The sequence below is a fragment of the Streptomyces spinoverrucosus genome, from assembly GCF_015712165.1.
Taxonomy (GTDB): domain Bacteria; phylum Actinomycetota; class Actinomycetes; order Streptomycetales; family Streptomycetaceae; genus Streptomyces; species Streptomyces spinoverrucosus_A.
The window spans coordinates 2,287,606-3,202,334 of record NZ_JADPZX010000001.1 but is presented as its reverse complement, the minus strand read 5'-3'; the positions used below and the strand labels follow the sequence as shown (position 1 = coordinate 3,202,334).

Sequence of the window (914,729 nt, the reverse complement as noted above, 5' to 3'; positions counted from 1 at the left end):
ACCATCCACGGTGCGCCGTGCGGTTCGCGCGACCTCGACGGCGTACGTGTACACCATCGGCTTCGTCATCCGCGATTACGGCCGGCATTTCGAAGAGGGTCTGCAAATTGTGATCGCTGGAATCGCCATGCGCTACGCGCCGGGTCGGTAAGGTCGTTCACCGCCACTTCATGACTCAGCTTCCTCGCGTTAAGTCCGTGTGACGGCAAGGGAGTTGAGGGGCGCATGGGAGTCTCGTTCGGGCCTATTTGTGCAGTGGACAACGGCTTGGACGATGAGTTTCACTCCGTTACATCCTGCGGTATTGGATTTTTCGCACAGGGTGTCAAGGGGAAATGTGATGAAGATACGGAAGAGACTCGTGCGGCACGCTTTGGGCGTCGCCGCGACGGCCGCGCTGGCCTGGCTCGTGGTGACAGGAGGCACGCCGGGCACGCCCGAGCAGTCGAGCGCCTCCGCCCAGGCGGCCGCACCCGTCGCCGACGAGGCACCCGGTTACGTCGTCGAGGACTTCAACTACCCGGGGGCGGACAGGATCCTGGCCGAACAGGGCATCACCCTCAAGCGGGGTGACGGCCACATCGTCCTCACCGAGTGCGGTGCCGCGGGGCTGCTCGAGGTCTGGGCCCGCAGCTCGGACAAGATCTGCTTCCGCACCACCGGCGACTCCGGCTATCTGACCCTGGAAATCCCCTCCGTCTACAGCATCAAGGGCAACGACTACGCGGCCCAGGTCGACATGACGGTCGACGGCACCGAGCAGTCGTACGACATCGCCAAGAACGCCTGGACCCCGGTGGGCGAGAGCGCGGACGAGCAGGGACGCGACTTCATGCTCGTAGAGATCAGGACCTCCAAGTAGCGCCGCGGGCCTCCGCTCAGCGCATCGCCGACGTCTCTCACCAGCCGTCCGCCGTCCGGTGCCGCCGGACATGCGGACCTCGTTCCGGGGAAGAAATGATCACGCCACAGGCAAGACCCGTCCGGCTCGTCACACTGGCCGCGGCCGCCCTGCTCGCGACTCCGCTCGTCCTGACCGCCGCGCCGGCGCACGCCGTCTCCGGCACCGCCGCCTCCGGCACCACCTACCGCTCCACGGCCCGCCTCGACATCGGCGACGGCACGCGCGCCTGCTCGGGCACCCTCGTCCACGCCGAATGGCTGCTCACGGCGGCCAGTTGCTTCGCCGACAACCCGGCCGCCGACCTCACCGTGCCCGCCGGCGCCCCGAAGCTGCCGACGACCGCGACGATCGGACGCAGCGACCTCACCACCACCGCCGGTCAGGTCGTCAACGTCGTGGAGCTGGTGCCGCGCACCGACCGCGACCTGGTTCTGGCCCGCCTCTCCCGGCCGGTCACCACGGCCACCCCCGTTGCCCTCGCCACCACCGCGCCCACCGCCGGTGAGCAGCTGACGGCCGCCGGATACGGTCGTACGAAGACCGAGTGGGCCCCGCTGAAGCTGCACTCCGGTGCCTTCTCGGTGGACTCCGCCGACGCCACCACCGCCACCGTCACCGGCCAGGACGGCGCCGCGATCTGCGCGGGCGACGCGGGCGGCCCGGTGCTCCGGGTGACGAGCGGTCAGGCCACCCTCGCCGCCGTCAACAGCCGGTCCTGGCAGGGCGGTTGTTTCGGCACCGACGCGTCCGAGACCCGTACGGGCGGCGTCGCCACCCGCGTCGACGACCTGCGCGACTGGGTGGCCGCCAAGGTCGGCGCGACCCGGGTGACCGACTTCAACTGCGACGGTGCCGAGGACGTGGTGGGCAGCGACCCCAAGGCGTCCGTGGCCGGCCTGTCGGAAGCCGGCCTGCTCAAGGTCGTCTACGGCGCCGGCAAGGGCAATGAGACGCTCCACCAGAACCTCGACTACGTGCCCGGCGGAGCCGAGGCCGACGACGAGTTCGGCAGCGAGCTCGCCGTGGTCGACTACGACGAGGACGGCTGCAGCGACCTCGTGGTCGGCGTCCCCTTCGAGGACGTCGGCACCGAGGTGGACGCCGGCCTGGTGACCGTCCTGTACGGCGCCCCGCAGGGCCTGGGCCAGGGCAAGGCCGGCTTCAACCTCCAGCAGGGCACGGGCACGGGCGCCATCGACGCGCGTGCGTCCGAGGCGGGCGACCGCATGGGTGCCGCGCTGGCCGCGGGCCGGACGGCCACCGGTGAGCCGTATCTGCTGATCGGCGCGCCCGGCAAGGACCTCAAGGGATACGTGGACGCCGGCATCGCCTACTACGTGCGCGGGTCCGTCAACGTGGACATCCACCAGGACTCCCCGGGCGTGGTGGGCGTCATGAGCGCCGGTGACGAGTTCGGCGCCACCGCCGCGGGCTCGCCGAGCCACATCGCGATCGGCTCACCCGGTGAGACGGTCGGCACCAGCGCCGACGCCGGCATGGTGGCGATCCTCAAGCACGAGCTGAGCGCCGACGGCATCCCCACCCCGGTGGCGAGCGTCAACCAGGACACCGACGGCATCAGCGACGGCTCCGAGGGCGGCGACCTGTTCGGCTCCTCCCTCTCCATGGTCGCGTACCGGCCCTCCGGCGCCACCGCCGCGACCGACTCGATCCTCGCCGTCGGCACGCCCGGCGAGACGCTGTGGGTCGGCACCAACTCCTTCCCGCAGGCCGGTCAGGTGACCACGCTGCGGATCACCGCGGCCGGTGCGGTCAGTCAACTCGCCACCATCCACCAGGGCGTCGAAGGCGTGAACGGGGCCTCCACGGCCGGTGACGGGTTCGGCACGCAGGTGGTCGCCGCGAACACCGCCCCGAACGCGACCGGTACCGCGGAGACGATGCTGCTGGCGGTCGGCGTACCCGGCAAGGACGTCGGCACGGCGACGGACGCCGGCATCGTCCAGACCTTCTCTCTGCTGGGCGCACCGGGCGACTCCGACCACTGGATCGAGGCGGGCAACGAGCGTGGCCTGCCCGGCACTCCGGGCGCCTCCCAGCTCGTCGGCAAGTATCTGAACGCCACCGGCACGCACCTGTGGATCGGAATGCCGCACGGTCCTGCCGAGCGGGGCGCCATCCACGGCCTGCCGTGGTCCGACGCCATGGGCGCCACCGGCGGCACGGTCATCACCCACCAGCCCGGCCTGAACGGCATGGCCCCCACGGGCAAGGCCTTCGGCATGGCGATCCGCTGAACCACCGCCGTAAGGCACCGGCCGTGATCCAACGGCCGTAGCCCGCAGCACATGAGCACGGGCCCCGGACGGGACTCCCCTTCCGGGGCCACACCACCACCCTCACTTTGTTCCGGGCCGCCGGACCGACACCCGACGACGACGTCGGCGCTCGTCCGGCGGCCGTTTCGGCACCGCAGCACGTCAAGGGGCGCGCCCGCGTGAGACGCGCGCGTGGCCCTCACATCCAGCTGCCCGGCGGCACGCGGTCGTACGGGCGCCGCCGGGCGCCGAACCCGAAGGACCACTGTGAACACCACCTACTGGAGCAGACGGCGCGTCCTCGGCGCCTTCGCGGCCACCGCGGTCGTCGCCACCACTTCCAGCCTCGTGCTCAGCCCCGCACCCGCCGCAGCGGCGACCGGCGATCCGGTGGGCGGGGACGACGGCGACCCGTTCGCCCTGCCGGACACCGACCGGGCGAAGGTCGTCCAGGCGTGGCTGCTGGGCGGCAGGGCCGTGCGCGCCGCCGCGGAACTCGCGCTCATCGGCTCCGACACCGACGTCCAGACCTTCCTGACGGCCGAACTGCCCAAGCTCACGGCGGAGGACAACCGCGTCGCCGTCCTCACCTCCCTCGCCCGTGGCGGTAAGGGCACCCGGCGCGAGGCGGTCGCCGCCCTCGAAGGCGGCGACGCCGCCATCGCCGACTACCTCAGCACCGGGTTCCAGAGCGCCCTCCTGGAGGACCTGCGCGTCGTCACCACGACCGTCATGGCCACCGGCGGCCGGGCCGTGGTCCGCGAGGGCAACACCGCACTGAACACGGGCACCCAGGAAGCGCTGGAGAACTACCTCCTCGAGGGCCAGCACACCGCGCGCCTGGAGGACATGCGCGCCGAGGCGGCCAAGATGCTGGTGCAGGCCGGGCCGGAGGTGCAGAAGTACGCCTCCCGGGCCCTGGACGGCTCCTCGTCCGACGTCGCCTGGTTCCTCGACACCGGCCAGCACATCGCCCGCGCCCGCGACCAGGAGGCCGCGACGATCGGGGAGCTCGTCGCCGTCGTCGAGCGCGAGGGCAAGAAGGCCGACGCGATGACGAAGAAGGCGGAGGAGGCCTCCGCCCGTGCCGTGGCGGCCGCCGCGAAGGCGAGGGAGGCGGCGGAGAAGGCCGCGGCCGAGGCCCAGGCGGCCCAGAACGATGTCGTCAAGTCCGGCAACGCGGCGCGCAAGGCGGCCGAGGCCGCCACCGGTGCGGCCGACTCGGCCCGGGTGGCCATCCGCGCCTCGCACGCCGCCGTCCAGGCGTCCCGCCGCGCCGCCTACGCCGCGACCGCCGCGAGCCAGGCCGCGGCCACCGCCGGCTCCGCCGCCGCCCGGGCGTACCACGCCGCCATCGCCGCGTCCAAGGACGCCTCCCAGGCATCGGCCGCGAAGAACGCCGCCGTCGCGGCCCGCAACGCCGCGGCGAAGGCGCGCAGCGCGGCGACGGCTGCCGACCACGCCGCGACGGCCTCCGTCCAGGCCGCGAGCGCCGGTTCCGCCGCCGCGTCGGCCGCCCGCAACGCCTCCGCCGCGGCGAGCGCCTCCGCCACGGCTGCCGTGGCCGCCGGCGCCGCGCAGGCCCAGGCCGCCGAGGCCAAGCGGCAGGCGCAGATCGCGAGCACCAACGCGACGATCGCCACCAACGCCGCCGGGACGGCACAGGCCCTCGCGAACACGGCGGCGACGGCGGCCGCCACCGCGCGGGACGCCGCCAACAGCGCGGCCAACCACGCGGAGAAGGCCGCCGCGGCGGCCGAATGGGCCGCCCAGTACGCGGGCCAGGCCGTGGAGTACGCCAAGAAGTCCACCGAGTTCGCCAACGAGGCCACCAAGGCCGCCAACACCGCCACCGAGGCCGTCAACAAGGCGGTCGAGGTGGAGAAGCAGGCGCGGGAGGCGGAGTGGCAGCGCCTGGACGAGGACATGCGGCAGGCGATCGAGGAGTGCCGCCTGCTCGCGGAGATCGAGGCGCGGGAGAAGGCCGAACTCCTCGCGAAGCGCACGCAGGAGGCACAGGCCGACCAGGCCACGAAGGACCTCATCGCCCGGGCCGAGGAAGCGCTCGCAGCGGGCGACACCAGCCTGGCCGCCGCGGTCGGTCGCAAGGCGGCCATCGCCGTGATGAACTCCCACGGCAACTGGTCGCGGGAGGCCGCGCGGTTCGCCCTGTGCGGTACGAACGCCGACGTGCACGCCTGGATCGACGCCGACCGGCAACTCGCCCAGCGGCAGGACGACCGGGAGACCGCCCTCTACCTGGCCCAGGTCTCCACCAGCCCCGACGTCGCCGACGCGGTGGTCACGGCGGTGCAGAGCGACGCCCCCGACGCCGCCCGGAACTTCCTCACCACCGGCCTGTTCGAGGCCGCCGCGACCGAGAACCGGGTCGCCGTCTCCCGCATCCTGGCCACCAACCCCGGCACCGCGGTGACGCGGGCGGCGAACGACGCGCTGGACGCCGGCACGCCCGAGGCACTGCGCGAGTTCTTCAACGGCACCTACGACGCGGCGCAGCAGGAGGACGACGCGGTCGCCGTCGCCGCTCTCCTCGCCGGCTCCGGACCGTACACCAAGGCCCACGCCCAGGCCGCGATGGAGGGACCGGCGTGGATGCGCCGTAACTTCATCGCCTCGGCGCAGTACAAGACCGCGCAGCTCGACCACGACTCCGCCACCCACATCGCCGCCATGCAAGGGGCGATCGCCGCCGCCGCGAAGATCGCGCACAAGGCGCAGGAGGACGCCGCCCGTGCGCAGGAGGCGGCGGCGAAGGCACGCAACGCCGCCTCGGAGGCGACGCAGTGGGCGCAGAAGGCGCAGCAGTCGGCCGACCGGGCCGCCGATTACGCGCAGCAGGCCGACGCGCACGCGGACGCCGCCGACCAGTCGGCCAGGGACGCGCAGGCCTCCGCCGACCGGGCGAAGGCGGCGGCGGCCACCGCCCGCACGGCCGCCCGCTCGGCCAACTACTCCGCCAACCGCGCCGTGGACGCCGCCAGTCGTGCCGTGGCTTCCGCCAACTGGGCCCAGGCGTCGGCCACGTCAGCCCGCGCGTCCGCGATCCAGGCGGGCCAGGACGCACAGGCGGCGGCCGTCGCCGCGACCCAGGCGCACCAGATCGCCGCCGTCAAGCGGCAGGCGGAGATCGCCGCGGCGGCCAGGCAGGCGGCCGAGGACGCGCGCGTGCTCCAGGCGTCCGGCACCAACCCGGCCGACACGGCCGACAACGACACCGTCAAGGGCGGCCTTCCCTGGTGGAAGGAGAGCGCGCGGTGGGCGGCGGACGCCACCAACCTGGCGAGCACGGTCACCGGGTTCGCGGCGGCCGGTGCCGGGCTTCTGTCCTTCATCCCCTTCCTCGCGCCGGTCACGGCACCACTCGCCCTCGGACTCGGGACCGCCTCCCTGGTCCTGTCCGGGCTGAGCGTCCTGTTCACCGGAATCGGGTACGGCTTCGGGAGCAGCAAGTTCAAGACCGCCCTCGGGCTCGCGGCGGTGGGTCTGATCACGTTCGGTCATGCCAAGTGGCTCGATCAGGCGGCCAGGGTCGGGGAGAACATCGTGGCTCCGGTGGCCACGAAGATCACGCAGATCGGCGCCGATGTCGTCTCGGGCGTCACCGGTGTGCTTTCGGACATGTTCGGCGACGACTGACACCTGTGCCCGGGGCCGGTGGAGAATCTCTGCCGGCCCCTGGGCCTCACGGAAAGGACCGGCATGCTCGCGCGGCTTCCCCTGGGTTACCTGCTGCTCATGGCGGCGCTCGCCGTCGTCGTCGGCGGCGTCGCCGTCCAGCGGTGCATGAGGATGAGCAAGGTGACTACGGCGTTCCTCGCCGTCTCCGTCGGTTGCTGTCTCGTCATGACGGCGGTGGGTGCCCTGTCGTTGGGGCGCTGGAACGAACGGCAGATGCTGGTGGTGTACGCCTTCACGTGGACGGGGCTCATGCTGGGCCTGTTCCCGTCCAGGAAGCTGCTCGCCGCGTACGCCGAGGACGTCCGGCGGGGCGTGACGGGAAACAGGTTCGTCTACCCGGTGCGCAACCAGGTGGCCTTCTACGCCTCGGTGCTGGTCATGGCCTTGCTGGGCGCCGCGCTGGCGATCTGACGCCGGCTTGCGGAACCGGACCCTCAGCCCTTCACCACGCGCCGTGTCACCGAAGTGCCGGTCAGCGAGCGGCGCAGCAGCGGCGTGGCCCAGTTCTCCACGTACCGGTTGAGCAGCCAGGCCAGCAGCAGCATCAGGGCGACGGTCGAGGTGACGGTGACCGAGGACGACAGGCCGAAGTCCTGGTGCAGCACCTTGATGACGACCCAGCCCAGGTGCTCGTGGATCAGATAGAACGGGTAGGTCAGCGCGCCCGCCACCGTCAGCCACCGCCAGTCGGCCCAGCGCAGCCAGCCCAGGGCGACGGCGAGGACCGCGGCGAAGCCGAGGGTGACGATGAGGATGATGACGAAGGACGAGCGGTAGGAGAACTGGTCCGGAGTCTGCGGGTGCCACAGGTTGTCCACGGCGTAGTGCTGTCCGGTCAGCCAGCTCACCGCCACGATGCCCCACGCGGTGACGTCCCGCCGGTCGCGGTGCAGCAGGTAGATGCCGATGCCGCCGATGAAGAACGGCGCGTACTCGGGCATCAGGATCAGCGACAGCAGCGGTTCGTCGGCGGCCTGCGCGATGGCCGCGGCCAGCGTCCACACCGCGCAGAACAGCACGATCCGCCGCCGGTTGGCCCCGGGCAGCACGATGAACAGGGCGAACAGCGCGTAGAAGCGGACCTCCACCCACAGCGTCCAGTCCACGCCGAGCACCCGGTCCGCGCCCAACGGCTCCTGGAGCAGGGTGAGATTCAGCAGCGCGTCGCTCGGCGACACGGCCGCGTAGGTCACCGCGGGCAGCGCGAACACCGCCGTCACCAGGAGGACCGCCACCCAGTAGGCGGGCATCAGCCGCGCGACACGCGAGGCGAAGTACGACCGCATCGAACGGCCCCAGCCGCTCATACAGATGACGAAACCACTGATCACGAAGAAGATCTGGACGCCGAGGCAGCCGTAGGACAGCAGCGTGTGCAGGGTGGGGAACTGGAACTTCGGCGACGATCCCCAGGCCTCGGTGACGTATCCGCCCCGGCCGCCGTAGTGGTACCCCGCCACCATCAGCGCGGCCAGCAGACGCAACCCGTCCAGGGCCCGGAGCCGGCCGCCCGCGGCCTTGGCCCGCCCCTTCTTCTTCGCATCCAGATGCTCCGGCGGCGACGGGGTCTGCCCGGCCGGTGCGTTCGTGAGCGCTGCCGTGCCGGACTGCGCTTTCGTCGTGCTCACGACCGTTTCGGTCAACGCTGACACCTCTCGTACCGCATCTGCGGGCCGCCCTCCGGCGCAGCCGATGATCGAAATGCGCCGGGCCGAAAAGAACGAATGTGCGTGTCAACACTAGGGGCCGAAGAGGCGTGACCTCGTTCGTGGGGGCCCGATTAGCCCATCGGACCCCCGGAGTTCATCTTTTCGTTAGATGAGGGGCTGCTATGAGTTCGATATCACAGCACTTAAGAAGCACGCAGAAATGCCGAGCGGGCAGCCTTGCCGAGGTAGGTGAAACGCGTCTCGCCGGCCAGGTGCTTGTCCATGGCGTCCTTGATGCCCGGCCAGTTCGGGTCGCCGAAGTCGTCGAGCACCACGATCGCGCCCGGCGCCGCAATCTCCTCGGCCCACTGCAGATCCGCGAGGACACCCTCGGCCGAGTGGTCGCCGTCCACGATGATCACGCCGTAGCTGCGGTCGGACACGGCCGCACGGGTCTCCGCGTCCTCCGAGAAGCCCTGCCGGATGCGGGCGGCGCTGCCCGCCTCACCGGCCAGCGCGAGGTTGGTGCGCACGGCGTGCTCGTCGACCGGCGTGCCCGTGGGGTCGTTGCGCTGCTGGGTCCCGGGCTGGAGCTGCACACCCGCGAACGGGTCGACGATGGTCAGGCTCGGGCTGCGGCCGGAGCGCTCCATCATCCGGATCAGCCCGGCGGAGAACATGCCGTACAGCGTGCCGATCTCCAGGATCTCGTCGTTCGGCGGGTCGAGCAGGGGTATCGTGCCCAGCTTGCCGCAGATGTTCATGGTGCCGCCGGCGATCCGGCCGACGCCCAGCGACTCCAGCGCGACCAGCAGCCGGTAGGCGGTGACCACGTTGCGCTCGGCGGCCTCCCGGTCGCCGCACAGCTTGGCCACCTCGGATGTCAGCCGGTCCATGGGGGCTTTCGCCAGCCCGCGGCTGGAGCCCCGCGCCCGCGGGCCGAGCAGCATGTCGAGCGTGAACTTCTGGTTGCGCAACTCGTCGAGTTCGCGCCTGAGTTGCGCGATCTCCGTCCGGTCGTTGTCGACGGCGGTCGCGGCGACGGCGGAGCGGACCTGCCGCTCGATGCGCTGGTCGACCAACTCGGCGAGGGGGGCCAAGAGGCGCCGGGAGGCCGAACTGCGGAGCAGGGAGCGGCTTTTCATGAACCGATGACCTCGAACAATCGCTGAAGGAAGGGAATCCGATCACGGCACTGAGGTGCGAGTGGGGCAAAGGCTAGGCCTGCGTTCCTCGAACGTAAGCCCTACGGAATTGACCACTCGGGAAACATCTGCCGAACTTCGAATGACGAAAGTGTGAGGAGCAAGGGCGTCAAAGCCCCGGTGTGCGGCGGAGTCCTGCCCGCCGCACACCGGGGTCGTCGGACCGTGCGGGGGCGCCTCAGTCGGACTTGAGCAGCCGTGCGGAACGGTTGCCGAGCTCTATACGGATCGACTCCTTGCGGGCCAGCTGCCGTATGGCCCGTCCCCGCGTCCCGAGCAGCGCCGCCACCCGGGCGACCTCCGACCACACCCGGGCCCGGTCGCCGCCCGCGATCGCGGCCGCCGACAGCAGCCGGCACGCCTCCTTGACGTCACCGCGCTGGGCTCGTATCTCGGCCATGCCCATGAGCACGTCCACCGGCTGCCGGCGGCGCAGGATCTCCGTGCCCACGCGCAGCGCCTCGTCGTGCTTGCCGGCCTTGAAGTGCCGGGTGAAGTCCTCGGCGAGATAACGGCCGTGCCGGGAGAGCACCGCCGCGAACCGCCGGGCCGACTCGCTGTCGTCGCCCTCGGCGCCGCTGTCGGCAAAGAGTCCTTCCTCGCCCCGGTCGTCCTCGTCCTCGCTCAGGGCGCTGTCGAGCGCGAGCCGGACGTCCTCACCCGGGCCCGGCAGCCCGAGCGCCGCCGTCATCCGGGCGGTGAAGGCGGGGATGTCGAACAGTTCCTCGACATCCTGGTACTCCTCCTCCGAGACCTCCTCCGCGAGCACGCCGCGCAGCGCCTCGAAGGCCGCCTCCGGCGTGTACTCGCCGAAGGAGCGGTATCCGGGCACCCCCTCCAGCACCTCCCGGGAACCCACCCGGTGGTACGTGACCGTCCGCAGGCGCTGCTGCACGGCCTCGACCACCGACAGCGGCATCGGGTCGTCGACGCTGGAGAGGAAGAAGACGTCGGACGCGGCCAGTTCCTCGCGCACCCGGTCGCGGGAGAGCGCTCCCATCCACTCGACCCGGTCCGAGACCAGCGTCGAGGGACTGATGCGCCAGGTCTTGTGACCGATCCAGGCGAACCGCCACGGCAGGCCCTGCGCGTGGGCCAGTTCCGCGACCCGCGAGAACAGGTCCAGGCCCTTGCGGTCCTGCATCGAGCCGACCATGACGATGCGCGGCTCGGCGCCCGGGGTGCGGCGGGCGCGGGCGCGGTGGGTGTCCTGCGGAACGGTGTTGTAGATGACCACGGGGTCGTTCACGCCGAGCTGGCGGAACATGTCGGCCTGTGCGGTGGAGACGCACAGGACCTTCATCTTCGGCAGCACCTTCAGCATCTCCGCATGGCGCAGCGCGTGCTGCTCGCCCTCGAAGTTCATGACGTACTCCGTCTCGTGCGCGTAGAGCACCACGGAGCGTCCGACGGCGTGCAGCGCCTCCACCAGGTCGTTGGCCAGCGGTGAACGCCAGAACGGTGCCAGGCTGTTGATCAGCACGACCTCCGCGCCCTCCAGGTCGGACAGCACGTCCTCGGCCCGGGTGTAGACCCCGAGGTCGAAGTAGCGGACGTCGACCGGGCTCTGGGCGAGCAGCGACTGGGTGTAGGTGAGGACGGGGATCGCCACGCCGGTGACGTACGAGAAGCCCAGGCCCAGCACGGCCAGGGAGCGCGGTCGGCGCTGCCGTTGCTGGACGGCGCGCAGGGCTCGTTCGGCCCGCGACAGGGGCACGGCGGCGATGCCGTCGGCCGCGGTCCCCGGCAGCTCGCCCACCGCCCGCTCACCCGGCACCGCGGCTTCCTCGATGTGACGCATGACGCGCTCGGCGACATCGTCGTTGAAGGTGAGGAAGTGCTCGACGGGCTCGCCGTGCGCGTTGGCGATGAACTTGCCCGAACGCTGCAGGTCGGCGATCACGTCGACGAGCTCCCCGACGGTGCCGACATTGCGGAGCAGGGGGTGGTTGATCGTGGGGAAGACGATGTTCAGCGGGGGCGGGCTGAACAGGACCAGCGGGGTGCCGGCCCGCAGCGTCTGCAGGTAGGTGGTGGAGAAGAACGTGATGGCGAGGTCGTAGCCGTCGAGCGCCTCGGCGTCGAGCAGCGCAGTCTCCTCCAGGACCGTCACGTTGGGAAGGGTGCGCAGCCAGGTGAGGTGGCCCTCCAGCGTGGAGGGGTGCGGCTTGATCTCGACCTCGCCGAACTCGGCGAGCGCCGCGCACAGTTCGGTGAGCTGCTTGCGGTGGTCGCCCTTGGACAGCTTGCGCTGGTCGCTCAGCGGCTGGTCCAGGACCACGATGCGCAGTGCCTCACCGGGGCGCTTGGCGTGCCGGTGCGTGGTGGAGCGGGTGGCGCGCAGCAGGGCGGGGTCGTCGCTGTGGGAGAGCGCGCCGGTGATGTGGACCGGCGGGTTGGCGTCGGCCGTACGGAACATCAGGTGGTGCGCCGTGGCCGGACCCCACACGCAGACGGCGGCCGGGGAGGAGGAGCCGTAGTACCAGTTCTGGTCGCGCAGGCCCGCGTCGGTTCTCTTGAAGTGGAAGTCGAGGTGCCCGTCCTGCACGAGGATCAGCGGCACACTGCGGCGCAGCGCCTGGGCGACCCGGCGGCCGCGCTGCGACTGGTCGTTGAAGAACACCAGCCGGTCGATGCCCTCGTCCTCGGCGAACGCCCGGATGCGCCGGCCCAGCTCCTCGAGGAACTCCTCGTTGCTGAGCGCCTCGTCGACGGCGAAGAGGTTGCGCACCGCCAGATCGTCGAAGCGGGCTGCGGCCTCCTGCTCGATCCACTCGGCGACATGTCCGTCCCGGTCCGCCGTGACCAGATGGAAGGAGTGCGTCTCGGCCTTGCGGGCCCGCATGATCTCGGAGGCGAGGTTGACGCCGTTGCGGTTCTCGACGAACACAGCGATACGCATAGAAGTACCAGTCCACTCAGACTACTTGAGGAGGAAGGCGCCTGATGCGGGGGGCCTCGTGAGTTCCGGAGGACCGGGCATACCTTCGAAAGGTCATCAGATAGTGCCCAGTACCCCCGGAATTCGAACCCAAGTAGAATTCTGGGTGAACGATTTGCAACTTCCGCGTGCTCGACCGACTTCAACAGGCCCTAGCGGCGTACCGCCTTCTTGAGTGCCCGCGCCCGCCGCACCACGCGCCGTGCGGTGGAGTTGCGCGGCAGGAACGCCAGCCGCGCCGGGATGCCGCCCGGCAGGCCCAGTGAGGTGAGCCGGCGCTTCTTGAAGTAGCGCTGGGTGCGCGGGCCGAAGTGCTGGGCGAGAAACCGTTCCGCTGCCGGGCGCAGGCTCGGGTAGATCTGCGGCTGCATGGTGAAACCGAGTGCGTTGATCAGACCGGTCAGCAGCTCGTCCGGCAGCGTGTCGTCGCCCTGCGTCTGCTCCAGGCCCGGCAGCAGCGCGTCGGCCAGCGCGACCGGCACCCGGTTGCTGTTCTGGTACGGCGTCAGCCGGTCCAGCAGCTGTTCGGTGCCGATGCGGGCGACCGGCAGGTCGTAGAGCGCGGACGCCGTGAACAGCGCGGTCGAGAAACAGCCGACGACCAGTGCCGGCCGCGCCTTGGCGAACAGCACCTCGGCGAGGACGGGGGTGTCCAGCACGGTGAGGTCGACGCCGAGCTTCTCGGCCTCGGCCTCCAGGGCGCGGCTGTAGCGGGCCGGCGCGGTGGGGTGCGGCTTGAAGACGATCGCGCGGTGCCCGCGCCCCACCGCCCCGCGCAGCATCCGCACATGCAGGTCCTCCTCCTCGGCGGGGGAGAGGATGTTCAGCGCGGACAGGTACTGGCCGAGCAGCAGGGCGGCGTTGTCCGGGAGGTCGGGCAGCTCCCCGGCGGCGCCGGTCAGACCGCTCATCACCTTCAGGAACGCGTCCGTCGGCACCACCTGCGGCGGCACGTCGAACTCGGTCAGCAGCAGCGGGGTGAGACCGGGCACGAGGTCCAGGTGCAGCACGCGCCGGATGCGGGTGCCGACCAGCGGGTCGAGCTTGTTGCGGGTGGGGCCGTAGCTCATCAGGCCGTCGGCGTAGACGTGGACCGGGGCGCCGGTGAAGATCTGCGCCAGGGCGAGCGCCGGGTTGACCTGGATGGACTCCACGACCAGCTCGATCCGGTCGTCGCCCAGCCCCCACAGCAGCCGCAGATAGCGCTCCAGCAGCGGCAGGTCGTCGGGGCGCGGCTGCCAGGCGCCGGGGTGGAAGGGACGGATCGCCTCGTTGAACGACAGCACGTCGTCGAAGTGGTCGCGCAGCGTGCCGAAGCCCGGCATATCGTCCACGGCCGGAGTGGTCTCCGGCGTCGCCGAGTTGTTGAACACCAGCAGCACCCGCCGGTCCGGCTCCTCGAAGCAGTCGGAGTCGATCGCGGCGGCGAGCGTCGCCGCGCCGTAGAGCGTGGAGACGCAGAAGATCTGGGTGGTACGGGACATCAGGCAGCCGCCTTCGCTGTGGTGATCCGGCGCCGCAGCCGCCGCAGCTTGGAGGCGCGCCGCAGGTCCATGGTGTCGAGTACGTCGCCGAGGGCGTCCTGCGGCATGCGCTTTATGGCCGCCGCGCTCATGATCCGCAGCTGCTTGGCCACGGACGGTTCGAACTTGTCGATCTCCGACAGGTGGTGGGCGATGATCGCGCAGTAGGTGCGCACCGCCTTGGGCAGCAGCCGGTCGGCGTCGCGGTCCGCGGCCGTCTCCTCGACCACCTGGTCGAAGGCGCGGATGAAGTCGAGCTGACGGACGTCACCGATCTGCGTGAGGGAGTTGGTGACGCCGCGCCGGTAGAACACGCCGAGCAGGCTGACCACGGCGAAGGACTCCGCCTCGCGGTGCAGCTTCCAGATCCACGGCCGGTCCTCGGCCGTGCGCAGTCCGTCGGTGAAGTGCAGCAGGCCCTTGTCCAGCAGTCGGCGGTGGAAGGCGCCGGCCCAGGCGTAGGCGTAGTCCACGGAGGTCGAGCGGTCGGCGGGCAGGATGGCGTCGCGCGGGTTCATCACCTCGTCCCGGAGCCCGACGGGGGCGCGGTGCACGGTGCGGGCGCGGTGGGTGGCCTGGACGTGGTCGGTGCGGATGAAGTCGCAGCCCAGCTCCTCGATGGCCGCGACCAGCTCGCTGTAGTAGCCGGGGGCGAGCCAGTCGTCACCGTCCAGGAAGGTGATGTACTCGCCGGTCGCGGCGTCGAGGCCGGTGTTCCGAGCGGTGGCCAGCCCCCCGTTTTCCTCTCTGCGGATATAGCGCACCTGAGCGACCGAGGAGAGCTCTTCGGCCGCGCGTTCGAGAATGGCCGGCGTTTCGTCCTTCGATTTGTCGTCGACCAGGATGAACTCGAAGTCCTGCCGAGCGTTCGCGCGAAGGCTTCTCAGGTTGTCCGGGGCGTATTGCTGCACGTTGTAGAACGGCACGATCACGGAGAGCTTTGGCACAGGCAAAAGCCTAGGAGGCGGCCCGGCTGGGGAACTTTCCGGCGAGGGTACGGGGGGTGAACTCGATGTGTCGGAACGGTGCATACCGTGTACTTCCTGGGCCTCGGCGAGCCAGTTCGGCTCTCGGTGGGGTGCTGTTAACTTTTCGTTGACACGAGGTTAGCCAGCAACTAGAAATTGCTTCCTAGCGTCTGGGGTGTGCCACCAAGTACAACGAAGCCCACGCGGATCGCAGTACTCGCCGACTCGGACACCCGCTGGAAATGGGGTGCGCTGACGGCGAGCCGTATCGCTCCGGGCCCGTCCATGGAAGCCGGACCGCAAGGCGAGGCGCAAGTCGCCCCGGCCCTGGACGGATTTCTGCTGCGCGGCCGGGCGACTCCCACGCCCCGCCAGCTCGCGGAAGTGGGCGTCCGCGCCGACTCGCTCAAGGAAGTGACGGCCGTCGAGTTTCTGCGCACCATGGCGCGGGAGTCGTACGACGTGCTGATCCTCTCCTTGGTCGGTGGCGGTGTGCAGGCGATGCTGCACGGCCTGAAGCGCGTGTGGGAGGACCGCGAACAGCGGCCCGTCGTCGTCACCGGCTATGTCGGCGTCGTCTACGAGAAGCTCGCCGACGGCCTGCTGCTGCGGCACGGCGCGGACCTCGTCCTCGCCAACTCCCGCCAGGACGCCGAGCGTTTCCGCGCGGTGTACGACGGAGTCGGCGCCGACTCCACCGCGGTCACCGAGGTGGCACTGCCGTTCCTGGGCGGCGCCAAGTACACCGGCGAACACGACCCCTACACCGTCGTGTTCGCCGCCCAGCCGTCGGTCCCCGAGAGCCGCAAGGACCGTGCGTACCTGCTGAACCGCCTGGTCCAGCACGCGCGGCTGCACCCCGAACGCGAGGTGCTGCTCAAGCTGCGCTCCAAGCCCGGTGAGCACACCACCCACATCGAGGAACTGCCGTACCAGAAGCTGGCGCAGAAGCTCGGCGAGCTGCCCCCCAACTTCCAGCTCGTCTACGGCAACATGGGCGAGGTCCTGGACCGCACCGACCTGCTCGTCACGGTCAGCTCGACGGCCGCGCTGGAGTCGCTCCACCGCCGGATCCCCACCGTCGTCCTCACCGACCTCGGCGTGCGTGAGGTACTCGGCAACCACCACTTCGTCGGCTCCGGCTGCCTCGCCTCCTGGGACCAGCTCGACGCCGGGCACCGGCCCACGCCGGACGCCGACTGGGTGGCCCGGCAGGGCGTCGCCGCCGACGGCTCCTACGAGACCGCCTTCGACGCGGCCCGTGAGCGGATCGCCAAGCTGCTCGCGCAGCCCGGCGGCCTGCCGCGCCTGACGCCGTACTACACACCGGCGACCGCCCCCGGCTATCTGCCCGGCATCCTCGCCCGGCACCACCTCGGCCCCGACGGCACCCCGCTGCCCGGCGCCCCCGCGCACGACAAGGAGCCCGGCCCGGTGCGGCAGATAGTGCGCCGCGCCGCACGCGGCGCCTACCGGCACGGCGTCCAGCGGGTCGCGCCCGTCATCCGGCGGATGGGGGAGCTGTGAGCCGCACCAACCCTGCTCAAGGAGTAGTTCCCATGTCCAACCCGGAAGCGGGCCGAGGCGCGACGGAGCGCCGGGTGCTCGCGGTGATCCCCGCGCGCGGCGGCTCCAAGGGCGTGCCCGCGAAGAACCTCGCCCCGGTCGGCGGCGTACCGCTGGTGGCCCGCGCGGTACGCGAATGCCTGGCCTCCCGGCTGGTGACCGACGTCGTCGTCTCCACCGACGACCAGGCCATCGCCGCCGCCGCCCGCTCGGCCGGCGCCGAGGTCGTGCTGCGCCCCGCCGCCATCGCCGGTGACACCGCCACCTCCGAGGCCGCCGTCCTGCACGCCATGGACGCCCACGAGGCGCTGCACGGCTCGCCGGTCGACGTGGTGCTGTTCGTGCAGTGCACCAGCCCGTTCCTGATCCGCGAGGACATCGACGGGGTCGCGGCGGCCATCGTGGAGAACGGCGCGGACACCGCGGTCACCGTCGCCCCGTTCCACGGCTTCATCTGGCGCAACGCCGACGACGAGGCCACGGAGGACGCCGGCGCCCCGGCCACCGGCGGCTACGGCGTCAACCACGACAAGTCCTTCCGCCCCCGCCGCCAGGACCGCCCCCAGGACTTCCTGGAGACCGGCGCCGCCTACGCGATGGACGCGGCCGGCTTCCGCGAGCACCAGCACCGCTTCTTCGGCCGGACCGAGCTGGTGCGCACCGACCCCGCGCGCGTGCTGGAGATCGACGACCCGCACGACCTCGCCCGCGCCCGCGCCCTGGCCCCGCTGTTCGACGCGGACCGCCCCGGCGCCCTTCCGACCGCCGCCGACATCGACGCGGTCGTACTCGACTTCGACGGCACCCAGACCGATGACCGGGTGCTGATCGATGCCGATGGACGGGAGTTCGTCTCCGTACACCGCGGAGACGGCCTCGGCATCGCGGCCCTGCGCCGCAGCGGCCTGAAGATGCTGATCCTGTCCACGGAGCAGAACCCGGTCGTCGCCGCCCGGGCCCGGAAGCTGAAGATTCCGGTGCTGCACGGCGTCGACCGGAAAGACCTCGCGCTGAAGCAGTGGTGCGAGGAGCAGGGCATCGCGCCGGAGCGCGTGCTCTACGTCGGCAACGACGTCAACGACCTGCCGTGCTTCGCCCTCGTCGGCTGGCCCGTGGCGGTCGCGAGCGCCCACGACGTGGTACGCGGCGCCGCACGCGCGGTCACCACCGTCCCCGGTGGTGTCGGCGCGATCCGAGAGATCGCCGGCTGGATCCTCGGACCCTCTCTCGACTCTCTCGACCCCTCCACCAAGTAAGGAAAGTTCCTGCCATGAGCACCAACACCCGCCTCCGTACCTTCGGTTCCCGAGAGGTCGGCCCCGGCAAGCCCGTCTACATCTGCGGCGAGATCGGTATCAACCACAACGGCGAGCTGGAGAACGCCTTCAAGCTCATCGACGTGGCCGCCGAGGCGGGCTGCGACGCGGTCAAGTTCCAGAAGCGCACCCCGGAGATCTGCACCCCGCGCGACCAGTGGGACATCGAGCGCGACACCCCCTGGGGCCGGATGACCTACATCGACTACCGCCACCGCGTGGAGTTCGGTGAGGACGAGTACGCCCAGATCGACGCGTACTGCAAGGAGAAGGGGATCGACTGGTTCGCCTCCCCGTGGGACACCGAGGCCGTCGCCTTCCTGGAGAAGTTCGACGTCCCCGCCCACAAGGTCGCCTCCGCCTCCCTGACCGACGACGAGCTGCTGAAGGCGCTGCGCGCCACCGGCCGTTCGATCATCCTCTCCACCGGCATGTCGACGCCGAAGCAGATCCGCCACGCGGTCGAGGTGCTCGGCTCGGACAACATCCTGATGTGCCACGCCACGTCGACGTACCCGGCGAAGGCCGAGGAGCTCAACCTCCGCGTGATCAACACGCTGGAGAAGGAGTTCCCGAACGTCCCGATCGGCTACTCCGGCCACGAGACCGGCCTGCAGACCACCCTCGCCGCGGTCGCGCTCGGGGCGACCTTCGTCGAGCGTCACATCACCCTGGACCGCGCGATGTGGGGCTCCGACCAGGCCGCCTCCGTCGAGCCGCAGGGCCTGCAGCGTCTCGTCCGCGACATCCGCACCATCGAGGCCTCCCTCGGTGACGGCGTCAAGAAGGTCTACGAGTCGGAGCTCGGCCCGATGAAGAAGCTGCGCCGCGTCCAGGGCGTCGTCGCCGAGGCGGAGATCGCCGCCGCGGCCGGCGAGCCGGTCCAGGTCTGACACCCAGGTCAACGCCCAGGTCAGCCCCTACAACCCCCACAACGCCCTACGACGGGACGGTCGTACGCCGATGAGCCCCCGCGCCGGGAATGCCGGCCCCCACACTCTCGCCTTCGTCGAGAGTCCGGTACAGCTCCTGAACGTGCTGGAGTGGGCGCATGTCCACGCGCCCGGCGCGGGGCTCACCCTCGTGGTCCTCTCGCCCGTCGATCCGATGACCCGCGGCCAGCTGCGGCGGATGGCGGAACTGGCGCGTGAGGAGGGCTACGAGGTCCGCTGGGAGGAGGCGCGCGGCGGCGCGTCGGCACCCTTCCAGACGATCGGCGGGCTCATGGGGGTACTGCGCCGCGCGGAACGGATCGTGATGGGCGATCCGTTCTCGCGGTACGTACAGCTGCTGCTGACGATCACGCGGGCACGTGACCTGGTGGTCGTGGACGACGGGACGGCGACGATGGAGTTCGTCACCCAGCTCGCCCGCGGCGAACGCCTGGTCCGCTGGCACCGGCGGGGCGCCCGCCCCGGCCCGCGCGATCTGCTCTTCGCCCCGGTGTCGTCCTCCGCCCGGCGCCGCCTGACGCCGGGCGGCAGCCGCCGGGTCGAGGTGTTCTCCTCCATGCCGATCGAGGAGACGCCGGGCGGGGTCACGGTCACCGCGAACGACTTCGCCTGGACCCGGGCCCGCTTCGGCCCGCCGCGCATCACCAAGGGCGCGGACATGGTCGGTACGTCGCTGGTGGAGACCGGCGTGGTGGACGGCGACCGCTATGTGGAGGCGGTGCGCTCCCTCGCCAAGACGCACGGCGCCCGCCGCTACTTCGCCCACCGCCGCGAGAGCGCCGAGAAGCTCCACCGGCTGGCGGTCGAGACGGGCCTGGAGGTGGTCCGCCCCGACCTCCCCCTGGAGCTCATCGCCCGCCGCGGCCCGGTGGGCCGCACCATCCTCAGCTTCCCCTCCACGGTGGTCCACACCCTGCCGCTCGCCCTGGCCGGCACCGACGTCCGCGTGGCGGTCTGCGACATCGACCCCGACTGGCTCACCCAGACGGCCTCACCCCGTGCCCAGGGCTTTCTGGACGGCGTGACCGGGACGGCCCGGGACGTGCATCGACTGTCGGCGGTGCAGGCGGTCTAGGACGCGGGCTTGCGGGCCAGCAGGAAGGCCTTGGGGAGCTTCTCGTCCTCACCCGGTTCGCGCACGACGCGGGCGTACGGGTCCAGACCGGCCTTGACCAGCAGGTCCGCCACCTTTTCGGGCGTACGCCAGTAGTAGTCCAGGGCGATCTCGTGCCCGAAGCGCTCCGTCAGACGGAGGCGGTCCTCTGCCTCGACGGTCTGGAACGACACCAGGACGGGGGCGCCGGGGCGCAGCACGCGGTGGAACTCGGCGAACGTGGTCGGCAGATGGTCGTCGGGCACGTGGATGATCGAGTAGAGCGCCAGGAGCCCGCCCAGCGTCGCGTCCGGCAGGTCCAGGCGGGTCATCGTGCCCACGTGGAAGCGGACCTCCGGGTGCGCGCGGCGGGCCAGAGCCACCATCCGGGGTGACAGGTCCACACCGAACACCGGGACGTCCAGCTCGTGCAGCAGCGCGGTGACGTGCCCGGGCCCGGAGCCGAGGTCGGCGACCGGGGCGGGGGAGTGGGCGCGGGCCAGCTCCGCGAAGGCGCTGACCAGGGCCCGGTCGAGGGGGACGCCGCCCATCGCCTCCGGGAACCGGGCGGCGTAGTCGGCGGCGATGGCGTCGTACGAGGTACGGGTGGCCGTTAAGAAGGCCGTGTCCAGATCGGTCACGGTCGGGCACGCTACCCGGCCGGCGCGTGCTGTGGGGGTCCGCCAGGTGAACGGATGCGCGCGGGTGGGGCAGGGCGTGGTATGCGTGGAGGACAGGGTGGTACCCGTGATCTGCCCGACCGGAGGAAATCGGGCGAGTTTACCCACCCCAACCGACACCTATGCGTCCGGCGGCCAGGTTTTCTTCCCCTAACGGGCTGAACTTTTGTTGATCTCGGGGCAGTTGACCGTCCGGGCGTCCTACCCTTCAGAGGGTGAAGCAACTGATGTCACTGGAGTCCGACGCCGACCTCCTCAAAGCGGCCGGAGCGGCGGGAGCCGCCCTTCCCGGCACGCTCCCCGAGCCGCTGCGTGCCGAACTCGTCGCGTTCCGCCGCGACTTGCACATGCACCCGGAACTCGGCAACCAGGAGTTCCGTACGACCGCCGCGATCAAGGCCCGGCTGGAGAAGGCCGGCCTGCGGCCGCGCGTACTCGCCGCGGGCACCGGGCTCGTCTGTGACATCGGCGTCGACGGTGATCAGTGGCGCGACGGGCCCGAGATGCTGGCCATGCGGGCCGACATCGACGCCCTGCCCATCCCGGACGCCAAGACCGAGTGCCCGTACCGCTCGACCGTCCCCGACCGGGCGCACGCCTGCGGTCACGACGTCCACACGGCCGTGGTGCTGGGCGCCGGGCTGATCCTCGCCGACCTGCACCGGCAGGGTCTGCTGCCGCAGCCCGTACGGCTGGTCTTCCAGCCCGCCGAGGAGGTGCTGCCCGGCGGCGCCGCCGACGCCATCGACTGCGGGGTGCTCGACGGGGTGAAGCGGATCATCGCCGTGCACTGCGACCCCCGGGTGGACGCCGGGATGATCGGCCTGCGCGAGGGCCCGATCACCTCCGCCTGCGACCGCCTGGAGATCGCCCTCGACGGCCCCGGCGGCCACACCGCCCGCCCCCACCTGACCACCGACCTGGTGACCGCCGTCGCCCGCGTGGTCACCGACGTGCCCGCGCTGGTCGCCCGGCGTGTCGACGCCCGCAGTGGGCTGGCGGTGACCTGGGGCCGCATCGAGTCCGGCCACGCGCCGAACGTCATCCCGCAGCACGCCGAGCTCGCCGGGACCGTGCGGTGCCTGGACATGGAGGCGTGGCGGGAGGCCCCCGACATCGTCCACGCGGCGATCGACGAGGTGGCGAACCTGCACCGCGCCAAGTCGGAGATCAACTACATCCGCGGTGTTCCCCCCGTCGTCAACGAGCCCGGCGTCACCGAGCTCCTCGCCGACGCCATGAGCGCCCGCCGTGGCGCGGAGTCGGTCGAGGCCACCGACCAGAGCCTGGGCGGCGAGGACTTCTCCTGGTACCTGGAGCACGTTCCCGGCGCCATGGCCCGTCTCGGCGTCCGCACTCCGGGTGAGCGCACCGTCCGCGACCTCCACCAGGGCGACTTCGACGTGGACGAGTCCGCGATCGCGGTGGGCGTGGAGCTGTTCACGGCGGCGGCACTCCTCGACGCGGGCCGGTAGCCAGTAAGGAATCCTTCCGGTTGCGCCCCCCGTTCAGCAGGGGCAGCCTGGTGCGCGTAGCGGTGGGGCGTGCCCGAAAGCACGCCGGGATCGCCCCAGGAGCACACCATTCGAGTCGGTGGTTCACGAGTATGTAACCGGCCACCGGCACGAATGGATAACGGCCAGGCAGAACCCCGTTCCCAGGAGTGTCTACGCGCGTTAATGTGCGCCGAATCGAGCACCCACTGCGGGGCTTTGGAGAATGGGGAACTTCAGATGCGTCGGATATCCAACCTGACCCGCGTCGCGGTGGGGGTCGCGTCGCTCGCGCTCGCCGCCACGGCCTGCGGTGGCACCAGTGGTGAAAGCGGTGGCGGTTCCGGTTCCAAGGAGGACCTGGGCCTGGCCATCGCGTACGACATCGGCGGCAAGGGCGACCAGTCCTTCAACGACGCCGCGTACGCCGGTCTGCAGAAGGCCGCCGCCGAGTTCGGCTACAAGACCGACGACGTGGAGCCGACCGAGGGCGAGACCGACGCCGACAAGGAGCAGCGCCTCTCCTCGCTCGCCCGGCAGGGCTACAACCCGGTCATCGGTGTCGGCTTCGCCTACGGCCCCGCCATGGAGGCCGTGGCCAAGAAGTACCCGGACACCACGTTTGGCATCGTCGACTCCGAGGTCAAGGGCGAGAACGTCGCCTCCCTCCTCTTCGCCGAGGAGCAGGCCTCGTACCTGGCCGGTGTGGCCGCCGCCAAGGCCACCAAGTCGAATGTCGTCGGCTTCGTGGGTGGTGTCGACATCCCGCTGATCCACAAGTTCGAGGCCGGCTACAAGCAGGGCGTCGAGGACACCAGCGGCGGCAAGGTCAAGGTCGTCTCGCAGTATCTGACGCAGACGGCCGAGGAGGGTGGCTTCTCCAGCCCCGACAAGGGCAAGGCCGCCGCCGAGGGGCAGATCGAGAAGAAGGCCGACGTCATCTACCAGGCGGCCGGACTGTCCGGGCAGGGTGTCATCGAGGCCGCCGCGAAGGCCGAGGTCTGGGCGATCGGCGTCGACTCCGACCAGTACCAGCAGGAGGCGCTGGCGGCGTACAAGAAGTACATCCTCACCTCCGCGCTCAAGGATGTCGGCGGTGCGGTGTACGAGCTGGCGAAGTCCGTCGAGGGCGGCAAGCCGCTGACCGGCGTGCAGACCTTCGACCTGAAGGTGGACGGTGTGGGGCTGTCCGACACCAACCCGGAGTACGCGAAGATCGAGGGTCTTCAGGCCGCCGTGGAGACGGCCAAGGAAGGCATCATCGACGGGTCGATCAAGGTCAGGACCGAGTAGCGAAGTAGTGCGGTGGAAGGGGAGCGGGCGGAGGCGGTTGTCTCCGCCCGCTTTCGTCGTGGTCGCGGTGGGTGCCTGCGGCGGCCTGTGGCTGTGGGTGCCGGGTTGCTGTAGCGCCTGACGCCGGGTGGTGGGTCGGGGCCGTGTCGGGGGGTGTCCGTCCTCGGAACGGCGCGGAATCGGTCACTTACCAACCTGCCCGGGTTGACGCGCCAACCGCTGCGGGCGGACACCCCCCGACACGGCCCCTTCCGTGCGTACGCGGCTGCGGGTAGTCGTGGGCTGTCATTACCCAGGGCCACCCCTTGTTTGCATACGGCATGGCTCTGAGCTGGGTGTGCGTGGTGTTGGCCACGGGCGGATAACAAGGTGGACAGAAGGGGTTTTCAGGTTGGTCTACGCGCGTTAATCTGCGGCGAAGCCAGCGCCGAAGCTGAACCGTACGGCGCTTGTACGACTAGGAGCACCACACATGCGCCGGGTTTCCCGCATCGCGGTCGCAGGCGCAGCGACCGCCTCCCTCGCCCTTGCCCTGTCCGCCTGCGGCGGCACCTCTACCCAGAGCTCCTCCGCGGAGTCGAAGGGCGACAAGGGCCTTGCCATCGCCTACGACGTCGGCGGCAAGGGCGACCAGTCCTTCAACGACGCCGCGTACGCGGGTCTGGAGCAGGCGAAGAAGGAGTTCAAGTACGAGACGGCCGACATCGAGCCCACCGAGGGCGAGACGGACGCCGACAAGGCGCAGCGCCTGGCCTCGCTGGCGAAGCAGGGCTACAACCCGGTGATCGGTGTCGGCTACGCGTACGCGCCGGCCGTCGAGGAGGTCGCGGCCAAGTACCCCGACACCACCTTCGGCATCGTCGACGACTCCCAGGTCCAGGCGGACAACGTCGCCGACCTGGTCTTCAACGAGGAGCAGGCCTCGTACCTGGCCGGTGTGGCCGCCGCCAAGAGCACCAAGACAAATGTCGTCGGCTTCGTCGGTGGTGTGGACATCCCGCTCATCCACAAGTTCCAGGCGGGCTTCGCGCAGGGCGTCACGGACACCAATCCCAAGGTGAAGGTGCTGTCGCAGTACCTGACGCAGACCGCTGAGGAGGGCGGCTTCTCCAGCCCCGACAAGGGCAAGACGGCCGCCGAGGGGCAGATCGAGAAGAAGGCCGACGTGGTGTACGCGGCTGCTGGTCTGTCCGGTCAGGGTGTGATCGAGGCCGCCGCCGCCAACAAGGTGTGGGCGATCGGGGTCGACTCCGACCAGTACAAGCAGGAAGCCCTCGCGAAGTACAAGGACTCCATCCTCACGTCGGCCACGAAGGACGTCGCCAAGGCGGTCTACAACCTGGCGAAGTCCGTGGAGGACGGCAAGCCCGAGACCGGTATCGTCAAGGGCGATCTGAAGACCGGCGAGGTGGGCCTCGCGGACTCCAACCCGAAGTTCGCGAACAACGCCGAGCTCCAGGAAGCCATCGAAGCGGCCAAGGAGAAGATCATCAGCGGCGAGATCAAGGTCAAGAGCAGCTGACAAAGCGGGTGCCGAGCAGTCGGTAACCGCGGGGTTACGTCCGCTCAACGGGGTACGGGGAGGCTGTCTCCCTGTACCCCGTTGTCTCGGCGCGTCGCCCCCTTTGTATGCCGTAGGGGCGCTACGCGCGTAGACGACCCCCGTCCCCAGGAGAGTGCGCCATCAACGCGTCCAGCAGCCCTCCGGCCGGAGCGGCGGTCCACGGTCAGGCGACCGCCGTCGAACTCGCCGGGATCACCAAGCGTTTCCCGGGCGTCGTGGCCAACCACGACATCCACCTCAGCGTCCGCAAGGGCACCGTGCACGCCCTGGTCGGCGAGAACGGCGCCGGCAAGTCGACGCTGATGAAGATCCTCTACGGCATGCAGAAGCCGGACGAGGGCACCATCACCATCGACGGTGAGCAGGTCACCCTGCACAGCCCGGCCGACGCCATCACGCGCGGCATCGGCATGGTCCACCAGCACTTCATGCTGGCCGACAACCTCACCGTGCTGGAGAACGTGGCGCTGGGCAGCGAGAAGCTGTACGGCATCGGCGCCAAGGCCCGCCGGAAGATCAAGGAGATCTCCGAGCGGTACGGCCTCGGCGTGGAGCCCGACCGTCTGGTCGAGGAGCTCGGTGTGGCCGCCCGTCAGCGTGTGGAGATCCTCAAGGTCCTCTACCGCGGCGCCACCACGCTGATCCTCGACGAGCCGACCGCCGTCCTCGTGCCGCAGGAGGTCGACGCGCTCTTCGACAACCTGCGGGAGCTGAAGGCCGAGGGGCTGTCGGTCATCTTCATCTCGCACAAGCTCGGCGAGGTGCTCTCCGTCGCCGACGAGATCACCGTCATCCGGCGCGGCACGACGGTGGGTACGGCCGTCCCCTCCGAGACCACCCCGCGGCAGCTCGCCGAGATGATGGTCGGCAGCGAGCTGCCGACTCCGGAGACCGCCGAGTCCACGGTCACCGACCGTCCCGTGATCACGGTCGACAAGCTGCGCCTTCAGGCTCCCGGTGGCAAGGCTCTCCTGGACGACATCACCTTCACCATCCACGCCGGTGAGGTCCTGGGCATCGCCGGTGTCGAGGGCAACGGCCAGACCGAGCTGGTCGACGCGCTGATCGGCCTCAAGCACGCCGACTCCGGCACGATCACGCTGGCCGGCGAGGAGATCACCGCCTGGGCCACCCGCAGGCGCCGCGAGCAGGGCATCGGCTACATCCCCGAGGACCGCCACCGCCACGGCCTGCTCCTGGAGGCCCCCCTCTGGGAGAACCGCATCCTCGGCCACGTCACCGAGAAGCCCAACGCCAAGGGCGTATGGCTGGACCCGAAGGCCGCGCAGGAGGACACGCGCCGGATCGTCGAGCAGTACGACGTCCGCACCCCCGGCATCGACGTCACCGCCGCCTCGCTGTCCGGCGGCAACCAGCAGAAGCTGATCGTCGGCCGCGAGATGAGCCACAAGCCGCGCTTCCTCATCGCCGCGCACCCCACCCGTGGTGTGGACGTCGGCGCGCAGGCCGCGATCTGGGACCACATCCGTGAGGCCCGCCGCGAGGGCCTGGCCGTGCTGCTGATCTCCGCCGACCTGGACGAGCTGATCGGCCTGTCCGACACCCTCCGGGTGATCTACAACGGCCGGCTGGTCGCCGACGCCGACCCGGCCACGATCACTCCCGAGGAGCTCGGTTCGGCCATGACCGGTGCCGCGACCGGACACCTCGAACACGAAGAGACCCCCGAGTCCGGCGAAGACGAGGCCCGCTGATGAAGAAGTTCGACAAGGAGCGTGTGCTCCTCGCGGTGGCCGGACCGGTCATCGCGCTCGCCGTGGCCTTCGTGCTGAGCGCGATCGTGCTGATCGCCTCGGGCAAGAACCCGGTCGAGCCGTTCGCCGTGATGTTCGAGCAGGCCGGCTTCTCCGACATCCAGGTGCTGATCGTCAACCAGGCCTCGATGTACTACATCGCGGCGCTCGCGGTGGCCATCGGCTTCCGGATGAACCTGTTCAACATCGGTGTCGACGGCCAGTACCAGCTCGCCGCCATGATGGCCGCGATCGTCGGCGCCCACATGAACCTGCCGGCCGTGATCCAGATCCCGCTGCTGCTCCTCACCGCGGTGTTCACCGGCGCCTTCTGGGCCGGTATCGCCGGTGTCCTGAAGGTCACCCGGGGCGTCAGCGAGGTCGTCGCGACGATCATGCTCAACGCGATCGCCACCTCCGTCATCGGCTACCTGTGGCTGCCCAGCGTCTTCGGCGTCAAGGTCGGCAACAACAACACCACCGGCGAGATGCACGAGTCGGGCTGGGTGCCCGGCATCGACATGGGCGCGGCCGGCGAGATCTACGGCCTGGTCGTCCTCGCCGTACTCCTCGGCATCGGCTACTGGGTCGTCCTCAACCGCACCCGCTTCGGCTTCGACCTGCGCGCCTCCGGCGCCTCCGAGAGCGCCGCCGCGGCCAGCGGTGTGGACCCCAAGCGCATGGTGCTCACCGCCATGCTGATCTCCGGCGCCATCGCCGGACTCGCGGGCCTGCCCATCCTGATGGGCGACACCCACACCTACAGCCTCAACTTCCCCACCGGCATCGGCTTCCTGGGCATCGGCATCGCCCTGCTCGGCCGCAACAGCCCGGTCGGCATCGCGTTCGCCGCCCTGCTGTGGGCCTGGCTCGACAAGGCGTCGCCCGAGCTGGACTTCCACGGCTACGACAAGGAAATCGCGGTCATCATGCAGGGCCTGATCGTGCTGTCGGTCGTCGTCTCGTACGAGGCCGTCCGCGAATGGGGCCTGCGCCGCCAGCAGCGCCGGGTCGGCGCCGAACTCGCCGCCGGTCACGTCCTCGGCGCCCACAACACGAAGGAGGTGGCTGGCCGATGACCACCGCGACCGACGTCAACCAGCCCACGCTGCAGCCCGCGGCGCCGACCGGCCGCCGCCTGTCGTGGCCCGTCCTGCTGCTGGTCATCGCCGGAGCCCTGGCGCTGACCTCGCTCGTCCGCATCATCACCGGCGCCGACGGCATCACCAACGTCAGCCAGATGTCCACCGCCCTCCAGCTCGCCGTCCCCATCGGCCTCGCCGGTCTCGGCGGCCTGTGGGCCGAGCGCGCGGGCGTGGTCAACATCGGCCTCGAAGGCATGATGATCCTCGGCACCTGGTTCGGCGCCTGGGCCGGCTTCCAGTGGGGCCCGTGGACGGGTGTCCTGGTCGGCATCATCGGCGGCTGCCTCGGCGGCCTGCTGCACGCCTTCGTGACCGTCACCTTCAACGTCAACCACATCGTCTCCGGTGTGGCCATCAACATCCTCGCCCTCGGCGCCACCCGCTACCTGGCCCCCCTCGCCTTCGAGGGCCACGCGGGCGGCTCCGCCAAGCAGTCCCCGGCGGTCGAGTCCCTCGGCAACTTCACGGTGCCGGGCATCTCCGACGGCCTCAGGGAACTCAACAGCCAGGGCTGGTTCCTGATCTCCGACATCGCCGGCCTGCTCGGCGGTCTGGTCACCAACGTCTCCTGGCTGACCCTGATCGCCATCGCCCTGGTCCCCGCCACCTGGTGGATCCTGTGGCGCACCGCGTTCGGCCTGCGGCTGCGCTCCTGCGGCGAGAACCCGGTCGCGGCCGAGTCCCTCGGCGTCAACGTCTACAAGTACAAGTACCTGGCGGTCATCATCTCCGGCGGCCTCGCCGGCCTCGGCGGCGTCTTCCTCTCCATCGTCGCCAACCCCTTCTACCTGGAGGGCCAGGTCAGCGGCCGCGGCTACATCGGCCTCGCCGCGATGATCTTCGGCAACTGGATGCCGGGCGGACTCGCCATCGGCGCGGGCCTGTTCGGCTACACCGACAGCCTCAACCTGCGCGGCGGCTCGGAGAACGTCCACGCCCTGCTGCTGCTCGGCGCGCTGCTGCTGATCATCGGCGCGATCTGGATGGCCGTACGCAAGAAGTACGTCAACGCCGTGATCACCCTGGTCGTCGGCGCCCTCGTCTTCACCTGGTACGCCACCACCAACGAGGTCCCCAACCAGGTGGTCTCCGCCACGCCGTACGTCATCACCCTCGTCGTCCTGGCGCTGTCCGCCCAGCGGCTGCGGATGCCGAAGGCGGACGGTCTGCCGTACCGGAAGGGACAGGGCAAATGACCTCCGCGGTCGACTGGGACGCCCTGCGGGAGGTGGCGCGCGAGGCCATGAGCCACGCGTACGCCCCCTACTCCGGTTACCCGGTCGGGGTCGCGGCCTTGGTCGACGACGGTCGTACGGTCTCCGGCTGCAACGTCGAGAACGCCTCGTACGGCCTCGGCCTGTGCGCCGAGTGCGGGCTGGTCTCCGACCTGCAGCGCACCGGCGGCGGCCGGCTGACGCACTTCACCTGCGTGAACGGCCAGGGCGAACTCCTCGTCCCGTGCGGTCGCTGCCGGCAGCTGCTGTACGAGTTCGGCGGCCCCGACCTGCTGCTGGACACCCCGGCGGGCATCCTGCCGCTGTCGGAGATGCTGCCGCAGGCCTTCGGGCCGGGGCACCTCCGCTCGTAACTCCCGTACGGCCCCTGGGACTTGACTCGCAGGGGCCGTACTCTTCGCAATCCCCGGAAGGAAAGCCAGTCATGGCCATGGACGCCATCTCCGTCATCCGCACCAAGCGGGACCGCGGTGAACTCAGCGACGAGCAGATCGACTGGGTCATCGACGCGTACACGCGCGGCGAGGTCGCCGACGAGCAGATGTCGTCGCTCGCGATGGCCATCCTGCTCAACGGCATGAACCGGCGCGAGATCGCCCGCTGGACGGCGGCGATGATCGCCTCCGGCGAGCGCATGGACTTCTCGTCGCTGTCCCGCCCCACGGCGGACAAGCACTCGACGGGCGGCGTCGGCGACAAGATCACCCTCCCGCTGGCCCCCCTGGTCGCCGCGTGCGGCGCGGCCGTCCCCCAGCTCTCGGGCCGGGGCCTCGGCCACACGGGCGGCACGCTGGACAAGCTGGAGTCGATCCCCGGCTGGCGCGCCCTGCTCTCGAACGAGGAGATGCTGAACGTCCTGGACACGACCGGCGCGGTGATCTGCGCGGCGGGCGACGGGCTGGCCCCCGCGGACAAGAAGCTGTACGCGCTGCGGGACGTCACGGGCACGGTCGAGGCGATCCCCCTGATCGCCTCCTCCATCATGTCCAAGAAGATCGCCGAGGGCACCGGCTCGCTGGTCCTGGACGTGAAGGTGGGCACCGGCGCCTTCATGAAGACCCTGGACGACGCCCGCGAACTGGCCTCGACCATGGTCGGCCTCGGCACGGACCACGGCGTGAAGACGGTCGCGCTCCTCACCGACATGTCGACGCCGCTGGGCCTGACGGCGGGCAACGCGCTGGAGGTCCGCGAGTCGGTGGAGGTCCTGGCGGGCGGCGGCCCGGCGGACGTGGTCGAGCTGACCCTCGCCCTGGCCCGCGAAATGCTTCAGGCGGCGGGCATCCGCGACGCCGACCCGGCGAAGGCTCTGGCCGACGGCTCGGCGATGGACGTCTGGCGCCGGATGATCGCGGCCCAGGGCGGCGACCCGGACGCTGAGCTGCCGGTGGCGCGCGAGCAGCACGTGATCAAGGCCCCGTCGTCCGGCGTCCTGACCCGCCTGGACGCCTACGACATCGGCGTCGCCGCCTGGCGCCTGGGCGCCGGGCGTGCGCGCAAGGAGGACCCGGTGCAGGCGGGCGCGGGCGTGGAGATGCACGCCAAGCCCGGCGACACGGTGACGGAGGGCCAGCCCCTGCTGACCCTCCACACGGACACCCCGGAGCGCTTCGACTACGCCCTCCAGGCGGTGGCGGGCTCGTACGACATCGCGGCCCCCGGCACGGACTTCACGGCGTCGCCGGTGGTGCTGGAACGTATCGCCTGACCTGGGGTTTCTCCTTTCGGGTGAACGGGATCGGTGGACCCGCGCCGGTCCCGTTCGGCATGCTGGGATCGGTGACGACCGATTGGAGACCAGCCATGAGCGCACTCGCCGCCGAGTCCGGCTCCCCTGGGAACACGGACTGGGACGAGCTCGTCCGTGTCTGGGAGGAGACGGACGCTCCCGAGGGCAGCAAGGTGGAGATCATCGAAGGGATCGTCACCGTGTCGCCTCCGCCGTCCGAAGAACACAACGACACTGCTGAGCTGGTTCAGCGTCGCCTGTACACAGCGATTCCGGACGATTGGGGCATCTATCAGACGCTCGGCCTCGCGTGTCCGGAGACGGGCGGCCTCTTCATGCCCGACCTGTGCGTGGTACCGAGAGCTGCCTTGCGCCGCGGAACGCGTGTGCACGCCGGCGAGGCGGAATTGGTCGTCGAGGTCACGTCCAAGAGCAACGCGAACCACGACCGCATCAAGAAGGCCCATGGCTACGCTGTCGCGGGCGTACCGCTCTACCTCCTGCTGGATGCCTGGCAGTCGGGGCGTCCCACGGCGATGCTCTACGGGGAACCGCAAAGCGGTACATACCGGGTCCTTGCTTCGGTGGAATACGGTGAGGAGCTGACGCTCCCCGCACCGTTCAAGCTGGTCCTCGACACCGGTATCTTCCCGCTCAGCTGAGACCTGATCACCCCAACACCGCCGCAACCACCACGAGCACCGGCACCGACAACACCGTCGACAACAAAATCGCCTCCCGTGCGAGCACCTCGCCCACCCGGTAGCTGCTCGCGTACGTGAACAGGTTCTGCGCGGCAGGCAGCGCAGACGTCACCACCACGTCCAGCAGACCGGCCCCCCGAAGGCCGAAGACGCCCGCCGCGAGCACCCAGGCGAGCAGCGGCTGGGCGACAGCCTTGAGGGCCACGGCGAGCAGGACGGGCCCGCGTTCCCCGTTGCGCAGGGGAAGGGTGCTGCCGCGCAGGGAGATCCCGAAAGCGAGGAGCACGGCCGGGACGGACATGTTCCCGATCAGCGTCAGCGGATTCATGACGGGCTCCGGGACAGGCACACCCGCCGCGGACACCGCCACCCCCGCCAGCGACCCCAGCGCTATCGGGTTACGCAGCGGCGTGAGCAGCCGCTGCCACAGCGGGCGTTTCTCGCCACCACCCGCGAGATCCAGGATCGTCAGCGCGATCGGCGTGACCCCGACCAGCTGGAACAACAGCACCGGCGCCACCAGCGACGCGTCGCCCAGCACGTACACGGCGATGGGGATGCCGAGGTTGCCCGAGTTGACGTAACTGGAGCACAGGGCGCCGATCGTCGTACGCCCCACACCCCACCGACGTACGACACCGACCGTCACGAACACACCCGCCGCCGCTGCCGTGCTCAAAGCCGTGACCAGCAGCCGACTGGAGAAGATCACCGAAAGGTCGGCCCTTGCCAGGGTGGTGAACAGCAGAGCCGGCGAGGCCACATGAAAGGCGAGCTTGGTCAGTACCTCGCGCCCCTGATCGCCGAGGTGGCCACGCACACCGATCGCGTACCCGACCCCGATGACGATCGCGATCACCGCGAAGCCGCTCAACACCCCCTGCACGACGCCCCCTCGTCGAGGAGACACACACCGGACATCGCAGGCGGAGCTGATCCATGGGGCATACACCCAACCCTCTGGGGCACCCCTCACCCAGGTCAATGTGATCCTCGCGGCCGCCCCACCCGCGATGACTTATGAGACCCGCACCGGTCTACCGGACGTGGATACGATGCCCCCCGCCGAAATCGTGCTGGCCGGCCCCGTCACCCGGGATGAGGTGACAGGGCTCTGTGATGAGGTGCGGGCGTTGCTGGAGGCCACAGGGGCCCCAGTGGTCGTATGCGACGTCGGAGGCCTCGGACCACCGGGTCTCGCGGCTGTCGACCTACTGGCCCGACTGGCACTGACGGCCAAACGGGCCGGGGGCGGCATCCGTCTCCGCGATCCCGACCCGGCCCTACACGCCCTCCTCGACCTGGTCGGCCTCCGCTTCGAGGTGGAGAGGCAGCCCGAACAGCGGGAACCAGCGCTTGGTGTCGAGGAAGCAGTGGAACCCGGTGATCCGGTTGTCTGAGATCTCCAGCACCTGCACGGCCCACGCGGTGAAGCCGCCCGACTCCGGGTCCGGCTTGTAGTGCGCGAACCCCGGCAGTCCATTGACCTCCACCGGCCGCAGCCGGGAGCCGGCGCAGGCGGAGCCAAGGGTGGTCATGAAGCCGGTGATGTCGGCCGGCCCGTGCAGCCACAGGTCGAACGGCGGCATCGTCATCACGGCGTCCTCGTGCAGCAGCGCGGTCAGCGCCGTCATGTCATAGCCCTCGAAGGCCGCGACGTACCGCTCCAGAAGCTTTTGCTGCTCCTCGTCCAGCGGGTCGGAGACGGCGGCCTCGGCGCCCGGCTGCTGCTGCTCGGCGAGAGTCGCCCGCGCCCGCTGCAGCGCGCTGTTCACCGACGCGACCGTCGTGCCCAGCAGCTCGGCGACCTCGCTCGCCTTCCAGGCCAGCACCTCGCGCAGGATCAGCACCGCCCGCTGCTTGGGCGGCAGTTGCTGAAGGGTGGCCATAAAGGCGAGCCGCACCGACTCCTTGGCGACCGCGGCCTCCGCCGGATCGTCGGTCGTGGGCAGCACGCGGCTGTCCGGCATCGGCTCCAGCCAGGTGTTGTCCGGGCGGGGCGAGAGCGCCGCCTGGGCCAGCGGAGTCGACTCCGTCAGGTCCATGGGCCTGGCCCGCTTGTTGCCCGCCGTCAGCATGTCCAGGCACACGTTCGTCGCGATCCGGTACAGCCACGACCTGAGACTGGAACGCCCCTCGAACTTGTCGTAGCTCCGCCAGGCCCGCACCATCGTGTCCTGCACCGCGTCCTCGGCCTCGAAGGACGAGCCGAGCATGCGGTAGCAGTACCCGGTCAGTTCGACGCGGTGTTTCTCCAGCCTGATGTCGAGGTCCGTTGTCGTAGTCGCCGTGCCGTCGCTCATCGTCCACCCACCCCTGTGGCCGTATCCCGTTGGTGCGCCTCGTCACGCCCAACACTTCGGAAGCTACCGCAGCCCACTGACAATGGCCCCCGGAGCGAATGAAAGCGCAGGTAGAGGGCTTCTCAGACCAGCTGTCGCACGGACATGAGCAGATGCCGGTGTCGCACCGGCCCGCCGCCCTCGCCGCCCTCGCCGTCGAGCGCGCTCAGCAGCGCCCGCTGCCCCGTGCCCAGCAGCTCCAGTCGCAGCCGGGGCGCCTCGAAGGAGTTCAGCGCGTCCAGCAGATACGCCGGGTTGAAGGCCACGGTGACCTCCGCCGCGCCGCTCAGCGAGGCCGGCAGCCGCTGCGCCGCCACGTCGTCCCCGTACCCGGCACGCAGCAGCACCGACCCGTCGGCCGAGAAGTCCATTCGCACCGGACTGCTCGCCTCCGCCACCACGGCCACCCGCCGCACCGCCTCCGCCAGCGCCCCGCACTCCACCTCGGCGACCGCCGCCCCCGCCACGTCGAACAGCGCCCCGTACGCCGGCAGCCGCCCGTCCAGCAACCGCACGACGCTGCGCATGCCCCCGCCCTCGAAGCCGACCAGCCCGCCCCCGGCGTCCAGCCCGATCCGCACCACCCCGCACCGCCCCAGCGAGCGCGCGGCATCGAGCAGCCGCCGCGCGGGCACCAGCGCCTCCACACCGCCCGCTTCTCCCTCCGGCTTCCACCCCACCTGCCGTACGGCATACCGGTACCGGTCCGAGGCCGCCAGCGTCATCGAGTCGCCGTCCAGGCGCAGTTGTACGCCGGTCAGCACCGGCAGCGTCTCGTCCCGCCCGGCCGCCACGGCCACCTGGCCGACGGCGGCCGCGAAGACGTCGGCGTCCACCGTGCCGTACGCCGCAGGCTGGGGCGGCAGCGCTGGGTACTCCTCGCGCGGCAGCGTCGACAACCCGAACTCGGTGCCGCCCGCCTCCACCGTGAACCGCGTCCCCTCCAGGGCACAGCTCACCGGCCCGTCCGGCAGCACCCGGCAGATGTCCAGCAGCCGTCGTCCCGGTACCAGCACCTCTCCGGCCGCCCCCGTCTCGGCGTCCACCTCCATGCGCGCCGCCGCCTCGAAGTCGAACCCGCAGACCGTGAGGCGCCCCGCGCCCGCCGCCAGCAGCAGGCCGCCCAGCACCGGTACGGGCGTACGGGAGGGCAGTGCGCGCCCCGCCCAGCCGACCGCCTCGGCGAAGGCACCGCGTTCGATGCGGAAGTCAATCCGGTGGGCCATCAAAAATCCCCCTGCCAGGCGCAGTCGTCAGTGATCGCGGAGGCTATCCGCGGCCACTGACAACCGGCCCCGACCAGGGGGAATGCAAGGCCGACGCGAGCTCAGGCCGCCGTCGTCAGACGCTCGCGCTGCAGGCGGGCCGCCCGGGTGCCGAACACCGTGATCGTCACGACGCCGAGGACCGCCAGCAGGCCGACGCCGACCGTGCCGGTCCAGCCGCCCGCGTGGAAGGCGATCGCGCCGACCGTGCTGCCCGCGCTGGAGCCGACGTAGTAGGCGGACTGGTACAGCGCGGCGGCCTGGGCGCGGCCGTGGACGGCCGTCTTGCTGACCGCCGAGGACGCCACCGCGTGGCCCGCGAAGAAGCCGCCGGTGATCAGGACCAGGCCGAGCAGGACGAACGGGAGCGAGCCCGCCAGCGACAGCAGCAGACCGGCCGCCGTCGTCGCGCCCGCCGCGTACAGGGCGCCTCGGCGGCCCAGGCGGCCCACCAGGCGTCCGGCCGTCGACGCCGACACCGTGCCGACCAGGTAGATCAGGAAGATCGAGCCGATGATGCCCTGGGGGAGCGAGAACGGCGCCTCCGTCAGGCGGTAGCCGATCACCGTGTACACGCCGCCGAAGACCGTCATGAACAGCGCGCCGATCGCGTACAGGCGGCACAGCAGCGGGTTGGCGAGGTGGTCGCGGACCGTGCGGGCCAGTACGCGCGGGCGCAGGGAGCCCGGCTTGAAGTGCCGCGGCGCCGGGAGCAGCAGGCGGAAGGCCACCGCGCACCCCACCGCGATCACGCCGATCACACCGAGGGCGGCCCGCCAGCCCCACTCCTGCGCGACCCACCCGGTGATGACACGGCCGCTCATGCCGCCGACGCTGTTGCCCGCGACGAACAGGCCGATCGCCGTGATCAGCGCCTTCGGGCGGACCTCCTCGGCCAGATACGCCGTCGCCGACGCCGGAAGCCCGGCCAGCGCCGCGCCCTGGACGGCGCGCAGCACGACCAGGGCGGTCAGGTTCGGCGTGAAGGGGACCAGCAGCCCGACCGCCACCGCGACCGCCAGCGACGCCGTCATGACCGTACGGCGTCCGAACCGCTCCGACAGCGCGCTCATCGGCAGGACGAAGAGAGCCAGGCCGCCGGTCGAGGCCGCCACCGTCCAGCTCGCTTCGCTCGCCGTCACTCCGAACTCGCCCGAGATCAGGGGCAGTAGGGCCTGGGTGGAGTACAGAAGCGCGAAGGTCGCGACACCGGCGAGGAAGAGGGCGAAGCTCATCCGGCGGTAGCCGGGGCCGCCCGGGGCCATTCGGGAGTCGACGACAGGGACTGCGGAGGTGGCGCCCACGACGGTGGACGCCCCGGTACTGGCGGGAGTCATGCCTCGAAGCTACGTACGCTCCCGCTCATCCGTCCAATGCATGGAATCGCCATAATCGTTCCCATGGCGCATCAGCAAAGCTCACAGCCTCGACTGTCACCAAGCAGTGACACAGAAGACACTCAAGACATCGTCACCCTCCTCGCCCCCCGCCTCACGTACTTCGCCGGCGTCGCCCGCACCGAGCACGTCACCAGGGCCGCGCAGGAGATGAACGTCCCCCAGTCCACCCTCTCCCGCGCCATGGTCCGCCTCGAAGAGGACCTCGGCGTCGACCTGTTCGCCCGCCGCGGCCGCACCGTCTCCCTCACCACCGCCGGCCGCACCTTCCTCGCCTCCGTGGAACGTGCCCTCGCCGAGATCGAGCGGGCCGCGGACGAGGTACGCGCCGATGCCGACCCGACCACCGGCAAGGTCGCGTTCGGCTTCCTGCACACCATGGGCGCCGAGACCGTCCCCGGCCTCCTCCACGCCTTCCGCGCCGACCACCCCAGGGTCCGCTTCAGCCTGGTCCAGAACTACGGCGAGGCGATGATCGAACGCCTCCGCGCCGGCGAACTCGACCTCTGCCTCACCTCCCCCGTCCCCGACGCCCCCGACCTGGTGGCCCGCCGCCTCGACGAGCAGAAGCTCCGCCTCGTGGTCCCGGCCGACCACCGCCTGGCAGGCCGCAAACGCATCCGCCTCGCCGAGGCCGCCGAGGAAACCTTCGTCACCCTGGAACCCGGCTACGGCCTCCGCCGCATCACCGACGCCCTCTGCCGGGAGGCCGGCTTCAAGCCGCGCATCGCCTTCGAGGGCGAGGAGGCGGAAACCCTGCGAGGGCTGGTAGCCGCGGGCCTGGGCGTTGCCCTCCTCCCACCCCCGGCGGTGGCCCGCCCCGGCGTGGTGGAACTGACGGTCACGGCCCCACGCGCGGTACGAGAAATCGGCGTGGCCTGGCTGGAGGGCCACCCGGACACCCCACCGGTGGCAGCCTTCAAGAAGTTCCTGCTCTCCAGAAGGGGCAACCTGCTCCCGGCCTGACCGGCGCTACCGCCGCAGCGACCGCCCAAACCCCGCAGCCAAGGGCATCCGCAACCCCAACGGCGGCGGAGCGGCCAACGCATCCTCGACAGGCCGCGAGAACCCCCGCCCGAACAACACCCCCATCGCGAAGTCCTCGGCCAGCGCCAGCACTTCGTCCCGATGCTGATGCAACCCATGCCGATCCGAGTGCACTTCGAACCGGCACACATCCCGGTTGACCTTCTTCACCCGCGCCGCATACCGAAACGACAGCTCAGGATCCGTCCGCTCGTCATTCGTGCCGTGCACGAGCAACACCCGCCGCCCCACCAACTGTTTCACCGGTTCGGGTGAGGCCGCCATGTCGTCCTCCGGCAGCCAGGGCGCAATCGCCAGCACGGAGTTGACGGCCTCGTGCCCACCCGCGTGCAGCGCCGCCCGCCCGCCCATGTCGATCCCGGCCAGACAGACGGGGACGTCGCCGTACCGTCGCACCGCCTCGTCCGCCGCCCAGGCGGCGTCCCGCGCCAGATGCGCCTCGCTGCCGTTCCACCCGCGGTAGCGGTAGTGCACGACATGCGCGGCCAGCCCCTCCGCGCGCCCCGCGCGTACCAGACGGCGCCCCAGTCCCCGCACCGACGCGGCCGCGAGCAGGGGAGAGGGTCTGCGCGCGGAGGCCTCCTCGCCGCCGGGGAGCAGCAGCACCACTGCGCTCACCGCCGTCGGTTCCGGACCGAGCGCCCGTCCCAGCCGGGCCGTGCGAACCGGCGTCGCTTGCTGTGCCATGACAGAACAGTGTCAGAAGCACCGGTGTACGCCACCCGTCCGCACGGTCACCGTTACGTATCGACGGAAACGTACACCCGGCGATCTACGCGCGTAGGAGTTAGAGTGCGAAAATGACGAGCCAGAATGACCGGAAGACCGACCGGATGGGGCACACCCCGAGCTCGGACCAGATCCGCCGGGCGCCCAAGGTTCTGCTGCACGACCACCTCGACGGCGGCCTGCGCCCCGGCACCGTCGTCGACCTCGCCCGGGAGACCGGCTACTCCCAGCTTCCCGACACGGACCCCGACAAGCTCGGCCTCTGGTTCCGCGAGGCCGCCGACTCCGGTTCGCTGGAGCGGTATCTGGAGACCTTCTCGCACACCGTCGGCGTCATGCAGACCCGCGACGCGCTCGTCCGGGTCGCCGCCGAGTGCGCCGAGGACCTCGCCGAGGACGGTGTCGTCTACGCCGAGGTGCGCTACGCCCCCGAGCAGCACCTGGAGGGCGGGCTCACCCTCGAAGAGGTCGTCGAGGCCGTCAACGAGGGCTTCCGGGAAGGCGAGCGGATCGCCCGGGCGAACGGCCACCGCATCCGCGTCGGCGCCCTGCTCACCGCGATGCGGCACGCGGCCCGCGCCCTGGAGATCGCCGAACTGGCCAACCGGTACCGGGACTTGGGCGTCGTCGGCTTCGACATCGCCGGTGCCGAGGCCGGCTACCCCCCCACCCGGCACCTCGACGCCTTCGAGTACCTCAAGCGCGAGAACAACCACTTCACCATCCACGCCGGAGAGGCCTTCGGGCTGCCGTCCATCTGGCAGGCCCTGCAGTGGTGCGGCGCCGACCGGCTCGGGCACGGGGTGCGGATCATCGACGACATCGAGGTCGCCGAGGACGGCACCGTCAAGCTCGGCAGGCTCGCCAGTTACGTCCGGGACAAGCGCATCCCGTTGGAGCTGTGCCCCAGCTCCAACCTCCAGACCGGCGCCGCCTCCTCCTACGCCGAGCACCCGATCGGCCTGCTGCGGCGGCTGCACTTCCGGGCGACCGTGAACACCGACAACCGGCTGATGTCCCACACCAGCATGAGCCGGGAATTCGAGCACCTTGTCGAGGCATTCGGTTACACGCTCGACGACATGCAGTGGTTCTCAGTCAATGCTATGAAGTCAGCATTCATTCCTTTCGATGAACGGCTGGGCATGATCAATGACGTGATCAAGCCCGGATACGCCGAGCTGAAGTCCGAATGGCTGTTCCAGCAGACCGCGTCCACCAGGGGTTCTGCCACTTCGGAGGGCTGACCGGGGGTCGGGGAATGCGGGCGGGCGTTCACAATCCGTCCGCATTTCGATGTTTGCGGAGGGTGCCCTCGCGTGTTTACGTTCTTGAACCGCTCCCTCCCCTGAACGTCATCCCCGTTATCCCATTTCAAGTCAGTCAAGGACGCAATTCACCATGAAGCAGTCTGCTGCCAAGACCCTCGGTGTCGCCGCCCTCGGTGCCGCCTTCGCCGCCGCCGGTGCGGGTGTCGCGAGCGCCGCTCCGGCCGCTCTCCCCGACACCAGCCAGGCTCTGGAGACGGTCGCCCGGACGCTGCCGGCGGAGAACCTCAACCAGGCGGTGCCGGGTTCGGCCGAGGCGCTGCACCAGGGCCAGACCGCGCTCGGCGCGGGCCTGCGGGCCGCCCAGCCGGCCGCCGAGTCGGTGCTCGCCGAGGGCCCCACCGGCCCGGCCGCCACACTGCTCGGCGGGATGCCGGTGCAGGGCGTGCCCGCGCACGGCACCGGCGTGAACGGCCTCCCGCTGGCCTGAGCCACACCCTTGCACGTGCCGATGGGGCGCACCCTTTTCAGGGGGTGCGCCCCATCGGCGTGTGCCCCTGAGGGAGGGCAGATCCGGGGGTGGTGTCACCAGGCTGTGCGGGCCGCCTTGTCCTCCGACGGGAGCAGGATCCACAGCGCGATGTAGAGCAGGAACTGCGGGCCGGGCAGCAAGCAGGAGAGCAGGAAGATCACACGCATCGTCGTCGCGGAGGTGCCGAAGCGCCGTGCCAGCGCTGCGCACACTCCGCCAATCATCCGACCACTGGTGGGGCGGGCAAGGCGGCTCATCGCGGCTCCTTCGTGAGCGTCTGTCCGAGGCCTCCTCTTCTGGCTGCCTCGTTCTGACATCCACGCTACGGAGACGAAGGGGGCAAAGCATCACTCCATGGGGCGATCCCGACCCTGGGAATCGTCGGGGTACGACCCTGAGGGGCGTCCTCCGTCGGCAGCGGCGGCAGCGCTGCCCGGCTGCGGGCCAGAGCCCTGCGGCGCAGCCAGTATCGGCCCGCCGGGACGACCGCGACATGGGTGAGGGTGACGCCCGTGGTGTTCAGCAGCAGCGAGTCGACGTCCACGACCTGGCCGGGCACGCCGGTCTGCAACAGCTCTATGCCGAGCGAGATCAGCGCCCCGGCGGCGACCGTGCGGACCAGGGAGCCGAGCGGGGAGACCCGCGGTCTGCCGCCCACCATCGGCAGCAGCACGCCCAGCGGCGCGAGCAGCCCGAGCCCGGCGCCGATGCTGCGCGCCGCCTCGGGCCAGCCCAGCGCGAGGTCGGCGCGGATACCGGCGAGCGGATGCAGATTGGCGGGCATCACCCAGGGCACGTCCAGCGGACGCAGCGTGTACCAGGCGACGAACGCGAGGTGCGCGGCGAGGAGGACACCCCCCGTCACCCGCACGCGGATCGCGGCGCTGCCGCCCCTGGAGCCTTGACGCTGCACGCCCCCCTAGACGCGGCCATCGGCAGGATCGGTTCCGGGTCGGGACCCCCTACCCGGGTGAGGCATGCGCCACACCTGCCGTCAGCCGCCCGTGACCTCCGTCGACGGTGGTTCCACCTCGCCCGGGCGGGCGCGGACGTCGTCGGTGCACTCGTAGCTGCGGGGCGGCGCGGCACCGGGGCCGCCGAGGATCACCGAGCCGTCGCCCTCGGCCGCCGCCGAGTCGGAGAACGTACAGACGATCTGGGCGAGCGCGTACGAGGTGAGGTCCTCGGGGGCCGTCGTCAGCCGCAGCGTGTCCTCCGGATCCCGCGGGCCCGGCCCGCTCACCGTCATACCGCCGCGTACGTCCGTGGAGTACCCGGCCTGCTTCTCGGCCGCCGACGGCGTCTTGGCGAGCTCGTCCAGCAGGCCCTGCGCGACCAGCACGCGCCGCTCGGAGTCCTCCGTGCCCTGGGGCACCCGCACCGCCCGGTCGACGGTGACCAGCGACGAACCACACAGCAGGAACACCTGTACGGGCATCCCGGGCGTGGACTGCGTGGTGATGCCCTGCCCGGCGAGCGAGCAGTGCGCCCGCGAGGGCGCCGGCCCGAAGTCCGTCGGCACCTCGGTGGCCCGGATGCCGCATCCGGCGAGCAGCGCGGCGAACACCGGCACCACCAGCAGACGAGCCTTCCTCACGCGTCCCCCTTCTTGGAGCGCTTCTCCTCCGCCGCCCGCACCGCGTCCGACGCGTCCCTCGGCAGCCGCAGCGTGAAGACCGCACCGCCCTCGGGGGAGTTGGCCGCGGTGATGTCGCCGCCGTGGATGTGGGCGTTCTCCAGGGCGATGGACAGGCCGAGGCCGCTGCCCTCGGAGCGTGGGCGGGAGGCGCTGGCCTTGTAGAAGCGGTCGAACACGTGCGGCAGGACGTCCTCGGGGATGCCCGGCCCGTGGTCGCGCACCTGGATGACGACCTCGCTGTCCTCCTCGCGCACGGACACCCGCACCGGCGAACCGCCGTGCTTGAGCGCGTTGCCGATGAGGTTGGCCAGTATGACGTCCAGGCGGCGCGGGTCGAGGCGGGCGTGGATGCCGCGCTCGGCGTCCAGCTCCACCGCGTCGAGCCAGGCCCGCGCGTCGATGCAGGCGGTGATCTGGTCGGCGACGTCGACGTCGTCCGCGACCAGCCGGGCGGTGCCCGCGTCGAAGCGGGTGACCTCCATCAGGTTCTCGACCAGGTCGTTCAGCCGCCGCGTCTCGCTCACCACCAGCCGTACCGCGGGCTCGATCATCGGGTCGATGCCGCCGCCCTCGGATTCCAGCTCCTCCTCCAGCACCTCCGTCACGGCGGTGATGGCGGTGAGCGGTGTCCGCAGCTCATGGCTCATGTCAGCCACGAATCGCCGCGACGCCTCGTCCCGTGCCGCCATGTCCGCGACCCGCTTCTCCAGCGCCTCGGCGGCCTTGTTGAACGTTCGGGACAGATCGGCCAGTTCGTCGGTCCCGGACACCCTGAGCCGGGTGTCCAGCTCGCCCTCCCCGAGCCGCCGCGCGGCGACACCGAGCCGGTGCACGGGCTTCAGCACGGTCGTGGCGGCGGCCTGCGCGAGCAGCGCCGAACCGATCAGCGCCAGACCGGTGGCGATACCGAGCGACCAGGCCAGCGAGTTGAGGTCCTTGGCCTCCGGCTCCAGCGACTTCACCATGTAACCGGTCGGCCCGCCGCCGATCACCCGGGTGCCGGCGACCAGGTACGGGGTGCCGTCTTCGACGATCCGCTGCCAGTACAGGTGGTACGGCGACTTGTTGTTCGAGGTGAGCGGCTGCTGCTTGTTCACGGCTGTGCGCAGCGACTTCGGTACGTCCGCCAGCGCGAAGCCGTCGTTCAGGCCGCCGGAACTTCCGTACACCGCCTTGCCGCTCGCGTCCTCGGCGACGAGGAGCACGCTGAAGCGCTGGCTGCTGCTGGCCATCTGGCCTGCGGTGCGCTGGAGTTCGTCCTGGGTGGGGTGGACGGGCAGGGCGCCGGCGCGGTTCTTCATCTCCTGCTCGAAGTCGCGCAGCACCGCGTCCTGGGTGCGGGTGAGCACGGCCTCGCGGTTGAGCCAGTACGCGATCCCGGACGCGGACACCGCGGCCGTCAACGCCACCAGCGCGAACACCACGACCAGCCGCAGCCGCAGACTGGTGAAGCGCAGCGTCGACAGAGCTCCCTTGCGTGCCGCGGCCCAGCCGCGGAAACCACCGTGCTGGTCTGTCACTGAGGGGCGTCCAGCCGATAGCCGACACCCCGCACGGTACGGATCAGTGTCGGGGACGACGGCACGTCCTCGACCTTGGCGCGCAGCCGCTGGACGCAGGCGTCCACGAGCCGGGAGTCACCGAGGTAGTCGTGCTCCCACACCAGCCGCAGCAGCTGCTGCCGGGACAGCGCCTGACCGGGCCGTCGGCTCAGCTCCAGCAGCAGCCGCAGCTCGGTCGGCGTGAGCTGGAGGTCCTCGCCGTTCTTCGTCACGGTCATCGCCGCGCGGTCGATGACGAGGCTGCCGAAGGTCGCCGCGTCGTTCGCCTCCCGCTCGCCGCGCCGCAGCACGGCCCGGATCCGCGCGTCCAGCACCCGCCCCTGCACCGGTTTGACGACATAGTCGTCGGCGCCGGACTCCAGCCCGACCACGACGTCGATGTCGTCGCTGCGGGCGGTCAGCAGGATGATCGGCAGCTGGTCGGTGCGCCGGATGCGTCGGCACACCTCGAACCCGTCGATGCCGGGCAGCATCACATCCAGCACGATCAGATCCGGTCGCTGCTCACGCAGGAGCTTCAGACCGTCCTCACCGCTGGCAGCGGTCGCCACGCGGTGTCCCTGGCGCGTCAGTGAGAGCTCCAGGGCCGTGCGGATGGCGTCGTCGTCCTCGATCAGCAACAGGGAAGGCACGGGCTCATTCTGGCCCATGGTGGCCCGGCGTTTCGACACTCGGGCGGCTGCGTAGCCGTACCGCTCTTCTCTGTGACCGTGCTGTGGGGGTTCTGCGAACGGCCTACGGCCCATCCCCTGTGACAGGTCTGTGACAGTCGGCGGACACGGCCATGAAGTGGGCTCGGCAAGCTTTTCGGCACAGGCAAGGAAGCAAGGACGAGCAAGGCCGAACACCGGTAAGTCCACGACGGGGGGCGCGAGATGAACACGCTGCACGGCACCAGCACCAGCGCAGTGATCACGCGTCTGCACGACGTGCACGGGGGCCGGGGTTCCGAGAAGTCCGGTGCCGTGAGCGGGCGGGGGTGCGCTCGCGGCGCCGGGCGTCAGCACACCGCGTACATGACGGTGGTTGACGGTTTCACGGGGGAAACGCACGGGGGAGCCGCGTACAGGGAGGACTCGGGGGAGAGGCGCTCGCTGAGCGAGGCGGAGTTCACCGCCTACGTCCAGGAACGCCGCGCCTCCCTGTACGCAACCGCCTACCACTTGACCGGCGACCGCTTCGAGGCCGAGGACCTGCTGCAGAGCGCGCTGTTCTCGACGTACAAGGCGTGGGACCGGATCAGTGACAAGGCGGCGGTCGGCGGATACCTCCGCCGCACCATGACCAACCTGCACATCAGCGCCTGGCGGCGCCGCAAGCTCAACGAGTACCCGACCGAGGAACTGCCGGAGACGCCCGGCGACACGGACGCGATGCGCGGCACCGAGCTGCGCGCGGTCCTGTGGCAGGCGCTGGCCCGGCTGCCCGAACTCCAGCGCACCATGCTGGTCCTGCGCTACTACGAGGGCCGCACGGACCCGGAGATCGCGGAGATCCTCGACATCAGTGTCGGCACGGTGAAGTCCAGCATCTGGCGGTCGCTCCGCCGGCTGCGCGAGGACGAGGTCCTCAGCTTCGGCCGTGACGAGCAGCACGCCTTCGGGGAGCTTGTCGCCTGAAGGCCGGGCCCCACGGGGGAGTACGGGGGAGTACGGGGCCGGGGGGAGCACGGGGGAAGCACGGCGGGGGACACGGGGGAACACGGGGGAGCGGGGCTGGAGGGCCGGGGGGTCCGTCCAGTCCCGCCTTCGTGTCTTCGGGGGGCTACGCCGCCGTACGTGCCGTAGTGCAGCGGCCCGCCGCCGCCGCGGCCAGGCGGCCCATCGCCTCGTCCCGGTCGCAGGCATGCGCGCCGAGCGCGGTCTGGCGGGCGATGATGGAGCGCTCGGTGCGCATCAGACGCCAGCCGCGGCGCAGCAGGAACGGCACCGACTTGCGGCCCTCCTTCAGGTCGCGCACGAAGCGGCGACGGAAGGTGCGCACCGGGCCGCGGCTCAGACACAGCGCGTCGGCCAGCACCCCCAGCTCGCGGCAGCGGGTGACGATCTCGGCGGCGAAGATGCCCTCCGCGATGAACAGCGGGGTCCGCCCGATGTCCAGGGTCTCGGCGCCGGTACGGGCGCTGAGCGAGATGTCGTAGACGGGGAGGTCGGTACGGCCCGTGCGGCACAGTTCCTCGACCGCGGCGACGGCCGCGTCCGCGTCCCAGGAGGCCGGGTGGTCCCAGTCGATGTCGGAGCTGCCGTTGACGAGCGGCAGCGTCGGGTCGGTGCCCTCCTTGTAGAAGTCGTCGAGCCGCAGGACCGGCAGGCCGGAGCGGGCGGAGAGGAGGGACTTGCCGGAGCCGGACGGGCCGCACAGCAGCACGACCCGGGTGGGTATGGGCGGATGTGAACCCAATGTGTCGTCCTTCTCACCTGCGGTCTCGGGGGCGGTTCGGGCGAGGCTCTCGCCCGCGCGCATCCCGCCATTATCCCTGCCGCCGCGCGGTCCCGGGAGCGTGCGGCCCGCGGTGACGGGATCGGTGGATGGGCGGGCGTACCGTGCCACCGTGGATACCGATCGTCTCGCTCAGCAACTGTCCGCCGTGGTGGGCCCGGAGCATGTGCTGGGCGACCCCGCGCTGTGCGCTTCGTACGAGACCGACTTCACGGGGCGTTACCGCGGTCGCGCCCGGCTGGTGGTGCGGCCCGCCGACACCGCACAGGTGGCCCAGGTGCTGCGGTGCTGCCATGCGGCCGGTGTGCCGGTCGTGGCGCAGGGCGGCAACACGGGGCTGGTCGGCGGATCGGTGCCCACGTCGGACGGCGGTGAGGTCGTGCTGTCGCTGCGGCGGCTGGACGGCATCGGGGCGGTCGACACGGCCGTGGGGCAGGTGACCGTGGGGGCGGGTGTGGTGCTGTCCGACCTGCATCGCCATGTCGCCGCACAGGGGCTGGAGTTCGGGGTCGACCTGGCCGCCCGGGACTCCGCGACACTGGGCGGGATGATCGCGACCAACGCGGGCGGTGAGCGGGTCGTGCGGTACGGCACCACCCGGGCCAACGTGGTCGGGCTTCAGGCCGTGCTGGCCGACGGGACCGTGCTGGACCGGCTGGCCGGGCTGCCCAAGGACAACACCGGGTACGACCTGACCAACCTGCTGGTGGGCAGCGAGGGGACGCTGGCCGTGGTGACGCGGGCCCGGCTGCGTCTGGTGCCGCGGCTGCCGGAGCGGGTGACCGCGCTGGTGGGGCTCGACTCGCTGCGGGCGGCGCTCGAACTGGTGGCGCGGCTGCGGGTGCTGGACTCGCTGGAGCTGGCCGAGTTCTTCATGGCGGAGGGGCTGGCGCTGGTGTTGGAGACGAGCGGGCTGCCCGCTCCCTTCCGTACCGCGTATCCGGTGTATCTGCTGGTGGAGTGCGCGGGGCGGCGTGATCCGGCCGAGGAATTGGCCGGCGTGCTCGACACGGTGGGGCCGGTGGAGACGGCGGTGGCGCTGGCGGACGCCGACCGGCGGCGGCTGGCCGCCTATCGGGAGCGGCACACCGAGTCGATCAACGCGGCGGGGGTTCCGCTGAAGCTGGACGTGACCGTGCCGTTGGCGGAGCTGCCCGGCTTCGTCGCGGAGCTGCCCGGCGTACTGGCGGGGCGGGGGCGGCCGTACCTCTTCGGGCATCTCGCGGAGGGCAATCTGCACGTCAACCTGCTTCAGGTGGCGGCCGAGGACGAGGAGGCGGTCACCGCCGCCGTCCTGGAGCGGGTGGCGGCCGTGGGCGGGAGCATCAGCGCCGAGCACGGGGTGGGACGGGCCAAGGCTCGCTATCTGCGCTTGAGTCGGTCGGACGCGGAGATCGCGGTGATGCGGTCGGTGAAGGCGGCGCTGGATCCGGAAGGGCTGCTCAATCCGGGGGTGGTGCTGGCGGGGGCTGGGGTGGGTGAGGCGTAGGGAAGGGGGCCGCCGTTCGAAGCCGTGGTGCACCTGGTTGCGGTGAACAGCTCGCGAGCGGGTCGCTGATTGAAGCACCCGTCCAGCTTCAACTACCCTACGTGTTGACCTGATTACTCAGCGCACACAAGCAAGCAAGGTGGCACCAACGATGGCCCGACACGACTCCCCCCTCAAGCCCACCACCCGGCGCGCCCTGGCCGTGCTCGCCACGGCGGGTGCGGCCCTGAGCGCGACCGCGACACCGGCCGTCGCGGACACCGAGTCGATCCTGGGCAAGGTGCACACCCGCCCGACCTCCCTCGGAAAAATCAACCCCGAGGCGGGCATGGCGGCCCTCACCGGCTCCGTCCCGTATGTCGTGGGCCCGGTCGCCGGTCTCAAGCCCAACCCCCTCGCCGGTACCGGTGTCGATCCCCTCGACAACGGCGTCGGCACCCAGTTGGCCGACTTCAAGCCGATGACCTCCCAGGCGCTCACCGGCCCGGTCGCGCAGGCGCAGTCGGTCGGGACCATCCCGGTGGCGGGGCAGGCGACGGGATTGCTGACCTGAGCAAAGCGGTTGGGGGGAGGGCGGAGAGGGTCTGACTCGCGAGGGTTCTCAATAGCCGCGAGGGTCCTTACTTGCCGCGAGCGCCCTTATTCGCCGCGCGGGACCTCACTCGCCGCGAGTGCCCTCTCCCGCCTCCCACCGCAACAGGTCCCCCGGCTGGCACTCCAGCACCTCGCACAGCGCGGCGAGCGTCGAGAAACGGACGGCCTTCGCGCGACCGTTCTTGAGCACGGCCAGGTTGGCGGGCGTGATCCCGACGCGCTCCGCGAGCTCACCCACGGACATCTTCCGCTTGGCCAGCATCACGTCGATGTCGACGGCGATCGGCATCAGATCACCCCCTTCAACTCGGCCTCCATCCGCGTCGCCTCGACGTCCCGCGCGACGGCCTGCGCCAGCAGCATCCGCAACACGAGCACGATGAGCGCCACGCCCAGCACGGCCACGACGACCCCGCCGATCAGCAGAACGACGCCCGGCGCGACGGTCTCGCCCGGCGTGAGCATGTACCCGAACATGCTCAGCAGGGCGGCGGCAGCGGCGATGGCCCAGATGACGATGTCCACGTACCTGAAGGCGGCGTGCGAGAAGACGGTGCCCCGCTGGACCATGGTCACCAACCGCCACACGCAGACGAGCACGACCTGCACGGTGACGACACCCAGGATCAGTACGACGAGAAACGCGGCCCGCGGATACGCCAGTTCCGTGCCGCCCTCCTCCAGGTCGGCCCTCATCAGCGGCACCATCACGGCCTGCACAAACACGGAACCCGCCAGCAGCACCACCATCACGATCCGCAATGCAAGCGTCGTCAGTTGCCCCATCGCCCCTCCTTCAATCGACGTGCGATAGAAATCTATCGATTTTCGATAGGTGAAGGCAAGTGTCGCTCAGTTTCGTCCCCGCATGCGTCGACCGGCGGCGCGTGTTTGGATGCGGACGTGGAGAGCATCACCCGGCGGCTCCTGACCAACTGCTTCGGCCGACCCAGCGGCCCGCTCGGCCGGCTCGGGGGCGTGCTCATGGCTCTCGGCAACGCCGCCACCGAACGCCATGCCGTCGCCCTCGCCGCACCCGCCGAACAGGACGTCGTCCTCGTCATCGGCCCGGGCCCCGGCGTGGGCCTCGCGGCCGCCGCCGAGCGTTCGGCCCACGTCGTCGGCATCGAGCCCTCCGAGGCCATGCGCGCCATGGCCCGCCGCCGCTGCGCCCCGCTGATCGCACGCGGCCGCCTCCGCCTCAGCCCCGGCACCGCCGCCCGCACCGGTCAGCCGGACGCCTCGGTCGACGTGGTGATCTCCGTCAACAATCTCCAGCTCTGGCCGGACGTCCCCGCCGCCCTCGCCGAACTCCACCGCGTCCTGCGTCCCGGCGGCCGCCTCCTCATCACCGCCCACGAGAAGTTGCTGCCCACCCACCTGCCCGCCCTCGCGGCCATGGTCCACGCGGCCGGTTTCGGCTCCGTCCGCACCTGGACCTGGCAGCCCCCGACCCGCATGGCGCCGACGGCGGCGCTGGTGAGCGCGGTACGTGTCTAGGGCCGGCCGTCCGACGCGGAAGGCGCGACACAGCGCGAAAGGCCGCGCCCTGCCCCGAGGCAGAAGCGCGGCCCTTCAGGCACGTCCCGTCAGTACGAGGACCCCGAGGCCCCCAGCGACCCCGTCGGATGCCACACCGTCTTCGTCTCCAGGAACGCCGTCAGGCGGTCGATCCCCGGCGTCTCGGTGTAATCCACAGGCTGTGGACGCAGCACCCGCTTGAGATTGTCCGCTGCGGCGACCTCCAGCTCCTTGGCCAGTACGTCGTCCGCGCCCGCCAGGTCGATCGCGTTGACGTCCTGGTGCGCGGCCAGCGGCGCCGCGATTTCCGCCGTACGGCCGGAGAGGACGTTCACGACGCCGCCGGGGAGGTCCGAGGTGGCCAGGACCTCGCCGAGGGAGAGCGCGGGCAGGGGGGACTTCTCGGAGGCGATCACCACCGCAGTGTTGCCGGTCGCGATCACCGGGGCGACCACCGAGACCAGGCCCAGGAAGGACGAGTCCTGGGGGGCGACCACGGCCACCACACCCGTCGGCTCGGGCGACGAGAGGTTGAAGTACGGGCCCGCCACCGGGTTGCCGCCGCCCACCACCTGGGCGATCTTGTCGGTCCAGCCCGCGTACCACACCCAGCGGTCGATCGTCGCGTCGACCACCGCCGCCGCCTTGGACTTCGACAGCCCCTCGGCGTCCGCGACCTCGCGCGCGAACTGGTCCCGGCGCCCCTCCAGCATCTCCGCGACGCGGTAGAGGATCTGCCCGCGGTTGTACGCCGTCGCGCCCGACCACGCGCCGAACGCCTTGCGCGCGGCGACGACCGCGTCGCGGGCGTCCTTGCGGGAGGACTGCGGCGCGTTCGCCAGCCAGTTGCCCTTCGAGTCCGTCACCTCGTACACCCGGCCGCTCTCGGAACGCGGGAACTTCCCGCCGACGTACAGCTTGTAGGTCTTGAACACACTGAGACGGTCAGACATCGAGGTACGCCTCCAGGCCGTGGCGGCCGCCCTCGCGGCCGAAGCCCGACTCCTTGTAGCCGCCGAACGGCGAGGTCGGGTCGAACTTGTTGAACGTGTTGGACCAGACGACGCCCGCGCGCAGCTTGTTCGCGACCGCCAGGATCCGGGAGCCCTTCTCCGTCCAGATGCCCGCCGAGAGGCCGTACGGAGTGTTGTTGGCCTTGGCGACGGCCTCGTCCGGCGTACGGAACGTCAGCACCGACAGGACCGGGCCGAAGATCTCGTCGCGGGCGACGGTGTGCGCCTGCGTGACGTTCGTGAAGAGCGTCGGGGCGAACCAGTAACCGGACGACGGCAGTTCACACGCCGGCGACCAGCGCTCGGCGCCCTCCGCCTCGCCCTGGTCGGCGAGAGCGGTGATCCGGGCCAGCTGCTCGGCGGAGTTGATCGCGCCGATGTCGGTGTTCTTGTCGAGCGGGTCGCCCAGACGCAGGGTGGAGAGCCGGCGCTTGAGGGAGTCCAGCAGCTCGTCCTGGATCGACTCCTGCACCAGCAGTCGGCTGCCCGCGCAGCAGACCTGGCCCTGGTTGAAGAAGATGCCGCCCACGATGCCCTCGACGGCCTGGTCGATCGGGGCGTCGTCGAAGACGATGTTGGCGCCCTTGCCGCCCAGTTCGAGGGTGAGCTTCTTGCTCGTCCCCGCGACGGTGCGCGCAATCTCCTTGCCGACGGCGGTCGAGCCGGTGAAGGCGACCTTGTTCACGTCCGGGTGCGCGACGACCGCGGCGCCCGCGTCCCCGTATCCCGGAAGGATGTTGACGACACCCTTGGGCAGCCCGGCCTGGCGGCAGATGTCCGCGAAGAACAGGGCGGACAGCGGGGTGGTCTCCGCGGGCTTCAGCACGACCGTGTTGCCGGTCGCCAGCGCCGGGGCGATCTTCCACGCCAGCATCAGCAGGGGGAAGTTCCACGGGATGACCTGGCCTGCCACACCCAGCGGCCGCGGCGACGGGCCGAATCCGGCGTGGTCGAGCTTGTCGGCCCAGCCCGCGTAGTAGAAGAAGTGCGCCGCCACGAGGGGCAGGTCGGCGTCCCTCGTCTCCCGGATCGGCTTGCCGTTGTCGAGGGTCTCCAGTACGGCGAGCTCGCGGGCGCGCTCCTGGATGATGCGGGCGATGCGGAACAGGTACTTGGCGCGCTCGGCGCCGGGCAGCGCCGACCACTTCTCGAACGCCTTGCGCGCGGCCCGCACGGCCCGGTCGACGTCCGCCTCGCCCGCCTGGGCGACCTCGGAGAGGACCTCCTCGGTGGCGGGGGAGATCGTCTTGAAGACCTTGCCGTCGGCCGCCTCGACGAACTCGCCGTCGATGAACAGGCCGTAGGAGGGCGCGATGTCGACGATCGCGCGGGACTCGGGCGCCGGTGCGTACTCAAAAGTCATGATGGATCAGTCCACCGTCACGTAGTCGGGGCCGGAGTAGCGGCCGGTGGCCAGCTTCTGGCGCTGCATCAGCAGATCGTTCAGCAGCGAGGAGGCGCCGAAGCGGAACCAGTGGTTGTCCAGCCAGTCCTCGCCGGCGGTCTCGTTGACCAGGACGAGGAACTTGATCGCGTCCTTGCTGGTGCGGATGCCGCCGGCGGGCTTCACACCGACCTGGATCCCGGTCTGGGCCCGGAAGTCGCGCACGGCCTCCAGCATGAGCAGGGTGTTCGCGGGCGTCGCGTTCACCGCCACCTTGCCGGTCGACGTCTTGATGAAGTCGGCGCCCGCCAGCATGCCGAGCCAGCTGGCGCGCCGGATGTTGTCGTACGTCGACAGCTCGCCGGTCTCGAAGATGACCTTCAGGCGGGCCGACGTGCCGCAGGCCTCCTTCACGGCGACGATCTCGTCGTACACCTTCATGTACTGGCCCGCGAGGAAGGCCCCGCGGTCGATGACCATGTCGATCTCGTCGGCGCCGGCGGCCACGGCCTCGCGCACGTCCGCCAGCTTCACGGAGAGCGGGGCGCGGCCGGCCGGGAAGGCCGTGGCCACCGAGGCGACCTTGACGGTGGAGCCGGCGACGGCCTGCTTGGCCGTGGCCACCATGTCGGGGTAGACGCAGACGGCCGCGGTCGCCGGGGTCGTACGATCCGTCGGGTCCGGATGGACCGCCTTGGCGCCGAGCGCCCGGACCTTGCCCGGGGTGTCCGCGCCTTCCAGCGTCGTCAGGTCGACCATCGAGATGGCGAGGTCGATGGCGTACGCCTTCGCGGTGGTCTTGATGGAACGGGTGCCGAGGGAAGCGGCGCGCGCCTCCAGGCCGACCGCGTCGACGCCGGGCAGCCCGTGCAGGAAGCGGCGCAGCGTGCTGTCGGAGGCCGCCACGTCCGTGAGGGTGTGTGCAGTGGTGGGCATGGTCACCAGACGAGCATATCTACGCGCGTAGCGGCTGTACACCCCCTCTTGCTCATGCTGTCGGATCGGTGCGCGCATGAGCGTGGGGGCGGCCTCGGTGCGACCGCCCATGGGCGCTGTCGGTGGCGTCGGGCAGAATCGAGGGCATGACGACCCCGGACCAGCAGTCACCAGCGCCGCAGCCTCCGCGCCCCACGACCCGGGACCGGATCTACCGGTCGCACATGGGTCTGGTCGGCGGCGCCCTGCTGCTCGGCCTCGCCGCCTGGATCGGCGGGGACGCGATTCTGATGGGCGGGGGCCGCGCACCATGGCTGGCGCTCGCCACGCTGCTGCTCGTGGTGCCGCTGGTCGTCGCCTTCACCCTGCGACCCGCCGTGTACGCCGGTGAGGACGGGCTGCGGATCCGCAACCCGTTCCGCCTGATCGTGCTGCCCTGGGGGGAGGTCGCCGCCCTGCGCTCCGGTTACACCAACGAGGTCGTCACCAAGGCCGGCGCCAAGTACCAGCTGTGGGCGATACCCGTCTCCCTCCGCGCCCGCAGCCGGGCCGCCCGCAAGGAGGCGCGGCGCGTGGCAGCCGGGGAGGAGAAGGGCCGTGCCTTCGGCGGGTCGGCGCGCGCCGACGTCCCCGACGGCCCTGTCCGTGCCGACAGCGACCGGATCATGGACGACCTGCGCGAGATACAGGAGGCCCGGGAGCAGGTGAGGACGGCGCAGGGCGAGGTGACCGTGCGCTGGGCGTACGAGATCGCGGGGCCTGCGGTGGCCGGGGCGGTGCTGTTGGCGGTGTTGCTGGCGGTGGGGTAGGGGGCGGTGAGGTAGCGGGTGGTGGGGTAGCGGGTGGTGGGGTAGCGGGCGGTCCGCTGGGCGGGGGACGGTCCTGGCCGGGTGTCGCCTTCCTTATGCTTCGGCTGCTCAGTCGGCGATTTCCTTATGCTCCGCCTGCTCCGCCTGCTCAGCCTGCGATGTCGCACCGGCCGTGAGGCCGCCCTGACCACTGGGAAGCCATGCGTACGAACCCTGCTCCCGGGCGGCCGCTCCCGTTGCCGCTGCCCGCCACCTCGATACCGGACGGCTGCCGTCCCTGGAACATGGACGAGGCCCGCCGTTGGACACAGGCCCTGCCGCCGAGGTGGGTGCCGGTCCGGTGGCGGGCACTGTACGTCTGCGCGGCGGTGGTCGTCGCCGTACTGGCCGCCGGCGCGCTGACGCTGTACGCCGGTCTGCGGCCGTGGGGCGCGGCGCTGGTGGCGGGGCAGGTGGTGTGGATCGTGGCCCGGCCGGAGGCCGTACTGCTCTCCGCTCCCGGCGCCGTCGCCCTGACCCTCGTCACGCCCGGAGTGCCGTGGGCGGTGCACCTGCCGGTCGTCGCGTGCCTGGCGTTCGTCTGGGTGGCCGCGTGCCTGCGGTTGGCCGCGCGGCGGCGACAGCGGGAGGTGGCCGGCGCGGCGGCGGGAGGCGTGACCGCCGCGCTGCCCGACAGCGGAACGCCGCTGGAGCGCGGGGCGTTTCTCGCGGGGCTCGGACTGGTGCTGGGGGCGGGCGGGGCCGTACTCCTCGCCACTGCTGATCACTGGACGCTGGGCGAGGACCGGGGCGCCGCACTCGCGATCGGTTGGCTGGTGGTGCTGCTCGCGGTGTCCGTCCTCGCCTCGGCGGCACTGAGTCGACGGCGCGCCGCGGGGCTGCGCCGGGCGGGGGCGGTGCCGGTGCTACGGGTGCTGGTGCGGGAGAACGCCGACGGTGACACGGAGATCTTCGCGGCCGACGACGTGACGGCGTTGCGGCCGCTGTTCACGGTGGCGCTGATGCAGGTGGGGAGGCCGGACGACGAGACCGACGAGGCCCGGGACGGCGAGGAGGAGCGGGAGGCGTTCTTCGACCGCTTGGCCGCCGACGAACCCGGCCCGGTGCGCGAGGCCGTCCTCTACGGCACCCCGTACGACGGCGGTGAGACGGTGCTGGTCAGCGCGGCCGAGGGGACGGACGAACCGCCGGTCGTGGAACGCTCGGCGGGCCCGGTGCGGCCGCTGTCCGAGGTTGCCGTACGCCGTCTGGCCGTGGCCGGGGAACGAGCGCGGGCTCATGGGCGTCGGCAAAAGGACCTGCGGAAGGCGGTCACTGAGACGATGACCGTGGTGCCGGTACGGCGGTGGCGCGCGGGCGGGGTGGACTGGCTGGCCAGCGTGTTCATGGCGCAGTGGGGGCTGTGGGTGTGCTGGGACTGGTTCGCCGATCCGGACGCCGGCTTCTGGGAGCCGGCGCTCATCGAGGTGATCGGCCTGTTGGGCGCGTACCGCCTGGCCGTGAAGTCGGGCTGGCGCGTCACCGCCGACCGCGACGGGCTGTGGCTGAACGGCCTGCGCGGGCCGCGCCACATTCCGTGGGAGGACTTCCGCACCGCCGGCCGCGAGTCGTTCCAGCTGAAACTGCGCTGGCGGGACGGCAGCTGGTCGGTGTCGGCCCCGTACTGGGGCCGCCTGCACAGCAGGTGGGGCCGACCGCATCCGTACGACACCCTGGCCGCCGAACTCACCGCGATGCACGCCGATCCGCTGCTGCGGCCGACCGGGGAGAGCGAGGCGCGGGAGCGGGGGCGGCCGTTGTGGCCGCTGTCGGCGGCGCTCGCGGTGGTGTGGACGTCGGTGGTGGTGTGGTTGTGGGTCGGGGCCGCGGGGTGGCGGTAGGTATCGGCGTCGGTGAGCCCGCCGGACTGGTACGTGGCCGGTCCGGGCTCGCCGTCACCGTGTGGCGGCTGCTCGACGACTGAGTGGTGCCGAACGATGACGGCCCTTGACCTCAAGCGTGCTTGAGGTAACAGGCTTCTGCGCATGGACAGCGAAGCGATACGACGCCAGTTGCGGGATCTGACCGACCGGGCCGACATCAGCGACCTGATGAGCCGCTACCTGCACTCCCTGGACGAGGGGGTCTTCGACGAGGAATGGGCGCGCGCCTTCCACACCGAGGACGTCACCGCCGAGTGGCCCATCGGTGTCGTCCACGGCCGCGATGCGCTGCTGGAGCACATCCAGCGAGGGATGGCGCCGTTCGACCGGACGGTGCACATGGGGACCGACGCCGTCATCGAGATCGACGGCGATCGGGCCACCGTGCGCGGCAACCAGCTGAGCACCCACGTCCTGGCGGACGGCTCGGACGGGATCTTCATCTCCGCCGGTCGGGCCGACAGCGAGCTGGTCAGAACGGCCGACGGCTGGCGAATCTCCGCCACGTCGCTCCGGGTGGTGTGGACGCGGGGGACGCCGCCGCGGTTGTCGGTCTAGGCCAAGTCCTGGAACCCATCCCGCCGGAGGGTTGTGGTCTCCGACGGGACGGGCGTTCCTGGTTGCGACCCTGACCCGGCGGTCGCCGCCGGGTGGGGGACCCGACACCAGGGCGAGGACGGGAGCGGTCATGGCTGCCGCGTACAGCAGCAGGACGACGATCGCGGTCACGAGGAGGCCCCTGCCCAGGGGTGACAGGCGCAGCCGCATCGGCGCTGGAGCAGGACTCTTGTGGCGTGCGGCAGCGGGATGTCGCGGGTCTGGCGGCACTCGCCGTGCAGGTCCTGGTAGCCGGGCCGCTTGGCGAGGGTGCACTCGGCGGACAGCGCCGCGGTGTCGGGGAGGGGGCGCGTGGTCGTCATCATCCGGTCCCGTCTCGCAGCTTTTCGTGGTGGTCGCACAGGGCACTGACCGAGCGGGCGAGCTTTTGTACGACTGCGTAGCGGACGTAGAGGGTGCTCCCCGGTCCCAGTCGGAGTCGCATGCGTGCCTCCCCGGCGACGGTCAGAGCAACCTCGCGTCGGATGTCTCCCCTGGGAAGGCGGCTAGCCGCCCGCTCGACCTCGGGGCCGAGCAACTGGATGTGCCCGCGCAGCTGGAGCCGCAGCGCCTCCAGTGCCTCGTCGGACAGCGGCGCGGCTCCCCGCGCGAGCACCCGTTGGACCGCGGCGCGCATGGCCGCGGGGTCGGGCGGAAGGGCGGCGGTCAGTGTCACGGCAGCTCCCCTCTGGAGCGGGCGTTGGCGGCGGCGACACCCTCACTCAGAGCCTCGCCGACCGGGACCGGCCTCAGGTTCTCGGGGCGGGCGTCCCACTCCCGGCCGCCGCCGGGCGGGCGCAGCTGCACGTACGGGCCCTGGATGCCCATCACCTTGCCGATCTTCCTGGCGCCCGTGTCCTCGACGGTGTCGCCGATCAGTGGCTCGTACGTCGTCATCACCACCGCGCCTCCCCAGCGCGCGCGGCCAGGACCTGAGTGCGCTCCTGCGGCGGCAGTACGTAGGCGCGCACCAGGGGCCCGGGATCGGATGTGACAGCGGGCGCGGCGTTCTGCCATACGTGCGGGGCCCTGCGGCGCCGCGCACCGGCGAGGATGGCGCCCCACATCTCCGTGGACGGGCATCCCGTCGTGTCCGGCGGGATCGCGGGAACGGGGGTGGTGCGGTCGTTCCTGCCGGGCGCGCGCCGCCCGAACACGCGACTTCTCAGGCCTGCGAGGGCCCGTGGTACACATGGCATTGTCGACGCTCCTTTGCAGCGTTGGCCGTCCCCGGGGCCGTCGCGAGCGGTCGCCGGGGTTTGTCGTAACCGTTGCCCGGTGGGCTCTCCGGTTGGTCTCCTACAGTTCCAAGTGAGGCACGTAGCGTCACGGGCGGCGGTGACCAACTCTTCTGGACACTGCACCCCCGACTGACCTGGTACGACGGCCGTGTTTGGACAAGGCGTTGGGCACTGTGGCGCCTCAACCTGCGGCAGACAGCGCCCAGTTCAGCGACGCCACGGCTACGGTGAGTTCACGACACCGCGCAGGGAGCCCGCCCATGAACGACCGTCCCAAGCCCGGTTCCAAGGCAGACCGGGACGCTCTCCGCCATGACATGGCAGCCGCAGGATGCGCCGTCGCCGACATCGCAATCGAGATGCGCGCCCGCTACCGGATGCGTCCCAGGGAGGCATGGCGGCACGCCCATGGCTGGACCCTGCAAGAAGCGGCAGACCGGTTCACCCAGGCCAGCAGCGAGCGAGCCGGCCAGATCGTCGCGGCCGACGCATCCCTCGTAGGGAAATGGGAGAAGTGGCCAGGACCGTCCTCACGACGTCCCACCCTGCCCGTTCTGCTCGCAATGTCAGACGCCTTCGCGTGCCGCGTGGAAGACCTTCTCGACCTGGACGACCGGCGGGCGCTTCCTGATGCCGATCTGCGCATACTGCGCCGGCCAGAGCCCGCCCGGAACTCATCGGCCGTCGTCCTCCCCCCACCGTCGGAACGAGCGGAGCCGACTGGCAGCGAACTGGTGCGCCTGGCCGCAGACGAGTCCGCCACCTGGGCTCAATGGGTCGAGGCCTCCAACGTTGGTGACATCGCGCTCGAACAGCTCATGGCCGACATCAGAGCGCTCGCCTCCGACTACCTCACCTCCGACCCGATCCCGCTCTTCGTCAGGACGCGCGCCCTGCGCGACCGGGTCTTCGCCCTCCTCGAAGGCCACCAGTACCCGCGCCAGTCCGCAGACTTGTACATGGCGGCCGGATACCTGTGCGGGCTGCTCGCTTGGATGTCCTCGGATCTCGGGCACCTCCGGGATGCCGACACCCAGGGCCGAACCGCGTCGCTGTGCGCCGAACTGTCCGGGCACAAAGACGTGCGGGCCTGGGTCCTGTCTACCCGATCCAAGGTCGCGTTCTGGGGCGGGCGTCTGCGGGACGCCATCACCTACGCCCGGCGCGGCGCCGACTGCCGATCCACCGGCACTGTCCCGGTGATGCTGGCCTGTCAGGAGGCAGACGCCTGGTCGCAACTCGGCGCCGAGGACGAGGCTCTGGCGGCGCTTGCCCGCGCCGTCGAAGCCCGCGACACCTTGAGCGGTGAGGACGACATCGGCGGGATCTTCTCCTGCGCGCCCGCTCGCCAGCAGAACTACGCCGCTGCCGTCCAACTCCGCGTCGGCCGGGCGAACGACGCCCTGTGCGCCGCCGAGCAAGCGCTGGCTCTGCTGGCGTCCCAGCCCGTACGGGCCTACGGCACTGAGGCTCAGATCCACATCAGCAAAGCGGCAGCCCACCTCGGTGTCGGCGAGGCCGAAGGCGCCTTCGAAGCGCTGGCGCCCGTACTCGCTCTTCCGCCCGGCCACCGCCTTGCTCCTGTAACGCGGCGGCTGGGCGAACTGCCGCTCGACGCCGCCCGACCCCACAGCTCCGGGAGGGCAGCTATCGGCCTGCGCGCGGCCATCGAGGACTTCTGCCTGGACTCGGCTCCGCGCCACCTCGCGCTCTCGCCAGGAGAAGGCTCCGCCTGATTTGATCGCGGGCTATGACGACTCAACCCGAGACGATGCGGAACCACTGGTGGTGGCGGCCCGGCTGGAGCGTGGGCCGCCGCTTCTACACCTGGCACCTCACCTTCGAGGGTCAGGGTGACGTGCACCGGCTCGCCGCAGAGTACCGATCCGCGCTCGCGCCCCTCGGGGACATCCTCACTCCCATTCCCGATCAGTGGCTCCACCTGACCATGCAGGGCATCGGCTTCGTGGGCGAGGTCAAGGAAGCCGACGTCCACGCCGTCGCCGATGCTGCGCGCATCCGCCTGGCCGGCGTGCCCGCCTTCGACCTGAAGATCGGACCAGCGGTCGTCGATCCGGAAGCCGTACTGCTGCACGTCCACCCGGACGGGCCGGTGCGCGCGGTCAGGGACTCGATCCGCGCGGCCATCGGCGACGTCCTCGGAGACGTACCCGAGAAGGCCGAAGGGTTCACCCCGCATGTCTCCGTCGCCTACAGCGCAAGCGACGGACCCGCGTCTCCGATCTACCAAACCCTGTCGGAGTCGGAAGCCGCACCCGCTCGGGCCCGCATCTCGACAGCGGAACTCATCGTGATCCACCGCGACGACTACATGTACGAGTGGAAGTCCTTCGCCAGGGTTCCGCTCGGGTAGCACAGCAGAGGCCCGCCTGGCTGCTCATGCCTGCGGCCCGGCCGGGCCGGTGCCTGCCGAGGCCAGGACCATCCGGGTCACCCTGCCGCCCGGTGACCCCGGCGCGCCGCCGCACCGGCACGGGTTACGGAGCCTTTTCCGTGAGGTACGTCCGCTGACGGCGTCGTGTCGGCCGGTCGCGGCGAGAGAAGCCGTCACGCAGGTGGGACCGGAGGCTCCGGTGGGGTGGGGAGTGTCCGGCCCAGGCGGGCGAGGGGGGACAGGGCCATCAGTGCCGGAGACAGCAGCATGCCTGCGGCTGTTACCAGGAGGCTGGTGCGCGTCCCCCACGCTTCCGCGAGGAAGCCGCCGAGCAGCGAGCCGAGCGGGGTCAGCCCCATGCCGACGAAGTTGATCGTGGCGGCCGCGCGGCCTTGCATCCCGTCCGGAGTGACGGTCTGACGGACGGCCATGACCGTGACGTTCACCAGCTGGCTGAAGGTCCCGAAGACCAAGTTGACCGCGAGGAGCGCGGGAACCGTCACCGCAGAGGTGCCGTGCAGTGCGGGCACCAGCAGGAACACGCCGTCGCCGAGGGCTGCGGCGGACACGAGCACAGTGCCATGTCCGAAGCGGGCCGGTAGGCGGGCGGCCAGCAGCGCGCCCAGGAGTGCGCCCGGCCCCGTCGCCGCGAGCGCCAGCCCGACGGCGGTGCCCGACAGGTGCAGGTCCCGTGGCAGGAACAGCAGGTAGACGGTCATCACGGCCGCGAAGAAGAACTGGAAGGCGGCTGAGGCGAGGCACACGGTCCGCAATGAGGTGTCGCCGGCGACGAAGCGGAGGCCCTCATGGATCTGCCGCCGGATTCGAGGAGGTCGTTCCGAGCGCTCCGGGACGTATTCGCGGCGACCGATCCGGCGGATCGACAGGAACGACAGTGCGAAGAACACCGCGCTGGAGGCGGCGGCGATCGGCGCCGACAGCACGGACACCAACGCGCCGCCGAGCGCGGGACCGGCGATCTGCGCGGCGGACCGGCTGCCCTCGAGCGCGCTGTTGCCCCGCACCAACTGATCGCGCTTCACCAGCCGTACGAGAGAGGCCTGGTATGCCACGTCGAAGAACACGGACAGAGCGCCGACGGCGAAGGCAACCACGAGCAGCGCGGACAGGCCGAGCCCCCCGACGAGACCGGCCACGGCGGCGGCGCCCAGTGCCAGGGCCCGACCCGCGTCCGTCAGCACCATCACCGTGCGGGTCCGCCATCTGTCCACCCACGCGCCGACGAAGAGCGACAGCAGCAGGATCGGCGCCTGCCCCACCGCGCGCAGGGCGCCCAACTGGTCGGCACCGGCGTTGAGCGTCAGGACGGCGAAGAGCGGCAGAACCACCAGGCTGGCGTGTTCGCCCAGTTGAGAGGCCGTCTGGCCGAGCCAGAGCCTGCGGAAGTCGGCGTCCCGCCACAGGCTTGACGGAACAGGTCGAGCGGAATCGGATACAGCGGCGGAAGAGGAAGGAGAGGCGGAAGAGGAAGAAGAGGAGGACGGCACAGGGATTCCTCGGGTGACCGGAGACGAGACCCGCCAACCGGCGCACCACAGGTGCACCGACCATTTCAGGCAGCGGGAAAGGAAGGCTCGCTGTGCCGCGCATCAAGGGCAGCACGCGATGACAGGCCGCTCACGGCCTCAGACATCAACGCGTGCTCGGACGACCGACCATGTCTTCGCTCCTCGTAAGTCACTCGCTGCGCGAACACTAGCGTGCAGCGTGGGGATGTTGTGTGTGGGGAAGAGTCTTGCGCGCGGGGTGGCAAGGGGGCGGTGGCGTCCGTTATGACAGCGTTGTCCTGCGTTGGTGGTGAGCGGTTTCTCGTTGGCTGTCCTAGGGGTGTCCAAGGGGATACTTCGACGTGAAGCGTGGCACCGCCAGTCAGTTTTGTCCGGGCGGTATCACGCGCCTCTCAGTAGATTGCTCGTGCCGCCCATACCCCCGTACCTGCGGGTTTTCCTTTTCCTTTGGGCGGCGGGGGTGGGGACATGGAGCAGTCCGACGGGACGGCAAGACCTGTCGTCGCGGTGGCCGGTGTGAGATGCCAGATCGATATCGACAGCCAGGGAAGATTCGGCTGGCGGCTGGTCGCGCCGAACGGCAGACCGGTCGCGGTGTCGCTGACCGCGCACGACACGCATGCACGGTGCCGCGCCGACTTCGTGCGGCTGTGTACGCGCCATGCCGAGATGGAGGGTGGCGTGCAGCACAGTTCGGAGGGTGGCGGTTGGGTTTGGGCGGTTTGGGAGCGGACGGGACGGCATCTGGCCGGGTCGGCGCGGACGTATGAACGGCACGCCACCTGTCGTGCCTCGTACGAGCGCTTCCGCGCGATGCTGCCCGAACTGGGGGCGGTGAGCCTTGAGTTATGGGATGACTAGACGGCTCGGCAGTCGTGCGTGCGGTGTGGACGAGGTATGCGCGTGTATCTGTAACGGAAGTTGCCCCTAGGGCACCCGTCGTTTACGCATCGGGATGGGCATGTCAATCAGGCCCCAGGAGCGTCGAACGTGTGTTGTTCAAGAAGAGACAGCCGCAACTAGCCGCCGCGGAGCCCGTACCCGGGTCGCGGGCCGCTCTTTCGGTCGACGCGGCCGCCGACTTCCCCCGGCGCCTGTACGCCGATCCGGGCCTGCCCGACCGTGTGTTCCGCGCGGTCCTGCGCTCCGGCGGCGGCCTGGTGCTCGCCGTCATGCTGCTCGTGGGCGGCTTCCTGCTGTACCGGGCGTGGCTCGCGCTCGACCGCGCCGGGTGGTCGTTTCTCAGCACGGCCGAATGGGCGCCGGACGCGGGCCGGTTCGGTATCGCCGCGGTGCTGGTCGGGACCATCCTGATCGCGATCGTCGCGGTCTGCGTGGCCGTACCGCTCGCCACCGGCGCGGCCCTGTACATCTCCGAGTACGCTCCGCCCCGGTTGCGCCAGAGCCTGATCAGTGTGGTCGACCTGATGGCGGCCGTACCGTCGGTGGTCTACGGCCTGTGGGGCGTGTTCTTCCTCCAGGACAAGGTGCTGCCGACCGCCCGCTGGATCTCCACCTACTTCGGCTGGATCCCCGTCTTCGACGTGGAGGGCGCCGACCCCAACGACCCGCTGGCGTCCGCCAGCATCTACACGTCCTCGACGTTCATCGCCGGCCTGGTCGTCGGCATGATGATCGCGCCGATCATCTGCTCGATCATGCGCGAGGTCTTCTCCCAGGCCCCCGCCGGTGAGCGGGAGGGCGCCTACGCGCTCGGCGCGACCCGCTGGGGCATGATCCGCAGCGTCGTACTGCCCTTCGGCAAGGGCGGCATGATCGGCGGCACCATGCTGGGCCTCGGCCGCGCCCTCGGCGAGACCATCGCCGTGTTCATGATCATCTCGCTGACCTTCGACATCCAGTGGCATGTGCTGCAGTCCGGCACCAGCTCGGTCTCCTCGCTGATCGCCCTGCGCTACGGCGAGGCGAGCGAGTTCGGCATGTCCGCGCTCATGGCCGCCGGCTTCGCGCTGTTCGTGATGACGCTGATCGTCAACTTCGCCGCCTCGTCCATCGTCGCCAGATCGCGCTCCGGCGCGGCGAGCGACGCCTGACGCCGGTCGGCCTCCCTCTCGCGGCCCGTCCCGCACCCACCCCCACCCCGCACCGCCCGGTTCCACCCCCGCACGGCCGCCCGCACCCACACAGGAAAGAGCGACCATGACCGTTGCCCCTGAAGCGCCCGGCGCGCGTCAGGCGCCGAGACGTCCGCGTACGACGCTGCCCGGCCCTCCGCTCTCCGCCGACCCCGGCGGGGAGCGCCGCCGCGCCCTGTCCTCGCTGCGCGACACCGACGTGTACGCCATGGTCGGCGCCGCGGCCGCCGCGCTGTCGCTGACCTGGCTGCTGTTCGGCTGGCTGCTCCCGTTCAACGGCATGGTCGGCTTCGTCGTCATGGCGTACGGCTTCTTCCTGCTGCTGTACGCGCTGCTGGTCTCCTTCGACGAGGACGGACCGGCCGTCGTCGACCGGATCGCGGCGGCCGTGGTGCGGTCGATGGGCATCCTGCTGGTGGCCATCCTCGCGATCGTGGTGGTGTACGCCCTGGTGGAGGGGCGCAAGGCGCTCGTCCATCTGAACTTCTTCACCCAGGACATGGAGCTGGCCGGCCCCCTGGAGCCGCTCAGCGTCGGCGGTGCCCTGCACGCCGCGGCCGGCACGCTCATCATGATCGTCATCGCGCTGGTGATCACCGTGCCGCTCGGGCTGATCTGCGCGGTGTTCCTCAACGAGGTGCCCGGCCCATTCGCCCGGTTCGTGCGCACCATCGTCGAGGCGATGACAGCGTTGCCGTCCATCGTCGCGGGCCTGTTCATCTACGCCACCGCGATCCTGGGCCTCGGCCTGGACCAGTCCGGCTTCGCCGCCTCGCTCGCGCTGTCGGTGATGATGCTGCCGATCATCATCCGCGCCGCCGACGTCGTCATCCGGCTGGTGCCGGGCACGCTGCGGGAAGCGTCGTACGCCATGGGTACGTCGCGCTGGCGTACCGCCTGGCACGTCGTGCTGCCGACCTGCCGCTCGGGCCTGACCACCTCGGTGATCCTCGGCACCGCGCGCGGCATCGGCGAGACCTCCCCGGTGCTGCTGACGGCCGGCTTCACCTCGGAGCTGAACCTCGACCCGCTGCACGGCCCGATGGTCTCCCTGCCGCTCGCGACCTTCGAGTTCGTGAAGTCCCCCGAGCCGACCATGGTCTCGCGCGGTTTCGGTACGGCGTCCCTGCTGATGGCGCTGGTGCTGCTGTTGTTCGTCGCCGCGCGGATCGTCGGCGGCCGTGGGCCGGGGCAGTTGACGCGCCGCCAGGAGCATCGCCGGGTCCTCGCGTCGAAGCGTGACGCGCGTCGCTTCGCCGCGCGGGCGGGGCGGGCGGCACCTCCCACGGCCGCGCGGGCCGCCGCGTCCAGGGACGCCGACCCCATCGACGTGAAGGGCTCCGCCGATGTCAGGACCTCGACCGACGTCAGGGCCTCCGCCGACGTCAGGACCTCCGCCGCCGCGAAGTCCTCCGCCGACGTCAGGGCCTCCGCCGACGTCAGGACCTCCGCCGCCGCGAAGTCCTCCGCCGACGTAAAGCCCTCCGCCGCCGCGAAGTCCTCCGCCGACGTAAAGCCCTCCGCCGCCGCGAAGTCCTCCGCCGACGTAAAGCCCTCCGCCGCCGCGAAGCCCTCCGTTCCGCCCGCCCCGTTCCGTCCACAACCCGGGAGTTCGTCGTGAGACCCGCCACTCGTTTCCGTCTGGCGGCCACCGTGCTGTCATTGCTGTGCGCGTTGCTCGCCGTCCACACACCGCCGGCCGCAGCGGCCTCCTACGCCAAGATCACGGGCTCCGGGTCGACCTGGAGCGCCAACGCCGTCCAACAGTGGGTGCGCAACGTCAAGGCCAACTACGGCATGACGGTCAACTTCACGGCCAACGGCTCCTCCCAGGGCCGTGAGCAGTTCAAGAACAACACCGTCGACTTCGCGGTCTCCGAGATCCCCTACGGCCTCAAGGAACAGGGCATCACGGACCAGCCGCCGAGGCGCGGCTACGCCTACATGCCGATCGTGGCCGGTGGTACGGCGTTCATGTACAACCTCAAGATCAACGGCAAGATGGTCACGAACCTGCGGCTGTCCGGCGCCACCGTCGCGAAGATCTTCACCGGGGCGATCACCCGCTGGAACGACCCCGCGATCCGCTCCGACAACCCCGGCCTGAACATGCCGGCCCGCGCCATCGTCCCGGTCGTCCGCTCCGACGGCTCCGGTACGAGCGCCCAGTTCACCACCTGGATGGCCAAGGAACACGGGTCCATCTGGAGCAGCTACTGCGGCCGCACCGGGCGCGGCAGCGGCAACTGCGGCATGACCTCCAACTACCCGCTGCTCAGCGGCTCCGCGATGGTCTCCAAGTCCGGCTCGCTCGGCGTCTCCGGCCATGTGCGCCAGCCGTCCGGTGAGGGCGCCATCACCTACGTCGAGTACTCGTACGCCAAGAACACCGGTTTCCCGGTGGCCAAGGTGCTCAACAAGGACAACTACTACGTCGAGCCGACCGCGGCCAGCGTTGCGGTGGCCCTGACCAAGGCCGAGATCAACAAGAACGAACGGTCCGTCAACTACCTGACGCAGATCCTGGACGGCGTCTACCGCAACGCCGACCCCCGCACCTACCCGCTGTCCAGCTACAGCTACATGATCCTGCCCACTAAGGAGGAGGCCGGCTTCACCAAGGCCAAGGGCAACTCGCTGGGTACGTTCGGCCGTTACTTCCTCTGCGACGGCCAGCAGCAGGCGGACCAGCTCGGCTACTCGCCGCTGCCGAAGAACCTCGTCGAGGCGGGCTTCGACCAGCTCCGCAAGGTGCCCGGCGCCCCCACGGGCTCCATCAACATCAACGAGTGCCGCAACCCGACCTTCTCGGGCGGCACCAACACCCTCATCAAGAACGCGCCGATGCCCAAGGCCTGCGACAAGAAGGGCCCGACGCAGTGCAGTGACGGCACCGCGGGCGCCGTGGGCACCGACACCCCGGTCAAGCCCGGCGCGCAGGGCGGCGGCAACTCCGGCGGCTCCGGCTCCACCGGCGGCGGCAACGGCGGTTCCGGCGGCACCGGGGGTTCCGGTGGCAGTGCCGGTTCCGGTGGCGGCACCGGCGGTGCGGACACGGACGGCGACGGGCAGCCCGACGCCACCGAGGGTGCCGCGTCCGGCGGGGCCTCGTCGGGCGGCGTCATCGACCCCGACACCGGCCAGCTGGTCAGCGGCGACGGCACGGGCACCGGCGACACCTCCGTCGCCGCCAACCCGGTCAGCCTCGCCTCCGGCGACGCCTTCGGGCTGCGCGGCGCCCTGATGGCGCTGTCGGCGGTCCTGCTCGTCGCGGTGGTCGTCGGACCGCCGCTCACCGCGCGGGCCCTCGCGGCGCGCACCCGCCGTAAGGGGGAGTTCTGATGAGATGGCCGACGGTACGGACACGGGGGGCGTCGTCCCCCGGGCGACGGCGGGTGACCGCCGGGGTCGGGTGCCTGCTCTCCGCCCTAGTGATCGCCGTGGTTCCGCTGCCGGAGGGGGCGGGCCAGGCACGGGCGGCCACGAGTGAGAGCTCGGCGGTGACCAAGAAGGGGACGAAGGGGAAGTACGACTTCTCCGAGCTCGAGGTCACCGTGCACCAGACGAAGGGCCTGAACGGGCAGGGCGTCAGGGTGACGTGGAAGGGCGGTGAGCCGTCCAACGGCGTGGGGACGAACTTCCTGTCGCTCATGCAGTGCTGGGGGGACGAGGCGTCCGGGCCGGACCGTACGCAGTGTGAGTTCGGCCGGTCCGCCGGCGCGCAACCCGGCGACGGCCGCGGCGTGTTCCTGTCCGACAACGCCGATGGTTACGACCCGCTGGAGACCGAGACCGGGACGTCGGTGGATCAGAACGGCACCCGCTTCGTGCCGTTCCGGCCGGTGCCCGGACAGGGCGATCCCACGACGGCCGCCACGGATTCCACGTACTTCACCCAGGGCGACACGAACGCCGTCCCGTTCCTGCCCAACGACGGCAACGGCGGCGGCGACATGGCGTTCGAGGTGAAGTCGGCCGTGGAGCAGCCCGCCCTGGGCTGTGGCGCCCGCCGGACGTCGGCGGGTGCGATACAGCCGTGCTGGCTGGTGGTGGTGCCGCGCGGTACCCACGATGCCAATGGAGACCCGGCAAAGGACAGGATTCTCAGGTCGCCCTCGCTGAGCCGGTCGAACTGGGACCAGCGCATCGCCTTCCGCCTCGACTTCGAGCCGGTCACGGACAACTGTGACCCCGACAAGCCGGAGCGCCAGATCATGGGCTCCGAGCTCGCCACCGACGCGATCACGTCGTGGCAGGGGAACCTGTGCGCCACCGGCACTCACCGGTTCACCTACACCCAGTCCAGTGAGCAGCACGCCAGGGACTCCGTGGCGTCGGCGGACTCCTTGGCCGGGCTCGCCATGACGGTGGATCCCGTCCAGCCGGCCGATGGGGTGGTGCACGCGCCGGTCGCGATCAACGGCCTGACCATCGGCTTCGTGTGGATGTACGACCAGCGGACCGGGGAGGGAAGCAACACCGTCGACCGGCCGCTGCCGCTGAAGAACGTCAAGCTCAACCAGCGGCTGCTGGCCAAGGTGCTCACCCAGTCCTACCCCAGCAGCCTGGTCCCGACGAATGAGCAGACTCCCACCTACGTCTCCGGAAATCCGAGGTCCATCGGAATGGACCCCGAATTCCAGCAGCTCAATCCTGGCCTTGAGGATCTGGCCACGAACGAACGGCTGGCCCCGTTGGGTCTGGCTGTTTCCTCGGAGAATTCCGACTCGGCTCGCCTGGTGTGGGACTACATTCTGGCGGACCGCGATGCAAAGGAGTTCATCGAAGGAGAACAGGATCCCTGGGGTATGAAGGTCAACCCCAAGTACGAAGACGGAGTGATCTCGGATTCCCTGGATTACTTCCCCAAGGCGGATCTCACGTCCACGACCCTCAACTGCCCCGGTGGGTCCACCCCGATCCAGCTGACGCGCACCGGGCAGGACGTGGTGCCCTACGTGACCGACATGCACGAGGGGGCGCTGAAGGTCCGCCGTGGCGACATCGGCACCGCATACGAATGCAGCGCCACCGGCACCCTGGCGAAAATGACGCCGCTGGGCCGCCCGGTCCCGACAAAGCAGCGCCAGTTCGGCATCGTGGACAACGCGTCCGCGGTGCGTTACCAGCTGAACGCCGCCGCCCTGCCCAACGCCGACGGCGAGTACGTCAAGCCGACCGACACCTCCCTGCTCGAGGCCGTCGCCCAGATGCCCGACTCGGAGGTGCCCGGCGTCAAGGCACCCGACCCCGCCAAGATGAAGGACGGCGCATACCCGCTGGCCACCGTGGTGTACGCGGCGGCCTCGCTCGGCCAGGCCGAGGACGCGCGGCAGGACTACGCCGACGTGCTCCGCTACGCGGCCGACCAGGGGCAGACGCAGGGCACGGCGAAGGGCCGGCTGCCCCACGGCTACGCCCCGCTGCCCACCGCGCTGCGTCAGCAGGCGCGGCAGGCCGCCGACCAGCTGGAGAAGGGCGCGGCGGCCGCGCCGCAGCCGTCGAACCCCGAGGACCCGGCCTCGAACGACGGCCCGGACACCGGCGGCGGTGGCACGGCCGGCGGACTCGACGGCGGTACGGGCGCCGGGGGCCTGGGCGGCGGCGACCCGGCCGGAGCGGCCGGCGGCGCGACCGGCCCGGCGGGCGCGGGCGGGCCCGGATCCGGTACCTCCCGGCCCGACCCGTCCGAGACGGACCCGGCCAAGCAGAACGTGGCCCAGTCCGGCGGACTCACCCCCTCGGAGGTGCTCGGGCTGATCCGCTGGGTGCTGCTCGGCGTGCTCGTCGCCGGCGGCGTCGCCGGACTCGCCGGTCCGACGATGGTGTGGCTCTCCACCCGCCGGGCGGCCGGTAGCGGCTGACCATTTCCGGCGGTCTCCGGATTCCCCGGGACGCTTATTGTCCCGGGGAATCCGCACACGATTCCGTGAATTCCCTTGGAGTCATCTTGGAAACGGACTCGTAACCTGATGAGCGACTGGAATTAGTGGCCGCCCGGGGTGGGTTTGCGGAATTGTTCTGCACGGCCGGCCGACGGGTCGGTGGCGAAAGAAATCCGGATTTGCTTGCACGTCCATTCCTCGATCCGTTCCCACGGAGGAGAACCGTAGTGAACGTCAAGTCCCGCCTGCGCATCGGTGCCGGTGTCGGCGCTGTCGCCCTCGGCCTCGGTGTCCTGGCCGCTCCCGCCTACGCGGACCCCAACCCGATCACCGACTACCGTCAGCTGGCCGGTGTCGGCTCCGACACCACCCAGGACGTCATGAACGGCCTCGGCGACGTGGTCACCAACGGCAACGGCAAGATCATCGCCTCCTGGAACGCCACCGGCTCCGCCACGATCAAGACCAAGGCGAACGGCTGTGTGATCAACCGGCCCAACGGTTCCTCGGCCGGCATCGACGCCCTGCGCACCGCCGTGGACACCAGCACCGGCTGCGTGGACTTCGCCCGCTCCTCCCGTGGTGTGGCCGACAGCTCCACCCAGGACCTGACCTGGATCCCGTTCGGCAAGGACGCCGTGAGCTGGGCGAAGCGCTCGGACAGCGCCCTGCCCACCAACCTGACGGATATTCAGCTCAGGGACATCTACGAGTGCCGCCTGACCTCGCTGAACGGCGTGTCGATCACCCCGATCCTGCCGCAGTCGCAGTCCGGTACCCGCGCCTTCTTCCTCAGCTCCATCCAGGCGACGCCCGGCACCTGCGTCCAGACCAGCGAGTCGATCCAGGAGAACGACGGCCGGGTCCTGGACAGCGCCGGTGACATCGTCCCGTTCTCCGTGGCCCAGTACACCGCCCAGGAGACCGAGGCCGTGACCGACCGTCGCGGCGCTGCCGTGCTCGGCTCCGTCAACGGCCAGGCGCCGCGCGACGAGAACCTCGAGCTGAACCCGGCCTTCCCCTACCTGCGTGACGTCTTCAACGTCGTCCCGACCAGCAAGCTGTCGGACACGGTGATCGCGGAGACCTTCGTGGGCTCCGGCTCGAAGGTCTGCCAGGCCGCCGACACGATCACCAAGTACGGCTTCGGCACCGTCAGCAACTGCGGCAGCACGTCCCTCAAGGGCGAGCGCTGATCACCATCCCGTAACCGCCGAACGGCCGGGCACCGTCCAGGTGCCCGGCCCTCTCGGCGTATCCATCCACAACCACAGCCCCGTGGGGGGAGCACCACATGAACCAACGACTCGCGCACCTCAGATCACCGGTGGCACTGCTGACCTGCTGCGCGCTGTTGTGCGCCGCCCTGGCCGGGATCGTCGCCTTCTCGGGGCGGGCCAACGCGGCCACGGACCTCGGCAAGTTCACGCTCAGCCCGTCCTCGGGGAACATCCTGACCAACCCGCTGGCCGAATCCGTCACGACGAGCGGCGGATGCCCGGATCCGGCCGACCCGGCGGCCCCGCACTCGCTCAACCTCAAAGTCGTCAATCCTCAGAACACCGCTGTCCAGACGTCCTTCGCCAGGGGTGTGGAGAAGGCCCCGATCGGCACGGCTCCCTTCACGGTGAACCTCCAGCCGCACATCGGTGCGTTCAGGAAGCCCCTGGGCGAGGTGCTGCGGGGGTGGACACCCGAGGGCTCCCTCGACGGCGTGTACACGCTGCTCCTGGCGTGCGGCGGCGGCACCGAGGCCCCCGTCTTCCAGGCCAGGATCAGGGTCACGGGCGACACCTGGACCCTGCTCCAGCAGCAGGCCACGAACGTCAGCCTCACGGCGGCCACCGGCGTCCCCGTCAAGGGCGACCTCAAACTCACCGCCACGGTGCAGCCCCAGGCGGCGGCCGGGTCCGTGGAGTTCAAGACCGGCGGCACCTCGCTCGGCAAGGCGGACGTCACCGACGGCAAGGCGGAACTCACCGTCAAGGCGCCCGCGGTCGGCGGCCCGCACCAGTACGAGGCCGTCTTCACCCCTGACGACCCCGACGCCTACGGCGAGTCCCGGGGCACCGCGCCCGCGAACATCGGCTACCTGCTCACCGCCAAGGACGCCGAGGGCAACGCCCTCGGTGACAATCCGACCCTGTCCATCGGGAAGACCGTGAAGATCACCGTCCAGGGCTTCACGCCGGGCTCCACGGTCAAGGTGTCGCAGTCCCCCGCGTCCGGAGCGACGTTCCAGGACGCCACCCCGAACGCCGAGGGCACGATCGTCGACTACGCGTTCACCGTCCCCGACCGCACGATCAGCGGTGAGACGAGCCTGTACTTCGACGAGGGCGGCTCGGCCAACAAACGAGCGAGCTTCGACTTCACCAGCACCGACGAGGAGGACCCCGACCCGACGGACCCCGCTGACCTCGAAGTGACCGACGAGGACGGCAACACCCTCGACGAGAACCCCAGCCTCGAACCGGGCCAGACCGTGAAGATCACCGCCCGCGGTTACACCGAGGACGCCACGGTCACCGTCACCCTCGCCGAGAGCGAGGAGACCTTCCAGGACGCCACGGCGAACGCCGAAGGCACCGTCGAGGAATACGAGTTCACCGTCCCCGAGGACATCGCGGACGGCGACCACGTGCTGACGCTGGCCGAGGACAAGACCGACGGGCACTCCGTCGACTTCGCGTTCACCACCGGGGAGGAGCCCACCGAGAGCCCCTCGCCGTCCGAGTCGGAGACGTCCGGTGACGACGCCGGTACGGGCAACGGCGGCACCGACAGCGGCGGTACGGACTCGGGCGGCGCCGCCGGCGGGGACACCGGTGGCACGGGCACCGGCGGCGGCTCGATGGCGTCCACCGGCGCCCAGGTCGGCGCCATCGGCCTGACCGCGCTCGCGCTGCTGTGCGCGGGTGCGGCGCTCGTGATCCACATGCGCCGCAAGGGCCTGCTGGCCTTCGACGGCGACACCCCGCAGCACCACTGACGGCCGGGCGGTCCGGGGGCGCACGCGACGCGCCCCGGGCCCGCCCCGCCGCCCCTCGTCTTCACCGTCCCGCTTCCAGGGAGCGCACCCGTGACCACCGTCGCCCCACCCACGGCCGGCCCGCCGACCGAGGCCGCCCCGCCCGCCGTACCACCGCCGCCCGCGCCCCATCCGGCCCGCAAGGCGCCGCCGCGGCCCCCCGCCCACCCCGGGCTCGCGCTCGCCGGGGCGGCCCTGTGCGTCCTGGCGGCCGTACTGTTCGGGTTCGCCGCGAACCTCACGATCGTCGGCCACCTCCAGCACGCCCGCGACCAGCAGACCGCGTACGACGAACTGCGCCGCCAACTCGCCCTCGGTGTCGCCCCCGTGGGCCAGCGCGACTTCGAGGGCAACCTGCTGAAGATGGGCGCGCCCGTCGCGCTGCTGACCATCCCCGCGCTCGACGTCGAGGAGGTCGTCGCCGAGGGCACCACGTCCGAGGTGCTGATGTCCGGCCCCGGCCACCGCCGGGACACCCCGCTGCCCGGCCAGGCCGGCACCGTCGTCGTCATGGGCCGCCAGTGGGCCTACGGCAGCCCCTTCAACGACCTGCACAACCTGCCCGTCGGCGCCCGCATGGAACTGACCACCGGCCAGGGCAAGTCGGTGTACGAGGTCACGGGACTGCGCCGGGCCGGCGACGAGCTGCCCCCGCCGCCCACCGAGGGACAGGGACGGCTCACCCTCATCACCGCGACCGGTGGGCCGTACACCCCGAACGGCGTGCTGCGCGTCGACGCCAAGCTGCTCACGGACGTCCGGCCCAACCCGCCCCGCGACCTCGCCACCGGCTGGATCGCGAGCTCCGAGCAGGCGCTGGGCACCGACGGCAACGCCTGGCTGGAGGTCTTCCTGTGGACCCAGGCCCTGCTGCTCGCCTCGCTGCTCACGGTGGCCGCGTACCGCTTCTGGGGCCGCTGGCAGACCTGGATCTGTGCCGCTCCCCTGCTCGCCGCCCTCGGCCTCGCCGACTCCGGCGCCATCGCCGCGCTGCTGCCCAACCTGCTCTGAACCACCCGAACACGCCCGGGAGTTGACGCACACCATGTCCACCGACATCAACGGCACCGCCACCGCGGACGCCGACCTCACGGACACCGTCGTCCAGCCGCGGGTCGGCGCCGGCCGCGGCCCCGCCACCCTGCGCGCCGAGGCGGTCTCCGCCTGGTTCGGTGACCACAAGGTCCTCGACCGGGTGTCGCTGACCATGCCCGCCCGCCAGGTCGCCGCGCTCATCGGCCCGTCCGGCTGCGGCAAGTCGACCTTCCTGCGCATCCTCAACCGGATGCACGAGCTGATCGGTTCGGCCTCGCTCGCGGGGCGTGTGCTGCTCGACGAGCAGGACATCTACGACCGGGGGCGGCGCATCACACACGCCCGCCGCGAGATCGGGATGGTCTTCCAGAAGCCGAACCCCTTTCCCGCGATGTCCATCTACGACAACGTCCTCGCCGGGCTGAAGCTCAACGCCATCAAGGCCACCCGCGACGGCAAGGACGAGCTGGTCGAGGAGTGCCTGACGAAGGCGGGGCTGTGGCGCGAGGTCAAGGACCGGCTCCGGCAGCCCGGCGGCGCCCTCTCCGGCGGCCAGCAGCAGCGGCTGTGCATCGCCCGCTCGCTGGCGGTACGACCCCGGGTGTTGCTGATGGACGAGCCGTGCTCGGCGCTCGACCCGACCTCGACCCGGCGCATCGAGGAGACCATCGCCGAGCTCAAGTCCGAGGTGACCATCGTGATCGTCACCCACAACATGCAGCAGGCCGCCCGGGTCTCCGACACCTGCGCCTTCTTCCTCGCCTCGCACGGCACACCCGGCGTGATCGTCGAACACGGCGACACGGACGCGATGTTCAACTCGCCGCAGGACGAGCGCACGTCCGACTACGTGAACGGGCGGTTCGGGTGACGGGGTCGCCACGGCGGCCCGTGCCACACGGTGGGCGGGGCCGGGCCGGCCGGGTCGGGGGTGGGGTGGCGGCTGTCCTGGCGGCCGTCCTGTTCACCGCCGGCTGTGGTGCTTCCGGCGGGGGTACGGCGCTGCCTCGGGGGACGGTCGCGCATGTGGAGGGTGGGGCAGGTTCGGGGGCCGGGGGTTCGGAGACCCCGGGGGCGTCGGGACCTGCGTCGGCGCCTGGTTCGGCGTACGCCGGTGTTGCTCCCTCCGGTACGCCGTCGTTTCCGCCGCCGCGTCCCACCGCCACGTCGTCCGGCACGCGGGCGCCCCGCCCCACGGCCGCCGGCAGTCCCTCACGCCGTACGGGCCCCGATCTCTCCCGCACCCCCTCCCAGGCGTCCCGCGACCGCGTCGCCGCGACCGGGCCCTCGCCGTCCGCCGGGCGCGCCGTCATCCGGATCGGGAACTGGTCGTCGTACGTCGCGCGCGGCGGTCAGGACGAGGTGGACGCCTGCGAGGAGGCGGTGCAGTGGGCCGGGCCGGACATCGGGAAGGAGGACGGCTACGAGATGCGGACCGTGGTGATCGTCGGCCACGACTACTGCAACGGCTTCGACCGGTTCGCCGAGCTGCCCGTCGGCACCCGCGTCACGGTCACGACCGTGCGCGGCACCTGGACCTACGAGGTGTACGCGAACTACATCACCCCGGGGCGCGGAGTCCCCGCCGCCGGCCTGTACTGGGGCGACCTCACGCTCCAGTCGTGTGTGGGGCCGGACACGGGCTTCAGTTACCTCACGCGGGTGTGACGCGCTCATCATCTGGGGGGATCGGCGCGCACCTCGCGCGACAGTGAGGCCCGCGTCCGGCCCCTATGCGCGCCGATCAGGGGGGGGTGACCGGGGCGCCTGGTGACTGGCGCCCCTGGGGGGTCAGGTGTGGCGCCGGACACCAGTTCCATACTGGGGGGTCGGCGGACGGGTGGGGCATCCGGGGAGCATGCGGCAGCCCAACTCCCGGTGAATCAGGGTGCGGGGGTGCATCGGGGTGCATCGAGGGGATGCATCGGGGGTGCCCCGGTTCGTCAGATGCCGGCCGCCTCCGACAGGTCCCGCTTGATCGCCGTCAGCAGGTCCTTCGCCTTGGCGCGGGCCGCCGGGAGGCCGGTGTGCGTCGCCACGGGGACCACCACCTCCAGATAGCACTTCAGCTTCGGTTCCGTGCCGCTGGGGCGGACGATGACGCGGGCGCCTTCGAGGGTGTAGCGCAGGCCGTCCGTGGGCGGGAGCGTGTCCGTGCCCTGGGTGAGGTCCTCGGCCCTCGTGATCGGCAGGCCCGCGAGGTGGGTGGGGGGCTGCTCGCGGAGCCTTCGCATGGCGTTGGCGATCACCGAGAGGTCCTGGACGCGGACCGAGAGCTGGTCGGTCTCGTGCAGGCCGTGTTCGACGGCGAGGTCGTCGAGGAGGTCGAGGAGGGTGCGGTTCTCCGCCTTGAGGGTGGAGGCGAGTTCCGTGATGAGGAGGGCCGCTGTGATGCCGTCCTTGTCGCGTACGCCGTCCGGGTCCACGCAGTAGCCGAGGGCCTCCTCGTAGCCGTAGCGGAGGCCCTCGACGCGGGCGATCCACTTGAAGCCGGTGAGGGTCTCCTCGTGGGCCAGGCCCGCCTTGGCGGCGATACGGCCGAGGAGGGAGGAGGAGACGATCGACTCGGCGAACGTTCCCTGGGCGCCGCGGTTGACCAGGTGCGCGGCGAGGAGGGCGCCTACCTCGTCGCCGCGGAGCATGCGCCAGGCGTCGTTCTCTTGTGCGTCCACCGCTTTTACGGCTACCGCGCAGCGGTCGGCGTCCGGGTCGTTGGCGATGATCAGGTCGGGGTTCGTCTCGCGGGCCTTGGCGAAGGCGAGGTCCATCGCGCCGGGCTCTTCCGGGTTGGGGAAGGCGACGGTGGGGAAGTCCGGGTCGGGGTCGGCCTGCTCGGTGACGAGGGTGGGGGTGGGGAAACCGGCGCGTTCGAAGGCGGCGAGGAGGGTGTCCTTGCCTACTCCGTGCATCGCCGTGTAGACCGTGCGGGCCGTGCGGGGGGAGTCCTTTGCGAGGACGGCGTCCGTGCGGGCCAGGTAGGCGTCGAGGACGGTGTCGTCGAGGGTTTCCCAGCCCTCGGTGGGGCGGGAGACCGTGGTGAGGGAGGGGATGGCTGCGATTTCCGCGGCGATGTCCGTGTCGGCGGGCGGGACGATCTGGGAGCCGTCGCCGAGGTAGACCTTGTAGCCGTTGTCGCGGGGCGGGTTGTGGCTGGCGGTGACCTCCACGCCGGCGATCGCGCCGAGGTGCCTTATGGCGAAGGCGAGGACGGGGGTGGGGAGGGGGCGGGGGAGGAGAGCCGCGCGGAGGCCGGCGCCGGTCATGACGGAGGCGGTGTCGCGGGCGAAGTCCGCCGACTTGTGGCGGGCGTCGTAGCCGATGACGACCAGGCCGGTGGTGTGGCCCTGCTTCTTGAGGTACGCGGCGAGGCCGGCGGCGGCGCGGATGACGACCGAGCGGTTCATGCGCATGGGGCCGGCGCCGAGTTCGCCGCGGAGGCCGGCGGTGCCGAACTGGAGGGTGCCGCTGAAGCGGGCGGTGAGTTCGGTGACGTCCTTGGTGTCGATCAGGCGGGCGAGTTCGGCGCGGGTTTCCGGGTCGGGGTCCTCGGTGAGCCATGCCTGGGCCTGTGCGAGGAGGTCGTCTTGCACGGTCGGTCAGCCTCTCGTTGGGGGGGTGGTGGGGTGCGGGTGGGTGCCTGCGGCGGCCTGCTCGGGTTCGGTGGGGGTTGCTGCAGCGCCTGCGGTTCGGTGGGTGGTGCGGGGCCGTGCCGGGGGGTGTCCGTCCTCGGAACGGCGCGGAATCGGTCATCTACAAAGGTGCCCGGGTTGACGCGCCAACCGCTGCGGGCGGACACCCCCCGGCACGTCCCCTTCCCGCCGTGGGCGGCTTTCCCGCCGTCGTGCCTCGCGTCATCGTCCCAAAAGGGGCGCGGGGAACTGCGCGACCAGCCCCCACGTACCCGCAGCTACGACAGCTACGACATGACGCGACACCCCTACGGCGGTCAGAGGCGGGCCAAGACCTGGCCCAGCAGCGCACCCATCCGCGTCGCGCTGTCGCGGCCTGCCTGGAGGACCTCCTCGTGGTTGAGGGGCTCTCCGGTCATGCCGGCGGCGAGGTTGGTGACCAGGGAGATGCCGAGGACCTCCGCGCCTGCCTCGCGTGCCGCGATCGCCTCCAGGACCGTCGACATGCCCACCAGGTCCGCGCCGATCACGCGGGCCATGCGGATCTCGGCCGGCGTCTCGTAGTGCGGGCCGGGGAACTGGGCGTAGACGCCCTCCTCCAGGGTGGGGTCGATCTCCTTGCACAGGGCGCGGAGGCGGGGGGAGTAGAGGTCGGTGAGGTCGACGAAGTTGGCGCCGACGATGGGGGAGGTGGCGGTGAGGTTGATGTGGTCGCTGATCAGTACCGGCTGGCCGGGGCGCATGCCCTCGCGCAGGCCGCCGCAGCCGTTGGTGAGGACGATCGTCTTGCAGCCGGCGGCGACGGCGGTGCGGACGCCGTGCGCGACGGCGGCGACGCCGCGGCCCTCGTAATAGTGGGTGCGGCCGAGGAAGACCAGGGCGCGCTTGTCGCCGGTGCGGTACGAGCGGATCTTGCCCCCGTGTCCGGCGACCGCGGGCGGCGGGAAGCCGGGCAGCTCGGTGACCTGGAACTCGGCCTCAGGGGCGCCCAGCGCGTCCACGGCCGGTGCCCAGCCGGAGCCCATCACGAGGGCGACGTCGTGGGACTCGGCCCCGGTGAGTTCGCGCAGGCGCGCGGCGGCGGCGTCGGCGGCGGCGTAGGGGTCGCCCTGGATGTCGTCCGGAAGAAGAGAAGCGTTCACGCGACGAGGGTAGCCGGTTTGGTCCTACGCGCGTAGATGATGGAGGTCACGGGATTGCGATCGTTGTCTTGTCGTTTCCGACGAGCCTTCTGTTTCAGCAGGGTCGCTTTCGTAGCTCCATCACGTAATCGTGCGGCGCGCCTGCCGATTCGGCCGCGTCCGCGATTTCGCCCAGGTAGCGGGCCGAGGGGAGGCCGCCCTCGTAGGCGTTGAGGACGTACGCCCAGGCCGGTTCCTCGCCGTCGAGGGTGTGGACGCGGACGCGGAGGCGGCGGTAGACGCCGAGGCCGACGCCGACCCATCGGTCGAGTGACTCCTCGTCCATGGGTGCGATGTCGTAGAGCGCGACGAAGACCTGGGCCATCGGGTCCTCGACGATCGTCGCGAGCGCGCCCTCCCAGCCCATGTGCTCGCCGCCGAACGTCAATCGCCAGCCGTTCAGCCACCCCGTGGCTCGCATCGGCGAGTGCGGGGCGCGGCGGGACATCAGCCGCGCGTCGAGATTGCCGGCGTAGGCGGCGTAGAGCGACATGGATCGAGAGTACGGCAGTCGGCTCGCGTGTCACTTTCGTGTCAGGGGTACCTGTGGTAGCTCCGGTGGGCCCCCGGGGCAGTCGCACGTTGAAGGGTGCGGGACAATGGAGTACGTGACTCGGATCGTGATCATCGGTGGCGGACCCGGCGGATATGAAGCGGCGCTGGTCGCCGCACAACTCGGTGCGGAGGTGACCGTCGTCGACTGCGACGGTCTGGGCGGAGCGTCGGTGCTGACCGACTGCGTGCCGTCGAAGACCCTGATCGCCACGGCCGAGGTGATGACCAACTTCGACTCCTCGTACGAGGAGCTGGGCATCATCGTGGCGGACGACACGCCGCCGGAGGAGGTTTCCGCCCGGATCATCGGGGTGGACCTGGGGAAGGTCAACCGACGGGTGAAGCGGCTCGCGCTCGCCCAGTCGCATGACATCACCGCCGCCGTGACGCGGGCCGGCGCCCGGGTGATGCGCGGGCGGGGGCGGCTGGAGGGCATGCAGGCCCTCGACGGGTCACGGAAGGTCGTGGTGCGGGCCGCGGACGGCAGTGAGGAGACGCTCACGGCCGACGCGGTGCTCATCGCCACCGGTGGGCATCCGCGGGAGCTGCCCGACGCCAAGCCCGACGGTGAGCGGATTCTGAACTGGACCCAGGTGTACGACCTCGACGAGCTTCCCGAGGAGCTGATCGTGGTCGGGTCGGGTGTGACCGGTGCCGAGTTCGCGGGGGCCTATCAGGCGCTGGGGTCGAAGGTGACGCTGGTGTCGTCCCGGGACCGGGTGCTGCCGGGTGAGGACCCGGACGCGGCGGCCGTCCTGGAGGACGTCTTCCGGCGGCGCGGCATGAACGTCATGGCGCGGTCGCGGGCCGCCTCCGCCAAGCGGGTGGGCGACCGGGTCGAGGTCACCCTCTCCGACGGGCGGGTCATCACCGGGTCGCACTGTCTGATGGCCGTCGGCGCCATTGCCAACACCGAGGGCATGGGGCTGGAGGAGGCCGGGGTCCGGCTGAAGGACTCCGGGCACATCTGGACCGACAAGGTGTCGAGGACGACGGCTCCGGGTGTGTACGCCGCCGGTGACGTCACGGGTGTCTTCGCTCTGGCGTCCGTCGCGGCCATGCAGGGGCGGATCGCCATGTACCACTTCCTGGGTGACGCGGTGACGCCGCTGAACCTGAAGACCGTCTCGTCCAACGTCTTCACCGACCCCGAGATCGCCACCGTCGGCTACACGCAGGCCGACGTCGACGGCGGTGTCATCGACGCCCGGGTGGTGAAGCTGCCGCTGCTGCGCAACCCGCGCGCGAAGATGCAGGGCATCCGGGACGGCTTCGTCAAGATCTTCTGTCGGCCGGGCACCGGGATCGTGGTCGGCGGTGTGGTTGTCGCACCGCGCGCGTCCGAGCTCATCCATCCGATCTCGATCGCCGTCGACAACAATCTGACGGTCGAACAGATCGCGAACGCGTTCACCGTTTATCCCTCCCTTTCGGGGTCGATCGCGGAGGTGGCACGACAGCTCCACACCCGGAAGGTGACCGCCGAGGCCTGACCGTTTCGGCGGCCGAAAGCGACTCCTCGCTGGTCACGGGGAGTTGCCGACCATGCGTTCGGCATAGGCGGCGGGACTAGGCTCCTATACCACTTCCCGCTGTTGTGTGCGAACAACTTCTGTTATTCGGCGCAAACTGCTGAAAGCAGACGGTCGTTGGGGTTACTGTCAGTTTCGTGTTCGCTGCAGAACGTCGCCAGTTGATCCTCGAAATGGTGCGAGCGAACGGGGCCGTGTCGCTCCGTGAGCTCGCCCGCGTCGTCCAGACCTCCGAAGTGACCGTACGGCGGGACGTGCGCGCACTGGAGGCAGAAGGACTCCTCGACCGCCGGCACGGCGGTGCGGTATTGCCGGGCGGATTCACGCGGGAGTCCGGCTTTCCGCAGAAGTCACATCTCGCGACCGCCGAAAAGACCGCCATCGCCGACCTCGCCGCGAACTTCGTGGAGGAGGGCGAGGCCATCGTGGTCGGGGCCGGGACGACCACCCAGGAGCTGGCCCGTCGGCTGGCCCGGGTGCCCGGGCTGACCGTCGTCACCAACTCCCTGCTGGTGGCGCAGGCGCTGGCCCACGCCAACCGGGTGGAGGTCGTGATGACCGGCGGCACGCTCCGCGGTTCCAACTACGCCCTCGTGGGGTCGGGGGCGGAACAGTCCCTCCAGGGGCTGCGGGTGTCCCGGGCCTTCCTCTCCGGTAGCGGCCTGACCGCCGAACGCGGTCTGTCCACGTCCAACATGCTCTCGGCATCCGTCGACCGGGCCCTCGTCCAGGCCGCCGCGGAGGTCGTGGTCCTCGCGGACCACACCAAGCTCGGTACGGACACGATGTTCCAGACCGTCCCGACCGATGTGATCACCCGCCTCGTCACGGACGAACCGCCGGTTCACGACGACCGCGCCGCCACCGAACTGCAGGCGCTGGCCGACCAAGGCGTCCAGATCGCCGTGGCCGGGACGGGAGCTGCGGGAAACGCCGGTAACGCGGGCGGTGAGGGCACCCCGGCGCGCCAGCAGCGCCGGGACGTGCCCCTCCCGGGTCCGCGCCGGGGCCAGGTCCCGGGCGCCGGCTCGGCCCTGCGCACGGCGGCCGTCCTCGGCGAACAGACGCCGGGCGGCGAGCGGGCCAGGGTGGCCGATCTGCGGCGCCGTTAGTCTGCGAGGCCCGGTGGGCCCGGGCGCCTGCTCGCCGTAGGGGCTGTGGTGTGTGCGAGTGCGGGCTGTCTGCGGGTGCTCGCGCAGTTCCCCGCGCCCCTTTGGGTGGGCACGGGGAACGTACGTCGCAAGAGCTGCCGTCAGTCCTTGATCTCGCAGATCACGGCGCCCGACGTGATCGACGCGCCGACCTCGGCGCCCAGGCCCTTGATGGTGCCGGACTTGTGGGCGTTGAGGGGCTGTTCCATCTTCATCGCCTCCAGGACGACGACCAGGTCGCCTTCCTTGACCTCCTGGCCCTCCTCGACGGCGATCTTGACGATGGTGCCCTGCATCGGCGAGGCGAGGGTGTCGCCGGACGCGACCGGGCCGGACTTCTTCGCGGCGCGGCGCTTGGGCTTGGCGCCGGCGGCGAGGCCAGTGCGGGCCAGGGACATGCCGAGGGAGGACGGCAGGGAGACCTCCAGACGCTTGCCGCCGACCTCGACGACGACCGTCTCGCGGCCCGGCTCCTCCTCCCCCTCGACGTCGGCGGGGGCGGTGAAGGGCTTGATCTCGTTGACGAACTCGGTCTCGATCCAGCGGGTGTGGACCGTGAAGGGGTCCGTGGAGCCGGTCAGCTCGGGGGCGAACGCCGGGTCCCTCACGACCGCGCGGTGGAACGGGATGGCCGTGGCCATGCCCTCGACCTGGAACTCCTCCAGCGCGCGGGCGGCGCGCTGCAGGGCCTCCTTGCGGGTGCGGCCGGTGACGATCAGCTTGGCGAGCAGCGAGTCCCAGGCGGGGCCGATCACCGAGCCGGACTCCACGCCCGCGTCCAGGCGGACGCCGGGACCGGACGGAGCCTGGAACGTGGTGACCGTGCCCGGGGCGGGGAGGAAGTTGCGGCCCGGGTCCTCGCCGTTGATACGGAACTCGAACGAGTGACCGCGCAGCGGCGGGTCGTCGTAGCCGAGCTCCTCGCCGTCGGCGATGCGGAACATCTCGCGGACCAGGTCGATGCCGGCGACCTCCTCGGTGACCGGGTGCTCCACCTGGAGCCGGGTGTTGACCTCCAGGAAGGAGATCGTGCCGTCGAGGCCGACGAGGAATTCGACCGTGCCGGCGCCGACGTAGCCGGCCTCCTTCAGGATGGCCTTGGACGCCGAGTACAGCTCGGCCATCTGCGCCTCGGAGAGGAACGGCGCGGGAGCCTCCTCGACCAGCTTCTGGTGGCGGCGCTGGAGCGAGCAGTCACGGGTGGAGACGACCACCACGTTGCCGTGCTGGTCGGCCAGGCACTGGGTCTCCACGTGCCGGGGCTTGTCCAGGTAGCGCTCGACGAAGCACTCGCCCCGGCCGAACGCGGCGACGGCCTCGCGGACCGCCGAGTCGTACAGCTCGGGCACCTCTTCGAGGGTCCGGGCGACCTTCAGGCCACGGCCACCGCCGCCGAAGGCGGCCTTGATGGCGATCGGCAGCCCGTGCTCCTCCGCGAAGGCGACGACCTCCTCGGCGCCGCTCACCGGATCGGGTGTACCGGCGACGAGCGGGGCGCCGGCGCGCTGGGCGATGTGGCGGGCCGCCACCTTGTCGCCGAGGTCGCGGATGGCGTGCGGCGGCGGGCCGATCCAGATCAGCCCGGCGTCCAGGACCGCCTGCGCGAACTCCGCGTTCTCCGACAGGAAGCCGTAACCCGGATGGACGGCGTCCGCGCCGGCCTCGCGGGCGGCGTTCAGGACCTTCTCGATGTCGAGGTAGCTGGTGGCGGGGGTGTCACCACCCAGGGCGAACGCCTCATCCGCGGCGCGGACATGCAGAGCGTCCCGATCCGGGTCGGCGTATACGGCCACGCTCGCGATACCGGCGTCCCGGCAGGCCCGGGCTACGCGGACAGCGATTTCGCCACGGTTGGCGATGAGCACCTTGCGCACGATTGAGGCTCCCTCCTTGAAACAAGCCGAGTTTAGGGACTGCCGACACGGCACTTCGACCCGTCCCCAGTGGTGAGCTTGCCCACACGGAGCGTGATGCGAGGCTCGCTCGACCCGCGAAATCCCTTGTCGTGGCGCGGTACGCAGGATTCCTCCGGAAAACCCTAGCCTTCCCATGTGGCCAAGGTCTCTGTGAGAGCGTGCTGCGGCCCACTCCGATTCTTTGTCGAGTCCCTACGAATGGCCCAATGATTCTTTGCCCACGGCCGAACCCTTGTCCCGCGGTTTACCCGTTAGTAGCGTTCGCGATGTACTTGAACGTACTCGGGGTAACGGCACCCGGTGGCGGTGCGGCGGTCGAAAGTGGGTGGGGGCCGGTGGTGCGCAGGCCGGTGGCGTGGATCGTGGCGTTGGTGCTCTTCGTCGAGGCGTTCGGCATCGCGGGGCTGCAGTGGATCCTGGGGACCGTGGTCGACAACCAGGACATGTCCCTGGCGGGCCTCGACCCGGACGTGATGTCCCTGTCCTCGAAGATCGGCGGCGTGGCCTTCGGGCTCTACTTCGCCCTGTGCGGCCTGGTCGCCCTTCTGGTGGCCGTGCGGGACCGCACCCCGGCCGGTCTCGGGCGTGTCCTGCTGGTCAGCGCGGCCGTGGTGCACGGCGTGCTGGGCGCGGTCACCTGGGGGCTGGTGGGCCCGCACGCGTTCCTGTTCATGATGGTGGTGATGGGCCTGATCGTGCTGCTCCTGATGACGTACGACGGTCAGCGGCGGCCCACGTCCGACCAGCCCCAGGACGGCACCGGCGGCACGGGCGACTCGCCGGTCAGTCCTCCGCCGGCGCCCACAACTCCGTGATCTCCACACCCAGTTCGGCCAGCAGCCGCCGGACGAGGGGCAGGCTGATGCCGATCACGTTGCCGTGGTCGCCGTCGATGCCGTCGATGAACGGCGCCGAGCGGCCGTCCAGGGTGAAGGCCCCGGCGACGTAGAGGGGCTCGCCGGAGGCGACGTACGCGGCGATCTCCTCGTCGGTGGGTTCACCGAAGCGGACGACCGTGGAGGCGGTCGCGGACGCGTACCGCCCGCTCAGCGTGTCGTAGACGCAGTGGCCCGTCTGGAGTGTCCCGGCGCGGCCGCGCATGGCCTTCCAGCGCGCGGTGGCCTCCTCGGCGTCGGCCGGCTTGCCCAGTGCCTCGCCGTCCAGGTCGAGCACCGAGTCGCAGCCGATCACCAGGGCGCCCTTGACGTCGGGCCGGGCGGCCACGACGGAGGCCTTCGCCTCGGCGAGGGCGAGTGCCAGCTCGGCGGGCGTGGGCGCGGTCACGGCGTCCTCGTCGACGCCGCTCACGATCACCTCGGGGTCGAGTCCGGCCTGCCGCAGCAGCCCGAGCCGGGCGGGGGACTGGGAGGCGAGCACGAGTCGGCGGCGCGGCTGATCAGTCATGCGGCCAGCGTATCGGCGTCACCCGAGTGGTGGCTCATCCCAGGATCACGATCATCGCGAGCACCATGGCCAGCGCCATGAGAACGCCCAGCCGCCGCAACATCTCCTGCATGTCGCGCATTTCTTTGGGCGGCTCGTTCTCCGGGTCGGACCACAGCATGCCCCCAGCGTGGGGCTTTCGCCGAGGGGGGCGCCTGAGTACGGGTACTCAAAAGGCGCCCCGGTTGCCCCGAGGTGCGCGGTTCCCCGCGCCCCCGAGGACGTTGCCGCTAGCTCGGCCAGTAGGTGCGCGCCCACGCCGCCGGGCCCGGCTGGGGCACGTGCCGGCCGGCGATGCGGGCCGGGTCGGACCAGGAGTCCCGCGGGCCGGGCGCGCCGGGCGGCAGGTCCGATGCCGCCGCGGCGCGGGCCCGGACCACCGCCAGTGCGGCGGCCAGCTCCTCAGGGGTCGGATTGCCCCGTACGACCTTGATCGTCATCTCGGCTCCCAACAGGGCTAGAGGGGGATGTTGCCGTGCTTCTTCGGAGGCAGGGATTCCCGCTTGGTGCGCAGTTGACGCAGGCCGCGCACGATCTGGGCGCGGGTGTCGGACGGCATGATCACCGCGTCGACGTAGCCGCGCTCGGCGGCGATGTAGGGGTTGAGGAGGGTGTCCTCGTACTCCTGGATGAGCCGCGCCCGGGTCGCCTCACCGTTCCCGTCGGCCTCCGCCTCGGCGATGGTGCGGCGGTGCAGGATGTTGACGGCGCCCTGGGCGCCCATCACCGCGATCTGGGCGGTCGGCCAGGCCAGGTTGAGGTCGGCGCCCAGGTGCTTGGAGCCCATGACGTCGTACGCGCCGCCGAAGGCCTTGCGGGTGATGACCGTGATGAGCGGGACGGTGGCCTCGGCGTAGGCGTAGATCAGCTTGGCGCCGCGCCGGATGATGCCGTCGTGCTCCTGGTCGACGCCGGGCAGGAAGCCGGGGACGTCGACGAAGGTGATCACCGGGACGTTGAACGCGTCGCAGGTCCGGACGAACCGCGCCGCCTTCTCGCTGGCGGTGATGTCGAGGCAGCCCGCGAACTGCATCGGCTGGTTGGCGACTATGCCGACGGGGCGGCCCTCCACGCGCCCGAAGCCGGTGAGGATGTTCGGCGCGAAGAGCGGCTGCGTCTCGAAGAACTCGGCGTCGTCCAGGACGTGTTCGATCACCGTGTGCATGTCGTACGGCTGGTTCGCGCTGTCCGGCACCAGCGTGTCCAGCTCGCGGTCCTCGTCGGTGAGGGCGAGGTCCGCGTCCTCCGGGAACGCCGGGGGCTCGCTGAGGTTGTTCGACGGCAGGTACGACAGCAGCTGCTTGACGTACTCGATGGCGTCCTTCTCGTCCCCGGCCATGTGGTGGGCCACGCCGGAGGCGGTGTTGTGGGTGCGGGCGCCGCCCAGCTCCTCGAAGCCGACGTCCTCGCCGGTGACGGTCTTGATGACGTCCGGGCCGGTGATGAACATGTGCGAGGTCTGGTCGACCATGATCGTGAAGTCGGTGATGGCCGGCGAGTAGACCGCGCCGCCCGCACAGGGCCCGACGACCAGGCTGATCTGCGGGATCACGCCCGAGGCGTGGGTGTTGCGGCGGAAGATCTCGCCGTACGCCCCGAGGGAGGCCACCCCCTCCTGGATGCGGGCGCCGCCGGAGTCGTTGATGCCGATGACCGGGCAGCCGGTCTTCAGCGCGAAGTCCATCACCTTGACGATCTTCTGCCCGTAGACCTCGCCGAGCGCACCGCCGAAGACGGTGAAGTCCTGCGAGAAGACGGCGACGGGACGGCCGTCGACGGTGCCGTACCCGGTCACCACGCCGTCTCCGTAGGGGCGGTTCTGCTCCAGGCCGAAGTTGGTGGAGCGGTGCCGGGCGAACTCGTCCAGCTCCACGAAGGAGCCCTCGTCGAGCAGCAGCGTGATCCGCTCACGGGCCGTCAACTTGCCCTTGGCGTGCTGCTTCTCGACGGCGCGAGCGGAGCCGGCGTGCGTCGCTTCCTCGATGCGGCGCTGGAGATCCGCGAGCTTGCCCGCGGTCGTGTGGATGTCGATCTCGTGACGCTCTTGACGCTCTTCCGGCTCGGACATCGGGATACGGCTCCCTGCCTGCTCAAAAGGGGGGACGGTTACTCATCCGTAGCGTAGTGGGGTGCCTTCCGATCAGCAGTGCGGCGTTTACCACACCTAGGGTGGCTTGCATGACGCCCCGAGATGCATCAGAGCCGAACAACCGCTGGACCGATCTGGAGCGGCCGCCCCTGAACGCCGTCGCGCTGCGCAGGGCGCTGGTGCGGGAGGGCGGGTTGTGGTCCGAGGTGCAGGTGGTGCAGCGCACCGGGTCCACCAACTCCGACCTGGTGGCCCGGGCCGCCAAGGGCCTGGCCGTCGAGGGGGAGGTGCTGGTCGCGGAGGAGCAGACCGCCGGGCGCGGCCGCCTGGACCGTCAGTGGACCGCTCCGCCGCGCTCGGGCCTGTTCTTCTCCGTCCTGCTGCGCCCCACGGACGTGCCGGTGTCCCACTGGGGCTGGCTGCCGCTGCTCACCGGCGTCGCCGTGGCGACCGGCCTGTCCCGGGCGGCGGGCGTCGACACGGCACTCAAGTGGCCCAACGACCTGCTGGTGACCGTCGGCGGCGAGGAACGCAAGGCCGGCGGCATCCTGGCGGAGCGGGCGGCGGACGACGGCGTGGTGCTCGGCGTCGGCCTCAACGTCACGCTCCACGAGAACGAACTGCCGGTGCCCACGGCGGGCTCGCTGGCGCTGGCCGGGGCGGTGAACACGGACCGGGACCCGCTGCTGAGGGCCGTACTGCGGTCGCTGGAGGAGTGGTACCGGCGCTGGCGGACCGCCGGGGGTGATCCGGTGTCCAGTGGCTTGCACGAGACGTATGCCGCCGGGTGCGCCACGCTGGGGAGGGTGGTGCGGGCCGAACTGCCCGGCGGCCGGTCGATCATCGGAGAGGCGGTCGCGGTGGACGGGGACGGGCGGCTGGTGCTGGCGACGAAGGAGGGCGTGCAGGAGCCGGTCGGCGCCGGCGACATCGTGCACTTGAGGGGGGTTTAGCCGTGGTGCCGGGAGGAGTGACCTGGGGCACAGCTGACGTAAAGTTGGGGCCGGTCGATACCTGACCGCGGCAGATCGGAAGGGCAGCAGGCGTGACCGTCGACGACACGGGCTCCGGAATGGACCCGCAGGGCGCCGACTCCGGCGAGGACCCGCTCGCCCTGCGGCTCGAACAGCTCATCCTGGGCGCCGAGCGGCGCTACACGCCGTTCCAGGCGGCCCGCAGTGCGGGTGTGTCCGTGGAGCTGGCCACCCGGTTCTGGCGGGCCATGGGCTTCGCCGACATAGGCCAGGCCAGGGCGCTGACGGAGGCGGACGTGCTGGCGCTGCGGCGCCTGGCCGGTCTGGTCGAGGCGGGCCTGCTGAGTGAGGCGATGGCGATCCAGGTGGCCCGGTCCACCGGGCAGACCACCGCCCGACTGGCCGAGTGGCAGATCGACTCCTTCCTGGAGGGCCTGACCGAGCCGCCCGAGCCCGGCATGACCCGCACCGAGGTGACCTATCCGCTGGTCGAGCTGCTCCTGCCGGAACTGGAGGAGTTCCTCGTCTACGTCTGGCGGCGCCAGCTCGCCGCCGCGACCGGGCGGGTCGTGCAGGCCGGCGACGACGAGGAGATGGTCGACCGGCGTCTGGCCGTCGGCTTCGCCGACCTGGTCGGCTTCACCCGGCTGACCCGGCGGCTGGAGGAGGAGGAACTCGGCGAACTCGTCGAGGCCTTCGAGACCACGGCGGCCGACCTGGTGGCCGCGCGCGGTGGGCGGCTGATCAAGACGCTGGGCGACGAGGTGCTGTACGCCGCGGACGACGCGGGGGTCGCGGCCGAGATCGCGCTGCGGCTCATCGAGACCATGGCGAACGACGAGACGATGCCCGAGCTGCGGGTGGGCATCGCGTTCGGCACGGTGACCACCCGCATGGGTGATGTCTTCGGAACGACGGTGAACCTGGCGTCCCGGTTGACGTCGATAGCTCCACGGGACGCGGTGCTGGTCGACAGCGCGTTCGCCGAGGAGCTGATCCGCTCCGGCGAGGCCCCCGCGTCCGAGGCGGAGGCGGCGGAGGCCGCGGCCACCGCGGAGAAGGAGGGCGAGGAGCCGCCGGCGTACCGCTTCGCGCTCCAGCCGATGTGGCAGCGGCCGGTGCGCGGGCTGGGCGTGGTCGAGCCGTGGCTGCTCACGCGGCGGGACGGGGCGTCGTAGCGGGGGCGTGCCTCGCATGCCTCACCGCTCGCCCAGGGGATCCAGACACAGGTCGATGATCGGTACGCAGAGGCCGGGGTCGTCGGGCTGTGGGGTGGGCGTGCTCGGGGTGGGTGACGGGGTGGGGCTGGTCGTGGGCGGGCGCTGGGGTGTGGTGGGGCGGTTGGTGCTGCCGGGGTTGGACGGGCCGTTCGGGGCGGCTGTGGCTTCGCCTCGGGCCGGGGTCGTGGGGTGGGCGTAGCTCGGTGAGCCCGCGTTCGGGGCTGACGGGGTGGTGTGCGTCGCCGTCGTTCCGTGCGCGGGGATCGCGCTCGGCCTGCCCAAGGGGGCGGGTGCGGAGGGGCCCGCGGTGGCGGGGTCGGCGGGGAGGGTGGCGGCCGTGTTGGCGGCCTGCTCACTGCCGACCCCCGCATCGGGACTGGGTCCCGTCGCCGCGGCTCCGACCCCGCCGCTTCCGGAGTCGGGCGACGCCAGGCGTACGAGGCTCAGCACACCGGCGGCGAGAGCGAGGCCGCCCGCGGCGAGGAGGACCTTGCGGGGGCGGGGGCGACGGTGGCGGCCGCGGGCGGTGGGGGTCCAGGGTTGGGGGGTTGGCGGCGTGTTCCTGCGTTGGGCTGGTCGGGGTTGGGGCGCGGGTCCGGCTGCCCTCGGGCCCTGGGGTTGGGAGGCAGGCTGGGGCGCGCGTCCCATCGATGTCGTGCCCTGAGGTCGGGGTTCGCGTCCTGGTGGGGTCGTGCCATGGGGTTGGGGTGCGCGTCCTGGTGGTGGTGTCGTGCCATGGGGCTGGGGTGCGTGTCCCCGTCCTGGTGGTGGTGTCGTGCCTTGGGGTTGGGGTGCGCGTCCTGGTGGTGGTGTCGTGCCATGGGGCTGGGGTGCGCGGCCTGGTGGTGTCGTGCCTTGAGGCTGGGGTGCGCGGCCCGCTGTCCGTGCGGCGGCGTTGACGGGGCCGTTCGTGCCGGTAGGCGCTTCCCTGCGTTCGCTCATGCCGTCGCGTCTCGTGTCGTTCCTCTGGCCGTTCCTTGCCGGGATGTCCGTCGACGTGTTGGTCCTCATGGCGGTCCCTCCCCGATGCGCTCGCGCGCCCCCCGGTGCGCCGTGGCGGTGCGCACGCTATGCGCTCCCCTGGGGGCAGGGGAGGGAGTCGGGCCGGATGTCACTCGAACGGGGTGTCGGGGGGTGAGTCGGGAACCGGGGGCGCGCGGTGGGCTCGGCCTTCCCCCGGAGGGGTGGGGCTGGAATGATCGGGGCGAGTGCTGTTAACCCGCGTTAACCGGGAGGGTGTCATGAGCGAGGAGCGGTTCGGGGAGTTCGTGCTGGTTCGGCGGCACGCGGACGGGCATGTCGCGGAGCTGGCACTCGACCGGCCCAAGGCCATGAACGCCGTGTCGACCGAGATGGCCAGGTCGGTCGCCGGGGCGTGTGCGGCGCTGGGGGCGGACCGGGACGTGCGGGTGGTCGTGCTGACCTCGACGCATGAGCGGGCGTTCTGTGTGGGGGCCGACCTGAAGGAGCGCAACTCGCTGAGTGACGCCGAGTTGGTGCGACAGCGGCCGGTGGCGCGAGGGGCGTACACCGGCGTGCTGGAGCTGCCGGTGCCGACGGTGGCGGCGGTGCACGGGTTCGCGCTGGGGGGTGGGTTCGAGCTGGCGCTGTCGTGTGACGTGATCGTGGCGGACGGTACGGCGGTGGTGGGGCTGCCGGAGGTGTCGGTGGGGGTGATTCCGGGGGGTGGCGGTACGCAGTTGCTGCCCCGGCGGGTGGGGGCGGCCCGGGCGGCCGAGCTGATCTTCAGCGCGCGGCGGGTGGAGGCGGCCGAGGCGCGGGAGCTGGGGCTGGTGGACGTACTGGTGGAGGACGGCCGGGACCGGGCGGAGGCACTGGCGCTGGCGTCCCGTATCGCCGCGAACTCGCCTGTCGGCCTGCGGGCGGCGAAGCGTGCGCTGCGGCTGGGGCACGGGCTGGACCTGCGGGCCGGCCTGGAGGTCGAGGACGCGGCGTGGCGCTCGGTGGCGTTCTCGGGGGACCGCGCGGAGGGCGTCGCGGCCTTCAACGAGAAGCGGAAGCCGGAGTGGCCCGGGGAGTGATCGGGGCCAGGCGGTCCAGGGCCTGTCCGGCGGATCAGGTCGCAGCAAATCGGGGGTGACTCGTCGTCGCGGGTGAGCGGGGGCGAGGGGGTCCCCCGCGCGAGCTCGTTCGAGCGTGGGGGAGTCGGCGACCGAGGACAACGCCGCAGATCGGCGTGCCAGACCCCGCGTCTGCGGCATGATCCGCCGGACAGGCCCTTGGCGGTCCCGACGTTCCTCGGCGGTCCAGATGGTTCCGTCGCGTCGCACGTCCCTCACCCCACCGCCCCCCAAACATCCCCATTCCCCCCAAACCTCCCTAGCCTGGAGTGATGGGTGAGGACAACCGGCTCGCGGCCGTGGTGGCGTTGGCGCAGGGGATGGCTGCGGCGCAGTCGGAGCGTGAGGCGTGGCGGGCCGCGGCGTTCGGGGCGTGCCGGGCGTTGGACGGGAGCTTTGCCGCGCTGTCGGTGTGGGAGCGGGACCTCGGGCGGTTGCGGGTGCTCGTCAATGTGGGGGAGCGGGCCGCGGGCGAGGAGGAGTTTCCCGAGGACGAGGCCTATCCGGTGCACCAGTTCGCCGAGATCACGGAGTTCCTGCACGAGCAGTGGGCCGGCGGCGGCGAGCCCGACGCCTGGGTGGAGACCGCCGAGGGTCCCACCGCCGGGCGTGCCGGATTCTGTCACCAGAGGGTCGCCGCGCTGCGGCGCAGGGGACGCGGCTGCTGCGTCGTCGCCCCCGTCGTCCTGCACGGCCGCGCCTGGGGCGAGCTGTATGTCGCCCGGCCCCTCGGCGCCCCCGTCTTCGACCGCGCCGACGCCGACTTCGCCACCGTCCTGGCCGCCGTCGTCGCCGCCGGGATCGCGCAGACCGAGCGGCTGGAGGAGGCCCGCCGACTGGCCTTCAGCGACTCCCTCACCGGCCTCGCCAACCGCCGCGCCGTGGACATGCGCCTGGACGAGGCCATCGAGCGGCACCGCCGGGACGGAGTCGTCGTCAGCCTGGTCGTCTGCGATCTCAACGGGCTCAAGCGCGTCAACGACACCCGCGGTCACGCCTTCGGCGACCGGCTCCTCGAGCGGTTCGGCTCCGTGCTCTCCCTGTGCGGCGCCATGCTGCCCGGCGCCCTCGCCGCCCGCCTCGGCGGCGACGAGTTCTGCCTGCTCGCCGTCGGTCCGCCCGCCGACGACGTCGTCAAGGTCGCCGACGAGCTGTGCCGGCGCGCGGCCGAGCTGGAACTCGGGGACGGTGTCGCCTGCGGTGTCGCCTCCACCGAGGACCCCATCGGGCCCGTCCGCTCCGCCCGCCGCCTCTTCCGGCTCGCCGACGCCGCCCAGTACCAGGCCAAGGGCGTCCGCGCCGCGAAGGCGGTCGTGGCCGGCCGCGAGGGACCCGACGACCCCGTCGTACGCCTCGCCGACGCACCCCCCGAGGGCCCCACCCCCGAGCGCCGCCGCTTCCGCGGCCGCCGCTGAGCGGTCCCCGCATCACGGTAAGGGTCACATCCCGCCCCCACTCGTGACATCTTCGAATTCACTGCGTACGCTCCTGAATATGGATATGCACACTGTGGTGGTGGGGACGTCTGGTGTCACCGCGTCCGACGTCCTCGCCGTGGCGCGCGCCGGCGCCCGCGTCGAGCTCTCCGGCGAGGCGGTGGCCGCCCTCACCGCGGCCCGCGGGATCGTGGACGCCCTGGCGGCCAAGCCCGACCCGGTCTACGGCGTCTCCACCGGCTTCGGCGCCCTCGCGACCCGGCACATCGGCCAGGAACTGCGCACCCAGCTCCAGCGCAACATCGTCCGCTCGCACGCCGCCGGCATGGGACCGAAGGTCGAGCGGGAGGTCGTACGGGCGCTGATGTTCCTGCGGCTGAAGACCGTCTGCTCCGGGCACACCGGCGTACGCCCCGACGTCGCGCAGACCATGGCCGACGTGCTGAACGCCGGCATCACCCCCGTCGTGCACGAGTACGGCTCCCTCGGCTGCTCCGGCGACCTCGCGCCCCTGTCCCACTGCGCCCTCACCCTGATGGGCGAAGGGGACGCCGAGGGCCCCGACGGGGTCGTCCGCCCCGCCGCCGAGCTGCTCGCCGCGCACGGCATCGAACCCGTCGAGCTGCGCGAGAAGGAGGGCCTCGCCCTCCTCAACGGCACCGACGGCATGCTCGGCATGCTGCTGATGGCCCTCGCCGACCTCGACACCCTCTACAAGTCCGCCGACGTCACCGCGGCCCTGTCCCTGGAAGCCCTCCTCGGCACCGACAAGGTCCTCGCCCCCGAGCTGCACGCCATCCGCCCGCACCCCGGCCAGGCCGCCAGCGCCGCCAACATGCTGGCCGTACTGAAGGGCTCCGGCCTGACGGGCCATCACCAGGGCGATGCCCCGCGCGTCCAGGACGCCTACTCCGTGCGCTGCGCCCCCCAGGTCGCCGGCGCCGGACGCGACACCCTCGCCCACGCCCGCCTCGTCGCCGACCGCGAACTCGCCTCCGCCGTCGACAACCCCGTCGTACTGCCCGACGGCCGGGTGGAGTCCAACGGCAACTTCCACGGCGCCCCGGTCGCCTATGTGCTCGACTTCCTCGCCATCGCAGCCGCCGACCTCGCGTCCATCGCCGAGCGGCGCACCGACCGGCTGCTGGACAAGAACCGCAGCCACGGCCTGCCGCCGTTCCTCGCCGACGACGCCGGGGTGGACAGCGGACTGATGATCGCCCAGTACACGCAGGCCGCGCTGGTGAGCGAGATGAAGCGGCTCGCCGTACCGGCGTCCGCGGACTCCATCCCGTCCTCCGCGATGCAGGAGGACCATGTGTCGATGGGCTGGTCGGCGGCGCGCAAGCTGCGCACGGCCGTCGACAACCTCACCCGGGTCGTCGCGGTCGAGCTGTACGCCGCCACACGCGCGATCGAACTGCGCGAGGGTCTGACCCCGGCCCCCGCCACGCAGGCCGTCATCGACGCCGTGCGGGCCGCCGGGGTGGCCGGTCCCGGGCCGGATCGTTTCCTCGCCCCCGACCTGGCCACGGCCGACGCGTTCGTGCGGGACGGGCGGCTGGTGGCGGCGGTGGAGACGGTCACCGGGCCGCTGCAGTAGAACGGTTGAGGGCCCTGCCGTACGACCGGCAGGGCCCCGGAGATTACTTGAGCTTGGCGACCTGCGCCTCGACCACGGCCGCCGGGATCTCGGCCGCCTCGCCGGTACCGAGTGCGGCGAAGTTCACGGTGTAGAACGTGGCGATGGTGTTGCCCTTGCGCACCACCTCGGTGTGGAAGGTGGCCGTGCCTTCGCCGTCCATGTCGACGTCCTCGGCGAACGCCACCGACTCGTCACCCAGCCCGGAGCCCTTCACCGTGGCGACCTTGGTGACCTTCGAGTTCTCGCCCCCGGCGGTGAGTCCGTACCCGCCGGAGCAGGCCGAGACGCCGTCGGACACGGCCTTCATGGCCTTCTCGGCGCCATCGCCTTCGTACGACGAGAGGCCGACGAACGTCATGTTGACGTTGAAGGCGTCGGCGACGTCCTCCGGCTGCGCGGTGGCGGTCGACGCCTTGTCCTCCGCGACGTTGTTGCTGGCGTTCGCTTCCGTGTCGCCCGGGGCGAGACCGGCGGTGGCCCAGGCGAGCGGGTCGCACTCCGCCTTGTCGGTCTTCACCTCGGACTTGGACTTCGGGAGGGTGTCGTCCCCCGAGTCGACCTTGTAACCCTTGACCTCGCCCTGCGCGAGCAGCAGCTTCTCCAGCTCGGCGGCGCTGAGCGCCTTGGCGGCCTGAGCCGGAGAGGAGGAGGACTCCGTGCCCTTGGAGTCGGTGGAACTGTCCGACTCCCCGCCACAACCGGTGATGAGGGCGAGCGACAACGCGCTCACGGCGACCGTGGCGCCTATGCGCGCCCTCGATGATCTCTTCATGAGCGGACTATGAGGCTCAGGTCAAGGACACGTCAAGCCGAGTTTTTCAGAACATTCTCAGAACCCGAGGCGTTCCCGACGCACCGAATACACCACGAATCCGGCACCCAGTGCCAGACAGAACGTGCCGCCGACGACGTACGGGGTGCTGTCGAAGCTGCCGGTGTCGGCCAGCCGGGTGCCGTCGGTCTGAGTGCCGGTCGTGTCGGTGGTCGTGGTCGCCACCCTGGCCTGCGTCATCTGCGTCACCGTGGACCGCTCTCTTGTCGGGCCGTCCGCCGTCGCGTTCGCGGAGGGGACGAACCACAGGGCCCCCAGCAGGGTGCCCGCGGCGGTGGCGGTCAGCAACGGACGACGAGCGGATGACACGGAATATCGATCCCCTTGTGACGCTGGCGAATTGGCCGTGTGGGGCGATGCTAGTGAAAGTCGCGGGTCGCGGGAAAGTCGCGGGCCCCCCGGGCCGTACTCTCCGAGCATGAGCACTCCAGAGACATCAGGTTTTGTGCGGCTTCGGGTGGAACTCGTCCTCCAGGTCGACGACGCCGAGGCCGTGATCCGGGCGGCGCGACGGCGGATCTCCGAGGACGCCGATATGCAGGCCGAGGAACGGGTACACGCCGAGAGCGCTGTGACGGAGGACACCGCGGAGGCGCTGGCGTATCTCGTTGACCCGTTCGATCTGGTCAGCGAGGTGCCCGGGGTCGAACTCCAGCAGGCCTCCTGGAGCAGCGAGCAGGTGGACTACGACCCCGATTCGCCGGACTGGGACCTCGACGACGATGATGTGGACGACGAGGAAGAGGAAGAGCGGGTCGGCTGACGCGGCTTGGGAAAATCGTGACCCCGGGCGGCAACCGCCGCCCGGGGTTCATTCGTCTCAAGGGGCGCACGGACCGACACCCGCACCATGTGTCACCCGCCACGGCGGACGTGGTGAGCCCCACACATCGAGGGAAAGTGGAACGGGACGAACCGGTCGTAGCGTTGAATCTCTTGACGGGGACTCCTGGGGTTCTGGGGAATCGGCAACGATGGAGAAGCGTGTGATGACGAACAGTAAGCGGCTCAGGGGCCTGAGGGCCGCGACCGCACTGCTCGGCGGCGTACTGGTGCTCTCGGCGTGCTCCGGCAGCGGGGAGGCCGCCGACAACGACGGCGGCAACGACACCTCGCAGGCCAAGGTCGACGAGGCGGCGGCGCAGAAGACCTCCGAGGCCCAGATCGAGATCACCCCCAAGGACGGCTCGACGAACGCCTCCATCAACAACTCGGCGGCCGTCACCGTGAGCAAGGGCACGCTCACCGAGGTGTCGATGACGACCGTCGACGGGACCGCCGTCGAGGGCGAGATCTCGGCCGACAAGACCAGCTGGAAGCCCAGCGTCCAGCTGGAGCGCTCCACCCGCTACAAGGTCGCGGTGACCGCGAAGGACGCCAAGGGCCTGGAGGCCCACGAGAACGCCTCCTTCACCACGGTCTCCCCGGACAACAGCTTCATAGGCACCTTCACGCCGGACGACGGCTCCACCGTCGGCGTCGGCATGCCGGTGTCGATCAACTTCGACAAGGCGATCACCAACAAGGCGGACGTCCAGAAGGGCATCACCGTCTCCACCAGCAGCGGCCAGGAGGTCGCCTGCCACTGGTTCAACGCCAACCGCATGGACTGCCGTCCCGAGGACTACTGGCAGGAAGGCTCCACCGTCACGCTGAAGCTGGCGCTCGACGGCGTCGAGGGCGCCGAGGGTGTCTACGGCGTCCAGCAGAAGTCGGTCTCCTTCACCATCGGCCGCAACCAGGTCTCCTACGTCGACGCGCAGACCAAGCAGATGAAGGTCACGCAGGACGGCAAGGTCGTCAAGACCATCCCGATCTCCGCCGGCTCGCCCGAGAACAAGACGTACGAGGGCCAGATGGTGATCTCCGAGAAGTTCAAGGAGACCCGGATGAACGGCGCGACGGTCGGCTTCACCGACGACGACGGCAAGGGCGAGTACGACATCAAGGACGTCCCGCACGCCATGCGGCTGTCCAGCTCCGGCACCTTCATCCACGGCAACTACTGGGGCGCCGACTCCATCTTCGGCAGCGTCAACACCAGCCACGGCTGTGTCGGGCTGAACGACACCAAGGGTGCCAACGACCCGAACACCGAGGGCGCTTGGTTCTACAACAACTCGATCGTCGGTGACGTCGTGGTCGTCCAGAACACCGGCGACAAGACCATCGCGCCGGACAACGGGCTCAACGGCTGGAACATGAGCTGGGAGCAGTGGAAGGCCGGTTCCGCCGTCTGACCCGCGCTTTCTGACGCACGCTCAACGACAGAGGCCGCCCCGCGCCGGGCGGCCTCTGTCGTTTCCTGCCGCTTGTCATCCCTGTCTTCTCATCCTTCTCTTATCCCGGCCTTATTCGGCCATCACGGTGCGTCCCTAGCTTTCGGCGCATGTTCTTCACCTACCTGAGGCGCGAACTGCGCCGCCGCAGAAAGGCGGCCCTCGTCGTCGCCTCCGGCCTTGCGCTGGGCATCGCGCTGGTCATCGTCGTCAACTCCGTGTCCTCCGGCATGGGTCAGGCACAGGACAAGGTCCTGCAGTCGCTGTACGGCCTCGGCACCGACATGACCGTCACCAAGGCCGCCGATCCGCAGGAGGAGGGGCAGGCCCAAGGGCCGCGGTTCCGGTTCGACGCGCAGGACAGCGGCTCCGACGAGGAGCAGAGCAGCGACCGGGTGATGGTCCAGGGCTTCGAGACCCTGGCGAGTTCGACCGTGTCGAAGGTCGGCACGCAGGACGGCGTCTCGAACGCCGTCGGTGGGCTGAGCCTGCAAGTCATCAAGGTCAGTGGCCAGTTCACCCGCGGTCAGTTCCAGCAGGGTGGCGGTGGTGCCGGCGGCGGGCAGCCGTCCGGCCAGCCGGGCGAGGGCCGGGTCCAGGGCGGCGGCGCGGACTTCGACGTCAACAACTACTCCGTCTTCGGCACCGACGTCACCGAGCCCGAGCTCGGCCCGCTGACCTCCTCGAAGATCACCAGCGGCCGTACCTTCACGTCCTCCGAGACCAACGCCAAGGTGGTCGTCGCCGACTCCTCCTACGCCAAGGAGAAGGAGCTGGCCGTCGGTGACACGGTCACCATCAAGGGCGTCAAGTACGAGGTCATCGGCATCGCCACCGCGGAGAGCGGGGACGCGGCGGCCAACCTCTACATCCCGCTCAAGCAGGCGCAGACACTCAGCGACTCGGCGGACAAGGTCACCACGATCTACGTCAAGGCGGCCGACTCCCAGCAGATCGACGCCGTCAAGTCCACGATCCAGAAGAACATCTCCGGTACGACCGTGACGACCTCCGCCGACCTCGCGGACACCGTCTCCGGCTCCCTGTCCACCGCCTCCGACCTCGCCACCAGCGTCGGCAAGTGGCTGTCGATCGTGGTGCTGGCGGCCGCGTTCCTCGTCGCCGGACTGCTCACGTCCTCCGCGGTGTCCCGGCGGGTGCGGGAGTTCGGCACGCTGAAGGCGCTCGGCTGGCGGTCCGGGCGGGTGACCCGGCAGGTGGTCGGGGAGGCCGTCGTCAACGGGCTGGTCGGCGGTGCGCTCGGGATCGCGCTCGGGCTGGCGGGGGCGTACGTCGTCACCGCGATCAGCCCGACCCTGCAGGCCGAACTGGGCGGCGGCGGTGGCGGGACGACCGGTCCCGGCGGCGGTGGATTCGGCGGCGGTCCCGGGCGGCAGGCCGCGGCCCGCACGCTCGACGTCGCCCTCACGGCCCCCGTGAGCGTGACGACCATCGCCCTCGCGGTCGGGCTGGCCGTGACCGGTGGGCTCGTCGCGGGCGCGTTCGGCGGGTGGCGGGCGTCGCGCCTGCGGCCGGCGGACGCGTTGCGGCGCGTGGAGTAACGGGCCGTCCCGGCCGGCGGGGCCGGCCCTGCCCGGGGGCGCGGGGAACTGCGCGACCAGCCCCCGCGAACCCGCAGTCGAACCCGATGCGCACCACCCCCGAACCCCACCCAGGAGCCATTGACCATGTACGAACTCAGAGGCGTCACCAAGCACTACAGCCGGGGCAAGGACACCGTGCGCGCGCTGGACGGCGTCGACCTCACCATCGCCGACGGCGACCGGCTGGTCATCCAGGGCCCCACCGGCGGCGGCAAGTCGACGCTGCTGCAGATGCTCGGCGGCCTGGACCGGCCCACCTCCGGCGAGGTCGTCCTCGACGGGACCGACCTGGCCCGGCTGCCCGAGGCCCGGCTCACCCGGGTGCGCAGCGAGAACATCGGCTTCGTCTTCCAGAGCTTCAACCTCATCCCGACGCTCACCGCCCAGGAGAACGTCGAGACCGCCCTCGTACCCCTCGGAATCAAGGCCGGGGAACGGCGTGAACGGGCCGCCGAGGCGCTGGAGTCGGTCGGGCTCGGTGAGCGGCTGGGGCATCTGCCCGGGGAGATGTCCGGCGGTCAGCAGCAGCGGGTCGCCATCGCGCGGGCGCTGGTGAAGCAGCCGAAGGTGCTGCTGGCCGACGAACCCACCGGAAACCTCGACGAGTCGATGCGCGACGAGATCATGGACGTACTCGAACGCACCTGGAAGGAGCTCGGGCTCACCTTCATCATGGTCACCCACGACTCCGCCATCGCGAAGAAGGCCCCGCGGCTGGCGACGATCCGCAAGGGACGGATCACGGTGAAGGAGAACGCCAACTCGTAGCGGCCCGCGCCGCCGTGGCCATCGCGAGTTCACGGTTCATTCGTCTTTATGGCCAACTCGTGACAGACATCTCTATTGAGGAAGCTGATCACCCCCCGGCATACTGCGTGATTCCGGGGGGTTGCACGAGCATGTGTGCGGAACCACCCCCGGCCGGGTGAATGGGGATTCGTCCGGTTACTCAACTCCAGGGGGAGTTTTGCGCAGACAAGTGAAGAGAGCCGGCGCCGCCGCAGTCGCCACCGCGGCCGCCGTCGCCCTCGCAGCGGGACTGACCAGCCCGGCGAGTGCGAAGCCGGAGCAGAGCCCGAACGGCCCTGCGAAGCTCACGTCGCATCACCGCATCACCCTGATCACCGGTGACCGGGTCTCCGTGGACGCCAAGGGGCGGGTCGTCGGCGTGGACCGGGCCGAGGGCCGCGAGCACATACCGGTGCAGATTCGTAAGGCCAACGGCCACACGCTCGTGATACCCGCCGACGCGGCCCGCCTGGTCGCCACCGGCACGCTGGACCAGCGGCTGTTCGACATCACCGAGTTGAACAAGTCCGCGACCCGCAAGGCCCAGAAGAACGGCCTGAAGGTCATCGTCGGCTACAAGGGCGCCGCCACCGCCGCCAAGGCCGACGTCCGCGACGCGGGCACCCTGCGCCGGAACCTGAAGTCGCTGAACGCGGACGCCGTGCAGACCGCGCCCAAGGACACGCCCGAGCTGTGGGACGCGGTCACCAACGGCGACAAGACCGTCTCCGGCATCGCGCACGTCTGGCTCGACGGGGTCCGCAAGGCCACCCTCGACAAGTCCGTCCCGCAGATCGGCGCCCCCAAGGCCTGGACCGCCGGCTACGACGGCAAGGGCGTGAAGATCGCCGTCCTCGACACCGGCGTGGACACCACCCATGCCGACCTCAAGTCGAAGGTGGTCGCGTCGAAGAACTTCACCGCCGCCGCCGACGCCACCGACAAGCAGGGCCACGGCACGCACGTCGCCTCCATCGCGGCCGGCACCGGCGCGAAGTCCGGCGGCAAGTTCAAGGGTGTGGCGCCGGGCGCCGAGATCCTCAACGGCAAGGTCCTCGACGACAGCGGCTTCGGCGACGACTCCGGCATCCTGGCCGGCATGGAGTGGGCGGCCGAGCAGGGCGCCGACGTCGTCAACCTCAGCCTCGGCGGCATGGACACCCCGGAGGTCGACCCGCTGGAGGCGGCCGTCAACCGGCTCTCCGCCGACAAGGGCATCCTCTTCGCCATCGCGGCCGGCAACTCCGGTCCGGAGTCCGTCGGTTCGCCGGGCAGCGCGGAGGCCGCGCTCACCGTCGGCGCCGTGGACGACAAGGACCTGCTGGCCGGCTTCTCCAGCACCGGCCCGCGCGTCGGCGACGGCGCCATCAAGCCGGACGTCACCGCGCCCGGTGTGGACATCACCGCGGCCGCCGCCAAGGGCAGCGCCATCGCCCAGGAGGTCGGCGAGAACCCGGCCGGCTACCTGACCATCTCGGGTACGTCGATGGCGACCCCGCATGTGGCGGGCGCGGCGGCGATCCTCAAGCAGCAGCACCCGGACTGGACGTACGCCGAGATCAAGGGCGCGCTGACCGCGTCCACCAAGGGCGGCGCCTACACGCCGTTCGAGCAGGGCTCGGGCCGCATCCAGGTCGACAAGGCCATCAAGCAGACCGTGGTCGCCGACCCGGTGTCGGTGAGCTTCGGCGTCCAGCAGTGGCCGCACACCGACGACACCCCGGTCACCAAGCCGCTGACGTACCACAACCTCGGCACCACCGACGTCACGCTGGACCTGAAGGTCACCGCCACCAACCCCAAGGGCCAGGCGGCCCCGGCGGGCTTCTTCAAGCTCGGTGCGACGAAGGTGACCGTCCCGGCGGGCGGCAAGGCCTCCGTCGACATGACCGTCAACACCAAGCTGGGCGGCACCCTTGACGGCGCGTACTCCGCGTACGTGACCGCGACGGGTGGCGGGCAGAGCGTCCGCACGGCCGCCGCGGTGCAGCGCGAGATGGAGTCGTACGACGTCACGGTCAAGCACATCGGCCGCGACGGGCAGGGCACGGACGACTACAACACCGCGCTGCTCGGCTACTCGGGCCTGGGCAACGGCCGCGCCTACCAGGTGCCGGTCGTCGCGTCCGGCACCACCAAAATGCGCGTGCCCAAGGGCACCTACCTGATGGACGCCTGGATCGCCAAGGACTTCGTCAACCTGGAGGGCGGCCTCGACTGGCTGGTCCAGCCGCGGCTGACCGTCACCAAGAACACCTCGGTGACGATCGACGCCCGTAAGACCAAGTCCGCGACCATCACGGTCCCGGACGCCGCGGCCAAGCCCCGGTCCGCGACGGTCTCGTACTTCCTGGAGAGCGCGGGCATCGGCTTCGGCTTCGGCGCCGGCTCCTTCGCCGATCTGCGGATGGCCCACCTGGGCGGCGAGATCACGAGCGGCCTCAGCCAGACCTGGGGCGGCCAGTGGACGAAGGGCACGGCCGCCGAGTACGACGTGGCGACCACCGCCAACGTCAAGAAGATCCAGGGTGACAAGGTCCGGCGGTTCAGCAAGTCCGAACTCGCCACGGTGAAGGGCTACCTCGGGGCCGCCGCCTCCGGCAAGACGGGCGCGCTCGTCCCCATCGGTGTCTTCCCCGCCGACTTCTACGCCGGTGAGTCCGTCGAGCAGAAGCTGCCCGGCAGCCGCACGCTGTACCTGTCGACGTCCCAGGGCATCCAGTGGACGTTCGACTTCGAGCAGTACGGCGGCAAGGACGCCCAGGGGAACCTGCTCTCCGAGGCGTACTACTCGCTCGGCGACCCGCGGGTGTTCAAGGCGGGCAAGTCGTACACGCAGACCTTCAACAAGGCGGTCTTCGGGCCGACCCTGAACTCCGAGTTCGGTCTGTACCGCGAGGGCAACGACATCTACGGCTACGTGCCGCTGTTCGCCGACAGCTCCAAGCACCCCGGTTCGTCGCTGTTCGGCTCGGTGGCCACGACCCTGTACCGCAACGGCGTCAAGGTCGGCACCAACAGCGACCCGCTCTTCGGCGACAAGGCGTTCAGGGTTCCGACGGGTGACGCCGAGTACCGGCTGACCACCTCGGTGAAGCGGGACGCCAAGGTCGCGGGGACGTCCACCCGGATCGACGCGAGCTGGACGTTCCGCTCCAAGAAGCCGTCCGCCGACATGGCCAAGCTGCCGGCGTCCACGGTCCGCTTCAACGCGCCGCCCGGCCTGGACGGCCGCGCCCCGGCCGGCCGTACGGTCACCTTCCCGGTCTCCGTCGAGGGCTCGGCGGCGGGCAGCAACCTCAAGTCGCTGGGTGTGTGGGTGTCGTACGACTACGGCCAGACCTGGAAGAAGGTCACCGTCAAGAACGGCAAGATCACCGTCAAGAACCCGGCCAAGGGCAAGGCGATCTCGTTCCACGCGAAGATCACCGACAAGAAGAACAACAAGTCGACGATCTCGATCTACAACGCGTACTACGGCAAGTGATCGCCCGCCGTTCCTTGGGTGGACTTCGCTGAAACCCTGAGCGAGAGCCCGCCGGAAGCCCAGCTTCCGGCGGGCTCTCGTGCTTCAGCACTCCGTCTGGCGTCAACTGCGGCAAACGCAAGGGTGATTTGCCAGGGGCAAGCGGGTGGGCGGACGAGCGGTTGCGGGATAAAGTCGTTCAATTACCGCCGGTTGTGGGGGTCGGCGGATTTGGCACGTCGTGCCCGTGTTCTGGGGGAGGGCCTGTAGGGGATGAGTCGTCGCTCCGATGGGTTGATCGGTGTCTGGGCGGAGATGCAGCGCCAGCAGCAGCGTCAGGTGGAGGCGCAGGCCAGGCAGCAGCGGGAGTACGAGCGGCAGCAGCGCGCGTACCAGCGGGAGCTCGCCCGTAGTCAACGCGAGCAGCAGGCGGCGTACCGTCAGCAGCGGGAGGCGGATGCCCGGCGGCGGACCGCCGAACTGGACGCCCGGGTCGAGGTATTGCGGGCCCTGCTGGTCACCGGTTGCCGGGCTCCGGCGTTCAGGGCGGCAACGCTCATGCGCGCCGAACAACTGGAGCCGTTCTCGCCCGGCGCGCTCGCGACCCCGGTGCGTATGCCCGACCCCAACCAGTATCAGGCGCAGGGCGGCGGCTGGACCGCCGGCAGGCGTGCTCAAGCGCAGGCGGAGGCGCGAGCCCGGTTCGAACGCGACTGGCATGCGGCGCAGGCCGCGGAGGCCCAGCGGCAGCGGCAACTGTCGGAGTACCGGCGTCAGTACGACCGGTGGGCCGCCGCCCAGTTGGCGGAGATCCGCCGGCACAACGCGGGCGTCGCCGGGATGACGGATGCCCTGCGCGACAAGGACCCCGAGGCCGTGGTGCAGTACTTCTCCGCCGCCCTCTACTCCTGCGCCGTCTGGCCGGAGGGGTTTCCTCGTCAGGTCGCGGCGGCTTACGACGCGGCGGCACGGCAGCTGGTGCTGGACTGGGAGCTGCCGAGGTACGACGTGGTCCCCGAGGCGAAGTCGGTGCGGTACCAGCCCAGCACCGACCAGGACAAGGAGACGTCCCGCCCCGTCACCCAGCGCCGTGCCCTGTACCGGAACGTCCTCGCGCAGTGCGTCCTGCTGGTGCTGCACGATCTCTTCGCCGCGGACGAGTTCGGTGTCCTGGAGTCGGTGGCGCTGAACGGTTTCGTGGACGACCACGATCCGGTGACCGGCCGCCGGACGCACATCTTCCTGGCCACGGTCATGGCTCCTCGCTCGGTTCTCATGGAGCTGCACCTCGAACAGGTCAACCCCACCGACTGCCTCGTGGACGGCCTTCGGGGGCAGCTGTCCGCCCGCCCGGACGACCATGCCGCCGTACGGCCGAGCCGGAGCCCCTCGGATGTCGGGAACGGCGTGGTCACACACGGAAGCGACGAGGAGCCGGATCTGTACGAGATGGACCCGATCGCCTTCGAGTCGTTGGTCGCGGACCTGTTCCGCGCGATGGGGATGCGGGCGGTGACCACCCGGCGGTCCAACGACGGCGGAGTCGATGTCGACGCCCTGGACCCCACGCCGATCCGGGGCGGCAAGATCGTCGTCCAGGTGAAGCGCTACCGCAACACCGTTCCCCCGACGGCCGTCCGGGACTTGTACGGCACGGTGCAGGACGTCGGCGCGAACAAGGGAGTCCTGGTCACGACGTCCGGATTCGGGCCGGGCGCACACACCTTCGCCAACGGCAAGCCCCTGGAACTCGTATCGGGCCGTGAACTCGTCGACCTGCTGCACCGTCACGGACTCCGCGGACGCCTCGGGGACGGTGCGCAGCCGGCGTCACCCACCGGGCGGGCGACGCCGGACGCCGGGGACCGGACGGACGACGGCGGTGACCACAACGTCCTGGGCCTGTCGTGGGCGGGGAATGTCGCCCTGGACGTGTGCGCACTCGTCTGCGGCGGCGGGCGGGTCCTCAGCGACGACCACTTCGTCTTCTTCAACAACCCTCGGACACCCGACGGCACCGTCCGCGCCCTTACCGCCACCGCACCCGACAAGACCGCGATCCGGGTGGCCTTCGACGCGCTCCCTGCCCAAGCCGACCGGCTCGTCCTCGTCGCCGCGGTCGATCCGGTCGTGAATCCCGAGGCCGATCTCTCCGGCTTCACGGACGCCGCGATCCGACTGCTGGACCCCGCCATGACCGAACTCGACCGACTCGACGTCGCCGACGGCCGGTCGGGCGAAACCGCCCTGGTGCTCGGTTCCTTCCGCCGTCGCGCCGGCGGTGACTGGGACTTCGTCGGCGGCGGCAAGGGTTACACCGGCGGGCTTGAGGCGCTGGTCCGGGACTTCGGCATCGACGTGGCGTAGTGCCGATCGCTGTGCGAGCGCGGGCCGAGTTCCTCAGCCCCCACTTCCGTAAGGCCGGGTGAGGATCTCCAGGTTGTGCCCGTTGGGGTCGTCGAAGTACGTGCCGCGGCCGCCGTCGCGGTGGTTGATCTCGCCGGGACGGGTGTGGTGCGGGTCCGCCCAGTAGGTCAGGCCGGCCTGCTGGATGCGCGTGAAGATCGTGTCGAACTCGGATTCCGAGACCAGGAAGGCGTAGTGCTGGGGTGTGATGTCGCCCGGCTCGTTCATGTAGTCCAGGGTCACGCCGTTCGAGATCTCGACGGGGGTGAAGGGGCCGTACGGCGGGCGCACCTCCAGGCCGAGCACGTCGGCGATGAAGCGGGCCGAGGTCTCCTTGTCGTGGGCGGCGACGATGGTGTGGTTCAGCTGGACCGTCATGGCTGGCCTCCTCCGGTCTGCTCCGGTCCGCACCGGCCTCCACCGGGCTACTCCGGTCTCCACCGGTGTCGTCCTCACTTCCACGCTAGACCCGCCCCTCCTGGACGGCGCACCCGCCCTTGGAGATCCCGCTCGGCGTCCTCACCTCGCTCGTCGGCGGCCCGTAGCTCCGCCGGCTACCGGGCCGCCGAAAAGCCACACGAACGATCAGATCGTGGCGGTGTCGATCACGAACCGGTACCGGACGTCGCTCGCCAGCACCCGCTCGTACGCCTCGTTGATCTGGTCCGCGCGGATCAGCTCGATCTCGGCGCCGAAGCCGTGCTCGGCGCAGAAGTCCAGCATCTCCTGGGTCTCGGCGATGCCGCCGATGGCGGAACCGGCGAGCGTCTTGCGGCCCATGAGCAGCGGGAAGAGGTTCAGCGAGATCGGCTCCTCGGGCGCGCCCACGTTCACCAGCGCGCCGTCGGTCTTCAGCAGCCCGAGGTAGGCGCCGAAGTCCAGCGGGGCCGAGACCGTCGACAGGATGACGTCGAAGGTGCCCGCCAGCTCCTCGAAGGTCTTGGGGTCGCTGGTGGCGTAGTAGTGGTCGGCGCCCAGCTTCAGCCCGTCCTCCTGCTTGCGCAGGGACTGGGACAGGACGGTGACCTCGGCGCCCAGGTGGTGGGCGATCTTCACGGCCATGTGGCCGAGACCGCCCATGCCGAGGACGGCGACCTTCTTGCCGGGGCCGACGTTCCAGTGCTTCAGCGGGGAGTACGTGGTGATGCCGGCGCACAGCAGCGGCGCGGCCTCGTCCAGGGACAGGCCCTCGGGGATGCGCACGACGTAGTTCTCGTCGACGACGATCTTCTGCGAGTAGCCGCCGTAGGTCGGCTCACCGTTCTTGTCGAGGGCGTTGTACGTGCCGACCATGCCGGTGCCGGTGCAGTACTGCTCCTGACCGGCCTTGCAGTTCTCGCACTCACGGCAGGAGTCGACCATGCAGCCGACGCCCACCCGGTCGCCGACGGCGAACCCGGTGACACCGGGCCCGACCTCGGCGACGACGCCGGCGATCTCGTGGCCGGGCACCATCGGGAAGATGGCCTCACCCCAGCCCTCACGGGCCTGGTGAATGTCGGAGTGACAGATTCCGGCGTACTTGATGTCGATCAGGACATCGAACTCACCGACCTCCCGCCGCTCGATCGTGGTCCGCTCCAGCGGAGCCTTGGCGGCGGGGGCGGCGTATGCGGTGACAGTGGTCATGCCGGGGGTCTCCTAGCGATGTGATCGCGCCCGGCTGCCTTCCGACCGGGCACGCCATCCAGGCTGCCGCCGGATCGCGCATCCACCCAGGTCACGGCTTTGCGTACGTCCGCTGTGCCTACCACTGGCGGGGACAGGCTCGTGTGCGTACGACCGTGAATACTGGACGTATGGACGAACAGCCCCTGCCCGTGCCGGAGCCCGGCGGTGGACCTGGCGCGCCCGTGCAGGAGCCCGCCGGCAGCCTGGACCGGCGCGCCGAGCTCAGCGAGTTTCTGCGCAGCCGACGGGCCCGGCTGAAGCCGGAGGACGTGGGGCTGCCGGACTACGGACGGCACCGCAGGGTCCCGGGACTGCGCCGCGAGGAGCTGGCCCAGCTGGCCGGGGTGTCGGTGGCGTACTACACGCGGCTGGAGCAGGGCAACGGGCGGAACGTCTCGGCGGAGGTGCTGGACGCGATCGCGCGGGCGCTACGGCTGACCGACGCCGAGCATGCCCACCTCACACACCTGGCCAAGCCCAAGCAGCACAAGAAGAAGCCGGCCGCACGCAACCAGCAGGTCAGGGTCGCGCTGCAGCAGCTGCTGGACTCGATCGAGAGCGTCCCGGCCTACATCGTGGGCCGTCGCTCGGACCTCCTGGCCTGGAACCGGATGGCCGAGGCACTCTTCGGGGACTGGACGGCACTGCCGGCGCAGGAGCGGAACTGGGCGCGGCTGGTGTTCCTGAAGCCGGAGTACCGCGAGCTGTTCGTGGACTGGGACCAGAAGGCGTCCGACATGGTCGCCTTTCTGCGCATGGACGCCGGCTGCCATCCGGACGACCCGCGTCTGTCGGCCCTGGTGGGCGAACTCTCCGTCAAGAGCCAGGAGTTCCGGCGGCTGTGGGCCACCCATGACGTCAAGGAGAAGAGCTACGGCGTCAAGCGGCTCCACCACCCGCTCGTCGGTGAACTGTCCCTGTCCTTCGAGACGTTCCGCATGATCGACGACGCCGAGCAGTCCCTGATCACCTACCACGCCGAGCCCGGCTCCCCGTCCGCGGAGGCCCTCCGCCTGCTGGCCAGCTGGGGGAGGGACGCGACGCGAGCGGGGACGGGGTCTTCGGCGTCGTCGACCTGAGGGCTCCGTCAGGCCGGGCACACCGTCGGGGGGAACCCGGGGAACCGTCAGGGTGACCCCGGCGAACCGTCGGGGTCACCCCGGGGATCAGCCCTCCGCCGGCGCCACACCGATCGGGCACGACACTCCCGTGCCGCCGATCCCGCAGTAGCCGGCCGGGTTCTTGTCCAGGTACTGCTGGTGGTACCCCTCCGCCGGATAGAACGGCCGGTCCTCCGCCGGGAGGATCTCCGTCGTGATCCGGCCGTAGCCCGAGCCGGTCAGGACCTGCTGGTACGCCTCGCGGGAGGTCTCAGCCGTCGCGGCCTGCTCCGGGGTGTGGGGATAGATCGCCGAGCGGTACTGCGTACCGACGTCGTTGCCCTGGCGGAAGCCCTGCGTCGGGTCGTGCGCCTCCCAGAAGGTCTTCAGGAGGCGGTCGTACGAGATCACCTTCGGGTCGTAGACCACGCGGACGACCTCCGTGTGGCCGGTCAGGCCCGAGCAGACCTCCTCGTACGTGGGGTGCTCGGTGTGGCCGCCCTGGTAGCCGACGAGGGTGGTCCACACGCCCGCCGGGAGCTGCCAGAACTTGCGCTCGGCGCCCCAGAAGCAGCCGAGGCCGAAGTCGGCGATCTCCAGGCCCTCCGGGTAGGGGCCGAGCAGCGGGTTGCCGAGGACGGTGTGGCGGTCGGGAACCGTGAAGGCGGGCTCCGGGCGGCCCTTCAGTGCCTGCTCGGGGGTGGGCAGGGTGGGTGTACGGCCGAACAGCATGTCGGGGCTCCTTCTTCCCGGGCTTACAACGGGGCCTTCCCGGTCTCTACGGGACGACACTGGATGAACGTCCCAGCGCCGCCCCGCATTCCGGACGTCCGTCAGCCCTCGGCGGCGACCACCTGCGCGGACCCGTTGCGTATGCGGCAGTAGTGCGCGGCCATGTCGGCACCGCCACCCCGGTAACGCCAGGGCAGGGCATTCACATACCCGTCCACGAGCCTGAACTGCTCGATCGCCATCTCGTCCCGGTCCTGCAGCGACAGGTAGAAGGCCAGCATGTGACGCAGCTCCGGCAGCCGCGGATGGGCCGGGTCGGCCGCGGCGGCGTCCGCGAGGCCGGCGTCCACCCGGGCCACCATCTCGGGCGTGCGGTCCACCTCGGTGTCGTTCGAGTCGTCGTGCTCGAAGTGCACGATCAGCGGCAGCACGGTCAGCAGACTGCCCAGCGGTGCCTTCGCCGCCGCCCGCTCGGCGAACTCGGTGGCCAGCTCCTTGGAGCCGCGCCACTTCTCGCACCAGTACTGGAGCGCCGAGAAGTGGGCCTCGTAGTGGTACGGGGCACGGCTCGTGATCTCCGCCCACAGCTTGTCCATCTCGGAGTGCGGATATCCGAGGCCGAGCGCGACCCAGATCTCCGCGATGAACGGCGTGGGGTCGTCCGGGTTGAGCGCCGCCGCCCGGGCGATGTCCTCACGGGCCCGCTCCAGCGTCCGATGGAAGCCCGCGAACTGCTCGCTCGTCGTGTAGTCGGCCCGCTTGCCACCCCGGATCTTCCACGCCAGGATGACCGAGCTGCGCGCCCGGACCACGGCCGCGTCCGGGTCCTCCGGGCGGTCGGACTCCCAGGCGAGCAGCCACTCGTCGTCCTCGGCCGCGATGTCGGCCAGGAGGTACGCGGCCGCCGACCGGCGCTCCCAGTCCCGCCCGATGCCGCTCATCAGCTCGGCTCCCGCCTTCCAGTCCCCGCCCCGCACGGCACCGAGCGCGGCCTCCCAGCCGGCGGGCAGCGGGCCGGCGTACTCGGTGTTCTGCCGGTCGGCGGGCAGCAGGCCGAGCTTCTCGGCCGCCTCGGCACCGTTGTCGTCGTCGCCGTCGGACGAGCCGGCGGAGAAGAACTCCTTCAGGAACACTCCGGCCAGCCACACGACGAAGATCAGTGTGGGCACGGCCAGAATGCCCAGGATCCACAGCACTACGGTCATCGGGAGCTGTCCGTTTCTCGGTTCGCCGGATTGTTGGGCATGGGGGGCAGCAGGGCGCGCAGCGGGCCGGTGTCCGGGTGGTCGGCGAGGGCGGTCTCCACCGCGGCGATGATCGCGGCATCCAGTGCTCCGTTGGGGTCCGGCGCCGGTTCGCCCGGCGCCGGCAGCAGACGCGCGGTCGCCGGCTGCTCCCAGGAGAACTCCCAGCGCACCCGCGCGCGTGCGCTGAACTCGGCCAGCACCATGCTGTGCAGCGACTCGCACAGGGTGGGCCGTACGAACTCGCGGAAGGCGCGCCCCTTCGCGGCCGCCGCCTCGCCGGACAGCGGCAGGCGCCGCGCCAGCTGCCAGAGCTGACCGTCGTCGATCAGGTCGAGCAGCGCGGGCAGAGTCGGGCGGGCCTTGGTGTAGAGGGCCAGGGCCCGGTGCAGCGGGGTGTTGAGGGTGGCGAGCTGTCCGGACATGGAGCCGTCGAGCAGTTCCTGCCAGTCGCTGGTACGCCGGAACCGCCGCACCTCCTCCGTCAGGACCGCGTCCTCCAGGGCCGCCACGGTCCGCTCCGGGGCGGACAGCAGGCCGAGGGCGGCGCCCTTGCCCTCGTCCGTGCGGCTGTCGGCGGGCAGTGCCTCGACGCGGTGCACCCGGTCGGCGATCGGCGGGTGGGAGTCGTACGGCGACGTCGGCTCGGTCGGCAGTTCGGTGCGCAGGCCGGCCAGTTCGAGCTGGCGGGCGGTCAGCATCCGGCCGAAACCGCCGAACACCTCGCCGCGCGGCGGCAGCAGTTCCGCCTCCGTGCCGAGGGTGGCGTAGCAGCGCGTGTAGAAGCCGAACGCGGCGTCCAGGACGGGGATCTCGCGCAGCGCCGAGGCGGTGGCGTCACGGCCGGCGATGCGGGCGGCCGCGGCGTCGGCGGCGTACTCCTGGCGGCGGGCGCCGGCCAGGGTGGCGCGGAAGTACAGCTTGGCGTACGCGATGTAGATGCGGGCCATGGTGCGGTACGTGATCCCCGCGTGCCCGGTGTCGACCTCGCGCGGCTTCTTGCCCTTGGCGGCCGCCTTGGCGTTCTTCTTCTCCTGGCGGGCCTGTTCGCGTGCCGTGGTCTTTCCGGCACGCTCCTCGAAGTGCCCGATGGTGCGCAGGATCTGGGCGCGGCCGCGCACGGTGAGGGCGGCGAGTCGGGTGTCGGAGTTGGAGTAGTGGCCCAGTTCGTGGGCGAGGACCGCCCTGAGCTGTGCCTCGGTCAGGCCCTGGAGGAGGGGTACGCCGAGGTAGAGGCGGCGCGGGCCGGGCAGCAGGCCGAGCAGGCGGCCGTTCTCGGCGACGGCCGCGTTGACGTCGGCGGTCAGCACGATGCGGGACGGGGCGCGGGTGCCGACCTGGTCGGCCAGCTCCCTTACGGTCCGCCAGAGTTCGGGCTCGTCGGCCTCCGTGACGGGCAGACCGGCGGCCTCCTCCTCCTTCGGTGTCCGCAACATGATCAGGCCGCGGATCAGCGGGATCGCCAGGAGTACGGAGACGAGGTACAGCTTCGCCGCGACGCCCGACGGCGCGTGCAGGTACAGCAGGTAGTCGACGCCGGCGAGGGCCGCCAGCAGCAGGACGCCGAGCAGATAGAAGCCGGCGAGCAGCACAAGAGCGCGCAGCGCGCGCAGTGTCGCGCCCATCGGTCAGGGTCCCCCCACGGGATGCGGTGAATGCAACGGAATGCGGTGAAACGGGTGGCGCGGGTGATGCGGGTGATGCGGGTGATGCGGGTGATCGCGGCGGGCGTGAGGTGGGCTCACAGCCCGGCGTGGTCCGCCGTGATCATGATTGTGGGGGGAAGCGGAGTATCGCCTACCGGCGGGTTGACGTGCAAGACGTGTTCATGGCAGGCCGGTGGCGGTGTGGCGGCGGACCGGCCTTTGGCGTGGCGGTGTGGCGGCGGACCGGCCTTTGGCGTGGCGGTGTGGCGGCGGACCGGCCTTTGGCGTGGCGGTGTGGCGGCGGACCGGCCTTTGGCGTGGCGGTGTGGCGGTGGACCGGCCCTTGGCGTGGCGTCCCTCGGACCGGCCTGCCTCCGGCAGCCACGCCCTCAGCGCAGCAGCGTGGCCGGGCTGCCGCCGTTCGCCTCGTAGCCCGCCACCGCCAGCGCCCGGTAGACCGCGAACTCGGCGGCCGGGTCCGGGGACAGCGTCCAGGGCAGGGCCCCCACATGGCCGTCGATGTGTATCAGCTGGCTCATCGCCTCTGCCCAGCGCTCGGAGCGGACCAGGAAGAACACCAGCAGATGACGCACATGCGCCAGCATCGGGTCGTCGGCGCGAGCCGAGTGCACCGCGTGCAGGGCGCCGTGGATCGCCTTGGTCACGACCTCGCTCTGGTAGAAGCCGGCGACCAGGTTGACCTCGGGGAGGTGCTCGAACACCGCGAACAGCGGCATCGCCGCCAGTAGCGAGCCCTGCGGCGCGCGGGCCGCCGCGGCCTCCGCGAACTGGGACGCCAGCTCTCGCGAGCCGTGCCACTTCTCGCACCAGTAGTGCAGCGCGGCCAAGTGCGCGCCCATGTGGTTCGGCGCGCGGTCCAGGATCTTCAGCCAGAGCTGCTCGAACTCCTCGCGCGGGTAGGCCAGGCCGCGGGCCACCGACAGCTCGATGATGTACGGGATCGGGTCACCTGGTGCGAGCAGCGCCGCCTCGCCGCACGCCGCCTTCGCCTCCTCCATGATGATCCGGAACTCGTCCGTGCCGGGCGTCGCCGTCCGCCACGCCTGCTGCACCAGGAACTCGGCGTGCACCGCCGCGCCGCCCGCGTCCTTGGGCGCCTCGGCCCGCCACACCCGCAGCCACTGGCCGCCCGGCGTCTCGCTGACGCCGCCCGGCCGCTGCTGGAGCTCCAGCGCCGCGGCACCGGCGAAGGCCTGCACACGCTGCCAGCGCCGCTCGCCCTCCGCCTCCGTCCCCGCGAGGAGCTGCGCGGCGGCCCGGTGGTCCTGCGTGCGCTGCACCAGGTCCAGGACGTCCAGCAGGTCCTGGTCGGGGCCGGGCATGCGCACGTCCAGCTCCTCCTGCCGTGCGAAGCCGTAGTTCGCGGGGTCCGCGGCATCCGGGTGGCCCGGCCTGACCAGCTCTATCCCCCTGCGCCTGCGCATCACGAGCGGACCCAGCACAAAGCCGATCATGAGCAAGCCCATCAGGACCCAGAGAATTTCCATGCCTCAAGCGAACCAGACGCCGCCGACAATTGGCCAACCTCGTCCGCCGGGCCTGTGGAAAACTTCCCGAACGACGGTGCCGGGGCCGTGACCTGGACCCGCCGTCTCCGGAAATACCCCGCCGAGCCCTGCGGCACCCCCAGCCGAGCGCTTACGCTCGGTTCCCATGAGCGACAGGCACATCAGTCAGCACTTCGAGACGCTCGCCATCCACGCGGGCAACACGGCCGACCCTCTCACCGGAGCGGTCGTCCCGCCGATCTACCAGGTGTCCACCTACAAGCAGGACGGGGTAGGCGGTCTGCGCGGCGGCTACGAGTACAGCCGCAGCGCCAACCCGACCAGGACCGCGCTGGAGGAGAACCTCGCCGCCCTGGAGGGCGGCCGCCGCGGCCTCGCGTTCGCGTCCGGACTGGCGGCCGAGGACTGCCTGCTGCGTACGCTGCTCACCCCCGGCGACCACGTGGTCATCCCCAACGACGCGTACGGCGGCACGTTCCGGCTGTTCGCGAAGGTCGTCGCCCGGTGGGGGGTGGAATGGTCGGTCGCCGACACCAGCGACCCCGCGGCCGTACGGGCCGCCATCACCCCGAAGACGAAGGTCGTGTGGGTGGAGACCCCCTCCAACCCGCTGCTCGGCATCACCGACATCGCCGCCGTCGCCCAGGTCGCCCGGGACGCCGGCGCCCGGCTCGTCGTCGACAACACCTTCGCCACGCCGTACCTCCAGCAGCCGCTGTCGCTCGGCGCGGACGTCGTGGTGCACTCCCTGACCAAGTACATGGGCGGCCACTCGGACGTCGTGGGGGGCGCGCTGATCGTCGGCGACGCGGGGCTCGGCGAGGAGCTGGCGTTCCACCAGAACGCGATGGGCGCGGTCGCCGGGCCCTTCGACTCCTGGCTGGTGCTGCGCGGCACCAAGACCCTCTCCGTGCGCATGGACCGGCACAGCGAGAACGCGGGCAAGATCGCCGACATGCTCACCCGGCACGCGCGCGTGACGCGCGTGCTGTACCCGGGGCTGCCGGACCACCCCGGTCACGAGGTCGCCGCCAAGCAGATGCGGGCGTTCGGCGGCATGATCTCCTTCCGGGTCGAGGGCGGCGAGGAGGCGGCCGTAGAGGTCTGCAACCGGGCCAAGATCTTCACCCTCGGCGAGTCCCTCGGCGGCGTCGAGTCGCTGATCGAGCACCCGGGCCGGATGACGCACGCATCGGCGGCCGGCTCGGCCCTGGAGGTCCCGGCCGACCTGGTCCGCCTCTCCGTGGGCATCGAGAACGCCGACGACCTGCTGGAGGACCTGCAGCAGGCGCTCGGCTAGCCGACGGCTACCAGCCGGTGAGCGGTGGAGTCGTCTCCGACGGCGGCTCCACCCAGGGACGCGCGGTCAGTGCCCAGACGGTGAACGCCACGGTCGCCGCGCACAGCAGCAGCCAGGCCACACGCCGGGCTAGGGTCCGGCGCCGCAGCAGACGGTCGCCGAGCCGCACGGCGTCGGCGGACAGGTCCGGCGGTACCCGGGGCGGCGTCCGCTCCATGATCCGCCGTGCGGTGGCCTCCCGATCGACCCGGCTCACCGGGACGTCCCGATCATGAGGCCGTCACCTGCGCGCCCGTCGTCGAGGGTGCGGGCGGCCGGGGCGGGTGCAACAGCGTCGTCATGGCCCGGTGGCAGACGGCGCGGACGCGTTCGGTGGGCAGTCCGAGCAGTGCTGCCGTCTGTTCCTCGGCAACTCCTTCGTACAGCCTGAGGACCAGTACCAGGCGCTCCTGCGGGCTGAGGACCGCGAGCGTACTGGCCGGGTGCGGGCGGGCCCGGCCGAGGGCGCCGTACTGGTGCCAGGCGCGGTGGGCGAAGCGGACGGCGAGGTACGCGCGCGTGCGGTCGTACGGATCCTCGCCGCGCAGCCGGTCCCAAGAGGCGTACGTGTGGGCCAGGGCCAGCGTCAGCAGGCGCCGCGCGCGCGGGTTGGCGTTCGGGACCTCGGCGGTGAGCAGCGTGGCGGTGTGCAGCAGCCGTCCCGCCGCCCCCGCGACGAACGCCTCGAACTCCCGGACCCGGCGGGCACCTTGGGACGCTTGCCGTTCGCGCACCGCCCCTCCTGCCTGAGACCGACCTGAGGACTCTCATATGAGGGCAGGCGCGCGCTTTCGGTCAAGAGTCGCGCAGGGTGGGGCTACGCGGCACCCCGGCTCAGCAGGCCGACGGCTCACAGCAGGCAGACGGCTCAGCAGGCCGACTGCTCAGGAAGCCGACGGCGCTTCCGCCCCCGGCACCCCCTGGACCGCCATCCGGGCCGAGAGGGCGTGATTGAAGCGGGTGAGGAGCGTGCAGAACGCCTCGCGCTCCTCCGGCGCCCAGTCGTGTGTCAGCTCGGCCATCAACTGACGCCTCGACGAGCGCACTTCCTCCAGTCGCGCCGACCCGCGCGGGGACAGCTGCAGCACCACCGCCCGCCCGTCCTCGGGGTGCGAGGTCCGCTTGACCAGGCCCGTGTCGACAAGCGGAGCCACCTGCCGGGTGACCGTCGACGAGTCGATGCCCATGCTCGCGGCGAGCGCCTTGACGCCCATCGGCCCCTCCTTGTCGAGCCGGTTGAGCAGCAGGTACGCGGCGCGGTCCATGGAGTTGCGCACCTGCCCGACCCCGCCGAGCCGGGTCTGTTCGGCACGCCGGGCGAACACCGCCACCTCGTGCTGCAGCGCGTCGAGAAGACCGGTGTCACCGACGGTCGTCATGTCCATCGACATTTCAGGTGTTGTGGGCATGGCCGGGGGCTCACTTCATGCTGGGTGCTGGGTTGGGGGACAGGGTACGCGGCCGGGAGGCAGGCCGTACCGGCGCTGCGCAAACCAGTCTCGGACGTTGGTCACAGCGGCTGTCGTGGCGTGTGAACTGCGAGACTTGAGTCATGAACTACCGCGAGGCCGCCCCCTTGCCCCCGGTCACCCTCGACGACGTACGCGGCGCGCAGAAGATGCTCACCGGCGTTGCACGTGTCACTGCCATGGAGGGCAGCAGGTATCTGACCCAGCTGGTGGGGGCCCCGGTCCACCTCAAGTGCGAGAACCTCCAGCGGACCGGCTCCTTCAAGCTGCGCGGCGCCTACATCCGGATCGCCGGCCTGCTGCCCGAGGAGCGCGCGGCCGGCGTGGTCGCCGCGAGCGCCGGCAACCACGCGCAGGGCGTCGCCCTGGCGTCCTCGCTGCTCGGCGTCCACTCCACCGTGTTCATGCCGAAGGGCGCCCCGCTGCCGAAGATCAGTGCGACGCGTGAGTACGGCGCCGAGGTGCGCCTGCACGGACAGGTCGTCGACGAGACCCTGGCCGCCGCGCAGGAGTACGCCGCCGAGACCGGCGCCGTGTTCATCCACCCCTTCGACCACCCGGACATCATCGCCGGTCAGGGCACTGTCGGCCTGGAGATCCTGGAGCAGTGCCCGGAGGTGCGCACGATCGTCGTCGGCATCGGGGGTGGTGGTCTCGCGGCCGGTATCGCGATCGCGGTGAAGGCGCTGCGGCCCGATGTACGGATCGTCGGCGTACAGGCGGCGGGCTCGGCGGCGTACCCGCCCTCGCTGGCGGCGGGACGACCGGTGTCGATCGAGAACCCGGCGACGATGGCCGACGGGATCAAGGTCGGGCGGCCCGGCGACGTGCCGTTCGCGATCATCGGAAATCTGGTGGACGAGGTCCGGACCGTCAGTGAGGATGAGCTGTCCACCGCGCTGCTGCTCTGCCTGGAGCGGGCGAAGCTGGTCGTGGAGCCGGCCGGGGCGAGTCCGGTGGCGGCGCTGCTGAGCGATCCGGGTGCCTTCGAGGGCCCGGTCGTGGCGGTGCTGTCCGGCGGCAACGTGGATCCGTTGCTGATGCAGCGCGTCCTGCGGCACGGCATGGCGGCGCAGGGCCGCTACCTGGCCGTACGGCTGCGACTGACGGACCGGCCGGGTGCTCTCGCGACGCTGCTCGGGGTGTTGTCAGTGGTGGACGCTAACGTCCTCGACGTGAGCCATGTGCGGACCGACCCACGGCTCGGGCTCACGGAGGCGGAGGTCGAACTGCACCTGGAGACGAAGGGCCCGGCGCACTGCGTCGAGGTCGGCGAGGCCCTGCGCAAGGCGGGGTACACCGTCATCGACTGAGCCGCCGGGGCGGCGCACGACTGACAAAGGCCGAGGTCAGGCCGAGGTCGGGTCAAGATCGCGAACTCTTCGTCGCTCGTTCGGGTAGTGTCCGTTGAGAGACGCGATACATCGCGTTATGGTGTGTCTCGTGGCACCACCCATTTGGCCGAACCCATCCCGCAAACCCCCTTTCTTCGAACCATCCCCGACGACGTGGAGACTCATATGCCAGGCGCCATCTATGCCGAAGGCCTGGTCAAGACCTTCGGTGACGTAAGGGCACTGGACGGCGTCGACCTCGATGTCCCCGAGGGCACTGTCCTCGGCCTGCTCGGGCCCAACGGCGCGGGCAAGACGACGACGGTCCGCTGTCTGACGACCCTGTTGCGCCCCGACAGCGGCCGTGCCGTCGTCGCGGGCATCGACGTAGTCGAGCATCCCGACCAGGTGCGGCGCTCCATCGGCCTGTCCGGCCAGTTCGCCGCCGTCGACGAATACCTCACCGGCCGGGAGAACCTGCAGATGGTCGGCCAGCTCTACCAGATGAGCGCGAAGGCCGCGAAGGCCCGCGCGGGCGAGCTGCTCGACCAGTTCAACCTCGCGGACGCCGCCGACCGGCCCGCCAAGACCTACTCCGGAGGCATGCGCCGCCGGCTCGACCTGGCCGCGGCGCTGGTGGTCTCACCGCCCGTGATGTTCATGGACGAGCCGACGACCGGCCTCGACCCGCGCAACCGCCAGCAGCTGTGGGAGGTCATCAAGCAGCTCGTCTCCGGCGGTACGACACTGCTGCTGACCACGCAGTATCTGGAAGAGGCCGACCATCTCGCGCACGACATCGCGGTGGTCGACCACGGCCGGGTGATCGCCCGCGGCACCTCCGACCAGCTCAAGGCCCGCACCGGCGGCGAGCGCGTCGAGGTCGTGGTGCACGAGCGCGAGCACATGACGGCCGCCGCCGAGGTGCTGGCCGGATTCGGCAAGGGCGACACAAGCGTCGAGGAACACACCCGCAAGCTCACCGTCCCCGTCACCGGCGGTGCCAAGCTCCTCGCCGAGGTGATCCGCGAGCTGGACACCCGAGGCATCGAGATAGACGACATCGGCCTGCGCCGCCCGACCCTCGACGACGTGTTCCTTTCCCTTACGGGACACGTCGCCGAGACCAAGGACGAGGAGCAGGGCGACGAGAGCGGTACGTCCGCCGACGCCAGGGGCCGCAAGCGCAAGAAGGAGTCCGTCAAGTGAGTGCCGTCACCGACGCCGCACCCCGGGCCGCGCGCCCGCACCCGCTCGGCCAGTCCGTCCGGGACTCCCTGGTCGTCGCCAAGCGCAACCTGATCCGGATGTCCCGGATCCCTGAGATGATCATTTTCGGGCTGTTCCAGCCAATCATGTTCGTGGTGCTGTTCAGCTATGTGTTCGGCGGCTCCATGAACATCGGCGGCACCACGGACTCCGCCGTCTACCGCGAGTTCCTGATGGCGGGCATCTTCGCCCAGACCGTCACCTTCGCCACGGCCGGCGCGGGCGCGGGCATCGCCGAGGACATGCACAAGGGGCTGGTCGACCGCTTCCGCTCGCTGCCCATGGCCCGCGGGGCTGTGCTGACCGGACGCACCCTCGCCGACCTGGTGCAGACGGCGCTCACCCTGCTGGTGCTCGCGATAGTCGCCCTGCTGGTCGGCTGGCGCACCCACACCAACGTCGGCGAGGTGCTCGCCGCGTTCGGGCTGCTGCTGCTCATGGGATATGCGTTCACCTGGATCGGCGCGCTGATCGGCCTGTCCGTGCGGACGCCCGAGGCGGCCACGTCCGGCGGGCTGGTCTGGCTCTTCCCGGTCACCTTCGTCTCGAACGCGTTCGTGGACTCCAGCCGGATGACGCCCTGGCTGCGGCACATCGCCGAGTGGAACCCGTTCAGCGCCACGGTCCAGGCGTGCCGAGAGCTCTTCGGCAACCCCGGGGTCTCCAACTCGGGCGCCTGGCCCATGGAGCACCCGGTCTGGGCCTCACTGATCTACTCGGCCCTGATCATCGTCATATTCCGGACCCTGGCGGTGCGCAAGTACCGCTCGGCGACGGCGTGAGGGAACCGTTCCGGTGCCCGGCAAGGTGACCTGAGCGTGGGGTGACCTGGGCATGATGAAGCCCCCGGCGTCGCGTGGACGCCGGGGGCTGTCAGGAACGGGCGGGCCGAGTTCGGCGCCGGGGCGGCTCATCGCCGCGCCCGCGGGGTCAGGCGCTGTACGGCTCGGCCTTCAGGATCTTCACCGAGGCCTTCTTGCCGTTCGGCAGCTCGTACTCCGCGTCCTCGCCGACCTTGTGCCCGATCACGCCGGCCCCCAGGGGGGACTGCGGCGAGTAGGTCTCGATGTCGGCGCTCGCGTACTCGCGCGAGGCGAGCAGGAACGTCAGCGTGTCGTCCTCGTCACCGTCGAAGGCGATCGTCACGACCATGCCGGGCGCCACGGCACCGTCCGTCGAGGTCGGCGCCTCGCCGACCTTGGCGTTCTCCAGGAGCTGGGTCAGCTGGCGGACGCGAAGCTCCTGCTTGCCCTGCTCCTCCTTGGCAGCGTGGTACCCGCCGTTCTCGCGCAGGTCGCCCTCCTCGCGCGCGGCCGCAATCTTGGCGGCGATCTCCGTGCGCGCAGGACCAGTAAGGTACTCAAGCTCATCCTTGAGCTTGTTGTACGCCTCCTGGGTCAGCCAGGTGACGTTCTCGCTGGTCTGGGTCACAGGTGCTCCTCGTCGGTACTGGGAATACAAAGCATCGCCCTACCCAGAAGAATGTTCCTTCACGAGTGGGCGAAACCACGAGCCTAACAATTCAGTGGCGGAAAGGGGAGGACATTAGTGCCCAAAATCACGTCAACGCAGGTCAGCGGCCGTGTGGAGGAGTGACGTCAGTCGGCGTGGCAGCCCAGCAGCTCCGCCGTGGTGCCCGGCGCCGTGGTGCGCAGCGTGACCATCTCGGTGATCCGGGTGGCGTCCCCGTCGAAGCGGAAGTCGGCCCGGCCGACCTCGGCACCGTCGGCCGCCTGGGAGCGGACCGTGCAGTAGCCGGAGGCGCCCGCGTCCTTCTCGACCGCCAGCTTCACCTTCACCGCCTCGTCAGACAGATCGAAGCTGATCACTTCTGCGCTGATCTTGTTCTGGGCGATGTAGTGGTAGGCGAAATATCCGATCACGGCGATGAGCAGCGCGCCAAGGGTCACGCCGACGACCTTGAGGGTGCGGTCGGCGCGCTCGTCCGAGGAGCGGCCGTAACGGCCCTCAGGCAGTCGCGTGCTCGCCGTGCTCATGATCGTCCTCTCGGCCGGGGCGGGATCGAGGATCCCGAAGGGGGCTTCCGGGGCGTACCCCGGAATTAATCGCCCCCTGATTCGGTCACTATAGAAGCCGCCGTTCGCACCCGGTCACACCGGGCGCCGACCAAACGAGGATTGAGTCTTGACTGACCAGCTGCGACTGATGGCCGTCCACGCGCACCCCGACGACGAGTCGAGCAAGGGCGCGGCCACCATGGCGAAGTACGTGTCCGAGGGGGTGGACGTGCTGGTGGTGACCTGCACGGGCGGGGAGCGCGGCTCCATCCTCAATCCCAAGCTGCAGGGCGACAAGTACGTCGAGGAGCACATCCACGAGGTACGCAAGAGAGAGATGGACGAGGCGCGCGAGATCCTCGGCGTCCAGCAGGAGTGGCTCGGCTTCGTCGACTCCGGCCTGCCCGAGGGCGACCCGCTGCCGCCGCTGCCGGAGGGCTGCTTCGCCCTGGAGGACGTCGACAAGGCGGCCGGTGAGCTGGTGAAGAAGATCCGCTCCTTCCGGCCCCAGGTGATCACCACCTACGACGAGAACGGTGGTTACCCGCACCCCGACCACATCATGACCCACAAGATCTCGATGGTGGCGTTCGAGGGCGCGGCGGACACCGAGAAGTACCCGGAGTCCGAGTACGGACCGGCGTACCAGCCGCTGAAGGTGTACTACAACCAGGGCTTCAACCGCCCGCGCACCGAGGCGCTGCACCAGGCCATGCTCGACCGAGGCCTGGAGTCGCCCTACGGGGAGTGGCTCAAGCGCTGGGACGAATTCGGCACCAAGGACCGCACGCTCACCACACACGTCCCGTGCGCGGACTTCTTCGAGATCCGCGACAAGGCGCTGATCGCGCACGCCACGCAGATCGACCCCGACGGGGGCTGGTTCCGGGTGCCGCTGGAGCTCCAGAGGGAGGTCTGGCCGACCGAGGAGTACGAGCTCGCGAAGTCCCTCGTGGATACCTCCCTCCCCGAGGACGACCTCTTTGCGGGCATCCGCGACAATGCCTGACATGAGCGCAAGCGCGAGCCTGGCAATGACCCACCTCGTCACCCTCGCCAAGGAGGTCGACGAGGACAAGGTGACCCCCGGCGTCCTCGGCTTCATCGTCTTCGCGGTGATGGCCCTGGCCGTCTGGGGCCTGATGAAGTCCATGAACCGGCACATGGGCCGAGTCGACTTCAAGGAGGCCCCGGACCCGACGGGGGCCTCCGGCAAGGACACGGCGGCGACGGGTACGTCGGGCAAGACGTCACCCACCCAGGGCTGAGCGACGCCCCGGAGGCGGCCCCTCACCTCGACGGCCACCCACCGGGGCGATTGCCTTCACCGGGGTGACCCCCACCCCGGTGGGGGCCACCGCTGACCGTGAGCCGTCGCCAGGGCTGGCCTGTCCGTCGGCCGACCCGCTGTGTGACGCGGGTCTCACGACACCGTGGCCACCGGCACCCCCATCACCTCCCGGGCATGTCGGCTGGGCACCATCCCCAGGCGCCACGCCTGCCATCCCGCCTCCAGCTCCACGCCCCGTTCCAGCAACAGCTGATACGCCTCCACGAAGTCGTCCAGCTTCCGGTCCCGAGCCGGATGCCCGGCTCGGGCCAGTTGCGCCAGTTCCTCCTGCGCCACCGCCGTACCGACCTCGGCACCCCCCGGAGAGGCGTACGGCAACAGCGTGCAGCGCAGGAAGTGAGCCCAGTCCTCGCCCCGGCGGTCGCCGTACGAGGCGAAGAGGCCGACCGCCTCGTCGCACAGGGCGAGCGCCTGGGCCGTGCGGGCGTTGCCCGCGTCCACCACCGCCAGCTCCAGGCACGTCCACGCCTCCCCGTGCGCCACCCCGATGCGCTGGAAGTCGGCGCGGGCGTCGACCAGCAGCTGCCGGGCGAAACCGGAGTTCCGCAGGGAGCCGGTCTGGGCCGCCCGCTGATCTCTCGTCGCCCGCGCCGAGTGGTGCCGCGCGCAGGCCAGGCCGTACACGTCCCGCATCCGGGAGAACATCGTCCGTGAGCGCTCCAGTTCCCTGACCGCCTGGTCCAGGCTGCCGGACTCCTCCAGCGCCTGCCCCAGGTAGTACAGCGTCCAGGCCTCGCCGCGCGCGTCCTCGTTGTCGCGGTGCCGGACCGCCGCCCGGCGCAGCTCCTCCACCGCCAGCGACGCGTCGCCCGCGACCAGCCGGGCCCGGGCCAGCTGGGTCAGGGCCCACGCCTGGCCACGGGCGTCGCGCGTACGGCCGTACAGCTCAAGGGCCGCCCGTAGTTCGCTCTCCGCGCGGGGGACGTCGCCGAGGCGCAGGTACAGCTGGCCGAGCTGGAAGTGGGCCCAGGCCTCGCCGTGCAGGGACTCGCCGGCGCGGTGCAGTTCCAGGGAGCGGTTCAGCAGGTCCAGGGCCTCGGCGAGGTGGGCGCGGTCGCGTTCCACCGCCGCCAGTGCGTGCATCGTCCAGGCCCGGTCCGTGGCCAGCGCCGGCGCGGCCTGCATGTCGAGGGCCTCGCGCAGCCGCGCCGCCGCCTCCGTCAGATTGCCCTGGTGGTGCAACGTGATGCCGAGCGAGCACAGGGCTCTCGCCGCGCCCGCGTCGTGATGCGCCTCCCGATACAGATCCACCACGGACGTCAGGGTCGTGCGTGCCTTGTCCAGCTCGCCCAGCTGGCGGGCCGCGATGCCCGTGCGCCACTGGACCGAGCGGATCAGCAGGCCCTGGTCGACGGCCTGGGCGAGTTCGCTGATCTCGCCTAGGCGGTAGAGGTCGCCGCGCAGCAGGCAGTAGTCGCACAGCGCGCCCAGCAGGTTCAGCACCGCCGCCTGGTTGACGCCCTCGGCGTGCCGCAGCGCCGCCGTGATGAAGCTGGACTCGTCGTCCAGCCAGCGCAGCGCCTCGTCGAGCGACGTGAAGCCGTGCGGGCCGAAGCGGTCGGAGCGGGTCGACATGTTGCCGTCGACCAGGCGCAGCACCGAGTCGGCGAGGTCGGCGTAGTTCACGATCAGCCGCTCCTGCGCCGCCGCGCGCTCCCCCGGGTCCTCCTCGTCCACCAGCCGGGCGTGCGCGAAGGCGCGGACGAGGTCGTGCAGCCGGTAGCGGTTGCCGCGGACGTGGTCGATCAGGCCCGCGCGGGACAGCGCGACGAGATGCCGGGTCGCCTCGGCCTCGTCGGTGGCGAGCAGGGACGCGGCCGCCGCGACACCGAGCGAGGCCCGACCGGCCAGGGCGAGGCGCCGCAGCAGCCGCCGGGCCGGTTCGCCCTGGTCGGTGTAGCGCAGCCACAGGGCACGTTCGACCGGCTCCACCGGCCCGTACGCGCCCAGGTCCGACGCCAGCCGGCGGGGCGAGCGCGGGCCCAGCGCGGAGCTCGCGATACGCAGCGCCAGCGGCAGGCCACCGCACAACTGCCGGATCCGGTCGGCGGATTCGGCGTCGTACGGCCCCGTCTCGCCCTGCGCGGCCGCGCCCATCAGCTCCTCAGCGCCGGCCGCGTCGAGCGGCTCGACGGGCAGCTGGTGCACCCACGCCGGCAGGTCGCCGGGCAGGTCGAGCGGCGCCCGGGCGGTGACCAGAACCAGGCTGTCGGACCGCTCGGGGATCAGTGCGCGCACCTGTTCGGGGTCGGAGGCGTCGTCCAGGACGACGGTGACGGGCACGTTGGTCAGATGCTGGTGGTACAGCTCGCTCAGCCGTTTGACCTGCTGATCCGTCGACGAACGCTCCCGGAACAGCAGTTGTTCACGCGGCGCGCCCAGCCGGTTCAGCAGATGCAGCAGGGCCTCGCGGGTGGACAGCGGCGGCTCGTCCCGGCTGGCGCCGCGCAGATCGACCACGCACGCGCCGCGGAACTGATCCTTCAGATCGTGGGTGGCGCGCACCGCGAGGGTCGTACGACCGCTGCCGGGCGCCCCGTGCAGGACGACCACCGTCGGCCGGGTCTGCGTGCTCGCGCGGGCAGCCTGCACCCACTGCCGGATGCGGGCCATCTCCTGCCGCCGCCCCGCGAACGGACCGACCGGCTCCGGGAGTTGACCGAACGACTGCCCCAGCACGCTCCGCCCGCGTGCCGCCCCGCTCTTGTCGGCGCCCAGCAGCTTGGGCCCCGGCTTCTTCGGCCCGGTCGACGCGGCCAGCACCCGCTGCTGGTCGAGGAACGGGCGGATCCCCCGTACCTCCAGCGCCGTCAGCCACTGCAACCGCAACTGCTCCGGGCCGCCCGGCTGGCCCACCGCTCCGGCCCGGTGGTGCGCGGCGGGCAGATGGGACCCGGCCACCTTCACCACGGTCGTCGCCGCGCCGACCACGCCGACGGTCACGCCCGCGCCGAGCGCGGTCGTCGTGCCCGTACCGAGCGCCAGATCGGCGATCACCGCAGCCACAGCGGCCACACCGGCCACAACGAGCGGCGTGCCGGCGCCCTCGCGCGCATACCGCTGCGCGAACGTGAGCCGGCCGGCCTCCGTCTCGTCCAGGGCCCGCGTGTAGGCCTCGTACTCCTCGGCGGCGGACCGCGCCATCGTGTCCAGCGCACCACGCGCCCGCGCCAGCAGCACCTTCCCGTCGGTACGGCCACCCGACCGCCGTACCTCCTCCTCCACCGCCCGCACCAACAGCCCCTCGGCCTCCACCCGATGACTGTCCCGCATGTCCCGTCCCCCTCCGTGACAACCGCTTCGCCCTACGAGTGTCCTTGCGCGGGCGCGTGATGGCGAGAGGGCGGCGATCATCGGTCGGGGGAGATGCCCGGCCGGTCGTTTCGGCAGCACCCCCTGCCCGTCGGGCAGGATGGAGGTATGCCGAACCGACTGGCGCACGAGACGTCCCCGTACCTGTTGCAGCATGCCGACAACCCTGTCGACTGGTGGCCCTGGTCGGACGAGGCGTTCGAGGAGGCGCGCAGGAGTGACAAACCGGTCCTGCTCAGCGTCGGCTACAGCAGCTGCCACTGGTGTCACGTGATGGCGCACGAGTCCTTCGAGGACCGGGCGACCGCCGAGTTCCTGAACGAGCACTTCGTCAACATCAAGGTCGACCGCGAAGAGCGCCCCGACGTCGACGCCGTCTACATGGAGGCCGTGCAGGCGGCCACCGGGCAGGGCGGCTGGCCCATGACGGTGTTCCTCACCCCGCAGGCGGAGCCGTTCTACTTCGGCACGTACTTCCCGCCGGCCCCCCGGCACGGCATGCCCTCCTTCCGGCAGGTTCTGGAGGGCGTCAGTCACGCCTGGAGTGATCGCCGCGAGGAGGTCACCGACGTGGCCGGGAAGATCGTGCGGGATCTGGCGGGACGGGAGATCGCGTTCGGCGGGATCGAGGCGCCCGGCGAGCAGGAGCTGGCGCAGGCGCTGCTCGGGCTGACCCGGGAGTACGACCCGCAGCGCGGCGGCTTCGGCGGGGCGCCGAAGTTCCCGCCGTCCATGGTCGTCGAGTTCCTGTTGCGCCACCACGCCCGCACGGGCGCCGAGGGCGCCCTGCAGATGGCGCAGGACACCTGTGAGCGGATGGCCCGGGGCGGGATCTACGACCAGCTCGGCGGCGGGTTCGCGCGGTACTCGGTCGACCGCGACTGGGTGGTGCCGCACTTCGAGAAGATGCTGTACGACAACGCCCTGCTGTGCCGGGTGTACGCGCACCTCTGGCGGGCCACTGGCTCCGAGCCGGCCCGGCGGGTCGCGCTGGAGACCGCCGACTTCATGGTCGCCGAACTCCGCACCGAGCAGGGCGGTTTCGCGTCCGCGCTGGACGCCGACAGTGACGACGGGAAGGGCAGGCACGTCGAGGGGGCGTACTACGTCTGGACCCCCGCGCAACTGCGCGACGTCCTCGGCGACGACGCCGAACTCGCCGCCCAGTACTTCGGGGTGACCGAGGAAGGCACCTTCGAGGAGGGCGCCTCCGTCCTCCAACTCCCGCAGTCCGACGCGGTGTTCGACGCCGAGAAGGTCGATTCCATCAGGCGGCGGCTGCGGGCGGCGCGTGCCGAGCGGCCCGCTCCCGGGCGGGACGACAAGGTCGTCGCCGCCTGGAACGGCCTCGCCATCGCCGCGCTGGCCGAGACCGGCGCCTACTTCGACCGCCCCGACCTGGTGGACGCCGCCCTCGCCGCCGCCGACCTGCTCGTCCGCGTCCACCTCGACGACCACGCCCGCCTGGCCAGGACCAGCAAAGACGGCCGGGTCGGCGCGAACGCGGGCGTTCTGGAGGACTACGGCGACGTCGCGGAGGGCTTCCTCGCGCTGGCGTCCGTGACCGGCGAGGGCGTCTGGCTGGAGTTCGCCGGACTGCTGCTCGACCACGTCCTCGTCCGGTTCACGGACGAGGAGTCGGGTGCCCTGTTCGACACCGCCGCCGACGCCGAGCAGTTGATCCGCCGTCCGCAGGACCCGACCGACAACGCCACCCCGTCCGGCTGGACCGCCGCCGCGGGTGCCCTGCTGAGTTATGCCGCCCAGACCGGCGCCGAGCCCCATCGCACTGCCGCCGAGCGGGCGTTGGGCGTGGTGAAGGCGCTCGGGCCGCGTGTGCCGCGGTTCATCGGCTGGGGCCTGGCGGTCGCCGAGGCCCGGTTGGACGGGCCGCGCGAGGTCGCCGTGGTGGGGCGCGCGCTGGATGACGCGGCGACAAAGTCCTTGCACCGCACGGCGCTTCTGGGCACCGCGCCGGGTGCGGTGGTCGCGTACGGGGTGCCGGGCAGTGACGAGTTCCCGCTCCTCGCCGACCGTCCGCTGGCCGGCGGTGAACCGACGGCGTACGTGTGTCGTAATTTCACCTGTGACGCCCCGACGACGGACCCGGAGCGGCTGCGGGCGGCACTCAACGCCTGATCAGAGGCCGGAAAACGCTGCCCAATTGGGCACGTGTTCGGACACGTCCCCCTAGGCGCCGTACCGTTCCGAAACAAGCTATTTATCGGAACAGCTACCGCGCTTCACAGTTCCCCCCTACTCTCTCCACAGTGCTGGGACGGGCGGTCAACCCCGTCGCGGCTGGGGGGATTTGAAGATCTGGGGGATCTTTTGCTGACGTCTGTCTTCATTGCCGTTGTCTCGCTGGCCTTGTTCGGGATGGCGGCTTTCACCCTGTGGTGGCAGATGCACGCGTGGCGTACGCCCGAGGTGCTGGCCTCCACCCGTTTCAGCAGACCGGACGGGGACGAGCATGTGTCGTTCTCGCTGCTGCTCCCGGCGCGGCACGAACAGGCCGTGCTGGACCACACCATCCAGCGGCTGCTGCAGTCCACACACACCGACTTCGAGATCATCGTCATCGTCGGGCACGACGACCCGGAGACCACCGAGGTGGCCCGGCGGGCGGAGTCCCGTGACCCGCGCGTGCGGGTCGTCGTCGACACCCACGAGAAGAAGAACAAGCCGAAGGCCATGAACACGGCGCTGCCGCACTGCCGCGGCGACATCGTCGGGGTCTTCGACGCCGAGGACCAGGTGCACCCCGAGTTGCTCGCCCATGTCGACCACGCGTTCCGGTCCACCGGCGCGGACGTCGTCCAGGGCGGCGTACAGCTGATCAACTTCCACTCCAGCTGGTACAGCCTGCGCAACTGCCTGGAGTACTTCTTCTGGTTCCGCTCCAGACTTCATCTGCACGCCCAGAAGGGCTTCATCCCGCTCGGCGGCAACACCGTCTTCGTACGGACGGACGTTCTCAAACAAGCGAACGGCTGGGACCCCAACTGCCTCGCCGAGGACTGCGACCTGGGTGTGCGCCTGTCCAGCGTCGGCAAGAAGGTCGTCGTCGCCTACGACTCCGACATGGTCACCCGCGAGGAGACCCCGGGCAGCCTGATGTCCCTGCTCAAGCAGCGCACCCGCTGGAACCAGGGCTTCCTGCAGGTCTACCGGAAGCGGGACTGGAAGCAGCTGCCGAGCTTCCGGCAGCGGCTGCTCGCCCGCTACACCCTCATGACGCCTTACCTTCAGGCGATCTCCGGCGTGATCATCCCGCTCAACGTGGCCATCGCGCTCTTCCTCGACGTGCCCGTGGGTGTCGCCTTCATCACCTTCCTGCCGGCCGTCACCGCGCTCGTCACCTTCGTCTTCGAGCTCGTCGGACTGCACGACTTCGGCAAGCAGTACGGACTCCGGGTCCGCCTCGTGCACTACCTGAAGCTGATCATCGGTGGCCCGTTCTACCAGGTGCTCCTCGCCGGTGCAGCCGTCCGCGCAGTGTGGCGCGAGCAACGCGGCCGCAACGACTGGGAGTTGACCAGCCACGTCGGCGCACATCTCGCGCACGTGAACCGAGAGGACGTTCCTGCGTGACCTCCACCCTTCCCGCGGCGACCGGAGTCAAGGTCCCCGCGCAGCGGACAGCTGCGCCGAAAACCGGTTCGACCCGTCGAACAACGCCGCCCAAGAGACTTCGTTCCTCCCGTCCCGACCTCATCCTGTGCGGCCTGCTGCTGGTGGCGATCCTCGTCGTGCAGGGCTGGAACATCGCCGCCTACCCGACCCTCAGCGACGACGAGGGCACCTACCTCGCCCAGGCCTGGGCCGTGCAGGAGGGCCGGGGCCTGGCCCACTACACGTACTGGTACGACCACCCGCCGCTCGGCTGGATCCAGATCGCCCTGCTGACCTGGATCCCCGCGCACTTCGCGCCCGAGTCGATGACCGTCGGCTCGATGCGCGCCGTGATGCTGCTGATCAGCGCCATCAGCGCGGTCCTCGTGTACGTCCTCGCGCGCCGGCTGTCGCTGCCCCGCTGGGCGGCCGGGCTCGCCATGGCGCTGTTCGGGCTCTCCCCGCTGTCGGTGGTCCTTCAGCGCGAGATCTTCCTGGACAACATCGCGGTGATGTGGACGCTCCTCGCGTTCACCCTCGCCGCCTCCCCGAGCCGCCACCTGTGGCACCACTTCGGGGCGGGCATGGCGGCCGCGGCCGCGGTGCTCACCAAGGAGACGATGCTGCTGGTGCTGCCGGCGGTGCTGGTGACGATGTGGCGGCACAGCCACCGGGACACCCGCAAGTTCGCCATCACCGGCGCCGTCACGGCCTGCGTGCTCATCGGCATCTCGTACCCGCTCTTCGCGCTGCTCAAGGGCGAGTTGCTGCCGGGCGACGGCCATGTCTCGCTGTGGGACGGCATCGTCTACCAGATGAGCCGCCCCGGCTCCGGTTTCATCCTCGAAGAGGGCACCGGCTCGTACGGCGTGCTCCAGTCGTGGCTGTACTACGACCGGGTGCTGCCGCTCGGCGGACTCGCCGGTGCGCTGCTGCTCGTCGTCACCTGGCGCTGGTCGGTGACCGCGCGGGCGCTCGCCGGGCCCGCGCTCGCCGTGGCGATCCTCGCCGGGATGGCCCTCAGGCCGGGCTACCTGCCCGCGATGTACATCATCCAGGCGCTGCCGTTCCTCGCCCTGGTGCTCGCCGGGGGCACGGCCTCCGTCGCCCACGCCGTGCTGCGGCGGCGGCGCCGGGCGGGCGAGAGGAAGTACGTGACCGGCGGGCGGTACGCGCTCGCCGCCGTCCTCGCGCTCGCCGCGGGCGCGTACGTCGTACCGCGCTGGTACGACGGCGACCGCACCGCCATGACCGCCGACGCCAACGCCCCCTACCGGGCCGCCTCGCGGTGGATGGCCACGGAGGTCGACAAGCCCGAGGACACCCGGGTGCTCGTCGACGACGCGATGTGGCTGGACCTCGTCCACGAGGGCTACGAGCCGGGACTCGGCGTCATCTGGTTCTACAAGGCCGACCTCGACCCGGCCGTGACGAAGACCATGCCCAACGGCTGGCGGGACCTCGACTACGTGGTCGCCTCGCCGACGGTACGACGGGACGCGGTCGACCTGCCGAACGTCAAGGCCGCGATGGAGCACTCGACGCCGGTCGCCGTGTTCGGCGCCGGCGAGGACCGGATCGAGATCCGGCAGATTCTCAGCGCCGGGACGGGAGGCGACCGATGAGCCAGGAGTCCGTGGTCCCCGGTGAGCTGGGCGATCCGGCGGCGTACGCCGCCGACGTGCCCGAGCCGGGCGCCGTCACCATCGTCGTACCGACCTTCAACGAGTCCGCCAACATCCGTGAACTGCTGCACCAGATCACCGAGTCGGTGCCGTCCCGGCTGCCCTGCGAGGTCGTCTTCGTCGACGACTCCACCGACGACACCCCGGAGGTGATCGACAAGGCGGCCCAGGACTGTCCCTTTCCGGTGACCGTCCTGCACCGCGAGGAGCCCGTCGGCGGGCTCGGCGGCGCGGTCGTCGAGGGCATCAAGGCGGCCGGGTCGGACTGGATCGTCGTCATGGACGGCGACTGCCAGCATCCGCCCTCCCTGGTGCCGGAGCTGGTCGCGACGGGGGAGCGGGCGAACGCCGGACTGGTCGTCGCCTCCCGCTACATCAAGGGCGGCAGCCGCGCCGGACTGGCGGGCAGCTACCGCGTGGCCGTCTCACGCGCCGCGACCTGGCTGACCAAGTCGCTGTTCCCGCGCAAGCTGCACGGCATCAGCGACCCGATGAGCGGCTTCTTCGCCATCCGCCGCAGCGCGGTCACCGCCGAGATCCTCCAGCCACTCGGCTACAAGATCCTCCTCGAACTCGCCGTACGCAGCCGCCCCCGCGAGGTCACCGAGGTCCCGTTCGTCTTCCAGGACCGGTTCGCCGGGGAGTCCAAGTCGACCGCGCAGGAGGGCTTGCGCTTCCTGCGCCATCTGGTCGGGCTGCGCACCGCCTCGCCGGTGGCCCGCATGATCGTCTTCGGTCTGATCGGGCTGACCGGCTTCGTGCCGAACCTTCTCGCGCTGTGGGCGCTGACCGAGGCCGGGATGCACTACCTGCCGGCCGAGATCGTCGCCAACCAGTTCGGCGTGGTCTGGAACTTCCTGCTCATCGAGAAGCTGCTGTTCCGTGAACGCAGGCGGTTCCGGCACTGGGCCGACCGCACCGCACGGTTCGCGCTGCTCGCCAACGCCGACCTGCTCGTGCGCATTCCGCTCATCGCGCTGCTGGTCGGCACCTTCCAGATGGCCGCGCTGCCCGCCACCGCGCTGGCACTCGTCATCACCTTCGTCCTGCGCTTCGTGGGGACCGAAGCGCTGGTGTACCTCCCGCGCAGGAGCCGCACAGCAAGGAGCACCGCATGAGATCAAGACCCGGTACGAGATCAAGGCGCAGAACCGCACTGCTGGCCGTCGCGGGCCTCACCGGCGGCCTGCTCCTGACCGCACCCCAGCCCGCCTCCGCCGCCAACCTCATCAAGAACCCCGGCTTCGAGACGGCCGGTACCGGCGACATGCCGTACTGCTGGTCGAAGTCCGGCTGGGGCGACAACGACTTCAGCTTCGAGACGGTCGCCGACGCCCACTCCGGCAGCAAGGCCATGAAGGTCACGCTCACCCGCCGCCTGGAGGGCGACCGCAAGGCGCTGATCACCGAGTCCGCCGACTGCGCGCCGGTGGTCACGCCCGGCAAGCAGTACGACCTGGGCCTCTGGTACAAGTCGACCACGCCGGACGCCAACATCACCCTGTTCCGGCACGACTCCACGGCCGGCTGGCAGTACTGGACCGATCTCAAGACGCTGGAGATGGCGGGTACCTGGACCGAGGCCACGGTCCGCACCCCGGAGGTCCCGGCCGGCACCGACCGCATCTCCTGGGGCGTCTCCGTCTACGGCACCGGCTCCGTGACCACCGACGACTACACGATGGAACAGGTCGCCGACCCGGTCCCGGAGCCGGAGTGCACGGGCACGGCCGAGGAGTGCGCCAACGGCAGGTGGGAGGTGCTGCCCGCGCAGAACCCGGTGCGCTCGATGCACTCCGTGGTCCTGCACAACGGCAAGGTGCTGCTGATCGCGGGCTCCGGCAACGACCCCGAGATGTTCGAGGCGGGCACGTTCACCTCGGCCGTCTACGACCCTCAGAACGGCACGTACAAGGTCATCCCCACGCCGGACGACATGTTCTGCGCCGGTCATGTGCAGCTGTCCGACGGCCGGGTGCTGATCATGAGCGGCAACAAGGGCTACCCGTCGGCGGACGGCACGATCGGCTACCAGGGGTACAAGGACTCGTACGTCTTCGACCCGGCGACCGAGACGTACATCAAGACGAACGACATGAACGACGGGCACTGGTACCCGTCGGCGACCATCCTCGGCAACGGTGACGTGATCTCCTTCGGCGGGCTGAAGGAGGACTCCACCGGGTCGGTGACGGCCGAGCTGTGGTCCGAGGACGAGCAGCAGTGGCAGCCGCTGTGGAAGGTCAACCAGACCTGGTCGTACTGGGGTCTGTACCCGTCGATGATCCTGATGCAGGACGGCCGCCTTTTCTACTCCGGCAGCCATGTCTTCGGCAACAACATCCCCGGCACCGGCTCGGCGATCTACGACTACGACGCCAACACCGTCACCCAGGTGCCCGGTCTGCAGAACAAGGACGAGCGGGACCAGTCGGCGAGCGTGCTGCTGCCCCCGGCGCAGGACCAGAAGGTCCTCACCATCGGCGGCGGCAACATCGACTCCAACCCGCAGGCGAACCGCCTGACCGACGTCATCGACCTCAAGCAGCCCAACCCGTCCTACGTCGCCGGGCCGCCGATCCCGCAGGGCACGGTCGACCTCGGCAACGGGAAGGTCCCGCAGACCGGCAACCAGGGCAAGATGTACGTCTCCGCGGTACTGCTCCCGGACGGCAAGGTCCTGGAGACCGGCGGCGCCCTGCACAACCGCGCCAACCCGGTCTTCGAGTCGTCGATCTACGATCCGGCGACCAACACCTTCGACCCGGTGGCCGCCGACCCCGAGGCCCGCGGCTACCACTCCTCGGCGTTCCTGCTGCCCGACGGCCGCGTGATGACGACGGGTGACAACCCGGGCAACGGCTCCTGGAACCACAACGTGTCCATCTACACCCCGCCGTATCTGCTCAAGGGCCCACGCCCGACGATCACTTCGGTGATCGACACCGAGTGGAACTACGGCGACACCCAGCGCATCACGGTCGACCGGCCCATCGCGAAGGCCGAGCTGATCCGCCCGGCGGCGGTGACGCACTCCTCCGACCCGAACCAGCGGTTCGTGGACCTGCCGCTGAGCGTGGACGGCAACAACATCGACCTCAACGTCACGAGCAACCCCAACCTGGCCCCGCCCGGCTGGTACATGCTCTTCGCGGTCGATGCCAACGGCGTGCCGTCCGTGGCCAAGTGGGTGCACCTGTCGGGCCCGCAGGCCCTGAAGGCCACCGACGCCTCCGCGCACGTCCACTCCTTCGCCGACGACCTGTCCGGCAAGGTCACGGGGCCCGGCAAGAAGCGGGCGTCGCAGAAGGTCCCCACGACCATCTCCGGCTGCGACCGCCACTACGGCTCCGCCAACGTCTGCGTACCGACCACCTTCCCGGCGGACGTGAAGAAGACGACGGCGGCCCGCTGCACCTGGCTCAAGCAGCACGACTACGGCCGCCTGAAGGTCAACGGCAAGGACGACCCGCTACGCCTGGACCCGAACAGGGACGGCGTGGCCTGCGGAAAGGGTGACGTCAGGCGCCGCTGAGGATCAGCGATCCCAGTGTGAGCTGAGCACCCCACTGCACCAGCACGGCCCCGAGCCTGGCGTACTGCCACCTGGCTCGGGGCCATGCCAGCGCCAGGGCGCCCAGCGCGAGAGCGGCCCAGAAGAAGGCGTGCAGCACCCCGCTCGGAATCGTCGAGCACTGCTCCCCGTAGGTGAGGCAGCGGCTGCCGCGCTCGGTGGCGAGCACCGCGACCCAGGCGACAGCGACGGTCGGCAGGAGCAGCAGGAGTCCGGCGACGGACCAACCGGTGAGCAGGCGCGCGTTGTTCATGTCGCCATCTCATCGCCCCCGCCGTCATCGGTGATCGGGCGACGTACTCAGTGCCCCTGCGTACGCATACTCAGGGCTTGTTCCACGATGGCCACCAGCTGTTCGTGGTGTGCGCCCTTCCAGTACGCCCGCCCGCACTGTCGGCACTGTGCGAAGACGTCGTACGACCGCTGGGTGCCGCCCTTCAGCTGCTCCGCCACCTCCTCCTTGGTGGCGTCCCGCAGCATGCCGTTGCAGGCGGTGCAGCGGGTCCAGGGGCGCAGGTCCGGGGAGAACCGGTCGAGGACGTCGCGGAGTTGGTCGTCGGGGCGGGTGCTGTAGACGTAGGCGCCGGCCCACAGTTCGCGGCGGCGCAGCAGGCCCCGGTCGCGGCTGAGCATGACGCGCCGCTCGGCGGCCGAGCGGGCGGCGAGCGCCGGGTCGCCGATGTCCATGGACTCGTAGGCCGTGTCCACGCCGAGCAGGCGCAGCCGGCGGGCGAGGGTGCCGAGGTGGACGTCGAGGAGGAACCGCAGCGGGGCGCCGGGCACCCGCTGCGGGCGCTGCACCGCGCGGACGCTGACCGTCTCGCCGTCCTTCGGGATGTGGGCCGGCGGCACCTCACGGCCGTCCACGACGAGCGCGCCGACCTCGGTGAGCGGGACGCCGAGGGACTCGACGACATGGCCGAGCGTCGAGGCCCCGTCCGTGCTGAGCGCGGTGGCGCCGCGCCGCCAGCCGTGCGGGACGAACAGGTGCAGTTCGGTGGCGAACTGGACGTGGATCTCGGGTCGGTTCACCGGATCAGGATGTCAGGCCGCGCTCGTAGACGGTCAGGGCCCGGTCGACGAGGTCCGCGAGGTCCTCCCGGAAGCCGGTGCGTGCCCAGTACTGGGACACCTCCATCAGCCCGCCGATCAGGGACATCGTGAAGACCCGCACCTCCAGGCTCTGCGGGTCCCGGCCGGTGCGCTCGCCGATGGCCTCGGCGACCAGCTGCCCGGTCTGCGACATGCTCTCCATCATCCGGGAGCGCACCGCCGGGACCTCCGCCATCAGCCGGCACCGGAGCTCGGTGATCTCGCGGGCCTCGTCGATGCCGAGGCCGATGGCCTTGCGCATGACCTGCCGCATGGACTCCAGCCAGGGCTCGTCCGCCGGACGGGCCCGGAGCTCCTCCAGCAGCAGGGGGTCGTACTCGTCGGTGAGGACGATGTCCTCCTTGGTGGGGAAGTAGCGGAAGACGGTCGACGGCGACACCTCGGCACGGTCGGCGATCTGCTCGATCGTCGTGGCCTCGTACCCCTGCTCATCGATCAGCCGGTACGTCGCGGAGCGGATCGCCTCACGCGTTCTGATCTTCTTCCGCTCCCGAAGTCCCAGCTGGGGGCGGTCGGCGGGGGTGCTGGAGTGTGCTGCCGTCATGGTGGTCATTGTCGTGCATCGGCCATGGACCCGGCCATGTCCGGGGCCCGCTGCTCCTTCCCGTCGCCCAGGAACACGGCGGCCGCCAGGGCCGCCACGAGCGCAGAGACGGCGCACACCAGCAGCACCAGGCCCATGCCGTGCACATACGCGCCGTTGGCGGAGGACGCCAGCCCGGCCGCGCCCGAGTGCTCGGCGACGACGTGCGCGGCGACCACCGACTCCCGGGCCGTGTCCGCGGCCTGCGCGGGCAGCCCGGCGACGTCCAGCCGGTCCCGGAAGGCGCCCGCGAGCAGACTGCCGAGCAGCGCGATACCGATCGCGCCACCGACCTGGCGCAGCGTCATCAGCAGCCCCGACCCGCTCCCGGCGCGGTCGGCGGGCAGCGCCCCCAGCGCCCCGTCCATCGCCGGCACGACACAGAAACCGAAGCCGACGCCCGCGACGGACAGCCACAGCGCGGTGAAGCCGTACCCCGACTCCACCGTCGTACGACTGCCGAGCAGCGCGGCGAAGGCCAGCACCGCCAGCCCCGCGCTGACCACCCCGCGCGCCCCGAACCGGGCGACGACCGGCTGCGCGGCCCGCGCGGCGACCAGCAGCCCGCCCATCATCGGCAGCAGCCGCAGCCCGGTGCCGAAGGCGTCGTGACCGAGGACCGCCTGGAGGTAGGGCGGCAGCACGAACAGCAGCCCGGACAGCACGAACATCACCAGGGTCGCCGCGAGCGTGTTGAACAGGAACCGGCGCTCGGCCAGCAGCGCCATGTCGAGCATCGGACGCGCGGCCCGTCGCTCGCGCAGCACCAGGAGAGCGATCAGTACGACGGACGCCCCGAGCATGCCGAGCACCAGCGGGTCGCCCCACCCCCGGACGGGCGCCTCGATGATCGCGTAGATCAGCGTGCCGAGGCCGGTCGCGGTGAGCGCCGTCGCGACGGTGTCGACCTTGGGGGAGGACGGGTCCCGGGTCTCCGGGAGGAGGAAGCAGCAGGCGGCGATGCCGATCGCGGCCATGGGCACGTTGACCAGGAAGACCGAGCCCCACCAGAAGTGGTCCAGCAGCCAGCCGCCGACGATCGGGCCCAGCGGCAGCCCCAGCGCCGAGGCGGCGGAGATGACCCCGACGGCCTTGGTGCGCTCGTCGGGGCCGAAGAGCGAGGGCAGCACCGACAGCGCGAGCGGCGTGACCAGCGCCGCGCCGACGCCCATCACCGCCCGCGCCGCGATCACCGCGCTCACGTCACCGGCCAGCGCGCCGACCACCGACCCGGCGAGGAAGATCCCGAGCCCGCCGATCAGCATCAGCCGCCTGCCGAACCGGTCGCCGAGCAGACCGGCGGGAAGCATCAGCGCCGCGAAGACGACGACGTACGCGTCCGCCATCCACTGCTGCTCGCCCGTGCCGGCGTCGAGCTGCCCGGCCATCGTCGGCAGCGCCACGTTGAGGATCGTCATGTCGAAGCCGAGCGTGAGCATGCTCGCGACCAGGGCGGCGAGGGCCCACCAGCGGCGGGGGTCGGGACGCACCCCTTCAGTGACAGTAGCCATGAAATGAAAGTAACTCTCAAAAGAGTCGGACTGTCAATAGGGCTGGACTGCCAATAGGGCCCGGCGGTCCCGGGCATGCGAAAGGGCCACGGCTCGCAAGCCGTGGCCCTTCCCGGACGTCGTGGTTACGCGTGCTGGTACGCCACCATCGAGATCCCCACGTAGTGCACGACGAACGCCGCCAGCGTGAACGAGTGGAACACCTCGTGGAAGCCGAACCAGCGTGGTGACGGGTTCGGTCGCTTGATGCCGTAGACGACCCCGCCCGCGCTGTAGAGCACTCCGCCGACGATCACCAGGACCAGCACGGCGATCCCGCCGGTGCGCATGAAGTCGGGCAGGAAGAAGACCGCCGCCCAGCCCATCGCGATGTAGCAGGGCGTGTACAGCCAGCGCGGGGCGCCCACCCAGAAGACCCGGAAGAGGATGCCCGCCAGCGCCGCGGCCCAGATGCCCCACAGCAGCCAGCGGCCCTTGCTGCCCGGCAGGAGCAGCAGCGTCAGCGGGGTGTAGGTGCCGGCGATGATCAGGAAGATGTTGGAGTGGTCCAGGCGGCGCAGTATCCCGTCCATCCTCGGACTCCAGGTGCCCCGGTGGTAGAGCGCGCTCACGCCGAACAGCAGGCAGGCCGTGAGGGCGTAGATCCCGCAGGCTATGCGGCCGCGGGGGGAGTCCGCGAGGGCGGTCAGCGTCAGGCCCGCGACCAGCACCGCCGGGAACATGCCGAGGTGCAGCCAGCCGCGGAGCTTGGGCTTGATCGGGTGCGGCAGGGAGAGCGCGCCTGCGATCCGGTCGGCGACCGGCGGGTCCGTGGGCGCGTCGGAGGCGGACGCATTCATGGGCCGCATCGTACCTACGGAACCGTAAGTTACGGATCAGGTCACCCGTAGGAGTGGCCATCATCTCACGGGAGTTGGAACCCGCGCTCCTCAAGGGTCGGTCATCCGAACCCAACGTGTACGCAAAGAAACACAGAGAAACACAGAGGTGGGTGGCCTTCCTCACGCCGCTCAGGTGGGCGGCCCTCTGGACAAATGCGCAGTCACCTCGGATGATCAAATGAGTGCGGTCGGCACCGGATGAGCGCCAAAGGGAGTAAGCGAAGCATCCGGGCCGCGGCCCCCACGGGGCAGACAGACAAAAATCCCTCATTTAGGAGCGATCGTGGCGCGCGACATCGCGGCTCCCCCCAGTACCGTCCCGACCAACCACCAGGAGCTCATCTCCTGGGTCGACGAGATCGCCGAACTGACCCAGCCGGACAGCGTGGTCTGGTGTGACGGATCCGAGGCCGAGTACGAGCGTCTGTGCGGAGAGCTCGTCGAGAAGGGCACCTTCCGGAAACTCGACCCGATCCAGCGCCCCAACTCCTACTACGCGGCGTCCGACCCGACGGACGTCGCCCGTGTCGAGGACCGGACGTTCATCTGCTCCGAGAAGGAGGAGGACGCCGGCCCGACCAACCACTGGAAGGACCCCGCCGAGATGCGGGAGATCTTCAGCGGCGACAAGGGCCTGTTCCGCGGCTCGATGCGCGGCCGCACCATGTACGTGGTGCCCTTCTGCATGGGCCCGCTCGGCTCGCCGCTGTCCGCGATCGGCGTCGAGATCACCGACTCGGCGTACGTCGCCGTGTCCATGCGCACCATGACGCGCATGGGTCAGCAGGTCCTCGACGAGCTCGGCTCCGAGGGCTTCTTCGTGCGAGCCGTGCACTCGCTCGGAGCCCCGCTGGAGCCCGGCCAGGAGGACGTCCCCTGGCCCTGCAACAGCACCAAGTACATCTCCCACTTCCCCGAGTCCCGCGAGATCTGGTCCTACGGCTCCGGCTACGGCGGCAACGCGCTGCTCGGCAAGAAGTGCTACGCCCTGCGCATCGCCTCCGTCATGGCCCGCGACGAGGGCTGGCTGGCCGAGCACATGCTGGTCCTGAAGCTCACCCCGCCGCAGGGCGAGCCCAAGTACGTCGCCGCCGCCTTCCCGTCCGCCTGCGGCAAGACCAACCTCGCCATGCTGGAGCCCACGATCTCCGGCTGGACGGTCGAGACGATCGGCGACGACATCGCCTGGATGCGCTTCGGCGAGGACGGCCGCCTGTACGCCATCAACCCCGAGGCCGGTTTCTTCGGCGTCGCGCCCGGCACCGGCGAGCACACCAACGCCAACGCGATGAAGACGCTGTGGGGCAACTCCGTCTTCACCAACGTCGCGCTCACCGACGACAACGACGTCTGGTGGGAGGGCATGACGGAGGAGACCCCGGCCCACCTCACCGACTGGAAGGGCAACGACTGGACGCCGGAGTCCGAGACCCCGGCCGCCCACCCCAACGCCCGCTTCACCGTGCCCGCCTCGCAGTGCCCGATCATCGCGCCCGAGTGGGAGGACCCCAAGGGCGTGCCGATCTCGGCGATCCTCTTCGGCGGCCGGCGCGCCACCGCCGTACCGCTGGTGACGGAGTCCTTCGACTGGAACCACGGCGTGTTCCTGGGCGCCAACGTGGCGTCCGAGAAGACCGCAGCCGCCGAGGGCAAGGTCGGTGAGCTGCGCCGCGACCCGTTCGCGATGCTGCCGTTCTGCGGCTACAACATGGGCGACTACATGGGCCACTGGGTCGACGTCGCCAAGGGCAAGGACCCGCAGAAGCTCCCGAAGATCTACTACGTCAACTGGTTCCGCAAGAACGACGAGGGCAAGTTCGTCTGGCCCGGCTTCGGTGAGAACAGCCGTGTCCTGAAGTGGATCGTGGAGCGCCTGGAGGGCAGGGCCGAGGGCGTGGAGACGCCGATCGGCGTCCTGCCGACCAGGCAGGCCCTCGACACCGACGGCCTGGAACTGGGCGAGGAGGACCTGGACTTCCTGCTCACCGTGGACAAGGAAGTGTGGCGCGAGGAGGCCGCGCTGGTCCCCGAGCACCTCAACACCTTCGGCGATCACACGCCGAAGGAGCTGTGGGACCAGTACCACGCCCTGGTCCAGCGGCTGGGCTGACGCCCCCAAGGACGCCGCGGTCGGCTCCGATCGTGCCCTGACCAGCAATATCGTCACGGCCGGCCGCGGTGAGGTTGTGAAGGCCGCGCACAATGGGGTGCGCGGCCTTCGCCGTGTGCGCCCAGCATGGGCGATTGCTTGGGGGTGAAAGTCCCCTGGGGGCGTTACTGCTGGCGGTCCTCCAAGTAGCGGGTGTGGGATTCCTGGCGCCTGGCCTCTGTCTCCCTCAGCTCCGCTGCCAGCTTCTGCGCCTCCTCGTGGAGCAGGGTGAGCTGGCGTTCCAGGTGGCGCTCCGGAGGCTCCTGCCCCGGGGTCATCCGGTGCCACCATCGGGTGCGGACGAACGCGTCGACGGCCTCGGGAACGTCCTGCCGCACGGCCCGGGACAGGGCGCGCACGCCCTCCGGGTCCTGGGCCAGCACCTCGGCGACCCAGCCCGGCTCCAGCAGCGCGGCCAGCAGGTCGGTGAGCTCGGTGAGCCGACCGGACGCGGCGGGCGGCAGCTCCACGTCCGCGAGGTAGGCGCCCAGCCGCTCGAAGTCGCCCCGCAGTTCGTCCAGCTGTGCGGACGGATCCGGGAAGTCGGGCAGCGTCGGCCGCTCCGGCGGTGCGATCAGCGCGCCCGCCCCGTACAGACCGGCGACGACGACCGGCCAGTACGGGCCCGCCACCCCCGTGAACGTCAGCACCAGCCCGAGCAGCCCGCAGGCGCAGCCGGTGAGGTTCTTGCGGGACTCCAGGTACGTCAGTGCCTTACTGGTAGCCACGGATCTCCTCGAAGGCGCCGTCCAGGGAGCCCTGCTGGGCGTCGAAGAGACGGCCGCCGGTCAGCTCGGCGATGTGTTCCAGCTCGGAGCGGTCGGAGTCGCCGAAGAGGATCGGGAAGACGGGGATGTCGCGCTGCTCGCCGGTGAGCGATCCGTGGAACGCCTCGAAGTCCTGGGAGGTCGCGCCGACGGTGTTCTCGCCGTCCGTCATCAGCACGATCGACGTGAACATGTCCTCGTCGGCGCCCAGATGCTCGTACGCCTTCTCCAGCGAGGTGTAGATCGCCGTGTCGCCCTGGGCCTGAAGCGCCCGGGTGTCGTGGCGGATCCCGTCGAGGCCGGTCTTCGGGTTCGCGGGGTCCACGACATGGGTGCGCACGCTCTTCACGTCCGATCCGAACGGCATCAGCGTGACCTCCTCTCGGTCCCGGAAGTCCCCGGTCAGACCGGTGAGCGCCGACTTCAGCCGGGCCAGCCGGTCGCCCTTCATGGAGCCGGAGGTGTCCAGCACGTACACCGTGCGCGAAGGACGGCGCAGTTCGTTCTCGTACGAGTCGAGCAGCCCGTCGGCGACGGAACGGCTGCCCGGGAAGGGCAGTTCGCGCCGCCGTGTGGGGTCCAGGCCGGGTGCGGGGCTGACGGACGCGACGACCGGGCGGCGGTGGGTGCGATCGGTGATCGCGCGCTGGATCTCCGGGGCGCGCAGCGCCTCGGCGAGGCGGCGTACGTCCTCGCGGGCGCCGGTACCGGCGGAGGCGAGGGAGGAGAGCGGGTAGTCGGCGGTGATCACGCCGTCCTTGGGGCGGATCACGGTCAGGTCCGGGATGCTCTTGAGGACCGACTCGTAGTTGAGCAGCGCGTCGACGTTGCCGCGCCGGGTGTACGCGCTCGCCAGCCAGCCCGACGACCCCGAGGTCAGCTTCTGCCCCTGGAAGAACTCCCGCAGCCGCGGAGTCGCCTTGCGCACATCCGCGTCGGTGAGCGCGGACTGGGCGCCGGAGAGGGCGGAGGCGACCGAGACCAGGGTGGAGAAACCGGAGTTGGAGCGGGCCGGGTCGGTCATGCCGTACGTCAGCTCGCCGTCCCGGACGGCCTGCTCCACCTGGGACCAGGTGACGTCCTCGGGGGTCCAGCCGAGGGCCTGGACGGTGGCCGGCTTGACGCCGATCGCGACCGGGCTCGACATGATCGGCGTCTCCGACACGACCTTCTTCCGCGCCTCGGGGCGCAGCCGCAAATAGTCGTTGGAGGCCAGCCACACCGCGTCGTACGCCTGGTCCGCCTTGCCGCCCGCCAGCAGGTCGACGGCGTCGAGGGTGCCCATGTAGGTGGGCCGGACGGTGATGCCGGTCTGCTCGCGGACCTGGTCCAGGACCGGGGACATGTCGCTGAGCTCGCTGGAGGCGAGGACGCGCAGGGTGCCGGGGGTGTAGGTGGTGGGGTCGGCGTCGGGGGTGTCCTGCCCGGTGCAGGCGGTGAGGAGGGCGAGCCCGGCGAGGGTCAGGGCGGCGATCCGGCGTCTCATATCTGGCCTCCTTCCAGGGCGCCCTGGGAGCGGCTGCGCTCCAGGTAGGCGCTCGCGCTCTGGAGCTCGTTCGTCAGCGACTCGACGGTGGCGGCCATCGCCTCGGTGGCCTGCACCTTGTAGGTGTCGATGGCGTCGAGGGTGCGGTAGATCTGCTGGAAGGCGGTCCGCAGGGTCTCCGCGCCGACGGCCGGGTCGGCGGCGATCCGCTGGATCTCGCCGGACTGCGTGGCGAGCATCTCCGCGTTGCCCCGGATCAGGTCCTCGGTGGTGCCGCGCAGGGCGTTGACCTGGTCGACGACCTTCTTCTGGTTGTCCAGCGCGGAGGCCAGCATCACGGAGATGCGCAGCGCCGAGACGGTGGTCGTGGCGGCCCGGTCGACGCCCTTGATCAGCTCCTCGTTGTTGCGGCGTACGACGTCCATGGCGAGGTAGCCCTGGGCGCACACCGCGAGCTGGGTGAGCAGGTCCTGGTGCTTCTGCCGGACGGGGAAGAGGACGTCGGCGCGCACGGTGTCGGCCTGCTGGGGGTCGCCGACCCGGCCGATGTGCTCCTCGACGGCGGTGTCCAGGGCCTCGGTCAGCACGACGTACTCCTGGAGCTTGCCCATGGTCTCCCACAGCCGGACCCGCTCCGTCTGCAATGCGGCGTTGTCGCGGCGCAGTTCGTCCTGCCCGCCGCGCAGCGACCCCACGATCTTGTTCAACGTGCCCTGCGCGGAGGCGTACTTGGCGACGTGGTCGCGCAGCTTGTTGCCGCCGGGCAGCCGGGAGAGGAACTTGCGTCCCTTGCCGGCGGGCAGGTCACGCGGGTCGAGGTCCTCGACGACCCGGCGCAGCTCCACCAGCGACCCGGCGACCTGCGCCTGGGCGTCGCCGCCCTTGCTGGGCAGGCTGCGCACGGTCCGCTCCAGCATGCGGTTGGACTGCGCGGCCGCGGTGCGCATCTCGCCGGCGCCGAGCGCGGTGATCTCGCCGACCTTGCCGGCGAACTCGGGGGAGCGGGCGTCGAGGGCGGCCAGTCCGGCGACGTAGTCGGCGGCCTTGCGGGCCATGTCCGTACGGACGCCGTCGTCGACGGGGACGAGCCCGCCGGCCTTCTCGCGCGGAACCGCGGAGACGGGCTCGGGTGGGGTGAGGGTGAAGGAGTCGTCGCGGCTGGCGCTGGTGTTCTGGCTGGCGCTGTGGCCGAGGTCGTAGTCGCTCATCTGGCTGATCCCCCTATCCGCGCGCCCGGCGCGCCATCTCGTGCAGCACCCCGGAGGTGGGCACGGGCGCCTGCCGTACGCCGGTCAGCTTCTGGTTGAGGTAGTCGGTGTGGTCGGCGGTGGCCGCGGTGAACTCGGCGGTGGCACCCTGCGGGCGGAACCCGTGCCGGACGGCCAGCTCGCGCAACCGCGGGTCGGTGGAGAGCAGTTGGCCGAGCTCGCGGCCCTCGTCGGTCAGCGGCACGACGGTGTGGTCGCTGGTGGCGGTGGTGTCCGGGTAGAGGACGGCGAGGTCGTCGACGCCCTGGCCCTGGGCGAGCAGGGCGGCGACCTGTGACTCGTAGACCAGCACGAGCGGATTGCCGGCCCCGCTGATGAAGTCCCGGAAGGCACCGTCCGAGCTGGACTGCTGGGCGCCCTGCACGGTGACCAGCTTGCGCAGCAGCGGCGCGGTGCGGCGGACGTCGGCGTCGCTCGCGACGACCTTGCCGTCGTTGTCGACGTAGGAGGCGGCGGCGAGGTAGAGGGCGCCGGAGTTGGAGGTGACGGGATCGGTACTGGCGATGTAGAGCGTCCCGCTCAACTCGCCGTACTTGTCGGCCCCCTTGAGCTCCTGCCAGGTGCGGTCGTCACGGGCCGCGTCGAGATAGGCGCCCATCTTCAGCGTCCCGCGACGGGGTTCGTCGAGGGTGGCGAGCCCGTTCGCCTGAAGCACCTCCGCCGCGTTGCCGTGGGCGACGACGACGAGGGGCGAGTAGAAGGGGCGCGGCAGCGGCTGCTGCGCCTTGTACTTCTCGGCCAGCGTGTCGGCGGGCGCCTTGCTGGACGGAAAGGCGAAGTCGTAGCCCTTGAGGTCCAGGTCCTCCATGGCCCACGACCCGGACGGCTCCGTCTTCACGGTGTAGCCCTTGGCGGCAAGGGCGTCCACGACCTGCGGATCGGCGAAGAACTCGGCCTTCTCCGACCCGACCACGCCACGCACGGTCTTCGTTGCCGCGCTCTGTTCCCCGTTGTCCCGGCCCACCACGACAGCCGCCACCACGCCGCCGATCAGCAACACCGCGAGGAAAATCCCTGTCATTCGTCTCACGCCGGGAGCGTGCTCCCGGAACCCAACGTTCCCCGGCGCGGAGGGTGAACAGGGGGTGACGTACCAGTCCCGGCACGGCAACGCCGCAAGGGGCGCGGGGCTGTACCGATATGCGGCTCCGCCGCGCGGGCGCGAGGAACCACAAACAACAGACAGCCGCACGACGACAACAAGCCCTACGGCGAACAGGCGCGACGGCTCAAGCCAACGCCGTGCTGTGACACCCGGTCCGCGCGTCGCTGCGGGTGCACGCGGACCGGGGTCGTTCGGCGGAGCCCAGCGGGCTCAGTGCGCGGCAAACTCACGCGGCTCAAGGGATGACGCGTGGGCATCCATCCGCTGCGCCGCCAGAATCGCCGCAGCGGTATCCGCCCGCGACGCCGCGACGACCAGCGCCCGCCCGGCAAGGGCATGCGCACGCCGGTGCAGCGCCGCAAGCCTCGGCTCACCGCCGGAGGCCACGGCACGGGCCGGCGTACGGCCTCCCCGCAGCCGTGCCACCTGCTCCGCGAGCCGTGCGGCGGCGGTGTCCAGGTCGTCGGACGGGGCGAGCGCGCGCAGCTCGTCGGTGACGGCGAGCAGTGCCGCGAGGTGCCCCGCGAGCTGGATGTCCAGCTCTTCCTCACGTGACCGGTGCGGGAAGTCGGAGGGGGTGCCGGCCATCGTGTGGACCGACTTGGCGCGGATCGGTTCGTACATGGGATGGCCTCCTGTGCTTGGCAGAAGCCATCCTAGCTTAGATTTCGTCTAAAGTTGAGCCGTTCACAAATAAGGGGTGGGTGTCCACGCAGTGTGAGCGTCAGGTCTGGCTGTAGCCGTCCAGGAACGTGCCGATCCGGCCGATCGCGTCCCGCAGATCGCCGACCGTCGGCAGGGTGACGACCCGGAAGTGGTCCGGTTCCGTCCAGTTGAAGCCGGTGCCGTGCACGACCATGATCTTCTCGCGCCGCAGCAGGTCCAGGACCATCCGGCGGTCGTCCTTGACCTTGAAGACCTTGGGGTCGAGGCGGGGGAAGAGATACAGGGCGCCCTTCGGGCGGACGCACGTCACGCCCGGGATCTGCGTCAGCATCTCGTAGGCGACGTCCATCTGCTCCCGCAGTCGGCCGCCCGGCAGCACCAGGTCGTTGATCGACTGACGTCCGCTCAGCGCGGCGACGACGCCGTGCTGACCCGGCATGTTCGCGCACAGGCGCATGTTCGCCAGGATCGTCAGGCCCTCGATGTAGGAGTCGGCGTGCGCGCGCGGGCCGGAGATCGACATCCAGCCGACCCGGTAGCCGGCCACCCGGTACGCCTTCGACATGCCGTTGAAGGTGAGGGTGAGCAGATCGGGGGCGACGGCCGCGGTGGGCGTGTGCGTGGCGCCGCCGTACAGGATCCTGTCGTAGATCTCGTCCGAGCAGACCAGCAGGTTGTGGCGGCGGGCGATGTCGGTGAGGCCCTTGAGCACCGCCTCGTCGTAGACCGCGCCGGTCGGGTTGTTCGGGTTGATGATCACGATCGCCTTGGTGCGGTCGGTGACCTTGCGCTCGACGTCGGCGAGGTCCGGCATCCAGTCGGACTGCTCGTCGCAGCGGTAGTGCACGGCCGTACCGCCGGACAGGGACACGGCGGCCGTCCACAGCGGGTAGTCCGGCGCCGGTACGAGGACCTCGTCGCCGTCGTCCAGCAGGCCCTGCATCGCCATGGTGATCAGCTCGGAGACGCCGTTGCCGATGAAGACGTGCTCGACGTCCGTCTCGATGCCGAGGGTCTGGTTGTGCATCACGACCGCCCGGCGCGCGGCCAGCAGACCCTTCGCGTCGCCGTAGCCGTGGGCCGTCGAGACGTTCCGGAGGATGTCCTCCAGGATCTCCGGCGGGCACTCGAAGCCGAAGGCGGCCGGGTTGCCGGTGTTCAGCTTCAGGATGCGGTGACCGGCCGCTTCCAGGCGCATCGCCTCTTCGAGTACCGGGCCCCGGATCTCGTAACAGACGTTGGCGAGCTTGGTCGACTGGATCACCTGCATGTCTGGGAGCTTACGGCCGCGTAACGCGTCACGGCTCGTGCTTTCCGCCACATGAGACGAAAGGGGTGAACGCCTTCTTGTCCCTTCACTCCACTGCATTGAGAATGCACATGACAAGGCGCGGGCGGCCGGAGGATCTCCGGTCGTCCGCGTCTACCCATGAGGATCTGAGGGGACCCCCACATGAACAAGCCTCTCCTGGCCGCACTCGCCGCCCTGGTGATATCCGGGGCGGGTGCGGCCCCCGCGGTCGCCGCCACGCCGGACACGGAGGCCGCGCCCGCGATCCAGGCCGTCGACTTCGCCGGTACCGTCGCGCTCAGCAACTGCTCCGGCTCCGTGGTCCGGATGCCGGACTCCGCCGACGACGACCCCGCGCTCGTGCTCAGCAACGGGCACTGCCTGGAGAGCGGCTTCCCGGCGGCCGGCGAGGTCGTCGTCGACCAGGCCTCCACCCGCTCCTTCGGGCTGCTGAACTCCGCCGGGACCCGCGTCGCCACCCTGCGCGCGAACAAGATCGCGTACGCCACGATGACCGACACGGACGTCGCGGTCTACCAGCTCACCCGCACCTACGCGCAGATCCGCGGCTCCTACGGCATCGAGGCGCTCACCCTCAACGACACCCGCCCGGCCGCGGGCAGCGCCATCAGTGTCGTCTCCGGGTACTGGAAGCGGATCTACAACTGCTCGATCGACGGCTTCGCCCACCGGCTGAAGGAGGGCGACTGGACCTGGAAGGACTCCGTCCGCTACACCTCCGCCTGCGACACCATCGGCGGCACGTCCGGCTCCCCGGTCGTCGACCAGTCCACCGGCCGCGTCGTCGCCGTCAACAACACCGGCAACGAGGACGGCGGGCGCTGCACGGTGAACAACCCCTGCGAGGTCGACGCGGCCGGGAACGTCACCGTCCGGCAGGGCATCAACTACGCCCAGCAGACGTATCAGCTCGCCGCCTGTTTCGGCATCGACAACAAGCTCGACCTGTACGCGAGCGGGTGCGCCCTGCCCAAGCCATGAGTCAGCCGGGGGCGGGCGTCCGGCGGACCGCCCGCCCCGCCAGTACGTCCGTCCGCCGGCCGTCCTCGATCACGAACCGGCCGTCGATCAGCACGTGGGGGATGCCCGTCGGGAGCGTGCGGGGCTGGTCGAAGGTGGAGCCCGCCGCGACCGTGGCCGGGTCGAAGAGCACCAGGTCGGCCCGGTACCCCTCGCGGATCACACCCCGGTCCGGCAGTCGCAGCCGGGCCGCCGGGCGCCCGGTCAGACGGGCCACGCACTCCTCCAGTGACAGCACCCCCAGCTCCCGGACGTACCGCCCGAGATAGTGCGGGAACGTGCCGTACGCGCGCGGGTGCGGCTTGGCGCCCTGCAGGATGCCGTCCGAGCCGCCGGTGTGCACGCGGTGCCGCATGATCGCCTGGACGTTCTCCTCGTGGCCGACGTGCTGCAGGATCGTCGGCCCGAGCCGGTCCTCGACCAGCAGCCGGCGGGCGGTGACCCAGGGGGCCTCGCCGCGCAGGGCCGCCGAGTCCTCGACGGTGCGGCCGACATACGACTGCAGAGCGGGGTCGGTCACGCCGGAGATCTCGATCGTGTCCCACTCGACCGGTACGCCGTGACAGCCGTCCGCGCCGACCACCTCCAGGTCGTGCCGGATCCGCTCGGCGGTCCCGTCGTCCGTCAGCCGCCGCAGGACGGCCTCCGGCCCGCCCTCGCTCGCCCAGCTCGGCAGCAGCGCCACCAGGGTCGTACAGCCGGGCGTGTAGGGGTACGTGTCGAGGCTGATGTCCGCTCCGGCCGCGAGCGCGTCGTCCAGCAGGGACAGCAGTTCGGGCGCGCGGCCCTTGTTGACGCCGAAGTTCATGGTGGCGTGGGCGAGGTGCAGGGGGCAGCCGGCCTCCCGGGTCAGGGCGACCATCTCCTCGTACGCCTGAAGGGCGCCGGCCCCGTACGAGCGGTGGTGGGGGCAGTAGTAGCCGCCGTACCGGGCCACCACCCGGCACAGCTCCGTCAGCTCGGCGTCCTTGGCGTACATGCCGGGCGTGTAGGTGAGCCCGGACGACATCCCGACCGCGCCCTGCTCCAGGCCCTCCGCCACCAACTGCCGCATCCGGTCCAGCTCCCGCGGCGTGGCCTCCCGGTCCCCCCAGCCGACCGCGAGCGCGCGGACCGTCCCCTGCGGGATGAGGTAGGCCGCGTTGACCGCGATGCCCCGGTCCAGCCGGTCCAGGTACTCGCCCACCGAACGCCAGTCGAAGTCGATGTCGTCGCCGCGCCCGTTCCAGCCGGTGATGGCGCGGCGGACCTCGGCGAGGGTGCGGTCGTCGACGGGGGCGTACGACAGGCCGTCCTGGCCGATGACTTCGAGGGTCACGCCCTGCGCGGCCTTCGCGCTGTGGTCGGGGTCGCGCAGCAGGGCGAGGTCGCTGTGGGCGTGCATGTCGATGAAGCCGGGGGAGAGGGCGAGGCCCTCCGCGTCCAGCTCCCTGGTGGCGGTGGGACGCTGGCAGCCCGCCGCCGCGGCCTCCTTGACGATCGACACGATCCGGCCGTCGTCCACCACCACGTCGGCGCGGTACGCGGCGGCGCCGGTGCCGTCGACGACGTCGGCGTCACGGATGACGAGGTCTGCCATGCCGGGCCTCCTAGAAGAACGTGCGGATGTAGTCGACGACCGTGCCGTCCGCCTCGGCCACCGGGATCAGCTGCCACTTGTCGAACGACGTGCACGGGTGGGACAGCCCCATGCCGAGCCAGTCCCCGACCTGAAGGTCCGCCTCCGGGCCGGTACGCAGCCAGGCGTGCTGGTCGGACAGCGCGGTGACCTCGATGCCGGTCGCCGGGCGCTCGGTGCCGTCCCGGCGGACCACCTGCGCGAACGGCAGATCGAGGTCGTACGCCGCGTCCCGCTTGCCCGCGTTGACGAAGGCCTGCTCGGCGGAGGGCCGGGAGACGACCTGCGCCCACAGGCGGAACGCGGGCTCCAGGGCGCCCTCCTCCGCGACCCGGTTGAAGGGGGTCAGCTTGCGGTAGTGGCCGTCGTCGTGCGAGACGTACGCGCCGGAGCGCAGCAGCTTCAGTACGGGCGCGGACAGTTCGGGGATCTCCGCGAACACGTCCGCGACCGCGTCGAACCATGCGCTGCCGCCCGCGCTGACCACGATCTGGTCCAGCCCCTGGAAGCGCCCCGCCTTGTCGAAGTCCACCGCCAGCGCCACCAGCCGCCGCAGCCATGCGTGCACCCGCTCGGGGTTCGCCTGCGGCACCTCGCCCTCGTAGCCCGCGACGCCGACCAGGCGCAGGGTCGGTGCGGCGGCCACCGCGTCGGCGATCGCCGCGCACTCCGCCTCGGTCCGGACGCCGGTCCGGGCGCCCTCGCCGGCGGCCAGCTCGACGACGACGTCCAGGGGGCGGTCCGTGCCGCGCAGTGCCGCGTCCATCAGCTCGACGCCGCGCACGGAGTCGACGTAACAGACGAACTCGAAGGCGGGGTCGGTGGCCAGCTCGCCGGCGAGCCGGCGCAGGGCCGCCGCGTCCACCAGTTCGTTCGCCAGGAAGATCCGGCGGATCCCGAACGCCCGCGCCACCCGCACCTGGTGCGGCACCGCGAGGGTGATGCCCCAGGCGCCCCGCTCGATCTGCCGCTGGAAGAGCTGCGGGGCCATGGTCGTCTTGCCGTGCGGGGCGAAGGCGAGGCCGTGGCGGGCGGTGTACGTCGCCATGAGGCGGAGGTTGTGCTCCAGGTGCTCGGCGGAGAGGGCGAGGACCGGGGTGGTGAAGCCGTCGGTGAAGAGGTTGCGGCGCTGGGCGGCGAGTTCGGCGACGGTGAGGCCGTCGGCGTCGGGCGGGAGGCCCTTGAAGCGGTGGTCGACGTGTTCCGTGGCCAGTCGGGCGAGCGCCTGGGTGCTCATGGAGCCTCCCTGATCAGGTATATTGCGTTATCTGCAACGTCCATTGCGTATGTCGCTTACTGCTGTCTAACATCTCGGCCAACGCGGGGTCAACGGAGCCCGCACCAGTGCCGAGGAGCTACGACGATCGTGACCGCCACCGGAGCCAGCAACGCCCCCGACATCGTGGACGTCGTCGCGCTCGGCGAGTCCATGGTCACGTTCCTGCCCTCCCGCCCGGGCCGCCTCGCCGACGTTCCGTCCTTCGACCGGGGGATCGGGGGCGCGGAGTCCAATGTGGCGTGCGTGATGGCGGCCGCCGGCCATACGACGCGGTGGGTCAGCAGGGTGGGCGCGGACGGCTTCGGCGACCACCTGGTCGAGGCGATCGGAGCGTACGGCGTCGACGTGTCGTCCGTCCGCCGCGACCCTGCCCGTCCGACAGGCGTGTACTTCCGCACCGCGGGGGACCGGGCCGGTGACGGTCACGAGGTGGCGTACTACCGGGCGGGGTCGGCGGCGTCGGCGATGTCCGTGACCAACGTGGACGTGGCGGCGGCGCGGGCGGGGCGGGTGCTGCACCTGTCGGGGATCACGGCAGCGCTGTCCGGGGACTGTCTCGAGCTGATGCGTGAGCTGACGGCTCCCGCAGCCGGGCGCCCGCTGGTGTCCTTCGACGTCAACCACCGGCCGGGGCTGTGGCGGAAGACCGACGGGTCGCGGGTGCTGCTGGAGCTGGCGCGGGGCGCGGACATCGTGTTCGTCGGGGAGGACGAGGCCGAGGCGGCCTGGGGAGTGCAGGGGGGACCCGAGGCGATTCGGGAGCTGCTTCCCGAGCCGGAGATGCTGGTGGTGAAACAGGGTGCTGAAGGGGCGACCGCGTTCGAGCGGGAGCCGGAGCCGGAGCACCGTGATCGTCCGGCTGCGGGTCGTGGTGGGCCGGTCGCGCAGTTCCCCACGCCCCTGAGGTCGGCCCAGCCGGGCCCCGTCCTCGAACCCGCCCCCCGCGTCAGCGTCGTCGCCCCCGTCGGTGCCGGGGACGCCTTCGCCGCCGGATTTCTCTCCGGCACGCTGCGTGGGCTGTCCCTCCGGGCGCGGCTGCGGCACGGACACCTCTGGGCCGCGGCCGCCCTCACCGTACCCGGAGACCTGGCCCCGCCCCCCTCCCGCGCCCACGCCGACCGCCTTGCCGCACTCGACGACGAGGCGTGGGGGACACTTCGACTCGGCCCCGGCTGGACGCACGCCGTTGATCGGGCCCCGGAGGAGGTACGTACGCCATGAGTCAGACCGTCGACCGCGCGCTGAGCATCCTGCCGCTGCTCGCCGAGGGCCCCGCCGACCTCGGACAGGTCGCCGACCGGCTCGGCGTGCACAAGTCCACCGCGCTCCGCCTCCTGCGCACCCTGCACGAGCACGGTTTCGTCTACCGCCAGTCCGACCAGCGCTACCGCCTCGGCGCCCGCCTCTTCGCGCTGGCCCAGGAGGCGATGGAGAACCTGGACATCCGCGAGATCGCCCACCCCCACCTCGCACGGCTGAACGAGCAGTGCGGACACACCGTGCACCTCGCCGTCTACGAGGAGAACGAGGTCCTCTACATCGACAAGGTGGAGAGCCGGTACCCCGTGCGGATGTACTCGCGCATCGGAAAGCCCGTCGCCATCACGGTCGCCGCCGTCGCCAAGCTGCTGCTCGCCGACCTCCCCGAGCACGAGCGCCGCGCCCTCGCGGAGAAGCTCGACTACCCCATGTACACGTCCCGTTCGACACCCAACCCCGAGGCCTTCCTGCGGGAGCTGGCCAAGGTGCGCGAACAGGGCTGGGCCACCGACCTCGGTGGCCACGAGGAGTCCATCAACTGCGTCGCCGCCCCCATCCGCGGCGCCGACGGCCGGGTCGTCGCCGCGATGTCGGTGTCCGCGCCCAACGTGGTCGTCACCGGCGACGAACTCCTCACGCTGCTCCCGCTGGTCCGCCGCACCGCGGACGCGATCAGCGGTGAGTACTCCGGCAGGACCTCGACGAAAGAGCTGGCATGACCGAGAAGATCGCCCTCACCCCCAAGACGCACACCACCCCGCCCGCGAAGTTCTCCCACGGCGTGAAGAAGGGCAACATCCTCCAGGTCGCCGGCCAGGTCGGCTTCCTGCCCGCGGTCGAGGGGCAGCCCCCGACGCCGGCCGGCCCGACCCTGCGCGAGCAGACCCTGCAGACCCTCGCCAACGTCAAGGCGATCCTCGAGGAGGGCGGCGCCTCCTGGGACGACGTGATGATGATCCGCGTCTACCTCACGGACGTGGACCACTTCGCCGAGATGAACGCGATCTACAACGCCTACTTCGAGGAGCAGGGCCTCACCCAGCCGCCGGCCGCGCGCACCACCGTCTACGTCGGGCTGCCCGCCGGGCTCCTCATCGAGATCGACGCCCTCGCAGTACTGGGCTGACACCCGCGCAGAACCCCTCAACTCCCGCACTCCGTATGCCGTCACGGCACGGCGCCCTCTCCCCTTGGGCGCCGTGCCGTGATCCCCCCATGCCCGAAAGCACCATGTGTTTACGAAGAGGACCCCCGAATGTCCTACATATCCGCCGCTCTGTCCGCCGCGCCGGCACCTGAGACCCCACCCCACACCGGTGGCCTGCTCCTTCTGATCGACGGCACCGCCGGACTCCTGACGGTCGCCGCGCTCGGCATCGCACTCCTGCTCTTCCTGATCATCAAGACCCGGCTCCAGCCGTTCGTCGCCCTGCTCGCGGTCTCCATCGCCGTCGGCCTGATGGCGGGCCTGTCGGTCACCGAACTCTTCGGCACGGTCCAGCGCTCGGACGCCGTCTCGACCATCGAGTCCGGGATGGGCGGCATCCTCGGCCATGTCGCGATCATCATCGGCCTGGGCACCATGCTCGGCGCGATCCTCGAAGTCAGCGGCGGCGCCGAGGTCCTGGCGTCCCGCCTGCTCAACCTCTTCGGCGAGAAGCGCGCCCCCCTCGCCATGGGCCTCACCGGCCTGATCTTCGGCATCCCCGTCTTCTTCGACGTCGGCATCTTCGTCCTCGCGCCGATCGTGTACGCCGCCGCCAAGCGCTCCGGCAAGTCGATCCTGCTCTACTGCCTGCCCCTGCTCGCGGGCCTGTCCATGACCCACGCCTTCCTGCCCCCGCACCCGGGCCCGGTCGCGGCGGCCGGTCTGCTGCACGTGGACCTCGGCTGGGTCATCCTCATGGGCATCGTCTGCGGTATCCCGGCCGTGCTGGCCGCCTGGGCGTTCTCGGCGTGGATCGGCCGTCGCATCTTCGTGCCAGTGCCGCAGGACATGGTGGAGGCCGCGGAGGAGGCCAAACGTGTCGTGCTGGACGAGCAGCGCGTGCGGCGCGAGCAACCGGTCGCCCTCGGCACCGTCCTCGCCATCATCGGTACGCCGCTGATCCTGATCCTCGCGGCCACCTTCTCCTCCATCGCGCTGGACCCCTCCACCCCGCGCTCGGTGATCGAGTTCTTCGGCCACCCGTTCGTGGCCCTCACCATCGCGCTGCTGCTGGCGTACTACGTCCTCGGCGTCCGGCGCGGCTGGTCCCGCAAGTCCCTGGAGACGGTGTCGACGTCGTCCCTGAAGCCCGTCGGCAACATCCTGCTGGTGGTCGGCGCGGGCGGGGTCTTCGGCGCGGTCCTGAAGGCGAGCGGCGTGGCCCAGGCCCTGTCCGACACCTTCAACGACGTCGGCCTCCCGGTGATCGTCCTCTCCTACCTCATCTCCCTCGTGCTGCGGGTCGCCCAGGGCTCGGCGACGGTGGCGATCGTGACGACGGCGGGCATCGTGGCCCCGCTGCTCGCGGAGGGCGACCACTCCCAGGCGTTCGTCGCCCTGGTCATCATGGCCATCTCCGCGGGCTCGATCTTCGCCTCGCACGTCAACGACGGCGGCTTCTGGATCGTCGCCAAGTACTTCGGCATCAGCGAGCGGGACACGCTGAAGACGTGGACGGTGCTGGAGTCGGTGCTGTCGGTGGCCGGGTTCGTGGCGGCGGCGGTGCTCAGTCTGTTCGTGTAGGGGTGCCGACAACAGGGCGCGTCCGGGGCCGGGTCGGGTCCTGGACGCGCCCTGATTCCGACCCGTTCGCGACCGGCCCGTGCGCTGCAATGGAAGGGCGGAACGGGCTTGTGAGGGGCACGGGCCGGTGCGATGCTGATCGTCATGCCGTCGCCGTCGCCTCACCCGCTCGATCACGGAGTGGTCCTCGCGGAGGTGCGCAAGGTGCGACGAGCCGGAGTCGTCAGGCTGCGGGAGCTCGCCCTGCCGGTGCTCGCCGAGGTCGCCCGTGACGTTCCGTCGGGAGACGGCGAGTTGCCTGGGGGGCCGGTGGAGAAGGTGTTACGGCTCGCCGTCTCCCGGATGGGCGGCGGCACCCTCCAGACCGCCGCCGAGTACAGCCTCGGCCTCGCCCAGGGCACCCGCGACTGGCCGGCCGCCGACCGGCGCCGACGGGCCGCCCAGGTGTACGGGGTGAGCGTCGAACGGTTCCGCAAGCACCACGAGTTCATGGTCCTCGGCCAGGTCGCGGAACAGATCGTGCAGGTCGCCGGGCGCACCCCGGTGACCGACGCCCCCGCCCCGGCGCCGCAGGACCGCATCCCCGCCGCCCACCGCGCGCTGCGCGTCCGCGTGGAGCGCCGCACCGTGCCCGTCACCGTGCACGTCCACTCCGTGGACCTGCTGCGGGACATGGACGTCGTGGTGTCGCCCACGAACACCTACTTCGCGCTGCCCGCGCCCTACAAGTCGTCCATCTCCGCGACCCTGCGCCGAGCGGGGGCGCGCAGGGACCCCACCGGGGGACTCGTCGAGGACCGCATCCACGACGAGTTGGGGTCATGGGCCGCCCGGCACGGTGCACCCGGCCGGGCGGCCCTGCCGGGCACGGTCGCCGTCACCTCCGCGGGCGCGCTGACCGATCAGGGCATCCGCCGCGTCTACCACGTGGCCGTCGCCGTACCCCGGCCCGAGAGCAACGACTACGACGTACAGCCCGCCGACATCACCAGGGGCGTGGCCCGCGTCTTCGCCCTGCTCGCCGAGGAGGCCCGCCTCCACGACCCCCCGCTGCGGTCGGTCTGCCTGCCGCTGCTCGGCGCGGGACGCGGCGGGCTGACCCCGCTGGAGAGCTTCGGCGCGCTGTGGACGGCCGTCGAGGCGGAACTCGCCCGGGGCGCCGACTGGGACATCCATTTCGTGGTACGCCGTCACGCGCGCGCCGACCTGCTGGAGCGGCTGCTGACCGCCATGGGGGAGGAGTGATGGGGCGCCCCCCGATCGAACCGGCCGACCCGTACCTCACCCTCGCCGCCGCCGCGGCCCGCTGGGACCGGATCGCCGGGCGGCTCGGGCCGGACACCAGGGCCCGGCTGGTCGAGCTGCTCACCGTCGTCCGCCACGCCGACGCCCCCGGCCGCCAGGTCTGCGCGGCGCAGGCCGCCGGGCTGTTGCGGGAGCGGTTGCCCGACGAGTTCGGGGCGGACGCGCACGCGCGGTTCGTCGGCGTGCAGCAGGCGCAGGGCGGGGCACCGACCGTGCAGGGGTTCGCGACCGAGGACCTGGCCGTGCTGCTGATCGACGGTCACCGCATGGTGGGGCCGGTGCTCGGACCGGTGCGGGAACGGCTGCTCGCGGAGCCCGCGCTGGACGCCGAGACCGTGGAACGGGGCGGCGGCCGGCCGTACGCGCCGGATCTGATCCGGCTGCGCGGCGCCGGGGGCCGGCTGCGGCTGCCGCTGTTCCAGTTCTCCGAGGAGACCCTGCCCTGGCTGGTCGTCCTGGAGGTCAACGCGCTGCTGGACGCCGACCGCGACCCCTGGGGCGCCGCCGACTGGTGGCTGTCCGCCAACGCCTGGCTCGGCACCAGCCCCGTCCGCCTGCTCGGCACCGGACGGGACCGGCAGCTCGTGGAGACCGCACGGTTTCTGATGGACAGTGAGGGTTGACCGTCGTGCCCAACTACCGGCCGCCCGAGGCGCTCACCGGCACCCCCGGCAAGGTCACGCTGGCCCGCGGCACCCTGCTGTACCGCATCCACGGCTCCCACCGCGGCGCCGCCGACTTCAACCCCAGACCCTCGCACTGCCTGTACGGAGGCGGCCGCTTCGACGCCACCTCCTGCGACCGGTACGGCTATCTGTACGCCGGCCTGAGCGCGGCCGCCGCCGTGTGCGAGACCCTGCTGCGCTCCCTGCCCTTCGACCCGGCCGGCGGCCCCCGGCTGCTGCAGCGCCGGGCCGTCGAGGGGCGCCGCCTCAGCACCCTGAGGCTCACCGCCGACCTCTGCGTGCTGCCCCTGATGACCGCGCAGGACCTGGCCGCCGTACACCAGGACACCTGGCTGGTGCACACCGAGGCGCACGAGTACCCGTACACCCGGGACTGGGCGCACTGGATACGCCGGCACACCCAGCCGTGGGCGCAGGGCCTGGTGTGGTCGTCCAAGCGGGAACCGGCGGACCGGACCGTGGTGCTGTTCGGCGACCGCTGCCCGGACGGGGCGCTGCGCTGCGAGGAGGACGAGGCCGTGGATTTCGGCACGGCGGAGGGCCGGGAGTGGCTCAACTCCGTGCTGCTGCCCTACTACGTCCAACTCGCTCCGTAGTACGGCATGTTGCCGACGATCCTGGAAAGCTCGAACCGTGACCGCTGACGACGCCCAGACCATCGTCGACGAACTCCGCGCCCGGCGCGAGGAGATCCTCGACGCCCTCGCCGAGACCGCCTCCGACGACCCGGACGCCCCCGCCCTGTGCGCGCTGGCCGGTGAGCTCAGCTACCGGCTGCACATCCTGGCGGACGACCCCGACGACCTGGGACTGGCCGCCCAGGCGTTCGAGCTCGCCTTCGAGGCACCCGGCGACGACGAGGACTGGGCGGCCTGGCGCGTCGCCTTCGGGCACGTCCGGGCCTTCCAGTACGACATCGACCCGCGCCCCGAACTCGTCGACGAGGTCTGGGCGCTGCTCACCGAGGGCACCGGCGCGCTGCCCCCGGACGACGCCGACTATGCCTCCGTACGAGAGCTCGGCGCGCAGCTGCTCGCGGCCTGTGCCAAACAGCGCTACCTGCACTGCGACGGACCCGCCCGGCAGCGCCTCGAACTGCTCGACGAGGCGCTGCGCCGGTACGAGGCGGCCGCCGCGACGGTGGAGCCCGGAGGTCAGGACGCCGTGGACCTGGCGGAGGCACGGGGCTTTCTGTATCTGGAGCGCTGCGAGCTGGACCGGGTGCCGGGCGACGCCGAGGCCGCCGCCGCCCACTACCGGTCCGTGCTCGACGCCGCGCTGCCCAGCAGCGACCTCCCCCTGGTCCGCTACAGCCTGGGCCTCGCCCTCATGGTGCACGGCAGGGCCACCTCCGACCGGGACGAACTGGAGCAGGCCCGCGAGGAGTTCGGCACCGCGCTGCTCGAAGCGCGGCAGCGGACCGGCAGCGAGCCGTCCTGGGCGTGGGAGGCGGGGATCCGCAGCGCCCTCGTCCGGTTCCTGCTCTGGGCCAACTGGAAGGACCAGGCGCAGGCCGCCGCGGCCGAGGTCGAGCTGAACGGGCTGCTCGCCGACCCCGCCGACGTCGAGCGGCTCGTGCCCGTGTTCCTCGACAGCTTCGGGCGGCTGCTGTACGAACGGGCGAGCGCGCGGGGCGACGGGCCGGGACGGGACCGGGCGATCGGCCTGATCCGGCGGGCGATCGACATCTGGGTGCCCGAGCGGGACGGGCTGGTCACCGTCACCGCGCTCTTCCTCGGAATGTTCCAGCAGAGCCGCTATCGGGACGACCCCGACCCCGCACGGTTGCACGACGTCACCGAGGCCTGCGCACTGGTCCTGCGGGACGACGACTTCTCCACGGAGTTGCGCCACAGCGCCCAGATGATGGGCCTGTGGGCGTGGACCACACTCAGGGACGAGCACGGCATCACCCCCGCCTCCCCGGACGACATCCCCGAGGCGATGCGCGTCGAGGGAGCCCGCGACGCCTACCTCGGCTTACTGCACGACCTCGACGACGGTGGCATCGCCTCGCTGAACTTCGGCGACACCGACGACGACTTCCCCGGCATCTTCAAGGGCCTGGGCGGTGGGGTCGCGTTCAAGGAGGCCTTCGACAAGGCGTACGCGTTCTTCGCCGCCCAGGAGAAGGAGTCCGACCGCGCGCTCTTCGCCCTCAACCTGCTGTCCCAGGGCATGCTCCTCGACCCGCACGGCACGATCATCACCGAGGCACAGAAGTCGGAACTCGTCGACACCGTCCTGTCGCACCGGCAGGACGACCCCGAGTGGCAGCGCAAGGCGCACGCCGTCGTCGCCCAGGTCCGGCTGCGCGAGGAGCTCAGGGGCTCCGGCCGCGGCATGGACACCGTCCTCGACCACCTCGCGCGGGCCGACGCGGCGGGCGCGGGCCTCGCAACGGGCGTCGACGACGGGGTCGAGGCGGCGGGCGCGGGCCCGGCGGGCGGCACCGACGACCGGCTCGGGCACGGCATCGACATCGCCCGGTTCGCCGCCATGAGCCACCGGGGGCAGACCGCCGGGGCCCGCGACGACCTGGAGGCCGCCGGCGAGCTGTGGCGGCGGCTGCGCGACAGCACCGCCCTGTCCCCTTACCAGCGCCGTGCGATGGGCGGCCAGCAGGCCGGGTTCGAGGCGCAGGCCGCCGCCCAGCGCGGCGACCTCGCGGCCACCGACGCGCACATCGCCGAACTGCTGGCCGCGCACGCGGAGCTGGACCCCGACGACGGCACCCGCATCGAGCTGTGGACGATGCTGGAGAACGCCCGCTCCGCCCGCGACCGCCTCGCCCACGAGCTGGGCGCCCCGCCCGCGCCGCCGCTCGCCGGCCGCCCGGCGGTGGCCGAACTGCGCCGGGCGGCCCGCGGGCTGCCCCGCGACCACCGGGCCTGGGTGCTCGGCGACAACGGCATCAACCGCTTCATGCGGGCCGGCCAGACCGGGGACCCGGTCGCCGTCACCGAGGCGATGGAGCTGATCCAGGAGGCGTACGACCTGGCCGACGAGGGCAGCGACAGCAAGCTGCGCTACGGCTTCTGCCTGGGCGCCGGTCACTGCGGGCTCGCCGAGTCACAGCGCTTCCCCACGGCCCGCGCCCGCCATCTCGCCCAGGGCATCGCCCTGCTGGAGGACGCCTTCCGCACCGCCGGCGGCCCCGAGCACCGCCTCTACGCGGGCGCCGGGCTCGCCCTCGGCCGCGCCTACCGCACCCGCGGCGAACTCCGCCGGGACGACAAGGGCATGGGGCGCCGCACCGGGCTCGACGCGCTGCGCGGGCACGCCTGGGCGGCACTGCTCCAGTCCGGTACCGAGCACGCCGCGCAGGCCGTGGCCATGGCGACCACGACCGCGCTGGAGGTCGCCGGCTGGTGTCTGCGCGACAACGCCCTCGACGAGGCCGTCCAGGCCCTCGACGCCTGCCGCGGCCTGCTGCTGCACGCCGCGACCACCTCACGCACGGTGCCCGAACGCCTCGTCGCGGCGGGCCACGACACGCTGGCCGAGGAGTGGCGTGCCGCGGGCCTCGCCTCCGCACCCGCCGACCCGTTCACCGCGCTCCAGGCGCCGATGTCCGTCCCGAGCGCCCTGCGCCGCCGCGTCCTGGCCGCCCTCACCGGCACGGACGCCACCCAGGACCGCCTCCTCGACCCGCCGGCCCCCGACGAGATCGCCACCGCCCTGCGCACCCTGCGCAAGGACGCCCTCGTCTACCTGGTCCCCGCCGGGGAGGACACCCCCGGCACCGCCGTCGTCGTCACCGCCACCGGCGCCGTCCACTCCGTGCCCCTGCCGACGCTCACGGAGGACGCGGCCGCGCTGCGCGAGTACGCCCGCGCCCCGCACGCCGACGCCGTCCGGCTCGCGCAGGACGCACGCGACGCGACGCCGTTCGCGGCGGCCCGGCAGGACCAGCGTGTGATGGGCCCCGTGCCCGGCTGGTCCGGCACCCGGCCGGACCTGCCGTCCCTGCGCGAACGGCTCGACCGGCTGTGCGGCTGGGCCTGGTACGCCGGGATGCGTCCGCTGCTCGACGTCTTCGCCACCCGCACCGGGCGGGCACCGCGGCTGGTGTTCGTGCCGATGGGCACCCTCGGCCTGGTCCCCTGGCACGCCGCCTGGACGCAGGGCCCGGAAGGGCGGCGCCGCTACGCCCTGCACGAGGCGGAGATCTCGTACGCCGCCTCCGCCCGCCTGCTGTGCGACGTGGCCGCCCGCCCCGAGGCCGCCCACTCGGGCGCCGCGCTCGTCGTCGGCAACCCCACCGGGGACCTGCGCTGGGCCGGTGCGGAGGCCGACGCGGTGCAGCGGGCCTTCTACCCGCGCGGCCGGTTCCTCGGGCGGCGCGAGGGCGGCGACGCCGACGGGCCCGGCACCCCGCAGGAGGTGCTGTCCTGGCTCACCGGCACGGACAGCCCCGACGAGGAGGGTGCCGTGCTGCACCTGGCCTGCCACGCCTCCATCGCCCGCACCGCCCGCCGCACCGCCCATCTCTCCCTGCACGACGGTGAGCTGGCCGCCGAGGAACTCACCGAGGCGGTCGCCGGGGCGGGCCGGGGCAGGCTCGGCCTGGTGGTGCTGGCCGCGTGCCGCAGCCATGTGTCGGGACGCGGGCACAACGAGGCGTACAGCCTGGCGACCGCGTTCCTGGTGGCCGGTGCCCGTTCGGTGGTCGGTTCACTGTGGCCGGTGCCGGACGACGCCACGTCGGTGCTGATGTTCCTCACCCACCACTTCCTGCGCACCGAGGGCGAGCCGCCCGCCAGGGCGCTGCGCCGGGCCCAGCTGTGGATGCTGGACCCCGCCCGCGACCTGCCCGCCGGCCTGCCCGCCCGGCTCGCCGAACGGGCCGCGCACATCGACCCGGACGACCTGAGCGCCTGGGCCGGGTTCACGCACCTCGGCCAGTAGGCGGGACGACGGTGCGCAGGGCGATCGTCCGGGTCGCCCAGCGCCCGGGCGCGCCCCCCGTGACCGGGCCCGCCTCGCGGGTGCCGCCGGGGGCGTCGAACCGGACGACCCCCGCAGGATCGACCGTCGCCTCGCGGCTGCCGTCGCCGTCCGGGTCCCAGGCCCGCAGCCGGAACGGAGCCGTGCTCAACTCGCCCTCCGCGACGATCAGTTTCAGCCAGTCCCGGCACTCCGCGCCGGGTACGGCGGCCCGGCCCTCGGGCAGCGACAGCTGGACGGGGTCGCCGTCCAGGGCGTGTCCGGTGCGGCCCGGGCCGATGAAGTGGCCGGGGTAGAGCGCCGGGTCGGCGGCGTAGCGGTCGGTGAGGTCGAGCAGCACGCACCACAGCGTGCGGTGCGGGGAGCGGTTGTGCAGCCGGATCGACACCCACGGCTCACGCGGCCCGGGCGTGCCCTGCGGGGCGTAGGAGCAGACGAGGTCGCCGCTGCCGTCCGGCACCAGGGGACGGCCGTCGGCCGCGTCCCACGGGACGACCTCCACCTGGACGAGGTTGTCCAGCACGGAGGGCCGCGAGGTGAGGTCGCGCAGCTGATGCCAGCGGGCGAGGTGCGCCAGGCAGTCCCCCACGCGCCGGGCGTCGCCGTCCGCGGTGAACGGCAGCGGCTCCACGAAGTCGGTCCCGTCCCGGCCCAGCACGCGTGCGCTGTCTCCGCGTACCTCCACCCGGAAGTGCAGGTCCCCGTACTCCTCGGGCCGGTCGACGACCCGGAGGAGGGGTGACGAGAGCGCCGCCCGCAGCAGGCCGGAGGCGTGGCCGTCGTCCACGCTCACCGTCGCGGGCGGGGTGGCCAGCGCGGTCAGGCTCACCGGGTACACCCGCTCGGGGTCGGGCGCCCAGCCGACCGGTTCCACCAGCGTCCGGTCGGCCCGCACCGAACGGGCCCGCACGACCGCCCCCGGCACCGCCCCCTGAGACCCGACCACGCCGAACTCCGTGCCCTCGGCACCCTCCCCGTCCCGCAGCCCGTGACCGGTGCCGCAGTCCACCTCCCAGCCGTGCGCCGCACACCGCAGCAGATGCTCACCGGCCGCCTCCGCGACCGCACCCCCGAGGAACGGCAGATCGGCGGCGCCGCCCGGCGTCTGTGGATACAGCACCGGCCGCTGCCGCCCACCGGAGCGCTGCACGCGCGCGTCGGCCGCGGACAGCAGCTGCCGGTAGGTGGCGTCCGGGCCCGCCGCGCGCACCGCGCTCAGCAGGGCATACGTGAACGCCCCGTGCCGCCTGCCGCCGTAATACCCCTCGTACGACAACTCGTCGAGCCGGCTCGCGGCCAGCAGCACATGCCGGGCGGGCCCCGCCGGCGGCGCTACCTCCCGGCCGCCCGGCACCACCCACTCCGGGCGCGGTGGCGCGAGCCGCGCGGTCAGACCCTCGGGCAGGTCGTCCCGGCTGGCGCCCCCCGAGTAGCAGCAGTCCAGCACCGCCACCACATGCGCCCCGCGTGCCGCGACCGCGTCCAGCAGGGCGCCGAGCCGCTTGTCGGGCAGCGGGCCGTCCGCGCACAGCAGCGCCTGGTTGAAGCCCGTGGCCTCGATCAGCAGGTCCGCGCCCGTCGCGACCTGCTGCGTGCCGTGCCCGGAGAACCAGAACAACGCCGTGTCCCCGGGCCCGGCCGCCCCCAGGAACGTACGGATGCCGTCCTCGACCGCCGCCACCGTCGCCGCGCCGTCCAGCACGGTCCGCACCTGCGCGCCACCGGCCGTGCGGGCGCTCACCAGCCGGTGCGCCTCGGTGACGTCGTTCACGCAGCCCTTGAGGGGCGGTGCGATCTCGGACGGATAGTCGTTGACGCCCGCCATGAACGTGTGGATCGACCCCATGCCGGGCAGTCTGTCAGCCCACCCCGGGCCGTGACGTGAGTGAACTGGGCGGTATCGGGGCGAGTTCGGGGCAGGAACCGGATTTCCGGGTGCCAAGTGACTGATCGGGTCGCACTATTGACTGGACGTCACTAATCTTCATCTCTCGCCATCGCTCATGCACTTCAGCTCGGGGGACACATGGGCCACTTGGAGCGGCCACGGCGCATCGTGCAGCCAGGCGGTGCGGGAACACCGCCGACCACCTCGTCGGACGCCCTGCGCCGCACGGACCAGGGCCCAACCAGCGGCGGCCGCCGCACCGTCGGCGCGCCCGGCCCCGCCGCACCACTGCGCCGCGAGCGCCTCGCCCCCCGCTCACAGGGACTGCGCGACGCCGTCGCCCGCCTCGACGCGGGCCTCGACGAACACGCCCGACGGCAGCTCGCCCAGTGGATCGGCGAGGAGTACCGGGCCGGCTACGGCGAGGTCCCGCTCGGCTTCTTCGCCCGCTGCTACCTCGGCCCGCCGTACGTGGACCACCAGCTCAACCTCTTCCAGGTGATCATCCGCCACTTCGCACCGTCCGATCCGGTGCCCGAGCCGTTCGCGGGCGCCCGGATGCTGGTGCGCTCCGGCGGCTACGCCTTCGTCGAGGTCTACTCCGGCGGACTGCTCCTGCCGGTCCTCGACGACGGGACCGTCGTACGTCCCTGAACCGCGGCGCGTCACGCGCCCTCCCACCAGATCCACGTGCCAGAACCATGTGATCGGAGAACCGAATGTCCGAGGTGGACTACGCCCTGCACCAGAAGGTGCAGCAGGTCAACAACCTCGTGGTCCGGCTCAGCGAGCAGGTCGGCTCCGTGTCCGGCCAGGTCTCCGCCGTCGAGGCGAACCAGCAGCAGACCCGCACCGAACTGCAGCAACTGCGCGACGAGTTCCTCGCCTACGTCAAGACCGCCCAGCTCACCGCCAACGTGCAGCGCGCCGAGACCCGGGTCGGCGTGATCCAGGACCAGGTCGACCACGAGTTCGGCCACCACAAGACGGTACGGCGCACGGCGGTCGGCATGCTCCAGGCCTTCGACCTCGGCCTCGTCTCCGAGGAGAACGTCCGCGCGGTCGGCGACCAGCTGATGATCCAGACGCCCCGCTACTGGCTGGCGCCCGCCCTGGTGGCGCTCGCCTCCTGGTCCGCCGACGACCGGGCGCTGTGCGAACGGGCCGTCGAGGAGGCCTTCCGGCGCTCACCGGACCGCACCTCGCTGTTCTTCGCGCTGGTGCTGCGCCGCCAGGACCGCCGGGAGGCGGCCGTGCGCTGGCTGCGGCACTACCTGCTGGCGCAGGACCCGACGGCGCTCGGCCGGGAGTTCGCCGTCATCCTGGAGTCCATCGCCCAGGGCGCCTTCGGGCTCGCCGGACGCGAGCTGCTGCACACCACCCTCGCCGGCTGGCGCGAACAGCTCATGGACAGCGCCGAGGGCCAGCAGAAGCAGATCGACCGCTGGCGCCAGGAGATCGACTCCCTCGCCCAGCCCTCCGCGGCCCCCGAGTTCCCGCGCATCGCCCAGGTCAGCCCGCAGTGGCCGCAGCTGGACGCCGTACTGGGCAGGGCCCGCGCCCACCAGGTCGTGCTCGACCGGTACCGGGCCGTCATGGACCGCGAGTTCCAGCCCTCCGACCGGCTGGAGGACGCCGTCGACGACATCCTCGACCGGCTCGTCTCCGAGTACGACACCGAGGAGCTGCCGCTCCGCCGCGACCTGGCGTTCAACCACGCGGTGATCGACCACGGGGGCGACCTCGACGCCGCCCGCCAGGCCGCCGACGCGGACTCCGCCTCGTACGACGAGACCCTCGACTATCTGACGGTGCAGACCACCGCCGCCCTCAACCCGACGGCCATCGGCGCCTCGCCCGCCACCCAGCGGCTGTCCGTCGCCGCCTGCCAGGAGTGGTTCCTCCAGGCGCACGCCGGTTTCACCCGCGACTACCGGGCCGGCGTCCCGCAGGACGTCCAGGCCCAGTTCGGCACCGCCTACACGGTCGCCTCGCAGACCTTCCAGCTCCCGCCCTGGCAGGGCTCGTTCACCCGCCCGCTGCCCGAGCTGGAAGCCTCCCTTTCCGCCCACTGGGACCAGCACATGGAGCCGTTCATCGCGGCCTACGCCTACCCGTGGGGCAAGAAGGTGATGCCGCTCGCCCTCGTCCTGTTCGGCATCCTGGTGATCGTCGGCTCCATCTCCTTCCCCACCGCCCTGGTGGCCGCGCTGATCGTCGGCGGCGCCTGGGGACTCGTCCTGCGGGGCGGCGCCCAGGCCGCGGTCCGCCTGCAGAACAACGCCCGGCAGATCCTCCAGCAGGCCAAGCAGGAATCCGTGCACCACCTGCGTGCCGCCTCCGCCGAACTCACCGACTGGAACGCCAAGTTCCGCGCCGCCGACGCCGTCGAGCCGCAGTGCCGGGAGTTCATCAACTCCCTCGCCACCGCGACCCGCGGCGCCTCACCCTTCGAGGGCCGCACCGTAGCCAAGGAGGAAACCGCGTCATGAGCACCCCGCCCGGCGCCACCCCGGCGGCCCCGCCCCCACCCCGCCGCCCCGCGGGCGACCCCCAGTACGCCACGCCCGGCACCTCACCCTGGGGCGCCACCCGCAGGCCCGCCGGGGAACGCGCCACCAGCAGGGTCCGCAAGATCGCCGAGGGCCTGCCCGACTGGGAGCCCCTGCCACCCGGCGAGACCGTCGTCCGCAGGCCGGGCGGCACGGTGTGAACACGCACTCCTACTGGGGACACGGAGGCCCCTACGAGACCTGGGTGGACTTCCTGCACCGCTGGGCCGCCGCCGAGCCCGCAGACCCGGCCGGCCTGCCGCCCCTGTCCCAGGACGACTTCCCCGGCGAGACCTGGGAGCGTTTCACCCTCCACGTGGGCGAGGCCCTCGACAAACGCCTCAAGCACTGGGACCGCCACCTCACCCAGGCACTCCTCGCGGCCCCCGACGAGTTCTCGGCGGGCCGCGCCCTGGCCCAGGCGAGGGCGGGCCTCCAGGAGGTCCGCGCGGTGGCCGGCCACCCCGGCCTGCCCGAAACCCTCCGCACCAAGTTCACCGAACTGGTCGAGTCCCAGATCACGGACTTCCAGTCCCAGATCGAACGCCACCTGGACAACCTGGCCGCAACAAACGGCGCGGACCTCCGCTGGCTCGACCAACGCAGACGCACGGTCCGGGACAACGCCCTGACGGCCAGGCCGACGACACCGACGGCGGATCCCTGGGCGCAGGCGCACACGGTGGATCGCCCCCGCCGAAGAGTCGTGACGGATTAGGTGACCGTGACTGTCCTTACTTAGGGGCGCGGGGCTGCATCAATGTGCGGCTCCGCCGCGTGGGCGCGATCAACCCCCACGCACCCGCACCCAAAATCGAACCGAAGGCCCCCATGTCGAACTACACCGAAAGCCTCCACCACCTAGACAGCTACATCTCCGCCCGCGTCCCGGTGATCGGCATGCGCACCATAGAACAACAACGCGCCCTCCGCCTCCTGCGCGATGCCGCCCTCCAACCCCGCCGCAGCAGCATGCCGTTCTGGATCTACACCAGAGCCACCGGCCTCCGCGACCTCCGCACCAACGCCACCGTCCAGGACGACCGCTCCCTCACCGGCGCCATGGACTTCGCCGCCGCCCAGTTCAGCAGCCGCGCCAACGCCACGATCGTCCTCGTCGACCCCGACCACCTGGACTCCGACACCCCCGTCACCCGGCACATCGCCGAACTCGCCCGGCTCGCCGACAACAACATGGGCAGCATCGTCGTCATCACGGACGCCCCCATCTGGAGCGGCCTGCAACGCCTCGGCATGAGCCTGCACCTGGACCTGCCGAACGCCGACGAGATGTACGAAACCCTGGCCGGCTTCCTCGGCGACCACCGGGGCCACATCCCCATCGAGTGGGACGAGGACGACACCCGGCGCGCCGCCGAGTTCCTCAGCGGTGTCACCGAGGCCGAGTGCATCAACCTCATGGCGACCATCGCCGCCAAGGGCTCGATCCTGAAGGCCGACGTCCTCGGCCTCGCCCAGGCCAAGGACCGCATCTTCAGCAATCTAACCGGCCTGGAACGCGTCCAGCTCAAGGAGAGCAACTACACCGTCGGCGGACTGACCAGCCTGCGCGAGTGGCTGCGGCGCAAGCACGGCATGCTCCACGCCGACCTGCGCGACACCGAACTCCGCCCGCCCCGGGGCGTACTGCTCGTCGGCGTACCCGGCTGCGGCAAGTCGCTGTCGGCCAAGGCCATCGCCCACGAGTGGCAGCTGCCGCTCTACCGGCTCGACATGGCCAGCATCCACGGCAAGTACCTGGGCGAGTCCGAGGGCCGGTTCCGGGAGGCGCTGGCGATGGCGGACCGGGTGGCGCCCTGCATCCTGTGGATCGACGAGATCGAGAAGGGCCTCGCGGGCAAGGACGACATGTCCGGCGTGCCGCAGCGGATCATCGGGCAGTTCCTGTTCTGGCTCCAGGAGTCCCGGTCACGGGCCTTCGTCGTGGCCACCGCCAACGACATCCGCAGCCTGCCGCCGGAGCTGCTGCGCAAGGGCCGGTTCGACGAGCTGTTCTTCGTCGACCTGCCCGACAGCCAGGACCGCCGGGAGATCATCGAGCTGTACCACCGCCGCTATCTGAGGACCGACCCCGAGCCCGAGCAGGTCGACCGGCTGGTCGACCTCTCCGAGGGCTTCGCGGGCTCCGACATCGAGTCCACCCTGCACGACGTGGGGGAGGAGGCGTACCGCCTGGGCGGCGCCGACCGCCTGAAGCCGTCGTTCGTGCTGGACACCTTCGCCAACACGGTGCCGCTGAGCCGGGTCAACCCCGAGCAGATCGAGGAGATCCGCGCCTGGGGCCGGGAGCGCGCGGTCCCGGCCGGCCGTCCGGTGGCGAGCGCGGCGGCGGGCGCGGCCACCCCGTCCCGGAGGATCGTCTTCATGGACGAGTGAACCTCTGACGCCCCCGGCGCCCCACGGCACAGCAATGTCCGCCATACTGCCCGCTGTGGAGCAGCGCATAGGTACGAGCAGTCAGCCCATGGACGCCGGGATGAACCCGGCCCACATCCCCGGGCTCACCGGCCCGGAGCAGGCCGCCGAGCCCGAGCCCGAGGATGCGGCGCCGGTCGAGGAGGAGGCCACCGAGGAGGCCTCCGACGCGGTGGAGCCCGAGGCCGAGGAGGCCGAGGAACCGGAGCAGGAGGCGGCCGACGGCCCCGAGTTCGAGGCCGCCGACCGCCGGGCCCGTATCGTCGCCGACGCCCGGGGCGTACGCCTCAGCCTCGACGACGAGAGCTGCGAGTTCCGCTGGGACGAGATCGGCGCGATCGAGACGGAGTCACCGCGCTTCGGCAAGCGGTTCACGGTGACCGTCCACACGCCGGACCGCCGCTGGTACCCGATCGAGATCGAGGCGAAGTCGCGGTCGCAGCACAGGGACTGGGACGAGCAGTTGGACGCGGTACTGGACGCGTACTTCGAAGCGGACGCCGAGGACGACGACTAGCAGTACTGGGTTTCCTTACCAATCGACCGGTACATACAGTCCGCGTTCTCCAGCAACTGAAGCACCGCATCCCGGTTACGGGACGTCTCCCGCTCGATCACCTCGTCGGGCGGGTAGAACCCGCCCCCGGAGGCCGACCTCGGATACATCTCGAACGTGTACCCGAAGATCTTCTGCGAGCCCCACAGATAGTCGTCGATCGACCCGTCCGTGATGTACAGGTCGCTCGACTGCTCCGGCGTGTAGCCATTGCTCGCGGCCATCTTCTGCCCCACCGTGGCGAAGGCGTTCCGGTCGTCCGCCGTCATCCCGGTGGTCGTGTCGGAGTACGTGTACCCGAACGGCCAGAGCACCAGCTCGCTGTACGTGTGGAAGTCGATCCCCGCCTTGATCTGCTGCGTCCCGCCCACCACACGGCTGCGCACGAAGTTGGCGACGACCTTCACCTCGGGCGCCGACTCGGGCGCCGAGCCACGGTAGGTGTCGGAGGACGGCGAGCCGGACGACCCACCGCAGCAACCCCACCGGTAGTTCCAGTTCCGGTTCAGGTCCGTACCGACGTACGACGAACCGGAGTTGGGCTGCCGGTTCTTCCGCCACGACCGGTAGGAGCCGGTGGCGATGTCGTACTCGCCGCCGTCCGGGTTGAGGTCGGGGATGATCCAGATCTCCCGGTTGTTCACCATGTTCGTCACACGGGAGTCCGAGCCGTAGTCGGACGTCAGTTCCCGCAGCAGATACAGCGCCATCTCGACGGTGAGGTGCTCACGCGCGTGCTGGTGGTGGGTGAACAGCACCTCGGGCTCGGCCTCGTCCGTGCCGACGTTGTCGCTGATCTTGATGGCGACGATGTTCCGGCCCTGGTACGACGTACCGATCACGCGCTGGCTCGCGATGCTCGGGTTCGCCGCGACGACGGAGTTGATCTCGTTCGTCATCTCCGCGTAGTTGTGGTAGCGGGAGTCGGCGGACGGGAAGTCGAAGAGCCGGACGTCGTCCTCGCCGGCCGACCGGTCGGGGACGGCGCCGAGCGGGGTGATCTCGTAGCCCTGTGAGCGCAGCTTCCTGATCTGGTCCGCCCGGCCGGAGACGACGACGGTGTGGTCGTCGGCCTCGTCCACGGTCACGCCCGCCCGCTGGATCGCCGTACGGTCCTTGGCGCTTGAGTGGGTGTGGATCTCGTACTGGCGGATGTCGTCCGCCGAGGCCGCCGCCCTGCCCGCGCCGTCGGCGGTGGCGTCGGTGGCCGTGGCCGAGATCGGGGCCGCGAGGGCGAGGGCCAGCAGGGTGGCGAGGGCGGCGGTGCGTCTGCCGCTTCGGACGCCTGAGCCGCGGATGCGAAGTCGCATGAAATCTCCTTGGTTCTCCAGGAATTCCGGGGTCTCCGGAAGTGGGGAGTGGAGCTGTGGGGGTGGTTCTTCCGTGCGACGTACGACGTGCTGGTGCGGGTGTGGCGCTCATCGTGGGCTTCTGGCATGGCCAGGTCAAGTCTCAACTTCGAAGTGGCGCCCTGAACCGGCGCAAAACGGCCGCGCGAGGGCCGCGCAGTGTACGCGGGCCACCCCCGCCGGAACGGGTCCCCGGCAAAGAGCACCCGCGGGTGTGACCGTCGCGTGCATATATGTACGCGTCCGGGAAGAGTGAAGTTCGCGCACAGGACCCCACCCACCCCCCAAGGACTGGCTGATCATGGGCGGATCAGCGCCACGACGGGACGTCCGGCTGCCGGTCGAGACGACCAGTTTCGTCGACCGGCGGGCCGAACTGGCCGAAGGCCGCGAACTGCTGGCCCGAGCCCGTCTGGTCACGCTCACCGGACCCGGCGGCGTCGGCAAGACCCGGCTCGCCGGACGTATCGCGGCCCGCGTCGCGCGCGCCTTCCCCGACGGCGTGCGCGTCGTCCACCTCTCCGGCCTCAACGACCCCGCGCTCGTACCGGTCGCCGCCGCGGACGCCCTCGGACTGCACGACCACTCCGCGCAGCCGCCACTGGACGCGCTGATCGCGCAGGTACGGGACCGGAGGCTGCTGCTCGTCGTCGACAACTGCGAGCATCTGCTGGGCGCCTGCACCGAGTTGGCGGCGGCGCTGCTGCACGGCACCACCGGCGTCCGGGTGCTCGCCACCAGCCGCCACCGGCTCGGCCTCACCGAGGAACACCTCCTGGAGGTACGGCCCCTGCCCGTGCCCGATCCGGACGGCGACCTGTCCGCCGCCGAACCGGGCCCGGCGCTCGCCCTGTTCGCCGACCGGGCCGCCGCCGTCGTCCCCGGCTTCCGCCTCACCCCCGCCAACCGGCCCGCCGTCGCCCGCCTCTGCCGACGCCTCGACGGCCTCCCACTCGCCATCGAACTCGCCGCCGTGCGCATGCGCGTGCTGTCGGTGGAGCAGCTCCTGGAACGCCTCGACGACCGCTACCGCCTCCTGTCGGCCGGGAGTCCCGCGGTCCTGCCCCGCCATCAGACGCTGCGCGCGGCCGTCGACTGGAGCCACGACCTGTGCACCGAGCGGGAGCAGTCGGTGTGGGCGCGGCTGTCGGTGCTGGCCGGGAGTTTCGACCTGGAGACGGCGGAGGCGGTGTGCGCGGACGGTGAGCGGGTCCGGTCGAACGACGTGCTGGAGGCCGTGGCCGGCCTGCTCGACAAGTCCGTACTGTGCCGCGAGCCCGGCCCCGACGGCGTGCGCTACCGCCTCCTCGACACCCTGCGCCACTACGGCCTGGAGCGGCTCCGGGAACACCCCGGCGAGGAACTCGCCGCCCGCCGCCGCCAACGGGACTGGATGCAGCAGCGGGCCGCCGCCTGCGAAGGGGCCTGGTTCGGCCCGGGCCAACGCGAGATCGTGGCCCGCCTACGAGCCGACCAGGACAACCTCCGCACGGCCCTGGCCTTCGGCCTGAGGGGGGCCCGCCCGACTCCTGGCGACGACCCCTGCACCGTGGACGACGGCACAGCTGCCACCGACACCCACCCCACCCCCGAAGACGCCCTCGCCGCCCTCCGGCTGGCCGGGACCCTCTGGTTCTACTGGCATGCCTGTGGTGCGCCCCGTGAGGGGCGGTACTGGCTGGAGCGGGCTCTCGACGCCAGCCCCGAGCCCACGCCCGAGCGCGCCCGTGCGCTGTGGGTCGCCGGGCTGCTCGCCGGCTGTCCCGAGGACCTCACCCGGGGACGTCGACGGGCCGAGGAGGCGCGGGCGCTGGCCCGGCGGCTCGGACTCGACGCCGAGGCCGCGCACGCCGAGTACGTGCTCGGCGTCATCCAGCTGTTCAGCGACGACCTGCACGCCGCCCTCGCCCACTTCCGCGCCGGCGTCGAGCGCGGCCGGGTCCCCGGCCAGCACCTCAGCCTCGTCGGACTCGACCGCGTCGAACTCGCCTGCGCGCTCGGCTTCCTGGGCAAGGCCGACCAGGCCATCGCGGTCTGCGAGGAGGCCCGTCGGCTGTGCGAGCGGCACGGCGAGGAGTGGGTGCTGTCGTACGTCCACCGCATGCTCGCCCTCGCCCACACCGTGAAGAAGGACCGCCGCCGCGCGGAACGGCACGCCCGCGAGGCCCTGCGCCTCAAACTCGCCGTCCACGACGTCACCGGCATCGGCCTCACCCTCGACCTGCTCGCCCAGATCGCGGCCCACAGCGGCGCCCACGACCGCGCGGCCGTCCTGCTCGGCGGCGCCGACCGGATCTGGGCCGACGTCGACCGCGACCGCTGGGGCTCCGCCGCCCTCGACGCCACCCGCCGCGGCACCGAGACCCGCGCCCGCGAGGCGCTCGGCGCGGCCGCCTACGAGCGGTCGTACGAGTACGGCGCGGGCCTCGGCCTCACCGGCATCGTCGGCCACGCGCTGGACGAGCACCCCGAACAGCCCGGCCCCGAACAGCCCCCGACGAGCGCCCCCAGCCCGGCGCCCGCCTCACCCGCCGCGAGACACAGGTCGCCGAACTGGTCGCCGAAGGCCTCGCCAACCAGCAGATCGCCGACCGCCTGGTGATCGCCCGCCGCACCGCCGAAGGCCACGTCGAACGCATCCTCAGCAAGCTCGGCTTCAGCAATCGCAGCCAGATCGCCGCCTGGATCACCGCACAACGCTGACCGCACCCCCACACCGACACCCACACCCACACCCACACCCACACGACCGACAGGAACCCCCATGCCCACCCCACCCGCAAGTGCCCAAGGCACCTTCGACCACCGCATGGCCGTCTTCGCCACCGACGAGGAGTTCGTCGCCGCCGCCCTGCCGTTCCTCGCCGAGGGCCTCGCCGCCCCCGACGAGCCCCCGCCCGTCGCCATCGTCGCCCCCGGCAGGCTCGACCTCCTCCGCGACGCCCTCGGCGCCGACGCCCGCCGCGTCGGCTTCGTCCCGCACACCGAGTGGTACACCGGGTCCGCCGCCAACGCCGTGGCGCAGGGCGCCGGTTACCTCGCCGCGCACGCCGGCCCCCAGGGCCGTATCCACCTGCTGATGGAACCCGACTGGGGCGGCCGCGCGGGACGCTCCGCCCGCGAGAGCAGCGAGTGGATCCGCTACGAGGCCTTCGCCAACCTTCTCTTCGCCCCCCTCGCGACCACCGCCCTGTGCGCCTACGACACCCGCACCGCCGGCCCGGCCGTGGTCGCCGCCGCCCGCCGTACCCACCCCGGCACCGACGTCTACGAGGACCCGCTGCTCATCGCCGCCGAACTGGACGCCGTACCCCTGCCGCCGCCCCCGCGCGAGGCGCTCCCGCTGACCGCGCCCGAACCGCACGCCGTCCGCACCTGGGCCACCGGTCAGGGGCTGCCCGCCGCCGACGCCGAACTGTTCGCCGCGGCCGTGTCCGAGGCCGCCGCCCCGCTCGACCCCGTCAGCCACGTCCTGCTGTGGGGCGAGGCGCCGGCCTGCGTCTGCGAGCTGCGCTCACCGCGCCGCGTGGACGACCCGCTGGCCGGCTTCGTGCCGCCACCCGCCACCGAGCCGGCCCCCGGTCAGGGGCTGTGGTTCGCCCGGCAGGTGTGCGCGTACGTCGACGTACGCGACGACGACGCGGGCGCGGTCGTACGCCTGCAGTACGCGTAGCCGCATCCGTATGCGCACCCCCGCGCAGGTATGGAAACAGGTAGTCCTCCCCGTGTGCACCGGACCCGATACGCACCACTCTGAAGACATGCTGCAACTCTCCGGGGGAGGCCGCCCGGACCCCGACCCCCGGTACGGCGCCTATCCTCAACCACCCATAAGAGCAGGCCACTCGAGCGTCGAGTACGACCCGCGTCCGTCCGCCGTCCGCGAGGCCCGCGCGGAGGTCCGGCGGCAGCTGGAGGGCTGGGGCCTGGCCGACCGGGACGGCATCGGCGAGGACCTGGTGGCCACGGCCGAGCTGCTGGTCAGCGAGCTGGCCACCAACGCCCTGGTGCACGCCGCGAGCCGTTTCCGGCTCACGCTGTCCGCCGCCCACGGCGTGCTGCGCTGTGAGATCTCCGACGGCGGCCGGCGGGTCCCGCAGGTGCTCGACGCGGGCACCTCGGAGAGCGGCCGGGGGATGTTCCTGGTGGAGGCGCTCGCCCGGCGCTGGGGCTGCCACCAGGACGGGCCGGGCAAGACCGTCTGGTTCGAGCTCGGCACATGCGCGTGCGACGGCTGCGGTCGGCGACAGTCGTAGCACGCCGCTGGGGTTGGCCGAGGGCGGTTCGTTGTGCCGCCCGAGGCCGTCCCCTCCACCTCTGCGCACGCCCTCTTGCCGGTTCCGCTTCTTTGAGCTTTGGTGATCGGCATGGCGGACACCACAGGAACCCCAGCGGCACCACAGGACGGACAGCCCCAACCCGTTCCCCGCAAGGCGAGTTGGAAGTACATCGGCCCCGGAATCGTCGTCGCGGCAACCGGAGTCGGGGCCGGCGACCTGGTGGCGACGCTGATCGCGGGCAGCAACTTCGGCTACACCCTGCTGTGGGCCGCCATCATCGGCTGCCTGGTGAAGATCTCGCTGGCGGAGGCGGCGGGCCGCTGGCACCTGTCCACGGGGCGCACGCTGTTCGACGGCTGGGCGAGCCTGGGCCGCTGGACCACGTACTTCTTCGTGGTCTACGTCGTGATCTGGGGCTTCGTGTACGGGGCGGCGGCGATGTCGTCGAGCGCGCTGCCGCTGCAGGCGCTGTTCCCGGACGTGATGGACCTGAAGTGGTGGGGCATCGCCTGCGGTCTCGTGGGCCTGGTCTTCGTCTGGTTCAACAAGTACGCCGTCTTCGAGAAGGTCATGACGGTCCTGGTCGGCGTCATGTTCGTGGTGACGGTGTACCTGGCGATCCGGGTCGCCCCGAATCTGGGGGACGCCTTCGCGGGCCTCCTGCCGGTCCTCCCCGACGAGAAGGACTCCATCCTCAACACCCTCGGCCTGATCGGCGGCGTCGGCGGCACCATCACGCTGGCCGCGTACGGCTACTGGGTCAACGCCAAGGGCTGGACCAACACCGGCTGGATGAAGGTCATGCGGCTGGACAACCGGGTCGCCTACGCCACCACCGGCGTCTTCGTCGTCGCGATGCTCTTCGTCGGCGCCGAGCTGCTGCACGCGGCGAACATCGCCATCGAGAGCGGCGACAAGGGCCTGATCCAGCTGGGCGACATCCTGGAGGACGAGTACGGCACGGCGACCGCGAAGTTCTTCCTGATCGGCTTCTTCGCCACCTCCTTCACCTCCCTGATCGGCGTCTGGCACGGCGTGAGCCTGATGTTCGCGGACTTCGTGGCGCGCTACCGGAAACGAACGCAGACCAAGGGCGAGGAGATCGCCTCGGGCGAGCGGGAACGCTCCTGGCCCTTCCGCGCGTACCTGCTGTGGCTGACCTTCCCGCCCATGGTCCTGCTCTTCCAAGGCCAGCCGTTCCGGCTGGTCATCATCTACGGCGTCCTCGGCGCGGCGTTCCTGCCGTTCCTCGCCGGCACGCTGATCTGGCTGCTGAACACCGACCGGACGCCCAGGGAGTGGCGCAACGGCTGGGTGAGCAACGGGATGCTGGTGATCGCGGGGCTGCTGTTCCTGGTGCTGTGCGTGAAGCAGATCTGGGACCAGCCGTGGGCGGACTTCTTCTAGCGGTCACTTGAGCAGGGCGGGCCACTTCGGGTCGAGGGCGATCTCGCGGAGCTGCTCGATGGTGAGGGCGGGGGCTTCGCGGGTCGCCGGGGTGTTCTGGGCGCCGCTGTTGAAGGCACTGATCACCACACGGAAGCCGTCGGCGCGCATGGTGTCGGCGGTCCACATGAGGATCCCTGCGACCCTGTCGTCGCCGTTGCCCTGCCGCGTGGTGACCAGCGTGCCGTCGGGAAGGGTCTCCGCGCCGCCGTAGAGGTCGCCGGCCACGTCCGACATGTTGGGCTGCACGTTGACCTGGACCAGGCTCCGGCCCTTGCCGTCATCGACGACGAGATAGCCGAACTCGCTCTCCTGGCCGCCCTGGGAGACCACCTCGACCCCCTTCGGCATCAGTTCGATCAGCGTCTTCCGGATCGCGGCGCCGTCGACCCCCTGCGGCATCTCCGGCTCCGTCTCGGGGGTGCCCTCGGGGCTCTCAGGGACGGCGGCGACGGCGGCACGCCACTCCTCGGCCGTGGCGATGCTCTTCAACTGTTCGAGGGACAGCGGTGGTTCGGGCCGGGTGATCGGCGCGTCCTTCTCGGCCTCGGCGTTCCACTCACTCACGCTGACCTGCTCGCCCTCGGGGGTGACGAGTTCCGCCCGCCACAGCTTGGTGTCCACGCGGCGGTCCGGATACTCGTACCCCTGGAAGAGCATGAGCATCGAGCCGTCGGACAGCCGGCTGGTGGTGCAGCCGTCGTGCGGGACATAGACCTTGTCCGGGCAGGTGACGGCCTCCCGGGCCATCTGGCTGCCCGGCTCGACCCGGTTCAGCCCGACGCTGATCGCGCCGCCGCCCTTGCCGTCGTCGAAGACGAGCCGCACGGACGGCATCGGGAGCTCACCCCCGCCGCCCCAGCCCTCGGCCCCGCTGACCTTCCCCTCGGGGAGCAACCGCGTCAGCGTGGCGATCATGTCCTCGGCGGACAAGGCCTGCGGGGCGATCGAGGAGGCGGGCGCGGAAGGCGTACGTCCGGAGCCGGCGGACCGCTGCCCGGCGGCGTCCGTGACCTTCCCGCTGTCGTTCCCCGGCAGGACCAGCGCCCCGGCGACGCCCACGAGGGCGATGCTCGCCGCGCCGCCGACGACCGCGGCCCGGCGGCGCAGCCGCAGCTTGCGCCCGCGGGCCTGGCCTACGGCGATCAGGGCGGGGCGGTCGGTGTCGAAGGTGTCCCCGGTCTGCCGCAGGGCGGCGCCGAGCCGGTCCTCGAAGGGGTCGTCCTGGTGTCCTGTGGGCATGGCGAATCACCGTTTCGTGAGGGTGGGGTGAAGTGAGACGGGGAAGGGGGCGAAGGTCAGGTGGCCGCGTACTCGGCGAGGTCCTCACCGAGCAACTCCCGCAGCCGGGCGAGGGCGCGGGAGCAGCGGGTCCGGACGGCGGCCGGGCTGGCGTTCATCGCGTCGGCCGTCTCCTGGATGCTGCGGTCCTCCCAGTAGCGCAGTACGACGACCGCCCGGTCCTTGGCGGGCAGCCGCGCGAGCGCCTGCAACAGGGTGAGCCGCAGGGTGGTGTCCGCGCTGGCGGCGGCCGTCTCCGGGAGAACGTCGGTGGCCCGCTCGGTGCTGCTGCGCCGCCGCTTCTGGGCGAGGAAGGTGCGGGTGAGGACGGTCTGCGCGTACGCCGCCGGATTCTCGGCGCGACGGACGCGCCCCCATCTCAGGTACAGCCGCCCGAGGGTCTCCTGCACCAGGTCCTCGGCGAGATACGTGTCACCGGCGGTGAGCAGGCAGGCGGAGCGGTAGAGGTGCCCCGCGCGCGCCGCGGCGAACTCCGCGTACTCGTCCCGCCGGACCTGCATGATCTGTTCCCCCCCGTAGTCGGCGCCCGTCACCTCATTGATGCGGTGGGCCCGGGGAAATGTTTCACAGCTTTCCGGGGCCCGTTCTCGGGGGTGCCGAAACCGTTGACACAGCGGGGCAGAGGGGAACACTCACCGCCACAAGTGAAGCAGTTTTCACTGGACGAACAAGCGGCAGTAGAAAGTGAGCGACCCGTGGCATCGACCTCGTCCCCTCCCGACCGCTCCTTCAGGACCGTCGGTGTCGTCATCGCCCTGTGCTGGCTGGCCGTCTTCTTCGACGGCATGGACGTCAACATCTACGGCGCGACCATGCCGCACCTGCTCGCCGACGAGAGCCTCGGCTTCAGCACCGCGCTCGCCGGGACGATCGGCAGCTGGACCACGTTCGGCATGCTGATCGGCGCGCTGGCGGCGGGCACGCTCACCGACTGGCTGGGCCGCAAGCCGCTGGTGACGGCCAGCGTGGTGCTCTTCTCGCTGGGTTCGGCCCTGTGCGCGATGGCGCCGGGCGCGGCGGTCTTCGGCGCGGGCCGATTCGTCTCGGGCCTCGGGCTGGGCGGCCTCATGCCGATCGGCCTGGCGATCGTGGCGGAGTTCGCGCCGCCCCGCCGGGCGGCCCTGGCGACCGGCCTGATGATGACCTCGTACCACGCCGGCGGCATGGCGGCGACGGGCATCGGCCTGGCCGTGGCGCCCGAGCACGGCTGGCGTTGGGTGTTCTGGGCGGGGGTGCTGCCGGCGGTGATCGCGGTGCCGCTGGTGCTGAAGTGGCTGCCGGAGTCGCCGGGTGTGCTCTTCGCGAAGGGGCGCACGAAGGAGGCGTACGCCGTGGCCGACCGCTTCGGCCTGACGCGCCCCGGCGTGACCCAGGCGCCGCAGGCAGGAGCCAAGGGCCGCCTGTCGGCGATCAGCGCGTTGTTCGCCCCCGGCACGCGCTGGGCGACGCCGCTGCTGTGGATCGCCTCCTTCGCCGGCCTGCTCCTGGTCTACGGCGTCTCGACCTGGCTTCCCGAACTGATGCGGGCCTCGGGCTACTCGCTCTCCTCCTCGGTCACCTTCCTGATGATCATCAACGCCGGCGGCATCGTCGGCATGCTGATCGCGGGCCGTACGGCGGACAGGTTCGGGCCGGTGAAGGTGTCGGCGCTGTGGTTCGTCCTCACGGCCTGCGGCACCTTCGTCCTGCGCACCGAGCTGCCGCTCGGCGCCGCGTACGCCGTCGTCTTCCTCACCGGCATCTGGCTGTTCAGCGCGCAGGTCATGGTCTACGCGGCCACGTCCCGCGTGTACGCCCCGAGCGAGCGCGCCACCGGCCTCGGCTGGGTGACCGGCATCGGCCGCACCGGCGCGGTGGTCGGCCCGACGGTCGGTGGCGTCGTCCTCGCCGGCGGCAACGCGGGTCTGGGCTTCACGACGTTCGCGGTGACGGCGGTCCTCGGCGCGGCAGCGATCTCACTGGTCCCCCTGGTGAAGGGCGGCCGCCGCGACACGACCCCGGCCCTCCTCACAGCGGAAGGTCGGCCATCCCTGCCTTGATGTCGGTCAACCTTGCGAAATCGCTTCAACGTTCGAGGTGTCACACGTGTCGATGAAAAGCCTGCGACACAGCGATCACCGCGCGCGCACGGCCACCTCTTGATCAAGCTGGTGTCTTCTGCGAAGGAGACGCCACCGTGCGAATTTCTGACATTCAGCGCTGTGAGGTCCGGCCCGGACAGCTCGTCGAGTGGACGTTCAGCAAGGCGACCATCGCGGCCGCGGCAGCACTGCCGCCGGATCCGCGGCCACCGGCATACATCCAGGAGTCGCACATCAGGACGGCGCGCTCGGTGCGCGAGGACGGACTGTTCGTACCGACATGGCTCGGCACCGCGTTCGACCTGCCGGGCCGCGCCGACCTCGACGCACTGGAGAGGGCGTTGCGCGGCTGGACGCTGCGTCACGAGACCCTGCGCAGCGGCTTCAGGTGGACCGGCGACGACATGCACCGGTTCACACTGCGCGAGAACGACGTGTCACTGCGGCGCGAGGTGATCGGCGACTTCGTCGACACGGAGGCGCTTGTCCGGTACCTGCAGAACCGATTCGACGTCGCGGCGGACGCGCTCGGCTGGCCGAACCTCATCTATGCCGCGGTCGTCCGCGACGAATCCACCAGCGTGTACATGGCCTTCGACCACACCAATGTCGACGCCTACTCCCTGCAACGCATCCCGGACGAAATCCACGAGCTGTACACCGCGGGCGTCATGGGGCGGCCCGTCATCGGTCCACCTGCCGGAAGCTACGTCGACTTCTGCCAGCAGGAGCGGGCGAACGCGGACGGAATCGACGACACACACAGGATCGTCGCGCGCTGGCGGGAGTTCATCGGCCGGTGCGACGGAAGGCTGCCGGAGTTTCCCGTCGACCTAGGTCTGCGACCCGGTGACGTCCTGCCCGCCCAGAAACTGGTGTGTGAGCCGCTCGTCGACGCGGACGCCGCCGCCGCGTTCGAGGCGCGCTGCCGGCCCTACGGCGGCAGCCTGGTGGGCATCCTGGCCGCCACCAGTCTGATCGTCCACGAACTCGGCGGGCAGCCGGTCTACCGCACGGTCGTGCCGTTCCACACCCGGCTGAAGTCCGCGTGGTCGGACTCCGTGGGCTGGTACGTCGGCGGCGCACCCATCGAGGTCCCCGCGGCTCGGGACTTCGACGGGGCGCTGAACACGGTCCGCGCCGAGTTGCGGGCCAACCGGTCACTGGCGCGCATTCCACTGGCCCGCGTACTGAGTCTGCTCGGCACGGACTTCCGCCCGACCTCCCCGGACATGTACTCGATCGTCTCGTATGTTGATGCCCGCTCCCTTCCCGGCTCGGCCCGCTGGACCGAGAAAAAGGCGTACGGGCTGATCCGCGTTTCGTACGGCGACCAGGTGTGTGCATGGGTCAACCGGCTGCACGAGGGGTTGTGGTTCGCCTGCCGCTACCCGGACACCGACATCGCTTACAAGAACGTGCGGCGATATGTCGAGCGGCTGCGGGACCTGATCCTCTCCGCACCCGCGCGCGACGCTTTCGAGTCACGGAATTGGCATTCTCGGCAGGTGACTTCTCTCCCTCCCAGCCGTGCTGGCGCGGACGCCGAGTCACACCCGACGCCTGTTCATATGACGTGACGTCATATGCCGAGCAACCCAGCCTTTTATACGGCCAATTGCTTCCACTCGGTGATGCTCCGAGTCGATGTCTGTCGGGAGATGCGTAGTGTGGAAAGCCCCACTTGGTTACTGATAGCGTTCGTTCAGTCACGGTAGGCAATCAGCCTTGATATACGAGCGAAAAACCGAGGGTTCCATGCGCAAGCTTCAGCAGGTCGTGATCGCAGCAGTGGCGGCGGCGGGCGGCCTGTCCGCCGTCGGCGCCGGCACCGCTACCGCCGACACCACCGACAGCGGATCGAAGGTGTACGACCTCTACCGCCCCTACCAGGAGTGCAGTCCGCAGACGGTGTCCGAGAACGACGTCCCGATCGGTGTGCTCGGTCTCGCCAGCACCATGGACACGACCTGCGGCCAGTACAACTCCGCCTTCACTGGCTGAGCTCAGCGGCGTCATCGCCGAAGACGCAGCCCGGCGCGCCCGGTGTCCGAGCGCGCCGGGCACCCCCTAGAAGGAAGGCGCATCACATGTTCAGCAGGAAGAAGATCGCGGCTGTGTCGGTGCTCGCCGGTGGCCTCGCCGTGATCTGCACCGGCATCACTCATGCGTACGTCGGGGGAAATCCAAAGCCCTGCACCCGTGACCTCCTGGGCAACTACACCTGCAGCCAACTGATCGAGGGCCGGATCCCCGAAGACGGTGTCGTGCCCCACCAGGAGACCTGCATGCCGGTGCAGCCCTTCACCCTGCCCGCGGCCCTGGGCTCCGGGACGGTGCGGGTCGGGCCCGAGGTGACCTGTTCCCCCACGACATCGGGAGCGCCCGAGAAGGCTGACGGTGCACAGGAGCCGTTCGGCCTGCTGAGCTGAGTACGAGAGGCAGACGCGACACCCGGAGTGTAGATCCCGAGATGTGACGAAATGTGTGTATATGATCACACTGAGTAGTCGAGCCGGGCCTCATGCCCGGACACGAAAGGGACAAACATGCTTAAGTTGCAGCGTACTGCAGTCGTAGCCGTGGCGATCGCAGGGCTCTCCGCCTTCGGTGCCGGGATCAGCTTCGCCGGCGAGGGCGACGCGAACCCGCCGATCACCGCGGTTGCCAACTCGTCGGCCAACGCCGTGGCCGTCGGCGGCGGCTACTACGTCCAGCCGGAGGCTGCCAAGCCGGAGGCCAAGCCGGAGGAGCAGCCGGAGGAGCAGAAGCACGCCGAGCCCGAAGAGGACTACGGCCAGCACGGCGAGGGCGAGTAAAGACGTACCGAGGGTTCATCCCCTCGGCGCCATCACGGGTGCATCGGCCTTCTTCGGAAGCCTGAAACGCATCGCACGGTGCTGTGACACCCGTGGTGAGGGCAGCCCGGACGCGCGACGGTTCGTCAGATGCGTCCGGGCTGCGGCAAGTTTCGCCGTCGGGCGCGGGTGACAGCGCGTCCAGGCGCAGAACGATCGGTTTCCACCATCTCGGCCCGGGCGCACACCGGTCAATGACACTGGCGCCCGGGCCTGCGTCGTAAAGGAATGCAGCACATGTTCACTCCGCAGAAGATCGCCGCCATTTCGGGGATCGTCGGAAGTCTCGCCGCCCTCTGTGTCGGCGCCGGGCACGCATACGCAGACGGACACCTGGGTGACTGCGAGAGCACCGCGCAGGGTGGCACCGTGTGCATCCGCAAGAGCGAGACCCGCATCGACAAGGGCCGCGAGCACATTCTCCGGCAGGAGCAGCAGTGCTCGACGGCCGACCGGCCGAACGTGGTGTTCAAGGATGAGCAACTGCTCACCGACGCGTCTGTCGGCGGGTCCGTCGTGGACTGCTCCAATACGGCGAAGCTGCCCGAGGGTGTCAAGCCGCGATTCGATTTCTGAGCGCTGTCGGCACATGCCGGACCGGGAACACTCCCGGTCCGGCATTTCCTTTTGGAGAGCCGACTGCTGCGCACCCTCTTCCGGCACGCAAATGGTCCCGGCACCGTTGCCAGGTGCCGGGACCATTTATTGGCTGGCGACGCCGCGCCTGCCGGAACTTCAGAAGGCGCTGTTGTTGCAGCCCATCGTCGAGCCGAGGTGGGTGTTCTGCGAGCCGTTGCTGCCCTCGCCGTTGAGGTCCAGCAGGCCGTTGAGCAGGCCGACCGCGCCGAGGACGTCAAGGTTCAGGTCGTGCGACTTGCACTGGGAGCTCTGCGAGACGTGGAACTTGTCGCCATCCTTGCCGTCCTTGCCCTGGTCGGCGTGGGCCGTGCCGCCCACGAGTCCGATGCTGCTGAGCGCGGCGACGAGGACGGCAACGTTGCGAAGCTTACGCATGTCATCTCCGGTGGAGTGAGTGGGTGCGATCTGTGGAAGATCGACTTTTACACTTACGGGAGATTAGTACGTAATACCGGCAAAACGGGCAGCGGCGCGCCGATCTTGTGGTCGCGTAACAAGGAGCACTCGAAAGTCGCATCGCATGAGAACGGGCCCATTCGCGGCAAACCGTCGAAAGGGCCCGTGCGGGGCGTCGCCCCTTGGCTGTCCGCGAGCGCTACCGCGCCTGCGCGCTGGCGAGGGAGTTCGCCTGGCTGTTGGCCTGGGTGCAGTCGACGCCCCGGGTCTGGGAGGCGGCGAGCAGGGCGACCGGGACATTCGCGGCCAGCAGGTTCTGCGGGCTGCACTCCTGGTACGGACGGAACAAGTTGTTCTGGTGCACGTCGGCGCCCTGCCCGCTCTGCGGGGTCGCCTGCGGCGAAATCTGCGGGCTGATCTGCGGGTTCAGCTGAGGATTGACCTGCGGGCTGACCGAGGTGCCCTGCTGCGGAGCGGCCTGCCGCGCAGGCGGCGTGCCGTAGGTCTGCACGGACGCCTGCGAAGAGGTGGCCGCGGCGGCCTGGGCGTCCGGCTGCGAAACGGGAGGCGGCACAGCCCCGTTGTGGGTCGGAGTGACGGCGGAGCTTGGGCCGACGCCGACAGCGGACAGACCGCCGGCTGCTGCGACGACGAGCGCGACTTGCTGAAGTTTGCGCATGGAACCCTCGGCCCTTCATTGACCTGTGCATGGAACCTGGTGAAATGCTGATGAGGCAGCGCAGTTGTGGTTGTTCTGCTGCCTGGTGTGGCTGCGATGGGCCACCGTTCTTGCCCCGTGGGGAACGAGGTCGACGCGAACCCGGATACGGGCGCCGGGCCTTGGTCACCCATTTGCCCCAAGGGGGTGTGCCGGTCCGCTCAACTCCCTTACTGGGGGCGGCAAATGGGTGACGGTACGTCGCCTGCCGTGACCAGCGAGAGGAAATCCTCGTTCCACGGGGAGAGGGCAGCGATGCGAAGTCCGCGTGCTACTCAGGATGGACCGCTGCTGACGGTGCAGTGCGAGTATCGCGCCGACTGCACGCGTGACCGCACTGAACGCAATGGATTTCCCATTTTCAGGTATCGAAGGGCCGAGGGTTTCATGCGCAAGCTTCACAAGGCCGCGCTCGTTGTGGCAGCGGCCGGCGGTCTGTCCGCCATCGGCGCCGGCACGAGCCATGCCGATGTTCCAGTCGGACACGGCAGTGCCCCTCCGGCGTCCGCTCCCGACTACCCGGCCGCGCATGCCGCCCCGCCGGCACCACAGCAGACCGGACACGCCGCCGCCTCCGCCTCGGCCTCGTCTCAGGGCACGGCCCAGGCCCAGGCCGCGCCGTATCAGCAGCAGCCTGCCCCGTACCAGCAGCAGCCCGCGCCGTATCAGCAGCAGCCCGCGCCGTATCAGCAGCAGCCCGCGCCGTATCAGCAGCAGCCCGCCCCGTACCAGCAGCAGGCCGCGCCTGCGCAGCCGGCCTATGCCGCCCCCGCGCCGCCGGCGAACGTCGTGCCGCAGGTCATGCCGCAGGTGATGCCCCAAGTCGCCCCGCAGGTAGGCGTACCCCAGGCGTTCGGGCCGGAGCCGCCGATGAGCGTCGCCCCGCAGGTGAACCCGCAGATCAACCCGCAGGTGAATCCGATCGTCAATCCGCTTCTCTCGCCGCCGAGCGCACCGGGGCTGTCGCCGGTCGGCCTCGGCCAGATCGCGGCACCGCCCGTCGGTCAACTGGGGCTTCCCCGACTCGGCTGACGCCTCTTGGCAGTCGCCCGCAATCCCCGCTCCACCGTTCGCAGAACCCATCAAGCTCGACCAACGGAGAACCAATGCGTACGTTCCAGAAGGCAGTCCTCGTGGGCGCCATCCTCGGCAGTGTCGGCTCCCTCAGCACCGCCACCACCGCCTTCGCGGAGGACGACCTGGGGCAGGACCTCGACATCACGCAGGGCATCGAGTGCCGCTCGCACGACATGAACGTCGAGCTGATCGGCAGCGTCGGCGCCCTCACCGGCTTTGCGGGCAACCTGCTGAACGGCGAAGGGAACCCGGGTGCACAGCAGAACCACCTCGGTTCGGACATGGGCTGCAACAGCCAGGCGCTCTGAACGCCCCGGCACCACTCGCTGCGACTCGCACAGACCACTGTCTGTGCGAGTCGTTTCCGTTTGCAGTGCCGGTAGCGTCGGGACGACAGAGCTGAACACGTAACGGGCCCCGGAAGAAGTCGCCATCACTTCCGGGGCCCGTCTCGCGAAGGGAACGCATCTTTCTAACGACGCTGCGCCCCGGGAGTCACCTACTCGGTAACGAAAGGGGCGGTGAGGCTGTGGCAGCGGCGCGGGAAACGAACACCACCACAGCCGTCTTCTTCAATCAGCGGTTTATATGCACCGATACACAACATCACCTTGAAGTCGCCGATTTGATCCGCAGAACATTCGGTACGGCGTCGGGTCAGCGGGTGCGGACCGGGCGGAAGCGGCGGTACAGGACCGTACCCGTGAGGAGAAGCGCGGTACTGCCGGCGACGGCGGGGGCCATGAGGTCCGCTCCGGTGTGGGCCAGCGTGGGCGACGTCAAGTCCGGGGTACGCGGGTCGGGCTGGGACTGGACGTGGGTCGGAGGCTTCGGTGCCCGGGGCTTCGGGGCCTGCGGCTCCGGAGCCTGAGGCGTCGGGGTGTTCTTGACCGGGGGCGTCGTGGTCTGGTCGGGCTCGTCGCCGGGACCGTTGACCGACTGGTTTCCGAAGACCGGGTTGCCCAGGCCGCCCAGGTCGACCGTGTTCCCGGAGACGTTCACCGGCAGATCGATCGGGAGCTGGATGCCGTTGCCGGAAATCAACCCGGGCGAATCGGCGGTGTGAGCCTGAGCCGACGCCCCGCCGGACGTGGCCGATCCGCCGCTGTCCTTCGTGCTGTCGGCCTTCGCACCGGTGGCCTTCTTGCCGTCGGCCTTGCTCTTGTTCGCGCAGGTGTTGCCCGCGGCCGGGTTGAGCAGCCCCACGACGTTCACCGTGTTGCCGCAGATGTTCACCGGCAGGTGTACCGGGAGCTGGATGGCGTTGCCGGAGACCAGCCCGGGCGAGCCGGCCGCCGCAGCCTTGGCGTCGGCTCCGTCGGCCGCGAGGGCGGCGCATGCCGGGAGCGCCATGGCCATCGCGCCGGACGCGGCGACGGCGAACACACCGTTTCGGGTAGCCCGTTTCATAGGTTTCCTGCCTTCCTGACATCACGCGGGCACTCGCCCGCACCTCATAAAACGCAGGTAAACCATCAGAGTTATGGGTGGCGCCTTCCAGCTCACCCCTGGGCACTAGTCCTCAGGCGTTCTGGCCAATCGGGAGAAGCTGGATGAGGGAATCCGGAACCGAAATTCACCACGGCGCCGGCCGCATTCAAACCCGCGGCCGGCGCCGAGCAAGCACACGAACTACGGCAGCGCGTCCACGTGCGGCCCCACCGCGTTCGACCACGCGTTACCGCTCGCCGCATCCCAGTTCGTCGACCACGTCATCGCCCCGCGCAGGTCCGGATACGTCCGCGGCGGCTTGAAGGAGCCGCAGTTCGTCGCGCGCGTCAGACAGTCCAGCGCGTTGTTCACCACGGTCGGTGAGACATACCCGCTGCCCGCCGCCCGCGTCGAGGCGGGGACGCCGAGGCCCACCTGGGACGGGGTGAGGCCGTTCTCCAGCTGGATGCAGGCCAGGGCCGTCAGGAAGTCCACCGAGCCCTGGCTGTAGACCCTGCCGTCGCAACCCAGCATCGAACCGCTGTTGTAGTACTGCATGTTGACGACCGTGAGGATGTCCTTCACGTTCAGCGCCGTCTGGAAGTACGAGTTCGACGTCGACTGCATGTCGATCGTCTGCGGCGCCATCGTGAGCACCATCGACGGGCCCGCCTTCGCCGACAGCGAGCGCAGTGCCTGCGTCATGTACGTCGCGTTGAGGCCGTTCTCCAGGTCGATGTCCACGCCGTCGAAGCCGTACGTCTGCATCAGCGAGTACACCGAGTTCGCGAAGTTCGTCGCCGAGGCGGAGTCGTTCACCGCGACGCGGCCGAGCTCGCCGCCCACCGAGATGATGACCTTCTTGCCGGCGGCCTGCTTCGCCCGCAGGTCGGCCTTGAACTGGTCCACCGTGTAGCCGCCCAGCCCCGCCGAGTCCAGGTTGAAGGTCACGGCCCCCGGCGTCGCCGTCGCGTCCGCGAACGCCACCGCGATGATGTCGTAGTGGCCCGGCACGTCCGACAGCCGCTGCACGGTCGCGCCGTTGTTGAAGTTCTGCCAGTAGCCCGTCACCGCGTGCCGTGGGACGTTCGAGCCGCCGCCACCCGTGGGCGCCGTCGTCCCCGTCACCGCCGCCGACCTCGGCGACTCGCCCGCCGCGTTGGTCGCCGTGACCTGGAAGGTGTACGACGTCGACGCCGCCAGCCCGGTCACGGTCGCCGACGTGCCGGTCACCGCCGTCACCCTCGTGCCGTCGCGGTAGACGTTGTAGCCGGTCGCGCCCGAGACCGTGTTCCAGGACAGGGACACCGAGGAGGACGTCGTGCCCGAGACCGACACGCCCGTCGGTGCGCCCGGGATCGTGGGGGACGGGTCGCCGCCTCCGCCGCCGTCGGGGCCGAACACCGAGACGTCGTCCGCGTAGTACGCCGCCTGGCCGTACCAGCCGTGCGTGTAGACCGTCACCGAGCGCGTCGAGGAGCCGGTGGTGAAGGTCGTCGACAGTTGCTTCCAGGTGGACGAGTCGGGGGTCCACGTCGACACGTCCGTCGTGCCGGTGCCCGTCGCGCCCAGGTAGGCGTAGCCGCCCTGCACCCACGCGCTCAGTGTGTACGTCGAGTTGGGCTGCACCGCCACCGTCTGTGTGCAACGCGCGTTGTCCTGCCCGGCCGGCGTCGCCTTCAGGGCGGACGAGCCGCCGTGCACCGGCGAGGAGACCGTCGTACCGCTGCCCGCCGAGCAGGTCCAGTTGCTCAGGCCGGACTCGAAGCCGGCGTTCCTGGCGTTGTTGATGTCCGCGGCGGATGCCTGGCCGATCGTCGACACGGTGAGAGCCAGGGCGGCGGTCACCGCTCCCGACCAGATGCGGGTACGTCTGCGTCTGCGTGCGCGGTCCACTGGGGCCTCCGGTGGGGAGTGGGGTCTTCCCTGACGAAGTTGGTCCAGACCAATTCAACTGTCAAGAGGTCCAGGCCAATTCGCCGAAGTGCCGCCCGCGGGCGCCGCACTCTTTTGGGTTCGGTCGGGATGCTCCCCCTGCCCCGATTTGGCGTGTCTTGTGCAATGAGAGTTGCTGTCCGGCTACGGAAACGCTGTTCACCGGTCACGGAGGCGTGGATACAGTGCTGAGGTAGTCACGCAGTGAAGTCGTCTCGGTGCACGAGAGTTGCGCCGGCGGGCCGGACTTGGGTGGGAAACGGGGAGCTGCGCGTGCCAACAGCCATTGCCGTGACCAGCGCCGACATGGCGCTACCGGCGCAGGACGACCGGACCCTGCCCGCCGTCGTCCTGCACGAGGTGGACCGACGCCCGTTGGACCATGTGCTGACCGAGCTGCAGGCCCTGATCGAAGCGCACGGGCATGTGATCGTCGTGTGCTCACGGGCCGTTCCGGCCGGGGTGGAGCGGCGGCTGCACACCGTCCGTTCCATCCTGGAGAGCGACCGGATCGCCCTGTTCCGCCCCGAACTGCCCCCGCTCGGACTCGCCGTCCTGGCCCGCCAGTTGCGACAGCTCGCCTCCTGCGACCTCAGCCCGGGCGTCCTCGCCTCGGCGGGCCGGCTGCTCACCCACTACATCCACGCCGGAGCGCTCCTCGGCTCCGTCGCCCGGCTCGACCGCGTCCCCGTCCCCGTCGGCCTCACGTCACACGCCAAGTCCTGGGTCCCGGGCAGCCAGTTCGGGGTGATCGCCCACCCCGAGCCGCAGCTGGTCCGGATCGGCCCCGAAGCGCGGCTGAAAGGACCGGAGTTCCGCACCAGCATGCTGCTCGCCCGGGGGCAGCTCCAGTCCGACTGGGTCACCGCCGCGCTCGCCCCGTCCTGGCGCGTGCAGGGCCTGCGCGAGGTCCCGTTGCCCGCCGAGTCCGCCGGCTGGTGGGGGACCGGCAAGCTGATCGAGTTCTGCACCTATCTGCCCGACCTGTCGGTGCTCTACCAGCTGGTCGGCTCGGTGCGCCGGAACAGCTGCCACTGGTGCGGCATCGACGTCATCGGCGACCGGTGCGTGTTCTGCTCCGCGACGGCCCCGTCGTACGAGAACCAGCTCCAGCTCCCTGCGGGGTGACCCGCTGCCCCGACGAGACCCCCGACCCGTTCGACCCCACCCCCCAACGAGGTTGCACGTTTCATGAACTCCCGTCAGCGCCGCGGCGTGATACTCCTGCTTCTGTCCGTCCTGTGCGCCCTCGGCGCGTTCGCGGGCGTGCTCTCCGTCATCAACGACGTGCAGTCCAAGGTCGGCCCCGAGGTCACCGCGTACCGGGTGAAGGACAAGGTGGCGCCCTACACCGCCCTCACCGCGGACAAGTTCGAGCAGATCAGGATGCCCGAGCGGTGGCTGTCGGAGAACGCGGTCACCGATCTGCGGCAGATCCAGGGCAAGATCGCCGTCACCACCCTGCACGAGGGCTCCCTGCTGCAGAGCGACATGATCGTCGATCAGCCCGCCCTGCGGCCCGGGCAGCAGGAGGTCGCCATCATGATCGACGCGGCGACCGGAGTGGCCGGCAAGATCACGGCGGGATCCACGGTCAACGTGTACGCCACCTTCGAGGGTGAGCGAGAGGGTGCCCCCGCCCAGTCGAAGATCATCGTGACGAACGCCCAAGTGATCGACGTCGGCAAGCTCACCTCCCTGGAACCCGACGCGAGCGATCGCACCCGGCGCGCCACCGAGGCCGTGCCCATCACCTTCGCGCTGTCCACCCTCGACGCCCAGCGCCTCACATACGCCGAGTCGTTCGCCCAGCGCGTCCGGCTCGCCCTGGTCGCCCCCGGCGGCGACACCACCGTCCCCGCCGAGGACCGCACCTACGAACTCGCGAAGGACAAGTGAGGCCCGCATGCCCACGAGGATCCTGCCGGCCGTCGGCGACGCGGACGCGGTCCGCTCGGTCACGACCCTGCTCAGCCAGCTCCCCGACGCCGAACCGGTCACCCCGGTCGTCGACTCCACCCAGCTCATCGACACCCTCGCCCGGCTGGCCGCCGAGTCCGTCGACGAACTGCCCGAAGTCGTCGTCGTCCACGAACGCATCGGCCCCGTCCCGGCCCTGGAGCTGATCCGCGAGGTGGCGCTCCGCTTCCCGGCCGTCGGCGTCATCCTCGTCACCTCCGACGCCAGTCCCGGCCTCTTCCAGGCCGCCATGGACTCCGGCGCCCGCGGACTGGTCGCGCTGCCGCTGTCGTACGAGGAACTGGCCAACCGCGTGCAGGCGGTCGCCCAGTGGTCGGTGGGGGTACGCCGGCACCTGGGCCACGGCGGTGACGTCTTCACCGGCGTCGGCGGCACCGTCGTCACGGTCAGCGGCGCCAAGGGCGGGGTCGGGGCGACGCTGGCCGCGATCCAGCTGGCGCTCGCCTCCCAGGCGTCCGGACGCTCCACCGTGCTGGTCGACATGGACCTCCAGACCGGGGACGTCGCTTCCTATCTGGACGTCCAGTTCCGTCGCTCCGTCGTCGACCTCGCCGCCATCACCGACATCTCGCCGCGTGTCCTCGCCGACGCCGTCTTCCCGCACGACACCGGCGTCGCCCTGCTGCTCGCCCCCGGCGAGGGCGAACGCGGCGAGGAGGTCACCGACCGTGCCGCCCGGCAGATCGTCAGCGCCCTGCGCTCCCGCTACGAGACCGTCGTCATCGACTGCGGCGCCCAGCTGAGCGGCGCCGGCGCGGCCGCCGTGGAGATGGCCGACACCGCCCTGCTGGTCACCACCCCGGACGTGGTCGCGGTCCGGGGCGCCAAGCGGACGGTGCGGATGTGGGACCGGCTGCAGATCCGCAAGGCCGAGGAGACCACGGTCGTCGTCAACCGGCACACGCGCGGCACGGAGATCCAGCCGCCGCTCATCCAGAAGATCACCGGCACGTCGGTCGCCGCGACGGCCGTGCCCGCCAACTTCAAGGAACTGCAGGGCGTCGTGGATGCCGGGCGCGTCCACATGCTCGACAACCGCAGTGTCGTGAAGCAGGCCCTGTGGGGGCTCGCGGGGGAGCTGGGGCTGGTCAAGGCGCCCGTGGGCGAGCGGAAGAGCGGCCGGGGGCGCGGGGAACGCGCGTCGGTGGGCTTCCTGCGGCGGAGGGACGGATGAAGGCCCGGGACCGGGATCGGGGGCAGGTCACCATCGAGTTCCTCGGGATGACACCGCTGATCATCCTGACACTGGTGCTGCTGTGGCAGTTCGTGCTCGTGGGATACACCTACGCGCTCGCGGGGAACGCTGCGGACGAGGCGGCACGGGCGGGCACGGCAGCACAGGACCGCCAGGCGGCCTGCCAGGAGGCGGGCGTACGGCATCTGCCGTCCGCGTGGGAGGGGGGTGCCGAGGTGTCCTGCGGCGAGAGCGGCGGCCTGGTCACGGCCGACGTGCGTCTGAAGGTGCCGGTGCTCTTCCCCGGCTCGGTCGGCTTCCCGTTCCCCGGCGTCGTCGGCCACGCGGGGGCCGTCGTGGAGGAGACGGACTGAGATGACGTACCGGCGGAACGACCGTGGGCAAGTGGCCATCGAATACCTCGGGTTCATCCCGATCCTGATCCTCGTCGCGATGGCCGCTGTGCAGATCGGGCTGATCGCCTACACCGCGCAGCAGGCCGGCACGGCCGCCCGCACCGGCGCGCGCAGCGCCTCCCTCGACGGGCCGTACGCGCAGGACTGCCAGAACGCGGTCAGCTCCTGGCTGGACGCCGCCTGTACGAGCGCGGATCTGGGCGACGAGGTCGAGGTCACGGCCACGATCGACATCCCGTCGATCGTCCCCGGCTGGGACTTCGACCCGGCCCGCAAGACGGCCACCATGCCGATGGACCGCTGAGCAGGGAGTTACGGCGATGAGTCTGCGGGCACGGATCAACTCCCCCGAGGAGAACGGCAGCCGGGGCGAGGACGGGCACCTGGTCGCCTCGTACCGGGCGAAGCTGCTGGAGGAGATCGACCTCGCGGAGATGAGCTCGCTCGCGGCGGCCGAGCGCAGGGCGCGGCTGGAGCGGGTGCTCGGGCACATCATCAGCCGTGAGGGCCCGGTGCTGTCGACCGTCGAGCGCTCGCAGCTGATCCGGCGGGTCGTCGACGAGGCACTGGGCCTCGGCATCCTGGAGCCCCTCCTGGAGGACGCGTCGATCACCGAGATCATGGTGAACGGCCCCGACGCGATCTTCGTGGAGCGCGCCGGCCGGGTGGAGCAACTGCCGCTCCGCTTCGCCTCGAACGACCAGCTGATGCAGACCATCGAGCGGATCGTCTCCACGGTCAACCGCCGTGTGGACGAGTCCAACCCGATGGTCGACGCCCGCCTGCCGTCCGGCGAGCGCGTCAACGTCATCATCCCGCCGCTGTCCCTCACCGGCGCCGTACTCACCATCCGCCGCTTCCCCCGCTCCTTCACGCTCCAGGAGCTGATCCAGTTCGGCTCGCTGGACGAGCCGATGGTGTATCTGCTGGCGGGGCTGGTGCAGGCGCGGTTCAACATCATCGTCTCCGGTGCCACCGGCACCGGCAAGACGACGCTGCTGAACGCGCTGTCCGGGCTGATCCCCGAGAGCGAGCGGATCATCACCATCGAGGACTCGGCGGAACTCCAGCTCCAGCAGCATCACGTGGTCCGGCTGGAGTCACGGCCGCCCAACGTCGAGGGCCAGGGCCAGATCACCATCCGCGACCTGGTGCGCAACTCGCTGCGCATGCGGCCCGACCGGATCGTCGTCGGTGAGGTCCGTGGCGGTGAGTCGCTGGACATGCTCCAGGCGATGTCGACCGGCCACGACGGCTCGCTGGCCACCGTCCACGCCAACAGCGCGGAGGACGCGCTGATGCGGTTGCAGACGCTGGCCTCCATGTCCGACGTCGAGGTGCCCTTCGTCGCGCTGCACGACCAGATCAACAGCGCGGTCGATGTGATCGTCCAGCTCACCCGGTTCGCCGACGGGGCCCGCCGGGTCACCGAGATCGCGCTGCTCGACAGCCACGGCGGCGAACCGTACCGGCTGGCGACGGTGGCCCGGTTCGACGCCCAGCCGATGGCCGCCGACGGCCGGATCTACGGCAGCTTCCAGTACTTCCCGCTCACCCGCCGCACCGCCGACCGCCTCTACATGGCGAGCCAGCCCGTCCCCCCGGCCTTCGGCGTCGCCCAGTCCCCAGCACAGCTGGCCACCCGAGAAGCCAGGTAGGCAGGAGCCGACCCCATGGAACTGAAGACCCTCGTCTCCCTCACCACCGGTGTCGCCCTGCTGACCTGCGTCCTCGCCGTGGCCGGCCTGCACGCCTACGCCATGGGCCGGGCCCAGCGCCAGGCCCTCGTGGAGCGCCTTGCCGCCGCCGGCCAGGTCCAGCCGGTCGGCCGCCGACGCCGGTTCCGTAATCTGGACCGCCGCCTGCGCCGTACCGAACCGGGCCGGAAACTGGAGCTGCGGCTGCTGGCGACGGGCCTGGACGTGACCCCCGGCGAGTTCTTCGCGGCGATGCTCGCCACCGTGGCCGGACTGTGGCTGATCGGCCAGGCCACCCTCGCCCCCTTCTTCGGGCCGATCGCCGGGCTGCTGGGCATCTGGGGGGCGATCCAGTTCCTCAACTGGCAACGCCAGAAACGCATCGAGAAGTTCATCAACCAACTCCCCGAACTGGCCCGCATCCTGGCCAACGCCACCCAGGCCGGCCTCGCCCTGCGCACCGCGATCGGCATGGCGGCGGAGGAGCTGGAGGCCCCGGCCGGTGAGGAACTGGCCAAGGTGGACAACCAGTTGGCGATGGGCGCGTCGATGGACGAGGCGCTGGGGGAGATGGCCGAGCGGCTCCCGTCCCGGGAGCTGGTGGTCCTGGTCACCACCCTCGTGCTGTCCAACCGGGCGGGCGGCCAGCTGGTCAGCGCGCTTCGAAACCTCACAGAGACGCTGGAGGAGCGCAAGGAGACCCGGCGCGAGATCCGCACCCAGCTCTCGCAGGTGAGCATGACGTCGTACGCGGTCCCGGTGATGGGCGTGGGCTCGCTGTTCCTGATGAACGGCGTCAAGGACGGCGCCCTGGACCGGATGACGTCCTCCCCGGTCGGCCAGGCCTGCGTGATCATCGCGTTCGCGCTGTACGCGGTCGGCTTCGTGATGATCCGCCGCATGTCCCGTATCGACGTCTGAGCGGCTCGGGAAGGGAGGGGGAACGGCATGGCACTGCTGCTGGCACTTCTGATGGGCCTCGGCGTCTGGGGGATCTTCGCCGGGATCCGGATGTACCGGGCGGAGGCGAAACTGCCCGGCGACCTCGTCCTCGCCCTGGAGGTCGGCTCGACCCGCACGGGCGCGGTGGACTCGCTGGTCGACCGCATGGGCATGCGGTACGCCCCGGCCGTACTGCGCCTCATGGGCCCGAAGCAGGTCGCCAAGTACCGCCGCAAGATCGACCTGGCGGGCAACCCCGGCGGCCTGACGATCGACCGCTACGCGGCGCGCAGGGCGGTGTACGGCTTCCTGGGCGGCGTGGGCGGTCTGCTGTTCCTGCTGCAGGGCAATGTGCTGATGGCCCTGCTGTTGTTCGCCTTCGGCGCGTTCTGGACGGAGGTGGGGATCTGGTCGGCGATCCGGGTGCGCAAGGACGTGATCGAGCGGACCCTGCCGGACTTCCTCGACGTCCTCGCGGTCGTCGTCAGCGCCGGCCTCGGCTTCCGCCAGGCCCTGGACCGGGTCGCCTCGCGCTACGAGGGTCCCTGGGCCGACGAGATCCGCATCACCCTGCGCCAGATGGACCTCGGCATGAGCCGCCGCCAGGCCTTCGCGGAACTGCGCCGACGCAACGACTCCGAGCAGGTCGCGATGTTCGTGACGGCGTTGCAGCAGGGGGAGGAGCTGGGGGCGCCGATCGTGGACACGCTGGTGTCGCTGGCGAAGGACATGCGGCGCACGGACGCGCAGAACGCGCGGCGCAAGGCGGCGCGGGCCGTGCCCAAGGCCACGATGATGATCACGACGTTCATGGTGCCGGCGACGATGCTGCTGCTGGGGGCGGGGCTGTTGCTGGGGTCGGGGACGGACTTCGGCACGCTGACGGGTGAGTGATGGGCGTGGCCATTACATCGGCGGGGCGGGGGGAGCGGGCCTCGGGCCTGTTCATGGCACGAGGACGGAAAGCCGCCGACGGTGCTGAGCCCCCACAGGGGCCACCGGCACGTGACGACGACAGCCGCACGGGTGGTGCGGCAGGGAACCCGATCCAGGCCGAAAGCCGGGTGCCCCCACCCGCACTGTCGATCCAGCTCAACGCCCTACAAGCAATGTGCCGCCAGGTCTTCGGCTTCCGCCTCGCCATGATCGCCCTCGCCGCCCCCACGGCCCTCCTCAACGCCTCCCCCGGCGTGGGCGTACGCCTGGTCGGCGCAGCAGTGGTCATCACCTTCATGGCGTCCTACGTCCTCTTCAGAGACTGGGAACGCTTCGGCCCCTTACTCCTGCGCCACCCCACCCTCCTGGCCCTCGACACCCTCGTGGGCTCCCTGCCGCTGATCTCGGCGGGCCCCGACAGCACCTTCGCCTACGTCAGCGTCTGCACCCCCCTCCTCGCCGGCCTCGCCTACAGCTGGCGAGGCGCCGCGGTCTTCGCGTCCCTGCAGTCCCTGATCCTCCTTCTGGTCCACGCCACCCTCGCCAACACTCCCGACGCGACCCCCGCCGAAAACCTCCTCCTCCCCGGCTTCTGCGTGATCACGGGCGCGGTCGGCTCCACCCTCCGCAACCTCATGCTCCGCTTCGGCGAGGCCACCCACGCCCTGACGGCGGTGCAGGCCCGCCTGGCGGTCACGGAGGCGGTGGCGGCGGAACGTGCCCGCCTTGCCCGTGAACTGCACGACTCGGTGGCCAAGACCCTGCACGGCGTGGCACTGGCGGCGGAGGGCCTGGCCGACTCGGCTGACAGACCGAATCCACGCCTGCTCAAACACCAGGCGGAGCTGGTGGCCCGCTCGGCCCGCCGAGCCGCGGCGGAGTCCCGCGAGCTCCTCACGGACCTGCGCCGGGAGGCGGACCCGAGGCACGGAACGGACGTACTCGCGGAATTGGCGGCACGGACAGCCGACTTCACGACCCGCACCGGCGTCCGGGCCACATACCACCCCACCGGGGACAAGGCCGTACCCCCCGTCCCCCCGGCGGTGGCCCGCCAGCTCCTCACGATCGCGGCGGAGGCCATGGAGAACGCCTTTCGCCACGCGAACCCCACCCGGATCGACGTCACGGCGGGTGTCCAGGGAGACCAGTTCGTCCTCTCGGTCCACGACGACGGCCGCGGCCTCCCTCCCGGAACCACGCTCGAACAACTCCGCCGAACCGGCCACTTCGGCCTGGTCGGCATGGTCGAACGCGCCGCCTCGGTGGGTGCCCGCATCAGCATCGGCCGCGGCGAGCACCCCAAGGGCACGGAGGTACGCCTGGAACTCCCGCTGGCGGCCCTCGACCCCGACCCGTCCTGAACTGAGTCCCCACCCGAGAGGAGGCCGAACGATGACATCCCTGCGCGTGGTCGTGGCCGACGACAACCCCGTGGTCCGCGCGGGCCTCACCGCCCTCCTCTCGGGCCGCGAGGACATCACGGTCGTGGCGGAGGCGGCGGACGGCCAGGAGGCGTTCGAGGCGGCGTCGGCCCACCGCCCCGACGTGATCCTCCTGGACGTCCGGATGCCGGGCGTGGACGGCATCTCGGCGCTCCCGTACCTCGTACAACTGGCCCCCGTCGTCATGCTCACCTACAGCCGCGAGTCGGAGATCGTCGAGGAGGCGCTGCGGCGAGGGGCGAACGGTTATCTGGTCCACGGCGAGTTCACGGCGGACCAACTGGTGACGGCGGTACGGGACATCAAGCAGGGCAGGCCCCACTTCACCCCGACGGCGGCGGGAGCGCTCCTCGCCCGGCTCAGAGGCACATCAAATGCGACTGCAAACCCTGAAGTCCCCACAGTGTCTATTTCTTCAGAAAACCTTTCGCAAGTGCAACCGGCTGTGGCACAGTCGTCGTCGTACCGGTCACGGTCCCAACTCAGCGCACGGGAGGCGGAGATCATGGACCTCATCGCATCCGGCATGAACAACCAGCACATCGCCGCCACGTGCTTCATCAGCGAGAAGACGGTCAAGAACCACATCAACCGCATCTTCGCCAAGCTGCACAGCACGAGCCGCTCGGAAGCCACTGCGAAGTGGCTGGGGTTGGGGTGAGGGGTGACCGAGATGGACCGTCCGTCAGCTCGTGAGTGGGCCCATGATTGGGCCCAGGGGCCCTCTGCCGAACCGGGTGTTCCGCCGTACGCTCGCGGCACCGATGCCGAGTCACCCGGAGGGGAACGCCATGAACAACTGGATGAACAGCACGGTCTCGTACCTCCGCGCCCGCGCCGCCCGCAAGGACGAGGGGCAGACGGCGGTGGAGTATCTGGGGATCATTGCGGTGGTGGTGGCGATTGTGCTGGCTATTACGGGGACGGACATCGGGCAGACGATCTACAACGCGATCACCGACAAGATCACCGAAGTAACCGGCGGGTGATGCGGCTTCGTCGGTACCGGGACGCAGGGCAGGCCTTCCCCATCTACATCACGGTGGTGGCAGGCCTGCTCTTTCTTGCGTTCGCGTACCTTGCGGTCGGCCAGGCCGCGGCCACTCGCAACAAGGCTCAGACAGCGGCAGACGCCGCGGCGCTCGCGGCAGCCCAGGACCTACGGGACCAGCTCGCGGGGGAGTGGCTGGACAACGTGCTGGATCCCACCTCGTGGCAGCGCATCTTCGATGGCGACGTTGAACTACTCGGCGACCCATGCGCGCGGGCGGGTCAGCTCGCGGCTCGGAACAACGCTCATGTGGAGGGCTGCGGCGCGGAAGGCCTCCTGGGCTACAGGGTCAATGTCAAGACCAACGAGCCTGTGGGAGACACGATCGTGCCCGGTACGGAGGGGCGATTCGCGACGGCACGCGCGATTGCCGTCATCGAGCCGCGCTGCGAACTCCCGGCTGAGGACGCGGGCAACGACGTCTTGCCGAGCCTCAACTGCGAGGACAAGGAATGGGACCTGGATCCGGAGGACGTGGACACCCTTCCGAAGCCTGGCGACCTCTTCGACGTCCATCTGGCCGACTGACAAACGAACGACGAGTGATGAAGGAAGCAGGGGCATGAGCATTCGGTTCACAACGAAGGCCCGCAGGAGGATGGTCGCATTGACCGTTGCGGCCGCTTTGGCCCTCGGTGTGGCCGGCTGCGGTGGTGGTGGCGACGATGACAAGAAGCCGAATGCCTCGGCTTCCGCCTCCAAGGGCAACGGATCGCAGCCGAGTGCCCAGGAAGGTCAGTCGGGGGAGCCACTGGCCGAACTCAGAGGCCCTGACAGTCTGCTCCTCCAGATCGCATCAGCTGTGCGGGACTCTGGCGGGTTCATCACGGTAAACGGCACCTTGAAGAACGACGGCAGCGGGACAGTCAACGTGCCCGCCCAACTGAGTGGCAACGAGACGGAGATCATCCGGAACGGCAGGTCGCTGGGCGGGGCCACCCTTGTGGACTCCCACGGGAAGAAGCGCTACTACGTTCTGCGCGACACGGATGGGCGACCGCTGACAACGACCAACTTTCCTGCCCTGAAGTCCGGAGAGTCGATCCCCGTCTTCATGCAGTTCCCGGCGCCTCCGTCGAGCACTTCTGAGGTTGTCTTCCAACTCCCGATGTTCGCCGTCGCCACCATCACCATCTCTGGTTGAGGCGGCCCCCATGACCCAAACCCGCCTCACCCTCGCCCTCACCACCGCCACCCTCCTCTTCGCCACCACAACAGCCCACGCCGAAGACGGCCCCAGCGTCCCCCCAGGCACCGAGGCCACCGCCTCCGCCCCCGTCGAGGTCGACCCCAACGACCCCGACCTGAAGATCCCGGAAGGCGCCACCCTCGCCGCACCCAAAGTCCTGGACATCAAGCAGGTCGTGGAGGAGCAGGGCGGCGAAGAGCGCCGCGAGGACACCAACGCGGACGTGAAGTTCGCGCTCCAGGCCGAAGTCCTGTTCGGCAAGGACAGCGCAAAGCTCAGCGCCGCCTCGAAGGCTCGCATCGCCGCGATCGCCGAGGAGATCAAGACCCAGAACGCGACAAAGGTCCGCGTCTTCGGCTTCACGGACAACCTCGGCACCTCGGCCCACGGCGACGTCCTGTCCCGCCGCCGCGCCAACGCCGTACACGACGTCCTCGACTCCGAACTGAACGACCCCAACATCACCTTCGAGGTACGCGGCTACGGCGAGCAGTACCCCATCGCGGACAACTCGTCGGAGTCCGGCCGCAAGAAGAACCGAAGGGTGGAGGTCTCGTTCCCGCGGGGGGACAGCTGACGGCGCCGCTCGCCATGACGTGGCCGTGGGCGCTGGATCCTGACCGCCGTGTCGGGGAGAGAGCCTGACAGCAACCAAATCTCGCCAACCGTCCTGGAAGAACGACACGTTGGCGTTGAATGGCCAAGCTCCGGAATCCGTCGGCACATTAGAGTCTGACCAAGGCGCTTGATCAGTGCTGTGGGACGGAGGGGTACCCGCGTGGCGTGGGACGAGTGGGAGCAGCTGAAGACCGATGCGGCCGAGCGCGGGGTCACGCAGACGCGGCTCAACCAGCTTCCCGCCGACAGGGGCGCAGGCAGTGCCGAGGGGGACCTGGTGGTCAACCAGGAGGACCTCGGTGCCGTCGGCCACGATGCGTACCTCCTGTACGAGGATCTGCAGTCTGGTGCGGACATCGCCGGCGCCGGGGCGAACAAGGAGGGCGTCGGATCCTCGAGCCAGGCCGCTGCCGCGCTGAAGTCGCACGGTTTTGCGGCCGGCGCCGCGCTGGAGTCGACGGTTGATATCTGGACGTCGCAGCTCAAGACGGTGCTCCAGGCCTGCGCTCACATCTCCAACCACCTCGACTACACCAAGAAGCGGCATGCTGACGACGACGCCAAAATCGGCGCGATACTCCTCGGCAGCGATGGCACCGCCCTGACCGTGTCCCAGCTGAGCAAGTACTTCCAATAGGGGAAGCCAGGTGGCCTTCACGTACATGGACCTTGTCGAGGTCGATCTCGGCAAGCTCGGCACCGCGGTCTCCGACTGGGGAAAGAGCGTGGACGCGCTCAAGACCGCCGCTGAGAACGCACGCACAGGTATGCGGGCCAAGTCGGACAAGGCCCGGTGGGCCGGTGTGAACGCCACGGTGACACGTGAGTTCGTCGCCAAAACGGCGGAGGAGATCTCCGATCTGCACACCGAGGCCGACAGCATCCACAAGGTGCTCGTCGACGGCCACGCAGAACTGGTCTCACTCCAGAAGAAGATCAGAACGGCGATTGAGCAGGACGCCACGAAGCTCGGGGTCCGGGTCGAGGACATTGGCGAGGGCAAGGTCCGCTGCTTCTTTCCCCATATCCGAGGGGACAGCGACGACCGCACGCAGGAGCAGCTCGACGCCAAGCAGGAGTTGGAGGACCGCATCAACCGGCTGGTTGCGCACGCCGCCGAGATCGATGCGTCCCTGGCCCGCGCACTGGCCAAGAGTCACGGTGGCAACAAACACAACGCCGGCCACAAGTCGTACGAGTCGCTGGATGACGCTCAGGCCGAGCGAGCCGCCGAGCTCGCCAAGCGCGGCCCGGAGATGAGCGATAAGCAGTACATGGAACTCAACTCCATCCTCAGGTTCAACGCCAGGGACGCGGATTTCTCCACCGACTTCTACAAGTCGCTCGGCGGCCCCAAGGAGGCTCTTGAGTTCTACGGCCGCATGTCGCTGGACGGCACGATGGGTGACAACAAGGAGCGGCTCGCTCTCGCCCGACAGCTCCAGCGGAACATGGGCATGGCCCTGGCCTCGGCGACCGACCCTGACAGCAAGTCTCACCTGCCGGCGAGCTGGGCGTCGGATTTCCGCAAGCTGGGAGCGCAACGGGTCGAGCTCTACCCCGGGGCCGGCCAGTCTCCGTACGGCTACCAGCTGTTGGGTGGCATTCTGCGATACGGCAACTACGACGCCCGGTTCCTCAACCCCATCGCCGAGCACGTCGTGCAGCTGCACAAGAAGGACCCCTACCGGTTCATGGACAACAAACCGACGACCGGTGGGGCCGATCTGGACTGGGGCTTCAATCCGTCGGGAAGGACCGGCGCCGGCTATGACCCGCTGACCGGCGTCCTGGAGGCGCTCGGGCACAGCCCGGAGGCAGCGAAGAAGTTCTTCTCGGACCCGCCGACCGTCTACAAGGAGGACGGTACGGTTGACGAGAACGCCACGCTCGATTTCGACTCCTACTTCGATGAGCTGACGAAGAACGACTTCGAGTGGGCCCCGGACAGTCTCGTCCACGCCGGCAGCGATGAGGCGAAGCACGTCCGCGAAGGCGGCCCGGACGCGCTCGGACACGCGCTGGAGGCTGCGACGACGGGAGCGGCGTGGGATGCGGATCCGCCGGAACTGCATCGGGACGAACAGGCGTGGAAGATCATGGAGAAGGTGATCCTCCGCTACAACGTCACCGTCGAGGACGGCCCGCCAGATGTCATGAAGGACAGCTTGGCCCGTATGGGTGCGGCATATATCGATGACCTCAACTACTCCATCAAGGACTTCGGTGGCTCAGGCGATGAGGTGGACCGCGACCGCCTCTTTGCCAACAGCAGTGATGGTTGGCCACGTGAGTCCTTCGGCGAGTACGAGGCGCGGAACTTCATGATGCTGGTCGCCGCGGACGAGGACGGCTACAAGACCCTGTCCACGGCCCACCAGGTGTACACGGGGAGTGGACTCGCGGCTCTTGAAGGTAACCGCGCTGACGGATTGTCCTTCGCCCAGAACGCGGCCAAGGTGAGCGGCATCCTCGATGAGTCCCGCGCCCATCAGATCCGTGAGGACTTCGGGGACGACAAGAGTGCGCGGGACCTGGAGATGGCGAAGCAGGGCGAGTGGCGGAAGACGTTGATGTCCGGTGCCCTCACGGCGGCAGCCGCAGGTGGCACGGCACTGGTACTGGGGCCGGCCGCTGGTCTTGTCGCCGCAACCGCCGTTCCGGTCCTGCTGGGGTCGGGCGCTTCGGCGCTCAGCACCGCCTACGGCAACCACACCATGGAATACCTCCAGGACAACGAGTACAAAAACGGTGCCAGGGCCCTTGAAGAGGTACAGGGCCTGGAAGCCGTCGGTGAGCGTGGAGCCTGGGTGCCTGTCTCCAACTACGCCGACGCCGTGGGCATGACCGTGCGGGAGAAAGACGCGCTCACTCCGGTGATCGAGGGCTCGTACAGGGACGGGAAGGACGCCGTCTCGGATGCGTGGAAGGCGTTTTCATGAGATCCGTGATGCACATGGCCTGGTGTGGGGCGGTGGCCGGGGCGCTGGCTCTGTCTGCTGGTTGCTCGGGTGAGGGCGAACAGACCCTTGCCGAGAAGTACCCCATCCAGTCCAAGACCTGTGATGCGCTGTTCGGCTCCAAAAACATGGAGTCACTGCGAGAGATGGTTGGGCCCGACGACCTCGAATTCACCAACAGGCCTCTCTCCGTCGACAAGGTCAAGAAGGGTCTGACGCAGGAGGCGCTGGAGCCCTACGACAAGATCAGAGGCTTCGAGGAATACGACGTCTGCTGGCTGTCGGGTGACTCCCAGTTCCATTCCACTGTGACGTGGGCCGCAGACTCCTTGAAAGCGGTGCAGTCCTCCGCCGGGCGCTGGCACCGAGCGGGCAGCGACGTCTTCGTAGCCGACACCTCTTACGTATCCGTCGTCTTCCGTTGTGACGTCAAGGGCGCCTCTCAGCAGGCACAGGTCCTGCTGGAAGCCAGGGTGGGAGACGTGAGTTCCCGGAAGTTTTCGGAAGCGTTCCACGAGGAGTTGGCAGTGAGGCTGGCCCGGACGGTCCGGGACGAGCTGCGGTGCACCAATCAGCCCGAGATCCCTGACGACTTGGCGATCGAAGAGTGATCGCCTGCTCAGAAGGGCGATCGGCGGTCTCGTCAGCCCACCTCCACCGACACCCCCACCCCGACCCGCACCCCCCACCCCGCCATCACCCCGGCCTCCGCCTCCAGCACGTGCCGTGACCGCAGTCGCGGTGCGCCCAGCCGCCACGGCCTCATCGTGTGGACCGCGATGACGACCAGGTCGCGGTCGAGGTAGGCGACGTCGATCGGGATGCGCATCCGGAAGGTGTGGATGGAGCTCGCGGGGGACAGCAGCATCGCGCCGTGCACAGCGTCCCGCCCGAGCAGTCCCCTCGTACGGGCCCGGTACGACGTCGCGATCTCCAGCGGCACCGTCGCACCCCCGTGCACGACCAGCTCACCCCGCCCGTCCCGCCAACGCCGCCGCCCCATGCCCCCGGGCCCCTTCCGCCGTCCGCTCGCCTCCGGTGTGCGAAACCCGACCGTATCCGCCTCAGCGGCGCAGCGCCCACCGCTGCACCGACTCCAGCGGCCCGTGCGAGAAGCGGCGCAGCCACAGGGTCGAGCCCGCGATGAGGAACGCGCAGATCAGCGCCCACATGGCCATCACCCACCATGGCCCGCCGTCCGACCCGAACCGCTCGGTCAGGCCGAGGCCGACGCCGTAGCAGAGCAGCGTGCACAGCACGTTCTGGAGGACGTACGACGACAGGGCGGTGCGGCCGACCGAGGACAGGCCGTGGGTGACCGCCGTGGGGAGGCCGCCGCGGTCGAGTACGACGCCGATCAGGCCCAGGTAGCCGAGGGCGACCACCGGAGCCGCCACATAGCGGCCGAGGAAGAAGAAGTCCTCGCCGCCCAGGGTCAGTGCCGCGTTGAACGGGAGGCCGAGGCCCAGGCCCCAGATCGCCATCCGGGTGCGCAGGCGGCGGCCGCGCTCGGTCGGGGCGAAGGCGCCGGCGCGGTACAGGCGGACGCCGAGCAGGAAGAGGAAGATCAGGAGGCCGAAGCTGATGACGGGCTCGATGCGCAGGGCGACGGCGTTCTCCAGGCGGAAGGCGATCTGGTCCAGCCAGGTGCCGTGCGCGTAGACGTCCACGGACTCCGCGGAGATCCGGCCCGGCTCCGAGTCGTCCGCCAGCAGGGCGAGCGTGATCAGCGACATCAGGGCCACGTGCAGGCTCACGGACGTCCACATCAGCACGCGTCGCAGCCGCTCCGAGCGCACGAGCAACCGCGCGACCAGCAGGGCTGTGACGGCGTACCCCATCAGCACGTCGAAGCCGAACACCAGAACGAAGTGGAGGGTGCCCTCGGCGAAGAGGAACAGGGCGCGGGGGCGGTAGCCGCGCGGCCACGGCGTGCCGTGGCGCTGGGCGGAGTCGTACTGGATGGCCAGACCCACGCCGAAGAGGATGGTCAGCAGCGACAGGAACTTTCCGTCCGCGAGGAAGCGGAAGAGCGCCTCCACCGGTTCGTCGAGCGGGTCCGCCATGGGCGCACCCTGCAAGAACGCCCACTCCGAACCCGGCGTGGCGAAGATCCACACGTTGGTCATCAGCGTGCCGAGGATCGCCACCCCGCGCAGGACGTCCAGCAGGGGCAGCCGGCCGCCCGTGGGGGAGGGGCGGGATGAGGTGGCGTCCGTGGACGCACGCGTGCTGTTCGACGAGATGCCAGCCATACGTCCAGGCTCCCGGCCCGCCGCGCCCCGAACGTCCTGCGGCCGGACGAAAACGTCGTACATCCTTCGATGCAGGCACCGATCCTCCTCAACCCGAGGTGAGCCGTGGGAACCAACGAGCCGACCGGGTAAATCAGTTGTCCGCTCACCGAACGGTGGGTAGGAAGGGCCCATGACCGGACTCGGCGCTGTGTTCCGTCCCCAACTGCCCCCCGAGCGGCTGCGCGCCCTCGCCCAACTGGCCGACGACACCGGCCTCGACGAACTGTGGCTGTGGGAGGACTGCTTCCGCGAGGGCGGTGTCTCCACCGCCGCGGCCGCGCTCGCCTGGACCGAACGCGTCCGGGTCGGCGTCGGTCTGCTCCCCGTGCCGCTGCGGAACGTCGCCATCACCGCGATGGAGGCCGCGTCCCTGCACCGCATGTTCCCCGGCCGTCCCATCCTCGCCGTCGGGCACGGCGTGCAGGACTGGATGGGCCAGGTCGGCGCCCGCGCCGCTTCGCCGCTCACGTTGCTGCGTGAGCACCTCGACGCGCTGCGGGCACTGCTGCGCGGGGAGCGGCTCAGCACCGAGGGCCGGTACGTCAGGCTCGACGACGTCGCCCTCGACTGGCCGCCGCCGGGCCCGGTCGAGATCCTCGCCGGCGCCACCGGCCCGCGCACGCTGCGGCTGTCCGGGGAGGCGGCGGACGGCACGGTCCTCACCGCCGGCACACCTCCGGAGGGGGTACGCCGCGCACGTCAGCTCATCGACGAGGGGCGGGCGTCTTCCGGCCGCACCGACCCGCACCGCGTCGTCGTCTACCTCCTCACCGCCACCGGCCCCGACGCCTCCGCCCGCCTGCGCGCCGAACTCACCGCCGAGGGCCTCGCCGACGTCCCCGACCTCGGCGTGGCCGGTGACGCGGGGGCCGTCGCCAAGGCCGTCGAGCGGCTCACCGAGGCCGGCGCCGACACGGTGATCCTCCAGCCGACGGGCGACGAACCCGACCCCGAGGGCTTCGTCCGCTTCGCGGCGCGGGAGGTCGGGCCGCTGGTGCCGTAGCGTCGGTTCAGCTTCGCCGGTCCGTGCTCACGACTCGAATATCTCCGCCACGATCGCTGATCCATTCCTGCAGCTCCGTGCCCGATAGCTCTCTGGGGACCCCTTCCTCCGTGATCACTACCGGACCGAAGATGGATCCCGAGATCCCTTCGAATTTCGTGTAGTGATCCACAGTTACCTGGAACGAATTCTCTTCGAAGATGGAGTTGCTCAGATCTGCGGAACGAAAGTCGACTCCCAAGAGAGAAGCCCCCATGAATTTGAGTGCCCCGGCAGCCGGCGCCGAAAGCATCAACATCGTAAAGCGACGCTTTGGCCAGGTTGGCGCCGTCGAGAATCGAGTTCCGCAGGATTGCATCATCGAGGTTGGCGCGCACGAGGGAAGCCGCGGTCAGGTCCGCCCCCGTGAGGTCGGCTCCCTGGGCATCCGAGCGGTACAACTCCGCACCCACCAGCTTGACGCGGGCCAACCTGGCGTCCGTGAACCATGACTCCGAGAAGTCGCCGTGCGAAAGATCCGCCTCGCTCAAGTCAATCCCGACGGCGTCCAGGCCGCCTTCGCTCACGCCGAGCCACTCTCGCAGACGCTGGGCTGCGACATCGTCCAGAGGAAAACGGGCCGGAGCCCATCCTTTGCGGGTGCCTGTCATTCGGATTTTAGAGACTGCCTGATCTCGTCGCGAACCCTGTCATTCCCCACGCTTGACAGATACTGAGCGAATTCCCGGGCTTCCGGTGTCCGCGAGCGCTGCACCACGGCCACCGCATGAATGAGAGCGCGAGGGCCGGCATCGTGGCTGAGTACTTCACGGGCGAGACGTACAGCGGCCGGCCCGTCCACGGTCGCCACCGCTGCCGCCAAGTCGATCAGCTGGGTCGTCAGATCGAACTTCTGCGTGAGGCCCTCGGCCAACTGAACCACGCCTCGGCCGATCACCTCATGGATATCGGAGAGCACGGCCGCAACTGTCTCCCTGTCGAGCAGGTCCGCAAGCTTCTCGTCGAAATACTCCCTGTCCGCGATTCTCACCAACGACCGGAAGGCCTCGGTTCGCAGGTTCTGGGTGCCCTTTTCATGCGCCAAGTCATCACTGTCCCCCACAGCCGGCGACAACTGCGCAAAGGTATTGTCGACGGAGAACTTACGATCGATAAGGAGGTTGTACCAAGGAGCCGTCTTCGGATCCCGAGTCAGGGCGATGACCGTTTCGTAACCCGTCGGCTCAGCCCACGTCGTGAGCGCCACGCATGCCAGGAAGCGCTCCCGCTCGGGCGCGGAACTGTCGTTCATCAACTCGACCAGTCCGGGCACCCGCACACGATGCCGGGCGTCATCCAGGGCCTCGTAGATGACGTCTTCCACATCGTCGGACGGCTGCCTGTCGAAGTCCGTACCGAGCAGTGTCTCGAATCGACCCAACTGACACTCCTTAGGCGCACTCGTCGGCTGCCAGGTTGCGCAGAGCGGTGAGATCGATTCTCTGTGGTTGTGCATCCGCTGGTACTTGGCCGATAGCACCCTCATCAGCCATCGCGGACAACTCTGCCAGAGCCGCCGATGGAGACAACCCCTGATCGTGTGCCGACCTCAGCCGTTCCAGCCACGCCAATCCGGCCTGGTAGACCGCGTCGTCACCCACGTCCGTCGGCTCGAAGCTCGCAGCGCTCTCGGTGTCGGACGCCCACAGGTAACCGATGATCCCCCGCTCGCCCTGCACCGGCACGTACCACACGTCTCCCTCGACCGTACGCCGATACCCGATCCGCCCGAAACCGGGGGCATGCGTGAAGACGTCGTAGCGCGTGGGGATCTCGAAGCTGCGCCACACGTCCGACGCCGCACCGTCAGCATCGAAGAAATTCTCGGCACCTGTCTTGGTCGGCTTCGCGAAATACGTGGGATCGTCAGGGTCCGTCTCCGACTCCAGCACCTTGGAGAGACCTTCCAGCAGCGAGGCCAGACGAGGCCCGTTCGCCTCATAAACCTCTGGTTGGGGCCTCCCCTTCAAGTGGAACGGCAACCACACGTCGCTGCGCGTCACCAGGTCAACGGTCACGAAATCAGCGAGCGATGACGCTCCCAGCACGAACAGGCCGGAGCACTCGATGTGCGCGTCCACGGATCCGATCTCGCCGTTCCGCAGCCCTTCCCTGACCTGGTCCACCAGCGTTGGGAGGGCTTCCGCGGACTTCATCGGGCCGGTGACGGCGGCCTTGAACAGGGCACTGTTCGACTTCCCGGCTTCGGAGACGGACACGTGTACGGCAGGCGCGCCGACGGCGAACCGATGAGCAGTGAGAACGCCGTATGCCGCGAGCAGGTCGCGAAGACAGAGGACCAAGGCGTCAGCCGTCTCGTCGTCACGGCCCCAGGCCCAGCGGGCGACGGGCGTCGAGGCAATCACAGCGCCGCCTCCGCCATCAACCTTCGCCACGGGGCAGGGAGAAGGCCAGCCCTTTCTCCCATCGCCGAGATACTCCGCGACTTCATCAGTGAAGAGCTCCCCGCGATACAGCAACCGCCGAGCCAGCCCACACCGACGTTCTCCAGGGCGTGCTGATGTGCGCTCAGCCGCTCACGCGCCCTTTCGCCAGGTTCGAGTCGGCTGGCCGTGCTCGTCCCATTTGTAGTCCTCCAAGAGCGTCATCCCGTTCTCGGCGAACACCTGCTTCGCCGCGAGCACCCCGTTGGGATGCCACTCCTTGAACTCACCGATGGGCAGCCCGTCCCGAAGTGTTCCCTCGGAGCGGAGGGTGCCGTCTTTGTGCCACTCGCGGGAAGGGCCGTTCTTGTAGCCGTCGGCGTAGGTGTCGAGGCTTACGAGGCTCTCGCCGAGGTGTTCGGTCACTTCTCCGGTGAACGGTTCGTCTCGGTAGTACAGCCGCTCCGAGTCGTCCATGTCCACTTCGGGGTCGTCGATGTCAATGCGCTGCACGGCTGTCATCAGGGGATCCAATTCTCGTCACTCGGCGGAAAGCCGGTGTAGCGGCCGTGGGTGCTCGGCGTGCCTTCGAGCATATGGTTGCAGTTCGCGCAGAAGGGGGCCGGACGGCCCGGCAAGCCGGTTTCCTTGTGCTTCATGAACGGGAACTCAACCGACGCCCGCATTTCGGAGAGCACCTCCGGGCTGTCGGGCAGGCCGCGCTTGGTCCGTTCCCAGAGCAACTGGTTCGCGGCCTTGACCTCGGCGTGACCCAGCGGGTGGTCCTTGTGGGGCGGCGGGTCGCCGATGGTCGCGTTCCGCTCTGCGAGCGTCGGGTGGAGCTCATCCTCCGGAATGATGTTGTTCGACCTTCCGTTGATCCCCTCGAAGATCTGACCGGTCCGTAGGTCGATGACCGCACCCACGCATTCACCGGCCTCCTTGCGGGAGAAGACACCGGCCTCCTTCGCCTCCCTGTAGGCGACACCCCGCTCCCGAGAAAGGTCGTCCAACCAGGCACTGACGGGACGGTCGTCGATGTGCGTGATCAGTTGGGTTTCCGGATCGACCGTGATGCGGTGCTCCGGCAGTGTGCCGAAGTTCTTGTCGCCGGCGCCGGGAGGCGGCAATGGCGTGTCGTCCTCGACCCGGATCCCCTCTGGGGTGTCGCCCGTGCGCGGAACCTCGGGCTGATGCTCTCCGTGGTTGTCCGGTACACCGTCACAGCCGTGGCCGCCCGGGCTCGGGTCATGGCGGACGCCGTCGTCAGCATGGCCGTTCGGAGGCGTCGGGCCGTCGTGCGGCGGGGTAGGGCCGTCGTGCGGCGGCGTCGGGCCGTCGTGCGATGTTGCGGCGGCCGGGCTGCGGCCGAGGTCGTCGGCTTGGCCGCTGGGCAGGTTGTCACCGACTCCGCCGCCGGGGAGGTTGTTGCCCAACCCGTTGCTGGGCAGGTCGGCGCTGGCATGGACGTTCGGGATGTCGCCGCCGGCACTGACTGCGGGTGTGGTGGGTGTGTCGTCGCCTACACGGCCGACATCACCGACGTTGTCGAGGCTGTTGCCGAGGCGGATGTGCTGGGCGGTGTTGTCGGTGGTGTGGGTTGCGGCGCCCGCCATGACCGGTTCGCGGACCGGGGAGTCGACGCGGGGGACGTCGGCGCCCGCGGGCGGGATGTCGGGCTGGTCCACCACGTCGCCGGGGCCGTCGTCGGACTTCTGGATGACGTTGCCGCCCTCGTCGAGGATGTTGCCGTCCGGGTCGTAGTAGCGGGCCGGGGCACCGTCCTCCGTGGGCAGCCGGACCGTTCCCTCCGGTAGTACCGGGGCGTCGTCGGGCAGCTTGATGCTGCCGTCCGGCAACTGCGTCGCGCCCGGCGGAACGGCCGCGCCTTCCGGTAGCCGTACCGTGCCGTCCGGCAGGCGGACTGCGCCTTCCGGCAGGGTGATCGCGTTCTCGGGCAACGTCGGGATGTCGATGTTGCCGACGCCCTTGAGTGCGGCGCTGATGTCGCCGATCTTGGACAGGCCGGCGCCTGCGCCCTTGGCGATGTAGGTCATGGGGTCGATGGCCCTCGCGGTGGTGCCCAGGACCCGGGCTACCGCGCCGGCTTTGCCTGCACCCGAGGCGGCGGCACCGGCGCCGCCGGTGAAGACGGTGGTGAGGACGTTGAAGGTGACGGCTCCGGCGGCGCGGGCGGGGTTCTTGCCCCACTGGTCCCAGGCCACCAGTGCCTTGCCGGTTTCCTTCATCGCGGTGCGTGAGTCGCGGATCCAGGAGGGGAGTTTGTCGTCGGGGAGGGCCCAGAAGAGGGTGCCGACGCCGGGGATGGAGGACAGTGCCAGGCCGGTGGCGAGCTGGGCGAGGCCTTTCCAGGCCTGGCCCATGGCGTCCCAGCCGCCGAAGCCGACCAGGGTGCCCAGGCCCTTGATGGTGCCCCAGATGCCGTCGACGATCAGGCCGTCCCACACGAACGACTTCACCCAGTGGCCGACCTCGTACCAGTGGTGCTTCTCCTCCACCGGGTCGCCCCAGGGGAGTTTGGCGTTCTTCATGTCCTCGGCGGAGAAGCCGTACTGGTCGGTGCGGTCGGAGCCGTCCCCGGCCATCATCTGCGTTCCGCCCCACAAGGCGGTGATTTTGTTGTGGCAGGTGCGTTCCGCCGCCCAGAAGGCGGCCACGGTGGCGGTGATGTCGTCGCGGAGCTGGTTGTGCTCGCTGACCTTGTCCTCGTCGTACTCCCACTCGTCGTCGTCCTTGACGGAGTCGACGAACGTCTGCGCCTTGGTCTTCAGCTCCTTCAGCTTCGCCACCAGCGGGCGGATTTCGGTGGCGTAGGCGGACAGCGCCCCCGAGACGGTCTCCAGATCGTCGGCGAACGCGTCCGCGCGGTCCTTCACCGGCGTCGTCGTGGCGAACAGTTGCTCCGCCTCCGGCGCCTGGTAGTACGCCGACAGGCCCTGGAACTGGGAGTGCACATCGGAGCCTGCGTCACGGACGTTCCCCGCGTCCGTCTTCAGCGCCGTGTAGTCCGTCTCCAGCTGGGCCAGGTCACCAGTGAACTGTGGGATCTGCTCCGGCTTGATCACGCTCAACCGCCCCCGCTCGTCCGCGCGTCATCGGACCAACTCTCAACAGCGGTTCATCGTATAAGAGAGGGTGCTGCGTCTGACGGGCGAGGAGTTCTGTTCGGTGCGGGAGTGGCATCCAGTGGTTGGCGCCCCGGTCATGTTGATCGGAGGTGCCCAGCAGCGAGCCCCTGGGCACCTCCGGCACCACCGGCCATGCGGCCGCTGCCTCTGCGCCGTCAGTTCCTGTCAGCCGTCATGATGCCGACGCATTCTTCGAGCGCGGCGTGCAACGGCGGTACGAAAGCGGCGAGTTCCGATTCCGACGCGTTCCCCGCTTCAAGTACGGCCCCCACCACCGTCAGCAGGACCGTGGCGGCCTTCACGGCGTGCGCGTCGGCCAGCGACTCAAGGAAGCTGCCCGGGTGCGCGACCACGAATGCCTCCTTACCTGTGGCCGGGTCGACGCCGATGCTGCGGGGGCGCGATGTGCGGCTCATGCGGTGGCCTCCCACGGGACGTAGTCCTGGCCCAGGACGGCCCGCCGCTCACGCTGGTTGCCCCGGCGGCCACGTTCGTCACGCTCGCGCTCCCATACGGCGAGGTACGGCCGGACCAGGGGCATCCCATCGGCAGCGATGGTGTCGAGGTGTGGACGCGGGGGTGCGGGTCGGTAGGCGGGAGTGGGCGGGTAGGGAGTGGGGGGAGGTAGAGGTGCCACGGCGCGGTGCGCTCCGCGAGGTGGCAGGAAGAGGCTCAGGATCGCGGCCAGTAGTCTGCGCACAGGTCGACTCCTACTCAGTCGGCTGAGCCCCGGCACGGAAGCTCTCACCCTTCCAGCCGGGGCGTTTCGTTGCGCCGATGGTATCGCCTTGTATCGCTACGTAGCGAGACGTATCTCAAAGAGCGTGTATCACTGCCCTTGCTTAGCGTCGGCCTCATGAACCCTGACGCTGAGATCGATCACGGCGCGCCACTGACCCCGTATCGGCAACTGGCCGAGATCCTGCGTGCACAGATTCAGCGCGGCGACTGGCAGCCCGGGCGGATGCTGCCAAGTGAAGCCCAGCTCGTACAGCGGTACGGGATCGCGCGGACGACTGTGCGGCGAGGGCTTGGCCTGCTGGCCGAGGAGGGTTGGGTGTACGCCGTACCGCAGCGAGGGTGGTTCGTCACAGACCCCCTGCCGCCCACTTCCGAACCTCCCCAGCCGTCCGCGTAGCCGAAGCCACCGTCACCCCGGCGGAAATTGAGCAGCGGCCCCCGACCACCCCTTGCGACCATCAACCGCATGCAGCACGAACCCCGCCCCACGAAACCCCGCCACCTCAAACCCCACCCCACCTTCGAGCAGCTCGTCGCCGAAGGGGCCGCCGTCCCCACCGAGGGCTGGGACTTCTCCTGGTTCGAGGGGCGGGCCACCGAGGCGCGGCCGTCCTGGCGGTACGCCGAGTCGCTCGCCGGGCGCCTCGCACGCGCGCGTGCCGCCCTGGACGTCCAGACAGGCGGCGGCGAGGTCCTCGACTTCGCGCTCGGCGCCGCCGCGCACCCGCCCCGCCTGCTCGCCGCGACCGAGGGCTGGCCGCCGAACGTCGCCAAGGCCACCGACCGGCTCCGCCCGCGCGGCGTCGTGGTCGTCGCCGCGCCGGAGGACGCGCCGCTGCCGTTCGCCGACGGCACCTTCGACCTGGTCTCCAGCCGGCACCCCGTACAGCCCCACTGGGACGAGATCGCGCGCGTGCTCCAGCCCGGTGGCACCTACTTCGCCCAGCATGTCGGGCCCGGCAGCGTCTTCGAACTCGTCGAGTACTTCCTCGGGCCGCAGTCCGAGGAGGTGCGCGGCGCCCGCCACCCCGACCGCGAGCGCGCGGGCGCTCAGGCGGCGGGACTGGAGGTCGTCGAGCTGCGCGCGGAGCGGCTGCGGATGGAGTTCCACGACATCGCCGCCGTCGTCCACTTCCTGCGCAAGGTGATCTGGATGGTCCCCGGCTTCACCGTCGAGGCGTACGAGGACAGGCTCCGCACCCTGCACGAGCGGATCGAGGCAGAGGGTCCCTTCGTGGCCCACAGCACCCGCCACCTCTTCGACGTCCGCAAGCCAACCGCCTGAGGCTCTCGGGCCTGTCCGGCGGATCATGCCGCAGACGCGGGGTCCACGAATCACCGCGATTCCCTGCGACCTGATCCGCCGGACAGGCCCTACGCGTGCGGCCCCGCCGTCACCTCCCCGATCACCAGCTCCGCCCCACCGCCCGCCTCCAGCGCCGCCGCCACCCGCTCGGCCTGCTCCGTCAGGTCCCGCTCCTGTCGTGCCGTCAGAGTGCCCAGCGGCTCCACGGTGACCCTGATACGCCGTCCCTGGCGCCGCTGGTGCCACACCCCGGCCACCACGCCGTCGACCAGCAGCAGCGGAAAGTTGCCCGCCTGGCCGCGGGCCAGCGCCCGCTCGTAGGCGCGCCCGGGGAACAGCAGCTCGCGCGGCTGCGCGGCGATGCCGTACGCGTCGAAGTACGGCAGCAGCCGTACGCCCCGCACCGGCCCCTGCGGGAACTCCGTGTCGCCGGCCGCCACCCACGCGCGCGTGCCCTCGAACACGACCTCCTCGATCTCCCCGGCGGCCGCCAGCGAGGCGAACAGCTTGCCGGCCCAATCGGGCAGCGCCGACAGCCACTTCGCGAAGTGCTGCGGGGTGGCCGGTCCGTAGGCGTGCAGATGGCGGCGTACGAGGAGCCGGAGCGCCTCCTCGGCGGGCAGCGGAGTGAAGCGGGGCGGGCGGGTGTACGTCGTTCTGCGGCCACGGTTCGGGCCGAAGCACACGGCGCCGGACTGGCCGGCCAGATGCAGCACCGTGCGCCAGCGTGGCCACAGCTCCTGGAAGGCCGGCATCACCCGCTCCCCGGCCCACGGACCGGTCCGCGCGACGATCGCCTCGCCCAGCTCGTCCACGGTGAGACAGGCGTCGGCGAGCGCGTCGCCGATCGCCGCGACGACCTGCTCGGTCTGCTCGTCGGTGAGCCGGACGTCCGGCGGGAAGGGATTGGCGCCGGTCCGCACGGCGGTCAGGGCGGCGCTCCACAGGGGGAGTTCTCGGGTGCCGAGCAGATGGACGGTCCCACGCGGGCCGTACGTCTTGATGAGCGAGCGTTCCTCCCACAGGGCGGCGCGGACGTCCGCCCGGGTCACGCCGGTGGCCCGTACCGCCACCGACAGTTCGGCCGCGGACATCACCTGGGCGTGCGCCCCGCGCATCGCGGTGACGATGTCGGCGACCGGCGTACCGTCCGGGGCGGGATTGGCCAGGAACTGCCGGTCCAGTCGCCGTGCGCCGGCCTGGTCCCAGGTGATCCCTTTGCTCTTCGTGGTCATGGGCGGACGCTAGGCCGGAATGAGGTCGGTTTCTGTCCTCTATGGGCTTCTCCGTCGGCGCGGGGGCGCGAGCCGTGGCCTGAGTTTTCCACATTGTTATCGGCGGCCACTCGCGTCACCCCTGACACATCGCGTAAGTTCAGACCAAGGTAATTCGCGTGAGCAAAGCTGCGCGGGCGGCACCGCGCAGTGGAGGGGGCTGCGCGGTGCCCAGAACCTGTTTCCGCGCGTCAAGCCGCCGTCGGCCGGTGGGTCGCCCGTCAGGGGGACGCCGGAAAAATCCCGCGCGTCCCCTGAGATTCGGCCATGAACGGGCTGTGAACCAGGCATTCCGCGGCCACCGGCGCGTTGCCGGGTGATTTCGGAGAGTAGTTATCGTGCGCCGATGCACGCAGCAGCCCTTACGAAGGGTTATGGTGGAAACCCCCCTCGGGCCGGTCCGTCTCCCCCCCACGGACCGGCCCGTTTTTCTGCCCCGCCAGCACCCGTTGGGGCGCTGTCGTACCGCGGGGGTAGGCTTCGCCTCCGGGGACCGTCATACGGACAGGGGGCGCGCTCGGCCGCACCTGTCCGATCCGTACGGAGGGGCTGACAATCACGTGAACCTGCGCGACAAGCTGCGCGGCCTGCTGGTCAGGCTGTACGCACGCCGGGTGGAAGGCCACCTGGACCACGCTCAGGTGCCCAAGCACATCGGCGTCATCATGGACGGCAACCGGCGCTGGGCGAAGGCCGCGGGTTCCACCACCGTGCACGGTCACCGGGCCGGCGCCGAAAAGATCGAGGAGTTTCTCGGCTGGTGCGCCGAGACGGACGTCGAGGTGGTCACCCTCTGGCTGCTGTCGACGGACAACTTCGACCGTCCCCAGGAGGAGCTCGTCCCGCTGCTCGGCATCATCGAGGACGTCGTGCGCACCCTCGCCGCCGACGGTCGCTGGCGGGTTCATCACGTCGGCACCCCGGACCTGCTGCCGTCCCAGATGCAGACCGCGCTCAAGGAGGCCGAGGAGGCCACGGCGCACGTCGAGGGAATACTGGTCAACGTCGCCATCGGCTACGGCGGCCGCCAGGAGATCGCCGACGCCGTCCGCTCCATGCTGCTGGACGCCGCCGACAAGGGCCGCTCCGTCGAGGACGTGGCCGAGGCCGTCGACGTCGACACGATCGGCCGCCACCTCTACACGGGCGACCAGCCCGACCCCGACCTGGTCATCCGCACCAGCGGCGAGCAGCGGCTGTCCGGATTCATGCTGTGGCAGACGGCCCACTCCGAGTACTACTTCTGTGAGGTCTTCTGGCCGGCCTTCCGCAAGGTCGACTTCCTGCGCGCCCTGCGCGACTACGCGGCGCGCCATCGCCGGTACGGCGGCTGACGGACCCGCCTCGACCCCCGGACGTAGCGCGCTTAACACGGAGTTCACCGGCGCGCCGTCATATGCCGTGGCATGGCGGCGCGTTTTCGAGGGCATAAGCCAAGCAGGTCGACGCCCGAACCACGGGTGTCGGATCTCAGCGGACGGCACGGGGCCGTCCGCCCGGGAGGCCCTTTGCACCAGCCCGATCGTGCGGTCACAGCACGGACGAAGAGGCGACGGGCCGGTTTCCGGCCCGTGCATCGAGGCCGGCAACCGGTCCAGATCGTCTCCGTCGCTCCCCGACCTCATCCGAGGGGGTACGTCCTTCCGTGGTGACCAGCACAAAGCGCCACAAGCCCGACCGGCGCACCTACGTTCTCGACACCAGCGTCCTGCTGGCCGACCCGAACGCTTTGAACCGCTTCGACGAGCACGAGGTCGTGCTCCCGGTCGTGGTGGTCACGGAGCTCGAGGCCAAGCGGCACCATCCCGAACTCGGCTACTTCGCCCGGCAGGCCCTGCGTCTGCTCGACGACTACCGTGTGCGGTACGGCCGTCTGGACGCCCCCATCCCGACCGGGGACCTCGGCGGAACGCTCCGTGTCGAGCTCAACCACTCGGACCCCAGCGTGCTGCCGACCGGCTACCGGCTGGGGGACAACGACTCCCGCATCCTCGCGGTCGCGCGGAACCTGCAGGCCGAGGGGTTCGACGTCACCGTGGTCTCGAAGGACCTGCCGCTCAGGATCAAGGCGTCCTCCGTCGGTCTCCTCGCCGAGGAGTACCGCGCCGAACTGGCCATCACGGACTCCTCCGGCTGGACCGGGATGTCCGAACTGACCCTGCCCGGCGAGCAGGTGGACATCCTCTTCGAGGAAGGCCACGTCCACGTCCCCGAAGTCGCCGGCCTGCCCGTCCACACTGGCCTGACCATCCAGTCCGAGCGCGGGAAGGCACTCGGCCGGGTGACAGCGGAGGGCAACGTCCGCCTGGTGCGCGGCGACCGGGAGGCGTTCGGCATCAAGGGACGGAGCGCGGAACAGCGGATCGCGCTGGATCTGCTGCTCGACGCGGACATCGGGATCGTGTCGATGGGCGGCCGGGCCGGCACCGGTAAGTCGGCGCTGGCGCTGTGCGCGGGCCTGGAGGCGGTCCTGGAGCGCCGCCAGCACGAGAAGATCATGGTCTTCCGCCCGCTGTACGCGGTCGGCGGGCAGGAACTGGGCTATCTGCCCGGCACCGAGGCCGAGAAGATGAGCCCCTGGGCGCAGGCGGTCTTCGACACGCTCTCCGCGGTCACCAGCCGCGAAGTCATCGAGGAGGTCACCGCGCGCGGGATGCTGGAGGTGCTCCCGCTCACCCACATCCGCGGCCGCTCGCTGCACGACGCGTTCGTGATCGTCGACGAGGCGCAGTCGCTGGAACGGAACGTACTGCTGACCGTTCTGTCCCGAATCGGCGCCAATTCACGGGTCGTTCTGACGCACGATGTGGCGCAAAGGGACAATTTGCGGGTGGGGCGCTACGACGGTGTCGTCGCCGTCGTGGAGAAGCTGAAGGGGCATCCGCTCTTCGCCCATGTGACCCTGACGCGGTCCGAGAGGTCCCAGATCGCCGCGCTTGTGACCGAAATGCTGGAGGACGGGGCGATCTGACCCCCACGTCCCATCTCGGGGCGGTTACGCGACAGTTGGCGCCGTTCGGCAAAGGCTCAGAGCCTAGTCGGGCGGCGCCTTCGCGCGTCACTGTTTCTCGAAATCGCCAGGGCCAAACGGCATGTGAGCTTTCACACGCAACTCGGAATTGCCTTGCGGTGGCGGGTTACGGCAGAGTCTCACTCCTGTCAGGCCCCGCATACGACACACCTGTACCCCAGCGGTACGGCACCACAGGAGCACCACAGCTAACTCCATAGCGTCGTCGTATGCCGCCCGAGCATCATGTGGCGCTCCCCTGCCGGGAGTTGCCCACCGGGCCCGTGCCTTCCGTGACCCGCAGTTGGGGAGGCCAGTGCCAGGGGCACGATTGCGTCCGCCAGGGTCACCGAAGCGGGCGATGCTGGAAGGAAACCGTGTGAGCCGGATTTCGGTCCGGGGATTCGCAGTGGCCTCGGCCACCGCGGTCACCGCTGTCGGAAGCGTCGTCGGCGTTGCCTCGGGCAGCACCGCGCAGCCCAATGACGCCGAGGCGGCGGCAACCGACCTGACGCTCCTCGCGGACATACCGGCGGGCCAGCAGGCCCAGGTGCAGACCGCGTCCCTGACGCAGCAGGCCGACGTACAGGCCATCGCCGCGGACGTGAGCGCCAAGAAGGAAGCCGAGGAGGCGGCGCGCAAGGCGGCCGCCGAGACCGCGATCGCGAAGAAGGAAGCCGCCGAGAAGGCGGCCCAGGAAGCCAAGGAGCGCGAGGAGGCGGAGGAGGCGGCCAGCCGTTCCGCCGTCCGGGACGCGTCCAGCTTCTCCGTCCAGAGCTCGTACTCCATCTCCGAGATCCAGTCGATGGCCGCGTCGATGGTGCCGGGCGACCAGTTCCAGTGCTTCAGCAACATCGTGGACCACGAGTCCGACTGGAACTACCGGGCGGTCAACCCCTCCTCCGGTGCCTACGGCCTCTTCCAGGCGCTGCCCGGCTCCAAGATGGTCTCCGCCGGCGCCGACTGGCAGACCAACCCCGCCACCCAGATCAAGTGGGGCCTCAACTACATGAACGAGCGCTACGGCAGCCCCTGCGGCGCCTGGTCGTTCTGGCAGGCCAACCACTGGTACTGAGCCCCGGCAGGGTAGGCGGGTAGCCTCCCGCTCAACTTTTCCGAGCCCCTCACCGTCCTTCGGTGAGGGGCTTCGGGCATGTGGAGTTCCGGCCCTGTACGGTCTGACGGGACGACTCCGGGGGAGTGGTGGGGACAGCTGGGGGAAAGGGACGGATCATGTCGCGAGTGCCAGGGTGGCTCGGTCGGGTCGGCGCCCGGCTGACCGAGATGGGGCAACGGTGGGAGCAGCGCCGCGCGGAGGCGGAGAGAGCGCATGCCGAGCCGGAGCCGGAGCCGGAGGAGTCGGCCAAGGCGGCGGGCACCTCCGAGTACGCGCCTGACGTCCCGGTCGTCACCCGTCCCGACCCGGCGCAGGCCGTGCCGTGGGGGATGCGGGTCGCGGCGGAGGCCGGGTGGCGGCTGCTGGTGCTGGCGGGCACGTTGTGGGTGCTGATGCGGGTCATCAGCGCCGTACAGCTGGTGGTGCTGGCCTTTGTGGCGTCGCTGCTCATGACGGCGGTGCTGCAGCCGACGGTGACGCGGCTGCGGCGGTACGGGGTGCCGCGGGGGCCGGCGACGGCGATGACCGCGATCCTCGGGTTCGTGGTGATGGGGCTGATCGGGTGGTTCGTGACCTGGCAGGTCATGGAGAACATCGACAACCTCTCCGACCAGGTGCAGGACGGCATCGACGAGCTGCGGCGGTGGCTGCTGGACAGTCCCTTCCACGTCACCGACAAGCAGATCAACGACATCGCCGAGAACCTGCGGGAGGCGGTCGGGGCGAACACCGACCAGATCACGACCGCGGGGCTGGAGGGCGTGACGGTCGTCGTCGAGACGCTGACCGGGATGCTGCTCGCGGTGTTCTCGACGCTGTTCCTGCTCTACGACGGCCGGCGGATCTGGGAGTGGACGCTGAAGCTGGTGCCGGCGGCGGCGCGGCCGGGAGTGGCGGGAGCCGGGCCCCGGGCCTGGCGGACGCTCACGGCGTATGTGCGCGGCACGGTGATAGTGGCTCTGATCGACGCGATCTTCATCGGCCTCGGCATCTACTTCCTGGATGTGCCGATGGCTGTGCCGCTGGCGGTGTTCATCTTCCTCGGGGCGTTCATCCCGTTGGTGGGTGCGGTGATCTCGGGCGCGCTGGCGGTGGTCGTGGCGCTCGTGACACAGGGCGTCTTCACGGCGGTGATGACGCTGGCGGTGGTGCTCGCCGTGCAGCAGATCGAGGGCCACATTCTGCAGCCGTTCATTCTGGGGCGGGCGGTGCGGGTGCATCCGCTGGCGGTGGTGCTGTCGGTGACGGCGGGCGGCATGGTGGCGGGGATCGGCGGCGCGGTGGTGGCGGTGCCGTTGGTGGCGGTCACGAACACGGTGGTCGGCTACCTGCGCGCGTACTCCCACGAACGAGCCGTACGCCACTCCCCACGCCCACGAGGCGCCACGGCGTCGTCCACCTCACCGACCCCGCCCCCACCCGAGGCGACCGACTGAGGGGGAGCCGCGTTGAGCGGCGACCCCGCCGCCAGTCCCCCCAACGCCGAGACCCCGCCCACCAGAAGGTGGACGGGGTCTCGCAGCGCGGACGCCTGGACTACTCGGTGAGAGCCGCCTCGGCGTCCAGGGTCACCGCGACCGCCTGGATGACGGAGGCGATCTTGAAGGACTCCTGGATGACCTCGCGGTCGACGCCGGCCTTGCGCAGGACCTGCTCGTGGGAGTCGAGGCACATGCCGCAGCCGTTGATGGCGGAGACGGCGAAGGACCACAGCTCGAAGTCCACCTTGTCCACGCCGGGGTTGCCGATGACGTTCATCCGCAGGCCCGCGCGCAGGGTGCCGTACTCGTGGTCGGACAGCAGGTGCCGCGTGCGGTAGAAGACGTTGTTCATCGCCATGATCGCCGCGGCGGACTTCGCCGCCGTGTACGCCTCCGGCGACAGGTTCGCCTTCGCCTCCGGCTCCAGCTCACGCAGGACGATCGGGGAGCGGGAGGCGATCGCCGTCGCCAGCACCGTGCCCCACAGCTGCTGGGCCGGCAGGTCGGAGTTGCCGATGACCGAACCCAGGTTGAGCTTCAGGTCCTTGGCGTAGTCCGGTATGCGGGACTTGAGGGTGTCGAGGGACATGCTTCGCTCACTCCCCGGCGAGCAGGGCGACCGGGTCCAGGGTGTCCTCGCCCTTGCTCCAGTTGCACGGGCACAGCTCGTCCGTCTGGAGCGCGTCGAGGACCCGCAGGACCTCCTTGGGGTTACGGCCGACCGAACCCGCGGTCACCATCGAGAACTGGATCTCGTTGTTCTGGTCGACGATGAAGACCGCACGCTTGGCGAAGCCGTCCTCGTCCTCGATGCCGAGGTCGCGCATCAGCTCGTGCTTGGAGTCGGCCATCATCGGGAACGGCAGGTCCCGCAGGTCGTCGTGGTCCTTGCGCCAGGCGTGGTGCACGAACTCGGAGTCACCGGAGAAGCCGAGGACCTGCGCGTCACGGTCGGCGAACTCGTCGTTCAGCTTGCCGAAGGCCGCGATCTCGGTCGGGCACACGAAGGTGAAGTCCTTGGGCCAAGCGAAGATCACCTTCCACTTGCCCTCGTAGGTCTTGTGGTTGATCTCCTCGAACTCCTTGCCCTTCTCCAGCGAGACGCAGGCAGTCAGTTCGAACTCGGGGAACTTGTCACCGACAGTGAGCACTAGCTCTCCTTGCAGCGCAGCGAAAAACACCCGCTTTTGGCGAGTGTTTCCCATGGGTTGGACGAGCCCGATCGTGGCACAACGCGCATTGATACGGGAAATAGCTACACTCGGTCGAGTTGATCGAAGGTAGCTATCAGTGACCGTTGGTAACCCCAGCAGGAGGCGTCAGCCCACCCTTGCCCAGCTGCGCGCCTTCGCCGCCGTCGCCGAACATCTGCACTTCCGCGACGCCGCCGCCGCGATCGGCATGAGCCAGCCCGCCCTCTCCGGTGCCGTCTCCGCGCTGGAGGAGGTCCTCGGCGTCACGCTCCTGGAGCGTACGACCCGCAAGGTGCTGCTCTCGCCCGCCGGCGAGCGGCTCGCCGTACGGGCCAAGGCGGTGCTGAGCGAGGTGGGGGCGCTGATGGAGGAGGCCGAGGCCGTGCGGGCGCCGTTCACGGGGGCGCTGCGGCTCGGCGTCATCCCGACCGTCGCGCCCTACCTCCTGCCGACCGTTCTGCGGCTCGTCCACGACCGGTATCCGCACCTCGACCTCCAAGTGCACGAGGAACAGACCGCCAACCTCCTCGACGGGCTCACCTCCGGGCGGCTGGATCTGCTGCTGCTCGCCGTGCCCCTGGGGGTCCAGGGCGTGAGCGAACTGCCGCTGTTCGACGAGGACTTCGTGCTCGTCACGCCCCTCGACCACTGGCTCGGCGGGCGCGAGGGCATTCCGCGCGAGGCGCTGAAGGAGCTCAACCTGCTGCTCCTGGACGAAGGGCACTGCCTGCGCGACCAGGCCCTCGACATCTGCCGGGAGGCCGGTCGCGAGGACGCGCCGGTCACCACCACGGCCGCCGGGCTGTCCACCCTCGTCCAGCTGGTCGCCGGCGGGCTGGGGTGCACGCTGCTGCCGCGCACCGCCGTCAAGGTGGAGACGAGCCGCAGCAATCAGCTGCTCACCGGCTACTTCTCCGACCCCGCGCCGACCCGCCGTATCGCACTGGCGATGCGGACGGGCGCGGCGCGCGGGGCGGAGTACGAGGAACTGGCGGCCGCACTGCGCGAGGCACTGCGGCCGCTCCCCGTACGGCTGCTGCGCCAGGACGCCTGACGGCGGCTACTCGGTGCGCAGGCCCTCCGGGCGCATCAGCCTCAGCAGCGGCGGCAGGCTGAGCAGGGTGACGAGGAGGACGACGCCCGCGCCGATGCCGATCATCGCCAGCAGGCTCGCCCAGTCGACGCTCACCCCCGTGGCCGTCATCTTCAGCAGCACCGCGCCCAGGGTGAGACCGACCACCGAGGCGAGGGCCAGACCGAGGACGATCGGGATCGTCGTCTGCCACAGCACCGACAGGCTCAGTGTGCGGCGCCGGGTGCCGAAGGCGACCAGGGCCGACAGCAGCCTCCTGCGTTCGCGCAGCTGTTCCAGCTGGGAGACGAGCAGGCTCGCGCCGATCAGGGCCAGGACGCAGGTGGCGCCGACGAACAGGCCGGTGCGGATGGAGTCGTAGCGCTCGGAGCGCAGGCTGGACACCCACAGCATGGGCCGGGCGAACGGGTCGATGGCCGCCGCCGTGTTGCGCACCCGGTCGCGTACGTCGGGTACGGACTCGTCGAGCCGCAGATAGATCTGGCCGCCGAGGCTCTTCATGGCAGCGGCAGGCAGCGCCTCCGGGGTGACGAGGAGGCCCCCGCGCTCGTTGCCGGTCATGTCCATGGCCGCCTCCGCCCGCTTCACGGCGGGCAGCGTCCAGGCGGTCTCCGCGCCCTTGGGTTCGCCCTCGTAGCCGGAGTCGAAGTAGAGCGTCCGGCCGGGCTTCGCCATGTCGGCGGTGTCGGTGTCGTACTCCGCTCCGGACACGGCGAACACGTCACCGTCCCGGCAGGACGGCAGCTTCGCCACCTCCCGCAGTGAGGCGCAGTCGCCGACCGTCACCAGGCTGGTGAATTCGGGATCCGTGCGCCGCTCGCCGACAAAGCCCTCCGAGTACGCGTACACCTTGCGCACGCCCTCGGTCTTCCCGAAGTCCGCCGCGGCCCGCGCCAGCGGCGTGCCCTCCGGTACGGACACCTGCATCTGGGCGCGGGTCTCGTCGTGGCCCGTCGCCGCGGTGAAGTCGTCGTCCACGCCGGCGAACAGCATCTGCAGCGCGATCGCGCCGGCCACCGCCACGGCGATGCCGTTGACCGTGCGGGCCGCCGCGCCGCTGCTCAACTGGAGTCGTCGGACGGCGAGTTGCCAGGCGAGCGGGCCCGCGCCGAGCCGGGCCACCGCCGTTTCCACGATCCACGGCAGCAGCGCGGTGACGCCGATCAGCAGCAGCATCACACCGCCGATGACCAGGTACTGGTTGAAGTCGCCGCCGTCATTGCCCTGGCCGATCATCGGGGCGAGCATCGCCAGTCCGGCCAGCGGCAGCAGCAGCCGCCACCAGAGCCTGCGGCGGCTCGGCTTGGCCGTGCGGACCACGCCGAGCGGCTCGATGACCACACCGCGCAGCGCGAAGAGGGTGACCAGGACGGCGGCCGCCGGGACCATGACCGCGACCAGTGCGGCCAGGGCGGGGGAGGGGTTGAGGTAGCTCGGGAAGACGCTGATCTCGAACACCTCCATCCGGCCGGCGATCTGGCGTCCGATCAGGAAGAAGCCGGTGCCGAAGAGCAGGCCCAGCACGGACCCGGCGAGCGCCTCGCCCGCCGCGACCCGGCGGGTCATCCCGCTGTCCGAGCCCACCAGCCGCAGCGCCGCGAGCCGCCGGTCACGTCCCTCGCCACCGAACCGTACGGCCGCCGCGACGAAGACGCCCACCGGCATCAGCAGCACCACGATGACGACCAGGACCAGCAGGATCAGTACCGGATCCCAGGGGTCGGAGGTGCCCGGGACCGGTTCCCCGAACCGTTCGAGGCGCGTGACCGGGCCGGATTCGAGCTTCGACGCGAGGCCCTCGCCGCCCCGGTAGAAGGCCAGCTCCCGGGGGCCGACCAGGCCGGGCTCGGCGATGGTGCCGGCGATCCGGTCCGGCAGCCGCTCGCGCAGCAGCTTCCCGTCCGGCGACTGAAGCAGCTCCTTCAGCGCGGGGGAGACGACCATCTCGCCCACCGCCGGGAACTCGTCGAGGCCCGGCGGCAGCGGCGCCTTCGGGCCCTCCGGCTCCAGCTCACGGCCGCGGATGTCCTTGTCGCGGTAGGTGGTGCCGACGTCGGCGACGAGCAGGGTGGCGTCCGTCCTCGGCGGTGTCGTCTCGCTGAACGTGAGGTCGGAGCGGGCCTGTCCGCGCTCGTCCCGGGCGGCCAGTGCGCTCGGGATCGCGGTGGTGAGCAGCAGCAGCGCCACCCCCAGTCCGACACCCACCGCCGTGAGCACCGCCCGCACCCAGCCACCCCGCCCGGTGAACGCGAACCCGGCGCCCATCGCCAGGTCCCGGGACCACTGACGGGCCCTCATACGACGCGCTCCATGTCCCGCGACCTGCCGTCCCGTACGACGATCTCGCGGTCGGAGTACGCGGCGACCCGTGCCTCGTGCGTGACCAGCACGACGGCCGCGTTGGTGGAGCGGGCCGCGTCCGTCAGCAGCTCCATCACGCGCTCACCGTTGAGGGAGTCCAGCGCGCCGGTCGGCTCGTCGGCGAACAGTACGCGCGGGCCGGTGACGAGGGCGCGGGCCACGGCGACGCGCTGGCCCTGACCGCCGGAGACCTCACCGGGGCGCTTCTTGCCGATGCCGTCGACCTCCAGGCGCTCCATCCAGGACAGGGCGGCGCGCTCGGCGGTCTTGCGGGAGGTGCCGTTGAGGCGCAGCGGCAGGGCCACGTTCTCCACGCAGGTGAGTTCGGGCACGAGCTGGCCGAACTGGAAGACGAACCCGAACTCCGAGCGCCTGAGCGCGCTGCGCTGGGCGTCGTTCATCGTCGCCATCTCCCGGCCGTCGTACCGGATCGAGCCCTCGTCGGGCGTGACGATCCCGGCGAGGCAGTGCAGCAGCGTGGACTTGCCGGAGCCGGAGGGGCCCATCACGGCGACGACCTCGCCGGGGTGGATGGAGAAGTCGGCGCCGTCCAGGGCGGTCGTGGGGCCGTACGTCTTGCGCAGGCCCTTGGCCGCGAGCAGGGAACCGGAGGGGGTCACTTCGCCACCACCTCCGCCAGCTTGTCGAGGCGCGCGGCGGTCAGTTCCAGCCAGCGCAGGTCGGCCTCCAGGTGGAACAGCGCGTGGTCGCAGATCAGCTGGTCGGCGAGATCGCCCTTGCGTTTGCGGTCGGTGAGGATCCGCATCATGCGCAGATGCTCCGAGCGCTGGGTGTCGAGGATGTCGGCGGCGTCGCGCCGGGTGAGCAGGGCGAGGACGACCTTGGTGTACAGGGTCGACTGGAGGTACGGCTCCGGCTTCTCCGGCGTGGCGAGCCACCGTTCCACGTCGGTGATGCCGGCGTCGGTGATCGCGTACCGCTTCCGCTCCGGCCCGCCGCCCGGCTCGATGCCGTCGACCTCGACGAGGCCGTTCTTCAGCAGACGGGACATCGTCGAGTAGACCTGGCCGTAGTGCAGCGGCCGGTCCTGACCGAACTTCTCGTCGAAGGCCCGCTTCAGGTCGTAGCCGTGGCGGGGGCCGGACTCCAGGAGCCCGAGAAGGGTGTGACCGATGGACATGCGGAGCACTCTACACACCGCGTATACGTCGTGTGTATACGCGCAGTGTGCAGATCGCGGAGGGCGGTACGTCGCCGCTGGTGGGGGGTGATTGTCACGGTTCTGCTACCGCTGCCGGGCCCCCGGAGCGGGCCTGTCACTGCGGCTCGGAGTCCCGGGGCGGCCGGCCCCGGCGGGGCAGCGGCCCGGCGTCGCCGGGCAGTCGGCCCGCGTCCTTGAGGGCCTTGCGGAGCAGGAACTCGATCTGCGCGTTGGCCGACCGCAGCTCGTCCGACGCCCAGCGGGCGAGCGACTCGTACACCGACGGGTCCAGCCGCAGCAGCACCTGCTTGCGCTGCTGCTGCGGCCGCCGCTTCGAGGAAGCCTCGGAAGGATCGGTCACTGGTAGAGGGACCCGGTGTTGACGACCGGCTGCGTGGCCCGGTCACCGCACAGCACCACCATCAGGTTGGACACCATCGCCGCCTTCCGCTCGGAGTCCAGCTCCACGATGTCCCGCTCGGTCAGCCGGGCCAGCGCCATCTCGACCATGCCGACCGCGCCGTCCACGATCTGCCGCCGGGCCGCGACGACCGCGCCGGCCTGCTGCCGCTGGAGCATCGCCGAGGCGATCTCGGGCGCGTAGGCGAGGTGCGTGAAGCGGGACTCGATGATCTGCACGCCGGCCGCCTCCACGCGCGCGTGCAGTTCGACGGCCAGCTTCTCGGTGATCTCCTCGGCGTTCTCCCGCAGCGACAGGCCGTCCTCCTCGTGGGAGTCGTACGGGTACTCGATGGCGATGTGCCGCACGGCCGCCTCGGTCTGCGTGGAGACGAACTCGATGTAGTCGTCGACCTCGAACGTGGCCTGCGCGGTGTCCTCGACCCGCCACACCACGACCGCGGCGAGCTCGATCGGGTTGCCGTAGGCGTCGTTGACCTTCAGCACCGCCGTCTCGTGGTTGCGGACACGGGTGGAGATCTTGGTGCGGGAGGTGAGCGGGTTCACCCAGCGCAGGCCGTCCTGCCGGATCGTGCCCCGGTAGCGGCCGAAGAGCTGGACGACCCGGGCCTCGCCCGGCGCCACCATGTTCAGCCCGCACATCGCGACGAAGGCGCCGATGGCGACCAGGATGCCGAGGACGATCAGCGCGGCCTTGGCGCCGGTCGCGGAGACGGTCGCGCCGGCGACGACCATGGCGATGCCGCCCAGGAGCCCGATCAGGCCCAGGAGCAGGGCGAGTCCGCCGCCGATGCTGTGCGCCTGGAACTCACGGACGCGTGGGGCGGGCATCTCCGGGACGTCGGTGACGGCCGGCGAGTCGTGCGTGGACATCTGGTCGTGCGTGGACATCGAGTCGTGCGTGGACATAAGGTCCCCCGTTCTCTAGCTCGGTTCTAGCTAAGTGATATCACTTTACCCTGCAGTAGCAACCCCAACCCCCTCTCGGACGTCGGTTCCGTAGGGAGGCGTGCTGATTGTCACGCCCGTAAAAGACCGAATGAGTCGGACTTTGTCATAGAGAGCGGTGTTAGCTTTCTGAGCTGACCTGAGCCACGAAACCGAAGTGACACCCGAGAGCGGAGCGGAGCGAACGGACTCATGGGACGAGCGGAAGACAGACGAGCGCGACAGCGCGGTGGCCACCGCGCGGCGCCCAGGGGCCGCCGTTCGTCGCGCGCAGTGAGCCCGTCGGGCCCCGCGGGCCCGACCGGTCCCGGCCGCCGCAGGGCCAGGCCCGGCAAGACCGGGAAGACCGGCATACGCAGGTTCTTCACCTGGAAGAAGATCCTCGGAACCTTCCTCGGCCTGTGCCTGCTCGGCATCGGCGGCTTCATCCTGCTGTACCTGCTCGTGCCGGTGCCCGAGGGCAACGCGGCGGCGACGCAGCAGAGCAACGTCTACAAGTACAGCGACGGCAAGGTCCTGGCCCGCGACGGCGAGGTCAACCGCGAACTCGTCGATCTGGCCAACGTGCCCAAAGGCGTCCAGCGGACCTTCGTGGCGGCCGAGAACAAGACCTTCTACCAGGACAACGGCGTCGACCTGAAGGGCACGGCGCGCGGTGTGTTCAACACGCTCAGCGGCAAGGGCGCGCAGGGCGGTTCGACGATCACCCAGCAGTACGTCAAGAACTACTACCTCAGCCAGGAACAGACGGTCACCCGCAAGCTCAAGGAGCTGGTGATCTCGCTGAAGGTGGACCGCCAGATGTCCAAGGACGACATACTCGCGGGCTACATCAACACCAGCTACTACGGCCGGGGCGCGTACGGCATCCAGGCCGCCGCGCAGGCCTACTACCGCGTCGACGCCGACGAACTCACCGTCGAGCAGGGCGCGTACCTCGCGGCGCTGCTCCAGGCGCCGAGCCAGTACGACTGGGCGGCCGCCTCGGAGACCGGCAAGAAGCTGGTGAAGTACCGCTGGAACTACGTCCTGGACAACATGGTCGAGGAGGGCTGGCTGAACGCCTCCGAGCGCCAGGACATGACGTTCCCGGTGCCGCAGGCGCCGCAGGGCGCACCCGGAATGGAGGGCCAGACCGGCTATCTGGTCGACGCGGCCAACGCGGAGCTGGCCCGGCAGCTGGTGGCCCAGGAGGCGGCGGAGAACCAGGAAGAGGCCCTCGCCTTGGTCAAGCGCGGTGGCTGGACCATGACGCTGAACATCGACAAGAAGAAGCAGGACGAGCTGGAGCAGGCCGCCAAGGACCAGCTCATCAGCAAGCTCGACCCGGAGAAGCGGAAGGTCGACGGGAACATCCAGCCCGGCGCCGTGTCCGTCGACCCGAAGACCGGCAAGGTCGTCGCGATGTACGGCGGCGAGGACTACGTCAAGCACTACCGGAACAACGCGACCCGCCGTGACTACCAGCCTGCCTCCACCTTCAAGCCGGTGATCCTGGCGGCCGCCCTGGAGGAGGCCGCCGAGACCCAGGACGGCGAGCCGATCACCGCGAACACGGTCTACGACGGTGACAGCAAGCACCAGGTCATGGACAACGGCAAGAAGGTCGGCTTCGCCCCGCCGAACGAGGACGACGTCGACTACGGCGACGTCACCGTGCAGACCGCGATGAACAAGTCCATCAACGCCGTCTTCGCGCAGATGGGCGTCGACGTCGGCATGGACAACGTGATGGAGGTCGCCGACCAGCTCGGCATGGACACCGAGGGCATGCAGGCGGTGCCGGCCCAGACGCTCGGCTCCATGGGCGCCAGCCCGCTGGAGATGGCCGGGATCTACGCCACCCTCGACAACCACGGCAAGAAGGTCACGCCGGCGATCCTGGCCTCGGCCGAGCACAAGGACACCGTGGTGGAGCTGCCGGACCCCGTCGGCGAGCAGGTCATCAGCCGTGAGGCCGCCGACACGGTCACCTCGGTGCTCACCGGCGTGGTCGACGACGGCACGGCCCGCAAGTCGGTGCGCGAAAACCCGGCCCGTCAGGGGCAGCAGGTGGCCGGCAAGACCGGCACCTCCGACTTCGGCAGGTCCGCCTGGTTCACCGGCTACACCCCGGACCTGGTGACCTCGGTCGGCCTGTTCGGCGAGGACGCCAAGACCGGCGGCCAGGTGAACATGGCGGGCGCCACCGGCACCCTCCCGGGCAAGGGCCGCGTCAACGGCGGCGGTTTCCCGGCGCAGATCTGGGCGGCGTACACCTTCGGCGTGATGGACGAGGTCACCGAGTTCGACCTGGACACCACTCAGGGCGCGGCGGTGAAGCCGTCGTACACCCCGACCACCCCGACCATCGAACCGACCACCGAGTCCCCCACGTCGGAGCCCCCGACCTCGGCACCCCCGACGTCCGAGTCCCCGACGAGGACGCCCACCCAAACCCCGAGCCAGACCCCCACTCAGACCCCGACCCAAACCCCGACAACGGAGCCCCCGACGTCGACCCCGACGGACGGCACAACCCCGGAGAACCCGTTGTTCCCCAACGACGACCAATAAGAGAGGGCGCCCGGCACTTGATGCCGGGCGCCCTCAACACCCTCAGGGACGCGGGGAACTGCGCGATCAGCCCCCACAACCCGCACTCGCCGTACGTCACAAGCCCCAACGGCGAACGCGCAGCCTCACCCCCGGTTCAGCTCAAACCACACCACTTTCCCGGTACTGAGCCGAGTAGCCCCCCACCGCCGAGCCAGCCGATTCACCAGATACAGCCCCCGCCCACCCTCATCGGTGGCCCGAGCCTGCCGCAACCGAGGCAACTGCGGCACATCGTCGCCGACCTCGCACCGCAGCACATCGGTCCGCAACAACCGCAACGTCACCGGCCGCGAGGCGTAACGCACGGCATTCGTCACCACCTCACTCACCAACAGCTCGACGGAGTCCGTCAGCTCCTCCAGCCCCCACCGGGCCAGCGCCCGCCGAGCCAGCCGCCGCGCCTTCCCCGGCGCCATCTCCTCCGGCTCCAGGAACCAGTACGCCACATCACTCGGCGCGATCCCGTCGAACCGCGCGGCGAGCAGCGCGATGTCGTCGTCCCGGTCACCCGGCCCGAGCATGTCCAGCACCTCGTCGCACAGCGCCTCCAGCGGCGGCGGATGATCCGGCCCCGTCAGCTGCGCGGTCGCGGCGAGCTTCTCCCGCAACTGCTCTATGCCGGTCCACACGTCCCGCAGCCGGGACTCGACCAGCCCGTCCGTGTACAGCAGCAGCGTCGCCCCGGCCGGCGCGTCCAGCTCCACGGCCTCGAAGTCGACACCGCCGACCCCGATCGGCGCGCCCGGCGGAACCCGTAGCACCTCGGCCCGCCCGCCCAGGTGCAGCAGCACCGGCGGCGGATGGCCCGCGTTGGCGATGGTGATCCGGTGCGACACCGGGTCGTACACGGCGTACAGGCAGGTCGCCATGCGGTCGGTGCCGAGCCGCTGCGCCTGTTCGTCGAGGTGGTGCAGCACCTCCTGCGGCGGCAGATCCAGACCCGCGAGCGTCTGCGCCGTCGTCCGCAGCTGGCCCATGATCGCGGCGGACGTCATGGAGTGCCCCATGACATCACCGACGACGAGCGCGACCCTGCTGCCCGGCAGCGGGATGGCGTCGTACCAGTCGCCGCCGACCCGTGCCGTCTCGGCCGCCGGAAGGTAGCGCGAGGCCAGCCGGACGCCCGTCGGCTGCGGCAGCGTCTCGGGCAGCATGGTGCGCTGCAACTCGTCGGCGATGTACGCCTCACGGCCGTACAGCACGGCCTTGTCGATGCCGAGCGCGCTGTGCGTGGCGAGCTGGGCGGCGACGAGCAGGTCGTCCGCCTCGAACGCCATGCGCTCCGGGCGGCGCAGGAAGACCGCGGCGCCGATGACGCGGCGGCGGCCCCGCAGCGGGGCGAGGATGGCCCGCTGGCCGGCGGGGATCACCGACTCGCCGTTCTCGCCGAGCAGTTCGGGCAGCGCGGCGCGGGCGGCGGGCGCGTCGGCGAACACGGGACGTACCCCGCGCAGTACCTCGGCGAGCGCGCCGCCGGGCCGTACCTCGCACAGTTCGGCGGTCAGCGTCGACAGCTCCGACGGCTCCGGCTGGAGCATCGGCTGGAAACCGCCCTCGGTGTCCCGCTCCTCCGGGATCCGGTCGGTGCGCCGCAGCCGCAGCACGACCGGGCCCGTGGGCCGCTCGTCGCCGACCGGCAGCGGATCGCGCAGGTAGACGAGGATCGCGTCGGAGAAGGTCGGCACCGTCGCCCGGCACAGCCCCATCACGATCTCGTCGAGGTCGATGCCGCGGGCGATCCGCCGGGTGGCCGCGCCCACGAAACGCAGCCGGTCGCCGTCCCGCCGCATCGGCGTGGGCCGGCCCGGCTGGGTCGCCTGGCCGGTACGCCGCTCCTGGCCGCCGGGGCCGGAACGCTCCGGGTCGGTGCCGGGCTGCGCCGGGATGACCTCCGGCACGGGGCGCGGGCGGTGGTTGTCGGGTTCGGCGGCGGCCGGCTGGGAGTGCTCGGGTCCGGTGCCCTCGCCGGGTGTCACGGACGGGCCCGGGGGCGTCTCGCCGGTGCTGCGGGCCTGTGCGGGTAAGGCGGCGGCGCCGGGCGTCAGCGGGGCCGCCGGGGTACGCAGGAGCGCCCCGCGGGGATCCGCGGGGTCGATGCCCGCCTGGGGGCGCTCGAAAGAGGTCGGCTGCTCCGTCACGCGTGTCGAATCCATCCGTCCGGGGCCGTGCGGGCCTTGCACCGCGCGTGCAGTTCGTCCCGCAGAAGTCCCGATACCCGGAATACGTGCCCCAGGAACGGAATTCCCGCGTGGTCAGAGGCTGTTCCTGCGCCACCGGCGGGCCGGCCGCGGCCCCCGGCGCCCGCGCCGAGAGGCCTGCCCGTCTCGGCGCAGGCTCTGCGGGTGTTGCCCTCGTACCCCTCGCTCACGTCCTGCCGCCCCTCGGTGACATCCGGTCAAGCACACTGTGCGCCCTGCGAGTTGCCGCCGCGCGCCCTTGCGGAGGACGATCCTACGTTTCCTGCCCGGGGGCGCAGCAAGGGTCTCATGAGGACACATGCGCAGGCATACGATCCCAGTCCTCCGGAAGGGAGGGTACGGTCCAGGACGGATCCGGCCGCCAGTGCTGCCAGCCGTCCGAGAACGGCGGCCCCCAGGCGCGGATCACCTCCACCGCGGACCGCCCCGCGTCCCGGACCCGCTCGGCCTGCGCGGCGTCCATCAGACCGTCCCGCTGGGCCTGCGCGAACTCGTCCTCGTCCCGCCAGTGCCAACTGCGGTCCGGCTCCACCGTGATGTCGAGAAAGTGATCCTCGGAGTCCACCCCGCCGCCCCAACGCACCAGCGGCTGCTCAAGATTGACGTACCAGTTCTTGAACTGCCAGCCCGGATCCCAGAACAGCCACACCGACCACGGCTCGCCGGGCCGGGCCAGCTTCAGCACGCCGGTGCCGAACCAGTGGTCGCGCTGTACGGTCCGCGGCTTGGTGTAGCGCGACTGGAGGGGCTCCAGGTGCACCGGCGTCCCGTCGGCCAGCACCGGCTTGACGCACTCCGTGCCCGGCGCCATCCACACGGCGAGCAGGTCGGCGTCGTCGCGCACGACGGTGACGGGGCGCGCGATGTGGAAGCGGTCGCCTGCGTTCTCCCGGTAGCGCCACAGGATGTGACTGCCGGGTGCCCAGAAGGCCGTAACTCCGCCCGCTTCCACGCGTTTCACCGCTCCGTCGTCCGCCATGCACAGATATTAGGTGTCACAGGCATACGACGCTGCGGCGCGCGTCACGGTTCACGCGCCGGTCACACGGTACGGCCGCCGGTCACGGACGCGTCATCCGCAGGACGTCGAGCGCCTCGTCGAGCTGCTCCACCGTCAGGTCGCCGCGCTCCACGTAGCCGCCCTCCAGCACGACCTGACGGATCGTCTTCCGTTCCGCCAGCGACTTCTTGGCCACCTTGGCGGCCTCCTCGTAGCCGATGTACTTGTTGAGCGGGGTCACCACGGACGGTGACGACTCGGCGTACTCGCGGGCCCGTTCGCGGTTGGCGGTGATGCCGTCGACGGTCCGGTCGGCGAGCAGTCGTGAGACGTTCGCCAGCAGCCGGATCGACTCCAGCACGTTCTTCGCGATGACCGGAAGCATCACGTTCAGCTCGAAGTTGCCGGAGGCGCCCGCGGTGGCGACGGTGGCGTCGTTTCCGACGACCTGCGCGCAGACCATGAGCACGGCCTCCGGGACGACCGGGTTGACCTTGCCGGGCATGATCGACGAACCGGGCTGCAGATCGGGCAGGTTGATCTCGGCCAGCCCGGTGCGCGGCCCGGACGCCATCCAGCGCAGGTCGTTGGCGATCTTCGTCAGCCCGACGGCGATGGTCCGCAGCTGCCCGCTGGTCTCGACGATCCCGTCCCGGGCGCCCTGCGCCTCGAAGTGGTCGCGGGCCTCGGTGAGTGGCAGGCCGGTCGCGCGGGCGACCTCCGCGATCACGGCCGCCGGGAAACCGGGCGGGGTGTTGATCCCCGTACCGACCGCCGTGCCGCCGAGCGGCAGTTCTGCGAGCCGGGGGAGGGAGGCCTGAAGCCGCTCGACGCCGTACCGCATCTGGGCGGCGTACCCGCCGAATTCCTGCCCCAGCGTCACGGGCGTGGCGTCCATCAGATGCGTCCGCCCCGACTTCACCACGTCGGCGAACTCCTCCGCCTTGCGCTCCAGGGAGCCGGCGAGGTGCTCCAGCGCCGGGATCAGGTCGCGCAGGACGGCGGCCGTGGCGGCGATGTGCACGGAGGAGGGGAAGACGTCGTTGGACGACTGGGACGCGTTGACGTGGTCGTTGGGGTGGACGTTCCGGCCGAGCCGTTCGCTCGCGAGGGTCGCGATCACCTCGTTGGTGTTCATGTTGGACGAGGTGCCGGAGCCCGTCTGGAACACGTCGACGGGGAAGTGCTCGTCCCACCGCCCCTCCGCGACCTCCAGCGCCGCCTCCTGGATGGCGTCGGCGATGTCCTTGTCGAGGACGCCGAGCTTGGCGTTGACGGTGGCGGCCGCGGCCTTGATGCGCGCGAGGGCCTCGATGTGGGCGCGCTCCAGCCGCTGCCCGGAGACGGGGAAGTTCTCCACGGCCCGCTGCGTCTGCGCCCGCCACTTGGCGTCGGCGGGAACCCTGACCTCACCCATGGAGTCGTGCTCGATGCGGTATTCGCTCATAGCGGGTACAGCGACGGAGGCGGCGGGGATGTTCCGCGGGGCTGCGCCGAACGGGGCCGGTCAGCGGAATTCAGCCCGTCCGGCGTTTGAGGACGAGGCCGTCCAGGCCGACGGGGGTCCAGGGGGCGAAGCCCCCAACCCGCCCCCGGCACACCGCTTACGCCAGCCCAGGCCCCCGTACCGGAATCGACGTGAACGTCGGCTGCGGGGCCGGGTCCTTGAAGAAGTCGTTGCCCTTGTCGTCGACCACGACGAACGCCGGGAAGTCCTCGACCTCGATCTTCCACACGGCCTCCATGCCGAGCTCCTCGTACTCGACGACCTCGACCTTCTTGATGCAGTCCTGGGCGAGGCGGGCGGCGGGGCCGCCGATGGAGCCGAGGTAGAAGCCGCCGTGCGCGGCGCACGCGTCGGTGACCTGCCCGCTGCGGTTGCCCTTGGCCAGCATCACCTTGGAGCCGCCCGCCGCCTGGAACTGCTCGACGTAGGAGTCCATGCGGCCGGCCGTGGTCGGGCCGAAGGAGCCGGAGGCGTAGCCCTCGGGGGTCTTCGCCGGACCCGCGTAGTACACCGGGTGGTCCTTCAGGTACTGCGGCATCTCCTCGCCCGCGTCCAGCCGCTCCTTGATCTTGGCGTGCGCGATGTCGCGGGCCACGACCAGCGGGCCGGTGAGCGAAAGCCGGGTCTTGACCGGGTACTTGGTCAGCTCGGAGAGGATGTCGTCCATCGGCTGGTTGAGGTCGATCCTGACGACGTCGGAGGACTCGTCGAGGTGCTCGTCCGTCGTCTCCGGCAGGAACCGCGCCGGGTCCGTCTCCAACTGTTCCAGGAACACGCCCTCGGCGGTGATCTTCGCGACCGCCTGCCGGTCGGCGGAGCAGGACACGGCGATGGCCACCGGGCAGGACGCACCGTGGCGCGGCAGCCGCACCACCCGTACGTCATGGCAGAAGTACTTGCCGCCGAACTGCGCCCCGATACCGATCTTCTGCGTCAGCTCGAAGACCTTCTCCTCCAGTTCCTTGTCCCGGAACCCGTGCCCGAGCGGCGAGCCCTCGGCCGGAATCTCGTCCAGGTAGTGCGCGGAGGCGTACTTCGCGGTCTTCAGCGCGTACTCGGCGCTCGTACCGCCGACCACGATGGCCAGGTGGTACGGCGGGCAGGCGGCCGTACCCAGCGAACGGATCTTCTCCTCCAGGAACTTCATCATGGAGGCCTCGTTCAGGACGGCCTTGGTCTCCTGGTACAGGAACGACTTGTTGGCGCTGCCGCCGCCCTTGGCCATGAACAGGAACTTGTAGGCGCCGCCGTCCGCCGCGTACAGCTCGATCTGCGCGGGGAGGTTGGAGCCGGTGTTCTTCTCCTCCCACATGGTGAGCGGGGCCATCTGGGAGTAGCGGAGGTTCAGCTTGGTGTACGCGTCGTAGATGCCCTTGGACAGCGCCTTCTCGTCCTCGCCCGCGGTGAGGACGTTCTGGCCGCGCTTGCCCATGACGATCGCCGTGCCGGTGTCCTGGCACATGGGCAGCACACCCGCCGCCGCGATGTTGGCGTTCTTCAGCAGGTCCAGGGCGACGAACTTGTCGTTGCCCGACGCCTCCGGGTCGTCGATGATCCGGCGCAGCTGGGCCAGGTGGGCCGGGCGCAGGTAGTGCTGGATGTCGTGGATGGCCTCCTCGGCGAGCTTGCGCAGCGCCTCCGGCTCGACCTTGAGGAACGTCCGCCCGTCGGCCTCGAAGGTGGAGACACCCTCGGAGGTCACCAGCCGGTACGGGGTGGTGTCCTCCCCCATGGGGAGCAGATCGGTGTACTCGAACTCAGGCATCTCGCCCATTCCTCACTCACGGCATTCAGCGGCTGGCCTCCGTTGGCAAGCGTCCCCCAGCGTAGGACGTGCCACTGGCGGGGAGCTTGTGAGGTAAGGCTCAGTTCGCGGCTCCCTGGGGTGTCGCGATCTATCGTGTTTGGGTACGCTGCTGTCGTGGACCTTCAGAAGCAGACCGCGCCCGCCTCCGAGCTCCGCGCCTCCGACGCCGACCGCGACCGCTTCGCGGACGTTCTGCGCGACGCCCTCGCCGAAGGCCGTCTCACCGCCGAGGAGCACGCCGAGCGAGTGGAGGGCGTCTACCGCGCCAAGACGGTCGGCGAACTCGAGCCGTATGTGCGCGACCTGCCCGGCGCGCACCAGGCCCGCGCGACGCCCGCGTACACCTCCGCGCCCCACCGCCCGACAGCCGGTGCGATACCGGCGGACCCGGACGAGAACCTGGTCGCGGTGTTCAGCGCCTCGGTGCGCAAGGGGCGCTGGCGCGCGGGCCGCCGTATCCACGCGTACTCGATCTTCGGCAGCGTCGAGATCGACCTCAGCGAGGCGATCTTCGAGTACCAGCAGGTCATGATCAAGGCCTGGTCCGTCTTCGGAAACGTCGAGGTCCGCGTGCCGGAGAACGTCTCGCTGCGCGGCACGGGCGGTGGCATCCTCGGCAACTTCGAGGTGGACACGCTGGACGCGGCCGACCCCGACGCGCCCGTCGTCTTCGTCGACGGCTGGGCCGTCCTCGGCAACATCGAGGCGCGGCCGAAGCGCGGAAAGCTCGTGGCGGACATTCTCGATCGGGTGCAGCGCAAGGTCGACAAGGGTTTGCGTAAACACCTGGACCGTTGACGGTTGTGAAGTCGACCTGATCCGAAGGGATCCGGTCACCGTCCGGCCCGTCCCGGGCGGCGCGTCCGTACCCCCGGATTCCAGCGGTTGGGGACTCCCTGCATAGGCGCGCGTACAGCGGGTAGACCTTGCTGCATCGTCTCTCGCTCGCGAAGCCGTCGTCAGGAGTAGACCGTGCTGCAACCGCCGCATTCGTCCCTGCAGGTAGCTGGCGTTCCGGCCCAGCGGGTGCCAGCGCGAGACAGGGACCAAGACGCCCCTTGGCACACGGAGGCCGTGTGCCGGCGCGACGAGGCCGGCCTGTTCTTCGCACCCTCCAAGGAACCCACCGCCGCCCGGCTCTCCCGTGAGGAGGCGGCGAAGCGCGTCTGCGCCCGCTGCCCCGTCATGGTCGAGTGCCGCGAACACGCCCTCCTCCAGCCCGAACCGTACGGCGTCTGGGGCGGCCTCACCGCCGCCGAACGCCGAGTAGTCCTGGCGAGGCGCCGCCGCCGCGAACTGGAAGTGAAGAAGGCATCCCGAGCAAACCGCATAGCGGCCGCCGGCTGACGCCGGACACGCAAAGGCGCCCCCTCCGCACAGGGGGCGCCTTTGTGATGCGGGGAAGGGTAGCGCCGTCAGGGGCGCGGGGAACTGCGCGATCAACCAAACACGACCCGCAGCCGCCAACGATCAGCAGCCCCCCGTTGATCAGGCGCTACTTCGCCCGATCAAAATCAATCGCGCTGTACGCCCGCAGCTTGCTCAACCGATGCTCGGAGTCGATCCTCCGCACGGTCCCCGACTTGGACCGCATCACAATCGAGTCCGTCGTAGCGGTCTCCGACCGATACCGAACCCCCCGCAGCAACTCCCCGTCCGTGATCCCGGTCGCCACGAAGAACACGTTCTCCCCGGTCACCAGGTCCTCGGTCGTCAGCACCCGATCCAGATCGTGCCCGGCATCAAGGGCCCGCTGCCGCTCCTCCGCGTCCTTGGGCCACAGCTTGCCCTGAATCGTCCCCCCGAGGCACTTCACGGCACAGGCCGAGATGATCCCCTCCGGCGTCCCACCGATGCCCAGCAGGAGGTCGATACCCGTGCCCTCACGCAGCGCCAGGATCGACCCCGCCACATCCCCGTCGGAGATCAGCTTGATGCGCGCGCCGGTCTCCCGGACCTCCTGGATCAGCCCCTCGTGCCGAGGCCGGTCGAGGATGACGACGGTCACATCCTCCGGCGTGGCCCGCTTGGCCTTGGCGACCCGCCGGATGTTCACCGACACCGGCGCGTCGATGTCGACGAAGTCCGCCGCCTCGGGCCCGGTGACCAGCTTGTCCATGTAGAACACGGCCGACGGGTCGAACATCGACCCCCGCTCCGCCGCCGCCAGCACCGCGATCGCGTTCGGCATGCCCTTCGCGGTGAGGGTCGTACCGTCGATCGGGTCGACGGCGATGTCGCACTCGGGCCCGGTCCCGTCGCCGACCCGCTCCCCGTTGAAGAGCATCGGCGCCTCGTCCTTCTCGCCCTCCCCGATGACGACGACGCCGTTCATGGAGACGGTGGAGACGAGGGCGCGCATGGCGCGCACCGCGGCACCGTCGGCGCCGTTCTTGTCACCGCGCCCCACCCAGCGGCCCGCGGCCATCGCCGCGGCCTCGGTCACCCGGACCAGTTCCAGGGCGAGGTTGCGGTCGGGGGCCTCGGAGGGGACATCGAGTTCGGACGGCAGATGATGCTCGGTCATCGGAACGCACCTTTCTGATACGACGACGGCCGGATGAGGGTTTCGGCGACGACTCTATCGTCAGATCGACAGAATGAGCAGAGCCCCCCACGGATGAGCAGCGGGGGCACCTGCGACGATAGGGCGCGTGGCAGGTACGAACGGCAAGCAGAAGACGGTCCGGGACATGGTTCTCTCCCTGGGCCTGATCGTGCTGGCGGGATTGGTCATGTACCTCTTCATCCCGCACGACGACGACAGGGAACCCGACCTCCCCCGGGTCGACTACCGGATCGAACTGCTCACGGCCCGCCGTGCCGCCGCCTACCCGGTGGCCGCGCCGGAGGGCCTGCCGCAGACCTGGAAGGCGACGTCGGTCCGCTTCAACGGCCAGGAGCACGACACCTGGCACCTGGGCTTCCATGCCCCCGACGGCGAGTACGTCACCGTGAAGCAGTCCATGGACAAGCGGATCCCGTTCATCGAGGACGCGACCCAGGGTGCGGAGGAGACGGAGGTCACCGAGGAGATCGGCGGCCGTACGTGGATCCGCTGGACCGGCGGCCGGTACGACGCGCTCGTCCTCGCGGAGGACGACGACGCCAAGGGCGCGACCACGGTGGTGGCCGGCACGGGCTCGTTCGAGCAGCTGGCCACGATGGCGAAGGCGCTGAAGACGTCGTGACAACGTGAAAAAAGAGGCCCCCGGTCGATGCCGGGGGCCTCTTCTTGCGTGCCGGTCGGTCACACGGTCGTGACGACGTCCTCGTACGCCAGTCGCGGCGAGCGCGGGAACCACGCGTCCGGGCCCGGACGGCCGATGTTCACGACCATCAGCGGGGTGTGGTCGTCGTCCAGGAACTCCTTGCGCAGGCCCTCGAAGTCGCAGCCGGTCATGGGGCCGGCGGCCAGCCCGGCGGCGCGGACGCCGATGATGAAGTACGCGGCCTGGAGGGCGGCGTTCAGCGCGGCGTTGTTCTCACGCACGGCGCGGTCGCCGAAGAAGGCGTCCTTGGCCTGCGGGAAGTGCGGGAAGAGCCGCGGCAGCTCCTCGTGGAACTCGTTGTCCGCGGAGAGGATCGCGACCAGCGGGGCGGCGGCCGTCTTGGCCTGGTTGCCCTCGGCCAGGTGCTGGACCAGGCGCTCACGGGCCTCGGGGGATCGGACCAGCGTGACGCGCAGCGGCGACTGGTTCATGGAGGTCGGCCCGTACTTGACCAGGTCGTAGATCGCCTGCACCTGCTCGTCGGTGACGGGCTCGTCGGTGAAGGTGTTCGCGGTGCGGGCCTCGCGGAACAGCAGGTCCTGGGCGGCGGGGTCGAGAGCGAGAGACATACGTGAACCTTCTCGGATGGTGCTGATACGGACCGTGGTCCGCTTGACGAGGTCGACGGTACGCCAAACAAGTTGAGGCTTCAACAAAAGGCGGAGTGTGGTGTTCCGCGTCACACTCTGCCAGGCACTACGAGTCGCCCTCGCCGTCCTCCTGCTCGGCCTCGGCCTCCTCGGCGAGCGCCGCGTCCAGCCGGGCCCGCGCGCCCTCCAGCCACCGCCGGCACACCTTGGCCAGCTCCTCGCCGCGCTCCCACAGCGCGAGGGACTCCTCAAGCGTCGTACCGCCCGCCTCCAGCCGCCGTACGACCTCGATCAGCTCGTCCCGCGCCTGCTCGTAGCCCAGCGCCTCATCCACCCTGCTGCTCATCCGCCCACCCTAGACATCCACTCGTACCGAGAACTCACCCTCGGCCACCCGCGCCCGCAGCCGCTCCTCGCCTGTCACCTCGTCCGGCGTGCGGACCACGTGGCCGTCGGCCTTCTGCAGCACCGCGTACCCCCGCTTCAGGGTCGCCGCCGGTGAGAGGGCCACCACGCGCGCGTGCGTGTGCGTCAGCTCCGACTCGGCGCGGTCGAGGTGGTGTCCCAGACACCGCCGCCCGCGCTCCGTCAGGGCCGCCACCTGGTCGGCCCGCTCGTCGATCATCCGGTGCGGGTCCTCTATCGAGGGCCGCGCCAGCGCGTGCGCCAGCCCGCGCTCCTCCCGCTCCAGGAAAGCCGCCATGCACCGCCGCGCCCGGTCCCGCAGCTGCCGCACCCGCTCGAACTCCTCGCCCACGTCCGGTACGACCTTCTTCGCGGCGTCGGTGGGCGTGGAGGCCCGCAGGTCGGCGACGTGGTCCAGGAGCGGGTTGTCCGGCTCGTGCCCGATGGCCGACACGACCGGCGTACGGCAGGCGGCGACCGCGCGGACGAGCTGCTCGTCGGAGAAGGGCAGGAGGTCCTCCACGCTCCCGCCGCCGCGCGCGACGATGATCACATCGACGTCGTCGATCTCGTCGAGCTCCTTCACCGCCTGCACGACCTGCGGCACGGCGTGCACGCCCTGCACGGCGACGTTGCGCACCTCGAAGCGCACGGCCGGCCAGCGGTGCCGGGCGTTCTCCAGCACGTCGCGCTCCGCGGCCGAGGCCCGCCCGCACACCAACCCGATCAGCTGCGGCAGAAACGGCAGCGGCCGCTTCCGCTCCGGCGCGAACAGCCCTTCGCCCGCCAGCTTCTTCTTCAGCTGCTCCAGCCGCGCCAGCAGCTCCCCGACCCCCACGGGCTTTATCTCGGCGGCCCTGAGCGACAGCTGCCCCCGCGGCGCGTACCACTCCGGCTTCGCCAGGACGACGACCCGCGCGCCCTCGCTCACCACATCGGCGACCGCGTCGAACACCTGCCGGTAGCAGGTGACGCTCACCGAGATGTCGTACGACGGGTCCCGCAGCGTCAGGAACACCACGCCCGCGCCCGGCCGGCGCGACAACTGCGTGATCTGCCCCTCGACCCAGACCGCCCCGAGCCGGTCGATCCACCCCCCGATGAGCCGCGACACCTCACCGACGGGCAGGGGGGATTCCGGGGACGTGTTGACTGCCATGCCGCGAGCGTAATGGGCGGCACCGACATCGCGGCCCGTCCTCACCCGCCGGCCCGGCTCTGCCCGCGAGCCTGCGCCACCAGCACCACCACACCGACCAGCAGCCACACCGCCCCCACCACCTGCGCACTCCGCGACGCCCCCACGATCACCGCGATCGTGATCACCGCCCCCAGTACCGGCACCAGCACATGCCGCCACCAGCTCACCGCGCCACCCTGACGCCGTACCGCGAACCACCCCACCACGCTCGCGTGCAGCAGGGTGAACGCCGTCAGGGCACCGATGTCGACCACCGACACCAGGTGGTCCACGCCGTCGTCGCGCCGGGCCGCCCACACCGCCGCCACCGTCGTGATCAACGCCGCGCACAGCAGCGCCACCCGCGGCACCCCGGAGTCCGTCCGCGACAGCGCCCGAGGCAGCCGCCGGTCCCGTCCCATCGCGAACAGCAGCCGCCCGGCCGCCGCCTGTCCGGCCAGCGCCGCGAACGCCGCGCCGAGCGACTTGCTCGCGGCCACCAGATCGTGCAGCCACGCCCCGACGGACGCGTCCACGGCGTCGTAGAAGGCCGAGCCCTGCCTGGCGGGCTCGGCGGCCAGCTGCGCGGACGACGCCGGCGCCAGCAGCGCCACCAGGTACGTCTGCGCGACGAACAGCACCCCGGCGAGACCGAGGCAGAACAACACCGCCCGCGCCACCTGCCGCGACCCTCCCGTGATCTCCTCCGCGAACGTGGCGATCGCGTCGAATCCGAGATACGACAGCACGGCGATCGACACGGCCCCGATCACCGCCGACACCGCGAACGCCCCCTGCGTGCCGTCCCCCGACAACGGCGACAGCCACCCCCGCTCCGCCCCCACGCGCGCGAGGACGACGATCGCCGACACGACGAAGACCAGCAGGACCACGATCTCCAGGGCGAGAACGACGAAACCGACCCGGGCCGCGGCTCGTACGCCCCACAGGTTCAGCAGCGTCGTCACGACCACCGCCAGCACGGTCCACACCCAGCGCGAGACCTCCGGAACCAGCGCCTCCATCGCGATGCCGGAGAACAGATAGGCGACCGCCGGGATCAGCAGGTAGTCCAGCATCGCCATCCAGCCGGCGATGAAACCGGCCTCCTTGCCGAGCGCCACGCGCGCGTAGGCGAACACCGAGCCCGCCTGGGGAACCACCCGCACCATCTGGGCGTAGCTGAATGCGGTGAACGCCATCGCCACCGTGGCGACGACGTACACCAGGGCGACCGCCCCGTGCGACCTGGCGTCCAGGGTGCCGAACACGCCGACCGGGGCCATGGGGGCGATGAACAGCAACCCGTAGACGACCAAGTCCCGAAAGCCCAGGGTGCGCAGCAGCCGGTGATGCTCGTCCGCCCTGGGCGACGCCGTGCCGGTTTCGGACATCAGCTGCCTCCGACGGTCGCGTACGTCGTGCCCTTTCCCACCCCTCCCGGCTCCAGGCCAGTCTCCCCAGGAACGTCACAAGGGTGCGATCTCTGGCCCCCCGAACGCGGCCTTACGATGGGTGCCATGACTGCTTCGACTGGCCGCCGTGTCCTGCTCGCCGCCCCCCGGGGCTACTGCGCGGGTGTGGACCGCGCCGTGATCGCCGTCGAGAAAGCCCTGGAGCAGTACGGCGCTCCGATCTATGTCCGGCACGAGATCGTCCACAACAAGTACGTCGTGCAGACCCTGGAGAAGAAGGGCGCGATCTTCGTCGAGCAGACGGACGAGGTCCCCCCGGGGAACATCGTGATGTTCTCCGCGCACGGCGTCGCCCCGGTCGTCCACGAGGAGGCCGAGCGCGGCAAGCTGGCCACCATCGACGCGACCTGCCCGCTGGTCACCAAGGTCCACAAGGAAGCCGTCCGGTTCGCGGGCGAGGACTACGACATCCTCCTGATCGGTCACGAGGGCCACGAGGAGGTCATCGGCACCTCCGGCGAGGCCCCCGACCACATCCAGCTCGTCGACGGTCCCGGCGACGTCGACAAGGTCGAGGTCCGCGACCCGTCCAAGGTCGTCTGGCTGTCGCAGACCACGCTCTCCGTCGACGAGACCATGGAGACCGTCGACGCCCTGAAGGAGAAGTTCCCGCAGCTGATCTCGCCGCCCAGCGACGACATCTGCTACGCCACCCAGAACCGCCAGCTCGCCGTGAAGCAGATGGGTGCCGAGGCGGATCTGGTGATCGTCGTCGGGTCCCGCAACTCCTCCAACTCCAAGCGGCTCGTCGAGGTCGCCAAGCTCGCCGGCGCGCGTGCGGCGTACCTGGTGGACTTCGCCGACGAGATCGACGCGGCCTGGCTGGAGGGCGTCTCGACGGTCGGCGTCACCTCCGGTGCGTCCGTCCCCGAGGTGCTCGTCGAGCAGGTACTGGAGTGGCTGTCCCAGCGCGGCTTCGAGGACGTCGAGATCGTCAAGGCGGCCGAGGAGTCCATCACCTTCTCGCTGCCCAAGGAACTCCGCCGTGATCTGCGCGAGGAGGCGGCGGCGCTGATCGCGCAGCGTACCGGGGCGGAGGGCGCGGGCGAGGCGTGAGTCGCCGGGTGTGGTGGCCTCCGCTCCGGTACGGCTCGGTGAGGCGTGAGCCGTCGGGTGCGGGGTCGGCGGTGGCTCCGGCGTCGTGACTGTCAGTGGGCCGTCGTAACGTGGTGGCATGCAGATCTTCGGCGTGGACATCGGTGGATCCGGGATCAAGGGCGCCCCTGTGGACCTCGACAGGGGCGACCTCGCGGACGAGCGTTTCAAGGTGCTGACCCCGCACCCGGCCACGCCCGACTCGGTGGCCGACGGGGTCAAGGAGGTCGTCGACCACTTCGGCTGGAGCGGGCCGGTCGGCGTGACGTTCCCGGGTGTCGTCACGGGCGGCGCCATGATCCGTACGGCGGCGAACGTCGACAAGGGCTGGATCGACACGGACGCGCGCGTGCTGCTGGGCGACCGCCTGGGTGGCGTTCCGGTGACCGTGGTGAACGACGCGGACGCGGCGGGCATCGCGGAGATGGCCTTCGGCGCCGGCCGCGACCGCAAGGGCACGGTCATCATGCTGACCTTCGGCACCGGCATCGGCAGCGCCGTCTTCACCGACGGCGTCCTCGTCCCCAACACCGAGCTGGGCCATCTCGAACTGCACGGGCACGACGCCGAGACGCGCGCCTCCAGCAAGGTCAAGGACGACCACGACATGTCGTGGGAGCAGTGGGCGCACCGGGTCCAGCAATATCTCGCGCACGTCGAGATGCTCTTCTCGCCCGAGGTCTTCATCATCGGCGGCGGGGTGAGCCGCAAGGCGCACAAGTTCCTGCACTACATCGAGGGCATCAAGGCGGAGATGGTGCCGGCGCAGCTGCAGAACAACGCGGGGATCGTGGGGGCCGCGATGAGAGTGGCGAACGGCGGATAGGCCGCTGTCGCGCTGTCGCTTATGCGGGCGGGCGGTTCCGTGCCACCCGCCGCCGCATGAGCCGGATCTTTCGCACGGTCACGATCGACCCGGCGACGAGCGTCCCCCCGTACAACCACCCCGCCTGCGTGGCCAGCGCGGTGAACAGCCCCACGACCCGCCCGCTCAGCCCGTCCCCGTTCTCGGCGATGGGCACCAGCCCCAGCGTGAAGGCGATCGGCACCACGACAGGCACGGTCACCAGATCCACCCCCCGCACCCATACCGCCGCCAGCACGCACACCGGCAGGAACAGCACGCCGTACACGACGAGCGACGACCCGAACAGCAGCGAGTCGAGACTGCCGAGGGCCAGGGTCACCGCCCCGCAGAACAGCCCGCAGCCGAGACCGGTGAGCCGGGGGTTGGGCATCCGGCGTACCGCCTGGACGATCGGCGGAGCGGGTCGGCGCACCGCCGCCGGAGGCCGGGGCGGACCGGTGGGACGACCGCCGGGCCGCGCGCCGACGGGCTTGGCCGGGCGCCCGGCGTCGGTCTTGCCCGGGCGGTTGGCGGCGGTCTTGGTCGGGCCCGTGGCGTCGGTCTTGGCCGATCGTGCGGCGGTGGTCTTGGCCGATCGTGCGGCGGGCTTGGCGGGCTTGGCGGGCTTGGCGGGTTTGGTCGGGCGCGCCGCGGAGGCACCGGCACCGCCACCGCCACCGCCGCCACCACCGCCGCGCTGGGCCTGTGGCGGCAGGGGCGTCGGGGGCGTCGGGGGTGAGGTCCCGCGTCGCGGTCCGTGCTGAGGAGATCGCGTCCTGTGTTGCTCCACTAGGCCAACTTAGGTCGATTAATGTGCCGAATAGCCCGTTCGACACGCCGTTGGGCAGAGCTTGGCCAAGCGTTCGACAGGGCGCCCGGCCGGAGTGCGGCACCCCGTAAACTGGTGGATCGGCCAGCCAGTCGCCTGGCTCCTGGCCCCCGGCCCACCGGCCCCCAGGCCCCTCTCACGTACGGGAAGTCGCAACGTGTCGCTCACGATCGGAATCGTCGGTCTGCCGAATGTCGGCAAGTCGACCCTGTTCAACGCCCTGACCAAGAACGACGTGCTGGCGGCCAACTACCCGTTCGCCACGATCGAGCCGAACGTCGGCGTGGTCGGTGTCCCCGACGCGCGCCTGGCGAAGCTGGCCGAGATCTTCTCCTCGGAGCGGGTGCTGCCGGCCACGGTCGACTTCGTCGACATCGCGGGCATCGTGCGGGGCGCGTCCGAGGGTGAGGGCCTGGGCAACAAGTTCCTGGCGAACATCCGGGAGTCCGACGCGATCTGCCAGGTCATCCGCGCCTTCAAGGACGAGAACGTCGTGCACGTCGACGGCAAGGTCTCGCCCAAGGACGACATCGAGACGATCAACACCGAGCTGATCCTGGCCGACCTCCAGACCATCGAGAAGGTGCTGCCGCGGCTGCAGAAGGAGTCGCGGATCAAGAAGGACATCGCGCCGAAGGTGAAGGCCGTCGAGGAGGCCAAGGAGATCCTGGAGAAGGGCGACACCCTCTTCGCGCACGGCATCGTCCAGGGCAGCGAGCGCGCCGCGCTCCTGCACGACCTGCACCTGCTCACCACCAAGCCCTTCCTCTACGTCTTCAACGTCGACGAGGACGAGCTGATGGACGACGCCTTCAAGGACGAGCAGCGCGCGCTGGTCGCCCCCGCCGAGGCGATCTTCCTCAACGCCAAGCTGGAGGCGGACCTCGCCGAGCTGGACGAGGACGAGGCCCTGGAACTCCTGGAGTCCGTCGGCCAGCACGAGCCCGGCCTGGCGACCCTGGCCCGCGTCGGCTTCAACACCCTCGGCCTGCAGACCTACCTCACGGCCGGCCCCAAGGAATCCCGCGCCTGGACCATCAAGAAGGGCGCCACGGCCCCCGAGGCGGCCGGCGTCATCCACACCGACTTCCAGAAGGGTTTCATCAAGGCCGAGGTCATCTCCTTCGGGGACCTGGTGGGCGCGGGGTCGGTGGCCGAGGCCCGCGCGAAGGGGAAGGCGCGGATGGAGGGCAAGGACTACGTGATGCAGGACGGGGACGTGGTGGAGTTCCGCTTCAACACGTGAACTCCACCACGTCGCTGACGTGGTGGAGTTCAATGCGAAAGTACAAGTTCTCGGCGACGAGTGAATTGTGACCCTCTGACGGAGGAGACGTCTCGTTGCCAGGGGACAAGCGGCCGCTACCGCGTTGATCGGCAAGGGGGCGGTGGTCAGTGCCCGGAGGGGGTCGTGCGGCGCCGCCGGGCGGACCGGTGGGTGATGCGGCGAGGCAGCCTGTCGCCGGTCTCCCCGATGGCGACCAGCAGGGCGGCGGAGGCCGCGCACGCCGCGAGGGAGGCAGGCTGGTCCAGGGCCTTGCCGAGTAGCCACAGGCCGAGGGCCAGCAGCATCCACCAGGCGGTGACCGACAGGGCGAAACGTCGTCGATGACGCCGGACCGTCACGGCGTCTCCTTCGTGGCCCGAAGTGCCGGGGCCGCTGCCAGCGCGCATCCCGCGGCCGCTGCCGCGCCCGCGCTTGCCGTTGCTGTCAGGGCGATCGAGGGCGGGGCTTCGGCCAGGCGCGGCAGCGTGTTGAGCGGGGCTGCGGCCCACCGGGCGAGCAGCGCCCAGCCCCGTGGGCGTGTCGGTGTCAGACGGGCGTGCAGGCGGCTGGAAATCCGGCCGGTGAGCAGCGCCAGGCCGACCGGGAGCAGGGGCAGGGAGGCGACGGCGAGACCGATCCAGTGCCAGGTCATGGATGTGGGGTTCTTTCGGCGGGCCGGGACGACGGGGTCACCTGCGGTGGCCGGCCGCGGCCATGACCAGCCCGGTTGTCAGTGCGGCAAGGCCGACGACCAGGACGGGAAAGCCGGGACCGGGCAGGACGTACATCGCGGCTCCGGCCGCCGTGAGTACGGCGCCGCCGGCGGCGAGGGCGGCGCTGATGCGTCGTTCGGGCATGGGGTTCCTCAATCGTGTGCGAGGGTGGTGGCAGTTTAGAGGCGGTGTGCGGGGTGATGCACGAGGTGGGCGGTGAGCTCTCCGACGAGGACCACGCCGCGGCGGCAGGGCCGATCTGTGGCCATCCGATCAGCGAGGTGGCCGCGGCCGCGACGGTGCCGGTGGCCAGAGCGCGACGGTCTCCCTCATGAACGCCCACTGCTGTCGGGCGCTGCCTGGCCGGCGGAGCTCGCTGATCGCGGTCCTGATCACCAAGGCCGTGGCGATGATGGCGAGAGGCAGGATCGTGGCCCCCGTCGACGAGCAGCTCCGCCGCGCGCGTGGTCCCCGGCGGCGATCAGACGCTCCACCTCCGCCAGCGGCCCGTGCCTTGATGGCCCGGTACGCGGCCCCCGCCGGGCTGCCTGTCGGGATCGGAGTGGAGGACTTGGCCACGACGTGGGCGAGGACCAGTGTCACGAGGGTCAGTCCGCCGAGCGCCGCCGCGGTGCCCGGGTGTCCGCCGAGCACGAGCCCCACGCCGGCGAGCCCGGTGCCGAGGAGGACGCCGAAGCAGGGCGATGGCGGGAGGCCAGGGTTCGTACCAGCGTGACGAGCCAGGCGATCGCGAGGACACCGGCGCCGATACGTACCCAGGTCGGGGGGCTGCTGCTCAGGGCCGTCCAGCCATGGCACAGGAGGCACAGCCCCAGCCAGCCCGGGCTTTCCAGGAAGTCGCGTCGTGCGTTCCGCGATGGCATGGCGTTCGCTGCTCCTCTCACTCGTGGTCATGGTGGACGGGTGCTGAGCGGCAGTTCACCGTCGTGTGCGGTGTCGCAGATGGCGGCGGTTCAGGAAGGCGCAGACTGCCGCGGCCGCCGGAATCCAGAGCGCGAGGAGGGCGCCGAGGGTTCCGTCTCTGTCGTGCAGGACCACCATCAGTGTGAAGGTGCAGGCGCCCAGACCGGCCACCGCGCAGGCGTCGGCGGCGGTCAGTGCCGTCCGATGCGGACGGGCGGACGGTTCGTGGGAGCGGAGCCGCTGCCGCGAGACGTAGATGCAGAGCCCGCCGCCCATGACGAGCAGGATGCCGGATCCGGCTGCGAGCAGGGGGTCGCCGACCGGGTGGGAAACGGTTCGCTGCACGCCCACGCTGTCGGAGAGGACGACGATCTCGCCTCGCCAGATCGTCCCCGCGACGCGGTCGCCCGGCCGTACGCCCTCCAGGAACGCCCCGAGTCCGCTGAACTGTACCCGGCCGGCGCCCTCTTCGGGCAGCTCGGAGAGGCGTACCCAGCCGCCCGGCTGCTTGCCGCGCTGTACGTGGACGGACTCGACGGTGAACCAGGCCGAGTGCAGACAGTCCTCGGTCGGCGTGCCCCGGCATGCGGAGGCGGACAGGAAGGCTCGTTCCTCCGCCACGGCTTGGGGGAGCCAGGCGACCAGCAGGGCGCTGCCCGCGAGGAGAGCGACGAGCCCGGCGAGGCCGACGAGGACGTGCTGTGCACGGCGACGGCGGGTGTTGTACGGCTTGCTGGGGCGGGGGCCGCGTGTCATGCCTTGCCGGCCCAGGTGTCGAGCTTCGCGAAGACGAGCGTCAGGCCGCCACCGCTCGCCGCGACGAGGGCGTATGCGGCGAACGCGACTTGCTGGTCCTGCTTGCGCAGGGCTTCGTACTCGCTCCTGGTGATCTGGATCCGCTCGCGATGGGGGTGGGAGGTGTCGATGGCGAAGTACCGGCCCCGGACGGAGTCCGCCTTGTGGAGGGAAGAGTCGTCGGCCCTGGCCCCGACGAGCAGCGTTACCCCGGCCAGGCCCACGCCCGCGAGCAGTCCTTGGACTCGCCGGGGCAGGGAGCGCAGGGCACGCCACTGGTTCGCCTTGCTGCTCGCGAAGCGCATGTCCCGGAGTCCGACGGCGATGCTGCGGACGATCGTCGCCACATGCAGCGGTACGAGCAGGGCGATCCCGAGCAGCAGCCACTCGTCGGCGAACGGAGGGAGGAACGGGAGGGTGGCGAGCGACGCGGCGAGAAGCCCCGCGACGCAGAGGGCGAGTTGCGCCCCGGCATGAATCCTGAAGCTGGTTCTCACCACGTCCCCTGTTGTCCCTTGTCCTAGTCGGTGATCTCGACCGGCGTGCTCGGGGCCGCCGGAGCCGGAACGGTCTCGGGTGCCGACTTCTTCTGCGTCATGCCTTGGAGAAGCGAGGCGAGGTCCATGCCCGTCGCGGAGGAGAGCAGTTCCATGCCCTGGGCGACGTTGTCCGTGACCGTGCGGGTCAACCGGCTCGCGCCGTCGGTGGAGACGATGGTCATCTTGTCGACGGCGGCGAGCGGCTCGGCGGCCTTGGCGACGACCTGGGGCAGGACCTCGACGAGCATCTGGAGGACGGCGGCGTCGCCGTACTGGGCGAACGCGTCGGCCTTCTTCTCCATGGCGTCGGCCTCGGCGGAGCCCTTGGCGGCGATGGCGGCGGCCTGGGCCTCGCCCTCGATGCGTACGGCGTCGGCGAGTGCGGCGCGGTGGGCCTTCTCGCCCTCGCCGGTGAGGCGGGAGCGCTGGGCGTCGGCCTCGGCCTGCTTGACCAGGGCGATGCGGCGGGCCTCGGCCTCCTGCTCGGCCTGGTAGCGGGCGGCGTCGGCCGGCTTGCGGACCTGGGTGTCGAGCTGACGGTCGGTCAGTGCGGCCTGCCGCGCGGCGACCTTCTCCTGCTCGGCGAGGATCTGCTGCTGGCGGTCGGCTTCGGCGAGCGGACCGGCGGCGTTCGCCTGGGCGGCGGCCTCGTCGGTCTGGGCCTTGATCTCGGCCTGCTTCAGGTAGAGGGTCCGCTGCGCGATGGCGATCTCCTCCTCCGCCTTGAGCCGGGCCTGTTCGGCGGCGCGGCGGGCGACGGCCTCGGCGATGTCGGCCTCCTGCTTGGCGCGGGCGGCCTCGGGCCGGCCGAGGTCCTCCAGGTAGGAGCCCTCGGTGGTGATGTCCTGGATCTGGAAGGCGTCCAGGACCAGGCCCTGCCCGGACAGGCTGGCCTCGGCCTCCTCCGCGACCTGGCCGGCAAAGGCGGCGCGGTCACGGATGATGTCCTCGACCGACATCCGACCCACGATCGAGCGCAGCGCGCCGGACAGCACCTCCTGCGTGAAGCCGACGATACCGTCCTGCTGCATCAGGAATCGCTGGGCGGCGGCCCGGATCGAGTCCTCGGTCCCGCCGACCTTGACGATCGCGACGCCCTCCAGGTTCGCCTTCACACCCCGCAGGGTGACCGCGCCACGCACGGCGACCGGGATGTGCCGGCTCGACAGGTCGAGGGTGAACTTCTGCTGCACGAACGGCACGACGAAGACACCGCCGCCCACGACGACCTTCTGGCCGCTGTTGTCGGTGAACACCCGGCCCGTGGCCGGATCGGTGGACTTCTTCCCCCGCCGGCCGGTGATGATGAACGCCTCGCTCGGCCCCGCGACCTTGTAGCGCGTGATGACCACGAGGCCGAGCAGGACGACGAGGACGATGATGCCCACCACAGCGGTGAGGACAGGGCTCATGGCGAAATCCCTTTGAGTAGAGCCGAGTTGAATGTGAGATGCAGAGCGGAGTCGCTACTCGACCGGGCGTACGGTGACGGACGTGGGCGTCAGGACGGACTCGACCCAGACCTCGGTGCCCCGTGGGACGGGGACGGCAGCACGCGCCGCGTACTTCACGGGCTGGCCGCCCAGGTACAGCAGGACCTCGCCGTAGCCCTCCGCCGGGATCGCGGTGACCACCGACCCGGATGTCCGTAAGGTCCTCGCCGCGCGGTGCGGGCGCGGAACCATCGCGCATGAGTACCCGGCTGAACCGCCAGGTCACCCATCCGACGACGCCCCCCGCGACCACGCCCGCACCGGTGGCGACCCCCGCCCCTGTACCGGTGGCGCCGAGCACGATCGCCCCCGTGAAACCGAGAGCCGACACGAACCCGGCGATCACCGGCAACGACAGAACCCCGTCCCAGCCCCCGCCGAGACCGTCGAGGACCCCCACCTCCACCCCGTCGAAGACAAGGGCCAGGACCAGGAGCACAAGCCCCGCGATGCCGAGACCGAGAAACCAGCCCATGTGCGACACCCCGTTCGTGCACCCTGTGTTTGCCGTCACCGGGATGGTTGCACGGAGCAGCACACATGCTCATTGCCGGATCACGGCAATCTTTATGCTCCCTTAATGCCGTCACTGTCCCGTGGGGGTGATCGCGGTGACGAGCGCGGCCGCCTGCTCGGGCGCCGCCTCGGGGAGGAGATGCCCCGCGCCGTCGCGCCGGGACGGTCGGCGGCCTGATCCTCCTCCGCGGCCGTGACCGCGCTGGAGGCGGATCATATGATCCCGGCCATGCGACGAGATGTGATCGATGGTGTGCCCGTTCTGTGGGCGGAGGCGCCTGGGCCCCTTGAAGCCGCTCTTATCTTCGGCTGTGGGATGGGCGACGAGACGTTCCGGACCCTCGGAGTGAGTCATCTTGTCGAGCACCTCGCGATGAGCTCGCTGCCGCGGCTCCACCACGATCACAATGCGTCGGTGACGCTCTCGCTCACGGACTTCACCGCTTCCGGGAGTGACGAGCAGGTCGCACGGTTCCTCACCCGTGTCTGCGAGGCGCTGTCTTCTCTGCCGTTGGACCGACTGGAGCGCGAGGCCGGTGTGCTCGCCGCCGAGGGCTCCGGTATCACTGATCCGACCAGCGCGGAGTTGCTGTCGTTCCGATACGGCTCTGTCGGGGCAGGTCTGGCCTCCTGGGACGGTCCCGGTCCCGACCGCATCCCCGCCGAGGCCGTCCAGGACGTCGCTGCCCGCTACTTCCATGCGGACAACGCCGTTCTGATCCTGACGGGCCGGCCCCCGGCGGAACTCCGCCTGCCGCTGCCGCGAGGCACACGCCCCGACCGCGCCGGTGCGCAGCCGGTGCTGAACCCGGGGCCGGTCTGGTTCCAGGCCGTCGTGCCCGGCCCTGGTCTCGCGCTCCGTGGCGATCTCGACGATCCCGCACTCGTGCTCGCCCTCGCTGTGCTCCAGGAACGGCTCAGGCAGCGGGCACGGCACCAGGAGGGCCTTTCGTACGACGTGGCCGGCACCCGTATGCACACCGGAGCCGGCCAGGGCGAGTACACGCTCTGCCTGGACGCCCGCGAGGGCAAGAAACAGCGTGTGGCCGAGCTGCTGTGGCAGGAGGCACTGCGCATGGCCCGCACGGGCGTCACCGAAGAGGAACTCGCCGAAGAGGTAGTCGGATTGCGTGAATCCTGGCTCGATCCGCGTTCGACGCCCTCCGAACTCGGCGACGCGGCCGGGTGCCTGTTGCTGGGGCTCGACTACCAGGACCCGCGGACACGGCTGGACGCCCTGGAGAAGGTCACAACGGAACAGGCGGCGCAGGCGTTCACCACGGCGCTTGCCACCGCCCTGCTGGTCGTCCCCTGCGATGTGGAGGTGAGCCTCGGGCAGCTCGACGGCACCCCGCTGCCCCGTGGAGGCTGCACCACAGCCCAGACACTCCCGGCGGACGTACGCCTGTTCAAGCCTTCTCTGCTCGACCGCGCCCTCTCCTCCGCTGCCCGCACGGCACGGCTCGGAATCGGCGCCTCGGGCCTGTGGTCACGAGACGCTGACGGTGACGTGCACCATGTGCCCTTCGACGAGGTTGTCGGCGTGGAGATGCAAGGGCCGGGGCGTGTGGTGTTCGGCCGAAGCGGCTGCCTGATCCCGGTCGTGCCCGAGATGTGGACGAGGATCGGACCAGCCGTCGCAGCCATCGACGCCGCTGTACCGGCGGCGTTGCGCTACGAGACCTCCGGCCTCGTCGCCGACGGTGACGACTGAGCCTCCAGCGACGCACGGGCCGACCGCCCGCGGACTGCGATCCCGCTGACCCGCTCGACCCACCGGCCGGCCGATGGTGTCGTCGTCCGAGGGCCTTGCGGTCCCGCCGCGTCTCGGCGTCGTCCCATGCCGCGATCTGCCGACGAGCGTCAGGCCCACCGTGTGCTGCGCGGGTCGAGGGTCCCTGGCGGGCTGGATGGTCGGTGTGCGGAGTCGCGCACGGTCAAGTCGTCCATGTGTGGAGCAGGCGGGCTGTCAACGCACTGGCCGTCTCCGTCGATCCTGCCGAGAGCGCCGCCCTGCGCGAAGAGCGGGACGCTCACGACATGGGGGTTCCGCTCATCGGCCTCTCCTCTCCCCGCCGCGAGATCAGCCGCCCGGCACTCGACTACATCCGCCACGTCCGCAAGGAGGGCCCGGGGGATGTGGTCACCGTCTTCATCCACGAGTACGTAGTGGACCGCTGGTAGGGCCAACTCCTGCACAACCCGAGTGCACTCAGGCTCAAAGCCCGACTGCTGTTCACCCCCGGCGCCATGGTCACCAGCGTTCCCTACCTCGTCCGCGCAGAACGCGCGGAAGCGGACTGACAGCCCCTGGTCGGTCAACCGGAGGTGCCGGCCACGACGATCTTGACGGTGTGTTTGGCGCTGGTGGTCCAGGTCCGGAAGGCCGGGCGCGGGCCTACCCGGAGATCGTCTCTTGCCGTGGGCGAGGCGCCGGCCTGCAGCCGCCCCGGTGACACGGGGGGGGGAGGGATCAACGGGGCGCTGTGATCGGACAGTCTCGGTGATATCCGGCCGTCAAGGCTGCCTCGCTGTCCTACCTTTCGGACGTTCGTCAGGCCAACCGCGGCACGCGGCCCCTACCTGTCCCGCAGGGCCTTCGAAGAGGCCGACCGCTGCCCAGAAGGGGCCCGTAGTACCAGTGGCCGCTCCGTATGAGTGCGGCCACCCAGGGATTCTGGGTGGCCGCACGGTGGTGGAGCGCTACTTCTTCTGGCGCCTGCTGATCACGAGAACCGTGAGCAGGCCGCAGACCAGGCCGGCGAGGCCCCAAGGGCCGCTAGGGCTGTAGTCGTTGAGAACGTAGCCGATGGCGGAGAAGGCGACGGCAACGGTCAGGACGATGAGGCCCCAGAAGCGTCTTCCTGGCATCCGTTTACTCCTTGTCGTGATGTCGGGCCGTCCTGTTTCGCCACGCCTCTAGGAGAAGCGCAGCTTGCAGTGCCTGTTGGTGCAGTAGGCGCGCCACTTGGTGGAGTAGCGCCGGTGGCCGGACAGGCCCGGGCCCTGGACGTTCCGGGAGTACGCGACCGTGACGGCGAAGCGCTCCTGGTATCCGCAGGCAAAGAAGATCTTGAACGCGCAGACCTGGGCCATGCCGGAGGCGCCCCACTCATGGTAGGTGGAGCTCCGGGCGTTGCGGGCCGGACCATGGAACTGGATCTTCCAGCCTAGGACCGAGGCGACACCACTCTCGTCGTCGCTTGTCCACGCCCAGGAGCTGCTGATGTTTCCCTTGCTGTTGAGGCAGAACTCGGCCTGCATGGAGATGGTGCCCAGCTGGATGCGCACAGCTCCTTCGTAGAGCTTGTACGTGCGCGAGACGGTCTTGCAGCTCGCCGTACCGGCGTTGTCGTAGGTGTTCACCGGGTCGGCACACACGTAGTCGTAGGAGTTGCAGCTTCCGCCGTACAGGGGGTCCACGCTGAGGAAGCGCCCCGTGCCGGGCGAGTAGAGCCGCGCGCCCATGAGCAGGGTGTCCGTCGGCGTCTCGCTGGAGCGCTGGAACGCGCCGAGCCAGCCGTAGCGGGCCGCCGGTGATCCGGTCCGGACGTTGCCGTACTCGTCGCTCTCCAAAGCCACGGGGCTCTGCGAGGCGTCCAGCGGGAGCTGCACGCCGATGTCGCCGTGGATGTTGGTGAGCATGAGGACGGTGCCGCCGGTCTTGCCGGTGACGGCGGCCAGGCCGCCGCTCAGCGACGCGACGTTGCGGGAGACGGCTCCGGTGCCGTCCTCCACGATCCAGCTCGGGCTGTCGGTGTCGTTGGCGTAGTGGTTGACCTTGGCGCCGGTCTGGGACCAGGTGCCGCCGCTGTTGGTCTCGGTGGTCCAGCTGCGGAAGCGGAGGGCCGCGTCGAGTTCCCAGGTCTGGCGCTTGGTGCCGGCGGTCTGACGGCGGACCAGGTTGTTGGTGTAGTAGTCGATGGTGGCGCCGGGCATGGCCGTGGTGCGGCCGTACGCGTCGTAGGCGTAGCCGGGGTCGACGAGGCGGTCGGCGCTGTCGTAGGTGTGGGTGCGGGTGGTGCCTCCGGTGGTGGTGCAGGCGAGACCGGGCTGCGCGGCGGTCGTGGTGAGGGAGGTGCGGTTGCTGCGCTTGTCGAAGGCGTAGGCGCGGCGGGTGCAGACCGAGTCGGCGGTCTCCTCCGCGACGGTCAGGCGGCCTGCTCGGTCGTAGGTGTAGTCACGGTTGCTGGTGCCGCTGGTGCGGGTGGTGACCTTCCCGTCGACGGCGTGCGTCACCGCGTCGGAGTAGACGACGGCGCCGTCGGCGTCGCGGGTGTAGACCCGGTCGGCCGTGGTGCCGACGGTGTTCTCCGTCTGGCGCAGGGTGTAGCCGCCGGGCAGCTGCTCGGCGACGATCGAACCGGCCGCGTTGTACGTGGCGGTGAACGTGCCCGCGACGGAGTCGACGAGCTTGGTCGCCATACCGCGGGGCTCGATCGCCGTGTCGTAGGCGAACGTCCGGGTCGAGGGGGCGCTGTCGGTGATGGTCAGCGGGCGGTCCAGCGCGTCGTAGCGCATGGTGGTGGTGCCGCCGTCCGCGTCGGTGTACGAGATCAGCCGGCCCAGCTTGTCGTACTGCCTGGTGATGGTGCCTCCGGTCGGGGAGGTCACTGTGACCGGCTGGCCGCTGGCGGGGTCGTAGGTGATGGTGTTGGTCGGCACGGCCTGGCCGAGGCCGCCGCTCATCGTGGTGGTGGTCTGCCGGCCCGCGGCGTCGCCCCTGGGGATCGCGACCTGGGCGCTGATGTACAACTCCGGCGTCCACGCCACCGTCGCCGGAGTCGCCATAGGACTGATCCTGCGCACCACCCGCGACAAGGGAGAGGACACCGCACCGGCCGCCCGCGTCTCGCACCTGCTGCACCCGGTCTCTGCCGGTATCGCGGCCCCCCTGTTCGCCCTCTTCGCCGCCGGAGTCGGCGTCTCCGCCGGCGCGCTCGGCCATGTCTTCACCGACCCCGAACCGTGGGGTGTCGTCATCGGTCTCGTCGCCGGCAAGATCCTCGGCATCTTCCTCGGCACGTACCTTGCCGCACGCTTCACCCGAGCCCAGCTCAACCCCGACCTCGCCTGGGCCGACGTCTTCGGCCTCGCCACCCTGGCCGGGATCGGCTTCACCGTCGCCCTCCTCATCGGCGAACTCGCGTTCCCTGCGGGCGCACAGGCCGAACACATCAAGGCCGCCGTCCTCGTGGGCTTCCTCATCGCCGCGGCGCTCGCCGCCGTCCTCCTGCGACGCCGTAACCGCATCTACAAGCGGCTGTGGGAAGAGGAAGAACGCGACGACGACGCCGACGGCATTCCCGACATCTACCAATCCGGCGCGTGCCCAGGCAGTTCCGGATGAACGAGCAGGGTGTAGCCCCGGCGCTGCGCGGCGCGGCCGTCGTGCTCGCCCTCCGGGTCATTCGCACCGCCGTTCGCGAGCTGAGGAAGCCGGGCAGCGCCCGGCACGAATGGACGTTCCTGCGGGAGCGGCGAGGTCTGCTCACCTTCCTGGGGACGGCCTCGGTGCTCTCCGCCATGAGCTGGACGGTCTCCGGCCCTGCGCACTTGCCCTGGGTGGGCCTCGCGGCCCTCCTCGTAGCCCGTATCTCTTCCAAGGAAAGGTGAGGGGACATGTTCCACACCCTGTGGATCGTGATGTCGACGCTCGTACTCGTGCCCCTTGGGGTGGCCTCGCTGAGGGGGTGGACGCCGCGCTGGTCGCCCGCCATGAGTGCACGTGTCACGAAGGCCCGGGGCGCGGCGGCCTTCATGATCTACGGCGCGAGCCTCACGCCCGCGGTCCTCGGCCTGGCGGGAGTGCCGGCCGACGGACTGCTCCTGCTGCGGATAACGGCCGGGCCGCTGCTGCTGCTCATCGCTGTCGGAGTCGTGGTCTGGGCTTCCCTGCCCGGCCTGCGACGTCATGAGGGAACAACGCGTCGACCGGCCGGTTAGCGGCGAGCCCGCTGACGCGGACCTGCCCCGGTTCCTTCCTCCTTCCCGCATTGAGAGTGTGGTTGTGACTTCTCCTCTTCTCTTCTTCGTGAGCTGTGCCCTGGCCGGGGTGTTGCCCGCTGTGTGGGCGAACCTGCGGAACAGGTCTTTGTGGCGTGCCTTCGCCGCGGGCCGACCCGTGGGGGCATGCGCGGAGATGGCGGTGCGGTCCGCCACGGGAGGTGAGGACGCGGCCGGTCCGGTGCGGGGTGACCTGTGGATGACGCCTCACGCCGCTGAGCCGGTGTTCTTCGTCTCGGAGACCGCCGTCCTCGCGGTCCCACGCCACGGCAGGATCCGTGACGTCGTCCCCCAGCGGCAGGGCGGCTTCCGGCGGTCCTCATTCGTCGAACGGGACATGCTGGTGTATGAGGAGCCCGGCTCGGGGCGAACGCTCCTGATCACCGTCGACCGGCCGGTCACCGCACTCCTCCGGGAGGCTCTCGTACCGCCCGAGGCAGAGTCCCGAGCGAAGGAGGGCCCTGCGGCGCAGTCGTGTGAGCGGGCCGCCGACGCCTTCCGTATGCCGCTGGCGCACCGCATCCGGATGCCCGGCTTCGCGGCTCTGCTCCTGACCGGTGCGCTCTCTCTGACACTCTTCGGCGTGCACACCTTCGGCCTCGGGCGTGAGGTGACCGCGACGGTCACCCACGTGGAGGGGGACTCGTGCCGGATTACCTGGCAGGACCCCTGGGACTCGTCCCGCACTCAGCGGGCACGCGTCGACTGCTACCAAGGGGAGAAGCCAGGGGACCTGTTGAGGATCAGCGCCCGGCCCTGGCCGGTACGCGGGGAGGCGGCCGATCTGGAGGACTCCCGGTTCATGATGGCCTTCGGGGTGACCGTCTCGGGGCTGGCGGCGTTGGTCGGCATCGCCTCGGCCTCCGTGAGCGGCGCACGCCGGTTGCGGTTGCTCCGGCGCCACGTGTGCGGCGGCGAGGCGGCCCTGCGCCACGTGGGCCGGGTGATGGTGCCCTGGTGGAGCTGGGCCGCGATGACGCTCGGCCTGGCGGGTCTGGGCCTTGTGACGCTCGCGTACGGATTCGGACAGCCCGTGCACGCGGAGGTCACCGGCACGACCGAGTACGACACGTGCGCGGTCGCCTGGGCCGACCCCTGGGACGGCACTCCGCTCACGGCGGAGGTCGACTGCGACGGGGTTGCGGCCGGGGACCTCCTGGAGGTCAGCGTCCTGCCGTGGCCCCTTCGGGGGGAGGCGTTCGACCGGGACTTCACCCCCGTCGGCCTCGGGTTCGTCACGGCCTTCGGTGCCGGCGTGGCCCTGCTGGGAGTCGGCCTGCACTCCCGGCGTTCGCGACGGGGCAGAGCACTCGTCTCCACGGCCGCCACCTCGGCCGGAGCCGCCGCCGCTCCCTCGCCCGCCCCTCTTCGGAAGGACCCCGCGGGGGACTCGGCCGACACGGGCGACATCCTCGACCGCTCCCACCTGACCGAGGTGTCCCGCCTGCTCCTCGCGCGCGACGTGCTCGGGGCCGGCCCGAAGCGTCGCCGCCCAGAGCCCGACCCGCGCTCGGGTCCCTGGTGGCGATCGCCCGCACTGCGCCGGATCACCCTCGCCTCGGGCATCGCCTGGGGCGCCCTGATCGTCCTCGGCGTCACCGCCCTGTGGTCGGGATGGTGGTGGATGACGGCTTTCCGGATCACGACGGACCGGCCTCAGACCGCGATCGCGACGGTCGAGTATCGGCACGATGAATTCCCGCTGGAGCCCTGGCTGCTGCCCGGCGCGGCGGAGATGAGCTTCCTCACGGCGGACGGCCGCCGCATCGTGACGGACATCGTGCACGCGGACCCTGCCCCGGCCGAGGGAGACACCGTCGGGATCGAGTACGCAGCCGGCCATCCGTCAGTCGCCTGGATTCCCGGCGACCCGGGGTTCAGACGCGGACTGTGGGTGAGCGGCGCGGTCGCGGCCCTGGCGCTCGCTCGTCTGGTGTGGTGCGTGGTCGCCACCGGGAGGATCCTGCGCCGACTGCTGCGCGCCGCCCGGCGCGGGCAGGTCCGGTCCCTCGACTACCTCCTCCTGCCGGGTGGCGAGGAGCCCGCGACCGAGGCGCCGATGCTTGTCCTCTTCGAGCCGGGGGCGCAACGGCCGACCGCGGTGATGGACGTGGTGCCGGGGGCGATACTCCTGCCCCCGGAGGGGACTTTGGAGCTGCGGAGCGTTCCGCAGGACCCCTCCGCAGCGGTCGCCTGGATCGGGGGAGAACCGGTCTGGCCGACCAGCCCGTTGACCGCTCTCGCCGAGGACGACGAGGAGGATTCCTTCCGGCAGTACGTGACGGACCTCGTCCCGTCCGGAGTCGCGCTCGACGCCCCACCGACGCCTGGCTAGCCGGCGGAGTCCTCGCCCGACAGGTAGCGCTCCAGGCCCATCCCGCGCATCATCGCTGCCACCTGCCCCTGGGCGTGGGTGACCCTGAACCGGGTTCCCTGGCGCATCCCGGACAATCCCGCGCAGGGTATCCGGGTATCCCGGGCGGCTCCGTGCGTGGTGGACGAGGACGAGATCCCCAAGCTGGACGAGGTCGATCTGACTACGAGCACCACCCGGCTTCCTCCGCCTCCCGCGTCTACAGGTGCCCGCGTACTCGTCTGAGTGCACCACCGAGTGCAAAGTTATGTGCACCACTGCTCGGGGCCGCGTCGGTGTCCCGTTCGATGGCCTGGAGGCGGTTCTCGAGCCGGAGCTCGTCGGTTGCTAGACGGTGCGGATGACAGGGGCAGGTTTGATGTCCTGGGCGTCGATGAGGGTGCGGATGTCGTCCGGGTCCGAGGTCCAGATGATGGCGCCGAGGCTGGCTGCCATGGTCACGACGGTGGCGTCGACGATGTCGGAGGTGCCGGCCTTGCCGCAGAGGATGCCTGCGGCTTTGGCGGTTTCGAGGCCGACGGGTACGACGTGGCACCCGGCGAGGAACTTGCCGAGTCTGACCTGGCGGCGGGAGTCCCGCCATGCCTGGCTGACGACGACGGAGGGGACGTGGATGTCCCGGCCGTCTTCGAGGGCCAGGCTGTGGCGGGCCCACATGCGTCGGTCGTCGTTGTCGATGGCGATGAGGACTCCGGCGTCGTACAGGTAGGGGATGTTCACGCGGCCGAGACTCCCGAACCGCTGAGGTACTCGGCGTCGGCAGCGGCGAGGTCCGCGCGGGCGGCGGCGAGCTCTTCGGGGGTGAAGGCGCCGTGTTCTGCCTGCCACTCCTGGATGACGGCCCGGCCGGCCCGCAGGCGCAGCTCGCGTTCGGCTGCTCCGGCGACGAGGCGGGAGAGCGGGATGCCTTCTTCCTCGGCGGCTCCGGCCAGGGCTTCGACCAGGGCTTCGTCGAGAGTGATAGTCACCTTCTTGGTTGCCATACATCAACCATAGCGCGGTATGGCTTTCGACGCTGATGTACGGATCACACCGACGAGCGCTGAGGGCTTCGCCGACTCGGTGGCCCGCGGGGCTGCGGCTAAGGCTGAGTCCAGATTCGCCGGAAAGAGCGGATTGGTTCTGAATATCTTGCTCGGCCGTGACGTAGCGGTGCACGGTTTCGAGCACGGGCCAGGCGGCGGATCGGGGCTTGGGTGGCGAGCGTTTTTCAGAGGTGCAAGAGGGATGTCCGGGACCGGAACTTTCCCTGTGATCGTCCGCGGTGTCGGCATGGGTGGACGGTCCGGTACCGGGAACCGGGCGGTAGGCGTGGGCGTCAGCGGGAGAGGTCGTTTCCTCGTCGGGTGGGCTCGGATGGTGCAGACGCTTTCGCCGACAAGGTCGAGAACGACAAGAAGGCGGGCATTCGCTTCGATCCTGCGCAAGCGCTTGTGCCGTTGCGGGTCTGGGCTGAGGAGTGGCTGGAGCGGCGGGTCGTCGGTGAGTCGACGCGCCGCAGCTACGAGGGGTTCATCCGTAACCATCTCGTGCCGCGCCTGGGACGGAGGACGCTGGCCGGGCTGGCGCGGCGCGACTTCGAGGAGTTCGCCAAGGACGTGCATGCCTCCGGTGCGGGGCTGGCGGTCTCCACGGTCAATGACCGGATGGTGATGGTGGCCGCCATGCTGGAGGCGGCCGTCGCCGATAAACGCATCCCGGACAATCCCGCGCGTGGCGTTCGGATATCCCGGGCGGCTCCGTGCGCGGTGGACGAGGACGAGATTCCCACGCTGGGCGAGGTCGATCTGATTGCGGAGCACATCGCCCCGCAGTACCGACTCGCGGTCTACCTTCAATCGGGTACGGGCCAGCGCCCCAGCGAGGCCCTGGCCTTCTCTGTCGAGTGCCGACGGTCCGGCTTCGTCAGGATCCGCTGGCAGGTCAGCGCCAAGGCTCACCGCGATGACTGCCACACGGTCTTCGTGCCGCTCAAGCACCGGACGGAGGGTGAGTACCGGGACGTCCCGGCCGCCGCGTTCGTGGAGCAGGAGATCGACGCCCACCTGTTGCGGTGGGAGCCGGTGCCCGTGACCTTCACTGGTCAGCGGGGCAGGCGACATCGGCTGGAGGTCTTCTTCGCCCCGCGCCAGCGTGGCAAGGGCGTGATGCCCACCGCCTCCACCTACGGCTACCACTTCAGGAAGGCGTGCGTGTCGGCCGGCCTGGTCGATGCGGACGGTAAGGCCAAGTACTCGCCCGGCAGTCTCCGGCACTTCTTCGCCTCGACCGCGTTGGCGAACGGCGTACCGATCCGCGAGGTCTCACGCTGGCTCGGCCACAAGTCGATTAAGACCACCGTGGACATCTACGGTCACCTCGTCCTCGAGGCATGGGATCGTTGTCGGGACATCATGCAGAACGCCATGCGCCCTGCGACCGAGTGCTCGGAGGAGGCTGTCTCCGCGGCTTGACGTGCTGGATGTGCAGGATGAACCGCTCCCGTGCTGGATCGGTGCTGGATATCCTCGCCTGAGGAAACGTTTCCGCAGGTGGGAGCGCTGCGTTGGATATTCCGCTTCAACGTGTGACTCCGTGTCAAGTGAACGCCCGGCCTGCTTGTTGGCAGGTCGGGCGCTGTCCGCTGTCCGCCTGGGGTCCTCGCCCGGCTCGGGGCGCGGCGTGCGTGTCACACCTTGACGACCTCTACGGCGGGGCCGCAGAGGAGTGTCAGGTCCTCGGGGGCGGAAGTGAGGACGGTGACCGGCCGGGGCGCGTTGCGGGCAATGACGGCTAGAGCGGCGTCGATGGCGTACTTGTGGCCGTGGAGATGATGGGCGCGAAGGAGGGCGGCGGCTTCGTCGGTGACCGCCTTGGTGACGTCGTGAACGTCGATGCGGGAGAGGATCCACTTGATACGGGCCGGGTGGATCCGCTCGTAATCGGCCTCAAGGGTGGTCATGGCACTGGTGGCCACGCGGATGCCCTCCTCCGATGCCGCCTGCACCAGAGACACCACGGTACGGTCCTTGCGGTAGAGCTTGGAGAGTCCTTCGCTGTCGAGCAGCAGGGTGCCGGGCATCAGGCGGCGGCCCCACCGGCCTGCCGGTGGTCATGGCGCAAGAGTGCGCGGGCGGCCTCGACCTCCTCGCGCGTGAGCTCGTCATTGTCCGTCTCGAAGTCGGTGACGATCTCCCGAAGCCTGTCCATGGCGACCCGCTGTTCGAGGGCTTCGGCGACATAGGCGGAGAAGCCGCCAGGGCCGACATGGGTGCGTACGGCCTCGGCGAGCTCCTCGGGCAGGCTGATCGAGTACTTTCTACTACCACTCATGGAGGCGATCCTGCCAGTGGTAGCAACTCTCTGGAGGTGGACCCTTGAAGCAGCGCTCTCCGCCCGCAGCCGGGTGGCTACGGCTACGGACGGGTCCACCCGTTGGCGAAGTCGCATTGGAGGTCCGTCCAACGGCGAAGCTCGGCGAGGGTGTAAGCGGGGTGGTCGTGGAGGTGGGTCAGGGCATTGACCCACTGGTCCCAGAGACCGGCAGGCTGGGTGAAGCGGTCCGCATGGTGGGTGCCAAGGTGGGCGTCGAGGCGGAGGAGGGCACCTAGGGCTGCGGGCTGGTCGTAGCGGAGGTCGGTGCGGGGGAGGTAGTGGTCGAGGTAGGCGGTGAGGATCTCGGCGTCCGCGTGGGTGCCGAAGCGGGCCAGGGCGAAGCAGTAGGCGCTGCCGGAGAAGCAGAACTCGCTGGCCAGGAGCAGGTCGCTGATGCGTTCGCGGAACGTGGCGCGTCGGCCTACGCCGATCAGCCAGGCGGCGGTGAGGCGTGAGCGCCACTCGTAGCCGAGGAGGGCCTCCAGTTCGGCGTCGGTGATCGTGGCCGCGTCGTCGATGAGGTGACAGGCGAAGCGTTCGGCGTGTGGCCACCCGGGCCGCAGGACACGACCGCTTTTCAGTTCGCGGTAGCGCGGGTGGTCCGAGTCCTTCCTCGTCACGTAGCGCTCGATCACGTAGCCGTAGCCGATCTCCTCGGGATGCTGGAAAGGCATCGGTCACCTCTCCGGGTACAGGTCGGTGCGGTCGATCCAGGTGGGGGCGACGAAGATGTCGTCGGCGGCGGGGGCTTCGGAGGCTTCCAGCAGGGACCAGGTGCGGGACTCTTCGACCAGGTGCTCCCAGGGCGCGGTCCAGTCGAGTTCCCAGTCCAGGCCGGTGCCGGAGATGCCGTATGTGCGGCTGGCGTCCACCCGCCAGAACTGGGAGTAGAGGATCACCTGGGCGTGGTCGGCCAGGTCGTTGATGATCTCGGTGAAGTGGGTCGAGGGCCAGCCGGGGGCGTCGTCTGCAGCGGTGGCGCGTAGGTGCGCGGTGAGCGGCGGGACGACGGGGCGGCGGGCGCCGAGTTCGGTCAGGGCCCAGCGGATGCCGCCCGGTTCGCTCCAGTCCGGTGGTGTCGCCCGTTCCAGGCAGGCGCGGTAGGCGCGGCGCAGGGGCTCGACCGCGCCGTCGATCTCCAGGCGCGCCAGGGCCATGGCCGCCCATTCGCGGACGGTGGGGTCGTCGCTGCCCAGGAGGGCGATCAGGGCGGGGCCGCAGCGTGGGTCCGCCACCTCTTCGAAGACCTCGATGGCGGTCAGCTGCCCGAAGCCGCCGAGGGAGGGCAGTCCGTCGATGAGGGCGGGGGTGGCGTGGGAGCCGATGCCGATCAGTTCCGCGCGGGCGTCGTACGACGGGCCGGTCGAGTCGTCGAGCTGCTGGATGAGTCTCTCGATGTGGGTGGTCATGGGTGGTCCCGGCGCCAGAAAGTGGGCAGCCGCCAGCAGAGCACCGAGCGGTCGTCGGGCCACGGGGCCCGGTCCTCGGCCGCCCAGTCTTCGAAGGAGTCCCGCGCCAGATCGATGGGGCGCCAGGCGGGGTCGAGTGGCTTGTGCTCGGCGGGCGGGCGGACGTACCGGCGGCCGTGCCCGTCGCAGGCGCCGAAGTCCTGGTAGTTGCGCTGGGCCTCGATCAGGGAGACCTTGTTCGCCCCGCCGGCCATGGTGGGCCAGCGAAACTGGACCCCGTCGTCCTCCCAGAAGCAGATGGGGATCTCGTACGAGCCGGGCATCGTGCCCAGCACACGGTGCCGGCGGCAGGGACAGGGGTAGGAGTCGCTCACCTGCGCAGTCTCGTGGCAGGTCCCGCCGGTGTGCCATGGGGTTTCTCTGCCTCCGGGGTACCCGGCCAGAAGCCCAGGTCAGAGCCCTGGAGGGGGCTCCGCCGCAGGTCAGGATCAGCCCGCAGACATTCCGCTTCAACGTCTGGCCGGTGACATGGCCACGTCGCCGATCTGGCAAACGCGCAGGTCAAATGGGGTCCGACTCTTCGGGGTCGGGCCCCTTGATCTTCACCGTGCTTGCAGCGGCGGTCACCCTCCCGGGTGGCGATGAGCATCGTGGCCCACTCAACAAGCGCGTGCGGCAGGATAGATGACCAACGAGGCCCGCCTGGTTGAAGAGTTGAGACGTGAGACATCTCGCTCAACAGGCGGGCGCAGGCGCGCACGGCTGGTCGTCGGGGACTGTCGGTGATCAGACGGTGCGGATGACAGGCGTGGGTTTGATGTCCTGGGCGTCGATGAGGGTGCGGATGTCGTCCGGGGTCGAGGTCCAGATGATGGCGCCGAGGCCGGCTGCCATGGTCACGGCGATGGCGCCTCCGGCGTCGAGCTAACACGCATGTTACTAACGTTGCTGTTAGTCTCATGCGTGGAGGTTGGCAGACGTGGTCGATTTCGTGGGCCGCCGGCAGGAGCTGGCGACGTTGGAGCGCGAGCTGCGGAAAGTGGCGACCGGAGTCGGCGGAGAGCGCCCCGGCCGGTGCGTGATGTTGCGTGGGCGGCGCCGGGTGGGCAAGTCGCGACTGGTCGAGCGGTTTGCGGAGCGCTCCGGAGCCCCGTTCTTGTTCTACGCGGCCACGGGCGCGTCACCTCGGGATGATCTGGCGCGGCTCGCCCGGGACGCCCAGGTGTCGACGCTGCCGCTGGCGCAGCTGGTGGCCGCCGCGCGGCCGGAGAGCTGGGACACCGCGTTCGATGTGCTGGCTGCGGCGCTCCCCACGGACCGGGCGAGCGTGCTGGTCATCGATGAGGTGCCGTACCTGATGGATGCCGGCGGGGCCTTCGAGGGGATGCTGCAGCGGGCCTGGGATCGAGTGCTGGAGACCAAGCCGGTCCTGCTGATCCTGATCGGCTCCGATCTGTCGATGATGGAGGCGCTGAACAGCTACGGACGCCCCTTCCACCAGCGCGGCCGGGAGATGGTGCTCGGGCCGCTGAACCCCGCCGAGGTGGGGCGGATGCTGGCACTGGATCCGGCCGACGCCTTCGACGCCGCGCTGGTCACCGGCGGGCTGCCGCTGATCTGCGCGGAGTGGCCGCGCGGCGCGGGGCTGTGGGACTTCCTCGGTGAGGCGTTGAGTGATCCGGTCTCGGCGCTGCTGGTGTCGGCCGAGCGCTCACTGGCTGCCGAATTCCCCCCGCAGGCTCAGGCGCGTACGGTGCTGGCGGCCATCGGCAGCGGCGAGCGTACCTTCACCAACATCGCCCGTGCGGCCGGCGGGATCGGGGCCACGCCGCTGCAGCGAGCCCTGGAGCTGCTCACGGACAAGCGGATCGTCGCCGCGGAGCTGCCCGTGTCGCTACGCCCGTCGAAGGACCGCCGCTACCGGGTGGCAGATCCCTACCTGCGGTTCTGGCTGCACCTGCTCGGCCCCTCCATGGACGAGATCGAGCGGGGGCGGGGTGATCTGACGTTGGCGCGGGTCCGGGAGAGCTGGACCAGCTGGCGCGGCCGGGCGATCGAGCCGCTCCTGCGCGAGGCGCTCGCCCGGATACTGCCCGACGACCTGCTCCCCGCGGCCCCCGCAGTGGGCGGCTACTGGACCCGTACCGACAACGTCGAGATCGACATCGTCGGGGCGGACCGCGCCCCCATTGCCAAGGAACTGCTCTTCGTCGGCTCCATCAAGTGGTTCGAGCAGTCGCCCTTCGACCGGCACGACCTGGCGGCTCTTCACCGGCACCGGGCCGCCCTCACCGACGAACCGGCTCCAGTCGTGGCGGTCTCGCGCAGCGGCGTCGACTGCACGGGGCTCGACGCCGCCTACGGCCCCGGCGATTTGCTGACTGCTTGGCCGCTGTGAGCGGCGGATGGCGGGCAAGGCATGGGAGTTGGGGCTACGGGATGAGGGAGCCTGCGGATTCGATGTTCCGGGCGATCACGGGAGCCCTGCGGCTGATCCCGGGGCGAGGCCGCTGATCACAGCGGGCTGGTCCAGTCGGCATCGGATCGGGTCAGGGCGAAGGCGGCGACCGTACCGCCCGCGAGGACCACGAAGGCCAACAGCAGTGGCAGGGCCGGGCTGCCGTGCAGGGCCGATACGGCGCCGACGAGGCCGCCCATGGCCATCCCCAGAAGCACGACCAGATGCAGGACGAGTCCGCGGTGGGCCCGGGCCCTCTGCGCGATACGGCCCCCCAGGCCAGCCGCCGCCGCGTTCCTCGACGTGCTGGGCCCTGTCGTTCGTGACGCGTGGACGACCGTAGTCCCCGACCCGGCGGACCGGCACGGTCCACTACCCCCGCTGATGCTCGCGCTCACCGTGGTCACCGGCCTGGTCGACGCGTTCAGCTACCTGGTCCTCGGCCATGTCTTCGTCGCCAACATGACCGGCAACGTGGTGTTCTCCGGCGTGGGGGCACTTGCCGGGAACCAAGGCCGACCACGGCGATGTCGAGGGCGCCGCTGATTGGGCGTTGTCCACGTCGGCCGGGATGCGCCGGGCCAGCGGCTCCGCTCATGATCGGGCCGGGGCCGACCAGATCCTTCTACCAGCCCCATGATGAGCGCGGCGGCGGTGACGACGGTGGCGTTCTCCGCCTGCGCCGCGTCCAGCCCACGATCGCTCTGCTGACCGACTTCCTGCTGGCTGCGGGACTGATTCGGCTCGCCGCCGAGCCGTCGTGGATGTCGCTGGCCACCGCCGCAGCCACCGCTGCCGTCAGGATGCTGCTCAACGCAGGGTTGTGTTCGCCGGCTGCACGACGTGTGTGAGCGGCTGCGGGAATTGTCACCTGCCGACCGTCGACGACCTCCGGTACGCCATCGCGGTTCCTGGAGACCAAGCGTTGCCGCTGGCTATGGCCAGGGGCGGGCGGCTGCTGCGAGGGTGTCGGCGAGGTGGCGGAGGTGCGCGCCGAGCGGGGAGTCGGGGCTCCAGACCGCTTCGAAGGAGATCTGCACCTTGCGGCCCTCGTTCGTCAGTGGCCGGTGGGGCACGTCGGGCGAGGTGAGCTTGGAGCGGGGCCGCCGATCGCCGGTGTCATCGCCGAGATCGGCGACCGGGTCGAGGGCTGGTCGGTCGGGGACCGTGCGGCCGTCGGCTGGCTCGGCGGCAGCTGCGGGCACTGCGCGTTCTGCCGGGTGGGCGACGTCGTCCACTGCCCCGAACGCAAGGCACCCGGCCTGTCCTACCCCGGCGGCTGGGCCCGGAGCATCACCGTGCCGCCGATGCGCTCGCACGCATCCCCGACGAGCTCGACCTCTTCGACGCCGCCCCGTTCGGCTGCGCGGGCGTGACGACCTTCAACGCCGTGCGCAAGGCCGGTATCCGCGCGGGCGGTTGGCGTACGGCCCGTGATCGCGCGCATGCCGCTGCGGCAGGCCGGGGAAGCCGTGATCCGGCTGCGGTCCGCAGCTCCCCGCTTCCGCATCGTTCTGGACACCGCCGACAGCGACTGGCCGACGGTGAGGACCGCCCGCGCATCGACCTCGGCAACCGGCCCGCCGCACGAGCTGCACCACATGTCGGGTCCCGACGGGTGAGACTGGAGCAATGAGCGGTGGACCAGCGGCCCGCACTGGGTCGCAGGTTGCGCTGGGTCGCAGGCTGCGCTGGGCTTCGACCGAGACGGCCATGCAGTACGCCGGGCACATCGAGGGCGCCCTCGCCGCCAGGCGCCAGGCCCACGTCGCACACTTCATATCCGCAACCTCACCGCGGCCGAGCCCAGCCCGGACCGAGAAAGAGAAACGCCCGTGCCAAGCACCGCCTCAGCCGGCCCCGCCGGTATATCTCCCCGGCCCGAGGCTCAGCGTCGCGTCCTCGCCGTGCTGGTCAGCAGCCAGATTCTGAGCGGGGCGGGGCTCGCGGCCGGCATCACCGTCGGAGCCCTGCTCGCGCAGGACATGCTCGGCTCCACCGACCTCGCGGGCCTGCCCAGCGCCCTGTTCACCGCCGGCTCGGCCGTCGCCGCCGTCGCGGTGGGCCGCATCTCCCAGGCCCGGGGCCGCCGACCGGGCCTGACGGCGGGATACCTGACCGGCGCCGTCGGCAGCGCGGGCGTCATCGCCGCCGCCGTCGCCGACAACCCCGTGCTGCTCTTCATCGCCCTGTTCGTCTACGGCGCCGGGACGGCCACCAACCTCCAGGCCCGGTACGCCGGAGCCGACCTCGCCGCGCCCGACCACCGCGCCCGCGCCGTCTCCACCGTCCTGGTCGCCACCACCCTCGGCGGGGTCGTCGGCCCCAACCTCGCCGCACCCACCGGCACCTTCGCGGACAACCTCGGCATCCCCGCCCTGGCCGGGCCGTTCCTCCTGGCCGGCGCCGCCTACGCGCTGGCCGCCCTCGTCCTGGCCGTCTGGCTGCGCCCCGACCCCCTGCTGCTCGCCCGCAGCCTCGACCTCCAGCAGCGGACGGAAAACACCGCGACGCAGGCGGTACCCACGCGCCGTCCCGGGCTGATGACGGGCGCGCTGACGATGATCCTCACCCAGCTCATCATGGTCGCGATCATGACGATGACCCCCGTGCACATGCACGACCACGGGCACGGTACCGCCGCGTCCGGTTTGGTCATCGCCGTCCACGTCGGCGCCATGTACCTGCCCTCGCCGCTGACCGGCTGGCTCGTCGACAGGTACGGCCGCCGTACGGTCGCCGCCGCCTCCGGCCTCACCCTCCTCGCCGCCGGAATCATCGCCGCCGTGGCGCCCGCGGACTCCGTCGCCCTCCTCGCTCTGGCGCTCGCCCTGCTGGGCGTGGGCTGGAACTTCGGCCTCGTCTCCGGCACCGCGATGATCACCGACGCCGTGCCGCTGGCCACCCGCGCCAAGACCCAGGGCCTGGTCGACCTCTCCATCGCCATCGCCGGCGCCACCGGCGGCCTCTCCTCCGGGTTCGTCGTCTCCGCCGCCGGCTACCCCGTCCTCGCCCTCACTGGCGGCATCCTCGCCCTCGCCGTCCTCCCCGCCATCGCCGCCACCGCGAGCAGCCGACGAGCCGCACCCCACTCGCCCTGACGTGCCGCGGCTCCGCCCCCTGCAACCGCTACCTGCTCCGGCACGGCCGCCGCCACTGGTGCTCCACCCGCTGCGGCGACCGCGCCCGAGCAGCCCGCGCCTACGCCCGACGCACCCGACCCGAAACGACCAGCACAGCCTGACGTACCCGAAGTGCCGGACCGCCCGCCCGCCTGGCGCAGCCGCCCCGAAACGACCGGGACGGACTGCCGTACCTGAAGTGCCGGACCGCCCGCCCGCCTGGCGCACCCGCCCCGAAACGACCGGGACGGACTGCCGTACTTGAAGTGCCGGACCGCCCGCCCGCCCGGCGCACCCGCCCCGAAACCACCGGCACAGCCTGACGTACCCGAAGTACCAGCCCTACCCGCCCGCCCGCCGCACCCGCCCCGAAACCACCGGCACAGCCTGCCGCACCCGAAGTACCGGACCGCCCGCCCGGCGCACCCGCCCCGAAACCACCGGCACAGACCGACGACCCCGAAGTACCAGCCGGTGGCCGGCTACCGCGACCCGGCCACCCGTCGGCACGCCTCCGCGTAGCTCCGTACCAACGGGCGCTCGCCGTCCTCCCGCCGCCACGCCAGCGCGTACCGGCTCGGTCCCACTCCGCGTGCCGGCCGCGTGACCACGCCTCCCAGGCTGATCAGCGGCGCGTTCCCCGTCGCGACCAGGCAGACGCCGAGGCCGGCGACCAGTGCCTCGTACGTCTCCTCCGTACTCGCGATCTCCGCGCCGATCCGTGGCGGCCGCCCGCCCCGCGCGTCCAGTGCGAGCCAGTAGTCCCGCAGCGGCCCGGCGCTCTCCGGCAGCGCAAGGAACGGCTCGTCGAGCAGGTCCGTGAAGTCGACCTCGGGGCGGGCCGCGAGCGGGTGGCTCTCGGGGAGGGCGACCAGGCGGGGTTCCTCCGCGAGCACCGTCCACGCGTACCGCTCGGCGTCGGGCAGGGGCAGCCAGACGAAGGCGACGTCCGCGTCGCCGTCCGCGAGGCCCGCCGTCGGGTCGTCCCAGCCGACGTGCCGCAGGCGCACGGTCGCCTCCGGGTGGGCCGCCGTGAAGCGGGAGCGGATGGCGGGCAGCAGGCCGCCGCGGCCGGGGCTGGTGCTCATGCCCACCCGCAGTGTGGTGCGCTGCGCAGCCATGACCCGGGCCACCGCCTGAGCGCCCGCCTCCCACGCCGCGAGCACCCGCCGGGCGTGCGGCAGCAGCGCCTCGCCCGCCTGGGTGAGGGCCACGCCGTGCTGGTCGCGCCGGAACAGTTCCACGCCCAGCCGGCGCTCCAGCGCCCGGATCTGCTTGCTCAACGCGGGCTGGGAGACGTACAGCCGCTCGGCGGCACGGGTGAAGTGCAGTTCCTCGGCCACGGCCACGAAGTACCGCAGGTCCCGGCCGTGCACGTCCGTGGTCATGCCCAACGGTTATCACCACAAGTCTTGGACGGACAACCGCACTACGCGGGAGGGTCGGAGGCAACAAGGTACGCAGACAGGAGGGGTCATGAACAAGGTCTGGCTGATCACGGGGGCGAGCAGCGGCTTCGGGCGGGCACTCACCGACGCGGCCCTGGCCGCGGGGGACGTGGTGGTCGGCGCCGCGCGGCGGCCCGAGGCGCTGGACGAGCTGGTCGCCGCCCACCCCGACCAGATGGAGGCGCTGCGGCTGGACGTCACCGACGTCCTCGCCGTCGACGCCGCCGTACGGGACGTCGTCGCCCGGCACGGACGGATCGACGTCCTCGTCAACAACGCCGGGCGCACCCACGTCGGCGCCTTCGAGGAGACGACCGACGACGAACTGCGCGCCCTGTTCGACGTGCACGTCCTGGGCCCGGCGGCCCTGGTGCGTGCCGTGCTGCCGCACATGCGCGAGCGGCGGTCGGGCGCGATCGTGCAGATGAGCAGCGTGGGCGGACAGATGTCGTTCGCGGGCTTCGCGGCGTACAGCGGGACGAAGTTCGCCCTGGAGGGCATGTCCGAGGCGCTCGCGGACGAGGTGGCCGGCTTCGGCATCAAGGTGCTGATCGTGGAGCCGGGGGCCTTCCGGACCTCGCTGTTCGAGGGCAGCCGGGCCGGGTTCAGCGCCGACAGCGGGGTGTACGAGAAGGTGGGGCAGACCCGGGCGTACGTGTCCGGCGGTGACGGCACCCAGGCCGGTGACCCGGCGAAGGCGGCGGCGCTGATCCGGGCCGCGCTGGACGCCGACCGGACGCCGCTGCGGCTGCCGCTCGGCGACGACTCGGTGACCACCGTGCTCGACCACCTGGACCAGGTGCGGGGCGATGTCACGGCGTGGGAGAAGCGGACCAGGGACACCGCCTTCGACGAGTGAGCGACCGTCAAGGCCCTCCCGGAGCGAATTAGGCTCCGGGAGGGCCTTGACGCGTCGTCATGTCGGCCGTATGGCAAGCCGGTTACATCTGTGCAGGGCCCTTGTGCAATTCCTGTGGAAGCCTCAATCTTTCGGCTGACGCACAGGCACGCATGCCTCGTTCATTGACATGCACCTGGCATAGACCGGTGCGTCGCCCCCACACCAGCGCACCACCGATTGAGGAGGACCCCTCAGATGGCAGTGATGCGTACTCCCCGCAGCACCACCCGGCGAAGACTGGCCGCGCTCGGCGCCCTGACCAGCGTGGTGCTGGCCGCGGGCCTCGTCTCCGCCCTCCCCGCCGGGGCGGCCGAAGGCCACATCCAGTACGAGGGCGCGGCGAACGCCGTCGCCGACAGCTACATCGTGACCCTCAAGGCGGACCGGGCCCGCTCGGGCTCCGCCGAGGGGCGCGCGCTGGCCCAGAAGTACGGCGCCACCATCGAGCGCACATACTCCAAGGCCCTCAACGGCTACGCGATCGAGGCCTCCGAGACCGAGGCGAAACGTCTCGCCGCCGACCCGGCCGTCGCCTCCGTCGTGCAGAACCGCACCTTCAGCATCGCCGCGACCCAGCCCAACCCGCCCTCCTGGGGCCTGGACCGCGTCGACCAGCGCAACCTCCCGCTGAACAGCTCGTACACCTACCCGGACAGCGCCGGGCAGGGCGTCACCGCGTACGTCATCGACACCGGCGTCCGCATCACTCACAGCGACTTCGGTGGCCGCGCCTCCTACGGCTACGACGCCATCGACAACGACAACACCGCCCAGGACGGCCACGGCCACGGCACCCATGTCGCCGGCACGGTCGCGGGCAACGCCTACGGTGTCGCCAAGAAGGCCAAGGTCGTCGGCGTCCGCGTGCTGAACAACTCGGGCCAGGGCACCACCGCCCAGGTCGTCGCCGGCATCGACTGGGTCGCCCAGAACGCGGTCAAGCCGGCCGTCGCCAACATGTCCCTCGGCGGCGGCGCCGACTCCGCCCTCGACACCGCCGTGCGCAACGCCATCGCCTCGGGCGTCACCTTCGCCGTCGCGGCCGGCAACGAGAGCACCAACGCCTCGACCCGGTCGCCCGCGCGCGTGACGGAGGCGATCACCGTCGGCGCCACCACCAGCTCCGACGCCAGGGCGAGCTACTCCAACTACGGCTCGGTCCTCGACCTGTTCGCCCCGGGCTCGTCCATCACGTCCGCCTGGAACAGCGGCGACTCGGCCACCAACACCATCTCCGGTACGTCGATGGCGACCCCGCACGTCGCCGGAGCGGCGGCGCTCTACCTGGCCGACAACCCCTCGGCCACGCCCGCCCAGGTGTCCACCGCGCTGACGTCCGCGGCAACTCCCAACGTCGTCACGAGCCCCGGCTCCGGCTCGCCCAACCGGCTGCTGTACGTCGGCGGCGGAACGACGACCCCGCCGGGCCCGCGCTTCGAGAACACCGGTGACTACGCCATCGCCGACAACGCCACCGTCGAGTCCCCGGTGACGGTCACCGGCGTCTCCGGCAACGCGCCCTCCGCGCTGGCCGTCGAGGTCCACATCGTCCACACGTACATCGGTGACCTCCAGGTCCAGCTGATCGCCCCGGACGGCACGGCGTACACGCTCAAGGGCTATGGCACCGGCGGCAGTTCGGACAACATCGACACCACGTACTCCGTCAACGCCTCCTCCGAGGCCGCCAACGGCACGTGGAAGCTGAGGGTCAGCGACAACGCGAACTTCGACACCGGGCGGATCGACGCCTGGGCGCTGCAGTTCTGATGCCGCATCACCACTGATCGGTCGTCTCGTCCTCGCGGTAGGGCTCCGGGTCCGTGACCCAGCCCGCCGCGAGGACGAGGCGTGTGCGGCGGTCGAGGGCGAGGAAGCCGAAGGGCCGGTCGAACGTGGCGCGGGCGAGGGTGGTCACGTAACGGAAGTCGGGGATCCCGCCCGGCGCCATGGCGATCGCGGTGCCCGCTCCCGCCCGGAAGCCCAGCGCGCCGAACCGCGCCATCGCCGACTGCCGGGCCGAACCGACGGCCAGCGGGCCGTCACTGATCCCGGGGAAGTGGCCGCGCGTGGCGTCCCGCGCGGCCGTGAGTCCGAACAGGCGGTGCAGCCCCAGCAGATCGTGCTCGGCCGTCATGTCGTACGCCACCGTCCGCACGAGGAGCGTCGGCGGCCGCGGGGTGGCGCACCGCATCTTCTCGACGTGCAGGCCCGGTCCCGCGACCCCGTACGGGAGCCGAGGCCCGGGGACCACCCTGTGCCGGCCCGCGAGGACGTCCACGCCCGCCGTCAGCACCTGCCCCGGTGTCATCCGCTCCTCGCCGAGCAGCAGATGGACGCTGATGCCCTGGTCGCCCAGCACCTTCAGCTCGGTGACGGCACCGTCGGGCGTGTCGGCGACCCCGACCCGGTCCAGCAGGGCGCTCCGGCGGCTCAGGCCCACGAGGGTCCTGCCCCGCCAGGGCCCGTCGGCGGGCCACATCGGCATCTGCTCGAAGGGCCGCAACCAGTCCGTCCGCAGGGCCAGCGCACTGGCCAGCACCATCTCGGGGTCGTCCGTCAGCGCGACCGGCATCCGCTCGATCAGCCCGCCCGTCCGCTTCTCCGCCCACGCGTCCAGCGCCGCCCGGTCGGTCCCGAGGTCGCCGGTGAGCACCCCGCGCGCCTCGGCGGGCAGCCCGGACTCCCAGGGCTCCTTCAGCGCCGGCGTGCGTTTCGTCCACAGGCCCAGCGCAGAGTCCAGGCCGCGCATCGCGGCCATGGCGGCGAGCAACTCCCGTGCCGCGCCCGCCGCCCGGTCCGCCGGCAGGCCCACCGCGTCCGCCAGCTCCGCCCGTGCCGCGCCGCCGGCCCCGTCCGCGAGGAAGGCGAGCAGGGGCCACACTCCGGCCGCCGAGAAGGCCGTACCGTCCGTGACGGTCCCGGCCCAGCGGGCCGTCAGCCCGTTCACCGCGTCCGTCGTCGCCCGCGCAATCCGCATTCCGCCCCCACTCATCCCCCGCATACCATGCGCCAGTCGCACACCTCGCGCCTGCGAGTCGTACGTCAGTTCAGTTCCCAGCCCTTGCCCACTGCCCGAACCAGGAGCACCGTACCTGTGTCCATACCGCCGCCCCCCGGGCCCCAGCAGCCGCAGGACCCGCAGGGTCCCTACGGCCCGTACTCGGCTCCGCAGGCCCCGGGGTCGTACGGCGCCCAGGGACCGTACGGCTCCCAAGGACCGTACGGTCCTCAGCCGCCGTACGGAGCGTGGGGCCCGTACCCGCCGCCCGGGCTGCCGCCCGTCAACGGTGTCGCGATCGCCGCCCTCGTGCTCGGCATCCTCTGCTTTCTGCCGGCGATCGGGCTGGTGCTCGGGCTGATCGCGTTGCGGCAGATCAAGCGGAAGGGCGAGCGCGGCAAGGGCATGGCGGTCACCGGGGCCGTGCTGTCGACCGTCGGGCTCGCGCTGCTGACCGTGTCCCTGTCGACGGGTGCCGTGTCCGACTTCTGGGAGGGCTTCAAGGAGGGCGCGCGGGAGAGCGCGATCGTCTCGCCGGACAAGGGGGAGTGCTTCGACTCGCCCAACGAGTCGCTGGAAGGGGAGACGTACGACGTCGACGTGGTGCCCTGCTCCGGCAGGCACGACGGCGAGGTGTTCGCCACCGTCACCCTGCCCGGCGGCACCTTCCCCGGCGACGACCACGTCACGAAGGTCGCCGACGACAAGTGCTACGCGCTGCAGGGCGACTACGCCATGGACAACTGGGCCCTGCCCGACAACGTCGACGTGTACTACCTCGCGCCGACCCGGGAGAGCTGGAGCCTCGGCGACCGTGAGATCACCTGCGTCTTCGGCAACGCCGACGAGCGGGGCAGCCTGACCGGCTCCCTGCGCAACGACGCGAGCACCCTCGACGCGGACCAGGTCGCCTACCTGAAGGCGGTCCGCGCCATCGACGCCGTACTGGAGGAGGAGCCCGAGGCGTTCCCCGACGAGGACCTGGCGGCGAACAAGGCCTGGGCGCAGGACGTGCACGACGTGCTCGCCGAGCAGGGCGCGGCGCTGGACGCGCACACCTGGCCCGCCGACGCCGAGCGGCCGATGGCCGACCTGGTGACAGAACTGGAGTCGGCCCGGAAGGAATGGGCGAAGGCGGCGGACGCCGAGGACGCGGATACCTTCTACGTGCACTACGACGAGGCGTACGGGTTCTACGACGGCCCGACCACCGTCACCGCCCGCGAGGCCCTGGGCCTGGACACCAGTCCGCCCGCCGACGATGCGGGCGAGGGCGGCTCGGACACGGAGGTGTGATCGGTTCTATAGCGGGGAGAAAGTGCCTGCGTAAAGCCTGCCGGGGCCAGAAGTCATCACATCGGGTGATTCTCTGGCCTTCGCTTGCCTGGCACAACCCACGGTTGCCACGCTGTTGCTGTCTGTACAACCTGATGGGAGTGGCCAGTGACATTCGGTGAGCAGCCGGCGTACCTACGCGTCGCGGGTGATCTCCGCCAGAAGATCGTCGACGGTCTGCTGCCACCGCACACCCGCCTGCCGTCGCAGGCGAGAATCCGCGAGGAGTACGGCGTCTCGGACACGGTCGCTCTGGAGGCCCGCAAGGTGCTGATGGCGGAGGGGCTGGTCGAGGGCCGCTCCGGTTCCGGGACGTATGTGCGGGAGCGGCCCATGCCCCGGAGCATCGCCCGCTCCGGGTACCGCCCGGCCGGCGGTGCCACGCCGTTCCGGCAGGAGCAGGCCGACGCCGGCGCGCGCGGCACCTGGGAGTCCAGCAGCGAGCAGGCCGAGGCGAGCGGCGCCATCGCCGAGCGGCTCGGCATCCGGCCCGGCGACCGCGTGATGTGCACCAAGTACCTCTTCCGGGACAGCGGCGAGCCGATGATGCTGTCCACCTCCTGGGAGCCGCTCGCCGTCACCGGGCGCACACCGGTGATGCTGCCCGAGGAGGGCCCGCTCGGCGGCATGGGTGTCGTCGAGCGCATGAACGCCATCGACGTGGTGGTGGACAACGTCACCGAGGAGGTCGGCGCCCGCCCCGGCCTCGCCGAGGAACTGCTCACGCTCGGCGGTGTCCCCGGACATGTCGTCCTCGTCGTGCAGCGCACCTTCTACGCCTCCGGGCGCCCGGTCGAGACGGCCGACGTGGTGATCCCGGCCGACCGCTACCGGGTCGCGTATCACCTTCCGGTGAAGTAGCGCACAACCTTGCGGCAGTTGCTCCCGGCACAGGCGTGCCGGGAGCCTTTTCACGCGCCGGTGGATTCCGGACGTTTTCGCAGGTGACCCCCGGCGTGCCCGGTATGCCGCTGACCGGATGCGCCGAGGCGCGCGGACGGCGCGTTCGACGTCGTGCGCCCCCCTGACGCTGGCTTGTTGCGTACCTCTTTGTGAAAAGCCGTATTCGCTGCGTGAAGGTTAGGCGTAGGCTCGGGCATATGCGGATTGCGGTTTCCTTAGCGGGCGGGGCGCGCGGGCCGAGGGCGGGAAGCGGAGGGGCGCGATGAACGACAGCACGGTGACTCTTCCGTGGCTGGTCATACGGCAGGACGACAGCGGCAATCGCTACCGCGTGGGCAGGTACGCGACGCGGGCCGAGGCCCAGAAGATCGCGGACAGCCTCGACAGCCGGGGGCACAAGCAGCTCTATTGGGTCGAGCGCATCGGGCAGGACGCGGAAAACGAGGTGTGAGCGGCGCCGCCGGGGCGCTCCCGTAGGCTCCGGCGCATGACGGAACGGATCGTGGTGGTGGGCGCCGCCGTGCTCGACGGGGGCCGGCTGCTCGCCGCGCGCCGCAGCGCGCCCCCCGAGCTGGCCGGTCGCTGGGAGCTGCCCGGCGGCAAGGTCGAACCGGGCGAGACGCCCGAGGCCGCTCTGGTGCGGGAGTTGCGCGAGGAACTCGGCGTCGAGGCCGAGGCCGTGCGGCGCGTGCCGGGGGAGTGGCCACTGAGGCCGCCGTACTTCCTCCAGGTGTGGACCGCGCGACTGCGTGCCGGCTCCGCCGAGCCGAAGGCCCTCCAGGACCATGACGAGCTGCGCTGGCTGACGGCCGGGACGCTGTGGAGTGTGGAGTGGCTGGAGCAGGATGTGGGGGCCGTGCGGGAGGTGGCGCGAGTGCTGGACGCCGACGGGGCGGGGGGCTGACGCACGTCCGCGTGAACCGCGGGCTCGTGGGAGCGCGATCGGCGTGAACTGTGGGTTCGTGGCAGCGCGATCGGCCTGAACTGTGGGCTCGTCGCGGCCGGACCGGCGTGAACTGCGGGCTCGTCGCAGCCGGACCGGCGTGAACTGCGGGCGCGCGAAAGCATGACCACGTGAACCCTGGGCGCACAGAAGCATGACCACGTGAACCCTGGGCGCACAGAAGCATGACCGCGTGAACCCTGGGCGCGCAGAAGCATGACCGGCGTGATGTGGCGCTGCTGACTTCCTGTCGGCGCGTGCCTTCGACCCGTACGCCGTCAGTGCCACAGTGCGCCCTCCTCGGCGGTACTGCCCCCGGGATATCGGGTATGTGCCCATTAACCCCACGAAACCGGACATGGGTGGGCTCACTGTCCTGGGAAGTGATCGGCGTGATCGACACCGATGGCGACTGCGCCGAGTGGACCTTTCCCGCCGACCCCACAGCCGTGCGCACCGCGCGTTCCGTCGTCCGCCGCCAGTTGCACGGCTGGGCGCTCGACAGCGTCAGTGACACCACGGCACTGCTGGTCAGCGAACTGGTGACGAACGCGCTGCGGCACGCCACCGGTCCCATCGGAGTACGCCTGGTGCGCCCCGCCGGTCTGTCCGACGTCCTGCTCGTGGAGGTCTCCGACCCCCTCCCGGACATGCCGCGCGAACGCGACGCCCATCCCGAGGACGAGAGCGGGCGCGGACTGCAACTGGTGGCCTCCACCTCGCGCCGCTGGGGAACCAGGCCGGGGGAGTCGGGCAAGACGGTCTGGTTCGAGCTCGCCGTCCCGGGACAGCACACCTAGGCGGGTCGTGGGCCCCTTACACCGGTCGTACTGCTGTCCACGGACGGATCCGGCCGGAAGCCGTTGCCCGCAGGCGTGATTCGAGGGTGTGTCCCCTGGTTAGAAGACTGGAAGTGTTGTCGCGGCACGGTCCGAAAACCGCCTGAACCGTGCTGTGATCGTGAACACCGTGTTGTGCGGCGCCGTAGTGCTGGATACTGCGGGCAGCCGCCCCCGGTGACTGGTGCCGGACGCGGTGAGCTGGAGGGGACGGTTCGCGTGAGCGAGATACCAGCGAAGGCCACGGAGTCGCAGGACCCGTCGGACGGCGCGAGGACGGAGGCTGCGGGTGCCTCCCGGGAGATGCCGCCCGGAGACACGCTGTGGCAGAGCAGCCCGCCCGGCTCGATCTACGACTACATCAAGGTCGCGTCCTTCTCCATCGGCCCCGACGGACTGGTCGACCAGTGGAGCCTGCGCGCCGAGAGCGTCTTCGGCATCCCGGCCGAGCGCGCCGTCGGGATGGATCCCATCGAGGCGTTCATCGACCCCGATCTGCGTGAGCGCGGACAGCGGAAGATGGCCGAGATCCTCGACGGGCGGGAGTGGACCGGGGTCATCCCCTTCCGGCTGCCGGACAGGGCCGACGGCGGGCGCGGCGGCACCGGGCTCGCCGAGGTCTATGTGATGCCGACCCGCACCGAGGGCGGCGACAAGGCGGCCGTCTGCATAGTGGTCGACGTCCGCGTGCTGCGTCGCATCGAGACCGACCTCGCCGCCTCGCAGGCGATTTTCGGTCAATCCCCGTTCGGCTTCCTGCTGATCGACCCCGATCTGAAGGTGCGGCGCGCCAACCAGCGGTTCGCCTCCGTGTTCGGCGGCACGCCCGACGACCACCGCGGCCGCGGGGTCCACGACTATCTGCCGCGCGGCGAGGCCGAGCGGGTCTCGGCGACCCTGCGCCGCGTCCTGGAAACCGGCGACTCCATCACGGACATGCACGTCACGGGCTTCGTGCCCGGCTCCGAGGAACGCCGGCACTGGTCGGTCAACCTCTACCGGGTGCACAGCGGAACCGGCCGCCCCATCGGCATCGCCTGGCTCGGAACCGACATCACCTCCCGCCGCGCCGCCGCCCGCGAGGCCGCCGCCGCCCGGCGCAACCTCGCCCTCCTCAACGAAGCCGGCGCGCGCATCGGCAACTCCCTCGACCTGGAGACCACCGCCCGCGAACTCCTCGACGTCGTCGTCCCCGGCTTCTGCGACCTGGCCACCGTCGACCTCTACCAGGGCCTGCTGGTCGGCGACCAGATCCCGCAGGGCCTCGCCGACGGCAGCGCCGAACTGCGCCGGGTCGCCTTCGCCAGCGCCGTCTCCGACGCGCCCTTCGCCGGCACCGGCACGCCGGTCACGGTCGGCGCCGTCCACCACTACCCCTTCATTTCGCCCTGCGCCGACGCCCTGCGCACGGCCCGCCCGCAGACCGTCCCCGCCGAGGAGGGGGGCCTTGTCCAGTCCACGCTCGCCGTGCCGATGGTCGCCCACGACACGGTCGTAGGACTCGCGCAGTTCTCGCGTACGAAGGGCAGCGAGCCGTTCGGCGACCGCGACCGCGACCTGGCCGTCGAGCTCGCCGCACGGGCCGCCGTCTGCATCGACAACGCGCGCCTGTACCGGCGCGAGCACGAACGCGCGTTGATACTCCAACGGTCCCTGCTCCCGCCCGGCGACCCGGTAGCCTCCGGCCTCGACATCGCCTGCCGCTACCTGCCCGGGAACGCCTCCACCGGACGCCCCAGCGAGGTCGGCGGCGACTGGTTCGACGTCATCGAACTGCCCGGCCACCGGACCGCGTTGGTGGTGGGCGACGTCATGGGCCGAGGCCTGCGCGCCGCGGTCGCCATGGGCGAACTCCGTACGGCCGTCCGCACCCTGGCCCAGCTCGACCTCGAACCGGCCGAGGTGCTCTCACAGTTGGACGAGATCGCCCGTGGCCTGGGCACGCCCGGCGGCATCCAGCAGGCCACCCGCGCCGCCCGCCGGCCCCGCGAGGCGGACCTGTCCGAGGTGTACCTGGCGACCTGCGTGTACGCGGTCTACGACTCCGTCACCCGCCGGTGCACCTTCGCCAACGCGGGCCATCTCCCGCCGGTCCTCGTCGAACCCGGCGAGGCGGCGCTCATGCTCGACGTACCGCCGGGGCTGCCGCTCGGCGTCGGCGGTGAACCCTTCGAGGAGGTCGAGGTCGAACTCCCCGAGGGCGCGCTGCTCGCGCTCTACACGGATGGACTGGTCGAGTCCCGCGACCACCCACTGGACGAGGGGTTGCAGGCCTTCGTCGGGGCGCTCACCGACCCGGCCCGCCCGCTGGAGGACGTCTGCGACCAGGTCCTCAACACCCTCGACACCCACCACGGCGAGGACGACATCGCCCTGCTCATGGCCCGCGTGCAGGGCCTGCCCGCCGAGTCGGTCGGCGACTGGACCCTGCCGCGCGAGCCGCGCAGTGTGGGCCGGGCCCGCGAGTACGCGCGCGGCCAGCTCCTGAGCTGGGACATGGAACCGCTGGTCGACACTACGGAGCTGCTGGTCAGCGAACTGGTGACGAACGCGCTGCGCTACGGCGAGGGCGAGATCAGACTCCGTCTCCTCCTGGACCGCACCCTGGTCTGCGAGGTCTGGGACTCGGGCCTGGTCCAGCCCCGCCGCCGCCGCGCCCGCGACACCGACGAGGGCGGCCGGGGCCTGCAACTGGTGGGCCTGCTGTCGGCCGCGTGGGGCTCGCGCCGGACGCATCGCGGCAAGACGGTGTGGTTCGAACTGCCGCTGCCGGACGGAGAGAACGGGGTGGCGGATCCGGCGGAGGCGTTGCTGAGTCTGTTCTAGGGGCTAAGGGGCTAAGGGGCTAAGGGGCTAAGGGGCTTGCCGTCAGGCACGTGTCCGTAGAGTCGCACTGATGCATGCCGAAAACATTGCTGGTAGCGCTGGTAGCGCTGACGCCGCTGACACCGAACTGCCCACGCTGACCGCCGCACAGGCAGCACGCCTGCGCGCCCTCGCCGCCCCCTACCTGCGGGAGGGCCACGCCCACCCCCTGCACAACCTGGCGCACGCCTGCCGTACCGCGCCGGAGGACCGCTGGCCCGAGCTGGTCGCCGCGCACTTCGCCGCTCTGCGGGAGGCCGGCCAGGGTGGGGAGAGCCCCGAGGAACTGCTGCGCGGAGCCCACGCCCGGCTGCTACCGGCCGACTCGCTCACGCCCGACCAGGCCGGGTCACTGCGTTACGCACGGGAGGTGGCCGAGGGACTCGTCCTCGTCCACGCCCTCGACGGACCCACCAGCGTGCGGATCATCACCGACGACGACGTGGAGCGGGCGGGGCGGCAGGAGCTGGAGCAGGCGGCGTACGAAAACCTCGTACGGGTCCCCGTGCAGCACGACGAAGTGCCTGTCGAGGGAGGGGCGGTTGGAGGGGCGTTTGGACGGGCCTTTGGAGGGGCGGTACTGCACTCCCTCTACGGCGACTCCCCGTTCGTGGCGAGCAAGGCGCTCGTCCTGGCCGCCGCGGTCCGGCAGGTCACGGGCGAGTCGCTGCCGGACGCGGGCGCCCTCGTCGCCGTACCGAGCCGGCACAACCTCGTGTACCACCCGATAGCCGACGGGTCGGTGGCCGAGGCGATCAACAGCCTGGCCTCGTACGCGTTGGGCGCGTACGAGGACGGGGTGGGGGCGCTGTCCCCCCGGGTCTACTGGTGGCACCGGGGGAGCCTGACCTCGCTCACGGTCATCGACCACGACACCCGCGCCTTCTCCTTGCGACCGCCGCCGAAGCTGCTCGCACTGTTGAAGGGCCTGGTCCGCCTCGACCGCGCGGGCCGCCTCGCCACCCGCACCGCGGCCAAGGCCCCGGACATCGCCGAACTCACCCACACCACTGCCGAGTCGCTGGCACGGCTCACCGAGGACCGTACGGGACTGGCCGACGCCTTCGCCTCCGCCCTCGCACTCGCCCACGCCCACTGCGCGACCGACCCGCGCGCGGCGTCCATCGACACGTGGGACGCGTGGGCGACCGCCGTACAGCTCGGGTCGGCCCTGTTCACCGGGGCGCAGCCGCAGGAGTGCCGCCTCGGCGAGGACGTCGTCCGGCAGCTGCCCGCCCTGCCCGCCGAGCCGCCCGCGGACGCCCGGGCCTGGCTGGACGCGCTGTATCTGACGGTCGTATGCCGTCAGACGGATCGGATCGGCCGGTTGTGCGAGGTGCCGATGGAGACGCTGCGGCGGGACGAGTCGGCCGACGAGTACGTGCTGCACTGGATCGACACCCTGCGGACCTACTTCTCGCGCGGTTCCATGGACGACGTGGTGCGGAAGCTGGCCGCCACCATGCAGACGTCGATGCCCGAAGCCCTCACCCGTGCGCCGGGCGACTTCGTGAACCGCGTCGACTACCAGCCGGCCGCCCTGTTCCACCGCCTCATCACCCGCGACCACGACGCCTTCACCAAGGCCCTCACCGAGGCCGTCGCACACCACGACGCCTACTGGGGCGACTCGCCCGCCCCCCGGGCCCGGGTCGCCCTTGGCCCCCTGGCAATGGCCAGCCTCGCCTACGACTACGACTTCCCGCTCCCGACCGGACAGCCGTATCTACCGACGTACCTGCTCAACCGCCAACGCATCGAGGACATCCCGTAACGACGCGGAAGGCGGCCGCGCCTCAGACCTCGAACTCGCCCAGCCAGCCGCGCTGGAGGAGGTGCTTGGGGAGATAGTCCGACTCCACCTCAATGGGGATTTCTCCGTCATAGGCGAGACAGGCGAGGGCGAGCGGGCCCAGGGCGATACGGCCCTCGGGGTCCTTCGCCCGGTCCTCGTCGGCCGTCCAGTACGCCTTGTGCAGCTCCAAGGCCTCCACCAAGGCCTGGTTGAACCCGTCGTGGTCCTTGCGCAGGAAGCGGTAGAAGAGGTTGATCGGCGGATACAGGATGTGCTGCAGCAGATCACGGGGCGCGACGGTCGCCACGTCGGGGTTCGAGCCCTGCAGCGCCGCGGTCAGTTCCTCCACCATCCCCGGCCGCTGCAGCCAGTACGTCTGCAGGGCGCCCACCCAGTGGTAGACGTACTCGTCGAACTGGCCCTCGGGAGAGCGCAGGCGGTCCAGCGGGATCTCGCAGAGCTGGGTCATCCGCTTCTGGTCGCGGCAGACGATCGCCAGCCAGAAGGCCGTGAGCCAGTTGCCGGCGTCGGCGTAGGGGCGTGGCCCGATGGCCGGGAGGTGCCGCACCTTGTGGTGGATGCGGTATTCCACAACGCCGTCCGTGCTGCTCGTCACGGCGAACAGCGCCGAGCCGAGTTGCATGGCCGCGACCACCGCCTCCCAGGTTTCGATGCTCGCGGCCCGGGGGTCCACCGTGCAGTGCGCTTGCACGTTCAGCAAGGACTTGGTGAACGTGGCGTCGATCATGGCAGGAGCCTCCTCCAAGCGTTCGATCGACGCGGTGGTGCTCCCGGCCAGGGCTTCGGCGAAACGCTCGGCGTTGGGTCCCGGCGTCCCGTGCCGGGCAACGGTGACGGTCACGGCGTGCTCCTGTCGGAGATGTCGAACTGCCTCATGCTGTAGCCAGCGTACTCGCCGACGTTGTCCTGCCCCTTGACGACGATGTAGTCCACATCTCCCCTGCCGAGCGCCGCTTCGAGTTCGTCCGCGAGCAGCAACTCCTTGGGGTTGTCCTCACCGCGCTTGCGCATCTCGTTGAGGATGTCCAGGAAGTACTCCTTGGTCCCTTGCGAAACCCGCTTTCCGTCCGGCAGATTGCGGGCTCCGAGCTCGGTACGCACGTTGCTCTTGGCTTCGATGACGACGAAGCCCCCGTCCTCGCGACGCCACACCTGGTCGAACTGGTCGTTGCCGTTGGCCGGGCCGTCCAGTGGCTCCCGGGTTGCGTTCGGGTAGTGCTCCGGAATGACGTGGTGCTCGGCGATGGCCTCGCCGTACGCCTCCGCGTTGTCCCGCATGTCGCGATGCGCGGCCTTGTACTCGTAGGTGCGCTCGACCTGATCCCAATGTGTTTCGGGCGTGGGGTTGTTCTTGTGAGCCTCTACGGCCTCGGCCTTGTGGCCGGCGGCGGCTTGGTCGTAGCCGATGGCATAGTGCCGGTTCGCCGCTGCCTCGTCGAGAGTCTTGAGCGCCTCGGGGCTCGCGGTCTCTCGCCCGACCTTGATCGCGTCGCCGAGGTAGTGCGGCTGGATGGGATCCGGCGCGTCCTTGACCGAGATCCACGGATGCTGGGGCGACTGCCGTGTCAGCTGGGGAGGCGTCGTCCCGCTCTCGTCGAGGAATTCGAGGTTCTTGCGGTTGCCGTTGGACTTGTAGAACTGCTCGAAGTATCCGGGCTCGTGGTTGGCGCGGTAGACCTGGATCTCGTGGATCTGCTCCGGTGTGAGCGAGCCCTCCGGACCGTACGGGTTGTCGCCGTCACGCATGAAGCTCGGCCGGGCGGGTGCGCTCCCCTCGGGCGTGGGCACGGCGTCGTCCCCGCCTGCGGCGGCCTCGTCGCCGGTACGACCGAGGTCGTCAAGCCCGCCGCCCGGCGGGACGTCGGCGCGCGGCGGCAGGGTGTCGGTGGCGCTGCCGCCAGGCAGATCGCCACTGCCGGACGGGCCACGGCCGAGGTCGTCGGCGTGGCCGCCGGGGAGGTTGTCGGCGGTGTTGCCGATGTTGTTGCCGGGAAGGTGGGTGTCCACGCTGTTGGTCGGCATGTTGTCGCCGACTGCGCCGCCGGGGAGGTTGTCCGCGGTGCCGCCGGGGAGGTTGTTGCCCAGGCCGGTGCTGGGTACGTCGGTGCCCGCGTGGACGGCCGGGGTGACGGGGACGTCCTCGCCGACTCGGCCAATGTCGCCGAGGTCGTCGAGGCTGTTGCCGAGGCGGATGTGCTGGGCGGCGGTGTCGGTGGTGTGGGTTGCGGCGCCGGCCATGGCGGGTTCGCGGAGCGGGGAGTCGACGCGGGGGACGTCGGCGCCCGCGGGTGGGGTGCCCATGTCGGGCTGGTCCACCACGTCGCCGGGGCCGTCGTCGGCCTTGTGGATGACGGTGCCGTTCTCGTCGAGGATGTTGCCCTGGGGGTCGTAGTAGCGGGCCGGGGCGCCGTCCTCGGTGGGCAGCTTGACGGTGCCCTCGGGCAGGGCGGGGGCGTTGTCGGGGAGTTTGACTGTGCCTTCGGGCAGTTCGACGGCGCCTGCGGGGACCGGGGTGCCTTCGGGGAGTTTGACGGCGCCGTTGCCCAGGTCGACCGCGCCTGCGGGGAGTGGGGTGCCCTCGGGCAGGGTGACTGCACCGCCTTCGGGGATTCTGATGCCGCCGTCCGGGATGGCCGCGCCCTCGGGGAGGTTGACCGTGCCGTCGGGTAGGCGGACCGCGCCTTCGGGGAGGGTGATGGCGTTCTCGGGCAACGCCGGGATGTCGATGTTGCCGACGCCTTTCAGCGCGGCGCTGATGTCGCCGATCTTGGAGAGGCCCGCACCCGCGCCCTTGGCGATGTAGGTCATGGGGTCGATGGCCTTGGCCGTGGTGCCCAGGACCCGGGCTACGGCGCCGGCCTTGCCCGCACCCGAGGCGGCGGCACCGGCGCCGCCGGTGAAGACGGTGGTGAGGACGTTGAAGGTGACGGCTCCGGCGGCGCGGGCGGGGTTCTTGCCCCACTGGTCCCAGGCCACCAGTGCCTTGCCGGTTTCCTTCATCGCGGTGCGTGAGTCGCGGATCCAGGAGGGGAGTTTGTCGTCGGGGAGGGCCCAGAAGAGGGTGCCGACGCCGGGGATGGAGGACAGTGCCAGGCCGGTGGCGAGCTGGGCGAGGCCTTTCCAGGCCTGGCCCATGGCGTCCCAGCCGCCGAAGCCGACCAGGGTGCCCAGGCCCTTGATGGTGCCCCAGATGCCGTCGACGATCAGGCCGTCCCACACGAACGACTTCACCCAGTGGCCGACCTCGTACCAGTGGTGCTTCTCCTCCACCGGGTCGCCCCAGGGGAGTTTGGCGTTCTTCATGTCCTCGGCGGAGAAGCCGTACTGGTCGGTGCGGTCGGAGCCGTCCCCGGCCATCATCTGCGTTCCGCCCCACAAGGCGGTGATTTTGTTGTGGCAGGTGCGTTCCGCCGCCCAGAAGGCGGCCACGGTGGCGGTGATGTCGTCGCGGAGCTGGTTGTGCTCGCTGACCTTGTCCTCGTCGTACTCCCACTCGTCGTCGTCCTTGACGGAGTTGACGAAGGCTGTGGCGTCCGCTTTCAGCTGCTTCAGCTTGTCCACGAGTGGGCGGATTTCGGTGGCGTACGACGACAGCGCCGAGGAGACCTTCTCCAGGTCGTCGGCGAAGGCGTCTGCCTTGTCCTGCACCGGCTTGGTGGTGGCGAACAGCTGCTCGGCCTCGGGTGCCTGGTAGTACGCGGACAGGCCCTGGAACTGGGAATGCACATTCGCGCCCGCGTCACGGACGTTCCCGGCGTCCGTCTTCAGTGCCGTGTAGTCCGTCTCCAACTGGGCCAGGTCGCCAGTGAACTGTGGGATCTGCTCCGGTTTGATCACGCTCAACTGCCCCCGCTCGTCCGCGCGTCATCGGACCGACTCTCCGTTAGCAGATCATCATATAAAAGGGGAGTGCTGGGTCTGACGGGGCGAGAAGTGTCTTACGCGACTGGGAAGTTACGGCGGGCGCGTGTCCGCCGGCCGCCAAAGCTGCTGATCTGAACGGACGTTGAGTCCTGGGCCAGCACGATTCCCCCGAGGACGGCTCCTCCGAAGCCGGTTGAGTGTGGGGGCGCCGCTGGCACGGGTGTGCCGTGCATACGGACGTCCTGTTCCGCCAGATGTAGGGCCGTGCGGGCGAGGGAGTCCGCCGCGAGGGCCTCCTCGGGCGTGAGCCGTTGCCTCGTCCCGAGGGCCTCTTCGGGCGCGAGCCGTTGCCCCGCCGTGAGGGCCTCCTCGGGCAGGAGCAGCCGTTGCCCCGCCGCCAAGGCCTCCTCGGGCGTCAGCCGTTGTCCCGTCCCGAGGGACTCCTCGGGCATGAGCCGTTGCGCTGCCGCCAAGCGTGTTCGGGCCTCCGCGCCCACCACCCCCCGATGCGTCGCCACGAAGTCGGCCGCCGTTGCCGTCGCACTCCGGGCGACCAGCTCACCGGCCACCGGCAGCACCCCGGCCCGGCCCGTCGCGACCGGCACCACGGCCCGTACGATTCGGCGCAGGGCGTCGAGGGGGTCGTACGGGCCGCTGGTCAGTGTTTCCCGTACGGCGGTCAGGACCGCGTCGGCGTGCATGATGCGCGACTGCAGCTCGCCGGCGGGGATGTCGACGGCGACACCTTCCGCCCGTTCCCGCGCCCCCGCGATCTCCACCTCCGCCCCCGTGAGGGCCGCCGGTACCAGCGTCCGCGCCCTCGACAGCTCCCCGGCGAGGCGGTCCACGGCGGTCACGAAGATCGCGGCCTGATCGACCGCGCCCTCGGCCGCGCGCAGATGGGCGGCGGCGCGGTCGGGTTCGCCCCGGTCGGCGGACTGACGGGCCTGGTTGAGATGGACCGTCGTGAACACCAGGCGATCCTTGGCCTGTTCGACGTACCCGACGACCGGGGCCGCCGCCGTGGACGCGTACCGCCTGCCAAGATCCGCCAGGGTCGCCTCCGTGGCCGACGTACGGCCCGCCACTTCCCGGAACCTCGCCTCCGCGACCTCCAGCGCCGCCCCGATCCGCCGCTCCAGGCCCCGCGCCGCGTCGAACCCCGCCGCCTCCGTGTCCAGCCGCCGCCCGGCCTCCGTGCACCGCCCGACGATCCCGGCGAGCGCCTGCCGCCGGGCGGACGCCTCGAACGGGACCCCGTCGTCGTACCGCTGCCGCATGGCGAACGCGGCCGACAGCTCCCACTCCGCCTCCCGTACCGCCCGCGCGAAGGGATCCATGGCCTCGTGCCCCGACGCGGCCTCGGCGAAGGTGAGTTCCTCACGGCTGGTGCGCACGCAGTCGTCGGCCTCGATCAGCAACGCCTGTGCCTGTTCGTCGAGTTCGCTCAAGGGCGAGGGGAGGGAGCGCGCGGCGGACGGGACGCCCCCGGGTGTCGTACGGGTGCGGGTCCGCCGGGTCCGGCGTATGTAGCCGTATGCGGCCAGCGCCGCCGCCGTGCCCAGGGCGATGAGCGGGAGGACGAGGTCGGCGGTGGGCGTCTCCTCCACGTCCTGCGCCGTCGTACCGGGGGCGGGGGTGCGCGCGACCGGGCGGTCACCGCTCGACGAGGCGGTCAGCTCGGGCCACACCAGCCACAGGACCGCGACCACCGCGCCGAGCAGCGCGTGCGCGACCCGCACCGATATGTGCGAGGTCGCCCGCCGGGGCCGACCGCGTATCGAGGATGGCGTCACATTTCGGAGCGTATGAGCAGGAATGCGGCTCCGCGAGTGGTGTGCGTCCCTTCGACGACACCGCGACGGTCATCACGTACGTCCGGTCCACTGGACGAGGGCTACTGGGTAACCGGTTCGTCGGACAGACGTCATGCGCCGCACTGATCGACCAGCGCGTGGAGCGCGAGGTCCGGCGCGTGCTCGGAAGCACCTCCTACGGCGCCGTGCAGCAGGAGCTGACGCGGGTGCGCAACCGTCAGCGGCCCCTGGAGCTGTTCTTCGACGGGACCGGCCGGGGGGTGTCACGGTTGCCGTCGGCGTCCCATCTGGACGGGCTGATCGAGGAGTTGAAGCGGGTCACCGGGGACGGCGAGGGCGCGGAACGGGCCGTCGCGCAGGCGTTTCGGCTGCTCATCGCGATGGAGGCGCTGGGCGTCGGGCGAATAGCGGGCGGCACGATGAACATCTGCGGCAAGCTCTCCGCCGTACCGCTGCTCGACCCGCCGAACGACGACATCCTGGAGATCGGCACGCTGTACGGCATGTTCGGCGCGGCTCTGATCAGGATGATGGAGCGGGCGGGGCGGGATCCGCGGCTGACGATCGTCGATCCGCTGGCCGGTGAGCAGCTGCAGCCCGGCACCAGCATGGGCGGGGACGCGACGGGCACACCGGTGCGCGAGGCCGCCGTGCGCAGCAATCTGGCGCTGGCGGGCACCGCCGGTGCCGCGACCCGGATCCAGCAGGGCTTCTCCGAGGACCCCGAGGTGCGCGCCGCCGTCTCCGACCGTGCCTACGGCGTCGTGATCGTCGACGGCGACCACTCCGCCGAGGGCGTGGCCAGGGACCTGGAGTGGGCCGAGGAGATCGTCGCACCCGGCGGGATCGTCGTACTCGACGACTTCGGCCACCCGAAGTGGCCGGGCATCAGTGAGGCCTTCGAGAAGCACATGGCCTCCGACACCCGGTTCACCTTCCTCGGACAGGTCGCGCACTCGGGGTATCTGCAGGCCTCAGCCTCCTGACGAGGCGGACCGGCGGCGGATCTTGTCGCCGAGCCAGACCAGTGGGTCGTACTTGCGGTCGACGGCCCGCTCCTTCAGCGGGATCAGGGCGTTGTCCGTGATCTTGATGCCCTCGGGGCAGACCTCCGTACAGCACTTGGTGATGTTGCAGTAGCCGAGGCCGTGTTCGTCCTGGGCGGTGCGTTTGCGGTCCAGGCCGGACTCGGCGGCCGCGTCCAGCGGGTGCATGTCCAGTTCGGCGACCCGCATCAGGAAGCGGGGGCCCGCGAACGCCTGCTTGTTCTCCTCGTGGTCGCGGACCACATGGCAGGTGTCCTGGCACAGGAAGCACTCGATGCACTTGCGGAACTCCTGTGACCGGTCCACGTCCTCCTGCATCATCCGGTACTCGCCGGGCCCGAGCCCGGCCGGCGGCACGAAGGACGGGACCTCCCGCGCCTTCTCGTAGTTGAAGCCGACGTCCGTGACGAGATCGCGTACGACCGGGAAGGCGCGCAGCGGAGTGACGGTGATCGTCTCCTCGTGGTCGAACACCGACATCCGGGTCATGCACATCAGCCGGGGCCGCCCGTTGATCTCGGCGGAGCACGAACCGCACTTGCCCGCCTTGCAGTTCCAGCGCACGGCCAGGTCGGGGGTCTGGGTGGCCTGGAGGCGGTGGATGATGTCCAGCACCACCTCGCCGTCGTTGACCTCGACCTTGAAGTCCTCCAGGCCGCCCCCGTCCGCGTCCCCGCGCCACACCTTGAAGCGGGCCTCGTAGCTGCTCACTCGTACAGCTCCTCTTCGGTGAGGTACTTGACCAGCTCCTCCTTGTCGAACAGGGCGAGCAGGTCGGGACGGATGGGTTCGGTGGTCTCGCGGCTGAGCGTGATCTGGCCCCGGTCCGGATCCGTGGCCGCCAGGCCGCCCGTGGGGTCGGTGAGCCCGCAGAGCAGGTTGATACGGCGCCACCTGCGGTCCATCGACGGGTGGTCCTCGCGGGTGTGGCCGCCGCGCGACTCGTTGCGCTCCAGCGCGGCCCGCGCCACGCACTCGCTGACCAGCAGCATGTTGCGCAGGTCCAGGGCGAGATGCCAGCCCGGGTTGAACTGGCGGTGGCCCTCCACGCCCGCGCGCCGGGCCCGTACCCGCAGCTCGGCCAGCTTCTCCAGGGCCTGCTTCATCTCCGCCTCGCGGCGGATGATGCCGACCAGGTCGTTCATGGTCTGCTGGAGTTCCTGGTGGAGGGTGTACGGGTTCTCGGGCGGGCCGCCGGCCGGCTCCTCGATCTCGGCCTCGGCGGAGAAGGGGCGCAGCGCCTCCGCCGCCGCCGAGTCCACCTGCGCGTCGTCCACCCGGGGGCGGGCCGCCGCCGTCCCGGTCGCGTACTCGGCGGCGTGCAGTCCCGCCCGGCGCCCGAACACCAGCAGGTCGGACAGCGAGTTCCCGCCGAGCCGGTTGGAGCCGTGCATACCGCCGGCCACCTCACCGGCCGCGTACAGCCCCGGCACCCCGCGCGCCGCCGCCGAGTCGGAGTCGACGGCGATGCCGCCCATCACGTAGTGGCAGGTGGGCCCGACCTCCATCGCCTCGGCGGTGATGTCGACGTCGGCCAGCTCCTTGAACTGGTGGTACATCGACGGCAGCCGGCGCTTGATCACCTCGGCGGGCATCCGCGTCGACACGTCCAGGAACACACCGCCGTGCGGGGAGCCCCGGCCCTCCTTGACCTCGGTGTTGATGGCCCGGGCGACCTCGTCGCGGGGGAGCAGCTCGGGGGGACGCCGGTTGGTGTCCGGGTCGTCGTACCAGCGGTCGGCCTCGTCCTCGGTCTCGGCGTACTTCTCCTTGAAGACGTCCGGGATGTAGTCGAACATGAACCGCTTGCCGTCGGAGTTGCGCAGCACGCCGCCGTCGCCGCGGACGGACTCCGTGACGAGGATGCCCTTCACCGAGGGCGGCCAGACCATGCCGGTCGGGTGGAACTGCACGAACTCCATGTTCAGCAGGGGTGCCCCGGCCAGCAGCGCCAGCGCGTGGCCGTCGCCGGTGTACTCCCACGAGTTCGACGTGACCTTGAAGGACTTGCCGATGCCACCCGTGGCGATCACCACGGCGGGGGCTTCCAGGACGAAGAAACGGCCGGATTCACGCTCGTACGCGAAGACACCGCTCACGAGGGAGCCGTCCTTGAGGACGCGCGTGACCGTGCACTCCTGGAACACCTTCAGCCGGGACTCGTAGTCGCCGGTCTCGCGGTGGTCCTCCTGCTGGAGGGCGACGATCTTCTGCTGGAGGGTGCGGATCAGCTCCAGTCCGGTGCGGTCGCCGACGTGGGCGAGGCGCGGGTACTCGTGGCCGCCGAAGTTGCGCTGCGAGATCCGGCCGTCCTTCGTACGGTCGAACAGGGCGCCCGAGGTCTCCAGCTCCCACACCCGGTCCGGGGCCTCCTGGGCGTGCAGCTCGGCCATCCGCCACTGGTTGAGGAACTTGCCGCCGCGCAGGGTGTCACGGAAGTGCACCTGCCAGTTGTCGTGCGGGTTGGCGTTGGCCATGGCGGCGGCGATACCGCCCTCGGCCATCACCGTGTGCGCCTTGCCGAACAGCGACTTGCAGATCACGGCCGTACGGGCGCCGCGTTCGCGGGCCTCGATGGCGGCACGCAGTCCGGCGCCGCCCGCGCCGACCACGACGACGTCCCACTCCTGTCGCTCCACCACGGACATCACAAGGCCCCACTCATCTAGAAGAAGCGCGGATCGTCGAAGACACCGGACGCGACGAGATAGACGTAGAAGTCGGCGAGCGCCACGCTCACCAACGACGTCCAGGCGAGCAGCATGTGACGGGCGTTGAACTTCCCGGCCCACTGCCACATCCGGTAGCGCACCGGATGCTTGGAGAAGTGCTTGAGCTTGCCGCCGACGATGTGCCGGCAGGAGTGGCAGGAGATCGTGTACGCCCAGATCAGCACGATGTTGACGAGGAACACCAGGGTGCCGAGGCCCATGTGGCCCCACTCGTAGTTCTCGTCGCGGAAGGCGAGCACGGTGTCGTACGTCAGGATGCCGGCGACGAGGATCGCGGCGTAGAAGAAGTACCGGTGGATGTTCTGCAGGACCAGCGGGAAGCGGGTCTCACCGGTGTACTTCTTGTGCGGCTCGGCCACCGCGCAGGCCGGCGGGGACGCCCAGAAGCCCCGGTAGTAGGCCTTGCGGTAGTAGTAGCAGGTCAGGCGGAAGCCGAGCGGGAAGATCAGGATGATGATCGCGGGGGAGATCCCCCACCAGCTGCCGAAGATCTCCCAGTTGGGCCCCGCCTTCATCGGCTCGCAGTTCTCCGCCAGACAGGGGGAGTAGAACGGCGAGACGTAGGGGGCCGCGTAGTAGTCGGCGTTCGCGAAGGCCCGCCAGGTCGAGTACACGATGAAGGCGAGCAGCCCGGCGGCCGTGGTGGCGGGCGCCAGCCACCAGCGGTCGGTCCGCAGATGCGGGGCGGCGATCGCGGCGCGGGTGACCGACCGTACGCCGCCGGGGGGATGGGGATCTGTGGTTGTGGGTTCCGTACCAGTGGCCAAGGTATGACTCCGGTCGGTCGGGACTCGGGCCGGTCAGGGTGCGTGTCGGTCGCGGGCGCCGAGTCCCTCGTCGTCCGTGTCGACCCACAGGCTGTTGTCGTACGGCGTGTCGGGGATGGTGACGAGCTCCGGGCGCCGCTGCGCTGCCGGTGTGCTGGCCGCGTCGCGGAGCAGCGCGACGCTCTCGCGCAGGTGTTCGCAGTCGGTGCGGACGCGGCGTATGTCGAGCCCGCCCCTGCCGAGCTGCTGCTCCAGGCGGCCCAGCGACCGGGACAGGTCGTCCAGGCTGCGCTGCATGAATGTCAGTTCATCGTGCACGGACATGACGTGACCTCACTTCCGTCGGCCTGGTGGCCGTGGGTGGCAACGGTCATGCGCCTGCGAGTGTTGCGCGTCACACCTGTCGCTGGGAAGGGACGTGCACCGATTGGCCGAGGCGTATAGGTGCATCCCGTGGTGCGTTGCGCCGCCCGGGTGGGCTTCCCGGCGGTCGTCGCCGTGTCGCCCGGTGTTGCCGAACCCTTTCCTCTTCAGTGGCCGCATACAGCGGAAAACATCTGATCAGCTCGATATACCGCCATATACCGCCAAAAGTGATCGTAACCCCCGCGGCTCCCGGAGGTAAGCAGAGATGTCCCACGACGGCGTCGGCCCGCGTGCTGTGATGCGCTCGGTCGCCTTCCTCACCGCGGGTGTGCTCCTGGTGCCCGCTCTGGCCGGGTGCGGCTCGGACGACGAGGCCGGCAAGCCGCTGGCCGGTCAGGACATCGCGCCGGCCGCCCGCGCGCGGGTCGCCGACGGCGGCACCCTGCGCTGGGCCGTGGACTCCGTACCGGAGACGCTGAACACCTTCCAGGCCGATGCCGACGCGACCACCGCGACGATCGCTCAGGCCGTGCTGCCGTCGATGTACCGGATGAACGACAACGGGCGGCCGGAGATCAACCCCGACTACCTGGAATCGGCCGAGGTCGTCGAGACCGAGCCGCGCCAGGTGGTCCTCTACAAGCTCAACCAGCAGGCCGTCTGGAGCGACGGGCGGGAGATCGGCGCGGCCGACTTCGCCGCCCAGTGGCGGGCCCTGTCCGGGAAGGACAGCGCCTACTGGACCGCGCGCAACGCCGGGTACGACCGCATCGAGCGGATCGAGCGGGGCAAGAACAACCTGGAGGTCAAGGTCACCTTCAGCCGGACCTACGCCGACTGGAAGTCGCTGTTCACGCCGCTGTACCCGAAGGAGGTCATGGGCACGCCCGACGCCTTCAACGACGGCGCGCGCACCAAGCTCAAGGTCACCGCGGGGCCGTTCACCGTGCAGAAGGTCGACAAGAAGAAGGACGAGGTCACCCTCGTCCGCAGTCAGCGCTGGTGGGGGGAGCCGGCCAAGCTCTCCAAGATCGTGCTGGTGGCCGTGGGGCGCGAGAAGCGGGCCGAGGCGCTGGCCGCCGGGTCCGTGGACGTCGCCGACGTCGACGCCGCCACCGCCCAGCGCATCGACCTCGCCGGACGCCCCAAGGGGACCGGTACGCCGCTCCAGGGCGCGAAGGCGGAGGGCGCCGAGGACATGCGGGCGCTGGCCCGCTACGAAGTCCGCAAGTCGCTGGAACCGACCTACACCCAGCTCGCCCTCAACGGCGCCGACGGCCCGCTCGCCGACGAACGGGTCCGCCGGGCCGTGGCCCGCGCCCTCGACCGCAAGGAACTGGCCGAGGCCGTCCTCAAGCCGCTGGGGCTGCCCGCGCAGCCGGTCGGCAGCCACCTCGCGCTGTCCGGACAGGCCGCGTACGCCGACAACAGCGGGGCGCTCGGGGGGCAGGACACCAAGGAGGCGGAGGCGCTGCTCGCGGACGCCGGGTGGGTGCGGGGCGGGCCGCTGAAGGAGCCGAAGAAGAAGGAGGAGAAGGCGGCGGGGGCCGAGGGGGAGTCGGCGTCGCCGGGAGCCGGGGAGTCGGCGTCGCCGGAAGCCGGGGAGTCAACGTCACCGAAGGCCGGGGAGTCGGCGGGGGAGGACGACGGGACGTACATCGTGGGGGAGGACGGGAAGGCGGGGGAGGACCCCGAGGGACGTGACCACGAGGACGACCGGGCGGACCCGCGGAATCTCGCGCAGGACGGCAAGCAGCACGCCGGGCAGGGGGGCGGGGCGCAAGGGGCGTACGCCCCCAAGGGAACCGCCGCTCCGGGGGCCGCGGCCGGGACGCTGGCCAAGGACGGCAAGCCGCTCACGCTGCGGTTCGTGCTGCCGTCGGGGCCGGGGTCGGACACGCTGCACCGGGTCGCGGACCGCATCGCACGCATGTTGCAGCGGGTGGGGATCCGCACGGAGACCACGAAGGTCTCCGACGCGAGCTACTTCAAGGATCACATCGCCAACGGTGAATACGATCTCGCGCTGTACTCCTGGCCCGCGTCGGCGTTCCCCGCGACCGACGCCCGGCCGATCTACGCCAAGCCGGTACCGGCCGCCGACGGCTCGCTGACCGTCGAGCAGAACTACACGCGGGTCGGCACTGACCAGGTCGACCAGCTCTTCGACCAGGCCATCGCCACGCTGGACGAGGAGGAGTCCCGCGAGCTGGTCCGCAAGGCCGACTCCCGCATCTGGGCCGCCGCCGGCTCCATCCCCCTCTACCAGCGCCCGCAACTCACCGCCGTGCGCAAGAACCTCGCCAACACCGGCTCCTTCGGCTTCGAGACACCCGTCTACCAGGACATGGGCTTCCTGAAGAAGACGGCCAAGAAGACGACGCAGGCGGCCCGGGACTGACCGGGGGCCTCGCACGACGGGCGGCACCACCCGGTAGCGCCGGGCCGCGTGGCCCCCGACACCGGCGCAGGACCCGGCCACCCACCCCCAAACCGGCCCCCACCTGCACCGACGTATCCCCGCAAGCCCCACCCACCGCAGCCCCGTACCATGGGGTGAGGCCGTGGCGTGTCAAGCCCGGCAGGGCGCGCGTAACTCAGTCCTACGCGCAGCCGTCCTCACCATCCCGGGAGTACGCCGCAATATGGCCGTGTCCGCAACACGTCACGACATCCGCAACGTCGCCATCGTCGCCCACGTCGACCACGGCAAGACGACCATCGTCGACGCCATGCTCAAGCAGGCCGGTGCCTTCGCCGCGCACCAGCTCGACTCCGTCGACGACCGCATGATGGACTCGAACGACCTGGAGCGTGAGAAGGGCATCACGATCCTCGCCAAGAACACGGCGGTGAAGTACCACCCGAAGGACGGGGGGGACGTCATCACCATCAACATCATCGACACCCCCGGCCACGCCGACTTCGGCGGTGAGGTCGAGCGCGGCCTGTCGATGGTCGACGGTGTCGTGCTGCTCGTGGACGCCTCCGAGGGCCCGCTGCCGCAGACCCGCTTCGTGCTGCGCAAGGCCCTGCAGCAGCGCCTGCCGGTCATCCTGTGCATCAACAAGACGGACCGCCCGGACTCCCGGATCGACGAGGTCGTCAACGAGACCTACGACCTCTTCCTCGACCTGGACGCCGACGAGGAGCAGATCGAGTTCCCGATCGTCTACGCCTGCGGCCGTGACGGCATCGCGTCGCTGACCAAGCCGGACAACGGCACGGTCCCGGCCGACTCCACCAGCCTGGAGCCGTTCTTCTCCGCGATCCTGGAGCACATCCCGGCCCCGACCTACGACGAGGCCGCCCCGCTCCAGGCCCACGTCACCAACCTGGACGCCGACAACTTCCTCGGCCGTATCGCGCTGCTCCGCGTCGAGCAGGGCGAGCTGCGCAAGGGCCAGACGGTCGCCTGGATGAAGCGCGACGGGTCCGTCAGCAACGTGCGCATCTCCGAGCTGATGATGACGGAGGCGCTCACCCGCAAGCCGGCGGAGATGGCCGGCCCCGGTGACATCTGCGCCGTCGCCGGTATCCCGGACATCATGATCGGCGAGACCCTGGCCGACCCGGAGAACCCGGTCGCGCTGCCGCTGATCACGGTCGACGAGCCCGCGATCTCCATGGTCATCGGCACCAACACCTCCCCGCTGGTCGGCCGCGGCGGCACCGGCAAGGGCGCCGACGCCAAGGCGGCGGTCAAGGACCGCAAGGTCACCGCCCGCCAGGTCAAGGACCGCCTCGACCGCGAGCTGATCGGTAACGTCAGCCTCCGTGTGCTCGACACCGAGCGGCCGGACGCCTGGGAGGTCCAGGGCCGTGGCGAGCTCGCGCTGGCCATCCTGGTCGAGACGATGCGCCGCGAGGGCTTCGAGCTGACCATCGGCAAGCCGCAGGTCGTCACCAAGGAGGTCGACGGCAAGACGTACGAGCCCGTCGAGCGCATGACGATCGACGTGCCCGAGGAGCACATGGGCGCCGTCACGCAGCTCATGGGCGTCCGCAAGGGCCGCATGGACAACATGTCCAACCACGGCTCCGGCTGGGTCCGCATGGAGTTCGTCGTGCCCTCCCGCGGCCTCATCGGCTTCCGGACCGAGTTCCTCACCCAGACCCGCGGCACCGGCATCGGGCACTCCATCCACGAGGGCTTCGAGCCCTGGTTCGGCGCCCTGCAGACCCGCAACAACGGCTCTCTGGTCGCGGACCGTGCCGGTGCCGTCACCGCCTTCGCGATGACGAACCTCCAGGAGCGCGGCGTGCTCTTCGTGGAGCCGGGCACCGAGGTGTACGAGGGCATGATCGTCGGCGAGAACTCCCGCTCCGACGACATGGACGTCAACATCACCAAGGAGAAGAAGCTCACCAACATGCGCTCCTCCACGGCCGATGTGACCGAGTCGATCGTCCCGCCGCGCAAGCTGTCGCTGGAGCAGTCCCTGGAGTTCTGCCGCGACGACGAGTGCGTCGAGGTCACCCCGGAGGCGGTGCGCATCCGCAAGGTGAACCTGGACGCCCGTGAGCGGGCCCGCGCCGCGAGCCGCGCCAAGCACGGCTGACGGTCCTGGAACAGCACCGCGCACCTCGCTCACGCGGGGTGTGCGGTGCTGTTGGTTAAGGGGGGACAACGCAGAGGAAAGGGGTAGGGAAAACCCTCGATTTGCCCGGGACGGCCGTCCGGAACGCGCTGTTCCCACTACCCTGCTGCGGAAGTGCCGCGCCGCCCCGGTCCCGGGGCTCGCGCAACGGCCTTGCCGCGCAGGCTTCTTGACCGCGCGACGGTCGTCGGTGGCGCCCTGCACGGGAGCTATGGCGCGCGCAACCGATTATCTCACCCTCTCGTCCGGAATGCGGACGCTCGCCTCCGATAGATGTGTAACAAGTCCGTTTCGCAGGGATCTTTCACCAAACCCTTTGTCCGGATTTTGGAAGAAGTAGGCGCGAGCTGTGATCGAACCGAGACCTCGAGAGTGTGGTTCGCTCCCAGTGTTTGGCCGATAGTTAGGCGCGTAGAGCTCGGATGAACGGGTCACTCGCCGACGGGGCGCCGACCCTCACGAGCGCGGGGGCACCTGACGATTTCCGCTACCGGACGACGGGCCGTGGCGGTGATTTGTCCTGTGCTCTCTTTGCGGTGAACCAATGACTTCATAGGAGGAACCCATGCGCGGTGCCAAGAGCGCCAAGTGGGTCGCGGGTGCGATAGTCGTCGCCCTGGCCGCCACTGCCTGCGGCGGCGGCGGTGGTGGTGAGGGTGAGAGCAAGGGTTCCGGACCTGCCGGGTACGTCTCGATCGACGTCGGCGAGCCGCAGAAGCCGCTGATCCCGGCTGACACCAACGAGGCCAACGGCTCGTACGTCATCCAGTCCCTCTTCACCCAGCTGCTGGACTTCGACGCCAAGGGTGACATCGTCTACACGAACGCCGAGTCGGTCACGTCCGACGACTCGAAGACGTGGACGGTCAAGCTCAAGAAGGGCTGGAAGTTCCACAACGGCGAAGAAGTCACCTCCAAGTCGTACATCGACGCCTGGAACTGGTACGCCAACATCAAGAACAACCAGCAGAACTCCTTCTGGTTCCAGGACATCAAGGGTTACGAGGACGTCCACCCGGAGAAGGGTGAGCCGAAGGCCGAGGCCATGTCCGGTCTGAAGGCCGTGGACGACCACACCTTCACCATCGAGCTGAAGTACACGATGCCGTACTTCAACTACAAGCTCGGCTACGCCACGTGGGCCCCGCTGCCCGAGGTCTTCTACGACGACCCGAAGGCCTTCGGTCAGAAGCCGATCGGCAACGGTCCCTACACGTTCGAGAAGTGGGACCACAAGAAGCTCATCCAGGTCAAGGCCTGGGACGAGTACCTGGGCCCGAACAAGGCGAAGAACAAGGGCGTCCAGTTCAAGAACTACACGACGGTCGAGGCCGCCTACAAGGACGTCGTCTCCGGCAACCTGGACATGATCCGCCAGGTCGGCCCGACGGACCTGCCGAAGTACAAGCAGGACCTGGGTGACGGCGCCATCGAGCAGCCGTACGCGGCCATCCAGTCGCTGACCCCGGCGTTCTACTCCAAGACCTTCAAGGACATCGACCCGAAGGTCCTGCAGGGTCTGTCGATGGCGATCGACCGTGACACCATCACCAAGACGGTTCTGAACAACACCCGCACGCCGGCCAAGGGCTTCACCCCGCCGGGCGTCAAGGGCTACCAGAACCTGGACACCGACGTGTTCACGTACAACCCGGCGAAGGCGAAGCAGCTCGTCCAGGAGGGTGGCGGCGTCCCGGGCAACAAGTTCACCATCCAGTACAACACCGACGGTGGGCACAAGGAGTGGGTGACCGCGGTCTGCGAGTCCATCCGCAAGGCCACCGGCGTCGACTGCGTCGGTGACCCCAAGCCGGACTTCCCCACGGACCTGGAGGCCCGTGACAACGACCAGGTGAAGGGCATGTACCGCGGTGGCTGGGTCGCCGACTACCCGGTCAACGCCAACTTCATGAAGGAGCTCTTCCACACCACGGCCGAGGCCAACAACGGTCGATTCTCCAACAAGGAGGTCGACGAGCTGATGAACAAGGCCGACCAGGCCAAGTCCCTCGACGAGTCGGTGAAGGCCTTCCAGGAGGTCGAGAAGAAGCTGGTCGAGTACATGCCGTCCATCCCGCTCTGGTACTACCGCATCAACGGCGGCCACGGTAAGAACGTCGACAACGTCAACGTCGACTTCCACGGTGACCTCGAAGTGTGGGGCGTCACCACCAAGTAAGAGGGACGTCGGACCCCTTCCCCCTCGGCCGTAAACCCGCCGCCGCTCAGGTGGCGGTGGGAGGTGCATGGGGGTCGTCTCCTCACCAGGAGGCGGCCCCCGCACCTGCGTTAACCCCTCACGGAGGCACCTATGGGGCGCTATGTCGCACGGCGACTGCTCCAGATGATCCCGGTGTTCATCGGGTCAACCTTGATCATCTTCTGTATGATGTACGCCCTGCCCGGCGATCCCGTCCGGGCGATGATGGGGGATCAGGCGTACGACCCGACGGTGGTAGCGGGCATCAAGAAGGAGCTCGGCCTCGATCAGCCGCTCCTGCAGCAGTACCTGAACTACATGATGGGGCTGTTCCAGGGCGACTTCGGTACTCAGATAGCCAGTCAGCGGCCCATCGCGGACATCATCCTCGACGCGTTCCCGGTGACGATCAGACTGACGCTCTTCGCCTTCACCTTCGTCACGCTCGTGGGTATCGGCCTCGGTGTCGTCGCCGGCCTGCGCCCCGACACGCTGCGGGACCGCGGACTGCTGACGCTGACGCTGGTCCTCGTCTCGATGCCGTCCTTCGTGCTGGGCTTCCTGCTGCAGTACCTGCTCGCGTTCCAGTGGTCGGTCACCACGCCCACCGTGACCGACTCGACGAACCTCTCCCAACTCGCGCTTCCCGCCATCGTGCTGGCGTCGCTGTCGCTCGCCTACGTCGCCCGGTTGACCCGCACGTCGATTGCGGAGAACCTGCGCTCCGACTACATCCGCACCGCCGTGGCCAAGGGGCTGCCGCGCCGCCGTATCGTCGGTGTCCACCTGATGCGCAACTCGCTGATTCCCGTGGTCACCTTCCTCGGTATCGAGATCGGCAGCCTGATGACCGGCGCCATCGTGACCGAGGGCATCTTCAACGTGCGGGGTATCGGCATCGAGGTCTACGAGGCGCTCAGCCGGCGTGAGGGCGCCACGGTCGTGGGAATCGCCTCGCTGATGGTGCTCATCTACCTCGCCGCCAGCTTGATCGTCGACCTGCTTTACGCGGTCCTGGACCCGAGGATCCGGTATGCCTGACAAGACCGTGGAGAAGCAGGTCGAAGCGCTTCCCGGTGACACCGTGAGCACCGCGGGCGTCGTCGTGACCGACACCGGCCCGGCTCCCGACAAGGCGCGCAGCCTGTGGTCCGACGCCTGGCACGACCTGCGGCGCAACCCGCTGTTCCTGATCTCGGCCGTGCTGATCGTGTTCCTGCTGGTGATGTCGGTCTGGCCGGGACTGTTCACCAGCGCCTCGCCGCGCGACGCCGATCTGGCCAACCACTATCTGGGCGCGCCGAACTGGGGCCATGTCTTCGCCCCGGACTGGCTCGGTTACGACGTCCAGGGCCGTTCGATCTACGCACGGGTCGTCTACGGTGCCCGCGCCTCGATCAGCGTCGGCGTGGGCGTCACCGTCGCCGTCACCATCATCGGCACGGTCATCGGCATGATCGCCGGCTACTTCGGCGGCTGGACCGACACCCTGCTCTCGCGGCTGACCGACATCTTCCTCGGCATCCCGTTCCTGCTCGGCGCCCTGGTGGTCCTCAACTCCTTCGACAACCGCACCGTCTGGGTCGTCATCCTGGCTCTTGCCTTCCTCGGCTGGACCCAGATCGCCCGTGTCGCTCGCGGTGCCGTGATCACCATCAAGCAGGCGGACTACGTGGTGGCCGCCAAGGCCCTCGGTGCGTCGACGTCGCGGATCCTGATCCGGCACATCCTGCCCAACGCGCTCGCGCCCATCATCGTCGTCGCGACCATCGCGCTCGGCGGCTACATCGCGGCCGAGGCCACCCTGTCCTTCCTGGGCGTGGGTCTCGGTGACACCGCCGTGTCCTGGGGCGGCGACGTGGCGCGAGGACGTGAGCAGCTCCGTATCGCCCCCCACACCCTGATCATCCCGTCGGTGATGGTCTCGATCACGGTGCTCTCGTTCCTGATGTTCGGCGATGCTGTACGCAACGCCCTCGACCCCAAGCTGCGCTGAGGGAGGCGTACGTGACCATCATCGATGAAACGGCCGAGAGTCCCACGCCCGACGGCGCGGCCGACGCGGGCCGCCCGCTGCTCGAAGTCCGCGACCTGCACGTGGAGTTCCACACCCGTGACGGCGTCGCCAAGGCAGTCAACGGCGTCAACTACTCCGTCTCCGCGGGCGAGACGCTCGCCGTGCTCGGCGAGTCCGGCTCCGGCAAGTCCGTGACCGCGCAGGCGATCATGGGCATCCTCGACATGCCGCCCGGCCGCATCCCCAAGGGGGAGATCCTCTTCCGCGGCCAGGACATGCTGAAGATGTCCAACGAGGAGCGCCGGAAGATCCGCGGCCGCAAGATCGCGATGATCTTCCAGGACGCGCTGTCCTCGCTCAACCCGGTCCTGACCGTCGGCTACCAGCTCGGCGAGATGTTCCGCGTCCACCAGGGCATGTCCAAGAAGGACGCCAAGGCCAAGGCGATCGAGCTGATGGACCGGGTGAAGATCCCGGCCGCGGCGGCTCGGGTGAACGACTACCCGCACCAGTTCTCGGGCGGTATGCGCCAGCGCATCATGATCGCGATGGCGCTCGCCCTGGAGCCGGACCTGATCATCGCCGACGAGCCCACCACGGCCCTCGACGTGACCGTCCAGGCCCAGGTCATGGACCTGCTCGCGGAGTTGCAGCGCGAGTACCACATGGGCCTCATCCTGATCACCCACGACCTCGGCGTGGTCGCCGACGTCGCGGACAAGATCGCCGTGATGTACGCGGGCCGCATCGTGGAGCGCGCCCCGGTCCACGAGCTGTACAAGCGCCCCGCGCACCCGTACACCAAGGGCCTGCTGGACTCGATCCCGCGCCTGGACCAGAAGGGCCAGGAGCTGTACGCGATCAAGGGTCTGCCGCCCAACCTGCTGCGCATCCCGACCGGTTGCGCCTTCAACCCGCGCTGCCCCCAGGCCCAGGACATCTGCCGTACGGACGTCCCGGCCCTGCACCCCGTCGCCGAGCGGGACGGCAGCGAGCTGGCCGGCCGCGGCTCGGCCTGCCACTTCTGGAAGGAGACGATCCATGGCTGAGCTCAGCAAGACCGACGAGCCGCAGGACGCCACGCCGAACGTCTCCGAGGTCGAGGTCGTCGACGCCCACTCCGAGACGGAGGCGGTCGCCGCGATCGAGGCGCCGGCCGAGCGGGGCGAACCGATCCTGCAGGTCCGCAACCTGGTGAAGCACTTCCCGCTCACCCAGGGCATCCTGTTCAAACGCCAGGTCGGCGCGGTCAAGGCCGTCGACGGCATCTCCTTCGACCTGTACCAGGGGGAGACCCTGGGCATCGTGGGCGAGTCCGGCTGCGGCAAGTCCACGGTCGCCAAGCTGCTGATGATGCTGGAGCAGGCCACCGCGGGCGAGATCTTCTACAAGGGCCAGGACATCACCAAGCTGTCCGGGCGTGCGCTGAAGGCGGTCCGGCGGAACATCCAGATGGTGTTCCAGGACCCGTACACCTCGCTCAACCCCCGTATGACGGTGGGCGACATCATCGGGGAGACCTTCGAGATCCACCCCGAGGTGGCCCCGAAGGGCGACCGCCGCCGCAGGGTCCAGGAGCTCCTGAAGGTCGTCGGCCTCAACCCCGAGTACATCAACCGCTACCCGCACCAGTTCTCGGGCGGTCAGCGCCAGCGCATCGGCATCGCCCGCGGCCTGGCCCTGAACCCCGAGATCATCATCTGCGACGAGCCGGTCTCCGCGCTGGACGTGTCCGTCCAGGCGCAGGTCATCAACCTGATGGAGAAGCTCCAGGACGAGTTCAACCTCTCCTACATCTTCATCGCGCACGACCTGTCGATCGTCCGGCACATCTCGGACCGGGTCGGGGTCATGTACCTCGGCAAGATGGCCGAGATCGGCACCGACGAGCAGATCTACGACCACCCGACGCATCCCTACACCCAGGCGCTGCTGTCGGCGGTCCCGGTGCCGGACCCCGAGGCCCGTGAGCACCGCGAGCGGATCATCCTCACCGGCGACGTGCCGTCCCCGGCCAACCCGCCCTCGGGCTGCCGCTTCCGCACCCGCTGCTGGAAGGCCCAGGACAAGTGCGCCGAGGAAGTCCCGCTCCTCGCGGTCCCCGAGCGCCTGCGCGGCGCGGACACCCCGGCCGCACACGAGTCGGCGTGCCACTTCGCCGAGGAGAAGGACGTCGTCCACGCGGCGTGACGGACCCTTTCACCGGTTCCCGGCACCTCACCCAGGTGCCGGGAACCGGCGTTTTCACCGCTGATTTCACCGCGGTTGTCACCGGCGTTTTCAGGACAGGGCCGCACGCCCCGTCACGTCGTGACCCGCGCCCGCGCCCAGTGGCACGCCACCTGGGCCCCGCCGTCCCCGTCCAGCACCTCCAGGTCCCGCGTCCGGCACGCGTCCGCGACGCCCGCCGCCTCCGCCTCGCCGCTCGCCAGGATCTGGCAGCGGGCGTGGAAGCGGCACCCGGAGGGGATGCGCGTGGGGTCGGGGGGCTCGCCGGTGAGGACCACGGGGTCGCCGGGAGCCTCCGGCACGACCGACAACAGGGCCTGGGTGTACGGGTGTCGCGGTGCGGTGAGCACCTGCTCGACGGCGCCCGTCTCCACGATCCGGCCCAGGTACATCACCGCGACCCGGTCCGCGATGTTCCACGCCAGGCCCAGGTCGTGGGTGACCACCAGCGCGGCCAGGCCCAGTTCGTCGCGCAGCCGCAGCAGCAGGGCGAGGATCTCGCCGCGCACGGAGGCGTCGAGGGACGCCACCGGCTCGTCCGCGACGACGAGTTCGGGCCCCAGCACCAGCGCGCCCGCGATCACGACCCGCTGCCGCTGGCCTCCGGACAGCTCGTGCGGGTAGCGCAGGAAGAAGCGCTCGGGTGGGCGGAGCCCGGCCCGGGACAGGGCCTGAGCCACCGCCTCCCGCTCGTCCCCGTCGTACCCGTGGATCCGCAGGCCCTCGGCGACCGCGTCGTACACCGTGTGCCGTGGGTTCAGCGAGCCGGACGGGTCCTGCAGCACCAGTTGCACGCGCCTGCGGTACGCCTTCAGGGCCCGGGAGGTGTACGTCAGCCGCTCCCCGGCGAAGCCGACCTCTCCCGCGGTCGGTGTCACCAGGCCGAGCACCGCCCGGGCGAGTGTCGTCTTGCCGCAGCCCGACTCACCGACCAGCGCCACGATCTCGCCGGGCCGGATGTCGAGTTCGACGCCGTCCACGGCATGGGCGGGGGCGGCGCCGTGGCGGCCGGGGAAGGTCACGTGCAGGCCCTGCGCGGTGAGCAGCGGCGCCGGTGGTGCGGTCATGTGCGGCTCCTCGCGTCCAGTTCCGCCTCCGGTGCCGTCGTCGTCACATGGACGCAGGCCGCCCTGCGGTCCTGTCCCGCCTCCCGCAGCAGCTGATCCACCGATGCGCACTGCGCCAGTGCCGCCGGGCACCGCGGGTGGAACGCGCACCCCGACGGCAGATCCGACGGATCCGGCGGGTCGCCCGCCAGGCCGCGCGGGGCGAATCTCGACGCCGGGTCGCCGATCCGGGGGAACGCGGACGACAGCGCCTCGGCGTACGGGTGGCGCGCCTCCTCGTAGACCTCCCGGGCCGGACCCTCCTCGACCACCCGGCCCGCGTACATCACCGCGAGCCGGTCGCAGGTGTCGGCGAGGACCGCCAGGTCGTGGCTGATCATGACGAGGCCGAGGTCCTGCTCGGCGACGAGGTTCTCGATCAGGCGCAGGATCTGGGCCTGGATCATCACGTCCAGGGCGGTGGTCGGCTCGTCGGCCACGACCAGCCGGGGGTCGCAGGCCAGCGCCATGGCGATCATCACGCGTTGCCGCTGGCCCCCCGACAGCTCGTGCGGGTACGCGCTCGCCCGAGCCGGCGGCAGCCCCACGTGTTCCAGCAGCTCACCCACCTTTCTGCGCGCCGCCGCCCTGGTCGCCCCGCCGTGCAGCAGGATCGGCTCGGCGATCTGGTCGCCGACGCGGTGCACGGCGTTGAGGGAGTGCATCGCGCCCTGGAAGACGATCGAGGCGCCCGCCCAGCGCACCGCGCGCACCCGCCCCCACCGCATGGTCAGCACGTCCTCGCCGTCCAGCAGCACCGACCCGGTGATCCGGGTCCCGGCCGGCAGCAGCCTCAGCAGGGCCAGCGCCAGGGTCGACTTGCCGCAGCCGGACTCGCCCGCGATGCCGAGCTTCTGCCCCGCCGCCAGCGTCAGGTCCACGCCCCGCACGGCGGCCGCGCCGCCCGGATAGGTCACCTCCAGGTTCCGGACCTCCAGCAGCGTCAACGGGCCACCCCCAGCCTGGGGTTGAGAACGGACTCCACAGCGCGTCCGCAGAGCGTGAACGCCAGCGCGATCACGGCGATCGCGATGCCCGGCGGCACCAGGTACCACCAGTCACCCGAGCTGACCGCGCCCGCCTCGCGCGCCTCCTGGAGCATGCCGCCCCAGGACACCACCGTCGGATCGCCCAGGCCCAGGAAGGCGAGGGTCGCCTCGGCGAGGATGGAGGAGGAGATCATCAGGGTGGTCTGTGCCAGCACCAGCGGCATGACGTTGGGCAGGACGTGCCTGGACATGATGTGCCAGTGCCCGCCGCCGAGCGCCTTCGCGCGTTCGATGTACGGCCGCGACTCGACCGCCAGCGTCTGCGCCCGTACCAGCCGGGCCGTGGTCGGCCAGGTCGTCACGCCGATCGCCAGCACGACCGTGCCGAGCGAACGGGACATCACGGTGGCGAGGGCGATGGCGAGCACCAGCGTCGGCATCACCAGGAACCAGTCGGTGACCCGCATCAGCACGGTGGCGTACGCGCCGCGGAAGTGCCCGGCGGTGATGCCGACCAGCGCTCCGATCACCACCGAGAGCACCGCCGCCAGCAGTCCGACCAGGAGCGAGACCCGCGAGCCCCAGATCAGCAGGCCCAGCAGGTCGCGACCGAAGCGGTCCGTGCCCAGCGGGAACTCGGCGCTCGGGCTCTCCATCGGGCTGCCCGGCGCGTCCGTCACGTTCGCCACGTCGGAACCGACCGTGAGCGGGGCGGTCAGCGCGGCCAGCACGAACAGCGCGAGGGCGGCGAGACCCAACAGGCCCGCGCGGTGCGTGCGGTAGTTCTTCCAGAAACGGGCCGCGGACTGTCGTCGGCGCTGCCACGCGAGCGTCCGCGACCCCGCCGGTGCGGGCGTGTCAGTGGTCGTCATCGGGCCACCCTGGGATCGAGCAGCGGATAGATCAGATCGGCCAGCGTGTTCATCACGATCACCGCGGCCGCGAAGACGAAGAACAGGCCCTGGACCAGCGGGAGGTCGGGCACGCTCAGCGCCTGGTAGAAGAGTCCGCCCAGGCCCGGCCAGGAGAAGACGGTCTCCACGAGGATCACACCCGCCACCGTCCGGCCCAGGTTCACGAAGATCAGCGTCACCGTCGGCAGCATCGCGTTGGGCACGGCGTGCCGGCGCCGGACCAAATCGTCCTTCAGGCCCTTGGCGCGCGCGGTGGTCAGATAGTCGCTGCCCATCTCGTCGAGCAGCGCCGAGCGGGTGACCAGCAGGGTCTGGCCGTACTCGACGGCGACCAGGGTGATCACCGGCAGCACGAGATGGTGGGCGACATCGAGGACGTACGCGAAGCCCTCCTCACCCCCGGACTCCATGCCACCGGTCGGGAACAGGCCCGGGATCGGGCCCAGGCCCACCGCGAACACGATGATGAGCAGCAGTCCCAGCCAGAAGGACGGGATGGAGTAGAGGGTGAGCGCCAGGCCGGTGTTCAGCCGGTCGCCGAGGCGGCCGTGGCGCCATGCCGACCGCGTGCCGAGGACGACGCCGAGCGCGGTGTAGAGGACGAACGCCGTACCGGTGAGGATCAGGGTGTTCGGGAGCGCCTCGGTGATCTTGTCGATGACCGGGGCGCGGAACTGGTACGACGTGCCGAGATCCCCGGTGAGGGCCTTGTGGCAGTAGTCCGTGAACTGCTGCCACAGCGGCAGGTCGAGGCCGAACTCCCGTCGGTACGCGGCGAGTTGCTCGTTCGACACCTGGCGGCCGCCGGTCATGTACTTGACCGGGTCGCCGGGGATCAGCCGGAACAGGAAGAAGCTGGTGACGAGGACGGCCAACAGGGAGACCACGGCGCCGCCGAGCTTGCCGGCGCCGTAGCGCAGATATCCCGTGCCGGAGCGCTCTGTCTTCGTCACCCGTGCGGATGCTGCGTCAGCGGCCATGAACGCTACTCACGGTCCTCGGCGGTCGCCCGCCGCCGCAGCCCGAAGAACACGCCCGCGCCGAGAAGGACCACCACACCGGCCGCGATGCCCACGATCACGCCTGTCGAGCCCGAGCCGCCGGAGGAGTCGTCGGAGGCGGCCGGTACCGCGGACCACCAACTCCAGTAGCCGTCCTGACCGTAGATGTTGCCCGCCTCGGCCGGCATGGTGGTGATCGACTCGATCTGGTCCGTGCGATAGGCCTCGAGCGCGTTCGGGTACGCCATGACGTTCATGTACCCCAGGTCGTACAGCCGCGACTCCATCTGCTTGACGAGGTCCGCCCGCTTGGCCGGGTCGTACTCGGCCAGCTGCTTGGCGTACAGCTCGTCGTACGTCTTGTCGCAGATGAAGTTGTCGGTCGCGCCCACGTCGTCGGGGGTGGCGGGCAGGGCGTCGCAGGTGTGGATCGACAGCACGAAGTCCGGGTCGGGGTTGACGGACCAGCCGTCGAAGGCGAGGTCGTACTCGCCCGCCAGCCAGGGGTCGGACACGTTGTCGAGGCAGTTGAGCGTCACCCCGATGCCGAGGTCGCCCCACCACTCCTTGAGGTACTGGCCGACGGCCTTGTCGTTGGGGTCGGTGGCGTGGCAGAGGATGCGGTAGTTGATCGGCTTGCCGTCCTTGCCGACCCGTTTGCCGTCGCCGTTCTCGCGGTAGCCGGCCTGGTCGAGGAGGCGGGCCGCCTCGGCGGGGTCGTAGGCGAGTTTCTGCTGTGCCGACGGCTTCCAGTAGTACGTCGAGAAGCGCGGCGGGATGTACCCCTCGCCTTCGACGGCGTGGCCCTGGAAGACCTTGTCGACGAGGGCCGTACGGTCGACCGCCATGAACAGCGCCTGCCGCACCCGCTGGTCCAGCAGGGAGGGATGGCCGTCGCCGAACTTCTCGCCGTTCGCGGCCCGCGCGCCCGGGTTGGTGGCCAGGGCGAAGAAACGGCGGCCCGGGGCGTCGTTGACCTTGATGTCCGGCCGGCCCTGAAGCGCCGCCGTCTGAGCGGGCGTCAGGCCGCTGACGAAGGACACCTCGCCCTTCTGCAGGGCGGCGACGGCCGCGTCACCGTCCTTGTAGTACCTGAAGAGCAGCTCGTCGAACTTCGCGGGTCCGCGCCAGAACTCCTTGTTGGGCTCCAGCCGCACATAGCTGTCGGCCTTGTAGCCGGTGAGGACGAACGGACCGTTGCCGACAACGGGGAACTGGGTGTCGTTGTTGAACTTGGAGAAGTCCTTCACCTTCTCCCAGACGTGCTTGGGCACGATCGGCACGTCGAGGGCGGCCATGGTGGCCTGCGGCTTGTCGAGCTCTATGACCAGCTCGGTGGGGCTGGGGGCCGTCACCTTCTTGAAGTTGGTGACGAAGCTGCCGTTGGCGGTGGCGGCGTCCTCGTCGGTCATCATCTTGTTGAACGTCCAGGCCGCGTCCTCGGCGGTGACCGGCTTGCCGTCCGACCACTTGGTGCCGGAGCGGATCGTGTACGTCCAGGTCAGCTTGTCGGCGGACGGCGTCCACTTGGTGGCCAGACCCGGGATCGCGCGGGCGTCCTTGGGGTCGTAGTTGGTGAGGTACTCGTACATCAGCCGGTGGATGCTCGTGCTGACCAGTCGGGACGCCAGGAAGGGGCTCAGCGAGTCCACGCTCTGCGCCACCGCGACGGTGAGGACCTTCTTGCCGTCCGCCGCCGCGGCCTGCGAGGGCGCGGGCCCACCGAGCGGTGCCAGGAGGGCCGCCGACACGGTGAGGACGGCGGCGAGGGTACGGGGCGCGCGGGGTCGGAGTCTGCGGGGGGAGCCGTTCTGATCGTGTCGCTTCATAGGACCTGGCCTCGCGTCATCGCTCGCTCACGGACGGATTCCCGGTGTTTATCAGCGGCGCTCCGGGCCCGTCAATGGCGCCTGCACCCCTGGTGGCCTGCGGAAACGACAAGTTGACCGAACCGAGATCACCAGTGGTCCAGACCTGTGAAGTCTCCCTGGTGACGGGCTGATGCCCGTTTTGGGCGAGTATGGACTCGGACGGGTGGAACCGACATGCGAATGATCCATTCCGGATCGATAGTGGCCGGTAAGGGATCAGCGCGGCGCTGAAGCCAGCGCCTTCATGAGGAGGCACCCCATGCGCAGAGCCACGCACGCCACCTGGGTCGCATGCGCGGCGGCGCTCGCCCTCGTGGGCACAGCCTGCGGCGGGGGCGGCGGCAGCGGTGACACCGGCGCCGTACTGAGCTCCTCCTGGGGTGACCCGCAGAACCCGCTGGAGCCGGCCAACACCAACGAGGTACAGGGCGGCAAGGTCCTCGACATGATCTTCCGCGGCCTGAAGAAGTACGACCCCGGGACCGGCAAGGCCGAGGACATGCTCGCCGAGAGCATCAGGACCACCGACTCGCGGAACTTCACCATCACCGTCAAGGACGGCTGGACCTTCAGCAACGGCGAGAAGGTCACCGCCCGGTCCTTCGTCGACGCCTGGAACTACGGTGCGAGCCTGAAGAACAACCAGCGCAACGCCTACTTCTTCGGCTACATCGAGGGCTACGACAAGGTGCACCCGGAGGGCGGCGGCGAGCAGAGCGCCGAGACCCTGTCCGGCCTGAAGGTCACCGGCGAGCGCACCTTCACCGTGCGGCTGAGCCAGAAGTTCTCCAGCTTCCCCGACACCCTCGGCTACGCCGCCTTCGCCCCGCTGCCCCGGGCCTTCTTCGACGACCACGACGCCTGGCTGGCCAAGCCCGTCGGCAACGGCCCGTACACCGTCGACTCGTACGTCAAGGGCTCCCAGATGTCGCTGCGCGCCCGGGACGACTACCCCGGCCCCGACAAGGCGCAGAACGGCGGCGTGGACCTGAAGGTCTACACCGACAACAACACCGCCTACACCGACCTCATGGCCGGCAACCTCGACCTCGTCGACGACGTCCCCGCCGCACAGCTGAAGAACGTCAAGAAGGACCTCGGCGACCGCTACCTCAACACCCCGGCCGGCATCCTCCAGACCCTCGCCTTCCCCTACTACGACAAGAACTGGAACAGGCCCGGCATGGACAAGGTCCGCAAGGGCCTGTCCCGGGCGATCAACCGCGAGCAGATCACCGAGACCATCTTCCACCGCACCCGCACCCCGGCCACCGACTGGACCTCACCGGTCCTCGGCGAGGACGGCGGCTACAAGGCGGGGCTGTGCGGCGAGTGGTGCGAGTACGACGCGGCGGCGGCGAAGAAGCTGATCGAGGAGGGCGGCGGGCTGCCCGGCGGCCAGGTCAGGATCACGTTCAACGCGGACACCGGCTCGCACAAGCAGTGGGTGGACGCGGTCTGCAACTCCATCAACAACGCCCTCGACAACGACCGCGCCTGCGTCAGCAACCCCGTCGGCACGTTCGCCGACTTCCGTGGCCAGATCACCGACCGCGAGATGACCGGCCCGTTCCGCGCCGGCTGGCAGATGGACTACCCGCTGATCCAGAACTTCCTCCAGCCGCTCTACTACACCAACGCCTCCTCCAACGACGGCAAGTGGAGCAACACGAAGTTCGACGACCTGGTCGACAAGGCCAACGCCGAGACCGACACCGCCAAGGCCGTGACGGCCTTCCAGCAGGCCGAGGAGGTCGTCCGGGACAACATGGCCGCCATCCCGCTCTGGTACCAGAACGGCAGCGCCGGCTACTCGGAGCGGCTGTCCGACGTGCGGCTCAACCCGTTCAGCGTCCCCGTCTACAACGAGATCAAGGTCAGCTGAGGCGGCGCCATGGGACGGTACGTCGTCCGGCGGCTGCTGCAGATGATCCCGGTCTTCTTCGGGGCCACCCTGCTGATCTTCCTGATGGTCAACGTGATGGGCGACCCCATCGCCGGCCTGTGCGGCGAGCGCGAGTGCGACCCGGCGACGGCCGCCCAGCTCAGAAAGGAGTTCGGCCTCGACAAGCCGGTCTGGCAGCAATACCTGACCTACATGGGCAACGTCTTCACCGGCGACTTCGGCACCGCCTTCAACGGCCAGCCGGTCACCGAGCTGATGGGCAGCGCCTTCCCGGTCACCATCCGGCTGACCGTCGTCGCGATCCTCTTCGAGATCGTCATCGGCATCACCCTCGGCGTGGTCACCGGCCTGCGCCGCGGCCGCCCCGTCGACACCACCGTCCTGCTGGTCACGCTGGTGGTCATCTCCGTCCCCACCTTCGTCACCGGCCTGCTCCTGCAACTGCTGCTCGGCGTCGAGTGGGGCTGGATCCGGCCGTCGGTGTCCCCCGAGGCCCCCTTCGGCGAACTGCTCGTGCCGGGCCTCGTCCTCGCCTCCGTCTCCCTGGCCTACGTCACCCGTCTGACCCGTACCTCCATCGCCGAGAACCGCCGCTCCGACTACGTCCGCACGGCCGTCGCCAAGGGCCTGCCCAGGCGCCGGGTCGTCACCCGCCACCTGCTGCGCAACTCCCTCATCCCCGTGGTCACCTTCATCGGCACCGACATCGGCGCCCTGATGGGCGGCGCCATCGTCACCGAGCGCATCTTCAACATCCACGGCGTCGGCTACCAGCTCTACCAGGGCATCCTCCGCCAGAACACCCAGACCGTCGTCGGCTTCGTGACCGTCCTCGTCCTGGTCTTCCTGCTCGCCAACCTCCTCGTCGACCTCCTGTACGCCGTACTCGACCCGAGGATCCGCTATGCCTGACTCCAGGGAACGCGAGGGCGCCGTCGCCGGCACCGGCATGGGCGGGGCGATGGACCTCGCCGCCAGCGAGGCGGAGACGCTTCAGCGGGCGCCCGGCGGCCCGGACGGCGGCGTCCCGACCGGCAAACCCCGCTCCCTGTGGTCCGACGCCTGGCACGACCTGCGCCGCAACCCGGTCTTCCTCGTCTCCGCCCTGGTGATCCTCTTCCTGGTCCTCATCTCGCTCTGGCCGTCCGCGATCACCTCCGGCAGCCCGCTGCGCTGCGACCTCGCCAAGGCCCAGGAGGGCTCCCAGCCCGGCGCCCCCTTCGGGTACGACGGCCAGGGCTGCGACGTCTACACGCGCACGGTCTACGGCGCCCGCACGTCCGTCGCGGTCGGCGGCTGCGCCACCCTCGGGGTCGCGGTCCTCGGCAGCGTCCTCGGCGGGCTCGCCGGGTTCTTCGGCGGCGTGTGGGACTCGATCCTGTCCCGGATCACGGACATCTTCTTCGCGATCCCGGTCGTGCTCGGCGGTCTGGTCCTGCTGTCGGTGGTGACCAGCAACACCATCTGGCCGGTCATCGGGTTCATGGTGCTGCTGGGCTGGCCGCAGATCTCCCGGATCGCCCGCGGCGCCGTCATCACCGCCAAGCAGAACGACTACGTCCAGGCCGCCCGCGCCCTCGGCGCCTCCAACCCCCGGCTGCTGCTGCGGCACATCGCGCCCAACGCCGTCGCGCCGGTGATCGTCGTGGCGACCATCGCGCTCGGCACCTACATCGCGCTGGAGGCGACCCTGTCGTACCTCGGTGTCGGTCTGAAGCCGCCCAGCGTCTCCTGGGGCATCGACATCTCCGCCGCCTCCCCCTACATCCGCAACGCCCCGCACGCCCTGCTCTGGCCCTCCGGAGCGCTCGCGGTCACCGTGCTGGCGTTCATCATGCTCGGCGACGCGGTGCGCGACGCCCTCGACCCCAAGCTGAGGTGAGGTGCCGTCATGCTGCTGGAGGTACGCGACCTGCACGTGGAGTTCCGCACCCGGGACGGGATCGCCAAGGCCGTCAACGGCGTCACCTGCGGCGTGGACGCCGGCGAGACCCTCGCGGTGCTCGGCGAGTCCGGCTCGGGCAAGTCCGTCACCGCCCAGGCCGTGATGGGCATCCTCGACATGCCGCCGGGGCGGATTACCGGCGGCGAGGTCCTCTTCCAGGGCCGGGACCTGCTCAAGCTGAAGGAGGAGGAGCGGCGCAAGGTCCGGGGCGCCGAGATGGCGATGATCTTCCAGGACGCGCTGTCCTCCCTGAACCCCGTGCTGTCGGTGGGCGACCAGCTCGGCGAGATGTTCGTCGTCCACCGGGGCATGTCGAGGAAGGACGCCCGGGCCAGGGCCGTCGAGCTGATGGACCGGGTGCGGATCCCGGCCGCCAAGGAGCGGGTGCGGCAGTACCCGCACCAGTTCTCCGGCGGTATGCGCCAACGCATCATGATCGCCATGGCGCTCGCCCTGGAACCCGCGCTGATCATCGCCGACGAGCCCACCACCGCCCTCGACGTCACCGTCCAGGCCCAGGTCATGGAGCTGCTCGCGGAGCTGCGGCGCGAGCTGGACATGGGGCTGATCCTGATCACCCACGACCTCGGCGTGGTCGCCGACGTCGCCGACCGGATCGCGGTCATGTACGCGGGCCGGATCGTGGAGTCGGCGCCGGTGCACGACCTCTACAAGGCGCCCGCGCACCCGTACACGCGCGGCCTGCTCGACTCCATTCCGCGCCTGGACCACAAGGGCCAGGAGCTCTACGCCATCAAGGGCCTGCCGCCGAGCCTGCTGAACATCCCGCCGGGCTGCGCCTTCCACCCGCGCTGCCCGATGGCCCAGGACGTGTGCCGGACGGACGTGCCCCCGCTGTACGAGGTGTCCGAGGAGCGGGGGAGTGCCTGCCACTTCTGGAGGGAGTGCCTGCATGGCTGAGCCGATTCTGGAGGTCAGCGGGCTCGTCAAGCACTACCCGCTCACCACGGGCATCCTCTTCAGGAAGCAGGTCGGCTCGGTGAAGGCCGTCGACGGCGTCGACTTCACCCTCCACCGGGGCGAGACCCTCGGCATCGTCGGGGAGTCCGGCTGCGGCAAGTCGACGGTCGCCAGGATGCTGGTGAACCTGGAGAAGCCGACGGCCGGGGTGATCCGGTACAAGGGCGAGGACATCACCAAACTGTCCGGCAGGGCCCTGAAGGCCGTCCGGCGCAACATCCAGATGGTCTTCCAGGACCCGTACACCTCCCTCAACCCCCGTATGACGGTGGGCGACATCATCGGGGAGCCGTACGAGATCCACCCGGAGGTGGCGCCGAAGGGCGACCGGCGGGGCCGAGTCCAGGAGCTGCTGGAGGTCGTCGGTCTCAACCCCGAGTACATCAACCGCTACCCGCACCAGTTCTCCGGCGGCCAGCGCCAACGCATCGGCATCGCCCGCGGGTTGGCGCTGCGCCCGGAGATCATCGTCGCCGACGAACCCGTCTCCGCGCTCGACGTGTCGGTACAGGCGCAGGTGATCAACCTGATGGAGCGGCTGCAGAACGAGTTCGCACTCTCCTACGTCTTCATCGCGCACGACCTGTCCATCGTCCGGCACATCTCGGACCGGGTCGGGGTGATGTACCTCGGGCGGATCGTGGAGATCGGCACGGACGAGGAGATCTACGACCACCCCACGCACCCCTACACCCAGGCCCTGCTCTCCGCCGTCCCCGTGCCCGACCCGGAGGCCCGTGAACACCGCGAGCGGATCATCCTCGCCGGTGACGTGCCCTCCCCGACGAACATCCCGTCCGGCTGCCGCTTCCGCACCCGCTGCTTCAAGGCCCGGGAGCGCTGCGCCCTGGAGGTCCCGGCGCTGGCGGTCCCGGCGGAGTTCCGGTCGACCACCGGCCCGGCCGCGCACGACTCCGCCTGCCTCTTCGCGGCGGAGATGCAGGTCGTACCTCCTGAGGAGACGCGGTAACACACAGGCAACTCCGCCGACCCGGTTCCGATATACGGACGCGCCAGTCTCTACAACGTACGGCCGTGCGGGTGCCGTGAACGGGCCGGGGTGCGCCATGTCACCCCGGTCCGTTTTTTGCGCCTAAGCCGGCGCCGCTCTCGCGGACCTGGCTGGTGTCTCGTCGTGGTTGCTCAATTAATGGTTGCGGTGCTCGGTGGAGTCTCGCACTCAGGCCAGATGGAGAGCGCGCCGCAGGAAGTCCACCTGAAGCAGCAAGAGGTTCTCGGCGACCTGCTCCTGCGGGGTCATGTGGGTCACGCCGGACAGCGGGAGCACCTCGTGCGGGCGGCCGGCGGCGAGCAGGGCGGAGGACAGCCGCAGGGCGTGGGCGACGACCACGTTGTCGTCGGCGAGGCCGTGCACGATCATCAGCGGGCGGTGCGGCTCGGCCGCGGCGGACAGGCCGTCGTCGGTGATCAGGGAGCTCTTCGCGTACGCCTGCGGGGACTCGGCCGGGTGGCCCAGGTACCGCTCGGTGTAATGGGTGTCGTACAGCCGCCAGTCCGTCACCGGCGCCCCGGCGATGCCCGCGTGGAAGACGTCCGGGCGGCGCAGTACGGCCAGGGCGGCCAGCCAGCCGCCGTAGGACCAGCCGCGGATGGCGACCCGGGTGAGGTCCAGCGGGTGGGTCTTCGCGAGGTCCCGCAGCGCCTCGATCTGGTCGTCGAGGGAGACGGTGAAGTCGCCTCGGACCGCCTTCTCCCAGGCGGGCGAGCGGCCGGGCGTGCCGCGTCCGTCCGCGACGACCACCGCGAACCCCTGGTCGGCGAACCACTGCGAGGTCAGGTGCGCGTTGTGCGCGGCGACCACCCGGGGGCCGTGCGGACCGCCGTAGGGGTCCAGCAAAACCGGGAGGGGAGTGTCACTGTGGTAGTCCCGCGGCATAAGCACGGCGCACGGAATCCGCCGTGCGCCCCCCTCGGTGAGCGTCACGCGCGGGGACATACCGGGATCCTCGGCGTAGGACGGGATGGTCGCCACCGGCTTGCCCTCGCGCAGCACGCGCACCGTGGCGCCCGGCCGGTCCGGCGTCGCCGAGACGAGAACCGTCACGTCCCCGGCGCGCACCGCCGAGTGCACGCCCGGCTCCTCCGAAAGGCGCTCGACGCCGAGCTCGTTGACGCGATAGACGTGCACCTCGCCGGTCTCGGGTGCGGCCGCCTCCTGTCCGGCCGACGCCGAGACGAGCACGTCGTCGTCCGAGACGTCGAGCACGGCCCGCAGGTGCAACTGCGCTCCCGTCAGCGGCCGTTCACCCACCGCGAGCCTGCGCGCGCCACCCTCGTCGGCGATCCGCACCAGCTGCCCCGACGGGGACCAGCACGGCACCCCAGGGAAAAGATCCAGCCAAATCGGATCTTCGTCGGCGTGCACCATCCTGGTCGTACCCGTGTCCGGATCCACCGCCAGGTACAGCTGGCTGCGCTGGTCACGCGCCTGCACCAGGATCAGTGGCGCACCCGCCGCTGACCAGTGCACACGCGCCAGATACGGATACCGCGCCCGGTCCCAGGCGACCTCCGTGCGCGTTCCGTCGAGGCCGATCACGAACAGCCGTACGTCCGCGTTCGGCGTCCCGGCCGCTGGATACGGCACGTGTTGTGGGTCACGTTCCGGCTGGGCCGGGTCGGAGATCCACCACCGCCGTACCGGCGTGTCGTCCACGCGCGCCACCAGCAGCCGGTCGGACTCCGGCGCCCACCAGAAACCTCGCGAACGCCCCATTTCCTCGGCCGCGATGAACTCGGCCAGACCGTAGGAAACCGACTCCCCGTCAGGTTCCGCGAGCGCCCGGTCCCCCTCGCCCTCCGCGCCGATCACCCGCAGGGCGCCCTGCGCGACGTACGCGACGTGCCGTCCGTCGGGGGACGGGCGCGGGTCGATCACCGGTGCGGGGGTGGGGAGTTCACGTGCCGTGCCGGCCTGCAGCTCGGCCGTGAAAAGCCGCCCTGACAAGGCGAAAGACGCCAACTCCACGGCCGTGTCGGTGGCGTAGCCGACGATGCCGGCGCCGCCCTCGCGGCTGCGTTCGCGGCGCGCCCGCTCCTGGGGCGAGAGGTCTTCCGTGGCCCCGCCCAGCAGGGCGCGCGGGTCGGCCGCCAGGCGCTCGGCGGAGCCCGCCAGGTCGAGCACCCACAGGGCGTTCGCCCGGTCCGTGCCGGAGCGCGAGCGCAGGAACACGACACGGGAACCCTCGGGAGCCACGGTGAACGAACGCGGCGCGCCCAGCGTGAACCGCTGGGTGCGGGCGTGCCGTCGGGGGAAGGAGTCAGGCTCGGTCGTCATGCCCCGACCATATTGGCCATGCGCCCCCTTGTGCGGCTGTGCGCCATTCGATGCGCGCGCACGGATAGTTATGATCACTAGCGCTGTGTGGGTATGAACCTGCTGGCCGCTGTATGGATTTACAAGTTCCCTCGCACTGTTTTCCCCACATTCCGGGTTCTTGGAGGTGAGCCGCCGTGGCACTCTCGATTTCGGCGGTGGTGCTGCTGGCGATCGTCGTCTTCCTGCTGATCAAGAAGTCGGGGCTGAAGGCCGGGCATGCCGTCGTGTGCATGCTGCTGGGCTTCTACCTCGCCTCGTCCACCGTCGCGCCCACGATCAACGAGCTGACCACGAACATCGCCGGCATGATCGGCAGCATCAAGTTCTGACCCGCTCGGTCTGCTCGTAGGGTGGGGGCCATGACGGAACTGCCCGCCCGGCGTCTGCTCCTGGTGCACGCGCACCCGGACGACGAGTCGATCAACAACGGCGCGACCATGGCCCGGTACGCGGCCGAGGGTGCCCATGTGACCCTGGTCACCTGCACTCTCGGTGAACGTGGCGAGGTCATCCCGCCCGAACTCGCGCATCTGACCGGCACCGCCCTCGGCGAGCACCGCCGGCGCGAGCTCACCGCGGCCATGCGCGAACTCGGCGTCGAGGACTTCCGTCTGCTCGGCGGGCCCGGCCGCTACCAGGACTCCGGGATGATGGGCCTGCCCGACAACGACGACCCCGGCTGCCTGTGGCAGGCCGACGTCGACGAGGCCGCCGCCCACCTCGTCGAGGTGATCCGCGAGGTACGCCCCCAGGTCCTCGTCACCTACGACCCCGACGGCGGCTACGGCCACCCCGACCACATCCAGGCCCACCGCATCGCCATGCGCGCCGCCGACCTGGCCGCCGAGGCGGGCATCGGCGTCGCCAAGGTCTACTGGAACCGCGTCCCGCGCACGATCGCCGAGGAGGCCTTCGCCCGCCTCCAGGACGCCCTGCCCGGCCTCACCTTCCCCAAGAGCGCCGGGATCGACGACGTACCCGGCGTCGTCGACGACGAGCGGATCAGCACCGGGATCGACGGCACCGTCTACGCCGCCGCCAAGGCCGCCGCGATGGCCGCGCACGCCACCCAGATCGAGGTCGCCGAACCCTACTTCGCGCTGTCCAACCAACTCGCACAGCCGCTGTTCACCACGGAGTACTACGAGTTGGTGCGCGGCGAGCGGCCTTCGGGCCGGGAGAGCGACCTGTTCGCCGGGATCGAGGTGCCGTCATGAGCGACCGGCACTCGATGCTCGCGCAGCCCCTGCACCGCCCGTCGGCCGGGCGGATGGCGGCCTACCTGGGCCTGTTCCTGCTCGGCCTGCTGGTGGGAGCCGCCGGATCGCTGGTGCAGGCGGCCTGGTTCCCGGGCGGGCTGCTGCTGGCCCTCGCGGGCGCGGCCGGGGTGTTCCTGGGCGGGGCCTGGGCGACTCGCGGGCGCGCCGGAGCCGTGGCGGGCGCGGCCGGTTGGATGCTCTCCGTCATCCTGCTCACCGCCAGCCGTCCGGAGGGGGACTTCCTCTTCGCCGCGGGCGCGGGCTCGTACGCGTACCTGCTCGGCGGCATGGCCGTCGCTGTGATCTGTGCCACCTTCGCACCGACTCGGCAACCTGGGGGCCGGTCCGTCCGACTTGGCGAATGACGTACCGGTTCGCCGTCCTGCGCTCGTGCGAGTCCCGTGTGGGTTTCCCCAGCGGTCGCGGGATACCCGCCCGAAGTGGCCAGTATGGTGGAGCCGCCGCCGAGCTGCCCGCGTATCTGAGGTCGTAACGGGCGGTGGAGCCAACCGGGAGAACCTGCCTTGAGTCGTGAAACTGACAGTCCGTCCTCCGGGCCCAACGGGCACGGGGGTACCGCATACCCCTCGGGCACGCCGCCCTACGGCACCCCCACGGTCTCCGACAGCGGTGCGGACACGGGCCGTTCGGGCGGACCGTCCGAGGAGCGCAAGACCGAGACGACGCTGACGACCCGGATTCGGATCAACATCCCCGGATCGCGGCCCATTCCGCCGGTCGTCGTGCGCAAGCCCGTCGCGGACGCCGAGGGCGCCGACGGCGGCGAGGCCGAGGCGACGACGCCGGCCGCGGCCACTTCCACGGGCCCGGCCGAGGCGCTCGCCGAGCAGCAACAGCCGGGGGCCGCGGAGGAGAAGACGAGCGACTGGTTCGCGCCCCGCAAGTCCGCCTCACCCAAGGCCGGTCAGGGCGGCGGTGCCACCAACGGGGCGGCCCCGTCCGGTGGTTCGGTCGCTCCCGCTGCCCCTGCCCCCGCCGCTCCGGGCGCCGGGCGCCCCGGCGGTGTCGTCGGCTCCATGAGCATGCCGGGCGGCTCCCGGCCCGGCGCGCAGAACGGCGCCCGCCCCGGCGGCACGAACGGCGCCGGGCTCCCCGGCGCGACCGGCGGCCCGGTGGCCCCCGGCCACGGCGGCGGCACCGGCTCCTTCGACGTCACCGAGGCCCTCGCGGCGGGCCCGCTGGGCAACGGCAACGGCTCCCGCCAGGGCGAGCCGCGCCGCGACGACCTGCCGTACTTCACCGAGCCCGGCCAGAACGGCCAGAACGGCCGGAACGGACAGAACAGCCGGAACGGTCAGGGCGCCCCGAACGGGCAGCACCCCTACGGCGCCCAGAGCCCGTACGGCGGTCCGGGCGCCGCCGCCCCCAACGGCCAGAACGCTCCGAGCGGTTACCGCGGTCCGGGCGGCCCGCAGGCCCCCGCGGGCCCGACCGGTGGCCCCGTCACCGGCGACAGCCCTCTCGTCCCGCCGAACGCGGCCGCCGCACCCGGCACCGCCCCGCACCCCGGCCCCGGCGGCGGGCTGAGCGACGACACCGCGATCCTCACCCCGCAGAAGCCGGCCCCCGAGCCGCCCCCGGGCAGCCCCTTCGCCCGCGTCGACAACGTCTCCGGGGACACCCTCACCAGCGGCATCCCGGTCGTGCCGCCCGCCGACCGGAGCACGCCGTTCGGGACGGGCGCCGCCACCGACGGGCCGCTGCCGCACACCTCGCCGAAGCGGCCCGAGCCGGCGCAGCAGAGCGCGCCCGCCGCCGCGCCCAAGAAGAAAAAGAAGGGCCGCAACAAGCTGGTGCTGCTCGGCGGCGGCGTGGTCGCCATCGCCGGTGTGGCCTACGGCGCCGGTCTGCTGATGAACCACTCCGACGTGCCCAAGGGCACCACCGTGCTCGGCGTGGACATCGGCGGCGGCACCCGCGACGACGCCGTCAAGAAGCTCGACGAGGCCCTCGGCGACAGCATCGACAACCCGCTGAAGCTGTCCGTCGACGGCGAGACCGTCTCGCTCAGGCCGGACCAGTCGGGCCTGCAGTTCGACGCCGACGCCACGGTCGCCGCCGCCGCGAAGAGCGACTACAACCCGGTCTCCGTGATCGGCTCGCTCTTCGGCCAGGAACGGGTCGTCGAACCGGTCATGCCGGTCGACGAGGAGAAGCTGCAGTCGGCCCTGCAGACCGTGGCGGGCGGCGCGGGCAGCGCCACCGAGGGCACGATCAGGTTCGAGTCCGGCAAGGCGGTCGCCGTCTACGGCAAGGCCGGCAAGGGCATCGCCGTCGACCAGGCCACCGAGGCCGTCGAGGAGGCCTACCGCACCCAGGTGGAGACCGGCACGGCGACGCCCGTCCAGGTGCCGACCACCACCAAGCAGCCGACGGTGTCCAACGCCGAGGTCGACCGGATGATGAAGGAGTTCGCCGAGCCGGCGATGTCCGACATCGTCACCGTGCAGACGGACGCGGCCCACTCGATCGCCTTCAGCCCGGAGAACTCCCTGTGGAAGTTCCTCCGCGTCCAGGCGGTCGACGGCAAGCTGGTCGACACCTACGACGAGGCCGCCCTGACGGAGCTCTACGGCAAGACCTTCGACGGCGTCCTCATCACCCGGGGCACCGGCCAGAAGACCCCGGTCACGGTCCAGGACGTGATCAGCGCCCTGCGCCCGGCCCTGAAGAGCACGACGAACCGCGTGGCGACGATCGACACCAACCCCAGCTAGCGAAGGGGGCACCCGCGCCCGCCGGCCGGGTGCCCTCGTCCATGACATCTGTCATCCGGCAGTCGGGATCACCGACACTGCCGGGCGCCCGCCCCGCGCGGCCACGATGGCCGCATGACGACGACAACACCCACCCCGGCCGTCGCCTTCGACCGGGTGAGCAAGAGCTACGGCACCGTCCGTGCCGTCGACGTGCTGACGCTCACCCTGCAACCGGGCCGGACCGTGGCGCTGCTGGGCCCCAACGGCGCCGGCAAGTCGACCGCCCTCGACCTGCTCCTCGGACTCAGGCAGCCCGACACCGGCACCGTCCGCCTCTTCGGCACCACCCCGCGCGAGGCGATCGTCGCCGGGCGGGTGGGCGCGATGCTGCAGAGCGGCGGACTGATGGACGGCGTCACGGTCGCCGAACTGGTGCGGCTGGCCTGCGCCCTCCACCCCAGGCCGTACGCCGTCCCCGACGTGCTGTCCCGCGCGGGCATCGACCGGCTCGCCGACCGCAAGGCCGACAAGCTCTCCGGCGGCCAGTCCCAACGCGTCCGCTTCGCCCTCGCCACCGCCGGCGACAGCGATCTGATCGTCCTCGACGAGCCGACCACCGGCATGGACGTCACCACCCGCCAGGCCTTCTGGGCCACCATGCGCGACCAGGCCGACCACGGCCGTACGGTCCTCTTCGCCACCCACTATCTCGAAGAGGCCGACGCCGTCGCCGACCGCGTCCTCGTGCTGCACCGCGGCCGACTGCTCGCCGACGGCACCGCCGCCGAGATCAAGGCCAAGGCCGGAGCCCGCAGGATCTCCTTCGACCTCGACGCCCCGATCGACGAACCCGCGCTGCGCGCCCTGCCGTTCCTCGCCTCCCTGGACATTTCCGGACGGACGGTCCGCATCCGCTCCACGGACGCCGACGAGACCGTCCACGCCCTGTACGCCCAGGGCTGCCACCCCCGCAATCTCGAAGTCGCCGGCCTGGGCCTGGAGGAGGCCTTCGTCGCCCTCACCACCGCCGAGGAGGCACGCACCGCATGAACAGCCTGATCACCCTCGAACTCACCCGCGCCCTGCGCAACCGCAAGTTCCTGTTCTTCTCGGTGATCTACCCCTCGGTGCTGTTCCTGCTGCTCGCGGGAACCGCCGACAGCACGACGACCATCGACGGCACGGGCCTGACCCTCCCGACGTACATGATGGTCTCCATGGCCTCCTTCGGCGCCCTGACCGCCGTCCTGATGGGCAACAGCGAGCGCATCGCGAAGGAGCGGGAGAACGGTTGGGTACGACAGCTGCGGCTGACCCCGCTGCCCGGCCGCGGCTACGTCCTCGCCAAGACCGCGAGCGCGGCCGTGGTGAGCCTGCCGTCGATCGTGATCGTCTTCGTGGTCGCGGCTGCCGCGAAGGACGTACGCCTGGCCGCCTGGCAGTGGTTCGCCCTGACCGGCGCGATCTGGGCCGGCAGCCTGGTCTTCGCCGCGCTCGGCGTGGCCATCGGCTACCTCGCGAGCGGGGACGCGGTCCGCCCGATCACGATGATCGTCTACTTCGGCCTGTCCATGCTCGGCGGCCTGTGGATGCCGACGACGACGTTCCCCGGCTGGCTCCAGGACATCGCCGAGTGGCTGCCCACGCACGCGTACGCTGCCCTGGGGCGGGCCATCGAACAGAGCCAGGTCCCGCAGGCCGGCGACATCGCCGTACTCGCCGTCTCCTTCGTGCTCTTCGCGGGCGGGGCGGCCTGGCTGTACCGGAAGGACTCGCTGAAGGCGTGAGCGGCATCGGCGTCGGTATCGGGCAGCGCCCGCAGAACCGCAAGCAACGGCTGATCAAGAGCCTGTGGACGGGCATCTGGCTCGTCTACCTGAGCGCCCCCGTCACCGACCTCCTGCACGGCGGCCACCGAACCGGCGTCCGGGTCCTCGGCTGGATCGGCCTGGCGGCCTTCGTCGGTTGGTACATGATCCTGCTGTTCCGCACCGGCCGCCGGGACAGCAACGCGCTGGTCCTCGGCTCGATCGCGGTTCTGGCCGCCCAGTCGACGCTCCTCGCCGTCACACTCGGCCGCGAGTGGCTGGTCCTCTTCGTCTACGTCTCGATCGCGTCGGGCGCCGCACTGCCCCTGCGGTACGCGCGCTGGACCATCCCCGGCGCCTCGGCCCTGATGACGTCCGTCGCCCTGGCCGTCCCGGACGGCACCACCTACCTGGCCGGGCTGCTCATCCCGGCGCTGCTCGGCGGCTTCGCCATGACCGGCGTACGGGAACTCGTCCGCACCACCATCGCCCTGCGCGAGGCCCGCGCCACCGTCGCCCACCTCGCCGCCAACGAGGAACGGCTGCGCCTCGCCCGCGACCTGCACGACCTGCTCGGCCACTCCCTGTCCCTGATCACCCTCAAGAGCGAACTGGCCGGCCGGATGCTCCCCGACCACCCCGACCAGGCGGCCCGGCAGATCGCCGACGTCGAACAGGTCAGCCGCCAGGCCCTCGTCGACGTCCGCGAGGCCGTCACCGGCTACCGGCGCCCCCGCCTGGCCGCCGAACTGGCGGGCGCCCGGGATGCCTTGACGGCGGCCGGGGTCAGCCTCGACATCCCGCTGGAACCGGACGTCACCGACGTCCCCGAGGAGAGCGAGTCCGCCCTCGCCTGGGCGCTGCGCGAGGCGGTCACCAACGTCGTACGGCACAGCGGCGCCCGCCGCTGCACGGTCACCGTCACCCGTCGGCAGACCCTCGACGGCCCCGTCCTGGACCTGTGCGTAGAGGACGACGGCTCGGGAGTCGGCGGCACCGGCGAAGGCCCCGGCCACGGCCTCACCGGCCTCGCCGAGCGCCTCCACAAGGCGGGCGGCACGCTGGAGGCGGGCCCGGTCAAGCACGGCTTCCGGCTGGTCGCGAGGGTTCCCGTCGGCCCGACCGTAGGATCCGCGACATGAGCCGCACGATCAGGGTCCTGCTCGCCGAGGACCAGTCGATGGTCCGCGAGGCACTGGCCGCGCTGCTCGGCCTGGAGGACGACATCGAGGTGGTCGCCCAGGCGGCCCGCGGCGACGAGGTGCTGCCGCTGGCCCGCGAGCACGACGTCGACGTGGCCCTCCTCGACATCGAGATGCCGGGCGCGACCGGCATCGAGGCGGCGGCCCGACTCCACCGGGAGCTGCCGGACGTACGCCTGGTCATCCTCACCACCTTCGGCCGCCCCGGCCACCTCCGCACCGCCATGGAGTCCGGCGCCGACGCCTTCCTGGTCAAGGACGCCCCCGCAGCGCAACTGGCGGAGGCGATCCGCAAGGTCCTGACGGGCGAACGGGTCATCGACCCGACGTTGGCGGCAGCGGCCCTGGCGGAGGGCACCAACCCATTGACGGACCGCGAACGAGAGGTCCTGCGAGCGGCAGCGGCCGGCTCCACAAACGCCGAACTGGCCAAGACCCTGCACCTGTCCCAGGGCACGGTCCGCAACTACCTCTCCACGGCGATCCAAAAACTGGCGGCCCGAAACAGAACGGAAGCGGCCCGGATCGCCGAGGACAAGGGCTGGCTGTAATCGCCGGTCGGGGCAGCGCCCCAGGGGCGCGGGGCTGTATCGATATGCGGCTCCGCCGCGTGGGCGCGACCAGCCACACGAAACCCGCACCCGCCCGATCAGTTCAACATGGCACGAGCGGCCCGCGCCTCCCCCCGCACCTGCTCCGCCGCCCCCTCATCCACACCCCCCACCACCTCCGCATACGCATCCAACTCCGCGGCCGCCCCCAGGAAGTCCCCCCGCCGCACCAGCAACTGCGCCCGCTCGTACCGCAACCGAGCCGGATGCGAGGGCAGCAGCAGCGACAACTCCACGGCCCACAACCCCACATCCGACCGCTCGACCCGCGCGGCGGCCCACGCCCGGATGTTGTTCAGAATCCGCAGCACCACATCCAACGGATCCGCGGGCACCAGCATCGAAGGATCCAGCGGCGCCCCGGTGGCCCCCACCACCAGCAACTCCGCATCGTTCCCACTCATCACCCGCCCCCCGTCGAACGGATCGGCCAGCACCTGCTCGTCCGCCGCTCCGGCCGGACCCCCGAACCCGACGACGAAGTGCCCCGGCAGGGCCACCCCGTACACCGGCGCCCCCGCCCGCCGAGCCACCTCCATCCACACCACCGACAGCAGAATCGGCAACCCCCGCCGCCGCACCAGCACGGCATGCAGCAGCGACGACTGAAGCCGCTGATAGTCCGCGGCGGAGCCGCGAAACCCGCACCGGTCACCCAGCAGCTCCCGCAACGCCACCGCCCACGCCCGCGCCCCACCCGGCCGGAACGGCAGCAGCCCGGCCAGCCGGTCCAGCTCCACCTGCGCGGCGTCGATGCCCGCCTCGTCCAGCGTCCCGTCGGCCTGCGCACCGACCAGCAGACACAACGTCGCCAGATCGGGCCGCTCGGCCCGCGCCTCCTCGGCGAACCGGCGCCGCAGCTCGGCGGACCGCTCGGCGGATGGCGGGAAGGGTGGACTCATGGCTACCTGCCCTCCGGCTCCCGGACATGGTGGTACGTGTGATGCACACCGAAGCCCAGCGCGGCGTACAACGCCCGTGCACCGGCATTGTCCGTCTCGACCTGCAGCCATGCCGCCGACGCGCCCTCGTCCATGGCCCGCCGGGCCAACGCGGCCATCACCTCGCTCGCCAGCCCCCGCCGTCGTAGCGCGGGATCCACCTCGACGGCGGCGAACCCGGCCCACCGCCCGTCCACGACACACCGCCCGATGGCCGCGGGGACCGAGCCCTCGCCCGGCACACTCGCGAACCACACCGACCTCCCGCTCCCCAGCACCCGCAAAGCCACCTCACTCACCCCCTTGCGCTGGTACCGCGCCAGCCACCCCGCGTCCGCCTCCCGGGACAGCACCACCCCGGCACCCTCGGCCCGGTCGGCGAGGGGCGCGAGCCCGCCGATCCACAACTCGGCGGACACCTCCCGCACCCACCCCCGCTCCTCCAGCTCCGCGCACAGCAGCTCCTGCGTGCCCTCGGCGCCGGTGGCGGTCTGGATGTACGCGGGCAGGCCCCGGTCGCCGTACCAGCGCCGTACGGCGGTCAGCGCCTCGTCGAGGGACACTCCCGGGTCGCCGAGTGGCAGTACGGAGTTGGCGCGCCGGGTGAACCCGGCCGCGGCGCGCAGCTCCCACTCGCCGAGCCGCTCGCTCTCCAGCGGCTGCCAGGCGCGCGCGGCGACCCGGGCGAGCTCCTCGTAGGAGGCGGCGGGGCCGCGTCGCCGGGCCGGTGCCGGAGGCACGACCTTGCCCGCGACCAGCGAGGTTTCCTCGATGCGGACGCGTTCGCCGTCCCGCCGTGTGATCACGAGCACACCGTTGTTCCAGGATGTGAGAACACCCACCGTGTCGGTGAATTTCTGCTCCGTGACACGATGGTCCCCCAAGCGCCGTACGGAGACTCGTTTGCCCACGTCAGCAGCGGTGATACGGACCTCAAGGCGTCCAGCCGGTGATATTTCCACTGGTCGGTTCACCCCTCCTGTTCGGATCATGCCCAAGAACGGAGATACTAGGGGCGGGCATCGACGACGCCGCGCTCCCGCGCGCCAGGCGGCGGAGCCTGAGGAGGCCCGCCGGCGCCCGTATCGAGGAGGAACGACAGCGTGACCTACGTCATCGCGCAGCCTTGTGTCGACGTCAAGGACAAGGCGTGCATCGAGGAGTGCCCGGTCGACTGCATCTACGAGGGCTCCAGGTCCTTGTACATCCACCCGGACGAATGCGTCGACTGCGGTGCGTGTGAGCCGGTCTGCCCGGTTGAGGCGATCTTCTACGAGGACGACGTGCCGGAGGAGTGGAAGGACTACTACAAGGCGAACGTCGAGTTCTTCGACGAGCTCGGCTCGCCCGGCGGCGCGAGCAAGCTCGGCCTGATCGAGCGGGACCACCCCTTCGTCGCCGCGCTGCCGCCGCAGGGCGAGTGACCCCCTAAGCGGCCCGAACCGCGCCGCCTCGGTCCCGTACGGCCCGATCACCCCGATCGTCGCCGCACGGGACCGAGGCGTTTGCCGCACCAGAAAGTGAGCCAGACACCGTGTCCGCAGTCACCGACCGCCTGCCCACCTTTCCCTGGGACAAGCTCGCTCCGTACCGGAAGACGGCCGCCGCGCACCCGGACGGCCTCGTCGACCTCTCCGTCGGCACCCCGGTCGACCCGGTCCCCGAGCTGATCCAGAAGGCGCTGATCGCCGCCGCCGACTCGCCCGGCTACCCGACCGTGTGGGGCACGCCGGAACTGCGGGACGCGATCACGGGCTGGGTGCAGCGCCGCCTCGGCGCCCGTGACGTCACCCACCACCACGTCCTGCCGATCGTCGGCTCCAAGGAACTGGTCGCCTGGCTCCCCACCCAGCTGGGCCTCGGCCCCGGCGACAAGGTGGCGTACCCGCGCCTCGCCTACCCGACGTACGAGGTGGGCGCGCGCCTGGCCCGCGCCGAGTACGAGGTGTACGACGACCCGACGGACCTCGACCCGACGAACCTGAAGCTGCTCTGGCTGAACTCGCCCTCCAACCCGACGGGCAAGGTGCTGTCGAAGCAGGAGCTGACCCGGATCGTCGCCTGGGCCCGTGAGCACGGCGTCCTGGTCTTCTCCGACGAGTGCTACCTCGAACTCGGCTGGGAGGCCGACCCGGTCTCCGTCCTCCACCCGGACGTCAACGGCGGCTCGTACGAGGGCATCGTCTCGGTCCACTCCTTGTCCAAGCGCTCCAACCTCGCGGGCTATCGCGCCGCCTTCCTCGCCGGCGACCCGGCCGTCCTCGGCCCGCTTCTGGAGATCCGCAAGCACGGCGGCATGATGACGTCCGCGCCGACGCAGGCGGCGGTGGTGGCGGCGCTGGGCGACGACACCCACGTCCGCGAGCAGCGCGACCGTTACGCGGCCCGCCGCACGGCCCTGCGCGAGGCCCTGCTGGGCCACGGCTTCCGCATCGAGCACAGCGAGGCCAGCCTCTATCTGTGGGCGACCAGGGACGAGTCCTGCTGGGACACGGTCGCCCATCTGGCCGACCTGGGCATCCTGGTCGCGCCGGGCGACTTCTACGGCCAGGCGGGCGAGAACTTCGTACGAGTGGCCCTGACGGCGACGGACGAGCGGATCGCGGCGGCGGTCAAGCGCCTCGCGTGAACGCGGCGAAGGGGCCCAGGGAAGATCCCTGGACCCCTTCGCTCATGGAGCGGTGCTCGGCACTCAGCCGATCGGCAGCCCCTGGGTCGGCAGCGACGCGGTGGGCAGGCCGCCCTTGGTCAGCCCGTCCGTCGGCAGCCCACCGGTGGTGGCGGCGGTCGACGCGGCGTCGCCCACGACGGCCCCGGCGGCCCCGGCCGTGTCACCCGCGACCTTCTGCACCGCCGGCATCGCCTTCTTCGCGGCCTGGCCACCGGTCTTGCCCGCGGCCGGCACCGCCTTCTTGACTGCCTTGCTGCCGGTCTCACCGGCGGTTCCGGTCACGTTCTGCGCCGCGCTGTCGACGGTGTTGCCGACGTTGGCCCCGTCCAGGGCGGTCAGCCCGCCGAGGTTGCCGGTGGCGGGCAGTTCGGCTGCAGCGCTGGCGGAGCCGGCCGCACCGACCCCGGCAGCCGCTCCCGCAGCGACGAGCAGCGCGGCACGGGCGATCCGACGGGTCAGGGGGAGGGACATGGTGCTCCTTCGACGGAGAGAACGGTGAAGTATTCAGCCGTGCCCGGGAGTCGACCCGCGATGTCGGTCGCGGTCTCGCTCACCGGGCTCGGACGCAGTGACTACCGCTCGAAGCCCGCGAAGGTTGCGGTGCGCCAACGTAAAGACTTGGCAATGTGTCGCATTATCGGCTACGGATAAAATCGGGCAAAGAACACCCGGTCCGAAAGTCCGCCGAATCCTTACAGCCCCGTGGTCCCAAGGGCTTTGACGCATACGAGGGTGAGGTCACGAAAACCTGAGCACCCCGTCGCCGCGAGTGGACGGACGTAACCCGTGGGAGTGACCGCTCGCACTACTGAGCAGTGACAATTCGGACGGCGTTCGCGGCTCCCGCGCTCTCCGCCCGATCCCCGTTGCTCGCGTCCCCCGCCGCGGCACGCCACCGGCTGTCGGTGTGCCCGGCGACCCACTCCCGGCCGGCGTACGAGACCCGTTCGATGTGCAGCGCGGAGGCGTTGGCCACGGCCCAGTGCGCGAGCTGCCAGCCGCGCTCCTGGGAGCCGCGCCCGTCGGTGTCCTCGGCGACGGGCACGGTCACCGTCCGCCCGCTGGTCTCGGTGACCAGGCTCGGCGTCGGAGCAGGGGTGGTGGCGCCCACCTCGGCGCCGGCCTGCTGCACGGCGTCCCGCCCGAAGTCCCGCACGAGCGCGGAGCGCACCGCGTCCGGACCGGCGGTCGCCGTCGCGCCCGGCCGGCCCTCGCAGGTCAGCGTGGCCGCCGCGCGGCCGGTGAGGGCGGCGGCGAGCAGGGTGGCGTCGGGCTCGTGCTTGGCGTACGCCTGCGGGAAACCGCTGCGCTGCACGCGCTGGGCGGCGACGGTGAGGGGCAGCCGGGTGTAGCCGGGGACCTCGACCAGATGGTCGTAGAACATGCCCGCCGAGTAGATCGGGTCCATGATCTGCTCCTCGGTGCCCCAGCCCTGCGAGGGCCGCTGCTGGAACAGGCCGAGGGAGTCGCGGTCGCCGTGGCTGATGTTGCGCAGCGCGGACTCCTGCAGGGCGGTCGCGAGGGCGATGGTGACGGCCCGTTCGGGCAGGCCGCGGGCGGTGCCGACGGCGGTGATCGTGGCGGCGTTGACGGCCTGTTCGGGGGTGAACTCGTACGTCGCTCCGTCGCCGTCGGCCGAGACGACCCGGCATCCCGGGCCGCCGGTGCCTCCGGTGATGTACTGCACCGCGAGATAGCCCGCGACCGCGAGCAGGACGACGAAGGCCGCCCCGACACGGAGGAGGCGGCCACGACGCTGGAGAGTAGGGGACGGCTCTGGCACGCGTACAAGGTACTGGAGAGTACGGAGTGAGCGGGGCCGGGTGTGGAAAGAATCCCAGGTCGGGGAAGTGCGGGTCAGGGGCGCTAGGGTCGGCGTATGGCCGACTCCCCGCTTGACCTCACCCTGGACGCCGCCCGGCTCACCGCCCAGCTCGTCGACTTCCCGTCCGAGAGCGGCAGCGAGAAGCCCCTCGCGGACGCGATCGAGAACGCGCTGCGCGCCCTGCCGCACCTCACGGTCGACCGCTACGGCAACAACGTCGTCGCCCGCACCGACCTGGGCCGGTCGCAGCGGGTGATCCTCGCCGGGCACATCGACACGGTGCCGATCGCCGACAACGTGCCGTCCCGGCTGGACGAGGACGGGGTGTTGTGGGGCTGCGGCACCTGCGACATGAAGGCGGGCGTCGCGGTGCAGCTGCGGATCGCGGCCACGGTCCCGGCCCCCAACCGCGACCTGACCTTCGTCTTCTACGACAACGAGGAGGTCGCCGCCGACCTCAACGGCCTCAGGCACGTCGCCGAGGCGCACCCGGAGTGGCTCCAGGGCGACTTCGCGGTGCTGCTGGAGCCGTCCGACGGCCAGGTCGAGGGCGGCTGCCAGGGCACCCTGCGTGTGCTGCTGAAGACGAGCGGCGAGCGGGCGCACTCGGCGCGCGGCTGGATGGGCTCGAACGCGATCCACGCGGCGGCGCCCATTCTGGAGCGGTTGGCCTCGTACCAGCCCCGCTACCCGGTGATCGACGGCCTGGAGTACCGCGAGGGCCTGAACGCGGTGCGCATTTCGGGCGGTGTGGCCGGAAATGTCATCCCCGACGAGTGTGTCGTCACGGTCAACTTCCGCTACGCCCCGGACCGTACGGAGGAGGAGGCGATCGCCCACGTCCGTGAGGTGTTCGCGGACTGCGGCGTGACCGACTTCGTCGTCGACGACCACAGCCCGGGCGCGCTGCCCGGCCTGTCCCACCCGGCCGCGGCGGCCTTCATCGAGGCGGTGGGCGGCATCCCGCAGCCCAAGTACGGCTGGACCGACGTGTCGCGTTTCTCGGCGTTGGGCGTCCCGGCGGTCAACTACGGCCCCGGCAACCCGCACTTGGCGCACAAGCGGGACGAGCGGGTGGAGACGGCGAAGATCCTGGCGGGGGAGGAGCGGCTGCGGGCCTGGCTGACGGCGTGACGGGCGCGCGGTGGCCCTACGCGCGGGCGCTTTTTTTGCAGACATGCACATGTACCCCCTCCGTAACCGGCGTGGATCTACGCTGAGGTGGAAACACCCCGCAAGCGGAGGGAGCGCACATGGCCACCGGCAACCCTGAGGGCAAGAAGCAGCCGCCGGAGGAGCAGCGCCTCGGCCCGGTCCTCCGTCGGCGGAGCCAGGTGACGGCGAGCACGACGGACCAGCGTCTGCTGGACGCGGGCGGCCCGTCGGACTGGGTCCACACCGACCCGTGGCGTGTGCTGCGCATCCAGTCGGAGTTCATCGAGGGCTTCGGCACACTCGCCGAGCTCCCGCCCGCCATCAGCGTGTTCGGCTCCGCCCGTACGCCGGTGGAGTCCGCCGAGTACGACATCGGCGTCCGCCTCGGCCGAGGCCTGGTGGAGGCGGGCTTCGCGGTCATCACCGGCGGCGGCCCCGGGGCGATGGAGGCGGCCAACAAGGGCGCGTGCGAGGCGGGCGGCATCTCGGTCGGCCTGGGCATCGAGCTGCCCTTCGAGCAGGGCCTCAACCCCTATGTCGACATCGGCCTGAACTTCCGCTACTTCTTCGTCCGCAAGATGATGTTCGTCAAGTACGCGCAGGGGTTCGTGGTCCTGCCCGGCGGCCTCGGCACCCTGGACGAACTCTTCGAGGCCCTGACCCTGGTCCAGACCCAGAAGGTCACCCGCTTCCCCATCGTCCTCTTCGGCACCGACTACTGGGGCGGCCTGATCGACTGGCTCCGCAACACGCTGATCGCCCAGGGCAAGGCGGCGGAGAAGGATCTCCAGCTGTTCCACGTGACGGACGACGTGGACGAGGCGGTGGCGTTGGTGTCGAAGGAGGCGGGACGCTAGCGCTGGGCTTGAACGGGCCTTGAGTCACCCGGCGTGAGCGTGTGCACCGGCGCCGGGGTGACCGCCCCGGGGGCTGCCGCCCCCGGCTCCCCCGCCTCGGCCTGAACGGCCTCGTCCTCAAACGCCGGACGGGCGAAGGTGTCAGGCCAGCCCCCGCCGTGCGACCGTCGGCTCGCGCCACCCCGCGATCGCCGACACCATCTCCAGCACCTGCCGAGTCTCCGCCACCTCATGCACCCGGTACACCTGCGCCCCCAACCACGCGGACACCGCGGTCGTGGCCAACGTACCGACCACCCGCTCCTTCACCGGCTTGTCCAGGCTCTCCCCGACGAAGTCCTTGTTCGACAGCGACACCAGCACCGGCCACCCCGTCTCGACCATCTCCCCGAGCCGCCGAGTCGCCTCCAGACTGTGCCGCGTGTTCTTCCCGAAGTCGTGCCCGGGATCGATCAGCACCGACTCCCGAGGCACCCCCAACGACACCGCCCGCTCAGCCAGCCCGAGCGTCACCCGCAGAATGTCCGCCATGACGTCGTCGTACGTCACCCGGTGCGGCCGCGTACGCGGCTCGGCGCCCCCCGCGTGCGTACACACAAGCCCCACCCCGTACCGCGCGGCGACCTCCGCCAGCCGCGGATCCACCCCACCCCACGCGTCGTTCAGCAGATCCGCCCCGGCCTCGCACACGGCCTCCCCGACCTCGTGCCGCCAGGTGTCCACACTGATGATCACCTCCGGGAACCGCCGCCGCACCTCCGCCACGAACCCCACCGTCCGCCGCGCCTCCTCCTCGGCGGTCACCTCCTCGCCGGGCCCCGCCTTGACCCCGCCGATGTCGATGATCGCGGCCCCCTCCGCCACCGCCTGCTCCACCCGTGCCAGCGCGGGCTCGTCGCGGAACGTGGCCCCCTGGTCGTAGAAGGAGTCCGGGGTCCGGTTCACGATCGCCATGATCACCGGCTCGCGCGGGTCGAACTCCCGCCTGCCCAGCCTGAGCATCCCCTGTGACCTCTCCTCGTCCGTCCTGGTCCTGGGCCTTTGCGACCGCCTGCGACCCTAACTGTCAGACTCGCATGGCACGATCGGACCCTGACACATTCGACGTCGGCGTGCGCCACACGTATGCCGTCACACTCCGTGTGGGGACCTCAGCGATGGTTATGTTCTTCTTCCTGGTCGTCGCCCTCGCCGTCGTGGTCGCCGCGGTGACCCTCGCGGTGGTCGGCGGCGGTGAGCACGGCCCGCTGCCCGAGGCCGCGCCCGAGCGGCTGCAGGACCCGCTGCCCTTGGACCGCCCGGTCGGCCGCACGGACATCGACACCCTGCGCTTCCCGCTCGCCGCCCGTGGCTACCGCATGTCCGACGTCGACGACGCCCTCAACCGCATCGCCGCCGAGCTCGCCGAGCGCGACGCCCGGATCGCCGACCTGGAGTCCGCCCTGGCCGGCGTCCAGGCCGAGGCCCGCGTCTCCACGGACAGGACCGGCCAGGAAGAGGACCAGCGGTGAGCGACGGCACCCCCCTGGCAGGCCCCGACGGCGCGCTGCGCTGCCCCTGGGCCCTGTCGACGCCGGACTACGTGACGTACCACGACGAGGAGTGGGGCCGCCCGGTCCACGGCGACGACGCGCTGTTCGAACGGCTGGCCCTGGAGGCCTTCCAGTCCGGGCTGTCCTGGATCACCATCCTGCGCCGCCGCCCCGGCTTCCGCGCCGCCTTCGCCGACTTCAAGATCGCCACGGTCGCCACCTTCACGGACGCCGACCGCGACCGCCTCCTCACCGATGTCCGCATCATCCGCAACCGCGCGAAGATCGACGCCACCCTCGCCAACGCCCGCGCGCTGGCTGACTGGGCGCCGGGCGAGCTGGACGACCTGATCTGGTCGCACGCCCCCGACCCGGCCACCCGCCCGGTCCCCAAGACCATCGCCGACGTCCCCGCGGTCACCCCGGAGTCGACGGCCCTGTCCAAGGCCCTGAAGAAACGGGGCCTGCGCTTCGTGGGTCCGACGACGGCGTACGCACTGATGCAGGCATGCGGCCTGGTCAACGACCACCTGGCGGACTGCGCCGCACGCCGCGTCGGCTAGGGCCTGTCGTTTGGATCAGGCCGCAGGAAATCGGCGGCCGGACCCGGCTCAGCGCCCCAGGTACTTCGGCTTCTCCTTGTTCACGAACGCCTGCACCGCGATCCCGTGGTCCTCCGACGCCCCCGCCCGCGCCTGGAGCTCGTCCTCCTTCTGGAGCGTCTCGGCCAGGGAGTGGCTGAGCCCGTACGCCACGGCCTCCTTGATCGCCGCGTACGCCACCGTCGGCCCCTCGGCCAGCGAGCGAGCCACCTGCTCGGCCTCCGCCCGCAGCTCCGCCGCCGGCACGACCCGGTTCGCGATGCCCAGCTCGTACGACTCCTGCGCCTTGACACTGCGCGGGAAGAGCAGCAGATCGGTGGCGCGCCCGGGTCCGACCACGCGCGGCAGCGTCCAGGAGACACCGGAGTCGGCGGTCAGCGCGACGCCCGCGAACGACGTGTTGAACGCCGCCGTGTCCGCCACGACCCGGTAGTCCGCGGCGAGCGCGAAGCCGAAACCGGCCCCGGCGGCGACCCCGTTCACGCCCGCGACCACCGGCTTCGCCATGTCGGTCAGCGCCCGCACGATCGGGTTGTAGTGCTCACGCACGGTGCTCATAGTCTGCCCCTCGCCCGCCTCCCGGTCGGCGGCCAGCAGTCCGATGTGCTCCTTGAGGTCCTGGCCCACGCAGAACGCCCGGTCACCGGCCGCGGTCAGCAGCACCGCCCGGACGGCGTCGTCGGCCGCCGCGGACTGGACCGCGTCCCGGAGGGCGACCTTGGCCTCGATGTTCAGCGCGTTCATCGCCTCGGGGCGGTTCAGCGTGATCGTCGCGAGCCCGTCGTTCACCTCGTAGAGCACGGTGTCGGCCATGGCGTATCCCCTCCGGGTCGGCGGCTTGGGGCGTACCGGTCGGTACGTCCTGTCTGAGGACAGCATGACGGAGATCACTGACAACGGCCCCGAGCGTCCGTGTGAGCTGCGTCAAAGAATTCGGGTGGGTTTCCGGTGGGCGGAAGTCTGTGCGGCTGCGCAGTATCGCAGCCACATCGCCGAATTGAGTGGTTTTGCTCGCGCGCGTTGCCCAAGCGATGCCGACTGATGTTGGTCATCGGGTCGTGAGATGCGGGATAATGGCTTGGAAGCAATGTGTTCGATGCCGGTGTCGCGTGTCTGCCTTCAGGACCGCGCGTGCCCTTCAGCGGGCCGTCGGCTTTGACGATGAGCTGGTTTTCAGGAAGGGGAACGAGCATGGCGGCCATGAAGCCGCGGACGGGTGACGGCCCGCTCGAGGTGACCAAGGAGGGGCGGGGCATCGTCATGCGCGTTCCGCTCGAAGGCGGCGGTCGGCTCGTCGTCGAGCTGACCCCGGACGAGGCCGACGCGCTCGGCGACGCCCTCAAGAAGGTCGTGGGCTGACCCGCGGGCGACCATACCCTTTCAGCCGCCCCGGCACCGCATCCGGTGCCGGGGCGGCTGTTTGCTCAGCTCCGCTGAGCAGGAGTCGCCACTTCAGCGGGAGTCACCGCTTGACCGCGCACAGCAGCCCGTCGCCCACCGGCAGCAGCGACGGCACCAGCTCCTGGCTCTCGCGCACCGCGCGCAGCAGCTCCCGCAGTCGCAGCACCTCCGTCGGCTGCGGTCCCGAGTCCACCGTGCGCCCGTTGGCGAAGGCGCCCTCGAACGCCACGAGCCCGCCCGGACGCAGCAGGCGCAACGATTCAGCGAGGTAGTCCAGCACCTCCAGCCGGTCACCGTCGCAGAAGACGAGGTCGTAACCGGCGTCCGCGAGCCGGGGCAGCACGTCGAGGGCGCGGCCCGGGATGAAGCGGGCCCGGTTGCTGGCGAACCCGGACGCTCGGAAGGCCTGCCGCGCGAACTGCTGGTGCTCCGGCTCGGGGTCGACGGTGGTCAGCACGCCGTCCGCGCGCATCCCGTGCAGCAGATGAATCCCGGAGACACCGGTGCCGGTGCCGATCTCGGCCACCGCCTTGGCGTCCACGGAGGCGGCCAGCAACCGCAGCGCGGCGCCCGTGCCGGGCGACACCGAGCGCAGCCCTGCCTCCCGGGCCCGGTCACGGGCCCAGTGCAGCGCGTCGTCCTCGGCGACAAAGGCGTCGGCGAACGCCCAGCTCGTCAGCCGGTTGCCGGTAATGACCCTCTCCTGTCCCCGTGGTTGCCTGGGCGTGACTGTATCCGTTGGTGCCGGGAACCCGCAGATGGGACCGGGCGTTTAGAGGGGTGGGAGACGACGGCGGGGGACACGGTTGGATCACGACGACGAGCGGGACGGCCAGCAAGTGCTGACGCAGCCGTATGAGCCGTATCAGCACAGATCAAATTCTCGTAAAACCGCTTATGGGGAGCTAACGGGCGAGGTGGCTATGGTAGGGGCTCCACTGGACACCACCAGAGCTGACAGGGGAGGTGCGGCTGCGCCTGTGGACCGCGCAGGAGTGCTGCGGCGCTTCCTCTGGTCGGCGGGCAGGCCGAAATCCGTGAACGACACCGCTGCTGACCACAGCCACGCCGCTGGCACCGACCGGACCGCGACCTTCTCCACCGACGCGGACGGGCAGGCGTGGACTCCGCCCACCTGGGAGGAGATCGTCAGCACCCACAGCGGCCGTGTGTACCGGCTGGCCTACCGCCTCACCGGTAACCAGCACGACGCAGAGGACCTCACCCAGGAGGTCTTCGTCCGTGTATTCCGCTCCCTGTCGACGTACTCACCGGGCACGTTCGAGGGCTGGCTGCACCGCATCACCACGAACCTCTTCCTGGACATGGTCCGCCGTAAGCAGCGCATCCGCTTCGACGCCCTCGGCGAGGACGCGGCCGAGCGGCTGCCCAGCCGCGAGCCGTCCCCGCAGCAGGTCTTCAACGACGCGCACTTCGACGCGGACGTCCAGCAGGCCCTCGACACCCTCGCGCCCGAGTTCCGCGCCGCGGTCGTCCTGTGCGACATCGAGGGACTGTCGTACGAGGAGATCGCCGCGACCCTCGGCGTCAAGCTGGGCACGGTCCGCTCCCGGATCCACCGCGGCCGCTCGCAGCTGCGCAAGGCCCTGGCGCACCGGTCCCCGGAGGCGCGCGCCGAGCGCCGCTCCTTCGTGCCGCGTATCCCCGCTCTGGGGGGAGGGGGCGCGTCCGCGTGAGTGGCACACGGCCGACGGCTGCCGAGGAGCGCCTCGCAGAGCAGCACCTGGGAGACCGACTCGCCGCCCTGGTGGACGGCGAGCTCGGTCATGACACGCGTGAGCGCGTGCTGGCGCACGTGGCGACCTGCCCGAAGTGCAAGGCGGAGGTCGACGCCCAGCGCCGGTTGAAGAACGTCTTCGCGGAGGCCGCCCCGCCGCCGCCCTCCGAGAGCTTCCTGGCCCGCCTCCAGGGTCTCCCCGGGGGAGGTGACCTCGACGGTGGTGTCCCACCGGTCGGGGGAGGCTTCGGCGGGCTGCCCACGGGACGTCCCGGCGCCACCGGCGTCTTCGGCATGAGGCGCGGCGAGCGCTTCGACTTCGAATACGTCCCCACCGCCGCGCACGCGTCCGTACTGCCCGCCTCCGCACAGCGCGGCTTCCGCATCCACGACGTCGGCCGCAGTGAGGCCGAGCGGGCGGCCGCCTCGCGTGGGCGCCGGTTCGCGTTCGTGGCCGCCGGGGCGGTGTCCCTGGCCGCGATCGCCCTCGGCGGCGTCACCACGGGCACACCGGGCGACACCGACCCCCGGGGCGGCTCGGGCAGCAATGTGACCCCGGCCCGTCCGGGGTCCGGGACGGCGACGGCGCCCGAGAACCAGCGGCGCCGCGGTGTCGGCCCACAGCTCGCCCAGAGCCAGGGCGGACGGACGCTCGGGGACACCCCGGCCGCCCCGACCGCGGTGTCCGCACCCCTGTTGCCCGGAGTGGCGGCCCAGCCGGTGCACGCCCTCACGGCTCCCATGCTGGCCGGCGCGGCCGCGATGTCGCCGCTGATACGTCCGCCGGCGGCGGCCCCGCCGATCACGCTCACCAGCTGGTCGACGGCACCGGAGGTCATGACTCCCGGCCTGCTCGCGGCCCCCGTCACCGACGGGACCGCCGCTCCCTCCGCGTCCTCCTCCGGCACACCCCGCTGACCGGCCCCTGCGGCGCGGCGCCCGAACCTGGTTGAATCCAGGGGTGAACCGCGCCCACGCCCCGGCGTCCGGCGCGGAATCACGAACTGCGGCCACACCAACGACGAGCCGGGCCGCGGCCAGCTGTGGGGAGAGCATGAACGAGGGCACCGTGCCGACGCCGGACAAGGGGGAGGGCGACTTCGAGCTGAGGCGCCCGGAGGATGCGCCCGAGGTGGCGTCCGACGAGGCGCCGACGGGCCAGGCCTCGGGGGACGCCGATGCGTCGCAGGCATCGCAGGGTGACATGACGGCGTCCGCTGCGCCGGAGGACGCGGTTCCGGCCCCCGCTCCCGCCGTCGAGGACGTCAAACCCCTCCACGACCCCGACCCGTACAGCACCCCGCCCTACGGCGAGCCCGGTCCCTGGGCGCCCGCTCCACCCGTACAGCACCCGGCGACCACACCCGCCCACGGCACGGCGACGGTGACGCCCACCCCGGCACCGGCCCCGCCACCGCCGCACGGGGCACCCACACCGGCCGTTCCGGCGTCTGCCCCGGCTGTCCCGGCGCCCGCGCCTCCATCGGCGCCTGCTTCGGCCGCCTCGGCGCCCACACCGCCCGTTCCGGCGTCTGCCCCGGCCGTTCCGGCGCCCGCGCCTTCGCCGGCGCCTGCTTCGGCCGCCTCGGCGCCCACACCGCCCGTTCCGGCGTCTGCCCCGCCCGTTCCGGCGCCCACACCGCCCGTTCCGGCGTCTGCCCCGGCCGTTCCAGCGCCCGCCCCTTCGCCGGCGCCTGCTTCGGCCGTTCCGGCGCCCGCTTCGCCCGTTCCGGCCGCTCCGGTGTCTGCTCCGGCCCTTCCGGCGCCCGCCCCTCCGCCGGCGCCCACACCGGCGTCTGCCCCGGCCGTCCCGGCGCCCGCGCCTCCGTCGGCGCCCGCCCCCGCGGCCATCAGTGGCACCGCCGTGCCGCCACCCACCACCGACACCCCATCCTCACCTGCCTCACAGGCCTCACCCACCGCCCCCGCCTCTCCTTCCGACCCCTGGCACCGCTACGACCCCTGGGCCGCCCCCGCCTCTGTCCCCGCCCCCGGCGCGGGCCTCGCGCCCGGCCCGCTCCAACAGACCGGCGCCGCGATCCCCACCGAGCAGCAGCGTCGTCAACGAGGCAAGAAGATCCTCATCGTCGGCACCCTGCTCGTCGCCCTCGTGTCCGGCGGCGTCGGCGGTGTCGTCGGCGCCTATCTGGAGCGCAACGGCGGGGTCGGGCAGGTGGAGCTGCCGCAGGCCGGGCGGGAGGCCGACGGGCGGGACGCCGGAAGCGTGGCCGGGATCGCCGCGCGGGCCCTGCCCAGCGTGGTCACCCTGCACGTCAGCGGCTCCGGCGAGGAAGGCACCGGCACCGGCTTCGTGCTCGACGGCCGGGGTCACATCCTCACCAACAACCACGTCGTGGAGCCCGCCGGCACGGACGGCGAGATAACGGTCACGTTCCACAGCGGCGAGACGGCGAAGGCCGAGGTGGTGGGCCGGGACGGCGGCTACGACCTCGCGGTCGTCCGCGTACGCGGCGTCAGCGGCCTCAAGCCGCTGCCCCTCGGCAACTCCGACAACGTCCAGGTCGGCGACCCGGTCGTCGCCATCGGCGCCCCCTTCGACCTGGCCGGGACGGTCACCTCCGGCATCATCAGCGCCAAGGAACGCCCCATCACGGCAGGCGGTGAGAGCGGCGACGCCAGCGACATCTCCTACGTCGACGCCCTGCAGACCGACGCCCCCATCAACCCGGGCAACTCCGGCGGCCCCCTGCTCGACGCCCGGGCCCGCGTGATCGGCATCAACTCCGCCATCCGTTCCGCCAACAACGGCACCGACCTGGACGGCGGCCAGTCCGGCTCCATCGGCCTCGGCTTCGCCATCCCGATCAACCAGGGCAAACGCGTCGCCGAGGAACTGATCGCCACCGGCAAGGCGACCCACCCGGTCATCGGCGTCACCCTCGACATGAACTACACCGGCGACGGCGCCCGCGTCGGCACCAAGGGCAGCGAGGGCGGCGAGCCGGTCACCCCGGGCGGCCCCGGCGACAAGGCCGGGATCGAGCCGGGCGACATCATCACCGAGGTCGACGGCCAGCGGATCCACTCCGGTGAGGAACTGATCGTCAGGACCCGCGCCCACCGCCCGGGCGACCGGCTGGAGCTGACCCTGCGGCGGGACGGCGAGGAACGGACGATCTCCCTGGTGCTCGGCTCCTCGGGCGGCGACTGAGCGAACCCACACAAATCTCACAGACGGGACCGCGAACCCTCTCTCACAAGGCAAACAACCGGAAAACGCTCACTTACCCGCACGTGCGGGGCACGGAACGGTACCGGTCGGACAGGATCGACGGGTACCGTGGAGCCGGCCCGGGACATCGCAAGGAGCTTTCAGGTGTTCAATGACATAGGACCGCTGGAGCTGGTGACGCTCGTCGTCCTCGCCGTGCTCGTGTTCGGTCCGGACAAGCTCCCGAAAGTGATCCAGGACGTGATGCGCACCGTCCGGAAGATCCGTGAGTTCTCGGAGAGCGCCAAGCAGGACATCCGGCAGGAACTCGGCCCGGAGTTCAAGGACTTCGAGTTCGAGGACCTCAACCCCAAGACGTTCATCCGCAAGCAGTTGGACAACGACGACCTGGGGCTGAAGGAGATCCGCAACGGCTTCGACCTGAAGAAGGAGATGGCCGAGGTCACGGACGCCGTCCACGCCCGCGATGCCGAGCTGTCGGCCCCCTCCGGCTCCTCGGGTGCCCGCGTCGACATGACGAAGAAGGCCGACGACCGCCCGCCCTTCGACGCCGACGCCACCTGACACCGGCGGGACACCTCCTCCTCACGCCCGTCACCTCGTGGGACGCGGGCGAATCGCACCACAGCCTTCACGCGCCCGCAGCGGCTTGAACACGTCTCGCTCGCGACCCACGCGCCGGGCGCATTCCCGGCTGCCCGCAGTGGTGTGGATATGCTGCCGAGTTGTTGTGCGGACCGGACGAGTACGCCCGAAGGGGGGCGGGCCGTCCGTTCCGACGAGAGCGAGGAGGCGTCCGGGCACATGGAGACGACGAGTCGGGCAGTCGCGCAGGCGCCGGTCGCGGAGGGCGGGCAACAGGTCCCCTCCGCCCGGCGTACGGTCGACGGCTACCTGCGTGCGCCCTTCCCGTGGTACGGCCTTGACGAGGCGTTCACGGGCCCGCGCTGGCTGATGCAGGTGGGTATGACGGCCGACGGAGCCGTGGAGCACGGTTCGGTCGGCCACGGTGACGAGCCCTCGGTGCGTGCCGAAGGGGTCGCCGAGGAGCGGGAGCGGTTCGCTGTCGTGGTGACCGTCGCCGCGAATCCCGTGCGGCGCAGTGCCGACGGTACGGGGCTGCTGGAGGCGACGTCGGTCTCCTCGGCCGCCTGGCTGGCGGGGGTGGGGCTGCTGTCCTTCACCTGGCCCGGGCAGATGGACCACAGTCTGCGGGACGACTGGCTGGACCAGCAGACGGAGACGGCGTGGGTCCTTGCGGACGATCTCGCCGGTTCCGACTGGTCGACGCTGTCCCTTCCCGTCGACGGTGTGCCGACGCCCTTCCACTACCGGGAGTCCGAGTTCGGGTGGGTGCTCGCCGGGTCCACGCAGGAGGGGGTTCACCTGGGGGCGTACGGGCGGGGGATGAGCGCGTACGGGCTGGGGTTCGCTGTGGTGAAGGACATCGAGGCCTACGTCTGATGTGAGGGGCGCCGCAGGTGTGCGGCGCCCCTTCGCCGTAGGGCTGCTTGTTGTCCGGCGGCTGCGGGTTGTCTGTGGCTTGTCGCGCCGTTCCCCGCGCCCCTGAGGGCGTTGCCCCGCTTGCCCGTCGAAAAGATCTAGAACTTGTTCTTCGGCGTGATGCCCAGCGACAGGCCCGACAGGCCCCGCTGCCGTCCCCCCAGCTTCCCCGCGATGGAGCGCAGGGCCGTGCCCGCCGGGGAGTCCGGGTCGGTCAGGACCACCGGCTTGCCCTCGTCGCCACCCTCACGGAGACGGACGTCGATGGGGATGTTGCCGAGGACGGGGACGTTCGTGCCGGTCGTCCGCGTGAGGCCGTCGGCGACGACCTGGCCGCCGCCCGTGCCGAAGACGTCGACCATCTCGCCGCAGTGCGGGCAGGGCAGGCCGGACATGTTCTCGACCACGCCGACGATCTTCTGGTGGGTCTGTACGGCGATGGAGCCGGCCCGCTCCGCCACCTCGGCCGCCGCCTGCTGCGGGGTCGTCACGACGAGGATCTCTGCGTTGGGGACCAACTGCGCCACGGAGATGGCGATGTCGCCGGTGCCGGGCGGCAGGTCGAGGAGCAGGACGTCCAGGTCGCCCCAGTACACGTCGGACAGGAACTGCTGGAGCGCGCGGTGCAGCATCGGGCCGCGCCACACCACGGGGGTGTTGCCCGGCGTGAACATGCCGATGGAGATGACCTTCACGCCGTTCGCGGACGGCGGCATGATCATGTTCTCGACCTGGGTGGGAAGCCCGTCGGCGCCCAGCATGCGCGGCACCGAGTGGCCGTAGATGTCGGCGTCGACGACACCGACCTTGAGGCCGTCGGCCGCCATCGCCGCCGCCAGGTTGACCGTGACCGACGACTTGCCGACGCCGCCCTTGCCGGACGCGACCGCGTACACGCGCGTGAGCGAGCCGGGCTTGGCGAAGGGGACCTCGCGCTCGGCCTGGCCGCCGCGCAGCGCCGTCGCCAGCTCCTTGCGCTGTTCGTCGCTCATCACGTCGAGCGTGACGTCGACGCGGGTGACGCCGTCGACCCGGGAGACCGCCTCGGTGACGCGCTGCGTGATCGTCTCGCGCATCGGGCAGCCGGAGACCGTGAGGTACACGGTGACCGCGACGGCGCCGTCCGCGCCGATCTCCACGGACTTGACCATCCCGAGTTCTGTGATGGGGCGGTTGATCTCGGGGTCGTTCACCGTCGCCAGTGCCTCGCGCACCGCGTCTTCCGTAGCCATAAGGACGATGGTACGGCTCCGCACACGCCCCTCGGAAAGCCCGTCAGCGGTCGTCTACGTCACGCACCCCTGACCGATCTGCCGGGAATACGCGGTGACCGTCCGGGTGCCCGTCCTGCAGTTCCCTGACCACGTCCTGCAACTCGGAGCGCATCCAGTCCCGGGTCGCCACCTCGCCGAGCCCGATGCGCAGGGCGGCGACCTCCCGGGTCAGGTACTCGGTGTCCGCGATCGACCGCTCGTTCTGTTTGCGGTCCTGTTCGAGTTCGACCCGGGCGCGGTCGTCCTGCCGGTTCTGGGCGAGCAGGATCAGCGGGGCGGCGTAGGAGGCCTGGAGCGAGAGCATGAGGGTCAGGAAGATGAACGGGTACTCGTCGAAGCGCAGGCCCGCGGGCGCCGACACGTTCCACAGCACCCACACGACGATCACGATCGTCATCCAGACCAGGAACCGCCCGGTGCCGATGAAGCGGGCGATGCGCTCCGACAGCTTCCCGAACGCCTCCGGGTCCCACTCGGGCAGGATCCGGGGCCGCCGAGGACGTGGCTGGTCGAGCCGGGCGCGCGGGCGCGTGGTCGCCGTGGCCCCGGCGGGCATGCGCTCCCGGCCGATCTCGCGCCCCACCACGTCACGCTCAGGAGCCATGGGCGGCTACCCCCTCGCCCTCTTCGAGCTCGAACTCGGTCTCCCGCCAGTCCTCGGGCAGCATGTGGTCGAGTACGTCGTCCACGGTGATCGCGCCCAGCAGCGACCCGGACTCGTCGACGACGGGCGCCGCGACCATGTCGTACGTCGCGAAGAACCCGGCGACGAGGGGCAGCGTCGCGTCCGGGGCGAGGGGTTGCAGGTCGTCGTCGAGGATCGAGCTGACCAGGGTGTACGGCGGGTCGCGCAGCAGCCGCTGGAAGTGCACGGTGCCGAGGTACTTGCCGGTCGGCGTCTCGTCGGGCGGACGGCAGACGTACACCTGGGCGGCGAGGGCGGGGGAGAGGTCGGGATTGCGGACCCGGGCGAGGGCGTCGGCGACGGTGGCGTCGGGGCGCAGCACGATCGGCTCGGTGGTCATCAGACCGCCGGCGGTGTGCTCCTCGTACGCCATCAGGCGCCGCATGTCGGCCGCGTCGGCGGGCTCCATCAGGCTCAGCAGCCGCTCCTTCTCCTCCTCCGGCAGCTCGGAGAGCAGGTCGGCCGCGTCGTCCGGGTCCATCGCCTCCAGGACGTCCGCCGCGCGCTCCTCCTGCAGCTTGCCGAGGATCTCGACCTGGTCGTCCTCCGGGAGCTCTTCGAGCACGTCGGCCAGGCGGTCGTCGTCGAGGGCGGCGGCGACCTCGGCGCGCCGCTTGGCCGACAGATGGTGCAGCACGTTGGCGAGGTCGGCGGGGCGCAGCTGCTCGAAGGTGGCGAGCAGGCTCTCGGCGCCCTGCCCGTGCTCCTCCAGCGAGAAGCCGGTGACGCCGGACCACTCGACGGTGAGCGTCTCGCCCTTGGCCCGCCGGAAGGCGCCGCCCTTCCTGCCCTTGCGGACGAAGACGCGGTCGATCTCCCAGTCGCGGCGGGCCGGCAACTGCTGCACCGCCAGGTCGAGGACGGTGACCTCTTCGCCGGTCTCGACGAGCGTGACGCGCCGGTCGAGCAGCTCGCCGAAGACCAGCCGCTCGGTGGGGCGCTGTTCGAAGCGGCGGACGTTGAGCACGCCGGTGGTGATGACCTGTCCGGACTCGATGCCGGTGACCCTGGTCATGGGCAGGAAGATGCGGCGGCGGGTGGCGAGTTCGACGACCAGGCCGAGCAGCCGCGGCGGCTTGCTGCCGACCCGCAGCATGACGACCAGATCGCGCACGCGGCCCACCAGGTCGCCGTTCGGGTCGAAGACGGCGGTGCCGGAGAGATGCGAGACGAAGATCCGGGGGGCGCCCGCGACCATGGCTGCGCCTCCTTTTCCTACCGTGTGTTCTTTTCCTGCCGTGCGTTCTTTTCCAGTCGTTCGCTGCTTTTGCTCCGCTTGTGCTGAATTGCTCGCTCGGATGGGCTTCAGGCTAGCCCGTCCCGATCGGATCTGCCCTGGTGAGCGGTCCGGACGGTCTGGCTCCGCCGGCCGCCCGGCACACCGGTACGCTGCGTTACGCCGCTCAGGACCGATGTCAGAAAGGCAGCACCACCTGTGACTGCGATGCGCCAGGGCCGTACGCGCCGGACCGCACTGGTGAGCGCGATGTGCGCACTGGTTGTGGCGGGGACGGGGCTGACCGGGTGTGGCAGCGAGGACCCGGACGCGGGCACGAACGGGGTCGGCAAACTGCCCCCCGACAAGATCCGGGCCAAGACGCTCACGGCGGCCGAGTCCGCGCAGGCGGTACGGCTGTCGGGGACGGTCGTCGCGGGCGGGAGCACGTACAAGCTGGACATGCGCCTGAAGTCGGACGGCGGCACCGGGTCGGTCAGCGCGGAGGGGGCGACCTTCCAGTTGCTGCGGGTCGGTGAGGAGCTGTTCCTCATGGCGGACGCGGAGTTCTGGCACGACGGGCCCGACGACGGGGACACGGCCGCGGCCGACAAGCTCGACGGCAAGTACGTCAAGGTGCCGAAGGGGGATCCCTCGTACAAGCGGTTCAGCGGATTCACCGACAAGGACGTCCTCTTCGACAGCCTGCTGACCCTGCACGGCACCCTGGGCACGGGCGGCCGCCACGAGGAGTCCGGCGTGCGCACCATCCGCATCACCGGCGACAAGGGCTCCGGCGGCACCCTGGACGTCTCCCTGGAGGGCAAGCCGTACCCCCTCCGCCTGGTCCGCGCGGGCGGCGCGGGCACGCTCACCTTCTCGGACTGGGGCAAGGACTTCCCCTTGGAGCAGCCCGCGAAGGACAAGACGGTGGACTACGGCCAGCAGCTGCCGACGTCGTAGGCCCCGCCGCCCTACTTGCGCCTGCGCTTCTTCTTGAAGAGCAGGCGCGGCAGCCCAGCGGGGATCGGCTCGCGCGTCGTCGCCGGCGTCGGCAGCGGCGCCCGGGCCAGCGAGCCGTCCGGCAGCGGCGCGGTCGCGCCGGTCGGCTCCAGGCGCAGCACCCGGCACTCGCGGGCCCACCGCTCGGGCATGGCCTCGCCGTCGGGGGCGTTGAGCCGCTTGCCCTTCAGCTCCGCGACCGTGGCCTGCCACTGCTCGGAGCCGGACGGCAGCTCCACCACCCGCGCCGTCCAGGCGACCAGCCGGCCGCCCTTGTCCTTGCTGCGGACGGTCACCTCGGCCGCGCCGCCGTCGACCAGTCCCGGCAGCGGCTGCTCACCCGGCCCGTCGCCGACCACACAGGCCGCACCCTCGTGCCACACGTGCCACAGCGCACGCGCGGCCGGCGCGCCGGCACCCCGCACCCAGATGAGCCCGGACTTCTTCGTGGCCTCCTCGACGAGGGCCTGGTCGAGCAGCTCGCTAGTCATGGGAGCAGCGTAGCCAGAGGCGCTCACAGCCAGCCGTTGCGCTTCAGCGTCCGGTGGATGCCGAAGCAGATCATCGCCGTGATGCCGAGCACCATCGGGTAGCCGAACTTCCAGCGCAGCTCGGGCATATAGTCGAAGTTCATCCCGTACACGCCACACACCATCGTCGGTACGGCGATGATGGCGGCCCAGGACGTGATCTTGCGCATGTCCTCGTTCTGCGCGACGGAGGCCTGGGCGAGGTTGGCCTGGAGGATGGAGTTGAGCAGCTCGTCGAAGCCGGTGACCTGCTCCTGCACCCGGGCGAGGTGGTCGGCGACGTCCCGGAAGTACTTCTGGATGTCGGGGTCGATCAGTCGCATCGGCCGCTCGCTCAGCAGCGTCAGCGGCCGCATCAGCGGCTGCACCGCCCGCCGGAACTCCATGACCTCACGCTTGAGCTGGTAGATCCGCCCGGCGTCGGTACCGCGCGGCGCGCCCTTCCGCCCCGGCGAGAACACCTCGGTCTCCACCTCGTCGATGTCGTCCTGCACCGCGTCGGCGACCGCGATGTACCCGTCGACGACGTGGTCGGCGATCGCGTGCAGCACCGCCGAGGGGCCCTTGGCGAGCAGCTCGGGGTCGTCCTGCAGCCGGTGCCTGAGCGCCCGCAGCGAGCCCTGTCCGCCGTGCCGGACGGTGATGAAGAAGTCCCGCCCGGTGAAGCACATCACCTCGCCGGTCTCCACGACCTGGCTGTTGGCGGTGAGTTCGTCGTGCTCGACGTAGTGGATGGTCTTGAAGACCGTGAACAGGGAGTCGTCGTAGCGCTCCAGCTTCGGCCGCTGGTGTGCCTGGACGGCGTCCTCGACCGCCAGCGGGTGCAGCCCGAACTCGCTTGCGATACCGGCGAATTCGGCCTCGGTGGGCTCGTGCAGCCCGATCCACACGAAGCCGCCGTCGCGCCGCACCCGGCGCATCGCCTCGTGCGGGGTGAGCGGCCGGTCGGTCTCGACGCGGGCGCCGTCGCGGTAGACGGCGCAGTCGACGACGGCGGTGGTGGTCTGGGGGTCGCGCGTGGTGTCGTACGCCCCGGTGTCCTTGCGCAGGGCGGGACGCGACGGGCGGACCGCGGCACGGAGGTCACGGATCATCGACATGGCAGGCTCCTTCGCAACGAGCAGCGAGAGGCCGCGGGCGCCGGGTGGAACTGCCCGGAATGGGGACGTCCTGACTTGCGGATGTTTGGCACGTCCACAAAGCGGGGAGCACCGCACCGTCGCGGTGGCGAGCTTCGCTACTGATTCAGCTGCTGATGCAGGTCATACAGATCAAGCAGAGGCAAAACGGAACGAAGTGCTCTTCCGCGAATACACGCAGGAGTTGCGCATGCGAGAGGTGGCGGCAGGCTAGAGCCAGAGCAACATCAGCGGCCGGAAGAGCGGGTGGTACTGCACGGTCGACTTCGGTCCATTGCAGCCCCACCTCCTCCGGCCGGTCCCTCGTAAGGGAGTGTCGTCGGCGTCGGGACTTGATCGCGACGCTTCTGCGTGCTGCCCCGAACCACCGGCCAAGAGTATCAGCAGACAGAAGTGTCAAGGCGCTGCTTCGCCCGGGCCTGACGAGTTCTATGCTCGCCGCATGGCTGATGTTCTCCCCCTGGTCGAGTCCCGGTTGCGCTCCGCGCTCGGTGAACCGGACGCGCGCGCCGCGGTCACCTTCCTCGGCACCGACCGCATCGAGGTGCTGCGTTTCCAGGAGGGGGACATCGTCCGCTACGCCAGCCTCGGCATGTCCGCCCAGCCCATGACGGACCCCACCGCGGTCGTCGCCGACCCGGTCAAGGGCCCGCGCGCCGAACTGGTGCTCTCCGTGCGATCCGGTCGCGCCGACACCGACAAGGTGCTGCGCCCGCTCGCCGCGCTCGCCGCGTCCCCGCAGGTCGAGGGCGTGGTCGTGGCCCCCGGCGCCTCCCTGGACGTCGGCGAACCGCTGTGGCCCGGCGCTCCCTTCACGTCGGTGCTGGTCGCCGAGCCGGGCGGCCTGGTCGAGGACCTCGAACTGGACGCGCCCCTCGACCCCGTCCGCTTCCTGCCGCTGCTGCCCATGACCCCGAACGAGGCCGCCTGGAAGCGCGTCCACGGCGCCCAGGCCCTCCAGGAGCGCTGGCTGACCAACGGGACGGACCTGCGCGACCCGTCCCGCCCGTCGGTGCCGCTGGACTGACACGGGGCGTGAGGAAGCTCACCAAAGTCCTTCCGGGAACAGTCAGTTGGCGAAGACGCCGACCCCGTCCTCCGTGGCGTGCCGCACTTCCAGCTCCTCTTCCCGGGCCGTCAGCGCCTTCCGCCGTACGACGACCACGCCCGCGCCCAGCACCGCCGTGACCGCCGCCACCACGAACGGGATGTGGACGTCGGTCCACTCCTCGATCTTCGGCGCGAAGTAGGGCGCGGCCGCCGCCGCGAACCACCGCACGAAGTTGTAGCCCGCGCTCGCCACCGGCCGCGGCGCGTCCGACACCCCGAGCGCGAGCTCGGTGTAGACGGTGTTGTTCACGCCTATGAAGGCACCGGAAAGAATCGTGCAGACGACGGCCGTCGTGTGGTCGCCGTAGCCGAGGACGAGTACGTCGAGTGCGAGCAGCACCAGCGAGCCGCCGAGTACCTTCAGCGAGCCGAACCGCGCCTGCATCCGCGGCGCGACGACGACCGAGAAGACGGCCAGCAGCACACCCCACGCGAAGAACACCGCACCCGACCGGTACGGGCTCATGTTCAGCACGAACGGCGTGAAGGCCAGCACGGTGAAGAACGTGTAGTTGTAGAAGAACGCCGATGTCGCCGCCGAGGCCAGACCGCCGTGGCCGAGCGCCCTGAGCGGGTCCAGCAGCGAGGTCCGGCGCGCGGGCTTCGGCTGCTCCTTCAGGAACGCCGTGATGCACAGGAAGCCGACGGCCATCAGGAACGCGGTGCCGAAGAACGGGTAGCGCCAACTGGCGTCCCCGAGCAGCGCGCCCAGCAGCGGTCCGCACGCCATGCCGAGGCCGAGCGCGGACTCGTACAGCAGGATCGCCGCCGCGCTGCCGCCCGCCGCCGCGCCCACGATGACCGCGAGGGCCGTGGAGACGAACAGCGCGTTGCCCAGCCCCCAGCCCGCCCGGAACCCGACGAGTTCGCCGACGGAGCCGGAGGTTCCGGACAGACCGGCGAACACCACGACGAGGGCGAGACCGAGCAGCAGCGTCCTGCGGCCGCCGATGCGGCTGGAGACGAAGCCGGTGAGCAGCATCGCGATCGCGGTGATCAGGAAGTACGACGTGAAGAGCAGTGACACCTGGCCGGCGGTGGCGTCCAGTCCCTCGGCGATGGACGGCAGGATCGGGTCGACGAGACCGATGCCCATGAAGGCGACGACGGAGGCGCCGGCGGTGGCCCAGACCGCCTTCGGTTGCCGTAGGACTCCCGTGCTGCTGTGCATGCGTGGGGCTCCCTTGCTGACGGTGGAAATGGTTGGCGCATACACACAATAAATTAGACTTGCTAATTAATGCAAACTACATCTAATGGTTTGCGATACGGGTTCCGCCCGGACGGGTGATCGTCCTTGACGTGGCGCAGCAGGGGTAGGACCGTGGGGCCCTATGAGGGGCGAACCCAGTTGCCCGAAGTGTGGTGGCCGGGTCAGGGCTCCCGGACTCTTCGCCGATTCCTGGCAGTGCGATGTGCACGGCACCGTGCATCCGCTGCAGCCCGTGATCCCACCCAGCGTCGAGGCCCTCAGCGTCGTGGTGGCTCGCACGCAGGTACCGGTGTGGATGCCGTGGCCCCTGCCGGTCGGCTGGCTGTTCACGGGAGTGGCCTGTGCCGGTGACGATCGCAGCGGTGGCCGGGCCACCGCGGTGGCCTGCTCGGGGCCCGGGCCGCTCGGCGGTATAGGTGAACTGGTCCTGGTCGCCGAGGAACTCGGCGTCGGCCTCGGCGCGCGCTACGCGGGCATCGACGGGCCGGATCCGGGGCCGTACATGAACGTCGAGAAGCCACCCCAGGTGAAGGTCCTGGCCGCCGGGCGGCCCACGCCGCTGTGGCTTGTCTCCGGATCGCCGACCGACCGGGCGGTGTTCGCCGGGGAGGCCATGGGGCTGTGGCTGTGGGCGGTGGTGTGGCCCGAGCAGTCCGGGTTGTTGATGTACGACGAGCTGGTGCTGACGGATGTTCGGGATGCGGGGGCGGAGGTGGAGTTGGTGCCGTGCGGGGCGCTGTCGCCGCGCTTGCTGCAGCCGTAGTGGTAGCACTCCGGTGAGTGGGTGCGGGTTGCGGGGGCTGGTCGCGCAGTTCCCCGCGCCCCCGAGCGGCGTTGCCCCTCGCCCCTGTAGGGGGTGCAGGCCCCTTTCGTCTGTGACAAGGGGCCGCGGGTTCACCCGCTATCCTTGAGGCCGTCCCCTCCGTCCCGTCCCGCCTGGAGTCAGCGTCGTGCGAATAGATCTGCACACCCACTCCACCGCCTCCGACGGGACGGACACGCCGGCTGAGCTGGTGCGGAACGCCGCCGCTGCCGGGCTGGACGTCATCGGCCTCACCGATCACGACACCAGCCGGGGCTACGCCGAGGCCATCGAGGCGCTGCCCGAGGGGCTCACTCTGGTCACCGGCGCCGAGCTGTCCTGTCGTATCGACGGGATCAGCATGCACATGCTGGCCTACCTCTTCGACGCCGAGGAGCCCGCGCTGCTCGCCGAGCGGGAGCTGGTGCGCGACGACCGGGTGCCGCGGGCCAAGGGGATGATCGCCAAGCTGAACGCGCTGGGCGTACCGGTCACCTGGGAGCAGGTCCTGCGGATCGCCGGCGACGGGTCCGTCGGGCGGCCGCACGTGGCCTCCGCGCTGGTCGAGCTGGGCGTCGTACCGAGCGTCGGCGATGCCTTCACGCCGGACTGGCTGGCCGACGGCGGGCGGGCGTACGTGGAGAAGCACGAGACCGACCCGTTCGAGGCGATCCGGCTGATCAAGGGCGCGGGCGGCGTCGCCGTGTTCGCGCATCCGGGGGCCGCCAAGCGCGGACGTACGGTGCCGGAGTCGGCGATCGTCGAGATGGCCGCCGCCGGACTCGACGGCCTCGAGGTCGACCACATGGACCACGACCCGGACACCAGGGCGCGGCTGCGCGGGCTGGCCAAGGAGCTGGGGCTGCTGGTCACCGGGTCCAGCGACTACCACGGCAGCCGCAAAACGGTCGCGCTCGGCGAGTACACGACCGACCCCGAGGTGTACGGGGAGATCACCCGGCGGGCGACGGGCGCGTTCCCGGTGCCGGGGACCGGCGGAGCCTGAGCGCACGACCCGCACGCTCACGTCCGTCATCTCATCGCAAGGCCTGTAGCTCCGTCATGTTCGACCTCGCCGTCTTCGGCTCCCTCTTCCTCACCCTTTTCGTCATCATGGATCCCCCCGGGATCACCCCGATCTTCCTCGCCCTGACCTCCGGGCGGCCCGCCAAGGTGCAGCGGCGGATGGCCTTCCAGGCCGTCTGCGTCGCCGGTGGCGTGATCACCGTGTTCGGGGTGCTGGGGCACCAGATCCTCAACTACCTGCATGTCTCCGTTCCGGCGCTGATGATCGCCGGCGGGCTGCTGCTTCTGCTGATCGCGCTCGACCTGCTCACCGGCAAGACCGACGAGCCCAAGCAGACCAAGGACGTCAACGTCGCCCTCGTACCGCTCGGCATGCCGCTGCTGGCCGGACCGGGTGCGATCGTGTCGGTCATCCTCGCCGTGCAGAAGGCGGACAGTGTCGGCCTCCAGGTGTCGGTGTGGGCCGCGATCCTCGCCATTCATGTGGTGCTGTGGCTGGTCATGCGGTACTCGCTGCTGATCATCCGGGTCATCAAGGACGGCGGCGTGGTCCTGGTGACCCGGCTCGCGGGCATGATGCTGTCCGCGATCGCCGTGCAGCAGATCATCAACGGGGTCACGCAGGTGATCCAGGGGAGCTGAACGCGTTCGTACACAGCAGGGCCCCGTACGGTGTGTCCGTACGGGGCCCTGAAGCTTCGATGGCGGATCCGCGTTATGAGGCCGTGGTCTCGGCCGGGCGGATCCAGAGTCGCTGCCCGATGGCTGCGGCCTGCTGAACGATCCGGTTGACGGAGGCGGCGTCCACGACGGTCGTGTCCACGGGCGTGCCGTCCACGTCGTCGAGTCGCATGATTTCGAAGCGCATGGCTTCTCCCTTCGTCTGGTCATCCTCCTGAGGAGAACTACTGGGATGGCCGAAAGGCGGGGGTGCCTCCGGTTCCATACGTATGCAACGGCCTGCTTGTTACAAACATTCCCTACGCTAAGGAAATTTTTCGAACGTCTAATTACTGACCGGTAAGCCGCTGTACTGAGACTAACCGGGACCGGTTGTGTTCGCAGCGTGACCGACGGGACAATAGAGGTGATGAACGACGACCTCGCGGCCCTGACCGCCCGCATCGACCGCACGAACGAGCTGCTGCAGCGCATGCTCGCCGAGGTGGCGAAGACACCCTCGACCCATGCCATCTTCGTCGACGCGGGGTATCTCTACGCGGCCGCGGGCCGGTTGGTCGCCGGGACCGAGGACCGGCGCGCCTTCGACCTCGACGCCGAGGGGCTGATCGAGGCGCTCATCGACAAGGCCCGCCAGATCTTCGCGGACAGCAGGCTGTTGCGGGTCTACTGGTACGACGGCGCCCGGCGCCGTATCCACACCACCGAGCAGCAGTCCATCGCCGAACTGCCCGACGTCAAGGTCCGCCTGGGCAACCTCAACGCCAACAACCAGCAGAAGGGCGTCGACTCACTGATCCGCACCGACCTGGAGTCCCTCGCCCGGCACCGCGCCATCAGCGACGCGGCCCTGCTCGGCGGCGACGAGGACCTGGTCTCGGCGGTCGAGGCGGCGCAGGGGTACGGGGCGCGGGTGCACCTGTGGGGCATCGAGGCACCCGAGGGCCGCAACCAGGCCGAGCCGCTGCTGTGGGAGGTCGACAGCCAGCGCACCCTCGACCTCGACTTCTTCAAGCCGTACGTCTCCCGGCGCACGGCCGCCGCCTACGAGCCCGCCGCTGCCGCCGCCCGGCCCGCCCGCGAGGACGTCCGCTTCGTCGGCGCGCAGATCGCGGCGAAGTGGCTGGCGGCGCGGGGTCGGGAGTCGCTGGTGGAGCTGCTGCCCGGACATCCCTATCTGCCCGGCTCGGTGGACCAGGACCTGCTGGTGGAGGCCGAGGGGCTGCTGCAGTACTCGCTGCGGGGGCAGGCGGATCTGCGCCGGGCGCTGCGGGACGGGTTCTGGGAGCACCTGCAGACGCAGTACTAGCTCGTCGAGGACACCGTGTCCCAGAAGTCCGCGATCGCGCGGGCCGTCGGCAGGGGCTGGTCCGCGTTCGGCGAGTGTTCGGCGTCCTCGACGACCGTGCGGTGCGCGTGCAGCCGTACGGCCATGTCGTCCAGGAGCGGCAGCGGCCAGGTGTCGTCCCGCACGCCCGACAAGACGTGGAACGGCAGCGGTACGGCGGCGAGTTCGGCGACGCGGTCCGGCTCGGTGGACAACTGGCGGCCGGTGGCGATGAGTTGGGCGGGCTTGTTGCCGAGCCAGCGGCGGCGCAGGAGTTCGGGGCCGCCGATGCCGCGCGCCGGGCCGCCGACCTCCTCCGGGGCGCCCATCGTCTGGATCACCTCCCAGACCTCGGCCAACGTCATCACGGCGAGCGCGTCCCGCAGCAGCTTCACACGCTGCTGCTGGGAGACCGAGATCTGCGCCGGACCGGACGACATGAGGGTGAGTGAGACGAAGGGGGAGTGGTCCAGCAGGACCGCGGCGCGGGCGATCTGGCCGCCCAGGGAGTGCCCGAGGAGGTGCAGCTCCGCGCCCAGGGCATCGGCCTGTGCGAGTACGTCCCGGGCCAACTCCGGCTGGGCGTAGGCCGTTTCGTCGTCCGCCGGCCCGTCCGACTCGAACTGTCCCCGCCCGTCCACGGCCACCGTCCGGTAGCCGCGCGCCGCGAGCGGCCCCTGCATCAGGCGGAAGTCCTCCTTGCTGCCCGTGAAACCGGGGACCAGCAGGGCAGTACCGCGCGGTTCGACGCCGGGGGCGACCGGTACGTCCACGACCGCGAAGTCACCGCGCGGGGTGCGGAGGGGGTAGGCGCGGGCGCCGGGGGGCGGGGTGTGAGTGGCGGGCGTGGTCACGGGGTGAGGGTAGCGGGTGGGCGTGTATGGGGGAGGGCGGGGAGGGGAACGGGGTGGGGCTCGTTGCGTTGGGGCGTTGCATTTTGCGAGGGGGCGTTCATTGGGGGCGTTGCGTTGGGAGGCGTGGCGTTGGGGGCGTTGTACTGGCGGCGTTGCATTGGGGGCGTCCGCGGCCCTTCGTCCCGTGCGGGAACGCCGACGGCCCGGTCCCACGTGAGGTGGGCCGGGCCGTCGGGTGGCGGTATGTCAGCTCTCCGCTGCCTCCACGGCGGCCGTGGCCTTGCGGGTGCGGCGGCGCGGCTTGGGCTCCGGCTCCTGCGTGGCCTGCGCCGGGATCTCGGCGGTCGCCTCCGGGGCCGGGGCGGTCGCCTTGCGGGTGCGGCGTGCCTTCGGCTTGGCCTCCGCGGTGTCGGCGGCCGCTTCGGGGGTGGCGGTGGCCGTCTTGCGGGTGCGGGTGCGCTTGGGCTTGGCCTCGGCGCCTTCGGCGGTGTCGACCGCCGCCTCGGGCGCGGCGGCTGCCGTCTTCCGGGTGCGCTTGGGCTTCGCCTCGGCGTCGTCGGAGGTGGCGGCCGTCGCCTTGCGGGTGCGCTTGGGCTTGGCCTCGGCGCCTTCGGCGGTGTCGACCGCGGCCTCGGCCGGTGCGGTTGCTGCCTTGCGGATGCGCTTGGGCTTGGCGTCGGCGTCCTCGGCGGTGGCGGCGGTCGCCTTGCGGGTGCGCTTGGGCTTGGCCTCGGCGCCTTCGGCGGTGTCGACCACCGCCTCGGGCGCGGCGGCTGCCGTCTTCCGGGTCCGCTTGGGCTTGGCCTCGGTCTCCTCGGCCGTGGCAGCCGTCTTGCGGGTGCGCTTCGGCTTGGCCTCGGTGGCCTCGGCGGTGTCGACCGCCGCCTCCGGCGCGGCGGTTGCCGTCTTGCGGGTGCGGGTGCGTTTCGGCTTGGTCTCCACGGCCTCGGCGGTGTCGACCGCTGCCTCGGCTGCCGGGGCGATCTCGGCGACCTGCGGAGCCTCCACGGCCTCAACCGGCTGTGCCTCCGCCGACTTGCGCGTCCGGCGGCGGCGCGGCTTCGCCGGCGTCTCCGGGGCCTCCACAGCGGCGGCGCCCTCGGCCGTCGTCACCGCGGTCTCCGCGCCCTCGGTCACGGGCGACTCGACCGCCGCCGTGGCCGTCGCCTCAGCCGCCGGGGCGCCGGCACGGGTGCGGCGTCGGCGGCGCAGGGTGCGCGGCGCGGCGGCCTCCTCCGTGGTCGCCTCGGCGGTCGTGGCCTCCGGCGTCTCCGTCGCGTCCAGCGGCGCACCACCGCGCGTACGGCGGCGGCGCCTCGGCGCATGGGACGAACGCTCACGGTCGGCGGAGCGGGACTCGTCCCGGCCGCCCCGGCCACCGCGACCGCGCCCACCGCGGCCGCCCGGCTCGCCCAGGTCCTCCAGCTCCTCCGCGTCGAGCCCCGCGCGCGTGCGCTCGGCACGCGGCAGGATGCCCTTGGTGCCCGCGGGGATGCTCAGTTCCTCGAAGAGGTGCGGGGACGTGGAGTACGTCTCCGGCGGGTCGTTGAAGTCCAGCTCCAGCGCCTTGTTGATCAGCTGCCAGCGCGGGATGTCGTCCCAGTCGACCAGCGTGATCGCCGTACCGGACGCACCCGCGCGGCCCGTGCGGCCGATGCGGTGCAGGTACGTCTTCTCGTCCTCCGGCGACTGGTAGTTGATGACGTGCGTCACACCCTCGACGTCGATGCCGCGCGCGGCGACGTCGGTGCAGACGAGGACGTCCACCTTGCCGTTGCGGAAGGCGCGCAGCGCCTGCTCGCGGGCGCCCTGGCCGAGGTCGCCGTGGACCGCGCCGGAGGCGAAGCCCCGCTGCTTGAGCTGGTCGGCGAGGTCGGCCGCGGTGCGCTTGGTCCGGCAGAAGATCATCGCCAGCCCGCGGCCCTCGGCCTGCAGTATGCGGGCGACCATCTCGGGCTTGTCCATGTTGTGCGCCCGGTAGACGTGCTGCGAGATGTTCGCGACCGTCACGCCCTCGTCGTCCGGCGCGGTGGCGCGGATGTGCGTGGGCTGAGACATGTAACGGCGGGCCAGGCCGATGACCGCGCCCGGCATGGTCGCCGAGAACAGCATCGTCTGGCGGCGCACCGGAAGCATGTTGATGATCTTCTCGACGTCGGGCAGGAAGCCCAGGTCGAGCATCTCGTCGGCCTCGTCGAGAACCAGGCACTTGACGTGGTTGAGGTTGAGCTTCTTCTGGCCGGCCAGGTCCAGCAGTCGGCCCGGGGTGCCGACGACCACGTCGACGCCCTTCTTCAGGGCCTCGACCTGCGGCTCGTAGGCGCGGCCGCCGTAGATCGCGGTGACGCGAACGTTGCGCACCTTGCCCGCGGTCAGCAGGTCGTTGGTGACCTGCGTGCACAGCTCGCGCGTCGGGACGACGACGAGGGCCTGCGGGGCGTCGGTGAGGGCCTCGGGCTCGGCGCGCCCGGCCTCGACGTCGACGGGAACGGTGACGCGCTCAAGGAGCGGAAGGCCGAAGCCCAGCGTCTTGCCGGTGCCGGTCTTGGCCTGGCCGATGACGTCCGTGCCGGAGAGGGCGACGGGGAGGGTCATCTCCTGGATGGGGAACGGGGTGACGATGCCGACGGCCTCCAGGGCCTCGGCGGTCTCGGGGAGGATCCCGAGCTGTCGGAACGTCGTAGTCAGGGTGCTGCCTCTTCTGTGTGCGCGGTACGAGGCGAGCGCGGGGGTCGTGTCGGACCGTGCCGGGGACGTCGGCCGCCGTAGGGGCGCGCCGTAGGACACGGGACCTCTGCCAACGCTCCAGCGTTCGTACCGCTGAGGGTGTCCCTCCGATCGTCGTACGCACCGTGCCGTACGGTCAGGGAGGGCTGTCGGGTCGGAGCCGATCGGGCCACCGACCGGGCATCCTCATACATGCGGCCTGTCGAGGCACGGCTGAATCGTCGCCGTACCAGCAGGCGCATTACCACCATACCCCGGAATCGCGCACATGCGATGGCCGATTCCGTGACGTAGTCATCGTCACACTTGTGCGCGCGTTCCTTCGCGTCGTCGTGGTCACACTGATTGACCAGGGACTTCCACCCCGCGACGAGCGGGCTATTGTGCGCTTCATGACGACCTCTGACAAGCCTGAGCACGCCGCCGAGACCACCGACGCCGCCGCACACACCGGGGTCGCCGCCCAGGACTGGGCGACCGCCGCCGCCGATCCGCAGTACCGGGCCGCGGTCGTGGATCTGCTGGGCGCGCTCGCGTACGGGGAGCTCGCGGCGTTCGAGCGGCTCGCAGAGGACGCCAAGCTGGCGCCGACGCTGGAGGACAAGGCGGAGCTGGCGAAGATGGCGTCGGCCGAGTTCCACCACTTCGAGCGGCTGCGCGACCGGCTCACCGAGATCGGCGAGGAGCCGACCGCCGCGATGGAGCCGTTCGTCGCCGCGCTCGACGGCTTCCACAAGCAGACGGCGCCCTCGGACTGGCTGGAGGGGCTGGTCAAGGCCTATGTCGGCGACTCCATCGCCAGCGACTTCTACCGCGAGGTGGCCGCGCGCCTGGACGCCGACACCCGGTCCCTGGTGCTGGCCGTGCTCGACGACACCGGCCACGCCGGGTTCGCCGTCGAACGGGTGCGGGCGGCGATCGACGCCGACCCGCGCGTGGGTGGACGGCTCGCGCTGTGGGCGCGACGGCTGATGGGGGAGGCCCTGTCCCAGTCCCAGCGGGTGGTCGCCGAGCGCGACGCCCTGTCCATGATGCTGGTGGGCGGCGTCGCCGACGGCTTCGACCTCGCCGAGGTCGGCAGGATGTTCTCCCGGATCACCGAGGCGCACACCAAGCGGATGGCCGCCCTGGGGCTGGCCGCCTGAGGCGTCGCCGTCTAAGGACGACGACGGTTGCGGCGGCGGCTCAGGCCGTCGCCGATCGTCGGCGGAGTCTTCCCGCCGGGCGCAGCAGCAGGGAGAGGGACGCGGCCGAGACGATCGCCGCGCCGAGGAGCACCAGCAGGACGCCACCGGCCTCCAGCGCGCTGTGCGTGAGGAAGGCACCGAAGAGGGCTCCGGCGACACCGGTGGACAGGACCAGGGGGCGGGCCGGGAGGCGGTGCGGCAGGCGCGCGGCGTAGACCCATGACAGGGCCAGGCCGAGGATCGCGGAGCTGAGTGCTTCCAGGAGCATGTCAGGGTCCTCCCACATGGCCGGCCTGCCCGAAACGGTCGTAGCCCGTCTTACCCCTGACCTGCGGAATGCAATCCTCCTGTGTGCGGGAGGTGTGCTCCGTTTGTGAATCCGTGCGTGATGCATCGAAAACGGCCGGAACAGGCTGAAACGGAGAGGTTCGGTACAGAGGTACAGAAGGGCCCGGCGGTTCGTACAAGCCGCCGGGCCCTTCCGTCTGCCGCTGTGCGCGGCCCGCCTACAGCGCGCCGAAGCCCACCTTGCGCGGTGCCGGCTCGCCGAGCTCGACGTAGGCGAGACGGTCGGCCGGGACCAGGATCTTGCGGCCGTGCTCATCCACGAGGCTGAGCAGCTGCGACTTACCGGCCAGCGCCTCGGCCACCACGCGCTCGACCTCCTCGGCACTCTGACCGCTCTCCAGAACGATCTCGCGCGGCGCGTGCTGAACGCCGATCTTGACCTCCACGGCTATGTCCCTCCGAACGGTCAGTGAAGTGCGCGGGCGTCCGCGCCGTACCCAGCACACATTAGCCCGGTGAGGGGACGCGCACGCTCCGCGCGAGAACGCCAGGAGCGAACAGCCGACGGGAACAAACGCGCAGGCGTCAGTGGTGCGGCTGCTCGCTGCCGTGCAGCGGGAAGCCCGCGATGCCCCGCCAGGCCAGCGAGGTCAGCAGCTGCACCGCCTGGTCGCGCGGCACGCTGCGGTCGCTGTGCAGCCAGGAGCGGGCCACCACCTGGGCGAGGCCGCCGAGCCCGGAGGCCAGCAGCATCGACTCCGCGCGCGAGAGGCCGGTGTCCTCGGCGATCACGTCACAGATCGCCTCGGCGCACTCGTTCGTGACCTTGTCGACGCGCTCGCGCACGGCGGGCTCGTTGGTCAGGTCGGACTCGAAGACCAGCCGGAAGGCGCCGCCGTCGTCCTCGACGTATGCGAAGTAGGCGTCCATCGTGGCCCGTACGCGCTGCTTGTTGTCGGTCGTCGACGCGAGCGCGTTGCGCACGGCCTGGATGAGGGACTCGCAGTGCTGGTCCAGCAGAGCCAGGTAGAGGTCGAGCTTGCCCGGGAAGTGCTGGTAGAGCACCGGCTTGCTGACGCCGGCGCGCTCGGCGATGTCGTCCATCGCGGCCGCGTGGTAGCCCTGGGCCACGAAGACTTCCTGTGCGGCGCCCAGCAGCTGGTTCCGGCGGGCACGGCGCGGCAGGCGCGTACCTCGCGGGCGTGCTGCCTCAGTTTGCTCGATGGCTGTCACGCCGCCTCCCAAAGTCGTCCACATGCGGTGTGCGCCGCGCGGCCATCGTACTTTTCGGTAACCGTGCTGTGCGCGGTGCGAGCGCAGAATTTCACGGACCGGACGGCTACGAAAGTCGCACAGAGTGTTTCGAACGGGTGCAGAGCGGGCAAAAATGGGCCTCGCTCCCGCTCAACGGCACCTGGTGTCGTCATACGTCACCGATAGTCATCCTCGTCGAGGCTCACGACCCGGGCCTGTTCCGCGAGGTCACCCTCGCTGGCCCGGTCGGGCTCCACGCCGGTCAGCGGGTCGTCGCGGTCGGACGCGAGGTCCGCGTGCTGCTCGGCCGCGTCGACCTCGGGGGCCTCGACGTCGAACTCCTGCGCTTCCTCGGTCTCCTCGTCCTCGAAGGTCTCGGGATCGGTGGGGTCAACGGCCATGGCGGGCTCCCTTCCTACGAACGTCCCTGAGGCAAGCAGGGGCCACACGCGGGTGCCCTCTATACGAGCCTAGGAGACACCCGATCCGGACGCTATGCGATCCGCGTCCGGAACGTCACGCGCTGCGCATCCGGCGGGCGGCCGTCGATCCGCACCTGTGGATCTTTCGCGCCCGGGACTGTCATGTCCCTGTGACGGTGATCTCCCGTGTCCGTGTCGGCGAACACATGAACCACCGCGTGATCACCTCGTAACATTGCCGCATGTCTTCGACCGAGTTGCCGTACGTGCCGACCGCCAACGTGCTCCCGAAGGTGGCGCCCGTCCGGGTCGCGGAGGGCGAGCGGCTCAAGTCGGTCCGGCTGCCCGGCATCACGCTCACGGTCCGTTCGAGGCCACCCGCGCGCGAGGGCCTGCCGCCCGCGCTGTACGTCCATGGCCTCGGCGGTTCCTCGCAGAACTGGTCGGCGCTGATGGAGCTGCTCGACGCGGACGTCGACTGCGAGGCCGTCGACCTGCCGGGCTTCGGCGACTCCCCGCCCCCGGACGACGGCGACTACTCGGTCACCGGGCACGCGCGCGCGGTCATTCGCTACCTGGACGCCTCCGGGCGCGGCCCGGTGCATCTGTTCGGCAACTCCCTCGGCGGCGCGGTCACCACCCGCGTCGCCGCCGTTCGTCCGGACCTCGTCCGGACGCTGACGCTCGTCTCGCCGGCGCTGCCGGAGCTCCGTATCCAGCGCAGCGCCGTCCCCACGGCCCTGCTGGCGCTGCCCGGAGTGGTCCAGCTCTTCACCCGCTTCACCACCGGCTGGACGGCCGAGCAACGGGTCCGGGGCGTCCTGACGCTCTGCTACGGCGACCCCGAGCGCGTGTCGCCCGAAGGTTTCCACAACGCCGTGGAGGAGATGGAGCGGCGGCTGCAACTGCCGTACTTCTGGGACGCGATGGCGCGCTCCGCGCGCGGGATCGTCAACGCGTACACGCTGGGTGGCCAGCACGGACTGTGGCGCCAGGCCGAGCGGGTGCTCGCCCCCACGCTCCTCATCTACGGCGGCCGGGACCAGCTCGTGGGCTTCCGCATGGCCCAGAAGGCCGCCCGCTCTTTCCGCGACGCGCGGCTCCTGACGCTTCCGAACGCCGGGCATGTGGCGATGATGGAGTACCCGGGTACGGTGGCGAAGGCGTTTCGTGAACTGCTGGTGGAGGCGGAGGCCGAAGTGAGAGCGAGTGACGACGGTGCCTCCGGTGGTGTCGCCTCCGGCGGTGCCGACTCGGGCGGTGCCGGCTCGGGCGGGCGCGGGTCCGCCGGTGGGGCCTTCGCGGGTGGGGCCGAGTCCGCGAGCGCGGGGAGCTGAGGGGCGAGGTGGGACGCCACAGTCGCCGTGGTCCGGCACCCAAGGGTGACACCGCGGACAAGGGAACGCGCCGCCGCGCGCCCGGGCCTTCGGGAAGGCGGGGGGTTGCCGAGGAGACGCCCGCGCGGGGAGTACCGCGGGCGCCGGACGGCACTCCGGGGCGGGAGGCGCCGCGTTTTGCGGACGGTGCTCCGGGGCGGGAGGCGCCGCGTTTTGCGGACGGTGCTCCGGGGCAGGGGGTGCCGCGTTTTGCGGACGGTGCTCCGGGGCAGGGGGTGACCCGTTTTCCGGGCGGCACTACGGCCCCGGGAGCCCAACGGTTGCCGGACGGTACTCCGGCGCACGGCTTTCCGCGTCTTCCCGATGGCACTCCGGCGCACGGCATGCCTCGCTTTCCCGACGGCACTCCCGCCCACGGCGTTCCCCAGGTCCGCGGTGGTCACCCCGAGCAGCGTGAACAAGGGGGCGGCTGGGGTGAGTTGAGGGGGCGCACGGTTGCGGGAACCGGCGCTCCGGTGTTCCCCCGCCAGCGACAGGCGCCCCCTGGCCAGCGACAGGCGCCCCCTGGCCAGCGACAGGCGCCCCCTGGCCAGCGACAGGCGCCCCCAGGCCCGCGCCAGGCGCGCCCTGGTCCGCGCCAGGACTACCTCGACGCCTTCGACGAGCAGGACGACGTCTTCGTACTCCGTAACCCGGCCCTCACCGCCCCCACCGCCCACTCCTACGCCTCCGTCACCAGCTGGGACACCGAAACCGAGGCGGACGACGAGGTACCTCCGACCGGCGAACCCGCGTCCCCCAAGGGCGGCAAGGGCCGCGCCCTCGCCGGTATCGCGGCCGCCGCCGTGACCACCGTGCTGGCCGTGATCGTCGCCGGGCAGGTCACCGGCCAGGGCGAGGACGGTGCCGTGGAGTCGCAGTCCGCCGGCGACCAGTCCAGGGACGTCCGGGACTCCGCGTCGCGGGGGGACGGGAGGCCGACGCCGTCCGGTACCCCGAGCGCGGCTCCACTGACGTACGAGCAGAAGATGGGCCGCACGTACCCGCTGAGCGCGACGCTCGACGGCTCGGGGAAGTTCGACGCGATCCCCGGGATCGACAAGGCGCCGGGGGCGGGGCAGAAGTACACCTACCGCGTGGACGTGGAGCAGGGGCTCGGCCTCGACGGTGAGCTCTTCGCGCAGGCCGTGCAGAAGACGCTAAACGACGACCGGAGTTGGGCGCACAGCGGCGGCCGTACCTTCGAACGGATCCACTCCGGGAAACCCGACTTCGTGATCACGCTCGCCAGCCCCGGCACCACCGCCGACTGGTGCGCCAAGTCGGGCCTGGACACGACGGTCGACAATGTGTCCTGCGACTCCGCCGCCACCGAGCGCGTGATGATCAACGCCTATCGATGGGCGCAGGGTTCGGAGACGTACGGCGACAAGATCTACGCCTACCGGCAGATGCTGATCAACCACGAGATCGGCCACCGCCTCGGCTACTCCCACGTCACCTGCGACAAAGCCGGCGAACTGGCGCCCGTCATGCAGCAGCAGACGAAGTTCCTGGAGCACGACGGCATCCGCTGCAAGGCCAACCCCTGGCCGTACCCGGAGAGTTGAGCCCGCTCTTCACGTATGACAATCCGTAGGCGCTCGATCTCCTAGCGCGACAAAACGCGTCCCGCACGGGAAAGTTACGACCGTTCACCCCTTTTGGTGGCGCGACGGACAACCGTCCGTCGCGCCACCGGCTTGTCCGCATACGTTCTTTCCCGCTGCGAGCCGTCGACCCAACGACGGCTCCCCTTAGGGAAGATCGGGGGTGCATTCGTGCGCATAGGACTCCTCACCGAGGGTGGCTATCCGTACGTGAGCGGTGACGCCAGTCCCTGGTGCGACCGGCTCGTGCGCGGGCTCGCGCAGCACGAGTTCGACGTCTACGCGCTCAGCCGCAGCGAGCGCCAGGAGGACGAGGGCCGGCTCCCGCTGCCGCCCCAGGTCCGCCATGTCCGTACGGCACCGCTGTGGGCGGCGGAGGACGACGGCTTCGTGTACGGCCGCCGCGCGCGCCGACGGTTCGCGGAGTGCTACGGGGAGCTCGCGGCCGTACTGTGCGCCGGGGCCGCCACTGAAGGCGACGGGGCTTCCGCGCAACCGGTCGGGTCGTCGGCCACTGTGGCGGACCGTTTCGCCAACGCCCTCTACGGGCTTGCCGAACTCGCCCGCGACGAGGGCGGACTGGTGGGCGCCCTCCGCTCAGAGACCGCCGTACGCGCCCTGGAGCGCGCCTGCCGTGCGCCGGGCGCCCTCCATACGGCGCACGAGGCGCGCGTACCGGATCTCCTCGCCGTCGCCGCGCACCTGGAACACGCCCTGCGCCCCCTCTCCCTCGACTGGTACGAGGACGACGGACTCGGCTCGGTCGACCTGTGCCACGCGGCGTCGGGCGGCGCGGCGGCCCTGCCCGGCCTGCTGGCCCGCCACTTCACCGGCGTACCCCTGCTCGTCACCGAGTACGGCGTGCGGTTGCGCACGCACTACCTCACCACCACCGACTCCCCGCCCGCCGTACGGTCCCTGATCGCCGCGTTCCACGGCAGGCTCGCCGCGGAGATCTACCGACAGGCCGCGTACATCACGCCCGGCAACGCACACGCCCGCCGCTGGCAGGAACGCTGCGGCGCCGACCGCGCGAAGCTGCGCACGGTCTATCCCGGGATGGACGCGGGCCCCTTCGCCGAGGTGGGGGAGTCCCCGGAGCGCGCGGCCCCCGACACGCTGGTCTGGGTGGGCGGTATCGAACCGGCCAAGGACCTCGTCTCTCTGCTCCACGCCTTCGGGGAGATCCACAAGGACCAACCGGGCACCCGCCTGCGCATCGTCGGCTCCCCGACGGGCCCCGAGGGCGCCGCCTACCTCAGCCAGTGCAGGGCGCTGGCCGCCCAGCTCTTCCCGGACGAGGCCGACGGCCCGCACGAGGTCGGCGACAACCCCGTCTCCTTCGAGGAGATCGGCGGCCCGGAGACCCCGACTCTCGCCGACGCCTACGCGTCCGGCGCCGTCATCGTCCTTTCCAGCGTCGTCGAGGGCTTCCCGATCAGCCTGGTCGAGGCCATGTTCTCCGGGCGGGCGACGGTGTCGACCGACGTCGGCGCGGTCGTAGAGGTCATCGGCGGTACGGGGCTCGTGGTGCCGCCGCGCAACCCCCGAGCGCTCGCCGAGGCGTGCGTGGCGCTGTTGCGCGACCCCGAGCGCCGCGAGCGCCTGGGCGCCGCAGCGCGCGCCCGCGCCCTCGAACTGTTCACCGTCGAGCAGAACGTCGCGGCATTTCACGGCATTTATCTGGAGATCGTCTCCCGCTGCCCAGCCCGCCACGCAGTTCTCGACGACACGGGTGCCCCCCTCCCCTTCGCCGTCCCCGCCGAGGCTCATGTCCCGGGTCGCTGGACCGCCGCCGCGAGCCGCATGGTGGCCCGCGGCGGTCCCGGTTGGGCAGCAGGCCCACCCGTACGCGCCACGCGCGTCCCCGCGGCGGAGGCGGCCCGATGACCGACGTACACAAACGCGACCTCCCCGGCGCATGGGACGCTCGCTCGGAGCAGTGCCTCACCACGGAGCCCCCGGCCGACCCCACTCCACAACGCACCCCGCGCCGTGGCCCCGCGGACCCGGTCAAGGCCCTGCTGCACCGTCACCGCGACCTGTGCGAACGTGCGGTGGACCCCCTGGAGATCGCCGCCGGTCTGGAGATCCACGGCATCACCGACCGCACCGCCGCCCGCTTCCGCCACAAGGACGTCTTCTCCCTGGCGGAGGAGATGTACGCCCGGATCCCCCGCGCCAACGACACCCCTCAAACCCCCACACCCGCCACAACCCCCCGCCCCCACGCCACCTGGATCCTCCGCACCCTCCTCCCCGGCGCCACCTGCGCCGCAACCGTGGCCGCCCTCCACCTCACCCACGGCCGGCCCCGCCTCCTCGCCGCCACCGCGGGCACCCTGGCCGTCGCCTTCTCCCTACGCGCAGCCCTGTCCCGAGGCCCCCTGAGCGCAAAGGGTTCCGGAACCCTCATCTGGACGTGCTGGCTCCTCGCCTACGCGACCCTGGGCGACGGCCTCCTGAAGGCAGCCGCAACCGGAGGCCCGGAAACCCTCCCGACCACCACCCCAAACAGCCCCTGGCCGATCACAACGGCCCCCCTCCTCGCCCTCACCATCTCCTGCGCCCCCGCGGCCTGGCTCGCCCACCACTTCGCCACAAAAGCCCACCACAAACTGACGACAAGCCGATCCCTCGACGAGTTCGTGGCATCGGTACGCCCCCTCCTCCTGACCACGTTCACCCTCTACGTGGCGGCGGTGGCCCTCATCACCGTCCTCCTGGGAGAACCGGCCCCCCAAACCCTCACCCTCGCCGCCCTCCTCTTCCTGACCCGCCTCCTCACCATCCACGGCTTCACCCGCGCCCCCGCCGCGATCCTCACGGCAACAGCCACAGCCCAGGCCACAGCCCTGGCCACCCTCTTCGCGGCCCGCCTCCCGTACTGCGCCTTCCTGGCCACCCCCGTCCAAACCCTCATCGACACCTGGGGCCCAGGCGCAATCCCCACCCTGACCTGCGGATCAGCGGCCCTCACCCTCCTGATCCACGCCACCCGCAAACTCCCCCGCGCCTCGGCGCACGCGAGAACGGCAACACGATGGTGAGCCGAGCCACCCCCGTACGGACGGCCGCGTACGCACGGAAGGGGCCGTGTCGGGGGGTGTCCGCCCGCAGCGGTTGGCGCGTCAACCCGGCTGCGTTGGTAAGTGACCGATTCCGCGCCGTTCCGAGGACGGACACCCCCCGACACGGCCCCGCCCCACCACCCGGCGTCAGGCGCTACGCACACCCCCACAACCCGCACGGGCCGCCGCGGGCCCCGCACAACGCGCGGCCGCACCCAACCAGCTGCCGCCAGCCACCGCAGGCCCCCGCACAACACGCGGCCGCACCCAACGAGCTGCCGCAGGCCCCCGCACAACACGCGGCCGCACCCAACGAGCTGCCGCAGGCCCCCGCACAACCCCTTCCAAAGGAGACCCCCGAATGACAACCTCCCGACCCGCCCGCCAGGCCCCGGGAGCCGCCCGATGAGAGTCCTACTGATCGGAGCCAACGGCTACCTGGGCCGCTTCGTAGCCGACCGCCTCCTCGCCGACCCGGCAGTCCAACTCACCGCCCTTGGCCGCGGCGACGACGCCGACGTCCGCTTCGACCTCGCCTCCGGCAGCCCCGGCGCCCTCACCCGCTTCCTCGACGCCGTCCACCCCGGCGTCGTCATCAACTGCGCCGGCACCACAAGAGGCGGCGCCCGCGAACTCACCCGCCACAACACCGTCGCCGTCGCCACCGTCTGCGAGGCCCTCCGCCGCAGCGGCTGCGGCGCCCGCCTCGTCCAGATCGGCTGCGCCGCCGAGTACGGCCCCAGCCAGCCCGGCTCCTCCACGGCCGAGGACGCCGTCCCCCGCCCAGGCGGCCCCTACGGCGTCAGCAAACTCGCCGCCACCGAACTCGTCCTCGGCTCCGGCCTGGACGCAGTAGTCCTCCGCGTCTTCTCCCCGGCCGGCCCCGGCACCCCCGCCGGCTCCCCCCTCGGCCGCCTCGCCGAAGCCATGCGCCGCGCCATGCAGACCGGCGACGGCGAACTCAAACTCGGCGGCCTCGGCGCCCAACGCGACTTCGTCGACGTACGCGACGTGGCCCGCGCCGTGCACGCCGCCTCGCTTTCCGCCGCCCAGGGCGTCATCAACATCGGCTCCGGCCGCGCCGTCCGCCTTCGCGACGCTGCCGCGATCCTCGCCCGCGTGGCCGGTTACGGCGGCGCACTGCACGAACTCGACGGCCCCCCCGGCGCCCTTCGCCCCTCCATCGGCCACCCCCGCCCGGAACCCCTGGCGCACGCCCGCACGAACGACCCCCTCGGCCTCCGCACCGACCCGGACCACGCACCGCACGGAACTCACACCGCGCACCCCCCACACACAACGCAGCTCCCGCACACATCGCACGCCGCACAGTCCGCGCACACCAGCCCCGCCGCCTACCCCTACCCGGACGGCTGCGGCAGCTGGCAGCAGGCAGACGTCCGCACCGCACGCGACCGCCTCGGCTGGCGCCCCCGCATCAACCTCGAGGAGTCCCTCGCGGACATCTGGATGGAGGCGGCATGCCGTATCTGACCAGGACAAGGGCGAGCACGGCCGACACCGACATCCGCACCGCCTTAGGCGTCCCCGGCCACGCACACCCCCTCCTCGCCCCCACCGAGTGGGCCGAACTTACCCGCCGCGGCCCCGCTCTGCACTGGGTCGTCCTGAACATCGCCGACGGCCCCGGCGCCCTCCCCGACCCGCACTGCCTGGAGGCGGCCGGCCGGCTCCGCAACACAGGAGTCCGCGTCCTCGGCCATCTCGCCATGCGATACGGAGCCCGCCGCTTCAGTGAGACGATCGCGGACGCCCGCCGGTATCTGGACTGGTACCAGGTCGACGGCTTCCTCCTCGACCGCTGTCCCGCCGACCGCGCCACCCTCCCCGAGATCCGCCGCACCGCGACCACCCTTCGCGCCCTGCGTGACGATGCCCACATCGTCCTCGGCCACGGCACCCACCCGTATCCCGGCTATGCCGAGTGCGCCGACCAGCTGGTCACATTTCGTGGCCCCTGGAGCGACTACCGCTGGTCGCAGGCGGCCGAGTGGACCGCCGACCACGGGCCCGAGCGCTTCTGCCACTTCGTGCACGGAGTGCCCCGCGGCCACCTCGACGAGGCGCTGCGCATCGCCCGCTGGCAGGGCGCCGCGACCATCTACTTCACCGACCGCACGGACCGCGGTGGCCGCACGGACCCCTGGGAGACCATGCCCGGCTACTGGGACGAAATCGTCTCGCGTGTCGGAACAGGTGTCTCGGAATGAAAAAGGCCGTGGCAGTGTTACGGGGAGAACAACTGTAGTGATAGACCGACCAACGGAGTCCCCGTGTCGCTGCCACCCCTGGTCGAGCCGGCCCCCGAGCTCACCGTAGACGAGGTCCGCAGGTACTCCCGCCACCTGATCATCCCCGACGTCGGGATGGACGGGCAGAAGCGGCTGAAGAACGCCAAGGTGCTCTGTGTGGGCGCCGGCGGCCTGGGCTCGCCGGCCCTGATGTACCTGGCCGCGGCGGGTGTCGGCACCCTCGGCATCGTGGAGTTCGACGAGGTCGACGAGTCGAACCTGCAGCGCCAGATCATCCACAGCCAGGCCGACATCGGCCGCTCCAAGGCCGAGTCGGCCCGCGACAGCGTGCTCGGCATCAACCCGTACGTGAACGTGATCCTTCACGAGGAGCGGCTCGAGGCCGACAACGTGATGGACATCTTCAGCCAGTACGACCTGATCGTCGACGGCACGGACAACTTCGCGACCCGCTACCTGGTCAACGACGCCTGCGTGCTGCTGAACAAGCCGTACGTCTGGGGCTCGATCTACCGCTTCGACGGCCAGGCCTCCGTGTTCTGGTCCGAGCACGGCCCCTGCTACCGCTGCCTCTACCCGGAGCCCCCGCCCCCCGGCATGGTCCCCTCCTGCGCGGAGGGCGGCGTGCTCGGCGTGCTGTGCGCGTCGATCGGCTCCATCCAGGTCACCGAGGCCATCAAGGTCCTCACGGGCACGGGTGAGCCGCTGGTCGGCCGACTGATGATCTACGACGCCCTGGAGATGCAGTACCGCCAGGTCAAGGTCCGCAAGGACCCCAACTGCGCGGTCTGCGGCGAGAACCCCACCGTCACCGAGCTCATCGACTACGAGGCCTTCTGCGGCGTCGTCTCCGAGGAGGCCCAGGCGGCGGCCGTCGACTCCACGATCACTCCCAAGCAGCTCAAGGAGTGGATCGACGACGGCGAGAACATCGAGATCATCGACGTCCGCGAGATCAACGAGTACGAGATCGTCTCGATCCCGGGCGCCAAGCTGATCCCGAAGAACGAGTTCCTCATGGGCGCCGCCCTGGAGTCCCTCCCGCAGGACAAGAAGATCGTCTTGCACTGCAAGACGGGTGTCCGCAGTGCGGAAGTCCTGGCGGTCCTGAAGTCCGCGGGCTTCTCCGACGCCGTCCACGTCGGCGGCGGCGTCATCGGCTGGGTCAACCAGATCGAACCGCACAAGCCGGTCTACTGATCCGGCCCGGCTTACCGTCCGGCGGGGGCTCCGCGTACCACGAGTGCGCGGAGCCCCCGTTGGCGTCATGAGCAGACCTTGCCGTCCTTCGGCACCGTGCCGTTCAGCACGTACGCGTTGATCGTCGAGTCGACGCAGTCGCTGCCACTCCCGTAGGCACCGTGCCCGTCGCCCTTCCAGGTGAGCATCACGCCGACGCCCTTGCCCAACTCGTCCGCCATCCTGCGGGCGCCCTCGTACGGAGTCGCCGGGTCGCCGGTGTTGCCCACCACGAGGATCGGCGCCGCGCCCGGGGCGCTCACCTCCGGGGTGTCGAACTGCCCGGCCACCGGCCACTCGTGGCACCAGCCCGCTGTGTCCCAGCCGAGGAAGGGACCGAACACCGGCGAGATCTTCTCGAACTCCGGCAGCAGTTCCTTCGCCTCCTCGGGCGTGGGCCGCTGCTTGTCGTCCAAGCACGATATGACCCGTTGCGAGTGGGTCGCCGTGGCGTAGTGGCCCGAGGCGTCACGCTCGTTGTAGCCGTCGGCGAGCGCCAGCAGCGCGGTGCCGTCGCCCTGTTCGGCGGCCTCCAGGGCGCCGGTGAGAGTGGGCCAGCTCGACTTGCTGTACAGGGGCAGGACGATGCCGGTGAAGGCGAGCGTCTGCGTCAGCTTCCGCTCGGTCGACGTCTGCAGCGGCTCCGCGTCGATCCGCCGCAGTAGGTCCGCGATCTTCCGGGAACCTTGCTCCGGGTCCTGGCCGGTCGACTTCAGGTAGTCGTTGAGTGCGCGCTGGAAGCCCAGCGTCTGATTCTTGGCGTGGCCCACCGCGTCGGCGCTGGGGTCGACGACCGCGTCCAGGATCAGCCGCCCCACGTTCTTGGGGAACAGATGGGCGTAGACGCCGCCGAGTTCCGTGCCGTAGGAGATGCCGAAGTAGTGCATCTTCGGGTCGCCCAGGACGTGCCGCATCAGGTCCATGTCGCGGGCGGTGTCGGTGGTCGAGACATGCGCCATCAACTGCCCGGCGGACTCCTCGCAGCCTTTGCCGAAGTCGGCGGCGTCCCGGAAGTACGCCGTCTCCTCGGCCGACGTGTCCGGACTGACGTCCACCGCCTCGGCGGCTTGGATCTCCTCGTCGCCGCGGCAGCGGATGCCCTCACTGGCGCCCACTCCGCGCGGATCCCAGCTGACGAGGTCGTACCGCTCATGGAGTTCCGAGACGGTGGAGGCGTATGCCGGCAGCGTGGCCACCCCCGAGCCGCCAGGCCCGCCGAAGTTGAACAGCAGCGAGCCGATGCGGTCGTCGCCGTCGGCCTCCGAGCGAATCAGGGCCAGGTCGATCGTCCTGCCCTCCGGTTTCGCCCAGTCCAGCGGCACCTTGAGCGTCGCGCACTGCCACTCGTCACCCGGTGCGGCGTCGTCGTCGGTGGCCTCGCAGTCGCCCCAGTCGAGATTCTGTTCGCTGAGCGACGAGGGCAGCCCGGACGCGGATCCGCCCGACGATGAGGACGACGGCGGGTCGGACGCCCCCTTGCCGTTGTCGGACGAGTCGTCGGACGAGCCGCCGCACCCCGATGCCAGTAGCCCGGCGGCGACGGTCAGCGCCGTCCACCGTACGAAGCGTGCCATGGCCGCAATCCCCCCTGTTAGGGCCGCCCGCGCTCGACCGCGAACAGCTGTCCCGCCATGGTAGGCCGATCAAGCCGAACCCGTCGGAGCCTGTGGATAACCTTCTGACCTGCGGATTCGCCGCGAGATCCGGCTCGCCTCAGGAGCAGACCGTACCGGCCGCCGGCACCTTCCCGTCCAGGAGATAGCCGTCCACCGCCGTCTGCACGCACTTGTTCTTGCTGTCGTACGCGCCATGTCCTTGGCCCTTGTACGTCAGCTCCACGCCGACCCCCTTGCCCAGAGCCTGGACCATCCTGCGCGCTCCTTCGTACGGCGTGGCCGGGTCGCCGGTGTTGCCGACGACGAGGATCGGCGCCGAACCGGGTGCGCTCACGTCCGGATGGTCGGCCGCGCCGGGCACCGCCCAGTCGGTGCAGCTGATCATGCTCCAGGCCAGGAAGTCGCCGAACACCGGCGAGGCGGCCCGGAACTCGGGCAGCTTCCGTTGCACATAGTCGGAGGTGTACCTCGGCTTGTCGTCGGCGCAGTTGATGGAGACGTTGGCCGCGGTGAGGTTGCTGTACTCGCCGTTCTGGTTGCGGCCGTTCAACGAGTCCGACAGCAGCATCAGGATCTCCCCGCTCCCGTCGTACGCCTGTTCAAGCCCCTCGGTGAGGTACTCCCAGAGGTCCTGCGAGTACAGCGCCTGGGCGATGCCGCTCGTGGCGGCGGTCTGGGTCAGCTCGCGGGGGAAGATGCCGGGGATCGGCTTGCGGTCCAGGTCCTTGAGCAGCTTGGCGATGCGGTTCTTCACGTCCTGCGCGGTGTCTCCGACCGGGCAGTCCTCCTCCTGCGACACGCAGTGCTGTGCGTAGTTGTCGAGCGCGAGCTGGAAGCCCTTGGCCTGTCCGAGTGAGCCCTGTTCGGGGTTCTGCGTGGGGTCGACGACCGCGTCGAACACCGCCCGGCCCACGTTCTTCGGGAACAGGTGCGCGTAGACGCCGCCCAGTTCGGTGCCGTAGGAGATCCCGAAGTAGTGCAGCTTGTCGTCGCCGAGCACCTGGCGCATCAGGTCCATGTCGCGGGCCGCGTCGGTGGTGCGCACTTGCGGCAGCATCGTCTTGGAGTTCTTCTCGCAGGCCGCGTTGAACTCCCTGACGTTGTCGACGTACTCCGTGCGCTCGCGGGAGTCGTCGGGTGTGGCGTCCTGCTGGAAGTAGGCGTCGAGCTGCTGGTCGTTCTCGCACCACACTCCGGCGCTGCGACCGACCCCGCGCGGGTCGAAGCTCACCAGGTCGTAGCGGGTGCGCAGCTTGGCGTAGTCCGCGCCGAACGCGGGCAGGGTGGTGACGCCCGAGCCGCCGGGCCCGCCGAAGTTGAAGATCAGTGAGCCGATGCGCCTGCTCGCCTCGCCGCTCGCCCTCGCCCGGATCAGCGCGATGTCGATCGTGTCGCCCTTGGGGTCGTCCCAGTCGAGGGGTGCCTTCATGCTCGCGCACTGCCACTCGGCGCCGCCCGGAAGGGGAGACGGGGCGTCGCCGCCGCCCTGTGCCTGGGAGGGCGGCGGGCAGTCCGTCCAGCTCAGCTTCTGGGCCGTCAGGTCCTCGTCCTTGGAGTCATCGCCGCACCCCGCCAGCACGGTGGACAGCAGCACGGCGGTGACGGTCAGGGCGGCGGCGCGCAGCCGGGAAGGATTCGGCATGCATCCATCCTCCGCCCGCTGACGCCGGGGCGCTCGGGACGTGGGCCGTACGGGGTACGCGCGCGTTGATTGCCCTGCCCGCACTGCTGCTCTACAGCGCGCCCTTCCGCGTCAGGTGGTTGAACGCCAGCCAGCCCGGCAGTACCGGCAGCCACAGCGTCAGGAGACGGAACAGCAGTACGGCGGGGGCGGCGACCTCGCTGGGCAGGCCGACGGCGATCAGGCCGACGGTCAGGGTCGCCTCGACGGCGCCCACGCCGCCCGGCGTCGGCGCGGCCGAGCCGAGGGCGTTGCCCGCGAGGAAGACCACGGCCACGCTGGCGATGCTCAGCGAGGTCGTCTCGTCGCCGAATGCGCGGATCGAGGCGTCGAGGCACATCACGAAGCAGGCGGTGAGCAGCAGCATGCCGCCGATGCCGGTGATCAGCTTCTGCGGCCGCTGGAGCACGTCCAGCATGCGCGGCACGACACCCGCGAAAAGCGACCGCACGCGCGTGGAGACGAACTTCCGCAGGAACGGCACGGAGGTCACCACCAGCACCAGCACCGCCACCGTCAGCAGACCCGCGATGACCGTCCGGGACGGCGACAGGGAGGGGGTCTTCTCGGTGCCGGTCAGGTAGCCGAACGCCAGCAGCATCAGGATGTGGCAGCCGAGCCCGAACAGCTGTGACGCGCCGACGCTGGCCACCGCGAGCCCGGGCCGTACGCCCGAGCGCTGCAGGAAGCGCGTGTTGAGCGCGACACCGCCGACCGCTGCCGGTGCCACGATCTTCACGAACGACCCGGCGACCTGCGCCGCCACGGTCCGCGGGAACGGCACCCGTTCGGGCACGAAGCCGAGCAGCGCCATCGCGGCGGCCACGTAGCTCAGCGCCGAGAACAGCACGGCGGCGATGACCCAGCCCCACTCGGCATTGGCCACCAGTGGCCCGAACTCGATGTGCGTGAGCTGGGTGAGGAGGAAGTACGCGCCGATCGCGCCGGCGATGAAACTGATCAGCGTGCGCGGCCGCACCCGCTCCAGGCGGGCCGGCTCGACCGGCGCCTGCGGCCGGATCCGCAAGACCTCGTGCCGGATCTGGGTGAGCGGATCCTCCTCGCGCGCCTCCTCCAGCGCTTCGTCGATGGCCCGTTTCTCGGCCCTGTTCTGCGCGCGTACGGCCTTCTTGTCGGGCTTTTCCAGTACGACCGCGGCGTCGCCCCCAGCCGTCTCCGGACGGGTCGGCTTGGCTTGCCGGGACGCCTGCAGCACCGCCTCGCGCTCGCGCTCCGCCCGCTCCCTCGCCAGCCGCCGCAGCGTCGCGCGCGTGGAGCGGGTCAGCGCGATGGGCTGCAGCATCGGCAGACAGTCGGCCACCGCGTCGGGGCCGAGCACCTCGACGGCGGAGGCCACCGCGCGCTCGGCGCCGACCCGCAGGGCCAGCGTCGTCATCAGCTGCGCGACGTCCATGCGCAGCAGCAGATCACCGGCCGCGATCTCGCCGCCGCGCAGGTCGGTGAGGACCACCGTGCCGGAACGATCCACCACGATCGCGTCGCCTGCCAGCCTGCGATGCGCGATGCGTCGCGACTGCAACGCCCGCACCTGGTGCCAGGTGTTGCGCAGCAGCTCGTCGGTGATCTCCTCGTCGGGCACTGAGTCGAGGGAGCGGCCGCCGGTGTGCTCATAGACGAGCATCACGGCGTCGGGGCCGAGCTCGGAGGTGGCGATCAGCTTGGGCGCGTTGGCGCCCGCCGCGATCGCCGCATACGCCAGCAGCGCCTCCTGCTCCAGCGCCTGCCGCAGCGACTGCAGGCTGCGCCGGGTGGCGAAGCCGCGCAGGGTCAGGTTGCGCCACACCCGGTAGAAGAATCCCTGCGCCTGCTGTTCCCGGTCGACGACCGTGACGTCCAGCGGCGGGCCGTTCTCCAGGGCGACGAAGTAGCGCCGGCCGCGGTCGCCGACGTCCGCGGTGTCCAGGGTGTCCTCGCGGGCCGCGCTCACCGGGTGGAAGCCGACGGTCCGCAGGCCCGCCATCAGCGTCCGGCCCGTCGGGCGGACGTTGGGTGAGCCGACCGCGTACAGCGTGCCGTAGGCCACGGTCCAGCCGATCAGCACCGTCAGGATGATCGAGAACGGTGTCGTGTAGCCGGTGACGAGCATCGAGAAGGCGTCGAGGAGCAGCACGATCCACAGCACTGCCCGCCAGCGGGGTCTGCGGGACATGCCGACGGCCGTCATATACGCGATGACCGGGGCCAGATAGCCGTGGACCGGGTCGGTGAGGGCGTTGATGTCACCGGGGGAGGGCTGGGTGAGCGCCTCCTGGATCGAGTCGGGGGCGGCCCGGGCGACCCACAGGTCGGTGGCGAGTGTCACCCCGTGGGCCAGGACGGCGGCGAGCACGCCGTCGGCGATGCGCAGCCCGTCCCGCTTGATCAGCCGCTCGATCGCGAACGCGACCGGCACCAGCAGGATGGCGATGCTGGACGCCAGCCCCGCGATCTTGATGAGCAGGTCGGGCGCCTGTCCGGTGCCCTTGTTGATGTCCTGTTCGAGCCCCGAGGTGGTGCCGTGCGCGAACGCGGCGATGGCCAGCAGCACGACGATCGCGAGCACGCCCACCAGGAGCCGCATCAGGTCGGAGGGGCGGTGCACGCGCGCGGGGAGGAGTGGCTCGTCGCCCTCGACCTCGTCGGTGTGCGGCTCACCGGATTCGTCACCGGGACCGCGCCCGGCCGTGTTGCCGGAGTCGTATCCGGTACCTCGGCCGGCCGTGCCGCCGGAGTCGTACCCGGTATCCCGGCCGGCCGTGCCGCCGCGGTCGTACCCGGTACCCCGGCCGGCCGTGCCGTCGGCGTCCTCGGCGGTGCCCCGCCCGGTCGGCTTCTCGGCCCCCTTCACCCGCGCCTCGTTCCCGTCGGCGGTGTCCGGGCGCGACGAGGCATCAGGGGTGCTCTCCGCGTCCTCGGGGTGCACACCCTGCTGCTTCATCGTCTCTTCTTGATCTCGTATCACCAGTCACCGCCCGCACGATGGTGGCATGCTCCACTGACACACGGGGGCATCAGGGTGCAAATGCGGGGGCGCACAGTCTGCCCGAAGCGGTGCCTCAGAGCGAGGGTTACGCACAGTGGCGAGCGCGTCGCGTTGTCGGAGGCGTGCGGCAGGATGGGGCGAATGAGCGAGGACAGCCTTCCCGGGGACGCCCACTCGGAGTACGCCCAGGATCTGCCGGATTACGCCGAGCGGGTCCTGGAGGTCGCCGACCTGATCCCGGCCGGACGGGTCATGACGTACGGGGACGTCGCCGAGTGGCTGGAGGAAGGCGGCCCTCGCCAGGTCGGCCGGGTGATGGCCCTCTACGGAGGTGCCGTCCCGTGGTGGCGTGTCGTGCGCGCGGACGGTGTCCTGCTCCCGGGGCACGAGCTGGAGGCCCTCGGCCACTACCGCGCGGAGGGCACGCCCCTGAAGGAGGCGGCCCGGACGGCCGAGGGTCACCTGCCGCGCGTCGACATGAGACGCGCGCGGTGGGACGGTGGCGAACTCGCGGGGGCTCACACCTGACAGCTTCCGCCATTGGACACGTCCGCGGGTGACACGTGATCCGTACGAGGGAAACAGGGCACGTCCGTGGCATGACGTACGTTCGTGGTGCGAGGGACATGCGGGTCCTGTGAGCCGTATGGGAAGAAGCGGAAGCCCTGCTTCCGTCCAACCCGTCGGCGTAGCGTCGGCTGCACGTGTCCCCCTCATCCCCCGGGCCACCGCCGTCCACGTACGGCGGTGAGCCCACCAGCACACCCACCAGGACCGGCGAACCACGTGAGCTCCTCTTCCTCCACCAGGCGCCTGTCGCACCACCCGGTGCGACAGGGGAACCGTGGCGCTTACCGACTGGTCCGTACCCCACCGGCCCGTTTGGATCCCCCTCGTCTGGACGCGGCACAGCGCGCCGTGGTTGACCACGAGGCCGGTCCACTGCTCGTCCTCGCCGGTCCGGGAACCGGCAAGACCACCACCCTGGTGGAGTCCGTCGCGTCCCGCATCGAGCGCGGGGTGGACCCCGAGCGGATCCTGGTGCTGACGTTCAGCCGCAAGGCCGCCGTCGAGCTGCGCGACCGCATGGCGCTGCGCATAGGGGCGGCGCGTGCGCCCCAGGCGACCACCTTCCACTCGCACTGCTACGCCCTGGTCCGCGCCCACCAGGACAGCGACCTGTTCGCCGAACCGCTGCGGCTGCTGTCCGGCCCCGAGCAGGACGTCGCCGTCCGGGAACTGCTCGCGGGCCAGCCCGAGCTGGAGCGGCTCGGTCTCGCGCACGTGCGCTGGCCGGACGAGCTGCGGGCCTGCCTGACCACGCGGGGCTTCGCCGACGAGGTCCGCGCGGTGCTCGCCCGCAGCCGCGAACTCGGCCTGGGCCCGGCCGCCCTGGATGCCTTCGCCCGTCGTATCGGCCGCCCCGACTGGCGCGCCGCGGCCGCGTTCCTCGCCGAGTACCTCGACGTCCTCGACCTGCAGGGCGTGATCGACTACGCCGAACTGGTCCACCGCGCGGTGCTCCTCGCCAGCAGCCCCGAGGTCGCGGCGCGGCTCGCCGCACAGTACGACGCCGTGTTCGTGGACGAGTACCAGGACACCGACCCCGCCCAGGTACGACTGCTGCGCGCCCTGGCCGGCGACGGCCGCACCCTTGTCGCCTTCGGCGACCCCGACCAGTCGATCTACGCCTTCCGGGGCGCGGACGTGAACGGCATCCTCGACTTCCCGGGCGCCTTCCCGCGCGCGGACGGCCGACCGGCCCCTGTCGAGGTCCTGCGGACCTCCCGCCGCTCCTCCGCCGCACTGCTCGCCGCGACCCGGCTGCTGACCCAGCGCATGCCGCTCACCCGGCTCCCGGCCGACAAGGTGCGTGCCCACCGGGAGCTCACCCCGGTACGGGACGGCGGTCGTGTCGAGGTCTACACGTATCCGACGCCCGGCACCGAGCTGGACAACATCGCCGACATCCTCCGCCGGGCCCATCTGGAGGACGGTGTCCCATGGGGCGAGATGGCGGTCCTGGTGCGCGCCGGATCCCGCACGATCCCCACGGTCCGCCGGGCTCTCACGGCCGCAGGCGTGCCCCTCGACATCGACGGCGACGACGTGCCGCTGCGCCACGAGCCGGCGGTGGCACCGCTGCTGACGGCCCTGCGAGCGGTGGCCACGGCGGAGGCGGGGCGCCCCGCACAGCGCCCCCCGGGCGCGTGCTGGCTCGAGACCGAGACCGCGCTCACCCTCCTCGCCTCACCCCTCGCCGGCATGGACGCCGCCGACCTGCGCCGGCTCGGGCGTGCCCTGCGAGAGGAGGAGCGGGCGGCCGGCAATCCCGTGCCTCCGCCGTCGGACGAGCTGCTCGCGCGGGCGCTCGCCGAACCCGAACGCCTGGTGGCGCACGACCCGGCGTACGCGCGTGGTGCCCAGCGCCTCGGCGCGTTGCTGCAGAAGGCGCGTGAGCGGCTCGCGGGCGGCGGTACGGCCGAGGAGGCGCTGTGGGACCTGTGGGAGGGCACGCCGTGGCCCGGGCGCCTGGAGCGGGCCGCCCGCCGTGGCGGCGCCGCCGGACGCAACGCGGACCGGGACCTGGACGCCGTGTGCGCGCTGTTCGCCACCGCGGCCCGCGCGGAGGAGCGCACCGGCGGCCGAGGCGCACTCAACTTCCTGGAGGAGCTGGAGGCCGAGGACATCGCCGCCGACACCCTCGCGGGGCGCGCCGTACGGCCCGACGCCGTGCGCCTGATGACCGCGCACCGCGCCAAGGGGCTTCAATGGCGCCTGGTCGTCGTGGCGGGCGTCCAAGAGGGCCTGTGGCCGGACCTGCGCCGCCGCGGCTCGCTCCTGGAGGCCGACCGCATCGGCCGCGACGGGCTCGCCGAACCACTCACCCCGGGGGCACTCCTCGCCGAGGAACGCCGCCTGTTCTACGTCGCCGCCACTCGCGCGCGTGAACGCCTCGTCGTCACCGCGGTGAAGGCCCCCGCCGACGACGGCGACCAGCCCTCCCGCTTCCTGACCGAGCTCGGCGTCGAACCCAGGGACGTCACCGGCCGCCCGCGCCGCCCGCTGTCCGTCGCCGCACTCGTCTCCGAACTGCGCGCCACGACCGTCGACCCGCGCGCGTCGGACGCCCTGAGGGAGGCCGCCGCCCGCCGACTGGCCAAGCTCGCCGCGCTCGCCGACGAGGACGGCCGTGCGCTGGTCCCGGCCGCGCACCCGTACCGCTGGTGGGGCATGTTCGAGCCGACCGAGTCCAAGGTGCCGCTGCGCAACCGCGACCAGCCCGTCGTGCTGTCGGGCAGCGCCCTGGACCAGCTCGCCAACACGTGCGCCCTGCAGTGGTTCCTCGGCCGCGAGGTCAAGGCCGACGCGCCCGCCACCGCCGCCCAGGGCTTCGGCAACGTGGTGCACGTCCTCGCCGACGAGGTCGCCTCCGGGCGCACCCCGGCCGACCTCGACGTCCTCATGGAGCGCCTCGACTCGGTGTGGGACGCGCTCGCCTTCGACGCCCCGTGGAAGTCGGCGCAGGAGAAGGACCACGCGCGCGTGGCGCTCGAACGCTTCCTCGAATGGCATGTGATGGACCGCACGGGACGTACGCCGGTGGCCAGCGAGCACGACTTCGACGTCACCCTCGAAGCAGGCGACTACGAGGTGCGCATCCGCGGCTCCATGGACCGCGTTGAGGCGGACGGCGAAGGACGCGCCTACGTCGTCGACTTCAAGACCGGCAAACAGGCCCCCAGCGCCGCCGATGTGGCCCGCCACCCCCAGCTGGCCGTCTATCAGCTGGCGGTGCGCGAGGGCGCCGTGGACGAGGCGTTCGACGGCGTGCGCCCCGACCCGGGCGGCGCCGAGCTGGTCCAGCTCCGCCAGGGCGCCGCCAAACGGGACGGCGGCGAGACGCTGCCCAAGGTGCAGGCCCAAGAGCCCCTGGAGGGGGAATGGGTCGGCGAGCTGCTGGCGACGGCGGCGGGCAAGGTACTCGACGAGCGCTTCACGCCGACGACCGGCCAGCACTGCACGCACTGCGCTTTCCGGGCGTCGTGCAGCGCACGCCCCGAGGGACGCCATGTGGTCGAGTGACCTACGGCACCACAGGGGCTGACCTGCGCTTCTCTCGCCCCGACGGCCGATCCGGCATCCACTGTCAGTACCCGCCGCTAGCCTCTTTGAAGTGTCCGCACGTATCACCGATCCCGAGCAGCTCAAGGAGCTCCTCGGGATTCCGTTCACCCCGGAGCAGACGGCCTGCATCACCGCGCCGCCCGCCCCGCAGGTGATCGTGGCCGGAGCCGGGTCCGGCAAGACGACGGTGATGGCGGCACGCGTGGTGTGGCTGGTCGGCACCGGCCAGGTGGCGCCCGAACAGGTGCTGGGCCTCACCTTCACCAACAAGGCAGCAGGCGAACTCGCCGAGCGGGTCCGCAAGGCGCTCGTCAAGGCGGGCGTCACCGACCCCGACGTCATCGACCCGGACAATCCGCCCGGCGAGCCGGTGATCTCCACGTACCACGCCTTCGCGGGCCGCCTGCTGACCGACCACGGCCTGCGCATCGGCCTCGAACCGACGTCCCGTCTGCTCGCCGACGCCACCCGTTACCAGCTCGCCGCGCGCGTGCTGCGCGAGGCCCCGGGCCCCTACCCGGCACTGACCCGCTCCTTCCCCGACCTGGTCAGCGACCTCCTCGCCCTCGACTCCGAGCTCGCCGAACACCTCGTACGGCCCGAAAGCCTGCGCGCGTGGGACGCCGGGCTGCTGCGCACCCTGGAGAGCGCCAAGCTCACCAACGCCGACCTGCGCAAGGTCCCTGACACCGCCGCCGCCCGCCGGGAGCTCGCCGAACTGGTCCTGCGTTACCGGTCCGCCAAGCGTGAGCGGGACCTGCTCGACTTCGGCGACCAGATCGCCCTCGCCGCACGGCTCGCTCAACTCCCCGATGTGGGCCGGATCCTGCGCGACGAGTTCCGCGTGGTCCTCCTCGACGAGTACCAGGACACGTCGGTCGCCCAACGTGTCCTCCTGGCAGGCCTGTTCGGAGGCGGCACCGGCCACCCGGTGACCGCCGTCGGCGACCCCTGCCAGGCCATCTATGGCTGGCGTGGCGCCTCCGTCGCCAACCTCGACGACTTCCCCGAGCACTTCTCCCACCCCGACGGCACCAGGGCCGAGCGTCAGGCGCTGAGCCAGAACCGCCGCAGCGGCGGTCGCCTTCTCGACCTCGCCAACGGCCTCGCCGAGCCGCTGCGCGCCATGCACGCGGGCGTGGAGGCCCTCACCCCGGCCCCCGGCGCTGAACGCGACGGCGTGGTCCGCTGCGCCCTGCTGCCCACCCACGCCGAGGAGATCGACTGGATCGCCGACTCCATCGCCCATCTCGTCCACACCGGCAAGGAGCCCGGCGAGATCGCCGTCCTGTGCCGTACGGCGACCGACTTCGCCGAGATCCAGGGCGCCCTCGTCGCCCGCGACATCCCCGTGGAGGTCGTCGGCCTCTCCGGGCTGCTGCACCTGCCCGAGGTGGCCGACCTGGTCGCCGTCTGCGAGGTGCTCCAGGACCCCGGCGCCAACGCCTCACTGGTCCGCCTGCTGACCGGCCCGCGCTGGCGCATCGGCCCACGTGACCTCGCCCTGCTGGGCCGGCGCGCCCGGCTGCTCGTGTCGCACGCGCGCGTGGACGCCGACGGCGACCCCGACCGCAGGCTGGCCGAGGCGGTCGAGGGCGTCGACCCGGCCGAGGTGATCTCGCTCGCCGACGCCCTGGACACGTTCCTGGAGACCCCGCTGGAGGGCGGCGGGGACGACGACGGGCTGCCGTTCTCGCCGGACGCGCGCGTGCGGTTCGCTCGGCTCGCCGCCGAACTGCGCGACCTGCGCCGCTCCCTGTCCGATCCGCTCATGGACGTTCTGCACCGCGTCCTCGCCGTCACCGGCCTGGAGGTCGAGCTGTCGGCGTCCCCGCACGCCCTGGCCGCCCGCCGCCGCGAGACCCTGTCCAACTTCCTGGACATCGCCGCCTCCTTCGCCGCCAACGAGAGCGAGGCCAGTCTGCTCGCCTTCCTGGGCTTCCTGCGCACCGCCGCCCAGTACGAGAAGGGCCTCGACAACGCCCTGCCGGGCGGCGAGAACACGGTCAAGGTGCTCACCGCGCACAAGTCCAAGGGGCTGGAGTGGGACGTCGTCGCCGTCCCCGGCCTCGTCACCGGGACGTTCCCCAGCGGCCAGGGCCGCGAGAAGTGGACCGCCCAGGCCAAGGTGCTCCCGCACGAACTGCGCGGCGACGCCGACACACTGCCCGACATCCAGACGTGGGACGCGCGCGGCATGAAGGCCTTCCACGAGGCCATGAAGAACCACCAGCACACCGAGGAACTCCGCCTCGGCTACGTCACCTTCACCCGCCCCCGCTCCCTCCTCCTCGGGTCCGGCCACTGGTGGGGCCCCACCCAGAAGAAGCCCCGCGGCCCCTCCGACTTCCTGCTGGCCCTCTACGAACACTGCGCCGCCGGTCACGGCGAGATCGAGGCGTGGGCGGACGAACCCGCCGAGGACGACGAGAACCCCGCCCTTCACCGGGCGACCGCCGACCAGCTCTGGCCGCTGCCCCTGGACACCGACGCCCTGGCCCTGCGCCGCGCGGCGGCGGAGACGGTCCTCGCCCACCTCGACGCCCTCTCCACCCACGACACCGGCCACCCCGCCGCCGTACACGACCCCGACACCGGCCACCCCGCCGCCGTACACGACCCCGACACCGGCCACCCCGCCGCCGTACACGACCCCGACACGTACGACGACCCGGACTGGCCCGCACCGCCGGACGACGAGATCCCCTATGAGGAGGACGCGTACGAGGAGGGGATCCCGGCCGACTGGGACTCCTGGGACACACACCGACCCCCGGACACGGACCCTCGTGGGTCCGCGGGCGCGCCCCGACCGACCGTCCCGCATCAGGCGACGCCCCCGGACGCCGACGCAACGCCGGGGACCCGCCCCCACCCCGCACTGCCCGAGCCGGACCCCCTCACCCCCGAGGAGGCCCGCACCATCACCTCCTGGGACCGCGACCTCGACGCGCTCACCGGCGAGCTGCTCCGCGCGCGTGAGTCCGTCACGGACGTCGCGCTGCCGGCGTCCCTGACCGCGTCCCAGCTGCTGCGCCTGGCCGCCGACCCGGACGGCTTCGCTCAGGAGCTGGCCCGCCCCATGCCGCGCCCGCCGCAGCCCGCGGCCCGCCGGGGCACGCGCTTCCACGCGTGGGTCGAGGCCCGCTTCGAGGAGCTGACGCTGCCCATGCTGGAGCCGGAGGAGCTGCCGGGCGGCGAGGCCGAGATCGCCGACGAACGTGATCTTGAGGCTCTGAAGGAGGCCTTCGAGCGCACCGAGTACGCCCACCGGACGCCCTACCGCGTGGAGGCGCCCTTCCAGCTGGCCATCGCCGGCCGCGTCGTACGGGGCCGTATCGACGCCGTCTACCGGGAACGGGACGGCGAGGGGACGACGTACGAGATCGTCGACTGGAAGACCGGGCGCGGCCGGACCGCCGACGCCCTCCAGCTCGCCGTGTACCGGATCGCCTGGGCCGAGCAGCAGGGCGTTCCCCCGGAGTCGGTCACGGCCGCGTTCGTGTACGTGCGCACGGGCGAGGTCGTACGGCCGGACGACCTGCCGGACCGGGCCGCGCTGGAACGGCTGCTGCTGGAGGAGCCGTACGGTGACGAACCGCACGAACGGGGTGTCAGTGCGGGCCGATAGGCTCGTGCGCATGAGCCAGACCCCGGACAGCGCCGTCCGCACGTACATCGACCGGCATCGCGCCGCCTTCCTCGACGACCTCGCCGAGTGGCTGCGCATCCCGTCGGTGTCCGCTCAGCCCCATCACGCCCCTGACGTGCGGCGCAGCGCCGAATGGCTCGCGAGCAGGCTCAAGGAGACGGGTTTCCCGACCGCCGAGGTCTGGCAGACGGCGGGCGCCCCGGCCGTCTACGCCGAGTGGCCCTCGGACGACCCGAACGCGCCCACGGTCCTCGTCTACGGCCACCACGACGTGCAGCCCGCCGCACGCGAGGACGGCTGGGACAGCGACCCCTTCGAGCCCGTCATCCGGGGGAACCGCCTCCACGCGCGCGGGGCGGCCGACGACAAGGGCCAGGTGTTCTTCCACACCCTCGGCGTCCGCGCCCACCTCGCCGCCACCGGCCGCACCACCCCGGCCGTGAGCCTGAAGCTGCTGATCGAGGGCGAGGAGGAGTCCGGTTCCCCGTACTTCCGGGCCCTCGTCGAGGAGCACGCCGGGCGGCTCGCCGCCGACGCGGTGATCGTCTCCGACACCGGCATGTGGTCCGAGGACACGCCCACGGTGTGCACGGGCATGCGCGGCCTCGCCGAGTGCGAGATCCGGCTGTACGGCCCCGACCAGGACATCCACTCCGGTTCCTTCGGCGGCGCCGTACCCAACCCGGCGACCGCCGCCGCCCGCCTCGTCGCCGCGCTGCACGACGAGCACGCGCGCGTGGCGATCCCCGGCTTCTACGACGGCGTCGTCGACCTCACCGACCGCGAGCGCGCGCTCTTCGCGGAGCTGCCCTTCGACGAGCGGCAGTGGCTGCGCACCGCCAAGTCGTACGCCACCCGGGGCGAGGCCGGATACACCACCCTGGAGCGCGTCTGGGCCCGCCCCACCGCTGAGGTCAACGGCATCGGCGGCGGCTACCAGGGGCCGGGCAGCAAGACGATCATCCCGTCCTCGGCGATGGTGAAGCTGTCCTTCCGCCTGGTCGCCGGCCAGGACCCCGATTACATCGAGCAGGTCGTCCGCGCCTGGGCCGCCGACCGGGTGCCCGACGGGATCCGGCACGAGATCGCGTTCTCCGCGGCCACCCGCCCGTGCCTGACGCCCCTGGACCACCCCGCGCTCCAGTCCGTCGTACGCGCGATGAGCCGGGCCTTCGACCAACCGGTCCGCTACACGCGCGAGGGCGGCTCCGGACCGGCAGCCGACCTCCAGGAAGTCCTCGGGGCACCGGTCCTCTTCCTGGGCATCTCCGTCCCCTCCGACGGCTGGCACGCCCCGAACGAGAAGGTCGAGCTCGATCTGCTCCTCAAGGGCGCCGAGACCACCGCGTACCTCTGGGGCGACCTCGCCGAGCACTGGCGCCATGCACCCTGACCGCTCCGGCCGAGGGAGTGCCCCGCGCGGGGCACACTGGAGGGGCTGCCCGCACCACGGAGCCCCGCCGGACCCGGTCGCCTCCTGCCGTACGTCCTGCTGAACCGCCGCCGAATCAACCGTTCCACCGGGGGAGTTGGAAGCACCCGTGACCACCTGGACCGACCACACCGCCGACCGACCCATCTCGCTCACCGCCCCCAGCGGCATCGACCGCGCCGCGCACCACCGGCTCGACGAGGCCTGGCTCGCGGCGGCGTGGAGCCACCCCACGACCCGCTGCTTCGTGGTCTCCGGCGGCCAGGTCCTCATCGACGAGACGCCCGACGGACGTACCGAACTCGTCATGAGCCCGTCCTTCGAGGCCCCGCTCACCGAGGCGCACCGCTACTTCCTGGGTATCGACGACGACGGCGTCAGCTACTTCGCGCTGCAGAAGGACGCCCTGCCCGGCCGTATGGACCAGTCCGCGCGCCCGGCGGGGCTGCGCGAGGCGGGCCTGCTGCTGTCGCCGCGTGACGCGGGCCTGATGGTGCACGCGGTCGGCTTGGAGAACTGGCAGCGCACCCACCGTTTCTGCTCGCGCTGCGGGGAACGCACGGTGATCGCGGCGGCCGGGCACATTCGCCGCTGCCCCGCCTGCGGCGCCGAGCACTATCCGCGCACCGACCCCGCCGTGATCATGGCGGTCACCGACGAGGACGACCGCATCCTGCTCGGCCGCCAAGTCCACTGGCCCGAGGGACGTTTCTCCACGCTGGCCGGCTTCGTCGAGCCCGGCGAGTCCATCGAGCAGTCGGTACGCCGCGAGGTCCGCGAGGAGGCCGGCATCACCGTCGGCCAGGTCGAGTACGTCGCCAGCCAGCCCTGGCCCTTCCCGTCCAGCCTCATGCTCGGCTTCATGGCCCGCGCCACCTCCACCCGGATCGACGTCGACGGCGACGAGATCCACGAGGCCCGCTGGTTCTCCCGCGACGAACTGCGCGCCGCCTTCGACTCCGGCGAGGTCATGCCCCCGTACGGCATCTCCATCGCCGCCCGGCTGATCGAACTGTGGTACGGCAAGCCCCTGCCGACGCGCAGCGCGATGTAGGGCGTCACCGGACTGGTACGCCCGGGACCGCTTCAGCGCCCGGCTGCGGCCCGCGGCCGAGGCCGCAAGGCCATCGAGGAGGCGGCCGCAGAGGGTGTGCGCCGCGCTGCCTTCCAGTCCCGGCCGCCCCGTGACGAGTCCCCGGCAGGGCTGGCGGTGCGCTGGCAGTCGGCCACGGTGGCCGCCCAGTTGGAAGCGGTCCCCGGGGTCACGCTGCGGGACTCGCGAACGGTCGAGGTGACCGGGCCCGTCCCTCAGCTCTTCCGGCTGTTCGGGGTCTTCATGCGGGTGGCGTCCTCGGTGACCGATCAGCAGGCGTACTGCTGACGGGCCTGCCGCAAAGAAGGAGGCCCTCGCCGGAGACTCCAGCGAGGGCCGTCGGCAGGATCAGGCGCTCAGGGCCTGCTTCACCTGGGCCAGGCTCGGGTTGGTCATGACGACCTCGTTGCCACCGGCGACGGGCACGATACGAACGGTCGGCACCGTCTGGTTCCCGCCGTTCGCCTTCTCCACGAACGCGGCGGAGTCCGGGTCCTGCTCGATGTTGATCTCGTTGTACGCGATGCCCTCGCGGTCCAGCTGGCTCTTCAGCCGGCGGCAGTAGCCGCACCACGTGGTGCTGTACATCGTCACAGTGCCCGGCATGTGTCTCGCGCTCCTTCGGCGGGTCGGGAAGTGGTCGCAGTGAGGGAACATACGGGATGTCCGCGCCATTCCCGAGGGGGGTATACGGTGATGCGCTGCCGTGACTCCTGCCGGCTGCGCTGCCGTGACTCCTGCGCCCGAGGCCGTGATCCCTGCCGCATTGAGACATGACCCCTGCCGTATTAGTACGACTGCAGGGCCCCGCCTGTGGATAACCGGCTCACCCGTCTCCGGCGACCTGGCAGCATGGCCGTGTGACAGCAGCAACGCACTCCACCCTCTTCCCGCAGGTACCGGACTCGGCCGACGCGGTGCTCGAAGGGCTCGACCCCGAGCAGCGCGAGGTCGCCACAGCGCTGCACGGACCGGTGTGCGTGCTGGCGGGCGCCGGCACCGGCAAGACCCGGGCGATCACCCACCGGATCGCCTACGGGGTGCGCGCCGGGATCCTGCCGCCCTCCAGCGTGCTCGCCGTCACCTTCACCAACCGGGCCGCCGGCGAGATGCGCGGCCGCCTCCGCCAGCTCGGCGCCGCCGGGGTCCAGGCCCGTACGTTCCACTCGGCGGCCCTGCGCCAGCTCCAGTACTTCTGGCCGAAAGCCGTCGGTGGTTCGATGCCCCGGCTGGTCGACCGCAAGGTCCAGCTCGTCGCCGACGCGGCCGCCGCCTGCCGTATCCGCCTCGACCGCGGCGAGCTGCGGGACGTCACCGGCGAGATCGAGTGGTCCAAGGTCACCCAGACCGTCCCGTCCGACTATGCGCTCGCAGCCGCGAAGGCCGGCCGGGACGCCCCTCGCGACCCCGCCGAGATCGCCCAGATCTACGCCGCCTACGAGGACCTCAAGCGGGACCGGGCGGTCATCGACTTCGAGGACGTCCTGCTGCTGACCGTCGCCATCCTCCAGGACCGGCACGACATCACCGACCAGGTGCGTGCCCAGTACCAGCACTTCGTGGTCGACGAGTACCAGGACGTCAGCCCCCTCCAGCAGCGCCTGCTGGAACTGTGGCTCGGCGAGCGGGACAACCTGTGCGTGGTGGGCGACGCCAGCCAGACGATCTACTCGTTCACAGGAGCAACCCCCGACTATCTCCTCGACTTCCGCACCCGCCACCCCGGCGCCACCGTCGTCAAGCTGGTCCGCGACTACCGCTCAACGCCCCAGGTCGTCCACCTCGCCAACGGACTGCTCGCCCAGGCCCGCGGCCGCGCCGCCGACCATCGGCTGGAACTGGTCTCCCAACGCCCCGCAGGCCCCGAGCCCGTCTACACCGAGTACGCCGACGAACCCGCCGAGGCCGAGGGCGCCGCCCGCCGCATCCGCGAGCTCCTCGATTCCGGAGTCCCGGCCAGCGAGATCGCCGTCCTGTTCCGTACCAACGGCCAGTCCGAGACCTACGAGCAGGCGCTCGCCGACGCCGGGATCCCCTACCAGCTGCGCGGCGCCGAGCGGTTCTTCGACCGGCCCGAGGTGCGCAAGGCGGGCATCGCCCTGCGCGGCGCGGCCCGCTTCGGCGGCAACGACTCCCTCCTCGACGAGGCCGTCGACCTGCCCTCCCAGGTCCGGGCCGTGCTGTCCGGGGAGGGCTGGACGACAACGCCCCCGGCCGGCTCCGGCGCGGTCAGAGAACGCTGGGAGTCCCTGGCCGCGCTCGTCAACCTCGCGCAGGACTTCGCCGCCGCACGGCCCGGCGCCACCCTCGCCGACCTCGTCGCGGAACTCGACGAACGCGCGGGCGCCCAGCACGCCCCGACCGTGCAGGGCGTCACCCTCGCCTCCCTGCATTCGGCCAAGGGCCTGGAATGGGACGTCGCCTTCCTGGTCGGTGTCGCCGAGGGCATGATGCCGATCACCTACGCGAAGACCGACGAACAGATCGAGGAGGAACGCCGCCTCCTCTACGTCGGCGTCACCCGCGCCCGCTCGCACCTTCACGTCTCCTGGGCACTCGCCCGCTCACCCGGCGGTCGCCCGAGCCGCCGCCCCAGCCGCTTCCTCGACGGACTACGCCCCGGCTCCGCCGCAGCCGCGGGCCGCGCCGGCGCGGGGGCAGCGGGCGGCATCGAGCGCGGCCACTACTCCAGCGGAGCGAACGGCACACGCGGTGCGGCCGAGCCGAGAAGGACGCAGCGCGCCCCCGCCCGCTGCCGAGTCTGCGGACGCACGCTCACCGACGCCGGTGAGATGAAGCTGATGCGCTGTGAGGACTGTCCCTCCGACATGGACGAGGGGCTGTACGAGCGGTTGCGGGACTGGCGTGCGGTCCAGGCCCGGCGCAGCGGTCAGCCCGCCTTCTGTGTCTTCACCGACAAGACCCTCATGGCGATCGCCGAGACCGCCCCCGACGACGAGGGCGAACTGGCACGCATCCCTGGCGTCGGGATGCGCAAGCTCAACCGCTACGGAGCCGATGTTCTGGCCATCTGCGCAGGCCAAGAGCCCGGTGGAGATGAAGACGGGGACTGATACGAACTCGTCGAAAAAATAGTTTGCGCATGCCCCAGCAATCCCCATAGGTTCTTACGCACGGGGACAGCGGCCTTCCTGAGGCCCTGATTCCGTGTTCTACTTGCATACCCGTCGGACTGGCTCACCCCAGTCCCCCGAGACGCCGAGAGGAGGCGAGTCCAGTGATCAGCATCAAGAACAGCACCATCAGCATCGTCAAAATGACCGATCGCTCGCTCGTCTCCATGTGCATGCTCGGCGCCTCCAACCAGGGCACCGGTCTGTCCGGCATTCCTGCCGTCCGTCCGGCGTCCTCCCTGTCCCTCGCGGGTCTTCCCGTCCGCGAGCGCGATGAGCGACCGACCAAGGCACTGGAAGCAGCAGTACTGGCACAGGCCAAGGCCTATGCCTTTACGGCGACCGGTGCCGGATTCCGGAAGCAGACGACGCAGCACCACCTGATGTGGGCCTTCCGTGGGCCAGAACCCTGGAGTGATCCAGCCTGATCGGCAGTCAGGCCGGCGCCTTCAGGGCCGCGGAACCCCATCCGGGATCCGCGGCCCTTCTGTTTGTCCCGAACGGGACGACGGAGCGAAGGGGCCTCGGGACAAGAAAAGAACCCGGTACCAGCCGCCACCCGGTCCAACCGGACCGGAACGACCAGACGAGGAAGACGACACCGTGCAACTCGAAGCGCACGCCCCGTCCGTACCGCCTTCCGAAACGATCCCCCCGCCCGGCCTCACGGAGGACTCCACCTTGACCCCGCTCACCGCGCTCACCGCGCTCGACGACGCCATCGAGAACCTCGGCGTACCCGTCCCCTGCCGTTCCTACGACCCGGAGGTCTTCTTCGCCGAGTCGCCGGCGGACGTCGAGTACGCCAAGTCCCTCTGCCGCACCTGCCCGCTGATCGAGGCCTGCCTCGCCGGCGCCAAGGAGCGGCGTGAGCCCTGGGGCGTCTGGGGTGGCGAGCTGTTCGTCCAGGGTGTCGTCGTCGCCCGGAAGCGGCCGCGTGGCCGCCCGCGCAAGAACCCGGTCACGGCATGAACACCGCAGGAACGATCGACCGCCCCCTCACGCACGACCCCCAGAAGCAGGCCCCGATGAAGCCGTCCGCCAACGAGCCCACCGGCTCCGCGACCCCAGACGTCACCACCACCGGCGCGAACGACTCGCGTCAGAACAGGACCCGAGAGATGCAACTCATCCCAGAAGCCCTGGCTCGTGCGCATATGCACGACCGGCTGCAGGAGGCCGAGCAGGAGCGCCAGGCGATGCGCCTGGTGGCTGCCCGCCGGATGCAGCGCCGGGCCGAGCGCGCCTCGCTGCGCGCCCGGCGGGCGCTGGCCATGGCCGTCATGCAGTAACCAACACACCTGAAGCGGTGGCCTCCCAAGCCGAGGGGGCAGGTGCTTCCCGCGGGGGCCGGTCCGACCGAACGGACCGGCCCCCGCGGTGCGTTGTGCCCGCCGATCCGCCGGCCACGGAGATATCGTCGCCGGGTGACGAGTCTTCCCGGAGGCAGCGACAAGGGCGGCTCCGCCCCGGAACCCCATCCCATCGTCTGCGCCCGCTGCGGCACCCAGGCCCGCGCTCCCCAGCCGACCTGGACCTGCTCCGTGGAGAACGGCAAGCGCCGCTACTTCTGCGAGGCCTGCTCCCGCGAGAACTTGCGGGCCATCGAGGGGCGACTGGACTCGACGTGGTGGTGAGGCCTCACGCCTCGACCGCCGCCGAGTCCCCCTCGTCCAGGGCCTCCTCCGGAACGAACCCCGGCAGCCACTCCTCCAGTTCCTCGCGCAGGCGGACCGTGGCGTTCAGTTGGCACAGGACGCCGATCGTGCTGAGGGTCACTCGGTGTATCAGCAGGTACGCCGGCGGCAGGTTGAGCTGCTTGCCGAGCTGGTATGCGGGGGAGCGGATGTCGGCTACGCGGGCCGCCTGGCTGCGCATCCAGCCGCGGGTGAAGGTGAACTCGTCGACATGGGCCGGTTCGATGATCGGCAGGAGATAGTCGAGGACCGCGTCGGGGTCGAGTTCGATGGACTCCTTGACGAAGCCCTCGGCGCAGAGCAGGTCGTAGACGGCCTGTGCTTCGCCGTCCAGCGTCATGCGCAGGGAGTCGCCGATGGTGGTCGGCAGGCCGCCCGGGAGCCGGTCGACCGTGCCGAAGTCCAGGACACCCAAACGCCAGTCGTCCTCGCCGGCCGGGCCGCCGGGCAGGAGGCGGAAGTTGCCGGGGTGCGGGTCGGCGTGCAGCAGGCCTGTGCGGGCGGGGCCGGAGAAGAGGAAACGGGCGAGGAGCTGGCCGGCCCGGTCGCGCTGCTCCTGGGTGCCGTCCGAGATGATCTCCGACAGCGGGATGCCTTCGATCCACTCGGTGATCAGGACCTGGTCGCACTGGTGGACCACGGCGGGGACCACGACGTCCGGGTCGTCGGCGAACTCCTCCGCGTGCGCCTGCTGGGCCTGCGCCTCCAGCCCGTAGTCCAGCTCCTCCGAGACGCGGTCCCTCAGCTCCGTGATCAGCGGCTTGATGTCCATGCCGGGGATCAGCGGACCCAACAGCCGCGAGAAACGGCTCAGTTGGTTGAGGTCGGACAGTAGGGCCTCGCCGGCTCCGGGGTACTGCACCTTGATCGCGACCTCGCGGCCGTCGTACCACACCCCGCGGTGCACCTGGCCGATCGAGGCCGCCGCGGACGGCTTGTCCTCGAACTCCAGGAACAGCTCCCGCCAGTCCTCGCCGAGCCGCTCCGCGAGCACCGCGTGCACCGTGCGCGTCGGCATCGGCGGCGCCGCGTCCTGGAGCTTGGTCAGGGCCGCCCGGTAGGGCCCGGCGATCTCCTCGGGCAGCGCCGACTCGAAGACGGACAGAGCCTGCCCGAACTTCATCGCGCCACCCTTGAGCTCGCCGAGCACCTTGAAGAGCTGCTCCGCGGTGCGCTGCTGCAGTTCGCGGCCGACCAGCTCCGCGGACTCGCCGACGATCCGCTTGCCCAGGCCCCAGGTCGCCCGCCCGGCGAAGCCGAGCGGCAACGCGGCGAGCTTGGCGGTCCGGGTGACCGCCTTGCGGGGAAGATCAGACATGCGCCCTCCAAGTCCCAGCCGGCCGCGCCGCGCCTGCCCGACGGCGTACCTGCGTTGACGACCGTTCCACCGCCATTGTCTCGTGTGCCTCCCCGTCCTCCGACGCGCGTTCCCCCTTGGCTTGCTCCGTACGCTTCTCCGCAGCTCCGCACGGGCATTCCGGATGCGCCCAGACCGGTCGCGCGTGCCACTGGAGGGCCGGGACGGAGATCTCCCAGCGGGCTCCCACGCTGGTGGGACGGCGGCCGTCGAGGAAGGCGAGGGCGTGCGCGGCCGTCAGGCCGGCGACGGTGGTGGCCAAGGTCACGTCGCACGGACGGACATGGCGCTGCCGGCCCGAGCGCCACTGCGCGACCAGGCGGGGCCAAGTCGGGTCCCGGTCGGTGCGGCCCTCGTGCAGGCAGCGGGCGCAGCCCGTCTCGCCCGGCAGGACGAAGGGGCCGACCATGCCGGTGCCCTCGACGACCCCGGCGTACAGGTGGGGCGTGCCGGAGGCGATCAGAGGTTCGGCGGTGTCCGGGGCGGGGGCGTGCACGGCGACGTCGTCGCGTGGGGCGAGGATCACCAGGGAGAAACCCGGTTCGGCCGGTTCCGTCGGTGTGCGGTGGTCGCGGCGGGGCGGGCGGTCCGGGGCGGCCCCGCGGACGACCCGGCGGGCGGCCTCGTCGCGACGCTCGCCGATGGATTCGGCGGGCAGCCCACCCGGCGCCACGTCCCAGGGTTCGACACGGCCGCCGTCGCGCACGTCCACCTCACCGATGCCCGCGCCCGACAGCAGCGCGGCCACCGTGGCGCCCACGCGGCCGGCGCCCCGGACCTGCACCCGCAGGGAGCGGCGGGCGGCGAGGCGCCTGATCGCGTCGCCCGGTTCGGCGGTGGTCAGGGACAGCGTGGCCAGGTCCGGCCGGAGCCGGTCGAGGACGGCCTGCTTGCCGCGCAGCGCGTCCGCGGCCGGTCCCCAGCCCTTGGCGTCGTCGAGGAGCCCGGACCGGGCCAGGCGCCGGATCAGTTCGTCGACGTGGCCGTCGGGCAGGTCCATCCGGCGGCCCTCCGCGCGTAGGAGCGGCAGCCCGCGCGTGCCGTTGAGCAGTTCCAGGAAGCTGCCGGTCGCGGTGTCCATCGGACCCAGCGTCATCGCGTGCGCCGGCGTCATGCCGAACTGCACGGTGTTGAGGTCGCGCCAGCCGCGTCGCAGCGCCGGCTTCACCATCGGATGCATGACAGGCCCCCGTAGCCAAGAAAAGTTCAGGAAAGTAACCAAATGTCCCTATTCGTCGGCGGAGTCGGCCGGGCTGGTCCGGCCGTGTCTTCGCCGACGAGTGCCAGCATGCCCGGCCCGGCGGCGCGGCGCCGAAAGTTATCCACAGGCGGGGGATGTTTGTCGTATAAATCAAACGCATGGTGGGGGATCGGAATCGAACCGTCCCGGAGTCGGGACTTCCCCCGTGTGCAGCGGGTAACGTCGGGGCGTGTCCGCCGACCCACTGCACCGCGCCGGAAAGCCGCAGCGCCGCACGACGAGCCCGCCGCCGAGCGGTTCGAAGGCGAGCGTGATCGAGGTGCGCCGAAGTGCCCGTCGACGTCGGACGGTCTCCGCGTACCGCGAGGGCGATCGCACCGTTGTGCTCATCCCCGCCCGGATGTCCGAGGCCGAGGAGCAGCGCTGGGTGACCGTCATGCTCGACAAACTGGCCGCCCAGGAGAGCAAGCGGCGGCTGGGCGACGCCGAACTGGCCGAGCGCGCCGAGCGGCTGTCCACCCAGTACTTCGACGGCCGCGCGCGGCCCACGTCGGTGCGCTGGGTCACCAACCAGAACACGCGCTGGGGCTCGTGCACCCCGTCCGAGGGCAGCATCCGCCTGTCGCACCGGCTGCAGGGCATGCCCGAGTACGTCGTCGACTACGTGCTCCTCCACGAACTGGCGCATCTGCTGGTGCCCGGGCACGGACCCCGCTTCTGGCGGCTGCTGGAGGCGTATCCGCGCACCGAACGGGCCCGGGGCTACCTCGAAGGGGTGGTCGCCGCCGAGCGGTTGCCGCATCTGCCCACCGCGCGCGGGGAGTGATTCGCCTCACCGCATGTGCTTCGGGCATGGCTGAGAAAGAGGTTGTGTACCGGGTCTGTACCGACTCCGTCCGGTGTCCGAGTTTGCCGTTAGCCTGGCGCGACGCACTCGCACTTCGGGATGGGGGACGGTCGTTACGCATGGCCAGGGAATTCCAACGCGGCCACAAGGCCAGGATCAGTGACCTGACCGCGGGCACGGATCTGTACGTAGGCGTGCAGATCTCGGCCCCCGGACTGACCTTCGACATCAGCTGCTTCGGTCTGGACGCCGACGAACGGCTCTCGGACGACCGGTACTTCGTCTTCTTCAACCAGCCGAAGTCCCCCGAGGAGGCCATCCAGCTCCTGGGTGCCCAGGCAGGCGACACGGAGTCCTTCCGGGTCACGCTCGACAAGATTCCGCCGCAGATCCAGAAGCTGTCGTTCACGGCGACCCTCGACGGCGCCGGGCAGATGTCGCAGATCAACCCTGGCTACATCCGTATCGTCGCGGGCGGCGAGGAGGTGGCCCGGTACTCGTTCCACGGCTCGGAGTTCTCCACCGAACGAGCCGTGATGCTGGGTGACTTCTACCTGAAGGACGTGTGGCGGTTCGCGGCGGTCGGACAGGGTTTCGACGGCGGCCTGGACGCGCTGCTGAAGAACTTCGGCGGTGAGGTGCTCGAAGAGGAGACGCCGGCCGAGCCGCAGCCCCAGACAGGTGCCGTTCCCGGCTTCGCCCCGCCCGCGCAGCCCGCCGCGCCGCCCGCCTTCGGCGTCCCCAGCGGACCGGCCCCGACTCCCGCGCCGGCACCGGCCCCTGCTCCAGCCCCCGCGCCTGCTCCAGCCCCTGCCCCTGCCCCTGCGACCGCGCCGCAGCCCGCCGCGCAGGGCTTCGCGCCGCCCGCCGGCGCCACCCCGCCCGCGGCTCCCGCTCCGGCGCCCGCGCCCCAGGTGCACACCGCGCCCACCGTCGTCGCGCCGATGACCCCGCCCGGCGGCGCCCCCGTACCCCCGCCCACCCCGGCACCCGCGCCGTCCTACGGCGGCCAGCCCCAGCCGCCGTACGGTCAGCCGCCCCAGCAGCAGCCCCCGTACGGCCAGGCCACCCCGGGCCAGAGCGCCCCGCTGCCCCCGGGCTACGCGCAGCCGCCCGCCCCGCAGACACCCACCCCGCCGCCCGGTTACGGACAGCCGACCCCGCCTCCGGGCTACGGCCAGCAGGCCCCCTATGGGGCTCCGCAGGCAGCGCCCCAGGGCGGCGCTCCCCAGGCTCCCGGTGTCGCCGGTGCGCTCCAGCAGTTCAAGGAGACGCCCACCGGGCAGCGTTGGACGCAGCAGAACAAGAAGCTCGTCCGCGTGGACCTCGGCATCGGCGGTCAGCCCGTGCTGGCCCGACAGGGCAGCATGGTGCTCTACCAGGGCAAGGTCGACTTCAGCTACAAGGGCGCCGGCTTCACCGGACGGATCGTGGGCAACGCGACCGGCCAGGAGATGCAGCTGATGCGCTGCACGGGCCAGGGACAGGTGTTCCTCGCCGAGAACTCCACGATGCTGCACCCCATCGAACTCCAGGGCGACGGCATCTGCGTCTCCGCCGAGAACGTCCTCGCGTTCGACGAGAGCCTCCAGTACGAGGTGCGCCGCATCGAGGGCCACGGCATCCCCGGCGGCGCGCTGTTCACCATGCAGTTCACCGGCACCGGCACCATCGTCGTCAAGACGCACGGCACGCCCGTGGTGCTGCCGGTCACGCCGACGACGTTCGCCGACTGCAACGCCGTGGTCGCCTGGTCGGCCGCCTCCCAGGTGGTTGTCTCCAGCCAGGTCCGGATGCGCCGCAACGCCTACCCCGGCGACACCGGGGAGAGCGTCAACCTCCAGTTCCGTGGCGCGCCGGGCAACTTCATCGTCGTCCAGCCGTACGAGATCTAAAGGGAGAGCCCGTCATGAACCAGCCGCTCGCGGGCTACGCCCCCGCACCCGTCGCCGCCCGCATGGAGAACCACGGCAACCACATGCTGAAGGTCGCCATGCAGACCGGGAACGACCTCCTCGCGCGCGTGGGGTCGATGGTCGCCTACGAAGGGTTCATCCAGTACGAGCCCAACCCGCCGGCCGTGCGCCAGATCGCCAAGGACTGGATGACCGGCGAGGGCGCGCCCCTGATGAAGTGCTCCGGCGACGGGCTGCTCTACCTCGCCGACTACGGCGCCAACGTCGTAGTGATCAACCTCAACGGCGACGGCATCTCCGTCAACGCCACCAACCTGCTCGCCTTCGACGCGCACCTCACCTGGGGCGTCGAACGGGTCAAGGGGCTGGCGAAGTTCGCCGGACAGGGCCTGTGGAACACCCGGATCTCCGGGCAGGGCTGGGTCGCGCTGACCTCCCGGGGCAAGCCGATCGTCGTCGACTGCGGCGGTGGCGAGGACGAGACGTACGTCGACCCGGACGCGCTCGTCGCCTGGTCCCCGAACCTCAAGGTGAAGGGCAAGCGCAGCTTCAAGGCGCAGTCACTGATCGGCCGGGGCAGCGGCGAGGCCTACCAGATGGCCTTCTCCGGCCAGGGCATCGTCGTCGTCCAGCCCAGCGAGGACAGCACCGACCGTCTCCGGATCCGGGGCTGAGGGGGGGAGCACCACACCATGCAGAGTCCGCTTTTCGCCTACAACGACCAGCAGACCCAGGAACGCTGGAGCCTGCAGAACAAGCAGATGCTGCGCGTCACCCTGGAGGGCCACGACGACATCCTGGCCCGCAAGGGCACCATGGTCGCCTACCAGGGACTCGTCGAGTTCGACGCCGAGTACCAGGGCAGGAACGCCGCACGCGCGCGTGCGCGCACCGGCGAGGGTCTGGACCTGATGCGCTGCCACGGGCAGGGCACGGTCTACCTCGCCAACCTCAAGCAGCACGTCCACGTGGTGGACGTGGACCAGGAGGGGCTGACCGTCGACAGCAGCTACGTGCTGGCGATGGACTCCTCGCTGCACCACGAGGTCATCGCCGTGGACAGCCTCTATGGCATCTCCGGCTCCGGGAAGTACCAGCTCAACATCACCGGGCGCGGCAAGGTCGCCCTGATGACCTCGGGCATGCCGCTGATGATGCACGTGACGCCCGACAAATACGTCAACTGCGACGCCGACGCGATCGTCGCCTGGTCCACCGCGCTGCGTGTGCAGATGCAGGCCCAGACGCACTCCTCCGGGGTGTGGCGGCGCAGGGGCAACACCGGCGAGGGCTGGGAGCTCAGCTTCATGGGCACCGGCTTCGTCCTCGTCCAGCCCAGTGAGCTGCTGCCGCCGCAGAACGCCCAGATCGGCTCGGGCCTCGCCGCGCAGTACGGCATGGGGCAGCAGGGGGCGCGGGGACAGAACCAGGGGAACGTCTGGAGCTGATCGCTCCGCTGGTTGGGCCGAGGAGGTTCGGGGGCTGCGGGCCGTGCGTGGCTGGTCGCGCAGTTCTCCGCGCCCCTTATGGGGCACGATCGACCGTCCGGGTAAGGGGCGACCGCCCAAGGGTGGTCGCCCCTTTCACCTGGCGGAGGTTACAGCCGCGCGCGCGTCGCCTCCAGCAGTCGTACGACCGACTCGTCCGCCACGTCCGCCACCTCGTCGTAGGGGAACCAGCGCACGTCCAGGGACTCCTCGCTGACCAGGTGCTCGGCGTCCGGCGGCGCCAGGACCGCGTACTGGACGTCGAAGTGGCAGTGGCACGGCGGCGGGATCGGATGCCGGTCCAGGCGCACCGGGCCGCCCGGCAGCAGCGTCAGCCCCGTCACGCCCGACTCCTCCGTCGCCTCGCGCAGGGCCGCCGCCGCGAGCGAGGCGTCCGTCGGCTCGCAGTGGCCGCCCATCTGCAGCCACATGCGCAGCTTCTTGTGCAGCGTGAGCAGCACACGCCCGCGTGACGGGTCGATCACCAGTGCGCTGGCCGTGATGTGCCCGGCCTCGCACGCCTTCCACATGCCGCCCGGGTGCGTCGCGAGATGGTCGAGATAGGCCTGGCGCAGCTCTTCCTGGCCCTCGTAGCTCTTCAGCACGAGGACCGCGTCGTCGTACAGGCTCACTCGGCGTCGTCGCCCTTGTCGTCGCCCTCGTCCTTCTTCAGGTTCGGCTTTCCGGCGGAGCCGTCCGCCGCCTCGCCGAGCATCTTGTCCAGCTCGGAGAAGTCCAGCTGCTCGCGGTGCACGAAGCCGTCCGGGTCGTCCAGGTCGTGCGCGGTCGGCAGCATGTCCGGGTGGGCCCACAGGGCGTCCCGGCCGTCGACACCGCGCGCGTCCGTGAGGGACGCCCACAGGCGCGAGGCGTCGCGCAGCCGGCGCGGGCGCAGCTCCAGGCCGATCAGCGTGGCGAACGTCTGCTCGGCAGGGCCACCCGTGGCCCGGCGGCGGCGCAGGGTCTCGCGCAGCGCGTCGGCGGAGGCCAGGCGGGGCTTGGCGGCCGCGTGCACGACGGCGTCCACCCAGCCCTCGACGAGCGCCAGAGCCGTCTCCAGACGGGCCAGGGCCGCCTTCTGCTCGGGCGTGTCCTCCGGCTGGAACATGCCCTGCTGCAGCGCGTCCTGCAGCTGCTCGGGGTTCTGCGGGTCGAACTGGCCGACCACGTCCTCCAGCTTGGCCGTGTCGACCTTGATCCCGCGCGCGTACCCGTCGACCGCGCCGAACAGGTGCGAGCGCAGCCACGGCACGTGCGCGAAGAGGCGCTGGTGGGCGGCCTCGCGCAGGGCGAGATACAGCCGCACCTCCTCCTTGGGCACGCCCAGGTCCTTGCCGAACGCCTCGATGTTCACCGGCAGCAGCGCGGCCTTGCCGGCCGGGCCGAGCGGCAGGCCGATGTCGGTGGAGCCGACGACCTCGCCCGCGAGCACGCCCACGGCCTGCCCGATCTGCGTACCGAACATCGCGCCGCCCATCGAGCGCATCATGCCGATCAGCGGGCCGGCCATGGCCTGCATCTCCTCCGGCAGGACGTCACCCATGGCGGCGCCGACCCGCTCGGCGACCGGGTCGACGAGCTCCTGCCACGCGGGCAGGGTCGCCTCGACCCACTCCGCGCGGCTCCAGGCCACCGCGGAGGCGGCGCCGGACGGCAGGGACGTCGCGTCGTCCAGCCACAGGTCGGCCAGGCGGACGGCCTCCTGGACCGCGGTGCGCTCGGCGGGGCCGACGCTCGCGTCCTTCGTGCCGTCCGACGTGCCCTGGGAGACCGTCTGGCGTGCGATCTGCTTGGCCATGTCCCAGTTCACCGGGCCGCCCTCGTAGGAGAGCATCTGGCCCAGCTGCTGGAACGCGGCGCCCAGGTCGGTGGGGTTCAGCGAACCGAACATGGCAGCGAGCGGATTGTCCGCACCGGGGCCACCAAAGCCTCCGGCACCGGGCAGCCCGCCGAATCCGAACGGGTTGGCCGGTCCCTGACCACCACCGCTCTGCTGGTCCTTCTTCTTGCCCTCGTCGCCGTCTTCCGGCTCCTCCGGCGGAAGGCCGAATCCGAATGGGGTGTCACTCACGGGATTCCTCGGCTGTTAAGGCCGCCGGTCTTCCCGACGGCACGACTGCCCGACAACACCACCCAGCCTAGACACCCCGGGGCGGTTCGGGCCTCGGTGCTTCGCCGACTCACGGCCTGCGGCAGGATGGATGCCACCTGGTACGTACGCGTCCCTCGCGCTCGTATGTGAAGACAACCGCTGGAGACACCCGGTGAGTTCCCCAGATCCGCAGGTTCGCGCAGCGCGAAACCACTCAACCCGCCCCTCGCCCGAGACGCCCGCACTGCGCGGGCCCGTCGTCGCGGTCACCGGCGCCGCCTCCGGCGTGGGCGCGCTGCTCACCGCGCGGCTGGCCGCGTCGGAGGAGATCAAAGAGGTCATCGCGATCGACGAGCGGCGCGGCGAGTGCGCGGCGGCGCAGTGGCACATCCTCGACGTGCGGGATCCCGCGATCGCGGAGAAGCTGCGGGGCGCGGACGTGGTGGTGCATCTGGCGCTCGACCTGGATCTGGAGACGGACGCGGCCGCTCGCACGGCTTACAACGTGCGGGGGACGCAGACCGTGCTGACCGCCGCCGCGGCGGCCGGGGTGCACCGGGTGGTGCTGTGCACGTCGGCCATGGTCTACGGGGCGCTGCCGGACAACGAGCTGCCGCTGTCGGAGGACGCCGAGCTGCGGGCGACGGCGGAGGCCACCGGGGTCGGGGACCTGCTGGAGATCGAGCGGCTGGCGCGGCGGGCGCCTCGGGCGCACCCGGGGCTCAATGTCACCGTGGTGCGGCCCGCTGTCCTGGTGGGAGGCACGGACACCGCGCTGACCAGGTACTTCGAGTCGCCTCGGCTGCTCGTCGTCGCCGGGTCGCGGCCGGCCTGGCAGTTCTGTCACGTCGAAGATCTGTGCAGTGCTCTGGAGTACGCAGTCCTGGAGAAGGTCGACGGAGAGCTCGCCGTGGGCTGCGACGGGTGGCTGGAGCAGGAGGAGGTCGAGGAGCTGAGCGGGATCCGGCGGATGGAGTTGCCGTCGGCGGTGGCGCTGGGCGCGGCGGCTCGGCTGCACCGGATCGGGCTGACGCCGTCCCCGGCGGGGGATCTGGCGTACACGATGTATCCCTGGGTGGTCAGCGGGAGCCGGCTGCACGACGCCGGTTGGCGGGCCCGGTGGACCAATGAGGAGGTGCTCGCCGAGCTGCTGGAGGAGGTGTCCGGGCGGCACACGGTGGCCGGGCGGCGGCTGGGGCGGAAGGACGCGACGGCGGCCGGCGCCGCGGGGGCGACGGTGGCGCTGCTGGGTGCGGCGGCCGTGGTGCGGAGGGCTCGGAAGGCTCGGCGGCGGGTGTGAGGACGCGCAGGCGGGGACGCGCGGGTGGGGTGGCTCGCCCGCGCCGGCGGGGTGCCGCTGCGCCCACCCGTGCCGCCGCCCAGGCGGCACGACTGCCAACAGCTACGCCGGTCCTGTAGAAGGCTCCAACCCGGTACGCGCGTGTGCAGGGTGAAAACGCTATTTCCCGCCCTTGCGCGCGTGCGGCACGATGGACCTATGGCAGCCAGTGACGATCACCCCGGTGAGCAGGGCGCTCAGGAGCCCATCAAGCTGATCGGTATTCGGGAGACGCCGCTCTCCCTCGACGAGGTTTTCCGGGCCGTCGGAGACGACGCCGCCGGGGGGACCGCCCTGTTCGTGGGGACCGTGCGCAATCACGACGGGGGGGCCGACGTCGACGAGCTCGGGTACTCCTGTCACCCGAGCGCCGAGGCCGAGATGCGGCGGATCGCCGAGAAGGTGGCCGCCGAGTTCCCGGTGCGGGCGCTGGCCGCCGTACACCGTGTGGGGGATCTGAAGGTCGGGGATCTCGCTGTCGTGGTCGGCGTGTCCTGTCCGCACCGCGGGGAGGCCTTCGAGGCCTGCCGGAAGCTGATCGACGACCTCAAGCACGAGGTGCCGATCTGGAAGCACCAGAAGTTCTCCGACGGCTCTGAGGAGTGGGTGGGGGCCTGCTGAGACTCCGGTCGAGGGACTGCGGTTGCGTAACCGCACCCCTGGCGTGAGCGTTGTCAGTGCGGATGGTTAATCTGTTGATCATTCAGTTGCGGACGCTCATGGGGTTGGAGGTCGGCATGTCGGCGCTCGCCTGGTTGCTGATTCCGCTTGTGGCCGCTGTCGGCGCGGGCCTGTGGGGCAGTTGGGCCAACAGAACCCGCAAGGCCCGCAGCGACGGACCCGAGCTGGACGGGTACGCCCGCTTCCGCGCCGCCATGGAGAAGTCCCACACCGGTCCGTGACCCCTCCAGGCGGCCCTGACAGTGCGCTGACAGAGCCGTCCCGTACTGTCGTGACATGCCACGCCGCACCGCGACGATGCTCGCCTCCACCCTGATACTGATCGCGCTCCTGTGCGCGGGAGTGCTCATCCCCGTGCCGTACGCGGAGATGTCCCCGGGGCCGACGGTGAACACGCTGGGGGACCACGACGGCGAGCCGGTGCTGCAGATCTCCGGACGCAAGACCTATCCGACGGACGGTCACCTCAACATGACCACCGTCCGCGTCACCAGCGCCGACTACCGGATGAACCTGGTCGAGGCGGTCTACGGCTGGCTGGCGCACGACAACAAGGTCGTCCCGCACGACACCCTCTACCCGGACGGCAAGACGGAGGAGGAGTCGACCCAGGAGAACGCCGAGGAGTTCAGCCAGTCCCAGGAGAGCGCCAAGGTCGCCGCCCTGAAGGAGCTCGGCGTCAAGGTGGAGTCCTGGGTGATCGTCTCCACCGTGGTGAAGGACTCTCCGTCCGAGGGCAGGCTGCACGCCGGTGATGTGATCAAGGCCGTCGACGGTACGACGGTGAAGGCGCCGGGCGACGTGGCCGAGCTGGTGACCAAGCACAAGCCGGGCGAGAACGTCGTCTTCACGATCGTGCCCGCCAAGGAGCAGGCCGCCGCCGAGAAGGAGAACCGGGAGCCGCTGAAGACGGAGAAGATCACCATCACCACCACGACCTCCGACGACGCCGGCGAGAAGCGCGCCATCGTCGGGATCTCGGCCGGCACCGACCACACCTTCCCGTTCGCCATCGACATCAAGCTCGCCGACGTCGGCGGACCGAGCGCCGGCCTGATGTTCGCGCTCGGCATCTACGACAAACTCACCCCGGGCTCCCTCACCGGCGGCTCGTTCGTCGCCGGCACCGGCACCATCGACGACGCCGGCAGGGTCGGCCCGATCGGCGGCATCGAGATGAAGACAGTCGGCGCGCGCAGCAAGGGCGCGCAGTACTTCCTGACGCCCGCCGACAACTGCGCGGCCGCCGCCAAGGACACCCCCAAGGGCCTCACCCTCATCAAGGTCGACACCATCGACGACGCTCTCGGCGCCCTGAAGGACATCCGGGACGGCGACACCGCCGAACTGCCGAAGTGCACGACCAAGGGCTGATCAGAAGCCACAGCGGTACGGCGCAGGGGGCGCCCCATGACCGAGCGCGGCCCCCGCCGGCGTACCCCGGACGCGCGGGCGCGCACCCGGGGGCCTACCTGAACCTCTCAGTCCTCGAACGTGGCCGCCAGCGCCTCCGCGAGGCCCGGAACCAGCTCGGAGCCGGTGAGGACCTCCGTCGGGGAGTCCTTCTCGCGCAGCCGCAGGGCCGACTCGCGTGCGCCGTCGCGCAGGACGGCGACCGTCATGCGGACCTCCTGGCGCTCGGGGTGCCGGGCGACCCACTTGGTGAGCGCGGCCTCGTCCAGGCCGTCCGGGACCTGGGCCTCGGCGGACGGCGGCAGCATCAGCCGCTCCACCGTGAGCGCGCAGCCGGCCACGGCCTCGGGCCAGGCGATGGTGCCGAGGAACTCGTCGAGCGGCCTGTCCGTTGGGATTTCGTCCTGCTCGATCGGGGTGAGACCGGCGGCGTCCGGCTCGTCACCCAGGCCGAGCTGCGCCGCCAACGCGGGTTCCTGGGCCCGCAGCCGTGCGGTGTCTACGAGGGCGAAGAGGCGTGCGGGCTGGTCCCAGCCGAGGCCGGAGGCGTACTCGTCGATTTCGAGTACGGCCCGGGTGAGCGGGCTCGCCGCCATGGGTGTGTTGGACATGGTCACAATCCTGCCTCGTTCCCGCCCGGAATCGGGAACCGAGTAAAGCGTGAGTAAGTTGCATAGGTGAGGGCCTACGATCACGGGGCCCACGGACGGCCCGCGACAACGGGGGCCTGACAGACCAACAGCGATTTACGAGGTGCCACCTTGGCTTTCCAGATGCCGGACCGCGGCGGAGGCCCGACGGGGCCACGGATCAGAGTGGGCCGCCCGTCCCGGCGTGTCCGGACCCTGCTCATGACACTCGGTGTCCTTGCCGTGCTCGCCATGGCGTTCACCATGTTCGCGGGCTTCTGGACGGACTGGCTCTGGTACCGGTCGGTGAAGTACTCGTCCGTCTTCACCACCACCCTGTGGACCAAGATCGGTCTCTTCTTCGTCTTCGGTCTGCTCATGGCCGTCGCCGTCGGGTTCAACATCTGGCTGGCCCACCGGCTGCGCCCCCCGCTGAGCGCGATGTCGATGGAGCAGCAGAGCCTCGACCGCTACCGGATGGGCATCGCGCCCTACAAGAAGTGGCTGCTGTTCGCGATCACCGCCCTGGTGGGCCTGATCGCGGGCGCGTCCGCGTCCGGGCAGTGGCGAACCTGGCTGATGTGGGTCAACGGCGTGCCGTTCGGCCAGAAGGACCCCCAGTTCAAGCTGGACGTCGCGTTCTACGCCTTCGACCTGCCCTGGTACCGGTTCCTGCTCGGCTTCGGCTTCGCCGCCGCGATCCTCTCCCTGATCGCCGCCGCGCTCACGCACTACCTGTACGGCGGGCTGCGCGTCACCAGCCCGGGCGCGCGCGCCACGGCCGCCGCGACCGGACATCTGTCGATGCTGATCGGTTTCTTCGTCGCGCTGAAGGCGGTCGCCTACTGGCTCGACCGGTACGGCCTGGCGGTCAAGTCCAGCGACTTCAAGGCGACGGACAACTGGACGGGCCTGAGGTACGTCGACGCCAACGCCTACCTGCCGGCCAAGACGATCCTGTTCTGCATCGCCGTCATCTGCGCCCTGCTGTTCTTCTCCACGATCTGGCGGCGCACCTGGCAGCTGCCCCTGATCGGCTTCGGCCTGATGGTGCTCTCGGCGATCCTGATCGGCGGGCTGTACCCGGCGATCGTGCAGAAGTTCCAGGTCCAGCCGAACGAGCAGGCCAAGGAAGCCCCGTACGTCGAGAAGAACCTCAAGGCGACGCGTGAGGCGTACGGCATCGGCGGCACGCAGGTCACCGAGTACTCGGGCACGTCCAACACCAAGGACGCCAGCAAGCTGCGGGACGACGTCGACTCCACGGCGAGCATCCGCATCATGGACCCGAACATCATCTCGCCGACCTTCCAGCAACTGCAGCAGATGCGGAAGTACTACGCGTTCCCGACCAACCTGGACGTCGACCGCTACAGCGCGGAGGGCCGGGAGCAGGACACGGTCATCGGTCTGCGCGAGCTGAACTACGCGGGCATCGACAAGAAGAACTGGATCAACAACCACTTCCGCTACACCCACGGCTACGGCGCGGTCGCCGCGAAGGGCACCGCCGTGGACACCGAGGGCCGCCCCGTGTTCACCGAGTCCGACCTGCCGTCCAAGGGCCAGCTCGGCACGTACGAGCAGCGGATCTACTACGGCGAGAAGACCAACACGTACTCGATCGTCGGCGGTCCCCAGAAGGAGATCGACTACTCCGACGACAGCGGTGAGAAGACCTACAGCTACGAGGGCAACGGCGGAGTCGATCTCGAGAACCCGATAAACCGGGCCGCTTACGCGGTGGCGCTCAACGAGCCGCAGATCCTCTACTCCGGTGCGATCGGCGAGGGTTCGCGGATCCTGTACAACCGCACGCCCAAGGAGCGCGTCGAGGCGGTCGCCCCGTGGCTGACCATCGACGGCGACGCCTACCCGGCGGTCGTCAACAAGCGGATCCAGTGGATCGTCGACGCGTACACGACCACGAACGGATACCCGTACGCCTCGCGTACGACCCTCGGTGACACCACCGCCGACTCGCTGACCGCGACCAACGACCAGCGCACGGTGGTGGCCCAGCAGAACCAGGTCAACTACATCCGCAACTCGGTGAAGGCGACTGTCGACGCGTACACCGGCGAGGTCAAGCTCTACCAGTGGGACACCCAGGATCCGGTCCTGAAGACCTGGATGAAGGCGTTCCCCGGCACGGTCGAGCCCCGGAGCGAGATCTCCGGCGACCTGATGGACCATCTCCGCTACCCGCAGGACCTGTTCAAGGTCCAGCGTGAGCTGCTGACGCGCTACCACGTGAAGGACGCCAACACCTTCCTCAGCGGCAGCGAGGTGTGGCAGGTGCCGGACGACCCGACCAACAAGTCGGGCGACGCGGTGCCGCCGTACTACCTCAGCATGAAGATGCCCGACCAGAAGGAACAGGCGTTCTCGCTGACGACGACCTTCACGCCCAACGGCCGGGACAACCTCAGCGCGTTCATGGCGGTCGACGCCGAGGCCGGCAAGAGTGACTACGGCAAGATCAGAATCCTGAAACTGCCGACGAGCACCACGGTCAACGGACCCAAGCAGGTACAGAGCCAGTTCAACTCCGAACAGGACATCGCCGAATCCATCCGGCTGCTGAGAGGCGGCGACTCGGAGGTGGAGTACGGCAACCTGCTGACGGTGCCGCTGGACGGCGGTCTGCTCTACGTGGAGCCGGTCTACGTCCGCGGTGGTGGACTCCAGTACCCGCTGCTGCGCAAGGTGTTGGTGAGCTACGGCGGCAACACCGCGTTCGAGGACACCCTCGACGAGGCCCTCAACAAGGTGTTCGGGGCGGAGGGTTCGGCCCCGCCGCCGGAGGACACCGGCGAGGGCGACGGTGAGACGACGACACCGCCGCCGACGACGGAGAACCCGACGGTCCAGGAGGCGCTCAACGACGCCCAGAAGGCCTTCGAGGCCGGACAGGAAGCCTTGAGCAAGGGCGACTGGGAGGCGTACGGCCGGGCGCAGGAGGACCTGGAGGCGGCGCTGCAGCGGGCCGAGGAGGCGCAGACGCGGGCCGGCGGTACCGGCGGATCCGGCGGTGACAACGGCGGTTCCACCAGCAGTCCGAGTCCCACCGGCAGTCCGAGTCCCGCCAGCAGTCCGAGTCCCACCGGCAGTCCGCAGAGCGGCTGATCGAAAAGCTCCTCCCGCGTCGTGATACGGTTGCACAACAACGACGCGGGGTGGAGCAGCTCGGTAGCTCGCTGGGCTCATAACCCAGAGGTCGCAGGTTCAAATCCTGTCCCCGCTACTGAAGTCGACGCGATGTCGGCCCAGACGAAGGCCCGGATCCTCCAAGGGATCCGGGCCTTCGTGGTGTGCGAACGCATGTGCCGACGTGCGGTGTCGCCGTGCCGCCGTGGGGAGTTGGGAGATCTGTGTTTGACTTGTCTCTCTGTGGGCATGTCGACAAAACGCTGAAGTGACCTCAATGGCTGCGGTATACCAGGTGTACCCAGGTTGCAGGTGGTGCGACGATGGACGTTATGGGGGACAAGGCAACTCTGTTCGAGACAGGGCGATTTGTGCAGCCTGCCGGTCAGGAGGAGACCCGGGACGAAACGGGCGAGGCAGCCGAGGAGGCGCGTCAGCGGCTCGCCGCCGAGGCCGGTGACGTCGAGGCGATGAGCGTCCTCGGGGCCATGTTGCTGCGCCGTGGCGATCTCGACGGAGCCGAACCCCATCTGCGTGCCGCGACAGCCGAGGGCGACCGCGCCGCCGCGAACAATCTGGGCGTCCTGCTGCACCAGCGGGGGTACGCCGACGAGGCCGCCGGATGGTGGCGGATCGCCGCCGTCGCGGGCAGCGCGGCCGCCGCGCACGCGCTCGGGCGGCATCACCGGGAGCGGGGCGACGAGCCGGCCGCCGAGTACTGGCTGCGGCAGTCCGCCGAGCAGGGGCACGTCCTGGGGGCGTACGCGCTGGCCGACCTGCTGGAGCACCGCGGGGACGACGCCGAGCAGTGGATGCGGGTCGCCGCCGAGCGGGGGCACCGGGAGGCGGCGTACCGGCTGGCGCGGACGCTTGATCGCAGAGGGGCGTGCGAGGACGGGGCCGGGGCTGACAACGGTGTCGGGGCCGCGGACGGCGCCGCTGCGGAGGAGGCCGAGCAGTGGTACCGGCAGGCCGCCGCGCGCGGGCATCGGCGGGCCGCGCTGCATCTCGGGGCGATCCTGGAGAAGCGCGGGGAGCTGAAGGAGGCCGGGCGCTGGTATCTGACCTCCGCCAAGGACGGGGAGCCGCGGGCCGCCTGTGCGCTCGGATTCCTGCTGCGGGACGCGGGAGACGAGGAGAGCGCCGCCGTGTGGTGGCTGCGGGCCGCGCAGGACGGTGACGGCAACGCGGCGAACGCGCTGGGCGCGCTGCACGCCGAGCGGGGGCAGACGCAGACCGCCGAGCGGTGGTACCGGGCGGCCATGGACGCCGGGGACGTCAACGGGGCGTACAACCTCGGGCTGCTCTGCGCCGAGCAGGGGCGGATCGGGCAGGCCGAGCAGTGGTACCGGCGTGCGGCGTACGCCGGGCACCGGGAGGCGGCGAACGCCCTGGCGATTCTGCTGCTCCAGGGGGGCGACGAGACCGGGGCGGAGCCGTGGTTCTCCAAGGCGGCGGAGGCGGGGAGCGTCGATGCCGCCTTCAACCTGGGGATCCTGTACGCCAAGCGGGGCGAGGACACGGCCGCGCTGCGGTGGTACGAGCGGGCGGCGGCCGCCGGGCACACCGAGGCGGCGTTGCAGGTCGGGATCGCGCGGCTGCGGGACGGGGACGAGCTGGAGGCGGAGCGGCATCTGCGGTGCGCGGCGGGGGGCGGCAGCGCGGAGGCGGCGTATCGGCTGGCGGCCGTGCTCGACGCCCGGCGGCCGCCGGTGTCGCCGCATGAGCTGGGGGAGCCGTCGCACGAGAAGTCCGAGTGCGAGGAGTGGTACGAGCGGGCGGCGATGCAGGGCCATCGGCGGGCGCAGGTGCGGGTCGGGATGCTCGCGGCGGCGCGCGGGGACGTGGTCGAGGCGGCTCGGTGGTACCGGGAGGCGGCCGAGGCGGGGTCGCGGAACGGGGCGTTCAATCTGGGGCTGCTGCTGGCTCGGGAGGGGAGTGAGCCGGAGGCGGCGGTGTGGTGGACGCGGGCGGCCGATGCGGGGCATGGGCGGGCGGCGTTGCGGCTGGCCCTCGTCTACACGCGTCGGGGGGAGCTGGCGGAGGGGCAGCGGTGGGCCGACCGGGCGGTGTCGTTGGGGCCCGGGGAGGTGGCTGAGCGGGCGGCGCGGTTGCGGGATGCGCTGCGGGAGGAGCTGTCGGCGTGACGCTCCGCTGGGTGGTGCCGGGGGCTGGTGGCCGGCGTGGGTGTCGGGGTCGGTGAGTGGTCGCCCGGCGTGGTGCGGGGTGGGGTGACTGGTTGCCCTGTGCTGGTGCTGGTGCTGGTGCTGGTGCTGGTGCTGGTGCTGGGCGGGGGTGGGTTCGCTCGCCCGCGCCGGCGGGGTGCCGCTGCGCCCACCCGTGCCGCCCCAGCGGCACGACTGCCCGCAGCTGCGCGGTTTCGGGCCGCTGCTGGGTGGGATGTCGTCCCCGGCGGCACGACTGCCCGCAGCTACGTGGGGCGATGCTGGGTGGGGTGTCGTCTCTGGTGGCGCGACTGCCCGCAGCTACGTGGGGCGATGCCGGGTGGGCAGTCGTCCCCGGCGGCACGACTGCCCGCAGCTGCGTGGGGTTCTTAAGTGATTTGCTTCTGTCCGCGTCCTTGACGTAACGTTGCATTCACCGACGCGGGGTGGAGCAGCTCGGTAGCTCGCTGGGCTCATAACCCAGAGGTCGCAGGTTCAAATCCTGTCCCCGCTACTAAGAGCCGAGGGCCGGAATCCAGTCACTGGATTCCGGCCCTCGGTCTTTGTGCTGTTGCCGCCGGTTGCCGCCGCTGCGGAAACCCGCGTGCTTACGCCGATGCGCAGTTCGGGCACACGCCGCGGTACGTCACCTCGACGTCCGACACCGTGAAGCCGAAGCGTTCCGAGTCGGGGAGGTCGGCCAGGGGGTTGCCCGTGGGGTGGACGTCGCGGATCGCGCCGCACTGGGCGCAGACCAGGTGGTGGTGCGGGCGGCGCGCGTTCGGGTCGTACCGCTTGGCGCGCTTGTCCGTGGTGACCTCGAGCACCTCACCGAGGGAGACCAGCTCGCCCAGTGTGTTGTAGACGGTCGCCCGCGAGATCTCGGGCAGCTTCACGACAGCCCGGGCGTGCACCTCGTCGGCCGTCAGATGGACGTGTTCGCCGTCGAGGACCTCGGCCACAACACGCCGCTGCGCGGTCATCCGCCATCCGCGTCCGCGCAGCCGTTCCAGAAGGTCACTCATGAGGCCCAGCCTAGCAGCAGGGGGAACAAATTCCGAACAGGTGTGAGTTTGGAGGTCTTGCGACTTTGGAAGGGCACTTGACTTAGACAAAGTCCATTGTAGGATCGAGTTCGGTTCTGGCCGAGGGACAGGAAGTCGGCCGAGGAGCAGGAACACGCAAGGCATGACGCAGGAGGCGCACGTGACTCAGGGACCGCTCACGACGGAGGCCGGTGCTCCGGTCGCCGACAACCAGAACAGCGAGACCGCGGGTGTCGGCGGCCCGATGCTCATTCAGGACCAGCTCCTGCTGGAGAAGCTGGCCCACTTCAACCGCGAGCGCATCCCGGAGCGTGTCGTGCACGCCCGTGGCGCCGGCGCCTACGGCACCTTCACGGTGACCGCCGATGTCACGAAGTACACGCGGGCCAAGTTCCTCTCCGAGGTCGGCAAGGAGACCGAGGTGTTCCTGCGGTTCTCGACCGTGGCCGGCAACCTCGGCGCGGCGGACGCCGTCCGCGACCCGCGTGGCTTCTCGCTGAAGTTCTACACCGAGGAGGGCAACTACGACCTCGTCGGCAACAACACCCCGGTGTTCTTCATCAAGGACGCCATCAAGTTCCCGGACTTCATCCACACCCAGAAGCGCGACCCGTACACCGGCTCGCAGGAGGCGGACAACGTCTGGGACTTCTGGAGCCTGTCTCCCGAGTCCACGCACCAGGTGACCTGGCTGTTCGGCGACCGCGGCATCCCCGCCTCGTACCGCCACATGGACGGCTTCGGTTCGCACACCTTCCAGTGGAACAACGAGTCCGGCGAGGTCTTCTGGGTCAAGTACCACTTCAAGACCGACCAGGGGATCAAGAACCTCACCGCCGAGGAGGCGGAGATCCTCGCGGGCAAGGACCCCGACTCGCACCAGCGCGACCTGCGTGAGGCCATCGAGCGGGGCGAGTACCCGACCTGGACCGTGGGCGTGCAGATCATGCCGGCGGCCGACGCGGCGACGTACCGCTTCAACCCGTTCGACCTGACCAAGGTGTGGCCGCACGCGGACTACCCGGTCATCGAGATCGGCAGGCTCGAGCTCAACCGCAACCCGCGGAACGTCTTCGCCGAGGTCGAGCAGTCGATCTTCAGCCCCGCCCACTTCGTGCCGGGCATCGGACCGTCCCCGGACAAGATGCTCCAGGGTCGCCTCTTCGCGTACGGCGACGCCCACCGCTACCGCGTCGGTATCAACGCCGACCAGCTGCCGGTGAACCGTCCGCACGCCACCGAGGCGCGCACCAACTCCCGTGACGGCTTCCTGTACGACGGCAGGCACGGTGGTGCGAAGAACTACGAGCCGAACAGCTTCGGGGGCCCGGCCCAGACCGGCCGTGCGTTGTGGCAGCCGTTCGACGGCTTCACCGCCGGCACCGGAAACCACCCGGCCCCGGCGCACGCCGAGGACAACGACTTCGTCCAGGCGGGCAACCTGTACCGGCTGATGTCGGAGGACGAGAAGGAGCGCCTGATCAACAACCTGGCGGGCGCCATCTCGGGAGTCTCGCGCGAGGAGATCGTCGAGCGCGCGATCGACAACTTCCGTCAGGCGGACGCCGACTTCGGCAAGCGGCTGGAGGCCGCGGTCCAGGCCCTGCGCGGCTGACACAACCAGCACTGGACCGCTTGCCGAAAGGACGGGCCGGGTCTCCCGTACGACTTCCGTACGAGGGGATCCGGCCCGTCCGTCTGTTTCAGGCGTGTGCTCAGGCCGGTACCTGCTGCCGTACCGGCGCCCAGCAGCGGATGATGTCGCGGACCGAGACGATGCCGACGGGCTCGCCGCCGTCGAGGACGATGAGGTGCCGGAAGCCGCCGTGCGCCATGGCGCGAGCCGCCTCCTCCAGGGTCCACGCCGGGGCCGCGAACACGACGTCGGTGGTGGTGTGGTCGTCGGCGTGTTCGGTGTCGGGGTCCTGGCCGAGGCCGACGGAGTTCAGGATGTCGCGTTCGGTGAGGATGCCGATGCCGCCGGCGTCGGGGTCGTACACCACGGCCGCGCCGACCCGGCGGGCGGACATCAGCGCGGCGGCCTGGCGCAGGGTGTGGGTGGGGCCGATGGTGAGGACGACTGTGCTCATGGCGTCACGTACGAGCATGGATGGAGCCACCTCCTGGAGTGTCCCCGCCGTTGCTTCCGATTGTTCAGCGTTTCACAAGTTCACAAGTGGGGGGACTCTCAGGGTGGCAGGTAAAGCGGGGGTCAACAAGTGGGCGGTCAGTAACGCTCGTTGAGGTAGCCCAGCAACTCGTCGTGCAGCAGGCCGTTCGACGCCGCCGCGTTGCCGCTGTGCGGGCCGGGGCGGCCGTCGAGGCCGGTGAAGGTGCCGCCGGCCTCCGTGACGATGATGGCGTTGGCGGCCATGTCCCACAGCGACAGCTCGGGTTCGGCGCACATGTCGACCGAGCCCTCGGCGACCATCATGTACGGCCAGAAGTCGCCGTACGCGCGCGTGCGCCACACCTCGCGGCTGAGGTCCAGGAAGCCGTTCAGGCGGCCCTGTTCCTCCCAGCCGGAGAGGGAGGAGTACGCGAAGGAGGCGTCCGAGAGCTTGGACACGCGGGAGACCCGCAGCCGGCTCGCGGAGGTGAGGCTGCGGCCGCTGAAGGCGCCGTGGCCCTTCGCGGCCCACCAGCGGCGGCCGAGGGCGGGGGCGGAGACGACGCCGACGACGGGCTGGTAGCCGCCCTCCGCCGCCTCCATCAGGGAGATCAGGGTCGCCCAGACGGGGACGCCGCGTACGTAGTTCTTGGTGCCGTCGATGGGGTCGATGACCCAGCGACGGGGGCCCGTGCCCTCGACGCCGTACTCCTCGCCGAGGATCGCGTCGCGCGGGCGGGCGCGCTGGAGGTGGCCACGGATGAGTTCCTCGGCGGCCCGGTCGGCCTCGGAGACCGGCGTCATGTCGGGCTTGGTTTCGACCTTCAGGTCGAGGGCCTTGAAGCGGTCCGTCGTCGCGGCGTCGGCGGCGTCCGCGAGGACGTGGGCAAGACGCAGGTCGTCGAGATAGTCGGGCATGTGAGGAACGGTATCTGTCGTGGTCGGTACGGGGCTACAGGGGGCGGTGGTGGCGGGTTGCGGCATGCGCCGGGGGCGCGGGCGGAGTGCGCCCGGCGATCTGCACGAACCCTTGACAGTGCCCCCACACCCGTCAAATCTGGGCGCAGAGTCCGTCCCCCCAGGGAGGCGATGATGCCTGCTGCCCGGGAGTCCCTGCTGGACGCCGCCTACACGGCGCTCGCGCGGCGGCCGTGGGCCGCGGTGCGGATGGTGGACGTGGCCGCGGCGGCCGGGGTGTCCCGGCAGACGCTGTACAACGAGTTCGGCAGCAAGGAAGGGCTTGCCCGGGCGCTGGTGCGCAGGGAGGCCGACGGGTATCTCGCCGGCGTCGACCGGGCCCTCACCGTGCAGAGCGACCCCCGCGAGCGGCTGATGGCGGCCGCCGAGTGGACCACCGCGGCCGCCCGCGAGAACGCGCTCGTGCGCGCCATGCTCACCGGCTGCTGGAGCGAGCGGCTGCCCTCACCGACCCTCACAGCGGTGCCGTCCTCCTCCGCAGTCCCCGCACAGCGCCGCGCCGACGGCCCGCTGCCCTCGCCCGGCGACTTCGTGACGCTGGTCCGCGACCGTGCCGTCGCGGTGCTGGCCGGACCCGGTGTGCCCAGGGCGGACACCGCCGACCTGGCCCGCTCCTGCGAGCTCGTCGTCCGTCTCGCGCTGTCCTGCGTGGCCGCGCCGCCCGACGGCGGCGGCGTCGCCGACCTGGTGCGCGGCGCCCTGCACCGGCAGCCGGTGTGAGCCCGCGACGCCCTTGAAGCCCGCGACGCCCGTAGCGCCTCAGTGCGCGGAGCCGGACAGCTGCAGCCCGATGATGCCGATGATGACCAGGCTGATCGACACGATCTTCAGCGTGGAGACGATGTCACCGAGGAAGATCATGCCGTAGATGGCCGTCCCGGCCGCGCCGATGCCGGTCCACACCGCGTACGCGGGACCCACGTCGAGCTTCTTCAGGGACAGCGTCAGCAGACCGAAGCTGCCGAGCGCGAAGACGCAGAACGCGATGGTCGGCCAGAGTCTGGTGAAGCCGTGCGACAGCTTCAGACAGACCGCGAAGCCGGTTTCGAGCAACCCGGCCACGATGACCAGCAGCCACGCCATGTGCTGTCCTCCCCGTTTGTCCACGTACGGTGACCGCTTGTCAGACTGTGCTCAGGCTTGGATCCGGCTTTGCGATTATGCCCTTACCGAACCCGCAGTCGGACAAACCCCACATGAAGAGAAACAACGCGGGGCTCAGTCCCCTTCCTTCCGCTCCCGCGTCGCCAGCAGCCGCCGCAGCGAGTACAGCCGGGCGGGGTCGGCATGCCCCTCGGCCACCCACTCGTCCAGCGCGCAGTCCTGCTCGTCGTGACTGCACGCGCGCGGGCAGCCCTCCGTGCCCGGCTCCAGGTCGGGGAAGGCGTGGATGACCCGGGACGGGTCGATGTGCGCGAGCCCGAACGACCGTACGCCCGGCGTGTCGATCACCCAGCCTTCCGTGCCGGTCAGCGGCAGGGCGAGCGCCGACGTGGTGGTGTGCCGGCCGCGTCCGGTCACCGCGTTCACCCGCCCCGTCAGCCGCCGTCGCTCCTCCGGCACCAGCGCGTTGACCAGGGTCGTCTTGCCGACGCCCGAGTGTCCGACGAACGCCGTGACCTTGCCGTCGAGCTGTTCGAACACCCGCTCCGCCGCGTCGCCGCTCTCCAACTCCTCACGGCTGGTGACGACGTACGGGATGTCCAGGTCGCCGTAGAGCTCCAGGAGCTCGTCGGCCGGGGCGAGGTCCGACTTGGTCAGCACCAGGAGCGGGTCGAGGCCGCCGTCGTAGGCCGCCACCAGGCAGCGGTCGATCAGGCGCGGGCGCGGCTCGGGGTCGGCGAGGGCGGTGACGATGGCGAGCTGGTCGGCGTTGGCGACGACCACGCGTTCGAAGGGGTCGTCGTCGTCCGCGGTGCGGCGCAGCACCGACGTGCGCTCCTCGATGCGCACGATCCGCGCGAGGGTGTCCTTCTTGCCGGACAGATCGCCGACGAGGGCCACCCGGTCGCCGACCACCGCCGCCTTGCGGCCCAGCTCGCGGGCCTTCATGGCCAGCACGATCCGGTCCTCGACGAGGCAGGTCAGGCGGCCCCGGTCGACGGTGAGGACCATGCCCTCGGCCGCGTCCTCGTGCTTCGGGCGGATGTTCGTACGCGGCCGGTTGCCCTTGCGGTTGGGGCGGGAGCGGATGTCGTCCTCGTCGGTGTGCTTGCCGTAGCGGCGCATGGCGTGACCCCTACGCCCCGAGCATCCCGGTCCACAGTTCGGGGAAGTCCGGCAGGGTCTTCGCCGTCGTCGCCACGTTCTCGATCCGCACGCCCTCCACCGCGAGGCCGATGATCGCGCCGGCGGTGGCCATGCGGTGGTCCTCGTACGTGTGGAAGATCCCGCCGTGCAGCGGGCGCGGGCGGATGTGCAGACCGTCGGCGGTCTCGGTGACGTCACCGCCGAGCTCGTTGATCTCCTTGGTGAGCGCGGCCAGGCGGTCCGTCTCGTGCAGCCGCAGATGCGCCACGCCCCGCAGTGTGGACGGGGAGTCGGCGAGGGCGGCGACCGCCGCGATGCCGGGCGTCAGCTCGCCCACGTCGCCGAGGTCCACGTCGATGCCGTGGATCCCGCCCGATCCGGTGAAGACCAGTCCGTAGTCGGTCAGCTCGCAGGAGCCGCCCATTTCGGTGAAGATCTCGCGCAGCCGGTCGCCGGGCTGGGTGGTGCGGGACGGCCAGTCCGGGATCAGCACCTTGCCGCCAGTGACCAGGGCCGCCGCCAGGAACGGCTGGGCGTTGGACAGGTCCGGCTCGATCGTCAGGTCCCGGCCGAGCAGGGCGCCCGGCGTGACCCGCCAGACGTTGCGCTCGCCGCCCGACTCCGGGGTGTCGACCTGGGCGCCGACCGCGCGCAGCATGTCGACGGTCATCCGGATGTGCGGCATGGACGGCAGCGTGGAGCCGATGTGGCGGACCTCGACGCCCTGGTTGTAGCGCGGGCCGGAGAGCAGCAGGGCGCTGACGAACTGGGACGACGACGAGGCGTCGACCTCGACCGGGCCGCCGTCCAGCGCGCCCCCGCCGTGCACGGTCAGCGGCAGCGCGCCGCGGCCGTCGTCGTCGATCCGGGCGCCGAGCACGCGCAGCGCGTCGATGACGCCGTTCAGGGGACGCTCGTACGACCTGGGGTCGCCGTCGAAGCGGATGGGGCCGTCGGCGAGCGCGGCGACCGGCGGCAGGAAGCGCATCACCGTGCCGGCGTTGCCGACGTCGACCGTGGCCGGACCGCGCAGGCCTGCCGGGAGCACGCGCCACGCCTCACCGGTGCCGTCCGGGCCGACGCCCTCCTCGATACCGACGCCCATCGCCCGCAGCGCACCGGCCATCAGCAGCGTGTCGCGGGAGCGCAGCGGGCGGCGCAGCCAGCCGGGCTCGGAGGCGAGGGCGGCGAGCACCAGGGCCCGGTTGGTGACCGACTTCGACCCGGGCACATGGACCGTCGCGTCGACGGCTCCGCTCGCGTGCGGGGCGGGCCAGAGGGCGGGGTCTGCGGGGTTCTGCGCCATGGGCCCCACTCTAGTAGGAGGCGGTGGTTCGGGTGCGGGTGCGTTGTGGCTGGTCGGGGAGTCACCCGGGCCGTCGCGAGGCGCTCACACCTCCAACAGCCAGCGCCCGCCGCCGATCAGCGAGCTCAGCGACACCGCGTGGAAGAGGAACAGCCACAGCCCCGCCGGTACGTTCGTCAGCCGCGACAGCTGGTCCGCGTCCGAGTCGCCCGCGCCGCCCCGCCGCCGCTTCGCCTGGAGCTCGAACGCCGGGCGCACCCCGCCGAGCAGCAGGAACCACACCACGACGTACGCGAACGCCGCCTGCACCTGGGGCCCGGCCAGCCAGGAGACCAGCAGGAACGCGCCGCCGGCCAGGAAGACGGTCAGTACGCCGTACGCGTTGCGGATCATCACCAGCATCGCCACCAGCAGGGCCGTCGCCACCCACAGCAGCAGCGTGATGTGCCCGGTGGCGAGCAGCGCGGCACCGCCGAGGCCCAGCAGCGGGGGAGCGGTGTACCCGGCGGCGGCCGTGAGGATCATGCCGATGCCGTACGGCTTGCCCCGGCTGACCGTGAGACCGCTGGTGTCGGAGTGCAGGCGTATGCCGGTCAGCGTGCGGCCCGTGAGCAGCGCGATCAGACCGTGACCGCCCTCGTGGGCGATGGTGATGGCGTTGCGCGCGACGCGCCACAGCCCGTGCGGGGCGACCACGGCGAGGGCGGCGGCCAGGGTGGCGAGCACCACCCACAGGTCCGGGTCGGGCTGGGTGCCGACGAGCTCGTCCCAGAGAGAGGTGGCTGTCGTGCTGTCCATGTCTGTGGGTCGCTCCCTCTGATCGGCGGAGTCTGGCAGTGTGGCACGTATGTGCGGACGGTATGCAGCGAGTCGTAGGCCCGAGGATCTCGCAGGAATCTTTGAGATCGAGAAGTGGGAGCCGGAGGAGACCCTGGAGCCCGACTACAACGTGGCGCCCACCAAGGAGGTCTACGCCGTCCTCGACCGTCCTCTGAAAGACGTGGCCGACCCGCGCCCGGTTCGGCAGCTGCGCAAGCTCAAGTGGGGACTCGTCCCGTCCTGGGCCAAGACGCCCGAGGGCGGCGCCCGGATGATCAACGCGCGGGCCGAGACGGTCCACGAGAAGCCCGCCTACCGCCGCGCCTTCGCCGCCCGCCGCTGCATCCTGCCCGCCGACGGCTACTACGAGTGGGTCACCGGCCAGCAGGAGCGGGACCTGGAGGTCGAGGGCAGGAAAAAGCGGCCGCGCAAGCAGCCGTACTTCGTGCTGCCCGCCGACGGGTCCGTCTTCGCGATGGCGGGGCTGTACGAGTTCTGGCGGGACCGGACGCTGCCCGACGACCACCCGCAGGCCTGGTGGGCGACCTGCTCGGTGCTCACCACCGAGGCCGAGAGCAGCCCGCTGGCGGTGGCGCCCGCCGAAGGCCCGTACACGCTCGCCGACATCCACCCCCGGATGCCGCTGATGCTCACCCCCGACCGCTGGGACGCCTGGCTCGACCCGGCCCGCACCGACCCCGACGACCTGCGCGAGCTGCTCGCCCCGCCCGCACCCGGCCTGATGCGCGCCTACCCGGTGACCACGGCCGTCTCCAACGTCCGCAACAACGGCCCGGAGCTGCTCAAGGAGCTGGAGGGACCGGTGGAGGGCACACTCTTCTGATGTGAGCGAGATCATCGAGACCGAGGCCGGGGCCGCGCGCATCACCTGGCACAGGGCGAAGCGCCCCAGGTTCGTCCTGGCCGTCAGTCATGGCGCGGGCGGCGGCATCGAGGCGCGGGACCTGACGGCGCTGGCCGAGGTGCTGCCCGGACACGGCGTGACCGTGGCGCGGGTCGAGCAGCCCTGGCGGGTCGCCGGCAAGAAGGTGGCACCGGCGCCGAAGACGCTGGACGTCGGCTGGCGCGGCATCTGGCCCACGCTGACCGCGCCGGGGCTGCCGGTGGTCTCCGGCGGGCGCAGCGCGGGCGCCCGGGTCGCCTGCCGTACGGCGACGGAGCTGGGCGCGGCGGCCGTCCTCGCCCTCAGCTTTCCGTTGCACCCGCCGGGCAAGCCGGAGAAGTCCCGCGCCGAGGAACTGCTCGGCGCGGGGGTGCCCACCCTCGTCGTACAAGGGGGGAACGATCCGTTCGGGAGGCCGGAGGAGTTCCCGGACGGGGAGTACGAGCTGGTCGAGGTGCCGTACGGCGATCATGGCTTCGCCGTGCCGAAGCGGGCGGAGATCAGTCAGCAGGACGCGGTGGGGATCATCACGGACGCGGTGGTGAAGTGGACCGGGTCACTGGGGTGAGGATCCGGGAATGCCGGGACCCCGACCACTGTTGAGGCGGACGTAAGTGCTGATGACCAGCACCGACGTCGTAGGAGAGGAAGTCCGCCGCATGGGTTCGACCTTCTGCCCGAGCCGCAGCAGCCGCACTGACCTGGACTGGACGGTGCTGCATGCGGCCAAGACCGCCCCTATTCGGGCGGCGGCGGGTGCGGATCGTCGTCTATCCTCCGATTCTGGTGGGGTCGCCATCAGCCCTGCCCAGATTCCTGAGGAGGTGGGTCCGGTCACCGGTAACGACGCAGGGACCGACTACGGCCAGGCGGAGCTGCCCGAGGGCCGGGGCAACAGCGCGGAGACGACCGCGGAGCGCAGCGCGCGCTTCGAACGGGACGCGCTCGAATTCCTCGACCAGATGTACTCGGCCGCGCTGCGCATGACGCGCAACCCGGCCGATGCCGAGGACCTGGTGCAGGAGACGTACGCCAAGGCGTACGCGTCCTTCCACCAGTTCCGCGAGGGCACCAACCTCAAGGCGTGGCTGTACCGGATCCTCACCAACACCTTCATCAACTCGTACCGCAAGAAGCAGCGCGAGCCCCAGCGCAGTGCGGCCGAGGAGATCGAGGACTGGCAGCTCGCGCGCGCCGAGTCGCACATGTCGACGGGCCTGCGCTCCGCCGAGTCGCAGGCGCTCGACCACCTGCCCGACTCGGACGTGAAGGAAGCGCTGCAGGCGATCCCCGAGGAATTCCGCATCGCCGTCTATCTCGCGGACGTCGAGGGCTTTGCGTACAAGGAGATCGCGGACATCATGGGGACACCCATCGGTACGGTGATGTCCCGGCTGCACCGGGGCCGCCGTCAGCTGCGCGGCATGCTCGAGGACTACGCCCGCGAGCGCGGGCTGGTCCCGGCCGGCGCCGGAGAGTCGAACGAAGCGAAAGGCTCGGGCTCATGAGCTGCGGAGAGCCGCACGAGACGGACTGCAGTGAGGTCCTCGACCATCTGTACGAGTTCCTCGACAGCGAGATGCCGGACGTCGATCGCGAGAAGTTCCAGCACCACTTCGAGGAATGCTCGCCGTGCCTGGAGAAGTACGGCCTGGAGCAGGCCGTGAAGAAGCTGGTCAAGCGGTGCTGCGGGCATGACGACGTGCCCACCGACCTGCGCGCCAAGGTGATGGGGCGGATCGACCTGATCCGCTCCGGGCAGGCCGTGCCCGAGCACGACGTGACGGCCACTGCGCAGGAGTCCTGACTCCGCGTACCCGGGTGCGAGGCCTCTCCGTCACCCGAATGCGTTAATCGGCCCACCGTCGGCCCGCGCCCCCTCCGCACCGCCCTAGGCTCCGGAGCCTGGACAGGCACGGGACTGGGGGAGGGCGTCGTTCATGGAGGCGGTTCCGGCACGGGCACGCGCGTATGTGGCCTGTGTCGTCCTCGGCGCGCTGGTGTGCCTGCTGCCGCTGCCCACGCTGCGGACACCCTGGTGGGCGATGACGCTGCTGGCCGTCCTGTACGCGGGCGGGGAGTGGCTCGCCCGCAGGCGGTTCCCCGGCACCTTCTACCCCGTCCTGCTCGCCGGGGTGTTCCTGCTGCCCCCGCCCGCCGCCGCGCTGGTCGCGCTGCCGGGCGCGCTGCTGTCGCCCGTCGAGCAGCGCCCCGCCCGGCTGCGGCGGGTCTGGCGGGCGGCCGAGCTGGTGGTCGCCGTGTGGGCGGCCGGGCAGGTGTTCCGGGCGCTGGGCGGCCGGGACGCCGTGGTGGCGTCCGACGTCGCGTACGCGCTCGGCCCGGCGGCGGCCGCGGTCCTGGCCTTCTGCGCGGTGCTGACCCTGCTCGACGGCGGGATCCTCGTCGTAGCCGAGCGGGTGCCGGTACGGCGGGCCTGGCGAGGTCTGCTGCCGCGCTCGCTGGCACCGGTCGGCGTGCACGGGCTCGCCGGGCTGATGATGGCCGTGCTGTGGCGCAGCCCGTACGGGCCCGTGGCCGCGCTGCTCGTGCTGCTGCCGATGGGCGTGTCCTGGTGGGCGTTCGCCCAGTACCACCGGGAGCGCGGGGCCCATCAGGCGACCATCCGGGCGCTGGTGCAGGCCGTCGACATCAAGGACGAGTACACGCGCGGGCACAGCGAGCGGGTCGGACAGGCCTCCATGCTGATCGCGCGTGAGCTGGGCATGGACGACGAGCGGGTCGAGGTGCTGCGGTTCGCCGGAATCCTGCACGACGTGGGGAAGTTGGGCGTGCCCACCCGGCTGCTGCGCAAGGACGGTCCGCTGACGCCCGAGGAGCGGCGGGTGATCGAGCTGCATCCGGAGTACGGGCACGAGATGGTGCGGGGGATCTCGTTCCTCGGGGAGGCCCGGGCCGCCGTACTGCATCATCACGAGCGGCTGGACGGGAGCGGGTACCCGTACGGGCTCGTGGGGAGCCAGATTCCCGAGTCCGCGCGGGTGGTGGCGGTGGCCGACGCGTTCGACGCGATGACGTCCACGCGGTCCTACAGCCGGGCGCGGCCGGTTTCCGTCGCTCTGGAGGAGCTGGAGCGGTGTGCGGGGCGGCAGTTCGATCCGGTGATGGTCGCGGCGCTGGTGCGGGTGGTACGGCGGTCCGGATGGGACCCGGTCGTCACCGCTGACGGCGTGCGGTCCCCTCACGTTCGCCCACCTGTTTCCAGTCGGACAGGAGCGAACCGTTGAAAGGCGGTCGGATTCTCGTCCTGATCCACGGCGCCGCCGTCCTCCTCGCCCTCGTGTCCCTCGGCGTCACCTTCTCGACCGGCGTCGAGCAACGCGGTGTCGCGCTCGCCTTCGGGGTGCTCGTCGCCCTCGGAGAGCTCACCCGCTGGTACGGACCGCACGTCAGGGAGGCCGCCCCGCTCGGGGCCGCCGGGGCGTTGTCGTACGCCCTGCTCGGGGAGGACGCCGGGCGAGCCACCACCCACGGGGCCGCCCAGGTGGTGAGCGTCGTGCTCGCCGCCTCGCTCGTCGGATGCGTGCCGCACGTCGCGCAGGGGCGTGGGCCCGTGTTCGACCATCTGGCGCGGCGGATGCTGACCGTCGGGTTCGCCGCCGTGTGTTTCCAACCGCTGTACAACCGCGGCACGTTCGCGGACTGGAGCGGCCCCGCCTACGCGCTGCTGCTCGTCGCGCTGCTCGCCCTCACCGCGCTGTGCGACGCCGTGCTCGCCGCCGCGCTGGCGCACTCCCGCACCGGGTGGCCGTTCGGGCCGCTGCTGCGGGACGAGCTGCGGGGCATGCTCGGGATCGGGTCGGCGGTGTGTGCGACCGGGGCCGTGATGGCGCTCGCGGTCGCGGTCGTCGGCCTGTGGGCGCTGCCCGTGTTCTGTCTGCCGCTGCTGCTCACGCAGGTGTCCCTGCGCCGGTACGCCGCCGTCCGGACGACGTACCGGCAGACCATCGCCTCGCTGGCCCGGGCCACCGAGATCGCGGGGTACACCCCGCCCGGGCACGCGCGCCGGGTCGCCGCGCTGAGCCGGGCCGTCGGGCGGGACCTGGGGTTGAGCGAGCCGGAGCTCACCGTGCTGGAGTACGCGGCGCTGATGCACGACATCGGGCAGTTGAGCCTCGTCGACCCGGTGCCGGCCGGGGCCACGGCCGGGCTGCCCGGCGCCGAACAGCGGCGGATCGCGCTGCTGGGCGGGGCGGTCGTACGGCAGACCGGGGTGGACGCCGAGGTCGCCGTGGTGGTGGAGCGGCAGGCCGATCCATACCCTGAGCAGCCGCGGGCCGCGCGGATCGTGCGGGCGGTGAACGCATACGAGGAGAAGGCGCGGGGCACGGGCCCCGGGGGGCCGCTGACCGCGTTGGAGGAGCTGCGGCTGGGGGCCGCGGGGGACTACGCTCCCGAGGTCGTCGAGGCGCTGGCCCGGGTGCTGTCGAGGGAGGGTCTGACCCTGCCCTCGGCTGGGTAACCCATGGGTAATGAGCGCCCCTCCAGCCGCACGTGGTTGGATGCGAAGGAGAAGGTGTCCGGGGGCACAGGCCAGCCCACTCCACGGAACTGGCAGGCGGGAATCGTGAGGATCTTCGGCAAGGGACGGCACCGGCCCTCCGCCTCCTGGCGGCAGGCCACCGACCGGGCGTTCACGCTCATCGGGGACGGTCGGTACGAGGACGCGGGGGCGCTGCTGACGCGGGCCGCCGATCTGGAGCCCTGGTTGTCGGAGTCCTGGTTCAACCTCGCCCTGCTGCACAAGTTCCGGCACGACTGGGAGCAGGCCCGGGCGGCCGGCCTCAGGGCCGTCGCCCTGCTCGACCGGGAGACCGGCGCACCCGACTGGTGGAACGTCGGCATCGCCGCGACCGCCCTACAGGACTGGCCGCTGGCCCGGCGCGCCTGGCAGGCCTACGGGCTGCATGTGCCCGGCAGTGCCACGGGCTCCGGCGAGCCCGTCGGCATGGAGCTGGGCAGCGCGGCCGTACGGCTGTCGCCCGAGGGGGAGGCCGAGGTCGTGTGGGGACGGCGGCTGGATCCCGCGCGGATCGAGGTGCTGTCCATCCCGCTGCCGTCGTCGGGGCGGCGCTGGGGTGAGGTCGTGCTGCACGACGGGGTGCCGCACGGGGAGCGGACGACCGCCGCCGGGCACTCGTATCCGGTCTTCGACGAGATCGAGCTGTGGGCGCCCTCGCCCGTGCCCACCTGGGTGGTGCTGCTGGAGGCCGCCACCGAGGCCGACCGGGACGCCCTGGAGCAGCTCGCCGCCGACGCCGGGTTCGCCGCGGAGGACTGGTCGTCGTCCGTGCGGCTGCTGTGCCGGCTGTGCTCCGAGTCACGGATGCCGGCGGACGAGGGCGACGGGGAGCATCTGGACCCGCACGATCACAGCGAGCCCGGGCATCCGGGGCCGCTGGGGCATCGCACGGACGGGCAGTTGTGGGTGCCGGAGCGGGAGTGTGGCGTTGCCGCCCCGGCTTCGTTGGTGCGGGGGTTGCTGGACGGGTGGGTTGCGGATTCGCCGGATTCTCGGGATTGGCGGGATCTGGAAGAGGTGTGCTAGGACGCGCGGCCGGGTGCGGGTTCGTCGTGGCTGGTCGCGCCCACGCGGCGGAGCCGCATATCGGACACAGTCCCGCGCCCCTGAGGGGGGCACGACCCCCGTACCCTGTATCAGCATCACACCCCCATTTTTCTAGGAAGGCGTACGTCGGTCATGGCGCAGCAGGACACCGATCAGCAGCACGCGGGCGTGCTCCCCGTGGACGACGAGGGCTTCGTCGTCGACACCGAGGAGTGCGAGGAGCGCGAGGCGGCCTGGCGTGAGCGGGGCACCTCGCGGCCGATCACCGTGGTCGGGAACCCGGTGCTGCACAAGGAGTGCGAGGACGTCACCGACTTCGGTGAGGAGTTCCAGCAGCTGGTCGCGGACATGTTCGCCAGCCAGCGCACCGCCGAGGGCGTGGGCCTGGCCGCCAACCAGATCGGCGTCGACCGGAAGGTGTTCGTCTACGACTGCCCGGACGACGAGGGCGTGCGGCACGTCGGCGTGGTCTGCAACCCCAAGCTCGTCGAACTGCCCGCCGACAAGCGCCGGTTGGACGACAGCAACGAGGGCTGCCTGTCGGTGCCGACGGCGTACATGCCGCTGGCCCGCCCCGACTACGCCGAGGTGACCGGGCAGGACGAGCGGGGCAACCCGATCAAGGTCCGCGGCACCGGTTACTTCGCTCGGTGTTTGCAGCACGAGACCGACCACCTCTACGGCTACCTCTACATCGACCGGCTCTCCAAGCGCGAACGCAAGGACGCGCTGCGGCAGATGGCCGAGAACGAGCCCCGCTACCCCGTGGTCGCGAACGACTGACACCTCACCGTTCTCCCACGTACGGCGTCTGATCGGGTTGCCCGGCCCGATCGGGCGCCGTTCGTCTGTCCGACGCATGTTCGATCGGTTGTGTGCCGCGAGTGATCCAAAACCAGTCAAGTGGCGGGAGAATCTCGGCACTGTGGGGTAGTGAATGAAGCAAATCCGTTCCCATAGCGGTCAGTTGTGGTGCTGAATGGGAAGTGCGGGATACGCAACGGCGCACGCCCGGCACAGCGGACGGGGCGTGCCCGACCGGCGGCTGAGAGGGGTTTGTTCGTGCCTGCTTTCCCACACAGCACCACAGCGACCGCAACCGCGATCGCGATCCCACCCTCGCTGTCTCTTCCGGTGATCGAGGCGGCGTTTCCCAGGCAATTGCACCCGTATTGGCCCAGGCTCCAGGAGAAGACCCGCACGTGGCTCCTGGAAAAGCGGCTCATGCCGACGGACAAGATTGAGGAATATGCCGACGGCCTGTGCTACACCGATCTCATGGCGGGGTACTACATTGGCGCCCCCGACGATGTCCTGCAGGCGATAGCGGACTACAGCGCGTGGTTCTTCGTCTGGGACGACCGGCACGACCGTGACATCGTCCACCACCGCCCCGTCGCCTGGCGCCGGCTACGGGCCCGACTGCACGAGGCGCTCGACTCCCCCCAGAAACATCTGCACCACGGGGACCCGCTGGTCGCGGGGTTCGCGGACAGTGTGCTGCGGCTGTACTCGTTCCTGCCCCGCACCTGGAACGAGCGGTTCACCCGGCATTTCCACGCGGTGATCGAGGCGTACGACAAGGAATTCCGCAACCGTACCGAAGGTATTGTCCCGACGGTCGAGGAATACCTGGCGCTGCGCCGGCTCACGTTCGCGCACTGGATATGGACCGACCTGCTGGAGCCGAGCGCCGGACAGGAACTCCCGGACGCCGTGCGCAAGCACCCGGCCTATCGGAAGGCGGCGCTGCTGAGCCAGGAATTCGCCGCCTGGTACAACGACCTCTGTTCCTTGCCCAAGGAAATCGCGGGCGATGAGGTGCACAATCTCGGAATCAGTCTCATCACCCATGAGGGGCTGACTCTCGAAGAGGCAGTCGTCGAAGTCCGGCGGCGCGTCGAGGAATGCATAGCCGACTTCCTCGTCGCCGAACGGGAGGGCTTACGCTTTGCGGATGCTCTCGCCGACGGCACGGTACGCGGAAAGGAACTGAGCGCTGCCGTGCGCGCCTGCCTCGGGAATATGCGGAACTGGTTCAGTTCCGTCTACTGGTTCCACCACGAGTCCGGCCGCTACATGGTCGACAGCTGGGACGACCGGTCCACGCCCCCGTACGTCAACAACGAAACGGCAGGTGAGAAATGACCGTCGAGTCTGTGAAGCCCGAGGCCCAGGAACACGGGCAGGCGTCGGAGCTGCGTGAACCGCCCCTCGCGGGCGGTGGGTTCCCGCTTCTCGGTCACGGCCTGAAGCTGGTGCGAGATCCCCTGGCCTTCATGTCCCAGCTGCGCGACCACGGTGACGTGGTCCGGCTGCGGCTCGGCCCGAAGACGGTGTACGCCGTCACCACCCCGGCGCTCACCGGCGCGCTGGCGCTGAGCCCCGACTACAAGATCGACGGCCCGCTGTGGGAGTCCCTGGAGGGCCTGCTCGGCAAGGAGGGCGTGGCCACCGCCAACGGGCCCCGCCACCGGCGTCAACGCCGCACCATCCAGCCCGCGTTCCGGCTCGACGCGATCCCCGCCTACGGGCCGATCATGGAGGAGGAGGCGCACGGACTCACCACCCGCTGGCAGCCCGGCGAGACCATCGACTGCACCTCCGAGTCCTTCCGGGTCGCCGTGCGCATCGCGGCCCGCTGTCTGCTGCGCGGCCAGTACATGGACGAGCGCGCCGAGCGGCTGTGCCTCGCCCTCGCCACCGTGTTCCGCGGTATGTACCAGCGGATGGTGATCCCGCTCGGGCCGCTGTACCGGCTGCCGCTGCCCGCCAACCGTGAATTCAACCGGGCGCTGGCCGATTTGCATCTCCTGGTCGACGAGATCGTGGCCGAACGCCGGGCATCCGGTCAAAAGCCGGACGATTTGCTGACGGCATTGCTGGCAGCGAAGGACGAGAATGGCGAGCCCATCGGGGAACAGGAGATCCACGACCAGGTGGTCGCGATACTCACCCCGGGGAGCGAAACCGTGGCCTCCACGATCATGTGGCTGCTCCAGGTGCTCGCCGAGCATCCGGAACACGCGGACCGGGTCCGGGACGAAGTCGAATCCGTGACCGGCGGCCGGCCCGTCGCATTCGCGGATGTCCGGGGGCTCACCCACACGAACAATGTCGTCGTGGAGGCGATGCGTTTGCGTCCCGCCGTATGGATACTGACGCGGCGGGCGGTCACCGAGACGGAACTCGGCGGCTATCGCATTCCGGCCGGGGCGGACATCATCTACAGTCCGTACGCGATACAGCGCGATGCGCGATCGTACGCGGACAACCTGGAGTTCGACCCGGACCGATGGCTTCCGGAGCGCGCCAAAGACGTGCCGAAATATGCCATGAGTCCGTTCAGCGTGGGTAATCGCAAGTGCCCGAGCGACCACTTCTCGATGGCCCAGCTGACGCTGATCACGGCGGCGGTCGCGACGAAGTACCGCTTCGAGCAGGTGCCCGGGTCCAACGACACCACCCGGGTCGGCATCACGCTCCGCCCGCACAAGTTGCTGCTCACGCCCGTCCCGAGGTGAGCGGTCAGGCGGCTTCCGGGCCCCTGAACGTGCGCCGGTAGGCGTTGGGGGTGGTCCCCAGCGCCCGGACGAACTGATGGCGCAGTGCGGCCGCGTTGCCGAACCCCGTTCGACCGGCGATCGCGTCCACCGTCTCGTCCGTCGCTTCCAGCAACCGCTGGGCCAGCAGCACTCGTTGGCGCAGGATCCAGCGGTACGGAGTGGTCCCCGTCTCCTGCTGGAAGCGGCGGGCGAAGGTGCGCGGGGACATCAGGGCGCGGGCGGCGAGCTGCTCGACGGTGACGTCCTGGTCGAGGTTGCGCTCCATCCACACCAGCACCTCGGCGACCGTGTCACCCTCGGAGCGGGGCAGCGGGCGCTCGATGTACTGGGCCTGACCGCCGTCCCGGTGCGGCGGCACCACCATCCGCCGGGCGATCTTGTTGGCGACCTCCGGCCCCTGCTCCTTGCGCACGATGTGCAGGCAGGCGTCGATGCCGGCGGCCGTACCGGCCGAGGTGATCACCGGGTCCTCGTCGACGTACAGCACGTCCTGTTCGACGATCGCCCGCGGGTACTGCCGCCCCAGCTCGCCGGCGTGCCGCCAGTGCACGGCACACCGCCGCCCGTCCAGCAGCCACGCGGCGCCCAGCACGAAGACCCCGGAGCACACGCTGAGTACTCGCGCACCACGCTCGACGCCTCGGCGCAGGGCGTCGAGCATCTCGGGCGGGAAGGTCCGCGAGTCGTAGCGCGAGCCCGCCGGTACGGCGATCAGGTCGGCGCTCTCCAGGCGCTCCAGCCCGTGCTCGACCTGCATGGAGAAGCCTGCGTTGGATCGCAGCACCGGACCCTCGGCGGAGGCGACCGCGAAGTCGTACACCGGCAGACCCTCGTCGCTGCGGTCGATGCCGAAGACCTCGCAGATCACGCCCAGCTCAAAGGGGTTCACCCCGTCGACGAGGACGGCGGCCACGTTCTGAAGCATGCGACCAGTGTGCCTCAGCGGTGGCAGTAAATCGAGGGTCTACGACAGTCCTGCCACTGTCGGTAAGGAGTATCCGGCGCGACAGTGGTGTCCATGAACGGAAACCAGATCGAAGCACTCATCGGAATGCTGGCCGTCGTCGCCCTCTTCGCGATCATGGTCCTCCCCGCTCTCTTCGGCATGGCGCACGACCGGCGCGTCGACCGGGAGATCAGGGAGGCCCAGGACCACCTCAGGGAGAAGGAGGATCAGAAGTCCTCGTCCAGGTCGACCGTGCCCTCCACGGCCACCTGGTACGCCGAGGGACGCCGCTCGAAGAAGTTGGTCAGCTCCTGAACCCCCTGGAGCTCCATGAAGGAGAAGGGGTTCTCGGAGCCGTACACCGGGGCGAAGCCGAGCCGCGTCAGGCGCTGGTCGGCGACGCACTCCAGGTACTGCCGCATCGACTCGGTGTTCATGCCCGGGAGGCCGTCACCGCACAGGTCGCGCGCGAACTGCAGCTCGGCCTCGACGGCCTCCTTGAGCATGTCGGTGACCTGCTGCTGGAGCTGGTCGTCGAAGAGGTCCGGCTCCTCCTTGCGGACGGTGTCGACCACGTCGAACGCGAAGCTCATGTGCATGGTCTCGTCGCGGAACACCCAGTTGGTGCCGGTCGCGAGGCCGTGCAGCAGGCCCCGGCTGCGGAACCAGTAGACGTACGCGAAGGCGCCGTAGAAGAACAGGCCCTCGATGCACGCGGCGAAGCAGATGAGGTTGAGCAGGAAGCGACGGCGGTCGGCCTTGGTCTCCAGGCGCTCCAGCTTCTCGACCTCGTTGATCCACTTGAAGCAGAACTCGGCCTTCTCGCGGATGGACGGGATGTTCTCGACCGCCGCGAAGGCCGCCGCCCGGTCGTCCGGGTCGGGGAGATACGTGTCCAGCAGGGTCAGGTAGAACTGGACGTGGACGGCCTCCTCGAAGAGCTGACGGCTCAAGTAGAGCCGCGCCTCGGGGGAGTTGATGTGCTTGTACAGCGTCAGCACCAGGTTGTTCGCGACGATCGAGTCGCCGGTCGCGAAGAAGGCCACCAGGCGGCCGATGAGGTGCTGCTCGGCGGGGCTGAGCTTGGCGAGGTCGGCGACGTCCGAGTGGAGGTCGACCTCCTCGACGGTCCAGGTGTTCTTGATGGCGTCCCGGTAGCGCTCGTAGAAGTCCGGGTAGCGCATGGGGCGGAGAGTCAGCTCGAAGCCGGGGTCGAGCAGGTTCTGGTTGCTGGGCATTACTGGCAGGCCTCGCAGGACTCGGGGTTTTCCAGGGAGCAGGCGACCGCGTCTTCGGGTGCCGACTGCTGTACGGGGATGGTGGCTCGGGCCGCGCGGGCGATCCGGGTCGCCGGGCGCGAGCGCAGGTAGTACGTCGTCTTCAGGCCGGACTTCCAGGCGTACGCGTACATCGAGGAGAGCTTGCCGATGGTCGGCGTCTCCAGGAAGAGGTTCAGCGACTGGGCCTGGTCGAGGAACGGGGTGCGTGCGGCCGCCATGTCGATCAGCCCGCGCTGCGGGATCTCCCACGCCGTGCGGTAGAGCGCACGTACGTCCTCGGGGATCCAGGCGAAGTCCTGCACCGAGCCGTTCGCCTCGCGCAGCGCCTCACGGGTGCGGGCGTCCCAGACGCCGAGGGCCTTCAGCTCCTGCACCAGGTAGGAGTTGACCTGGAGGAACTCGCCGGACAGGGTCTCGCGCTTGAACAGGTTCGACACCTGCGGCTCGATGCACTCGTAGACACCGGCGATCGAGGCGATGGTCGCGGTGGGCGCGATGGCCAGCAGCAGGGAGTTGCGCATGCCGACGGAGGCGATCCGCTCGCGCAGGGCGGCCCAGCGCTCCGGCCACGCCGGCTCGACGTCGAAGTGGTCGGGGTGCAGCACGCCCCGGGCGGTACGGGTCTTGTCCCACGCGGGCAGCGGCCCGTTGCGCTCGGCGAGGTCGGCGGACGCCTCGTACGCGGCGAGCATGATGCGCTCGGCGATCCGGGTGGACAGGGCCTTCGCCTGGGGCGAGTCGAAGGGCAGCCGCAGCTTGAAGAAGACGTCCTGCAGGCCCATCGCGCCGAGGCCGACGGGACGCCACCGGGCGTTGGAGCGGCCCGCCTGCTCGGTCGGGTAGAAGTTGATGTCGACCACGCGGTCGAGGAAGGTGACGGCGGTGCGGACGGTGGCGTCCAGCCGCTCCCAGTCGATGTCTTGAGTCGCCGTGTCGACAAAGGCGCCCAGGTTCACCGACCCCAGGTTGCAGACGGCCGTCTCCCCGTCGCTGGTGACCTCCAGGATCTCCGTGCAGAGGTTCGAGGAGTGCACGACGTGGCCCGGCTCGGCGGTCTGGTTGGCGGTCCGGTTGGCGGCGTCCTTGAAGGTCATCCAGCCGTTGCCGGTCTGCGCGAGGGTGCGCATCATCCGGCCGTACAGCTCGCGGGCGGGCAGCGTCTTCTTCGCCAGGCCCCGCGCCTCGGCCTCGCGGTAGGCGGCGTCGAACTCCTCGCCCCACAGGTCGACCAGCTCGGGCACGTCCGACGGCGAGAACAGCGACCACTGCGCGTCCGCGTTCACCCGGCGCATGAACTCGTCCGGGATCCAGTGCGCGAGGTTGAGGTTGTGCGTACGGCGGGCGTCCTCGCCGGTGTTGTCGCGCAGCTCCAGGAACTCCTCGATGTCGGAGTGCCAGGTCTCCAGGTAGACCGCGGCCGCGCCCTTGCGCCGGCCGCCCTGGTTCACGGCGGCGACGGAGGCGTCGAGGGTCTTCAGGAACGGGACGATGCCGTTGGAGTGGCCGTTGGTGCCGCGGATCAGGGAGCCGCGGGAACGGATCCGGGAGTACGAAAGCCCGATGCCGCCGGCGTGCTTGGAGAGCCGGGCCACCTGGTGGTAGCGCTCGTAGAGGGAGTCCAGCTCGTCCTTGGGGGAGTCCAGGAGGTAGCAGGACGACATCTGGGGGTGCCGGGTGCCGGAGTTGAACAGGGTGGGGGAGGAGGGGAGGTAGTCGAGGCGGCTCATGAGCCCGTAGAGCGCGGCGACTTCGTCCACCGACCGGGGGGTGTCGTCCTCGGCGAGGCCGGCGGCGACGCGCAGCATGAAGTGCTGGGGCGTCTCGATGACCCTGCGGGTGATCGGGTGCCGGAGCAGGTAGCGGCTGTGCAGGGTGCGCAGGCCGAAGTAGCCGAAGCGGTCGTCGGCGTTCGGGTCGATCAGGGCGTTCAGGCGGTCGGCGTGCCGGTGTACGAAGTCGGCCGTGCGGTCGGCGATGAGACCCTCCCGGTGCCCCACGGCGACGGACTCGGTGAAGGACGTGACGCCCTGGGAGGCGGCCTCGGCGGCGATGGAGATGGTCAGCAGCCGGGCGGCCAGCCGGGAGTAGGCGGGGTCCTCGGAGATGAGGCCGGCGGCGGCCTCCGTGGCCAGCTCGCGCAGCTCCGCCTCGTCCGCCCGGGCGGAGCGGCCGCGCAGCGCGGCGGCGGCGACCCGGCCGGGGTCGGCGTCGGGGAGGTCGGCGGTCAGCTCGGTCAGGGTCCGCAGCAACGCGGTTCCGGGACCGTCGGTTTCCACTTCCACCGGAGTCGCTTTGGCCGGTTCGGCTGGCGCGATGGTCATGTGGGGCTCTCCCTCGCTCGGCACAGGGGCCTTGCGGAGGGCAGGGGGCAGCACACGAGCGCACGCGGCGTCGCGTCCACCGGCCCATTCCACGAGGCCCGGACGTCGGGCACCCGGACCGGACGGGCCGGGTGCGCTGTCGGCAGGTCCTCGGACTGACTCCTGTGCACGGCGTCTGTGGGAACAGACATGCACAAGTACACCGTTGCGGGACAGTTCCGGATTCGCACCGGATTCCCCTGCGGCGACAGCGAGCATGAGCATACATCTAGTGCCGGGTGCGGAAGGCACCCCCATATGTTGTGTCGCCGATGACTTCAGAGCGTCAACTGGTAGGTGAGAAGCGTGATGTCGTCGAGGTGGGGGATGGGGTTCCAGTCGCGGTCGGGTGTGCGGGTGAAGCCGAGGCGTTCGTAGATGCGGTGGGCTGTGTGCATGGTGCGCTGGGTGGAGAGGACGATGCCGGTGCAGCCGTCGGCGGTGCGTGCGCGGTCGATGCAGGCGCGTACGAGGGCCTCGCCGACGCCTCGGCCGCGGGCCTCCGGCGCTACGGCCAACATGCGGATCTCGGCCTCTCCGAGGCCCGCTATGTCGGCCATGGGGCCGCCGGAGGGGACGAAGGTCACGCCGCCCAGGACGCGTTCGTGCTCGACGGCTACCAGTACCTCTGCGGCGGCCGCCCGCTTCGCTACGTTGTTGAGTTCCCCGAGGTATTCGTCGCTCTCCCCGAAGTCCAGTAGGCCGTCCTGGAGATAGGCCTGGGCCGTGATGTCGCCGAGGGCGTCGTATTCGGTGGGGATGGCGGGGCGGATGACGATGTCCATGGGGGGAGTGTGTACGACAGCGGGCCGCCGTATGGCTCGATGCCGGCGGCCCGCTGCGGGTTGTGGTGGGTTCTCGCGCCCACGCGGCGGAGCCGCATATCGATACAGCCCCGCGCCCCTGAGGGCGTTGTTCTCGCGCTTCTTAGTGGCTTGCCCCAGCCGTTGCCGGGGGAAGCTCCACCTGGACTCCCGGGTCTCCGGCGTCCGCGGTGTAGTCCTCGGGCTTCGTCTCATCGATGCCCTCGGGGGCCTTCGCCGCCCTCAGGACGAAGGTGAGGACCACCGTCACCACCAGGTTGAGGACGAACGCGGTGAGGCCGATGTAGCCGATCTCGCCGATGCCGGGGATCTCCGCCGACGAGCCGCCGAAGTGCTTCTGGGTCGGGGAGGCGACGCCGTACGCCGCGACCGTGCCGTAGATCATGCCGACCGCCCAGCCGGCCAGCAGGGCCCAGCGGTGGAACCAGCGGGTGAACAGGCCGCCGACCAGGGCGGGCATGGTCTGCAGGATCCAGATGCCGCCCAGCAGCTGGAAGTTGATCGCGACCGTCTTGTCCATGCCGAGGACGAAGACGAGGGCGCCGACCTTCACCAGCAGGGACACCATCTTGGAGACCTTGGTCTCCTGTGCGGGCGTGGCGTCCGGCTTCAGGAAGTCCTTGTAGATGTTGCGGGTGAAGAGGTTCGCGGCCGCGATCGACATGATGGCCGCCGGGACCAGCGCGCCGATGCCGATCGCCGCGAACGCGACGCCCGTGAACCAGTCCGGGAACATGTTCTCGAACAGCTGCGGGATCGCCAGCTGGCCGTTCTCCACCTTGATACCGGCCGCGATCGCCATGAAGCCGAGCAGGCCCAGCATGCCCAGCATCAGCGAGTACAGCGGCAGGATCGTGGAGTTGCGGCGGATCACGTCCCGGCTGCGGCTGGAGAGGACCGCCGTCACGCTGTGCGGGTACATGAACAGCGCGAGCGCCGAGCCCAGCGCCAGCGTGGCGTAGGTCCACTGCGAGGCCGCGTTCGGTATGAGTCCGCCCGCACCGGCTGCCTCGTACTTGTCGCTCGCCGCGCTGAAGATGTCGTCGAAGCCGCCCAGCTTGATCGGGATGTAGATGATCGCGACGGCGATGACGATGTAGATCAGCGCGTCCTTCACGAACGCGATCAGGGCCGGTGCCCGCAGACCCGACGAGTAGGTGTACGCGGCCAGCACGCCGAAGGCGATCAGCAGCGGCAGGTCCTTGATGAACCAGTTGGTGTCCTCGCCACCGCCGATGCCCATCACGTCCAGCACGGCCTGGATGCCGACCAGCTGGAGCGCGATGTACGGCATCGTCGCGAGGATGCCGGTGACGGCCACCGCGAGGGAGAGGCCCTTCGAGCCGAAGCGGCCCCGGACGAAGTCCGAGGTGGTGACGTATCCGTGCTTGTGCGAGACGGACCACAGGCGGGGCAGGAAGACGAACATCATCGGGTAGATGAGGATCGTGTACGGCACCGCGAAGAAGCCGGCCGCGCCCGCGGCGTAGATCGCCGCCGGTACGGCGACGAAGGTGTACGCCGTGTAGAGGTCGCCGCCGAGCAGGAACCAGGTGATCCAGGTGCCGAACGACCGGCCGCCCAGGCCCCATTCGTCGAGGCTGTGCTCGTTCTCGGCCTTGCGCCAGCGCGCGGCCAGGAAGCCCATCACCGTGACGGCGACGAAGAAGAGGATGAATACGGCGAGTGCGACGCCGTTCACGCCGTCCTTCATGCTCCGGCACCCCCCTGAGCCTTGCGGGCGCGCTGGTCACGCTGCCACAGCTGGTACGCGATCATGGTGAGCGCCGTGGAGATCACGACCCAGGCCATCTGGTACCAGTAGAAGAACGGAATGCCGATGAAAGTGGGCTCCGTCTTCGCGTACGAGCTCACCCAGAGCATGGACACGAACGGTGCTATCAGGCAGAGGGCGATGATGACGCGCACAGGCGTCACCACCGGCCCTCTGTTCACATCTGGGGCATCTGACATCGGACGGCTCCGTCCCCTCGCTGATCACCTGGTGTAACGCGCAGGCAATCTAGGTCACGGTGTACCGCCACCGGAAGCCCTTGTTCACATACCGGTACCTCAGCAGCAGCGGAAGCCCTGCCGGGGGTCCCTTTCCTGCCGGTCTGTCCGCATCCGCTCGAACTCCCGCCGGGACGGTACCTCCGCCTCCGGGTGGTCCTTGCGGAGATGCGCGACATAGCGGCCGTAAGCCGACTCGTCGGTCAGCTCACGGACGTACCAGCGCACCCCGCTAGTCACCCGGCGCAGCAGTGCTGACGGTCGCACGGCGCTCCTCCTTCTCCTCCCGCGTGGCGAACAGGCCGGCCGGTGCCACCAGCTTCGACTCGACGTACGGCGCCTCGCTGCTCGTGGTGAGCGCGGGCCGGCGCAGGTGCCGGACGCAGATCCGGGCCGCGTCCACGATCACGACGACGATCAGCAGGGCGAGGACGGCGGTCAGGACGCCGTCCACCGTGGAGTTGGTGACGACGGTGTGCATGTCCTCCATGGACTTGGCCGGCGCCAGGACCTCGCCCCGGTCGATGGCGTCCTGGAACACCTGGCGCTGCTTGAAGAAGCCGACCTTGGGGTCGCTGGAGAAGACCTTCTGCCAGCTCGCGGTCAGGGTCACGACCGCGTCCCAGACGAGCGGGACTCCGGTGATCCAGGCCCACTTGAGACGGCCGGACTTGATCAGGAGCGTGGTGCACACCGCCAGTGCCACGGCGGCCAGCAGCTGGTTGGAGATGCCGAAGACCGGGAACAGCTGGTTGATGCCGCCGAGGGGCTCGTGGACGCCGACCCAGAGGAAGTAGCCCCACATACCGCAGACGATCGCGCTGGTGATGATCAGGCCGGGCTTCCAGCTGACGTTCTTGAAGGGCTTGTAGACGTTGCCGAGGGTGTCCTGGAGCATGAACCGGCCCACGCGCGTGCCGGCGTCCAGCGCGGTCAGGATGAACAGCGCCTCGAACATGATCGCGAAGTGGTACCAGAACGCCTTGAGGCCGTCGCCCGTGACAGTGGAGAAGATCTCCGAGACGCCTACCGCGAGCGTGGGCGCGCCGCCGGTGCGGGACAGCAACGTCGACTCCTCGACGCTCGCGGCCGCGGCGGCGAGGTCCGCCGGGGAGATCTGGTAGCCCCAGCCGCTCACCACCTGCGAGGCGTTCTCCACGGTCGTGCCGATGACACCGGCGGGCGCGTTCATCGCGAAGTACAGGCCGGGGTCGATGATGCTGGCCGCGATCAGCGCCATCACCGCGACGGACGACTCCATCAGCATGGAGCCGTAGCCGATCATCCGGACCTGCGTCTCCTTCTGGATCATCTTCGGTGTCGTGCCGGACGAGATGAGCGAGTGGAAGCCGGACAGGGCACCGCAGGCGATGGTGATGAAGACGAAGGGGAAGAGCGAGCCCGCGAAGACCGGGCCGTCGCCGCGCGAGGCGAAGTCGGTGACCGCGTCCATCCTCAGCGTCGGCAGCGTGATGACGACACCGAGGGCGAGCAGCAGGATGGTGCCGATCTTCATGAAGGTGGAGAGGTAGTCGCGGGGCGCGAGCAGCATCCACACCGGCAGGATCGACGCGATGAAGCCGTACGCCACCAGCCAGATGACCAGCGTCGACGGGGCGAGGGTGAAGGCCTCGGCCCAGGACGACTCGGCGACCCAGCGGCCCGCGATCAGCGCGAGCAGCAGCAGGCCGACGCCGATGAACGACACCTCGGCGACCCGGCCCGGCCTCAGAACGCGCAGGTAGAAGCCCATCAGCAGGGCGATCGGGACGGTCATCGCGATGGAGAAGGTGCCCCAGGGGGACTCCGCGAGGGCGTTGACGATGACCAGGGCCAGCACGCCGAGCAGGATGATCATGATGGCGAACGCGGCGAGCAGCGCGGCGGCGCCGCCGAACGGGCCGATCTCCTCCCGGGCCATCTGGCCGAGCGAGCGGCCGTCCCGGCGGGTCGAGAAGAACAGCACCACCATGTCCTGCACGGCGCCCGCGAAGATCACGCCGGCGATGATCCAGATAGTGCCGGGCAGATAGCCCATCTGGGCGGCGAGCACGGGGCCGACCAGCGGTCCTGCGCCGGCGATCGCCGCGAAGTGGTGGCCGAGCAGGACACGGCGGTCGGTGGGGTGGAAGTCGATGCCGTTGTTCAGGCGCTCGGCCGGGGTGGCGCGGGTCTTGTCGGCCTTGAGGACCTTGTACGCGATGAACTTGGCGTAGAAGCGATAGGCGATCGCGTACGAGCCGAGGGCGGCCGCGACCATCCAGGCGGCCGAGACCTCCTCCCCGCGCGACAGCGCGAGCACGACCCAGCCGGCGGCGCCGACGAGGGCGACGAGGGTCCAGATGACGATGGTTCGGGCGTTCGCTGTGCGCACGGGTCGTCCTCCCGTCGTATGCGATGAGGGGACGACGGTAAGACGGGTGATGTGACCCGCGCTACACCACGGGTGCGGTTACGTCTCGGGCGCTACAGCGCGACGGATCAGGCCTCCGGCCGCTTCGGCCGTGCCACGCGGCATTGTCCCGGGGGGGGCAACCCCCGGACCCCCGGCCGGGCCTGCTCTGTCCCGCGCCTTATGCCTCCGGCCGCTTCAGCCGTGCCACGCTGCATTGTCCCGGGGGGCAACCCCCGGACCCCCGGCCGGGCCTGCTCTGTCCCGCGCCTTACGCCTCCGGCCGCTTCAGCCGTGCCACGCTGCATTGTCCCGGGGGGCAACCCCCGGACCCCCGGCCGGGCCTGCTCTGTCCCGCGCCTTATGCCTCCGGCCGCTTCAGCCGTGCCACGAACTTGTAGCGATCGCCTCGATAGACCGAGCGCACCCACTCCACCGGCTTGCCGTCCCGGTCCAGGGAGTGGCGGGACAGCATCAGCATGGGCAGGCCGACGTCGGTGCCGAGGAGGCCGGCCTCCCTGGGGGTGGCCAGCGAGGTCTCGATCGTCTCCTCGGCCTCCGCGAGGTGGACGTCGTACACCTCGGCGAGGGCGGTGTAGAGGGACGTGTACTTGACGAGGCTGCGGCGCAGGGCCGGGAAACGCTTGGCGCTCAGGTGGGTGGTCTCGATGGCCATCGGCTCGCCGTTGGCCATGCGCAGCCGCTCGATGCGCAGGACGCGGCCGCCGGGGGTGATGTCGAGCAGCTCGGCGAGCCGGTCGTCGGCGGTGATGTAGCCGATGTCCAGCAGCTGCGAGGTGGGTTCGAGGCCCTGGGCGCGCATGTCCTCGGTGTACGAGGTGAGTTGCAGCGCCTGCGAGACCTTCGGCTTGGCGACGAACGTGCCCTTGCCCTGGATCCGCTCCAGCCGCCCCTCGACCACCAGCTCCTGAAGGGCCTGGCGAACGGTCGTGCGTGAGGTGTCGAACTCCGCGGCCAGCGTGCGCTCGGGCGGGACCGGGGTGCCGGGCGGCAGGGTCTCCGTCATGTCGAGCAGATGCTTCTTCAGGCGGTAGTACTTGGGCACGCGCGCGGTACGAACGGCCGTCCCGTTGTCGTTCTCCGCACTGCTGACCTCAGTGCTCATGCTCCGCCTTCCCGGCTCACGTACCGACAGACCGACGTCCGTCGATCCCGGCTCACATCGTGGCACGGCCGCGTGCGAGAGGGTCCCCGCACGCTCCGTGATCCCCCCTGTATACCGTCGGCGCCGCGGATGGTCTAGTCCACGACGACCATGTGGTCTACCCGGAGTGGGTCGGTGGAGCCGCTGTTTTCGAGGGGTTCTTACTTAAAGGTTCCTGCATATGTAGGTCCCATAACGGCTGGTCGGGGCGTACTCGAGACCCTTGACACGCCCTATGGTCTGGGCCAAGCTCCCCGTACTGGTCTACACCATTGGTCCAGGTCCCGGCCCCAGGGCGGTACGCAGTCACCGCGGGGACGAGGGGGGTTTGTGGCATCCCTGAGGAGGGTGGCGTGAAGCGCAAGCTGATATCCGCGATCGGTGTCGCGGCGATGATGGTCTCCATTGCGGCGTGCGGGGGCGACAACGGCGACGGTGGCGACGAGGGCAAGGCCGGGGCGGACGGCTACGCGGGCCAGACGCTCACCGTGTGGGTGATGGACGGCTCCTCGCCGGACCAGTGGCAGAAGGACGTCACCGCCGCCTTCGAGAAGAAGACCAAGGCGAAGGTCAAGTTCGAGATCCAGCAGTGGAACGGCATCCAGCAGAAGCTGACCACCGCCCTGTCCGAGGAGAACCCGCCGGACGTCTTCGAGATCGGCAACACCCAGACCCCGGCCTACGCCAAGACCGGCGGCCTCGCCGACCTGGCCGACCTCAAGTCCGAGATCGGCGCCGACTGGACCGAGTCGCTGAACAACTCCTCGGTGTTCGAGGGCAAGCAGTACGCGGCGCCCTGGTACTTCGCCAACCGTGTCGTCATCTACAACAAGAAGGTCTGGGCCGACGCCGGCATCAACGAGACGCCCAAGACCCGCGACGAGTTCTACGACGCCCTGAAGACGATCGGCGAGAAGACCGACGCCGAGCCGATCTACCTGCCCGGCCAGAACTGGTACCACTTCGTCGGCCTGGTGGTCGGCGAGGGCGGCGAACTGGTCAAGAAGGACGGCGACAAGTACGTCTCCAACCTCGCCGACCCGAAGGTCGCCGCCGCCATGGAGACGTACAAGAAGTTCCAGGCCCTGTCCAAGGCGCCCAAGGACAAGGACGAGGCCACCCCGCAGCAGGGTGAGGTCTTCGGCAAGGGCAACGTCGGCGCGTTCATCGGCATGGGCTGGGAGGCCGGGATCGCGATCGAGGCCAACCCGAAGATCGAGAAGGAGATCGGCTACTTCACCATCCCGGGCGCCGCGGCCGACAAGCCCGAGGGTGTCTTCCTCGGCGGCTCCAACCTCGCGGTCGCCGCGGGCAGCCAGAAGCAGGAGCTGGCCAAGGAGTTCCTGAAGATCGCCCTCAGCGACGAGTACGAGGGGCAGCTGGCCAAGCTCAACGGCGTCATCCCGAACAAGGAGTCGCTGCAGAGCAACGTCAAGGGCAACCTGGCCGCCGAGGCCATGGCGCCGGCCGCCGCGGGCGGTGGCACCACGCCGCTGATCCCGGAGTGGGCCGCGGTCGAGAACGCGCCCAACCCGATCAAGACCTACATGACCGCCGTGCTGAACGGCAAGTCCCCGGCCGAGGCCGCCCAGCAGGTCGAGGACGAGTTCAACAAGCGGCTGTCGCAGGAGAGCTGAGCGCATCGGGGGTGGGAGCCGTCGCCCGGTTCCCACCCCCGTGCTTCACGTAGGTCGAGAGAGAGATCGCGAGCATGACCGTGCAGACCGAACGGCCGCCCTCCGGTTCGGTGGAGGTGCTCAAAACCGGCGCCTCGGGGTCCGGCGGGTCCGGGCCACGCGCCGCGGGACGCCTCGGGGCGGCCGTCCCGTACCTGTTGCTGCTGCCGGCCTGCGCGGCCACCGTGCTGCTGCTCGGCTGGCCGCTGCTGAAGGACGTACTGCTGTCCTTCCAGAACCTCAACATGGCGCAGCTGATCCAGCACGTCACCGAGTGGAACGGCGTCGACAACTACAAGAAGGTCCTCACCGGCGAGGACTTCTGGCGGGTCACCCTGCGCTCGATCCTGTTCACGGCGGTCAACGTCGCCCTGATCATGGTCCTGGGCACGCTGGTCGGCCTGCTCCTCGCCCGCCTCGGCCGGCGGATGCGGGTGACGCTGATGATCGGCCTGGTGCTGGCCTGGGCCATGCCCGTGGTCGCGGCGAGCACCGTCTACCAGTGGCTCTTCGCCCAGCGCTTCGGCGTCGTCAACTGGGTGCTGGACAAGCTCGGCTGGCACTCCATGGCCGACTACAGCTGGACCAGCAGCCAGATGTCGACGTTCTTCGTCGTCATCCTGCTCATCGTGTGGATGTCGATCCCGTTCGTCGCGCTCAACCTCTACGCGGCGACCACCACCATCCCGAACGAGCTGTACGAGGCCGCGGCCCTCGACGGAGCCGGCGCCTGGCGCAGCTTCACGACGGTCACCCTGCCGTTCCTGCGGCCGTTCCTCTACGCGACGACGTTCCTGGAGATCATCTGGGTCTTCAAGGCGTTCGTGCAGGTCTTCACCATCAACGGCGGCGGCCCGGACCGGCTCACCGAGATCCTGCCCGTCTACGCCTACGTCGAGGGCGTCGGCAACCAGCACTACGGCATGGGCGCCGCGATCGCCGTCCTGACCATCCTGATCCTGCTCGGGCTGACGGCCTACTACCTCAGGATCGTGCTCAAGCAAGAGGAGGACGAGCTGTGAAGCGCTCGCTCTTCGGCCGCCTGTGGCCGAACATCACGGCCGTCGTCCTGTTCGTCGGCTTCGTCTTCCCCGTGTACTGGATGTTCGCCACGGCCTTCAAACCGACCGGCGACATCATCTCGGAGAACCCGGTCTGGTTCCCGACCGACGTCACCCTCAAGCACTTCCGGACAGCGACCGACGCCGACCACTTCTGGACGTTCGTCACCAACTCGCTGACCGTCACCGTCCTCGCCGTCGTCTTCTCGCTGATCATCGCGCTGGCCGGCGCCTTCGCCCTGGCGCGGATGCGGTTCAAGGGGCGGCGCGGCTTCGTCGTCGGCTTCATGGTCGCCCAGATGGCGCCCTGGGAAGTCATGATCATCGCGATGTACATGATCGTGCGCGACGCCTCGATGCTGAACAGCCTCGTGCCGCTGACGGCCTTCTACATGATGATGATCCTGCCCTTCACCATCCTGACGCTGCGCGGCTTCGTCGCCGCCGTGCCGAGGGAGCTGGAGGAGGCCGCGATGGTCGACGGCTGCACCCGCGCCCAGGCCTTCCGCCGGGTCATCCTGCCGCTGCTCGCGCCCGGCCTGATGGCGACCTCGATGTTCGGCTTCATCACCGCCTGGAACGAGTTGCCCCTCGTCCTGGTACTGAACAAGGACATCGAGTCCCAGACGCTGCCACTGTGGCTGACCAGCTTCCAGAGCGTCTTCGGCAACGACTGGGGCGCGACCATGGCGGCGTCCTCGCTGTTCGCGATCCCGATCCTCATCCTCTTCGTCTTCCTGCAGCGCAGGGCCGTCAGTGGTCTGACCGCCGGCGCGGTGAAGGGATAACACCCTCGATGACCACATTCGCCAGCGGCACCGACACACTGACACGTGACGCGCTGACGGTCCTCCAGCCCGGCTTCACCGGCACCGCGGCCCCCGACTGGCTGCTGCGCCGCCTCGGCGAGGGCCTCGCCTCGGTCGGACTGTTCGGCCGCAACATCTCCTCGCCCGAGCAACTCACCGCCCTGACCGCCCAGTTGCGCGCGGAACGGGACGACGTGCTGGTCGCCATCGATGAGGAGGGCGGTGACGTCACACGCCTGGAGGTGCGCACGGGCTCTTCCTTCCCCGGCAACCACGCCCTCGGCGCGGTGGACGACGTCGAGCTCACGAGGGAGGTGGCCGCCGAACTGGGCCGCCGCCTCGCCGCGTGCGGGGTGAACTTCAACTGGGCCCCGTCGGCGGACGTGAACTCCAACCCGGGGAACCCGGTCATCGGCGTGCGGTCGTTCGGCGCCGACCCGGCGCTGGTCGCCCGGCACACCGCCGCCTACGTCACCGGCCTTCAGTCGGCCGGGGTGGCGGCCTGCGCCAAGCACTTCCCCGGCCACGGCGACACGAACGTCGACTCCCACCACGCCCTGCCCCGCATCGACGCCGACCCGACCGTGCTCGCGGACCGGGAACTGGCCCCGTTCCGCGCGGCGATAGCGGCGGGCACACGGGCGGTGATGAGCGCCCACATCCTCGTCCCCGCCCTCGACCCGGACCGCCCGGCGACGCTGTCGGGCAGGGTGCTCACGGAACTGCTGCGCGGCGAACTCGGCTACGACGGCCTGATCGTCACCGACGGCATGGAGATGCGGGCCATCGCGGGAACGTACGGCATCGAACGCGGCAGCGTCCTCGCCGTCGCGGCCGGCGCCGACGCGATCTGCGTGGGCGGCGGCCTGGCCGACGACGAGACCGTTCGGCGGCTGCGCGACGCCCTCATGGCGGCGGTGCGCGCCGGAGAACTCGCCGAGGAGCGGCTGGCGGACGCGGCGGAACGGGTCCGCCGGCTGGCGGCGTGGACGGCCTCGGCGAAGGCCGCCGGCCAGGGCGGTGCCGACAGCGAGGTGGGCCTGCGTGCGGCCCGGCGGGCCTTGCGGGTGACGCGGGGGGACACCTTCACCCCGCTCACCGAGGCGCCCTACGTCGCCGCCCTCACGCCGGTCGCCAACATCGCCGTCGGCGACGAGACCCCGTGGGGCGTCGCGGCGGAACTGGCGGTCCTCCTCCCCGGCACGGACTCCGGCACCTTCACGGCCGGGGACGCGGGCAGCGCCGCCGTGGCGGCGGCGGGGAAGCGCCGCATCGTGGCGGTCGTCCGCGACGAACACCGGCACCCGTGGATGGCGGCGGCCCTCGACACGCTGCTCCGGGCACGCCCGGACACGATCGTGGTCGAGATGGGCGTTCCGCAGGCGGCCCCCCGGGGCGCGCTGCACATCGCGACATTCGGGGCGGCCCGGGTGTGCGGGCGGGCGGCGGCGGAGGTCGTCGCCGGGGTGTGAGCTGGTGCGGCGCGGGCCCTCCTTTGGACGTCCCCTCCCAGGGATTGGACGCTCCCTCCCAGGGAGAGGAGGATCGGAAGGGAGACCGCACCGAGGGCTGTGCCCGGAGGTGATGCCGCGATGACACCCCCCACTCAACACTCACCCCTCTCCACCGGGGCACTCGGCACAAGACCGGCACCGCGGCCGGTGGGCGCCGCAGACGTGGGAGTACTCCTTCTGCGGCTGGCGGTGGGCCTGATCCTGGCGGGTCACGGCGCGCAGAAGCTGTTCGGCATGTTCGGCGGACCGGGCCTGGACGCCACGGGGAAGGCATTCGCCCAGCAGGGGTACGAGCCGGGCGTCTTCTTCGCCGGCCTGGCGGGAGCCTCCGAGGTCCTCGGTGGCCTGGGCCTGGCCGTCGGGCTGCTCACCCCGCTCGCCGCGGCCGCCACGGTCGGGGTGATGATCAACGCCATGGCGGTGGCGCCCGAGTACAGCCTGTGGCCTGCCGGGCCCCCGTCGTTCGCGCATCCCTTGCTGTTCGCCGTCGGCGCGCTCGCCATCGCCGCCGTGGGCCCCGGCCGCCTCTCGCTCGACGCCTTCTTCCCGTGGCGGGACGGCGGGTGGATCCCGTTCCTCGTCGCACTGGGCCTGGGCGTACTCGGAGGTGTACTCGTCGTCCTCTTCGCCCTGTGAGGCACAACCGGCGCCCGACCGACGCCGGTTCCGATTACGGACCGACGCCGGTTCCGGTTACGCACCGATGCCGGTTCCGGTTACGGTTACGGCAGACCGGTCCCGGCGACGAGGAATCGGTGCCGGTGAGGACCGGCCTGGCACGACGGACCGGTCCCGGTGATGACGAATCGGTGCTGGTGAGGACCTGGCCCGGCGACGACGGACCGGTCCCGGCGACGACAGACGGGTGCCGGCGACGACAGACCGTTCCCGCGACGACGAACCGGTCCCGGTGAAGACCGGCCCGGCAACGACGGACCGATCCCGGCAACGACGGACCGGTCCCGGTGATGACGAATCGGTGCTGGTGAGGACCTGGCCCGGCAACGACGGACCGATCCCGGCGACGACGAACCGGTCCCGGTGAAGACCCGGCCCGGCGCGACGGACACGTCCCGGACGTGACAGACCGGGTCTGATCACGGCCGGGCCCCACCAGCCCGACGATCACCATTCCACGTCGGCTAAATCCCCTGCCACTCCGGCTTGTTGGCGTACGTGTGCCGGAAGTAGTCCGCCAGCTTCAGCTCGGACGCGGCGGCCTCGTCGACCACCACGGTGGCGTGCGGATGCAACTGCAGCGCCGACGCCGGGCACACCGCCGCGACCGGCCCCTCCACCGTCGCCGCGACCGCGTCCGCCTTCCCCTCGCCCGTCGCCAGCAGCACCAGGTGCCGCGCCTCCAGGATCGTCCCGATGCCCTGCGTGATGACGTGGTGCGGGACCTGGTCGATGTCGCCGTCGAAGAACCGCGCGTTGTCGATGCGGGTCTGCTCGGTCAGCGTCTTGATCCGCGTGCGCGAGGCCAGCGACGAGCACGGCTCGTTGAACCCGATGTGCCCGTCCGTCCCGATCCCGAGCAACTGCAGATCCACGCCACCGGCCGCGGCCAACGCCCTGTCGTACGACTCGCACGCACCGGGGATGTCCCGGGCCGTACCGTCCGGCCCCATGAACGCGTCCATCCCTATCCCCAGCGGCTCCAGAACCTCCCGCCGCAGCACCGACCGGTACGACTCCGGATGCTCGGCCGGCAGCCCCACGTACTCGTCGAGCTGCGCTATCCGCGCCCGCGAGGCGTCCACGGCGCCGGCCCGCACCTTGGCCGCCAGCGCCTGGTAGATGGGCAGCGGCGTCGATCCGGTGGCCACGCCGAGCAGGGCGTCGGGCTTGGCCCGGAGCAACTGCGCCATGGCCTCGGCGATCAGCTCGCCGCCGGCCTTGGCGTCGGGAACGATGACAACTTCCACGCTGGGCCTGCCGATCAGAAGAGGGGACTCGAAGGGCACCCGGAAGGGGCATGTGGTTTAGACCAATCTAACAGAGGGGTGTGCCCGGACCCCAGGTGAAGACAAGCCGAAGGGTTCGTTCACGCGGAGGCGGGAGCCCGGGCGGGGGAGTGGAATGGTCCTGTCGGGAGACACGGCACCACAGCGCCACATCACCGCACCCCAGCACCCAGCAGCACATCAGCACAGCAGCGCAAGTGACTCAGCGAGCCAGCGACAGAGGGCCGAGACGCAGAGGAACCCACATGACCGCCACGACCCCGTACCCTCACGACCCCCACGCCCCCCACAGCGAGGTCCCCGGCCGGATCATGGCGCGGGAGATGGCCGAGCAGCCCGCGGTACTGCGCCGCATCCTGGAGAAGGGCGCCCCCGCCATCCGTCAGGTGGCCCAGGACATCGCCGCCCGCAAACCCCGCTTCGTCCTGCTGACCGCCCGCGGCACCTCTGACAACGCAGCTCTCTACGCCAAGTACCTCCTCGAAGTCCGCCTCGGCCTGCCCTGCGGCCTCACCTCCATGTCCACCACCACGGCCTATGGCGCCCGCCCCGACCTCACCGACGTCCTCGTCATCGCCGTCAGCCAGTCCGGCGGCTCCCCGGACCTGGTCGCCTCCACCCGGGCCGCCCGCGAGGCCGGCGCGATCACCCTGGCGGTGACCAACAACCGGGACTCGGCACTGGCCGGCGTCTCCGAGTACCACATCGACATCCTGGCCGGACCGGAGAAGGCGCTCCCCGCGACCAAGACCTACACGGCCTCCCTCCTCGCGCTGTACCTCTTCGTCGAGGGCCTGCGCGGCGGCGACGGCGCCCCGGCCAGGGTGCTGCCCGGTCTCGCCGAGCACCTGCTCGCCCGGCACGACGAGGTGCGCACCCTCGCCGCCCGCTACCGCTTCGCCGAACGCATGGTGATCACCTCACGCGGCTTCGGCTACCCCACGGCCAAGGAGGCCGCCCTGAAGCTGATGGAGACCAGCTACATCCCGGCCCTCTCCTACTCCGGCGCCGATCTGCTGCACGGCCCCCTGGCCATGGTCGACAACGTCTCCCCGGTCATCGCGGTCGTCACCGACGGCAAGGGCGGGGAGGCGCTCCAGCCTGTCCTCGACCGGCTGCGCGGCCGAGGCGCCGACCTGGTCGTCATCGGACCCCGGAGCCAGGTCGAACGCGCCTCCGCCGGTTTCGTCCTGCCCACCGAGGACGTCGCCGAGGAGGTCCAGCCCATCCTGGAGATCATCCCGCTCCAGCTCCTGGCCCACGAGGTCACCATCGCCCGCGGCCAGGACCCGGACGCACCCCGGGCGCTGGCGAAGGTGACGGAGACACGCTGAGGGAGCACACCGGGCGTGAGTGCACCCAAGGGAGCACACCGGGCGTGAGCGCACCCAAGGCACACCGGGACTGAGCGCACCCAAGGAAGCGCACCGGGCGTGAGCGCACCCAAGGCACACCGGGACTGAGCGCACCCAAGGAAGCGCACCGGGCGTGAGCGCACCCAAGCGGGCACACCTACGTCAGCGAACCCCCGGTCGCATCCACCCAACTCCCGGTCACCCACCGCCCCCCGTCCGAGGCCAGGAACGCCACCACATCCGCGACGTCGGCGCTCTCGCCCACCCGGCCGAGGGCCGATATCGCGGCGGCCTGTGCCCACCCGCCCTCGGTTCCGTACAACAGCCCGGCCGTGTTGTCGGTGTCGATGATCCCGGGCGCGACCGAGTTCACCGTGATGCCCCGAGGGCCGAGCACCTTGGACAGGTCCCGGGAGAAGACGTCCAGCGCGCCCTTCGTCATCGCGTACGCCATGTTGTCCGGCATCACCGCGGTCCGGGCGAGCCCCGACGAGACGTTGATGATCCGGCCGCCGTCCCGCAGTCGCGCCATGCCCTGGCGGACGATGAAGAAGGGCGCCTTCACGTTCACCGCGAAGACCTTGTCGTACTCCTGCTCGGCGATCACGTCGATCGGGCGGGTGTTGCCGATACCGGCGTTGTTCACCAGGATGTCCAGTCCGTCGGCGTGCCGGTCGAACTCCGCCCACAGTGCCTCGGCGTCCCCCGGCAGCCCCAGCTCCACGCCGATCGTGAACGCCGAGCCGCCCGCCGCCTCGATCGCGGCCACCGTCTCCTTTGCCGCCGCCTCGTTCCTTCCGTAGTGGACCGCGACCCGCGCGCCGTCCCGCCCCAGCCGCTCGGCGATTCCTCGCCCGATGCCCCTGCTCGCGCCCGTGACCAGTGCCGTCCTGCCCGTGAGCATGCCCATGCCGCCGCCCCCTTCGAATTTTTCTAGCGATCGCTACAGAAAAGACCGTACAACAACCCGCCGACATTTCTCTAGTGGCCGCTATAAAATGCCCTCCATGGTGAGCAGTCAGGGGACCGGGAACGTCGGGGAGAGCAAGACGAAGGGCAGGCCCCGCGGCCGCCCCCGCTCCTTCGATCGCGCGACCGCGCTGGAGAAGGCCCTGCTGGCCTTCTGGGAGCACGGCTACGAGGCCACGTCCGTCTCCGACCTCACCCGCGTCATGGACATCGGCGCCCCCAGCCTGTACGCGGCCTTCGGCGACAAGCGCTCCCTCTTCGAGGAGGTCGTCCAGGAGTACGGCACGAGGTACGGCTTCGTCGTCGACCGAGCCCTCACCGAGGAGCCCACCGCCCGGGCCGCCGTAGAGCGGACCCTGCGCGAAGTCGCCGTCCAGTACACGGAACCGGGGCATCCGCATGGCTGTCTCGTCATCCACGCCGCCGCCAACTGCGCCACCCCCGAGGTCGAACAGTCCCTGCGGGAGCGGCGCAACGCCAACATCGCCGCCTTTGAAACCCGCATAAAAGCGGACATTGCCACCGGCGAGCTACCCCCCGGCGCCGACGCCGCCGCCCTCGCCCGTCACACCGGCGCGATGATCCAGGGCATGTCCCAACAGGCGCGCGACGGCGCGAGTCGCGAGGAACTGGAGGCTCTCGCGGAAATTGCCATGGCCATCTGGCCCCGTACGTGAGCCAGGCGGGTTAGGCTGCGAAGCGCCAACAACACACAGGCTTCAACAACAATCCGCCCCAACGCATGGACACGGGTAGTGGTCTAGTCCACAATGCGTGGGAGCGCGACGTAGAAACGAAGAGCCTCCGTCTTCCCCGCACAGGAAGGCGGACCGAGGAACCGGTGCTCTCTGCCCTGACTGCTCCGGCTCCTCATCCTTCGGCCGACCGGGACCGCACACCCCACGGCCGATGCTGCTCCGGGCTGCGGTGCCGGGAGGGTTGAGGGTCCCTCCCAGGCGCCGCGGCCCGCGGGTGTTTCCGGCTCCGTCCAGATACTTTTAGGACCTGCACAAACCGCCGGGTACGCTCGCAGACGTGCCCTCCATGAACGAACTGGTCCGCCAGCACACCGCCCTCGACGACTCCGATCTCGAGTGGCTCCACCTGCTGGTCTCGGAGTGGCAGCTGCTCTCCGACCTCTCCTTCGCCGACCTGGTCCTGTGGGTCCCCACCCGCGACGGCACCCGCTATGTCTCGGTCGCCCAGATGCGGCCCAACACGGGCCCCACCTCCTACCAGGACGACATGGTCGGCCACCTCGTCCCGCGCGGCCGCCGCCCCATGCTGGACGCGGCGCTGGACGAGGGCCGGATCGTGCGCGAGGGCGACCCGGAGTGGCGCGAGGAGGTCCCCGTCCGCGTCGAGTCGATTCCGGTACGACGGGAGGGCCGCGTCCTCGGTGTCATCGCCCGCAACACCAACCTCCTCACCGTGCGCACCCCGAGCCGCCTGGAGCTGACGTATCTCCAGAGCGCCTCTGACCTGGCGCAGATGATCGCGGCCGGCGCCTTCCCCTTCGCGAACCAGCAGGTCGACATGGACGCCTCACCGCGCGTGGGCGACGGCCTGATCCGGCTCGACGCGGACGGCATCGTCCAGTACGCCTCCCCGAACGCGCTGTCCGCCTACCACCGCATGGGCCTCGCGGCCGACCTCGTGGGCCACCATCTCGGCCGTACGACCGCCGAACTCGCCCCGACCCGGGGCCCGGTGGACGAGGCGCTGGCCAAGGTGGCCAGCGGCTGGGCGCCGCGCGAGTTCGAGATCGAGGCCAACGACGGGGTCATCCAGTTCCGGGCCATTCCGCTCAAACCCAAGGGCACCCGCATCGGTTCCCTCGTCCTGCTCCGGGACGTCACCGAACTGCGCCGCCGCGAGCGGGAGTTGATCACCAAGGACGCCACCATCCGGGAGATCCACCACCGGGTGAAGAACAACCTCCAGACCGTGGCCGCGCTGCTCCGCCTCCAGGCCCGGCGCATCGAGTCCGAACGCGGCCGCGCGGCCCTCGAAGAGGCGGTACGCCGGGTCGGCTCGATCGCGATCGTGCACGAGACGCTCTCTCAGAACCTGGACGAGCGGGTGGAGTTCGACGAGATCGCCGACCGGGTGCTGGCGATGGTCGCCGAGATCTCCCCGGGCAAGGTCACCGGCCGGCGCAGCGGCCGCTTCGGCATCCTGGACGCCGAGGTCGCCACCCCGCTGTCGATGGTGCTCACCGAGGTGTTGCAGAACGCCCTGGAACACGGCTTCGGCGAAGGGGACACGGGCTCGGTCGAGGTGTCGGCCGTGCGGGGCGGTACGACGAAGGAGGCCCGCCTGCTGGTCACGGTGCAGGACGACGGGGTCGGCCTGCCCGAGGGCTTCGACCCGAGCACCTCCGGCAACCTCGGCCTGCAGATCGTACGGACGCTGGTGGAGGGCGAGTTGGGCGGCACGTTCGACATGGTCCCGGCACCGGAGCGCGGCACGCAGGTCATCCTGGACATCCCGGTACGCGCGCAGAAGTGACGTACCCGCACAGCGGCAGACGTGAAGGCCCCGCCCAAACGGCAGACGTGACGGCCCTGCAAAGCAGCAGAACCGACGTACCCGCACAGCAAAGAACCCCGGACCGTGGGAACGGTCCGGGGCCAGTGCGCATCGGGGTACTGCGCGCTGCGGCTCGGGGGCGGGAGATGCGTACTCGCTGTACGCGCCGCCAAGCTCAGGCTGTCAGCGGGGTGGGTATGTCAGGCGGAGGCCTGACGGGCCCGGTTGCGGGCGGCGCGGCGCTTCATGGCGCGGCGCTCGTCCTCGCTGAGACCACCCCAGACGCCGGAGTCCTGGCCGGACTCGAGCGCCCACTGCAGACACTGCTCGATCACCGGGCAGCGACGGCAGACGGCCTTGGCTTCCTCGATCTGCAGCAGCGCAGGACCGGTGTTGCCGATGGGGAAGAACAGCTCGGGGTCTTCCTCGCGGCAAACGGCGTTGTGACGCCAGTCCATGGCTGCTACCTCTCCTTGGTATTACGTGAAGATTGCTTGTGAATGTGAACGCTTTCACGAATCCCTCAACAACTGAAGGGCCGACCGCCGAGTCTTCCCCGGCGTGGTCCTTGGTTTTGAAGAGGGGTTCCGGTGATCTGTTGAGGCCGGTGTTGCGGGCCGTCCCGATCGCCATGTAGAGACTCGCAAACCTCGGCGGCGGATACAACCCCTTCCGGAAAGTTTTTTTTGATTCCTCGGTGTCGACTAGGTCACAGCCGTACTTCCATGGGGTGGACCCTGGCCTAAACGTTCGAGTGAAAGGACTTTAGCCCCTTCTGCTCACACAATCACACGCAGTGCACGGCGTACGCCTGTGAACGTCACGCTGGTACGCAGTCCCAGGTGGTCACCGTCCATCTGAAGGGGCAGCGGCACCTTCGAATGCAAGGTGAACTCACTCAGATCGTGCAGCGAGACGGCATGCTTGCCACGGGGTCCACGCTCGGGGGACGAAGTAAGCAACTGGGTGCCATACCGGGCAACCGCGGCCGTCGACATCCGGCTGAGGCCGAACACATCGAGTCCCGTGTCGAACGACGCCTTGGGCGAGGCGTACATCGGGCGATTGCCGAGAAACGTCCAGGGGGCGGTGTTCGACGCTATGCACAGCAGCAGATCCGTCACCGGGTCCTCGCCCGCCCGCTCCAGGGTGATCGCGCCCTGCCGGCGGCTCGGCTCGCCCAGCAACTGGCGCAGCACCTGACGGACGTAAAGCGCGTGCGTCGACTTCCGGCCGCGCTCGCGCTGCTGCTCGACCCGGCCGACGACACCGGCGTCGAAGCCGAGCCCCGCGTTGAAGGTGAACCAGCGGGACGGCACCGCCTCGTCCTCGGTGCCCCTCGTGCCCGAGGTCAGGCCGAGTCCGACGGTCCGCTCGCTGCCCTCGCGCAGCGCGTCCAGCAGGGCGCCGGTCGCCTCGACGGCGTCGTTGGGCAGACCCAGGGCGCGGGCGAAGACATTGGTGGAACCGCCGGGAACCACGGCGAGGCCGGGGACGTGGCCGGGGGCGGGGCCGTTGTGCAGCAGGCCGTTGACGACCTCGTTGACCGTGCCGTCGCCGCCGAGGGCGACCACGAGGTCGATGTCGTCGCTCTCCGCGGCCTGCCGGCCCAGGTCGCGCGCGTGCCCGCGGTACTCGGTGGTGACCGCCTCCAGCTTCATCTCGCTGGCGAGGGCATGAATCAGGACATCGCGCGTACGTGCGCTTGTGGTGGTTGCCGCCGGATTGACCACGAGAAGTGCACGCATGACTGGCAGGGTACCTACTGGGTGGTACCGGGCACAGGCCGGACCGGGGATCGGTCGGGGGATCGAGGCGTGAGCCTGGACACGGGTGATCGGACGCCTGCGCGGGACGTGCCCGGGGCCTTCCGAGGCGCCGGTGAGGCGAGGGCTACCCTTCAGGGGTGAGCTCTCAGCAGAACCCCACCCCCGCTTCCGAAGCCGCCGAAGAGGCCGGCCCCCGTCCCGTCCGGCTGACCGTGGCGGCGGCGCTGGCCGCGCTGGAGGGGCTCGCGCTGGTGGTCGGCGGCGTCTGGATCCTGGTCCTCGGACTGACCGGGCACCCGGACGACCGGCAGCAGGCCGTGACGGGAGGCGTCACGCTGATGGTGCTCGCGCTGCTGCCGCTGATCGCCGCGCGCGGACTGCTCGGTCGGCGCAGCTGGAGCCGCGGCCCGGCCCTCATCACGCAGATCATCTCGCTGCCGGTGGCGTACAACCTGCTGCAGGCCGACAGCATCGCCATCCCGGGCGGCATCGCGCTGGCGGTCGTCGCCGTCGCCGCCCTGATCCTGCTGCTCAACCCCGAGACGACCCGGGCCCTCGGAATCCGGGGACCCGGCAACGCGGAGAAGTGACGCCGGCCGGCCTCGACCGGCCGGCTACTCCTCGACCAGCAGCTTCTCCCGCAACTGCGCCAGCGTCCGGGCGAGGAGCCGGGACACGTGCATCTGCGAGATGCCGACCTCCTGAGCGATCTGCGACTGGGTCATGTTGCCGAAGAAGCGCAGCAGCAGGATCCGCTTCTCACGCGGCGGGAGGTCCTCCAGGAGCGGCTTGAGCGACTCCCGGTACTCCACGCCCTCCAGCGCCTCGTCCTCCGCGCCGAGGGTGTCGGCTACGGCCGGGGACTCGTCGTCGGTGTCCGGGACGTCCAGGGACAGCGTGGAGTACGCGTTGGCGGACTCCAGGCCCTCCAGGACCTCCTCCTCCGAGATCGCCAGCTTCTCGGCGAGCTCGTGGACCGTGGGGGAGCGGCCGTGCAGCTGCGACAGCTCGGCGGTCGCCGTGGTCAGCGACAGCCGCAGCTCCTGGAGCCGGCGCGGCACGCGCACCGCCCAGCCCTTGTCGCGGAAGTGCCGCTTGATCTCGCCGACGACCGTCGGTGTCGCGTACGTCGAGAACTCGACGCCGCGGTCCGGGTCGAAGCGGTCGACGGACTTGATCAGGCCGATGGTGGCGACCTGGGTGAGGTCGTCCAGCGGCTCGCCGCGGTTGCGGAAGCGGCGCGCGAGGTGCTCGACGAGCGGCAGGTGCATCCGGACCAGCTGGTTGCGCAGCTCCGCGTACTCCGGGCTGCCGTCCTTCAGTCGGCGCAGCTCCACGAACAGCGCACGCGCTCCGCTGCGGTCCTGCGGATCGTGGTGCGTGGGCTGTGCGCCGCGCGCGGCCGCCGTGTCAGGCGTGTCGTGCGCGTTGTGCTGCGCGTCGGGCACGTCCTGCACGTCCTGCTCCGCGTATCGCTCGTGCTCGCTCATCGTCCCGCCCGTCGCCCTTCCCCGAGCCCTCGCCTCCTCCCCCACTCTCGACTTCGCTCGAGCGGGGGACCCCCATGGCCAGGGGACACCCCGATCCGCCGCTCCAGAGGCGTACTCTGCACGGCACCCTCCTGATCCCGCTGCCCGTCGTCCAGGAAGCCGGCCTCCGTCGAGTCGGAGTCGTCCTCCGGGTGTGGCCGGGCCTGCTCGGGGATGCCGTCGATGCCGTCCGTCATGCGACGGGCACCGCTCGGATCGTCCCCCAAGCTCTCGGCTCCGCTCGAGCCAGGGGTACCCGAGGGCACCCCCGTCGGCAGCTCCCGTGTGCCGCGCTCTTCGTCCCGCACCGGCCCGTCCCCGTTCCTCACGCCGGCCCGGGTCCCGCGCCGCGCTGTTTGTAGAGGCTGATCGAAACGGTTTTGTCGTCGTCCACGGCGGAGGAGACCTTGCCCGCGAGGGCGGACAGCACGGTCCAGGCGAAGGTGTCCCGCGACGGGGCGTGACCGTCGGTCGTGGGCGCCGAGACGGTGACCTCCAGCGAGTCGTCGACGAGCCGGAAGACACAGCTGAGCACCGAGCCGGGCACGGCCTGCTGGAGCAGGATCGCGCAGGCCTCGTCCACCGCGATGCGCAGGTCCTCGATCTCGTCGAGGGTGAAGTCCAAACGGGCCGCGAGGCCGGCCGTGGCCGTCCGCAGCACCGACAGGTAGGCACCCGCGGCCGGCAGCCGGACTTCCACGAAGTCCTGGGTCGCGGGCTCGCCTGCGATCTGGGACACCCTCACCTCCAAGGTGGTACAAGCTCTACGGGGCCGATGGTCGCCCCTCGGGGTAACGCGAAGTGTGTTCAGCGGTGACGCTACCGCGCCAGGAACCTACCTGTCCCCGGGACCCCAACCCCTTGCTGTCACTCATAGTAAACACATGAATACGCACAGTGGCTAGAGGGTGGGCGCCCCCAATTGGGAAGAGCGCGCGCCGGATTGACGTACCCACACGTCAGACGCTCGAACCGTCGGTTCGGGAGGTCACGAGGCGGTCACACGAGCACGTGGTCCACGAAGCACCATCGCCAATTCTCCCCCGGTTCGAACGTCCTCATCACCGGATGACCGGACTCCTTGAAATGCTCGGTCGCGTGCCGGCCCGGTGAGGAGTCGCAGCAGCCGACAAAGCCGCAGGTGAGACACAGCCGCAGCTGCACGGGATGCACTCCCTCCGCCAGACACACGGGGCAGGTCTCGCTGAGAGGGCCGGGTTCCTGGTGCGGCAGCTCGTCGGAGTGCGTGCACTGTTTCATGATTGCCAGGTTACGACGGGCGTGGCGAAGGTCGCGCCGAGAACGAGGGTGGGCGAGAACCATGGACGTGATGCCACTGCTGATGCTGGTGGCGGGCAGTGCCGCGATCGCCGCGGTCGGCCGGCGCACCCCCGTACCCGCGCCGCTGCTGCTGGTCGCGGTCGGCCTCGCGGTGTCGTACATCCCCGGAGTCCCGGACTACCACCTCGACCCGCACATCGTGCTGCCGCTGATCCTGCCGCCGCTGCTGCACACCGCGGCCACCGACAGCTCCTACCTCGACCTGCGCGCGCAACTGCGGCCCGTCGCGCTCCTGTCGGTCGGGTACGTGCTCTTCGCGACCTTCGTCGTCGGCTGGGCCGCCTATGTGATCGTCCCGGGTCTGCCGCTGACCGCGGCGCTGGTGCTGGGCGCGGTGGTGGCGCCGCCGGACGCGGTCGCCGCCACGGCGATCGCACGCCGGGTCGGACTGCCGTCCCGGATCACCACGATCCTCCAGGGCGAGTCCCTGGTGAACGACGCCACGGCGATCACCGCCTACCGCGTCGCCCTCGCGGCCGCCGTCGGCGAGGGCGCCACCTGGGCCGGCGGAATCGGCGAGTTCCTGATCGCGGCGATCGGCGGCATCGGCGTCGGAATCGTCCTCATGGTGCCGATCCACTGGCTGCGCACCCACCTCAAGGAGCCCCTCCTCCAGAACACCCTCTCCCTGTTGATCCCGTTCGTCGCGTACGCCGTCGCCGAGGAGGTGCACGCCTCCGGTGTCCTCGCGGTCGTCGTGGTCGCCCTCTTTCTCGGACACCGCGCGTGGGAGGTCGATTTCGCCACCCGCCTCCAGGAGGACGCGGTGTGGAAGATGGTCGCCTTCGTCCTGGAGTCCTCGGTCTTCGCCCTCATCGGCCTCCAGCTGCCGGTGGTGCTCGAGGGGCTCGGGGAGTACGAGGGACTGGAGGCCGCCTGGTACGCGGTTGCCGTTTTCCTGGTGGTCGTCGTGGCCCGTTTCGTGTGGGTGTATCCGTCGGCCTTCCTGCCCCGGATGCTGTCGGCGCGGATCCGGGAACGCGAGGCGAACCCCACCTGGAAGGGCGCGTTCATCATTTCCTGGGCCGGGATGCGGGGCGTGGTCTCGCTCGCCATCGCCTTCTCGATCCCGCAGACCGTGGAGGGCGGCGAGCCCTTCCCCGGCCGCAACCTGATTCTCTTTCTGACCTTCACCACGGTCATCGGCACCCTCGTGTTCCAGGGCCTCAGCCTGCCCCCGCTGATCCGGCTGCTGAAACTGCCCGGCCGGGACGTCCAGGCCGAGACACTCGCCGAGGGCAACGCCCAGGCCCAGGCGTCCCGCGTCGCCGAGCAGCGCCTCGACGAACTCCTCGCCGACGAGCGCAACGCCCTGCCCGAGCCGCTCGCCGCCCGGCTGCGCGCGGTGTTGGAACGCCGCCGCAACGCCGTCTGGGAACGCCTCGGCCAGCCCAACCCCATCACCGGCGAGACCGCCGACGACACCTACCGCCGCCTCGCCCGCGAGATGATCAGCGCCGAGCGCGAGGTGTTCGTGAAGCTGCGCGACGGTCGGTATATCGACGACGAGATGCTGCGGACGCTGCTGCGCCGGCTGGATCTGGAGGAGGCGGCGGCGTACCGGGAAACGACCTGAGCGGGTTCAGGGAAAGGGCCGGCCGGTGACGACGGCCGCGACCGTGCTCCCGCGCGCGAAGGCGCCCTCCTCGGCCAGGGCGGCAAGTCCGTACAGCATTTTGGCGACATACAGACGCTCGACGGGCAGCCCGTGCCGGTTCTCGAAGTCCGCGGCGAAGGAGTCGAGTTCGTCGGTGGTGCGGGCGTAGCCGCCGAAGTGGAAGCGGTCGTCTAGGTGCCAGTCGCCGCGCGGCCCGCCGAAGGCGGCCGCCTGGAGGTGCCGTATGTCGGCGGGCAGGAAGCCGCCCTTGAGCACCGGTATCCCCAGCGCCCGCTGCCCCGGGCCCAGCCCCGCCGCCAGCCCCGCAAGGGTGCCGCCCGTTCCGCAGGCGATCGCGACGACGTCCGCCTGCCCGCGCAGCTCCTCGCCGAGAGCCCGGCAGCCGCGTACGGCCGCTGAGTTACTGCCGCCTTCGGGGACCACGTACGCGTCCTCGGCGCCGACCTCGCGCAGCAGGGCGGCGAGGGTGTCCGGGTCGGTCTTGCGGCGATACGTCGACCTGTCGACGAATTGCAGAAGCATGCCGTCGGCCGCGCACCGGGCGAGGCAGGGGTTGAGGGGCCGGTCGGCGAGTTCCTGGCCGCGGACCACGCCGACGGTGGCGAGACCGAGGAGGCGGCCCGCGGCGGCGGTGGCGCGCAGATGGTTGGAGTACGCGCCACCGAAGGTGAGGATCGTGCGGCCGTGCGCCGCGGTGAGGTTGGGCGCGAGCTTGCGCCACTTGTTGCCGATGAGGTCGGGGTGGATCAGGTCGTCACGCTTGAGGAGAAGCCGTACGCCCCGCCGCGCGAAGCGGTCGTCGTGCGCCTCCCGGACCGGGGAGGGGAGCCGCGGGTGCAGGGTCGCGAGGGTGTCGGGGCTGGTCACCCGGCCATTGTCGCCCGTGGGCTACTTCAGCCGCTCGGCGATCCGCCGGCGCATCGCGTCCATCGTGAACCCGCGCGGGTCCACCTTCCCCGGCTGCCACTCCAGGTGACCGATGACCGAGCGGTGCGTCCAGCCGTGCGCGCGGCACACCGCCGCGGCCCCCCGCTCGACGGCCTCCAGCTGCGCCTCGGGCCAGGGGTCCTCGCCGTCGCCGAGGTTCTCGCACTCGAAGCCGTAGAAGTGGCGGTTGCCGTCGGTGTTCTTCTCGTTGTCCGGCGGCAGTGCCTTCTCCGCGATCACCGCGCGCAGGACGTCGTCGTCGCCGAGGCCCGCGTGGTTGGCGCGGCCGTAGCCGACGAGGTGGACCCTGCCGTCCTTGGTGATGACGCCGTGGCACAGCGGGCCGGGCAGGCCCTCGTAGCCCTTCCGGCAGAGCTCCACCGTGTAGGCGCTGCCCCGGGTCACGGTGTGGTGGATCATCACGCCGTGCACGGGGCCCCACGGTCCCACGTGGTTGCGGTTGTGGTCTCTCCAGTCGCCCACCTCGACGACGGTGAGGCCTTCGTCCCGCAGGCAGTCGAGGAAACGGTTCGCGGACAAGGGTGAGGCCATGAGTGCCTCCTTCGTGCGGCGCGACGACCGCCCGTCGCGGCCGCCTCGTACACGCTGCTTGTACCGAATCGCGGAGAAACGGAACCATCCGTTCGCACGGCGAACGAGCCGATTCGGTCAGGGCGCAGTGCATCGCTCGAGGAGGAACCCATGTGTGCCCAGCGGGAGTTGATCCATTCCCGCTCTTTCGTGTAATAGCACGAACACGCTCCGTGCTGGAAGGCTTTCCCTCGGAGATCGGTGCCCGGCGAAATCCGCTGCCAGGGCATGACCGGGAGGGCAATTCCTTATGTCGGTAGGCGAAGAGGTCCGCACGGAGCAGACGAAGCCGCAGCAGAGTCTCGGCACGGCGGCCGCGCGGAACCTGGCCACCACGACCAAGTCCGCACCCCAGATGCAGGAGATCAGCTCGCGCTGGCTGCTGCGCATGCTGCCATGGGTGGACGTGCAAGGTGGCACGTACCGCGTGAACCGGCGGCTCAGTTACGCCGTGGGTGACGGACGCATCACCTTCGTGAAGACCGGCGACCGTGTCGAGGTCATCCCCGCGGAGCTGGGCGAGCTGCCGGCGCTGCGGTCGTACGAGGACGAGGAGGTGCTGACCGAGCTCGCTCAGCGCTGTGAGCAGCGCGAGATCGCCGCTGGCGAGGTCATCGCCGACTTCGGCAACCAGACCGACGAGGTGTACCTGCTGGCGCACGGCAGGGTGGAGAAGATCGGCACCGGCCCGTACGGCGACGACGAGAGCCTCGGTGTGCTCGCCGACGGCGCCTACCTGGGCGAGCAGGCGCTGCTCGACCCGGACGCCATCTGGGAGTACACGGCCCGCGCGATCACGCCCTGCACGATCCTTGTCCTGACCCGCCAGCACGTCGAGCAGCTCGCCGAGCGCGCGGACTCGCTGCGCGAGCACCTTGAGCAGCAGCGGTCCATTCCGCAGCAGCGCACCAACAAGTTCGGCGAGAAGGAGATCGACCTCGCCTCCGGTCACGCGGGCGAGCCGGACATCCCGCACACCTTCGTGGACTACGAGGCCCGGCCCCGAGAGTACGAACTGAGCATCGCCCAGACCGTGCTGCGCATCCACACGCGCGTGGCCGACCTGTACAACCAGCCGATGAACCAGACCGAGCAGCAGCTCAGGCTGACCGTCGAAGCGTTGAAGGAACGCCAGGAACACGAGCTGATCAACAACCGTGAGTTCGGGTTGCTGAACAACTGCGAGTACGACCAGCGGATCCAGCCGCACGACGGGGTGCCCAGCCCGGACGACATGGACGAGCTGCTCAGCCGCCGGCGCGGCACCAAGATGTTCCTGGCCCACCCGCGCGCGATCGCCGCGTTCGGCCGTGAGCTCAACAAGCGGGGCCTGGTGCCCGAGACGATCGACGTCGCCGGCAACCGCATCCCGACCTGGCGCGGTGTCCCGATCTACCCGTGCAACAAGATCCCGGTCACCGAGGCCCGGACCAGCTCGATCATCGCGATGCGCCTCGGTGATGCGGAGCAGGGTGTGATCGGTCTGCGCCAGTCCGGCATCCCGGACGAGATCGAGCCCAGCCTGTCGGTGCGGTTCATGGGCATCAACGAACAGGCCATCATCAAGTACCTGGTGACGGCCTACTACTCGGCGGCGGTTCTGGTGCCGGACGCGCTCGGCGTGCTGGAGAACGTCGAGATCGGCCGCTGGCGGTGACCCTCCCGGTCCGTGTGTCGTGTCCCCGCCCGCCAGGGTGGGTACACCTCGGGGTACGCGCCCGGCCGGAGCGGAAGCGCCGCTGTCCGCAGACTCTCCGAGGGGGGACCTCGATCCCATGACCGAGTCCGTGACCGAGTCGACGAACCAGCCCCCGGCGCAGCGCGGGCGGCGTCCTGCCGGGGCGTCCGAAAGGCGGAGTTCCATCGCGACCCAGGCGGACAGCGGGCCGGGGCCGCTCGACGGTCCCGAGGCGGCGGTGATCCTGGAGCGTGCGCGGGCGTCGGTGGACCCCGAACTGCGCTCGGCGGTCGACTCGTTGCCCGGTGCGATGCGCCGGATCGCGCGCTACCACTTCGGCTGGGAGCACGCGGACGGCACCCCGGCGACCGGCAACGCGGGCAAGGCGATCCGGCCGGCGCTCGTCCTCGCCGGGGCCGCCGCGCTCGGCGGCCCCGGGGCACAGGCGAGCGCGGTGCGGGCGGCCGCGGCGGTGGAGCTGGTGCACAACTTCACGCTGCTGCACGACGACGTGATGGACCGGGACACCACCCGCCGGCACCGAGCGACCGCGTGGACGGTGTTCGGCGACACCGCCGCGATCCTCGCCGGGGACGCCCTCCAGGCGCTCGCCCTGCGGCTGCTCGCGGAGGATCCGCACCCGGCGTCCGCGGCCGCCGCCGCCCGGCTCGCGGCCTGTGTCGTCGAACTGTGCGAGGGCCAGCAGGCCGACACGGCGATGGAGCGGCGCGGCCCCTCGGAGGTCACCCTCGACGAGGTGCTCGCCATGGCTGAGGCCAAGACCGGGGCGCTGCTCGGGTGCGCGTGCGCGCTCGGCGCGCTGTACGCCGGGGCGGCCGCGGGTGATGTCGAGGCGCTGGACGCGTTCGGCCGGGAGGCCGGGCTCGCCTTCCAGCTCATCGACGACGTCATCGGCATATGGGGTGACCCGGGCCGCACCGGCAAGCCGGTCGGAGCGGACCTGGCGGCCCGCAAGAAGTCCCTGCCGGTGGTGGCCGCGCTGGTCTCCGGGACACCGGCCGCCGTAGAACTCGCCGAGTTGTACGAAGTGCCGTACGACGGCGGTGATCTGGAGCCCACGGTGCTGGCCGTGGAGCGGGCCGGCGGGCGGGACTGGGCGCAGGTCCAGGCGTCCGAGCGGATGGCGCGGGCGATGCAGGAGCTGTCCCGCGCGATTCCCGACCCGGAGGCCGCGGGCGGGCTGCTCGCCCTCGCCGAGTTCGTGACGCGCCGCAGCGCCTGATCGCCGACGCTCAGGCGCGCCGCGAGAAGAGAACCCGGGAGTGGCTGGGCGTGCGATTCCTGACCCGTACGCCGGCGGCCGGTTCCGGCCGGGCAGGTCCCGCACATCCCCACGGTGTGCGGGGCCCGCTTTCGTCAGGGCCGGTGGTGGATCAGGCCCGGCGGAGTCCGCCCGGCCCCGAGGTGGAGATCATCGTCGGGGCAACGGCGTCCTCGTGAGGACGTACAGCAGGGAGCGCTGAGCCGCCGTCCGCCCTACGCTTGGGGCATGGACAGCGCAGAACATGTCTGTCCCGTATGCGGACAGCCCGTCGATACGGTCGTCCGGCGCCACAAGACGCTGGGCGCGTGGGTTCCGGTGTGGGTGGCCGGACCGTGCCGGAATCCCAAGTGCGAGGCGAACGCCGCGGAAGGTGCCGTGTCCGAGCAGGAGCGGCCGGCGACGCCCGCCACCACCAAGAACACCGAAGCCGACACCGAAACCGTGGCGAAGAAGTCCTGAGCCAAAAAAAACTCCGACCGCGTGTCGAGAATCCCCGGCCGGCTCCGACGTCCCCGGTGAGAGCCGCCCACGCCGGGCGGCCCGGACCCGAGGAGACGACGATGAAGTACCTGGTCATGGTGCAGGGCACGCAGGCGGACTACGAGGCGATGCGTGGCAACGCCTCCGAGCACTCGCCGGCCTGGAGCGAGCAGGACCTCCAGGCCATGTACGCGTACATGAACGCGATCAACGACGACCTCGCCGAGACCGGCGAACTCGTCGACGGGCAGGGACTGGCCGAGCCCGCCAGGACCCGGCTGGTCGGCCTGGACACCGACGGCAAGCCGGTGATCACCGACGGCCCGTACAGCGAGACCAAGGAGCTGCTGGCCGGCTACTGGGTGCTGGACTGCGCGAGCCTGGAGCGGGTCACGGAGATCGCCGAGCGGGTGGCCCGCTGCCCGCAGCCCGCGGGCGCCCCGGAGTACCCGGTGGTGATCCGGCCGATCATGGAAGGCACCGGCGACATCTGCTGAGCGGCACCCATGCACCGCACCGACGAGGTCGAGGACCTGCTGCGCCGGCACGCGCCGCAGGTCCTCGGTGCGCTGGTGCGCCGGTACGGGCATTTCGACGCCGCCGAGGACGCCGTACAGGAGGCGCTGCTCGCGGCGGCCGGGCAGTGGCCCTCGGCCGGGATCCCGGACAATCCTCGCGGCTGGCTGATCAAGGTCGCGGCGCGGCGGCTGACCGACGCGCTGCGCAGTGAGGCGGCGCGGCGGCAGCGGGAGGAGCGGGCGGCGGCGCTCACCCCGCGCGACGCGTTCATGGCACCGCCGCCCGGCGTGGACCGGTCGCCGCGCGAGGACGACACCCTCACGCTGCTCTTCCTGTGCTGCCACCCCGACCTGACCCCGCCCGCCCAGATCGCCCTCACCCTGCGCGCGGTCGGCGGCCTGACGACGGCGGAGATCGCCCGCGCCCACCTGGTGCCCGAGCCGACCATGGCCCAGAAGATCAGCCGGGCCAAGCAGAAGGTGCGGGGCGTGCGCTTCGGCCGCCCGGAGAACTGGGCGGAGCGGCTGCCCGCCGTCCTGCACACCCTCTACCTGATCTTCAACGAGGGCTACACGGCCACCTCCGGCGCGGCCCTCCAGCGCCGCGAACTGGCCGGTGAGGCGATCCGGCTCGCCCGTACGGTCCAGGGGCTGCTCCCCGACGACGGCGAGGTGGCCGGTCTGCTGGCCCTGATGCTGCTCACCGACGCCCGCCGCGAGGCGCGCACGGGGTCGCACGGGGAGCTGATCCCGCTCGACGAGCAGGACCGGGCCCGCTGGGACAAGGCGGCGATCGAGGAGGGCGTGGCCCTGGTCACCCGGGCGCTGTCCGGCGGCCGCCCGGGCCCGTACCAGCTGCGTGCCGCCATCGCCGCCGTGCACGACGAGGCCCCGTCGGCTCAGGCGACCGACTGGCGGGAGATCCTCGGCCTGTACGACATCCTCGTCCGCCTGGTCCCCGGTCCCGTCGAACGCCTCAACCGTGCCGTCGCCGTCGCCATGGTCCACGGCCCGCGCGAGGGCCTGGCCGAACTGGAGGCGTTGGCGGGCGACCTGGGCACCAGCCACCGCCTGGACGCGGTGCGGGGGCATCTGCTGGAGCGGACGGGGGAGTACGAGGCCGCCCGCGCCGCCTACGAGTCGGCGGCCGGAAAGGCGCTGAGCCTGCCGGAGCAGCGGTACCTGCACGCGCGGGCGGCGCGGCTGAGGCGTTAGCGTGACCCCAAGTGCCGTGAGTGCGGGGAGGGTTGGCGTGACGACGGAGGCCGGGGGCGGGCGTCGTAGGGCATGGCGGTGGGCCGTGCTGGTGTGGGCCGTGACCGTGGCCGTCGGGGGTGGGCTGACGCTGTGGTTGCGGGAGTCGGCCGAGCCGCCGGGGCCGTCTCGCTGGGAGGAGGCGCCCCCGGCGCCGCTGCTTCAGCTGGACACGAGCACCGCGTGCCCGCCGCCGACGCCGCTGCCCACCGACGACGGTATACACGCCTACTCCTGCATCGTCACGAACGACTAGGCAGCCCGCCCGTTTCCGGGTCCCGGCCGGTCAGGCAGTACGTGCCGCCCGCCGGGTCGCGCATCACCGTCCAGTGGGCCCCGGCGGCGACGAACGCGCCCCCGAGCCGCTCGTGTTCGGCGCGGGTCGCCGCGATGTCCGCGCAGGCCAGGTCGAGGTGGGCGGAGAGGGGCTGTTCGGTGCCGAGACGCTGGAGCAGCACGCGCACCGGCAGCCCCGTCGGCGGCCTGAGCACGTGGAACTCCGGGAGAGAACCGGGCAGGGACGCCCAGCCCACCAGCAGCTCTGTCCAGAACGCGACCTCGGTGTCGTACGACGAAGGCGGGACGTCGACGCACACCTGATCGAGCCGGGTGCCCCGTACGACGGGCGGCCGCACCGACTCCTCGTGCCACGGCACGGCACAGAACGGCAGGCCAGCGGGCGATCGCAGTACGGCCCACCCCTCGTGCTCGGCGGCCACCTCGGCCCCCGCCCGCACCGCCGAGGCGGTGAACCCGGCCACGTCGTCGACGGCGAAGTCGAGATGCGCGCCGCCGCGGCCGGAGTCGACGCCCTGGACCTTCACGCACGCGTCCGTCCCCTCGACCGGGACCAGGGTGATGAACTCACTCCGCCGTGCGGACAGCCGGGTGTCCGTGACGGCGGTCCAGAACTCCTCGGCGGCCGGGAGGAGTTCGGCGGGGCGGTCGATGAAGGCGTACGTCCAGTGGATCGTCATGCCGATGATCGTAGGCGCGGAGGTGCCCGGGCCGATGGGTGCTGAAAGGGCCCGACCGGTAGTCCGGTCGGGCCCCTTCGCTTGCCCCTGACAGGCGGTGGTGCACCAACCGCCGGCCATTGCGGGGCGTCAGGCCTTCTTGGTCTCCCAGAAGATCTTGTCGATCTGGGCGATGTAGTCGAGGGCCTTCTGGCCGGTGGCCGGGTCGGTGGACGCCTTGGCGGCCGAGAGGGCCTTCAGGGTGTCGTTGACCAGCTGGTGCAGCTCCGGGTACTTCTCGAAGTGCGGGGGCTTGAAGTAGTCGCTCCAGAGCACCGAGACGTGGTGCTTGGCCAGTTCGGCGCGCTGCTCCTTGATGGTGGTGGCACGAGCCTGGAAGTGCGGGTCGTCGTTGCCGGCCATCTTTTCCTGGACGGCCTTCACCGACTCCGCCTCGATGCGGGCCTGGGCCGGGTCGTACACGCCGCAGGGCAGGTCGCAGTGCGCGCTGACCTTGACCTTGGGGGCAAACAGGCGGGAAAGCATGAAGCATTCCTTCCTCGTGATCGTCTTCTCAGGGGGACATTACTCCCTGAGGGACGGGATTTCGCGAGTGCCCCCATGGGCTTAGGACAAAAGTCCGGGGTGAGACTGAGACTGGTGGAGGATCGAACCGGGGAGGTGCCGGGCATGCCGGAGCTGTCGCAGGAGACCGAGCGCGAAAGGGGCGTCCCGCCCTTCGGAGTGGCCGAGGTGACCGGGCCGTCCATGGTGCCGACGCTGTACCACGGCGACCGGCTCCTGGTGCGCTACGGCGTTCGGGTCAGGCCGGGGGACGTCGTCGTCCTGCGTCATCCCTTCCAGCAGGACCTGCTCGTGGTCAAGCGGGCTGCGGAGCGCCGCGACGGCGGCTGGTGGGTGCTCGGCGACAACGCGTACGCCGGCGGCGACAGCACCGACTACGGGGTGGTCCCCGACGAGCTGGTCCTGGGCCGGGTCCGGTTCCGCTACCGGCCGCGTCGGCCCGATCAGCGCTCGCCGCTGGCGCTGCTGGGCTGGGCGCTGTCGGCGGCCCGGCCCGTCTTCTCCGACCGGTCGGCCTCCAGGCGTTTGCGGGCCCGGTAGGCGGCCACGTTGGCGCGGGTGGCGCAGCGGTCGGAGCAGTAGCGCCGGGAGCGGTTGGTGGACGTGTCGAGGTAGGCGTTGCGGCACGGAGCCGCCTCGCACACGCCCAGGCGGTCCACGCCGTACTCGGTGAGGTGGAACGCCAGGCCCATCGCCGCGATGGCCGCGTAGCCGGCGGTCGCGTTCGACGGGTGGTCCGCGAGGTGCATGTGCCACAGGGGGCGGCCGTCGTCGTCCCGGAAGTCGTGGCCGGAGATCTGCGGGCTCACCGGGAACTCCAGCAGCAGTGAGTTCAGCAGGTCCACCGCGAGGGTCTCGTCGCCGCTGTCGGCCGCCTCGAAGACCGCCCGCAGCCGGGCCCGGACCGAGCGGAACCGCGTCACGTCCGCGTCGGTGGCGCGGCGGGCCGCCGACTGGTTGACGCCGAAGAGCTCCCGGACGGCCTCGACCGAGGTCAGCGAATCCTTGCCCCGGGCCGGCTCCTCGCTGTTGACGAGTCGTACGGCATAGTCCGAGTAATAGGCCAGTTCCACTTGTAGTCCTTACGGAGGGGCTCTATGGTCGTGTCTGCGGTCACGTAACAGCTGATCGTGCTTCCAGGGTATTACGTGGGTGACTCAAGAGGGGGTTTCCGTGACCACGAGCATCGGCACCGACTGGAATGCCTGGCAGGAGAGCTGGGACCGGCAGCAGGAGTTGTACATGCCGGATCGCGAGGAGCGCTTCCGGGTCATGCTGGACATGGTCGAGGCGTTCGCCGGCACCGCGCCGCGGGTGCTGGACCTCGCCTGCGGCACCGGCACCATCACCGCCCGTCTGCTCGCCCGCTTCCCCGACGCCACCAGCACCGGCATCGACCTCGACCCCGCCCTGCTCACCATCGCCCGCGGCACCTTCGACGGCGACGACCGCGTCACCCTCGTCGAGGCCGACCTGAAGGACCCCGACTGGCCCACGCGGCTGCCCCACGAGACGTACGACGCCGTCCTGACCGCCACCGCCCTGCACTGGTTCCACGCCGAACCCCTCCAGGCGCTGTACGGCCGGCTCGCCGGGCTCGTCCGGCACGGTGGCGTCTTCATGAACGCCGACCACATGATCGACGACACCACGCCCCGCATCAACGTCGCCGAGCGCACCCTGCGCCACGCGCGCATGGACCGGACGCAGAAGGACGGCGCCCTCGACTGGGTCGACTGGTGGCAGCTCGCCGCCAACGACCCCGTCCTCGCCGAGCCCACCGCCCGCCGCTTCGAGATCTACGGCGACCACGCGGAAGGCGACATGCCGTCGGCGGCGTGGCACGCGCGCGTGCTGCGCGAGACGGGGTTCGCGGAGGCACGGCCGGTGTGGTGCTCGCCGTCGGACACGCTGCTGCTGGCGCTCAAGTAACGGGGCATGGAGAAGGGGCGGCACGGATCTCTCCGTACCGCCCATTTTCAGCGGGGGTCCGGAAAGCCCGTATCGCCCCATTTTCAGCGGCGGTAGGGAGAGATCCGGACCGCCCCTTTTTCAGCGGCGGTCCGGAAAATCCCCACCGTCCCCTTCTCAGCGGCGGTCCGGGAAGTTCCCTCCGCCCCCTTCTCAGCGGCGGTCCGGGAAGTTCCCACCGTCCCCTTCTCGGCGGCGGTCCGGAAAGTCCCCACCGCCCCCTTCTCAGCGGCGGTCCGGGAAGTTCCCTCCGCCCCCTTCTCGGCGGCGGTCCGGGAAGTTCCCACCGTCCCCTTCTCGGCGGCGGTCCGGGAAGTTCCCACCGTCCCCTTCTCGGCGGCGGTCCGGAAAGTCCCCACCGCCCCCTTCTCAGCGAAGCGTCACAGCACCTTCGACAGGAACGCCTGCGTCCGCTCGTGCTGCGGGTCGGTCAGGACGTCCCTCGGGTTGCCGGACTCGACCACCACGCCGCCGTCCATGAAGACCAGGCTGTCGCCGACCTCGCGGGCGAAGCCCATCTCATGGGTGACGACGATCATGGTCATCCCGGACTCGGCGAGGTCGCGCATGACGTCGAGAACGTCACCGACCAGCTCCGGGTCGAGGGCCGAGGTCGGCTCGTCGAAGAGCATCAGCTTCGGGTCCATGGCGAGGGCCCGGGCGATGGCGACGCGCTGCTGCTGGCCGCCGGAGAGCTGCGAGGGGTAGTTCCCGGCCTTGTCGGCCAGGCCGACGCGGTCCAGGAGCTGCATCGCCCGCTCCTTGGCCTGGGCCCGGCTGGTGCCCTTGACCTGGATGGGCGCCTCCATGACGTTCTCCAGGGCCGTCATGTGCGGGAACAGGTTGAAGCGCTGGAAGACCATCCCGATGTCCCGCCGCTTCAGCGCGACCTCGCTGTCCTTCAGCTCGTACAGCTTGTCGCCCTTCTGGCGGTAGCCGACGAGCTCGCCGTCGACGTACAGCCGCCCGGCGTTGATCTTCTCCAGGTGGTTGATGCACCGCAGGAAGGTCGACTTGCCGGAGCCGGAGGGGCCGATCAGGCAGAAGACCTCGCCGGTCTTCACCTCCAGGTCGATGCCCTTGAGGACCTCGACGTGACCGAAGGACTTGTGGACGCCCTCCGCCTTGACCATGGGGATCGTGGTGGCCTCGACGGCTGCCTTGTCCACCTTGTCGGTCTTCTCGGTCTTCTCTGTCTTCTCTGTCTTCTCGGTGTTCTCGGTCTTGTCGGTCATGCCATGCCTCCCTTCGGGCGGCCGAGGGACAACATGTTGGCCTTGATCTTCTGGAGCGGCGTCGGCGGCAGCGAGCGGCTCGAACCGCGGGCGTAGTACCTCTCAAGGTAGTACTGGCCGACGCTGAAGATCGAGGTCAGCAGCAGGTACCAGGCGGCGGCGAGGAACAGCATCTCGGCCGGGGCGCCGGAGGTCTGGCCGATGTCCTGGGCGTTGCGGAGCAGGTCGGAGTACTGGACGACCGACACCAGCGAGGTCGTCTTCAGCATGTTGATGACCTCGTTGCCCGTCGGCGGCACGATCACGCGCATCGCCTGCGGGATGACGATCCGGCGCAGCGTCTTGGCGTGGCTCATGCCCAGCGCGTGCGACGCCTCGGTCTGGCCCTCGTCGACCGCGAGCAGACCGGCGCGGCAGATCTCCGCCATGTACGCGGCCTCGTTCAGACCGAGGCCGAGCAGCGCGGTCAGGAACGGGGTCATGAAGTCCGACCACTCGTCCCGGTAGATCGGCCCGAGGTTGATGTACTCGAAGACCAGGCCCAGGTTGAACCAGACGATGAGCTGGACCAGGACCGGGGTGCCGCGGAAGAACCAGATGTAGAACCAGGCGATCGTCGAGGTCACCGGGTTCCGCGACAGGCGCATCACCGCCAGCACGATGCCGCCGACGATGCCGATCAGCATGCACAGCACGGTCAGCAGGAGCGTGTTGCCCACGCCGCCGAGGATGCGGTCGTTGAAGAAGTAGTCCGGGATCGCCCCCCAGTTGATCCTGCCCTGGGAGAACGCGTAGATGACGCCGCCCAGCAGGGCGAGCGCGACGACGGCGGAGACGTACCGCCCGTAGTGCCGGACCGGGATGGCCTTGATGGCTTCCGGTCCGGCCGGGGGCGTGTCGGCCGGACCCGTCGTCTTGTCGATGTCAGCAGTCACGGGTTGTGCCTTTCAGTGCCGCTGGTCGATGACCGAGCGGTCACTTGCCGCCGTTGATGGTGGCCTTGTCGACGGCGCCGTCCTCGACGCCCCACTTCTTTATGATCTTGTCGTACTCGCCGTTGGCGATGATCGCATCCAGGGCGGCCTGCAGGGCGTCGCGCAGCTGGGTGTTGTTCTTGGCCACCGCGATGCCGTACGGAGCGGCCTCGACCTGCTCGCCGACCAGCTGGAAGTCGTTGCCGCCGCCGGAGGTCTTCACGGCGTACGCGGCGACGGGGAAGTCGGAGGAGCCGGCGTCGGCGCCGCCCGCGCGCAGGCGGGTCTGGGCCTGCTGGTCGTTGTCGAAGGCCTCGATGGTGAGCTTCTTGTTCTTCGGGCACTTCTTGGCCTCGGCCTTGGCGAGGTCCTCGGAGACCGTGCCGCGCTGGAGCACGATCTTCTTGCCGCACAGGTCGGACCAGGTCTTGATGCCCTGGTCGTCGCCCTTCTTGGTGTAGATCGAGACACCGGCCGAGAAGTAGTCCACGAAGTCGACGCCCTCACCGACCTTTTTGCCGGTGTCGGAGTCGATGCCCTCCTGGCGGTCCTTGGTGTCGGTCATCGCGGACATGGCGATGTCGTAGCGCTTGGAGCGCAGACCGGTGATGAGGGTGTCGAAGGTGCCGTTCTCGAACTCGAACGTCACGCCGAGCTGCTTGCCCATGGCGGCGGCGAGGTCCGGGTCGATGCCGACCGTGTTGCCGGAGCTGTCCTTGAACTCGACCGGCGCGTACGCGATGTCCGAACCGACCTTGATGACGCCCTTGTCGCGGATCACCTGGGGCAGCTTGTCGGCCAGCGGGGCCGCGGTCTTCGTCGCGGTGTCCGTGCTGTCCGAGCCGCTGTTCTCCGTCTGGTCACCGCAGCCGGTGAGAAGCAGGGCGCCTGCGACCGCGATCGCACCGACCGCGGCTAGCCGGGAACGCGCGGCGGTCGTACGACGGGTGGAGCTTGCGGTCATTGTGGGTTCCTCCGGCGGATGGGTGAAGTGCCGATGGGCGGCAGTTGCCGATGGGTCGACGAGAGCACACAGCTTCGGGTGTCGCGACCTCGTGTGATTAGGGCATCTTGCCATTCGGACGGGTCCATTCAGGTGAGCCGTCATGTCAAAATCGGATAACGGGTGACCCCCGAACCAGACCACTCCGGTACATCACGACCGGACCTTCTACGGGAATGTATGGTTCCGGCCGCAAGATCTTCGGTGTGTCTCAGGATGTGGATGCACGGAAGTCGGTGTTTGGCGGCTATTGCGGCTTTGTCAAGAGTTTGACGGCCTCTTGTCCCCATATTCAGGCATGAGTCATGTCACCGGCATGTGATCTTCCCGTTATGGACTCGTCGGCGATGCCCTCCGTCCGGTAAGAAGGTTCTTTACACCCCTCATCCGGGGCTCAGGGCGCGTGTGCGGCGCGCCCGTCGCGTATGTGCCCGTACGCATCACTCACTGGGCGGTACGCGGTGCCCGCCCACTCCTCACCAGGAGTGGACCCACCCTCAAACCATGAACACTTAAGGGGTCAGACAAAGTGGCAGCGGAGATCGTCAATCCTCGCAGCGACAGCGGTACGGAGCAGGAGGGAGGGGTCGAGCCCCTCGATTCCTTCGATCCGGCGTTCGCGCTGCACCGCGGCGGCAAGATGGCCGTGCAGGCCACCGTGCCGGTCCGAGACAAGGACGACCTGTCCCTGGCGTATACGCCCGGCGTCGCGAAGGTGTGCACCGCGATCGCCGAGAAGCCGGAACTGGTCCACGACTACACGTGGAAATCGTCCGTCGTCGCCGTCGTGACCGACGGTACGGCGGTGCTCGGACTCGGGGACATCGGCCCCGAGGCCTCCCTCCCAGTGATGGAGGGCAAGGCGATCCTGTTCAAGCAGTTCGGCGGCGTGGAGGCGGTTCCGATCGCCCTCGCCTGCACGGACGTGGACGAGATCGTCGAGACGGTGGTCCGCCTCGCCCCCTCCTTCGGCGGGGTGAACCTGGAGGACATCTCGGCGCCGCGGTGCTTCGAGATCGAGCGCAAGCTCCAGGAGCGGCTGGACATCCCGGTCTTCCACGACGACCAGCACGGCACGGCGGTCGTGACGCTGGCGGCCCTGCGGAACGCCGCGCGGCTGACCGGGAAGACGCTCGCCGACCTGCGGGCCGTCATCTCGGGCGCGGGCGCGGCCGGGGTCGCGATCGCGAAGATGCTGGTCGAGGCCGGGATCGGGGACGTCGCGGTCGCCGACCGCAAGGGCGTCGTCTCCGCCGACCGGGAGGACCTGACGCCGGTCAAGCGGGAGCTCGCCGGGTTCACCAACAAGGCCGGGCTCACCGGGTCGCTGGAGGCGGCTCTGGACGGCGCGGACGTCTTCATCGGCGTCTCCGGCGGTACGGTGCCGGAGGAGGCCGTCGCCTCCATGGCCGAGGGCGCGTTCGTGTTCGCGATGGCCAACCCGAATCCCGAGGTGCACCCCGATGTGGCGCACAAGTACGCGGCGGTCGTCGCCACGGGCCGGTCGGACTTCCCGAACCAGATCAACAATGTGCTGGCGTTTCCGGGGATCTTCGCGGGCGCGCTCCAGGTGCGGGCGTCCCGGATCACCGAGGGCATGAAGATCGCGGCGGCCGAGGCGCTGGCGGGTGTCGTGGGTGACGACCTCGCCGCGGACTATGTCATTCCGTCGCCGTTCGATGAGCGGGTGGCGCCAGCGGTGACTGCCGCTGTCGCGGCGGCGGCGCGGGCGGAGGGCGTTGCTCGGCGCTGAGCCTGTTTGTTATGGCCCCGTCCGTTTTGGGCGGGGCCATTTCTTTGCCCACCCGCGCACCTGTTCGGGTGAGTTTGCGGGTGAACGTCGCTTGTGGGGGCTGGGCGTCGTTGGCGGGTGCGGGTTGGGGGGTGTGCGTGGGGTTTGGAGGTGGAGACGGCTGTGGTGCGGTGCCCGTCGTTGTGGGCTGGGCGCGCAGTTCCCCGCGCCCCTGAGGGCGTGCAGTGGGCGGTGTTCCTGTGGCAAGAGGGTGTGTCTCACAGGGATCCGGCGTTCCGTTGGTCCCTCCTGGAATCTATCGTCGGCTGCATGTTCGCTGTCTACGCCGCCCGAATCGACCGCGACCAGCCGCTGAACGGCCTTGAGTTGGGGGAGCGCCCAGCCCCCGAGGTCAAGCCCGGCTGGAGTGTCGTCGACGTCAAAGCCGCCTCCCTCAACCACCACGACCTCTGGTCCCTGCGCGGCGTGGGCCTCGCAGAGGACAAGCTGCCGATGATCCTCGGCTGTGACGCCGCCGGCGTCGACGAGGACGGCAACGAGGTCGTCCTGCACTCCGTCATCGGCCAGACGGGCCACGGGGTCGGCCCCAAGGAACCCCGTTCCATCCTCACCGAGCACTACCAGGGCACGTTCGCCGACCAGGTCGCCGTACCGACCTGGAACATCCTTCCCAAGCCGAAGGAGCTCTCCTTCGCGGAGGCCGCCTGCCTGCCGACCGCCTGGCTGACGGCGTACCGCATGCTCTTCACCAACGCCGGTGTCCGCCCCGGCGACTCGGTGCTGGTGCAGGGCGCCGGTGGCGGTGTCGCCACGGCCGCGATCGTGCTCGGCAAGGCCGCCGGGCTGCGCGTCTTCGCCACCAGCCGGGACGAGGCCAAGCGCAAGCGTGCCCTGGAGCTGGGGGCCGTGGAGGCGCTGGAGTCGGGGGCGCGGCTGCCGCAGCGCGTCGACGCCGTCATCGAGACCGTCGGTGCCGCCACCTGGTCGCACTCGGTGAAGTCGCTGCGTCCCGGCGGAACGCTCGTCATCTCCGGTGCCACGAGCGGTGATCGGCCGTCCCACGCCGAACTGACCCGGATCTTCTTCCTGGAGCTGAAGGTCGTCGGTTCCACGATGGGCACCAAGGAGGAACTGGAGGACCTGCTGTCCTTCTGCGCCGCCACCGGCGTACGTCCCGTCATCGACGAGGTGCTGCCGATGGACCGGGCCCGGGAGGGCTTCGAACGGCTGGAGTCGGGCGAGCAGTTCGGGAAGATCGTGCTCGCCAACGGCTGACGGGTTCCGTCGGTCTGCAGGGCAGCGGCGGCCGGTCCGGGATTCGGACCGGCCGCCTTCGTATTGTCAACCAGGATTGACGGATGGGGGTGTGTCAACGTAGGTTGACGTCATGACCGAAGCTACCGAACTCGCCGAGCGCGCCGGTGACCGCGATCCACGGATCGGGCTGCGGGCCGTCGCCGCCTTGCGGCGGCTGCTGGAGCAGTTGGAGGCCGTGCAGGTGCGCAGTGCGCGCAATCAGGGCTGGTCGTGGCAGGAGATCGCCGCGGAACTCGGTGTGAGCAGGCAGGCCGTGCACAAGAAGTACGGGAGGCGATGATGTTCGAACGGTTCACGAAGGACGCCCGGGCCGTGGTGAAGGGTGCCGTCGAGCAGTGCGAGGGGGCGGGGGCGCAGACCGTAGACGCGGAGCATCTGCTGCTCGCCCTGCTCGACCGTGGGGCCGGTCGCGGTGCGTTCGCGCTGGCCGCGCTCGGGCTGGCAGCCGAGCGACGGGAGTCGGTGGCGCGGGCGCTGGAGGCGGCCCGGCGGCGGGCGGGGCTTTCTCAGGCCGAGGCGGAGGCGCTGGCCGGGCTGGGGATCGACGTCGCGGAGATCGTCTCCCGGGTGGAGGAGGCGCACGGTGTGGGTGCGATGTCCGGTGACCGCAAGGACCGGGGGTGGTGGGGCGGGCACCGTTCTTTCAGCCGGGGTGCCAAGGATGTGCTGGAGAAGTCGCTGCGTATCGCCGTCGCCCGCCGCGAACGGTCCATCGGCGACGAACACCTCCTCCTCGCCCTGACCGCCCGCCCGGGCGTCCCCGCAGAGGTACTCGCCGACCACGGCGTCACTTACGAGTCGGTCACGCGCGTACTGAGCGGCGGGGGAGAGGCCAAGGCGGGCTGAGCGGGGGCGGGTTGAGGCTCGCCCCACCATGACCGGCGGTCGGCCCCGCCGGGCCTACGCGGGCCACGGGCAAAGGCACCCTCGCCCGCCAGGCGGGGCCTCGCAGGCAAGGTTTGCACCCGGTCGGCCCCGCCAGGCCGGGCCCGCGGATGAGGGTGCCGTCTGGCGGCCAGGCCCGGCCCGGCCTCACGGGCAGGGTTTGCTCCCGGCTTGCCCCGCCAGGCCCGGCCCCGCGGGCAAGGTTGTCCCCGGCCAGCCCCGCCAGGCTGGGCCTTGCGGAGGAGGGGCGCCGTCCCTCGGCCAGGTCCGGCCCCGCAGGCAGGGTCTGCCCGTGGTCGGCCCCGCCAGGCCGGGCCCGCGGATGAGGGTGCCGTCTGGCGAGGCCCCGGCCCCCGGCGCCTACCCCTTCGGTGTCCGCAGCAGCGCCCCGATGTGTGCAGCCGCTGATGACAAATGGCGTCGGGCGTCGCGGAGTTGATCTGACGTCACCCCGTGGTCGCGGGCCGCGTCGCGGATGTCGTCGCGGAAGCGGTCGAGGAGGCGGTCCAGGTCGCGGGCCGGGTCGCCGGTGGAGGAGTCGTCGTGGGACCAGGCCGGCTCGTAGTCGGCCGGGAAGTCCTCCGGGGTTGTCGTGTACTCCGGTGCCGACGTCGGCTTTGCCGCCCCGCCGCGCCCGAAACCGAAGTCCTTGCCGAACTCCTTGCCGAAGTCCTTCCCGAACTCGCCGAACTCCTTGGCGAGTTCAGTCAGACCCTCGCGCACCCCCGTCGGCCAGTCGCCCCGCGCGAAGTGGTCCTGCACCTGCTCCTGAACCCGCTGGGCGATGCGCTGCATCTCCTCCTGCGCCTGCGCCCGGGCCCGCTCCTGCGCCTCCTTGGCCTGGCGCCGCGCCCGCTGGGCCTCGTCGCGGGCCCGACGGCTCTCGTCCTTGGCGCGCCGCGCCTGCTCCTTCCACTCCTGTTTGGCCCGCCGCATCTCCTCCTTCGCGGCGCGCCAGGCCTCCTTGTCGGTGTACTCGGAGAAGTCCCCGGCGTCACCGTTCACCGCGCCGCCCTTGCGGGCCTCACTCATCGCCGCCCGCATCTCGCGCCGCAGATCGCCGGCGGCGCCCCGCACATCGGCGCGGATCTCGGCGGCCAGCTCCGCCACCGACTCGCGGATCTCCATTTCCAGGTCGGCCAGTTCACCGCTGCGGTCGGCCAGCTCGGCGCGTCCGGCGTCCGTGATGGCGTACACCTTGCGGCCGCCCTCGGTGGTGTGGGTGACCAGGCCCTCGGCCTCCAGCTTGGCCAGGCGCGGGTAGACGGTACCGGCCGACGGCGCGTACAGCCCCTGGAAGCGTTCCTCAAGGAGGCGGATCACCTCGTAGCCGTGTCGCGGGGCCTCGTCGAGCAGTTTCAGCAGGTAGAGACGGAGGCGGCCGTGAGCGAAGACGGGGGGCATGTCAGAGCACCTTCTTGTCGGTCGTGCCATCGGCCGGGGCGCTGGTCGGCGTCGCACCCTCGCCCGGACCGGAATCCGAATTGTCCCCCGAGGCATCGCGCGGTTCGTCCGCCGGGTCGGCCCACGGGCCGTCGTCCTCCACGGGCGGGCGGCGCAGCAGGGCGATCGAGCCGGAGACGGTCGTGGCCTTCAGCCGGCCGTTGCCCGCGCCGAGGCGGCCGGTGATGCGCTTGGCGCCCCACTGGCCGGTAACGCGGAGGTCTTCGAAGGCGTTGGAGACGGCCCCGCTCGCGGTGTTGGCCTCCACCTCCGCGTCCGCCGGATGCGGCAGCCGGATGGCGATCTCACCCGAGACGCTGGTCAGACTGACGTCGGTGGGGCTGCCCGTCGGGTCCAGGTCGACGATCATGGAGCCGCTGACCGAGTCGGCCTTGACCGAGGAGCCCGCGCCCTCGACGACGGTCAGGTCACCGGAGACGGAGTTGAAGCGCAGGTCGCCGCTCAGGGCCTGGGCCTCCACGCTCCCGGAGACGGTGTCCGCGCGGACCGGGCCCGCGAGTCCGACGAGCGTGGTGTCACCGGAGACGCCCTTGACCTCCGCGCGCCCCTCGATCCCGGAGACCACGGCGGCGGCGCTGACGACGCCGACCTCCACCCTCGTATGCACCGGGACCGCCAGCGACACCACTGCGCTGCGGCGCCAGCCCTTGCGGTCGAGCCACTTCAGGAAGCCCTTCCAGGGCAGGTCCTCGTAGGCCACCGTGAGCGTGCCGCCCTGCTGGGTGACGATCAGGGGTGGTCCCTCGATCTCGCCGACCTCCAGGCGGGCGGAACCCTCATCGGTGCCCACCACGTTCACCGTTCCATTGACGATGCGTACGTGGAGCTCGCTCACGGGCTCCTCGAACGTGAACTTGCTCGGCTCGGCGACGGACCATTCCGACATGGTGGGGACCTCCTCGACACGCCATATCGCGTCTTACGTGATTCACGATATATCGTGACCGTCGAAAGTCAAGACACTCATTTCGGTGACCGAGCCCCGGCACCGCCGTCCCCGCTCAGGTGGCGATGGGCCTCCCGCTCACCACCCGGTGGCACCGCCGCAGCCCCGGCTGGATCACAGGACGACGACGCACAAAGGGCGCCCGAAGGCGCCCACAACCCGCACCGGGGCACCCAAAGGTATCCCGTCACCCTGCTCCGCGTTTTACTCCTCGTCCTCGTCGTCCAGCCGCGCCAGCCACGTCGCCAACCGCTCCACCGGCACCTCGAAGTCCGGATTCAGATCGACGAATGTGCGCAGTTGCTCGGCGAGCCACTCGAAGGTGACCTCCTCCTCGCCGCGCCGCTTCTCCAGCTCTTCGATGCCTCGGTCGGTGAAGTACACGGATGCTCTCCTGGGGCTGGGCCTGGGGCCTCTGGTCGTACCTCTCCAGGTTATGCGTGGCCGGAGCGTGGCCCGCACGGGATGGCTCGGGACGGCAGGCGGCGAGGTGCTCGCCGTGGTCGCCCCATGGGTCGGCCCCACCACCTCACCGAGGCGATGGGGCCGACCCATGGGGCGAGCCGATGCTCAGCGGCTCACGCCTCGAACACCTCTCGCACCAGCTGCTCCTGCTCCGCCTGGTGCCGCTTCGCGGAGCCCACGGCGGGGGACGAGCCGTGCGGACGCGAGATGCGGCGCAGGCGCTCGCCGTGCGGGACGTCCGCGCCGACCGCCAGGTCCAGGTGGTCGATCAGGTTGAGCGCGATGAACGGCCAGGCACCCTGGTTCGCCGGCTCCTCCTGGGCCCACAGGTACTTCTCGGCGTTCGGGTACTTCTTGATCTCCGCCTGGAGCTCGGTACCCGGCAGCGGGTACAGGCGCTCGATGCGGATGATCGCCGTGTCCGTCACGCCGCGCTTCTGACGCTCGGCCTCCAGGTCGTAGTAGACCTTGCCCGCGCAGAAGACGACCTTCTTCACCGCCGCCGGGTCCACCGACGCGTCGCCGATGACGGGACGGAAGCCGCCCGTGGTGAACTCGTCCGCCTTCGAGGCCGCCGCCTTCAGGCGCAGCATCGACTTCGGGGTGAAGACGACCAGCGGCTTGTGGTGCGGGTTGTGCACCTGCCACCGCAGGAGGTGGAAGTAGTTCGACGGCGACGTGGGCATCGCGACCGTCATGTTGTTCTGGGCGCAGAGCTGCAGGAAGCGCTCCGGGCGGGCGGAGGAGTGGTCCGGCCCCTGGCCCTCGTAGCCGTGCGGCAGGAGCAGGGTGACGCCGGACGTCTGGCCCCACTTCTGCTCGGCCGACGAGATGAACTCGTCCACGACCGTCTGCGCGCCGTTGACGAAGTCGCCGAACTGCGCCTCCCACAGCACGAGCGCGTCCGGCCGGGCCAGCGAGTAGCCGTACTCGAAGCCCATCGCCGCGTACTCGGACAGCAGGGAGTTGTAGACGTTCAGGCGCGCCTGGTCCTCCGACAGGTACTGCAGCGGCGTGTACTCCTCGCCGGTGCTGCGGTCGATGATGACCGCGTGCCGCTGGCCGAAGGTGCCGCGCTGGGAGTCCTGGCCCGCGAGCCGGACCGGGACGCCCTCCAGGAGCAGCGAGCCGAAGGCGAGGGTCTCGCCCATGCCCCAGTCGATCGTGCCGTCCTCGACCATCGACGCCCGGCGCTGCAGCTGCGGCAGCAGACGCGGGTGGACGGTGATGTGGTCGGGGATGTTGACCTGGGACTCGGCGATCCGCTTGACGATCTCCGTGGAGACCGCGGTGCTCACGGCGACCGGGAACTCGGCCTGCGCGTCCGGCGTCTCGACCGCCGCCGGCTGCGAGGTGGCCTCGCGGACCTCGGTGAAGACCTTCTCCAGCTGGCCCTGGTAGTCCTGCAGAGCCTGCTCGGCCTCTTCCAGGGTGATGTCGCCGCGACCGATCAGGGACTCGGTGTACAGCTTGCGCACCGAGCGCTTCTTGTCGATCAGGTCGTACATCAGCGGCTGGGTGAAGGCCGGGTTGTCCGACTCGTTGTGACCGCGGCGGCGGTAGCAGATGAGGTCGATCACCACGTCCTTGTTGAACGCCTGGCGGAACTCGAAGGCCAGGCGTGCGACGCGGACGACGGCCTCGGGGTCGTCGCCGTTCACGTGGAAGATCGGGGCCTCGATCATGCGGGCCACGTCCGTCGCGTACATCGACGAACGCGAGGACTCGGGGGCCGCGGTGAAGCCGACCTGGTTGTTGATGACGATGTGGACCGTGCCGCCGGTGCGGTAGCCGCGCAGCTGCGACATGTTCAGGGTCTCGGCCACCACGCCCTGGCCCGCGAAGGCCGCGTCGCCGTGGATCGCCACCGGCAGGACCGTGAAGTCCGTACCGCCCTTGTTGATGATGTCCTGCTTGGCGCGCGCGACGCCCTCCAGGACCGGGTCGACGGCCTCCAGGTGCGAGGGGTTCGCGACCAGGCTGACCTTGATCTGCTCGCCGTCCAGGCCGGTGAAGGTGCCCTCGGCGCCCAGGTGGTACTTCACGTCGCCCGAGCCGTGCATCGACTTCGGGTCGAGGTTGCCCTCGAACTCGCGGAAGATCTGCGCGTACGACTTGCCGACGATGTTGGCCAGGACGTTGAGGCGGCCGCGGTGGGCCATGCCGATGACGACCTCGTCCAGGCGGGACTCGGCAGCGGAGTCGAGGACCGCGTCCAGCAGCGGGATGACGGACTCGCCGCCCTCCAGCGAGAAGCGCTTCTGGCCGACGTACTTCGTCTGCAGGAACGTCTCGAAGGCCTCCGCCGCGTTCAGGCGGCGCAGGACGCGCAGCTGCTCCTCGCGCTCCGGCTTGGCGTGCGGGCGCTCCACGCGGTCCTGGATCCACTTGCGCTGCTTCGGGTCCTGGATGTGCATGAACTCGATGCCGGTGGTGCGGCAGTACGAGTCACGCAGCACGCCGAGGATGTCGCGCAGCTTCATCATCGACTTGCCGGCGAAGCCGCCGACGGCGAACTCGCGCTCCAGGTCCCACAGGGTGAGCCCGTGCTCGGTGATGTCCAGGTCGGGGTGCTTGCGCTGCTGGTACTCCAGCGGGTCGGTGTCGGCCATGACGTGGCCGCGGACCCGGTAGGAGTGGATCAGCTCGAAGACGCGGGCGGCCTTGGTGACGTCGTCGTCGTGGCTGGCGTCGATGTCCTTGAGCCAGCGGACCGGCTCGTAGGGGATGCGCAGCGCCTCGAAGATGTCGTCGTAGAAGCCGTTCTCGCCGAGGAGCAGGTTGGCGACCTGGCGGAGGAACTCGCCGGACGCGGCGCCCTGGATCACCCGGTGGTCATACGTCGAGGTGAGCGTCATGACCTTCGAGATGCCGAGCTTGTTCAGGGTGTCCTGGGAGGTGCCCTGGAACTCCGCCGGGTAGTCCATGGAACCGACGCCCATGATCACGGACTGGCCGGGCATCAGGCGCGGGACCGAGTGGACCGTGCCGAGGCCGCCCGGGTTGGTCAGGGAGACCGTGACCCCGGAGAAGTCGTCCATCGTCAGCTTGCCGTCGCGGGCGCGGCGGACGATGTCCTCGTAGGCCTGCCAGAACTCGAAGAAGTTCAGCGTCTCGGCCTTCTTGATCGCCGCGACGACCAGCTGGCGGTCGCCGTTCGGCTTGACCAGGTCGATGGCGAGGCCGAGGTTGACGTGCGGCGGCTTGACCAGGGTCGGCTTGCCGTCCTGCTGGCCGAACGACCAGTTCATCGACGGCATGGCCTTGATGGCCTGCACCATCGCGTAGCCGATCAGGTGCGTGAAGGAGATCTTCCCGCCCCGGGCCCGCTTGAGGTGGTTGTTGATGACGATGCGGTTGTCGAAGAGCAGCTTCACCGGGACCGCGCGGACCGACGTGGCGGTCGGCAGCTCCAGCGAGGCGTTCATGTTCTTCGCGACCGCGGCGGCGGGGCCGCGCAGCGTGACCAGCTCGGGGCCGTCCGGGGCCGCGGCGGCCGGCTCGGCGGCGGCCTTGGGCTTCGGCTGCGGCTTGGCGGCGGCCGGGGCCGGGGCCTTGGGCTGCGCAGGGGCCTGAGCCGGGGCAGGAGCGGCCGCGACGGGCTTCGGGGCCGCGGGTGCGGCCGGGGCCGCCGGAGCGGCCTGGGCGGGCGCCTGAGCCGTGCTGGTGGTCTCCGCGGCCCCCGCGGCCGCGGTACCCGCCGGCGCCGGGGTGGCAGCCGCGCCGGGCTTGTAGTCGGCGAAGAAGTCCCACCAGGCGCGGTCTACCGAATTCGGGTCCTGGAGGTACTGCTGATAGATCTCGTCGACGAGCCACTCGTTCGGACCGAACGCGGCTGCGGGATTCTTGCCCGCTTGGTCTGCGTCGGTCGAGACACTCGATGCGTTACTGGGGGACTGTGGCGACACGGCGGCAACCGCCCTCTTCCGCTTCACAAGGTGATGGACAGCGGGAATTAAGGCTACGCCTCCATGACCAAGAAGGTGAGACCGGGCCCGTTCATCGTCGCGTAAGTCACATCGGAACGTGTGTTTCGGGGCTTGAAATGGCGGGAAACAAGCGTGGTTCCGTTGCAGAAGGGGTGCGGCGAACTCGGCCCGGCGCGCAGGAGGCGCAGGCCTCTGCCTGATCACACGTGTCCGTCTGTGCGGACGCCCGTGGATCTTGTGGCTCCGCTTCGAACTTTACGTCAACTTGGCACAGAAGGCAGGCCCGGAAGGGTGATGAGAATCCGGCAACCCCGCTCGGATTCGGCCACCCCGATCCTGCCGCCGTGCAGATCCACCGCCCAGCGGGCGATCGCCAGACCGAGGCCGGTGCCGCCGTCGCTGCCGGGGCCGTGCGGCCGGCTGACCGCACCCCGGTTGAAGCGCTCGAAGACCCGGTGCCACTCCGAGCGCGGAATGCCCGGGCCCTCGTCCAGGACCTCCAGCTCCAGCGACTCCGGCAGCGTCCCGCGCCGCGCCTTGACCGTCACGCGGCCGTGCGGCGGGCTGTGCTTGACCGCGTTGTCGATCAGGTTGGCGACGACCTGGTGGATCCGCTCCGGGTCGGCGTGCGCGGTCAGCTCCGGCGGGGAGACGTCGAGGTGCAGATGGACGTCCGTGCGGGTGTGGCTGCCGGAGCCGGAGGCGATGCCCGCGCGCGCGGAGGTGACCATGTTGGCCTCCTTGAGCACCCCGGACAGATACGGCCACACCTCGAACCGCCGCTGCTTCAGCGGTACGACGCCGTTGTCCAGGCGGGACAGGTCGAGCAGTGTCTCCACCAGCCGCCCCAGCCGCTCGGTCTGCTGCAGGGCCGTGCGCATGGTCTCGGGGTCGGCCTCCGTGACGCCGTCCACGATGTTCTCCAGCACGGCGCGCAGGCCCGCGATCGGGGTGCGCAGCTCGTGCGAGACGTTGGCGACCAGCTCCTTGCGCTGGCGGTCCTGGGCCTCCAGGTCGTCGGCCATGCGGTTGATGGTGACGGCCAGGTCGCCCAACTCGTCCCAGCGGTTCTCCCGCACCCGGCGCGTGTAGTCGCCGTGCGAGATCGAGCGGGCCACCGCGTTCATCTCGTCCAGCGGCGCGGTGAGCGAATGCGCCACGAACTGCGTTATCAGCAGTGTGGCGATCATCGAGAAGACCGTGATGAAGCGCAGCTCGGTCTCGGTGCGCATGGCGATCATCATCAGACCGGTGGTGATCAGCACCGAGATCACGACCAGCGCGCCCAGCTTGGTCTTGATCGAGAACGGGCGTACGCCGCCCCAGGGCTCCCCGGGGCTCCTCCGTGCGGCCGACCGCCCTTCGCTCATGGCGTCGGCGTCTCCAGCGCGTAGCCCACGCCGTGCACCGTGCGGATCCGCTCGGCGCCGATCTTCCGGCGCAGCGCCTTGATGTGGCTGTCGACGGTCCGGGTGCCGGAGGCGTCCGCCCAGTCCCACACCTCCGCCAGCAGCTGCTCGCGCGAGAGCACCGCGCGCGGGGTGTTCGCCAGGCACACGAGGAGGTCGAACTCGGTGGGGGTGAGGTGGACGTCCTCGCTGCGCACCCGCACCCGGCGCTGCGCGTGGTCGATCTCCAGTTCGCCGAGTCGCATGATGCCGCTGCGCGGCGTCGCGGCGGCCAGCGCGGCCCGCTCCACCCGGCGCAGCAGCACGTGCACGCGTGCGGCCAGCTCACGCATGGAGAAAGGCTTCGTCATGTAGTCGTCGGCGCCGACGCCGAGTCCCACCAGCATGTCGGTCTCGTCGTCGCGCGCGGTGAGCATCAGCACCGGCACCGGCCGCGCGGCCTGCACGCGCCGGCAGACCTCCAGGCCGTCGAAGCCCGGCAGCATGATGTCGAGGATCAGCAGATCGGGCTGCCAGGCCTCGGCGGTGTCGACGGCGGCCGGGCCGTCGGTGGCCGTCTGCACGAGAAATCCCTCGGCGCGCAGGCGGGCCGCGATGGCGTCGACGATCGTCGGGTCGTCCTCCACCACCAGAACCCGGCGCTGTGCGCCCGGGGTGGCAGCCGCCGTGCCGTTGTGGGAGGTGTGTGTTTGCTCCATCGCCCGCCCCTGAAGTGTGCTTTCCGGAATCCGTGGGGTGATCCCATGACTGCGCTTGACGCTTGAATGATCGGCGTCAGGGCAGCAGAGTACGGGGAGTCACCGCAGCTCGGCTATTCAGGTCGTACGCCGAGGTGCACGACGTCGGGAACGCCCCGGGCAACCGGGATCTCTTCGGTACGCACATGCCGGAAACCGGCATTCCACAAGGTTCCTTCAAATTCCGGGGAGGGTTTCGCCGACCATACGGCGAGTACCCCGCCGGGCCTCAACACCCGTGCGCAGCCTGCGAGTCCGGCCTTCGAGTACAGCCCCGCGTTGGCTTCCGTGACGGTCCAGTCGGGCCCGTTGTCGATGTCCAGGCACAGCGCGTCGAACGTGGCGGAAGTCTCATTGACGTAATCGATCAGATCCGCTTCGACGATCCGCGTACGAGGGTCGGTGAGCGCATTGCCGGACACCGCGGAAAGGGGTCCGGCGCGGTGCCAGTCAATGACCGCGCGCTCCCGCTCGACCACCGTGATCCGGCCCCAGCGAGGGTTGCCGCAGGCATGTGCGAGCGAGAATCCGACGCCGAGTCCGCCGATGAGTACGTGCGGGTCGGGGCGGTCGTCGAGGGCGGCGAGCGCCGCGTCGACCAGGAGCCGTTCCGAGCGTCCGTCGGAGGTGTCCATCAGGAAGCAGCCGTTGGCGATGATCTGCAGCAACGCCCCGTGCCGCCGCAGCACGACCTCGCCGTGCGGGCCCTCACGACGGTCCAGGACTTCGGGGGTGTCGTAGGTGGTGGGCATCAGCCCATCCTGGCACTTCTCTGACGGAATATTGACGGAATTGAGGAGACTTCGTTGACGAGGGGTTAATGGCGGAGTGGGCGAAGGGCGGGGTGACGGAGGGGGCGCCTCGACGTGGAACGGACTGCTGCGGCCGCCGGTGATCCGATGTCGGGCGCGGGCCGGCTCCGGTGATTCCGAAGTGCCTTCCTCGCACTGCCCGGCCGCCCTACGCTCGTGATGTGTGCCGTGGGTTCCAGGGGAAGGGAACCCACCGTCCGTGATCCGGGGGCCCTGTGGACGTGCCGATGCTGATCCTGCTGGGAGCGGTGGGGGGTGCGACGCGTGGGGCCCTCGACCTCTATATCCAGTTCCTGAACTGGCGTTCGGCGCGTAGTCGGCATCGGCAGCCGGGGCAGGGCCAGTCTCTGGAGCGGGGGGAGCCGCAGGCGGTGGGGCAGGAGCCGCCGGTGGCTCCTCGGTTTCTGGACTACTTCGATCCGGCCGTCGATCTGACCGCCGCCGTGGTGCACAGCGCGATGGGGGCCGCCGTGGCGGTGCTGTTCGGTGTGACCGGGCAGATCAGTGGGCCGTACGCGGCCATCGTGGTGGGTATCTCGGCGCCCGTGATCCTGACGCAGCTCGCGCGGATCCAGTCGGTGAGTGAGGCGGTGGGGCAGGGGGCGGGTGCCGCCGAGTCCGCCACGCAGCCGGTGCCACCGGTGTCGCCGGTCCCAGCGGTCCCAGCGGTGTCGCCGCTGGAAGGCGGTGATTACGGCGCCCCGGCCGCGCCCGACGTCACGGGCGGCGGAGTGTCCCTGCCCGCCCAGCCTTCCCCGACCTCGCCGTACGTCCGTCCTGCCGCCGTGCGGGCGGACGGCGAGGCCGCTGAGTCGCTGCCGTGCGTGCGTCCTGCCGCTGTGCGGGCGGATGGCGAGGCTGCTGAGTCGCTGCCGTGCGTGCGTCCTGCCGCTGTGCGGGCGGAGCCCGAGGCCGCTGAGCCGCAGCCGAACGGTCGGCCCGTCGATTCGGCGGGCGGAACGGGCCGCGGGTCGATCCGGGGCGGTCGGGGTACGTCGTCGCTGCCGCACGGGCAGGCCGCGGGTGAGGAGGGGGCGCCATGACCGACCGGTCCTCCTTCGGCCGCCGGGTCTCCGCGTCGCTGCTCGGCGTCGAGCGTGCGGGGCGCGCACCCGCGGAGATCGCGGCGCGGCGTCGTCTGCCCTTCGGGCGGCGGGTGTTGGCCGCAGTACTGGGGGTGCGGGTGGGGTCGGGCGCCCGGCGGGACGCCCCCGTTTCGGCGGTGAGCGCGACCGAGTCGGCCGCGTCCGTTCCGGCGCCCGCACCCGAGCCGGACGCAGCTCCGAGGCCGACGCCCGCGCCGTACAAGGCGGTTGGCCTCGCCCCGGCGGGGACGAGAACAGTTCCCCAGCATCTGCTCACCGAAGACCGCGCGGAGTACGAGCGGCTCCTCGACGAGGCGCTGAGCTCCGCGCATCATCGCCCGGAACTGGCCGCCGTGGGGCAGCGGCTCAACCCCGAACAGCTGCGCACCATGGCGCTCAACGCCACCGCACTGATCACGGCTGCTGCGGCGACCGAGTACCAGCACTACGTGGGCGTCCGGGAGGAACTGCGCCGTCCGGCGCCAGTCGGCGCCCCGGTCGGCCAGGCGTCCGTCTCAGACAGCGCCGGCGTGGGTGTGATGGCCGTCGTCGCGGTGCTGGGACCGGTACTGGCCGGAGCGGCCGCGGCGATCTTCCTGCTCGGCGGGTACCTGCTGAAGCTGTTCGACCCCGACCCCGGCATCGCCGAGCACCTGATCGTCACGGGGTGGGTGTTCGGCGCCGTGACCGCCGCCTCGATCCTGGCCGCCGTCGTCGGGCTGGTGGGCTCCGCACTGCGCAACCAGTCCTCGTCCTCCGAACCCGACGAACTCGGCGGCGAGGTGGCCAGGGCCAGGGAAGCCTGGCGTCACGCCCTGCTGGAACGCGGCATCCTGCCCTTCCTGCGGGCGGCTGTGGAGGATCCGGCACCGACCAGCCGTATCCCCCACCTCGGCTACTCCGAGCCACGCTTCAGCAGCCCCGACTACTCGGACCCCGAGCACCGGCCGGGCACCTCTCCCTCCCCCTGATCGCTCCCAGCGAACACACCCCGGGGAACAATGCGCCACGCCCAAGCATTGAGTCGGCATAGCTCAACTTGACTGCCGAAGGGGAGATCATGGCTTCGACGTCCACTCCGCTCACCCTGCCCGTGCTGCCGCTCGACGGCGAGGTCGTCCTGCCCGGGATGGTGGTTCCGCTCGATCTGAGCGACGCAGATGTCCGGGCCGCGGTGGAGGCCGCCCAGGCCGCCGCCCGATCCGCGCCGGGAAAGCCCAAGGTGCTGCTGGTGCCGCGTATTGACGGTACCTACGCGAGCACGGGTGTGCTCGGTACGGTCGAGCAGGTCGGGCGGCTCGCCGACGGTGACCCGGGCGCGCTGATCCGGGGCCGGGGCCGGGTGCGGATCGGCGCCGGGACGACCGGGCCGGGTGCGGCGCTGTGGGTCGAGGGGACCCGCGTCGACGAGAGCGTGCCGGAGCCGTTGCCCGGGCATGTCGCCGAGTTGGTCAAGGAGTACAAGGCGCTCGCCACCGCCTGGCTGAAGAAGCGCGGCGCCTGGCAGGTCGTCGACCGGGTGCAGGCCATCGACGACGTCTCCGCCCTCGCCGACAACTCGGGCTACTCGCCCTTCCTGACCCTCGACCAGAAGATCGAGCTGCTGGAGACGGATGACCCGGTCGCCCGCCTCAAGCTCGCCACGCAGCAACTGCGCGACCACCTCGCCGAGCAGGACGTCGCCGAGACCATCGCCAAGGACGTCCAGGAGGGCGTCGACAAGCAGCAGCGGGAGTTCCTGCTGCGGCGGCAACTGGAGGCCGTACGCAAGGAACTGCGCGAGCTGAACGGCGAGCAGGACGGCGAGGAGTCGGACGACTACCGCGCCCGGGTCGAGGCCGCCGATCTGCCCGAGAAGGTGCGCGAGGCCGCGCTCAAGGAGGTCGACAAGCTGGAGCGGTCCTCCGACCAGTCGCCCGAGGGGTCGTGGATCCGCACCTGGCTCGACACCGTGCTCGAACTGCCGTGGAACGAGCGGACCGAGGACGCGTACGACATCCAGGGCGCGAAGGCCGTGCTGGACGCCGAGCACGCCGGGCTGGAGGACGTGAAGGAGCGGATCACCGAGTACCTGGCGGTGCGCAAGCGGCGTGCCGAGCGGGGGCTCGGGGTCGTCGGCGGGCGGCGCGGAGGTGCCGTACTCGCCCTGGTCGGGCCGCCCGGTGTCGGCAAGACGTCGCTCGGCGAGTCCGTGGCGCACGCCATGGGGCGGAAGTTCGTACGCGTCGCCCTGGGGGGCGTGCGCGACGAGGCCGAGATCCGTGGCCACCGGCGTACGTACGTCGGCGCGCTGCCCGGTCGTGTCGTCCGCGCCATCAAGGAGGCCGGGTCGATGAACCCGGTCGTGCTGCTCGACGAGATCGACAAGGTGGGGTCGGACTTCCGGGGCGACCCGGCCGCGGCCCTGCTGGAGGTCCTGGACCCCGCGCAGAACCACACCTTCCGTGACCACTACCTCGAAGTCGAACTCGACCTGTCCGACGTCGTCTTCCTCGCCACCGCCAACGTGCTGGAGGCCATCCCGGAGGCCCTGCTCGACCGTATGGAGCTGGTCCGCCTCGACGGCTACACCGAGGACGAGAAGGTCGTCATCGCCCGCGACCACCTGCTGCCGCGTCAGCTGGAGCGCGCCGGGCTGGAGAAGGACGAGGTGACCCTCGACGAGAGCGCGCTGCGCAAGCTGGCCGGCGAGTACACGCGCGAGGCGGGCGTGCGCAACCTGGAGCGGTCCGTCGCCCGGCTGCTGCGCAAGGTGGCCGCCCAGCACGAACTGGGCGAGCGGAAGCTGCCGTTCACCGTCACGGACGCCGACCTGCGCGGTCTCATCGGCAGGCCGCACCATGTGCCCGAGTCCGCCCAGGACCCGGCGGAGCGGCGCACGTCCGTGCCGGGCGTGGCGACCGGCCTCGCGGTCACCGGCGCCGGCGGTGACGTGCTGTACGTCGAGGCGTCGCTGGCCGACCCGGAGACGGGCGCGGCGGGTCTGACGCTGACGGGTCAGCTGGGCGACGTGATGAAGGAGAGCGCGCAGATCGCCCTGTCCTTCCTGCGCAGCCACGGCGCCGAGCTGGAGCTGCCGGTCGCCGACCTGAAGGACCGGGGTGTGCACATCCACTTCCCGGCGGGCGCGGTGCCGAAGGACGGGCCGAGCGCGGGCATCACCATGACGACCGCGCTGGCCTCGCTGCTCTCCGGTCGCCTGGTCCGCACGGACGTGGCGATGACCGGTGAGGTCTCGCTGACCGGCCGGGTGCTGCCCATCGGCGGGGTGAAGCAGAAGCTGCTCGCCGCGCACCGGGCGGGCGTCACCACCGTGATCATCCCCAAGCGCAACGAGCCCGACCTGGACGACGTCCCGGCGGAGGTGCTGGACAAGCTCGACGTCCACGCCGTCACCGACGTCCGCCAGGTCCTGCAGCTGGCGCTGTCGCCGGCCACCAACGGCGTGGCGCCGGAGGTTCCGGTCGCGGCGTGACGGACGCGTCCGGAAGAAGGGAAAGCCCGGGTCCCGTGAGGGAGGCCCGGGCCTTCTCCATGAGTGCGTAGCCCATAGCCCCTACTCCGTGCGGTGTCAAGTCACGAATCTTCGGAACATGACTCTTCTGTCGTGTTTCGGCCTACTTGAAGTGCGGGCCTCACCGGAAACACCGGACCACGCGAAAGCCCTCGGAGATAGGAGAAACCCGTGATCGGCACCAAGGTAACCAAGCAGGAATCCCGTCAGAGGCGCGGAATCCGGGTCGCGACGATCGTGGCCTCGGGTGCGGTGGCCGCCGGAGGGATGTTCTTCTCGGCGGGCGCGGCCTCGGCGTCCCCGATGCCCGAAGCGCCGACCGTGAGCACGGCCGCCCAGCACAGTGGCCATGGGCACTGGGAAAAGCACTGCTGGTATCACAAGCACCACAAGCACGGGCACTGGCACAAGCACTGCAAGTGGGTCAAGGTCCACGACCACCACGACCACTGGAAGGACAAGCACGACCGCGACTGGAAGGACAAGCACCACTGAGCCGCGCCGACTCGCTGCCCCGCCGTCCCTGGACCGGCGGGGCAGCGCTGTGTCCGTCCGGACCGGCTGGCGTGGGCATGCCGGTTGGTGCCCGTGGGAAGGGGGTCCGGAGGCTGCCGTTGGTCTACGCCTGCGAAATACTGGCGGAGCTGCGGTGATGACCGCCGTTGGCGACAACTTTCACCACCGGGAAAATGGATCAGGGTGCTGACGTGCACGAGGGCGGAAACGGCGACAGACATCGAGACGAAGCGGACCTGTCTCGAAGTGGTGTGGACCAGGAGTTCCTGGCGCTGGAGCGCGAGCTGACGGTGTTCCTGCGGCGGGCCCGCGCGAACCAGGGCGAGATGGCCCGCGCGGTCCACCCCGACCTGGAGTCGGCGGCGTACGGACTGCTCGTACGCCTGGACGAGTGCGGCCGACAGCGGGCCACCGAACTCGCCGCCTACATCGGCGTCGGCAAGGCCACCATGTCCCGTCAGCTGCGTGCCCTGGAGGAGCTGGGCCTGGTGGCCCGGGAACCCGATCCGGCGGACGGCCGCGCCTGGCTGGTGCACCTGACCGAGGAGGGACGGACCCGGGTGCAGCGGGTCCGGGAGGCCCGCCGCGCCCGTTACGTCAGCAAGCTCGCCCACTGGGACCGCCGCGAGGTGGCCGAACTCGCCCGGCTGCTGCACCAGCTGAACTCCGGGATGGAGAAGTAGCGCACGCCGGCTCAGAGTTCCACGTACACGGCCGTCGCGTCGTCGTGGGTCTTGCTGCGGCCCAGATACGTCCGCTCCTCGCGGTCGGCGGCCTCCAGTGCCCGTATCCGGTCGACCAGCGCCTCCACGCCCTTTTTGCGCACGATGGTGAACAGGTCCGCCCAGTCGCCCTCCCGGAACTTCTCCGTCCACCGGGTCGCGCCGTCCGTGAGCGCGGCCAGGGCACGCACCTGGTCGCGCGGCAGCACCCCGGTGACCGCCCGCTCGGCCACCGAGGGATCCGCGGCCGCCGTGAAGAAGCCGCCCTCCTTGTTGCGGACCGTGGCGTCGATCAGGGCGTCGGTGGCCAGGGTCGCCCGGGGGAGCCGGGCCAGGCGGTCGTCCAGGTAGGGCGTGACCAGGCCGTCGGGGGACTCCACCAGGAGGGCCGAGTCGGAGAGGATCAGGTGCTCGACGGTCTCCCGCGACCAGCGGGCGAGGACCACGGTTGCCTGTGGGGTTCGTGGGTGAGAAAGGTCACAGGTTTCCCGGTGTGCCTCAGCAGTACGCGCGATGGCGCGGGCCAGGGCGTCGGACAGAGGAACATCCGGGAGCGAAACGGTCAGTTCGGTCAGGGCCCCGCCCAGGCGGGCGGTGTACCAGTGAACGGAATGCAGACAGCCGGTGCCGCCCCTCGGCGGGGTCACTCCGTCCAGCACCACGAGGGAACCGCCCTGTCCGCAGGCGGGTAGTCCGACACTGGCGAAGTCCTCGTTGGGGCGGGCCGGGTCACCCGGCCGGGAAACAAGTTCCGTGCGCATCGGGCCAGTCTGCACGAGCCCTTCACAGCGTCCGCGAAAGGGTGGCAACGGTCGCCGAATCGCCGTACCGCCGCAGGTCAGCCGCCGGATTTGGGTCGGAATGGAAGACTCCGGGAAGGCGTGGCGGCGAATACTGCCAAAGCCCGCCGCCGACGTCCAACCGGCCCGCCGCCTCAGGCCGCCACAACCGACGCAGGAACTTGCCCGCCAACTCCCCTCCGATGTTCACTCCTTCGGGTGGCCGGTCGGGTGATGTGCGAAGACTGACCACCGGCACTGGGAGGGTCGGGGACCGTACGTACCGGGTGGTGTGCACACCAGTTGACGGGGCGTCACCCGGGCCCATGGGTAGACGAGTCAGGAATGCGAGCACCGGTGCAGAAGACGCGGCCTCGGCGCACAGGCAAGCAGACGGCCTCCGAGGGGGGCGCGGAGCGCACCCCTGTCGGCAAGGGCCGCCCGACCCACGTACGGAACCGGCTCATCGTGGCCGTGGCCGTCGTGGCCGCCGCAATCGCCGGTGCGGGCACCCCCTCCGTGATCGACGCCTCCGGGCAGCTCAGTGACAGCCAGGAACTGGTGACGCTGAGCGGGCGGACGCAGGACGCGCTCACGCTCGCCCACTCCCTCGCGGACGAGCGGGACGAGGTCACCTCCTACATCGCGGCCGGCCGGCCCAAGTCCAAGGCGCCCTCCGAGCAGCGCAGCGCACGTGTCGACCGGCAGGTCGAGGAGTTGCGCGCCAACACCGACACCCCGGCCGGGCTGCGCTCGGACCTGGACGGCATCGCGACCGTGCGCAGAGCGGCGCTCACCGGGCAGAGCACCGCTCTCGAAGCGCACGAGGCCTACTCCGACGCCATCGCCGAACTCCACCGGCTCGCGGAGGACCTCGCCGAACAGCTCCCGCCCCGCGCGGGCTCCGGCGCCTACGCCCTCGCCGAGCTCGACACCGCCGTCCAGCAGGCCGCCGCCACCCGGGGCCTGCTCCTGGCCGCCCTCAGCGTGCCCAGCAGCACCCAGACGGTCTACGACCCCATCACCGGTCTGCCCACCGAGACCAGCGTCTCCTCCGAGGCCGACAGCAAGCAGCGTGCCGCCCTCACCGCCGCCGCCCAGCAGGCCCGGCTGCGCTCCGACTCCGCGCTCGCCGACTTCCACGACACGGCCACCAAGGCCGCCCGCGGCACCTACGACTCCACGGTCACCGGACCCGAGGTCAACTCCGCCGACAAGTACCTCGCCGGCCTCACCGACGAGCCCACCCTCTCCGACGAGGACCTCGGCACCAGCGCCGACAAGCTGAACGCCGCCCTGACCGCCCGTATCGACCTGATGCGCGGCGTCGAGTCCTCCCTCTACGAGCGCCGCACCACCGCCCTGGAGCAGCTGCGCGACGACGACGTCACCGCGCTGGAGATCCGCATCGCGATCCTCGGCGCCCTGATGCTGCTCGCCGTCGGCGTCGCCACCGGCATGGCCCGCGGCCTCACCCGCCCGCTCGCCGTGCTGCGCCTCGGCTCCGCCCGGCTGGCCGCCGCCGAGGACCCGGCCGCCGAGGAACCGGTCAAGTTCACCGGCCGCAACGACGAGTTCGCCCAGGTCGTCCGCTCCGTCAATGCCCTGCACGCGCACGCCGTCGCCCTGCACGAGCGGATCGCCACCCTGGAGGGCGACCGCAAACACCTGGTCGGCCAGCGGCAGAAGATGGCCGACGCCCGCGAGGAGCTGCGCGCCGAACTCGCCGACTCCGCCGCCCAGCTGGAGCGGCTGCGCGACAGCATCGGCGGCACCTTCGTCAACCTCGCGCTGCGCACCCTCGGCCTGGTCGAGCGTCAGCTCGGCGTCATCGAGGGGCTGGAGGAGCGCGAGCAGGACCCCGAACGGCTCGCCACGCTCTTCAAGCTCGACCACTTCGCCACCGTGATGCGCCGGCACAGCGAGAACCTCCTGGTGCTGGCCGGTACCGAGCACGTCCAGCAGCACGCGAGCCCGGTCCCGATGGTCGACGTCGTACGGGCCGCGGTCAGCGAGATCGAGCGGTACGAGCGGGTCCGGATCACCGCGTTGCCGCCGCACGCGCACATCGCCGGGTTCGCCGCGGACGACCTGTCCCACCTGCTGGCCGAACTCATGGAGAACGCCACCTCGTTCTCGCCGCCCGACGTGCCCGTCGAGGTCTCCGGCTGGCTGCTGGAGAACGGCGAGGTGATGCTCTCCGTCCATGACGAGGGCATCGGCATGACCGAGGAGCGGATGACCCGGCTCAACGCCCGGCTCGCCGACTTCGACCCCGAGTCGCCGTACGACCAGGAGGGCGAGGACGGTCTCGGGCTCGGCCTCTACGTCGTGGCCCGGCTCGCCCACCGGCACGGTGTGCGTGTGCAGCTGCGTGAGCAGAAGCAGGGCGGCATCGCGGCGGTCGTGGTCCTGCCCGAGTCGCTGCTCGCCGAGGCCCCGTCGGCCGCCGTCCCGTCGCCCACGCCCGCGTCCCTCTCCGAGGGCCCGCACAGCTTCTCGCTGCCCGGCGCGGACGCGGAGGCCAACTCCAACGTCCTGCACGGCCGCTCGGAGAACGGCGACCCGCTGGTGGCGCTGGCGGAGCGCGCCGTCCGCGCGCAGGGCGCCCCGGAGTCTCCGGCCGAGACCACGATGGAGCTCCTGGTCCCGGAACAGCCGAGCGAGCCCACCACTCCCCAGACCACCGAGCGACCCGAGCAGCGACCTGCCGAACAGGGCGGGGCGGCTTCGCCTGACCAGGGCGGGGCGGCCTCGGCCGCGCAGGTCCGGGAGAGGTCGGCCGTGAAGGGCCGGGACGCGTCGGCCGGGTCGAGTGCGGTCGCCGGGCGTGCGTCGGAGTCAGCCGAGCAGGATCCGAACGCCGGGCGTGCGGCCGAGTGGACGGCTGAGCAGGGTTCGGGCGTCGGGCGTGCGTCGGAGTGGACGGCCGAGCAGGGTCCGGGCGCTGGGCATGCGTCGGAGCGGACGGCGGTCCAGGGATCGGATGCCGACCAGGACCGGGAATCGTCGGCTGAGCAGGGTGCGGGCGCCGGGCGTGCCCCGGAGCCGATAGCCGCGCAAGCCGCGGACGCCGGGCGTGCGTCGGAGTGGACGGCCGAGCAGGGTCCGGACGCCGGGCGTGCCCCGGGCGATGAGCAGGCCCGGGACAGGGCGGCCGACCAGGCCCCGGTCCCGGCCTCCGTGTCGACCCCGGCCCCGGAGCCGGTGGTGTCCTCCGCTCCCGCCGACCCCTACGCCATCGGCCCCGACACCCACGAGCGCACCCCCGACGAGGGGGACGAGCCCGAGATCGTCACCGACAAGGGGCTGCCCAAGCGCACGCCGAAGATCAACGCGCCCGCGTCGGCGCCCCGGCCGCGCACCGGATCCGTTGACGCCGATGCCCTGCGCCGCCGCCTGGGCGGCTTCCGCCGGGGCGCCGAGGCCGGCCGGCGGGACGTCGAGGCGGAGATCGCCGAGCACACCGGCCAGACCGCGACACCGTCCACCCCGGCACCGGACGCGACGACCCGCGCCGCCGCCGCGGAGACCGACCGCGCACACGCACATGCCGAAGAATCCACGGGGGGCACCGTCGAGGAGGCAAGCAGTTGACCGCGCCCAGTACCTTCGGACTGAGCAGTGAGGCCCGCAACCTGCACTGGCTGCTGACGAACCTCGTCGAGGAGGTGCCCGGCATCCTCTCCGTCGCGGTGGTCTCCTCCGACGGACTGCTGCTGCTCTCCTCCGACCCCGGCAGGAACGCCGCCGCGCGCGAAGCCCGCGAGGGCAGGCCCACCGGCCCGCGCGGCTCCTCCGCCGACCTCGCCACCATCGTCTCCGGCATCGGCAGCCTCACCATCGGCGCCGCCAAGCTGCTGGAGTTCGGCCCGGTGAAGCACACCATGGTCGCGATGGACGAGGGCAGCCTGTTCGTGATGTCGATCAGCGACGGTTCGCTGCTCGGCGTGCACGGCTCCGCGGACTGCGACATGAGTGTGGTGGCCTACCACATGGCCCTCTTCGTCGGCCGCGCCGGCCACGTCCTGACGCCCGAGCTCCGCAGCGAGCTCCGAAAATCCCTGGAGTCCGAACCGACGGGGAGTGCCCGATGAGCAGTAAACCCGGTATGCCGAAGAAGCTCCCGGTGCGCGGCGGCGACCGCAAGCCCGCCCGCGTCCGCCCCTACTCGCTCACCGGTGGCCGTACCCGCTTCGGGCACGTGCTGCTGGTGGAGACCTTCGTGGCGAGCACAGCCGCGCTGGACGCGCCCGAGGAGCGCAAGGAACTGACTGGGGGCACCGCCCGCGCTATTGGCAGCGGGGGAGGTTCCCTCAGGTCCACGGTCATGCCGGAGATGCGGGCCATCGTCGAACTGTGCCGCCGGATGCGCACGGTGGCCGAGATCGCCGCGCTGCTGCAGATGCCGCTCGGCGTGGTCCGCGTGCTGCTCAGCGATCTCGCGGACCAGGGAAAGATCCGTGTGTACGGAACCGGGACCGGCCACGGCACGGGCCGGCCGAACCGGGCGCTGCTCGAAAGGGTGCTGAGTGGACTCCGTCGTCTCTGACGCCGCTCCCGGCGTCAACCCGCTCGTCGAAGGCGACGAGAACCTGAAGTCCTGGCAGACGGACCGCACCCGGGCCCCCATAGCCACCAAGATCGTGGTGGCGGGCGGCTTCGGCGTCGGCAAGACCACGCTGGTCACCTCCGTCTCGGAGATCACGCCGCTGCAGACCGAGGCGCTGATGACCGAGGCGAGCGAGGAGACCGACGACCTCACCGCCACGCCGGGCAAGCTGACCACCACGGTGGCCATGGACTTCGGCCGTATCACGCTCGACGACGACCTGGTGCTCTACCTGTTCGGCACGCCGGGCCAGCAGCGGTTCTGGTTCATGTGGGACGACCTGGTGCGCGGCGCGATCGGCGCGGTCGTGCTGGCCGACACCCGTCGCCTGAAGGACTGCTTCCCCGCCCTCGACTACTTCGAGAGCTGCGGCCTGCCGTACGTCGTGGCGGTCAACCACTTCGACGGCAGCGAGCTGTTCGAGCCCGAGGACGTGCGGGAGGCGTTGACCATCCCCCGGCACATACCTGTAATGATCATGGACGCGCGCCGCCGGATCTCCGTGATCGAGACCCTGCTGGCTCTCGTCGGCCACGCGCTCGACGAAACACCCGAGTAGACCGACCTAGGAGTCACCACCCGCATGCGGAAGATACTCGTCGTCGGAGCCGGTCAGTCCGGACTCCAGCTCGCCCTCGGACTCCAGTCGCAGGGGTACGAGGTCACCCTGATGTCGAACCGGACGGCGGACGAGATCCGCTCCGGCCGGGTCATGTCGACGCAGTGCATGTTCCACACGGCCCTGGAGCACGAGCGCGATCTGAAGCTGAACTTCTGGGAGTCCCAGGCCCCGAAGATCGAGGGACTCGGCGTCTCGGTCGCGGCCCCCGGATCCTTCGACCCCGGCCCCTCGCAGCGGGCGATCGACTGGGTGGGCAAGCTGGACGGGTACGCCCAGTCGGTGGACCAGCGGGTGAAGATGGCCGGCTGGATGGAGACGTTCGCGCAGCGCGGCGGCCAGCTGGTCATCCACGGCGCGGCGGTCGGCGACCTCGACTACTTCTCCCGTACGTACGACCTGGTGCTGGTCTCGGCGGGCAAGGGCGAGCTCGTGCAGATGTTCGCCCGCGACCCCGAGCGCTCCCCGTACAGCGAACCGCAGCGCGCCCTCGCCGTGGCCTACGTGCACGGCCTCGGCCCGCGCCCGGAGCACCCGGAGTTCGAGGCGGTGCGCTGCAACCTGGTGCCCGGCGTCGGCGAGCTGTTCGTGATGCCGACGTACACCACCTCCGGCCGCGCCGACATCCTGTTCTGGGAGGGCATACCCGGCGGCCCGCTGGACGTCTTCAACGGCGTCAAGGACCCCGCGGAGCACCTCTCCCTGACCCTGGAACTCATGGAGAAGTTCCTGCCGTGGGAGTACGCGCGGGCCACCAAGGTCGAACTGACCGACGCGAACGGCACCCTCTCCGGCCGCTACGCCCCGACCGTCCGCAACCCCATCGGCCGACTGCCCGGCGGCGGCCTGGTGCTCGGGGTCGCCGACGTGGTGGTCGCCAACGACCCGATCACCGGCCAGGGCTCCAACTCGGCGTCCAAGTGCGCCGCTTCGTACCTCGCCTCGATCGTGGAACACGGCGACAAGCCGTTCGACGAGGCCTGGATGCAGCAGACGTTCGACCGCTACTGGGCCACCGCCCAGCACGTCACCAAGTGGACGAACGCCATGCTGGCTCCGCCGCCGGAGCACATCCTCAACCTGATCGGCGCGGCCGGTCAGCTTCAGCCGGCGGCTGATCGTTTCGCCAATGGGTTCAACGATCCGGCGGACTTCGAGAACTTCTTCTACGAGCCGGAGAAGACCGCCGCCTACCTGGCCTCGGTCGCTGGCGCCTGACGGCCCTCTGACCTGGGCTGCGGCCGTCGTCCTCGGTCGTTGTCGGTCGACGTCGGCCGCCCTCGCACGGCCCACAGACGGCCCCGGCCGCACCGGGGCCGACTACGCTCGCGCGGGAGCGCCCCGCGGCGGGTTGCTGCGGGGCGCCTTGTGGGGTTCAGTCGATCTGCTCCCCGTCGTACGTACCGCCCTTGCAGCGGTTTTCCGTCAGATCGGGCGTTCCGCCGCCCTGCCTGCACTCAGACGGGGTGACGACCGATGGGGCACCCTGTTCGGCGGTGGCGGTGGCGGTGGCGGCGCCTGTGAGGCCGAGCCCGGCGAAGGCTGCCGTGGCGATGACGGCGGCGAGAATTCGTCGAATACGCATTTGGTTCGCCTTTCACGGATTGCCTCGGTTGGGGCACTAATCAGCTTGATGTTCACCCATGTGGGTGGCGCGTTATGTTGGGCCATTCGGGTGACAGTGCTGTCGGGTGCGGGGTCGGTGGCGCGACCCGTCGGACAGGCCCTGGAACGAAGAGAACACCCCGGCCTGATGGGTGGTTTCTTCGTTGTTCCGGAGGAGGCCGCGGATTATCTCACATCGCCGGCCTGGTCGCCGTTGGGGTGCGGGGTCTTTGGTCGCTGCGTGCTGTCCGTGGTTGCTCGCGCAGTTCCCCGCGCCCCTTTGGGGCGCCTCTCATCCGGTCTTACCGCGCCCAGGATCGGGTGATTCGCCAGCGGGGCGACCTTGATCTTCTCGCCGGTGCGGGGGGCGTGGACGACCTTGCCCTTGCCCAGGTACATCGCCACGTGCGTGGCGTCGCGGAAGTAGATCACCAGGTCGCCGGGGCGCAGTTCCTTCAGCGGGATGCGGGGGAGCTTGGCCCACTGCTCCTGGCTGGTGCGGGGGATGCGGGTCCCGGCGTGGGCCCAGGCCTTGGAGGTCAGCCCGGAGCAGTCGTACCGCTTCGGGCCCTCCGCGCCCCACTCGTACGGCTTCCCCAGCTGCCGCATGGCGTAGCGCACGGCCCGGTTGCCCCGCGGGGACGGCTTGGCCTCGGCGCCGAGCGCGCCGGAGGCCTCCAGCTTCCGCTGCGCCTCGGCGACCCCCTTGTTCTCCACGTCGGCGACCGCGGCCAGCTGCGCGGCGGTGAGCGAGGCGAGCAACTTCTCCACCTGGTGCAGCCGCTCGCGCACCTTGTCGCGCTCCTTCTTGCGCCGCTCGGCGAGGGCGAGTTGCCGGTCCAGCGCGGCCCGCGCCCGGTGCGCCAGCTCGTCGGCCTTCTTCTCGTCGCCGGCCAGCTCCTCCACCGTCCTGGCCCGCTCCCGCGCCAGCTGCCCGATCACATGGCCCTGTTCGAGAGCGTGCTGCGGATCGCGGGCGAGGAGCAGGCGGACGTACGGCGAGATGTCGCTGCGGCCCTGGTACTGCTGCCGGGCCAGCCGGCCGGCCGCGCCCCGGCTGTCGTGCAGGGCGAGCCGGGCCCGGGACAGCTCCGTGTCCAGCCGCCCGGCCACGGCGCGCTGCTTCTTCAGCTGCTCCTCGGTGGCGTTGTAGGTCTCGGTGGCCTTCTCGGCCTCCCGGTACAGCCGCTGAAGGTCCGTCAGCAACGCGGCGATCGACCGTCCTCGGTTCCCCCCGGGCTCCGGTACGGCCGCCGCGGGCACGGCTGCGAGAACGGCGTGGGCCGCCACGGTCGCCGTACACACCAGGCGCAGTAGCCTTCCTGACACGTCATCACCTCCGGTGCGGGGCAGCGGGTCCGCTCCGCACCGCGAGCATGGGACGCGTCCGCGCGGCCCGCGCGCCGACCGTCGGCGGGATGGCGTAACGGCGTCACCCGTCGGCGTCGTCCGGCTTGCCTCCCGGCGTGGCGTCTGGCTTGCGCCACGGCCGCCCGAGCCGGCCGCCACCCCGGTCACCCGCGGGATCGTGGACGTACTTCCAGCGCTGGGTGAGCCTGCCCTTGCCGCGGGACTCCCGGCGGTAGACGAGGACCGTGGGCGGACCGCCGTGCGGGTCCGGGACCGGGATGCGGTACGTCTTCGGCGGGTGGCCGGTGAGTCCGAGGAGCACGGGCAGGACGCGACCGTCCATGGGCCCGCCCTCGAAGGGGGTGTCTTCGCTCTTCACGCCACCAGTCTCAGCCATCCGCCGAGGCGAGGGTCGCCACGACCGACGCGGTCTGCGGGTCGCGGGCGGCGGTGACGGACAGCACGGCGACGAACTGCTCCACCAGCCAGTCCCGCAGCTCGTCCAGGGGTGGCTGCTTGTCCTCGTCGAGCCAGATAAGGGAGGCCGCCTCGACCGCGGTGATCCACATCCGGACGGTCATGCGCAGCCGGGAGCCCGGGTCGGTGATGCCGAGGTGGCGCATGATGTGCACGGCCGCGGCCCGGCGTACGCCGTCCACTATGGCGGTCGTACGGGAGGTCTCGACCACGCTGCCGCCCTGGAGCAGGGCGCTGAAGCCGGCGTCGTGCTGGTCGACGAAGGCGAGGTAGCGGTCCAGGGCGCGGGACAGCCGGGGGAGGAGGGGGCCCTCGCGCGGCTCGTCGAAGCAGAGCTGGAGTTCCTCGGCGGCGGAGCGGAGGGCGGCCTCGTACAGCTGCTGCTTGCCGCCCGGGAAGTAGCGGTACACCAGGGGGCGGGAGACCCCGGCCGCCTCCGCCACGTCGTCGAGGGAGACGTCCTCGGGGGCGCGGTGGGCGAAGAGGGTGAGCGCGGCGTCCAGCAGTTGGCTGCGGCGTTCCTCGACGCTGAGGCGGCGGTATGCGGGGGCGGCGGGGGTCATATGGGGCAGCGTAGTCGGCCGGGTGCGGGTTTCGTTGGGGCTGGTCGCGCAGTTCTCCGCGCCCCTGGGCGTTTCCCGCACCCCGAACGAAGACGCCACCTAGGCCAGCAGTCCCGAAGACCTCCACAGCCGTCGCCCCACTCCCCGCAGCACCCCGATGTCGTCCAGGAAGTCCGTCAAGCGCTTCGCGCCGGTCTGCATGACCTCCCGCCGATGCCCACTCGCCTTCACCTGCGCCAAAGCCTCCCGCTTGTCCAGACCCACGTTGGAGTACACCTCGGGGTTGACGAAGGCGACCGAGAAGACGCGGGCGAACTCGCCGGAGGTGATCCGCGTGAACTCCTGGGACCACTTCGGCGCGGTGACCATCTGGCGCCGCAGCTCCTCGCGGGCGTACCGGACGTGGCGGGCCTCCTCCACGACGTGGATGCGCGTGACCCCGCGTATCAGCGGCTGCACCCGCTCGTCGGGGAAGGTCAGCCGCTGCATCCAGTCGAGGACCTCCTCGCCGAGCAGGGTCGCGGTGAAGGAGCCGGGTGTGGTCGAGATGGTCTTGAACAGGCGCCCGAGGTGCTGGTGGGTGCGGCTGACGGGGTACCAGGGTGTGTCGCCGCGCTCGATCAGCCGGGCGAACATCTTCGAGTGCCGGCACTCGTCCTCGATCTCGGTCAGCGCGTAACGCACGTGCGCGCTCGTCGCCGCCTTGTCGTAGATGTGCCGGACCAGCAACTGCATCAGGATGATCTCGAACCAGATGCCCAGTGACGCCAGCGCCGCCGCCTCGTGCTGGGAGAGCAGGATCCGCTGTTCCTCGCTCATCCGTTGCCACATCGGTGTGCCGTACAGCGACACCAGCTCCGGCGGCCAGAACCACTTGCCCTCCTCGAAGGGTGCGTCCCAGTCCAGTTCCTTGTCCGGGTCGAAGGAGTGCTTGGCGGAAGAGTCGAGCAGCCGCTCGGCCACCTGCTCGCGGTCCTTGAGCAGGCCGAGCGCGTCGCGCAGCCCTTCCAGGGCTTCGGCTTCGGTGAGGGTCGTCATGCCCTTATGAGACTGCGTGTCAGCAAGCCCGTCAATCCCTTGCGCGCTACTTGTTGACCCCGCGTCTACTACGTGTGAGCCTGCGGACATGTCGACCTTCGACCTGTACGCCATGGACCCGGGGGAGCCCCTCTGGCCGGTGCCCGCGACCGGTGCGGCCCGCTTCAACTGGGAGTACGACGACGGACGCGACCGCCTGCTGGCCCTCTACCAGAAGGGCAAGGACAAGCAGTGGGACGGCCAGAAGCGGATCGACTGGGACCTGGAGGTCGACCCGTACGACCCCCTCGGCACCCCCGACGAGGCGCTCTCCCTGTACGGCACCCGGCACTGGGCGAAGCTCTCCGAGCGGGACAAGGGCGAACTGCGCAGGCACTACGCCTCCTGGCAGTTCAGCCAGTTCCTGCACGGCGAGCAGGGCGCGATGATCTGCGCGGCCCGGATCGTGGAGTCCGTGCCCGACCTGGACGCCAAGTTCTACTCGGCGACGCAGACCATGGACGAGGCCCGGCACGCGGAGATCTACGCCCGCTTCCTGCAGGAGAAGATCGGGATGCTCTACCCGATCAACGACAACCTCCAGTCCCTGCTCGGCGACACCCTCCGCGACAGCCGCTGGGACATGCCGTACCTCGGGATGCAGGTGCTCATCGAGGGCCTCGCGCTGGCCGCCTTCGGCATGATCCGGGACACCACCGACAAGCCGCTGCCCAAGCAGATCCTGGCGTACGTCATGCAGGACGAGGCCCGGCACGTGGCCTTCGGGCGGATGGCGCTGCGGGACTACTACCAGCAGCTCACGGACGCCGAACTGCGTGAGCGCGAGGAGTTCGTGATCGAGGGCTGCTATCTGATGCGGGACCGGCTGCGCGGCGTGGAGGTGCTGGAGAACTTCGGTGTCCCGCGCGCCGAGGCGGAGGAGTACAGCGAACGGTCCGAGTTCCTCGCGCTGTTCCGCAAGCTGCTGTTCAGCCGGATCGTGCCGTGTGTGAAGGACATCGGGCTGTGGGGCAAGCGGCTTCAGGAGGCCTATGTCGATATGGGGGTGTTCGAGATGGGTGACTCCAATCTGGATCTGCTGATGGCTCAGGACGAGGAGGTCGCCGAGAAGCTCGACGCGGAGCGGTTCGCGGTGGAGGAGCGGGAGCGGGTGGCAGAGGTGACGGACGTGATTGAGGCGGGGGGCGCCGACTGAGGGGGTGCGGAGGTTTGTTTGGCGGCTGCGGGTTGTTTTTGGCTGGTCGCGCCCACGCGGCGGAGCCGCACATCGATACAGCCCCGCGCTCCCAAGGGCGTTGCCCTCCCGGCGTCAGACCGAGCAGCCCAACCCTTCCGGGACCTCGACCGGCACTGGTACCGCGGCTCCCGGCGGGAATGACGTTCGGAGCGTGAACGCGTACGGTGTCGGGCCGTTGGTTCGGAGGTGGAGCAGGCGGGTCTCCGCCTCGGCGACCGTCGGGCGGTGTCCGGCCGGGACCCACCACAGGGCCGTGACCGCCTCCTGCAGGCGCTCGAACCACTCCCGGCGGCGGGCCAGCATCTCGCGGTGCCGTCCCTGGTACATGTACGCGGTCAGGGAGTCGGTGTCCCGCCACACCGACATGTTGACGATCAGCCAGTCGTCCCCGAAGACGGGCACGTCGGTCGCGTTGCCGGAGTCGCTCTGCAGTCGCCAGACGAAACCCTCGGCCGCGTCGGCGTCGGCGTTCACGGGGTCGAGACTGTCGACGAAGTCCTTCAGCTGCGGGGAGTCCAGCGGGGCCTTGAGACGGCCGATGTTGACCTGGGCGAGTTCGTACGCGGGCGCGGAATCCGTCATGACCGAACGGTAGGTCGGGGCCCGCGCGCGGCGGTACCCCCGTCTCACGACCTGAGCACGGCCTGCATCACCGCCCGCGCGATCGGTGCCGCCACACTGCCCCCGGAGATGTCGCGGCGGTGCGCCGAGGCGTCCTCCACCACCACCGCGACCGCGACCTTCGGCTCCAGATCGCGGTCGCCCTGTGCCCAGGAGACGAACCAGGCGTACGGCGTACCGGAGTTGTCGACGCCGTGCTGGGCGGTACCGGTCTTCCCGCCGATGGTCGCGCCGGGGATCATGGCGTGGGTGCCGGTGCCGCCCTCCACCACGTTCCGCATCAGCTCACGCAGCCGCATCGCGGTCGAGGGATGCATGGCCCGGCGCAGCGGGCGGGCGCCGGTCGTGGAGATCGTGGCGCCGCGGTCGGTGGTGGTCCGTTCCACCAGGTACGGCTCGCGCACCTGGCCGCCGTTGGCGACCGCCGCCGACACCATCGCCATCTGCAACGGCGTGGCACGGGTGTTGTACTGCCCGATCGAGGACAGGGCCAGCTGCGCCCTGTCGACCGAGGTGTCGAAGGTGCTCGGCGCCACCGAGTAAGGGATGCGCAACTCGGTGTCGTTGAAGCCGAACGCCTGGGCGGTGGCGGTCATGTCCGTCACACCCACGTCCACGCCCAGCTTGGCGAAGACCGTGTTGCAGGACTTCACGAAGGCCAGGCGCAGTGAGGCGTCCGCACAGCCCTTGGTCGCGTTGTGCAGGGTCGTCGTGGTGCCGGGCAGGGTGTACCGGTCGGGCGAGCGGGTGCGCTTGTCGAGGCTGGTGATCACCCCGGCGTCCAGCGCGGCCGCCGCGGTGACCACCTTGAACGTCGAACCCGGCGGATACGTCTGCCGTACCGCCCGGTTCAGCATCGGCTTGTTCGGGTCCTCGTTCAGCCCCAGCCAGGACCGGGCCACCGCCGGCCCGTTCCCCGACAGCATCCCCGGGTCGTACGACGGGGTGGAGACCAGCGCCAGGATCCGTCCCGTCGCCGGTTCGATCGCCGCGACCGCGCCCTTGCGGTTGCCCAGTCCCCGGAACGCCGCCTGCTGCGCGGCCGGGTTGAGGGTGGTGACGACGTCACCGCCGGGGTTGCGGGCGCGGGTGAAGTCGTTCCACAGGGAGAACGGCGAGAGTACGGGGTCGGTGCCGGAGAGAGTGCCGTCCTCGGCGTGCTCCAGGAACGTGGTGCCGTACCTCTGCGAGGAGAAGCCGGTGACGGGGGCGTACAACGGGCCCTGCTTGTAGACGCGTTCGTAGCGGAGGTACTCGCCGGTGTCCTTGGAGCCGGTGACCGGGCGGCCGCCGACCAGGATGTCGCCGCGCGGCTGGCCGTAACGGGCGATGTCCTGGCGGCGGTTGGCCGGACTGTCGTCCAACGCGCCGGCCTGGAAGAGCTGGATGCGGGCCGCGTTGACGAGGAGGGCGGCCAGCAGCAGGACGCAGAACGCGGCGGCGTAGCGGATGTGACGGGTCATGGGGCGACCCGCCCGTCGTACTGCTCGCGGGCCGAGTGGCTCACCCGGATCAGCAGGGCCACGATCGCCCAGTTGGTGACCACCGAGGAGCCGCCCTGCGCCAGGAACGGCATCGCCATGCCGGTCAGCGGGATCAGGCCGGTCACCCCGCCCGCGATGACGAACACCTGCAGCGCCACGATCGAGGCGAGGCCCACCGCGAGCAGCCGGCCGAAGGGTTCGCGCAGGGCGAGGCCCGCCCGGTAGCCGCGCTCCACCAGCAGGCCGTACAGCAGGAAGATCGCGGAGAGGCCGGCCAGGCCCAGCTCCTCGCCCGCGGTCGCCAGGATGAAGTCCGACTTGGTGGCGAAGCCGATGAGGGTGGAGTGGCCGAGGCCCAGGCCGGTGCCGAGGACGCCGCCCGCCGCGAACGCGAACAGCGACTGGGCGAGCTGGTTGGGGCCCTGACCGGCCTCGATGGACGCGAACGGGTGCAGCCAGTCCTGGATCCGGGCGGCCACGTGCGGCTCCGTCCGGCCGACGGCGACCGCGCCGAGCGTCGCCAGCAGCAGGCCGACGGCGATCCAGCCGGTGCGGCCGGTGGCGACGTACAGCATGACGACGAACAGGCCGAAGAACAGCAGCGAGGTGCCGAGGTCGCGTTCCAGGATCAGTACGCCGACGCTGACCAGCCAGATGGCGACGACGGGGCCGAGGACGCGGCCGGTGGGGAGCTGGAGCTTCCAGATGCGGCGGCCGGCGTAGGCGAGGGCGTTGCGGTTCGCGGCCAGGTACGCGGCGAAGAACACCGCCAGCAGCACCTTCGCGAACTCGCCGGGCTGGATGGAGAATCCGGCGAACCGGATCCAGATGCGCGCGCCGTTCACGGCCGGGAAGAGGATCGGCAGGGTGAGCAGGGCCAGCGCGGCGGCGACGCACACGTACGCGTACCGCTGGAGCACGCGGTGGTCGCGCAGGGCGGCGACGACATAGGCGAACAGTGTGATGCCCAGCGCCGACCAGACCAGTTGGGCGGGGGCCGCCCGGTCGCCCGGTGTCTCCAGGTCCAGCCGGTAGATCAGCACCAGGCCCAGGCCGTTGAGCAGCACACCGATGGGCAGCAGCAGCGGGTCGGCGTAGGGGGCGCGCAGGCGGACCGCGAGGTGCGCGAGCAGCGCGAGGACGCCGAGTCCCGCGCCGTAGCCCACCGCACCGGGCGGGACGGCACCGGTCCTGGCGAGGCCGACCGCGCAGTAGCCGTACACCGACAGCAGTACGGCTACGACGATGAGAGCGAGTTCGATGCCGCTGCGCCGGGGGAGACGGACCGCGGGAGCGGGCGTGTCCGCTGCCACGGTGGTTCCGGTTCCGGCCTTCGTCATGTCCGGAACTTACCCAAATGGGGCGGCTTGTGTGTCGTGCGGGTCAGCACCAGCGTGGCGCGGGCCCGATGTTGTTGATGTAGCGGGCGGGTCCCCAGGCCCAGGTGCGGTTGCCCTGGAGGAGGTACCAGAGGGGGTTGCCCCGCACTCGCTGGCCCGGTGCCTTGCAGTAGATCCGCACTTCGTCGCCCCGCTCGACGATGCCGATGGCCCGGCTGCGCTGGGTGGGTGACGTGCGCAGCAGCAGGGAGCCGGCGGTGACGACGCCCCTGTAGTCGGCGCTGCCGCCAATGTTGTCGCCGTTGCCGTTGTCGTCGCCGCCTAAGTCGTCGTCGGCGCTGCCGCCGTCGCCGAAGTCGTCCCAGTCCCCGATGCCGCCGAAGTCGCCGTTGCCGCCGTCGCCGCCGAAGTCGCCGTTTCCGTCGAAGTCGCCCTTGCCGCCGTTTCCGCCGTTTCCGCCGAAGTTGCCGTTGCCGCCGAAGTCGCCCTTGCCGCCGTTTCCGGCGAAGACGTCGACGCCGCCGTTGCCGCCGAAGTCGCCCCGGTTCCCGTTGCCGCCGAAGTTGTCCCGGCCGCCGTTTCCGGCGAAGACGTCGACGCTGCCGTTGCCGCCGAAGTCCCCCCAGTTGCCGTTGCCGTTGAAGTTGCCCCGGTTCCCGTTTCCGCCGAAGTTGCCCCCGTTGCCGTTGCCGCCGAAGTTGTCCCGGCCGCCGTGCCCGGCGAAGACGTCGACCCCGTTGCCGGCGAAGACGTCGACGCCGCCGTTCCCGGCGAAGACGTTGACGCCACCGTTGCCGCCGAAGTGGTCACGAAAGCCGGGGCCGAAGCCGCCGAAGCCGGGGCCGAAGCCGCCGAAGCCGGGGCCGAAGCCGCCGAAGCCGGGACCGAAGCCGCCGAAGCCGCCGAAGCCGCCGATGCCGCCGATGCCGCCGACGCCGAGGCCGGGAACGGGGAGGACGCCGGTGCCGGGAACAGGGGCGGGAACGGTGCCGGTGCCGGCTTCGCCGCCGGGGGCGGGAACGGCGCCGGATCCGGAGCCGGAGCCGGAGCCGGATTCGTTGCCCAGGACGGCACTGGCGAAGGATGGGGAGATCGCCACCGCGGTGGCCAAGGCACCTGCGGCTGCCGTCATGGCGAGACGGGTGCGGGGAGAGCGCAGGGACATGGGGAGAACCTCCCGTGAGGGGCGGGGCGAAGCTGACTAATCGCCACATTAGGAGCGCGCTACCCGGGGCGCCCGTCACAGTGCGCCATCGGGGATGGTCACTCCCTGTCCGTCGTCCGCTCGTCCGGTGGAGCCTGAGCCAGCGTCAGCCTCGCCAGGGCCCCGCCGCCCGGCGCGTTGCGGAACTCCAGGTGGGCGCCCAGGACCTCCGCCTGGCCCAGCGCGATGGTCAGGCCCAGGCCGTGCCCCTTCGCCCCGCCCTCGGTGCGGAACCGCTGCGGGCCGTGCTCCACCAGATACTCCGGATAGCCCAGCCCGTGATCCCGCACGGTCACCACGGGCCCGTCCACCGTCACGACGACGGGGGGCCGCCCGTGCTTGTGCGCGTTGGCGACGAGGTTGCCGAGCACCCGCTCCAGCCGCCGCCGGTCGGTCACCACGCGCGCGTCCCGCACGACCCGCACCGCCGTGTCCGTATGGGACGCCCGGACGACCCGCCCGGCCAGCGCGCCCAGCTCCTCGGTGTCCAGGTCAAGCCGCTCGCGCCCGGTGTCCAGCCGGGAGATCTCCAGCAGGTCCTCGGTGAGCGTGCGCAGCGCGGCCACCCGGTCCCGGACCAGCTCCGTCGGGCGCCCCGGCGGCAGCAGCTCCGCCGCCGCGTGCAGGCCGGTCAGCGGGGTGCGCAGCTCGTGCGCCACGTCCGCGGTGAACCGCTGCTCGGCGAGCAGTTTGCCCTGCAGCGAGGCGGCCATGGAGTCCAGCGCGGCGGCGACCGCGGCCACCTCGTCCTGCGGCCGCGTCCGGTCCCGGGTGCGCGGATCGTGCACGCGCGCGTCCAGATCACCGGCGCTGATCCGCCGGGCGACCCGCGCCGTGGTGTGCAACCGGCGCGTCACCCGGGTCACCGCGAACGCCCCCACCAGCACCGTCGCCCCGATGGCCAGCGCCGACGACCAGCCGATCGCCCGGTCCAGGCCGTCGATGGTGCGGGCCTGCTGGGAGTAGTCGACGGCCACCGCGAGGGCCCGGCCGCCGTCGGCGGGGCCCGCCGCCCACATCGTGGGCCGGCCCTGGTGCTCGGCGACCATGGTGCCGCGCTCCCCGGCCGCCGCGAGCGAGCGCAGCGGCGCGGGCAGCCCCGCGGGATCCACGCCCGCGCCCGGCATCAGCGGATCCCCGGCCTCGTACGCCGTCGTCGCGTCCGCCAGCCGGGCCAGCGCCAGCTCGCGGGCCTGTCCGACGGTCTGGTTCGTCACCGAGACATGGACCAGGACGCCGAGCAGCGCGGCCAGGGCACAGCACATCACCGTGATGAAGACGGCGGCCTTCACCGCGAGGGTGCCGGTCCAGCGCGGCAGCGTGAGCCTCATCGGGGGCTCGCGGAGGGCGTGCGGGACGGGCGGTGGGTGTCCGGCCGCTTGCCGGTGCGCAGCATCTCGTCGCGGGTGAGCAGCATCGCCCGCTGGTCGGTGTCCCAGCTCCACTGCAGCCGGTACTCGTACCCCTGGACCTCGGACGGCGCCCGCAGGATCACCGACTGCCCGGCGATCTCGATCCCGGCCAGGGCGTCGTCGTAGGCCATGACCTGCACCAGCCGGTGCTTCTCCACCGTGTAGACGCGCACGGCGGTCATCTCGCCGGGCAGCAGCCGGAAGCCCAGCGTCATCTCGGGCCGCCCGTCGCCGGTCAGATCCCGGTGGTACGGCTCCAGGACGGGGCACCCGGTCCGGCCCCCGGCCCGCCCGCACTCCGCCATCCGGCTGTTCGTCTCGCGGTACCGCGCCTTGGACCCCTCGTAATCGCCCGGGCTGCGGGCGATCTCCGCCCGTACCACCGCCACCGGGTCCACCCTGCGGATGTCGTCGCCGGGCACCTCGACACCCTTCACGACCTGGATGTCCACCTCGCCGATCTCGAAGGCCGGGCTCGACGCCGGCGGCAGCTCCGGCCACAGCCGGGCCGGGCCGGCGGCGGTCGGCGTCGGCCCCGCGCCGCGCAGCTCGCCCGCGTCACCGCAGGCCGTCGCGGTCAGCGAGAGCAGCGCGAGGACGGTGGCGGCGCGGACGCGGGCGTGGGTGATGAGCGGGGGAAAGCGGCGGGGCACGGGGCTCCTGTGGCTCGGGACGGTCGCGTACACCTTATGCGTGCGCGCACCTTGTGTACGTAAGTGTCCTGGCCGGGGCGGCCTACTCCGCGAGCTCACCTTGCGTACGTAAGCGTCCTGGTCAGGGGTGGCCTACTCCGCGAGCTCCTCCAGGAACCGCACCGTCTGCAGCCCCGTCCGCAGATACTCCACGAACAGCTCGTTGTGCAGCGCCCACGGTGAGCGGCGGGCGCGGATCAGCCGGATCGCCGACTCGACGGAGCGGCCCCGGCGGACCAGGGCGTGCGCGATGACCAGGCCGGAGCGGTTGTAGCCGTGGTAGCAGCGCACCAGCACCCGGCGGCCCCGGTCCAGCGCGTCACCGGCGGCCTCGGCCAGCCGGATCACCCCGGCCAGCTGGGTCCCGTCGAGCGGGCCGTCCGGGATCGGCCAGACCTGGTGGTCGACGCCCGGGTCGGGGCCGTGGCCGGGCAGCCGCAGGAGCGTCTGGACGAGATCGAACTCGTCCCGGACGACGGCGAACTCCAGCTGCCCCGAATGGCCCTTGAACTCGTGCCCGCCCATCCACAGACCAGGCACGATCTCGTTCCACGGCATGTCCGGGGCCGGTACGTCGGGTTGCTTCCTGCGGGTACGCAACGACGCCTCCCCAACCGCCACGCGGGCGGGCCGGTCCCAACTCCTCTCAAAGGTAGCCGGGTTCTTGCCCCTGGAGCACCCCGCCTGTTCCCATGGTCATGAGGTGATGTGCATGAGCGGACTGCGCGTCGTGCCGACCTGGCAACACGGTCGGGAGCGGCTGTACGTCTGCCTCACGGACGGCAGGAACATCGCCTGGTACGACCGTGAGGCGGCCCGCGTCAACCTGCTGATCGAGGACCGCAGAGACGACGTCCTGGACGCCCTGCGCCCCTTCCTCACCGGCCCCGTCACGGTCGGCCCGCCCCCGGTCCCGACCCCCGCGGAGCTCGCCCGGCTGAGCCTGCACCCCGACGACGACCTGGCCCCCAACCGGCCCGGCGAGGCCCTCCTGGTCGCCCTGGACCGGGACCCGGGCGGGCCCGTGCCCCGGCTCCGCGCCGATCCCCGGCGCCGGGCGCTGGAGGCCGAGCAGACGGTGGGGGAGGCGCTGGACCGGATGGACGGCGCGGGCTGGCACGCCCTGCACTCCGTCCCGCTGCCCGGCGGCGACCGCGTCCACCACCTGGTGATCGGCCCCGGTGGTCTGTTCGCCGTGCACGCCCTGTACGCCCGTAAGCAGCGGGTCGTGATCGCCGACCCCATGGTCACGGTGGGGCGGCGGGAGGGGCGCCCGCTGCTGCGCCGGGTCCGCGCGGACGCCGACCGCGCCAGTTACGCCCTGACCGCCGAGGTCCACCCCGTCCTCGTCCTGGTCGGCCCGTCCCGCGTCTCGGTCCCGGGCCCGGTCCGCGAGGTCCGCGTCCTGCGGGACACGGACCTCGACGACCTCGCCCGCCTGGGCGGCGTACTCAAACCGGCGGACGTGGAGGCCCTGCACGCGATGGCGCGGGACCGGAACACGTGGGCGAGGGTGTGACCCCGGCTAGCTCACGGGCCGGAAGTAGTGGTCCAGCGTGTACCTCCCGATCTGCTGGCCCATCCGGTTGCCCACCTCGCCGCTGGTCCGGTGCTCGACGCCGCCCCACATGCGGGCGTTGATCACGTCACGGGTGAAGTCGGCCGCCCTCGTGTAGGTGCGGGTCGTGCCGGTCACCGCGGAGGAGATGCGGAAGTCGACGTTCGGGCCGGTCAGCCGGTGCAGGACGGCCATCGCGGCGCCGTCGGCCGCGTTGTGACCGCTGACGTAGTCCGGGGACGCGGGCGTGCGCAGCAGCGGCTCCCAGGCCGGGTCGGCCGTGGTGGCCGCGTTGTCGTCCGTCCCGGCCAGCCGGATCGCCGTGATCGGCCGCCACTGGGCGTGCGTGTACTTGGCGTTCCAGGCGGTGATCGTCGCGTCGGCGGTCGCCGTGTTGGCCGCCGCGAACAGCCGGGCCGCGTCCACCAGGTCCAGCCCGTGCCGCTTGACGTGGTCGCGGTAGGCGGCCTGGAACTGCACCGGCTGCACATCCGCGAAGAACTTCGCGGTCTCCGTCTGCTGCGGCGTGCGCACCTTGCTGTTCTTCGCCCCGAGTGCCCGCACCTCGGCCAGGTCACGGGCGTACCGCCGGGTGTTCGTCGCGGGCGGCGCGCCCGGCCGGAACTGCTCGGCGGAGGTGAGCGCCAGCGGCTTCGTCTTCGCCAGCCACGGCAGCTGGAAGGGCGAGTTGTCCGGCGGGGTGGGCCGCCACACGCCGGGTTCGGGCGTCTTGGTGAACGCCACCGATTCCCCGCGTCCGTCCTTCACGCGCAGCTGGACGACGCGGTCGGCGGCCCGTCTGCCGTAGTCGACGCCCAGCTTCTCGGCCTGCCCGTCGGGGATCTTCTTCAGCGACTCGGTGTAGGCGGCGTCCAGCCGGGCCTTCGACTTCGGGAAGTACGTCAGCAGCACCCGGTGCGCGGCGGCAGCGGCGGCCGCCTCCGCCGAGGCCTCGCGGGGCCCTCGTACGTCCCACTTGTACGGCGCGTACCGGCCCTCGATGCCCACCACCGCGTTGTACACGGCGGCCGAGACGAAGCCGTGCCACACGTTCTGCTCGGCCGCGTGGCGCTTGGCGTCGCCGTTGATCGTGGCGACGGCGATCTCGTTCCAGTCGAGGAGCACCTGGGCCTTGGGGGCGGGGGCGGTCGGGGCCCGGTCCGGGGCGGCGACGGTGGCGGCCGTCGTGGCGCCGAGGGTGAGTGCGGTCAGGCCGACGACGAGCGTGCGGCGGCGGAGGGTACTGGGACGGGTTGTTTCCATGCTGATCCCTTGCTGTGAGATGCCCGCTTCAGGGGCGTTGGCTCACGGCAGTGCGCCGGCCCGCCCCTCGTCGAGCAGCGGGGCCAGCACATCGCCGTAGTCCTGCACGCGCGGGGCGATGTCCGCCGCCTGGAAGGTGAGTTGGCCGACGTCTCGGCACTGCTCGACTTCCTCCCAGGTCACCGGCGCCGAAACGGTCGGCGTCGCCCGCGCCCGCAGGGTGTATGGAGTCGCCGTCGTCTTGCGCGCGGCGTTCTGACTCCAGTCGACGAACACCTTGCCGGGCCGCAGACTGCGCGTCATGCGGTGTACGACCAGTCGGGGCATTGCCCGTTCCGCCTCCACCGCGAGCCCCTTGGCGTACTCCGTCACCTGATCGGAGGGGGTGGGCCGGACCGCAGCCAGCAGATGCAGCCCCTTCGAACCGGACGTCTTCGGGTACGCCTCGATCCCGTCCGCGGCCAGCCGCTCCCGCAGCCACAGCGCGACCTCGCAGCAGTGCACGACGGTCGCGGGCGAGCCCGGGTCGAGGTCGAAGACCAGCCGGTCCGCGACCGCCGGCGCCGAGATCACCCATTGGTGGGTGTGGAACTCGGTCACCAGGTTCGCCGCCCACATCAGACTCGCCAGGTCCTGCACCAGCACCATCCGGGCCGGACCCTCCGATCGCGGCACCTCGGCGGTGGTGACCCACTCGGGGGTACCCGGCGGCACGTTCTTGGTGAAGAACACCTGCCCGTCCGGGCCGTCCGGGTAGCGCAGGAAGGACACCGGCCGATCCCGCAGATGGGGCAGGAGTACGTCGGCGGTCGTCGCGTAGTAGTGGAGCAACTCGCCCTTGGTGAAGCCGGTCGCCGGATGCAGCACCTTCTCCAGATTGCTGAGCGCGACCCGTCGCCCCTCCACCTCTGTGATCGGCGTCATACGATGAGAATCACACGAAATCGATGAGAATCGTACGAACCCTGCTGATACCGCTGCGAAAGGTGCTGGATGTGCGATCCATATGGAACGGCGCCATCTCGTTCGGCCTGGTCAGCATCCCGATCAAGCTGGTGAACGCCACCGAGAGCCACTCGATCTCGTTCCGCCAGATCCACAGCGAGGACGGCGGCAGGATCCGCTACCGCAAGTTCTGCGAGCTGGAGGACCGCGAGGTCAGTGGGGCGGAGATCGGCAAGGGGTACGAGGACGCGGACGGCACGATCATCCCGATCAGCGACGAGGATCTGGCCCATCTGCCCATCCCGACGGCCAAGACGATCGAGATCGTGGCCTTCGTGCCGGGCGAGCGGATCGACCCGCTCCAGATGGACGCGGCGTACTACCTCGCGGCCAGCGGCGCCCCCGCCGCCAAGCCGTACACGCTGCTGCGCGAGGCGCTCAAGCGGAGCAACAAGGTCGCCATCGCCAAGTTCGCGCTGCGTGGCCGGGAGCGGCTGGGCATGCTGCGGGTGGTCGGCGACGCCATCGCCATGCACGGGCTGCTGTGGCCGGACGAGGTCCGCGCGCCCGAGGGCGTCGCCCCCGACACCAACGTCACCGTCCGCGACAAGGAACTCGACCTCGCGGACGCCCTGATGGACACCCTCGGCGAGGTCGAGCTCGAAGACCTGCACGACGAGTACCGCGAGGCCGTCGAGGAGGTCATCGCCGCGAAGGCGGCCGGCGAGGCGCCTCCCGAGGCTCCCGAACCCGCGGCGGGCGGCAAGGTGCTCGACCTGATGGCGGCCCTGGAGAGCAGCGTCCGCGCGGCCCGGGAGTCCCGAGGCGAGGCCCCGGCCGAGGAGGCAGAGGTCCGCTCGCTCGGCAGGAAGGCCCCGGCGAAGAAGACGGGCGCGAAGAAGACCGCCGCGTCCGCGAAGAAGACGGCGGCCAAGTCGGCGCAGGGGACGAAGAAGGCGGCTTCGAAGAGCACGGCGAAGAAGACGACGGCGAAGAAGACGACGGCGAAGAAGACGACGGCGTCACGCAAGCGTTCGGCTTGACCGCGGCGGCTGAAGTCGACGCTTCTGTCACAGAGTTCACGCATCGATCGATCACATCCCGTCGCTGAGGTAGCCCTGGTCGTACACAGCCGACCAAACGGGGGACGCGATGCGATCCGAGCATCAGGACCAGAAGAACGAGACGCGGGCCAAGGACGTGCCCGGAGACGCCTGGTGGGCGGGCCTCGGCCCGGTCGGCGGTGTGGTCCTGCTGCTGATCGGGCTCGGCCTGCTGGCCTGGGCCTTCCTGGACCTGCCCGGTTCCCGCGGCCCGCACCTGCCCTACGAGGGGGCCAAGGTCCTGGCGATCGGCGCCGTGGTCGCGGGGACCACACTGCTGGCGCGGCGCAGCAAGCGCGGGGACGTCCAGGACGACTGAGGGCCCTCAGCCGCGCGGCCCCGCCTGCGCCGCCGCCAGTGCCGCCAGCTCCTCCGCCGTACGCGGCCCGGTGGCCGTGTCGTCCAACAGGCCCTGGCCGCGCAGCAGTTCCGCCGCCGCGACGCCCCAGGGCAGGCGCAGGCCCGCCTGGCGCAGCAGCTCCGTGCGGGCCAGGTTCTCGGGCGCCGGGCCGGTGCGCACGCCGGACGGGGTGAGCAGGGCCGCGTCGTCGGCCCAGCGCAGGGCCAGGTCGACGTCGTGAGTGGCCATCACGACGGTCGTGCCGGACGCGCGCAGCCCGTCGAGGGTGGCGAGCAGCCGTTCCTGGCCGTCGGGATCGAGCCCGGCCGTCGGCTCGTCGAGGATCAGCACACGCGGCCGCATCGCGACGGCACCGGCGATCGCGGTCCGCTTGCGCTGCCCGTACGACAGCAGATGCGTGGGCCGGTCGGCCAGCCGGGCGATGTCCAGCGCGGCCAGCGCCTGATCGACCCGCGCCCGCACCTCGGCGTCCGGCAGCCCGAGGTTCAGCGGCCCGAAGGACACGTCCTGCGCCACCGAGGCGGCGAACAGCTGGTCGTCCGGATCCTGCACCACCAGCTGAACGGTGGTCCGCAACCGGGTCAGCCCCTTCCGGTCGTACGACACCGGCGTGCCGTCCACCGTCAACTCCCCGGCGTGCGGCCGAAGTCCGCCGCTGAGCAGCCGCATCAGCGTGGTCTTGCCGCTGCCGTTGCGGCCGAGCAGCGCCAGCGCGCGCCCCTCGCGCACCTCGAAGTCGAGGCCGGTGAGCACGGCCGGGCCCTCCTCGTAGGAGAAGGACACGCCCCGCAGGGCGACCAGGGCGGCGGCCTCGCTCATGACAGTGGCCTTTCGAGTACGAAGGTGAGGGCGGCCAGCGTCGCGAGCAGCGCGACGCTCAGAGCCGTGAACGGGACGGAGACGCGGGCCTCGGGCACCAGCACGCGCAGGGTGCCGTCGTAACCGCGTCCGGCGAGCCCCGCTTGCAGGCGCGCCGCCCGGTCGAAGGCCCGCACGAAGGCGGTGGCGCCGAGCCCGGCCAGGGACCGCCACTGGGCGGCCCGCGTGGTGTGCCCGAGGCGCGCGGCCTGGGCGTCGCGGATCCGGCGCACGGAGTCGAGGAGCAGAAAGCTCATGCGGTACGTCACCAGAGCCACATCGACGACGGGCGCGGGCACCCCGGCGCGGACCAGCCGGGGCAGCAGGTCGGACATCGGGGTGGTGAACGCGAACAGCAGCACGCCGAGGGATGCGGCCGAGGTGCGCAGCAGCAACTCCCCGGCACGCACCGGGCCGCCGTCGGCGAGGCCCACGAACCCGTCGGGGCCGCCGACCCGCACCAGCAGCGGCAGCGCGCCGGTCACGCAGAAGCCCAGCGGGACGCGGTAGGCCCGCCACAGCCGCCGCCCGGGCACGCCCGCCGGGCCGAGCAGCACGGCCAGTGCCGTGACCAGCACCAGCGCGGCCCCCGGCCAGGGCGGCAGCGAGATCGCAAGTACCGTGAGCCCCAGCCCGAGCACGGCCTTGTCCACGGGATGGCGGCGGCGCCAGCGACTGCTGTGCGCCGCCGCGTCGATCGGCAGCACGGGCCTCAGGCCCCTTCGGCTCCGTCGTGCCCGGGCACCCGCACAGGGTCCTGCTCCTCCCGGGCCCGGGCCTCACCCTGGCGGCGTCCGCGCCGCACCCCGAAGTAGTACGCGAGCGCGCCCGCGCCGACCGCCGCCTGGAGGGCGAACAGGCCGGACTCGATCTCGCCGGACGGCGGCTCGTACAGGGGCGAGAACCATGGCTCGTAGTCCGGGTCCAGCTCGGTGATCGCCGTCTCCGCCTCGGCGTCGGCGCCGGTGAATGGCTCCTCCTTGTGGTCGCCGAGCCCGAACACCAGCGGCAGCACCGCGAGGGCGGCGACGGCGAGCAGCAGCAGGAGGTTGATCTTCGCGTTGCGCTTCATCGGGCCACCGCCTCGGTACCGGCCGTCTTGGTGCCGGTCTTGGTGAGCAGCACGCCCAGCCGGGTCAGTTCACCCTTGCTGGACTGCACGAGCAGCCGCATCACCAGCACCGTGAGCAGCCCCTCGCTCACCGCGAGCGGGATCTGCGTGACCGCGAAGATGGCGCCGAACTTGCCGAGCGCGCCCAGGAAACCGCTGCTCGGGTCGGGGAAGGCGAGCGCCAGCTGGACGCTGGTGACGCAGTAGGTGGACAGGTCGGCGACGAACGCGCCGAAGAACACGGCGACCATCAGCGGCACGTCGTACCGGCGCAGCAGCCGGTAGATGCCGTATCCGGCCCAGGGGCCGACGATCGCCATCGAGAAGACGTTGGCGCCGAGCGTGGTCAGCCCGCCGTGGGCGAGCAACAGCGCCTGGAACAGCAGGGTGATGGTGCCCAGCACCGCCATCACCGGCGGCCGGAACAGGATGGCGCCCAGTCCCGTGCCGGTGGGATGCGAGCAGCTCCCGGTCACGGACGGCAGCTTCAGCGCCGACAGGACGAAGGTGAAGGCGCCCGAGGCGCCGAGGAGCAGGGTGCTCTCGGGGTGTTCCCTGACCTCACGGGTGAGGGAGCGGACTCCGTGGACGACGAATGGCGCGGACGCGGCACCCCAGGCGATCGCGTGCGCCGGAGGCAGAAAACCCTCGGCTATGTGCATGGCTTCAGCAGACCCTCTCCAGCACCTCGTGGATGGTGTACAACGCGCCTCGGCCGGTCTCCTGGCTGACGGGTGACACCGCCCGTGCTCCGCCTTCCCGGGTCACAAGGACCCAGTGGCTGCCCGCGAGGGGCCGGAGCCGGACTTCCCGATCACAGTGGCGAGGGCCGCACCGGCATCACACCGGTTTCCCGTTCACCAAGGCGTGGTGACAGTAGTGCGCCCGCGGGGGTGGTGACAAGCGGTGCATCGGGGGCGCGAAGGCGCTGGTCACGCGGCGCACACGCCGGACGTCACCCGTCGAGCTCCCGGTCCAGCAGCGCCAGGTCCGGCGGTACGAGGTGGGTGGCGTCCACCAGATCCCGGAGCAGGCTGTGCAGCGGTACGGCCTCGTCGGCGCTCAGACGGGCGCCGATCTCCGCGACCCGGTGCTCGATCCCGGGCGCCTCCCAGTCGGTCTCCGGGCGCAGGAAGCGCAGTTGCTGCAGGGCCTTGCGGGAGGGGAAGGGGCGCGGGTCGGACTCGTGGCGCAGGTAGCGCTGGCCCAGGACGACCAGGAGCAGCCGTTCGTCGTCGTCGAGGGGCGGGCGGTCCTGCGGGAAGTCTCGGGAGTGGCGGGCGGGGTCCGTGACATACAGCTCGATCAGGTACTCGCGGTGGCCGAGGCCCTGCACGAAGAGCGGGGTGTAGCCGGAGGGGACGGGGAGCGGCGCGGTGCGGGGGGTGAGGAGTTCGTCGTGGGGGAGACGCAGGGGCCGGCGGCCGGTGTTGTGCAGCCACCAGTGGCCGTGGTGGTACGTCAGCTCTCCCTGCCGGCGGCTCACCCGCAGGTCGTCACCGCCGACGTACAGCTCCGTGGCGGGGCAGCCCGGGGCGCGGCCGAAGCACACCAGGCGGCCGGGCTCCGGAGCGGCCGTGATCCCGCCCGCCGCCGATCTCGCGTGCAGGGTGTCCGGGGCGGCCGGTGGGGCACCGCGCGCGAGACTCTCACGACGGTTCATCCCCGGCTCCTCGGCGTGGTGGCTCGTTGCCCACACTGTCCGGGTCGGCTGCGGGACCCTTCCCGCCCGTCAGCGTTCGGGCAGCTTGGCGGCGGCGGAGGTGGCGAGGCCGGTGACCATCTCGCAGAGCTCGTCCATGGGGCGTTCGCCGCCGACGCGCAGGCGCACCATCTCGGCGGCCGGTACGGCGCCCTCGCCGCTGTACCGGCGGTATTCGAGGAAGACCGTGCAGGTCTCGTCGCCGTCGCCCTCCGGCTTGACGAGGGCCCGGTGGCCGCTGAGCCGCACGGCTTCGCCGTCCGTCGCGGACTTGGGCTGGTCGCGGAAGAAGCTCACCTCCGCCTCCAGGTCGTCCACCTCGCTGAACCACTCGCAGTTCCAGTTCGCGACACCGACCTCCGGCGTGTCCGGCTTGATACCGGGCACGGCGCCCGTCAGCGCCTTCGCGTCGAGCAGCGCGCAGGCGTCCGACCAGGCCAGCGAGTTGTCCGGGTAGGCCGGGGAACGGCGGGGCAGCGGACCGTCGTTCAGCACCTCGGCGGCGCTGCGGGCGGCCGTGTCGGCGACTGTGCACAGCGTCGCGCTGCCGCCGGTCACCGAGCCGTCCCCGACGTCGACGCGGATCCCGACGAGGGTGCCGTCGGCATCCCCGGCGGCGCTGTCGTACAGCAGCAGCCCGCACTCGTCGGTCTCCGGCGGCTCCTCAAGGACGCCGATCGTCCCGATGCGCGTGGCCGGGCGGGAGCTCTCGGGCCGGGAGCCTGGGCGTAACTGGACCGAGACGTCGATGCGGGTCTTGTCGTCGGGGCTGACGAGCACGTCACAGCGGTCGAAGTTGCCGTAGTCCACGTCGACATGGACCTCGCCGAACCGGCCGAGGGCGGCCGGGTCGGTCAGGGCGCACACATCGGCGGTGCGCGGATCGCCGATCAGGGACCCTTCCGTGGTCCGGCTCCGGCCCGCCTCGTCCGTGCCCTGACCCGAATCGCCGTCGCCGCCGTCGGGCGCGAGGATCAGACCGCCCAGGACCAGCGCGGCGCCGATCCCGACGGCCGTGGCCAGCAGGGGCCGGCGTGCCGGCCAACTCCATCGCGCCCGCCGGCCGGGCTGGGCGGTCGTGGCCTGGGACCCGGAGGTGGCGACGGCGGCCAGCAGCCGTCCGGCCTCGGCGGCGTCGGGGCGTTGCCGTGGGTCGCGCCGGAGCATGGCGGTGAGTACCGGATACAGCGGGCCCACGGCCTCGGCGTCCATCTCCACGACGCCCTGCTCGGCCTTCCAGTACGTCAGGCGCTCGGTGTCCGTCCCGCCGTCCCCGCCGTCCCCGGACTCCCCGCCGCGCGGCGGCGCCCCGGTGACCAGCGCGTACAGGGTGGCGGCCAGGCAGAACACGTCCGAGGCGGGACGGGGGAGGTGGCCCCGGGCCAGTTCGGGGGCGGCGTAGTCCGGGGTGAAGCTGAGCGGGCCGTTGCTGGTGATCGTCTCGGCGCCGCCCGTCCGGTGCGCGGCACCGAAGTCCAGCAGCTTCGCCGTACCGCGCCGGGTGAGGCCCACGTTGGCGGGTTTGACGTCACAGTGCACGATCCCCGCCTCGTGCAGCGCCGCGAGCGCGTCGGCGAGCTCGGCACCGATCCGGGCCGCCCGCTGCCAGGACAACGGCGGCTGCCGGTCCAGGCCGCCGCCGGGGACGTACTCCATGACGAACCAGTACGTCTCCTCGCCGTCCTTCTCCACGGTCACGACGTCGAACAGTGTCACGACGTGCGGATGGTCGCGGAACTTGGCCAGCGCGCGGGGCTCGGCCAGCAGCCGTCGCACCGCCGTCTCGCGGTCGCCCTCGATCAACTCCGGCTTCAACGCGACGTCCTGCCCCACCACCGTGTCGTGGGCCAGCCACACCTCGCCGCTCCGCCCGGCGCCGATGACCTCTCTGAGGACATAGCGGCCGGCGAACTCGTCTCCGGGACGCACGGTTCTCCCCCTCGCCTGTGCCCAGGACGCGCACCCGGTCACGCGCGCGTGCCTCGAACCTACTGGGAGTGAGGGACGCTCCGCAGTCTCTACCCAGAGGTTCCATGAGGCGCACTCATGATGGAGAGTTGGTGTCGTCGTCGTCCTCCAGCAGGTCCAGGTCCGGCGGCACGAGCGTGGTCGACTCCACCAGGCCCTTCAGGAGGTTGTGCAGCAGGCTGTTGTCGGAGGGGCGGCCCTCCGAACGGTCGTGCATCAGCGGGTACTTGAAGCCGGTGCCGTCCAGCCGGCGGCGAACCGCCTCGACCCGGTACTCGATCCGGCGCTCGGTCCACCTGCCGTCCGGGTGCAGATAGGCGAGTTGCTCGGCGGCCCGGCCGTAGCTCAAGGGGCGCGGGTCCTGCTCGTACAGCAGATACCGCTGGCCGAGCACGACCAGCAGCAGCCGCTCGTCGTCGTCCAGGGCCCAGGTCTCCGGGCGCAGGGTCTCGGCGCGGCGGCGGGAGACCGGGCCCCGGTCGTCGTGGCCCGCCACATACAGCTCGACCAGGTGTTCCCGGTGGCCCGAGCCCTTCACGAACAGCGGGGTGTAGCCGGTGGCGAGCGGGATCGGCTCGGTGCTGGTGTGCATCATCCGGCCCCGGGGGAGTCGTACGAGTTGCTGTCCCGTGTTGCGCAGCCACCACTGTCCCTGCCGGAACGTCAGCTCCCCGTGCCGGCGGCTCACCCTCAGGTCGTCCACGCCGACGCCCAGATCCACGTCGGGCTTCTCCCCACGCCCGAAGCACACCGTCAGACCCGGCCGGGGCGGGGCGCTGAGATCGCCGGTGACCGTGCGGGCGTGCAGGGTGCCGGGCTGGGCGGGCGCGACACCGCGCGCGAGGCTGGCGGAGCGGGACATCGCGGATCTCCTGGTGTTCTGGTGGTGTTCCGGTGTTCGTCGCGGGTGCTGCTCTCCAGGGTGGGCTTGACGCTTCGGGACCCCTCCCCAAGTCTGCCCCGTATAAAGGCCGTGCCCGAACTGCCGGACGTCAACGGCACCGGCACGCACGGAAATTGACGTTCACGCCAGGGGGAGCAGCAGGATGGACCAGCCGACGTACACCATGCCCGTCCCACCGGAACCACCCGGACCGCCACCCCGGCCCCGGCGGTACGACCCACTGGCGGTGGCCCTCGGCAACGCCTCCCTGCTCGGCGTCGGCTACCTGCTGATCGGGCGGCGCAAGCTCGCCGTCACGGCGGTGCTGGGCACGGTCGTCCTCGTCTCCGCGCTCGTCTCCACCGCCTCCTGGGGGTACGAGATCGCCGCGCTGGTGTGGTGGGTGGCGGTCATCGCCCACGGGTGGTTCCTGGCGAGCCGTGGCACGCCCCGGGTCGCCGCGCGCGGACAGCGCCTGGTCGCGGTCTGCGTCACGCTGCCGGTGCTGCTGGCGGTGGGACTGCTGCGGTACGACGCCACCCGCATCGGGCGGAGCGTCACCGAGGCCCGCGACAAGGGCGACTGCGCCGGGGTGTTCGCCGCGCAGGAGAAGGTGTGGGCCGGGCATCGCATGGCCGACGCCCCGCTCAGTGCCCGGGGCGACGAGGTGGTCGAGGAATGCCGCCGACTGGGGACGGCGGAGGTCCTGCTGGACAGCGGTCTGCGCAGCAACACCGAGGCTCTGGAGCAGGGCTTCGGCATCCTCTCCTCCGTGCTCCGCGAGCCCGGCCACGAGCAGACCGTCCGCACGGTCCTGGACGGATTCCTCGACGGCCTGCCCACGAACAGCCCCTGCGGCACCGTCAAGATCACCGACTGGCTCCGCGACCGTGAGCCGACCCGCGACCAGCTCGACCGGTCCGCCGACACCGCGAACCGGGTCGCGCCCGGCGCGCTCGTCGCTTGCGGCGACAACCTCATGAAGGGCAGCGACTGGGAGACGGCCAAGGCGCGCTACCGGCAGCTGCTCGACGAGTATCCCGAGGACAACCTCGGGAACCGGGCCCGCGCGGGCATCACCAAGGCCACGCACGCCATCGAGCTGGACAACGTCCGCACCCTGCTGCAGGGAACGCAGGACGAACAGCCCGAGTACTGCTCCCAGCCGGCCAAGTACAGCGCCGCCAAGCCGATGGGCAAGGGCACCAACCGCGCGCTGTTCTACGGCAACACCGAGTACACCAACCAGCTCCCCGGCAACTGGAAGGCCGGTGACGCCGCCGACGCGGTGGCGATCGTCTGCGTGGGCGAGGCGGACTTCGGGACCTCCGTCGAGACGTGTCCGTACCAGAGCCGGGACTCGGGTGCCGTCAGCTATGTGACCTTCCACAAGATCGCGATCCCGGTGCGGGTCTACGAACTGCGCACCGGCAAGCTGGTCAGCAAGCGCACGATCCAGATCGGCGGATCGAGCTGCCCCGCGATCATCACGTACTACACGTACGGCACCGACGACACCCCGCCGACGAACCGGTACGTCACCGAGTCCAAGTCCGATGTGCGGGGCGCGTTCAGGCCGCTGACCAACAGGTGACCGGTCAGCTCGGCAAGGCCTGCGCGATATTCCGTACCGCCGTGGCCGACAGCGACGTGGCGGAAATCCCGAAGTCGGTCAGCCGGGCCACGCCGTCCTCGGTGACCAGGATGTTCTCCGGCGTCACATCGCCGTGCACCACGCCCTCGCGGTGCGACTTCGCCGGCGCGTCGGCGATCTGGCCGCCGATCGAGCCGGCCTCCTCGGGGGTGCGGCGACCACGCTCGGCGAGGACCTGGGCGAGGCTGCGGGAGGGGACGTACTCCATGACGATCCAGCAGGTCTCCTCTTCGACGGCGATGTCGAAGACGGGCACGATGCCGGGATGGTGCACCCGCCCCGCGTTGCGCGCCTCCCGGGTCAGCCGCTCGGTGGCCCGGTCGTCATCAGGGCGGGCGCACTTGACCGCGACCCGCCGGTGCAGCAACTCGTCCCAGGCCAGCCAGACGACGCCCATGCCGCCCTTGCCGATGGGTTCCCGCAAGAGATACCGGCCGGCGACCCGGTCCCCGGCCTCAGGCGTCACACGCACGCCCCGCTCCTCACCCCACGTCCAGCAATGGTGACGGAGTGTACTCAGCCGCCTTGTCACGCACGTGACTTCGGGCGGACTGGCACAGGATCGCCCCAGGGCACGCGGATTACCTCCCCGTAACTCCAATTGGCGGGCGGCCAAGGGCACTTGGAGGCGACGCTTGACCGGCCGCGCCGCCCCCGCCCGAGCCCCGTGATAGCTTGCGCCAGCCAGTCGCATCCCAGTACGAGGGCGTACGGGGATCAGGGAATCCGGTGCGAATCCGGAGCTGACGCGCAGCGGTGAGGGCGACGGGCACGGCAATCGGCCACTGGACCGGCGAGGTCCGGGAAGGCGTCGTGTCCGGGTGACCCCGAGTCCGAAGACCTGCTGGCACACGGTACGGTCGGGCCCCGCGTACGGGCCCTCGACGTAGAGGAACAGCTGTGCCCGTCACGCGCACCACGTCCCTGTCCGCCGCGCTGCTGTGCGGAGCGCTCCTGCTCACCGCCTGCGGAAGCGGAACCTCCGGCGGGGCTGACGACAAGGCGTCGGCCACCGGGCGGTCGATCGAGAACTGCGGGCGGACCGTGCAGGTCACCGGCGCCGGACCGCGACGGGCCGTCTCCCTCAACCAGGGCACCACGGAGATCATGCTCTCCCTCGGCCTCGCCGACCGCATGGTCGGCACCGCGACCTGGACCGACCCCGTGATGAAGGGCCTGGAGAAGGCGAACGCCGAGGTGGACCGGCTGGCGGACAACGCCCCGTCCTTCGAGGCGGTCCTGGACCGGGAGCCCGACTTCGTGGCCGCCTCGTTCGCCTCCACGCTCGGCACGGGCGGTGTGGCCACACGCGATCAGTTCGAGAAGCTGGGCGTGCCCACGTACCTCTCCCCGGCGGACTGCGAGGGCAAGGACAACAGCGGCGACGGCGACGGCGTCCGGACCGAGCCGCTGACCATGGACACCGTCTACGGCGAGGTCCGCGATCTGGCCGGCCTCTTCGGGGTGGCCGACCGCGGCGACAGGCTGGTCGCCGACCTCAAGGCGCGGGTTGCCACCGCCACGAAGGACCTCCACGCCTCGAACGTCACCCTCCTGTACTGGTTCGCCAACTCCGAGTCCCCCTACATGGCGGGCTGTTGCGGAGCTCCCGGCGTCATCACGAACGCCGTCGGCGCGAAGAACGTCTTCGACGACACGACGGACGAATGGCCCCAGATCAACTGGGAGACCGTCGCCGACCGCGACCCTGACGTGCTCGTCATCGGCGACCTCACCCGCAAGTCGCAGACCGCGGAGAGCGCCGCGAAGAAGATCGAGTTCCTGGAGACCAACCCGGTCACCCGGAACATGGACGCCGTCCGGCACAAGCGGTACGTCCTGCTCAGCGGGCAGGCGATGAACCCGACCATCCGCACGGTCGAGGGCATCGAGGCGGTCGCGCGCGGCCTGCGCGACTTCGGCCTCGCGAAGTGACCGGGGCTCTGCTGCGCTACGCGGCAGGCCTGGTGGTGCTGGTGGCCTCCGTCGCCGTTGCCCTCACCATCGGCCCGGCCGACATCGGCGTCGCCGACGTGTGGTCGGTCGTCGCCTCCCACCTCGGCGGCGACCCCTCCGGCCTCACCCCGATCCGCGACGGCATCGTCTGGAACCTCCGCCTGCCCCGCACCCTGCTCGCCGCCGTGTGCGGCGCCGGACTGGCCCTGTGCGGCGCGGTGATGCAGTCCCTGCTGCGCAACCCGCTCGCCGACCCCTTCGTCCTCGGCGTCTCCTCCGGCGCGTCGACCGGCGCCGTCCTCGTGGTCGTGCTCGGCGCGGGTGGCGGGGCGCTGTCGCTGTCCGGCGGCGCCTTCGTGGGGGCCCTGTGCTCCTTCGCGCTGATGCTGCTGCTCGCCCACACCCTCGGCGGCACCACCGACCGGGTCGTGCTGTCCGGCGTCGCCGCGATGCAGCTCTTCTCGGCGCTCACCTCCTTCGTCGTGGTCACCTCGGCGGACGCCGACACCACCCGCGCCGTGCTGTTCTGGCTGCTCGGCTCGCTCAGCGGCGCGGGCTGGACGGACGTATGGCTGTGTCTGGCCGTCCTGCTGCTGGTCCTCGCCGTCTGCCTCGGCCACGGCAGGACGCTGGACGCCTTCGCCTTCGGGCAGGACGCGGCGGCCACGCTCGGCGTCCATGTCGCCCGTACCCGCCTGGTGCTGCTCAGCGCCACCGCGCTGCTCACCGCTGCCCTGGTCAGCAGCGCGGGCGCGATCGGTTTCGTGGGCCTGGTGCTGCCGCACGCGGCCCGCGCCCTGGTCGGCCCCGGCCACGGCCGCCTGCTGCCGGCCACCGCACTGGGCGGCGCGGTCTTCCTCGTCTGGATCGACACCCTCGCCCGCACCCTGCTCGAACCACTGGAGATCCCGGTGGGCGTGATGACCTCCCTGATCGGCGTCCCCGCCTTCGTCGCGGTCCTGTACCGCACCCACCGGGCCGGGAGGAGCGTCCGATGATTCGCGTACGGAGCCGGGAGGAGCGTTCGATGACTTACGTACGGGCAGCCGGGAGGAGCGTTCGATGACTTACGTACGGGCGGCCGGGAGGAGCGTTCGATGACTTACGTACGGGCGGCCGGGAGGAGCGTTCGATGACCCTCGCCGCCGACCGCGTCTGCCGTACCGCCGACGGGCGGCTCATCCTGGACGGCGTCAGCATCACACCGGCGCCCGGCGCCATGACCGGCCTGCTGGGTCCCAACGGCTCCGGCAAGTCCACCCTGCTGCGCCTGCTGTCCGGCGTCCTCGCCCCCGCCTCCGGCGTGGTCACCCTCGACGGCCGGCCGCTGTCCGACCTGCGCCGCCGGGACATCGCCCGCCGTGTCGCCGTGGTCGAGCAACAGGCGGACACCCAGGTGGAGTTGACGGTCGCGGACGTCGTACGACTCGGCCGCGTCCCGCACCGGCGTGCCTGGACCCCGCCGACGCCGGCGGACGAGGACGCCGTACGCGGCGCCCTGGCCCGCACCGGCCTGACCGACCGCGCCGACCAGCCCTGGCACACGCTCTCCGGCGGCGAGCGCCAACGCGTCCAGATCGCCCGCGCGCTGGCCCAGGAACCCCGCGAACTCCTCCTCGACGAACCCACCAACCACCTCGACCTCCAGCACCAACTCGACGTCCTCGACCTGCTCGCCGCCCTCCCCGTCACCTCCGTCGTGGCGCTGCACGACCTGAACCTCGCCGCGATGTACTGCGACCGCCTGGTCGTCCTGACCCGGGGCCGGGTGGTGGCCGCGGGCACACCGGCCGAGGTGCTCACCGCGGACCTGATCGCCGAGGTCTACGGCGTCCGCGTCACGATCACGGCCCCGGGGGACGAGGGGCGCCCGTACATCCGGGTGCTGGGCACCGTCGCCTCCGCCGGGCTGGAAGCCCACTGAACGGGCTTGCGGCAGGTGTTGCGGGACGGGTCCCGTCAACGGCCACTACGGTTCGCGTCGGCCCGGTCCCAACCCCCGACCCACAGGGAGGAACCCCTCCATGCCCAGCACTCGGACCTGTGTGCTGGCGGGCATCGTCGCGGCTGCCGCGACCGCCACGCTCACGCTGCCCGCCCAGGCCGGCACTCCGGCCCCGCCCGACCGGTCGACCGCCCGGTGCGCCTACCCGGCCAAAATCCTCGACCTGACCGGCTGGAAGCTGACGCTGCCCACCGGCGAGGACGAGGACCCCACCGAGATCACCCAGCCCGAGCTGGCGACCTTCTCCGCCAAGCCCTGGTTCCGGGCCGCCGCCGACTGCGACGCCGTCCGGTTCCGGGCCGCCGTCAACGGCGTGACGACGGGAGGTTCGAGCTACCCGCGCGCCGAGCTGCGGGAGATGACCGACGACGGCGAGGACGAGGCCGCCTGGTCCACCACCGACGGCACCCACACGCTCGTGGTCACCGAGGCGTTCACGGCCCTGCCCAAGGACAAGCCGCACCTGGTCGGCGCGCAGGTGCACGGCGGGGACGACGACGTCACGGTCTTCCGCCTCGAAGGCAGCAGCCTCTACATCACCGAGGGCGACGACCGCCACCACCACCTCGTCACCGACGACTACGAACTCGGCACCGAGTTCGAGGCCAGGTTCGTGGCGGAGGACGGGGAGATCGACGTCTACTACAACGGGCGGCTGCAGACCACGATCGCCCACGAAGGCGACACCAACTACTTCAAGGCAGGCGCCTACACCCAGGCCAACTGCGACAACTCCGCCCCCTGCGCCGCCAACAACTACGGCGAGGTCCGCATCTCATCGATCAAGGCCACCCACTCCTGAGGACGAGCGCGGCTCGGGCAGACGGCCGTTACGCCTGCCGCACGGGCGGTCGCCGCCCGCGCTACGGCCGGGGGCTGCGGGGCTGTTCAGACCGCCGGTTCGATGTTCTGGTTGCAGCGGAAGACGTTGTTCGGGTCGTAGTGCGCCTTCAGAGCGGACTGCCTGGCCAGAACGGCGTCCTCGTACAGCTCGGACCGGAAGTCGTCGGCGGCCCGCATGCCGTACACGAAGTTCAGTGCCCGGCCGATCGTCCACGGCGCGACAGCCTTGTCGATCCGGTCGTGCGCGGCCCGCACCTCTGACAGCCCCACACTGTCGGGCGCGGACAACACCCGCAAGATGTACTGCGCGTCGCGGAAGGAGACAGCGTTCGCCACCGCGGGCGGACGCGACAGTGCACCGCCGAGATGGCGCAGGTCGACGACGCACGGTACCTGCGCCTCAGCTCCGGCCAGTTCCCGGACCGCTTCCAGAATCTGCGCGTTGAGCTCGCTCAGCAGCACGCTGTTGCCGTCGTAGTAGTGGGCGAAGTTCGGCTCACGGTAGATCGAGCCCGCTTCGCTGTAGGGCAGCTCGCCGAGGTGCTCCAGGAGGGTCGGGGCGACATCCAGCCACGGTCGTACGAGCTCCGGGCCCCGCTTCAGGTCGGTGGTGGCGAAGCGGACGTGCACCACGTGCCTGCCACGGAGCGGCTCCGGGAACACCGGGATCGGCGGGTAGCCGATCATGCCCACGGAGGAGGTCATCGCCTCGGGTACCTGTGACGTCCACTCCTGGAAGAAGTCGAAGACTTTTTCGGCGTGTTCGGAGCCGAAGAAGATGCCTCCGCCGTAGATGCGCTCGACGGGATGGAGGGCGATCTCCAGGCTGGTCACCACGCCGAAATTGTCCCGGCCACCACGCAGAGCCCAGAACAGGTCGGAGTCACTGTCATTCGTCACATGGCGCAGTTCACCGTCGGCGGTCACCACGTCGATGGCCCGCACATGGTCGGCGGCGTACCCGATCTCACGCGCCAGCAGCCCGAGACCGCCGGCCAACGTGTAGCCGGCCACGCCCACATGCCCCGCGGAACCACTGGGCGGGACCAGCCCGTGCGGCTCGGCCGCCGCGACCACCTGCTCCCAGCGGGCTCCGGCCTGGATCCTCGCTGACCGGCTCTCGGGGTCCACCGTCACGTCGTGCATCCGCTTGGTGGAGATCAGTACGCCGCCCTCGTCCACCACCGTGACTCCGTGGCCGGTGGACTGGACGGCGACCGCCATGCCGCGGGCCACGGCGAAGCGGACGGCCGCCTGCACGTCCTCGGCTGTTTCCGCACCAACAATCAACGCGGGCTGATGACGATATCCGGCCTGGAAGCCGCTGAGCTCTGCCTCAAAGCCTTCCTGGTCCGGGAGAAGGACGGGGCCCCTCACCCGTTCCGCCAGCTCGAAGATCTGGTCCCGCATGTCGTCAGTCGCCATCAGCAGAGTCCTCACGGCTGTTGCCAAGCCAGTCCACCAACACGCACAACTGGCCTTCCCCTACGTACTTCATCCTCGGTACCACAGGGTCAGAGGTCCAAGATCTGGTCCTTATCGCCGGCAGAAGCGGCAGTTATGGGCCGGTCGCGGCCGGCCAGCGGGTAATGCGCGGCCGACCCCGGTCCAAGAGCAGGGGGTTCTTGGCTCCGGAAGCGCTGCCTATGCCGGTTGCTCGGTCGGGCTCGAGGCGTTGGGCGTGGGCAGGACGGCCCTGGCGTGTTCGACGAACGCACGAGCCGCAGGACTGACCGGGCCGTCCGCCCGCCACGCGAGCGCCATGCGACCGCGGAACCAAGGAGACGTGACGGTGATGGCATGGAGTTCTTCGGAGCGAAGGGCGGCGAGCGATTCGGGGATGATGGCCGGGCCGAGTCCGCGGACCGCGAGTTCCGCGAGCACGTTGGGGTCGCTGGCCTCGAAGGCGACGCGTGGCTCGAAGCCGGCGTCGGCGCAGGCCTGATCGAGGCACGCGCGCATACCGGTGCCTCTGGGAAGGCTGATCAGCGACTGGTCCCGCAACTTGTCGACGGCGATGGCGGCGTGGTCGGCCAGCGGGTTGCTGGCGTTCACGGCGACCACGAGTGATTCGTCGGCGATCACGTGGAGATCGACCCCTGGAGGGGTGGTGGTCGTCAAGGCGACGACCGCCGCGTCGAGTGCGCCGTTGCGGAGGGCGTCCAGCAGCCGGTCGGTGTTCTCTTCGGCCAGGGTGATCTCCACGGCTGGATGGTCCTGGTGGAAGTCCGCGAGTAACTCGGGCAGGTCGAGCGACGAGCAGGAGCGCACCATCCCCACGGAGACACGGCCCCGCATCAGCCCAGTGAAGTCGTCAACCGCCAGCCGCATTCCGGCGACACCGTCGAGTGCCCGGCGAGCATAGGACAGGACGGCGGCGCCCACCTCGGTGAGTCGCACGGTTCGTCCCGAACGGTCGAGCAACTGCTGCCCCAGCTCCTGTTCCAGGCGCCGGACCTGCGCGCTCACCCCGGGCTGGGCCACATACAACCGCGCGGCGGCCTTGGTGAAACTCGCCTCTTCGGCCACGGCGACGAAGTATTCAAGTTGGCGTAATTCCATAACCGTTGATGCTAGCAAGGTGTCTCTCCATAAGGGTTACTTCTCGCTGGGTGCTCTGCGAGGACCCGGGCGGCGGACGGCGGGCGGTTGACGGTTTGCCGGGTCGGTGTGAGCTCACGGCCCGGCGGGCGTCTGAGGGGCCTCGCCACCCACGAGCCGACTCCCGTGTAGGCCCGGTCGGCGAGGACCGGACGCACTGGCGTTCTCAGATCGCCGAAGGACTCTCGGGGCGCGACAGATGCCGTTCCCTGTCCTGCGACAGCAAGCCCGCCAGGGCTTTGTAGGAACGGTCCCAGCCCCATTCCCGGCACACCCAGGCACGCCCCTTCTCGCCCAGCGTGCGGGCCGCTTCGGCGTCAAGGAGCAGTTCGGTCAGGCGATCGGCCACGTCCTTGGCGCTGGTGCCGTCGACCACATGCCCCGTCTCACCGTCCCGGACTGTGTCCGGAGCACCTCCGGAGTCCCCGACGACCACACGGCCGGGACAGGACACCGCCTTCCCGCATTGCGTGGAACTTCTTCACCGCGATGTACTGCAAAGCAGGTGGCTATCCCTGGAGTCCGCACGGCCTTGCCTCTGGCACGTGTTATGTAGGAATCGGCTTCTACCGTCCGCTCTGTACCGCGCATGCCACGATCCAGGCCAGCCTGGTGCAAGCGTTTGACGAGCGCGGGGAAGGGTTGGTTCTACGCGGCCACGAATTCGAGTGGGACCCGAACAAGACCGGAAGCCGCTCACCTCATCTGACGGCTGAGGGCGCCTATAGGCTCATGGCCCTGGTCCTCGACCGTACGAGTCGGTGATGAAGCAGACCTCGGCCCGGGTCGTGGTCCACAAGACTTCTCGCTACTGGCCGGACGAGCGTGACGGATTCCGCTCGGCGATCGAGGCCCGGGTGCGGCGGTACGACCTGATGGCCCTTGAGGCACAGAGCCGTGTGCGACTCATCACGACCTCCAAGTACCCGCCACTGCGCGGAACCCGGTTCAGCTTCGGCGAGTTGGATTACCTCTACACCACGGGCTACATATCCGCGCTGAGAGAGTTCCATGGTATGCATGTTCCAGCCCCGCTTCAGGTGGCTGATCACATCGGTCAGGACTCGTCCCGTGACGTGCTGTTGAAGGAAGTGCTGGCCCTCACCAAGCTCAACTGGAACTCGGCTGCCTTGGGCGGACTCTTGCCCATTACGATCAAGTTCTCGGTCCTGGTCGGAGAAATCATGTGAGAAGTTCCGCCCGACCGGAACCCGCTGCCTCAATTCAAGTTCTACATCTATTTTCCGGATGCCGTCTCAGCCTGCCCCCTCTGATTGGTCGGAGGGTTCTATAATGAATTCCCTGGCGGTCTGCCCATCTGAGGACACCCTTTGTTCAGTCGGCCCATGCGCTGGCTAGCATGCGGATTCCGTCGAACAGCTCATCGTAAGTCATGATTTTCAGGTCACGCAGGGATGACCGGTAGAGTTCGAAAGACCTGCGCTGATCTTCGCTCGTAATCTCCCTCTCCAGGTCTCCGATGATAACCACACTTAGGGGGTGAGCTGCTCGGAGGCCCGGTGTGTGAAATGCTAGGTTGGGGAGGTTCGTGAGCAAGCTATTTCGGTATTCCAGTACCTGAACTGTCGATCCAGCTAGCTCTCTAGAGGGAGCGTAAATATTTCCCCTGTACTTAGTAGTGCTTCGTTAGGTTCTGGCTCTGCTTCGGGGTGTGGTGAGGGGGCGGCCGCAGGTGGTGCAGGTGCCGGTCCAGCACCTCAGCAGGTCCTGAAGGGCACCAAGGACCTGGTAGAGGGTCAGGCCGGCGCTTGGGCTTTTGGGTCGAGCCGCCTGAGGGTGAGGAAGGCCTGGGCGGCGGTGACGAGGGTGACGTGGTGGTGCCAGCCGCGCCAGGTGCGGCCTTCGAAGTGGTCCAGGCCCAGGCCGTGTTTGAGTTCGCGGTAGTCGTGCTCGATCCGCCAGCGCATCTTGGCCCACCGCACCAGGTCGGCGATCGGAGTGGTGGCGGGCAGGTTGGTCATCCAGTAGCCGGTCGGCTCGTCGGCTTCTTCGGGCCGTTCGACCAGCAGGGTCCGCAGCGGCAGCACACCGTCCCACCGGCTGCGTCCCCCGGCCTGTTCCTGGGCGGTGCGGCAGGCCTCCTTGCCCGAGGGCCGCACCGGAAGCACCGCGAAGTGCGAGGTCATCGCCCCCTTGCTGCCCTGCCTCCAGGTGACCTCCTCGAACACGGCGGTTTCATCAACGAGGCCGGGCAACGGGCAGGGCTTCTCGCGGTAGCGGGGCAGGGTCGGTGGTCCCAGCCCGCCATAAGCCGGCTGATACGGCTCGGCGTCGGCAGGCCGCGCGATCTCCTTCGGGTCGACGGCCATGACGTAGGTCCAGGCGCGTTCCTCCAGTGCGAGCCGGAAGGAGACGCTGCGGCCATAGCCGGCATCGGCCACGATCACCGGCACCGCCAATCCCTGCCCGGCCAGCCGGTCCAACAGGCCCAGAGCCAGGTGCGTCTTGGAGACATGCCCGACCTCCACGGGTATCCCAGCGCGCTGCCGCCGACCATCGTCGTGCGCCCACTCCTGGGGCAGGAACAGCTCCCACTCCAACGGGCACGATGCTGTGTCGGTGGCCGCGTGGACGCTGACCGCGACCTGGCAGTTCGCCCGCTTGCCCAGCGCTCCGCAGTACTGCCGGGCCACCCCGACCGACGCCGTGCCGCACTTGGGAAACGACACATCGTCGACCACCCACACCTCAGGGCGGATCGCCTCGCACAACCGCTGGGCGATCCGCCGCCGCACCGGCAGCGGGTCCCACGGCGACTGGTTCACGAACTGCTGCAGGGCCTGCATGTTGCCGTCCGGCAGCCGCTCGGCCATCGGCTGGATCGACTTCCGCCGGCCGTCCAGCATCAGACCCCGCAGATAACAATCGCCCCACCGCCGCTGATCCCGCCGCGGCAACGACCCCAAGACATCGGCAACGAACTCTGCTAACTCACCGCGGAGCCGTTCCACTTCCCCCAGCTTCACACCACGAAGATGCCCACCACCAGGCGAGATCACTCGACGTAACGAAGCACTATTAGTTGGTGCCAGCAGATCTGACTTGGGTGTCTTGATTTCGATAAGCGCAACGTTCCCTCCGTATTGTGCGAGGAAGTCCAGCTCGTTACCTCCGGAATTATGTATCGACTTACCGCCGACGTAGCACCTGCTGCTAAGTGTGTACGCCCTCCCGTCGAGGGCAAGGATAAGAACCTCGGGACGCTCGGCAAGAAATTCTTGCCAAAACTGTTCACTGCTGTTATCTCGATTGTCTTCCCAGATTTTCAGTGCATCGGTCAAGCGGCGTGATGTTGTCCCCGGTGACTCAACCCCTGAAAGAGCCGTCTCTACTCGCTCGAAGTGGGTCTCACGTATGGCTCGCAGTGTTTTCGCAGAGTATTTCTCAGGGTTCTTGTCGACGTAGGCGTGATGAGTGGGGCAAAGGATGATGATGTTATCTATCCCGACTCTTTCCTCGGGTGTCAGTCCGGGGTCATAGCGCAGACTTCCTGGTGCGAGAGACGAAATGAGAGCAAGTTCAAGAAGCGGTGTGCCGTTGTCGAGGACGAGTGGCTGGCACTCGGGGAAGGCGCACCTGCCTCCGGCCTTCGAGAAGGCGGCTTTGATGATTGAAGCGGGGATTCCCCGACGGTAGTTGGCCACCGGACGATCCTGCCGCACGAGAGGAGCGGTGTGTGACTGATCCAGCGGAACTGCGCTGGCTGGTAGCCTTTCTGACGCTATGTCAGGGATGCTTCGGCACGGCCGACGACGGTCGGCTGTTCTTCAGCGGGTCCGGCACGAGACCCGCGACCTCACCCTGCCACCTGCACTCACCAGCACCTCGCTCGCGAAGCGCCCGTACGATCTGCGGCACTCGGCACTGCCCACCTGGCGGTGCGCCGGCGCAGATCCGGCCGAGGTCTCCCAGCGGGCTGGCAACAGCGTCGAGGTCCTGCCGAGAGGTGCGCTGTTGACGGAACTGGTCCGACCGGCGTCGCCTGAGCGGTCGCACCCGGTCAGGAGATCGTCGAGCAAGATGAAGTCGGGGTTGGCTTCATGCAGGGCTTTGAGCAGGCTGAGGCGTGCTCGGTGAGCAATTCACAGCGGTGTAGGGAACGGCGAACGGGACATGCGGCGGCGTTCGCCTTGCCTTGTGTCTGCTGCTGGGTTTGGCCGAGCTGATGATGGAGGTCTTGGGCCGCTCCTTGTGCACAGCGCGACCTTTGTGGCTGTGACGCATTCTTCTGCTCAGAGAGGTGGTGGACATCATGAGGAGTTCGGCGTCGCAAACCTGAGGCGTCCCCAGAAGTAGACGTGGTGGAAGGACGGTGATCGCGGCTAGGTCCGGGAGAAGCCGTTCCACGGGAGGCACGACCGACGTCAGGGCGCTGGCCGAGGAACTCGGTGCCACGTTGATCCGGGCGGTCAGGCGGGACGCAGATGACGAGCTGGCCAGTGTAGGGACGGGGCACGGCCCCGTCACCATCAGCTGGTATGCCTTTGCCCTTGGGTACCTGGATATGCGCTGACCACAGATCGCGGCGAAGACCCGCAACGAGACGAACGCCGCGCTCTGCGCGATCACCCAGGTAATGCTGCGCGACGTGCGGGGCCGCCCGAATGACGAGTTGCTGTGACGTGCGCTGCGGGACTGGGCGTTCGTCCTGCCCCGGCCAGAGCCGCACGCAGCACCCTCGGACGTACGGCTTGCTCTGCGCTGGGTGGCGAGGACGTCACACCCGCTGACGGACCTTAATGGATCCGGCTGTGATGCGGGCCGTGATGCAAGCCTTGCGACTGAAACAGGACGGCACGGTCGCAGCCCCTGAAACCCAGCGGCACAAGAGCATGACCTTCGTGAACGCCGTGCGGTACGCCGTCGAGCAGGGCATGCTCGACAGCGACCCGATCGCCAATATCAACTGGCGGATCGCCAAGACCGTCAAGCAGGTCGACCCTCGGGTGGTCGCCAATCCCGCCCAAGTCCGCTCCCTGCTATGTGCTGTCTCCTATGTAGGCAGCTCCGGCGGGCCCGCGGACGGCGGCCGGTCGGGCTGTTCGCCGGCATGTACTACGCCGGGCTGCGGCCAGAGGAGGCGGTCGCGGTGACCCTGCCGGACTGTGTCCTGCCTGCGGAGGGCTGGGGCAGGGTGATTCTGCACGTTACTCGACCCCAGGCGGGCAAGAAGTGGACCGACACCGGACAACTCCATGATGAGCGTGGCCTGAAGGGGCGTCCGCCGGGGGAGACCCGCCCCGTGCCGCTTCCTCCCGGTCTGGTGGCGATATGGCGAGAGAGTATCCAAACCTTCGGTACGGCCAGCGACGGGCGACTGTTCTTCAATGAACGGGGTGGCATCCTCGCCTTCAGCACGTATGACACCGTCTGGCACGAAGCCCGGCAACTGGGCCTTCCATCAGACCTGGTGAACACCCCGCTCGCGGCTCGCCCGTACGACCTGCGCCACTCAGCCCTGTCCACCTGGCTCAATGCTGGTGTCGCCCCCGCAGAGGTCGCGGAACGCGCCGGCAACAGTGTGGAGGTCCTCATGACCAAGTACGCCAAGTGCCCGTACGGGCGGGCCGCGATCGCCAATCACCGCATCCAGGCACTGTTGGACGAGTAGGACTGAGCGTTGTTTACAGCAGGAACGGCGGCTGGTCGCTGTGCCGTAGCCCCGGACGGGGACCAGCTCCCGCAATCACCACGCAGTTGTGATCGTTCGAGAGAAATAGGGCCAGGCTACAGAGGGGTCGCATTGGCGGTCGGGTTCTGTCGCATGGCTGCTGGCAAGACGACGAACGGTCGCTGCTGCTGTGGCTCGCTACTCCGCGGGATTCTCGTTCTGCGGAGCGACGAGTTCGCGTTGCCAGTCCGCGAACCGCTCGCGCAAGGCCCCGGCCTCCGTGGCAGTGAGGCCGTAGGCGGCGAATTGTTTGTCCGTGTAGCGCTGGACGCGGGCGAGTGAGTCGGCGAACATCCGCGGATCGAAGCCGTCGTCGTTCTGCTTGGCGAGCTCCATCAGGCGTTCGCGGGTGTATCCGGCCTTGAGGAGTCCGTCGACGTCGATGGCGTCGCGGACCTCGGCCCGGCCGTCCAGGGCGGTGGTCTTCCCGGCGGCGACATCGTCGGGGTGTAGGACCGGGCCGAGCTCGGAGGGCACGGGCGGGTGGTTGAGGAACTCGGCGACGAGTTCCACCTTGTTATGGACGCCGCTGACGGGGTCGGTGACGTTCAGCCGGGTGTAGGTGTGCTCGGGGTTCTGGTGGGCCAGTTCCACAGTGAAGCCCGCGGCTTCGTAGGCGGCGATGACGCGTTCGGTGGCTGCGGGCATCTCGGTGGTGGCCCGGTTGATCGGAGCGAAGAGATCGACGTCGTCACTGACTCGGTTGACGATCTGGTGGGCTTGGACGGCGTAGCCGCCTGCCAAGGCGTAGCCGAAGTCGTCGGCGAGTGCGTCGAGCCCGATGCGGATCAGTCGGCGGTGCAGCTCGTCCACTACGCCGCGGCCGCCGCAGGTGCGAGCTCGGGGAAGCGGGCCTGCCAGGCCGCACGGGCCGGAGCGGGCAGGAACAGGTCCGTCCAGTGCCGACGCAGCAGATCGCCGTCCAAGTGCGCCCGCAGGTCGGCTGCGGTCTGGGCTTCCCGGATGACCCGTTCGTACATAAGGAGCAGGTCGGCCTCGTCGGCGAGGTCGTACTCGTAGTGCGGGCCCCAGTCGATGTGCCGGGGCAGGGTGACGGTGCCGGAAGTCGGCCCGACCATCTCGTCGAGCGACTCCGGGAGGGCGTAGATCCTCGCGGCTGCGTACCTGCTCATACGTCCAGCATGCCGTAACCAGCTGCGTCGTGGTGCCGACACCGGCATCCGCGTGAGCAGTGAGCGTGACGTTCGATGAAACGCCTGATCACAGCCGTGTCCAGCACTGACCCGGGAAAGTCAAACGGCCTGCTCGTCCGTACGTTTTCCGACCGTCCTTGTCGGCAAAAGCGCAGGTCACGGCAGATGTCCTCCGGCGGCGGCTCCGCCTTGCGGCTTTCCCGTCCCACGAATGTCCCACGCGAAGCCATTGTGCGGGATCGGACATTTGGGGTTTCGTCTGCCTGGTGCCACAAAGTCGCAGGTAGAAGGCTTGCTAGACCGAGTGGCCATGGCCAAGGTGGCCGTGTGCGTTTTGGCATGCACAAGAAAGGCCCTGAACTGCGTTTCTGCAGTTCAGGGCCTAGATTTCCGGTGCCCCCGGCAGGATTCGAACCTGCGCACACGGCTCCGGAGGCCGTTGCTCTATCCCCTGAGCTACGGGGGCGTGTCGGTCGCGGTGGTGTTGCCTGCGGCGACGGGTAGAACACTACCAGCTCCCTCGGGGTGTTCATGAACGAGTTTGCTGGGGGCCGCCTCGTGGTCAGGGAAGGTGTGGGGTCCCCCGCAGGGGGTGGAAGTGGGGAAAACCCGGACGCGGTGGCCGGTCCCGACCTACTCTCGAAGTTGTGCCAGGCGCGTCGGGCCGGGTTCTTGTTGTGGACGACAACAAGGTCATCCGGCAGTTGATCAGGGTCAACCTCGAGCTGGAGGGCTTCGAGGTCGTGACCGCGGCCGATGGTGCCGAGTGTCTGGATGTCGTCCATCAGGTGCGGCCCGACGTCGTCACGCTCGACGTCGTGATGCCGAGGCTGGACGGCCTGCGGACCGCCGCCCGGCTGCGCGCGGACCCCCGGACCCGGCATCTGCCCCTCGCCATCGTCAGCGCCTGTACGCAGTACGAGGTCGAAAGCGGCCTCGACGTCGGCGTCGACGCGTTCCTCGCCAAGCCTTTCGAGCCCGCCGAACTGGTGCGGCTGGTGGGTCAGTTGGTCGAGCGAGGGGCAGAGAGGCGGCCCGAGGACGGTGACGCCGGGCTGGGTGAGTTGTTCGGGGCCGCTGAGGCAGGGCGCGCCGGGCGCGCGGGTGGTTGAGCGGCGGACCGTTCGGCCGGCACCGGGTGCCCGCCCTGACGTGCCGCTGACGTGCGTCCATATCCCGGACCAGCGCCCAAACCGGCTCGCCTACCCACCCCCCTCCTCCCATACGCTTGTCCCGTGACCCCCGTCGAGCTCTCGCGCACCGTGCTGCACGCCGTGCGTCGTGCTGTCGATGCGGGGGAGCTGAGCGTGACTGTGCCTGCGCGAGCCGTGGTCACACCGCCCGGTCCGGGAGGTTGGGGCGACTACGCCACCAACATCGCCCTCCAGCTGGCCCGCCCCGCCGGTCGGCCACCCCTGCGGGTCGCCGAGGTGCTGCGGCCGTATCTCGCGGGGGCGGAGGGTGTCCTGGGGGTCGAGATCACCGGGCCCGGTTTTCTGAACATCGCCCTTGAGAGCGCCGCCTCCGCCGACGTCGTCCATCGCATCCTCCGGGACGGGCCCCGCTACGGGCACAGCGACGCCCTCGCCGGGCAGGTCGTGCATCTGCACGCCCCCCACGAGATGCGCGCCCTCGTCGTCCTCGACGCCGTCGCCCGCATCCTGCGCTCCCAGGGCGCCCGCGTCCGCACCAGCTGCGACGCCCGGCCCGACCCGGAGTGGGAGGCCGTCCTCGGCATCCACATCGATGCCTACGGCAACACAATCAACCCCGAGAGCAACGCCGACGACCTCAAGAGCAACGCCGACGACCTCAAGAGCAACGCCGACGACGCCGACAGCAGCGCCGACAACGCCAACAGCCACGCCGGCAACCTCGTCACCGTCACCCTCCGCCCCACCCCGCCCCCCACCACCCCCACCCCCCTCCCCCTCTCCCGCGACGCCGCCCGCTGGGCCCTCCTCCACCCGGCCCCCCACGACCGCCCGCGCATCACCCCCGACCACCTGGTCCAACGCGAGAGCAACCCCCTCTTCCGCGTCCGTTACGCCCACGCCCGCACCCGCGCCCTCACCCGCAACGCCGCCGACCTCGGCTTCACCTCCAACCCCGGCAGCATCGACGTAACGCCCAACGTCGGCGTAACGCCCAACAGCGAGGCCCACGCCCTCCTCGCCCCCCTCGCCGACCACCCCCGCATCCTCGCCACCGCCGCCACCCACCACGCCCCCGACCGACTCGCCCGGCACCTCGTCAGCGTCGCCGATGCCGTCCTCGCCCTGTTGCCCACCGTGCTGCCGCGCGGTGCGGAGAAACCCTCGGCCGCCCACCGGGCCCGGCTCGCGCTCGCCGAAGCCGCCGGGACGGTGCTGGCCGGCGGCCTGTCCCTGCTCGGCATCGACGCACCCGACCACCTCTGAGAGAGCCCAAAGAGACATGAGCCGTTCCGCACACCCCGCCGGGCCCCGTCACGCCGACGTCCTCCCCGAGGGGCACTACAGCGCACCGCCCGCCGACCTCAACGCCCTCGACGGCAAGGTGTGGTCGCAGACCGTCACCCGCGACGCGGACGGTGTCGTCACCGTCGGCGGTATCCCCGTGACGCGGCTCGCCGAGGAGTTCGGCACCCCCGCCTACTTCCTCGACGAGGCCGACTTCCGCGCCCGTGCCTGCGCCTGGCGTACCGCCTTCGGGCACGACGCCGACGTCTTCTACGCGGGGAAGGCGTTCCTGTCGCGGGCCGTCGTGCGGTGGCTGCACGAGGAGGGGCTGAACCTGGACGTGTGCTCCGGGGGCGAGCTGGCCACCGCGCTCTCCGCGGGGATGCCCGCCGACCGCATCGCCCTGCACGGCAACAACAAGTCCACGGACGAGATCCGGCGGGCCGTAGAGGCCGGTGTCGGGCGGATCGTCCTCGACTCCTTCCAGGAGATCGTCCGCGTCGCCCACATCGCGCGGGAACTCGGCAAGCGGCAGCGCGTGCAGATCCGTGTCACCGTCGGTGTGGAGGCGCACACCCACGAGTTCATCGCCACCGCCCACGAGGACCAGAAGTTCGGTATCCCGCTGGCCGGCGGGCAGGCCGCCGAGGCGGTGCGGCGGGCACTCCAGCTGGACGGGCTCGAGCTCATCGGGATTCACAGTCACATCGGGTCGCAGATCTTCGACATGTCCGGCTTCGAGGTTGCCGCCCATCGGGTCGTCGGGCTGCTCAAGGACATCCGTGACGAGCACGGGGTCGAGCTGCCCGAGATCGATCTCGGGGGCGGCCTCGGGATCGCGTACACCAGCGACGACGACCCGCGCGAGCCGCACGAGATCGCCAAGGCCCTGACCGAGATCGTCACGCGTGAGTGCGAGGCCGCCAGGCTGCGGACCCCGCGCATCTCCGTCGAGCCGGGGCGGGCCATCGTCGGTCCCACCGCCTTCACGCTCTACGAGGTCGGCACCATCAAGCCCCTCGACGGGCTGCGGACCTATGTCTCGGTCGACGGCGGGATGTCGGACAATATCCGCACCGCGCTGTACGACGCCGAGTACAGCGTCGCGCTCGTCTCCCGCACCTCCGAAGCCGAGCCGATGCTGGCCCGCGTCGTCGGCAAGCACTGCGAGAGCGGTGACATCGTGGTGAAGGACGCCTTCCTGCCCGCGGACCTCGCGCCGGGCGACCTCATCGCGGTGCCGGCCACCGGTGCGTACTGCCGCTCCATGGCCAGCAACTACAACCACGTCACCCGTCCGCCGGTCGTCGCCGTGCGGGACGGCGAGGCGCGTGTGATCGTCCGCCGGGAGACGGAGGAGGACCTCCTGCGTCTCGACGTCGGGTGACAGCACCCATGTCCTCGGGCGGAAGATCTCCGTCGTCCGCCCCCGGAAAAATGAAATAGATGTCTCACGATCCGGACGAAGGACAGAAACTCCCGTCCGGTGAGTGAGACTGGTCCCACCGTAGAAGGTAAGAGAAACGAGGTCGGATGATGCGTACGCGTCCGCTGAAGGTGGCGCTGCTGGGCTGTGGAGTGGTCGGCTCAGAGGTGGCGCGCATCATGACGACGCACGCCGACGACCTCGCCGCCCGCATCGGCGCCCCGGTGGAGCTCGCGGGCGTCGCCGTGCGCCGGCCCGACAAGGTGCGCGAGGGCATCGACCCGGCCCTCGTCACCACCGACGCCACCGCCCTCGTCAAACGCGGCGACATCGACGTCGTGGTGGAGGTCATCGGCGGGATCGAGCCCGCGCGGACCCTCATCACCACCGCCTTCGAGCACGGGGCGTCCGTGGTCTCCGCGAACAAGGCCCTCCTCGCCCAGGACGGCGCCGCCCTGCACGCCGCCGCCGAGGAGCACGGCAAGGACCTCTACTACGAGGCCGCCGTCGCCGGCGCCATCCCGCTGATCCGCCCGCTGCGCGAGTCCCTGGCCGGCGACAAGGTCAACCGCGTGCTGGGGATCGTCAACGGCACCACCAACTTCATCCTCGACAAGATGGACTCGACGGGCGCCGGCTACCAGGAGGCCCTCGACGAGGCCACCGCCCTGGGATACGCCGAGGCCGACCCCACCGCCGACGTCGAGGGGTTCGACGCCGCCGCCAAGGCCGCGATCCTCGCCGGCATCGCCTTCCACACGCGCGTGCGGCTCGACGACGTCTACCGCGAGGGCATGACCGAGGTGACGGCGGCCGACTTCGCCTCCGCCAAGGAGATGGGCTGCACCATCAAACTGCTCGCCATTTGTGAGCGTTCAAAGGACGGAGCCTCCGTCACCGCGCGCGTGCACCCGGCGATGATTCCGCTGACCCATCCGCTCGCCTCGGTGCGCGGCGCGTACAACGCGGTCTTCGTAGAGTCGGATGCCTCCGGTCAGCTGATGTTCTACGGGCCCGGCGCCGGTGGCGCGCCCACCGCCTCCGCCGTCCTCGGCGACCTCGTCGCCGTCTGCCGCAACCGCCTCAGCAACGCGACCGGCCCCGGCGAGTCCGCGTACGCCGCGCTGCCCGTCTCGCCCATGGGCGAGGTGGTCACGCGCTACCACATCAGTCTGGACGTCGCCGACAAACCGGGTGTTCTCGCCCAGGTGGCCACCGTGTTCGCCGAGCACGGGGTGTCCATCGATACGGTTCGGCAGCAGGGGAAGGACGGCGAGGCCTCCCTCGTCGTCGTCACCCACCGCGCGTCCGACGCCTCCCTCACCGGGACCGTCGAGGCGCTGCGCAAGCTCGACACCGTGCGGGGTGTCGCCAGCATCATGCGGGTTGAAGGAGAGTAACCAGCAATGACCCACCAGTGGCGCGGAATCATCGAGGAGTACCGGGACCGGCTGCCCGTCTCCGACACCACGCCGGTCGTGACGCTCCGCGAGGGCGGTACGCCCCTCGTGCCCGCGCAGGTGCTCTCCGAGCGCACGGGCTGCGAGGTCCACCTCAAGGTGGAGGGCGCCAACCCGACCGGGTCCTTCAAGGACCGCGGTATGACCATGGCCATCTCCAAGGCCAAGGAGGAGGGCGCGAAGGCCGTCATCTGCGCCTCCACCGGCAACACCTCCGCCTCGGCCGCCGCCTACGCCGTGCGCGCGGGCATGGTCTCGGCCGTGCTCGTCCCGCAGGGCAAGATCGCCCTCGGCAAGATGGGCCAGGCGCTCGTCCATGGCGCGAAGATCCTTCAGGTCGACGGCAACTTCGACGACTGCCTCACGCTCGCCCGCGCGCTCAGCGACAACTACCCCGTCGCGCTGGTCAATTCGGTCAACCCGGTGCGTATCGAGGGCCAGAAGACCGCCGCGTTCGAGATCGTCGACATGCTCGGCGACGCCCCCGACATCCACGTCCTGCCGGTGGGCAACGCGGGCAACATCACGGCGTACTGGAAGGGGTACAAGGAGTACGCCGCCGACGGCGTCGCCGCCAGGACGCCCCGTATGTGGGGCTTCCAGGCCTCCGGCTCCGCGCCCATCGTGCGCGGCGAGGTCGTCAAGGACCCCTCGACCATCGCCACCGCGATCCGGATCGGCAACCCCGCCTCCTGGCAGCACGCCCTCGCCGCCCGCGACGAGTCCGGCGGTTTCATCGACGAGGTGACGGACCGTGAAATCCTGCGCGCCTACCGCCTGTTGGCCGCGCAGGAGGGCGTCTTCGTCGAGCCCGCCTCCGCCGCCTCCGTGGCCGGTCTGCTGAAGGCCGCCGAACTCGGCAAGGTGGACCCGGGCCAGCGCATCGTGTGCACGGTCACCGGAAACGGCCTCAAGGACCCCGACTGGGCCGTCGCCGGCGCACCGCAGCCGGTCACCGTTCCGGTGGACGCCGCCACCGCCGCAGAGCGCCTCGGTCTGGTCTGACGTACCGCTTGACCCGGGGCTTCCCCTGGAAGGGGGGCACAGGGGGCTTACGACACGCATCGTGCGCCTCCTGTGCGCCCTATGTCGCCACAGAACCTTCCTTCGATAGGCTGTACTGAACCCGCCCCCCGCATATGCCTCGCATAGGCAGGGCGCCGCGCCGTCGTCGTGATCCCCGGAGTGATCCGTGGGCGGCCAGCAGGGTTCGTCGTACGTCATCGAATGTCTTCGACAGTCACGCAGCTCAAGGAGAGTCATCGAGCGATGGCCGGTCCAGCCTTCCGCGCCGCCGCCGTACGGGTGCGCGTCCCCGCCACCAGCGCCAACCTCGGCCCGGGCTTCGACGCCTTCGGCCTCGCGCTGGGGCTCTACGACGACGTGGTCGTCCGGGTGGCCGACTCCGGGCTGCACATCGACATCGCGGGTGAGGGCAGCGAGACGCTGCCACGTGACGAAAACCACCTTCTCGTACGCTCTCTCCGCACCGCCTTCGATTCCCTGGGCGGGCAGCCGCGCGGCCTGGAAATCGTCTGCGCGAACCGCATTCCGCATGGCCGTGGCCTGGGCTCCTCCTCCGCTGCCATCTGCGCCGGAATCGTCGCCGCCCGGGCCGTGACCATAGGCGGCGAGGCCCGGCTGGACGACAGGGGCCTGCTGGAGCTGGCGACCGAGATCGAGGGACACCCGGACAACGTCGCGGCCTGTCTGCTCGGCGGTTTCACGCTCTCCTGGATGGAGGCGGGCGCCGCGCGGGCGATCAGGATGGATCCCGCCGATTCCATCGTTCCGGTGGTTTTCGTGCCCGGAAAGCCGGTCCTGACGGAGACCGCGCGCGGCCTGCTCCCGCGCACCGTGCCGCACGTCGACGCCGCCACCAACGCGGGCCGTGCCGCGCTGCTCGTCGAGGCCCTGACCAGGCGCCCCGAGCTGCTGCTGCCGGCCACCGAGGACCGGCTGCACCAGGAGTACCGCGCGCCCGCCATGCCCGAGAGCGCGGCCCTGGTGGAGCGGCTGCGGGCCGACGGCATCCCCGCGGTCATCTCGGGCGCCGGACCCACCGTGCTCGCGCTGGCCGACGAGGGCACGGCCGACAAGGTGGAACAGCTGGCCGGCCCCGGCTGGGCGGCGAACCGGCTGGCCCTGGACGTGCCGGGAGCGAGCGTGCTGCCGCTCGCGACCAGCGGCGCCGAAGCGGCGAGCGCCGATTAAAAGCACGCGATTGCCGGATTTCGAGAGGGGGAATGTTTGTTGGATCCGGTAGTGTTAACCTCAAGTCTGCACCCGACCCCACCATGGCGAGGTGCCTCGTGTCCCAGTCCGGGACAGACATTCTTCCGGGAGCCCCCCAAGCCGCACTGTGTTTCGTACCTCGTACGCGGGCAGTACGTCGTACGTCGACACTGAGCGGTCCGACGGGCAGGCTCCGGAACCGGTGCGACCACGCCACGTGACACTGGGTGCCACGGCTCAAGGAAGCGCCAATCACCAGATATTTCCTCCGCCGCTTTGGCGGACCACCGCCCCGGCACGGTTCAGTCAGCAAGGACCGAAGCCGGACAGCACAACCGGTCGCCGAGCCAGACAGGCCGACGTCCGCTCCAGGGAAGGACCCTTCGTGAGCGACACCACCGATCTGATGGGCGCACGTGTCGAGGAGACCGCTGCCGCGCCCGCCACGGACGCCTCCGCGCCTGCCACCGGTGCCGGCTCCCGGCGGCGCCGCGGTACCGGCCTCGAGGGCATGGTGCTGGCCGAGCTGCAGCAGGTCGCATCCGGCCTCGGCATCAGGGGCACCGCGCGCATGCGCAAGAGCCAGCTGATCGAGGTCATCAAGGAGGCGCAGGCGGGCGGGGGAGCCCCGGCGAAGACCGCCGAGGCCGCCACCGAGACCAAGCCGAAGCGCCGCGCCACCTCCAAGGCGCGCACCGGCGAGGAGGCCCCCGCCGAGAAGGCCGAGAAGAAGGCCGAGGCGCCCGCCGAGAAGGCCGTGGCCCAGCAGCAGATCGAGATTCCCGGCCAGCCGGCCGGGGGCACCGCCCGCGCGAGCGAAGCCGAGCGTGGGGGAGAAGACGCGTCCACGGAGCGCCGTCGTCGCCGGGCCACCGCCGAGGCCGGCAGCCCCGAGACCGTGGCCGCCGAGGCCAAGAGCGAGCCGAAGGCCGAGACGCCCGCGCAGCAGCAGGGCGAGGCCAAGGGCGACGCCGGCGAGGGCGGCGAGGGCCGCCGTCGCGACCGCCGCGAGCGCGGCCGGGACCGCGACCGTGACCGCGACCGCGACCGCCGGGGCAAGGGCGACGACCAGCAGCAGAGCCAGGGCCAGGGCCAGCAGCAGCGTCAGCAGCAGGGCGGCGGCCAGGGGCAGAGCGACGACGACTTCGAGGGCGGCCGTCGTGGCCGTCGCGGCCGCTACCGCGACCGCCGGGGCCGTCGTGGTCGTGACGAGATGGGCAGCGAGCCGCAGATCGCCGAGGACGACGTCCTGATCCCGGTCGCGGGCATCCTGGACATCCTCGACAACTACGCCTTCATCCGTACGTCCGGCTACCTGCCCGGCCCGAACGACGTGTACGTCTCCCTCGCCCAGGTCCGCAAGAACGGCCTGCGCAAGGGCGACCACATCACCGGCGCGGTCCGCCAGCCGAAGGAAGGCGAGCGCCGCGAGAAGTTCAACGCCCTCGTCCGGCTGGACTCCGTCAACGGCATGGCGCCCGAACACGGCCGTGGCCGCCCGGAGTTCAACAAGCTGACGCCGCTGTACCCGCAGGACCGCCTCCGTCTGGAGACGGACCCCGGCGTCCTCACCACCCGCATCATCGACTTGGTCTCGCCGATCGGTAAGGGCCAGCGCGGTCTGATCGTGGCCCCGCCGAAGACCGGTAAGACCATGATCATGCAGGCGATCGCCAACGCGATCACGCACAACAACCCCGAGTGCCACCTGATGGTCGTCCTCGTCGACGAGCGTCCGGAAGAGGTCACCGACATGCAGCGGTCGGTCAAGGGCGAGGTCATCTCCTCGACCTTCGACCGCCCGGCCGAGGACCACACCACGGTCGCCGAGCTCGCCATCGAGCGAGCCAAGCGTCTGGTGGAGCTGGGCCACGACGTGGTCGTCCTGCTCGACTCGATCACCCGTCTGGGCCGTGCGTACAACCTCGCCGCCCCGGCCTCCGGCCGCATCCTGTCCGGCGGTGTCGACTCCACGGCCCTCTACCCGCCGAAGCGCTTCTTCGGTGCCGCGCGGAACATCGAGGACGGCGGCTCGCTGACCATCCTCGCCACCGCGCTGGTGGACACCGGGTCCCGCATGGACGAGGTGATCTTCGAGGAGTTCAAGGGCACCGGCAACATGGAGCTCAAGCTCGACCGGAAGCTCGCCGACAAGCGCATCTTCCCGGCGGTGGACGTGGACGCGTCCGGCACCCGTAAGGAGGAGATCCTGCTCGGTGCCGAGGAGCTGGGCATCGTCTGGAAGTTGCGCCGGGTGCTGCACGCGCTGGACCAGCAGCAGGCGATCGAGCTGCTGCTCGACAAGATGAAGCAGACGAAGTCGAACGTCGAGTTCCTGATGCAGATCCAGAAGACGACGCCCACCCCGGGCAACGGCGACTAGTCAGCCGTACGTCCCTCGAAGGCCGGTCCTCGTCACGTCAGTGACGAGGACCGGCCTTTCGGCGCTGAGGGGAAGGGGTGATCAGTTCACCCCCTTCTCACTCATGCACCCCTGGGGGGACATCTCTTGTTCACGACCACGTCCGGCGGCGGTCGGCACAGACGCCGGATACGTATCGCCCTGCCCGTCTCCGCGGCAGGTGTCGCCGTCGCTGTCGCAGCCGCGCTGCTGACCACCTCCGCCGAGGCGGCGACGCCGCTGCCGCAGCCCTCCGTCAGGCCCGCCACCATCTCCCCGTCGGCCGCCGAGCTGGAGCGGCGGGTCGTCACCGCGGTCGCCGGGGACTACACGGCTGGGCAGACGCCGGCGAAGTCGTCGTACAGCGCCGGGACCACCGAACCGGGCATCGACGCGAAAATCATCGGCGGGACCACCACGACCATCACCTCCGCGCCGTGGATGGCCCAGCTCTGGTACGGCGACGACAAGGGCACCGCCGACACCGCCGACGACGTCGGCTTCTTCTGCGGCGGAGCGGTCGTCGCGCCGACCAAGATTCTCACCGCCGCGCACTGCGTCGCCGGATACGACTGGTACCGCCACGGCTCGGTGATCACCGGCACCGCGCAGCTCCCGTCCGTCGACGACCAGGGCTACATCACCGACCTGCACGGCGGCACCATCAGTGGCGTCTGGCGGCAGTGGCACCACTCCTCGTACCGCTCGTCGACCATCGACGCGGACGTCGCGGTCCTCACCCTGCCGAACGCGGTCAAGGCGACGCCGATCCGCATGACGACAGCCGGGGACACCGCCTCGTACGCCGCCGGGACCAGCGCCAAGGTGTACGGCTGGGGCCGGACCAGCTCCACCCACGACAACATCTCCGAGACGCTGAAGACGGCCACACTGCCCGTCCAGTCGGACAGCACCTGCGCCGCCGCCTACGGCTCCCACTTCATCAAGGGCCACATGGTCTGCGCGGGCTACCCCGCCACCGGCAGCGACAGCGGCACCACCACCGCCTGCAACGGCGACTCCGGCGGCCCGCTGGTGGTCAACAACCGGATCGTCGGCATCGTCTCCTGGGGCGTGGAGGACTGCGTCGCCCAGGGTGCCTACAGCGTCTTCACCAAGGTGACCACGTACGTCGGGGCCGCCTACCCACGTGTGGACGACACCAACTTCGACGGTGACCACCGGGCCGACCTGTGGCTGCGCAGCGCCTCCACGGACACCGGCTACTCCCGGTACTCCCGGGGCACCTCGTTCGTGGCCGGTGAGAACTGGGGCAGCTGGGCCGGCATGGACTCCGTCGTGCAGGCCGACCTCGACCGGGACGGCTACCAGGACCTCATCTACCGGCGCAGCAGCGACGGCGACGTCTTCTGGGCGCACTACGTGGTGTCGAGCAACTCCTGGGTCACCCGGCGGATCGCCGACAACTGGAAGACCCGCACCCGGATCCTGGTCCCGGGTGACGTCACCGGCGACTACCTGCCCGACCTGCTGTCGGTCGACTCGGCCGGCAAGCTGTGGATCTACCCCGGCAAGGGCAACGGCACGTTCGCGACACGCGTGCAGTTCGGCAGCGGATGGAACCAGTACAACTCGCTGAAGGGCCACGGCGACTTCACCGGCGACGGCCGGACCGACCTCATCGCCCGCAACGCGAGCAACGGCTACGTCTATCTGTACAAGGGCACGGGCAAGGCCACCGGGGCGTTCTCCGGCCGGATCAAGGTGACGACCTGGAGCACCTCGACGTACAACGCGCTCAACGTGGTCGGCGACGTCAGCGGCGACGGCCGCGCCGACCTCCTGGCCCGCACGCCCGGCGGCACCCTCTACCTCTACCGGGGCACCGGGAACGCCACGGGTGCGTTCTTCACCACACGGATCTCGGCCGGGACGTACTTCAAGGGGTACGACATCCTCGCCTGAAACCGCAGGTGAGCCGGGAGACAACCGGCCCGCCACAGCAACGCACCGTGCCCACCCGAGCCCCGGGTGGGCACAGTGCGTCATGCAACCCTGTCCCGAGTTTCCCCGTCTGACCGGACAGAGCGACGATGGTCTGGTGCATGCCCATTCCTGATCGCAGGGGGTCACTGAGCCGACGAGAGCTGAGGAGCACATGCCTGCCGACAGCACGCCGGGGCCCGGCATACCGGGCGAGCCCGGCACGAAGGGCCCGCGCCGCCGGGCCAAGGGCCGCCGCCGCAAGCCCCGGGCCAACGGCCACAGGGGGCTGCTGATCACGGCCTGGACCGCGGCGGGCATCGTCGTCCTGGGCGGCACCGGCGTCGGGTACGTGTACTTCAAGCTCAACGGCAACATCAAAAGCGTCGACATCGACCACGCCCTGGGCACCGACCGGCCCGGCAAGGCCGACAACGGCTCCGAGAACATCCTGGTCCTGGGCTCGGACACCCGCTCCGGCAGCAACCAGGAGCTGGGCGGCGGCGCCGACGACGGCAGTGCCCGCTCGGACACGGCGATGATCGTGCACGTCTACGAGGGCCGGAAGAAGGCCAGCGTGGTCTCCATCCCGCGCGACACCCTGATCGACCGCCCCGAGTGCACGGACCCGAACGGCACCGCGCACGACGCGGCCTCCGACGTGATGTTCAACTCCGCGTACACCACCGGTGGCGCCGCGTGTGCCGTGAAGACCGTGGAGTCCCTCACCGGCATCCGGATGGACCACTACCTGGAGGTCGACTTCGTCGGCTTCCAGAAGCTCATCGACGAGCTCGGCGGCGTCGAGATCACCACCACCGAGGACATCGACGACCCCGACAGCCACCTGAACCTCAAGGCGGGCACGCACACGCTCACCGGCAAGCAGGCCCTCGGCCTGGTCCGCACCCGGCACGGCGTGGGCGACGGCTCCGACCTCGGCCGCATCCAGCTCCAGCAGGCCTTCATCAAGGCGCTCGTCGAGCAGGTCAAGGACATCGGCGTCTTCACCAACCCCAAGAAGCTGTACGACCTCGCCGACACCGCCACCAACGCGGTCACGACCGACTCCTCCCTCGGCTCGGTGGACGCCCTGATGTCCTTCGCGAGCGGCCTCAAGGGCATCAGCGCGGCAAAGATGAACATGGTCACGATGCCGGTCCAGTACGACCCGGCCGACCCCAACCGAGTCCTCCTCGCAGAGGCGAAGGCCCAGCAGGTCTGGACGGCCCTCAAGAACGACAAGCCCATCCCCAGGTCGGCGACCGAAGGAACAGCAACGGGTACGGCGAACGGCGTGGTCAGTGCCGGTTGAGGGGCGCGGGGAACCGCGCGAGAAACCCACGACGGCGGACAGGGAATAGACCACAGCAACCCCCGGTTTTGGGGGATGGCCCCAGTCCTGGCAGACTGGTACGTCGGCTCCGGTTCACGCCCGACGCATCCCGCGGCAGGCGACCCGGCGCCCTCCCGAAACCTAGGAGACACCTTGAAGCGCGACATCCACCCCGCGTACGTCGAGACGCAGGTCAGCTGCACCTGCGGCGCGTCGTTCACCACCCGCAGCACCATCGAGTCCGGCGCCATCCGGGCCGAGGTCTGCTCCGAGTGCCACCCGTTCTACACGGGCAAGCAGAAGATCCTCGACACCGGTGGCCGTGTGGCCCGCTTCGAGGCCCGCTTCGGCAAGGCTGCCGGCTCCAAGAAGTAGCGAGCCCGATTTCGCCGGTCCACGGTCACGCCCCTGCTGCGGGCGTGCCGGGACCGGCGTTTTTGGTCACCCGCCCACTTCACCCCGTACGTATCAACAGGAGCCAGAGATGTTCGAGGCCGTCGAGGAGCTCGTCGTCGAGCACGCCGACCTGGAGAAGAAGCTCGCCGACCCGTCGGTCCACGCCGACCAGGCGAACGCGCGCAAGCTGAACAAGCGCTACGCCGAGCTGACCCCGATCGTCGCCACGTACCGCTCCTGGAAGCAGTCCGGCGACGACATCGAGACGGCCCGCGAACTGGGCGCCGACGACCCGGAGTTCGCCGCCGAGGTCAAGGAGCTGGAGCAGCACCGCGAGGAGCTGACGGAGAAGCTCCGCCTGCTGCTGGTCCCGCGCGACCCCAGCGACGACAAGGACGTGATCCTGGAGATCAAGGCGGGCGCAGGCGGCGACGAGTCGGCGCTGTTCGCCGGCGACCTGCTGCGCATGTATCTGCGCTACGCCGAGCGGATCGGCTGGAAGACCGAGATCATCGACGCCACCGAGTCCGAGCTGGGCGGTTACAAGGACGTCCAGGTCGCGGTGAAGGCGCGTGGGCAGATCGAGCCCGGGCAGGGCGTGTGGGCCCGGATGAAGTACGAGGGCGGTGTGCACCGCGTGCAGCGCGTGCCGGCCACCGAGTCCCAGGGCCGGATCCACACCTCCGCGGCCGGTGTCCTCGTCACTCCCGAGGCCGAGGAGGTCGACGTCGAGATCAACCCGAACGACCTGCGCATCGACGTCTACCGGTCCTCCGGGCCCGGCGGCCAGTCCGTCAACACCACCGACTCCGCCGTGCGCATCACGCACATTCCGACCGGAGTCGTCGCCTCCTGCCAGAACGAGAAGAGCCAGCTGCAGAACAAGGAGCAGGCACTGCGTATCCTGCGCTCCAGGCTGCTCGCCATGGCGCAGGAGGAGGCGGAGAGGGAGGCCGCCGACGCCCGCCGCAGCCAGGTCCGTACCGTCGACCGCTCCGAGAAGATCCGTACGTACAACTTCCCGGAGAATCGCATCTCGGACCACCGTGTCGGCTTCAAGGCGTACAACCTCGACCAGGTCCTGGACGGCGACCTCGACGCGGTGATCCAGGCCTGCGTCGACGCGGACTCGGCCGCCAAGCTCGCAGCCGCGTAAGGCACTTATCAGTACGACGGAGGACGAGCGTGCAGCCATCTTTTGGGGGGCGACCCCCAGGCCCCCGCAGTCTGCTGCTCGCGGAGGTGGCCCAGGCCACCCAGCGGCTGGCCGACGCCGGCGTGCCCTCGCCGCGCACCGACGCGGAGGAGCTCGCCGCGTTCGTGCACGGCGTGAAGCGGGGCGAGTTGCACTCCGTGAAGGACTCCGACTTCGACGCCCGCTACTGGGAGGTCGTCGCGCGCCGTGAGCAGCGCGAGCCGCTCCAGCACATCACCGGGCGGGCGTTCTTCCGGTACCTGGAACTCCAGGTCGGTCCGGGCGTGTTCGTGCCGCGCCCGGAGACGGAGTCCGTGGTCGGCTGGGCCATAGACGCCGTGCGCGCCATGGACGTGGTCGAGCCGCTGATCGTCGACCTGTGCACCGGCTCCGGCGCCATCGCGCTCGCCCTCGCCCAGGAGGTGCCGCGCTCCCGCGTGCACGCCGTGGAGCTGTCCGAAGAGGCGCTGCGGTGGACCCGTAAGAACGTCGAGGGGTCGCGGGTCGACCTGCGGCAGGGGGACGCCCTGACCGCGTTCCCCGACCTCGACGGTCAGGTCGACCTGGTGATCTCCAACCCGCCGTACATCCCGCTCACCGAGTGGGAGTACGTCGCTCCCGAGGCCCGGGACTACGACCCCGAGCTGGCGCTGTTCTCCGGCGAGGACGGCCTCGACCTCATCCGGGGCCTGGAACGCACCGCGCACCGGCTGCTGCGCCCCGGCGGCGTCGTCGTCATCGAGCACGCCGACACCCAGGGCGGCCAGGTGCCGTGGATCTTCACCGAGGAACGGGGCTGGGCCGACGCGGCCGACCACCCCGACCTCAACAACCGCCCGCGCTTCGCCACCGCCCGTAAGGCGCTGCCGTGAGCACCCACCAGACTTCACACCCGCAGTACGTGTACGAGGAGGCCCGCTGAAATGGCACGGCGATACGACACCAACGACGCCACCGACCGCGTGACCGGTCTGCGTGAGGCCGCGTCCGCCGTCCGCCGTGGCGAGCTGGTGGTCCTCCCCACCGACACCGTGTACGGCATCGGCGCCGACGCGTTCTCCGCGGAGGCCGTCTCCGACCTGCTTCAGGCCAAGGGGCGCGGCCGCAACATGCCGACGCCCGTCCTCATCGGCTCCCCGAACACCCTGCACGGCCTGGTCACCGACTTCTCCGAGCTGGCCTGGGAGCTGGTCGACGCGTTCTGGCCGGGCGCGCTGACGCTGGTCGCCAAGCACCAGCCGTCGCTGCAGTGGGACCTGGGCGACACCCGGGGCACGGTTGCCGTGCGCATGCCACTGCACCCGGTCGCCATCGAGCTGCTCACCGAGGTCGGCCCCATGGCCGTCTCCTCGGCGAACCTCACCGGGCACCCGGCGCCGGAGGACTGCGACGCCGCCCAGCAGATGCTCGGCGACTCCGTCTCCGTCTACCTCGACGGCGGCCCCACCCCCGGCAACGTGCCGTCCTCCATCGTCGACGTCACCGGCCCGGTGCCCGTCCTGCTGCGGGAGGGCGCCCTCTCGCCGGACGAGCTGCGCAAGGTCGTACCCGACCTTGAGGTGGCCAATTGACAGCCCCTGACGCGGGGCGTGGCATAGGCAACGGGGAACGTGCGGCGGAGATCACGACGACCTTCGTGGGGCTTCCGCGCGACAGCTTCCGCATCCTCCACGTCAGCACCGGAAACGTGTGCCGCTCGCCCATCACCGAGCGGCTGACCCGGCATTTCGTGTCGCAGCGGCTCGGTGTCCTGGGCGGCGGGCTGATCGTGGAGAGCGCCGGCACCTGGGGCCACGAGGGCGCGCCCATGGAGGCCAACGCCGAGACGGTGCTGGCCGACTTCGGCGCGGACGCCTCCGGCTTCGTGGGGCGGGAGCTGCTCGACGAGCATGTGATCCGTGCCGACCTGGTGCTCACCGCCACCCGTGACCACCGCGCCCAGGTGATCTCGATGGGCCACTCGGCGGGGCTGCGCACCTTCACGCTGAAGGAGTTCACTCGGCTGGTGAAGGCCATCGACCCGGCGACCCTGCCTCCGCTGGAGGACGGCGTGGTCGCGCGCGCCCGCGCACTGGTGCGGGCCGCCGCCGCACTGCGGGGCTGGCTGCTGGCACCCACCGCCGAGGCGGACGAGGTGTACGACCCGTACGGGGCTCCGCTGACCTTCTTCCGCTCGGTCGGCGACGAGATACACCAGGCGCTGGATCCCGTGGTGACGGCGTTGACGGGAGTGGCGGCGCGGACCTGAGTCCCGCCCGCCCCACGACAGCGGGCGCCCCCGACCACCCCGGCCTACATTGGACCTACGTCCCCAGTCGACGCCCGGAGTCCACGATGGCGGTCACCCATGCCCAAGAGGCCGATCTCCTGCGGCGGCAGGATCCCGCGCTCGCCGAGATCCTGCTCGGGGAGCTGGACCGGCAGTCGACCACGTTGCAGCTGATCGCCGCCGAGAACTTCGCCTCGCCGGCCGTGCTGGCCGCCCTCGGCTCGCCGCTCGCCAACAAGTACGCGGAGGGCTATCCGGGGTCCCGCTACCACGGCGGCTGCGAGATAGTCGACGTCGCCGAGCGGCTCGCCGTACAGCGCGCCACCACGCTGTTCGGCGCCCAGCACGCCAACGTCCAGTCCCACTCGGGCAGTTCGGCCGTCCTCGCCGCCTACGCCGCGCTGCTGCGGCCCGGCGACACGGTCCTCGCCCTCGGCCTGCCGTACGGCGGTCACCTCACCCACGGCTCGCCCGCCAACTTCTCCGGCCGCTGGTTCGACTTCGTGAGCTACGGCGTCGACGAGGAGACCGGCCTCATCGCCTACGACCAGGTCCGCACCCTCGCCCGCACGCACCGCCCCAAGGCGATCGTGTGCGGCTCGATCGCCTACCCACGGCACATCGATTACGCCTACTTCCGCGAGGTCGCCGACGAGGTGGGCGCCTACCTCATCGCCGACGCGGCCCACCCCATCGGGCTCGTCGCCGGGGGAGCGGCACCGAATCCGGTGCCGTACGCCGATGTGGTGTGCGCCACCACGCACAAGGTGCTGCGGGGGCCGCGTGGCGGCATGATCCTGTGCGGCGCGGAGCTCGCCGAACGGGTCGACCGGGCCGTCTTCCCCTTCACCCAGGGCGGCGCCCAGATGCACACCATCGCCGCCAAGGCCGTCGCCTTCGGCGAGGCGGCAACACCGGCCTTCCAGGAGTACGCCCATCAGGTGGTCGCCAACGCCCGCTTCCTGGCCGCCGCACTCGCCGCCGAGGGCCTCGCCATCACCACCGGCGGCACGGACACCCACCTCATCACCGCCGATACGGCCCCGCTCGGCGTCGACGGCCGCGCCGCCCGCGGCCGGCTCGCCGCCGCCGGGATGATCCTCGACTGCTGCGCCCTGCCGCACGGCGACGCCCGTGGCCTGCGCCTGGGCACCGCGGCCGTCACCACACAGGGGATGGGGGAGGGCGAGATGGCCCGGATCGCCAAGCTGCTCGCGGGGGTGCTGCGGGACCAGGCCGACAGCAAGCTGGTGCGGGAGGAAGTGCGGGACATGGCCCGTGCGTTTCCGCCGTATCCGCCGCCGTATCAGCCGTGAGCGGGGGTATCCGGGAATCCGTACACAGCCACACGTGCAACCATCGTCGCTACCCGGAAGTCCCCAACCATATGCGTCCCTCGCTAGGGTGTGGGGCTGAGATGGCCAGCGAGACCTGTGGGGAAGCCCGTGCGTGAATACCTGCTGACGCTCTGCATCACGGCCGCGGTGACGTACCTGCTGACAGGGCCGGTACGGAAGTTCGCGATCGTGGCCGGAGCGATGCCGGAGATCCGGGCACGTGACGTGCACCGGGAACCCACTCCACGGCTCGGCGGGATCGCGATGTTCTTCGGCCTGTGCGCGGGCCTGCTGGTCGCCGACCACCTCACCAACCTCAGCGAGGTCTTCGAGAAGTCCAACGAGCCGCGCGCGCTGCTCTCCGGGGCGGCGCTGATCTGGCTCATCGGCGTGCTGGACGACAAGTTCGAGATCGACGCCCTGATCAAGCTGGGCGGCCAGATGATCGCCGCCGGCGTGATGGTGATGCAGGGTCTGACGATCCTGTGGCTGCCGGTGCCGGGCGTCGGCACGGTCGCGCTGACCCAGTGGCAGGGCACCCTGCTCACCGTCGCCCTGGTCGTCATCACCATCAACGCGGTCAACTTCGTCGACGGGCTGGACGGTCTGGCGGCGGGCATGGTGTGCATCGCGTCGGCCGCGTTCTTCATGTACGCCTACCGGATCTGGTACTCGTACGGCATCGAGGCGGCCGCCCCGGCCACCCTCTTCGCGGCCGTGCTGATGGGCATGTGCCTGGGCTTCCTGCCACACAACATGCACCCGGCGCGCATCTTCATGGGCGACTCCGGCTCGATGCTGATCGGCCTGGTGCTGGCGGCGGGCGCGATCTCGGTGACCGGGCAGGTCGACCCGGACGTGATGAAGCTGTTCTCCGGCTCCGAGCGCAACGCCGTGCACCAGATGGTGCCGGTCTACATCCCGCTGCTGATGCCGCTCACCATCATCGCCATCCCGGCGGCGGACCTGATCCTCGCGATCGTGCGCCGCACCTGGCGCGGTCAGTCGCCGTTCGCCGCCGACCGGGGGCACCTGCACCATCGGCTGCTGGAGATCGGCCACTCGCACAGCCGGGCCGTGCTGATCATGTACTTCTGGTCGGCGCTGATCGCCTTCGGCGCGCTCGCCTACTCGGTGAACTCGGCGTCCATGTGGATCGTGCTGAGCGTGGTGCTGCTCAGCGCCATCGGCCTGATCCTGCTGCTGCTGCCCCGCTTCACCCCGCGCGCCCCGCTGTGGGCCGAGCACTTCGTGCCGCCGCGCTACCGCCGGCGCCGGGTCGTCATGCCGCCCGCGTCCGAGGTCCCGGCCGAGGCACTCGCCGAGGAGGAGGACGAGCGCACTCCGGTCGCCGTCGGGGTCTCCGGAGTCAACGGAGCGACCGCCGTCGGCCCCCGCTCGCGCTTCACAAGGTAAGAATCTGACTAAAGCATTGCCAAGCCGTGGGGGAACGAACGCCCCAATACCAGACAACTCGGCTCGGTTTCTGCACAAACGCGCACCGTCACTCTCATGTGTGACAGTGCGCACACCCCCAGGTAAAGACCTCATCAAATAGTTTGTGATACGGTTCACGAGAACCCCCCGGATAGAGCCGAAGGGCCGCGGTGCGACGGTCCACCGGCATGAGGTTCTCTCTCAGCCCGGGACTACGCTCGTCCATGACGACACCCTGCCCCCTGTGAAAGCGGAGTTGCCGCCATGCCGTCCAATGACGCCCGGAACCTTCTGCAGACAGCTGTGCCCGCAGCCGCAGTCGGTGTGGTCACGGTCGCTGTCAGTGGTGCGGTGGCCGGCGGCAAGGGCGCGCTCGGCGCGGCCGTCGGCACGGTACTGGCCATCCTCTTCATGGGAATCGGCCTCTTCGTTCTGCAGTGGACGGCAAAAACGCTCCCGCAGCTCTTCCAGGCCATGGGGCTGATGCTCTACGTCGCCCAGCTCCTGCTGCTCCTGATCTTCGTCGCCCTCTTCAAGGACACCTCTCTCTTCAATCCGAAGACGTTCGCCATCGGCCTCGTCGTCGCGACCGTCGTCTGGATGGCCGCGCAGGCTCGTGCGCACATGAAGGCCAAGATCTTCTACGTCGATCCGGACGCCGTGAAGAGCGAGAAGCCCGAGAAGACAGGGCCGTCGTCGTGAGGGGTAGGGGCGCGATAAAGGCCAGTAAGAACTCCTGCTATCGTCCGGTGCCAACTGCGGCATCGCGGGCGCGGACATCTGAGCTGACGCCTGCTCGATCGCGAGGCTTGATGTCCCCCAGCCGCCCCCACATCCGTAACACCAGTCCGGTGCCGAACCGCGGCTTCGTGCCGCGCCGACACAACGAGGTTGCCGTACCCATGCGTCACGCCGAAGGAGCCCGTGGTGAGTGCTGACCAGACCCAGCTCGCCTTTGACTGGAGTTGTCGGATCATGTCCGACAACGGGTGTGGCTTCCCGGCTCCGGGTCTGCACTCGTTCCTCTTCCAGCCGATCGCCACGGTCGGGGGGTTCGAGTTCAACAAGGTGATGCTGCTCGCGCTCATCACCACCGTGCTCGTCATCGGTTTCTTCTGGGCGGCCTTCGGCAAGGCGAAGGTGGTGCCGGGCAAGCTCCAGATGATCGGCGAGGCCGGCTACGACTTCGTGCGCCGCGGCATCGTCTACGAGACCCTCGGCAAGCGGGAGGGTGAGAAGTACGTCCCGCTCATGGTCTCGCTGTTCTTCTTCATCTGGATCATGAACATCTGGTCCGTGATCCCGCTGGCCCAGTTCCCGGTGTCGTCGATCATCGCGTACCCGATCGTGCTGGCCGCCATCGTCTACATCGTGTGGATGGCGCTGACCTTCAAGCGGCACGGCTTCGTGGGCGGATTCAAGAACCTCACCGGTTACGACAAGTCGCTCGGCGCGGTGCTGCCGCTCGTCGTGATCATCGAGTTCTTCTCGAACGTCCTGGTCCGGCCGTTCACCCACGCGGTGCGACTGTTCGCCAACATGTTCGCCGGTCACCTGATGCTGGTGATGTTCACCGTCGCCTCCTGGTACCTGCTGAACAGCTGGATGATCCCGGCGGCCGGTGTCTCCTTCGTCATGACCGTGGCGATGATCCTCTTCGAGCTTTTCGTGCAGGCGGTCCAGGCGTACGTCTTCGTGCTCCTTGCCTGCTCGTACATCCAGGGCGCTCTCGCCGAGCACCACTGAGCCCCTACCGCCCGCAAGCCCCAGAACGTCCGGTGGTCAACCCCCGCCGGTCCATGAAAGAGAAGGAAGAATCAGCATGGCTGCCACTGAGACCCTCGCCGCTGTCACCGGTTCGCTCGGCTCCATCGGCTACGGCCTCGCCGCCATCGGCCCCGGCATCGGCGTCGGCATCATCTTCGGCAACGGCACCCAGGCCCTGGCCCGCCAGCCCGAGGCGGCCGGTCTGATCCGCGCCAACCAGATCCTGGGCTTCGCCTTCTGTGAGGCGCTCGCCCTGATCGGCATTGTTATGCCGTTCGTGTTCGGTCGGTAATCACCCACTCACCGACACGTTTCGACGAAAGGCACTGATGTGATCGCCAACCTGGTGCAGCTGGCGGCCGAGGAGGAGCAGAGCCCGCTCATCCCGCCGGGCCCCGAGCTGCTCGTCGGCACCATCGCCTTCGCCATCGTGTTCTTCTTCTTCTGGAAGAAGCTGCTTCCGAACATCAACAAGGTTCTGGAAGAGCGCCGCGCGGCGATCGAAGGCGGTATTGAAGAGGCCGAGACCATGAAGGTCGAGGCTCAGAGCGTCCTTGAGCAGTACAAGGCCCAGCTCGCCGAGGCCCGGCACGAGGCCGCGCGGCTGCGCCAGGAGGCTCAGGAGCAGGGTGCCGCGCTCATCGCCGAGATGCGTGCGGAAGGCCAGCGGCAGCGCGAGGAGATCGTCGCCGCCGGTCACTCCCAGATCGAGGCCGACCGCAAGGCCGCCTCGTCGGCGCTCCGGCAGGACGTCGGCAAGCTCGCCACCGAGCTGGCCGGCAAGCTGGTCGGTGAGTCCCTCGAGGACCACGCCCGCCAGAGCCGTGTGATCGACCGCTTCCTCGACGAGCTCGAGGAGAAGGCCGAGGCGTCGCGATGAACGGAGCGAGCCGCGAGGCCCTGGCAGCCGCACGTGAGCGTCTCGACGCGCTGACGGACTCCACGTCCGTGGACGCGGCGCGGCTCGCCGACGAGCTGGCCGCGGTGACCGCGCTGCTCGACCGCGAGGTCGGCTTGCGTCGGGTCCTCACCGACCCGGCGCAGGCCGGTGAGGCCAAGGCCGAGCTGGTCCAGCGCCTGCTCGGCGCCCAGGTCGGCGGCGAGACCGCGGACCTGGTGTCCGGCACGGTGCGCTCCCGCTGGTCGCAGTCGCGCGACCTGGTGGACGCGCTGGAGGAGCTGACGAACACCGCCGACCTCACCGCCGCGCAGGCGGCCGGCACGCTTGACAGCGTCGAGGACGAGCTGTTCCGGTTCGGCCGGATCGTCGCGTCCAGCACGGAGCTGCGCGCCGCGCTGACCGACCGCAAGGCCACCACCTCGGCCAAGAGCGAGCTGCTGCGCAGCCTGCTCGGCGGCCGGGCGGCCGAGGCCACCGAGCGTCTGGTGACGCGCCTTGTGACCGCGCCGCGGGGACGTAGCCTGGAAGCGGGACTGGAGTCCCTGTCCAAGCTCGCCGCCGACCGGCGGGACCGCATGGTCGCCGTCGTCACCTCGGCGGTGCCGCTGAGCGACGTACAGAAGCAGCGCCTCGGCGCCGCCCTCGCGAAGCTCTACGGCCGTCAGATGCACCTCAACATCGACGTGGACCCCGAGGTCCTCGGCGGGATCCGGGTGCAGGTCGGTGACGAGGTCATCAACGGCTCCCTCGCGGACCGCATCGCGGACGCCGAGCGCCGGCTGGCGAGCTAGCCGCAACTGAACACGCAAGACGTACTTACGGCCCATGTTGGGCCGTGCAGAGGATTCACCTCTCTTAGGGGGGAGTCCCCATCCCCCCAAAGTGAAACTTCGGGCCCAACAAGGAGAGCAGGGAACCCAGATGGCGGAGCTCACGATCCGGCCGGAGGAGATCCGGGACGCACTGGAGACCTTCGTCCAGTCGTACAAGCCGGACGCGGCCTCGCGCGAGGAGGTCGGTACGGTCACCCTTGCCGGCGACGGCATCGCGAAGGTCGAGGGTCTGCCCTCGGCCATGGCCAACGAACTGCTGAAGTTCGAGGACGGCACCCTCGGCCTCGCCCTCAACCTCGAGGAGCGCGAGATCGGTGCCATCGTCCTCGGTGAGTTCAGCGGCATCGAGGAGGGGCAGCCGGTCACCCGCACCGGTGAGGTCCTGTCCGTCGCGGTCGGCGAGGGCTACCTCGGCCGCGTGGTCGACCCCCTCGGCAACCCGATCGACGGCCTCGGCGAGATCGAGACCTCGGGTCGCCGCGCCCTCGAGCTGCAGGCCCCCACGGTCATGCAGCGCAAGTCGGTGCACGAGCCGATGGAGACCGGCTACAAGGCCGTTGACGCGATGACCCCGATCGGCCGTGGTCAGCGTCAGCTGATCATCGGTGACCGCCAGACCGGCAAGACCGCCCTGGCCGTCGACACGATCATCAACCAGCGCGACAACTGGCGCACCGGCGACCCGAACAAGCAGGTCCGCTGCATCTACGTCGCCATCGGTCAGAAGGGCTCCACCATCGCGTCGGTCCGCCGCGCGCTGGAGGAGAACGGCGCGCTGGAGTACACGACCATCGTCGCCGCCCCGGCGTCCGACCCGGCCGGCTTCAAGTACCTGGCGCCGTACACCGGTTCGGCCATCGGCCAGCAGTGGATGTACGAGGGCAAGCACGTCCTCATCATCTTCGACGACCTGTCGAAGCAGGCCGACGCCTACCGTGCCGTGTCCCTGCTGCTGCGCCGCCCGCCGGGCCGTGAGGCCTACCCGGGTGACGTCTTCTACCTGCACTCCCGGCTGCTGGAGCGCTGCGCGAAGCTCTCCGACGACATGGGTGCCGGCTCGATGACCGGTCTGCCGATCGTCGAGACCAAGGCCAACGACGTCTCGGCGTTCATCCCGACCAACGTCATCTCCATCACCGACGGCCAGTGCTTCCTGGAGTCGGACCTGTTCAACGCCGGTCAGCGCCCCGCGCTGAACGTGGGTATCTCCGTCTCCCGAGTCGGTGGTTCCGCGCAGCACAAGGCGATGAAGCAGGTCTCCGGTCGTCTGCGCGTCGACCTCGCCCAGTTCCGTGAGCTGGAGGCGTTCGCCGCCTTCGGTTCCGACCTGGACGCCGCGTCGAAGGCGCAGCTGGAGCGTGGTCAGCGCATGGTCGAGCTGCTGAAGCAGGCTCAGTACCAGCCGATGTCCACCGAGGACCAGGTCGTCTCCATCTGGGCCGGCACCACCGGCAAGATGGACGAGGTGCCGGTCGCCGACATCCGCCGCTTCGAGAAGGAGCTGCTGGAGTACCTGCACCGCAAGGAGCAGGGCCTCATGACCTCCATCAAGGAGGGCGGCAAGATGTCGGACGACACCCTCACGGCCGTCGCCGACGCCATCGTCGAGTTCAAGAAGCAGTTCGAGACCTCGGACGGCAAGCTGCTCGGCGAGGAAACCCCGGCCGCCGCCGCCAAGTGACGTAAGGAAGGGACCTGACTCATGGGAGCCCAGCTCCGGGTCTACAAGCGTCGCATCCGATCCGTCACCGCGACCAAGAAGATCACCAAGGCGATGGAGATGATCGCCGCCTCGCGCGTCGTCAAGGCGCAGCGCAAGGTGGCGGCCTCCACGCCGTACGCGCAGGAACTGACCCGCGCGGTCACGGCGGTCGGCACCGGGTCGAACACCAAGCACCCGCTGACCACCCAGGCCGAGACGGTCACCCGGTCCGCGGTGCTGCTGCTGACCAGCGACCGGGGTCTGGCCGGTGCGTTCAACGCCAACGCCATCAAGGCCGCGGAGCAGCTCACCGAGCGGCTGGAGCGCGAGGGTAAGCAGGTCGACGTGTACATCGTCGGCCGGCGCGGTGTCGCCCACTACAACTTCCGTGAGCGCAGGATCGCGGAGTCGTGGACCGGCTTCACCGACGAGCCCTCGTACGCGGACGCCAAGAAGGTCGCGGCTCCGCTGATCGAGGCCATCGAGAAGGAGACGGCGGACGGCGGCGTGGACGAGCTCCACATCGTCTACACCGAGTTCGTGTCGATGATGACGCAGACGGCGCTGGACGCGCGCCTGCTGCCGCTCAGCCTCGAAGAGGTCGCCGCGGAGGCCAAGCCCAAGGGCGAGATCCTCCCGCTGTACGACTTCGAGCCGTCGGCGGAGGACGTCCTGGACGCCCTGCTGCCGCGGTACGTCGAGAGCCGGATCTACAACGCGCTGCTCCAGTCGGCCGCCTCCAAGCACGCCGCCACGCGGCGCGCGATGAAGTCGGCGACGGACAACGCCGGTGAGCTGATCGAGACGCTCACCCGGCTTGCCAACCAGGCCCGCCAGGCCGAAATCACCCAGGAAATCAGCGAGATCGTCGGTGGCGCGAGTGCCCTGGCCGACGCGACCGCGGGGAGTGACTGATCATGACCACCACTGTTGAGACGGCCACGGCGACGGGCCGCGTCGCGCGGGTCATCGGCCCGGTCGTCGACGTGGAGTTCCCCGTCGACGCGATGCCGGACATCTACAACGCCCTGCACGTCGAGGTCTCCGACCCGGCCAACGCGGGCGAGAAGAAGACGCTGACCCTGGAGGTCGCCCAGCACCTGGGTGACGGCCTGGTCCGCGCGATCTCGATGCAGCCCACCGACGGTCTGGTCCGCCAGGCCGCGGTCACCGACACCGGCACGGGCATCACCGTCCCGGTCGGCGACTTCACCAAGGGCAAGGTGTTCAACACCCTCGGTGAGGTGCTGAACGTCGACGAGTCCTACGACGGCGAGCGCTGGTCGATCCACCGCAAGGCGCCGAACTTCGACGAGCTCGAGTCGAAGACCGAGATGTTCGAGACCGGCGTCAAGGTCATCGACCTTCTCACCCCGTACGTCAAGGGTGGAAAGATCGGCCTGTTCGGTGGTGCCGGCGTCGGCAAGACGGTGCTCATCCAGGAGATGATCTACCGCGTCGCCAACAACCACGACGGTGTCTCCGTGTTCGCCGGTGTCGGTGAGCGCACCCGTGAGGGCAACGACCTGATCGAGGAGATGTCGGACTCCGGCGTCATCGACAAGACCGCGCTGGTCTTCGGTCAGATGGACGAGCCCCCGGGCACCCGTCTGCGCGTGGCCCTCGCCGGTCTGACCATGGCGGAGTACTTCCGCGATGTGCAGAAGCAGGACGTGCTGTTCTTCATCGACAACATCTTCCGCTTCACGCAGGCCGGTTCCGAGGTGTCGACTCTGCTCGGCCGTATGCCCTCCGCGGTGGGCTACCAGCCGAACCTGGCCGACGAGATGGGTCTCCTCCAGGAGCGCATCACCTCGACCCGTGGTCACTCGATCACCTCGATGCAGGCGATCTACGTCCCCGCGGACGACCTGACCGACCCGGCCCCGGCCACCACCTTCGCCCACCTCGACGCGACGACGGTTCTGTCCCGTCCGATCTCGGAGAAGGGCATCTACCCGGCCGTGGACCCGCTGGACTCCACGTCCCGGATCCTGGACCCGCGCTACATCACGCAGGACCACTACAACGCGGCCATGCGCGTGAAGAACATCCTGCAGAAGTACAAGGACCTCCAGGACATCATCGCGATCCTCGGTATCGACGAGCTCGGCGAGGAGGACAAGCTCGTCGTCCACCGTGCCCGTCGCGTGGAGCGCTTCCTGTCCCAGAACACCCACGTCGCCAAGCAGTTCACCGGCGTGGACGGTTCGGACGTTCCGCTGGACGAGTCGATCGCCGCGTTCAACTCGATCTGCGACGGCGAGTACGACCACTTCCCCGAGCAGGCCTTCTTCATGTGCGGCGGTATCGAGGACCTGAAGAAGAACGCGAAGGAGCTGGGCGTCTCCTGACCCGGGCCCTTGTTGCTCGTGTCGTGAGGGGGCGGGGTCGTCCCGCCCCCTCAGCCACGCCTATTAGACTTGTAACCAACACCCGGCAGAACCGCCGGGTGGTGACCCGAGGAGCCACCCTTGGCTGCTGAGCTGCACGTCGAGCTGGTCGCCGCGGACCGCCAGGTCTGGTCCGGCGAGGCCACCCTGGTCGTCGCGCGCACCACGTCCGGCGACATCGGCGTCATGCCCGGTCACCAGCCGCTGCTCGGTGTGCTGGAGTCGGGCCCGGTGACCATCCGTACGAGTGATGGTGGAACGGTCGTCGCCGCGGTGCACGGCGGTTTCATCTCGTTCGCGGACAACAAGCTGTCGCTGCTGGCGGAGGTCGCCGAGCTGGCCGACGAGATCGACGTCAAGCGCGTTGAGCAGGACCTGGAGCGCGCGAAGGCGGAGGACGACGCCGAGGCCCAGCGCCGCGCGGACGTCCGACTTCGTGCGGCGTCGGCGGCGCGTTGACCCACCCCGGCATGCGATGACGTCACTCAGCCGCGGTCGGCACCGGAGCAATCCGGAGCCGACCGCGGCTGAGGCAGATATGGGTGTTTTTTCCGTTCCGTTACCTAGGAGACGAGGAGGTCGGTGTCGATGGTCCTCGCTCTGACTGTGTGCGGAATTGTCGTCGCCCTGGTGGTGCTGGGACTCTTCGTCTTCGGCCTGCGCCGCAGGCTCATCCAGCGCTCCGGCGGCACCTTCGACTGCTCCCTGCGCTGGGACGTCCCCGAGAAACCCGACACCGGCGGCAAGGGCTGGGCCTACGGCGTGGCCCGCTACAGCGGCGACCGCGTCGAGTGGTTCCGCGTCTTCTCCTATGCCCCTCGCCCGCGCCGCATCCTGGAGCGCTCCGCGATCGAGGTGGCCGGCCGTAGGCTCCCCGAGGGCGAGGAGGAGCTGGCGCTGCTCTCCGACGCGGTGATCCTCGCCTGTCTGCACCGGGGCACGCGCCTCGAACTCGCCATGAGCGAAGACGCGCTGACCGGTTTCCTCGCGTGGCTGGAGGCAGCCCCGCCCGGACAGCGAGTGAATGTGGCGTAGCCACATTCACTCGCTGGGTGGGGGTCCCCCCGGACGAAGTCTGGGGGAGCGTCAATGTCGCCTAAGGGTGTTACTTCAGCCCGTTGCTGATGGCGTTCACCAGTTCACCGTTGCTGGTGTCACCGCTGAACTCCCAGAAGAACGCGCCGCCCAGGCCCTGGTTCTTGGCCCAGGTCATCTTCCCGGCGATCGTCGACGGGGTGTCGTAGGACCACCAGTTGCTGCCGCAGTGCGCGTAGGCCGTGCCGGCGATGGTGCCGGTGGCCGGGCAGGAGTTCTTCAGGACCTTGTAGTCCTCGATGCCCGCCTCGTAGGTGCCGGGGGCCGCGCCGGTCGCCGTGCCGCCGGGGGCGGACTGGGTGACGCCGGTCCAGCCGCGGCCGTAGAAGCCGATGCCGAGCAGCAGCTTGGCGGACGGGACGCCCTTCGACTTCAGCTTGGCGATCGCGTCGGCGGAGTTGAAGCCCGCGGTCGGGATGCCGGGGTACGAGGTCAGCGGGGAGTGCGGGGCGGTGGGGCCCTGCGCGGCCCAGGCGCCGAAGTAGTCGTACGTCATCACGTTGTACCAGTCGAGGTACTGGGCGGCGCCACCGTAGTCGGCCGCGTCGAGCTTGCCGCCGCTGGAGCCGTCGGCGGTGATGGCCGCGGTGACCAGGTAGTTGGAGCCGAACTCGGTGCGCAGGGCGGACATCAGGTTCCTGAAGGCCGCAGGACCCGAGGTGTCGCAGGTCAGGCCGCAGGCGTTCGGGTACTCCCAGTCGATGTCGATGCCGTCGAAGACGTCGGCCCAGCGCGGGTCCTCCACGACGGCCTTGCAGGACTTGGCGAACGCGGCCGGGTTCTGCGCGGCCTGGCCGAAGCCGCCGGAGTAGGTCCAGCCGCCGAAGGAGTACAGCACCTTGATGTGCGGGTACTTCGCCTTCAGCTGGCGCAGCTGGTTGAAGTTGCCGCGCAGCGGCTGGTCCCAGGTGTCGGCGGTGCCGCTGACGGACTGGTCGGCGGTGTAGGCCTTGTCGTAGGCGGCGTAGGTGTCGTCGACGGTGCACTGACCGTTCTTGACGTTGCCGAACGCGTAGTTGATGTGGGTGATCTTCGAGGCGGAGCCCGAAGTGTCCAGGTTCTTGACGTGGTAGTTGCGGCCGTAGACGCCCCACTCGACGAAGTAGCCGAGGTTGACCTTCGAGCCGGGGCCGGGGCCCGGGTCGGTGCCGCCGCCGGTGGTGCGCACCGCGCGGGCGCCGGAGACCGGGCCGGTCTGGTCGGCGGTGTCCCGGGCCTGGACGGTGTACGAGTAGTCGGTGCCGGCGGTCAGGCCGGTGTCCGTGTAGGTCGTCCCGGTGACGGTCGCGACCTTGGTGCCGCCGCGCAGGACGTCGTAGTTCTTGATGCCCTTGTCGTCGGTGGCGGCGCTCCAGGTGAGCTTCACCGACGTGTTGGTGATGTCGGAGGCGGAGGGCGTGCCGGGGGCGCTCGGCGGGTTGTCGCCGGGGACGGAGCCGCCGTCACAGCTGCCGCCGTTCAGCTTGCAGTTGGCGGGGGAGCCGGAGCCGGTGCCGTTGAAGCCGAACGAGACGGAGGCGCCGGGGGCGAGGGTGCCGTTCCAGGACTTGTTCTTGGCGGTCCAGTGGGTGCCGGAGGAGGTGACGTCGGCGTCCCAGGCGGAGGTGACGGACGTACCGGAGGGGAAGTCCCACTCCACGGTCCAGGAGTTGATGGTGGTGTCGCCGGTGTTCTTGACGGTCCACTTGCCCTCGAAGCCGGTGCCCCAGTCCTGGGTCTTGGCGTAGGTGGCGGTGGCGGACGTGGCGGCCTGGGCGGGGCTCGCGAGGCCTACGAGCCCGGCCAGCGGGAGCAGCAGGGTCGCGAACCCTGCCGCGGCTCTGTGTCTGAAGCGCATGCTGCGCCTCCTTATGAGGTTGTCGGGGGCATGACTGAGCCATCAGGCCCACAGTGCCGCGAGAATAGAAAGGTCTGGACCTTAGGTCAATAGGTCTGGACCACTGCCCCAAAAGTGCGTTAGATCCCCAACTCCTGCGCCAGTACGGCGGCTTGGACCCGACTGCGCAGCTCCAGCTTCCCCAGCAACCGGCTGACGTGCGTCTTCACCGTCGCCTCCGCCATGTCCAGGCGGGCCGCGACATCGGCGTTGGACAGCCCCTCGCCGAGACAGGACAGCACCTCCCGCTCACGCCGGGTGAGGGTGTCCAGCACCGAGGGGTCGGCCTTGGGCTCCCGTACCGGCTTGGCGGCGAACTCGGCGATGAGCCGGCGCGTGACCGCCGGTGCGATCAGGCCCTCGCCGCGCGCCACCGTCCGTACCGCCTCCAGCAGATCCTTCGCGTCCGTGTTCTTCAGCAGGAAACCGGAGGCGCCGGCGCGCAGCGCGCCGAACACGTACTCGTCGAGGTCGAAGGTGGTCAGGACGAGGACGTCGGCCAGCCCCTCCGCCACCACCTGACGGGTCGCCGACACCCCGTCCAGGCGCGGCATCTGAATGTCCATCAGCACCAGGTCGGGCCGCAGTTCGTGGGCCAGCGCCACCGCCTGCTCGCCGTCGGACGCCTCGCCGACCACCTCGATGTCGGGCGCGCTGCGCAGGATGAGCACGAGCCCGGCGCGCACGGCGGACTGGTCCTCGGCGACGAGCACGCGGATCATTCGGTCTCTCCTTCGGTGATGGGGAGGGTGGCCCGTACGGCCCAGATCTTGCCGTCGGGCGAGCCCTCCGGACCTGCCTCGAAGCGGCCGTCCAGCAGCGCGGCCCGCTCCCGCATCCCCACCAGGCCGGCGCCGGAACCGGGTGCGCGGGGGCCGTCCCGGTCGCCGTACGGGCTGGCCACCGTGACGTCCAGCGAGCCGTCCCGCTGCCGCAGCGCGACCGTGACCCGGCCGGGACCGGCGTGCTTGAGGGCGTTGGTGAGGGACTCCTGCACGATCCGGTACGCCGCGAGCTCCACCGGCGCGGGCAGCCCGTCGCCGTGCTCGGCGGAAAGGGTGACGTCGAGGCCGTTGGCGCGGGCGGTGTCGACGAGGGCGCCGAGGCCGTCGAGGGTGGGGGCGGCGGCCGGTTCCCTGTCGCCGCTGTCGTCGCGGAGGATGCCGATCAGCCGGCGCATCTCCGCGAGCCCTTCGACGCTGTTCTCGCGGATCACCGTCAGGGCTTCCCGGGAGGTCTCGGCGTTGTCCAGGGAGAGGGCGGCGGTGGAGTGGATGGCGATCGCCGAGAGGTGGTTGGCGACCATGTCGTGCAGCTCGCGGGCCATCCGGGCGCGCTCCGCGGTGACGGCCTGCGCGCGGTCCATCTCGGCGAGCAGCGCGGTCTGCTCGGCACGCAGCCGGGCGGCCTCGGCGGCCTCGCGGTGGTTGCGCACGATCAGGCCGGTGGAAGCGGGCCCGAACGAGACGACGCCCGTGGCGACGCCGATCAGCAGTGCCTCCGGCTCCCGCCACGCCGCGAACGGCACGACAGTGGCGATCACCGTGAGCATGCCGGTGACCCACGGGATGCGGCGGGCGGCGGCGGGCGTGCCGTACAGCACGGCGGCGTACATGACGTCGGTGAACATCAGGACGGTGACCAGATTGCCCTGCGTCAGCGTGTCCCCCACGATCGCGAGCGTGGCGACCGGCAGGGCGACCCGGGGCGCGGCCCGGCGCAGCAGCTCGCAGCCGGCCATCACGGCGAGCGGCAGCAGGATCGGCCAGGGCCCGGCGAACAGCACGTTCGGCTCGCTTTTCGGCCGCATGGCCAGCCCGATGCCCAGGAACATCAGCCCGCCCAGCAGTCCCGCCAGCGCGACGCGCACGTCGAACGGGTGCGGGCGGGGGAGTCGTACGGCCATGCGCCCATCCAACACGGCGCGGCGGCCCGGCGCCTGACCCAGGGGAATGGTCCGCGACTGCATCTTTCGATGTACCGCGACTTCGTCACCGCCGACGACGAATCGGCGCGGCGGCGACGGGAGCCTGGGACAGGTGACCGAGAGGAGTGTGCCGTGATCGTCACGCTGATCATCGTCTGCGAGGTCGGCTTCTGGGTGCTGCTGGCCGCGGGAGTGTTCTTCCGCTACGGGCTGCGGATGCGCCGTACGGGGCTGGGTCTGCTGTTGCTCGAACCGTTGCTGGAGGTCGTCCTGCTGGTGGCCACCGCGATCGACCTCAAGAACGGCGCCGACCCGAGCTGGAAGCACGGTCTTGCCGCCCTCTACATCGGCTACACCGTAGGTCACGGCCATCGCACGGTGAAGTGGCTCGACGGCCACGCCGCCCACCGCCTCGGCGGTGCCGCGCCACCCATGCGGCCACCGCGCTACGGGATGGCGCGGGCCCGGCACGAGGGCCGGGTCTGGCTCGGCACGCTGCTCGCCGCCGCCGTGGCGACCGGGCTGCTCCAGATCGCCATGTGGTACGTCGACGACCCGAGCCGCACCAGCTCCCTGGAGCAGTGGCAGTACGCGGCGTGGCGGGCCGCCGGCATCCACGGCCTGGTCGCCCTCACGTACGCGATCTGGCCGAAGAAGGCCCCGGCGGACCCGGAGCCGGTCACCGCCGGGAAGGAACGCGAGGAAATGCGCCGGTGACGGCCGAGCCCGGCGTCAGCGCTCTCCGCCGGGCACCCGGACGGCCCCCGGCCCCCCGGCCGGAGGGCGTTTCCTCAGCGTTCGCCGCCTGGGACCCACAGCACGTCGCCCACGTCCTTGTTCGCGGTCCGCGCCAGGATGAACAGCAGGTCCGACAGGCGGTTGAGGTAGGTCGCGGTGAGGGGGTTCATCGTCTCGCCGTGGGCTTCCAGGGCCGCCCAGGTGGAGCGCTCGGCCCGCCGTACGACGGTGCAGGCCTGGTGGAGCAGGGCGGCGCCGGGTGTGCCGCCCGGCAGGATGAAGGAGCGGAGCTTCTCCAGCCCTTCGAGGAAGTGGTCGCAGTCCGCCTCCAGCTTGTCGACGTAGGCCTGCTCGACCCGCAGGGGCGGGAACTCGGGGTTCTCCACCACCGGCGTGCACAGGTCCGCACCCACGTCGAACAGGTCGTTCTGGACGCGGGTGAGGACCTTGACGACCTCCTGGTCCAGGTTGCCCAGCGCGATCGCCGTGCCGATCACCGCATTGGCCTCGTTGGCGTCCGCGTAGGCCGAGATCCGCAGATCGGTCTTGGCGACCCGGCTCATGTCACCGAGGGCGGTGGTGCCCTGGTCGCCGGTGCGGGTGTAGATGCGCGTCAGATTGACCATGAGGCCAGCGTAGTTACGCTTCGGCCGTTCGGAACACGCGAGTGCCCTGTTGGGGGCGAAGGCGCTCAACTACGCCGTACGAGGCGCCGAGTGAGCCGTGCCGGTGTGATGTCCGTCATGTGAGACGTGACGCGCGTTACTAACCGGTCACACAGGGCCTCACTGCCGCTAGGGTCCGCCGGAGAGAGAGAACGTAACAGCGGGTAAGCATCACAAGGGGAGTCGTCGTGGCACGGAAGCTCGCCGTCATCGGGGCCGGTCTCATGGGTTCCGGCATCGCCCAGGTCTCCGCCCAGGCGGGCTGGGACGTCGTCCTGCGCGACGTCACCGACGAGGCCCTCAAGCGTGGCACCGACGGCATCAAGGCCTCGTACGACAAGTTCGTCGGAAAGGGCAAGCTTCAGGCGCACGAGGCCGACGCCGCCCTCGCCCGGATCACCGCGACCACCGACCTGGACGCGGCCGCCGACGCGGACATCGTCGTCGAGGCCGTCTTCGAGAAGCTGGAAGTCAAGCACGAGATCTTCCGCACCCTCGACAAGATCGTGCGCCCGGACGCGGTGCTCGCCTCCAACACCTCCGCCATCCCGATCACCAAGATCGCGGCCGTGACGGAGCACCCGGAGCGGGTCGTCGGCACCCACTTCTTCTCGCCGGTCCCGATGATGCAGCTGTGCGAACTCGTCCGCGGCTACAAGACCAGCGACGAGACGCTCGCCACCGCGCGGGAGTTCGCCGAGTCGGTCGGCAAGACCTGCATCGTCGTCAACCGCGACGTGGCCGGCTTCGTCACCACCCGGCTCATCTCGGCGCTCGTCGTCGAGGCGGCCAAGCTGTACGAGTCGGGCGTCGCCTCGGCCGAGGACATCGACCTCGCCTGCAAGCTGGGCTTCGGTCACGCCATGGGCCCGCTGGCCACGACCGACCTCACCGGCGTCGACATCCTGCTGCACGCCACGAGCAACATCTACGCCGAGACCCAGGACGAGAAGTTCGCTCCGCCGGAGCTGATGCGCCGGATGGTTGACGCCGGTGACATCGGACGCAAGAGCGGGCAGGGCTTCTACAAGCACTGAGACGGCACACGCCCCTGAGACATCACACCTCGGGGTGAATTCGGTATCGGTTCGCTTACAAGCAGCAACCGCATCGCCACGGAACCAGTCAGACGTTGCACAGCCACCGTCTTGGAGTACGTCACCGCACTCACGGGGAGCGCATATGCACATCAGGGGCGACCACGCCGAGGTGGTCGTCGGGGGCCGCCTCGACGTCCGCAGCGCGGCGGACGCCCGTACGGTCCTGCACTCGGCCGTCGACGACGGAGACGGCGACCTCGTCCTCGACCTGTCCGAACTGGACTCGTGGGACGCCACCGGACTCGGGGTCATCATGGGTGCCCACCGGCGGGCCGGCCGCTGCGGCCGGCGCCTGGTGCTGCGCGGCGTACCGCCGCAGATGCAGCGCCTGCTGGTGGCCACCCGGCTGCACCGGATCCTGGCGATCGAGGGCGGGATCGGAGTGGAGTCCCTGCCCCGGGTGTGACCCCTCGACCAGGGTGTCACCAGCGCCGGGGAAGACGGGCAGCTCACGCCGAAACGCCCGACGCACCCAATCCTCACGAGACCGTGACGTCTCGGACCCGGTGGCACCCCGGGCTGTCGTAGATACTGACCGAAGGTTTAGGGTTCGGTCGCCCGCGTCTGATCCACCCTCGTGCGGGCCCGGACCAGAAGCGACAGCGCGGTGTGCGGCAAGGCCGGGAGGGGCTCGACGCACCCGACGCTTTTGGGGGGCTTGAACCTATGGACCCGAACAACCGGGGACCCGAGGAGTACGGCCATGACGGTGACGGCAACTCGCCGCGCCAGCGCCCGCCCAGGGACTCCCTCACATCCGACTTCGGCCAGCCCGCGCCCGCACTCGCCCGCACGGTGCAGCTGGTCTCCGGCGACTTCCTGCTCACCGTCAACCCCGTCGACGGCAGCGAGATAGAGCTCTGCCCGCCCGGCGAACGCCCCGGCAGACCCGCCAAACTGACCCCGGCCCAGCGCGCCGAGGTGGAACGCGCCGCCGCCCCACCGGTCCCGCCCGGCCCGAGCCGGCCCACCCTGCCGCTCCTCGGCCGCCAGGACGAACGCGAGCGGCTGGTACGGCTGCTCGCCCGTGGCCGCTCCGTGCGCCTGACCGGCCCCGGCGGCTCCGGCCGCACCACCCTCCTCGACGTCGTCGCCGAGGACTGCGCGGACCTCGCCCCCGACGGCGTCGTCCGCCTGAGCGGCTTCCACCGCACCACGACCGACCTGCTCCACGACCTCTTCTACGCCGTCCACAGCGCGCCCCTGCACCGCCCGGAACGGGACGAACTGCTCGAATCCGTCCGGGAGATCGGCGCGGTCGTCGTCCTCGACGACATCGAGTTCGGCGGCGCCGCGCTCGACGAACTGCTGGACGCCACCCCCGAGTGCGCCTTCCTCGTCGCCGCCACCCCGGACGTGCCCGCGCCGTCCGCCGAGTCGGCGATCGAGGAGGTCTTCCTCGACGGCCTCGACCGCGCCGGCGGTCTGGATCTGCTGGAGCACGCCGTCGGCCGGCCGCTCACCGAGGACGAGTCCAACTGGGCCGGCGACCTCTGGTTCGAGTCCGAGGGCCTGCCCCTGCGGTTCGTGCAGGCCGGCGCCCTGCTGCGGCAGCGCGACCGGCTGCGCGCCGGCGCCGACGCGCTCGACGAGTTCGGCGTCTTCCATGACGTCCCCGTCGACGAGCCCTTCGACGCCGTGCCCGGCCCGCCCGTCGGCGCCGACGTCCCGCTGCCCTCGCTCGCCGAGGGAGCCGCGCCCGCCGCGCTGCTCGCCTCCCGGCTCAGCGCCTCCGCCCGCGCCACCCTGCGGATCGCCGTGGCGCTCGGCGGCGAGGTGCCCCACCAGGCCCATCTGCCCGCACTGGTCGGCGACACCCACGCGGACGCCGCGCTGGGCGAGTTGCTCGCCTGCGCGCTGGTCTCACCGGTCGGCTCCCACTACCGGCTCGCCGCCGGCGTGCAGACCCAGCTTGAGGCCGCCGGATACGCCGACGGCCCCGAGGGCCACGCCCTGACCGCCGCCCGGCACTACGCCTGGTGGGCCGGACACCCCTCGGTCACTCCCGAGCGCGTGTGCGCCGAGGCGGACGCCCTGCTCACCGCGCTGGGCGTCCTCGTACCGGCGACGACACCGCCCGGCGAGGGCGAGGAGAGCGCCACCGTCCAGCTGGCCCGCACGGCAGCGCCCGCGTTCGCCGCCGGCCTGCACTGGAGCGCCTGGGAACGGTCGCTGCGCTCCGGCGTCGAGGCCGCCCGGCTCGCCGGGGACGTCGCCGAACAGGCCTACTTCCACCACGAGCTGGGCATCCTCGCGCTCTGCGAGGGACGGCTGGACCGGGCCCGCGCCGAACTGGAGGCCTCCATCGGGCTGCGGGGCGCCCTCGCCGACAAGCGCGGCACCGTGGCCGGCCGCCGCGCCCTGGCCCTGGTGACCGACCGGGAGGGCACGACGGCCGGCGTCACGGCGACGCTGACGCTCGGTGCCACCGCCGGTGAGGAGGTGCCCGACGCCCGCCACGAGGAGTCGGCGTCGCCGCCCGGCGGAGTCCCGGCGGCCTTCGCGGAGTTCCCGCCGGCGCAACGGCCCGACCCCGCCCCGGCCCTCGTCACCCACCGCTCCACGCCCGGAGCGGCGCCCGGACGCACCCGGGGCGGCGGCCTGCGCGGCCTCGCCCGGCGCAACCTGGTCGCGGCCGGCGCGGGCGCGCTCCTCGTCGCGGTGCTCGGTACGGTCGTGACGCTCGGCGCCACCTCGAACAACGACGCCGAAAGCCCCTCCGACCAGGTCGGCGTCAACCCGTCCGCCAGCCAGGGCTCCGGCGACGCCGGCCTCGGCGCGGACAAGGCCGACCAGGACGACGACGGCGACACCGGCGGGGCGACCAGCCGGCCGACCGATCCTGGGCCCGACGGCACGTTCGGCACGACGGACGATCCGACGCCGGTGGATCCGGGGACGGGCGGTTCGGGGGCGGGGGAGCCGTCCGACGAGCCGAGCGGTACGCGGAATCCGGGTGGGGGCGGTTCGTCGGACTCGCCGTCGTCCCCGCCCACGAAGCCGCCGTCGACGTCTCCGAAGCCTTCCCCCTCGCAGTCGTCGGGCGGCGGGACGTCCCCGTCTCCGTCGCCCTCGGAGTCCGGGTCGTCGGAGCCCTCGCCCAGCGAACCGCCGACGACCGACCCGACCACCTCCGACACCGCCAGCGCTCCCATCGAGAGCAGCACCACGGCCAGCGCCCCGGAGTCCACCGCCGCAGGCACCCCCACCAGCTCACAACCGCTGATCTGAGGCCGCGCACACAAGAGGGCCGGGTCCGCCGCAACGGACCCGGCCCTCACATCCGTACGCTCAGAACAACCGCAGCTTGTCGTCCTCGATCCCCCGCATGGCGTCGTAGTCCAGCACCTGGCACCCGATCCCGCGGTCCGTCGCCAGCACGCGTGCCTGCGGCTTGATCTCCTGGGCCGCGAAGATGCCCCGGACCGGCGCCAGATGGGGATCGCGGTTCAGCAGCTCCAGATAGCGCGTGAGCTGCTCCACGCCGTCGATCTCGCCGCGTCGCTTGATCTCGACGGCGACGGTCTGCCCCTCGGCGTCCCGGCACAGGATGTCGACCGGCCCGATGGCCGTCATGTACTCACGGCGGATCAGGGTGTAGCCCTCGCCGAGGGTGTCGATGCGGTCGGCGAGCAGTTCCTGGAGGTGTGCTTCCACGCCGTCCTTGATCAGGCCGGGATCGACGCCCAGTTCGTGCGTGGAGTCGTGCAGTACCTCCTCCATCGTGATGATCAGCTTCTCGCCCGCCTTGTTGACGACGGTCCAGACGCCGGCCTCGTCGCCGCTGCCCTCCTTCAGCGTGCAGGGCGGCGACATCCAGTTCAGGGGCTTGTAGGCCCGGTCGTCCGCGTGGATCGAGACGCTGCCGTCCGCCTTCACCAGGATCAGACGGGGGGCGATGGGGAGGTGGGCGGTGAGCCGGCCCACGTAGTCGACGGAGCATCGGGCAATGACGAGACGCATGGTCGGCAACGCTACTCGACGGGCTGGTGTGCACGCGATTCGCCCTGGAAGACCCGTGTTCGGTAGTGGCCGATTGTGTGCCTACTGAGATCCGCCTGTGTGTGCATTCTTCTGGTGCGGCCCCCGGCGGTTGCCTACCGTATTAAACGGGAGGTCGTGATGTGTGTACACAGCGTGTTCGCATGCGCGTGCTCCCTCATCTGTCAGGCAACCCCTGCTGGTTGGGGGTGCGAGAGGAGAACCCATGTCGCTCGACGTCTCACCGGCCCTACTCGAACAGGCCGAGCGAGGCGAGGTCGACGAAGCTGAATTCGTCGACTGCGTCCGGACCTCCCTGCCCTACGCATGGGAGATGATCAGCTCCCTGGTGGCCCAGCTGAAGGTGGACGGCGGAGAGTTCGCCGACAACCAGACGCCCCCGCCGGACGAGCAGGCGCGCGGTCAGCTGCTGCGTGCGCTCGCGAGTGACGCCATCCGAGGTGCGCTGCAGCGGCACTTCGGTGTGCGGCTGGCCTTCCAGAACTGCCACCGCGTGGCGGTGTTCCCGCTGGACGCCTCGGCGGACGAGAGGCTGGCCCGCTTCACCTCGATCCGGGGCCAGCTGCTGAACCAGTCCCCCGAGCTGCGGGACTGCTAGGCGGTGAACGGCTTGCTTGCCGCTCCGTACGCGGGAGGTGCGATCTGTACCGGAGCGGCAAGCCTCCCGCGCGACGGGGGTGTTCACGTCAGCTGGGGCAGCACCTCGGCGCCCAGCCGCCGTACGTTCTCCTCCGTCGCCGCCAGATCCCCGGAGCCCTCGACGAGCAGGGCGAAGCGGGAGACTCCCGTGCGTTCGCTGGTCGCCGCCAGCCGGTCGGCGCACAGCCGGGGGGTACCCACCGGGTGCAGCCCGCAGAGCAGTTCGGTGTACGCCAGTGGATCGCGCATCCGGCGCTCCCGGCCGTCCACCGTGACATGGGCGTCGAGCCCCTGTTTCAGCCATCCCGGCATCGCCTTCAGCAGCGTCTCCGCCGCGTCGGTGCGCCGGTCCGCGATCTGGCAGACGCCGGCCGACACATGGGCGGCGCCGAGGATCTCCTCCGCGGGCCGCCCCACCGCGCGCGCGTGCTGCCGCCACAGGGTGACCATCTCGGCCTTTTCCTCGTCCCCGACGTGCATGCCGAGCAGCATCGGCAGCCCGCGTTCGGCGGCCATCCGCACACTCGCCGGGGACGTGCACGCGACGAGCACCTCCGGTCCGTCGGTCTCCGTCAGGCACTCCGACGGCCTTGGTACGACGGGGACTTCACGGAAGGCGAAGCGGCCGCCGGGGCCCTCCACCGCCGGTTCGCGCAGCCAGCGCATGAGCAGATCGAGTGATTCCGGGTACTCCTTCTCGTACGCCTCCAGTCCGGCGCCGAACACCTCCAGGTCCACCCACGGACCGCCGCGCCCGACGCCCAGCGTGAGGCGGCCGCCGCTCGTCACGTGCAGCAGCGCGGCCTGCTCGCCGAGGGCGACCGGGTGGGCGGTGGGCAGCACGCTGACCGCCGTACCGACCCGGATGCGGCGGGTGCGGCCGAGAACTAAGGCGGCCAGTGTGATCGCCGACGGGCAGGTGCCGTACGGCACGAAGTGGTGCTCGGCCAGCCAGACCGAGTCGAGCCCCGCCTCCTCGGTGACCTCCGCCGAGCGGACCGCGCGGTACAGCGCCTCCCCCTGGCCCTGACCCGGGAACTGGGCCGCCAACACGAACGTTCCTACGCGCATCGCTCTTTCCTGCTTCCTTGGCTCCGACACGGAGCTCCCCCACTCGGCATAACCGTCTGACACGTGCCGAGGACACGGCCTGGCGAAGGGATTTGCGGATTGTCAGCAGAATGAACGGTCCGAGAGGGGGACTTGTCGAGGTTCGCCGCTTTCCGCGTACCCCTCTGCGGGCCGCGTAGGCTGGACACGACCCGGTTCCTGTATAGCTCCGTGAGGTGTCCCGTGTCCCCGCGTCGCAACCGCCCGAAGGGCCCCAAGGCCGACGGCTCGTCCGGCCGGAGCGCCGAGGACGACCGCCCGGGCCGCTACGGGGGCTGGCAGTCCACGGAGGACTGGCAGGGCGAGGGCTGGAGCGTGCGCCATGTGGCCGGGGCCAGCTCCGAGGGCAAGACGTACCGCTGTCCCGGCTGCGACCAGCTGATCCCGTCCGCCGTACCGCACGTGGTGGCCTGGCCCGAGCACGCTGGTGTCGACGACCGCCGGCACTGGCACAAGGCGTGCTGGAACGCGCGGGACCGCCGCACCACGCGGGTGCAGCGGTCCCGTAACGCGCCGAGGTTCTGAAGGCCTCGGTTCTGTGTTCTGTGGGTCGTTCTGTGGGTCGTTCGAGACGTCGTCCCGTGCCTCGTCCTACACGTCCCGCCGCTCCAGCAGGGCGTAGGCGCCGGCGAACGCGGCGGCCGTGACGCCGAGCATGATCCACAGCGGGTCCCAGCCGGACGGGCCGGTCTCGGACAGCGAGTTGGCGTAGAAGATGCTCAGCTGGTTCGGGATCGAGTACTCGAACAGCGCCTGGCGGAGGTCCTCCAGCGAGGAGGAGAACATGAACATCGCGACGACCAGCGGGGCGAGCACCGCGGCGATCATGATGGTGATGGCGCCCGCCGAGTGCCGGACGATCGAGCCGACGACGAGCGAGAGCAGCCCGAGCAGCGCGATGTAGAACGAGACGCCGACCGTCCCCTTCAGCCACTCCTCGCCCGACGGTTCCCGGGCGTCGCCGACCATGCCGACCTGGGCGAAGGCGACGAAGGCGGCGGCGACCAGCGTGACCACGAACGCGACCGAGAAGAACACGATCGCCTTCGCGGCGAGCACCCGCCCGCGCGTGGGACAGGCGGTCATCGTCGTCCGGATCATCCCGGTGCCGTACTCGGACGCCGTGGTCAGCACGCCCAGCGTGATGATGCACATGCTGCCGAGCAGCAGCCCGAAGAAGCCGAGGGACAGCGGGTTCTCGTCGCCGAGCTCACCCTCGGCGGAGGAGTTCGCGACCAGCGCGCCGGCGAGCAGTCCGATGCCGACGACGAGCAGGACGAACACGCCCAGCGTCCACATCGTGGAGCGCACCGACTTGATCTTCGTCCACTCCGAGGCGAGCGCATGCCCGAGATGCGTGCGGACGACGGGGATCGGCGAGGTGTAACCGGCGTACGGCGCGCCGGGCGCGGCCTGCTGCATGGGGGGCTGGGGCGTGCTCATCGGGCGTCCTCGGGCTTGGTCTCGTCGGAGGGGGCGGCGGGGGAGGAGGCGGGCGGCTGGGCGGGGGGCGCGGCGGCCGGGGGCTGCGCCTGCGGGGCGGCGGCGTGGGCGGCGGGCGCGGGCTGAGGCGCGGCCTGGGCGGCCGCCTGCGGTGCGTGCTGGGCGTAGGGGTTCTGGAGAGCCGTCCCGGGCGCGCCGGGCGCGGAGGGAGCGCCGTACGGCCCCGGGGGCACCGCACCCGGCTGGCCCTGCGGCATCGCGAACGGCTGCCCGCCCTGCTGGGGCGGCGGCGGGGCGTACCAGCCCGGCTGGCCCTGACCCGGCACCGGCATCGGCGGCTGCGCGCCCGGCGGCAGCGGCTGCTGCAGGCCGGCCTTCTGGTCGACGGTCGAGCGGTAGTCGACGGCGGCCTGGGTCATCCGCATGTACGCCTCTTCCAGCGAGGCCTGATGCGGGGACAACTCCCACAGCCTTACGTCCGTTTCGTGCGCGATGTCGCTGATGCGTGGCAGCGGCAGCCCCGTCACCCGCAGCGCGCCGTCCTGCTCGGGCAGCACGTGCGCGCCGGCCTCGGCGAGCGCGGACGACAGCTTCTCGCGCAGCTGCGGCTCGGTGTCGGGTGTGCGGACGCGCGCGAAGCCGGCGGAGTTCGCGGCGATGAAGTCCTTCACGCTCATGTCGGCGAGCAGCTGTCCGCGTCCGATGACGATGAGGTGGTCGGCGGTCAGCGCCATCTCGCTCATCAGGTGCGAGGAGACGAAGACGGTACGGCCCTCCGCCGCGAGCGACTTCATCAGGTTGCGCACCCAGAGGATGCCCTCGGGGTCGAGGCCGTTGACCGGCTCGTCGAACAGCAGCACCTGCGGGTCGCCGAGCAGCGCGGCGGCGATGCCGAGCCGCTGGCCCATGCCGAGGGAGAAGCCCTTGGAGCGCCGCCTGGCCACGTCCTGCAGGCCCACCACGCCGAGCACCTCGTCGACGCGCCGGGCCGGGATGCCGGACAGCTGGGCCAGGGACAGCAGGTGGTTGCGGGCGGTCCGGCCGCCGTGCACCGCCTTGGCGTCCAGCAGGGCGCCGACCTGACGGGGCGCGTTCGGCAGCCTGCGGTAGGGGTAGCCGCCGATGGTCACCTGCCCTGCCGTCGGATTGTCCAGCCCGAGGATCATCCGCATCGTCGTCGACTTGCCCGAGCCGTTCGGCCCGAGGAAGCCGGTGACGGCCCCGGGCCGGACCTGGAAGGAAAGGTTGTACACGGCGGTCTTGTCGCCGTAGCGCTTGGTCAGGCCGACTGCCTCGATCATGCTCCGCACCCATCGAAAGGTTCAGGACAGCGGGGCACACGCCCCCGTAAGGGTTAGGAGGATATCGGGGCGCTGACGGTTCCCTCCAAGAGCAGGTAAAAAACGTGACGAACCCGAGGCGTCGCCAGGTGAACGCCTGAGTTCACTAGGCGTCCCGCCGCTTCAGCAGCGCGTAACCGCCGACGAGTGCCGAGGCCACCCACAGTGCCATGATCCCCAGCCCGCCCCAGGGGCTGTATGGGCTGTCGTCGCCGGGCGGGGTCACCACCTGCATGATCTTGCTGCCGGCCTGGTCGGGCAGGTACTGGCCGACTTCCTTCGTCGCCGAGACATTGCCGAGGATGTTGGAGATCAGGAAGAAGAACGGCATCAGGATGCCCAGCGACAGCATCGGCGAGCGCAGCATCACGGCGACGCCCATCGAGAACATGGCGATGAGGGTCATGTAGAGCCCGCCGCCGATCACTGCGCGCAGCACGCCCGGGTCACCGAGGTCCGCCCTCAGGTCGCCCAGCATGGCCTGCCCGAGGAAGAAGGCGGCGAAGCTGGTGGCCATGCCGACGACCAGGGCGAGCAACGTGGCGACGGCGATCTTGCTGAACAGGAAGGTGCCGCGCTGCGGTACGGCGGCCAGTGAGGTGCGGATCATGCCGGTGCTGTACTCGTTCGAGACGACGAGCACCCCGAACACGATCATCGCCAGCTGACCGAGGCTCATACCCGCGAAACTGATGAACGTCGGGTCGAAGGAGAGCCGGCCGGCCTCGTCCAGGTTCTCGAACTCGCTCTTCGACAGCGCTGAGATCAGCATCCCCAGCGCGATGGTGACGACCACGGCGAGGGACAGCGTCCACACCGTGGACGCGACGGAGCGGATCTTCGTCCACTCGGACCGGATGACCTGGGTCGCCGCCATGTCAGCCCTTCCTCCAGTCGTTGCCCCTCCCCCAGACTCCGTCTGGGGGCACCCCCAGCCGCCGCTCGGCCGCCGGGTCGGAGTGCGCGTGGTACTCCACCGACTCCGCCGTCAGCCGCATGAACGCCTCCTCCAGGGAGGCCTGCTGGGTGCTCAGCTCGTGCAGCACGATCTGGTGCTGCGCCGCCAGCTCCCCGATCCGCTCCGCTTTGCCCCCGTCCACCTCGAACGCCCCGCTGCCGGTCTCCACCACCGTGAGCCCGGCGCCGTGCAGCACATCGAGCAGCCGCTCGCGCTGCGGGGTGCGGATCCGGACGTAACTGCGCGAGTTCTGCGCGATGAAGTCGGCCATGGACATGTCCGCGAGCAGCCGGCCCTGCCCGATGACGACGAGGTGCTCGGCCGTCAGCGCCATCTCGCTCATCAGATGGGACGAGACGAAGACCGTACGGCCCTGCGCGGCCAGCGTCTTCATCAGGTTGCGGATCCAGTGGATGCCCTCGGGATCGAGCCCGTTGACCGGCTCGTCGAACATCAGGATCCGAGGGTCACCGAGCAGCGCGCCCGCGATGCCGAGCCGCTGACCCATGCCGAGGGAGAAGCCCTTGGCCTTCTTCTTCGCGACCGCGGTGAGGCCGACCGTGTCGAGGACCTCGTGCACCCGCTGCCGGGGGATGCCGTTGGCCTGGGCCAGGCACAGCAGGTGGTTGAAGGCGCTGCGCCCGCCGTGCCAGGCCTTTGCCTCCAGCAGGGCGCCGATGTACTTCATCGGGTCCTTGAGCTGGTCGTAGTGCTTGCCGTCGATCCGGACGTCCCCGGCGGTGGGGTGGTCCAGGCCCAGAATCATGCGCATGGTGGTCGACTTGCCGGCGCCGTTGGGACCGAGGAAGCCCGTGACGATGCCCGGTCTGACGGTGAACGTCAGTTGGTTCACCGCGACCTTCTCGCCGTACCGCTTGGTCAGCCCCGCCAGCTCGATCATGCGGCCACGCTAAAACGGCACAAAGCCCTCTGCCACCTGAGTGGCAGAGGGCTCCGCAGGTGTTCAGCAGCTGTACGCCGGGTGGTTACCGGGACTGCTGCGCGGGCACCCCGCGGGTGATCGGCTCGTCCTCGGCCGGCGAACCGGCCGCGGCCACCGCGGCGCCGGTGAGCGTGGCGAGCATCTCGCGCACGTTCGTCAGCTGGGCGTTGATCGAGTCGCGGCGGTTGGTGAGGGCGGCCAGCTCGCGCTCGGATTCCGAACGGATGCGGTCGGCCTTGGCGTTGGCGTCGGCCACGATGTCCTCGGCCTGGCGCTGGGCCGTCTCCACCGTCTGGCGGGCGCGGCGCTCGGCGTCGGTGCGCAGCTTCTCCGCCTCCAGGCGCAGCTGCTCCGCGCGGTGCTCGATCTCCGCGAGACGCTTCTCGGCCTTGGCCTGACGGGATGCCAGGTCGCGCTCGGACTGCTCGCGACGCTTGGCGAGGTTCGTCTCGAAGTCGGCTGCGGCCTGCGCGGCCTTGGCGCGGGTCTCCTCGAAGAGCGCGTCCGCCTCCTCGCGCTTGGACTGCGCGTCCTTCTGCGCCTCGGCGCGCAGCTGGGAGGCGTCGCTCTTGGCCTTCTCGACGATCCGGACGCCTTCGTCCTCGGCCTTGGACTTGCGCTCCGCCGCGAACGCCTCGGCGTCGTTGCGCACCTGCTGGGCCGCCGACTCGGCGAGCTCACGGTGCTGCTCGGCCGCGCGGCGGGCCTCCTCGCGCAGGTCCTTGGCCTCCTCCTCGGCGAGGCGGAGAATCTTCTCGACACGTGCGCCGAGACCCGCGTACGACGGCTCGGCGTCGTTGACGGCGGCCTGGGCGTTCTGGGTCTCGAGGTGGAGCTCCTCGATGCGCTTTTCCAGAGCGGTGATGCGGGCGAGAGCGCTGTCACGGTCGGAGACGAGCTTGGAGATACGTTCGTCCACCTGAGCGCGGTCGTACCCACGCCGCACAAGCTCGAAGCCGTAGGGGGAAGTGTCGCTCATGGGGTTCCTGTCGAATGAGACCGGTGAGGTGATAGGTGGAATCCTAGGGGCCGAAGCGGTGTGTCATCGAGCGGATGCGTGTTTGATCTGGAGAATGACACCCCTTTTGAGTGGCTAACCGCAGGACTGCTTGCCAAAGACCACGCCGAAGACTTGGTCAAAGCCCCCAGAAGACACCGGAATCCACCCTCGCCGCTAGCTCTCCGACGACTTGCCACCCGAACGAGGGGCGCCGACCGTCGCGCCGGCCTTGACCGTGTTGTCCTTGGCGGCTGACGGTGTCTCAAAGGACTCCAGGGCCTCCAGGACGTCCTGCACGCGGGAGATCTCGGCGTTGATGTCCTCGCGACGGCGCACCAGGACCTCCAGTTCGCGCTTGCCCTCCTCGACCGTGCGCTTGGCCTCCTGGATCGCCTCGGCCTTGAGCTCCTCGGCCTCCTTCACGAGCGCCGACTTCTTCTGCTCGGCCTCCTTCAGCAGCCCCTCCGCCTTCTTCACGGCGGCGATGCGCACCTTGCCGGCCTCGGAGTTGGCCTCCGACACCAGCTCCTTGGCCTTCGCCTGCGCCTTGGCCAGCTGCTCCTCGGCGGCCTTGATGAGCGCGTCGCAGCGGTCGCCGGTCGACTTCATCGTCTCGGCGGCCTCCCGGCGGGCCCGCTCGTGCAGCTCCTCGATCTCCGCGGTGATCCGGGCCCGCAGCTCCTCCGCCCGCTCCCTGATCGCGGTCGCGTCCCGGCGCGCGCCGACGAGGAGTTCGTCCGCGTCCGTACGGGCCTTCTCCACCAGCCCGTTGCCCTCGACCGTCGCCTCGGACACCAGCCGGTCGGCCTCGTTGCGGGCCGCGCCCACCATGGTGTCGGCCTGCGCCTCGGCGTCCGCGGTCGTCTTCAGCGCCTGCTGCTGCGCCTCGCTGAGCAGCTTGTCGGCCTCGGCGGTGGTCTCCGTGATGAGCTTGTCGACCTGCTCGGCCGCCTCCGAACGCCGCTTGTTGGCGTCCTTGCGGGCCTCGTCCAGCGTCCGCTCGGCCTCCTCGCGCGCGGCCGTGGTGACCCGCTCCGCCTCATGGGCGGCGTCCGCCTTGACCCGCTCGGCGTCGGTGCGGATCCGCTCAGCGTGCTGCTGCGCCGACCCGACCGTCTCGGCGGCCTCGGCACGCAGCCGCTCCGCCTCGCCGCTCGCGTCCCCGACCAGCCTCTCGGCCTTGGCGAGCGCCTCGGCCCGCACCCGGTCCGCCTCCGCGACGGTCTCCGACTGCAGCCGCTCGGCCTCGTTGCGGGCTTCGGTGATGAGGGTGTCCGCCTGCGTCGCCGCGTCCGACCGGATCCGGTTGGCGTCCTCTCGGGCGTCCGCACGCGTGCGTGCCGCCGCCTGGTCGGCCTCGGCGATGGCGTCCGACGCCTCGGTGCGCACCCGCTGGGCGTGCTCGGCCGCGTCGGAGCGCAGCCGCTCGGCCTCCGCGATCGCCTCCGCCATGGTCCGCTCGGCCAGCGCCTTGGCGGCCTGGGACTCCTCGCTCGCCTCCCGCCGGAGCCGGCCCGCGTCCTCGGCGGCCCGCTCCCGCTCGGCGTAGGCGTCGGCGCGGACCCGGTCCGCCTCCTCCTGCGCCTCCCGCCGCGTACGGTCCGCCGCGTGCTCGGCGGCGTTGCGCAGCCCGGCGATCTCCTCCTGCGCCTGCTCGTGCAGCCCGACGACCGAGTCCCGTACCTGCTGGGCGTGCTGCTCGGCCGCCGACACCATCTCTGTGGCGCGCCGGTCGGCCTCCTCCACCAGGCGCACGGCCTCGGCCTGCGCCTCCTCCACGCGCTTGCGTGCCGAGGCCAGCAGTTCCTCGCTCTGCTCGCGGGCCCGCTCGCGCTCCTGGTCGGCCTCGTGGCGGGCCGCGCCGAGGAGTTCCTCGGCCTCGCGGCGGCGCCGGGCGGCCTCCTCCTGCGCGGCGGCCAGCGTCTCGGACGCCTCCTGCGCCAGCCGCTCGGCGGCGGCCTGCGCCTCGGCCCGTACCCGGTCGGCGGTGTCCTGGGCCTCCGACTTCAGCCGCTCGGCCTCCGCCGCGGCCTCCGACCGCAGACGTACGGCGACGGCCTCGCCCTCCGCCCGGGAGGCGGACGCGTCGGACGCGGCCTCGTCACGCAGCCGTTCGGCCTCCGCCTCGGCCTGCGCCTGGAGCGTACGGATCCGCTCGGCCGCCTCGGCGCGCAGCCGCTCGGTCTCCTCGGCGGCCTCGCGACGGATGCGCGCGGCCTCCTCACGGGCGTCGGTCAGCGCCTGCTCGGCGGCGGCGAGCCGGGCCTCCGCCTCCGTGTGCAGCCGCGTCAGCTCCTCGGCGGCCTCCGCGCGGCGGGACTCCACGGCCCGCTCGGTCTCCTCGCGCAGCTCCCGCGCGGCCCGCTCGGCGTCGGCGCGGATGCCCTCGGACTGCTCAAGGACCTCCGCGCGGTGCCGCTCGGCCTCCTTGCGGGTGCGCTCCAGCGTCTCCTCGGCCTGCCGGCGCAGCGTGGTCGCCCGCTCGATGGCCTCGGTGCGGACCTTCTCGCTGTCCGTGGTCGCGCTCTGCCGCAGCTCGTCGGCGTCGGCCTTCGCCTTGGCGAGCAGCTCCTCGGCGGTCCTGGCCGCCTCCTCGATCTGCGCCACGGCCTGCTTGCGGGCCTCCGCGCGGATCTTCTCGCCCTCGGCGACCGCGTCGGCGCGCAGTTGCTCGGCCTCGCCGCGCAGCCGCCGTGCCTCCTCCTGGAGTTCGACGGTCTTGGCGCGGTACTCCTTGGTGTCGTCCTTCGCCGCGCCCTTGAGCTGCTCGGCGATGTCGTGCGCCTCGGCGCGCAGCCGGTCCGCCTCGGCCTCCGCCTCGCGGCGGATCCGCTCGGCCTCCTCGGTGGCCGCCTTGGTGGTCTTCTTGGCGTCCTCCGACGCCTTGTTGAGTACGTCGTCGGCGGTCCTGGCCGCCTTGGACAGCTGGCTCGCGGTCTCCTCGGCGGTGATCGACCGGGCCTTCTCGGCGGCCTCCGCGACGATCTTCTCGGCCTCGGCGCGGGCGTCGGCGACGACCTGCTCGGCCTCCGCCTTGGTGGTCTCGGCCTCCTTCGTGGCCTCGCTGACGAGACGGGCGACCTGCTCCTTGGCGGTGCGCGTGCGGGTCTCGTTCGCCGCCTCGGCGCCGGCGAGGGCCTTGGCCGCGGCCTCCTTGGCCTCGGTGACCAGCTTCTCCGCCTCGGACTGCGCCTTGCGCAGGGCCTCTTCGGCCTCCGTCATCCGCTGCTCGGCGGCCCGGCTCAGCTCGCTCGCCTGACGGCGGGCGGCGTCGGACTCCGAGACCGTGGACGTCCGCAGCTGCTCGGCGTGCTCGGTGGCCTCCTGCGCCTGCGTGGAGGCGGCGTTCAGCAGCCGCTCGGCGTCCGTACGGGCCCGGCGCAGCAGCTGCTCGGCCTCGGCGCGGGCGGCCTCGGCCTCGCTCTGCAGCCGCTGCCGGGCCTCGGCGGTCAGCCGCTCGGCCTCCGCACGCGCGGCGGCCATGGCCTGCTCGGCCTCGGTCCGCGACTCCTCCAGCAGCCGGCGGGCCTGCTGCTCGGTGCGGGCGCGCAGCTGCTCGGCCCAGGCCACGTTCTCGTTGACGTGCGACTCGACGGTCTGCCGGCGCTCGGCCAGCTCCTGGTCGAGCTGCTGCCGGCGGGAGACGGCCTCGGCGTGCAGCTCGGCCTGGAGCCGGGCCGCCTGCTCGGCGTGCTCCTGGAGGATCCGCTGGGTCTGCGCCCGGGCCTGACTCAGCTCCCGGTCGGCGTCCGCCCGGATCTGGTCCGCCTGCATCTGGGCATTGCGCAGCAACTGCTCGGCCTGATAGCCGATGTCGGCGCTGTCATAGGCAGGCCGGGTCATGAGCGTGCGCCGCGCCTCGTGCAGCTTGGCGCGCAGCACCTCGACCTGGTAGCCGAGGTCCTCGGCGTGCTGGATGGCCTTTTCCCGCTCGGTCTTCAGCCGCTTCATCTCGGCTTCGAACCGAGTGAGGTGGTCGACGTCAGCCGCCGGCTCTCGCTCCTGGCTCTCGTAGCCCCGCACTGCGCGGTCCCATCCGTCCCCTGGTCGCAAGTCTCTCCAAACGAGCTCCGTCCATCCGCCGAACGGGGCCCCCGGGGAATGGTGTCAGATCAACGGCGGAGCATGGGCTGCTGCCCCGACGCTCGTCCCCCGAAACCCGGACCCCGGTCGGCCCGCCGACAAGGGCGGCAGGCCTCGGTCGCCCTGGAAGGAGCGGCGACCGCCCCCAACCCTACCGGCCCATATGTACGAGCATCAGTGCTCAGGTGACTCAACGGGCGCCGAAGTGACCAGTTCTGTCAGGACGCCGTGACAATCCTTGGGGTGCAGGAAGGTGATCCGTGACCCCATGGAGCCGCGCCGGGGCTCCTCGTACAGAACGCGTACGCCCTTGTCCCTGATCGCGGCCGCGTCCCCGTCGACGTCCGCCGTACCGAAGGCGATGTGGTGGACGCCCTCGCCGTTCTTGGCGAGCCACTTCGCGACGGTGGAGTCCTCCCGGATCGGCTCCAGGAGCTGCAGGTACGAGGATCCGCCGTCGGACGTATCGTTGATCTTGAGCATGGCCTCGCGCACGCCCTGCTCTTCGTTGACCTCGGTGTGGAACACCTCGAAGCCGTAGGTGGCCCTGTAGAACTCGACAGTCGCGTCGAGGTCGTGGCAGGCGATCCCGATGTGGTCGATTCGCGTCAGCATGGATTCAGTGCAGCGCTCCGGAGGTGGTTACGCAACGTGCGCGCGATCACACCGACAGCCCGATGACGCGATCGAGTACCGGTCAGTACATTCGAAGTAAACCCTCGTTCACTCCTCGGCCAGTGCAGGCCGGAAAAGGGGATCGCAGCTCATGTCTTCTGCAACGAACGGCTCGACCTCCGTCATCGTCGCGGGCGCCCGTACCCCGATGGGGCGGCTGCTCGGCTCGCTGAAGTCCTTCTCCGGAGCCGACCTCGGCGGCTTCGCGATCAAGGCCGCCCTCGACCGTGCGGGGATCGGCGGCGACCAGGTGCAGTACGTGATCATGGGGCAGGTGCTCCAGGCCGGGGCGGGCCAGATCCCGGCGCGCCAGGCCGCGGTCAAGGCCGGCATCCCGATGAGCGTCCCGGCGCTCACCATCAACAAGGTGTGCCTCTCCGGCCTCGACGCCATCGCCCTCGCCGACCAGCTGATCCGCGCCGGCGAGTTCGACGTGATCGTGGCCGGCGGCCAGGAGTCCATGACGAACGCCCCGCACCTGCTGCCGAAGACCCGCGAGGGCTACAAGTACGGCGCGGTCCAGATGCTCGACGCGATGGCCCACGACGGCCTGACCGACTCCTTCGAGAACATCGCCATGGGCGAGTCGACGGAGAAGCACAACACGCGCCTCGGCATCGCCCGCCCGGTCCAGGACGAGATCGCCGCCCTGTCCCACCAGCGCGCCGCCGCCGCGCAGAAGAACGGCGTCTTCGAGGCCGAGATCACCCCGGTGGAGATCCCGCAGCGCAAGGGTGAGCCGGTCGTCTTCAGCAAGGACGAGGGCATCCGCGGCGACACCACGGCCGAGTCGCTGGCCAAGCTGCGCCCGGCGTTCGCCAAGGACGGCACGATCACCGCGGGCTCCTCCTCGCAGATCTCGGACGGCGCTGCCGCCGTCGTGGTGATGAGCAAGGCCAAGGCCGAGGAGCTCGGTCTGGAGTGGATCGCGGAGATCGGCGCGCACGGCAACGTCGCGGGCCCCGACAACTCCCTGCAGTCGCAGCCGTCCAACGCCATCCGGCACGCCCTGAAGAAGGAGGGCCTGGAGGTTTCGGACCTCGACCTGATCGAGATCAACGAGGCCTTCGCCGCCGTCGCCGTGCAGTCAATGAAGGACCTCGGGGTGTCCACCGAAAAGGTGAATGTCAATGGCGGCGCCATCGCCCTGGGTCACCCGATCGGGATGTCCGGCGCCCGCCTCGTCCTCCACCTCGCGCTGGAGCTGAAGCGGCGCGGCGGCGGGGTCGGCGCGGCGGCGCTGTGCGGTGGCGGCGGCCAGGGTGACGCGCTGATCGTGCGGGTACCCAAGTCCTGACCAGTCGTCGGTCTGTCGTGTCGGTGATCTGAACGGAGCTGTGATGCAGGACGTCTCCACACTGGTGGCCCAGGCGAGGGAGGGCCGGCCGCGTGCCGTGGCCCGGCTGATCTCCCTGGTGGAGGGGGCGTCCCCGCAGCTCAGGGAGGTCATGGCGACCCTGGCCCCGCTGACGGGCGGGGCCTACGTGGTCGGCCTGACCGGCTCCCCGGGCGTCGGCAAGTCCACCTCGACCTCGGCGCTGGTGACGGCGTACCGCAAACAGGGCAAGCGGGTCGGCGTCCTGGCGGTCGACCCGTCGTCCCCGTTCTCCGGCGGGGCCCTGCTGGGCGACCGGGTCCGGATGTCGGAGCACGCCTCCGACCCCGGCGTCTACATCCGCTCCATGGCCACCCGGGGCCACCTCGGCGGCCTGGCCTGGGCCGCGCCGCAGGCGATCCGCGTCCTGGACGCGGCGGGCTGCGACGTGATCCTGGTGGAGACGGTGGGCGTGGGCCAGTCGGAGGTGGAGATCGCCTCGCAGGCCGACACCTCCGTCGTCCTCCTCGCCCCCGGCATGGGCGACGGCATCCAGGCGGCCAAGGCCGGAATCCTGGAGATCGGCGACGTCTACGTCGTCAACAAGGCCGACCGCGACGGCGCCGACGCCACGGCCCGCGAACTGAACCACATGCTCGGCCTCGGCGAATCCCGCGCCCCCGGCGACTGGCGCCCACCGATCGTCAAGACGGTCGCGGCACGGGGTGAGGGCATCGACGAGGTCCTGGAGGCGCTGGAGAAGCACCGCGCCTGGATGGAGGAACGGGGCGTCCTGACCGAACGCCGCCTGGCCCGCGCCTCCCGCGAGGTCGAGACGATCGCGGTAACTGCCCTGCGCGAACGCATCGCCGACCTCCACGGCGACCGCCGCCTGAGCGCGCTGGCGGAGCGGATAGTCGCCGGGGAGCTGGATCCTTATCGGGCGGCGGATGAGCTGGTGGCGGGGGTGACGGACGGGGCATGACTCAGCGCCGGTCGGCAAAACTCAGCCCGTCCGGCGTTTGAGGACGAGGCCCGTTCAGGGCCGAAGCGGGGGTCCGGGGGCAGCGGCCCCCAGACCCCCGCCCCCACGGACGGTCAGTCCTCCCCGCGGTCGTCACCCCGGTCGTCGTCACTGTCGTTGCCGTCACTGTCGTTGCCGTTGTCGTCGTCGCTGTTGTCGTCGTCCTGAACCTGCTGCTTGCCCCGACCGTCGTCGGCGTGGCCGTCACGGCCGTCCCGGTCGTCCCGGTCGTCGTCCGCACGGTCCGCAGTGACCTGCCCCGACTTCAAGTCGACGTTCCAGTCACCGCGCTTGCCGTCGTCGTCGCGGGTCTCCACGTCCCACGACTGAACCCGGTCGTCGTCATCCAGGTCGACCGACGTCACGAACCCCTTAGCGGACGCGGCGTTCGCCGCCTCCATCGCCGTGACCCCGGTGCCCTTCAGCGCGGCCCGGTCGTCCCGGTCGTCGTCATCGTCCCGGTCGGTCTCCGTCCCGAGCACCTTCCCCGACGCCGGGTCCACGTGCACCGTGTACGAGGTCGTGCCCTGACCCAGCACCTCGACCTCCCAGCCCCGCCGGTCGTCGCCCCGGTCGTCACCGTCGTCGCTGTCGTCGTCGGAGTCGTCGGATCCGTCGTCGTCCAGCTCCGCCGACACCGCGGTCCCCGGCCGCGCCTTCAGCGCCGCCTCGATGGCCTCCGCGGCCGTCACCTTCGCGCCACGCTCGCCGCCGCCGCTGCCGTCGTCGTCCCGCTCACCGACGTTCACCGCGTCGGCGGACGCGGACGCCGACGACGTACCCGCTGTCCCCGACGTGTCGCCGCCACCACCCGCGAACGCCAGCGTCGTACCACCGCCGATCACGGCAGTCGCGACCACGGCGGCGATGACGATGTTGCGCTTCATGGGTCCTCCCCGAGTTGGCTTGTCGTTTCGACGTCCACCACGCTGCCGTCCGCCGCCTGAAGCCAGGCTGAAGCCACCTGAAGATCGCTTCAGGTTCCGTTTGCGACCCTTGGGGCATGCGGCTGCTGATCGTGGAGGACGAGAAACGCCTCGCGCTGTCCCTGGCCAAGGGCCTGACGGCGGAGGGCTACGCCGTGGACGTCGTCCACGACGGCCGGGAGGGCCTGCACATGGCGACCGAGTCGCCGTACGACCTGATCGTCCTCGACATCATGCTCCCCGGCATGAACGGCTACCGCGTCTGCTCCGCCCTGCGCGCCGCCGGCAACGACGTACCGATCCTGATGCTCACCGCCAAGGACGGCGAGTACGACGAGGCGGAGGGCCTGGACACGGGCGCCGACGACTATCTGACCAAGCCGTTCTCGTACGTCGTCCTGGTCGCCCGCATCCGGGCCCTGCTGCGCCGCCGCGGCCAGCACGGCGCCTCACCGATCCTCACGGTCGGCCCCCTCCGCGTCGACACCGCCGCCCGCCGGGTCACCCGGGACGGCGACGAGTTCGCCCTGACCGCCAAGGAGTTCGCCGTACTGGAGCAGCTCGCGGTGCGGGCCGGCGAGGTGGTCTCCAAGGCGGAGATCCTGGAACACGTCTGGGACTTCGCCTACGAGGGCGATCCGAACATCGTCGAGGTGTACGTCAGCGCACTGCGCCGCAAGCTGGGCGCCGGGCTGATCCGGACGGTGCGCGGCGCCGGGTACCGGCTGGAGGCGCCGAGATGAGACGCCTGTTCGGTTCCGTGCGGGCCCGGGCCACGCTCGGCGCCACCGTCGTCGTCGCCGTGGCGCTGGTCGCCGCGGGCGCCGCCGTACTGCTCTCCCTGTACTCCAACCTGACCGAGCAGGCCGGTACGGAAGCGGAACGCTCGGCGCGCGCCGTCGCGGCCGACCTGGCCGGCGGCAAGCCGTACGACCAGTTGTCCCTGGACGACGACGACCGCCCCGTCCAGGTCGTCGACGAGGACGGCCGGCTGGTCGCGGCCAGCGAGGGCCTGGAGCGGATCTCCGGCACCGGAACGGACGCCGTACGGCCCGAGAAGCGGACGCCGCCCGCCCGCGAGCCGGGCACCGGTTCCGGCGACGACGACTCGGACGATGCGGACGACGCGGACTACTCCGACGACTCGGACGACGACTCCTCCGACGACTCGGACGACGACTCCTCCGACGACTCCTCAGGGGGCGCCACCCTCCAGCCGGGCGAGATCGCCGAGGACGCGTCCATCACGGACGGCTCCGCGACGATCGACGGCGAGTCGGCGGACTACCGCTTCGCCGAGGTGGCGGTCGAAGTCCCCGGCCAGGGCACGTTCACCGTGTACGCGGGCGGTCCGCTGGCCGCCGAGCAGAACGCCGTGAGCACCGCGCAGACCGTCATGCTGATCGGCTTCCCGCTGCTGCTCGGTGTCGTCGCCGGCGTGACCTGGCTGGTCACAGGGCGCGCGCTGCACCCGGTCGAGGGCATCCGGCGCGAGATGGCGGAGATCACCGCCTCCGAGGACCTCACCCGACGGGTCCCCGAACCGGGGACCCACGACGAGGTCGCCCGCCTCGCCCGCACCACCAACGAGACGCTGGCCGCCCTGGAGACCTCGGTGGAACGCCAGCGGCGTTTCGTCGCCGACGCCTCGCACGAGCTGCGCAGCCCCATCGCCTCCTTGCGCACCCAGCTCGAAGTGGCCGCCGCGCATCCGGAGTTGCTGGACCTGGACGGCGCGGTCGAGGACACGGTACGACTGCAAAGGCTCGCCGCCGATCTGCTGCTGCTCGCCCGGCTGGACGCGGGGGAGCGGCCCACCGACACCCGGGTCGACCTGGCTGAGCTGGCGCGTGAACAGGCCGCGGGCCGCAAGGGCGTGACGGTCGAGGCGGAGTCCCTCGAAGTGGCCGGATCGCGCGGTCAACTGGGGCGGGTGCTGGCCAACCTGCTGGACAACGCCCAGCGGCACGCCCGCTCGGCGGTCACCGTGGCCGTACGGCGGGACGGGGACCGGGCGGTCGTCCAGGTCGTGGACGACGGGGACGGCGTACCCGAGGTGGACCGCGAGCGGATCTTCCAGCGGTTCGTACGGCTGGACGCGGCCCGCAGCCGGGACGAGGGCGGCGCCGGTCTGGGCCTCGCCATCGCCCGTGACGTGGCCGCCCGCCACGGCGGCACCCTCGCGGTCCATGACGCGCCGGCAGGCGGCGCCCTGTTCGAACTCCGCCTGCCGCTCGCCTAGGGCCTGCTGGTTCAGGGGCGGCCTCGGTGCCCGCGCAGATGTTCCGCGATGGGCTTCAGGGCCTTTTCGAGCTCCGTGAGGGACTCGGGGGGCAGCAGGTCGATGAAGTGCCTCCGTACGGACGCCACATGGTGGGGAGCGACCTTCTGCATCGTCTCCATGCCGTGGTCGGTGAGCACCGCGTACAGCCCGCGGCGGTCGGACTCGCAGTTCTCCCGCCGCACCAGGTCGGCGTTCTCCATACGGGTGATCTGGTGCGAGAGGCGGCTCTTGGACTGCAAGGTGGCGGAGGCCAGGTCGCTCATCCGCATCCGCAAATCGTCCGACTCCGAGAGATTCACCAGGATCTCGTAGTCGTTCATCGTCAGGCCGAACGGCTGCAGGTCCTTTTCGAGCTGGTACGTCAACAGCCTGTTGACCTCCAGGTGGGTGCGCCAGGCACACTGCTCCGCATCGGTCAGCCAGCGCGTGGCCGTCTCGGTCTCCATGAATGAAGTCTACCTAAGAGGTTGAAATGTGAACTACTGAGGGTGGTGTGACAGTGCGCACGCGTTCGACGTCACACTCCGCAGACTACCGCTCACAGCCCGAAGCGACGCTGGAGGTCCCCCAGCTGTCCGGGAAGGCGCGGTGCGCCGGCTTGCGTCCCGTGCCCTCCGGTCACCCCGCCACCGCCGGGCACACCGGCCTGGTGCGGGACCGTCCCCGTGGCCTGCTCGGCCATCAGGGTCTCGGTCGACTGGAGCAGCACCGTACCCGCTCCCGCGAACTCGAACTGATGCTCCTCCCCGGAGGCCCCGCCGAGGCCTGTCATCGCACGTAGACCGCCCATTACGCCCGTCATGTAGCCATGGTCGTAGTGGTGGCACGGCGAGGGGCAGTCGGCCCAGCCGACAAGCGCTTGCGGGTCCACCCGGATCGGCGGCTCCATGAACACCACCGGACCGTTAGATGCGGCCACGAACTTTCCGGTTCCGATGAGCGTGAGAAAGCCCGGCACGATCGACTGCTTCAGTGCCAGAGTTGGCTGAAAAGCGAGCAGGTTGCCCGAGCGAATGGTCAGATTGCCGTCCTCCAGGTCGTACGAATTCACGTCGAAGGCCCGGTCGGCGAGGAGCATCTTCCCCGAGCCCTCCGCCACGACCCAGTCCGCGGCGTGCAGAGGCGAATGGAACGACGTACGGACAAGTCGGTCCAATCGCCCGTGCCCCACGCCGTTGAACTCGATCGAGCCGTAGTAGGCGATCATCTTCCCCTTCTGCAGGAACCACTGGCTCCCCTTGAGCTCCACGCAGAAGGTGTACGCGTTCACGTTGTCGTCGGCGGGCAGCGTCACCGGGTCGTGCACGACGGGCCCGGCGCCCGGGGTTCCGTAGGTCACAGCTTCTCCTCCGAGGCCTGGACGTACACCGCGCCGCTGCCGCTCAGCTCCAGCTGGAACGCCTCGCCGGAGCCGCGCCCCACCATGTCCCGCCAGCCCAGCGCGGTCGACAGCTTGTTGCGCACGTCGCCGTGGTGGGCGACATAGGCCTGCGGGTCGACGTGCACCGGCCGCTGCGGGCTGATCGGAATCTCGAACACACCGCCATGAGCCATCACGGCCACGGCCCCATGCCCCTTGAGCGTGGTCGTGAACAGTCCCTGCCCGGTGACCTGACCCCGCACCATCCCCATGACCCCGCCCTGCGCGCCCATGAACATCGTCCCCTGCTGCAGGCTCCCCTCGAAGGCGAGCAGCCGGTCGGCCTCGACGCAGAGCGTGTCCCCGGCGAGGTTGATCACCTGCACGTGGTGCCCGCCGTGCCCGAACAGCACGGTGCCGCTGCCCTCGACGGTCATCAGGGGCGTGTCCTCGTTCGCGACCCGCCGTCCGATCATCGACATGATCCCGCCCTGCCCACCGCTCATGTTGGGCGTGAAGGACACCTCGCCCTTGTAGGCGAGCATGGCGCCGCGCTGACTGAACAGCCGCTGCCCGGGCATGACGGTCGCCTCGACCATCTTCGAATTGACCTCGCGGAAGCCCATGTCACACGTCCCCCGCGATCGTGTTCCGCTCACTGGGCTGGACGTACACGAGCCCGTCCCCCTCGAACCGCATCTGGAAGGCCTCGCCCCCACCCTCACCGATCAATGTGCGAAACGTCACACCGGACTGGAACGACTGCCGCAGATTCCCCTGATGCGCCACATACGCCCCCGGATCCACGGTCAGCGGATACTGCGCGCTCACCCGCAGCACCACAGCCGGCCCGTCCGACATGATCGCCGCCTGCCCGTGCCCCTCGACGGTCGTCGTGAACAGCCCGTTCCCCTGCGAGGCGCCGCGCAGCCCCGTGAAGGACGTGCCGGTGCGCAGCCCGCCGTCGGTCGCCAGCAGGTTGCTCGACTCCACGTACAGCTTGTCGCCCCGGAGACTCACCAGGTTGATCTCCGAGGCCCGGTCCGCGAACCAGCACGTCCCCTGCCCCTTCACCTCCATAAGGGTCATCTGCTCACCGGTGATGCGCCGGGTCACCATCCCCCGTATGCCCTCACCGCCGCCGCTCAGCTTCTTGAAGGCCATCTGTCCGTCGTACGCGACCATCGACCCGTTCTTCGCCTTCACGGCGTCACCGGTCATGTCGACGGCAAGCACCTTGCTGCCTTGAAGTCGGAACATCGCCACGGATGTGAAGGTATCGGCCGATTGGCTCCGCCAACAGGGCCTGTCACCGGAGGTGAACCCGGACCGCACCCCTAGGGGTGCCGGACCCATACCCCCGAGCCCGCCCCCACCCAACCGTTTGCCACAATGGCTGAACGTTTGTGCTTCCGTTCACAAAGCGACCGCGTCGTCAGCGACTCTCCCACCGAAGGTGTCCCGTGGATCTCAAGACCGCCACCGCCCTCCGCCGCCTCCGCCTGGTCTCGGCCCCGGAGGCCGTGTCCTTCCTGATCCTGCTCGTCTGCTCGGTGCTGAAGCGGACCACGGAATTCAACGCGGTCCCCGTGATGGGCGCGATCCACGGCGTCCTGTTCATCCTGTACGTGATCTTCTGGGCCGACGCCTGGAACCGCAGCAAGTGGTCCTTCAGGACAGCCGCCCTCTACTTCGTCCTCTCCGTGCTCCCCACCGGCGGCTTCTTCGCCGAGCGCAAGCTCCGCCGCGAGGCCGAGGACGCGGTGATCGCGGACCGCGCCCGCAAGGAAGGGGTCGTGAACGCGTGATCGTCGCCTTCTCCGTGACGCCGCTCGGCGTCGGCGAGGACGTGGGGGAGTACGTCGCCGACGCCGTCCGCGTGGTCCGCGAGTCGGGCCTGCCCCACCGTACGGACGCGATGTTCACGTCCATCGAGGGCGAGTGGGACGAGGTCATGGACGTCGTCAAGCGCGCCGTGGCCGCCGTGGAGGAGAGGGCGCCGCGTGTGTCCCTGGTCCTCAAGGCGGACATCCGCCCCGGAGTGACGGACGGCCTCACGTCCAAGGTCGAGACGGTGGAACGCCACCTGGCGCAGTAGAACCAGCACCCAGCCCCAACCCCGGCCCAATGGGCCGGGGTTTCCTTTCCCCACCCTTTGAGCGATCGCTCAAATAGGTGTACGGTCATGCTCACACCACTTGAGCGATCGCTCAAAAGACTTGCTGAACTGGGGGATGAAGCAATGGGCGGCCACGGCCTCTACATAGAGACACGCATCCACGCGGACCTGGACACCCTCTGGACGCACACCCAGCACCCCTCCCAGCACCAACGCTGGGACCTGCGCTTCACCGAGATCGACTACCTCCCGCGCGCGGAGGGCGAGCCACAGCACTTCCGCTACGCCACGCGCGTGCTGCCCTTCCTCACCATCGCCGGCACCGGGATCTCGGCGGGCGAGAAGGAACGCCCCGACGGCACGCGCACCTCTGCCCTGCGCTTCGCCTCGCCCCACCCCCTCTCCCTCCTGGCGGAGGGCAGCGGCTACTGGCGCTACGTCCCCGACGGCGACGGCGTCCGCTTCCTCACCGGCTACGACTACCGCCCCCGCTGGGGCGCCTTCGGCGCACTGGCCGACCGCGCCCTCTTCCGCCCCCTGATGGGCTGGGCGACGGCGTGGTCCTTCGACCGCCTCCGCCTCTGGCTGGAGCGCGGCATCACACCGGAACGCGCCCTGCGCAACTGGCTGGCGGAACTGGCCGTACGCGCCACCCTGCTCACCCTCGCCTGCACAGGCCTCGCCGGCGAATCCGTCCTCCACCACTTCGGCCCGCTCGCGGCACCCATGGCATTCCTCTGGCCCCTCCTCCTACTGATCACCGCCTACCTGGCGGTCCTCAAGTCCCCCCTCCCTTGCACCCCCGCGGCCCGCCGCTGCCTGCGCACACCACCCACACGCGCGCGTGCCCCGCGCCTGCTGCACACCCTGGAGACCCCGCGATGACATCGATCTTCTCCAAGGTCATGGGCGCCGACTTCGACCGCCTCCACCCCCAGCTCCGGCGCCGCTTCTCGGTGGGCCTGACCACCGGCGAGGCCTGCACGGGCAGAGGCGTGATGCACCGCATCTGGCACGGCGGCCCCCACGTCAAGCCGTTCCTGGCCCTGGGCACCACCCGCAACATCCTGATCCCGCGCACCGGCCGCAACGTCCCCTTCACCATCGAGAACGTGCCGTACGCCGACACCTACGGCCGTGAGACGGTGACCTTCGTGCGCACCTTCGACCTGCCCGGCCGCCCCCGCCGCTTCGACGCCCAGATGGTCCTGAGCCCCAAGAAGGACCGCATCCTCGACTACCTCGGCACCCACCAGCACCTCGCCACCGACCTCCACTTCAGCGCCGAACCCGACGGCTCCCTCCTGATCCGCTCCGGCGAACACCGCTTCCGCGAGGGTCCCGTCGACGTACGGGTCCCCGACCTGATAGGCGCGACGGCGGAGGTGCGCGAGTCCTACGACGACTCGACGGCCCGCTTCCGCATCCAGGTCAGGGTCGTCAACAAACACTTCGGCCCCCTCTTCGGCTACGAGGGATGGTTCAAGGCGACATACACCGACACCCGCACCTGCGGCATCCGCCCCGGCCTGCGCCCGCTCCGCGAGGAGTCCCGAGCATGAGCCCGGAAACGGCGAAGTCCCTCGAAACGAAAACGAAACTGCTCGAAGGCGCACTGCGCACCCTGACGGAACAGGGCATCGCCAAAACCTCGGCCCGCACGATCGCGGCGACCGCGGGCGTCAACCAGGCGCTGGTCTTCTACCACTTCGGCTCAGTGGACGAACTCCTGGCGGCCGCCTGCCACTACGGCGCGGAACAGGCGGTCTCCCGCTACCGCCTCCGCATGGCCTCCGTGCGGTCCCTCTCCGAACTCCTGGCCATAGGCCGCGAAATCCACGACCAGGAACGACAGGACGGCCACGTCGCCCTCCTCGGCCAACTCCTGGCCGGTGCCCAGACCCACCCCACCCTCGCCCCGGCAACGGCAGCAGGCCTGGACCTGTGGATCACGGAAATCGAAAAGACCCTCACCCGGGTCCTCCCACAAACCCCTTTCAGCGAATTCACGGACCCCAAGGGCCTAGCCCGGGCGGTGGCGGCATCCTTCGTAGGCATCGAACTGTACGAGGGCGTGGACGCGGCGGGCGCCACAGCGGCCCTGGACGCCCTCGAACAACTGGGCGCCCTGGTAGCGGCCCTGGAGACCCTGGGCCCGGTAGCCCAAAAGGCAGTCCGCCACCACCTACGCCGAACGACCCGCTCCTGACGTCAGGCCGACCGGCCATGTCACGGCTTACGGGCACCGGCAGCCCACACCCAGATGCGAGCCGCACTCGCCCACGGCGGGAAGGGGCCGTGTCGGGGGGTGTCCGCCCGCAGCGGTTGGCGCGTCAACCCGGGGGCGTTGGTAAGTGACCGATTCCGCGCCGTTCCGAGGACGGACACCCCCCGACACGGCCCCGCCCCACCCACCGAACCGCAGGCGCGACAGCAACCACGCCCCCACAGCCACAGGCCGCCGCAGGCCCAAACGCAAGGATCGTCACCCAGCAGCCCGAAACGCGAGACGGGGCTGACCAACATATGACCGACGGGTAAGGTCTGGTGACGTGCCGAAGCCGCTCAGCCTCCCCTTCGACCCCATCGCCCGCGCCGACGAACTCTGGAAGCAGCGCTGGGGCAACGTGCCGTCGATGGCCGCGATCACCTCGATCATGCGCGCACACCAGATCCTGCTCGCCGAGGTAGACGCGGTGGTCAAGCCGTACGGACTGACCTTCGCACGCTACGAGGCGCTGGTACTGCTCACCTTCTCCAAGGAGGGCGAGCTCCCGATGTCCAAGATCGGCGAGCGCCTCATGGTGCACCCCACATCCGTCACGAACACCGTCGACCGCCTCGTCAAGTCCGGCCTCGTCGCCAAGCGCCCCAACCCCAACGACGGCCGCGGCACCCTGGCCGTGATCACCGACAAGGGCCGCGAAGTAGTCGAATCCGCCACCCGCGACCTGATGGCCATGGACTTCGGCCTCGGCGCATACGACGCCGAGGAATGCGCCGAGATCTTCGCGATGCTCCGCCCCCTCCGCGTGGCCGCGAACGACTTCGAGGACCACTGACCCGGCGAAAGATCGCCCGGAACGGGCGGTTACGCTCGTCCGCATGAAAAAGAGCGTGCTGACCCGCTACCGCGTCATGGCCTACGTCACCGGTGTGCTCCTGGTCCTGCTGTGCCTGTGCATGATCGCCAAGTACGCCCTGAAGATGGACGGCGCCGCAGACGCGACGCAGGTCGTCTCCATCGCGCACGGCTGGCTGTACGTCGTCTACCTCATCTTCGCCTTCGACCTGGGCTCCAAGGCGAAGTGGCCGATCGCCAAGCAGGTCTGGGTACTGCTCGCGGGCACCATCCCGACAGCCGCGTTCTTCGTGGAACGCAAGATCTCACAAGAGCTCGACGCCAAGATCGCCCAGCCCGAGCCCACCCCGGCGAAGGCGTAGACGCACGGCGAAGGCGCAGGTGCAGGTCTAGGCACACGAAGGCGCCGCCGCACGCCACACAAGCCGCCGTACACGTCCGACCGACCGACCGTACGGCGGCGCCACCGTCACCCGATTGCCAGGTCTCCCTGACAAATCACCCGCCAGCCGTCGACATTTACTAGGACGTCCAAGTAAATTCGAGGGTATGGACGCTGACGCCATCGAAGAGGGCCGCCGCCGCTGGCAGGCCCGGTACGACGCGGCGCGCAAGCGCGACGCGGACTTCACCACGCTCTCCGGCGACCCCGTGGAGCCGGTGTACGGACCCCGACCCGGGGACACCTACGAGGGCTTCGAGCGGATCGGCTGGCCCGGGGAGTACCCCTTCACACGCGGCCTGTATCCGACCGGCTACCGAGGGCGCACGTGGACGATCCGCCAGTTCGCCGGCTTCGGCAACGCCGAGCAGACCAACGAGCGCTACAAGATGATCCTCGCGGCCGGCGGCGGCGGCCTCTCCGTCGCCTTCGACATGCCGACCCTGATGGGCCGCGACTCCGACGACCCGCGCTCGCTCGGCGAGGTCGGCCACTGCGGCGTGGCCGTCGACTCCGCCGCCGACATGGACATACTCTTCCGCGACATCCCCCTCGGCGACGTCACCACGTCGATGACGATCAGCGGCCCGGCGGTCCCGGTCTTCTGCATGTACCTGGTCGCCGCCGAACGTCAGGGCGTCGACCCGTCCGTCCTGAACGGCACGCTCCAGACGGACATCTTCAAGGAGTACATCGCCCAGAAGGAGTGGCTCTTCCAGCCCGAGCCGCACCTGCGCCTCATCGGCGACCTGATGGAGTACTGCGCCGCGCGCATCCCGGCGTACAAGCCGCTCTCCGTCTCCGGCTACCACATCCGCGAGGCCGGCGCGACGGCCGCGCAGGAGCTGGCGTACACGCTCGCGGACGGCTTCGGCTACGTCGAGCTCGGCCTCTCCCGCGGCCTCGACGTGGACGTCTTCGCCCCCGGCCTGTCCTTCTTCTTCGACGCACACGTCGACTTCTTCGAGGAGATCGCCAAGTTCCGCGCGGCGCGCCGCATCTGGGCCCGCTGGATGCGTGACGTCTACGGCGCCCAGTCCGACAAGGCCCAGTGGCTGCGCTTCCACACCCAGACCGCAGGTGTCTCCCTCACGGCCCAACAGCCGTACAACAACGTAGTCCGCACGGCGGTCGAGGCGCTCGCGGCGGTCCTCGGCGGCACGAACTCCCTCCACACCAACGCCCTCGACGAGACCCTGGCGCTCCCCTCCGAGCAGGCCGCGGAGATCGCCCTGCGCACCCAGCAGGTCCTCATGGAGGAGACCGGCGTCGCCAACGTCGCCGACCCGCTGGGCGGTGCGTGGTACGTCGAGCAGCTGACCGACCGGATCGAGGCCGACGCGGAGAAGATCTTCGACCAGATCAAGGAACGCGGCCTGCGCGCCCACCCCGACGGCCGGCACCCCATCGGCCCGATCACCTCCGGCATCCTGCGCGGCATCGAGGACGGCTGGTTCACCGGCGAGATCGCCGAGTCCGCCTTCCGCTACCAGCAGGCCCTGGAGAAGGGCGACAAGAGGGTCGTCGGCGTCAACGCCCACACCGGCTCGGTCACCGGGGACCTGGAGATCCTGCGGGTCAGCCACGAGGTGGAACGCGAACAGGTCCGCGTACTCGACACCCGCCGAGCGGCCCGCGACGACGCGGCCGTACGCACGGCCCTCGCCGCGATGGTCACCGCCGCACGAGACGGCTCCAACATGATCGACCCCATGCTGACGGCCGTACGAGCAGAAGCCACCCTCGGCGAGATCTGCGACGCCCTGCGCGAGGAGTGGGGGGTGTACACGGAGCCGGCGGGGTTCTAGCGCCGAGGCGGGCGAAAAGCGGCCACTGAAGGCGCTGACACCCCCGTACGGTGGCGCGGATATGAGCTACATATTCACTGTCAGCGACACCGACGAGGACTTTTGGCAACCCGCTCTGGCCGTTGGTCAGCTCTTCATGGGAGGCGTCAACGCCCTGGGCACCCTGATCATCAAGGTGCCCACCGGGCTCGACGACATCACCGGCGACCGGGTCAAGATCGACACTGCGTTGTACGGAGAGTTCGTGACCGCGGCCCTCCGCCGCCGGGGCAGGACGACCCACTCGGAACTGATGAAGTTGATGGACGGCCTGCTGCCCGTGATGGTCATGTTGGCCGACAAGTCCGGCGCCAAGGTCACCGCGAGCACATTGGCCGAACGCGCCTACCTGGAATGGGCCCGTGACGAGGACCGAGTCGTCAAGGGCCACGTCTCGGAGAACCGGCACGGCACCGTCTCCGTGTGGAAGTCCAGAGCGCCCCGCTGAGATGGTCGGCGGGGAGCGCGACGCCGGAGAACGTGGCGGTTACCGCGCCCTTGTGATCAGGACGCGGGCGCGCCGTTTCCGCCCGGCACACGGCTCTCGCGTTCCTTGGCCTCCGCAGCCCCCGCCAGCCCCAACAGCAGCACCCGCGTCAGTGAGCGCGCCCACTCCGCGTTCGCCGGTTCCGCGCTCACCAGGGAGCGGTGGACGACCGTCCCCGCCACCATGTCGAAGATCAGGTCCGCTGTGCGGGCCGCCTCCTCGTCGTCGGACTCCGTCGGGAGCTCGCCCCGCGCCTGTGCCCGGGCCCGGCCCTCCACGACCAGGCGTTTCTGGCGGTCCACGATCGCGGTGCGGATGCGTTCGCGCAGTGCGGGGTCGCGGGTCGACTCCGCGACGACCGCCATCAGGCCGCTCTTGGCCTCCGGCCGGTCCAGGATCGCCGCCAGTTGGAGCACCACGCCCTCGATGTCGGCGTCGAGGGTGCCCCGGTCGGGCAGGCGCAGTTCGTCGAAGAGTTCCGCCACCGCGTCGACGACCAGTTCGTTCTTGCCCGCCCAGCGACGATAGAGCGTTGTCTTCGCAACCCCGGCGCGGGTTGCGACGTCTCCCAGGGTGAGCTTGGACCAGCCCAGTTCCACCAGGGCCGCCCGGGTCGCGGCCAGGATCGCGGCGTCGGCGGCGGCGCTGCGCGGACGTCCGGTGCGGCTGGCGGGGGTGCGGCTCTGCATCTTCCGACCATATCCGGCCGGTTTCCTGGACCATGTCCGGCCGGTTTCCTTGACCATGCCCGGCGGGATTCCCTGGCCGCGTCCGGCATGTTCCGGGTGACAGTGAGGGAGATCACCGGATGGGGGTGTCGCCGGGCCGCCCCGTGCCGTTACGCTACGACCCGTAGCGAAAGCTCGCGAGTGACCTGCACTTCCGTGTCGTACGGGGGACTTCCGCGTCGTACGCGAGCGACGACCACAGGCGTCGGGTGGGGACCCGGCGTCGTACGCACGCACGGCTTCACGGCGTTTTTCACAGACACGCGGGGAACGGGGGAGGATAGACGCATGCAGCCACGGAACATGTCCATGAGCGGCGTCGTCGACCTCGCCGCGGTGAAGGCGGCCCAGGAGGCCAAGGCGAAGGCGGAGCAGGCGCGCGCCGCAGCGGCCCGGGAGGGCGGAGGCGGAGCCGTCTCCCCGGCCGATCTCGTCATCGACGTCGACGAGGCCGGATTCGAGCGTGACGTCCTCCAGCGCTCCACGGAGGTCCCGGTCGTCATCGACTTCTGGGCCGAGTGGTGCGAGCCCTGCAAGCAGCTCAGCCCGGTCCTTGAGCGGCTCGCCGTCGAGTACAACGGCCGCTTCGTCCTCGCCAAGATCGACGTCGACGCCAACCAGATGCTGATGCAGCAGTTCGGGATCCAGGGGATCCCGGCGGTCTTCGCGGTCGTCGCGGGCCAGGCGCTGCCGCTCTTCCAGGGGGCGGCCGGTGAGGCGCAGATCCGGGAGACCCTCGACCAGTTGGTCACGGTCGCCGAGCAGCGTTTCGGCCTGACCGGTCTGACCGTCGACCCGGAGGCCGAGCCGGGCGGCGGCCAGGCGCCCGCGCAGGCACCGGCCGGACCCTACGACGCCGCACTTAACGCCGCCGCGCAGGCGCTGGACGCCGGCGACATGGGCGGTGCCATCCAGGCGTACAAGAACGTGCTCTCCGACGACCCCGCCAACCCGGAGGCCAAACTCGGTCTGGCGCAGGCGGAGTTGCTCCAGCGGGTGCAGGGGCTCGACGCGCAGCAGGTGCGCAAGGACGCGGCCGACAGGCCGGCCGACGCGCAGGCGCAGATCGCGGCCGCCGACCTGGACCTGGTGGGCGGTCATGTGGAGGACGCCTTCGGCCGGCTCATCGACACGGTGCGGCGTACGGCGGGTGACGACCGGGATGCCGTACGACTGCGGCTGCTGGAGCTGTTCGAGGTGGTCGGCGCGGAGGATCCGCGGGTGACCGCGGCGCGTCGGGCGCTGGCACGCGCACTGTTCTGAGCGGGGCCAGGCGCTCTATGGTGACCAGTCGCTGAACGTCGGGGCGTGTGAGCCCTGAGTGAGTAATTGGCTGACGAGACGTCAGAGCGGCCGTGCTTTACCAAATCTTGGTAATCACGGCCGCTGTTACTGCGAGTAAGTCAGAGGCGTTGATCTGTCGGATTCCGTCCAGCGATCAATAGTTTTGTCCTCCCCCTAGTTGACACCCAGCGTCGCTGAGCGAGTCCGGCTGGTCGTTGTTCGGTTATCCGGCCGTTACTAGCGAGTAACGAACCCCCTTGTGCGGGCGGCGAGAATGCACCACGATCGGCGACGCTCGGTCCATTCCCGTACCCCGACAGCCAATCGGGCCGCGGGACTTCCTGGGTCCCCACCGAGCAGAGCCGACGTCACTGGCGCCGGCTCTTGGACAGGGGGGTCTTCGCCCACCGGCGAAGCCTGTCCAGCAAGGTTGTGCGTGATGCGTGTCAGGCGCGACCAGTGGTTGTCGCTCGGGGGTGATCGCCGGTGATTCGGGCGCCGTTGTGCGCCGCCGAGCTGCGGGCGCTCTCCTTCCCGAGGACGTAGCACTTCTCCCATCCCTGTCCGGTTGAGCCGCCTTTGGGGGGCTGGTCGGGGCAGGCGATGTACGTCCGAGAAGGAGGAAATATGGAGTCCCAGGTGCGTGGTGGGACCAGATGGAAGCGGTTCGCTGTGGTCATGGTGCCCAGCGTCGCCGCCACGGCGTGCATAGGTGTCGCTCTCGCGCAGGGTGCTCTCGCCGCGTCGTTCAGTGTGTCGGGTCAGTCGTTCAAGGTGACCGCGAAGGAGCTCAACGGAACGGGCTTCTCGCAGTACGGGGCGAAGGAGACGGGGTACACCCTCACGGGTGAGAAGGTCAACCACCCCGTAGCCGTCTCCGTGTTCGACACCGCGCGGATCGAAAAGATGTGCCAGTCCGTGGTCACCCCGGGCATCCCGGGGATCGGTACCGTCACGCTGAAGCTGACGGCCGGTGAGAGCACTGACGAGAAGCAGCAGGTAAGCGCCGACAACCTGTACATCGACGTCGCGGACCTGGGCGCGAACGCCACGTTCGAGGACATCGACATCGGTGTGGCCGCCGGAGGGATCAACCGCGGTCCCGGCATGAACAAGTCGGAGGTCGATCAGCAGAAGGCGAACCCGTTCGGCTTCGCCCAGCAGGCCAGGACGGCCAAGCTGACCGACGTGAAGCAGACGGCGTGGGCGACCACGGCCGGAACCTTCACGCTGCCCGGTCTGAAGATGAAGCTGATGCTCGGAAGCGGCGAAGGCAAGGAGTGCTACTAAGCACTCGGTGACGGGCGGGGGAGCCTAAGCGGTGCCCCGCCCGCCCACTCTCCGCGCGCCGCGCACCATCCGCTCCACATCGCAATAAACCCTCACCACAGCAACGCCGCACCAGGGAGCTGTTTTCCATGAGCGCCGAGACTCCTGCCGCCACCGGCCAGTTCAACCGCCGGAGACTGCAGTTCCGCGCCTGGCGGGGCACGCGGCCGTTCTGGGCCGGCCTGTTCGTCATGATCGGTGGCGTACCGATCATGTACTTCCCGTACGCGAACCTTCAGATCGGTCATCTGACGCTGGCGATGTCCACCACCGCGGGCGCCGGGTCCCTGATCATCGGCGTGCTGCTCATCGTTCTGGGCTTCACCCTCTGGTTCCAGAAGCACATCCAGATCTTCGCCGGAGTAGCCGCGATCCTGCTGGCACTGGTGTCCATCCCGGTGTCCAACTTCGGTGGTTTCGTCGTCGGCTTCCTGTTCGCGCTGATCGGCGGCGCGATGGCGGTGTCCTGGGCGCCGGGCGCGCCGCCCGAGCCGGAGGCGACGAAGGACCACGAAGGGGCGGGCGGCGCCCCCTCGGGCGCGATCCCCGAGGCGGACCAGGGCACGGTGGGCGAGCCGAACGACCTGTCAGGAACGAGCCCGGCGAACGGGGCGAACGGGAGGCACAGTGCCGGCTGACGAGGTGACCCACGTGGCCGATGTGGACGGGCCCCGTGTGAGAACCGGGCCGCGTCACGCGGCACCCAAGAAGCCGCTGTTCACCAGGTTCCACATGCCGGCCGGCAAGGCGATAGCCCTGGCGGCGATGCCGACGGCGGTCCTCATGGGCATGGGCTTTACGCCCAAACTCGCCCTCGCCGACGAGCAGCCGGCGTCCCGGAGCCTGCAGGCCGACGAGTACGCCGACCAGGCCGACCAGTTCAAGGACTGTGTCGCGGCGCTGGACCCCGAGGCGAGCCAGGACGCGTCACCCACGCCGTCGCCGTCCGCCTCGGCGAGCGAGAGCGAGTCCGCCGAGCCGACGACGCCTGGTCCTTCGCCCTCGTCCGACGGCAACTCCTCGGACGAGTCGGGGACTTCGGGCCAGGACTCTTCGTCGGATTCAGGTTCCGACGACGGGGCCCAGCCCAAGCCGTCTCCCTCGTCCTCGGCGCCCGCCGTCGAGGAGGAGAGCGAGGCCGAGCAGGCCACGCCGAGCCCGTCGCCGTCCGAGAGCGACAAGGGCGTACTCGAGACGATCGGTGATGCGATAACCGGCGTCGTGGACGGCATAACCGGCGGCGGCTCCAAGGAGTCCGCGAGCCCTACGCCCACGCCGTCCCCGTCCACGTCCCCGAGCGGGAGCGCCGACGCGGAGGCGCCGTCCGGGAATGCGGGCGACTCGGATAGCTCCGACGGCTCCGACAGCGGCAAGGACACGTCCGGTGCCGTCGAGGATGCCGCCGGGAAGGTCACCGACACGGTCGAGGACACCGAGGGCGAGGTGACCGAGGAGGCCACCGAGTCGGCCGACCCCACTGGTGAGGCCACCGCCACGCCGAGCCCGTCCGCGAGTCCCACGGTGGACCCCGAGGACTGTCCCAAGGCCACGGATGCCGAGGGCGGCGTGGACAACCCCATCGCCGTGGCGGACGACCCCTGGTACCTGGAGGCCAGTTACCTGGATCTGCAGGGCGCGGACTACCAGGGCATCGTCGAGGTGAGGACGGCCAGCGGCAAGACCAAGAAGGTGCTGAAGTACGTCATCTCGGGCGGTACCAAGATCGGCGATCTGCACCAGCTGGTGGAGGACAAGCAGATCGGCAAGACCTATCACGTGCAGGCGGCGAAGGGCTCGGAGTCGACGATCACCAACGGCGACACGGTGATGTACACCGAGAGCATCTCCGGCAACCTCCTCGGCCTGATCCCGCTCACGTTCAGCCCGGAGAGCCCGCCCCCGCTGAACCTCCCCTGGATCTACTTCACGAACGTGAAGGTCACGCAGGCCGCCCAGTTCGGCGGGACCCTGACCATCCCCGGGATGCATGTGTACACCACCGGCTGAACACCCCCGCAAGCCCGTTCGGGAGCCGCAAGTGAGGGCGCCCCCTGCCACAGGGGGCGCCCTCACTGTCGTACGGGAAGTACTACCGAACCGAGAAGTACCGAACGCGGACTCAGTCCCGCGCCCCGCCCCCAAGTGGTGCACCCGCACCATGTTCGTCGTGCCCGGCACCCCCGGAGGGGAGCCCGCCGTGATGATCACGATCTCGCCGGGGTTGAAGCGGCCCAGCTTGGCGATTTCCTGGTCGACCAGGTCGACCATCTCGTCGGTGCTGTTCACGAACGGTACGACGTGCGACTCCACGCCCCAGCTGAGCGTCAGCTGGTTTCGGGTGGACTCGTCCGTGGTGTACGCGATGATCGGCTGGGCGGCGCGGTAGCGGCACAGGCGGCGGGCCGTGTCGCCGGACTTGGTGAAGGCCACCAGGCCCTTGCCGCCGAGGAAGTCGGCGATCTCGCAGGCGGCGCGGGCCACCGAACCACCCTGCGTGCGCGGCTTCTTGCCGGGGACCAGGGGCTGCAGGCCCTTGGAGAGCAGTTCCTGCTCCGCCGCGGTGACGATCTTCGACATCGTCTTGACCGTCTCGATCGGGTAGGCGCCGACCGAGGACTCCGCGCTCAGCATCACCGCGTCCGCGCCGTCCAGGATCGCGTTGGCCACGTCGGAGGCCTCGGCGCGGGTCGGGCGGGAGTTGGTGATCATCGACTCCATCATCTGGGTCGCGACGATCACCGGCTTGGCGTTGCGCCGGCACAGCTCGATCAGGCGCTTCTGCACCATCGGGACCTTCTCGAGCGGGTACTCGACGGCCAGGTCACCACGGGCGACCATGACGGCGTCGAACGCCATCACGACGTCCTCCATGTTCTGCACCGCCTGCGGCTTCTCCACCTTGGCGATGACCGGGACGCGCCGGCCCTCCTCGTCCATGACCCGGTGGACGTCGTTGATGTCCTTGGCGTCCCGGACGAAGGACAGGGCGACCATGTCGCAGCCCATGCGGAGGGCGAAGCGGAGGTCCTCGACGTCCTTCTCCGACAGGGCCGGGACGTTCACGGCCGCGCCGGGCAGGTTGATGCCCTTGTGGTCGGAGATGACGCCGCCCTCGATGACGATCGTCCGCACCCGCGGGCCCTCGACGTCCAGCACCTTCAGCTCGACGTTGCCGTCGTTGATCAGCACCTGGTCGCCGCGCGCGACATCGCCGGGCAGGCCCTTGTAGGTCGTACCGCAGATCGTCTTGTCGCCGGGTACGTCCTCGGTGGTGATGGTGAACTCGTCACCGCGCACCAGCTCGACCGGCCCCTCGGCGAAGGTCGCGAGCCGGATCTTCGGGCCCTGCAGGTCGGCGAGGACCCCGACGGCCCGGCCGGTCTCCTTGGCGGCGGCACGGACGCGGTCGTACCGCCCCTGGTGCTCGGCGTGCGTGCCGTGGCTGAAGTTGAAACGGGCAACGTTCATGCCCGCCTCGATCAGCGCGACGAGTTGCTCGTGGGAGTCGACCGCGGGGCCGAGAGTACAGACGATTTTCGAACGGCGCATGGGGCGATCCTATCGGTTTGTTTCGCTGCGGAATATTCCGTCTGGCGGAAAATACAAAAGGGCGGGATGCCGCTCAGGTGAGGTCCATTGGACAGTCCTACGACGGTCCTATGACGGCCCTAGGACGCCTTTACCAACGCGTACGTCTGTGTCGCAATCTCCAGCTCCTCGTCGGTCGGCACCACGGCCACCGCCACGCGCGCGGACTCGGGTGAGATCAGGCGCGGGGCGTCGCCGCGTACGGCGTTCAGCTCGCCGTCGACCGCGAGGCCCAGCTCCTCCAGGCCCGCCACGGCGGCCTCCCGCACGGGCGCCGCGTTCTCGCCGACCCCGGCGGTGAACGCGATCGCGTCCACCCTGCCGAGCACCGCGTAATAGGCCCCGATGTACTTCTTCAGGCGGTGAATGTAGATGTCGAAGGCGAGTTGCGCCTCTTCGTCACCCTCGTCGATCCGGCGGCGGATCTCCCGCATGTCGTTGTCACCGCACAGACCGATCAGACCGCTCTTCTTGTTGAGAAGAGTGTCGATCTCGTCGGCGGACATTCCGCCAACACGCATCAAATGGAAGATGACGGCCGGGTCCATGTCACCGGAACGCGTACCCATCACCAGCCCCTCCAAAGGCGTCAGCCCCATGGAGGTGTCCACGCACTTCCCACCGCGTACGGCGGTGGCGGACGCCCCGTTGCCGAGGTGCAGCACGATGACGTTCACCTCCTCGGGCGCCTTGCCCAGCAGCTCGGCCGTGGCCCGGGAGACGTAGGCGTGCGAGGTGCCGTGGAAGCCGTACCGCCGGATGCGGTGCTCGTCGGCGGTCTTCACGTCGATCGCGTAGCGCGCGGCCGACTCCGGCATCGTCGTGTGGAACGCGGTGTCGAAGACGGCGACCTGCGGCAGGTCCGGGCGCAGGGCGCGGGCGGTGCGGATGCCGGTGAGGTTGGCCGGGTTGTGCAGCGGGGCGACCGGGATCAGCCGCTCGATCTCGGCGAGGACGGCGTCGTCGATGACGGTCGGCTCGGTGAAGTGCTTGCCGCCGTGCACCACCCGGTGGCCGATCGCGACCAGCTCGGGGGAGTCGAGGCCGAGGCCGTCCTTGGCCAGCTCCGCCGCCACCGCCTTCAGCGCGGCGTCGTGGTCGGGGATCGCGGCCTCGAAGCCGCGGGTCTCCCCACTGGTCAGGAGGGTGTGCTTGAGCCGGGAGGACTCCTCGCCGATCCGTTCGACGAGGCCCACCGCGAGCCGGCTGCTGTCGCGCATGTCGAGCAGCTGGTACTTCACCGACGAGGAGCCGGAGTTGAGGACGAGGACGCGGGAGGAGCTCACAGCCGGTATGCCTTCTCGCTGGGGGACTGGGCCTGGATCGCCGTGATGGCGACGGTGTTGACGATGTCCTGGACGAGCGCGCCGCGGGACAGGTCGTTGACGGGCTTGCGCAGGCCCTGGAGGACCGGGCCGACGGCGATCGCGCCGGCCGAGCGCTGCACGGCCTTGTAGGTGTTGTTGCCGGTGTTGAGGTCGGGGAAGATCAGCACGCTGGCCTGCCCGGCGACCTCGGAGCCGGGCAGCTTGGTCGCGGCGACGCTCGGCTCGACGGCGGCGTCGTACTGGATCGGCCCCTCGATCTTCAGATCCGGCCGGCGCGTACGCACCAGCTCGGTCGCCTCGCGTACCTTGTCGACGTCGGCGCCGGAACCCGACGTACCCGTGGAGTACGACAGCATCGCGATCCGCGGCTCCACACCGAACTGGGCGGCGGTGGACGCCGACTGGATGGCGATGTCGGCGAGCTGCTCGGCGTTCGGGTCGGGGTTGACCGCGCAGTCGCCGTAGACGAGCACCTTGTCGGCGAGGCACATGAAGAAGACGGACGACACGATGGACGCGTCGGGCTTGGTCTTGATGATCTCGAAGGCCGGGCGGATCGTGGCGGCCGTGGAGTGCACGGATCCCGACACCATGCCGTCCGCGAGGCCCTCCTGGACCATCAGGGTGCCGAAGTAGTTGACGTCGGAGACGACGTCGTACGCCAGCTCGACGGTGACGCCCTTGTGGGCGCGCAGGGTGGCGTACTTCTCGGCGAAGGCGTCGCGCAGCTCGCTGGTGGCCGGGTCGATCAGCTGACAGTCGCCGAGGTCGATACCGAGGTCGGCGGCCTTCTTGCGGATCTGGTCGACGGGGCCGAGCAGGGTCAGATCGCACACGCCCCGGCGCAGCAGCACCTCGGTGGCGTGCAGCACCCGCTCCTCGGTGCCCTCGGGCAGCACGACCCGGCGCCGGTCGGAGCGGGCCTGCTCCAGCAGCTTGTGCTCGAACATCATCGGCGTCACACGGTCGCTGCTCGGCGCGCTCACCCGCTTGAGCAGGCCGCCGGTCTCGACGTACCGCTCGAACAGGCCGAGCGCGGTCTCCGCCTTGCGCGGGGTGGCCGCGTTGAGCTTGCCCTCCAGGGAGAACAGCTGTTCGGCGGTGGGGAAGCTGTTGCCGGGTACCGAGAGTACCGGGGTGCCCGGGGCGAGGCGGGCGGCGAGGGTGAGGATGTCGTCGCTCGGCACCTCGTTCAGGGTGAGCACCACGCCGGCTATGGGCGGGGTGCCCGCACTGTGCGCGGCGAGCGAGCCGACGACCAGGTCGGCGCGGTCGCCCGGGGTGACGACCAGGCAGCCCGGGGTCAGGGCGCCCAGGAAGTTCGGCAGCATGGCCCCGCCGAAGACGAACCCGAGCGCGTCCCGCGCCAGCCCCGAGTCGTCGCCGAGGAGCACCTTGGCGCCGAGGGTGTGGGCGATCTGGGCGACCGTCGGGGCGGACAGGGCGGGCTCGTCGGGCAGCACGTAACAGGGCACGGGCAGCCGGGTGGCGAGCCGGTCGGCGATCTCGTCGCGCTGGTCGCGGGCGACCCGGTTGGTGACCATGGCGAGGACGTCGCAGCCGAGCCCGTCGTACGCCCGGTAGGCGTTGCGGGTCTCGGCGAGCACGGACTCGGCGGTCTGCTTCCGCCCACCCACCACCGGGATCACGGACGCGGCGAACTCGTTGGCCAGCCGGGCGTTGAGGGCCAGCTCGTCCGGGAACTGGGTGTCGGCGTAGTCCGTGCCGAGGACGAGGACGACGTCGTAGTCCCGCGCGACCCGGTGGAACCGGTCGACGAGCGTGGACACCAGCTCGTCCGTCCCTCGTTCGGCCTGCAGCGTGGAGGCCTCCTGGTAGTCCATGCCGTAGACCGTGGCCGGGTCCTGCGACAGGCGGTAGCGGGCGCGCAGCAGCTCGAAGAGGCGGTCGGGGCCGTCGTGGACGAGGGGACGGAAGACGCCCACCCGGTCGACCTGCCGGGTCAGGAGCTCCATGACCCCCAGTTCGACGACCTGGCGGCCGTCCCCGCGGTCGATGCCGGTCACGTACACGCTGCGCGTCACGCGTGCTCTCCGTTTCGTCTGGAGGTCGTAAAAATCGCCCACCGGGGTGAGCGGAACCCTCTTGACAATACCTCCCGACACAGATAAGGCGCCCGTCAAGGTGTCATCGTGCTGAGCGCCTGAGGGACGTGAAACAATCGGGAGTGGCTCACCGGTATCAACAGCGAGCAGGAGACACAGCACGATGCGTATCGGAGTTCTCACCGCAGGCGGCGACTGCCCCGGCCTGAACGCCGTGATCCGGTCGGTCGTGCACCGAGCGGTCGCGCAGTACGGCGACGAGGTGATCGGCTTCGAGGACGGTTACGCGGGTCTGCTGGACGGCCGCTACCGCACCCTCGGTCTGAACGAGGTCAGCGGCATCCTGGCTCGCGGCGGCACCATCCTCGGCTCCTCCCGGCTGGAGCGCGACCGGCTGCGCGAGGCCTGCGAGAACGCCTCCGACATGATCCGTGACTTCGGCATCGACGCGCTGATCCCGATCGGCGGCGAGGGCACGCTGACGGCGGCCCGCATGCTGTCGGACGCGGGCCTGCCGGTGGTCGGCGTGCCGAAGACCATCGACAACGACATCTCGTCGACGGACCGGACGTTCGGCTTCGACACCGCCGTGGGTGTCGCCACCGAGGCGATGGACCGCCTGAAGACGACGGCCGAGTCCCACCAGCGCGTGATGGTGGTGGAGGTCATGGGCCGCCACGCGGGCTGGATCGCGCTGGAGTCCGGCATGGCGGCGGGCGCGCACGGCATCTGCCTGCCCGAGCGCCCCTTCGACCCCGCCGACCTGGTGAAGATGGTCGAGGAGCGGTTCGCGCGCGGCAAGAAGTTCGCCGTCATCTGCGTCGCCGAGGGCGCCCACCCCGCCGAGGGCACCATGGACTACGGCAAGGGCGAGATCGACCAGTACGGCCACGAGCGCTTCCAGGGCATCGGTACGGCACTGGCGTACGAACTGGAGCGCCGCCTCGGCAAGGAGGCCAAGCCGGTCATCCTCGGCCACGTCCAGCGCGGCGGCACGCCGACGGCGTACGACCGCGTGCTCGCCACCCGCTTCGGCTGGCATGCGGTGGAGGCGGCGCACCGCGAGGAGTTCGGGCGGATGACCGCGCTGCGGGGGACGGACATCGTGATGGTGCCGCTGGCGGAGGCGGTCACCGAGTTGAAGACGGTGCCGAAGGACCGGATGGACGAGGCGGAGTCGGTGTTCTAGGGCGTTCCCGGCACTACCGTGACTTGCTGTTCTCCACGGTCGTCCAGAAGTGGTCGACGATCCGGTCCAGGAAGTCGCGGCCGTTGTCGCCGGTTTCCCGGCTGCCGCCGCCCCAGCTGAGGGTGGCGACCATCTGCCCCTGGTACTCGCGGTGCAGTTCCTGGAGTGCGACCTCCAGGACACCACGGTCCAGGGGCACCGTTTTGCCCACTGGGCGGACGTAGGCCTGCCAGCGGGTGGTCACCGCGCTGCGCAGCAGGTCGGCGAGCTTGGCCTCGCGCCCAGTGACGGTGACGAAGTCGGGCAGGTCGAGGTCGAGAGCGTCGGCGAGTGCGGTGGACTGCCGCTCGTTGCCGCGCCAGGTGTCGCTCTCCTCCATGCGCAGGTAGGCGGGGAGTTCGAGGCCGACGCCGCGGGCGACGTCCTCGGGGGCGAGGCCGCGGGAGATACGGTGCTCGCGCAGGGTGCGGGGACGTCCGATGAGTTCACCGGGGGAGCACCACAGGACGCCCGCGAGGGCGGTGAGTTCGGGGCTGCTGGGGTGGGTGACCCCGCGTTCCCAGGCGATGACGAGGTCCGGGGTGACGTACGGCAGTCCGTACGAGGCGCGCATGCCGTAGGCGACGTGCTCGGGGCCCATACCGAGGGCGGCGCGGAGGCGGCGGGCGGCGGGGGCGTTGAACGGGGGAGTGGGCTGGCTCGGGTGGGCTGGGGGCTGGTGCACGGGCACAAACTAGGGCGGTGGGGGCGCTGTGACTACGGGCTGTTCGGCCAGGATCACGGATTGTAGGATCATACGGTTCCAGTTGTGTGGGTCGGTTGACGAGGAGGGTGCCGCGTGTACGAAGTGACGGGCAAGGTCGAGGGGCATGTGCGGGAGCGGCTGCTGGCGCCGAACTTCTGGCACCTCGCGACCGTCGGTCCCGACGGTGCGCCGCAGGTGTCGCCGATGTGGGTGGACCTCGACGGTGAGTACGTCATGGTCAACACGGCGATCGGGCGGGTGAAGGAGGAGAACCTGCGGCGCAATCCGTGGGTGTCGCTGTCCCATCACGACGCCGAGAACCCCTACGACCGGGTGGAGATCCGGGGGCGGGTGGTGCGGTTCGTGGAGGGGGATGAGGCGGAGCGGTCGATGGATCGGCTGACGCGGAAGTACATCGGTCAGGAGCGGTATCCGTGGCTCCTGCCCGGGGAGCGGCGGGTGATGTTGTTGATCGAGCCGGTGCGGGTGCGGAGGGTTGTGGGGGTGGAGCCGTTTCGGGCCGGGGTGCTGCCGGAGGGGTGACTGCTCGCCGGCGGCATTCGATTTGCCCTCGTGTACGAGGGGGCGGCGGCCCTGTCCGGGCTCGCATGTCAGCCCTTGACGGCCCCGCCCAACGCAAACCCCCCTCCCAGCCGCCGTGCCACCAGCACATACAGCAAGATCACCGGCGTCGAGTAAATGATCGAGAATGCCGCCAACTGCCCGTACACCACCGTCCCCCGATTCCCGAAGAACTCGTTGATGCTCACCGCCGCCGGCATCTGATCCGGCGTGAGCAGCAGCATGAACGGCACGAAGAAGTTCCCCCACATCATCACGAACGAGAACACCGTCACCACCGCCACCCCCGGCCCCATCAGCGGCAGCACGATCCGCGCCAACGACTGGAGCGACGACGCCCCGTCCGTCCACGCCGCCTCCTCCAGCTCCTTCGGCACTCCGTCCATGAAGTTCTTCATCAGCCAAATGGCGAAGGGCAATTGGGAGGCCGCGAAGAAGAAGATCGTGCCCTGCATGGTGTCGATCAGGTTCACCTGCACGAACAAGGCGTACACCGGCACCATGATCGCCGTGATCGGCAGGCTCGTGGCGAAGAGGATCGTCAGGAGGAACGGGCGGTTGAGGCGGGACCGGAACCGGGAGAGCGGGTACGCGGCCAGCGCCGCGCACGTCACCGTCAGCGCGGTCCCGCCCCCGCACAGGAGCAGGCTGTTCAGCAGGGGCGTGAAGGTGATCTCCGGCGTCAGGACCGCGTCGAAGTTGGCCGGCGTCACGCCGTCCGGGAGCTTCACCTGAAGGTTCGCGTTCGGGTCGAGGGAGGAGAGGATCACCCACAAGAGAGGCAGGGAGAACGTGGCGGCCAACAGCAGCAGACCGGCGTCGGCGGCCAGGCGGTGAGTCGTCCTGCGGGAAGACGGAGTCCGTGGCATGGGCGTCAGACCTCCGTCCGCAGCAGGCGCAGGTAGATCACCGAGAACAGCGAGCCGACCACCAGGAGCAGAAGGGCCACCGCCGTGCCGTAGCCGATCATGCTCTTCTGGAAGGCCTCCTCGTACATGAAGAGCGGCAGCGTCTGGCTCTTGCCGCCCGGCCCGCCCCTCGTCATCACCCAGATCAGGCCGAAGACGGACAGGGTCTGGAGGGTGATGAGCATGAGGTTCGTGCCGATGGAGCGGCGGATCATCGGGAGGGTGATGTGCCACATACGGCGCCAGCCGCCGGCGCCGTCGACCTCCGCCGCCTCCGTGATCTCCCGGGGGACCTCGTTGAGCGCCGCCGAGTAGACCAGCATCGAGAACGCCGTCCCCCGCCAGACGTTCGCGAACGACACCGCCAGGATCGGCAGCGTGAACAGCCAGTTCTGGGTGGGGAGATGGAGCCAGTCCAGGATGGCGTTCAGGGTGCCCTCGCGGCGGAAGAAGGCGTAGAGGAGGAAGCCGGCCACGACCTCCGGCAGCACCCACGCCGTGATGACGATGCCGCCGGTGAGGGTGCGGACGGGCTTTGACGCGCGTTGCATCAGGGCCGCCAGGGCCAGGCCCAGCGTGTTCTGGCCGATCAGTGCCGAGACGACCGTGAAGACGAGGGTCAGCCACACGGCGTTGCGGAACGCCTCGTCCCCGAACGCCGTACTGAAGTTCTCGAAGCCGATGAACGACTCCTCGGCCTGGCCGGTGAGTTGGAGGTCGGTGAAGGCGATGTAGGCGCAGTAGGCGATCGGGCCGGCGAGGAAGAGGAGCAGGAGGACTACGGCGGGGGCGAGGGGGAGGGCGCGGGCGGCAGTCCTCATGAGCGGGGGCTCACTTCTCGATCACCTGGTTGTCCGTCGCCGACTTCAGTTCCTCGTCGTACCCCTTCGCCGCCTCCTCGACCGACATGTCTCCCGTCGTCACGCCCTCCATCGCCTCCTGGATCGCGGTGGAGACCTTCGGGTACGCCGGATAGGCGGGGCGGTAGTGGGTCGTGGCGACGAGGTCGGTGAAGAACTTGATGCCGGGCTGGGCGCCGGCGTACGCGGGGTCGTCGGCGACGTCCTTGCGGACCGCGATGCCGGAGTTGGCGATGTACCACTTCTGGGCGTTCGCCTTCGTCTGCATGGCCTTGATGAACTCGAAGGCGAGGTCGGGGTTGGCCGCCTTGGCCGGGATCGCCCAGGTCCAGCCACCGGACATGCTCACCTTGCCGGGGGACTGGCCGTTCTGGGTGGGCATGGCGGCGAGGCCGAGCTTCTGCGACCACTCGGGCCATTCGTGGCCGCTGCCGGGGAGCCAGTCCTGCGGGAGCCAGGAGCCGTCGAGGTTGATGCCGAGTTTGCCCGCGGGGAGGAGTTCGCCGCGGACACGGGTGCCGAAGTTGGGGTCGAGGGCGTCGGCGACGTCCGGGCCGAGCTTCTCCTTGAAGACGGTTTCGACGAAGGTGAGGGCGTCCTTGAAGCCCTGGCTGCCCGCTATCCACTTCTTCGACTGCTCGTCGTAGAGGGGGTCGCTGGTGCCGTCGTTCGTGCCGTAGAGCAGCATCTCGAAGCCCTGCATCGTGGCCGCCTCGCCGGCGGGTTTGCCGGTGTAGACGTTGAGGGGGGTGACGCCGGGGACCTTCTGCTTGATCGTGCGGGCGGCTTCGAGGACGTCGTCCCAGGTCTTCGGCTGCCAGTCGGTGGGCAGGCCGGCCTTCTGGAAGACGGCCTTGTCGAACCAGAGGCCGCGGGTGTCCGTGCCGTCCGGGACGCCGTACGTCTTCCCGTCCTCAGCCTTGGCCGCGGTCTTCGCCGTGTCGATGAACTGGTTCCAGTCCGGCCAGTCGGCGAGGTAGTCGTCGAGGGGCTTGAGGTAGCCGCTGGTGATGTCGGAGTTGATGAGGAAGGTGTCCTCGTAGACCAGGTCGGGGGCGGTTTTGGGGGAGCGGAGCATCTGCTGGAGCTTGGTGTAGTACTCCGAGTCCGGGGCCTTGATCGGGACGAGCTCGACCTTTTTGCCGGGGTTGGCCTTCTCGAACTGCTTCTTGATGTCCGCGAGGTAGGTGTCCATCACCTTCACGGAGTTGTCCGTGGACTGTTTGAAGGAGACCTTCACGGTGTCCGGGTCGCTGCCGGAACCGGTGCCGCAGGCGGTGAGGGTGGTGGCGGCGAGGGCGGACGCAAGGAGTAGGACGGCGGTGGGGCGCACGGGCATAACCTCCTACGGGCTCACTTCTTTGTGGCGCCGGGACGGCTGCCCGGTGAACGTAAGAGGAGTGGTCTAGTCAGGTCAATGCGTCTGCCGAGGATTGCTCTTGGGCGGCTTCATCCGGGGCACTGGCCCGGGTGAAGGCCTCGGCGGCCTGGAGGTAGTAGGCGCGGGCTTCCGTGGGTTGGTGGCTCAGTTCGTGGGCGACAGCCAGGTTGTGCAGGACGCTGCCCACCCTGAGCCAGTCCTCGAAGCCCCGGTGAATGTCCAGGGCGCGGGTGAGGGCCTCGATCGCCTCGGTGATGCGGTCTGCCTTGCCCAAGGCCGTTCCGAGGCCGGTCCACGCCAGGGCCTCCCGGTTGAGATCTCCGACCGCCTTGTACAGGTCGCGGGCTCGGGTGTGAGCTTCGATCGCCTGCTCCGTCTCGCCCACCTCTTGCAAGGTGATGCCGAGGTGGTTCCAGGCGTTGCCCTCGCCGCGGCGATCCTGGAGTGCCTCATACAGTTCGCGGCTACGGTTGTGGGCAACGAACGCCTCGTCCACGCGGCCGCTCTCCGCCAGGGCGTTGGCGAGGTCGTCCCAGGAACAGGCCTCGCCGGCCCGGTCGCCGAGGTCCTGGTACAGGTCGCGGGCGCGGACACAGGCGTCGATCGCCGCCTCCGTCCGGTCGGCAGTCCGCAGAACCATGCCCAGACGGTTCCATGCCACGGCCTCACCGGGCCGATCTCCCAACCGCTGAACCGTCTCGAGGGCGGTACGGGCAACGGTTGTCCCGTCGTCGAGGTACCGCCACCAGTCCAGGTATCGAATCAGGCGTCCGCCCAGCCGAACCGCCATCGCCGCGTACCGCTCCTCGCGCGCCCATTGCACGGCCGCGACCAGCCCGACACGTTCGGCGTCCAACCAGGCGAACGCCTGCACCCGGTCCGTGAACCGCTCCGGTTCCGCCATCCCCGGCAGCCACTGAAATCGCAGGTCGGCTGCCTTGGCCCATCGGTGGTAGAACCCCAGCAACCGCTCCCGCGCCGCCTCCCCCTCCTCCCGCGACTCCCCATCCTCCGACACCACACCCACCCCGAACGCCCGCACCAGGTCATGCAACCGCCACCGCACATCACCATCCGCCGGCACGGATGTCACGAGACCGGCGGCAGCCAGGTCCTCCAAGGCCTCCAAGGCGGCATCGACGTCGAGGTCGGTAAGGGCGGCCACGGCCTCCGTGCTCGTGTCGGTGCCGGGGGCGAGGGCCAGCAGGCGTAGCAGTCGCCGCATCCGGTCGGTCGGCAGCCGGCGGTACGACGTCTCCAGAACCGGCCGCAGGGCGAGGGAACGGCCGTACTGGTCCGTGCCCCGGCTGCCGTTGTCGAGGACGGCCAGCGCGTTTCCGACCCTCTTGATCTCGGCCACCAGGGTGCTGATCCGGCGGTTGCGGCGTCTGCGCAGCATCGCGGCCGCGATCTGCAGGGCGAGCGGCAAATGCCCGCACAGCCCAGCGAGGGCGCGCAGCGCGTCGGACTCGCGTGCCGGACGCTCGTCGCGCTCGTCGGCGTCGCGCAGCGCTCGCGTCAGAAGCGCGAAGGAGTCGGACGGGGAAAGAATTTCGAGGTCGATGAGGCGCACGGACAGGGAGTGCGGACGGTCCCGGGAAGTGATCAGTACCCGGTGATGGTCGGTGCCGGGCAGCAGGTCGAGGTACTGCGCGGGATCCGAGGCGTTGTCCAGGACCAGCAGCATCCGGTCCCGCCGCTCGGCCAGCAGCGCCCGGTACGCGTCGTACTGGCGCGCGGTGGTCGTCGGCAGATCCCGGCCCTGCACGCCGAGCGCGTCGAGCAGCGCCACGACCGCCTGGTCGGCCGTCACCGGGTTGTCGTCGTAGCCGCGCAGGTCGACGAAGAGCGTCCCGCCGGGAAACCACCCCTGCCCACGGGCCCGATGCGCCGCCTCGACCGCCAACGCGGTCTTGCCGATACCGCCCATGCCGGTGACCGCGAAGATCAGGACGGGCAGCGCCGTGTCGGCGTCCGGTGCGGGGGACAACTGGGTGAGCAGGCGGTCCAGTTCCGCCGAACGGCCGGTGAAGCCGAGCGGGCGCGGCGGCAGCGTGGCCGTCGCGCGTGGAACGGGGCCGTGGAACGTACCCCTACTGCTGCCGTCCGGTCGGCTTGCCGACGACAGGTCCGTAGAAGGTCCCGTTCCGGAAGTCGATGTGATCGCCCCCGTACGTCGCTCCGCCGTCCCCGGCCCGATGGGGACCCTCCTGGGAGTCGGAGGAGCCGCCGCGTGGTTGGTGCTTCCGCAGTACCGCCACCGCCACCGACGCCGCCTGCGCCGCCGCCCGCTCCTGGGATCCCGCCGCGTCGGCCTCGTGCTTGGCCGCGTTGGCGCTGTCGCTGATGCCCCGGATGACGAGGGCGTGCAACTGGCCGTTCAGATGCGCCGCCTGGAGCGCGCCGGCGCCCTCCATCTCGATCGCCGCCGCGTCGTTGTAGTGCTCGCGCAGATGCCGGGCGATCTCCGACTCGGCGTCGGCCAGGACGACGTCCCCCGAGGCGATCGGCTTGAGGTGCGCACGTACGTCGGACATGTCCCGCACCGCGGAACGGGCCGCGCTCACCAGGGCGTTCGAGACCGGCCAGGCCTCGGGGCGGACCAGGAAGCCGTTCGGCGTCTGCTTGCCGCCGTGGATGCCGTACACCTTCGTGCCGACCACGACGTCCCCGAGCCCGATGTCGTCCTTCAGGCTCCCCGCGACCCCCACGAACAGCATCGCTTCCGGCTCCAGCCAGTCGATGATCTGCGTGGCGAGGGCGGCGGCGGTCCTGTTTCCCTCGCCCAGTTCGGCGAGGGCGACATACCAGTCGGTGCCGGGCAGCCGGCCGCGTTCGACTCGGGTTCCGTCGCGGTGGACGAGTTCCTCCCGGTCCTCGGCATGGGAGCGCACGGCGGCGTACTCCAGCGCGAGCGCGGTCAGGACGACGACGGTGGGACGGGTCTGCGGCACGCCCTTAAGGTACTGCCAAGTGTCCGGCCCGGGCAGCGCGTTGGACATCGGGGGAAGGGGTGGGTGGTCGGTGGTGGCCGAGGGGGAACGGGACGTCACCCTGGGGCAGTTGCTGCTCGCCGAGTACCAGAGCGTGAAGGACGAGCAGAAGGCGCGCATCGGGTTCCGCGACAACCTGCTGTACGTCACCCTCGCGGTCGTCGCCGCCGTCATCGCCGCCGCGGCCCAGGCCAAGCAGCCCGCGATGCTGCTCGCGCTGCCGCCGGTGTGCGTGGTGCTGGGGTGGACCTATCTGGTCAACGACGAGAAGATCTCGGCCATCGGGCACTACGTGCGCGACGAGCTGGGGCCGAGGCTCGCCCGACTCGCGGCGTCCGGCAGCGCTTTCGCCACCTTCGGCTGGGAGGCCTACCACCGGAGCGACACCCGTCGCCGGTCCCGCAAGGCGATCCAGGCCCTGATCGACCTGACGGCGTTCTGCGCGGTTCCGCTGGCGGCGCTGGTGGTGTTCTGGGCGAGCGGGGACGGGGGCGGGTTGCTCGTCGGGTTGTCGGTGGTGGAGGCGCTCGCGGTGGCGGGGCTCGGGGTGCAGGTCCTGGTGTACGCGAGACCGGCTCCAACTCGACGCTGCCGTCGTAACGTTGACGCACGCAGCTGAGGGACACCGGGGGACGGATCACGCACATGAAAGCGGCGTTGCTGGCCGCCCTGACCCGAGGGCGCGGGTGGGGAAGCCGGGCGCCGGGCGGTTCAGGATCTGGCTCGGGCGGTGGCACAGGACGCCGACGCCTCCGTGGAGGCGCTCGCCGAACGGGCGGAGGATCCCGCCCGGCGTGAGGCGCTGCGCGCCTGGGGTGACCGGGTGGCGGAGTTGCTCGCCGCTGATGCGCGCCTCGCGGGGGACGTGGCGGAGGCCATGGAGCGGTATGCGCCCGGGAGTGGGGCGGGCTGGTACGGCGGGGATCACACCGACTTCCGGGGTGGGGTGTTCCTGCGTGAGGTGGTCGGCGTACAGGTCGTGATCCAGCAGGGCGGTGCCGCCGCCGCACCGGAGGCCATGGCCTCGCTGTCGCCGAGGCCCGGTGGGTTCACCGGGCGGGACGAAGAGACGTCCGACCTACCGGGAGTTCGAGGACTGGTACCGGGCAGGTACGGCCCTCCACAATCTGGCCGTCGCCCACGAGGACGCCCACCGTCCCACCGAAGCCGGCGCTCACTACCTCCAAGCCGCCGACGCCTACACCCGAGCAAACGCCCCCACCGAAGCCACCCAAGCCCGCGCCATGGCCGCCGCCCTCAGCGGGTCCCCCGAACCCACCGATACACCAACTCCGGCCTTCCCACCTGCCCGTACAACGGACTCCGCCCGGCCCGCCCCGCATCCACCAGATGTTCCAGATACCGCCGAGCCGTGATCCGCGAAATCCCCACGGCCTCCGCAACCCCCGCCGCGGTGAGCCCCTCCTCCGCCTTCCGCAGCGCCCCCGTCACCCGTTCCAACGTCGGCCCACTCAACCCCTTCGGCAACGCGGCCGGCCCCGGCGCCCGCAGCGTCGCCAGCGCCCGGTCCACCTCGTCCTGACCGCTCGCCTCCCCGGCCGCTCCCCGAAACTCGGCATACCGCACCAGACGATCCCGGAGCGTCGCGAAAGTGAACGGCTTCAGTACGTACTGCACGACCCCCAGCGACACCCCCTCCCGCACCACCGCCAGATCCCGCGCCGACGTCACCGCTATCACGTCCGCGTGATACCCCGCCGCCCGCAGCGTCCGCGCCAGCTGCAGCCCGTGGACATCCGGCAGGTGCAGGTCGAGCAGCAACAGATCCACCGGCGTCCGTTCCAGCGCCCGTCGCGCCTCCGCGCCCGTGTGCGCCTTGCCGACCGCGACGAAGCCGGGCACCCGGCCGACGTACATCACATGCGCGTCCGCGGCGACCGGATCGTCCTCGACCACCAGGACGCGGATCGGCTCCTCGACGCTCATCCCGCTCACTCCCGGCCTCCCGCAGCCGCCTTCTCCCGCAACGGCAACCGCACCTCGAACTCCGCCCCACCCCCATGAGCGCCCGCCACCGACAGCGTCCCCCCGTGCCGGTGCACCGCCTGCCGGACCAGGGCAAGCCCCAGCCCCCGCCCCCCGGGCCCCGCCGGCTTCGTCGTGAAGCCCCGCTGGAAGACCAGCTCCGCGTGCCCGGGGTCCACGCCCTCCCCGGTGTCCGCCACCCGCAGGACCAGCTCCCCGCCCGCCGTGTACGCCGTCACCGTCACCCGCGCCCGCACGCTCCCCTGCGCCGCGTCCACGGCGTTGTCGATCAGGTTGCCCAGGATGGTCACCAGGTCCCGCGCGGGCAGCGACGGCGGCAGCAGCCCGTCGTCCAGGCCGCTGTCCTCCGACACCACCAGCTCCACGCCCCGCTCGTTGGCCTGGGCCGTCTTGCCGAGCAGCAGGGCCGCCAGTACCGGTTCGCTGACCGCCGCCACCACCTGGTCGGTCAGGGCCTGCGCCAGCTCCAGCTCGGCGGTCGCGAACTCGACCGCCTCTTCCGCGCGGCCCAGTTCGATGAGCGACACGACCGTATGAAGCCGGTTCGCCGCCTCGTGCGCCTGCGAGCGCAGGGCCTGGGTGAAGCCGCGCTCCGAGTCCAACTCGCCCATCAGGGACTGGAGTTCGGTGACGTCCCGCAGGGTGACCACCGTGCCCCGACGCTCCCCGCCCGACACCGGTGACGTGTTCACCACCAGCACCCGGTCCGCCGTCAGATGCACCTCGTCCACCCTCTGCTCCGAGGACAGCAGCGCGCCCGTCAGCGGGGCCGGCAGGCCCAGGTCGGCCACCGAGCGGCCCACGACGTCGCCGATCACCCCGAGCAGCTCCCGCCCGCCGTCGTTGATCAGCGCCACCCGGTACTGCCCGTCCAGCATCAGCAGACCCTCACGCACCGCGTGCAACGCCGCCTGGTGGTAGTCGTGCATACGGCTGAGCTCGGCCGCGTTCATGCCGTGGGTGTGGCGGCGCAGCCGGGCGTTGATGACGTACGTGCCGACCGCGCCCAGCGCGAGGGCGCCGCCGGCGGTGCCGATCAGGGCGGTGAGCTGGCCCCGTACCCGCTCGCTGATCGCCTCGACCCGGATGCCGGCGCTGACCAGGCCGACGATGCGCGGGCCGTCGTGGACGGGGGTGACCGCGCGGACGGACGGGCCGAGGGTGCCCGTGTAGGTCTCGGTGAAGGACTGGCCGCGCAGGGCGGGCTCGATGTGGCCCAGGAAGCGCCCGCCGATCTGGTTCGGGTCCGGGTGGGTCCAGCGGATGCCCCGCGGGTTCATGATCGTGACGAAGTCGACGTCCGTGTCGCGCATGACGCGCAGGGCGTACGGCTGGAGGGCGGCCGTCGGGTCGGAGGTGCCGATCGCCTCCCGTACCGAGGGGGAGTCGGCGATCGAGCGGGCCACCGCCATCGCCTGGCGGCCGGCCGCGTCCTCCGCCTGGTTGCGGTCGCTGACGTACGTGAACAGCGCGTATCCGGCGACGAGCACCGCGATCAGCACGGCCTGCACGGCGAACAGCTGCCCGGCCAGGCTGCGAGGTCTCGGTACACGGATGCGCATGCCGTCAGTGTGCCCCCGACGTTAAGCATGAACTAAATGAACGGAAGGGTGACCGCCCTCACAGCGCGGGAGATAGTCACGGCAATCGTTCATCCGCGGGCAATGCCCCGGACAGTTCCCCCGGACGTGAGCCGCACGCCGGTGATGCCGATGACGTCGTCAAGGAGGGCAGCCGTGACCAGCGCAGCCGATACGGCACCTGCCACACCCGCCGCGAAGCGGGACCGCACCCACTATCTCTACATCGCGGTGATCGTCGCGGTCGCACTCGGCATCGCCGTGGGCCTGGCCGCTCCGGGTTTCGCCGTGGAGCTGAAGCCCATAGGCACCGGCTTTGTGAATCTGATCAAGATGATGATCTCGCCGATCATCTTCTGCACGATCGTGCTCGGCATCGGTTCCGTACGGAAGGCCGCGAAGGTCGGCGCGGTCGGCGGTATCGCCCTCGCCTACTTCCTGGTGATGTCCCTGGTGGCGCTCGCCATCGGCCTGGTCGTCGGCAACATCCTCGACCCGGGCACCGGCCTGGCCGTCACCGACGCCGTCCGCGAGACCGGGCAGGCGCAGGTGGCCGCGGAGGCCAAGGACACCACCGAGTTCCTGCTCGGCATCATCCCGACCACCATCGTCTCCGCCTTCACCGAGGGCGAGGTGCTCCAGGCCCTGCTCATCGCGCTGCTCGCCGGGTTCGCGCTGCAGGCCATGGGCTCCGCCGGGCAGCCGATCCTGCGCGGCATCGAGCACATCCAGCGGCTCGTCTTCCGCATCCTCGCGATGATCATGTGGGCCGCCCCGATCGGTGCCTTCGGTGCCATCGCCGCCGTCACCGGGTCCGCCGGCCTCGACGCGCTCAAGAGCCTCGCCGTGCTGATGCTTGGCTTCTACGTCACCTGCGTGCTCTTCGTCTTCATCGTGCTGGGCTCGCTGCTGCGGATCGTCTCCGGTCTGAACATCCTCACGTTCTTCAAGTACCTCGGCCGTGAGTTCCTGCTGATCCTGTCCACCTCGTCCTCGGAGTCCGCGCTGCCGCGGCTCATCGCGAAGATGGAGCACCTGGGCGTCAGCAAGCCGGTGGTCGGTATCACCGTCCCGACCGGCTACTCCTTCAACCTCGACGGCACCATGATCTACATGACCATGGCGTCCCTGTTCATCGCCGACGCCATGGGTACGCCGATGGGCATCGGCGAGCAGATCCCGCTGCTGCTGTTCCTGCTGGTCGCCTCCAAGGGCGCCGCCGGTGTCACGGGCGCGGGCCTCGCCACCCTCGCGGGCGGCCTGCAGTCCCACAAGCCCGCCCTGGTGGACGGCATCGGCCTCATCGTGGGCATCGACCGCTTCATGAGCGAGGCCCGTGCCCTGACCAACTTCGCGGGCAACGCCGTCGCCACCGTGCTGATCGGCACCTGGACCAAGGAGATCGACAAGGAGCGGGTGGGCGAGGTGCTCGCGGGCCGGCTGCCGTTCGACGAGAAGACGCTGCTCGACGACGGCCACGGCGGTGGCGCGGCCGCGGACGACGACGCCGAGGTCCCGGAGCCGCGCGCGGGCGGCGAGAAGGAGCTGGCCAAGGCGTAGGCGCTCCGCTGGGGCCGTCCCCAAGAACGCCGGGCGACCAGGTCATCCCCCGTAGACCTGGTCGCCCGGTTCTGCTCTTGCTCCACTGTTGCCCTGACGTCCGCGTCAAGGCTTACGTTCATACGCATGCGAATCGGCGAGCTGGCCGAACGGGCCGGGACCACCACGCGCACGCTCCGCTACTACGAGGCGCGGGGGCTGCTGCCCGCGCGGCGGGACGCGAACGGCTACCGGGACTACGACGAGCGGGACCTGAAGCTGCTGCGGCAGATCAGGACGTTGCAGGACTTCGGGTTCGACCTGGAGGAGACGCGGCCCTTCGTGGAGTGTCTGCGGGCCGGGCACCCGGAGGGCGACTCCTGCCCCGCCTCGCTCGCGGTCTACCGGCGCAAGCTGGACGAACTGGACGCGCTGATCGGCGAGCTGCAGGCCGTGCGGGCGCAGATCGGGGTGCGGCTGGCACTCGCCGAGGATCCGAAGTGCGAACTGGGAGGGGAGCAGTGGTGAACGAGGTGACGGACGCGGACTTCGCGACGGAGGTCATCGGGTCCGAGCTGCCGGTGCTGGTGGAGTTCACGGCGGACTGGTGCCCGCCGTGCCGGCAGATGGCGCCCGTGCTCAGGGCGGTGGCCGCCGAGGAGGCGGAGCGGCTGAAGGTGGTGCAGCTGGACGTGGACCACAACCCGGAGACCACCAACGCCTACAAGGTGCTGTCCATGCCGACCTTCATGGTCTTTCGCGGCGGTGAGCCCGTGAAGTCCATGGTGGGGGCCAGGGCGAAGCGGCGACTGCTGGAGGAGATCGCCGACGCGCTGTGAGCCGAACGGACTGTTGAGCCGAACAGAAAGAAATCCCCCGAGCAGGCAATTGCGCTCGGGGGATTTCTCTGCGTATATTCAATGGTTCGCGACTTAGTGGAATTGGGTCGCGGAGAAGTTCAGTGAGCACAGTATATCCGGGCGGGAGCGGAATTGTCAAACAGCGGAATTCCAGACGACGAAATGCGCCGCGAGCAGGAATTCATCGACGACCTGTACGCGCGCGTCGACGTGCTGCGCGGGGACGCCGAGGCCTCCGTCACGGACGCACTCGCGCAGGGCGACAAGCCGATGCAGGCCCGCCTGGAGCGGGACATCCTGGTCGCCGAGCGGTCCGGGCTGCTGGCCGCGCTGAACGCGGTGGACGGCTCGCTCTGCTTCGGCCGGATCGACCTCACCTCCGGCACCAGTCACCACATCGGCCGGATCGGCCTGCGCGCCGACGACGCCGAGCGCACCCCGATCCTGATCGACTGGCGGGCCGCGGTCGCCCGCCCCTTCTACCTGGCCACCGGGCACACCCCGATGGGCCTCAGCCGCCGTCGGCACATCTCCACCGACGGCCGCCGCGTCACCGCCCTGCACGACGAGTTCCTCGACGTCGACGACGCCACCCGCACCGGTTACGAGGACCCCAGCGGGGACGCCGTACTGCTCGCCGCGCTGAACTCCGCGCGCACCGGCCGGATGGCCGACATCGTGCAGACCATCCAGGCCGAGCAGGACGAGATCATCCGCGCGCCGCACCAAGGCGTCCTGGTGGTCGAGGGCGGCCCCGGCACCGGCAAGACCGCGGTGGCCCTGCACCGGGCGGCGTATCTGCTGTACGAACACCGCGAACTGCTCGCCAGGCGAGCCGTCCTCATCGTCGGCCCCAACCCCGCGTTCCTCGGCTACATCGGCGAGGTGCTGCCCTCGCTCGGCGAGACCGGCGTGCTGCTGGCGACGGTCGGCGAGCTCTTCCCCGGTGTGAAGGCGACGGCGACCGACACACCGGAGGCGGCCGCGGTCAAGGGCCGCGCCGAGATGGCGGACGTACTCGCCGCCGTCGTACGGGACCGGCAGGCGCTGCCCGACCCGGTGATCGCGATCGCGCACGACCGCGAGATCCTGATGCTCGACGACGGCCTCGTCGGCGTCGCCCAGGAGCGGACCCGCGCCGCCAAGCTGCCGCACAACCCGGCCCGCGAGCACTTCGAGGGGCACATCCTCAACACCCTCACCGAGCTGTACGCCGAACGGGTCGGCACCGACCCCTACGACGGCTCCAACCTCCTCGACCCCAGCGACATCACGCAGATCCGCGACGACCTCGCCGAGAACCCCGAGGTCTGGTCCGCCATCGACCAGCTGTGGCCGGTCCTCACCCCGCAACGGCTGGTCGCCGACTTCCTCGCCGACCCCGAGGGATACGTCAGCGACGAAGACGCCGCCGCGATCCGCCGCCCGGTGACGCGGGCGTGGACCGTGGCGGACGTACCGCTGCTCGACGAGGCGGCCGAACTGCTCGGTGAGGACGACCGGGCGGCACGGGCGCGCGCGGAACGTGAGCGGGAGCGGCAGGTGTCGTACGCGCAAGGTGTGCTGGACGTGTCGTACGCGTCCCGGACGTACGAGTTCGAGGACAAGCACGACGAGGACAGCGAGGTGTTGTCGGCGCACGACATCATCGACGCCGAGCGGTTCGCCGAGCGGCACGAGGAGGACGACCACCGCAGTGCCGCCGAACGGGCGGCGGCCGACCGTACCTGGGCGTTCGGGCACATCATCGTGGACGAGGCGCAGGAGTTGTCGCCGATGGCGTGGCGGCTGCTGATGCGGCGCAGCCCGACGCGGTCGATGACGCTGGTCGGCGATCCGGCGCAGACGGCGGAGGCGGCCGGGGTCGGGTCCTGGTCGAAGATCCTTCAGCCCTACGTCGAGGACCGCTGGGAGCACACGCGCCTGGGCGTCAACTACCGCACCCCCGCCGAGATCATGGACCTCGCGGCGGCGGTCGTACGGGCGAAGGACCCGGACTTCGAACCGCCGAGTTCCGTACGGTCCACAGGTGTACGTCCCTGGATCCGCGCCACCGACGACCTGCCCGGCGCGGTCGCCAAGGCGGTCGGGGAACTCACCCCGGCCGAGGGGCGGCTGGCCGTCATCGCCCCGCGCGATCTGCACCGGCGACTCGCCGCCCGCTTGGAGGGCGTGACGGCGGGCGCCGAGCCGGACCTGACGCGGACCGTCGTCCTGCTGGACCCGCGTCAGGCGAAGGGTCTGGAGTTCGACTCGGTGCTGGTTGTCGAGCCGGGCGTGTACGGCACGAGCGATCTGTACGTCGCCCTGACCCGGGCGACGCAGCGGCTGGGTGTCCTGCACACGGGTGCGCTGCCGCGCGGCCTGACGGAGACGTCCCCGGCATCGACCTGACCGCCCCTGGGGGCTCCGCCCCCAGACCCCCGGCCCTATGCCCACCCACCACCCGACTCGGTCGGCCAAGAGGCGAGCCAGTCGGCTCGGTCGGGCGGGGGTGGGCTGGTCGGCTCGGTCGGGTGGGGGGGGCCGCCCGGCTCGGTCGGCCGGAGTGGCTGTCCGGGTCGGGCGGGCGGAGTGGCTGTCCGGGTCGGGCGGGCGGGGGGTTGGTGGGGTGGGTCCCGGCTATGACGGTTGCAGCCACACCGTTGCCAGGGGTGGCAGTGTCAGGCGGATGCCGGCTGGGCGGCCGTGCCAGGGCATGGCTTCCGGTTTGATCGGGTCGGGGTTGGTCACGTCGCTTCCGCCGTAGCGGGCGGCGTCCGTGTTCAGGGTTTCGTGCCAGGCCGGGATCTCGTCGGGGACGCCCACGCGGTAGTCGTGGCGGACCACCGGGGAGAAGTTGCTGATCGCCAGCAGCGGGGTGCCCGCGGCGTCGTAGCGGAGGAAGGCCAGGACGTTGTCCTCCGCCGCGTCGCCGACGACCCACTGGAAGCCCTCCGGGTGGGTGTCGCGCTGCCAGAGGGCGGGGGTGCGGCCGTAGCCGGTGTTGAGGTCGCGGACCAGGTCGCGGACGCCGCGGTGGTCGGCCTCGGCGCCGTACTGCGGGTCGAGCAGCCACCAGTCGGGCCCGTGCGCCTCGGACCACTCCGCGCCCTGCGCGAACTCCTGGCCCATGAAGAGGAGCTGCTTGCCCGGGTGCGCCCACATGAAGCCCAGGTAGGCACGGTGGTTGGCGCGCTGCTGCCACCAGTCGCCCGGCATCTTCGACACCAGTGAGCGCTTGCCGTGCACCACCTCGTCGTGGGAGATGGGCAGGACGTAGTTCTCGCTGTACGCGTACACCATCGAGAACGTCATCTCGTGGTGGTGGTACTTGCGATGGAACGGCTCGTGCGCCATGTACTGCAGCGAGTCGTGCATCCAGCCCATGTTCCACTTCAGGCCGAAGCCGAGGCCGCCGAAGCCGCTCGGGCCCTTGTGGTGGGTGGCGCGGGTGACGCCGTCCCAGGCGGTGGACTCCTCCGCGATGGTGACCACGCCGGGAGCGCGGCGGTAGACCGTCGCGTTCATCTCCTGCAGGAACGCCACCGCGTCCAGGTTCTCCCGGCCGCCGTGCTCGTTCGGGGACCACTGGCCCGGCTCACGCGAGTAGTCGAGGTAGAGCATCGAGGCGACCGCGTCCACCCGCAGGCCGTCGATGTGGAACTCCTCGCACCAGTAGACGGCGTTGGCGACCAGGAAGTTGCGGACCTCCTTGCGGCCGAAGTCGAACTCCAGCGTGCCCCAGTCGGGGTGCGCGGCCCGCAGCGGGTCCGCGTGCTCGTAGAGCGGGCGGCCGTCGAACTCGGCCAGCGCCCAGTCGTCGCGCGGGAAGTGCGCCGGCACCCAGTCCATGAGCACACCGATGCCGGCCCGGTGGCAGGCGTCGACGAAGTACCGGAAGTCGTCCGGGGTGCCGAGGCGGGCCGTGGGCGCGTAGAAGCCGGTGACCTGGTAGCCCCAGGAGCCGCCGAAGGGATGCTCGGCGACCGGCATCAGCTCGACGTGCGTGAAACCGAGGTCCCTGACGTACGCGGGGAGCTGCTCGGCGAGCTGTCGATACGTCAGCCCCGGTCGCCAGGACGGGAGGTGGACCTCGTAGACGGAGAACGGGGCCTCGTGCACAGGGGTCGCCCCCCGGCGCTCCAGCCACTCCGCGTCGCCCCACTCGTAGTGCGAGGCGTGCACGATGGACGACGTGTCCGGCGGGGCCTGGGTGCGGCGGGCCAGCGGGTCCGCGCGCAGGGTCTTCGAACCGTCGGGACGGGTGATCTCGAACTTGTACAGCTCACCCTCGCCGATGCCGGGTACGAAGAGCTCCCAGACGCCGGTGCCGCCCAGTGAACGCATCGGGAAGCCGGTGCCGTCCCAGTAGTTGAAGCCGCCGGCCAGGCTCACGCCGCGCGCGTTCGGCGCCCACAAGGTGAAGCGGGTGCCGGTCACGCCCTGGTGCGTCATCGGCTCGGCACCTAGCGCCCGCCAGAGCTGCTCGTGCCGGCCCTCGCCGATCAGATGCAGGTCGAGGTCGCCGAGGGTGGGGAGGAAGCGGTACGGGTCCTCGGTGTCGAGGACCGTGCCCTCGTACTCCACGTGGAGCCGGTACTCGGGGACGTCGGTGAGCGGCAGCAGGCCGGAGAAGAAGCCGCCGCCGTCGTCGTGAAGCTCGACGCGGCGGTCGTCGGCGACGACGGTGACGGAGAGGGCGTAGGGGCGGAAGGCGCGGAAGATCACACCGCCGTCCGGTGCCGGGTGCGCGCCGAGGACGGAATGCGGGTCGTGATGGGTGCCGGTGAGCAGCCGGTCGCGGTCGGCGGCGTCGAGGGCGGGGGAGACGAGGGTGACGGCGGGCTGGGGGGTGTCCTTCTTGCCGGCCGTCCTCTTCTTCGGGGTGGCGGTCTCGGCGGCGGGGGACTTCTCGGCCGCCGTCGTCCTCTTCGCGGGCGCGATCCTCTTGGCGGACGCGCTCGTCGCGGCAGCGGTCTTCTTCGCGGCAGCGGTCTTCTTCGCGGTCGCCGTCTTGGCCGCCACGGCCTTGGCCGCCGCCGTCTTCGACGCGGCCTTCTTCGCCACCGCCTTCTGCGCGACGGCCTTCTCAGCGCTTGCCTTCTTCGCGACGGCCTTCTCGGCGCTCGCCTTCTTGGCGACGGTCTTCTCGGCGCTTGCCTTCTTGGCGACGGTCTTCTCGGCGCTTGCCTTCTGCGCGACGGCCTTCTCGGCGCTTGCCTTCTTGGCGACGGTCTTCTCGGCGCTTGCCTTCTTGGCGACCGCCTTCCCAGCACTTGCCTTCTTCGCCGTCGCTTTCTTGGCCGTCACCGCCTTCGACGCGGCCTTCTTCGCGACGGCCTTCTCGGCGCTCGCCTTCTTCGCGACGGCCTTCTCGGCGCTCGCCTTCTTGGCCGTCGCCCTCTTCGCAGGCGCCTTCTTGGCGATCGTCGTCGGCGTTGTCGGTGCGGCCGTCTCCTCGGGGGCGGTCGCCTGTTTCGGTACGGCGGCCTTCTCCTGGTGGGCCGTGGTCTCCTCGGCCGTCGTGTTCGGGTCGGAGCCGCTGGAGGAGGTGGTACTGGGGGTCACGGGCGGAGCCTCCTGGGAGGGTCAGGTCGGTCGGTTCGAGGCGAGGCGCCGTATCGCCGACAGCGGCACGGGGAGCCAGTCGGGGCGGTGCCGGGCCTCGTAGACGACCTCGTAAACGGCCTTGTCGGTCTCATGGGCACGCAGCAGTACCGGGTCGGTTCGCGGATCGCGGCCGGATATCTCGGCGTACCCGGAGCAGTACGCGGCCCGGCAGTGCTCCGCCCAACCCGGCACCGACGGCCGCACGGAGTGGGCCGCGTAGTCGAAGGAGCGCAGCATCCCGGCGATGTCCCGCACGGTCGGCTGCGGCATCCGGCGTTCGGCGAGCGGTCGGGCCGGTTCGCCCTCGAAGTCGATCAGTGACCACTCGCCGGTCGGCGAGCGCAGGCACTGCCCGAGATGCAGGTCGCCGTGGATGCGCTGGGCGGTCCAGGTCTGACCCTCGGCCGCGAGGTCGGCCAGCGCCTCGAACGCGGAGCGCAGCCCGGGGACGTACGGCCGCAGCGCGGGCACCGCCTGTGCGGCGAGGTCGAGGCGTCCGATCATGCCGTCGACCGTCGAGCGCAGCTGGGTGTGGCCGAGGGTGACGGTCGGCAGGGCGCGGGCCAGTGCCGTGTGCACCTCGGCGGTGGCCCGGCCGAGCGCCCGCGCGTCGGTGTCGAAGTCCTCGCCCTTGGCCAGCTCGTGCAGGGCCAGCTCCCAGCCGTCGGTGGCGCCCTGGACGTAGGGCTGGAGGACACCGAGGATGTACGACTGCCCGGCCAGCTCCGCCTCCAGCCATGCCGTCGGCGCGGGCACCCGGGGGCAGCCCTCGCGGGCCAGCGCGAGCGGCAGCTCCAGGTCGGGGTTGACGCCGGCGACGATGCGGCGGAGCAACTTCAGGATGAACGTATCTCCGTAGATGACCGAGGAGTTGGACTGCTCGGCGGTCACCGCGCGGCTGACCAGTCCGGGCCGGATCTCCTGGTGCGGGTCGCGTTCGAAGCGGAGGCCGCCGATGCGGGCCTGGGTGCGCAGTGCCTCCAGGAGCACTTCGGCGGGCCGGGGGTCGTACAGGGCTTCGTACACCGTGTGTCCGGTGAGCGGGCCCTCGGTCACGTGGCCGATCAGCGCGGGTGCCAGCCGGGGAGGCAGTGCCTCGCGGACTCCGAGGAGGAGCTGGTAGCAGTCGCCGGGGACCGGGGCGGTGCCCGGGCCCGGGATCGGTGTGGGCGGCTGGTGGACCTGGACGAGCAGGTGGTACAGGCCCAGTTTGCCGCCGACGGGCAGCAGTTCGGTGGCCGCCACCAGCGAGCACCCGGTGACCGGGCGCCCTTTTCCGGCGAACCAGCGCTGGCGTGGCAGCCATTCCCGCAGCAGCGGATCCAGTGATGCGAGAAGGCCGGGGCCGGCCGTGGCGGGGCGGATGACGGCTTCCGACATGGCGTGCGTCCTTTCCCCTTCTCCGGTTCGCCTGCGGGCGCTGTCAGCCGGTCTCGGCTCACGCGGGCGGACGGGGTGTTACTGATGCGTGCCCCGGGCGGGACGGGAGAAACCGCCCCGCCCCGGACGTTCTAGGCGGCGTCCTTGCGGAGCCGGAACCAGTAGAAGCCGTGCCCCGCGAGGGTGAGCAGGTACGGCAGTTCGCCGATCGCTGGGAAGCGGACCCCACCGATCAGCTCGACCGGATGGCGTCCGCTGAAGGTGCGCAGGTCGAGTTCGGTCGGCTGCGGGAAGCGGGAGAAGTTGTGCACGCACAGCACGAGGTCGTCGCCGTGCTCCCGCAGAAACGCCAGTACGGCCGGGTTGGAGGACTGGAGTTCGGTGTACGAGCCGAGGCCGAAGGCTGGGTTCTGCTTGCGGATCTCGATCATCCGGCGGGTCCAGTGCAGCAGCGACGACGGCGAGGACATCGACGCCTCGACGTTGGCGACCTGGTAACCGTAGACCGGGTCCATGATCGTCGGCAGGAAGAGCCGTCCCGGGTCGCAGGAGGAGAAGCCCGCGTTGCGGTCGGGCGTCCACTGCATGGGAGTGCGGACGGCGTCTCGGTCGCCGAGCCAGATGTTGTCGCCCATGCCGATCTCGTCGCCGTAGTAGAGGATCGGCGAGCCCGGGAGCGACAGCAGCAGAGCCGTGAACAGCTCGATCTGGTTGCGGTCGTTGTCGAGCAGGGGCGCCAGCCTGCGGCGGATGCCGATGTTGGCGCGCATGCGCGGGTCCTTGGCGTACTCCGCGTACATGTAGTCGCGCTCTTCGTCGGTGACCATTTCGAGGGTGAGCTCGTCGTGGTTGCGCAGGAAGATGCCCCACTGGCAGCCGGAGGGGATCGCCGGGGTCTTGGCGAGGATCTCCGATACCGGGTAGCGGGATTCCCGCCGTACGGCCATGAAGATGCGCGGCATGACCGGGAAGTGGAAGGCCATGTGGCATTCGTCGCCGCCGGAGGTGTAGTCGCCGAAGTAGTCGACGACGTCCTCGGGCCACTGGTTGGCCTCCGCGAGCAGCACCGTGTCCGGATAGTGGGCGTCGATCTCCTTGCGCACCCGCTTCAGGAACTCGTGGGTCGCCGGAAGGTTTTCGCAGTTGGTGCCCTCCTCCGCGTAGAGGTAGGGCACGGCGTCCAGACGGAAGCCGTCGATGCCGAGGTCCAGCCAGAAGCGCAGCGCCGAGAGGATCTCCTCCTGGACGGCCGGGTTCTCGTAGTTGAGGTCCGGTTGGTGGGAGAAGAACCGGTGGAAGAAGTACTGCTTGCGCACCGGGTCGAAGGTCCAGTTGGACACTTCCGTGTCGACGAAGATGATCCGGGCGTCCTGGTACTGCTTGTCGTCGTCGGCCCACATGTAGTAGTCGCCGTAGGGGCCGTCGGGGTCTCGTCTCGACTCCTGGAACCACGGGTGCTGGTCGCTGGTGTGGTTCATGACGAAGTCGATGATGACGCGCATGCCGCGCTGGTGGGCGGCGTCGACGAACTCCACGAAGTCGGCGAGGTCACCGAATTCCGGCAGGACGGCGGTGTAGTCGGAGACGTCGTAGCCGCCGTCGCGCAGCGGGGACTTGAAGAAGGGCGGGAGCCAGAGGCAGTCGACGCCGAGCCACTGCAGATAGTCGAGTTTGGCGGTGAGGCCCTTGAGGTCGCCGACGCCGTCGCCGTTGCTGTCCTGGAAGGAGCGGACGAGGACTTCGTAGAAGACGGCGCGCTTGAACCACTGAGGGTCCCGGTCCTTGGCGGGTGTGTCCTCGAAGGTGTCCGGGACGGGCTCGTTGACGATCATGTTGTGGGTGACCCTCCGATCTGCGGGGTGGACGGTCGCAGAACCGAAAAGATGTGCGCGGGCCTGTGGCCCGGCTCAAGGCGCACATAGTTGGTCCTGCCCCAGTGATAGGTCTCGCCGGTGAGCTCGTCGCGCACCGGCACCGACTCGTGCCAGTCCAGGCCGAGTTGCGGCATGTCCAACGAGACCGTGGCCTCCTGGGTGTGGTGGGGGTCGAGGTTGACGACCACCAGAACCGTGTTCGATCCCGACCGCTTCGAGTACGCGATCACCGCTTCCTGGTCGGCGTGGTGGAAGTGCAGGTTGCGCAACTGCCGCAGCGCGGGGCTCTGCCCGCGGATGGCGTTGAGCCGAGTGATGAGGGGGGCGATGCTGTTCGGGTCGTCCCAGTCGCGGGCCTTGAGCTGGTACTTCTCCGAGTCGAGGTACTCCTCGCTGCCCTCGCGCAGCGGGGTGTTCTCGCACAGCTCGTAGCCGCTGTAGACGCCCCAGGTGGGGGAGAGGGTCGCGGCGAGGACCGCGCGGGCCTCGAAGGCGGGACGGCCGCCGTGCTGGAGGTAGGCGTGCAGGATGTCGGGCGTGTTGACGAAGAAGTTCGGCCGCATGTAGCTCGCGGCCTCACCCGACAGCTCGGTCAGATACTCCGTCAGCTCCTGCTTGGTGTTGCGCCAGGTGAAGTACGTGTACGACTGCTGGAACCCGATCTGGGCGAGGGTGTGCATCATCGCGGGACGGGTGAAAGCCTCCGCCAGGAAGATCACGTCCGGGTCGGTGCGGCCGATGTCGGCGATGACCCGCTCCCAGAACATCACCGGCTTGGTGTGCGGGTTGTCCACGCGGAAGATGCGCACGCCGTGGGCCATCCAGTGCCGCAGCACCCGCAGGGTCTCGGCGACCAGGCCGTCCATGTCCCGGTCGAAGGCGATGGGGTAGATGTCCTGGTACTTCTTCGGCGGGTTCTCGGCGTGGGCGATCGTGCCGTCGGGGCGGTGGTGGAACCACTGGGGATGCTTGTCCACCCAGGGGTGGTCCGGGGAGCACTGCAGGGCGAAGTCGAGGGCGACCTCCAGGCCGTGAGCTGCGGCCTGGGTGACGAACCAGTCGAAGTCCTCCAGGGTGCCCAGGCCGGGGTGGACGGCGTCGTGGCCGCCCTCGGGGGAGCCGATGGCCCAGGGCACGCCGACGTCGTCGGGGCCGGCGGACAGGGTGTTGTTGCGGCCCTTGCGGAAGGTGGTGCCGATCGGGTGAATCGGCGGCAGGTAGACCACGTCGAAGCCCATCGCGGCGATGTCCGCAAGCCGGCGGGCGGCCGTGCGGAACGTGCCGTGGGGGCGCTCGGGCGTGCCCTCGGAACGCGGGAAGAACTCGTACCACGACCCGAACAGTGCCCGCTCCCGCTCCACCAGCAGCGGCAACGGCTCGGACGCGGTCACCAACTCCCGCAGCGGATACCGGGCGAGAACCGCGTCCACCTCCGGCGTCAACGCGGCGGCCAGCCGGGAGGCGGCGGGGCGGGTGTCGTCGCGCAGCGCGGCGACGGCGGTGAGCAGCACGGACCGGTCGTCGTCGGGCGTACCTTCGGCGGCGCGTTCGTACAGCCGTGCGCCCTCCTCCAGGACCAGGTCCGTGTCGATCCCCGCGGGGATCTTGATGTGGGCGTGGTGGCGCCAGGTACTGACCGGATCACCCCACGCCTCAACGGTGTACGTCCACAGGCCGGGCCGGCCGACGGTGACGGTGGCGCCCCAGCGGTCGGTGCCGGGGGCGAGCTCGCGCATCGGCGTCCACGGGCCGGGGAGGCCGTCCGGATCCTTGAGCACGACATTGGCGGCGACCGCGTCGTGGCCCTCGCGGAACACGGTGGCCGAGACCTCGAACGTCTCGCCGGTCACCGCCTTCGCGGGCCGGCGCCCGTGCTGGACGACCGGGCGGACGTCGAGGACCGGTATGCGCCCGACGGCGGTGACGTCGCCCGCGGAGGGTGACTCCGGGGCCGGCGAACCGTCGTCCACCGGGCGCACGGGCAGAGCTTCGGTGCTGTCGGTGCTGGCTGTCGGGGGTGCTGACGAGTGGTGCGTTGCGGGCATCACCGCTCCGTTCCGCGTCAACTGGGTGGGCGGATGGCTGTGGGGAGGTGGGGTCGTGCGCGGGGTGTGCCTGTGGGGCGTACCGCTGGAGCCTTCCCACCCTATTCGGGTGGGCAATCCGGCACTTTGTTAACTACTCGCGCGTATGTCTACGCACAAGACCGGCCCCGTTCGGAATGAACGGGGCCGATGCTGGCACCAGGTCTGGAATGCGCCGCTACGACCGCGGTACTTGAAGAAGTTTGTTCGGTGAACCGAGGCCGCGCCCGGAGACCTTTCCGGAGGCCGCGCCCGCCACGAGCGCCTTGGCGACCTGCGCCGGAGTGGACTTCGGACGGCCCGCCAGATAGAGCGCGGCCGCGCCGGCGACGTGCGGCGACGCCATCGACGTACCCGAGAAGGTCGCCCGGGCGGTGTCGCTGCGGTGGCCGGCGGAGGTGATCGAGACACCTGGCGCGAACAGGTCCAGTGCCGAGCCGTGGTTGGAGAACGACGGCCGGGCGTCGGTGCGGTTCGTGGCGCCGACCGTGATCGCCTCGCGGACACCCGCCGGTGAGTAGAGCCCGGCCGGGAGTCCGTCGTTGCCCGCGGCGACGGTGTAGGTGACGCCGGAGGCGATGGAGTTGCGTACGGCGGCGTCCAACTGGGCGTTGTGGAAGCCGCCGAGGCTCACATTGGCGACGGCCGGTTTGCGGGCGTGCCTGGTCACCCAGTCGATCCCGGCGATGACCTGGGCGGTCGTACCGCCGCCGGCGTTGTCGAGCACGCGTACGGCGACGACCTTGGCCTTCTTGGCGATGCCCAGGTTCGCGCCGGCGACGGTGGCGGCGACGTGGGTGCCGTGCCCGTTCCCGTCGCCCGCCGACTTGTCCCGGCCGACGAAGTCCCAGCCGTAACTGGCCCGCCCGCCGAACTCCTTGTGGCTGATCCGGATCCCGGTGTCGATCACGTACACCGTGACCCCGCTGCCCGCCGAGTCGGGCCAGGTGTAGCGCTGGTCGAGCGGCAGGTTCCGCTGGTCGACGCGGTCCAGCCCCCAGGACGGCGGGTTCTTCTGGGTGTGCTCGGCGACCACGCGGGTGTCCTGGACGACGGAGGCGACGCGCGGATCGGCCGCGAGCCGTTTCGCCTGTCTCTCGTCGGCCCGTACGGCGTACCCGTTCAGCGCGGTGCCGTAGACATGGCTGATTCTGACCCCGTACCGGTCGGCGATGCCCCTGCCGCCCGCCGACGAGGCCGTCGTACCCCCCTTGAGCGTCACCACATAACTGCCGCTGACGGAACCGGGTGCCCCGGCCCCGACGATCCGCCCCTCCGGTGCGGCCTGCGCGGGCGGGACACCGGCCGTGAGGACCGCGGCACACGTCACCGCGGTCAGGCCCCCCACCCGGCGCAGACGCCAAGTTCGCGTCCGTGCCATGGTCTGCGTTCCCCTCCTCGCCTCGACGCCCGCCGACCCGCCCACGCGGGCACGGCACGCCGGTTGGCAGCCTCTCGTGCGGTGTGAACCACCACAAGGACGCGTGTGCGGGCGGAATCGGCCATATCGCCCGTGCGGGCCAGGCCCCCCAGCACCCCTGGCAGAAGACGGTCGTCGAGCACGAGGCGTGGCGGCGGGTGGTCTGCGAACGGCTCGACGAAGCCGCCGCCGAGGAGGCCGTGGGGCAGGTGCGGGACGCGGTCGCGCGGCTCGTCGGCCTGTGGGGGCGCACGACCGACGTCGCCGACACGTGGCTCGCCGAACACGGTGACATCTGGCGGCCCACGGGCAGCGAGAGCCGGATGCGACGCGGCATCGCGACCATGCTGTACGACTCCGCCTCCGCCCCCACGGGACGGGACGGCGACCGGCAACCGCCGGGCCTCAGCCTCACCGAGGCCGCCCTGCTCGTGGCGGGTCCCTTCCTCTACACCGCGTTCGGTACGCAGTTCGCCCATCTGGCACGGGACATCAGGCCCTGGACCCTGGTGGACGGCGCACCCGGGGCCACCGCGGACTGCGGCTTCGCCGACCGGGGAGCCTTCGACCGGTACTGCGCCGGGCATCTGGCGCTGATGGACCGGGAGCGCCGGGCCCGGCAGCGCGGCCGGGACGCCGAGGCCCGTGCCATCGCCTGGTGGCTCGCCCGGCAGTGGCTGCTGCGGCTGCCCGCGACCCGCGGTGCCGTACGGCGATCCGGGCTCGCCGGCCTGGAGCGTCTGCCGGACGGGCCGGAGTTCGAACCGGAGCTCGTCCGCGAGGTGCTCAGCCCCGACCGGTTGTGGCAGCTCGTCGAACTGATCGGCCTGGACCTGGAGCAGTGGCAGCCCTGCGAGCAGGACACCGTCGCCGCCCAGCGCGCCGCCGAGCACACGGTCGACTGGGAGATGGTCGGCACCCTCCTCACCGTCGCCCATCACATGTCCGTCGACCCGATGCTGCTCTCCTCCCTCGTCGCCGAACACCTCGGCGTCAGCGCCCCGTGGACGGCGAGTCCTTCCGCGCCGCACTGGGGAAGGTGACCTGGCAGCCGGACGGCCCGCGTCGCCGGGCGATGTCCACCGACTGCCCGCACCTCGCCGTCGAACTCGCCCTGAGCGAGCACACCGACGCCCTCGACCGTGCCATGCGGACCCTGCAACGGGGCCCGGTCGGCGAGCGCGCGGCGCTCTGGGGAGTTCCGGCGGCCTTCGGCGCGGGCAAGGTCACTCCCGCCCTCGCCCACATCCTCCGCGCCGCCGACCAACTCGACCGCACCCCCGCCGCCGTCGCCCGTCGTCTCGAACTGTTCGGGCACGTTCTGCCCGACGACGTGGAGTTCACGGACCCCGACGCGCCGTAGTGCCCCCCGATCATCCCAGCGCGCCCCCACCGACGCCGAAGTAACCACTACCGTCGACTCTGATGACGGGACGCACACCGCTGTGCGTCCTTCTCCGCACGCTGACGAGGTGGAATGTGAAGGCGATCCGTCGATTCACCGTCCGACCCGTTCTCCCCGAACCCCTTCGGCCGCTCAGTGATCTGGCGCGGAACCTGCGCTGGTCCTGGCACACGGAGACGCGCGAGCTGTTCCAGTCCGTCGATCCGGAGCGGTGGGCTTCGTCGGGCGGTGACCCAGTACGGCTGCTGGGCAGCGTCCCGCCCGCGCGGCTCGCCGAGCTGGCCGAGGACCGCCGCTTCCTGCGCCGGCTGACCACCGTCGCCGACGACCTGGGCGACTACGTCACCGGGGAGCGCTGGTACCAGGCGCAGCCCGGTGAACTGCCCGCCGCCGTCGCCTACTTCTCCCCGGAGTTCGGCATCACGGCAGCCCTGCCCCAGTACTCCGGCGGTCTCGGCATCCTCGCCGGCGACCACCTCAAGGCGGCCAGCGACCTCGGCGTACCGCTGATCGGGGTCGGGCTGCTCTACCGGCACGGATACTTCCGGCAGACCCTCTCCCGGGACGGCTGGCAGCAGGAGCACTACCCCGTCCTCGACCCCAACGAGCTGCCCCTCGTCCTGCTCAAGGAGGAGGACGAGACGCCCGCCCAGGTCACCCTCGCCCTGCCCGGCGGCCGGCAGTTGCGCGCCCGGATCTGGCTCGCCCAGGTCGGCCGGGTGCCGCTGCTGATGCTCGACTCCGACGTCGAGGAGAACGACCTCCGCGAGAGGGGCGTGACCGACCGGCTGTACGGCGGCGGCAGTGAGCATCGGCTGTTGCAGGAGATGCTGCTGGGGATAGGAGGTGTGCGGGCCGTGCGGACGTACTGCCGGCTCACCGGGCATCCCGAGCCCGAGGTCTTTCACACGAACGAGGGGCACGCCGGGTTTCTGGGGCTGGAGCGGATCGCCGAGCTGTGCGATGCCGGGCTCGACTTCGACTCCGGGCTGGAAGCCGTCCGTGCCGGTACCGTCTTCACCACCCACACGCCCGTCCCGGCCGGCATCGACCGCTTCGACCGCGAGCTGGTCGCCCGGCACTTCGGGCCGGACGCCGAACTCCCGCGCATCGACGTCGAGCGCATCCTCCAGCTCGGCATGGAGACGTATCCGGGCGGCGAACCCAACCTGTTCAACATGGCCGTGATGGGCCTGCGCCTGGCCCAGCGCGCCAACGGTGTCTCCCTGCTGCACGGCAACGTCAGCCGCGAGATGTTCTCCGGGCTCTGGCCGGGATTCGACCCCGACGAGGTGCCGATCACCTCCGTCACCAACGGCGTGCACGCCCCGACCTGGATCGCCCCCGAGGTGTTCGAGCTCGGCGCCCGGCAGGTCGGCGCCCAGCGCGCCGAGGACGCCTTCACCGCCGGCGGCGAGGAGCGGTGGGACGCCGTCGCCGACATCCCCGACCAGGACATCTGGGAGCTGCGCCGCAACCTGCGGGAACAGCTGGTGACCGAGGTACGGGAGCGGCTGCGGGCCTCCTGGCGGCAACGCGGCGCCGGGACGGCCGAGCTGGGCTGGATCGACGGCGTGCTCGACCCGGACGTCCTCACCATCGGGTTCGCCCGGCGGGTCCCGTCGTACAAGCGACTGACGCTGATGCTGCGCGACCGGGACCGGCTGATGGACCTGCTGCTGCACCCCGAGCGGCCGATCCAGATCGTCGTCGCGGGCAAGGCGCACCCGGCCGACGACGGCGGCAAGCGGCTCGTCCAGGAGCTGGTCCGGTTCGCCGACGACCCGCGGGTGCGGCACCGGATCGTGTTCCTGCCCGACTACGGCATGGCGATGGCGCAGAAGCTCTACCCCGGCTGCGACATCTGGCTGAACAACCCCCTGCGCCCCCTGGAGGCCTGCGGCACCAGCGGCATGAAGGCCGCGCTCAACGGCTGCCTCAACCTCTCCGTGCTGGACGGCTGGTGGGACGAGTGGTTCCAGCCCGACTTCGGCTGGGCGATCCCGACCGCCGACGGGGCGGGCACGGACCCCGACCGCCGCGACGACATCGAGGCGGCGGCGCTGTACGACCTGCTCGAACAGCGGGTCACGCCCCGCTTCTACGAGCGCGGCCCCGGCGGTCTGCCCGACCGCTGGATCGAGATGGTCCGCCAGACGCTCATGCTGCTCGGCCCGAAGGTGCTGGCCGGCCGGATGGTCGGCGAGTACGTGGAGCGGCTGTACGCCCCCGCCGCGCACGCCCACCGTGCGATGGACCCGGACTCGGCGCGCGAACTGGCCGAGTGGAAGACCCGGGTGCGCCGGTCCTGGCACGGCGTGCGGGTGGACCACGTCGAGACCTCGGCCACCACGGCGACGGCCGAACTCGGCTCGACCCTCACCGTCCGCGTCCGCGTCGCCCTCGGCGGCCTCGCCCCCGAGGACGTGGAGGTCCAGGCGGTCTCCGGGCGTGTGGACTCCGAGGACCGCATCGCCGACGCGTCGACGGTCCCGCTGAAACCGGCGGGCGGACTTGACGAGGGCCGGTGGGTGTACGAGGGCCCGCTGTCCCTGGACCGGACGGGCCCGTACGGCTACACGGTACGGATCCTGCCCGCGCACCGGCTGCTAGCGACGAGCGCGGAGCTGGGGCTGGTGGCGGTGCCGTCGGAGGATGTGGTGGAGGGGGCGGGGGTGTTGCTGCGCTGATGCGGTGAGGTGCGGTGCGGGAAGGGCTCAGTACTCGTTCTCCGGCTCACACAGCCGGCGCAGCACCTTCCCGTATTTCCGCGCGTACGCCGCCTGCAACCCCCGCGTCGCCGGTCCGCCCGCGCGTGCGTACCACTTCGCGCCCCGGCTGAACGCCGACACCGTCAGCCACACCGTGCCGTCCCCCGTCCGCTCCACCACGAACGCCTCCTCGCCGCACTCCGGGTGGCCGGTCAGCGTGCCGTAGGCCCAGCCGGCGCGGCGGTACTCGGACAGTGTCCAGACGACTCGGCAGGGGGCCTTGATCAGACCGGCGAGGGTGATGGTGACGTCGACGCCGGGGGCGGCGCGGTCGGCGGTGGCCTCGATGCCGAAGCCCGTCGCGCGGTGCATCTCCCAGGTGCACAGGGCCTCGGCGGCCCGGTGGAACACCCGCTCGCCCTCGCCGATGCGGGTACGCACGTGCAGGGGGTGGAAGCCGGGCGGGCAGAAGCCCGTCTCGCGGGTCGCGCCGACATCCTCGTACGTGAACGACATGCGCCAAGAGTAGGGCGGCACCCGGCGTCGCCTTCCCGCCGGGTGCCGCCGTCAACGAGACGTCAACTAGCTGACGTTCACCGCTGTCCAGGCCGACGCCACCGCGTTGTACTCGGTGCTGCCGGAGCCGTACAGGTCACGCGCCGCGTTCAGGGTCGCCGTACGGGCGCCCGAGTAGCGGGTTGTCGACGTCATGTACGTGGTCAGCGCCTTGTACCAGATCTGGACGGCCTTGGCGCGGCCGATGCCGGTGACCGTGGCGCCGTTGGACGTCGGCGAGTTGTAGGTGACCCCGTTGATGGTCTTGGTGCCGCTGCCCTCCGCCAGGAGGTAGAAGAAGTGGTTCGCCGGGCCGGAGGAGTAGTGGACGTCCAGGCTGCCCAGGTTCGACCGCCAGTAGTCGGCCGAGTTGCCGTCCTTGCTCGGCTGGTCCATGTAGCGCAGCGGGGTGCCGTTGCCGCGGATGTCGACCTTCTCGCCGATGAGGTAGTCACCGGGGTCGGAGGCGTTCGCCGCGTGGAACTCCACCGCCGTGCCGAGAATGTCGGAGGTGGCCTCGTTCAGGCCGCCGGACTCTCCGGAGTAGTTGAGCCCGGCCGTGTTCGAGGTGACGCCGTGCGTCATCTCGTGGCCCGCCACGTCCAGGGAGGTCAGCGGCTTGGCGTTGCCCGCGCCGTCGCCGTACGTCATGCAGAAGCAGCTGTCGGACCAGAAGGCGTTGACGTACGCGTTGCCGTAGTGGACGCGGGAGTACGCGGCGACGCCGTCGTTGCGGATGCCGTTGCGGCCGAGGACGTTCTTGTAGAAGTCCCAGGTGATCTGGGCGCCGTAGTGGGCGTCCACGGCGGCGGTCTGGGCATTGGACGACGAGCCGTTGCCCCAGGTGTCGTCGGCGTCGGTGAACAGGGTGCCGGTGCCGGAGGTGGCGCGGTTGAGGTTGTACGTACGGTTGTTGCCGCGGGCCGGGTCGGTCAGCCGGTACGTCGACCCCGACAGCGAGGTGCCGATCGTCACCGTTCCGCCGTACTGGCTGTGGCCGGTGCCGGTCTGGATCGCCTCCCACTCGTACAGTTTCTCGCCGGTGGTGGCGTCGGTGACGACGTGCAGTTCCTGCGGGGTGCCGTCGTGCTGGAAGCCGCCGACGACCGTCTCGTAGGCGAGCGTGGGCCTGCCCTCGGCCGCCCAGACGACCTTGCGGGGCGCGCGATCGGCCTCCGATCTGGTGGAACCCTCGGCCTCGGCCGCCTTCAGGGCCTGCTTCTCGGCGGTGGCCTTCGCGATGTCCGGGGTGAGGTCCGCGACCTTGACGGCGGCCTTCGTCGCCTTCGTGACGCCCAGCGTCTCGCCGGTCGGCGACTCGTGCACGACGAGGTCGCCGCCCAGGACGGGCAGGCCGGCGAAGGTCCGCTCATAGCGGGTGTGGAGGGTGCCGTCGGCGTCCTTGACGACGTCCCGGACGACGAGTTCTTCCTGGGTGCCGAGGCCTATCTCGCTCGCCGTGTCCGTCTTCTCCGTGTCCGCCTGCTGGATCAGGGCCGTGCGGGCGGTGGGGGAGAGCGCGAGCGGGGTGGCCGCGCGGGCGGTGGGCTCCGCCGGGGGCTGGGCGGAAGCCGAGGTCAGGCTCGTGGTGAGGAGGGCTCCGGCCGCCACCGCGGTCGCGATGGCCAGGGTGGTGCGCCGGTGAGGACGCGTGATGCGGGGAGTGCGGGGGGTCACACAAACTCCTTGAGTGGGGGGTTACCGGGAAGTTGTGCGGCGGGTGAGGGAAGAGTGACATCAGTGCCGCGTACATGTCATGACCCCGAAGTGATGTTGGCTCAAAGCTGTCTGACCGGTGAACGTTTCAGAAATGTAAAGCGGGTGCCGCCCCGGGGAGTTGAGCTTCCCGGAGCGGCACCCGGCTGCTGTCGCCCGCGACTTACGGGAACGTCAGTTTCCAGCCGTTGATGTAGCCGGTGTCCCGCGCCGCCTGGTCCTGCACCCTCAACCGCCAGGTGCCGTCGGCGACTTCGGAGGAGGCGTTGACGGTGTAGGTGGTGTTGACGTTGTCCGCCGAGTCCGAGGAGCTGAAGTTCTTCAGGCGGTACGCCGTCCCGTCCGGGGCCAGCAGGTCGATCACCAGGTCACCGCGCCAGGTGTGCACGATGTCCACGGCCACCTGGAGGTTCGCCGGGGCGTTGCCCGCCCGCCCGGACACGGCGATCGACGAGGTCACGGCCGCCCCGTTGTCCGGGATCGACACGTCGCCGGTGTTCTCGAAGGAGGTGCCGCCGCCCGGACCGCCGGGGCGCGTACCGACCGCGACGCCCGCCCACGCGTCCTGCACCGCCTTGTACTCGGCACTCGTCGTGCCGTACAGCTCACCGGCGACCGCCAGCGTGCCGGTGCGGGCGCCCGCGTAGTTGGTGGTGGAGGTGAACTTCGTGGTGAGCGCCTTGAACCAGATCTGCTCCGCCTTCGCCCGGCCGATGCCGGTGACCGGAAGCCCGTCCGCGGTCGGCGAGTTGTAGCTGACGCCGTTGACGACCTTGGCGCCGCTGCCCTCGCTCAGCAGGTAGAAGAAGTGGTTCGCGGGACCGGACGAGTAGTGCACGTCGATCGAGCCGATGCCCGAGTACCAGTTGTCCTTCGACGCGCCGTCCTTGCTCGGCTGGTCCATGTAGCGCAGCGGCGTGCCGTCGCCGTTGATGTCGATCTCCTCGCCGATGAGGTAGTCACCGACGTCGGAGGGGTTGTTCGCGTAGAACTCGACGGCCGCGGCGAGGATGTCGGAGGTCGCCTCGTTCAGGCCACCGGACTCGCCGCTGTAGACGAGCTTCGCGGTCGCCGAGGTCAGGCCGTGGGTCATCTCGTGCGCGGCCACGTCGATCGAGACCAGCGGGTTGGCGTTGCCCGATCCGTCGCCGTACGTCATGCAGAAGCAGCTGTCGGACCAGAACGCGTTGACGTAGTTGTTGCCGTAGTGGACCCGCGAGTAGGCGCCGACGCCGTCGCCGCGGATGCCGCTGCGGCCGTGCACGTTCTTGTAGTAGTCCCAGGTCAGCGCGGCCCCGTAGTGGGCGTCGGCGCCGGCCGACTCCAGGTTGGACGGGCTGCCGTTGCCCCAGACGTCGTCCGGGCCGGAGAAGAGCGTGCCGGTGCCGGAGGTGCCGCGGTTCAGGTTGTACGTGCGGTGGTTGCCGCGCGCTCCGTCGGTGAGGTTGTACGTCGAGCCGGACTGGGTCGTGGTGAGCGGGACCGTGCCGCTGTACACCGTGTTCCCGGTGCCGTTCTTGACGGCCTCCCACTCGTACAGCTTCTCGCCGGTGGTGGCGTCGGTGACGACGTGCAGTTCCTGCGGGGTGCCGTCGTGCTGGAGGCCGCCGACGACCGTCTCGTAGGCGAGGGTCGGCCTGCCGCTCGCGGCCCAGACGACCTTGCGCGGTTCACGGCTGACGTCCGGGCTCTTGGCGTCCTCGGCGCGGGCGGCGCCGAGCGCCTGCCGCTCCGCCGTCGCGGCGGCGATCGTCGGCTGGAGCGAGGGCACCTTGACGGTGACGCGGGTGGCCTTGGTGACGGCCTCGGTGGCGCCGGACTTCGACGTCTGGACGACCAGGTCGCCGCCGAGGACCGGCAGGCCGGCGTACGTCCGCTCGTAGCGGGTGTGGACCGTGCCGTCGGCGTCCTTGACGACGTCCCGGACCAGGAGCTTCTCCTGGGCGCCCAGGCTCAGCTCCCGTGCCGTCTCCGCCTTCCCGGCGTCGGCCTCGCGGATCAGCGCCGCGCGCTGGGCCGGGGTGAGCTTCACGGGCAGGGCGCCCGGGTCCGCCTTGGCCGACGCCGACGGTGCCTTCTCCGGGGCGGCGGTCGCGGCGCCGGACTGCACGGCGGCGGCGAGGAAGGCGGCGACGCCGACCAGGGCGACGGCCGCTACGCGGGGGGTGCGTCTGTGGGAGGAACCGTTGCTCGATGAGGAACTGCTACTCAACACTGACTCCTTCTGCGTGGCCGCGGGTCGCGCGGCCAGGGGAGATCCGGGCGGCGAGGGGGCCGTCCGGGCAGAACGCGAAACCAGGTGCACGCGGCCACGGGAACAACACAGCGACGTGGATGTGGGGTTGCTGTGAAGTGGCCGTGAGAAGCGTGACACCGAGCGCGTGGACTGTCAGGAGCGCGTCAAAATTTTGGCCGGAAATCGTTCGTTGTCCGGGAGTTCACGTTCGATATGCGGATTTGCGGCAGTGCGGATGCGCGGGTCCCTACGCCGTCGGCTCCCCGTGCCACGTCCGCCACAGCCGTGCGTACGCCCCGCCCGCCGCCACCAGCTCCTCGTGCGTGCCGAGTTCGGTGATCCGCCCGGCCTCCATCACCGCCACCCGGTCCGCGTCGTGCGCGGTGTGCAGCCGGTGCGCGATCGCGATGACCGTACGGCCCTTCAGTACGGCGGCCAGGGCGCGCTCGGTGTGCCGGGCGGTCGCCGGATCGAGCAGCGCGGTGGCCTCGTCGAGGATCAGCGTGTGCGGGTCGGCCAGGACGACGCGGGCGAGGGCGAGTTGCTGGGCCTGCGAGCCGTCGGTGCGGCTCGCTCCCGCACCCAGCTCGGTGTCGAGGCCGGCGGGCAGCGCGCGCACCCAGGTGTCGGCGCCGACCGCGGTGAGCGCGGTCCACAACTCCTCGTCCGTGGCGGTCGGTTCGGCGATCAGGAGGTTGTCGCGGACCGTGCCGAGGAAGACGTGGTGCTCCTGCGTCACCAGCACGACCTGGCGCCGCAGCCGCTCCGGTCCCAGCCCGGCGACCGGCACCCCGCCCACCGTGACGCTGCCCGCGCTCGGCGCGTCGACGCCGGCCAGCAGCCTGCTCAGCGTGGACTTGCCCGCGCCGGACGGGCCGACGACCGCGAGCCGCTCCCCGGGCCGGATCGTCAGGTCGACGCCCCGCAGGACCTCGCCGCCCCGGTCGTAGGCATAGCGCACGCCGGTCATGTCGATGCGGTCGTCGGCCGGGTCGGGGGAGTCGGCCGGAGCCGTGCGGGGCGCGAGCGCCAGCCCCTCCACACGGGCGAAGGAGGCGTTGCTCATCTGCAACTGCTCGACGCGGATCAGGAACACGTCCAGCGGCTGGGTGACCTGCCGCAGATACAGCGCGGCGGCCGCGACCGCCCCGAGGGTCACCGTCCCGCGCTCGTGCAGGAAGCCGCCGACCAGCAGCACGCCGACGACCGGGAAGGAGTAGGCCAGGTCCACGGGCGGGAAGAACACGCTGCGCAGCCACAGGGTGTGCAGCCGGGTGCGGCGCGCCTCCTGAAGCGCGTCCCGGCTCGCCGCGATCCGGCGCTTGTGGAGCCCGAACGCCTCGATCGTGCGGGCGCCGGTCGCCGTGGCCGCGAGGACCTCGGCGACGTCGGAGGTGGCCGCGCCCTCGGCGAGGTAGGCGGAGCGCGCCCGGCGCATGTACCAGCGCAGGGGGAACCAGATGCCGAGCCAGCCCAGCAGCGCGCACGCGCCCAGCAGCGGGTCCAGCGCGACGACCGCGCCGAACAGGAACAGCACCTGCAACGAGGCGATGAGCAGCTCGGGCCCGGCGTCCCGCAACGTGGTGCCGACGGCGGTGACATCGGCGGTGCCGCGGGCCGTCAGATCCCCGGTCCCGGCCCGCTCCACCACCGACGCGGGCAACGACAGCGCCCGGTCGACGAAGCCCTCCCGGATCCGCGCCAGCGTCCGCTCCCCGAACCGGTGCCCGGCGTACCGCGCCCACCGCGACAGCAGCAGCTGCGCCAGCGCGCACCCGACGAGCGCGAGGGCCAGCCGGTCGACGACGTCGACGCCGCCGCCCGCCCGCACCTCGTTGATGATCAGGCCCAGCAGCCACGGCCCGGCCAGTCCGACCCCGGCGGCCAGCGCGTTCAGCGCCAGTACGGCGGCGAAGGCCCGCCCGTCGACCCGGATCAGTGCGGCCATCGCCCGCCGCACCTCGGCGGGCCCGGCGACGGGCAACTGGCCCGGCTGCCCGCTCATCGCACCACCTCCGCCGCGTCCGCATCCGCGTCGCGCGCCACCAGCGCCCGGTATCCGGGCACGTACGCCAGCAGCTCCTCATGGGTCCCACTGGCCGCGACCTTGCCGTCGACCAGGAAGTACACGGTGTCCGCCCGGTCCAGCACCAGCGGCGACGTGGTGGTGACGACGGTCGTACGACCCTTGCGCGCCCCCCGCATCCGCTCCGCGACCGCCGCCTCGGTGTGCGCGTCGAGCGCGGACGTCGGCTCCACGGTGAGCAGTACCTCGGGGTCGGCCAGCAGCGCCCGCACCAGCCGTACCCGCTGCTGCTGGCCGCCGGAGAGGTTGCGCCCCTGGGCGTCGATCCGCGAGTCGAGCCCGTCCGGCAGGCCCCGCACGATGTCGTCGGCCACGGCGGCATGCACGGCTCGCGCCACTGCCGTGTCGTCGGCGTCGGTACGCCGCCCGAGGATTACCTCCCGCAGGGTCCCCGCGAACAGGTCGGCCTCGTGGTCCGCGACCAGGATCCGCTGCCGCACCTGCGCGAGCGCGATCCCGTCCAGCCGTACGCCGCCCCAGGTCGCGTCCGACGGCGTGTACCGCCCGAGCCGGTCGACGACCTCCGCCGCGTCGGCGGGCCGCTCGCAGGCCAGCGCCGTCAGCCGCCCCGGCAGCACCCGCACGCCCGAGGCCGGGTCGTGCAGCACGGACGGCTCGGCCGGGGCGTCGTGCGCTCCGCCGCCGTCCAGCGGGTCGAGCCGCAGGAACCGTACGACCCGGCGCGCGGCCACCAGCCCGCGGCTGACCTGCTGGCCGAACTCCAGGAAGTACGCCACCGGCACCACCAGCACCGCGACATAGCCGTAGACGGACACCAACTCGCCCACGGTGATCTCCCCTTGGGCCACCAGCCGGGCGGCGAGCCAGGTCACCACGGCCAGGAACACCGTCGGCAGGCCGAGGCCCAGCGCCTGGATCCAGCTGGTCACCGCCCCGACCCGGTAGCCCTCCTCGCGCAGCCGCCGGGAGTCGCGGCGGAAGGCCTCGGCGACCAGCTCCTTGCCGCCGAGTCCGCCCAGCACGCGCAGCCCGCCGGCCAGGTCGCCGATGCGTGCGGTCAGCGTGCCCTGCCGTTCCCGGTAGACGGTCTCGGTGCCCTGCAGACGGCCCATCAGCGGCCCGACCAGGACGCCGATCACCGGCACGCCCAGCAGGATCACGGTGGCCAGCAGCGGGGACACGGCGAGCAGCAGCGCGGCGACGACGGCGTACGCGACGACCGCGCCGACACCCGGGCCGATCACGGTCAGGGCGGTGGCGACGGTCTGCACATCGCCCACGCCGATCGTGACGACCTCACCGGCGGCGACCTGCCGGCGCAACGAGGCACCGAGCCGGACCGCCTGCCCGACCACGACCTTGACCGTGCGGAAGTTGGCGTCCATCCGCACCCGGGTCATGGTGCGGTGCCGGGCGATGTTCAGCCAGGCGTCGAGCGCCCCGGCCACCAGCACGGCCGCCGCCCAGCCGAGCAGCGCGGCCCGGTCACCGGGCTCAAGGCCGTCGTCGATGGCGCGGGCCAGCAGATACGGCACCACCGCGGGCATCGCCAGCGACACGACCCCCAGCAACGCCCCCGCCGCCGACCGACCCGGCTGACTGCGCACCAGCCACCACAGATAGCGGGCGGGACTTCGGCTGTCGGGCGTGCCGGGATCCTCGTACGCGTCGATCATCGCTCCCCGTCCCCGGCCCCGTTCGCGGTGCTCACGCCAGACTGTCCCGCCACGCCCGGTGCAGCCCCGCGAACCGCCCCGTGCCCGCCACGAGTTCGGCCGGGCTGCCGTCCTCCACGATCCGGCCGTGCTCCATCACCAGCACCCGGTCCGCGATCTCCACCGTCGACAGCCGGTGCGCGATCACGACGGCCGTACGGTCCTTCAGCACCGTCGCCATCGCCCGCTGCACCGCCCGCTCACCCGGGATGTCCAGCGAGCTGGTCGCCTCGTCGAGGATCAGCACCGCCGGGTCGGCGAGCAACGCCCGTGCGAACGCGACGAGTTGACGCTGACCGGCCGAGATGCGGCCGCCCCGCTTGCGGACGTCCGTGTCGTACCCCTCGGGCAGCGCCGCGATGAAGTCGTGCGCGCCGATCGCCTTCGCGGCGCCCTCGATCTCCTCGCGGCTCGCGTCCGGCCGCCCGATGGCGATGTTCTCGGCGACGGTGCCGGAGAACAGGAACGACTCCTGCGTCACCATCACCACCCCGCGCCGCAGCTCCGGCACCGCCAGCTCGCGCAGGTCCACCCCGTCCAGCAGCACCCGCCCGTCGGTCGGGTCGTAGAAGCGGGCCAGCAGCTTCGCCAGCGTCGACTTGCCCGCGCCCGTGGAGCCGACCACCGCCACCGTCTGCCCGGCGGGGAGCGTGAGGTCGAAGCGGGGCAGCACCTCACCGCCGGTGCGGTAGGCGAAGCGCACGCCGTCGAAGACGACCTCGCGGCCGGGGTGCTCGCAGGCGAGGGCCGGGAGCTCCTTCGGCGCCGTCGGCTCCGGCACCGACGGCGTCTGGGCCAGCAGACCGGCGATCTTCTCCAGCGAGGCCGCCGCCGACTGGTAGGAGTTCAGGAACATGCCGAAACGGTCGATCGGGTCGTACATCCGCCGCAGATACAGCACCGCCGCCGCGAGCACGCCCAGCGCCAGAGTGCCGTCCGCGACGCGGTACGCGCCCCACAGCACGATCAGCGCGACCGCCGTGTTGCCGACGATCCGCGAACCGACGACATAGCGGGCCATCTCCAGCAGCGCGTCGCCGTTCGTCCGCTCGTGCCGCCGGTTCAGCACACGGAACTCGGCGTCGTTGGCGGCCTCCCGGCGAAACGCGCGCACCGGGCGGATGCCGTTCATCGTCTCCACGAACTTCACGATCACCGCGGCGATCGCGGTCGACCGCGTCGTGTACACCCGCCGCGCCCGCCGCCGGTACTGCCGGACCAGCCACCACAGCGGTCCGAACGACGCCACCGCCACCGCGCCGAGGCCCAGGTCCAGCCAGAGCAGGATCGCCGCGACGTACACGCAGGACAGGATCACCGTCACCAGCTCCTGGAGCCCCTCCTCCAGCAGCTCGCGCAGCGACTCGACGTCCGTGGTGGAGCGGGAGATCAGTCGACCGCTCGTGTATCGCTCGTGGAAGTCGATGCTCAGCGCCTGCGCATGGCGGAAGATCCGGCCGCGCAGATCGAGCAGCACGTCCTGGCTGACCCGGGCGGAGGTGACGACGAAGGCGTACTGGAGCGCGCCGGAGGCGGCCGCGCACAGCAGATAGCCGACCGCCACCGCGATCAGCGGCCCGCTGTCGTGGGCGCGGAACGCGGGCACGGCGTCGTCGATGGCGTACGCCACCAGCAGCGGGCCCGCCTGCACGGCCGCCTGCTGCAGAAGCAGCAGGAGCGTGGTCAGGGCGACCCGGGCCCTCATCGGCGCGAGCAGGGACCGCAGCAGCGTCCCGGTCGCGCCCGGCGGGGTGGGCAGGACGTCCTTGTCGAACGGGTCGCCGGCCCTGGGCGGCTCCTGCGGCTCGTCGTCGGTGACGGGGGCGGAGATGGTGGTCGACGTGGTCATCCGGCTGCCTCCAGTTCCGTCCCGGACATCAGGTGGGCGTACTCGGCGTTGTCGCGCAGCAGTTCGTGGTGCGTGCCGACGGCCGCGATCCGGCCGTCGGACAGCAGGGCGACCCGGTCGGCGAGCAGCACCGTCGACGGACGGTGCGCCACGATCAGGGCGGTGGTGTCGGCGAGCACGTCCCGCAGGGCGGCCTCCACGGCGGCCTCCGTGTGCACGTCCAGCGCGGACAGCGGGTCGTCTAGCACCAGGAAGTCCGGCCGTCCCACGACCGCCCTGGCAAGCGCCAGCCGCTGCCGCTGACCGCCGGACAGGCTCAGCCCCTGCTCGCCGACCTGCGTGTCCGTGCCCTGCGGCAACGCGTGCGCGAACTCGGCCTGGGCGACGGCGAGGGCGCGGTGCAGCTCGGCGTCCGAGGCGTCGGCGGCGGCGCCCATGAGGACGTTCTCCCCGACGCTCGCCGAGAACAGCGTGGGCTCCTCGAACGCGACGGCGACCTTGGCGCGCAGCTCCTGGCGGGACATGGCGGCGATGTCGACACCGTCGAGCGTGATCCGCCCCGACGTCACCTCGTGCAGCCGGGGGACGAGCGCGGTGAGGGTGGTCTTGCCACTGCCGGTGGAGCCGACCAGGGCCAGGGACTCGCCGGGGCGGATGTGCAGGTCGATGTGGTCGAGGACGGGCGGCGAGCCGGCGGGGGCGTCGGGGTAGCGGAAACCGACGGCGTGGAAGCGCAGGCCTCGGTCCGGCGATGCCTTGGTGGTGCCGGTCGTGGCGGTGGCCGTCTCCGGTTCCGCGTCCATCACCTCGAAGTACCGCTCCGTCGCCGTCGCCGCCTCCTGGCTCATCGCCAGCAGGAAGCCGATCGAGTCGACCGGCCAGCGCAGGGCCAGTGCCGTGGACAGGAAGGCGACGAGTGTCCCCGCCGACAGCTCCCCGTCGGCCACCCGCACGGTCCCCAGCACGAGCGCCGCCCCGATGGCCACCTCCGGCAACGTCACGATCACGCCCAGGATCGTCGCCAGCAGCCGGGCCTTGCGCAGCTCCGTCCCGCGCAGCGTCCGCGACAGCGCGCGGAAGGCCCGCGCCTGACTGCGATGCCGCCCGAACCCCTTGATGATCCGGATGCCGAGCACGCCCTCCTCGACGACCGTCGTCAGATCACCGACCTGGTCCTGCGCGCGCCGCGCCGCCTCGGCGTACCGCTTCTCGAAGATCACGCAGCTGACGACCACCGGCACCGCGGGCACCAGGATCACCAGCCCCAGCGTGAGGTCCTGCATCAGCATGATGATCACGCCGACCAGGATCGTCACCCCGTTGACCAGCAGGAACGTCAACGGAAAGGCCAGGAACATGCGCAGCAGCATCAGATCGGTGGTGCCCCGGGACAGCAACTGCCCCGACGGCCACCGGTCGTGGAACGCCACCGGCAGCCGCTGCAGATGCCCGTACAGCTCCGCCCGCATCGACGCCTCGACCCCCGCCAGCGGCCGCGCCACCAGCCACCGCCGCAGCCCGAACAGCAGCGCCTCGGCCAGCCCGAGCAGCAGCAGGAACAGCGCGCCGAGCCACACGCCCGCCGGGTCCCGGTCGGCGACCGGCCCGTCCACGAGCCACTTCAGCACGAACGGGATCACCAGCCCGACGCAGGACGCGACGATCGCGACGAACGCGGCGGTGAACAGACGGGCCCGCACCGGCCTGACGTAGGGCCACAGGCGCAGCAGCGAGCGGACGGCGGAGCGGTCTCGGGTCGTGGTGGCACGTGTCGTGGACATCAGTGGCGAGCCTACGGATCGGCACTGACAACGCCCACCGAGTTTTGGCCGGACCACGGTCCGCCGTTGGACCTACGACCTGCGCGTTCGAAGAGCCGAACCCCCGGAGGCGAACCTTGGGCGCCGAATCCCAGGAGCCGAACCCCAGGAGCCGAACCCCAGCAGGCGAACCCGCTATCCCACCACCCGCAACAGCACCACCGCCCGCGCCGGCACCGTCACCGGCGCCCCCGCCCGGTGCGTCACCTCCGGCGCCTCGGCCTGCTCCTCCCGCGAGGTGTCGACGACCACCTCGTACCGCTCCGCCCACGGCGGCCCCGGCAGGACGAAGCTCACCGGCCGTTCCCCGGCGTGCAGCACGGCGAGGAAGCTGTCGTCGAGGATCGGCGCACCCCGCTCGTCCCGGCCCGGGATGTCCCGCCCGGACAGATACATGCCGACGGTCGCCGCCGGCGCGTACCAGTCCCGTTCGGTCATCTCCGTGCCCCGCGCGGTGAACCACGCCAGGTCCCGCAGCCCGTCCGCCGAGTGCGCCCGACCGGAGAAGAACGCCCGCCGCCGCAGCACGGGGTGCCGGTGCCGTAGTTCGATCAGACGGGACGTCAGGTCGAACAGCGCCTTCCAGCCCGGTTCCTCCAGCAGCCCCCAGTCCACCCAGCTGATCTCGTTGTCCTGGCAGTACGCGTTGTTGTTGCCCCGCTGGGTGCGCCCCAGCTCGTCGCCGGCGACCAGCATCGGCACGCCCGTCGACAGCAGCAGGGTGGTCAGCAGGTTGCGCAACTGCCGCCGCCGCAGCGCCCGTACCCGCTCGTCGTCGGTCTCGCCCTCCACCCCGCAGTTCCAGGTCCGGTTGTCGTCCGTGCCGTCCCGGTTGCCCTCGCCGTTCGCCTCGTTGTGCTTGCGCTCGTACGACACGAGGTCGCGCAGGGTGAAACCGTCGTGCGCGGTGATGAAGTTGACCGAGGCGTACGGCCGCCGCCCGCCCCAGGCGTAGAGGTCGCTGGAGCCCGACAGCCGGTAGCCCATCTCGCGTACGTCGGGCAGCGCGTGCCGCCAGAAGTCCCGGACGGCGTTGCGGTAGCGGTCGTTCCACTCCGTCCACAGGGGTGGGAAGGCGCCCACCTGGTAGCCGCCGGAGCCGACGTCCCACGGCTCGGCGATCAGCTTCACCCGGCGCAGCACCGGGTCCTGCGCGATGACGGCGAGAAACGGGGACAGCATGTCCACGTCGTGCATCGACCGGGCGAGCGCCGCCGCCAGGTCGAACCGGAAGCCGTCCACGCCCATCTCCGTCACCCAGTAGCGCAGCGAGTCGGTGATCAGGCGCAGCACGTGCGGCTGGACGACGTGCAGCGTGTTCCCGCAGCCGGTGTAGTCCGCGTACCGGCGGGCGTCGGACTGGAGCCGGTAGTAGCCGCGGTTGTCGATGCCCTTCAGCGAGAGTGTCGGGCCGAGCTCTCCGGCCTCCGCCGTGTGGTTGTAGACGACGTCCAGGATGACCTCGATCCCGGCCGCGTGCAGCGCGCGCACCATCCGTTTGAACTCGCCGACCTGCTGCCCGCGCGTGCCGGACGCGGCGTACGCGGCGTGCGGGGCGAAGTAGCCGATGGAGTTGTAGCCCCAGTAGTTCTTCAGGCCCCTGCGCAGCAGATGGTCCTCGTGCGCGAACTGGTGCACGGGCAGCAGCTCGACGGCCGTGATGCCCAGCTGCGTGAGGTGCTCGATCGCCGCCGGGTGGGCCAGGCCCGCGTAGGTGCCGCGCAGTTCCTCGGGGATCCCTGGGTGCAGCTTGGTGAAGCCGCGCACGTGCAGTTCGTAGATCACCGAGTCGGCCCACGGCGTCTTCGGGCGGCGGTCGTCCGCCCATTCGTCGTCGGGTGCGTCATCGTGGACGACGACACCCTTCGGGACGTACGGCGCCGAGTCCCGTTCGTCGCGCACGGTGTCCGCGACCTGCTGCTGAGGCCAGTCCCGGACGTGCCCGTACACCTCCGGCGGCAGGCTGAAGTCGCCGTCCACCGCACGCGCGTAGGGGTCGAGCAGCAGCTTCGCCGGGTTCCAGCGGCCGCCGGTCCACGGATCCCAGCGGCCGTGCACCCGATAGCCGTAGCGCTGCCCCGGCATGACTCCCGGCACGAAGCCGTGCCAGATCTCATGGGTCAGCTCGGTCAGGCGGTGCCGTCGTTCCGTGCCCTCCTCGTCGAACAGGCACAGCTCCACCGCCTCCGCCCCGCCCGCCCACAGTGCGAAGTTGGTGCCCGCCACCCCGTCCGGGCCGACCCGGAAGCGGGCCCCCAGCGGTGTCGGCGCACCCGGCCACACCGGCACCGCCGTGGCCGGCGCGGCGCGCGGCGCGCCGTTCAACGCGGCGGCCGGGCGTCCGCCCTGCCCGGCCACCGTCTCCTGCTCGGCTGCGCTGGACACCTGTCAGCCTCCCGCGGCTCGTGGCGACGACGTCGGCCGGGGCGCGGCGTCCCTTCCGCGGGGCCCGGCCCGTCGTCCTCCCCACTGTTCTGCCCAGAGCTTGGCTCGCACTCACGTTTCCCCAGGGCGGGCCCGGTCGTTGGACACGATTGTGAGGCACGTACATGGGCGCGCGCGGCGCGCGGGGACCGCACTGGCCGCCCTACTGACATGGGCTGGACTGCTGGCCGGGGGCACCGGCTGCACCACGGACGGCGTGAGCGGGCTCGGCTCGCTCGGCAAGCCGCATTCCAACGAGGAGACCATCGAGGTCTCGCCGGACGACGGCAGCAAGGACGTCCGCCCGGGTGAGACGCTGTCCGTACAGGTGTCCAGTGGGCGCCTGGAGTCGGTACGGGTCGTCAGGTCCCAGGACGCCCAGGAGCTGGCGGTGCCCGGCCGGATCTCCACGGACGGCCGACGCTGGGAACCCGACGACGCGAAGCTGGCGCTGGCCGCCAAGTACACCGTCGACGCGGTGGCCGTGGACGGCGACGGCCGCCGCTCCGCCCGGCACACCACCTTCACCACGCACGTCCCCGACGAACGCTTCATCGGGTATGTCACCCCGGAGAACCGCTCGGTGGTCGGCACCGGCATGATCGTCAGCCTGGCGTTCAACCGGGAGATCACCGACCGCGCGGCCGTCGAACGGGCCGTACGCGTCACCGCGAAGCCCGCCGTCGAGATCCGCCCGCACTGGTTCGGCCGGGACCGCCTCGACTTCCGCCCCGAGCACTACTGGAAGCCCGGCACCGAGGTCACCGTCGACCTGCGGCTCAGGGACGTCGAGGGCGCACCCGGGGTCTACGGGTTGCAGTACAAGACGGTTACCTTCACCGTCGGCCGCAGCCAGGTCTCGCTGGTCGACGCGGCGAAGCACACCATGGAGGTGCGCCGGGAAGGCGAGCTGCTCGGCACGGTGCCGATCACCGCCGGGGCGCCCAAGAGCCCGACGTACAACGGGAAGATGGTGGTCACCGACATGTACGAGGTGACCCGGATGAACGGCAGCACGGTCGGCTTCGGCGGCGAGTACGACATCCCGGACGTCCCGCACGCCATGCGCCTGACCGAGTCCGGCACCTATCTGCACGGCAACTACTGGGCGTCGGCCGCGACCTTCGGCGAGACGAACGTCAGCCACGGGTGCATCGGGCTGCGGGACGAGAAGGGCGGCAGTTCTCAGACTCCGGCGGGGTGGTTCTTCGACCGCACTCTGGTCGGGGACGTCGTCGAGGTCGTGGGCAGCGATGACAAAAAGGTCGCTCCCGACAACGGGCTCGGAGGCTGGAACATGGGGTGGAAGGAGTGGAAAGCGGGCAGTGCTCTGAAGTGAGCCCGCTGGGGGGTGGGTCGGTGTGTGGAGGCCGGTCGATGTTGGGACTGAACGGTGACAATCGTGCGGCCTCGACCGCGCCGACCATGTGGTTAATATGCGCCGAGCGCGCGGGACGCGCAGGGGAGCGGGCCCGACGGGGTCCGGTGAGGGCCCGGGTCAGGGCCCGTTGAGGGGAGACAACTTGAACGTGCGACCGATATTGGGGGCGTCGGTTGACGCGCGCGGGGGGCGCGGGCGCAAGGGCCTGGCGCTGGTCGCAGGCGTACTGCTGTTGGCCGTCACTGCGTGCGGTGGCGGCTCGGACTCGGGTTCGGGCGCCGGATCGGCCTCCGAGGGCAAGGGCAAGGGTTCGGCCACGGCTCAGAGCAAGCAGTCCGAGGCGGCCGTGACCATAGCCCCCAAGGACGGCGCGAAGTCCGTCGACACCAGCGGGGCCCTCGAGGTCACCGCCGCCAAGGGCAAGCTGACCGAGGTCGTCGTCAAGGACGCCAAGGGCACCGAGATCGACGGTGAGATATCCAAGGACGGCGCCAGCTGGACGCCGTCCACCCACCTGGCCGCCGCCACCAAGTACCAGGTGCACGCCGTCGCCAAGGACTCCGCGGGCCGCGAGGCCGCCGAGGACGCCAGCTTCACCACCCTGACGCCGCAGAACACGTTCATCGGACACTTCACCCCCGAGGACGGCTCCACCGTCGGCGTCGGAATGCCCTTCTCCCTCAACTTCACCCGGGGCATCACCAACCCCGAGGAGGTCGAGAAGGCCATCGAGATCAAGACCGAACCGGCCGTCGAGGTCGAGGGCCACTGGTTCGGCAACGACCGGCTCGACTTCCGGCCGGAGAAGTACTGGAAGGCCGGCACCAAGGTCACCGTCAAGCTCAACCTCAACGGCGTCGAGGGCCGCCCCGGCGTCTACGGCGAGCAGGCCAAGACCGTCTCCTTCACCATCGGCCGCGACCAGGTCTCCGTCGTCGACGCCAAGAAGCTGACGATGAAGGTCATGCGGGACGGCAAGGTCGTCAAGACCATCCCGATCACCACCGGCAAGGCCGGCATGGAGACCTGGAACGGCCAGATGGTCATCAGCGAGAAGCACGTGGTGACCCGGATGAACGGCGAGACGGTCGGCTACGGCGGCGAGTACGACATCAAGGACGTCCCGCACGCCATGCGCCTGACCACCTCCGGCACCTTCCTGCACGGCAACTACTGGGCCGGCGGCGCCTTCGGCAACTACAACGCCAGCCACGGCTGCATCGGCCTGCGCGACGTGCGCGGCGGCTGGGACAAGGGCGCACCGGCCTCCTGGTTCTTCAACAACTCGCTGATCGGCGACGTGGTCGTGGTGAAGAACTCCAACGACCGGATCGTGGACCCGGACAACGGGCTCAACGGCTGGAACATGTCGTGGGAGAAGTGGAAGGCGTGATGCTCTGACGAGCAGAGCAGAGCAGAGCACGAGCACGGGCCCGGTGTGACTGACCGCACCGGGCCCGATGTCGTTAGCCCCCGTTAACCTGCTGCCATGACCGTGAATCTGGAAGTCGCCGAGGGCGTCGGCACCCTGCGTCTCGACCGCCCGCCCATGAACGCGCTGGACATCGCCACGCAGGACCGGCTGAAGGAACTCGCCGAGGAGGCCACGCGCCGCGACGACGTGCGGGCCGTGGTGATCTGGGGCGGCGAGAAGGTGTTCGCGGCCGGCGCGGACATCAAGGAGATGCAGAACATGGACCACACGGCGATGGTCCTGCGCGCCCGCGCCCTGCAGGACTCCTTCACGGCGGTGGCACGCATCCCCAAGCCGGTGGTGGCGGCGGTGACGGGTTACGCGCTCGGCGGCGGCTGTGAACTGGCGCTGTGCGCGGACTACCGCATCGCCGCCGACAACGCCAAGCTGGGCCAGCCGGAGATCCTGCTCGGCCTGATCCCGGGCGCGGGCGGCACCCAGCGGCTGGCCCGGCTGGTCGGCCCGTCCAAGGCCAAGGACCTGATCTTCACCGGCCGGATGGTCAAGGCCGACGAGGCGCTGACCCTGGGCCTGGTGGACCAGGTGGTCCCGGCCGCCGAGGTGTACGACACGGCGCACGCGTGGGCGGCGAAGCTGGCACAGGGCCCGGCACTCGCCCTGCGCGCGGCGAAGGAGTCGATCGACACGGGCCTGGAGACGGACATCGACACCGGCCTCGCCGTCGAACGGAACTGGTTCGCGGGCCTGTTCGCCACGGAGGACCGCGAGCGGGGGATGCGCAGCTTCGTGGAGGAGGGCCCGGGCAAGGCCAAGTTCCTCTGAAGGCGCGCGTCATGACTTGCAATTGACGCGATGTCTGATCCGGGTCCCTCGATGGGGCGGTTTATGGAAGCCTTAAGGCAGCCTTAAGCGTGCCTTGTCGAGGGAGTCCATCAGTTGCCATCAGTCGACCCTTCTTCGCAGGTCGGAGGGGCTGTTGGCGCCTCCGAACTGCCATCGGCATATGCCGGTCGGATCGCCGGGAACGACGGTCCCAGGGGGGCGTATTCCGCCGGAACGGCCCCGGAGGGCGCGCCGGGCGGCCATGATGGGGGCATGGCGGGGCTGGAGGGCATCGAACAGCCGCAAGGACGCGGCCGTGCGACCGCGGCGCGCTGGTCGCCGGCGGCCGAGGACGAACGAGCGCTCAAGGCGCTGGAGTTGTTCGGCAACCCGACGGAGGCGGAGGTTCCGCTGCCGTCCCGCCCCGAATCCGCCGCGACGGCACGCCGGCTCGCCCAGGTCGTCGTCCTGCGCCAGTGGGGCCTGTCCGCCAAGATGACCGAGGACGCCGTCTTACTGGTCTCGGAGCTGGTCGGCAACGCCGTGCGCCACACCGGCGCCCGCGTCTTCGGCCTGAGGATGCGCCGCCGCCGGGGCTGGATCCGCGTCGAGGTCCGCGACCCCTCCCGGGGGCTGCCCTGTCTGATGCCGGTCCAGGAGATGGACATCAGCGGCCGGGGCCTGTACCTGGTCGACAAACTCTCGGACCGATGGGGCGTGGACCTGCTGCCGCGCGGCAAGACGACCTGGTTCGAGATGCGTGTGGCGGACCGCTGAGCCGCCGCCCCCAACCGGCCGGTCGTACTCCTTGAGTCTCCACCCACTGGAAGGCACAGACTCGCGGACATGATCGACGACAGCACCGGTCTGTTCACCATCGGCGAGCTGGCCCGTTCCACCGGACTGACCGTCCGCACCATCCGCTACTGGTCCGACGAGGGCGTCCTGCGCCCGGTGGCCCGCTCCGTCGGCGGCTACCGGCTGTACGACGCCGAGTCCGCGGCCCGGCTGGAGCTCATCCGCACCCTGCGCGAGCTGGGGCTCGGCCTGGACGACGTACGCCGGGTGCTGGCCGGTGAGACGACGGTCGCCGAGGTGGCCGCCACCCATGTGGTGGCGCTGGACGCGCGGATCAGGGCGCTGAAGGTGACCCGCGCGGTGCTGTCGACCGTGGCGCGACGCGGTTCGACCGCGAAGGAGATGACACTCATGAACAAGCTGGCGCGGCTGTCGGCCGCCGAACGGAGCCGGATCCTCCAGGAGTTCGTGGACGAGATCTTCCATGGACTGGACACGGCGGATCCGGTGATCCGGGAGCGGATGCGCAGCATGGCGGTGGACCTGCCGGAGGAACCGACGCCCGAGCAGGTGGACGCCTGGGTGGAGCTGGCCGAGATGCTTCAGGACCCCGACTTCCGGGCGCGGATGCGGCAGGTCGCCGAGTTCAACGCGGCCGACCGGGGACCGGACGTACCCGCCGGGGCGTCGATGTGGTTCGCGCGACGGCTGGTGCAGCTGGGCGCCGAGGCCCGGCAGCGCGGGATCGCCCCCGCCTCGCCCGAGGCGGCGGAGGTCCTGCGCGGCCTCCTCGGCGACGCCGACCCCGCCGACGTACTGGAACGCCTGCGCTCCAGCGCCGACGACCGCGTCGCCCGCTACCGCGAACTGCTCGCCGTGGTGAAGGGCCGGGAACCGGCCGGCGCGCGCCGTGAGGAGTTCGCGTGGGTGGTCGCCGCACTGGAGGCTCACGTGGGCAGTTAATCTGACCTGCGTCAGTACGACGGCAAGAGCACGAGATGAGGGGCGGATCGGTGGCGGACATCGAGGAAGCGCGCAAGCAGTTCGAGCGGATCGACACGGACGGTGACGGACGGATCACCGCCAAGGAGTTCAAGACCGCTCTGGCGCAGGGGGGCGACTGGAACGTCACCGAGGCGGTCGCCGAGGCCATCATCGCCGGCCGCGACCTCGACGGCGACAAGCTCCTGTCGTTCGAGGAGTTCTGGGCGTACCTGAACAAGTGAGCCCATCCGAAGGGGCGCCCCTCTGGCCGAGCCGGGGCGCCCCTTCGGCATGCGGTCAGGAGGCCTGTCGCCGGTACTGCCCCGGCGCCACCCCGAACTCCCGCTTGAACGCCTTGGCGAAGGCGAACTCCGAGGCATAGCCGGTCCGCTGGGCGATCAGGCGCAGCGGTGTGTCCTCGTCGCGCAGGAGGCGGCCGGCCGTGGTCATGCGCCACCAGGTGAGGTAGGCGAGCGGGGGTTCGCCGACCAGTGCCGTGAAGCGACGGGCGAAGGCCGCGCGCGACAGGCCGCCGGTGGCGCCGAGTTCCTCGACGGTCCAGGGGTGCGCCGGGTCGGCGTGGAGGGCGCGCAGGGCGGCCGCGACAGCCGGGTCGGCGAGCGCCGCCGACCAGCCCGTCGGATGGCCCGAGCCGTGCCGCTCGCGCTCCCACCAGGCCCGCAGGATGTACAGCAGGAGCGTGTCGAGCAGGGCGGTGACGATCGTGTCCGCGCCCGGTCGGGGCTCCGCCAGTTCCGCGCCCAGCAGGTCGACGGCGGCGCGGAGCCTGCTGTGCGCGCCGATCCGGGCCGGCAGGTGCACGACCTCCGGCAGTTCGGTCAGCAGCGGGTGGGCCCGGCTGCGGTCCAGCAGGTAAGCCCCGCACAGGATGACCGCGTCCGGCTCCGACGCCCTCGGCCCGGCGGGGAGTTCGGGCCATCGACCGTCCGCGGTCCGTCGTACCTCCTCCAGCGGTACGTCGAGATCGGCGGCCAGCGCGTGCCCGCGCCCGTGGGCCAGGAACGCCACATCGCCCGGCGCCAGCGCCACCGGCTCGCCCTCGGCCGGGATCAGCCACGCCGACCCGCGCAGCACCACATGGAACCCGGCGCCGTCCGAGGCCTCGAAGTGCAGCCCCCACGGCGCGTACAGATCCTGGCGTCCCGAGTGCGGCCGTCCGGTGCGCATGGCGGCGATCGCGTCGCTGAGCACGTCCATGTGCGTACCGTAGCCCGCCGTGCCGAGCGGAAAGACGGACGGACAGGAAACCGAGACCAGTGGACATGGTTCGTCTTCCGTGCCGCGCCTAGCGTCGATGGCATGTCAACTACCGCACGTGCAGTGCTCTTTCACGAAACCGGCGGCCCCGACGTGCTGACCGTCGAGGAGACCGAACTGCCCGAACCCGGCCCCGGCCAGGTCCTCATCGACGTGGCCGCCATCGGACTCAACCGCGCCGACCTGTTGTTCCGTGCCGGACAGTACTTCTACGAGCCGACCCTGCCCGGCTCCCGCAACGGCTACGAGGCCGCGGGCGAGGTCGTCGCCGTCGGCCCCGGCGTGACCGCCTTCGCGCCCGGCGACCCGGTGCTGACCGGCGGCGACATCGAGCTCAGCGCCCACGGCGTGTACGGCGACCGCATCCTGATGCCCGAGACGACGGTGCTGCCGCGCCCCGCGGAGGTGGACGCGGTGACGGCGGCCGCCGCCTGGGTCACCTACTCGACGGCGTACGGCGCCCTGGTCCGGCAGGCCGCCCTGGCACCCGGCGACCATGTCCTGATCACCGGGGCCTCCAGCGGCGCCGGTACCGCCGCGATCCAGGTGGCCCGTCGCACCGGCGCCGTACCGATCGCCACCACCCGCACCGAGGCCAAGCGGAGGCGGCTGCTCGACCTGGGTGCCGAGCATGTCATCGTCAGTGACGCCGAGGACGTGGTGAAGGAGACCCGGCGGCTCACCGGCGGACGCGGCGTGGAGGTCGCCTTCGACGCGATCGGCGGCCCCGGCTTCCGCACCCTCGGCGAGGCCGTCGTCCAGGGCGGCACGCTGATCAGCTACGGATGGCTGGACCGCCGTCCCACGGAACTCCCGATGAACTGGCCCCTCACCGTCCACGGCTACAACAACCTCACCGCCGCCGGAACCGGGGAAGGCCGTCGACGGGCCTCCCACTACGTCAACTCCGGACTCGTCGACGGCAGCCTCCGCCCGGTCGTCGCCGAGGTCCTCGACGGACTCGACCGACTCCCCGACGCCCACCGGCTGATGGAACGCGACGCGCACGTCGGCAAGGTCGTCGTAAGGATCTGACTGACCGGGCGGACGGGCGAGTCAGCCCAGCGCCCGGGCCACGAACGCGTCCAGTACCCCCGCTCCCACCTCCACCGTCCGGGTACGGCCCTGCCAGTCGGTGACCGTGTGGGAGCGGGCGGTGTCGCGCAGGGCCCGGACCTGGGCGCGGGTGCCTTCGCCGTCCTGGAGGGCCAGGGCTGCCAGGGCCGCTCGGGCCCAGTCGTGGGCGGCGTCCAGCCAGGGGGCGGCGGAGGTGCGCAGCGCCGGTGGGACCGTGTCGCGGGCCCCGGCGAGGGTGGTGAGATGCCTGCGCAGGGCCTCCTTCGCGGCGGGGGCGCCGCGCCGGTACGCCTCGATCAGTGCGGCCAGTTTCGGTGCCGGGGTGGTGTTGAGGCGGGAGGCGTGGTTGAGGTCGGCGAAGGCGCGCAGGGCGGTGAGGGCGCGGGCGTCGCCGGCGGCCAGGAGCCGCAGGCCCGCGTCGAGGGCGACGGTGGGGCGGTAGGCCTGCGGGTGCCAGGCGTAGGCGGCGAGCGAGAAGAGGGCGGGGACGGACGCGGTGGACTGGTTCATCGGGTTGGCGGTGATGCCCGCCACCGCGGCCGGGACGCCGGGGTCGCGGCCCTCGTAGGGACCGAGCAGGAGATTGCCCGGCGTGTAGTCGTTCACCGGGTAGTTGTCCCAGATCAGGACCGGGTGCGCGTAGCGGCGGGCGGCCTCGCGGGCCTGGTCGGTGCGCAGGGTGGGGGCGACGACCAGGGGGCCCGTCCACATGACCGTGATGCCGGGGGAGAGGGCGGAGGCGAGGGCGGTCTTGTAGTCGGTGGCGCGCGTGCCGTCGTACTCCGTGGGGACCGTGATCAGCGGGGTGGCTTCCGGGCGGGGGGCCAGGAACTCGCGCTGGACGTCGTTGAGCAGGTCCGCCTGCGCGCGGGCCACCGCCGCCCGGCCGTAGCCGTACGTCGTCCCGTCGGCGGGGCAGTTCCAGCGGGTGATGTCGATGTCGTCGAGCGGGACGGCGTACGAGCGCACCCCGATGTCCCACAGCTGGCGGAACTTGCGCAGCAGGGCGGCGCGGTCGGCGGCGGAGGAGTAGCAGATCGACGGGCCGGGGGAGACGGCGTAGACGAACGAGACGTGGCGGGCGGTGGCGTGTTGCGCCAGGGCGCGCAGGGTGGTGAGGCGTGACGTGGGGTACGGGTCGCGCCAGCGGGACCGCAGGTAGGGGTCGTCCTTGGGGCTGTAGATGTAGGTGTTGAGCTTCCAGCGGGCGGCGTAGTCGAGCTGCGCCAGGCGCTCCTGTTGCGTCCAGGGAGTGCCGTAGAAACCCTCGACGATGCCCCTGGTGGCGGTGGCGGGCCAGTCCCGGACGCGGACGGCGGGCAGGGTGGTGCGGGCGGTGGCCGTACCGACGGGGCGGACCAACTGGGCGAAGGTCTGGGCGGCGTGGAAGGCGCCGGTCCGGTCCGCTCCGGCGAGGACGACGCGGGGGCCGTCGTCGGCGTGGCCCACGGCGAGGACGTAGCCGCCCTTGGGCAGGCCCTTCGGTGAGCCGGCGTCCAGGTCCGTCGTCGTCCCGTCGGTCACCACCAACAGCTCCCCGGAGCGCGGCTCGTCGCCGACACGGATCTCGCGGGCGCCGCCGGCGCGCAGCGCGCGGACGACGGTGTCGAGGGTGGCCGGATCCGTCGCGTCCCCGGTGCGTACCGCCACACTGCGGCCGACGGCGACCGAGCCCCGGTCGTCGCGGACGACGCGCGGTGGGGGCCAGAGGGCGGGCACCGGGGCGCTGCCGTCGGCGTGCGGTCGCGCGTCGATTCCGGCGGGCGGAGCCGCCCGCGTGCCGTCGCCGTCGCCGGTGCCGCCCGTGCAGTCGCGCAGCAGCAGGACGACCACCAGCCCGAGCGCGAAGCCCAGCAGCAGCGGTGGCGGGATGCGGAACGCGCGCACCGAGCCCCCTCCCACGTGCGTCGACCGACGATCAACTCGCCTGTGAACAACAGGGTATGACGATGTGGCAGTTGCGGGCGGAGGGGTTGCCTGAACCGGGCGGTGGGCATCGTAGAGATTCCGTGTGGCGTCTTGTCCGGATGCGCCGTTCGGAAGGGGTAAATGCGCCGCGTTGTGCGCCAGTTGGCGTAGACAGGGGCGCTCGCAGCTTTTATCCAGGTATTCGCGGGGCGGACGTGGCCCCGGCCGAGCACAGGAGGTCGCCGATGGTCGCGCCGGATCCTCTCAGTCACTGGATCGTTCTTCTCGACATCGAGGACTTCAGTCTGCGCGCGGAGACCGCCCAGGCGACCCTGCACGAAGAGCTGTACCACGTCGTCGAGTTCGCGCTGGCCCGCGCCGGACTGGGCCTCGACGCGTGCTCCGTGCAGGACCGTGGGGACGGCATGCTGATCCTGATCCCGATCGGCACCAGCCCCACCAGGCTGTTACGGGAACTGGTGCGCGGCCTGGAGGACGCGCTGGTCGAACACGGGGGCAAGTACAACGACGACCACCGCATGCGGCTGCGCGTCGGCCTGCACCAGGGGCTGGTGATCCAGCGCGGCCAGCGGTGGACCGGTACGGCCGTCAACGACCTGGCGCGGCTGGTGGACGCCGCCCCGGTCAAGCAGGTGCTGGCCCGGGCCACCCGGGCGCATCTGGTGGTGGTCGTCTCCGAGGAGATCCACCGGTCGGTGGTGCTGGGCCGCTACCCGGGCATCGACCCGGCGGCCTATCTGCCCGCCGACTTCGTCACCAAGCACGACGAGCCGCGCCGGGGCTGGGTCACCGTACCCGGCTATCCGGCGCCGCCCGGACTTCCCGCGGACCCGGGGGAGTCGCCACGTGACCGTGGGAGACACGGGGGAACACCCGGCACGGGCGGCAACGCGGGAGGAGTGGGCGGCGGGACCGACACGGGGAGCCCGGCCCCGCCGCCCACGCTCCACATCCAGGACGTCATGCACAGCCAGCTGGCCGTGGGGGAGGGCGCGTTGGCTGTCGGGGGCGACTACGTGGAGGGCAACAAGAACGTCTACGGCTCTGCCCCCGCCCCTGAGGACCCCGCACCCCACCGCACCCCCGCGGACGGATCATGAGTACGCCGGCCGGACCCGCCCCCGCCGCCCCGTCGCCCGCCCCGCAGCCGGGGCCGGCGGCGGCGCCGAGGGGTGCGCAGCCCGCCGCCGCGCCCGCTTCGGCTCCCGCAGGCGGCCCCGCCGCGCCCACCCCGGGCGCCGGTGCCGGAGCCGGTGGTGAGGGCCAGTCCCCGGCGGGACCGCAGGCGCCCACCCCGGAAGCCCCCGGCGGCGGCAACAACGTCGGCGCCGGTGCCAGCGCCGGCGCCGCCACCGCCCGCACCGGTCAGGGCAGCCTGCGTGCGGGGCTGCTGCGGGAGGCCTGGACGCACATCGGCGGCGACCGGGTGCAGGGCGACAAGATCGTCATCCAGGCGCCGGGCGAGCGCGGAGTGGTCCTGCGTACCCTGGCCGCCGCCGTGGTGGAGACCGTCCGGCACACCTTCCAGGCGCCGCCCCGCTGGGACGACATCCAGGCGGACGCCTGGCAGCGCCGCTCGGTCGTGCTGCGCGGCCCCGGCGGCGCCGGCAAGACCGCGGCGGCCGTCCGGCTGCTGATCACCGCCCAGGTCAAGACCTGGTACCTGCTGGACTCGGTGGCCGAACTGACCCGGCTGACCGAGCTGCGCCAACTCGGCAGCGGCGCCGGCCTGCTCCTCGACCGCCCGCGCGACCTCGGCACGCTGAGCGGATCGCAACTGGCCGGACTGGAGGGCCTGCTGGAGCAGGCCGACGCCCGACTGGTGCTGATCGCCGGGCCGGACGCCGAACTGGACCGCGGCGTCGGCGAGTACGTCCAGCGCGTCACCCACCCCGACTCCCTGGACGCCGTACTCGCCGCCCATCTCGCCCACCGCCTCGGCGAGGCGGACGCCGAACGCGCGCTGGCCGCCGACGGAGTCGCCGACCTCGCCGCGGAACTCCTCCGCGACGGTCCCGCCTGCCGTGACGCCGCCCGGCTCGCGGAGGTGCTCGCGCACGAGTACGGCGGTGGCGGCATCGACCCGGACCGGGTGCGCGCCCGGATGGACAGCTCCGGCGGCGAGGGCCCCGAGGAGTGGTTCGAGGGGCTCGGAGACACCGGGCTGCGCACCCAGGCCATCGCCCTCGCCGTCCTCGGCGGACTGCCGCAGGAGGACGTGGCGCTGGCCGCCGCCGCTCTGCTCGACCGGTTCCGCAGCGACCGCGGCGTCCTCACCACGAGCGTCGAGCGCGGCCCCGTACCGCTCAGACAGGACCCGTTCGCGCAGTCCCGCCGGCTGCTCGCCGAGAAGCTGCGCGCCCGTACCGTCTCCGCGGTCACCCGGGGCAGCTTCGGCCGGCTGCCCTGCACCGTCGCCGAGTACCGCAATCCCGACTACCCGCCCCGGATCATCCGGCACGTCTGGTCCGAGTACCGCATCCAGCAGGAACTCGTCGGCTGGCTCGCCGAGTTGGTCGACACGCCCTCCCAGCAGGTGCGCAGCTTCGCCGGGACCGCGCTCGGCCTGATCGCCGCCGAGTCCTTCGACCACATCGCCACCCAGGTGCTGCCCGGCTGGGTGCTGCACGAGGACAGCGGCTCCGCGCGCCGCGAAGCCATCGCCTACGCCCTGCGCGTGTGCGCCCGTGACCCCGTCCTGCGGCCCGGCGTGCACGCCCTCGTGGGCGGCTGGTACCTCAGCGGCACCTGGGAGCTCCAGGCCGCCGCCGCCCGCGCCTACGGGCTGTGCCTGGGCGGCGCCGACCTCGACACCGCCGTGCGCTGCCTCACCCGGCTCGGCACCGTCGACCACATCCAGGTCGCCATCGCCATCGGGGACGCCTTCGCCGACCTGGTCGAGGAGGACGTCGCCGCGCACGCCCCGCTGGTGCTGCGGGCCGTCGCCGAGATGGTTCACGAACCGCTCAGTCGTCCCGTCGGCCACCTGGTCTTCCTGATCCTCGCCGACGCCCTCGTCACCGAGGAAGGCGCGGGCCTGCGTGCCCGCCCCACCCTGCTGAAGCTGGCCGCGGCCGACCCGCCCGGCAGCGAACTGCGCCGCCTGCTCGGCTACCTGTGGTCCGAGGTGATCGGCGGCGAGCTCTTCGGCGACGAGTCCGCAGGCGTCCTGGAGGCCTGGGCAGCCCAGGCCGAGACCGACCCACTGCTCCTCGACGACCTGGTCCGCGTCCTCGTCCAGGACGTGGCCGCGCGCAGTCCCCGCGTCGGCCGCCTCCTGGAGCACTACGTGACGCGCTGGACCGAGCGCGACCGCTTCCGTCCCCTGCCCCGCGCCGCGGCGGTCCTCGGCAGCGCCCTGCGGCCGACCGCCGGCCCCGCTCACTCTGGAGGTGCCCGGTGACCGAGCCGGTGTCGTTGATCGTCAGCCAGACGCCGGTGCCCCGCATGGCCGTGGGGCCGACCAAGGCGACCGAACCCCATCTCGCGGTCGTCTACGCCACCGCGTCCGGCGAGGTGGCCTGCTTCGAGGGCCGCCCGATGAAGCCCTCGCAGCAGATGTTCTCCAAGTACCGCACCCGCTACGAGGTCGACATGCGCCCCTACCAGCGCTCCGCCGTCCTCGGCCGCAACCCGCTCATCTCCCGGGACGGCGTGCACGCCTTCGAGGTGACCGTCGACTTCGCCTTCCGCATCGACGGCTGGCAGGGCGCCGAGGACTTCGTGCGCTCCGGTCTGCACGACCCACTGCCCGTCGTGCACGGCCATCTCGTCTCCCTGTTCCACGGCGCCGGCCAACGCTTCCCCATCGAGGACTCCTTCGGCCTCCAGCACCATCTCAACCAGCTCTGCTCCCAGCCGGTCGTCTTCCAGGAAGGCCTCAAGCTGTACGGCTGCCAGGTGCACGTCCGGCCCGACGCCAAGTCCCTGTCCCACCTGGAGTCCCTGATCGAGGCCGGCCGGCGCGAACACCTCGGCGCGGCCGAGCACATACCCAACAGGGGCGCCGTCGTCCGGCAGACCGAGATCGAGGCCATCCAGCAGCGGGCCCAGATCGAGGCCACGGCCCGGCAGGCGGACGCGCTCGCCGACACCCTCACCACCAGCGACGGCCTGATCCGCCACTACCTGGTCACCAACCCGCACGACGCGGCCGGCGCGTTCGAGATGCGGCGCCAGCTGGAGGAGGCCCGCGCGGCCACCGCCGAACTGCAGAACCAGCGCGCCCTCGGCCTGTTCCAGGTGATGGCCGAGAAGGGCCTGATCCAGGCCGGCGACCTGGAACACATGCGCCAGCAGCTCACCGGCACGGTCGGCCGCGCCACCGGCGGCGACGCCGCCCTCCCGCCCCTCGCCACCCCCCAGCTCCCCGCCGCCCGCCCCTGGGACCCGCCCCAGCTGCCGCCCGCCGACCAGACACCGGCCCCCGCCGGCTACACCCCGACGCTCGTCTCACCCACCGTCGGCCCGTCCGCGCCGCCCGGCCCGCTCACCCGGACCACCCCCACCGCGCTGATCTACCTCGTCGTCGACGAGTCACTCGACCGCGCCTGCCTCGACGAACTCCAACGCGGACTGGACGCCCTGCACTCCGCGCTCTCCGACGCCCCGGACGTCTCCCGCGTCCTGCGGCTGGGCGTCCTCGGCATGGCCGCCACCACCGAACAGCGGCTGTCCCTCGCCGAGGTCGGCCCCGGCACCCGTACCCCCCTCCTCATGGGCCGGCGCGGACTGTCGTACAGCCAGGCCTTCCGCACCCTGCGGCCGCTGATCGGACAGGACGTCACCGTCGTCAAGAACGATGGCGCGCAGGTGCTGCGGCCCCTCGTGTACTTCCTCACGGGCGGCGCGCCCGACGAGGGCACCGCCTGGCGCGGCGACCACCACGACCTGACCGACACCGACCGCAACCGGGCGGCCCCGCACCTCATCGCGCTGGGCTTCGGCCGGGCCGAGACGCAGGCCGTGCGGAGCGTGGCGACCCGTCCCGAGTTCGGCTTCATGGCCGCCCCCCACCAGGACGCCGCCTCGGCCGCGCACAGCTGTGCCGCCTTCCTGAGGGACAGCGTCATCTCGTACGGGCAGCGCCTCGCGTCCGGCGAGGCGAACTTCTCGATCAACCCGCCGGACGGCTTCCGGCGGGCCGAGGACGCGCTGTGACCCTCGGCCACCCCACGACCACCGCATCCCACGCAGTCCCCATTCGGAACAGAAACGGAAGACGATGATGGAAAGCAACCGGGGGCACTTGCTCCCCATCTACGTCCTCGCCGACGAGTCGGGCTCCATGGACGAGCACATCGACGACCTCAACGACGGCCTGCGCTCCCTGCACCAGGCGCTGCTCGGCGAGCCGATGGCCGCCGCCAAGGTGCGCTTCTCGGTGCTCGGCTTCTCCGACGACGTGATCGAACGCGTCCGCCTGGTGGACCTGCGCAGCGCGGCCGAGTTCCCGCGCCTGACCACCCGCGGCATGACCAGCTACCGGGCCGCCTTCGAGGACCTGATCAGCCGCATACCGGCCGATGTGAACCGCCTGAAGGCCGAGGGCTACCAGGTGCACCGGCCCGCGGTGTTCTTCCTCAGCGACGGCCTGCCCAACCGCGGCGAGGACTGGCAGGACCCGCACCGCCGGCTCACCGACCGCAACACCACCCTGGGCGCGCCCAACATCATCGCCTGCGGCATCGTCGACGCCGACGCGCAGACGATCAACCAGGTCGCCACCCGCCCGGAGTTCGGCTTCGTCGCCAACAAGGGCGTCGACGTGGGCGCGGCCATCGCCAAGTTCTGCACGGCGCTCACCAAGAGCGTGATCGCCTCCGGCCGTTCGCTCGGCTCGGCGTCCCCGCAGCTGATGGTGGACAAGCCCGAGGGTTTCACCGTCGCGATCGATGTGATCTGACGTGAGGTTCCCCCATCGTCGCGCCCCCGACGAACCCGCTAGGCAAACCGGCCCGGTGCCCGCGCCACCCCGCCCGGCACCACCCCTGCGTCCCGAACAGCCCGCGCAGGCCGGTGTCTACGACTGGGAGCAGGACGCCGAATGGCAGCCTCCACATCAGCCGCGGTCCCGGCCGACGTTGCCGGAGAACATCGGCGTCAACCTGTGGCGCCGGCTGCCCCTCGACGAGGAGGAGGGCGCCGACTTCCCACCCCGGCCGCCGACGGGCGGACTGTCGTACCGCCCCGACACGGTCTGCGACGGCTGGTCGACGCACGCCCTCGACCTGCGGCTGGCCTCCGTCCGCGGTCAGCAGCACCGCTGGGACGGGCGCCCGCGGGAGGACGACGCGGCGGCGGCCTGCGACCCGAACACCGGCGCCGTGGTGATCGCCGTCGCCGACGGGGTGTCCGACGCGCGCCAGCCGCACATCGGCTCCCAACTGGCCTGCCGCAGCGCCGTCGACGAGCTGCTCAAGCAGGTACGCGACGGCGGCGGCTTCGCCACGGACTGGCAGAAGCTGCTGTCCACGGTCCACTGGCAGCTGCGCGAACAGGCCGGCCGTCTCCTGCGCACCCCGGACGCCGGGGTGGCGGAGACGGCCGAGCTGCTCGCCACCACCCTGGTCGCCGGGGTTGCCACGCCCACCCCGGAGGGCGTCCACATCGCCCTGCTGTCGGTGGGCGACTCCGGGGTCTGGCAGATCAAGCACGAGGAGCTCTACCCGATGCTGGGCGGCAAGACCGCCGGCGCCGACGGGCTGCTCTCCTCGGCCGTGCAGCCGCTGCCGTACGTCCCCCGGGACTTCCGCCCGCTGGAGTTCAGGCTGGAGCCGGGCAGCGTCCTGCTGGTCGGCACGGACGGGTTCGGCGACCCGGTCGGCGACGGGCGCGGCATGGTGGGCCGGCTCTTCGCCGACCAGCTGCGCCACCCCGTACCGCCGCTGGGCTTCGCGTATCTGCTCGACTTCGCCCGGGAGACCTTCGACGACGACCGGACCCTGATCGCCCTGTGGCCCCGCGACCGTGAACGGACAGAGCCATGATGACGACGGTGTCCTGGGTCCGGCCGGACCAGCTCGGCGACTACACCGCGCACGGCCTGGGCTCCGGCGGGCAGGGCAAGGTGTACGCCGTGCCCAGCCCGCCCGGCCGGTTCCAGGGCGAGTACCTCGCCTACAAGGAGTACCTGCCGGCCATCGCGTACGACGCCGACGTCCTGCACGACATGGTGGTGCTGCGCGACCTGCTGAGCCCCTCCGACCGCGCCCTGCTGGACAACCGGCTGACCTGGCCGTGCGCCATGGTCTACACCGGCCGGCCGCCGCAGCTGCTGCCGCCCTCGAAGAACGCCGGGATGCGCGTGGTCGGCTTCCTGATGCCGCGCGTGCCACCGGCGTACGAACTGCACAGCCCGAACCTGTCGGAGGTGAAGCTCCAGGCCCTGGAGTTCCTGCTCAACGACGACACCTACGCCACCCTGATCGGCCTGCACGTCGACGACGCCCAGCGGCTGGCGATGCTGCTCGACCTGGCCCGCACCCTGGACCGGCTGCACCACAACGGGATCACGGTGGGCGACCTGTCGCCGAAGAACATCCTGTTCACACTTGGCACGCCCAAGTGCCTGCTGATCGACTGCGACTCGATGCGCTGCCGGGGCCGGGACGTGATGCCACAGGTGGAGACGCACGGCTGGGAGGTGCCGGAGTCGGCGAAGGCCACGACGGCCTCGGACTCCTGGAAGTTCGCCCTGGTCGCCGCGCGGCTCTTCAGCCGCGACCAGGACAGCACGGACCTCTCACCGCTGCGCGCCGTCTCCACCGAACTGGCCAACCTCGCCTCGCGCGGCCAGACCCGGGACCCCGCACGCCGGCCCACGATGGCCGAGTGGCTGACCGCGCTGGACCTGGCCCGGCACCGGATGCGGCAGCGCCCGCCGGCCGCGCCGCCCGGCAACCCGTACCAGCCGCCGCCGCAGCAGCAGCCGCCGCCCCCGGACCCCGACCCGGTCCCGGTCTGGACCCCGTCGCAACGGCTCCCGGCGCCGTCCGGGACGGGCGGCGGCGGACTGGGCAAGGCCTTCGTGACGCTGCTGCTGGTGATCGCGGGCCTGTGGGCCGCCGCGCAGTACGGGCCGGAGCTCGTGGACTCGCTGACGTCGGGATCGGGGACGGCGACCGACAGCCCGTCCGTCAGGTCCGCCCCCGACACCGGGGGCATGGAGGGACCCGAGGACACACCGGAACCGACCCCGGAACCGACCCCGGAGTACCTGGCGCAGGCCCCCGGCGCGTCCGTGGACTACTCCCCGGCGGCCGACGCACCGCAAGCTCCCGAAGTGGCCGCCATGTTCGCCCACTTCTACGGCGCCATCAACAACAAGGACTACGACAAGGCGCTCAACCACTACGACCCCGGCACCGCCACGGTGGACCTCGACTCCGCCACCAGCCGGCAGAAGTGGAAGGACGTCATGGCCACCACGAAGGAGTCCGACATCGTCCTCACGGCCGTACGGAACTCCGGCGACTTCACCCTCGCCACGGTCAGCTTCCGCAGCCACCAGGACCCGGGCTACGGCCCCGCCGACAACAAGAACAGCACCTGCACGGACTGGACGATCACCTACCAACTGACCGCCACCGACGGCTACCGCATCTTCAAGGCGCCCAGGGAAGGGGTGAGCCACTCTTCGTGCTGAACCCCGAAACCCGGTCACCCTCCGAACGCCAGCGTCTTCAACTGGTCCACGGACCGCACCAGCAACGACTGACGCCCCGTCACCACCCAGCCCTGGGCGCGCCACTGCTCCAGTACCCGGCTCACCGTGCGCCGGGAGGTGAGCAGCAGTCCGGCGAGGTCGTCCTGGGAGAGCGGGAGCCCGATCCGGCGGCCGGTGCCGTCGGGCTCGGGCTCACCGCAGCGTTCGACCAGGTCGAGCAGGAGGGCGGCGAGCCGGGCGGGCACCGGCTCGGTGATGCCGGTGCGCTGGGCGTCGGCCTCGCGCAGCCGCTGCGACAGCGTCTGCTCCAGTGCCGCCGCGATGGAGGGCCGGGACCGGGCGTACCCGTGGAACCGGGCCGCCGTCAGCTGCAGTACGCCCACCGCGGTGGCCGTCAGGAGCGACGCCGAGCGGCGCCTCCCCTCCAGGCCGGCCTGCTCGCCCAGGAGTTCGCCCGGACCGCGCAGCGCGAGCAGCGCGCGGTAGCCGGCGTGCGACTGGGCGATCACCTTGGTCCAGCCGCTCAGCAGCACGACCAGATGGTCCGAGTCCTCGCCCTGCGCGAGCAGCAGCCGGTCCGCCGGCAGTGACAGCCGGGTGCCCGAACGCTCCAGCAGCGCCCGGTCGGAGGGATCGAGCGCCTCCCAGAACGAGGCGGGGCGGTGACCCATGGCTACCGGCCCAGCAGCCAGGCGAGCACGACGACCACCACACCGGCGACGGCGAGCATCAACGACTGCCGCACCCGCTGCTGCTTGGCCCATATGACCCGGCTCATGGTGACCAGTTGACGACTCAGCGGGGCCAGTGGCGAGGTGTCGGCGAGCTTCTCGGCGAGCCGGTCGGGCTCCCAGTGCCGCAGATCGCCGAAGTAGACGAAGTTCTGCCGCCAGTCGTGCCCCTGCGCCGTACCCAGCCGCGGACTGACGACGGAAGCGGCCGCGAGCGCCGCGAGCCCCAACAGCGCCGCACCTAGCCAGAACAACACGGTCGGGAAGACGCCGTCCAACTCGCCCAACCGATGCCGGGACCCGGTGAACGCAACGATCGCGCCCAGCGCAGCCGACTCCAACGTCAAGGCGAACCCGGCCTTGGCGTCCACCTTCCCGGTCCAGTCGACAAGCGCCGCATGAATCCGCCAGGCCGTCTCCACGGGATCCGTCTCCGCCTCCGCCATGCTCCCCGCCCCCTCGTCAGTCGCCCCTGGCCCACGTCCGCAGGGCGTCCTTGCTCGCGAAGTCCGCGACATTCTTGTCGATCGGGTCGTCCGTGTACTGGTGGAAGCGCCATTTCGCCTTGATGCGGGGCTTGCCCGCCGTGACGTAGTCGGCGATCCACAGGCCGTCGCCGGCGTAGGACGTCGTGTCGACATTCAGCCAGTAGTTGCGGTTGCAGTAGAGGACCACCCGGTTGTTCGGCCGCAGCTCCTTCACCTTACGGATGAACCGGTCCTTCTCCGCATTGCTGGCGTGCGTTCCGTCGCCCGTGGTCTCCCAGTCGACGGCGAGGATGTCACCGGCCCGTTCGGGGGCCTTGCCGACGAAGTACTCGGCCTGGGCGGTGAGGTTGCCCGGCCAGAGGAAGTGGTAGAAGCCGACGACGAGTCCGGCGTCCCGGCCGCGCTTGGTCTGGGCGGCCAGTTTCGGGTTGACGTAGGAACGGCCCTCCGTCGCCTTGACGAAGACGAAGGAGAGGCCGTCGGTGTCGTAGGTGGTGGACTGGTAGGAGCTGACGTCGATGCCACGCAACATGGGGACTCCCGGATGTGGCTGTGGGGGACGGGAGTTGATGATTCCCCTTCGCTGCGTCGCGAACGCCTCAGCACTCGATGATGTTCACCGCCAGCCCACCCCGGGCCGTCTCCTTGTACTTCACGCTCATGTCGGCGCCGGTGTCCTTCATCGTCTTGATGACCTTGTCCAGCGACACCTTGTGGCTGCCGTCGCCGCGCATCGCCATCCGTGCCGCCGTGACCGCCTTCACCGCGGCCATGCCGTTGCGTTCGATGCAGGGGATCTGGACCAGGCCGCCGACCGGGTCGCAGGTGAGGCCGAGGTTGTGTTCCATGCCGATCTCGGCGGCGTTCTCCACCTGCTCCGGGCTGCCGCCCAGGACCTCAGCCAGCGCGCCCGCCGCCATCGAGCACGCGGAGCCGACCTCGCCCTGGCAGCCGACCTCGGCGCCGGAGATGGAGGCGTTCTCCTTGAAGAGCATGCCGATCGCGCCCGCGGCCAGAAGGAACCTCACCACGCCCTCCTCGTCCGCGCCGGGGACGAAGTTGATGTAGTAGTGCAGGACCGCCGGGATGATGCCCGCCGCGCCGTTCGTCGGGGCGGTCACCACCCGGCCGCCGGCCGCGTTCTCCTCGTTCACCGCCATCGCGTAGAGCGTGATCCACTCCATGGCGAGCGCCTGCGGGTCGCCCTCGGAGCGCAGCTTGCGTGCGGTGTTCGCGGCGCGGCGGCGCACCTTCAGCCCGCCCGGCAGGATGCCCTCTCGGGTCATGCCGCGGCGCACGCACGCCTGCATCACCCGCCAGATGTCCAGCAGTCCGGCGCGTATCTCCTCCTCGGTGCGCCAGGCGCGCTCGTTCTCCAGCATCAGGGCGGAGATCGACAGGCCCGTCTCCTTCGTCAGGCGCAGCAGCTCGTCGCCCGTGCGGAAGGGGTACTTCAGGACCGTGTCGTCCAGCTTGATGCGGTCGGCGCCGACGGCCTCCTCGTCGACGACGAATCCGCCGCCCACCGAGTAGTACGTCTTGGTCAGCAGCTCCGCCCCGGAGGCGTCGTACGCCCACAGGGTCATGCCGTTCGCGTGGTAGGGGAGGGCTTTACGGCGGTGCAGTTTCAGGTCCGCGTCGAAGTCGAAGGCGATCTCGTGCTCGCCGAGGACCTTCAGCCGGCCGGCGGTCCTGATCGCCTCCACCCGCTCGTCGGCGGTCTCCACGTCCACCGTGCGTGGCGAGTCGCCCTCCAGGCCGAGCAGCACCGCCTTGGGCGTGCCGTGCCCGTGTCCGGTCGCGCCCAGGGAGCCGTACAGCTCGACGCGCAGCGAGGCCACGGAGCCCAGCAGCTCCTCGCCGCGCAGCCGGCGGGCGAACATACGGGCCGCGCGCATCGGGCCGACTGTGTGGGAGCTGGACGGGCCGATGCCGATCGAGAACAGGTCGAAGACCGAGATGGCCACGGTGACTCCTCAGGGCAGGGGTGGTGCGGTGGGCTCCACGCCGGTGTGGAGCCCACGGTCGAGCTACTTGTTCAGGACTTGTGCGGGACTACTTGTTCAGGCCCGGGTACAGCGGGTGCCTGTCGGCGAGCGCCTTGACCCGTGCCTTCAGCGCCTCCGCGTCGTACGACGGCTTCAGCGCCTCGGCGATCACGTCCGCGACCTCGGCGAAGTCCTCGGCCGTGAAGCCGCGGGTGGCCAGCGCGGGCGTGCCGATCCGCAGCCCGGACGTGACCATCGGCGGGCGCGGGTCGTTCGGGATCGCGTTGCGGTTGACCGTGATGCCGACCTCGTGGAGCCGGTCCTCGGCCTGCTGGCCGTCCAGGTCGGAGTTGCGCAGGTCGACCAGGACCAGGTGGACGTCCGTGCCGCCGGAGAGCACGTCCACGCCCACCGCCTTCACGTCGTCCCGCACCAGCCGCTCGGCGAGGATGCGCGCGCCTTCCAGGGTACGGCGCTGGCGCTCCTTGAAGTCCTCCGAGGCCGCGACCTTGAAGGCCACCGCCTTCGCGGCGACCACATGCTCCAGCGGGCCACCCTGCTGACCGGGGAAGACCGCGGAGTTGATCTTCTTGGCGAGTTCGGCCGTGGACAGGATCACACCGCCGCGCGGGCCGCCCAGCGTCTTGTGGGTCGTGGTGGTGACGACGTGTGCGTGCGGCACCGGGTTCGGGTGCAGCCCGGCCGCGACCAGACCGGCGAAGTGGGCCATGTCGACCATCAGGTACGCGCCGACCTCGTCCGCGATCCGGCGGAAGGCGGCGAAGTCCAGCTGCCGGGGGTAGGCCGACCAGCCGGCGACGATCAGCTTCGGCTTGTTCTCCTTGGCGAGGCGCTCGACCTCGGCCATGTCGACCAGGCCGTCCTCGCCGACGTGGTAGGCGACCACGTTGTAGAGCTTGCCGGAGAAGTTGATCTTCATGCCGTGGGTCAGGTGCCCGCCGTGCGCGAGGTTCAGGCCCATGATCGTGTCGCCGGGCTTGAGCAGCGCGAACATCGCGGCCGCGTTGGCCTGCGCGCCCGAGTGCGGCTGGACGTTGGCGTGCTCGGCGCCGAACAGCTCCTTGACGCGGTCGATCGCGATCTGCTCGACCACGTCGACGTGCTCGCAGCCGCCGTAGTAGCGGCGGCCGGGGTAGCCCTCGGCGTACTTGTTGGTCAGGACCGAGCCCTGCGCCTCCATGACCGCGACCGGGGCGAAGTTCTCCGAGGCGATCATTTCGAGGGTGGACTGCTGGCGGTGCAGCTCGGCGTCGACGGCGGCCGCGACGGCCGGGTCGAGCTCGTGCAGGGGGGTGTTCAGGACGGACATGTGGCTACGACTCCTCAGCCGGCGGTGTGGGCGGCGTACTCGTCGGCGGAGAGCAGGTCGGCCGGCTCCTGAGCGATACGCACCTTGAACAGCCAGCCGCCCTCGAAGGGAGCGGAGTTCACCAGGGACGGGTCGTTCACCACGTCCTCGTTGACCTCGGTGACCTCACCGGTGACCGGGGAGTACAGGTCGCTGACCGACTTGGTCGACTCCAGCTCGCCGCAGGTCTCGCCCGCGGTCACCTGGGAGCCCACCTCGGGGAGCTGGGCGTAGACGACGTCACCGAGCGCGTTCGCCGCGAACTCGGTGATGCCGACCGTCGCGACGCCGTCCTCGGCGGTCGACAGCCACTCGTGCTCCTTGCTGTAGCGCAGCTGCTGGGGGTTGCTCATGGCCTGAATTCTCCTGTACGCGCGGGAGTGCTGGTGAATGGGGGACTGCTGGAACTACGTGTGAGCAGGCAAAATGTGCGCCGGGTCACGCGGACCCGAGCCCAGTGTCTACTTCTGGCGCTTGTAGAACGGCAGCGCCACGACCTCGTACGGCTCGTGGGTGCCCCGGATGTCCACACCGACGCCCGGCGTGCCCGGCGCCGCGTGCGCGGCGTCGACGTACGCCATCGCGATCGGCTTGCCCAGCGTGGGGGAGGGGGCGCCGGAGGTGACCTCGCCGATCACCTCGCCGCCGGCGACCACGGCGTACCCGGCGCGCGGCACCCGACGGCCCTCGGCGACCAGGCCGACCAGGACGCGCGGGGGGTTCTCCTGAGCGCGGGAGGCCGCCTCGCGCAGCGCCTCGCGCCCCACGAAGTCGCCCTCCTTCTCGAACTTCACCACCCGGCCGAGCCCGGCGTCGAAGGGGGTGAGGGACGTGGACAGCTCATTCCCGTACAGCGGCATGCCCGCCTCCAGGCGCAGCGTGTCCCGGCAGGACAGCCCGCACGGGACCAGGCCGACGCCGGCGCCCGCCTCGGTCAGCGCCTCCCACAGCGCGACGGCGTGCTCCGGCTTCACGAACAGCTCGAAGCCGTCCTCGCCGGTGTAGCCGGTGCGCGCGATCAGCGCCGGCACGCCCGCGACGGTGCCGGGCAGGCCGGCGTAGTACTTCAGGCCGTCGAGGTCGGCGTCGGTGAGCTGCTTGAGGATGCCGGGGGACTCGGGTCCCTGGACGGCGAGCAGGGCGTAGGCGTCCCGGTCGTCGCGGACGGCGGCGTCGAACCCGTCGGCCCGCTCGGTCAGCGCGTCCAGCACGACCTGGGCGTTGGAGGCGTTCGCCACGACCATGTACTCGGTCTCGCCGAGCCGGTAGACGATCAGGTCGTCGAGGATGCCGCCGTCGGCCCGGCAGATCATGGTGTAGCGGGCGCGGCCGACCTTGACGCCCCCGATGTTGCCGACCAGCGCGTAGTCCAGCAGGGCGGCGGCCTGGGGGCCGGTGACGGTGATCTCGCCCATGTGCGACAGGTCGAACAGCCCGGCCTTCGTGCGCACCGCGAGGTGCTCGTCGCGCTCGGAGCCGTAGCGCAGGGGCATGTCCCAGCCGGCGAAGTCGGTCATGGTCGCGCCCAGCGAGCGATGCAGGGCATCGAGCGCGGTACGACGGAGTGCGGTACTGCTCATCGGTCGGTCTCCCAAGGCATGACGGCGAGGTCGTTCCTCCCCATCTGTCATCGGAACCTGAGAGGTTCGCCATGACCACCCGTACGCGCGGGGTCACGGCTTGCACCTTGGGTGGAGCCACTGCGGCAGCGGCCCGCTTTTCAGATGTGCCTCGCCCGCGCGGTAACGGGGCCTGAGAGATTCAAGGGAGGGACTTGCTCCTTCGGCGCCCCAGTCACGTCGTGCCTGGGAACTCTCCCGCGCGGATTCAAACGGCCGGTATGCAGTTGGCGCGCACATCATTGCACGCATCGCCGGATCGCGGCAGGCCGCGATCTGTAACCGGTCTGTGGCAGCACGCGTACGAAAATGCGAGACAGTGGGGATTACCTTCTCTTTACACTCGACGGGGATGGGAACTCGTGAACCGCCCCAGGGGAGGACGATCACGGTGAACAGGACCACGGCCTACGCGACCACCACGGGCCTCGCGCTGCCCAAGCAGCCGACCGCCCCGGCCCGGGACGCGTGCGCCCCGCTGCCGTTCCCCGTGGTCCGCGACCTGCGCGACCGTGCGGGCCGCAGCCCGCACGCCCTGCTCTTCGGCCCGCACGACCTCGTCGTGATCACCGGCCTGCCCGGCAGCGGCAAGTCCACCCTCATGCGGCGCGCGGTCCGCGCCAGGCGCATCGACTCCCAGGACACCCGCGACCGCTGGGACCGCCGTACGCCGAGCCGGCTGCCGTACGCGGTGTACCGCCCCTTGGTCCGCCTCGCGCACTACGCCGGACTGCGCCGCGCCCTGCGCACCGGCGAGGGCGTCGTCGTCCACGACTGCGGTACGCAGGCCTGGGTGCGCGCCTGGCTGGCCCACGAGGCCCGCCGCCGCGGCGGCACGCTCCACCTGCTGATGCTCGACGTCACCCCCGAGCAGGCCCTGGCCGGCCAGCGCGAGCGCGGCCGCGGCGTCTCGCGGTACGCGTTCCTGCGCCACCGCCGCGCCGCCTCCCGCCTGCTGCGCCGCGTCGAGCGGGGCGACCTGCCCCGTGGCTGCGGCGCCGCGATCCTGCTCGACCGCGCGGCGGCGGACGCCCTGCGCAGAATCGGCTTCACGGGCTGACGCGGCGAGCCGGCCCGACCGGCGGCGGGATAGCCTTTTCAGCCGGCAGCACTGGTTCGGAGCAGGCGGTAGGCAGATGGATTTCCCGGGGGACTTTCCGGCGCAGGCGCACCCCCATCCGCACGGCGGATGGCCCGGCAACGAGCTGGAGGAGGTGCTGTCGGCCTCCCTCGGCGTCCCGTCGGCCGGCGGCCGCATCGTCGAGGTGCTCGGCCGCAGCTTCGTGTGGGTGCCGCTGCCGGGCGGCGGCGGCCCGCACAGCGGCCCCCTCGACCTGCCCGGCATGGAGATCGACGGCCAGGCCTACGTCCCGGTCTTCACCTCCGAGGAACAGTTCCGCCGGGTCGTCGGCCCCCACATGTCGTACACCATCGCCCCCGCCGTCGAGTTCGCCCGTGGCCTGCCCCCGCAGGCGGGCATCGCGCTGAACCCCGGCGGCGTGGTCGGCATCCCGCTCCCGCCGGCGGCGGTCGCCGAACTCGGCCGCGCCGGCCGCACCCCCCTCGACGGCACCGCGAGCGGCGGCCGGGCCCGCCTGTTCGAACCCGACTGGCAGGACGACCCGGTCGACTTCCTCACGGCGGCGGCCACGGAGTTCGAGGCGATCGGCGTGGTCACCACGGCCCGCCGCTGCCTGGCGGCGATCGAGACGGCGGACCCGGTGATGTTCGTGGGCGTCGAACTCTCCCAGTGGGAGGGCGACCTGCGCGCCGCCCCCCTCGACGCCCTCGGCCGCGTCCTGGGCAAGGTCCCGGTGAAGTGGCCGGTCAACCTGGTGCTGATGGACGTGGCACAGGACCCGGTGGTCACCTGGATGCGGGAGCGGGTACGCCCCTTCTACCAGCGGGGCTTGTAGCCGCCGCCGAGGGCAGCGCCCGAAGGGGCGCGGGGAACTGCGCGACGAGTCACACACAACCCGCACCCGCGAGACGACACTGGGCCCCGAGCCGCTGGGCGGGCTTAAGCTAGGTGCTCAAACAAGGGGCGTTGCACGAAAGGGCGTAAAAAGTGAGCGCGAGCGGCACGGGCACCGCCGCGGCCGGCCAGGTCGAGCACATGCTGCGCCAGGTGACGCCGGGGCGCTACGACGCCTACGAGGCACTCCTGCGCGCCCTCGCGACCCCCAGCTCCGGCCAGATCTGGATGCTGCTCTGGCACGGCCAGGCCGGCAGCCCCGACGCCCAGTACGGGAACATGGAGGTCGACGGCCACGCCTACGCCCCCTGCGTCACCTCCGCCCAGGAGCTCTCCGCCAGCGGCTGGAACCGCAGTTACGAGGTCGTCGACGGAGTCGACGTCGCCCGCACCCTCTACCCCGACCACTACGGCCTCTGGCTGAACCCGCACGCCCCCGGCGGCGGCGTCGGCATCCCCTGGCTGGACCTGCGCCGCATCGCCACCGGCCTCGATCGCCAGCCCGCCGGTCCCCTGCGGCTGTCCGAACCCGGCATCCAGATCCCGCAGTTCTACGCCCTGCTGTCGCAGAACGCCCACCGCACCCCGGCCGTCCGCTCACTGCGCCGAGCCTGGGTCCAGCCCACGCTCGGGGCGCCGTATCTCGCCATCGGTCTCGATGTGTACGACACCTCGCCGCCCGCCGTGGACTCGGTGCGCGCGATGATGCAGCAGTCGATCGGCGCGGTCCCGGACGGACTTCCGGTGTCGACCGTCGCGATGTCCGACGAGTACGACCCAATCGCGATGTGGCTGCGCGCCAACGCCCGCCCCTTCTACGACCGCGAGGCCCACGCCGCCCCCGCCCAGGCGCCGGCCGCCGGGGGGTACGGCTACCCGCGCCCGTACTGAACCCCTCCGGCCTGAACCCCTCCGGCTCACCTCCGCGTTCGGGACCACGGCCGCATGGTTGCGTTCGGTAGCCGTAACTTTACGTCCGCATAACGGAACCCTGCAGACAGCATCACGGTTACGCATCCTTTCACCGTCAAGTCTGGCGACAGATCTCCAAAGCGTTGAAGACTCCCGCACCAGGGGTCTTCACCCCTGTGCACGACGGATTGAAACGGATTGAACACGCCGCTACAGCGGCATGTGCGGGCCCGGCCACCGCCGGTTGAGAGGGGTCCCTGCCAGATGACGGCACCATTGCATGACCCGACCGTGGAAGCGGCCCCGAGTGCGGCCGAGGAAGCGGCGCTGGTCAGCGGCGACGCAAAGGCCGTACAGGGACGGTCACTTGGTCGTATCGCCTGGGAGCGACTCAAACGCGACAAACTCGCCCTCGCGGGCGGCGTCGTGGTGCTCCTGCTCACCCTGGTCGCCGTGCTCGCGCCCGTGATCACAGGTCTGGTCGGACAGGACCCGGAAGCCCACCACGAGGATCTGATCGACCCGCTGTTCGGCACGCCGATCGGCTCGCTCGGTGGCATCAGCGGCGAGCACCTGCTCGGCGTCGAACCGGTCAGCGGCCGTGACATCTTCGCCCGTATCGTCTACGGCGCCCAGATCTCGCTGCTCGTGGGCTTCCTGTCCGCCCTGGTCGCCGTGGTCCTCGGCACCGTGCTGGGCATCCTCGCCGGCTTCTTCGGCGGCTGGGTCGACTCCGTCATCAGCCGGGTGATGGACGGTCTACTGGCCTTCCCGCAGCTGCTGTTCATCATCGCGCTGGTCTCCGTCATGCCGAGCAACATGCTGGGGCTGACCGGCACGGGCGTGCGGCTGTTCGTGATGATCCTCGTCATCGGCTTCTTCGGCTGGCCCTACATCGGACGCGTGGTGCGCGGCCAGACGCTCTCGCTGCGTGAGCGCGAGTACGTCGAGGCGGCCCGGTCGCTGGGCGCCGGGCGGATCTACATCCTCTTCAAGGAACTGCTGCCCAACCTGGTCGCGCCGATCATCGTCTACACGACGATGATGATCCCGACCAACATCCTCACCGAGGCCGCACTCAGCTTCCTCGGTGTGGGCGTCAAGCCGCCCACGGCCTCCTGGGGCCAGATGCTCTCGAGCGCGATCGACTACTACGACTCGGACCCCATGTACATGGTGATCCCGGGCGTGGCGATCTTCATCACCGTACTTGCGTTCAATCTCTTCGGCGACGGCGTGCGCGACGCGCTGGACCCGAAGGGCTCCCGCTGAACTGCCGTACCCCAAGCGACCCGTGGCGTACAGCACGGGGTCTCTCATCTACTCCGGAGGATCCGAGATCGTGACTACCCAACGCACCTCAGGGCGGCGCAAGCAGGCCATGGCCGCTGCCGCAGTGGTCGCCGCGCTGCTGACCACGGCGGCGTGCGGCGGCGGCGGCAACGGTGACGGCGGTTCGAAGACCGGCGCGGCCGGTTTCGACGCCGCCAACAACAAGGTCGCCCAGGCCGACCTGGCCAAGAAGGGCGGCACGCTGAAGTTCGCGGGTGCCCAGGACGCCGACTCGTGGGACACCACGCGCGGTTACTACGGCTTCATGTGGAACTTCGCCCGTTACTACAGCCGTCAGCTCGTCACGAACAAGGCCGAGCCGGGCAAGGCGGGCGCCGAGCTCACCCCGGACCTCGCCACCGGGCTCGCCGAGGTCTCCGACGACGGCAAGACCTACACGTACACCCTGCGCGACGACGTGACCTGGGAGGACGGCAAGCCGATCACCTCCAAGGACGTCAAGTACGGCATCGAGCGCGTCTGGGCGCAGGACGTGCTGGCCGGCGGTCCGGTGTACCTGAAGGACGTGCTCGACCCGAAGGGCGAGTACAAGGGCCCGTACAAGGACACCTCCAAGGACAAGCTGGGTCTGAAGGCGATCGAGACGCCGGACGACAAGACCATCGTCTTCAAGCTGCCGAAGGCCAACTCGGACTTCGAGGAGATGCTGGCCCTGATCTCGGCCTCGCCGGTCCGCCAGGACAAGGACACCAAGTCCAAGTACGGTCTGCGGCCGTTCTCGTCCGGCCCGTACAAGTTCGAGTCGTACGAGCCCGGCAAGTCGCTGAAGCTGGTCCGCAACGAGAACTGGAAGCAGTCCTCGGACCCGGTCCGCAAGGCCTACCCGGACGCGATCACGATCAACTTCTTCACCAACGCCAATGACATGGACCAGCGCCTGATCAACGGCGACTACCACCTGGACATCAACCAGACCGGCATGTCCCCGCAGGGCCGCACGACCGCCCTGAAGCAGCACAAGGAGAACCTGGACAACCCGGTCTCCGGCTACATCCGTTACGCGGTCTTCCCGCAGAGCGTGAAGCCGTTCGACAACGAGCACTGCCGCAAGGCCGTGATCTACGGCGCCGACCACGTCTCGCTGCAGACCGCGCGCGGCGGCCCCATCGCCGGCGGTGACATCGGCACCAACATGCTGCCGCCGTCCGTCCCGGGTGCCGAGGGCCAGAAGTACGACCCGTTCGAGATCGCCGGCGCCAACAAGGGGGGCAACGCCGCCAAGGCCAAGGAAGAGCTGAAGGCCTGCGGCAAGCCCAACGGCTTCAAGACCACCATCGCGGTCCGCAACAACAAGCCGGTCGAGGTGGCCACCGCCGAATCCCTGCAGGCCTCGCTGAAGAAGGTCGGCATCCAGGCCGAGATCGACCAGTACGACGGCTCGCAGACCAGCGGCATCATCGGCAGCCCCTCCAACGTGGTGAAGAAGGGCTACGGCATCATCATCATGGGCTGGGGCCCGGACTTCCCGACCGTTCAGGGCTACGGTCTGCCGCTGTGGGACAGCAGCTACATCCTTGAGAGCGGCAACAACAACTACGCCCTGATCAAGGACAAGGCGATCGACGGCCTCTTCGACGACTACGTCAACACGCTGGACGACGCCGAGAAGACCAAGATCGCCACGGAGATCAACCACAAGGTCATGGAGGGCGGCTACTACCTGCCCTTCGTCTTCGAGAAGTTCATCAACTGGCGCTCGAGCGACCTGGCGAACGTTTACACGTCCGACGGCTACAGCGGCATGTACGACTTCGTCAACCTCGGCCTGAAAGCCTCGAAGTAACCGGCACACCCGCCGAACGGCACGAAAGGCAGGTGAAGGCCGGCGCGGTGTGACCGCGGGCCACCGGACGACCTCCGGTGGCCCGCGGTCCGCGGCGGGCCGAGAGCTGTGCTCACTTACCTCATCAGGCGGCTGTTCGCCGCCGCAGTGATGCTCGTGGTCATCATGGTGGTGGTCTTCAGCATCTTCTTCCTCATCCCCAAGTGGGTGGGCGTCGACATCGCCACGAGCTTCGTGGGCAAGCAGGCCGACCCGGCTGCGGTCGAGGCCGTGCGGACCAAGCTGAGTCTCGGCGAGCCGATCTACGTCCAGGTGTGGGAGTTCTTCAAGGGCATCTTCGCGGGCCGCACCTACGCGGCGGGCGGTGACGTCACCCACTGCGCGGCGCCGTGCTTCGGCTACTCGTTCCGCAGTGAGCAGGCCATCTGGCCGGTGCTGACCGACCGCTTCCCGGTGACCCTGGCGCTGGCACTCGGCGCCGCGCTGCTGTGGCTGGTCTTCGGTGTCGCCGCCGGTGTGCTCTCCGCCCTGAAGCGGGGCACCCTGTGGGACCGCGGCGCGATGGTCGTCGCCCTGGCGGGCGTCTCCCTGCCGATCTACTTCACCGGTCTGCTGAGCCTGGCGATCTTCTCCTACGGCCTCGGCTGGATCGACGGCCAGTACGTGCCGCTGGAGGAGAGCTTCTCCGGCTGGCTGGGCGGCATGATCCTGCCGTGGATCACGCTGGCGTTCCTCTACGCCGCGATGTACGCCCGGATCACCCGCGCCACCATGCTGGAGATCCTCGGCGAGGACTACATCCGCACCGCCCGCGCCAAGGGCCTGCGCGAGCAGACCGTCATCGGCAAGCACGCCATGCGCTCGACGATGACGCCGATCCTCACCATGCTCGGCATGGACCTCGGCGCCCTCATCGGCGGCGCGATCCTCACCGAGACCACGTTCAGCCTGCCCGGCCTCGGCCAGGCCGTGCTCAACGCCATCAAGACGCAGGACCTGCCCATCATCCTGGGCGTCACCCTGATCACCTCCCTCGCGGTGCTCCTGGCCAACCTCGTGGTGGACATCCTGTACGCCGTGATCGACCCCCGAGTGAGGCTCGCATGACCGAACTCAGCAAAACCGGCGCGGCCGTGGGCGAGCCCACCAGCGGCGCCGCCCCCACCGCCTTCCTCGAAGTACGCGACCTGAAGGTGCACTTCCCGACCGACGACGGCCTGGTCAAGTCCGTCGACGGGCTCAGCTTCCAGCTGGAGAAGGGCAAGACCCTCGGCATCGTGGGCGAGTCGGGCTCCGGCAAGTCGGTGACCTCGCTCGGCATCATGGGCCTGCACACCGCCGGCCAGTACGGCAAGCGCAAGGCGCAGATCTCCGGCGAGATCTGGCTGAACGGCACCGAGCTGCTGTCCGCCCCCGCCGACCAGGTCCGCAAGCTGCGCGGCCGCGAGATGGCGATGATCTTCCAGGATCCGCTGTCCGCGCTGCACCCGTACTACACGATCGGCCAGCAGATCGTGGAGGCGTACCGCATCCACCACGACGTCGACAAGAAGACCGCCAGGCGGCGGGCCGTGGAGATGCTCGACCGGGTCGGCATCCCGCAGCCCGACAAGCGCGTCGACAACTATCCGCACGAGTTCTCCGGCGGTATGCGCCAGCGCGCGATGATCGCGATGTCGCTGGTCAACAACCCCGAACTGCTCATCGCGGACGAGCCGACCACCGCCCTCGACGTGACCGTCCAGGCGCAGATCCTCGACCTGATCCGGGATCTGCAGAAGGAGTTCGGCTCCGCGGTCATCATCATCACCCACGACCTTGGTGTCGTCGCCGAGCTGGCCGACGACCTTCTGGTGATGTACGGCGGCCGGTGCGTGGAGCGCGGCCCGGCCGAGAAGGTGTTCTACGAGCCCCGCCACCCCTACACCTGGGGCCTGCTCGGCTCGATGCCGCGGCTGGACCGCGAGCAGCAGGAGCGCCTCGTCCCGGTCAAGGGCTCCCCGCCCTCCCTCATCAACCTCCCGTCCGGCTGCGCCTTCAACCCGCGCTGCCCGTACGCGGACATCCCGAAGGACGACGTCACCCGCACGGTGCGCCCCGAGCTGACCGAGGTCGGCGGCCGGCACTGGGCCGCCTGCCACATGTCGCAGGAGCAGCGGGAGCGTATCTGGACCGAAGAGATTGCGCCGAAGCTGTGAGCGAGGAAAAAGCAGTGAGTGCCCCTGCACAGAGCGACGGCGCCACACTCACCAAGGACGCCGCCCCCGGCGAGACCCTGCTGAAGGTGACCGGGCTCCAGAAGCACTTCCCGATCCGCAAGGGCCTGCTCAAGCGGCAGGTCGGCGCCGTCCGCGCGGTGGACGGCATCGACTTCGAGGTGCGGGCCGGTGAGACCCTCGGCGTCGTCGGCGAGTCGGGCTGCGGCAAGTCGACGATGGGCCGGCTGATCACCCGGCTGCTCGAACCGACCGCCGGCACGGTGGAGTTCGAGGGCAAGGACATCACGCACCTCGGCGTCGGCGGGATGCGCCCGCTGCGCCGCGATGTGCAGATGATCTTCCAGGACCCGTACTCGTCGCTGAACCCGCGCCACACCATCGGCACCATCGTCGGCGCGCCGTTCCGGCTGCAGGGCGTCACGCCCGAGGGCGGCATCAAGAAGGAAGTGCAGCGGCTGCTGTCGGTGGTCGGCCTCAACCCCGAGCACTACAACCGCTACCCGCACGAGTTCTCCGGCGGTCAGCGTCAGCGCATCGGCATCGCCCGTGCGCTCGCCCTGAACCCCAAGCTGGTCGTGGCCGACGAGCCGGTCTCCGCGCTGGACGTCTCCATCCAGGCGCAGGTGGTGAACCTGCTGGACGATCTCCAGCAGGAGCTCGGCCTGACGTACGTGATCATCGCGCACGACCTGTCCGTCGTCCGGCACGTCTCGGACCGGATCGCGGTGATGTACCTCGGCAAGATCGTCGAACTGGCCGACCGGGACAAGCTGTACACGGCGCCGATGCACCCGTACACCAAGGCGCTGATGTCGGCCGTGCCGATTCCGGACCCGCGGCGCAAGAACGCCAAGAGCGAGCGCATCCTGCTCAAGGGCGACGTGCCCTCGCCGATCTCCCCGCCGAGCGGCTGCCGCTTCCACACGCGGTGCTGGAAGGCGACGGAGATCTGCAAGACCACCGAGCCGCCGCTCAGTGAGCTGCGGCCGGGGCAGCAGGTGGCCTGTCACCACCCGGAGAACTTCGAGGACCAGGCCCCGCAGGACAGCGCGCTGCTGAGCGCCGCCAAGGAGGCGGCGGAGCTGGTGCCCGAGGCCGACCGTCCGACGAAGACGGACGACGCCTGAGGGCGGACGACACACAAGGTTCATGCAGCCCCTGCCTTGTTTTGTAAGGCAGGGGTTGCTGGACAGGTCAGAATGTCAGGGTGCTCCAGCAACTGTTCACCCCGTCCGTCCAGCACACCCTCGATCTGGTCGGCATCTTCGTCTTCGCGATCTCCGGCGCGCTGCTGGCCGTCCGCAAGAACTTCGACGTCTTCGGCATCGCGGTGCTCGCCGAGGCCACCGCGCTGGGCGGCGGGCTGTTCCGCGACCTGGTCATCGGCGCCGTACCGCCGGCCGCGTTCACGGACCTGGGGTACTTCCTCACCCCGCTGCTCGCCGCGCTCCTGGTCTTCTTCCTCCACCCGCACGTCGAGCGCATCCAGGCCGGCGTGAACGTCTTCGACGCGGCCGGCCTCGGCCTGTTCTGCGTCGCGGGCACCACGAAGGCGTACGAGTACGGACTCGGCCTGCACGCCTCGGCGGCCCTCGGCCTCGCCACCGCCGTCGGCGGCGGCGTTCTGCGGGACGTGCTCGCCAACGAGGTGCCCTCGCTGCTGCGCTGGGACCGCGATCTGTACGCCGTCCCCGCGATCGTCGGCGCCGTGATGGTCGCCGTGTGCATCCGCTACGACGCCCTCACCTCGCTGACCAGCACACTCGCCGCCGCCACCGCCTTTGTGCTGCGGCTGCTGGCGATGCGCTTCCACTGGCGGGCACCGCGGGCCTGGAACCGCCGCTCGACGGTCCGTGAGGAGGAGCCGCCCCGCCGGCCCGCGACAAAAGCTACCGCTTAGTAGTTTCTTGTTGTACGGTACCGCCATGGCTCAGGCATCCCAGGCGACCATCGGCAACAGCGAGTTCGACCGCGACACCGCCGTCACCCGGCGCTCCGAGGGCGTCTACGACATCGACCTCTCCGCGGGCTGGACCATCATCAGCGCCGTCAACGGCGGTTATCTCCTCGCCGTCCTGGGCCGCGCCCTCGCCGACGCCCTGCCGCACCCCGACCCGTTCACGATCTCCGCGCACTACCTGACCGCGTCCCAGCCGGGCCCCGCGGTCGTCCGCACCGACGTCGTCCGCACCGGCCGCACCCTCTCCACCGGCCAGGCCTCGCTCTTCCAGTACGACGACCAGGGCCGCGAGATCGAACGGATCCGCGTCCTCGCCTCCTACGGCGACCTCGACTCCCTCCCCGACGACGTCCGTACGACCGCGCGGCCGCCCGCGATACCGCCGATGGACCAGTGCTTCGGCCCCGAGGACGGACCCGCCCCCGTCGACGGCAGCTCGGCGATCACCGAACGGCTGATGCTCAAGCTCGACCCGTCCACCCTGGGCTGGGCGCTGGGCTCGCCGTCCGGCAAGGGTGAGATGCGAGCGTGGTTCGGCCTCAAGGACGGCCGCGACGCCGACCCCTTCTCACTCCTGCTCGCCGTGGACGCCCTGCCGCCCACCGCCTTCGAACTCGGCATCTCCGGCTGGGTGCCGACGGTCGAGCTGACCGTGCACGTCCGCTGCCGCCCGGCGCCGGGGCCGCTCCGCGTCGCCATCGCCACGCGCAATCTGGCGGGCGGGTTCCTGGAGGAGGACGCGGAGGTGTGGGACAGCGCGGACCGGCTCGTGGCGCAGTCGCGGCAGTTGGCTCGGGTGCGGCTCGCGTAGGGGGTGGCTCTCAAAGGGGCCGTCGGCCGAGCCACCCCGCCAACTGCCCATAAATGTCGGCGCCTTCGGGGGACGGCACCTCCGGGCCGAAGGGCCGGTCCTCGCGCGGCCCGGCGGGGACGGCCTCACGCGCGACCGGCAGGGCGAATTCGGCCAACTCCGGGTCGAGCGCCAGCGGGTGGCCGAGAGCCTCGGAGAGGTCCCAGGTATGCACCACGATCTCCACGACGTACGCCGACAGCGCGGCCTGCCCGGTGATCTCGCCCCACGGCACACGCACCGACGCCGCCATCCGGGCGTCGCTCTCCCAGGCCTTCACCGCCCGCGCCCTGACCTCGTCGTACGCCTGCGCCCATGCCCCGTCGGTGATGTCGTCGGCGAACAGCGGGACGGCCATTCCCTCGCCGCCCTCCCCGACGACCGAGATCCGCCGGGTGGCGCCGACGATGTGGCTGAGCAGCCGGCGTACGTCCCACTCGGTGCACGGCGTCGGGGCGGTCAGCTGCTCGGGCCGTACCGTGCGGATGAGTTCGGCGGCCTGCGCGGTGGCGCGGGTGTAGAGGGGGCGGGGGTCGGTGCCCGGGGTGGTCGTCATGGCCTGCCTCTCTGCGGGCGTGGTGTCGACGAGAGCATGTCCGGGCCGGGTTCGTCACAGAGCTGTACCAGCCGGTAGGGACCGGGGCGGAGTAGTAGGCGCAGGTCAGCGCGGTGTCTTGAGGTCTGCTTTGCCGCACGCACAGCCCGTCGACAGGGTGTCCCCAAGCAAGCCCCAAGTGGCGTTGATTGAGTGCCCGCCTCAAGGACTTCCTCATCTTCTCTGGAGCTGTCTCTCATGAAGCGTGCGCGTCTCGTCCCGGCGGTGGCCCTGCTGGCGCTGTCGCCGCTGGTGCTGGTGGCCTGTGGTTCCGGTGACTCCTCCTCGTCGTCCGGCAGTGGCGGTTCCGGGCAGCAGCAGAACTGCCAGGCGCCGTCCGGGGCGGCCTCGGGCGCTCCGAGCGGGGCGCCGTCCGGGGCACCGTCGGGTGCGGCGTCAGGCGCGCCGACGGGTGTTCCGTCCGGTGCCGCGTCCGGGGCTCCGTCGGGGATGCCTTCGGGCGCGCCGAGCGGGGCGCCGGGAGAGGGGCAGGGTGGGCAGGGCGGTCCCGGCGGTGAGGGTCAGGCGGGTGGTTGTGGCGGGCCGGGCGGTGTCATGCCCAGTGGTCAGCCGAGCGGTCAGCCAAGTGGTCGGCCCAGCGGTCAGGCCGCCCAGTAGGGGCCGGACCTCGCCGTCAGTCCAGCCAGTGTTCGCGGCCGATGCTGATCAGCCGTAGCCGGCGGGTCGCCACCCGGGTGACCCGCCGTTGCTCGTCCTCGGAGCCGAGCGCCTCCAGGAAGAGCGAAGCCGTGACCAGCATCTGGTCGACATACAGCCCCGCGAGCATCAGCAGATCGTCCTCACTCCAGCCCCCGGCCGCACGGTCCTTGGCCAGTTCGGCCTGCACCTCCTCGGTGAACAGGGCCAGTTGACCGCGGATGGCCTCCCGCACCGGCTGGACCCCACCATGCTGCTCGCGGGCGATGAAACGGACGTGGGCGGGGTGGGCCCGCACATGACCGCCGATCAACTCCACGGCAAGCGTGATGCGTTCGTCGCTGTCCCCGGCCGTGGACACGATCGTGCGGATCGTCGGGTGCAGGCTGCTCAGCGCCTCCTCGACCAGGGCCACGCCGAGGTCCGCCGTGGAGCGGAAGTGCCGGTAGAAGGCGGTCGGGGCGACACCGACCGCACGGGTGACCTCGCGCAGACCCAGACTGCTCAGGCTCTGCTCCTCCAGCAGCTCCAACGCGGCGTCCAGGAGCGCCTGTCGGGTCTTCTGCTTCTGCGCCTGCCGGATGCCGAGGGTGTGACTCATGCCATGCAGTTAACAACTGTTCTCTGTAATTGGAAAGTCATGGGGCACGCTAGACTGGGAAGTCAGTGAACAACTGTAACTACAACCGTTCACCGAAGCAGAGGGGGACTCATCCCATGCTCTTCCTGGTCGCCGCGCTTCTGCTGCTCGGCGTGGTCATGGGCACCGTGGCCCACGCGCCGATCGGCTTCACCCTCGTCACCGCCGCCGTGATCGCCGCCTGGCTCGGCATCTTCGCGCTCCGCGAGCGTCACGGCCGCCGGCGTCGGACGCCGACCCACTGACCGACGGGAGCCCACCATGCAACTGACCGCACCGGCCGAGCGCCGCACCGGAATCCGCGACACCGACGGCATGGCCGTCGCGTCCTTCGTCCTGGGCCTCCTGGGCCTCCTCGTCCTCAACCTCTTCCTCGGCCCCATCGCCATCGCCCTGGCCACGATCGCCCTGTGGCGAGGCACCAACCGCCGCTTCCGCGCCTACCTCGGCCTCGGCCTGGGCGTGGCGGACCTGCTGGTCCTGGCGGCGTTCATGCAGGCGGACAACACGATTTCGTGGAGCTTCTGAGGGAGGGTGACCGGCACCGGCTGCGCACCGGCTGTGGGCAGTCGTTCCACTGCGGCGGAACGGGCGCGCCGCCACCAACGCCGGGCGCGCCGCCACCGACGCCGGGCGCGCCGCCACCGACGCCGGGCGCGCCGCCCCCAACGCCGGGCGCGCCGCCCCCAACGCCGGGCGCGCCGCCCCCAACGCCGGGCGCGCCGCCACCGACGCCGACGGCAGCACCGGCGAGGCGCCGACGCCGGCCGCAACCCCGGCCAACCTCGCCACGGTCAAACCCACCGCCGCGCGTAGAATCGGCGTCACCATGGCATACCTCGACCACGCCGCGACCACCCCGATGCTCCCGGAGGCGGCAGAGGCGCTGACCGCCCAGCTGCGCAGCACGGGCAACGCCTCCTCCCTCCACGCATCCGGCCGCCAGGCCCGCCGCACCGTCGAGGAAGCCCGCGAAACCCTCGCGGAAGCCCTCGGTGCCCGCCCCAGCGAGGTCGTCTTCACCTCCGGCGGCACCGAGGCCGACAACCTCGCCGTCAAGGGCCTGTACTGGTCCCGTCGCGCCGCCGACCCGGCCCGCACCCGGGTCCTCGCCAGCCCCGTCGAGCACCACGCCGTCCTGGACGCCGTCCACTGGCTCGGCGAACACGAGGGCGCCACCGTCGAGTACCTCCCGGTCGACCCGCACGGCCGGGTCCACCCCGAGGCCCTGCGCGAGGCCATCGCCCGCAACCCCGACGACGTCGCCCTCGCCACCGTCATGTGGGCGAACAACGAGATCGGCACGGTCCTGCCGATCCGCGAACTCGCCGAGACCGCCGCCGAGTTCGGCGTGCCGCTGCACTCCGACGCCGTCCAGGCCTTCGGGCAGCTCCCCGTCGACTTCGCCGCCTCCGGCCTCGCCGCGATGACCGTCTCCGGCCACAAGATCGGCGGCCCTTACGGCATCGGCGCGCTGATCCTGGGCCGTGAGTACAGCCCCGTACCCGTCCTGCACGGCGGCGGCCAGGAGCGTCACGTCCGCTCCGGCACCCTCGACGTCCCCGCCATCGCCTCCTTCGCCGTGGCCGGGCGGCACGCCGCCGAGCACCGCGAGGAGTTCGCCCGCGAGATCGGTGCCCTGCGCGACGAGCTGATCGACGTGGTCCGTACGGCGGTGCCGGACGCGATCCTCGGCGGTGACCCGGTGAACCGCCTCCCGGCCAACGCCCACTTCACGTTTCCCGGCTGCGAGGGCGACTCCCTGCTGCTGCTCCTGGACGCCCAGGGCATCGAGTGCTCCACCGGCTCCGCCTGCACCGCCGGTGTCGCCCAGCCCAGCCACGTCCTGCTCGCCACCGGCACCAACCCCGACCTGGCCCGCGGCACCCTCCGCTTCTCCCTCGGCCACACCTCCACGGCGGCCGACGTCGAGGCGGTCGCCAAGGCGATCGGCCCGGCGGTGGAACGGGCGCGTGCGGCGGGGCTGACCTGATCCCGCGTCAGGCCGGCGTCGTACCCGCGCCCGCCTGCCGTACGAGGCGCATGTACCGGTCCCAGTCCCAGTGCTCCCCGGGGTCGGTGTGGTCCGTGCCCGGCACCTCCACATGCCCGATGATGTGCTCGCGGTCGACGGGTATGCCGTACCGCCTGCATATCCCCGCCGTGAGACGGGCGGACGCCGCGTACATCTCGTCCGTGAAATCCTGCGGGCGGTCGACGAAACCCGCGTGCTCGATGCCGACGCTGCGTTCGTTGTAGTCGCGGTTGCCCGCGTGGTACGCCACGTCCAGCTCGCGGATCATCTGCGCGATGTGGCCGTCCCCGCGGACGATGTAGTGCGACGCCGCTCCGTGCCCCGGGTCCTGGAAGACCTTCACCGCGCTGTCGAAGCTGCCCTGGGTGACATGGATGATCACCATGTCTACCGTGTAGTCGGCCGGGCGGTCCGCCCGCCGCCAGTTCGCCGACGAGGCCGCCACCCAGCGCGCGTCCGTGTAGTCGACGGCTCCCTCGACCCGGGGCTTGTCCACCCCGGGCACCTGCCACCACATCCGTGACAGCTCGTCGCGCGCCAGCACGGCACCCGTACCCACCGCGGCCGCGGCCCCGCCGAGGATCAGCGCGCGCCGCCCGATCCGCCGGCCCTGGCCGCTCTTCCTGTGCTCCATGTGATCGAGAACGGATACTCGCGGGCTCCGGTTCCCGCGCCCCGTACCCTGGAAGGGTTATGACTGACACCCCGCAGCGCTCCCGCCCCCTCCGCGTCCTCGCCGCCATGTCCGGTGGCGTCGACTCCGCCGTCGCCGCCGCCCGCGCGGCCGAGGCGGGCCACGACGTGACCGGCGTCCACCTCGCGCTCTCCGCGAACCCGCAATCCTTCCGCACGGGCGCGCGGGGCTGCTGCACGATCGAGGACTCCCGCGACGCCCGCCGCGCCGCCGACGTCATCGGCATCCCGTTCTACGTCTGGGACCTCGCCGACCGCTTCCGCGAGGACGTCGTCGAGGACTTCGTCGCCGAGTACGAGGCGGGCCGCACCCCCAACCCCTGCCTGCGCTGCAACGAGAAGATCAAGTTCGCCGCCCTGCTGGACAAGGCGCTCGCGCTGGGCTTCGACGCGGTCTGCACCGGGCACTACGCGAAGGTCGTGACCCTGCCCGACGGCGGCCGCGAACTGCACCGCGCCTCCGACATGGCCAAGGACCAGTCGTACGTCCTCGGCGTGCTGGACGAGCAGCAGCTCGCCCACGCCATGTTCCCGCTCGGCGACACGGTCACCACCAAGGACGAGATCCGCGCGGAGGCCGAGCGGCGCGGCCTGGCGGTGGCCAAGAAGCCGGACTCCCACGACATCTGCTTCATCGCCGACGGCGACACGCAGGGCTTCCTCGCGAACCGGCTCGGCCGGGCGGAAGGCGACATCGTCGACGAGTCCGGCACCAAGCTGGGCACCCACGAGGGGGCGTACGGCTTCACCATCGGCCAGCGCAAGGGGCTCAGGATCGGTACACCCGCGCCCGACGGCAAGCCGCGCTACGTCCTCGACATCTCCCCGGTGAACAACACCGTCACTGTGGGCCCCGCCGAGGCCCTCGACGTCTCGGCGCTCACCGCGATCAAGCCCCGCTGGTGCGGCGCCGCCCCCACCGGCCCCGGCACCTACACCGCCCAGCTGCGCGCCCACGGCGGCGAGACCGAGGTGACCGCCGAGATCGTCGACGGAGAGCTCCGGGTGACCTTCACCGAGCCGGTGCGGGGCGTGGCCCCGGGCCAGGCGATCGTGCTGTACGACGGCACGCGCGTGGTGGGCTCGGCGACGATCGCCTCCACCACGCGCGCGACGGCCTCAGTGGCCTGAACCGCCCGGCTCAGGCCACCTCCACCTCGTAGAAGCAGAAGTGGTCCTTGATCGCGGCCACGTCCGGCTTGGGATCCGGGTAGCCCCAGACGAGGTCCGGCGTGTCCGGCAGCGACCAGTAGGACGCGGTGCCCTTGAAGGGGCAGTAGGTGTGTGTCTCGGAGGGTGTCAGGAGGTCCAGCCGGACGTCCTGCGGCGGGAGGTAGTAGCGCACGGGGCAGCCCGTCTCCCGTAGGACGAGGGGCCGGTCGCTCTCCGCCAGCACCTGCCCGTCGTGGACGACGCGCACGCGCTGGGTGCCCTGCTCGACGGTGATCGTGTGGCCTTTGGCTGTGTCCTGGGTCATACCTTGGTAGCACTCGCGGGACGCCGGTTCTTCCCGCGTACGGTTGCCCCATGAACATCTGCGTCTTCCTCTCTGCCGCCGACCTCGACGAGCGTTACACGCGCCCCGCGCGCGAGTTCGCGAAGCTGCTGGGCAAGGGCGGGCACACGCTCGTGTGGGGCGGTTCGGACGTCGGCCTGATGAAAGTGGTGGCCGACGGAGTGCAGGAGGCGGGCGGCCGGCTGGTGGGCGTCTCCGTGGAGTTCCTCTCGGCGAAGGCACGCCAGGGTGTCGACGAGATGGTGGTCGCCCGCGACCTCGCCGAGCGCAAGAAGCTGCTCCTGGAGAAGTCCGACGCCGTGGTGATCATGGTGGGCGGCACCGGCACGCTGGACGAGGCCACGGAGATCCTGGAGCTGAAGAAGCACGGCCACACCGACAAGCCCGTGGTGCTGCTGAACACCGCGGGTTTCTACGACGGCCTGAAGGAACAGTTCCGCCGCATGGAGGACGAGGGGTTCCTGCCCCGTCCGCTGACCGACCTGGTGTTCTTCGCGGAGGAGCCGGTGGGGGCGCTGGCCTTCCTGGAGGAGAGCCGGGGCGCGGCCTGAGGCGCGGGTGATGCGAGCATGGCGGGCATGGCTACACATGTGATCACCGGTGCGGGTTCCGGCATCGGCGCGGCCGTGGCCCGCCGTCTGCACGCGCGCGGGGACGACGTCGTGCTGCACGCGCGCGACGCGGGCCGCGCGAAGGAACTGGCGGCCGAGTTCCCCGGGGCGAAGACCCTCGTCGGCGACCTGGCCGATCCCGACCGGCTGAGCTGGGCGCTGTCCCACCAGACACTGCCGGACCGGGTGGACTCCCTGCTGCACATCGCCGGCGTGGTCGACCTCGGCCCGGTCGGCGACCTCACCCCCAAGACCTGGCGCCACCAGCTCAACGTCAACCTCATCGCCCCCGCCGAGCTCACCCGTCTCCTGCTGCCCCAACTGCGCGCCGCGAGCGGCCACGTGGTCTTCGTGAACTCCGGCGCGGGTCTGAACGCGCACGCCGACTGGTCCGCGTACGCGGCCTCCAAGCACGGCCTGAAGGCCCTCGCCGACTCCCTGCGCCACGAGGAGCACGCGCACGGCGTCCGCGTCACCTCCGTCTACCCCGGCCGCACGGCGAGCCCCATGCAGGCCAAGGTCCACCAGCAGGAGGGCAAGCAGTACGACCCGTCCCAGTGGATCGACCCGGAGTCCGTCGCGACGACGATCCTGATGGCTCTGGACCTGCCGAGGGACGCGGAGGTGAACGACCTGACGGTGCGGCCGGGGCGGTGAAACCCGCTGGCACTCGTTCCGTAGGCTGCTGGGGTGAGTGAGGAAACCCAGTTCAGCTTCGGTGCCGCCACCGGCGTCGGTTCCCTGCCCGGCGGGGACGCCCGTGAGGCCGCCAAGACCGTCGCCGGGTCCTTCGAGGACTTCCCGTTCCTGCCCGAGCTGCCCGCCCGGGGTCCTGGCGCGGACATGATCGGCCGGACCGCCGGGATGCTCGTCGAGCTGTACGCGCGCGTGGAGCCCAGTGGCTGGCGGCTCGGGGACCGGCCGGGGCGCGACACCAAGCGGGCGTGGTCGTGGCTCGGCGAGGACCTCGACGCGCTGGAGGAGTTCACGCAGGGATACGAGGGCCCGCTGAAGGTGCAGGCCGTCGGGCCGTGGACGCTCGCCGCGGCCGTCGAGCTGAGGAACGGCGAGGCGGTCCTCTCCGACCCCGGCGCCTGCCGCGACCTCGCCGCCTCCCTCACCGAGGGCCTGCGCCTGCACCTCGCGGAGGTGCGGCGGCGCGTCCCCGGCGCCCGGCTCGTGCTCCAGCTCGACGAGCCCTCCCTCACCGCCGTACTGCGCGGCCAGGTGCGCACCGCCAGCGGCTACCGCACCCACCGCGCCGTCGACCGGCAGATCGTCGAGGCCACGCTCCGGGACGTCGTCGGCGTGCACGACGGCGGCCCCGTCGTGGTCCACTCCTGCGCCCCCGGCGTCCCCTTCGCCCTGCTGCGCCGGACCGGTGCCGCTGCCGTCTCCTTCGACTTCTCGCTGCTCACCGAGCGTGACGACGACGCGATCGGCGAGGCCGTGGAGGGCGGCACCCGGCTGTTCGCCGGTGTCGTGCCGAGCACGGACGGCCCATTGTCAGACCCTGCCGGTAGCGTCATGGGTGTCAGGACGCTGTGGCGCAGGCTGGGGCTGTCTCCGGGGCTTCTTCCGAAGGCGGTCACGGTCACGCCGACGTGCGGACTCGCGGGCGCTTCCCCCGAGTACGCGCGCAAGGCCCTCGCCCACTGCGTCCGGGCGGCGAGATCCCTCGCGGACAACCCTGAGTAACGGGAGGACGACACGGTGGCCGGCGACAAGCAAGCGGAGTCCACAGCGGTACCCGCCAAGGCACGGGAGCGGCACGCCCAGCTCGCCGAGCAGGTCGAGGAGCACCGCTTCCGGTACTACGTGAAGGACGCTCCCGTCATCAGCGACGCGGAGTTCGACCAGCTCCTGCGCACCCTTCAGGAGCTGGAGGAGGAGTACGCGGAGCTACGCACCCCGGACTCGCCGACCCAGAAGGTCGCCGGGTCCTACGCGACGGAGTTCACGGCGGTCGAGCACCGCCGGCGCATGCTCTCCCTCGACAACACGTTCAACGACGACGAACTCGCCGCGTGGGCCGACCGCATCGCCCGCGAACTGGGCGACCAGGACTACCACTTCCTGTGCGAGCTCAAGGTCGACGGCCTCGCCGTCAACCTCACCTACGAGCACGGCCGCCTCACGCGCGCGGCGACCCGCGGCGACGGCCGCACCGGCGAGGACATCACGCCCAACGTCCGGACCATCGCCGAGATCCCGGACCGTCTCAAGGGCGACAAGGTCCCGGACCTGGTGGAGATCCGCGGCGAGGTCTACTTCCCGATGGAGAAGTTCGAGGAACTCAACCGCCGCCTGGTGGAGGCCGGCGACAAGCCCTTCGCCAACCCGCGCAACGCGGCGGCCGGTTCCCTGCGCCAGAAGGACCCGCGCGTCACGGCCACCCGCCCCCTGCACATGGTGGTGCACGGCATCGGCGCCCTGGAGGGCTTCACGGGCCTCACTCGCCTCTCCCAGGCCTACGACCTGCTGGGGGAGTGGGGCCTGCCCACCTCGCGGCACAACAAGGTGGTCGACGACCTCGAAGGCGTACGGGAGTTCATCGCGTACTACGGCGAGAACCGCCACTCCGTGGAGCACGAGATCGACGGCGTGGTCGTCAAGCTGGACGAGATCCGCCTCCAGGGCCGCCTCGGCTCGACGGCGCGCGCCCCGCGCTGGGCGATCGCGTACAAGTACGCGCCGGAGGAGGTCAACACCAAGCTCGTCAACATCCGCGTGGGGGTGGGCCGTACCGGCCGGGTGACGCCGTACGCGCAGGTCGAGCCGGTGACGGTGGCCGGCTCGGAGGTCGAGTTCGCCACCCTGCACAACCAGGACATCGTCAAGGCCAAGGGCGTCCTCATCGGCGACACGGTGGTGCTGCGCAAGGCCGGTGACGTCATCCCGGAGATCCTCGGCCCGGTCGTCGACCTGCGCGACGGCACCGAGCGCGAGTTCGTGATGCCGTCCGAGTGCCCCGAGTGCGGTACGGCGCTCAGGCCGATGAAGGAGGGCGACGTCGACCTGCGCTGCCCGAACTCCCGTACCTGCCCCGCGCAACTGCGCGAACGGCTGTTCTATCTGGCGGGCCGCAAGGCGCTGGACATCGAGCACTTCGGCTATGTCGCCGCTGCTGCCCTCACCGGTCCGCTGGAGCCCGAGCAGCCGCCGCTGAGGGACGAGGGCGACCTGTTCGACCTCACCGTCGAGCAGCTGCTGCCCATCAAGGCGTACGTCCTCGACCAGGACAGCGGACTGCCCAAGCGGGACCCGAAGACCGGCGAGGAGAAGATCGCCACGGTCTTCGCCAACCAGCAGGGCGAGCCGAAGAAGAACGCGCTCGCGATGCTGGAGAACATCGCGGCGGCCAAGCAGCGCCCGCTCGCGCGCATACTGACCGGCCTGTCGATCCGTCATGTCGGCCCGGTCGCCGCCGAGGCGCTGGCCCGCGAGTTCCGCTCCATCGAGCGCATCGAGCAGGCGACCGAGGAGGAGCTGGCCACCACCGACGGCGTCGGCCCCATCATCGCCGCCTCGCTCAAGGAGTGGTTCGCCGAGGACTGGCACCGCGAGATCATCCGCAAGTGGAAGGCCGCCGGCGTCCGGCTGGAGGAGGAGAGCACCGGCGAGGACGAGGGCCCCCGCCCGCTCGAAGGCCTCACCGTCGTCGTCACCGGCACGCTCGAACACTTCACGCGCGACGGCGCGAAGGAGGCGCTGCAGACCCGGGGCGCCAAGGTGACCGGTTCGGTGTCGAAAAAGACGTCGTTCGTCGTTGTGGGTGACAACCCCGGATCGAAATACGACAAGGCGATGCAGCTCAAGGTGCCGGTCCTGAACGAGGAAGGGTTCAACGTCCTGCTGGAGCAAGGGCCTGAGGCGGCGTCGGAGGCCGCACTTCCGACCGACGAGTAGCGGTTGAGGAACACCCGATCGGCGCATACCAGATGCATACGGGCGGCCGGGGCGCATTCGGGCAACCGTCGACGACCGCTGCCCGTGGAAGCCTTCTGCGGCCTACTGTTGAGGTGTGCACCTGCCGTGCCCAGCTGCGGTTGGGGCATTCCCTTGCTCTTGACGAGCACGGGGAACGGTTTTCCAACGCGGTGCCGTTGAGGGATGTCGGGCAACGGGCCGCGTGGCGTGGGCACCGCCGGCTGTGAGAGGGACGGGAATGGAACCGACCGAGAGCGCCGCCCCATACTCACGGCTGCGCCGGATGGCCGGCACCTGGCGAGGGGGCCTCCGTTCGGCCTGGCGTGCGAGCACCGCGGCGACGCGGGACCCCGACGCCGGGCAGCGCATCGTGCTGGACGGACGCGACGCCGCCGCCCTCACCGTCGGCCACGCCGCCGGACTGCCGGGAGTCGACGCCGAACGGCACCTGTCCTGGCCCGCGCTGCCCGCGGCGGTCGTCGCGGGCGCCGGGTTCGCCCTGGGCGCCGGGTTCCTGCGGGCGTTCACCGGCAACCACGCGCTGTTCCCGTCCGGCCGGGTCGGCTGGTCGCTGGCCCTGCTGACCGGCATCATCGTCGGCCACCTGGTCGCGCTCGGCCGCGCCCGCTGGTGGGGCGGCACCGGCTCCGGCGCCGCCCTCACCCTCGCCGTCCTGCTGCTGTACGGCTGGGTGCCCGCCGGGCTGGTCAGCCTCACCGTCGTCGTCCTGGTCGGCATAGCCCGGCGCCACCGCTGGCGGCAGGGCGTGCTGCACGGCGCGGTGGACGTCCTCGGCATCGGCGCCGGCGCCCTCGTACTGGCCGCCTTCGGCCGCGTACCGTCCGTCGAGAACCCCTGGGACCCGGCCACCTGGACCCTCTACACCGCCACGGAGGTGATCCTGGTCGCGACCGCCTACCTCGCGGTCTCCCGCACCCTGCTGTGGTACCTGCACGCGCCCCGCCTCGGCGGACTGCCCACCATCGCCCGCACCGCCCTGGTCCGGCACGGCCTGGTCGCGGTCGCCCTGCTCGGCATCGCACCCCTGATCTGCGTGGTCGCCGTCGCCAAGCCGATCCTGCTGCCGCTGTTCGCCATCCCCCTCGTCGCCCTCGACTCCACCCTGTGGATAGCCCGTGCCCGCGCGGAGGAACAACTGCGCGATCCGCTCACCGGGCTGCCCAACCGCCAGTGGCTCCTGGAGCGGATCTGGACCGCACTGGACGACGCCGAGCGCATCGACGCCCGCGCCGCCCTGATGCTGATCGACCTCGACCGGTTCCGATCGGTCAACGACACCCTCGGTCATCTCGCCGGTGACCGGCTGCTGCTGCAGACCGCCGACCGGCTCCGGCTGGCCCTGCCGCGCGGGGCGGAGGCCGCCCGGCTCGGCGGCGACGAGTTCGCCGTCTTACTGCCGGTCGCCGACTCCACGACGTCCGCGACCCGGATCGCCCGCGGCCTGGTCGCCGCGCTCAGCTCCCCGCTCGACCTCGACGGACTCACGCTCGTGCTGGAGGCCAGCGCAGGCGTCGCCGTCTTCCCCGACCACGCCCTCGACGCCGAGGGGCTGCTGCGCCGCGCGGACGTGGCGATGTACCAGGCGAAACGCGACCGGACGGGCGTGGAGGTGTACGAGTCCAAGCGGGACTCGAACACCCCGGACCGCCTGGGCCTCCTCGCCGACCTGCGCCGGGCCCTGGACGCGCACGAGGTCGAGCTGCACTACCAGCCCAAGGTGCGCTTCGACGGACAGGTGGCCGGTCTGGAGGCGCTGGTGCGGTGGGTCCACCCGGAGCGCGGGAAGGTGCCGCCGGACGAGTTCATCGCGATCGCCGAGTCGTCCGGGCTGATGCCGCACCTGACGGAGTACGTGCTGGACACGGCGCTCGGCCAGGTGGCGCAGTGGCGGGCGCAGGGGCTGTTCGTGCCGGTCGCGGTGAACGTGTCCCCGCGTGACGTGCACACTCCCGGCTTCGCGGGCTCCGTCGCCGCGCGTCTCGCCCGGCACGGCGTTCCGGCGGGAGCGCTCCAACTGGAGATAACGGAACATGTGCTCCTGGAGGACCCGCAACGGGCCGCCGACACCCTCGCCGGGCTGACCGGGCACGGCGTGAAGATGTCGCTGGACGACTTCGGCACGGGGTACTCCTCGCTCGTCCACCTCAAGCGGCTGCCGGTGAGCGAGCTGAAGATCGACCGTTCGTTCGTGGCCCGGCTGGCGGTCGACGCGGAGGACGCGGAGATCGTGCGCTGCACTGTGGATCTTGCGCACTCGTTGGGGTTGCTTGTCGTCGCCGAGGGGGTGGAGGACGACGAGACGTGGGAGCGGTTGCGGGATCTGCGGTGTGATGCCGTGCAGGGGTGGTTGGTCGCTGCGGCTATGCCGGCCGAGGAGACCACGGCCTGGCTGCGGGCGCGGGGGGCTCGGGGGTGGCAGCGGCCGAAGGCCGCATTGCCTGCGGCCGACTAGATTTTCCGGGGAGTGTCGTCTTTCGTCTGCCGCGCCGTCGTGGTTGATCGCGCCCACGCGGCGGAGCCGCATAGGGAACACAGCCCCGCGCCCCTTGAACGGCACTGCCGCGATGTCTCTCAGCAGGTCACCGATATCCGTTTCACGGGCACAGCCCCCCGCCCCATAGGATTGAGCCCAAACCACACACACTCACCCCAGAGGATCGCTGCATGCCTGGCATCACGCGCGAGGAGGTCGCCCACCTCGCCCGGCTGGCGCGTCTGGAGCTGAAGCCCGAAGAGCTTGATCACTTCGCCGGCCAGCTGGACGACATCATCGGCGCGGTCGCCCGCGTCAGCGAGGTCGCCGACCAAGACGTACCGCCGACCTCGCACCCGCTCCCGCTGACGAACGTCATGCGCCCGGACGAGGTCCGCCCGTCGCTCACCCCCGAGCAGGCGCTGTCCGGCGCCCCGGCCCAGGAGCAGCAGCGTTTCAAGGTGCCGCAGATCCTGGGGGAGGAGTAATCCGCATGACGGACGCAATCATCAAGCTCACCGCGGCCGAGATCGCCGCGAGGATCGCCTCAGGCGAACTCACGGCCGTCGAGGTCACCGAGGCCCACCTCGCCCGCATCGAGGCCGTCGACGAGAAGGTGCACGCCTTCCTGCACATCGACCGCGAGGGCGCCCTCGCCCAGGCCCGTGCCGTCGACGAGAAGCGGGCCAAGGGGGAGAAGCTCGGCCCGCTGGCCGGCGTTCCCCTCGCCCTCAAGGACATCTTCACCACCGAGGGCGTCCCCACCACCGTCGGCTCCAAGATCCTGGAAGGGTGGATTCCGCCGTACGACGCCACCCTGACCAAGAAGCTGAAGGCCGCTGACGTCGTCATCCTCGGCAAGACCAACATGGACGAGTTCGCCATGGGGTCCTCGACCGAGAACAGCGCGTACGGGCCCACCGGCAACCCCTGGGACCTCACCCGCATCCCCGGCGGCTCCGGCGGCGGCTCCTCCGCCGCGCTCGCCTCGTTCCAGGCCCCGCTCGCCATCGGCACCGACACCGGCGGCTCCATCCGCCAGCCGGCCGCCGTCACCGGCACCGTCGGCGTGAAGCCGACGTACGGGGCCGTGTCCCGCTACGGCATGGTGGCGTTCTCGTCCTCCCTCGACCAGGGCGGGCCCTGCGCCCGTACGGTCCTGGACGCGGCGCTGCTGCACGAGGTGATCGCCGGGCACGACCCGATGGACTCCACCTCCATCGACGCCCCCGTCCCGCCGGTCGTCGAGGCCGCCCGCAACGGCAGCGTCGAGGGCATGCGCGTCGGCGTCGTCAAGCAGTTCCGCGGCGAGGGCTACCAGGCCGGCGTCATCCAGCGCTTCGACGAGTCCGTGGCCCTCCTCAAGGAGCTGGGCGCGGAGATCGTCGAGCTGGACTGCCCGTCCTTCGACCTGGCGCTGTCGGCGTACTACCTGATCGCCCCGTCCGAGTGTTCGAGCAACCTCGCCCGCTTCGACGGCCTGCGCTACGGCCTGCGGACCGGCGACGACGGCAGCCACTCGGCCGAGGAGGTCACCTCCCTGACCCGCGAGGCCGGCTTCGGCGCCGAGGTCAAGCGCCGTGTGATGCTCGGCACGTACGCCCTGTCGAGCGGCTACTACGACGCGTACTACGGCAGCGCCCAGAAGGTCCGCACGCTCATCACGCGCGACTTCGAGAAGGCCTTCGAGCAGGTCGACGTGATCGTCTCCCCGACGACCCCGACCACCGCCTTCCCGATCGGCGAGCGCGCCGACGACCCGATGGCGATGTACCTCGCCGACCTGTGCACCATCCCGACCAACCTGGCGGGCAACGCGGCCATGTCGCTGCCCTGCGGCCTCGCCCCGGAGGACAACCTTCCGGTCGGCCTGCAGATCATCGCCCCGGCGCTGCAGGACGACCGCCTGTACAAGGTGGGCGCCGCCGTCGAGGCCGCCTTCGTGGAAAAGTGGGGGCACCCGCTCCTGGAGGAGGCTCCGTCGCTGTGAGTGCACTGACCAAGGCCAAGGGCTTCAAGAAGTCGAAGTCCGGTACGTACCTGTCCATGGCCGCCACCGCGTTCGGCGCGATCGGCGTCGCCAAGCAGATCAAGAAGGCCCGCGCCGAGAACGACACGCTGCGGCTCGTCGACGCCGTCGTCACCGCCGCGGGCGTCGTCACCGGCCTCGCCATGCTCTACCGCGAGCTCAAGCGGCTGGGCGACGACGACGTCCTGCTGGGCTGAGAGGGAAGTTTCACCGTGACCACCACGACCGACCTGGTGTCGTACGAGGACGCGCTGGCGTCGTACGACCCCGTCATGGGCCTTGAGGTCCATGTCGAACTCGGCACCAAGACCAAGATGTTCTGCGGCTGTTCGACCGCGCTCGGCGCCGAACCGAACACCCAGACCTGCCCCGTCTGCCTCGGCCTGCCCGGCGCGCTCCCGGTCATGAACAGGACCGGCGTCGAGTCCGCCATCAGGATCGGCCTCGCGCTGAACTGCGAGATCGCCGAGTGGTGCCGCTTCGCCCGGAAGAACTACTTCTATCCGGACATGCCGAAGAACTTCCAGACCTCCCAGTACGACGAGCCGATCGCCTTCAACGGCTACCTCGACGTCCAGCTGGAGGACGGCGAGACCTTCCGCGTGGAGATCGAGCGCGCCCACATGGAGGAGGACACCGGCAAGTCCACGCACGTGGGCGGCGCGACCGGCCGTATCCACGGCGCCTCGCACTCGCTGCTGGACTACAACCGCGCCGGTATCCCGCTGATCGAGATCGTCACCAAGCCGATCGTCGGCGCGGGCGAGCGCGCTCCCGAGGTCGCGAAGGCGTACGTCCGTGAGCTGCGCGAGCTGATCCGTGCGCTCGGCGTCTCCGAGGCCCGTATGGAGATGGGCCAGATGCGCTGCGACGTGAACCTGTCGCTGATGCCCAAGGGCGCCGACAAGTTCGGCACGCGCTCGGAGACGAAGAACGTCAACTCCCTGCGCTCCGTGGAGCGTGCGGTGCGCTTCGAGATCCAGCGCCACGCGGCCGTCCTCGGCGACGGCGGCACGGTGATCCAGGAGACCCGCCACTTCCACGAGGACACGGGCACGACGACGTCCGGTCGTACGAAGGAGGAGGCCGAGGACTACCGGTACTTCCCCGAGCCGGACCTGGTGCCGGTGGCCCCGGCCCGTGAGTGGGTCGAGGAGATCCGCGCCTCGCTGCCGGAGCTGCCGCTGGTGCGTCGCAACCGGCTCCGCGAGGAGTGGGGCATCTCCGCCACGGACATGCAGGCGATCCTCAACGCCGGTGCCCTGGACCCGATCGTCGCCACCATCGACGCCGGTGCCGACGCGACCTCCGCCCGCAAGTGGTGGATGGGTGAACTGGCCCGCAGCGCCAACGAGTCGGGCAAGGCGCTCGACGAGCTGGCCATCACGCCGGCCCAGGTCGCCCGGGTCTCCGATCTGGTCTCGAAGGGCGACCTGAACGACAAGCTGGCCCGTCAGGTCATCGAGGGCGTCCTCGCGGGCGAGGGCACCCCGGACGAGGTCGTCGACAGGCGCGGCCTGAAGGTCGTCTCCGACGAGGGCGCGCTCGGCACGGCCGTCGACGAGGCCATCGCCGGCAACCCGGCCATCGCCGACAAGATCCGCGGCGGCAAGGTGGCCGCGGCGGGCGCCCTCGTCGGCGCGGTCATGAAGGCGACCCGGGGGCAGGCCGACGCGGCCCGCGTCAAGGAGCTGATCCTTCAGAAGCTGGGCGTCAGCGAGGGCTGAGCCGCCGAGCAACACACCAATGGGGGTGCATCGAGGCCGATGCACCCCCATTGGTGTGTCATGACGTGCGCTGCCCCACCAGTCCTACGAAGCCCAGCGCGCGCCCCGCGTCCGCGCGCAGCATGTCCACCTCGCGTCGCGCCATGCCCGCCATGAACTCGTCCGGGCTCTCCTCGGCGCACACCTCGGTCCAGCGCAGCCAGTCCCGCCAGCCGTCCGGCTGCCAGTCGGCGGCCTCGACCGTCACGGCCCCGCTGCGGATCCAGTGGCGGTGCCACCAGGCGGGGGAGTGCAACGACCAGAACGCGGGCTCCCAGAACGGCTTGAGGTGCTCCGGCGGCTCGGTGCCCTCCGGCTCCTCCCGCAGCGCCGGTACGACGACCCCGATCCGCCCGCCGGGCTTGAGCAGCCGGGTGACCGTGGGCAGATACAGGTCGTCGGTGCCGAAGTAGTGGTAGGCGTCGATGGACACGATCGCGTCGAAGATGCCCTCGCCGAACGGCAGGTCGTGCGCCTCGGCGTGCACCGGCAGCACCCGGTCGGCGACGCCGGCCGCGGCGAGCCGCTCGGCGTTCTCGTCGGGCTTGATCCACAGGTCGGCGGCGGTGACCTGGACGTCGTACTCCCGTGCGAGGAATACCGAAGTGAGCGCGCGGCCGCAGCCGAGGTCGAGCACGCGCGCGCGTGGGGGCAGGGAATCGAGGCCGAGTGCGGGGGCCAGCCACTCCAGCAGCCACAGGGGGTGCGGGCCCATCTGGTGGTCGATGACCCAGCGCGGGTCGTACTGGCTGCTGCGCGGATAGCGCTTGTCGGTAAGTCGCTCGGTGAGATCAGGCATAGGGGACTCTGATTAGCAGGCGGTGGGCGGGGGTCGCATCCGAATTCTCACTGGGAGGCGCTACGCTCGCGCGCCATGAGTGGACGCGCTGATTCCGAGACGCCCTCCGAGATAGCCGAGACGGGGGACGAGGTCGCGGGCGAAGTCGCAGTTGAGAGCGCGGGCGAAGACGCGGTCGAGGGCGAAAACGCGGTAGAGGACGCGGGCGGAGATGCGGTCGAGGACGCCGATGATCCGGTGCAGGAGGCGCGGCGGGCCCGTTGGGCCGCCGCCGGGACCGGTGGCCTGCTGGCGTTCGCGGGGCTGGCCGCGTCCGTGCTGCGTGCCACGGACGGCGCACCGGCGCTCGTAGCGGCCGCCTACGCCCTCGGCGCGGCCGTCTGCGCGGGTGCGGCGGTTCTCGGGTCGCGGGGGCGCACCCGGCGGGCGCTGTGGTTGCTGGTGGGCGGGGTCATGGTGATGGCGTTCGGAGACCAGTTCGACTGACGGTCGACAGAGTTCACCCGATTGTCCTGTGAGCTGCCTCCCACTCCTGTGAATAAACCCACGAAACAACCAAACGATCATTTCTCCCTGTAAGAGTGGCTGTGCATTGCTCATGCGTTCTTTGCGGGCCGTTCAGACCATGGACGACTGTTCCCGGTCAAAGATCCACAAGTCATATCCTGGGAGCACGTTCGTGGCAGCCCTCGCCCGTTGGTGTGTTCGGAACCGCTTGGTCGCCGTTCTCCTGTGGCTCCTTGCCTTCGGCGGGGTGACCGCTGCCGCCGCCGCGACCGGCACGGCGTACTCGAACGACTACCAGGTCCCGGGCACCGAGTCGGGCCGGGCCGGTCAACTGCTGAAGGAGGGCTTCCCGGACCTGGGCGGCGCCGCGGGCACGGTCGTCTGGCACACCGAGACCGGCTCGGTCCGAGCCGCCGACGTCGAACAGACGATGACCCGCACCCTGCACGCCGTCGCCCAACTGCCCGGCGTGGCCACCGTGGTGAGCCCGTACGACGGTCAGGGCGCGGGCCAGATCAGCGAGGACGGCCGTACCGCCTACGCCACCGTCGCCTTCCGCGAACAGTCCCAGGACATCGACGAGTCCGAGGCGCGGGCCGTCGTGGACAGGGCCAAGGACGCCGAGGCCGACGGGCTCCAGGTGGAGCTGGGCGGCACCGCGATCGGCCTCACCGACCCGTCCGGCGGGCATCTCGCCGAGATCGTCGGCGTGGTGGTCGCCGCCGTCGTGCTGTTCCTCGCCTTCGGCTCGCTCGCCGCGTCCCTGCTGCCCATCGCCACCGCACTGGTCGGCGTCGGCACCGCGTACGCCGGGATCGTGCTGCTCGGGCACGCCATGACCGTCGCCGACTTCGCGCCCATGCTGGGCATGCTGATCGGGCTCGGCGTCGGCATCGACTACGCGCTGTTCATCGTCACCCGGCACCGGCGCGGCCTGAAACGCGGCCTGGACGTCACCGAGGCGGCCGCAACGGCCGTCGCCACCACGGGACGTGCGGTGGTGTTCGCGGGTGCGACCGTTTGCATCGCGCTGCTGGGGATGCTGATACTCCAGCTCGGCTTCCTCAACGGCGTCGCCATCGCGGCCTCGTTGACGGTCGTACTCACCGTCGCCGCCTCCGTGACCCTGCTGCCCGCCCTGCTGTCCTTCATCGGCATGCGCGCGCTCAGCCGCCGCGAACGCCGCCGACTGGACGAGCACGGCCCCGAACCCGAGCTGCCCACCGGGTTCGCCGCCCGCTGGTCCGCCTTCGTCGAACGGCACCCCAAGAAGCTCGGCGCCGTCGCCCTCGCCGTCATCACGCTGCTCGCCCTGCCCACCCTCACGCTCCGCCTCGGCACCTCCGACCAGGGCAACAACCCCGAGTCGACGACCACCAGGAAGGCCTACGACCTCCTCGCCGACGGCTTCGGCCCCGGCGTCAACGGACCCCTCACCCTGGTCACCGAGATCCACGGCGCCGAGGACCGGCTCGCCGTCGACAGCCTCGGCAGCAGCCTGCGCGCCACCGAGGGCGTAGCCGCCGTGACACCGGTGACGTACGACTCCGGCGGCCACACCGCCTACCTCACCGTCGTACCCGAGTCGCCCCCGCAGTCGGCGAGCACCAGTGCCCTCGTCGACCGGCTGCGCACCGAGGTGCTGCCGCGCGCCGAGGCCGGCACCTCGCTCGACGTGCGCGTCGGCGGGGTCACGGCCGCCTACGACGACTTCGCCGAGGTGATCGTCGACAAGTTGCCGCTGTTCGTCGGCGTGGTCATCGGGCTCGGCTGTGTGCTGCTGCTGCTCGCCTTCCGGTCCGTCGGCATCCCGCTGAAGGCCGCCGCGATGAACGTCGCCGCCGTCGCCGCCTCGTTCGGGGTGGTCGTCACGATCTTCCAGTGGGGCTGGGGGAGCGAACTGCTCGGCCTCGGCCGGGCCGGCCCGATCGAGCCGTTCCTCCCCGTGATCATGGTGTCGGTGCTCTTCGGGCTCTCCATGGACTACCAGGTCTTCCTGGTCAGCCGCATGTACGAGGAGTGGCTGGAGACCGGCGACAACCGGCGCGCCGTCCGGGTCGGCCTCGCCGAGACCAGCCGGGTGATCAACTCCGCCGCGGTCATCATGATCTCGGTCTTCCTCGCCTTCGTGCTCAGCGGCGACCGTGTGATCGCCATGTTCGGCATCGCGCTCGCCGCCGCCGTCGCCCTGGACGCCTTCGTGCTCCGTACGCTGCTGGTGCCCGCCCTCATGCATCTGCTCGGCGGCGCCAACTGGTGGCTGCCCCGCTGGCTGGACCGGTACCTGCCCCGGATCAGCATCGAGCCGCCCGAGTCCCGCGCCGAGCAGAAAAAGCTCGCGGACGTCGACGCCGAACGTGAGAAGCTCACCGACGTCGTGGACGTACTGGAGAAGGAGCGGGGTTCGGATGTACGCGATATCCCTGGGTGACGACGGAGCGCGGCTGCGACCCCTGGAGCCCTGGCACGCCGAGGAGTTCCTCGCCCACCTCGACCGGGGGCGGGACTTCATCACCCGGCACATCCCGTTCGGATCCAAGGCCACCGACCTCGACTCCGCCCGGGCCCTGCTCCAGTCCTACGCCGACAAGCGCGCCACCGACAGCGGCTTCCTGCACGGCGTCTGGCTGGACGGCAAGCTTGTCGGCGGTGTCCTCTTCCGCGTCTTCGACGCCGCCACCGGGGTCTGCGAGCTCGGCTGCTGGCTGGAACCGGCGGCCACCGGACGCGGCCTCATCACGCGCGCGTCCCGCGTCCTGATCGACTGGGCGTTCGACGAGCGCGGTATGCACCGGGTGGAGTGGCACGCGGCGTCCGACAACACGGCCAGCATCAACGTGGCACGCCGGCTGGGCATGACCCGGGAGGGCGTGCTGCGCGAGAGCTATCCCTGGCGGGGCGTGCGGCAGGACTACGAGATCTGGGCGGTGCTGGCGCCGGAGTGGGCGCGGGCACGCGCGCGTGGCGCTCACAACGATCATTAAGGAACCTCTCAGACTCCGTCCGTACGGTGCGGGGCATGGGAACCAAGACTGTGGACGAGACGCCCGCCGAGACCGGCGCCGAGACCGAGGCCAAGGCCGACGAGGACCGGGTCGGGGAAGCGGCGGACGGCACCGCTACCGAGGCTGACACCGGCATCCAGGACGGTGACGAGCAGCCCGAAGCGTCCGTGGCGGAGGAGAGCGGCCCCACCGGGGTCGGCCAGGGCGCCGGCGCCGTCGTCTCCGCCGCGCTCGGCATCGTCTCGCTCACCGGCAGCTGGGTCGGCACCGTGGCCTCCGCGCGCGAGTCGCTGATCGGCCAGCTGCAGACCTCGCAGACCTCCAGCGTCGCCACGATGGTCAAGGAGGGCTACGGCGACGCCTGGGCCGCCAACGCCCTGTGGGCCGGCGTGTTCGCGCTGGCCGCGCTGATCGTCGCCGTCGTGGTCCTGGCCCGCCCCGCGTTCGGCGCCCCCGGAAAGCCGCAGGCGCCGTGGATCAAGTCGGTCGCCTGGGCCGGTGTCTCCCTGGGCGTGATCGGCCTGTTCCTGGCCGTCCTCAAGTACACCGGCATCCTGCTCGGGCTGCCGTCGACGAGCTAAGGCCCCCACGACGTACATCTAAGGCCCCGCCCCGTCGGAAGATGCGGAACTCTTCCGATGTGGTGGGGCCGCCTGGGAGACGAAGGTTGAGGCATCGCAGCGAGCGATGCCGGAACCGACCTCTCACGGGGGAGACGAGATGTACCAGTACGAGCTCCAGCAGATGCGTTCCGCCGAGCTGATCCGCCGGGCCGAACACGAGCGGCTGGTAAGCGAGTCCGTACGGCGCGGGCGTGCCGCGCGGCGCGAGGCCGCCGAACGCTCCAAGGAGAGCGAGGAGCACAGCCACCGACCACGGCGGCGGCGGTTCCCGCGGCCCGCGTAGCGCCGGGGGACGGAAGGGTGGCCGTGCGCGGGCGCCGCCCTGCGACCCTCCGGAAAACCGGTGCCGCGTTGTCAGACCCCCGTGCGATGCTCGGGGGCGTGGAGACCAGGTCCGTCAGTCCGGTGTTCGTCGGCCGCGCCGAGGAGTTGGACACGCTGAACGACGCGCTCGTCCGTGCCGAAGCGGGCGAGCCGCAGGCGTTGCTGGTGGGCGGTGAGGCCGGCGTCGGAAAGACCCGGCTCGTCGAGGAGTTCGCCGCCGCGGCCGCCGGCAGGGGAGCCGTCGTCGCGCTGGGCGGCTGTGTCGAGATCGGCGCCGACGGGCTGCCCTTCGCTCCGTTCTCCACGGCGCTGCGCGCCCTGCGCCGTGAACTGCCCGCCGAGCTGGCCGCCGCGGCCGCCGGCCAGGAAGAGGAACTCGCCCGGCTGCTGCCAGAGTTGGGCGACGCGGGCGCCCGCCGTCATGACGAGGAGGGCATGGCCCGCCTCTTCGAGCTCACCGCCCGCCTCCTGGAGCGCGTCGCCGCCGACCGCACGGTCGTCGTCGCCCTGGAGGACCTGCACTGGGCCGACGCCTCCACCCGCCACCTCCTCGCCTATCTCTTCCGCACCCTGCGCACCGGCCGCCTCGTCGTCCTCGCCACCTACCGATCCGATGACATCCACCGCCGCCACCCACTGCGCCCCCTGCTCGCCGAACTCGACCGGCTGCGCACGGTCCGGCGCCTCGAACTCCCCCGTTTCAACCGCGAGGAAGTGGCCTGCCAGATCGCCGGCATCCACGCCGCCGAACCCGACCCCGCCCAGGTCGACGAGATCTTCCAACGCTCCGACGGCAACGCCTTCTTCGTCGAGGAACTCGCCGTCGCCGCCCACGAGGGCTCCTGCACCGGCCTCACCGACTCCCTGCGCGATCTGCTCCTCGTCCGCGTCGAGGCGCTGCCCGAGAGCGCCCAGCGGGTCGCCCGGATCGTCGCCGAGGGCGGCTCCACCGTCGAGTACCGGCTGCTCGCCGCCGTCACCCAGCTCACCGAGGACGACCTCATCGAGGCGCTGCGCGCGGCCGTGAACGCCAACATCCTGCTCGCCGCCCCCACCGGCGACGGCTACCGCTTCCGGCACTCCCTGGTCCGCGAGGCCGTCGGCGACGACCTGCTGCCCGGCGAACGCTCCCGCCTCAACCGCCGCTACGCCGAGGCTCTGGAGGCCGACCCGAGCCTCGTCCCCGCCGACCAGGTCGTCACCCGCCTGGCCAGCTACTGGTACCACGCGAACGACGCCGCCAAGGCCCTGCCCGCCGTCCTCGCCGCCTCCGTCGCCGCCCGCCGCCGTGACGCCTACTCCGAGCAACTGCGGCTCCTGGAACGCGCGATGGAGCTCTGGGACGCCGCCCCCGAGGACGTACGCGCCGGGCTGCGGCCCGTCGACTACACGGCGTCCTTCCCACCCTGCGGCTGCGACCCGGCGACCACCCCGCTGCGCTACCTCGACCTGATGGCCGAGGCCGCCGTCGCCGGCCGCTTCAGCGGCGAACGCGAACGCGCCATGAAGATCATCCGGCGCGCCCTGAGCATCCTGGAGGACGAGAACGACCCCCTGCGCGCCGCCTGGTTCTGGACCCAGCGCTCCCGGCTGGTGCAGTCCCTCGCACGGGGCGACGGCTGGCAGGAACTGGCCACCGCGCAGGAGCTGCTGCGCGGCCTGCCGCCCTCCGAGGTGCACGCCGAGGTCCTCACCACCGTCGCCAACTGGTCGATGCTGCACCAGCCCGGCCCCGAGGCCCTCGCCGCCGCCGAGCGAGCCGTTCAGTACGCACGCATGGTCGGCACCCGCGAGATCGAACTGAACGCCCGCCTCACCCTCGGCAGCCTCACCGTCGACGCGGGCGACGTCGAGGCGGGGCTCGCCGCGATGTACGAGGTCAAGGAACGCGCCCTTCAGGAAGGCTTCGCCTACGTCGCCGGACGCGCGTATGTGAACCTGCCCTCTGTCCTCGAAGCCACCGGCCGCTCCCGCGAGGCCGCCTCGATCCTGGAGCAAGGCACCGCCTTCGCCCGGAAGCTCGGCCTGCTCGACACCGAGGCGTGGGTATGGGCCAACCTCTCCGAGTCGCTGTACAGCCTCGGCCGCTGGCAGGAGGCCGAACAGGCCGCGGCGAACGTGTTTCGGCGCGGACAGAGCGGCAAGCCCCGAGGCACCGGCGCCGTGGGCCTGGCCCATCTGGCCCTGGGCCGGGGCGATGTGGCCGAGGCCAAGCGCCAACTGGCCGCCGCCCGCGCGGCGTTCGGCTCGCACGACCCCATGCCCCAGCAGTGGCTGCCGATGGCCACCATCGCCGTCGGCATCGCCGCCGTGGAGGGCCGCATCCTCGACGCCCGCGCCGAACTGCACGCCGCCCTGGACGCCGGCACCCCACCCGGCACCCAGCAGTACGGCTGGCCGCTGCTGCTGGCCGCCGCCACCGCCGAGGCCGACGCCCGTGCCCTGCCCGTCGCCGAGCAGGGCCGCGCGGAGGCACTCGACCGCATCGTCACCGCCGTCAAGACCCTCACCACGAAGGCCCCCATCTGGCTCGCCCACGAACACTGGGTCCGCGCCGAACTGCACCGCGCCGAGGGCCGCGCCACCCCCGACACCTGGACCCCGGTCGTCACCGCCTTCGAGCGGCTGGAGCGCCCCTACGACCTCGCCCGCGTGCGCCACCGCCTGGCCGAGGCCCTGCTCGCCACCGGCGCCACGGAGCACCGCGAGCGCGTCACGGAGCTGCTGCGCGTCGTCCACGCCGTCGCCGACCACCTCGACGCCCGCTGCCTGGCCGACGCCGTCACCGTCCTCGCCCAGCGCGCCCGCCTCGGCCTGGCCCCGGCGCGGGAGTCCGACGCCGACCCCGCCCAGGCCCTGGGCCTCACCACCCGCGAACGCGATGTCCTGCGCCTGGTCGCCCACGGCCGCACCAACCGCCAGATCGCCGAGGAACTCTTCATCTCCCCCAAGACGGCCAGCGTCCATGTCTCCAACATCCTGGCCAAACTCGGCGTCTCCGGGCGAGGAGAGGCGGCGGCGGTGGCGCATCGGCTGGGACTGTTCCCGTCCGAAACGCTCACCTCGCGGACCGCCGGCTGAGGCATACGCTGTACAGCGACCGGCCGAGGGAGGCCCCGTGTTCAACGTCTTCGAGGAACTGTTCGCACCCGGCCGCAAGCACACCCGGGACGAACAGAACCGCCTGGAACTGACCCGGGAGGACGTGGGCGACGGCGACCCGGGCCGCGGCCCGATAGACCTCGCCTCCGGGAAGGTGGTGGTACGGCCACCGGAGCCCACGCAGGACGAGCAGCCGGCGCCCGAGGGGCCGCGTTAGCTGACCTCCAGCTCCAGAATCCGGTCGTCCCCGTCCCCCGGGGAACCCCGGCCGTCCGTCTCGCTCGTCACCAGCCACAGTTTGTTGCCGTCGGCCGCGAGGACCGTGCGCAGGCGGCCGTGGTCGCCCTCCAGGAAGGGCTGGGGGTCGGCCGAGGCTTCCGTGCCGTCCAGGGGTATGCGCCACAGGCGTTCGCCGCGCAGGCCCGCCATCCAGATGGAGCCCTCGGCGTAGGCGATGCCGCTGGGGGAGGCCTCGTCGGTGCTCCACTGGGCTATCGGGTTGCGGTACGCGGAGTCGTCGGACCTGCCCTCCACCTCCGGCCAGCCGTAGTTGTCGCCGGGCTTGATCGCGTTCAGCTCGTCCCAGGTGTTCTGGCCGAACTCGGCGGCGAACAGGCGCTGCTTGGCGTCCCAGGCGATGCCCTGCACATTGCGGTGGCCGTACGAGTACACCGTCGACTCCGGGAACGGATTGCCCGGGGCCGGCTCGCCCTCCGGGGTCATGCGCAGGATCTTGCCGCCGAGCGACTCCCTGTCCTGGGACAGACCCTCCTCTCCGCTCTCGCCCGTGCCCGCGTACAGCATCTTGTCCGGGCCGAAGGCGATCCGGCCGCCGTTGTGGATGAAGCCCTTGGGGATGCCCCGGAATATGGTGTCGGGCGCGCCCAGCTGTTCGCCCGCGGGCTTCTGCTCGTCGTACAGCATGCGGACGATGCGGTTGTCCGAGGCCGAGGTGAAGTACGCGTAGATCATGTGGTCCGAGGCGTAGTCCGGGGAGAGCGCGAGGCCCATCAGGCCGCCCTCGCCCGCCGGGGACACCCCGGGCACCTCGCCCAGCTCGGTCTTTCTGCCCGTCTCCGTGTCGACGCGCGTGATCGTGCCCTCGTCGCGGGAGGAGACGAGCAGGTCGCCGTCGGGCAGCGCGGCCAGGCCCCAGGGGCTGCTGAGGCCCTCGGTGACCGTGCGCACGACCTTGACCGAGCCCTTCGCGGGGGGAGTCTGCTCTGCGGCCGCTCCTGAGGGCGACGACTGCGCCGCCGTACGACTCGGGGTCGCGCTCCCCTCGGAGGGGCCGCCTCCCCCGTCGTCGGAGGAGCAGCCGGCCGTGAGCAGGAGGGTGGCCGTGGCCAGAACGGCCGTCACAGCTCGACGTTGCACGATCATGGTCCCTTCGACGCGGCGAGTCCTACTTGTCATACACCGCTCGCGTCCCACAGGTTCCCGATCACCGGATCCCGAATCGAGGAAGCGGCCGACACATCACGAAGCCGCAGGTCAGCTGCTGGTGAGAGGCGCCCTCAGTCCCAGCACCTCAGTCCCAGCACCTCAGTCCCAGGACCTCATCAGTCCCAGGATCTCAGTCCCAGGACCCCTGCGCCCCCGGCAACCCCGACACCTCCGCCAGATCCTCCGCCGTCAGGCGCACCCCCACCGCCCCGGCGTTCTCCGTCACCCACCGTTCCCGCTTCGCCCCCGGCACCGGCACCACGTGCCGCCCCTGGGCCAGCACCCACGCCAGGGCCACCTGGGCCGGGGTGACGTCCTCGCCGTGGCGGGCGGCGACGCGGCGCAGGCCCGCCACTATCGGCTGGTTCGCCGCCATCATCTCCGCCGTGAAGCGCGGATGCCGGGCGCGCATGTCGTCCGGTTCGAAGCCCTCGCCCGGCGTGAGCGTGCCGGTCAGGAAGCCGTTGCCGAGCGGCATCGCGGCCAGGAAGCCGATACCGCGGGCCTCGCACCAGGGCAGCAGCGCGTCCAGCGCCTCCGGCGACCACACCGACAGCTCCGCCTCGACCGCGCTCACCGGAAAGACCTGCTGGACCCGCTGCAACTGCCGGATCGTCGCGTCGTGCAGCCGCGTCCCGGACCGGCGTCCGCCCCGCGCACCCACGGCGCACAACCCCAACGCCCGCACCTTTCCGGCCTGCACGAGTTCCGCCATCGCGCCCCAGGTCTCCTCGACGGGGACCTCGGGGTCCGAGCGGTGGAGCTGGTAGAGGTCGATCACGTCGGTCTGCAGCCGCCGCAGCGAGGCGTCGCAGGCCCGCTTCACATAGCCGGGGCGGCCGTTGGCCACGATGTGCTGCTCACCCACCAGCAGCCCCACCTTGGTCGACACAAAGGCATCGGAGCGCCGCTCCTTCAACACCCGCCCCACCAACAGCTCGTTGGTGAACGGGCCGTACATGTCGGCCGTGTCCAGCAGCGTCGAGCCCAGATCGAGCGCCCGGTGCACGGCCCGCAGCGACGCGTCGCCCCGCTGCCGTGACGTGCTGTACGCCCAGCTCATCGGCATGCACCCGAGTCCGACGGCCCCCACCGCGAGCGCCGCCGCGCCGATCGTCCTGCGCTCCACCTGCCGTAACCCTCCCTCTCCAGGCCACCCAACCTAACCTCCGCACCGCACCGCCCCTCACATAGCCTCTGACCATGACTGCTGACGTGTGGCTTCCCATCCGGCCGGAGGAGATCGAGGGGCTTCCGGACGGCCCGCAGTACCGTTTCTGGAACGGTGAGGAAACGTTCCCCGCGGACCCCGCCGACTGCGCCTTCTACGTCGTCCCCTACATGAAGCCTTCCGAGGTCGGCGTACGGCCGATGGCCCGGATGACCTCCGTGCAGGTCGTGCAGACGCTCTCCGCCGGTACCGATCATGTCGAGCCGGGGCTCGGGCACCTGCCCCCGGGGGTGCGCCTGTGCAACGCGCGCGGGGTGCACGAGGCGAGTACCGCCGAGCTCACGCTCACCCTGATCCTCGCCTCGCTGCGCGGGATTCCGGACTTCGTCAGGGCGCAGGACAGGGGCGAGTGGCGCGGCGGTTTCCGGCCGGCGCTCGCCGACAAGAACGTGCTCATCGTCGGGTACGGCGCCATCGGCGCGGCCATCGAGGACCGGCTCGCACCCTTTGAGCTCGCGCGGGTGGCGCGCGTCGCGCGCTCAGGGCGCACCACGGCGCGCGGCCCCGTGCAACCGCTCACCGAACTGCCGGGACTGCTGCCCGAGGCGGATGTCGTGATCCTTTCCACGCCGCTGACCGAAACCACCCGGGGGCTGGTGAACGGCGAGTTCCTGGGGCGGATGAAGGACGGCGCGCTGCTCGTCAACGTCGCCCGCGGTCCCGTTGTGGACACCAAGGCGCTGCTCGCGGAGCTGGAGAGTGGCCGGATCACCGCGGCCCTCGACGTCACCGATCCGGAACCGCTGCCGCCCTCGCATCCCTTGTGGCAGGCGCCCGGCGTGCTGATCAGCCCCCATGTCGGCGGCCCCACGTCCGCGTTCATGCCGCGCGCCAAGAGGCTGCTCGTGGACCAGTTGCACCGCTTCGTGAACCGGGAGCCGCTGCGCAACGTGATCCTTACGACGGGCGCGAGGGGTGCGTAGAGCCGTCGGCGTGGCCGACGTCTGAGCCGGTTCGGGCACCCTCCGCAACCGTCCGAACGCGGTCCGTTCCGCGTTCTCCCTGGTGGTCACTGAGCGTAGAGAAGCTATGTCCCTGAGTGACGAGACTGGTGTATCGTCCCGACAGGGGCTGCGCCGCGTACGTTCGGCGCCGGGGATGGACATTTCAGACTGCGAGGGGGGCGACGGGCGATGCACGGCCTATGGACGAACGATCCGACGAGGCGGGGCCGCCGACGGCGGCCCTGGCGCACGGCCACGCGACGACGAGGCCATCACGCCAGTCACGGCGGGCACCACACCCATCACCAGCGCAGGCACAGCAGCCGCCGGAAGCAGGCGCCCTGCCCGCCCCGGGACCCTCGGGACCCGGCGGTGGTACGGACCGGGAGGGCCCGGTGAACGCGCCCTCGCCGGCCACGGCCACCCTCGATCAGGCGCTGCGGCCGCACCGCGCGCCGGGCGCCCTGCTGCCCCGGCCGCCGGCCTCCCGCGCCGGGTCGGGCATGTACCACCAACTCGTCCTGGCCCTGCTGTGCGCGGGCTACGCCGTCGGCTCCGCGGTCGGCTGGGGCTCGGACCAGCTCGCCCTGATCATGGGCGACTTCGGGCTGAGCGCCGCGGCCGGCGCGGCCGCCGTGTCGTGCTTCCTGTACGCGCACAGCCGCCGCGTCCGGTTCCGCTCGGCCTGGCTGCTGTTCGCCCTCTCCTCGGCGATGGCCGCCCTGGGCAACGGGGTCTGGGGGTGGTACGAGGTCGTCCTCGGGCAGCCCGTGCCCAGCCCCAGCTACGCCGACCTGTTCTTCCTGTGCTTCGCGCCGCCCGCCATCGTGGGCCTGCTGGTCCTCGCCAAGCGGCCGGTGACGAAGGCGGGCTGGGTCTGCCTCGCCCTGGACGCCTGGCTGATCGGCGGCTCCCTGGTCACCCTGTCGTGGAGCCTCGCGCTCGCCCAGGCGGCCAAGGGCGGCGGCCCCGGCGTCGCGCACACCGCGCTGTCGCTGGCGTACCCGCTGCTCGACATCGCCCTGGTCAGCATGGTGCTCGCGCTGCACTTCCGGCGCTCGGGCGCGAACCGCTCCGCGGTGAACACCGCGATCGGCGCGCTCGCCCTGACCGTGATGTGCGACGCCCTGTTCACCTCACCGCTGCTGCACGACAACTACCACTCGGGCCAACTGCTGGACGCGGGCTGGTTCGCCGGCTCGCTGCTCCTGGCGTACGCCCCCTGGGCCACCCCGCGCCCCGGACAGCCCGGCGACGAGCCGCACGCGCGCGTGGTCCACGAGCACGTGCCCGGTCAGCGCGGCAACGCCCACCCGCACCCCTCCGCACAACAGGGAGAGCCCAGCCGGTATCCGGCCACCCGGCCGCTCAGCGGCTCGCTGGCCGCGCTCACGCCGTACCTCGCCGCGGCCGTCTGCACGCTGGGGATCCTCTACAACGTGCTCAACGGCCGCAGCGTCGACCGCGTGGTGCTGCTCACCGGCGGCACGGTCGTGCTCGCGCTCGTGGTGCGCCAGGGGATCATGCTGCTCGACAACATCACCCTCACCCAGGAACTGGCGCAGAAGGAGAACCACTTCCGCTCCTTGGTGCAGGGCTCCAGCGACGTCATCATGATCGCCGCGCCCAACGGCATCCTCCGATACGTGTCGCCGGCCGCCGCCGGGGTCTACGGACGCCCGGCGGAGGACCTGGTGGGGAGCGAACTGGCCGAACTCATCCACCCGGAGGACCTGGGCTGCGTGGTGCACGAGGTGCGCCGCTTCCTCGCCGCCAGCCCCCTGGAGGAACCCACCACGCGCATCGAGTGCCGCTTCCGGTCCGGCGAGGGCGGCTGGCTGAACGTCGAGTCGACCGTCAACCGGCACCACGGCGGCCTGATCTTCAACAGCCGGGACGTGACCGAAAGAGTGCGCCTGCAGGCGCAGTTGCAGCACAACGCCGAGCACGACCCGCTCACCGACCTGCCCAACCGCGCGCTGTTCACCAAGCGCGTCCAGCAGGCCCTGTCCGGTCGCCGCAGCACCGACCGCGGTGCCGCCCTGCGGGGCACGGCCGTGCTCTTCATCGACCTGGACGGATTCAAGGCCGTCAACGACACGATCGGGCACCAGGCCGGGGACGAGCTGCTCGTCCAGGCCGCGCGCAGACTCCAGGAGGCGGTCCGCCAGGGCGACACCGCGTCCCGGCTGGGCGGCGACGAGTTCGCGGCCCTGATCGTCGGCGACGGCGCTCGGGACCGGGCCGCCCGCGAACGGAACATCCTGGAGCTCGCCGACCGCCTCAGGGTGACGCTGTCGCAGCCGTATCTCATCGACGGCAACGATGTCCGGGTCGCCGCGTCCATCGGCGTCGCCTTCGCCGAACCGGGCCTCGGCGCGGGCGAGCTGCTGCGCAACGCCGACCTTGCGATGTACCGCGCGAAGTCGGCCGGCAAGGGCCGGGTCGAGCTGTACAAGCCACAGATGCAGCAGGACGTCGTACGCAAGGCGGAGCTGGCCACCCGGCTGCGGGCCGCGCTGCACGACGGCGAGTTCACGCTGCTGCACCAGCCGGTGGTGTGCCTGGAGGACGGCCGGATCACGTCGGTCACCGCGCAGGCGCGCTGGCGGTCGTCCCAAGGGGTGCTGTTCACGCCCGCGGAGTTCCTGCGCGTGGCCGAGGACGGCGACAGGACGGCCGAGCTGAGCCGCTGGATGCTGGCGCAGGCCGTGGAACAGGCCGCCGAACGCGCCGCCACCGGCCACGCCGTACCGGTCGCCGTCCGGATGGCCGCCCGCCGGCTGCTGGACCGGTCGATGCCCCTCGGCTCCGTCGAGGCGCTGCTGACCCGGCACGGGCTGCCGTCCGGGGCGCTGGTCATCGAGCTGTCCGACATCGATGCCAAGGTCCCCCTGGACGACCTGGAGCGCCGCCTGGGCGCCCTCAGGAGGCTCGGCGTGCGTATCGCGCTGGACGGCTTCGGCAGCGGCTGCCCGGCCATCACGGCGCTCAGGCGACTCCCCGTGGACGTGCTGAAGCTGGAACGGGGTCTGGTCGAGGGCGTCGTCGAGTCCGCGCGGCTGCACAAGATCACCAGCGGGCTGTTGCGCATCGCCGGCGATCTCGGCCTGCAGTCCGTGGCGGACGGCGTGGATCTGCCCGAGCAGGTCGTCGCCCTGCGCGCGATGGGCTGTACGCACGGCCAGGGCATGGCCTTCTCCGGGCCACTGGACGAGTACCGGCTGCGCCGGGCGCTCAGTTCCGGCCAATATCCGGTGCCGCACGGGCCGGCCGAGCCCGCCTTCGCGGGCGGCGCGGCGACGTACACGGGAGGGGTGACCACCGTCTTCGGCGGGGCCACGCCCGTGGCCACACCGGTCGGCACACCCCTGGCCCAACCCCTGCGCTCACATAATGAGACTCCCGTCCCACCCACTTGACAGTGGGTGCGCGCCGGGGGGAGGGTCAGTTCCATGCGCACCCGAATTCTCGTACTTGGACAGCGCGTCGGCTGAGCTGGGAATCACCGGAGGACGATCCGGCAACCCCAGCGACCACACCGGCGCGCTCCCCTCGCTTGCCTTACGGCACGAGGGGTTTTTTGTTGCACAGGCACCTGCCGTACAGCAGTCGTACACCGCACAAATCTCGCAAAAACCCTCAGCATCGAGAAGAGAATGCCGATGACCGAGCAGGCCACCGGGGCCCATCACCCGCAGCCGCGGCCCCGATCCGGAGGACAGTCCGCACCCGAGCACGTCACGGGTGCGCAGTCCCTCATCCGCTCTCTCGAGGAGGTCGGCGCCGACACGGTATTCGGCATTCCCGGCGGCGCGATCCTTCCGGCGTACGACCCGCTGATGGACTCCGGCAAGGTCCGCCACGTGCTGGTGCGGCACGAGCAGGGCGCCGGTCACGCGGCCACCGGCTACGCGCAGGCCACCGGCAAGGTCGGCGTCTGCATGGCGACCTCCGGCCCCGGCGCCACCAACCTGGTCACGCCGATCGCCGACGCGCACATGGACTCGGTGCCGCTGGTCGCGATCACCGGTCAGGTCGCCTCCAAGGCGATCGGCACGGACGCCTTCCAGGAGGCGGACATCGTCGGCATCACCATGCCGATCACCAAGCACAACTTCCTGGTCACCAAGGCCGAGGACATCCCCCGGGTGATCGCGCAGGCGTTCCACATCGCCGCCACCGGCCGCCCCGGCCCGGTCCTGGTCGACATCGCCAAGGACGCCCTCCAGGCGAAGACCACCTTCTCCTGGCCGCCCACCATGGACCTGCCCGGCTACCGGCCCGTCACCAAGCCGCACGCCAAGCAGATCCGCGAGGCCGCCAAGCTGATCACCTCCGCCAAGCGGCCGGTGCTGTACGTCGGCGGCGGCGTGATCAAGGCCAAGGCCACCGCCGAGCTGAAGGTCCTCGCCGAGCTCACCGGAGCGCCCGTCACCACCACCCTGATGGCGCTCGGCGCGTTCCCCGACAGCCACCCGCTGCACGTCGGCATGCCCGGCATGCACGGTGCGGTCGCCGCCGTCACCGCGCTGCAGAAGGCCGACCTGATCGTCGCGCTCGGCGCCCGCTTCGACGACCGCGTCACCGGCAAGCTGGACAGCTTCGCCCCGTACGCCAAGATCGTGCACGCCGACATCGACCCGGCCGAGATCGGCAAGAACCGCGCCGCCGACGTGCCGATCGTCGGAGACGCCCGCGAGGTCATCGCCGATCTGATCCAGGCCGTGCAGAAGGAGCACAGCGACGGCCACCAGGGCGACTACGAGGCCTGGTGGAAGGACCTCAACCGCTGGCGCGACACCTACCCGCTCGGCTACGACCAGCCCGAGGACGGCTCGCTCTCCCCGCAGCAGGTCATCGAGCGCATCGGCCAACTCGCCCCCGAGGGCACGATCTTCGCGGCCGGCGTCGGCCAGCACCAGATGTGGGCCGCGCACTTCATCCAGTACGACAGGCCCGCCACCTGGCTCAACTCCGGCGGCGCCGGGACGATGGGGTACGCGGTCCCGGCCGCGATGGGCGCCAAGGCCGGAGCCCCGGACAAGGCGGTCTGGGCGATCGACGGCGACGGCTGCTTCCAGATGACCAATCAGGAGCTCACCACCTGCGCCCTGAACAACATCCCGATCAAGGTCGCCGTCATCAACAACGGCGCCCTCGGGATGGTCCGCCAGTGGCAGACCCTCTTCTACAACCAGCGGTACTCCAACACCGTGCTGCACTCCGGCCCCGACGACGTCAACCCCCAGGCCCGGGGCACCCGGGTCCCCGACTTCGTGAAGCTGTCGGAGGCCATGGGCTGCTACGCCATCCGCTGCGAGGACCCGGCCGACCTCGACAAGGTCATCGAGGAGGCGAACTCGATCAACGACCGCCCGGTCGTCGTCGACTTCATCGTCCACGAGGACGCGATGGTGTGGCCGATGGTCGCCGCCGGCACCTCCAACGACGAGATCATGGCCGCACGGGACGTCCGCCCGGACTTCGGCGACAACGAAGACGACTGAAGAGAGAGCTGAGTCAAGAACATGTCCAAGCACACGCTCTCCGTCCTGGTGGAGAACACGCCGGGCATCCTGGCCCGGATCGCCGCCCTGTTCTCCCGCCGCGGCTTCAACATCGACTCGCTCGCGGTCGGCGTCACCGAGCACCCCGACATCTCCCGCATCACCATCGTGGTGAACGTCGAGGACCTGCCGTTGGAGCAGGTGACCAAGCAGCTCAACAAGCTGGTCAACGTGCTGAAGATCGTCGAGCTGGAGCCGGCGCAGGCCGTGCAGCGCGAACTCGTTCTGGTGAAGGTGCGCGCCGACAACGAGACGCGCTCCCAGATCGTCGAGATCGTCCAGCTGTTCCGCGCCAAGACCGTCGACGTCTCCCCGGAGGCCGTCACCATCGAGGCCACCGGCTCCAGCGACAAGCTGGAGGCGATGCTGAAGATGCTGGAGCAGTTCGGCATCAAGGAACTGGTCCAGTCCGGCACGATCGCGATCGGACGCGGTGCGCGTTCGATCACGGACCGCTCGCTGCGCGCGCTGGACCGATCGGCGTAACGATGTGAAACGGGCGGTCCGCGCAACCCGGATCGCCCGTATGGCGAGACTTCGAACCTTCCCCTCCCCCCGCCGTCATACGGTGGGACGCAACATCAGCACTCCAAGGAGAGACCCAAAGTGGCCGAGCTGTTCTACGACGCCGACGCCGACCTGTCCATCATCCAGGGCCGCAAGGTCGCGGTCATCGGTTACGGCAGCCAGGGCCACGCCCACGCCCTGTCGCTGCGTGACTCGGGTGTCGACGTCCGCGTCGGTCTGCACGAGGGCTCCAAGTCCAAGGCCAAGGCCGAGGAGCAGGGTCTGCGCGTGGTCACCCCGGCGGAGGCCGCCGCCGAGGCCGACGTCATCATGATCCTCGTCCCGGACCCGATCCAGGCCCAGGTCTACGAGGAGCACATCGCCCCGAACCTGAAGGACGGCGACGCGCTGTTCTTCGGCCACGGCTTCAACATCCGCTTCGGCTTCATCAAGCCCCCGGCCGGCGTCGACGTCTGCATGGTCGCCCCCAAGGGCCCGGGCCACCTGGTGCGCCGTCAGTACGAGGAGGGCCGCGGCGTTCCCTGCATCGCCGCCGTCGAGCAGGACGCCTCCGGAGGCGCCTTCGCGCTGGCCCTGTCGTACGCCAAGGGCATCGGTGGCACCCGCGCCGGCGTCATCAAAACGACGTTCACCGAGGAGACCGAGACCGACCTGTTCGGTGAGCAGGCGGTGCTCTGCGGTGGTACGGCCGCCCTGGTGAAGGCCGGTTTCGAGACGCTGACCGAGGCCGGCTACCAGCCCGAGATCGCGTACTTCGAGTGCCTGCACGAGCTGAAGCTGATCGTGGACCTCATGTACGAGGGCGGCCTGGAGAAGATGCGCTGGTCGATCTCCGAGACCGCCGAGTGGGGCGACTACGTCACCGGCCCGCGGATCATCACCGACGCCACCAAGGCCGAGATGAAGAAGGTTCTGGCGGAGATCCAGGACGGTACCTTCGCGCAGGCCTGGATGGACGAGTACCACGGCGGTCTGAAGAAGTACAACGAGTACAAGCAGCAGGACTCCGAGCACCTGCTGGAGACCACGGGCAAGGAGCTGCGCAAGCTGATGTCCTGGGTGAACGAGGAGGCCTGACCTCCGTGTCCCGTGGCGGTGCTCCCGGCCGGGGCGCTGCCACGGGGCCTCGCCCCGGACCCCATACAAAGACCCCATACAAAATGGAGTTTCTCGTCCGGGTGATCCTTCCGCAGAGGCGCAAGACGACCCAGGCAGCGCCACTACACTGCCGTACTACATACGCGTCAGGCCCACAGCGTCGTGCGTCTTCCACGCGGCAAGCCCCCTCCACCGCCTGCGGCCGTCGGGACGGCCGTCCGCATTGGACTTGTGAGGACTCACGTGAGCTCGAAACCCGTCGTACTCATCGCTGAAGAGCTGTCGCCCGCCACCGTGGACGCGCTCGGGCCGGACTTCGAGATCCGGCACTGCAACGGAGCGGACCGAGCCGAACTGCTCCCCGCCATCGCCGACGTCGACGCGATCCTGATCCGCTCCGCGACCAAGGTGGACGCCGAGGCCATCGCCGCCGCGAACCAGCTCAAGGTCGTCGCACGAGCCGGCGTCGGCCTGGACAACGTCGACGTCTCCGCCGCCACCAAGGCCGGCGTGATGGTCGTCAACGCCCCCACCTCGAACATCGTGACCGCCGCCGAGCTGGCCTGCGGCCTCATCCTCGCCACCGCCCGCAACATCCCGCAGGCCAACGCGGCGCTGAAGAACGGCGAGTGGAAGCGCAGCAAGTACACCGGTGTCGAGCTGGCCGAGAAGACCCTCGGTGTCGTGGGCCTCGGCCGCATCGGCGCGCTGGTCGCCCAGCGGATGTCCGCCTTCGGCATGAAGGTCGTCGCCTACGACCCCTACGTACAGCCCGCGCGGGCCGCGCAGATGGGCGTCAAGGTGCTGTCGCTGGACGAGCTGCTCGAGGTCTCCGACTTCATCACCGTCCACCTGCCCAAGACCCCCGAGACGCTGGGCCTGATCGGCGCCGAGGCGCTGCGCAAGGTCAAGCCGAGCGTGCGGATCGTCAACGCCGCGCGCGGCGGGATCGTCGACGAGGAGGCGCTGTACTCCGCCCTCAAGGAGGGCCGGGTCGCCGGTGCGGGTCTGGACGTGTACGCCAAGGAGCCGTGCACGGACTCGCCGCTGTTCGAGTTCGACCAGGTCGTGGCCACCCCGCACCTGGGTGCCTCCACCGACGAGGCGCAGGAGAAGGCCGGTATCGCCGTCGCCAAGTCCGTCCGTCTCGCCCTCGCCGGTGAGCTGGTCCCGGACGCGGTGAACGTCCAGGGCGGTGTCATCGCCGAGGACGTCAAGCCGGGTCTGCCGCTCGCCGAGCGGCTCGGCCGGATCTTCACCGCGCTCGCCGGCGAGGTGGCCGTCCGCCTCGACGTCGAGGTGTACGGCGAGATCACCCAGCACGATGTGAAGGTGCTGGAGCTGTCCGCCCTCAAGGGTGTCTTCGAGGACGTCGTCGACGAGACCGTGTCCTACGTCAACGCCCCGCTGTTCGCCCAGGAGCGCGGCGTCGAGGTGCGGCTGACCACCAGCTCGGAGTCGCCGGACCACCGCAACGTCGTGACCGTGCGCGGCACGCTCGGCGACGGCGAGGAGGTGTCGGTGTCCGGCACGCTCGCCGGTCCCAAGCACCTGCAGAAGATCGTCGCGGTCGGCGAGTACGACGTGGACCTCGCGCTGGCCGAACACATGGTGGTCCTGCGGTACGAGGACCGGCCGGGCGTCGTCGGCACGGTGGGCCGGATCATCGGCGAGGCCGGGATCAACATCGCCGGTATGCAGGTCGCTCGCGCGGCGGCGGGCGGCGAGGCGTTGGCTGTGCTGACCGTCGATGACGCGGTGCCCACGGGAGTGCTCGCCGAGGTCGCCTCGGAGATCGGGGCGACGTCTGCTCGTGCGGTGAACCTCGTCTGAGGTTGCCGTCCCTGGGGGCTGCCGCCCCCAGGCCCCCGCTTCGGCCCTGAACGGGCCTCGTCCTCAAACGCCGGACGGGCTGAGTTGGTCAGTCTGTCCGGCGCTTTGCATGTTCCGCACCCGGCGCAGCGTCGCCGTCGCCAGCACCGCCGCCCCCACCAGCACCGCCGCCCCCGCGATCGCCGCCCCCTGCATGCCGCCGGCGAACGCCGCCCGCGCTGCCGCGGCCAGTCCCGGGACCTGATCGGCGATCGCCAGCGCTCCGCCCAGCGTCTCGCGGGCGGCGTCCGGTGCCGAGGCCGGGATCTCATGGCGGTAGATCGCCGTACCGATCGATCCGAGCACCGCCATGCCGAGGGCGCCGCCGAACTCCCCGCTGGTCTCCATGAGGGAGGAAGCGGAGCCCGCCCGCTCCACCGGGACGCTGCCCAGGGCGAGGTCCATGATCTGGGACATGACCATCACCAGCCCGGAGGCGAGCACTCCGCACGCGAGCAGCACCAGCCCCAGCGCGTCCGTGCCGGCGAAGGCCAGCAGCGCGTAACCGCTCGCCGCGATCGCGAACCCCGCGGTGACGACGTAGGCGCGGTCCATCCCCTTCTGGACGAGCCGGGTCGCCAGCGGTGCCGCGATGCCGATGGGCAGCGACGGCAGCAGGGCCCACAGCGCTGCCTCCAGCGCGCTCTTGTCGAGCACCGACTGCAGGTACTGCGTGGTGAAGTACGTCGAGCCCATCACCCCGAAGGTCGCGACCAGGTTGAGGGCGACGGCGGGGCTGAAGCCGCGGCCCCGGAACAGGGCCGGGGAGATCATCGGGGACGTCGCCGTGCGCTGGCGCTGCACGAACAGCGTCGCGAAGAGCAGGCCGACGGTGATCGAGACGACGTAGCCGACGTTCCAGCCGTTCGACGGGATCTCCTTCAGGCCGTAGATGACGGGCAGGACCGCCGCCATCGACAGCGGCACGCTCAGCCAGTCGAAGCGGCCGGGGGCCGGGTCCTTCGACTCGGGGAGCAGGACCGGGCCGAGGAGCAGCAGCAGAGCCATCGCGGGCAGGTTGACCAGGAAGACCGAGCCCCACCAGAAGAACTCCACGAGCACCCCGCTCAGCACCGAGCCGAGTGCGACGCCCGCCGTCATCACGCCGGACCACGTCGCGATCGCCTTCGCCCGCTGGGCGGGGTCGGTGAAGAGCGTGCGGACCAGGGCCAGCGTCGACGGCATCAGGGTCGCGCCGCCGATGCCGAGGACGGCGCGGGCCGCGATCAGCGTCTCGGCGCTGTTCGCGTACGCCGCCACCAGTGAGGCGGCGCCGAACGCGGCGGCGCCGATCAGCAGCAGCCTGCGGCGGCCGATGCGGTCGCCGAGCGAGCCCATCGTCATCAGCAGGCCGGCCAGGACGAAGGCGTAGATGTCGAAGATCCACAGCAGCTGGGTGCCGGTGGGCTCCAGGTCCGCGCTGATCGCCGGGATCGCGAAGTACAGCACCGAGACGTCCATCGAGACCAGCAGCAGCGGCAGCATCAGCACGCCGAGCGCGGTCCATTCGCGGCGTCCGGCGCGCGTGTTCGTCGGGTTCGTCGTCATGGCGGCGACTGTACGGACGTCTTAAACGGTTGTCTAGTACGTCTGTATAGGACGCCTGTATATGAGTCGCGCTACGATGGCGCCATGGGACACCGTGAGGACCTCCTGGAAGGCGCCAAGCGCTGCCTGCTGGAGAAGGGCTTCGTGCGCACCACCGCGCGCGACATCGTCAAGGAGTCGGGGACCAACCTCGCCTCCATCGGCTACCACTACGGCTCCAAGGACGCCCTCCTCGCCCAGGCGTACGTCGCGCTGGTGGAGGGGATGGGGGACGAGTTCGAGGGCGGCGAGGGGCAGATCACCGGTGCACCCGGCTCCCTGGAGCGGTTCGGCCAGGTCTGGTCGAACATCATCGGCACCATGCGGGAGCCCGGCTCGATGTGGCGGCTCAGCATGGAGATCGTCGTCATGGGCGACCAGCTGCCCGAGGTGCGCGAACACCTCGCGCGGGCGCAGCGGGAGGCCGGGCGCGGCCTCATCCCGCTGCTCATGGGCGGACGCGAGGAGGACGTACCGGACGAGGCCGTGGACACCCTCGGCAAGTTCTACGTCACGCTGATGACCGGCCTCATCGCCCAGTGGACCTTCGATCCCAAGACCGCGCCGACCGGCCAGGAGCTCACCGAAGGCCTGCGGCAGGTGGTCGCCGAGGCTACGCGGCGGCGCTGATCCGCCGCGGGGCCCGGACGACCAGGGCCAGCAGGGCGGCCACCAGGCAGATGGCGCTCAGCCCCATCCACACCACGTCGTACGAGCCGAACAGGTCGCGGGCGGTGGCGCCGAGGAAGGCCGAGACGCCCGCGCCCAACTGGTGGGCGGAGTTGGCCCAGCCGAACACGATGGGCCCGTCGTCGCCGTACGCCCGCTGGCACAGGGCGATGACCGGGGGCACCGTCGCCACGTCGACGAGGCCGTAGACGACGGCGAAGACGACCATGGTCGGGCGTACCGTCGAGGCGAACAGCAGGGGCAGTGCGAGCAGGGTGAGCGCGCGGACGGTGAAGTAGACGGTCAGCAGCCGACGCGGATCGAAGCGGTCGGTGAGCCAGCCGGACGCGACCGCGCCCAGCGCGGAGAAGATCCCGATCAGCGACAGCAGCGAGGCCGCGACGGTCGCGTGCATGCCGTGGTCGTGGGCGGCGGGCACCCAGTTGCTCCACATGATGCCGTTGGTGGAGGCGCCGCAGATGACGAACATCCCGGCCAGCAGCCAGAACGTGCCGGTGCGGGCGGCGGTGAACAGGACCTTCACGGTGCGCCGGGCGGCCCCTTCGGCGGGCGCGGGCTTGGGCACGAACCGCTCGCCCCCGTACGGCTTGGCGCCGATGTCGGCCGGGTGGTCGCGCAGGAACAGCCACACCAGGGCGGCCACCGTCAGCGCCGCAAGCGCCAGCGTCACCACCGGCGGCCGCCACCCGTTGCGGTCCACCGCCCAGGCGAGCAGCGGCAGGAAGAGCAACTGGCCCAGGTGGCTGGACGCGCTCAGCGCGCCGGTGACCAGGCCGCGCCGCCGCTCGAACCACCGGCCGGTGATCTGGGCCGCGAAGGTCATGGTGAGGCAGCCGCTGCCGAGCCCGATCAACACGCCCCAGTACGCGACCAGTTGCCAGGAGGTGGCCATCCACTGGGTGAGCAGGGCGCCGGCCGCGATGAGCAGCATGGCGCCCGCCGCCACCCGGCGGATGCCGGCGCGGTCCATCAGCGCCGCCGCGAAGGGGGCGGTGACGCCGAAGAGCACCATGTTGACCGAGGCGGCCAGCGCGATCTCGCCGCGGTCCCACGCGTACTGCTCGTGCAGCGGGGTGACCAGCAGGCCCGGCACGGTCGTGAAGGCACCGGCGGTCACGATGGCGGCGCCCGCGATGACGGCCATGACCCAGGCGCGGAGCGAACCGGAGCGTGGAGCGGGCGGTTGGGCGGACGTGGGGGAGGGCGTCTGTGTGTGCTGAGCCATGGTTCCACCCTGCCGACGTACATGGCCCGGAACGAGTGTCTCGATGGCCGGGATGCGCAAGGATGTGGCCATGGCTGTCAGGACTGTCTTCTCCCACCCCACGCGCCATCACATCGCCGTGCTGGTCCGCCAGATGACGCTCCCGATCGAGCTGGGCATCGTCCACCAGCTGTTCGGCCAGGCCCGCGAGGGCGCGTCGGCGGACGGAGAGCCGCTGTACGAGGTCGTCACCTGCGCCCTGCGCGCGGGCGAGGTCGCGACGGACGGGGACTTCACCGTCCGGGTCGGGCACGGGCCCGAGGCGCTGGCGGAGGCCGACACGGTGATCGTGCTGTCCTCGTACGACGACTACGAGCAGGAGACGCCCGAGCTCTCGGGGCCGCTCGCCGACGCCCTCGCCCGCGTCCGTCCGGGCACGCGCGTGGCCTCGATCTGCACGGGTGCCTTCGTGCTCGCCTCGGCCGGACTGCTCGACGGGCGGACTGCGACCACGCACTGGCGGTACGCCGAGCGGTTCGCGCGGCTGTTCCCACAGGTCGACGTGGACGCGAACGTGCTCTACACCGACGGCGAGGACGTCCTCACCTCGGCGGGCTGCGCCTCCGGGATCGACCTGTGCCTGCACATGATCCGGCGCGACTTCGGCATGGCCGTCGCCAATGACGTCGCCCGGCGCACCGTCGTGCCGCCGCACCGGGAGGGCGGCCAGGTGCAGTACGTACGCCGCCCGGTACCGGAACCGGCCTCGCCGTCCACGGCGGCCGCCCGCGGCTGGGCGCTGCGGCGGCTGCACGAACCCGTCACCCTGGGGCAGATGGCGGCCCAGGAGGCCATGAGCGTACGGAACTTCACCCGGCGCTTCCGCGAGGAGGTCGGTACGACACCGATGAACTGGCTGATCCAGCAGCGCGTCGAGCGCGCCCGGGAGCTGCTGGAGGAGTCCGACCTGCCGGTGGACCAGGTGGCCGCACAGGTGGGTCTCGGCACGGCCGCCAATCTGCGCCAGCACTTCCACGCCGCGGTGGGCACCTCGCCGAGCGCCTACCGGGCGACGTTCCGGGGGACCGGGGCCGTGGCATGACGGAGCGCGGGGCGGCCACAACGGCCGCCCCGCGCGGGCAAGTCGGAACGTCAGCCGGTGAACTCCCGGTTGCCGAGGTGCTGGGGCCGCGGCTTGGGCGCCGCGAAGGGCTCCCCGAGGGTGTTCTCCACGCTGTTGTAGACGATGAAGATGTTCGAGCGCGGGAACGGCGTGATGTTGCCGTTGGAGCCGTGCAGCAGGTTCGAGTCGAACATCACCGCCGAGCCGGCCGGACCGGTGATCTGGTCGATGCCGTGCCGCTCGGCCATCCGCGTCAGCTGTTCCTGGCCGGGCGAGCCCACCGTGATGCGGTGCACCCGCAGCGACTCCTTGTGGAAGTCCTGCGGCGTCTCACCGACCGACGGAACGAACGTCTTGTGGGTGCCCGGCATGACCAGCAGCGGGCCGTTGAAGGGGTGGTTCTCGCTCAACGCGACGGAGACGCTGAACGCGCGCGGCCGGGACATGCCGTCCTCCGCGTGCCAGGTCTCGAAGTCCGAGTGCCAGTCGAACTCGGCACCGCCGAAGCCGGGCTTGTAGTTGACCCGGCTCTGGTGGACGTACACCTCCGAGCCCAGCACCTGCCGGGCGATGTCGGTGAGTCGCGACGAGAACAGCAGCCGGGCGAAGACCTCGCTGACCTTCTCCACCTCGAACACCGAGCGGATCCGGTCGGAGTCGGGCTCCAGCACCACGCGCTCACTCGACCGCAGCTCCGGGTCCCGCCCCAGGCGCAGCAGCTCGGCGCGGTAGGTCTCCACCTCGTCGGCGGTGAGCAGGTTGTCGAGGACGAGGTAGCCGCGGGACTCGTAGTGGTCGAGCTGCTCCTGGCCGAGCGGGCCGGGGGCGTCGCCCCAGACGACCGGGTCGACCCGCGGCTGGGGGACGGCCTCGCCGGTGACGCGGGTGGGGTACAGGTCGGGGCGCAGGGTGGTGGTCATCGGGCGGTCTCCTTCGTGGTGGAGGTCGGGGTCGTGGTGTCGGCCGTCGTCGGGGCCAGCGGGCCGACGCGCTGGAGGATCTCGTCGTGATGGCCCTCGCCCAGCCACTCGCCGGGGAAGAGGACCCGCTCGGTGACCGGCGCGGCGCGCCTGCGGGCGTACTGCTTGATCACCATGAGGATGGACCGGTTCTCGGCCGAGACGCTGGCCTCGACGAAGCGCGCGCCACGGGACCGCTGCCGTTCGGCCGCGGCGTCGAAGAGCTTCACGCCGAGGAACGGGATGCCGTGCCGCGGGCTGACGGCGGTCTGCCACACGAAGTACGTCTCCGGCTCGTCCGGGCGGCGGTAGCCGGTGAGGAAGCCGACGATCTCGTCGTCGACGGTGGCCACCAGGGAGCAGTCGGCGAAGTCCCGGAACCACAGGACGTACGCGTACGGGCTGTTGGAGTCCAGGCCGGGGGTGTTCTCCACCAGCTCCCACACCGCGAAGCCGTCGTCCGGCGTCGGCGTGCGGAACACCGCCTGCTTGCGGGCCGGGGCCGGTGCGTTCTGCCGCAGCTGCGCCGGCATGTCAGGCCGCCTCGGCGTCGGTGAGGAGGGGTACGTGCCGTTCTCGTCGTGGTCCTCCCGGCCGGTGACCGGCGGATTGAACACGCAGATGTAGCGGGAGTCGGTCTTCGGCCGCAGCGTGTGCCGCTCGTGGCCGTCGAGGAGGTACATCGTGCCGGGGGTGATCCAGTGCTTCTCGCCGGTCTCCTCGTTGGTCAGCTCCGACTCGCCCTCGACGCAGAGGACGGCCTCGATGTGGTTGGCGTACCACATCGACGTCTCGGTGCCGGCGTAGACGGTGGTCTCGTGCAGGGAGAAACCGACCTTCTCGCCGGCCAGGACGATCCGCTTGCTCTCCCAGGTGCCGGACGCGGCCTTCACATGCCGGTCGGTGCCTTCGATGTCCTTGAACGAACGGACGATCATGGTGCTCCTTCTTCGATCGGGCGGTTGCGCTTTCGGTCGGGCGGTCGGGCGGTCGGCCCCTTGGCTCAGGCGGTTTCGCGGACCGCGCGGGCGAGGACGCGCAGGCCCTCGTCGAGCTCGTCGGGCGTGATGGTCAGCGCGGGGAGGATCTTGACGACGTCGCCCTGCGCTCCGGAGGTCTCGACGAGCAGGCCGAGGTCGAACGCGCGCCCGGCGACCCGGGCGGCCCGCGACGGGTCGCCGAACTCGACGCCCCACACCAGGCCCCGCCCCCGGAACGCGGCCACCTCCGACGGGTGCGCGTCGTACAGCGCGCGCAACTCCTGTTCGATCTGCTCGCCGCGCGCGAGGGTCTGCTTCTCCATCACGCCGCCCTCGGCCCAGTACGCGCCCAGGGCGGCGGTGGCGGTGACGAAGGCGGGGTTGTTGCCGCGGAAGGTGCCGTTGTGCTCGCCCGGCTCCCACAGGTCCAGCTCGCGCTTGAACAGGCAGAGCGACATGGGCAGTCCGTAGCCGCTGATGGACTTGGAGACGGTGACGATGTCGGGGACGATGCCTGCTTCCTCGAAGGAGAAGAAGGCGCCGGTGCGGCCGCAGCCCATCTGGATGTCGTCGACGATGAGCAGCATGTCCTGGCGCTCGCACAGCTCGGCGAGCGCGCGCAGCCATTCGGGTCGGGCGACGTTGATGCCGCCCTCGCCCTGGACAGTTTCGACGATCACGGCGGCGGGTTTGTTGAGGCCGGAGCCCTGGTCCTCCAGGAGTCGCTCGAACCACAGGAAGTCGGGGACCTTGCCGTCGAGGTAGTGGTCGAAGGGCATGGGCGTGCCGTGGACGAGGGGGATGCCGGCGCCGGCGCGTTTGAAGGCGTTGCCGGTCACGGCGAGGGAGCCCAGGGACATACCGTGGAAGGCGTTGGTGAACGACACGATGGCCTCGCGGCCCTTCACCTTCCGCGCCAGCTTCAGCGCGGACTCCACGGCGTTGGTGCCGGTCGGCCCCGGGAACATGACCTTGTAGGGCAGCTCCCGCGGGCCGAGGATCGTCTCCCCGAACGTTTCCAGGAAGGCGCGCTTTGCGGTCGTGGCCATGTCCAGGCCCTGGGTGAGGCCGTCGCACTCCAGGTAGTCCAGCAGGGCCCGTTTGAGGACCGGGTTGTTGTGGCCGTAGTTCAGTGACCCGGCGCCGGCGAAGAAGTCGAGATAGGCGTGGCCGTCCTCGTCCCAGACCCGGCTGCCGCGCGCATGGGCGAAGACGGTGGGCCAGCCCCGGCAGTAGCTGCGCACCTCCGACTCCAGGGCCGTGAAGACGCTCAGGTCGGGCTGCATGATGGTCATGCCGGTACCTGGTTTCGCAGCGTCGTCAGGACGAAGTCGGTGAAGGTGTCCACGGTGACGAAGTCGTCCGCGTCCAGCTCCTCCGGATCGACGACCAGGCCGATGGAGTTCTCCAGGGCCATGAGCATCTCCAGCATGGTCGTCGAGTCCAGGTGCAGGTCGTCGAAGAGCCGGATGTCGCCGCGCAGTCCGGTGACCGGCCGCTCCAGCGCGTCGGTGAGAGCGGCCTCCAGGGCGATCACGACGTTCTGACGGTCCATGACATTCCTCCAGGGTTTCTCGGTGGGGTGCTCGGTGTCGGTTGTCCGGTCCGGCTACTGCGCGGCGAGCGGCTGCGGGGCGGCGGCCCGCTCCACCAGGGCGGCCAGCGCGCGCCGGTCGACCTTGCCGTTGCCGTTGGTGGGCAGGGCGTCGAGACGGACGCAGCGCCTGGGGATCTTGAACGGCTCGATGTGCTCCCGCATCCCCTCGCGGACGTCGTCGGCGCTCATCTCGCCGGCGTCCGGGTCGGTGACCACGGCGAGGACCGCACCGCGCCCTTCGGTCGGCGGGAGTACGGCGGCGGAGGCCAACCCCGGCACGCGGTGCGCGGCGGCCTCGACCTCGGTGGCGCTGATCCGGAAACCGCGCTCCTTGTAGAGGTCGTCACGGCGTCCCGAGAAGTAGAGGAAGCCCTGATCGTCCAGCCGGCCGTAGTCGCCGGTGCGCAGTTCGGGGAAGAGGCCCTCCGCGCGGGGGAAGCGCTCGGCGTTGAGTTCCGGGCGGCGCCAGTACCCGGCCATGACGTGCGGGCCGCGCACCACGATCTGCCCGATCTCGCCGGGCGGCAGCCGCTCGCCGTCGTCGCCGATCACATGGATCTCGGTGCCGGGCAGCGCCAGCCCGCAGGACCCGGGATGTTCCAGGTCGCCGTCCGGCGGCATGATCGCGGCGCGCTTGCATTCGGTGAGGCCGTACATCACCTGGATGCGCAGCCCAGGCAGGGCCTGACGCAGGGCGCTCATGGTGCTCTCCGGGAGGGCGGCGCCGGTGTTGGTGAGCAGCCGGAGGCGCCCCAGGGTCCCTTTGCCGCGGCGGGTCAGCCAGGCCAGCCGGTCGGCGACCGAGGGGACGCCGGGCAGGACGGTGGCGCCGGTCTGCTCAAGGTTGCGCAGCAGGGGCGGGCCGGCCTCCGCCGCGGTGCCCAGGTGGAGCCGGGCACCGCTCAGGGCCGCCAGATACAGCTGGTAGAGGCCGTAGTCGAAGGAGAGCGGCAGCGGGCAGTAGACGACGTCGTCGGAGCGGTAGTTCAGGCAGGCCTGGATGGCGGTGGCCGCGAACAGGACCTGCTGGTGTGTGGACACCACCGCCTTGGGCAGTGCCGTCGTCCCCGAGGTGTAGATGAGGCACACCGGATCGACCGCGAGGGTGCCGGGATCCCGGAACGGGGCGGCGGTGGGGTCCTCGCCGTCGAGGGCGTCCCGGACGAGTTCCGTGAGGGCCAGGAAGGGTACGTGGTGCTCCGCCGCGGTGCGGCCGGCGCCGGGGTCGTCGCAGATCATGACGACGGGTTCGCTGTCGCGCAGGACATGCTCCAGGGCGCCGTGGCGCACGTCCTCGTGCAGGACGCTGAAAGCACAGCCGAGCCGGGAGGCCGCGTACACGACGAGGGCGGTGCCGAGCCCGTCCGACGCGCTCACCAGGACACGGTCACCGCGGCGGGCGCCCCGCTCGTGCAGCCGCCCAGCCAGTCGGACGCTGGCCCGGGCGAGCTCCAGGTAGGTGACGCGGGCGCCGGTGGTGCTCAGGGCGACCGCATGCGGGAAGCGGTCGGCGGCCCGGTCGAGGAGGTCGTGCAGCAGGCGGGGGGACGGGGGCTCGGTGGCGCCGGTCCGTATCGGGTCGGGCCGCAGGGCGTCGGGACGAGTGGAGTCGGTCCGTGCGGAGTCGGTCGGTGGCGGGTCGAGCTGAACGGACGTCATCAAGCCTCCTTCAGGGCGGTGGACTTCGTGGCGGGCGCGAGGCCCGGCTTCCTCGCTCCGGCCTTGCGCAGGGGGATCACCGTCGTCGCGGCGGCCGTGCACACCAGCACCGGCGTGCCGAGGACCTCGACGGTGCTGACGCCCTTCTCGGGGCGGGCCTCGATGACCTTGTGCGCCTCCAGTTCGACCATGCGGCGCAGCCGGGTACTGCGGACCAGCCGCGCCCGCGCCTCGATGTAGTCGCCGGGCCGCACCGGGGCGAGGAAGCGGATGCCGGTGTATTCGGCGAGCAGCCCCTCGTCCCCGTCCGTCCGGGCGGTGATCTCGGTGACCAGGTCGCCGAAGAGCCGCAGGACATGGGCGCCGTCCACCAGGCCGCCGCCGTAGTGGGCGTCCTCCTGGCCGATGCGGACGCGGAGGAAGGCGGATGCCTCGGGCTCGTCGTGGGTGTCCGCCACGGGCATGGCGACACTCTCCTTTCCGAACGTGTTTCCGAACGTGCTGACATGACTCGGCGGTGCCGGGGCGGACGTGCCGAGCGCCACGGCCGCGACCACGTTCTGCTTGTGCGTGATGGACAGGGCGATCGCGGGCGGGCCCAGCCCTGCGGCGCGCCCCCTCAGCCGGACCAACGGCGCGCCGTCGTCGTCCTGGTCCACGCAGATGTCGCGCGGCGGGACGCCGTGCAGGAACCCGGTGCCGAGCACCTTCAGCACGGCCTCCTTGGCGGCGAACCGCCCGGCCAGGAACTCCAGCCGGCGCTCCGCCCCCAGTCGGTCGGCGCGTCTCAACTCCTCGGCGGCGTAGCCGAAGCGCAGGAACCAGGGCCAGCCGATCAGCCGGCGCAGTTCGTCCCGGTCCAGCACGTCGACGCCGATCCGGACCACCGGCACGGGGTCACCGCTCACGGCGTCGCGGCCCGGTCGGCGGCGCTGCCGAAGTCGACGAGGCGCTGCTTGGCCAGCAGGTCCTCGGTGGTGTCCCGTTCCCGGACCAGCCGGGCCCGGCCGCGATGGACCATCACCTCGGCGGGGAACCCGTGGCTGAGGAAGAGGCCGGGTGAGGCGGTCGGCCCGTAGGCTCCCGAACGCGCCACGCCCAGCAGATCTCCCGGCCGGACCTCGGGCAGCGCCACCCGCTTGGCGATGACGTCGTTCGGGGTGCACAGCGGCCCGGTGAGTGTGTACGGGCGTACGGTCGGCTCCGCCGGGCGGTCGAGGTGGGCCACGGGGAAGTTGCGTCGGACGAAGCTGCCGATGCCGACCGCGGCCATGTGGTGGTTGGTGCCGCCGTCGGCGACGACGAACCACTCGCCCATGGACTGCTTCACATAGCGGGCGCGGACGACGTACGTCCCTGCCGTGGCGGTCAGGAAGCGGCCCAGCTCCATGATCAGCCGGCACTTCGGGTGCCGTGCGGAGAAGGCGCCGACCGTGTCCCGGATCCCCGCCCCGAGGGCGTCGAGATCGAGGTCCTCCTCGTTGTCGAAGTACGCCACCCCCAGCCCGCCACCGAAGTCCACGGTCTCCAGCGGGACTCCGAGGTGGCCGGCCAGGTCCTCGGCCAGGGACAGGATCTCGGCGGTGTTGTGCACGACGTCGCCGTGGTGGAGGAACCGCGTGCCCATGTAGGCGTGCACGCCCAGGACCCGCAGGTGCGACAGGCGCGCCAGCGTTTCCTTGGCCCCGCGCACCGCGTCCTCGTCGATGCCGAACTGGCGGGGCTTGCCGCCCATGGCGAGCCCCGAGCCCTGGGTACCGAACGACGGATTGACGCGGAGCAGCACCGGACACGGTTCGCTCGTCCCGCGCCGCGCCACCAGCGCGTCCAGCCGCCGCAGTTCCTCCAGGGACTCGCAGACCACGGCATGGATGCCGGCGTCGACGCAGGCGGCCAGTTCGTGCGGGTCCTTGCCGGGCCCGAGGAAGATGATGTCCCGCGGGGCCACCCCGGCGCGCAGGGCGGTGACGAGCTCGGCGTAGGAGGAGACCTCGGCGCCGGCTCCCTGCGCGCCGAGGAAGGCGCACACGCTGATGTTCGGGTTGGCCTTGAGCGAGTAGAAGACGTCCACCGTCTCGGGCAGCAGCTCACGGAGCCGGCGGTAGGTGTCGCGGAGGACGTCGGTGTCGTAGACGAACAGGGGGGTGCCGAACTCCTCGGCGAGGGCGGTCATGGTCAGGCCCTGGATCCGGGCTGCTCCGGCGCTCATATGGGGTGCCTTTCTGCCACGCTGGTGCGGGTACGCATGCCGATGACCGCCGGTTACTGCCAGCCGGGCTCCTCGGACGTCTGCTGGATTTCGGGAGTGCGGGGCCGGGCGGATATCTGTGCCTGGACGCCGGCGGAAATCACGGAAAGAGCATGACTGCGCATTGCTTTGTTTCCCCCTCGGGCAGTGGAACTCATTTCCTGTTGAACAGGATTCTTGACGGGCTCGGCCGCGCTGGGAAGGGGATTCCCGTGGACACAACCGTCCCTGGCCCGTTCAGGCCTCGGGGCTCGTGAAGGGACTCCCGAAGGGGCTCATGGAGGGTCCGTCCAGATCATCTGGGGAAGAAGCAACGGCACCTCCGCACGCCGCAACCGGCATGCCCCGAGCTGCGGATACCGGTCCACGGTGCGCCGCCACAGCCGGTCAGCCGCCGCTTCGGCGGCCGCCAGGTCGGGGCACCGCAAAAACAGGCCGACGACCGGGCACGGCCTGGCGGCCGCATGGACGGTGATGTGCTCCAACGCCTCCGCGCGAGTGGCACAGGAACTGATCAGAAACGCGATGTCGGCCGGCAGCGGACTACCGGCCGGAGGTGGTTCGAAGGTGAGATGCACCAGAAACATGAAATCGACCATGCCGTGTTCGGCGCATTCTCACTATGCGTCATCGCTGGACGGTTCCGGCCACGGCCCGAACCGTCCAGAAAATGCCGCCGAATTTCCGCGTATCGGCCCGGCCGGCAGTAACCGGCGAGGCGTGTCGATTTCCGGAAATCAGTCGCTGACGAGCCCTCTTCGGGCGGCGTGCACGCCCGCCTGGAAGCGGCTGCGCGCGTCCAGGTGGGTCATCAGGCCGGTGGAGATGCGCCGCGCCGTACGGGGTGAGACGCCGAGCCGTTTCGCGATGGTCTCGTCGGTGGCTCCCTGGGCCAGCAGTCGCAGGGCCTCACGCTGCTGCGGGGTGAGGTCGTCGGAGGAGGACGGCGGCGTACCGGCGCCGAGCGGCCGCGCCGTCTGCCAGACGGTCTCGAACAACGAGCACAGCGTGGCCAGCACCCCGGGCGTACGCAGCACGACGGCACCTTGTGCCGTCTCGTCACTGTCCGTGGCGATGACCGCGACCCGGCGGTCGGCGATGATCATCCGGTTGGGCAGGGTGGGCACCGTGCGCACCTGCACACCGACCGAGGTGAGCCACTCGGCGTGGGCGACGGTGGCCGGGTCGTTGCGGATGCTGTCCAGATACGTCGTCCGCACGCTGACGCCCCGGCCGAGCAGATGTTCGGTCAACGGACGGGAACTGCGCATGTTGTCCGGGGTCTGCGGCCCGCCCGGGGCGAACGCCATGAGCTCCGACTCGACGGTCCGGTTCATCTCCGCCAGATGGTCGCGGATGTCGTCGAGCCCCTTGAGGTGCTCCACCTCGTCACCGGGCGAGCCCGGATCCCGGCCCGCGGACTCCGACAGCAGCCGGACCGCCGCGGCTCGGCTCTCCTCCAACCGCTGCTGCTGTGCCGCGAGTTCGGCCTGCTGGCGGGCCAGCAGGATCTCGACGGCGACATGCGGCCCGACCACGTGCATGCGTTGTTCGTCCCCGCTCGCGGGGCGGATCAGGGCCATCTCGCTGAGCTGGTTGAGTGCGGCGCGTACGGCGTCCTCCGTCAGGTCCAGCCGTTCGCGCAGCTCCGCCGCTCCGTCCTCGGGGTGGGCGAGCATCCCCCGGTAGACGGCTTCGGTGACGATATCCAGGCCAAGAGCATTAAGCATGTCCTAACGCCCCCCGAGACACCACGCGGGTTCCTCCGTCTCGCCGTCCTCCGCTTGCACTGGTGTTTCTTCAGGCGCCTAACCGAACTCCACGCGCCCAAACGCCCCTGTTTCGGGGGCGCTTGGTCCCGGCCACACCCCGTCGGCACCGCTTCCCGGCACCGCGCGGTTTACAGCCGGGCCCCCTTCAGCGCCATGTGCAGCAGCAACCGGTCCTCCCCGTCGTCCAGGTCGAGGCCCGTCAGCTGTTCCACCCGGGACAGCCGGTAGTACAGCGTCTGCCGGTGGATGCCGAGTTCGGCGGCGGTGCGGGCGGCCTGGCCCGCACAGTCCAGGTAGACCTCGGCCGTGCGGGCCAGCTCGTGGTGGGCGGGGGAGAGCAGCGGGGCGATGACGGGGTCGTGGGCCGTCTCCGGGGGGAGGGCGGTCAGCAGGCGGTACGGGCCGATGCGGGACCACTCGGCGACCGGGCCGAGACGGGGTTCGGCCAGGGCCGCGCGGGCCGCGGCGGTCGCCTCCTGCCAGGCCGCGCCCAGGTCGGCGAGGCCGGTCAGCGGGTCGCCCACGCCGGCCCGGGCACCCCCCTTCAGCAGCCGGGCCGCCGCCGTCAGCGCCGGAGTGCGAACGTCCGTGGAGCGCAGCCGGACCAGCACCGCCAGGCTCTGGCCGGTCGTGCCCCACGGGATCGTGCACAGGGCCGTCGTGTGCGGTACCGCCCGCGCCGACGGGGCGTCCTCCGGGTCGGCGGACGGCCACGGGGCGACGCACACCACCGCGTGCGGGCCCTCGCCGCGCGGGCCGAGGGCCGTGCGCAGGGCGGCCACGGCCATGTCGCGCTGCCAGCCGCGCTCCGCCGTCAGCACCGCCCGGAACTCCCGGGTGAGGTCGGCGCCGGCCTGCGCCTCGTCGGCGAGCAGCGCGCCGATCCGGCCGGTCACCTCCATGGCGGCGGCCAGCTGGGCGTCCGTGGGCCCGGGCTCGCCGTCGAGCAGCCAGACGTAACCGAGGACGACCCCCCGGTGCCGTACCGGAAGACAGATTCGGCCCCGGTGCACCCCCGCGTCCGGGGTGCGCGGAATGCGTACCGGGCCGGTCGCCCGGGTGATGCCGAAGCCCTCGAACCAGGCGCGGACGGCGGCCGTGGAGCGGCGGGTCAGGATCGAGCGGGTGCGGACCGGGTCCAGGGCCGACGGATCGAGGTCGCCCTCGCTGTCGTAGGCGCCGAAGGCGATCAGCTCGAAGTCGCGGTTCTCCAGTGTCGCGGGGGCGCCCAGAAGCTCGGAGATCTCGTCGACCAGCTCCTGGTAGTCACCCCGGTAATCGGCCGTCACCCGGGCATTCTCTCCCATTTCCCGAAGACCACTCCCGGGGCCTTCATACATCTGTCTGAGATCTGCGGCACGGATGCGTGACAGCTGTCGATGGCCGACGATCGGAGGGATCCTTAGTTTTCACGGTGGTTCTCCGTGCCGTCCCCGAATCGTCGGGTAGCGGCCTTGTGTTGGTTGTGTTTCTGGAGGTGCCCCGTGCTGGGTCCCGTGATTCTCGCCGCGTCGCGCAGCGACCGGATGCGACGCCTGATTACGGCGGCCCCGGGGACGAAACAGGTCGTCGACCGCTTCATCCCGGGTGAGCGGGTCGACGACGTCGTCCCGATCATCGAGGGCCTCACCGGGCGCGGCCTGGAGCTGACGATGGACGTCGTCGGCGAGGACATCACCACCCGTGAGCAGGCCTTCGCCGCCCGGGACGCCTACCTGGAGCTGGTCGACCGGCTCAAGCCGCTGGAGCTGGGCGAGCGGGTCGAGATGTCGGTGAAGCTGTCGATGTTCGGCCAGGCGCTCGAGGGCGGCCACGAGCTGGCCCTCGCCAACGTCCGTCCGGTCGTCGAGGCCGCCGCCGAGATCGGTACGACGGTGACGCTGGACGCCGAGGACCACACCACCCTCGACTCGATGTTCGCCATCCACGAGGAGCTGCGCAAGGACGCCCCGCAGACCGGCTGCGTCATCCAGGCCTACCTCTTCCGCACCGAGGCCGACGCCCGCCGCCTCGCCGCGAACGGCAGCCGCGTCCGGCTGGTCAAGGGTGCGTACAAGGAGCCCGCCGAGGTCGCGTACCAGCAGAAGCACGAGATCGACAAGGCGTATGTGCGCGTCCTGCGCACGCTGATGGAGGGGGAGGGGTACCCGATGATCGGGTCCCACGACCCGCGCCTGATCTCCATCGCCCAGGAGCTCGCCCGGCGCGCCGGGCGCAAGCTGGACGAGTACGAGTTCCAGATGCTGTACGGCATCCGGAGCGAGGAGCACCTCCGGCTCGCCGCCGAAGGTCACCGCATGCGCGTCTACACCGCGTACGGCACCGACTGGTACGGCTACTTCATGCGCCGACTTGCGGAGAAGCCGGCGAACCTGCGCTTCTTCGCCCGGTCGATCATCACCAAGGGCTGAACCCGCACACACCGCTCACTAAGGAGTTACGGAACACATGGACGCTGTGACCCAGGTCCCCACCCCCGTCAACGAGCCGGTGCACGGCTACGCCCCCGGCTCGCCCGAGCGTGCCCGGCTGGAGGTCAAGCTCAAGGAGCTGGCCGAGAACCCCATCGACCTGCCCTGCACCATCGGCGGTGAGACGCGGATGGGCGGCGGCGAGGAGTTCCAGGTCGTGCAGCCGCACAACCACAAGGCCGTGCTCGGTACGTACCGCAACGCCACCCAGCAGGACGCGCAGGACGCCATCGACGCCGCCCTCGCCGCCGCGCCGGCCTGGCGTGCGATGTCCTTCGACGACCGCGCGGCGATCATCCTGCGCGCCGCCGAGCTGCTGGCCGGCCCGTGGCGCGAGACGCTGGCCGCCTCGACCATGCTCGGCCAGTCGAAGACCGCCCAGCAGGCGGAGATCGACACCCCGTGCGAGCTGATCGACTTCTGGCGCTTCAACGTCAAGTACGCCCGTGACCTGCTCGCCGAGCAGCCCCCGGCCAACTCCCCGGGCGTGTGGAACCGCCTCGACCACCGCCCGCTGGAGGGCTTCGTCTACGCGATCACGCCGTTCAACTTCACGGCCATCGCGGGCAACCTGCCCACCGCGCCCGCCCTCATGGGCAACGTCGTGGTGTGGAAGCCCAGCCCGACGCAGACCCACGCCGCCGTGCTGCTGATGCGGCTGCTGGAGGAGGCCGGTCTGCCCAAGGGTGTCATCAACCTCGTCACCGGCGACGGCATCGAGGTCTCCAAGGTCGCCCTGGTCCACCGCGACCTCGCCGGCATCCACTTCACAGGCTCGACCAGGACCTTCAAGTACCTGTGGAAGACGGTCGGCGCCAACATCGACAAGTACCGCTCCTACCCGCGCATCGTCGGCGAGACCGGCGGCAAGGACTTCCTGGTCGCCCACCCGTCGGCCGACCGTGCGGTGCTGAAGACCGCGCTGACCCGCGGTGCCTTCGAGTTCCAGGGCCAGAAGTGCTCCGCGACCTCCCGCGCCTACATCCCGGCGTCCATCTGGAACGACGGCTTCAAGGAGGAGTTCGCCGCCGAGGTCGACTACATCACCATGGGTGACGTCACCGACCTGTCGAACTTCATCGGCGCCGTGATCGACGAGCGCGCCTTCGCCAAGAACAAGGCCGCGATCGACCGTGCCAAGCAGGACCCGACCTGCACGATCGTCGCGGGCGGCTCCTACGACGACTCGGTCGGCTACTTCGTCCGTCCGACGGTCATCGAGTGCGAGGACCCGGAGAACGAGGTCTTCACCACCGAGTACTTCGGCCCGATCCTCGCCGTGCACGTCTACGAGGACGACAAGTACGAGGAGATGCTGACGCAGATGGAGTCGGTGTCGGACTACGCGCTGACCGGCTCGGTGATCTCCAACGACCGTGCGGCCGCGGCGTACACCGCCGAGAAGCTGCGCTACGCGGCCGGCAACTTCTACATCAACGACAAGTCGACCGGCGCCGTCGTCGGCCAGCAGCCCTTCGGCGGCGGCCGCGCGTCCGGCACCAACGACAAGGCGGGAGCCCCGCAGAACCTGATGCGCTGGACCCTGACCCGCGCGATCAAGGAGACGCTGGTCCCGCCGACCGACTACACCTACCCGCACATGGGCTGACGTTCCGTCACACCCCGGCCGGGCCAGGGCGCCTTCCCTCCGGGAGGCGCCCTGGCCCGTGCGCGTCCGGCCCGGGCAGACTGCCCCCATGATCTGGGCGGGAAGTGGGCGTGAGACGGAGTCCGTGACCGTGACGGCCGACGACGGGGTACGGCTGTGGGCCTCCCGGTCGGGCCGGGGCGCCGAGCCGCTGCTGCTGTGCCACGGCGGGCCGGGCCTGTGGGACATGTTCGAGGACGTCGCGGCGATGCTGGCCGACGTGGCCACGGTGATCCGCTGGGACCAGCGGGGCTGCGGCCGCTCCGAGCGGTGCGCGGGCCCCTGGACGACGGACCGCTTCGTGGCGGACCTGGACGCCGTCCGCCGCCACTTCGGCATGCGGCGCATGACCCTGCTCGGCCACTCCTGGGGCGCCCGGCTGGCGCTCGCCCACGCCCTCGCCCACCCCGGCCGCGTGAACGCGCTGGTCTACGTCGCCGGTGCGGGCATCGGCCCGGACGCCGCCTGGCACCCCGCCTACGAGCGGAACCTCCTCGCCCGGCTCGGCCGGAACCCCGAACACCTGGCCCGCTGGCGTGAGCTGGGGTCCCGCGCCCACCTGACCGAGGAGGAGGACCGCGAGCGGGCGGTACTCCAGTGGTCGGCGGAGTTCGCGGATCCCGAACGGGGCCTGGAACACGCCCGTCGCATGGCCGACCCGTGGTTCGGCATCAACGCCGAGTGCAACAAGTCCCTGAACGCCGAGGTCACACGCGCGGCCGACGTCCACCGGGCCTGCCGGGACCTCGACATCCCGACCGTCGTCATCGACGGCGCCCAGGACATCCGCCCCCGCTCCGCCGTGGACTCCCTTGAGCGGGCGCTACCCCGCGTCCGGCGCGTGACCCTCCCGGGCGCCGGTCACCTGCCCTGGGTCGAGGATCCACAGGGCTTTCGGCAGGCGGTACAGGACGCTTGGGCGTAGCGGGCTGCCCTCGGGCAGGGCCGGGTCGTCGAAGTCGTCGGTAGGAGGTGCGGTTCGCGCCGGGCGACCGGAATAAACCGGGGGATACGGGTCCATCGACCTCGCGATACTGACCCCATGGCCATCCGCACCGCCCACACCGCCGACCTCACGCCCGCCGACCTGCTCGCCGTCCGCGCCCTCCTCGACGCCGCCTTCGACGGCGACTTCGGTGACACGGACTGGGACCACACACTGGGCGGCATGCACGCCCTGGCCCACGACGAGCGGGGGCTCGTCGCGCACGGCGCGGTCGTGATGCGGCGGGTGCGGCACGGGCAGCGGTGGCTGCGGGTCGGATACGTCGAGGGGGTCGCCGTACGGCGTGACGCCCGGCGGCGGGGGCTCGGCGGCCAGGTCATGGCGGCCCTGGAACAGATCATCACCCGCGCCTACGACCTCGGTGCCCTCTCCGCGAGCGACGACGGCGCCCTGCTCTACACCGCGCGTGGCTGGCGGGCGTGGGGCGGGCGGATCTGCGCGCTCGGCCCGGACGGCGTCGTCCGGCTGCCCGACGAGGAGGGCTCCACCTACGTGTGGCCCGCACCCGCCGACCCAAAGGGCGAGCTGATCTTCGACTGGCGGGATGGAGATGTGCTCTGACCTGGCCCGTCTCAGATAGTAGGAAGTCCGAGTAATTGTGCAGACAGGCGCTCCGTCCTCGCTTAACTTTGTAGGAGCCGAACGTCTCGCTCGATCCAGCGAATGGCGGTCGTGAGCCGGGCCCCGTGCAGGCAACCCCTGCGGCACCGCTCCCCGCCCGGCGTCTCGAAACCCCCTGCCGTACTCCACGTTGTTGAAGGAGTCGATTTCCCATGGCCGAGACGACCGTCCGCCGCCGAGTCCGTCACATCTCCCGTGCGAGTGAGTCCGACCGCAAGAACGCCGCAGCCGCTCTCCAGCGCGCCCTCGACCGTCGCGACAACGGCGGCGAGACCGGCCACTGAGGCCGACCCTCGCGTGTCCGTATCGCGGACGTCCGATGTCATCACCTGGGACGAGGAGTAGGGTGCCCGGCATGTCTCGCAGCCTCAATCTCGCAGTGATCCCCGGTGACGGCATCGGCCAGGAGGTCGTGGCCGAAGGCCTGAAGGTCCTCTCCGCCGCCCTCCCGCAGGATGTGAAGCTGGAGACGAAGGAGTACGACTTCGGCGCCCGGCGCTACCACGCCACCGGTGAGACCCTCACCGACGCCGACCTCGACGCCCTGAAGAAGCACGACGCCATCCTGCTGGGCGCCATCGGCGACCCGAGCGTCCCCTCCGGCGTCCTGGAGCGCGGCTTCCTGCTCAAGCTCCGCTTCGCCTTCGACCACCACGTCAACCTGCGTCCGTCGAAGCTCCTTCCGGGTGTCGCCACCCCGCTCGCCGGCCAGCCGGAGATCGACTTCGTGGTCGTCCGCGAGGGCACCGAGGGCCCGTACACCGGGAACGGCGGCACCATCAGGAAGGGCACCGAGCACGAGGTCGCCACCGAGGTGTCCGTCAACACGGCGTACGGCGTCGAGCGCGTGGTCCGCGACGCCTTCGCCCGCGCGCAGGCCCGCCCGCGCAAGAAGATCGCGCTCATCCACAAGAACAACGTGCTGACCTTCGCGGGTCACCTGTGGACGAACGTCTTCAACAAGGTGGCCGAGGAGTACCCCGAGGTCACCACCGAGTACATGCACGTCGACGCGGCCACCATCTACCTGGTCACCCAGCCCGAGCGCTTCGACGTCATCGTCACCGACAACCTCTTCGGCGACATCATCACCGACCTCGCCGCGGCCGTCTCCGGCGGCATCGGCGTCGCCGCGAGCGGGAACATCAACCCGTCCGGCGAGTTCCCCTCGATGTTCGAGCCCGTGCACGGCTCGGCGCCCGACATCGCCGGTCAGGGCAAGGCCGATCCCAGCGCCACGGTCCTGTCCGTCGCCCTGCTGCTGCGCCACCTCGGCCACGAGGCCGAGGCGACCCGGATCGAGGAGGCCGTCGCCGCCGACCTCGCCGAGCGAGTCGGCAAGCCGGCCCGCAGCACCTCGGAGATCGGCGACGCGCTCGCCGTACGAGTAGCCGGCTGACCCGCCGCGCTCCTCGAAATCTGACAGATCATTTCGACAGCCGCCGGGTCGCAATCCGCACCCGGCGGCTTTTCACTGTCCCCGCCGGGTGCGACCATCAACCCCTGGGCCGCATTCATGCCGTTTTAGTTCCACGGCAACCCGCGCGCGATAATCGAACGCGGAGCCGCGGAATGAGGGAATGCTCGGACGTCCTAGCACTGGCCACTGGCAGTACGGGCGTGAGCGCGGCCCGTCACTACAACCGGTGAAGGACAACCACATGACGACGCCCACGATCGAGCTCAAGCCCTCCGCCAATCCGCTCTCCGACGCGGAGCGCGAGGCGATCCTCGCCAGCCCCGGCTTCGGCCGCCACTTCACCGACCACATGGTCACCATCAAGTGGACCGAGGGCCGCGGCTGGCACGACGGACAGCTCGTCCCGTACGCGCCGATCTCCCTCGACCCCGCCACCACGGTCCTGCACTACGCGCAGGAGATCTTCGAGGGCCTCAAGGCCTACCGGCAGCCCGACGGTTCCGTCGCGACCTTCCGCCCGGACCAGAACGCCCTGCGCTTCCAGCGCTCCGCGCGCCGGCTCGCGATGCCCGAGCTGCCGGTCGAGACGTTCGTCGAGGCCTGTGACGCGCTGGTCCGCCAGGACAAGGCGTGGGTCCCGGCGCACGGCGGCGAGGAGTCCCTCTACCTGCGCCCCTTCATGATCGCCACCGAGGTCGGGCTGGGCGTGAAGCCCGCCAACGAGTACCTCTTCCTCGTCATCGCCTCCCCGGCCGGCGCCTACTTCCCGGGCGGCGTCAAGCCGGTCTCGATCTGGGTCTCCGAGGACCGCGTCCGCGCCGTCCCCGGCGGCATGGGCGACGCCAAGACCGGCGGCAACTACGCCGCGTCGTTGCTCGCGCAGGCGGAGGCGGCCAAGCAGGGCTGCGACCAGGTCTGCTACCTCGACGCGGTCGAGCACAAGTGGGTCGAGGAACTCGGCGGCATGAACCTGTACTTCGTGTACGGCAACAAGATCGTCACGCCCACCCTCACCGGCTCCATCCTGGAGGGCGTCACCCGTGACAGCCTGCTCGCCGTCGCGCGTGATCTCGGTTACGAGGCCGAGGAGGGGCGGGTGTCCGTCGAGCAGTGGCAGCGGGACTCCGAGAACGGGGGCCTTACCGAGGTCTTCGCCTGCGGTACGGCTGCGGTGATCACGCCGGTCGGCACCGTCAAGCGGGACGGCGCCGAGTGGACGCAGTCGGGTGGGAAGCCGGGTGAGGTCACGCTGCGTCTTCGCCAGGCTCTGCTCGACCTTCAGCGGGGGACCACCCCGGACAAGCACGGGTGGATGCACCAGATCGGCTGAGCGGGTTCGCCGGGTGCGGGCCGTCTGTGGCTGGTCGCGCAGTTCCCCGCGCCCCTAGAGGTCGGCTGTAGCTTGGGCCGTCGTGGAGTTCTCCTCCTCGGCGGCCCTCGCCCGTTGCGGCAGCAGCAGGTAGACCGCGCCGCCCACGAGCCCGGACAGCAGGAAGCTGCAATCCACCCCGCCCGTCACCGCCAGCAACGGGCCCTCGTACGACGGCAGTGACACCCCCAGCACCCCCACCACCGCGCCCAGCGCCCAGGACACCGTCGCCGGAACGTTCCAGCCGCTGCGGTACCAGTACGCCCCGCCTCGCGCCCGGCGGTTGTACACCTGGAGTGCCTCCGCGTCGTACATCCCGCCGCAGCGGACGAAGCCGATCAGGGTGATCACCGCCCACGGCGTGCCGATGGCCGTCAGCAGCAGTACGAACGACGTCATCGCGGCCTGTGCCTCCCAGGCGAAGTGCCCGGCGAAGACGCAGGCGGTGGCGAGGACCGCGACCGCGCAGGTGGCCCGGGCGCGGGAGGCGCGGGGCAGGATGGCGTCCAGGTCGAGGCCCATGGAGTAGAGCATCAGCCCGGCGTTGCCGACCGAACCGGCGGAGGCGGCCAGCAGCAGCGGGATCAGGTACCAGGTCGGGGAGGCCGTGACCAGCGGCCCGGCGTAGTCGAGGGCGGCGCGGGCGGCGTACGAGGTGAAGGTGCCGAAGAGCTGCGGGACCAGCAGCCCGAGCAGCAGGCCCAGCCACGTCGCGCGCAGTACCCGGCGGGAGGAGTGGCGGGCCGGGGAGATGTAGCGGGTGTAGTCGCCGAGGAGCGTGATGAAGGCGATCGGGCCGGACAGGCCCGCGGCCACCGTCGCCAGCACCCACGTCGGCCAGAAACCGCCGAGCAGATAGCCGCCCGCCTCCGGGAGCGCGCCGGTGGTGAAGCCGGGGGCGTAGGCGATGAGTCCGAGGGCCAGCAGGCCGGTCATGCCGATCGCGAGGACGCGGGACAGGGCGAGGAGCACGCGGTAGCCGTAGACCGCGCCCGCGACGGTGGCCGCGGCCAGCAGTGCGTAGACCACGCCGTACGACAGTTCGCTCGCCGGGAGCCCGAAGAGGCGTTCCAGTACGCGCACCGTGACATCGCCGCCGATCCACACGGTCAGCGCGGTGTAGCCGAGGGCGAGCAGCAGCCCGACGATCGAGCCGACCAGTCGGCCGCGTACGCCGAACTGGGCGCCGGAGGACGTCGACAGGTTGGTGGCGGTGCGCAGGGAGATCAGGGCGAGCGGTGCCGTGACGGCCGTGCCGACGACCGTGCCGACCAGGATCGCGCTCACCGATCCCCACCAGTCGAGCCCGAAGGACGGCGGCAGCCAGCCGAAGACGATCACTCCGAGGCAGAGGTTGGAGCCGAGCAGGATCGAGACGAGGTCACGCGGTGTGCTGGTGCGTTCCTCGTCGGGGATGGTGTCGACTCCGCGCTGTTCCATCGGCATGGGCTGGTCTCCTTCGACGGCCGCCAGGTTCTTGGGGCAAGTTTGAGCGGTGCTCAATGTGGCGTCCGTCGTCCACATCCGTCAACGCTTCCGTTCAGGGAATCTGATGTTTAGAGTGATGTTCTAAATCGGGGATGACAAGGAGGTGCCCGCGTCATGAGACTGACCCCCACGGAGCGTGACCGGCTGTTGCTGTTCTCGGCCGCCGAGCTGGCCCGGTCCCGCAAGGCCCGTGGCCTCCGGCTGAACGTGCCGGAGGCCACCGCACTCATCGCGGACACCGTCTGCGAGGCCGCCCGCGACGGCGCCCGGCTCGCCGAGGCCATCGAGCGGGCCCGCTCGGTGCTCGGACCGGACGACGTCCTGCCGGGCGTCGCCGACGTCGTGACCGAGGTGCATGTCGAGGCCGTCTTCGACGACGGCTCACGGCTCGCGGTCGTGTCCGACCCCATCGGGGGCGGGCTGGGGGAGCGGGCGCCGGGCGCGCTGCTGCCCGGTCCGGAGCACCCCGAGCCCGAGGCGGTCGTGCGGCTGACCGTCACCAACACCGCGACCGTGCCGGTCTCCGTCACCTCCCACTTCCACTTCTTCGAGGCCAACCCGCGCCTCGACTTCGACCGCGGGCGGGCCTACGGCATGCGGCTCGCCGTGCCGGCCGGGTCGTCGGTGCGGTTCGGGCCGGGGGAGTCGTCCGAGGTCGGGCTCGTGCCGATCGGGGGCGAGCGGATCGCCATCGGTTTCGCCGGGCTCGTCGACGGGGCGCTGGACGCGCCGGGGGCGAAGGAGGAGGCCCTGCGCCGGGCCGCCGCCTGCGGCTATCTCGGCGTATCAGGAACCACTGACCAGGAGGTCGAGCGATGAGCCGCCCCGGAGGCCACCCGGCCGAAGCCCGCCGTCTCACCCCGTACGAGTACGCGGCCACCCACGGCCCGCGCGCGGGCGACCGGATCCGCCTCGGCGACTCCGGCCTGACGATCCGCGTGGAGTCCGACTCCCAGCGGTACGGCGACGAGTTCCTCGCCGGTTTCGGCAAGACCGCGCGCGACGGACTGCACCTCAAGGCGGCGGCCGTCCGGGAGACCTGTGACGTCGTGATCAGCAACGTCGTCGTGATCGACGCGGTACAGGGGATCCGCAAGGTCTCCATCGGCATCCGCGAGGGCCGGATCTGCTCGATCGGGCGGGCCGGCAACCCCGACACCCTCGACGGAGTCGACGTCGTGGTCGGCACGGGCACGTCGATCGTGTCCGGCGAGGGCCTCATCGCCACCGCCGGGGCCGTCGACACCCACGTCCACCTGCTGTCGCCGCGGATCATGGAGGCCTCTCTGGCGTCCGGCGTGACCACGATCATCGGGCAGGAGTTCGGGCCGGTGTGGGGCGTCGGCGTCAACTCTCCCTGGGCGCTGAAGCACGCCTTCAACGCCTTCGACGCCTGGCCGGTCAACATCGGCTTCCTCGGCCGGGGTTCGTCGTCCCACGAGGCGCCCCTGATCGAGGCGCTGGCCGAGGGCGGCGCGTCCGGCTTCAAGGTGCACGAGGACATGGGGGCGCACACGCGTGCGCTGGACACCGCGCTGCGCGTCGCCGAGGAGCACGACGTCCAGGTCGCCCTGCACAGCGACGGGCTGAATGAATGCCTGTCGGTGGAGGACACCCTGCGCGTTCTGGAGGGCCGCACCATCCACGCCTTCCACATCGAGGGCTGCGGCGGCGGACACGTCCCGAACGTGCTGAAGATGGCCGGGGTGCCCAACGTCATCGGCTCCTCCACCAACCCCACCCTGCCCTTCGGCCGGGACGCGGTCGCCGAGCACTACGGCATGATCGTCTCCGTCCACGACCTGAAGACCGACCTGCCCGGCGACGCCGCCATGGCCCGCGACCGCATCCGCGCCGGGACCATGGGCGCCGAGGACGTGCTGCACGACCTGGGCGCGATCGGCATCACCTCGTCGGACGCGCAGGGCATGGGCCGCGCCGGCGAGACGGTCCGCCGTACGTTCGCCATGGCCGGGAAGATGAAGGCCGAACTCGGCGCCCCGGACGCCGACCACGACAACGAGCGCGTCCTGCGCTACATGGCCAAGCTGACCGTCAACCCCGCCATCGCGCACGGCCTCTCGCACGAGGTCGGGTCGATCGAGGTCGGCAAGCTCGCCGACATCGTGCTGTGGCGCCCGGAGTACTTCGGCGCCAAGCCGCAGCTGGTGCTCAAGGCCGGCTTCCCGGCGTACGGCGTGGTCGGCGACCCCAACGCGGCCACCGACACCTGCGAACCCCTCGTCCTCGGCCCGCAGTTCGGCGCGCACGGCGCCACGCCCGCCGACATCTCGGTCGCGTTCGTCGCCCAGGCCGCCCTCGACCAGGGCCACGACACCATGCCGACCCGCCGCCGCAGGGTCGCCGTGCGCGGCACGCGCGGCATCGGCCCGGCCGACCTGCGCCTGAACTCCCGTACCGGACAGGTCGACGTCGACCAGCGCACCGGACTGGTCACCCTCGACGGCGACCCGCTGCGCTCCCAACCGGCCGAGTCCGTCTCCCTCAACCGCCTGTACTTCCTGTGAGGAACCCTGTGAGCACCCCCGCATCCGACGGCTTCCGCATGCCCGCCGAGTGGACCCCGCACGAGCGCACCTGGATGGCGTGGCCGGGCCCGAACCCCACCTTCGACGACCCGGACGACCTGATCCTCTCCCGCATGGCCTGGGCGTCGGTGGCCCGCGCGATCCTCCGCTTCGAACCGGTGACGGTCGTGTGCGGCCCCGGCCAGTCGGCTCAGGCCCAGACCCTCCTCGGGCCGGGCGTCGACACCGTCGAGCGCGACCTCGACGACGCGTGGATGCGGGACATCGGCCCCACCTTCCTCACCAATGGCAAGGGCGAACTCGCCGCCGTCGACTGGACGTTCAACGGCTGGGGCGCCCAGGACTGGGCCCGCTGGGAGCACGACGCGAAGATCGCCGCGTATGTCGCGGACCTCGCGGGTTCGGCGAAGACGTACGCCTCGAAACTCGTCAACGAGGGCGGCGCGATCCACGTCGACGGCGAGGGCACGGTCCTGCTGACGGACACGGTCCAACTCGGCCCCGAGCGCAACCCGGGCTGGACGCGGGCGGAGGTCGAGGCCGAGATCCACGCCCACCTCGGCACCCGCAAGGCCATCTGGCTGCCCCGAGGCCTCACCGGCGACTACCCGCCGTACGGCTTCGGCACCCTGGGCCACGTCGACATCGTCGCAGCCTTCGCCCGCCCCGGTGTCGTCGTCGCCCACCACCAGCCGGACCCCGCGCACCCCGACCACGAGGTCACCAAGGAGGTCATCGGCATCCTGAAGTCCGCCACCGACGCGCGCGGCCGCAGCCTGGAGGTCGTCGAGGTACCCGCCCCGACCGTCCTGGAGGCCGACGGCCACTGGGCCGACTACTCCTACATCAACCACTACCTCTGCAACGGCGGTGTGGTGCTCTGCGGTTTCGACGACCCCCGCGACGAGATCGCGGCGGGCATCTTCCGCCGCCTGTTCCCGGAGCGGACGGTGACACTGGTGGACGCCCGTACGATCTTCGCGGGGGGTGGAGGCATCCACTGCATCACCCAGCAGCAGCCGAAGATCTAGAGGAGTCAGGGATGGCCGGTGCGGCTCGCGCGCGGAAGAACGCACCGCCCCGCGAGGACGTCCTCGCCGCCGCCATGGAGATGATCGCCGAGCGCGGTCTGGAGAAGCTCACCATGGCGGCGCTGGGCCGTGAGGTGGGGATGAGCAGCGGGCACCTCCTCTACTACTTCCACAGCAAGGACGAACTGCTGCTGCAGACCCTGGAGTGGAGCGAGGGGCGGCTGGGCGCCGAGCGCGGGCGGCTGCTCAGCCGTGGCGGTGACGCCCGGGAACGGCTCGACGCCTACGTCGACCTGTACGTGCCCGACGGTCACCGCGACCCGCACTGGACGCTCTGGCTGGAGGTCTGGAACCGCTCGCAGAACGCCGACGACGACGCCCGCGCCCGGCAGGCCGCCATCGAGGGCGCCTGGCACCGCGACCTGGTCGCGCTGATCGCCGAGGGGGTCTCGCGGGGCGAGTTCCGCCCCGTCGATCCCGACCGGTTCGCCGCCCGGTTGCGGGCGCTGCTCGACGGGTTCTCCATCCACGTGGCGATCGGGCTGCGGGGCACGGACCGGGCGCAGATCCTGCACCACGTACGGGAGTTCCTGGACGACGGGCTGGCCCGGGGCGACGCGTGACGGTGGGATTACCGCCCGCATCCTGAGACGCGAGTGAGACCGGGGGCGGCTTGTGCCAAACTGCCCCCGTGCTCTCGTTCGCCACGATGATTATTGGCAGCAGGCGCGCCGGTCCGCAGTGACCGCCACGTACGACCACGTACGGGCGGCCACCGTCGTCCTCGACCCGCGCGCAGACCTCTCGCACCCGCGAGAGGTTTTTCGCTTTTCTGGCCCACCTTCAGCCGGGAGCTCAGCGCGAGGGATCATAGGGGACGGTGGAGCCGGTCATTCCGGTACAGACCGAGATCCATACCTCAGGAGCCTTCAGACCATGACGGAAACCAGCGAGCTCGACGACTCGTTCCACGTCTTCGACACCACCCTGCGAGACGGCGCCCAGCGGGAGGGCATCAACCTCACCGTCGCGGACAAGCTGGCCATCGCACGGCACCTGGACGAGTTCGGCGTGGGCTTCATCGAGGGCGGCTGGCCGGGCGCCAACCCGAGGGACACCGAGTTCTTCGCCCGCGCCCAGCAGGAGATCCAGTTCCGCCACGCCCAGCTGGTCGCCTTCGGCGCCACCCGCCGCGCCGGGGCGAAGGCGAGCGAGGACCCGCAGGTCAAGGCGCTCCTGGCGTCCGGTGCCCCGGTGATCACCCTGGTCGCCAAGTCCCACGACCGGCACGTCGAGCTCGCCCTGCGCACCACCCTGGACGAGAACCTGGAGATGGTCCGCGACACGGTGTCCTACCTGCGCGAGCAGGGCCGCCGGGTCTTCGTCGACTGCGAGCACTTCTTCGACGGCTACCGCGCCAACCCCGAGTACGCCAAGGCCGTCGTCCGTACGGCGTCCGAGGCCGGCGCCGACGTCGTGATCCTCTGCGACACCAACGGCGGCATGCTCCCCGCCCAGGTCCAGGCGGTCGTCTCGACGGTCCTCGCCGACACCGGCGCCCGCCTCGGCATCCACGCCCAGGACGACACCGGCTGCGCCGTCGCCAACACCCTCGCCGCCGTGGACGCGGGCGCGACCCACGTCCAGTGCACGGCGAACGGCTACGGCGAGCGCGTCGGCAACGCCAACCTGTTCCCGGTCGTGGCGGCCCTGGAGCTGAAGTACGGCAAGAAGGTCCTCCCGGACGGCCACCTCCGCGAGATGACGAGGATCTCCCACGCGATCGCCGAGGTCGTGAACCTCACCCCCTCCACCCACCAGCCCTACGTCGGCGTCTCCGCGTTCGCGCACAAGGCGGGCCTGCACGCCTCCGCCATCAAGGTCGACCCGGACCTGTACCAGCACATCGACCCCGAACGGGTCGGCAACACCATGCGGATGCTGGTCTCCGACATGGCGGGCCGCGCCTCCGTCGAGCTCAAGGGCAAGGAGCTCGGCATCGACCTGGGCGGCGACCGCGAGCTGGTCGGCCGGGTCGTGGAGCGCGTGAAGGAACGCGAACTCAAGGGCTACACCTACGAGGCGGCGGACGCCTCCTTCGAGCTGCTGCTGCGCGGCGAGGTCGAGGGCAGGCCGCTCAAGTACTTCGACGTCGAGTCCTGGCGCGCGATCGTCGAGGACCGCCCCGACGGCAGCCACGCCAACGAGGCCACGGTGAAGCTGTGGGCCAAGAGCGAGCGCATCGTGGCGACCGCGGAGGGCAACGGCCCGGTCAACGCCCTGGACCGCGCCCTCCGGGTCGCACTGGAGAAGATCTACCCGCAGCTCGCCAAGCTGGAGCTGGTCGACTACAAGGTCCGCATCCTGGAGGGCAAGCACGGCACCCAGTCCACCACCCGCGTCCTCATCGCCACCTCCGACGGAGCGGGCGAGTGGTCGACGGTGGGTGTCGCGGAAAACGTCATCGCCGCCTCCTGGCAGGCCCTGGAGGACGCGTACACGTACGGCCTCCTGCGCGCGGGCGTGGAGCCGGCCGCGTAGCCGGAAGAGCCGGACGAACCCCGGTCACACCCGGGTCAGGGCGCCCGCCACACGTTGTCGAAGGCCTCGTCCTCGATGCGGCGGCGCTGTCGGACGGCCTCCAGTTCCGTCAGGGCGTCGTCGACGGCGGCCAGGACGGTCGCCGACGGCCCGCCGGGGGCGTCGGCCCCCGCGGCCGGCGGCTCCCCGACGCCCAGCGTGCCCGCGAGTCCCACGAGGACGGGCTCGTGGGCGGCCCACCGCTCGTTCGCGCGGCGTCGGGAGGGCGAGTCCACCGCCGCGGCCGGTTCGCTGCGCCGCCGCAGCCAGTGACGGCGCGTCCCGCCGGTCGGCGCCTCCTCCTCCAGGGCGCCGACATAGGCCTGGGCCAGCCCGCGCCCGCGGCGCCACAGCCAGTCCTCGACCGTCTCGTACGGCGACTGCCGCACGAGCGACGCGCCCGCCTCGTCCAGCAGCCGGTCCCCCGTGGTGCGCTCGGCGCCGGGCACCAGGCGATCGTCCTCCAGGGCGAGCACCCCGGCCTCGACGAGGTCGATCAGTTCCGCTCCGGCGAGGGCGAGCGAGAGGTCGCCCTGCCCCACCTCGCGGCTGGAGGGAACGTTCAGGGCGACGATCAGCAGATCCTGCGGTGTGGTCATCACGGCTCCAGGTCAGGGCGTCGATGCGGCCCGTATCTCCACGATGGGGCCGCTGAAGCCTATCCGCAGCCCGACCGCCGCCCCCGGCGGCCCTACTGCAGCCGCCACTTCTGATTGGCGGCCCCGGTGCAACTCCAGATCTGCGCCCGCGCCCCGTTCGCCGAGGAGTTGTCGGTGACGTCGAGGCACTTGTTCGCGGCGAGGTTGACCACATCACCCGTCGAAGAGCTGTACGACCACTGCTGCGCACCCGTGCCGTTGCAGTCGTACAGCTGCACCTTCGCCCCGTCCGCCGTCGACCCCGACGTCACGTCCAGGCACTTGCCCAGCGCCCGCACCGACCCGTCGGCCCGCACGGTCCACTGCTGGGCGGTGCTGCCGTTGCAGTCGTAGAGCTGCACGGCCGTACCGTTCGCCGACGACCCCCCGGCCACGTCCAGGCACTTGCCCGCCAGACCGACGAGGGCCCCCGACTGGTCACCACCACCGCTCTGCGTCCCCGACCAGGTGAACGTCGCCGAGGTCTTCCCCGGCAGCGTGTACGTCGCGTGCTGCGAGCCCCAGTTGATGGTCACCGTCCGCGCCGCCGAGGCGTCGTTGTACGCGATCAGCGCCTTGGAACCGTCCGGGTTGCGCCAGGCCACGTTCGGCACGGACGCCGACGCGGTGGACGCGATCCGGTGGGCGCCCGGCCGGACGAACTTCGTCAGGTGACCCATCGTGTAGTACTCGACGGTGTAGTCGACCTGGCCGTGCCGCGAGTCCCCGTTGTGCACGGTGATCAGCCCGTCGCAGACGCCGCAACCGCCGTTGTGCGGGCCCCGGTTCTGGTCCAGCGCGAGGGACCACTTCGTCACCGACTTCGCCCAGTTCCGGGTGTAGTCGATGATGTTCATCATGTCCTCGCGCTGCTGGTTGGCGATCCAGGTGCCGCCCGAGTGCTCGGTGCCGAAGGCGTCCAGCTGCGGGTACTGGTTGTGCACCGACGTCTGCTTGGCCACGTCCCCGCCGTAGCCGTGCCAGGCGATGCCGCCGAAGTTCGGGTGCGAGCGGATCGCCGCGTCGTCCACCGTCTGGGCGGCGTACGCGTCGTAGGTGTCCCAGTTCCAGTCGTGCGCCAGCACCTTGGTGGAGAGGCCCGCCGCCTGGAGCTTCGGCAGCAGCTCGTTCTTGGTGAAGTAGTGCAGCCCGGAGGCGTTCCAGCTCATCGACGGGTAGCCGGAGCAGCAGGTCGGCTCGTTCTGCGCGGTGACGTACGCGATCGGGATGCCCTGGGCCTGGTACGCCTGCACGTACTTCACGAAGTACGACGCGTAGGCCCCGTAGTGCTCCGCCTTCAGCCAGCCCCCGTTGAGCTGCCCGCTGTCCTTCATCCAGGCGGGCGCGGTCCACGGCGAGGCCATCACCGTGAGCGAGGGGTTCAGCTGGAGCGCCTGCCGGGTCAGCGGCACCACGTCCTGCAGATCGTGTGCGATCGTGAACTCGGAGAGGTCGGGGTCCGTCTGCCCGGCCGGCATGTCGTCGTACGTGTAGCCGAACCGGGCCAGGTCCGAGCCGCCCATCGGATTGCGCAGGAAGGACAGCCCGATGCCCTCGGTCGGCGAGAACAGCTTGCGCATGGTCTCGTCCCGGGTGGCCTGCGACAGCGCGCCGCTGCCGTCCATCAGCCAGGCCGCGGTGTCCGTGAAGGAGGCGCCGCCGCCGGTGAAGGTCTGGTAGCGGGTGTTCTCGTCGACGGTGATGTTCTCACCGCCGCCGCCCGCGCCGGGCTGGAACGCGAAGGGGGTCTGCGGTTGCAGACCGCGCACGACATGACGGCCACCGGCGTCGTCGGTGGTGGTCAGGTACGCGGTGATCTGCTCGCCGGCGGCGTGCGCCGGGGGCGCGGGCGTGATGCCCGTGACGCTCAGCAGTCCGGCCAGCAGCAAGCCGGCCGCCGGTAGGCGTGTTCTCATCGTGCGCCGCCCTTCTGGGGGGTGAGTGGGGGAAGTGGGGCGTGCGAGCGGTGAGTAAATGACGGCTCCGGACGCGCGTCAAGGGGTCGCGCATTCAGAAGCCGAACAGACAACGGCCCAGATGCGGCAGCGAGTTGTCTCTGTACCGGTTCTGACGTGAAGTCTTGACCGAAGCGGCCGCCTTCAGTTAACTCACGCCATGATCTAAGGCGTAAGTGACTTACGAGAGTCGAGGGACGTTCCATGCGAAGAACCGCCCTGCTCGCCTGTGCCGCCCTGCTCACCGGACTGCTCCCGCTGGCTTCCGCGAGCGCGGTGGCCGCCGCCGATCCCGCCCCCGTGCCCGTCGACCGCTTCGAGGGCGAGGTGCCCTTCGCGAATCCACCCGCCGGGGGCATCTTCACCTGGGGCGGCGACACCGACGACCCGCCCACCCTCTCGCTGACCGCCCGCGACGACGCCCCCGAGGGCGAGAAGGTGCTCTCCGGCACCTACGACATCAGCGGCTACGGCGGCTTCACCCACGACTTCGCCTTCGCCGAGCCCGCCCACGACTGGTCCGCCCACCGGGGCATCCGCTTCTGGTGGGACGGGCGGAACAACGGCCAGAAGATCGCCTTCGAACTCAAGGACGGCGGCGCCAACGGTGAGGCGTCCGAGCTGTGGACGACGTCCTTCACCGACGACTTCACCGGCTGGAAACAGATCGAGATCCCCTTCACCGACTTCACTTACCGAACCGACTACCAGCCCGTCGGCGGCATCGACCACGTCCTCGGCCTCACCGAGATGTGGGGGTACGCCGTCACGCTCCCCGTCGGCGTCAAGGGCGAGTTCGCGATGGACGCCGTCGAGCTGTACGGCCGGGCGGACCAGTCGCTGCGGGCCTCCGTCGTGACCGACTCCGCCGTCCACCCGGTGCGGGAGGGCGGCACGGCGAAGGTGCGGCTCACGGTCGCGACCACCGGCGAGGCCCCCCTCGACGAGCCGGTGACCGTGGCGTACGAGACGAGCGGCGGCACCGCCTCCGGCGCCGACTACACCCCCGTCAAGGGCGAGTACACCTTCCCCGCTGGCACCGCCTCCGGCACCACCCACACCGTCAAGGTCCCCACGCGCAAGGACAGGTCCGCCGAACCCGCCGAGACCATCCCTCTGAAGCTCACGGTCACCGGAGCCAAGGCGCCCGCCGAAACCCCGCAGGTCGTCGTCGACGCCCATGGACTGCCGTATCTCGACAGCGGGTTGCCGGTGCACAGGCGCGTCGCCGATCTCCTCTCCCGCATGTCCCTGGAGGAGAAGGCCGGCCAGATGACCCAGGCGGAGCGCGGCGCGCTCACGAGCGCCGGGGACATCGCCGCGTACGACCTCGGCTCACTCCTCTCCGGCGGCGGCTCGACACCGACGCCCAACACCCCCGAGGCCTGGGCGAAGATGATCGACGGCTTCCAGCTGCGCGCGCAGGCCACCCGCTTCCAGATCCCGCTGATCTACGGCGTCGACGCGGTGCACGGCCACAACAACGTGGTCGGCGCGACGATCATGCCGCACAACATCGGCATCGGAGCGACCAGAGATCCCGACATCGCCTACGAGACGGGCGCGGTGACCGCCGCCGAGGTGCGCGCCACCGGCATCCCCTGGGACTTCGCCCCCTGCCTGTGCGTCACCCGCGACGAACGCTGGGGCCGCTCCTACGAGGCCTTCGGCGAGGACCCGGCGCTGGTCGAGTCGATGGAGACGGTCATCCAGGGCCTTCAGGGCCGCGCGGACGGCCGTGACCTGGACCGCGACGACAAGGTCCTGGCCACCGCCAAGCACTTCGTCGGCGACGGCGGCACCGAGTACGGCTCCTCGACCACCGGCACCTACACGATCGACCAGGGCGTCACCAAGGTCACCCGCGAGGAGCTGGAGGCGGTTCACCTGTCGCCGTACTACGAGGCCGTCGACCGGGGCGTGGGCACGGTCATGCCGTCCTACTCCTCCCTCGACCTGATCGGCGACGACAAGGGCCCGGTCAAGATGCACGCCGACGCGGACATGATCAACGGCGTGCTGAAGGGCCGGATGGACTTCGAGGGCTTCGTCATCAGCGACTGGGCGGCCATCGACCAGATCCCGGGCGACTACGCCTCCGACGTCCGTACGTCGATCAACGCCGGCCTCGACATGATCATGGTCCCGTACGCCTACCGGGACTTCCGCACCACCCTGATCGACGAGGTGCGGGCGGGCCGGATCAACGAGCGGCGGATCGACGACGCCGTCTCCCGCATCCTCACGCAGAAGTTCAAGCTGGGCCTCTTCGAGCAGCCGTACGCCGACACCAGCGGCGCGTCGAGGATCGGCTCCGCCGAACACCGCGCGGTGGCGCGCGAGGCGGCGGCCGAGTCGCAGGTGCTGCTGAAGAACAGCGGCGGCCTGCTGCCCCTGAAGCGCTCCCAGAAGGTGTACGTCGCCGGATCCAACGCCGACGACATCGGCAACCAGACCGGCGGCTGGACCATCACCTGGCAGGGCTCGTCCGGTGACATCACTCCTGGGACGACCGTCCTGGAGGGCATCCGCAAGGCGGGCGGGGAGGTCACCTGGTCCAAGGACGCCTCCGCGCCGACCGCCGGTCATGACGTCGGCGTCGTGGTGGTCGGCGAGACCCCGTACGCCGAGGGCGTCGGAGACGTCGGCAACGGCAACGATCTGGAGCTGAGCGCCGCCGATCAGGCAGCCGTGGACAAGGTGTGCGCGGCGATGAAGTGCGCGGTGCTGATCGTCTCCGGGCGCCCGCAGCTGATCGGCGACCGGCTCGGCGAGATCGACGCGCTGGTCGCGTCCTGGCTGCCGGGCACGGAGGGCGACGGTGTGGCCGACGTGCTGTACGGCAGGCGGCCCTTCACCGGGCAGCTGCCGGTGACCTGGCCGAAGTCGCAGGCCCAGCTGCCGATCAACGTCGGGGACGCCTCGTACGACCCGCAGTACCCGTACGGCTGGGGTCTGACCACCCTGACCAGGGTCCCCGAGGGCGGCACCCTGACCCTGAAGGCGCTCGGCCTCGCGGCCAGGGCGGCGGAGAGGGCGGGCGCCGAGGAGACGGGCCGCGCGATCGTCACCAAGGCGCGGCTGCTCGTCCAGCAGCGGATCGGGCAGGACGTCACGGCCTCGGTGGCGAAGCCGTTCGCCGAGGCGGACCACCTGCTGCTGACCGGCCGGTACCAAGCGGCGGTGGAGAAACTGACCACCGCGTACAAGGCGGCGTGAGCGACACACCGCCGTCGACATCGGTCCCGGGGGTCCCGGGGGAATTTCCTCCGGGACCGATGTCCCTTTCTGCACCCATTCAGGTAGCTTCGAAGATATGAAGGCCGCGTTCGTACGAAGGCTCGTACGCCTGCTGATCGTGCCTGTCGCCGCCGTGCTGGCGGTACTGGTGGCCGGTGCGCCCGGCGCATACGCGGCCACCGACCTGTCCAAGGTCGCCGAGGCCCTGCGCGAGAGCCCGGTCTACGTGGATCCGGCCGCCTCCGACGTGCTGTCGGAGTCGGACGCCGAAGCGCTCGCCGACAAGATCAGGGACGCGGACAAGCCCGTCTTCGTGGCGGTCCTGCCGTCCGACTATCCCCAGGCGAACCTCTTCCAGAACCTGCGCACCGAAACCGGTGTCACCGGCCTGTACGGCATCCGGCTCGGCGACGAGTTCGACGCCCGCGCCGACAGCGCCGTGCTGAGCCGCTCGGCCGTGTCCAACCTGGTCACGTCCGTGCAGAGCGCGGGCGACGCCAAGGCCCAGCTGAACGACTTCGTCGACAGCGCGCTGCGCAACGTGGGCGGCACGGCGCCGAGCAGCTGGAGCGAGGGCACCGGCGACGGCGTCTCGGCCACCGGCCTGATCACCCTCGGCGCGGTACTGGCCGCCGGTGGCGCGGGCGCGTACGCGATCGCCCGCCGCAACCGCCGCCGCCACGAGGAGGAGCAGCGGGCGGCGCTGGAGAAGCTGCGGGTGGTGGTCGACGAGGACATCACCGCCTTCGGCGAGGAACTGGACCGCCTGGACTTCCACCCCGCCGAACCCGGCGCCGACGACACCATGCGCGCGGACTACGAACACGCGCTGGACGCCTACGAGAAGGCCAAGTCGCACATGGCGGCCGCCCAGAAGCCGGAGGACGTACGGGCGGTCACGCAGTGCCTGGACGACGGCCGCTTCGCGCTGGCGACGCTGGCCGCCCGCCGCGAGGGGCACCCGCTCCCCGACCGCCGTCCGCCGTGCTTCTTCGACCCGCGCCACGGCCCCTCGGTCGCCGACGTCACCTGGACGCCGACGGGCGGCGCGACCCGCGAGGTGCCGGTCTGCGCGGCCGACCAGGCCCGCCTGTCCGACGGCCGGGACCCGATGATCCGCGAGGTCGACACGGCCTCCGGCCGCCGCCCGTACTGGGACGCGGGCCCGGCCTACGGCCCCTGGGCCGGCGGCTACTTCGGCGGCGGCATCCTCCCCGGCCTGCTCGTCGGCACGCTGCTCGGCAGCGCCATGGCGACCCCGTCCTACGCGGCCGACTACGGCTCCGGCTACGGCGACTTCGGCGCCGGCTACGAGGGCGGTGACGTCTCCGGCGCGGACTTCAACACCGACGACTTCAGCGGCGGCTGGGGTGGTTTCGGAGGCGGGGACTTCGGTGGCGGCGGCGACTTCGGAGGCGGATTCTGACCGTCGTCCGCCCCAGACGCGGGACGGGCCCGGTGCCGACACGGCACCGGGCCCGCTGCTTGCGAACCAGGAACTAGAGGGTGGCCGCCGCCGAGGCGATCGCGGAGGCGAAGGTGGAGACCTCGGTGTAGACACCGGGGGCGTTGGGGCGGGCGCAGCCGATGCCCCAGCTGGTTATGCCGACCTGGACCCAGGCACCGGCCGCGTCCCGGCGGAACATGGGGCCGCCGGAGTCGCCCTGGCAGGTGTCGACGCCGCCGGCCGTGTACCCGGCGCAGATCTCCTCGCCGGCGATGAGCCCGCTGTAGCCGCTGTAGGAACGGCAGGTGGCGTCGCTGACGAACGGCACGTCCGCCTTGAGCAGATAGCGCTGCTGGCCACCGCCCTCGCGGGCCGCGCCCCAGCCGGCCACGGTGAAGGTGCCGGTGTTGTACTGCGCGGTGGTGGCGATCTTCAGGGTCGGCAGGTTGATCGGCTGGGCGAGCTTGATCAGGGCCCAGTCCTTGCCGTCGCCGTTGTAGCCGGGGGCTCGGTAGACCTTGGTGGAGCGGACCTGGACACGGCCGTTGGTGGACTGCAGGTCCACCACACCGGCGGTCGCGGTGATGCTGGTGTTGTTGCCGGTGGCGCCCACGCAGTGGGCGGCGGTCAGCACGATCTGCTGGGTGTACAGCGCACCGCCACAGCCCATCGACAGCCGGACCATGAACGGGAACTCGCCCTGCGCGGCGCGCGTACCGCCGACGACGGGCGCGGGGGCCGCCTGCGCGGCCGACACGGGCTGAAGGCTGACCATCGCGAGCGCGGCCGCACCGGCGGCCGCGCATCTCTTGAGGGCCTTGAGGAAAGTCTTCACCTTGACGCCTTCCGTGGGGGGTCTGGGGAGGAGCGGGAATGTCAGGCGCATGTCAATTCCCGTTTGCTGGATTATGAGCCCTCCGACCCTCCACGCGGGCATCACAATCCGGCCATCCCGCACGGCAAGCCGTCATGTACGCCGAGGCGCGTACGGCCGCTTACTCCCGCTGTCAGACGCCCCGCACCCCCGGTGCCCGGCACGGTGGTGCCTGTGAAACTCAGCCGCCCCGCACGCCGGGCCCTTCTTGTCACGCATGTAACCGCCTCCGCGAGCTGGCTCGGGCTCACGCTCGGGCTGCTCGCGCTCGGCGCCACCGCGGCCACCACCGACTCCGCCGTGACGGTGGAGGCGTCGGTGCGGGCCATGAAGCTCTTCGCCGACTGGCTCCTGCTTCCTGTCGCGTTCTGCACGCTAGTAAGCGGTCTGCTGCTGTCGTTGGGCACCCAGTGGGGACTGGCCAGGCACCGGTGGGTCTACACGAAGTTCTGGCTGACCCTGGCCACGACCACCGCCACGGCCTTCGCCCTGCGTCCGGGAGTGAACGCCGCGGTCACGGCTGTGGCGGCCGGGGAAGGACTGCCGGAGGCCGGCGACATCCTCATGGGACCGGTCGTGTCGCTGTCCGCCTACGTCTTCATGACGGTGATCTCGATACTCAAGCCCTGGGGACTGACCCGCCGGGGCCGCAGGATGCGGGCTGCGGCGCGCGGAACGGTGACGGCCGGGCGGGTCACCGAGACTGCCTAGTCCCGGCGCCGGCCCCGAGCGAGGAAGGTGGTCCAGGTGTCGGGGGAGACGGTGAGGATCGGGCCGTCGGGGGTCTTTGAGTCGCGGATGTGGATGGCGGTGGTGTGAGTGGCGACCTCGACGCAGTCGCCGCCCTCGTTGCTGCTGTAGCTGGACTTGCGCCAGGTGTAGGCGACTTCGAGGCAGTTGCCGCCTTCGCTGCCGCTGTAGCTGGACTTGAACCACGCGGTCTTCATGACTCTCCTAGCAGTCCGTTCAAGAGGCGCACGCTCTCGTCGGGAGAGAGGGCCTGTGACCGCAGCATTCCATACTTGTGGTGATAGTCGCTGACCTCATCTGGGTCATCGACGAGGAAGCTCGCGCGCTGCACTTCCAGGTAGACCAGGCGCTCGTGTTCCGGGGTCTCCAGCAGCACCAGGGGCCCGTCGAGACCGGCGTGTGGTGTCCGGTCCATCGGCATGATCTGCACGCTCATGTGTACGGGCTCGGTGTACTCCAGGATTTGCCGGATCTGTTCACGCATCACCTCAGGGCCGCCGACCTGGCGTCGCAGGACGCTCTCCTCCAAGACGAAGTGGCCCACGGGCGGCCGTTCCCGTTGCCAGACCAACTGCCGTTCCATGCGGGCGTTCACCCACTGCTCGGCCGTCTCACTCCCGATTGCCGGATACCTGAAGTCGAAGACGGCCCGGCAGTAGTCCCGGGTCTGGAGAAGCCCGGGAACCACCTGAGCATCGTACGACAGGAGGCTGACCGCCTCCTGTTCGTGATCGACGAGACCTTGAGCGAACTGCACGATCCTCTCCCGCACCGGCATCCTCTCCACCAGCACGGCCAACCCCCCACCCGTCCCCAGCAGTTCGTCGAACTCCACCGCCCGATCCGGCTGAAGCGCGAGCCGCCCCTGCTCGATGGACCCCACCGTGTCCACGTGAATGTTCGCCAACTCGGCGAACTGCTCCTGCGTGAGACGGGCTCGCTTCCGGTAGTGGGCGAGCACCGCACCGACCGCCTGCCAGGAACCGACCTTCTTGGTCTTCTTCGCCGTGTGCATGCGTGGACCTTTCCCCCGTACGCAGCCGAACTCCTCGTAGTGAACCCGTAGCAATGAGAACTACGACTTCACTCACTGATTCACGATAGTGACTCCCTGTGACATTGGGCGCATGAACGCACAACCCCAACACCCCTACACCCGCGAGGCGTTCTACCGCCGGGACCGCAGATCGGTGCGTCTGGCACGCGAGTTCACCGGCGACACGCTGACCGAGTGGGGCATGGCCGAGCGCGGCGACGACGTACTGCTCTGCGTGAGCGAGCTCGCCACCAACGCGTTACTGCACGGCGTACCAGCAGGCCGCGGCTTCCTCGTCCGGCTCACCCTGTACTCCGAGGGCGTGCTGCGGGTCGCCGTCCACGACAGCGGGACGGGCGAAGTCCGCACGCCGGACGCTTCCTTGGACGCGGAACAGGGCCGAGGCCTTCTCCTCGTCGCCGCCCTCGCGGACAAGTGGGGGGTGGGGGAGCGGCACCCCGGCAAGATCGTGTGGTGCGAGTTCGCGGTGCGAGAGTGATGCAGTGAGCGCCCGCCCTCCCGTCGGGGGAGTGGAAGGCGGGCGCGCTCCAGAGGCGTCGGCGGGCGGTCGTACCGCCGTCACGCGTTCTTGATCGCCGAGATGTCGAAGTTCAGCTTGATCTTGTCGGAGACCAGGAAACCGCCCGTCTCCAGCGCCGCGTTCCAGGTCAGGCCCCACTCGGAACGCAGGATCTCGGCCTTGCCCTCGAAGCCGACCCGGTCGTTGCCGAAGGGGTCCTTCGCGGCGCCGTTGAACTCCAGGTCGATCGTGATCGGCTTGGTGACACCGAGGATCGACAGGTCACCGGTGATGCGGTAGTCGTCGCCGCCGAGCGCCTCCGCCTTGGTGGAGCGGAACGTCATCGTCGGGAACTCTTCCGTGGTGAAGAAGTCCGAGCTCTTCAGGTGGGTGTCCCGGTCGGCGTTGCCCGTGTCGATGCTGTCCATCGTGACGTCGATGGTCGCGGTGGACTTCGACGGGTCGGCGCCGTCCAGGTGCAGCGAGCCGGTGAAGTCGAGGAACTTGCCCTTCACGTTCGTCACCATGGCGTGCCGGGCGACGAAGCCGATCGTGGTGTGCGCGGGGTCGAGCGTGTAGTCGCCGGTCAGGGCGGCCAGCTCCGGGTTCACGGCGGTGTTCGCGGTCGAGGTGTTCTTGCTGCCGAAGATGCCCATGGTGTGCTCCTTGGAGATGAGGCTGTTGAATCTTCAACGATGTGCCGATACCGACCGTAGACCTATTCTGTTCAAGTTTCAACGTCATCCGCCAGATGTCGCGATACCCTCGCGTGTCACTCCATGGATGGCATGGGCCGGACATGAATCTTGCGTGGCTACCGGCTGACCATTTTGTGCGACCCCTACAACGCCGAAGCCCTCTGAGCAGTCGGAACGCCTGCATGCCGCCCTGGTTCTGTTCAGGGGTACCAGGAAAACGCCCCGGAGACTGTACGGAGTCGACGGCCCACTTTCCTTGGTGTCCTTCGTAAGGTCGCTGCATGACCGTTTTGGATGAGGCGACGGGTGAGGCGACCGGCGAGCCGGCGGACGCGCGCGGGCGAGTGGCCGAGCTGCACGAGATCCGTGCGCAGGCGCTGGCCGGCCCCAGCGAGAGGGCGACCGAGGCCCAGCACGCCAAGGGCAAGCTGACCGCCCGGGAGCGCATCGAGCTGCTCCTGGACCCGGGCTCCTTCCGCGAGGTCGAGCAACTGCGCCGGCACCGGGCGACCGGCTTCGGCCTGGAGGCCAAGAAGCCGTACACCGACGGTGTCATCACCGGCTGGGGCACGGTGGAGGGCCGTACGGTCTTCGTCTACGCCCACGACTTCCGCATCTTCGGCGGCGCCCTCGGTGAGGCGCACGCCACCAAGATCCACAAGATCATGGACATGGCCATCGCGGCCGGTGCCCCGCTGGTGTCGCTCAACGACGGCGCCGGCGCCCGGATCCAGGAGGGCGTCAGCGCCCTGGCCGGCTACGGCGGCATCTTCCAGCGCAACACCAAGGCGTCCGGCGTCATCCCGCAGATCAGCGTGATGCTCGGCCCGTGCGCGGGCGGCGCGGCGTACTCGCCCGCCCTGACCGACTTCGTCTTCATGGTCCGCGAGACCTCGCAGATGTTCATCACCGGCCCGGACGTGGTCAAGGCGGTGACCGGCGAGGAGATCACCCAGAACGGCCTGGGCGGCGCCGACGTGCACGCCGAGACCTCCGGCGTCTGCCACTTCGCGTACGACGACGAGGAGACCTGCCTCGCCGAGGTGCGCTACCTCCTCTCCCTCCTCCCGCAGAACAACCGGGAGAACCCGCCCCGGGTGGAGTCCTCCGACGCCCCCGACCGCCGCTCCGACGTCCTGCTGGACCTGGTGCCGGCGGACGGGAACCGGCCGTACGACATGACGAAGGTCATCGAGGAGATCGTCGACGACGGCGAGTACCTGGAGGTCCACGAGCGCTGGGCGCGCAACATCATCTGCGCGCTGGCCCGGCTGGACGGCCAGGTGGTCGGCATCATCGCCAACCAGCCGCAGGTGCTGGCGGGCGTCCTGGATATCGAGGCGAGTGAAAAAGCTGCACGCTTTGTCCAGATGTGTGACGCTTTTAACGTCCCGATCGTGACCTTCCTGGACGTCCCCGGGTTCCTTCCGGGTGTCGACCAGGAGCACGGCGGGATCATCCGTCACGGGGCGAAGCTGCTGTACGCGTACTGCAACGCGACCGTGCCGCGGATCTCCCTGATCCTGCGCAAGGCCTACGGAGGTGCCTACATCGTCATGGACAGCCAGTCCATCGGCGCGGACCTCACGTACGCCTGGCCGACGAACGAGATCGCCGTGATGGGCGCGGAGGGTGCCGCCAACGTCATCTTCCGCCGCCAGATCGCCGACGCCGAGGACCCCGAGGCCATGCGTCAGAAGATGGTCAAGGAGTACAAGTCCGAGCTCATGCACCCGTACTACGCGGCTGAGCGCGGCCTGGTGGACGACGTCATCGACCCCGCCGAGACCCGCGAGGTCCTCATCCGCTCCCTGGCGATGCTGCACACCAAGCACGCCGACCTGCCCTCGCGCAAGCACGGCAACCCCCCGCAGTAACCCAGCGGACGCTCCGCGGCACCCCCGCGGAAACCTCTCTCACGGAGACTGACATCCATGAACAGCCCTGACATCCGCGTCGAGAAGGGCCACGCCGAGCCCGAGGAAGTCGCCGCCATCACGGCGATCCTGCTGGCCCGCGCGGCCGCCCACACCGCCACGTCCACCCCGGCCCACCGCGGCCGCGCCAAGGCCGGCTGGCGCCGCCTGGAGCGCGAGCCGGGCTTCCGGGCCCCGCACAGCTGGCACGGCTAGGCAGCATCGCTCGACCGGTTCCCCACACGCTGAAGGGGCCCCTCTGATGAGAGGGGCCCCTTTTCGTGTGGATGGCCTATCGCGCGTCGTGCGGGGGCTGGTGGTGCTCGGTCAGGGCGGCGAGCAGGCGGGTGAGTTCGCCCTGTTCGCCGGGTGAGAGGGGGGCGAGCAACTCGCGCTGGGCGTCGGCGATGAGCGCGTCGAGGCGCTCCAGCCGGCGGCGGCCGATGGGGGTGAGGGTGATGACGTTGCGGCGGCGGTCGGCGGGGTCGGGGTCGCGACGGACGCATTCGGCGTCGGCGAGGTCGTTGAGGACGGCGACCATGTCGCTGCGGTAGATGCCGGTGCGGCGGCTGAGTTCGGCCTGGCTGGCGGCGCCGGCCTCGGTCAGGGCGGTCAGCACGGCGAAGTGCCACTTGTGAGCGCCCTCGGCGGCCAGGCGCTCGCCGACGAGCCGGTCGGCGACGACCGCGGCCCCGGCGAGCAGCCGGCTGGGGATGGCGCGCAGCCGGGCCGGGGTGGGGTCGGGGTTCGGGCTCATGGGGTCCTCCGCCTCTTGTGTTAGTGCCACTAACAGTCTACCTTCGTTAGTGCCACGAACGTTTGGGCTTCGAACGAATCTCACTGGAGCGAAGACCATGATCAAGCCGTTCCGCATCGACATCCCCCAGGCCGACCTCGACGACCTGAACGACCGCCTCACCCGCACCCGTTGGCCCAACGAGGTCGCCGACGCCGGATGGGACTACGGCTTCCCGCTGGCGCGGCTGAAGGAGCTCGCCGAGTACTGGCGCACCGGCTACGACTGGCGTGCGCAGGAGACCGAGCTCAACGAACTGCCGCACTTCACCACCGAGATCGACGGCCAGAACATCCACTTCGTCCACGTCCAGTCCGCGAAGCCGGACGCGCTCGCGCTGATCCTCACCCACGGCTGGCCCGGCTCGTTCCTGGAGTTCCTCGATGTGATCGAGCCGCTGTCACGCGACTTCCACCTGGTGATTCCCTCCATCCCGGGGTACGGCTTCTCCGGGCCGACCCACGAGCGCGGCTGGGACGCCGTCCGGATCGCGCGGGCCTGGGCCGAGCTGATGCGCCGTCTCGGCTACGAGCGCTACGGCGCGCAGGGCGGGGACTTCGGCGCGGGCATCTCCCTGGCGCTCGGCGCGGTGGCGCCCGAGCAGGTCGTCGGCGTGCACATCAACTACCTGCCGACCCGGCCGGACCCGGACGCCGGCGTCGAGCTGTCCGCGACGGACGAGGCCCGGCTGGACAAGGTCAGGCAGCTGATGGCCCATCGTCCGCCGTACCAGGCGCTGCAGGCCCTCACCCCCCAGACCATCGGCTACGCGCTGACCGACTCGCCGGTCGGCCAACTGGTCTGGATCGCCGAGCGCTTCGCGCAGTGGACGGACCCGCGCGCGCCGATCAGCGACGATCGGATGCTCACCGACGTCTCGCTGTACTGGCTGACCGCCACCGCGGCCTCCTCGGCGCGGCTGCACCACGACGCTCCGCGGGGGCAGGCCGTGCCGTGCCAAGTGCCGGTCGGCGTCGCGGTGTTCGCGCACGACATCACCCAGTCGGTGCGACCGCTGGCCGAGCGGCTGTACGACATCAGGCACTGGTCGGAGTTCGAGCGCGGCGGCCACTTCGCCGCGATGGAAGTGCCCGAGCTGCTCGCCCAGGACGTCCGGGACTTCTTCCTCGACACGAAGAAGGGCCCCCTCCTGGCGGAAAGGGCCCTTCGAGGTCGTACGGCTACCGCAGGCGCGCCATCAGAGCGTGCTCGACCAGCGTGATCAGCGTCGACTTGGCGTCCGCGCGGTGGCGGGCGTCGGTGGTGATGATCGGGGTGTCGGGGCCGATCTGCAGGGCCTCGCGCACCTCGTCGGGGTTGTACGGCTGGTTGCCGTCGAAGCCGTTGAGGGCGATGACGAACGGCAGGCCGCTGTTCTCGAAGTAGTCCACCGCGGGGAAACAGTCGGCCAGGCGCCGGGTGTCCACGAGCACCACCGCGCCGATGGCGCCGCGCACCAGGTCGTCCCACATGAACCAGAAGCGGTCCTGGCCGGGCGTACCGAAGAGGTACAGGATCAGGTCCTGGTCCAGCGTGATACGGCCGAAGTCCATGGCGACCGTCGTGGTCGTCTTGTCTCCGGTGTGGGTGAGGTCGTCGATGCCTGCCGAAGCAGACGTCATGACGGCCTCCGTGCGCAGCGGGTTGATCTCCGAGACGGCGCCGACGAACGTGGTCTTGCCCACGCCGAAGCCGCCCGCCACCACGATCTTCGCGGAGGTGGTGGAGCGGGAAGGACCGCCGCTAGAGCTTGCGAAGTCCACTGAGCACCCTTTCGAGCAGTGTCACGTCTGGCTGGCCGCCGGCGTTCTCGTCGCCGCCGGGCTGATGGATGGCGACCAGGCCCGCCTCCGCCAAGTCGGCGACGAGGATCCTGGCCACGCCGAGAGGGATCGTCAGGAGGGCGGAGACTTCCGCCACCGACTTGATCTCCCGGCAGAGGTTGCAGATCCGCTGATGCTCGGGCAGCTGGCCCTGCATCTGGTGCGGAGCCGCGGTGGTGTGCACCAGCGCCTCGATGGCGAGCTGGTACCGCGGCCTGGTGCGGCCGCCCGTCATCGCGTACGGGCGCACCAGGGGGTTGTTCGACGCCCCGGCGGGCGCCGGCTCAGGGGTGCGGCGCTGCGGCTGCACGGGCTGGATGCGCGGCGCGTTCGGCTGGTCGTACGGCGCGGGGCCGGGCCCCTGTGGCGCGTACGGCTGCCGGTGGCTCGGTGCGGAGGGGAAGTTGTACCGGTTCGGGGAACCGTCGTTCTGCCCCTGGCCAGGGCCGTACGACCAGTTGCCTGATGAACCGCTTGGGGGTGTTGCCACTTTCTCCTCCTCCGACTGTGCCGGGCACCCATCGCTGTGGAGCCGCGTCCCGAAACCTTACGGCCACGGGACGCGAAATCGCACCGTCTGTCTTTTAGTTGAGAAGGCTTCCTTGGAGCTCCGCACGAAGATCCGGAGTCAGGACCGTGCCCGCACGGTCGACCAGAAGCGCCATCTCGTACCCAATGAGGCCGATGTCCGCTTCGGGGTGCGCAAGAACCGCGAGCGACGACCCGTCGGAAATGGACATGATGAAGAGGAATCCTCGCTCCATCTCCACAACCGTCTGGTTCACGCTGCCGCCCTCGAAGATGCGCGAGGCGCCGGCGGTCAGTGAGGTCAGACCGGAGGCGACGGCCGCGAGCTGGTCGGCGCGGTCGCGGGGGAAGCCTTCGGACATCGCCAGAAGGAGTCCGTCGGCGGAGACCACCACCGTGTGGGACACCCCGGGGGTGTTGTCCACGAAGTTGGTGATCAACCAGTTCAGGTTCTGTGCCGCCTGGCTCATCGGGCTCACACTAACGCTCCTGGTTGTAGGTGCTGTCAGGACCGAAGCCCTGGCCGTTCGTTTCACTTCCTGCGCTGCGTCCCCGCTGGACACCCCGGCGCAGGTTGCTCAGCCTGCCCCGGACGTCCTCGGGGGCGCGGGAGACCTGTGGGCCGCCCTGCGGGGTCGACTCCGCGGCACCCTCGACCAGATTGGCCTTGGGCACCCGCCGCGGCAGGCCGGAGGAGGTAACCCCGCCCGCCTTCGGCTTGCGGAGCTGCGAGGCCTGCTGCCAGCGCTCGTCGTTCGCCGAGCGCCAGCCGTCGTCGGCGTTGTTCTCCGCCGAAGGGGCCGCCGCGTCCCGGTTCGCGGGCCGGCCGGCCGCCTGGCCGTCACCGGTGGATCCCCGGCGGGGAAGCCCGGCGTCGGTCAGCGCGTGCGCTGCGGTGTTGCCCGGTCCCGGACGGTCGAAGCCTACGCGGTCCCGCGCACTCGCGTCAGCGGCCTGCGCAGATTCCGTTTCGGGAGCGTACTGGTCGGCGTACCCGTTCTGGTAGCCGTCCCGCTGCTGCCAGTCGCCCTGGTAGGACTGCTCTTCGAAGGCCGAGAAGCTCTCCGACGACCCGGACGGCACCGCCGCGGGCGCCTCCTGGGCAGGCTCCGCATAACCGGGTTCCGGGTAGCCGCCGTTGGCCTGGAAACCATCGCCCTGCGGCATCCCGTTCGGCGCGTAGTACTGCTCGTCGTACGACCGCTGCTGCGGGTCCTCGTACGACGTCTGGTCCTGGTACGCCGACTGCTGACCGTAGGCCGCGGCCTGGTCGGGGTAGCCGGGCTGACCGGCGTCGTACGGCCGGCCGCCGTTGTCGTAGGCCTGCTGGCCCTGTCGGCCGTCGTAGCCGCCGTCGGCGTACGCCTGGGCCTCGGTGGGCTCCTGGCCGGGCTGCTGGCCGTGGGTCTGGGCCTCCAGGGCCGCGCGGCGCTCCTCGCGCATCAGGGAGCGGCCCACCGGGTCCAGCTCGCGGATGTCGTCGGGGACCTCGGTGTAGCGGCTGTCGTCGAAGCCGAGCTCGGCGGCCGTACGCATCGGCTGGCTGAAGCTCTCACCCTGGAACTGCTGCTCCGGGATGATCTGCGAGACGGTGAACTCCTCGCGGTCCGGCGCCTGCTCGCCGCCACCGCCGTGCGTGATGGCGTCGGGGAGCATGACCAGCGAGGTGGTGCCGGCCTGCTCGCCGGAGGGGCGCAGCTGGACGCGGATGCCGTGCCGGTCGGACAGTCGGCCGACCACGAACAGGCCCATGCGCTGGGAGATCGCGGCGTCCACGGTCGGCGGGTTGGCCAGCTTGTGGTTGATGTCCGCGAAGTCCTCGGCGGTCAGGCCGATGCCCTTGTCGTGGATCTCGATCATCACGCGGCCGTCGGGGAGACGGGTCGCCGTGACGCGGACCTTGGTCTGCGGGGAGGAGAACGTGGTCGCGTTCTCCAGCAGCTCGGCCAGCAGGTGCACGAGGTCGGTCACGGCACGGCCGTGGATGTCGGCCTCGGGCACGCCGGATATCTCGATGCGCTCGTACTGCTCCACCTCGGAGGAGGCGGCGCGCAGCACGTCGACCAGCGGGACCGGCTGGTCCCAGCGGCGGCCGGGCTCCTCGCCGGCGAGGACCAGGAGGTTCTCGCCGTTGCGGCGCATACGGGTCGCCAGGTGGTCCAGCTTGAAGAGGTTCTCCAACTGGTCCGGGTCGGCCTCGTTGTTCTCCAGGTCGGTGATCAGGGTCAGCTGGCCCTCGATCAGCGACTGGTTGCGACGCGAGAGGTTGGTGAAGATCGCGTTGATGTTGCCCCGCAGCAGAGCCTGCTCGGCGGCGAGCCGGACGGCCTCGCGGTGCACCTGGTCGAAGGCCCGGGCGACCTCGCCGATCTCGTCCGTGGAGGTGATCGGGATGGCCGAGACGCGGGTGTCGACGCGGCCCGGGTCGGTGCGCGAGAGCTGGTCGACCAGCATCGGCAGGCGCTGCTCGGCGATGCCGAAGGCGGCGTTGCGCAGCTGGCGCATCGAGCGGCTCATCTGGCGGGCCACCATGCCGGCCAGGATGAACGCGGCGAGCAGGGCGACCACGACGATGGCGCCGGTGATGATGGCGTCCTGCTTGGCGTCGTCGGCGATGCTCGCGGCCTCGTTCACCGCGGTGTCGGCCAGGTCCGACTCGATCTGGCGGTACGCGTTGTACTTGAGGGTGTTCACCGCCCACCAGTTCTCGGCGGTGATGCCCTGCTGGGCGAGTGCGTCCCGCGCGGAGGCGTCGGTGGTGGTCAGACCCGCGACGGCCGCGACCATCACGGTCGGGTCGGACGGCGGCGCCTTGTAGTCCGGGTCCTTGGCCAGGGCTTCCTTGGCCTGCTGCTGGCCGTCCGCCTTGATCCTGGCCTCGGCGTCCTCCAGCTTCTGCGCGTCGGCCTCGGTACCACCGCCGATGTACTCCTCGACGGCGATGCCCTCCAGGTAGGCGTACGAGGAGAGCGCCACGCGCTGCTTGGCCAGGTCGGTGTCCTTCGGGCCCGGCTTGACCAGCAGGTGCATACCGATGGAGCGCTCCAGCGACAGCGCCGCCTTGGTCAGCGAGATCGCGTAGACGGTCCGGCCGTAGCTGGTGATGTTTCCGGTGCCCAGGCCCAGCTCGTTGGCGAACTCCATCAGCGGGTGGGCGACCTGGACGTAGCCCTCCTCCGTCTGCACGCCGGTGAGCCGGGAGGTGTAGGCGACCTGTCGCAGCTCCTGGAGCTTGGGCTCCGCCTCACGGAGCAGGCTCAGCCGGCGCTCCAGACCCGCCTTCTGCGGCATGTTCTGGGCGGCCTCGTCGAAGGCGTCGGCGGCCTCGTCGGTCTGCTTGCGCGCCTGCGTGACGGTGGCCTGGTCGCGGCCCAGCAACAGCGGGGACGCGGTGACGTCACGCTCGTTGTAGAGCGCGTCGCCATAAGTCAGGGCGGCCCGGACCAGACGCGCGGTGTTCTCCGCGTCCTCGGCCTCCTGCCAGGTGTCGATCGAGCCCTTCACCTGGAAGCCGCCCATGACCAGGCCGACCAGCACGGGGATGAGCAGGATCGCGTTCAGCCGGGTCGCCACGCGCCAGTTGCGCGGGGAGAAACGGCCGCCGCTCGGAGCGGGCGCGGCCACCTGCTCCGAACCGGGCACAGCAGGGGCGGGCGCCGCTCCGCGCGGCGGCGGGGTGAAGTTGCCCCGGGCGGGCGGCTCGGGACCTTTGTTGCTTCGCCTCACTCGACCAACAACCTCTCGGCGGCGGGCACCTACGTCGTGCCGCAGTGTCTCAGAGCCCAGATCGCCATCGACCACTGAGTACGTCTTTGACCTTTGGGCAGTTCAGGCATTCCAGCACGTCGACCTGCGCTCTTCCAAACATGGGAAAGGGCTGATTCCCCCCGAGGTAAGCCCTAGATAAAACGGTCATAAAGAGCGAGCCCCGTCAAAAGACGGGGCTTTTGTGCGCGCAGCGAGACCATGTGACCGCGACGCGTGGCGGTACCACCGGATTCCTCTGCCGAAACGTTATGAACACCGAAGCCGACCGTGTCAAAGGCCACAGCCGGCTCCGCTGTCACGATGACGACCCCTACGGCAACTGCCGTACGAAGCCGCTCACTTGAGTGCTACTTCAACCGGGCCATCAGAGCGTGCTCCACCAGCGTGATCAGCGCGGACTTGGCGTCGGCCCGGTGCCGGGCGTCGGTGGTGATGATCGGGGTGTCCGGACCGATCTGCAGCGCCTCGCGGACCTCCTCCGGCGCGTACGGCTGCTGCCCGTCGAAGCCGTTGAGGGCGACCACGAACGGCAGGCCGCTGTTCTCGAAGTAGTCCACCGCCGGGAAGCAGTCCGCCAGCCGGCGGGTGTCCACCAGGACCACCGCGCCGATGGCGCCGCGCACCAGGTCGTCCCACATGAACCAGAAGCGGTCCTGACCCGGCGTACCGAACAGGTACAGGATCAGGTCCTGGTCCAGCGTGATACGGCCGAAGTCCATCGCCACCGTCGTGGTGGTCTTGCCCCCGGTGTGCGTGAGGTCGTCGATGCCCGCGCTCGCGGACGTCATGACCGCCTCGGTGCGCAGCGGGTTGATCTCCGAGACGGCGCCCACGAACGTGGTCTTGCCCACGCCGAAGCCGCCCGCCACCACGATCTTGGCAGAGGTGGTGGCACCTCTCGGTTCAGAGCTTGCGAAGGCCACTGAGCACCCTTTCGAGCAGTGTCACGTCGGGCGCACCGCCGTTGGCCTCGTCGCCGCCCGGCTGGTGGACGGCCACGAGTCCGGCCTCGGCCAGGTCCGCGACAAGGATCCGCGCCACACCGAGCGGCATGGCGAGCAGCGCCGAGACCTCGGCGACCGACTTCACCTCGCGGCACAGGTGGCAGATGCGCTGGTGCTCCGGGAGCAGTCCCATGAGCGCTGCCGGGTCGGCCGTGGTGCTGATCAGCGCCTCCAGGGCGAGCTGATAGCGCGGCCGGGTCCGGCCGCCGGTCATCGCGTACGGACGTACCAGCGGCTGGTCGCCCTCGTCCCCGTACGGATCTGTGTACGGATCATGAGAGGCGGTGGGCGGGGTCATGAATCCTCCGGGCGGGACAGCAAGTTGGTCAGTCGTGCCGTCTGACGGTGGCCGGTGGGGGGATTGTGGCGGCCGGACGGTGATTTGGTGAGACGGGTGGATCCTGGGACGTTAGTGGAGCAGACTTCCTTGCAGTTCGGCGCGCAGGTCCGGGGTGAGCACCGCTCCCGCCCGGTCTACCAGCAGCGCCATCTCGTAGCCGACGAGGCCGATGTCCGCGTCAGGGTGCGCGAGAACGGCGAGCGACGAGCCGTCCGAGACGGACATGAGGAAGAGGAATCCCCGCTCCATCTCCACGACGGTCTGCGCCACGTTGCCGCCCTCGAAGATCCGGGACGCCCCGGCCGTCAGTGAGGTGAGCCCCGATGCGACCGCCGCCAGCTGGTCGGCGCGATCGCGCGGAAAGCCCTCCGACAGCGCCAGGAGGAGACCGTCGGCGGACACGACGACGGTGTGGGACACCCCGGGGGTGTTGTCCACGAAGTTGGTGATCAACCAGTTCAGGTTCTGTGCCGCCTGGCTCATCGGACTCAACTAACGCTCCTGCTGGTGAGTGGGGCTCGGGAAACTGCCCGTCTGGCCGGACCCGGCCTGACGGCCCTGTGCGATACCCCGACGGAGGTTGGTCAGCCGACCGCGCACGTCCTGTGGGGCGCGCGAGACCTGCGGACCGCTCTGGTGCGGCTGCTGCTGAGCCGTGCCCGGGACGAGGTTCGCCCGGGGCACTCGACGCGGCAGGCCGGACGTGGTGACACCGCCCGCGGCAGGCTGCCGGACGCGCTCGGCCTGCCGGACGAGGTCGTCGTTCGGCGAGCTGCGCCAGGCGGGAGCGGCGGGACGTTGTGGAGCCGAGGGGCCCTGCGGCTGCTGCGGGGCCGGCGCGGCGCCGTTGCCCTGCGGGCGCTCGGGCCGGCTCGGCTGGGACTGCTGACCCGGCTGCGACTGCTGACCGGGCTGACCGGGCTGACCCGCCTGGCCTGCCTGGCCGCGGAACCAGTTCGTCTCCAGCGTGTCGTACAGCGGCGTACGCCCGTCACCGGGACCCGACGCCGGCGGCAGCGCCTCCGGCTCCGGGCGGCCGGGCCGCTGCTGCGGACGCTGCGGGGCCGGCGGCCGGTGGCCGGCGAAGTCGCCCTGCGGGCGCTCGAACTGGCCGGTGCCGGAGGAGTTCTGGCGGCCGCCGGGCAGCGAGTGCTGACCCGTGGAGGAGCCGTCGTACCCGGCGTACTGGCCGGTAGCCCCGTTGTCGTAGCCCGACGGAGCCGGGAACTGACCCGTGGACCCGTTGTCGTAGCCCTGCGGCGCGGCGTACTGGCCGGTCGCGCCGTTGTCCTGCCGCTGCGGCGCGGGGTACTGGCCGGTGGAGCCGTTGTCGTAGCCCTGCGGTGCGGCGAACTGGCCCGTGTCGGACGGGTTGTTCGGGTTGCTCGGCGCGGAGGGACCGGCCGGGCCGGACGGGCCGCCGAAGACGTCCGAGCGGACGAACTGGCCGTTGTTCTGCGATCCGTTCGCGCCGGGGCCCTGGCGGTCGTCGACGCGGGGGAACTCGGAGGTGGAGCCCGGGCCCTGCCGGTCGTCGATGCGCGGCATCGGGGCCGTCTGCGACGGGTCCCGCTGCTCGTCGTGGCCGCGCGGGGTGTCCAGCGCGGCGCGCGACACCGGCGGCTGCGCGTTCTCGTCACTCCAGCTCGGGCGCTGCTGCGGCTCGTTGCCGCCCGGCAGCTCGGCCCGCGCTCCGCCACGCGGCGGCAGCTGCGGCTGACGGCCACGCCGGCCGCGCCCGCCACCGGCGTTCGCGTCGCCGCGCTGCGGTGCCACGGGGCCGCGGGCCTCCTGGCCCTGCGGGGGAACCGGCGTCTGGGCGTTGCCCACACCGGCCGGCCGGCCCTGCTGCGGGGCCGGGGGAGTCTGCGGTCCACGCGCCCCGCCCGGCGCACCCGGGGCACCGCCCGAGTCGCGGCCCGGCAGCGCGGCACGCGGGCCCTGACCGGCGCCGAGCCGGCCACCGCCGGACGCACCGGCGCCCAGGGCACCACCACCGGGCGCACCGGCGCCCAGCGACGGGCCGTTGCCACGCCGGGCCGCGGCCGCACCGGCGGCGGCCTGCGCGGCGGCCGGACCGCCACCGCCACCGGGGCCGCCCTGACCGGGATTGCCCTGCGGCTTCTTGCCGCCCTGGGCCACGTCGACCGGCAGCATGACCAGCGCGGTCGTACCACCGGAGTCGGACGGGCGCAGCTGGATGCGGATGCCGTGGCGCTGCGACAGGCGGCCGACCACGAACAGACCCATGCGGCGGGAGACGGAGACGTCCACGGTGGGCGGCGAGGCGAGCCGCTCGTTGATCTGGGCGAGGTCCTCGGGGGACAGGCCGATACCGGTGTCGTGGATCTCGATCAGCACGCGGCCGTCGGGCAGCGCGTGACCGGTGACCTTGACCTTGGTCTGCGGCGAGGAGAACGAGGTGGCGTTCTCCAGCAGCTCGGCGAGCAGGTGCACGAGGTCGTTGACCACGCGGCCGGCCACCTGGGTGGTCGGCACCGAGGCCAGTTCGATGCGCTCGTACTGTTCCACCTCGGACGCGGCGGCACGCAGCACGTCGACCAGCGGGACCGGCCGGGTCCAGCGCCGGCCGGGCTCCTCACCGGCGAGGACGAGGAGGTTTTCGCCGTTCCGGCGCATACGGGTGGCGAGGTGGTCCAGCTTGAACAGCGAGGCCAGCTGGTCCGGGTCCGCCTCACGCGACTCCAGCTCGGAGATCAGCGACAGCTGGCGCTGGATCAGACCCTGGGAGCGGCGCGAGAGGTTGGTGAACATCGCGTTGACGTTGCCCCGCAGCAGGGCCTGCTCGGCGGCGAGGCGGACCGCCTCGCGGTGCACGTCGTCGAAGGCCGCGGCCACCCGGCCGATCTCGTCGCGGGAGTGCACACCGACCGACTCCACGGACGTGTCGACGTCCTGCGGGTCGGACTCGGACAGCTGCTTGACCAGCTCGGGCAGCCGGTCCTGGGCGACCTTGGTCGCGGTGTCCTCCAGCCGCCGCAGCGACCGGATCATGGACCGGGCCACCACGAAGGCACCGACCAGCGAGACACCGAGCACGACCAGCACCAGCGCACCGGAGATGATCGCCTCGCGCTCCGACTCGCTGCGCAGCTCGCGCGCCTTCTGCTCCATCTGCTCCAGCAGCGTGCGCTCGATGTTCTTCATCTGCTGGATCTTGGTGGAGCTGTCGTCCAGCCAGTCCCGGTACGACCGCTTCTCCAGGCCCCGAAGACCGTCCTGGCGGTTCAGCGCGCGGCTGGCGTACTTGTCGGTGGCCTCGATGGTGGCGTTGTTCTGGTCGATGGGCCCCAGCAGCTCCTCGGCGCCGTCGCCGTAGATGCTGGAGAAGCTGCGCAGCTCGGAGACCTGGCTCTCCAGCGCCGACTGGGCGTAGAGCCGGTCGTTCTCGGAGAGCTCGCCGAAGGTCTTGCTGTTGGCGGGCAGGGCCGCCGCCAGGACCGCGCGCTGGATCGACGCGTACTCCTTGGCGGCGGAGAACGCGGACAGCGCGCGGGTGCGCTGGATCATGTCGGGGTTGCTGGTCGCCTCCGCCATGTCCTGCGAGAGGTCCAGCAGGTGCGTGATGAGGCGGTGGTAGGCCTCCACGGTCTGCGTGGAGTTGCCCTCGGCCTCGTAGGCGTTGTTGCGGATCTCGTTGAGGCCGTTCAGGTCACGGGCGAGACCGACCACGCTGTCGCGCACGCCCTGGAGGTTGCCGTCCTTGCTGGCGGCGTCGACCTCCTCGGAGGCGTTGAGGAAGTTCTCCAGCGCCCGGTCCGTCTTGTCCTGGAAGCCCTTGACCGTGATCGGGCTGGTGGTCGAGCCGTGCGCCAGCGGGCCGGCGGACTGGTCGCGCTCCTCCTGGAGGGCGGCGGCCAGCTCGGTGGCCTGCTTGGTCATCTCGGTGAGCAGCTTCATGTTGTCGAGCTGCTCGATGTCGTCCATGGACTGGCTGATGCGCAGCGCGCCGAGCGAGGTGGCCGCGACCACCGGGAGCGTGAGCAGCGCCACCAGGCGGGTGGAGATGCGCCAGTTGCGCAGGGCTATTCGCGGCCCGGGGCCGGTCGCGCCCTGCGACGGCTTCACCGTCGGAGCGGGGGTGGAAGAGCCCGGGGACGCCGAGGCGCCGGGGCGACCGGAGGCCGTGGACGCGCCGGTGCGCCCGGAGCGCGGACCGCCGTCGCCGGACGGGGCCGGGCCCTGGCCCTGGGCGTGCTGGGGCGAGGAGCTGCCGGCCATGGGGCCAGTCCCGCCGTGCGGCTCCGGCTCCGCCGAACCGCTGCCATCCCTCTTGAAACGTCCCTGCACTAGCGTCGCAACCTCTGGACCAGGCGCCCCTCCGCGTGAACGGAAGGACGGTGTCGGCGATGTCGGGCACGCCCTGAATACGCACCCGGGTGGTCGTGAGTGACCGGCGCTGGACTCCCCCTTCTCGCCGCTCACTCGTCAGGAGCGACGCTGTTTCGCGCCCCCTGCGCGCCGGCTCGATCCTGCGGCGGTCCGTGGAATTCCAGCACAGTGCAGGATCTCCAACAAGGCCAGTTGGTCAGGCTGTGACCTCCGTGACACCACGTGAGGGTGACGTCACGACACGTAGAGCGACCTCCGCCTTATAGCGGACATAACCGAACGAGTCGCCGGGGTGTGCGGGGTGTCCCAGTCGCCATGATCAGGAGCGGAATGAGAGCTTCAGTGGGTCAATGTCCGTTTCGTTGGCATGAGTTGCGAGCCTGAATTGACCGATTTGAGCGCGAGTTCGTGAGCAAACTCACACGGAGCTCCAGGCCGCTTCGTGCCATCGGCGGGGAATCGGATGTTTAGCCTGACGCTTTACAAGAGGCGACATTCTGCCAACCGGCGCTTCCGGCGCCCCGTACACGACAGGGTTCAGTACAACCGTGAAGACGACGATGATGTTCCGCACGATAGCCAACCCGCGGCGCACCACCCTGGCGCACCTCGACGACGCCGACGAGCTGGCGACCCCGGACCACCCGGAGCACTCCGTCGACCTCCCCACCCAGACCGCCAACCCCCGACGCACGGTCCTGATGGAGGCCCCCGTCGGAGCCGCGGCGGCCGAGTAGTACCGAACACACCACGGGGCGCCCCGCGCGAGCCAGTGCGCAGGGCGCCCCGCCCCACAGGGCAGGCACCGCCCCGCCCTGACCCGCCGGGCAGGCCCTGCCGAGATAGCCTGGAGCGTCAGACTCCAGCCAGTTCAGGTAAGGGGCGCAAGGATCTCGTGCGCATCGCCAGGTTCTCCATCGACGGGAACGTCGCCTTCGGCGCGGTCGAGGGTGACAAGCCGGACGAGCTCGTCCTCGACATCATCAAGGGCATCCCGTTCGCGGACTTCGAGCTCTCCGGCACCAAGGTGCCGCTGAGCAAGGTACGGCTGCTGCCGCCGGTCCTCCCCAACAAGGTCGTGGCCTTCGGCCGCAACTACGCCGAGCACGCCCGCGAGCTGGGCAACGAGGTGCCCGACGCCCCGTTCGCCTTCTTCAAGCCGTCCACCTCGGTGATCGGCCCCGGCGACGAGATCCAGTACCCCTCCTTCTCCGAGGAACTCCACCACGAGGCCGAGCTCGCCGTCGTCATCGGCCGCATGTGCCGCGAGGTCCCCCGCGAGCGCGTGCGGGACGTCATCCTCGGCTACACCTGCGCCAACGACATCACCGCCCGCGACGTCCAGCGGCGCGAGAAGCAGTGGGCCCGGGCCAAGGGCTTCGACACCTCCTGCCCGCTCGGCCCCTGGGTGGAGACCGACCTGGAACCGAGCGACCTGACCATCCAGCTGACCGTCAACGGACAGCAACGCCAGCTCGGCCGCACCAGCGAGATGATCCACCCGATCGAGGATCTGATCGTCAACATCTCCGAGGCCATGACGCTGCTCCCCGGCGACGTGATCCTCACGGGCACCCCGGCAGGGGTCGGCCCCCTCGCTGTCGGCGACGAGGTCTCCGTCAGCATCGAAGGCATCGGCACTCTCACCAACAAGGTTGTCAAGCGTGGCTAGCGCACCCGGCTCCCCCGTACGCGTCCGTTTCTGCCCCTCGCCCACCGGTAACCCGCACGTGGGCCTGGTTCGCACCGCCCTGTTCAACTGGGCGTTCGCGCGGCACCACGGCGGCACCCTGGTCTTCCGCATCGAGGACACCGACGCGGCCCGCGACTCCGAGGAGTCCTACGAGCAGCTGCTCGACTCGATGCGCTGGCTCGGCTTCGACTGGGACGAGGGCCCCGAGATCGGCGGCCCGCACGCGCCGTACCGCCAGTCGCAGCGCATGGACCTCTACAAGGACGTCGCCCAGAAGCTGCTGGACGCCGGCCACGCCTACCGCTGCTACTGCTCCCAGGAGGAGCTGGACACCCGCCGCGAGGCCGCCCGCGCCGCCGGCAGGCCCTCCGGCTACGACGGCCACTGCCGCGAGCTGACCGAGGCGCAGGTCGAGCAGTACCGGGCCCAGGGCCGCGAGCCGATCGTCCGCTTCCGCATGCCCGACGAGACGATCACCTTCACCGACCTGGTCCGCGGCGAGCTGACCTTCACCCCGGAGAACGTCCCGGACTACGGGATCGTACGAGCCAACGGAGCCCCGCTCTACACGCTCGTGAACCCGGTCGACGACGCCCTGATGGAGATCACCCACGTCCTGCGCGGCGAGGACCTGCTCTCCTCCACCCCGCGGCAGATCGCCCTGTACAAGGCGCTGATCGAACTGGGCATCGCCAAGCGGACCCCGGAGTTCGGCCACCTGCCGTACGTGATGGGCGAGGGCAACAAGAAGCTCTCCAAGCGTGACCCGCAGTCGTCGCTCAACCTCTACCGCGAGCGCGGCTTCCTCCCGGAGGGCCTGCTCAACTACCTCTCCCTCCTGGGCTGGTCGCTCTCGGCCGACCAGGACATCTTCACGATGGACGAGATGATCGCGGCCTTCGACGTCGCGGACGTGAACCCCAACCCGGCCCGCTTCGACCTCAAGAAGTGCGAGGCGATCAACGGCGACCACATCCGGCTGCTGGATGTGAAGGACTTCACGGAGCGCTGCCGCCCGTGGCTGCAGGCCCCGTTCGCCCCGTGGGCCCCGGAGGCCTTCGACGAGGTGAAGTGGCAGGCCATCGCGCCGCACGCGCAGACCCGCCTGAAGGTGCTGTCCGAGATCACCGACAACGTCGACTTCCTGTTCCTGGCGGAGCCGGTCTTCGACGAGGCCAGCTGGACCAAGGCCATGAAGGAGGGCTCCGACGCCCTGCTGCGCACCGCCCGCGAGAAGCTCGACGCGGCCGACTGGACCAGCCCCGAGTCGCTGAAGACGGCCGTCCTGGAGGCCGGCGAGACCCACGGCCTCAAGCTCGGCAAGGCCCAGGCCCCGGTCCGTGTCGCCGTCACCGGCCGCACGGTCGGCCTGCCGCTCTTCGAGTCCCTGGAGGTCCTGGGCAAGGACCGGACCCTGGCCCGCATCGACGCGGCGCTGGCCAGGCTGACGGCGTAAGGCACGCACACGCGAGGGGCGGTACCCGGCATCCGGGTACCGCCCCTCGCGTGTCGGTCACTGTGCGTCGGCTTCGTCGATCAGATAGGCGCTCTCGTCGAAGATCTCCAGTACGACGATGACCATGATCGCGCCGGCCACCATGTACTCCAGCATCACGCCAGGGGCGACGTACGCCTTGCGCAGATGCTCGTCGGGGCCCAACTGTGCGGTCGAGTGCTTCCGGAACGGGTCACGCGCCAGTACCCGCACAGCCCTGTCCAGGTGGTCCTGGCGCGAGGGAGGCAGGGCGTCGTAAGCCGCACGGGCCTCGACGGTGAACTGGACGCGATACACGCTCATGGCCCCAGTGTGCCAGTCTGTCAGGGTGATCAAAGCCGTTGTCTGGGACGTCGACGACACCCTGTTCGACTACACCACCGCGGACCGCGCGGGCATGCGCGCACATCTGGTGGCCGAGGACCTGCTCGACGGGTACGAAAGCGTCGAGCAGGCCCTCACGCGCTGGCGGGCGATCACCGACAGCCAGTGGGCGCGGTTCGCGGCCGGTGAGGTGTCCTTCGAGGAGCAGCGGCGGGACCGGGTGCGGGTGTTCCTGGGCCAGGAACTCACCGACGCCGAGGCGGAGGCCTGGTTCGAGCGGTACCTCGGGCACTACGAGGCAGCCTGGGCGCTCTTCCCCGACGTACTGCCCGTCCTGGACACCCTCGCCGCCAGCCACCGGCACGCGGTGCTGTCCAACTCCAGCCTCCACGTCCAGGACCGCAAACTGCGCGTGCTCGGCGTGCACGACCGCTTCGAAGTCATCCTGTGCGCCGCCGAGCTCGGCGTCTCCAAGCCCGAGGCCGGTGCCTTCCTCGCGGCGTGCGAGGCACTGGACCTGCCGCCGCACCTCGTGGCGTACGTCGGCGACCACCCGGAGATCGACTGGCGGGGCGCGGCCGACGCCGGACTGGTGTCCGTGTGGATCGATCGCAACGGCGCGCACACCTGGGCCGACGCCCCCGTCGGCCCGCACCGGATCGCCACCCTCGCCGAACTCCCCGCGATCCTCGGCGCGGATACCCGTTTTGGAGCCCCGTCCACCTTCAGGTAATGTTCTTCCTGCGCCGCCGGGGAGCGGGCCGAGAGGCCGGAAACCGGAGGCGCGAACTAGAACAAGATCCCCTCAGGGGCTTGCGTTCCAGTGGCCTATGGTGTAATTGGCAGCACGACTGATTCTGGTTCAGTTAGTCTTGGTTCGAGTCCAGGTAGGCCAGCTCGCAGAGCTCATCTGCAATCGCGGATCACATCCGCAAAGCCCCCGTTGTGTAGCGGCCTAGCACGCTGCCCTCTCAAGGCAGTAGCGCCGGTTCGAATCCGGTCGGGGGTACTGGTTCCGAGTCCTCTCGGGATCGCTAGGGCCCCCGTTGTGTAGCGGCCTAGCACGCCGCCCTCTCAAGGCGGTAGCGCCGGTTCGAATCCGGTCGGGGGTACTGACTGGTCTAAACCACATTGGTCTATGGTGTAATTGGCAGCACGACTGATTCTGGTTCAGTTAGTCTTGGTTCGAGTCCAGGTAGACCAGCTCGGACCTGCGGAAACGCAGAGTCCATGCCCCCGTTGTGTAGCGGCCTAGCACGCCGCCCTCTCAAGGCGGTAGCGCCGGTTCGAATCCGGTCGGGGGTACGCAATCGATGGGCCTCCACTTCGGTGGGGGCCCATCGGCATGTCCGGCCGTCACTGGCTGCCGAACCTGCGGCGTGACTCCTCCGCCTCCGCCAGTCTGCGCAGCGCGAGCAGCACCGGCTCGTACAGCACGGTCAGCGCCACGGCCGCCTCCACCTGCTCGTCCGCCGTCCCGCCGTAGCGCTCCACCAGATCCAGATCGTTGACGGCGAGCTGTCCCAGGGCGCGGGCGTACGGCTCCAAGTCCTCGATGCCGCACGGATATCCGAGCCGTTCCAGCGTGGCGATCGCGGTGACCAGCATCCCGTACGCCGGGGGCGTCACGTCGGTCACGGGACCGTAGCCCCAGCCGAGCAGTTCCAGCAGCTGGTCCGCGCGGTGCCTGGCCGTCTCGGTGGCCGCGTCGTCCGTGTCCGCGGGCTTGCCGTACGGGAGGGACCAGACGGCGGCGCCGAGGCGTTCGTTGTGGTCCAGGGAATCGTCGTCCAGCGCGGCGAGCACCTCGCGGGCGGAGGCCACGGAGACCCCGCCGACCTGGATCAGCGCCCGCACCAGACGCAGCCGGCGCAGGTGTGTCTCCTCGTACTCGGACTGGGTGGCGGTGATCCGGCGGCCCGGCGGCAGCAGTCCCTCGCGCAGATAGAACTTCACCGTGGCGGTGGCGACGCCGCTGCGCCTGCTCAGCTCCGACAGCCTCATGGCCGTTCGACTCCCTTGCTGTTTCCGCTGCTCTTTCTCTCTTGCGCCCCGCTTTGGAGAGTGTCACTATCCAAGCATGGATAGCAGCACTATCCAACATCTCCGCGGTGTTGGGGAAAGGTGGGTTCGTCATGGGGGACAAGCCGATCGCGGGGCGTATGACCGCCGACGCGCACGGGGACGTCGTGGTGTTCCTGATCGGGATACGCTTCAACAGCCTTCTGGCGGTGCGCAGTTGGTGGCCGGTGGCGCGGGCCATGCCGCGCATGCTGCGGGAGCTGTCGCGGGAGCGGGGCCAGGGGCTGCTCGGGGTGCAGACGCTGCTGGGGCCGCGGGTCGTGTACCTGGTGCAGTACTGGGAGTCGACCGACAAGCTCTTCGCGTACGCCTCGGCGGCGGACAAGGAGCACCGGCCCGCATGGGCGGCGTTCAACCGCCGGATGCGCGAGGGGAAGGGCAAGGTCGGCTTCTGGCACGAGACGTACGCCGTGCCGGCCGGGGGCTATGAGTCGGTCTACGTGAACATGCCCGCCTTCGGGCTGGGCAGTGCGACCGGGGTGGTGCCGGTCGGGCGGCGCGGTGAGCGGGCGGCCGAGCGGCTGCGGTCGGGTGAGGTCTCGCCGAAGTCCGTCTGAGGGGCGTGGAGCGCCCTGGGGGTCTGCCGCGGCGTTGAGGCCGGCCCCCTGGGCGCTTACGGGCGTCAGCCGGAGCGGCGCAGGGCCTCCGAGAGGCGGGCCGCGGCGTCGATGACGGCCTGGGCGTGCATCCGGCCCGGGTGGCGGGTCAGACGCTCGATGGGGCCGGAGACCGAGACGGCGGCCACCACGCGGTTCGACGGGCCGCGCACGGGTGCGGAGACGGACGCCACGCCCGGCTCGCGCTCCCCGATGGACTGGGCCCAGCCCCGGCGTCGTACGCCGGACAGGGCCGTCGCCGTGAAACGGGCGCCCTGCAGCCCACGGTGCAGGCGCTCCGGCTCCTCCCAGGCCATGAGGATCTGGGCGGAGGAGCCCGCCTTCATCGTGAGCGTCGAGCCGACCGGGACCGTGTCCCGCAGTCCGGACAGGCGCTCCGCGGCGGCGACGCAGATGCGCATGTCGCCCTGGCGGCGGTAGAGCTGCGCGCTCTCGCCCGTGACGTCACGGAGGTGGGTGAGCACCGGCCCGGCGGTGGCGAGGAGACGGTCCTCGCCGGCTGCCGCGGCCAGCTCGGCCATACGCGGGCCGAGAATGAAACGACCCTGCATGTCGCGCGCCACCATACGGTGGTGTTCCAAAGCCACGGCCAGGCGGTGAGCCGTGGGTCGTGCCAGTCCGGTGGCCGCGACCAGACCCGCGAGGGTGGCCGGACCGGACTCCAGAGCGCTCAGGACGAGTGCCGCCTTGTCCAGAACGCCGACGCCGCTACTGTTGTCCATGCAACGATACTTGCGTCTCACTCTGTGAAACGCAAGTTCAATTTTCGGTGGAACGCGCCACCCTGGATGTCACGAAGTCACAGCGGCCCGGTGGAGAAAAGGGCCTGGCGGCGGACGTCCGGGACCAGGGGCGTCAACGGCGCCGCTTCCTCAAGATCTCTAGTTGGGTCGGCACACGTTTTGCCGGCCGGAGGGAAAGCGATGGGTAGGACACTCGCGGAGAAGGTCTGGGACGACCATGTCGTCCGGCGCGCCGAGGGCGAGCCCGACCTCCTCTACATCGATCTGCACCTGCTGCACGAGGTGACCAGCCCGCAGGCCTTCGACGGCCTTCGCAAGAGCGGCCGGAAGGTGCGCCGCCTCGACCTGACCATCGCCACCGAGGACCACAACACCCCCACCCTCGACATCGACAAGCCCATCGCGGACCCGGTCTCCCGGGCCCAGCTGGAGACGCTGCGCAAGAACTGCGCCGAGTTCGGCGTGCGTCTGCACCCGCTGGGCGACGTCGAGCAGGGCGTCGTCCACGTGGTGGGACCGCAGCTGGGACTGACCCAGCCCGGCACCACCGTGGTCTGCGGTGACTCACACACCTCCACGCACGGCGCCTTCGGCGCGCTGGCGTTCGGCATCGGCACCTCGCAGGTCGAGCACGTGCTGGCCACGCAGACGCTGCCGCTGGCCCGCCCGAAGACCATGGCGATCACGGTCAACGGCGAGCTCCCCGAGGGCGTCACCGCCAAGGACCTGATCCTGGCGATCATCGCGAAGATCGGTACGGGCGGTGGCCAGGGCTACATCCTGGAATACCGCGGCTCCGCCATCGAGCAGCTCTCGATGGAGGCCCGGATGACCATCTGCAACATGTCGATCGAGGCCGGCGCCCGCGCGGGCATGATCGCCCCCGACGAGACCACGTTCGCCTACCTCAAGGGCCGCCCGCACGCCCCGGAGGGCGCCGACTGGGACGCCGCGGTCGAGTACTGGAAGACCCTGAGGACCGACGACGACGCCGAGTTCGACGCCGAGGTCGTGATCGAGGCCGCCGAACTGTCGCCGTTCGTCACCTGGGGCACCAACCCCGGCCAGGGCGCGCCGCTTTCGGCGTTCGTCCCCGACCCCGCTTCGTACGAAGACGCTTCGGAGCGCCTGGCCGCCGAAAAGGCCCTGGAGTACATGGGGTTGGAGGCCGGACAGCCGCTGCGGTCCATCAAGGTGGACACCGTCTTCGTAGGCTCCTGCACCAACGGCCGCATCGAGGACCTGCGCGCCGCCGCGGATCTGCTGCGGGGCCGCAAAGTCGCCGACGGCGTACGGATGCTGGTCGTTCCGGGCTCCGCGCGTGTGGGTCTGCAGGCCGTCTCCGAGGGCCTGGACGTGGTCTTCAAGGAGGCCGGCGCCGAATGGCGGCACGCGGGCTGCTCGATGTGTCTGGGCATGAACCCCGACCAGCTGGCTCCCGGTGAGCGCTCGGCGTCCACCTCCAACCGCAACTTCGAGGGCAGGCAGGGCAAGGGCGGCCGTACACACCTGGTGTCGCCGCAGGTCGCCGCCTCGACCGCGGTCCTGGGGCACCTGGCCTCCCCGGCCGACCTGTCCGACGTCGAGACCCGTACGCCCGCTGGAGTCTGAGGATCATGGAAGCTTTCACCACGCACACCGGCCGGGCCGTCCCGCTGCGCCGCAGCAACGTCGACACCGACCAGATCATCCCCGCCCACTGGCTCAAGAAGGTGACCCGGGACGGGTTCGAGGACGGGCTGTTCGAGGCCTGGCGCAAGGACGCGGAGTTCGTGCTCAACCGGCCCGAGCGGCAGGGCGCGACCGTGCTGGTCGCCGGCCCCGACTTCGGCACCGGCTCCTCCCGCGAGCACGCCGTCTGGGCGCTGCAGAACTACGGCTTCAAGACCGTGATCTCCTCCCGCTTCGCCGACATCTTCCGCGGCAACTCGCTGAAGAACGGCCTGCTCACGGTCGTACTGGAGCAGAAGGTCGTCGACGCGCTGTGGGAGCTCACGGAGCGGGACCCGCAGGCCGAGATCACCGTCGACCTGGTCGAGCGCGAGGTGCGGGCGGAGGGCATCACCGCCTCCTTCGAGCTGGACGAGAACTCCCGCTGGCGGCTGCTGAACGGGCTGGACGACATCTCGATCACGCTGCAGAACGAGGACGACATCGCCACCTACGAGGCGGGGCGTCCCGCCTACAAGCCGCGCACGCTGAAGGTCTGAACCTTCGGTTCCTCGCGGCGGTCGACTTTCGGCCACCCCCAACACCCCGGCTGCACCCCCGATCGGCCCGATCGGGGGTGCAGCCTTTTTTCACACCCGGATGGCCGCACCCGGCACCGGGTGTTCCTTCAACTTCCCACGTTATGACGGTTGTTGTTGGGGTACGCGAGCCTTGACAACCTGGCTTCGGCGGCGCGCCGAAGGGCCGTTTGAGGCGCCAGTTGCACCCCGGGCAGGCGACAACTCGCCCCAGATGGCACAATCTGTGCATGGAACACGACGGCCAACTCGAGCTCTACGCGGCAGTCGCGGACCAACTCAAGGAAGCGCACGCAAGGGTGCGCGCACTGCAAGTCCCGGAGGGCGTACGGATGGCGCTGACCCGGAAGCTGCTGGTCATCACGGCCGCGGCCAAGCACGACCTCGCCGATGCGACAAAGCGTCTGGAGCGGTTCACCGCCGACCTCGACGCGGGGCGATTCCCCGAAGAGGAAGGCTGAATCACGTCAGAGGCAGCCGAGTCGGTTGCGGCACAAGGGTGATTAGCCCGTTTCGTGTTTGATTTGCGGTATATATCTGCCTAACGTGCGAAAAAGCTTGAACACTTTCGTTCTGGCGATGTCTCCGAAGGGGAAGACGTGAACAAGGCGCAGCTCGTAGAAGCGATTGCCGACAAGATGGGCGGCCGTCAGCAGGCCGCCGATGCTGTCGACCATGTACTGGACGCCATCGTCCGCGCGGTCGTCGCAGGTGAGCGGGTCTCGGTCACCGGCTTCGGCTCTTTCGAGAAGGTCGACCGCCCGGCTCGCTACGCGCGCAACCCGCAGACGGGCGAGCGGGTTCGGGTCAAGAAGACCTCGGTGCCGCGGTTCCGCGCGGGCCAGGGCTTCAAGGACCTGGTGAGCGGCTCGAAGAAGCTCCCGCGCGGCGGCGAGGTGGCCGTCAAGAAGGCGCCCAAGGGCAGCCTGACCGGCGGCGCCGCGGCCACGGTCAAGAAGGCCGCGGCCAAGAAGACCACCAAGGCGGCCGCGAAGAAGGCCGCAGCGAAGAAGGCGGCACCGGCCAAGAAGGCGGCCGCCGCCAAGAAGACCACGGCGAAGAAGGCGCCCGCCAAGAAGACCACGGCGGCCGCCAAGACCACCGCCGCGAAGAAGACCACCGCCAAGAAGGCGACGGCCAAGAAGGCCCCGGCGAAGAAGGCCACGGCCAAGAAGGCCCCCGCCAAGAAGGCGACGGCCCGCAAGACCACCGCCAAGAAGACCGCCGCCCGCAAGTAGACGAGGGCGCCGGGTAACTCACGCGCCGGGCCGGACTCCGTGTCGGAGCCCGGCCCGCGGCGTGTTCAGGGGCAGGTCAGAGGGGTCTTGTGCCCGGCAGGTCAAAGCGTCTGCAGTGTCACCAGTGTGATCCTCGGGCTGTCCTTGGGCCCTTCCACCTCGATCCGGACCCGCTGCCCGGGCCGCAGCAGCCGCAACCCGCCCGCGTCGAACGCGGCGGCGTCGAAGGGCACCGGAGTGCCGTCATCCAGCAGGACCTGCCCGCTGCGCGTCTCGGCGTCGTACGTGTAAGCGGTGGCGTGCATGACGGCAGCCTACTGCTCGGGGATGAGCAGCCGCGTGGTCGCCGCCGCGGTGCGCGGTCCCACTCCGAGCGCGAGTGCCGCCCGCAGATCGTCCGCGGTGTCCACGTCCTGACGTACGGAATCCACGTCCGCGAGACGGAGTTCCACCGCTCCGCCGCCGCGATGGCGGGCTCGCGAATCCGTGCCGAATGCCGGGAGCAATTCCCGGCCCGGACCTGCCGCCAGCAGCGTCGTACCGATTGCGGCGGCGTCCGCGAGAAAAGCACGGGGGAATTGCGCGGCCGCGTCGAGGACCCGGGCCAATTCCGCCGGCCGTAGCGCCGGGAGATCGGCGTTCAGGGCCGCGACCGGGCTTTCGGGACGTTGTGCCCGTACGGCCGTCGCTCCGTGCGCCAGAGCCGCGTTCAGGCCGCCGCCCGGCTCGTCGGTGATGATCCGGGCGCCCAGCGCGGCCAGCTCCCGACCTGCCAGCGCGTCGTCCGTGACCACTGCCACATCCCGCACTGCCGGGCTGGCCAGCGCCGCGGCCAGCGTGTCCTGGGCGAAGGCGAGGGCGAGGCCCGGGCGCAGCCCGTCGTCGGCGGCGTCCGAGAGCCTGCTCTTGGCTCGCGCCAGAGGCTTCAGGGGTATCACCAAGGTCCACTGCACGAGCGTTCGTCCCTCTCTTGTCGCGGCCATTGTCCCCCGGGCCTCCCGGCGCGCTGAGACTCGGGGCGTACGGTGTTCTCGACAGACCGGCGGCCTGGGGCGACACTTGTGCGGCCCCCAGGCCCTAGCAGGAAGGTGTCCGTGTGCCCCGCCGCAGAATCGGCTTCTGGTACCGCTTCGCAGCGGTGATCTGTAAACCGCCGTTGGTGGTTCTGCTCAAGCGGGACTGGCGTGGAATGGAGCACATTCCGGCCGAGGGCGGCTTTATCACCGTGGTGAACCACAATTCGCACGTCGACCCCTTCGCGTACGCGCACTTTCAGTACAACACCGGACGGGTTCCGCGATTCCTGGCGAAGAGCGGGCTTTTCAAGAAGGGATTCGTCGGCGCCGCGATGCGCGGCACCGGGCAGATCCCCGTCTACCGGGAGAGTACGGACGCGCTGAGCGCCTTCCGGGCCGCGATCGACGCCGTGGAGCGCGGCGAGTGCGTCGCCTTCTACCCCGAGGGCACCATCACCCGGGACCCGAACGGCTGGCCCATGACCGGCAAGACCGGTGCCGCGCGGGTCGCGCTGAAGACCAAGTGCCCGGTCATCCCGGTCGCCCAGTGGGGCGCGAACGAACTGTTGCCGCCGTACGCCAAGAAGCCCAACCTCCTCCCGCGCAAGACCCACCACGTGCTCGCCGGACCGCCGGTGGACCTCTCGAGCTTCTACGGCAAGGACATGACCGCGGAGGTCCTCAAGGAGGCCACCGAGGTCATCATGGCCGCGATCACCCGGCAGCTGGAGGAAATCCGCGGCGAGCAGGCCCCGCAGACGCCGTACGACCCCAAGCGCGAACGCATCGAACAGCGCCGCCGGACGGAGGCGCAGACGCAGGCCCGGGCAGTTGCCACGGAGGCGGACCGCGCGGCGGCCTGGGAACAGGGTCGGGAAAACGGGCGGGATACGGCTGGGGAACCGGGTCGGGGAAACGTGCGGGACGCGGCCGCGGAGTCGGGCCGGGATTCCGATGCGGAAGCGTCGGGGGCGTCCGGGCGGGGGTCCGCTGGGGATTCCGGCTTGGATGTGGCCGGTGAGGCCGGCCGGGAAACCCGGGACGCCGGTCGGGAGATGGCCGGGGAGTTGGGTCGGGAGGCGTCGGGGGCGTCCGGGCGGGGCTCTGCTGGGGATCACGGTCTGGGGGTTGCCGGGCAGTCTGGTCTGGGATTCGCTGGGGATTCCGGTCGGGAAGCGGCCGGGCAGTCTGGTCGGGAAGCGGCCGGGCAGTCTGGTCGGGAAACCGGTCATGGAACCGGCGGGCGAGTCGGGCGGGAAGCGGCCGGGCAGGCCGGTGGGGAAGAGGGGCAGGGCAAGTGAGCAAGCCGGTCAAGGCGGCGGTCTTCGCCGCCGGTTCGTGGGGCACGGCGTTCGGCATGGTGCTCGCCGACGCGGGGTGCGAGGTCACCCTGTGGGCGCGTCGCGCGGAGGTCGCCGAGGCCATCAACTCCGGCCGCACCAACCCCGACTACCTCCCGGGCTTCGAACTCCCCGAGAACCTGCGCGCCACCACCGACCCCGCCGAGGCGGCCGCCGGCGCCGACTTCACGGTCCTGTCCATCCCCTCGCAGACCCTGCGCGGCAACCTCGCGGACTGGGCGCCCCTGCTGGCCCCCGACACCGTCCTGGTCTCGCTGATGAAGGGCGTCGAACTCGGCTCCGCCATGCGGATGAGCGAGGTCATCGCGGACGTCGCCAAGGTCCCCGCGGAGCGGGTCGCCGTCGTCACCGGCCCCAACCTCGCGCGCGAGATCGCCGCCCGGATGCCGGCCGCCTCCGTGGTCGCCTGCACCGACGAGGCCGTCGCCCAGCGGCTCCAGGCCGCCTGCCACACGCCGTACTTCCGCCCCTACACCAACACCGACGTCGTCGGCTGCGAACTCGGCGGCGCGGTCAAGAACGTCATCGGGCTCGCCGTCGGCATCGCGGACGGCATGGGCCTCGGCGACAACGCCAAGGGTTCCCTCATCACGCGAGGCCTCGCGGAAACGACCCGGCTGGGGCTGGCGATGGGCGCGGACCCGATGACCTTCTCCGGACTCGCGGGCCTCGGCGACCTGGTGGCCACCTGCTGCTCGCCGCTGTCCCGCAACCACACCTTCGGCACCAACCTCGGCAAGGGCATGACCCTGCAGGAGACCATCGCGGTCACCAAGCAGACCGCCGAGGGCGTCAAGTCCTGTGAGTCGGTGCTCGATCTGTCCCGGCGGCACGGCGTCGACATGCCCATCACCGAGACGGTGGTCGACATCGTGCACGAGGGCAAGCCTCCGGTGGTCGCTCTCAAGGAGCTGATGTCGCGCAGCGCGAAGCCGGAACGACGCTGAGCGACGCGGCCGTACGGACGCTGTCTCCGGCCCCTACCACCGGGTACTCTCAACGCGATATGAGCACCGAGAACCTCCCCCAGAGCCCCGAGCAGCCGTCCCGCAAGCCGCGTGTGGCCGTCGTGTTCGGCGGGCGCAGCTCCGAACACGGGATCTCCGTGGTCACCGCCGGCGCCGTACTGCGGGCCATCGACCGGACCAAGTACGAGGTCCTGCCGATCGGCATCACCCAGGACGGCCGGTGGGCGCTCACCGCCGACGAGCCGGAGCGGATGGCGATCACCGACCGCCGCACGCCCAGCGTCGAGGACCTCGCCGACTCGGGCGAGGGCGGCGTCGTGCTCCCCGTCGACCCCGCCAACCGCGAAGTCGTCTACAGCGAGCCGGGTTCCGTGCCCAAGGCCCTGGGCGAGGTCGACGTGGTCTTCCCGGTGCTGCACGGCCCGTACGGCGAGGACGGCACCCTCCAGGGCCTCCTGGAGCTCTCCGGCGTCCCGTACGTGGGTTCCGGCGTGCTCTCCTCGGCCGTCGGCCAGGACAAGGAGTACATGAAGCGGGTGTTCACCTCGTTCGGGCTGCGGGTGGGCCCGTACCTGGTGATCCGGCCGCGCGAGTGGCAGCAGGACCAGGCAGGCGCGCGGCGGCGGATCGCGGAGTTCGCCGGTGAGCACGGCTGGCCGCTGTTCGTGAAGCCCGCGCGCGCGGGCTCGTCGATCGGCATCACCAAGGTCGAGTCGTTCGAGGGCCTCGACGAGGCCGTCGCCGAGGCCCAGCGCCACGACCCGAAGATCATCGTCGAGGCGGCGGTGCGCGGCCGCGAGATCGAGTGCGGCGTCCTGGAGTTCGAGGACGGCCCCCGCGCGTCGGTCCCCGCGGAGATCCCGCCGCCGGACACGCACGCGTACTACGACTTCGAGGCCAAGTACATCGACTCGACCCCCGGCGTCGTCCCGGCCCCGCTCACCGCCGAGCAGACCGCCGAGGTCCAGAAGCTCGCCGTCGAGGCCTTCGAGGCGGCGTCCTGCGAGGGCCTGGTCCGCGCGGACTTCTTCCTCACCGAGGCCGGCGACTTCGTGATCAACGAGATCAACACGATGCCCGGCTTCACGCCGATCTCGATGTATCCGCAGATGTGGCAGGCAAGCGGAGTGACGTACGAGGAACTGGTGGACCGCCTGATCCAGGCGGCGCTGCGCAGGTCGACGGGCCTCAGGTGAAACACCCTTAGGGGCGCGGGGAACTGCGCGACCAGCCCCGCACAACCCGCAGTCGGCCGGCAACAGCACACGCCACGGCGCTCAGTCGGCGATCCCCACAGGAATCGCCGACTTCACCGCCGACGCCAAGTCGACCAGCACCGCCGCACTGTCCCGCCCCTCAGGCACGCTCACCTCGACATACGCCTTACGGTTCGCGCTGGTGAAGCGGTACCCCCCGTCCTGCGCCTCCTGTAGCCAGTCGACGCCGTTCACACCCCCGGCCACGGCGTCGGCATCCCGGCCCTCGGCCACCTTCGGGTCGATCATCTTCGGCGGCCGCACCACCCCGCACCGCAGTATGATCACCGGGCTTCCCCAACCCGCCGTGAGCGCGGACTCGGGCTCGGGGTCGTTCCGGCTCAGACCGTCCACCGTGCGGGGCAGCGCCTTGTCCAGGTTCCGGCACAGCTTGGTGACCGCCTCAGACGGACTGGGAACCGCGACGCTCGAACTGTCGTCTGCTGAGGAGCAGCCCGCGGCGGTGATCAGCAGGGCGAACGCGGGCAGACCGATGAGCCGGTGACGGGAGAACTTCACCGGCCAAGGGTAGACGGGGACTACAGATGGACGACCGGGCAGGTCAGGGTGCGGGTGATGCCGTCCACTTGCTGGACCTTCGCAACCACCATGCGGCCCAGGTCGTCGACGGTGTCGGCCTGGGCGCGCACGATGACGTCGTACGGTCCCGTGACGTCCTCGGCCTGGATCACCCCAGGGATCTTGCTGATCGTCTCGGCGACGGTCGACGCCTTGCCGACCTCCGTCTGGATCAGGATGTACGCCTGTACCACGGAACCTCCAGGGCGGCCACGAGGATCATGTGGGGAAAAGGAACGCCACGGTATCGCGTCGCCGCACGCTGCGGGGAGACCTGCGGTAACCGGGGCGCGTGTGCCGGGGCGCGGACACGACGGATGTTGACGGACACGGCGACCGCCTCGACGGTCATGGGGGACCCGTTGGCGGTCATGGGGGACCGGTTGGCGGACACTTCGACCGTATCGAGGACACTGATGACCCGCGACCGGGCACGCACAGGGACAGAAGGGGCGTAAGGGCAATGAAGGGCACTGTTGGTGAGCTCGGGGAGTTCGGGCTCATCAGGGAGCTCACCTCCCGTCTGACCACCACCCCGGCGGTGCGGGTCGGCCCCGGCGACGACGCCGCGGTGGTCGCCGCGCCGGACCGCCGGGTCGTGGCCAGCACCGACATCCTGCTGGAGGGGCGGCACTTCCGCCGGGACTGGTCCACGGCGTACGACGTCGGGCGCAAGGCGGCCGCGCAGAACCTCGCCGACATCGCGGCCATGGGCGCCGTACCGACCGCGCTGCTGCTCGGCCTGGTCGTGCCGGCCGAACTCCCGGTCACCTGGCCGACCGAGCTGATGGACGGGCTGCGCGACGAGTGCCAGGTGGCGGGCGCGTCCGTGGTCGGCGGTGATGTCGTACGAGGGGACACCATCACGGTGTCGATCACCGCGCTCGGCGACCTGCGCAACCAGGAGCCCGTGACGCGGGCCGGCGCACAGCCCGGTGACCTCGTCGCGGTGACCGGCTGGCTGGGCTGGTCGGCGGCCGGGTACGCGGTGCTCTCGCGTGGGTTCCGCTCGCCGCGCGCCTTCGTCGAGGCGCACCGGCGCCCGGAGCCGCCGTATCACGCGGGCCCGGCGGCGGCCGCGCTGGGCGCGACGGCGATGTGCGACGTGAGCGACGGGCTGATCGCCGACCTCGGGCACATCGCGGAGGCCAGCAAGGTCCGTATCGACGTCCGTTCCGGCGCGATCGACATCCCCTCGCAGATGCACGACATCGGGCAGGCGGTGGGCGTCGACCCCCTCCAGTGGGTGCTGACCGGGGGAGAGGACCACGCGATCGTGGCGACCTTCCCGCCGGACGTGAAGCTGCCCGCCCGCTGGAAGGTGATCGGCGAGGTGCTCAACCCGTCCGCGCTGCCCCAGGTCACCGTCGACGGGGCGCCCTGGACCAGCAAGGGTGGCTGGGACCACTTCGGAGGCATCGAGTCATGAACGCGCCACCCAGGGTGCTGACCGTGGCCGGGTCCGACTCCGGCGGGGGCGCGGGCATCCAGGCCGACCTGAAGACGATGCTCGCCCTCGGCGTACACGGTATGAGCGTGATCACGGCGGTGACCGCGCAGAACTCCCTGGGCGTGCAGGGCGCCTGGGAGCTGCCCGTGGCGGCCGTACGGGCCCAGTACCGCAGTGTCGTCGACGACATCGGCGTACAGGCCGTGAAGACCGGGATGCTGGCCTCGGCGGAACTCGTCGAGGCGGTGGCGGATTTGATCGCCGGAACCGACGCGCCCGCGGTCGTCGACCCGGTGGGCGTCTCCAAGCACGGCGACTCGCTGCTGGCGGCCTCCGCGCTGGATTCCGTACGGACGAAGCTGCTGCCGGCCGCGACCGTGCTGACGCCGAACCTCGACGAGGTCGCCCAACTGACCGGGCTACGGGTCGAGTCGGAGGACCGGATGCGCGAGGCGGCGGCCGCCCTGCTGGCGTACGGGCCGCGCTGGGTCGTGATCAAGGGCGGGCATCTGCCGGGGGAGGCGGTGGACTTGCTCACCGACGGCTCCGAGGAGCACTGGCTGCGCGCACCCCGTCACGACAACCGGCACACGCACGGGACGGGCTGCACGCTGGCCTCGGCGATCGCGTCCGGGCTGGCGAAGGGGCTGGCCGTGCCGGAGGCGGTGCGGGCGGCGAAGGAGTACGTCACCGGGGCGATCGCGGGCGGATTCGCGCTGGGGGGCGGGATCGGGCCGGTGGATCACGGGTGGCGGTTCCGCACGGCGGGGAGCGACGAGGGGAAGGCGTAAACGCGGCGGAGAGCCGCATAAACGCTCGCGTAAGCGCTCGCGTAAGCGTTTACGCGGCCCGGCACAGCAAAAAGCCGGTCCACCCGAGGTGGACCGGCTGATGCAGCGAACCAGCAGTGGCCGCGCGCTTAGCTGTGCGTCAGCGCGAGACCTTGCCGGCCTTGATGCACGAGGTGCAAGCGTTCACGCGCTTCGGCGTCCCGCCGACCACGGTACGCACACGCTGGATGTTCGGGTTCCAGCGGCGGGACGTACGGCGGTGCGAGTGCGAGATGTTGTTGCCGAAGCCCGGCCCCTTGCCGCAGACGTCGCAGTTGGCAGCCACGGGTCACTCCAAAGACTTCAGATGCACTTACGGTTGATCCCGGCATGCCGGGATCGAGATCTTATGCCCTTGCGAGCGATCTGAGATCTGAGTGGCGTTGCCAGGGGAATGGCCCGATCAGGATCGGGCAACCGGAGCAGCATACAACGGCTGCGTCCGTACAACGAAATTACCATGGCTGATCAGGGGCCCGCCCCCGCCCTCTTCCGGCGGGCACCGGCCCCGGGGCTACGCTGCGACCCACGTCCAGCAGAGGAGGCGCAGGTGGCGCAGGGGCCGCAGACATTCTTCGATGCTCTCGCGGTGCGCACCTGGTGCGGTCTCGCGCTTCAGGCGCTGGGACGCGCGCGTGAGGAGATCGACGCGATCAACGTGTACCCGGTCGCGGACGGGGACACCGGCACGAACCTGTATCTGACCGTCGAGTCGGCGGTGACCGCGGTCGAGGCGGTCTTCGCCGCCCACGAGGTCGACGCGTCCAGCCACGGGCGTCCCTCGCTGGCCGAGGCCGCGCGGGCGATGGCCCACGGGGCGCTGATCGGCGCGCGGGGCAACTCCGGGACGATCCTCGCGCAGCTGCTGCGCGGTATGGCGCAGGTGCTCGCCGTCGACGGTGAGAACGCTCACACCGACGGACAGGGCCTGCGGCTCGCGCTGCGCCGCGCGGCCGACGCCGCCCGCCAGGCCGTGGCGCACCCCGTGGAGGGCACGGTCCTGTCGGTCGCCTCGGCCGCCGCCGACGCGGCCGGGGGAGCGGAGGGCGACTGCGGGACGGTCGCGCGGGCCGCCTACGACGGGGCCCGTGCGGCCCTTGCCGCGACGCCGGGGCAGCTGGCCGTCCTGGAGCGTGCCGGGGTGGTGGACGCCGGGGGGCGCGGGCTGGTGGCGGTGCTGGCGGCGCTGGTGGAGACGTTCACGGGGGAGCTGCCGGGGGCGGTGGCGGTGACGGCCGACACGCGGCACGCGCGCGTGCAGGTGCCGCTCGGCAGCCAGGGCGCCTTGGGCGCGACGGAGTGCGCGGACGGCGCCGAGGACGGCGGTCCGGCGTACGAGGTGATCTACCTCCTGGAGGCCGACGACCTGGCCGTGGCTCGGCTGCGGGAGCGGCTCGACGCCCTCGGGGACTCACTCGTCGTGGTCGGCGGTGACGGACTGTGGAACGTCCATGTGCACGTGGACGACGCCGGCGCCGCCGTGGAGGCGGGCGTCGAGGCCGGCCGGCCGTACCGCATCAGGATCACGCACTTCGGTGCCGACGACGTGCACACGGTACGCGGGGAAGGGCGCCCTCGGGAACGCGTCCAGCGGGCCGTGGTGGCCGTGGTGCCCGGCGAGGGGCTGGCCGGGCTGTACGCCGAGGCGGGCGCCACGACGGTGCTCGCGCGTCCCGGGGAGCCGCCCGCCAGCGGGGAGCTTGTCGAGGCCCTGCGGCGGGCCCACGCGCGCGAGGTCGTGCTGCTGCCCAACGATCCCGAGCTGCGGCACACCGCCGCCGCGGCGGTCGAGCAGGTGCGCGCGGAGGGCATCCGCGTGTCCCTGATCCCCACCCGCTCCGCGGTCCAGGGCATCGCGGCGCTCGCGGTGCACGCGCCGGAGCGCCGCTTCGACGAGGACGTGGTGTCCATGACCTCGGCGGCGGGAGCGACCCGCTACGGCGAGGTCGCCGTGGCGGAACGCCAGGCCTGGACGATGGCCGGCATCTGCCAGGCCGGTGACGTCCTCGGGCTCATCGACGGGGACGTGGCCGTGATCGGGGCGGACGTCACGGCCATCGCCGAGACCGTGCTGGACCGGATGCTCGCGGCCGGCGGGGAGCTGGTGACCCTGGTGCTGGGCGACGAGGCCCCGGAGTCCGTCGCCGAGCACCTTCAGGCGCGGGTGCGGGAGGCCTACCTCGCCGTCGACACGGTGGTGTACCGGGGTGGGCGGCAGGGGGCTCTGCTGCTGATCGGGGTGGAGTGAGCGCGAAGAAGGTTGTTGATCGATGACGCCGAGGAGCATGCGGGCGTCTTTCGTTCAACAATCCTCCTGTTCCCGCCCTTCTCGCACCACCCGCAGCATCTGTTCCGCCTCCGCTCGCCGCTCCTGTGCCGCCTCGTCGTCCTCGGTGGCGTCGGCGTACGCCTCCAGCACCGCACGCGCGCGTGCGGCTGCCTCGCCGCTGCGGCCCAGGTCGGCCGCCAGCCAGCCCGCCGCGAGTTCGGCGCCGGTGCGGGCGTGCCGGGCGTCGGCACCCAGGGAGGCGAACACGGAGACGGCCTCCTCCACTTCGGTCAGGGCCTCCTCGAACATGGCCCGGATCGAGCCGTCCTCGGCGTCCTCGGCCGACGAGCGGGCGAGCAGGTCACCGAACTGGCGGTGGGTGTGGCCGAGTTCGACGGTGAGCCGCTGCCGCGACTCCTCGTCGGCCGCGGTGCTCAGGGCACTGACGCACTCGTGGACGGCGGCCGCCATCAACTCCCGTGCGGTCTCGCCGCCGCCGCAGTCGTCCGTGCGCAGCGCGAGCCACGCGCGGGCGCGCAGGGAGCGGACGAGACCATGGACGTTGCCCAGTGAGCGCCACAGCTCGCCCGCGCGCGCGTAGGCCTGGTCCGACTCGGCGGGCAGCCCGGCGTGCCCCAGGGACTCGGCGGCGAGGTGGGCCAGGGTGGCGTGGTCGTGCTGCTCGGGCCAGTGCCGGGCGATCTCGGCGGCCTGCAGGCGGCGTTCGGCGGCTGCCCGGTGCTCGCCGAGCTCGCTGAGGCAGTCGCCGAGCCACCACTGCGTCTGGACGATCGCGCCGTCGCCGTGCGTCTCGGCGCTCAGGTCGGGCAGCGCCGACTCCAGTACCTCCGCGGCCTCGGCCCACCGCCCCTGCCGCAGCAGGAACCCGCCCAGCAGATGCCGCGCCCACACGCCGAAGGTGGGCCCCTCGCCCGCCTCGTCGGCCCAGTGCGCCGCGTCCAGGGCGTGCTCGGCGGCCTCCGCGGACTCTCCCCGGCCGCCGAGGACCTCGGCCAGCTGCAGGTGCAGCTGGGCCCGCCCGGTGGCCTCCAGGTGCGGTCCGCCGTGCTCCAGGGCCGCCCGCAGCGCCCGTTCGGCCTCCCCGGTGTCCCCGAGGTGCTGGGCGAGGCCGGCCAGCCGGGCCTCGTACTCCACCGCGAACCACGGCAGCCCCGCCTCCACGTACGCCGCAGCGGCCCGCGCGAACAGGTCGGCGGCCTTCTCGACGTCCCCGTGGTGCACGGCCAGCTCGGCGAGCATCGCCCGCGCCTCGGCCGCCCGTGCGGCGAGCCGGACGTCGTTCCCGGTGTGGCCCTCGACGAGCGCCAGCACCTCCCTGGCGGCGGCCTCGGCCTCCGCCAGGACAGTCTCCTGCGAGGCGCCGGCCCCGGCGTCGTCGGCCTCGTGCACCCGCCGCATCAGAATCCGCGCCCGCCCCATCAGCACGGACGCGATCTGCCGTACGCCGGTGCCGTCCTCGGCATAGAGGGCGAGAACCTCGTCGTAGAGTCCGGCGACCGCTTCGACGGCCTTGTCGACATGACCGGCGAGCGCGCGGACGTACGCCGCACGCGCGCGTGCCGCCAGGGCCTCGCCCGGGTCGCCCGCCTCGGCGTACAGCTCGGCGCCGCGTTCGAACAGCTCGGCGCCCTCGGGGCCCAGGCCCATCGCCTCGTGGTCGGCGATCTCCGCCCGGTCACGGGCGTCCAGGTCGGTTCCCTCCGCGGCCCGCGCGACGGCCGCCCAGGCCTCGACGGCGTTCGGCTGCAGGCTGTCCGACAGCCGCCGCGCCTCGGCCAGCAGCGCGGCCAGGTCCGGCTCCTGCCCGGTCGTGGCGGACGCCGGCGTCACGGGGGCCGGGGCGACCGGACGCACGGGGTGCGCCAGCCGCTCCGAGCGCACTCCAAGGACGAGCCGCTCGACCAGCGGGCGCCGCTCCATACGCGCGCGTACCCGCTCGCTGACGTGCTGGGTGCCGTTGCGTTGGTCGAACCGCGCCGCCAGGGCGAGGGCCTCCCCGCGCGCGTGGGCGGCGAGTTCGCGCGCGGTCCACGCCCGGCCCGCCGGGCCCGGCACCTGCTGGTCGCCGTGGCCCAGCTCGGTGAGCCGGTCCATGAGCAGGGTGACCACGCTCATGAAGTCCATCCTGCTGCGCGGGTGCCCGGTGTCCGTGAAGTACGCCGGCCGCTCCGCCAGCAGCTCAAGACCGCGCGCCTCGTTACCGGTCAGCGCGCAGAACTCGACGTGGTCCGCGTAGGCGCCGCGCATGCTCTCCATGGACCGCACGAGCCGGAAGCCCCGCAGATGGTGGGCGCGCGCATCGTCGAGGCGGCCCAGCCGCAGCAGCGGCACCAGGGACGACGCCAGGACGCTGTGCGGCTCGTGGGCGCACGTGAACTCACCGCCCAGCACCGGCGCCCACAGCTGAAGTGCCTCGGCGGGCCGGCCGCGCTCCGCCTGCCACCAGCCCTGTCCGTTCAGTTCGCACGCGTGGCAGTCGGCCATGCTGTCCCGGTCCGCGGCCAGCCACGCCGCGTACGCCCGCTCCGCGCGCTCCACGTCCCCGACGTGCGCGGCCACACTGAACTCGGCGCCGCGCACGGCCCGTTCGGAGTGCCCGGCGAGGCGGTAGCGGTGCTCCATCTCGCCGAGCCACTTCTCGATGGAGGCCAGCGGGATGTGCGGCTGGTCGAGCATCCCGGCCGACATCCACTTGAAGACCCAGTGCAGCGAGTGGGTCTCGTACTCGTCGAAGTCCTCGGGGCGCTCGTCCCACATGCGCAGCAGGCGCGCGAACGGGACGAACATCTTGTCCTTCTCGGAGCTGTAGTTGTAGACCTTCAGCTGGTGCCCGAGCGCCTCGATCACGGCGAGCGGGATGTTCAGCTTCTCGGCCTCCACCAGCAACCGCTCCGCGCGCGCGTTGCGTGCGGGTCCCTCCGGCTGCTCGGAGTTCTCCGCCATCGCCCGGCGCAGCGCGTCGAAGTCCCTGATCTCACTCATCGGTGACCGTCCCCCGGGGAGTCGGAGTCGCTGTGGGTGGCCCATTCCAGCAGGCCGATGAACGCCCGGTTGAGCAGGGCGGAGTCGGCGGGCCGCAGCGGACGCTGCGCCATCAGCAGGGCCTGGCCGTACAGCGACTCCGTGGCGGTGCCGACGAGTTCCGGATCGTTCAGCGAACTGACCTTGCGGATCAGCGGGTTGAGGTGGTTGAGCACCAGACGCGCGCGGGGGGCGCTGCCGCGCAGCGAGCCGAGGATGCCCGCCCACAGGTCGTCGGCCTCCTCCTCGGCCGCCGCCCGGGCCTGCTCGTGCCGGGCCGCCCGGTCGTCCAGGTGCAGCGCGGGCACGGACAGCGGGTGGAAGGCCCGCAGGACCACATCGCAGCCCAGCGGGTCCAGCGTGGCCCGCGCGGCCGCCAGGAAGCCCGCCAGGGCCAGCTCCTCGGCCGGTTCGACGGCGTCCAGGTGGGCGGTCACGGTGTTCGCGTCGAGCTCGGCGACGACCGTGCCCGGCCGCACCGACGGCAACGCCTCGACCAGCTCGCTGTCGTACGTGTAGCCGCCGTTGACCACCCCGACGCCCTGCGCGGACGCGATCGGGGCGACCTGCCGGTACTCCTCGACCGTGCGCGTGAAGTGCACCACCGGGTGGCGCAGCGCGAACTCCTCCAGTGACAGCTGCCCGTCCGTCGTCTCGAACGGCAGCCACGGCAGCATCGTGCGCAGCATCTCCTTGTCGTGCCGCGCCAGGGACTTCACCCCCAGGTGGTGCACCGACAGGAAGGCCGCCAGCCGCTCCGGGTCACCGGCCGCGAGACCGGTGAGCCAGGACCGAATCCTTTCGCCCAGCGCCTCCCTCACGGCCGCCAGGGTCTCGTCCTCGTACAGCGACTCGCGCGACGCGGTGGGCCGCAGACTGTCGGTGTCGAGCACACAGCGCACGAAGAACGCCCAGTCGGGCAGTAGCTGTTCGGCCCGCTCGGTCAGCAGCATGCCCTTGAGGTGGACGCGGTGCCGGGCGCGCTGCGCCGGGCTGACCGCGGACGGCAGGACGTACGCCACCCCGCGGATCCCCGCGAGCGGCACGTTCAGCTCGATCGAGTCCAGCGGGGTGAAGCCGAACAGCTCGTGGCAGTGCCGGGCCAGGGCCACCCGCCGCGTTGCGGGGGAGGGGTAGGGCCGGTCCCAGGGCGCCGGCAGGTCGGTGACCTCCTCGTCGCCCACCCGCACGTCGTACGGCAGCAGCGAGCCGAAGTCCCGCGCCAGCGCCAGCACCCGCTCCTCGGTGAGCCACTCTCCGGCGCCCGCCCGCGCCTGAAGGTACACGGTGGTCCCCGGCTCGGGCCGGGCCGCGTCCGGCAGGGTCCGCACGGTGTACGAGCCGTCGTCCGTCGCCGTCCACTCCACGGGCCGGGCGTCCGGCGTACGGGCGCTGCGGCTGACCACGCGGATCCGCTCGGCCACCACGAAACAGGCCAGCAGCCCGATGCCGAACTGCCCGAGGAACTCCGAGCGCGCCTCCTGGAGGCCGTCGGCCCGCTTGGAGCTGCGCCCGATGGTCGCCAGCAGGTTGTGCACGTCGGACTCGGTGAGCCCGACCCCGGAGTCCTCCACCCGCAGGCTGCCGTCCTCGGCGTGCAGCCGCACCCGCGCCGGGGCGTCGGGCTGCTCGGCCCGGCGGGCGGTGATGGCGTCGACCGCGTTCTGCAGCAGCTCGCGCAGGTAGACCTTGGGGCTGGAGTAGAGGTGATGGGAGAGCAGGTCCACCAAGCCACGCAGGTCGACCTGGAACGTATGAGGTGAGGAAGATGCCTGTGATGCCGCTGAGGTCTGGGAGTCCATCGTCACAGCGCCGGTGGGGGGAAGCGCTTCGGCGCGGGGTCGGGCGGTCCCGGTGAGGCGGTGACCGCGAAAGGATGGCCGGAGCGCGTCATCCTAGAGCCCGAACGAGCCGTCTGACCAGGGGATTCCCGAGACGTATACGGATCTGTCGCCGGGATGCCTACGCCGTTGTCAGTGCCGTGGTGTGCAATGGATCTCGTGCCCGCACTGGAAGAACCACTCAAGAAGGTGCTCGGCCCCGCCACCGCGAAGGTGATGGCCGAGCATCTCGGCCTGCACACCGTCGGCGACCTCCTGCATCACTACCCACGCAGATACGAGGAGCGGGGCCAGCTCACCCACCTCGCCGACCTCCCCCTGGACGAGCACGTCACCGTGGTCGCCCAGGTCGCCGACGCCCGTCTGCACAGCTTCGCCTCCGCCAAGGCGCCCCGCGGCAAGGGCCAGCGTCTGGAAGTGACGATCACCGACGGCAGCGGCCGGCTCCAACTGGTCTTCTTCGGCCACGGCGTGCACAAACCCCACAAGGAACTGCTGCCGGGCACGCGCGCGATGTTCGCGGGCAAGGTCTCCGTCTTCAACCGCCGACTGCAACTGGCACATCCGGCGTACGAGTTGCTGAAGGGGGACGCCGAGGAGGCGATCGACACCTGGGCGGGCGCCCTGATCCCGATCTACCCGGCCACCGCCAAGCTGGAGTCCTGGAAGATCGGCAAGGCGATCCAGACCGTGCTCCCCAGCGCCCAGGAGGCCCTCGACCCCCTCCCGGACCCCCTCCGTGAGGGCCGCGGCCTGGTCTCCCTCCCCGAGGCGCTGCTGAAGATCCACCGCCCGCACACCAAGGCGGACATCGCCGACGCCCGCGACCGCCTCAAGTGGGACGAGGCCTTCGTCCTCCAGGTCGCCCTCGCCCGCCGCCGGCACGCCGACGCCCAGCTCCCCGCGGTGCCCCGCAGGCCCACGCCGGACGGCCTCCTCGCCGCCTTCGACGACCGGCTGCCGTTCACCCTCACCGAGGGCCAGCGGAAGGTCTCCGAGGAGATCTTCGGCGACCTGGCCACCGAGCACCCGATGCACCGACTGCTCCAGGGCGAGGTCGGATCGGGGAAGGCCCAGCCGCTCGACTCGCTCGTGCTCACACCAACCGGATTCCGTCGTATGGGGGACCTGGCGGTCGGAGACGAGGTTGTCGTTCCGGACGGGGAGATCGCGCTGGTCGACGGTGTCTTCCCGCAGGGAGAGCGTGATGTCTGGCGGCTGGTCCTCTCTGACGGAAGTTCTGTCGAGTGCGACGACGAGCATCTCTGGATCGTCGGTACGAGCTGCGGATGGCACCGTGGCCAGGCTCCCAAGGTCATGACGACGCGGGAGATCCGTCTCGACACGTTCAAGGCCAACGGATCTTCGAAGTGGTACCTCCCGGCGGCGACCCCGGTCGACCTGGGGGACGATTCGCAGCTGCCGCTCGACCCTTACCTCTTCGGTCTGCTGCTGGGCGGCGGCTCGTTCCGACACAACTTGAGGCTGTCCACCGTCGACGCCGAGATCCGCGATGCCGCGGCGTCGGCCGTGGCTCCCGACTGCCGCCTTGTTCCGGTTACGGGCTCTCGGTGTGACCACACGATCCAGCTCACCCGTCGCACGGGCGGCGTACGCAACCCCATCATCCAGGCCCTCCGTACTCTGGGATTGTGGGGGTTGACCTCACACGGCAAGTTCATCCCCACCGAGTTCAAGAACACCTCGATCAAGAACCGTCTCGCTCTGCTGCAGGGGCTCCTGGACACTGACGGCACCATTCAGGCGAGTGGCCTCAGCATCTCGTTCTGCTCGGCCTCACGCCGGCTCGCAGATGATGTTGCCTGGCTTGTGCGTTCGCTGGGAGGCCGAGCACGGATCCTGCTGAAGCGAACCGCCTTCGAGGTCTCCGTCGCACTGCCCGACGAGTACGCTCCGTTCCGACTGTCCCGCAAGGCAGACCGGGTGCGGCACCGGCCGAAATACAACACCTTCCGCCGCGGCATCCGTGCAGTCGAATATGTGGGACGCAAGCCGGTCCAGTGCATCAGTGTCGCCCACCCCAGCCATGCCTACGTCACCGACAACTTCACGGTGACCCACAACACCATGGTCGCCCTGCGCGCCATGCTCGCCGTCGTCGACGCGGGCGGGCAGGCCGCCATGCTCGCGCCCACCGAGGTGCTCGCCCAGCAGCACCACCGCTCGGTCGTGGAGATGATGGGCGAACTGGCCGAGGGCGGGATGCTGGGTGGCGCTGAGCAGGCCACCAAGGTGGTGCTGTTGACCGGCTCCATGGGCGCCGCCGCCCGCCGACAGGCGCTGCTCGATCTCGTCACCGGCGAGGCCGGGATCGTGATCGGCACGCACGCGCTGATCGAGGACAAGGTCCAGTTCCACGACCTCGGCCTGGTCGTCGTCGACGAACAGCACCGCTTCGGCGTCGAGCAGCGCGACGCCCTGCGCGGCAAGGGCAAGCAGCCGCCCCACCTGCTGGTCATGACCGCCACGCCGATCCCGCGCACGGTCGCCATGACCGTCTTCGGCGACCTGGAGACCTCGGTCCTCGACCAGCTCCCGGCCGGCCGCTCCCCGATCGCCAGCCATGTCGTCCCCGCCGCCGACAAGCCGCACTTCCTGGCCCGGACCTGGGAGCGGGTGCGCGAGGAGGTCTCCCAGGGCCATCAGGCGTACGTCGTCTGCCCGCGCATCGGCGACGAGGAGGACGACCCCAAGGCGGCGAAAAAGAAGAAGTCCCCCGAGGACGAGGCCGAGAAGCGCCCCCCGCTCGCCGTCCTCGACGTGGCCGACCACCTCGCCAAGGGCCCACTCCAGGGACTCAAGGTCGAGGTCCTGCACGGCCGGATGCAGCCCGACGACAAGGACGCCGTCATGCGCCGGTTCGCCGCCGGAGAGACGGACGTCCTGGTGGCCACCACAGTCATCGAGGTCGGCGTGAACGTGCCGAACGCCACCGCGATGGTGATCATGGACGCCGACCGCTTCGGCGTCTCCCAGCTCCACCAACTGCGCGGCCGCGTCGGCCGTGGCTCGGCACCCGGACTGTGCCTGCTGGTCACCGAGATGCCCGAGGCGAGCGCAGCCCGCCAGCGGCTGAACTCGGTGGCCGCCACGCTCGACGGCTTCGAACTCTCCCGCATCGACCTCGAACAGCGACGCGAGGGCGACGTCCTCGGCCAGGCCCAGTCCGGCGCCCGTACCAGCCTGCGGGTGCTGGCCGTCATCGAGGACGAGGAGATCATCGCGGAGGCCCGGGAGGAGGCCACCAAGGTGGTCACCACCGACCCCGACCTGACCGGCCTACCGGCCCTGCGCACGGCCCTGGACGCCCTGTTGGACGAGGAGAGGGAGCAGTATCTGGAGAAGGGGTGAACTCTTGTCGTCGCCGGGCAGGGCAACGCCCCCAGGGGCGCGGGGAACTGCGCGAGAAGCCACAACGAACCCGCAGCCGCCCACAACAATGCGCACCCACGCCGATAGGCACCCCCAGCCCCTCCACCTGCCACACTGAATCCACAACAACCCACGACCGAGGACCCAAGATGACCCGCGTGATCGCCGGCGCAGCCGGCGGACGCCGCCTGGCCGTCCCGCCAGGGACCGGTACCCGCCCTACCTCCGACCGCGCCCGCGAGGCCCTCTTCTCCACCTGGCAGTCCCTCCTCGGCGGCCCTCTGGACGGCGAACGCGTACTGGACCTCTACGCCGGATCAGGCGCCGTAGGCCTGGAGGCCCTCTCCCGCGGCGCCGCCCACACCCTCCTCGTCGAAGCCGACGCGCGAGCGGCGCGGATCGTGCGCGAGAACGTCAAGAACCTCGGCCTGCCCGGCGCTGAGGTCAGATCGGGCAAAGCGGAACAGATCATCCGCACCTCACCGCCGGGCGACCCGTACGACATCGTGTTCCTCGACCCGCCGTACGCCGTCACGGACGACGATCTTCGGGAGATTCTGCTCACACTCCGCACGGAGGGGTGGCTCGCCGAAGAAGCCCTCGTCACCGTGGAGCGCAGCACCAGAGGCGGTGAATTCGGGTGGCCGAAGGGCTTCGAGCCCCTACGCACCCGTCGCTACGGCGAGGGAACGTTTTGGTACGGTCGCGCCGCCTCCACGTGCGAAGACGCACCATGACCGGACCTGAGAGCGAGGGATCTCAAGTGCGCCGAGCCGTCTGTCCCGGGTCGTTCGACCCCATCACCAACGGACACCTGGACATCATCGCCCGCGCCTCCCGCCTCTACGACGAGGTCTATGTCGCGGTGATGATCAACAAGTCCAAGAAGGGCCTGTTCGAGATCGACGAGCGGATCGACCTGATCCGCGAGGTCACCGCCGAGTACGGCAACGTCCGGGTCGAGGCCTTCCACGGCCTCCTCGTCGACTTCTGCAAGCAGCGCGACATCCCGGCGATCGTCAAGGGCCTGCGCGCGGTCAGCGACTTCGACTACGAGCTGCAGATGGCCCAGATGAACAACGGCCTGACGGGCGTCGAGACCCTCTTCGTGCCCACCAACCCCACCTACAGCTTCCTGTCGTCCTCCTTGGTCAAGGAGGTCGCACAGTGGGGCGGCGACGTCTCCCACCTGGTGCCGCCGGCTGTCCTGGACGCTCTCAACGAGCGCCTGCGCCAAGCCTGAACGGGTTGCACCGCAACGGGCTACAGTCGTCCCGTCCGTCTCCAACACAGCTGTAGAGAGTGGCGAGCAACCGGTGGACGTACAGAACAAGCTCGACGAGATCGTCTCGGCGGTCTCCAGTGCCCGGGGCATGCCCATGTCGGCCTCCTGCGTGGTCAACCGCGCCGACCTGCTCGCCATGCTGGAGGAGGTGCGCGCGGCGCTGCCCGACTCCCTCGCCCAGGCCCAGGAGCTGATCGGCGGCCGCGAGCAGATGGTCGAGCAGGCCCGCCAGGAGGCCGAGCGGATCATCCAGGGCGCGCACGCCGAGCGCGGCTCGCTGATCTCCGACACCGAGGTCGCCCGCCGTTCCCAGGCCGAGGCCGACCGGATCCTGGCCGAGGCCCGCCAGGAGGCCGAGGAGATCCGCGCCGAGGCCGACGACTACGTCGACTCCAAGCTCGCCAACTTCGAGGTCGTCCTCACCAAGACCCTCGGCTCCGTCGGCCGCGGCCGCGAGAAGCTGCTCGGCACCGGCCCCGGCCTCGACGAGCAGGGCTACGAGGACGAGGACGCCCCCGAGCGCAGCCACGACCCGGAGACGCTGCGCCGTACCGCCGACGAGTACGTCGACGTCAAGCTGGGCGCCTTCGAGGCGGTCCTCGCCAAGACCCTGGAGGCGGTCGGCCGCGGCCGGCAGAAGCTGCACGGCCGGATCGCCACCGACGACCTCGGCTCCCTCGACACCGCCACCGTCCAGCACAGCAGCGACGCCGACTACCTCGCCGACCTCGCCGCCATGTCCGACGCCCCGGCCGAGCCCGCGCAGGCCCCGGAGATCCCGGCCCAGCAGCCGTACGCCACCCAGGACGCCTACGCCTACCAGCAGCAGCCGCTCCAGCAGCCCCAGCAGGATCCCTACGGCTACCAGCAGCAGTACGCCCAGCAGGACCCGTACGGCTACCAGCAGGCCGATCCGTACGCCGCGTACCCGCAGCAGCCCGCCTACGATCCGCACCAGCAGAGCTACGCGCAGCCCCAGGCGCTCGACGAGACCAGCCTCTTCGACACGAGCATGATCAGCGCGGAGCAGCTGCGCGCGTACGAACAGGGCCGCGGCAACGGCTGACACCGCCGATTGGGCCGTCGGCGAAAGGTCCAGTATCCTGGCTCTTCGGTCGCGCGTACGTCCGCGATCAGCGCTGCCCGGGAACACCGAGGGCGGCGTCCGTGAGCTCACAAGATCGAAAGCAGGAATGGCTCTGAACGCCCGCCTCGACCACCGCAACCCTCTCGTGTTCGATACGCACGAGCTGGGGCGGCGGCCTGGTGCGCTGCAGCGCCTGACCCGCACGGTCGACGCCCCGAGGGACCTCGGTCTGAAGGACGTCATCGGAGTGCCGCAAGGCACGCCGGTGGAGCTCGAACTCCGTCTGGAGTCCGTCATGGAAGGTGTGCTTGTCACAGGCACCGCCCGTGCACGGGCCGAGGGGGAGTGCGTAAGGTGTCTGGAGCCGGTCGGGCTGGAGCTCGAAGCGGACTTCCAGGAGATGTTCTCGTACCCTGACGCCGACGACCGGGGCCGCGTGCACCATGCGGAACCGGGCGACGACGCCGAGGACGACGAGGACAGGCTCTTTCTCGAGGACGGCCTGTTCGACCTCGAACCTCTGCTGCGCGATGCGGTGGTGCTCGCACTGCCGATGCAGCCGGTGTGCCAGGAAGACTGCCCGGGACTGTGCGCCGAGTGCGGAGCACGTCTCGCGGACGACCCGGACCACCACCACAACGCCGTCGACATCCGTTGGGCGGCATTGCAGGGACTCGCCGATTCACTCGAAGACGGCGATAAGGACGAGATGAGCGGCGCCGAAGCGGGCGTCGACGAGAAGCAGGAGAAGTAGCCGTGGCTGTTCCGAAGCGGAAGATGTCGCGCAGCAACACGCGCCACCGCCGGTCGCAGTGGAAGGCTGCGGTCCCCACCCTGGTTGCGTGCGAGCGCTGCCACGAGCCCAAGCAGCAGCACATCGCGTGCCCGTCGTGCGGCACCTACAACAAGCGCCAGGTCCTCGAGGTCTGAGCGGCTGGTGAGAGGCACTGTGTCCACGCCGAAGAAGCAGTCTTCCCGCGCGAGCGGGGGTGGACCGGACAACCAGGCCTCGTCCCACACGCTTCTGGAAGGGCGGCTCGGCTACAAGGTCGAGTCCGCCCTTCTGGTGCGAGCGCTGACCCACCGTTCCTACGCGTACGAGAACGGCGGTCTGCCGACGAACGAGCGGCTGGAGTTCCTCGGGGACTCCGTGCTCGGCCTCGTCGTCACGGACACGCTGTACCGCACCCACCCCGACCTGCCCGAAGGCCAGCTGGCCAAGCTGCGGGCCGCGGTGGTCAACTCTCGTGCGCTGGCGGACGTGGGGCGGACGCTGGACCTGGGCTCCTTCATCCGGCTCGGCCGCGGTGAAGAGGGCACGGGCGGCCGGGACAAGGCATCGATCCTCGCCGACACCCTGGAAGCGGTGATCGGCGCGGTCTATCTCGACCAGGGCCTGGACTCGGCGGCGGAGCTGGTGCACCGCCTGTTCGACCCGCTGATCGAGAAGTCCTCGAACCTCGGAGCCGGCCTGGACTGGAAGACGTCCCTCCAGGAGCTCACCGCGACCGAGGGGCTCGGCGTGCCCGAGTACCTGGTCACGGAGACCGGCCCCGACCATGAGAAGACCTTCACTGCTGCCGCCCGCGTCGGAGGCGTCTCGTACGGCACCGGCACCGGCCGCAGCAAGAAGGAGGCGGAGCAGCAGGCCGCCGAATCCGCCTGGCGGTCCATCCGCGCGGCGGCGGACGAGCGCGCCAAGGCCGCCGCGGCCACGGGCGCGGCACCGGCCGTGGCCGCGGTCCCGCTGAGGGACGGCGCCGCGCGGGAAGGCACCGCCGGTGACAGCACGGACGCCCCCTCGGCGTCGGGCTGACCGGCTCCGCCGGAACAGGCACCTGCGGAACACAACAGCACACCCGAGCGCCCGCCCCAGCCCGGGGCGGGCGCTCGGCTCGTACGACGGATTGGGACGGGGGAGGCGCGATGCCCGAGTTGCCCGAGGTGGAGGTCGTCCGGCGTGGCCTGGAGCAGTGGGTCGCCCACCGGACCGTCACCGACGTCGAGGTGCTGCACCCGCGCGCCGTACGCCGTCACCTCGCCGGCGCCGACGACTTCGCGCACCGCCTGAAGGGCCACCGCGTCGGCACCCCGAGCCGGCGCGGCAAGTACCTGTGGCTGCCGCTGGAGGACACCGACCAGGCGATCCTGGCCCACCTCGGCATGAGCGGCCAGCTCCTGGTCCAGCCGCACGCGGTACCCGACGAGAAGCACCTGCGCATCCGCGTCCGGTTCGCCGACGCCCTCGGCACCGAACTGCGCTTCGTCGACCAGCGCACCTTCGGCGGCCTGTCGTTGCACGACACCACCGCCGACGGCCTGCCCGACGTCATCGCACACATCGCCCGCGACCCCATCGACCCGTTGTTCGACGACGAGGTGTTCCACCAGGCGCTGCGTCGCAAGCGCAGCACCATCAAACGCGCCCTGCTGGACCAGTCGTTGATCAGCGGCGTCGGCAACATCTACGCGGACGAGGCCCTTTGGCGCGCTCGCCTCCACTACGACCGCCCGACGTCCACCTTCACCCGCCCCCGCACGCTCGAACTCCTCGGCCACATCAGGGACGTACTCAACGCCGCCCTGTCCGTGGGCGGCACGAGCTTCGACAGCCTGTACGTCAACGTCAACGGCGAGTCGGGTTATTTCAGCAGAGATTTGAACGTGTATGGGCGCTCTGACCAGGCATGTAACCGGTGTGGAACGAGGATCAGAAGAGCCCCGTTCATGAACCGCTCCTCCTACTTCTGCCCGAAGTGTCAGCCCATTCCGAAGAGCAGCGGAGCACGTTTTCCCAGGTGAGACGCGGTTCTACTTCATTGGCAGCGTAGGTTCGACGTCGTCGGAGTTCAACTCCAATGAGGGAAGAGTTCGACTTCGCATTTACGTTTATGTTCGGCGCTTCTGAGGTTTTCGCTTCGGGGTGACGTCATGGCGGTGTCCAGGTGAGGCCGGTCTCGGCGATGAAGCCGTCGAGGAGGTCGGGCCGGTACTCAGGTTGAACTCGTAGACGTCGCAGGTCGTGACGTTTCGTGATCCCTGCGGTACGACGCGGGCATGCGGTATGCGCAGCGTGGTGGAGACACTGTGCGTGCCGAGAATCTCGTCCGCGCAGGTCATCCCGCTTGCGGCCGCTGCCAGTTGCCACGGCATGATGACCACTCGTGCTCCTGCGTCTCGCCTGTCTGACCGTGTCGAATGCCTTCGCCGCGCTCTGGCTGCTCCCGATGAGCGACCGCGCCAAGGACGCCGAGATCCTGGCCCTACGCCACCAGATCACGGTCCTTGAGCGCCAACTCGGCCCGAGAAGGGTGAAGTTTGCCCCCGAGGATCGGGGCTTCCTCGCCGCGCTCCTGGCACCGCTGCCGCGCCAGGTGCTGCGTCGTCTCCGGCTTCTGGTACGTCCGGACACGGTGCTGCGGTGGCACCACAACCTGGTGAAGCAGCGGCACGCCCGCATCTGCCGCCCCAAGCGGCCCGGACGGCCGCGCACCGTCCGCTCGATCCGGGCGCTGATCCTGCGCCTGGCCCGCGAGAACCCGACCTGGGGCTACCGACGCCTGCACGGTGAACTGCTCGTCCTCGGCGTGAAAGTGGCGGCGTCCACGGTCTGGGAGATCCTCAAGGACGCCGGGACCCCGCCGGCGCCCGAGCGGACGTCCAGTACCTGGGCGGACTTCCTGCGCTCCCAGGCGGACGCGCTCCTCGCGTGCGACTTCTTCGAAACCGTCACCCTGTCCGGGGCGCGGCTGTACGTGTTCGCGCTCATCGAGCACACCGACCGGCGCATCCGGATCCTGGGTGTGACCGCGCACCCGACCGCCTTCTGGGTCGTGCAGGCGGCGAGGAATCTCGTCATGGATCTCCAGGACGCCGGCTGCCAGGCCTGCTACCTGATCCGGGACCGGGACGGGAAGTTCCCCGAACTGTTCGACACGATCCTCGCCGACGCGGGGATCGAGATCGTGCTCAGCGGCATCCGGATGCCCCGCATGAACTCCATCATGGAGAGATGGGTGCAGACCTGCCGCCGTGAACTGCTGGACCGCACCCTGATCTGGAACCAGCGGCATCTCCTCCACGCGCTGCGGGAGTTCGAGCAGTTCTACAACGCGCACCGGCCGCACCAGGGCATCGCGAACGCCCGCCCGCTGCACCCGCCCCCCGAACCGATCACCGATCCGGACGAAATCGCCCGCCTCGACATACATCGAACCGACCGACTCGGCGGCCTCCTTCACGAGTACCAGCATGCTGCGTGACCAGGCCGGATGAGGTTTCCGGCAAGGGCAGTGTTGACGACGACATGTGGCTATGGCCTGTCCATGACCTCCTTGCCGATCCGCATCCCGGCGGCGTCGTGGTGGCCGCGGGCGGTCGTGGAGTCCACGCCGACCAGGGACAAGTCAGCCTTCCCCTGGCGGGCGGCCTCGGTGATCAGACCCTCCAGGAGGGCGGTGAACACACCGGCGTTCCGCCAGACCCGAAAGCGTCCGTCGACGGTGGCCCAAGGCCCGAACTCGCCCGGCACCTCACGCCACTGGGCACCGGACCGGAACCGCCGGATCACCCCCTCGAACTGGTCCCGCAGCCGCTCGGGATACGGGCCGTACTCACCGATCGGCACATACGGCTCGATCAACTCCCACCGATCATCGGCGAGTTGCCTGCGCGTCACAGTCCTCGTTCCTACCGGATCCGCTCTCCCGGCGGACCCGACCGGCAACATTGATCACGACATCACACAGGCCCTGGCCGTGCTGCACGTCGCGCATCTTCTCGGATGACGGTGGGCCCCCGCGTCAGGGCAGGAAGCGGGGGCTCGGGGACGCCGCCGACGGTGGCGCGGTCAGTCTGCCTGCGGCGCGGGCTTCTCCAGGAGAAGCGGGAACAGCGCCGCGGGCAGGTCGGCTCCGCGCCCGGCCTCCACTGCGCGCTGGTAGAGCTTGCGCGCACCTTCCGTCATCGGGCCACGCAGGCCGATGTCGTAGGAGGATGTGGTGGCCAGTTCCATACAGGCGAAGAACGTGTCGATGGTCGCCTCGTCCGTGCTGTAGTCGCCCTTCTCGACGCGGTCCACCGAGTCGCGGAGTTCGCGTTCCAGGATCGCCACGGTCGGCAGCGTGTGGTTGAGCAGCCTCCGGGGCGAGACGCCGTACGCCGACGCGAACGCCAGTGCTTCCTGGAAGGCGCCTTCCGCAGCCATGTAGAAGATGAGCATGCCGAGGTCCAGGGCACAGGCGTCGCCCACGTTGTCGCCCGCGTGGTTGGTGGTGCCGCCGAGCAGCAGCAGGGTCGGCTCCAGCTCGTTCCAGATCTCCGCGGGCCCGGAGAAGACGACACCTCCACCCGGCCGGCCGATGTCCTTGGGGTACGCGGCGATGGTCCCGTGCAGATAGCGGCCACCGCGCTCCCTGACCCACGCGTCGGTCTCGATCGCGTGGTGGGGTGTTCCCGTCGCGAGGTTGACGATCGTCCGTCCGTCGAGCCGGACGTCGTCGCCCAGGACTGTGCGCAGCGCCGCGCTGTCGGTGAGGACCGAGATGACCACCGGGCTCGCCTGGGCGGCGGCGACCGCCGACTCCGCCACTCCGGCACCCCGCTCGCGGAGCTTCTCCGCCTTGGTGGCGGTGCGGTTCCACACCGTGACCTCCCGACCGCCTTCCACGATCGCGGACGCGACCGCCGTCCCCATCAGGCCGAGACCGAGAACACTTACGTCGGACAAGGTGTCCACCTTCCTCTGTCGTTCATTTTCGTACAGGCCCTGCGGGTCGGAGTGGCGGCTGCTCGGTGCCTACTGCCGGCCGATGCGCTCGTAGACGTCGGGGCGGGACCGGCGGTAGACCAAGGCAGTGATGACGCCCACTACGAACGTTCCATAGACCAGGGCGAACATCCCGTTTGTCAGGCTCTCGGAGCCACTGATGAGGGTGCTGAAGTTCTGCGTCGCCAGGACCAGCGACACGGCGAGACCGGTGAGAGCGAGGACGGGCGCGACCACTGACTTCCAGACGTTGGTGTCGCTCGGCCTGGTCCGCCGGAGGTAGACGGGGATCGCGACTCCGGTGACCAGCAGCAGGACGATCAGTGCGTAGCCGAAGATGCCGCTCAGGGTCGCGTACAGAAGGGTGGGGTCGGCCGCGAAGATGACGAAGGGCGCCAGGCCGAGGACCGTCGCCACGGTGGTGACCAGGGACGCGCGGTAGGGGGCGCCCTGGCGGGGGTGCACCTTGCTGAGCCCCTTGTGCAGGATTCCGTCCGCGCCGAGGTTGTAGAGATAGCGAGCCGTGATGTTGTGACTGGACAGCGCCGCGGCGAAGATGCTCGTGGTGAGCAGCACGGTGGCCAGGTCAACCAAGACGCGCCCGCTGTACGCGGCGGCGCTGTCCATGAACGACTGCGTCGGGTCGGCAGCCGTGGCAGCCACCACCTTGTCGGTGCCGTACGCCTGGATCAGCAGCCACGCGCTGCCGGCGTACAGGAGCGTCACCAGGCCGATGAACAGGTACGTCGTCCGGGGCACGGTGCGGTCCGGGTCGCGCACCTCGTCGCGGAAGATGGTGGTCGCCTCGAACCCGCCGAAACAGAGGACGGCGAACAGCAGCGCGAGACCCGTCGACCCCGAGAGGGCCGCGTCCGGGGTGAAGGAGGAGAGGCTGAAACCCGAGGCGCCGCCCTTGGCCACCACGCTGGCGTCGTAGACCAGGACGATGACGACCTCGCACACCAGCACCACGGACAGGACCCGCGCTGACACGTCGAGCTTGAAATAGCCCAGCACGCCGACGGCCGCCACCAGCGCCAGGCCCCAGAGCCACCAGCTGATCGCCGGTCCGTGGTACCTGTCCTGGATGAGCGACTTGAGCACCAGACCGAAATACGCGTAGCAGGACAGGGTGATGGCGTAGTAGCACAGGAGTGCCAGGAACGAGGAGCCCAGCCCGACGACCCGGCCCAGGCCTGCGGTGATGTAGGCGTAGAACCCACCGGGATTGGGGAGATGCCGGGCCATCGTGGTGAAGCCGGCGGCGAACAGGGCCAGGATCACGCCTGCCGCCACGAAGGCCACCGGTGCGCCGATGCCGTTGCCGTAGCCGACGACGAGCGGGATGAAGCCGACGACGACCGCCATGGGTGCGTTGAAGGCCAGCACGGTGAACAGTAGGTGGAACATGCTGAGGTTGCCGCGCAACTGGGGCTCTGAAGCGACTCCCACGGACGGCACCTCCGTCTCGGTCGCTGGTCTCACGGAACTCATGGGTTGTCTCCTGACGGTGGCCCCTGCCCCTGGACAGGGGCTTCGGCGGTGAGGGTTGAGATCTGAGCGGGCTGCCCTTGGAGTTCGTGTCTCGGGCCGGCTCCAGGATGAGATCAGTCCGGACTGGGTGAGTTGGGTTCAGCACAGCCGACCGAATTGGTCGAAAGACTAGGTCGAATGTCCCAACTGGGCAAGACGGGGGTGTGGTAAATTCTTTGTTTCGCTTGACAGGGGCAAGAAGAGGAATCTTCTCCGAAGATTGCGATTAACTCCGACAGGGCATGGCACTCCGGAAGCAACGAGGTCCGGTGCCAACTCGGCCCGTATTACGGTGAGGTCAACGGCATTGGCGGGCCGCGCTCATCGCGACCTCGCCTGGGCTGCATTCATCCACGTCAACGCGATTTGCCGATCTAGGGCACGCGGTAAGTGCACCGCCCGCCGAAATGTGCGGGAAACGCAATTCAAGGAATGCCGAGTGCTTCTGCACTCGCGGGGAAGGGCCTCCCTGTACCGGGTGACCGGCACAGCCTGCCTTCGATCACCTGGGCAAGCTGCCGCCGGAGCCAATCAACTTGGTCATGCGATCAAGAACTGTCATCTTGGGTGTCCGCCCCGAACGCGCGGACGAGGTGCCCGGCGGCGTCGTCGACCGCCTCCTTCGCCCGTGCGATGGTTCCGACCTCGGTGAAGAAAGCGTGGAAGACGCCCGGGTAGCGCTTGGCGGCGCTTCGTACGCCGTCCTCTCGTAGCCGGCGGGCGAAGTCCTCCCCGTCGTCGCGCAGCGGGTCGCACTCCGCGGTGATGATGAACGCCGGCGGGAGGCCTCGCAGGTCGCGAGCGTTCGCGGGCACGGCGAGCGGGTCGGCGCGGTCGGCCTCGTCGCGCAGGTACTGGTCCCAGAACCACAGGACGTCGTCGCTGGTGATCAATGGACCGTCGGCGTACTCGGTCCAGGACGGGCGTGGCACGCCGTACTCGGTGGGCGGGTAGGCCAGCAACTGGAAGACGATGGGTGGGCCGCCCCGGTCGCGGGCGAGCAGGCACACGGCCACGGAGAGGTTGGCGCCGGCGCTGTCGCCGCCGATCGCGATGCGGGACGAGTCTGCGCCCAGTTCGGCGGCGTGGGAGGACACCCAGGTCAGGGCGCGGAAGCAGTCGTCGAGCGGCTCGGGGAACTTGTGCTCGGGCGCGAGACGGTAGTCCACCGAGACGACGACACAGCCCGCCGCCGTCGACAGCGTGCGGCACAGGGCGTCCACGCCGTCCAGACCGCCCACCGTCCAGCCGCCTCCGTGGAGGTATACCAGGACCGGCAGTCCGGCCTCGGGGCCGGGCCGGTACACCCTGACCGGGATCTCGGCTTCCGCGCCGGGGACGGTCCGGTCGTACACCTCGTGGATGACCGGAGGCGGAAGGTCGGAGGCGCGTGCGCGGACCCACTCTCGTGCACCCGCGACGCCCAGCCGGTGCAGCGGTCGCGGAAGCAGCTCCTTGAGCAGGTCGGCCGACGCCTGCGCGTCGGGATCGAGTTTCACGGTGCCTCCGGGACGGTGCGCGACGTGCAGGGCTCAGGGGTCACCGGACAGTGACAGGACATTCCGCCGTCGACGGCGAGGGTGGTGCCGGTGCGGCCGTCGATGCGCCGGCCGCCCGGAACCCGTTCGGCGCGCGTGGTCAGCGCGGCCGGGTCCGATCCCGCACCGGGGGCCGGTTCGGTCATCGCGAAGCACGACCGGATCTCGCCGGTGGCGAGCGGGCGCAGATGGCGCTCCTGCTGCTCGGGGGTCGCGACGGCCTCCAGCAGGCGCATGTCGCCCCCGTCGGGAGCGGCGATGTTCAGCGCCGGCGGGCCGAGCAGTGAGTAGCCCGCCTCCTCGAACACCACGGTGCGGCCCCGCATGTCCAGTCCGTGACCGCCGTACTCGGCCGCGACATGGGGGGCGAAAAACCCCGCCCGGACGACTCTCCTGTGCCGGTCCTCGACGGGGAGCACGGTCTCCCGAATGAAGCGGGCGCCGGGGTCGGCGAGCTTCGCCACGACCGGACCCGGGAAGAGATCGACAGTCATGAGTACTCCTGTCGGCTAATGAGGGTTAGCCGACTGTAAGGCGGCACAGACCGGATGACAAGAGCCAGGCATTCGATCCGATGACGCTCCTGCTACTCTTGGCTAGCCGGTCTGCACTGGCATGGGAGTACACAACCGAGGGGTGAGCGGGGATGACCGTGGCGGGATCGCGGACCGAGGGCATCCGCGCCGCGGCGCTGGACCTGTTCACCAGGCTCGGCTACGGGGCGACCACGATGGCCGACATCGGCGCGGCGGTGGGGATCCGCGGACCGAGCCTGTACAAGCACGTCGCGTCCAAGCAGGATCTGCTCGTGCAGATCATGACGGACACCATGGACAACCTGCTGGCGCTGCACCGGGTGGCCGTCGACAGCAGCAGTGATCCCACCGAGCGGCTGCGGCGCGCCACCGAGGCCCACGTGCGCTACCACGCCCGCCATCGGCAGGAGGCGTTCGTCGGCAATCGCGAGATCCGCAGCCTGGCCGAGCCCCACCGTACGAAGATCCTGACCCGCCGCGCGGAGTACGAGGCGGGATTCCGCGACCTGGTGACGGAGGGTGTTGCGGCGGGGTGCTTCAGTGTCGCGTCGGCCCGGCTGGCCTCGTACGCGATCCTGGATCTCGGTATGGGCGTGGCCACCTGGTTCCGGGACGACGGCGAACTGACCGAGGACACCGTGGCCTGGCAGTACGGAGAGTTCGCCCTCAGTATGGTCGGGGCGTCCCCGCGGTCGTGAGCGCGGGGGCAGTGGTCAGGGCCGCCCGGCCCGGTGTCCGTCGGCCAGCCGCTCCATCGCCTCGGTGGCCAGGTCGATGTCGACCATCAGGTGGTCGGGGTCCCGGAACGCCAGCCACTGGTAGACCAGCCCGTCACTCACGGCGGCGATCATGCGGGCCAGTGGCTCCACGAGCTTCGCCTCGTCACCCTCGCGCATCCCCTTGTTGAGGGTCTTGATCATCACTTCGAGATGGATCTGGTAGGCCTTGGAGGCAAGTTCCCCCTCCTGGCGCAGGACCCAGAAGAACAGCTCGGCCTGGGCGTGCGCATGCTTCTCGGCAGACTGGTAGTAGCCCATGAGCTGCCGGAGCAGGCTGGCCGCGGTGCGGCCCAGGCCGGCTCGTTCGCGTACATGCCAGATGGTGTTCTCCAGCGTGGCGATCTGCTGCTCGTAGATCGCGAAGAAGAGCTCCTCCTTGGAGCTGAAGCAGTAGTGCAGGCTCGCGAGAGGCGCGCCGGCCTGCGCCGCGATCCGGCGGGTGGTGGCACCGTCCACCCCGAATTCCGCGATCACGTCGACGGCCGCCTGGATGAAGACCTCGCGGCGCTGGGTGGCTCGGAGTCGCGCCATGGCAGAACCCTATCTACGTGTACGGAGGTGACTGTCGCCTGTCAGGGTATCGTGACTAAGTCGCATGCCCATGACGCGCGCCTGGTCAGAAGCAGTGCATTGCCGGGGTGCATGGCCCGGCTTCACCAACCGTTCGGACCGACTCGGACCGTTGACCAGGTTTCGGACCCCAGCCTCATACACTCCGTTGACACCGTCGGCGTGGGTGGCGGCGACCGGGCCGCTTGTCCGATGGGCACGGAATCGAGTCGGGTATCGCCACGACCGAGGACATCGACATGGGAAGGTGCGTGGCTGCGCACCTCCGCCGCTCCTGGCCCGATGTCGGGCCGGCCTGCTCGGCGGCAAGACCAGGCGGGGCTTCTGGGCCTGTGCCTGACGTGGATGCCCCCCGGTAAACGTTGTGTTACCAGTCGAGTGTTGCGTTCGCCCGACTCGCCGCCGACAGGGCCATCACAGCCACCTCCCGCGAAGTCCCCATCGCGTCCGATTCCCTCTAGATCAAGTGACCAACTTTTCCGCTAGTTGGCTGGTTGAAGCGGAGGTGGAGCGTCGCAATCGAAGAGTGTCACCCGGGCCCGGTGCTTCGCCCAGCCTCTCCTGAATCCACTGGTACCCCCAGATTACGGGGCTGGGACGCTCTCGAATTTCCGCCACATCGACCGTTGACATCAGTTCATACCAGCATCACGATGTGGTCATCGGACTTGGTCTTACGACCAAAAACGGCTCGCCTGACTTTCTTGTCCCACGCCGGCACTCCGTCAGCCGGTATCCGAGCCTCCCCGCACGTCCCTCCAACCGCCCACCCGGTATGCACAAGGGGTACGAGATGACCACCAGCACGAACGTGAAACTGCGCTCCGTCCCGGCAGCGACTCCGGTCGCCGACATTCTGGACATCGTGTCCGAGGACGGCGGAGTGATCATCCAGCAGCTGTTGTCCCAGGACCAGGTCCGCCGCTTCAACGCCGAGATCGACCCGGCGATGCACGCGCTGGAGCCAGGCGCCAAGAACCCCGGTGACGAGGGCATCGCCGACTTCCACGGCAAGAACACCAAGCGGCTCACCAACCTCGTCACGCTGAGCAAGACCTTCCGCGAGGAGATCCTCAACCACGAGATCGTCGCCGCCCTGGCGGACGCGGTCTTTCTGGAAGAGTCCGGGGCGTACTGGATGAACACCGCGCAGGTGATCGAGATCGGGCCGGGGAACAAGGCGCAGCCGCTCCACCGTGATCTGGAGAACAACTACCCGTTCATCGGCATGGGGCCGGCCGGCCCCGAGACAATGATCAACTTTCTGGTCGCGCTGACCGACTTCACCGAGGAGAACGGCGCCACGCGCGTCATCCCCGGCAGCAACCACTGGCCGGACTACGAGGACCGCGGCACCCCGGAGATGACGATCCCCGCCGAGATGAAGAGCGGCGACGTGCTGTTCATCAACGGCAAGGTCGTCCACGGCGGCGGCCAGAACCGGACGACGGACTTCTACCGGCGCGGTGTGGCCTGGGCCTTCCAGCCCAGCTTCCTCACCCCGGAGGAGGCGTACCCCTTCATCGTCGACCACGAGATCGTCCGCTCGCTGCCTGAGCGGGTGCAGGGCCTGCTCGGCTTCCGGTCCCAGTACCCCAAGGGCTGCCCGGGCCTGTGGCAGGTCGACTACGTCGAGCTGGCCGAGTACCTGAAGCTCTGACCGGCCCCCCGACGGCAAAAGCCTGCCCCGCTCGGACACTGAGAGGAACAGACACATGGATCTCGCTCGCGCGACGGCGCAACCGGGCCGACCGGACTCGGTACCCGGCCAGAGCCGGAGCCGGCACACCGCCCCCGCGCCGGGCGGCCGCTACGCGGTCGTCGTCATCGGCTCCGGGATGGGCGGGATCTGTGCCGCGATCAAGCTCAAGGAGATAGGGGTCGACTCCCTGGCCGTCCTTGAGCGTGCCGAGGAGGTAGGCGGCACCTGGCGGGCGAACACCTACCCCGGGATCGCCGTCGACACGTCGATCCTCCAGTACTCGCTGTCCTTCGAGCCGAACCCCGGCTGGTCCCGCCTGTACGCCGGCGGCGCCGAGCTTCAGCGGTACCTGATCGGCCTGTCGGAGAAGTACGGCATCCGCCGCCACATCAGGTTCGGCACCGACGTCACGGAGATGCGGTACGCCGAGAACGAGCAGCTGTGGCAGATCTCCACCCGCTCGGGCGCGACGTACACCGCGAACGTCGTCGTCAACGCGACCGGGCACCTCAGCACACCGGCCATCCCCAGCATCCCCGGCCTGGACCAGTTCGAGGGCCAGGTACTGCACTCGGCCGAGTGGGACGCCTCCTTCGACGCCTCGGGGCGCCGTATCGCCGCCATCGGCAGCGGTGCGAGCGCCGCACAGCTCGTGCCGTGCATCGCCCGGGACGCGGAGCAGGTGTACGTCTACCAGCGCTCCGCGCCCTGGGTGTTCCCGCGCGACGACCGGCCGATCGGCCGGATCGAGGCGGCGGTCTACCGGCACCTGCCGTTCGTGCTCAAGGCGCAGCGCTGGCGCCGCTTCTGGGGCAACGACAAGGTGGCGTACGCCTTCGAGAAGCAGAACGAGACGGTCGGCAAGCAGCAGCGGTACGCCGAGGAGTTCATCGAGCGTTCGATCCCGGACCCGGAGCTGCGCCGGGCGGTCACCCCTGACTACAGCGTCGGGTGCAAGCGGCGCATCATGTCCGACGACTGGTACCCGGCGCTGCTGCGGGAGAACGTGGAGCTGATCCCCAGCGCGCTGACCGAAGTGCGGCCCCGCGCGGTGGTCGGTCCGGACGGCGTGGAGCGGCCGGTCGACACCATCGTCTTCAATACCGGCTTCGCGGTCGAGGGCTTCATGCCGATGAAGGTCTTCGGCACCGGCGGGACCGAACTCCACGACGCGTGGTCGGACGGCGCCCAGACCCACCTGGGTATCACCGTCTCCGGCTACCCGAACCTCTTCCTGATCTCCGGGCCCAACACCGCGATCGGCGCGGGATCGTACGCCTTCATGATCGAGTGCCAGGTCCGGTACATCACCGGCGCGCTGGAGCTGATGCGCCGGCGCGGGCTGTCCGCGCTGGACGTACGGCTCGACGTGCAGCGCCGCTCGTACTGGAAGACGCAGAGCCGGCTGTCCGGAAGCGTCTACGGCTCCGGCTGCGAGGGCTGGTACCAGGGCGAGGGCGGCCGGATCGACACCCTGTGGCCGGGCATGAACGCCGAGTACTGGTGGCGCACCCGGCGCTTCGACCCGAAGAGCTATCACCTCGTCACCCGGGCGCCGAATTTCTCCCGCACCGCCGCTGCCGCGTCCGCGACGACGATTTCGGCCGCCTGAAACCCCCCGAGTGAGCTGACCAGTTGACCATGAACAGGAAGTGCCGGCCATGACCCGATCGGCTGTCTCTGTCGTAACCGAGGACGATCCCACTCCGCTGGTGCTGTCGGTCGCACGGACGCTTCGTGCCAGCGCCCGTGTCCCGGAGCTGCTGCCGGTGCTGCGGGGCCTGAGCGGCACCGTCGTCGTGCGGTCGAAGGACGACCCCCAGGCGGTGACGATCCGCTTCGCCGACGGCGAGTGCAGGGTCGACCACGGGGCCGCCGCCGATCGCGATCTCGTGCTCATCGTGGATCTCGCGGACCGCTTCACCATCGTCGAGGTACGGGGATCCGAACCGACGGCCCCCCTGGCCGACGACGTGCACAGCGTGCTGGAACCGCCGCTGCCACCGTGGCGGGACGCCGCCACCGGCTTCTGGGAGTTCACCGGCTCGGATCCGGGGATGCCCGGGCAACTCGTGGTCACCTGCGAGGACGAGCAGAGCGAGTACGTCCTCGGTGACGGTCTGCCGCGTTACGTGATCAGCGGCCCTTCCCACACGCTCGCCCGGGTGTTCACGGGGACCGACACCTTCCTCGACGCGGTCTTCACCGGAGCCGTGTCCGTCCGCGGCACCCTTCCCCAGCTGTCCGTGATGGCCGGCGCGTCCCTGAAGGTGAGGTTCCATGCCTGACATGCTTGACACGCCCGAGAACATCGGTGACTGGCTCCGCGAACGGAACATCACCTCCGTCAGGGTCGAGGGCACCAACCTCGAAGGGGCGTTCATCGGGAAGAACGTCTCGCCGCGCAAGCTGGAGTCCGGCCTGACGTCCGGCTTCGCGTTCGCCGACGTGGCCTTCGGCCTCGACCTGGGCAACGTCCCGGTGTTCGGTTTCGCCATGCCGTCCTGGCGTGGCGACCTGCCCGACATCCTGCTGCACCTGGACCCCTCGACCATCGTCGAATGGGCTCCGGGGCGCGCGGCCGTCCTCGGAGATTTCCGGGACAAGGAGGGGCAGCCGCTCCCGGCCTGTCCGCGCAACACCCTGCGCCGCCTGACGGACCGGCTGGACGGCCTGGGCTACCGGGCCAAGGCGGCGATCGAGATCGAGGCCACGGTCTTCGAGGAGTCCGTCCACGAGGCCCGCCGGAAGAACTACCAGGACCTGACCCCGCTGGGCGGGGCCGCGGGATCGGCGTACCACCTCGCCAAGTCCAAGGACTGGGACGACTACATGTCGGCGGTCGCCCGCCGGCTGGACGAGCTCGGCATCGACTGGGAGGCGTGGAACGACGAGGCCGCCGCAGGGCAGATCGAGCTCAACCTCGCCCCGGCCGACCCCGTGACCGTCGCCGACTCCTGGGCCCGCACCCGGCAGGTCATGCGCGAAGTGGCGTTCGGACTGGACCACTGCGTCACTTTCATGGCCAAGCCGACGGCCGGCTACGGGCAGGCGTCACACGTCAACGTATCCCTGGAGCAGGACGGACAGAACGTCTTCTACGAGGAGTCCGGCCCCTCGAAGGTCATGACCCACTTCCTCGGTGGCGTCATGGCCACGCTGCCGGGAGCGACATCCTTCGCGCTGCCGCAGATCACCTCCTACCGCCGCCTGGTCGACCTCGACGGCCCCCGACCACGGTCACCTGGGGTATCGCCAACAAGAGCGCGGCCGTCCGCGCCGTGACCGGTCACCCGAAGTACTCCCGGCTGGAGTACCGGACCCCGGGCGCGGACGCGAACATCTACCTCGTACTCGCGGCGGTGCTGGCCGGCGGTCTGGCCGGCCTGGAGGGCAAGATCGACCCGCCGGCACCGTTCGAGCAGATGGCCTGGTGCCTGCCCCCGGGGACGGCGAGGATCCCGGACAGCATCAGCAAGGCCGCCGCCGCGCTGGAAGCCGACGAGTTGCTGGCGGGCGTGCTGGGTCAGGATCTCGTCGACTACTGGCTGGGCACCAGGCGCTGGGAGTGGCTGCAATTCCACACCACCGGCGGCGACCCCGACGCCGACCTCACCACGTGGGAGTCCAACCGCTACTTCGAGCTGCCGTGATGACGGCGCTCGTCGACGCGGCGGTACTGAACACCGCGCCCGGCCGGCTGGAGATCGAGAAGCTGAGGCTCGATGTACCGGGACCGGACGAGGTCCTGGTACGAGTGGTCAGCGCAGGCCTGTGCCACTCGGACCTGCACGAGATCGACGGAACCTTCGCGTCGGAACCGCCGATCGTGCTCGGTCACGAGGCATCGGGTGTGGTGGAGGCGGTGGGGGCCGATGTGGTGGGGCTGCGGGTCGGCGACCACGTCGTCACCTGTCTGTCGGTCTTCTGCGGCCGATGCCGCTACTGCACCGGCGGCCGCCTCACGCTGTGCGAGAACCGGTCCCGGCTCTCCCACCAGCGGCCCGGTCCCCGGCTGGTGAACGCCGCCGGGCGCCCGGTGCGGCCGACGGCGGGGATCGGCGCCTTCGCCCAGGCGATGGTGGTCCATCAGAACGCCCTCGTACGGATCCCTTCCGACATGCCGATGGCCCCGGCAAGCATCCTCGGCTGCGCGGTGACCACGGGTCTGGGCGCGGTCTTCCGCGGCGCCCGCGTGGAGCCGGGCAGCAGCGTGGTGGTGATCGGCACCGGCGGGATCGGCACGGCCGCCATCCAGGGCGCCAGGATCGCGGGCGCGACGCAGATCATCGCCGTGGACCTGATCCCGGAGAAGCTCAAGGCAGCCGAGCGGTTCGGCGCCACGCACGCCCTGCACGCGGGCGAGTCCGACCCGGTCGAGGCCGTACGCGACATCACCGGTGGCGGCGCCGACTTCGCCTTCGAGGCGGTCGGGCGGAGTACGACGGTGGAACAGGCCTTCGCGATGCTGCGCCCCGGCGGACTCGCCACGGTCGTCGGCATGGTGCCGGAGCACACGCCGATCCGGGTCAGCGGGCCGGAACTGTTCCTTCAGGAGAAGCGCCTGCAGGGCTCCTTCATGGGCTCGAACCAGTTCAAGACGGATATCCCGCGCTACGTCGACCTCTATCTCCAGGGCCGGCTGCTGCTTGACGACATGGTGTCCGAGCACGTCACGCTCCCCGGGATCAACGAGGGCTTCGAGCTGCTGGCACAAGGACGGGCGACCCGCGTGGTCGCCGACATCGGGGAGGTCTGATGCGCCCCCTCATCGGTATCACCGGCCGTCGGCTGAGCGCGAGCCTGCTCAGCGGCATGGACGCCAGATACGCCGGCCGTCATGTCGACCAGTACTTCTCCGACTACGCCCGCTGTGTCGCCGAAGCCGGCGGCATCCCGGTGCACCTGCCCTTCGAGGCGGGGTCCATCGAGACGATGCGCCGCCTGGACGGCCTGCTCGTCACCGGCGGCCAGGACATCCATCCCAACCGCTGGGGCGGCGACGCGGGGGAGGCAACCGGCGCGGACCCGAGGCTGAACAGCATGGCCCACGACATCGAGCGGGACGCCTACGAGGCCCTGCTGATCCACGGCGCGGTCGCCGCGAGTGTGCCCGTGCTCGGGGTGTGCCGGGGCCACCAACTGCTCAACGTCGCCTTCGGCGGGCGGCTCGTCGCCGACATACCCCCGAGCGTCGTCGAGCACTACTCGCGGCAGGCAGCCCTCACCGACGGGGCCGGCGACCACGTCGTGCGGTTCTCCCCAGGATCGCTGGCCGCGTCGATCTACGGCTCCCGCGCGCAGGTCAACTCCTGGCACCACCAGGCCGTCGAGGTCTGCGGAAACGGGCTGGCGGTGTCCGGACGCGCCGCCGACGGCGTCGTCGAGTGCACCGAGATGCCCGGCCATCCCGTACTCGGTGTGCAGTGGCACCCCGAGTGGCAGCAGACGCCGGACCCGGTCTTCGGCTGGCTGGTCGACGCCGCCGGGCAGGCGCTCCAGAGGCGCGCCGGGCAGTCGGTCTCCACCGGACAGCCCCGCTGACCGGGACAGCAAACGAAACCCCCGCCGACCAGAGAATGGTGTTGATCATGACGCGGACTCCGACCCCGACGACGCGGCAGGACTGGCTGGACCTGCTGGAATCCACCCGCCTTCCGGCGGCCATGTGGGTGGACGGTGAGTGGGCGCAGGCCCGGGGCGGAGCCACCCTGCCGCTGGTCACGCCACGTGACGGCTCGGTTCTCGTACACCTTCCGGCCGCCGACGAAGGCGATGTCGACCGAGCAGTCCGGGGCGCCCGGCAGGCCTTCCTGGACCGCCGCTGGGCGGGGCTCGAGCCCCGTGAGCGGGGCGAGATCCTGATCCGCTGGGCCGATCTGCTGGACCGGCACCGGGACGAACTCGCGCTCCTGGTGGCCATGGAGATGGGCAAGCCGGTCGTCACGGCCCGGTCCGTGGAACTGCGCACCACGATCAACCTCATCCGGTGGTACGGCGAACTCGCCGACAAGCTGATGGACGAGTCACCGCGGGGCCGCGGCGAGGCGGTGGCCCTGGTCACCCGGGAACCCCTCGGGGTGATCGCCGCGATCACCCCGTGGAACTTCCCCATGACACTGTCGACCTTCAAGGTGCCCGCCGCGCTGGTCGCGGGCAACAGCGTCGTGCTCAAGCCCGCCAGCCAGTCGCCGCTGTCCATGCTGCGGGCAGCCGAACTGGCGCACCAGGCCGGTGTGCCGGCCGGGGTGTTCCAGGTCGTCACCGGCAGCGGGTCGGTGACCGGCGCCGCGCTGGGGCGGCACCCCGACGTCGCGACCCTGACGTTCACCGGCTCCACCGACGTCGGCAAGCAACTGCTGGGGTACGCGGCCGAGTCCAACGCCAAGCCGGTGTGGCTGGAGCTCGGCGGGAAGTCGCCGAACATCATCTTTCCGGACGCGCCGGACATGGCGAAGGCCATCGAGACGGCCGCCTGGGCGATCCACTTCAACTCCGGCCAGATGTGCACCGCCGGATCGCGGCTGATCGTCCACGAGTCGATCCGGGACACCGTCGTCGCGGGCGTGGTCGAGCACCTGGCAGCACTTCGCATCGGCGACCCGCTCGACCCGGCGACCCAGTTCGGCCCGCTCTCCAGCGAACGGCACCGCCGCGAGGTCCTCGCCGAAGTCACCTCGGGCATCAGCAGCGGGGCCAAGCTGGTCCACGGCTCCGACAGTCCGCGCACCGGCCCCGGCTGGTACATGGACCCGGCCGTGTTCGTGGACGTCGACCCCGACAGCCGGCTCGCCCAGCACGAGATCTTCGGGCCGGTGCTGTCCGTACTCACCTTCTCCGACGAGGAGTCGGCCGTCCGGATCGCGAACAACTCGGACTACGGCCTCGGTTCCTCGGTGTGGACCGCCGACCTCGCCCGCGCCCACCGCATGTCCCGTGCCATCGAGGCGGGCGTGGTGTGGGTCAACTGCTTCGAGGAGGGCGACTCGTCCGTGCCCTTCGGCGGGCGCAAACTCTCCGGCCACGGCTCCGACAAGAGCGTCCACGGCCTGGAGAAGTTCACCGCCCTGAAGACCACCTGGATCGCTCTCACATGATGGAAGGCGGACACATGACGGACACCACGCGCATTGCTCTGGTAGGGCTGGGAGCCACGGGCCTGGCGATCGGGCGGGCGCTGGCGGGCCGCAGGGACTGCACGCTGGTCGGGGCGGCGGACATCTCCCCGGAGCGGGTCGGCCGCGATCTCGGAGAGTTGCTGGGCGGCACGCCGTCCGGGACCGCCGTCGTCGCGGACCCCGACGCACTGCCCTTGGCCGATGTCGCGATGGTTGCCACCACCTCGATGCTGGACGCTGTCGAGCCGGTGCTGTCGGCGCTGGTGCGGCGGGGGATGAACGTGGTGAGCATCTGCGAGGAACTCGGTCATCCGTTCCTCAGCCATCCCGAGGTCTCCGGCCGGCTCGACAAGCTCGCGGTGGAGCACGGGGTCGCGGTGCTCGGCACCGGCTGCAACCCGGGCATGATCATGGACACCCTGCCGCTGCTGCTGAGCAGCCTGACCCAGCGGGTGCGGCGGGTGCGGATCCGGCGCACCGCCGACATGTCGCGCTACGGCGCCATCCTGACGAAATTCGGTCTGGGCCTGACCGAGGAGCGCTTCGCAGCCGAGCAGGGCGCCGGCCGGGTGATCGGGCATGTCGGCTTCGAGCAGTCGGTGGCGGCGCTGGCGGCCGGTCTCGGCCGGGACCTGGACGAGATCGTCGTCGATGCGCCCCGCCCCGCGCTGCTGGCCGCCGAGCCACGGAGCGGCGAGCACATCCGGATCGAGCCGGGGACGGTGGCCGCCGTGCTGCACGGCGCACGTGGGCTGAGCGGCGGTGAGGCCGTCATCGAACTCGGCATCCACTTCGGGCTCTTCCAGCCCGGCGACCCCATGGAGGACGGCGACGCCTGCGTCATCGAAGGCGACGAGCAGACCGTCGAGGTCAGGGTGCCGGGCGGATACGAGAGCTTCCTGTCCACCGTGGCCGTGGCGAGCAACGCCGTGGTCGCTGCCGTCGGGGCCGCGCCGGGCTTGCGGACCATGGCCGACCTTCCCGTCGCCGCCCTTGCCAGCAAGGGCGCCTGGCGCCGCTGAGAAGCCGATCTCCGATGTGTGGTCACTCCCGGACGGGACCGGGATCCGCCGCACCGTGCATACGAGAGGAGGTTCACCCGATGCCCGGTGACCTGTCGTTCGAACCGCTCACACCCGTTTCCTACCTGGACCGTGCGGCCGCCGCACACGGCGACCGACTCGCGGTGGTGGACGGCGACCAGCGGTGGACGTACGCGCAACTGCACGACCGGTGCCGCCGCCTGGCCGGAGCGCTCACCCCGCTGGCCGGCGGGCGCCCGGTGGCCGTGCTGGCGCCGAACACCCATGTCCTGCTGGAGGCCCACTTCGGCGTGCCCTGGGCCGGGGTGCCGCTCGTCGCGGTGAACACCCGGCTGTCCGCCCGGGAGATCGCGTACATCCTGGAGCACTCCGAGGCGGCGGTGCTGATCCACGACCCGGCCTTCGACGACCTCGTCGACGCCGCCCTCGCGCTGGTCACCGCGCCGCCGGTACGCATCAGGGCGGGCGAGGGCGACAACGGAACGTACGAGTCGCTGCTCGCCGACGCCGTCCCGCACGCGATCACCCCGCAGGACGAGCGGGCCCTGCTGGCGGTCAACTACACCTCCGGCACGACCGGCAGGCCCAAGGGCGTCATGTACCACCATCGCGGCGCCTACCTGCAGGCGCTGGCCATGGTGGGGCACACAGGGCTGTCGCCAACGGCCGTGCACTTGTGGACACTTCCGATGTTCCACTGCAATGGCTGGTGCTTCCCCTGGGCGGTGACCGCCGCGGCGGCCACCCACGTGTGCCTGCCGAAGGTCGACCCGGCCGAGATCTGGCGGCTCATCCGCGACGAGGGCGTCACCCATCTCAACGGGGCCCCGACCGTGCTGTCGATGATCGCGTACGCACCGGAGGCAGCCCCCGTCACCCCGGCCGTGCGGATAGCCACCGGCGGGGCCCCGCCCAGTCCGGCGATCCTGCGGCGGATGGCGGAGCTGGGCTTCGACGTCACCCACTTGTACGGGCTCACGGAGACGTTCGGTCCGGCGATGATCTGCGACTGGCGTCCCGAGTGGAACGGGCTCGACACCCACCAGCAGGCCCGGCTGAAGGCCCGGCAGGGCGTGGGGAACATGATCTCCTGCGCGGTCCGCGTCGTCGCGGCGAACGGCGCCGACGTCCCGCGCGACGGCGCGTCGGTGGGAGAGATCGCGCTGCGCGGCAACAACGTCATGCTCGGCTACTTGAAGGACCCGGCCGCAACCGAAAAGGCCTCCCCCGACGGCTGGTTCCGCACCGGCGACCTCGGGGTGATCCACCCCGACGGATACATCGAGCTGCGGGACCGCAGCAAGGACGTCATCATCTCCGGCGGCGAGAACATCGCCAGCGTCGAGGTGGAACAGGCCCTCTGTGAGCATCCGGCCGTCCTGGAGGCCGCGGTGATCGCTGTCCCGGACGAACGCTGGGGCGAGGTCCCCGCCGCCTACGTCACCCTGCACGCCGGCAAGGCGGCCACGCAGGCCGAACTCATCGAGCACGTCAAGAACCGGCTCGCCCGTTTCAAGGCGCCGAAGTACGTCGTGTTCGGCACGCTCCCCAAGACGTCAACCGGCAAGATCCAGAAGTTCGTCCTGCGGGACCGAGCCCGGGCCACTGCCGGACAGTCGGTCAACGGGGCCGGCTGAACGGTGCGGACTCCTCGGCCGACGGGATTCCGACCGCAGCGCATCAGCTATGGGGGCCAGAACTTTGCTGCATCTTCCTCGGAGAGAGTGCCCGTGAAACGGCTCGCCTAGCCGACAGATGTCGCCGACCTGGTCCTCTGGCTCTGCGGTGAGAAAGCCGGAATGGCCAACGGCAGCAGCTTCACCCTCGACGGCGGCTGGAGCGCGAGATGAGTCAGCCCTTGAAAGGCCGGATCACGAAGGCGAGAGGAAGGCGTAGATATGGACAAGACGATCGGTTCCGCAACTGAGGCGGTGGCCGACATACGGTCAGGTTCCTCGGTGGCGGTCGGCGGGTTCGGGCTGTGCGGCATACCGCGGGTACTGATCGACGCATTGTTCGCGGTCGGCGCGACCGATCTCGAAACGGTGTCCAACAACTGTGGCGTTGACGGGGCTGGACTGGGCGTCCTGCTCCGAGCGGGCAGGATCCGCCGCACCGTGTCGTCCTATGTCGGCGAGAACAAGGAGTTCGCACGTCAGTATCTGGCCGGTGAGCTGGAGGTCGAGCTGACACCACAGGGCACGTTGGCCGAGCGGCTACGAGCGGGAGGTTCAGGGATTCCGGCGTTCTACACCCCGGCGGGAGTAGGCACTCTGGTCGCTGACGGCGGTCTCCCGTGGCGCTACAACGCCGACGGCTCGGTGGCGGTGGCGTCGCCGGCGAAGGAGACTCGGGGGTTCCGCGGCCAGGAGTACGTGCTGGAAGAGGGGATCGTCACCGATTTCGCGCTGGTACGTGCGGCCAAGGGTGATCGGCACGGCAACCTGGTCTTCGACGCTTCAGCCAGGAACTTCAACCCGCTGTGCGCCATGGCCGGCCGGATCACGATCGCTGAGGTCGAGGAGTTGGTCGAGCCGGGCGAACTCGATCCGGAGCAGGTGCACACACCCGGCGTGTTCGTACAGCGCGTCGTCGAGGTCGGCACAGCAGGCAAGGGAATAGAAAAGCGCACCGTCCGGGAGCGAGCCGCCGCCTCCCGCGTATCCGGCCCCGGTCACCAGCCGATGGAAGGTTGAACTGCAATGGCGTTGTCGCGAGTTGAACTGGCGGCGCGAGTCGCGCACGAATTGGCCGACGGGCAGTACGTGAATCTGGGCATCGGTCTGCCGACTCTCGTCCCCAACTACGTGCGGAACGGGGTGCACCTGGTGCTGCAGTCCGAGAACGGCATCCTGGGCGTGGGCCCTTATCCATATGAGGACGAGGTTGATGAGGACCTGATCAATGCCGGCAAGGAAACGGTGACTGTCCTGCCAGGAGCGTCCTTCTTCGACTCGGCCTCCTCCTTCGGCATGATCCGCGGGGGCCACATTGATGTCGCGGTCCTGGGCGCGATGCAGGTGGCCGCCAACGGGGATCTGGCGAACTGGACCATCCCCGGAAAGATGATCAAGGGCATGGGCGGTGCCATGGACCTGGTCCACGGGGCGAAGAGGGTCATCGTGATGATGGAGCACACAGCGAAGGACGGCAGCCCCAAGATTGTTCCCGAGTGCACCCTGCCGCTGACCGGCAAGGGCTGCGTGCAGCAGATCATCACGGACCTCGCCGTCATCGACGTCACTGGTGAGGGCCTTGTGCTCCGTGAGACGGCACCCGGGGTCAGCGCCGACGAGGTCCGCAAAGCCACCGGCGCCGACCTGCTCAGCCCGTAGCCGGGACACGTCCTGCGCAGTGATCCCCGACCAGGCAGCGCCGCAGGTGTGGCGAGGCCGCGTGGTCGTCAACGGCCGGATTCGAGTCGCTCCGGCCAACTGCGGGGCCCTGTAATGGTCCGGCCGCCGTCAGGCCTCCCGGACGAGGTGGATCAGGGCGCTCGCGTTGCAGTCCGGGGCCGGCGGCAGCGGGAAGCCGTGGGTGAGCAGCACGGCGCCGTGGTGGAGGAGGCCGGTGGAGAGGTCGCGACAGCGGGCGCCCGGGCGAGGGCGCGCAGCGGCAGGGCGGGGTCCGCGTGGCCGTAGCGGCGGGCGCGGGTGACGAGGAGGGCGGCCTCGGCCGCGTACGTGTACGCGATCTGTTCGGCACTGTGCGGTCCGTCTCCGCGGAACCACGCCGCGACGCCGATGCCCATGTAGAGGATCGCGTACGAGGCGAGCCGTGGCTACGCAACGGTGAACTCACCCTCGGCGTAGCCCCGTTCGACGACGGCGCGCAGTCCCCGCTCGTTGGTCCGGCGAAGTCGCGGCACCTGGTCGCGGTGGGGCTGCTTCAGGTTCCCCATCTCGTGGTTGCCGACGAACGCGTGCTCGCGGTGTGCCGCGTGGTAGCGCACATGCGCATCGACCATCTGACGCAGTTGCCGGATCACGTCGCCGCCGGCGTCCGGTGCCGCGTGCCGGTCGGCGATCAGCGCCCTCATCGTCTCGATCATGATCTCGCCGAGCAGGGCCTGCTTCGAGCTCACGTGGCGGTACGGACTCGGGCCGCGGATGCCGAACGCGGCGCCGATGTCGGACATCGTCGTCGCGCGGTAGCCGCGTTCGGCGAACGGGCTCAGCGCCGCCGCGGAGATCGCCTGCGCGTCGACGGTCTGCCGCCTCGGCGGCACCTCCGCATCCCGTCCCGCCCAGTGCGACTCATCTTCGCCATGGAGCGCCTCAATCATGCGGCCGGGGATACCTGCTACTGATTGTTAGCCCGCTCACTGTTACGTACCACGCATGCCTCTTGACAGTTCTCCGGTCAAACGATCAAACTCCAAGCTAATGACCATTAGCTCATGAGGAGTGGCATGACAGCCCGGCGTACCGCGCTCGTCACCGGCGCATCTCGTGGAATCGGCAGGGCCATCGCGGAGCGACTCGCGGCAGAAGGGTTCGACCTCACTCTGTCCGCTCGTACGGACGGGCCGCTCAAGGACGCCGCCGACGAACTGCGCGCCCACGGGCGGCGCGTGGAGACCGCGCCTGCGGACATGGCGGATCCGGCGGAGGTCGAGGCCCTCGCCGACGCACATCTCGAACTTCACGGAGGCCTCGACGTCCTGGTGCTGGCCGCGGGCATGGGCGCGGGTGGCGAACTGTCGACGTATCCCCTGAACAGGTTCGACACGATGATGTCGGTGAACGTCAGGAGCGCGTTGCTGCTCACCCAGCGACTCCTGCCGGCGCTCCGTACGGCCGGATCGGCGCCGTCGGGACCAGGCGCGAAGATCATCGCCATCGCGTCGATCACCGGAGTCGTGAGTGAGCCGGGTCTGGCCGCCTATGGCGCCAGCAAGGCGGCCCTGATCTCCCTGTGCGAGTCGATCACAGTCGCCGAGGGCGGGCGGGGAGTCAGCGCGACGGCGCTGTCCCCCGGGTACGTCGACACCGACATGGCGGCCTGGGTGCACGACCGGGTCGACCCCTCCTCGATGATCCGGGCCTCGGACATCGCGGAGCTCACAGTGGCACTGTGCCGGCTGTCGCGGCATGCCGCAGTGCCCAACATCGTGGTCACCAGGCCCGGAGAGACGCTGTGGCGCGCATGACCACCGCCGGGGGAAACAGGGCCGGACGCGGCGGCCCGGGCAACGACCTGACGAGCCGGACGGAGTCACCGTAAATGTCCTTCGATTTCTCACTCACACCCCGAGTCGTGGAGTGGCGCGACCGGATCGCCGAGTTCGTGGCGGACGTGGTCGTCCCGCGTGAACAGGAGGCGTTCACGAACGGTGTGGACGACGCTCTGCGCCGGGATCTCCAGCAGGCGGCCAGGGCGGCCGGGCTCTGGGCGCCCCAGGCACCCGCGGACCTGGGCGGGGGCGGCTTCCGCTTCGACGAGGCGGCGGTCCTCCTGGAGGAGGCCGGCACCAGCCTGCTCGGCCCGCTCGCCCTCAACTGCGCGGCCCCTGACGAGGGCAACATCCACCTGCTGAACGTGGTGGCCACGCCGGCGCAGCGCGACAAGTACCTCGTTCCGTTGGTCAACGGCGACATTCGCTCCTGCTTCGCGATGACCGAGCCGCCGCCCGGCGCGGGCTCCGACCCGTCGGCCGTACGCACCCTGGCGACCAAGGTCGCCGACGGCTGGAGGATCTCGGGCGAGAAGCACCTGATCACCGGGGCCGAGGGGGCCGCGTTCACGATCGTCATGGCACGTGACGGCGGGAGTGACGGGGCCACCATGCTGCTGGTCGACACCGGCACGCCCGGCTTCGCGGTGACGGAGCACGCCCGCACCATCGACTCGACCATGGTCGGCGGTCACTGCCGCGTGCTTCTCGAGGACGTCTTCGTTCCCGACGACGCCGTACTCGGCGAGCCCGGCAGGGGTTTCCAGTACATACAGGTCCGGCTCGCGCCCGCGCGCCTGACCCACTGCATGCGATGGCTGGGCGCCGCCCGCCGCGCACACGAGATCGCCCTGGGCCGGGCGGTCGACCGTGAGCTCTTCGGGCAGCGGCTGACCGACCTCGGGATGGCGCAGCAGATGATCGCCGACAACGAGATCGACCTGGTCGCGGCGCGGGCGTTGCTGTGGCAGGCCTGCTGGGAGGTCGCCCAGGGCGGCAGGGGCACGGAGTCGTCCTCGCGCGCGAAGGTGTTCATCAGCGAGGCCGTCGGGCGTATCGTCGACCGGTCGGTGCAGCTGGCCGGGGGCCTGGGCACCAGCGAGGACCTGGTCATCGGCCGTATCTACGCCGACATCCGGGCGTTCCGTATCTACGACGGAGCCTCGGAGGCGCACCGGATGTCGATCGCGAAGCGGGCCGCGCGCCGGGCCGGTACCGCCGGACAGGGAAGCGGGGTCCGGTCGTGAGCACCGATCTGCCCGGCCTGCCGGTCGCGAGCATCGAGAAATGGCTCAAAGCGACGCTGCCGGATCTGCTGGACAGCGGCCCCTGGCACGCGGAGCTGATATCCGGCGGGCTGTCGAACATCACGTACCGTCTGCACCTCCCGCACGCGACCGTCATCCTCCGGCGGCCCCCGCTCGGCCAGGTTCTCCCGAGCGCACACGACATGAAGCGCGAGTACCGCATCCAGACCGCGCTGGCGGGGACCGGCGTCCCGGTACCCCGGACCCTCGCGCTCTGCACCGATCCCGACGTCCTCGGCTGCCCCTTCTACGTCATGGCCGAGGTGCCCGGGCAGATCATGCGCACGGCGGACGACACTGCCGGGCTCACCCCCGAGACGCGCTCGGCGCTGGCCGCCGGTCTGGTGCGCACCCTTGCGGACCTGCACGGTGTCAACCCGTCGAGCGCAGGTCTGGCGGATTTCGGACGGCCCCAAGGCTACTGCGCACGGCAGATCGTCCGCTGGGGCGAGCAATGGCAGCGCTCGCACACCCGCGAACTCCCGGACATGGGCGTCCTCCTGAACAAGCTCTCGGACCATGTGCCGACGCACTCCGAGGCCTCGATCGTCCACGGCGACTACCGTCTCGACAACACGATCGTCGACATGACCGAGTCGCCACGCATCGCGGGCGTGCTCGACTGGGAGCTCTCCACGCTGGGAGACCCCCTGGCCGATCTCGGCATGACCCTGACGTACTGGCACGACCACGGCGACACAGACCGGGAACTGATCCCCGTGGCCGTGGGAGTCACCACGCAGCGAGGCTTCCCCACCAGCCGTGAAGTGGCGGAGAAATACGCCGCGTTGACCGGACGGGACCTGAGCCTGCTGCCTTTCTACCTGGCCTTCAGCTCGATGAAGCTCGCCGTGATCTTCGAAGGCGTCCACGCCCGCTACCTCCGCGGCCAGACGGTGAGCGAAGGCTACGAAGGCGCCGGCGCGGCGGTCCCGGTCCTGGTCTCGAAGGCGCTCCGCGAACTGCGCGCGCTCGCGGGGGCGTAGGCGGGGGTATGGCCGCGGGACGAACGCCTGCTCCCTGGAGCAGAAGCTCACCGGAACCACGGCCATCCCCACCCCGTCAGCACCTGCGCGCCTACTACCGCACCCGCCTCGGCACCTTCCGGCAGTCCCGTTCCCGGGGTGGGAAGGCGGTCACCCCGCCCTTCGGCGAGGTGACCGAGCAGGTCCGCCAGGTGTACGTCCATGACCGCTACCAGGCCATGACCGCCGCACTCGCCCGTTCCGCCCGCGGCCGCGTCGAGTGGGCCGTGGTGGACGCCATCCCGGTTGGCGTTGTTTCCAGATCAGCGTGCGGTCCAGGAGCTCGCGTCGGCAGGTCTGTATCCAGCGTTCCATGAACGCGTTCATGCGGGGCATCCGGATGCCGCTGAGCACGACCTCGATCCCCGCATCCTTACGGACGGCATCGAACAGGGTGGGGAACTTACCGTCCCTGTCCCGGATCAGGAACTCTGCCCGGCAGCCCGCGTCTTCGAGGTCCATGACGAGGTTCTTCGCCGCGGCCTGTGCCACCCAGGAGGCGGTCGGGTGCGCGGTCGCGCCCAGGATCCGGATCCGGCGGTTGGCGTGCTCGATGACGGCGAACGCGTACAGCCGCGCCCCGGTCAGGGTGACCGTTTCGAAGAAGTCACATGCCAGCAGGGCGTCGGCCTGCGAGCGTTGGAAACTGGCCCAGGTGGGCGAGGCGCGCTCAGGTGCCGGGCCGGTACCGGCCTCCTTGAGGATCTCCCATACCGTGGAAGCGGCCACCTGCGCGCCCAGGACGAGCAGTTCACCGTGGATACGCCGGTAACCCCAGCCGGGATTCTCCCGCGTCAGACGCAGCACGAGCACGCGGACGGAGCGCACCGTGCGCGGCCGACCCGGACGCTTCGGCAGGGAACGGGCCGCGTGGCGGCGCGCGAGAAGATCACGGTGCCAGGGAAGCACGGTATCCGGACGCACCAGCAGCCGTACCCGGCGCAGCACGTTGCGCGGGAGCCGGTGCAGCAGCGCCTTATGGTGCTGGAACGCCAACTCGGTGAAGACAGGGTGCGGTTCACTCCGGGTGATCGGGTGTTCCTGGCCAGGTAGGCCAGCCGCAGCAGCATGACTGGCCATCATGCCCAGGTGATCCCCAGCCGCCCAGAGCACCCATCCGAGGTCACGTCCGTGCTCGAGACCCCCGTACCCCAGCTCCCACCAGGACGGATGAGTTTTTCGGCAGGCGCAGGGCAGAACTGGCAGTACCACCCGGCCCCTGACGCGTAGTTCGGCGGGACGAGCACGAGGTGCTGCTCAAGGAACGTACGGAAGACCTCGCCGTGCTCCTGGTCGACGTCACCCATCCCAAGGTGCAGGAACTCTATGAGTCGTGGTACGCCAAAGTCGGCGAGCAGCAACCATTCGCCGACTCACCCGTGTACGCGGTGATGGTCCAGGATCTTCGGGGCTGAACCGCCACAGAACAGTTCTGCGGCCGTCAGCGCCTCTAGCGTTCACTGGTCTTCGACATGGACGTCCAGCAGTGCGAGGCACTGCCAGGGCGAACGGCCGTCGAGCCTTAAGGTCGGACCTCGATCCCAACACCCCTTTCACAGAGCGTACGTTCGGCATGAAGGATCGGGGCGATCGCGTGCCAGTTCGGCACATCGCTCGTTAGGCAGCGAAGCCGTGGCGCCGATGGGCAGCGTGCGTGAGGTCGCACCGGTACGCGTGTGGTTGCGCCCGGCGCGCGCGGTACCACCGCTCGGCGCGCCACACTCCAGTGTGGTGTCCGACTGTCTGCCGCTGGCCGTAACCCCAGGTGGGCGCGGCGAGTTGTCGGAAACGTGACCCAGGCGAATGACCACGCTGCCCCGATGTCCGATGCTCCCTCAGCGGCTGGCGTGCCCCTGAACAGCCCTGCCCCGTCCGGGTATGCCGGGGCTCGTGACGGAGACGTCGCGGTGGTGGGTGTGGGGATCCGGCTGCCTGGGGCGATCCGATCACTGGACGGGTTGTGGGCGGCGCTGGCCGAGAGTCGGGATCTGATCGGCGAGGTGCCGGGCGACCGGTTCGACGTGAAGCGGTTCGTGTCAGCCGACGGACGTCCGCGTGCCGCCCGCACGTACACGGCTGCTGGCGGGTTCCTTGACGGCGTGACCGATTTCGACGCGGAGTTCTTCGGTATCTCGCCGAAAGAGGCGTCCGTGATGGACCCGCAGCAGCGGCTGATTCTGGAGTGCGCCGTCGAGGCGTTCGGTGATGCGGGCATCGATCCGTCGGCGCTGGCCGGCGGCGACACGGCGGTGATCGTGGGGGTGTCGTCGCATGGGTACGGTGATCTGCAGCAGCGACGGCCGCGGACGACCAACGCCTATTCCATGATCGGCATGGCTTCCTGTAACACCGCGAACCGGGTGTCGTACTTCTTCGACCTGCGCGGCGCTTCGTTCGCAGTCGACACGGCGTGCTCGTCGACGCTGACCGCCGTGCACCAGGCATGCGAGGAGGTACGGTCCGGGCGTAGTGCGCTCGCCCTCGCGGGCGGTGTCAACGTGCTGCTCAACCCGTGGGAGAGTGTCGGGTTCGCACAGGCGTCGATGCTCTCGCCCACCGGGCGGTGCCACGTGTTCTCCGAGCACGCGGACGGCTTTGTGCGCTCCGAGGGTGCCGGTGTTCTCGTGCTGAAGACGCTGGCGGCCGCGCTGGCGGACGGTGACCGGATCCACGGGGTGATCCGCGGTAGTGGTGTCAACGCGGACGGCCGCACGGTCGGGCTGGCGCTGCCGAGCGCGCGCAGCCAGGCCGCACTGCTGGAACAGGTGTACGCCAAGGCGGGTATCAGTGCGGCCGAGGTGACGTACGTCGAGGCACACGGCACCGGTACCCAGGCCGGCGACCCGGTCGAATGCGCGGCACTGGGAGAGGTGCTCGGACGGCGTCGTGCCTCGGGTGCGCCGCTGCCGATCGGATCGGTGAAGTCGAACCTGGGACACCTGGAGGCGGCGGCCGGAGTGCCGGGCCTGCTCAAGGCGCTGCTGGTGCTGAGGGAGCGGCGGATTCCCGCGACGCTGCACACGGCCCCCCTGAGTTCGCGGATCGACTTTGCGGGGCTGGGCCTGGATCCGGTGGCCGAACCTCGTGACCTGTCGGGGAAGCAGCTCGTGGTCGGGGTGAACTCTTTCGGGTTCGGCGGGGCCAACGCCCACGTGGTGCTCGCCTCCGCCCCGAAGTCGCGCGACCGGTCCGGCTCGGACAGCGCCAATGGCCTTCCGTACGGCAGGTCGCGTTCCGGCCGCCGGGGCCCGCTCCCCCTGGTGGTGTCCGCCCGTACGCCCCAGGCGCTGGAGGCGGCCGCCGTCCGTTGGGCCGAGCACTTGGAAGGGCTCGTCCCGGACGCTTTCTACGACACGGCCTACACCGCGTGCCGTCGTCAGGCCCGGTACGAGCATCGCGTCGCGTTGCTGGCCGGCGATCCGTCGGCGGCGGCTTGGTCGTTGCGGCGGGGCGCGCGCGGTGAGCCCGCGCCGGCAGCGGCTCGCGGGATTGGTGTGGAGCGTGGCCGTGTCGGATTCGTCTTCAGTGGCAACGGCTCGCAGTGGGCCGGTATGGGAGCGGACCTGCTGGATGCCGACGCTGCCTTCACTGCTGAGGTGGATGCGATCGATGAGGCGTTGCGCCCCCTGCTCGGCTGGTCGGTCAGGGAAGAGATGGCCGCACCCCGCGGGAGGGAGGTGTGGCAGCGCACCGAGATCGCCCAGCCGATGTTGTTCGCTCTGCAGGCCGGGCTGGTCGCGGCTCTCGCGGCTCGCGGCTTCGTTCCGGCCGTGGTGTGCGGGCACAGCGTGGGTGAGGTCGCGGGCGCCTACTGCGCGGGCGCCCTGGACCGTGCGGCCGCCTGCCGGGTGATCGCGGCACGCAGCAGGGCCCAGGGCGCGACCGCCGGATGCGGGAGGATGGCGGCCGTCGGGCTCAGCTCCTCGGCCGCCGCGAAGCTGATCTTCGAGATCGGCCAGGCGAAGCGGCTGGTCGTCGCCGGGATCAACAGCGTCCGTGACGTGACCGTCGCCGGGGACGCCGAAGCGCTCGCGAAACTCGGCGAAGAACTCGGCGAGCGCAATGTGTTCTTCCGCGACCTCGGGCTGGACTACGCCTTCCACAGTCCGGCCATGGACGAGCTGCGCGGGCCCCTCACTGCCACGCTGTCGGGGCTGCCGACGCGGCCCGCCCGTATCCCCCTGGTCTCCACGGTCACCGGGCGGCTCGCCGGTGAGGAGGCACTTGACGCCGACTACTGGTGGCGCAATGTCCGTGAACCCGTCCGGTTCGCGGAAGGGGTGGGCACCCTCGTCGGCGAGGCGGACTGCGACGTGTTGGTGGAGATCGGCCCGCACCCGGTGCTCGGCGCCTACCTGCGGCGTGCCACGACCGATGCCGGACGGCCCGTCGCCGTGATCCCCACGCTCACCCGCACTGCCTCCGGCCCGGGCGCGCTCGGCTCCGCCGTCGCGCAGCTGCTGGCGTGCGGAGCCGAGACCGACTGGAGCATTCCCTTCCCGGATCCGGGACGGGTGGTCGACCTGCCCGCTTACCCCTGGCAGCGCGAACGCCACTGGAACGGCGCTCCCGGGTGGTGGCTGGAGACCCCGGCCGAGGAGGAAGGTGACCCGGCGAAGCCGTCCCACGCGCTGCTCGGCACGCGTCTGCCCGGGGCTCGACCCGCCTGGCAGCAGGAGCTCTCCTCCGGCGCGCGGGGCTGGCTGGCCGACCACCTGGTCGACGAGACGGTCGTGGTACCGGCGGCCGGCTACGTGGACATGGCCCTGGCGCTCGGGCAAGCCGTACACGACGCACCCGTCGAGGTGCACGACATCTCGATCAGCCGTGCGCTGACCCTGCCGGGTGACGACGAGGACCGGACCGTGTCCGTCCACACCGCACTGGAGCGGGACGGCGCCTTCACCATCTCCAGCCGTGACGGACATGGTGGTACGTGGATCGAGCACGCCCGCGGCAGAGTGCGTGAACTGCTGCGTGCGTGCCCGCCGGGCACCGACCTTCATGCGTTGCGCGCCCGTCTACCCCGCGAGATGAGCGCAGCCGACCACTATGCGCTGTGCGCCCGCGCCGGACTGCCCTACGGCCCCGCGTTCCGTACCCTGACGGGCCTGCGCACCGACGCCGGTGACAGCCGTGAGGTGCTCGCCTCCTACGCCGCCACGGTCGATCTCGCCGACGCGCCCATCGCGCACCCGACCCTCCTTGACGGCGCGCTCCAGTCGGGCCTGCCTCTGCTCGCGGAGGCCACCGACCGACCCGCCGGCCCTGACGGCGCACCGGCCGCCTACCTGCCCGTCGGCATCGACACCGTGCGCTGCTGGCAGCCGCTGCCCCGAACCGGCCTGATCCATGTGCGCCTGCGTGCCCGCACGGCACGCGAGGCCGTCTGGGACATGACCGTCATGGCCGACGACGGCACCGTGGCCCTGGAAGCGCTCGGGTGCCGACTGCGCCGCTTCGCCGCGGCACGCGCCCGCGCGCCCCAGCAGCTCGCAGAGGTACTGCGGGCCGCCCCCCTGCCCACGCCCTGCGCCACCTCGCCCTGGCCCGCGCCCGCGGTCACACTCGCCGAATGCGCCGCGGAACTGTCGCAGGCCGCCGAGACGTGGCGGGCACACCCGTACGATGGCGCCCGCGCCCAGGGTCTGCGCCTGATCGCCCATCTGACCGCAGCAGCCGTACACGAACTCCTCTCAGAAACAGGTGAGTTCACTCTGGACGACCTGCTTGCGGCCGGTGTGCAGCCCCGGCATCGCACGCTGCTGACCACCCTGTTCGAGAACGCCGTAGGTCAGGGTGTCTTTACTGCCCACGGGGACGGCCGGTGGTGCCTGGCCGTGGAACCCCAGCCGCACCGGCTCTTCAGGGAAGTGCTCCTGGCCTTCCCGGCCGAGGCCACCGCCGCGCAGACCTATGGCGTCTGCGGGCTGCACTTGGCGGGCGTGCTGCGCGGGCGCACCGATCCGCTCGCCCTGCTGTTCGCCGAGCCGGACGCCCTCGCCGCGCGCTTCTACGACAGCACGCCCGTGATGCGCCACCAGTACCGCACCGCCCGGCTCCTGCTTCAGGCAGCTGTCGCGGCCTGGCCCGAGAGCCGGCCGCTGCGCGTGCTGGAGGTCGGCGCCGGGACCGGCGGTCTGACGGCGGCGCTCCTGCCGCATCTGCCGCCGGAGCGCACCCACTACACGTACACCGATGTGTCCTCGGCCTTCTTCCCCGCGGCCCAGGAGCGTTTCGCCGACCACGACTTCGTCCACTACCGCTGCCTCGACCTCGAAGCCGACCCGGCCGCGCAAGGCTTCACCCCTGCCTCGTATGACCTCGTCATCGCCGCCAACGTGCTGCACGCCACGCGGGATCTGCGGCGCACTCTTCACCGGATCGGCGACCTGCTGGCCGACGGCGGACAGCTGCTCGCCCTGGAGAGCCACGACCCGGCCGCGCTCACACCGGTGTTCGGGCTGCTGGACTCCTTCTGGAGCGCCGAGGACACCGATCTGCGGCCGAACGGACCGCTGCTGGCGCGCGAGCAGTGGCCCGGGCTGCTGGAGGAGTGCGGTTACACCGGTACCGTGCAACCCGGCGATGCCACACAGCCCGCGTATGACCACCACTCCGTCATGCTCACCGCCAGGGCCCCTCGTCCCACGGCGGTGACCGCAGCGCCTGAACCGCGATTCGTACGCCCTCCCGTGGTGGCCGACCTGACCGGCGGGCCGCTCGCCCCGGCAGCCGCCACGGCCCTGAGTGTCGATGCGCAACCCGCCAGTGAGACCCCGCAGCGATGGTCCGAGCTCCTCGCGGACACCGACGACGTGGTCCTGCTGGCCGAGCAGGACGGAGCCGGCGCGGCTTCCGCCACAGAGACCGCCGTCCGCCATGTGGCTGTGCTGCGAGCCCTGGCCACCGCCACCCGGCAGCTGCCCGAGGACCGCAAGGTCACCGTGTGGCTCGTGGTCTGCGGAGCCCGGGACATCCCACCGACCGCCGCCGCGGCCGTGTGGGGAGCGGCCCGCAGCCTGGCCAACGAACAGCCGCGGCTGACCGTGCGGCGCATCGCCCTGGCAGCCGGCGCCGAGGACAGGCTCACCGAGGAGCTGACCGCCCGCCCGGCCGACGACGAGGTGCTGCTGACCCACCAGGGACGGTTCGTGACGCGTCTGCGTCCCTACGCGTCCCCCCGGGTGCCGGCTCCGGCGACCACGATGCCACGAACTGCCGCCTCGTACACCCTGACGCTGGACGAGCCCGGTCTGCGCTACCGGCTGGGCTGGCGTCCGGTCCCAACGCCCCGGCCGGCCGAGGGCGAGATCGTGGTCGAGGTCGCGGCCGCAGCGCTCAACTATCGCGACATCATGACCGCGACCGGCCTCGTACCACCGCCTGAGGCGCCGCACGGACTCGACGCGGAACCGATCGGCCTGGAGTGCGCGGGCACGGTCGTCGCCGTCGGCGCCGGCGTCGAACACATCGGCGTCGGCGACAAGGTCGCCTGCCTGGCCATCGGCTGCTACGGCTCACACGCGCGGACGCGCGCGGACCGGGCGATTCCACTCCCGGACGGCATGGACTTCACCGAGGCCGCGACACTCCCGACGGTCTTCCTGACCGTCCAGCACGCCCTGGACCACCTGGCCCGCCTGCGGCCGGGCGAGTCGGTACTCGTGCACGGCGCGGCCGGAGGCGTGGGTCTCGCCGCCCTGCAGTACGCCCAGCACATCGGCGCCCAGGTCATCGCCACCGCCGGCACCTCCGGCAAGCGTGACCTGCTGCGGCTGCTCGGAGTCGAGCACGTTCTCGACTCGCGCTCCCTGCGCTTCGCCGACGAGATCGACACGATCACCAACGGCCGGGGCGTGGATGTCGTCCTCAACTCCCTGGCGGGCGACGCCATGGCACGCAGCCTGCGCGTCCTCGCACCGCACGGCCGGTTCGTGGAACTCGGCAAACGCGACTTCCTCGCCGACAACTCCCTTGCCCTGGGGCCCTTCCGCGACAACCTTTCCTTCTACGGCGTGGACGTAGCCACCCTGCTCACCGACGCCTCCCCGCTGGCCGACGCTCATCTCGCGGCGATCACCCAGGCCGTCCAGGCGGGCACCTACCGTCCACTGCCCCATCGGGTCTACCCGGCCACCAGGATCCGCGAAGCGTTCGTCGCCATGCAGCACAGCCGGCACATCGGGAAGGTCGTCGTCTCCTTCGACGCCGCCGAACCCGTGCCCGTCCGTCCCGCGGTCGCTCCCTTCCTCCTGGACCCCGAGGCCGGCTACCTGGTCACGGGTGGACTGGGCGGCTTCGGCGCCGCCACCGCCCGCCACCTGGCCGCCCGCGGGGCCCGCCATCTGACTCTGGTCGGCCGGCGCGGTGCGCACACGCCCGGCGCCGCCGAACTGACCGCAGATCTCAGCGCGCTCGGCGTGCGGGTCAACGCGTGTGCCGCCGACGCGGCGGACCCGGACGCCATGCGCCGCATCCTCGACGGCCTCGACGCCGAAGGGCGGCGCCTGGCCGGAGTCGTCCACGCCGCCATGGTGCTCGACGACGCCCCACTACAAGAACTGGACGACGAACGGGTACGCGCTGTCCTGGCTCCCAAGATGGCGGCCGGGCACGTGCTGGACGAGCTGACCCGCGACCGGCCGCTGGACTTCTTCGTCGTCTACAGCTCAGCTGCCGCTGTCGTCGGCAATCTCGCGCAGTCGTCGTACACGGCCGCCAACCTCGCCCTCGAAGCCCTCGTCCGTGACCGGCGGCGGGCCGGACTGCCCGCCCTCGCCGTGCAGTGGGGTGTGATCGCCGACAACGGCTACGTGCATCGCACCGAACGCAACGCCGAGATGACGGCGCTGGGCATCGGAGGGCTCGCCACCGCCGACGCGCTCGCCGCCCTTGAGCGGCTCCTCGCAGACCCCGACGCCACCGCGGTCACCGTGGGGCACCTCGACTGGGGACGACTGCAACGATTCCTGCACATCCTCACCGCACCGCGTACGGCTGCGTTGCTGCCGCCGGCCGAACACACCGACGGGGCCGAGCAGCTGCGCCAAGTGCTGGAGCAGGCCGCACCCGACGACGCAGCCGCACTCGTCGAGGACGTGCTGGCCGACCTCCTCGCCCACGTCCTGCAGACCACACCCGACCGCATCGACCGGACCCGGCGCCTGGACCAGCTGGGCGTGGACTCCCTGCTGGCTGCCGAACTCGCCGCCCTGCTGCAGCAGCGGCTCGGCTGCGAACTGCCCACCATGGAACTCGCTGGTCTGCCGAACCTCGCCGCGCTCGCCCAGCGCGTACTCGGCCTCCTCAACACCACTCGCTGACCAGCCCGATGAGGACCGCTGCCATGCCAGCACTTCTCCGCCTCACCCACCGCCCGGCGGCAGCCCTACGGTTGCACTGCCTGCCGCCCGGTGGTTCCGGCCCGGAGTTCTACCAGCCCTGGGCCGACCTGCTACCACCCACTGTCGAGCTGTACGCCTTCGCCCTGCCCGGCCACGGCAACCGTCGCGACGAACTTTCACTGACCGACCCGAGCGCACTCACCGCCGCACTCACCTCCCTCACCCACGACATCACCGACGCACGGCCCTTCGCCCTGTTCGGACACAGCTTCGGTGCCCTGCTCGCCTACGAGACCGCGCGTCGCCTGCGCCGTACCGCTCAGCGCGAGCCCGCACTCGTCGCCCTCTCAGCGTTTCCCGCGCCCCACCAGGGGGACCTCGACCGGCTCCTGGCCGTCCTGCTGGCGTCGGGCCTCGACGCGTTCACCGACTTGGTGGGGCCCCTTCCCGCCGAACTCCTCGAAGACCCGGTGACCGTGACACGCCTGTGCACGCCGTACCTCGCCGACCTGGTCCTCGCCCTGCAATACCGCCACCACGACGAACCACCCCTGCAGTCATCCCTGGCCCTGTACGGAGGCGACGCGGACGCTTTGGTTCCGCCGGACTGTCTGGAGAGCTGGAACGACCTGTTCACCACCCCCACCACGCCCCATCTCTTCGCCGGGCGCCATACCTACCCGCTGTACCAGACCTCCGCCCTGGTGCAGCAGCTCGCCAAGGACCTGCAGCGGGCGATCCGTTGATCCGTGACCGTGACCGTGAGCGCTGGGCAGCCGCTGCCGTCATCTGCCTGGGCGTGTTCCTGCTCGGCATGGACCTGACCGTCCTCAACGTCGCCGTGCCCGACCTGGACCGCGACCTGAAACCCTCCATGGCCCAGGTCCAGTGGATCGTCGACGCTTACGCCCTGGTCCTCGGCGGCTTCGTCCTGACCGCCGGAGCTCTCACCGACCGGATCGGCCGGCGCCGGGCCTTCGCGATCGGCCTGGCCATCTGCGGCACCACATCCGCACTCGGAGCCCTCGCCGAGGAACCGGAGTGGCTCATCGCCGCGCGCTGCGGCATGGGCGCCGGGGCCGCCCTGCTCATGCCCGCCACACTGTCGATCATCACCAACCTCTTCACCCACTCCGTCCCGCGCCGCCGGGCGATCGCCCTGTGGGCCGCCGCCCTGGGCCTGGGCGGCATGACAGGGCCCGTCGTCGGCGGAGCCCTCGTCGAGGGTTTCTCCTGGCGCGCCGGGTTCTGGGTGAACGTCCCGATCGTGGCGTTGACCCTGATCCTCACCCTGCTCGTCGTGCCGAAGAGCGGATCCCACCGAGCCGGGGACCGCAGCGATGGGCGGATCGACCTCCCGGGCGCGATGATGTCGGCCGGCGGACTGCTCACCCTCGTCTGGGCAGTGATCGAAAGCCCCGCGAGAGGGTGGACGAGCACACCGGTGCTGACCGGTTTCGCCCTGGCCGCCGCCCTGCTGTCCGCGTTCGTCGCACATCAGAAGCGCCGCGCCGACCGCGCGATGCTGCCCCTCGCCCTGCTGCGTCTGCCCGGCGTGGTGCGCGGTGCCACATCCCTGACGCTGCTGTCCTTCGCGATGTACGGAGCGCTTTTCGTCATCACCCTCTACCTCCAAGGAGTCCTGGGTTACACCCCCTGGCAGGCCGGCCTACGCACGCTGCCCTTGGCTGCGGCCCTCGCCGCGGGCTCACTCGCAGCACCAGCACTGCTGACCCGGTACGGCGAACGAACACCGATCGCGGCCGGACTCCTCCTCGTCACCACCGCGTTCGCCATTCTGACCCGTACCAGGGCCGACTCCGGCTACGGACACCTGCTCCTCTTCGAAGTCATCGCCGGGCTGGGCGCCGGCCTGGTGGCAGCCGCCGGCACGGAAGCCGTCATGGGTGCGGTCCCGCCATCTCGCTCCGGACTGGGATCGGCGGTCAACGACGCCACCCGCCAGGTCGGCGCCTGCCTCGGCGTCGCTGTCCAGGGATCCGTCCTCAGCACCGTCATCACCGACCGCTTGGGCCCCATGGCCTCGGCGGCGACCCCGACCGCCGTACTGCCCCCCGTGCCGGGCGCACGGCAGGCGTTCGTCGACGGCCTCACAGCGAGCGCCCTGACCGCAGGGAGCGTCAGTCTGGCGGCCACCCTCGCGGTCATTCCATGGCGCGGCATGATTCCGCACGCCACAACGCCCCATGAGAGTCGCTGAGTCGGTGCAGGTTGAAAACCCCTCACGGGGATGTCTCAGTCTGTGAAGGTCAACACCGCGTCGTGAAGCTACGCATGCCGCCCAACCCGCACTGGCCATCCTGGGTGACGATCACGGGAATGGCGGTCCGGCCTGACGGCCAAGGTCCGCACCACGCTGCCCTCGTCGTACAGCTTCGCCCTGCCCAGAGAGCTGAACTCGCCTGGGATTTCCAGCCGCAATCCCCCCTCGACCCCGGCAGCAATCCGCTGCTAGTGATCCTCGGAATAGTGGTCCAGATCGCCACAGATAAGGAAGCGACGTGACTGTTGCTCTTGATATCCCACCGCTCTGGTGCCCGCTTGAATTGCACGTCAAAGATGGTGCGGACACGTTCGAAGCGAGGTCACACGCCTGGCTGGAGCGGCACGGCCTGGATGAGAGGTCCCTACTGCGCGCGGCAGCTACGGATACAGGGTTCCTCGCGTGCAGTTGGGCCCCGAACGGTACACAAGAGGGAGTGCAGCTGCTCTCCGACTGGCTCGTCTGGGCACTACTCTTTGACGACTACTACTGCGATGCCGGACAGCTCTCAGATCAGCCGGCACCATTCAATACGCTGATCGTGCAGATGATGGCGCGTGCCCTGTACCCAGAGCTCGGCGCCACGGGCGATCCCGCGTTCGACGCATTCGCGTCTGCACTCGTGGACCTCGTCGAAAGGATCCGATCCCAGGCTGATCCCCAGCTGGCGCACCTGTGCTCACTTGCCCATTACCAGTGGGCCGTCGGAGCCATGTGCGGAGTGAGCGACCGGGCCGCCGGAACACTGCGGACAGCGGCACAACATCTACTCATCCGGCCGTCGGACGGAGCGGACATCCTCTCCGCTCACATGATCGAGGTGGCGGAGGGGACGATGCTCCCCGCCCACGAACGCCTCACCGCCGAGGCCCGCGCACTGAGCCAGGCCGCTGGCATCCTCCTGACCGTCCCCACGGACCTGGCGTCCTACATGCACGAACAGCACCAAGAGTGCCTGGAATCAAACCTGGTACAGATCCTCAGCATTGAGCACGGCTGCTCACCGCAAGTAGCAGTCCACCAAACCTGCTCCCTGCTGGAAAGTTCCATGGAATTCTTCCTCGCCATGAGAGAAAAGCTGCAGTCCAATGGCCGAAACAGCCTTCTGCTTTATGCCGATCAGTTGGCCAACATGGTACGCGGAACCTATGAGTGGCAGCGCTTCCTCCCGCGCTACACCACCGTCCTCGACATCCCTGTCAACGCAGCAGATTCTTCGGCCGTCCGGCCCGCAGCAGCGCTCCACGAAATCGCAGACAAGAGGACCGGAAAGCACACCGAGAAGCCAATTTCGATCTCTTGGTGGTGGGATCTGATTTGATCGCTGCATGGCGCCTGTCAAGATGTCGCAGCCGTGCCAGAACGCGGGTGTTTCATAGGTGCCATCTGCGAAACAGCACTCCTCCGACGCGGTCACGCTGCCGAGTCCCCGTCATGGGCGAGGTCGTGGACGTTGAGGTAGCCGGCTGTGCGTGGATTGATCCACTTTGCGGCTTGGACGCTGTAACGTCCATTGGTCCGACCCGATCGTCGTTTCCTCTCATGAGGGTTGCCAGGAACATACACAACGGTCAAGTTCGAAGATCATTGGCAGGTCTTGAGGCAGCGTTTAAATCTGTCGATCAGGGTGTCGGCATCGGTTCGGAGGGTCTCGATGGCCTCATCGACGTCGCCCCCTACTGCGCCCCGCACCACTCGGCCACGATGCAGTCTCTGGTCGGCGGCGGCCCGGGCATCGCGCGGCTCGGAGCGGTGTCGCTGGCCCACCGGGGTGTGCTCTTCATCGAGTTTTCCAGCCACTCTCCAGGCGTCCGTATCACTCGTTTGGGCTCTTCTTGGACTCATTCGGTTCCCGTTAACCGACTGCCTCCGTTGCTTACAGCAGGTACTGTCAGTCGGCTACGGTTACTGCGCAGCCGTCGAGGAGGCCGAGCCGGCCGACGTCGAGATGCTCTTCGCCACCAATGTCCACGGCCCTGTGGAGCTGATCCAGCGAGTCCTTCCCGGGATGCGCGAGCACGGTTCGGGGACGATGGTGAACGTCTCCTCGATCGCTGCGAACGTCCGCCCTGCCGGTTCCGGCTTTTACACCGCCTCCAAGGCCGCGCTCGAGGGGATCTCGGGCGCGGCCTTGGCCGAGGAGGTCGGACCGCTGGGCATCCGCGTGATCGCCGTCGAGCCCAGCGGGTTCCGCACCGACTTCGCCGGGCGGTCCCTGACCCAGTCGGAGGCGGCGATCAGCGCCTACGCCGACACGGCGGGCAAGCGCCGCAAGGAGCACGACCGGACCCACGGCACCTAGCCGGGCGATCCTGCGAAGGCCGCCCAGGCGCTGATCACAGCCGTCGAGTCAGAGACCCCACCGTCGTTCCTTCCGTTCGGCACCGATGCTCGCAAAGCCGTGACCGGGGTCCTCGAGGACCAGCTGCGCCAGGTCGAGCAGTGGGCCGAGCTCACCGACAGCACGGACTTCGACGCATGAGCGCCCCGACGGAGACGAAGCGCACCGCGGTGATCACCGGCGCATCCGCCGGCATCGGCGCTGCCACTGCCCGCGCCCTGCACGCCACCGGGTACAGCGTCGCGCTGCTGGCCCGACGCCAAGTGGGGTATCAATGGCTGGTCGGAGTCACTGCGCCAGGAACTGCTGCCCGATGTTCGGGTTACGCTGATCGAGCCCGGCGTGGTGGACACCGAGCTGCCCAGCCACATCACCGACGAAGCCACCCGCAAGGCCGTGCAGAAGGGCTACGACACGGCGACCGTCCCGAAGAGATCGCAGAAGTGATTGCGTTCGCTCTGTCGCGCCAACGTCACCTCGCCATCAACGAGATCCTGCTGCGCCGGGCCTGACCAGCTGGGGTGACCAGCAGTGCCCTCATCATTGGCCAGATTGAGGCGAACCCAGGCTCATCGATTGGCGCGGGGTGGAGGCAAGTCGTCTCCATGAGTCAATCGGAGGTGCTTGTGCATGCCGCCAGTGAATGGATCGATCTGATCGACGCCGCCGAGCGTCAAGGTTGCTGCAGGCGGACCCTTCTAAAACGCATCAGAAACGGAATGCTGCCTGTCGTCAGCAAAAAGGTCATCGGCAGGAACGGTCGCCGCGTCACTAAGATCATGATGAAGGTCGCAGATCTTGAGGCTGCGTTTTTTCGTCCGGACCCTCAGATCCACATCGACGCGATCGAGGCTTCCGCCACTCCGCTGACAGAGGGCAGAAAGCGCGTATCGCTGTGGCCCTTCGAGCCGGAAGCCGAAGGCGTACCGAAGCTGGAAGCGCTTTGACGTAGAGCAGCGGAGCCCGCTGACGAGCCGTCGACGCGACCTGGTGGGGATCGCAGCGGTGAGCGCCCGGGAACCGGCCTGACCCAGCTCGACGGTGACTCAACGGATTCGCCACAGGTGTACGACCGCTCTGCCCTTACCCACGTGCCCACTACTGTGCACCAGCCGACCCAACGTCGCTGGTCAGACAGTCAGTGCCGGAGCGAAGCCAGCGACGCCCGGGATGAACGTCAATTACTGTCGTAGTCCGGCTACTTCGACCGCTCGCTGGACGCGTACGGACGTGAGGGGCTGCCGTGCCGCAGGTGCGGTACGGCGATACGCCGGCGCCCGTGGATGAACCGGTCCAGCTACTACTGCCCGAAGTGTCAGCGACCGCCGCGCATCTCGTCGTAGCGCTCCCGGGCGGCGAGTACGTCGTCCATCCGCCCCTGAAGGTGATGGATGAGCGCCAGCAGGCGCTCGGCGACCTCGTGCCCGAGGGGCGTCAGCTCGTAGTCGACGCGGGGCGGGTTGGTCGGCTGGGCCTCGCGGTGCACCAGACCGTCGCGCTCCAGCGCGTGCAGAGTCTGGGAGAGCATCTTCTCGCTCACCCCGTCGACCCGGCGCCGCAGCTCGTTGAAGCGCAGCGAGCCCTCGTGCAGGGCGCCGAGGGTGAGCGCACCCCAGCGGCCCGTGACGTGCTCCAGCGTGCCCCGGGAGGGGCAGGCCTTGGAGAACACGTCGAACGGGAGGTCCTGCTCCGGTGTGCGCTCGATGGTCATGCCGCAAGCGTACGTGCGGACAGCGCTGACCAACAGGTTGCGCTAACCGCGAGTAAGTGCTGTGGAGTCCTCTAGTACCCGAAGTTCTGCGTCCACCACGGGCCGCCCGACCCGTAGTGCACACCGACGCCGAGGGTCTTGAAGTCGCAGTTCAGTATGTTGGCCCGGTGGCCGGGGCTGTTCATCCAGGACTCCATGACGGCCGCCGCGTCGGCCTGGCCCCGGGCTATGTTCTCGCCGCCGAGGTTGCTTATGCCGGCCGCCTCCGCGCGGTCCCAGGGGGTGCGCCCGCTGGGGTCGGTGTGGTCGAAGAAGCCCTGCTCGGCCATGGCCTCGCTGTAGTTCCCGGCCAGCTCCGCGAGCGCGCTGTTCGCGGCCAGCGGGCTGCACCCGGCCTTGGCGCGCTCGTCGTTGACGAGCTTGAGTACCTCGGCCTCGGCGGCGGTCTCCGGGGAGATCGTCACCGACGGGGTGCTCCGCTGCGTCGGCACCTTCGAGGGCGTACGGGACGGGGTCGGCGTCGGCTTCTTCGACGACGGGGCGGTCGTCGGCTCCTTGGACGGGGCCTTGGGGGCCGGTGCCTTGGTGGTGGGCTTGGCCGAGGAGGTGGAAGGGGACGGCGACGGGGAGGTGGAGCGCTTGGTGTCGCGGCTGGTCGACGGGCTGCTGCTGCCGCTGCCGGCCTCGGCGGTGCCGGACGTTCCGCCCTGCTGGGACTCGGTGTTCGTCGGCGTGTCATCGGCCTGCACCTTGTCGGCACCGCCGCCACCGAGCGTGTAGGTGTCGCCGCCGGGCAGGACGCCGGTGGCGACCGCGACCGTACCGATCGCGACCGCGGCGGAGACGCCGAGCAGACCGGTGCGGACGGGCGTCAGGCCCTTCTTCCTGCGGCGGTGCGAGCGGCCGCGCGGGTTTTCGCCGTCGGGGCCGAAGCCGTCGGCCGCCGGGAAGGTCGCGGTGTCGCCGTCCGGGGCGAAGAGGTAGGCGTCACTCTTCGAGACCGCCTCTGCGTACGCCCGCGGGTTCAGATGCGGTGCGCTGCCCGGCTCGCCCGCGTACGAGTGCGGCGGAGTCTGGCCTCCCGTGGCGGAGCCGTGCGTTTCGCCGCTCTCCGTGGCGCGGCCCGTGGCGGCGCGGCCGGCGGCTGAGCGTCGGTGGCGTCCCATGTGATGGCCTTCCTCGTCCTCGCGGTCGACACGTCCGTTTTGATCAACAAAACTCACTCGATCGAGTGAGTTTCATATGAGATGCATTGGGGCTGGACGGTACCGCATGGCGGTGGGTGAGGAAGTGTCCCGAGTGACATTGGCCGGTTAGGTTGCATCCATGAGCGAGGATGTGCGGCTGATCGCCTGGGTGCGAGGACGCGTCCAAGGTGTGGGTTTTCGCTGGTTCACTCGGGCCAAGGCCCTGGAGATCGGCGGCCTGAGTGGTTTTGCTCTCAATTTGGACGACGGACGCGTCCAGGTGGTCGCGGAGGGCTCACGCGAGGGCTGTCAGGGGCTTCTGGACTGGCTCCAGGGTGACGACACGCCCGGGCGCGTGGACGGTGTCACCGAGATCTGGGACACACCTCGCGGCGGTTACGACGGCTTCGGCGTCCGCTGACATCACGCGGTCAGGGTGCTCTCGCGGCGGGGTCGGGACAGGCCTGCCGCGGCCGCCCGGAGCGGAAACGAGCAGGTGATTGCCAAGAACCGCTTGCCGTGGCAGGCTCCACGCGCAAGGATGATCGCCACGCCCTGAGGGCCCCGCGTCAGTCGCCGCGCCGCCGTGTCCGGCCGCGTGCCACCGGGTTGTCCCCCAATACAGGGCGTGATCGTGTTGACCGTCAAACTTTTTGGTGAGACGCTGAAAGCCCCGCGCACCTTAGCTGTTTGGCATGTATGAACGGCAGCACAACTCCACAGTGCCAAGCGGCCGCGGGTGCGAATCCCTCACGACCCACACCGCATCGGTCGGTCACTCAGTGTGGAGGACCATCCATCATGGCAAAGGCGCTTCTCGGTTACGTCGGCGGCTCCGACCCTCGACTCCTCGCCGAGATGCGACGGCTCCAGCAGCGCGTACAGGACCTGGAATCCGAGCTCGTACGGATCCAGGCGGAGAATGACGCGCTGACGGCTGCCGCTTCTCACCACGACAGGATCATGGAGAGCGTCGACGCACACCAGGCGGAGCCTGCGCTCACCTGATCACTGCATCGCACAACGACACGCAGTGGTTGGGCTGCCCGTATCAACCGCTCAGTTGTCAAGAAGTCGCAAGGGACGCTTCGGCGTCCCTTCTTTCTTTCCCCCGCGCATCCTTTCAGTGTCTTTAACGTTTGGTGTGCCCTGCGCGTTCAGGGGCGAAACCGCGGGTTCATGGAGTGAGACAACCCCGGAAGGTAGAGTCCAGCGGCGTGCACCTCAAGGCCCTGACCCTCCGCGGGTTCAAGTCGTTCGCCTCGGCGACCACGCTCCGGTTCGAGCCGGGCATCACGTGTGTCGTCGGACCGAACGGCTCGGGCAAGTCCAACGTCGTGGACGCGCTCAGCTGGGTCATGGGCGAACAGGGCGCCAAGTCGTTGCGCGGCGGCAAGATGGAGGACGTCATCTTCGCCGGCACCACCGGCCGCCCCCCGCTGGGCCGCGCCGAGGTGTCACTGACCATCGACAACTCCGACGGGGCACTGCCCATCGAGTACGCCGAGGTCACCATCACGCGGATCATGTTCCGCAACGGCGGCAGCGAGTACCAGATCAACGGCGACACCTGCCGCCTGCTCGACATCCAGGAGCTGCTCTCCGACTCCGGCATCGGCCGGGAGATGCACGTCATCGTCGGCCAGGGCCAGCTCGACTCCGTACTGCACGCCGACCCCATGGGCCGCCGGGCCTTCATCGAGGAGGCGGCGGGCGTCCTGAAGCACCGCAAGCGCAAGGAGAAGGCGCTGCGGAAGCTGGACGCGATGCAGGCCAACCTCGCGCGCGTGCAGGACCTCACGGACGAACTGCGTCGGCAGCTGAAGCCCCTGGGTCGCCAGGCCGCGGTCGCGCGCAGGGCCGCTGTCATCCAGGCCGACCTGCGCGACGCCCGCCTCCGCCTGCTGGCCGACGATCTCGTACGACTCCGTGAGGCACTGAAGGCCGAGGTCGCCGACGAGGCCGCGCTGAAGGAACGCAAGGAGGCCGCCGAGCAGGAGCTGCGCAGGGCCCTGCAGCGGGAGGCGCTGCTGGAGGACGAGGTCCGTCGGCTCACCCCGCGCCTCCAACGCGCGCAGCAGACCTGGTACGAGCTGTCCCAGCTCGCCGAACGGGTGCGCGGCACGATCTCGCTGGCCGAGGCGCGGGTGAAGAGCGCGACCTCCGCCCCTCCCGAGGAACGGCGCGGCCGCGACCCCGAGGACATGGAGCGCGAGGCCCACCGCATCCGTGAGCAGGAGGCCGAGTTGGAGGCCGCCCTGGAAGCGGCCCAGCGTGCCCTCGACGACACGGTCGCCCACCGCGCCGAACTGGAGCGCGAGCTGGCGCACGAGGAACGCCGTCTGAAGGACGCGGCCCGCGCCATCGCCGACCGCCGCGAGGGGCTGGCCCGGCTGAACGGCCAGGTCGGCGCGGCCCGTTCACGCGCGGCCTCCGCCCAGGCCGAGATCGACCGGCTCGCCGCCGCCCGCGACGAGGCACAGCAGCGCGCGGTCGCCGCGCAGGAGGAGTACGAGGCACTCAAGGCCGAGGTCGACGGCCTCGACGCCGGCGACGCCGAACTCGCCGAGCGGCACGAGACGGCCAGACAACAGCTGGCCGAGGCAGAGTCCGCCCTCGCCGCGGCCCGCGAGGCAGCCACGACGGCGGAACGCAAGCGCGCCGCGACCCAGGCCCGCCACGACGCCCTGGCCATGGGCCTGCGCCGAAAGGACGGGACCGGAATACTCCTGGGGGCACGGGACCGACTCACCGGAATCCTGGGCCCGGCGGCGGAACTGCTGTCGGTGACCCCCGGATACGAGGTACCGCTGGCTGCGGCCTTCGGCGCGGCGGCGGACGCGATCGCGGTGACGACACCAGCCTCGGCGGCAGAGGCCATCCGGCTACTGCGCAAGCAGGACGGCGGCAGGGCGGCCCTGCTGCTGTCGGGGGCGCCGGCGGCAACGCCCTCAAGGGGCGCGGGGAACTGCGCGACCAGCCACAACGAACCCGCAGACGCCCCACGGCCTTCCCCGGCACCCCCCGCCGCGCACTTCGTCCAAGGCCCCCCCGACCTCATGCCCGCCGTACACCGCCTCCTACGCGACATCGTCGTCGTCGACACCCTGGAGAACGCCGAAGACCTCGTCTACGCCCACCCGCACCTCACCGCCGTCACCGCCGAAGGCGACCTCCTCGGCGCCCACTTCGCGCACGGCGGCTCCGCCGGGGCGCCCAGCCTGCTGGAGGTCCAGGCGTCGGTGGACGAGGCCGCCGCCGAGCTGGAGGAGCTGGCCGTACGGTGCGAGGACCTGACCGAGGCGCAGCACGTCGCGGCCGAGCGACGCAAGGAGGCCGCCGCGCTCGTCGAGGAACTGGGGGAGCGGCGGCGGGCCGCCGACCGGGAGAAGTCGTCCGTGGCGCAGCAGCTCGGGCGCTTCGCGGGACAGGCCCGGGCCGCCGCCGGCGAGGCCGAGCGCAGCGTCGCCGCGGCCGCGCGGGCGCAGGAGGCACTCGACAAGGCGCTGATGGACGTCGAGGAACTCGCCGAACGGCTCGCCGTCGCCGAGGAGATGCCGATCGAGGAGGAGCCCGACACCTCCGTACGCGACCGGCTCGCCGCCGACGGTGCGAACGCGCGCCAGACGGAGATGGAGGCCCGCCTCCAGGTCCGTACGCACGAGGAACGCGTCAAGGGACTCGCCGGACGCGCCGACTCCCTCGACCGCGCCGCCCGAGCGGAGCGCGACGCACGCGCGCGTGCCGAGCAACGGCGGGCGCGCCTCAGACACGAGGCGGCCGTCGCCGAAGCCGTCGCCTCCGGTGCCCGCCAGCTGCTGGCGCACGTCGAGGTCTCCCTCGCCCGCGCCGAACGGGAGCGCACATCCGCCGAGGCCGCCAAGGCACTGCGCGAGCAGGAACTCGCCGCCGCCCGCACCGAGGGCCGTGACCTCAAGGCCGAGCTCGACAAGCTCACCGACTCGGTGCACCGCGGTGAGGTGCTCGGAGCCGAGAAGCGGCTGCGGATCGAGCAGTTGGAGACCAAGGCGCTGGAGGAGCTGGGCGTCGAACCGGCGGGGCTGATCGCGGAGTACGGCCCGCATCAGCTCGTACCGCCCTCTCCACCCGCCGAGGGCGAGGAGCTGCCGGAGGATCCCGAGCACCCCCGCAACCAGCCGAAACCCTTCGTGCGGGCCGAGCAGGAGAAGCGGCTGAAGTCGGCCGAGCGGGCCTACCAGCAGCTCGGCAAGGTGAACCCGCTGGCCCTGGAGGAGTTCGCGGCGCTGGAAGAACGGCACAAGTTCCTCAGCGAGCAGCTGGAGGACCTGAAGAAGACCCGCGCCGATCTGCTCCAGGTCGTCAAGGAGGTCGACCAGCGGGTCGAGCAGGTGTTCACCGAGGCCTACTGGGACACGGCCCGGGAGTTCGAGGGCGTCTTCAGCCGGCTGTTCCCGGGCGGCGAGGGGCGGCTGGTGCTGACCGACCCCGACAACATGCTCACCACCGGCGTCGACGTCGAGGCCCGGCCACCGGGCAAGAAGGTCAAGCGGCTCAGTCTGCTCTCCGGTGGCGAGCGCTCGCTGACCGCCGTCGCTCTGCTCGTGTCGATCTTCAAGGCCCGGCCCAGTCCGTTCTACGTCATGGACGAGGTCGAGGCCGCGCTCGACGACACCAACCTGCAGCGGCTGATCCGGATCATGCAGGAGCTGCAGGAGGCCTCGCAGCTCATCGTCATCACGCACCAGAAGCGGACCATGGAGGTCGCCGACGCGCTGTACGGCGTCTCCATGCAGGGCGACGGTGTGTCGAAGGTCATCAGCCAGCGGCTGCGCTGAGGGCGTGCCGGAGCCGGACCTGCCCCGACCTGGCTCGATCCGCTCAACTGGTCCGATCATTCAAGTAGTGAACGCAAGTCGACGCGCTTACCCTTCAAGCTTCTTAACATCAACCTATTGACTTCGAAACTTGAAGGCATAGTCTCTGCAACGTTGCTTTTACCTTCAGGTTTGCCACCTGCGAGGGCTCACCCCACTCCGGCAGCGTTGCCGGTGGCCCGAGGAGTACACGTGACCAGCACAGCGCAGGCACCCAAGTCAGGAGCCAGGTCGGCTCAGCCCGAGCATCTCGGGCACGTCATCTTCATCGCGGCGGCGGCCGCGATGGGCGGCTTCCTGTTCGGCTACGACAGCTCCGTGATCAACGGCGCCGTCGAGGCCATCCGGGACCGTTACGACATCGGCTCCGCGGCGCTGGCGCAGGTCATCGCCGTCGCGCTGATCGGGTGCGCCATCGGCGCCGCGACGGCGGGCCGGATAGCCGACCGCATCGGCCGCATCCGGTGCATGCAGATCGCCGCGGTGCTGTTCACCGTGAGCGCCGTCGGCTCGGCGCTGCCCTTCTCGCTGTACGACCTCGCCTTCTGGCGCGTCGTCGGTGGCTTCGCCATCGGCATGGCCTCCGTGATCGGCCCGGCCTACATCGCCGAGGTCGCCCCGCCCGCGTACCGCGGCCGCCTCGGCTCCTTCCAGCAGGCCGCGATCGTGGTCGGCATCGCCATCTCGCAGCTGGTCAACTGGGGCATCCTGAACGCCGCCGACGGCGACCAGCGCGGTGAGCTGATGGGCCTGGAGGCCTGGCAGCTGATGCTGGGCGTCATGGTCGTCCCGGCCGTCCTGTACGGGCTGCTGTCCTTCGCCATCCCCGAGTCCCCGCGCTACCTGCTCTCCGTCGGCAAGCGCGACCGCGCCCGCGAGATCCTCTCCGAGGTCGAGGGCCGGGACATCGATCTCGACGCCCGTGTCGCCGAGATCGAGCACGCCATGACGAGCGAGCACAAGTCCACGTTCAAGGACCTGCTTGGCGGCAGCTTCTTCTTCAAGCCGATCGTGTGGATCGGTATCGGCCTGTCGGTCTTCCAGCAGTTCGTCGGCATCAACGTCGCGTTCTACTACTCCTCGACGCTGTGGCAGTCGGTCGGCGTGGACCCGTCGGACTCGTTCTTCTACTCGTTCACCACGTCGATCATCAACATCGTCGGCACCGTCATCGCGATGATCTTCGTCGACCGCATCGGCCGCCGACCGCTCGCGATCATCGGCTCGGTCGGCATGGTGATCGGCCTCGCGCTGGAGGCCTGGGCGTTCTCCTTCGACCTCGTCGGCGGCAAGCTCCCGGAGACCCAGGGCTGGGTCGCCCTGATCGCCGCCCACGTCTTCGTCCTCTTCTTCGCCCTGTCGTGGGGTGTGGTCGTCTGGGTCATGCTCGGCGAGATGTTCCCGAACCGGATCCGCGCCGCCGCCCTGGGTGTGGCCGCCGCCGCGCAGTGGATCGCCAACTGGGCCATCACCGCGAGCTTCCCGTCGCTGGCCGACTGGAACCTCTCCGTGACCTACGTGATCTACACCGTCTTCGCCGCGCTCTCCATCCCGTTCGTCCTGAAGTTCGTGAAGGAGACGAAGGGCAAGTCGCTGGAGGAGATGGGCTGAGCCTCGTACTGAGGCCCCTTGATCCCGAGGAGACGGGCCAAGTCCCCGCTGCCCCTCTCCTCGTCTCGTGAGAGACGTGCTGCCCCGGCTCAGCCACTGAGCCGGGGCAACACGTTTTCGCAGAACAGATGCAGGCTGCGCCAGCCCTCCTCCAGCGGCATCCCGCCCACCAGCGGATGCAGGACGAGGTGGTCGAGCCCCTGCGCCACGCACTCGTCCGGCGTGAGCACCCGGTAGACGCCCTCGGTACGCAGCTCGTCCACGGTCGTGGCCGCCGACCGCACGGCCGAGCGGATGTCCGCCGACTGCCAGGAGGCGTACGTGCGCGCCTCGTGCAGGAAGTGCCCGCCGTACTCCGCCCACGTCCGGTCCGGGTCCTCGGCCAGGTGCAGCAGCGGCGTCTCGGCGGCCGGCATCATGGTCCAGCCCTCGGTGCCGTACTCGACCAGGCGCTCCTTGTAGTACGCCTCCAGCTCGGGCAGGTGCGCGCTGGGGAAGAAGGGCAGGCCGAGGCGGGCGGCCCGGCGGGCGGCGGCCCTGGAGGAGCCGCCGACCAGGAGGAGGGGGTGCGGGTCGGAGTACGGGCGCGGCGTGACCCGCACCGACCGCCCCCGGTACTCGAACTCCTCCCCGGTCCACGCCTTCAGCACCGTCTCCAGCACCTCGTCCTGCAACCGCCCGCGCCGCGCCCAGTCCACGCCGAACAGCGCGTACTCCTCGGGCCGGTACCCGATGCCTGCGACGGTCACCAGCCGGCCGCCGCTCAGCAGATCCAGGACGGCGATGTCCTCGGCGAGGCGCAGCGGGTCGTGCAGGGGACCGATGACCGCCGACACGGTGACCGCGATGCGTCGGGTGGCCCCGAGCACCGCTCCGGCGAACGCGAACGGCGACGGCAGCCAGTTGTTCGGCACGCCGTGATGCTCCTCCGTCTGCACGGTCGCGATTCCCCGGTCCTCGGCGTAGGCGGCCATCTCCAGGGCCGCCTTGTAGCGGGCGTGGAGGGAGGCGGGGGTGGCGCCGGGTTCGACGAGATTGAAACGGACGACCGAGACGGGCATGGGGGTCCCCTTCGCCGGGCGGGCTGTGGAGGGGGACGGTAGCTGACGGTACGTCAGGTGGCCAGAGGTGCGGTCGCGGGCCCGAAGGTCGCTTGGACGAACCTACAAACTGGGTTCGCCGGGCCCCATGGCTGATACTGGACGGGTTATGGAAATCGTCATCCTTGCTGTAGTCATCGCCGTGGTCGTGCTCGGCGCGATCGGCGGGCTCGTCATCGGCAGCCGGCGGAAGAAGCCGCTGCCCCCGCCGCCGCCCACGACGCCCGACATCACCGCCCCTCCGGCCGAGCCGCACGTCGGCGACGAGGCCGAGACGCCGCGGGAGGAACCGCGTCGCACGATCGAGGAGGTGGACCTCCCCGACGGCTCGGCCCCGGTCGCCGTCGAGGAGCCGCCCGTCGTCGAGCTCCCGCCGACCGAGATCGAGATCCCGGAGCCCACCGCGGGGCGGCTCATCCGCCTCCGCGCCCGTCTGTCCCGCTCCCAGAACGCCCTCGGCAAGGGGCTGCTCTCGCTGCTCTCGCGCGAGCACCTCGACGAGGAGACCTGGGAGGAGATCGAGGACACCCTGCTCACCGCCGACGTCGGTGTGCAGCCCACCCAGGAGCTGGTCGAACGACTGCGCGAGCGCGTGAAGGTGCTCGGCACCCGCACTCCCGAGGAGCTGCGCGGCCTGCTCCGCGACGAACTGCTCACGCTGGTCGGCACCGACTTCGACCGCACCGTGAAGACCGAGCCCGAGAACACCAAGCCCGGCATCGTCATGGTCGTCGGCGTCAACGGCACCGGCAAGACCACCACCACCGGCAAGCTCGCCCGGGTGCTGGTGGCCGACGGCCGCACCGTCGTGCTCGGCGCCGCCGACACCTTCCGGGCCGCCGCCGCCGACCAGCTCCAGACCTGGGGCGAGCGCGTCGGCGCGTACACCGTGCGCGGGCCGGAGGGCGGCGACCCCGCCTCCGTCGCCTTCGACGCCGTCAAGGAGGGCAAGGAGATGGGCTCCGACGTGGTGCTCATCGACACTGCCGGACGGCTGCACACCAAGACCGGCCTCATGGACGAGCTCGGCAAGGTCAAGCGCGTCGTCGAGAAGCACGCCCCGCTGGACGAGGTGCTGCTCGTCCTCGACGCCACCACCGGTCAGAACGGCCTCGTCCAGGCCCGCGTCTTCGCGGAGGTCGTCGACATCACCGGCATCGTCCTCACCAAGCTGGACGGCACCGCCAAGGGCGGCATCGTGGTCGCCGTGCAGCGCGAACTCGGCGTCCCGGTCAAGCTGGTCGGGCTCGGCGAGGGCGCGGACGATCTGGCACCGTTCGAGCCGGAGGCGTTCGTGGATGCGCTTATCGGAGAGTGAGCACCGACGGAAACCCGCACACCAAGAAGCGCCCGCCCCGAGACGTCATCGGGGACGGGCGCTTCGCTGTGTACGGGCCGTGTACGGCTGTGTGCGGCTGTGCACGTGCTGTTGTCGTGTACGACTACGCCCGCGACCGGTGCGCCACGTAGGCCAGCGTTCCCAGCAGCAACCGTGCCGTCGGCGGCTTCCGGGCCGAGTCCAGGTCCGGCGGGCGCAGCCAGCGCACCGGGCCGAGGCCCGCGCGGTCGGAGGGTGGGGCCGTGATGTGCGTACCGGGGCCGAGGCCGCGCAGGTCGAGATGCGTGTCGTCCCAACCCATCCGGTACAGCAGCGCGGGCAGCTCGGACGTGGAGCCGGGGGCGACGAGGAAGTGGGCGCGGCCATCGGGGGTGGCGGTGACGGGGCCGAGGGGCAGGCCCATGCGCTCCAGCCGGACCAGGGCCCGTCGCCCGGCGGATTCGGCCACCTCGATCACGTCGAACGCCCGCCCGACCGGCAGCATCACCGCCGCGCCCGGGAGCTCCGCCCAGGACTTGGTCACCTCGTCCAGCGTCGCTCCCGCCGGCACCTCCGACGCGAAGTCCAGCGGATGCGCGCCGGGCGCCCGGCACTCCGGGCGCCCGCAGGAACAGACGCCCGCGGCGGCCCGGGCGCCCGGGACGACGTCCCAGCCCCACAGCCCGGTGTACTCCGCCACGGCGGTGCAATCCGACGAGCGGCCGCGGCGGCGCGAGCCGGACCGGATGTCGCGGATCCCCCGACTGCTGCCGATCGTGAAGCCCATGCCCCCTCCAACGGGTCCGACGCACCGGTGGTTACGAGACGGAATCAGAACGTGACTCTCCGTTCCCGACTTCCCGCTGTGGCGCGGTCCAGACGGCTTCCGGAAGCAACCCGGGTGGCGCGCTCGGGAACACGCGCCCCTGCGTGCACCCGTCCGCCCATTTCCGTCCGTCCTATGTCAAGTGAATCGTGCGGAGGGGACCGGTAGTTCATTCGAAGGGGTGGCGAATGGTGGCGTTTCCGCAATCGCCGTGGCCGGGTCGGTGATCGTAGGATTACCGTGTGTGCACGGCAACCGGGGGCACATGCGCCGGTGGGTATGCCGGAGGCAAGACGGCTCCTCGTTCGAAGGCTGAGAAGTGCCGGACGGGGGCTGAACCGACGGGCATTCTGATAAGGCTTGGCGCACTTGGTGACAGGTGATCTGAGGGATGGGGGCGTTCCAGTGGGCGACAACGGCGGAGGCGGGACGAACGCTGAGAAGCGCCCGAACGAGCTGTTGGGCTCGTGGTTCGTGCGCAGCGGCTGGTCGAAGGGCGAGCTGGCCCGTCAAGTGAACCGCAGAGCACGCCAGTTGGGCGCCAACCACATCTCCACCGACACCTCCCGGGTACGCCGCTGGCTGGACGGCGAGAACCCGCGCGAGCCGATCCCCAGGATCCTGTCCGAGCTGTTCTCCGAGCGGTTCGGCTGCGTCGTCTCCATCGAGGACCTCGGCCTGCGCACCGCCCGCCAGACGCCCTCCACCACCGGCGTCGACCTGCCCTGGACGGGCCCGCAGACGATCGCCCTGCTCGGCGAGTTCTCGCGCAGCGACCTGATGCTGGCCCGCCGCGGCTTCCTCGGCACCTCGCTCGCCCTGTCCGCCGGCCCGGCCCTGATCGAGCCCCTGCAGCGCTGGCTGGTCCCCGCGCCGCCCGGACCACGGCCCGAGCCCGCGTCGGTGCCGTCCACCCGCGCGCGGGGGCGGTTGTCCAAGCCGGAGCTGGACCTGTTGGAGTCCACCACGGTGATGTTCCGCCAGTGGGACGCCCAGTGCGGCGGCGGCCTGCGCCGCAAGGCGGTCGTCGGCCAGCTGCACGAGGTGACCGACCTGCTCCAGGAGCCCCAGCCCGAGGCCACCACCCGCAAGCTGTTCAAGGTCGCCGCCGAGCTGGCCGAGCTGGCCGGCTGGATGTCGTACGACGTGGGGCTCCAGCCCACCGCGCAGAAGTACTTCGTGCTCGCCCTGCACGCCGCCAAGGAGGCCGGCGACAAGCCGCTCGGCTCGTACATCCTCTCCAGCATGAGCCGCCAGATGATCCACCTCGGGCGGCCCGACGACGCCCTGGAGCTGCTCCACCTCGCGCAGTACGGCAGCCGGGACTGCGCGAGCCCGCGCACCCAGTCGATGCTGTATGCGATGGAGGCCCGCGCGTACGCCAACATGGGCCAGCCCGGCAAGTGCAAGCGGGCCGTGCGGATGGCCGAGGACACCTTCACCGACGCCGACGACTGGGACGAGCCGGACCCGGACTGGATCCGCTTCTTCTCCGAGGCCGAGCTGTACGCCGAGAACAGCCACTCCTTCCGCGACCTCGCCTATGTCGCCGGGCGCAGCCCCGCCTACGCCTCCATGGCCGAGCCGCTGATGCGGCGGGCCGTGGAGCTGTTCGCGCAGGACACCGAGCACCAGCGGTCGTACGCGCTCAATCTCATCGGCATGGCCACCGTGCACCTGCTCCAGCGGGAGCCCGAGCAGAGCGCCGTGTTCGCCGACCGGGCCATGTCGGTCGCCAAGAACGTCCGTTCCGAGCGTGTCAACACTCGTATTCGAAAGACCGTCGACACCGCCGCCCGTGACTTCGGTGACATCGCCGAGGTCGTGGACCTCACCGACAAGCTCGCCGTCGAGCTTCCGGAGACCGCCGAGGCGGTCTGAGCACAGCGCCGAAACCTCTGACTCCGGCCGCGGCCGGCCCTCCCGAACTGCCCGACTCGGCTCCCCCGTGCCAGGTCATCGGAAGGCCGCCCGCGGCCGGTCCGCGTCGTCCGCGCAGGGATCCACGGAAGGTTGCGCCACGATAACGATCGCGCAGCCCGGCAGCAGGCAGTTCATCGACGCGTAACACGCAGGGCGCCTTCGTCACCGCGGCGAAACAACGAGGGGCTTCCACCGAAACGGCGCTGCGCCAATCTCGTGGCGCATAACCGGCCCACCCCTCATGACCGCTCATGGCTTCGCCCGCACGGGGCCGTATCCAACGACGAGGAGACGCCGATGGCACCAGCCATCACGCTTGCCGCAGAGACGGAGCTCTCTGCCGCCAACACAGGCTTCATGCTCATCTGCTCCGCCCTGGTGATGCTCATGACCCCGGGCCTGGCCTTCTTCTACGGAGGCATGGTCCGGGTCAAGAGCACCCTGAACATGCTGATGATGAGCTTCATCAGCCTGGGGATCGTCACCATCCTGTGGGTGCTGTACGGCTTCTCCATGGCGTTCGGCACGGATTCCGGCAGCATCATCGGCTGGTCTTCCGACTACGTCGGCTTCACCGGAATCGGCACCGCCGACCTCTGGGACGGCTACACCATCCCGGTCTACGTCTTCGCCGTCTTCCAGCTGATGTTCGCGATCATCACGCCCGCCCTGATCAGCGGCGCGCTCGCGGACCGTGTGAAGTTCACGGCGTGGGCGCTGTTCGTCGCCCTGTGGGCCACGATCGTGTACTTCCCGGTCGCCCACTGGGTCTGGGGCTCGGGCGGCTGGGCCTTCGAGCTCGGTGTGATCGACTTCGCCGGTGGTACGGCGGTCCACATCAACGCCGGTGCCGCGGCGCTCGGCGTGATCCTGGTGATCGGCAAGCGCATCGGCTTCAAGAAGGACCCGATGCGTCCGCACAGCCTCCCGCTGGTGATGCTCGGTGCCGGTCTGCTGTGGTTCGGCTGGTTCGGCTTCAACGCGGGCTCCTGGCTGGGCAACGACGACGGCGTCGGCGCGCTGATGTTCGTCAACACCCAGATCGCCACCGCCGCCGCCATGCTGGCCTGGCTGATCTACGAGAAGCTGCGGCACGGCGCGTTCACCACGCTGGGCGCCGCCTCCGGTGCCGTTGCCGGTCTGGTCGCCATCACCCCGGCCGGTGGCGCGGTCGACCCGCTCGGCGCGATCGCGGTCGGCGCCATCGCCGGTCTGCTGTGCGCCATGGCCGTCGGCCTGAAGTACAAGTTCGGCTACGACGACTCGCTCGACGTCGTCGGCGTCCACCTGGTCGGCGGTGTCGTCGGCTCCCTGCTGATCGGCTTCTTCGCCAGCGGCAAGGGCCAGTCCGAGGTCGCGGGCCTCTTCTACGGCGGCGGCCTGGAGCAGTTCTGGAAGCAGTGCGCCGGTGTCTTCGCCGTCCTCGCCTACTCCCTGGTCGTGTCCGCGATCCTCGCCTTCCTGCTCGACAAGACGATCGGCATGCGGGTATCCGAGGACGACGAGGTGGCCGGCATCGACCAGGCCGAGCACGCCGAGACCGCATACGACTTCAGCGGCGCCGGCGGTGGTGCCTCCCGCACCGCCCCCGCCACCGCCCCGGTCGCCGCAGCCGCTAGCAAGAAGGTGGACGCATGAAGCTCATCACCGCTGTCGTCAAGCCGCACCGGCTGGACGAGATCAAGGAAGCCCTCCAGGCGTTCGGCGTACACGGCCTGACCGTCACCGAGGCCAGCGGCTACGGTCGGCAGCGGGGTCACACCGAGGTCTACCGCGGCGCCGAGTACACGGTCGACCTGGTCCCCAAGATCCGTATCGAGGTGCTGGCCGAGGACGACGACGCCGAGCAGCTGATCGACGTCATCGTGAAGGCGGCCCGCACCGGCAAGATCGGTGACGGCAAGGTCTGGTCCCTTCCGGTCGAGACCGCCGTCCGGGTCCGCACCGGCGAGCGCGGACCGGACGCGCTCTGACACTGAGAAGAACAGGAGTCGCTGGGTGACGAGTACGGACGTAACGGCGGAAGCAGAGGACTCGGGACCCAGCGGCTACGCGGCGGCCCGGCTGCGCCTCCTCACGGAGGGGGCGCGGTCCGGGCCGCCGCGCCGTGCCGCCCTCGCCGAGCTGACCGACGACTGGCTGGCGGGGCTGTTCGGCGCGGGGGCCGAAGGGCCTCGCGGCGTCTCCCTCGTCGCGGTCGGCGGCTACGGCCGGGGTGAGCTGTCCCCCCGCAGCGACCTGGACCTCCTGCTGCTGCACGACGGGGGCGACTCCGCCGCCATCGCCGCCCTCGCCGACCGCATCTGGTACCCGGTGTGGGACCTCGGCCTGGCCCTCGACCACTCCGTGCGCACGCCGGCCGAGGCCCGCAGGACGGCCGGGGAGGATCTGAAGGTCCAGCTCGGGCTCCTGGACGCCCGCCACATCGCGGGCGACCTCGGCCTGACGGCGGGACTGCGCACGGCGGTCCTCGCCGACTGGCGCAACCAGGCGCCGAAACGTCTCCCCGAGCTCCAGGAACTCTGCGCCGAACGCGCCGAACGACAGGGCGAGCTGCAGTACCTGCTGGAGCCCGACCTCAAGGAGGCCCGCGGCGGCCTCCGCGACGCCACCGCGCTGCGTGCCGTCGCCGCCTCCTGGCTGGCCGACGCCCCGCGCGAGGGCCTCGACGACGCCCGGCGCAGGCTGCTCGACGTCCGTGACGCCCTGCACCTCGCCACCGGACGCGCCACCGACCGGCTCGCCCTGCAGGAACAGGACCAGGTCGCGGGCGAGCTGGGCCTGCTCGACGCCGACACGCTGCTGCGGCAGGTGTACGAGGCGGCGCGGGTCATCTCCTACGCCAGCGATGTCACCTGGCGTGAGGTGGGCCGCGTGCTGCGGTCCCGCGCCGTGCGGCCGCGTCTGCGCTCCATGCTGGGCGGCGGAAAGCAGGTCGCCGAACGCTCCCCGCTGGCCGAGGGAGTGGTGGAGCAGGACGGCGAGGTGGTGCTCGCCCGTGCCGCGCGCCCCGATCGCGACCCCGTGCTCCCCCTGCGCGCCGCGGCCGCCGCCGCTCAGGCCGGACTGCCGCTCTCCCTGCACGCCGTCCGGCGCATGGCGGCCGGCGTGCGCCCTCTGCCCACGCCCTGGCCCGCCGAGGCACGCGAGCAGCTCGTGACGCTGCTGGGCTCCGGCCGCCCGACCGTCGAGGTCTGGGAGGCGCTGGAGGCCGAGGGCCTGATCACCCGGCTCATTCCCGACTGGGAGCGGGTGCGCTGCCGGCCGCAGCGCAACGCCGTGCACCTCTGGACCGTCGACCGGCATCTCATCGAGACCGCCGTCCGCGCCTCCGAGTTCACGCGCCGGGTCAGCCGTCCCGACCTGCTGCTGGTCGCCGCGCTGCTGCACGACATCGGCAAGGGCTGGCCCGGCGACCACTCGGTCGCGGGCGAGATCATCGCGCGTGACGTGGCGAGCCGGATCGGCTTCGACCGCACCGACGTGACCGTCATCGCCACCCTCGTACGCCATCACCTGCTGCTCATCGAGACCGCCACCCGGCGTGACCTGGAGGACCCCGCCACCGTGCGCTCGGTCGCCGAGGCGGTCGGCTCGCAGGGCACGCTGGAGTTGCTGCACGCGCTGACCGAGGCCGACGCGCTGGCCACCGGGCCGGCCGCCTGGTCGTCCTGGCGGGGTTCGCTCGTCGCCGACCTGGTGAAACGGGTCTCGGCCGTGCTCGCCGGGGACGCCCCGGCCGACCCTGAGGCCGCCGCGCCCACCGCAGAGCAGGAGCGGCTCGCCATCGAGGCCATCGCGACGGGCAGCCCGGTGCTGGCGCTGCGGGCGCAGACCGAGGTGCCGACCGAGGAGGCCTCCGGCGAGCCCGAGCCACTCGGTGTGGAGCTCGTCATCGCCGTACCGGACCAGCCGGGTGTGCTGCCCGCCGTCTCCGGTGTCCTCGCCATGCACCGCCTGACCGTCCGCACGGCCGAGCTGCGGGCCCTTCAGCTGCCGGACGGCGTCGAGGGCTCGGTGCTGCTGCTCGACTGGCGGGTCGCCGCCGAGTACGGCTCCCTGCCCCAGGCCGCCCGGCTCCGCGCCGACCTGGTCCGCGCGCTGGACGGCACCCTGGACATCGCCGGCCGCCTCGCCGAACGCGACGCCGCGTACCCGCGCCGCCGGGGCGTTGTCGCACCCCCGCCGCGCGTGACGGTCGCCTCGGCCGCGTCCCGCTTCGCCACGGTGATCGAGGTGCGCGCCCAGGACGCGCCGGGGCTGCTCTTCCGGATCGGGAGCGCGCTGGAGGACGCGGGGGTACGCGTGCGCAGTGCGCATGTGTCGACGCTGGGCGCGAACGCCGTCGACGCGTTCTATGTCACAGGGCCGGAGGGCGCGCCCCTGCCCGGGGAGGAGGCGGCGTCCGTGACGCGGAAGCTGGAGGAGACCTTGCGCGGCTGACCCGTGACCCGCTCCAGTGGAGCCGGGATACCCTGGAGGGCGATTCATCCGCCAGCCACCGACCCTGAGGACCGCGAGCGCCGTGTTCGATACTCTCTCCGATCGCCTCTCAGCGACTTTCAAGAACCTGCGTGGCAAGGGACGGCTCTCCGAAGCGGACATCGACGCCACCGCGCGCGAGATCCGGATCGCGCTCCTCGAAGCGGACGTGGCGTTGCCGGTCGTCCGGAGCTTCATCAAGAACGTCAAGGAGCGGGCCCTCGGCGCCGAGGTCTCCAAGGCGCTGAACCCGGCCCAGCAGGTCCTGAAGATCGTCAACGACGAGCTCGTGACGATCCTCGGCGGCGAGACCCGGCGGCTGCGCTTCGCGAAGCAGCCGCCCACCGTGATCATGCTGGCGGGTCTGCAGGGTGCCGGTAAGACCACCCTCGCGGGCAAGCTCGGCAAGTGGCTCCAGGAGCAGGGCCACTCGCCGCTGCTGGTCGCCGCCGACCTGCAGCGTCCCAACGCGGTCAACCAGCTCAGTGTCGTCGCCGACCGCGCGGGTGTGGCCGTCTTCGCGCCGGAGCCGGGCAACGGCGTCGGTGACCCGATCAAGGTCGCCAAGGACTCCATCGACTTCGCGAAGTCGAAGGTCCACGACATCGTGATCGTGGACACCGCCGGCCGCCTGGGTATCGACCAGGAGATGATGCAGCAGGCCGCGGACATCCGGGACGCGGTCTCGCCGGACGAGATCCTGTTCGTCGTCGACGCGATGATCGGTCAGGACGCCGTCAACACCGCCGAGGCCTTCCGCGACGGCGTCGGCTTCGACGGTGTGGTGCTCTCCAAGCTCGACGGTGACGCCCGCGGTGGTGCCGCGCTGTCGATCCGCCAGATCACCGGCAAGCCGATCATGTTCGCGTCGAACGGCGAGAAGCTCGACGACTTCGACGCCTTCCACCCGGACCGGATGGCCTCCCGCATCCTCGACATGGGTGACCTGCTCACCCTGATCGAGCAGGCGGAGAAGACCTTCGACCAGGCCGAAGCCCAGAAGATGGCCGAGAAGCTGGCCTCCAAGAAGGGCCAGGACTTCACCCTCGACGACTTCCTGGCCCAGATGGAGCAGGTCAGGAAGATGGGCTCCATCTCCAAGCTGCTCGGCATGCTGCCCGGCATGGGCCAGATCAAGGACCAGATCCAGAACCTCGACGAGCGGGACGTCGACCGCACCGCCGCGATCATCAAGTCGATGACCCCGGGCGAGCGCCAGGACCCGATGATCATCAACGGCTCGCGGCGCGCCCGTATCGCCCGCGGTTCCGGTGTCGAGGTCAGTGCGGTGAAGAACCTGGTCGAACGGTTCTTCGAGGCTCGCAAGATGATGTCCCGCATGGCCCAGGGCGGCGGCATGCCGGGTATGCCCGGGATGCCGGGCATGGGCGGCGGCCCCGGCCGGCAGAAGAAGCAGCAGAAGAAGGCCAAGGGCAAGCAGCGCTCCGGCAACCCCATGAAGCGCAAGCAGCAGGAGCAGGAGGAGGCCGCCCGCCGCGCGGCCGCCGCTCAGGGCGGAGGCGCCTTCGGGCTGCCGCAGCAGGGCGGTCAGGACTTCGAGCTGCCGGACGAGTTCAAGAAGTTCATGGGCTAACGGTTCTCGCCGCGACTGGTTCTTGCCTTGGCTGGTCGTTGCCGCGGCTGGTTGTATCTACGGCGCCGGGGGCGCCCCTCTCCGCGGGGGTGCCCCCGGCGCCGTATCCGCACATGCTTGCGGGGCCGGTGTGTCGTAACGTCCCGATATGAGCAACGCCGCGCCTCCCCGCAAGTCGCCGGACCAGCCCTGGCGCACCGAGGGCGCGCCCGAGGAGCCGCAGAAGCCCGCGCCCGGCGGGCGGAGGATGCGCGGCGGCTGGTGGAGCCTCGTCGTCACCGCACTGGTGGTGTTCCTGATCGCCAACCTCGTGCTGTCGCTCCTCGACGAGGAGGAGCCGACGATCTCGTACACGGAGTTCAGCAGGCAGGTCGACGACGGCAACGTCAGCAAGATCTACTCCAAGGGCGACGCGATCCAGGGCCAGCTGAAGAAGGCCCAGGACAATCCCGAGGACGAGGGCACCTACACCCGGTTCAAGACGCAGCGGCCCGCCTTCGCGGACGATCAGCTCTGGGAGGACCTGACCAGGCACAACGTCACGGTCACCGCGGAGCCGGTCGTCCAGCAGCGCGGCCTGCTGACCAACCTGCTGATCTCGCTGGCGCCGCTGCTGCTGCTCGTCGTGCTGTGGGTCTTCATCGCGCGGCGGATGAGAACGGGTATGGGCGGGGCGGCCGGCATGTTCGGGCGCAAGCCGCCGCCCAAGCCGGTCGAGTTGGAGCCGGGGGAGAAGCGGACGACGTTCGCGGACGTGGCGGGCATCGACGAGGTGGAAGGTGAGCTCAACGACGTCGTCGACTTCCTGAAGAACCCGGACGCCTACTGGCGGATGGGCGCCAAGATGCCGCGCGGTGTGCTGCTCGCCGGTCCGCCCGGCACCGGCAAGACACTGCTCGCGCGGGCCGTGGCGGGAGAGGCGGGGGTGCCGTTCTTCTCGGCGTCCGCGTCGGAGTTCATCGAGATGATCGTCGGCGTGGGCGCGTCCCGGGTGCGGGAACTGTTCGCCGAGGCGCGGAAAGTGGCACCGTCGATCATCTTCATCGACGAGATCGACACCATCGGCCGGGCCCGCGGCGGCGGGGCCGCCATGGGCGGGCACGACGAGCGTGAGCAGACCCTGAACCAGATCCTGACCGAAATGGACGGCTTCTCGGGCTCCGAGGGCGTGATCGTGATCGCCGCGACCAACCGCGCGGACGTCCTGGACCCCGCCCTGACCCGCCCCGGCCGGTTCGACCGGATCGTCAACGTCTCGCCGCCGGACCGGGGCGGCCGGGAGGCCATCCTGCGGATCCACACCCGGGAGATCCCGCTCGGCCCGGACGTCGACCTCGCCCGAGTCGCCCGTACGACCCCGGGAATGACCGGCGCCGAACTGGCCAACCTCGCCAACGAGGCCGCCCTGCTCGCGGTCAAACGGGGGCAGCAGAGGGTGACGCAGTCCGACCTGTCGGAGGCGCTGGAGAAGGTCCAACTGGGTGCCGAACGCGCGCTGGTGATGCCGGTGGAGGAACGCCGCCGCACCGCCTACCACGAGAGCGGGCACGCCCTGCTGGGCATGCTGCAGCCCGGCGCCGACCCCGTCCGCAAGATCACCATCGTGCCGCGCGGGAGGGCGCTGGGCGTGACGCTGTCGACACCGGAATCGGACAAGTACGCGTACACCGAGGAGTACCTGCGTGGCCGGATCATCGGCGCGCTGGGCGGGATGGCGGCGGAACACGTCGTCTACGAGGTCATCACCACCGGCTCGGAGAGCGACCTGGAGCAGGTCACCAACATCGCGCGCGGGATGGTCGCCCGCTGGGGCATGAGCCGGCAGGTGGGCCGGCTGTCGGCACTGCCGAACGACGCGCAGCAGGCGTACGGGCTGGCGGCGGCGCCGCAGACGCTGGACGTGATCGACGGCGAGATGCGGCGCATCGTCGACGAGTGCTACGAGGAGGCCTGCCGCAAGCTGCGCGACCACCGCGGCCGACTGGACGCGCTGGCGGAGGCGTTGCTGGAGCGGGAGACGCTGGAGGAGGCGGACGCGTACCGGATCGCCGGGATCACGCGGCTGACCAAGGGGGACGCGGAGGAGGGGTAGGGGCCCGAGGTGATGCGCGGGGCCCCACCTCTCCGTTCCCGACGGGCGTCACTCGTCCCCGGACTCGCGGATGCCGGCCCGCTCAGGGGGTCCGGGCGATCAGATAGCGGAACACGTTCGGCATCCACACCGTGCCGTCCGGCCGCCGGTGCGGGTGCAGGGCCTCGGTCAGCTCCTTGTCGACCTGCTCCTGGTCGGTCGCCGTGATCGCCGCGTCGAACAGCCCGGTCGACAGCAGCCCGCGCACCGCGCTGTCCACGTCGGCGTACCCGAACGGGCAGGCGACCCGGCCGGAACCGTCCGGCCTGAGCCCGGCCCGCTGGGCGACCTCCTCCAGGTCGTCACGGAGCGCCGGGCGCCAACTGCCGCCGCCGCGCAGCGGATCGGCCAGCTTGGTGGCCACCCGCAGCACCGACGACGTCGCGCAGCGCTCCGGCGGCCCCCAGCCGGCCAGCACCACCGGCGCGCCCCGTTCGGCGAGCGGTGTCGCCGCTTCGAGCAGCCCACCGAGGCCCTCCGCGTCACCCGCGAGACACCCGATGGGTTCGAAGGCGGTGACGAGGGTGTACGCCGGGGCCTGCGCGTCGGCGGTGTCCTCGGGGACGGCGTCTTCCGGGGAGCCCTCGACGAGCCGGGCACCCGCACGCGCGCGTGTGCTCCGTGGCCCCGTCGCCCCCTTGGTCCCCGTCGTCTCCGGCATCAGGCGCTCGCGCGCGAGGGCCAGTCTCTCGCGGGAGGAGGACTCGACACCGGTGACGGCGGCACCCCGGGAGGCCGCCATCAGCAGGGCGAGTCCCGAACCGCAGCCCAGGCCCAGCAGCCGGGTGCCGGGTCCCACGTCCAGTCGCTCGAAGACGGCCTCGTAGAGCGGTACGAGCATCCGCTCCTGGATCTCCGACCAGTCACGCGCGCGTGCACTCAGGTCCACGCGGGGTGCGGCTCCCGCGTGAGGCAGGTGCTGCCGCACGAGCGTAGGTGTCATCGATAGCGCCCCAATCCGCAGCGAGTTGCCGCTGTACCCGTTTGCGTCGCCCCCCGTCGCGTACGCCCACCTTCCCCCGTATGCCAGGTAACTCCGAGCCCGCGGCGGCGTCCAGGGGTCGCGGCGGCCCGCTTGTGGGGTGCCCCCGTGAGTGGCGAGAATTCACATTCCGGCAACGCCGATGTCCCTCTGTACGACGGAATTCCTCCGTCCAAGGGGTCGATGAGTGGCGTGTTCATGCCGCAGGCGATGACCGTGGGTCGCGGGGCGGTGTGGCGGCCTGGTTCCGGCCAAGGTCGACAGCGTGGCTCGCTGTCCGGCCGCAGGGGAGCGGGGCGGTGGCGGACGCCGGGGGCGGACCAGGTATGGTCACGGTCGTACCGCGCGCATGCCGGGTGAGGGCGCGAGGCGGCCGAAACGCCTCTTGCGCACCCGCGGAAACCGCACACCCCGGCGTGCGGACACGCTCTACGCGCCGGGTCGTACGTCAGGCTACGCACCACCTTGGTATGAGCTGCGCGGCTTCTCCGCAGATCAGCGCACCCGCCCTCCTCAGGACGCATCAGCGGCAACTGACGGGTACGTGCAAATTATTTGAGATGCCCCGGAATAGGAACACAGCGCAACCCAGGCTCGTTGTCATTACGTGAGCACGACACCACCTGTTCTCGCCGCAGAGCTGGCACAGGCGTGGGCCGACATTCAGCGGTACCACCCCGAGCTGCCGGACCTTGCCGCGCCCGAGTCCCTGATCGGGGAGTCGTCGTCCGCCTGCGGGCACGAACTCTCCTTCGAGCGGCTGCTTCATGAGGCAGTCCACGGCATCGCCGCCGCACGCGGAATCCGCGACACCTCCCGCGCCGGCCGGTATCACAACCGCAGATTCCTCGCGATCGCCGAGGAGCTGGGCCTGGACCACCCCGAGGAGCCGCACCCCAGCAGCGGTTTCTCGCTGGTCACGCTCAACCCCGAGGCGAAGCGGCGCTACCGCCCGACGATCGAGCGCCTCCAGCGCGCACTGAAGGCCCACACCGCCGCCACCACCGCCGACACCGGCCGCGCGTTCCGCGGCCCGGCCGCCCGCCATGGCTCCTCCGGTGGCGGCGTCCGGGTCAAGGCGGTGTGCGACTGCGGCCGCAACGTACGGGTCGTTCCGTCCGTCCTCGCCCAGGCCCCGATCGTGTGCGGCGGCTGCGGCAAGCCGTTCCGGATCCCCGAGGTGGTGGGCGCGGGCGCGAGGTGAGCGCACGACTGCTCGTGGCAGCCGTGCGGCACCCGTAGCGCCGTGAGTCGCGCACCCGGCGTCAGTCGCGGGGACGCCGGGTGCCGCTCCGCCGTGTCCAGGGCCTGTCGTTCGGATCATGTCGGCGCCGGGGGGCGCACCCTCGGTCTGAAGCGGTCCACGGGGTGTGGCAGAATGGCTAGCTGTACTCGACAGCCGCACAGGACCCCTCTCTCCTCCGGCTGACGCGTCCATCGGGCACTCGGGTACCGCAACCCCACGCGGCCATCTCGCCGTGCCCAACCACGTCAAATCCAGGAGAACCCACTCCCGTGGCAGTCAAGATCAAGCTGAAGCGTCTGGGCAAGATCCGTTCGCCTCACTACCGCATCGTCGTCGCCGACTCCCGCACCCGCCGTGACGGCCGTGCGATCGAGGAGATCGGCAAGTACCACCCGACGTACAACCCGTCGGTGATGGAGGTCGACGCCGAGCGTGTGGCGTACTGGCTCGGTGTCGGCGCCCAGCCGACCGAGCCCGTGCTCGCCATCCTCAAGAAGACCGGCGACTGGCAGAAGTTCAAGGGCGAGCCCGCCCCGGCGCCGCTGCTGACCGCCGAGCCCAAGACGGCGCGTCCGTCGTTCGAGGCTCTCGGCGGCGACGACGAGGGCAAGGGTGAGGCCATCACCCAGAAGAAGAAGGCCGAGAAGAAGGACGAGGCCCCGGCCGAGTCCGCGGCTGAGTCGACCGAGGCCTGAGCATGCTCGAGGAGGCTCTCGAGCACCTCGTGAAGGGCATCGTCGACAACCCTGACGATGTGCAGGTCGCCTCGCGCAACCTGCGCCGTGGACGTGTGCTGGAGGTCCGGGTCCACCCCGACGACCTCGGCAAGGTGATCGGTCGCAACGGCCGCACCGCACGCGCTCTGCGCACCGTCGTGGGCGCCATCGGTGGCCGCGGCGTCCGCGTCGACCTCGTCGACGTGGACCACGTCCGCTGACGCCAATCGCAGCACCGGCTCGGGCCGGGGAGGGCCTTCAAGGGCCGTCCCCGGCCCGACGTCGTACGACAGGAGATCTGGACAAGTGCAGCTGGTAGTCGCACGGATCGGCCGAGCCCACGGCATCAAGGGCGAGGTCACCGTGGAGGTACGTACCGACGAGCCGGAGCTCAGGCTCGCACCCGGCGCCGTACTGGCCACCGACCCGGCCTCCACCGGGCCGCTGACCATCGAGACGGGCCGGGTACACAGCGGCCGCCTGCTGCTGCGCTTCGAGGGCGTGAGCGACCGCAACGGCGCCGAGGCCCTGCGCAACACCCTCCTGATCGCCGAGATCGACCCGGACGAGCTGCCCGAGGGCGAGGACGAGTACTACGACCACCAGCTGATCGACCTCGACGTCGTCACCAAGGACGGGGTGGCGGTCGGCCGGATCACCGAGATCTCGCACCTGCCCTCGCAGGATCTGTTCATCGTGGAGCGCCCGGACGGCAGCGAGGTCATGATCCCGTTCGTGGAGGAGATCGTCACCGAGATCGACCTGGAGGAGCAGCGGGCCGTCATCGACCCGCCGCCCGGCCTGATCGACGACCGCGCGGACATCGCCTCGTCCAGGGATGAGTCCTGATGCGCCTCGACGTCGTCACGATCTTCCCCGAGTACCTCGACCCGCTGAACGTCTCCCTGGTGGGCAAGGCACGCGCGCGTGGACAGCTGATGGTGCACGTGCATGATCTGCGCACCTGGACGTACGACCGCCACAACACGGTCGACGACACCCCCTACGGCGGCGGTCCGGGCATGGTCATGATGACCGGCCCGTGGGGAGACGCCCTGGACTCCGTCCTCGCCGACGGCTACGAGACCGGCTCCCGGGAGCCCGCCCTCATCGTCCCGACCCCCAGTGGCCGCCCCTTCACCCAGGAACTCGCCGTCGAACTCTCCGAGCGCCCCTGGCTGATCTTCACCCCGGCCCGCTACGAGGGCATCGACCGGCGGGTCATCGACGAGTACGCCACCCGGATACCGGTGTACGAGGTGTCCATCGGTGACTACGTCCTCGCCGGCGGGGAGGCGGCCGTACTGGTCATCACGGAGGCCGTGGCGCGGCTGCTGCCCGGCGTCCTCGGGAACGCCGAGTCGCACCGGGACGACTCCTTCGCGCCCGGCGCCATGGCCAACCTCCTGGAGGGGCCCGTCTACACCAAGCCGCCCGAGTGGCGGGGCCGCGGGATCCCGGACGTGCTGCTCAGCGGGCACCACGGGAAGATCGCCCGCTGGCGGCGCGACGAGGCGCTGCGGCGTACGTCGGCCCACCGGCCGGACCTGATCGAGCACTGCGACCCCAAGGCCTTCGACAAGAAGGACCGCGAGATGCTGTCCATCCTGGGCTGGGAACCGGACCCGGAGGGGGAGGCCTACGGCCGATTTTGGCGCAGGACCGGGGGCGTGGAAGAATAGACCGCTGTTGTGCGCCCGTCCGGCGTGCGCCCCTGCCACAGGGGGACACGACGCCCGCCCCGACCCGCACGACTCTCGTACCAGAAACCTAGTTTCCGTTGATGACCTGTGGCATCAGCGAAGAAAGCAGACGAAATGTCGCACCTGCTCGACTCCGTCGACTCCGCGTCGCTGCGCAGCGACGTCCCGGCGTTCCGCCCGGGTGACACCGTGAACGTCCACGTCCGCGTCATCGAGGGCAACCGCTCCCGTGTGCAGCAGTTCAAGGGCGTGGTGATCCGTCGCCAGGGTTCCGGCGTGCGTGAGACCTTCACGGTCCGCAAGGTCTCCTTCTCCGTCGGCGTCGAGCGCACCTTCCCGGTGCACACCCCGATCGTGGAGAAGATCGAGCTCGTCACCAAGGGTGACGTCCGCCGCGCCAAGCTGTACTACCTGCGTGACCTGCGCGGCAAGGCGGCGAAGATCAAGGAGAAGCGCGAGAGCTGAGCGCCTCCCGGGGTTCTCAGCGGGGCCGGATAGCATCTGGCCCCGATGGACACCGAAGCACAGCCGACGGAGCGCGACCGCTCCTCCCGCCCTTGCGATGCCGAGGAGATCTCGGACACAGAGGGACCGGAGGGCCGGTCGCGTTTCGCGTTGGTGGCGCGGGTCGCCGAGTGGGTCCCGGGCGGGCGGATCACCCTGACCGCGCTGGTCTGCCTGGTGTTCGCGCTGCTGCTCAACACATTCGTGGTGCAGCCGTTCGAGATCCCCAGCGGTTCGATGGAACGGGCATTGAGGATCGGCGACCGCGTTCTCGTAAATAAGTTGGCGTACCGTTTCGGTGCTCAGCCGCGGCGCGGCGATGTGGTCGTGTTCGACGGCACCGGAAACTTCGGGGACGCCGACTACGTCAAACGTGTTGTGGGTGTGGGTGGAGACCACGTGGTCTGCTGCGACGAGGAAGGGAGGCTCCAGGTGAACGGCCGGTCCGTCGACGAGTCGACGTTCCTGTACCCCGGCGACAGCGCGTCCACGGTGCCTTTCGACGTCGTCGTGCCCGACGGCACCCTGTTCGTCCTCGGCGACCACCGCAGCGCCTCCAGCGACTCCCGCGACCACCTCGGCTCACCCGGCGGCGGCATGATCCCCGTCGAGGACGTGATCGGCCGGGCCGACTGGATCGTCTGGCCCCTCACTCACGCCACCGATCTGGACCGAACCGGCGCCTACGCGCGCGTGCCCGCGGCGGACGGTGCTCATGGGTAATCGCGGCAAACCGCGCGGTACGCCCGTCAGCGCCGCAGAGAACCTGCTGCCCACCGGTTCCCGGCGTGCCGTCCCCCAGGCCGGTGCTGGGCGCACCCGCGCCGAGCGGCGCAAGCTGCAGCGGAAGGTCAAGCGGCGCCGGCGCCGGTCGGCGATAAAGGAGATACCGCTCCTCGTCGGCGTGGCCGTGCTGATAGCCCTCGTCCTGAAGACGTTCCTCGTCCAGGCGTTCGTGATCCCGTCGGGCTCCATGGAGCAGACGATTCAGATCGGCGACCGGGTCCTGGTCGACAAGCTCACCCCCTGGTTCGGCACCAAGCCGGAACGCGGCGACGTCGTGGTCTTCAAGGACCCCGGCGGCTGGCTCCAGGACGAGCAGCCCACCCAGCAGAAGGACGATCCCGTCGTCGTCAAGCAGGTCAAGGAGGGGCTCACCTTCATCGGCCTGCTGCCGTCCGACAACGAGAAGGACCTCATCAAACGGGTCGTCGGCGTCGGCGGTGACCGGGTGCAGTGCTGCGACACGCAGGGACGGGTCACGGTCAATGGCGTTCCCCTGAACGAGGACTATCTGTACCCGGGCAACGAGCCGTCCGCGACCCAGTTCGACATCACCGTGCCCCCGGGGCGGCTGTGGGTGATGGGCGACCACCGGTCCAACTCGGCGGACTCCCGCTCCCACCAGGACACCGACTACGGCGGCACCGTCTCCGAGGACGAGGTGGTCGGCCGGGCCGTCGTCATCGCCTGGCCACTGGGCCACTGGACCACGCTGAACGAACCGAAAACCTACGCTTCCGTGTCCGACTCGGCGGCCGGGTCAACCGCGGCTCCCCAGCCGTCGCATAGGGTTGCCTCCGACGATCCGAACGGACCGATCCAACTCCCGAGCCCTGCGGAACTCCCGCTCGTTATGGGAGTGGTGGGCCTGCGTCGTGTGTGGGGCAGGCGGCGGCACAGAGTAAGGAGTTGGCGTGGGGGATGTGGCGGTTGGCGCACGGTCCGGACACGACGGCGAGGAGCACCGCGGACGCCCCGTGGAAGCGGCCCCCCGGGCCACGGACAGCGCCGTAAGCTCCGGGAATGAAGGCCAGACGGCCGAGGACGGCACGGTGACGGACGAGCAGAGCCAGACCGGGGACGAGGGGTCGTCGGGCCTCACCCCCAGGCAGCCGAAGAAGCAGCGCTCCTTCTGGAAGGAGCTGCCGATCCTGATCGGTATCGCGCTGGTGCTGGCGCTGCTGATCAAGACGTTCCTGGTGCAGGCGTTCTCGATCCCCTCCGACTCGATGCAGAACACCCTGCAGGAGGGCGACCGCGTTCTCGTCGACAAGCTCACCCCCTGGTTCGGCTCCGAGCCCGACCGCGGCGAGGTCGTCGTCTTCCACGACCCCGACAACTGGCTGGCGGGCGAGCCGACGCCGGACCCGAACGCCCTGCAGACGTTCCTCAGCTGGATCGGCCTGATGCCGTCCGCCGAGGAGAAGGACCTCATCAAGCGGGTGATCGGCGTCGGCGGCGACACGGTCGAGTGCCAGGGCACCGGCCCGCTGAAGGTCAACGGCAAGGCGCTGAACGAGCCGTACGTCTACCCCGGCAACACGCCGTGCAGCGTCGACGACCAGGGCGGCCAGTTCAAGGTGAAGGTCCCCGAGGGCTTCATCTGGGTCATGGGCGACCACCGGCAGAACTCCCGGGACTCGCGCTACAACACGGGCGACGCCAACAAGGGCATGGTCCCGGTCGACAAGGTCGTCGGACGCGCCATCGTGAAGGCCTGGCCGATCAACCGCTGGGGCACGCTCCCGATCCCGGACACCTTCGACCAGCCCGGCCTGAACGACCAGTCGGCCACTGCGGCGGCCCTCACCAACGCCCCGAACGCACTGGCGCTCGCGGGGGTGGTGCCGGTGGCGCTGTGGCGTCGCCGGCGGCCGCAGGACTGATCGTCGTCGTCGCCCCGGGCCGCGTGAAGTCCTCGTGGAGCTGCTTGCCCGGCGCGATGAAGGGCTGACCGGCCCTGGTACCGCCGGGTAGGGTGCGGATCCATGGGTGGCGAGAGCGCGACACGTACGGCCCCGCACAGCGGTGGGACGAGCAAGGGCCCGGCGGGCGGCCGGATCGGACAGCGATTGTCCGGGCTGGCGGTCGCGCTGGGCCTTGTGCTGTTCCTGGGCGGCTTCGGCTGGGGAGCAGTGACCTATCTGCCGTACACCGTGCCCACCGGCTCCATGGAGCCGACCATCGACGCGGGCGACCGGGTGCTCGCGCAGCGCGTCGACGGCGCCGATGTGCGCCGCGGTGACGTCGTCGTCTTCAAGGACAAGACCTGGGGCGACGCGCCGCTGCTCAAGCGGGTGGTGGCCGTCGGCGGCGACAAGGTCGCCTGCTGCCAGGACGGCAAGCTCACCGTCAACGGCAAGGAGATCGACGAACCGTATCTGTCCGAGGGACAGCGAGCCTCGGACATGAACTTCGGCGTGACCGTGCCCGAGGGGCGGCTGTTCCTGCTCGGCGACGAGCGGCACGGCTCGCTGGACTCCACCGCCCACCTCACCGATGCCGCGAGCGGCACCGTGGCCCGCGACGACGTCTCCGGCCGGGTGGACGCCGTCGTCTGGCCCATGAACGGCATGCTGGCCAGCCCCACGGGCTTCGAGGCCCTCGGCGGCCTGTCCGCGCCGGGGCCGCTGCGGACGATCGGCGCCATGATCGTCGTAGGCGCCGTGCTGGTGCTCGGCGGTGCCGCGTACGGGCCGATCGCGAAGCGTCTGGGGTCCCCGGCGACGACGGAGCCCGCCGGTGCCCGCTGAGGCGACGGAGGGGTACGAGCTCGACGGCGACCGTGCGCGCAAGGTGGCGCGGGTCGTGCTGCTCGACCCGGCCGACCGGATCCTGCTGCTGCACGGCCACGAGCCGGACGATCCGGCGGACGACTGGTGGTTCACGCCGGGCGGCGGACTGGAGGGCGATGAGACCCGTGAGGAGGCCGCGCTGCGGGAACTCGCGGAGGAGACCGGAATCACAGAGGTCCAGCTCGGTCCGGTGCTGTGGCGGCGGATGTGTTCCTTCCCGTTCGCCGGCCGCCGCTGGGACCAGGACGAGTGGTACTACCTGGCCCGTACCACCCAGACGGTGACGGAGGCCGTCGCCCTGACCGAGCTGGAGCGACGCAGCGTCGTGGGAGCCCGGTGGTGGACGTGTGAGGAACTGACCCTGGCTCATGAGACGGTGTATCCGACCAGACTCGCCGAGCTGCTGCGCAGGCTGCTCGACGAAGGTCCCCCCGCCAGGCCCGAGATCCTTGACACGGAAATCGTCTAGGGGCTCACGGGACTGGCGCACAATGGTGGGATCGCACGGCTGAAGGGGAACATGCCATGAGCGCCGAGGACCTCGAAAAGTACGAGACCGAGATGGAGCTCAAGCTCTACCGGGAGTACCGCGATGTCGTCGGTCTGTTCAAATATGTGATCGAGACCGAGCGGCGCTTCTACCTGACCAACGACTACGAGATGCAGGTGCACTCGGTCCAGGGTGAGGTGTTCTTCGAGGTGTCCATGGCGGACGCCTGGGTGTGGGACATGTACCGGCCGGCTCGGTTCGTGAAGCAGGTGCGTGTCCTGACGTTCAAGGACGTGAACATCGAGGAGCTGAACAAGAGCGACCTGGAGCTGCCGGGTGGGTGATGAGTCGGAGGTGGGCTCGGCTTCCGTCGCTCGTGTGGGTGACGAAGTTGTCCACAACCGCTGAGTAGCCCACCAAGATCCACTTCTTGGTGATGGATGCGTGACCGTTGGCGCCGGAGGAGGTGCCGACATGAACGCACGAGACGCACTCGGCAGGTACGGCGAGGAACTGGCCGCCCGACGGCTGGTGGCGGCCGGTATGACGGTCCTGCAGCGCAACTGGCGCTGTGGCAGGACCGGTGAGATCGACATCGTGGCGCGGGACGGGGACGTCCTGGTCGTCTGCGAGGTGAAGACACGCCGGGCGGGCCGCTTCCAGCATCCGATGGCCGCGGTGCGGCAGGAGAAGGCCGAGCGACTGCGCGGCCTCGCCGAGCGCTGGATCCACGCCCAGGGAGGGGCACCACCGGGCGGCGTCCGCATCGACCTGATCGGCGTCGTCCTGCCCGACCGGGGCGCGCCCGTGGTCGAGCACGCGCGGGGGGTGGCCTGAGATGGGCTTCGCACGTACGTGCTCCGTCGCCCTCGTCGGGGTCGAGGGCGTGGTGGTGGAGGTCCAGGCCGACCTGGAGCCGGGCGTCGCCGCGTTCACGCTGGTGGGGTTGCCGGACAAGAGCCTGACCGAGAGCCGGGATCGGGTGCGGGCGGCTGTGGTGAACTCGGGGGCCGAATGGCCGCAGAAGAAACTCACCGTCGGGCTCAGTCCGGCGTCCGTACCGAAGGCCGGCAGTGGGTTCGACCTGGCCGTCGCCTGCGCGGTGCTGGGGGCCAGTGAGCGGATCGATCCGCGCGTGCTCGCCGACATCGTGATGATCGGAGAGCTCGGCCTGGACGGACGAGTACGGCCGGTGCGCGGCATCCTGCCGGCGGTGCTGGCAGCGGCGGACGCGGGCTATGAGCAGGTGGTCGTGCCCGAGTGCGCGGCCGCCGAGGCGTCGCTGGTCCCGGGGGTGTCCGTGCTGGGCGTCCGCAGTCTGCGCCAGCTGATCGCCGTCCTGGCGGACGAGCCCGTGCCCGAGGAGGAACCCGACGCGCACGGGCGCCCCGATCCGCTGCTTGCCGGGCTGCGCGTGCCCGGGACCGGCTCGGCCACGGGCATGCACAGCGTCGGAGCCGCCCAGCACGACCACGGACACGACCTGGCCGACGTCGTGGGCCAGATCTCGGCGCGTACGGCGGTCGAGGTCGCCGCGGCCGGCGGACATCACCTGTTCCTGGAGGGTCCGCCCGGCGCCGGTAAGACGATGCTCGCGGAGCGGCTGCCGGGGATCCTGCCCCGGCTCACCCGCGAGGAGTCGCTGGAGGTCACGGCGGTGCACTCGGTGGCCGGGCTGCTGCCGCCCGGCAAGCCGCTGATCGACGTCGCCCCGTACTGCGCCCCGCACCACTCGGCCACCATGCAGGCGCTCGTCGGCGGGGGTGCCGGAATCGCCCGGCCCGGCGCGGCGTCGCTGTCCCACCGCGGGGTGCTGTTCCTCGACGAGACGCCGGAGTTCAGCACCCAGGCCCTCGACGCCCTGCGGCAACCCCTGGAGGCGGGACATGTCGTGATCGCCCGCAGCGCGGGCGTGGTGCGCTACCCGGCGAAGTTCCTGATGGTGCTCGCCGCCAACCCCTGCCCGTGCGGGCGCTTCTCCCAGCGGGACGACCTGTGCGAGTGCCCGCCCTCGGCGATCCGCCGCTACCAGGCCCGGCTGTCGGGACCGCTCCTGGACCGCGTCGACCTCCGCGTCGAGGTGGATCGCGTCACGCGGGCCGAGCTCACCGACCGCGGGGCGCGTGGCGAACCCACAGCGGCAGTCGCCGAACGGGTGCGCGCGGCGCGGGAACGGGCGGCGGCGCGCCTCGCGGGCACCCCGTGGCGGACCAACAGCCAGGTGCCCGGCCGGGAGCTGCGCAGCCGCTGGTACGCCGAGATCGGCGCGATGGACGAGGCGGAACGCAATCTGGAGCGGGGCGTGCTCACGGCTCGCGGTCTCGACCGGGTCCTGCGGGTCGCCTGGACGGTGGCTGACCTCGTGGGGCACGACCGGCCCGACGCCACGGACGTGGCCCTGGCGCTGCAACTGCGCACCGGCGTTCCGCGCGGAGTGCCGATGGCCATCGGGGCGCTGACGTGACGGACGACGAGCTGCTCGGTCGGATCTTCCTCACCCGTGTGCTCGAGCCCGGTGACGAGGTCGCCGGGCGGTGGGTGCGGGAGTTGGGGGTCGGTGAGGTGGTGCGGCGGTTGCGGGGAGACGGGGTGCCGTTGGTGGGGGTGAGTGAGAAGCGGTGGGCCGGGTTGCGGGCGCGGGCCCGGAGGGCCGAGCCGGAGCGGGATCTCGTGGTGGCTCGGGATGCCGGGGTGCGGTTCGTGTGCCCGGGGCAGGCCGAGTGGCCCGGACAGCTCGACGACCTGGGCGACGGCCGGCCGCTGGGGCTCTGGGTGCGGGGGCGGGCCAGTCTGCGGATGTGGGCGCTTCGGTCCGTCGCCGTCGTGGGAGCCCGGGCCTGTACCGAGTACGGAGCCCATATGGCCGTCAACCTCGCCGCCGGCCTCGCCGAGCGGGGCTGGGTGGTCGTCTCCGGCGGTGCCTACGGCGTCGACGGCGCCGCCCATCGAGGTGCTCTCGGCGCCGGCGGTGCCACCGTCGCCGTGCTGGCCTGTGGCGTCGACCGGCCCTATCCACGCGGGCACGTGCAGCTGATCGGCAGAATCGCCGAGCAGGGGTTGGTGGTGGGCGAGCTGCCGCCGGGTGATCATCCGACGCCCAGCCGGTTCATCGTGCGCAACCGCGTGATCGCCGCGCTGACCAGGGGAACCGTGGTCGTCGAGGCCGCACTCCGCAGCGGCTCGCTCGTCACCGCCCGAGCGGCACAGCGGCTGCGCCGACACACCATGGGCGTGCCCGGGCCGGCCACCAGCGCGCAGTCGGCCGGGGTGCACGAGCTGCTGCGCGGGGAGGCGACGCTGGTCACCGACGCGGCCGAGGTCGTCGAGCTGGTCGGCGACATGGGGGAGCTGGCCCCCGTCCGGCGCGGGCCGGTGCTGCCGCGCGACCTGCTGGCGCCCGGCACCCGGCACGTTCTGGCCGCGTTGCCGGCGCGCGGGACCGCCACCCCGGAGGAGATCGCGCGGGGCGCGCCGACGACCGAGGACGACGCGATCGCGAGGCTGTACGAACTCCGGGCACTTGGTTACGTCGAACGACACGGCGACGGCTGGAAGTTGACACGCCAGGCGATGATCTCCCTTCGTGGCGGGCGGGACGGATGTTGACCGAGCGTGTTCGGCCGTCCGGGGGAATCCCGATGCCCTTGGGAAATCCGGCAGTTGGCGGGCCATGGCGGTCACGGAGAGCGACCGTCATGACCCGGTGGAGCGCTCCGTGGAACGTTTCTGCGCACGGTGCCCGGCCCGTCCTTCGCACACCGCGACTCTTCAGTCACGCTACGCTCACGAGGATCCCGACACAGTCCGGCAACTCGACACCAGAGCGACAGCTCACCCAGTACCACCCTTCACGGCAGAACGGCACAAGGCGACGAATGCCCCAGCACACCTCCGGGTCCGACCGGGCGGCGATCCCCCCAGCCGCCCGCGACGGTGGCAGCGATCGGCCGCCCGCTCCGTCGACGCTCGACGAGCTCTGGCGGTCGTACAAGGAGACGGGGGACGAGCGGCTGCGGGAGCAGCTGATTCTGCACTACTCGCCGCTGGTGAAATACGTGGCCGGGCGGGTGAGCGTGGGGCTGCCGCCCAATGTGGAGCAGGCGGACTTCGTGTCGTCGGGGGTGTTCGGGCTGATCGACGCGATCGAGAAGTTCGACATCGACCGGGAGATCAAGTTCGAGACGTACGCGATCACGCGGATCCGGGGCGCGATGATCGACGAGCTGCGGGCGCTGGACTGGATCCCGCGGTCGGTGCGGCAGAAGGCGCGGAACGTGGAGCGGGCGTACGCGACGCTGGAGGCGCGGTTGCGGCGGACGCCGACCGAGGGGGAGGTGGCCGCCGAGCTGGGCATCGCGGTGGATGAACTGCACGCCGTTTTCAGCCAGTTGTCGCTGGCCAACGTGGTGGCGCTGGAGGAACTGCTGCACGTCGGGGGCGACGGCGGCGACGGACTGAGCGTCATGGACACGCTGGAGGACACCGCCGCCGACAATCCGGTGGAGGTGGCCGAGGACCGGGAGCTGCGGCGGTTTCTGGCGCGGGCGATCAACACGTTGCCCGAGCGGGAGAAGACGGTGGTCACGCTGTACTACTACGAGGGGCTCACGCTCGCCGAGATCGGCAATGTGCTGGGGGTGACCGAGAGCCGGGTGAGTCAGATCCACACCAAGTCCGTGCTTCAGTTGCGGGCGAAACTGGCCGGCTTCGGTCGTTGACCTGGTCGAATGCCGACGAGCTGGTGTGCTGCACTCCCGTCCGGGGTGGTGCGTCCGTAAAGTGGTCGGCGTGCCTAGGATTCGAGCGGCCTCCGTGGCCGAGCACCGGTCGATGCAGCGAGCCGCCCTGCTGGACGCGGCTCGTTCCCTGTTGTCCGAGGGCGGGACGGAGGCGCTGACCTTCCCGGCCCTCGCCGAGCGGACGGGGCTCGCGCGGTCGTCCGTGTACGAGTACTTCCGGTCGCGGGCCGCCGTGGTCGAGGAGCTGTGCGAGGTCGACTTCCCGGTCTGGGCGGCGGAGGTCGAGGCGGCGATGGCCGCGGTGGACGGTGCCGAGGGCAAGGTCGAGGCGTATGTGCGGGCACAGCTCGCGTTGGTGGGGGACCGGCGGCATCGGGCTGTCGTGGCGATCTCCGCGAGTGAGCTGGACGCCGGGGCCAGGGAGAAGATCCGGGCGGCGCATGGTGGGCTCGTGGCGATGATCGTGGAGGCGCTGCGGGAGCTGGGGCATGCGGAGCCGCGGCTGGCGGCGATGCTGGTGCAGGGGGTTGTGGACTCGGCCGTACGGCGGATCGAGCTGGGGGTGGAGGAGCCTTCGGCTGTGACTGAGGCTGCCGTGGGGATGGTGCTGAGGGGCGTCCGCGGCTGAGGTTCGGCCGGGGTCAGCGGCGTACACGGCTCAGCGCCGGTCAGGGCCGGCCCGGGGTGGGGCGCGTGGCCCGGCGCCGGTCAGGGTCGGCGGGGGTGTGTCGCGCGGCCCGGCGCCGGTCAGGGTCGGCCGGGGTGGTCGCGTGGCCCGGCGCTGACGGGGTGCCGCCCGCGCCCACCCGTGCCGCCCCAGCGGCACGACTGCCCGCGGCTGGACGGGCGGGGCTGGCGTCGCTGTTCGTGCGGGTTCTGGCGGGGTGCTTGTGCGCGGCTGGGCGGGCGGGTTGGCGTCACGGTTTGTGGGGGTTCTGGCGGGGTGCTTGTGCGCGGCTGGGCGGGCGGGTTGGCGTCACGGTTTGTGGGGGTTCTGGCGGGGTGCTTGTGCGCGGCTGGGCGGGCGGGTTGGCGTCACGGTTTGTGGGGGTTCTGGCGGGGTGCTTGTGCGCGGCTGGGCGGGCGGGCTGGCGTCACGGTTTGTGGGGGTTCTGGCGGGGTGCTTGTGCGCGGCTGGATGGGCGGGCTGGCGTCACAGTTTGTGCGGGTTCCGGCGGGGCGGTTGCGCGCGGCTGGATGGGCGGTTTGGTTGGCGTCACAGTTTGCGCTTACCGCGGTGCAGAGGCGCCCCCAGTTACGGCGGCAGTGGTACCCCCAGTACCGGCAGGAGGCGGGACGGGCCCGTTCGTAGGAGCCATGGTGGCAGCAGGGACAGTGGGTCCACGTACGTCTCGCCTCTCCGTAGGCCCCAGTGCAGGCACGGGGCCGTGCAGTGGGAGCCACCTGGTTCCACCCTGCCGATCACCTCGCCGGCCTCGACCTCGTCGCCCTTCCGCACCGACGCCCGTACGGGCTCGTACGTCGTCCGCAGGGGTGGGTCACCCGTTCCCGTGAGCTCCACCGACACCACGCCCTTCCCGGCCACCCGGCCCGCGTACGAGACACGGCCCGGGGCGATCGCTCGTACTGGAGTTCCGGGTGGGGCCGCCAGGTCCACGCCTCGGTGGCCGCGGCCGTAGCGCGTCGCCGGCGGTTCCCAGCCACGTAGGACCGTGGGACGTGAGCCGACCGGCCAGGTGCGGCCGATCACCGGTACCGGGGCCTCCGACCTCGTCGGGGCCGGCGCCGGTGGATCGGCCGCGTCGGCCGCAGGGGTCAGGGCCACCGGCGCCACCGCCAGCAGCAGCGCCCACGTCACTCGTGCGCATCGCTTCGCTCGCATGGACCGAACCGTGCCGTACCAGCAGCGATCCCGGCCCGAGCCTGTGGAGTACTGACGGGTTGTGGACAGCGGCGTCACCCGGGGGGTCGACCGTCCCGTACACTTCTGGTGGCGATCCGGGTCACCGGGTCGACTTCGCACGCCCCGATACGGCCACCGGAGACGGTCCGTATCAGCGCCCCTCGGTCCTTCGTGGCACGGCGCACGTGGGCGTCAGGCGCGGGAGCCGTCCGGCATCCGCGGCACAACCGAGAAACTCAAGGAGAGTACGGCCATGGCCGTCGTCACGATGCGGGAGCTGCTGGAAAGCGGCGTCCACTTCGGTCACCAGACCCGTCGCTGGAACCCGAAGATGAAGCGCTTCATCTTCACCGAGCGCAACGGCATCTACATCATCGACCTGCTCCAGTCGCTGTCGTACATCGACCGCGCCTACGAGTTCGTCAAGGAGACCGTCGCCCACGGCGGCACGGTCATGTTCGTCGGCACGAAGAAGCAGGCGCAGGAGGCCATCGCCGAGCAGGCCACCCGCGTCGGCATGCCCTACGTCAACCAGCGCTGGCTGGGCGGCATGCTCACCAACTTCTCGACCGTCTACAAGCGTCTGCAGCGCCTGAAGGAGCTCGAGCAGATCGACTTCGAGGACGTCGCGTCCTCCGGTCTGACCAAGAAGGAGCTCCTGGTCCTCTCCCGCGAGAAGGCCAAGCTGGAGAAGACCCTCGGCGGTATCCGCGAGATGCAGAAGGTGCCCAGCGCCGTCTGGATCGTGGACACCAAGAAGGAGCACATTGCTGTCGGTGAGGCCCGGAAGCTGAACATCCCGGTCGTCGCCATCCTCGACACCAACTGTGACCCGGACGAGGTCGACTACAAGATCCCGGGCAACGACGACGCGATCCGCTCCGTCACCCTGCTCACCCGCGTGATCGCCGACGCCGTCGCCGAGGGCCTGATCGCCCGCTCCGGTGGTGCCGGCGAGGGCAAGGGCGAGAAGGCCGAGGGCGAGCCGCTCGCCGAGTGGGAGCGCGACCTGCTCGAGGGCGAGAAGAAGGCCGAGGAGGCCCCGGCCGCCGCCGAGGCGCCCGCTGCTGAGGCGCCCGCTGCCGAGGCGCCCGCCGCCGAGGCCGCTCCGACCGCCGAGGGCGAGCAGGCCTGACCGTCAGTGTCAGCCGTTGACGGCGGGAGCAATGACATGAAGTCCGCTCCCGCCGTTCACCCGTAGGTCAGCGCGGCGTCCGCGACCCACACCCTGGATCGCGGACCGTGCAGATCTCCGATCCTCCAGACTTCGAGAAAGATTCACAGACTCATGGCGAACTACACCGCCGCCGACGTCAAGAAGCTCCGCGAGCTCACCGGCGCCGGCATGATGGACTGCAAGAAGGCGCTGGACGAGGCCGAGGGCAACGTCGAGAAGGCCGTCGAGGCGCTGCGTATCAAGGGCCAGAAGGGCGTCGCCAAGCGTGAGGGCCGCTCCGCCGAGAACGGCGCCGTGGTCTCCATCATCGCCGACGACAACTCCTCCGGTGTCCTGGTCGAGCTGAAGTGCGAGACGGACTTCGTCGCCAAGGGCGAGAAGTTCCAGGCCGTTGCCAAGGCGATCGCCGAGCACGTCGCCAAGACCTCCCCGGCCGACCTGGAGGCCCTGCTCGCCTCCGAGATCGAGGCCGGCAAGACCGTCCAGGCGTTCGTGGACGAGGCCAACGCCAACCTCGGCGAGAAGATCGTCCTGGACCGCTTCGCGCAGTTCGCCGACGGCTTCGTGCTCGCCTACATGCACCGCACGATGCCCGACCTGCCCCCGCAGATCGGTGTCCTCGTCGAGTTCGACAAGCCGAACGCCGAGGTCGCCAAGGGCATCGCGCAGCACATCGCCGCCTTCGCGCCGAAGTACCTCTCCAAGGAGGACGTCCCGGCCGACGTCGTCGAGAGCGAGCGCCGTATCGCCGAGGAGACCACCCGCGCCGAGGGCAAGCCCGAGGCCGCGATCGCCAAGATCGTCGAGGGTCGTCTGAACGGCTTCTTCAAGGACGCCACGCTGCTCGGCCAGCCGTACGCCCTCGACAACAAGAAGTCCGTCCAGAAGGTTCTGGACGAGGCCGGTGTCACCCTGAAGCGCTTCACGCGCATCAAGGTCGGCATCTGAGTCCGTACCGCGATCGACGCACGGCCCGGGGCGGAATGCCGCTAGGGTCGACCGCAGTCGTCGGCGTCGCCCGCGTGGGCCGACGCGCACGCGCGTGTGACGGACGACAGCAGATCTGACGAGGAGGCCATTGCCGCGTAGGGGATGTGAAACCCACCACCGGCAATGGCCTTCTTCGTATGTGCAACCCGTAAAAGAGGCGAGAACCCGATGACCACCAAGCCCCAGAAGAGCGACGACGGCAAAGTACGCGGCCGGTTTCTGTTGAAGCTGTCCGGAGAGGCCTTCTCCGGCGGCGGGGGCCTGGGCGTCGACCCGGACGTGGTGCACGCCATGGCGCGCGAGATCGCGGCCGTCGTCCGCGACGGCGCGCAGATCGCCGTCGTGATCGGCGGCGGCAACTTCTTCCGCGGTGCCGAACTCCAGCAGCGCGGCATGGACCGGGCCCGCTCCGACTACATGGGCATGCTCGGCACCGTGATGAACTGCCTCGCCCTCCAGGACTTCCTGGAGAAGGAGGGCATCCAGTGCCGGGTGCAGACCGCCATCACCATGGGGCAGGTCGCCGAACCGTACATCCCGCTGCGCGCCGTACGGCACCTGGAGAAGGGCCGCGTGGTCATCTTCGGCGCCGGTATGGGCATGCCGTACTTCTCCACCGACACCACCGCCGCCCAGCGCGCCCTGGAGATCGACGCCGAGGCCCTGCTGATGGGCAAGAACGGGGTGGACGGGGTCTACGACTCCGACCCGAAGACCAACCCGGACGCGGTCAAGTTCGACTCGCTCGGCTACGGCGAGGTCATCACCCGCGACCTGAAGGTGGCCGACGCCACCGCCATCACGCTCTGCCGCGACAACAAGCTGCCGATCGTGGTCTTCGAACTGCTGAAGGAGGGCAATATCGCCCGCGCCGTCAAGGGTGAGAAGATCGGCACGCTGGTGGGTGACCAGGGCAGCCGGGACTGACCCGGTTTCAGCCACGCCGTCCGCCGGACGCCACCTGTCCGGGGGACGGACGGGACGGACCCTGGTCGGGGGATGGACAATGTCCTGCCGGTCGGGAACCGTGCAGGACAGAAGACGCGACGCAGCCGGCCGCCGCCGCCAAGGAACCGCAGCCGGGCCTACTCAAGACACGCAGGAGCAAGTGGTGATCGAAGAGACCCTCCTCGAGGCCGAGGAGAAGATGGAGAAGGCCGTCGTGGTCGCCAAGGAGGACTTCGCCGCGATCCGCACCGGCCGTGCGCACCCGGCGATGTTCAACAAGATCGTGGCCGACTACTACGGCGCGCCGACGCCGATCAACCAGCTGGCTTCGTTCTCCGTGCCGGAGCCGCGCATGGCGGTCGTCACCCCGTTCGACAAGAGCGCGCTGCGCAACATCGAGCAGGCGATCCGCGACTCCGACCTGGGCGTCAACCCGAGCAACGACGGCAACATCATCCGGGTGGTGTTCCCCGAGCTGACCGAGGAGCGCCGGCGCGAGTACATCAAGGTCGCCAAGGGCAAGGGCGAGGACGCCAAGGTGTCCATCCGCTCCGTCCGCCGCAAGGCCAAGGACGCCATCGACAAGCTGATCAAGGACGGCGAGGTCGGTGAGGACGAGGGCCGTCGTGCGGAGAAGGAGCTCGACGACACCACGGCGAAGTACGTCGCCCAGGTGGACGAGCTGCTCAAGCACAAGGAAGCCGAGCTGCTCGAGGTCTGATGAACGACTCTCCCTGGGGGGCGCCGCCCCACGCCGGGTACTGGGGGCCGTCCGACCGGGGGCCTGTCCAAGGGGCCGCCCCGGCGGGTCCCACGTACGATGCGCTTGACGCGCAGCAGACTCGCCCCATGCCCTTCGTGCCCGACGTGTCCGCCCATGGCGGAAACCAGGATGACGACCGGGGGGCCGCTCGGCTGGGCGGCCCCTTGTTCCGCGACTTCCGCGACGAGAGCCCGTCGGCGCCGACCTACGGTGCGGTGCCGCAGAATCCGGAGCCCATGCACGACGCCCCTCAGCCGGCGCCCGCACCGAAGAAGAGCGCGGGCCGTGACCTGGGTGCGGCGATAGGGGTCGGGGCCGGGCTCGGCGCGGTGATCATCGCGTCCCTGTTCATCGTCAAGGCGGTCTTCGTCGGGGTCGTGGCGGTGGCCGTCGTGGTGGGCCTGTGGGAGCTCACCAAGCGACTGGACGAGCGCAAGGGCATTCACGCACCGCTGGTGCCGCTGGCGGTCGGCGGTGCGGCGATGGTCGTCGCCGGGTATGTGCGGGGTGCCGAGGGCGCGTGGGTGGCGATGGCGCTCACCGCGCTGGCGGTGCTGGTCTGGCGGATGACGGAACCGCCGGAGGGCTATCTCAAGGACGTCACGGCCGGGGTCTTCGCGGCCTTCTACGTCCCGTTCCTGGCGACGTTCGTCGCGATGATGCTGACCGCGGAGGACGGGCCGCAGCGGGTCTTCATGTTCCTGCTGCTCACGGTGGTCAGCGACACCGGCGCCTACGCGGTCGGCTGGCGCTTCGGGCGGCACAAGCTCGCACCGCGGATCAGCCCCGGCAAGACCCGTGAGGGCCTGCTCGGCGCGGTCAGCTTCGCCATGGCCGCCGGTGCGCTGTGCATGGAGTTCCTGATCGACGACGGCACGTGGTGGCAGGGCCTGCTCCTGGGCCTTGCGGTAGCGGCCAGCGCGACGCTGGGCGACCTCGGCGAGTCGATGATCAAGCGCGACCTGGGCATCAAGGACATGGGCACGCTGCTGCCGGGTCACGGCGGAATCATGGACCGACTGGACTCGCTGCTGCCGACGGCGCCGGTGGTGTGGCTGCTGCTGGTGCTGTTCGTGGGGTCCGGCTGACGGCCGCGTTGTGATCTTGGCGGAGGCCCGACGTCCTTGAGGCGACGGGCCTCCGCCGTATCTCTGGGCCCTGCGACGTCCGCCGCCGGGAATCTTTCCGGGGCCCGGCGTAGCGTGAAATGACGGACCGATTGTCGGGCGCTGAGAGACGAAAGGTCACTCATGCCTCAGTCGATGCGCGCGCTCGTAGCCGGAAAGGTCGGCGAGCCCGATGTCCTGCGGCTGGAACCCGGCCTGTTCCCACGCCGGAAGCCGGTCAGGCGTTGATCCGTGTGAAGGCGACGCCGATTCACGCCAGTGATCTGCACGTGCTGCGCGGCCGCTACGGTTTCTTTCCCGACTTTCCCGCTGTCGGGGGTCACATGGAATGTGTGGGCCGTGTCGAGGCCCTGGGTCCGGACACCGAGGGGCCGAAGATCGGTGAGCGTGTGGTGGTCGCTGCCGTACCGGCGGTACCCGGGCCCCATGTGGCCGGAACCTGGCAGGAATACCTCGTCGCCGATACACGAAGGCTGCTGCCGGTCCCCGACCGTCTGAGTGACTCCAGCGCCTGTCAACTCGCCGTCAACCCGTTGACCGCGCTGCTCCTCGTGACTCGCGAACTCGACGTACAGCCGGGTGAATGGTTGTTGCAGACGGCCGCGGGCTCCACCGTCGGCCGGCTCGTCATCCAGCTGTCCAGGCATCTGGGTGTTCGCACGATCAATGTCGTGCGGCGACGTGGTGCCGTCGGGGAGATCAAGGCGTTCGGCGGTGACGAGGTCATCTGCACCGAGGACGAGGACCTGGTGCGGCGTGTGGCCGAGACCGCAGGACCGGCCGGCGTGCGCAAGGCCGTCGACTGTGTCGCGGGACCCGTAGGTGCCCAGGTGTCCCAGGCATTGGCTCCGGGGGAGAGGTCGTGGTCTACGGCGCGCTCTCCACCCATCGGCAGACTGATCCGGCGGCGCTGACGATCCCGCTGCAGGCACGCTCGGTCATCTACGAGACCAAAGTGGTCCGCGGTTTCTGGCTGAACCGCTGGTTCGGCACTGTCTCACCCGAGGACGCGCTGGACGCGCTGTCCCAGGTCCGCGGTCTCGTCGCCGATGAAGTGCTGAGCATCCCGCGGGGCCGGCCGTTCCCGCTCGAACGCTTCACCGAAGCCATCGCCCTCGCCGAAACACCCGCACGTGGAGCCAAGCCGCTCTTCGTCTTCGATGACGGCCGGGACAAGGACGACAGCTAGGGTCGCCGCTGGGCCGTCTCTGGTCCGTCTCTGGGCCGTCTCTGTGCCGCAGGCGGCAGCCGCGGGCCACCCAAGTGGATCTGCGACACTGGTACAGCCATGCCTAAGCCCGGAGAACTCACATTCGTCGCCCCGCGCGGAGCCAAGAAGCCGCCGCGGCATCTTGCCGATCTCACGCCTGCCGAGCGCAGGGAAGCCGTTGCCGAGATCGGTGAGAAGCCGTTTCGTGCCAAGCAGCTCTCGCAGCACTACTTCGCGCGGTACGCGCACGAACCGGAGCAGTGGACCGACATCCCGGCCGCCGCGCGGGGGAAGCTGCGCGAGGCGCTGCTTCCCGAGCTGATGACCGTCGTACGGCATCTGTCGACGGACCAGGGCACCACCCGCAAGACGCTCTGGCGGCTCTTCGACGGGACGCTGGTGGAGTCGGTGCTGATGCGGTACCCGGACCGGGTCACCATGTGCATCAGCTCGCAGGCCGGCTGCGGGATGAACTGTCCCTTCTGCGCCACCGGGCAGGCCGGGCTCGACCGGAATCTGTCGACCGCCGAGATCGTGCACCAGATCGTGGACGGGATGCGGGCGCTGCGCGACGGTGAGGTGCCGGGCGGGCCGGCTCGGCTGTCCAACATCGTCTTCATGGGCATGGGCGAGCCCCTGGCCAACTACAAGCGGGTCGTCGGCGCCATCCGCGCGCTCACCGACCCCGAGCCGGACGGGCTCGGGCTCTCGCAGCGCGGCATCACTGTGTCGACCGTCGGGCTCGTCCCGGCGATCCACCGGTTCGCCGACGAGGGCTTCAAGTGCCGCCTCGCCGTCTCGCTGCACGCCCCCGACGACGAACTGCGCGACACCCTCGTCCCCGTCAACACGCGGTGGAAGGTGCGGGAGGTGCTCGACGCCGGGTTCGAGTACGTCGAGAAGAGCGGGCGTCGGCTGTCCATCGAGTACGCCCTCATCCGGGACATCAACGACCAGGCCTGGCGCGGTGACCGGCTCGGGCGGCTGCTCAAGGGCAAGCCCGTGCACGTCAATCTCATCCCGCTCAACCCGACGCCCGGCTCCAAGTGGACCGCGTCACGGCCCGAGGACGAGAAGGCGTTCGTCGAGGCCATCGCCGCCCATGGTGTACCGGTCACGATCCGGGACACCCGTGGTCAGGAGATCGACGGGGCGTGCGGTCAGCTCGCGGCCACCGAGCGGTAGTCTGACGCCGTACACATCTTCATATTCATCTGCATATTCCGGCAGGGGAGCGCCACAGCGCTGAGAGTGCGGCAGCCATATTTCGGGTGGGCCGCAGACCCTCTGAACCTCGCCCAGGTCATTCTGGGTAGGGAGATCGGTCGTCACTCAAGCTGTTGCGCCCTGCCCGGGAGCCCATCGAGGTCCCGGGCAGGGCCGCGTCTCTTCCTGGTCAGCCAGGAGGAAATCAGTGAGCAACACCAAGAAGTTCACAGCCGTCGTTGTCGGGCTGGGCCTGGTCACGCTGTCCGCGTGCGGGTCCTCCGAGTCCGGCAGCGGCGGCTCCGGGGACTCCAGGACGGTCACGCTCGTCAGCCACGACTCGTGGGTCGTGTCCAAGAACGTGATCGCCGACTTCGAGAAGCGGTCCGGCTACGAGGTCAGGGTCCTCAAGGACGGCGACGCCGGTCAGGCGGTCAACAAGGCCATCCTGACCAAGGACAACCCGCAGGGCGACGTCCTCTTCGGCGTCGACAACACCCTGTTGTCCCGCGCGCTCGACAATGGCCTCTTCCAGCCGTACGAGGCCAAGGGCGCCGACCTGGTCAAGCCGGAGTACCGGGCCGACCAGGAGCAGCACCGGGTCACGCCCGTCGACACCGGCGACATCTGCGTCAACTACGACAAGGCCTACTTCAGCGAGCGGAAGCTGGACCCGCCGAAGACCCTCGACGACCTGATCGAGCCCCAGTACAAGAACCTCCTCGTCACCGAGAACGCGTCCACCTCCTCACCCGGCCTCGGTTTCCTGCTCGGCACGGCCGCCAAGTACGGCGACGACGGCTGGGAGGGCTACTGGAAGAAGCTCAAGGCCAACGGCGTGAAGGTCGTCGACGGCTGGGAGCAGGCGTACAACGAGGAGTTCTCCGGTTCCGCGAGCGGCCGGAAGGCGGGCGGCGACCGGCCGCTGGTCGTGTCGTACGCCTCCTCGCCGCCCGCCGAGGTCGTCTTCGCCGACCCGAAGCCGAAGACCGCCCCGACCGGCGTGGCCACCGGCACCTGCTTCCGGCAGGTCGAGTACGCCGGGCTGCTGAGCAACGCGAGGAACCCCGAGGGCGGCAAGGCGCTGCTCGACTTCATGCTCGGCAAGCAGTTCCAGCAGGACATGCCGCTGAACATGTTCGTCTACCCGGTGCGGGAGGGCGCCCAGGTGCCCGAGGAGTTCGTGAAGTACGGCCCGCAGGCCGAGGATCCCGAGACCATGGATCCGGCGAAGATCGCCGACAACCGTGACGAGTGGGTCAAGTCGTGGACGTCGCTCGTACTCAAGTAGGCGTCAGGGCACGCGGAAACGCGGCGCGGCTGGGGCTTCTCGCCCTGCCCGTCGCGTTCTTCGCCGTCTTCTTCGCCTACCCCGTCGCCGCGATCGTCGGCCGTGGGCTGAAGGCCGACGGCACCTGGCAGTTCGGGCGACTTGTCGACGTACTGACCCAGTCCGACATCCGGCACGTGCTCTGGTTCACCACCTGGCAGGCGCTCGCCTCGACCGCGCTGACGCTGCTGGTCGCGCTGCCCGGCGCGTATGTGTTCGCCCGGTTCGACTTCCCCGGCAAGCAGGTGTTGCGGGCGGTCGTCACCGTGCCGTTCGTGCTGCCGACGGTCGTGGTCGGTACGGCGTTCCTGGCGCTGGTCGGGCGCGGCGGGCTGCTGGACGAGCTGTGGGGCGTACGGCTGGACACCACCGTGTGGGCGATCCTGCTCGCGCATGTCTTCTTCAACTACGCGGTCGTCGTACGGACGGTCGGCGGGCTCTGGGCGCAGCTCGACCCACGGCAGGAGGAGGCCGCGCGGATGCTGGGGGCCTCGCGCCTCACCGCCTGGCGGTCCGTCACCCTGCCCGCGCTCGCGCCCGCCGTCGCGGCTGCCGCGCTGATGGTCTTCCTGTTCACCTTCACCTCCTTCGCTGTGGTGCAGATCCTCGGCGGGCCCACCTTCTCCACCCTCGAAGTGGAGATCTACCGGCAGACGACGGAGGTCTTCGACCTCACCACCGCCGCCGTGCTGACGATGGTCCAGTTCGTGGCCGTGGGCGCGGTGCTCGCTGTACACGCCTGGACGGTACGGCGGCGGGAGACCGCGCTGCGGCTGGTGGACGCGTCGGTGACCGTACGCCGGCCGCGCGGGGCCGGGCAGTGGGCGCTGCTGGCCGGGGTCCTGGTCAGCGTCGCCGTACTGCTTCTGCTGCCGCTGGCCGTGCTGGTGCAGCGGTCGCTGGACGCGCCGGGATTCGGCTACTACCGGGCACTGACCAGCGAGGACGGCGGCACCTTCCTCGTCCCGCCGATCGCCGCGATCGGCAACTCGCTGTCGTACGCCGTCGTCGCCACCG

Annotated in this window: 814 protein-coding genes, 8 tRNA genes, 20 pseudogenes and 5 riboswitches (1 of these 847 running past the window's edge); of the genes and pseudogenes, 499 read left to right on the top strand and 343 right to left on the bottom strand. The window is 70.6% G+C overall.

Going from position 1 to position 914,729, the window contains the following annotated elements; genetic code table 11:
• The first annotated feature begins 340 nt into the window (after window positions 1-340).
• From I2W78_RS14305 to I2W78_RS14290, 4 genes are all read left to right on the top strand, one after another.
• Window positions 341-862 (top strand): hypothetical protein, encoded by a 522-nt coding sequence (locus I2W78_RS14305; RefSeq protein ID WP_196460098.1) that lies wholly within the window; start codon window positions 341-343, stop codon window positions 860-862.
• Between the two features lie 95 nt (window positions 863-957).
• Entirely contained in the window at window positions 958-3,162 is a 2,205-nt protein-coding gene (locus I2W78_RS14300; protein WP_196460096.1) for a trypsin-like serine protease, read from the top strand.
• Between the two features lie 288 nt (window positions 3,163-3,450).
• Window positions 3,451-6,840 carry a hypothetical protein gene (locus I2W78_RS14295; RefSeq protein WP_196460094.1) on the top strand — a complete coding sequence of 1,130 codons (3,390 nt, stop codon included), beginning with the start codon at window positions 3,451-3,453 and terminating at the stop codon, window positions 6,838-6,840.
• A gap of 63 nt (window positions 6,841-6,903) precedes the next feature.
• The gene (locus I2W78_RS14290; RefSeq protein ID WP_196460092.1) at window positions 6,904-7,293 is read left to right on the top strand and encodes a hypothetical protein; all 390 of its coding nucleotides are present in this window, start codon (window positions 6,904-6,906) and stop codon (window positions 7,291-7,293) included.
• Between the two features lie 23 nt (window positions 7,294-7,316).
• On the opposite strand, the gene I2W78_RS14285 is transcribed toward I2W78_RS14290, so the two are convergent.
• From I2W78_RS14285 to I2W78_RS14265, 5 genes are all read right to left on the bottom strand, one after another.
• The gene (locus I2W78_RS14285; protein WP_196460091.1) at window positions 7,317-8,525 is read right to left on the bottom strand and encodes an acyltransferase family protein; all 1,209 of its coding nucleotides are present in this window, start codon (window positions 8,523-8,525) and stop codon (window positions 7,317-7,319) included.
• Window positions 8,526-8,734: 209 nt separating this feature from the next.
• Complete coding sequence (locus I2W78_RS14280) at window positions 8,735-9,676, bottom strand: class I SAM-dependent methyltransferase (RefSeq protein WP_196460090.1); 942 nt, start codon at window positions 9,674-9,676, stop codon at window positions 8,735-8,737.
• Between the two features lie 238 nt (window positions 9,677-9,914).
• A complete protein-coding gene (locus I2W78_RS14275) occupies window positions 9,915-12,638 on the bottom strand; it encodes a glycosyltransferase family 4 protein (RefSeq protein WP_196460089.1) in 2,724 nt (907 codons plus the stop codon).
• A 191-nt stretch (window positions 12,639-12,829) separates the two neighbouring features.
• Complete coding sequence (locus I2W78_RS14270) at window positions 12,830-14,161, bottom strand: alpha-2,8-polysialyltransferase family protein (protein ID WP_196460088.1); 1,332 nt, start codon at window positions 14,159-14,161, stop codon at window positions 12,830-12,832.
• On the bottom strand, window positions 14,161-15,147 hold the full coding sequence (locus I2W78_RS14265; RefSeq protein ID WP_196460087.1) for a glycosyltransferase family 2 protein: 987 nt from the start codon (window positions 15,145-15,147) through the stop codon (window positions 14,161-14,163). Before I2W78_RS14265 ends, I2W78_RS14270 begins: the two co-directional genes overlap by 1 nt.
• Window positions 15,148-15,345: 198 nt before the next feature.
• Here I2W78_RS14265 and I2W78_RS14260 point away from each other — a divergent pair, with 198 nt between their 5' ends.
• The 4 genes from I2W78_RS14260 to I2W78_RS14245 all read left to right on the top strand — a co-directional run bounded on the left by I2W78_RS14260 (window position 15,346) and on the right by I2W78_RS14245 (window position 20,078).
• A complete protein-coding gene (locus I2W78_RS14260; RefSeq protein ID WP_196460086.1) occupies window positions 15,346-16,695 on the top strand; it encodes a DUF6716 putative glycosyltransferase in 1,350 nt (449 codons plus the stop codon).
• 32 nt (window positions 16,696-16,727) lie between these two features.
• Window positions 16,728-17,990 carry an N-acylneuraminate cytidylyltransferase gene (locus tag I2W78_RS14255; RefSeq protein ID WP_196460084.1) on the top strand — a complete coding sequence of 421 codons (1,263 nt, stop codon included), beginning with the start codon at window positions 16,728-16,730 and terminating at the stop codon, window positions 17,988-17,990.
• Window positions 17,991-18,004: 14 nt separating this feature from the next.
• Window positions 18,005-18,943 carry an N-acetylneuraminate synthase family protein gene (locus I2W78_RS14250; protein WP_196460082.1) on the top strand — a complete coding sequence of 313 codons (939 nt, stop codon included), beginning with the start codon at window positions 18,005-18,007 and terminating at the stop codon, window positions 18,941-18,943.
• 70 nt (window positions 18,944-19,013) lie between these two features.
• Window positions 19,014-20,078: a hypothetical protein gene (locus I2W78_RS14245; RefSeq protein ID WP_196460080.1), complete on the top strand. Its 1,065-nt coding sequence runs from the start codon at window positions 19,014-19,016 to the stop codon at window positions 20,076-20,078.
• Here the strand turns inward: I2W78_RS14245 and I2W78_RS14240 are convergent.
• The gene (locus tag I2W78_RS14240) at window positions 20,075-20,737 is read right to left on the bottom strand and encodes a class I SAM-dependent methyltransferase (protein WP_307783689.1); all 663 of its coding nucleotides are present in this window, start codon (window positions 20,735-20,737) and stop codon (window positions 20,075-20,077) included. The two genes, I2W78_RS14245 and I2W78_RS14240, sit on opposite strands and share 4 nt — an antisense overlap.
• A 266-nt stretch (window positions 20,738-21,003) precedes the next feature.
• Between I2W78_RS14240 and I2W78_RS14235 the strand changes: the two genes are divergently transcribed.
• From I2W78_RS14235 to I2W78_RS14195, 9 genes are all read left to right on the top strand, one after another.
• On the top strand, window positions 21,004-22,251 hold the full coding sequence (locus I2W78_RS14235; protein WP_196464556.1) for a M20 family metallopeptidase: 1,248 nt from the start codon (window positions 21,004-21,006) through the stop codon (window positions 22,249-22,251).
• A gap of 258 nt (window positions 22,252-22,509) precedes the next feature.
• Window positions 22,510-23,562, top strand: coding sequence for a BMP family lipoprotein (locus I2W78_RS14230; RefSeq protein WP_196460078.1), 1,053 nt, complete (start codon window positions 22,510-22,512; stop codon window positions 23,560-23,562).
• A gap of 472 nt (window positions 23,563-24,034) precedes the next feature.
• On the top strand, window positions 24,035-25,084 hold the full coding sequence (locus I2W78_RS14225) for a BMP family lipoprotein (RefSeq protein WP_196460076.1): 1,050 nt from the start codon (window positions 24,035-24,037) through the stop codon (window positions 25,082-25,084).
• A gap of 161 nt (window positions 25,085-25,245) precedes the next feature.
• Window positions 25,246-26,841, top strand: a complete 1,596-nt coding sequence (locus I2W78_RS14220; RefSeq protein WP_196464555.1) for an ABC transporter ATP-binding protein — start codon at window positions 25,246-25,248, stop codon at window positions 26,839-26,841.
• Window positions 26,841-27,959, top strand: a complete 1,119-nt coding sequence (locus tag I2W78_RS14215) for an ABC transporter permease (protein ID WP_196460074.1) — start codon at window positions 26,841-26,843, stop codon at window positions 27,957-27,959. Before I2W78_RS14220 ends, I2W78_RS14215 begins: the two co-directional genes overlap by 1 nt.
• Complete coding sequence (locus I2W78_RS14210) at window positions 27,956-29,221, top strand: ABC transporter permease (protein WP_196460072.1); 1,266 nt, start codon at window positions 27,956-27,958, stop codon at window positions 29,219-29,221. Before I2W78_RS14215 ends, I2W78_RS14210 begins: the two co-directional genes overlap by 4 nt.
• On the top strand, window positions 29,218-29,613 hold the full coding sequence (locus I2W78_RS14205) for a cytidine deaminase (protein ID WP_196460071.1): 396 nt from the start codon (window positions 29,218-29,220) through the stop codon (window positions 29,611-29,613). The genes I2W78_RS14210 and I2W78_RS14205 overlap by 4 nt, the downstream gene beginning before the upstream one ends.
• A gap of 71 nt (window positions 29,614-29,684) precedes the next feature.
• On the top strand, window positions 29,685-30,968 hold the full coding sequence (locus I2W78_RS14200) for a thymidine phosphorylase (RefSeq protein WP_196460069.1): 1,284 nt from the start codon (window positions 29,685-29,687) through the stop codon (window positions 30,966-30,968).
• A gap of 95 nt (window positions 30,969-31,063) precedes the next feature.
• On the top strand, window positions 31,064-31,651 hold the full coding sequence (locus I2W78_RS14195; protein WP_196460067.1) for a Uma2 family endonuclease: 588 nt from the start codon (window positions 31,064-31,066) through the stop codon (window positions 31,649-31,651).
• Window positions 31,652-31,658: 7 nt separating this feature from the next.
• On the opposite strand, the gene I2W78_RS14190 is transcribed toward I2W78_RS14195, so the two are convergent.
• Entirely contained in the window at window positions 31,659-32,579 is a 921-nt protein-coding gene (locus I2W78_RS14190) for an AEC family transporter (protein ID WP_196460065.1), read from the bottom strand.
• Between the two features lie 127 nt (window positions 32,580-32,706).
• On the opposite strand from I2W78_RS14190, the gene I2W78_RS14185 reads away from it, so the two are divergent.
• Window positions 32,707-33,093 carry an STAS domain-containing protein gene (locus I2W78_RS14185; protein WP_196464554.1) on the top strand — a complete coding sequence of 129 codons (387 nt, stop codon included), beginning with the start codon at window positions 32,707-32,709 and terminating at the stop codon, window positions 33,091-33,093.
• On the opposite strand, the gene I2W78_RS14180 is transcribed toward I2W78_RS14185, so the two are convergent.
• From I2W78_RS14180 to I2W78_RS14170, 3 genes are all read right to left on the bottom strand, one after another.
• Window positions 32,977-33,996 (bottom strand): sigma-70 family RNA polymerase sigma factor, encoded by a 1,020-nt coding sequence (locus tag I2W78_RS14180; protein ID WP_196460063.1) that lies wholly within the window; start codon window positions 33,994-33,996, stop codon window positions 32,977-32,979. The genes I2W78_RS14185 and I2W78_RS14180 overlap by 117 nt on opposite strands.
• 122 nt (window positions 33,997-34,118) lie before the next feature.
• Window positions 34,119-35,249, bottom strand: a complete 1,131-nt coding sequence (gene dnaN / locus I2W78_RS14175; protein ID WP_196464553.1) for a DNA polymerase III subunit beta — start codon at window positions 35,247-35,249, stop codon at window positions 34,119-34,121.
• A 113-nt stretch (window positions 35,250-35,362) separates the two neighbouring features.
• Entirely contained in the window at window positions 35,363-36,637 is a 1,275-nt protein-coding gene (locus I2W78_RS14170; protein ID WP_196460061.1) for an MFS transporter, read from the bottom strand.
• 63 nt (window positions 36,638-36,700) lie between these two features.
• Here I2W78_RS14170 and I2W78_RS14165 point away from each other — a divergent pair, with 63 nt between their 5' ends.
• Window positions 36,701-37,663, top strand: a complete 963-nt coding sequence (locus tag I2W78_RS14165) for a LysR family transcriptional regulator (protein WP_196460059.1) — start codon at window positions 36,701-36,703, stop codon at window positions 37,661-37,663.
• A gap of 6 nt (window positions 37,664-37,669) precedes the next feature.
• On the opposite strand, the gene I2W78_RS14160 is transcribed toward I2W78_RS14165, so the two are convergent.
• Window positions 37,670-38,431, bottom strand: coding sequence for an alpha/beta hydrolase (locus I2W78_RS14160; RefSeq protein ID WP_196460057.1), 762 nt, complete (start codon window positions 38,429-38,431; stop codon window positions 37,670-37,672).
• A 113-nt stretch (window positions 38,432-38,544) separates the two neighbouring features.
• On the opposite strand from I2W78_RS14160, the gene I2W78_RS14155 reads away from it, so the two are divergent.
• Window positions 38,545-39,720 (top strand): adenosine deaminase, encoded by a 1,176-nt coding sequence (locus I2W78_RS14155; protein ID WP_196460055.1) that lies wholly within the window; start codon window positions 38,545-38,547, stop codon window positions 39,718-39,720.
• Between the two features lie 154 nt (window positions 39,721-39,874).
• Window positions 39,875-40,231, top strand: coding sequence for an ATP-binding protein (locus tag I2W78_RS14150; RefSeq protein ID WP_196460053.1), 357 nt, complete (start codon window positions 39,875-39,877; stop codon window positions 40,229-40,231).
• A gap of 95 nt (window positions 40,232-40,326) precedes the next feature.
• Here I2W78_RS14150 and I2W78_RS14145 read toward each other — a convergent pair whose 3' ends face one another.
• From I2W78_RS14145 to afsQ1, 5 genes are all read right to left on the bottom strand, one after another.
• Window positions 40,327-40,530 (bottom strand): PspC domain-containing protein, encoded by a 204-nt coding sequence (locus I2W78_RS14145; RefSeq protein ID WP_171114203.1) that lies wholly within the window; start codon window positions 40,528-40,530, stop codon window positions 40,327-40,329.
• 65 nt (window positions 40,531-40,595) lie between these two features.
• Window positions 40,596-41,186 carry a VanZ family protein gene (locus I2W78_RS14140; protein WP_196460051.1) on the bottom strand — a complete coding sequence of 197 codons (591 nt, stop codon included), beginning with the start codon at window positions 41,184-41,186 and terminating at the stop codon, window positions 40,596-40,598.
• Window positions 41,187-41,267: 81 nt separating this feature from the next.
• Window positions 41,268-41,870: a hypothetical protein gene (locus I2W78_RS14135; RefSeq protein ID WP_196460049.1), complete on the bottom strand. Its 603-nt coding sequence runs from the start codon at window positions 41,868-41,870 to the stop codon at window positions 41,268-41,270.
• A complete protein-coding gene (locus tag I2W78_RS14130) occupies window positions 41,867-43,432 on the bottom strand; it encodes a sensor histidine kinase (RefSeq protein ID WP_196460047.1) in 1,566 nt (521 codons plus the stop codon). Before I2W78_RS14130 ends, I2W78_RS14135 begins: the two co-directional genes overlap by 4 nt.
• On the bottom strand, window positions 43,429-44,106 hold the full coding sequence (gene afsQ1 / locus I2W78_RS14125; RefSeq protein ID WP_100569907.1) for a two-component system response regulator AfsQ1: 678 nt from the start codon (window positions 44,104-44,106) through the stop codon (window positions 43,429-43,431). The genes I2W78_RS14130 and afsQ1 overlap by 4 nt, the downstream gene beginning before the upstream one ends.
• Before the next feature lie 243 nt (window positions 44,107-44,349).
• Between afsQ1 and I2W78_RS14120 the strand changes: the two genes are divergently transcribed.
• On the top strand, window positions 44,350-45,093 hold the full coding sequence (locus I2W78_RS14120; RefSeq protein ID WP_196460045.1) for a SigE family RNA polymerase sigma factor: 744 nt from the start codon (window positions 44,350-44,352) through the stop codon (window positions 45,091-45,093).
• Between the two features lie 145 nt (window positions 45,094-45,238).
• Here I2W78_RS14120 and I2W78_RS14115 read toward each other — a convergent pair whose 3' ends face one another.
• A complete protein-coding gene (locus I2W78_RS14115) occupies window positions 45,239-45,874 on the bottom strand; it encodes a uridine kinase (protein WP_230885443.1) in 636 nt (211 codons plus the stop codon).
• Window positions 45,875-46,025: 151 nt separating this feature from the next.
• Here I2W78_RS14115 and I2W78_RS14110 point away from each other — a divergent pair, with 151 nt between their 5' ends.
• Together I2W78_RS14110 and I2W78_RS14105 are read left to right on the top strand one after the other, a co-directional pair.
• Window positions 46,026-47,402, top strand: coding sequence for an FAD-binding oxidoreductase (locus tag I2W78_RS14110; RefSeq protein WP_307783688.1), 1,377 nt, complete (start codon window positions 46,026-46,028; stop codon window positions 47,400-47,402).
• A 151-nt stretch (window positions 47,403-47,553) separates the two neighbouring features.
• Window positions 47,554-47,955 carry a hypothetical protein gene (locus I2W78_RS14105; RefSeq protein WP_196460041.1) on the top strand — a complete coding sequence of 134 codons (402 nt, stop codon included), beginning with the start codon at window positions 47,554-47,556 and terminating at the stop codon, window positions 47,953-47,955.
• A 105-nt stretch (window positions 47,956-48,060) separates the two neighbouring features.
• Here I2W78_RS14105 and I2W78_RS14100 read toward each other — a convergent pair whose 3' ends face one another.
• A complete protein-coding gene (locus I2W78_RS14100) occupies window positions 48,061-48,285 on the bottom strand; it encodes a helix-turn-helix domain-containing protein (protein ID WP_196460040.1) in 225 nt (74 codons plus the stop codon).
• A complete protein-coding gene (locus tag I2W78_RS14095) occupies window positions 48,285-48,782 on the bottom strand; it encodes a DUF2975 domain-containing protein (protein ID WP_196460039.1) in 498 nt (165 codons plus the stop codon). The genes I2W78_RS14100 and I2W78_RS14095 overlap by 1 nt, the downstream gene beginning before the upstream one ends.
• Window positions 48,783-48,899: 117 nt before the next feature.
• Here I2W78_RS14095 and I2W78_RS14090 point away from each other — a divergent pair, with 117 nt between their 5' ends.
• Window positions 48,900-49,496 carry a class I SAM-dependent methyltransferase gene (locus I2W78_RS14090; RefSeq protein WP_196460038.1) on the top strand — a complete coding sequence of 199 codons (597 nt, stop codon included), beginning with the start codon at window positions 48,900-48,902 and terminating at the stop codon, window positions 49,494-49,496.
• Window positions 49,497-49,585: 89 nt separating this feature from the next.
• Here the strand turns inward: I2W78_RS14090 and I2W78_RS14085 are convergent, their stop codons facing one another.
• Genes I2W78_RS14085 through deoC form a run of 3 tightly spaced genes read right to left on the bottom strand, consistent with a single transcriptional unit; the run spans window position 49,586 to window position 52,850 of the window.
• On the bottom strand, window positions 49,586-50,470 hold the full coding sequence (locus tag I2W78_RS14085) for an aldehyde dehydrogenase family protein (protein ID WP_196460037.1): 885 nt from the start codon (window positions 50,468-50,470) through the stop codon (window positions 49,586-49,588).
• Window positions 50,463-51,893: an aldehyde dehydrogenase family protein gene (locus I2W78_RS14080; protein WP_196460036.1), complete on the bottom strand. Its 1,431-nt coding sequence runs from the start codon at window positions 51,891-51,893 to the stop codon at window positions 50,463-50,465. Before I2W78_RS14080 ends, I2W78_RS14085 begins: the two co-directional genes overlap by 8 nt.
• 6 nt (window positions 51,894-51,899) lie before the next feature.
• Window positions 51,900-52,850: a deoxyribose-phosphate aldolase gene (gene deoC / locus I2W78_RS14075; protein WP_196464551.1), complete on the bottom strand. Its 951-nt coding sequence runs from the start codon at window positions 52,848-52,850 to the stop codon at window positions 51,900-51,902.
• Window positions 52,851-52,996: 146 nt separating this feature from the next.
• Between deoC and I2W78_RS14070 the strand changes: the two genes are divergently transcribed.
• The 3 genes from I2W78_RS14070 (at window position 52,997) to I2W78_RS14060 (ending at window position 56,139) form a co-directional block, all read left to right on the top strand.
• A complete protein-coding gene (locus I2W78_RS14070) occupies window positions 52,997-53,659 on the top strand; it encodes a PH domain-containing protein (RefSeq protein ID WP_196460035.1) in 663 nt (220 codons plus the stop codon).
• 200 nt (window positions 53,660-53,859) lie between these two features.
• On the top strand, window positions 53,860-55,539 hold the full coding sequence (locus I2W78_RS14065; protein ID WP_196460033.1) for a hypothetical protein: 1,680 nt from the start codon (window positions 53,860-53,862) through the stop codon (window positions 55,537-55,539).
• 144 nt (window positions 55,540-55,683) lie between these two features.
• Window positions 55,684-56,139, top strand: a complete 456-nt coding sequence (locus I2W78_RS14060) for a nuclear transport factor 2 family protein (protein ID WP_196460031.1) — start codon at window positions 55,684-55,686, stop codon at window positions 56,137-56,139.
• A 167-nt stretch (window positions 56,140-56,306) separates the two neighbouring features.
• On the opposite strand, the gene I2W78_RS14055 is transcribed toward I2W78_RS14060, so the two are convergent.
• The 4 genes from I2W78_RS14055 to I2W78_RS14040 are packed head-to-tail and all read right to left on the bottom strand — an operon-like array spanning window position 56,307 to window position 57,335.
• Window positions 56,307-56,504, bottom strand: coding sequence for a hypothetical protein (locus I2W78_RS14055; RefSeq protein WP_230885442.1), 198 nt, complete (start codon window positions 56,502-56,504; stop codon window positions 56,307-56,309).
• Window positions 56,501-56,854 (bottom strand): DUF6415 family natural product biosynthesis protein, encoded by a 354-nt coding sequence (locus I2W78_RS14050; RefSeq protein WP_196460029.1) that lies wholly within the window; start codon window positions 56,852-56,854, stop codon window positions 56,501-56,503. Before I2W78_RS14050 ends, I2W78_RS14055 begins: the two co-directional genes overlap by 4 nt.
• On the bottom strand, window positions 56,851-57,075 hold the full coding sequence (locus tag I2W78_RS14045) for a hypothetical protein (RefSeq protein ID WP_196460027.1): 225 nt from the start codon (window positions 57,073-57,075) through the stop codon (window positions 56,851-56,853). Before I2W78_RS14045 ends, I2W78_RS14050 begins: the two co-directional genes overlap by 4 nt.
• Window positions 57,075-57,335 carry a hypothetical protein gene (locus I2W78_RS14040; RefSeq protein WP_196464842.1) on the bottom strand — a complete coding sequence of 87 codons (261 nt, stop codon included), beginning with the start codon at window positions 57,333-57,335 and terminating at the stop codon, window positions 57,075-57,077. The genes I2W78_RS14045 and I2W78_RS14040 overlap by 1 nt, the downstream gene beginning before the upstream one ends.
• Before the next feature lie 344 nt (window positions 57,336-57,679).
• On the opposite strand from I2W78_RS14040, the gene I2W78_RS14035 reads away from it, so the two are divergent.
• Window positions 57,680-59,155 carry an XRE family transcriptional regulator gene (locus I2W78_RS14035; protein WP_230885441.1) on the top strand — a complete coding sequence of 492 codons (1,476 nt, stop codon included), beginning with the start codon at window positions 57,680-57,682 and terminating at the stop codon, window positions 59,153-59,155.
• A 14-nt stretch (window positions 59,156-59,169) separates the two neighbouring features.
• Complete coding sequence (locus I2W78_RS14030; protein ID WP_230885440.1) at window positions 59,170-59,793, top strand: 2'-5' RNA ligase family protein; 624 nt, start codon at window positions 59,170-59,172, stop codon at window positions 59,791-59,793.
• A gap of 194 nt (window positions 59,794-59,987) precedes the next feature.
• Here I2W78_RS14030 and I2W78_RS14025 read toward each other — a convergent pair whose 3' ends face one another.
• The gene (locus tag I2W78_RS14025) at window positions 59,988-61,322 is read right to left on the bottom strand and encodes an MFS transporter (protein WP_374222664.1); all 1,335 of its coding nucleotides are present in this window, start codon (window positions 61,320-61,322) and stop codon (window positions 59,988-59,990) included.
• Window positions 61,323-61,811: 489 nt separating this feature from the next.
• Here I2W78_RS14025 and I2W78_RS14020 point away from each other — a divergent pair, with 489 nt between their 5' ends.
• From I2W78_RS14020 to I2W78_RS13975, 10 genes are all read left to right on the top strand, one after another.
• Window positions 61,812-62,204: a hypothetical protein gene (locus I2W78_RS14020; protein WP_196460024.1), complete on the top strand. Its 393-nt coding sequence runs from the start codon at window positions 61,812-61,814 to the stop codon at window positions 62,202-62,204.
• Window positions 62,205-62,338: 134 nt separating this feature from the next.
• Window positions 62,339-63,397, top strand: a complete 1,059-nt coding sequence (pstC, locus tag I2W78_RS14015; RefSeq protein WP_196460022.1) for a phosphate ABC transporter permease subunit PstC — start codon at window positions 62,339-62,341, stop codon at window positions 63,395-63,397.
• A gap of 106 nt (window positions 63,398-63,503) precedes the next feature.
• The gene (gene pstA / locus I2W78_RS14010) at window positions 63,504-65,060 is read left to right on the top strand and encodes a phosphate ABC transporter permease PstA (RefSeq protein WP_196460020.1); all 1,557 of its coding nucleotides are present in this window, start codon (window positions 63,504-63,506) and stop codon (window positions 65,058-65,060) included.
• On the top strand, window positions 65,057-66,781 hold the full coding sequence (gene pstS, locus I2W78_RS14005; protein ID WP_196460018.1) for a phosphate ABC transporter substrate-binding protein PstS: 1,725 nt from the start codon (window positions 65,057-65,059) through the stop codon (window positions 66,779-66,781). Before pstA ends, pstS begins: the two co-directional genes overlap by 4 nt.
• A gap of 53 nt (window positions 66,782-66,834) precedes the next feature.
• Window positions 66,835-69,303, top strand: a complete 2,469-nt coding sequence (locus I2W78_RS14000; RefSeq protein ID WP_196460016.1) for a hypothetical protein — start codon at window positions 66,835-66,837, stop codon at window positions 69,301-69,303.
• A gap of 248 nt (window positions 69,304-69,551) precedes the next feature.
• Window positions 69,552-70,520: a hypothetical protein gene (locus I2W78_RS13995; protein WP_196460014.1), complete on the top strand. Its 969-nt coding sequence runs from the start codon at window positions 69,552-69,554 to the stop codon at window positions 70,518-70,520.
• Between the two features lie 98 nt (window positions 70,521-70,618).
• Window positions 70,619-72,316 (top strand): Ig-like domain repeat protein, encoded by a 1,698-nt coding sequence (locus I2W78_RS13990; RefSeq protein ID WP_196460012.1) that lies wholly within the window; start codon window positions 70,619-70,621, stop codon window positions 72,314-72,316.
• Window positions 72,317-72,406: 90 nt separating this feature from the next.
• Window positions 72,407-73,366, top strand: coding sequence for a sortase (locus I2W78_RS13985; RefSeq protein ID WP_196460010.1), 960 nt, complete (start codon window positions 72,407-72,409; stop codon window positions 73,364-73,366).
• A 34-nt stretch (window positions 73,367-73,400) separates the two neighbouring features.
• Complete coding sequence (locus tag I2W78_RS13980; RefSeq protein WP_196460008.1) at window positions 73,401-74,261, top strand: phosphate ABC transporter ATP-binding protein; 861 nt, start codon at window positions 73,401-73,403, stop codon at window positions 74,259-74,261.
• A gap of 65 nt (window positions 74,262-74,326) precedes the next feature.
• On the top strand, window positions 74,327-75,058 hold the full coding sequence (locus tag I2W78_RS13975) for a hypothetical protein (RefSeq protein WP_196460006.1): 732 nt from the start codon (window positions 74,327-74,329) through the stop codon (window positions 75,056-75,058).
• Window positions 75,059-75,333: 275 nt separating this feature from the next.
• Here I2W78_RS13975 and I2W78_RS13970 read toward each other — a convergent pair whose 3' ends face one another.
• The 3 genes from I2W78_RS13970 to I2W78_RS13960 form a co-directional block, all read right to left on the bottom strand.
• On the bottom strand, window positions 75,334-76,980 hold the full coding sequence (locus I2W78_RS13970; RefSeq protein ID WP_196460004.1) for a phospho-sugar mutase: 1,647 nt from the start codon (window positions 76,978-76,980) through the stop codon (window positions 75,334-75,336).
• Between the two features lie 356 nt (window positions 76,981-77,336).
• Window positions 77,337-78,161 carry a purine-nucleoside phosphorylase gene (locus tag I2W78_RS13965; RefSeq protein ID WP_196460002.1) on the bottom strand — a complete coding sequence of 275 codons (825 nt, stop codon included), beginning with the start codon at window positions 78,159-78,161 and terminating at the stop codon, window positions 77,337-77,339.
• Between the two features lie 94 nt (window positions 78,162-78,255).
• Window positions 78,256-78,693 carry a gamma-glutamylcyclotransferase gene (locus tag I2W78_RS13960; RefSeq protein WP_196460000.1) on the bottom strand — a complete coding sequence of 146 codons (438 nt, stop codon included), beginning with the start codon at window positions 78,691-78,693 and terminating at the stop codon, window positions 78,256-78,258.
• Between the two features lie 106 nt (window positions 78,694-78,799).
• Here I2W78_RS13960 and I2W78_RS13955 point away from each other — a divergent pair, with 106 nt between their 5' ends.
• Together I2W78_RS13955 and I2W78_RS13950 are read left to right on the top strand one after the other, a co-directional pair.
• Window positions 78,800-80,248 (top strand): NAD(P)H-quinone dehydrogenase, encoded by a 1,449-nt coding sequence (locus I2W78_RS13955; protein ID WP_196459997.1) that lies wholly within the window; start codon window positions 78,800-78,802, stop codon window positions 80,246-80,248.
• Between the two features lie 176 nt (window positions 80,249-80,424).
• Complete coding sequence (locus I2W78_RS13950) at window positions 80,425-81,399, top strand: DeoR/GlpR family DNA-binding transcription regulator (RefSeq protein WP_196459995.1); 975 nt, start codon at window positions 80,425-80,427, stop codon at window positions 81,397-81,399.
• A 140-nt stretch (window positions 81,400-81,539) separates the two neighbouring features.
• On the opposite strand, the gene I2W78_RS13945 is transcribed toward I2W78_RS13950, so the two are convergent.
• Window positions 81,540-83,312, bottom strand: coding sequence for an acetyl/propionyl/methylcrotonyl-CoA carboxylase subunit alpha (locus tag I2W78_RS13945; protein WP_196459993.1), 1,773 nt, complete (start codon window positions 83,310-83,312; stop codon window positions 81,540-81,542).
• Window positions 83,313-83,704: 392 nt separating this feature from the next.
• Between I2W78_RS13945 and I2W78_RS13940 the strand changes: the two genes are divergently transcribed.
• Complete coding sequence (locus I2W78_RS13940; RefSeq protein WP_196459991.1) at window positions 83,705-84,169, top strand: hypothetical protein; 465 nt, start codon at window positions 83,705-83,707, stop codon at window positions 84,167-84,169.
• On the opposite strand, the gene I2W78_RS13935 is transcribed toward I2W78_RS13940, so the two are convergent.
• The 4 genes from I2W78_RS13935 to I2W78_RS13925 all read right to left on the bottom strand — a co-directional run bounded on the left by I2W78_RS13935 (window position 84,138) and on the right by I2W78_RS13925 (window position 86,865).
• Window positions 84,138-84,758: a Maf family protein gene (locus I2W78_RS13935; RefSeq protein WP_196459989.1), complete on the bottom strand. Its 621-nt coding sequence runs from the start codon at window positions 84,756-84,758 to the stop codon at window positions 84,138-84,140. The genes I2W78_RS13940 and I2W78_RS13935 overlap by 32 nt on opposite strands.
• Window positions 84,759-84,792: 34 nt before the next feature.
• On the bottom strand, window positions 84,793-84,918 hold the full coding sequence (gene mmpB / locus I2W78_RS41140) for a morphogenic membrane protein MmpB (RefSeq protein WP_269066486.1): 126 nt from the start codon (window positions 84,916-84,918) through the stop codon (window positions 84,793-84,795).
• 109 nt (window positions 84,919-85,027) lie between these two features.
• Entirely contained in the window at window positions 85,028-85,237 is a 210-nt protein-coding gene (locus tag I2W78_RS13930) for an acyl-CoA carboxylase epsilon subunit (RefSeq protein ID WP_196459987.1), read from the bottom strand.
• A 17-nt stretch (window positions 85,238-85,254) separates the two neighbouring features.
• The gene (locus I2W78_RS13925; protein WP_196459985.1) at window positions 85,255-86,865 is read right to left on the bottom strand and encodes an acyl-CoA carboxylase subunit beta; all 1,611 of its coding nucleotides are present in this window, start codon (window positions 86,863-86,865) and stop codon (window positions 85,255-85,257) included.
• A gap of 110 nt (window positions 86,866-86,975) precedes the next feature.
• Between I2W78_RS13925 and I2W78_RS13920 the strand changes: the two genes are divergently transcribed.
• On the top strand, window positions 86,976-87,839 hold the full coding sequence (locus I2W78_RS13920) for a biotin--[acetyl-CoA-carboxylase] ligase (protein WP_196459983.1): 864 nt from the start codon (window positions 86,976-86,978) through the stop codon (window positions 87,837-87,839).
• 92 nt (window positions 87,840-87,931) lie between these two features.
• Entirely contained in the window at window positions 87,932-89,038 is a 1,107-nt protein-coding gene (locus I2W78_RS13915; protein ID WP_196459981.1) for an adenylate/guanylate cyclase domain-containing protein, read from the top strand.
• A 21-nt stretch (window positions 89,039-89,059) separates the two neighbouring features.
• On the opposite strand, the gene I2W78_RS13910 is transcribed toward I2W78_RS13915, so the two are convergent.
• Window positions 89,060-89,530: a hypothetical protein gene (locus tag I2W78_RS13910; protein ID WP_196459979.1), complete on the bottom strand. Its 471-nt coding sequence runs from the start codon at window positions 89,528-89,530 to the stop codon at window positions 89,060-89,062.
• 791 nt (window positions 89,531-90,321) lie between these two features.
• Here I2W78_RS13910 and I2W78_RS13905 point away from each other — a divergent pair.
• The 3 genes from I2W78_RS13905 (at window position 90,322) to hutH (ending at window position 94,200) form a co-directional block, all read left to right on the top strand.
• The gene (locus I2W78_RS13905; protein WP_196459977.1) at window positions 90,322-91,122 is read left to right on the top strand and encodes an enoyl-CoA hydratase/isomerase family protein; all 801 of its coding nucleotides are present in this window, start codon (window positions 90,322-90,324) and stop codon (window positions 91,120-91,122) included.
• Window positions 91,123-91,433: 311 nt separating this feature from the next.
• Complete coding sequence (locus I2W78_RS13900; protein ID WP_196459975.1) at window positions 91,434-92,576, top strand: GGDEF domain-containing protein; 1,143 nt, start codon at window positions 91,434-91,436, stop codon at window positions 92,574-92,576.
• A gap of 85 nt (window positions 92,577-92,661) precedes the next feature.
• A complete protein-coding gene (gene hutH / locus I2W78_RS13895; RefSeq protein ID WP_196464546.1) occupies window positions 92,662-94,200 on the top strand; it encodes a histidine ammonia-lyase in 1,539 nt (512 codons plus the stop codon).
• 43 nt (window positions 94,201-94,243) lie between these two features.
• Here hutH and I2W78_RS13890 read toward each other — a convergent pair whose 3' ends face one another.
• Both I2W78_RS13890 and I2W78_RS13885 read right to left on the bottom strand, forming a co-directional pair.
• Window positions 94,244-95,014 (bottom strand): hypothetical protein, encoded by a 771-nt coding sequence (locus tag I2W78_RS13890; protein WP_196459973.1) that lies wholly within the window; start codon window positions 95,012-95,014, stop codon window positions 94,244-94,246.
• A 57-nt stretch (window positions 95,015-95,071) separates the two neighbouring features.
• A complete protein-coding gene (locus I2W78_RS13885) occupies window positions 95,072-95,383 on the bottom strand; it encodes a hypothetical protein (protein WP_196459971.1) in 312 nt (103 codons plus the stop codon).
• Window positions 95,384-95,492: 109 nt separating this feature from the next.
• Here I2W78_RS13885 and I2W78_RS13880 point away from each other — a divergent pair, with 109 nt between their 5' ends.
• The 6 genes from I2W78_RS13880 (at window position 95,493) to I2W78_RS13855 (ending at window position 105,579) form a co-directional block, all read left to right on the top strand.
• A complete protein-coding gene (locus I2W78_RS13880; protein WP_230885438.1) occupies window positions 95,493-95,837 on the top strand; it encodes a hypothetical protein in 345 nt (114 codons plus the stop codon).
• A gap of 226 nt (window positions 95,838-96,063) precedes the next feature.
• Window positions 96,064-97,314, top strand: a complete 1,251-nt coding sequence (locus I2W78_RS13875) for a L,D-transpeptidase (protein ID WP_196459967.1) — start codon at window positions 96,064-96,066, stop codon at window positions 97,312-97,314.
• Between the two features lie 149 nt (window positions 97,315-97,463).
• Entirely contained in the window at window positions 97,464-98,915 is a 1,452-nt protein-coding gene (locus I2W78_RS13870) for an ABC transporter permease (RefSeq protein ID WP_196459965.1), read from the top strand.
• Between the two features lie 126 nt (window positions 98,916-99,041).
• Window positions 99,042-99,725 (top strand): ABC transporter ATP-binding protein, encoded by a 684-nt coding sequence (locus I2W78_RS13865; RefSeq protein ID WP_196459963.1) that lies wholly within the window; start codon window positions 99,042-99,044, stop codon window positions 99,723-99,725.
• A gap of 211 nt (window positions 99,726-99,936) precedes the next feature.
• Window positions 99,937-103,233, top strand: a complete 3,297-nt coding sequence (locus tag I2W78_RS13860; RefSeq protein ID WP_307783687.1) for a S8 family peptidase — start codon at window positions 99,937-99,939, stop codon at window positions 103,231-103,233.
• Between the two features lie 252 nt (window positions 103,234-103,485).
• Window positions 103,486-105,579, top strand: coding sequence for a restriction endonuclease (locus I2W78_RS13855; protein ID WP_196459959.1), 2,094 nt, complete (start codon window positions 103,486-103,488; stop codon window positions 105,577-105,579).
• A 33-nt stretch (window positions 105,580-105,612) separates the two neighbouring features.
• On the opposite strand, the gene I2W78_RS13850 is transcribed toward I2W78_RS13855, so the two are convergent.
• Both I2W78_RS13850 and I2W78_RS13845 read right to left on the bottom strand, forming a co-directional pair.
• A complete protein-coding gene (locus I2W78_RS13850) occupies window positions 105,613-105,996 on the bottom strand; it encodes a VOC family protein (protein WP_196459957.1) in 384 nt (127 codons plus the stop codon).
• 207 nt (window positions 105,997-106,203) lie between these two features.
• Window positions 106,204-107,247: an NAD(P)-dependent alcohol dehydrogenase gene (locus I2W78_RS13845; RefSeq protein WP_196459955.1), complete on the bottom strand. Its 1,044-nt coding sequence runs from the start codon at window positions 107,245-107,247 to the stop codon at window positions 106,204-106,206.
• A 170-nt stretch (window positions 107,248-107,417) separates the two neighbouring features.
• Here I2W78_RS13845 and I2W78_RS13840 point away from each other — a divergent pair, with 170 nt between their 5' ends.
• Window positions 107,418-108,368, top strand: a complete 951-nt coding sequence (locus tag I2W78_RS13840) for a helix-turn-helix domain-containing protein (RefSeq protein WP_196459953.1) — start codon at window positions 107,418-107,420, stop codon at window positions 108,366-108,368.
• An 87-nt stretch (window positions 108,369-108,455) separates the two neighbouring features.
• Here I2W78_RS13840 and msrA read toward each other — a convergent pair whose 3' ends face one another.
• From msrA to I2W78_RS13820, 4 genes are all read right to left on the bottom strand, one after another.
• A complete protein-coding gene (gene msrA, locus I2W78_RS13835; protein ID WP_196459952.1) occupies window positions 108,456-109,121 on the bottom strand; it encodes a peptide-methionine (S)-S-oxide reductase MsrA in 666 nt (221 codons plus the stop codon).
• Window positions 109,122-109,222: 101 nt separating this feature from the next.
• The gene (locus I2W78_RS13830) at window positions 109,223-110,326 is read right to left on the bottom strand and encodes a hypothetical protein (RefSeq protein WP_196459950.1); all 1,104 of its coding nucleotides are present in this window, start codon (window positions 110,324-110,326) and stop codon (window positions 109,223-109,225) included.
• The gene (locus I2W78_RS13825; protein WP_196459948.1) at window positions 110,323-111,990 is read right to left on the bottom strand and encodes a M48 family metallopeptidase; all 1,668 of its coding nucleotides are present in this window, start codon (window positions 111,988-111,990) and stop codon (window positions 110,323-110,325) included. Before I2W78_RS13825 ends, I2W78_RS13830 begins: the two co-directional genes overlap by 4 nt.
• Window positions 111,991-112,400: 410 nt before the next feature.
• Complete coding sequence (locus tag I2W78_RS13820) at window positions 112,401-113,519, bottom strand: hypothetical protein (RefSeq protein ID WP_196459946.1); 1,119 nt, start codon at window positions 113,517-113,519, stop codon at window positions 112,401-112,403.
• A 166-nt stretch (window positions 113,520-113,685) separates the two neighbouring features.
• Here I2W78_RS13820 and I2W78_RS13815 point away from each other — a divergent pair, with 166 nt between their 5' ends.
• Window positions 113,686-114,840 carry a cystathionine gamma-synthase gene (locus I2W78_RS13815; RefSeq protein WP_196459943.1) on the top strand — a complete coding sequence of 385 codons (1,155 nt, stop codon included), beginning with the start codon at window positions 113,686-113,688 and terminating at the stop codon, window positions 114,838-114,840.
• A 7-nt stretch (window positions 114,841-114,847) separates the two neighbouring features.
• Here I2W78_RS13815 and I2W78_RS13810 read toward each other — a convergent pair whose 3' ends face one another.
• From I2W78_RS13810 to I2W78_RS13800, 3 genes are all read right to left on the bottom strand, one after another.
• Entirely contained in the window at window positions 114,848-115,096 is a 249-nt protein-coding gene (locus I2W78_RS13810) for a hypothetical protein (RefSeq protein WP_196459941.1), read from the bottom strand.
• Window positions 115,097-115,109: 13 nt separating this feature from the next.
• Complete coding sequence (locus I2W78_RS13805; protein WP_196459939.1) at window positions 115,110-115,613, bottom strand: sigma factor-like helix-turn-helix DNA-binding protein; 504 nt, start codon at window positions 115,611-115,613, stop codon at window positions 115,110-115,112.
• Window positions 115,614-115,763: 150 nt separating this feature from the next.
• A complete protein-coding gene (locus tag I2W78_RS13800) occupies window positions 115,764-116,270 on the bottom strand; it encodes a MarR family winged helix-turn-helix transcriptional regulator (RefSeq protein WP_196459937.1) in 507 nt (168 codons plus the stop codon).
• A gap of 161 nt (window positions 116,271-116,431) precedes the next feature.
• On the opposite strand from I2W78_RS13800, the gene ilvA reads away from it, so the two are divergent.
• From ilvA to I2W78_RS13785, 3 genes are all read left to right on the top strand, one after another.
• Window positions 116,432-117,661, top strand: coding sequence for a threonine ammonia-lyase (gene ilvA, locus I2W78_RS13795; RefSeq protein WP_196459935.1), 1,230 nt, complete (start codon window positions 116,432-116,434; stop codon window positions 117,659-117,661).
• A gap of 207 nt (window positions 117,662-117,868) precedes the next feature.
• The gene (locus tag I2W78_RS13790) at window positions 117,869-118,891 is read left to right on the top strand and encodes an ATP-binding cassette domain-containing protein (RefSeq protein WP_196459933.1); all 1,023 of its coding nucleotides are present in this window, start codon (window positions 117,869-117,871) and stop codon (window positions 118,889-118,891) included.
• Window positions 118,888-119,733 (top strand): ABC transporter permease, encoded by an 846-nt coding sequence (locus I2W78_RS13785; protein ID WP_196459931.1) that lies wholly within the window; start codon window positions 118,888-118,890, stop codon window positions 119,731-119,733. Before I2W78_RS13790 ends, I2W78_RS13785 begins: the two co-directional genes overlap by 4 nt.
• A 148-nt stretch (window positions 119,734-119,881) precedes the next feature.
• Here I2W78_RS13785 and greA read toward each other — a convergent pair whose 3' ends face one another.
• Both greA and I2W78_RS13775 read right to left on the bottom strand, forming a co-directional pair.
• A complete protein-coding gene (greA, locus tag I2W78_RS13780; protein ID WP_196459929.1) occupies window positions 119,882-120,382 on the bottom strand; it encodes a transcription elongation factor GreA in 501 nt (166 codons plus the stop codon).
• 167 nt (window positions 120,383-120,549) lie between these two features.
• Window positions 120,550-120,948 (bottom strand): DUF4307 domain-containing protein, encoded by a 399-nt coding sequence (locus tag I2W78_RS13775; RefSeq protein ID WP_196459927.1) that lies wholly within the window; start codon window positions 120,946-120,948, stop codon window positions 120,550-120,552.
• Between the two features lie 169 nt (window positions 120,949-121,117).
• Here I2W78_RS13775 and mca point away from each other — a divergent pair, with 169 nt between their 5' ends.
• A complete protein-coding gene (gene mca, locus I2W78_RS13770) occupies window positions 121,118-121,978 on the top strand; it encodes a mycothiol conjugate amidase Mca (protein WP_196464545.1) in 861 nt (286 codons plus the stop codon).
• Window positions 121,971-122,237 carry a hypothetical protein gene (locus I2W78_RS13765; RefSeq protein ID WP_196459925.1) on the top strand — a complete coding sequence of 89 codons (267 nt, stop codon included), beginning with the start codon at window positions 121,971-121,973 and terminating at the stop codon, window positions 122,235-122,237. Before mca ends, I2W78_RS13765 begins: the two co-directional genes overlap by 8 nt.
• A 155-nt stretch (window positions 122,238-122,392) precedes the next feature.
• Here the strand turns inward: I2W78_RS13765 and I2W78_RS13760 are convergent, their stop codons facing one another.
• Window positions 122,393-125,593, bottom strand: coding sequence for a tetratricopeptide repeat protein (locus tag I2W78_RS13760; protein WP_196459923.1), 3,201 nt, complete (start codon window positions 125,591-125,593; stop codon window positions 122,393-122,395).
• A gap of 147 nt (window positions 125,594-125,740) precedes the next feature.
• Between I2W78_RS13760 and I2W78_RS13755 the strand changes: the two genes are divergently transcribed.
• From I2W78_RS13755 to I2W78_RS13735, 5 genes are all read left to right on the top strand, one after another.
• Window positions 125,741-127,771 (top strand): thioredoxin domain-containing protein, encoded by a 2,031-nt coding sequence (locus tag I2W78_RS13755; RefSeq protein WP_196459921.1) that lies wholly within the window; start codon window positions 125,741-125,743, stop codon window positions 127,769-127,771.
• Window positions 127,772-127,963: 192 nt separating this feature from the next.
• Window positions 127,964-129,226 (top strand): glycosyltransferase, encoded by a 1,263-nt coding sequence (locus tag I2W78_RS13750; protein ID WP_196459919.1) that lies wholly within the window; start codon window positions 127,964-127,966, stop codon window positions 129,224-129,226.
• A complete protein-coding gene (locus tag I2W78_RS13745; protein ID WP_196459917.1) occupies window positions 129,223-130,872 on the top strand; it encodes an ArnT family glycosyltransferase in 1,650 nt (549 codons plus the stop codon). Before I2W78_RS13750 ends, I2W78_RS13745 begins: the two co-directional genes overlap by 4 nt.
• Window positions 130,869-132,050 carry a glycosyltransferase gene (locus I2W78_RS13740; RefSeq protein WP_196459916.1) on the top strand — a complete coding sequence of 394 codons (1,182 nt, stop codon included), beginning with the start codon at window positions 130,869-130,871 and terminating at the stop codon, window positions 132,048-132,050. Before I2W78_RS13745 ends, I2W78_RS13740 begins: the two co-directional genes overlap by 4 nt.
• Window positions 132,047-134,467 (top strand): galactose oxidase-like domain-containing protein, encoded by a 2,421-nt coding sequence (locus tag I2W78_RS13735; RefSeq protein ID WP_196459915.1) that lies wholly within the window; start codon window positions 132,047-132,049, stop codon window positions 134,465-134,467. Before I2W78_RS13740 ends, I2W78_RS13735 begins: the two co-directional genes overlap by 4 nt.
• Here I2W78_RS13735 and I2W78_RS13730 read toward each other — a convergent pair.
• The 5 genes from I2W78_RS13730 to trhA all read right to left on the bottom strand — a co-directional run bounded on the left by I2W78_RS13730 (window position 134,454) and on the right by trhA (window position 138,552).
• On the bottom strand, window positions 134,454-134,759 hold the full coding sequence (locus I2W78_RS13730; protein WP_196459914.1) for a hypothetical protein: 306 nt from the start codon (window positions 134,757-134,759) through the stop codon (window positions 134,454-134,456). The two genes, I2W78_RS13735 and I2W78_RS13730, sit on opposite strands and share 14 nt — an antisense overlap.
• Before the next feature lie 47 nt (window positions 134,760-134,806).
• Window positions 134,807-135,538, bottom strand: coding sequence for a Mut7-C RNAse domain-containing protein (locus I2W78_RS13725; protein ID WP_196459913.1), 732 nt, complete (start codon window positions 135,536-135,538; stop codon window positions 134,807-134,809).
• A gap of 4 nt (window positions 135,539-135,542) precedes the next feature.
• A complete protein-coding gene (locus tag I2W78_RS13720; RefSeq protein WP_445330149.1) occupies window positions 135,543-136,163 on the bottom strand; it encodes a TetR/AcrR family transcriptional regulator in 621 nt (206 codons plus the stop codon).
• Between the two features lie 5 nt (window positions 136,164-136,168).
• Window positions 136,169-137,713: a DHA2 family efflux MFS transporter permease subunit gene (locus I2W78_RS13715; protein WP_196459910.1), complete on the bottom strand. Its 1,545-nt coding sequence runs from the start codon at window positions 137,711-137,713 to the stop codon at window positions 136,169-136,171.
• A 125-nt stretch (window positions 137,714-137,838) separates the two neighbouring features.
• Window positions 137,839-138,552: a PAQR family membrane homeostasis protein TrhA gene (trhA, locus tag I2W78_RS13710; RefSeq protein ID WP_196459908.1), complete on the bottom strand. Its 714-nt coding sequence runs from the start codon at window positions 138,550-138,552 to the stop codon at window positions 137,839-137,841.
• A gap of 325 nt (window positions 138,553-138,877) precedes the next feature.
• Here trhA and I2W78_RS13705 point away from each other — a divergent pair, with 325 nt between their 5' ends.
• Window positions 138,878-140,704, top strand: coding sequence for a phosphoenolpyruvate carboxykinase (GTP) (locus I2W78_RS13705; RefSeq protein ID WP_196459906.1), 1,827 nt, complete (start codon window positions 138,878-138,880; stop codon window positions 140,702-140,704).
• A gap of 164 nt (window positions 140,705-140,868) precedes the next feature.
• On the opposite strand, the gene I2W78_RS13700 is transcribed toward I2W78_RS13705, so the two are convergent.
• From I2W78_RS13700 to I2W78_RS13675, 6 genes are all read right to left on the bottom strand, one after another.
• On the bottom strand, window positions 140,869-141,471 hold the full coding sequence (locus tag I2W78_RS13700; RefSeq protein WP_196459905.1) for a hypothetical protein: 603 nt from the start codon (window positions 141,469-141,471) through the stop codon (window positions 140,869-140,871).
• On the bottom strand, window positions 141,458-142,996 hold the full coding sequence (locus I2W78_RS13695) for a substrate-binding and vWA domain-containing protein (RefSeq protein WP_196459904.1): 1,539 nt from the start codon (window positions 142,994-142,996) through the stop codon (window positions 141,458-141,460). The genes I2W78_RS13700 and I2W78_RS13695 overlap by 14 nt, the downstream gene beginning before the upstream one ends.
• Window positions 142,993-144,204, bottom strand: coding sequence for a toxic anion resistance protein (locus tag I2W78_RS13690; protein ID WP_196459903.1), 1,212 nt, complete (start codon window positions 144,202-144,204; stop codon window positions 142,993-142,995). Before I2W78_RS13690 ends, I2W78_RS13695 begins: the two co-directional genes overlap by 4 nt.
• 13 nt (window positions 144,205-144,217) lie before the next feature.
• Window positions 144,218-145,294, bottom strand: a complete 1,077-nt coding sequence (locus I2W78_RS13685; protein ID WP_196459902.1) for a substrate-binding domain-containing protein — start codon at window positions 145,292-145,294, stop codon at window positions 144,218-144,220.
• A 285-nt stretch (window positions 145,295-145,579) separates the two neighbouring features.
• On the bottom strand, window positions 145,580-145,993 hold the full coding sequence (locus I2W78_RS13680; RefSeq protein WP_196459901.1) for an SCO4983 family protein: 414 nt from the start codon (window positions 145,991-145,993) through the stop codon (window positions 145,580-145,582).
• Window positions 145,994-146,093: 100 nt separating this feature from the next.
• Window positions 146,094-147,305 carry a pyridoxal phosphate-dependent aminotransferase gene (locus I2W78_RS13675; protein ID WP_196459899.1) on the bottom strand — a complete coding sequence of 404 codons (1,212 nt, stop codon included), beginning with the start codon at window positions 147,303-147,305 and terminating at the stop codon, window positions 146,094-146,096.
• A gap of 183 nt (window positions 147,306-147,488) precedes the next feature.
• Here I2W78_RS13675 and I2W78_RS13670 point away from each other — a divergent pair, with 183 nt between their 5' ends.
• Window positions 147,489-148,328, top strand: coding sequence for a trypsin-like serine peptidase (locus I2W78_RS13670; RefSeq protein WP_196459897.1), 840 nt, complete (start codon window positions 147,489-147,491; stop codon window positions 148,326-148,328).
• A gap of 1 nt (window position 148,329) precedes the next feature.
• On the opposite strand, the gene I2W78_RS13665 is transcribed toward I2W78_RS13670, so the two are convergent.
• Both I2W78_RS13665 and I2W78_RS13660 read right to left on the bottom strand, forming a co-directional pair.
• Window positions 148,330-149,946 carry an N-acyl-D-amino-acid deacylase family protein gene (locus I2W78_RS13665; RefSeq protein WP_196459895.1) on the bottom strand — a complete coding sequence of 539 codons (1,617 nt, stop codon included), beginning with the start codon at window positions 149,944-149,946 and terminating at the stop codon, window positions 148,330-148,332.
• Window positions 149,947-149,956: 10 nt separating this feature from the next.
• Window positions 149,957-151,222: an amino acid deaminase gene (locus I2W78_RS13660; protein ID WP_196459893.1), complete on the bottom strand. Its 1,266-nt coding sequence runs from the start codon at window positions 151,220-151,222 to the stop codon at window positions 149,957-149,959.
• A gap of 129 nt (window positions 151,223-151,351) precedes the next feature.
• Between I2W78_RS13660 and I2W78_RS13655 the strand changes: the two genes are divergently transcribed.
• From I2W78_RS13655 to I2W78_RS41385, 8 genes are all read left to right on the top strand, one after another.
• The gene (locus tag I2W78_RS13655; RefSeq protein WP_196459891.1) at window positions 151,352-152,485 is read left to right on the top strand and encodes a sugar kinase; all 1,134 of its coding nucleotides are present in this window, start codon (window positions 151,352-151,354) and stop codon (window positions 152,483-152,485) included.
• Window positions 152,482-153,243 (top strand): IclR family transcriptional regulator, encoded by a 762-nt coding sequence (locus I2W78_RS13650; protein ID WP_196459889.1) that lies wholly within the window; start codon window positions 152,482-152,484, stop codon window positions 153,241-153,243. The genes I2W78_RS13655 and I2W78_RS13650 overlap by 4 nt, the downstream gene beginning before the upstream one ends.
• Window positions 153,240-153,650: a RidA family protein gene (locus I2W78_RS13645; protein ID WP_196459887.1), complete on the top strand. Its 411-nt coding sequence runs from the start codon at window positions 153,240-153,242 to the stop codon at window positions 153,648-153,650. Before I2W78_RS13650 ends, I2W78_RS13645 begins: the two co-directional genes overlap by 4 nt.
• 129 nt (window positions 153,651-153,779) lie before the next feature.
• Complete coding sequence (locus I2W78_RS13640; protein WP_196459886.1) at window positions 153,780-155,255, top strand: GntP family permease; 1,476 nt, start codon at window positions 153,780-153,782, stop codon at window positions 155,253-155,255.
• Window positions 155,256-155,399: 144 nt separating this feature from the next.
• Complete coding sequence (locus tag I2W78_RS13635; RefSeq protein WP_196459885.1) at window positions 155,400-156,500, top strand: hypothetical protein; 1,101 nt, start codon at window positions 155,400-155,402, stop codon at window positions 156,498-156,500.
• Window positions 156,500-157,183, top strand: a complete 684-nt coding sequence (locus I2W78_RS13630) for a hypothetical protein (protein ID WP_196459884.1) — start codon at window positions 156,500-156,502, stop codon at window positions 157,181-157,183. Before I2W78_RS13635 ends, I2W78_RS13630 begins: the two co-directional genes overlap by 1 nt.
• 5 nt (window positions 157,184-157,188) lie before the next feature.
• The gene (locus I2W78_RS13625) at window positions 157,189-157,842 is read left to right on the top strand and encodes an RES family NAD+ phosphorylase (protein WP_196464544.1); all 654 of its coding nucleotides are present in this window, start codon (window positions 157,189-157,191) and stop codon (window positions 157,840-157,842) included.
• A gap of 37 nt (window positions 157,843-157,879) precedes the next feature.
• Complete coding sequence (locus tag I2W78_RS41385) at window positions 157,880-162,157, top strand: CHAT domain-containing protein (protein WP_196459883.1); 4,278 nt, start codon at window positions 157,880-157,882, stop codon at window positions 162,155-162,157.
• Here I2W78_RS41385 and I2W78_RS13615 read toward each other — a convergent pair.
• Window positions 162,138-164,042: a caspase family protein gene (locus I2W78_RS13615; RefSeq protein ID WP_196459882.1), complete on the bottom strand. Its 1,905-nt coding sequence runs from the start codon at window positions 164,040-164,042 to the stop codon at window positions 162,138-162,140. The two genes, I2W78_RS41385 and I2W78_RS13615, sit on opposite strands and share 20 nt — an antisense overlap.
• Window positions 164,043-164,222: 180 nt before the next feature.
• Here I2W78_RS13615 and I2W78_RS13610 point away from each other — a divergent pair, with 180 nt between their 5' ends.
• The 6 genes from I2W78_RS13610 (at window position 164,223) to I2W78_RS13585 (ending at window position 169,589) form a co-directional block, all read left to right on the top strand.
• Window positions 164,223-164,738 carry a hypothetical protein gene (locus I2W78_RS13610; protein ID WP_196459881.1) on the top strand — a complete coding sequence of 172 codons (516 nt, stop codon included), beginning with the start codon at window positions 164,223-164,225 and terminating at the stop codon, window positions 164,736-164,738.
• A gap of 65 nt (window positions 164,739-164,803) precedes the next feature.
• Entirely contained in the window at window positions 164,804-166,576 is a 1,773-nt protein-coding gene (locus I2W78_RS13605; protein WP_196459880.1) for a hypothetical protein, read from the top strand.
• Window positions 166,573-166,797: a hypothetical protein gene (locus I2W78_RS13600; protein WP_196459878.1), complete on the top strand. Its 225-nt coding sequence runs from the start codon at window positions 166,573-166,575 to the stop codon at window positions 166,795-166,797. Before I2W78_RS13605 ends, I2W78_RS13600 begins: the two co-directional genes overlap by 4 nt.
• Window positions 166,794-167,354: a hypothetical protein gene (locus I2W78_RS13595; protein ID WP_196459876.1), complete on the top strand. Its 561-nt coding sequence runs from the start codon at window positions 166,794-166,796 to the stop codon at window positions 167,352-167,354. The genes I2W78_RS13600 and I2W78_RS13595 overlap by 4 nt, the downstream gene beginning before the upstream one ends.
• 113 nt (window positions 167,355-167,467) lie before the next feature.
• Window positions 167,468-169,033, top strand: a complete 1,566-nt coding sequence (locus tag I2W78_RS13590) for an AAA family ATPase (RefSeq protein ID WP_196459874.1) — start codon at window positions 167,468-167,470, stop codon at window positions 169,031-169,033.
• A 34-nt stretch (window positions 169,034-169,067) separates the two neighbouring features.
• Entirely contained in the window at window positions 169,068-169,589 is a 522-nt protein-coding gene (locus tag I2W78_RS13585) for a hypothetical protein (RefSeq protein WP_230885435.1), read from the top strand.
• Here I2W78_RS13585 and I2W78_RS13580 read toward each other — a convergent pair.
• Complete coding sequence (locus I2W78_RS13580; RefSeq protein WP_196459872.1) at window positions 169,586-170,938, bottom strand: M14 family metallopeptidase; 1,353 nt, start codon at window positions 170,936-170,938, stop codon at window positions 169,586-169,588. The genes I2W78_RS13585 and I2W78_RS13580 overlap by 4 nt on opposite strands.
• Before the next feature lie 340 nt (window positions 170,939-171,278).
• On the opposite strand from I2W78_RS13580, the gene I2W78_RS13575 reads away from it, so the two are divergent.
• The 5 genes from I2W78_RS13575 (at window position 171,279) to I2W78_RS13560 (ending at window position 176,664) form a co-directional block, all read left to right on the top strand.
• Window positions 171,279-173,579: an ATP-binding protein gene (locus I2W78_RS13575; protein ID WP_230885434.1), complete on the top strand. Its 2,301-nt coding sequence runs from the start codon at window positions 171,279-171,281 to the stop codon at window positions 173,577-173,579.
• Window positions 173,531-173,680 carry a response regulator transcription factor gene (locus tag I2W78_RS40425; RefSeq protein ID WP_230886170.1) on the top strand — a complete coding sequence of 50 codons (150 nt, stop codon included), beginning with the start codon at window positions 173,531-173,533 and terminating at the stop codon, window positions 173,678-173,680. The genes I2W78_RS13575 and I2W78_RS40425 overlap by 49 nt, the downstream gene beginning before the upstream one ends.
• A gap of 61 nt (window positions 173,681-173,741) precedes the next feature.
• Entirely contained in the window at window positions 173,742-174,650 is a 909-nt protein-coding gene (locus I2W78_RS13570; protein WP_196459870.1) for an MEDS domain-containing protein, read from the top strand.
• Between the two features lie 88 nt (window positions 174,651-174,738).
• On the top strand, window positions 174,739-175,233 hold the full coding sequence (locus I2W78_RS13565) for an ATP-binding protein (RefSeq protein ID WP_196459868.1): 495 nt from the start codon (window positions 174,739-174,741) through the stop codon (window positions 175,231-175,233).
• A 111-nt stretch (window positions 175,234-175,344) separates the two neighbouring features.
• Window positions 175,345-176,664: an Nramp family divalent metal transporter gene (locus I2W78_RS13560; protein ID WP_196459866.1), complete on the top strand. Its 1,320-nt coding sequence runs from the start codon at window positions 175,345-175,347 to the stop codon at window positions 176,662-176,664.
• A gap of 3 nt (window positions 176,665-176,667) precedes the next feature.
• Here I2W78_RS13560 and I2W78_RS13555 read toward each other — a convergent pair whose 3' ends face one another.
• Both I2W78_RS13555 and I2W78_RS13550 read right to left on the bottom strand, forming a co-directional pair.
• Window positions 176,668-177,945, bottom strand: coding sequence for a hypothetical protein (locus tag I2W78_RS13555; RefSeq protein ID WP_196459864.1), 1,278 nt, complete (start codon window positions 177,943-177,945; stop codon window positions 176,668-176,670).
• A 56-nt stretch (window positions 177,946-178,001) separates the two neighbouring features.
• Window positions 178,002-178,508, bottom strand: coding sequence for a SigE family RNA polymerase sigma factor (locus I2W78_RS13550; protein WP_196464542.1), 507 nt, complete (start codon window positions 178,506-178,508; stop codon window positions 178,002-178,004).
• 192 nt (window positions 178,509-178,700) lie between these two features.
• Between I2W78_RS13550 and I2W78_RS13545 the strand changes: the two genes are divergently transcribed.
• From I2W78_RS13545 to I2W78_RS13520, 6 genes are all read left to right on the top strand, one after another.
• Window positions 178,701-180,044, top strand: coding sequence for an MFS transporter (locus I2W78_RS13545; protein WP_307783686.1), 1,344 nt, complete (start codon window positions 178,701-178,703; stop codon window positions 180,042-180,044).
• 137 nt (window positions 180,045-180,181) lie between these two features.
• On the top strand, window positions 180,182-181,666 hold the full coding sequence (locus tag I2W78_RS13540; RefSeq protein ID WP_196459862.1) for a condensation domain-containing protein: 1,485 nt from the start codon (window positions 180,182-180,184) through the stop codon (window positions 181,664-181,666).
• A 178-nt stretch (window positions 181,667-181,844) separates the two neighbouring features.
• Window positions 181,845-182,090: a hypothetical protein gene (locus I2W78_RS13535; RefSeq protein WP_196459860.1), complete on the top strand. Its 246-nt coding sequence runs from the start codon at window positions 181,845-181,847 to the stop codon at window positions 182,088-182,090.
• An 86-nt stretch (window positions 182,091-182,176) separates the two neighbouring features.
• A complete protein-coding gene (locus tag I2W78_RS13530; RefSeq protein ID WP_196459858.1) occupies window positions 182,177-182,518 on the top strand; it encodes a hypothetical protein in 342 nt (113 codons plus the stop codon).
• A gap of 150 nt (window positions 182,519-182,668) precedes the next feature.
• The gene (locus I2W78_RS13525) at window positions 182,669-182,905 is read left to right on the top strand and encodes a hypothetical protein (protein WP_196459856.1); all 237 of its coding nucleotides are present in this window, start codon (window positions 182,669-182,671) and stop codon (window positions 182,903-182,905) included.
• Between the two features lie 276 nt (window positions 182,906-183,181).
• The gene (locus tag I2W78_RS13520; RefSeq protein WP_196459854.1) at window positions 183,182-183,520 is read left to right on the top strand and encodes a hypothetical protein; all 339 of its coding nucleotides are present in this window, start codon (window positions 183,182-183,184) and stop codon (window positions 183,518-183,520) included.
• Between the two features lie 159 nt (window positions 183,521-183,679).
• Here the strand turns inward: I2W78_RS13520 and I2W78_RS13515 are convergent, their stop codons facing one another.
• Together I2W78_RS13515 and I2W78_RS13510 are read right to left on the bottom strand one after the other, a co-directional pair.
• Window positions 183,680-183,958: a hypothetical protein gene (locus tag I2W78_RS13515; protein WP_196459852.1), complete on the bottom strand. Its 279-nt coding sequence runs from the start codon at window positions 183,956-183,958 to the stop codon at window positions 183,680-183,682.
• A gap of 220 nt (window positions 183,959-184,178) precedes the next feature.
• Entirely contained in the window at window positions 184,179-184,553 is a 375-nt protein-coding gene (locus I2W78_RS13510) for a hypothetical protein (RefSeq protein WP_230885432.1), read from the bottom strand.
• A 531-nt stretch (window positions 184,554-185,084) separates the two neighbouring features.
• Here I2W78_RS13510 and I2W78_RS13505 point away from each other — a divergent pair.
• Window positions 185,085-185,729, top strand: a complete 645-nt coding sequence (locus I2W78_RS13505; protein WP_196459848.1) for a hypothetical protein — start codon at window positions 185,085-185,087, stop codon at window positions 185,727-185,729.
• Window positions 185,730-185,803: 74 nt separating this feature from the next.
• Window positions 185,804-186,082 carry a hypothetical protein gene (locus tag I2W78_RS13500; protein ID WP_196459846.1) on the top strand — a complete coding sequence of 93 codons (279 nt, stop codon included), beginning with the start codon at window positions 185,804-185,806 and terminating at the stop codon, window positions 186,080-186,082.
• Between the two features lie 349 nt (window positions 186,083-186,431).
• Here the strand turns inward: I2W78_RS13500 and I2W78_RS41380 are convergent, their stop codons facing one another.
• Both I2W78_RS41380 and I2W78_RS13490 read right to left on the bottom strand, forming a co-directional pair.
• Window positions 186,432-187,160, bottom strand: coding sequence for a chaplin (locus I2W78_RS41380; protein ID WP_307783685.1), 729 nt, complete (start codon window positions 187,158-187,160; stop codon window positions 186,432-186,434).
• A gap of 246 nt (window positions 187,161-187,406) precedes the next feature.
• A complete protein-coding gene (locus I2W78_RS13490) occupies window positions 187,407-189,101 on the bottom strand; it encodes a chitinase (protein WP_196459842.1) in 1,695 nt (564 codons plus the stop codon).
• A gap of 312 nt (window positions 189,102-189,413) precedes the next feature.
• On the opposite strand from I2W78_RS13490, the gene I2W78_RS13485 reads away from it, so the two are divergent.
• The 17 genes from I2W78_RS13485 to I2W78_RS13405 all read left to right on the top strand — a co-directional run bounded on the left by I2W78_RS13485 (window position 189,414) and on the right by I2W78_RS13405 (window position 204,159).
• Window positions 189,414-190,268, top strand: a complete 855-nt coding sequence (locus tag I2W78_RS13485) for a hypothetical protein (protein ID WP_307783683.1) — start codon at window positions 189,414-189,416, stop codon at window positions 190,266-190,268.
• Window positions 190,269-190,331: 63 nt separating this feature from the next.
• Window positions 190,332-191,039 carry a Flp pilus assembly protein CpaB gene (cpaB, locus tag I2W78_RS13480; protein ID WP_196459838.1) on the top strand — a complete coding sequence of 236 codons (708 nt, stop codon included), beginning with the start codon at window positions 190,332-190,334 and terminating at the stop codon, window positions 191,037-191,039.
• A gap of 7 nt (window positions 191,040-191,046) precedes the next feature.
• On the top strand, window positions 191,047-192,294 hold the full coding sequence (locus I2W78_RS13475) for an AAA family ATPase (protein WP_196459836.1): 1,248 nt from the start codon (window positions 191,047-191,049) through the stop codon (window positions 192,292-192,294).
• Window positions 192,291-192,668, top strand: a complete 378-nt coding sequence (locus I2W78_RS13470; RefSeq protein ID WP_196459834.1) for a TadE/TadG family type IV pilus assembly protein — start codon at window positions 192,291-192,293, stop codon at window positions 192,666-192,668. The genes I2W78_RS13475 and I2W78_RS13470 overlap by 4 nt, the downstream gene beginning before the upstream one ends.
• A 1-nt stretch (window position 192,669) precedes the next feature.
• Window positions 192,670-193,014 carry a TadE family protein gene (locus I2W78_RS13465; RefSeq protein ID WP_196459832.1) on the top strand — a complete coding sequence of 115 codons (345 nt, stop codon included), beginning with the start codon at window positions 192,670-192,672 and terminating at the stop codon, window positions 193,012-193,014.
• 16 nt (window positions 193,015-193,030) lie between these two features.
• Window positions 193,031-194,368 (top strand): CpaF family protein, encoded by a 1,338-nt coding sequence (locus I2W78_RS13460; RefSeq protein ID WP_196459830.1) that lies wholly within the window; start codon window positions 193,031-193,033, stop codon window positions 194,366-194,368.
• A gap of 15 nt (window positions 194,369-194,383) precedes the next feature.
• Entirely contained in the window at window positions 194,384-195,328 is a 945-nt protein-coding gene (locus tag I2W78_RS13455) for a type II secretion system F family protein (RefSeq protein WP_196459828.1), read from the top strand.
• A gap of 27 nt (window positions 195,329-195,355) precedes the next feature.
• The gene (locus I2W78_RS13450; RefSeq protein ID WP_196459826.1) at window positions 195,356-196,243 is read left to right on the top strand and encodes a DUF5936 domain-containing protein; all 888 of its coding nucleotides are present in this window, start codon (window positions 195,356-195,358) and stop codon (window positions 196,241-196,243) included.
• A 53-nt stretch (window positions 196,244-196,296) separates the two neighbouring features.
• The gene (locus I2W78_RS13445; protein ID WP_196464540.1) at window positions 196,297-197,649 is read left to right on the top strand and encodes a sensor histidine kinase; all 1,353 of its coding nucleotides are present in this window, start codon (window positions 196,297-196,299) and stop codon (window positions 197,647-197,649) included.
• Between the two features lie 31 nt (window positions 197,650-197,680).
• Window positions 197,681-198,391: a response regulator transcription factor gene (locus I2W78_RS13440; RefSeq protein WP_196459824.1), complete on the top strand. Its 711-nt coding sequence runs from the start codon at window positions 197,681-197,683 to the stop codon at window positions 198,389-198,391.
• A gap of 130 nt (window positions 198,392-198,521) precedes the next feature.
• Window positions 198,522-198,719: a Flp family type IVb pilin gene (locus I2W78_RS13435; RefSeq protein ID WP_196459822.1), complete on the top strand. Its 198-nt coding sequence runs from the start codon at window positions 198,522-198,524 to the stop codon at window positions 198,717-198,719.
• On the top strand, window positions 198,719-199,309 hold the full coding sequence (locus tag I2W78_RS13430) for a pilus assembly protein TadG-related protein (RefSeq protein ID WP_196459820.1): 591 nt from the start codon (window positions 198,719-198,721) through the stop codon (window positions 199,307-199,309). The genes I2W78_RS13435 and I2W78_RS13430 overlap by 1 nt, the downstream gene beginning before the upstream one ends.
• Before the next feature lie 34 nt (window positions 199,310-199,343).
• Window positions 199,344-199,925 (top strand): hypothetical protein, encoded by a 582-nt coding sequence (locus I2W78_RS13425; RefSeq protein WP_196459818.1) that lies wholly within the window; start codon window positions 199,344-199,346, stop codon window positions 199,923-199,925.
• Between the two features lie 10 nt (window positions 199,926-199,935).
• A complete protein-coding gene (locus tag I2W78_RS13420; RefSeq protein ID WP_196459816.1) occupies window positions 199,936-200,547 on the top strand; it encodes an OmpA family protein in 612 nt (203 codons plus the stop codon).
• A 201-nt stretch (window positions 200,548-200,748) separates the two neighbouring features.
• Window positions 200,749-201,225, top strand: a complete 477-nt coding sequence (locus I2W78_RS13415) for a hypothetical protein (protein WP_196459814.1) — start codon at window positions 200,749-200,751, stop codon at window positions 201,223-201,225.
• 10 nt (window positions 201,226-201,235) lie between these two features.
• On the top strand, window positions 201,236-203,530 hold the full coding sequence (locus tag I2W78_RS13410; RefSeq protein ID WP_196459812.1) for a DUF6571 family protein: 2,295 nt from the start codon (window positions 201,236-201,238) through the stop codon (window positions 203,528-203,530).
• Window positions 203,527-204,159, top strand: coding sequence for a hypothetical protein (locus tag I2W78_RS13405; RefSeq protein WP_196459810.1), 633 nt, complete (start codon window positions 203,527-203,529; stop codon window positions 204,157-204,159). The genes I2W78_RS13410 and I2W78_RS13405 overlap by 4 nt, the downstream gene beginning before the upstream one ends.
• Before the next feature lie 32 nt (window positions 204,160-204,191).
• On the opposite strand, the gene I2W78_RS13400 is transcribed toward I2W78_RS13405, so the two are convergent.
• Entirely contained in the window at window positions 204,192-204,551 is a 360-nt protein-coding gene (locus I2W78_RS13400; RefSeq protein ID WP_196459808.1) for a DUF192 domain-containing protein, read from the bottom strand.
• Window positions 204,552-204,612: 61 nt separating this feature from the next.
• Entirely contained in the window at window positions 204,613-205,803 is a 1,191-nt protein-coding gene (locus I2W78_RS13395; RefSeq protein ID WP_196459806.1) for a DUF418 domain-containing protein, read from the bottom strand.
• Window positions 205,804-205,975: 172 nt separating this feature from the next.
• On the opposite strand from I2W78_RS13395, the gene I2W78_RS13390 reads away from it, so the two are divergent.
• A complete protein-coding gene (locus tag I2W78_RS13390; protein ID WP_196459804.1) occupies window positions 205,976-206,848 on the top strand; it encodes an LLM class flavin-dependent oxidoreductase in 873 nt (290 codons plus the stop codon).
• 332 nt (window positions 206,849-207,180) lie between these two features.
• On the opposite strand, the pseudogene I2W78_RS40420 reads toward I2W78_RS13390, so the two are convergent.
• The 7 genes and pseudogenes from I2W78_RS40420 to I2W78_RS41125 form a co-directional block, all read right to left on the bottom strand.
• A pseudogene (locus I2W78_RS40420) lies at window positions 207,181-207,498 on the bottom strand (pentapeptide repeat-containing protein); the annotation flags it as partial.
• Complete coding sequence (locus I2W78_RS13380; protein ID WP_230885431.1) at window positions 207,495-208,268, bottom strand: hypothetical protein; 774 nt, start codon at window positions 208,266-208,268, stop codon at window positions 207,495-207,497. The pseudogene I2W78_RS40420 and the gene I2W78_RS13380, both read right to left, overlap by 4 nt.
• Window positions 208,269-208,278: 10 nt before the next feature.
• A complete protein-coding gene (locus I2W78_RS40415) occupies window positions 208,279-209,283 on the bottom strand; it encodes a hypothetical protein (RefSeq protein ID WP_230885430.1) in 1,005 nt (334 codons plus the stop codon).
• Between the two features lie 141 nt (window positions 209,284-209,424).
• Complete coding sequence (locus I2W78_RS13370; RefSeq protein WP_196459802.1) at window positions 209,425-209,793, bottom strand: toxin-antitoxin system YwqK family antitoxin; 369 nt, start codon at window positions 209,791-209,793, stop codon at window positions 209,425-209,427.
• Window positions 209,793-212,357 carry a YwqJ-related putative deaminase gene (locus I2W78_RS13365; protein WP_307783960.1) on the bottom strand — a complete coding sequence of 855 codons (2,565 nt, stop codon included), beginning with the start codon at window positions 212,355-212,357 and terminating at the stop codon, window positions 209,793-209,795. The genes I2W78_RS13370 and I2W78_RS13365 overlap by 1 nt, the downstream gene beginning before the upstream one ends.
• 218 nt (window positions 212,358-212,575) lie before the next feature.
• Window positions 212,576-212,836 (bottom strand): hypothetical protein, encoded by a 261-nt coding sequence (locus I2W78_RS13360; protein ID WP_196459798.1) that lies wholly within the window; start codon window positions 212,834-212,836, stop codon window positions 212,576-212,578.
• Window positions 212,833-212,961: a hypothetical protein gene (locus I2W78_RS41125; protein WP_269066474.1), complete on the bottom strand. Its 129-nt coding sequence runs from the start codon at window positions 212,959-212,961 to the stop codon at window positions 212,833-212,835. The genes I2W78_RS13360 and I2W78_RS41125 overlap by 4 nt, the downstream gene beginning before the upstream one ends.
• Before the next feature lie 315 nt (window positions 212,962-213,276).
• Between I2W78_RS41125 and I2W78_RS13350 the strand changes: the two genes are divergently transcribed.
• The gene (locus I2W78_RS13350) at window positions 213,277-213,558 is read left to right on the top strand and encodes a GntR family transcriptional regulator (RefSeq protein WP_196459794.1); all 282 of its coding nucleotides are present in this window, start codon (window positions 213,277-213,279) and stop codon (window positions 213,556-213,558) included.
• A 69-nt stretch (window positions 213,559-213,627) separates the two neighbouring features.
• The gene (locus I2W78_RS13345) at window positions 213,628-214,446 is read left to right on the top strand and encodes a class I SAM-dependent methyltransferase (RefSeq protein ID WP_196459792.1); all 819 of its coding nucleotides are present in this window, start codon (window positions 213,628-213,630) and stop codon (window positions 214,444-214,446) included.
• Between the two features lie 89 nt (window positions 214,447-214,535).
• On the opposite strand, the gene I2W78_RS13340 is transcribed toward I2W78_RS13345, so the two are convergent.
• Window positions 214,536-215,702, bottom strand: a complete 1,167-nt coding sequence (locus tag I2W78_RS13340) for a winged helix DNA-binding domain-containing protein (RefSeq protein ID WP_196459790.1) — start codon at window positions 215,700-215,702, stop codon at window positions 214,536-214,538.
• A 599-nt stretch (window positions 215,703-216,301) separates the two neighbouring features.
• On the opposite strand from I2W78_RS13340, the gene I2W78_RS13335 reads away from it, so the two are divergent.
• The 4 genes from I2W78_RS13335 to I2W78_RS13320 all read left to right on the top strand — a co-directional run bounded on the left by I2W78_RS13335 (window position 216,302) and on the right by I2W78_RS13320 (window position 221,304).
• The gene (locus tag I2W78_RS13335; RefSeq protein ID WP_196459788.1) at window positions 216,302-217,075 is read left to right on the top strand and encodes an isoprenyl transferase; all 774 of its coding nucleotides are present in this window, start codon (window positions 216,302-216,304) and stop codon (window positions 217,073-217,075) included.
• A 311-nt stretch (window positions 217,076-217,386) separates the two neighbouring features.
• Window positions 217,387-218,712, top strand: coding sequence for a PhoH family protein (locus I2W78_RS13330; RefSeq protein ID WP_196459786.1), 1,326 nt, complete (start codon window positions 217,387-217,389; stop codon window positions 218,710-218,712).
• Between the two features lie 418 nt (window positions 218,713-219,130).
• The gene (locus I2W78_RS13325; protein ID WP_196459784.1) at window positions 219,131-219,826 is read left to right on the top strand and encodes a transglycosylase SLT domain-containing protein; all 696 of its coding nucleotides are present in this window, start codon (window positions 219,131-219,133) and stop codon (window positions 219,824-219,826) included.
• A gap of 158 nt (window positions 219,827-219,984) precedes the next feature.
• On the top strand, window positions 219,985-221,304 hold the full coding sequence (locus tag I2W78_RS13320; RefSeq protein WP_196459782.1) for an AI-2E family transporter: 1,320 nt from the start codon (window positions 219,985-219,987) through the stop codon (window positions 221,302-221,304).
• Between the two features lie 100 nt (window positions 221,305-221,404).
• Here I2W78_RS13320 and I2W78_RS13315 read toward each other — a convergent pair whose 3' ends face one another.
• Both I2W78_RS13315 and I2W78_RS13310 read right to left on the bottom strand, forming a co-directional pair.
• A complete protein-coding gene (locus tag I2W78_RS13315; RefSeq protein WP_196459780.1) occupies window positions 221,405-221,938 on the bottom strand; it encodes an alkyl hydroperoxide reductase in 534 nt (177 codons plus the stop codon).
• A gap of 7 nt (window positions 221,939-221,945) precedes the next feature.
• A complete protein-coding gene (locus tag I2W78_RS13310; RefSeq protein ID WP_196459778.1) occupies window positions 221,946-222,500 on the bottom strand; it encodes a peroxiredoxin in 555 nt (184 codons plus the stop codon).
• Between the two features lie 139 nt (window positions 222,501-222,639).
• Between I2W78_RS13310 and I2W78_RS13305 the strand changes: the two genes are divergently transcribed.
• Complete coding sequence (locus I2W78_RS13305; RefSeq protein ID WP_196459776.1) at window positions 222,640-223,596, top strand: LysR substrate-binding domain-containing protein; 957 nt, start codon at window positions 222,640-222,642, stop codon at window positions 223,594-223,596.
• Window positions 223,597-223,602: 6 nt separating this feature from the next.
• Here I2W78_RS13305 and I2W78_RS13300 read toward each other — a convergent pair whose 3' ends face one another.
• From I2W78_RS13300 to I2W78_RS13280, 5 genes are all read right to left on the bottom strand, one after another.
• Window positions 223,603-225,933 carry an ABC transporter permease gene (locus I2W78_RS13300; protein WP_196459774.1) on the bottom strand — a complete coding sequence of 777 codons (2,331 nt, stop codon included), beginning with the start codon at window positions 225,931-225,933 and terminating at the stop codon, window positions 223,603-223,605.
• Window positions 225,930-226,616 carry an ABC transporter ATP-binding protein gene (locus I2W78_RS13295; protein WP_196459773.1) on the bottom strand — a complete coding sequence of 229 codons (687 nt, stop codon included), beginning with the start codon at window positions 226,614-226,616 and terminating at the stop codon, window positions 225,930-225,932. Before I2W78_RS13295 ends, I2W78_RS13300 begins: the two co-directional genes overlap by 4 nt.
• Window positions 226,613-227,137 (bottom strand): PadR family transcriptional regulator, encoded by a 525-nt coding sequence (locus I2W78_RS13290; RefSeq protein ID WP_141310442.1) that lies wholly within the window; start codon window positions 227,135-227,137, stop codon window positions 226,613-226,615. Before I2W78_RS13290 ends, I2W78_RS13295 begins: the two co-directional genes overlap by 4 nt.
• Before the next feature lie 136 nt (window positions 227,138-227,273).
• The gene (locus I2W78_RS13285; RefSeq protein ID WP_196459771.1) at window positions 227,274-227,519 is read right to left on the bottom strand and encodes a hypothetical protein; all 246 of its coding nucleotides are present in this window, start codon (window positions 227,517-227,519) and stop codon (window positions 227,274-227,276) included.
• Window positions 227,516-228,451: an SPFH domain-containing protein gene (locus I2W78_RS13280; protein WP_196464537.1), complete on the bottom strand. Its 936-nt coding sequence runs from the start codon at window positions 228,449-228,451 to the stop codon at window positions 227,516-227,518. Before I2W78_RS13280 ends, I2W78_RS13285 begins: the two co-directional genes overlap by 4 nt.
• Window positions 228,452-228,718: 267 nt before the next feature.
• On the opposite strand from I2W78_RS13280, the gene I2W78_RS13275 reads away from it, so the two are divergent.
• Complete coding sequence (locus tag I2W78_RS13275) at window positions 228,719-231,082, top strand: transglycosylase domain-containing protein (RefSeq protein WP_196459769.1); 2,364 nt, start codon at window positions 228,719-228,721, stop codon at window positions 231,080-231,082.
• Between the two features lie 125 nt (window positions 231,083-231,207).
• On the opposite strand, the gene I2W78_RS13270 is transcribed toward I2W78_RS13275, so the two are convergent.
• The 4 genes from I2W78_RS13270 to I2W78_RS13255 all read right to left on the bottom strand — a co-directional run bounded on the left by I2W78_RS13270 (window position 231,208) and on the right by I2W78_RS13255 (window position 237,594).
• On the bottom strand, window positions 231,208-233,277 hold the full coding sequence (locus tag I2W78_RS13270; RefSeq protein ID WP_196459768.1) for an ATP-binding SpoIIE family protein phosphatase: 2,070 nt from the start codon (window positions 233,275-233,277) through the stop codon (window positions 231,208-231,210).
• A 331-nt stretch (window positions 233,278-233,608) separates the two neighbouring features.
• Window positions 233,609-234,301, bottom strand: a complete 693-nt coding sequence (gene fomD / locus I2W78_RS13265) for a cytidylyl-2-hydroxypropylphosphonate hydrolase (RefSeq protein WP_196459766.1) — start codon at window positions 234,299-234,301, stop codon at window positions 233,609-233,611.
• Window positions 234,302-234,383: 82 nt separating this feature from the next.
• A complete protein-coding gene (locus tag I2W78_RS13260) occupies window positions 234,384-235,769 on the bottom strand; it encodes a class II fumarate hydratase (protein WP_196459764.1) in 1,386 nt (461 codons plus the stop codon).
• 157 nt (window positions 235,770-235,926) lie between these two features.
• On the bottom strand, window positions 235,927-237,594 hold the full coding sequence (locus I2W78_RS13255; RefSeq protein ID WP_196459762.1) for a fumarate hydratase: 1,668 nt from the start codon (window positions 237,592-237,594) through the stop codon (window positions 235,927-235,929).
• Window positions 237,595-237,750: 156 nt separating this feature from the next.
• Here I2W78_RS13255 and I2W78_RS13250 point away from each other — a divergent pair, with 156 nt between their 5' ends.
• Window positions 237,751-238,434, top strand: coding sequence for a DUF1707 SHOCT-like domain-containing protein (locus tag I2W78_RS13250; protein WP_196459760.1), 684 nt, complete (start codon window positions 237,751-237,753; stop codon window positions 238,432-238,434).
• A 174-nt stretch (window positions 238,435-238,608) separates the two neighbouring features.
• On the top strand, window positions 238,609-238,983 hold the full coding sequence (locus I2W78_RS13245; protein WP_196459759.1) for a WhiB family transcriptional regulator: 375 nt from the start codon (window positions 238,609-238,611) through the stop codon (window positions 238,981-238,983).
• 148 nt (window positions 238,984-239,131) lie between these two features.
• Here I2W78_RS13245 and glpX read toward each other — a convergent pair whose 3' ends face one another.
• Window positions 239,132-240,163: a class II fructose-bisphosphatase gene (gene glpX / locus I2W78_RS13240; RefSeq protein WP_196459758.1), complete on the bottom strand. Its 1,032-nt coding sequence runs from the start codon at window positions 240,161-240,163 to the stop codon at window positions 239,132-239,134.
• 127 nt (window positions 240,164-240,290) lie between these two features.
• Between glpX and I2W78_RS13235 the strand changes: the two genes are divergently transcribed.
• On the top strand, window positions 240,291-240,827 hold the full coding sequence (locus I2W78_RS13235) for a DUF4245 domain-containing protein (protein ID WP_196459757.1): 537 nt from the start codon (window positions 240,291-240,293) through the stop codon (window positions 240,825-240,827).
• A gap of 59 nt (window positions 240,828-240,886) precedes the next feature.
• Here I2W78_RS13235 and I2W78_RS13230 read toward each other — a convergent pair whose 3' ends face one another.
• The 4 genes from I2W78_RS13230 to I2W78_RS13215 form a co-directional block, all read right to left on the bottom strand.
• Window positions 240,887-241,477 carry a malonic semialdehyde reductase gene (locus I2W78_RS13230; protein ID WP_196459756.1) on the bottom strand — a complete coding sequence of 197 codons (591 nt, stop codon included), beginning with the start codon at window positions 241,475-241,477 and terminating at the stop codon, window positions 240,887-240,889.
• A gap of 127 nt (window positions 241,478-241,604) precedes the next feature.
• Window positions 241,605-241,844, bottom strand: coding sequence for an exodeoxyribonuclease VII small subunit (locus I2W78_RS13225; RefSeq protein WP_196459755.1), 240 nt, complete (start codon window positions 241,842-241,844; stop codon window positions 241,605-241,607).
• A gap of 9 nt (window positions 241,845-241,853) precedes the next feature.
• On the bottom strand, window positions 241,854-243,062 hold the full coding sequence (gene xseA, locus I2W78_RS13220; protein WP_196459754.1) for an exodeoxyribonuclease VII large subunit: 1,209 nt from the start codon (window positions 243,060-243,062) through the stop codon (window positions 241,854-241,856).
• 41 nt (window positions 243,063-243,103) lie between these two features.
• Window positions 243,104-244,477: an APC family permease gene (locus I2W78_RS13215; protein WP_196459752.1), complete on the bottom strand. Its 1,374-nt coding sequence runs from the start codon at window positions 244,475-244,477 to the stop codon at window positions 243,104-243,106.
• Between the two features lie 117 nt (window positions 244,478-244,594).
• Here I2W78_RS13215 and I2W78_RS13210 point away from each other — a divergent pair, with 117 nt between their 5' ends.
• Both I2W78_RS13210 and ppgK read left to right on the top strand, forming a co-directional pair.
• Entirely contained in the window at window positions 244,595-245,614 is a 1,020-nt protein-coding gene (locus I2W78_RS13210) for a 4-hydroxy-3-methylbut-2-enyl diphosphate reductase (protein ID WP_196459751.1), read from the top strand.
• A 118-nt stretch (window positions 245,615-245,732) separates the two neighbouring features.
• Window positions 245,733-246,479, top strand: a complete 747-nt coding sequence (gene ppgK, locus I2W78_RS13205) for a polyphosphate--glucose phosphotransferase (RefSeq protein ID WP_196459749.1) — start codon at window positions 245,733-245,735, stop codon at window positions 246,477-246,479.
• Window positions 246,480-246,498: 19 nt separating this feature from the next.
• Here the strand turns inward: ppgK and I2W78_RS41660 are convergent, their stop codons facing one another.
• Complete coding sequence (locus I2W78_RS41660) at window positions 246,499-247,290, bottom strand: DUF6542 domain-containing protein (RefSeq protein WP_196459747.1); 792 nt, start codon at window positions 247,288-247,290, stop codon at window positions 246,499-246,501.
• 196 nt (window positions 247,291-247,486) lie between these two features.
• On the opposite strand from I2W78_RS41660, the gene ychF reads away from it, so the two are divergent.
• The gene (ychF, locus tag I2W78_RS13195; protein ID WP_196459746.1) at window positions 247,487-248,575 is read left to right on the top strand and encodes a redox-regulated ATPase YchF; all 1,089 of its coding nucleotides are present in this window, start codon (window positions 247,487-247,489) and stop codon (window positions 248,573-248,575) included.
• Between the two features lie 146 nt (window positions 248,576-248,721).
• Here the strand turns inward: ychF and I2W78_RS13190 are convergent, their stop codons facing one another.
• From I2W78_RS13190 to I2W78_RS13160, 7 genes and pseudogenes are all read right to left on the bottom strand, one after another.
• A complete protein-coding gene (locus I2W78_RS13190; protein ID WP_307783681.1) occupies window positions 248,722-248,955 on the bottom strand; it encodes a hypothetical protein in 234 nt (77 codons plus the stop codon).
• Complete coding sequence (locus I2W78_RS13185; RefSeq protein ID WP_196459744.1) at window positions 248,952-249,248, bottom strand: hypothetical protein; 297 nt, start codon at window positions 249,246-249,248, stop codon at window positions 248,952-248,954. Before I2W78_RS13185 ends, I2W78_RS13190 begins: the two co-directional genes overlap by 4 nt.
• Window positions 249,249-249,285: 37 nt before the next feature.
• Window positions 249,286-249,453 carry a PGPGW domain-containing protein gene (locus tag I2W78_RS13180; protein WP_196459742.1) on the bottom strand — a complete coding sequence of 56 codons (168 nt, stop codon included), beginning with the start codon at window positions 249,451-249,453 and terminating at the stop codon, window positions 249,286-249,288.
• A gap of 795 nt (window positions 249,454-250,248) precedes the next feature.
• Window positions 250,249-250,989: a hypothetical protein gene (locus I2W78_RS13175; RefSeq protein ID WP_196459740.1), complete on the bottom strand. Its 741-nt coding sequence runs from the start codon at window positions 250,987-250,989 to the stop codon at window positions 250,249-250,251.
• On the bottom strand, window positions 250,986-251,525 hold the full coding sequence (locus tag I2W78_RS13170) for a hypothetical protein (protein ID WP_196459738.1): 540 nt from the start codon (window positions 251,523-251,525) through the stop codon (window positions 250,986-250,988). The genes I2W78_RS13175 and I2W78_RS13170 overlap by 4 nt, the downstream gene beginning before the upstream one ends.
• 23 nt (window positions 251,526-251,548) lie before the next feature.
• Window positions 251,549-252,979, bottom strand: coding sequence for a flotillin family protein (locus I2W78_RS13165; RefSeq protein ID WP_196459736.1), 1,431 nt, complete (start codon window positions 252,977-252,979; stop codon window positions 251,549-251,551).
• Window positions 252,980-253,033: 54 nt separating this feature from the next.
• Window positions 253,034-253,535 (bottom strand): annotated as a pseudogene (locus I2W78_RS13160) (hypothetical protein).
• 456 nt (window positions 253,536-253,991) lie between these two features.
• On the opposite strand from I2W78_RS13160, the gene I2W78_RS13155 reads away from it, so the two are divergent.
• Together I2W78_RS13155 and I2W78_RS13150 are read left to right on the top strand one after the other, a co-directional pair.
• Window positions 253,992-255,290 (top strand): insulinase family protein, encoded by a 1,299-nt coding sequence (locus I2W78_RS13155; RefSeq protein ID WP_196459734.1) that lies wholly within the window; start codon window positions 253,992-253,994, stop codon window positions 255,288-255,290.
• A gap of 326 nt (window positions 255,291-255,616) precedes the next feature.
• Window positions 255,617-255,760 (top strand): hypothetical protein, encoded by a 144-nt coding sequence (locus tag I2W78_RS13150; RefSeq protein WP_196459732.1) that lies wholly within the window; start codon window positions 255,617-255,619, stop codon window positions 255,758-255,760.
• Window positions 255,761-256,279: 519 nt separating this feature from the next.
• Here the strand turns inward: I2W78_RS13150 and I2W78_RS13145 are convergent.
• Window positions 256,280-256,447, bottom strand: a complete 168-nt coding sequence (locus tag I2W78_RS13145) for a hypothetical protein (protein ID WP_196459730.1) — start codon at window positions 256,445-256,447, stop codon at window positions 256,280-256,282.
• Window positions 256,448-256,495: 48 nt separating this feature from the next.
• On the bottom strand, window positions 256,496-258,367 hold the full coding sequence (locus tag I2W78_RS41120; protein WP_196459728.1) for an RHS repeat-associated core domain-containing protein: 1,872 nt from the start codon (window positions 258,365-258,367) through the stop codon (window positions 256,496-256,498).
• Between I2W78_RS41120 and I2W78_RS13135 the strand changes: the two are divergent.
• From I2W78_RS13135 to I2W78_RS13120, 4 genes and pseudogenes are all read left to right on the top strand, one after another.
• Window positions 258,297-258,926 (top strand): annotated as a pseudogene (locus I2W78_RS13135) (Na+/H+ antiporter NhaA); the annotation flags it as partial. The gene I2W78_RS41120 and the pseudogene I2W78_RS13135 overlap by 71 nt on opposite strands.
• Window positions 258,923-259,192 carry a hypothetical protein gene (locus I2W78_RS13130; RefSeq protein WP_196459726.1) on the top strand — a complete coding sequence of 90 codons (270 nt, stop codon included), beginning with the start codon at window positions 258,923-258,925 and terminating at the stop codon, window positions 259,190-259,192. The pseudogene I2W78_RS13135 and the gene I2W78_RS13130, both read left to right, overlap by 4 nt.
• 6 nt (window positions 259,193-259,198) lie before the next feature.
• Window positions 259,199-259,522 carry a hypothetical protein gene (locus I2W78_RS13125; RefSeq protein WP_196459724.1) on the top strand — a complete coding sequence of 108 codons (324 nt, stop codon included), beginning with the start codon at window positions 259,199-259,201 and terminating at the stop codon, window positions 259,520-259,522.
• A gap of 259 nt (window positions 259,523-259,781) precedes the next feature.
• The gene (locus I2W78_RS13120; protein WP_196459722.1) at window positions 259,782-261,917 is read left to right on the top strand and encodes a hypothetical protein; all 2,136 of its coding nucleotides are present in this window, start codon (window positions 259,782-259,784) and stop codon (window positions 261,915-261,917) included.
• Window positions 261,918-262,283: 366 nt separating this feature from the next.
• Here the strand turns inward: I2W78_RS13120 and I2W78_RS13115 are convergent, their stop codons facing one another.
• Both I2W78_RS13115 and I2W78_RS13110 read right to left on the bottom strand, forming a co-directional pair.
• Window positions 262,284-262,676 (bottom strand): PIN domain-containing protein, encoded by a 393-nt coding sequence (locus I2W78_RS13115; protein WP_196459720.1) that lies wholly within the window; start codon window positions 262,674-262,676, stop codon window positions 262,284-262,286.
• Window positions 262,673-262,939 (bottom strand): hypothetical protein, encoded by a 267-nt coding sequence (locus I2W78_RS13110; RefSeq protein ID WP_196459718.1) that lies wholly within the window; start codon window positions 262,937-262,939, stop codon window positions 262,673-262,675. Before I2W78_RS13110 ends, I2W78_RS13115 begins: the two co-directional genes overlap by 4 nt.
• 363 nt (window positions 262,940-263,302) lie before the next feature.
• Here I2W78_RS13110 and I2W78_RS13105 point away from each other — a divergent pair, with 363 nt between their 5' ends.
• The gene (locus I2W78_RS13105) at window positions 263,303-264,409 is read left to right on the top strand and encodes a tyrosine-type recombinase/integrase (protein WP_307783680.1); all 1,107 of its coding nucleotides are present in this window, start codon (window positions 263,303-263,305) and stop codon (window positions 264,407-264,409) included.
• 215 nt (window positions 264,410-264,624) lie between these two features.
• Here the strand turns inward: I2W78_RS13105 and I2W78_RS13100 are convergent, their stop codons facing one another.
• The 5 genes from I2W78_RS13100 to I2W78_RS13080 all read right to left on the bottom strand — a co-directional run bounded on the left by I2W78_RS13100 (window position 264,625) and on the right by I2W78_RS13080 (window position 267,093).
• Window positions 264,625-265,017 (bottom strand): DNA-binding protein, encoded by a 393-nt coding sequence (locus I2W78_RS13100; RefSeq protein WP_196459716.1) that lies wholly within the window; start codon window positions 265,015-265,017, stop codon window positions 264,625-264,627.
• Complete coding sequence (locus tag I2W78_RS13095; protein ID WP_196459714.1) at window positions 265,017-265,268, bottom strand: hypothetical protein; 252 nt, start codon at window positions 265,266-265,268, stop codon at window positions 265,017-265,019. The genes I2W78_RS13100 and I2W78_RS13095 overlap by 1 nt, the downstream gene beginning before the upstream one ends.
• An 83-nt stretch (window positions 265,269-265,351) precedes the next feature.
• Window positions 265,352-265,984 carry a DUF6000 family protein gene (locus tag I2W78_RS13090; RefSeq protein ID WP_196459712.1) on the bottom strand — a complete coding sequence of 211 codons (633 nt, stop codon included), beginning with the start codon at window positions 265,982-265,984 and terminating at the stop codon, window positions 265,352-265,354.
• 3 nt (window positions 265,985-265,987) lie between these two features.
• The gene (locus I2W78_RS13085) at window positions 265,988-266,719 is read right to left on the bottom strand and encodes a HEAT repeat domain-containing protein (RefSeq protein WP_196459710.1); all 732 of its coding nucleotides are present in this window, start codon (window positions 266,717-266,719) and stop codon (window positions 265,988-265,990) included.
• Window positions 266,716-267,093 carry a CPCC family cysteine-rich protein gene (locus I2W78_RS13080; protein ID WP_196459708.1) on the bottom strand — a complete coding sequence of 126 codons (378 nt, stop codon included), beginning with the start codon at window positions 267,091-267,093 and terminating at the stop codon, window positions 266,716-266,718. The genes I2W78_RS13085 and I2W78_RS13080 overlap by 4 nt, the downstream gene beginning before the upstream one ends.
• Window positions 267,094-267,698: 605 nt before the next feature.
• On the opposite strand from I2W78_RS13080, the gene I2W78_RS13070 reads away from it, so the two are divergent.
• Window positions 267,699-269,117, top strand: coding sequence for an ATP-binding protein (locus I2W78_RS13070; protein WP_196459706.1), 1,419 nt, complete (start codon window positions 267,699-267,701; stop codon window positions 269,115-269,117).
• A 116-nt stretch (window positions 269,118-269,233) separates the two neighbouring features.
• Here I2W78_RS13070 and I2W78_RS13065 read toward each other — a convergent pair whose 3' ends face one another.
• Window positions 269,234-269,395 carry a hypothetical protein gene (locus I2W78_RS13065; protein ID WP_196459704.1) on the bottom strand — a complete coding sequence of 54 codons (162 nt, stop codon included), beginning with the start codon at window positions 269,393-269,395 and terminating at the stop codon, window positions 269,234-269,236.
• Between the two features lie 88 nt (window positions 269,396-269,483).
• On the opposite strand from I2W78_RS13065, the pseudogene I2W78_RS13060 reads away from it, so the two are divergent.
• Window positions 269,484-269,693: pseudogene (locus I2W78_RS13060) on the top strand (YoaK family protein); the annotation flags it as partial.
• Window positions 269,694-269,773: 80 nt separating this feature from the next.
• Window positions 269,774-270,028, top strand: coding sequence for a DUF1622 domain-containing protein (locus tag I2W78_RS13055; RefSeq protein WP_230885427.1), 255 nt, complete (start codon window positions 269,774-269,776; stop codon window positions 270,026-270,028).
• Window positions 270,029-270,112: 84 nt separating this feature from the next.
• Here I2W78_RS13055 and I2W78_RS41375 read toward each other — a convergent pair whose 3' ends face one another.
• A complete protein-coding gene (locus I2W78_RS41375) occupies window positions 270,113-270,382 on the bottom strand; it encodes a hypothetical protein (protein ID WP_307784000.1) in 270 nt (89 codons plus the stop codon).
• Between I2W78_RS41375 and I2W78_RS13050 the strand changes: the two genes are divergently transcribed.
• The 4 genes and pseudogenes from I2W78_RS13050 to I2W78_RS40395 form a co-directional block, all read left to right on the top strand.
• On the top strand, window positions 270,287-270,553 hold the full coding sequence (locus I2W78_RS13050; protein WP_307783958.1) for an alcohol dehydrogenase catalytic domain-containing protein: 267 nt from the start codon (window positions 270,287-270,289) through the stop codon (window positions 270,551-270,553). The genes I2W78_RS41375 and I2W78_RS13050 overlap by 96 nt on opposite strands.
• Before the next feature lie 57 nt (window positions 270,554-270,610).
• Window positions 270,611-270,799, top strand: coding sequence for a hypothetical protein (locus I2W78_RS13045; RefSeq protein WP_196464841.1), 189 nt, complete (start codon window positions 270,611-270,613; stop codon window positions 270,797-270,799).
• 213 nt (window positions 270,800-271,012) lie between these two features.
• Complete coding sequence (locus I2W78_RS13040; protein WP_196459702.1) at window positions 271,013-272,278, top strand: MFS transporter; 1,266 nt, start codon at window positions 271,013-271,015, stop codon at window positions 272,276-272,278.
• Window positions 272,275-272,421: pseudogene (locus tag I2W78_RS40395) on the top strand (CGNR zinc finger domain-containing protein); the annotation flags it as partial. The gene I2W78_RS13040 and the pseudogene I2W78_RS40395, both read left to right, overlap by 4 nt.
• A 360-nt stretch (window positions 272,422-272,781) precedes the next feature.
• On the opposite strand, the gene I2W78_RS13035 reads toward I2W78_RS40395, so the two are convergent.
• Window positions 272,782-273,687, bottom strand: coding sequence for a LysR family transcriptional regulator (locus I2W78_RS13035; protein WP_196459700.1), 906 nt, complete (start codon window positions 273,685-273,687; stop codon window positions 272,782-272,784).
• Between the two features lie 88 nt (window positions 273,688-273,775).
• Here I2W78_RS13035 and I2W78_RS13030 point away from each other — a divergent pair, with 88 nt between their 5' ends.
• Window positions 273,776-274,606, top strand: a complete 831-nt coding sequence (locus tag I2W78_RS13030; protein WP_196459698.1) for an oxidoreductase — start codon at window positions 273,776-273,778, stop codon at window positions 274,604-274,606.
• A 237-nt stretch (window positions 274,607-274,843) separates the two neighbouring features.
• Entirely contained in the window at window positions 274,844-276,418 is a 1,575-nt protein-coding gene (locus I2W78_RS13025; protein ID WP_196459696.1) for a S8 family peptidase, read from the top strand.
• A 7-nt stretch (window positions 276,419-276,425) separates the two neighbouring features.
• Here the strand turns inward: I2W78_RS13025 and I2W78_RS13020 are convergent, their stop codons facing one another.
• Window positions 276,426-277,628 carry a serpin family protein gene (locus I2W78_RS13020; protein ID WP_196459695.1) on the bottom strand — a complete coding sequence of 401 codons (1,203 nt, stop codon included), beginning with the start codon at window positions 277,626-277,628 and terminating at the stop codon, window positions 276,426-276,428.
• Between the two features lie 117 nt (window positions 277,629-277,745).
• Between I2W78_RS13020 and I2W78_RS13015 the strand changes: the two genes are divergently transcribed.
• The 7 genes from I2W78_RS13015 to I2W78_RS12985 all read left to right on the top strand — a co-directional run bounded on the left by I2W78_RS13015 (window position 277,746) and on the right by I2W78_RS12985 (window position 286,308).
• Entirely contained in the window at window positions 277,746-278,945 is a 1,200-nt protein-coding gene (locus I2W78_RS13015) for a DUF4190 domain-containing protein (protein ID WP_196459692.1), read from the top strand.
• 147 nt (window positions 278,946-279,092) lie between these two features.
• Window positions 279,093-279,845, top strand: coding sequence for a GntR family transcriptional regulator (locus tag I2W78_RS13010; RefSeq protein ID WP_196459690.1), 753 nt, complete (start codon window positions 279,093-279,095; stop codon window positions 279,843-279,845).
• Between the two features lie 304 nt (window positions 279,846-280,149).
• Window positions 280,150-280,338, top strand: coding sequence for an SPOR domain-containing protein (locus tag I2W78_RS13005; protein WP_196459689.1), 189 nt, complete (start codon window positions 280,150-280,152; stop codon window positions 280,336-280,338).
• A gap of 36 nt (window positions 280,339-280,374) precedes the next feature.
• Complete coding sequence (locus I2W78_RS13000) at window positions 280,375-280,791, top strand: (deoxy)nucleoside triphosphate pyrophosphohydrolase (RefSeq protein ID WP_196459688.1); 417 nt, start codon at window positions 280,375-280,377, stop codon at window positions 280,789-280,791.
• A 401-nt stretch (window positions 280,792-281,192) separates the two neighbouring features.
• Entirely contained in the window at window positions 281,193-281,630 is a 438-nt protein-coding gene (locus I2W78_RS12995) for an ATP-binding protein (protein WP_196459687.1), read from the top strand.
• Window positions 281,631-281,888: 258 nt separating this feature from the next.
• Window positions 281,889-284,495: a SpoIIE family protein phosphatase gene (locus tag I2W78_RS12990; RefSeq protein ID WP_307783679.1), complete on the top strand. Its 2,607-nt coding sequence runs from the start codon at window positions 281,889-281,891 to the stop codon at window positions 284,493-284,495.
• A gap of 70 nt (window positions 284,496-284,565) precedes the next feature.
• Entirely contained in the window at window positions 284,566-286,308 is a 1,743-nt protein-coding gene (locus I2W78_RS12985; protein ID WP_196459685.1) for an immunity 49 family protein, read from the top strand.
• A 22-nt stretch (window positions 286,309-286,330) separates the two neighbouring features.
• Here I2W78_RS12985 and I2W78_RS12980 read toward each other — a convergent pair whose 3' ends face one another.
• The 3 genes from I2W78_RS12980 to I2W78_RS41115 form a co-directional block, all read right to left on the bottom strand.
• A complete protein-coding gene (locus I2W78_RS12980; RefSeq protein ID WP_196459684.1) occupies window positions 286,331-287,191 on the bottom strand; it encodes an immunity 49 family protein in 861 nt (286 codons plus the stop codon).
• Complete coding sequence (locus I2W78_RS12975; RefSeq protein WP_196464534.1) at window positions 287,188-290,187, bottom strand: hypothetical protein; 3,000 nt, start codon at window positions 290,185-290,187, stop codon at window positions 287,188-287,190. The genes I2W78_RS12980 and I2W78_RS12975 overlap by 4 nt, the downstream gene beginning before the upstream one ends.
• A 101-nt stretch (window positions 290,188-290,288) precedes the next feature.
• Complete coding sequence (locus I2W78_RS41115) at window positions 290,289-292,010, bottom strand: hypothetical protein (RefSeq protein ID WP_196459683.1); 1,722 nt, start codon at window positions 292,008-292,010, stop codon at window positions 290,289-290,291.
• 179 nt (window positions 292,011-292,189) lie between these two features.
• On the opposite strand from I2W78_RS41115, the gene I2W78_RS12965 reads away from it, so the two are divergent.
• Window positions 292,190-293,017 carry a class I SAM-dependent methyltransferase gene (locus I2W78_RS12965; RefSeq protein WP_307783678.1) on the top strand — a complete coding sequence of 276 codons (828 nt, stop codon included), beginning with the start codon at window positions 292,190-292,192 and terminating at the stop codon, window positions 293,015-293,017.
• On the opposite strand, the gene I2W78_RS12960 is transcribed toward I2W78_RS12965, so the two are convergent.
• Genes I2W78_RS12960 through I2W78_RS12945 form a run of 4 tightly spaced genes read right to left on the bottom strand, consistent with a single transcriptional unit; the run spans window position 293,006 to window position 296,900 of the window.
• Window positions 293,006-293,788 carry a succinate dehydrogenase/fumarate reductase iron-sulfur subunit gene (locus I2W78_RS12960; protein WP_196459680.1) on the bottom strand — a complete coding sequence of 261 codons (783 nt, stop codon included), beginning with the start codon at window positions 293,786-293,788 and terminating at the stop codon, window positions 293,006-293,008. The two genes, I2W78_RS12965 and I2W78_RS12960, sit on opposite strands and share 12 nt — an antisense overlap.
• A complete protein-coding gene (locus I2W78_RS12955) occupies window positions 293,785-295,725 on the bottom strand; it encodes a fumarate reductase/succinate dehydrogenase flavoprotein subunit (protein WP_196459678.1) in 1,941 nt (646 codons plus the stop codon). The genes I2W78_RS12960 and I2W78_RS12955 overlap by 4 nt, the downstream gene beginning before the upstream one ends.
• Before the next feature lie 17 nt (window positions 295,726-295,742).
• Complete coding sequence (locus I2W78_RS12950; protein ID WP_196459676.1) at window positions 295,743-296,576, bottom strand: hypothetical protein; 834 nt, start codon at window positions 296,574-296,576, stop codon at window positions 295,743-295,745.
• 33 nt (window positions 296,577-296,609) lie between these two features.
• A complete protein-coding gene (locus I2W78_RS12945; RefSeq protein WP_196459675.1) occupies window positions 296,610-296,900 on the bottom strand; it encodes a hypothetical protein in 291 nt (96 codons plus the stop codon).
• 307 nt (window positions 296,901-297,207) lie between these two features.
• Here I2W78_RS12945 and I2W78_RS12940 point away from each other — a divergent pair, with 307 nt between their 5' ends.
• From I2W78_RS12940 to I2W78_RS12910, 7 genes are all read left to right on the top strand, one after another.
• Window positions 297,208-299,343, top strand: a complete 2,136-nt coding sequence (locus tag I2W78_RS12940) for an ABC transporter family substrate-binding protein (RefSeq protein ID WP_196459674.1) — start codon at window positions 297,208-297,210, stop codon at window positions 299,341-299,343.
• 244 nt (window positions 299,344-299,587) lie between these two features.
• Entirely contained in the window at window positions 299,588-301,504 is a 1,917-nt protein-coding gene (gene typA / locus I2W78_RS12935) for a translational GTPase TypA (RefSeq protein WP_196459673.1), read from the top strand.
• 604 nt (window positions 301,505-302,108) lie between these two features.
• Window positions 302,109-303,722 (top strand): peptide ABC transporter substrate-binding protein, encoded by a 1,614-nt coding sequence (locus I2W78_RS12930; RefSeq protein WP_196459672.1) that lies wholly within the window; start codon window positions 302,109-302,111, stop codon window positions 303,720-303,722.
• A 132-nt stretch (window positions 303,723-303,854) separates the two neighbouring features.
• Complete coding sequence (locus tag I2W78_RS12925) at window positions 303,855-304,784, top strand: ABC transporter permease (protein ID WP_196459671.1); 930 nt, start codon at window positions 303,855-303,857, stop codon at window positions 304,782-304,784.
• Window positions 304,777-305,739 (top strand): ABC transporter permease, encoded by a 963-nt coding sequence (locus I2W78_RS12920; RefSeq protein ID WP_196459670.1) that lies wholly within the window; start codon window positions 304,777-304,779, stop codon window positions 305,737-305,739. The genes I2W78_RS12925 and I2W78_RS12920 overlap by 8 nt, the downstream gene beginning before the upstream one ends.
• Before the next feature lie 11 nt (window positions 305,740-305,750).
• A complete protein-coding gene (locus I2W78_RS12915) occupies window positions 305,751-306,809 on the top strand; it encodes an ABC transporter ATP-binding protein (protein ID WP_196459668.1) in 1,059 nt (352 codons plus the stop codon).
• Window positions 306,802-307,950, top strand: coding sequence for an ABC transporter ATP-binding protein (locus tag I2W78_RS12910; RefSeq protein ID WP_196459666.1), 1,149 nt, complete (start codon window positions 306,802-306,804; stop codon window positions 307,948-307,950). Before I2W78_RS12915 ends, I2W78_RS12910 begins: the two co-directional genes overlap by 8 nt.
• A gap of 113 nt (window positions 307,951-308,063) precedes the next feature.
• Here the strand turns inward: I2W78_RS12910 and I2W78_RS12905 are convergent, their stop codons facing one another.
• From I2W78_RS12905 to I2W78_RS12885, 5 genes are read right to left on the bottom strand one after another with little or no spacing between them, the layout of a single operon-like run.
• A complete protein-coding gene (locus tag I2W78_RS12905; protein ID WP_196459664.1) occupies window positions 308,064-309,056 on the bottom strand; it encodes an oligopeptide/dipeptide ABC transporter ATP-binding protein in 993 nt (330 codons plus the stop codon).
• A complete protein-coding gene (locus tag I2W78_RS12900; RefSeq protein WP_196459662.1) occupies window positions 309,053-310,042 on the bottom strand; it encodes an ABC transporter ATP-binding protein in 990 nt (329 codons plus the stop codon). The genes I2W78_RS12905 and I2W78_RS12900 overlap by 4 nt, the downstream gene beginning before the upstream one ends.
• A complete protein-coding gene (locus I2W78_RS12895; protein WP_196459660.1) occupies window positions 310,039-310,956 on the bottom strand; it encodes an ABC transporter permease in 918 nt (305 codons plus the stop codon). Before I2W78_RS12895 ends, I2W78_RS12900 begins: the two co-directional genes overlap by 4 nt.
• On the bottom strand, window positions 310,953-311,978 hold the full coding sequence (locus tag I2W78_RS12890) for an ABC transporter permease (protein WP_196459658.1): 1,026 nt from the start codon (window positions 311,976-311,978) through the stop codon (window positions 310,953-310,955). Before I2W78_RS12890 ends, I2W78_RS12895 begins: the two co-directional genes overlap by 4 nt.
• A 5-nt stretch (window positions 311,979-311,983) precedes the next feature.
• The gene (locus I2W78_RS12885) at window positions 311,984-313,828 is read right to left on the bottom strand and encodes an ABC transporter substrate-binding protein (protein ID WP_196459656.1); all 1,845 of its coding nucleotides are present in this window, start codon (window positions 313,826-313,828) and stop codon (window positions 311,984-311,986) included.
• A 301-nt stretch (window positions 313,829-314,129) separates the two neighbouring features.
• On the opposite strand from I2W78_RS12885, the gene I2W78_RS12880 reads away from it, so the two are divergent.
• From I2W78_RS12880 to I2W78_RS12860, 5 genes are read left to right on the top strand one after another with little or no spacing between them, the layout of a single operon-like run.
• On the top strand, window positions 314,130-315,755 hold the full coding sequence (locus I2W78_RS12880) for a peptide ABC transporter substrate-binding protein (RefSeq protein WP_196459654.1): 1,626 nt from the start codon (window positions 314,130-314,132) through the stop codon (window positions 315,753-315,755).
• Between the two features lie 9 nt (window positions 315,756-315,764).
• Window positions 315,765-316,688 (top strand): ABC transporter permease, encoded by a 924-nt coding sequence (locus tag I2W78_RS12875; RefSeq protein ID WP_196459652.1) that lies wholly within the window; start codon window positions 315,765-315,767, stop codon window positions 316,686-316,688.
• A complete protein-coding gene (locus tag I2W78_RS12870) occupies window positions 316,681-317,658 on the top strand; it encodes an ABC transporter permease (RefSeq protein WP_196459650.1) in 978 nt (325 codons plus the stop codon). Before I2W78_RS12875 ends, I2W78_RS12870 begins: the two co-directional genes overlap by 8 nt.
• A gap of 9 nt (window positions 317,659-317,667) precedes the next feature.
• Window positions 317,668-318,642, top strand: a complete 975-nt coding sequence (locus tag I2W78_RS12865; protein WP_196459648.1) for an ABC transporter ATP-binding protein — start codon at window positions 317,668-317,670, stop codon at window positions 318,640-318,642.
• Window positions 318,635-319,672 (top strand): ABC transporter ATP-binding protein, encoded by a 1,038-nt coding sequence (locus I2W78_RS12860; protein ID WP_196459646.1) that lies wholly within the window; start codon window positions 318,635-318,637, stop codon window positions 319,670-319,672. The genes I2W78_RS12865 and I2W78_RS12860 overlap by 8 nt, the downstream gene beginning before the upstream one ends.
• A gap of 210 nt (window positions 319,673-319,882) precedes the next feature.
• On the opposite strand, the gene I2W78_RS12855 is transcribed toward I2W78_RS12860, so the two are convergent.
• A complete protein-coding gene (locus I2W78_RS12855; RefSeq protein ID WP_196459644.1) occupies window positions 319,883-322,000 on the bottom strand; it encodes a S9 family peptidase in 2,118 nt (705 codons plus the stop codon).
• Between the two features lie 176 nt (window positions 322,001-322,176).
• Here I2W78_RS12855 and I2W78_RS12850 point away from each other — a divergent pair, with 176 nt between their 5' ends.
• The 8 genes from I2W78_RS12850 to I2W78_RS12815 all read left to right on the top strand — a co-directional run bounded on the left by I2W78_RS12850 (window position 322,177) and on the right by I2W78_RS12815 (window position 329,582).
• Window positions 322,177-322,371: a hypothetical protein gene (locus tag I2W78_RS12850; protein WP_196459642.1), complete on the top strand. Its 195-nt coding sequence runs from the start codon at window positions 322,177-322,179 to the stop codon at window positions 322,369-322,371.
• 30 nt (window positions 322,372-322,401) lie between these two features.
• A complete protein-coding gene (gene mshB, locus I2W78_RS12845) occupies window positions 322,402-323,259 on the top strand; it encodes an N-acetyl-1-D-myo-inositol-2-amino-2-deoxy-alpha-D-glucopyranoside deacetylase (protein WP_196459639.1) in 858 nt (285 codons plus the stop codon).
• Window positions 323,256-323,666 (top strand): DUF6113 family protein, encoded by a 411-nt coding sequence (locus I2W78_RS12840; RefSeq protein WP_196459637.1) that lies wholly within the window; start codon window positions 323,256-323,258, stop codon window positions 323,664-323,666. Before mshB ends, I2W78_RS12840 begins: the two co-directional genes overlap by 4 nt.
• A 159-nt stretch (window positions 323,667-323,825) precedes the next feature.
• A complete protein-coding gene (locus tag I2W78_RS12835) occupies window positions 323,826-326,039 on the top strand; it encodes a hypothetical protein (protein WP_196459635.1) in 2,214 nt (737 codons plus the stop codon).
• A gap of 114 nt (window positions 326,040-326,153) precedes the next feature.
• The gene (locus I2W78_RS12830; RefSeq protein WP_196459633.1) at window positions 326,154-327,071 is read left to right on the top strand and encodes an ABC transporter ATP-binding protein; all 918 of its coding nucleotides are present in this window, start codon (window positions 326,154-326,156) and stop codon (window positions 327,069-327,071) included.
• Window positions 327,068-327,808: an ABC transporter permease gene (locus tag I2W78_RS12825; RefSeq protein WP_196459631.1), complete on the top strand. Its 741-nt coding sequence runs from the start codon at window positions 327,068-327,070 to the stop codon at window positions 327,806-327,808. Before I2W78_RS12830 ends, I2W78_RS12825 begins: the two co-directional genes overlap by 4 nt.
• A complete protein-coding gene (locus tag I2W78_RS12820) occupies window positions 327,805-328,971 on the top strand; it encodes a sensor histidine kinase (RefSeq protein WP_196459629.1) in 1,167 nt (388 codons plus the stop codon). The genes I2W78_RS12825 and I2W78_RS12820 overlap by 4 nt, the downstream gene beginning before the upstream one ends.
• Window positions 328,968-329,582 (top strand): response regulator transcription factor, encoded by a 615-nt coding sequence (locus tag I2W78_RS12815; RefSeq protein WP_196459627.1) that lies wholly within the window; start codon window positions 328,968-328,970, stop codon window positions 329,580-329,582. Before I2W78_RS12820 ends, I2W78_RS12815 begins: the two co-directional genes overlap by 4 nt.
• Before the next feature lie 98 nt (window positions 329,583-329,680).
• Here I2W78_RS12815 and I2W78_RS12810 read toward each other — a convergent pair whose 3' ends face one another.
• Window positions 329,681-330,544, bottom strand: coding sequence for a transglutaminase family protein (locus I2W78_RS12810; protein ID WP_196459625.1), 864 nt, complete (start codon window positions 330,542-330,544; stop codon window positions 329,681-329,683).
• Window positions 330,545-330,546: 2 nt separating this feature from the next.
• The gene (locus I2W78_RS12805) at window positions 330,547-331,545 is read right to left on the bottom strand and encodes a GNAT family N-acetyltransferase (protein ID WP_196459623.1); all 999 of its coding nucleotides are present in this window, start codon (window positions 331,543-331,545) and stop codon (window positions 330,547-330,549) included.
• A gap of 141 nt (window positions 331,546-331,686) precedes the next feature.
• Between I2W78_RS12805 and fdxA the strand changes: the two genes are divergently transcribed.
• Both fdxA and I2W78_RS12795 read left to right on the top strand, forming a co-directional pair.
• On the top strand, window positions 331,687-332,007 hold the full coding sequence (gene fdxA, locus I2W78_RS12800) for a ferredoxin (protein WP_023546973.1): 321 nt from the start codon (window positions 331,687-331,689) through the stop codon (window positions 332,005-332,007).
• A 110-nt stretch (window positions 332,008-332,117) separates the two neighbouring features.
• Window positions 332,118-333,212: a bifunctional succinyldiaminopimelate transaminase/glutamate-prephenate aminotransferase gene (locus I2W78_RS12795; RefSeq protein WP_196459621.1), complete on the top strand. Its 1,095-nt coding sequence runs from the start codon at window positions 332,118-332,120 to the stop codon at window positions 333,210-333,212.
• A gap of 63 nt (window positions 333,213-333,275) precedes the next feature.
• Here I2W78_RS12795 and I2W78_RS12790 read toward each other — a convergent pair whose 3' ends face one another.
• Both I2W78_RS12790 and I2W78_RS12785 read right to left on the bottom strand, forming a co-directional pair.
• Window positions 333,276-333,725 carry an ATP-binding protein gene (locus tag I2W78_RS12790; protein WP_196459619.1) on the bottom strand — a complete coding sequence of 150 codons (450 nt, stop codon included), beginning with the start codon at window positions 333,723-333,725 and terminating at the stop codon, window positions 333,276-333,278.
• Between the two features lie 334 nt (window positions 333,726-334,059).
• Entirely contained in the window at window positions 334,060-335,037 is a 978-nt protein-coding gene (locus I2W78_RS12785; RefSeq protein ID WP_196459617.1) for a heavy metal transporter, read from the bottom strand.
• Window positions 335,038-335,133: 96 nt separating this feature from the next.
• Here I2W78_RS12785 and dapE point away from each other — a divergent pair, with 96 nt between their 5' ends.
• Window positions 335,134-336,213: a succinyl-diaminopimelate desuccinylase gene (gene dapE, locus I2W78_RS12780; protein ID WP_196459615.1), complete on the top strand. Its 1,080-nt coding sequence runs from the start codon at window positions 335,134-335,136 to the stop codon at window positions 336,211-336,213.
• Window positions 336,214-336,332: 119 nt separating this feature from the next.
• Window positions 336,333-337,091 (top strand): LOG family protein, encoded by a 759-nt coding sequence (locus I2W78_RS12775; RefSeq protein WP_196459613.1) that lies wholly within the window; start codon window positions 336,333-336,335, stop codon window positions 337,089-337,091.
• Between the two features lie 141 nt (window positions 337,092-337,232).
• Here I2W78_RS12775 and folP read toward each other — a convergent pair whose 3' ends face one another.
• Window positions 337,233-338,093, bottom strand: coding sequence for a dihydropteroate synthase (folP, locus tag I2W78_RS12770; RefSeq protein WP_196459611.1), 861 nt, complete (start codon window positions 338,091-338,093; stop codon window positions 337,233-337,235).
• 155 nt (window positions 338,094-338,248) lie between these two features.
• On the opposite strand from folP, the gene I2W78_RS12765 reads away from it, so the two are divergent.
• Both I2W78_RS12765 and I2W78_RS12760 read left to right on the top strand, forming a co-directional pair.
• Entirely contained in the window at window positions 338,249-338,602 is a 354-nt protein-coding gene (locus I2W78_RS12765; RefSeq protein ID WP_196459610.1) for a DivIVA domain-containing protein, read from the top strand.
• On the top strand, window positions 338,599-339,186 hold the full coding sequence (locus I2W78_RS12760; protein ID WP_196459609.1) for a DNA-3-methyladenine glycosylase I: 588 nt from the start codon (window positions 338,599-338,601) through the stop codon (window positions 339,184-339,186). The genes I2W78_RS12765 and I2W78_RS12760 overlap by 4 nt, the downstream gene beginning before the upstream one ends.
• Before the next feature lie 48 nt (window positions 339,187-339,234).
• Here I2W78_RS12760 and I2W78_RS12755 read toward each other — a convergent pair whose 3' ends face one another.
• Complete coding sequence (locus tag I2W78_RS12755) at window positions 339,235-340,038, bottom strand: 2-cyclohexenylcarbonyl CoA isomerase (protein ID WP_196459608.1); 804 nt, start codon at window positions 340,036-340,038, stop codon at window positions 339,235-339,237.
• Window positions 340,039-340,416: 378 nt separating this feature from the next.
• Between I2W78_RS12755 and I2W78_RS12750 the strand changes: the two genes are divergently transcribed.
• Window positions 340,417-340,584, top strand: a complete 168-nt coding sequence (locus I2W78_RS12750) for a DUF3117 domain-containing protein (RefSeq protein WP_003966491.1) — start codon at window positions 340,417-340,419, stop codon at window positions 340,582-340,584.
• A 103-nt stretch (window positions 340,585-340,687) separates the two neighbouring features.
• On the opposite strand, the gene I2W78_RS12745 is transcribed toward I2W78_RS12750, so the two are convergent.
• Window positions 340,688-341,386: an O-methyltransferase gene (locus I2W78_RS12745; protein WP_307783956.1), complete on the bottom strand. Its 699-nt coding sequence runs from the start codon at window positions 341,384-341,386 to the stop codon at window positions 340,688-340,690.
• A gap of 235 nt (window positions 341,387-341,621) precedes the next feature.
• Between I2W78_RS12745 and sigE the strand changes: the two genes are divergently transcribed.
• The 5 genes from sigE to I2W78_RS12720 all read left to right on the top strand — a co-directional run bounded on the left by sigE (window position 341,622) and on the right by I2W78_RS12720 (window position 347,021).
• A complete protein-coding gene (sigE, locus tag I2W78_RS12740; RefSeq protein ID WP_196464532.1) occupies window positions 341,622-342,323 on the top strand; it encodes an RNA polymerase sigma factor SigE in 702 nt (233 codons plus the stop codon).
• On the top strand, window positions 342,320-343,282 hold the full coding sequence (locus I2W78_RS12735; protein ID WP_196459607.1) for a zf-HC2 domain-containing protein: 963 nt from the start codon (window positions 342,320-342,322) through the stop codon (window positions 343,280-343,282). The genes sigE and I2W78_RS12735 overlap by 4 nt, the downstream gene beginning before the upstream one ends.
• A 136-nt stretch (window positions 343,283-343,418) precedes the next feature.
• Entirely contained in the window at window positions 343,419-345,536 is a 2,118-nt protein-coding gene (locus I2W78_RS12730) for a S1C family serine protease (RefSeq protein ID WP_374222662.1), read from the top strand.
• Window positions 345,537-345,701: 165 nt separating this feature from the next.
• Window positions 345,702-346,121, top strand: coding sequence for a sec-independent translocase (locus tag I2W78_RS12725; RefSeq protein WP_196459606.1), 420 nt, complete (start codon window positions 345,702-345,704; stop codon window positions 346,119-346,121).
• Between the two features lie 240 nt (window positions 346,122-346,361).
• Window positions 346,362-347,021 carry a hypothetical protein gene (locus tag I2W78_RS12720; protein WP_196459605.1) on the top strand — a complete coding sequence of 220 codons (660 nt, stop codon included), beginning with the start codon at window positions 346,362-346,364 and terminating at the stop codon, window positions 347,019-347,021.
• A 137-nt stretch (window positions 347,022-347,158) separates the two neighbouring features.
• On the opposite strand, the gene I2W78_RS12715 is transcribed toward I2W78_RS12720, so the two are convergent.
• The 3 genes from I2W78_RS12715 to I2W78_RS12705 are packed head-to-tail and all read right to left on the bottom strand — an operon-like array spanning window position 347,159 to window position 350,217.
• Entirely contained in the window at window positions 347,159-348,292 is a 1,134-nt protein-coding gene (locus tag I2W78_RS12715) for an Mrp/NBP35 family ATP-binding protein (RefSeq protein ID WP_196459603.1), read from the bottom strand.
• Window positions 348,293-348,335: 43 nt separating this feature from the next.
• Complete coding sequence (locus I2W78_RS12710; RefSeq protein WP_196459601.1) at window positions 348,336-348,938, bottom strand: DUF1003 domain-containing protein; 603 nt, start codon at window positions 348,936-348,938, stop codon at window positions 348,336-348,338.
• Complete coding sequence (locus I2W78_RS12705; RefSeq protein WP_196459599.1) at window positions 348,928-350,217, bottom strand: magnesium transporter MgtE N-terminal domain-containing protein; 1,290 nt, start codon at window positions 350,215-350,217, stop codon at window positions 348,928-348,930. Before I2W78_RS12705 ends, I2W78_RS12710 begins: the two co-directional genes overlap by 11 nt.
• A gap of 246 nt (window positions 350,218-350,463) precedes the next feature.
• On the opposite strand from I2W78_RS12705, the gene I2W78_RS12700 reads away from it, so the two are divergent.
• Complete coding sequence (locus I2W78_RS12700) at window positions 350,464-351,198, top strand: hypothetical protein (RefSeq protein ID WP_230886139.1); 735 nt, start codon at window positions 350,464-350,466, stop codon at window positions 351,196-351,198.
• An 11-nt stretch (window positions 351,199-351,209) separates the two neighbouring features.
• On the opposite strand, the gene I2W78_RS12695 is transcribed toward I2W78_RS12700, so the two are convergent.
• Complete coding sequence (locus tag I2W78_RS12695; protein ID WP_196459595.1) at window positions 351,210-351,728, bottom strand: hypothetical protein; 519 nt, start codon at window positions 351,726-351,728, stop codon at window positions 351,210-351,212.
• A gap of 23 nt (window positions 351,729-351,751) precedes the next feature.
• Window positions 351,752-352,867 carry a magnesium and cobalt transport protein CorA gene (locus I2W78_RS12690; RefSeq protein WP_196459593.1) on the bottom strand — a complete coding sequence of 372 codons (1,116 nt, stop codon included), beginning with the start codon at window positions 352,865-352,867 and terminating at the stop codon, window positions 351,752-351,754.
• A 481-nt stretch (window positions 352,868-353,348) separates the two neighbouring features.
• Between I2W78_RS12690 and I2W78_RS12685 the strand changes: the two genes are divergently transcribed.
• A complete protein-coding gene (locus tag I2W78_RS12685; protein WP_196459591.1) occupies window positions 353,349-353,933 on the top strand; it encodes a suppressor of fused domain protein in 585 nt (194 codons plus the stop codon).
• A 42-nt stretch (window positions 353,934-353,975) separates the two neighbouring features.
• Here I2W78_RS12685 and I2W78_RS12680 read toward each other — a convergent pair whose 3' ends face one another.
• Entirely contained in the window at window positions 353,976-355,187 is a 1,212-nt protein-coding gene (locus I2W78_RS12680; RefSeq protein ID WP_196459589.1) for an MFS transporter, read from the bottom strand.
• A 163-nt stretch (window positions 355,188-355,350) separates the two neighbouring features.
• Here I2W78_RS12680 and I2W78_RS12675 point away from each other — a divergent pair, with 163 nt between their 5' ends.
• From I2W78_RS12675 to I2W78_RS12665, 3 genes are all read left to right on the top strand, one after another.
• Complete coding sequence (locus tag I2W78_RS12675; RefSeq protein WP_196459587.1) at window positions 355,351-355,992, top strand: DUF6758 family protein; 642 nt, start codon at window positions 355,351-355,353, stop codon at window positions 355,990-355,992.
• Window positions 355,993-356,179: 187 nt separating this feature from the next.
• On the top strand, window positions 356,180-357,037 hold the full coding sequence (locus I2W78_RS12670) for a PHP domain-containing protein (protein WP_196459585.1): 858 nt from the start codon (window positions 356,180-356,182) through the stop codon (window positions 357,035-357,037).
• Between the two features lie 56 nt (window positions 357,038-357,093).
• Complete coding sequence (locus I2W78_RS12665; RefSeq protein ID WP_196459583.1) at window positions 357,094-357,699, top strand: MarC family protein; 606 nt, start codon at window positions 357,094-357,096, stop codon at window positions 357,697-357,699.
• 73 nt (window positions 357,700-357,772) lie between these two features.
• On the opposite strand, the gene I2W78_RS12660 is transcribed toward I2W78_RS12665, so the two are convergent.
• A complete protein-coding gene (locus tag I2W78_RS12660; protein WP_094057445.1) occupies window positions 357,773-357,925 on the bottom strand; it encodes a hypothetical protein in 153 nt (50 codons plus the stop codon).
• Between the two features lie 222 nt (window positions 357,926-358,147).
• On the opposite strand from I2W78_RS12660, the gene I2W78_RS12655 reads away from it, so the two are divergent.
• Window positions 358,148-359,047: an NYN domain-containing protein gene (locus I2W78_RS12655; RefSeq protein ID WP_196459582.1), complete on the top strand. Its 900-nt coding sequence runs from the start codon at window positions 358,148-358,150 to the stop codon at window positions 359,045-359,047.
• Here the strand turns inward: I2W78_RS12655 and I2W78_RS12650 are convergent.
• Window positions 359,044-359,919: an alpha/beta fold hydrolase gene (locus I2W78_RS12650; protein ID WP_196459580.1), complete on the bottom strand. Its 876-nt coding sequence runs from the start codon at window positions 359,917-359,919 to the stop codon at window positions 359,044-359,046. The two genes, I2W78_RS12655 and I2W78_RS12650, sit on opposite strands and share 4 nt — an antisense overlap.
• A 246-nt stretch (window positions 359,920-360,165) precedes the next feature.
• Window positions 360,166-362,514 (bottom strand): DEAD/DEAH box helicase, encoded by a 2,349-nt coding sequence (locus I2W78_RS12645; RefSeq protein ID WP_196464530.1) that lies wholly within the window; start codon window positions 362,512-362,514, stop codon window positions 360,166-360,168.
• A gap of 515 nt (window positions 362,515-363,029) precedes the next feature.
• On the opposite strand from I2W78_RS12645, the gene I2W78_RS12640 reads away from it, so the two are divergent.
• Entirely contained in the window at window positions 363,030-363,791 is a 762-nt protein-coding gene (locus I2W78_RS12640) for a ferritin-like fold-containing protein (RefSeq protein ID WP_196459578.1), read from the top strand.
• A 40-nt stretch (window positions 363,792-363,831) separates the two neighbouring features.
• On the opposite strand, the gene I2W78_RS12635 is transcribed toward I2W78_RS12640, so the two are convergent.
• The 4 genes from I2W78_RS12635 to I2W78_RS12620 all read right to left on the bottom strand — a co-directional run bounded on the left by I2W78_RS12635 (window position 363,832) and on the right by I2W78_RS12620 (window position 365,776).
• Complete coding sequence (locus tag I2W78_RS12635) at window positions 363,832-364,101, bottom strand: hypothetical protein (RefSeq protein WP_196459576.1); 270 nt, start codon at window positions 364,099-364,101, stop codon at window positions 363,832-363,834.
• Between the two features lie 238 nt (window positions 364,102-364,339).
• Window positions 364,340-364,567: a DUF3107 domain-containing protein gene (locus I2W78_RS12630; RefSeq protein WP_196459574.1), complete on the bottom strand. Its 228-nt coding sequence runs from the start codon at window positions 364,565-364,567 to the stop codon at window positions 364,340-364,342.
• 139 nt (window positions 364,568-364,706) lie between these two features.
• On the bottom strand, window positions 364,707-365,354 hold the full coding sequence (locus I2W78_RS12625; protein ID WP_196459572.1) for a TetR/AcrR family transcriptional regulator: 648 nt from the start codon (window positions 365,352-365,354) through the stop codon (window positions 364,707-364,709).
• Between the two features lie 197 nt (window positions 365,355-365,551).
• Window positions 365,552-365,776: a hypothetical protein gene (locus tag I2W78_RS12620; protein WP_196459570.1), complete on the bottom strand. Its 225-nt coding sequence runs from the start codon at window positions 365,774-365,776 to the stop codon at window positions 365,552-365,554.
• A 263-nt stretch (window positions 365,777-366,039) separates the two neighbouring features.
• On the opposite strand from I2W78_RS12620, the gene I2W78_RS12615 reads away from it, so the two are divergent.
• The 7 genes from I2W78_RS12615 to moeZ all read left to right on the top strand — a co-directional run bounded on the left by I2W78_RS12615 (window position 366,040) and on the right by moeZ (window position 375,327).
• Window positions 366,040-367,134, top strand: a complete 1,095-nt coding sequence (locus I2W78_RS12615; protein ID WP_196459568.1) for an alpha/beta fold hydrolase — start codon at window positions 366,040-366,042, stop codon at window positions 367,132-367,134.
• A gap of 8 nt (window positions 367,135-367,142) precedes the next feature.
• A complete protein-coding gene (locus tag I2W78_RS12610) occupies window positions 367,143-368,744 on the top strand; it encodes a DUF3152 domain-containing protein (RefSeq protein WP_196459566.1) in 1,602 nt (533 codons plus the stop codon).
• Window positions 368,745-368,954: 210 nt separating this feature from the next.
• Entirely contained in the window at window positions 368,955-370,673 is a 1,719-nt protein-coding gene (locus tag I2W78_RS12605) for a DUF3492 domain-containing protein (protein WP_196459564.1), read from the top strand.
• Window positions 370,670-371,833 (top strand): hypothetical protein, encoded by a 1,164-nt coding sequence (locus tag I2W78_RS12600; protein ID WP_196459562.1) that lies wholly within the window; start codon window positions 370,670-370,672, stop codon window positions 371,831-371,833. The genes I2W78_RS12605 and I2W78_RS12600 overlap by 4 nt, the downstream gene beginning before the upstream one ends.
• Before the next feature lie 426 nt (window positions 371,834-372,259).
• Window positions 372,260-373,348 carry an NAD-dependent epimerase/dehydratase family protein gene (locus I2W78_RS12595; RefSeq protein WP_196459560.1) on the top strand — a complete coding sequence of 363 codons (1,089 nt, stop codon included), beginning with the start codon at window positions 372,260-372,262 and terminating at the stop codon, window positions 373,346-373,348.
• The gene (locus tag I2W78_RS12590; RefSeq protein WP_196459558.1) at window positions 373,336-374,085 is read left to right on the top strand and encodes a spherulation-specific family 4 protein; all 750 of its coding nucleotides are present in this window, start codon (window positions 373,336-373,338) and stop codon (window positions 374,083-374,085) included. The genes I2W78_RS12595 and I2W78_RS12590 overlap by 13 nt, the downstream gene beginning before the upstream one ends.
• A gap of 63 nt (window positions 374,086-374,148) precedes the next feature.
• Window positions 374,149-375,327 carry an adenylyltransferase/sulfurtransferase MoeZ gene (moeZ, locus tag I2W78_RS12585; protein ID WP_196459556.1) on the top strand — a complete coding sequence of 393 codons (1,179 nt, stop codon included), beginning with the start codon at window positions 374,149-374,151 and terminating at the stop codon, window positions 375,325-375,327.
• A 65-nt stretch (window positions 375,328-375,392) separates the two neighbouring features.
• On the opposite strand, the gene I2W78_RS12580 is transcribed toward moeZ, so the two are convergent.
• The 3 genes from I2W78_RS12580 to I2W78_RS12570 form a co-directional block, all read right to left on the bottom strand.
• On the bottom strand, window positions 375,393-376,940 hold the full coding sequence (locus I2W78_RS12580) for an alpha/beta hydrolase (RefSeq protein WP_196459554.1): 1,548 nt from the start codon (window positions 376,938-376,940) through the stop codon (window positions 375,393-375,395).
• A 139-nt stretch (window positions 376,941-377,079) separates the two neighbouring features.
• On the bottom strand, window positions 377,080-378,624 hold the full coding sequence (locus I2W78_RS12575; RefSeq protein ID WP_196459552.1) for an alpha/beta hydrolase: 1,545 nt from the start codon (window positions 378,622-378,624) through the stop codon (window positions 377,080-377,082).
• A 91-nt stretch (window positions 378,625-378,715) separates the two neighbouring features.
• On the bottom strand, window positions 378,716-381,601 hold the full coding sequence (locus I2W78_RS12570; protein ID WP_196459550.1) for a lysylphosphatidylglycerol synthase transmembrane domain-containing protein: 2,886 nt from the start codon (window positions 381,599-381,601) through the stop codon (window positions 378,716-378,718).
• A gap of 186 nt (window positions 381,602-381,787) precedes the next feature.
• Between I2W78_RS12570 and I2W78_RS12565 the strand changes: the two genes are divergently transcribed.
• The 6 genes from I2W78_RS12565 to I2W78_RS12540 all read left to right on the top strand — a co-directional run bounded on the left by I2W78_RS12565 (window position 381,788) and on the right by I2W78_RS12540 (window position 392,239).
• Entirely contained in the window at window positions 381,788-382,174 is a 387-nt protein-coding gene (locus tag I2W78_RS12565) for an MGMT family protein (RefSeq protein ID WP_196459549.1), read from the top strand.
• Window positions 382,175-382,432: 258 nt separating this feature from the next.
• Window positions 382,433-385,732 (top strand): ATP-dependent helicase, encoded by a 3,300-nt coding sequence (locus I2W78_RS12560; RefSeq protein ID WP_196459548.1) that lies wholly within the window; start codon window positions 382,433-382,435, stop codon window positions 385,730-385,732.
• Between the two features lie 91 nt (window positions 385,733-385,823).
• Window positions 385,824-389,405 (top strand): ATP-dependent helicase, encoded by a 3,582-nt coding sequence (locus I2W78_RS12555; RefSeq protein ID WP_196459547.1) that lies wholly within the window; start codon window positions 385,824-385,826, stop codon window positions 389,403-389,405.
• 10 nt (window positions 389,406-389,415) lie between these two features.
• Window positions 389,416-390,819 (top strand): dipeptidase, encoded by a 1,404-nt coding sequence (locus I2W78_RS12550; protein WP_196459546.1) that lies wholly within the window; start codon window positions 389,416-389,418, stop codon window positions 390,817-390,819.
• Between the two features lie 148 nt (window positions 390,820-390,967).
• A complete protein-coding gene (gene nudC, locus I2W78_RS12545) occupies window positions 390,968-391,912 on the top strand; it encodes an NAD(+) diphosphatase (RefSeq protein WP_196459545.1) in 945 nt (314 codons plus the stop codon).
• A 96-nt stretch (window positions 391,913-392,008) separates the two neighbouring features.
• On the top strand, window positions 392,009-392,239 hold the full coding sequence (locus I2W78_RS12540; RefSeq protein WP_307783677.1) for a hypothetical protein: 231 nt from the start codon (window positions 392,009-392,011) through the stop codon (window positions 392,237-392,239).
• 60 nt (window positions 392,240-392,299) lie between these two features.
• Here I2W78_RS12540 and I2W78_RS12535 read toward each other — a convergent pair whose 3' ends face one another.
• Window positions 392,300-392,557, bottom strand: a complete 258-nt coding sequence (locus I2W78_RS12535; RefSeq protein WP_196459544.1) for a mycoredoxin — start codon at window positions 392,555-392,557, stop codon at window positions 392,300-392,302.
• A 254-nt stretch (window positions 392,558-392,811) separates the two neighbouring features.
• Here I2W78_RS12535 and I2W78_RS12530 point away from each other — a divergent pair, with 254 nt between their 5' ends.
• From I2W78_RS12530 to I2W78_RS12510, 5 genes are all read left to right on the top strand, one after another.
• Window positions 392,812-395,025, top strand: a complete 2,214-nt coding sequence (locus tag I2W78_RS12530; protein ID WP_196459543.1) for an ATP-dependent DNA helicase UvrD2 — start codon at window positions 392,812-392,814, stop codon at window positions 395,023-395,025.
• 164 nt (window positions 395,026-395,189) lie between these two features.
• Window positions 395,190-395,513, top strand: coding sequence for a hypothetical protein (locus I2W78_RS12525; RefSeq protein WP_196459541.1), 324 nt, complete (start codon window positions 395,190-395,192; stop codon window positions 395,511-395,513).
• 175 nt (window positions 395,514-395,688) lie between these two features.
• Window positions 395,689-396,057, top strand: coding sequence for a WhiB family transcriptional regulator (locus I2W78_RS12520; RefSeq protein ID WP_019072119.1), 369 nt, complete (start codon window positions 395,689-395,691; stop codon window positions 396,055-396,057).
• On the top strand, window positions 396,054-396,377 hold the full coding sequence (locus tag I2W78_RS12515) for a hypothetical protein (protein WP_196459539.1): 324 nt from the start codon (window positions 396,054-396,056) through the stop codon (window positions 396,375-396,377). Before I2W78_RS12520 ends, I2W78_RS12515 begins: the two co-directional genes overlap by 4 nt.
• A gap of 135 nt (window positions 396,378-396,512) precedes the next feature.
• A complete protein-coding gene (locus I2W78_RS12510; protein WP_196459537.1) occupies window positions 396,513-396,722 on the top strand; it encodes a hypothetical protein in 210 nt (69 codons plus the stop codon).
• A 4-nt stretch (window positions 396,723-396,726) separates the two neighbouring features.
• Here the strand turns inward: I2W78_RS12510 and I2W78_RS12505 are convergent, their stop codons facing one another.
• Together I2W78_RS12505 and I2W78_RS12500 are read right to left on the bottom strand one after the other, a co-directional pair.
• Window positions 396,727-398,100 carry an ABC1 kinase family protein gene (locus I2W78_RS12505; RefSeq protein ID WP_196459535.1) on the bottom strand — a complete coding sequence of 458 codons (1,374 nt, stop codon included), beginning with the start codon at window positions 398,098-398,100 and terminating at the stop codon, window positions 396,727-396,729.
• Window positions 398,093-399,319: a TOMM precursor leader peptide-binding protein gene (locus I2W78_RS12500; RefSeq protein WP_196459533.1), complete on the bottom strand. Its 1,227-nt coding sequence runs from the start codon at window positions 399,317-399,319 to the stop codon at window positions 398,093-398,095. The genes I2W78_RS12505 and I2W78_RS12500 overlap by 8 nt, the downstream gene beginning before the upstream one ends.
• A gap of 250 nt (window positions 399,320-399,569) precedes the next feature.
• Here I2W78_RS12500 and I2W78_RS12495 point away from each other — a divergent pair, with 250 nt between their 5' ends.
• From I2W78_RS12495 to I2W78_RS12480, 4 genes are all read left to right on the top strand, one after another.
• Entirely contained in the window at window positions 399,570-400,166 is a 597-nt protein-coding gene (locus tag I2W78_RS12495) for a M48 metallopeptidase family protein (RefSeq protein ID WP_196459531.1), read from the top strand.
• A 140-nt stretch (window positions 400,167-400,306) separates the two neighbouring features.
• A complete protein-coding gene (locus tag I2W78_RS12490; RefSeq protein ID WP_196459529.1) occupies window positions 400,307-402,082 on the top strand; it encodes a TerD family protein in 1,776 nt (591 codons plus the stop codon).
• Between the two features lie 14 nt (window positions 402,083-402,096).
• Window positions 402,097-402,777, top strand: coding sequence for an AIM24 family protein (locus I2W78_RS12485; protein ID WP_196459527.1), 681 nt, complete (start codon window positions 402,097-402,099; stop codon window positions 402,775-402,777).
• 18 nt (window positions 402,778-402,795) lie between these two features.
• Complete coding sequence (locus I2W78_RS12480) at window positions 402,796-403,551, top strand: AIM24 family protein (protein WP_196459526.1); 756 nt, start codon at window positions 402,796-402,798, stop codon at window positions 403,549-403,551.
• Between the two features lie 149 nt (window positions 403,552-403,700).
• Here I2W78_RS12480 and I2W78_RS12475 read toward each other — a convergent pair whose 3' ends face one another.
• Both I2W78_RS12475 and I2W78_RS12470 read right to left on the bottom strand, forming a co-directional pair.
• Window positions 403,701-404,222: an NUDIX hydrolase gene (locus I2W78_RS12475; RefSeq protein WP_196459524.1), complete on the bottom strand. Its 522-nt coding sequence runs from the start codon at window positions 404,220-404,222 to the stop codon at window positions 403,701-403,703.
• Complete coding sequence (locus tag I2W78_RS12470) at window positions 404,219-405,661, bottom strand: zinc-dependent metalloprotease (RefSeq protein WP_196459522.1); 1,443 nt, start codon at window positions 405,659-405,661, stop codon at window positions 404,219-404,221. The genes I2W78_RS12475 and I2W78_RS12470 overlap by 4 nt, the downstream gene beginning before the upstream one ends.
• A gap of 193 nt (window positions 405,662-405,854) precedes the next feature.
• Here I2W78_RS12470 and I2W78_RS12465 point away from each other — a divergent pair, with 193 nt between their 5' ends.
• From I2W78_RS12465 to I2W78_RS12450, 4 genes are all read left to right on the top strand, one after another.
• Window positions 405,855-406,982 (top strand): SDR family oxidoreductase, encoded by a 1,128-nt coding sequence (locus I2W78_RS12465; protein ID WP_196459521.1) that lies wholly within the window; start codon window positions 405,855-405,857, stop codon window positions 406,980-406,982.
• Between the two features lie 198 nt (window positions 406,983-407,180).
• Complete coding sequence (locus I2W78_RS12460) at window positions 407,181-407,642, top strand: molybdenum cofactor biosynthesis protein MoaE (protein ID WP_196459520.1); 462 nt, start codon at window positions 407,181-407,183, stop codon at window positions 407,640-407,642.
• Window positions 407,643-407,716: 74 nt separating this feature from the next.
• Window positions 407,717-407,923 (top strand): hypothetical protein, encoded by a 207-nt coding sequence (locus I2W78_RS12455; protein ID WP_196464840.1) that lies wholly within the window; start codon window positions 407,717-407,719, stop codon window positions 407,921-407,923.
• 55 nt (window positions 407,924-407,978) lie between these two features.
• Window positions 407,979-409,076 carry a YlbL family protein gene (locus I2W78_RS12450; protein WP_196459519.1) on the top strand — a complete coding sequence of 366 codons (1,098 nt, stop codon included), beginning with the start codon at window positions 407,979-407,981 and terminating at the stop codon, window positions 409,074-409,076.
• Window positions 409,077-409,183: 107 nt separating this feature from the next.
• Here I2W78_RS12450 and I2W78_RS12445 read toward each other — a convergent pair whose 3' ends face one another.
• Window positions 409,184-409,726: a PPA1309 family protein gene (locus I2W78_RS12445; RefSeq protein WP_196459518.1), complete on the bottom strand. Its 543-nt coding sequence runs from the start codon at window positions 409,724-409,726 to the stop codon at window positions 409,184-409,186.
• Between the two features lie 162 nt (window positions 409,727-409,888).
• Here I2W78_RS12445 and I2W78_RS12440 point away from each other — a divergent pair, with 162 nt between their 5' ends.
• The 4 genes from I2W78_RS12440 (at window position 409,889) to I2W78_RS12425 (ending at window position 415,573) form a co-directional block, all read left to right on the top strand.
• Window positions 409,889-412,873, top strand: a complete 2,985-nt coding sequence (locus tag I2W78_RS12440) for a UPF0182 family membrane protein (protein ID WP_196464529.1) — start codon at window positions 409,889-409,891, stop codon at window positions 412,871-412,873.
• Window positions 412,874-412,917: 44 nt separating this feature from the next.
• Window positions 412,918-412,991: transfer RNA gene (locus I2W78_RS12435), tRNA-Met, on the top strand.
• A gap of 226 nt (window positions 412,992-413,217) precedes the next feature.
• A complete protein-coding gene (locus I2W78_RS12430) occupies window positions 413,218-415,041 on the top strand; it encodes a tetratricopeptide repeat protein (protein ID WP_196459517.1) in 1,824 nt (607 codons plus the stop codon).
• Window positions 415,042-415,499: 458 nt separating this feature from the next.
• A tRNA-Met gene (locus I2W78_RS12425) sits at window positions 415,500-415,573 on the top strand.
• Between the two features lie 94 nt (window positions 415,574-415,667).
• Here I2W78_RS12425 and I2W78_RS12420 read toward each other — a convergent pair.
• Window positions 415,668-416,084, bottom strand: a complete 417-nt coding sequence (locus I2W78_RS12420; protein WP_196459516.1) for a Fur family transcriptional regulator — start codon at window positions 416,082-416,084, stop codon at window positions 415,668-415,670.
• 181 nt (window positions 416,085-416,265) lie between these two features.
• Here I2W78_RS12420 and I2W78_RS12415 point away from each other — a divergent pair, with 181 nt between their 5' ends.
• Window positions 416,266-417,720, top strand: a complete 1,455-nt coding sequence (locus tag I2W78_RS12415) for a catalase (RefSeq protein WP_307783676.1) — start codon at window positions 416,266-416,268, stop codon at window positions 417,718-417,720.
• 100 nt (window positions 417,721-417,820) lie between these two features.
• Here the strand turns inward: I2W78_RS12415 and I2W78_RS12410 are convergent, their stop codons facing one another.
• Entirely contained in the window at window positions 417,821-418,213 is a 393-nt protein-coding gene (locus tag I2W78_RS12410) for a CBS domain-containing protein (protein ID WP_196459512.1), read from the bottom strand.
• Between the two features lie 119 nt (window positions 418,214-418,332).
• Window positions 418,333-419,133, bottom strand: coding sequence for a histidinol-phosphatase (gene hisN / locus I2W78_RS12405; RefSeq protein ID WP_196459510.1), 801 nt, complete (start codon window positions 419,131-419,133; stop codon window positions 418,333-418,335).
• Between the two features lie 171 nt (window positions 419,134-419,304).
• Between hisN and I2W78_RS12400 the strand changes: the two genes are divergently transcribed.
• A complete protein-coding gene (locus I2W78_RS12400; protein WP_196459508.1) occupies window positions 419,305-419,913 on the top strand; it encodes a TetR/AcrR family transcriptional regulator in 609 nt (202 codons plus the stop codon).
• Between the two features lie 39 nt (window positions 419,914-419,952).
• Here I2W78_RS12400 and I2W78_RS12395 read toward each other — a convergent pair whose 3' ends face one another.
• From I2W78_RS12395 to I2W78_RS12380, 4 genes are all read right to left on the bottom strand, one after another.
• Complete coding sequence (locus tag I2W78_RS12395; RefSeq protein ID WP_196459506.1) at window positions 419,953-420,276, bottom strand: DMT family transporter; 324 nt, start codon at window positions 420,274-420,276, stop codon at window positions 419,953-419,955.
• A 135-nt stretch (window positions 420,277-420,411) separates the two neighbouring features.
• Window positions 420,412-421,422, bottom strand: coding sequence for a ribosome small subunit-dependent GTPase A (rsgA, locus tag I2W78_RS12390; RefSeq protein ID WP_196459504.1), 1,011 nt, complete (start codon window positions 421,420-421,422; stop codon window positions 420,412-420,414).
• Between the two features lie 10 nt (window positions 421,423-421,432).
• Complete coding sequence (aroA, locus tag I2W78_RS12385; RefSeq protein WP_196459502.1) at window positions 421,433-422,749, bottom strand: 3-phosphoshikimate 1-carboxyvinyltransferase; 1,317 nt, start codon at window positions 422,747-422,749, stop codon at window positions 421,433-421,435.
• Between the two features lie 84 nt (window positions 422,750-422,833).
• Window positions 422,834-423,547, bottom strand: coding sequence for a M50 family metallopeptidase (locus I2W78_RS12380; protein ID WP_196459501.1), 714 nt, complete (start codon window positions 423,545-423,547; stop codon window positions 422,834-422,836).
• A gap of 49 nt (window positions 423,548-423,596) precedes the next feature.
• Here I2W78_RS12380 and I2W78_RS12375 point away from each other — a divergent pair, with 49 nt between their 5' ends.
• The 10 genes from I2W78_RS12375 (at window position 423,597) to I2W78_RS12330 (ending at window position 433,583) form a co-directional block, all read left to right on the top strand.
• Window positions 423,597-424,412 (top strand): SOS response-associated peptidase, encoded by an 816-nt coding sequence (locus tag I2W78_RS12375; RefSeq protein ID WP_196459499.1) that lies wholly within the window; start codon window positions 423,597-423,599, stop codon window positions 424,410-424,412.
• A gap of 1 nt (window position 424,413) precedes the next feature.
• The gene (locus I2W78_RS12370; protein WP_196459497.1) at window positions 424,414-425,040 is read left to right on the top strand and encodes an alpha/beta hydrolase family protein; all 627 of its coding nucleotides are present in this window, start codon (window positions 424,414-424,416) and stop codon (window positions 425,038-425,040) included.
• Window positions 425,041-425,296: 256 nt separating this feature from the next.
• Entirely contained in the window at window positions 425,297-425,980 is a 684-nt protein-coding gene (sigR, locus tag I2W78_RS12365; RefSeq protein ID WP_196464528.1) for an RNA polymerase sigma factor SigR, read from the top strand.
• Entirely contained in the window at window positions 425,977-426,279 is a 303-nt protein-coding gene (gene rsrA / locus I2W78_RS12360) for a mycothiol system anti-sigma-R factor (protein ID WP_141311999.1), read from the top strand. The genes sigR and rsrA overlap by 4 nt, the downstream gene beginning before the upstream one ends.
• A 133-nt stretch (window positions 426,280-426,412) precedes the next feature.
• The gene (locus I2W78_RS12355; RefSeq protein WP_196459495.1) at window positions 426,413-427,717 is read left to right on the top strand and encodes an HD-GYP domain-containing protein; all 1,305 of its coding nucleotides are present in this window, start codon (window positions 426,413-426,415) and stop codon (window positions 427,715-427,717) included.
• Window positions 427,714-428,952, top strand: coding sequence for an HD-GYP domain-containing protein (locus I2W78_RS12350; RefSeq protein WP_196459493.1), 1,239 nt, complete (start codon window positions 427,714-427,716; stop codon window positions 428,950-428,952). The genes I2W78_RS12355 and I2W78_RS12350 overlap by 4 nt, the downstream gene beginning before the upstream one ends.
• 105 nt (window positions 428,953-429,057) lie before the next feature.
• Window positions 429,058-430,038, top strand: coding sequence for a tetratricopeptide repeat protein (locus tag I2W78_RS12345; RefSeq protein WP_196464527.1), 981 nt, complete (start codon window positions 429,058-429,060; stop codon window positions 430,036-430,038).
• A 153-nt stretch (window positions 430,039-430,191) separates the two neighbouring features.
• Window positions 430,192-430,842: a peptide deformylase gene (def, locus tag I2W78_RS12340; protein WP_196459491.1), complete on the top strand. Its 651-nt coding sequence runs from the start codon at window positions 430,192-430,194 to the stop codon at window positions 430,840-430,842.
• 279 nt (window positions 430,843-431,121) lie between these two features.
• The gene (cyc1, locus tag I2W78_RS12335; protein ID WP_196459489.1) at window positions 431,122-432,207 is read left to right on the top strand and encodes an epi-isozizaene synthase; all 1,086 of its coding nucleotides are present in this window, start codon (window positions 431,122-431,124) and stop codon (window positions 432,205-432,207) included.
• Window positions 432,204-433,583: a bifunctional albaflavenone monooxygenase/terpene synthase gene (locus I2W78_RS12330; protein ID WP_196459488.1), complete on the top strand. Its 1,380-nt coding sequence runs from the start codon at window positions 432,204-432,206 to the stop codon at window positions 433,581-433,583. Before cyc1 ends, I2W78_RS12330 begins: the two co-directional genes overlap by 4 nt.
• Window positions 433,584-433,587: 4 nt before the next feature.
• Here I2W78_RS12330 and I2W78_RS12325 read toward each other — a convergent pair whose 3' ends face one another.
• Complete coding sequence (locus I2W78_RS12325) at window positions 433,588-434,550, bottom strand: GlxA family transcriptional regulator (RefSeq protein ID WP_196459485.1); 963 nt, start codon at window positions 434,548-434,550, stop codon at window positions 433,588-433,590.
• Between the two features lie 93 nt (window positions 434,551-434,643).
• Between I2W78_RS12325 and I2W78_RS12320 the strand changes: the two genes are divergently transcribed.
• A complete protein-coding gene (locus I2W78_RS12320; RefSeq protein WP_196459483.1) occupies window positions 434,644-434,886 on the top strand; it encodes a hypothetical protein in 243 nt (80 codons plus the stop codon).
• Here I2W78_RS12320 and I2W78_RS12315 read toward each other — a convergent pair.
• The 8 genes from I2W78_RS12315 to I2W78_RS12280 all read right to left on the bottom strand — a co-directional run bounded on the left by I2W78_RS12315 (window position 434,799) and on the right by I2W78_RS12280 (window position 444,566).
• Window positions 434,799-435,809, bottom strand: a complete 1,011-nt coding sequence (locus I2W78_RS12315) for a ribonucleotide-diphosphate reductase subunit beta (RefSeq protein WP_196459481.1) — start codon at window positions 435,807-435,809, stop codon at window positions 434,799-434,801. The genes I2W78_RS12320 and I2W78_RS12315 overlap by 88 nt on opposite strands.
• Window positions 435,809-438,172 carry a ribonucleoside-diphosphate reductase subunit alpha gene (locus I2W78_RS12310; protein ID WP_196459480.1) on the bottom strand — a complete coding sequence of 788 codons (2,364 nt, stop codon included), beginning with the start codon at window positions 438,170-438,172 and terminating at the stop codon, window positions 435,809-435,811. Before I2W78_RS12310 ends, I2W78_RS12315 begins: the two co-directional genes overlap by 1 nt.
• A gap of 124 nt (window positions 438,173-438,296) precedes the next feature.
• A riboswitch (cobalamin riboswitch) is annotated at window positions 438,297-438,436 on the bottom strand.
• A 53-nt stretch (window positions 438,437-438,489) separates the two neighbouring features.
• Window positions 438,490-438,996 carry a GNAT family N-acetyltransferase gene (locus tag I2W78_RS12305; protein ID WP_196459478.1) on the bottom strand — a complete coding sequence of 169 codons (507 nt, stop codon included), beginning with the start codon at window positions 438,994-438,996 and terminating at the stop codon, window positions 438,490-438,492.
• A 142-nt stretch (window positions 438,997-439,138) separates the two neighbouring features.
• Window positions 439,139-440,749 (bottom strand): monocarboxylate uptake permease MctP, encoded by a 1,611-nt coding sequence (gene mctP, locus I2W78_RS12300; protein WP_196459476.1) that lies wholly within the window; start codon window positions 440,747-440,749, stop codon window positions 439,139-439,141.
• A complete protein-coding gene (locus I2W78_RS12295; RefSeq protein ID WP_196459474.1) occupies window positions 440,746-441,009 on the bottom strand; it encodes a DUF3311 domain-containing protein in 264 nt (87 codons plus the stop codon). The genes mctP and I2W78_RS12295 overlap by 4 nt, the downstream gene beginning before the upstream one ends.
• Before the next feature lie 99 nt (window positions 441,010-441,108).
• Complete coding sequence (locus tag I2W78_RS12290) at window positions 441,109-441,315, bottom strand: YbdD/YjiX family protein (RefSeq protein WP_307783675.1); 207 nt, start codon at window positions 441,313-441,315, stop codon at window positions 441,109-441,111.
• A complete protein-coding gene (locus I2W78_RS12285; protein WP_196459472.1) occupies window positions 441,281-443,422 on the bottom strand; it encodes a carbon starvation CstA family protein in 2,142 nt (713 codons plus the stop codon). Before I2W78_RS12285 ends, I2W78_RS12290 begins: the two co-directional genes overlap by 35 nt.
• 379 nt (window positions 443,423-443,801) lie before the next feature.
• The gene (locus I2W78_RS12280; RefSeq protein ID WP_196459470.1) at window positions 443,802-444,566 is read right to left on the bottom strand and encodes a GntR family transcriptional regulator; all 765 of its coding nucleotides are present in this window, start codon (window positions 444,564-444,566) and stop codon (window positions 443,802-443,804) included.
• Window positions 444,567-444,958: 392 nt separating this feature from the next.
• Here I2W78_RS12280 and I2W78_RS12275 point away from each other — a divergent pair, with 392 nt between their 5' ends.
• The 5 genes from I2W78_RS12275 (at window position 444,959) to I2W78_RS12255 (ending at window position 450,301) form a co-directional block, all read left to right on the top strand.
• Entirely contained in the window at window positions 444,959-446,242 is a 1,284-nt protein-coding gene (locus I2W78_RS12275; RefSeq protein ID WP_196459468.1) for an extracellular solute-binding protein, read from the top strand.
• 74 nt (window positions 446,243-446,316) lie between these two features.
• Window positions 446,317-447,303, top strand: a complete 987-nt coding sequence (locus I2W78_RS12270) for a carbohydrate ABC transporter permease (protein ID WP_196459466.1) — start codon at window positions 446,317-446,319, stop codon at window positions 447,301-447,303.
• The gene (locus tag I2W78_RS12265) at window positions 447,300-448,130 is read left to right on the top strand and encodes a carbohydrate ABC transporter permease (RefSeq protein WP_196459464.1); all 831 of its coding nucleotides are present in this window, start codon (window positions 447,300-447,302) and stop codon (window positions 448,128-448,130) included. Before I2W78_RS12270 ends, I2W78_RS12265 begins: the two co-directional genes overlap by 4 nt.
• A gap of 8 nt (window positions 448,131-448,138) precedes the next feature.
• Complete coding sequence (locus I2W78_RS12260) at window positions 448,139-449,623, top strand: glycoside hydrolase family 3 protein (RefSeq protein WP_196459462.1); 1,485 nt, start codon at window positions 448,139-448,141, stop codon at window positions 449,621-449,623.
• Between the two features lie 120 nt (window positions 449,624-449,743).
• Window positions 449,744-450,301 carry a DoxX family protein gene (locus I2W78_RS12255; RefSeq protein ID WP_196459460.1) on the top strand — a complete coding sequence of 186 codons (558 nt, stop codon included), beginning with the start codon at window positions 449,744-449,746 and terminating at the stop codon, window positions 450,299-450,301.
• Between the two features lie 506 nt (window positions 450,302-450,807).
• On the opposite strand, the gene nagB is transcribed toward I2W78_RS12255, so the two are convergent.
• The gene (gene nagB, locus I2W78_RS12250) at window positions 450,808-451,593 is read right to left on the bottom strand and encodes a glucosamine-6-phosphate deaminase (RefSeq protein WP_196459458.1); all 786 of its coding nucleotides are present in this window, start codon (window positions 451,591-451,593) and stop codon (window positions 450,808-450,810) included.
• Window positions 451,594-451,877: 284 nt separating this feature from the next.
• Here nagB and I2W78_RS12245 point away from each other — a divergent pair, with 284 nt between their 5' ends.
• Window positions 451,878-452,966, top strand: coding sequence for an SIS domain-containing protein (locus I2W78_RS12245; RefSeq protein WP_196459456.1), 1,089 nt, complete (start codon window positions 451,878-451,880; stop codon window positions 452,964-452,966).
• A gap of 178 nt (window positions 452,967-453,144) precedes the next feature.
• Here the strand turns inward: I2W78_RS12245 and I2W78_RS12240 are convergent, their stop codons facing one another.
• Window positions 453,145-453,897 carry an SDR family oxidoreductase gene (locus I2W78_RS12240; protein ID WP_196459454.1) on the bottom strand — a complete coding sequence of 251 codons (753 nt, stop codon included), beginning with the start codon at window positions 453,895-453,897 and terminating at the stop codon, window positions 453,145-453,147.
• An 88-nt stretch (window positions 453,898-453,985) separates the two neighbouring features.
• On the opposite strand from I2W78_RS12240, the gene I2W78_RS12235 reads away from it, so the two are divergent.
• Together I2W78_RS12235 and I2W78_RS12230 are read left to right on the top strand one after the other, a co-directional pair.
• Complete coding sequence (locus tag I2W78_RS12235; RefSeq protein WP_374222661.1) at window positions 453,986-454,633, top strand: TetR/AcrR family transcriptional regulator; 648 nt, start codon at window positions 453,986-453,988, stop codon at window positions 454,631-454,633.
• Between the two features lie 367 nt (window positions 454,634-455,000).
• A complete protein-coding gene (locus I2W78_RS12230) occupies window positions 455,001-456,467 on the top strand; it encodes a sensor histidine kinase (protein ID WP_196464525.1) in 1,467 nt (488 codons plus the stop codon).
• A gap of 221 nt (window positions 456,468-456,688) precedes the next feature.
• Here I2W78_RS12230 and I2W78_RS12225 read toward each other — a convergent pair whose 3' ends face one another.
• Window positions 456,689-456,946, bottom strand: coding sequence for a WhiB family transcriptional regulator (locus I2W78_RS12225; protein ID WP_003992873.1), 258 nt, complete (start codon window positions 456,944-456,946; stop codon window positions 456,689-456,691).
• Window positions 456,947-457,267: 321 nt separating this feature from the next.
• On the bottom strand, window positions 457,268-458,236 hold the full coding sequence (locus I2W78_RS12220; protein ID WP_196459450.1) for a diacylglycerol/lipid kinase family protein: 969 nt from the start codon (window positions 458,234-458,236) through the stop codon (window positions 457,268-457,270).
• Between the two features lie 158 nt (window positions 458,237-458,394).
• On the opposite strand from I2W78_RS12220, the gene I2W78_RS12215 reads away from it, so the two are divergent.
• On the top strand, window positions 458,395-458,847 hold the full coding sequence (locus I2W78_RS12215; RefSeq protein WP_196459448.1) for a hypothetical protein: 453 nt from the start codon (window positions 458,395-458,397) through the stop codon (window positions 458,845-458,847).
• Between the two features lie 24 nt (window positions 458,848-458,871).
• Here I2W78_RS12215 and I2W78_RS12210 read toward each other — a convergent pair.
• The 3 genes and pseudogenes from I2W78_RS12210 to I2W78_RS12200 form a co-directional block, all read right to left on the bottom strand.
• Window positions 458,872-460,094 (bottom strand): annotated as a pseudogene (locus I2W78_RS12210) (RNA polymerase sigma factor SigF).
• 17 nt (window positions 460,095-460,111) lie between these two features.
• A complete protein-coding gene (locus I2W78_RS12205) occupies window positions 460,112-460,525 on the bottom strand; it encodes an anti-sigma factor (protein ID WP_015657891.1) in 414 nt (137 codons plus the stop codon).
• A gap of 260 nt (window positions 460,526-460,785) precedes the next feature.
• Entirely contained in the window at window positions 460,786-461,046 is a 261-nt protein-coding gene (locus I2W78_RS12200; RefSeq protein ID WP_196459446.1) for a UBP-type zinc finger domain-containing protein, read from the bottom strand.
• Between the two features lie 61 nt (window positions 461,047-461,107).
• Between I2W78_RS12200 and I2W78_RS12195 the strand changes: the two genes are divergently transcribed.
• Entirely contained in the window at window positions 461,108-462,703 is a 1,596-nt protein-coding gene (locus I2W78_RS12195; RefSeq protein WP_196459444.1) for a Na+/H+ antiporter, read from the top strand.
• A 6-nt stretch (window positions 462,704-462,709) separates the two neighbouring features.
• Here I2W78_RS12195 and I2W78_RS12190 read toward each other — a convergent pair whose 3' ends face one another.
• Window positions 462,710-463,612, bottom strand: coding sequence for a 1-aminocyclopropane-1-carboxylate deaminase/D-cysteine desulfhydrase (locus tag I2W78_RS12190; protein ID WP_196459442.1), 903 nt, complete (start codon window positions 463,610-463,612; stop codon window positions 462,710-462,712).
• Between the two features lie 21 nt (window positions 463,613-463,633).
• The gene (locus I2W78_RS12185; RefSeq protein ID WP_196459440.1) at window positions 463,634-464,224 is read right to left on the bottom strand and encodes an N-acetylmuramoyl-L-alanine amidase; all 591 of its coding nucleotides are present in this window, start codon (window positions 464,222-464,224) and stop codon (window positions 463,634-463,636) included.
• A gap of 289 nt (window positions 464,225-464,513) precedes the next feature.
• Here I2W78_RS12185 and I2W78_RS12180 point away from each other — a divergent pair, with 289 nt between their 5' ends.
• The 6 genes from I2W78_RS12180 to I2W78_RS12155 all read left to right on the top strand — a co-directional run bounded on the left by I2W78_RS12180 (window position 464,514) and on the right by I2W78_RS12155 (window position 469,734).
• A complete protein-coding gene (locus I2W78_RS12180; protein WP_196459438.1) occupies window positions 464,514-465,920 on the top strand; it encodes a family 2B encapsulin nanocompartment shell protein in 1,407 nt (468 codons plus the stop codon).
• A 118-nt stretch (window positions 465,921-466,038) separates the two neighbouring features.
• The gene (locus tag I2W78_RS12175) at window positions 466,039-467,184 is read left to right on the top strand and encodes a family 2 encapsulin nanocompartment cargo protein polyprenyl transferase (RefSeq protein WP_196459436.1); all 1,146 of its coding nucleotides are present in this window, start codon (window positions 466,039-466,041) and stop codon (window positions 467,182-467,184) included.
• Window positions 467,185-467,451: 267 nt separating this feature from the next.
• On the top strand, window positions 467,452-467,685 hold the full coding sequence (locus I2W78_RS12170) for a hypothetical protein (protein ID WP_196464839.1): 234 nt from the start codon (window positions 467,452-467,454) through the stop codon (window positions 467,683-467,685).
• A 101-nt stretch (window positions 467,686-467,786) separates the two neighbouring features.
• Window positions 467,787-468,203 (top strand): YciI family protein, encoded by a 417-nt coding sequence (locus tag I2W78_RS12165; protein ID WP_196459434.1) that lies wholly within the window; start codon window positions 467,787-467,789, stop codon window positions 468,201-468,203.
• 9 nt (window positions 468,204-468,212) lie between these two features.
• Window positions 468,213-469,439: an RNA polymerase sigma factor gene (locus I2W78_RS12160; RefSeq protein ID WP_196459432.1), complete on the top strand. Its 1,227-nt coding sequence runs from the start codon at window positions 468,213-468,215 to the stop codon at window positions 469,437-469,439.
• 37 nt (window positions 469,440-469,476) lie between these two features.
• Window positions 469,477-469,734 carry a hypothetical protein gene (locus I2W78_RS12155; protein WP_196459430.1) on the top strand — a complete coding sequence of 86 codons (258 nt, stop codon included), beginning with the start codon at window positions 469,477-469,479 and terminating at the stop codon, window positions 469,732-469,734.
• Here the strand turns inward: I2W78_RS12155 and I2W78_RS12150 are convergent.
• Complete coding sequence (locus I2W78_RS12150) at window positions 469,721-470,455, bottom strand: VOC family protein (RefSeq protein ID WP_196459428.1); 735 nt, start codon at window positions 470,453-470,455, stop codon at window positions 469,721-469,723. The genes I2W78_RS12155 and I2W78_RS12150 overlap by 14 nt on opposite strands.
• Before the next feature lie 129 nt (window positions 470,456-470,584).
• A complete protein-coding gene (gene sodN, locus I2W78_RS12145) occupies window positions 470,585-470,980 on the bottom strand; it encodes a superoxide dismutase, Ni (protein WP_196459426.1) in 396 nt (131 codons plus the stop codon).
• A gap of 144 nt (window positions 470,981-471,124) precedes the next feature.
• On the opposite strand from sodN, the gene sodX reads away from it, so the two are divergent.
• Entirely contained in the window at window positions 471,125-471,559 is a 435-nt protein-coding gene (gene sodX / locus I2W78_RS12140) for a nickel-type superoxide dismutase maturation protease (protein ID WP_196464524.1), read from the top strand.
• Here the strand turns inward: sodX and I2W78_RS12135 are convergent.
• Window positions 471,463-472,092 (bottom strand): CGNR zinc finger domain-containing protein, encoded by a 630-nt coding sequence (locus I2W78_RS12135; RefSeq protein ID WP_196459424.1) that lies wholly within the window; start codon window positions 472,090-472,092, stop codon window positions 471,463-471,465. The genes sodX and I2W78_RS12135 overlap by 97 nt on opposite strands.
• A gap of 100 nt (window positions 472,093-472,192) precedes the next feature.
• On the opposite strand from I2W78_RS12135, the gene I2W78_RS12130 reads away from it, so the two are divergent.
• On the top strand, window positions 472,193-472,951 hold the full coding sequence (locus I2W78_RS12130) for a class I SAM-dependent methyltransferase (protein WP_196459422.1): 759 nt from the start codon (window positions 472,193-472,195) through the stop codon (window positions 472,949-472,951).
• An 83-nt stretch (window positions 472,952-473,034) separates the two neighbouring features.
• On the opposite strand, the gene I2W78_RS12125 is transcribed toward I2W78_RS12130, so the two are convergent.
• The 4 genes from I2W78_RS12125 to I2W78_RS12110 form a co-directional block, all read right to left on the bottom strand.
• A complete protein-coding gene (locus I2W78_RS12125; protein WP_196459420.1) occupies window positions 473,035-473,349 on the bottom strand; it encodes a hypothetical protein in 315 nt (104 codons plus the stop codon).
• 21 nt (window positions 473,350-473,370) lie between these two features.
• Entirely contained in the window at window positions 473,371-474,123 is a 753-nt protein-coding gene (locus tag I2W78_RS12120) for an amino acid ABC transporter ATP-binding protein (RefSeq protein ID WP_196464523.1), read from the bottom strand.
• Between the two features lie 98 nt (window positions 474,124-474,221).
• The gene (locus I2W78_RS12115) at window positions 474,222-475,160 is read right to left on the bottom strand and encodes an amino acid ABC transporter permease (RefSeq protein ID WP_196459418.1); all 939 of its coding nucleotides are present in this window, start codon (window positions 475,158-475,160) and stop codon (window positions 474,222-474,224) included.
• A 40-nt stretch (window positions 475,161-475,200) separates the two neighbouring features.
• Entirely contained in the window at window positions 475,201-476,163 is a 963-nt protein-coding gene (locus I2W78_RS12110) for an ABC transporter substrate-binding protein (RefSeq protein WP_196459416.1), read from the bottom strand.
• Between the two features lie 568 nt (window positions 476,164-476,731).
• Here I2W78_RS12110 and I2W78_RS12105 point away from each other — a divergent pair.
• From I2W78_RS12105 to I2W78_RS12090, 4 genes are all read left to right on the top strand, one after another.
• On the top strand, window positions 476,732-477,955 hold the full coding sequence (locus tag I2W78_RS12105; RefSeq protein WP_196459415.1) for an NAD(P)-dependent malic enzyme: 1,224 nt from the start codon (window positions 476,732-476,734) through the stop codon (window positions 477,953-477,955).
• Between the two features lie 309 nt (window positions 477,956-478,264).
• Complete coding sequence (locus I2W78_RS12100; protein ID WP_196459414.1) at window positions 478,265-479,230, top strand: zinc-binding dehydrogenase; 966 nt, start codon at window positions 478,265-478,267, stop codon at window positions 479,228-479,230.
• 112 nt (window positions 479,231-479,342) lie between these two features.
• Complete coding sequence (locus I2W78_RS12095) at window positions 479,343-479,552, top strand: helix-turn-helix domain-containing protein (RefSeq protein ID WP_196459413.1); 210 nt, start codon at window positions 479,343-479,345, stop codon at window positions 479,550-479,552.
• Complete coding sequence (locus tag I2W78_RS12090; RefSeq protein WP_196464522.1) at window positions 479,552-480,118, top strand: Clp protease N-terminal domain-containing protein; 567 nt, start codon at window positions 479,552-479,554, stop codon at window positions 480,116-480,118. Before I2W78_RS12095 ends, I2W78_RS12090 begins: the two co-directional genes overlap by 1 nt.
• A 399-nt stretch (window positions 480,119-480,517) precedes the next feature.
• On the opposite strand, the gene I2W78_RS12085 is transcribed toward I2W78_RS12090, so the two are convergent.
• The 7 genes from I2W78_RS12085 to I2W78_RS12055 all read right to left on the bottom strand — a co-directional run bounded on the left by I2W78_RS12085 (window position 480,518) and on the right by I2W78_RS12055 (window position 489,859).
• Complete coding sequence (locus I2W78_RS12085) at window positions 480,518-481,561, bottom strand: PadR family transcriptional regulator (protein WP_196459412.1); 1,044 nt, start codon at window positions 481,559-481,561, stop codon at window positions 480,518-480,520.
• A 1-nt stretch (window position 481,562) separates the two neighbouring features.
• On the bottom strand, window positions 481,563-482,507 hold the full coding sequence (locus tag I2W78_RS12080) for a DUF4097 family beta strand repeat-containing protein (RefSeq protein ID WP_196459411.1): 945 nt from the start codon (window positions 482,505-482,507) through the stop codon (window positions 481,563-481,565).
• Between the two features lie 264 nt (window positions 482,508-482,771).
• On the bottom strand, window positions 482,772-482,951 hold the full coding sequence (locus I2W78_RS12075) for a DUF6104 family protein (RefSeq protein WP_023586593.1): 180 nt from the start codon (window positions 482,949-482,951) through the stop codon (window positions 482,772-482,774).
• Between the two features lie 194 nt (window positions 482,952-483,145).
• Entirely contained in the window at window positions 483,146-486,940 is a 3,795-nt protein-coding gene (locus I2W78_RS12070) for a multifunctional oxoglutarate decarboxylase/oxoglutarate dehydrogenase thiamine pyrophosphate-binding subunit/dihydrolipoyllysine-residue succinyltransferase subunit (protein WP_196459409.1), read from the bottom strand.
• A gap of 281 nt (window positions 486,941-487,221) precedes the next feature.
• Window positions 487,222-488,331 (bottom strand): HAMP domain-containing sensor histidine kinase, encoded by a 1,110-nt coding sequence (locus I2W78_RS12065; protein ID WP_196459407.1) that lies wholly within the window; start codon window positions 488,329-488,331, stop codon window positions 487,222-487,224.
• Entirely contained in the window at window positions 488,328-489,068 is a 741-nt protein-coding gene (locus tag I2W78_RS12060; protein WP_196459405.1) for a response regulator transcription factor, read from the bottom strand. The genes I2W78_RS12065 and I2W78_RS12060 overlap by 4 nt, the downstream gene beginning before the upstream one ends.
• 113 nt (window positions 489,069-489,181) lie before the next feature.
• Complete coding sequence (locus I2W78_RS12055) at window positions 489,182-489,859, bottom strand: spermine/spermidine synthase domain-containing protein (protein ID WP_196459403.1); 678 nt, start codon at window positions 489,857-489,859, stop codon at window positions 489,182-489,184.
• Between the two features lie 281 nt (window positions 489,860-490,140).
• Here I2W78_RS12055 and I2W78_RS12050 point away from each other — a divergent pair, with 281 nt between their 5' ends.
• The 5 genes from I2W78_RS12050 to I2W78_RS12030 all read left to right on the top strand — a co-directional run bounded on the left by I2W78_RS12050 (window position 490,141) and on the right by I2W78_RS12030 (window position 495,717).
• Window positions 490,141-490,962, top strand: coding sequence for a hypothetical protein (locus I2W78_RS12050; RefSeq protein ID WP_196459401.1), 822 nt, complete (start codon window positions 490,141-490,143; stop codon window positions 490,960-490,962).
• 311 nt (window positions 490,963-491,273) lie between these two features.
• Window positions 491,274-491,975: a hypothetical protein gene (locus I2W78_RS12045; protein ID WP_196464521.1), complete on the top strand. Its 702-nt coding sequence runs from the start codon at window positions 491,274-491,276 to the stop codon at window positions 491,973-491,975.
• 89 nt (window positions 491,976-492,064) lie between these two features.
• Window positions 492,065-494,479, top strand: coding sequence for an endopeptidase La (gene lon, locus I2W78_RS12040; protein WP_196459399.1), 2,415 nt, complete (start codon window positions 492,065-492,067; stop codon window positions 494,477-494,479).
• A 210-nt stretch (window positions 494,480-494,689) separates the two neighbouring features.
• A complete protein-coding gene (locus I2W78_RS12035; RefSeq protein ID WP_196459397.1) occupies window positions 494,690-495,013 on the top strand; it encodes a hypothetical protein in 324 nt (107 codons plus the stop codon).
• A gap of 212 nt (window positions 495,014-495,225) precedes the next feature.
• Window positions 495,226-495,717, top strand: a complete 492-nt coding sequence (locus tag I2W78_RS12030; RefSeq protein ID WP_196464520.1) for a MarR family winged helix-turn-helix transcriptional regulator — start codon at window positions 495,226-495,228, stop codon at window positions 495,715-495,717.
• Between the two features lie 11 nt (window positions 495,718-495,728).
• Here I2W78_RS12030 and I2W78_RS12025 read toward each other — a convergent pair whose 3' ends face one another.
• Window positions 495,729-496,517, bottom strand: coding sequence for a protein phosphatase 2C domain-containing protein (locus I2W78_RS12025; RefSeq protein ID WP_196459395.1), 789 nt, complete (start codon window positions 496,515-496,517; stop codon window positions 495,729-495,731).
• Between the two features lie 375 nt (window positions 496,518-496,892).
• On the opposite strand from I2W78_RS12025, the gene I2W78_RS12020 reads away from it, so the two are divergent.
• From I2W78_RS12020 to I2W78_RS12000, 5 genes are read left to right on the top strand one after another with little or no spacing between them, the layout of a single operon-like run.
• Window positions 496,893-500,132, top strand: a complete 3,240-nt coding sequence (locus I2W78_RS12020; RefSeq protein ID WP_196459393.1) for a sensor histidine kinase — start codon at window positions 496,893-496,895, stop codon at window positions 500,130-500,132.
• On the top strand, window positions 500,129-500,632 hold the full coding sequence (locus I2W78_RS12015; RefSeq protein WP_196459391.1) for a roadblock/LC7 domain-containing protein: 504 nt from the start codon (window positions 500,129-500,131) through the stop codon (window positions 500,630-500,632). Before I2W78_RS12020 ends, I2W78_RS12015 begins: the two co-directional genes overlap by 4 nt.
• Window positions 500,629-501,087, top strand: a complete 459-nt coding sequence (locus I2W78_RS12010; protein ID WP_196459389.1) for a DUF742 domain-containing protein — start codon at window positions 500,629-500,631, stop codon at window positions 501,085-501,087. The genes I2W78_RS12015 and I2W78_RS12010 overlap by 4 nt, the downstream gene beginning before the upstream one ends.
• Window positions 501,068-501,706, top strand: a complete 639-nt coding sequence (locus I2W78_RS12005) for a GTP-binding protein (protein WP_196459387.1) — start codon at window positions 501,068-501,070, stop codon at window positions 501,704-501,706. The genes I2W78_RS12010 and I2W78_RS12005 overlap by 20 nt, the downstream gene beginning before the upstream one ends.
• A gap of 24 nt (window positions 501,707-501,730) precedes the next feature.
• The gene (locus I2W78_RS12000; protein WP_196459385.1) at window positions 501,731-502,984 is read left to right on the top strand and encodes a styrene monooxygenase/indole monooxygenase family protein; all 1,254 of its coding nucleotides are present in this window, start codon (window positions 501,731-501,733) and stop codon (window positions 502,982-502,984) included.
• Between the two features lie 157 nt (window positions 502,985-503,141).
• Here I2W78_RS12000 and I2W78_RS11995 read toward each other — a convergent pair whose 3' ends face one another.
• The 5 genes from I2W78_RS11995 to I2W78_RS11975 all read right to left on the bottom strand — a co-directional run bounded on the left by I2W78_RS11995 (window position 503,142) and on the right by I2W78_RS11975 (window position 506,799).
• Window positions 503,142-503,351: a hypothetical protein gene (locus tag I2W78_RS11995; RefSeq protein ID WP_196459383.1), complete on the bottom strand. Its 210-nt coding sequence runs from the start codon at window positions 503,349-503,351 to the stop codon at window positions 503,142-503,144.
• Window positions 503,352-503,557: 206 nt separating this feature from the next.
• Window positions 503,558-504,700 carry a C40 family peptidase gene (locus I2W78_RS11990; protein WP_196459381.1) on the bottom strand — a complete coding sequence of 381 codons (1,143 nt, stop codon included), beginning with the start codon at window positions 504,698-504,700 and terminating at the stop codon, window positions 503,558-503,560.
• Between the two features lie 103 nt (window positions 504,701-504,803).
• On the bottom strand, window positions 504,804-505,100 hold the full coding sequence (locus I2W78_RS11985; RefSeq protein ID WP_196459379.1) for a hypothetical protein: 297 nt from the start codon (window positions 505,098-505,100) through the stop codon (window positions 504,804-504,806).
• A 10-nt stretch (window positions 505,101-505,110) separates the two neighbouring features.
• On the bottom strand, window positions 505,111-505,761 hold the full coding sequence (locus I2W78_RS11980) for a TetR/AcrR family transcriptional regulator (protein ID WP_196459377.1): 651 nt from the start codon (window positions 505,759-505,761) through the stop codon (window positions 505,111-505,113).
• A 99-nt stretch (window positions 505,762-505,860) separates the two neighbouring features.
• Window positions 505,861-506,799 (bottom strand): AurF N-oxygenase family protein, encoded by a 939-nt coding sequence (locus tag I2W78_RS11975; RefSeq protein ID WP_196459375.1) that lies wholly within the window; start codon window positions 506,797-506,799, stop codon window positions 505,861-505,863.
• Between the two features lie 88 nt (window positions 506,800-506,887).
• Here I2W78_RS11975 and I2W78_RS11970 point away from each other — a divergent pair, with 88 nt between their 5' ends.
• On the top strand, window positions 506,888-507,994 hold the full coding sequence (locus tag I2W78_RS11970; protein WP_196459373.1) for a ferritin-like domain-containing protein: 1,107 nt from the start codon (window positions 506,888-506,890) through the stop codon (window positions 507,992-507,994).
• 114 nt (window positions 507,995-508,108) lie between these two features.
• Here I2W78_RS11970 and I2W78_RS11965 read toward each other — a convergent pair whose 3' ends face one another.
• The 7 genes from I2W78_RS11965 to I2W78_RS11935 all read right to left on the bottom strand — a co-directional run bounded on the left by I2W78_RS11965 (window position 508,109) and on the right by I2W78_RS11935 (window position 515,389).
• On the bottom strand, window positions 508,109-508,618 hold the full coding sequence (locus tag I2W78_RS11965; RefSeq protein ID WP_196459371.1) for a DUF3291 domain-containing protein: 510 nt from the start codon (window positions 508,616-508,618) through the stop codon (window positions 508,109-508,111).
• Window positions 508,619-508,662: 44 nt separating this feature from the next.
• Window positions 508,663-510,120, bottom strand: a complete 1,458-nt coding sequence (locus I2W78_RS11960) for a penicillin-binding transpeptidase domain-containing protein (protein WP_196459369.1) — start codon at window positions 510,118-510,120, stop codon at window positions 508,663-508,665.
• On the bottom strand, window positions 510,117-511,481 hold the full coding sequence (locus I2W78_RS11955; RefSeq protein WP_196459367.1) for an FtsW/RodA/SpoVE family cell cycle protein: 1,365 nt from the start codon (window positions 511,479-511,481) through the stop codon (window positions 510,117-510,119). Before I2W78_RS11955 ends, I2W78_RS11960 begins: the two co-directional genes overlap by 4 nt.
• A gap of 43 nt (window positions 511,482-511,524) precedes the next feature.
• Entirely contained in the window at window positions 511,525-512,646 is a 1,122-nt protein-coding gene (locus tag I2W78_RS11950; RefSeq protein WP_196459365.1) for a hypothetical protein, read from the bottom strand.
• A gap of 98 nt (window positions 512,647-512,744) precedes the next feature.
• A complete protein-coding gene (locus tag I2W78_RS11945) occupies window positions 512,745-514,016 on the bottom strand; it encodes a sensor histidine kinase (RefSeq protein WP_196459364.1) in 1,272 nt (423 codons plus the stop codon).
• Complete coding sequence (locus I2W78_RS11940) at window positions 514,013-514,750, bottom strand: hypothetical protein (RefSeq protein WP_374222660.1); 738 nt, start codon at window positions 514,748-514,750, stop codon at window positions 514,013-514,015. The genes I2W78_RS11945 and I2W78_RS11940 overlap by 4 nt, the downstream gene beginning before the upstream one ends.
• Before the next feature lie 132 nt (window positions 514,751-514,882).
• On the bottom strand, window positions 514,883-515,389 hold the full coding sequence (locus tag I2W78_RS11935; protein ID WP_196459362.1) for a protein-tyrosine phosphatase family protein: 507 nt from the start codon (window positions 515,387-515,389) through the stop codon (window positions 514,883-514,885).
• A gap of 112 nt (window positions 515,390-515,501) precedes the next feature.
• On the opposite strand from I2W78_RS11935, the gene I2W78_RS11930 reads away from it, so the two are divergent.
• Window positions 515,502-516,308 (top strand): nuclease-related domain-containing protein, encoded by an 807-nt coding sequence (locus tag I2W78_RS11930; protein ID WP_196459360.1) that lies wholly within the window; start codon window positions 515,502-515,504, stop codon window positions 516,306-516,308.
• A gap of 6 nt (window positions 516,309-516,314) precedes the next feature.
• Here I2W78_RS11930 and I2W78_RS11925 read toward each other — a convergent pair whose 3' ends face one another.
• Together I2W78_RS11925 and ligD are read right to left on the bottom strand one after the other, a co-directional pair.
• On the bottom strand, window positions 516,315-517,610 hold the full coding sequence (locus tag I2W78_RS11925) for a vanadium-dependent haloperoxidase (protein ID WP_196459358.1): 1,296 nt from the start codon (window positions 517,608-517,610) through the stop codon (window positions 516,315-516,317).
• 42 nt (window positions 517,611-517,652) lie between these two features.
• Window positions 517,653-518,534, bottom strand: a complete 882-nt coding sequence (gene ligD, locus I2W78_RS11920; protein ID WP_196459356.1) for a non-homologous end-joining DNA ligase — start codon at window positions 518,532-518,534, stop codon at window positions 517,653-517,655.
• 71 nt (window positions 518,535-518,605) lie between these two features.
• Between ligD and ku the strand changes: the two genes are divergently transcribed.
• Both ku and I2W78_RS11910 read left to right on the top strand, forming a co-directional pair.
• A complete protein-coding gene (gene ku / locus I2W78_RS11915) occupies window positions 518,606-519,598 on the top strand; it encodes a non-homologous end joining protein Ku (protein ID WP_445330154.1) in 993 nt (330 codons plus the stop codon).
• A 109-nt stretch (window positions 519,599-519,707) separates the two neighbouring features.
• Entirely contained in the window at window positions 519,708-519,977 is a 270-nt protein-coding gene (locus I2W78_RS11910; RefSeq protein ID WP_196459354.1) for a hypothetical protein, read from the top strand.
• A gap of 6 nt (window positions 519,978-519,983) precedes the next feature.
• Here the strand turns inward: I2W78_RS11910 and I2W78_RS11905 are convergent, their stop codons facing one another.
• From I2W78_RS11905 to I2W78_RS11875, 7 genes are all read right to left on the bottom strand, one after another.
• Window positions 519,984-520,838, bottom strand: coding sequence for an energy-coupling factor ABC transporter ATP-binding protein (locus tag I2W78_RS11905; protein ID WP_196459352.1), 855 nt, complete (start codon window positions 520,836-520,838; stop codon window positions 519,984-519,986).
• On the bottom strand, window positions 520,835-521,584 hold the full coding sequence (gene cbiQ / locus I2W78_RS11900; protein WP_196459350.1) for a cobalt ECF transporter T component CbiQ: 750 nt from the start codon (window positions 521,582-521,584) through the stop codon (window positions 520,835-520,837). The genes I2W78_RS11905 and cbiQ overlap by 4 nt, the downstream gene beginning before the upstream one ends.
• Window positions 521,585-521,589: 5 nt before the next feature.
• The gene (locus tag I2W78_RS11895) at window positions 521,590-521,949 is read right to left on the bottom strand and encodes an energy-coupling factor ABC transporter substrate-binding protein (RefSeq protein WP_196459348.1); all 360 of its coding nucleotides are present in this window, start codon (window positions 521,947-521,949) and stop codon (window positions 521,590-521,592) included.
• Window positions 521,946-522,650, bottom strand: a complete 705-nt coding sequence (locus tag I2W78_RS11890; RefSeq protein WP_196459346.1) for an energy-coupling factor ABC transporter permease — start codon at window positions 522,648-522,650, stop codon at window positions 521,946-521,948. The genes I2W78_RS11895 and I2W78_RS11890 overlap by 4 nt, the downstream gene beginning before the upstream one ends.
• 34 nt (window positions 522,651-522,684) lie before the next feature.
• Window positions 522,685-522,868, bottom strand: a riboswitch (cobalamin riboswitch).
• A 75-nt stretch (window positions 522,869-522,943) separates the two neighbouring features.
• Window positions 522,944-523,651, bottom strand: a complete 708-nt coding sequence (locus tag I2W78_RS11885) for an FHA domain-containing protein (protein WP_196459344.1) — start codon at window positions 523,649-523,651, stop codon at window positions 522,944-522,946.
• A gap of 69 nt (window positions 523,652-523,720) precedes the next feature.
• The gene (locus I2W78_RS11880; protein ID WP_196459342.1) at window positions 523,721-525,619 is read right to left on the bottom strand and encodes a serine/threonine-protein kinase; all 1,899 of its coding nucleotides are present in this window, start codon (window positions 525,617-525,619) and stop codon (window positions 523,721-523,723) included.
• A 115-nt stretch (window positions 525,620-525,734) separates the two neighbouring features.
• Entirely contained in the window at window positions 525,735-526,520 is a 786-nt protein-coding gene (locus I2W78_RS11875; RefSeq protein WP_196459340.1) for an FHA domain-containing protein, read from the bottom strand.
• Between the two features lie 184 nt (window positions 526,521-526,704).
• Between I2W78_RS11875 and I2W78_RS11870 the strand changes: the two genes are divergently transcribed.
• A complete protein-coding gene (locus I2W78_RS11870; RefSeq protein ID WP_196459338.1) occupies window positions 526,705-528,135 on the top strand; it encodes a hypothetical protein in 1,431 nt (476 codons plus the stop codon).
• Between the two features lie 4 nt (window positions 528,136-528,139).
• On the opposite strand, the gene I2W78_RS41110 is transcribed toward I2W78_RS11870, so the two are convergent.
• Window positions 528,140-528,667, bottom strand: coding sequence for a serine/threonine-protein kinase (locus I2W78_RS41110; RefSeq protein ID WP_196459336.1), 528 nt, complete (start codon window positions 528,665-528,667; stop codon window positions 528,140-528,142).
• A gap of 196 nt (window positions 528,668-528,863) precedes the next feature.
• A riboswitch (cobalamin riboswitch) is annotated at window positions 528,864-529,058 on the top strand.
• A gap of 37 nt (window positions 529,059-529,095) precedes the next feature.
• On the opposite strand from I2W78_RS41110, the gene I2W78_RS11860 reads away from it, so the two are divergent.
• The 4 genes from I2W78_RS11860 to I2W78_RS11845 all read left to right on the top strand — a co-directional run bounded on the left by I2W78_RS11860 (window position 529,096) and on the right by I2W78_RS11845 (window position 532,958).
• Window positions 529,096-530,130, top strand: a complete 1,035-nt coding sequence (locus tag I2W78_RS11860; RefSeq protein ID WP_196459334.1) for an ABC transporter substrate-binding protein — start codon at window positions 529,096-529,098, stop codon at window positions 530,128-530,130.
• Window positions 530,127-531,149, top strand: coding sequence for a FecCD family ABC transporter permease (locus tag I2W78_RS11855; protein WP_196459332.1), 1,023 nt, complete (start codon window positions 530,127-530,129; stop codon window positions 531,147-531,149). The genes I2W78_RS11860 and I2W78_RS11855 overlap by 4 nt, the downstream gene beginning before the upstream one ends.
• A gap of 134 nt (window positions 531,150-531,283) precedes the next feature.
• Window positions 531,284-532,075 (top strand): ABC transporter ATP-binding protein, encoded by a 792-nt coding sequence (locus I2W78_RS11850; protein ID WP_196459330.1) that lies wholly within the window; start codon window positions 531,284-531,286, stop codon window positions 532,073-532,075.
• Window positions 532,076-532,175: 100 nt separating this feature from the next.
• The gene (locus I2W78_RS11845) at window positions 532,176-532,958 is read left to right on the top strand and encodes a polysaccharide lyase family 7 protein (RefSeq protein WP_196459328.1); all 783 of its coding nucleotides are present in this window, start codon (window positions 532,176-532,178) and stop codon (window positions 532,956-532,958) included.
• Between the two features lie 86 nt (window positions 532,959-533,044).
• Here the strand turns inward: I2W78_RS11845 and I2W78_RS11840 are convergent, their stop codons facing one another.
• The 3 genes from I2W78_RS11840 to I2W78_RS11830 form a co-directional block, all read right to left on the bottom strand.
• Window positions 533,045-534,424 carry an FAD-binding oxidoreductase gene (locus tag I2W78_RS11840; protein WP_196464517.1) on the bottom strand — a complete coding sequence of 460 codons (1,380 nt, stop codon included), beginning with the start codon at window positions 534,422-534,424 and terminating at the stop codon, window positions 533,045-533,047.
• Between the two features lie 219 nt (window positions 534,425-534,643).
• A complete protein-coding gene (locus I2W78_RS11835) occupies window positions 534,644-535,528 on the bottom strand; it encodes a LysR family transcriptional regulator (protein WP_445330148.1) in 885 nt (294 codons plus the stop codon).
• Between the two features lie 238 nt (window positions 535,529-535,766).
• Window positions 535,767-536,054, bottom strand: coding sequence for a glycosyltransferase (locus I2W78_RS11830; protein ID WP_196459326.1), 288 nt, complete (start codon window positions 536,052-536,054; stop codon window positions 535,767-535,769).
• Between the two features lie 310 nt (window positions 536,055-536,364).
• On the opposite strand from I2W78_RS11830, the gene I2W78_RS11825 reads away from it, so the two are divergent.
• Entirely contained in the window at window positions 536,365-536,790 is a 426-nt protein-coding gene (locus I2W78_RS11825) for a hypothetical protein (RefSeq protein ID WP_196459324.1), read from the top strand.
• Window positions 536,791-536,935: 145 nt separating this feature from the next.
• Here I2W78_RS11825 and I2W78_RS41655 read toward each other — a convergent pair whose 3' ends face one another.
• From I2W78_RS41655 to I2W78_RS41650, 3 genes and pseudogenes are all read right to left on the bottom strand, one after another.
• Entirely contained in the window at window positions 536,936-537,220 is a 285-nt protein-coding gene (locus tag I2W78_RS41655; protein WP_196464515.1) for a Shedu anti-phage system protein SduA domain-containing protein, read from the bottom strand.
• A gap of 137 nt (window positions 537,221-537,357) precedes the next feature.
• Window positions 537,358-538,587: an IS701 family transposase gene (locus tag I2W78_RS11815; protein WP_196461643.1), complete on the bottom strand. Its 1,230-nt coding sequence runs from the start codon at window positions 538,585-538,587 to the stop codon at window positions 537,358-537,360.
• Between the two features lie 60 nt (window positions 538,588-538,647).
• Window positions 538,648-539,265 (bottom strand): annotated as a pseudogene (locus tag I2W78_RS41650) (Shedu anti-phage system protein SduA domain-containing protein); the annotation flags it as partial.
• A 92-nt stretch (window positions 539,266-539,357) separates the two neighbouring features.
• Between I2W78_RS41650 and I2W78_RS40380 the strand changes: the two are divergent.
• The 3 genes and pseudogenes from I2W78_RS40380 to I2W78_RS40370 all read left to right on the top strand — a co-directional run.
• Window positions 539,358-539,560: pseudogene (locus I2W78_RS40380) on the top strand (tyrosine-type recombinase/integrase); the annotation flags it as partial.
• A gap of 836 nt (window positions 539,561-540,396) precedes the next feature.
• Complete coding sequence (locus tag I2W78_RS40375; protein ID WP_230885414.1) at window positions 540,397-540,714, top strand: hypothetical protein; 318 nt, start codon at window positions 540,397-540,399, stop codon at window positions 540,712-540,714.
• Window positions 540,711-541,232: a hypothetical protein gene (locus I2W78_RS40370; protein ID WP_230885413.1), complete on the top strand. Its 522-nt coding sequence runs from the start codon at window positions 540,711-540,713 to the stop codon at window positions 541,230-541,232. Before I2W78_RS40375 ends, I2W78_RS40370 begins: the two co-directional genes overlap by 4 nt.
• 387 nt (window positions 541,233-541,619) lie before the next feature.
• Here I2W78_RS40370 and I2W78_RS11805 read toward each other — a convergent pair.
• From I2W78_RS11805 to I2W78_RS11795, 3 genes and pseudogenes are all read right to left on the bottom strand, one after another.
• Window positions 541,620-542,105: pseudogene (locus I2W78_RS11805) on the bottom strand (nucleotidyl transferase AbiEii/AbiGii toxin family protein); the annotation flags it as partial.
• On the bottom strand, window positions 542,105-542,425 hold the full coding sequence (locus I2W78_RS11800) for a hypothetical protein (RefSeq protein ID WP_196459318.1): 321 nt from the start codon (window positions 542,423-542,425) through the stop codon (window positions 542,105-542,107). The gene I2W78_RS11800 and the pseudogene I2W78_RS11805, both read right to left, overlap by 1 nt.
• A gap of 415 nt (window positions 542,426-542,840) precedes the next feature.
• Window positions 542,841-542,912: transfer RNA gene (locus I2W78_RS11795), tRNA-Arg, on the bottom strand.
• 132 nt (window positions 542,913-543,044) lie between these two features.
• Here I2W78_RS11795 and I2W78_RS11790 point away from each other — a divergent pair.
• The 26 genes and pseudogenes from I2W78_RS11790 (at window position 543,045) to I2W78_RS11665 (ending at window position 570,954) form a co-directional block, all read left to right on the top strand.
• Window positions 543,045-543,558, top strand: a pseudogene (locus tag I2W78_RS11790) (response regulator).
• A gap of 123 nt (window positions 543,559-543,681) precedes the next feature.
• The gene (gene nrtL, locus I2W78_RS11785; protein WP_196459317.1) at window positions 543,682-544,866 is read left to right on the top strand and encodes an ArgS-related anticodon-binding protein NrtL; all 1,185 of its coding nucleotides are present in this window, start codon (window positions 543,682-543,684) and stop codon (window positions 544,864-544,866) included.
• Window positions 544,867-544,882: 16 nt separating this feature from the next.
• A complete protein-coding gene (lysA, locus tag I2W78_RS11780; RefSeq protein ID WP_196459315.1) occupies window positions 544,883-546,274 on the top strand; it encodes a diaminopimelate decarboxylase in 1,392 nt (463 codons plus the stop codon).
• Window positions 546,275-546,420: 146 nt separating this feature from the next.
• Window positions 546,421-547,713, top strand: a complete 1,293-nt coding sequence (locus tag I2W78_RS11775; protein WP_196459314.1) for a homoserine dehydrogenase — start codon at window positions 546,421-546,423, stop codon at window positions 547,711-547,713.
• 6 nt (window positions 547,714-547,719) lie between these two features.
• Window positions 547,720-548,778, top strand: a complete 1,059-nt coding sequence (thrC, locus tag I2W78_RS11770) for a threonine synthase (protein WP_196459313.1) — start codon at window positions 547,720-547,722, stop codon at window positions 548,776-548,778.
• Window positions 548,779-549,042: 264 nt separating this feature from the next.
• Window positions 549,043-549,987 carry a homoserine kinase gene (thrB, locus tag I2W78_RS11765; protein ID WP_196459312.1) on the top strand — a complete coding sequence of 315 codons (945 nt, stop codon included), beginning with the start codon at window positions 549,043-549,045 and terminating at the stop codon, window positions 549,985-549,987.
• 406 nt (window positions 549,988-550,393) lie between these two features.
• A complete protein-coding gene (gene rho / locus I2W78_RS11760) occupies window positions 550,394-552,391 on the top strand; it encodes a transcription termination factor Rho (RefSeq protein WP_196459311.1) in 1,998 nt (665 codons plus the stop codon).
• A 126-nt stretch (window positions 552,392-552,517) separates the two neighbouring features.
• On the top strand, window positions 552,518-554,335 hold the full coding sequence (locus I2W78_RS11755) for a trypsin-like serine protease (RefSeq protein WP_230885412.1): 1,818 nt from the start codon (window positions 552,518-552,520) through the stop codon (window positions 554,333-554,335).
• A 193-nt stretch (window positions 554,336-554,528) separates the two neighbouring features.
• On the top strand, window positions 554,529-555,668 hold the full coding sequence (locus tag I2W78_RS11750) for an LCP family protein (protein WP_196459310.1): 1,140 nt from the start codon (window positions 554,529-554,531) through the stop codon (window positions 555,666-555,668).
• A gap of 174 nt (window positions 555,669-555,842) precedes the next feature.
• Entirely contained in the window at window positions 555,843-556,064 is a 222-nt protein-coding gene (gene rpmE / locus I2W78_RS11745) for a 50S ribosomal protein L31 (RefSeq protein ID WP_196459309.1), read from the top strand.
• Window positions 556,065-556,173: 109 nt separating this feature from the next.
• Entirely contained in the window at window positions 556,174-557,241 is a 1,068-nt protein-coding gene (prfA, locus tag I2W78_RS11740; RefSeq protein ID WP_196459307.1) for a peptide chain release factor 1, read from the top strand.
• Between the two features lie 71 nt (window positions 557,242-557,312).
• Complete coding sequence (prmC, locus tag I2W78_RS11735) at window positions 557,313-558,152, top strand: peptide chain release factor N(5)-glutamine methyltransferase (protein ID WP_196464512.1); 840 nt, start codon at window positions 557,313-557,315, stop codon at window positions 558,150-558,152.
• Between the two features lie 51 nt (window positions 558,153-558,203).
• Window positions 558,204-558,851 (top strand): L-threonylcarbamoyladenylate synthase, encoded by a 648-nt coding sequence (locus I2W78_RS11730; protein ID WP_196459305.1) that lies wholly within the window; start codon window positions 558,204-558,206, stop codon window positions 558,849-558,851.
• Entirely contained in the window at window positions 558,848-559,528 is a 681-nt protein-coding gene (locus I2W78_RS11725) for an arsenate reductase/protein-tyrosine-phosphatase family protein (RefSeq protein WP_196459303.1), read from the top strand. Before I2W78_RS11730 ends, I2W78_RS11725 begins: the two co-directional genes overlap by 4 nt.
• Window positions 559,529-559,614: 86 nt before the next feature.
• Entirely contained in the window at window positions 559,615-560,865 is a 1,251-nt protein-coding gene (gene glyA, locus I2W78_RS11720) for a serine hydroxymethyltransferase (protein WP_196459301.1), read from the top strand.
• 129 nt (window positions 560,866-560,994) lie between these two features.
• A complete protein-coding gene (locus I2W78_RS11715) occupies window positions 560,995-562,302 on the top strand; it encodes an MraY family glycosyltransferase (protein WP_196459299.1) in 1,308 nt (435 codons plus the stop codon).
• Between the two features lie 285 nt (window positions 562,303-562,587).
• On the top strand, window positions 562,588-563,025 hold the full coding sequence (locus I2W78_RS11710; RefSeq protein ID WP_196459297.1) for a hypothetical protein: 438 nt from the start codon (window positions 562,588-562,590) through the stop codon (window positions 563,023-563,025).
• 273 nt (window positions 563,026-563,298) lie between these two features.
• Window positions 563,299-564,069, top strand: a complete 771-nt coding sequence (gene atpB / locus I2W78_RS11705; protein ID WP_196464511.1) for a F0F1 ATP synthase subunit A — start codon at window positions 563,299-563,301, stop codon at window positions 564,067-564,069.
• A gap of 76 nt (window positions 564,070-564,145) precedes the next feature.
• Window positions 564,146-564,382, top strand: a complete 237-nt coding sequence (gene atpE, locus I2W78_RS11700; RefSeq protein ID WP_171118085.1) for an ATP synthase F0 subunit C — start codon at window positions 564,146-564,148, stop codon at window positions 564,380-564,382.
• Between the two features lie 39 nt (window positions 564,383-564,421).
• Complete coding sequence (locus tag I2W78_RS11695; RefSeq protein WP_196459295.1) at window positions 564,422-564,970, top strand: F0F1 ATP synthase subunit B; 549 nt, start codon at window positions 564,422-564,424, stop codon at window positions 564,968-564,970.
• Entirely contained in the window at window positions 564,967-565,782 is an 816-nt protein-coding gene (locus I2W78_RS11690) for a F0F1 ATP synthase subunit delta (RefSeq protein ID WP_196459293.1), read from the top strand. The genes I2W78_RS11695 and I2W78_RS11690 overlap by 4 nt, the downstream gene beginning before the upstream one ends.
• Before the next feature lie 130 nt (window positions 565,783-565,912).
• Window positions 565,913-567,505 (top strand): F0F1 ATP synthase subunit alpha, encoded by a 1,593-nt coding sequence (atpA, locus tag I2W78_RS11685; protein WP_196459291.1) that lies wholly within the window; start codon window positions 565,913-565,915, stop codon window positions 567,503-567,505.
• Window positions 567,506-567,526: 21 nt separating this feature from the next.
• Window positions 567,527-568,441: a F0F1 ATP synthase subunit gamma gene (locus tag I2W78_RS11680; RefSeq protein ID WP_196459289.1), complete on the top strand. Its 915-nt coding sequence runs from the start codon at window positions 567,527-567,529 to the stop codon at window positions 568,439-568,441.
• A 2-nt stretch (window positions 568,442-568,443) separates the two neighbouring features.
• Window positions 568,444-569,880 carry a F0F1 ATP synthase subunit beta gene (gene atpD / locus I2W78_RS11675; protein WP_196459287.1) on the top strand — a complete coding sequence of 479 codons (1,437 nt, stop codon included), beginning with the start codon at window positions 568,444-568,446 and terminating at the stop codon, window positions 569,878-569,880.
• A gap of 120 nt (window positions 569,881-570,000) precedes the next feature.
• A complete protein-coding gene (locus I2W78_RS11670) occupies window positions 570,001-570,378 on the top strand; it encodes a F0F1 ATP synthase subunit epsilon (protein ID WP_196459285.1) in 378 nt (125 codons plus the stop codon).
• 129 nt (window positions 570,379-570,507) lie between these two features.
• Window positions 570,508-570,954 carry a DUF2550 domain-containing protein gene (locus I2W78_RS11665; RefSeq protein ID WP_196459283.1) on the top strand — a complete coding sequence of 149 codons (447 nt, stop codon included), beginning with the start codon at window positions 570,508-570,510 and terminating at the stop codon, window positions 570,952-570,954.
• A gap of 70 nt (window positions 570,955-571,024) precedes the next feature.
• Here the strand turns inward: I2W78_RS11665 and I2W78_RS11660 are convergent, their stop codons facing one another.
• From I2W78_RS11660 to I2W78_RS11650, 3 genes are all read right to left on the bottom strand, one after another.
• Window positions 571,025-572,851, bottom strand: a complete 1,827-nt coding sequence (locus tag I2W78_RS11660; protein ID WP_196459281.1) for a glycoside hydrolase family 18 chitinase — start codon at window positions 572,849-572,851, stop codon at window positions 571,025-571,027.
• 119 nt (window positions 572,852-572,970) lie between these two features.
• On the bottom strand, window positions 572,971-573,612 hold the full coding sequence (locus tag I2W78_RS11655; protein WP_196459280.1) for a response regulator: 642 nt from the start codon (window positions 573,610-573,612) through the stop codon (window positions 572,971-572,973).
• The gene (locus I2W78_RS11650) at window positions 573,609-574,796 is read right to left on the bottom strand and encodes a sensor histidine kinase (RefSeq protein WP_196459279.1); all 1,188 of its coding nucleotides are present in this window, start codon (window positions 574,794-574,796) and stop codon (window positions 573,609-573,611) included. Before I2W78_RS11650 ends, I2W78_RS11655 begins: the two co-directional genes overlap by 4 nt.
• A 153-nt stretch (window positions 574,797-574,949) precedes the next feature.
• Here I2W78_RS11650 and I2W78_RS11645 point away from each other — a divergent pair, with 153 nt between their 5' ends.
• A complete protein-coding gene (locus tag I2W78_RS11645; protein WP_196459278.1) occupies window positions 574,950-575,534 on the top strand; it encodes a hypothetical protein in 585 nt (194 codons plus the stop codon).
• A 74-nt stretch (window positions 575,535-575,608) separates the two neighbouring features.
• Here I2W78_RS11645 and I2W78_RS11640 read toward each other — a convergent pair whose 3' ends face one another.
• Window positions 575,609-576,181 carry a cob(I)yrinic acid a,c-diamide adenosyltransferase gene (locus I2W78_RS11640; RefSeq protein WP_196459277.1) on the bottom strand — a complete coding sequence of 191 codons (573 nt, stop codon included), beginning with the start codon at window positions 576,179-576,181 and terminating at the stop codon, window positions 575,609-575,611.
• A gap of 227 nt (window positions 576,182-576,408) precedes the next feature.
• Between I2W78_RS11640 and I2W78_RS11635 the strand changes: the two genes are divergently transcribed.
• From I2W78_RS11635 to I2W78_RS11625, 3 genes are all read left to right on the top strand, one after another.
• Complete coding sequence (locus I2W78_RS11635; protein ID WP_196459276.1) at window positions 576,409-577,257, top strand: 3-hydroxyacyl-CoA dehydrogenase family protein; 849 nt, start codon at window positions 576,409-576,411, stop codon at window positions 577,255-577,257.
• Window positions 577,258-577,402: 145 nt separating this feature from the next.
• A complete protein-coding gene (locus I2W78_RS11630; RefSeq protein WP_141313208.1) occupies window positions 577,403-577,726 on the top strand; it encodes an STAS domain-containing protein in 324 nt (107 codons plus the stop codon).
• 260 nt (window positions 577,727-577,986) lie between these two features.
• Window positions 577,987-580,551 (top strand): ATP-binding protein, encoded by a 2,565-nt coding sequence (locus I2W78_RS11625; RefSeq protein ID WP_196459275.1) that lies wholly within the window; start codon window positions 577,987-577,989, stop codon window positions 580,549-580,551.
• Between the two features lie 60 nt (window positions 580,552-580,611).
• Here the strand turns inward: I2W78_RS11625 and nucS are convergent, their stop codons facing one another.
• Entirely contained in the window at window positions 580,612-581,283 is a 672-nt protein-coding gene (nucS, locus tag I2W78_RS11620; protein WP_196459274.1) for an endonuclease NucS, read from the bottom strand.
• Window positions 581,284-581,527: 244 nt separating this feature from the next.
• Between nucS and I2W78_RS11615 the strand changes: the two genes are divergently transcribed.
• A complete protein-coding gene (locus I2W78_RS11615) occupies window positions 581,528-581,920 on the top strand; it encodes an SCO5389 family protein (RefSeq protein WP_196459272.1) in 393 nt (130 codons plus the stop codon).
• An 83-nt stretch (window positions 581,921-582,003) separates the two neighbouring features.
• On the opposite strand, the gene I2W78_RS11610 is transcribed toward I2W78_RS11615, so the two are convergent.
• Complete coding sequence (locus I2W78_RS11610; RefSeq protein WP_196459270.1) at window positions 582,004-583,032, bottom strand: LLM class flavin-dependent oxidoreductase; 1,029 nt, start codon at window positions 583,030-583,032, stop codon at window positions 582,004-582,006.
• A 222-nt stretch (window positions 583,033-583,254) separates the two neighbouring features.
• On the opposite strand from I2W78_RS11610, the gene I2W78_RS11605 reads away from it, so the two are divergent.
• A complete protein-coding gene (locus tag I2W78_RS11605) occupies window positions 583,255-583,596 on the top strand; it encodes an ATP/GTP-binding protein (protein WP_196459268.1) in 342 nt (113 codons plus the stop codon).
• Window positions 583,597-583,662: 66 nt separating this feature from the next.
• On the opposite strand, the gene I2W78_RS11600 is transcribed toward I2W78_RS11605, so the two are convergent.
• The 7 genes from I2W78_RS11600 to mce all read right to left on the bottom strand — a co-directional run bounded on the left by I2W78_RS11600 (window position 583,663) and on the right by mce (window position 593,453).
• Window positions 583,663-584,514, bottom strand: a complete 852-nt coding sequence (locus tag I2W78_RS11600) for an ABC transporter permease subunit (protein ID WP_196459266.1) — start codon at window positions 584,512-584,514, stop codon at window positions 583,663-583,665.
• Complete coding sequence (locus tag I2W78_RS11595; RefSeq protein ID WP_196459264.1) at window positions 584,511-585,815, bottom strand: ABC transporter ATP-binding protein; 1,305 nt, start codon at window positions 585,813-585,815, stop codon at window positions 584,511-584,513. Before I2W78_RS11595 ends, I2W78_RS11600 begins: the two co-directional genes overlap by 4 nt.
• 145 nt (window positions 585,816-585,960) lie before the next feature.
• On the bottom strand, window positions 585,961-586,731 hold the full coding sequence (locus I2W78_RS11590) for an ABC transporter permease (protein WP_196459262.1): 771 nt from the start codon (window positions 586,729-586,731) through the stop codon (window positions 585,961-585,963).
• 1 nt (window position 586,732) lies between these two features.
• Window positions 586,733-587,713: an ABC transporter ATP-binding protein gene (locus I2W78_RS11585; protein WP_196459260.1), complete on the bottom strand. Its 981-nt coding sequence runs from the start codon at window positions 587,711-587,713 to the stop codon at window positions 586,733-586,735.
• An 85-nt stretch (window positions 587,714-587,798) separates the two neighbouring features.
• Window positions 587,799-588,734, bottom strand: a complete 936-nt coding sequence (locus I2W78_RS11580; protein ID WP_196459258.1) for a cellulose-binding protein — start codon at window positions 588,732-588,734, stop codon at window positions 587,799-587,801.
• A gap of 195 nt (window positions 588,735-588,929) precedes the next feature.
• Complete coding sequence (gene scy / locus I2W78_RS11575; protein ID WP_196459256.1) at window positions 588,930-592,778, bottom strand: polarized growth protein Scy; 3,849 nt, start codon at window positions 592,776-592,778, stop codon at window positions 588,930-588,932.
• A gap of 234 nt (window positions 592,779-593,012) precedes the next feature.
• Window positions 593,013-593,453, bottom strand: a complete 441-nt coding sequence (mce, locus tag I2W78_RS11570; protein WP_171118036.1) for a methylmalonyl-CoA epimerase — start codon at window positions 593,451-593,453, stop codon at window positions 593,013-593,015.
• 151 nt (window positions 593,454-593,604) lie between these two features.
• Between mce and I2W78_RS11565 the strand changes: the two genes are divergently transcribed.
• On the top strand, window positions 593,605-594,810 hold the full coding sequence (locus I2W78_RS11565) for an acetyl-CoA C-acetyltransferase (protein WP_196459254.1): 1,206 nt from the start codon (window positions 593,605-593,607) through the stop codon (window positions 594,808-594,810).
• Between the two features lie 43 nt (window positions 594,811-594,853).
• The gene (gene meaB, locus I2W78_RS11560; RefSeq protein WP_196459252.1) at window positions 594,854-595,813 is read left to right on the top strand and encodes a methylmalonyl Co-A mutase-associated GTPase MeaB; all 960 of its coding nucleotides are present in this window, start codon (window positions 594,854-594,856) and stop codon (window positions 595,811-595,813) included.
• A 113-nt stretch (window positions 595,814-595,926) separates the two neighbouring features.
• On the opposite strand, the gene I2W78_RS11555 is transcribed toward meaB, so the two are convergent.
• The gene (locus I2W78_RS11555; protein WP_196459250.1) at window positions 595,927-596,739 is read right to left on the bottom strand and encodes a PepSY domain-containing protein; all 813 of its coding nucleotides are present in this window, start codon (window positions 596,737-596,739) and stop codon (window positions 595,927-595,929) included.
• Window positions 596,740-596,855: 116 nt separating this feature from the next.
• Between I2W78_RS11555 and I2W78_RS11550 the strand changes: the two genes are divergently transcribed.
• Both I2W78_RS11550 and I2W78_RS11545 read left to right on the top strand, forming a co-directional pair.
• Window positions 596,856-597,521, top strand: coding sequence for a response regulator transcription factor (locus I2W78_RS11550; RefSeq protein ID WP_196459248.1), 666 nt, complete (start codon window positions 596,856-596,858; stop codon window positions 597,519-597,521).
• Complete coding sequence (locus I2W78_RS11545) at window positions 597,518-599,020, top strand: sensor histidine kinase (RefSeq protein WP_196459246.1); 1,503 nt, start codon at window positions 597,518-597,520, stop codon at window positions 599,018-599,020. Before I2W78_RS11550 ends, I2W78_RS11545 begins: the two co-directional genes overlap by 4 nt.
• Before the next feature lie 11 nt (window positions 599,021-599,031).
• Here the strand turns inward: I2W78_RS11545 and I2W78_RS11540 are convergent, their stop codons facing one another.
• The 4 genes from I2W78_RS11540 to I2W78_RS11525 all read right to left on the bottom strand — a co-directional run bounded on the left by I2W78_RS11540 (window position 599,032) and on the right by I2W78_RS11525 (window position 601,682).
• Entirely contained in the window at window positions 599,032-599,508 is a 477-nt protein-coding gene (locus I2W78_RS11540; RefSeq protein WP_196459244.1) for a MarR family winged helix-turn-helix transcriptional regulator, read from the bottom strand.
• 92 nt (window positions 599,509-599,600) lie between these two features.
• Window positions 599,601-600,401, bottom strand: coding sequence for an AIM24 family protein (locus tag I2W78_RS11535; protein WP_196459242.1), 801 nt, complete (start codon window positions 600,399-600,401; stop codon window positions 599,601-599,603).
• On the bottom strand, window positions 600,398-601,048 hold the full coding sequence (locus tag I2W78_RS11530) for an AIM24 family protein (RefSeq protein ID WP_196459240.1): 651 nt from the start codon (window positions 601,046-601,048) through the stop codon (window positions 600,398-600,400). Before I2W78_RS11530 ends, I2W78_RS11535 begins: the two co-directional genes overlap by 4 nt.
• Before the next feature lies 1 nt (window position 601,049).
• Window positions 601,050-601,682 (bottom strand): AIM24 family protein, encoded by a 633-nt coding sequence (locus I2W78_RS11525; RefSeq protein ID WP_196464510.1) that lies wholly within the window; start codon window positions 601,680-601,682, stop codon window positions 601,050-601,052.
• A 203-nt stretch (window positions 601,683-601,885) separates the two neighbouring features.
• Between I2W78_RS11525 and I2W78_RS11520 the strand changes: the two genes are divergently transcribed.
• The 9 genes from I2W78_RS11520 to I2W78_RS11480 all read left to right on the top strand — a co-directional run bounded on the left by I2W78_RS11520 (window position 601,886) and on the right by I2W78_RS11480 (window position 608,360).
• Complete coding sequence (locus tag I2W78_RS11520; RefSeq protein ID WP_196459238.1) at window positions 601,886-602,230, top strand: DUF3817 domain-containing protein; 345 nt, start codon at window positions 601,886-601,888, stop codon at window positions 602,228-602,230.
• Window positions 602,227-602,520 (top strand): MTH1187 family thiamine-binding protein, encoded by a 294-nt coding sequence (locus I2W78_RS11515; protein ID WP_196459236.1) that lies wholly within the window; start codon window positions 602,227-602,229, stop codon window positions 602,518-602,520. The genes I2W78_RS11520 and I2W78_RS11515 overlap by 4 nt, the downstream gene beginning before the upstream one ends.
• A 144-nt stretch (window positions 602,521-602,664) precedes the next feature.
• Entirely contained in the window at window positions 602,665-603,426 is a 762-nt protein-coding gene (locus tag I2W78_RS11510; RefSeq protein WP_196459234.1) for a hypothetical protein, read from the top strand.
• Complete coding sequence (locus I2W78_RS11505; RefSeq protein ID WP_196459232.1) at window positions 603,423-604,103, top strand: DUF4166 domain-containing protein; 681 nt, start codon at window positions 603,423-603,425, stop codon at window positions 604,101-604,103. The genes I2W78_RS11510 and I2W78_RS11505 overlap by 4 nt, the downstream gene beginning before the upstream one ends.
• Window positions 604,100-604,750, top strand: a complete 651-nt coding sequence (locus I2W78_RS11500) for a TetR/AcrR family transcriptional regulator (RefSeq protein ID WP_196459231.1) — start codon at window positions 604,100-604,102, stop codon at window positions 604,748-604,750. The genes I2W78_RS11505 and I2W78_RS11500 overlap by 4 nt, the downstream gene beginning before the upstream one ends.
• A 343-nt stretch (window positions 604,751-605,093) precedes the next feature.
• Complete coding sequence (locus tag I2W78_RS11495; protein WP_196459230.1) at window positions 605,094-605,603, top strand: MarR family winged helix-turn-helix transcriptional regulator; 510 nt, start codon at window positions 605,094-605,096, stop codon at window positions 605,601-605,603.
• Window positions 605,604-605,646: 43 nt separating this feature from the next.
• A complete protein-coding gene (locus I2W78_RS11490; RefSeq protein WP_196459229.1) occupies window positions 605,647-605,985 on the top strand; it encodes a DUF3817 domain-containing protein in 339 nt (112 codons plus the stop codon).
• A 187-nt stretch (window positions 605,986-606,172) separates the two neighbouring features.
• The gene (locus I2W78_RS11485; protein WP_196459228.1) at window positions 606,173-607,873 is read left to right on the top strand and encodes an acyl-CoA mutase large subunit family protein; all 1,701 of its coding nucleotides are present in this window, start codon (window positions 606,173-606,175) and stop codon (window positions 607,871-607,873) included.
• Between the two features lie 61 nt (window positions 607,874-607,934).
• Complete coding sequence (locus I2W78_RS11480; RefSeq protein WP_196459227.1) at window positions 607,935-608,360, top strand: DUF6086 family protein; 426 nt, start codon at window positions 607,935-607,937, stop codon at window positions 608,358-608,360.
• 56 nt (window positions 608,361-608,416) lie between these two features.
• Here the strand turns inward: I2W78_RS11480 and I2W78_RS11475 are convergent, their stop codons facing one another.
• Entirely contained in the window at window positions 608,417-609,088 is a 672-nt protein-coding gene (locus I2W78_RS11475) for a TetR/AcrR family transcriptional regulator (protein ID WP_196459226.1), read from the bottom strand.
• Window positions 609,089-609,415: 327 nt separating this feature from the next.
• On the opposite strand from I2W78_RS11475, the gene I2W78_RS11470 reads away from it, so the two are divergent.
• The 4 genes from I2W78_RS11470 to I2W78_RS11455 all read left to right on the top strand — a co-directional run bounded on the left by I2W78_RS11470 (window position 609,416) and on the right by I2W78_RS11455 (window position 613,747).
• Window positions 609,416-610,390 carry a tetratricopeptide repeat protein gene (locus I2W78_RS11470; protein ID WP_196459224.1) on the top strand — a complete coding sequence of 325 codons (975 nt, stop codon included), beginning with the start codon at window positions 609,416-609,418 and terminating at the stop codon, window positions 610,388-610,390.
• A 648-nt stretch (window positions 610,391-611,038) separates the two neighbouring features.
• Entirely contained in the window at window positions 611,039-611,701 is a 663-nt protein-coding gene (locus I2W78_RS11465) for a DUF6230 family protein (RefSeq protein ID WP_196459222.1), read from the top strand.
• Window positions 611,702-611,829: 128 nt separating this feature from the next.
• Entirely contained in the window at window positions 611,830-612,378 is a 549-nt protein-coding gene (locus tag I2W78_RS11460) for a DUF6114 domain-containing protein (RefSeq protein WP_196459220.1), read from the top strand.
• A complete protein-coding gene (locus I2W78_RS11455) occupies window positions 612,368-613,747 on the top strand; it encodes a hypothetical protein (protein WP_196459218.1) in 1,380 nt (459 codons plus the stop codon). The genes I2W78_RS11460 and I2W78_RS11455 overlap by 11 nt, the downstream gene beginning before the upstream one ends.
• Window positions 613,748-613,870: 123 nt before the next feature.
• Here I2W78_RS11455 and pyk read toward each other — a convergent pair.
• The 3 genes and pseudogenes from pyk to pta form a co-directional block, all read right to left on the bottom strand.
• A pseudogene (gene pyk / locus I2W78_RS11450) lies at window positions 613,871-615,289 on the bottom strand (pyruvate kinase); the annotation flags it as partial.
• Window positions 615,290-615,408: 119 nt separating this feature from the next.
• On the bottom strand, window positions 615,409-616,614 hold the full coding sequence (locus I2W78_RS11445; RefSeq protein WP_196459216.1) for an acetate kinase: 1,206 nt from the start codon (window positions 616,612-616,614) through the stop codon (window positions 615,409-615,411).
• Window positions 616,611-618,701: a phosphate acetyltransferase gene (gene pta / locus I2W78_RS11440; protein ID WP_196459214.1), complete on the bottom strand. Its 2,091-nt coding sequence runs from the start codon at window positions 618,699-618,701 to the stop codon at window positions 616,611-616,613. The genes I2W78_RS11445 and pta overlap by 4 nt, the downstream gene beginning before the upstream one ends.
• A 184-nt stretch (window positions 618,702-618,885) precedes the next feature.
• Between pta and I2W78_RS11435 the strand changes: the two genes are divergently transcribed.
• Complete coding sequence (locus I2W78_RS11435) at window positions 618,886-619,911, top strand: ATP-dependent 6-phosphofructokinase (RefSeq protein ID WP_196459212.1); 1,026 nt, start codon at window positions 618,886-618,888, stop codon at window positions 619,909-619,911.
• Window positions 619,912-619,924: 13 nt separating this feature from the next.
• Here I2W78_RS11435 and I2W78_RS11430 read toward each other — a convergent pair whose 3' ends face one another.
• The gene (locus I2W78_RS11430) at window positions 619,925-620,641 is read right to left on the bottom strand and encodes an XRE family transcriptional regulator (RefSeq protein WP_196459210.1); all 717 of its coding nucleotides are present in this window, start codon (window positions 620,639-620,641) and stop codon (window positions 619,925-619,927) included.
• Window positions 620,642-620,749: 108 nt separating this feature from the next.
• On the opposite strand from I2W78_RS11430, the gene I2W78_RS11425 reads away from it, so the two are divergent.
• Window positions 620,750-621,199, top strand: coding sequence for a PPOX class F420-dependent oxidoreductase (locus I2W78_RS11425; RefSeq protein ID WP_196459208.1), 450 nt, complete (start codon window positions 620,750-620,752; stop codon window positions 621,197-621,199).
• Window positions 621,200-621,267: 68 nt separating this feature from the next.
• Here the strand turns inward: I2W78_RS11425 and I2W78_RS11420 are convergent, their stop codons facing one another.
• The 5 genes from I2W78_RS11420 to I2W78_RS11400 all read right to left on the bottom strand — a co-directional run bounded on the left by I2W78_RS11420 (window position 621,268) and on the right by I2W78_RS11400 (window position 627,341).
• Window positions 621,268-622,107 (bottom strand): carbohydrate ABC transporter permease, encoded by an 840-nt coding sequence (locus I2W78_RS11420; RefSeq protein WP_196459206.1) that lies wholly within the window; start codon window positions 622,105-622,107, stop codon window positions 621,268-621,270.
• A 5-nt stretch (window positions 622,108-622,112) separates the two neighbouring features.
• Window positions 622,113-622,967: a carbohydrate ABC transporter permease gene (locus I2W78_RS11415; RefSeq protein ID WP_196459204.1), complete on the bottom strand. Its 855-nt coding sequence runs from the start codon at window positions 622,965-622,967 to the stop codon at window positions 622,113-622,115.
• Between the two features lie 10 nt (window positions 622,968-622,977).
• Complete coding sequence (locus tag I2W78_RS11410; protein WP_196459202.1) at window positions 622,978-624,345, bottom strand: extracellular solute-binding protein; 1,368 nt, start codon at window positions 624,343-624,345, stop codon at window positions 622,978-622,980.
• A 70-nt stretch (window positions 624,346-624,415) separates the two neighbouring features.
• Entirely contained in the window at window positions 624,416-626,377 is a 1,962-nt protein-coding gene (locus I2W78_RS11405) for a tetratricopeptide repeat protein (protein ID WP_230885410.1), read from the bottom strand.
• Window positions 626,378-626,480: 103 nt separating this feature from the next.
• Window positions 626,481-627,341: a 5'-methylthioadenosine/S-adenosylhomocysteine nucleosidase gene (locus I2W78_RS11400; RefSeq protein ID WP_307783671.1), complete on the bottom strand. Its 861-nt coding sequence runs from the start codon at window positions 627,339-627,341 to the stop codon at window positions 626,481-626,483.
• A gap of 73 nt (window positions 627,342-627,414) precedes the next feature.
• Here I2W78_RS11400 and I2W78_RS11395 point away from each other — a divergent pair, with 73 nt between their 5' ends.
• On the top strand, window positions 627,415-627,999 hold the full coding sequence (locus I2W78_RS11395) for a hypothetical protein (protein WP_196464508.1): 585 nt from the start codon (window positions 627,415-627,417) through the stop codon (window positions 627,997-627,999).
• Between the two features lie 638 nt (window positions 628,000-628,637).
• On the opposite strand, the gene I2W78_RS11390 is transcribed toward I2W78_RS11395, so the two are convergent.
• Together I2W78_RS11390 and I2W78_RS11385 are read right to left on the bottom strand one after the other, a co-directional pair.
• Window positions 628,638-629,327 carry a response regulator gene (locus I2W78_RS11390; RefSeq protein WP_196459199.1) on the bottom strand — a complete coding sequence of 230 codons (690 nt, stop codon included), beginning with the start codon at window positions 629,325-629,327 and terminating at the stop codon, window positions 628,638-628,640.
• A 5-nt stretch (window positions 629,328-629,332) separates the two neighbouring features.
• Window positions 629,333-630,949 carry a sensor histidine kinase gene (locus I2W78_RS11385; protein WP_196459197.1) on the bottom strand — a complete coding sequence of 539 codons (1,617 nt, stop codon included), beginning with the start codon at window positions 630,947-630,949 and terminating at the stop codon, window positions 629,333-629,335.
• Window positions 630,950-631,123: 174 nt separating this feature from the next.
• On the opposite strand from I2W78_RS11385, the gene I2W78_RS11380 reads away from it, so the two are divergent.
• From I2W78_RS11380 to I2W78_RS11365, 4 genes are all read left to right on the top strand, one after another.
• Window positions 631,124-632,527: a cation:dicarboxylate symporter family transporter gene (locus tag I2W78_RS11380; RefSeq protein WP_196459195.1), complete on the top strand. Its 1,404-nt coding sequence runs from the start codon at window positions 631,124-631,126 to the stop codon at window positions 632,525-632,527.
• 126 nt (window positions 632,528-632,653) lie between these two features.
• On the top strand, window positions 632,654-633,034 hold the full coding sequence (locus I2W78_RS11375; RefSeq protein ID WP_196459193.1) for a MerR family transcriptional regulator: 381 nt from the start codon (window positions 632,654-632,656) through the stop codon (window positions 633,032-633,034).
• Complete coding sequence (locus I2W78_RS11370) at window positions 633,031-633,345, top strand: thioredoxin family protein (RefSeq protein ID WP_196459191.1); 315 nt, start codon at window positions 633,031-633,033, stop codon at window positions 633,343-633,345. Before I2W78_RS11375 ends, I2W78_RS11370 begins: the two co-directional genes overlap by 4 nt.
• Before the next feature lie 183 nt (window positions 633,346-633,528).
• Entirely contained in the window at window positions 633,529-635,760 is a 2,232-nt protein-coding gene (locus I2W78_RS11365) for a HelD family protein (RefSeq protein ID WP_196459189.1), read from the top strand.
• 228 nt (window positions 635,761-635,988) lie between these two features.
• Here the strand turns inward: I2W78_RS11365 and glgB are convergent, their stop codons facing one another.
• The 5 genes from glgB to I2W78_RS11340 form a co-directional block, all read right to left on the bottom strand.
• Window positions 635,989-638,916 (bottom strand): 1,4-alpha-glucan branching enzyme, encoded by a 2,928-nt coding sequence (gene glgB, locus I2W78_RS11360; RefSeq protein WP_196459187.1) that lies wholly within the window; start codon window positions 638,914-638,916, stop codon window positions 635,989-635,991.
• 21 nt (window positions 638,917-638,937) lie between these two features.
• The gene (locus I2W78_RS11355; protein WP_196459185.1) at window positions 638,938-640,338 is read right to left on the bottom strand and encodes a maltokinase N-terminal cap-like domain-containing protein; all 1,401 of its coding nucleotides are present in this window, start codon (window positions 640,336-640,338) and stop codon (window positions 638,938-638,940) included.
• A gap of 131 nt (window positions 640,339-640,469) precedes the next feature.
• Window positions 640,470-642,170: a maltose alpha-D-glucosyltransferase gene (treS, locus tag I2W78_RS11350; protein WP_196459183.1), complete on the bottom strand. Its 1,701-nt coding sequence runs from the start codon at window positions 642,168-642,170 to the stop codon at window positions 640,470-640,472.
• Window positions 642,167-644,257: an alpha-1,4-glucan--maltose-1-phosphate maltosyltransferase gene (locus tag I2W78_RS11345; protein ID WP_196459181.1), complete on the bottom strand. Its 2,091-nt coding sequence runs from the start codon at window positions 644,255-644,257 to the stop codon at window positions 642,167-642,169. Before I2W78_RS11345 ends, treS begins: the two co-directional genes overlap by 4 nt.
• Before the next feature lie 217 nt (window positions 644,258-644,474).
• Window positions 644,475-645,677 (bottom strand): S8 family peptidase, encoded by a 1,203-nt coding sequence (locus I2W78_RS11340; protein WP_196459179.1) that lies wholly within the window; start codon window positions 645,675-645,677, stop codon window positions 644,475-644,477.
• Here I2W78_RS11340 and I2W78_RS11335 point away from each other — a divergent pair.
• The 3 genes and pseudogenes from I2W78_RS11335 to I2W78_RS11325 form a co-directional block, all read left to right on the top strand.
• Window positions 645,671-646,893 (top strand): annotated as a pseudogene (locus I2W78_RS11335) (HD domain-containing protein); the annotation flags it as partial. The gene I2W78_RS11340 and the pseudogene I2W78_RS11335 overlap by 7 nt on opposite strands.
• A complete protein-coding gene (locus tag I2W78_RS41845) occupies window positions 646,873-647,079 on the top strand; it encodes a wHTH domain-containing protein (protein WP_445330153.1) in 207 nt (68 codons plus the stop codon). The pseudogene I2W78_RS11335 and the gene I2W78_RS41845, both read left to right, overlap by 21 nt.
• A 116-nt stretch (window positions 647,080-647,195) precedes the next feature.
• Entirely contained in the window at window positions 647,196-649,811 is a 2,616-nt protein-coding gene (locus I2W78_RS11325) for a glycosyltransferase family 1 protein (RefSeq protein ID WP_196464507.1), read from the top strand.
• A 27-nt stretch (window positions 649,812-649,838) separates the two neighbouring features.
• On the opposite strand, the gene I2W78_RS11320 is transcribed toward I2W78_RS11325, so the two are convergent.
• The 8 genes from I2W78_RS11320 to glgX all read right to left on the bottom strand — a co-directional run bounded on the left by I2W78_RS11320 (window position 649,839) and on the right by glgX (window position 664,155).
• Window positions 649,839-650,348, bottom strand: a complete 510-nt coding sequence (locus tag I2W78_RS11320; protein WP_196459172.1) for a DUF1990 family protein — start codon at window positions 650,346-650,348, stop codon at window positions 649,839-649,841.
• A gap of 66 nt (window positions 650,349-650,414) precedes the next feature.
• Window positions 650,415-652,064, bottom strand: a complete 1,650-nt coding sequence (locus I2W78_RS11315; protein WP_307783670.1) for a M4 family metallopeptidase — start codon at window positions 652,062-652,064, stop codon at window positions 650,415-650,417.
• Window positions 652,065-652,266: 202 nt separating this feature from the next.
• The gene (locus I2W78_RS11310) at window positions 652,267-654,318 is read right to left on the bottom strand and encodes a M4 family metallopeptidase (RefSeq protein WP_374222659.1); all 2,052 of its coding nucleotides are present in this window, start codon (window positions 654,316-654,318) and stop codon (window positions 652,267-652,269) included.
• Between the two features lie 268 nt (window positions 654,319-654,586).
• Window positions 654,587-656,344 carry an ABC transporter ATP-binding protein gene (locus I2W78_RS11305; protein ID WP_196459168.1) on the bottom strand — a complete coding sequence of 586 codons (1,758 nt, stop codon included), beginning with the start codon at window positions 656,342-656,344 and terminating at the stop codon, window positions 654,587-654,589.
• The gene (locus I2W78_RS11300; RefSeq protein ID WP_196459166.1) at window positions 656,341-658,062 is read right to left on the bottom strand and encodes an ABC transporter transmembrane domain-containing protein; all 1,722 of its coding nucleotides are present in this window, start codon (window positions 658,060-658,062) and stop codon (window positions 656,341-656,343) included. Before I2W78_RS11300 ends, I2W78_RS11305 begins: the two co-directional genes overlap by 4 nt.
• A gap of 31 nt (window positions 658,063-658,093) precedes the next feature.
• Complete coding sequence (locus I2W78_RS11295; RefSeq protein WP_196459164.1) at window positions 658,094-659,950, bottom strand: ABC transporter ATP-binding protein; 1,857 nt, start codon at window positions 659,948-659,950, stop codon at window positions 658,094-658,096.
• Window positions 659,947-661,731, bottom strand: coding sequence for an ABC transporter ATP-binding protein (locus I2W78_RS11290; RefSeq protein ID WP_196459162.1), 1,785 nt, complete (start codon window positions 661,729-661,731; stop codon window positions 659,947-659,949). The genes I2W78_RS11295 and I2W78_RS11290 overlap by 4 nt, the downstream gene beginning before the upstream one ends.
• A gap of 174 nt (window positions 661,732-661,905) precedes the next feature.
• Window positions 661,906-664,155 carry a glycogen debranching protein GlgX gene (gene glgX, locus I2W78_RS11285; RefSeq protein ID WP_196459160.1) on the bottom strand — a complete coding sequence of 750 codons (2,250 nt, stop codon included), beginning with the start codon at window positions 664,153-664,155 and terminating at the stop codon, window positions 661,906-661,908.
• A gap of 151 nt (window positions 664,156-664,306) precedes the next feature.
• Between glgX and I2W78_RS11280 the strand changes: the two genes are divergently transcribed.
• The 6 genes from I2W78_RS11280 to I2W78_RS11255 all read left to right on the top strand — a co-directional run bounded on the left by I2W78_RS11280 (window position 664,307) and on the right by I2W78_RS11255 (window position 669,856).
• Window positions 664,307-665,533 (top strand): L,D-transpeptidase, encoded by a 1,227-nt coding sequence (locus tag I2W78_RS11280; RefSeq protein ID WP_196459158.1) that lies wholly within the window; start codon window positions 664,307-664,309, stop codon window positions 665,531-665,533.
• A gap of 184 nt (window positions 665,534-665,717) precedes the next feature.
• Window positions 665,718-666,968: a L,D-transpeptidase gene (locus I2W78_RS11275; RefSeq protein WP_196459156.1), complete on the top strand. Its 1,251-nt coding sequence runs from the start codon at window positions 665,718-665,720 to the stop codon at window positions 666,966-666,968.
• 96 nt (window positions 666,969-667,064) lie between these two features.
• Complete coding sequence (locus I2W78_RS11270; protein WP_196459154.1) at window positions 667,065-667,832, top strand: enoyl-CoA hydratase/isomerase family protein; 768 nt, start codon at window positions 667,065-667,067, stop codon at window positions 667,830-667,832.
• Window positions 667,833-668,105: 273 nt separating this feature from the next.
• Complete coding sequence (locus I2W78_RS11265; RefSeq protein ID WP_196459152.1) at window positions 668,106-668,609, top strand: ATP-binding protein; 504 nt, start codon at window positions 668,106-668,108, stop codon at window positions 668,607-668,609.
• Between the two features lie 69 nt (window positions 668,610-668,678).
• A complete protein-coding gene (locus tag I2W78_RS11260) occupies window positions 668,679-669,593 on the top strand; it encodes a helix-turn-helix domain-containing protein (RefSeq protein ID WP_196459150.1) in 915 nt (304 codons plus the stop codon).
• Window positions 669,594-669,643: 50 nt separating this feature from the next.
• Window positions 669,644-669,856, top strand: coding sequence for an EF-hand domain-containing protein (locus I2W78_RS11255; protein WP_196464505.1), 213 nt, complete (start codon window positions 669,644-669,646; stop codon window positions 669,854-669,856).
• 55 nt (window positions 669,857-669,911) lie between these two features.
• On the opposite strand, the gene I2W78_RS11250 is transcribed toward I2W78_RS11255, so the two are convergent.
• Window positions 669,912-670,832 carry an AraC family transcriptional regulator gene (locus I2W78_RS11250; RefSeq protein ID WP_196459148.1) on the bottom strand — a complete coding sequence of 307 codons (921 nt, stop codon included), beginning with the start codon at window positions 670,830-670,832 and terminating at the stop codon, window positions 669,912-669,914.
• Between the two features lie 102 nt (window positions 670,833-670,934).
• Between I2W78_RS11250 and I2W78_RS11245 the strand changes: the two genes are divergently transcribed.
• A complete protein-coding gene (locus tag I2W78_RS11245; protein WP_196459146.1) occupies window positions 670,935-671,927 on the top strand; it encodes a zinc-dependent alcohol dehydrogenase family protein in 993 nt (330 codons plus the stop codon).
• 21 nt (window positions 671,928-671,948) lie between these two features.
• Here the strand turns inward: I2W78_RS11245 and I2W78_RS11240 are convergent, their stop codons facing one another.
• Entirely contained in the window at window positions 671,949-673,856 is a 1,908-nt protein-coding gene (locus tag I2W78_RS11240; protein WP_196459144.1) for a beta-N-acetylglucosaminidase domain-containing protein, read from the bottom strand.
• A 266-nt stretch (window positions 673,857-674,122) separates the two neighbouring features.
• Between I2W78_RS11240 and I2W78_RS11235 the strand changes: the two genes are divergently transcribed.
• The 6 genes from I2W78_RS11235 (at window position 674,123) to I2W78_RS11210 (ending at window position 682,545) form a co-directional block, all read left to right on the top strand.
• Entirely contained in the window at window positions 674,123-674,998 is an 876-nt protein-coding gene (locus tag I2W78_RS11235) for an adenylate/guanylate cyclase domain-containing protein (RefSeq protein ID WP_196459142.1), read from the top strand.
• The gene (locus tag I2W78_RS11230) at window positions 674,995-677,301 is read left to right on the top strand and encodes a hypothetical protein (protein ID WP_196459140.1); all 2,307 of its coding nucleotides are present in this window, start codon (window positions 674,995-674,997) and stop codon (window positions 677,299-677,301) included. Before I2W78_RS11235 ends, I2W78_RS11230 begins: the two co-directional genes overlap by 4 nt.
• Window positions 677,298-679,058, top strand: a complete 1,761-nt coding sequence (locus I2W78_RS11225; protein WP_196459138.1) for a hypothetical protein — start codon at window positions 677,298-677,300, stop codon at window positions 679,056-679,058. The genes I2W78_RS11230 and I2W78_RS11225 overlap by 4 nt, the downstream gene beginning before the upstream one ends.
• A gap of 64 nt (window positions 679,059-679,122) precedes the next feature.
• Window positions 679,123-679,803, top strand: coding sequence for a vWA domain-containing protein (locus I2W78_RS11220; RefSeq protein WP_196459136.1), 681 nt, complete (start codon window positions 679,123-679,125; stop codon window positions 679,801-679,803).
• Between the two features lie 55 nt (window positions 679,804-679,858).
• On the top strand, window positions 679,859-680,887 hold the full coding sequence (locus I2W78_RS11215; RefSeq protein WP_196459134.1) for a protein phosphatase 2C domain-containing protein: 1,029 nt from the start codon (window positions 679,859-679,861) through the stop codon (window positions 680,885-680,887).
• The gene (locus tag I2W78_RS11210; protein ID WP_196459132.1) at window positions 680,884-682,545 is read left to right on the top strand and encodes a hypothetical protein; all 1,662 of its coding nucleotides are present in this window, start codon (window positions 680,884-680,886) and stop codon (window positions 682,543-682,545) included. The genes I2W78_RS11215 and I2W78_RS11210 overlap by 4 nt, the downstream gene beginning before the upstream one ends.
• 14 nt (window positions 682,546-682,559) lie before the next feature.
• Here I2W78_RS11210 and I2W78_RS11205 read toward each other — a convergent pair whose 3' ends face one another.
• The 7 genes from I2W78_RS11205 to gcvT all read right to left on the bottom strand — a co-directional run bounded on the left by I2W78_RS11205 (window position 682,560) and on the right by gcvT (window position 688,722).
• The gene (locus I2W78_RS11205) at window positions 682,560-683,237 is read right to left on the bottom strand and encodes a Crp/Fnr family transcriptional regulator (protein ID WP_196459130.1); all 678 of its coding nucleotides are present in this window, start codon (window positions 683,235-683,237) and stop codon (window positions 682,560-682,562) included.
• A 2-nt stretch (window positions 683,238-683,239) separates the two neighbouring features.
• Window positions 683,240-683,743: a Pycsar system effector family protein gene (locus I2W78_RS11200; protein ID WP_196459128.1), complete on the bottom strand. Its 504-nt coding sequence runs from the start codon at window positions 683,741-683,743 to the stop codon at window positions 683,240-683,242.
• A gap of 16 nt (window positions 683,744-683,759) precedes the next feature.
• Entirely contained in the window at window positions 683,760-684,317 is a 558-nt protein-coding gene (locus I2W78_RS11195; RefSeq protein ID WP_196459126.1) for a glycoside hydrolase family 25 protein, read from the bottom strand.
• 67 nt (window positions 684,318-684,384) lie between these two features.
• Window positions 684,385-685,752: an L-serine ammonia-lyase gene (locus tag I2W78_RS11190; protein WP_196459124.1), complete on the bottom strand. Its 1,368-nt coding sequence runs from the start codon at window positions 685,750-685,752 to the stop codon at window positions 684,385-684,387.
• An 88-nt stretch (window positions 685,753-685,840) separates the two neighbouring features.
• Window positions 685,841-687,103 (bottom strand): serine hydroxymethyltransferase, encoded by a 1,263-nt coding sequence (glyA, locus tag I2W78_RS11185; RefSeq protein WP_196459122.1) that lies wholly within the window; start codon window positions 687,101-687,103, stop codon window positions 685,841-685,843.
• Between the two features lie 14 nt (window positions 687,104-687,117).
• The gene (gcvH, locus tag I2W78_RS11180; protein WP_196459121.1) at window positions 687,118-687,495 is read right to left on the bottom strand and encodes a glycine cleavage system protein GcvH; all 378 of its coding nucleotides are present in this window, start codon (window positions 687,493-687,495) and stop codon (window positions 687,118-687,120) included.
• A gap of 108 nt (window positions 687,496-687,603) precedes the next feature.
• On the bottom strand, window positions 687,604-688,722 hold the full coding sequence (gene gcvT, locus I2W78_RS11175; protein WP_196459120.1) for a glycine cleavage system aminomethyltransferase GcvT: 1,119 nt from the start codon (window positions 688,720-688,722) through the stop codon (window positions 687,604-687,606).
• 34 nt (window positions 688,723-688,756) lie between these two features.
• Window positions 688,757-688,872: riboswitch (glycine riboswitch) on the bottom strand.
• A riboswitch (glycine riboswitch) is annotated at window positions 688,873-688,972 on the bottom strand.
• 180 nt (window positions 688,973-689,152) lie between these two features.
• Here gcvT and I2W78_RS11170 point away from each other — a divergent pair.
• The 10 genes and pseudogenes from I2W78_RS11170 to I2W78_RS11125 all read left to right on the top strand — a co-directional run bounded on the left by I2W78_RS11170 (window position 689,153) and on the right by I2W78_RS11125 (window position 699,774).
• A complete protein-coding gene (locus I2W78_RS11170) occupies window positions 689,153-689,821 on the top strand; it encodes an AAA family ATPase (RefSeq protein WP_196459119.1) in 669 nt (222 codons plus the stop codon).
• 76 nt (window positions 689,822-689,897) lie between these two features.
• Window positions 689,898-690,677, top strand: coding sequence for an enhanced serine sensitivity protein SseB (locus I2W78_RS11165; RefSeq protein ID WP_196459118.1), 780 nt, complete (start codon window positions 689,898-689,900; stop codon window positions 690,675-690,677).
• A 152-nt stretch (window positions 690,678-690,829) separates the two neighbouring features.
• Window positions 690,830-691,627, top strand: a complete 798-nt coding sequence (locus tag I2W78_RS11160; RefSeq protein WP_196459117.1) for an enhanced serine sensitivity protein SseB C-terminal domain-containing protein — start codon at window positions 690,830-690,832, stop codon at window positions 691,625-691,627.
• A gap of 285 nt (window positions 691,628-691,912) precedes the next feature.
• Complete coding sequence (locus I2W78_RS11155) at window positions 691,913-692,920, top strand: ABC transporter permease (RefSeq protein ID WP_196459116.1); 1,008 nt, start codon at window positions 691,913-691,915, stop codon at window positions 692,918-692,920.
• A 70-nt stretch (window positions 692,921-692,990) separates the two neighbouring features.
• On the top strand, window positions 692,991-694,784 hold the full coding sequence (locus I2W78_RS11150) for an ABC transporter substrate-binding protein (protein WP_196459114.1): 1,794 nt from the start codon (window positions 692,991-692,993) through the stop codon (window positions 694,782-694,784).
• A 108-nt stretch (window positions 694,785-694,892) separates the two neighbouring features.
• The gene (locus tag I2W78_RS11145; protein ID WP_196459112.1) at window positions 694,893-695,891 is read left to right on the top strand and encodes an ABC transporter permease; all 999 of its coding nucleotides are present in this window, start codon (window positions 694,893-694,895) and stop codon (window positions 695,889-695,891) included.
• Window positions 695,888-696,982: an ABC transporter ATP-binding protein gene (locus I2W78_RS11140; protein WP_196459110.1), complete on the top strand. Its 1,095-nt coding sequence runs from the start codon at window positions 695,888-695,890 to the stop codon at window positions 696,980-696,982. Before I2W78_RS11145 ends, I2W78_RS11140 begins: the two co-directional genes overlap by 4 nt.
• Before the next feature lie 14 nt (window positions 696,983-696,996).
• A pseudogene (locus I2W78_RS11135) lies at window positions 696,997-698,097 on the top strand (ABC transporter ATP-binding protein); the annotation flags it as partial.
• A gap of 113 nt (window positions 698,098-698,210) precedes the next feature.
• On the top strand, window positions 698,211-698,903 hold the full coding sequence (locus tag I2W78_RS11130; protein ID WP_196459108.1) for a trimeric intracellular cation channel family protein: 693 nt from the start codon (window positions 698,211-698,213) through the stop codon (window positions 698,901-698,903).
• A 25-nt stretch (window positions 698,904-698,928) separates the two neighbouring features.
• Window positions 698,929-699,774, top strand: coding sequence for a thioesterase family protein (locus I2W78_RS11125; RefSeq protein WP_196459106.1), 846 nt, complete (start codon window positions 698,929-698,931; stop codon window positions 699,772-699,774).
• Between the two features lie 10 nt (window positions 699,775-699,784).
• Here the strand turns inward: I2W78_RS11125 and I2W78_RS11120 are convergent, their stop codons facing one another.
• The gene (locus tag I2W78_RS11120; RefSeq protein ID WP_196459104.1) at window positions 699,785-700,369 is read right to left on the bottom strand and encodes a TIGR03086 family metal-binding protein; all 585 of its coding nucleotides are present in this window, start codon (window positions 700,367-700,369) and stop codon (window positions 699,785-699,787) included.
• A 673-nt stretch (window positions 700,370-701,042) separates the two neighbouring features.
• Complete coding sequence (locus I2W78_RS11115) at window positions 701,043-701,666, bottom strand: TetR family transcriptional regulator (protein ID WP_196459102.1); 624 nt, start codon at window positions 701,664-701,666, stop codon at window positions 701,043-701,045.
• A gap of 116 nt (window positions 701,667-701,782) precedes the next feature.
• Here I2W78_RS11115 and I2W78_RS11110 point away from each other — a divergent pair, with 116 nt between their 5' ends.
• The 3 genes from I2W78_RS11110 (at window position 701,783) to I2W78_RS11100 (ending at window position 703,698) form a co-directional block, all read left to right on the top strand.
• Window positions 701,783-701,950 (top strand): hypothetical protein, encoded by a 168-nt coding sequence (locus tag I2W78_RS11110; protein ID WP_196459100.1) that lies wholly within the window; start codon window positions 701,783-701,785, stop codon window positions 701,948-701,950.
• A 16-nt stretch (window positions 701,951-701,966) separates the two neighbouring features.
• Entirely contained in the window at window positions 701,967-702,233 is a 267-nt protein-coding gene (locus I2W78_RS11105) for a DUF4190 domain-containing protein (RefSeq protein ID WP_196459098.1), read from the top strand.
• Window positions 702,234-702,534: 301 nt separating this feature from the next.
• Window positions 702,535-703,698 (top strand): cysteine desulfurase family protein, encoded by a 1,164-nt coding sequence (locus I2W78_RS11100; protein ID WP_196459096.1) that lies wholly within the window; start codon window positions 702,535-702,537, stop codon window positions 703,696-703,698.
• A 7-nt stretch (window positions 703,699-703,705) separates the two neighbouring features.
• Here I2W78_RS11100 and I2W78_RS11095 read toward each other — a convergent pair whose 3' ends face one another.
• Window positions 703,706-704,374, bottom strand: coding sequence for an N-acetylmuramoyl-L-alanine amidase (locus I2W78_RS11095; protein ID WP_196459094.1), 669 nt, complete (start codon window positions 704,372-704,374; stop codon window positions 703,706-703,708).
• 59 nt (window positions 704,375-704,433) lie between these two features.
• On the opposite strand from I2W78_RS11095, the gene mnmA reads away from it, so the two are divergent.
• Window positions 704,434-705,564 carry a tRNA 2-thiouridine(34) synthase MnmA gene (gene mnmA / locus I2W78_RS11090; RefSeq protein ID WP_196459092.1) on the top strand — a complete coding sequence of 377 codons (1,131 nt, stop codon included), beginning with the start codon at window positions 704,434-704,436 and terminating at the stop codon, window positions 705,562-705,564.
• Window positions 705,565-705,574: 10 nt separating this feature from the next.
• Here mnmA and I2W78_RS11085 read toward each other — a convergent pair whose 3' ends face one another.
• Window positions 705,575-705,910 carry a DUF427 domain-containing protein gene (locus tag I2W78_RS11085; protein WP_196459090.1) on the bottom strand — a complete coding sequence of 112 codons (336 nt, stop codon included), beginning with the start codon at window positions 705,908-705,910 and terminating at the stop codon, window positions 705,575-705,577.
• Between the two features lie 50 nt (window positions 705,911-705,960).
• Here I2W78_RS11085 and I2W78_RS11080 point away from each other — a divergent pair, with 50 nt between their 5' ends.
• The 9 genes from I2W78_RS11080 (at window position 705,961) to gatB (ending at window position 716,740) form a co-directional block, all read left to right on the top strand.
• The gene (locus I2W78_RS11080) at window positions 705,961-706,500 is read left to right on the top strand and encodes an LOG family protein (RefSeq protein ID WP_196459088.1); all 540 of its coding nucleotides are present in this window, start codon (window positions 705,961-705,963) and stop codon (window positions 706,498-706,500) included.
• Window positions 706,501-706,518: 18 nt separating this feature from the next.
• Window positions 706,519-707,217 (top strand): SDR family oxidoreductase, encoded by a 699-nt coding sequence (locus I2W78_RS11075; protein WP_196459086.1) that lies wholly within the window; start codon window positions 706,519-706,521, stop codon window positions 707,215-707,217.
• A 33-nt stretch (window positions 707,218-707,250) separates the two neighbouring features.
• Window positions 707,251-708,258 (top strand): methionine synthase, encoded by a 1,008-nt coding sequence (locus I2W78_RS11070; RefSeq protein ID WP_196459085.1) that lies wholly within the window; start codon window positions 707,251-707,253, stop codon window positions 708,256-708,258.
• 15 nt (window positions 708,259-708,273) lie between these two features.
• Window positions 708,274-710,469 carry an NAD-dependent DNA ligase LigA gene (gene ligA, locus I2W78_RS11065; protein ID WP_196459083.1) on the top strand — a complete coding sequence of 732 codons (2,196 nt, stop codon included), beginning with the start codon at window positions 708,274-708,276 and terminating at the stop codon, window positions 710,467-710,469.
• A gap of 259 nt (window positions 710,470-710,728) precedes the next feature.
• Window positions 710,729-712,963, top strand: coding sequence for a putative bifunctional diguanylate cyclase/phosphodiesterase (locus I2W78_RS11060; protein ID WP_196459081.1), 2,235 nt, complete (start codon window positions 710,729-710,731; stop codon window positions 712,961-712,963).
• 212 nt (window positions 712,964-713,175) lie between these two features.
• A complete protein-coding gene (gene gatC, locus I2W78_RS11055; RefSeq protein ID WP_004925108.1) occupies window positions 713,176-713,472 on the top strand; it encodes an Asp-tRNA(Asn)/Glu-tRNA(Gln) amidotransferase subunit GatC in 297 nt (98 codons plus the stop codon).
• A 5-nt stretch (window positions 713,473-713,477) separates the two neighbouring features.
• Window positions 713,478-714,974, top strand: a complete 1,497-nt coding sequence (gene gatA, locus I2W78_RS11050; RefSeq protein WP_196459079.1) for an Asp-tRNA(Asn)/Glu-tRNA(Gln) amidotransferase subunit GatA — start codon at window positions 713,478-713,480, stop codon at window positions 714,972-714,974.
• Window positions 714,971-715,210, top strand: coding sequence for a hypothetical protein (locus I2W78_RS11045; RefSeq protein ID WP_196459077.1), 240 nt, complete (start codon window positions 714,971-714,973; stop codon window positions 715,208-715,210). Before gatA ends, I2W78_RS11045 begins: the two co-directional genes overlap by 4 nt.
• A 15-nt stretch (window positions 715,211-715,225) precedes the next feature.
• Complete coding sequence (gene gatB, locus I2W78_RS11040; RefSeq protein ID WP_196459075.1) at window positions 715,226-716,740, top strand: Asp-tRNA(Asn)/Glu-tRNA(Gln) amidotransferase subunit GatB; 1,515 nt, start codon at window positions 715,226-715,228, stop codon at window positions 716,738-716,740.
• A 58-nt stretch (window positions 716,741-716,798) separates the two neighbouring features.
• Here the strand turns inward: gatB and I2W78_RS11035 are convergent, their stop codons facing one another.
• The gene (locus tag I2W78_RS11035; protein ID WP_196459073.1) at window positions 716,799-717,578 is read right to left on the bottom strand and encodes an SAM-dependent methyltransferase; all 780 of its coding nucleotides are present in this window, start codon (window positions 717,576-717,578) and stop codon (window positions 716,799-716,801) included.
• 75 nt (window positions 717,579-717,653) lie between these two features.
• Here I2W78_RS11035 and I2W78_RS11030 point away from each other — a divergent pair, with 75 nt between their 5' ends.
• From I2W78_RS11030 to I2W78_RS11000, 7 genes are all read left to right on the top strand, one after another.
• Window positions 717,654-718,064 (top strand): hypothetical protein, encoded by a 411-nt coding sequence (locus tag I2W78_RS11030; protein ID WP_196459071.1) that lies wholly within the window; start codon window positions 717,654-717,656, stop codon window positions 718,062-718,064.
• A gap of 193 nt (window positions 718,065-718,257) precedes the next feature.
• On the top strand, window positions 718,258-720,516 hold the full coding sequence (locus I2W78_RS11025) for an MMPL family transporter (protein WP_196459069.1): 2,259 nt from the start codon (window positions 718,258-718,260) through the stop codon (window positions 720,514-720,516).
• On the top strand, window positions 720,494-721,069 hold the full coding sequence (locus I2W78_RS11020; RefSeq protein ID WP_196459067.1) for a GNAT family N-acetyltransferase: 576 nt from the start codon (window positions 720,494-720,496) through the stop codon (window positions 721,067-721,069). The genes I2W78_RS11025 and I2W78_RS11020 overlap by 23 nt, the downstream gene beginning before the upstream one ends.
• 35 nt (window positions 721,070-721,104) lie before the next feature.
• Window positions 721,105-721,671: a hypothetical protein gene (locus I2W78_RS11015; protein WP_196459065.1), complete on the top strand. Its 567-nt coding sequence runs from the start codon at window positions 721,105-721,107 to the stop codon at window positions 721,669-721,671.
• 139 nt (window positions 721,672-721,810) lie between these two features.
• Window positions 721,811-721,996 (top strand): hypothetical protein, encoded by a 186-nt coding sequence (locus I2W78_RS11010; protein ID WP_196459063.1) that lies wholly within the window; start codon window positions 721,811-721,813, stop codon window positions 721,994-721,996.
• Between the two features lie 86 nt (window positions 721,997-722,082).
• Window positions 722,083-725,118, top strand: a complete 3,036-nt coding sequence (locus tag I2W78_RS11005) for a helix-turn-helix transcriptional regulator (protein WP_196464504.1) — start codon at window positions 722,083-722,085, stop codon at window positions 725,116-725,118.
• A gap of 37 nt (window positions 725,119-725,155) precedes the next feature.
• Entirely contained in the window at window positions 725,156-725,356 is a 201-nt protein-coding gene (locus tag I2W78_RS11000; protein ID WP_196459061.1) for a DUF6191 domain-containing protein, read from the top strand.
• Here I2W78_RS11000 and I2W78_RS10995 read toward each other — a convergent pair.
• Together I2W78_RS10995 and I2W78_RS10990 are read right to left on the bottom strand one after the other, a co-directional pair.
• Window positions 725,353-726,555, bottom strand: coding sequence for a PQQ-dependent sugar dehydrogenase (locus tag I2W78_RS10995; protein ID WP_196459059.1), 1,203 nt, complete (start codon window positions 726,553-726,555; stop codon window positions 725,353-725,355). The genes I2W78_RS11000 and I2W78_RS10995 overlap by 4 nt on opposite strands.
• 160 nt (window positions 726,556-726,715) lie before the next feature.
• Window positions 726,716-727,714 carry an aldo/keto reductase gene (locus I2W78_RS10990; protein ID WP_196459057.1) on the bottom strand — a complete coding sequence of 333 codons (999 nt, stop codon included), beginning with the start codon at window positions 727,712-727,714 and terminating at the stop codon, window positions 726,716-726,718.
• Between the two features lie 74 nt (window positions 727,715-727,788).
• Here I2W78_RS10990 and I2W78_RS10985 point away from each other — a divergent pair, with 74 nt between their 5' ends.
• From I2W78_RS10985 to serA, 6 genes are all read left to right on the top strand, one after another.
• Window positions 727,789-728,739, top strand: coding sequence for a 2-hydroxyacid dehydrogenase (locus tag I2W78_RS10985; protein ID WP_196459056.1), 951 nt, complete (start codon window positions 727,789-727,791; stop codon window positions 728,737-728,739).
• Window positions 728,740-729,155: 416 nt separating this feature from the next.
• Entirely contained in the window at window positions 729,156-732,182 is a 3,027-nt protein-coding gene (locus I2W78_RS10980; RefSeq protein WP_196459055.1) for a putative bifunctional diguanylate cyclase/phosphodiesterase, read from the top strand.
• Window positions 732,183-732,419: 237 nt separating this feature from the next.
• Entirely contained in the window at window positions 732,420-734,270 is a 1,851-nt protein-coding gene (locus I2W78_RS10975; protein ID WP_196459054.1) for an acetolactate synthase large subunit, read from the top strand.
• Between the two features lie 21 nt (window positions 734,271-734,291).
• Complete coding sequence (ilvN, locus tag I2W78_RS10970) at window positions 734,292-734,816, top strand: acetolactate synthase small subunit (RefSeq protein ID WP_196459053.1); 525 nt, start codon at window positions 734,292-734,294, stop codon at window positions 734,814-734,816.
• A gap of 120 nt (window positions 734,817-734,936) precedes the next feature.
• Window positions 734,937-735,935, top strand: coding sequence for a ketol-acid reductoisomerase (gene ilvC, locus I2W78_RS10965; protein ID WP_196459050.1), 999 nt, complete (start codon window positions 734,937-734,939; stop codon window positions 735,933-735,935).
• A 264-nt stretch (window positions 735,936-736,199) separates the two neighbouring features.
• Entirely contained in the window at window positions 736,200-737,789 is a 1,590-nt protein-coding gene (gene serA, locus I2W78_RS10960) for a phosphoglycerate dehydrogenase (RefSeq protein ID WP_196459049.1), read from the top strand.
• A 63-nt stretch (window positions 737,790-737,852) separates the two neighbouring features.
• Here serA and I2W78_RS10955 read toward each other — a convergent pair whose 3' ends face one another.
• On the bottom strand, window positions 737,853-739,376 hold the full coding sequence (locus tag I2W78_RS10955; protein WP_196459048.1) for an MFS transporter: 1,524 nt from the start codon (window positions 739,374-739,376) through the stop codon (window positions 737,853-737,855).
• Window positions 739,377-739,460: 84 nt separating this feature from the next.
• On the opposite strand from I2W78_RS10955, the gene I2W78_RS10950 reads away from it, so the two are divergent.
• Window positions 739,461-740,045 (top strand): TetR/AcrR family transcriptional regulator, encoded by a 585-nt coding sequence (locus I2W78_RS10950; RefSeq protein ID WP_196459046.1) that lies wholly within the window; start codon window positions 739,461-739,463, stop codon window positions 740,043-740,045.
• Here I2W78_RS10950 and I2W78_RS10945 read toward each other — a convergent pair.
• Complete coding sequence (locus tag I2W78_RS10945) at window positions 740,029-741,330, bottom strand: MFS transporter (protein ID WP_196459044.1); 1,302 nt, start codon at window positions 741,328-741,330, stop codon at window positions 740,029-740,031. The genes I2W78_RS10950 and I2W78_RS10945 overlap by 17 nt on opposite strands.
• A 70-nt stretch (window positions 741,331-741,400) precedes the next feature.
• On the opposite strand from I2W78_RS10945, the gene I2W78_RS10940 reads away from it, so the two are divergent.
• A complete protein-coding gene (locus I2W78_RS10940; RefSeq protein WP_196459042.1) occupies window positions 741,401-742,411 on the top strand; it encodes a GlxA family transcriptional regulator in 1,011 nt (336 codons plus the stop codon).
• A gap of 50 nt (window positions 742,412-742,461) precedes the next feature.
• Here the strand turns inward: I2W78_RS10940 and thpD are convergent, their stop codons facing one another.
• The 11 genes and pseudogenes from thpD to I2W78_RS10885 form a co-directional block, all read right to left on the bottom strand.
• Window positions 742,462-743,352 carry an ectoine hydroxylase gene (gene thpD, locus I2W78_RS10935; RefSeq protein ID WP_196459040.1) on the bottom strand — a complete coding sequence of 297 codons (891 nt, stop codon included), beginning with the start codon at window positions 743,350-743,352 and terminating at the stop codon, window positions 742,462-742,464.
• On the bottom strand, window positions 743,349-743,924 hold the full coding sequence (ectA, locus tag I2W78_RS10930; RefSeq protein WP_196464503.1) for a diaminobutyrate acetyltransferase: 576 nt from the start codon (window positions 743,922-743,924) through the stop codon (window positions 743,349-743,351). Before ectA ends, thpD begins: the two co-directional genes overlap by 4 nt.
• Window positions 743,925-743,951: 27 nt before the next feature.
• Window positions 743,952-744,329 (bottom strand): annotated as a pseudogene (locus I2W78_RS10925) (ectoine synthase); the annotation flags it as partial.
• 65 nt (window positions 744,330-744,394) lie between these two features.
• The gene (ectB, locus tag I2W78_RS10920; protein WP_196459039.1) at window positions 744,395-745,666 is read right to left on the bottom strand and encodes a diaminobutyrate--2-oxoglutarate transaminase; all 1,272 of its coding nucleotides are present in this window, start codon (window positions 745,664-745,666) and stop codon (window positions 744,395-744,397) included.
• The gene (locus tag I2W78_RS10915; protein WP_196459038.1) at window positions 745,663-745,926 is read right to left on the bottom strand and encodes a phosphopantetheine-binding protein; all 264 of its coding nucleotides are present in this window, start codon (window positions 745,924-745,926) and stop codon (window positions 745,663-745,665) included. The genes ectB and I2W78_RS10915 overlap by 4 nt, the downstream gene beginning before the upstream one ends.
• A 54-nt stretch (window positions 745,927-745,980) precedes the next feature.
• Window positions 745,981-747,627, bottom strand: coding sequence for a class I adenylate-forming enzyme family protein (locus I2W78_RS10910; RefSeq protein WP_196459037.1), 1,647 nt, complete (start codon window positions 747,625-747,627; stop codon window positions 745,981-745,983).
• Window positions 747,627-748,535 carry a 4'-phosphopantetheinyl transferase superfamily protein gene (locus I2W78_RS10905; protein ID WP_307783669.1) on the bottom strand — a complete coding sequence of 303 codons (909 nt, stop codon included), beginning with the start codon at window positions 748,533-748,535 and terminating at the stop codon, window positions 747,627-747,629. The genes I2W78_RS10910 and I2W78_RS10905 overlap by 1 nt, the downstream gene beginning before the upstream one ends.
• Window positions 748,532-749,836 carry a type III PLP-dependent enzyme gene (locus I2W78_RS10900; protein ID WP_230885404.1) on the bottom strand — a complete coding sequence of 435 codons (1,305 nt, stop codon included), beginning with the start codon at window positions 749,834-749,836 and terminating at the stop codon, window positions 748,532-748,534. Before I2W78_RS10900 ends, I2W78_RS10905 begins: the two co-directional genes overlap by 4 nt.
• A 314-nt stretch (window positions 749,837-750,150) precedes the next feature.
• Window positions 750,151-750,462: a hypothetical protein gene (locus I2W78_RS10895; RefSeq protein ID WP_196459036.1), complete on the bottom strand. Its 312-nt coding sequence runs from the start codon at window positions 750,460-750,462 to the stop codon at window positions 750,151-750,153.
• Window positions 750,463-750,612: 150 nt separating this feature from the next.
• Window positions 750,613-751,605, bottom strand: a complete 993-nt coding sequence (locus I2W78_RS10890; RefSeq protein WP_196459035.1) for a LuxR C-terminal-related transcriptional regulator — start codon at window positions 751,603-751,605, stop codon at window positions 750,613-750,615.
• A gap of 170 nt (window positions 751,606-751,775) precedes the next feature.
• A complete protein-coding gene (locus tag I2W78_RS10885) occupies window positions 751,776-752,954 on the bottom strand; it encodes a PucR family transcriptional regulator (protein ID WP_196459034.1) in 1,179 nt (392 codons plus the stop codon).
• A gap of 177 nt (window positions 752,955-753,131) precedes the next feature.
• Between I2W78_RS10885 and I2W78_RS10880 the strand changes: the two genes are divergently transcribed.
• From I2W78_RS10880 to I2W78_RS10855, 7 genes are all read left to right on the top strand, one after another.
• A complete protein-coding gene (locus tag I2W78_RS10880; RefSeq protein ID WP_196459032.1) occupies window positions 753,132-754,058 on the top strand; it encodes a proline dehydrogenase family protein in 927 nt (308 codons plus the stop codon).
• Window positions 754,059-754,095: 37 nt separating this feature from the next.
• Complete coding sequence (pruA, locus tag I2W78_RS10875) at window positions 754,096-755,727, top strand: L-glutamate gamma-semialdehyde dehydrogenase (protein WP_196459030.1); 1,632 nt, start codon at window positions 754,096-754,098, stop codon at window positions 755,725-755,727.
• Between the two features lie 88 nt (window positions 755,728-755,815).
• A complete protein-coding gene (locus I2W78_RS10870) occupies window positions 755,816-756,691 on the top strand; it encodes an alpha/beta fold hydrolase (protein WP_196459028.1) in 876 nt (291 codons plus the stop codon).
• Between the two features lie 117 nt (window positions 756,692-756,808).
• The gene (locus tag I2W78_RS10865; RefSeq protein WP_196459026.1) at window positions 756,809-757,333 is read left to right on the top strand and encodes a GNAT family N-acetyltransferase; all 525 of its coding nucleotides are present in this window, start codon (window positions 756,809-756,811) and stop codon (window positions 757,331-757,333) included.
• A 212-nt stretch (window positions 757,334-757,545) separates the two neighbouring features.
• Window positions 757,546-757,677: a hypothetical protein gene (locus tag I2W78_RS41105; protein WP_269066437.1), complete on the top strand. Its 132-nt coding sequence runs from the start codon at window positions 757,546-757,548 to the stop codon at window positions 757,675-757,677.
• 71 nt (window positions 757,678-757,748) lie between these two features.
• Window positions 757,749-758,792, top strand: coding sequence for a 3-isopropylmalate dehydrogenase (locus I2W78_RS10860; RefSeq protein ID WP_196459025.1), 1,044 nt, complete (start codon window positions 757,749-757,751; stop codon window positions 758,790-758,792).
• Between the two features lie 262 nt (window positions 758,793-759,054).
• Window positions 759,055-760,143, top strand: coding sequence for a branched-chain amino acid aminotransferase (locus I2W78_RS10855; protein ID WP_196459024.1), 1,089 nt, complete (start codon window positions 759,055-759,057; stop codon window positions 760,141-760,143).
• Between the two features lie 54 nt (window positions 760,144-760,197).
• Here I2W78_RS10855 and I2W78_RS10850 read toward each other — a convergent pair whose 3' ends face one another.
• Window positions 760,198-761,628 carry a cytosine permease gene (locus I2W78_RS10850; RefSeq protein ID WP_196459023.1) on the bottom strand — a complete coding sequence of 477 codons (1,431 nt, stop codon included), beginning with the start codon at window positions 761,626-761,628 and terminating at the stop codon, window positions 760,198-760,200.
• A gap of 156 nt (window positions 761,629-761,784) precedes the next feature.
• On the opposite strand from I2W78_RS10850, the gene ureA reads away from it, so the two are divergent.
• From ureA to cimA, 5 genes are all read left to right on the top strand, one after another.
• Window positions 761,785-762,489, top strand: coding sequence for an urease subunit gamma (gene ureA / locus I2W78_RS10845; protein WP_196459022.1), 705 nt, complete (start codon window positions 761,785-761,787; stop codon window positions 762,487-762,489).
• A complete protein-coding gene (locus tag I2W78_RS10840) occupies window positions 762,486-764,198 on the top strand; it encodes an urease subunit alpha (RefSeq protein WP_196459021.1) in 1,713 nt (570 codons plus the stop codon). Before ureA ends, I2W78_RS10840 begins: the two co-directional genes overlap by 4 nt.
• Before the next feature lie 8 nt (window positions 764,199-764,206).
• Complete coding sequence (locus I2W78_RS10835) at window positions 764,207-765,250, top strand: agmatine deiminase family protein (RefSeq protein ID WP_307783666.1); 1,044 nt, start codon at window positions 764,207-764,209, stop codon at window positions 765,248-765,250.
• An 11-nt stretch (window positions 765,251-765,261) separates the two neighbouring features.
• The gene (locus tag I2W78_RS10830) at window positions 765,262-765,873 is read left to right on the top strand and encodes a TetR/AcrR family transcriptional regulator (RefSeq protein ID WP_196459020.1); all 612 of its coding nucleotides are present in this window, start codon (window positions 765,262-765,264) and stop codon (window positions 765,871-765,873) included.
• A 313-nt stretch (window positions 765,874-766,186) separates the two neighbouring features.
• Window positions 766,187-767,791, top strand: coding sequence for a citramalate synthase (cimA, locus tag I2W78_RS10825; RefSeq protein ID WP_196459018.1), 1,605 nt, complete (start codon window positions 766,187-766,189; stop codon window positions 767,789-767,791).
• 35 nt (window positions 767,792-767,826) lie between these two features.
• Here cimA and I2W78_RS10820 read toward each other — a convergent pair whose 3' ends face one another.
• Together I2W78_RS10820 and I2W78_RS10815 are read right to left on the bottom strand one after the other, a co-directional pair.
• The gene (locus I2W78_RS10820) at window positions 767,827-768,429 is read right to left on the bottom strand and encodes a GOLPH3/VPS74 family protein (protein WP_196459016.1); all 603 of its coding nucleotides are present in this window, start codon (window positions 768,427-768,429) and stop codon (window positions 767,827-767,829) included.
• A gap of 92 nt (window positions 768,430-768,521) precedes the next feature.
• The gene (locus I2W78_RS10815) at window positions 768,522-770,384 is read right to left on the bottom strand and encodes a lectin (protein ID WP_196459014.1); all 1,863 of its coding nucleotides are present in this window, start codon (window positions 770,382-770,384) and stop codon (window positions 768,522-768,524) included.
• 243 nt (window positions 770,385-770,627) lie between these two features.
• Between I2W78_RS10815 and I2W78_RS10810 the strand changes: the two genes are divergently transcribed.
• Both I2W78_RS10810 and I2W78_RS10805 read left to right on the top strand, forming a co-directional pair.
• Window positions 770,628-773,642, top strand: a complete 3,015-nt coding sequence (locus I2W78_RS10810) for a glycoside hydrolase family 3 protein (RefSeq protein WP_196459012.1) — start codon at window positions 770,628-770,630, stop codon at window positions 773,640-773,642.
• 97 nt (window positions 773,643-773,739) lie between these two features.
• Window positions 773,740-775,089, top strand: a complete 1,350-nt coding sequence (locus I2W78_RS10805) for a hypothetical protein (protein ID WP_196459010.1) — start codon at window positions 773,740-773,742, stop codon at window positions 775,087-775,089.
• A gap of 73 nt (window positions 775,090-775,162) precedes the next feature.
• Here I2W78_RS10805 and I2W78_RS10800 read toward each other — a convergent pair whose 3' ends face one another.
• The gene (locus I2W78_RS10800; RefSeq protein ID WP_196459008.1) at window positions 775,163-775,945 is read right to left on the bottom strand and encodes a serine protease; all 783 of its coding nucleotides are present in this window, start codon (window positions 775,943-775,945) and stop codon (window positions 775,163-775,165) included.
• Between the two features lie 213 nt (window positions 775,946-776,158).
• On the opposite strand from I2W78_RS10800, the gene I2W78_RS10795 reads away from it, so the two are divergent.
• Window positions 776,159-776,695, top strand: coding sequence for a DUF2269 domain-containing protein (locus I2W78_RS10795; protein WP_196459006.1), 537 nt, complete (start codon window positions 776,159-776,161; stop codon window positions 776,693-776,695).
• Here I2W78_RS10795 and I2W78_RS10790 read toward each other — a convergent pair.
• Both I2W78_RS10790 and I2W78_RS10785 read right to left on the bottom strand, forming a co-directional pair.
• Window positions 776,692-776,931: a DUF397 domain-containing protein gene (locus I2W78_RS10790; protein ID WP_196459004.1), complete on the bottom strand. Its 240-nt coding sequence runs from the start codon at window positions 776,929-776,931 to the stop codon at window positions 776,692-776,694. The genes I2W78_RS10795 and I2W78_RS10790 overlap by 4 nt on opposite strands.
• Window positions 776,928-777,749 (bottom strand): helix-turn-helix domain-containing protein, encoded by an 822-nt coding sequence (locus tag I2W78_RS10785; RefSeq protein WP_196459002.1) that lies wholly within the window; start codon window positions 777,747-777,749, stop codon window positions 776,928-776,930. The genes I2W78_RS10790 and I2W78_RS10785 overlap by 4 nt, the downstream gene beginning before the upstream one ends.
• Window positions 777,750-777,861: 112 nt before the next feature.
• Between I2W78_RS10785 and I2W78_RS10780 the strand changes: the two genes are divergently transcribed.
• Complete coding sequence (locus I2W78_RS10780) at window positions 777,862-778,269, top strand: ATP-binding protein (protein WP_196459000.1); 408 nt, start codon at window positions 777,862-777,864, stop codon at window positions 778,267-778,269.
• An 80-nt stretch (window positions 778,270-778,349) separates the two neighbouring features.
• On the opposite strand, the gene I2W78_RS10775 is transcribed toward I2W78_RS10780, so the two are convergent.
• Window positions 778,350-778,946: a YceI family protein gene (locus tag I2W78_RS10775; protein ID WP_196458998.1), complete on the bottom strand. Its 597-nt coding sequence runs from the start codon at window positions 778,944-778,946 to the stop codon at window positions 778,350-778,352.
• A gap of 323 nt (window positions 778,947-779,269) precedes the next feature.
• Between I2W78_RS10775 and I2W78_RS10770 the strand changes: the two genes are divergently transcribed.
• The gene (locus tag I2W78_RS10770; RefSeq protein WP_230885402.1) at window positions 779,270-780,865 is read left to right on the top strand and encodes an acyl-CoA carboxylase subunit beta; all 1,596 of its coding nucleotides are present in this window, start codon (window positions 779,270-779,272) and stop codon (window positions 780,863-780,865) included.
• A gap of 57 nt (window positions 780,866-780,922) precedes the next feature.
• Complete coding sequence (locus I2W78_RS10765) at window positions 780,923-781,120, top strand: acyl-CoA carboxylase subunit epsilon (protein WP_196458996.1); 198 nt, start codon at window positions 780,923-780,925, stop codon at window positions 781,118-781,120.
• Between the two features lie 76 nt (window positions 781,121-781,196).
• On the opposite strand, the gene I2W78_RS10760 is transcribed toward I2W78_RS10765, so the two are convergent.
• The gene (locus I2W78_RS10760; RefSeq protein ID WP_196458994.1) at window positions 781,197-781,661 is read right to left on the bottom strand and encodes a MarR family winged helix-turn-helix transcriptional regulator; all 465 of its coding nucleotides are present in this window, start codon (window positions 781,659-781,661) and stop codon (window positions 781,197-781,199) included.
• A gap of 97 nt (window positions 781,662-781,758) precedes the next feature.
• On the opposite strand from I2W78_RS10760, the gene I2W78_RS10755 reads away from it, so the two are divergent.
• On the top strand, window positions 781,759-782,922 hold the full coding sequence (locus I2W78_RS10755) for an epoxide hydrolase family protein (RefSeq protein WP_196458992.1): 1,164 nt from the start codon (window positions 781,759-781,761) through the stop codon (window positions 782,920-782,922).
• On the opposite strand, the gene I2W78_RS10750 is transcribed toward I2W78_RS10755, so the two are convergent.
• The 8 genes from I2W78_RS10750 to I2W78_RS10715 form a co-directional block, all read right to left on the bottom strand.
• Window positions 782,882-783,463, bottom strand: coding sequence for a GTP-binding protein (locus tag I2W78_RS10750; protein WP_031224757.1), 582 nt, complete (start codon window positions 783,461-783,463; stop codon window positions 782,882-782,884). The genes I2W78_RS10755 and I2W78_RS10750 overlap by 41 nt on opposite strands.
• Complete coding sequence (locus I2W78_RS10745; protein WP_196458990.1) at window positions 783,444-784,013, bottom strand: DUF742 domain-containing protein; 570 nt, start codon at window positions 784,011-784,013, stop codon at window positions 783,444-783,446. The genes I2W78_RS10750 and I2W78_RS10745 overlap by 20 nt, the downstream gene beginning before the upstream one ends.
• 94 nt (window positions 784,014-784,107) lie before the next feature.
• Window positions 784,108-784,521: a roadblock/LC7 domain-containing protein gene (locus I2W78_RS10740; RefSeq protein ID WP_004983065.1), complete on the bottom strand. Its 414-nt coding sequence runs from the start codon at window positions 784,519-784,521 to the stop codon at window positions 784,108-784,110.
• 10 nt (window positions 784,522-784,531) lie between these two features.
• Window positions 784,532-787,777: a sensor histidine kinase gene (locus I2W78_RS10735; protein ID WP_196458988.1), complete on the bottom strand. Its 3,246-nt coding sequence runs from the start codon at window positions 787,775-787,777 to the stop codon at window positions 784,532-784,534.
• Between the two features lie 389 nt (window positions 787,778-788,166).
• Entirely contained in the window at window positions 788,167-788,742 is a 576-nt protein-coding gene (locus tag I2W78_RS10730) for a GTP-binding protein (protein WP_196458987.1), read from the bottom strand.
• Window positions 788,723-789,121, bottom strand: coding sequence for a DUF742 domain-containing protein (locus I2W78_RS10725; RefSeq protein WP_196458985.1), 399 nt, complete (start codon window positions 789,119-789,121; stop codon window positions 788,723-788,725). Before I2W78_RS10725 ends, I2W78_RS10730 begins: the two co-directional genes overlap by 20 nt.
• A 111-nt stretch (window positions 789,122-789,232) precedes the next feature.
• On the bottom strand, window positions 789,233-789,646 hold the full coding sequence (locus I2W78_RS10720) for a roadblock/LC7 domain-containing protein (protein ID WP_196458983.1): 414 nt from the start codon (window positions 789,644-789,646) through the stop codon (window positions 789,233-789,235).
• A 9-nt stretch (window positions 789,647-789,655) separates the two neighbouring features.
• Window positions 789,656-793,474, bottom strand: a complete 3,819-nt coding sequence (locus I2W78_RS10715) for a sensor histidine kinase (RefSeq protein ID WP_196458981.1) — start codon at window positions 793,472-793,474, stop codon at window positions 789,656-789,658.
• A gap of 590 nt (window positions 793,475-794,064) precedes the next feature.
• On the opposite strand from I2W78_RS10715, the gene I2W78_RS10710 reads away from it, so the two are divergent.
• From I2W78_RS10710 to gltX, 3 genes are all read left to right on the top strand, one after another.
• A complete protein-coding gene (locus tag I2W78_RS10710) occupies window positions 794,065-794,253 on the top strand; it encodes a hypothetical protein (protein WP_196458979.1) in 189 nt (62 codons plus the stop codon).
• A gap of 158 nt (window positions 794,254-794,411) precedes the next feature.
• On the top strand, window positions 794,412-795,188 hold the full coding sequence (locus I2W78_RS10705) for a fumarylacetoacetate hydrolase family protein (protein WP_196458977.1): 777 nt from the start codon (window positions 794,412-794,414) through the stop codon (window positions 795,186-795,188).
• Complete coding sequence (gltX, locus tag I2W78_RS10700; RefSeq protein WP_196458975.1) at window positions 795,181-796,665, top strand: glutamate--tRNA ligase; 1,485 nt, start codon at window positions 795,181-795,183, stop codon at window positions 796,663-796,665. The genes I2W78_RS10705 and gltX overlap by 8 nt, the downstream gene beginning before the upstream one ends.
• Window positions 796,666-796,722: 57 nt before the next feature.
• Here the strand turns inward: gltX and I2W78_RS10695 are convergent, their stop codons facing one another.
• Window positions 796,723-797,007, bottom strand: coding sequence for a hypothetical protein (locus I2W78_RS10695; RefSeq protein ID WP_196458973.1), 285 nt, complete (start codon window positions 797,005-797,007; stop codon window positions 796,723-796,725).
• A gap of 25 nt (window positions 797,008-797,032) precedes the next feature.
• Here I2W78_RS10695 and I2W78_RS10690 point away from each other — a divergent pair, with 25 nt between their 5' ends.
• The 6 genes from I2W78_RS10690 to I2W78_RS10665 all read left to right on the top strand — a co-directional run bounded on the left by I2W78_RS10690 (window position 797,033) and on the right by I2W78_RS10665 (window position 798,333).
• A complete protein-coding gene (locus I2W78_RS10690) occupies window positions 797,033-797,761 on the top strand; it encodes an HAD family hydrolase (protein ID WP_307783665.1) in 729 nt (242 codons plus the stop codon).
• Window positions 797,762-797,852: 91 nt separating this feature from the next.
• Window positions 797,853-797,924: transfer RNA gene (locus I2W78_RS10685), tRNA-Gln, on the top strand.
• Between the two features lie 40 nt (window positions 797,925-797,964).
• Window positions 797,965-798,037: transfer RNA gene (locus I2W78_RS10680), tRNA-Glu, on the top strand.
• A gap of 30 nt (window positions 798,038-798,067) precedes the next feature.
• Window positions 798,068-798,140 (top strand) — tRNA-Glu (locus I2W78_RS10675).
• A 20-nt stretch (window positions 798,141-798,160) separates the two neighbouring features.
• Window positions 798,161-798,232: transfer RNA gene (locus I2W78_RS10670), tRNA-Gln, on the top strand.
• Window positions 798,233-798,260: 28 nt separating this feature from the next.
• Window positions 798,261-798,333: transfer RNA gene (locus tag I2W78_RS10665), tRNA-Glu, on the top strand.
• A 51-nt stretch (window positions 798,334-798,384) separates the two neighbouring features.
• On the opposite strand, the gene I2W78_RS10660 is transcribed toward I2W78_RS10665, so the two are convergent.
• A complete protein-coding gene (locus tag I2W78_RS10660) occupies window positions 798,385-799,032 on the bottom strand; it encodes a MerR family transcriptional regulator (RefSeq protein WP_196458969.1) in 648 nt (215 codons plus the stop codon).
• Window positions 799,033-799,163: 131 nt separating this feature from the next.
• On the opposite strand from I2W78_RS10660, the gene I2W78_RS10655 reads away from it, so the two are divergent.
• A complete protein-coding gene (locus tag I2W78_RS10655) occupies window positions 799,164-799,667 on the top strand; it encodes a DUF4188 domain-containing protein (protein ID WP_196458967.1) in 504 nt (167 codons plus the stop codon).
• A gap of 65 nt (window positions 799,668-799,732) precedes the next feature.
• On the opposite strand, the gene ndgR is transcribed toward I2W78_RS10655, so the two are convergent.
• Entirely contained in the window at window positions 799,733-800,449 is a 717-nt protein-coding gene (ndgR, locus tag I2W78_RS10650; protein WP_196458965.1) for an IclR family transcriptional regulator NdgR, read from the bottom strand.
• Window positions 800,450-800,650: 201 nt separating this feature from the next.
• Here ndgR and leuC point away from each other — a divergent pair, with 201 nt between their 5' ends.
• The 4 genes from leuC (at window position 800,651) to I2W78_RS10630 (ending at window position 803,957) form a co-directional block, all read left to right on the top strand.
• Window positions 800,651-802,081: a 3-isopropylmalate dehydratase large subunit gene (gene leuC, locus I2W78_RS10645; RefSeq protein WP_196458963.1), complete on the top strand. Its 1,431-nt coding sequence runs from the start codon at window positions 800,651-800,653 to the stop codon at window positions 802,079-802,081.
• A 5-nt stretch (window positions 802,082-802,086) separates the two neighbouring features.
• Window positions 802,087-802,680, top strand: coding sequence for a 3-isopropylmalate dehydratase small subunit (gene leuD, locus I2W78_RS10640; RefSeq protein WP_196458961.1), 594 nt, complete (start codon window positions 802,087-802,089; stop codon window positions 802,678-802,680).
• Window positions 802,681-802,949: 269 nt separating this feature from the next.
• Window positions 802,950-803,180, top strand: a complete 231-nt coding sequence (locus tag I2W78_RS10635; RefSeq protein ID WP_141311571.1) for a hypothetical protein — start codon at window positions 802,950-802,952, stop codon at window positions 803,178-803,180.
• 138 nt (window positions 803,181-803,318) lie between these two features.
• Window positions 803,319-803,957, top strand: coding sequence for an HU family DNA-binding protein (locus I2W78_RS10630; protein ID WP_196458959.1), 639 nt, complete (start codon window positions 803,319-803,321; stop codon window positions 803,955-803,957).
• A gap of 101 nt (window positions 803,958-804,058) precedes the next feature.
• Here I2W78_RS10630 and I2W78_RS10625 read toward each other — a convergent pair whose 3' ends face one another.
• Entirely contained in the window at window positions 804,059-804,262 is a 204-nt protein-coding gene (locus I2W78_RS10625) for a hypothetical protein (protein ID WP_196458957.1), read from the bottom strand.
• 9 nt (window positions 804,263-804,271) lie between these two features.
• Entirely contained in the window at window positions 804,272-804,910 is a 639-nt protein-coding gene (cofC, locus tag I2W78_RS10620) for a 2-phospho-L-lactate guanylyltransferase (protein ID WP_196458955.1), read from the bottom strand.
• A gap of 143 nt (window positions 804,911-805,053) precedes the next feature.
• Between cofC and I2W78_RS10615 the strand changes: the two are divergent.
• The 3 genes and pseudogenes from I2W78_RS10615 to I2W78_RS10605 all read left to right on the top strand — a co-directional run.
• Window positions 805,054-805,821, top strand: a pseudogene (locus tag I2W78_RS10615) (lysophospholipid acyltransferase family protein); the annotation flags it as partial.
• Window positions 805,822-806,270: 449 nt separating this feature from the next.
• A complete protein-coding gene (locus I2W78_RS10610; protein ID WP_196458953.1) occupies window positions 806,271-807,281 on the top strand; it encodes an NAD(P)H-dependent glycerol-3-phosphate dehydrogenase in 1,011 nt (336 codons plus the stop codon).
• 59 nt (window positions 807,282-807,340) lie between these two features.
• The gene (locus I2W78_RS10605) at window positions 807,341-808,498 is read left to right on the top strand and encodes a D-alanine--D-alanine ligase family protein (protein WP_196458951.1); all 1,158 of its coding nucleotides are present in this window, start codon (window positions 807,341-807,343) and stop codon (window positions 808,496-808,498) included.
• Between the two features lie 81 nt (window positions 808,499-808,579).
• Here the strand turns inward: I2W78_RS10605 and I2W78_RS10600 are convergent, their stop codons facing one another.
• Window positions 808,580-809,077, bottom strand: coding sequence for a DUF3515 domain-containing protein (locus I2W78_RS10600; protein ID WP_196458950.1), 498 nt, complete (start codon window positions 809,075-809,077; stop codon window positions 808,580-808,582).
• 20 nt (window positions 809,078-809,097) lie between these two features.
• Window positions 809,098-809,331: an Lrp/AsnC family transcriptional regulator gene (locus I2W78_RS10595; protein WP_003997603.1), complete on the bottom strand. Its 234-nt coding sequence runs from the start codon at window positions 809,329-809,331 to the stop codon at window positions 809,098-809,100.
• Between the two features lie 269 nt (window positions 809,332-809,600).
• Between I2W78_RS10595 and I2W78_RS10590 the strand changes: the two genes are divergently transcribed.
• Together I2W78_RS10590 and thiD are read left to right on the top strand one after the other, a co-directional pair.
• Entirely contained in the window at window positions 809,601-810,566 is a 966-nt protein-coding gene (locus tag I2W78_RS10590) for a thiamine-phosphate kinase (RefSeq protein WP_196458949.1), read from the top strand.
• Window positions 810,563-811,378, top strand: coding sequence for a bifunctional hydroxymethylpyrimidine kinase/phosphomethylpyrimidine kinase (gene thiD, locus I2W78_RS10585; protein WP_196458948.1), 816 nt, complete (start codon window positions 810,563-810,565; stop codon window positions 811,376-811,378). Before I2W78_RS10590 ends, thiD begins: the two co-directional genes overlap by 4 nt.
• Window positions 811,379-811,517: 139 nt before the next feature.
• On the opposite strand, the gene rpmB is transcribed toward thiD, so the two are convergent.
• The gene (gene rpmB / locus I2W78_RS10580; protein WP_003993230.1) at window positions 811,518-811,703 is read right to left on the bottom strand and encodes a 50S ribosomal protein L28; all 186 of its coding nucleotides are present in this window, start codon (window positions 811,701-811,703) and stop codon (window positions 811,518-811,520) included.
• Between the two features lie 264 nt (window positions 811,704-811,967).
• On the opposite strand from rpmB, the gene I2W78_RS10575 reads away from it, so the two are divergent.
• Window positions 811,968-813,665, top strand: coding sequence for a DAK2 domain-containing protein (locus tag I2W78_RS10575; RefSeq protein ID WP_196458947.1), 1,698 nt, complete (start codon window positions 811,968-811,970; stop codon window positions 813,663-813,665).
• A gap of 54 nt (window positions 813,666-813,719) precedes the next feature.
• On the opposite strand, the gene I2W78_RS10570 is transcribed toward I2W78_RS10575, so the two are convergent.
• Both I2W78_RS10570 and I2W78_RS10565 read right to left on the bottom strand, forming a co-directional pair.
• Window positions 813,720-816,689: a tetratricopeptide repeat protein gene (locus tag I2W78_RS10570; protein ID WP_196458946.1), complete on the bottom strand. Its 2,970-nt coding sequence runs from the start codon at window positions 816,687-816,689 to the stop codon at window positions 813,720-813,722.
• Entirely contained in the window at window positions 816,686-818,530 is a 1,845-nt protein-coding gene (locus tag I2W78_RS10565) for an HSP90 family protein (protein WP_196458945.1), read from the bottom strand. Before I2W78_RS10565 ends, I2W78_RS10570 begins: the two co-directional genes overlap by 4 nt.
• Before the next feature lie 189 nt (window positions 818,531-818,719).
• Here I2W78_RS10565 and I2W78_RS10560 point away from each other — a divergent pair, with 189 nt between their 5' ends.
• The 9 genes from I2W78_RS10560 (at window position 818,720) to I2W78_RS10520 (ending at window position 828,596) form a co-directional block, all read left to right on the top strand.
• Entirely contained in the window at window positions 818,720-821,941 is a 3,222-nt protein-coding gene (locus tag I2W78_RS10560) for a helicase-related protein (RefSeq protein WP_196458943.1), read from the top strand.
• A gap of 170 nt (window positions 821,942-822,111) precedes the next feature.
• Complete coding sequence (rsmD, locus tag I2W78_RS10555) at window positions 822,112-822,699, top strand: 16S rRNA (guanine(966)-N(2))-methyltransferase RsmD (protein ID WP_196458941.1); 588 nt, start codon at window positions 822,112-822,114, stop codon at window positions 822,697-822,699.
• The gene (gene coaD, locus I2W78_RS10550; protein ID WP_196458940.1) at window positions 822,696-823,205 is read left to right on the top strand and encodes a pantetheine-phosphate adenylyltransferase; all 510 of its coding nucleotides are present in this window, start codon (window positions 822,696-822,698) and stop codon (window positions 823,203-823,205) included. The genes rsmD and coaD overlap by 4 nt, the downstream gene beginning before the upstream one ends.
• A 73-nt stretch (window positions 823,206-823,278) precedes the next feature.
• On the top strand, window positions 823,279-824,313 hold the full coding sequence (locus I2W78_RS10545) for an ATP synthase F0 subunit B (protein ID WP_196458939.1): 1,035 nt from the start codon (window positions 823,279-823,281) through the stop codon (window positions 824,311-824,313).
• A 127-nt stretch (window positions 824,314-824,440) separates the two neighbouring features.
• Window positions 824,441-825,088, top strand: a complete 648-nt coding sequence (locus tag I2W78_RS10540; protein WP_196458938.1) for a YceD family protein — start codon at window positions 824,441-824,443, stop codon at window positions 825,086-825,088.
• Between the two features lie 2 nt (window positions 825,089-825,090).
• The gene (gene rpmF, locus I2W78_RS10535) at window positions 825,091-825,264 is read left to right on the top strand and encodes a 50S ribosomal protein L32 (RefSeq protein WP_003951102.1); all 174 of its coding nucleotides are present in this window, start codon (window positions 825,091-825,093) and stop codon (window positions 825,262-825,264) included.
• Window positions 825,265-825,283: 19 nt separating this feature from the next.
• Complete coding sequence (gene rnc, locus I2W78_RS10530) at window positions 825,284-826,150, top strand: ribonuclease III (RefSeq protein WP_196464498.1); 867 nt, start codon at window positions 825,284-825,286, stop codon at window positions 826,148-826,150.
• Between the two features lie 110 nt (window positions 826,151-826,260).
• Entirely contained in the window at window positions 826,261-827,136 is an 876-nt protein-coding gene (gene mutM / locus I2W78_RS10525) for a bifunctional DNA-formamidopyrimidine glycosylase/DNA-(apurinic or apyrimidinic site) lyase (RefSeq protein WP_196458937.1), read from the top strand.
• Window positions 827,137-827,498: 362 nt separating this feature from the next.
• Complete coding sequence (locus I2W78_RS10520; protein ID WP_196458936.1) at window positions 827,499-828,596, top strand: integrase core domain-containing protein; 1,098 nt, start codon at window positions 827,499-827,501, stop codon at window positions 828,594-828,596.
• A gap of 59 nt (window positions 828,597-828,655) precedes the next feature.
• Here I2W78_RS10520 and I2W78_RS10515 read toward each other — a convergent pair.
• From I2W78_RS10515 to I2W78_RS10495, 5 genes and pseudogenes are all read right to left on the bottom strand, one after another.
• Window positions 828,656-829,012: pseudogene (locus I2W78_RS10515) on the bottom strand (transposase); the annotation flags it as partial.
• Window positions 829,013-829,183: 171 nt separating this feature from the next.
• A complete protein-coding gene (locus I2W78_RS10510; protein ID WP_196458934.1) occupies window positions 829,184-830,062 on the bottom strand; it encodes an NAD(P)-dependent oxidoreductase in 879 nt (292 codons plus the stop codon).
• Window positions 830,063-830,131: 69 nt separating this feature from the next.
• Window positions 830,132-831,553 carry an APC family permease gene (locus tag I2W78_RS10505; protein ID WP_307783663.1) on the bottom strand — a complete coding sequence of 474 codons (1,422 nt, stop codon included), beginning with the start codon at window positions 831,551-831,553 and terminating at the stop codon, window positions 830,132-830,134.
• A gap of 629 nt (window positions 831,554-832,182) precedes the next feature.
• On the bottom strand, window positions 832,183-833,133 hold the full coding sequence (locus I2W78_RS10500) for an alpha/beta hydrolase (RefSeq protein WP_196458933.1): 951 nt from the start codon (window positions 833,131-833,133) through the stop codon (window positions 832,183-832,185).
• Window positions 833,130-833,666, bottom strand: coding sequence for an acyl-CoA dehydrogenase family protein (locus I2W78_RS10495; protein WP_196458932.1), 537 nt, complete (start codon window positions 833,664-833,666; stop codon window positions 833,130-833,132). Before I2W78_RS10495 ends, I2W78_RS10500 begins: the two co-directional genes overlap by 4 nt.
• Before the next feature lie 152 nt (window positions 833,667-833,818).
• Between I2W78_RS10495 and I2W78_RS10490 the strand changes: the two genes are divergently transcribed.
• Window positions 833,819-834,406 (top strand): TetR/AcrR family transcriptional regulator, encoded by a 588-nt coding sequence (locus I2W78_RS10490; RefSeq protein WP_196458931.1) that lies wholly within the window; start codon window positions 833,819-833,821, stop codon window positions 834,404-834,406.
• Between the two features lie 15 nt (window positions 834,407-834,421).
• Here I2W78_RS10490 and I2W78_RS10485 read toward each other — a convergent pair whose 3' ends face one another.
• Window positions 834,422-835,018 carry a TetR/AcrR family transcriptional regulator gene (locus I2W78_RS10485; RefSeq protein WP_196458930.1) on the bottom strand — a complete coding sequence of 199 codons (597 nt, stop codon included), beginning with the start codon at window positions 835,016-835,018 and terminating at the stop codon, window positions 834,422-834,424.
• An 832-nt stretch (window positions 835,019-835,850) separates the two neighbouring features.
• Between I2W78_RS10485 and I2W78_RS10480 the strand changes: the two genes are divergently transcribed.
• From I2W78_RS10480 to I2W78_RS10430, 12 genes are all read left to right on the top strand, one after another.
• Window positions 835,851-836,717, top strand: a complete 867-nt coding sequence (locus tag I2W78_RS10480) for a phytanoyl-CoA dioxygenase family protein (protein ID WP_196458929.1) — start codon at window positions 835,851-835,853, stop codon at window positions 836,715-836,717.
• A gap of 55 nt (window positions 836,718-836,772) precedes the next feature.
• Complete coding sequence (locus I2W78_RS10475) at window positions 836,773-838,371, top strand: flavin-containing monooxygenase (protein WP_196458928.1); 1,599 nt, start codon at window positions 836,773-836,775, stop codon at window positions 838,369-838,371.
• A 49-nt stretch (window positions 838,372-838,420) separates the two neighbouring features.
• Entirely contained in the window at window positions 838,421-839,047 is a 627-nt protein-coding gene (locus I2W78_RS10470; protein WP_196458927.1) for a hypothetical protein, read from the top strand.
• Window positions 839,040-840,044: a hypothetical protein gene (locus I2W78_RS41100; RefSeq protein WP_269066435.1), complete on the top strand. Its 1,005-nt coding sequence runs from the start codon at window positions 839,040-839,042 to the stop codon at window positions 840,042-840,044. The genes I2W78_RS10470 and I2W78_RS41100 overlap by 8 nt, the downstream gene beginning before the upstream one ends.
• On the top strand, window positions 840,041-840,412 hold the full coding sequence (locus tag I2W78_RS41095; RefSeq protein WP_307783661.1) for a hypothetical protein: 372 nt from the start codon (window positions 840,041-840,043) through the stop codon (window positions 840,410-840,412). Before I2W78_RS41100 ends, I2W78_RS41095 begins: the two co-directional genes overlap by 4 nt.
• On the top strand, window positions 840,412-841,518 hold the full coding sequence (locus I2W78_RS10460; RefSeq protein ID WP_196458925.1) for a Zn-dependent alcohol dehydrogenase: 1,107 nt from the start codon (window positions 840,412-840,414) through the stop codon (window positions 841,516-841,518). The genes I2W78_RS41095 and I2W78_RS10460 overlap by 1 nt, the downstream gene beginning before the upstream one ends.
• On the top strand, window positions 841,518-842,303 hold the full coding sequence (locus I2W78_RS10455; RefSeq protein ID WP_196458924.1) for a gamma-glutamyl-gamma-aminobutyrate hydrolase family protein: 786 nt from the start codon (window positions 841,518-841,520) through the stop codon (window positions 842,301-842,303). Before I2W78_RS10460 ends, I2W78_RS10455 begins: the two co-directional genes overlap by 1 nt.
• Before the next feature lie 47 nt (window positions 842,304-842,350).
• Window positions 842,351-843,856, top strand: coding sequence for an aldehyde dehydrogenase family protein (locus I2W78_RS10450; protein ID WP_196458923.1), 1,506 nt, complete (start codon window positions 842,351-842,353; stop codon window positions 843,854-843,856).
• Window positions 843,857-843,870: 14 nt separating this feature from the next.
• Window positions 843,871-844,899 carry a dihydrodipicolinate reductase gene (locus I2W78_RS10445; protein WP_196458922.1) on the top strand — a complete coding sequence of 343 codons (1,029 nt, stop codon included), beginning with the start codon at window positions 843,871-843,873 and terminating at the stop codon, window positions 844,897-844,899.
• A gap of 80 nt (window positions 844,900-844,979) precedes the next feature.
• Window positions 844,980-846,557 (top strand): acyl--CoA ligase family protein, encoded by a 1,578-nt coding sequence (locus tag I2W78_RS10440; protein WP_196458921.1) that lies wholly within the window; start codon window positions 844,980-844,982, stop codon window positions 846,555-846,557.
• 261 nt (window positions 846,558-846,818) lie between these two features.
• Window positions 846,819-847,616, top strand: a complete 798-nt coding sequence (locus I2W78_RS10435; protein WP_196458920.1) for a CoA transferase subunit A — start codon at window positions 846,819-846,821, stop codon at window positions 847,614-847,616.
• Between the two features lie 6 nt (window positions 847,617-847,622).
• Window positions 847,623-848,255: a CoA transferase subunit B gene (locus I2W78_RS10430; protein ID WP_196458919.1), complete on the top strand. Its 633-nt coding sequence runs from the start codon at window positions 847,623-847,625 to the stop codon at window positions 848,253-848,255.
• A 152-nt stretch (window positions 848,256-848,407) separates the two neighbouring features.
• Here the strand turns inward: I2W78_RS10430 and I2W78_RS40360 are convergent.
• A pseudogene (locus tag I2W78_RS40360) lies at window positions 848,408-849,205 on the bottom strand (TetR/AcrR family transcriptional regulator).
• 126 nt (window positions 849,206-849,331) lie between these two features.
• Here I2W78_RS40360 and I2W78_RS10415 point away from each other — a divergent pair.
• From I2W78_RS10415 to I2W78_RS10405, 3 genes are all read left to right on the top strand, one after another.
• Entirely contained in the window at window positions 849,332-850,072 is a 741-nt protein-coding gene (locus I2W78_RS10415; RefSeq protein WP_196458915.1) for an SDR family NAD(P)-dependent oxidoreductase, read from the top strand.
• A 74-nt stretch (window positions 850,073-850,146) separates the two neighbouring features.
• Window positions 850,147-851,343, top strand: coding sequence for an acyl-CoA dehydrogenase family protein (locus tag I2W78_RS10410; RefSeq protein ID WP_196458914.1), 1,197 nt, complete (start codon window positions 850,147-850,149; stop codon window positions 851,341-851,343).
• Window positions 851,340-852,389, top strand: coding sequence for a phosphotransferase family protein (locus I2W78_RS10405; RefSeq protein WP_196458913.1), 1,050 nt, complete (start codon window positions 851,340-851,342; stop codon window positions 852,387-852,389). The genes I2W78_RS10410 and I2W78_RS10405 overlap by 4 nt, the downstream gene beginning before the upstream one ends.
• Before the next feature lie 150 nt (window positions 852,390-852,539).
• Here I2W78_RS10405 and I2W78_RS10400 read toward each other — a convergent pair whose 3' ends face one another.
• On the bottom strand, window positions 852,540-853,541 hold the full coding sequence (locus tag I2W78_RS10400; RefSeq protein WP_307783660.1) for an integrase: 1,002 nt from the start codon (window positions 853,539-853,541) through the stop codon (window positions 852,540-852,542).
• Window positions 853,542-853,672: 131 nt separating this feature from the next.
• On the opposite strand from I2W78_RS10400, the pseudogene I2W78_RS10395 reads away from it, so the two are divergent.
• The 9 genes and pseudogenes from I2W78_RS10395 to I2W78_RS10355 all read left to right on the top strand — a co-directional run.
• Window positions 853,673-853,843 (top strand): annotated as a pseudogene (locus tag I2W78_RS10395) (acetyltransferase); the annotation flags it as partial.
• Between the two features lie 492 nt (window positions 853,844-854,335).
• Window positions 854,336-861,754: an SDR family NAD(P)-dependent oxidoreductase gene (locus tag I2W78_RS10390; protein ID WP_307783659.1), complete on the top strand. Its 7,419-nt coding sequence runs from the start codon at window positions 854,336-854,338 to the stop codon at window positions 861,752-861,754.
• Window positions 861,755-861,777: 23 nt separating this feature from the next.
• Window positions 861,778-862,521, top strand: coding sequence for a thioesterase II family protein (locus tag I2W78_RS10385; protein ID WP_230885398.1), 744 nt, complete (start codon window positions 861,778-861,780; stop codon window positions 862,519-862,521).
• Window positions 862,518-863,996: an MFS transporter gene (locus tag I2W78_RS10380; protein WP_230885397.1), complete on the top strand. Its 1,479-nt coding sequence runs from the start codon at window positions 862,518-862,520 to the stop codon at window positions 863,994-863,996. The genes I2W78_RS10385 and I2W78_RS10380 overlap by 4 nt, the downstream gene beginning before the upstream one ends.
• A 499-nt stretch (window positions 863,997-864,495) precedes the next feature.
• Window positions 864,496-865,380, top strand: a complete 885-nt coding sequence (locus I2W78_RS10375; protein ID WP_196458909.1) for a terpene synthase family protein — start codon at window positions 864,496-864,498, stop codon at window positions 865,378-865,380.
• A 338-nt stretch (window positions 865,381-865,718) separates the two neighbouring features.
• Window positions 865,719-865,862 (top strand): annotated as a pseudogene (locus I2W78_RS10370) (ATP-binding protein); the annotation flags it as partial.
• On the top strand, window positions 865,831-866,361 hold the full coding sequence (locus I2W78_RS10365) for an SDR family NAD(P)-dependent oxidoreductase (RefSeq protein ID WP_307783658.1): 531 nt from the start codon (window positions 865,831-865,833) through the stop codon (window positions 866,359-866,361). The pseudogene I2W78_RS10370 and the gene I2W78_RS10365, both read left to right, overlap by 32 nt.
• Window positions 866,362-867,005: 644 nt before the next feature.
• Window positions 867,006-867,347: a hypothetical protein gene (locus tag I2W78_RS10360; protein ID WP_196458906.1), complete on the top strand. Its 342-nt coding sequence runs from the start codon at window positions 867,006-867,008 to the stop codon at window positions 867,345-867,347.
• A 246-nt stretch (window positions 867,348-867,593) separates the two neighbouring features.
• A pseudogene (locus I2W78_RS10355) lies at window positions 867,594-867,743 on the top strand (bifunctional DNA-formamidopyrimidine glycosylase/DNA-(apurinic or apyrimidinic site) lyase); the annotation flags it as partial.
• Here I2W78_RS10355 and I2W78_RS10350 read toward each other — a convergent pair.
• On the bottom strand, window positions 867,716-868,111 hold the full coding sequence (locus I2W78_RS10350) for a winged helix-turn-helix transcriptional regulator (protein WP_196458905.1): 396 nt from the start codon (window positions 868,109-868,111) through the stop codon (window positions 867,716-867,718). The pseudogene I2W78_RS10355 and the gene I2W78_RS10350 sit on opposite strands and share 28 nt — an antisense overlap.
• Window positions 868,112-868,182: 71 nt before the next feature.
• On the bottom strand, window positions 868,183-869,277 hold the full coding sequence (locus I2W78_RS10345) for a CAP domain-containing protein (RefSeq protein ID WP_196458904.1): 1,095 nt from the start codon (window positions 869,275-869,277) through the stop codon (window positions 868,183-868,185).
• Window positions 869,278-869,437: 160 nt separating this feature from the next.
• Between I2W78_RS10345 and I2W78_RS10340 the strand changes: the two genes are divergently transcribed.
• The 4 genes from I2W78_RS10340 (at window position 869,438) to I2W78_RS10325 (ending at window position 875,765) form a co-directional block, all read left to right on the top strand.
• Entirely contained in the window at window positions 869,438-869,719 is a 282-nt protein-coding gene (locus I2W78_RS10340) for an acylphosphatase (RefSeq protein ID WP_196458903.1), read from the top strand.
• Window positions 869,720-870,099: 380 nt separating this feature from the next.
• Entirely contained in the window at window positions 870,100-870,306 is a 207-nt protein-coding gene (locus I2W78_RS10335; RefSeq protein ID WP_053762838.1) for a hypothetical protein, read from the top strand.
• Window positions 870,307-870,515: 209 nt separating this feature from the next.
• A complete protein-coding gene (gene smc, locus I2W78_RS10330; RefSeq protein WP_196458902.1) occupies window positions 870,516-874,115 on the top strand; it encodes a chromosome segregation protein SMC in 3,600 nt (1,199 codons plus the stop codon).
• A gap of 231 nt (window positions 874,116-874,346) precedes the next feature.
• The gene (locus tag I2W78_RS10325) at window positions 874,347-875,765 is read left to right on the top strand and encodes a sugar porter family MFS transporter (RefSeq protein WP_196458901.1); all 1,419 of its coding nucleotides are present in this window, start codon (window positions 874,347-874,349) and stop codon (window positions 875,763-875,765) included.
• Window positions 875,766-875,854: 89 nt separating this feature from the next.
• On the opposite strand, the gene I2W78_RS10320 is transcribed toward I2W78_RS10325, so the two are convergent.
• Entirely contained in the window at window positions 875,855-876,826 is a 972-nt protein-coding gene (locus tag I2W78_RS10320; protein ID WP_196458900.1) for an LLM class flavin-dependent oxidoreductase, read from the bottom strand.
• A 148-nt stretch (window positions 876,827-876,974) separates the two neighbouring features.
• On the opposite strand from I2W78_RS10320, the gene ftsY reads away from it, so the two are divergent.
• Entirely contained in the window at window positions 876,975-878,183 is a 1,209-nt protein-coding gene (gene ftsY, locus I2W78_RS10315) for a signal recognition particle-docking protein FtsY (RefSeq protein WP_196458898.1), read from the top strand.
• 124 nt (window positions 878,184-878,307) lie between these two features.
• Here ftsY and I2W78_RS10310 read toward each other — a convergent pair whose 3' ends face one another.
• A complete protein-coding gene (locus tag I2W78_RS10310) occupies window positions 878,308-878,970 on the bottom strand; it encodes a bifunctional DNA primase/polymerase (protein ID WP_196458896.1) in 663 nt (220 codons plus the stop codon).
• Window positions 878,971-879,414: 444 nt separating this feature from the next.
• Between I2W78_RS10310 and nsdA the strand changes: the two genes are divergently transcribed.
• From nsdA to ftsH, 6 genes are all read left to right on the top strand, one after another.
• On the top strand, window positions 879,415-880,890 hold the full coding sequence (nsdA, locus tag I2W78_RS10305) for a transcriptional repressor NsdA (RefSeq protein ID WP_196458894.1): 1,476 nt from the start codon (window positions 879,415-879,417) through the stop codon (window positions 880,888-880,890).
• Window positions 880,891-881,229: 339 nt separating this feature from the next.
• Window positions 881,230-882,570 carry an ammonium transporter gene (locus I2W78_RS10300; RefSeq protein WP_196458893.1) on the top strand — a complete coding sequence of 447 codons (1,341 nt, stop codon included), beginning with the start codon at window positions 881,230-881,232 and terminating at the stop codon, window positions 882,568-882,570.
• Window positions 882,567-882,905 carry a P-II family nitrogen regulator gene (locus I2W78_RS10295; RefSeq protein WP_003997576.1) on the top strand — a complete coding sequence of 113 codons (339 nt, stop codon included), beginning with the start codon at window positions 882,567-882,569 and terminating at the stop codon, window positions 882,903-882,905. The genes I2W78_RS10300 and I2W78_RS10295 overlap by 4 nt, the downstream gene beginning before the upstream one ends.
• 25 nt (window positions 882,906-882,930) lie before the next feature.
• Complete coding sequence (locus I2W78_RS10290; RefSeq protein WP_196458892.1) at window positions 882,931-885,375, top strand: [protein-PII] uridylyltransferase; 2,445 nt, start codon at window positions 882,931-882,933, stop codon at window positions 885,373-885,375.
• Between the two features lie 82 nt (window positions 885,376-885,457).
• Window positions 885,458-887,008, top strand: a complete 1,551-nt coding sequence (gene ffh / locus I2W78_RS10285) for a signal recognition particle protein (RefSeq protein WP_196458891.1) — start codon at window positions 885,458-885,460, stop codon at window positions 887,006-887,008.
• Between the two features lie 148 nt (window positions 887,009-887,156).
• Window positions 887,157-889,100: an ATP-dependent zinc metalloprotease FtsH gene (gene ftsH, locus I2W78_RS10280; protein ID WP_196458890.1), complete on the top strand. Its 1,944-nt coding sequence runs from the start codon at window positions 887,157-887,159 to the stop codon at window positions 889,098-889,100.
• Between the two features lie 82 nt (window positions 889,101-889,182).
• On the opposite strand, the gene I2W78_RS10275 is transcribed toward ftsH, so the two are convergent.
• Window positions 889,183-890,082 (bottom strand): class I SAM-dependent methyltransferase, encoded by a 900-nt coding sequence (locus I2W78_RS10275; RefSeq protein WP_196458889.1) that lies wholly within the window; start codon window positions 890,080-890,082, stop codon window positions 889,183-889,185.
• A 646-nt stretch (window positions 890,083-890,728) separates the two neighbouring features.
• On the opposite strand from I2W78_RS10275, the gene I2W78_RS10270 reads away from it, so the two are divergent.
• The 17 genes from I2W78_RS10270 to I2W78_RS10190 all read left to right on the top strand — a co-directional run bounded on the left by I2W78_RS10270 (window position 890,729) and on the right by I2W78_RS10190 (window position 903,725).
• Complete coding sequence (locus I2W78_RS10270) at window positions 890,729-891,325, top strand: hypothetical protein (RefSeq protein WP_141311121.1); 597 nt, start codon at window positions 890,729-890,731, stop codon at window positions 891,323-891,325.
• Window positions 891,326-891,636: 311 nt separating this feature from the next.
• Complete coding sequence (gene rpsP, locus I2W78_RS10265) at window positions 891,637-892,062, top strand: 30S ribosomal protein S16 (RefSeq protein ID WP_196458888.1); 426 nt, start codon at window positions 891,637-891,639, stop codon at window positions 892,060-892,062.
• Window positions 892,063-892,064: 2 nt separating this feature from the next.
• Window positions 892,065-892,304 carry an RNA-binding protein gene (locus I2W78_RS10260; RefSeq protein ID WP_003973401.1) on the top strand — a complete coding sequence of 80 codons (240 nt, stop codon included), beginning with the start codon at window positions 892,065-892,067 and terminating at the stop codon, window positions 892,302-892,304.
• Window positions 892,305-892,389: 85 nt separating this feature from the next.
• The gene (rimM, locus tag I2W78_RS10255) at window positions 892,390-892,932 is read left to right on the top strand and encodes a ribosome maturation factor RimM (RefSeq protein ID WP_196458887.1); all 543 of its coding nucleotides are present in this window, start codon (window positions 892,390-892,392) and stop codon (window positions 892,930-892,932) included.
• Complete coding sequence (gene trmD / locus I2W78_RS10250; protein ID WP_196458886.1) at window positions 892,932-893,765, top strand: tRNA (guanosine(37)-N1)-methyltransferase TrmD; 834 nt, start codon at window positions 892,932-892,934, stop codon at window positions 893,763-893,765. Before rimM ends, trmD begins: the two co-directional genes overlap by 1 nt.
• A 135-nt stretch (window positions 893,766-893,900) precedes the next feature.
• Window positions 893,901-894,251, top strand: a complete 351-nt coding sequence (rplS, locus tag I2W78_RS10245; RefSeq protein ID WP_141311117.1) for a 50S ribosomal protein L19 — start codon at window positions 893,901-893,903, stop codon at window positions 894,249-894,251.
• A gap of 45 nt (window positions 894,252-894,296) precedes the next feature.
• Entirely contained in the window at window positions 894,297-895,013 is a 717-nt protein-coding gene (gene lepB, locus I2W78_RS10240) for a signal peptidase I (RefSeq protein WP_196458884.1), read from the top strand.
• Window positions 895,006-896,100, top strand: a complete 1,095-nt coding sequence (gene lepB, locus I2W78_RS10235) for a signal peptidase I (RefSeq protein WP_196458882.1) — start codon at window positions 895,006-895,008, stop codon at window positions 896,098-896,100. The genes lepB (I2W78_RS10240) and lepB (I2W78_RS10235) overlap by 8 nt, the downstream gene beginning before the upstream one ends.
• Window positions 895,988-896,959 (top strand): signal peptidase I, encoded by a 972-nt coding sequence (gene lepB / locus I2W78_RS10230; RefSeq protein ID WP_196458881.1) that lies wholly within the window; start codon window positions 895,988-895,990, stop codon window positions 896,957-896,959. The genes lepB (I2W78_RS10235) and lepB (I2W78_RS10230) overlap by 113 nt, the downstream gene beginning before the upstream one ends.
• Window positions 896,960-897,061: 102 nt before the next feature.
• Window positions 897,062-897,826: a signal peptidase I gene (lepB, locus tag I2W78_RS10225; RefSeq protein WP_196458880.1), complete on the top strand. Its 765-nt coding sequence runs from the start codon at window positions 897,062-897,064 to the stop codon at window positions 897,824-897,826.
• Window positions 897,816-898,337, top strand: coding sequence for an NUDIX hydrolase (locus tag I2W78_RS10220; RefSeq protein ID WP_196458879.1), 522 nt, complete (start codon window positions 897,816-897,818; stop codon window positions 898,335-898,337). The genes lepB (I2W78_RS10225) and I2W78_RS10220 overlap by 11 nt, the downstream gene beginning before the upstream one ends.
• A gap of 56 nt (window positions 898,338-898,393) precedes the next feature.
• Window positions 898,394-898,702, top strand: coding sequence for a DUF2469 domain-containing protein (locus tag I2W78_RS10215; RefSeq protein WP_003965949.1), 309 nt, complete (start codon window positions 898,394-898,396; stop codon window positions 898,700-898,702).
• A 130-nt stretch (window positions 898,703-898,832) separates the two neighbouring features.
• The gene (locus tag I2W78_RS10210) at window positions 898,833-899,195 is read left to right on the top strand and encodes a YraN family protein (RefSeq protein WP_196458878.1); all 363 of its coding nucleotides are present in this window, start codon (window positions 898,833-898,835) and stop codon (window positions 899,193-899,195) included.
• Between the two features lies 1 nt (window position 899,196).
• The gene (locus I2W78_RS10205) at window positions 899,197-900,822 is read left to right on the top strand and encodes a YifB family Mg chelatase-like AAA ATPase (protein ID WP_196458877.1); all 1,626 of its coding nucleotides are present in this window, start codon (window positions 899,197-899,199) and stop codon (window positions 900,820-900,822) included.
• Entirely contained in the window at window positions 900,819-901,964 is a 1,146-nt protein-coding gene (dprA, locus tag I2W78_RS10200) for a DNA-processing protein DprA (RefSeq protein WP_196458876.1), read from the top strand. The genes I2W78_RS10205 and dprA overlap by 4 nt, the downstream gene beginning before the upstream one ends.
• 269 nt (window positions 901,965-902,233) lie before the next feature.
• Complete coding sequence (whiG, locus tag I2W78_RS10195) at window positions 902,234-903,076, top strand: RNA polymerase sigma factor WhiG (RefSeq protein ID WP_196458875.1); 843 nt, start codon at window positions 902,234-902,236, stop codon at window positions 903,074-903,076.
• A gap of 94 nt (window positions 903,077-903,170) precedes the next feature.
• Entirely contained in the window at window positions 903,171-903,725 is a 555-nt protein-coding gene (locus I2W78_RS10190; RefSeq protein WP_196464495.1) for a TetR/AcrR family transcriptional regulator, read from the top strand.
• A gap of 627 nt (window positions 903,726-904,352) precedes the next feature.
• Here the strand turns inward: I2W78_RS10190 and I2W78_RS10185 are convergent.
• Window positions 904,353-904,940, bottom strand: coding sequence for a M23 family metallopeptidase (locus tag I2W78_RS10185; RefSeq protein ID WP_196458873.1), 588 nt, complete (start codon window positions 904,938-904,940; stop codon window positions 904,353-904,355).
• Window positions 904,941-905,214: 274 nt separating this feature from the next.
• Between I2W78_RS10185 and rpsB the strand changes: the two genes are divergently transcribed.
• The 10 genes from rpsB to I2W78_RS10135 form a co-directional block, all read left to right on the top strand.
• Window positions 905,215-906,096: a 30S ribosomal protein S2 gene (gene rpsB, locus I2W78_RS10180; protein WP_196458871.1), complete on the top strand. Its 882-nt coding sequence runs from the start codon at window positions 905,215-905,217 to the stop codon at window positions 906,094-906,096.
• A 153-nt stretch (window positions 906,097-906,249) separates the two neighbouring features.
• Window positions 906,250-907,086: a translation elongation factor Ts gene (gene tsf / locus I2W78_RS10175; protein ID WP_196458869.1), complete on the top strand. Its 837-nt coding sequence runs from the start codon at window positions 906,250-906,252 to the stop codon at window positions 907,084-907,086.
• 210 nt (window positions 907,087-907,296) lie between these two features.
• Window positions 907,297-908,055, top strand: coding sequence for a UMP kinase (gene pyrH, locus I2W78_RS10170; RefSeq protein WP_196458867.1), 759 nt, complete (start codon window positions 907,297-907,299; stop codon window positions 908,053-908,055).
• Between the two features lie 184 nt (window positions 908,056-908,239).
• Window positions 908,240-908,797, top strand: coding sequence for a ribosome recycling factor (gene frr, locus I2W78_RS10165; RefSeq protein ID WP_014675285.1), 558 nt, complete (start codon window positions 908,240-908,242; stop codon window positions 908,795-908,797).
• Window positions 908,797-909,927, top strand: coding sequence for a phosphatidate cytidylyltransferase (locus I2W78_RS10160; RefSeq protein WP_196458866.1), 1,131 nt, complete (start codon window positions 908,797-908,799; stop codon window positions 909,925-909,927). The genes frr and I2W78_RS10160 overlap by 1 nt, the downstream gene beginning before the upstream one ends.
• Before the next feature lie 119 nt (window positions 909,928-910,046).
• Window positions 910,047-910,880 carry a zinc-dependent alcohol dehydrogenase family protein gene (locus tag I2W78_RS10155; protein WP_230885396.1) on the top strand — a complete coding sequence of 278 codons (834 nt, stop codon included), beginning with the start codon at window positions 910,047-910,049 and terminating at the stop codon, window positions 910,878-910,880.
• Entirely contained in the window at window positions 910,829-911,155 is a 327-nt protein-coding gene (locus I2W78_RS10150) for a hypothetical protein (RefSeq protein ID WP_196458864.1), read from the top strand. The genes I2W78_RS10155 and I2W78_RS10150 overlap by 52 nt, the downstream gene beginning before the upstream one ends.
• Before the next feature lie 99 nt (window positions 911,156-911,254).
• The gene (gene rlmN / locus I2W78_RS10145; protein WP_196458863.1) at window positions 911,255-912,361 is read left to right on the top strand and encodes a 23S rRNA (adenine(2503)-C(2))-methyltransferase RlmN; all 1,107 of its coding nucleotides are present in this window, start codon (window positions 911,255-911,257) and stop codon (window positions 912,359-912,361) included.
• A gap of 229 nt (window positions 912,362-912,590) precedes the next feature.
• Window positions 912,591-913,673: a thiamine ABC transporter substrate-binding protein gene (locus I2W78_RS10140; protein WP_196458862.1), complete on the top strand. Its 1,083-nt coding sequence runs from the start codon at window positions 912,591-912,593 to the stop codon at window positions 913,671-913,673.
• Window positions 913,649-914,729, top strand: partial view of an ABC transporter permease gene (locus tag I2W78_RS10135; RefSeq protein WP_196458861.1) — the 5' portion only. The gene runs 584 nt beyond the window's last position; the window shows 1,081 of its 1,665 coding nt (coding positions 1-1,081); its start codon is at window positions 913,649-913,651; its stop codon lies off the right edge, out of view. The genes I2W78_RS10140 and I2W78_RS10135 overlap by 25 nt, the downstream gene beginning before the upstream one ends.

Bases quoted from the DNA above. Each gene is read 5' to 3' on its own strand.
- rlmN (WP_196458863.1), top strand. From the start codon at position 911,255: ATGCCTAAGCCCGGAGAACTCACATTCGTCGCCCCGCGCGGAGCCAAG.
- I2W78_RS11910 (WP_196459354.1), top strand. From the start codon at position 519,708: ATGCGATCCGAGCATCAGGACCAGAAGAACGAGACGCGGGCCAAGGAC.
- I2W78_RS12895 (WP_196459660.1), bottom strand. From the start codon at position 310,956: ATGACGACCACTGACACGCCCGCACCGGCGGGGTCGCGGACGCTCGCG.
- I2W78_RS13660 (WP_196459893.1), bottom strand. From the start codon at position 151,222: ATGAGCACCCAGGCGCTCGCCCGACTGGCCACGGAACACGTCGACCAC.
- msrA (WP_196459952.1), bottom strand. From the start codon at position 109,121: ATGCTGTTCGGCCGTACACCCACCCTGCCCACCCCCGAGCAGGCACTG.
- I2W78_RS11545 (WP_196459246.1), top strand. From the start codon at position 597,518: ATGAGACGCCTGTTCGGTTCCGTGCGGGCCCGGGCCACGCTCGGCGCC.
- I2W78_RS12505 (WP_196459535.1), bottom strand. From the start codon at position 398,100: ATGTCTGATCTTCCCCGCAAGGCGGTCACCCGGACCGCCAAGCTCGCC.
- I2W78_RS14060 (WP_196460031.1), top strand. From the start codon at position 55,684: ATGGACAGCGAAGCGATACGACGCCAGTTGCGGGATCTGACCGACCGG.
- I2W78_RS10495 (WP_196458932.1), bottom strand. From the start codon at position 833,666: ATGACTGTCGATCTCTTCCCGGGTCCGGTCGTGGCGAAGCTCGCCGAC.
- I2W78_RS13875 (WP_196459967.1), top strand. From the start codon at position 96,064: ATGACGAACAGTAAGCGGCTCAGGGGCCTGAGGGCCGCGACCGCACTG.
- I2W78_RS13675 (WP_196459899.1), bottom strand. From the start codon at position 147,305: ATGCAGGTGATCCAGTCGACCAAGCTCGCCAACGTCTGTTACGAGATC.
- I2W78_RS11155 (WP_196459116.1), top strand. From the start codon at position 691,913: ATGACGGCACCATTGCATGACCCGACCGTGGAAGCGGCCCCGAGTGCG.
- I2W78_RS10155 (WP_230885396.1), top strand. From the start codon at position 910,047: ATGACGGACCGATTGTCGGGCGCTGAGAGACGAAAGGTCACTCATGCC.
- I2W78_RS13830 (WP_196459950.1), bottom strand. From the start codon at position 110,326: ATGACCGTAGTGCTGTGGATCCTGGGCATTCTGGCCGTGCCCACACTG.
- I2W78_RS13980 (WP_196460008.1), top strand. From the start codon at position 73,401: ATGTCCACCGACATCAACGGCACCGCCACCGCGGACGCCGACCTCACG.
- I2W78_RS12355 (WP_196459495.1), top strand. From the start codon at position 426,413: ATGGAGGCGGTTCCGGCACGGGCACGCGCGTATGTGGCCTGTGTCGTC.
- I2W78_RS11690 (WP_196459293.1), top strand. From the start codon at position 564,967: ATGAACGGAGCGAGCCGCGAGGCCCTGGCAGCCGCACGTGAGCGTCTC.
- I2W78_RS11005 (WP_196464504.1), top strand. From the start codon at position 722,083: ATGCTCGGGGGCGTGGAGACCAGGTCCGTCAGTCCGGTGTTCGTCGGC.
- I2W78_RS12240 (WP_196459454.1), bottom strand. From the start codon at position 453,897: ATGGGCATGCTCACGGGCAGGACGGCACTGGTCACGGGCGCGAGCAGG.
- I2W78_RS10780 (WP_196459000.1), top strand. From the start codon at position 777,862: ATGAACGCACAACCCCAACACCCCTACACCCGCGAGGCGTTCTACCGC.
- I2W78_RS10765 (WP_196458996.1), top strand. From the start codon at position 780,923: ATGAACAGCCCTGACATCCGCGTCGAGAAGGGCCACGCCGAGCCCGAG.
- I2W78_RS13560 (WP_196459866.1), top strand. From the start codon at position 175,345: ATGGCGGACACCACAGGAACCCCAGCGGCACCACAGGACGGACAGCCC.
- I2W78_RS11340 (WP_196459179.1), bottom strand. From the start codon at position 645,677: ATGGCACGGACGCGAACTTGGCGTCTGCGCCGGGTGGGGGGCCTGACC.
- I2W78_RS11120 (WP_196459104.1), bottom strand. From the start codon at position 700,369: ATGACGACCACCCCGGGCACCGACCCCCGCCCCCTCTACACCCGCGCC.
- pyrH (WP_196458867.1), top strand. From the start codon at position 907,297: ATGACCACCAAGCCCCAGAAGAGCGACGACGGCAAAGTACGCGGCCGG.
- I2W78_RS13650 (WP_196459889.1), top strand. From the start codon at position 152,482: ATGAGTCAGACCGTCGACCGCGCGCTGAGCATCCTGCCGCTGCTCGCC.
- I2W78_RS12615 (WP_196459568.1), top strand. From the start codon at position 366,040: ATGTCTTCGACCGAGTTGCCGTACGTGCCGACCGCCAACGTGCTCCCG.
- I2W78_RS10565 (WP_196458945.1), bottom strand. From the start codon at position 818,530: ATGGACTCCCAGACCTCAGCGGCATCACAGGCATCTTCCTCACCTCAT.
- I2W78_RS13255 (WP_196459762.1), bottom strand. From the start codon at position 237,594: ATGCCTGAGTTCGAGTACACCGATCTGCTCCCCATGGGGGAGGACACC.
- I2W78_RS11895 (WP_196459348.1), bottom strand. From the start codon at position 521,949: ATGAAGCGCAACGCGAAGATCAACCTCCTGCTGCTGCTCGCCGTCGCC.
- I2W78_RS10210 (WP_196458878.1), top strand. From the start codon at position 898,833: ATGAACGCACGAGACGCACTCGGCAGGTACGGCGAGGAACTGGCCGCC.
- I2W78_RS12280 (WP_196459470.1), bottom strand. From the start codon at position 444,566: ATGAGCACTGAGGTCAGCAGTGCGGAGAACGACAACGGGACGGCCGTT.
- I2W78_RS13925 (WP_196459985.1), bottom strand. From the start codon at position 86,865: ATGTCCGAGCCGGAAGAGCGTCAAGAGCGTCACGAGATCGACATCCAC.
- ndgR (WP_196458965.1), bottom strand. From the start codon at position 800,449: ATGGACAACAGTAGCGGCGTCGGCGTTCTGGACAAGGCGGCACTCGTC.
- I2W78_RS10740 (WP_004983065.1), bottom strand. From the start codon at position 784,521: ATGAGCCAGGCGGCACAGAACCTGAACTGGTTGATCACCAACTTCGTG.
- I2W78_RS13020 (WP_196459695.1), bottom strand. From the start codon at position 277,628: ATGCGGATTGCGCGGGCGACGACGGACGCGGTGAACGGGCTGACGGCC.
- fomD (WP_196459766.1), bottom strand. From the start codon at position 234,301: ATGGCGGACGACGGAGCGGTGAAACGCGTGGAAGCGGGCGGAGTTACG.
- I2W78_RS11235 (WP_196459142.1), top strand. From the start codon at position 674,123: ATGGTCGCGCCGGATCCTCTCAGTCACTGGATCGTTCTTCTCGACATC.
- I2W78_RS10945 (WP_196459044.1), bottom strand. From the start codon at position 741,330: ATGGCTCAGCACACACAGACGCCCTCCCCCACGTCCGCCCAACCGCCC.
- I2W78_RS11555 (WP_196459250.1), bottom strand. From the start codon at position 596,739: ATGAAGCGCAACATCGTCATCGCCGCCGTGGTCGCGACTGCCGTGATC.
- I2W78_RS13110 (WP_196459718.1), bottom strand. From the start codon at position 262,939: ATGGCAACCAAGAAGGTGACTATCACTCTCGACGAAGCCCTGGTCGAA.
- I2W78_RS10385 (WP_230885398.1), top strand. From the start codon at position 861,778: ATGCCAGCACTTCTCCGCCTCACCCACCGCCCGGCGGCAGCCCTACGG.
- I2W78_RS12270 (WP_196459466.1), top strand. From the start codon at position 446,317: ATGACCGTGCAGACCGAACGGCCGCCCTCCGGTTCGGTGGAGGTGCTC.
- I2W78_RS13800 (WP_196459937.1), bottom strand. From the start codon at position 116,270: ATGTCGATGGACATGACGACCGTCGGTGACACCGGTCTTCTCGACGCG.
- I2W78_RS11565 (WP_196459254.1), top strand. From the start codon at position 593,605: ATGTCTTCTGCAACGAACGGCTCGACCTCCGTCATCGTCGCGGGCGCC.
- I2W78_RS12985 (WP_196459685.1), top strand. From the start codon at position 284,566: ATGCATGCCGAAAACATTGCTGGTAGCGCTGGTAGCGCTGACGCCGCT.
- cpaB (WP_196459838.1), top strand. From the start codon at position 190,332: ATGAACTCCCGTCAGCGCCGCGGCGTGATACTCCTGCTTCTGTCCGTC.
- I2W78_RS11080 (WP_196459088.1), top strand. From the start codon at position 705,961: ATGAACATCTGCGTCTTCCTCTCTGCCGCCGACCTCGACGAGCGTTAC.
- I2W78_RS13735 (WP_196459915.1), top strand. From the start codon at position 132,047: ATGAGATCAAGACCCGGTACGAGATCAAGGCGCAGAACCGCACTGCTG.
- I2W78_RS13260 (WP_196459764.1), bottom strand. From the start codon at position 235,769: ATGAGCGAATACCGCATCGAGCACGACTCCATGGGTGAGGTCAGGGTT.
- I2W78_RS14200 (WP_196460069.1), top strand. From the start codon at position 29,685: ATGGCCATGGACGCCATCTCCGTCATCCGCACCAAGCGGGACCGCGGT.
- I2W78_RS12450 (WP_196459519.1), top strand. From the start codon at position 407,979: ATGCCACGCCGCACCGCGACGATGCTCGCCTCCACCCTGATACTGATC.
- I2W78_RS12645 (WP_196464530.1), bottom strand. From the start codon at position 362,514: ATGACCCTCCCCGTCGCCCTCTCCGGCACGGACGTCATCGGCCAGGCC.
- I2W78_RS12315 (WP_196459481.1), bottom strand. From the start codon at position 435,809: ATGCCCAGCAACCAGAACCTGCTCGACCCCGGCTTCGAGCTGACTCTC.
- I2W78_RS13765 (WP_196459925.1), top strand. From the start codon at position 121,971: ATGCCTGACATGAGCGCAAGCGCGAGCCTGGCAATGACCCACCTCGTC.
- I2W78_RS13125 (WP_196459724.1), top strand. From the start codon at position 259,199: ATGTTCCACACCCTGTGGATCGTGATGTCGACGCTCGTACTCGTGCCC.
- trhA (WP_196459908.1), bottom strand. From the start codon at position 138,552: ATGAATGCGTCCGCCTCCGACGCGCCCACGGACCCGCCGGTCGCCGAC.
- I2W78_RS10850 (WP_196459023.1), bottom strand. From the start codon at position 761,628: ATGCCGATGGAACAGCGCGGAGTCGACACCATCCCCGACGAGGAACGC.
- I2W78_RS13635 (WP_196459885.1), top strand. From the start codon at position 155,400: ATGCCGTCGCCGTCGCCTCACCCGCTCGATCACGGAGTGGTCCTCGCG.
- I2W78_RS10830 (WP_196459020.1), top strand. From the start codon at position 765,262: ATGGCCGGTGCGGCTCGCGCGCGGAAGAACGCACCGCCCCGCGAGGAC.
- whiG (WP_196458875.1), top strand. From the start codon at position 902,234: ATGCCCCAGCACACCTCCGGGTCCGACCGGGCGGCGATCCCCCCAGCC.
- I2W78_RS12100 (WP_196459414.1), top strand. From the start codon at position 478,265: ATGTTCGCTGTCTACGCCGCCCGAATCGACCGCGACCAGCCGCTGAAC.
- I2W78_RS10955 (WP_196459048.1), bottom strand. From the start codon at position 739,376: ATGACGACGAACCCGACGAACACGCGCGCCGGACGCCGCGAATGGACC.
- I2W78_RS12160 (WP_196459432.1), top strand. From the start codon at position 468,213: ATGCACCGCACCGACGAGGTCGAGGACCTGCTGCGCCGGCACGCGCCG.
- I2W78_RS12720 (WP_196459605.1), top strand. From the start codon at position 346,362: ATGGAGACGACGAGTCGGGCAGTCGCGCAGGCGCCGGTCGCGGAGGGC.
- glpX (WP_196459758.1), bottom strand. From the start codon at position 240,163: ATGACCGAGCATCATCTGCCGTCCGAACTCGATGTCCCCTCCGAGGCC.
- I2W78_RS13665 (WP_196459895.1), bottom strand. From the start codon at position 149,946: ATGGCAGACCTCGTCATCCGTGACGCCGACGTCGTCGACGGCACCGGC.
- I2W78_RS13905 (WP_196459977.1), top strand. From the start codon at position 90,322: ATGAGCGAGGAGCGGTTCGGGGAGTTCGTGCTGGTTCGGCGGCACGCG.
- I2W78_RS12185 (WP_196459440.1), bottom strand. From the start codon at position 464,224: ATGGCCTCACCCTTGTCCGCGAACCGTTTCCTCGACTGCCTGCGGGAC.
- I2W78_RS13130 (WP_196459726.1), top strand. From the start codon at position 258,923: ATGAACGAGCAGGGTGTAGCCCCGGCGCTGCGCGGCGCGGCCGTCGTG.
- I2W78_RS10295 (WP_003997576.1), top strand. From the start codon at position 882,567: ATGAAGCTCATCACCGCTGTCGTCAAGCCGCACCGGCTGGACGAGATC.
- rsmD (WP_196458941.1), top strand. From the start codon at position 822,112: ATGACCCGCGTGATCGCCGGCGCAGCCGGCGGACGCCGCCTGGCCGTC.
- I2W78_RS14100 (WP_196460040.1), bottom strand. From the start codon at position 48,285: ATGCCGATCGCCGTCGACATCGACGTGATGCTGGCCAAGCGGAAGATG.
- I2W78_RS13225 (WP_196459755.1), bottom strand. From the start codon at position 241,844: ATGAGCAGCAGGGTGGATGAGGCGCTGGGCTACGAGCAGGCGCGGGAC.
- leuD (WP_196458961.1), top strand. From the start codon at position 802,087: ATGGAAGCTTTCACCACGCACACCGGCCGGGCCGTCCCGCTGCGCCGC.
- I2W78_RS11295 (WP_196459164.1), bottom strand. From the start codon at position 659,950: ATGACCACGTCGACCACCATCTCCGCCCCCGTCACCGACGACGAGCCG.
- I2W78_RS14045 (WP_196460027.1), bottom strand. From the start codon at position 57,075: ATGACGACGTACGAGCCACTGATCGGCGACACCGTCGAGGACACGGGC.
- I2W78_RS13890 (WP_196459973.1), bottom strand. From the start codon at position 95,014: ATGAAGAGATCATCGAGGGCGCGCATAGGCGCCACGGTCGCCGTGAGC.
- I2W78_RS13690 (WP_196459903.1), bottom strand. From the start codon at position 144,204: ATGAGCGACTACGACCTCGGCCACAGCGCCAGCCAGAACACCAGCGCC.
- I2W78_RS13345 (WP_196459792.1), top strand. From the start codon at position 213,628: ATGCAGCACGAACCCCGCCCCACGAAACCCCGCCACCTCAAACCCCAC.
- I2W78_RS13515 (WP_196459852.1), bottom strand. From the start codon at position 183,958: ATGCGTAAGCTTCGCAACGTTGCCGTCCTCGTCGCCGCGCTCAGCAGC.
- I2W78_RS11435 (WP_196459212.1), top strand. From the start codon at position 618,886: ATGCGTATCGGAGTTCTCACCGCAGGCGGCGACTGCCCCGGCCTGAAC.
- I2W78_RS10410 (WP_196458914.1), top strand. From the start codon at position 850,147: ATGTCCTTCGATTTCTCACTCACACCCCGAGTCGTGGAGTGGCGCGAC.
- I2W78_RS10360 (WP_196458906.1), top strand. From the start codon at position 867,006: ATGAGTCAATCGGAGGTGCTTGTGCATGCCGCCAGTGAATGGATCGAT.
- I2W78_RS11265 (WP_196459152.1), top strand. From the start codon at position 668,106: ATGGCGGGGCTGGAGGGCATCGAACAGCCGCAAGGACGCGGCCGTGCG.
- I2W78_RS11110 (WP_196459100.1), top strand. From the start codon at position 701,783: ATGCTCTTCCTGGTCGCCGCGCTTCTGCTGCTCGGCGTGGTCATGGGC.
- I2W78_RS13315 (WP_196459780.1), bottom strand. From the start codon at position 221,938: ATGTCCCTCGACACCCTCAAGTCCCGCATACCGGACTACGCCAAGGAC.
- I2W78_RS11730 (WP_196459305.1), top strand. From the start codon at position 558,204: ATGGCACGGCGATACGACACCAACGACGCCACCGACCGCGTGACCGGT.
- I2W78_RS11885 (WP_196459344.1), bottom strand. From the start codon at position 523,651: ATGAACCGTCGTGAGAGTCTCGCGCGCGGTGCCCCACCGGCCGCCCCG.
- I2W78_RS11660 (WP_196459281.1), bottom strand. From the start codon at position 572,851: ATGCGCTTCAGACACAGAGCCGCGGCAGGGTTCGCGACCCTGCTGCTC.
- I2W78_RS14170 (WP_196460061.1), bottom strand. From the start codon at position 36,637: ATGACTCCCGCCAGTACCGGGGCGTCCACCGTCGTGGGCGCCACCTCC.
- I2W78_RS12710 (WP_196459601.1), bottom strand. From the start codon at position 348,938: ATGGCTCCTGAGCGTGACGTGGTGGGGCGCGAGATCGGCCGGGAGCGC.
- I2W78_RS12090 (WP_196464522.1), top strand. From the start codon at position 479,552: ATGTTCGAACGGTTCACGAAGGACGCCCGGGCCGTGGTGAAGGGTGCC.
- mutM (WP_196458937.1), top strand. From the start codon at position 826,261: ATGCCCGAGTTGCCCGAGGTGGAGGTCGTCCGGCGTGGCCTGGAGCAG.
- I2W78_RS11085 (WP_196459090.1), bottom strand. From the start codon at position 705,910: ATGACCCAGGACACAGCCAAAGGCCACACGATCACCGTCGAGCAGGGC.
- I2W78_RS13825 (WP_196459948.1), bottom strand. From the start codon at position 111,990: ATGGGCGCGACACTGCGCGCGCTGCGCGCTCTTGTGCTGCTCGCCGGC.
- I2W78_RS12110 (WP_196459416.1), bottom strand. From the start codon at position 476,163: ATGACCGCAAGCTCCACCCGTCGTACGACCGCCGCGCGTTCCCGGCTA.
- I2W78_RS13460 (WP_196459830.1), top strand. From the start codon at position 193,031: ATGAGTCTGCGGGCACGGATCAACTCCCCCGAGGAGAACGGCAGCCGG.
- I2W78_RS13435 (WP_196459822.1), top strand. From the start codon at position 198,522: ATGAACAACTGGATGAACAGCACGGTCTCGTACCTCCGCGCCCGCGCC.
- I2W78_RS12550 (WP_196459546.1), top strand. From the start codon at position 389,416: ATGAGCCAGACCCCGGACAGCGCCGTCCGCACGTACATCGACCGGCAT.
- lepB (WP_196458880.1), top strand. From the start codon at position 897,062: ATGGGTGGCGAGAGCGCGACACGTACGGCCCCGCACAGCGGTGGGACG.
- I2W78_RS11480 (WP_196459227.1), top strand. From the start codon at position 607,935: ATGAGCTACATATTCACTGTCAGCGACACCGACGAGGACTTTTGGCAA.
- I2W78_RS11800 (WP_196459318.1), bottom strand. From the start codon at position 542,425: ATGAGCAGGTACGCAGCCGCGAGGATCTACGCCCTCCCGGAGTCGCTC.
- I2W78_RS11500 (WP_196459231.1), top strand. From the start codon at position 604,100: ATGAGCCCGGAAACGGCGAAGTCCCTCGAAACGAAAACGAAACTGCTC.
- I2W78_RS14225 (WP_196460076.1), top strand. From the start codon at position 24,035: ATGCGCCGGGTTTCCCGCATCGCGGTCGCAGGCGCAGCGACCGCCTCC.
- typA (WP_196459673.1), top strand. From the start codon at position 299,588: ATGGCCGTGTCCGCAACACGTCACGACATCCGCAACGTCGCCATCGTC.
- I2W78_RS12600 (WP_196459562.1), top strand. From the start codon at position 370,670: ATGACCGACGTACACAAACGCGACCTCCCCGGCGCATGGGACGCTCGC.
- I2W78_RS14230 (WP_196460078.1), top strand. From the start codon at position 22,510: ATGCGTCGGATATCCAACCTGACCCGCGTCGCGGTGGGGGTCGCGTCG.
- I2W78_RS13215 (WP_196459752.1), bottom strand. From the start codon at position 244,477: ATGTCCGAAACCGGCACGGCGTCGCCCAGGGCGGACGAGCATCACCGG.
- I2W78_RS11630 (WP_141313208.1), top strand. From the start codon at position 577,403: ATGCACATCAGGGGCGACCACGCCGAGGTGGTCGTCGGGGGCCGCCTC.
- I2W78_RS12230 (WP_196464525.1), top strand. From the start codon at position 455,001: ATGAACGAACTGGTCCGCCAGCACACCGCCCTCGACGACTCCGATCTC.
- I2W78_RS11590 (WP_196459262.1), bottom strand. From the start codon at position 586,731: ATGGCGGCGACCCAGGTCATCCGGTCCGAGTGGACGAAGATCCGCTCC.
- I2W78_RS13320 (WP_196459782.1), top strand. From the start codon at position 219,985: ATGTCGCGAGTGCCAGGGTGGCTCGGTCGGGTCGGCGCCCGGCTGACC.
- I2W78_RS11980 (WP_196459377.1), bottom strand. From the start codon at position 505,761: ATGACCCCCGCCGCCCCCGCATACCGCCGCCTCAGCGTCGAGGAACGC.
- I2W78_RS11260 (WP_196459150.1), top strand. From the start codon at position 668,679: ATGATCGACGACAGCACCGGTCTGTTCACCATCGGCGAGCTGGCCCGT.
- I2W78_RS13535 (WP_196459860.1), top strand. From the start codon at position 181,845: ATGCGCAAGCTTCAGCAGGTCGTGATCGCAGCAGTGGCGGCGGCGGGC.
- I2W78_RS13090 (WP_196459712.1), bottom strand. From the start codon at position 265,984: ATGCCTTTCCAGCATCCCGAGGAGATCGGCTACGGCTACGTGATCGAG.
- I2W78_RS10485 (WP_196458930.1), bottom strand. From the start codon at position 835,018: ATGGCGCGACTCCGAGCCACCCAGCGCCGCGAGGTCTTCATCCAGGCG.
- hisN (WP_196459510.1), bottom strand. From the start codon at position 419,133: ATGCCCGACTATCTCGACGACCTGCGTCTTGCCCACGTCCTCGCGGAC.
- I2W78_RS13035 (WP_196459700.1), bottom strand. From the start codon at position 273,687: ATGACCACGGACGTGCACGGCCGGGACCTGCGGTACTTCGTGGCCGTG.
- I2W78_RS10605 (WP_196458951.1), top strand. From the start codon at position 807,341: ATGAGCACCGAGAACCTCCCCCAGAGCCCCGAGCAGCCGTCCCGCAAG.
- I2W78_RS10910 (WP_196459037.1), bottom strand. From the start codon at position 747,627: ATGACGTCCGTTCAGCTCGACCCGCCACCGACCGACTCCGCACGGACC.
- I2W78_RS10820 (WP_196459016.1), bottom strand. From the start codon at position 768,429: ATGACCACACCGCAGGATCTGCTGATCGTCGCCCTGAACGTTCCCTCC.
- thrB (WP_196459312.1), top strand. From the start codon at position 549,043: ATGGCCGGTCCAGCCTTCCGCGCCGCCGCCGTACGGGTGCGCGTCCCC.
- thrC (WP_196459313.1), top strand. From the start codon at position 547,720: ATGACCCACCAGTGGCGCGGAATCATCGAGGAGTACCGGGACCGGCTG.
- I2W78_RS13640 (WP_196459886.1), top strand. From the start codon at position 153,780: ATGTCCTACATATCCGCCGCTCTGTCCGCCGCGCCGGCACCTGAGACC.
- I2W78_RS10435 (WP_196458920.1), top strand. From the start codon at position 846,819: ATGGACAAGACGATCGGTTCCGCAACTGAGGCGGTGGCCGACATACGG.
- mctP (WP_196459476.1), bottom strand. From the start codon at position 440,749: ATGAAGGACGGCGTGAACGGCGTCGCACTCGCCGTATTCATCCTCTTC.
- I2W78_RS13005 (WP_196459689.1), top strand. From the start codon at position 280,150: ATGAACGACAGCACGGTGACTCTTCCGTGGCTGGTCATACGGCAGGAC.
- I2W78_RS14150 (WP_196460053.1), top strand. From the start codon at position 39,875: ATGAAGCAGTCTGCTGCCAAGACCCTCGGTGTCGCCGCCCTCGGTGCC.
- I2W78_RS10160 (WP_196458866.1), top strand. From the start codon at position 908,797: ATGAACGACTCTCCCTGGGGGGCGCCGCCCCACGCCGGGTACTGGGGG.
- def (WP_196459491.1), top strand. From the start codon at position 430,192: ATGGCGCAGCAGGACACCGATCAGCAGCACGCGGGCGTGCTCCCCGTG.
- I2W78_RS10345 (WP_196458904.1), bottom strand. From the start codon at position 869,277: ATGGGACGCCACCGACGCTCAGCCGCCGGCCGCGCCGCCACGGGCCGC.
- I2W78_RS14305 (WP_196460098.1), top strand. From the start codon at position 341: ATGAAGATACGGAAGAGACTCGTGCGGCACGCTTTGGGCGTCGCCGCG.
- I2W78_RS10450 (WP_196458923.1), top strand. From the start codon at position 842,351: ATGACGCGGACTCCGACCCCGACGACGCGGCAGGACTGGCTGGACCTG.
- I2W78_RS12165 (WP_196459434.1), top strand. From the start codon at position 467,787: ATGAAGTACCTGGTCATGGTGCAGGGCACGCAGGCGGACTACGAGGCG.
- I2W78_RS12690 (WP_196459593.1), bottom strand. From the start codon at position 352,867: ATGTCGATGATCCGTGACCTCCGTGCCGCGGTCCGCCCGTCGCGTCCC.
- I2W78_RS13615 (WP_196459882.1), bottom strand. From the start codon at position 164,042: ATGGGGTCGATCCACACGTTCATGGCGGGCGTCAACGACTATCCGTCC.
- I2W78_RS10915 (WP_196459038.1), bottom strand. From the start codon at position 745,926: ATGGACCGTCAGAACGTCGTGATCGCCCTGGAGGCCGCTCTCACCGAC.
- I2W78_RS10300 (WP_196458893.1), top strand. From the start codon at position 881,230: ATGGCACCAGCCATCACGCTTGCCGCAGAGACGGAGCTCTCTGCCGCC.
- I2W78_RS12065 (WP_196459407.1), bottom strand. From the start codon at position 488,331: ATGAGCGAAGGGCGGTCGGCCGCACGGAGGAGCCCCGGGGAGCCCTGG.
- I2W78_RS13935 (WP_196459989.1), bottom strand. From the start codon at position 84,758: ATGACTGATCAGCCGCGCCGCCGACTCGTGCTCGCCTCCCAGTCCCCC.
- trmD (WP_196458886.1), top strand. From the start codon at position 892,932: ATGCGCCTCGACGTCGTCACGATCTTCCCCGAGTACCTCGACCCGCTG.
- I2W78_RS11840 (WP_196464517.1), bottom strand. From the start codon at position 534,424: ATGGCGACTGACGACATGCGGGACCAGATCTTCGAGCTGGCGGAACGG.
- atpD (WP_196459287.1), top strand. From the start codon at position 568,444: ATGACCACCACTGTTGAGACGGCCACGGCGACGGGCCGCGTCGCGCGG.
- thiD (WP_196458948.1), top strand. From the start codon at position 810,563: ATGAACGCGCCACCCAGGGTGCTGACCGTGGCCGGGTCCGACTCCGGC.
- I2W78_RS14235 (WP_196464556.1), top strand. From the start codon at position 21,004: ATGTCACTGGAGTCCGACGCCGACCTCCTCAAAGCGGCCGGAGCGGCG.
- I2W78_RS12945 (WP_196459675.1), bottom strand. From the start codon at position 296,900: ATGTCCGTGCACGATGAACTGACATTCATGCAGCGCAGCCTGGACGAC.
- I2W78_RS13585 (WP_230885435.1), top strand. From the start codon at position 169,068: ATGTCCGCCATACTGCCCGCTGTGGAGCAGCGCATAGGTACGAGCAGT.
- I2W78_RS13275 (WP_196459769.1), top strand. From the start codon at position 228,719: ATGGGACGAGCGGAAGACAGACGAGCGCGACAGCGCGGTGGCCACCGC.
- I2W78_RS11020 (WP_196459067.1), top strand. From the start codon at position 720,494: ATGTACGCGATATCCCTGGGTGACGACGGAGCGCGGCTGCGACCCCTG.
- I2W78_RS12490 (WP_196459529.1), top strand. From the start codon at position 400,307: ATGGCCAGGGAATTCCAACGCGGCCACAAGGCCAGGATCAGTGACCTG.
- I2W78_RS10310 (WP_196458896.1), bottom strand. From the start codon at position 878,970: ATGGGCTTCACGATCGGCAGCAGTCGGGGGATCCGCGACATCCGGTCC.
- I2W78_RS13530 (WP_196459858.1), top strand. From the start codon at position 182,177: ATGTTCAGCAGGAAGAAGATCGCGGCTGTGTCGGTGCTCGCCGGTGGC.
- I2W78_RS14245 (WP_196460080.1), top strand. From the start codon at position 19,014: ATGAGCCCCCGCGCCGGGAATGCCGGCCCCCACACTCTCGCCTTCGTC.
- I2W78_RS13360 (WP_196459798.1), bottom strand. From the start codon at position 212,836: ATGAGCCGCACATCGCGCCCCCGCAGCATCGGCGTCGACCCGGCCACA.
- I2W78_RS10415 (WP_196458915.1), top strand. From the start codon at position 849,332: ATGACAGCCCGGCGTACCGCGCTCGTCACCGGCGCATCTCGTGGAATC.
- I2W78_RS14105 (WP_196460041.1), top strand. From the start codon at position 47,554: ATGGCCCGACACGACTCCCCCCTCAAGCCCACCACCCGGCGCGCCCTG.
- I2W78_RS12680 (WP_196459589.1), bottom strand. From the start codon at position 355,187: ATGCACAGCAGCACGGGAGTCCTACGGCAACCGAAGGCGGTCTGGGCC.
- ftsH (WP_196458890.1), top strand. From the start codon at position 887,157: ATGAGCAACGCCGCGCCTCCCCGCAAGTCGCCGGACCAGCCCTGGCGC.
- I2W78_RS10635 (WP_141311571.1), top strand. From the start codon at position 802,950: ATGGAACACGACGGCCAACTCGAGCTCTACGCGGCAGTCGCGGACCAA.
- I2W78_RS10810 (WP_196459012.1), top strand. From the start codon at position 770,628: ATGCGAAGAACCGCCCTGCTCGCCTGTGCCGCCCTGCTCACCGGACTG.
- I2W78_RS12730 (WP_374222662.1), top strand. From the start codon at position 343,419: ATGAACGAGGGCACCGTGCCGACGCCGGACAAGGGGGAGGGCGACTTC.
- I2W78_RS11420 (WP_196459206.1), bottom strand. From the start codon at position 622,107: ATGCCACGGACTCCGTCTTCCCGCAGGACGACTCACCGCCTGGCCGCC.
- I2W78_RS13610 (WP_196459881.1), top strand. From the start codon at position 164,223: ATGGGCCACTTGGAGCGGCCACGGCGCATCGTGCAGCCAGGCGGTGCG.
- I2W78_RS13370 (WP_196459802.1), bottom strand. From the start codon at position 209,793: ATGACAGCCGTGCAGCGCATTGACATCGACGACCCCGAAGTGGACATG.
- I2W78_RS12840 (WP_196459637.1), top strand. From the start codon at position 323,256: ATGAGCGACCGGCACTCGATGCTCGCGCAGCCCCTGCACCGCCCGTCG.
- I2W78_RS12870 (WP_196459650.1), top strand. From the start codon at position 316,681: ATGCCTGACTCCAGGGAACGCGAGGGCGCCGTCGCCGGCACCGGCATG.
- I2W78_RS11965 (WP_196459371.1), bottom strand. From the start codon at position 508,618: ATGACGGATTCCGCGCCCGCGTACGAACTCGCCCAGGTCAACATCGGC.
- I2W78_RS13730 (WP_196459914.1), bottom strand. From the start codon at position 134,759: ATGAACAACGCGCGCCTGCTCACCGGTTGGTCCGTCGCCGGACTCCTG.
- gcvH (WP_196459121.1), bottom strand. From the start codon at position 687,495: ATGAGCAACCCCCAGCAGCTGCGCTACAGCAAGGAGCACGAGTGGCTG.
- I2W78_RS13405 (WP_196459810.1), top strand. From the start codon at position 203,527: ATGAGATCCGTGATGCACATGGCCTGGTGTGGGGCGGTGGCCGGGGCG.
- I2W78_RS12200 (WP_196459446.1), bottom strand. From the start codon at position 461,046: ATGAAACAGTGCACGCACTCCGACGAGCTGCCGCACCAGGAACCCGGC.
- I2W78_RS11035 (WP_196459073.1), bottom strand. From the start codon at position 717,578: ATGCCTGATCTCACCGAGCGACTTACCGACAAGCGCTATCCGCGCAGC.
- I2W78_RS11650 (WP_196459279.1), bottom strand. From the start codon at position 574,796: ATGGCCGTACGACTCCCCCGCCCGCACCCGTTCGACGTGCGCGTCGCG.
- I2W78_RS14120 (WP_196460045.1), top strand. From the start codon at position 44,350: ATGAACACGCTGCACGGCACCAGCACCAGCGCAGTGATCACGCGTCTG.
- gatC (WP_004925108.1), top strand. From the start codon at position 713,176: ATGCCTGGCATCACGCGCGAGGAGGTCGCCCACCTCGCCCGGCTGGCG.
- pstA (WP_196460020.1), top strand. From the start codon at position 63,504: ATGACCGTTGCCCCTGAAGCGCCCGGCGCGCGTCAGGCGCCGAGACGT.
- I2W78_RS13850 (WP_196459957.1), bottom strand. From the start codon at position 105,996: ATGACGGTCCAGCTGAACCACACCATCGTCGCCGCCCACGACAAGGAG.
- I2W78_RS13775 (WP_196459927.1), bottom strand. From the start codon at position 120,948: ATGAGCACGGCGAGCACGCGACTGCCTGAGGGCCGTTACGGCCGCTCC.
- I2W78_RS12380 (WP_196459501.1), bottom strand. From the start codon at position 423,547: ATGGACAGCACGACAGCCACCTCTCTCTGGGACGAGCTCGTCGGCACC.
- I2W78_RS12905 (WP_196459664.1), bottom strand. From the start codon at position 309,056: ATGACCGCACCACCGGCGCCGCTGCTCACCGCGCAGGGCCTGCACGTG.
- prfA (WP_196459307.1), top strand. From the start codon at position 556,174: ATGTTCGAGGCCGTCGAGGAGCTCGTCGTCGAGCACGCCGACCTGGAG.
- I2W78_RS13605 (WP_196459880.1), top strand. From the start codon at position 164,804: ATGTCCGAGGTGGACTACGCCCTGCACCAGAAGGTGCAGCAGGTCAAC.
- I2W78_RS11320 (WP_196459172.1), bottom strand. From the start codon at position 650,348: ATGTCGTTCACGTACGAGGATGTCGGCGCGACCCGCGAGACGGGCTTC.
- I2W78_RS12480 (WP_196459526.1), top strand. From the start codon at position 402,796: ATGCAGAGTCCGCTTTTCGCCTACAACGACCAGCAGACCCAGGAACGC.
- I2W78_RS41100 (WP_269066435.1), top strand. From the start codon at position 839,040: ATGCCTGACATGCTTGACACGCCCGAGAACATCGGTGACTGGCTCCGC.
- I2W78_RS12060 (WP_196459405.1), bottom strand. From the start codon at position 489,068: ATGGAGCAAACACACACCTCCCACAACGGCACGGCGGCTGCCACCCCG.
- I2W78_RS10985 (WP_196459056.1), top strand. From the start codon at position 727,789: ATGACTGCTGACGTGTGGCTTCCCATCCGGCCGGAGGAGATCGAGGGG.
- coaD (WP_196458940.1), top strand. From the start codon at position 822,696: ATGACCGGACCTGAGAGCGAGGGATCTCAAGTGCGCCGAGCCGTCTGT.
- I2W78_RS11410 (WP_196459202.1), bottom strand. From the start codon at position 624,345: ATGCCCGTGCGCCCCACCGCCGTCCTACTCCTTGCGTCCGCCCTCGCC.
- I2W78_RS11930 (WP_196459360.1), top strand. From the start codon at position 515,502: ATGAGCGGACTGCGCGTCGTGCCGACCTGGCAACACGGTCGGGAGCGG.
- I2W78_RS12570 (WP_196459550.1), bottom strand. From the start codon at position 381,601: ATGAAGCAGCAGGGTGTGCACCCCGAGGACGCGGAGAGCACCCCTGAT.
- I2W78_RS11270 (WP_196459154.1), top strand. From the start codon at position 667,065: ATGACCGTGAATCTGGAAGTCGCCGAGGGCGTCGGCACCCTGCGTCTC.
- I2W78_RS12875 (WP_196459652.1), top strand. From the start codon at position 315,765: ATGGGACGGTACGTCGTCCGGCGGCTGCTGCAGATGATCCCGGTCTTC.
- I2W78_RS10855 (WP_196459024.1), top strand. From the start codon at position 759,055: ATGACGACGCCCACGATCGAGCTCAAGCCCTCCGCCAATCCGCTCTCC.
- I2W78_RS11230 (WP_196459140.1), top strand. From the start codon at position 674,995: ATGAGTACGCCGGCCGGACCCGCCCCCGCCGCCCCGTCGCCCGCCCCG.
- I2W78_RS13400 (WP_196459808.1), bottom strand. From the start codon at position 204,551: ATGGGGCGGCGGCGTTGGCGGGACGGGCGGGGTGAGCTGGTCGTGCAC.
- I2W78_RS13565 (WP_196459868.1), top strand. From the start codon at position 174,739: ATGCTGCAACTCTCCGGGGGAGGCCGCCCGGACCCCGACCCCCGGTAC.
- mca (WP_196464545.1), top strand. From the start codon at position 121,118: ATGGCCGTCCACGCGCACCCCGACGACGAGTCGAGCAAGGGCGCGGCC.
- I2W78_RS13470 (WP_196459834.1), top strand. From the start codon at position 192,291: ATGAAGGCCCGGGACCGGGATCGGGGGCAGGTCACCATCGAGTTCCTC.
- I2W78_RS10275 (WP_196458889.1), bottom strand. From the start codon at position 890,082: ATGACACCTACGCTCGTGCGGCAGCACCTGCCTCACGCGGGAGCCGCA.
- sodX (WP_196464524.1), top strand. From the start codon at position 471,125: ATGCCGGAGCTGTCGCAGGAGACCGAGCGCGAAAGGGGCGTCCCGCCC.
- I2W78_RS11845 (WP_196459328.1), top strand. From the start codon at position 532,176: ATGCCCAGCACTCGGACCTGTGTGCTGGCGGGCATCGTCGCGGCTGCC.
- I2W78_RS13290 (WP_141310442.1), bottom strand. From the start codon at position 227,137: ATGTCCATCGGTCACACCCTTCTCGGGCTCCTGGAGTCCGGCCCCCGC.
- I2W78_RS11115 (WP_196459102.1), bottom strand. From the start codon at position 701,666: ATGAGTCACACCCTCGGCATCCGGCAGGCGCAGAAGCAGAAGACCCGA.
- I2W78_RS13095 (WP_196459714.1), bottom strand. From the start codon at position 265,268: ATGAGTGGTAGTAGAAAGTACTCGATCAGCCTGCCCGAGGAGCTCGCC.
- I2W78_RS11610 (WP_196459270.1), bottom strand. From the start codon at position 583,032: ATGCGCGTAGGAACGTTCGTGTTGGCGGCCCAGTTCCCGGGTCAGGGC.
- I2W78_RS11075 (WP_196459086.1), top strand. From the start codon at position 706,519: ATGGCGGGCATGGCTACACATGTGATCACCGGTGCGGGTTCCGGCATC.
- atpE (WP_171118085.1), top strand. From the start codon at position 564,146: ATGGCTGCCACTGAGACCCTCGCCGCTGTCACCGGTTCGCTCGGCTCC.
- I2W78_RS10870 (WP_196459028.1), top strand. From the start codon at position 755,816: ATGATCTGGGCGGGAAGTGGGCGTGAGACGGAGTCCGTGACCGTGACG.
- I2W78_RS10785 (WP_196459002.1), bottom strand. From the start codon at position 777,749: ATGCACACGGCGAAGAAGACCAAGAAGGTCGGTTCCTGGCAGGCGGTC.
- I2W78_RS10625 (WP_196458957.1), bottom strand. From the start codon at position 804,262: ATGCACGCCACCGCTTACACGTACGACGCCGAGACGCGCAGCGGGCAG.
- I2W78_RS12810 (WP_196459625.1), bottom strand. From the start codon at position 330,544: ATGAGTCCACCCTTCCCGCCATCCGCCGAGCGGTCCGCCGAGCTGCGG.
- I2W78_RS13085 (WP_196459710.1), bottom strand. From the start codon at position 266,719: ATGACCACCCACATCGAGAGACTCATCCAGCAGCTCGACGACTCGACC.
- I2W78_RS11875 (WP_196459340.1), bottom strand. From the start codon at position 526,520: ATGTCCCGCTCCGCCAGCCTCGCGCGCGGTGTCGCGCCCGCCCAGCCC.
- I2W78_RS13300 (WP_196459774.1), bottom strand. From the start codon at position 225,933: ATGAGGGCCCGTCAGTGGTCCCGGGACCTGGCGATGGGCGCCGGGTTC.
- I2W78_RS11680 (WP_196459289.1), top strand. From the start codon at position 567,527: ATGGGAGCCCAGCTCCGGGTCTACAAGCGTCGCATCCGATCCGTCACC.
- glyA (WP_196459301.1), top strand. From the start codon at position 559,615: ATGGCGGTCACCCATGCCCAAGAGGCCGATCTCCTGCGGCGGCAGGAT.
- I2W78_RS11905 (WP_196459352.1), bottom strand. From the start codon at position 520,838: ATGAGCGAGGCCGCCGCCCTGGTCGCCCTGCGGGGCGTGTCCTTCTCC.
- I2W78_RS10460 (WP_196458925.1), top strand. From the start codon at position 840,412: ATGACGGCGCTCGTCGACGCGGCGGTACTGAACACCGCGCCCGGCCGG.
- I2W78_RS13505 (WP_196459848.1), top strand. From the start codon at position 185,085: ATGCGCAAGCTTCACAAGGCCGCGCTCGTTGTGGCAGCGGCCGGCGGT.
- I2W78_RS13270 (WP_196459768.1), bottom strand. From the start codon at position 233,277: ATGGATTCGACACGCGTGACGGAGCAGCCGACCTCTTTCGAGCGCCCC.
- I2W78_RS14215 (WP_196460074.1), top strand. From the start codon at position 26,841: ATGAAGAAGTTCGACAAGGAGCGTGTGCTCCTCGCGGTGGCCGGACCG.
- I2W78_RS13445 (WP_196464540.1), top strand. From the start codon at position 196,297: ATGGCACGAGGACGGAAAGCCGCCGACGGTGCTGAGCCCCCACAGGGG.
- I2W78_RS13880 (WP_230885438.1), top strand. From the start codon at position 95,493: ATGAGCACTCCAGAGACATCAGGTTTTGTGCGGCTTCGGGTGGAACTC.
- I2W78_RS13120 (WP_196459722.1), top strand. From the start codon at position 259,782: ATGACGCCTCACGCCGCTGAGCCGGTGTTCTTCGTCTCGGAGACCGCC.
- I2W78_RS13455 (WP_196459828.1), top strand. From the start codon at position 194,384: ATGGAACTGAAGACCCTCGTCTCCCTCACCACCGGTGTCGCCCTGCTG.
- I2W78_RS13960 (WP_196460000.1), bottom strand. From the start codon at position 78,693: ATGTCGCTCTACGCCGCCTACGCCGGCAATCTCGACGCGCGGCTGATG.
- I2W78_RS11010 (WP_196459063.1), top strand. From the start codon at position 721,811: ATGTACCAGTACGAGCTCCAGCAGATGCGTTCCGCCGAGCTGATCCGC.
- I2W78_RS12295 (WP_196459474.1), bottom strand. From the start codon at position 441,009: ATGTCAGATGCCCCAGATGTGAACAGAGGGCCGGTGGTGACGCCTGTG.
- I2W78_RS12955 (WP_196459678.1), bottom strand. From the start codon at position 295,725: ATGTCCGTGGTGGAGCGACAGGAGTGGGACGTCGTCGTGGTCGGCGCG.
- I2W78_RS11060 (WP_196459081.1), top strand. From the start codon at position 710,729: ATGGAACCGACCGAGAGCGCCGCCCCATACTCACGGCTGCGCCGGATG.
- I2W78_RS12825 (WP_196459631.1), top strand. From the start codon at position 327,068: ATGAACAGCCTGATCACCCTCGAACTCACCCGCGCCCTGCGCAACCGC.
- I2W78_RS12620 (WP_196459570.1), bottom strand. From the start codon at position 365,776: ATGGCCGTTGACCCCACCGATCCCGAGACCTTCGAGGACGAGGAGACC.
- I2W78_RS11490 (WP_196459229.1), top strand. From the start codon at position 605,647: ATGAAAAAGAGCGTGCTGACCCGCTACCGCGTCATGGCCTACGTCACC.
- I2W78_RS10185 (WP_196458873.1), bottom strand. From the start codon at position 904,940: ATGCGAGCGAAGCGATGCGCACGAGTGACGTGGGCGCTGCTGCTGGCG.
- I2W78_RS10455 (WP_196458924.1), top strand. From the start codon at position 841,518: ATGCGCCCCCTCATCGGTATCACCGGCCGTCGGCTGAGCGCGAGCCTG.
- I2W78_RS12940 (WP_196459674.1), top strand. From the start codon at position 297,208: ATGTCCCACGACGGCGTCGGCCCGCGTGCTGTGATGCGCTCGGTCGCC.
- I2W78_RS11030 (WP_196459071.1), top strand. From the start codon at position 717,654: ATGAGTGGACGCGCTGATTCCGAGACGCCCTCCGAGATAGCCGAGACG.
- atpA (WP_196459291.1), top strand. From the start codon at position 565,913: ATGGCGGAGCTCACGATCCGGCCGGAGGAGATCCGGGACGCACTGGAG.
- xseA (WP_196459754.1), bottom strand. From the start codon at position 243,062: ATGGCAGTCAACACGTCCCCGGAATCCCCCCTGCCCGTCGGTGAGGTG.
- I2W78_RS12790 (WP_196459619.1), bottom strand. From the start codon at position 333,725: ATGTCCCTCCCCCTGACCCGTCGGATCGCCCGTGCCGCGCTGCTCGTC.
- I2W78_RS13630 (WP_196459884.1), top strand. From the start codon at position 156,500: ATGGGGCGCCCCCCGATCGAACCGGCCGACCCGTACCTCACCCTCGCC.
- I2W78_RS11850 (WP_196459330.1), top strand. From the start codon at position 531,284: ATGACCCTCGCCGCCGACCGCGTCTGCCGTACCGCCGACGGGCGGCTC.
- I2W78_RS11485 (WP_196459228.1), top strand. From the start codon at position 606,173: ATGGACGCTGACGCCATCGAAGAGGGCCGCCGCCGCTGGCAGGCCCGG.
- I2W78_RS12080 (WP_196459411.1), bottom strand. From the start codon at position 482,507: ATGTCGGAATGGTCCGTCGCCGAGCCGAGCAAGTTCACGTTCGAGGAG.
- I2W78_RS13025 (WP_196459696.1), top strand. From the start codon at position 274,844: ATGGCAGTGATGCGTACTCCCCGCAGCACCACCCGGCGAAGACTGGCC.
- I2W78_RS13465 (WP_196459832.1), top strand. From the start codon at position 192,670: ATGACGTACCGGCGGAACGACCGTGGGCAAGTGGCCATCGAATACCTC.
- I2W78_RS14145 (WP_171114203.1), bottom strand. From the start codon at position 40,530: ATGAGCCGCCTTGCCCGCCCCACCAGTGGTCGGATGATTGGCGGAGTG.
- I2W78_RS13395 (WP_196459806.1), bottom strand. From the start codon at position 205,803: ATGGCTGGCATCTCGTCGAACAGCACGCGTGCGTCCACGGACGCCACC.
- I2W78_RS12320 (WP_196459483.1), top strand. From the start codon at position 434,644: ATGAACGGAAACCAGATCGAAGCACTCATCGGAATGCTGGCCGTCGTC.
- I2W78_RS11390 (WP_196459199.1), bottom strand. From the start codon at position 629,327: ATGAGCGTCGAGGAGCCGATCCGCGTCCTGGTGGTCGAGGACGATCCG.
- I2W78_RS12095 (WP_196459413.1), top strand. From the start codon at position 479,343: ATGACCGAAGCTACCGAACTCGCCGAGCGCGCCGGTGACCGCGATCCA.
- I2W78_RS12150 (WP_196459428.1), bottom strand. From the start codon at position 470,455: ATGACGATCCACTGGACGTACGCCTTCATCGACCGCCCCGCCGAACTC.
- I2W78_RS10770 (WP_230885402.1), top strand. From the start codon at position 779,270: ATGACCGTTTTGGATGAGGCGACGGGTGAGGCGACCGGCGAGCCGGCG.
- I2W78_RS10470 (WP_196458927.1), top strand. From the start codon at position 838,421: ATGACCCGATCGGCTGTCTCTGTCGTAACCGAGGACGATCCCACTCCG.
- I2W78_RS11960 (WP_196459369.1), bottom strand. From the start codon at position 510,120: ATGACCCGTCACATCCGCTACGCCGCCGCGTTCTGCGTCCTGCTGCTG.
- I2W78_RS12460 (WP_196459520.1), top strand. From the start codon at position 407,181: ATGGCAGCCAGTGACGATCACCCCGGTGAGCAGGGCGCTCAGGAGCCC.
- I2W78_RS11205 (WP_196459130.1), bottom strand. From the start codon at position 683,237: ATGGGTCACCGCCCCGCCTCGTTCTGGGAGGCGCTCGATCCCTCCGAC.
- I2W78_RS11250 (WP_196459148.1), bottom strand. From the start codon at position 670,832: ATGGACGTGCTCAGCGACGCGATCGCCGCCATGCGCACCGGACGGCCG.
- I2W78_RS11470 (WP_196459224.1), top strand. From the start codon at position 609,416: ATGCAGCCACGGAACATGTCCATGAGCGGCGTCGTCGACCTCGCCGCG.
- I2W78_RS11580 (WP_196459258.1), bottom strand. From the start codon at position 588,734: ATGAGCGACACTTCCCCCTACGGCTTCGAGCTTGTGCGGCGTGGGTAC.
- I2W78_RS12235 (WP_374222661.1), top strand. From the start codon at position 453,986: ATGCCCTCCATGGTGAGCAGTCAGGGGACCGGGAACGTCGGGGAGAGC.
- I2W78_RS14165 (WP_196460059.1), top strand. From the start codon at position 36,701: ATGGCGCATCAGCAAAGCTCACAGCCTCGACTGTCACCAAGCAGTGAC.
- I2W78_RS11665 (WP_196459283.1), top strand. From the start codon at position 570,508: ATGGTCCTCGCTCTGACTGTGTGCGGAATTGTCGTCGCCCTGGTGGTG.
- I2W78_RS11505 (WP_196459232.1), top strand. From the start codon at position 603,423: ATGACATCGATCTTCTCCAAGGTCATGGGCGCCGACTTCGACCGCCTC.
- I2W78_RS12590 (WP_196459558.1), top strand. From the start codon at position 373,336: ATGCCGTATCTGACCAGGACAAGGGCGAGCACGGCCGACACCGACATC.
- I2W78_RS12565 (WP_196459549.1), top strand. From the start codon at position 381,788: ATGAGCGAGGACAGCCTTCCCGGGGACGCCCACTCGGAGTACGCCCAG.
- I2W78_RS12925 (WP_196459671.1), top strand. From the start codon at position 303,855: ATGGGGCGCTATGTCGCACGGCGACTGCTCCAGATGATCCCGGTGTTC.
- I2W78_RS11585 (WP_196459260.1), bottom strand. From the start codon at position 587,713: ATGATCGAGCTGGCGGGGCTGACCAAGCGGTACGGCGAGAAGGTCGCG.
- I2W78_RS12010 (WP_196459389.1), top strand. From the start codon at position 500,629: ATGAGCAGTAAACCCGGTATGCCGAAGAAGCTCCCGGTGCGCGGCGGC.
- I2W78_RS12395 (WP_196459506.1), bottom strand. From the start codon at position 420,276: ATGGCGTGGCTGCTGGTCATCGTGGCCGGGTTGCTCGAAACCGGCTTC.
- I2W78_RS14035 (WP_230885441.1), top strand. From the start codon at position 57,680: ATGAACGACCGTCCCAAGCCCGGTTCCAAGGCAGACCGGGACGCTCTC.
- I2W78_RS14155 (WP_196460055.1), top strand. From the start codon at position 38,545: ATGACGAGCCAGAATGACCGGAAGACCGACCGGATGGGGCACACCCCG.
- I2W78_RS12180 (WP_196459438.1), top strand. From the start codon at position 464,514: ATGTCGGTAGGCGAAGAGGTCCGCACGGAGCAGACGAAGCCGCAGCAG.
- I2W78_RS11625 (WP_196459275.1), top strand. From the start codon at position 577,987: ATGGACCCGAACAACCGGGGACCCGAGGAGTACGGCCATGACGGTGAC.
- I2W78_RS13165 (WP_196459736.1), bottom strand. From the start codon at position 252,979: ATGAGCCCTGTCCTCACCGCTGTGGTGGGCATCATCGTCCTCGTCGTC.
- I2W78_RS14255 (WP_196460084.1), top strand. From the start codon at position 16,728: ATGTCCAACCCGGAAGCGGGCCGAGGCGCGACGGAGCGCCGGGTGCTC.
- I2W78_RS12330 (WP_196459488.1), top strand. From the start codon at position 432,204: ATGACCGTCGAGTCTGTGAAGCCCGAGGCCCAGGAACACGGGCAGGCG.
- I2W78_RS13280 (WP_196464537.1), bottom strand. From the start codon at position 228,451: ATGTCCACGCACGACTCGCCGGCCGTCACCGACGTCCCGGAGATGCCC.
- I2W78_RS11925 (WP_196459358.1), bottom strand. From the start codon at position 517,610: ATGGAAACAACCCGTCCCAGTACCCTCCGCCGCCGCACGCTCGTCGTC.
- I2W78_RS12705 (WP_196459599.1), bottom strand. From the start codon at position 350,217: ATGGTCGCGGGCGCCCCCCGGATCTTCGTCTCGCATCTCTCCGGCACC.
- I2W78_RS12120 (WP_196464523.1), bottom strand. From the start codon at position 474,123: ATGGTCAAGGCGGAGGGCGTCCACAAGTCCTTCGGTCACGTCGAGGTC.
- I2W78_RS14290 (WP_196460092.1), top strand. From the start codon at position 6,904: ATGCTCGCGCGGCTTCCCCTGGGTTACCTGCTGCTCATGGCGGCGCTC.
- I2W78_RS10950 (WP_196459046.1), top strand. From the start codon at position 739,461: ATGGGACACCGTGAGGACCTCCTGGAAGGCGCCAAGCGCTGCCTGCTG.
- I2W78_RS11140 (WP_196459110.1), top strand. From the start codon at position 695,888: ATGACCGAACTCAGCAAAACCGGCGCGGCCGTGGGCGAGCCCACCAGC.
- ilvA (WP_196459935.1), top strand. From the start codon at position 116,432: ATGAACTACCGCGAGGCCGCCCCCTTGCCCCCGGTCACCCTCGACGAC.
- I2W78_RS12575 (WP_196459552.1), bottom strand. From the start codon at position 378,624: ATGCCGAATCCTTCCCGGCTGCGCGCCGCCGCCCTGACCGTCACCGCC.
- I2W78_RS14185 (WP_196464554.1), top strand. From the start codon at position 32,707: ATGACTTATGAGACCCGCACCGGTCTACCGGACGTGGATACGATGCCC.
- I2W78_RS13930 (WP_196459987.1), bottom strand. From the start codon at position 85,237: ATGACGATCAAGGTCGTACGGGGCAATCCGACCCCTGAGGAGCTGGCC.
- I2W78_RS14160 (WP_196460057.1), bottom strand. From the start codon at position 38,431: ATGGCACAGCAAGCGACGCCGGTTCGCACGGCCCGGCTGGGACGGGCG.
- I2W78_RS14205 (WP_196460071.1), top strand. From the start codon at position 29,218: ATGACCTCCGCGGTCGACTGGGACGCCCTGCGGGAGGTGGCGCGCGAG.
- I2W78_RS11375 (WP_196459193.1), top strand. From the start codon at position 632,654: ATGCGAATCGGCGAGCTGGCCGAACGGGCCGGGACCACCACGCGCACG.
- dapE (WP_196459615.1), top strand. From the start codon at position 335,134: ATGGCCGACTCCCCGCTTGACCTCACCCTGGACGCCGCCCGGCTCACC.
- I2W78_RS13855 (WP_196459959.1), top strand. From the start codon at position 103,486: ATGAGTCGTCGCTCCGATGGGTTGATCGGTGTCTGGGCGGAGATGCAG.
- I2W78_RS13695 (WP_196459904.1), bottom strand. From the start codon at position 142,996: ATGAGACGCCGGATCGCCGCCCTGACCCTCGCCGGGCTCGCCCTCCTC.
- I2W78_RS12260 (WP_196459462.1), top strand. From the start codon at position 448,139: ATGACCACATTCGCCAGCGGCACCGACACACTGACACGTGACGCGCTG.
- I2W78_RS10320 (WP_196458900.1), bottom strand. From the start codon at position 876,826: ATGCCCGTCTCGGTCGTCCGTTTCAATCTCGTCGAACCCGGCGCCACC.
- I2W78_RS10335 (WP_053762838.1), top strand. From the start codon at position 870,100: ATGGCAAAGGCGCTTCTCGGTTACGTCGGCGGCTCCGACCCTCGACTC.
- I2W78_RS13840 (WP_196459953.1), top strand. From the start codon at position 107,418: ATGGACGAACAGCCCCTGCCCGTGCCGGAGCCCGGCGGTGGACCTGGC.
- I2W78_RS13230 (WP_196459756.1), bottom strand. From the start codon at position 241,477: ATGTCTCTCGCTCTCGACCCCGCCGCCCAGGACCTGCTGTTCCGCGAG.
- I2W78_RS12535 (WP_196459544.1), bottom strand. From the start codon at position 392,557: ATGCCGGGCACTGTGACGATGTACAGCACCACGTGGTGCGGCTACTGC.
- I2W78_RS12055 (WP_196459403.1), bottom strand. From the start codon at position 489,859: ATGCCCACCACCTACGACACCCCCGAAGTCCTGGACCGTCGTGAGGGC.
- I2W78_RS14020 (WP_196460024.1), top strand. From the start codon at position 61,812: ATGGAGCAGTCCGACGGGACGGCAAGACCTGTCGTCGCGGTGGCCGGT.
- I2W78_RS12225 (WP_003992873.1), bottom strand. From the start codon at position 456,946: ATGGACTGGCGTCACAACGCCGTTTGCCGCGAGGAAGACCCCGAGCTG.
- I2W78_RS13030 (WP_196459698.1), top strand. From the start codon at position 273,776: ATGAACAAGGTCTGGCTGATCACGGGGGCGAGCAGCGGCTTCGGGCGG.
- I2W78_RS13680 (WP_196459901.1), bottom strand. From the start codon at position 145,993: ATGTACGAACCGATCCGCGCCAAGTCGGTCCACACGATGGCCGGCACC.
- I2W78_RS10865 (WP_196459026.1), top strand. From the start codon at position 756,809: ATGGCCATCCGCACCGCCCACACCGCCGACCTCACGCCCGCCGACCTG.
- ureA (WP_196459022.1), top strand. From the start codon at position 761,785: ATGAGACTGACCCCCACGGAGCGTGACCGGCTGTTGCTGTTCTCGGCC.
- I2W78_RS11975 (WP_196459375.1), bottom strand. From the start codon at position 506,799: ATGACGACCCTCACCGAAGCCGAAGCCCTGGAAGGGCTGCGCGACGCG.
- I2W78_RS12815 (WP_196459627.1), top strand. From the start codon at position 328,968: ATGAGCCGCACGATCAGGGTCCTGCTCGCCGAGGACCAGTCGATGGTC.
- sodN (WP_196459426.1), bottom strand. From the start codon at position 470,980: ATGCTTTCCCGCCTGTTTGCCCCCAAGGTCAAGGTCAGCGCGCACTGC.
- mmpB (WP_269066486.1), bottom strand. From the start codon at position 84,918: ATGCTGTGGTCCGACCCGGAGAACGAGCCGCCCAAAGAAATGCGCGAC.
- I2W78_RS12930 (WP_196459672.1), top strand. From the start codon at position 302,109: ATGCGCGGTGCCAAGAGCGCCAAGTGGGTCGCGGGTGCGATAGTCGTC.
- I2W78_RS12865 (WP_196459648.1), top strand. From the start codon at position 317,668: ATGCTGCTGGAGGTACGCGACCTGCACGTGGAGTTCCGCACCCGGGAC.
- I2W78_RS11595 (WP_196459264.1), bottom strand. From the start codon at position 585,815: ATGATCGAGGCAGTCGGCCTGACCAAGCGCTACGGCGACAAGACCGCC.
- ectA (WP_196464503.1), bottom strand. From the start codon at position 743,924: ATGCCGGCGCAGCTGCGGCAGAACGCACCGGCCCCGGCCCGCAAGCAG.
- I2W78_RS14070 (WP_196460035.1), top strand. From the start codon at position 52,997: ATGACGACCCCGGACCAGCAGTCACCAGCGCCGCAGCCTCCGCGCCCC.
- I2W78_RS10445 (WP_196458922.1), top strand. From the start codon at position 843,871: ATGACGGACACCACGCGCATTGCTCTGGTAGGGCTGGGAGCCACGGGC.
- I2W78_RS10720 (WP_196458983.1), bottom strand. From the start codon at position 789,646: ATGAGCCAGGCGGCACAGAACCTGAACTGGTTGATCACCAACTTCGTG.
- atpB (WP_196464511.1), top strand. From the start codon at position 563,299: ATGTCCGACAACGGGTGTGGCTTCCCGGCTCCGGGTCTGCACTCGTTC.
- I2W78_RS12430 (WP_196459517.1), top strand. From the start codon at position 413,218: ATGGACGTTATGGGGGACAAGGCAACTCTGTTCGAGACAGGGCGATTT.
- I2W78_RS13570 (WP_196459870.1), top strand. From the start codon at position 173,742: ATGCCCACCCCACCCGCAAGTGCCCAAGGCACCTTCGACCACCGCATG.
- I2W78_RS11970 (WP_196459373.1), top strand. From the start codon at position 506,888: ATGTCGACCTTCGACCTGTACGCCATGGACCCGGGGGAGCCCCTCTGG.
- I2W78_RS12910 (WP_196459666.1), top strand. From the start codon at position 306,802: ATGGCTGAGCTCAGCAAGACCGACGAGCCGCAGGACGCCACGCCGAAC.
- mce (WP_171118036.1), bottom strand. From the start codon at position 593,453: ATGCTGACGCGAATCGACCACATCGGGATCGCCTGCCACGACCTCGAC.
- I2W78_RS12675 (WP_196459587.1), top strand. From the start codon at position 355,351: ATGAGGGGCGAACCCAGTTGCCCGAAGTGTGGTGGCCGGGTCAGGGCT.
- lon (WP_196459399.1), top strand. From the start codon at position 492,065: ATGGCTTCGACGTCCACTCCGCTCACCCTGCCCGTGCTGCCGCTCGAC.
- I2W78_RS13845 (WP_196459955.1), bottom strand. From the start codon at position 107,247: ATGACCACTGTCACCGCATACGCCGCCCCCGCCGCCAAGGCTCCGCTG.
- I2W78_RS12655 (WP_196459582.1), top strand. From the start codon at position 358,148: ATGAACGACGACCTCGCGGCCCTGACCGCCCGCATCGACCGCACGAAC.
- I2W78_RS12085 (WP_196459412.1), bottom strand. From the start codon at position 481,561: ATGCCCCCCGTCTTCGCTCACGGCCGCCTCCGTCTCTACCTGCTGAAA.
- I2W78_RS11365 (WP_196459189.1), top strand. From the start codon at position 633,529: ATGCGCCGCGAGCAGGAATTCATCGACGACCTGTACGCGCGCGTCGAC.
- I2W78_RS12830 (WP_196459633.1), top strand. From the start codon at position 326,154: ATGACGACGACAACACCCACCCCGGCCGTCGCCTTCGACCGGGTGAGC.
- I2W78_RS13440 (WP_196459824.1), top strand. From the start codon at position 197,681: ATGACATCCCTGCGCGTGGTCGTGGCCGACGACAACCCCGTGGTCCGC.
- I2W78_RS13575 (WP_230885434.1), top strand. From the start codon at position 171,279: ATGGGCGGATCAGCGCCACGACGGGACGTCCGGCTGCCGGTCGAGACG.
- gcvT (WP_196459120.1), bottom strand. From the start codon at position 688,722: ATGAGCAGTACCGCACTCCGTCGTACCGCGCTCGATGCCCTGCATCGC.
- lysA (WP_196459315.1), top strand. From the start codon at position 544,883: ATGAGCCGTTCCGCACACCCCGCCGGGCCCCGTCACGCCGACGTCCTC.
- I2W78_RS11415 (WP_196459204.1), bottom strand. From the start codon at position 622,967: ATGAGGACTGCCGCCCGCGCCCTCCCCCTCGCCCCCGCCGTAGTCCTC.
- I2W78_RS11615 (WP_196459272.1), top strand. From the start codon at position 581,528: ATGTCGCTCGACGTCTCACCGGCCCTACTCGAACAGGCCGAGCGAGGC.
- I2W78_RS11465 (WP_196459222.1), top strand. From the start codon at position 611,039: ATGGAGTCCCAGGTGCGTGGTGGGACCAGATGGAAGCGGTTCGCTGTG.
- I2W78_RS13790 (WP_196459933.1), top strand. From the start codon at position 117,869: ATGCCAGGCGCCATCTATGCCGAAGGCCTGGTCAAGACCTTCGGTGAC.
- I2W78_RS14300 (WP_196460096.1), top strand. From the start codon at position 958: ATGATCACGCCACAGGCAAGACCCGTCCGGCTCGTCACACTGGCCGCG.
- I2W78_RS10755 (WP_196458992.1), top strand. From the start codon at position 781,759: ATGATCAAGCCGTTCCGCATCGACATCCCCCAGGCCGACCTCGACGAC.
- I2W78_RS11095 (WP_196459094.1), bottom strand. From the start codon at position 704,374: ATGGAGCACAGGAAGAGCGGCCAGGGCCGGCGGATCGGGCGGCGCGCG.
- I2W78_RS10540 (WP_196458938.1), top strand. From the start codon at position 824,441: ATGGCTCTGAACGCCCGCCTCGACCACCGCAACCCTCTCGTGTTCGAT.
- I2W78_RS11775 (WP_196459314.1), top strand. From the start codon at position 546,421: ATGATGCGTACGCGTCCGCTGAAGGTGGCGCTGCTGGGCTGTGGAGTG.
- I2W78_RS13990 (WP_196460012.1), top strand. From the start codon at position 70,619: ATGAACCAACGACTCGCGCACCTCAGATCACCGGTGGCACTGCTGACC.
- I2W78_RS13715 (WP_196459910.1), bottom strand. From the start codon at position 137,713: ATGGCTACTGTCACTGAAGGGGTGCGTCCCGACCCCCGCCGCTGGTGG.
- I2W78_RS12765 (WP_196459610.1), top strand. From the start codon at position 338,249: ATGGTTATGTTCTTCTTCCTGGTCGTCGCCCTCGCCGTCGTGGTCGCC.
- I2W78_RS11540 (WP_196459244.1), bottom strand. From the start codon at position 599,508: ATGGAGACCGAGACGGCCACGCGCTGGCTGACCGATGCGGAGCAGTGT.
- I2W78_RS41125 (WP_269066474.1), bottom strand. From the start codon at position 212,961: ATGCCCCTGGTCCGGCCGTACCTCGCCGTATGGGAGCGCGAGCGTGAC.
- I2W78_RS11165 (WP_196459118.1), top strand. From the start codon at position 689,898: ATGGATTTCCCGGGGGACTTTCCGGCGCAGGCGCACCCCCATCCGCAC.
- I2W78_RS12665 (WP_196459583.1), top strand. From the start codon at position 357,094: ATGTTCGACCTCGCCGTCTTCGGCTCCCTCTTCCTCACCCTTTTCGTC.
- I2W78_RS10900 (WP_230885404.1), bottom strand. From the start codon at position 749,836: ATGAGCGCCGGAGCAGCCCGGATCCAGGGCCTGACCATGACCGCCCTC.
- I2W78_RS10725 (WP_196458985.1), bottom strand. From the start codon at position 789,121: ATGACCCCGCCCACCGCCTCTCATGATCCGTACACAGATCCGTACGGG.
- I2W78_RS12755 (WP_196459608.1), bottom strand. From the start codon at position 340,038: ATGGCCGACACCGTGCTCTACGAGGTGAACGACGGGCTCGCGACGATC.
- I2W78_RS11195 (WP_196459126.1), bottom strand. From the start codon at position 684,317: ATGTTGCGTGGCATCGACGTCAGCTCCTACCAGTCCACCACCTACGAC.
- I2W78_RS13870 (WP_196459965.1), top strand. From the start codon at position 97,464: ATGTTCTTCACCTACCTGAGGCGCGAACTGCGCCGCCGCAGAAAGGCG.
- I2W78_RS12775 (WP_196459613.1), top strand. From the start codon at position 336,333: ATGGCCACCGGCAACCCTGAGGGCAAGAAGCAGCCGCCGGAGGAGCAG.
- treS (WP_196459183.1), bottom strand. From the start codon at position 642,170: ATGATCGTCAACGAGCCCGTCCCGGACACCTTCGAGGACACACCCGCC.
- I2W78_RS12195 (WP_196459444.1), top strand. From the start codon at position 461,108: ATGGACGTGATGCCACTGCTGATGCTGGTGGCGGGCAGTGCCGCGATC.
- rpsB (WP_196458871.1), top strand. From the start codon at position 905,215: ATGGCCGTCGTCACGATGCGGGAGCTGCTGGAAAGCGGCGTCCACTTC.
- I2W78_RS11305 (WP_196459168.1), bottom strand. From the start codon at position 656,344: ATGAGCGGGCAGCCGGGCCAGTTGCCCGTCGCCGGGCCCGCCGAGGTG.
- I2W78_RS11890 (WP_196459346.1), bottom strand. From the start codon at position 522,650: ATGCACATAGCCGAGGGTTTTCTGCCTCCGGCGCACGCGATCGCCTGG.
- lepB (WP_196458884.1), top strand. From the start codon at position 894,297: ATGGACACCGAAGCACAGCCGACGGAGCGCGACCGCTCCTCCCGCCCT.
- I2W78_RS10430 (WP_196458919.1), top strand. From the start codon at position 847,623: ATGGCGTTGTCGCGAGTTGAACTGGCGGCGCGAGTCGCGCACGAATTG.
- I2W78_RS14085 (WP_196460037.1), bottom strand. From the start codon at position 50,470: ATGTCTGACCGTCTCAGTGTGTTCAAGACCTACAAGCTGTACGTCGGC.
- I2W78_RS13210 (WP_196459751.1), top strand. From the start codon at position 244,595: ATGGGTGCCATGACTGCTTCGACTGGCCGCCGTGTCCTGCTCGCCGCC.
- ftsY (WP_196458898.1), top strand. From the start codon at position 876,975: ATGGAAATCGTCATCCTTGCTGTAGTCATCGCCGTGGTCGTGCTCGGC.
- I2W78_RS12220 (WP_196459450.1), bottom strand. From the start codon at position 458,236: ATGCGTGCACTTCTCGTGGTCAATCCGGCGGCAACCACCACAAGCGCA.
- I2W78_RS14065 (WP_196460033.1), top strand. From the start codon at position 53,860: ATGCGTACGAACCCTGCTCCCGGGCGGCCGCTCCCGTTGCCGCTGCCC.
- I2W78_RS11300 (WP_196459166.1), bottom strand. From the start codon at position 658,062: ATGATCGACGCGTACGAGGATCCCGGCACGCCCGACAGCCGAAGTCCC.
- I2W78_RS11655 (WP_196459280.1), bottom strand. From the start codon at position 573,612: ATGATCCGCGTGCTCGTCGCCGAGGACCAGTCCGCCGTGCGCGCCGGG.
- I2W78_RS13955 (WP_196459997.1), top strand. From the start codon at position 78,800: ATGGAGTACGTGACTCGGATCGTGATCATCGGTGGCGGACCCGGCGGA.
- I2W78_RS13900 (WP_196459975.1), top strand. From the start codon at position 91,434: ATGGGTGAGGACAACCGGCTCGCGGCCGTGGTGGCGTTGGCGCAGGGG.
- I2W78_RS12485 (WP_196459527.1), top strand. From the start codon at position 402,097: ATGAACCAGCCGCTCGCGGGCTACGCCCCCGCACCCGTCGCCGCCCGC.
- I2W78_RS11950 (WP_196459365.1), bottom strand. From the start codon at position 512,646: ATGTCCCTGCGCTCTCCCCGCACCCGTCTCGCCATGACGGCAGCCGCA.
- I2W78_RS12595 (WP_196459560.1), top strand. From the start codon at position 372,260: ATGAGAGTCCTACTGATCGGAGCCAACGGCTACCTGGGCCGCTTCGTA.
- deoC (WP_196464551.1), bottom strand. From the start codon at position 52,850: ATGCCCACCACTGCACACACCCTCACGGACGTGGCGGCCTCCGACAGC.
- I2W78_RS13180 (WP_196459742.1), bottom strand. From the start codon at position 249,453: ATGCCCGAACGACGCATCAGCGCCGCCCTCGCCGCCGGCGGCGCCGTA.
- I2W78_RS12175 (WP_196459436.1), top strand. From the start codon at position 466,039: ATGACCGAGTCCGTGACCGAGTCGACGAACCAGCCCCCGGCGCAGCGC.
- I2W78_RS11355 (WP_196459185.1), bottom strand. From the start codon at position 640,338: ATGTCGGAAGCCGTCATCCGCCCCGCCACGGCCGGCCCCGGCCTTCTC.
- I2W78_RS11200 (WP_196459128.1), bottom strand. From the start codon at position 683,743: ATGGCGGAGGCGGAGACGGATCCCGTGGAGACGGCCTGGCGGATTCAT.
- I2W78_RS11945 (WP_196459364.1), bottom strand. From the start codon at position 514,016: ATGAGGCTCACGCTGCCGCGCTGGACCGGCACCCTCGCGGTGAAGGCC.
- I2W78_RS13820 (WP_196459946.1), bottom strand. From the start codon at position 113,519: ATGGAAATTCTCTGGGTCCTGATGGGCTTGCTCATGATCGGCTTTGTG.
- ligD (WP_196459356.1), bottom strand. From the start codon at position 518,534: ATGACGCCGATCACAGAGGTGGAGGGGCGACGGGTCGCGCTCAGCAAT.
- I2W78_RS11290 (WP_196459162.1), bottom strand. From the start codon at position 661,731: ATGTCCACGACACGTGCCACCACGACCCGAGACCGCTCCGCCGTCCGC.
- I2W78_RS11220 (WP_196459136.1), top strand. From the start codon at position 679,123: ATGATGGAAAGCAACCGGGGGCACTTGCTCCCCATCTACGTCCTCGCC.
- I2W78_RS10655 (WP_196458967.1), top strand. From the start codon at position 799,164: ATGGGGGACAAGCCGATCGCGGGGCGTATGACCGCCGACGCGCACGGG.
- I2W78_RS12305 (WP_196459478.1), bottom strand. From the start codon at position 438,996: ATGGACATCGTCATCCGCCCCGCCATCCCCACCGAATACGACGCCCTC.
- I2W78_RS13185 (WP_196459744.1), bottom strand. From the start codon at position 249,248: ATGACCTGGCACTGGATCGGTCTCGCCGTCGCCTCCCTGCCCCTGCTC.
- I2W78_RS11955 (WP_196459367.1), bottom strand. From the start codon at position 511,481: ATGACGAAGGCCGGAACCGGAACCACCGTGGCAGCGGACACGCCCGCT.
- I2W78_RS11750 (WP_196459310.1), top strand. From the start codon at position 554,529: ATGCCTGCCGACAGCACGCCGGGGCCCGGCATACCGGGCGAGCCCGGC.
- I2W78_RS13590 (WP_196459874.1), top strand. From the start codon at position 167,468: ATGTCGAACTACACCGAAAGCCTCCACCACCTAGACAGCTACATCTCC.
- I2W78_RS12400 (WP_196459508.1), top strand. From the start codon at position 419,305: ATGATGCCTGCTGCCCGGGAGTCCCTGCTGGACGCCGCCTACACGGCG.
- aroA (WP_196459502.1), bottom strand. From the start codon at position 422,749: ATGGCGCAGAACCCCGCAGACCCCGCCCTCTGGCCCGCCCCGCACGCG.
- I2W78_RS10340 (WP_196458903.1), top strand. From the start codon at position 869,438: ATGAGCGAGGATGTGCGGCTGATCGCCTGGGTGCGAGGACGCGTCCAA.
- I2W78_RS13740 (WP_196459916.1), top strand. From the start codon at position 130,869: ATGAGCCAGGAGTCCGTGGTCCCCGGTGAGCTGGGCGATCCGGCGGCG.
- I2W78_RS11550 (WP_196459248.1), top strand. From the start codon at position 596,856: ATGCGGCTGCTGATCGTGGAGGACGAGAAACGCCTCGCGCTGTCCCTG.
- I2W78_RS12715 (WP_196459603.1), bottom strand. From the start codon at position 348,292: ATGGCTACGGAAGACGCGGTGCGCGAGGCACTGGCGACGGTGAACGAC.
- I2W78_RS13430 (WP_196459820.1), top strand. From the start codon at position 198,719: ATGCGGCTTCGTCGGTACCGGGACGCAGGGCAGGCCTTCCCCATCTAC.
- I2W78_RS10760 (WP_196458994.1), bottom strand. From the start codon at position 781,661: ATGAGCCCGAACCCCGACCCCACCCCGGCCCGGCTGCGCGCCATCCCC.
- I2W78_RS10975 (WP_196459054.1), top strand. From the start codon at position 732,420: ATGCCGATGACCGAGCAGGCCACCGGGGCCCATCACCCGCAGCCGCGG.
- I2W78_RS13420 (WP_196459816.1), top strand. From the start codon at position 199,936: ATGACCCAAACCCGCCTCACCCTCGCCCTCACCACCGCCACCCTCCTC.
- I2W78_RS13055 (WP_230885427.1), top strand. From the start codon at position 269,774: ATGATCGGGCCGGGGCCGACCAGATCCTTCTACCAGCCCCATGATGAG.
- I2W78_RS12890 (WP_196459658.1), bottom strand. From the start codon at position 311,978: ATGGCCGCTGACGCAGCATCCGCACGGGTGACGAAGACAGAGCGCTCC.
- I2W78_RS14095 (WP_196460039.1), bottom strand. From the start codon at position 48,782: ATGGGGCAACTGACGACGCTTGCATTGCGGATCGTGATGGTGGTGCTG.
- I2W78_RS14080 (WP_196460036.1), bottom strand. From the start codon at position 51,893: ATGACTTTTGAGTACGCACCGGCGCCCGAGTCCCGCGCGATCGTCGAC.
- I2W78_RS11345 (WP_196459181.1), bottom strand. From the start codon at position 644,257: ATGCCCGCAACGCACCACTCGTCAGCACCCCCGACAGCCAGCACCGAC.
- I2W78_RS12325 (WP_196459485.1), bottom strand. From the start codon at position 434,550: ATGCTTCAGAACGTGGCCGCCGTCCTCGTCGACGGGGTGAACCCCTTT.
- I2W78_RS10490 (WP_196458931.1), top strand. From the start codon at position 833,819: ATGACCGTGGCGGGATCGCGGACCGAGGGCATCCGCGCCGCGGCGCTG.
- I2W78_RS12445 (WP_196459518.1), bottom strand. From the start codon at position 409,726: ATGTCCAACACACCCATGGCGGCGAGCCCGCTCACCCGGGCCGTACTC.
- I2W78_RS13920 (WP_196459983.1), top strand. From the start codon at position 86,976: ATGACGCCCCGAGATGCATCAGAGCCGAACAACCGCTGGACCGATCTG.
- I2W78_RS10215 (WP_003965949.1), top strand. From the start codon at position 898,394: ATGAGCGCCGAGGACCTCGAAAAGTACGAGACCGAGATGGAGCTCAAG.
- lepB (WP_196458882.1), top strand. From the start codon at position 895,006: ATGGGTAATCGCGGCAAACCGCGCGGTACGCCCGTCAGCGCCGCAGAG.
- I2W78_RS10560 (WP_196458943.1), top strand. From the start codon at position 818,720: ATGGATCTCGTGCCCGCACTGGAAGAACCACTCAAGAAGGTGCTCGGC.
- I2W78_RS12750 (WP_003966491.1), top strand. From the start codon at position 340,417: ATGGCGGCCATGAAGCCGCGGACGGGTGACGGCCCGCTCGAGGTGACC.
- I2W78_RS13475 (WP_196459836.1), top strand. From the start codon at position 191,047: ATGCCCACGAGGATCCTGCCGGCCGTCGGCGACGCGGACGCGGTCCGC.
- I2W78_RS12245 (WP_196459456.1), top strand. From the start codon at position 451,878: ATGACCGCCACGACCCCGTACCCTCACGACCCCCACGCCCCCCACAGC.
- I2W78_RS13390 (WP_196459804.1), top strand. From the start codon at position 205,976: ATGACCGGACTCGGCGCTGTGTTCCGTCCCCAACTGCCCCCCGAGCGG.
- I2W78_RS11125 (WP_196459106.1), top strand. From the start codon at position 698,929: ATGGCTCAGGCATCCCAGGCGACCATCGGCAACAGCGAGTTCGACCGC.
- I2W78_RS14055 (WP_230885442.1), bottom strand. From the start codon at position 56,504: ATGATGACGACCACGCGCCCCCTCCCCGACACCGCGGCGCTGTCCGCC.
- I2W78_RS12500 (WP_196459533.1), bottom strand. From the start codon at position 399,319: ATGCATCCGATGGTGAAGCCGGCGCTGCGACGCGGCTGGCGCGACCTC.
- I2W78_RS10480 (WP_196458929.1), top strand. From the start codon at position 835,851: ATGACCACCAGCACGAACGTGAAACTGCGCTCCGTCCCGGCAGCGACT.
- glyA (WP_196459122.1), bottom strand. From the start codon at position 687,103: ATGTCCGTCCTGAACACCCCCCTGCACGAGCTCGACCCGGCCGTCGCG.
- I2W78_RS14180 (WP_196460063.1), bottom strand. From the start codon at position 33,996: ATGAGCGACGGCACGGCGACTACGACAACGGACCTCGACATCAGGCTG.
- I2W78_RS10440 (WP_196458921.1), top strand. From the start codon at position 844,980: ATGCCCGGTGACCTGTCGTTCGAACCGCTCACACCCGTTTCCTACCTG.
- nucS (WP_196459274.1), bottom strand. From the start codon at position 581,283: ATGCGTCTCGTCATTGCCCGATGCTCCGTCGACTACGTGGGCCGGCTC.
- I2W78_RS11475 (WP_196459226.1), bottom strand. From the start codon at position 609,088: ATGCAGAGCCGCACCCCCGCCAGCCGCACCGGACGTCCGCGCAGCGCC.
- pruA (WP_196459030.1), top strand. From the start codon at position 754,096: ATGGACGCTGTGACCCAGGTCCCCACCCCCGTCAACGAGCCGGTGCAC.
- I2W78_RS12420 (WP_196459516.1), bottom strand. From the start codon at position 416,084: ATGAGTGACCTTCTGGAACGGCTGCGCGGACGCGGATGGCGGATGACC.
- I2W78_RS11640 (WP_196459277.1), bottom strand. From the start codon at position 576,181: ATGGTCAATCTGACGCGCATCTACACCCGCACCGGCGACCAGGGCACC.
- I2W78_RS10570 (WP_196458946.1), bottom strand. From the start codon at position 816,689: ATGAGTGAGATCAGGGACTTCGACGCGCTGCGCCGGGCGATGGCGGAG.
- leuC (WP_196458963.1), top strand. From the start codon at position 800,651: ATGGGTAGGACACTCGCGGAGAAGGTCTGGGACGACCATGTCGTCCGG.
- meaB (WP_196459252.1), top strand. From the start codon at position 594,854: ATGCAGGACGTCTCCACACTGGTGGCCCAGGCGAGGGAGGGCCGGCCG.
- I2W78_RS12920 (WP_196459670.1), top strand. From the start codon at position 304,777: ATGCCTGACAAGACCGTGGAGAAGCAGGTCGAAGCGCTTCCCGGTGAC.
- I2W78_RS12000 (WP_196459385.1), top strand. From the start codon at position 501,731: ATGCGGAAGATACTCGTCGTCGGAGCCGGTCAGTCCGGACTCCAGCTC.
- I2W78_RS13755 (WP_196459921.1), top strand. From the start codon at position 125,741: ATGCCGAACCGACTGGCGCACGAGACGTCCCCGTACCTGTTGCAGCAT.
- I2W78_RS12025 (WP_196459395.1), bottom strand. From the start codon at position 496,517: ATGCGCACGGAACTTGTTTCCCGGCCGGGTGACCCGGCCCGCCCCAAC.
- I2W78_RS10940 (WP_196459042.1), top strand. From the start codon at position 741,401: ATGGCTGTCAGGACTGTCTTCTCCCACCCCACGCGCCATCACATCGCC.
- I2W78_RS10350 (WP_196458905.1), bottom strand. From the start codon at position 868,111: ATGACCATCGAGCGCACACCGGAGCAGGACCTCCCGTTCGACGTGTTC.
- I2W78_RS12855 (WP_196459644.1), bottom strand. From the start codon at position 322,000: ATGACGACCGAGCCTGACTCCTTCCCCCGACGGCACGCCCGCACCCAG.
- I2W78_RS11525 (WP_196464510.1), bottom strand. From the start codon at position 601,682: ATGTTCCGACTTCAAGGCAGCAAGGTGCTTGCCGTCGACATGACCGGT.
- I2W78_RS12660 (WP_094057445.1), bottom strand. From the start codon at position 357,925: ATGCGCTTCGAAATCATGCGACTCGACGACGTGGACGGCACGCCCGTG.
- I2W78_RS12885 (WP_196459656.1), bottom strand. From the start codon at position 313,828: ATGAAGCGACACGATCAGAACGGCTCCCCCCGCAGACTCCGACCCCGC.
- I2W78_RS12410 (WP_196459512.1), bottom strand. From the start codon at position 418,213: ATGCTCGTACGTGACGCCATGAGCACAGTCGTCCTCACCATCGGCCCC.
- folP (WP_196459611.1), bottom strand. From the start codon at position 338,093: ATGCTCAGGCTGGGCAGGCGGGAGTTCGACCCGCGCGAGCCGGTGATC.
- I2W78_RS13520 (WP_196459854.1), top strand. From the start codon at position 183,182: ATGTTCACTCCGCAGAAGATCGCCGCCATTTCGGGGATCGTCGGAAGT.
- rsrA (WP_141311999.1), top strand. From the start codon at position 425,977: ATGAGCTGCGGAGAGCCGCACGAGACGGACTGCAGTGAGGTCCTCGAC.
- I2W78_RS11995 (WP_196459383.1), bottom strand. From the start codon at position 503,351: ATGCGTATTCGACGAATTCTCGCCGCCGTCATCGCCACGGCAGCCTTC.
- I2W78_RS10695 (WP_196458973.1), bottom strand. From the start codon at position 797,007: ATGAGCGTGTATCGCGTCCAGTTCACCGTCGAGGCCCGTGCGGCTTAC.
- ectB (WP_196459039.1), bottom strand. From the start codon at position 745,666: ATGACCATCATGCAGCCCGACCTGAGCGTCTTCACGGCCCTGGAGTCG.
- I2W78_RS10205 (WP_196458877.1), top strand. From the start codon at position 899,197: ATGGGCTTCGCACGTACGTGCTCCGTCGCCCTCGTCGGGGTCGAGGGC.
- I2W78_RS12700 (WP_230886139.1), top strand. From the start codon at position 350,464: ATGCGCCAGGGCCGTACGCGCCGGACCGCACTGGTGAGCGCGATGTGC.
- I2W78_RS13580 (WP_196459872.1), bottom strand. From the start codon at position 170,938: ATGCGACTTCGCATCCGCGGCTCAGGCGTCCGAAGCGGCAGACGCACC.
- ppgK (WP_196459749.1), top strand. From the start codon at position 245,733: ATGCAGATCTTCGGCGTGGACATCGGTGGATCCGGGATCAAGGGCGCC.
- I2W78_RS12170 (WP_196464839.1), top strand. From the start codon at position 467,452: ATGGACAGCGCAGAACATGTCTGTCCCGTATGCGGACAGCCCGTCGAT.
- rplS (WP_141311117.1), top strand. From the start codon at position 893,901: ATGTCGCACCTGCTCGACTCCGTCGACTCCGCGTCGCTGCGCAGCGAC.
- cimA (WP_196459018.1), top strand. From the start codon at position 766,187: ATGACGGAAACCAGCGAGCTCGACGACTCGTTCCACGTCTTCGACACC.
- I2W78_RS10775 (WP_196458998.1), bottom strand. From the start codon at position 778,946: ATGGGCATCTTCGGCAGCAAGAACACCTCGACCGCGAACACCGCCGTG.
- I2W78_RS11385 (WP_196459197.1), bottom strand. From the start codon at position 630,949: ATGCGCATCCGTGTACCGAGACCTCGCAGCCTGGCCGGGCAGCTGTTC.
- I2W78_RS13670 (WP_196459897.1), top strand. From the start codon at position 147,489: ATGAACAAGCCTCTCCTGGCCGCACTCGCCGCCCTGGTGATATCCGGG.
- I2W78_RS13500 (WP_196459846.1), top strand. From the start codon at position 185,804: ATGCGTACGTTCCAGAAGGCAGTCCTCGTGGGCGCCATCCTCGGCAGT.
- I2W78_RS10995 (WP_196459059.1), bottom strand. From the start codon at position 726,555: ATGACAAGTAGGACTCGCCGCGTCGAAGGGACCATGATCGTGCAACGT.
- I2W78_RS10260 (WP_003973401.1), top strand. From the start codon at position 892,065: ATGCTCGAGGAGGCTCTCGAGCACCTCGTGAAGGGCATCGTCGACAAC.
- I2W78_RS41105 (WP_269066437.1), top strand. From the start codon at position 757,546: ATGGCCGAGACGACCGTCCGCCGCCGAGTCCGTCACATCTCCCGTGCG.
- I2W78_RS14030 (WP_230885440.1), top strand. From the start codon at position 59,170: ATGACGACTCAACCCGAGACGATGCGGAACCACTGGTGGTGGCGGCCC.
- I2W78_RS14270 (WP_196460088.1), bottom strand. From the start codon at position 14,161: ATGTCCCGTACCACCCAGATCTTCTGCGTCTCCACGCTCTACGGCGCG.
- I2W78_RS13145 (WP_196459730.1), bottom strand. From the start codon at position 256,447: ATGCCAGGAAGACGCTTCTGGGGCCTCATCGTCCTGACCGTTGCCGTC.
- I2W78_RS11245 (WP_196459146.1), top strand. From the start codon at position 670,935: ATGTCAACTACCGCACGTGCAGTGCTCTTTCACGAAACCGGCGGCCCC.
- I2W78_RS12685 (WP_196459591.1), top strand. From the start codon at position 353,349: ATGGCTGATGTTCTCCCCCTGGTCGAGTCCCGGTTGCGCTCCGCGCTC.
- mnmA (WP_196459092.1), top strand. From the start codon at position 704,434: ATGACTGACACCCCGCAGCGCTCCCGCCCCCTCCGCGTCCTCGCCGCC.
- I2W78_RS11710 (WP_196459297.1), top strand. From the start codon at position 562,588: ATGCCGTCCAATGACGCCCGGAACCTTCTGCAGACAGCTGTGCCCGCA.
- I2W78_RS13100 (WP_196459716.1), bottom strand. From the start codon at position 265,017: ATGCCCGGCACCCTGCTGCTCGACAGCGAAGGACTCTCCAAGCTCTAC.
- I2W78_RS10805 (WP_196459010.1), top strand. From the start codon at position 773,740: ATGAAGGCCGCGTTCGTACGAAGGCTCGTACGCCTGCTGATCGTGCCT.
- I2W78_RS14250 (WP_196460082.1), top strand. From the start codon at position 18,005: ATGAGCACCAACACCCGCCTCCGTACCTTCGGTTCCCGAGAGGTCGGC.
- I2W78_RS12440 (WP_196464529.1), top strand. From the start codon at position 409,889: ATGCCGGACCGCGGCGGAGGCCCGACGGGGCCACGGATCAGAGTGGGC.
- I2W78_RS13425 (WP_196459818.1), top strand. From the start codon at position 199,344: ATGAGCATTCGGTTCACAACGAAGGCCCGCAGGAGGATGGTCGCATTG.
- I2W78_RS10885 (WP_196459034.1), bottom strand. From the start codon at position 752,954: ATGGGAGAGAATGCCCGGGTGACGGCCGATTACCGGGGTGACTACCAG.
- I2W78_RS14210 (WP_196460072.1), top strand. From the start codon at position 27,956: ATGACCACCGCGACCGACGTCAACCAGCCCACGCTGCAGCCCGCGGCG.
- I2W78_RS13645 (WP_196459887.1), top strand. From the start codon at position 153,240: ATGACCGAGAAGATCGCCCTCACCCCCAAGACGCACACCACCCCGCCC.
- I2W78_RS13815 (WP_196459943.1), top strand. From the start codon at position 113,686: ATGAGCGACAGGCACATCAGTCAGCACTTCGAGACGCTCGCCATCCAC.
- I2W78_RS13175 (WP_196459740.1), bottom strand. From the start codon at position 250,989: ATGACACGCGGCCCCCGCCCCAGCAAGCCGTACAACACCCGCCGTCGC.
- I2W78_RS11210 (WP_196459132.1), top strand. From the start codon at position 680,884: ATGATGACGACGGTGTCCTGGGTCCGGCCGGACCAGCTCGGCGACTAC.
- I2W78_RS14195 (WP_196460067.1), top strand. From the start codon at position 31,064: ATGAGCGCACTCGCCGCCGAGTCCGGCTCCCCTGGGAACACGGACTGG.
- I2W78_RS11105 (WP_196459098.1), top strand. From the start codon at position 701,967: ATGCAACTGACCGCACCGGCCGAGCGCCGCACCGGAATCCGCGACACC.
- I2W78_RS10840 (WP_196459021.1), top strand. From the start codon at position 762,486: ATGAGCCGCCCCGGAGGCCACCCGGCCGAAGCCCGCCGTCTCACCCCG.
- I2W78_RS11460 (WP_196459220.1), top strand. From the start codon at position 611,830: ATGAGCGCCGAGACTCCTGCCGCCACCGGCCAGTTCAACCGCCGGAGA.
- I2W78_RS12310 (WP_196459480.1), bottom strand. From the start codon at position 438,172: ATGACCATCGCGCCAGCCGAACCGGCCAAAGCGACTCCGGTGGAAGTG.
- I2W78_RS13000 (WP_196459688.1), top strand. From the start codon at position 280,375: ATGACGGAACGGATCGTGGTGGTGGGCGCCGCCGTGCTCGACGGGGGC.
- I2W78_RS10660 (WP_196458969.1), bottom strand. From the start codon at position 799,032: ATGAGGCTGTCGGAGCTGAGCAGGCGCAGCGGCGTCGCCACCGCCACG.
- I2W78_RS11015 (WP_196459065.1), top strand. From the start codon at position 721,105: ATGGGAACCAAGACTGTGGACGAGACGCCCGCCGAGACCGGCGCCGAG.
- I2W78_RS13150 (WP_196459732.1), top strand. From the start codon at position 255,617: ATGGGGGTTCCGCTCATCGGCCTCTCCTCTCCCCGCCGCGAGATCAGC.
- I2W78_RS12695 (WP_196459595.1), bottom strand. From the start codon at position 351,728: ATGACTAGCGAGCTGCTCGACCAGGCCCTCGTCGAGGAGGCCACGAAG.
- I2W78_RS11870 (WP_196459338.1), top strand. From the start codon at position 526,705: ATGGACCAGCCGACGTACACCATGCCCGTCCCACCGGAACCACCCGGA.
- I2W78_RS11100 (WP_196459096.1), top strand. From the start codon at position 702,535: ATGGCATACCTCGACCACGCCGCGACCACCCCGATGCTCCCGGAGGCG.
- I2W78_RS12375 (WP_196459499.1), top strand. From the start codon at position 423,597: ATGTGCGGACGGTATGCAGCGAGTCGTAGGCCCGAGGATCTCGCAGGA.
- I2W78_RS10475 (WP_196458928.1), top strand. From the start codon at position 836,773: ATGGATCTCGCTCGCGCGACGGCGCAACCGGGCCGACCGGACTCGGTA.
- I2W78_RS11530 (WP_196459240.1), bottom strand. From the start codon at position 601,048: ATGGGCTTCCGCGAGGTCAATTCGAAGATGGTCGAGGCGACCGTCATG.
- I2W78_RS14280 (WP_196460090.1), bottom strand. From the start codon at position 9,676: ATGAAAAGCCGCTCCCTGCTCCGCAGTTCGGCCTCCCGGCGCCTCTTG.
- I2W78_RS41120 (WP_196459728.1), bottom strand. From the start codon at position 258,367: ATGGCGACTCCGGCGACGGTGGCGTGGACGCCGGAGTTGTACATCAGC.
- thpD (WP_196459040.1), bottom strand. From the start codon at position 743,352: ATGACCACCACCCTGCGCCCCGACCTGTACCCCACCCGCGTCACCGGC.
- rsgA (WP_196459504.1), bottom strand. From the start codon at position 421,422: ATGCGCCGCTACGGCAAGCACACCGACGAGGACGACATCCGCTCCCGC.
- I2W78_RS10895 (WP_196459036.1), bottom strand. From the start codon at position 750,462: ATGTTTCTGGTGCATCTCACCTTCGAACCACCTCCGGCCGGTAGTCCG.
- I2W78_RS13340 (WP_196459790.1), bottom strand. From the start codon at position 215,702: ATGACCACGAAGAGCAAAGGGATCACCTGGGACCAGGCCGGCGCACGG.
- hutH (WP_196464546.1), top strand. From the start codon at position 92,662: ATGCACACTGTGGTGGTGGGGACGTCTGGTGTCACCGCGTCCGACGTC.
- gatA (WP_196459079.1), top strand. From the start codon at position 713,478: ATGACGGACGCAATCATCAAGCTCACCGCGGCCGAGATCGCCGCGAGG.
- I2W78_RS10790 (WP_196459004.1), bottom strand. From the start codon at position 776,931: ATGAAGACCGCGTGGTTCAAGTCCAGCTACAGCGGCAGCGAAGGCGGC.
- I2W78_RS13720 (WP_445330149.1), bottom strand. From the start codon at position 136,163: ATGACGGCAGCACACTCCAGCACCCCCGCCGACCGCCCCCAGCTGGGA.
- I2W78_RS10590 (WP_196458949.1), top strand. From the start codon at position 809,601: ATGAAGGGCACTGTTGGTGAGCTCGGGGAGTTCGGGCTCATCAGGGAG.
- I2W78_RS13555 (WP_196459864.1), bottom strand. From the start codon at position 177,945: ATGCCCACAGGACACCAGGACGACCCCTTCGAGGACCGGCTCGGCGCC.
- I2W78_RS13450 (WP_196459826.1), top strand. From the start codon at position 195,356: ATGGCACTGCTGCTGGCACTTCTGATGGGCCTCGGCGTCTGGGGGATC.
- I2W78_RS12635 (WP_196459576.1), bottom strand. From the start codon at position 364,101: ATGCTCCTGGAAGCACTCAGCTCCGCGATCCTCGGCCTGGCCCTGTCA.
- I2W78_RS12255 (WP_196459460.1), top strand. From the start codon at position 449,744: ATGACACCCCCCACTCAACACTCACCCCTCTCCACCGGGGCACTCGGC.
- I2W78_RS13865 (WP_196459963.1), top strand. From the start codon at position 99,042: ATGTACGAACTCAGAGGCGTCACCAAGCACTACAGCCGGGGCAAGGAC.
- I2W78_RS13600 (WP_196459878.1), top strand. From the start codon at position 166,573: ATGAGCACCCCGCCCGGCGCCACCCCGGCGGCCCCGCCCCCACCCCGC.
- I2W78_RS12880 (WP_196459654.1), top strand. From the start codon at position 314,130: ATGCGCAGAGCCACGCACGCCACCTGGGTCGCATGCGCGGCGGCGCTC.
- I2W78_RS10890 (WP_196459035.1), bottom strand. From the start codon at position 751,605: ATGCTTAATGCTCTTGGCCTGGATATCGTCACCGAAGCCGTCTACCGG.
- I2W78_RS10860 (WP_196459025.1), top strand. From the start codon at position 757,749: ATGTCTCGCAGCCTCAATCTCGCAGTGATCCCCGGTGACGGCATCGGC.
- ilvN (WP_196459053.1), top strand. From the start codon at position 734,292: ATGTCCAAGCACACGCTCTCCGTCCTGGTGGAGAACACGCCGGGCATC.
- I2W78_RS12580 (WP_196459554.1), bottom strand. From the start codon at position 376,940: ATGGCACGCTTCGTACGGTGGACGGCGCTGACCGTCGCCGCCGGGCTA.
- I2W78_RS11825 (WP_196459324.1), top strand. From the start codon at position 536,365: ATGAAGCAGACCTCGGCCCGGGTCGTGGTCCACAAGACTTCTCGCTAC.
- I2W78_RS11600 (WP_196459266.1), bottom strand. From the start codon at position 584,514: ATGAGCACGCCCCAGCCCCCCATGCAGCAGGCCGCGCCCGGCGCGCCG.
- I2W78_RS12515 (WP_196459539.1), top strand. From the start codon at position 396,054: ATGAACACCGCAGGAACGATCGACCGCCCCCTCACGCACGACCCCCAG.
- I2W78_RS12860 (WP_196459646.1), top strand. From the start codon at position 318,635: ATGGCTGAGCCGATTCTGGAGGTCAGCGGGCTCGTCAAGCACTACCCG.
- I2W78_RS13760 (WP_196459923.1), bottom strand. From the start codon at position 125,593: ATGCGGGACAGTCATCGGGTGGAGGCCGAGGGGCTGTTGGTGCGGGCG.
- I2W78_RS11510 (WP_196459234.1), top strand. From the start codon at position 602,665: ATGGGCGGCCACGGCCTCTACATAGAGACACGCATCCACGCGGACCTG.
- I2W78_RS10815 (WP_196459014.1), bottom strand. From the start codon at position 770,384: ATGAGAACACGCCTACCGGCGGCCGGCTTGCTGCTGGCCGGACTGCTG.
- mshB (WP_196459639.1), top strand. From the start codon at position 322,402: ATGACGGAACTGCCCGCCCGGCGTCTGCTCCTGGTGCACGCGCACCCG.
- I2W78_RS13350 (WP_196459794.1), top strand. From the start codon at position 213,277: ATGAACCCTGACGCTGAGATCGATCACGGCGCGCCACTGACCCCGTAT.
- I2W78_RS14275 (WP_196460089.1), bottom strand. From the start codon at position 12,638: ATGCGTATCGCTGTGTTCGTCGAGAACCGCAACGGCGTCAACCTCGCC.
- tsf (WP_196458869.1), top strand. From the start codon at position 906,250: ATGGCGAACTACACCGCCGCCGACGTCAAGAAGCTCCGCGAGCTCACC.